Origin of the sequence: Zobellia roscoffensis (genome assembly GCF_015330165.1) — a bacterium.
GTDB classification, from domain to species: Bacteria; Bacteroidota; Bacteroidia; order Flavobacteriales; family Flavobacteriaceae; genus Zobellia; species Zobellia roscoffensis.
Genome location: NZ_JADDXT010000002.1, coordinates 288,358 through 1,211,103, shown reverse-complemented (window position 1 = coordinate 1,211,103; position 922,746 = coordinate 288,358). Strand labels below are relative to the sequence as shown.

The window sequence follows — 922,746 nt, the reverse complement described above, 5'->3', positions numbered from 1 at the left end:
AGCAACCTCGGAATAACGTGCTGAAATATCCGCGTAGAGGTTGGGATGTTGATTTAATAATTCAGCTAAAATATCTAGGTCATGACTGGTATTGGCTAAATGACAGGCAATGAATGTTGTTCCTTTATTGTTTTTAACCGCATTAGAAAGCGTTGAAAGTAGCTTTTCATGGGAAAGAACACCTTCTTTTGAGGTGTCTACTTTCCAGGTGTAGGCATTCATAAGTCCGTCGTTCTTCTCGTTCATAGGTAGGTACATCCAATACGGGTCTGCTACATGTACGCTAATGGGCATACCTAGTTCTCCGCACCTTTTTAATATAGGTTGTAAACGAGGGTCGTCCATATGAAGACCTGGTGCTTCTGATGGTTTTGAATAGAAAAGCCCAAGGCCTTTGTCACCTAACTCACCAACACCTCTTGCGCCTTTTGCGAAACACCTTTCTAACTCTTTTATGGCTCTTTTTGTCCACCCTTTTTCATTATATCCTGTATAGTCAAAACCACACCATACTTCAATTTGGTCTCCATATTTTGAGTACATATCATATATACTATCAAACCTCTTACCTGTTGAATATGTTAGGATAATGGATTTTTCAATATTGTGCTTTTTCATAGTTGCAACCCACTCATCCAATTCTTTCTCAGACTTGGCATAAGGATGGGAGTGAAAATCTATTACAGGGTATTTAGCCCTTTGTACCGTTGTTTTAGGGGTGTTGTAAATGCTTTCTGGCCTGTAATCTTTTAGTAGAAGATTTTCTTGGGCTTGTACGTAATTGGTAAGAGATAGGGTTACAAGAAGGAAGAACAGTTTTTTCATAATAGAAAGGTTTAATGTCCATAAATAGAATGTCATGTCATTTATAAAAGGCACTATAAGCCAAAATTTGGCATAAGAATATATGAGCCATTTAGTAAAAATGGGGGAATTTTATTATTTGAAGTAGGGATGGTTTTAAAGGTAGATTTGGAGGTAAGCGCTGCAGGAATCAATAAAATAAGGAACGAAAAAGGTTATTTATCTAACTCTTCTAAATTTTGAACTACCCAATCATACGCTTCATCCAACTCATGAAACACCGCAATTGGTTTTTTTATAAACATTCTTTCTAAGGTAGCAATCATACGACGATACTTGTTCTGGGAGACAATAGCCATCCCCATAAGATTAGGGAACATGTCTACTATATCTTTATACCCCATAGGATCCATTGAGTACGAATTTTTTCTGTGCGATATGTAAATAAACGGAGTGCTTTTCCCGTAATAACGCTTTAAAACCCTAATTGGACCCAGAGACTGTATTTTGCTAACATCGGCACCTTCGGCAAATTCACCAACCAAGAAGTTGGGATAAAACCAAAATTTGGCGAATCCGAAATCGTGTTCGGCCAATAATTCGTGCTTAATTGAAGTAGACGCTTTCATAGTGTATCTCAGATGTTAAGATACAATTTCTGTTAAGGAAAATGAACAAATTGTTAGAAAAGAAACAAAAAGTAACATTGTCATAGAATTTTTGAAAGCAGATTTTTAATTTATTTGTCTGGATCAAAAAGAGTTACATCATATTTAAATTTTTGCGGTTGAGAGTTAATAAGGACGTTTTCAATAGTTATTGCGTATGCGGTGTCTTCCGTAGCGGTGTTACTGCTTATTTCAGGAATCCAGACAATAGTGTTATCTCCGTAAATACCTGTAAGTTCCTCTATCTTTAGTGAAATTGAGTTTCCGTTTTCACCTTTCATTGAAATTTTGGTTTCAGAAAAGTCTGCATTAGCAATAGAGAAAGACCATCTAGAGTAGGCTAATCTATTTGGCAAGTAACCTTCAGGAGGCCAAGCTACAAATTCTGGTGCATCCATTGGTGCAGTACCTGGATTTCCCAATACCCAAAGCGCATTATACCTACTAGTATTTCCTATTCCTATTTCCTGTAATCTAGGCCATAGCAACCACCTTCTGTGGCCCACAGGGTAGTTTTCATTACCATGATCACGAATGTATGAATCTATTGATGCTGAGTTTTTTGTTGATGTTAATAGTGCATTTGCTGCTGCTTCTTTTCCTTCGCTAGTATAGCAACTCCATGTATCAGGCGGGAAATGGTTCAATGTATTGTTAGCATGCATCATGAGAGCCGCTTGTTGCGATTTTGTGCTTTTTGTTGTGTTCTCATCTATACTGTTATTTAAACCTGCGGCTTTTCGAAAATACTGTAGTCGCATTAGGATTTTGTCTTTTATTAGTTGAGGAACAGTACCAGGCTCACAGGCTTGTTCATCACCGGACCAAGCAACCTCGGTACTTGTATTGCTAGAAGCTACATAATAATCTTCGTATAGTTTTTTGGCATTAGCTCGTGCACTGAGGTCTATACTGGCAATCAATTCTTCTTCTTCCTGTGTAAAAGACGTACTTTCTTTACTGCAAGATAGGAACAGCGAAACGAAGCACACTGCGGGTGCTATATAATTTGTAAAACGCATTAGATCAAGATTTGGGTATCTTTTTACTAACGACTAAATCTATAGAAAGGTATTTTTTTTCGATGAAGTGATAATCACATAAAAGTGAATCCTATAGTATGGGTAGGAGAAAGTATTTGAGTTATACCTTGGTATTGGCGTGTTGATCGTAAGTTTCAAGAAGATTCATTGTTGCCACTAAAAGGTCTTTGGTTTCCAGTAATAAACTAAAGTACAAAGCGGTATTCTTTGGACTGGATTCATCCGTTCGTGTACGTTCCACTTGTTTGTGGATTTTCATGTCCACTTTTGCGAATAGCTCTTGCTTATGGATAATAAGCTCTGTTAACTTTAAGAAATCTTTGGTTTCAAAAATGGTCTCTATCTCAGTAAATAATTCATCTAGATAACCATCTGTCTCTTTTAAATCTTTGATTTGATTAAACCTTAATTTCTTATGGTTGTTATGTACGTGCTTGTGTCCCGCTTTGGCAATATATTCCAAAGATTGGGTCATATCTTGCAAGTAGCTAAGGATAGAAATATAGAAATTACTGGTGCTAACACTAGATTCGTCAAGGTTTTTAATAAAGTAGAAGATATTATCACGTAGATCCTCTACTTCTTTATCAAATTTATTAATACCCTTTTTACTTCTTTTAAGTGTGTCTATATCGTGTTTAGCTAAGCCATCTATACTTTGTGAATATATCTTATTAGCTCTTTTAATGGCAAGAGAAATGTTGGCAGCACTTTCATCAATAACCCCAATAATAGAATTGCTTTCTGCTCTTTCTAGCTTCTGTTCTAGCTTGGTCTCTTTCATTTTTTTGGTATGCGAAAGATAATTTTTTCCAATTAAGAAAAAAGCTATTATCAATAACACGCCAATGGCCCAAATACCTCCTAAGTGAATAATATAAGCAATAATGGCTGCCGCTGTAAAGGCACTTATAGCTGTAAAAAACCATCCACCAATAACATTAAGAACACCGGCTACACGGTAAACAGCACTCTCCGCTCCCCAAGCTCTATCTGCCAAAGAACTACCCATAGCAACCATGAAGGTTACATAAGTTGTTGATAATGGAAGTTTCATAGAAGTGGCTATAGAAATAAGAACACTGGCAACCATAAGGTTAACGGATGCGCGAACTAGATCAAAAGCAGGTAAATCTTGAACCCTACTTTTTGGTACATATACGTAAGGTTTTTCAAAACGAGTATCCATTTTTTTCAAAATGGAATCAGGAATAAGGCCTGCTATATTTTCTGAAGCGTTAATGGTAAACTTTACGATTTGCCTAGAAAGGAAATTAGGTTGGAAACGCTCATCGCCTTCGTCTTGTCTAGATAAGTCTACACTGGTTTTAACCACATTTTTGGCTTTTGATGAAAACCAAAGGGTTACGACCATAATCATACCAGAGAGTAATAATAAGTACTGAGGAGTTTGCACTGCAGAGGCAAGACCTTCCATGGTATATTTGTCTGCGGCAATACCTGAATTACTCCAAGTAGTATAGGATTCCATAGCGGCTAATGGCACACCAATAAAGTTTACAAGGTCATTACCGGCAAATGCCATAGCAAGGGCAAATGTACCCATTACAATTACTATGGTGTATATGTTGATTTTTGTTAGTGCGGAAATCATCCAAGAAACTAGGGTCCACACCACAAAATTGCTTAATATGAATAAGAATTGCTTGTTAGCAATCATTTCAAGAATCTCAGGGCTAAAAATAGAAGCGCTTTTAAGACCTTTTACAAGAATAAAGTAAATGATTGAAGTTAGGGCAAACCCCCCAAATAGTGCTCCTGCCCATTTTGGTTTTTCCTCAAACTTAAAAGAGATCAGTAAACGAGAAATAAATTGAACTAATGCACCAATACTAAAGGCAATAACCACAGAGAGGAGAATGCCAAGAATAATTTCAGTAGCCTTATCCGTGTTTATGTAGGTCCACAAATCAGAAACACCACCATCATGCCCCATGATTTTAACAAGGGAAATGGCAACAGCAGCACCCAAAAGCTCAAAAACAATAGATACAGTAGTGGAAGTGGGCATCCCTAATGTATTGAAAAAGTCCAATAATAGGATATCCGTAATCATAACCGCCATAAAAATAATCATGATTTCTGCAAAGACGAAGTGTTCTGGGTTAAAAATACCCTTTCTGGCTACCTCCATCATTCCGCTAGATGATATGGCACCAAATGCAATACCTACACTTGCAACGATCATTACTGTTCTAAATGAAACAGCTTTTGATCCAATTGCAGAGTTGAGAAAATTAACCGCATCATTACTTACCCCAACTACTAAGTCAGTAATGGCAAGTACAGCCAGCGCAATAATCATGAAAAGGTAAAGGTTCTCGCCCATCAAAAATAAAATGTGCACAAAAATGATACTATAATTTATGAATCACGTTAAAATAAGGTTATGAAGTAACTGTGTCCACAAGCTTGTTTCGTTTGATTAATCTTAAAGAACATGTTTAGGGATGTAATCCGTCAAATAATGCTTAGGGCCGTATTATTAGGTGTATTGGCGGAGTAATTTAAGGTATTCATTGCATATAAAGGAATATGGAATTGTCTTTTTTATGGATTAGGAGGGTCTTTTAAACAATATTTTATGATTTTCATCGTTTTCAATGTAAATTTAATGTTAAGGAATAGTTCATTTAACGTAAATTTTATATCTTTGAAATAACAAACAGGTACAAAATCACATTAAAATCAACACACATGAAAAATTCATTTATACTTTTCGCCCTTGCATTAACTATGACAGTAGGGTACGCACAAAAAGAAAAAGAAGTAAAGTTAAACAAAGACACTAATTTGTTGGAAGCTACGTATTTCCATGATAATGGAGAAGTTAGTCAGAAGGGAACTTTTGATTTAGCTGGGAAGTTACATGGTCAGTGGATTAGCTTTGACGAAATGGGGGAGAAAGTATCAAAAGGAAATTACGATAAAGGTGTAAGAACTGGAAAATGGTATTTTTATAATGATGGAACCGTGAAGGAGGTGGAGTTTGATAATAACGTTATTGCCAATGTTATTAATAAGGAGAAAAAATCTGCCGTTGTTTCCAAAGACTAACACATTTATTGTATAGAAAAAGGGAGTTTTCACTAAGTGAAAACTCCCTTTTTTATTTTAGTGTTTTTGGTAAAACTGTTATTTGTCTAAACTGGTAAATGCAGTCTCTTGGTTTTGTAAGGTATTTTCGTCTGCAAAAGACATATCAGATAAACTTAGGGTCTTGGCTTGTAAACCTTGTGTTATTTCTATAGTATTAGCTGCTGTAACTTCTACAGGAGTCTCATAAGACTCGTAACCCAAAAAAGTGACTTTAAGAATATAGTTTCCTGGTTCAATATTTTGAATTTCAAAATTTCCTCTAAAATTGGTCTGAGTTTTGAATTCGGTATCCTTTATTTGAACATCTGCGAACAATAAAGGTTCGTTATTCATCTCTATGTCAAAAATAGTGCCTCTAATAGTACCTTCTTCTTGAGCGAAAAGGTTTATTGTACATACAAAAGCAAGAAAAAAAAGTGTGATTTTCATTGGTTCTTATTTTCTTGGCAAAGAAAACAGTGTAGTGTTAAGTTATGGTTATCTGAAGTTTATCTGTTGATTTCCTTAAGGTTAAATAATGGGTTGTTCTTTGCGTTCAAAAAGCATGGGGAAATGGAAAAAATGTAACTTGCGGAACTTAAAAAGTTGTTATGAACTGGGAAAACTTACTGTCTCTTAAGCGTCAAGGAGATACGCATAAAAGACTGAGAAAAGAACAAGATGAAACGAGATTGGGTTTTGAGGTAGATTATGATCGAATCATATTTTCCAGCGCTTTTAGAAGCTTACAGGACAAGACTCAGGTTATTCCTCTTTCCAAAACAGACTTTGTACATACCCGGTTGACACATAGTTTGGAAGTTTCCGTGGTAGGAAGAAGCCTTGGGCGCATAGCAGGAAAGAAAATTCTTGAGAAGCATCCTTTTTTAAGTGAATCATACGGCTATAGATTCAATGATTTTGGGGCGATTGTAGCCGCAGCTGCCTTGGCGCATGACATTGGAAATCCACCTTTTGGACATAGTGGAGAAAAAGCAATAGGGGAGTATTTCATTACTGGAAACGGACAAAAATACCAATCAGTTCTTTCTCCAAAGGAGTATCAAGATATTGTTGAATTTGAGGGGAATGCCAATGGATTTAGACTTCTATCTCAATCCAGAGAAGGCGTTACAGGTGGTCTGCGATTGAGTTATGCTACACTTGGGGCTTTCATGAAGTATCCTAAAGAGTCTCTTCCAAAGAAGCCTACAAAACATATTTCGGATAAGAAATTTGGTTTTTTTCAGTCGGAGAAAGAAGCTTTCCAAGAAGTGGCAACGGATTTAGGTCTATTGCAAACTAGGGATGGTGATGATATTTCTTTTGCCAGACACCCTTTAACGTTTTTAGTTGAGGCGGCAGATGATATTTGTTATACTATAATAGATTTTGAAGATGGTATAAACCTTGGGCTTATTTCTGAGGATTATGCACTAGAGTATTTAATTAAGTTGGTTAAAAATACAATTAATACCAAAAAGTATAATTCATTAAAGTATAAAGAGGACAGATTGAGTTACCTAAGAGCCCTTGCTATAAATACTTTAATTAGTGATGCAATTTCTGTCTTTGTTGAAAATGAGGATAAAATACTGAATGGTATTTTTGATACTAGTCTGCTTGATCGGAGTGCTTTTAAGGCACAGATTGAGGATATTATCTCGCTGAGTGTCCAAAAAATTTATAAATCTCAAGAGGTTATAGAAAAGGAAATTGCAGGGTACAAGATTATTTCTGATATACTAGATGTGTATACAAATGCCCTTATTCGTAAGAAAGAGAACAGAGCTTCAAATTATGACTCTTTAATGCTTAAAACCCTCCCTGAATTTTATAGAAAAACAGATGAGTCCATGTACCATATTTTGTTGAATACATGTTGTTATGTTGCGAGTCTGTCCGATAGTGCTGCAGTACATATACACAATAAGATTATGGGTAAACAACTTTAAAATGCATACGATACGCCAACACCTAATAGTTGTTTAAACTGTATACGTGGGCTTCCCGAATCTACCACTGTGCCGCTGGCATCCTTTTGTTCATCAAAGAGAATATCATCATCATAGATGATATGGGTGCCGATTGTGGTTACCACATATTTGTTCACCTTTAAATCAAAGTTAAGCTCCCAATCTACATCTATGTTCCCAAATTTCTGAAGGTAATCTGTGTATAAACTTAAACGGTGCTTCAGGAGCATGTTTTTGAATACCTCTTTTTCGTATTGATTAGTAACCAGAAAGCCAAATTCCAGAAATATTTTTTCTCCTGGTTCCAAGACGTTTCCATCAGCATCTAAAACGGCTTTTTTAACACCAAAAGCTCCTTTGTTAGCTAATTCTTCGTCTAAAACAAAAGTGGCTTTCTGTGTTATTGGAGAGATGTATAGATTAAACTTTTGATCTTTGGTGATATAAGAGGTTCCTGCACCCAAAAACGAATAGCCAGGCGCCATAAAACGAGAAATAGGAGATGACCTGTCAGGGTATTTATAACCATTGGAAAACTGAGTGTTGAAGTTTGCTTTTGCCGAATAATACCAGTTACTAATCGTGTCCCGCTGAAGCCCGAAAGTGGAACTAAAACGAATGGCATCATCCGTTTTTCTTAGTTTCTGTTCATCTTGAATGTTGAGGCCATATCGCATCTCCATATAGTTGTCCCATTGAATATACCGAAACTTATAATTTCGTTCAAAACGGGCATTCCCAAGGGCCGATATGGAGTTGTTACCACCCGCGTTCCAGTTTACAAAAGCTACTTCACTAAAATTTGCGCCAAGCTTATTTACTTTGGTCCAAAAAGACGGAACCCTAAATCGGTTAGGTTTTTCATCTAGCGCATTGGTCCTGTTGAATGAAATAACAGGATTCATCAAGTCTACGCTACGCGGAATAAATTTTATTTTTTCCTGGGTTTTTCGGATAACCACCGTGTCTACCACGGTAGTATCTATTACCATTACCATGGTGTCAATTTCCATTTCTCTTCCTGGAGGTAGAGAGTCTTGGTTTTGTCCAAAAACAGACGAAAGGCATAAGCTGAAAAAAAGAATAAACAGGTATGGTACAGTTGGGGAATTATTCATTTAATAGCATGTTTATATGTTCTGTTATACTAACGGGGTCAATTTTGGCTTGTCGGTGTAATTGTTCTACAGTTCCATGTTCAATGAAAATGTCATTAATACCTAGAATATGTATTTTCTGAGTATATCCTAGTTCGTTGGCCAGTTCTAGGATTGCAGATCCAAAACCACCTATTTTACTACCATCTTCAATAGTAACGATGTGTTTATATTGCTTAAATATATTTATAAGTAGATTCTTATCCAACGGTTTAACAAATCGCATATCAAAATGTGCTATTTTTTCATTTTTCAAAATGCCTTCAATCAGATTGGAAACCGTATTTCCAATATGGCCTATGGATAATATGGCAAGCTCCGTTCCTGTTTTTAATTCCCTGGCTTTTCCAATCTCAATTTTTTCAAAGGGAGTCTGCCAGTTTTCTTGAACACCTCTTCCTCTAGGGTATCTGATGGCTATAGGGTGCTTTAAACCTAATTGTGCCGTGTACATGATGTTACGAAGTTCGCTTTCGTTCATGGGGGCAAAAATATACAGATTTGGGATACATCTTAAATAAGCAATATCATAAACCCCATGATGTGTAGCTCCGTCCTGCCCCACCATTCCAGCTCGATCTAAACAAAAAATAACAGGAAGGTTCTGAATGGCTACATCGTGTATGACTTGGTCATAAGCGCGTTGTAGAAAAGTGGAGTAAATGGTGCAGAATGGAATTAAACCTTCCGTAGCCATACCTGCTGATAACGTTACGGCATGCTGCTCTGCAATGCCAACATCAAAAGCCCTGTCTGGTATTTGCTGCATCATATATTTCAATGAGCTTCCCGTGGGCATTGCTGGGGTAATACCAACAATATTTTTATTTTTAAGCGCCAGCTCTACCAATGAATGTCCAAAAACATCTTGATATTTTTGAGGTTGATTAGCTACAATAGGTTTCTTTTGTAACTCACCGGTGAGTTTGTCAAATTTACCTGGTGCATGATAGGTAACCTGATTTTCTTCGGCTTTTTTTAGCCCTTTCCCTTTGGTGGTAATTACATGTAATAATTTTGGTCCCGCTACCAACTTTAAATGATTTAGTTCACTGATCAAAGATTCTAGGTCATGCCCATCTAAAGGACCGGTATAATGAAAGTTGAGACACTCAAATATATTCTCATCTTTTGCCGTTCCTTTTTTTACATTGGTCAGGTATTTTTTTAATGCTCCCACACTTGGGTCGATCCCAATAGCATTATCGTTTAGAATAACCAGGACATTGGAATTTGTAGAGCCAAGATGGTTCAATGCCTCAAAAGCCATGCCACTTGCAATGGAAGCATCTCCAATTACAGCAATGTGTTGTCGGTTGTTTTTACCGTTTAATTGTGCAGCCATTGCCATTCCTAAAATAGCGGAAATGGAAGTAGAACTGTGTCCTGTACCGAAGGCATCGTAGCTGCTTTCGTTTCGTTTTGGAAATCCGCTAATACCCCCTAATTGGCGATTGGTGTCAAAAATTTCTTTTCGTCCGGTTAATATTTTATGTCCGTATGCTTGATGTCCAACGTCCCAAATAAGTTTATCATCTGGAGTATTGAACACGTAGTGCAATGCAATTGTAAGTTCTACTACGCCAAGGCTAGCTCCTAAATGACCCTCCTTGGCAGCAACAATATCAATTATAAATTCCCGTAACTCCTGGGCAAGTTGAGGCAGCTGATTTAAGGCCAGCTTACGTAAATCTTCAGGATAAGTGATATGGCTTAAAAGTGATTCCAAATTAGATGTGTAAGTTGCAAAAATAGGTGTTTAGTGTTGTCAAGACAATTCTTTTTAATGCTTGAAAAAAAAGTCGATAAAAAAAGCTTATCTTGTTGTGAGCTAACCATTGCATACCACTTTATGTTTCCCCTTTACAAGGTGAGTAATACTCTGTACGATGATAAAAAGTCTTCTTCAGAGCCAATTACTGTCATTTTTCTTCATGGTAATTCTTTAAGCTCTTTAGTTTGGAGCAACCAGTTGTCTTCAGCATTGTTTGAGAAAATTCCGTTAGTTGCACTAGACCTTCCGGGTCATGGCAAGTCACCTGAACATCATTCATACGCTTTTTCTGATCTGCTTAAAATATTAAAGGAAAATATTGAAGTTTACGAGAAAGTTATAATTGTAGGCCATTCTTTAGGAGGACATTTGGCTATAGAATTGTTGCCAAATCTGAACAATTGTTTAGGTCTTTTTATTATTGGTGCACCACCCATAAAAAAACCTGTTAATACAGCGGAAACTTTTAAGCCAGACCCACGTATGGGTTTACTTTTTCAAAACGAACTTAGCCACAATAATGTAGATTCTTTGTTAGAAATGTTAGGTGCAGATAAAATAGAAGGGCCAATTGATTTTCGAACACTAATAAAAGCAACCAAGCCGGAATTTAGGCAAGCACTTGGAGCCTCATTAGCCCGAGGGGAACTAGCAGATGAAACTGATATTCTAAGAAAAACAACCAAACCTGTTGCGCTGGTTGTTGGAAGTGAAGATAAGTTAGTAAATGCAGACTATTTGAAGGGATTGTCAATACCTTTTCTTTGGAGGGGTTCGGTACAAACAATAGAAAACAGTGCTCATATACCACAGTTAGACGCCTCAATTAAGTTTAATGCACTTCTTATAGCTTTCATAAACTCAGTTGAGAATGGATGAGCACCGTAATCATATGAGGGCGTTTCGTAATGAGGTGAAAAGAGATGTCTCTAAGTATGAATATGAAACTATTCCGTATGCTTCATTAGATAACTTTCCGTTGAACCCCAAACAATGCTTATATATAGCACATTGGGCAAAAGACGGTATCGTTTATGAGCGAGGTTTAGAACAGTTAACGGGTTATAGTTTAAGCGAATTCAATACAGAAGACTTGGTTCACTACATTCACCCAGACGAGAGAGAGCTTGTAAACAAGCTTACCCAAGAAGCCGTAAAATATGTAGTAAAGACCGATTTAAGAAAAGGCCATGCCCATTTGTTTTTGTCTTTTCGTTTTAAAAAGAAAGATGGGACTTATATTAAAATATTACGGCAATCATCATCGTATGAATTAGATAGTAAAGGAAGAATGGTGAGTAATTTTTCACTTCTTACAGATGTTTCGTTTATAGATAGTAGTAACCGAGTAGAATGGTATTTTGATGCATATGGTCTTGACTTAGATGAATTTAAGAAACTGATTTATGCTGTTTATGATGATTTTTTTACGCGTAGGGAAAAGGAAATAATTCACTTAATTGAAAAAGGATATACCAGTGCAAGAATAGCCGAGGTATTATTTATAAGTACACACACTGTAGCAACTCACAGAAAAAAAATTTTTAGAAAGGTTGGTGTTAGTACTGTAGCAGATTTAATTTTCTTTTGTAAGAAAAATGGTATTTGTTAACAATTAAATAATCTTCAAACCTTTTAAATACCCTGTACAGGGTATTTTTTTTTGCTTTGAGCTCCACTAAGTTTGGAATGTATCCCCCCTCCCCTAATTTTACACAATTTTTTGTTGATGTTGCATAATTGCTAATTTAACAAATCTCCTGCAAGCCTATGTTTTGTCAATTTAATGAAACAAAATGGGGTTAAACTTAGAATCATACGCAAGAACATTTAGCACAGATGCTACAATTGACCATACTGCGGTTGAAAAACACATCAAAAAACTAGAAGAACTAGATCGGTATTTGCCTAAAATGCAATCCTATATTCTAGTTCAAAATACCGTAGATCAGAGGTACGAGTATATATGCGAGAATTATGAGAAGTTGTTGGGATACAAAAAAAAGGATGCACTAGAAAAAGGAATGTCGTTTCATTTTTCTAACATACATCCAGAAGATGTGCCTAATTGGTTGTTGATTTTAGATGATTTAATGACGTTTACAATGGGTAACGTACCCACTGCAGAGCGTATTCACTGTGTATATTCATGGAACTATAGATTGAAAAATAAGAAAGGAAAGTACGTAAACATTCAAGTACACCAAACTCCATTGTATTTTGACAGTAAAGGCAAGCCAATTTTGGGCTTTTCCCAGAACACGGTAATGGGCAATGTAAAGAAACAACCTATGGTTGGCGTATGTAAAAAGCTAAACCATCAGAATGAATATGAAACTCTGTTTTATAAAAACTATTCCGAAAGTTTATTAATTGACTGTTTAAGCAATCGCGAATTTGATATTGTGCGGCTACTTGCCAAAGGACATACCACAAAAGAAATCTCCGATAAATTGAATATTAGCACGCACACAACAGCTACGCACAGAAAGAATATTTTATCAAAACTCAAATTCAAATCTTCTATTGAAATCGTTAATTATTGCAATCAAAATCACTTATTCTGATAGATTATGGGGTCAAAATCAATAGAAATACCCAATAGTGGGTATTTTGTGCAACTGTTTAAAAGACTAATTTTGAGTGTCTAAAAAGCATTTTAATTATGTAATTAGATGGCTTAAATTTTCTAAAGCCAAGTTTAGAGAATTTAGGTTTAAAAAATAAATAACCAGACCAAACCAACTAAAATGAAAAAAATCACCTTCACAATTAGGTGCTAGCCTTATAGCACTATTCATAGATCTTAAGTATTTGTATGTGGCAATTTCAGTTGTACACAGATAGCTTATATACTAGACTTATTGCTAGCCAGATGATATGCCATATCTGGTTTAAGACAGGGTTTAGAAGCGATAAACCAATAACCAAACCAACCCTTATGAAAACTTTATCCAAGTCCGTTTTTTTGTTTACAATTGCGTTGCTGTTTTTAGCATCATGTAGCAGTGATGATTCAACCGTAGAGGAGAAACAAGAAGAGAGTATAGAGAAACCTGAAGAAACACCTAAAGAGGAAGAAAAGGAGGAGGAAAAAGAAGAAGAGGAGCCATCTGCAGAAGAATCTAATAGAATAACGGATGAAGTTATTGTTAATGGAGGAACTAAAATTGAAGGTGAGCTTCCGGTACCAAACGAAGCTATTAGTTTGGAGGCCTCTACAGATTTAGATATAGCTCTGTTAGATGAAGGTTTTGTTGTTCAACTTTTATCGGATAAAGAAATTACTGGAGCTTATCTTCAGTTCAAGGCTACCGCAGATGCTTTAGCTTCTGAAAGTTATTTTGATGTCAACCTTGCAGAAAATCGTGCAGCCGGTAAAGCAACCGCCAACAAAAGAAGCGTAAGGAGAGATACAAAAACTTCTAAATCAGAATTTAGCTGGTTAGATGTAGATTTTGGAACAGAAATAAAAGAAGGCGAACTGTGTTATTTGGTTTGTGTGTATGATGCAGAAGGAAACATTAGTAAGCCTCAAGAAATATGTGTTACAGTAGCTGGATGGGCCGCAAATTCAGATTTAATAGGTGAGTGGCATTATAGTAAAAGTGAGACTTATTATCCAAGTGGTAGTGTTGAAAGTCTAGCGGTTGGAGAGGAAACATGTAACACCTATACCTTTACATGCGAGAATACGAATTCTTTTGAATACGCAGAATGCTCTACATACGATTATGAAACTTTTGATTTTAGAGCCGATGCGACATACACACATACTTATAAAAGAACTAGTAGCAGATTGGATGTAGAAGAGTCAGAAGAAAATTGTGTTGCCATCTACGAGGACAATGGACTCCAATTTGAAATAAAAGGAAAATGGACATTTGATTCGGAAAGAAGAGAAATTATTTTGGTAGAGTATGAACAATATTTTGCCTACCCCAATGAGACTTACGAGCAGGTATACCCATCAGGTCAGGGTTTGGTATATCCCTATGGTCCTGCAACTTTGAGTAGCACAGATTTTAAAATAGGTACAGGTAATGAGAAACTTGGAGAAGATTTGAATGGTGACGGGAATGTAAATAATGATGATGCAGGATGGTATAAAATCTTCGAAAAACAATAACATAAACCATAGAATTATGAGTAAACAAGTTCCTAAAGTTTCGGCAATAGTATTGATGCTTTGTCTTTTCATAGTGTCATCATGTGGCAGTGATGATTCACCAGTAACAGAGAAACAGGAAGAGAGTATAGAAAAACCTGAAGAAACCCCTAAAGAGGAAGAAAAAGAAGAGGAAAAAGAAGAAGAGGAGACACCATCCGCCGAAGCATCAAATAAAATAACCGATAATGTTGTAGTAAAAGGAGCCACAAAGGTAGAAGGAGTACCACCGGCACCCAATAAAGCCATTTCTATGGACTTAACAGGGGCAGATAAAAATGCTTTCGTTGGAGAAGGTTTTGAGATACCTATTGTAAGCGATGCAGAGGTTGAAGGTTTGTACCTTCAGTTTAAGGCTGCAGACGGTGGTCTATCCGATAGTTATTTAGATATAGATTTTTTAAATACAGGCGGCAAAAGTGCCAAACGGATAAAGAGTTTGGTAGAGCGTGGTCAAAGAAAAATGGGGTTATCGGCCAAAGATACTGACCTTATAGCACAGATCTCTTTCACGAGTGAAATAGAACCTCAAGAATTCTGCTATATAGTCTGTGTATATGATGGTGCAGGGAATATAAGCGACCCGCAGGAAATTTGTGTTACTGTTAACAGTTGGGGCGGTCCGGAAGATTTGATTGGAGAATGGGAAATGAACAAACTGGTTTATGGTGAACCAAATGAAAGTGATAAGGTTACAGAAATTGTTGGTGAAGAACTTTGTGAAGACGATTCTGACTACTGTTACATTATTGATTATTTAGACTTGACCTTAAGCGCTGATGGCACCTACCTGATTGAAAGGTATGATAGAGAACGATCAAAAGATTCTACATACGAAAATGGGGAATGGTGGAAAACTACCCAAGAAGGTAATTGGTCTTACACAAACGAGAAAGAGCTGGTGTTATTAGAATATAGTTATACAGAAGAAGATAAGGACGGCGTTGAAGTAGATACTTATGAGGTAGGTGATGCTGATGCGTATGTGTATAATGATGTAACGTTTGATGCACAAAGCCTGGTCATAGAGGATAATGAGTATGACGATCAAGGAAATTTGGAGTACACAGACTCATTTTACTTTGAAAAGAAGTAAGTTTTTAACGATTTTTTTAATGGTCTCGTCCTTTTCGGGGGAACTGGGCGGGGCCTTTTTTTAAGTTTTAAAAAACAGTATATCGCAGGTTGTACTAAAAATGATACTTTTGATTATCATTTTTTAATTCAGACTCATGTTACAGCCCTTTGATGATACGTATTATATGAAAAAAGCGCTTCAAGAAGCTGAAGCCGCTTATGAAAAGGGTGAGGTGCCTATTGGAGCCATTATTGTTATTCAGGACCGGGTTATTGCTCGCGCCCATAATCTTACAGAGCAATTGAATGATGTTACTGCCCATGCAGAAATGCAGGCTATTACAGCAGCAGCTAATTTTCTAGGAGGTAAATATTTACAAAACTGTACACTTTATGTTACCCTAGAGCCTTGCCAAATGTGTGCGGGAGCCCTTTATTGGAGTCAGATATCCAAAATTGTCTATGCGGCAAAGGACCCTCAAAGAGGTTGTGGAGTTATGGGAACAAAATTGCATCCAAAGACGGAAATTGTAGGAGGCCTGCTAGAAACAGAGGCAAGTGATTTATTAAAGCGATTTTTTATTGAAAGAAGAAATCTTAACTAGTAGATTTTGGGTATAAAAAAACCCTAACCGAAGCCAGGGCCAATACTGTCGATAGCTTAATATATTAGCCTACAACCTGAACCTGTGCGGCTACAATGCCTTTGCGGCCTTCTTCTTCTGCATATTCTACTTTGTCTCCTTCATTAAGAATTGTACCGTTTAGCGCTGTTGCATGTACAAAAATGTCCTTTCCTGTGTCATCGTTTGTAATAAACCCAAATCCCTTGGATTCATTGAAAAATTTTACTGTGCCAGTCATGATTAATTGAAATTAGTTGATAAAAGTTTCCAACTAAATTATAAATTTTTTAATTAGGCAAAGTTAAAATGAAATAATATTTGCAATTAATGTTATTGATTATCAGGCTTTTCAGATTCTTTGCTTCTCATTTTTTTAATGTTTTCTTCGGTCAACATATAGTCTTTCATTTTTTTTCCTTTACTATGGATGAAAAGAAATAGAGGCATGGCCACAAGAAATAATACTAGTGTGCCAGAACCTATAAATTTATGGCTCAAGGGCAGATTTTCTTCTTGAATACTGAAGCCGTAGATGATGGCAGCAAAACAGCCTAAGGTAATTATAGAAACAAGGTATTTCATAGTAGCAGTAAAATTACAAAACCTTTTAGACCTTATCTGGTAAAATTAATGAGTTCTCTTCGGTAGGCAGTTAAGAGTTTGGATTTTGATACAAAACCAATGTATTTTCCTTCTTTGATGACCGGTAGGTTCCAAGCACCACTATTTTGAAACTTTTCCATCACTTTTTGCATGCTGTCCTTCCCATAAAAAATATGCTCTGGGGCGTTGTGCATAAAGGTCTCCACTTTTGTGGTTTCGTAGAGCGAAGTATCAAACATAAATTCTCTAATATCATCTAAAAGAACAATACCTACTAAAGACTGATTCTTATCAACTACGGGAAAAATATTTCTAGCGGACTTAGCAACGGACTTATGTAGCATGTCTCCTAAGGTCATATCCGGGTTTACGGTTTTAAAGTCCTTTTCAATAACATCATCTAATTTCATCAATGTTAATACAGATTGGTCTTTATTGTGGGTTAGTAAATCCCCGCTTTTGGCTAGCTCTCTTGTATATATAGTATAATCAATGGCATTCTTTGTTATGAGATAAGATATGGATGCCGTAATCATTAGGGGTACGAACAACTCATAACCTCCTGTTATTTCTGCAATTAGGAAAATGGCGGTTAAGGGAGCATGAAGCACGCCAGAGATAAGACCTGCCATGCCAATTAACGTAAAATTACTTTCTGAAACGGAAAACCCAAGTCCAGAATGGTTTACAATCTTGGCCATTACATTGCCTAGTGCACTACCCATTACCATGGTGGGAATAAAGATTCCTCCGGCACCACCGGCTGCTAATGTGGTGGTCATCGCTACTGCTTTAAATATGGTTATACCGATTAGTAATGCTATAACTACCCAAATATTCTGGGTGAATTTGTCGAACGGGGTTTTGCCCAATGCTTTAATGTGATCGCCATGCAACAGGTCATTTATAAAACTAAAGCCTTCCCCGTATAAAGGTGGAATGAAATAGAGCATAACACCTATGGCAACACCACCTACCAGTAGTTTATATTTTGGTGTTTTAAGTCGGGAAAATAGCTTTTGTATTCCAAAGTACATACGGGTGAAATAGATTGACGCAAAGGCGGTACCTATTCCCAGTATGATATAAAAGAAAGTGTCCTTTACTTCAAAATTCTGTGTTAGAGTAAAATTGAAAAGGACCTCATTACCTAAAAAGAAATAGGAAGTAAGTACACCAGATATAGAAGCCAGTAGGAGTGGAAGCATGGAAAGCATGGTAAAATCCAAACTAAAAACTTCAACTGCAAAAATAATAGCTGCAATAGGTGATTGAAATATAGATGAGATGGCTCCGGCAGAAGCACAGGCAATTAGCAGTGACCTTGTTTTGGCATTAATATGAAAGAAACGCCCCAGGTTGGAGCTTATGGCTGCTCCAGAAGCCACAGCAGGACCTAACAATCCTGTAGAACCACCAAAACCAATGGTTAATGGGGCGGTAATAAGTTGGGTGTAAATGTGCTTTGGTTTTATTACTCCTTTCTTCTTAGAGAGTGAAAAAAGAATAGAAGAGACTGCATGTTGTAGCTGCTCTTTGTGAATATATTTAACATAGAGATACACCAGAGTTAGGCCTATGATAGGTAAAATGAAGTAAAGACCGTTATTGGAAATAAGAATTCCCTTTTCCAAAGAAACTTCAATAAAGTACACAATGTTCTTTAAGGTTACGGATACCAGACCTGCCAAAAGACCAACCAACACACTCATAAGCTGGGTAAAGGTCTTGTTGGAGATATTTTTATATCGCCACTTTAAGAATTTAGTAGATAGTCTTTTTAGTTTAGTGGGCATTAGAAAGATTTGCTATGCTATCTAAAAGTATAAAAAAAATCCCGCTGTTAAGCGGGATTAGCTTTCTAAGCTTTAATATCCAGTTTTAGATTTAGTTCTCTAAGTTGTTCTTGGTCAATGGCTGCAGGTGCATCTATCATAACATCGCGTCCACTGTTGTTCTTTGGGAAGGCAATAAAGTCCCTAATCGTTTCTTGACCACCAAGAATAGATACCAATCGGTCTAAACCAAAAGCTATGCCGCCATGTGGTGGTGCTCCATATTGAAAAGCATCCATAAGAAAGCCAAATTGTTCTTGTGCTTCTTCGGGAGTAAATCCTAGGTGCTTGAACATTACGCTCTGTACCTCTTTATCGTGAATACGAATAGAACCGCCCCCTATTTCGTTACCGTTCAATACCAAATCATAGGCATTGGCACGTACAGCTCCCGGGTCGGTTTCCAGTAATTCTAATTGACCTGGTTTTGGAGAGGTAAATGGGTGGTGCATGGCATGATAGTTCCCGGTTTCTTCATCAAGTTCCAACAAAGGAAAATCAATTACCCATAACGGAGCGAATTCATCTGCTTTTCTTAAACCTAGTCTTTCGGCAAGTTCCATTCTAAGCGCACTCAATTGAGCTCTGGTCTTGTTGGCATCACCGGAAAGCACACAAATTAAATCTCCGGGTTTGGCCTCTGTAGCTTCTGCCCATTTGGCTAGGTCTTCTTGATCGTAAAATTTGTCCACGGTAGATTTAAAACTTCCGTCTTCATTGTATTTTGCATAGACCATTCCTTTAGCACCAACTTGAGGTCTTTTCACCCAATTTACTAAGGCATCTAATTCCTTACGCGTATAACTTGCTCCACCAGGAACCGCGATACCAACTACCAATTCTGCGGAGTTGAAGACACCAAATTCTTTATGCTGGGCTACTGCATTAAGTTCGCCAAATTCCATCCCGAAACGAATATCCGGTTTGTCGTTTCCGTAGATACGCATGGCATCATCATAAGTGATCCTAGGGAAAGCAGATATTTCAACACCTTTTATTTCTTTTAGTAAATGTTTGGTAAGACCTTCAAAAGCATCAAGAATATCTTCCTGTTCCACAAAAGCCATCTCACAGTCAATCTGGGTGAACTCTGGTTGTCTGTCCGCTCTTAGGTCTTCATCACGGAAGCATTTTACAATCTGAAAGTATTTATCCATACCACCAACCATAAGCAATTGCTTAAAAGTTTGTGGAGATTGTGGTAAAGCGTAGAACTGACCTTCATTCATACGGCTCGGTACAACAAAATCACGAGCTCCTTCGGGAGTAGATTTTATAAGATACGGAGTTTCAACTTCGATAAAATTTTGGTCACTAAGATACTTTCGTACTTCCATGGAAACCTTACTTCTAAAAATAAGATTGTTCTTTACTGGGTTTCTACGAATATCTAAATACCGATATTTCATTCTAAGGTCTTCACCACCGTCTGTTTCATTTTCAATGGTAAAAGGAGGTGTTTTGGATTCGTTTAAAATAACGACTTCGTCTACTAAAACTTCAATGTTTCCAGTAGCAAGATTTGGGTTTTTTGAAGACCTTTCAATGACTTCTCCCGTTACTTGCACAACAAATTCTCTACCTAAATGTCTTGCCTGTTCTAATAATTTTGAAGAGGTACGGTCTTCATCAAAAACTAATTGGGTAATACCATAGCGATCACGAAGGTCTACCCAGACCACAAAACCTTTATCACGGGTTTTTTGTACCCATCCGGATAGGGTTACTTTTGTTTCGATGTGCGATTCACGTAATTCTCCGCAAGTATGGCTTCTGTACATTATTAGATAGGTTTAAAGGGCAAATGTAAGAAGTTATGATGGTATCGGCTAAAAAATTCCGCCAATCGTTATTCTTAATTAATATGTAAGAAATGACCCGGCTAAATGCTAAAATTTAACACATATTTTAGATTTGTAACAATTCTTGGTTATCTTGCTTTTAAAATAACTAATTCAAAACTTTGAAAATGAAACAAACTTTACTGAGAAAGTTGTATTTCCTTGCGTTTTTGACTTTACCAATCACGGTATTTGCTCAAGGCACGATTACAGGAAACATAACAGACGCTACTGATTTGCCACTTCCAGGTGCGAGTATAGTAGTAAAAGGAACAACAAACGGAACAACATCTGATTTTGACGGTAACTATGAGATTTCTGTAGATGGTTTTCCGGTTACACTAGTATTTTCTTCATTGGGTTATGCCTCAAGAGAAGCTAAAGTAACAAGTGCTTCTTCATTAAATATGGTTCTTGAAGAATCGGCAATGGGGTTGGAAGAAGTTGTAGTCTCTGGTTTAGCAACCACGGTGAAAAGAAAAAACTTAGCTAATGCGGTGGCAACAGTTTCTGCTGCAGAGCTTGCTGGGGTAACACCGCCAAAAACTTTAGACGGTGCTTTAGCGGGTAAATTTACTGGTGCTGTAGTAAGTGCTAATTCTGGTGCGCCGGGTGGTGGTATGTCTATAAAGTTTAGAGGTATTACTTCCATTAATGGAAATTCACAGCCACTTTATATTGTGGATGGTGTTTATGTTGATAACAGTAGTGTAGCCTCTGGAGGTCTTAATGATGTTTCTGGTGCCGCTGCGGGAGGTAGTTCTTCTAATCAAGATAATGCTACTAATAGAATTGCAGATTTGAACCCGGATGATATTGCAAATATAGAAATACTTAAAGGTGCTTCTGCTGCTGCAATTTATGGTTCTAGAGGTGCTGCAGGGGTTGTTATAATTACGACCAAAAAGGGTAAATCTGGTAAAACAAAGGTGAGTTTGTCTCAAGGTTTTGGTTTCAATAAAGTTATTAGACTACAGGGCCAACGAGATTGGTCGGAAGCATTGGCAGAAGAACAATATGGTGAAGGCGCACTTTATGCTGCTGCTGCATCAGCTGGGAAGCTTAGAGATTATGAGAAAGAAATATTTGGTGAAGAAGGTCTTATTTCTAATACTAATGTTAGCGTCTCAGGTGGTGGAGACAAAACAACTTTTTATGCGGGTATTTCAAATAATGATGAGGATGGGATTGTTAAAAATACCGGCTATAAAAAGAGCTCGTTTAGATTAAACATGGAGCATAAGTTTAATGAAAATATTAAACTAGGGCTTAACACCAATTATATAAGTTCTTCTGCGGATAGAGGGTTTTTTAATAATGATAACACGGGTACAACCATTGGTGTAGCGCTGACAAATACACGTCCTTGGGATTTTCTTGAGCCTGATGAAAACGGGAACTATCCCGATCACCCAAACAACTCATCTAATCCATTGCAAACAAGAGATTTGTTTACGAATAATGAGCGCGTAAATAGATTTATCTTAGGAGGTAATCTGGATGTAAATATTTATAGAAAAGATAACTCAAGCCTTAAATTTATTGCAAGAGTAGGTGTAGATACTTATAATATGGAAGCTAAGGTAATTTTTCCAAAAGAGCTTCAGTTCCAGCGTCCAGACCAAGGAGGCGTAAATGGGGTGTCAGGTATTACAAATACGAATAATAAGAATGCTAACTATTCAGGATTTTTAGTACATAACTATTTCACGGATAACGACTTGTCCTTTAACACACAAGCGGGTGTTACCAACGAACAGTTTTCCAGAAATACGGTAAGCGTTGTTGCTACTGATTTAATTGCATCAGAAACTAATCTGGATCAAAGTGCTAATCAAAAGGTAAACCATACAAGATTAGAGCAAGAAGATTTTGGATTTTTTGTGCAAGAAACTATTAATTACCAAGATAAATTTATTGGAGCCATTGGTGTACGTGGAGATAAGTCTACGAACAATTCAGATATTAATGAATTGTTCTTTTATCCAAAGGCGTCTTTGGCGATTAACTTAAATAGTTTTGATTTTTGGAGTGAGGATGCGTTAGTAAATCGTTTGAAGCTTAGGGCGGCTTATGGTGAGGCTGGTACTTTTGCTAGATTTGGTTCGCTGTATACGGTTTATGAGAGTACTTTAATAGATGGTAATGTTGGTATAATTGTACCACCTACACAGGGTAATCCTGATATTTTACCTGAAAGACAGAAGGAATTGGAATTAGGTATTGATTTAGGAATGTTCAAAAACCGTTTAGGTTTAGAGTTAACCTATTATAAAAAGAATGTTGATGACTTGTTGCTTTTGGCCAATACAGAGCCTTCTTCTGGTTTTTCTACAAAATGGGAAAATGCAGGTGAATTAGAGAATAATGGTATTGAAGTTGCTTTAAATGCAGCAATTATTGATAAAGAAGATTTTACATGGGATGCAACCTTAAACTGGTGGACCAATGTATCCGAAATGGTCCGTATGGATGTTCCTGCTTATGATACTGGTGGGTTCGGTACAGGATTAGGTACATTTAGAATTGAAGAAGGCGAGAGTGTAACTCAAATTGTAGGTACTAATTTAGATGGAGACGTAGTACAATTAGGAGACGCCGCACCGGACTTTCAAACATCGCTTACCAATAGTTTAAAGTATAAAAACTTTGCTCTATCGTTTTTATGGCACTGGAAAAAAGGAGGGGATAATATCAACCTATCCAAATTGTTATCTGATTTTGGAGGAACTAGTGCTGATTATGATGAAATTTCAATTGATCCAAATGGAACAATCCCCAATGGGGTTTATCGTGTGGACAATGGTATTTTCGCAGGTAACGCTACTCCGTTTGTTGAGGATGCATCTTATCTTAGATTACGTGAACTAGGGTTCTATTATACCGTGCCGGAAAAGAATATTCAACAATGGTTTAAAGGGGTTGTTTCTGGAGTAAAAGTTGGCCTTTCGGGTAACAACCTAATCAATATTTTTGATTACAATAGTTATGACCCAGAGGTGTCAAACTTTGGAGGTACGGGTCTTTCTTCTGGTGTAGAGGTAACACCGTTTCCTTCATCTAAGAGGTACATGATGCATATATCCGTGCAATTTTAATTTAAAAAAAATTAGCAAAATGAAAATTATAAAACAACTAAAAATAGTAACCATTATTGCGGCTATTTTTCTAGTAACAGCATGTGAGCTAGATGGTGGTGAAAGTTTAAATGGGGCAAGCACATCATCAATATCTGATGATTTGTCTAGGGGAGAGTTGCCTCAGGCACTAACAGGAGTACTTTCGGATATGCGTGTGGGTATTTCTACAAATACGGATGTGCTGAGTATTGTAGGTCGCGAGTATTATTACTTTACCTCTTCTGACCCAAGATATGAAGGAGATGTTGTGGTTGGAAACTTAAATAACAATACATTTTACGTAACCACTCCTTGGGGTGCTAGATATGCGACTATAAAGAATGCTAATTTGGTTTTGGAAGGTTTGGATAATACTACATCCGACCTTTCTGATGCGGAGATATCTGCCACTAGAGGAGCCATTAATACACTTAAAGCTCATGAGTTATTAATGTTGAGCAACAACCAACATGACAATGGTATTCGTGTTGATGTTACCGATTCTGAGAGCCTTGGAGATTTTGTAGACAGAGCGGGAGCGTTGGCGGGCATTGCTGATTTATTGGCCTCTGCCGCAACGGATTTAAGTGCAGGGGGAGATGCTTTTCCTTTCGGGATTCCATCTGGGTTCAACGATTTAAGAAAGACCGATGCTGTAACTGGCGATGTTATGGCGGTAATGCCTTCGGATATGTTGGAATTTAACCGTGCTTTGTTGGCTAGGGTAGAGGCTTATCGCGGCAATTACCCAGCAGTTTTGGCTGCTCTTGAGGCTTCGTTTTTTGAACTTGATGGAGATTTGAGAAAAGGGGTTTATCACACTTTTTCCCTGAGTGGTGCTGACCTTCCAAACCCTCTTTTTATTGCGTTAGACCAAGAAGCGAATGTTAGAGTAGCGCACTCTAGTTTTTTAGCTGATGCAGAAGCTGGAGACGGTAGATTGAGTAAAGTTGTGGAAAGAAAAGAAAATCGGGATGCTTCAGGTCTTGTGGGTACACATGATGTAGCTATTTATTCAAGCCTTACGGATAATGTGCCTATTGTTAGAAACGAGGAACTTATTTTATTATACGCTGAAGCTAATATGGCTACGAATCCTATGGAAGCGGTTGCGGCCTTGGATATTCTAAGAGTTGCTGCTGGGTTACCGGCTTATTCAGGGGCTACAACAGCCGCAGCATTAGAAGATGAATTGCTATATAATAGAAGATATTCATTGTTTGCCGAAGGTCACAGATGGATTGATATGAGAAGATTCGGTAAGCTAGCTGAATTGCCTAACGATAGAGCAACGGACAATGTTCCTGCGGCTATACCGGTACCTGCTAATGAGAATCAATAATCTTTAAGTCCTATAATACAAATTAAAAACCCCGCCAATTGGCGGGGTTTTTCTATGCAATAAAACTCAGTTTTTAAATAGATGCTTCTAAACTTTTTTCAGCTGTTCCTGGTCGTTCCTTTTTTCTTCCCCATACCGCTATTTTTATTCTATAGGTAATGTTGAATAATACCGGTACAATAATTAGAGTTAAAAAAGTTGCGACAATCAATCCGAAAATAACCGTCCATGCTAATGGTCCCCAGAAAACAACGTTGTCACCTCCCATATAGATTTTTGGATCAAACTCAGAGAACAAAGAGAAGAAATCTATATTAAGACCAATAGCCAACGGAATTAGCCCTAGAACCGTGGTAATAGCCGTTAGAATTACTGGGCGTAACCTAGCTTTTCCTCCCGTAGTGATAATTTCAGTTACTTCCTCCAGAGAAATGAGGTCTTTATCATCTAGGCCCAATTCTACTTTCTTTCGATCAATAAGAATCTGTGTATAATCCAATAGCACCACCCCATTGTTCACTACAATACCAGCAAGCGAAATAATACCCATCATGGTCATCATAATAACAAAGGACCATCCTGTAGCAATCAATCCGCCAAATACTCCTATAAAACTTAAAAAGATAGCAATCATAATAATAAGTGGCTTGGAAATACCTCCGAATTGGAAAATCAAAATCAACATAATTAATCCCAGTCCAGAAAAGAATGCACCTACCAAGAACTGCATTTGCTTGTTTTGCTCTTCAATCTGACCGGTAAAGTCGATTTTCACATCCTCAGGAAGCGCTTTAAAGTTATCCATCTCCTTTTGGATTTCCGCTACAATTGCACCCGCATCACTAAAACCAGGTTTCAGTTGAGAATAAACGGTTACCACTCTTTTCTTATCCTTGTGTTTGATGGCGCTAAAACCTGAAGAATTTCGTTGTTTGGCTACCGCCGAAACAGGAATCTCCTTTATTTGGCCGTTTGCGGGATCTCTAAAAATGATGTTCTGATTGAACAGGGCATTTTTGTTATATCTAATATCTTCGTTAAAACGAACGTTGATGTCGTAATCATCTCCATCAAGCTTATATACACCTGCTTTTTCACCGAAAAGCGAACGTCTTAATTGTAGTCCCACTTGACCTACGGAAACACCAAGTTCACCAGCTTTCTCTCTGTCAACCACAACCTGCATTGAGGGTTTGCTCTTGTTTACATCAATTTTCAGTTCTTCAATACCGGCAATATTTTTGGAATTAATGAAGTTTCGTACGTCTTCGGCGGTGTTGATCAACTCAGTATAGTCTTTACCCTCTAGTTCTATATTAATAGGGTAACCAGCTGGTGGTCCGTTGACCTCTTTTTCTACCGAAATGGCTACACCAGGGTATATTCCGGTAAGCGCTTCTTGTATCTCTCCACGAAGAACTTCGGTATCGCGCCCATCTCTATATTTATACTCTCGCATAGATACGGTCACTTTTCCACGGTGTGGCATTTCTGCTGCAGAACCACCATCCGTTTGAGGGTTTCCTGCACCTTCTCCAACTTGTGAGACTGCAGACTCTACTAAATAATTAAAGTCGCCATCTGTGTACTTATCTTGATTGGCAACGGCAAATACCCTGGCTTCAATCTCTTTGGTAAGTTTATTGGTCTTATCTATTGCTGTTCCTTGTGGATATTCAATATAGGCATAGATTTCATTAGGTTTATTATCCGGGAAAAACTCAACTTTAGTACGGCCACTATCCAAAGATGCTTTAAAAGCCATAAAAACACCAATTAATAAAAGGAAGGTGATTCCAAAATACCAATACACGTTCTTACCTCTAAGTGAATGCGCAATTCGTCTTTCATACCAATTCTCAAAACGAACCATAGCACCATTTTGGAAGCTAATGGCCCATTTTTTTAGAGCATATTTATATATCCAGAACATGATAGCGGTTAAAATCATTACAGACCCTAAGCCATTCATTGCTCCTCCAAAAATTAAAATAAACAGCCCAAAACCACATAATATGGCACTGATACGAATTAACTGCTTTACGGTTAGTTCTTTTTCGCCAATTTCCATAAACTGAGAAACCAACATAGAATTCATGAAAATTGCAACAAAAAGCGATGAACCAAGAACTACAGATAAGGTAATGGGGAAGTAAATCATGAACTGCCCAAAAATGCCTGGCCATAACCCTAAGGGCACGAATGCCGCTACTGTAGTGAGCGTTGAAATGATAATTGGGAATGCAATTTCACCAATACCTTTTTTAGCTGCTTCGGTACGGGACATTCCTTCACTCATCAATCGGTATACATTCTCAACAACAACAATACCGTTATCTACCATCATACCCAGACCCATAATCATCCCAAACAGAATCATGGTATTAAGTGTGTAGCCCAGATTGTTCAATATCATAAATGACATGAACATGGACATGGGAATGGCAAAGCCCACAAAAAGGGCATTTCTAAATCCTAAAAAGAACATAAGAACCGTAACCACCAGGATAATACCAAAAATGATATTATTTACGAGATCATCCACCTGGTTCAGGGTTCTACCCGAAGAATCATTAGCAATAGTGATGTTTAAATCTGCTGGGAAATAGGCTTCCTGTTCCTTTTTTACGATTTCCCTAACTTTGGTAGTCGCTTCAATCATGTTTTTTCCCGAACGCTTTTTAATGTCCAGCATGACCACACTCGTACCAAATTCACGGGCAAAAGTGGTTTTTTCTTCTTCGGAGAAAGTAACCTTGGCAATGTCTTTTAAATAGACCGCTCCGTTTTCTGATTTAACAACAAAATCATTCAGTTCTTTAGGGTCTTTTACCTCACCTAATATGCGAATGGTACGCCGCTGACCTCCGGATAGAATGTTACCCGCAGACATGGTAGAATTACCATTGCCTACGGCATTAATAATATCTTGAAAGCTCACTTTGGAAGCCATCATCTTATAGACATCTACCGCAATCTCTACCTCTTTTTCTTGAGCACCACGAATACTTACCTCTTTAATTTCCGGAAGGTCTTCAATTTCATCTTGTAGGTATTCTGCAAACTCCTTTAATTTTTCAACAGGGTAATCTCCTGTGAAATTCACGTTCATAATAGGGAACGATTCTGAAAGGTTGAGGTCAAACACATCAGGTTCAACTTTGGCATTGTTGAAAGTGGGCCAATCTTCGCTGGCCTTTTCGCTGTCAACTTCGTCTTTTATTTTCTGTTTAGCCTGTTCAACGGTTAGTTCCTCATCAAACTCAACAGTAATAATTGAATAATCCTCTTGTGAAGTTGATGTTACTTCCACTACATTACTTACGTTTTTTAAACGATCTTCAAGTGGGTCCGTAAGTAGTCTTTCTACATCTTCCGCAGTATTACCTGGATAAATTGTACTGATGTAGATTTTAGTCTCTATAATCTCAGGAAAATCTTCACGAGGCATCGCGAAATACGATTTTAGCCCTAACCATAAAAATATGGCAATCATGACATAAATGACGGAAGGGTTGTCTATAGCCCAGGACGATAGGCTAAACTCTTTACTAGCGTTTTTCTGCTGTTTACTGCTCATCGGTCTCGTCATTTAAAATTTGAACCTTCTGGCCATCTTTAACGCTTCTGGCACCTTCTTCTATGATGTGGTCTCCATCACTTATTCCTGATAGTACTTCAATCTGGCTACCCTGCGTTTTACCGGTTTGAATGATACTTTTCTTCAGAATAGCTTCATTCTCACCACCGTCTAATTCAGCAATAAAAACATATTGGTCTCCTTCTGCATTTTCTGATATAATACTTTGTGGAATAACTATGGCATCCTCACTTGTATAATCGTTAATGTTCACCTTTGCCGTAAGGTTGGGCTTTATATTTCCTTTTTTATTGGGAACGGGAATTTCAATGGTAAAGGCTCTATTGCTAGGGTTAATGAAATTTCCGGTCTGTCTAACTTTGGTAGTTATAGTATCTCCTAGTACTGGAAAATATACTTTAGCTTCTTTTCCAACCTTAATACCATCTAAATAGGTTTCAGGAACATCTACCTCAATGTACATATCGGAGAGGTTTACAATACGAAAAACCTCCGAACCAGGACCAGGTGAAACAACGGTACCTTGATCTTTGATTACATCATCTATAATTCCTGAAAAAGGCGCTCTTATAGTAGATTTTCCTAATTGGCTCTCTGCTTGCTTTATGGCATCTTCGGCAGCTTCATAATTGGTTTTTGCGGATAAGTACTCTATTTCAGAGCCTATTTTTTGTTCCCACAGGCGTTCTCTACGTTCAAAAGTAGTTTTGCTTAATGCGGCTTGAGTTTTTAGTTGAGACAGCTGACTGCTCATACCGCCATCATCTATAGTTGCAAGAATCTGACCTGCACTTACTTTTTGGCCTTCTTTTACATAAACTCGTTGTAATGTACCTGACATTTCTGGGTAAACAAGAACATTCTGCTTTGTTTTGACATTTCCTTGAAGTTCCAAAAAGTGATCAAACTGTGCCGCCTTGGCCGTTACCGTTGTCACTAAAGGTAATTTTTCGTCCCGGCTCATAGTAGATATGACAGAATCCAACTTATGTAGTTCTGCTTCAATGGATTTTTGTTGTTCTGAAAGCTCACTTTTTTTAGCACGGATACTTTCTAAATCTCCTTGTGAAATGATGTCGCTAACAGATGCTTCCTTCTCGCCGCAAGCGGAAAAAAGTAGAGCCGTAGTTGCTAAGTATAGTATTTTTTTCATCGTAATAAGTTTATTTGTTATTTATCCTAACTACTTAAGATTGGAATTGGGTTCGTTTATAATGACTTCTAAATCGGTCTTTTTATTAATGACTTCCACCATTGATTGAAGATATCCTTGTTGGGCATCATAAAGTTGGGTCTGTGCCTGACGTAGATCAAAACTACTTGCAATACCTTCTTTATACTTAATCTGGTTTTTGTTTTCTATGCGCTCCGCCAAACCTAGATTCTGCTTAGCTGTCTCATACTCTTCAATGGAAAGAATATAATTGCTTTTAGCTGTTTCCAGTTGAAGACGTATTTGTTCTTCTGCTTCGGAAAGCTGTGTTTTGGCTTTTTCCATAGCGATTTTTGCCCTGGCCGTACTTGCGGAACGTTTCCCTGAGCTAAATAGTGGTATGGTAAGGTCAACTCCTAAAACAGAAGAGTCAAACCAGTCTTGTTCACCTTTGAAGAAGCTAAAATCATCCGAGAAAGCTGAAGAGCCATAATTGACGAAAGTGCTTAACGTTGGTAAAGCCCTACTTCGCGCTAATTTCCATTCAAAGAACCTTTGTTCGGTTTGATTTATGGCCAACTTGTAATCTACATTATTCTCCATATTGAAATCTGTCTCCATAAGAGTAAAATCAATTTGGGCTGTAGCAAGATTGTCTAAATCTTCCTCTAATTTGGTAGGTGCATTAATAGCAATACCCATAACAAGGTTCAGCATTTGACGAGTTATGTTCTCAAGTCGGATAGTGTTCTTTAACTGACTTTCTATAGAAGACAGTGTAATTTGTAATTGCTCAACACTTTCTTCGTCACCAAGTCCATTTTCAAATAGTTTGTTGGTTTCAAAAAGATTTTTCTCTAAGTTGGCTTTATTTTTTTCTAAAATAGCCACACTTTCTTGCGCTAACAATACGTTACCATAAGCTTCAACAACAGATTTTCTAATCTCTTGGTCCGTTTTTTCGTCATTATTGGCACTATAACTTAAGAATGCTTTTGTTGCTTGGACACCAACAATATATGAGCCATCAAAAATCTTTTGCGTTAGTGTAGCCGTTGCCGTAGCTGATTGAGCTTGACTAAAAACAACTTCTTCATAAGTGCCCGGAGCACCTCCAAAAATTTCAGCAGGAATTACTGTAACAGGCTGTTTTAATTGATTCTGATAACTAACAGACCCATTAATTTGTGGTAGACCATCTGCAATGGTTTCCCATTTTTGTTTTTGGGCATCTATTAAATCTCGTTCAGCATTAATGGCGCTGTAATTGTTTTCAAGAGCAAAAGCAATGGCTTCTTCTAATGTAAAACTATAGGTCTTTTCGGGCGGGTCTTGGGCAACTGCAAGCACAGTTGTCAGTAAGGCCATGGTTGTTATAAATAGGTTTTTCATTTATTCGTAATTTGAATTGATAATTTCATTTAACACTTTTCTTCCTTTTGGGGTCACAATACCCCGAATATGGTATTCTAGATAATCATCCATTAAGGGTTTTATTGGAAACTTTTCCAGAGGAAAAAGTTGAGGGTCTTTTATACTTGTAACCCCAGAATAGTATATGCGCGAGATAAAGCCAATATTTAAATTATCACGGTAGTAGCCCTGGTTTACTCCTCTATGTATGTTATCCGTCACACATTGTTGCATATGCTCAAATTGACGTTGAGTAATGGTTTTGTGAATTTTTGGGTAATATTTTTGTAATTGATACTGTGGAGATGATTTCTCGTCCTTTAAGTTTACCATGACAAATTTCTTTATCTCATAAATCTCTTCTATTGGGTTTTTGTTTAACGCACATATCTGGGTGATTCCTGTAATTATATTTTGCGAGAGGTGGTCCATACAATTTTCCACCAATTTCGTTTTGTTCTCAAAATGAGTATATATCGTTTTCTTGGATATACCCATTTCATTGGCCAAATCATCCATTGTAACGCTCTTAAACCCGTAGGTTAAGAACATATCTGTTGCCTTGTCTAAAATTTTTTCTTTCATAAGAGTGGGCAAAGATAAGTTAGGAAACTTTAAAAACATAAAAAGTTTCCAAAGTTTTACGATTATTTAACACATTGTTAGGACGATGATTCGTTCTTTTCGTTACGTTTTTCTTCTACATATTTATCATAAGCTTTTTCACCTTCGTCTTTCCAGAATGCATCATAGTGTTTCCATTTAGAGAAATCATCGCCACATATTCCTCTTCGTTTTGTATTGAACGGCCTTTTAGATTGGCCCTTCTTGTGCTTCTTTTTTCTACCACCACCTTCGCTAAAACTCCCAAAGATTATTTTAGAAAGGATGAGAAGGCCGGCGGCTTGCCAATAGGTAAGTGTAGTAAGTCCAAAAATTTCGGGCATAAGCCAGTTCCATAAATACATAAAAATATAGGCAAACAGTAGTAGAAAAGCTATACCTGCTATGATGTAGAAAATTACCTTTACAATTTTTTTTATGTATTTTTCCGCCTTGTTCTTTACTTTATGTTCTATATATTCTTCCATAATTACATGTTTTTAATTACTTATTTGTTTTTTTATTTCTAGTTCTTTTAGAAGTATAGCTAGGGCCCTATGTCTTCTGGACATTAATGTGCCTTGTGGTATGCCGCTTTCGTTAGATAACTCTTGATAGGTGTAGCCTTCAAAATCAATAGCTGCAATAATATTGCGGTAGTTCGGTTTTAGATTAGCAATGGCTTTTTTTAGTTCGCTCGTCATTTCATCGGAATATGAGTTGTCAGATTTACCATAAAGCAGCTCGGAAAATTCTATCAATTTGTTTTCAATTTCATCTTCTAGGCTTATTCCCGGTTTTTCCGTTCGCATTAAATCCACAATTTTATTTCGAATAGAGTGGTATACGAACCCTGCAATGTTTGTAATGGGTAATGCACTGTCTGACCTGGAAAATAACTTTAACGCTACGTCTTGAACAATATCATCTGCATCCCTATCGGTTGCATCATCTATTCTAGATTTTGCATAAGCCTTTAGCGAACGATACTCTTCGTCAAAGAAGGTTTTTAGGTTATTATAATTTTCGGTTTCCGAAGTCATTAAATGGCTTTTTGAAGCAATTCTTCGATAGTAAAGACGATGATTTTCAAATCTATTGCATTTTTTCCGAGTTATTTTTTTACAAAATGAGTTAAAGACAGTTTGTTTATTTAATTGGTCTTATTTTTGAAAAAATTTTCTTGAATGCATTCCATCGAATTTTATCGTTCTGAGTTTATCTCGTTTTTAGAGCAAAAGGCAATTAAAAAAGAGCCCGAAAACCTATATGCCCCTATTACTTATATACTGGGGTTGGGCGGTAAACGATTGCGTCCGGTTCTTACCCTATTATCTGCCGAGATATTTGAAACCGATTATAAGAAAGCTTTAGACGCAGCTTTGGCGGTAGAGACTTTTCATAATTTCTCTTTGGTTCATGATGATATTATGGATGACGCACCTTTGCGTAGGGGGCAATCAACAGTTCATGAAAAATGGGATATTAATACAGGTATCCTTTCTGGAGATGCTATGCTTATTACGGCATATCAGTTATTTGAAAACTATGACGGTGAAACTTTTAAAAATTTAGCTAAACTTTTTAGTAAAACGGCTCTGGAGGTTTGTGAAGGTCAGCAATATGATATTGATTTTGAGGAAAGAGATGATGTTACTTTGCCGGAATATCTAAAAATGATTGAATACAAAACAGCGGTTCTTGTTGCTGCCGCTCTGCAAATGGGCGCTATTATTGCCAATGCTTCTGAAAAAGAGCAAACGGAGATTTATAATTTTGGATTGAATTTAGGAATTGCTTTTCAACTTCAAGATGATTATTTAGATGCGTTTGGAGACCCTAAAACCTTTGGGAAGCAGGTGGGCGGTGATATCATTGAGAATAAAAAAACGTATTTGTATTTGAATGCCTTAGAACTGGGGTCTTCTGTGCAAAATAAAGAATTGTTGGATATGTATTCCATTCAGCCCAAAGACCCTTCTGCTAAAATTGAAATAATAAAAGAGATTTTTGTTGAAAGCGGTTCTGCAAAACATACGCAAAAGGCAATTGAGGATTATACACAACGTGCTTTTGAATTACTGAAAACACTAAATATTTCTGAGGATAAGAAGAAAATTCTACATGACTTTGGCGAAGGATTAATGCGCAGAAGAGTTTAAAAAAACCTGTTTAAAAGTGCTTTTGTAAAAGGCATAGTAGGGCAGGCAGAAATAAATTTTAGGTCCTCTAAAATGTTAGTTTCTTCATCTAGAAATTTAAAAATCAATTGAGGCTCACATTTGTTAAAAAGCGATTCAAAAATTTGATGCCCTTGGTGATTGTTTTTATCCAATACATCTAGAAAGAGCAGATCATAAAACCAAAATCTATTTTTAAAGCTTAATTTGTTTAAGGGTTTTACAGTTTTTAGATAATCAATTAATACAGGGACTTTCTTGGCCGTGCTCATAAAAGTGTACCCTGTACTGGGTTTTGCCCAGCCGCCAGCAGTGCCAATGTATCGTATATTTTCTGTATGATGTTCGCTAAAATCATAACTGGTCATAGGTATGCTGCCTTGTTCCGTTTCAGTAATTTCATAAGCACCACATTGTAAATCGTTCTTTACATACGTATCCAAAGCATTTTTATATGCTTTTTTCGGCAAAAGATCTGCGGAAAAGAGGGTGTATTCTACTAAGGCTTCTTTTTTAGAAAAAGGTAGAATGTACATGAAACGGGTGTTTCCCTTTTGTGGAATTGAAAAATCCATGTATGTAACTTGATCTAGATCGAATACAGGTTTTTCGGTCTTTACGGTCCATCCTAAAAAATGCTGTTGTAACACAGGATATTTTTTCTGGTGGGTCGCCATTTTGTAGTCGAAGATACTATTGAAGACTTTTGCTGCCGAATAGTTGTTGCTGGTGGTTTCTACGGTTACGGAAGAGTGATTATCAGTAACATTTACAACGGCTTCCTGAAGAAAAGTAAGATTCGGGTGGTCTTTTAATCGTCCCAAATAAGTTTTGTAAAAATCTACTCCTCGGACCATTTTGTATGAATATGGGGCAATAGCATACGTTTTGGTGAATTTTTGTCCGGCAAAATAAATGTGATCCCATTTTTTTGAAACGATGGAGTCAAATTTACCTTCCCCTTTTTCCCAAAAGCACCATGTGCGGTCGTTTAATAATTTTGAATCCTTGTCAAGTAACAAAATCGATTTACTCGAAAAAAAATCATCTTTAACCATGGCATCCGCAAGCATTAAGCCTGCAGCTCCCGCGCCGATAATTATGTAATCAAAATAAGTTGTGTTTTCCAAATGCAAGTATAGAATCGTTACCATTTCAAAAGTAGCGATTCTATACAAGTTCATTCAATTTTTAATTAATGCGATACCTCAAACCAAAAAATCCGCGAATACCTTGGTTAGGTCCGTATACATAGGATGGATCAAAAGTTAGTGCATTTGGGTTGTTGGGTGTGGCTACTGCATCGCCATTGGCATCAAAAGTTACATTCCTGTCAAATGGGTCGTTTGCCCTTGCAATAATAAAAGGATTACCGCGGTTTGGGGTCCAGTCCAACAGGTTTTTTACTCCTCCGTAGAACTCAAAATTTTCTAATCCCTTCCATGTAAATTGTATGTTCTGTATGCTCCATGCTGGCGAATAATCGCTTCTGGGGTCGGTCTCACCAAAGGTTGGTAAACGCATAGGGCCATATATATTTCCGGAGTAGTCCACGGATAAATTTATTTTTTTGAATTCATAGGAAGCATTCCAGGTTCCGGTATAACTTTCGGTAAGAATTTGTCGTTCCGTAACACCGTCTTCCGTTTGACTCACATCTTGAACTGTAGCTCCGATTAAAAATTTAAATCCGCTAGGAAATGAAAAATCAATATTGGCACTTGCGCCTTTAGATACTGATTTTCCGTTTAGATTGTCATAAATAATTTGGTTGGGGTTGGTATCATAATCCGGTAAAATAGCGTTGCTGAAATGCGTGTAAAAAACCGAAGCATCCAAACTTATAAATGCACCGCTATCCGCATATATCTTTTTAAGGTAATTAAGGTTTACGTTTACGGAGCGTTCGGGGTCTAGTTCTTCGGTAACAATTACATCTCTAGCACCGGTCAATGCAGCATGTTCTTCAGTAAATAAATTTACAACTCTAAAACCTGTACCTGCATTTAAACGTAAGATGTCATTATCAGTTATTTTGTATCTGTATGCCATTCTTGGCGTATAAATGTTACCATGTCTTTCATCATAATCGTAGCGCATGCCCAGTAGAAGGGAGTGCTGTGTTGCCAATGAAATTTCATCTTGAACAAATATGCTGGGTATGACCACTTCATCTGCAGTTACGGTTGCCGTAGTATTGTCATCATAATAATTGTAGCGTAGGGCAGTACCGACTAAAATATCATGATTTTCTAACTTCTTGTCCCAAGTAAACTGCCCAAAACCGATGCGCTGATCAGCTAAATAAGGTACATCACCGTACACTGAGTTTTGGTTGTGGTCATTATAGGAGAAAGAGAAAAGTACCTTTTCTTCGATAGGTAATTGATACTTGCCTAGAACTTCCCATCTGCGCGTATATATGCTTTCACCATAAATTTCATCACCACCTCTAAACTCTGGCGTCCATTGCATTTCTCCTCCCCAGCGGTCTTCGTAGAAAAAACGGCCGGCAAGAGAGAATATACGGTTCTCGTTACGTTGGAAGTTCCATTTTTGAAAAACTGAAATACGGTCTTGTAAAGTAAGATCAGTAAAATTATCGCCGTTGTTATCAATGGGGTTGTCGTAATTAAAGTAATTGACGCCTAGAAGCATATCTGTCTTCTCTCCAAAATTGATTTTAGCACCGACGTCAACATTAACCTCTCCCCAGCCCGTAACAAAAGCATCGGCAAAGAAATCCGGTGCATCTAGGGTGTTTTTGGTGATTATGTTTATCAGTCCGCCAACGGCTTCGCTTCCATAAAGGCTGGAAGCAGGGCCTTTTACAATTTCAATCTGTTCTATTAATGAATTTGGTATGCCAGACAGACCATAAACGGTTCCCAATCCACTAACTATGGGCATTCCGTCAATTAATACTAGAGTGTAAGGACCTTCTAGCCCATTAATATGAATATCACCTGTATTACACACGTTGCAGTTAATTTGAGGGCGCACGCCATTTACATTTTGTAATGCTTCAAAAATACTTGCAGTGGGGTTCTTTTTAAGAAAAGTAGGACTATAAACCTCTACAGGCACCGGACTTTCGGATCGGCTTACTGCTTTCAACGTTCCGCTCACTACCATTTCTTCTAATTGCTCAGAAGCTTGAATCAACTCAATATTAAACGTCTTATTTTCATTTCTTTCAAATGTGATTTTGGTCGAAAAATTTTGATAGCCTATAGCGGAAACCTTTAAAACGTAGGTGCCCGATGGAATTTTTTCTAAAGTAAATAGCCCATTTTCATTGGCTGAGGTTCCATATTTGGTTCCTTTTAAATAGAGGTTGGCAAACGGAACCGGACCTTCGTTATCTGTAATTTTTCCACTAACACTGCTGGTTTGGGCATTCGCAATACCAACAAACAGGATTGAGAATAGGAAATATAGTGTATGATGTAAATTAGTTTTCATTGGTTTAAATAAAAGTTTAGACAAAACTAAAAATTTGTTTTTAGATATAAAAATGTATTTTTGCATGATTGAAATTTTATGACACTTTCAGAAGAAGATTATATAAAAGCGATTTATCACTTGGGAAAGGGTGAGAACAACATTGTTTCTACCAATGAAGTGGCGGAACAAATGAATACGAAACCATCGTCAGTAACGGACATGGTCAAGAAGCTTTCAGATAAGGGCGTAGCCAATTATAGAAAATATAAAGGAGTTTGCCTTACGGAATATGGGCAGAAAGTAGCCTTGACCCTTGTTAGAAAACATCGGTTGTGGGAGGTGTTTTTGGTGGAAAAATTGAATTTTGCTTGGGATGAGGTACATGAGGTAGCAGAACAGTTAGAGCACATTAAAAGTGAGAAGTTAACGGATAGCTTGGATAAGCTTTTGGGGTATCCACAGGTAGATCCTCATGGAGACCCTATTCCATCAAAAAATGGGGAATTCAAGAAAGCGGTAAAGAAATTATTGAACGAGATACCTGTAGGCACCAGTGGTACTTGTGTTGGGGTTAAAGATTCATCGGCGCCGTTTCTCAAATTTTTGGATAAGAATAGGATTGCTTTGGGAGATACCATCATAGTGCTAGAAAAGGAAGAGTTTGATGGATCGCTGCATATTCAGGTCAAAGGGAAGGATATTCGCATCTCGGACCAGATTGCAGCAAATTTATATCTTAAAATAACGGAATGATATGCAAGAGATAATTGATTATTTTGAATCGATAGATCCAGTTTTGGCGGCGTTTTATGCCACACTATTTACTTGGGGATTAACAGCTGCAGGTGCTGCATTGGTTTTTTTCTTTAAAGGAATGAACCGAGCATTATTGGATGGGATGCTTGGTTTTACCGGCGGAGTTATGGTTGCGGCCAGTTTTTGGAGTCTCTTGGCTCCGGGCATAGAAATGAGTCCAGGTGAAGGCTTTGTAAAGGTAATACCCGCCGCCGTAGGTTTTCTTTTGGGTTCTCTGTTTATTTTTGGATTGGACAAGGTGCTTCCACATTTGCACATTAACTTTAAAGAAAGTGAAAAAGAAGGTATTAAAACTCCTTGGCACCGAACAACGCTGCTAACCTTAGCAATTACACTGCATAATATTCCGGAAGGTTTGGCAGTGGGTGTCCTTTTTGGAGGGGTTGCTGCAGGGTTTGATGGCGCAAGTATAGGTGGTGCCGTGGCCTTGGCTTTGGGTATTGGTTTACAGAATTTTCCTGAAGGGTTTGCGGTGGCTATGCCATTGAGAAGGCAAGGCCTTAGTAGGTATAAAAGTTTTATGTACGGACAGGCATCTGCATTGGTAGAGCCAATTGCGGCAGTTTTAGGGGCTTGGGCAGTTTTAACTTTTCAACCTATTTTACCATACGCGCTATCATTTGCAGCAGGAGCAATGATTTTTGTTGTTGTGGAAGAGGTTATACCGGAAACACAACAGGATAAATATACAGATATAGCAACCATGGGTTTTATAGGTGGCTTTATTATTATGATGACCTTGGATGTAGGTTTGGGGTAATATAATTAAAAGAGTTTAGAGAGATTTTTTACTCTATAATTGAGATTAAATGCTCTGAGACTTGACTCAAAATTAAGGTGTATTTGTTTTAGTGCCTTGTGGGCTTGCCCCGAGGTAGTTTACCTTTAGGAAGTGAGGGGTTAATACTTGCTGTCCCTTTACAATGTTAAAAGTAAGAATAGTTCTACAATATTTTTTATCTTTAGGTGTATAAGATAGTTTGGATAACTCCGTTTTATAAAAAGGACTGACGCTTTATTTGATACTATTGGTCCGTGAAAATCTAATCCTATGATAGCCCCCCAAAATCATGAAAATGAAGCAGAGCGGCTTGCACTTTTGCAATCGTATTCTATTCTTGACACAGAATTAGAGGAAGATTATGACAATTTGGTGCTGTTGGCTTCGGAAATATGTGGTACACCTATATCTGTTATTACACTTTTAGATAAGGACCGGCAATGGTTTAAAGCGCGGCGTGGATTAGACGTTAGTGAAACCGAGAGACAATATTCCTTTTGTGGCCATACCATTCATGAAGCTGATAATATTCTTGTTGTAGAAGATGCAAGAGAAGATGAACGTTTTTTTGATAATCCTATAGTCGTGGGTGATCCCAGGGTTATTTTTTATGCCGGTGTTACATTAAAAGGGGCTAGTGGTATGCCGCTAGGAACGCTTTGCGTTATTGATAATAAGCCAAAAAAAATTACAGAGAGTCAGCTAGCCGCATTAAAAATCCTTTCTGATCAGGTGATGAATCTATTGGATTTACGAAAAAGTAAAATGAATCTTGAAAAGGCGAATGAAGAACTTGAACTAGCCAATCATGAGTTAGATAATTTTGCCGCTGTGGCCGCTCATGATTTAAAATCACCTTTAAATAATATTATTACGTTATCTAATTGTCTGCACGATTTATATTCTCCTAAAATGGATGATGAGGGCAAGCAAATTGTAGAGTTTATACGAAGCTCTTCAGAAACACTTAAAAAACTCATTACGGGTTTACTTAACTACAGTAAATCCGGTCAATATAATATAGACGATAAAACCACGATTTTGTTGAGCGACTTACAAAGATCTATAAAAGAGCTTTTTGGTGGTCGCAAAGAATGTACTATAACAGTAAAGAGCGATTTAGATTCTATTTATGCGAATAAGGTAGCCGTTGAGCAGATTTTGATAAATCTGATTGCCAACGCCGTTAAGTATAACGATAAACCCAGTATTGAAATAGCACTTGAAATAAAAGAACAAGATGGTTTTTATGAATTTGCCGTTAAAGACAACGGACCAGGGATTCATGAAGATGACCAAGAAAAAATCTTTAAAATTTTTGAGGTTATTTCTGAGCAAGATAGATATGGCGATAAAGGAACAGGTATTGGTTTAGCTACAGTAAAAAAGGTCGTTGAAGGCCTTGGAGGAGTAATTAGTGTAGCTTCACAATTAGGTGAAGGCGCAACATTTACCTTCACCATTAAAAGCCCTATTGTAGTTGAATCCTCAATGGCGTAATTCACATTTGTTTTTAAATAGTATTACTACATTGGGAATTATCTGTTAATTTCTTCAATTAGATTTGCTACTAAAGCAGTCCACCCCGTTTGGTGAGATGCACCTACACCACGGCCATTGTTTCCATCAAAATATTCATAGAACAAAATTAAATCTTTAAAATGCTTATCGGTATATTTTTCCTTGTCCAACTCGTTTACGGGTCTATGTCCATCCGTGTCTTGTTGAAAAATACCAATTAGTCTTTTACTTATTTCAAATGCTATATCTTTTAGATTCAGATTATTATCGCTTCCTGTGGGGTAAGCATATTTTAAGCTGTCACCAAAATAATTATGATACTCTTTAAATGTACTGATAAAAAGGTAGTTCATAGGCATCCATATGGGGCCTCTCCAATTTGAATTTCCCCCGAACAAATCTGTAGATGATTCTGCACGTTCGTATTCAATACTATACGTGTCTCCGTTTATTTTTACTTCGTATTTATTTTCATGTTCTTTAGATAATGAGCGTATACCATGTTTGGCTAAAAACTCTGTCTCATCTAATATGCTATGTATTAAAATATCTAATCTTTTACGTGGTACTAAAGAAAGTAATACGTCATTTTCAAGGCCAAATTCTTCAATCACCTGATATTTTTGTCGCTCCATTCGATAGGTGCGGTACCATTGCATACTAGCCTTGAACCGTGGTAGTTTATCCAGGCATTCTTTTCTAATGTTCAATACCGCGGTTAATGAGAGTAAACCGGATATAGAGCGTACTTTAATGGGAATTTTTTGATTGTCGGGTAAAATTAATTTGTCGTAGAAAAATCCTTCTTTTTCATCCCAAGAGCTGGCAGAATCTTCAGTTATCTTATTTAGGGCTTCTGCAATGAAAACAAAATGACCAAAGTACTTTATAGCCATATCTTCAAAAGTATCATCATCTTGTGCAATTTCCAAGGCTATTTCTAGCATGTTCAGACAATACAGTGCCATCCACGAGGTGCCATCTACCTGTTCAAGAATACCGCCACCTGGTACACCATTACTACGGTCAAAAACCCCTATATTATCAAGACCTAAAAATCCACCTTGAAAAACATTATTACTAGAGCTATCTTCACGATTTACCCACCACGTGAAATTTAGCGCCAGTTTATTGAACATTCGTTTTAAAAAATTTAGGTCGCCCTTACCGGTTTTACGTTGTTCCATTTGATAAATCTGAATGGCCGCCCAAGCTTGCACAGGCGGGTTTACATCACTAAAATTCCATTCGTATGCCGGAATTTGACCATTCGCGGCCATATACCATTCTTTGGTAAAGAGCAATAGTTGTTTTTTTGCAAATTCATGATCAACCATTGAGAAGGTAACACAATGAAAAGCGGAATCCCATGCTGCGAACCATGGATATTCCCAAGCATCTGGCATGGAGAGAATATCATGATTTCTGAAGGCGGTCCAAGAACTATTTCTGCCGTGCCATCGCTGATCTGAAGGGTTCGTTCCGGGGTCGCCTTCAAGCCATTGTTCCACTTCATAATTATAATATTGTTTAGTCCATAGAAGCCCCGCGAATGCCTGTTTTTGAATTTCTCGTTCTTCTTCATTTGATTTTTCGGTAACTGACTCTAGAAAAGAGCGTGATTCTGCAATTCTTTCCTCAAAAACACCGTCAAAAGAAGCATCAATAGGCGTGTCTATATCCTGCGAGGAGAGCCTTAGGCGAATAGTTTTGGTTTCACCTGCGGCCAGTTGCAATTCATACATGGGAGCACATTTTGTGCCTTCGGTGTTTTTTTCAGCTAATGAAAAATCATTGTCTATGACTGCATCATGAAATAAATCTTTTTTAAACGGGTGTTCATTGGTACCGTTATAAATACGTTCCATATTGGTTTCATTCTCTGTAAATAGAACTCTGGAGGGCGTATCGAAATACAAATTGTATTTGCCAACATACTCATGGTCTACAGCCACGCATGGAGATTTTTTTGTTCCCGCCTTTTTAATGACAGGTTTTTTATCCATTCCCGTGAAACTCCAAAAATTTCGAATCCAAATAGTTGGTAAAACAACCGCTTTGGCTGTTTTTGGACCTCGGTTACTAACAGAGATTTTTACTAAAATATCTTCTCCATCCGCTTTGGCGTATTCAGTATGGACATCAAAGTATTCGTTGTTATCAAAGATACCTGTATCTAGGAGCTCATATTCATTCTCTTGTTTGCCTCTATTACGGTTTTCCTCCACTAATTTATTATATGGAAATTCATTCTGAGGGTATTTGTAGAGATGCTTCATGTAGGAATGCGAAGGTGTATTCTCCAGGTAATAATAAAGCTCTTTTACATCTTCACCGTGGTTGCCTTGTGGTCCGGTCAATCCAAAAAGGCGCTCTTTTAAAATGGGGTCTTTACCGTTCCATAGCGCTACGGAAAAACAGATGTTACAATAACGGTCAGAAATACCGGCAATACCGTCTTCTCCCCAGCGGTATGTTCTGCTTCTAGCATGATCATGTGGCAGATAGTTCCATGCATCACCGTTTGGACTATAGTCTTCCCGTACCGTGCCCCATTGCCGTTCACTTAGGTAGGGACCCCATTTTAGCCAATCTTTTTTCTTGCTATAATGGTCTTCTAATCTTTTGTTCTCTTTGGTATTTTGGGTCATACAGTTAAAATATGTAAAGTTAATGGTTTGCAAGTGTGTTTATACGAGTACCTAAATTAGGTATATAATAAGGTCTTCACAAGTGATAAATGATGCAGAAAATAAAATTTTAACCGCTGTCGGAAATTTTCGTCATTTTTGTACGTTCATAGAGTAATTGGTGATGGCTGGAAATCGCTCATCAATCTTCAAAATGTGAAATTAGCAGTGATATGAAGAAAAAAGGACACGTATTATGGAATGTTTTGATTGTAGTTACAGTAATCATTTGTCTTTTTGCCTTTGTTCTGCATTATAAAAATTGGACAAAAACGGATGCTTCTGGTCTAAAAGTATTATCCGGATTTTACTTACAAGAAGTACCTTTTTCAGCTTTGGATAGTGTAGATTTTGTTGAGAAAATCCCACCCATGGTTCGCCTGAATGGTTTTTCGGCCTTTGATAAGGAAAAAGGTGTTTTTCAGGATTTCAAAGATTCACTTACCGATAAAAAGGTATATGTCTACGTTGATAATTTTGAAAATCAAAAGATAAAAATTGTTCATCACGATTCATTAAAGCTCTTTATTAATCTTAAAGATTCTACGGATACCCAGCAGTTGTTTGATTTACTTTCAAGCAAATTAAGTGTTGAGCCTAACTAGGCAGCTATAGGTTATTCTTTATTGGGTTTACTCTATATTTCATATTAATTTCTTTTTAAATTATCTACAGTCCTTTGTTATTCAGGGTAATGTGTTGTATTTTGTTGAGATAATCAATAAACAAACAATCATGGAAACAGATGAAATTGCCTCTAAATTAGTGGCTTGGTGTAATGAAGGAGATTTTGAAAAGCCTTATCAGCAGTTGTATAGCGATAAAATAGTAAGTATCGAAAACGACGGTAAAGCGGAAGGAGCTTACGTTGAGGGTTTTGAGGGGATTAAGAAAAAGGGTGAGTGGTGGCAAGAAAACTTTGAAGTCCACAGTAGTAAGGCGTCAGATCCGGTAGTGGCAGACAATTGGTTTTCCGTAAAGTTTACCATGGATACGACACATAAACCATCTGGGCAGCGCTCTACATCATCCGAAATTGCTGTGTATGAGGTGCAAGATGGAAAAATTGTAAAAGAACAGTTCTTCTACAATGAGAATGGATAAACTTCTGTAGAAATTAGAATAATTAGAGCCACTCAACTGTTGAGTGGCTCTTTGCTTTTAGAAAAGCCAAAGCCTATCTTTGTTTAAAATTATTTCATGGTTCTATTGGCTCAGATTGTAGGTGCATTGTATGGTCTTTTGGCTGTAATTTTTGGCGCTTTTGGTGCTCACGCTTTAAAGAAGTTACTTTCTGAAGAGCAGCTCAAAAGTTTTGAAACTGGAGTAAAATACCAAATGTATCACGCTCTGGTGTTGTTGGTAGTTGGATTCAATTTTAATATGGATGTTGCCTTTCAGCAATATATGGTCTATTGTTTTGTTATAGGTACTTTTTTATTTTCGTTTAGTATATATGCTTTGGTCATTAGCTCGGCAAAAGGAAAGAAATTACGTTTCCTAGGGCCCATAACGCCACTTGGAGGCTTGTTATTGGTATGTGGTTGGGGACTATTGTTGTATAGCTTTATAAACAACCTTATCTAGTTATCAGGTTGGATTTCTGAAGTGAATTCTTTTATGGCCTGATTGGGTTCTATAATGTCATGACCTTTCCAAAAGTTGGGGTCGTAATCTGGCATATAGGTAGGTAGAACACCGGTCTTCTCCTTAAAGGCTTCAAACTGACCTGAATTAATGGGTTCCTCGTCAAAAACTATAAGTTCATACCGGTTGATATTGCCAAAAGCAGCATCTACTTTCAACGCCAACTCATTTTGCTTGCGTCTGCCCTTCACGTTTTTGTTCTTTTCAATAATGGTTAAAGGTCTTTTAATTCCAGCTCGGATACCTTTAATTACATTGTAGTAGCGCAGGTGATACTTTTGATCGGGGCCCTTATCAAAAAGAATGCTCCCTTTTGCTAAATATTCGTTCACGGAGACACCCAATAGTTTAAAGTCTCTAAGCGATTCAGTATTTTCAAAATCCATTCGGATTAGTGCAAAATCATCTGAATTTATATAAAGCGTACCACCATATTCGGGTGAGCCGTCTGGAACAAAACTGATGACATATACGGCCTGGTCTCCTAAATAGGTATAGTTTTCTAGGATGAGGTCATAGCGTCTGGGTTTGAACAGCACGTTATAGTCGGAATCGTCAAAAATCGGGAGGTTTTCAAAAAGGTTGCCCAGTGTTTTACGCTTGTATTCCAGAAAGAATTCCCTTCGCTCTTCTTTGCTCTTTTTTTCCTCTTCAAGGCGTTCGTTAAGGGCTGCCACATCTGTAGAATCTATTTCCTCTTTAAAGATTTCACCCATGTCATCAGCATCTACTTTAGTGCCGAACAATCCAGATTTTATTTTAAAATAAGAATCGGTCTTAATATTTTCCTTTACAATTTTATTGAACTTTTCCTCTAACAGCTCTACATCTAGCTCTTTGCTTTTATCATACAGTTCTGATGCTTTAATAAGATCTAGCTTTTGTTCATCCGCATCATCGGCACCATAGAGGTCGCCCAGCATTTCTGTGTAATAAATGTTGTTTTTAGGTATGGTTTGAATCACACTATCCAAGAAACTTTTGTTGAAAGCATCAATCGTAGATTTCTTGATCTGATACTCGGTTTTTATAATTTTGTTTTGGTAGGTTTCTCTAAGGAACAACCGTTTTTTAGAAAAATCCGTGATGTAGTTCTTCTCAATATTATCTTCTACAAGTTCAATAATTTCCTTTGGCGTATAGTTTTTGTTGGATACGATAACTTCCCTAAGCTCTATAGCCTTTGGTTTAAGATAAATTAGGCTATCCGTAAACTCGGAAATGGGCTTCCCTATGGACTCGTAGCCAATACAAGAAACAAAAAGAGAGTCGGAAGCTTCTACAGCATCGTTCAGCAAGAATTTGAACTTCCCCTCTTCATTGGTAATCATACCTCTATTGTTTAACTGCACGGTAGCGTAGGGCACAGGTTTTTTAGAAACGGAATCTACAATGGTAGAGCTTAAGCTTTGGGCATGTTGTGCCGAAGTAAAGAATAGAAAGAAGATGAGGGTGTGAACAAAGACTTTTGGCATATTGATAACTAATGGCTATTCAAAAAAAGCGATTGCAATTGAAGTAAACGCACCTTTTTTGATTTATTTAATACCAATTTATCCTTTTATTAACGAAAATACTTACATCGCAAATGAATTTAATTCTGAAGTTTTGCAAATCCATTGCTGCTTGAATACGCATGATTGCGGTTGTTAGTGGCAACCACAGCCATCTTGTCCGCAAGCTTTATTGTTTCCTTTTTTGCTAGCGAACAATGCTTTGGGCAGAAAGAATTTTTTCACCAAATACCCAACTGCAACAGCTAAAATAATGTAAACCAATATGGGTTGAATCATGCTCATTTTATTTTAATATTTGATAGGCGGCCAAAGCAACAATATAGGCAAAAGAACTCATAAATACCAATTGTGCGGCTGGCCATTTCCAAGTATTCGTTTCTCGTTTTACTACGGCTAAGGTGCTCATACATTGCATGGCGAAGGCATAAAATAACAATAACGAAATTCCCGATGCCAAGTTGAACAATGGTTTTTTAGTTTTAGGGTTTACCTCTGCGGCCATTCGGTTTTGAATGGTCTGCTCCTCATCACTGCCAACACTATAAATTGTGGCCAGTGTGCCCACAAAAACTTCACGTGCAGCGAATGAGGTTAGGACTGCGATACCTATTTTCCAATCATAGCCTAATGGATGTACGATAGGTTCTATAGCTTTACCCATATAGCCCATATATGAATTCTCAAGTTTATAGCTAGAAATTTCTTGATTCACCGCTTTCTCTTGAAGCGACCTTTTCTTTTGGATTAAGGAATCGGTAAGAGCGGTCTGGTTTATGGCGTACACGTTAGACTGAATACTGTCGTTTAAAGCAGCTTCATAATCGGAAAGCTCGTTTTGGATACTCTCTTGATTGAAATCCGAAAATCCTTCAGTTTCAATACGATTTGTTACAATCTCATCGGCATTTTTATAATCATCGGAAAAACCGTTAGAGCCTAAAAACCAAAGTACAACGGAAATTGCCAGTATTATTTTACCCGCTCCCAAAACAAAACTTTTGGTCTTTTCCCAAACGGTATAAGCTACGTTTTTGGGTAATGGTAATTTATAGTTGGGCATTTCTACCACAAAAAATGAGCGCCCTTTTATTTTTAATATTTTGTTCAATATTAAAGCTGATATAATAGCTGCTCCAAATCCCAGTAGGTAAAGAAGCATTAAGGTCAGGGCTTTATAGCCAAAACCTAGAAAGTCGCCTTCAGGAATCACCAAAGCAATGATAATAATGTAAATAGGTAGCCGTGCTGAACAAGTGGTAAAAGGCGTGACCAGTATGGTTATGAGTCTTTCCTTCCAGTTTTCAATAGTTCGGGTGGCCATTACTGCGGGTATGGCACAGGCCGTACCGGACATTAAGGGAACGACACTTTTTCCGCTTAATCCAAATGGACGCATGAGGCGGTCCATTAAGAATACTACGCGACTCATATACCCTGTTTCTTCCAGCAGGGAAATGAATAAGAATAAAAAGGCGATTTGGGGAACGAACATGGCAATACCGCCTATTCCTGCTAAAATACCTTCGGCAATGAGATTAGTAAACACTCCGGCGGGCAATGTATCTTTTACCCAAGAGCTTGCAGAGGCAAAGAACGTCTCTATCAAATCCTGTGGGTAACCGCTCCACTCATAAATACCTTGAAAAATGACTAAGAGAATAGCAAAGAAAATGACATAACCAAACACCTTGTGCGTCAGAATTTTGTCCAAGGAAGCTCTAAAGCCTTTGGCGGCGGCCATATCTACTTTGTAAGTTTCCTTTAAAATACCGTTTATAAACTGGTACCTTAGAATAGTTTCTTTCTGTTGTAAGCGCTTTAACTCAGATTTAGATTTGGTCGCAAAAGACGCGGCATCTTTAAACAGCGTTTTCTCAATGGGCATAAAGTTTACGTCTTGCGTAATTACAAGCCATAATTTATAGAGGTCCTCATTAGGAAAAGCGTCTTTTAATTTTTTAAAATAACCTGGGTCTATGACCTTAATATCAACATTCTGTTCTGTGGAGAGACTCTTGTAGTTGGCAATAAATTCTTTGAGCTTATCTATGCCAATGCCTTTTCTTGTACTTACCAAGGCAATTTTAGTATTCAATTTTTCCTCTAAAAGTGGAATATCTACCGAAATACCTTTGCGGGACATACGGTCTGCCATATTAATGACCAGTATTGCCGGTATCTTAAGGTCTTTTATCTGAGTAAATAAAAGTAGATTCCGTTTTAAATTTTCCACATCCGAGACAACAACGGCTACATCTGGGTGGTTCTTGTCATTTTTATTCAGTAAAAGTTCAACTGCCACGCTCTCATCTAAAGAAGTGGTGTTTAAACTATAGGTGCCCGGTAAATCTAATATGTGTGCTTTTACGCCTCTGGGAAGTTTACAAATACCCTCTTTTTTCTCAACGGTAATACCCGGATAATTACCCACCTTTTGGTTAAGGCCTGTAAGTTGGTTAAACACTGAAGTTTTACCAGTATTTGGGTTCCCAATAAGGGCAACGTTAATCTGTTTACTCATAGAGCAGAGGTGTCTTCTAAAATGTCTAGCTCAATGAGCATGGCGGTTTCCCGTCTAATGGCAATATGTGATCCGTTTACATTTACATAAATAGGGTCTTTGAACGGGGCTATTTGAACCAATTCTATTTCATTGCCAGGTAGACAGCCCAACTCCAATAATTTTATGGGTAGCGAGTCATCGGCAAATTCCTTGATGATTCCTTTTTGTCCTTTCTTGAGTTGTGCGACCGTAGTTATCAATGTTTATTTAGATTGATTATAAGTAAGGGCAAAAGTAGCATAAAATATATTAAAAAGCGGTTCGGAAATCCCAAAAATTCATAAAACTATAGAAGTTAGGAGGTTTATTCCTCTTTGTTGTTTTCTCTCAGGATTTTAAGATCACCCATCAATTTTTCAACTTCCTCCTTGTTGGTTCCATCATAGAATCCGCGAATTCGTTTTCGCTTATCCACTAAAATAAAATTTTCGGTATGAATCATATCAAAAGGACCTCCATCGCCATCTGTTTTCACGGCTAAATATGATTTTCGGGCCAATTCGTATATCTGCTTCTTATCGCCCGTTACCAGATTCCATTTAGAATCGTCCACGCCTTTTTCTAGTGCATACTTTTTTAATTGCGCCACCGAATCTATTTCTGGAGTTACGGAATGGGACAAGAGCATAACATCATCAAACCCTTTTATACGTTCTTGAATACTCGCCATATTTTTGGTCATAATGGGGCAAATGGTAGGGCAGGTGGTAAAGAAGAAATCGGCTATATAAATTTTATCTTCATAATTGGCCTCTGTTATAGTTTCTCCATTTTGATTCGTTAAAGAAAAATCTGCAATGGTGTGGTATTTTCTTTTGTATTGGAGGGTACTGTCCACCAGCTCTGGATTGACCATGGTAGGCTGATAAATAGTTAAAATTTTTGGAGGTTGAAGGGCGTTATAGAAAAGATACATGATTACCGCCGAAAGTCCCAATAGTACCAGACCGAAAAATTTGTATTTGGCAAAAAATGAGCGCATAATCTTTTTGCCAAAGATACGTTAGTCAATACAAGCATTCAACTCTTAAGGGCTTATAGTGCTGCTAAAAGTTTCTTAAAAATAAATAGGGGTGGTTAGTTATTTTTTTTAAGCGGCTGTAAAAGTGTACTTTTGTCGGCTGAATTCAAGATGAGTTCGTTAATTATAGAAAACATAGATGAGTCCGTTACTTATAAAGACCATACAATTTTTTTTAAGCCTTTCGTTGTTAATCGTACTACACGAATTAGGGCATTTTATTCCAGCTAAGTTATTTAAGACACGTGTAGAAAAGTTCTATTTGTTCTTTGATGTTAAGTTTTCCCTCTTTAAAAAGAAAATTGGGGAGACCGTTTATGGTATTGGTTGGCTTCCTTTGGGCGGTTATGTAAAAATAGCCGGTATGATCGATGAAAGCATGGATACGGAAGCCATGAAAGAAGAGCCCAAGGAATGGGAGTTTAGAAGCAAGCCGGCCTGGCAACGTTTGATTATTATGATCGGCGGTGTAACGGTAAACTTTGTTTTAGCGGTGATTATTTACATAGGAATGGCCTATGCGTATGGCGACCAATATATACCTGGGGATAGTTTAAAAGATGGTGTACACGTTACTGAAAAGACCATTGGAGACGAATTGGGTATTGAAACAGGAGATAAAATTATAGCGGTTGATGGAGATAAGATCAAGGACTTTAATAAGATCTTTATGGACATCATTAATGGAAGTAGTATTACCATAGAACGTAATGGTGAAACTATTGAAAAGGAGATTCCTGTCGATTTTATTGCAACGCTGATGGAAGATAAAGACCGAGCTCGGTTTTTAGGTCCTCGTTTCCCTTTTTACATAGCGGAAGTGTCGTCGGAATCTTTGAACAAGGATGCCGGACTAGAGCCAAAAGATGAAATAGTAGAGATAGCCGGAAAGGAAATCACTTATTTTGATGAGGTGAAACCTATTTTGGAGCAGTATAAAGGCGAAAAAATAAACCTGACCGTCGTTCGTGATAACAGTGTGCGTAAAGTTATACCCGTTGTTATTAATGATTCCGCACAAATAGGCGTAAGACCGGGTATGCCTTCTATGGAAGAAATGGAAAAAAGAGGTCTTCTGCGTTTGGAGACTGAAAAATATACTTTTGCCGAATCTATACCTGCGGGAATCAATAAAGGGGTTAACACCCTTTCGGGTTATTTAAAGCAATTAAAAAAGATTTTCAATCCAGATACAGGTGCCTATAAAGGTGTAGGTGGTTTTGCAGCCATAGGAAGCCTTTTTCCAGATGCTTGGAACTGGGAAGTATTTTGGGGAACAACGGCGTTCTTATCCATTATGCTTGCCGTTATGAACTTGCTGCCTATACCGGCATTAGATGGTGGTCATGTCATGTTCCTGTTGTACGAAATGATTTCGGGTCGTAAGCCGAGCGATAAATTTTTAGAATATGCACAGATGATCGGCTTCTTTTTATTGCTTGCTTTAATACTGTTTGCCAATGGAAATGACCTGTATCGGTATTTAACCGGAAAATAGTTTTCGAATTTTATTTGGGACAATAAAAAAAACAATTATATTTGCACCCGCTTAGATAAACAAAGCGAAAATATTTTCCTCCTTAGCTCAGTTGGTTAGAGCATCTGACTGTTAATCAGAGGGTCCTTGGTTCGAGCCCAAGAGGGGGAGCAGATAAAGCCCAGTAAGCACTATGTTTACTGGGTTTTTTGTTTTTTAACTTCTTTTTTATCCAACGCTTTATCCGTAAATTAAACCGTAGCATAAAGAATAGTATTTTTTACATCTGTATGCGTCTGCCTAAGACTATCGATAGTGAGATATTTAGCCCTCTAATATATCGGTGGCGTTACGGACTTTCTTTATTTCTTGCGATATTTAATTCGTAGTTATTTTGCACAATAATATTTGTTTAGAGACACCAATATTATTGATACTCCGTTAGCTTTTATTCGAGCTTTGGATTTAGTAATTTTAACATCATTGGTAAGTCATTTTGTAAAAATCTAAATTCTAAACTCACCGAATTAGCTTTATGTACAATACTCCTATGTTCAATAGAAAAGGGCAGCCCGTATGTGAGATATGTCAAGTAGGTTATGATAGGCTCCTGCTGCACGTCAATAAAAGGCACGGCCTTACAGCGGCTGAATACAAAGCAAAGTTTAATTTTCATCCAAAAAAAGGCATTCAAAGCCATTGGTTAGAGGCCAAGATGAGGAGAATTGCAAATAAAAACTATGATTCTGTAATTATGCCCAACCTTATCATTGGAGGCATAAAAACTAGGTTTAAGGACGGGAATACCGCCACCGACAAAGAACTGGTAAGCAAGATTGCAAGCAAGACCATGAAAGCCTATTGGGATGGTAAGAGAGAAAGCCAAGAGGATGTTATTGCTAGGTTGGTTAAAAAGCTTTCTGCCATAAAGAGGAATATTCACGCAACCAATTAATCTTTATCTGAGCGTTGTAGGTTTTTAAAAATGGTCTTTGCATTTATTGGCAATTCTCTATATACGTACGAATACCGGACCCCTAAAAGGAAAATGGATTTATTTGACCCCACGGGGACTTATTATTTTGGTTTTGTATCCCCTACCTTCTTAAGACATCGATAAATCCGTTCGGTGGACGGTTTCTTATTATTCTTCCAGTGAGGGAGTTAAATTTTCTCAAATCTTAAAAGACATAGGAGTGACTGGTACTATTAAATTAATTAAATTAGACGATTTACTAGTAAACAATAGACAACTTAAATTAGGGCTTTAACCAAATCTAGATACAGCGTAATTAATATGAGTTTCGAACAAACATTTAAAAATATAGACGACCTACTATACAAAGATTCTGGGTCTGATAGTGAATTAGATTACATAGGCCAAACCTCTTGGGTTATGTTCTTACGTTACTTAGACGAGCTAGAACAAGACAAAGCAGACGAAGCCGAATTAAAAGGCGAAGATTACAGTTTTATTTTAGCCGAAGAATTCCGTTGGCCTAATTGGGCAATGCCTAAAGATGCCGATGGAAACCTAGACCATCACGTAGCGCTAACAGGTACAGGTTTAGTAGAATTTGTAGATGGAAAGCTATTCCCATACTTAGCAAAGTTTAAGCAAGAAGCAGATTCTGCGAATACTATTGAGTATAAGATTGGAGAGATTTTCTCTGAATTGAAAAACAAAATCCAGTCTGGTTATAACCTACGTGAGATTTTAGAATATGCAGACAGCCTTCCATTTAGAGCATCAAAAGATAAGCATGAATTAAGTCACCTGTACGAGACTAAGATTAAAAATATGGGTAACGCAGGTCGTAATGGCGGCCAATACTACACACCAAGACCTCTCATACGTGCGATGATTAACGTGATAGATCCACAAATAGGTGAAAAAGTATACGATGGCGCTGCAGGTTCTTGTGGTTTCTTAGTAGAAGCCTATGAGTATCTGTACGAGCGCATGGATAAAACCACTGATAACCTTAAAACATTACAAGAAAACACTCTTTACGGTAAAGAGAAAAAAAACTTGGCTTATGTAATTGGTATTATGAACATGATTTTGCATGGTATAGAAGCACCCAACATTATTCATACCAACACGTTGGGTGAGAACATACGCGACATACAAGAAAAAGACCGTTATCACGTAATATTAGCAAACCCACCATTTGGCGGTAAAGAAAGACCCGAAGTACAACAAAATTTTGACATAAAAACAGGAGAATCCGCTTTCTTGTTTATGCAACATTTTATAAAGAGCTTAAAAACAGGTGGTCGTGCAGCTATCGTTATTAAAAACACGGTATTGAGCAATACAGACAATGCTTCTGTAGCGTTGCGTAAACTCTTATTAGAAGGCTCTAACCTACATACCATTTTAGATTTACCAGGTGGAACCTTTACAGGAGCAGGCGTTAAAACCGTAGTCTTGTTTTTTCAAAAAGGCGAGCCCTCCAAAAAGATTTGGTACTACCAGTTAGACCCAGGACGAAACATGGGAAAAACCAATCCGTTAAATGACAGAGATTTGGAAGAGTTCTTAACATTACAAAAAACGAAGCCAGAAAGCGAAAAATCATGGATTTTAAATGTGAATGATTTAGATGATGATTCTTTTGACCTTTCGCCAAAAAATCCGAATACACCTGAAGAGGCACCATTACGCAGTCCAGAGGAAATTTTGGAGGAAATGGAAACTTTGGATGCTGAAACCAATACTATTCTTAAATCAATTAAAGAATTGATATGAGAAAAGATTGGGAAATAGTACCATTTGGTGAGGTATGTGAAATTAGTGGTGGAAGTCAACCACCCAAAAGTAATTTTATTTATGAACCGAAAGAGGGGTATATTAGGTTAGTACAAGTTCGAGATTATAGAACAGATAAGTATATGACTTATGTGCCGATAAATAAGGCTAAAAAATTCTGTAAGAAGTCTGATATTATGATTGGTAGGTATGGTCCACCAATATTTGGAATTTTTAGTGGAATTGAAGGTGCGTATAATGTAGCTTTGATGAAAGCTATTCCTAATGAAGAAAAACTTGATAAAGAATACTTCAGATGGTTTTTGAAAACGGATGAGTTAGTTCGCTTTGTAGAAAAAACTTCAAAGAGAGCTGCGGGACAAGATGGAGTAAGGAAAGAAAGGTTATATTCTTATCCAATCCCAATCCCACCAATTGAAGAACAAAAACAAATCGTAGCCCTATTAGACAAAGCGTTTACAGCTATAGACCAAGCCAAAGCCAACATCTCAACAAACATAGCAAACGCAAAAGAGTTATTTCAATCTAAACTTAATGACATTTTTAGTCAAAAAGGAGCTGGGTGGGAGGAGAAGACTTTGAATGAAATTTGCGAAGTAAAAGATGGAACACATGATTCCCCTAAATACGTAGATGAAGAATTTGGAATACCTTTCGTAACTCAAAAAAATATACTTGATGATGGTATTTCATTTGAAAAAACGAAATTTATCAGTGAAGAAGACCATAATAACTTTTACAGAAGGTCAAATGTTGCTTACAATGATATTTTATTTGCAATGATTGGTGCTAATAGGGGTATGGCATGTTTAGTTGATGATAAAAGAGTTTTTAGTATTAAAAATGTTGGTTTAATTAAATCAAATGAAAGTTATAGAGCTAAATTCATTCTTTACTTTTTAAAGAGTCCAAAAGCTAAAAAATACGTTGCGGAAAACTCAAGTGGAAGCGCTCAAGGCTTCATCGGTCTAACAAAATTAAGAGCTTTTCCGATTCCCTTTACAAGTATTGAAAATCAAAAGGAAATAGTATTGTTAATAGAGTCATTGAACAACTCAATTAAAACTACTATTTATAATTATTCATTAAAACTAAATTCACTGGAAGAACTCAAAAAATCTATACTTCAAAAAGCCTTTGCAGGAGAATTAACTGAAAACGTAGTTGTAGTATGAGTAGTTTAAAGCATAACGATATTGTAATCCCAGAAGACGGAACAGATCCATTTGTAAATTGCAAATTGGATAGAAAAAAGTATGCTGATGTTTTAACCGATATTGTTAGTGGTTATGCAGATGGTTTTGTACTCGCTATAAATAACCCTTGGGGAGAAGGAAAAACTACATTTGTTAAAATGTGGCGTCAACAACTGGAAAATAATGACTTCAAAACTTTATATTTTAATGCTTGGGAGAATGACTTTCAAGAAGAAGTGATTATCGCTTTACTATCTGAGTTAGAAGAATTACGAGAGAAATCAAAAAAAAACTTTGAATCACTTCTTCAAAAATCGGCAACATTTTTAAAAAAGGTAGCTCCCGCTGCAGTAAAAGGTGCAGTTGGTAAAGCAATAGGGGATGAGGCCGTTGCAGAAATTGCTGCAGCTGCTCTAGAGTTTACCGCAGAAGAAGTTGAAGAACAAATACAATCCTTTAACGAGAAGAAAAAAGGAATTAAAGATTTTAGAACTGCACTAGAAAATTTTGTAAAAAAAGTAGACGGGGGTAAACCTGTAGTGTTTATTATTGATGAGTTAGATAGATGTAGACCAAGTTATGCAATTCAGGTTTTAGAACAAATCAAACATTTATTTTCAGTCTCAGGAATTGTTTTTGTTTTGTCTATTGATAAAAAGCAATTGGGCAATGCTGTAAGAGGTGCTTACGGCAGTGATAGAATTGATGCTGATGAATACTTAAGGCGATTTATTGATTTGGAATATATCATCCCTAAGCCAAATATTCAAATGTTTATAGAGTACTTATATGATTACTATGCTTTTGATGATTTTATTAGTTCAAAAAAAAGAAGTGCGTATTCAAATTTTAATAATGATAGCGATAGGCTCCATACTATACCACTATTACTCTTTGTAAATAGTGGATTTAGCTTAAGACAGCTTGAAAAAATATTTGCAAGGATTAGAGTAACACTTAAGAGTTTTTCAGAGAATCAACATGTATTTCCTGAAATCCTTGTTCTAATAAGCTATTTGGAAATGATAAATCCATTATTGTTAGATAAAATCAGAAATAGTGAGATAAGTATTCAGAAATTAATAAACGAATTAGATGATATAGTGATGCCAATTTCTGATTCTACTAATATTAGAAAGATAAGAATACTTGTGGCGGGATTTATGTGTAAATATGCTAATGTTTACATGACAAAATCTAGAAAAAATGAAGAAGGTTTAATTAATTCTGAATCGGTAAGTCTCGAAAATAAATTATTAGTAAAAACAAAGCTTGAAGATAATGAACATCATTTTACAAAAGCTATTCTCAATAATCAAAATCATGGGGAACGGGTTGATTTAGACCTAAATTTTATTTTGAAAAAATATGACTTAACCGAAAGAATTGTTAATTAATGAACGAAGCACAAACCAGACTAGACCTTATAGATCCAGCACTAAGAGAAGTAGGCTGGGGTGTTGTGCATGAAAGCCGCATAAAAGTAGAGGTGATTACTTCAGGTAGAATCATTGGGAAAAATCACAAAGGAGAAAACTTAAGAAAAAAACCATTGTCTTGCGACTATGTGTTAGAATATAAAGGAAGAAGGTTAGCTGTATTAGAGGCCAAAGCAAGAGATAAATATTATACAGATGGTTTAGCACAGGCTAAAGACTATGCCTATAAATTAAATACGCGTTTTGCTTATTGCACAAATGGGAAAGAAATTTATGGTGTAGACATAGATGAAGCTACGGAAGGAGATGTATCTAAATATCCTACTCCGCAAGAACTGTGGGAAATGTGTTTCCCAACACCTAAAGAAGATTACAAGGTAGAAATTGTCAATTGGAAAGAACGTTTTAGAGAAATTCCTTTTCCACTTTTTAAAGGACAGTACCTACCACGTTATTACCAGCGTACCGCAGTAGAAAAATGTCTAGATGCCATAGCCGAAAAAAAAGATAGGTTGTTGTTGACCATGGCTACTGGAACAGGTAAAACAGCTACTGCATTTCATTTATGCTGGAAGTTATTTCATGCTAAGTGGAATTTAAAACGAGATGCTACAAGGGCGCCAAGGATCTTGTTTCTTGCAGATAGGAATATACTGGCTAATCAGGCTTTTAATTCTTTCAATGATTTTGATACAATAGATGAGAACATAAAAAAGCGTATTACTCCTTCTGAAATTAGAAAAACTGGTAAAGTACCCAAAAACGGTAGTATTTTCTTTACCATATTTCAGTCCTTCATGACCGAAGTTAGGGAAGAGGAAGTTGACATAGAAGAATATGATGATTTAGCTGCAGAGCCACGTATTGAATACGATGAACCGAAATTCAATTTTGGGGAGTATGATCCTGATTTCTTTGATTTTATTATCATAGATGAGTGCCACCGTGGGGGTGCAAATGATGAGGGTAGTTGGAGAGAAATACTAGAATATTTTTCGCCAGCTGTACAGTTAGGTTTGACAGCAACACCTAAGCGTGATGTTAATGGTGATACGTACGATTATTTTGGCGAGCCCATTTATACTTATGCTTTGAAAGATGGTATCAACGATGGTTTTTTGACACCGTTTAGAGTAAAGCAAATCCAAACTAACTATGATGAATATACAGTAACTGCAGATGATACGGTTATAAGTGGCATTGCTGAAGTAGGTGATACATTTACCTATAAAGACTATGGTAGAAAAATCATCATAGACCAAGTTGAACGTTTTAGAGTTAAGAAGTTCTTAAGTGAAGTAAATCAAAATCATAAGACTCTAGTATTTTGTTCTACGCAAGTACATGCAGCTGCGATAAGAGACATAATTAATCAAGAAAGCGATAGCAAGAGTATAGATTATTGTAAGCGAGTAACTGCCGAAGATGGTAGCCGAGGAGAACAAGCCTTAGCCGATTTTCAAAACAATGAAAAACTGATTCCTACCGTTTTAACAACTTCTCAAAAGTTAAGTACAGGTGTAGATGCACCAGAGATAAGAAATATATTACTACTGCGCCCTGTAAACTCTATGGTAGAGTTTAAGCAAATAGTAGGTAGAGGAACCCGCCTTTTTGATGGCAAAGATTATTTTACGGTCTATGATTTTGTTGAAGCGCACAAGCATTTTAATGATCCAGAGTGGGATGGTGAGCCACTACCACCAGAACCGCCACAAGGAGGAGGAACAGCAAAACCATGTACGACTTGTGGAGAAACACCTTGCAAATGCGAAAAACCAGAAGATGAACTTTGTGCAACATGTGATAACATACCATGTATTTGCGATAAAGAGCCCACCGCATTAATTAAAATAAAGTTGTCTGATGGTAAAGAAAGGGAAATAGATGCCACCGTTAAAACAACATTTTGGAGTTCAGAAGGAAAACCTATTGGACACGAAGAATTTATGAATCAACTGTATGGAGACTTACCTAGTTTAGTTGCAGATGAAGATGCGCTCCGTAAAATCTGGAGTTTACCTAGTACCCGCAAAAATTTATTAGAAGAATTAAGCGAAAAAGGATATACAGATGCACAATTAGAAGATTTACGTAATTTAGTACATGGTGAAGACAGTGATCTTTTTGATGTCCTAAGCTATGTAGCATACCATAAAGACCTTGTGCCAAGATTAGCAAGGGCAGACAAAGCCAAAATAAAATTAGGCGACTACAACCAAAAGCAACAAGAGTTTTTAAATTTTGTGCTAGAGCAATATGTAAAAGAAGGTGTTAATGAGTTGGACGATTCTAAACTATCGCCTCTATTATTGCTAAAGTATAATGCCATTGCAGATGCAAAGCGGGAGCTTGGTGATATAAAATCCATAAGGGATACGTTTATTGGATTTCAGGAGCGATTGTATAGAGATAGAGTTGTTTAGTCTCTTAGAATACGCTGCTTTGAGTTGCTATTTACCTAATTAGACATTCATTATGTGATGTCTAAGAATATATAACTAAATCCTTCAAAAATAACTGATTCTAATCTTTTAAGACTTTTTTTTATAACTATTTACATATGTGCTCGAATCAGGCAATTTGTGCAAACTGATATTAGTTAATAATCGAGACTGGAACTGTCGGAATTTGAAATTTGGTCTCTGCATTTTCTCGCCTATCCCTATATACGTATGACTCCCCGCACCCCAAAAGGAAAATCGATTTATTTGAACCCACGGGGTCATCTCCTGACTTTATTAGACTATTATTTCAACTTTTTTTATTGTCCAACCTAGCTAAGTGCAACAAAAAATTGAAAGGTTTATTGTGTGCCCTCGAATAGTTTTCATTGTATTTAAATAAAGAAAATATTGATTACCTTAAAAGAACTGTACTAGGGCGTTTTATGAAAACCAATGTTGTGAACAGATATTATGTCAAATCGTTTTCATTAACAAAAATCTTTTCCTCTCTCATATCTCTTACAATGTGTATTAAATAATCAAAACCACCATGTTCAAAATCTGTGGCGATATAATTATTTGGAAAATCACATTTTCTATACACGACGGTGCCAGAATATTGTTTTCCAGCTAATGTAGTGTAGATTATTGCCTGTCCTTTTTGAAATTTCATCTTATGATTTTAATTAAAACACAAACCTTTACAATAAGCTACGGCCTTTATTTTCTTATTGTTGTAGGCATATAGTTCCATTCTATAAATATAGTATAATTATAGAATGCGGTTCAACCAATATGACAACGACCGACGTTTTTGGGTATTCAATACAACGATAGGAAAATGGTTGGTGCGAATAATCATTGCAATTGTCGCGCTGGGTGCATTATTGAAGTATTTGGGCTATATAAAGTGAATAGACGGGAAATCATTTTATATAGCTTAATTCTAGCGATTATATCAAACTTGTACTATTCTTTATTTTACTAATTTGCCATGTTATAAATCTTTATCAAATGCTGAAGTTGATTTTTACTTTGATCTTTTTTCTATACTCAATCAGTATGATGTCTCAATGGAAAACTGATTCTGGCGATAATAAATTTGATGGTCAATATAAGTCATGCTATGTAATTGGAAAGGGAGGGAGCTTTCCTTTTAACAAACCAACTTTAGTAATAAGTCGTTTTGGCGAAAGATCACCCAATATCTATCTTACTAATATTGGTTACACAGGTTGCAGCAGAAATACTGTAAGAGTTGTATTCAATGATGACGAGTCTGTTTTAATTTGCGATAACCCAGCTCCAGATTTAAACAAAGATTCTTTATTTATTAGGTATTTTGATAACACCAGTACGGTTGACTTTATTGAAATGTTGATGAATAAGAAAAGTGTTTATATTAGGGTTGTCAATAGTTGTGGTAAATCGGATTATGAATTCTCACTAAAAGGATCATCAAAGGCTATTAGTTTTGCCTTAGGGGACTATCTTTCAGATTAACTAAAGTATTTTTTGTGCTTTTTAATGGGGGTGATTTTCTTTTAAATTAAGTTTAAAATCATCAACTTTTTATTTCCGCTAGGGACCAGGTTTTAAGCTTTCAGTATTGTCTCAAATGTTTTTTTAATAATTGCTGCTATAGTAGATAAGTTCTTAACCGAATATCGTAAGTCATGAAAAAGGATGTTATCGGTTGTAATAAAATTAGTCTTTTCCCTTCTTTTCGTTAGTTGTCTTTTAGATTGGTCATCTATTTGAAACTTGTCCAATTTATTGGGATGGATGGTTTTGTAATATTGGCGTATGTTTGGCACGAGAAAATACGTTGGTTTGTAAATTGGATTTCTTAAGCAGTTCCGGTTAACCCGTTCTTTAAGATAGCCATCTGCTGTGAATGTAGTGGGTGTTATATGAGCGGGAATCTTAAATTCTTGGATATTTCCCAAATTAAAAAAACGGAGCAATAATAAAGAACCTTAATGAGTATTAGTCTGTAGCTTGCTGGGTAGGTTTGTATGGTATTGATTAGTTATAGCGGCTAGAGATTGGCGGTCTGATTTGTCAAATTGTAAGGTTACTGTAGTATATTTTTCTATAAATATTTATACCTATATAAATACCCTCTATAAATACCTTTTAAGTAATACCTATTAAAAACTCTTTTTAAAAATTTATATAGCTATAAAATTCATTTTTGCAAGGCAAGTCGACGATTTTAGCTAATAAAATTTTGTGTTCTATTTAAGTCTTGAGTTTAAATCCTTTCTGACCTTTTCACGAAGTTTTTTAGTGTTATATTGCTCTTGTTTTTTTTTATATGTTTGACGGTTTTTTTCGGCAATAGTTATCAGCTCCTCTTTTGTATGTTTTATGCTATACAGAACTCCACGCATATATTTCGATTCAGAAACTACATGCCATTTTTCATAAAGTGCAAGTCTAATTTTCTGCATATGATAGTTTGAACTGTATTTCCGTATCTCAGGGGACAAATCTTTTTTGGCACAGCATTTTGCTCGACCATCCATTCGTGATAATAAAAAGTTATTAGTGATTTTAGCATAAGGTTTTTTATACAAGATGCTCTTTATTGCTAAGAACGCTAGGAAATACAACATCTCCTCTTTGGTGTGTTCTTCTTCTTGAAATTCTTTTAAAAGCTGTACTTTGATTCCTGTTAGTGGAGGGCGAGATTTTAAGGCAAACTTGTCATGTAGGTTTTGACCAATTTGGTACATCTCATCTCTCATGGAGGGGCGAATATCGTAGCCTAGGTAAGTACAGACCCCAATAAATTTATTATGAGTGTTATTGGTTGGGCTGTTTTCATAAAAGAAGAGGGCGTAACACGATATTTCGTACAAAACTTTTTGCGGATCCAGCAAAAACCCTTTAAGAAGCTGAATGGGGAAATTTATATATTTATGGTTGTTTTCCATGAATTTAAGCGGTATAAACCTTTTGCCTCACTAATTAGCGGTGCTTTAGTTCTTGTATAGCTTTTTCGACCTCAGATCTTTTATAAAGAACTCTGTTCCCAATGCCATAAGATTGTAGCAGACCGTTCTTGGTATGTGTAGAGAGTGTGCTTAAATCTATCCTTAGCAAGTCTTTAGTTTCTTTTCTGGTTAGATATTCCGTAGGTGCTTTTGGTTGAAAGTCATTTTTTAACTCCTGTAATTCACTTCTAACTCCGCTCAGTATTTTTTCTACTAACTGATCAGGGGTTGTTTGTATAAATTGTATTTCTTTCATGGGTTAGGAAAGGTTTAATGGTTTATAAAGACTGTGAATACTATAGTATTTGCGGTTATATCGACCAAGTCTTTGTTTTATTAATTTGAAGTAAAAGTAATGGAGCGGTATAAGAAGGGAAGTAATTTCCTTACCCGAAGAAAATTATATCATTTAGGAACAACGTTTAGCGTTGCTGATAATTTGCTAGCGAAAAGAAAAAAATATATAGGTTACTTCTTAGAATATGATGTGAAGAAATATAAGTTTTTAAAGGTCGTAGAACGTTCTGCGTAAGGTCTGGTATGTGTACCCCGTACTATAGGTGGAGTGGATATGCTTTATAAAATCCTCTTTGCCGATGTCCAAGTGCATGAACTCCTCTTTTTTATGTTCAAGAAAAGATAAGATGTCGGTTTTTTTCCTTAGTAAAATACGGTTGTCCTTGGACAAATCGCTGTTCAGCTTCGGGGACTTTTTTAAACTTAAAATGAATTTTTCTAGACCTTGTTCCGGTTTGTGGTTTCGACTGTAAGCTCTCGCAAAAGATTCTAAAAATCTGATTAGAAGTTCCCCAGAGATTTTATTTTCACTGAGAAAAACCTGTGTCTTCTTTAAAAGGTACTGATAGGTTCTTGGGTTTTGAAATTCATCCTTAACCTTCTCTAAGATAACCCTTGTATGAAGTTTGCGCCAATAATAGTCTGGGTGTTGAACTTTTGAGAAGTCCTTAATGTAAGAAGAGAGGTTATTCTTTGCCATGTGATTACCGGTTAAAAGGGTCAGGAAACTCTTAGTGCTGTTTTTTTATTACAGTTATCCTCTTTCATTTTGGCGAAGTTTTTTGCTGCCTGTTGGCTTAAGGTAAAATCTTCTCTGTCAATATATTTTTTAAAATTTTTCTCGGTTTCATGGCCAGTAATCTCCATTATCATAGGTGTAGTCCAATCTTTGAGACCGTAGAAGTTTGTGGCAAAAGAACGTCGGCAAGTATGATTTTGAATTAGTTTATATTTAGGATAGTAGCCTATTACGCCATTGTAACGACCTTTTACAGTATCATTTATGCACGCTAATTCACATACTTCTTTCATTAGAGATGATAGGGTTGTACGATTGCTCTTTTCATTGTCATGAAAGTTTGGCGGGAAATCATTGCCATATTGCTTAAGTACATTTTCAACCCTATAATGAATCGGTATCATTACTTTTTTAGATGTCTTAAATTGCTTTAATACGATGTATTTCATTCCGTCGTGTTCTACAATCATCTCTTTGCGCATTCGAAATAGGTCCGATATCCTTTGTGCCGTATAACAACCAATGATCAGCCAATTTTTTGCATGCTTTAGGCGGTCAGTAGGCATTTTGGTAGCAACTATTTTATCAAGTTCTTCAAAGTTTAGATATGTAACGATAGTGACATCTTCAAAACCTTTTATCAGCTTGTATTTGGGATTGACAATTTTCCCGTTGACCTCCGAATCTGCGATTATGGTTTTTAACCTCTTTACAAACCTTCCCTTCGTGTTTATAGATAGGTCTTTTTGATCTGTCAGGTAAGCCAAAAATGAATTTGTAAAATCTTCATCCACATGATTTATGTCAATCGGTCTTTTTAAGTATTGCTCAAAACTTTCTAATTGCCTAACAAAATTCTTATACTTGTCAATAGTGTTTTGCGTATAGGGCAACCTTTGGCCGTTTCGTCTATAGGTGCTACTAGAAAGACTGTCTACAAATTTCCATGCGTAGGGTATTAATGCTTGGGAGTCTTTTGTCTTTGGTTCATTAAAATAATCTAAGATTATATTTTTAAGCCATTTGCTACTAATACTATCTATGCCTTCGCTTTGACTTTGCTCTACTAACAATATTTTATCTTCTATATGTTTTTTAAGACCTTTTAAGGTATAGTTGAGTATTTTGTTTTCGGTTTCTGTTGTTTTGGGGTAGTTTGTTTTACTACTCCAAGCTTTAGCATCCTTAATGGTTAGACCTGTTGAAAGCCTAAAATCTGAACCTCGCTTAACCGTGAGTCTAACGTAGACCTTACTTGTGCCTTTAGGAGCATAGGGATAGAATTTTATAGAAGCCATAGTTTTGATGTTTAGAATTCAAAATTAGTATTATCCGACGTTTTATCCAACCAATATTAGTTTTTATCCAACGGTATACGATAGTATATTATTGCGAATTACCGGCAACGTATATATAGTATGGGGTTTTTAGAGGTGTATAGTTTTATTAAAAAGAATGAATACACCCCAAGAGGGGGAGCAACAAAAAGCTAGTCGAAAGACTGGCTTTTCTTGTTTTAGGCTGTATTTATTGGGGTTAAGCCTAATATAGGTGTTCGAGATGTACGCTCTGGTCTTAAGGTTCCATACTTGTCATAGCCGGGAGCAACTGCCGCACTTAAAGGTCGGTCTGGTTTTTCTTAAGGGATAAAAAAAGGGAAATCTTCTTGTGCTTTTTCTTTGGTCTTAGTCTTTGTGGAATTGCAAGCGACAAAAAGTGCCGTTACTACCAAGGCAAAGAATTGATGTTTTATTTTCATAGCTGTATGGTTTAAAACTGAAAGGTTAGTTCTACTACAATGGGCTCATCGGTATTTCCGAAATATTTTTTGGAACTGCCTTGTGGACCGGATTGCTCTGCAGGCATAAATTTGGTGCCCATTGCAGGAATATTTTTCACAAAAGAAAGGTCTCCTTGGGGGAATTTAGTTACTGCAGCACCTTTTCCGGGGTCTGAAGGTTGTTCTGGGGTAAGCATACGTAGAAATGTAAGGTCTGAATGGCAGTACACCGTAAAGCCATTATTATTCTTTCCATTTAACTTCATCCAATACAGGTTAGAGAAAAACCCTTTAAATTCTGGATAGACAAACCCTGGTTGACCGGTAATTGTATTGTTATAATCGTTTTCCCAAACCTTAAACTGCGTGCCTTTCATGCGGTTGCTCCACACACGGTATGGACCATCTCCTAGCCATTTCATGCCCTTAACTTCTTCCTCGGTGAAAGAAAAAGATATGCCTATATATTCTTCAACGATTTTTTGGTTTCTTATTTCAACATGTAAATCAAGTATTCCGTTGGGGTGAATGGTCCATTTAAAGAAATCTTGCGTCATTTCATGGTTGCCATCCCAATCATGATATTTTTTTCTTTTTTTGAACCATGCAGTAATCTCAACTTTATCATCTGATGATTTTATTTTTACATCTTCTAATTCCGTTTTGTTACCTAATAAAATGGGGCCTTCCTTTATGGGAATCAATTTTCCCTTTTTTGTTACTTCTTTGAGTACTCCCGTTTTAGCTGAAAATTTAAATTGGTTTTCATCGGCATTGATTATTATGAAGTTGTTGGAAGTAGTAGTTGTGATACTTCCCTTTTTAGAGTATTTAATTTTATCGGTATTCACCTGCTTAGCCATTTTTACCGGATATGACCACGTGAAGATTTCTTTACCGTGAATATCCGTTGCCTTCAAGAATAGGGCATCCGCAGATTTCCAATTGGTGGGCTTATCAATAGAGAAAGTTCCCTTTTCTAATGGTGCTAACTTTGGGAGTTCAACATTGCTTTCCGACATCATACCGAAGTCCGTTCCACCTTCAGGCCCATTGAAATTAACCCATTTCGCAGTCATGGAGCACTCATCCAAATCTGTGAAATGATACCGGTTTTCAACTTTGAAAGTTCCGGAAAAATCTTCCCTAATATATCTGTCCGCTATATAAATTGGGGACCATATTTCTTTTATGGTAAAATAACTGGCCTCTTTTTCGCCGTAAGGCCCCACAATACCATCCGCTCCATGATTACCGTCAGTGTCGATTATGCCACCTTTATCCATGCGCACTACACCTTCATCTGCAAAATCCCATAAGAAACCGCCAGCCGCCAATGGCATATTCCACATTTGTTTCCAGTAGTCATCAAGGCCGGCACCATGCCCACCATCATATAAACCGTGTAAAAACTCTGTAGGAAAATAGATTTTATCCTTGCTAGGGGAGTCAAAAGCAAACTTATAGTAGTCCGGGTAGTGCATGGTATTTGTCTTTTTAAAGACGTTCCAAGGGTGTATTACCTCTCTTTTTTGAATGTCCCATTTGGCAAATTCATCATCTAACTCGGTATTCCAACCACTTTCATTACCGTTGTCCCACATTAAAATAGATGGATGATTTACATCTCTAGTAACCAGTTCTTTTATTAGTTTTTTCCCAACTTTAGTGTCCAAATAGGGTACATGCCATGTACACAGCTCATCCAAAACAAAGAGGCCCAAAGAATCGCAAGCTTCTAGAAAATGAGTGTCTGGTGGGTAATGAGACATGCGAACGGCGTTCATATTCATGTCTTTCATCATTTTTACATGCTCAATACTCAGTTCTTTGGAAGTTGTTCTGCCGGATTTAGGGTGGAAGGAATGACGATTTACACCTTTAAACTTTATTGGTTGACCGTTTACATAAATACCATCACTTTCTCGGATTTCAACCGTACGGAAGCCTATACGTTCCGAAACTGTATGTAGTTCCTTACCTTTCTTATCCAACAAACTAATTTGAAGCTGATATAAATTCGGCTTTTCCGGGTTCCACGTTTTAATGTTGGTGGCCTTTGCTTTAAAAGACAACTTCCCTTCGTGCTTCTCTACTTCCGCCTCTGGAAATTCCTGAACTAATTTTCCTTTCAAATCAAAAAGCTTTGCCACGATAGAAGTCGCTTTTTTAGAGTTTGTATAAACATCTGCGGTGACAGTTCCGTTGGCTTGTGCATCAATTGCCACGCGCTCCATGAACTGCTGCGGTAAGACTTCTAAATATACCGGACGATATATTCCTCCAAAAATCCAGAAATCGGCATTGCGCTCCGCTGAGTTTATAGATGCATTGGCAGACATTTTATTCACTTTAACTTCCAATAGGTTTTCTTCTCCGTACTTAAGTAATTTTGAAATATCATATTTGAATTCGTAGAAAGCTCCTTGGTGAATTTCTCCTGCCAACTTACCATTAATATTCACTTCACAATCGGTCATGACACCTTCAAAAACTATCTTTACTTTCTTTGTTTTCCACTGGGAAGGCACTTGAAATGTATGTTTATATAGACCATGCTCATCGTAATACTGTTTTCCATCTTTATAATCCCGTCCGTAGTTATAGTTGCCAAAACCTTGAAGTTCCCAACAAGAGGGCACAGGAATTTTTGACCATTTTCCGCTTTGCATTCCATCGGAACAAAAGAAATCCCATTCAACGGTATCATCTTTGCCTGTTCCGGACAGATATTGGATTTCGGTGGTTTTTTGGGCAAACAAAATTCCAGAGTTAAACACGGAGAGTAGAAGCAGTATCGCTAAGGAAAGTACATTTTTCATTGGAGTCGGTTTAAAATTTAAAGGTTAGGTCAAGGCTTATTAAATCGTCGTCGTTTCCAAAATAATGCTCGGGATTACCATGTGGACCAGTACTTTCCGCATACTGAAACTTGGTGCCAATAGCAGGAATGTTCATCACAAATGAAATATCTCCTGCAGGGAATTCTGGAATTACTTTATCCCTCTTATTATCGGCTGGCGCATCTGGTGTGAGCATACGTAAGTAGGTATGAGGTGTTTTACAGTATACGGTAAAACCGTTGTTGTTCTTACCCTTTAATTTGGACCAATACAACCCAGAGAAAAAGCCTTTGAATTCCGGATAAACAAAACCGGATTCACCGGTGATGGTATTATTGTAATCGTTTTCCCAAACTTGGAATTTTGTTCCTTTCATTCTATTTCTCCAAACGCGGTACGGGCCATCTCCGAGCCACTTCATACCTGCAACTTCTTCTTCTGGAAAAGAAAAGGTGATGCCCCTAAAACCTTTTAGATTTCGGTAACCTTTGAACTTAACCTTTAAGTCCAATAAACCATTGGCATGCACTGTCCATTTTATAATATCTGAAGCATATTCTTTTACGGTTGACCATCCCGGGGATTTATCCGTCTTTTCATAAACAATGGTTATTTCAACTTTATTTTCAAAAGGGGTTATGGTCAGATTTTCTATTTTTTGATCTTGATTTAGGATAATTGGCCCGTTACTTAAAGGTATAACGGTACTGTCTTTTTTTACCTCTTGTAACATGCCTGTTTCTCTGGAAAAACGATAAGTTATATGGTTTGCCTCAATCCTTATCTGTTTATCCTTGGTTTCTGTGATAATGACTTCGGACCCCTTATAGTCAATTTTAGAATCACTTACATCTTTTGGTGTAGAAACGGGATAACTCCATGTAAAAATCTCTTTCCCATATGGGTCTATTGCCGTTAAGTGCAAGGCATCGGTAGATTGCCAGTTTTGAGGCTTGTTAACCGTGATTTTCCCTTTAGACGACGGAGCTAAGTTGGGTAGTTTTACTTCACTCTGGCTAATAATGGCAGGGTTGTTTTTACCGTCTGGTCCATTGAAGTTTATCCATTTTGCGGTCATGGAACATTTCTCTAGGTTAGTATAATGATAGCGGTTCTCTAACCTGAAAATTCCGTTGAAATCATTAGTTATAAACCGATTCTCAATATAAATTGGAGACCATATTTCTTTAATGGTGAAATAACTGGCCTCTTTTTCCCCATAAGGTCCAACAATACCATCTGCGGCCTTGTTTCCTTGTAAATCGATTTCATTATTTCTATCCGTGCGCTCAATGCCCTCATCCGCAAAATCCCAAAGAAAACCACCCGCGCTAAGAGGTAAGTTCCACATGATATTCCAATAGTCTTCTAATCCCGCTCCATGGCCACCATCATACAAGCCATGTAAAAACTCCGTTGGGAACAGGATTTTTTCTTTGGAATAGGCATCGTTTATTAAGGAATGATAGTGACTGTAATGAATGGTATTCGTCTTTTTGTAAATACTCCAGGGGTGGATGACCTCTCGGTTTTGAATATCCCATTTGGCGTAATCATCATCTACTTCTGGATTCCAACCTTGCTCATTACCATTGGCCCAAAGTATGATGGAAGGATGATTAACGTCTCTAACCACGGTTTCCTTCACAATTTTACGAGCTACTTTGGTGTCTAACATTGGGTTGTGCCACGTGCAAATTTCATCTATGACGAATAAGCCTAGGGAATCGCAAACATCTAAAAAGTGGACATCCGGGGGATAGTGAGACATACGAACAGCATTCATATTCATGTCTTTCATTTGTTGCGCTTGTTCAACACTCCAAGCTTTTGATGTAGTCCGACCCGATTTGGGATGAAAAGAATGCCTATTTACGCCTTTAAACTTAATGCGTTCCCCGTTTACATAAATGCCATCACCTTCAAGGATTTCAACCGTTCTAAAACCAATTCGTTTATTTAAGCTATGCAGTACCTCATTCTTTTTGTTGAGGAGTTTTATTGTTAGGATGTATAGATTGGGAGTTTCAGGATTCCATGTTTTTATAGTATTTGCTTTGGTAGAAAAGTTCCATTTCTCGCTTGTGCTCTTGTTTTCTGTAACCGATAAATCTTGAATTTTATTTCCTTTATCATCTGATAAGTACATTTGTATGGATGAAGCCTTTTTTGAAGTGGTAAATACGTCTACATTTATTTTTCCATTGGCTTTTGCATCAATGGCTACACGCTCCATGTGTTCTTTGGGTAAAATCTCTAAATAGACAGGTCTATATATACCACCAAAAACCCAAAAATCAGCATCTCGTTCTGCATGGTTTATGGATTCGTTTGCGGAAACCTTATTCACTTTAACCTCCAATAGGTTCTCTTTTCCATAATTTAAAAGTTTACTTATTGCATATTTAAACTCGTAAAAAGAACCTTGGTGAATTTCTCCCGCCAGTTTGCCGTTTATTTTTACTTCGGCATCTGTCATAACACCTTCAAAAACAATTTTTACTTCGTTGTTACTCCAATCCGCAGGTGCATGGAAATTATATTTGTATACCCCATATTCTTTAGCGCGTGTTTTGACGTCATCGCTTCCGTAGTTGTACGCTCCAAAACCTTGTTGTTCCCAGCAAGAGGGTACTCCAATGGTTGTCCATTCTCCACTTTTTCTCCCTTCCGAGACGTAGAAATCCCACTCTACCATATCGTCCATTCCTGTGCCTGATAAATATTGGATTTTAGTTTGTTTTGAATTTGTGCCAGGCTGAAAAGCATTTGCGTTTAAAACAGATAGGAAAAGAGCTATGATAACGGTCATAGTTATTTTAGGATTTTTCATACGGGTTCAGTAAAGTGTGGTTCTCTGCATAAAGTTAGGTTTTAAGCGCCGCCCCTAGTGCGTTAACCCTACTTTAACGGTAGTTATAACGGTTAATGTTAAATGTAAACGATTTAAAATCAGTTAGTTGATTTAAAATCACTTAAATTGATTTGAAATTTTAATGCTTAGGTGTTTTGCACATTGCAATGTTTTTGTGTCCGATTTGATGGGGTTAATGAAATGAGTTTCTATATTGTTTTCTGTGACAAACCGTTGATAATGATTACTTAACATTTGTGATATGAGTACTTTCCTATAATTTGTTACTTTTCAAAAACCAACCATTTTGACACGTACTTATGTTAAGTTCCCTATTAACTTCTATTCAAGAAGCCGAATCCGTACAATCTTTCTTTATTGCTGTTGGCCCTTTATTACTGGTGTCAATGACTATTTCTTCCATGTTATTTTTCTTTTGGTATTTTGGTTTTACACTTTCTGAACAAAGAAGAAAAGCAAGGTGGTGGTTGGTGGATAATATTGGGCTCGTACAGCAGTATAAAGATTTGGATGAACTTCTTGATGCTCTGGGGCAGAAGACCTCAGTATGCAAAAAGTGCAATAATGATAAAATGCAACTCTGGAACTATCAGCAAGAAGGCTTATTGGTAGTTCGTTGTAGATCTTGTAAAATGAATTATACGTTTACCAAGGAGCACAATGAATTAGTGCAATTAATACTTTCCCAGATGGAAGATGCCACTAAACTGGTCAATATACTCGTACGGTATCGATATCAGGCACTGGGAAAACTATTGGCACGTAACCTTTCTATAGATGCGTCAGCCATGCGGTCAGAGATTAATCCCTTTGAAGTTTTGCATTTTACTGCAAGAAAGGAGCGATTAAGAACAGAACCTGTTAATGATATTCATGTGGAGTTTTATGTTGTTTGATGCTTCTGATTATGTTATAAAGGTAAAAGACGGACTAGGATTATACCTGTCCGTCTTTTTAAACCCTCCGCTTTTCTTTTTCAGCTGAAAAAAGCGAATTATATATCTGCTGTTATTGTTTTACCTATAGTGGTGTTGTAAACAGAAGATAAAATGTTGTCTACGAAGCGATATTCTGCAACCGCAGAACCACTTGTGAATTCCGCCATTACGTAGCCTCTTCGTGATGCGTCAAAATATTTTAGGTCGTCTATAAGTAGAGAAAATGCTTGTTCTATACCTGCAACCGTTTCTGGATCCGTACCAAAGAGGCCTTCAAAACCAGGTGAAGTTACTGATGAACAAGCGAATTCTTCGCCTACTTTATCACCATTTACATCGGTTAAATTACTGTTCCAAGCATTGTGTGTGTCTCCTGCTAGTACAATTGTTTTTTTACCGTTCAGAAGAGCAAAGAGTTTTTCTCTTTCAACAGGATAGCCGTCCCATGCATCAAGATTATAAGGTACAACCGTATTTATACGACTTAAATCACTGGGAGTCAAAGAACGGTCATTGTTTAGCACCCGTGCTTTAATTGCGGATAGTTCAGAAATGGTGTTAAGTAATTGTTGAAACACTTCTGGCGTGGCATTCCCTGATGACACAGCACCAATTCCAATTAATAATTCTGCAGGTACGAACATTTTGGCCATTAAGACTTATTGGCCTATAACTTGCCATTCAGCATTGCTTCCGGTTATTTGTGATCCTGCCCATGCCAACTGTTCAGAACCTAAGATGCTTCGGTTGGGGTCCATCATAGCTGAGGAGAAACCGCCAAAATCAAAATTACCATCAGCTGTAAAATAATCGCCAAAACTTAGTTGTTTGTCTCTTCCAATAACTCTTGTGTCCAACATAACAAGGTTGGCAAGGTTTCCAAATTGAAAACTTCGATATATAATATTTCTGTTGTTAGTTCTAATAGGTAGGTATTCGCCATGTACGCGAACAGCAAATTGCTTTCTTAGTTCAAAAGAGCCTTCATCTTCAGAATGGTTCTCGGCACCCGTAGTATATGTATCGTTTGTTATTTCATGGTCGTCCCAAACAACAATGAACGGTTTTTTTTGATGTGCCAATTGCAGACTTTCATCCGTACGGTACTGTCTGTATCTTAAACGGTAGTCCTCAAGACTTAATATCTCATTCTTAGGGTCGTGAACACGCTTTAAAGCCTCTGTGTTTTCATTGGTGCCATATTCTCCTTCACCATATTCGTAAATATAATCACCTAAATGAATGACTATGTCTGCATCGCTTTTAGCAATAGCGTCATACACGTTGAAAAGTCCGGCGGGATAGTTACTACAGGAACAAACAGCTAGCTTTAGACTTGTGAGGTGCTCTCCGGCTTTAGGCAAGGTAATGGTTTCCCCTACTACGGAAGTAGTTTTAAGGTTTTCCTCCAGAAAACGATAATAGTATGTATTGTTGGAGGATAACCCCGTTACGTCTTCAACTACCGTGAAGTCGTTTTCTATGGAACAGGCGCTACTTCCTTCGGTAACTATATTCGTAAATGAACGGTCTGTTGCCACTTGCCATTTTATGTCTATGATTTTATTCACCTCTTCCGTGGTAGGTGTAAATCTGGTCCAAATCATCACGGCTTCCGCGGTTGGGTCAAAACTTCCCACACCATGCAGAAATCTAGGAATTTCATCATTTGCATCGCCGTTACCGATTAAGTTATCAAGTTTTTCACAAGCGACTAGTTGAGAAGCTAGGATGACCCCTCCCGAGGCCCAGATAGATTTTGCCAAAAAGGCTCTTCTTGTAGTAGTATTTCTTTTCATATTGAAGTTGGTTTTCGTTCTTTCTGAACTGCCCAGGTGATTGTTCAGTTTGAGCGAAAATACCAATGCTATTTGGCCTTGTCGTTACTTCAACGTTATTAGAAAATTAAGATAGCATTTTGATTAAATGCTACAGAAATGTAGAATAGGTTAGTGGAAAAAGGTGGTTTATTAAGGGCATATACAGAGTTATAACATACAGTATTTTTTTAGGCTGAGCATATTTATATGTCCAGCCCATTTGAGTGGAGGGATTTAGAAGTGGGAAGAGGAAAAGGGAATTTCTAACTTGGAGGATAGCAAAGTAGCAATTTAGAGCTTTTGGTAGATTTAAAAGTAATGTTCTCTATTGCAGCTGATATAAAAATTTCATCACCTTGATTGTAAGTGTACGCTTTCCCATTGCAGTGTAAGGTGCCGGTACCAAAATACACGACTATCACATAGAAGCTTCCGTTGGAAGCTATGGAATGTTCACCATCTAAATACAGTTCGCTGAGTCCAAAACAATTGGTGTGCTTTGTATTAAAAATAGTGTTTAAAGTATGACCATCGGCAGAGTCTATGGTTTTGGGTTCTATCTTCCACTTATCGATGGCCTCTTCTAGGGTGTAGTCGCCATAATGAAAACAGTCTAGCATAGTTTGCTCTCCTACCCCTTGGTGTATTAATTCAGGAGAGATTTCTAATCCTGCCGGAGTAATTTTCTCAACGCGCATGGTGTAATCCGTAGGTTCTTGCACTTCCATTAGGAAACACCCACTTCCAATGGCATGTGGAACACCTCCGTAAATCATAAAAGCATCACCGGGTTTTACTTCAATTTTGTGAAGGCTGTTCAGCATACCTTCTATATCTTGATTTAAAAAAAGTTCTTCCCATTTTTCACGGGTGACCCCTTTTTTGAACCCCATGTACACCACACTTGTTTCACCCTCTATTTCTCTTGTGTTTAGAACGTACCACGACTCTGTTTTTCCAAATGAAGAATTAAGGATGTCTTTTGCATAAGTTTTATCCGGGTGTACTTGAATGGTTAAGCGTTCTTGCGAATCTAGCATTTTAATCAAAACTCCTGTAGAACCGTATTTTTCTGCAACCTTCTTCCCTATAAATAGCTCCTTGTTCGATTCTATTATATCTTTTAGAGCTATGAGCCCTTCTGTCGTTTCAACTTTGGATAGACCCTCATCTTCCGGTCTGTTTTTGCCTCTAGCGGTTACGGTAGACATTATCCATTCTTCTGGGAAACTATTATCTACCTCTGGGGTGTCCTCTTTCCAATTATCGATTAAAGCCCCTCCGGAATACGTACGCCATACTCGATTTGAAATTTGCTTTAAAGGAATCTGTGCGTATTTCTGTAAATCGATTTTCATGTTTCTAGTTTATAAGTTCAATTACCCCTTTAATACCCGTTACCGAGGTGAAAATTGCAAAGATTAGTATGAGGCTCAAAATTATATTCGATTTTATATTGGCTTTATAAGTACCCATCAAATCCTTTCTATTTACCAGGTAGAAGATGCCGAGAACCGTAAGCGGTAAAATAATTGCATTTAGCGCTTGACTAATAATCATTACAAAGACAGGTTGAGCGTCAAAAATGGGAACTACCAGGCCTAGGATTGAAATGAAAAAGACGATAAGCCTGTATTTTGACAAGCTCATATCGCGCTCAGTTTCATTATAATCACAGATTAACCAAGGTAGCATTAGGATATTGGGAAATTGAGAAGACACTCCGGCAGAAACAATTCCTACTGCAAATATAGAGGTGGCAAAACTTCCTGCCAGTGGTTGTAAAAGCTCGATCATCTGCGATGCTCTTGACAATTGTATGCCTTCTACATATAAAGTACCCGCTGCTGCTGCCATGATAGAACCACTTATCAAGAACATTAAGGTTACAAAATACCCGGTAAAAAAAGAGTTATGTATGCGGAGAACTTGGTACGTCAATTCTTCTTCTCATGTTCCATAACTCGCACTTATATCTGGTTAACCAATTTGGTTAACCAGATATAGATTATTTATAGCTTAATAAGGAATTCACCGTATCTTTTTTATAAAACCGAAATAAATTGCCTTTAGGGTAGTATTTTATTTCTGTCTGAATTCGAGGTAGAGAGTAGCATATAGTAGGATAAGGTAAGAGGAATTGTCGAATTTTTATGCTTCAAATTTAATTTTAGCCATATTTTGGTCTAATAATCTGATTAACAAGGGTTGTAAAGAAAATATTTGATCTATCTTGTTAAGCTTTCGTATTGGAGGCATCCAAGTTGATGATTAATTCGTAGATCGTCTATGTGATAAGCCCTAATATCCGCTAACGTTTTACTTAATAAAATGCCAATTATCTAATATTTGGGTCAATTGTCCTAGAAGAGGAGATAATCGTCAAATTTTAATTATTTCATTCCTATATTTGGCGTCGTTCGGTGAAGAGGTAAGTTGAATGATTTTATAAACCATTAAAACCGATTAATATCCCCCATGAATTCAAAAAATAGATTTATACTTATAAATTTACTTGCATTCGAGTTTGTTTTACTCAATGTAGTGTTGACCATATGCTTTATGTTCAAGCTACCGGATTTTTCATTTAGTGATACGGCTATTCTTTGGAATATGGTGAGGTTAATGGTTATCTACAATGTAACATGGCTAGTAATCATTATGTACATTCGTAATAGTGAGTTCTATTTTAATCCGGATTTTGGTTATTTTAAGAGTATAGTAACATCACTTTTTTTCTTCGTTGGTTTTGTTATTAGTGTGGTTATTTTGTTGAAAATCAGGTATTTTGCGCGATCAACTTTTATCATACCTATTTTTATTTTTTCCTATTTAAACTTGGTGAGCCATAAGTACTTGTTGCAATATTTAAAGAAAAGGGCTTCACATCTTTTTTCCGATACTCTACTTATTGGATCAGGTTATGATGAAAGTAATATTCAAAGCTTTACCAATGCAATGACTCAATATGGTTATAACATAATGGGGTATTTGGAAAATAAGGAAAATAAGCCAAATAACATCTTAGATTTTAGTGTTTTTGGTCATATTGATGATTTATCTGAAGCTTTGACAAACCATGGAATAGATGATATTTTCATAGCTATGGCTGGTATGAAGCATGAAAAAATAATGGAGGCCATTACTATTGCTGATAGTTTTGGGGTAAGGGTAAAACTTATTCCTAAAAACCCGCTTTTAAAATCTAAAAACTATAAGGCCGTTACTATGGGAGACCTCGCTGTTTTTAAACTCAGGGAGTCGCCATTAGATCATTTTAGTACTACTATTTTAAAACGTCTATTTGATTTTTGTTTCGCATCAGTAGTGCTATTGTTGTTATCGCCCATATTTTTAATTATAGCTCTTCTTATTAAACTAGATTCCAAGGGTCCTATATTTTACACTCCATTTAGGAAGGGTGAGGCTGGTAAGACCTTTAAGTGTTTTAAATTTAGAACTATGTCTGTGTCGCAAGACCCGGTCAATGGTACTCAGTCTACAGTGGTTAATGATCCTAGGATTACTCGAATTGGTAAATACTTAAGAAAGGGTGATTTAGATGAATTGCCTCAGTTTTACAATGTTCTCAGGGGAGAAATGAGTGTTATAGGTCCAAGGCCTCATAGGATTAATTTACAAAACGACTTTAGAAAAAGTGTTAACCATTATATGGTGCGTAGTTATATTAAACCGGGTATTACAGGTTGGGCACAAGTAAATGGTTGGAGAGGCCCTACGGTAACTGACGAGCAAAAAAATCAAAGGGTAAACCATGATTTATGGTACATTGAGAATTGGAGCCCTTGGTTAGATGTGAAAATAATTTTTTTAACACTATTTGGAAGCCATCACAAAAAGGCATTTTAATTTTTCTGTATTTGAGAAAATTATATCCTTATTCTTAACGTATGTTCCGTACTGTTAAAAACCGCGTCCAAAAATAATAGACTAAAACAAAAATCAAAACATGACAATTATATCAAGCATGAAAAAACCGATGCTTACATTTCTAAGAAGTGCACTTGCCACCCTCTCTGTACGACATGTTTTTATAGTATTGTTTACAATAACGTTGACTTCTTGTTATACAACAAAAGGTGTGAACTACCTTCAAAGCGCTGATCAGGAAATGACCATTCGTTTACGTCCGACTGAATATGGTGTTCAGCCGAACGATGTTTTGAGTGTTAAAGTGCAGAGTAGAGACCCAGATCAAGTGGCATATTTTAACAACACAACAGAGGCAGATATTAACTTACAGGCTAACCCAGCTTCTTTGTTCTTAACGGGTTATACAGTTAATAAAGAGGGTTCTATTGATTTGGCCATTGTGGGGAATTTGAAAGTGCAAGATTTGACAGTAGAGGAAATTAGAGATTTGGTCCAAACTGAAATAGATAAGTATTTGTTGAATGCAGTTGTTTCTGTTAAGATAACAAGTTTTAAGGTTTCTGTTTTGGGAGATGTAAAAAACCCAGGTACAAACTACATTTATAATACTCAGGCTACAATTTTTGAAGCGTTAAGTGCAGCTGGAGACCTTAATATATCTGGTAAGCGAAAGAACGTAAAATTGATTCGCCAAAAAGGGGATAAATCAATAGTTGTAGACTTAGATTTGACAAGCCCTGAAATTATACGGTCGCCATATTATTTTCTACACCCTAATGATGTGTTGTATGTAGAAACATCAAAAGAGAATCTTTTTCAAAAGAATTTGGGTGTTTTTAGTTTGGTGCTTTCTGCTATTTCTACGACTATATTAGTATTGAGTTTTAACAACAACTAAGTTTAAAGCCATAGTATTTCAATATTTCACGGGGTATAAGATGAAGATTTTGTGATAGTTTAAAAATCTTAAGGGATGTTTAAACTTGAAGAAAACAATAATGATAACGAAATGAAAGAGAAAAAGAATAATCAAGTTAACCCTGAGCAGGAGATTAACTTAAAATTATTTTTCCGTAAGATTTACAAGAACAAGATGTTCTTTATAGCTAGTATTGGTTTTTGTGTTCTTTTGGCATTAATGTATATAGCGACAGCTACATCTATTTATGAGGTTTCAACGTCTGTATTGATTGACTCCAAAGGTAGAAACCGTGTTTTGGGAGACAGTAAATATGTTGAAGGGGGTGTGAGTTTGATTGAAATGGAGAAAAACCTATATAACGAAATAGGAATTTTAAAGTCGTTTAGCCTTATAAGGCAAACTATAGAGGATCTTAATTTTGATGTAACCTATCATACAAAAAGTTTGTTCTCATCTGAAGAACGATATGGATATTTTCCTTTTGAAGTGTATTTGGACCGTTCCAAACCACAATTGTTTGGAGTACCTTTTGAAATAGAATTGTTGTCGAAAGATAGTTATAAGTTAACAATTGAAGGTGATGAGTTTAGTGTTTCCAATCCGTCAAACGGGTCCGTCAGAGATGTAGACAGAAGTTTTGATTTTTACAAAACGTATAAGTTCGGAGAAAAGGTGGAGCATGAATATTTTACATTTAAACTTAATAAACCAGAGTATGATGTTAATGCTGAGGATTTTGATGGAGACAATCTTAGCTTTGTTGTAGGGAACATTGAAAGTGTGGCTAAGAGTTACATGGGTAAGCTTGAAGCGGATAATATTGACATTCAGGCAAGTATATTTAAGATAGTTTCTGATGGACCTATAGTAGGTAAAGAGGTAAGCTTTCTTAAAAAACTTACTGAAAATTACGTGCACAATGAACTTTCTTCAAGGAATGAGATAGCGGCAGGTAAAGAAGCATTTATTAGAAATCAATTAAGAGTCATTTCTGACTCTTTAGCTAGGTTTGAATTAGAATTAGAAGCTTTTAAAATTGATAAAAAGGCGGTTAATTTAGGAGCTACGGCTTCTAATGCATTGGATCAGACTAATGCGTTACAAGTTGAAGCGGCTAAAATTAAAATGAGTATCAACTATTATAACTCCATTATAAGGAGTGTGAAAAATAATAGAAATAGAGATGACTTTGTAATGCCATCTGGTATTGGAATTGAAGACCCGTCCATTAATCAGAATATTTTAGAATTGAAGGATCTTTATACAGAACGTTCAAAAAAGAAGTTCTTTGTTACTAGTAATAATCAAGAAATGACCATTCTAAACGGTCAAATTCAAGAGTCTACAGAAATACTATTAAGTAACTTAAGAAGTGCTGTGCGTTCATCACAAGCAGCATTAGGTGGAATTACTTCACAACTATCAAGTATTGACGAAGAAATAAGTTCTCTGCCTACAAGGGAAATACAGTTGTTAAATATTCAAAGACAAAATACGCTGTATGAGAATCTCTATAAGTATTTAAGTCAAGAATTGGCTAAAACCGGTATTGCTAGAGCAGAAAGTACATCTGACACCCGGGTTTTAGACGAAGCTAGAATGGAAGGGAATGGGCCGGTTGCACCTCAAAAATCTTTATTGTTAGGGCTTGCTGTAGTATTAGGTGCGTTGATACCCTTGGGGTGGATGATTTTCTTTTTGCCAAATGATATTATTGAAAATGTACATCAAGTCATGGCGAATAGTGATATGCCTATAATAGCAAGTATAATACATTATGATGATCAAGTAAAGGAAACACCATTCAAGATTCCTTTTATAGGAAATGAACTAGAAAGGGCTTTTAAGAAGATTAAGGGTAGTGCCAAATTGTTTGACTTTGTAAATGATAATTTTAAAGTTTCGGACGCTGAATCAGAGGTGTCACTTTGGAAACTTAAAGAATCATTCCGGGATCTTAGTACAAATCTTAAACTTGTGAATTCCGCAGATAAAGGAGTTATTGGCATAACCTCTATATTACCAGAAGAAGGTAAGACTTATAGTGCAATTAACCTGGGTATAACACTTGCAGAGGCTGGAAAAAAGACCATAATAATTGATGCAGATTTAAGAAATCCTAGTTTGGTTAAGGGCATTCGGAAAATTAAGGGTAAAGGATTATCTAACTATTTAAGGGGAGATGTAAGCTCTTTAAGTGACGTTATCCATTCACATGAAAAGGTGAAAAACCTAAAATTTATCCCATCAGAAATAGTGGATGGTAACGTTCATGAGTTATTGTCTGGAGATAAAATGAAATCAGTGGTGGAGAAACTTAAACAAGAGTATGATTATGTGATTCTGGATACACCAGCTGTAGGTTTAGTTTCAGACTTTTTGTTGCTTTTGGATATAATGGATATTAATCTGTTCGTAGTTAGAAGAAATGTCTCTAAAATTGAATTTCTTGAGGATTTGGATAATTTAATTCCGCGAGATAAAAAGAAGAAAAGTTATATCATCTTTAATGATGCCCTTAAGGAAGATCATAAGTATGGTTATGAAGCAAAGTATGGGTTGAATAAGGAAAAGCAGCTCGTAGATAAGTCGTTTTCAATATAATTGGTTTGCATTGCAGACATTAAAAAAATATTATAGGTATTAAGGTTTAATTAATCATGAAAAACTTACCTAAGTTTTTATTTTTTCTAATTCTGCTCTTATATCCATTTTTTAGTTACGTGGTGCATAAAGTGACGGGTATGGAACCTAATTATATATTAGGTATGATATGTCTTGTTTACTTAGGTTATGTGTTGTATATCTTGTACAAAAATGACCAAACATTAAAAGTTCCAAATTATGTAATATTTTATGGTCTTTTTGCGCTGTATGCGTTGCTTTGCAATATGTTCGTTTCAGAAGAACTCCAAGAAAACGGAATTGTTAAGTACCTTTATTCAGACCCTTTTATTCAGACCTTCATTGCTTTTTTGGTTGTAGAAAACGTTTCATTTCCTTCTAAATGGATGGATTGGGCGTTAAAAATTTTTGGTTTAACTCTTGTAATTGCAGCTATTGTTTCTATTATTCAAACTTTCAAACCTCTTTTTTTGGTTAAAACAGATGACTTGGTTCAGGGTCTCTCCTATGGAAGGATGCAGGAGTATTACAGTAATAACCCACAAGAAGTAACAGGAGACGTCAATAGATTTATTGATGGATATAGACATTCCATATTTTCATTTATTAATGAGGTTTCCGTAGGTGTTGATGCTATGGCTTTGTTTAGTATTATGATTGCAGTCAAGTCAAAAAAGTGGATAAAAACAGTTCTAATTTTTGCTTCTGCTACAACTGTTGGATTTTTATCCAGTGCAAGATGGATTATGCTAAACTTTCTGGTAATCTCTAGCCAGAAAATATGGATTGGAAAAAATAAATTGGTTAAAGCCCTTAAGTTTGGTTTGTACGGATTGGTCCTCCTGACTTTTATAATGGTCGCTATAAGTTTTTCCGGAATTAACTTAGAAAAATTTATTGAAGAAAGACTGCTATCAGATAGTGCAGGAACTCGTTTATTGGCATTTGAGGTGTTCTTTAAGGTTTTTCCTCACAATCCTATTTTAGGAACTATGGGATTGGATACGGAAGAAGTTGTTAGGTTGTTAAGAGGGCGTAGTTCCCAGATACATGTGGGTTATTTGAAGCTCTTTTATTATTATGGTCTGGTAGGTGGGCTTATTTATTTAACTTTTTTAGGACTACTTTTAAAAAGGATGATAGGTATTGGACGTAGCTCAGGATACTGGGGTGGTTTTTTCGCTTTTCTTGCCTTTGCTGTAGCCAACCTTACTTTAGTTATTTTTGATTTATTCTATTATGGGCTAATGTTTGCCATTATTTTTTCTAATTATTACAACCAAAATAGAGGCCAAAACATTTCTTTGAAGGCGCAAAATAATTCAACTCGGTCAAGGATAGATTATGAATAGAATTATCATCTCTAATTACAATTAATGTATAAAGCTCTAATAAGCCTATTGAATAAAATAGGGCAGCGTCTAAATAAGGGTCAAAAACGATCTGTAAAAGCCAAAAAGAATATATTGGCATCCTTTTTAATAAAAGGGACCAGTATTCTAATAGGTTTTTATATGGTGCCTTTGACCATTGGCTATGTAGATAAAGAGCAATATGGTGTATGGCTTACGTTGTCCTCAGTAGTTGGTTGGTTTAGTTTTTTTGATATTGGCCTTGGGAGTGGTCTCCGAAACAAGTTGGCACTTGCTTTGGCAAATGAAGAGATGGAAAAAGCAAAATCCTACGTAAGCTCAACGTATGCAATTTTAGGAATGATAATTTCTGGAATTTTAGTAATATTTTTCTTGATACAACCATACCTGAATTGGCAATCTATCTTAAATACTACAGAGGTTAGCGGTCCCGAACTCCGTCTTGTGGCCATTGCTACATTTGCTTTTTTCTGTATCAACTTTATTCTAAAATTAATCTACTCTATCTTCTTGGCCTATCAGCGCCCTGCATTTCAGGGTTTCTATAATTTATTAAGTAATATTTTGTCTTTGTTAATTGTTTTTACGTTAACCAAGACCACAGAAGGGTCGCTTTTTTATCTTTCATTAGCTTTAGGAGTCTCTCCTATGATAATATTAATGTTGGTGAGCATATTTATGTTTTACGGTGGTTATAGGTCTGTTGCCCCATCTTTTTCGTATGTAAAAAAAGAACAGTTCAAGGAGCTTTGGGGTATAGGAGGTAAATTCTTTATTGTTCAGGTTTCATCTATAATTATATTCTCTACGGATAATGTTATTATTACTCAATTATTAGGTCCAGCAGAAGTACCTGCATACGCTATTGCGTATAAATATTTTGGGTTGATTACTGCGGTATTTGCTATTGTGTCCTCCCCTTTTTGGTCTGCATATACAGAAGCCTATGCTAAAAAGGATATAGAGTGGATATTGAATACAAATGGAAAACTAATAAAAGTATGGACGGCATTGTTGGCATTTAGTTTAATTATGTTGCTTGGGTCTAATTACTTTTATCACTTTTGGGTTCCCGAAATAGAAGTTCCGTTTTTACTTTCGGTGATTATGTGTGTTTATGTAAACGTTTTGGCGTGGGGCAATATTTTTGTGGTATTTATAAATGGAGTGGGTAAAATTCAGCTTCAGTTAATAGTTGGTATTATTAGTATGATAGTTAATATTCCATTATCCTATTTTTTTGCAAAAACTTTAGGGTTAGAATCGTCAGGAGTAATTTTAGCAAGTATTATTTCAGTGGCATATGGGCCAATATTGGCACCAATACAATTTAAGAAAATCTTGAACGGAACCGCAAAAGGTTTGTGGAATAGATAATGAAATTATTATAAATAAAAAGTTTATAAAAACTAAATTATGCGCGTACTCTGGTTTTCAAATAGACCTCCATTAGGAGCATCTGGTTCTAAGAATAGAGTCGGAGGAAGTTGGATAGAATCATTGGAACAAGAAATAATGACTAACTCAGACATTGAGTTGGGTATAGTTTTTAGTGAGCTTGAAAAAGAACCGAAAGAAATTGACTCTGATACTTCTCGAACCAAATATTTTATGGTTCCCAGATATCCATATAGCAAATTAGATAGGTGGTATAGTCGCTTTTTTGCAACACCGCCTTCCGAAGCAGGCTTAAAACATTATCTGGATGTGGTTAATGATTTTAACCCGGACGTAATTTTGTTTTTTGGTACAGAATCAGATTTTCCTCTAATAATTCCAGAATTAAAAGTTCCATCAATTATTTGGTTTCAGGGGAATCTTACCGTGTATGAAATCATGTATGAAAATGGACTTAAAGCTAAAATCACATTGGGTCTAGAGTCTTTTAAACGCATGTTATCCGGGGATACTATGTATCATAATTTCTTAAAATTCAAACATCTTGTAAAAAGAGAGAAACGTATTTTTTCTTTCGCTCAAAACTTTATAGGCCGTACTAATTGGGATAGTAGATTGGTGAAAACAATGGCGCCCCAGGCTAAGTATTTTCATTGTGATGAGGCAATGCGTCCTCCATTCTTGGAGAACCAATGGAAACAATGGAGTGATAGGGGTAAATTTGTTATTACCACTACTATAAGAGGAAATTTGTACAAAGGTCTAGAAACAGTATTTAGAACAAGTGCAATTCTAAGTGATAAACTTGGAAAGCGTTTGGAATGGCGTATAATTGGTATTGCTGAAGGTACTGTTTATACTAAGGCAGCCCGAAAGGAAGCTAATTTTCCATTATCTCGTTCAGAAGTTAAATTATTAGGTAATAAAACTGGGCCTGAAATGATAGAAGAACTATTGAATTCAGATATATACGTGCATCCATCGCATATAGAGAATAGTCCCAACGGGGTTCAAGAAGCTATGTTGCTGGGAATGCCGGTAATTGCAACTAACGTTGGGGGAACGCCAAGTATGTTAGTTGATGGTGTTGAGGGTCTATTGGTGCAAAGTAAAGACCCCTATGCTATGGCAGGTGCTATTTTAGAATTTAGTGAATCTCCATCTAAAGCAAAGGCCATGGGCGATAACGCTAGAAAGTTAGGATTGGTGAGAAATGATAGCAAGAAAATATGTGACGATCTCTTAAATATTTTTGATGAACTAACTCAATCAAATAATTAGGTTCGGATATTACTTTTATAGAAAAATGTAAAAATCACATCTAGAACTGTCTAGAAAAAAATGAAATTGGAAAAAGAAACACAAAATAACGCGCCACATATTGTATTCATGGGAGAAATTAGATTTCCTTATGGGTTGGCTGCGGTACAGCGGCTTACTCTTATGAGTAAAGCATTTTTGCATGAAGGGTGTAGGGTTACCGTAATTTGTAGAAAGGGATCTTGGAACCAAGACGAACATAAAGATTTTAAATATAAAGGCAATTTTGAAGGTATTGATTATATCTATACCTCAAAAGATACCCATAGGCCCAATAGTTTTTTGGGACGGAATGTTCAAAAGATAAAAGGTATTTTTGGTGAGCTCAGATATTTGAGAAAATTAAAGAAAAATGATAGAATAGATTTGGCTATCGTTCCCAATAGGGAGGTTAAACACGCCCTTCGTTATCTGTTGTTTTCATATTTTTATAAAATACCTACTGCAACTAATTTTGTGGAAATGGCCTCTTCAATGGAGCATAGAACAGGTTTTTTTCAACGTATTAATGATGGTTTGATAGATAACTGGATTTTAAAAAAATATAATGGAGCGCTACCTATTAGTGATCGATTAATGAATCATTATAATCAAAAGTCACCATTAAAACCTGCTTTGAAATTACCTATTTTATGTGATTTTGAAAAGTTCAATATATCTAAGTCTAATCAAGAAGAACCATATTTTCTTTACTGCGGAAGTATACGTTATAAAGAGGTTTTTAATTTTATCATAGAGACTTACAAAAGTTTGAATGTAGATGAGCATACTAAGTTATATATGATTGTAAGTGGAGGAAGTAAAAATGAAACTGCTCAGTTGGAAGATGAAATTAATAATTCTTTTACTACCAAACCTATAAAATTATTTACTAATATTCCTTATGAGCAATTAGTGAATTTATATACAAATGCAATAGCACTCTTAATTCCATTAAGACCCACAATTCAGGATACTTCTAGATTTCCTCATAAAATAGGGGAATACCTTGCTTCAGGAAATCCTGTTGTGACAACAGCAGTGGGTGAGATAATCAATTATTTTGAAGACGGTAAAACAGCTTTGGTTGCAGATAATTATAATGTTACCGCCTTCGCTGAAAAAATGAGATTCGTAATAGATTATCCAGAGAAATCCATTGAGATTGGATTAAAGGGAAAAGAACTTGGATTAAGAGAGTTTGATTATAGGTCACATGGAAAAAGGATGTTAGGTTTTCTAAAAACACTATAATATTTATATGGTCTTTTAAAGCTGCCTATGCGTATATTAGGAAGACTTAAATAACGGTTTTGAATACCGAAAAGTTTAAACGAAATCTATGAAATTATTCTTAGTTGGTGATTTTCCTGAAGATAATAAGGCCTATGGCGGAGTGCAGGGAGTTTTGGTAAACATGGCTAATGAACTTGTGAAACGCGCAGATATTGAGCTAGTTTTGGTTTCTACTTCTTCCAACAGCGGGTTCGCCAAATTCGAAAAAATATGTTCAGTTTATAGATTGGGTTTTAGATCATCTTTTCTACAAGCAAGAAAAGAGTTTCGTGATATTGTTATAAAGGAAAACCCAGATATTATACATCTTCAAGGTGTTGTGCCTGGAGTACTTTTGTATAGGTCTAGTTACAAAAAAATCTTTGTGGTTACACAACATGCAATTCTTAGTGAAGAGCGTTTGCTTCAGGTCACTAGCAAAAGAAAAATGCTTTTTAGGATTAAAGAGGTGGTAGAAGATTACTACCTAAATAAGGTGAAGAACATCATTTTTATTTCGGAATATAACAAAGGAATATACTTTAAAAAAAATGGTAAGATTACAGATGTTAATTCTGAGCTTATTGTTAATCCAGTAAATGAAATCTTTTTTAAAAAACCGCAAGCCTTAGAAAGCCAAGTCTCTAATGAAATGTATTTTGTAGGGGAAATAAAGAAGCGTAAAGGTCTTCATGTTCTCATACAGGCACTTCATTTGTTAGATAGGAAAGGAATAGATTGTAAACTTCATGTAATTGGGGGTTACAAAGAAATGGAATATAAGAGAGAAATCGATGATTTAATTGGCTCTCTTAATATTGCAGAAAAAGTGATATTCTGTGGGTGGAAAAATCAATCCGAAGTTTTAGCATACGCTGAGAATATTCCTGTTTTTGTGCTACCTTCTTTTCAAGAAACGTTGCCTTTAAGTATAGCCGAAGCAATGACTCAAGGAAAAATAGTTGTAGCTACGGATATATGTGGTATTCCTGAAATGATAAAAAACCATGAATCCGGCTATCTTTTCCCAAAAGGAAATCCGGAAAAATTAGCAGATGTTCTTGAGCTTGTTTTTCAAAATCAGGACAAACAAAAAGTAGTGTCGGATAATGCAAAAAGTGCAAGTAAGAGGTTTGAACCAAAAACGGTAATAGAGAGAACAATTAATTTTTACGAACGTATTTTATCTTAATGAAACATATTAGCATAAATATGGACCAAGGCAAGCCATTTGCTCAATAACAAAAAACAGCTTAGTTAAGTACGTATTTAACCAGCCACTTTAAAATATGAAAGTATTAATACTTATTGAAAGCCTTACTTCGGGAGGAAGGGAAAGAAGATTGATCGAATTGATTAAAGGTAGTAAAAGGTATGAAGATATAGAACTGGGTTTAGTAGTTTTTTCAGATAGAATTCATTACAAGGAAGTTTATGACTTAGGTGTACCAATTACTATATTAAAAAGGGAGCCTAAGAAGAATCCAATGGTTTTTTATAGGCTTTTTAAGCTTTGTAAAAGCTGGAAACCGGATTTGATTCATAGTTGGGGGTCTATGTCTACTATTTTAGGAATACCTTCTTCCATATTGCTAGGTATACCACTTATTAATGGTAGTATAGTTGATGCGCCGGAAAATCTTAATTTACTCAACAAGGATTATTTCAGAACAAAGTTAGCTACGCCCTTTTCGAAGGTTATTGTAGGGAATTCTTTGGCGGGACTAAAGGCATACAATATTTCAAATAAAAAAGGTTTGTGCATTTATAACGGTTTTGATCTAAGTAGAATAATAGAACTTAACAGTGATGCTAACATACGTCAGGAATTTAATATTGTAACTTCCAAAATTGTAGGTATGGTAGGGAGCTTTTCCGAAAGAAAAGACTTCAAAACGTATATAAAAGCTGCAATTTTGGTGTTAGAAAAAATGGAAGATGTAACCTTTCTGGCTATTGGAGGAGGGCCTGATTTGGAAGAATGTAAAAAAATGGTTCCTGAAAAACATGGTGAAAAGTTTATTTTTGCCGGTTTGCAGAACGACGTTGAATCTATAGTAGCTACGTTTACCTTGGGTGTTTTGTCTACTAATATGAAGGTTCACGGTGAGGGGATATCCAATGCAATTTTGGAATATATGGCATTAGGTAAAGCGACTGTAGCTACCATAGGAGGTGGAACTAACGAGGCTATTGAAGATGGAAAAACAGGCTTTTTGGTAGCTCCTGCATCACCCGAAGAAATGGCGGGCAAAATTTCACTGATATTAAGTGATGACCAGTTGTGTCAGGCTATGGGTATTGCAGCTAGAAATAGAATGGAAAAAATGTTCGGACTAAAAAAAATGACCGATTCATATGTAAAATTGTATAAGGAAAATGTATGATTAGGGCTTTGGTACTAGGGTTTTTAATTATAGAAAAAAGGTTTTTGATAAAAAAGAACTATTAAAATGAAGGACAAACCGAAAATTGCATTTTTTGGTATTAAGTATTTCCCTTCTCGGGGAGGTACAAGTAGAGTAGCTGAAAACTTAATCATTAATTTGGTAAATGATTTTGATATTACTGTTTATTGCTATAAAAACAAAGTAGCTGAAAATCATATACCAGGAGTGAAAGTTATAGAATTTCCGGAGATTAAATTCGGGAGCCTAGGGGTGTTTCTTTATTACGGCCTATGTTATTTGCATATCAATCTTTTTGGTAAATATGATATTGTACATGCTCATAAAATTGATAGTTTCTTTTTTCTAAATGGACTTTTAAAAAAAACTAAAGTAATAGCTACTGCTCATGAAGCTCCTTATAAGCGAGATAAATGGGGTCGTGTGGCCAAAAAATTCTTTAAGCTTTGTGAAAGACGCTTTTTGAATTTTAAAGGAACTAAGACAGCTATTTCAAAACCTCTTTGTGAATTTTATAAAGAAACGGAAACTGTTGACGTTCTATTTGTTCCTAATGGGATTAACTTGTCTGAAAACCGATCGGTGACTCTTGCTGAAAAGTTTTGGCCCTCACAATTACCGAAATCTACGCCTTTTGTTTTATTTGCAGCACGGAGGATTATGGGAACCAAAGGCTTGCACACAATGCTCAAAGCATATAAAAAGGTGAATTATAAGGGGCATATTTTTGTAGCGGGCGAGTTAGATAATTATCCGACGTATATCAAAGAGATTAAGGAGCTGAGCAAAGGACTCAATGTTCATTTTCTTGGTTTTGTAAATCCGCTACCCGCACTATTGGCATTAGTAGACACATGTGAGTATTTTGTATTTCCTTCAGAAACAGAAGGAATGTCTATTATGTTATTAGAAGTAGCAAGTACCGGAAAACCTATTTTAGCAAGTGATATTCCAGAAAATAAGCAAGTTTTTAATGAAGAGGATGTTCTCTTTTTTAAAGATAAAAATGTAGATGACCTTGCTGAAAAAATAGAATGGGTGGAGAATAATAGTATTGAATTCCAATTACTGGGGAAACACGCAGAGACTAAAGTAGCCAATAGGTATACTTGGGATCGAATAGCTTTAGAGTATAAGGAACTCTATGAGGGGCTTTTGTAAAGTGACAGTTTTAATTTTACGGTATGTTATTTGATTGTGAATTGGAGTAAAGATTCTAAAAAATATCAATGAAATTTTTATCATTATTTCTTGTGGTTGTTGCGGTATCCATGTCTAGCGATAAGAATAGTGCTGTCTTCTGGTTTCAGGATGCTACTGAGGATAGCAAGCTTGTTTTACTTCAGAATAGAAATTTAGGTCATGAGATTAATCAATATATGTCAACTGATAGCATTTGTAAAACTAAAGGAGGGAAAGCCTTTGATACAGGCTTAAAAGTTTGGTGTTGGGATGATATTAGCATTCCCTCTTATGTTGGTGAGAAATCTAAGAATTTCAGTGATAACCAGTTAAAAGTTGACTCTGAATGTTATGAAAAACAAGTGTCAATTGAAAAAGGAAGACTTAAGTTTCGTGTTAGCCCCTTAAATTTTAAAGCCAATGATTGGTGTGATAATGAATTTAATATACGGGCAGAAATTAGTACCGCTCCTTGGTTAGTAAATCATCCAAAAGGAACAGAAGAGTGGTTTGGGTGGAGTTATACATTAGGGGATGATTACATAGTAGATCAAGACAATCCTTGGCTTTTTTTTCAAGTACACGAGGGTACCAAAGGTAAAACACCGCTCATTGCGCTTTGGTGTATGAATAAAGGAGGGCAAGGTAGTGGCAAGGCTGGTGAAATCCATATTGTAAATTCCTCAAGTAATTATGGCAATAATTTTTATCCCACTAATATCGTACCTACAGCTGGTCAAACAATGGACATTGTTATGCATGTGGTTTGGGGTGATACTCACAATGGTCTGTTAGAGGTTTGGATTGATGGTGTGCAAGTACACAATCGGCAAGCTCGTACGGTTCGTTTTTCTAATCCTGTTGGGGGTAATGCAAAATGGGGGATTTACAAATGGACATGGCGAAATAAGGATGGAGTTACAAAGTCACAAAAGCAAGGCATTACCCACTTACAGACCTTTATGGGGCCACTTAAGATGGTTACACGAAGGCCTAAGGACATTAATTATTTAAGTAATTCATATATGTTAGTTGCTCCGTGAATTAATTGGGTACTTCTTTTTTCTTGACATATATAATTCTTCCAATGCATTTTATCGATAAAAATGGATTATAGTTTTTCGACGAGCAACACCTCTACAAAGTACTAAACGTATTCATACCTCCGTTAGGTTTAAACCCAAATTTGATTGTTGAGATAGGTTAAAAAATCTTCTCAGCACTTATTAAACCTACTTGTTATGAAAGTGATGAAAATAGCCTTGTCTATTCTTGCGTTAAATTGTTTTTTTTCTTGTGGAAAAGATGAATCTATAGTGCAGAAAGACGCATTGTATGAGAACAATGAAATTGAAAAAATTATTAAAGAAGAGGTTATGGAAGAAGAGGCTCTTTCACAAAAAGAAGCTCTAGCTATTCAGCAAGAAAAAGTTGAAGAGAACCAAAAAAACGAGGTTATTTGCGAAACGACTGGGGGCATGGGGTATGAGACTGGTCTAAAGGTCTGGTGTTGGGGTGATGTTGAAATACCAGATTATTCTTCAAAAGTAGGTATTCTTTTTAGTAACGGAGAATTAAAGATCAATTCAGAGTGTTTTGAAAAACAAGTTTCAAAAGAGGGAAGCCTTCTTAAGTTTAGTGTTAACCCAACTTATCCAGAGGTTGGTAATTGGTGCTCCAACGAATTTAATATGCGTGCAGAAATTAGCACTGAGCCTTGGAGAATTAATCACCCTATTGGAACTGAAGAATGGTTTGGGTGGAGTTATGGTTTTGGGGATAATTATATTATTGATAGGGAAAATCCCTGGGCTTTTTTTCAAGTGCATGAGGGTACAGCAGGTAAAACACCTCTTATTGCCTTGTGGTCGGTAAACGAAGGTGGAGCCGGTTCAGGGAATGCGGGAGAGGTTCTTGTGGTAAATAATTGCGATGATAGTAAAAGCACCTATTATTCTACAGGAATTATACCAAAGGCCTCCCAAACTTTAGATATAGTTATGCATGTAATTTGGGGAGATGAAAACAATGGCTTACTTCAGGTATGGATTGATGGAGCAAAAGTAGTTGATGAACGAAAACGTACGGTGCGGGCATCAAATCCAGTAGGAGGAAATGCCAAATGGGGTATTTATAAATGGCCATGGAGAAATGATGACAATGTTCAAAAGTCAAGGGGTTTAGGGATAACTAAATTAGAAACCTTTATGGGTCCCTTGCGGATTATTACTAGAATGCCTGAGGATTTGGAGTATAAGAGAGATTCATATGCTTTAGTTGTGCCAAGATAATATTACTGGATATATATGTAACACTCACCTAAGAGTTGTTATTTTATTGTTTCTTTAATAGCTCCTGCAATTGTGGTGTAATTAATCTTGTAACGGGTTAAAAGAAAGTGTCATGTTGTTGGTAAATGGGAAAATAACGTTAATTTTGGCCGCCTAAGTGGACTGTATTTAAGTTTATTTTAGATGTTATCTATTCGAATTACGAATAGATAAGAATAATAAAAGCCAAATATTAAGGAAGTGTTATTCAATTCCATAGAGTTTCTTATTTTTTTGCCAATAGTTTTTTTTCTTTATTGGTTCGTCTTTAATAAGAGTTTAAAGTCTCAAAATTTATTGGTGCTCATAAGTTCCTATATTTTTTATGGTTGGTGGGACTATCGCTTCTTGTTTTTGATTTTTCTCTCTACAATAGTAGATTATTTTATAGGGCAAAGTATTCCGCTCCAGACCAGAGAAGATAGGAAACGTTTTCTTTTGTGGGGGAGTATGTTGTTCAATCTTGGAGTCCTAGGATTTTTTAAATATTATAATTTTTTCATAGATTCTTGGGTAGAGCTAGTTAGTTCTTTTGGGTATGAGATGCAGAGTACTTGGACCCTGAATATTATATTGCCAGTTGGAATATCATTTTACACTTTTCAAACTATGTCATACACTATAGATGTGTATCGTAGTAACTTAAAGCCAACTAAAGATTTTGTTTCCTTTGCCTCTTTTGTATCTTTTTTTCCACAATTAGTGGCTGGACCTATTGAAAGAGCTACTAACTTATTACCTCAAATTCTAAGTCTAAGAGTGTTTAAATATGACGTTGCAGTTCAAGGGCTACGGCTAATACTTTGGGGTATGTTTAAAAAGGTTGTCATTGCTGACTCCTTGGCTCCTGTTGTAGATAATATTTTTTCTGGATTTGACACCTTCGGAGGAGGGACACTTATATTAGGGTCTATTTACTTCGCTTTTCAGATTTATTGTGATTTTAGCGGGTATTCAGATATAGCTATTGGTATATCAAAGTTATTTGGCTTTGAGCTTATGTCAAACTTTAAATTCCCTTATTTTTCAAGAAATATAGGAGAGTTTTGGCGTCGTTGGCATATATCATTATCAACTTGGTTTAGAGATTATTTATATATACCCTTGGGAGGGTCTAAAGGCGGGAGATGGATGTCACTCAGAAATATTTTTATAATATTTATTGTTAGCGGTTTTTGGCATGGTGCCAATTGGACCTTTGTCATATGGGGTTTAATTCATGCTATGCTTTATATTCCTTCTTTTGTTCTTAATACCAATAGAAAATACTTAACAGTAGTCGTTGCTGAGCATTCTATGTTTCCATCACTTAAAGAAGTTTTTCAGATGGGTGTTAATTTCTGTTTTGTAACTATGGGCTGGGTATTCTTTAGAAGTGAGAGTACTGAAAAGGCAATTACAATTATCGAAAAGTTTTTTACTGAGTTTTCATATCACACGCCATATAAAGATTATTTATATTATTACGTAGTGCCGTTTGTCATTTTAGAATGGCTATTTAGAAGGGATGAGCGCCTAACCAAAGTTAATAGATTTCTGTGGTTAGGGCTTACGTTTTTATTCTTAATATTTATAACGGCAAAATTCGGTAATCAACAGTCATTTATATACTTCCAGTTTTGAAAATTTTCTTGATACATTTTTTTAAGTATTATGGGGTTCCCATGCTTTTAGTAGTGTTTTTTTTTCGTACACCCGTTTCGTTGTATTTGAATAAGGCAAAGGGAGTGTATGATCTCGTGTCTAATGTGGTTAAAGGCGGGGTGTCTACAAATACCATACTATTAGGAGATTCTGTTTGTAAGCAATTTTATGAAAAAGTAAAAAATGAAGAATATTATTGCTTTTGTGAAAATCAGAGTTATGAATTACCTGGTAATTTTTTATTGTTGAAGTCATTGGTTGAGAATGATTCTCACTTTAACAAAATGGTTCTGGTTATGAATCCATTAACGTTGATTTCATCATTAAATCAAGATTATACATATAACTATTTTGTTAAACCATTTAGGGGTCAATTGAAAAACCTTGAATCTAAAGAGGTGAATTATATAAAAAACACTTTTCCTTCTGAGGAACTTCTGAAATTTAAGTTTTCCAACTTTAAAATGCCAAACCCCTCCAATTCTTCTGATATAAGTAAGTTGGATGCTGTGTATATTTCTGAAGTAAACATGAGGTATTTAAAGAAAATAGATTCCATTTGCAATGCACGTGGGATTGATTTTAAAATGGTAAGTCCTCCCTTACCTTTGAATAATAAGCAGGTAATAGAAAGTTTTTTTCTAGGGTCCGAGCCATATTTAAAAGAGTATTTTAAGTCGGTTACTTATTATGATTCAATAGATAGTAAAGATGGTATACATCATCAAAATGCAGAGAAATTTATTTTAAAAAATAGTGAACAACTAGATGCTTTGTTGCAGTTTAGAGAATAATTTCAGTTAATCAGAGTAAGGGATTATTTTTTTTATATCAATTTCTTTAATGATTTTAGCTGGGGACCCGCCTAATAGCACATTGTTTTCTACGCAGGACTTGCTTACGGATGAATTTGCGGCTATTGCTATATTGTTCCCTAAAGTTATGTTTCCATAGATTTTAGCTCCAGGTCCTATGTAAACATTGTTTCCAATTTGTGGAGCCTTGGTGCTACCTCCCGATGCTCCTATGTTTGTACAGGCCTGTATTCGGCAATTTTTGCCAACTTTGGCCGCATTGTGAACTACAATAGTACCATAGTGAAGAATAGCAAGACCAGGCCCAAAAACATTTGGAGCTATAGAGAATCCCAATTTTACTGATATCTTTTTAAACTGAAGGCGTAAGTAAGCGTAATATAACTTGCCAAATATGTCTCTTCTGCAATTCTTATAATATTCAAGTTTTCTAAGTTTTTTTTGAAACTTCCAGACATAATGAGGAGCTATTAATTCTTTAAGAGGTGTTTTCCAAGTGCTTTTTATGTCTAAAGCTTTTTGGTCTAATCTTAAATAGTATATGTAGTCTTTTTTTGATTGAATCATTAAAGAAGATGTTATGTGCTGGTTAAAGATTATTGCCTGTTTTAATCAATAAGTGGGCAAGTTAATATTTTTACGGACTATTTTGAATTAAATTAAGATGTCCAAAATAGATGTAAGTATAAAATTAACCATGGGAATTGAAGTCGTTTAAACTGCAGTTTTCTTTTGAGAACTAGATTGTTTTTGGCTGGTGTAATTGTGCTTGTTCAAAATAATTGTGTTCTTAAATAGATTAAAATATGTATTTCGTCGTTTTTTTTACATCTTTGGTCGACCAAAATGCGATTTAGTTACGTATATAGCCCGAGTTTATATAGTAAATTTTTAACCCTGCCCCAATAGGATTACTTATGAGTATCACCCCCAAAAGGACTTTGTCCTATTTTTTATGTTTTATCGGCATTACTTTTTTATTGAACCTTGCGTGTAGCAAAGATGTAGAATCATTAAGAGAAGTTGTAATTAGTAAACCTACGAGTCCTGTTGTTGGTCAAGGTGAATCGACTGATAATCAAAATAAAGGTTTAATGGAGGAAGTTCCTCAAGCTGGGGATTCTATTGTGGTGGAAACCGAAATTAGGACATCTGTTCTATATCCAATAAACGATGCGTATCTTCAGAATGGAAAAGGATATGATGAAGCCATCATTAGATTAGAAGAGGAGCAACGTACAAGTTATTTAATGTTTGATTTTAGTCCTATAGATTCCATTGGGGGTTCTATTACTACGGCAACCTTAATGTTCGTTATTAATACGGATGATGGTAGTGGAGAGGTTGAGGTTTATAAAGGCAAATCAAGTGATTGGTCAGAAGAAAATCTCAATGAGAAATCTGCTCCAGATGTGGGGGAATTAGTGGGGGCAACCAAACAGGAATATAGAATAAATGCGGAGATTTCTATCGATTTAAAAGTTGAAGAACTGGAATTGGAACCTTCAACATTTATATTAGATCATAAAAATGGAGATGATTTAGCCTTTGCGTCAAAAGAGCATGAAAGTGAAGTTGGAAGTAGCTTAGTTGTTGTTTATGAGGTTGTTGCTGGTTCAGAGGATATTGCTTCTTATCTAACACAACCAAAAGTGATTGATAGAGATAGTGTAAACAATGAGGAAGAAGACGTAGATGTTATAGAGGAAGAAGAGACCGATTCAGAAGAAGAAGCTCTTGTGAAGGAACAGGTGGAAGAAAAAAAAACAGATGAAGAAGGAGAGCCGGAAGAGGGCCCGGTAGAGGAGGAAGCAACTGATTCGGAAGAAAATACGACTAAAAGCGAAGAAGTGGAAGAAGAGAATGCTGACGGAGATGAAAAAAAACCTGAGGATGAACCTGATGAGGCGGCTGCAGATGAGCAGGAAACTGGTTCTGAAGAAGATGTTCCTGCAGAGGTTAAAGAAGAAAGTACAGATAGTACTGAAAATGAGCCTGAAGAGAAGAATAATACAGATTCAATTATTGATGTCTTACCGAATACTCCATTTCCAAAAAATGAATCACCTGTAGCTGTAGTCAGCGGTTCACCTATTAATGGAGAAGCTCCGTTAAAAGTTTCTTTTTCCGCTGCCGATTCGTCTGATGATAAAGCTATTGTGTCATATCTATGGGATTTTAAAGATGGTGAAACTGCTAGTACGGTGGATGTTCAACATACCTTTGTTAAGACAGGGAAATATGAAGTTGCTTTGGTGACTAAAGATGAAGAGGGAATATCCGCTTCAGACATAATTATTATAACAGTAGATGAACCTGGTAATAATGCTCCCACGGCAAAATTGAGTGTAGATAAAACTTCAGGAACACTTCCGCTATCAGTTAATTTTACAGGAAGTGAATCAACAGATGATACGAGCGTTTCCAAGTATTCGTGGGATTTCAAGGACGGCAATAGTTCTGATAAATCGAATCCTTCGCACACATTTGAATCTGCAGGTACTTATGAAGTGGAATTGACGGTAACAGATGCAGAGGGTCTCATTAATAAAGAAACGATTTCGATTACAGTAGAATCAAAGGAAAATGCAGCGCCTGTTGCAAAGTTGAGTGCAAATAAGACTTCAGGAACACTTCCGCTGGCAGTTAATTTTACAGGAAGTGAATCAACGGACGATACCAGTATTACTGGATATTCATGGGATTTTAAGGACGGCAATAGTTCTGATAAATCGAATCCTTCGCACACATTTGAATCTGCAGGCACTTATGATGTAGAGCTAACAGTCACGGATGCAGAGGGTCTCAGTAATAAAGAAACGATTTCGATTACAGTAGAATCAAAGGAAAATGCAGCGCCTGTTGCAAAGTTGAGTGTAGATAAAACTTCAGGAACACTTCCGCTGGCAGTTAATTTTACAGGAAGTGAATCAACGGACGATACCAGTATTACTGGATATTCATGGGATTTTAAGGATGGTAACAGTTCAGATAAATCGAATCCTTCGCACACATTTGAATCTGCAGGTACTTATGATGTAGAGCTAACAGTCACGGATGCAGAGGGTCTCAGTAATAAAGAAACGATTTCGATTACAGTAGAATCAAAGGAAAATGCAGCGCCTGTTGCAAAGTTGAGTGCAAATAAGACTTCAGGAACACTTCCGCTGGCAGTTAATTTTACAGGAAGTGAATCAACGGACGATACCAGTATTACTGGATATTCATGGGATTTTAAGGATGGTAACAGTTCAGATAAATCGAATCCGTCACATACATTTGAAACTGCAGGTACTTATGAAGTGGAATTGACGGTAAAAGATTCAGAGGGTCTCAGTAATAATGGAATGGTTTCTATTACTGTAGAAGCTCCAGCAAATCAACCTCCATCAGCAAAGGTTAGTGCCAATATGCAATCAGGAGATGCTCCCTTATCAATTAATTTTACGGGAAGTAGTTCAAATGATGATGTTGGAGTAACTGCCTATATGTGGGACTTTAAGGACGGCAGCAGTTCAACTAACTCAAATCCTTCTCATACATTTGAATCTGCGGGTACTTATGAAGTAGAGCTAACCGTCGCCGATGCCGGCGGACTCCAAAATAAAGAAACAATAACTATTAACGTTGAGACACCAGTAAATACCCCTCCAATTGCTGTAGTTCGTGCTAATAAGCTTTCAGGAGAAGCGCCTTTTACAGTAAATTTTATCGGTAGTGATTCTTCAGACGATAAGGGTATTACTCGTTATGATTGGAATATTTCGGGTAATTATTCAACTGAAGTAAGTCCATCACATGTGTTTACAGCACCTGGGGTATATGATGTGTCGTTAACTGTAACAGATGTAGAAGGTCTTACTCATATGACATCGTTAAGTGTAAATGTAACCGAAGCTACGACAGTGGGCCAACTCGATTGTAGTATTGGAGGTAAAACTGCTGGAGAGACAGGTCACAAAGTATGGTGTTGGGGAGATATTTCTTTTCCTAGTTGGTCTGGGAGTTCAGGAGTTTCGTTTAGTAATAAACAATTGTATGTAGATTCACAATGTGATGAACAGCAGGTTAGTAAGTCTGGCAATAGACTCAAATTTAAGGTAAATCCTAAAAGTCCAAATGCAGGTAATTGGTGTAGTGAAGATTATAATATTAGGGCAGAAGTACGAACAGAACCATGGAACGTACGTCATCCAAAAGGAACAGAAGAGTGGTTCGGGTGGAGTTATACATTTGGAAATAACTATGTAATTGATAAAAATAATGAATGGCTATTTTTTCAAGTACATCCGGGGGTATCTGGGAAATCTCCGCATACGGAGCTAATGGTAAATCGAGAAGGACAGTATGGTGGACAGGCTGGAGAAATATACATAATAAATCATGTGAATTATCCTGATTACATTGCTACAGGAATTGTTCCTAGGGCGGGGCAGACGTTAGATATCGTTGTTCATGCCGTTTGGGGTGATAATTCTAATGGGGAGCTACAGGTTTGGATAAATGGTCAAAAATTTTATGATAAACAAACTAAAACAATTTATGATTCCCACCCTTGGGGGGGGAATGCCAAGTGGGGAATATATAAATGGCCGTGGAGGGATGGTGATAAGGTACAAGAGTCCATCCAACAAGGAGCATCTGAAATAGAAACATATCTTGGAACTGTAAGAATGATTACCCGTAGACCGGGAGATTCAGATTACGGTACCGACTCTTACTCATTAGTTGCTCCTAATTAACCCCAAAAAAAAGTACTCCGACTATTGCGGAGTACTTTTTTTATACAATTTCTTCTTTTGGATTTACTACTGATATTTTTACTAATTTTTCAAGGTGATAAAAGATAAACAGAGTCATTGTAGGAACCATTACAATAAAGTTTCTGCCTCTCCCATCTAGGACTATTATGCCGCATGCATATACTATACAAAATAACATTAATGCTTTTATTGAAAAAGGCACATACTTTCTCTTGAGTATAAAAGGATAGAGACATAAAAGCCAAAAGATTACAATTATCATATTAGGAATCATATAGCCATAGGTAGTTAAACCTTGATTTCGATATGAAAATGGGTAATGTAATACAAGTCTTCCTGCATTTGCTATTGTGTTTTTTAAATATTTTAAAGGGTGGTCTTTCATGCTTTGGAGTGCCATAGCCTTTAAAGCACTATCTTTTTGGATTTGAGTTAATGATTGTAATCCAATAAAAGAGTCTCTATGATTTCGGGATAATTTTTTAAGATTATCATAGACATCATCAGGCTTGTAGTTTTCATCATTTCCGTATAGAACATCATCAAATGAAAACCAGTTCCCTAGTTCACCTTCATAAGGGCTGGCCCTATGGTACAGAATTTCACCTCCTGCTGTACCCAGGTAGAATAATTTTCCAGTTATCGAATATGCATATAATAAATATGGGGATACCAGTGTGAATGCACAAATTAAGATGATAAAGGACTTTTTTAAATTCAATCTATAATTTTTCTTAAGCATTAAAAACGTAACTGTTAGTAATAGACTCATTAAGACAACATGTAAAAAGATTATTTTTACAAGTATTAATAGTGCCAAAAATAATGCGGGTAGTAAGGTCTTTTTGATTGTAATTTTTTTGGTTTGAAAGAGCTTAACTGTGTAAAATAAAAATCCGCATATAGCAAAGAATGCTAACTGTTCAGAGTAAAGATAAGGCAACCATCGTATAATGGGTGGATACAATCCCACAAGGTAAACCAGATATATGTTATGTTTGTTCTTAGAGAAAAGTTCAATTGTTTTTTTAAAATAAACAATTGCAAAAAACAAAAGGATTGCATTCACCAGTTTAGGGAAAACTAAAGGAGTGTCTAAAGTAATGAAAGGTGTAATGAGGGCGGGATATGCAGGGCCATTTCCGAAGCTAGGATTTTCTGGTTCTTCAAAAAAACCATTAGAAATATTTATCGCATAATGATAATACCTACTTTCGTCCCCCATTAATTCATTGGAAGAGAATAATATTACGACTATGGAGTAAAGAAATAGTAAAGGTAAAAACGGTAAAAAATCTTTTTTAAATCTTTTTTTAATCATGGGGATTTTTAAGGTTTTTTGTTTTTCTTAGTATAGTGCTATTAAGATGAAACAACTCATCAAAATACCGTTTCTTTTGCAACGAAATAAACCCCAAACTTAATAATTGAATGGAGATAATCATAGCGGTACCGCCAACAATAAAGGAATAGGGGCGTTCGGCAAACACTTTAGATATGGCTAGTGCAAATCTATGTCCGAAACCATTGGCAGTCTCGATCGTCATGGGGTAATATTGAATCGCGTCAATCATAATCCACAAAATCATGTAAAAGGAGGGTAGAAAAATAAGTAGCCCAAAAATCCAAAAGAACATATACGGTCTGAACATAAAGCTATTGGCCAACCCATTAAATATGCCCATAACAATGCGTAAACTTGAGGTACGTGTCTTGCCAAGCTTTTGTTGTTCGGACCAATCTAGATGTGCTGGTATTTCTATAACTCGGGCTCTTAAAATATAGGCTTTCAATAAAATCTCGGTATTAATGTCAAAAGTACTGGATTTTGTATTTAGCGAACGTATAAAATCACCTTTATAGGCTCTTACCATTCCAGTGAAAGTGTAAATATTTAATCGGGATGCTTGCCGCATCATAAAGTTTACGGTTTTACTCAATAGTAATCTCAAACGAGGGACGGCAGTATTTTTTCCGCCTTTCATATAAGGGGAGGCAATGACCACATCTGCTTGCGTAGTCTCTATTTCGGACAAAAGTTTTTCAATATGATCAGGAGAATAACTTAGGTCAATATCCAATACAATTACGTAATCTCCTTTACTATGTTGAAAACCTGTTCTTAGGGCTGTACCTAAATTTCTATTTACGATATGATGATAAGCTCTTAGATTATCAATAGAATTCGCAAGTGAATCTGCAATGGCTTTTGTATCGTCTGTACTACCATCATTTATAACAAGTATTTCCCAAGTGTATAAGTCACTGTATTTGGCTAAATAATCATACAGAAGAGAAACATTCCTTTCAAGTATGGCTTCTTCATTAAAGGCTGGTAAAATAATAGATACTAGGGGCTTTGTTCTACCGTTCTTATTGGTTGTCTGTATCATTTTTAGGAGGTTTGGTAATGATAGGTATTTTGAATGAAGATAGGCAATTGATATAGCTGCCTAGCCCAATAGGATTTTGTATCAACTTAATTATACGGTTTTTACTGATATAAAAGTGCCGACTTTTTCAAAATTATAAAATTTAAAGACGGGATGAGCATTAATAGGGTCAAACCGAGTTTAAGTTTGGACGAAGTGTTATGGATTATAGGGTTTCTATAAATTTTAAAATATGGATTTATGTTTTGTGCGAACCTAGCATAGTAGGGTGGATTAACCTTTGGATACATCCATAACTTTGAGATTTCCTTTTTGTATAATGGATTCTACATGCCCATTCATATCCGTTAAGGTAAAGTGCTTACCTAGTTTTTTCATCACTTTTTTAAAGAGATAAACTTTTCTATCGCTTGAAACATTCATTCCAGGAAAAAATGCAAGACTGGTTATCTGGTCGCCACCAATTAAATCTAACGGGTGCAATAAAAAACTAGGTTGAGTCTTGGTTATTTTACATAAGAAAATGGCTATGTTCAAATAAAGCATCATCAAATGAATTGAGATATTACTTATATAAATAAGGTAGCTGAGGTGAAAAGGTATTCTGAATATTGGCATGGTCGTTACCGGTAACTCCAATAACTTTTTGTTCTTATTGGTCTTCCAGAAATACGGTTTCAGTTTCTTGAATCCATCGGAAAATTTACCAAAAATTTCTTTGCGGTCTTCTTTTTCTTCTTTTGAAAGATTAGAGGTGCTAAAATAATACAATCTGGCCAGAGGGCCTATAACTGTTGGTAAAGTTGAGGCATCATAAACATACCCTTTGTCCGCAAGAACTTCAAGTAAAGTAGCACTCCAGCTAAACCCAGGGCCTCTAAATCCATTTGGAGCCTTGCCAGTCACTTTTTCGATAATATCATGAGCTGTATCAATTTCCTTCTCCATTTCTTCTCGTGAATAGAGGTGCAGCCATGTTTCGTGCACAAAAGAATGGTTTCCAATATCATGACCTGCATCGGCAATATCTCTAAGGTATTTATGGTTCTTCTCGAAAGCAGCATCTTGGCCAACGATAAAAAAGGTAATTTTTAGATTCAGTTCATCCAAAACTTTTAGAACATGGGGAACAAAAATATCTAGATAAGAGGGGTAGGTTTCCCATCCCTCTTCTCCATGTATTTTCATGTACGACCATTGGTTGTCCATGTCTAGCGAAAGACTCAAAAAAGGCTTACTCATGCTAACCGACTACATTTTTGTCTAAAGAGGACTTAATTTCTTTTTCAAAACTCTTCATGAATTTGTCTACGTGAGTAACTACCGAGTTGTTATTTACGGACTCACTTACAAATTGAGAAGTGTTCAAAACGTAAAAATCAGGATGAGGTGTTTTTACTTTAGGTACAATTTCAGAATAATTAAGTACTTGCATAGGTTGAACTTTGAACGCTCTATGCACATGAGATGAAATTATATCGGCTTCATCAAAATCAGGGTAAAGGTATTTGACACCTTCTAAGAAAGTAGCTGTGATTTCTTCGTCTGTTTTTGACCAAAGCTCACCGTCATGACTAATGTATTTAGGAAAATACGTAATGTGTTGATTGGCCGTTTCTTCAAGGTCTACAAGAGAACTCATGCCAATTACGCCAGTAAAGGGAGTATCATTGTCACCTATATTCAGAACGTAAAATGGTGTTATTGGCTTTTTTGTAATTAGGATAAGACAGATTGCACCAAGATAGTCAATAGGCTTGCTACTTTTTGAAATATCATAGAGCTCAGGTGAGGTTACTTTTTCCATCACATTTAACGGAGAGGTAAAAACCACCTTATCAAAGTGTTCGGTAGTTCCGTTGTAGCTTACGTTGATTCCGCCCTCAGGATTTACAGAAATATTTTCTACTTGGCTATTCAATAACAAGTTTGAGCCAGCTTGCTTTAACTTCTCATCTAAACGGTCAAAAATAGTCTTGTATCCCCCGTTAACGTAGGCCATGTGTTCTTTTTTTGCAGCAGAGCTACGAGCCTTGAACAATCTTTTAATGTATGTCCAAATGAATACAGCAGAAACTTTTTTGTGATTTTCCCCTAATTTGGCGTGTAACATTGGAGCCCAAAACTTATCGTATGTTTTTTTACCACCAAGTTTGATTAGCCAATCTGTAACGTGAATTTTTTCAAGTGATTTCCAATCGTCAGTTCGAGAGCCCTTCAAAATGGTGTATGCCAACCTCATTTTATCAATAGGACCAAGAAGGGGGAAAAGCAAAAACTCAAAAGAACTACTCACAGAGTGAAACTTTTTGTTTTCGTAAAACCCCGTAAGTGAACGACGCCATTGTATTTGATCTCCGAGACCTATCTCACCTAGAAAGTCAATAAGGTCTGTATCGGTGGGTGTTATGGCATGGTAATATTTGTCCCATGTAAAATCACCGTAATTGTGATATGTAGAGAGCCCGCCAGGTAGAGCATCCTGTTCAATTACTTTAACTGTTGCTTTGGTTGAGGCGGTTATTCTTTGAGCTAAAACAAGACCCATTAAACCTCCTCCAACGATTGCTATTTTCATATAAACTATACTTTTTGCAAAGAAACACTTTTCTGCCAATTAAAAGTAATGCGTAGACCTTCTTCCAAGGAAGTCTGGGCTTTTATACCTAGTATTCGCTCAGCTTTTGTATTGTCCGGTACACGTCTCATTACATCTTGATATTTTCTGCCAGCTGATATTTCGTTATACGGAATCAACTTTACTTCGGAAGTGGTTGGTTCGTCAGATATTCTCTTTAGCATATTGGCAAGCTCAAGAATAGTAATTTCTTCGTTAGCACCAATGTTGAATATTTCACCGTTTGCTTCTGGCTTCATTGTAGCGGCATAAATACCGGCTACGGTGTCTTCAACGAACGTGAAGGTCCGTGTTTGAAGTCCATCTCCATGAATAGGTATCTCCTTGTTGTTCAAAATACAGTCTATGAAAACGGATTGTGGTCCTCCCCACCAAGATAGGTTTTGGTTGGGACCGTACGATCCAAAGAACCTTAGGATAACAACAGGGAAGTCAAAATCTTCCATGTAGGCCAATGCTAAATGCTCATCAAAAAGTTTTGAAACGGCATAGGCCCAACGTGGCACTTTTGAGTCTCCAATAAGGCAATTTCCATCTTCCTTAAAAGGAATATCAGGACTCATGCCATATACATCGGAAGTAGATGCTAAAACAAATTTACATTTGAGTTTTTTAGCAAGCTCCAACATGTTCTCGCTTCCTTTGGAGTTTATTTTTAATGTATCTACTGCGTTACCATATCTTGGTATCTTAAAAGCGGCCAAGTGCACAATAACATCAAAGTCGTCATCTAGACTGTTTATTAAACTTGTGTCTAGAACATCTCCTTTAATGAAAGTAAAGTTATTATTATCAAGGTGGTCGTGAATATTTTCAAGCATGCCCATGGATAAATTATCCAATCCTACTACTACATGTCCTTCGCTCAAACATTTGGTTAAATAGTTAGAGCCTAAAAAACCGGCAACACCGGTGATGAGAATTTTCTTTTTCTCTTTAATCATATGGTTAGGTTTGATTTGTAATCGAATTTGGTATTAGTTTTGGGGGCACAAGATACCGTAATTAAACAGGTTTTTAAAATTGGTTTTCCGTGTTTGATGGATAAAATCAGGGCTTATATCGAAAATTTCGAGATGGACAGTTTTTAGTAGGCTGTTTTGCTGAAAAATTGATAAAAAAGAACCCTTTTTGTCATTTTGCAAAGTTAACCGTCAAAATCAGTATCATATTGATTTTCAGTAATTAATATTTTTTTCATTTTTGTGTTATTTCGGCTACAAATGGAAATAAAGCAAACAACATTTTCATAAGAAATATTTGAAAATGTTGTTCATACACTTATTACCAGATTGTTTGTGTATTTTTGAGAAAACCGTTAACTATAGTTTAATTATAAGATGGATAGAACATATAAGGATATACAACAAATTACCCTTGCTGTAGATTGTATCATATTTGGGTTCAATGATAATAGGTTAGAAGTACTTTTGGTACATAGGGGCTTTGAGCCAGAAAAGGACAGGTGGTCACTTATGGGCGGGTTTGTTGGTAATCATGAAGATTTAGATGACGCTGCAAATAGAGTGCTAAAAGACCTTTCGGGTTTGGAAGATGTATATATGGAGCAGGTCAGAACTTTCGGCCAGGCTCATCGTGACCCCTATGAACGCGTAGTATCTACTACGTACAGTGCTTTGATTCTTAAGAAAAAGTACAATGAAGAGTTAATTGAGGAATTCCGCGCTAAGTGGTTTCCTATAGATGAGCTTCCTGATTTAATTTTTGATCATAAAGAAATGGTAGAGTCTGCCATTCGGCGTCTGCAGAGAAGAGTACGTACGTTTCCAATCGTATTTAACTTGCTTCCTGAAAAATTCACTTTACCGCAATTGCAAAAGCTCTATGAGGGTATTTTTCAAGAGGAAATGGATAAAAGAAATTTCAGAAAGAAACTGGCTACAATGGATTTTTTAATAAAGTTGAACGAAAAGGATATGTCCGAGTCCAAAAAGGGAGCGTTTTTATATCGATTTGACGAAAAAAAATACAACAAAACAAAAAACTTTACAATTTAGTCAATAAGTGTTTTTGAAACACTTGTAAAAAGTTCTATATTAGTTTCTTTTACAGGATGTTTTGGTAAAACGGACCTAAATTTTAAAGTTTATACACATGAAATCACAAAATGCCTATAGCTTAGGCTTGGATTTTGGTTCGGATTCCGTCCGGGCTCTTTTGGTCAATACACAAACGGGGGAAGAGCTGTCCACGGCGGTTCATTATTATGCACGTTGGAAAAAAGGAGAATTTTGTGATCCTTCCGAAAATCGGTTTAGACAACACCCGTTAGATTATATAGAGGGCATTGAATCTACAATCAAATCTGTAGTAAGTGAAGTTGGTGTTGAAGTGGCCAAGCAAATCGTTAGTATAGGTGTGGATACTACGGGAAGTACTCCGGTAGCTGTCAATGCACAAGGAACTCCTTTGGCATTGTTGGAAGAGTTTAAAGAGAACCCTAACGCTATGTTTGTTCTGTGGAAAGACCATACGGGTATTCAAGAGGCCAAAGAAATAAATGAGTTGTGTTCCCAATGGGATGTTGATTATTCGCAATACGAAGGCGGAATCTATTCCTCTGAGTGGTTTTGGAGTAAAATATTACACGTGTCAAGAACGGATGCGGCGGTTCACAAAGCGGCCTATTCTTGGGTAGAACATTGTGATTGGATTCCTTTTTTATTGACAGGCGGAACCGATGTGCATAATATGAAGCGAAGCCGATGTGCTGCCGGACATAAGGCGCTTTGGCATGAAAGCTTTGGTGGTTTGCCTTCCAATGATTTTTTGACCACTTTGGACCCGCTTTTAGACGGACTACGAAATCGACTTTTTACAAAAACATATACTTCCGATGTTTCGGTGGGGAATTTAAGTGCAGAATGGTCTGGGCGATTGGGGCTTCCTGAATCTACAGTAGTTTCCGTGGGTGCTTTTGATGCCCACATGGGTGCCGTTGGAGCAAAAACGGAATCGTATTTCCTAACCAAAATTATGGGTACCTCCACTTGTGATATTCTTGTCGCTCCAATGGACGGGGAAGAGAAACTGGTCAAAGGTATATGCGGACAAGTAGATGGTTCCGTTATTCCACAAATGCTGGGGCTGGAAGCAGGGCAGTCGGCTTTTGGCGATATCTATGCATGGTACAGTCGAGTTTTGGAGTGGCCTATAAAAGAACTGATTTCAAAATCGGACCTTATTGATGAGGATACGAAACAAAAGCTGATTGCCGAAGCGCTGAAAAACTTAATTCCGGAACTAAGTAATGCCGCAAGCAAGGAACCGATAGGTGCTTCGGGTGAGTTGGCGTTAGATTGGATGAACGGACGGCGGACTCCGGATGCCAATCAGAATTTAAAAGGCGTTATTTCCGGTATAAATCTGGGAAGTACATCGCCTAAAATATTCAGGGCGTTGGTAGAAGCTTCGTGTTTTGGCGCGAAGAAAATTGTGGACCGTTTTTTATCCGAAGGAATACCAATAAAAGGAGTTATTGCTTTGGGTGGAGTGGCTAAAAAATCGCCATTTATAATGCAAATGATGGCAGATGTGCTGAAAATGCCCATAAAAGTGGTGGCATCTGAACAGGCTTGCGCTTTGGGTGCAGCTGTTTTTGGAGCCGTAGCTGCCAAGGTGTATGACAATGTTCCTGAAGCTATGGACCAAATGGGAAGTTCTTTTGAAACTATTTATGAGCCAAACCAAGTGCACGCAGAGGCATATGCCATAGTTTATGACAATTATAGTCGGTTATGCGAAACGATGGAAAGACATATCATGAACCAAACCAAAAAAAATGGGTAAATACAAATCACTAAAGGAAGAGGCCTACGAGGCCAATATGCAGTTGCCGGAACTGGGTCTAGTGTTGTTCACTTTTGGCAACGCAAGTGCTGTGGATAGGGATAAAGGTGTTTTTGCCATAAAGCCAAGTGGAGTGCCGTATGCCAAGTTGAAGGTTGACGATATCGTCATCTGCGATTTTGATGCGAAGATTGTTGAGGGTAAAATGAGACCTTCATCCGATACTAAAACCCATGCCGTTCTTTACAAGGAATGGGATAAAATAGGCGGAGTAGTACACACGCATTCAACTTATGGTACGGCATGGGCACAAGCTATAAAGGATATTCCTATCTTCGGGACCACTCATGCGGATCATTTAATTGCTGATATTCCTTGTGCTCCACCTATGAAAGATGAATATATTGAGGGCGATTATGAGCATATGACAGGATATCAGATTATAGATTGCCTAAAAGAAAGAGGGCTGGACTATAACGAAATTGGTATGGTACTCGTGGGTAGCCATGCTCCATTTACTTGGGGAGCTACTGCAGCAAAGGCTGTGTACAACAGTGCGGTCTGCGAAGAAGTTGCGAAAATGGCTCATTTAACGCTTCAGATAAATTCCAATGCTGCTCGGTTAAAGGAAGCTTTGAAAAAGAAGCATTTTGAACGTAAGCATGGCAAAGATGCCTATTATGGGCAAGGGTGTTAGCTTACTTGAATAAACAACCAACGCAGTAAATAAATATGAAAGGATTAGATACACTGGACTGGGTCGTTATTGCCCTATATTTTATTGTATTACTTGGTGTGGCCTGGTGGGTTATCAAGCAAAAACAAAAAAATACCGAAGATTATTTTTTAGCGGGAAGAAACATAGGCTGGTTTATGGTGGGTGCTTCTATTTTTGCATCCAATATTGGTTCTGAGCATGTTGTAGGTCTTGCCGGTAATGGTGCCGGTGATAAAATGCCTTTGCTAATTTATGAGCTCCATGCATGGTTAGTATTGATGTTGGGCTGGGTATTCTTGCCCTTTTATGCTCGAAGTGGTGTATTTACCATGCCCGAATTTCTTGAAAAACGCTTTGATGCCCGTTCCAGATGGGTCCTTTCCATAGTATCCTTAATAGCATATATCCTAACTAAGGTCTCCGTAACCATTTATGCCGGAGGGGTTGTTGTATCTGCTCTATTGGGCATTCCGTTTTGGATTGGAGCTGTGGCTACAGTTGTACTCACAGGATTGTATACGGTTCTAGGCGGAATGCGGGCTGTGGTGTACACGGAAACAATCCAAGCCATAGTTTTGGTTTTCGGTGCAGGAATTTTAACTTATTTAGGGCTTGATGCTGTTGGCGGATGGGGAGAATTGAAAGCAACCGTTGGTCCGGATTATTTTAACATGTGGCGACCCAACTCGGACCCTGATTATCCGTGGTTACCTTTGTTCATCACTAGTACGGTAGTGGGTATTTGGTACTGGTGTACGGATCAGGTTATCGTACAACGCGTACTAACCGCAAAAAATATTAAGGAAGGTAGAAGAGGAAGTATTTTTGGAGCCCTCTTAAAATTGATGCCGGTATTCTTGTTTCTCATTCCGGGTGTTGTTGCTTTAGGGTTGAAAATGCAAGGAAAATTGCATTGGGATAGCCCAGATGAAGCCTTTCCTGTTTTGATGAGTAATTTAATGCCTTCGGGATTACGAGGTTTGGTGGCCGCCGGTTTGCTGGCCGCATTAATGAGTTCTTTGGCTTCGGTCTTTAATTCATGCTCTACACTGTTCACTTTGGATATTTATAAAAAATTGAAACCTCAAAAACCAGAAGAAGAGTTGGTTAAAACAGGTCGTATCGCAACCTTTTTTGTGGTTGGACTAGGACTTTTATGGATTCCTATTATAACCACATTGTCCGATGGGCTATACGAGTACCTGCAGAATGTACAGGCCTACATCTCACCACCTATAGCGGCTGTATTCTTATTGGGTATTTTTTATAAACGTATAAATGCCAATGGAGCAATAGCAACTTTGGTAGGTGGGTTTATCATTGGTTTTGCAAAACTTACGCTAGAAATAGTAAAGTCTAGCTTGGCACAGGATAGTTTAATGTTCAAGCTTGCAGATATTAATTGGTTGGTTTTTGGCGCTTACTTTTTTGCGCTTTGTATTGCCATTGCAGTTGTAGTAAGTATGTTCTATCCGGCGCCATCGCAGGCTCAATTGGCAGGGTTGACTTTTGGGAGTGTATCTGCGGAGCAAAAAGAAGAAGGTAAATCGAGCTACAACATATGGGATATAATCACTTCGGTTATTGTACTTCTGATAGTGGTGTATATCATGATTTCTTTCAGTGCATTGAGTTTATAATTTACAGAGCATTACTACAATGATAGATATTTCAAATGATGAAGTTTGGTTCGTAACAGGAAGCCAACATCTATACGGACCGGAAACACTGGCACAAGTTGCGGAGCATTCCCTTGAAATTGCTAATTACTATAATGCGAATAAACGTGTTCCCGTTAGGGTGATTTTCAAACCTGTAGTAAAAATGGCTACAGAAATCAGTGCACTATGTAAAGAAGCGAACCATGTTGATACTTGCGTAGGTTTGGTTCTGTGGATGCACACTTTCTCTCCTGCCAAAATGTGGATTACGGGCCTACAGGCTCTTCAGAAACCATTTTTGCATCTGCATACCCAATACAATCGGGACATTCCTTGGAATGCCATTGATATGGATTTTATGAACCTGAATCAATCTGCACATGGTGGTAGGGAATTTGGATTTTTGGCTTCCAGGATGCGGTTGAATCGAAAGGTGGTTGTGGGTCATTGGCAAAATGAAACTGTTATTCAGCAGGTAGCTGACTGGTGTCGTGTGGTCTCAGCCGTTGCTGATTCTAAAAAAATGAAAGTAGCCCGTTTTGGGGATAATATGCGTCAAGTAGCAGTTACCGAGGGAAACAAAGTTTCTGCTCAAATGAAGTTCGGTTATGAGGTTAATGGATATGGCGTAGGTGATTTGGTAAAATTTATCGATGAGGTTTCCGCTGTTGAAATAAATGCTTTGATGCAAGAATATGAGGATTCTTATACCATGGCAGCTAAAATTAAAGCCGATGGAAGTATGCGCAATTCTTTAATGGATGCTGCGCGGATAGAGTTGGGAATGCGGGCTTTTCTTGAGGAAGGTGGTTATACCGCTTTTACCGATACTTTTGAGGATTTACATGGTATGAAGCAATTACCGGGTATTGCTACTCAACGGCTAATGGCAAGTGGTTATGGCTTTGGTGGCGAAGGCGACTGGAAGACGGCAGCACTTGTGCGTACTATGAAAGTTATGGGGGCAGGTCTAGAAGGCGGTAATAGTTTTATGGAAGACTATACGTATCACTTTAACCCCGCTAACACGTCGGTACTTGGTTCTCATATGTTAGAAATTTGCCCGTCCATTGCTAAAGGAGATGTTTCGTGTGAAATTCATCCCCTTGGTATTGGCGGTAAAGAAGACCCGGTACGTTTGGTATTTAACGCTGGCGCAGGAAATGCTTTGAATGCATCGGTTGTGGATATGGGTAATAGATTTAGGATGCTGGTCAATAAAGTGGAAGCAATAGAAATAGAAGAAAATATGCCTAACCTTCCCGTGGCAAGAGTTTTATGGGAGGCAAAACCCGATCTTCAAACGGCTGCTGCAGCTTGGATTTATGGTGGTGGAGCACATCATACTTGTTACAGTCAGAATATTTCCGCAGAATCATTGGAGGATTTTGCAGAAATCATGGATTTGGAATTTCTGCTGATTGATGAAAAAACTGACCTGTACCGCTTTAAACAAGAACTGCGTTGGAACGATGCGGCTTATGGTTTAAAAGGTATTTAATCCAATTCCAACTCTTTTACATGAAGAATCTTTGAACTCAGTTCCATTCTGTCAATACCGTTTACTTCCATAAAGACCTCAAAATAAGCAGGTATTTTTCCTAAGTCGGCTTTCATTCGGTTTTCCAATTGCTGGACCAATATGGGGTTGGTAAAGTTCTTCAGGCTCTGTGATGCACCAGTATCCCACAAACCCGCAAAAACATAGATGGAATTATTGTTTGGTCCCGGCGCCTTTATAATTAAAGCGTAGTCCTTATGGTAGGTTTCGGCATCTCCACTGGGTTTAAAAAAGGTTGTGGTGTTCTTGAAATTAAAGTTATCCGTATCCGCATTGTAATTTATGCTGGTCTTGTTGATATAATCTTTGAAAATACCTAGGGTCTTCGCCATTCCAACAATCATAAAGTCGTTTTCAGGAAGTTCTTTAGGGCTAAAACGTAAAACCGTACGTACGTTAAAGTCTTTATCTTTTGAAGTCAAAACTTTACTTATGTCCTTTACCCATTCGGTACTATTTCTAATTAGAAAACTATACTCCATAGGTTCATACTCATTTTTCAACGAGGAAGGAAGGGAGTCGTAGAGTTGAGTTTCTGAATTAATAAAGGGATTACGAATAACCTTTTCTTTATGGGTAGTGGTATTAATTTCACGATAAATAAAGAGGTCCCCCAATACCAATATCATTGGTTTTTTTGAATTGAAAATTTCGGTCCATAGGACAGACTCTGAAAAGGGGTTTGGCTGCCTATTTTTTGTCCAGAGAAACCAATTTCCGATAATTGATAAAAGGAGAACTGATGAGACTAAAAATAGAAGCTGTTTTTTGGTTATGATTTTTTTTGATGGTTTGGGCTCTTTTTTTCTACTATCAAACTCTACTTTATAACCCCCCTTTGGAATGCGCAGAATAATCTGGTCTTCTATCCCTTCCTTTTGGTAGTATGTTCTCAGTTTTTTTCTAAGATTATAAATGTAAACCCTAATGAGTGTACTCTGAGAAGGGTCAAATTCCTTTTTTCCAAATATTTCTGTGGCAATTGTGGTTTCTTTTGGCACGTCTTCCTCTATAGTGCATTGAACGAGGTACCTGAGCAAATTGGCATAAGTGGTTGAATTGCCAAAAGATTTGCTGGAAATAATTTTGTTGATATACGTGTGGTAATCCTTGGTATTCATGGCCTCAAAGAAGGTATTTTTTAAAGATAATTAAAATTATTAACAGTTAACGAAACTGTTTTTTAACTCATTAACAGTTAAAACAGGGTTGTATATTGATGAAAATTCCAAAACCAATGCGATTCTTATCGAGATTTTTTTCTGTACTCTGCATCATGTTATTACACAGTTGTGGATGGAATGCACCTGAGGAAATTGAAGAGGCAATGGCTGGATTGCCAGAGAAAATAGATTTCAATTACCATGTTAAACCTATTTTGTCCGATAAGTGTTTTGCTTGTCACGGACCGGATATGGCAAATCAAAAAGCGGGCCTTCGTTTAGATATTGCAGAAAGTGCATATGAGGCTTTAGAAGGTTCGGGAAAGCATCCTATTGTTCCTAATAAACCGGAAAAGAGCGAAGTTGTTACGCGTATTTTATCTACTGATCCGGATATCACAATGCCGCCGCCAGAGTTTAATATTACACTTAGCAAAAATGAAATAGCCACCATCACAAAGTGGATTGAGCAAGGAGCGGAGTACAAGCCGCATTGGTCTTTTATAAAACCGCAAAAAGAAGGTGTTCCGAACATAGTGAATAAGGAATGGCCAAATAATACTATTGACCAATTTGTTTTGGCCAAATTGGAAGGTAAAGGCTTAAGTCCTTCACAAAAAGCTTCAAAGGAACATCTCATTCGCCGCCTCAGTTTCAACTTAGTAGGGTTGCCACCAACCTTGTTGCAAATTCAGGATTTTGTAAATGACACATCGCCGGATGCTTATGAAAAAGTGGTAGATCGCCTTTTGGCTTCACCTGCCTATGGAGAACGCATGGCTGCCGAGTGGATGGACGTTGCTCGTTATGCGGATAGTGATGGGTATTTGGATGATAAACATCGCGATTTTAGTCCGTATCGGGATTGGGTCATAAAGGCGTTTAATGAAAATATATCGTACGAGCAGTTCATAACCTGGCAATTAGCGGGAGACCTTATAGAAAACCCATCGCAGGAAAGTATTTTAGCAACGGCCTTTAATCGGTTACATAAAAAGAACTCTGAAGCGGGAATTGTTTTTGAGGAATACCGAGTAGAGTATGTGGCGGATCGCACCCTGGCTGTTGGAAAAGCATTTTTAGGGTTAAGTGTAGAATGTGCTAGATGCCATGATCATAAGTATGATCCGATCAGCCAAAAAGACCATTATGAGCTTTTTGCATTTTTCAATAGTACAAATGAAATTGGGACACCAGTGTATGGGCCGGGTCAAGTACCTGGACCTTCACTTTTATTGACCAATGACGAACAAAAAGAGGTGTTGGAGTTTATTGATAGGGATATCGATCTAACACAAAAACAATTGATATCTGTTGAAAAGGAAACACCGGAGGAGATGCGTACTTGGTCTAAAAAACCATTGGTTCTGGAGACAGTGTTGCAAAAAAGCTTGAAAAAAGGATTGCAGGCAAGTTTAAATTTTGATTCGTTTTCATCAGAGGATAAGAAATCGTTCAGTACTGAAAATAGTGGAGGTGATGGACAGTCGGTAACCATTAAAGAGCCTATAATTGAGAATGGGATAAACGGAAAAGCTGTGTTTCTTGGTGATTATACCACTATGAGGATGCCCGGAAAAGTAGGATGGTTTGATCAATCCGATCCTTTCACCGTTTCCATAGCCGTTAAGCCGGACAGAAACTATGAAGAGGCCGCAATTTTTACGCATTCCGAAGAAGTTAGGCAAGGGCTAAAAGGGTATTCCATGCATCTAGAGAATAACAGGCTTAAGTTTATAATTGCGCGTTCCTGGCCATCCAATGCCATTCAAGTAAAAACGGAGGAATCTATACCTGAGAAAGAATGGAGCTCCGTAACCGTGTCCTATGATGGGTTGGGCAAAGCGGATGGGGTCCATATTTACGTAAACGGGAAAGAGGTGCCGGTAGAAATTGAAATAGACAACCTGTATAAATCTATACTGTTCAAGAAAAATGCGCATAACTACGCATTTAACGGTTTCACTGTAGGGGTAAGTGGAAAGTTCAAATCTTTTAAAGACGGCGGTGTGGATAATCTCAGGATTTATAACCGGCAACTATCGGATTTGGAAGTGCTTTACAGCATAGCCCCAAAAGCGGCAATGGGTAGAGTAAAAAGTAGTGAAAAGGGATTACTTACCGATTTCTATTATCTGAGTATAGACAAGGAAACGGAAAGGACAAGAATTAAGTTGAAGGAACAAAGGGAAAAACAGCTTGATGAACTGGAACCTATAAAAGAGATTATGGTTTTGGGAGATTTGCCAAAGCCCAGACCTACTTATATTCTTGATCGTGGGATGTACGATGCTCCTACGGAAGAAGTGCAGCCAGACGTGCCCGAAGCGGTAATGCCTTTTAGTGAAGATTTGCCAAGAAATAGATTAGGGTTGACCAAATGGTTGTTCGATAAGAACAATCCGTTAACAGCCAGAGTTTTTGTGAACCGCTTATGGCAAATGCATTTTGGACAAGGGTTGGTGGCCACTTCTGATGATTTTGGCAACCAGGGTAGTTTGCCCTCGCATCCTGAGCTATTGGACTGGCTTGCCGTAGAGTTTATGGATTCGGGTTGGGATATCAAGAAAATACAAAAGTTAATCGTTGTGTCTGCTACCTACCGGCAAAGCTCTGAACTAACCCCGGAATTGTTGGAGATCGATACGGACAATATTCTATTGGCGCGAGGACCTAATATGCGTATGACCGCAGAAATGGTCAGGGACAATGCATTGGCTATCAGTGGGCTATTAGTTTCAAAAATTGGAGGAACAAGTGTTTACCCCTATCAGCCAGAAGGGCTTTGGGACGAAATCAGCAACAAACCTTGGCGTTACAAATACAAACAGCAGCCAGGGGAGGGTTTATACCGAAGAAGTCTATATACGATTTGGAAGCGAACCTCGGCACCACCGTCTATGCAGATTTTTGATGGCGGAGACCGTAGTGTTTGTACGGTTAAAAGAAGGGAGACCAGTACGCCATTACAAGCATTAGTGCTTTTGAACGATCCCCAATATATAGAAGCTTCATATGTCCTTGCCGAAAGTTTGATTGATGAGGTTGAAGAAAATAAAGAACTACAGTTAAAGAAGGCATTTCAGTTGAGTACAGGACGAAAGACCTCAAAAGAAGAATTATCGATTTTAAAGAAATTTCTTGACGAAGAGTTAGAGCGCTTTTCGAACAATAAAGAAGATGCGATCGCCTATTTGAATATGGGCGAAACCAAAATTAAAAACACCTCCGATCCTGTTAAAGTAGCGGCATTGGCAACGGTTATTAACGGAATTATGAATACTACCGAAGGATTCACCATAAGATAAGAAGAAGATTATGAGAGATATTCATGAACAAAAAAAGTTTGAAGATACCCGTAGGGGGTTTTTAAAGAAAGCGTCCTTGGGGTTTGGATCCATTGCACTGTCTAGTCTTTTAGGACCAACGGAATCTTTTGCTAATGATTTGTTGGTTTCTAAAAGGCCTTCGTTGGTAAATGCCAATGGAGGGGCATTGGGCGGAACCCATTTTCCCGCCAAGGCAAAGCGCATTATTTATTTATTTCAAAGTGGTGGTCCGTCTCAAATAGAAACGTTTGACTATAAACCTTCCTTGGCAAAATGGCATGGTCAGGAAATACCTGATTCGGTTAGGGGAACGCAGCGTAATTCTGGAATGGTAACTTCGCAAAGCACTTTTCCCTTGGTGCAGTCCATTTTCGATTTTAAACAACATGGTCAATCCGGAGCCTGGGTGAGTGAACTTTTCCCCCATACGGCAGGTGTTGTAGATGACCTTTGTATTATAAAATCAATGTATACCGAAGCCATTAACCATGAGCCGGCAGTTATGTTTATGCAAACGGGGTCCCAGTTAAGCGGCAGGCCTTCAATTGGGTCGTGGTTAAGTTATGGTTTGGGGAGTGATAATAAGGATTTACCCAATTTTGTGGTTATGCTTTCCAAAGGAGGAGGGGCCCAACCCTTAAGCTCAGCGGCATGGGGCAATGGATTTTTGCCTTCTCATCACCAAGGAGTTCAGTTTCGTTCTGGGAAAGATCCGGTGTTGTATTTGAACAATCCGCATGGGGTGCATGATCATGACCGTAGGCGTGCATTGGACTATATTTCCGAATTGAACAACCAACAGTATGATATCTGGAAAGATCCGGAAATTCAATCTAAAATAAATCAATATGAAATGGCGTACCGTATGCAGAATTCGGTGCCGGATGCTGTAGACACTTCCAATGAGCCGGACCACGTTTATGAATTATATGGTGAGGATGCTAAAATTCCGGGCACCTATGCTGCAAATTGTATTCAGGCAAGACGACTTGCTGAGAAGGATGTAAAATTCATTCAGTTGTACCACATGGGGTGGGATCAACATGGTGGTCTTCCCAATGGTATAAAAAGACAGGCATTGAGTACGGATCAAGCAACAGCTGGTTTAATTACGGATTTAAAGCAACGCGGACTTCTGGAGGATACGTTAGTAGTTTGGGGAGGGGAATTTGGCCGTACCAGTTTCTCGCAAGGTAGACTAACTGCGGAAAGTTATGGCAGGGACCATCACCCGGGTTGTTTTACCATGTGGATGGCGGGTGCAGGAGTGAAGGCGGGGATGGTCTACGGCGAAACCGATGATTTTAGTTATAATGTTTCTCGCAACGGGGTACATGTACATGATTTTCAGGCTACCCTAATGCATTTATTGGGTATAGATCATGAAAAGCTTACCTTTAAACACCAAGGGAGAAGATACCGTTTGACCGATGTTCATGGTCATGTAGTAAAAGATATTTTAGCCTAGTTAGCATGTCAACAAGAAGAGAATTCATGAAAAAAACAACCATGGGTACAGGAGGGCTTTTAACAATGTCCACTGTGCCGTTCTACATTAATAATTCAAAAGTTAATCTCAGTGAAGAAATCATTGGTCACGGTGATTTTAAATATAGAGTTGAAGTGGGTTGGGGAGATTTAGATCCTAAAAAATATCCGGTTAACAATTGCCATGAAATGGTGATGGATAAAAAAGGTAGGCTTATTATGCTTACCGATCATGCTAAGAACAATGTGTTAATCTATGACAAATCTGGTGGGCTTTTGCATAGCTGGACACTCAATTTGCCGGGCGCACATGGCCTTACCATTCATGAGGAAGGTGGAGCTGAATTTTTATATATCACAGACCCTTCTCTAGGAAGGGTTATAAAGACCAATTTAGATGGTAGGGTTCTTTTAGAAATTGCATCACCTACTAAAATTGGAGCTTATGATGTGCATGCGCCTTTTAAACCAACGGAAACCGCTATTGGTCCAAACGGAAATATTTATGTGGCAGATGGGTATGGTTCTCAATTTATCTTGCAATACGATTCTAAAGGAAATTTCATTCGTAAATTTGGGGGGGATAGCTTTCTTTCTCCAGAAAAATTCAAACAAGCACATGGGGTTGTAGTAGATTATAGAGATCCTTCTAATCCAACCTTGTTATGTACAGCACGAATTAAAAATTCTTTTAAACGCTTTTCTTTGGAAGGCGAGTATATTGAAGATTATTATATGCCCGGACTTTTTGTAAGTCGGCCTGTAATAGATGATGAAAACGTGTATTCCGGAGTGTGTTTTGGTATGGAAGAAGGTAATTTTAATATGCATGCGAATAAAGGCTTTGTTACCATTTTAGATAAGGACAATAAAGTAGTTTCAAACCCAGGAGGGACTGAGCCAGTTTACGAGAATGGAACATTGAAGTTAATGTTTCAAGAAAAACCCATTTTTAAACATTGTCATGATGTGTGTGTAGATGGCGATAAAAACCTATATGTGTGCCAATGGAATGCCGGAGGCGTCTACCCATATAAACTACATCGAGTTTAGAAACTAATTTCATATTTGAAACAAACTGTAGTTTTCTTGTATTTATTTTCTGTTTTTCAAGGTGTTAATGAAGGTGGGAAATGCTTATCTTGTGGCTGTAAATCAGAATTTAGGCCATATGAAAAACTTTTTTTTAGTTGTAGTGATTTCTGCTTTCACTTCATTTTCTGGACTTGCTCAAAATGAAGCTGAATATGACCCCGAGGCTAGACTTCAAGCGATGGGTGTTGAACTTTCGCAACCTTCTGCCCCCATGGCGAATTATGTAAATGCTGTTAGGACGGGCAATTTAATATTTTTGTCGGGCAAAGGACCTACCAAGGCAGATGGAGAAAACATTACGGGAAAGCTTGGTGTTGATCTTACTATAGAAGAGGGTTATGAAGCAGCCAGAATAACAGGCATCAATCAAATTTCTGTATTAAAAATGGAATTAGGTGACCTTAAAAAGGTAAAACGAATCGTAAAAGTACGTGGTATGGTAAATGCCGTTCCAGATTTTACCGATCAGCCAAAAGTCATCAATGGATATTCGGACTTAATGGTTGAGGTTTTTGGTGAGAAGGGTAAACATGCACGTGCTGCTGTAGGCATGGGTTCTTTACCAGGTAATATTGCCGTGGAAATTGAAATGATCGTGGAGGTAGAAGATTAAATTATGCGCAATCAATCAGTATCAAATTCTTTATTCCATAAAGCCGTTCTTTGCTTTTTAATCCTATTGAGTTTCAATAGCTGTAAGCCTAGTGAAGCTGAGCCCGAATTCCTTCTGCGCACCGCACTTTTGGTAAACGAAGAGCATACTTGGTATAAGGCTTTCGTGTATTTTGGTGAAATTCTTGAAGAACGTACTAAGGGGCGTATCAAAGTAGAGGTATATCCTTCTGAACAATTGGCTAAAGAAGTGGAGGCCATTAGACTTATTCAGGCCGATGTTATAGATATGACTACTACGGGTTCTACCCTTACCAACTGGTTTGAGGTGGCCACTTTCTGCGAACTTCCTTTTTTGATGCAAGATTCAACAGATATGAATCGGTATATCAATGGACCAATCGGTAAATTGATGGAAGAAGAAATGATCAATAAGTCTGGGTTGCGACCATTGGGGCATTTTGAGCGCGGCCCTAGACATTTAACATCAAATCGCCCCATCCGACACCCAGATGATTTAGACGGACTCATTGTGAGAATACCTAATGTTCCTTCGTTTGTAACCCTGTGGAAAGCCCTTGGGGCAAAGCCTACACCAATGGCCTTTTCCGAAGTTTTTACTTCTTTACAGCAAGGTACTATAGAGGCACAGGAAAACCCGTTCGCATTGGTCAACAATGCTGGTTTTGCTGAGGTACAAAAATACTTGAACCTAACGGGCCATGTTATGAGTTGGGTGTACCCGGTTATGGGTGAGAAGCAGTTTGAACGATTTCCTCCAGATTTAAAGAAAATTTTCTTGGAAGCCGCGAAAGATATGCAAGCCTATGAACATCATCTTTTTTTGGAGAACGAAAAGAATGTTCAGGAGGAGCTTAAAGCAAAAGGAATGGAATTTATAGAGGTTGATAAAGATGCTTTTCAACAAAAATGTGAAGAAGCTATTTACAATAGCCTTTCCCCTGATATGAAAAAAATCTACAATCAACTTAAAGAGGAAAAAGATGCTTCATAAATCTATTGGACGTATTTTAAAAATAGGTGTATTGCTTAGTACATGGGGGCTCATTGCTACGGTGTTGTTGCAGATTCTTTGCAGGTTTACTCCTATAGCTACACCGTCATGGACAGAAGAAGCGTCACGTCTCTTTTTTATCTATGCCATGTCTTTTGGCGCCGGTCTAGCAATGAAAAACGAGTATTATGTTCATTTAGATATGTTCTTTAGTCAGTTTCCGGTAAAAATGCAGCGGATGTTAGTTAAAATTATTCCGGTAGTCGTGTTGTTTTTGTTTGTTCTCATGGCTATCTATTCAATACAATTTGTGGTTTTAGGTATTCCTGAGAAATCCCCAAGTATGGGCTTTAATATGGGAGTTGCCTTTTTTAGTATGTTTATTATGGCAGCCTCTATTAGTTATTACCTCTGGAAAAGAATTCAAAGAAATTATAAAAACTCTAAAGCATGATTTGGGTTCTAGTCTTAGTATTTGTAGTATGTCTTGTTTTACGTTTTCCAATAGCTTTTGCACTTGGACTCTCTTGTTTGAGTTACATTTTGGTAAAAGGCATTCCGTTAATAATTGTGCCTATGAAAATGTATTCGGGCATAGATGTGTTCGTGCTATTGAGCGTTCCCGGCTTTATTATGGCGGGAAATCTTATGAATCAAGGTGGCCTCACGGAGAAAATAATAGCATTCTGTAACCATTTATTGGGGCATATTAGAGGAGGACTTTCTTTGGTAAATATTGGAGCATCTATGTTATTCGCTGGTATTTCGGGTACAGCCATTTCCGATACGGCAAGTATGGGTTCTATCATGATTCCAGCTATGAAGAAGGAAGGGTATGATACTGGGTTCTCTTGTGCGGTCACTGCAGCATCCTCTACTATTGGGCCTATAATTCCACCAAGTGTACCAATGATTATTGCTGCCACTTTGAGTGGACTGTCAGTAGGCAAGTTGTTTCTTGCTGGTGCACTACCAGGTTTACTTTTAGCATTAGGGTTATTGATTACGGCTTATGTGATTTCTGTAAAGAAGAATTACCCCAAACATCCTCGAAGTACCCTAAAGCAAGTAGGCCGTGGTTTTATTGATACATTTTGGTCGCTTTTAATGACTTTTATTATTTTATACGGAATTATTGGTGGAATTTTCACACCTACAGAAGCCTCTATAATTGCAGTAGTATATGCCTTGATCATTGGTAAGTTTGTTTACAGGCAATTGAATTTCAAAAAAATTCAAGTGGTATTTCTGGATAGTATGAAAACTTCCGCCTCATTGATGGTGCTAGTGGGTTTTGCCAATCTTTTTGGATATATATTGATTACGGAACAAATTCCGCAAAGTATTTCTAACGAGATTTTAGGATTTACGGATAATAAGTATGTGGTGTTGTTATTGATCAACCTGCTTCTAATTATAGTGGGTACGTTTATGGAAACCATTGCCGCACTTCTGATTCTGTTTCCTATTCTATTGAAAGTGGCTTTGGCGGTAGATGTAGATCCAATTCATTTTGCGGTGATAGCGGTCTTAAACTTAATTATAGGTTTAACCACCCCACCGGTTGGCGTCTGTCTATTTGTTGCATCCAGTATAGGTAAAATATCTATTGGTGAAGTAAGCAAGGCAGGACTGCCTTTTTTGTTGGTTAGTTTTTTGGTTTTGATTTTGGTGACCCTGTTCCCGTGGTTCTCATTGGCGCTTCCAAATCTGTTTATGGAATAGGCTGATTATTTGGAGTAATGGGCATACGAAATTAGTACCTCAGTTTTTTCTGCACATGTAAAAAAACTTTATTTTTGCCCTCTTGTTTTATGGGCCCCGTAGTTCAATGGATAGAATAGAAGTTTCCTAAACTTTAGATGCAAGTTCGATTCTTGCCGGGGTCACTACATTAAGGGTTTGTGCTAAATTTCATAGACATCGAATTTTTTCACCAATTCGTTTATCCTTTTTTTATTTTCCTCTAGTTTAGCTTTAAGTTTCTCGATTTGTTCTTTCTGTTCTTTCGTAAGGGGGTTCATACCATCATTATTATGATTGTTCGTTTATAACGGTGCAGGATGGCTTAGATTGTGTTCTTTTTTTGTCAATTATGATATTTTTATCATAATAATTGTTGATAACTTGTTTTTATACTGAATAATTTCAGTTTTTCCGCTTTGCCCAAATCTCATACATAGGTTCTCCTTTGCTGTTGTTTCCAGTATGGTGCCAGTCGTTTTCTTTCAGCTCGTAATCAAATTTTAGTTTAGCTCCAACCCTTAAATTATCTTTAGAGAAAAATTCAATATGCTCTGTGTATTTCCCATCTTTTGATGTAAAAGAACCACCGCCTGTGCCGGAAAATTTCATAGTTTCGGTTTGGTAGGCAATCCATTGAAAACGGCCGTCGGTTAAAATTTTTAGTGTCTTTCTGGGGTTTTCCTCTCCTCTTCGCTCCTGTCCTTTATCCGGCCCTCGGGTAGCAAACAACCATTGTCCGTCTAAATCTTGGGTTAGGGAAGGTATTGGCTTAAATACATTTTTTGATTTCATGTCTAGAACTAGGTTTTCCCCTTCTTGTTTAAAAGGAATACTAAGCAACCGAAGTTCATCATTTTCGTAATTGGAGTTGAATTCTAGCAAAACAACTAGTCGGTCTCTTTCAATCTGAGTGAAACCACCACGAGTCATTATAAAGTGAGCAGGATTCTTCTCATACATGGTATGTATAAAATAATCACCATCAATATGCAGTTCGTGAGTGATTGTTTTTTCATCAACTACCTCTTCAGAAAAGTAGGTTTTTGATGGTATTTGGGCCTGCACTAAGTTTATAGCCATTAAAATAACAGCTAAAGTGATGTTTTTTGAGTGTTTTTTAATGCTATTTTTCATTTTTCATGAGGTCTTTTAACACCTTAAAAATAAGGTAATTGTGATGGTTTTTGAAATATTTTTTCAGCTACGAAAACTTTTTTTGTCGTTTTGTCGTAATTTTTTCGAAAACGCTTGTTTTTACATTTTTTTTGTTTTCATTTGTCCTGTCTTTAGCGAGTTAAAACTGAAGGCATTTTGAGCTTTTAGCTGAACAACATGCAATGTGTTTCTATGTTCGGGCTATGGGAGATTAGGAAGTCAAATCTCATAGCAACCCATCAGATGGGCGGCCGAATTTTAAAGCTAACTTCCGATTTTTCTACAACAATTGTGCAAAGCCAGCACAACTACTTTTTTATTCCTACTACTCAGGAGCAAATTCTTATATGATACCATCGGTAACAATTTCATAACTTATATAGCACACATTAGTTAAAAAATATCCCGATTTTCATTCACAAGAATTCACAATGAACAATAAATATATCGATCTAATCGATCAGACTTACTTTTTCCCTCAAGAAGAGTTTACACTTGAGAACGAGCATTTAAAATTTCATAATATACCGCTTCAAGAGCTGGTAGAGAAATATGGTAGCCCGTTAAAATTCACCTATTTGCCTAAAATATCTGACAATATTAATAAGGCGAAGAATTGGTTTGCGAACTCTATAGAAAAGAATGCGTACAAGGGCAAATATCACTATTGCTACTGTACTAAAAGCTCTCACTTTCAGCATATTTTGCATGAAGCGCTTAAGAATGACATACATATTGAGACGTCTTCTGCTTTTGATATTAATATAGTTGAGCAGCTTAAAAAAGATGGTAAGTTAAAAGATAACGCTTATGTTATTTGTAACGGCTTTAAGCGTGAGCAGTATATTGAGAATATTGCTAGACTTATCAATAATGGTCACAAGAACTGCATACCAATAATCGATAATTATGAAGAAATCGATTTGTTGTCAGATGTAATTGATGATACTTTTAAAATTGGTATCCGCATAGCTTCGGAAGAAGAACCAAAATTTGAGTTTTATACCTCGCGTTTGGGTATCGGCTATAAAAACATCGTGCCTTTTTACGAAAACCAGATTAAAGATAATGACAAGGTCGAGTTGAAGATGCTACACTTTTTCATTAACACCGGTATTCGCGATAATGCGTATTACTGGAACGAGTTGGTGAAATGTTTAAAGGTGTACACTAGATTGAAAAAAATCTGCCCGTCTTTAGATAGTTTGAATATTGGCGGAGGTTTTCCAATTAAAAACTCTTTGGCTTTTGAGTACGATTACCAATATATGATCGATGAGATTCTGAATCAAATCAATATTACGTGCCAAGAGGCAGATGTACCCGTGCCTCATATTTTTACGGAATTCGGAAGCTTTACCGTAGGGGAGAGTGGCGGAGCTATTTACGAAATTCTATACCAAAAGCAACAGAATGACCGTGAAAAATGGAATATGATAGATTCATCTTTCATTACCACTTTGCCAGATACGTGGGCTATTAACAAACGTTTTATCATGTTACCAATCAACCGTTGGAACGATGAATATGAGCGTGTACTTTTAGGCGGGTTGACTTGTGATAGCGATGACTATTACAATAGCGAGCAAAACATGAATGCCATTTATCTGCCCAAATATAGACGTGATAAACCGTTGTACATCGGCTTTTTTAATACAGGAGCATACCAAGAGACCATTGGCGGTTACGGCGGTTTGCAACACTGTTTAATTCCTCAGCCTAAACATATACTAATAGATAAGGATGCCGAGGGCAACTTTACCTATGAGCTTTTTAGTCCGCAACAAAAAGCGGAAGACTTGCTTAGTATTTTGGGTTACGAAACAGAGAAATCTGTAAAAAAGAGCAGCAATATAAGTGTCAAAAATAAGATTACATCAAACGTATAAACTTCACAAATTAAGATGAGCACAACAAAGAATTACGCGGGTATCCCCGATAAATTCGCACAATTAGAAACGGCAAAGGTTATTTTAATACCTGTGCCTTATGATGGAACAAGTACCTGGGGAAAAGGAGCCGATAAAGGCCCTCAGGCATTTTTGGAAGCTTCTGAAAATATGGAGCTTTATGATATTGAAACCAATACAGAAGTCTATGAACAAGGCATTCATTTGGCTGAAGCTATCACAGAAAATAGTTCGCCGGAAGCAGTGGTAAATGCGGTTCATAAGAGAACTAAAAAGTACATAAAACGTAACAAATTTGTTACGTTGTTTGGAGGTGAACATTCTATTTCAATTGGTACCATTCGTGCCTTTAATGAGTGTTTTGATAATTTAACGGTTCTTCAGATAGATGCTCATGCAGACCTACGTGAGTCGTATGAGGGAACGAAGTACAATCATGCCTGTGCAGTTCATGAAGCTAGCCAAACTACGAATTTGATTCAGGTTGGTATTCGTTCAATGGATAGTATTGAAAAGTCGTTTATGGATGAAGAAAAAACATTCTTCGCTCATGATATGGCCCAAGATGAGTATTGGATGGATAAGGTTATCGAGGCTATGACGGACAACGTTTTAATTACGTTTGATCTTGATGCTTTTGATCCTTCCATCATGCCGTCTACAGGAACCCCGGAACCAGGTGGGTTGTTCTGGTACGAGACTTTAGAGTTTTTAAGAAAGGTGTTCGAAGAGAAAAACGTAGTTGGTTTTGATATTGTTGAGCTTTGTCCTAATCCGTCAGAAAAATCTTCAGATTTTCTTGCTGCAAAATTGTATTATAAAATGCTTAGCTATAAATTTATGGGAGAAGCGGCAGATGACGAGTATGACAATACCTACGATGTAGATAGTAAAGTAAACACTAACGGATTAAAATTTGAAGATGACGAAGACTAAGGGAGCGATTTCCGAATTTATTGAAAAATATTATTTGCATTTTAATGCTGCGGCTCTGGTAGATGCTGCAAAAGGTTACGAAGAGCAATTGAACAAAGGTTCTAAAATGCTTGTTTCGTTAGCAGGTGCTATGAGTACTGCTGAATTAGGTAAGATTTTTGCCGAAATGATCCGCCAAGATAAAGTGCAGATTATATCTTGTACAGGCGCCAATCTTGAGGAGGATATCATGAACTTGGTAGCACATTCACATTACAAGCGTGTACCTAACTACCGTGATTTGACCCCAAAAGATGAATGGGCTTTGCTTGAAAAAGGTTTGAACCGTGTTACGGATACGTGTATACCGGAAGAAGAAGCTTTCAGAAGGTTGCAAGAGCATATTTTCAAAATTTGGAAAGATGCCGAAGCTAAGGGTGAGCGTTACTTACCGCATGAGTACATGTATAAAATGTTACTTTCCGGTGTTCTTGAAGAGCATTATGAGATTGATTTAAAAGATTCTTGGATGTACGCTGCCGCGGAAAAAAACCTTCCTATTGTTTGCCCAGGTTGGGAAGACAGTACTATGGGTAACATTTTTGCATCCTATGTGTTGAAAGGAGAATTGAAAGCCAGTACCATGAAATCCGGTATTGAGTATATGACCTTTTTGGCAGATTGGTATACCGATAATTCTGAAAACGGAATCGGGTTTTTCCAAATTGGTGGTGGAATCGCGGGAGATTTTCCTATCTGTGTGGTGCCCATGCTGTACCAGGATATGGAAAGAACAGATACACCGTTTTGGAGTTACTTCTGCCAAATCAGTGATTCTACAACAAGTTATGGGTCGTACTCCGGTGCGGTGCCCAATGAAAAAATCACTTGGGGTAAATTAGATATTGATACGCCCAAGTATATAATAGAGAGCGATGCAACTATTGTTGCGCCATTAATATTTGCATATCTTCTAGACTTATGAGCAATAAAAAAGGAAACACAAATTTAAAGCGCGTCATCGTAGATTTTAAGAAGTTGACTCCGGAAGTCTTAAAACTATTAGTAGAGGCATACCCTGATGGGTATGATGACCGAAATATTATTTCATTCAAAAATGCTAATGGTGAGCGTATAGAAGCTGTTGAAGTGTTAACTGAGGATACCAAATATTTGGTAAAAATCAGCGCGAAGCTGGAGTATACCATGGAGAATTATGATGAGGATGATTACGAAGATTTTGAAGATAATGATCCAGAAGCAGTGGTTGAGCCAGCCCCAGAAGACATGGCTGACGACGACGATGAATAACTTCATAACTAGGTTTGCAGAAGACCTATCTACGCTTGTCGTTCAAGCGGAGAACCCCCTTGTTCTATTCCAAGGTTTTGTTGATAGAGATACTAATTATTTAATGTCCATTCAATGAAAATAGAAGAAATAGAAAATATAGAGTTAAAGTTTTTGGACCTTGATGATTATCAAGAGCTTAAAAGCGCTATGATATCCGCATATACCAATATGCCCGGATCATACTGGAAAGAGGAACATATTAAATCACTAATCGATAAATTTCCAGAAGGTCAAGTTGTTATAAAGATTAATGGACAGTTGGCCGGTGTGGCCCTGTCCATTATTGTAGACTATGATAGTTTTGATGATGAACATACCTATGAGCAGATCACAGGTAACTATTCTTTTTCCACGCATAATGATGAAGGAGATGTGCTTTATGGTGTCGAGGTTTTTATAAAGCCTCAGTTCCGTGGTCTTAGATTAGGAAGGCGTTTGTACGATTACCGAAAGGAATTGTGCGAAAAACTGAACCTTAAGAGCATTACTTTTGGAGGTAGAATGCCTAATTTCCATAGATATATGGATGAGCTTACTCCAAAAGAATATATCGCCAAGGTCCGTAGAAAAGAGATTGCCGATCCGGTGTTGAACTTTCAGATTAGTAATGATTTTCACCCTGCGAAGGTTATGAAAGGTTATTTGGAAGGTGATAAAGCTTCAAGTGATTTTGCTATTCTAATGGAGTGGGATAATATTTATTACCAAAAACCCTCTAAAAAAGCATCGGCAAAGAAAACCGTAATTCGTTTAGGGCTTATACAGTGGCAGATGAGGCCGTACAAAGACTTGGAGGAGCTGTTGCAGCAGGCCGAATATTTTATTGATGCCGTATCCGGTTATAGGTCAGATTTCGCTCTGTTTCCGGAGTTTTTCAATGCACCTTTAATGGCAAAGGACAATCACTTGTCCACGCCGGATGCTATTCGTGAGCTGGCAAAGCATACAGATGCTATCGTACAGAAGTTCTCTGAATTTTCCATATCCTATAACATTAATATTATTACAGGCAGTATGCCCGAAATGATTGATGGACGTTTGTACAACGTAGGGTACCTGTGCAGGCGTGACGGAAGTATGGAACGTTATGAAAAGCTACACGTAACTCCAGATGAAGCTAAAGTTTGGGGGATGCAGGGTGGAAACCAGTTAAAAGCATTTGACACAGATTGTGGTAAAATTGGAATTTTAATCTGTTACGATTCGGAATTTCCAGAATTAAGTCGCTTATTGGCAGAAGAAGGAATGGATATCCTATTCGTACCGTTTTTGACCGATACGCAAAACGGATACTCTAGAGTACGGCATTGTGCACAAGCAAGAGCCATTGAAAATGAGTGTTATGTTGCTATTGCAGGTAGTGTTGGTAACCTACCTAACGTTCAGAACATGGACATTCAGTTTGCACAATCTATGGTGTTTACACCTTGTGACTTTTCCTTCCCCACAAACGGAATAAAAGCAGAGGCAACACCCAATACAGAAATGATATTGATTGCAGATGTCGATATCGATTTGTTACGCGAACTCAATCAATTTGGGGCAGTACGTAATTTAAAGGATAGAAGAAAAGATATTTTTGAACTTAGAAAAAAAGTATAGTTTGACTGATTTAAAGATTATAGGTAGTGAAGAATGGTGTGTGTTTGATAACTTGGGTATTCCTGCTATAAAGGCAAGGGTAGATTCAGGAGCTAAAACATCATCCATACAAGCCACCAATATTAAAATTATTATGAAGGGCACCCAAGAATGGGTAAAGTTCGAGGTTAGCCCTTTGCAAGAAAACCGAAGTATTGCTATTCCCTGTCAAGCCAGATTGGTTGATCGTAGAATGGTAAAAAGTTCTTCCGGTATATCTGAAGAGCGTTTGGTAGTACGCACGCCTGTTACTATGGGTGAAGATACTTTTGACGTAGAGCTTACCTTGGCCAACCGTGATACCATGGAATTTCGTATGCTTTTGGGTAGAGAAGCGATTAATGATCGATACATTGTAAACTCGGCAGTAAACTATCAAATACAAGATTTTGACGATGCGGACATTAATAAGATGTATGCGCCTTATTTTAAAGAAAAATCAGGACTCAAAATTGCATTGCTAGCCAGTAACCCTAACTTATATAGTAATAAACGAATTGTTGAAGCGGCGGAAGCACGTGGACATGAGATTGTTTTTCTTAATGTAGAGCACGCCTACATGAAGTTAGATGCCCGTTCACCGGAAATACGATATAGAGGAGGTAACATCCTTAATGCTTTTGATGCGGTTATTCCAAGAATAAAACCATCGGTTACTTTTTACGGTTGTGCGCTGATCAGACAGTTTGATAATTTGGGTGTGTATTGCCAAAATAGTGCGGAAGCCATTACGCAATCTAGAGATAAGCTCTTTGCATCGCAATTGTTCTCAAAAAACGATATTCATATACCTATTACAGGTTTTGCAAAATCACCTATGGATACCAAAGACCTTATTAAAATGGTAAACGGTGCCCCATTGATTATAAAATTATTGGAGAGCACCCAAGGTAAAGGTGTTGTGCTTGCTGAGACCAATAAAGCGGCGGAGAGTGTAATCAATGCTTTCAAAAGTGTGAACACTAATATTTTGGTACAAGAGTTCATTAAGGAAGCTAACGGTCAGGATATACGCTGTTTCGTAGTAAACGGAAAAGTAGTAGCATCTATGCAACGACAGGCAGAAAAGGGTGAGTTTAGAGCTAACATACACCAAGGAGGTAAAGCATCTATCATTAAAATTACTTCTGAAGAGCGTAAACTGGCACAGAAAGCAGCTAAAGTTCTGAACCTTGCCGTAGCTGGTGTAGATATTATTCGCTCAAACAAAGGGCCGTTATTGTTAGAAGTAAACTCTTCACCAGGTCTTGAGGGAATTGAAAATGCTACAGGTAAAGATATTGCCAACGAAATGATTGTGGCTATAGAGAAAAAGTTAAGGTTTAGTATTTAGCCTAATATATAAGACTAACAATTTAACCGATGTTAAATGTATGCTGCGGTTGTCGCTACTTAGAAGTAGATGACAACCGCATTTTGCATTTAGAAATCCATCTACAAAATACTATAGAATTTTAAATAGTTAAGGGGAAGGCTGATTTCAGGAATTCCAGAAAATTTATTCTTACAACTAATATTACATCGTTTTTAAGCTAAAAGTGTTTTTCATCTTCATTTTTTAGTGCCTCACCGATATTGATAAAACGAGGCTATCGTTCAACTAATTTCTTTCTCCGTTTAAGTGTCAAATCATCGGCATAGTGTATTATATCTTCGATGTAAATCTAACTATTTTTGGCTGTAACTAATTGACTTACAATTTTTTACACTTTAACGAGTAAAACGTACCACTTAAGAGAATTTCCTCAGGCAGCCTACAATGTGCCGTTCATAAATGGAGGAAACGAATTACAAAAATAAACTCTTAAGCTATGTTACGATTCAACATTTTACTTCTTATCGCTCTTGCAACCTTAATGACATCATGTTCAACTTCTACTACTGAAGAAGATGAATTGTACAAGGCAGTTGCAACAACAACTGAAGAAGTAGAAATTTCTTCTATAGAGCAAGAAGTTATAGATGTTGTTAACGAATATAGAGTTTCTGTTGGTTTAAACGCAGTAGCGTTTAACGGTGTAGCTTACGGTTATGCAAATGCACATAACGAGTATATGATTTCTGAAGGAGTAATCAGCCATGATAATTTTGATAAAAGAGCTTCTGACTTATCCATAGATGCTAATGCCGATTTCGTTTCCGAAAACTTGGGTATGGATTTCACAAATGCCGATGATATTCTTGAAGCTTGGAAAAATAGCCCAACCCACAAAAAAGTGATGGAAGGTAATTTTAAGTATACAGCGGTTAGTGTTACTGCAGATGAGAACGGTGTTCTTTATTTTACTCAATTGTTCTTTCAATAGGATAAGAGAAGAGGGCAGAACTTAGCTTGAGTTAAAAACAAATAAAAAGACCCCTATTTCGAAAAGAAGTAAGGGTCTTTTTTTGTAGTATACCACCTACACTGTAAAAACTTAAGAATATATAAGTGTGTAAGATGCTGCTTGTCAGTATTTTTGTCTTGTTTTTGCATCGATGAGTTGCTTTTTTAAGGAACAACTCGTCGATAAGTGTGCTTTTAATCGAAAAAGTGAGCATTTCATCGATGGTATATACTAGCATAGGCAATAATTTTAAGTGCAATATTGTTTTTTATAAGACTTAACCTACAATATTTTGCCTATGATACGTAAAACTACCCTAAAGCAAAACCTTTTATGTTTGTTATTATTTCTTAGCGTTATCTCTTACGCGCAGGAAAGGGTTTACGCAGATGCTGTTTCAAGCCAAAGCGCGGTCGATCAGTCAAATAATGCTATTGATTCTGATTTATCAACCCATGCAATTGTCCGTTCAGGTTCTGGAGTTCTCTTGGGTATTGGTGCTTATACAGGTCATCTAGAACTTGTCTACCCAACTACGCTACCGGCAAATACAACCAGTTTTATAAAAATTGCTACTGAAGATGATATACTATCTAGTTTATTGGGAGGTAATCTGGGAGGTTTACTTTCTGATATTGTTGGAACGCTGCTTATTGGTAATCAAGAATTTTCTGCTGAAGCCCTTAATATTGACGATAGTGTTCTTCAAACCGGTTCAGGGCTTGTTAATGCATTTTCAACAGATGAAGCCCGTGTTGTAACAGATAAGAATGGAGATTATTTTCTTGCTTTAACCCCATCTAGCCCTTACGATAGAGTTCGTTTAACCAATAGTGTTGGTTCTTTAATAGGGTTGGGTCAAGAGCGTGACTTAGATGTTTATGGAGCTTATTACGGAGATGGAGATACTACATGTGGTGCACCCAATTATACTTCCTTTAGCGGAGATGGTCTATCACTAGATCTTTTAGGTTTAGGCGGAGCCGGAGTTACCAATCCCGAATTAGCCATAGATGGTGACGAAGATACTTTTTCTGAATTAAGCCTAGGGCTTGTTGATGTATTGGCTGGTATTGAGCAGACTTTTTATTTTGATAGCCCGGAAGATGCTAGCGATAATTACTATATAAAAATGGCTATGGATCCTTCCTTACTTCAGTTGGGTATTGCTAATTCAATTGAAGTAGTCGGTAAAAATAGAGCAGATGCTTCGGTATTTTCAGAGAATTTATCAAGCCTACTAGATTTAGATGTATTAGGGCTACTACAAAGTGGTCAATCGGCTATTGTGGCTTTAAACCCCTCAACTCCTATTGATCAAGTAACTGTTCGTTTATCATCTTTACTTGGTGTGGGTATTGACCAGGAACTTAAGATTTTTGATGTATTCAGAGCTCCTGCGAGTCCAGTAGTAACTTCTACAGCAGACGATTTGAATATTTGTGAGGGGTCAAGTACTAGCGTAGTTGCAGAAGTTGAAAACGATACTAATGTTGAGTTAAGATGGTACGATGCCGAAGAAGATGGAAACCTATTGGCAACCTTAGATTCAGGTGAAGCTTTTGTTACGCCTGTGTTGAATTCAGATACTACGTATTACGTGGCAGCTGCAGAAATTGGTTGTCTTAATGAATCTCCTAGAACAGAGGTTTTAATAAATGTAGAACCTATACCAACTGCAGACGATATAACTGTTTTAGGAAATGAGAACCCTATTTGTTCTTCAGATAATGTGGTGCTTGTTCCAACGAGTTCTGTAGATGGTACGTTTTCATGGTATTTTGATGCAAATAAAACCAATGAAATCACAGACGGAATGGTTTCTGGAGGTGCTACCTATGAAATAGACTCTAATGGAGTGATGACCGTAACAGGTCTTACTGAAGCTGGCGGCCCATATACTTATTTTGTATCGGTAGAAGATGATTTAGCCGGTTGCGAGAATGCTCCTGGCGATTTACAATCGGTTGAGGTTAATGTGGTTGATTTTGAAAAAACCGTATCTATTGATTCTAACCCAATGATTAGCTTAGATGGCCTCATTGATATTTTTAGTGGAAACGATATGATAAACGTAACCGGAACTGTTTCTGGTGATGCTATGGTTGGTGAGCCCATATCTTTAAATATAAACGGAAAAGTTTTTGACGGTGTCGTAGCGGCAGATTCATCTTTTAGTATTCCAGTAAACGCTATAGATTTAGTTTCAGATATAGATAATACGATCGAAGCTTTTGTACAAGGTACTTTGTGTTCTGTGTCTGACGAGATACTAGTAGATTTACCAGACTTAATTATAGATGATATTTTTCAAGTTTTTTGTGCCTCTGACTTTGCTACTGTTGCAGATTTAGAAGTGGGTCTAAATGATATTGCACTTTTTAATGACCTCACGGCAGGTTTACAATTAGATGCTAATACTCCTTTGGTTGATGGCGAGGTTTATTTTGCAGGAATTGTAGGTATACCGGCATCTGTATTGGCTAGAGTACAGATAACCGTACAGGTTAATGATATTCCAATGCCAACTACAAATTCTAGAAGTCAAGTTTTTTGTGAAAGTGATGGTCCTACAGTTGGGGATATTCAGGTTGATCAAACCAATGTTGTGTTTTACGATAGTCGTTTACGTGGAAATGTAATTGACCCTTCTACACCCGTAGAAGATGGTCGTTGGTACTATGTTGCCGCAGTCGAAAACGGTTGTGAAAGTAGTGAACGGTTAAGAATTATGACAAATATATTTGCTGATGGTATTTCTCCTATTACTATAATTGGTGAATCTGAAGAAGTATGCCGAGGGCGTTCATATACATATGAAACCAATGCTGATAAAGAAGATTATGTTTGGACAATAGTAGGTGGTACTATTACAGAAGGAGGAACTTCTACAGATAACATGGTAACCGTTCGTTGGACGGAGTTAATTGATACTCAAATTAGTGTTTCATATACAGATGATTCTATATGCAGCCCAAGTAAGATGCTCACTTTAGATGTAGAGGTAGGTACTTGCGGAATGGTTTTAGGAGAGGAATTCTGTCTAAAAGTATTCAATGAATTCTCGCCTAATAATGACGGTTTTAACGACTTCTTTACCGTACAGTGTATAGAAGATTATTCTAACACAGTAGAAATCTATAATCGTAATGGAAACCTTGTCTATAAAACAGCGGACTATCGTAATACTTGGAACGGTCTAGCAAATGTAAACGGAGTTTTAAGCAGTGGAGACCATTTGCCATCAGGAACTTACTACTACGCTATTAAGATACCTGAATTAGAAAGAAACCTAGTGGGCTGGTTACAATTGGCCAGATAACAAGTTGTTCTTTAAACTATTCACACCAAACCTTTACTTATCATGAAATCAGTTTATACTACTATAAAGATAGTTATGCTCTGCTATCTCACATTTAATATGAGCAGAGTATATGGTCAACAAGCGCCGCAATACACACAATATATGTATAATACAGCGGTATTAAACTCGGGCTATTCCTCTAGAGGAATTTTAGAGGCAACCCTTTTGCATCGTTCGCAATGGGTTGGTATAGATGGAGCTCCGGAGACACAATCACTTTCAGTACAAGGAAGATTGCGAGAAAGAGTTGGGGTAGGGTTAACGGTCATTAATGATAACATTGGTGCTGCAAACGACCTTGATATAAACGGTACTTTTTCGTATGAGATACCAACAGGGTATTTCACCAAATTATCATTGGGAATCAATGCTGGTGTTGATGTCCTTAAAGTAGATTGGTCCAAAGGAACGTACCAAGATAGTCAGGACCCTATTTTTGCTGAAAATGTAAATAAATTGCGCCCCGTTTTTGGAGCCGGTGCATACTTTCATAGCAGCAATTGGTACATAGGTGTTTCTACTCACAATTTTTTGAATTCTCAAATCTACAATGATAATGAACTAGAAGTAACAGATAGAAAAAGCCAATATTACCTAATGGCAGGTTACGTTATGGAACTTTCTGATAACTTAAAATTTAAACCGGCTATTTTAACAAAGCATGTGGCTGGCGCTCCTATAACGGTAGATGTATCGGGTAATTTCTTGATAAAGGAAACTTTAGCACTGGGCTTGGCATACCGTTATGATGATGCTATTAGTGCTTTGGCGGGCCTACATATTTCTAAGAGCTTCTTTTTGGGGTATTCGTACGATTACTCCGTAACGGGCCTTCAAAGTTATAATGATGGTTCACACGAAATCATTCTTAAATACAATTTATTCGATGCTGCCAAAAGAGCATTATCACCTAGATTCTTCTAAAAACAGACCATCATGAAAAAAATAGTACTATATATATTTATGGGTACGTGCCTTATGGTTACTGCGCAAAGTAAGGAAGAAAGAGCCAAAGCTTATTTCTCAGATTTTAAGTTCGATAGAGCAATTGAGTTATATAGTGATTTGGCAGCCGAGAAAAAGAGACCCTCTCTTGATGTTATTCAACATTTGGCAGATAGCTACTTTAATATGAACAGGTATCAAGAGGCCGTAAAGTGGTATGATAAATTGTATCTAATCAAAGGCAAAGACGTTGGTGAAGGTAACATTATTAAACTGGTACAAAGCCTTAAGGCTAGCATGCAGAATGAAAGAGCCGACCAATTACTTCATGATTTTTATACAGATGAGGACAGGTTGAATATGATGCTGGCTCAAAAGAAACATTTGGACAGTATGCTTGGTGAAAAAGAGAAATATGCAACAACTAACTTAGCATTCAATAGTAAGAAGTCAGATTTTGGGCCTATGCTTTTTAATGACGGATTAATTTTTGCTTCCGCCAGAGATACTATAAAATCCAACGGGGAACTTTATCCGTGGAATAAGCAACCTTATTTAGACCTGTATATCACTAGGCCCAATGACTCTAATTATATTCCAGAAAAATATTTAGAGAATTTAGAATCTTCGTATCATGATGCTACTTTGACATTCTCTTGGGACGGGCAGACTGTATATTTTACCCGTAATTATCTTAAGAAAAAAAATAAGCTGAGTGCTAATGAAGACGGCTTGTCTAATATGCAGATTTTACGCGGCACTATAAGTAACAATGAGCTGATAAACGTAACTTCATTGAGTTTCAATAGTAAAGAATATTCTTGTGGGCACCCTGCTTTGAGTCCAGATGGTAGACACTTGTATTTTACCTCTAACATGCCAGGTGGTTTTGGTGAGAGCGATATTTATGTAGTGGATTTAAATAATGATGGTGATGTGCTTTCAGACCCTATGAACCTAGGGCCTGCCATAAATACACGCGGAAGGGAAATGTTTCCTTTTGTTAATAATGAGGTGCTGTACTTCTCTTCGGACAGTCATTACGGGCTAGGTGGGTTGGATATATTTGGGTCTGTGATTTCTTCTAAGACAGAGTATTCTCTACCTCTTAATATGGGGAAACCTTTAAACAGTAATATGGATGATTTTTCATTCATTAGAGAAGCTAAAAAAGGAAATGGGTATTTTGCCTCTAACCGATCTGGTGGGAAAGGAGATGATGATATTTACCAATTTGAAAAGGTGAAAGCTGTAGATTGTCTTGAGTATTCTGGGTATGTATTGAACGAGCAAACAGGAGAACCGATAGCTGATGCTAATGTAGAACTCAAAAATGTGGTTGACGAATTGGTCTCCATTTATAGAACTGATGAGTTTGGTTATTTTAATGTAATTCTTCCTTGTAATAAGAAAAATATGCTTGTTTTTTCTAGAGCAGGATTTTCTAAAGAAACTGTGGTAATTGAAACAGGAGAAAACCCTGAAGAGCCTTCCAAGAATAATAAAGTGTATTTAACCCCTTTTGATAGCTTGGTGGAGAAAGAAGGTGATATTGAGAAAATTAAGGTAGACCCCATATATTTTGATTATGATAAGTATGATATTACGGAGAGAGCTGAAATAGAACTTGAAAAGGTGCTTTTTGCCATGCAAAAATTCCCCGAAATTAAAATTAAAATAGAGTCGCATACAGATGCTAGAGGTACTGATGCGTATAACCTAGAGCTATCAGATAATCGAGCAAAGTCAACAAGAAGGTATCTAATTTCAAAGGGCATTGATGTAGAAAGGATTGAAAGTGCTCATGGTTACGGAGAATACCGTTTAAAAAATGAATGTGCCAACGGTGTAAAATGTAGTAATCAAAAACACTTTGAAAATCGTCGGTCAGATTTCATCATTGTATCCAAACAGGTGAATGAAACATGGAATGCAAAAAAATAAGTTAAAGTCTTTAGGCAGGTTAAGTAATGCTTGAGGTTTGCGATAGGGTGTTGGGTCTTTTGACCTAGGGAGCCAAATTTCCCAACATTTCTTTCGTTGTTTTTTCCAAATCAAATTCTGCTTGCCAATTCCAATCTTGTCTTGCCTCTTGATCATCAATACTTGCAGGCCAAGAATCGGCTATAGCTTGTCTAAAATCGGGCTCATAGGAAATCTTAAAATCAGGAATGTGTTTTTGAATGCTTTTTGCCATTTGGGCAGGGGTGAAATTCATGGCGGACAGATTGTAGGAAGAACGCACCTTTACGTTTTCTGTATCGGTTTCCATAAGTTGCAACGTGGCTTTTATGGCATCATCCATAAACATCATGGGTAATTCTGTGTCTTCTTTTAAAAAGCAGGTATATGCTTTCTCTGATAGTGCCTTATGGTATATTTCTACTGCATAATCCGTTGTGCCTCCACCAGGCATGGTTTTCCAGCTAATTAGTCCAGGATACCGAATACTACGCACATCAACCCCGTATTTATTATGGTAGTAATCACACCAGCGTTCCCCAGATTGTTTGCTTATTCCATACACGGTACTAGGCTCCATAATGGTGCTTTGCGATGTGTTTTCTTTTGGAGTGTTGGGACCAAAAACGGCAATACTGGAAGGCCAGAATATTTTGTCTATTTTCTTCTCTTTGGCCAAATTCAGCACATTAAAGAGCGAATTCATATTCAGATTCCAAGCCCGCATAGGAAATTTTTCTGCTGTTGCGCTTAACATGGCTGCCATTAGGTAGACTTCGGTAATTTCGTAATAAGCCACCACTTCCTCTAAGGCATCATAGTCGGTAGCATCTAAAATCTCGAACGGACCGGAATCCATTAAGCTTTCGTTACCCTCACGAATATCACTCGCAATTACACTTTCATTTCCGTGCATAGTACGTAATGCAAATGTTAGCTCCGTACCAATTTGGCCACAAGCACCTATGATTAGAATAGATTTTTCCATTAATGTCGCGTTAAATGAATTCGGGAATAAAGGTAACGCTTCTTAAAATTTGTACATTCGCTTTATGAAAAGAATCTTCTTTTTTAGTCTGATGCTATTATTGTCAATAGCTTGTAAAGAACAGAAACAAGAACTGGTCGTAGAGGATGTAAATGCCCGCGAAATAAGCAGGGAAAAATGGGCCAAGAAACTTCCTATAAAACCCAAAGCGGGAGCTATGCTGAAAGATTGGATAGAGTTTTCATCTTTAGAAACTAGTTTTGATGCACTTCACACGGTTGCCAATAGAGAGGATTTAAGTTTGGTAATTGAAGATATGCTTACCAAACAAAAGCAGTTAGAAGAATCAACTTACCCTAAAGAATTTGATATTCCGCAGATAAAAAGTAGGCAAAAAGTATTTAAGACCTATATGCTTAAGGTAAAGGGCGATTTGTTTTATAGAACGGATCCTCAGGAATCGCTAGCACAAATGATAGAGGCTTATAACGATTTTCGGAACCAGTTTAATGTGGTTGTGAGCAACACGTTGGATACCGATTTAATTCTGGAATTCTAATAAAATAAAGCGACCTACACCAGAATAGGTAAGCCGCTTTTATATATGAACTTGGTAAGAATGGTTTATTTATAGTTGGCTTTAACCAAGTAAAGCGAACTAGCATCTATATCTGTACTACCTGGCAATATCTTTTGTTCTATTACACCATCTCCATCGTTATCGGATACGGTAAAGTCGTCATCGTTTATAAAACCTAGCGTGTGGTCATCAACAAGCCAAACACCTTCCAATTTATCATGGGGGTATCCTAGTTCGGCAACTAAATCAACTACTAATTCTTTTTGTACAGGAATAATATTGGCTGCGGCCAATTCTTCGGCTGTAGATTGCTCTATAGTTTTATCATTGATCATTAACCCAAATTCATCTTTGGGGTTAGTACCGGAAATATCCGTAGCACCCATTAAATTTATTTTGTAAATGTGTTTTTGCGCAGCACCTGCACCCGCAAATTTTCCATCGCGCTCTACTACTAAAAACTCGGTATTGGTAATAGCGGTAATTTCTGAGTTTGACAGATTGGCGGCCTCTTGAACATAAACGTATTGTCTTGTGTATCCCGTTTCTAAATCAAAAGTTACGATACGGGTAATGTTGGATTGAATTTTCTCAGGATTGTACAATGTAGATTGCATAATGCCTACCAAAGTCTTTTCGTCTGGGGTAATGGCTAAACCTTCCATACCTCTATTAGCTCTTCGGCTAGCAAAAACGGCGGGCAACTTACGATCGCCGGTGCCTTCGTTTACTCCAATAGGAGATATTCGCTCTAGTTGCGTACCGTTAGCATCGTAATGTACGATATGTGGACCATATTCATCGGATACCCAAAAAGTACCGTCTTTAAGCACAACTATTCCTTCGGAGTCTAATCCATAGTCATCAAAGCCGATAGCATTTCCAGCAGCATCATAAGGAATCTCACCTGTGGCTCCTTTTCCTTCTGGATTAGGTATGCCGGAAATCAGTTTTCCCATTGGGTCTTTTAAAAGAATTTCTTCTAAGAGTTCTATTTTCCCTTCGGCGGTTACGGCATAATGACCAATACGTGGTGTATACTTGGCAACTGGAAATTTTTTCCCATCTAAGTAGTTTGTATTAGGGCCGCGATCAGTGATAGCGTAGAATTCATTTTCTTTTGTAGGATGAGCCGTTGCTCCTGAGCCAAAGCCTCCGTTTCTAACCTCAACGTTCCCGTTTATAGTAGATAGGACATTGTAGGGCAAGGGGTATTGGGTGTTTATCTCAAGCACTTTGGCCGGAGATACGGCAACGGGTGTTGGACCGCCACCTATAAAATCATCAATGTGGTCGCAAGAATTTAGAAGGCAAACGCTTACAAATAGAAATACTAATTTTTTCATTGTGTTCAATTGGATTAAAGGTTATTTCTGGTAGCCTAAAGTTCCAATAATAATACAGGCCTATTGTTAAGTCTGGATAAACAGATAGTTATGAAAAAAAATATGCCGCACATTGCATTAAGGAATGTGCAGCAAAATTCTATGTAGAAAATGCAAAAATCTTATTGCTTTGGATCAGCTTCTTCTGCGGGTGGGTTTTTTCTAGACTGTAAAGCTTGCTTGCTTAGACTTGCCAAGTTAAAATTAGGGTCCAAGGCAAGAGCTTCATCTATTTGGGCAACAGCGGCATCAATATTTGCTTTGTCGTTGTTATATATAGTAAGCGCTTTTAAGTGAAAAAAAGCAGCTTTTAAAGGAACTTCATAAGGTTGCTGTCTTTCATAGAAAGCATACTTCATATCATCTTTGGCATTAGCAATACCGTAATCAATATTGGCAATGGCATCTTGGGTAGCTCCTGTCTGTATCTTTAAGTCTGCAATTTCATATGCTAGATAAGGGTTTGGAGTTCTTTTAAAAAGTTCTTCAAACTGCTCTAAAGCACGCTTAGGTTGGTTTAGTGCTTTTAACGAAATAGCCTTTACTTGTACCGCCATATCAGAATCTGAGGCTTCTTTTTCAATACCTATGGTGTTTAGTGCTTGCATATGCTGGTTGTTGTTTGCATATACAAAAGCTAAAGTGTCTTTTCGTTGTTTGGAAGGAGTGATTACGTTAAGGTGGGTCAATGCATTTATTACACCATTAACATCTCCTTGAGTTCTCATTTCTTGATAAAAAGCTTCATAGTGCTTTTGCAAATCGTTTTTGGATTGTGCAGTGGCCGAAAAACTTATACTTAAAAGCAGTACGACAATTATTTTTTTCATGTGTTGCTATTTTACGATTCTCTCGTTTTGGTTGCGGTTGGCAAAATTAGCAATATTATTGGTATGTAACTGTGAATAAAAGCATAATGAGAGTGCACAAAAGAAAAAAGGATGCCCTAGAGCATCCTTTTTTATGTCGGTTTGGTTCTTTTGTACTAGGCAACAAGAGAAATCTCGTTGTTTTGATACGATTTTAAAAGCATGGAATAAAATGCCAAGCTTTTAGGGTCTTGATCAATACATGATATTAAAAAATCATATAAATTCTTAAACCATAGGTTGGTGTGCAACGTAGGAATAGAGAGATTTACCTTTTTAGGGTCGTAATCTTTGTCATCCATAACAATGTCCATCTCAACCCTTCGTCTATGATAATCTATAGACACATTTGCTGCGTTATAATGATTTTTTAATATCGCTATATGCAACTTTTTTAATTTTAGGGGAACTTTTTGCTTGGTGCAGCTTGAAGCAATAAGAGTCTCGATATCCTCAAGAATCCTGCTTCTTAAACCTGAATTTTCCATGGCAAATAGTTTTAAATTATATACCAAAGTTACTTTTTAATCGATGAAATGCATGGTGTATTAACAACTATCCTTTTAGTTTGTTGTGAAAAGACAAATAGCTGTGGTGAAAACAAACTACAACGTTGTAGTAAATTTGAAGTTCTTAACGTTTGTAAGGGTGTAGGAATGTATTAGTTTTCCTTTTTTCTCTTTATCATTATTATATTTAGGTAATTGTAACTTGTTTTTAATAGCCTGTAATGTGTAATATTCTTTTTTGCTAGGGTGGTAGGGAAATACTGCATTTAGTAACCCTGGAGTCCAATTTTCATGAACTGATTTATAGATTACCCGTATACAGTCATTTAGATGAATGAGATTGATAGGTGCATTTCCGTTTTTGAGATTTTTTCGCTTAGATAGCATCGTAACTGGATTCCTATTTGGACCGATCAATCCGCCAAATCTTATAATGGTGGTTTGAAGACCTGGCTGGTTTTGAAACAATTGTTCGCATTCCAAAAGTTGTCTTCCGGATTCTGTTGAAGGTTGAGGTGTAGTTTCTTCGGTAACCTCTCCATCAATATCTCCGTAAACCGATGTACTACTGACGAAAATTACATTTTCAACCGTAGAAGATTCAAGTGCATGTAATACCAGTAGCATTTTCTTAACGTAATTTTCATTGTTGGTACCGCGCAGTTTTGGAGGTACGTTAATTATAAGAACATTGGCATTGTTTAAAAATGAATTGATGTCTCCCGTAATTTTTGTTTCCGAAAGTGAAATTATAAAAGGCTGAATGCCTTCAGTAGATAAGAGGTCTAGTTTTTCTTCTGAAGTGGTGCTTCCATTTACGGTGTATCCCTTTTCTATAAACTTTTTGGCCAATGGTAGTCCTAGCCAACCGCAGCCCATAATAGCTATGTTCTTATTCAAATCTGATAGTTTTAGTAGTGATAATAGCATCGTTTAGTACAAAGGGCATGGGGATGCTGGTTTCTGGTCTTTTAGGCACCTCAAAAAGAGGATGGGTCAAAAGGTCATTGGAAGCCTCAGAGAAAGTGAGTTCAAGAACGCTGTCTTTAGGGATGCTTATTTCAAGTTCGGTATAAGCATTGTCCGTAATATAATGGGTAAGCAACTTGCTCGTCTTCCTTTCTTTCAAATAGGAAGGAGAGAGTTCTAGGTCATTTACTTTAATATTTTTGAAACTGGTACTTTCTGTAAAAATATCCAAACGGTTTACGGTACGTTGCGGTGTTATACACAATTCAATAACCCTATTGTTGCCAATTAATGTATCTCTGGTGGTTTCAATTTTAGGTCCTTTTAAGGGTTTTAATGGAGCATCTGCAGAACGAGTAAAAAGTGAATTGTATTTGCTGCCAATGATATTCTTGTTTAATGGTTCGGATATTCCTTTTTCGTTTCCTAAAAAGGCTTGGTTCCATTCAATAATAGCTTGGTCATAACTTGCCCATTGCGCAGTGTTGGTGTCTGTATCAAGAAGGTATACCAAGCTGCTTGGTTTTCCGTTATCAGAATCAAAACCTGAATGAACGTGGGCATACACCATGGTAATTAAAAAAGCGAGTACTCCCAAATAGGCCCATTTCTTTTTATGTTTGTACATCCCAAAAATGGGGAGTAACAAAAAGAAAGTAAGGGTGACCAGAAGCGTACCACCCACCATCATTTTAAGGCCTAATCCTACAGGAAATCCTTTAACGAACGGGGCGTACAACCATATAGCTGGTAACCCTAAAAATACCATTAAAAGTACGCTAGGTGCTTTTTGATGAAGAGTTACATACCAAGATGCAAGAAGCGCAAATACCGGTATGGTAAAGAAACTGGCACCAGGCAAATATTTGGCAATTGCAGTACAGAGTATCAGCCATAAAAATAAAGGGGCTACCACTAAATCTGTAGTAGATAGGCTTTTAAATTTATGATATATCCCAAAACAAACAGCAATAGAAAGACATACAAAAGCAAAAATATAAGCATATCCGTTATAGGTGAAGCCATGTAAAATGTCATTATAAGCAGGGTACGCCCATTTTAAGGTAGACCAACTGAAGTATCCTATAAGTCCGTTTATGATCAATGAAAGTAGTAACGGAACAAAACCAATGAAAACGCCCTTAGCAGTCAATAATTTTTCCTTGAATGCGTAAAGCAGAACACAAAGAAATAGGAGCGATGCTAGACCTAGCATAGACCAAATCCAATCAAACGGATAGGACACAACTCCAAATACCGGCATATTAAAGTACACATAATCATTTGGGCTTTGGAGTTGATTCAGTTCTGTAGCGCTAAAATGTTTTAAGAGCGGCATTAGATAGCTACCTTGGTGCGCTAATGTCTTTTTGTCTAATCGCTCGTAAGAGTCCTGAGCGGTATGGTAATCAAAATGGTCATCAATAAAGGCAAAATTGAATCCTTGAATATCCCGATCCTCCCTGAAAATGGTTAAATCAGTGTCATTGGGGAGCATTTTATATATACTATAGTAAAGGGAATTTGCCATGGGGTACTTTGGGTTGGCCTTTATAAATTCACTTATTAAATGCTGATTTCCTGTATTGGTCTCAACGAAGGTATAGCTTGGGCCACCGCTTCCACGAGCTTCAAAATTGAGCACCAAGCCTACGTCTTTTGCCCATTCATGTTGGTTTGCAAAGAGGTCGGCACCGTTTAGTCCCAACTCTTCCCCATCCGTAAATAAAATAATAATGTCATTTTTAGGTTGCTTTTCTTCGGATAAAAAAGCTCTTACGCTCTCTAAAATAGTAGCTACACCGCTACCGGCATCACTAGCCCCCAAAGAAGAATGTGGGTGACTATCATAGTGAGAAAGTAAAAGGAGAGCTTTGCCAGTACCACTTCCTTTTATTTTTGTGACGATATTCTCAGGTTTGCTCATGTTTCCCCAATCGCCGATCGCGTATCCTGTTTGAATGGAAGTTTGTAAACCCATCTTTTCCAGCTCACTTACAATATAATTTTGAACTTTTTTATGCCCGGGAAAACCTATACCGTGTGGTTCTTTTGAAATTTCTTTTACATGTCTTAGAGCGCGATCTGTGGAAAATGAAATTTTGGGAGCAGAGGAATCTTTTTCATACACAGGCATAGATGTATGGAACCCCCAATAAATGGCAGCTAACAGGAGAAGAAAGGAAAGTGTGGAAGAAAATCTTTTCATTGGTTAAAGTTCTTGAATAAAAATATAAAATTCTAATGGAGATTGGGTTTTATTACGGGCGGGTGTGAAATTAAAATCGACATCTTTTTAATTAAAATAGTAAGAATATGAGAGGTAATTCGTCGAATAAGTAAATATTCCATTAAATTATTTACTATCTTTAGTAATTAACCTAACCTGCCGCTAGGCAATAAAAACGAAATTATATGGGAATAAAAAGTTTTCAAGGCCCAAGGGCAAAAGTAGATGTAAAGAAAGAATATGACGCGCCCATATTAGTGTCTGACTACATGACAAAGAAACTGGTGACTTTTAGTCCAGACCAGTCTATTCTGGAAGTTATGGAGCAGTTTGCTAAATATAGTATTTCAGGTGGTCCCGTCATGGACGACAATGGTTTCTTAGTGGGCATTATATCTGAGGCCGATTGTATGAAACAGATATCGGAAAGTAGATATTTTAACCAGCCTATTCTTGACAAGAGTGTAGAGAAGTTCATGACAAAAGAAGTTGAGACCATTCCCCATGATATCTCAATTTTTGATGCTGCAGGCATCTTTGACAAACACAACAGAAGGAGGCTTCCAGTTATGAAAGATGGCATTTTGGTTGGCCAGATAAGCCGAAAAGATATTGTTATTGCCGCTTTAAAGTTAACCGGCCATAGTTGGTAATGTCACGTTAACCCCAAACGCATTACTTAAAATGAACATGAAATGCTTTCCTTTTAGAGGGGAGCATTTTTTTGTGCTCTTATAATTGATTATTCACGTTTAACAATCATATAAAAATCATTGTCTAGAGGTAGGTAACCCAAGTCATATACAAAAAAGTACACTGTGCCTTTTTTGGTAGTGTAGAGGCTGGTTATAAAATCAAAATCAAAACCTTTGTCTTGTAGTTTAGCCTTGGTAGTCGTGGTTTTTCCTTCTTTTAGTTTGTAGCTATCTAAAATTCTGTAATTTTTTCTAAGGCGATTGTTCGTATTACGGATAAGGTTGTTACTGTCTTTGTTCGCGTTATTATGATATGCGTTACGACAGTAATCAGAGCAGAATTTTTTATCTGCCCTACCCATAATCTCAGTACCACAATCTAAACACTTTTTCTTCAATCTATTACTTTTTAAAGTTGAAAGTCACCTCTTCAGAAGAACCATCTTCGTTACCTATTTGAGCGTAAATATTAATTTCGTTTCCACTCACTTTTTCAAAAGTAAAACCTTCAAAATAGACACGGTTACCATCTACTTTAACCAATTTAAACTGTTGTACCTCATCTTTTTCTTCCCAGCCCTTTAAATCACCATGAAAATGTTTGAGTTCATATATCAAGGTATTATTAACTTCACGAATATGACCCAATTCATAAAAAGAAACCTTCCCTTCAGAAACTAACTTGAATGAAAACATCATAGAGCCACCTTGTGGAGGACCCCATGTTTCTTCGGTTATACCCCCAAAAGCTTCACCGGACCAGTTGCCTTCCATCCAAGAAATATCAGACAGAGTTGCGTTTGGTGAGCTTGAGCCTTCGGGCAGTGTAGTGGTATTTTGAGCGCTGATACTAAGCGAGAATAGAAAGAATACGAAAAGAAAGTATTTCATAAAATAATAGGTTAGTGGTCAGTAATATACTGATTTATCCGTTTGTAAACGTATTATCTCGTTTAGGGTTCTATAGTAAGGTCATATTTCTTTAGAAGACCAATAATACCATCTTTTGAAAACTTTGCTTTTTTAAGATTGTTTTCTTCCGGGTCAATGGTGAAATTAAAAGCAGTCTTTAAATCGGATTTTTCTAAGTTAGTGCGATTGAAAATAGCTCCTTGCAAATCACAATCGTCAAAAGTGGCGTTTTTTAGAACAGCTTCCGTAAAGTCGGTTTCAATCATTTTACATGAAACAAACTGTTGTTTGAGAAGGGTTAAACTATAGAAGGATGTATAATCTAGATTGCAATCGTGAAAACTAAAATCGATTAAAAATGTATTACAATCTTCAAATTTGAGGCCTATCATTTTGCAGTGAGAGAAGGTGATTTCTTTAAACGTAGTATGTCTAATATTTGCATTACTGAGGTTGCAATCTATAAACTCACACTCCATAAAATTCTGGTTATCTAAATAACCATCTGAAAAATCACATCCTTCAAAAATGCAGTTCTCATAATCTCCTTTGGTTAATTTACTACCGGTGAAATCTTGTGAGAGGTATTTTTGGTCTGTTATAAAAGGCTTGTCCATAAGCGAATAAACATAATTTTGCAGTTGGATGCAATTTCTAGGACGGATTTTTATATTCTAATAATAGCTGTCTATTCGCATTGCAAAATTACTCTGTGCGTTCTACTTCACTCTCCAGTTTTAATACTTCACTACCATCCTCTTGCTTAATATATAGCGCTTTGTTGTCTTTTGAACCTTTGCGTGTAATCTCATTCCCTTCAATTTTCCGGGTTATTACCTTGTTGTAGGTGTTCTCTACTGTTCCTGTAGCGCTGCCTGAGCCCCATTTCCATTTTACTTCTGTTCCTTTTCTAATCATCTTTCTAGTATAAAGTTTCAAAAAAGAAAAAATACAGCAGATTCATGAGTCTAGAAAGAAAAAATTATAATCCAATTAGTACTCCTGAAAGCTATCAGTTAAAGTTGTCGGTTAACTTAATTTATGGATGAGTGTGTTAGGAAAGACTGCAAAGGTTTCTGTAGCCTTATTTATGCGATTTGAGGATAGGTTCTTTGTTGCTGAAGGTTATCTAGTGTTTCGATAAAAACCATAATACTTTTAATAGTTGATTTAGCACCGGGCACTGAATGCAAAGAAAATGTTAAAATTTATTATAAAAACTTTATATTTATCCCAATAGCACCAGTGATAAAACTCATACATTAATAAAAATATTTAAAATGAAACAACTAGGTATTCAGCTTGCACTAGTAATCGGAGCATTATTTTTTTCAATAAACACATCGGCACAGGTTACAGAAGTTGCTGTGCAGGATAGTATGGCCGTTGTTAACAAACGCTTAAGATTTGGCTGTGGGTTTGGGTTAAGTTTTGTAGGTGGGACCAACATAGCTCTATCTCCAAATTTAATGTATAGCTTAAGTAATAAAGTTAGTCTTGGTGTGGGTCTTCAAGGAAGTTATACCTCCATCAAAGATTTACAGAAAACCACCACTTTTGGCGGTAATATAATAAGTCAATATCAACCAATTGATAGACTAATGCTATTGTTAGAGTTTGCTCAACTTAAGGTAAATACCAAAACAGAGGCGGTTACAGGGGATATTGAAACCGACTATTGGGACTCGGCGTTATTTATTGGTGCAGGCTTAAATATTACCAAAAACATTGCAATTGGGGCAAAGTATAATGTTCTGTACGATAAGGATGAAAGTGTTTATACAAGTCCTATACTGCCTTTTGTGAACATTGCGTTTTAAGCGAAGCAATTCTACGCTGTTATTTCATTCCTGTAACGGTTAGACCTTTGCTTTCATCAGTTTTTGAAGCCTTTCCATAAACTGTCCTACATGATAGCCATCTACTAGTGCATGGTGCACATGAACTGAAACCGGCATAAATAACCGATCACCTTCAGCGGTCATTTTTCCAAAGGCGATTTTTGGACAGCTATCTGGGCGAGCGTAATGCCTGGCATGTGAAATTGAAGTAAAATCAATCCACGGAATAGCGGAGCAGTGTATCACATTTTCACCGGATTCATCGGGCATGAGTCGGTTTGAATTCCGTACTTTTTCTATGGCAGGAAGGGCCAAAGCTAGGAAGTCTTCAAAGTTTTCACGGTACGTTAAATGAGAAAATCCAAAAGTTCCATTTTCCCTATTAATAGTAGGTGAGGCATTAACTGTCTCGTATTCATATAGTTTTCCATCAACAATTCGATATCTGAACTCTACGGTTTTGTTAACCGCTACCAAAGCTTTGTGCAAGTAGGATAAAAAGAAAGAATGACCTTTTTCTTTTGCCGTATGATAGGTTTCCGTACAGTCTAATTTAGCGGTAATACCGTAAAAAGGTTCGTCAAATTTTGAAAAGAATTCAAAGTGGTCTTTTCTGTACCACGTCTCAATATCTATTTCTTTACGCATAACTTTTTTGGAAAGGGATGTAGTATTCGGTTGTGAAAATATTTCTAGTTGTAAAGGGTGTTCTCATGCGAAATAACATGCCTTTTTACATCGCTTTGAAATTCTTGTGGTGTTTGCTGTGCATGAAGTTTAAAAAACCGACTGAAATAAGAGTGGTCCTTAAAACCAAGGTTGTAGGCTATTTCCTTAATGGTATTTTCGCTATGTATGATCTGCCGTTTCGCTTCCAGTATAAGACGGTCGTGAATAAGTTGTACACCGGTTTTGTCTAGCTTCTCCTTTAATATTTGATTAAGTCGCTTTGCGCTAATCCCCAGTTCACTGGCGTAAAAATCGGCGTTTCGCTCCTCTTTATAATTATTTTCGAGCAGAAGCATAAACTCATACACCCGCTTTTCATTAATATCGTGCATAGTAAAATGCTGCTCTTTTAGGTGAATTAGTTTTAAGAGGAATACTTTTAAAAGCGCTTTGATCATAATAAGGTTTATGCTCTCCTTGTTGTAATCCTCCTCTAAAAGTTGGAGCACGGAAGCCAACCCTTTTGATGTTTCCTCATTAACCTGTAAACAAGAAAACTCACCTTGAATATTGAACATTCTAAAGACATCCAATAAAAATTCTTTTAAGTCGCCTTCCAAAAGCTCTTGCTTAAAAGAAATTAATACCCCGTTCTTACCGGCCTTATTTAATTGATGTACCCTGTAAGGAGGAATAAGATATATCCAATCTCCTCTTAAAGTTTGAAAGTCGTGCTGTGGCTCGTGGAGCGCATCTTCATTATACAACCATACAATTTCAAAGAAATCCCTTCTTGCGGGATCGTTCAAATAGGCAGGAGGACAGTTGCCCAAATCTCTAATATATAAAACTTTATCACTGAGCATAGTTTCTGTTTTCATAGTTATATATGGTAACGAAATATAAGAATAGGTATGCGCTTGAAAACTTGTGGTTTCCAAAATGTACCACAAAAATAGCAATTAACACCACATCTTTAGTTAATATGGGCAAATTGTACCATACATCTATCAAATTGTGTAACTGTACAGCAAGCATGGCAGCATACCTTTGTACTCGGTTTTGATACCGTAAGAGATTTAAGCCCATTTAGTTATGAAAAATATACTTGAAAATAGGAACAGAAAATTGGTTGAAAGTGCTATGAATACCATTGTAAATGAGCATATAAAGCTTGTTGGTGCCATTCATTATGATGAATTGGCGGCTTTAGTTCCAACCATAGAAAATGCAGAGCATATTTTTATAATGGGAGCGGGGCGCACCGGACTAATGATGAAAGCGGCAGGAATGCGCTTAATGCACTTAGGGTTTCATGTTCATGTTGTAGGAGAAATCACTGCGCCGGCCATAAAAGAAGGCGATGTCCTTATAGTGGGATCCGGATCTGGAACTACAAGCGGAATTGTACGGGCAGCTGAAACTGCAAAAACGGTAGGAGCAGGTATCATATGCTTTACCACCAATAAGGAATCTAGATTGGCTTTATTGGCAGAGCATACAGTGGTTATACCTGCCGCACAAAAACAGGAGCGAGATGAGACTGTTTCCAAACAATACGCTGGGAGTCTTTTTGAGCAATCACTGTTGTTAACGTTTGATGCTTTAATACAAACGCTTTGGGAATTAGATGGTAGTACGGCTTCAGAGCTATGGAAGCGTCATGCTAACATGGAATAAATTAAGAATAGAAAATAGAGATGAATTAGTTAAGAACATTTTAAATATAAAATTATGGCAAAGTTACAAGTAGCGATCGATTTATTGAATATTGAGGATGCAATTGCATTAGCAACAAAAGTGGCTCCTTATATTGATATTATTGAATTAGGTACCCCACTTATTAAAAGTGAAGGGTTGGCAGGAATTAGAAAGATGAAAGATGCTTTTCCTGATAAATTGGTTTTGGCCGATTTTAAAACTGCAGATGCAGGTGAGTTGGAAGCAAATATGGCTTTTGGTGCAGGAGCGGATTATATTACCGTTTTAGGTGCAACTGGGGATTCTACCATAGCAGGAGCGGTAAAAGCTGCAAAAGAGCACGGTAAAGGTGTTGTTGTAGATACTATTGGTGTTAGGGATAGAGTTAAACGTGCTCAGGAAGCTATTGCATTAGGTGCGGAGTTTGTTGAACTACATGCAGGTCTGGATGAGCAAGCGGAAGAAGGATATTCCGTTCAAGTTTTGATAGATGAAGCAGCAAGAGCTGGTGTACCTGTATCTATTGCAGGTGGAGTAAACCAAGGTAGTATAGATGCGGTAAGAAACTCAGGAGCAATAATAGCAGTTGCGGGAGCAGCTATATACGGAGCAGAAGACCCTGCAGAAGCAGCTAAGGAATTAAGAGAATTGGCCATAGCGTAAGCAATTGGAAAGGTTTTGCTAGAGCCTCTTTTAATGATTTGTACAGGACAGATTCCCATAAAATATTTTATGGGAATCTGTTGTTTTATACTGTTTCTAGAGCTGTTGAGGTTGTAGATAAAGAAACAACAGATTCATTTTTTATCTATGGCTATTACCTAATGTCTGTTATACTATGGGTTTGTTGACCATAACGCAGCACTTTTTAGCATGGCTCTTCTTGGTAATTTTAGGCCTGCAACAATTAATTCCGCAAAATCCTCAGGTTGTAATACATTTTCCGAACCTTTGGTCAGCATGCCCAACTCTATGGTCATCTCAGACTCTATGGTGCTTGGTGTTAATGTGTTTACCCTAATATTGTTTTTACGAACTTCTTTCATCAAAGATTCGGACATGCCAATAACAGCAAATTTTGATGCCGAATAAGCAGATACATTCGCATTTCCGTTTAGCCCTGCGGTTGAGGAAATATTCACAATGTCCCCTTCGTTCTTAGCGATGAGATGAGGTAAGACCTCTTTGGTTACATGATACATACCCAAGACATTGGTCTGTATAATTTGAGTCCAAACACTAACTTCCATTTCATTAAATGAACCAATAGCTGCAATTCCGGCATTATTAACTAAAATATCAACAGTACCTAAAGCATTTATAATGTTTTTAATATTGGTTTTAACTTCCTCATAATTACCAACATCAAATACAGAATACATTGCTTGAACACCAAATGTTTCTAATTCGGCAACAGTTTCTTTTAAAGTACTTTCTGTTCTTCCGGTAATGGCAATATCAATTCCCTCTTTGGCAAATGCTATGGCGGTTGCTTTTCCCAACCCTTTGCCACCTCCGGTTATGATTGCCTTTTTGTTTTGTAAAATGTTCATACTTAATAATTTAAAAGGTTATGTCCAAATTCTTGGAAGTTTATCCTATATGAAAACTTGCATATAGTGTGTTTTCTCACCATATTTTTAAGCTAGGACTATATGGACCGCTATTTCTACACCAATCACTTCTACTGCTTTAAAAATTTGCTTCTAGCAGCACACCCGGAATAATTGCATTACCAATCAAACCATGGCCTCCGGGTCTAATATTATATTGCAGAGCGGGTTGCAGGCCAAAATAATCTTTAACCTGAAGGCGATAACCCATTTCCAAAACTATTTCCGTCGTTAGCTGATTCGCCCTTAGGTTTGCCCACTCATCACTAAAACTACCCACAGTGGCAAAAAATAATACTCTATCATTTGCCCTAGACTTTAGGAGCCCTTTCCAAATGAGGCCTAAGCTACTTTGAAAAGGCACTTTGGCAACCCCGCCGTATGGTGAATAGGAAATGGTAAGAAAAGATTTTAAGCCATCTATCAGTTCTACATCCATATGCCCATAGAAACGTATAAAATAATCGGATTCATCGTTGGAATCAAAATTGGCGAAGGACCCGAATGCTTGATTTGCTCCTAGATAAACCCTGGCATTTCGATTTGTGATTTGTCCGAACCAATCATATTGAAAGAAAACGGATAAATTATCAGAACTTCTAAAAGAAAAGTCAAGACCATGTTTTGTATCATCAAAGATGTCTTTACCCATTTGATAAGCGCCCAATTGAAATTGGTGTTCGGAACTAGGTTTATATTTGAGCCGTGCTCCCCATGTGGGGAAAGGAAAAGTACTCATTAAGCCATCTAACAAGAGAGCTCTAATCACGCCATTTACCGTGTTGTTGAGCGAGTAAAAATATAGCTTAGAACCCGAAAAATCATCAGCAGCGGTAGTGCGTCCCGCCTTAAATGAGAAATGATTTCCAAAATCTTTTTCAATACTTAAGTCATATAAAAAAGTATTTTGGCCACCCACTAAATTCAATGGTTCAAAAACAGAACCAACTTCGTTCATAAGCCCGCTTCCGTGACGGTTTGCAATTGATACTTTTGCGCGTGTGGCATGCCAACCCAGAATTTTTTCCAAATCGAAATTAACTCCCACATAGAGTTGTCCGGCATATCTGCTGCCCTTATCCAGTCCTCCGGAGACATTAGATGCAGCAATAGATATGTACGAAAGAAATGGATCAATATTGAAATTCGACCTAACTTTAGATGCCATACTATCTATATGCTGTACTTGTGCTCCAACAGTAAAAGAAGAAAGAAAAATAGAGAATAAAATTAATTTATTCATTTACCGATTGGCATTAAGTTTACACAAAAATTACATATTCTTTAGAACCCATGGCGTTTTAGTGCTATTCCCACTAACTCTACGCTTCTAAATAAATAGGATAGTAGCGATAGGATTTAAGATGCAAGCTTGCGATACATGAGCGGGGTAACATCTTTTTTACTCTTCCGTCCAATAGTCCATTACCAGGACATCGCCAATTATTGGGCCAATTTTGTTAACCAAGGCAATATGTGCTTCATGGAATAAATAGATTTCCCTGCCGTGGTCATCATTGAAGGTAAGTGTAAACGTATGGGTCAACCCTTTGCTTGCGCCTTCCTTACTGTCGTTAACACCCCATTCTAAATCTTTGATTTCTGGAATCTCATTTTTAATATTTTCAAAAGCTTTAACCGCTTCGTTAACTTGAGCCTCGGTTGCCTCGTCTTTATATTTTAGGTTTACGATATGTCTTAATACTTTTTTGCCTCTATCAATTTTTGGGGCAACCTTGTAAGTGGCCACTTTTTTTAGATCAAACCTGTTAGAACCTGCTATCAAGAAGCTGGTATCGTCTATTTGATGAGATCGTAAACCGTAATAAATAGAAAAACCGGTTTCTAGATAATTTAATGGGGTGAGCGTACCGTTTTCGTCTAATTTAATAAGTTGAATACTGGCATCGTCTCTTGTGCCAACTGCCAGTACAGCTTCATTGTTTTTTACCGAAACAATTTCAATTCTTGTCTGTCCCTGCAATTTCGTGCTTTCATCATCCTTTAAAACAAAATGTGGTACCAATGCTCCTTTTCGGTTTATTTTAAAAACACTTACACCATCACCGTGATAGGTAAAGTCGGTTCGTTTAATGAATCCATTTCTCTCGTAATATTTATGGTGCCTGTGACCGACCACCACATAATAATTATCTCCTAATTGTACTCCGGTTACGGGATACGCCCCAGTTAAATATCTATCCGTGGTATTATCACCTATGTTATTAATGTTTTTAAAGGTACCGTTGTCATACACCCTAAAACTACTTACACCATTGTCTTGAAACCCTCCGGTATATAAAAATGTTTTTCCTTTTATTTTATGAATGAACATGCCAATGATACCATCGGTATAAATTTCTTCATCATCTTTCACGGATTGTACATGGGAAAGTTTTCCATCATTCTCTATCTTAAAACTGCTTAGACCTGGAGTTTCTTCCAAGCCGCCCACAAACAGATAAGAGGCTTGTTTCATATGAACCACCTGAAGGGTTATGGCAATACCAAGGTGGGTTTCATCGGTATCCATGGTCAAGGAAACCTGTTCTAGCAATCCATCATCCAAAATCTTAAAAGTTTCAATGGCATTGCCGTGCTTGTTCGCTACGAATAGAAAATCCGTTCCGTTTATATTATCGGCCACCATTCCCCTAGCTGGCCCTTCTTTTTTATAAAGCGCTTGCGTACCTATTGGCGTTAACTTACCTGCTTTGTCTAAACTAAATATATCAATACCTCCAAATCCACCGGCATATGCATAATGGTTTCCATCTTTTTCATAACTGGTAACCGTTACGATATTATTGGCGGAAACACTCTTAAAGTCCTGCAGATACGGCATTAAGTCATCCGTATTCTGCGACCAACAGATGGGTGATAGAAGCAATGCGAAGAAAGCAATGGATGTTTTTATACTATTCATGATTTTTAACCTTTTTTAATTTTTATAACTATTCTATAATAGCAGTTGCTCCGGCAATGGCAATGGCGCGGTCTTGTTCTATAGTTCCCCCGCTTACACCAATGGCTCCTATAATTTTACCTTCTTTATTTTTGATGGGAATTCCCCCAGGGAAAGTTATTAAACCATCATTAGAATGTTCAATGTTATAAATTATACCGCCAGGTTGTGTTAATTCTCCCAGCTCTCCGGTATCGATATTAAAATACCTTGCCGTTTTGGCTTTCTTAATGGCTACATCAATACTTCCTAAAAAGGATTCGTCCATACGGATAAAAGCTTTTAGGTTGGCACCTGCATCAACGACAGCGATATTTACCAACACCTCTGAAGCTTCGGCATTTTTCTTAGCGGCCAGAAGGACTTTAAAAGCCTCGTCATGGGTTATGTCATTGGTAATTTGTGCATGTGCCATAGATAGCCCCATGAGGGTGAATACGGCAACCAAAGTTCTTATTTGCGTGAGTAAAGGCATCATTTTCGTTTTGATTTTATGATGCAAAAATTATAAACTACGCTGAGAAAAGAGTTGAACAAGTTCAACTTGCCACAAATTTTATTGCATTTAGAACTGCTTTTTGATCTTACTTAAAAACTCGTGCGTGATACCTAGGTAGCTAGAGGTTTGCCTATCCGTTAGTTTGGCGGCGATTTCCGGGTAATGGTCCATAAAGTGGGCATACCGCTCTTTTGCCGTTAAACTATGGTTTCTGACCAGCCTGCGTTGCCAAGCCACAATAGATTTTTGAAACATGATACGGAACAGTTTCTCTGCCAGCGGAACAGAACGGTAAAGCTTGGATTTATCCGTTTGGGAAATTAGAAGCACCTTACTGTCTTCCAATGCCTGCATGTTCAAGTCAGATGGGTTATGGTTCATAAAACTGTCTATGTCCATCAACCACCAATTTTTAGCGGCAAAGTACAATGTGTTTTCGTTTCCTTTTTTGTTTATTGTAAAGACCCTAAAACAGCCTTCCAATACAAATCCTTCAAATTTGCAGACCTTTCCTTGCTCTAATAGAAAAGCCTTTTTTTCTATGGATTTTTGGCGAAAGTAACCACAGAATTCCTCCTGCTCCGCGGCGGAAAGCAGACCTTTTTCATCTATGTTCGCTATTAGTAAGTGGTCTATCATTAAAAATTTTGTTCTTGAAAATGTAGTGTGTTTAGGTCATAAATAAAACAAACACAAATTAGTGTTTGTTTTTTTAACTTTTTGTTAGTGTTGTTCAGAAGGTGCTTCTCCTTAATTTTGATTCAAGTTTATGGTTAAAATATACTATATTTAAGACAATGGTCTTTTAGAAGTAGGCAAAAAGTGAAATATGTTGTGCCAGCTCTTAATCAATTTGAAAAAATGGGACAAATAAAAAACCATAAGAGTATTTAAACAAAGCAATTCCAAAAATAAACAATTACCGTTATGCCTGAATTCACAATAAACATAAATGGAAAAGACCATGTCGTGGATGTTTTAGAAGACACTCCACTTTTATGGGTAATTAGGGATGAGCTTCAAATGAAAGGCACAAAATTTGGCTGTGGAAAAGCCTTGTGTGGCGCATGCACGGTACATTTTAATGGAAATGCAACAAGGTCATGCAGTTTTCCGGTCAGTGCCAGTGTTGGAGGGAAAATCACTACTATAGAAGGTCTTTCCGATAATGGAGACCATCCGGTTCAAAAAGCTTGGATGGAACATAACGTACCCCAATGCGGTTATTGCCAACCCGGACAGATGATGTCTGCCGCTGCACTTTTGAACGCAAATCCAAGCCCTACCGATGCAGATATTGACGCCGGTATGGCAGGAAATTTATGTAGGTGTGGTACCTATACGCGTATTAAAGCTGCTATTCACACTGCCGCCAAGGAAAAGTAATTCTATTTATAACCTTTATTTAAACATACACCCATGATATCCTACCTTCATAAAACCCTTAAAAAAGAGGGACTAAGCCGTAGAAATTTTATTCAGATATCTTCCTTAAGTGCAACAGGAATATTGTTAGGACTAGGTGTTACCTCATGTGGGCCTGATGGTAAAGAAGTTGCTGGGTCATGGCAGCCAAGTGTGTACCTTAGAATTGATTCGGAAGGAAAAGTGATTATCACGGCACACCGGTCAGAAATGGGTCAAGGTATTCGTACAGGTTTGGCAATGATTGTAGCAGATGAGCTAGGGGCAGATTGGGAAAAAGTGGTTGTAGAACAAGCCGTAGGGGATGAAAAAAAATACGGGAATCAAAATACGGATGGATCTTTCTCCATTCGGATGTATTACCAACCTCTTCGTGAAGCAGGAGCAACAGCGAGACATTTATTGTTAGCTGCTGCGGCAGAAGAGTGGAATGTGCCTGCTTCTGAATGTGAAGCAAAAAATGGCGAGGTAACGCATGCAGGTAGCGGTAAAAGTATTGGTTATGGAGAATTAACCGCTGCAGCAGCAAAATTACCTGTCCCCAATATCACAGATTTAAAATTAAAAGACACAAAGGACTTTACTTTAATAGGTAAAGAAACCCCAATTGTAGACTTAAAGGATATTGTTACTGGAAAAGCAATTTATGGGATAGATGCAGAAGTGCCTAACGCTAAGGTAGCGGTCATTGCGCGTTGCCCAGTAATGGGAGGTTCTGTAAGTAAATTTGATGATACGGCCGCCAAGAAGATAAAAGGAGTGTTGGATATTATTGAACTAGATGCAGGAGGTATTCCTCCGCAACTGAATAAACCTATGGGCGGTATTGCGGTAATCGCCGAAAATACTTGGGCCGCCATAAAGGGAAGAGAGGCTTTAGAAATTACGTGGGACTACGGTCCTAACAAGGATTATGACTCTGAGATGCAAACCAAGGAAATGGTAAAAAGCTTTGAAAGCGAAGGGACCGTACGTAGAAAAGATGGGGATGTTGCAAAAGCGATGTCCGGAGCCTCAAAAATATTGGACCGTACCTATACAACTCCTTATTTTGCTCACGGCATGATAGAACCTCCTTGCGCCCTAGCTAATGTTAAAGATAATACTTGTGAGGTTTGGGCACCTATTCAGCATCCCCAGTTTGCCAAAGATTCAGTGGTTGGAGCGTTAGGTTTGGATGATAAGAATGTTACGGTAAATGTTACTTTGTTAGGAGGGGCGTTTGGTAGAAAATCCAAACCGGACTTTATTGTTGAGGCCGCCTTGTTATCTCAAAAATCTGGACACCCAATACGACTTTTATGGACTAGGGAAGATGATATTCACAATGATTTCCTTCAAGGGCAAAGTGCGCACCGTATTAAAGTTGGGTTAGATAAAAAAAATGGAGTAGTGGCTTGGGACCATCATGCTGCATTCCCCTCTATAGGAGCAACTTCTAATGCTTCGGTTATTCAACCATCTGGTTTTGAGATTGGCATGGGAGCTACAGATTTACCATTTAATATTCCCAATATACAGGTGGAAACACATGATGCAAAAGCCCATACACGGCTAGGCTGGCTTCGGTCAGTTTGCAATATTCATAATGGTTTTGCTATTGGCAGCATGGTAGATGAAATTGCGGTTACCCGTGGTATGGATGCCAAGGATAACCTTCTAGATTTAATAGGGCCAGATCGTAGTTTGACTTTTGATGGAATTGTTGGAAATCATTTTAATTATGGAGAATCTTTAGAGGACTTCCCTTGGGAAACAGCCCGCTTGAAAAATGTTATTGAAAGAGCGGCCAAGGAAGCAAATTGGGGGCAAACACTTCCCAAAGGACAAGGGCAGGGAATAGCTGCGTTTAAAAGCTTCCTTACCTATGTAGCTTGTGTAGTGAGGGTGGCAGTAGATGAGAAAGGGAACCTGACCATACCAGAGGTTCACTATGCTTTGGATTGTGGCGTTGCAGTGAATGTAGACCGCATTAAAGCCCAGTTTGAGGGAGGAGCTATTTTTGGTACCAGTTTGGGAATGATGAGTAAGATTTCCTATAAAGATGGTCGTGCAGAGCAGGACAATTTTGATGGATACCGCATTGCTAGGATGCCAGAGTCGCCCATAGAAGTAAAAGTACACATTGTTGAAAGTTCCGAGAAACCAACAGGTATAGGTGAGCCTCCAATACCTCCATTTGTTCCGGCATTATGCAATGCTATTTATGCGGCTACTGGAAAGCGAATTACTTCGTTACCTATAGATCTTGCCAACACAACGGCCTAGATATAATTTTAAGGCTATTCTAGCGTGGTTATTTGTTTAGTTCATTCTATATTTCTCTCTGTACACTGTAGGACTGACGCCTTCTTTCTTCTTGAATAGCCTTGAAAAATAGTGCGGATACTCAAAACCTAGCTCGTATGCTACTTCCGCTATGCTTTTGCTGGGTTGCAACAACATATTCTTGGCTTCATCAATTAGCAATAATTGTAAGTGTTCGGTTGTGGTTTTGCCGGTTTCCTTTTTGAGGGTGTCGCTGAGGTAACGTTGCGAAACGGACATTTTATCGGCTATCTGTTCTATGCTGGGAATGCCTTTTTCTTGAAGTTGACCCGATTCTAAATACTCGGATACTTGTTGGTTAAACTGCTCCAATAAGTTATTTGAAAGCTCTTTTCTGTTCAAAAATTGCCGTTCATAAAAACGATTGGCATATTTTAATAGGGTACTTAATTGAGAGATGATAATGTCCTTGCTAAACTCATCCTGGTTGTTTTGATATTCTATTTCAATATTCTCCACAATGGATTCTAGCTGCTTTTCCTCTTTTGGTGAAAGGTGCAGTGCCTCGTTCACCGAATACGAAAAGAAACCATATTTTTTGATCTGATGTGCCAGCTCAGTTCCTTTTAAAAAATCTTCATGAAAATTAATCGAAAATCCTTTTTGGTCATACACCACGCTACTGTTCCATTGTAATACTTGCCTTGGTGCAATACATATCAAAGCTCCATTAGTGAAATCATAGGTTGTTCGCCCATAGTTTAAATCGCCTTTTACAATTTTCTTGAGACTTATAGAATAACAATCGTTTGTAATTGGTGGCGAGCTTTCTTTAGGGCAAGGCAAGAATCCTTCTCCTTTTGCAGAAAATACACTCAACATAGGGTGCTCCGGACCTGGTAGTTCTAAATAATCTATGTACGCCGATAAGGTTTTAAAATGCTGCATATTACTTCTTCAATTCTTTTTCTGCTGCTAATAACTGCTTGTTGTACCCATCTATTCTTGCATGGGCAGTTCCATCCACCCATAAAATAACCACCAACATGGCTATAGCTGTAATCATGCTAGCTCTCCAACCGGGAGTAGGAACAAATACCAACACCAAAGCACAGACAACGATTATAAGGGGAATAGCCGTAAAAACAATGGTATTGTACTCTTTTAAAGTGGCTTCGGCACGCTCAAGCTCCGAGGCTACAAAGGCAGCGGCATCTGTATGGTACGCTTTTTCAAATTGGGTGATTCTAGATTTGTTGGTAAAAAATAGACCAAGGCCAATGATTAGAAGCAAGCAACCTGCTACCAATGTTGGTATAATGTAGGCTCTTGCCATTTCTGTCTTTCCTAGTTGCCAGAACCCAATACTCGCCACTAAAAATGCCATGCCGAATAGCATGAAGAACGGAGTGGAAAATAGTTCTGCCTTTGCCCAGTCTGTAGCTGCTTTTAAAATATCCATATCTATAATTTTGGTCGCTTACTAATTTACAAATTCCATGTTATACCGGTTTCTTTTTCCGAGAGCTCCCAAAGCCTTTCCATAACCGGTTTGTCCTTGGCATGTGGTTCAAGCTTGCACTCGCCAACGGGGCCTGTCCAATAATTTTTTCCTGTGGGCCCATAAAAACGTTCTTGATCCAAACCTGGTTCTGTAGCACACATTAATTCTGGATACGCCCCTTTTTCTGCGGATTGAACCATGGGTGTCAACTTCATTATTTGCCAAATAAAACGCGTTAACAGGCTGCCGCTGGTTTTAATGAGCGATGTTGAAGATGCGCCCGGATGGCAGGCATATGCCTTTACACCGGACTTGCCTGCTGCTTTAAGGCGGTCTTGTAATTCATAAACGGACATAATCTGCGCCAATTTACTTTGGCTGTATACGCCATTGGGACTGTAATTGTTATCCCAGTTCATATCATCAAACTGTATGGTCTTAATTCCCAGATTATAGCCCATGCTGCCTACCACTACAATGCGGCCTTTGGATTCCTCTATTCTTGGGAACAACAATGCTTGAAGTAAAAAATTACCGTAATGGTTTACGCCCAACTGACTTTCAAAACCATCTTCGGTAAAGGTTTGTTTGGGTACTTGTGCAATGGCGGCGTTACAGACTAAGGCATCTATTTGAGGAACCGTTTCAAGCACTTTTTCTGCGGCTCTACTTACGGAATCCAGAGACGCCAAGTCCATTTGTATATTGGTTACGTCTATTGTATTGCCAAGTTCCTGCTTTAATGTAGCTAGGGTATCCTCGGATTTTTTTGGGTTACGGTTCAACATCACCACTTTTGCCCCTTTGGACAAGAGTATTTTGGCGGCCTCAAACCCTGTGCCGCTGGTAGTACCTGTTATGACGTATGTTTTGCCGGTAAGACTATGTATTCTATTGGGTGTCCATCCTTCCTTACCAAATTGTGTTGTACTCATTATGCCTATTTTTTAAATGTCTAAAAGAATAGGACAAAGGTAAAATGGAAGCTCCGGTAGCGACTTACACGCATTTTCGAATCTTGTATACTTTTTGGGGGGTGTTAGTTTGTTAGTGGGATGGTGAAATGGTTGAATAGTGAAATTAGTTCAACTTTAGAAGGTTATTCATCACCATACCGTATTTGAAGATTTGGGTTTTCTTTTCTCCACTTTTCTAATTCTAGCTTATTGAATTTGTTTATAACTAAATTTTTACTAAGAATTGTTTTTATAATAATATACAGACTAGGTTAATCAGAAGCCTATCATGATAGGGAAGGCTACATTCAAATGTCTTCCAATAACTCCATGCTAATTCAATATCAGAGTTTCTTGCTGATGTATTGTTGTTAAGGATAAATCCCACTTTATCGCGTTTAGAAATAAGATTTCCACTCAAAACTTTATTCAGCAATTCACTCTTTTCCTTTTCAATCTTTTCATCAATATTCCTATCGGAAAATTCTAAACTTTCATCGTTTTTTTTCCTCTATGGGTGTTTGTTTTTTGTCGAGTATTTTCTCAAAAGGCAAGTGACAATTATGTATAATTTACAAGTGACTTTATACCTTTATATTAAATAATCATTACATTCTAAAAACGGCAGGGGGAGTAATGTTTTAGAACCGACTAGAAAGGTAGTATTTTTCTTAATTTTAAAATTACGGAAAACCGTAAAAGCCGGGAAATAGAATTTAGTTGTGAGAATTTAATCAGGGAAGGCAGTAGTTGGGGTTGAAGTCTTCTGAAAATTACTCTCCACAAGATAGAGGCTGTGCAGTTCATTGAACGATAAAAAGCAAAACCCAGAAAAAGCTTCTGGGTTTTACATGAATACCATAGGTTTATTTATTATTCAGTAGGTGGTTGTAGCGTGTAGCCCATAGACGTCATTACGTTTAATTGATCGTAATAATGCGCCATCATTGTAATTTTACCATCTTTAACAAAACACGTAACTTGTGCAGGAATCGCAATTTCTTTACCGGTTTTCTTATTTGAAATAGTGTCTGTAGTCCAAACCATAACCCACTCGCCCTCGTTTATGCCACCTGTTACCTTTATGGGCGCATAAGACGTGTTTGGGTCAATTGAATGTTTGGTAGTTGCAAAACTTTCTTTATAATATTCGGACAATTGGGAAGGGTTCATTACGTTGGTAGGAGCTCCGCTAAGACCATAAATTTTGGCGTCATCTGATAATTGCGCTACCATAGTATCCGCATCTCCGTTTTGCACCGCATTTACGTAATTCGATACAACAGCTACATTGGCTTCTGCATTCTCAAAATCCATAGTGGCCGAAACTTCTTGTGCGGTATTGATAAGAGGTGTTAAAAACACAGCAAGCATAAAAAACATAGTCATCTTAATAGTTCTCATAATATATAAGTATTGGTTAATATTCTACTCAATTGGTATTTTACCACATAGGGGGAATACTATTACCGGCAATACATATTAGGGGGAACTTACTTACTTCATTAAATATTTGACACTAAACATTTTTTAGATACAAATACACAATATCTTAATCCTGAGAAAGTTAGTGATTATTTTAATATGTATATCTCTTAAAATAAATTAATACGGTATTTTTATTCTAAAGGTCAAAACATATAAAAAATCATGCTTTCTACTGAGGTAAAGTCTTAAGCACTGAGCTCCATGCATGCGTTATTACGTTTTTCTGTTCGTAATTTTATTCTCTGTGAATAGCTTTACTAGCAAGTAGCTTTTTAATACCTTGGTCTTTCCAAAAATATCTTATCATGTGTAGGTCTTTATTTACCCTTTTTATATTTTTCACGCTTTCTTCTGGGATTGCCCAAAACAGTTTTCAAGACGTATTTTCTAATACTACAAGACCACTAAAAGAAAACATACGTATTACATTTCAAGATGCTAGAAATAACAAAACCTTTTTGCCTATTTCTGTACTAAAAGGAAAGAACGAAGGACCGGTTTTTACCATTGTAGCCGGTGTGCACGGGTTTGAATATCCGCCTATTGTTGGCGTACAAGAACTGTTAAGCGAAATTGATGTCGATAAATTGAACGGTACCGTGATTATTATACCTATTGCAAATACCAGTTCGTTTTTTTCGAGAACCTCTATTGTAAATCCGCATGACCAAGTAAATTTAAATGTAGCCTTCCCCGGAAAATCTACAGGTAGCGTTACCCAAAAAATAGCAGATTTTATTACTACGACCATAATACCTGCGAGCGATGTTTTTATAGATATACATGGTGGTGGCGTCAACGAAGATTTGATTCCGTTTGCGCTTTTCTACGATAACCCTAATTACCCAGAACAAACAAAAAAAGCCAGGGAATTGACCGAGAACAGCGGATTTGAATATATAGTTTCATATCCGTTCTCCTTAAGGGACGATGAACCTGCAAAATATGTCTTTAAACAAGCATCACAAGATGGTAAAATAGCCTTGAGCTTTGAAAGTGGCAAATTGGGCAATATACAGGAAAATGCGGTTAGCTTAGTAAAAAATGGGGTCTATAATATGCTTGACGATATGGATATGTATGATAACGGAACCGGACCACATGCCAACCTTATTCAGCTCAACAACCAAACCTATTTAAGCGCTACCGAAACAGGACTTTTTTACAGCGACCTTAACGCGGGCGATACTGTTAAAGCAGGGGATGTTGTAGGTTACATCACCAATGAATTTGGTGAGAAACTTAAGGAGTACCGAGCACATACATCGGGTATTATATTGTATAAAATCTCTACCCCGCCCGTTAATATTGATGATACTTTAATGTGTATTAGTAAGCGTTTGTAGGTGATCAAAGTGCATTCAAAAACTGGTTTAGATCAGTTTCTTTTTTAGGCAGTATTTAGATTTTAAAATACTATCTGGTAGCACGTTCAAAGTGGCTGAAATTTCTTTTGTGGTTAGGTTCATTCTAAGAAAAGCTGCTAACCGAATTTCTTTTTCTGAAACATCAGAAGATAAAGTCTTCAGTTTCTGGTCAAAGTCGTTATGAACTTCAGAAAAATAAGTTTTGAATACCTCCCAATCTTTGTCAGAAGCATTCTCTTTCTTTAATAGCATGACCATACGCCTAAATTCGGTCTTAAACTTATCAGGGGAGTTTTTAACGTTCTCCAGATTCTCCATCAACTCCTGTATAAAGCATTTTCTCAAATGTGTGGTAACGTTTAGTATAAGAATAGTAGCGGAATCAAAAGTCCTACATTTCAGTTTTTACTAAACTTTGAATTTTGCACTAAACCGCTATTATTTTTATACGTTGTGTGTGCCCAGTATGGGCATCTTTTAACTACAGAAAAGTAGTTAATTAATCTAGAGGGTGCAAGTCCCTTATGGGCTGGGGTAGCCTTGAACCATTAGTAAGGTGGAAGGTTTATGAGTCAGGTCAGGACTGAAGCGAGCAGGACTACAAAGCTCGGTACTGACCCTTCGGCTGTGCTCAGGATAAACCAAGCAGGAACCGTATACGGAGCATATTTACTTGGGTAAGCAAGCACATCATTGTAACGCCCTAAGAACATCAAAAGGGTAAGTATGTAGATACGGCAGGGATCGAGAGAAAGAAGATGTTCTTACCTGGGGAGGTCTCCAAAGTTACGTGTAGCTACATGGAGAAGTCAGCAGAGGTCATAGTACTTACGGGAAACGAGCTAAGGCAGTACCCTAGAGGTCTCATAAACAAGGAAGGACCGAACGTAATTCTCTTCAAAATTCGCATAGGAGCACATGTTGTAGCCTATGCCTAAATTAGAAGATAGTGCCAAGGGTGAAAAGAGCCTTGGTTTGATGATTTACGAACCGCCGTATACGAGACCCGTACGTACGGTGGTGTGAGGGGTGCACTCCGTCATTTGATGGCGGAGCCATCCACTCGATTAGCACCAGTATTTATTTCAGAACATTCAATTTTCTAAGACCGAGAAGAGTTAAATCCAACCTTTTTTCAATAAAAGAATTAATATCAAACTCTTTTTCAGGCTCCAGATTTGTGGCAAATAAGTATGTATTGTTTTTAAATTCAACAAACCCAACAAACCAACCATTGTATTCTCCGTTATTATTTGATAAACCAGATTTTCCACTAATTTTGTATTGGTCAGTTTCTTCAATGAGCATAATATTTCGCATTATACTCTCAGTTCTTTTGGAAATAGGAAGTTCAAAGTTGTAGAGCCTTTTCAGAAAGTCAATTTGTTCCATTTGACTTATTCTTGATTCTCCTTCTAACCAAAATTTATCGATGTTGGTAGAATCAATTTTTAGATTTCCATAGTTAAGTTTTGATACATAATCATTCATTTTTTTTGAACCGACTTTTCTTGCAACTTCTTGATAACAATGAACACAAGAAAATTGAAAAGCATCTCTAAGAATTAAATCTTGTTCCCAATTTTTTAACCATTTCTTTTCCCCGTCCCATTTAAAAATGATACTATCATTTTCAATCACGCCAGTTTCAAGTCCGATAATTGAATTTGCGATTTTGAATGTAGATGCTGGTAAATTCCCCTTGTTTGACCATTCAAAGTCATTTGAATAGTATATGTCCTTGTTTAAATCGTAAATTAATATTGAACCTTTAACATCAGAAGAATCAATAATTGACTGAAATTCAGGTTTTACTATTTTATTATTATCAGTTTTTTGTGTTTCAGTCTTTGCAATTTGACTTCTGTCTTTACAAGAGAAACATAGAAGTAACAGGAGTGTCAATGTGGTTATCTTCATTTTTTTATATTGGTGCTAACGGTTGGGCTAAGCGTAGTGCGGTGGTAAGGAAACTTTTCGTTTCCGTCTGCGCACGAAGCTAAAGCTTATTGTTTTGATTTATTTTTTTTATTCTAAAGCTAAATCCATAAGATTTAGCGACTTTATAATTATACACCAGACCTTTCGGTTTTGCCCTAAAGTCCGGATTACGTTTAGCATCTATGTAAAAGCAGCGTGTCCGTTATCTTTAAAGTTCACTAAAACAAAAAGATATGAAAACAGAGCACACTGCAAGACCTAAGTTATTCATTGGTATCGATATTCACAAACGAAGTTGGAAGATTCATTGTTCGACAGACATTTCAGGAGGTAAGACCTTTTCAATGCCTCCATCACCAGAAGGATTAAAGAATTATGTTGAGAAGTATTTTCAAGACCATCAAGTGATTACGGCATACGAGGCTGGTTGTTGCGGTTACCATGCGCATCGAAGCTTTGAGAGTTATGGATGGCGTTCATTGGTTGTGAATCCAGCCGATGTTCATCGAAAGGGAAAAGAGAAGCACACTAAGACCGATAGGATAGATGCGCAACTCATAGCAAGGGAGCTAAAAGATGGTCGTTTAGATAGTATTCATGTTCCTGATATGGAACGTGAGCAGTTACGAAGTTTGTTTCGTAGAAGAAATGATCTAGTGAAAGATTATAGAAGAATAAAAAGTCTTATAAAATCACAGCTGTTGTATTTCGGAGTTATTGTTCCTGAGCAATATGACAATAGTCATTGGAGTCATGGTTTTCGAGATTGGCTTGATGCTTTGCAATTTGAATATTGTCCGGCACGCGCAACCCTTGATAGTCGAATGCGTCAATTTCGTTTTGTGGACCAAGATCTTCGAGATGTCTCTACCCAGCTGCGAAGGTTCTGTAAGACGTATTATAAGAAAGATTATAATTTACTTGGAAGTATACCAGGAATCGGCGGTATTGTTGCCTGTGGAATACTTTGTGAATTAGGGGATTTACGTAGGTTTAGAAGTTTGAAACATTTGTCGGGTTATGTTGGTTTGGCACCTGGAATTTATCAAAGCGGTGATAATTTAAGAACAACCGGCATGACCAGAAGAGCGCATCGTTTGATACGAAGTTATTTTATAGAGGCCTCATGGCAAGCCATACGAACAGACCCTATAATGCAGTCGTATTACAGAAAACATTTAGGCAAGAATGTGAAGAGTATAATAGTAAAAGTGGCTCGAAAATTACTGAGTAGAACATTAGCGGTTATAAAAACAGAGACACCTTACGTAATTGGAGTAGTGGAATAAATAAAACAAAAGTAAATCATAACAAAGCTCAAAAAGAAGTATTAAAAACCTGTATCACAAAACAAAACCTGTGACCGTCTTAGGGCATGATCACATCGTATAGCAAGTGAACCGGTTTATTATAACTTATAATCATACAGATGCAGGTGAACCCTAGAAAAAGGTGTATCACATATAGGAGTGGGAGCAAGTTATATTAAAAGAAAAAAGGTGATTTAGGATAAAATGTACATATTAATTATCTTTAGAGTATTGGACTAGGGCTTTTTATAGGAGGTTTTGTTGTAACACGTTTTTCTTATTCATTCTATCAATGGAATAAGTGCCTGTACTACTGTCCAAATAATCAAGTAAAAAAATAGTTTTCTCAGAAAATGATTTGATATCAATTCCTGAATTTTTGTCCGTTTCTTTCGCCTTTCTGACTGATTCAAACAATAATTCAGTAATTTTTTCTAAATGAGTCTCATCAATATCTTTTAATTTATCTAAAATTTTCGGGTTTGATAAATCCATTAATTTAAACAAAGAAAATCCAAAATTATGCTGAAATTCATGGTCTGTTTGTTGCAAATCAACCTCGACATTGTCCAAATGAGAGCCACTTATTTTACTAATTAATTTAGTTAAGAATAATGTCAGTTTTTGAATTTCACGTTGCAAATAATCTTTTTCTTGTTGCATAAGCAGAATTTATTTTGATATATTGAAATTTGGCCGCATTGGCGCAATGAAATGTGTTACAACGGTCTAGTATAAGAATAGTAGCGGATTAAAAAGCACTAACTTTTCGGTTAAAAACAGACTTTTTTTTATATTTACTTACTTTCATTTTAGCGATTAAACCGCTATTATTTTTATACATTGTTGTATGCAGTTATTTTGCGTAAAATTTAATAAACGAATCTTGAAAGCATATTAAGGCTTCTGGATAGCGTTTTACAATTTGCTTTTTAGCTCTCTTATAATTAGGTGGTATTATTCTTTGGTAATCTGAATCCTCGGAATCTTTAATTTTGCGGTGTTCCAATTTATTTCTACAATCATAAAGGTTGTCCATTATTCTTCCTGCCTTTTCAGCATCATTTTTCTTTTGATTTATTTGAATGTATCTTGACCTTTCGATTCCTGCATCACCTTGTTTTTCTGGAACTTCATTAATTATTTCTTGAAGATAATGCAACGCTAAGTGGTCTGTAAATCGGATTGCATTTTGAAGCCAAGAATATAAAGAAGAATTCTCTTCAAGTTTTTTAATCGAAGAAAAGGTGCTAATACAGTTAGTTGCATCACTTTGTGCAACTTCATAAACAGGTGTTGTCAGTTTTTCTTCAAAATCAAAAGCGATTTCGCTATCAATTACATCTTCGTAGAAATAAGTAAATGAATCTTCATCATCAATAGCGTAAGATTCCTTTTCTTTTTCTATTAATCCAATTACAATAAGTTTGTTGGTTGCATTTAGTTCCTCGCCTTTACTAATAGAATTTTTTATGTTATCGAGAGTTTTTAAATAATCCATCATAAAAACCAAGTTTTTAAGTTGTCAATTGGAATATTCAAATGTTTTTGATGTATTAGATTAAGAACTGTTTCTTGAACGTAAATTTCTGGTTCTGATTTTATCAAATATGTTAGTGAATCTGCAATTTGAGAATTAACCTTTATTTTTTCTACTAGCATCTTATAATATCCTAGCCTTACAAGAGGGCTTTTTTCTTCATTAATTTTCTTTATAATAGAATTTAGTTTTGAACTCTTAAAATTCAGAGTTTTACCATAAACAGCTAGTATTTGATATTTTACCCATTCGTAATCTTTAAATTCATTTAGTAATTTATTGAACTCAGAATGGTAGTCACTTAAATCAATGTAATAAGTTAAATTCCAAATAAGGTTATTAGCTTTCCAATGAATTCTTGAAATTCCAAATAGCCATATGTCAACCATTTCATAGTCAGGAATTTTATCATCCATATCAATGAGATTTTTACTAACTAATCTCCATTTTTGAGCTAACGTTAAAAATCTTCTAACAAGTTTGACATCTGTTAAAAATGATGATTCTAAAATGTCTTCATCCTTGGTTTCGTAGTAGATATCTAATAATTCGTCCTCAATTTGACGAATAGCTTGATAATAAAAGTTTAAAGCTTCTCTTTTATTTAAAGCTGTTATATTCTTTTCTTCATCACCACTTATTTGAGTTGAATCGTGTTCTAAGATGTCTATATCAATTTCCTTTGATTTTTTATTTTTCTTAATCTTTATTCCAGACGAATCAAGTAGTCTACCTTTTTCATTTTCTGAATGTTCTACCTCTTTTATTGAGGTCTTTTTAATATTTATGGAAAGAGATTTGCTTTTAAGATGTCTATCAAAACTGATTAATGCTGAATTGAGATTATTTTTATTAGAATCATATATTCTTATATCATCCATAAATCTGAAATAGGTCAATCCATTTTTCATTGCCATCCTATCTAAGCTGTCTAAAATTAAGTTTGCAAAAAAGTATGACGCAGCTGGTCCTTGTGGTATACCAACACCAATAGTTTCTGAATCTCTTGTACCAGACCAAAAATTAAGACAATTACTGAAGAACTCTAATATTTCTCTATCTATTTGAAAATTGTTAAGTTCAATGATTAAAGTAGAGTGAGGTATTGTATCAAAAAAACTAGTTATATCAGTCTCTAATCTATATTGAATGGAATGTTTGTCAACGGTTTCATTTATACTTTCTACAAAGCGGTTATACAGACTAACGTAGTATTCGAAAAAATAAAAATCAATTCCGTCTTCTTCTAGAAGGCTAGTGCCTTTTTTTACATCGGGACTAAGAACACTACCAAATACAAAATGTCTTGTCTCGGTAAAATGGTCATATGTTAATTCTGCAACATAATTTGCAATAGCTTGATAGACAATTGCATCTTTAATTCCAAGTACAGTTTTTGTTCTTTGAGTTCCATTTATTTTAGGTTCAAAATACTTAAAAGGTCTTGTTGGGTTATATTCACCATTATTTAATTCGTCAGAAAGTTTTTTTAAATTTTGATTTAGATTAGCACTATAAATACTAATTCCAAAGTAATCTTTAGCATCAGTTCCAACACTAGATATGACTCGTTCCCAAGCAAGCAGTATTGAATCTATTGAAAAACATTTTTTAAAACTTTTACTGTTCATTAGATATCTTGGTTTTTCATAATTGCATACAACGTTCAGGCTATGGTTAGTACGGGAATTAAAAGTATTGAACTTTCGATTAAGCACTTAGCCAAAACTTTTTATTTTGTTTTATCTTTTTTGTTCTAAAGCCAAATCAAAAGATTTGGCGGACTTGGTTAAAAGCTCTAAACTTTGGGTTAAGTACCAAAACCCGTATTAACTATAGCCATTGTTGGCAGTAGTTATTTTTTCACATATTCTTCCGCATCATATGCATCAATTGGGAATTCTTCTTCGGTCATTTTTTTATAATAGAACTCCCCAATACTCAAACCTAAGTCTATATAAATTGAATCCAAATCTTCGATTTCTTCATTTTCCCATAATTGGTCGTGAAAAACATATCCCATATTCATAGTTTCAAAATTCAGAACTATTGGGTCGCCATTCATTCCAGAGCCAATGATTAGTAATTTCTTTTTATATAGTTCATTATTCTGTTCTTCCAGATTATCAGTTCGCATATCGTTTATTCGTGAAAAACTTATTCCGTCAAAATCAATATATTTTAAACACGAAAATTGTTTAAAAAAGTCAATTAATTCATCTGGCAAGTCTATCTCTTTAAAAAAATCAAGAGTTTTATCCGTTACTTTTATAACGTTTTTTGAAGAGTCAATTCCAATAATATCTAATGCTTTTTCAAAAAGAGATTTGTCTATTTTCATTTAATTATTATTGATATATTTCTGTATACAAGCGTGTTGTCTTTAATTACTGCCAACGTCTCGTATATGAAACGTAGCGTGTAAATAGAAGCTAAAGTTTCAGATTATATACAAGCCGAATTTTTTAATTTTCTTTTTATCTTAGTTTTCTCTAAAAAGCCAAATTAAAAAATTTGGCAGACTTTGTAAATATACGCAAACCTCTCGGAAAGCCCATAATAGCTATGTTTTATATACATTGTTAGGCAAAGGTTTTTTCCTTAATAAGTTTCTTATTAATTTTGAATAATATCTTTTATAAAAGAAATAACATATTACAAGTATAATTTTCAGTATTTTACATAGTTATATAACCAAAATCAAGTTATGGCTACAATCAGAGTACCTGAAATGGTATTTTCAGGATTTAAAATTATTGGTGAATTATCTGGTAGTGAATTAGATAAATTAATTATTTATCTCAATAATTTAGAATTAGGTAAGTTTTATGGCGATTTAGCTGAGGATTTATATGATCTGCTCAATATTGATGGTGATGATTTGCTCAAGGCGATACTCAGTTTTACAGGATTAGTTTCTGAAGAACAAGATAGTTATTCTGTTCTTGCCAAAAATTTAGCTGAATCATATAAAGAACTATCAAATACTAAATTAAACACAAAAGATACTAATAAATTAAAGTCAAATTTATTGGATATTCTATCAAATATGGATAGAATACAATTAGCTGAGAAAGCAAGAGAATTTAGTGTTGAAAATTCAAATAATCTTCGTGAATTTAAATTTATTACAGACATACGTTTATTGGAGAATGAATCGTCAACAAATAATGAAAATTATGGAATTGTCTTACATAAATTGTATTTAGAGTATCAAAACTCTGACCCTTTAAATGAATTACACTTATCTATAAGTCTTGAAGATTTAATTGAATTAAAAAATCAAATTGAGAAAGCTATTGAAAGAGATAAGAGATTAAGAGAAACTTATTCTGGAAACATAAAATTAATCTAATATTAATAAATGTTATCTGAAAAACAAATATACAAACCTTCTTCAAGTTATCTCTTGAGAGATAAAGCAAGTGAATTTAGCAGAAAAAAATCTTTCTCAAGAGATAATTCTCCTAAAATTATATTAGGCTCTCTATTTCAAGAATCCGATATTAATGAATGGGATCAAGTACTCAAAGCTGAATGGACGGAAGAAGTAATTAGACCTGAAATTTTTGTTAGAAAATCTAAAGTTTTAAAAATTAATAATATTATCCTTCATATTCCTGCTGGTTTTGAAAAACTTAATCAAGTTTTTTTACAAGCGAAGTATATTTTAGATTTAGAAGAAGATTGGGATGATGAAGGAGGTAATGTTTATGAAGAAGATGTATGGAAACAAAGCGCAGAATTTTTAATTAGTTATTTAAAGTGGATTAAGAATATTTATGACGGAGTTCTTTACATGCCAAAAATGTATCATGGACCAAATGGTTCTATAGATTTTGTTTGGGATGAAGAAGATTTTCGATTTTTTCTTAATATAAATTATATTGAAAACAAGGGTAGTTTTTTTACTGATTCTACGGAGAAGCAATATTCCGAAGGTGAATTTTTGTTAGACAATGTAAAGTTTAATCTATTGCCGTTACCAATAAAATATTAATTAATGGAAGAAGCACTTGCTATTCCAAATGAAGATTTGGTTTATATGAGAGTTCATAAAGTAAATCTTGATTTTTCAAAACCTAATCAATTACCTTCTATCAGACCTGTAGCATTTGACCCAAAGGGCAAAGGAGGTCTTTCTGTAGATTGGTCAGCTCATAGTACAGCTAAGGATACTTTAGAAAGAGCAAAAGATCCTAAAAAGAATGGAGTACTATCTATGTCCGTTTTAGGATTAAGAAAAACGCCATTACCACTTGAGGTCTTACATAAGCCTTCAAAATCAAATTTTTCTCATTCAGAAGTGTTTGGAATTCCTCCTCGAAAGCCCACAGATATGGGAATTAGAGTTAAATTAATGGATCTTAGTATTTGGGAGATAAATTGTTCTTAAGTCTAATTTTTAAACTTTTGCCTAACGTAGGAATATAGATCATATGATCTATATATATTATATACCCGTAATTTAGTTAAATACTTTAAATTATAGTGGTTTAGGTCGTTTTAGCGCCTTATTTTGGGGAATTATATACGTTTTCAAACGTTTACAAACGAAAACAATTATTTTGTAACCGAATACAATTTGGAGGCCGTTCTATGTTTGTACCGTTGAATCATGGTGGTTCAATAGTATAAACTGTTTAACATAAAAATTAATAATATGAACGCCTTAAAAAACAAAGTACAGTTGATCGGTAATTTGGGTCAAGACCCAGAAATTGTAAACATGGACAATGGTAACAAACTCGCCAAATTTTCCATAGCTACTACAGAGCGTTATAAGAACGCCCAAGGTGAGCCTGTAGAAGATACCCAATGGCATAATGTGGTGGCCTGGGGTAAGACCGCAGAAATCGTAGAGAATTATTTAACTAAAGGCAAGCAGGTTGCCGTAGAGGGAAAACTTACCCACCGCTCGTACGAAACCAAAGAAGGTGAAAAACGATACATTACAGAAGTACGTTGTAACGAACTTTTAATGTTGGGTAAATAGAATATGCCGTTCTTTGCAAACGAAGCCTTAATTGAGTGGCGCCATACGCTACTTTCGGTGCGCTTCGTTTGCTAAAACGGCTCTTTTGAGCAAGAATCTCTATACGTATTACATGACGCTTACAACAGAACAAGAACTACTCCCTCTTTTAAAAACAAATTTTGGTTACGATTCTTTTCGGGCCAACCAATGGAATGTCATTAACGATGTACTTGCTAAAAAAGATGTGCTGGCCATAATGCCTACGGGTGGTGGAAAATCGCTTTGCTTTCAACTTCCGGCCTTGGCTATGGAAGGTACGGCTATTGTAATTTCTCCGTTGATTGCGCTAATGAAAGATCAGGTAGATGCTTTGATCGGTAACGGTATTTCAGCAGCTTATTTTAATAGTTCGTTGGAAGCTTCAAAAAAAGAAGAGGTAGAGGCTAAATTGTTTAAGGGTGAGCTGAAGTTATTGTACGTGGCACCGGAGAGTTTGGCCCTATTGCAACATATTATTTCGGAAATAACCATTAGCCTTTTTGCCATAGATGAGGCACATTGTATCTCTTCTTGGGGTCACGATTTTCGTCCGGCTTATACCCAACTTGGGAGTTTAAAACAACGTTTCCCAGAGGTTCCGATAATTGCATTGACCGCTACGGCGGATAAAACAACGCAGGACGATATTTTAGACCAGTTACGAATTCCAAATGCGTTGCGTCATCTGGCATCTTTCAATCGGCCTAATATTTCTTTGGAAGTACGTCCGGCACAGGATAGGATTACCCAGATTTTGGAGTTTTTAGCAGAGCGACCGAACGAAAGCGGAATCATCTATTGTCTAAGCCGAAAAAGTACACAGACCATTGCAGCTAAGCTTGTGGCTTCCGGTTTTAATGCGAAAGCCTACAGCGCGGGTCTTCCTGCGGATGAACGTAGCAAGGTGCAAGAAGATTTTATTACAGACCGCGTGCCCATTATCGTAGCCACTATTGCTTTTGGAATGGGAATAGATAAGAGCAACGTTCGTTGGGTCATCCATTATAACTTGCCTAAAAATATAGAGGGCTATTATCAAGAAATAGGTCGTGGAGGTCGGGATAGCCTGCCTGCACAAGCTTTACTATTTTATAGTTTTGCCGATGTAGCACAATTGCGAAGGTTTATCAATACCAGCGAAAATGCAGATGTGGAGTATGCCAAGTTAGAGCGAATGCAGCAATTTGCCGAAGCTCTAAGTTGCCGCAGGATTGCTTTACTCAATTATTTTGGGGAACACATGACCGAGAATTGTGGCAATTGTGACATCTGTAACCGTCCGCCCAAATATTTTGATGCAACGGTACTCACACAAAAAATATGTTCCGGAGTCGCTCGCTTAAAGGAACGGGAGGCCATGGGAATGTTGGTAGATGTGCTTCGCGGGGCGCAAAATGCCCAAGTGATGGAAAAAGGGTATCAGCATATAAAAACGTACGGTGCCGTAAAAGAGGTGTCTTGGCAAGATTTACAGCAGTATATTATTCAGTTATTGAACCAAGGTGTGCTTTCCATTAATTTCAGGGAAGGCGGTCGGCTGTCGCTTACGCCATTGGCAAAACAGGTGCTTTATGAGAAGAAGCAGATACAACTTGCTATTCTAGAGAAGAAAGAGAAAAGCAAAGCGAAGAAAACTAGCCAGTCTAAAACAGCAGCCACCGGGTTGTTCGAAAAACTACGGGTATTGAGACAACAAATTGCAGCTGAGCAAAATGTACCCGCTTATGTGGTTTTCAGTGATGCCAGTTTGAAGGATATGGAAGAAAAACGCCCTAAAAACGAAACGGAATTCCTAGAAATATCAGGGGTAGGACAAGCGAAACTGGAAAAATACGCCGAAGCATTTCTTAAGGAGATAAACGCGCCAAAACCCAAAAGGAAACCAAAGAAAAATCCGAGTCACCAACTTTCGTTTCAATTGTTGCAAGAAGGGTATTCGGTTCAGGATATTGCCACACAACGAGGCATACAGGAAGGTAGTGTTTATATCCACCTCCAAAAAGCACATGCCGAAGGTGCCGATGTAGATTTGAATACATTTATATCGAAGGAAGAAGTCGCAAGCATAAAAAAAGCCTATTCCGAACTTGATAACCCCGAAGGACTAAAAGTATTCTTTGAACGTTTTGAAGAAAAAATGCCCTACTGGAAAATTCAAATGGGGCTGTATTTACTTGGGAAGTAAAATGCGGGGCTTCGACTGCGCTCAGCCGCGCATTTTACACATATGTGCAAAAAGCTAATTTAATGAGACCTTACTACGTCTACATTCTGGAATGTACCGACAAGAGTTTCTATGTAGGTTTTACTAATGACGTAAAACGAAGGTTAGCAGAGCATCAAACGGAATAATATTAAACATTATTTTTAAATTTTATTTTTTACTATCAATATGAACAAAGAGGAATTTAATGAACTAGCGGATAGAAGTTTACTTAAGAATTCAGAATTAGGCAAACTACTTGGTGTAGGAAGAGGAACGATACACAACTATAGGACAGGAAAAACTATTCCTGATACCAAGGTAAATTTTATACGTGAAGTATTGCTTAAATCTCCAAAAGAAATTAGAGAGCTTTTAGATAATGGAGATTTAGATATGAGTATAGAAAGGGTGCTGCCTTTCGTTATCGAGCATTTTGACGAGTTGATGGCACAACGAGAGTTTAGAAATTTGGTAAGTACTGAAGCTTATGACATTGCCAACGTCATAATAAAGAAAAAATTAAATGAGAGTTCTAATAAGGCTTAATCTGTCATTGTCAAGTTTGTAGTTTGTATACGAGTAGCACCTGGCTGAGCGCAGTCGAAGCCAGGTGTTACGCCCGCTTATCAATCACGCTAATAGGCTTCCTTCCCAATTTAGACATCCTTAGCTTCTGAATTTCTTCATTTGCGCAAAGTTCAATGTTGGGAGAAACCCGCAGTTTAGAACGAAAATGGTCTTTTATGGCCTGCATCAATTTATGGTCCGCCGAAGATGAGGCGATTTTAATCAGAATCTCATCCGTACCAATCTCGTTATGATAAATCTCGAATACATAACCTTCCACTTCCTCAAAATCATTCAAAAGGTTATCCATGGCGGGAGGGTATAGGGTGGTGCCTTTGTATTTGATCATTTGTTTTTTTCGCCCAACCACAGGCCCCAAACGCATGGTGTTTCTACCACATGCACAAGGCGAAGTATGGGCAACCACAATATCACCTGTTTTAAACCGCAATAGAGGCATGGCCTCCACGCCAAGAGTGGTAATTGTAAGTTCTCCTTCTTTGCCAGCCTCAACGGGCTGATTATCTTCATCCAAGATTTCGGCAATAATAAGCTCGGGATGGTGATGTCCTCCTTGTTGTTCCGAACACTCTGCAAAAGCAGTACTCATTTCAGTAGAAGCGTAAGTGGAATAGAGTTCAATATTCCATTTTTCTTTAATTTTTTGAGCAAGAACGTTCAGTGAAAAATCTTGGTTCCGCAATGATTCACCAATACAGATAGCGCCTTTTACTCCAGAAGCATTAATGTCTATACCATGGGTTTCAGCATATTGAATCAGTTTTAATAAAAAGGAGGGCACAACGATAAGGTAGGTTGGGTTGAACTTTAGAATAGTATCCCATTGCAATTCAGGTATACCTGCACCCACACGAATGATTCCCGCCCCCAGTTTTCTAACCCCAAGAAAATAGGCAAGACCGGCCATAAAACGGCGGTCCATAGTAGTGGTCATTTGTATAATATCATCTTCGCCCACACCGGAGCAAGCCAAAGAAATAGCCTCGTTATGGGCCAATCTGTCCAAGTCTTTATCCGTCTGGCCAAGAATTACAGGCTCTCCAAGGGTTCCTGAGGTAGTAACAAAATCAATAATTTGGGATTTTGGTACACAAAGAAAATCGTTGTTATGCTGCTGTAACTGTTCTTTGGTCGTTACTGGCAGTTTTGCAAGGTCTTCCAAAGTTTTAATGTCCGTTGGAAGAATTTTATATTGTCGTAAAACACGTCTATAGTAGGGTGATTTCTCGGCAACATACCCTATAAGCTCCTGAAGTTTTTCTTCTTGGAAGGCCTTGATTTTTTCTACGGATGCTTTTTCTATTTCTGGAATCATTATTTGAGCTTCCTTTTGGTTTTTTTAATGTATTTGTCTAGTGCCTCTGCGTCAGGTACGGTAGTTACTTCTTTGGTTTTTGCTGTTTTAAAAGCTTCAAGTGCTTCTTGATACAACTCGTTTTCGTAATAGTAGGTTCCCACAAGAAAGTGAACTTCCCATAAATCAGGATTTACCACTATAAATTCCGATAGCAAAGAAGTTTCAATTTTTTCTTCGGAAGCAATAGCAGTGGTAATCTGACTTTTTAAATCTCTGTAGCGCTCATAATGACGATAGGCCAAAGTTCGTAAAAAAGGGTCTGGACCAATATTTTCATTTGCTGAAGAAACAGGTCTTGCCTGAGCATTTTGGTCAGCATTTTCAAAAACTTCGTTTAGGTCATAAGCAACAAATTCGCCCAATTGATACGGATTGCTAGACACCCAAACTTTTAAATCTTCCGGTTGAAAAACAATACCATGATGCGCTAACATCTGGTTCAACGCTTTTTCATTGCCGTAACCAATACGTTTGTCATCAAGTCCGTTTTTATTTCTCAAAATAGCAACGGCACTTTCGGGAGTAACTTTAGGCTCTTCTTCCAAAAGTTCTTCCATGCGTTCATAGCGGTATTGGGAATGGCTCTCTAAAATATGTTTTTTATTCTTTTTATCATCGGCGTAGGCTGCACTTTGAAAGTGATTGGAACAAACTAATTGGTTTCCATTTTCTACTTCGTAAACACCAAAGTTATTTGGAGAAACCTCAATTAAGGCCGCTTTTTTATCCTTGGCACTTCCTACGAAAATAGATTCGGAAACGAATACTTCCCGTTTCTTGGCAATAGCGATGGCTTCTTCTATAGTTGATGCGTATTGTAAAATTTCCCGTGTAACCAATGAAATAGGAGTCTTGGCCACTAATGGAAATTTAGATTTTCCGGCATTAATGGTCACGGTTAAACCTTGGTCGTTCATACCAGAGACTACGCCAATCATACCTCCCCAAGTAACCGACATAAATTTGTGGCCTTGATCGGGTGATACAAAAGCTATTATTTTGTTTTTGGCGAAGTCATCTCCAACATAGAAGTCTAAATTTCTGGCGATAAGCAGTTTTCCATCTTCGGTATGGTTTCCCCAAGCCGCAAATGAAGAACAACCAACTAATGCCAAATCTTGCAGGGCATGCCCAATATCATGAGCTCCATGAAAATACATAACCCGCGGGTAGGGCGCCGCTATACGGTCGTAATCTTCTGAAGCGTATTGCGAAATACCGTAAATCTCGGCTTTGTACTGCTCGTCTACGTGTTTGTACATTTTACGGTTGAACCATGCCAAGAACTTACGAAGAAGTTTTTGCTTTTTTTCAGAGGGAACAAAGTCATCTATTTTTTCTACAAAAACGCGCTCTTGTTCTTGGAACAATTCACGTGTTAAACTTCCTGTTTTTAAACCCAGTTCATAAGGGTTTCCGGACACGTAGAGTTCGTATTGGCCTTGATGGTTTTTGGTTAAAAAATTAGAACCGAGTGCAAATGTAGAATCCGTAAGTTGGCGCCTTTTAGATATATTGGTTTCATACGGACTAATATCGGGCACGTCTTTCAATGATTTTGAAACACCACAGGATGCCAAAAGAAAGGTCAGACCTAGAAGAGCGTATATTTTCAATGAGATTTTTGTCGGCATGAGATCAATCGGCTATACAAGAAACTGTTGTTGGTAAAAGTACGATGCCTTAACTGTTTTTTCTGGCTTTTAGGTTTTTTTCCGTTCTTTTTATGGCCAATCTATCTTTGTAGTCCAACCATTTTTGACCACGATATTTACGGGTTATATTATCAATATGGCGCATAATCATCACATTGTAGAGCATGTTGGCAAAACGCTTGGGGTGCCTTGGTAGGGCACGTAGCGTCATAGAGAAACCACCGTTCAGATAACGGATACTATGCCAATACCCGCTGGGCATATAAAGTGCATCACCATGTTTCATTTCCGCACGTATTTCTTGCGCATATTGCAGTGCCGGATATTTTTCAAAATCCGGATTATCCATATCTATATCTTCAATATTATGAATGGCAAAAGGAACTCTATACAGGTACTGTGTTTGTTCTGGAGAAAAGAGGTTTACCACCTTATCCCCATCAAAATGAAAATGCATGCTGTCCGGTAAATCAATATCATAATGCATGAAAACCTTAGATTTCCCCCCTCCAAAGAAAAGTGCAGGTAGTTTTTTAAAGAATTTCAGGCCAATATCCGGGTACTCAAAGTCCTTGAGCAGCTCGGGCATTTCCTTTAAAATATTATAAAAGAAAATCCGTAAATCAGTAGGTTCGGTTTTTAAAATTTCAATGTACTCGCTCAACTTCATTTCCTTTTTTGGAGCATATACACTTTCCTTATCTTTTGCAGGTTCGTTGTTGTACAAAGGCACAATTTGGTCTCCGGCACGTTCCTGAACGTAATCGAGCTTCCATTTCTCAAAGGCGGGCCAATCTTTGGTCAATCCGGTAATTAAAACAGGTTTTTGTGGTTTGTAGTAGTTTTTTATAAAGTCCGCTTTTGAGATGTTTTCTACACGTTCTACTGGAGTTGATTTAAACTGTCCCATTATGCATCAATTTTATCGTTGGTCTTCGTATTCCCTTTGGTTATTTTTTCAAGCAAATATTCACTGCCTAAAATTTCGGAACATGTAACCACACTACTAATGGTTACTCCCAAAATACCGTGCATATTAATGCTTTGGCCGGTGAAAAATAGGTTTTTTATTTTAGTACGAGGAGAAATGAAGGTCTTCAACGGCATATTTACATCTTTGGCATACCCGTACATTGAGCCTTCGTTGCAGCCAATATAATCTCTATAGGATAAGGGAGTTGAGGTATGAACGGATTGGATGCTTTCTCGCAGGGTAGGGAACTTTTTTTCCAATTCGGTCAGAAACGCTTCTATTTTGGTTTGCTTGAATTCCTCATAGGTTTCCCCACGGCTGTTTTTTTGTGCTACGGTGTTGAATGTTCCTGACCAAGGTTCAAGTTCTTCATAACGCATATAGGTAATGGCGGTTAGCTGGTCTGCCCATTCCCCTTGGTTTTTTCGGGTTCCCATTGAAACCATATAACCCTCTGGCCATGATTCTTGAGTGTATTTATCTGTGTTCCAAACCGCATTGTAATCTTTAAAATGATAATAATTGTGGTTTAGGTATTTAAAGGTTTCCGGTTTTAGGACAATATGAATGCTAAAAGCAGATATGGTACTGTCAATACTTTTTATACGGTTGGCGTAAGATTTTCTAAAATGCTCCTGTCCCACCATGTCTATGGTAATCTTGGGTTCTATATTGGAAATGAACAGGTCGCCTTTAATGATATTACCTTTCTTGGTGAGGACCGAAACAATCTGTTTATCCTCTACATTGAATTTGGTGACCTCACTGTGCTTGTAGGTCTCTCCACCACTTTCTTTTAATCTTTTAATGAGCATTTTAGTAATCTGGCTGCCGCCATCTGCACATCTGTACGAACTTTGAATGTATGAGTTTATAGAGAGGGCATGTACGTAGAAAGGGGTTTTAGTGGGTTGACCAGCATATAAAAGGTTGGAGCCAGCAAGAACCGCACGTAATTTTTCATTGGTAGTAATGGAATCTATGTACGCTTTGGCGGGCAGGGTAAAAAGTTCCGTATCGTCATGATATGGTTTGCCCAGACGTAGGTTGTAAAGCGGAAATTTTCCGCAAGTCTCCTGCAATTTTTGACAATATTGATGAATGGCTTCTTTCTCCTCTGGAAATTCTTCAACTAATTTGCGTTCAAAGTTTTGATAGCCTTGTGCATGCGGATACTCTTTTTCATCGCCATCAAAAGTAATCAAGTCAAAACCATCTTCGTCCAATCTGGTAAGATTGAGACCTTCCAAAATACCCAGATAGTCAAAATATCTGTAGAGATTCTGACCTTCGTCCAATCCTCCTAAATAGTGAACACCCGTGTCAAAAATGGTGCGTTCACGAACAAAGGTCTGCAGGTTGCCGCCATACTGGTTGTTTTTTTCCAATACGCAGACACTCTTGCCTTCGCGTGCCATGATAATAGCGGATACAAGCCCCCCCATACCACTACCTACCACCACAACATCGTAATGTTCTTTCATTAACTGCGTATCTTTTTTAGTAGTCTAAAGTTATCATTTTGTGCGCTACTAATGAAACCTAATGCTGTTAGAGGGGCGAGTTCCATTTGTTGCGCATCTTTTAATAAAATTAGCAGGTCAACCTCGTTTCCAATAAGCGGGGTTAGTTGCGATGTTTCTAGGAGTGTGTCAATTATTAGAACATCTGGCGCAGTTGAAAGTGCCTGTTCTATAGTATCTGCTATTTCTATTTTACTATAGTGCCGCGTAAGAAAATTGTGCTTTAATACAACGGCATTATCTGGGTCAGTTAATGCCACAGTAATTTTTCTATCTATAGCATCTAGTGCAAGAAGTAAATCTAATTGCCCGAAATCTTGGGATAAATGAACGATTTTTCTCTTCTGACCAATCTTTTTCAGGAGTGAATTGTAGGCTTCCTTATGGGTTGCTAAATCTAATTTCACAGCTTTATAAAGGGCGTCGCCTTTGTATCTGTAATTTTCTAAGAGCGCTTTGTCCCAGTAATTTTCATCTTCTATTTCATCTCTAAGATCTCTGAATTTACTTCTGAAGTAGGCTCCTAGCTGTTTGGCGCGTTCACTGTAATTTTTGCCGTATTGGGTATCGTTCGCTTTAATTCTAGGTAAAAGTTCAATGGTGATACTCCCATCACGAATAATAAAACTTCCCTTTGGAAGTACTTCGGAATTTCCATGAATAAGTACGGGTAGAATATCCAATTCAAACTGTTGTGCCAAATAGAAAGCGCCTTTGTGAAAACGCTTTATTTTGTTGGTCGTTGAACGGGTGCCTTCCGGGAAAGCTATAATGCTGAACCCTTGAGCCACTTTTTCTTTTAAAAAAGCTTCTCCGTTTTCGATACCTCCGGATACAGGATATGCTCCGGCCAATTTTGCCGCACTACCAAAAACAGGGGAATTGTACACCCAATCGTTTACCATAAAAATAATCTTTGGATGCAACATACCAATAGCTAGAATATCCAAAAAGCTGGTGTGGTTGGCAATGATCATTACGGGCTTTTCAAATGTCTCGTTATGTGGATTTCTAATTTCTTTGGAGACAAAAGGATTGGTATATAAAACGGAACCCATCAATTTTGAAACCGATTTATGAAAGCCCAAATTTTCTTTTTTCCTACTTCCGGGAGAGAGTTTTAATTTAACTACGCCATATATAGAATGTAGAAACCCTCCTGAACCAAAATAACCGAATGACAGTACGGAATGTATAAAATACCGCACATGAATTGGGCGTTTGTCCGCGCTACCAATAAATAACCGAAACAGAAGTGGTTGCAACGTAAAAGCAACAAATGCAGCGGATAGAATACCAATTAATGACACCGTAGAAATCGTGTAAAGTACGGGGTGCTTTGCAAATATAAGGACCCCAACACCGGCAATAGTAGTGATTACAGAAAGTAATATAGAGGTCTTATGGGTATGGAGTACCTTTTCGCCACTACGGTATTCGGTAAGCAATCCGTTGGTAACGAAAATGCTATAATCAACACCCAATCCAAAAATGAAGCTGCAGATAATGATGTTGAAAATATTGAATTCAATATGAAAAAGGCCCATGATACCTACGGTCAAAAACCAGGTGAGGTAAATAGGAATACTCGTTACCACCGTTAGTGAAAGGCTGCGGTAGAACAGCAGAAGAATGAGCAGAACTACAATTAATGAATAACCGATGAGACCGTTAAAATCGTTTTTTAAGTTGCCCAAGAATGTTTCGTTCACCTGTTGCCGGTCAATAAGCAAGGTATTGAGCGAGTTTTCGAACCGTTCTCGTAAAGCGTCAATATGGTCGTCATCTACTTTTACCAAAGAAGTAATAGTAGTTCCGTTGTCATCTTTTACAATGTAATCGTCAAGAGAAAATGATTTTATAGGTTCAAAATCAGTCACTTCCATTGGACTAAAATCAGCATTTAATAAATTGTAAAATGCAGAGAAGGTAGTAGGTTTAAAACCGAATTCGTTACTGCTTTCAATAAGGTTCTCTTTGGTGGTCTTTATTTTGGAAGAATTCCAGAAGTTTTTCCACGCCTGAATTTTCTCTTCTTGAGTTTTTTTCGCTCGTATGAGTCCGCCAACAGAACTAAAACTTAGTATTTTATTATTTTGTTCAAGTGTTTTTAACTCGTTGTAAAGCGAATCATTTTGAGCCAGAACAGTCTCTGTATCGTTGCCGTAGGTAGAAAGGTAAATCGATTTTGAACTAATATCCGTTAGTATTTCCAATCGTTCTCGGGCCTTCTGTAATACTTCGGTCTCATAGTTTAATTTAGCAATATCCTTATTGAAAACCACGCGGTTATAGGTGAAAATACTAATGATAGAAAATGAGATGAGTATAATGATCGCCCATTTTGATTTATGAAAATCAAAGGAAGCAACTCGGTCTAGAATCGTACGTCTTGAACTCACCACTTTATTGGCCGAGTACACCTGTGGAATGAACAACAATGCAAAAACCGATGCACCAAGAACACTAACAGCTGCAAATATACCGAGGTCTTGCAGGGCTTGCGACTCTAAAAATAGCAGACATAAAAAGGCCGAAGCCGTAGTAAGACTGCTCATTAAGATAGACGGGGCTACCTCTTTATATAGACTTTCGGCACCGTTTCCATTTCGTATGTGTGTTAGAATATGCAAGGCATAATCTAAGGTTACACCCAATAGTACTGAACCGATTCCCAATGATATAGCCGAAATTTTATCGCGTAGAATACAGAGAAACGCAATGGATAAAAGTGCGCCAACTACGGTGGGAAGGAAAAGAATAAAAGGCAATGCCAACTTCCGGTAAAAGAGCATCAAAATTAGGATAAGTAACGTCATGGCAATGCTTACGGTAAACTGAATGTCACCTCTAATTTGCTTGGCATTGGCTACGGCCACCAGAGCGGCTCCGTAATACTCGCTGTGTACTTTGGTGGAATATTCTGTATTGAGTTTATCCTGTAAATCGTAAAGTGCATTGGAAAAAGGAAGGTTTTTATCCGTTTCATTGGATCCGTAAGTTGGTGTAAGAAAGAGGAGGATGTTCTTTTCCGCCTTGTCCAGTAAAAACCCATTTTTCAATTTAAAATCATCGCCCACACCCAATTCCTGTAATCGCTTGAGCGCAATGAAAGAGAGCCGTAAAGGATCTTTAACAATTGTTTTTTTGGCCACTATACCGGACGGGGATATGAGCGCACGGTAATTTTCTGCAGTTACTTTTGCAATACTGTCCGGGTTTATCTTTTGACTGATTTTTGGGTAGTCGTTTGCCTCTAAAAACAATGGGAGGTTATTGTACACCAAATCCAAGGTCTTGGGAACATCATCGGAATTGACCCTTCCTTGTACGCCTTTAATAAATTCCGATTGGCGCAGCTCTAGGCTATCCAATAAATCCTTTGCGTATTGGGTAAGTTCGTCTACCGTACCTTCTTCATCTTTTTGAATATTGATGATGATTTTATCGGTAAACGTAATCGACTTTAAGACTTTTTGGACACGTTGTGCCTCTTCATTGGCGGGAATAAGGGCTGTAATATCATCTTCAAACTGAATTTTTGATACAATTGACGCTAGCCCTAAGATTAGCAATAGCAATATGCCTAAGGACAACAGCCTTTTGCCAGCGATAAATTGATATGCTTTAAAGAAGAATCTACCCATTGTCAACCACCATTTTTTTCTTTCCCAAGAACAGAATCGTCAAATAACCGACGATTCCAAAAAATAGCGCGGACATGATTGCCAAGGCAAAACTGCCAATAAGATATGTTTTAAGATTTTGCAGCATTCCGAAGTTTTCGGTCATGTTTTCCATAGAAAAGGAAACCTCTTCCCCAGTTATCAATACGCCTATTTTAATACTAAAATAGATAATAAAGGGGATTAAAGGCGGAAGACTGATGTTAGAAAATGCAAAAGTAATTGCTTTGTTCAACCCAAAGAGCGTGGCCAAAGCAAAAACAAGTATGGTCTGAAAGCCCCAAAAAGGCGCAATGCCCAAAAAGACGCCCAATGCAATAGATAGCGCTTTAGTTTTTGGTGTATCATCACTCCGAAGTAAATCTTCTAGAAGGAACTTTTTAAACCCTTTTTTTTTTATTTTCCGAAAGAAATTTCGCGGTTTTATATAGAAAATAGTAACAATCACCAGCCATGTATTGAGAATACTGATCCTAGTAAAATCGGGTACGGTCCTAAAATGGGAAACCCTTTCGGTTTCATCATACAAAATACGGACAGGTACATTTTTTACTAGGGTACCTTCCCAGGCCAAACGAACTATAACCTCTATCTCAAACTCAAATTTAGGGGTGTAAAATTTTAAATTCTCTAGTTCTTTTAGGGGATATAATCGGTACCCGCATTGGGTATCTTGTAATTTAGTACCTGTTTCAAACCAAAACCAAAAGTTAGAAAACTTGTTGCCGAAACTACTTTTTCCCGGTACATCTGCCTGCCTCATATTTCTTGAACCAATATAAAGAACATTAGATGTTTCTTCTTTTTGGAGTTCATCTAGGAATACGGAAAGGTCTTCAGGATAATGTTGGCCATCAGAATCTATAGTTATCGCATAGTCATACCCTTGTGCGATGGCGGACTTAAAACCAACTTGAAGTGCATTGCCTTTTCCTTTGTTTTCTGGCAAATGGATTTGCTCTATATCTGAATATCCTTTTAATATCTTGGCGGTGCTATCAGTTGCCCCGTCATTAATAATGATAATAGTATGGGTGTACTCCAAAATACGGTCAAGCACTTTTTTTAAGGTGCCCGCATTATTGTACGTCGGTACCAGAACACAGCAGTTGAGCTGCTCCATGGTATGTTGGAGTGTTGGAGTAGGGGTTGGCACGAGCAATTTTTTTCAAAAGGTTCCAAGAACCTCTCCTGAATTTTCTACAAAGATACGTATTACGAACCTTGTAGCAATTGCCTTTCTGATTCGTTAAACGCTTCCGATTTGGAAATATATCCTTTAACGAACTCTCTACTGTCTTTATTGGAGATGGAATTGAAATTTTCTATAATAAACTGCTTGTCTTCGTCAATCTCTTTGGTGTAGCCTGTAATCTTAGGAACGTTTTCTTGTACGCTTAACCTTATACAGCGTATTTCTACATTTTCTGGATTATTCTCAATGGCGAATTCCAAAAGTTCGGCACCTTCCTTAAATAAATTTTTCTTGTCCTTGATACCCTTAGCATATTTCGCCATCATGGTTGTGACAGCCCCTTTAAAGGCAACCAGTGTCTTGTCATCCGATTTTGACACGGAAACCAAATCGTCATGCAACGCTTTGGTAGCGCTTTCACTATCGGAAGCCTCAATATAGGCGGTTCGTACTTTTGGCAAGTCTGCGGGACTAGCTACGTACAAAACGGAGAAAATGACAAGAAAAACAAGTTTTAAATTCATGATATCTAATTTAAAATAGCAAAAGTTGCGCTAAGCTTAAGTGCCAATGTATCATCAAAAGATGTGGTGTTTTTTACTTTAACAGTAGCATCTTCTTCAGAAATTGTCAATGTAAGTTGAATAACATCATTTTTTTCAGGATTGATTATCGCCATAAACTTAATATTTGACGCAACCGATAGAAACAAAGATTTCTCTGTGGCCTGCTCGGTCAATTCTTTGATAATCTGAATCATACATACCCCAGGCATAACAGGGTTCCCGGGAAAATGACCTTTAAAAACCTCGTGTCCTGCATTTAGTTTTACCGTTGCCTTTACGGTTTGCTCTTCTTTTACAAAGCTTTCAATGGTATATAATCCTTCGATTAACATGGTCTAGATTTTAAATTTATATGCGGCACCAATTTGAAAAACACCGTTGAGGTTGCTTCCGGCTTCTTCATACAGGTCGTCTTCACCAAAGAAGTCAACGCTAATGGTACCCTGTTTATATCGTGCTTCAAGAATTAATCCGAAATCGAATTCATATCCTATTCCTCCAAAAACGGAGACGTCTACAGGGGAGATTTCATCATCCCCATTAAAGTTGGTCAAATTAACAAAATTGTTCTCAAAGTTAATGTCTAAACCAAGGCCAAGAATAAAATGAAACCCGCTATCCGGACCCATGTAAAACTTATTAGGTAAACCAATAGAAATGTAATTGATGTTGACATCTCCAAACTGGTCGGAGTTGGATTTGCCGCCTTGATTTGAATATAAGAGTTCCGGTTGCAAGGTGTAGTATTCTGAAATTGGAATGTCTACAAAAGCTCCAACGTAAATACCTGATTTAGTATCTAGCGTAGTATTGCTAATATTGGCATTGTTCAAGCCAATTTTAAAACCAGGACGAACCTGCGACATAACTAGGCTTGTGCTGCAGATGAGGCAAAGTGCTAAAAGTAGTTTTAAGGTCTTCATTTAAATGCTTTTAGTGCAATGTGAAGTTTAAAGTTATGGTGGGCAATTTCTATTTCCTTGGCAAAATGAGCCTCTATCTGGGTGAAATTAAACTCCACTTTTTCATTATTCCGATCAACTCTTGCAATTTTATTCAGCTGACCATCAGTGTAATAAAAATAATGTTTTTTGGAAAGTAGGTCCGTCTGCAATATGTTTTGGGTTTGTAATGTAAAGCTTTTTTTAACTTTAGATTCCTCTTGGATTAAAGCTTTAAAATCTCTTTTTAGAATATTGACCAATATTTTTTTGTCCAAATCTTTTAGAATGCGGTTGACCTTAAAATCTTCTCCATCAAAAGTGAAATCGAAAATAGTGTTGCCAATTTCTGTTGTAAACGCAATACGATGGTGTTCAGGACCAAGTTTCTTAACGATAAAAATACCTCCGAACGACTTGTTGAAGGCATCTATTTTTGCCTTGTACACATAATCTTTTTCGGCGTTTGAAAAATAAGGGTTGGATGCTTTCCCTAGCGAATTACTTTTGGACTCAAACCCATTTTGAACAGGGTAGGAGGCGCATCCGATCAACAGGAAACAACATATGCTATTGAGTAAATACCGCATCTGACAAGGTTTTGTTCACGACACGTTCTGTAAATTTAATTTGGGTATAATCATCTGAAGGCTCGATCATTTTCACTTCGGTAACATCGCCATTTGCATTAAAAGAAAGGTGAAAAGCCTTGATGAAATTTGATAACCGTTCGTCCTTGGGAAGAAAGTAGACCAAACTAGAATCATTGATCTTGAAATATTTGATGTTGAATTCATCTTCATCGAACATATCACCACGAATACTAGCTGTTATCAATTGATTTAGTTGTTTGAAAATTTTGTTGGAGCCCACGTCCATATTGCTTTTGTTGCCGTCGTCATTAATATAGAGTGTCTCATTTTTAAAAAGTACGGAGTAGGCAAATGGCTTTGTGTATTCCCATTTTACGAGGCTTGGGGCCTTAAAAGCAAGTTGGCCCTGAGAAACGATATCGTCAGATAAGAAATCTAAATGTTTGTACTGTGTAAAATCACTCAATACCGTAGTAACGGCTTCAGCCCTAGTTTTAACCTTGGTGCGTAAGGCAGTGGCCTCCGTGCTTGTCATCTCCTTTTGGGCGATGGCCGAAACAGATATAAAAAAAACAAGAAAAAGTATCTTATGCATAAGCTTCGATTTCTAGTAAGCGGTCAATTGTGACCGAACTCAGATTTTTCTGTCGCAAAAATAACAATAACTGTTCCAAAACGACTATTGTTTTTTCGCTAGTATCATGAAGCAGAATAATATCGCCTTTAGAAACTTTATCGGTTATGCGTTTCAATACCTCCTTTTTTGACCTAAATGTGGTGTCTAAGGAGCGTACGTTCCAGCCAATGGAATGCAATTGCAACTGATGCGTTGCTTTTGCAATTTGTGGATTGGTCACCCCAAAAGCGGGACGATACAGTTTCATTCTTTTTCCGGTCAACGAATGCACTAGATTTTCGGTTTGTTTTAATTCATTCAATATTTTATCCAACGGAAAAAAACCGAAATTGTTGGAATGTGTGTAGGTATGATTTCCAATACTGTGGCCCTCGTCTATGATTTGTTTGAGAATTTTGGGGTTTTGTTCAATAGTTTTACCTACACAGAAAAACGTTGCCTTTGCATTGTATTTGGCCAGTAAATCAAGTACCCTTGGAGTAAATTTGCTGTTTGGTCCATCATCAAAAGTTATGGAAACCCAATGGTTTTCAATGTTTTTATTAGAATGTCTAGAGGTCAGGTGGTAGTTCCATCGGATAAAAAAAGAACCAAAAACGGTAATGGCAAACCAAATAAAGAGGACTGTAAAAATAGACCACAAAGGTGTGTATCCTAAGAAATAAAGTGCTATGGTTAGTAGCAAAAGAAGAATAGCAACGGTATTTACCCCTTTGCGCCTTAGCATTTGCGAATTAAAGTGAGACTGTGGTTTTCTCCTCTATACTGATTGTAAATCAGAATTGTTTTTAAGTAGGAAGGCTCAATGGCATTCAATTTCGTCACACTTGGAATATGTTGTGTTTTTAAAATCTTGTTCGCCATCCAAAAAGCGAAGCCAGTTGCGGTATCAAACTCACCCGATAGGTGTTTATAGTAGGCTTGAGCCGTGTCTTTGAACATGCCAGTGCTTAATTTTTCGTAATAGTCGTCAAAGTTAACATCTCCATTATTGCCCAAAATAACCAGGTCAATATCTTCTATCGCTATGTTCTGACCTTCTAAAAACAAATTGATTTTCTGTTCTAAACGTTCTTTAGAAAGGGTATTGTAGGTTCGTACAGCAAGTAGTTCAGCGTAACATGAAGGTGCTTTTTCAGTTGAAAGCACAAAAAAGTGAGAACCTTCACCCATAACCATGCCTTCGGTTTTTGAGTTGAGTACATCTTTTGATGCTACCGCTTCTTTTTTAACATGACCGATTAACCGATGCGTATCTACGTGATGGTCTACCAATTCATCTACTCCGCCTACTAAAATAGAATTCGCCTCGTCATTTTCAAGCATCATTTTGGCATCGATTAATGATGACTCAAAAGATATGGCTGAATGTACAAAAGTGAAATTATGACCCTTACAGCCTAAGTTCAGGGCAATTTGGCCAGCTACAGTATTGTGAGAAGATTGAATAAAGCGAGTTGGTGTGAGGTATTGCTCGTCGTTTTTGATGATATCACTAACGAAGCGTTCAGAATCTCCAATACAGCCTAATCCCGTACCAACGATAATGGCATCTACATTTTCCAATCCAGCTTCTGTAAGCGCATTTTTAGAACTCACGGTACTCATTTTGATACCACGTGCCATACGACGTGCCGCTGCAGGTGGAATATACTCTTTATAATTGGGGTCTATAACGTTTATTACCGTGCCGTTATAGTCCGTAATTTCATTTAGAAACTCAGTGTTATCAAAAGTTTTTTGGGCCGACACCGAACCTACACTATTTATATACACTGGTTTCATTAGGCTTCTTTTGAAAATATTAGAGTAGAACAGTTACCTCCGAAACCAAAAGAATTGGAAAGCACATTACGCAGTTCTTTTTGTTTGACCGTTGTTTGCGGAAGTAAATTAAACTCCTTCATAGGAGTCTTAAAGTTCAGGTTGGGATAAATAATATTGTTCTGTAACGCCAAAACGGAATATACCGCTTCAATACCACCGGCTACGGCCAATGTGTGACCTGTAAAAGCTTTGGTAGAACTGAATTCTGGCACATTTTTGCCAAACGTTCGCAACAGCGCACGGCCTTCAGAAAGGTCGTTATTTGGAGTTGCTGTACCGTGGGCATTCACATAGTCAATATCGGAAGGGTTCAACCCTGAAACCTGAAACGCTTTTTCCATTGCAAGAACAGCGCCATCCCCATTTTCCGATGATGCCGTTTGGTGAAAAGCGTCATTGGCATTGCCATACCCTTTTACGTATGCCAATACCTCTCGTTTGTTTCTTTCTACAATTTTATCCGATTCTAAAATAATATAAGCTGCCGCCTCACCAAGGTTTAACCCTTTTCGTTCATCATCAAAAGGCGTGTTATACGTATCAGACTGAATCATCAAGGTTTTGAAACCGTTGATGGTGAACTTGCTCAAACTGTCCGTGCCACCCACAATAACACGGTCTAATTGACCGGATTTTATCATGCGTGCACCTAGCATGATAGCGTTTGCCGCTGAAGAACAGGCTGTGCTAATTGTGGAAACAAAACTCTCGGCCAATCCTAAATGAGCGGCTAACTTTTGAGTAGAGTCTCCGGCGTGTAACCCATTAATATGACCCCAGTTTTTATCGCTATCAAAATATTCAAAATAATATTTCTCAGATTGGTCCATTCCACCTACGGTGGTGCCAGAAATAAGTCCGGTTTCACAATCATTAACATCTGTAATTCCGGCTTGTGATAAGGCTTCGTCTGCGGCAAGCATGGCTAGAAGTGCCGTTCGGGATATGGCCTCTTCAGTAGCAATGCCCAGCTGTTTCTTCAATTCGGCATTGGTCATCTCTATTTCACCCACCATGATATCGTCTTTATGAACGGTATCTATTTTTGAGATTTTAGAAATGCCTATTTTCCCAGAAATAAGCGCATCATAATTTTCTTGCACATTGTTTCCAATGGCAGAAATGGCACCCATGCCTGTAATTGCTACGCCCTTACACATATGAAATAGGAGGTATTAGAGATATAAGAATAAAAATACAAATCTTAGGCTTAAGTGCGAATTTTACATGGTGCTGGCAGTGAATACTTAAGCGTAAAAAACGATGTAGTTCTTAGTTAGAACGGTTGGCTTCAATATATGCGGCCATAGTATCTATTGATTCAAAAATCTTGCGACCTTCTTTTGGGTCTGCCAATCTAATACCGTAATCCTTATCAAGCATTACAATAAGCTCTAATGCATCAATAGAGTCAAGCCCAAGCCCTTCGCCAAAAAGCGGGTCGTTATTTGCGATTTCGTCAACGGAAACATCTTCCAAGTTTAATTGCTCGATGATTTTTTCCTTCAATTCTTGTTTAAGTTCGCTCATTTTGTTCTGTATAATTTGGTTAGCTCCTCTGTATTATGGGCTAACAAACCTTTTTTACCGATAACGTATAAAAACGCATCATATTTGTTTTTGTCATAGTCAACCCATCCGCAAAGCACTTCATTGGCTTTACCCGTTTCTAGCAAATCATTTGTATAATCTGACAATAAATGGGGGTTGAACTCAGCAAATATAAAGAAACTATTTTCAGAATACAGTTTGTGGCGAATGCTAATTTCACCCATACATATATTAGGGAGCGTGTAAACAAATACGGCTGGGCTTGCAAAACCGCCCTTTGGATTACTAATAGCTGCCTGATGTTTACGATCTGTATCTAAACTGGAAGCTCTGTTTGATAGGATAAGCGCTGTGTTTTCTTCATCATTGCCTCGTAAAAGTACCTCCGCACCCATAAAAGCGAGCTTGCTAAGATTGTCCATTTTGAAAAACTTAGAATAGTCGGTTTCAAAATATTTGTACGCTGCTTTAATGAAGGCGGGAAATTCTTCCGAAGCATCGGAAAAAAGCAATTCTCCATCTTTAGAAATCTTCCCATCTCTAATACGGCAATATGATTTTATATGGTAGTCAGACCTGTTCATGAATTGACTTTTTGAAAAATTGCAGCCGTATTGCAACCTCCAAAACCAGAGGCAGTTTTTAGAAATATACTACTTTCTTTGCTGGTGGTTTCTTTTATTATATTCAAAGGCTGTGAGACCCCTAATTCGTCAAAGCCAAGAGAGGCGTATAAGGTATTGGAGTATAGTGAATGCATACCGATTATAGTTTCCAAGAGGCCCGAGGCCCCAAGTGTATGACCAAAATAACCTTTTAAACTATTTAGAGGAACATCCTGTAAATTGGCACGGTTAAAAGCTATGGCCTCCATTTCATCATTGAACAGCGTAGCCGTACCGTGTGCTGAAATATAATCGATGGCATCTGCATCAATTTTTGCTTGATTCATTGCCGAAACAATACTTCTATATAAGCCTTCGCCTGTTCTGGAAGGACCGGAAATATGGTTGGCATCATTGCAAGAAGCTTCGCCTATTAAACGAACTGATTTATCAACTAAGTTATTATCATCTTTGGTTACAAGTATACTGCAGCCTACTTCCCCAATATTAATTCCTGAACGGGTTTTGCAATACGGTTTGCAGGGTGCTTCACTCAAAGCTTGAAAGGAGTTGAATCCGGATAAAATAAATTCGCTTACCAAATCCCCGGCAACGACAAACACATGGTCGTATCGTTTTTGACGAATAAATCTTTTGGCTACCGCTAAGGCTAAAACACCGGAAACACAGGCGTTGGATAGGACAAGAGCTTCGTTTTTAAAACCGAAGAAGTCTTCAATTTTTTGGCCTAATTCGGCTAAATAAGCTCTGCTTTCATCAAAAGGGTTTTCTGTTTCTAAGACGTCTATGTTGCCTTTTGTGGTAGATAGAATCAATCCCACTCTATCCGTAAGTTCTAAACCGGATTTCTTAATTGTATCCGATAAGGAAACCAACAGTATTTGTTCTAATCTTGTATAGGCTTCTTTTGGGTCCAATTTTTGGAATGCCTCGGATAGGCTGTCTTGCGCAATGAGCGAAGAGTAAAAGGGATTGGGTAGAATGTTGGAATCATTTACCAAAGAAAGCCCTGAAACTTCATTTTTTATGCTGTCAATCGCAGAAGCACTATCAAATCCGTACGCGGAAACTATGTTATTATGTGATAGGTAAACGTTATTCATCTAAAAGTCCTACTTTTTTCTTCCATTCTGCAAAAAACTTCGGTAGTACTAATGATAGTTCACCGCCTAACTCAACAAAGACTTGAACGGTCTCTCCCGTACAAACAACAGCTCCTGCAGGGTTATAGATTTCATATTTAAAAATCATTTTGGCTGCTTGTGAATCTACATAGGTGGTTTTTATAGTGGCCACATCTCCATAGCTTAACGGTAGTTTATGCTCGCATCCCGATTTTACAATTGGCGTAGAGAAATTATGCTCCTTTTGGTCTAGATATGAAATGCCATGGTGGCGCCCAAAAGCTTCGCGACCATCTTCAAAATACTGAATATAATTGCCGTGCCAGACAATGCCCAATGGGTCCGTTTCTGCAAATCGTACACGGACTTCACTGGTGAAACTGATTTCTTTTTGGATTTTAGACGGCATTTTTTCTTTCGTTATAGATAATGGCTATAAGTGTTGTAATCACGAAAAACAGCAATAAAAGTGATATTTCGGGAATAATCTCAACAAAGGTTGCGTTACGCAAAAATACATCATAAAAAGCACTTAGCCCCCAATTCATAGGAGATAGGTTAGAGAGCATTTGCATAAGCTTGGGCATGGCAAAAACGGGAACCCAAACACCGCCAATTGCCGCTAAAATAACCACAAATGTAGCGCCGAAAGGTGCTGATTGCTCTTGGGTTTTGGCAACGGTTCCTAATAACAACCCTAGACCCACAGCGGCCAGACCCGCAAAAAAGGCAACGATAAATAATAGGGGAAGTCTACCGGTAACATCTAGTTTAGGTAACCCTATTAAGGGGAAAAGAAAAATACCTACGGCCAGCATAAGTGTAAACTGTACTAAAGAAACACCTAGAAAAACAATTGTTTTCCCTCCTAACACGGTGGCATATGATACGGGGTTGGTTCTGAGTCTAACAAACGTACCTTGGTTTTTTTCTTTCACCATATTAATAGCCAGTGGAAGAATAATGAAAAAGATAGCAAAGAGCGTCCATGCCGGAATGTTATGTTGGGTTGAGTTTGGGATTAAGGCTTCCTTATTTCTACTTGGTATTATTTCAGTAAAAGTGATAAACTTCTCAGTTTCAAAAATAGCCTCCGAAGGGTCATCCGTCAATTGTTCTTGAAAAGCTTTATAGATGGTTTCTGTCTCTATTTTTGATATCATTTTATCAATATTACTCCTCACGGAACTTTTGAAAGACTGCTGTGTAGCTGGGTCAAAATAGAGTTTTACCTCTTTGGGCATCATCTGAGATTTTACCTCCGGAATACTTTCCTCGTTATCGCTGAATTTTGAAAGAATTCCATCTACATTTTCGTTGATTTTGATATCAAGATCAGATGATAAGTTTTTAGGTATAACTATAGCTAGCTGATAATCGCCTTTTAGTACTTGCTGTTTGGCTTCTTCATCAGTAGATGCCATATCTACTTGAAATACGTTTGAGTCTGCTAAGTTTTGAAAAATATCTTCGGATACTTTGCCTTTATCTAAGTCTACTAAAAGAATAGGTAATTTGGTTTTTTTTATGGATTTGAAAGAATTGTCTTGGATGGTGGTTATGACTACAACTAATAGAAGAGGCATAAGGAAAAGTACAGCCAGTCCACCAATATCACGAGTAACAAGTAAAAACTCTTTGTATGTTGAGGCCCAAAGTTTATGCATGATCGCGTAGTGCTTTACCGGTTTTGGCTAAAAAAACTTCTTCTAAATGTTGGGCATTTGGTTCTTGGTCTATAAGCTCTTTTGGTTTTCCTAAACAAATTAAAGTACCCTGGTCTATAATGCCAACACGTGTGCAAAAATGTTCAGCTTCGTTCAAATGGTGAGAGGTGTAAATTATAGTTGTACCTGATGCGTTTAACTCTTTCAAATGAGTCATGATCACATTTTTTGATTGTACATCAACACCCACGGTAGGCTCGTCTAAGAAAAGTACTTTGGGCTTGTGCAGAATGCTAGAGATTAGGTTGATGCGCCTTTTCATTCCTCCAGAGAATGCTTTTATTTTTTTATGGGCGAATTTTGATAGGCCCATCGTTTCGAGATGCGTATTAATATCATCTTTTAACGGTTGCCCTTTAAGACCGTACATGCTACCAAAATACATAAGATTTTCAAAAGCGGTCAAAGAAGGATAGAGGGCGTATTCCTGAGGAACAATACCAATGAGTTGCTTCAATTGATTTTTGTGGTCTTTGTAATTTAGCTCTCCAATGGTAAAACTGCCGGAAGTTGGTTTTAACAATGAGCTGAGCATTGAGATCAGCGTGGTCTTTCCTGCACCATTTGGACCTAGTAGCCCAAATATTTCGCCTTGCGCTATGGTTAAGTTCAAACTACGGACGGAATAATCGTCGGCACCTTTGTACTTTTTTGAAAGCTCATTGATTTGAATCATGATGTCAAAACTAATCGAAATTTCTAAGATAAAATATGATTTTTCCTATTTAGGCAATGGAGGTAGCTTTGCTGTTAAATTGCTTTTTTTAGCTTTTTGAAAAAGGCTGCTTCACTATTGGCAATATCATCTAGTTGGTCAGCAACTTTATTATAGGCATCATTTTCTGGACTACGATTTTTATAGATACGAGATGCGTTCACGGCAAAATCGCGCCAGTCGTCTCCAATTTTGGTCATTTCCTTAGAAAGTTCATTAAGCTTTTCATTTTCCAAAATTTGACTAGCCTCTTGCAAAAAAGCAGCATAGATATAACGAAAACCACCTCCGCCTGTACCAATTTCCTCTTGCATACGTACAATCTGACCTAAATAATGGTTGGCAACTTTAGCTCCTTTTTTCTTAGGCCATTTGCGAATGAGCTTTGCAATCGTCTTTATACCCTTATAACCAACAATAGGAACTGGAGCAGTCATTTGACGACACGTTTCTTTAATACCTTTTTTGATGGCACTCTTTAGTTCTAATTTCTCAGGAAATGATGTAGGATAATAGATATGACCTTTTGGAGCAAAGGCGCCTTTTGCAAAACGAACCTTTTCTAATTGCTTCTCCGTTAAATTAGTTACCTTTTCCATAACAGGGTCGCTAATTAGGTAGATGTCATTTACCTTGCCATAGACCACTAAGTTATGGGCATTGAAATGAAACCGATATTCATCTGGAAAATACAGTAAATTGTATACGCCTACTTGTAGCCCAACCGGATTGTTTTTGGCTAAGTTTTCATCTAGGCGTTCTTGCGCAGATGTGGGGTTACTGAATTTTTCTCGTTTTATTTTGATACCAACCCTCTTGGCGAACTTGTTGAAAATCAAACCAGGCATTGCTCTATACGTAACAACAGGAGCATGGTTTACTTTTAAAAATGGAATATAACAAAACAATAAACCTGACCCTATACCAAAGACCATAGGTTCACTTACTTCAAAACCGTTGTGGCGCATTAAATTACTAACTACACCATTTTCGCAGTGTGCCGATTGTTTATGGGTAAATTCTATTTGCATGAGGTTATTTAAGGAATATGTTTCAGGTCTTCAATGCTGATGTCGAAGATATCGGCATATTTTTGAAGAGTGGTTTGGTTTAGCTTTTGAAATACTTTTGGCTTAAAATGCCGTTTTACACGCCATTGCCAAAGTCCAACATAACTAGATAGGATAGGTAAATCCATTTTATGTAGCTCCATATAGTATTCAATAGGGCTGGTTTGGTTGTTTTTGACACGTTCTTTGGCTGCGGCTACACGCTCTTCTATGTCTTGTATAGCATTGTTTAAGGCTATAGTTTTTGGGTCCCAGCCAGAGCTTAGTTCTGTAGTGTACTCACCATTTTCATCAACAGCATAGGTAAGTTCTTTGGTTTGAGCAGAATTGAGTAGGCCCTTATCTTGTGGTACTTCTTCTTTTTTCACTGGTCATAATTTTGGGGGATTAGCAATATTTCCCTCTTAAACCTCATGGATCAAAAAGTTCAAAGTACAAGCTACGATTAATTCTCCGTTTCTGAAAGTTTCAGAAGCAATGGTGCAGCTGCTAAAAGCATCGTTGTCGTATCTTGAAATAAGGTTGCCTTTGGTGGCAATGGTTTCTCCTACTTTGGGCAATGTTGTAATCTGAACTTTCTTGACAGCACTTATATAGCCTATAACCTTATTCTTGCTACCATCTTTATCGTCATCATCAAAAAAACTTTGACCAACAATAGCGGCACAAGTTTGGGCAGCATTTTCTATAAGTCCAGTTTCAGATAGATATCCGTTTTTAACAAAAATGCAGGTATCTTCTATTTTAAATCTGGTTTCAACAGAAGTTTCATCAAGGTAAGGTGTAACGCTAGCCATAAGCATAGGCTCACGGTGAGGTAGAAAATTCTTGATGTCTATGTTGGTCCGTGCTTCCAAATTAGTTTGCCAATGCAGTTTTCATTTCACTTGAAGCCAATACAATTCCTTCGCAAGTTACTACAGCAGATACCATGGTAATGCCCATAATATCATGCAAGATTTCTACCGTAGTTTCCAATTCTTGACCCACGAACGGTAGAGCACTTACGGTTGCTTTCTTTATAGCGCCAATATATCCCGTTGGGGCTGGCTTTTGAGCTAAATGATATTTGTAACCGGTATGCAGGGCTACTGTTTGTGCCATATTTTCAATTAGGCCAGGAGCCATAAATCGGTTTTCAAAAACAAATAGATTGTCTTTAGGGACAACAAAGCCAGATACAATTTTAGTGTCTGAGTATTGAAGTAACTTACCCACCATTATAAAAGGTGGTTTCTGCGGAATGAGATTTTGTAGAAACTCTTGATCGGTTATGGTCTCCTTTAATGCGCTCATGCTAACATACAGTTAAATAGGCGTAAGTATAAGAAAAACGTGCACTTTCCGGTACGTGTAGTAAAATTCTATCTCCTTTTTTTAATTTGCCAGAAGCTACTAATTCTTCTAACATAAGGTAAATAGAGGCAGCGCCAACATTACCTACATGTTCAAGGTTTAAAAACCATTTCTCCCATGGCATTTCTACACCTTGTTCTTTCATTTCATCGTACAAGCCCTGTTTAAAGAAGTATGAAGAAATATGTGGTAAATAGTAATCTACATCATCGGGCCCAATGCCGTGTTTTTTATATACCGTTTTTAGGCAATCAACTCCTTTTTTAAGGATGTTTTCGCCTAAAAGTTTCACATCTTGCTTAATGGCGAAAACGGATTTTTTTGACCAGTCTTCCGGGGCAAATTCGCTCCACGGTTTTAATTCACCGTTCTCTAGCTTCTCACCACCGGCGTACATACAGGTTTCCATTTCAAATGCATATGAAAAGCCTTCCATCCACTCAATTTTAAGTGGTGTATCTCCTTTTGGTTCGTTTTCTACTAGCATGGCTCCTGATCCATCAGAAAGCATCCATCGTAAAAAATCTTTATCAAAGGCAATCATGGGGTTTTCCTCCAATTCCTTTAAATGTTCAATTTCTTCTTGGTAGAAATCTGCTTTGGTCCAAGTTGAAACTTTTTCTGAACCCGTACAAACTGCGTTCTTGACTTGACCTACCTGTATAGCCATAAAACCATATTTAAGGGCATTCATGCCGGAACAACAAACTCCTGAAGCGGAGTTGATTTCCATATTCCCGTTTTTCAAAACACCGTGAACCATAGCCGCGTGAGACGGTAATAATTGATCAGGTGTTGAGGTTCCACAAGAAAGAAGTTCTATGTTTTCTTTGTTGAAATCTGCATCGCAAAGGTCTTCTATCGCTGCCGCGGTAAGCTGGGCATTGTTATGGGTTACATTGCCATTTTCGTCAATGGCATAGTACCTTTTCTTAATTTTATTATTACGAAGAATAATGCTTTTTGCCCTGGATTTTTGTCCGTCTATAAAGCCTAATTTGTCTTCAATTTGGTCATTTTCGACAGGGGAATTGGGCAGAAACTTGGATATTTTGGTAATGTAAGCGTTTTTCATGTGTCAGTCTTACTCCTTATAGTCTACAGAGGCGTAATATTTATTTTCCCGCTGTATTTTATTGTACATAGGGATATAAGTGAGCAAAAATACAATAAAAACTAGAGGTGCGATTAACCAAATGGCAAATATCAGGTAATAGTTGAATAAACGTAGCCATTTTTTTCGGGCAGGGTCTCCTTGGTTTCCTTTTTTCTTAATGAGATTGGCCCATTTTGAAAATAGGAGATTGCCGCGTTTGTCCATCTGCACCAGCAGGTTGCTGATTTTTGATGCATCCAAATCGTTTAATTTTTCTTGTAAGGAAGAAAAGTCAGAAGTGATAAGGGCTTCTTTTATTGGGTTGCCAAATTTATTCGCAGATGCAATAGTATTGTCTGCAACTCCTGGTTTAGGGAAAATACCCCACATACGATCCTTTTTTCCTTTTAACATCCAATGAACAATGGTGATGACGCTAATATGATTGATGTTGTTGTCTACTAAGGCAATGTTCCCCACCAGCTTAGCGTTTAAGCCGATCAACATTTTTTTGACTTTTTCTTGAGACATGGCCCACATGTTACGAACACCTATTACCGTAACTACAGGTGTATTGTTCAATATTGTTTTGGCTGCTTCCGACTTTAAAAATGAATTTAGGGGGATGGAAGGAGTTAGATACCAAACTTGATGGCCTAATATCACCAAGTCATATTTTTTAGATAAAACAGATGCTTCTGGAGTGTTGATTTCTGTAGGAATTTGAAGAAAAGACTCTGGGAAAACATCAAAGAATCGTTCTTTTTTCCATGGGAACTCATACGGCTCGTCAGGAATAATTTGATGATAGGTAATGTTAACGGATTCTTGGTCTAATGGGGATAGCACAGAATCTATAATTGTACGTAATTGCCCTGTTTGGGAGTAATAAACAACAAGTACTTCTTTCATTTGTATTCGGTTATGGTACAGCCGTTGAAAATAATAATTTGCGGGCTGTTATGGAATAGACCAAATATCCTATTTATTTATCTTATCTCCCCAAAAATCAAAATAATTAAACCATTGTAATGGATATTTTTTAATAATCCATTCCAAATTTTCAGTGTATTTTTCTAGCAGACCTTGGGCGTCGCCACGCTTTACCTCTGCAGTTCTTGCATACAGGTGATAGTGCTTTTTAGACTCCTTCATTACATAAACGAACAAAACAGGAACTTTTAAGCGTGATGCTAATAGGTATGGGCCCATTGGGAATTTTGCGGTTTCTCCAAGAAATTGTTGTTCTAGGAATTTAGTGCCTTCAATATAACGATCACCAGTAAAACAAACCAATTCACCATTGGTTAGGGCTGTATGTATTTCAAAGATATGAGACATATCTTCTTTAATGAGAATAAGCTTAATGTTACTTTTAGAGGTAACGCTCTCCATGTAGGCTTTGATTTCTTCATGTTCACGGTCCCAAGTGACTAGGTTGATGGAAGAAAAAGCATTCACATCTTGTAGAAAATGTTGAGCTACTTCAAAATTACCAATATGTGCACTTAAAAGAATACCGCCTTTTTTTTGAGCAAGAAGGCTTTCTATTTTATCTATTCCATCAAAATCATAGGTAAACTTATTTCTAAGACCTGCGGATATGGCTGCTTTGTCAATTATAGTCTGGCCAAAAACATAATAGTTTTTGTACACGTTGAAAAGGCTTTTTAAGGTAGAATACCCTAGTCTTTTGTGGAAATAATAGAAAATGGATTTTGTGCTGGCAACCGAAAAAATACAATAATAAAGTACTACAAAATGAAGCAGTAGATATGAAGCACCTAACCCCAATTTTTTGATAAAGAAAATATAGATTCTATATCCTAAAACGGTGCCTTTGGATTTTCCTTCCCATTCTGTTGCCATTTTTGGGTTTTCTGAGGGGGATATCAGTGAAGCTTTCGTTCAATGAGGTCGTAAAAATTCTGTAGGGTGGTAACATTTGCAAAGTCTTCGCCTACTAGTTTTACGCCAAAATTACTTTCTACAGCCACTACAAGATCCACAAAGTCTAAACTGTCTAGACCGAGGGTGTCTTTAAGGTTAGCATCCGCAGCGATTTCTTCTTCCTCGACTTCAAACTCATCGATTAGAAAATCATCTATTTTTTGAATAATATCTTCTTTGGTCATCACCATCTTTTCGCTAGCATTTTTTTAATATCAAAGCGGAATTTGTACCACCAAATCCGAATGAATTGGACAAAAATACATCAATTTTTTTATTTAACGTTTCCTTAACTATGTTTAATTTTGCAGCATCTACATCAATATTTTCTAAGTTGATGTTAGGTGCTACAAAGGAATGTTCCATCATGAGCATACTATAAATCACTTCGCTCGCTCCTGCCATCCAACATTCATGCCCTGTCATCGACTTGGTTGAACTGACCGGAGGATTGTGTCCGCCAAAGACTTCATAAATGGCTTTCGCCTCATTTGCATCACCAACCGGAGTAGATGTGGCATGCGCATTCACGTAATCTATAGATGAAGCATCAATATTTGCGTCGTTAAGGGCGTTACGCATGGCACGTGTAGGACCATCAACATTAGGGGTGGAAATATGCCCGCCGTTAGATGAAAAACCATACCCAATAATTTCCCCTAAAATAGGAGCGCCTCTTTTCACTGCAGATTCGTAGCTTTCTAAAATCAAAGTGGCGCCACCACCGCTAGGTACTAATCCGTTTCTAGCTTGGTCAAAAGGTCTTGATGCTTTTGCGGGGTCACCGTCAACAGTTGCAAATACCCCAAGACCATCAAAACTACCCATGGCCAATTTATTTATTTCTTGTGCTCCACCTGTTATAATACAATCTTGTAGTCCGCTTTTAATAAGGTGATACCCCATTCCAATAGAATGAGATCCGCTTGCGCAAGCGGCACTAATAGTAAAGTTAACACCTCTAAGCCTAAAGATTGTTGAAAGATTCATGGTAATGGTAGAGTTCATTGCCTTAAAAATGGCGCCTGAGCCTACCAAAGTAGTGTCTTTCTTTTCTCTTAATATATCTGTAGATTCTACTACTGATCTAGCCGTACTGTCATTACCGTAAATAACGCCAACTTCGTTCTCGTCAAAGAAACTGTCTTTGATTTTAGCATTTTTTAGGGCTTCAATAGTAGCCATATAAGCATACTGTCCCTCTTCACCAAGGCTTAAGCGTTGTCTTCTAGATAAGAGTTTTTTTAGGTTGGGTTCCTCCACCATTCCGGTAAGCCCGGAGCGATATCCAAAGTCAAGACGTTCTTGGTCAATGACAATACCGGATTTACCTTCATACAGGGACGTCTTTACCTCGTCTAGGTTTTTGCCTATACAAGAATATATACCCATACCTGTGATTACTACTCTTCTCATTGCCCCTTCTGTAGTTTTTAAGAATAAATACCGCCATTGATATTGATGACTTCACCTGTAATATAGCTTGATTTTTTTGAAGCTAAAAATGATACCACGTGTGCCACTTCTTCTGCTTTACCAAACCTATTTGCAGGAATCATACGTTTTAATTCCTTTTCATCAAGGTCGTTGGTCATATCGGTTTTGATGAAACCGGGTGCAACGGCATTTACTGTAACGTTTCTTTTGGCAATTTCTTGTGCAAGTGCTTTTGTTGCCCCAATAACGGCTCCTTTGGCTGCGGAATAATTGGTTTGTCCCGGGGTGCCCTTAAGGCCTGAAACCGAAACCATGTTTATAATACGGCCATATTTGTTGACCAGAAGTTTTTGAATAAGTGTGTTGGTGACATTATAGAAACCATTAAGGCTTGTGTCTATAACTTTAGACCAATCTTCATATTTCATCCACATGAACATGCCGTCTTGAGTGATTCCGGCATTGTTTACGATTACTTCAATTACATCGTTTTCATGAGACTCGTGCCATTTCTCAAATGTAGATTTAACTGCTTCTGCATCTGTAACACTAAAAGGCATGAGTTCGCCTTTTCCTCCAGCTTCCTCTACAAGTTTTAGGGTTTCTTCGGCTGCCGCTTTATTGCTATTATAATTGATAAGAATTTGATAATCTAAGTCTTTCGCCAATTGAACACAGACTGCACGGCCTATTCCCCTGGAACCTCCTGTTACCAATGCGTATTTTTGTTTTTCCGCTTTCTTTTCTTCCATTTAAGAATTGTAAGTTTTTCCATACTCCTAAGTTAGGAGTGAATAGTTCTGGTTGCTAAGTTTTTAACTAAAGCTAGCAAAATTTTGTAGTTAATAAAAGCGTATGGTTCTATTTAACGGACACAAAAGGCTCCGCATTTTGAAACCACTTATCGCCCAATAACTCGCCTTTTTCATTAAAGAATCCCCAGCCTTTTTTAGATTTTACCCTAGCTAGCCCATTTACAAAGCCTTTTTCTTCAGCTCCTTTAAAGAAGGCAAAATTACCTGAAATGCCATATTCCATTGGGATAATAACTTTTCCTGAAGTATCAATAAATCCCCAGTTTTTATCTTTTACGGGAGCAAATCCGCTTGCGGAAAATACTTCTGCATCACGGAATTGTGGTTCTATGACCATTTCCCCTTTTTCGTTGATATAGCCCCATTTTTTGTCTACTGCCACAGGAGCTAACCCGTTAGAAAAAGCTCTGGCCTTATCATATGTAGGTTCTAGTACCCATTCTCCTTTGCTATTTACAAAACCTGCTTTTTTCTCACGAGAGGCATATGTAAGTTTTGAATCTCCGTGAAAGTTGTACACTTTCGTTGCGTTGTCAATTGGATTAAAACTTCCATCATGGATAATACCAAACGTACCGTCTTTCTTTCCGTAGACACCTGCTTCTTTGTAGGTATTGCCTATTTCTTCATATTCAACGGGTATAATAACTTTACCTGTATTATCAATCATACCCCATAATTCACCATTATTTACTTTGGCATGACCGTTTCTAAATTTTTTAATACCGTCATAAGTAGGTTCTAAAATAAGTTTTCCATTTGTTCCCAAAAGACCGATTTTTTCACCAGAACGATATAGAGCAACACCTTCTTCAAAGTCGTAATACTTTTCACTACTTGGAGTTTCTAGTTTTTTTCCGGAGGTGTCAATATACCTCCATTGGTCATCCTTTAAAGCTAAAGCAAAACCGGAGTTGAACATTTTTACCCTATCATATTCAGGTTTAATTGCCCATTCTCCCTTAATATTGATAAATCCCCAGAAATCATTCTCTAAGGCCGCCGCCAATCCATCTGAAAAACTATCTGCCTTGTCAAATTGAGGGTCTATAACATAAGCGCCTGTCTTATCAATAAATCCAAATTTACCGTCCTCTCTTACTAAAGCATATTCTTGTGCGAAAAGGGTTGATGTATTGACAATAAGTACTAATAAAAATGCTAGTGTTTTCATTTTACTTCTTTGTTTTGATGGTTAATAATATAGTCTTTTACCTCGTTAACATAAGGATACATAATAGTGTCTTCTTTAAACGGGGGAACTATTTTACGAACCGCGTCGTACATTTTTCTGGTCTTTGATGAAACCTTGTCTTTTAAATCTAAGTATTCTATAGCTTGGACCACGGTAATCATTTCTATGGCAACCACTTCAAAAGCATTCTCTATGACCTGTTTGGTGATATTGGCCGCATTGGTACCCATACTAACAATATCTTGATTGTCATTGTTATTAGGAATGCTGTGAACGTACATTGGGTTAGATAACATTTGGTTCTCAGCGGTGGTTGAGGTAGCAGTAAACTGTACCCCTTGCATTCCAAAATTAAGTCCTAAGGTGCCTAAATTTACGAAAGGTGGCAGAATATCGTTCAATTTTGAATTTAAGAGATAGTTAAGTTGTCTTTCCGCCAACATAGTCATTTTGGTTACTACAAGTTTAAGTTTGTCCATCTCCAAGGAAATATAATCTCCGTGGAAATTACCCCCATGATATACATGCTTCTTTTCTACATTAACAATAGGGTTGTCATTGGCAGAATTTACTTCTTCTATAAGCGTGCGTTCTACATTTTGTAAAGTGTCTAACACGGGTCCTAATATCTGTGGTACACAACGTATGGAGTAGTATTCTTGTACTTTTTCTTCAAAGACAGAAACACCATTATTATCTACATACAAGTGGTGTTCTCTCTTGCGAGTAAGGGTGCTGTCTTCTAAGTGGCTTCGCATTGCTCGCGCAATTTCGCGTTGGCCTTTATGTCTTTTTGTATGGTTAAGCTCTTCCGATAAATGATCGTCATAAGCATGCATAATTTCATTTATAGCCGAAGAACAACAAATAGTCCATTCTAGTAATCTACGGGTGTAAATAGCATTTACGATTCCTATACCGGTCATTACGGAGGTTCCGTTTATTAAACCAAGACCTTCACGCAATTCTACTTTTATAGGGGTGATATTTAATTCTTTGAAAACATCTTGGGTAGGTCTTCTTTCTCCTTTGTAAAAAACTTCACCTTCACCAATAAGAACAAGAGCCAAATGTGCCAATTGAACCAAATCACCACTAGCGCCTACGCCACCATGTTCGTAGATAAGTGGAGTAACATCTTTATTGATTAAGTCGGTCATCGTTTCAAGAACAGAAGGATGAACACCAGAATTACCCAAACTTAACGTATTCAACCGTGCTAACATAGCTGCCTTAACGTATTTTGGACGTATAGGATTCCCGGTGCCCGAAGCATGGCTACGAATCAAGTTGTATTGCAATTGAATAGTCTCGGAATCTTTTATTTTGTATTGGGCCATGGGGCCAAAGCCTGTATTGACTCCGTAAATAACTTTGTTCTTTGAAAATTCTTTTAGAAAATCAAAACTGTCCTGAACGGTCTTGAAGACTTTGTCATCAATTGATAATGGTTCGTCTTTAAAGATAATACTGTAGAACTCTTCAATTCCTAACGTTCCTTTTATTTTTGGCATCTATGGTTGATTCTATGAGGTATTTGTAATATTTTAGTGACGTCGGTAAATAAGACTTGGTAGCCTAAAATTAGGGATTTTGGATTGCAAATTTATAATAATTAGTGAATCAATGTCTTAATTTAGCCGACAAAGCACTTCTTTGAGTGAGGTGCCCTACATTTATTAGTGTCGCAACTTCTTGAATGTTAACATTAAAGTGAATTAAATGCAGCAAGAAAAGATTGATGTTTTGGTTATTGGGGCAGGGCCTTCTGGTTCTGTAGCTTCCGCGTATCTTCATAAACAAGGATTAAAAGTAAAGGTAGTCGAGAAGAGTAAATTTCCACGTTTTGTAATAGGAGAAAGCTTGATACCGCGTTGCATGGATCATTTTGATGCTGTGGGGTTGTTAGATTGTCTAAAGGCTATGAATTTTGAGGTTAAAGATGGTGCCCGTTTTATGAATAATCAGGGTGTGGTCTGTAATTTTGATTTTAGTAAAAAGCATGGGGAAGGTTGGGACTGGACGTGGCAAGTGCCAAGGGCCGATTTTGATAAAGCCCTCACGGATGAGCTTCAATCTTGGGGTGTAGATATTGCTTTTGAACAAGAGGTTACTGCGGTTGAGTTTGCTGATGATGGCTCGTCAACTACAACTATAAGGGATGTTAAGGGAAATGAATCTACCGTTAAAGCCAAATTTATAGTAGACTCTAGTGGTTTTGGTAGGGTTTTACCTCGTTTATTAGATTTAGACAAACCTTCAGAAATACCTAAACATTCTTCCATATTTACCCATGTAAAAGATATAAAAAGACCAGAAGGAAGAGAGGGAACGATTATTACGTTTGATGTAATTGATACGGATACTTGGTTGTGGGTCATCCCATTTTCTAACGGAGATACGAGTATAGGTTATGTGGGGAAAACAGGTTATATGGATTCTTTTAAAGGCACGAATACCGAGAAGCTTCAAGAAATGATGAGGTTGTCTAGCTATTATTTTGATAGGTTTGATGGCTTAGATTATAAGTACGAGCCCCGAATGATAAAGAACATTGCCAAATCTGTAAAACAGTTGTACGGAAAAGGTTTTGCCTTAACGGGAAACAGTGCGGAGTTCTTAGACCCCGTATTTTCTTCCGGAGTAACTTTTGCCGTAGAGTCCGCACATTTGGCGGCCCAACTCGTTACTAAAGAATTGAAAGGCGAAGAGGTAGATTGGCAAACACAGTATACAGATTATATGTTAGAAGGTGTTGACGTATTTTCTACGTATGTAAAGGAATGGTATACGGGTAATCTGCAGACTATATTCTTTCATAGTACAGAAAACAAGGTAATAAAAGAACAGATTTGTGCAGTCTTGGCAGGGTATGTTTGGGATAAAACCAACCCGTTCGTGAAGAATCATAACCGATTAGTGAAAACCGTGGCCCATATTGCCGATATGGAAATGGCGGCTCATGGTAAGTCCTAGGTGGTAGATTATGAGTATGGTTTAGTTGTTAAGAACAGCGTTTGCTTGGGCAATACTCAAATCTATTTCTTCGTCTAATTGAGCAACATTTTTTTCCTCCTCAAGTAACCATTCTTGTTTTTTAGGAGTTAGTGCTTTGCCTTTTAGCATTTCGTCCGCATCAAAACGCTTTCCGAAATTTTCCATCCAGGTCATCATGGATTGGTTGGCATTTTTAAGGTCTGCAATAGCATCTTCGTACTTTTTCTTCTTGTAGGAAGCGTTCGCTTTAGTCTGAAGCTTGTTCATTAGTTTGGAAATTGTGGGCATTTTATCCATCACAATGTCATGAGATTCCATGACTTTTTCCATTTTAGTAGATTCTGTAGCCGTATCCTGTGCAGTAGCGGTTCCTAAAACCATAACTAAGGCCAACATCAAAAACAAATTTTTCATAGCAATATGACTTTTAAACTAATGTGCGCTGTAAAAATACACCTTAGTCGCAGTAGATGCTTTTATTTATCTGCTAACGCTGTGTTTTTTCGGTATACTACGTGAAACTGCTTACTCCTTTAATAAATCTTCAGCGGTTTTGATGCTTTCGTTTATTTGCTCGCGTAATTTTTCGACTTTTTCTTCCTCTTCATTTAACCAAACCTGCTTTTCTTCTGAAAGTTCTGCGCCGTTAAGAATCTCATCTGAAGTAAACCGAGCACCAAAATTTTGCATCCAATCCATCATAGATTTATGAGCTGCCTGAAGGTCTTTGCGCGCTTCTTTATATTTTAAACCAACCTCTGTACTATCTTCCTTACTGCTAAGGTCACCTACCAATTTGCCCATTTTGCTCATTTCTGGCATTACTTCGTCATGAACGGCCATAACGGTTTTCATCTGGGTGTTGTCTACTTTGCTATTGCATGAGAAAGTTAGGGTAGCAATGGCAAGTGTGATTAGTACAAGTATGTTTTTCATGTTATGTTTTTTGCAAATATAATACTCCTATGACGGTTAGAATAATTCAATGAAATCTAATTATTAGGATAGCTTTAAAATTTGTTTTGAAATGTATGAATAAAGGAAGTGTGTTTTGAAGGGATAATCTAGGGCGTAAAAATGCCGTTTTTCTCAAAAAAGACGCATCTTTACTATTCGTTTTAAAAATCACGACTAATCAAGAAACGTATTGGACGATTATAAAAAAAAGTGGCTTTACCTTGTGTTGTTGTCGCTTGTTTGGGGCTCTTCATTTATTTTAATAAAAAAAGCGCTAATAGGTCTCAGTCCAATGCAGTTAGGAGGTTTGCGAATTGTATTTGCATCGTTGGTTCTTTTTTTATTCGGTTTTAAAAGCATTCGAGCTTTAAGTCTTAATGACTGGAAATGGATTACATTGGCAGGCTTACTAAGTTCCTTTTTTCCGCCATTTTTATTTGCATTGGCCCAAACCCAAATAGATAGTGGGGTAACTTCAATTTTTAATTCGGTAGTGCCCTTGTTGACCACTATTGTAGGTGTACTTCTATTTGGTGCTATCATTACCAAAAGACAGATTTTAGGGGTGTTTATTGGCTTGGCGGGAACCATTGCATTGATTGTAGCAGGAATGGACTTTAATCCCGATCAGAATTATTGGTATGCCATTTTTATATTGATTTCTGCTTTAGGGTATGCCTTGAACATTAATATTATAAAAAAACACTTGGCGCATTTAAGGCCGTTGGCGGTGACAACCGCTAGTTTTGCAGTGGCTTTTGTGCCTGCTTTGATTCTTGTTTGTTATTCTGGATTTTTTAAGGAAATTCAAAGTAATGTTGCCATGCAATCTTCGTTATGGTATTTATTGGCATTAGCCGTTATAGGTACCGCGATAGCTAATATCTTTTTTAATAAATTGATTCATTTGTCTAGCCCTGTGTTTGCCGCTTCGGTAACCTATCTTATTCCTTTAGTGGCTATTGTTTGGGCGGTTTTGGATGGGGAATCACTTAATGGGTACCAACTTATTGGTGGTTTGGTAATTCTATTTGGAGTGTGGTTGGTGAATAAAAGAAAAAAATAGTGTGCCGCTAATTTTCTCTATTTTAGAAAGTTGAATTTTTTTGTGAGGGTTGTAACCATGTAATATTTGGGCTTTATTTTAACTTAATCTAAATAAATGTTGCGAGATTGGTCGCTAAAAAATACATTTGCCAAATTAAGTTAATTAAGTCTAAATAAAATCCTAATGAAAAAGAATATCTTTAAATTATACTTACCAGGTCTTTTCGCTTTGGCATTAACGGCATGTTCAAGTGATGATAATGGTACAACTGGCACGAAAGAGGAAGAAGAAACGCTTGTTCGTACCGAGGTGATAAGCAATTATGCGGATGTTGTAGAGGCCAATTATGCCCAAGCACTTGCAGATGCTGAAGCTTTGCAAGACGCCATAGATACATTTGTAGCGGAGCCTACCCAAGCTAATTTTGATGCGGCAAAGACTGCATGGTTAGCATCTAGGGAATCGTATGGTCCTAGTGAGGCTTTTCGGTTTGCAAACGGTCCTATAGATTCAGGTGATACGGAGGAGTTGGAAGGTTTATTGAATTCATGGCCTATGGATGAGGCTTATGTAGATTATGTAGAAGGTGATGAAACCGCTGGCCTTATTAATGAGGAAGCTGCAACCTTTGAAATCACTAAAGAAAATTTAATAGTCAAGAACGGTGAAGGTGATACCGAAGAGAATGTATCTGTGGGCTACCATGCCATAGAATTTTTACTTTGGGGCCAGGATAACACCGATCCTTCTGAAAAACTAAGTGGGCAAAGACCTTATACAGATTTTGTAGATGGTGGTACGGCAGCTAATCAAGACAGAAGAAGACTGTATTTACAGCTTGTGGCCGAGTTATTGGTGGACAATCTTCAAGAAGTTGCCGATACTTGGTCTTCTAGTTACAGAACTACATTTTTGGCTTTGCCGGAAGATGAAGCATTAAACAATATTTTAAGTAGTATTGCCGAATTATCCAGTAGTGAACTTGCTATTGAGCGAATGGCCGTAGCTCTTGAAAATCAAAATCAAGAAGATGAGCATTCTTGTTTCAGTGATAATACACATCGTGATATTAGATTGAACCTTGAAGGAATCGCAAATGTTTATAATGGTACGTATGGTAGCGTTAGCGGACTTTCTTTGGCAGATTTAATTGAAGAAGCAGATGCTGATTTGGCTGCAGAACTTGATGCTTTGCTTACAGCAGCCGAAACTGCGGTAGGTGCAACGGCCATCCCTTTCGATTATGCCATATCGGACGGAATTACAAGTGAAGAAGGGGCTAAAGTGCAAGAAGCGGTAGTAGCTCTTACTGAATTTGGCAATAAACTTTTAGAGGCAAAAACTTCTTTGGGTATTGAGTAATAACTCATTTTAAGGTAATGCAAAACAGGGACTCCTTAAAGAGACCCTGTTTTCCTGTTTTTAATTGTTATGGAATATTTCCCCTGTTGCGTCAAATCATATTTAAACCGCCACTTTGGTGTGTTGATCATGTGTTTGGTCTTTATATCCTGTAGTGAATCGGATGATTATGTACCGCTCGTTGTGGAAGAAAACGAAGAACTATCCGGGGGCAATGCTACATCCTTTATTTTCTCGCCCGATGCATTTGGTTTTTCGGTAGATGGATTGTCTTTGGATGAGCAGATAACCTTTGGAGTAGGCAATTCGCTGTTCAACCAGAATTGGGTAACGGCACCGGCTTCTACTACGGCACGTGATGGTCTAGGTCCTTTTTTTAATGCACGCTCATGTTCTGGTTGTCACTTCAAGGATGGTAGAGGTAGGCCTCCAGCTTTTGAGGGAGAATTGGCACATGGACTCTTGTTGCGTTTATCCCTTTCCGGCACTGATCAACATGGAATTAATATTCCTGACCCTATCTACGGAAGTCAATTTCAGGATAACAGCATTTTAAGTGTTTCCAATGAAGGAACATTAAAGGTAACCTATGAAAACATAACGGTAACTTATGAAGACGGTAACTCCGTAGAATTACAAAAGCCAACTTATGAGATGGTTGATCTAAACTACGGAGCCATGGATCCCTCCATTCTGGTTTCTCCAAGAGTTGCCAGTCAGATGGTGGGTCTTGGTTTATTAGATGCTATTCCGGAAATGGTTGTATTGAGTTATGAGGATGAGAACGATGCGGACAACGATGGTATATCGGGTCGGGCAAATTATGTTTATGATGCGGAGTCAGATGGTTTTAAATTGGGTAGGTTTGGCTGGAAGGCCAATCAACCGAGTGTAAAACAACAGATTGCGGCCGCATTCTCGGGAGATTTGGGTATAACCTCATCCTTATTTCCGGATGAAAATTGTAATGGGACTCTAAATTGTGATGAAATTGCTAATGGTGGAAATCCTGAAATTACTGATGAGAATTTAGATAAAGTTACTTTTTATTCGGCAACATTGTCCGTGCCCGCAAGACGTGATGTAGATGATGAAGATGTGTTAAAAGGCAAAGAGCTTTTCAACACTATTCATTGTTCGGGTTGCCATATAGCCGTGCATGAAACAGGGGCTTATGAGATAGATGCTTTGGCAAACCAGACCATACGTCCTTACACTGATTTACTGTTACATGATATGGGAGAGGGCTTGGCGGATAACGCTCCTGAGTATAGGGCATCTGGAGTAGAATGGAGAACACCACCATTATGGGGAGTAGGGTTGATAGAGACCGTTAATGACCATACGAATCTGTTGCATGATGGTAGGGCTAGAACTATTGAAGAAGCTATTTTGTGGCATGGAGGTGAAGCAGAGGAAATCAAAAACCGTTTTATGGCACTAGATAAGGAAGAACGGGGTCAGATCATTAGATTTATTGAAACATTATAATGAATAAAATGAAGTATCAGAAAATAATTGCAGTTACAACCTCTTTTTTTGCCGCCTTGGCATTGAATATTTCTTGTGGTTCTGATGATAGTGGAGTGACGGAAGAAGAAAGCACCAGTGTAGAAGAAGGAAGAAGTCTGCAGATCGAAAATCTTTATGATAATCAAATTGCGCCACTTCAAGTAGGGCATATCAGTTTAACAGAACAATTGGTGGTCAGTGCAAATGAATTTAAGGCAGAACCTACGGAAACCACCTTGTCGGCTTTAAAAAATAGCTGGTCCGAAGCATTTATGTGGTGGATGCAAATGGAAATCTACAATATAGGGGTGGTAAGAAACTCTTTTATACATTCACAAATCCATGAATGGCCGGTTAATCAATCTTTTGTAGAAGAGAGTATTGCTACTGAAACCAACATAAACGAGGATTTTATCGTTAGTGTGGGATCTTCATCAAAAGGCTACGGTGTAATGGAGTATTTGCTTTATGGTAGTACTGATACCGAAGTGTTGGCTGCAATGACCACCGGAGAAAATGCGGAAAATAGGCTTAATTATCTGTTGGCTGTTGCCAACAACTTGCAGACCAATGCGGAAAATCTGCAAGAATTATGGAGCGCAACCGAATCTTCCTTTAAAGAGCGCCTAGAAAGTGGCGTGAACGGTAGTCAGAACTTGACGGTCAACGCTGTTATTGCTGGGCTGGAAACTATAAAAATCACAAAGTTGGAACAGGTAATTAACAACCCGGCTTCGCCTGAATTGCGTTTGGAGGCCTATTACAGTGAATATTCTAAAGAAGCTATTCTGGCAAACTTGGAAGCGTTGCGGGATACTTATACGGGTGATTTTACGGATGATGGTTTTGGCATGGAGGAATACCTTGTAGAGGTTTTGGATAGACCTGATCTTAATGCTGGTATTTTGATGGCTTTTGAAAATGCAATCACGCTATTTTCTGAAACAGAGGAAAGTTTAAGAAGTTTTGCGAAAAACGATGCGGACAAAATTGTAGTACTGAGAGACGCGGTAACGGAAATAATCGCATTGCTCAAGAACGATTATTCAAGTGCTGCTAGCATTGTGGTAACGTTTAATGATAATGATGGGGATTAATCAAGCTTTTGGGTAACATATAAAAACGGCCAGAACCTTATTTGATAGGTTTTGGCCGTAATTTTTTAGCTTTTTTTTATATACATCTATTCAAAATCACTGTCTGAGACCCCTTCGTTCACTTTGATCTCGGAAACTATAAATTCAAAGCGTTGCGGTCCTACGGTCTGTGCCAATATAAATGGGAATTGTATGCCGGAAACCTCTTTGTAATCCATATAGGTAATGGTGCTTGTCATTACCTGTCCCGCCATTTCCGCAGTAGTCACCTCTTGAAGTTTTAGTCCGCTTTCCATATCGTAGAAAATTGATTTTTCATCAGAAATTTTAAGTTTATAAGCTTTTTTTCCTTCAATGGTTTTTATACCCTCTAAAGAAACATTGGCATCTAGATAGTTCAATTCAGGGAAAGGGGCAGATTCGTCCTTAACCTTGGCTATTTCATCAGGACCCATGTCTTTTCTTTGTCCTTGCATAACCATATATCCTTTATCTTCATTAAGCACTTGTTTGCTCATAGAACTTCCGGCTACGGTTACGTCTTGCATGAATTGGTTTTTATTCGTTTTTTTGACTTCCAAGTTCAATTTCATGCCTTGCATTTCCGCTTCGGCCAAAAGAACGTAGGATGAAATGCCTGCCAGCTTTTCTTTTCCTCCAATGGCATCAATATAGGCGTTCAGGACTGTTTTTGCCGTAACATTGGTAGGTACGCTGGCATTATAGTCCGGCTTTTTGGTTGCGTTAATGTTTTTGTCAAAATATTGAACGGGTATTTTCCTGCCTTTATAGGTTACATTTTCAAGATTATCGATCACTTCACTGCCTTTGCCGGCTACTACTATGCGAATGTTCTTCGGCTTTATGTATTTCTGTGCAGCCTGTTGTACATCTTCTATTGTAATCGCATTTATTTTTTCAAGATAGGTCTTGTAGAAATCTTTTGGTAGATCTTCGGTTTCAATATCCAAAGCATAATCGGCAATAGTAGAAGGGTCTTCCAATGCCATAACAAACCGACCGGTGTATTTGGCTTTTGTGTTCTCAAGCTCTTCTTTTGTTACGGGTTCCGTGCGAATACGCTCAAGCTCTTTCAGGATTTCTACAACAGAACTATCGGTAACCGCATTTCTAACGCTTGCCGAAGCTCTAAAACGGGCCGGTACATACTTGTCATTGCCAAGACGGGAATACGAGCCGTAAGTATATGCTTTGTCTTCACGAAGGTTCAGGAATAAACGGCCTTCACCACCACCACCTAAAATTTCGTTTGCCATAAGTGCAGAGAGGTAATCTGGATCTTTTTTCTGCAAATCTACCAGATTCTCTACCGTAATTTCGGATTGAACTGCGTTGGGCACATCTATAAAGTTGATTTGCGCATAAAGTGCATCAGAAGGTTTGGTAAAACCAAAAGAAGGAGGTGTCGCTTTTGTCCATGGTGTGAATTGTTCTTCAACCAATGTCTGGACATCATCAAATTTTATATCGCCTACAATTACCAAATAGGCATTTGCGGGAACAAAATAATCTTCATAAAACTGAATCACATCGGTAAGGGAAACCTTGTTTAGGCTTTCTTCGGTCATAAATTCACCGTAAGGGTGTTTTTTGGTATATGCCAAAGCTAAACCCGCTCTGCTTGCAATCGCGGTAACACTTTTTTCTTCGGATTTGAGGCCGGTAATTATTTTCTGTTTCTCTTTATCAAATTCATCCTGTGTAAAGTTGGGATTAATAGCAGCATCTGCCATTAACTCAAGAAGTCTAGGAAAGTATTTTGATAGAGAAGAAGCATATGCACTGGTAGAACCAAAGTTGATGCGCGCGCCAAGAAAATCGACCTCCTCATTAAAATCGTCCTTTTTTATATTTTTTGAACCTTTGCCCAGTAAACTGCCCGTTAGTGCCGAAACACCAGCTTTGTTGCCTTCTAAAACAGGAGGGTTGTCAATACTCAATTGAATGGATACTCTTGGGAGTTTGTGGTTTTCCACGACAAGAACCTTAAGTCCGTTTCTAAGTTCAAAAGTTTGTGGGTCTTTTAGGTTGATTTCCGGAGCTGGGCCTGGTTCGGGCATCTGACTGCGGTCTATCTGCGCTTCTGCACTTAAGGCAAAAACAAGAAAGAATAAAGTTGTGAATATATTTTTCATGTATAGTGTATTTTGTTTAGAAGTAAAATGCTGTTGACTAGTTGGCTTGTGGCTCTTCGGGCAGATAATCTATAATCACCCGTTGGTCTGGTCTTAGGTATTTGTTCGCTACTTCCATTATTTCTTCGCGTGTAATAGATGTAAAGATGTCAATTTCTTTATTGATCAGTTCGGTATCGCCATAAAGTAAGTAGTTACGAGCCAAAGAATTTGCAATACCCTCAACACTAGAGTTGGAGTTTACGAATTGATTTTCGAACTTATTCAATAATTTTTGATGGTCCTTTTCTGAAATAAGGCTGTCTCTAACTTTGGCAATCTCTTCTTCCATTTCAGTTATTAGAACATCTAAGCTGGTTTCTCCCACGGGAAGGGCATACACCAAGTACATGCCGTAATCTTCTTGACCAATATTAAATGCCCCCACTTGCAGGGCCTGTTTTTGGTCATCTACCATTTTTTTGTAGAGTTTGGAACTGCGTCCATCGCTCAGATAGGTAGAGATCATATCCAAAACATAGGCATCTCTTTCTCTGAAACCTGGCGTTCTATATGAAATTACAGACGCGGGAATTTGAATGTTGGCATCATAAGTCTTGGTTCTGACTTCTTTCAAAATGGGGTCTTCTTTGGGGTAGTTGCGCGAAACTTCTTCTCCTTTGGGGATATCTCCAAAATAGTCTTCAACCATTTTTTTAGTATCCGTTAAATCAATATCACCTGCAACTACGAGCACAGCGTTATTGGGGGAGTAATATTTTTTATTATAAGCGATAACATCTTCTAGGGTAGCAGCATCTAAATCTGCCATGTAACCAATGTTAGGGTCTTTGTAGGGGTGTTTTTTGAACAGGTTTTCGCCCACAACCGTAATGAGCTGGCCGTAGGGCCTATTGTCATAACGAAGTCGCTTTTCTTCTTTAACTACTTCCTGCTGCGTATCTATACCTTTTTGGTCAATAACCGGATGAAGCATCCGTTCGGATTCAAGCCAAAGGCCTAATTCTAAGTTGTTGGAAGGGAATACTTCGTAATAGTAGGTGCGGTCTTGAGAGGTGTTCGCATTATTTTTGCCGCCGTTGGAAGAAACGATTTCAAACCATTTGCCACGTTCAATATTTTTTGTGCCCTCAAAAAGCAAATGTTCAAAAAAGTGGGCAAAACCGGTACGTCCTTCTGTGCGGTCCTTTCCGCCAACGTGGTACATAACCGAGGTTGTGACAATAGGTGCCGTATTGTCTTGGTGTAGAATAACGTGAAGACCGTTGTCTAGGTCATATTCTTCGTAGGTTACTTCTTGTGCTTGAAGGCAGAGCCCAGCTAGAAAGAAGAATCCTCCAGATAGTAGTTTGTTTTTCATTGTGTAGTGTTTAGATGCTTAGTTAGTAGCAGAGCATTTAAGATTGTTACACGAATATATCTTTTTTGTAAGAAAAGTTAACTCTATTGCTTCTAATTAACATGCTTTTGTAGCATCGTTTTAAAATAATTTGTAAATTAAAGAATTGAATTTCAAAAACTTATAACATGAAACAATTCGCACAGCCCATTAGATTTGGAATCGCTACTAGCGGTTGCTTGATCGCTTATTTTTTGATACTCTCCTTATTTAACCTTCATACCAATATTTTCTTTAGTCTCTTTAATGGCGTTATTACCGCATTTGGTATTTATGAGGCCATTAAGTATTTTAAGTTAAAGAACCCAGATAGTTTTGATTATGGAAAAGGGTTTGCCGCCGGTCTTGTAACCGGTTTTGTTGCGACATTAGTTTTCACTATTTTCTTTGCACTTTACAGTACAGAGCTTAATGGAGCATTTTTAGAGCAACTGTCTACCGCCTGGTTCAATGATTATAAAAGTTTTGAAGGTATTGTTTTCTTTACCGTTGCTATAATGGGTTTTGCCACATCATTGGTGTTGACTTTGTCCTTCATGCAACTGTTTAAAACAAGCCGAAATCTTAAGCGGAAATTGGTAAATAACCATTAAACAATAACAGAATTAGAAAGCGAATGGAGCTGCAAAGATAATTTGCGGCTTTATTTTTGTGCTTTGGCATCAAAAAATGAGGGTAAAATATATAAAAAACACTTGTGGGTTAACGATTTAGACGTATATTTGCATCCGCTTATTGAAAAAATAGGCGAAAACAATAAACTAATATATACACAATTATGTACGCAATCGTAGAGATGGCAGGGCAGCAATTCAAAGTTGCGAAAGACCAAAAAGTGTATGTTCACCGTTTACAGACAGAAGAAGGTAAAAAGGTAACTTTTGACAATGTACTTCTTTTAGCAGACGGATCGAATGTTACTGTTGGCGCCCCGGCTATAGACGGAGCCACTGTTGAGGCAAAAGTCATTAAACACCTAAGAGGTGACAAAGTAATCGTCTTCAAGAAAAAGAGACGTAAAGGGTACCGCGTTAAAAACGGTCACCGTCAAGCTTTGACCGAAATCGTAATCGAGAGTATCGTTGCGAAAGGTGGTAAAAAAGCTGCTGCTCCTAAGAAAGAGGAGAAGCCTGCTAAAAAAGAAGCAGCACCAAAGGCCGCTCCTAAAAAAGCAACAAAAGCAGATGATTTGAAAAAAGTTGAAGGTATCGGACCAAAAATTGCCGAGACTTTGATTGCTGCAGGTATTTCTACATTTGCTGAATTGGCAAAAGCAGATGCTGCTAAAATTTCTGAAATCATTGCAGATGTACGTGGTAACCACGTAACTGACACATGGCCTGCACAAGCTAAATTAGCTGCTGAAGGTAAGTGGGATGAGTTGAAGAAATGGCAAGACGAATTAGACGGTGGTAAAGCTTAATTGCTAACCCCTTAAAGTATAATCAAATATTGTGCAACCTATAGTTTACTAACGGAAGCACTTTTAAAAACCTAATATCATGGCACACAAAAAAGGTGTAGGTAGTTCTAAAAACGGTAGGGAATCGGAATCGAAACGTCTTGGCGTTAAGATTTTTGGTGGCCAAGCCGCTATTGCCGGAAATATCATCGTTAGACAACGAGGTACAAAACACAATCCAGGTGAGAATGTGTATGCCGGTAAAGATCATACATTGCATGCCCGTGTAGACGGACTAGTAAAGTTTGAAAAGAAAGCTGGTGGAAAATCTTATGTTTCCATTGAGCCTTTTGAGGCTTAAATAGTCTTTCTTTTATCGTATAAAAAACCCTTTCCAATCTAATTGGATAGGGTTTTTTTGTGCTTTATTTATACGTTAAGTTAATGTTTAGGTAATATAATTACAAGGTTAGCATAGTAACTTGCAAAATTCTTTTGCTTGTTATGAGTCACAAAATCAGAACTATACTCTTTCTTTTAGGTTTTCTAATTATTCCTTTTTTGTCCCTGTGTCAATATTCAGGTCAAGTCATTATTAATGTTACCTATGCCGACTTAAATCAAAAGCTTAAAGCGGAGAAAGAAACGGGGAACACCAAAAATATAGCACTCGCACGCGCAGAATTGGGTTATTTCTGTCAAAAAACGGGGGTCTATACAGAGGCTTTAGACCAATTTAATAAGGCTATCATCTTATTGGAAAAGAAGGGTCCCGATACCTTATATGTAAATCTTATCAATCGCCTGGGAGCCATTCATATGGAGTTAAAGAACTATGAATCTGCAATAATCCATTTTGACAAGTGTATCCGAGAAGCAAAGAAAATAGAGGCCCATACTGCAATTGCCTTAGCAAAAAGTAACTTGGGTGCCTGTTACGAAAAAGAAGGCGACTATGATAAAGCTCTAGATTATCAAAAAGAGAGTCTTAAGCTGTATTTGAAGTTAGACGATATAGATGGAGTTTCTCTAGTAAACGAAAACATTGGGAGTATTTATGAAGATTTGGAAGATTTTGGATTAGCACGCAGTTATTTTGAAACAGCTTTAAAGTACCATACTACACCGGATAAAGCACAAGCCAATATCTTGAATAACTTGGGCGATGTTTATAGGAAAACGGGGGAGTTTGAAAGGGGGCTGCATTTTACCCAACAGTCTTTGCATATAGCCCAGCAAATCAATGATGCCGAGGAGCTGGCGAGTGCTCATAAAGATTTGTCAAAAACATACCATTTTATAGGCAATGAAGACCGAGCTTACCAAGAATTATTGACCTTTTTAGAAATTGACGAGCTAAATAAAGCACGGTATAGGGCTAATCAGGCTAGTGCGTTACAGGTAATTTATGATACCAAAGAAAAGGAGACGAAAATAAAGGAACTCTTGCACGAAGGGGAAATAGATGATGCTCAAAAGTATGTGTTGGTATGTGCATTAGTTGCATTGGCTGTAATTGGTTTTGTCTGGTTTTTGTTTTTGCGAAGAAAACGTAAGGAAGGTCAAAAACTGGCCAGTTATGAAAAGCGTATTCTAGAGGTAGAGTTAGAAAATAAGAAGACCGGGGAAGCGAATTTACAGAAAGAAGTACATCTAAAAAACTCCGCATTATCCCGGTACAGCTTGCACTTGGCCCAAAAGAATAAAATGCTTTCGGACCTTTCTCAAACTTTGAGAAACAGTCTGGTGCGATCCAACGTAGATTTAAAAAGGAAATTGAATACGGTGATCAAGGAAATCGATTTTAATTTATCGCAAGAGCATGAATGGGATGAGTTTATGGCTTTTTTCAATGAGATTCATCCAGAGTATATTGAACTGCTCAATACTAAGGCGTTATGTTCGTTGTCACCTGCAGAATTGCGTTTAAGTGTTTTGCTACGATTGAATTTATCCTCTAAAGAAATTGCTGCAATTTTACGGCTTACACCAGATAGTGTTCGTGTGTCCAGATATCGTTTGCGTAAAAAACTGCCTATAGGCGCAAAAGAAGAATTGAGCACTTTTTTAACGGGTTTTTAGATAGGTGTTTCGGCTAGGTAAGCTCAATGTAAACTTAATATTAATGTTGCCTTCTTGTTTCCCTCGTTTCTTTTAATGTTGCCTATTTGTTTCCTTTTATGAAACGCTCTATGTGATTGATATACATATTTTTGGAGGTATAAAACCAATCAAAATGAATTATAGAAACGCATTCAAATTTTTAGCTTTATTGCTGTTTGTTGCCTGCTTTAGTACGGCCTTATCTGCTCAACAGGGTAATGTAGAGGGGACAATTTCCGATGAAAACGGAATTAACGTTCCAGGAGCCAATGTCATTATATCCACTCTTAATAAAGGGGCTATCTCGGACTTTGATGGTCGCTTTTCTTTAGTAGGTATTCCGGCCGGGAATTACACTTTGAGTATTTCATATTTAGGTTACGCAGATATTTCACAAGAGGTTTCCGTAAAGGAAAAGGAAACAACATCGGTTTCCATTTTTATAACACCAAAAACTTTAGAGTTAGACGGAGTGGAAGTAAGAGGGTACGGGCTAGGAAGTCAATCCAGAGCGCTGAACACCCAAAAGACCAATATGAATATAACCAACGTGGTTGCCACTGATCAAATCGGAAAGTTTCCGGATGCTAATATTGGTGATGCTGTAAAGCGTATTCCGGGAATAACCATGCAAGTGGATCAAGGGGAAGCTAGAAATATAATTGTACGCGGACTATCTCCTCAGTTAAATTCGGTTTCCTTAAATGGTAGTCGTGTGCCATCGGCCGAAGGCGATAACAGAAACGTGCAGATGGATTTGATTCCCGCAGATATGATTCAGAGTATAGAAGTGAGTAAAGCGGTTACTCCAGATATGGATGCGGATGCCCTTGGTGGTTCGGTAAATCTTGTGACTAGAACTTCCCCGCAAGGGTTTAGACTTTCGTCTACATTGGGTTCAGGTATTAATTTCATTACGGATAAAGCTATCATTAATGGCTCTTTTCTAATAGGAGACAGAAGCACTAATGGTAAATTCGGATGGATGGCGAGCGCGTCATACAATGACAATGACTTTGGGTCGGATAACGTAGAGGCCGAGTGGTCTGATGAATTTGAATACTACACGGGTGAAGATGACGGTGAAGGAGAGCCAATTTTAGAGGAAGTGGATGTTGACCCTTACACGAGTGTTTTTGAGCAACGGGAATATTTGGTACAACGTATTAGACGCAGTGTTTCGGCTAATTTTGACTACCGTTTTGATGCCAACAATTCCATTTTTCTTAAAACCATTTATAACTGGCGTGATGATCGTGAAAACCGATTTGCATTGCAGAGTGAAATATTGGATGGAGAAGATATTGAGTTGGGAGATTTTATGGTTAACAATGGTAGTTTGACCCGTTTTCCAGCGGAAATTACCAGAGAAACAAAAGGGGGTATTGATAGTAACCGAAATAAAAATAGACGTTTGGAAGACCAGCGAATGCAAAATTACAGTCTAGGTGGTAACCATTTGTGGGGTGCCCTAAAAATGGATTGGATGACTTCTTTTGCAAAGGCTTCCGAAGAACGTTTGAATGAGAGATATATCGTTTTTGCCAACGAATATGAAGTTATCAATGATAATACCAATTCTAGGTACCCACTCATGACTGCCGTTAATAGTAATGATGCTGCTTTATCAAACTTTGAATATGATGAGGTTACTGAAGAAAACCAATATACCAAAGAAGAGGATTTTAATGTGTTTGTGAATTTTGAAATACCTTCTGATTTTTTTGGGAATGGAGATGGTTCCATAAAGTTTGGAGGTAGGGCTAGAATTAAAACAAAGCTAAGAGACAATGATTTTTTTGAGTATGACTTGGAAGATGATTTTCCCACCTTGGCAGATGTGACCGTCCGAAACCTTTCTGATTCCGACTTCCTTGCTGGCAGCCAGTATTTGGCAGGACCTTTCGCTGATGAAGAATGGCTTGGGAGCTTGAACTTGGTAAACGGTGAATCCGTACCGGACGAGTTTTTACGGGCGAATTTCAATGTAGATGAAAATGTTTATGCCGCTTATGCGATGACCAACCAAAAAATCACCGAGAAATTGAATCTTCTCTTTGGTCTCCGTTTAGAGACTACAAAGGTAACGGCCGTAGGTAACAGTATTATTGATGAAGAAGATCTAATAGGTGAATTAAAAGAGGAAAGTTCATACACCAATTTTATGCCTGGTCTTCATCTAAAATATAATCTTAGCGATGAGACCATTCTACGTTTTGCATGGACAAATACTTTGGCTAGGCCAAATTATGAAGACTTGGTGCCCTCTCTAGATGTTGTTTCTGGCGATGAGGAAATCTATTTGGGAAATCCAGATTTGGAGGCGACTACATCTATGAATTTTGACCTAATGGCGGAGCATTATTTCCAAAGTGTAGGTATTCTGTCTGGCGGGCTTTTCTATAAGAATATAGATAATTTTATATACCTCTCCAGGGATGAGGCTACAGATGATTTTTATGGGGAAGATACTGAGGGGTTTGAGATTTTTCAGCCTCTGAACGGTGATGGTGCGCGTATTTTTGGGGCTGAGTTCGCTTTTCAACGGCAATTGGATTTTCTGCCTGGATTCGCTCGTAATTTTAGCCTTTATCTAAATTATACTTTTATATCCTCTACTGCGGATGGTATAAAGAATGAAGACGGTGAAGACCGCGAAGATGTAGATTTGCCAAATACGACTCCCAATACATTTAATGCGTCGTTAGGCTATAATGACCAGAAATTCTCCGCCCGTTTGTCATCTAATTTTTCCGATTCTTATATTGATGAGCTAGGGGGTAATGAATTTGAAGACCGATATTATGATACTCAACTTTTCTTAGATTTTAATGCAAGTTTTAAGATTACCAATAGCTTGAGTGTATATGCGGATTTAAATAATATAACCAATCAGCCACTTCGTTATTTTCAGAGTGTAAAAGATCGTACGCAGCAGGTTGAATTTTATGGTAGGCGATTGACATTTGGCCTCAAATATGACCTTTTTAAAAAGTAAGTATTTAATAAAAACATCACTTTAAGGCGTTGCTTAAAATGTCAATAACATACTATTCATGAAAAAATTACTATCCCTTTTTATCATTCTGTTGGTTATCCAGTCATGTAAGACCAGCAAGCTGCCGGCTATAGCTCCCAATATAATTACCGAGAAAACAATAAATGACACGGACGATCCCGCTATTTGGGTCAATCCCTCAGATGCATCAAAGAGTATAGTATTTGGTACGGATAAGGAAACGAACGGTGCTATTTATGCGTTTGACCTCGACGGTAAAATCATTGAGGAAAAAACGATTAGAAACATACAACGGCCCAATAATGTTGATGTGGCCTATGGTTTGGTTATAAACGACTCTACTACGGTTGATGTTTTAATGTTTGCCGAACGTGAGCGAAGTCAGATTCGCTTATTTTCAGTGCCGGATATGACACCTTTGGATAACGGCGGTTTTCCTGTTTTCATTGATGAGAAAGACCCTGAAATGAAACTCCCCATGGGTATTGGCTTGTATAAATCACCTAAGGATGAAAGTATGTATGCCATTGTAGGGCGTAAAGTAGGACCTGCCGAAGGGTATTTACATCAATATAAGCTGGTGGTTAAACAGAATGGGAGCGTAGAGATTGAATTGGTTCGAGAATTCGGAAAATTCAGTGGAAAAAAGGAAATAGAAGCCATAGCCGTTGATAGTGAACTTGGTTTTGTTTATTATTCAGATGAACAGCATTGCATACGAAAATACCATGCGGAGCCAGAAATGGGCAATGAAGAACTCAGCTGTTTTGGCGGCGATGATTTTAAAAGTGATATTGAAGGTATTGCCATAGCAAGCTACGCCAATGGAGAAGGGTATATAATTGTGTCTGACCAGCAAAAGGGGCAGTTCAATATTTATTCAAGAAAAACGAACGCGTTTATCAAAGCTGTTAATCTTTCAACGTTGGAAACCGATGGCTGCGAGGTTGTAACGGTACCGTTGAACGCGACTTTTAAGAACGGTCTCTTCGTTGCTATGAACGATGAAAAGAATTTCTACTTCTATGATTTGGGAAAGTTAGGAATAGAATAAACCTTATTAAAATTTGACTTATAAAAAAACCTCACAGTCTACTGTGAGGTTTTGAATTTTATACGAGGCTTGTGAACAGCCTGTAAAATCAGGACTAAGCGCAGTTCTATCATGAATTAGGACTGAGCGCAAGCGAAGGCCTAATACCTGTAATACTCCGGTTTAAACGGACCTTCTACGGTTACACCTATATATTCGGCTTGTTCTTGCTTAAGTTCTGTAAGCTCAGCTCCTAAACGGGATAGGTGCAAAGCAGCTACTTTTTCATCTAAATGCTTTGGTAGCATGTATACTTCGTTTTTGTAATTGTCGCTGTTTTTCCAAAGCTCTATCTGTGCCAAGGTTTGGTTTGTAAATGAATTACTCATAACAAAACTTGGGTGACCAGTAGCACAACCTAAGTTCACTAAACGACCTTCTGCTAAAACGATGATATCTTTACCGTCAATAGTATACTTGTCTACTTGTGGTTTAATTTCATCTTTAGAAGCTCCGTGAGTATTGTTCAACCAAGTCATATCGATTTCATTATCGAAATGGCCAATATTACAAACAATAACTTTGTCTTTCATCGCTTCAAAATGCTCCGGGCGAATGATGTCTTTGTTACCTGTTGTAGTGATAACAACATCCGCAGTACCTACAACGGTTTCCAGTTTTTTAACTTCAAAACCGTCCATACATGCTTGAAGCGCACATATTGGGTCGATTTCAGTAACGGTAACAATTGATCCAGCTCCTCTAAAAGAAGCAGCGGTACCTTTACCAACATCTCCGTAACCAGCAACTACAACTCGCTTACCGGCAAGCATAGTATCTGTAGCACGTCGAATAGCATCAACGGCACTTTCGCGACATCCGTATTTATTATCGAATTTCGATTTTGTAACCGAGTCGTTTACGTTAATAGCAGGCATAGGTAATGTGCCTTTTTTTACACGATCGTATAAACGGTGAACACCAGTAGTAGTCTCTTCAGAAAGTCCTTTAATGGCTGCGGCCAATTCAGGGTAGTCATCCAATACCATATTGGTAAGATCACCACCATCATCTAAAATCATATTTAAAGGCTCGCGCTCTTCGCCAAAGAACAAAGTCTGCTCAATACACCAGTTAAATTCTTCTTCCGTTAGACCTTTCCATGCGTAAACAGGTATGCCAGCAGCAGCGATTGCAGCAGCGGCATGATCTTGTGTAGAGAAAATGTTACAAGAACTCCAAGTAACATCCGCACCCAAGGCTACCAAGGTTTCAATAAGAACGGCTGTTTGAATGGTCATGTGAAGACATCCGGCAATTCGCGAACCTTTTAAAGGTTGCTCTTCTCCGTACTCTTCACGTAATGCCATAAGACCTGGCATTTCGGCTTCTGCAAGTTCAATTTCCTTTCTTCCCCAGTCCGCCAAAGAAATATCTTTTACCTTATAAGGCACATAAGAAACAGTTTTGGTATCCATATTCTTTTTTATTTTTTACTTTCGTTATATTAGCTAAACAGCTATTTGTGGTTGCAAAGTTAAGAAAAACGTATAGAACCATATGCCTCTTTATAAGATAGTAAAGGTAAATAAGGACACCAAGGTGTACATTTGGAAGGTAACTGAATCAGAACAGGAGCTTTCTAAAGGAATTGACCTGACCCCACACTGCCAAAACCGAATGGATGGCATGAAATCAGAACTTCATCGCAGGGGTTTCTTGAGCATCAGGCATTTAATGGCGGAGGCCGGTTATGTGGATGCTGATTTGTTTTATGACGAATTTGGAAAACCACATTTGAAGGATGGAAAAAAAATAAGCATTACGCATTCCAATCACTTTACGGGCATTATTGTAAGTGCCAAACATGAAGTGGGCATTGATATTGAAATGCAAAGGGAGAAAATACTGCGTATTGCCCATAAGTTTACCCCCATTGAAGAATACCGGACCATTGCCAATACAGATGCCTTAATACGAAAACTAACAATTGTTTGGGGTAGCAAAGAGGCACTTTATAAAATATATGCTCAACAGGGTATAAGTTTTATCCATCATATTAATGTTAAGGATTTCACTTTTGATAGTGCAGCTACTACTGCCGAAATTTTATACCATGGTGATTTGTCTATCTACCAAATACGGTTCATGGAATTTGAAGGATTTACCTGTGTCTACGCTTTAAAGAGCTAAAAGCTACTGTTTCAAACTAAAGCTTATCATTTCTTAAACCTTAAATAATTAAAAAAATGGACATATCGGTAGAACTTACCTTTTCCCCTCTACAGGATGACTTTGAGGAGCACATCATAAACTTTATTAAAAAACTGCGCGCTTCAGGTCTTATGGTTTTGGAAAATCCTTTGAGTACTCAGGTGTATGGAGATTATGATCAAGTGATGAGTGTCCTTAAGAGTGATATAAAAGAAGCTTTTGAATTAATGGATAAGGGGCTGTTATTTATGAAAATAGTAAAGTCTGACCGAAGCGAGTATGAGCCATTTTTTTGATTGGATATTTGCACAGTATGACGGGACAGCCACACATTTAGTGGTTTTAGAAATTATTGGAGTCATCTTTGGTTTTCTTAGCGTCTGGTTCTCCAAAAAAGAGAACATTCTTGTTTTTCCTACTGGGATAATTAGCACGGCTGTTTTTGTTTATATCCTATTGGTTTTTGGACTTTTAGGTGATATGCTTATAAATGCCTACTATTTTTCTATGAGTATTTACGGTTGGTATATATGGACGAGGAAAGTTGATGAAACCCATTTTATTCCTATCACACGCACCACCAATACAGAAAAGAAGTGGTCTGTACTGCTATTTGTAGCGACCGTTATTTTGGTATGCCTGATCTATTTGTTTTTTGATAAATTCAATAGTTGGACGGCATATGTAGATACAATAACCACCGCCATTTTCTTTGTAGGTATGTGGCTTATGGCTAAGAAAAAACTTGAGAATTGGGTGTATTGGATTATTGGCGATATTATTAGCGTTCCCCTTTATTGGTACAAAGGCCTTATATTTACCTCCCTGCAATACTTTCTGTTTACGATTATTGCGGTTTACGGTTATCTCGCATGGAAAAAAAGTTTGAACAAGAGCCCTCAGACGTTGTTAAAGTAGTGCTGTTTGGTCCGGAATCTACGGGTAAGACCACACTTTCCGATCAGTTGGCACGGTATTACAATACAGTTTGGGTGCCGGAGTATGCAAGAGAGTACTTACAAGATAAGTGGAATAACGAACGCAAGACCTGCGAGCCTAAAGATTTGTTGCCCATTGCCGAAGGGCAGATGAAGTTAGAAAATCAATTGGCAAAAAAAGCTTCTGACGTTCTAATTTGCGATACCGATTTACTAGAGACCAAAGTATACTCAGAAGCATATTACCTTGGGTATTGTGACCCTGCTTTGGAGAAACATGCATTAAATAATCATTATGATTTGTATTTGCTTACTTATATAGATGTGCCCTGGGTAGGCGATGATTTAAGGGATAAGCCAAATGAACGCGAACGAATGTTCTTACACTTTAAGGAAACACTGGAAAAATATGATCGTAATTTTATTATATTGAAGGGCGATAGAAAAGAACGCTTGGAAACTGCCGTAGAGCATATAGATAAATTATTGAAGAAAAGATTAGATGACACTAACAGAAAATGATTTGGCATTACTAGCCAAAAAAGGGATTTCAGAAAAAAAGGTACATGACCAAATAGAAACTTTTAAAGAGGGTATTCCGTTTGTACAATTGGAAAAGGCCGCTACCGTTGGTGAAGGTCTTTCAAAATTTACCGAAGCGGAAGAAAAAGCTTTGATACAAAAGTTTGACGCCTCACAAAGCAATTTGTCTTTGTTGAAGTTTGTGCCCGCTTCTGGTGCGGCATCACGTATGTTTAAGGCTTTGTTCAACTTTTTGGATGCGTACAATCCAGCTAATGAAACCTTAGAAGCTTATTTTGAGCGAACAGGAGATAAAGCCCTAAAAGATTTTTCGGAGGGTATGACCAACTTTGCTTTTTATGATTTGGTAAAACAACGTATTGCTGGTAAAACGTCTTCTAAAGATGAAGAGGTCTATCTTTTTGTAAAAGAAATGATGTCAGAAGACGCTTTAAACTATGGTTTCTTTCCAAAGGGATTGTTGCCTTTCCATAATTATGGAGACCATACGGCAACGCCTTTTGAAGAACATTTAAAAGAAGCTTCAGTTTATGCTAAAACAGGAGATACGGCAGAGTTGCATTTTACGATAAGCGAGCAACACGGAGATATGTTCAATACGGAGTTTGATACCGTAAAAGACCGTGTTTCTACAGCTACCAAAACTTCTTTTAACGTTAGTTATTCCAATCAAAAGCCTTCTACGGATACGATTGCCGTAGATATGCAGAATGAACCTTTTAGAAATAGTGATGGTTCCGTTTTGTTTAGGCCAGGTGGTCATGGTGCTCTAATAGAGAACTTGAATGAACAGGATGCGGACATCATTTTTATTAAGAATATTGATAATGTTACGGTGCCAAAATTTGCAACAGAGGTTGCGGATAGTAAAAAGATATTGGCAGGTGTTCTTATTACAGCTCAGGAAAAAGCATTTGCTTACGCCAAGAATTTAGATACGGATGAGCTTACTGCAGATCAGTTAGATGAAATCAAAAGCTTTTTAGAAAGTGACCTTAATGTTCGTTTTTCTGATAATTTTTCTGGTTTTAGCATAGGTGAACAAATAGAGATTTTAAAAGATAAAATCAATAGACCTATACGTATTTGTGGTATGGTAGTAAACGAAGGTGAGCCAGGTGGTGGTCCGTTTTGGATTAATGACAGGAACGGTAATATATCACTTCAAATTATTGAATCGGCCCAAATAGATATGGATAAGGAGCAACAGGCCAGTATTCTTAAGAATTCTACACACTTTAATCCTGTAGATTTGGTTTGTGCCGTTAAGAATTATAAAGGAGAGAAATACAATCTCATGAACTTTGTAGATGTAAAGCAAGGTTTCATTACCGGTAAAACAAAAGAAGGTAGAGAGTTGAAGGCCTTGGAGCTTCCGGGTTTATGGAACGGTGCCATGGCTTTTTGGAATACTATTTTTGTAGAGGTGCCTTCTTCTACTTTCAACCCTGTAAAGACAGTAAACGACTTGTTAAGACCTGCACATCAGGTATAATAGGTTGCTATATTAGTAACTCAAATAATTATTTACTTAGAAAGTGTGTATTTTTTACACACTTTTTTTAGTTTTTACACACCTGTATACATGTCTGTTATTCAGTAAACTATGTTTAACGTATTGGTTGTCAGTGTTTTAAAGTGTTGTTGAGCTAATTGGCATCATTTTCTCTCTATATTAAATGATTATCAAAACAAATAATAACATCAAAACACACACAAAATGAAAAATTTAATGTTTGCTGCAGTATTGTCTTTAGGTACAATGACTGCTTTTGCTCAAGAAGAAGAAACAGTAGTAGAAGAAGTAGCAACTGAAGTAACTGAGGTTGCTGAAGCTCAAGATACATATGCTGAAGTAGCTGTGGAAGAAGTTCCTGCTGCTATCTCTGAAGCTCTAGAAGCTGCTCACCCAGGTGCAACAATTTCTCAAGCTTACATGAACGAAGAGGCTGAGTACAAATTGGAAGTTGCTAAAGAAGATGGTGAAACAGCTGAATTGTACGCTGACGCTGAAGGTAACTGGATTGAAAAATAAGAGTATCCTTATTTAACTATTATAGTTAAAAAGTTAGTAGAAAAGTCCCGTCTTCATATGAAGACGGGACTTTTTGTTTTTTTTATTTCCGGCCGAAAAATGAGGTTAGGTGCATAACTGCTGTAGGGTTTTGAGATATTCAACTTGAAACAGTTCTTTTTTTTGAAATAAATGGTTTAGCCCTGTTATTCATATAGCAAATGGTATTTCGTGTATATTTTACACAATGTTTATCTATAAATACACACAATTACACACTTTAAACACGAGTGATTTTAATTAAAAATCTATAAATCAGATAGTTATATAAAAATATGTTTTTGGTATCATTATTTCTATACACTAATCAGAATATTAAAATAAAGAAAACGATTATGAAGAAAATATTTATCACAGCAGTTTTAGCTCTAGGTAGTCTTTCAGGTTTTGCTCAGGAAGAAGTAACAGTAATTGAAAACGTTGAAGCATCAGCAACAGAGGAAGTAGCAGCTACTCAAGATGATTTTTCTGAAGTTTCTGCTGACGAATTACCAGAAGCAGTAACTGCAGCGGTTTCTAAAAACTATCCTACAGCATCTATAGATAAGGCATATTCAAACGAAGCAAGTCAGTACAAATTAGAAGTATCTCTAGAAGATGGTACAGCTGGTACTTTATATGCTGACGAAAATGGTAACTGGATTGAAATGTAAATAACTTGAGTTATTTGTTTTGTATCAAGTTGGTTTGGTCAGAAAGGGGTTGCATTTGCAGCCCCTTTCTATATTTATATATGTCGTGTATCCCCTATACTGAAGATATAAGTCGAAAACGTATTATTAATAAACTCATGGTTTTTATAACTAATTGAGTCCACGTCGCTCAATTACTGCAAATGAATTGAAACGGTTTATTCTAGATAAAATCTCTTGAAATAAAAAGGAATACACAACCCACATTTTACTAGTATTAAAAGAGAACCTTCTGGCGAGTTTATTCGACCGGAATTTTTAGTTTTTATAGGAGCGGTTTATTGGTAAAAGGAGAAAAGTTTTAAAATAAAAATGAAGTGAATGCTTATAGCGTAAAAATTCGTTTCGATTAAAAATTGAATTGTGTAAAGTGATAACTGTGGAATTATTACCCAAATGAAATAGAATTTCACAATAATACACACTTTTTAAAATCGAAATAATTCATAACATATTGATTTACAGATATTTTGTGATTTTGTTGAATGTTGGTATCATATTTTCTATATACAAAGGGAAATCAATTAGTAATAAACTTAAAACCTTTATATCATGAAAAAATTATTTATCACATCAGTATTCGCACTAGGAAGTTTAACTGCATTTGCTCAAGAAGAGCAAGCAACAGAAGCTGTTGACGCAACAACTGAAACTGTAGCTCAAGAACAAGATGCTTTTGCTGAAGTAGCTTTAGAAGAAGTTCCGGAAGCAGTAACTGCAATGGTAGAAACTAACTACCCAGGAGCAACAATCAACAAAGCACACAAAAACGAAGCTAACCAGTACAAGTTGGAAGTTTCTTTAGAAGATGGTACTTCAGGAGCGCTTATTGTTGATGAAGAGGGTAACGCTGTTGAGCAATAAGAATTTGCTTTAGAGTCCCATTAAAATAAAAACACATTACCATTAATTATACACATATATAAAAATAGAACATTATGAAGAAATTATTTATTACATCTGTATTCGCACTAGGAAGTTTAACTGCATTCGCTCAAGAAGAGCAAGCAACTGAGGCTGTTGATACAGCAACTGAAGCCGTAGCTCAAGAAGAGTTTTCTGAGGTAGCTTTAGAAGAAGTTCCGGAAGCAGTTACTGCAATGGTTGAAACTAATTACCCAGGTGCTACTATTAACGCAGCAGCTAAAAATGAAGCTAACCAGTACAAATTGGAAGTTTCTTTAGAAGATGGTACTTCAGGAGCACTTATCCTTGACGAAGAAGGTAACGCTATTGAGCAATAAGAATTCGCTTAGGATTTCCCCAAATTACAAGAACATTATTAATCATTCACATATATAAAATATAATATCATGAAAAAATTATTCATAACATCTGTATTCGCACTAGGAAGTTTAACTGCATTTGCTCAAGAAGAGCAAGCAACAGAAGCTGCTGAAACAGCAACAGAAGCCGTAGCTCAAGATGCTTTTTCTGAAGTAGCTTTAGAAGAAGTTCCAGAGGCAGTGACTGCAATGGTTGAAACTAATTACCCAGGTGCTACTATTAATGCAGCAGCTAAGAATGAAGCTAACCAATACAAATTGGAAGTTTCTTTAGAAGATGGTACTTCAGGAGCACTTATCGTTGACGAAGAAGGTAATGCTGTTGAACAATAAGAAGTATTAAATTGTCGGAAGAAATTCCGAACCAATTTTGAGAAAGGAACCGTGCTATAACGGTTCCTTTTTTTGTGTTTTAACTTCTTTCTAAAAGTATCTTTTATGATAAATTTAGAGAAGAAAGAGCTTTCTTGTGTTATTTTTACGTAGATAGATACAGAACACTAGAATGCTTTTATGCCAAACCTTTTAATCATTGAAGATGATGCCGCATTTTGTCAGATGCTCCAAAAGTTTTTGACAAGACACGGTTACGAAGTAGAGACCAGCTTTACTGCGCCAGATGCCAAAGAAAAATTCGGGAAAACCAATTTTGATTTGATATTGACCGACTTACGTTTACCCGATTATGACGGTATACAATTATTGACCGATATAAAAGCGGTAAGCCCCAAGACTCAAGTAGTGGTAATGACGGGTTATGCCGAAGTGGGTACGGCCGTTAATGCAATGAAAAAAGGGGCCTTCGATTATATTTCAAAGCCCTTTACTCCAGATGAAATCGTAATGATTTTAGATAATGCTCTAAAAGTAGAGACAACCACAACCCAAGTAAGTCCGGATGTAGAGCAAGCGTTGGATGGAAATCCAGAGAAAATAAGTACAAAACCAGTTGCCTCAAAAACAGTTGTGAGTACTATAGTTAAAGGCGTTAGTGATGCTTCTAAAAAACTTGAAGATTATATAAAATTAGTAGCCCCTACAGATATGTCAGTTTTAATTACTGGCGAGAGCGGTACGGGTAAAGAAGTGACAGCTAGGGCTATTCATAACAATAGTAAAAGAAAAGACTTCAATTTTATAGCAGTAGACTGCGGTGCAATTCCCAAAGAGCTGGCAACTAGTGAATTCTTTGGGCACATAAAAGGAAGTTTTACAGGCGCTGTAGAAGATAAAATAGGAAATTTTGAAGCCGCTAATAAGGGAACTTTATTTTTGGATGAAGTAGGTAACCTCTCTTATGAGAACCAAATACAATTGCTTCGAGCGCTTCAAGAGCGAAAAATAAAACGTGTAGGTAGTACCAAAGAAATTGATGTGGATTTGCGCATTATTACTGCTACCAATGAAGATTTGACCGAAGCTGTGGAAAAAGGAACTTTTAGAGAAGACCTTTTTCATAGATTGAACGAATTTTCAATCCAAATACCTTCTTTAGAAGATAGATTTGAAGATTTAATGTTGTTTGCTGAGAATTTTTTGAACAAGGCAAATGCTAGTTTGGATAAAAGTGTAGACGGATTTTCAGCTGAGGTTTGGGAGGCTTTTCAGCAGTACCATTGGCCTGGTAACTTAAGAGAATTACAGAACGTGGTAAAACGTGCCGTCTTGCTGACTATGGGAGATGAGGTGCAAATGGATGCCTTGCCAAGAGAGGTACTTCAGCCACAAGAAAAGGAAACTACGATTGAGAACTTTTCCAAATCAGAATTTGAAAAAGACCGAATTATTAAAGCCTTGAAAAAGACGAATTTCAACAAATCAAAAGCGGCAAAACTACTTCAGGTGACAAGAAAAACGCTTTACAATAAAATCAACCATTATAATCTGGACTTGTAGCTAAGCGCTCTTCCAATTCCGCTACTAGTTCTTTAACATGGTGTTTCAAGACTTTTAGTGAATTGAGTAGCATATCCGGGTCAAAATTCTCCGGCGTGCCTAGCTCCATTTTTTCTAATATAGATACACAGTTTTCGACCTTAAGCTGTCTAAACATGGGTAACATACGGTGAGCAACTTGGTTTACTTGTGGGTAATCCTTAGCAGTAACCGTTTCTTCAAGAAGTTTCATATTAGTTTCTGTATCACTTAAAAATGTACGTAATACGTCTTGAATCGCGTCTTCATTTGTACCTAAAAAGGAATGAATAATATCAAGATTATACAATTTGGGTTCTTGCTCGGCTACCTCTGTTTTTTCTTCTTTTGGTTCTTCTTTTTGCGTGGCTATGCCTAATAATTTTAGGGTTGCAATCAGTTCACCTTTAGAAAAAGGCTTTTGCAATACCTGAGAAAATCCAACACCTATGTAAGCTTCCGGGCCTAAGTCTCTTCTTCCGGTCATAGCCACTATAGGTTGATCGTTATAGTGCTTGTAATCTCCTGATTGTAATTTTTTGAGAACCTCAAAACCGGTCACTTGCGGCATTTGAATATCTGTTAGTACAATGTCATATGCTAAATGAGAATCTTTTTCAATGGATAGGAAATTAGTAAAGGTATGTGCGGTAATACCCATACTTTCCGCCAGTTCGCGTAACATGTGTAAAAGAGCCGTATCATCATCTATAATGAGCATGCGCAGCTTTGGTGCCATGTAGGGCATCTCTTTACTTGGTTTTTCTACGGCGTCTGTAACCTCTAGTGGTAGCTGTAATGAGAATGTGCTTCCAGAGCCAAGTTTACTTTCAAGGGTTAATTTACCTTTAAGAAGTTCCGCCAGTTTTTTGGAGATGGTGAGCCCTAAACCGTGCCCTCCAAATTTTTTGTCGGTATCGTTATCCGCTTGTGTGAACTCTTTAAAAATTAGATGTTGTTTTTCTTTGGCGATACCAATGCCAGTATCCGATACCTGAATTTTAGCAGAAATGGCTTTGTCTTTGCCTTTTGCGGCAGTGGCGGTAATCCTAATTTCACCTTCCTCAGTAAACTTAAAGGCATTACCCATAAGGTTGGTTAGTATTTGCCTAATCCTGAAAGGATCTCCCAGTACAGTTTGTTGTAGTTGCGGAGCTATTTCCAGAACTAGCTTTAGTCCTTTGTTAGCATGTAATGCTTGGAGGTTCTCAGCGGTTTCTTGAATAAGGTGTGCTGGTATAAAAGGCACGTTTTCAATTTTGAGCTTTCCTGCTTCCAGTTTTGAGAAGTCCAATAAATCATTTACCAAATTGCCTACATACTCCGAAGCTGATTTTACATTTTTTACATATCCATTTTGTTTCCGAGAGAGTTCGGTGCTTTCTAGCAGTTCAGAATAACCACTAATGGTATTTAGAGGTGTACGGAGGTCATGGCTTACTGTTGAAATTAGTTGCTCTCTACTTTTTAATAGTGACTCTGAGAACTTTTTCTCTTTCTCCAATCGCACTCTGTAGGTCTGCACCTTCCAATAGTCCCTAGTAATTAGGAAAGAGAATATACCAACAATCACGAAACCTAAGAGAGCGGCTATACCGGCAATTCGGGTAGTTCTTTTTAGTGTTTCTCGTTTAATGATACTGGTATTATAACTACTAGAGATAATTTCTTTTTCAAAGGCAGCGATAATATTTTGCAGCTGGCGAGAAAGTTCAAGGTCATTACGGTTTACCTCTATTTCTTTCTGCGCTAAGGATCGTTGTGATCTAGTATCTGCCAATTTTGCCCTTCTTAGCATAGATTTTGAAACGTTCAAAATAGAATCTACATAGGCTGCATTTTGAGTGTTGTCGTCAGAATTTGGGGCGTTCTTGTTGATTAGAATGGCATAGTCCCTAAGAGAATTCTGAACTTTAGGGGATAATTGGTCAAAATCTGTAAAAAGATTTTCAGCGGAAAACTTGCCGAATGATTCTTCAATTTTTTCAAATTCTTTGAGGGCTTTGTCCAAAGAGTTTGCAGAATTGTTCTTGATTTTTAGTTCCCGTAATTCATTGTTATTGTTTACTTTTTCGCTCAATAAAACTTGAAGGCTATCCAATAAATTCTTTTGCTCCTCGCCCAACATCAATTGTTTTAGGGTGTCAATTTGAACCTGTATAGAATCAATCTTGAGCGCATAAGAATCAAAATTACTTTTTATGTTGCTTTGCAAAGCCAGTTTAGACAGGCTTTCCGCTTCGTATAGATTGGTCATTAATGAGCTTGTACGAAGCAATTTCTCATCGTTGACATCTGCAGTTTCCGTAGAAATATAAGTTTGTATCTCGGTATAAATAAAATAGCCAACACCTGCTGCCAACAATGCTAAAATTAGATAGCTGGTAACAATCTTTAAGGTGAACTTATTTTTAGATTTTCTAGAAGCGTTTACCATGTTCGTGTATTGCACAAAAGTGTTTCTAAAAATACGTATATAAAGGGCGTAGGGTTTACAAATAAGCGTTAATTATTGTCTCATATAAATCTTAGAACCTCAATAAGTACGTGTTTTTATCAAATAGTTATGATATGTAAGTAGACAGAGGTATATTTGCCGCATCTCAAAGGGGTGCTAATTCTTACCATAGTAGAGGCGTACAATGCTTTTTAACTATTTTAAGATAAGCTGAGATTATACCCAATGAACCTGGACGGATAATGCTGTCAAGGGAATAGTGAAGTTTTCACTTCTTGGAATATTTATGCAGGTCCGTAATCGGACAAATTCAATTTAAAAATAAGAATAACGCCCCTTTTATTCGTAGCTAATGTATACGAATGAAATATTTTTTTATGTTTTTCGTCTGTTCAGTAATGGCGACCCAAATTTTCGCACAAGAAGAAAAAATTGATTCTGTTGAAGGCAAGAAAATAAGCCTAGATGAGGTTTTTGTTTCTGCCATACGAGTCAATAAAGAAATTCCGGTAACTTTTTCCAATCTAAAGAAAGAAGAATACGCGTCACGTAACTTGGGTCAGGATATTCCTATTCTTATGAACTTCTTGCCAGGAGTGGTAACTACCTCAGATGCCGGTGCAGGTGTTGGTTATACGGGCATTCGTGTGCGGGGTAGTGATAATACACGGGTAAATGTTACTATAAACGGTATACCTTATAATGATTCTGAATCCCATGGTACGTTTTGGGTAAACATGCCAGATTTTGCATCCTCTACAGAAAGTTTGCAATTGCAACGTGGTGTGGGTACGTCTACAAATGGTTCTGGTGCTTTTGGTGCTAGTCTTAATTTATTGACGGATGCCGTTTCGGACGAAGCGTATGCTCAAATTTCATCTTCAGTTGGGAGTTTTAAAACCCTTAGAAATAATGTGAAGTTTAGTACAGGATTGCTCAATGACCATGTTGAAATTTCAGGCCGGCTGTCTAGAATAACTTCAGACGGGTATGTGGACAGAGCTTCCTCGGATTTAGACTCGTATTTTCTACAGGCGGCTTACACAGATGATAAAACGCAATTAAAAGCTTTGCTTTTTGGAGGACATGAAATTACTTATCAATCGTGGAACGGAATAGATGCACAAACTTTAAAAGAGAACAGGACGTATAATTCGGCAGGAGCTTATGAGGATGAGAATGGGGTAGAGCGGTATTATGATAATGAGGTAGATGATTATAAGCAGAACCACGCGCAACTTCTGTGGAATCAAAAAATTTCGGATAATTGGAGTACCAACATAGCATTTCACTTTACAAAAGGTAGCGGGTTTTTTGAGCAGTACAAACAAGAGGATAAATTTGCTACCTATGGTTTTGAGCCGATTATAGTAGATGGAGATTCCATAAATACAACTGATTTAATTCGTCGTCGTTGGCTAGATAATGAGTTCTATGGTGCGGTTTTTTCAGCTAATTATAGCAAAGACCGTTTAGATGTTATTTTAGGTGGAGGTTGGAATTCATACCAAGGTGATCACTTTGGGGAAATCATTTGGGCACGCTATGCAGGAGGTAGTCAGATTCGTGATAGGTATTATGAAGACGATTCCAATAAATCGGATTTCAATTTTTATACTAAAGCAAATTACGGACTAAACGATAAGTGGAGTCTCTTTGGAGACCTTCAATACAGGAGAGTAGGCTATCTGGCAAACGGAGAAGAAACAGGGCTTGTAGATGATACGTTTCACTTTTTTAACCCTAAAGCCGGAGTGGTGTTTGATTTAAACCGAAACAACAATTTCTATTTCAGCTATGCAGTTGCCAATCGTGAGCCTAATAGAAACGATTACGAAAGCGGTAACCCAAAATCAGAGAAACTAAATGACTTTGAGTTAGGGTGGCGTTATGTCTCCAATGCTTTTCAGTTGAATGCCAACGCCTATTACATGAGGTACAAAGATCAGTTGGTTTTAACAGGAGGACTTAATGATGTTGGGGCTCCTTTACGTGAAAATGTGGGAGATAGCTATAGAGCAGGTATAGAATTGGATGCTAATATTATTTTGGGCGAAAAGTGGCAAATACAACCTAACATTGCTATCAGTTCAAATAAAAACTTAGACTTTTATTTTGAGCGTGATGGAGAGCTTCAGGAGTTAGGGAATACCAATATTGCATATTCCCCAAATGTGGTTATTGGTAATAGCATTGCTTATTCGCCCGTTAAGAACCTTCGAATAGCTGCATTGTCTAAATATGTAGGCGAGCAATATATGGGTAATATAGATTCAGAAAATTCTGTTTTGGAGGCGTATTCACAGACTGATTTTAATGTGCAGTACGTTCTTGATTTTAAATCGGTTATAAAGAGTATTACTTTGTCCGCTTTGGTAAATAATATTTTTGATGAGGATATTGTTTCAAATGGTTATTTCTATACCTATGATGACGATAGTTCGGGCTCGGTACAGACTTTTGAAGGAGCAGGGTATTATCCGCAAGCGGGAATTAATTTCCTGTTCGGGGCAACGGTTCGGTTTTAATTCTTTATTGGTATTTGATTGGGTTAAAAACTTGTTGAAATAGTTTCATTGCTGATGACAAGCTGTCGTTAAATCCGTTATTTTTACTACGGATTCAAAGTCGGGCTATATGGAAGAAACAGCGCATAAAACAAAAATTCGGTGGGGCATACTGGGTTGCGGTAACGTAACCGAAGTGAAAAGCGGACCTGCCTATCAAAAGACGGAAGGTTTTGAAGTAACTGCCGTAATGCGTCGAGATGAAGCCAAGGCAGCCGACTATGCTAAAAGGCATGGTGTGGCCAAGTATTACTCAGATGCGGAGGCCCTTATAAATGACCCTGAAGTAGATGCTGTTTATATTGCTACCCCTCCGGATTCCCACAAATATTATGCGTTAAAAGTAGCTGAGGCGGGCAAGCCTTGTTGTATTGAGAAACCCATGGCGCCTAGCTATGAAGAAAGCCTTGAAATTGAAAATGCTTTTGAAGATAAGAGTTTGCCTTTGTTTGTTGCTTATTATCGCCGTTCGTTGCCTCGTTTTTTAAAGGTGAAAGAGTGGCTGGATGCAGATAAAATAGGTGAAGTACGTCACATTCGTTGGTTCTTGAGCAAGCCTGCCAATGCTGTAGATTTGAGCGGTGAGTACAATTGGCGAACCGATGCAAAAGTGGCTCCAGCAGGATATTTTGATGATTTGGCCAGTCATGGCTTAGATCTCTTTGCTTTTTTATTGGGTGATTTTGAAAGCGCTTCCGGTACGGCCGTTAATCAACAAGGACTCTATACGGCAAAAGATGCTATTACTGGGCATTGGTTTCATGAAAACGGAATAACAGGTTCTGGAACATGGAATTTTGGAACCCAACAAAGAGAAGACAGCGTTGAAATTTATGGTAGTGAAGGCAAAATTAGTTTTTCTGTTTTTGAGGATGCCGATGTTGTATTAGAGAATGAAATGGGTGAAAAACGACTGTTTATAGAACACCCAGAACATGTGCAACAGTTTCATGTTGAAAACCTAAAAGCAGATTTATTAAAAGGGCAACGGCATCCGTCTACAGGAAAAACTGCCTTACATACCAGTTGGGTAATGGATAGTATTCTAGATAATTTGTAATAGCATTAGTTTCAAGTTTACCCAAAGAACAAAATCACCATAATCAATTAAGAACATGAAAAAAGTACCTGCTTTTGGTAGCAAGCTACGCAAGAATATTGTGGCTGTTCCAGAGATAATTGACGAGTGTTCGGGTATTCGTGTTTTTGGACAATTGTTGAAGTCTTTTCTATTCAGTACGGATGTGGCTATTATTCGCAATACGAATGCCAATGCTATTATTGCAGTTTACCCGTTTACACCACAGCCTACCATTTCCAATGCGTTGATTTTAGCTGCGGACAAGCCTATTTTTTGTGGCGTGGGTGGAGGAATAACAACAGGTAACCGTTCTGTAGAATTGGCGGTCCATGCAGATTTTCAAGGAGCTTTGGGGGTAGTCTTGAACAAACCGGCACCCAATGACCTTATTAGACAATTGAAGGATAGAATAGATATTCCGGTAACCATAACCATAGTTTCCGAAAAAGATGATATTAAAGGAAGAATACAAGCGGGTATTGATGTTTTTAATGTCTCAGGAGCAGGAAGAACAACGGATATCATCAAACGCATACGTGATATTGATGATGAGGTAGCCATTATTGCCACAGGGGGAAAAACAGACGAAACTATTCTGTCTGCCATTGAAGCTGGTGCTAATGCCATATCTTACACGCCACCATCAACAGGAGAGCTATTTAAAACAATAATGGACCGTTATAGAAATGAATAAAGAAGGTTAGTTGCTAATAATTACAACATTCCCGCTTTGCGTAGCTCGGTATTCCAACATGTCGTAATAGCGGTTGCCATCATCTGGGCGGTTCAATAATTGACCCGTAAAAAGGCTGTATTCATAATCCTCACAGGAACAGGTAACGTTTTGCCCTTCTAAGGTCATTGTTGAACATTCATTGGGAATATGGTTTGGGCAAGAAGCTTCAAAGGCGCGGAGTTGGTCAAAGCCGGATTTAATAACGTACACACCTCTGTTACCTATACCTGCATTGTCTATATAAACAACACTACCAAGATTGGTAAGCCCACTGTATAATGGTAAGTTCAGGTTCATGTCAAACCGAAATCCTAATTCTTGCAAGTATGGATTGCGGATTGCGCCGTCATTACTACATGAAAACATGAATATGATAAGAACGGTGCCTAAAAAATACTTCATAGAAGAATTGCCATTTAAAATACGTGAAACAAAAGTGAACAAAAATTATGTATATTTGCGTTAAATCCTCTCTAAAATAACGGTCAATGTATCGGTTTATGTAGAGGATTTTCCTATTTTACAAGATTATTAAATGAGTACCATATGAGTAACATATCTTACTATACAAAAGAAGGTCTTCAAAAATTGAGAGAAGAGCTTAACCAATTAAAGGATATTGAGCGTCCAAAAGCTTCCCAGGCTATAGGAGAAGCACGTGATAAAGGAGATTTGTCTGAAAATGCCGAATATGATGCAGCCAAAGAGGCCCAAGGTCTATTAGAACTTAAAATTTCTAAGATGGAGGAGACCCTTTCAAACGCTCGTCTTATAGATGAATCACAATTAGATACCTCTAAAGCTTTGGTGTTGTCTACTGTAAAGTTGAAAAACCAAACCAACGGAATGGAAATGAAATATACATTGGTTGCTGAAAGTGAGGCTGATTTAAAAAACGGCAAAATATCTGTTAATTCACCTATTGGTAGAGGGTTACTTGGTAAGAAAGTAGGTGAAATTGCCGAAATAACTGTGCCAAATGGTACTTTGAAATTTGATATTTTAGAGATTACAAGATCTTAAAACTGTACACGAATGGCCTCTATTTTTACGAAAATTATTAATGGTGAAATTCCCTGTTATAAAATAGCGGAAGACGATAACTATTTTGCTTTTTTAGATATCAACCCCAATGCAAAGGGGCATACCCTATGCATACCAAAACAGGAGGTAGATAAGATTATGGATCTAGATGAAGATTCGTATATGGGGCTTATGGCATTTTCGCGTAAAATAGGCAAGGCTATAGAAGCATCTATAGATTGTAAAAGAGTTGGGATGACCGTTATTGGGTTAGAAGTGCCCCATGTTCATGTACACATGATACCGCTTACTACAATGCAAAATGCTACGTTTCAGAATAAGGTTTCATTAACCGAAGAAGAGTTTAAAGAAACAGCTGCTAAGATTAAAGCTGCATTACAATAGTCTCTTATTGTAATAAGAAAACAACACCGACTGCTACAACTGCAATTGCCACTAGGGTAAGTATCCAAAACAAAGAAGTAAATGTAATGGTACCGCGGTGTGGTACTACCATTTTTTGATAATACTTAAAGCTCCGTTCTATGTCTTCTGTCCAGCTTACAGGATAGATATCCGTTCCACATTTGTTACAGACAATTTTAGAAGAAACTTCATTGGTTATAGAGTTAAAGAGTTTCCCTTGCTTGTGTTTTTGGGAAAATGAAAGTTTTAAATCCTGATTAAAACATTCCGGACAATTATTTGTCAAGTCTGCCTCTTTGATAACCACTAACTTTTCATTTGCCATTTTACTCTGTATAAAAATATAAGATTGTACTTCTTTTCTAATTTGGGCCTTCTAACTTAGTGTCTTTAATGTAAGCTGCATAACTGTACCCTGTTTATTCGACGAAAGTACTTTTATTTTCCCCTTATGGTACTCTTCAACTATTCTTTTCACTAAAGACAAGCCTAATCCCCATCCTCTTTTTTTGCTGGTCACCCCGGGGTTAAAGATGGCTTGAAAGTCGCTTTTAGGAATTCCGTGACCCGTATCCGAAACCTGAATGTGTACCTGTTTTCCTTCACTAATGATTTCGATATGAATGCTCCCTTTGCCTTTCATGGCATCAATACCGTTTTTTACAAGATTCTCTATCGTCCAATTATACAAAGAATGGTTTAACAGTACAGGAAGTTCTTCGGCATCAGACGCAAAAGAAAACTCAATAAGTTTAGAACTTCGCAATTTAAGATATTCGTAGGCATCTTTTGTTTCTTTAACAATATCATGGGTATCCAATTTGGGTAACGACCCAATTTTAGAAAACCGCTCGGTAATGGTTTCGAGCCGGGAAATATCTTTGGCTATTTCTTTTGTGATTTCTGGGTTGATGTTTTCGGTTTTCAAAAGCTCGTTCCAGCCCAATAAAGAAGAGAGTGGCGTACCAATTTGGTGTGCTGTTTCTTTGGCCATACCGGCCCATAATTTATTTTGTTCAGATGCTTTGTTCGTCTTAAAGAAGAAGAAAATGACCGCAGCAAACAGAAATATAATTAGAAGAAGGGCGATGGGGTAGTATTTAAGTTTGTTCAGAACTTCAGAATTACCGTAGTACAGGGTGGCCAAATGTGTGCCTTGCTGGTCAATTGAAATGGGAGTATTCTCATTTTGAAATTTCAATATCTGATTTTGCACATAGACCGAATCTGAAACCTTCTCTTTATCCATGTTATTGGTCTTCACGGACCCGTCTTTATTTACTAAAATCATTGGGGTAGAGGTGTTGTTCTGAAAAACCTTAAGGTGAAGGTTTCCTAAATCCATATCTTCTGAAGACTGCTGAAATTCTGATTGAGCGGTTGCCCAAATTTCCATTTTTAGGCGCTCTTCTTCTTTAAATTGCTTGAAAAAACTATTTGTATTCCATAAAATAAGGCTCACAAAACCAAACGAAGCAATGAGTAAAGTAAGGTTGGTGGTCCTGTTTTTGGAATTAAAATTCATTGAGATAAATAGCTTTTAGAAACTGGGCTTGCTTAAGTTTAATTCTAAGCAGAACTCATCAAAGATAACGTAAATATGAGGAAAATGGTGTAGGGTTGATTTAGAGAGGTGTTGCCAACCCTTTATTATAGAGCTATCTTAAAGAGGTAGATGAATTCTTAAACCAAATGTGAGTTGTGAAAGGTTTTATTCTTAGTTTTAAAGGGAGTAAAGATTAGTATATACTTTAAAAGTAAGGGGTTAGCAATTTTATTACTGCTAATCTGGTACGGATGCTTAGGGCAATTAATCGCAAGTTTATCATATGAAGTTTTCTGAAATTGTATTGGCAATTATAGGTGTAGGACTGTCTGTTCTAATTGCCTGGATTATAGATTATGAAACTAGAAGGTGGAAAAAGGGTAGGGTAGATAGCTTTTTTAAAGAGGCAGATGATTTGGTAGATATAGATATTATAACATGTTGGAAGAATATAACCAACCCTAAAAATATGGCATACTATACGGTTGGGTATTATTCGGAGTTTGAAGATATGCCTGATGAGATAGAACCTGGAACGGTTTTTAAGAGAAAGGGGTTTACTTCGCAATATGAGACTAATACCTATGTAGTTTTATGGGAGCCACCTAAAATATTCGCATGGGGACAATCTAAAAATGACTGGCATGACCGTGTTGAGCTAAAAAAGACAGGAGACAGAACACGAATATTTCTTGAAAGAAAATTGTCGCCATTCATACCCCCTTGGAATGAGTTCTTGTTTGTTATTATAAGTCAACGGTTTTCTAAGAATAGTCAAAATGATGATGAACGAAGACAATGGATAACTGATGATAGATTAGAGAGGATAATAAGCGTTTGTGAAAACCCGCCAAACTAGATACATACATTACATAAATAAACGACTATGAAACGGAAATCAATTTTCACCCTGTTAGTGCTATTTTTCTCTATGGGTACACAAGTTTTTGCCCAAGATGCTATTTTTATTGAGGATTATCTTGAAAGAATGGAAACCTCTAAAGCGTATCTGCTTTTAATTTCGGAGTCTATGCCAGAAGATAAATACAATTTTAAGGCTGTGCCTGAAGCAATGAGTTTTGCCGAACATTTAATGCATATTGGTTGGGCAATGGACTGGCATAGTCAGTCGTTAATGGGAGGTCGCGAAGCCAGAGATTGGGATACCGATACCGAACTTAAAGTTGATGAAAAATCAAAAAAAGAAATGGTTGATGCTATTACGACGGTATTTGATAAAACCATTAAGTTCATTGAAAACTACGATGTAACCAAACTAGATGAAGAGCTAGATTATTTTGGAGCACAAAGAAGCAAAAGGCAGATTCTATTATTGCTATCAGACCATATAACCCACCATCGTGCTCAAATGTTAGTGTATATGCGGTTGAACGGGCTAAAGCCGCCAAGGTATGTTTTGTATCAATAGGGTTATTAGGTCTTGTTGACCATTGAGTAATTTAATTATTTATAAATCAGGTGTAATGCCCCTAGTTGCTTTACACGATTGTAAACTAAAAATCTATAAATGCTTTTAGAAATTGAAGCAAAAATAAACGGCAATCTTCTTTTAAGTAAAAAAATAGAGCTTAAAAAATATCCATATATTATAAAAGTGTTCGAAAAAGAAAAAGAATTCTTTATTTCATTCAGTCGTAAAATACTTGACATTGAAAATGCTATTCCAAAAATATTTCAAGATGAAAATAATAATACAAGAATAAAACTACCCAATAGTGAATCATATCAAGATATTTTAAATTCAATTCGACATATTGAATCTTTTGGAGCACTTGATAATAGGCTATTGAGTATAGACACACATAATATCAAGATAAAATTCATTCCTGAAAATGAAAATGACCACTTATCTCCACTAAAAGAAATAACAAGAGAATTGGAAAAAGCTAATTCTCCAGAAAGACTAACCAAAGATTGGCTTCAGAATATTATAATTAATGAAAATCAAATGGGAGATTTATATATACCTTTTTCATTTTATAGAGATGCCACAGAATTATATAATAAAACAAGGTACCAATCTGCTTTCTGTACTTATTTCATGATGCTCGAGTATTTTTATCATGAAAAACATTATGGTATTCAAAATGATGCTTATACGAGAATGAAATCTCTGAATAGTGCATTACTAAATACCTTGGAAGAAATAAAGAAACACCCAAACCATTACAATTGGTTAGTAGATAAAATAAATAAAAGACAAAAAAAATACAATCCTGCTGGATTATTATTTACAATTAATAGATTTAGAGATGAATTGTCACATGCAGTTGACAAAAATAAAAACAGAAATACATTTAACGATTTCTCATTTAATTCATAAGCCTTCATAGCTATGGTTATATGTCGCTACGTGTCAATCAAAAAAAGATTGTTGCCATTTGTTAAAGAAAATTATAAAGAAACATTTCTAGAAAAATAAAAGTCGATGGGTAACAAGACTTCTTACAAAAGCCTTAGTCCAATTCTTAAAAATACTTGAATAACTCAATGAAACCCACCATCCTCATCCTATCGCTATTATTTGCCCTAACTGCCTGCAACACCCAAAAACCAACGCATAAAGAAACAGTCGCTACATATTATCAGGCCTTTGATAAAGGCAACTTCAATAAAATAAAAGAAGTTGCAAACGATAGCCTAACCATAGTTTCAGGAGATTTCGTTGTGCCCTATAACCATGCTAGTTTGTACGAAATGTTTAAATGGGATTCTATATTTAAATCATCTTATGAGATAATAGAATTGGAGGAAAAGGGTAATGAGGTTATCGCTATTATAGGTCAAAAGAACCTTCGTAATGCCTACTTAGAAAATAATCCGTTAGAGTATCAGGTGAAAATTTCTTTTAGTTCTAATAAAATCTCAAAAATTGAAGAGTTAGAGTACGAGGGTACAGATTGGAGTATTTGGCAGACAAAAAGAGATACACTCGTAAGCTGGGTAAAGGTAAATCACCCTGAGTTAGATGGTTTTGTTAATGATATGACTATGAACGGGGCAATGAATTATTTAAAGGCCATTGAATTGTACGAGGCAGAACATAAAACTCCGTAACGCTGTATAAGAGCACCCTTCATACGGTTTGGAACATATCTGACTGAATTTGCATAGGTAAGTGACTAGAGCCGACTGCTAAATGTCAATAACAGCATACGATTCTCTCAATAAAATCCGTTAGTAGTCTAAATACTGCGTTTTATCTAAAAATTGGTTTTAACCAAAACCTTAAAAATCTTGTAGCGTAGGTAGAAACATGTATCACAACTCAGACCCCAAATCTGACTACAACCTACTACAAAATGCTTCAAAGATTATTCTGTTTATTACTGTTTTTGCCACTATCGGTTTTACTTCAAGGGCAGTGTATGATTGTTCCAGAACCTTTAGAAAATTTAATTACGGCCTCCCCATTGGTCGTTGAAGGCAAAGTTCGCTCTCAAGAGAGTTTTTGGGATTCCGATAACAAAAACATTTATACTGTAAATGAAATCGAGGTTTTTAAAGTATTTCAAGGTGTTTTTACAGCTAGCACTATTCATGTAGTCACTAAAGGTGGTGTAGTTGGTTTACAAATGGACAGGGTTTCCAGTGCTTTAGAGCTAGAAGTGGGTGACATGGGCCTGTTTATGCTTCAAGATAACTTAGTTAATTTGCCTGTCTCTACAGATTTATATCGTCCTACAGAAGGTGTTTTGGGCTATATTCATTATGATTTGCCCATCGGTACTGCTCAAGGGGTATATGATAGTTATTCTGATATATCGGGAGATTTATACGGTCAGATTACCAATAGTACCGGTTTAGCAATATTGGATGTCGGGTTGTGGGATCAGGAAGATTCGGAACTTTCTGGCGTGTCTTCGGTTGAAAAATCAATTGTTGCAACCCAGGAAGAAAACAGTCATGCTAATTTTGAGATTCATGCCGGCGTAGGAAACCTGCTTACTATAACAGGTGCCGATTTTGGAAATGAGCAAGGGTCTGTTTTGTTTCCAGATGCCAATAGTGGTGGAAATACGTACATCGCTGCTTTGCCTAGTCAGGTAAAACAGTGGTCTAACGATAAGATTGAATTGGAGGTGCCCTATAGAGCGGGTACAGGTGCAGTTCGGATTGACAAGGCCAATGGTGAATCGCTCATAAGCGAAGAAAGTCTGCTTATTGGGTATGACCACATTAATATTGAATACACAACAAATGTAACTACCAATGCCTATGAAACCCAGTTAACATCTGATAATGGTGTAGGAGGGTATAACTTTCAGTATATAACCGATTTTTCAAAAAATAGTGGTGCGACCCAAGCTTTCGATAAATTAATTGAAACTTGGTCTTGTGCTACGGGTGTAAATTTTAAAATAGGAGAGGTTACCACTGTAGATGAAGATGCAGCGGACGGTATAAACGTGGTACGTTTTGATAATGGAGACGAACTTAGTGGAAATACCTTAGCTTATGCGCGGTCACGTTATCAAGGTTGTTTCCAGGAAGGAACCATTAAATGGTTCGTCTCTGAAATAGAGGTCGTGGTCAACGATGATTACAATTGGTATTATGGCGACGGATTGCCAAGCAACCAGCAATTTGATTTTGAAACTGTCATGCTACATGAAATAGGTCATGCCCATCAGTTGGGTCATGTGATCAACTCGGGTGAGGTGATGCATTTTTCGGTAGGGCCAGGACAACAAAAACGTGAGTTGAGCGAAATAGATAGTTTTGGAGGGGAGTTCGTCACCAATAAAAGTACTACGGAGTTGGTCTGTGGAAGAGATTTAATGGATTATAATTGGGTGTGCTGCGAGACCTTGGTTGTAACGGGCCAGCCATCAGGTCAGGTAGTTTGTGTAGAAGGAGAAACAGCGAAATTCAGTTTTGATGTTGATTTTGCCCATAATTGGAAATGGCAGGAAAACATAGAAGGAATTTGGGTGGATTTAATGAATAATGATAGCTATTCCGGCGTAGCTACTAATCAATTGACTGTTGTTGCCAGTGACAAAGAACAATCTCAATTTCGTTGCATAGCAGGTAATTTTTGCGAAGAATTCGTAATATCCGATCCAGCAGAATTATACCAACACAATATGGATGTTTCCGTAGGTATTACAGCGGCTACTTGCAGCGCAGATGGTACAATTCAATTGAATAGAAATAATACTGTTGGTACGCTCAATGTAGTTATTGCGGGCATAGAACCCACAAACGAGCTTTGGCTACCCAATGAAGATAGTTTCACTGTTTCGGTTCCATATGGCGATTATTCGGTTGTAGTAGAAAGAATGGATGCCGCATGTGCTCAAGAATTGGGAACATTTAAAATTCAAGAGCCTATGCCTTTAACACTTACGCCTGAATTGCTTGTAACAACTGAGACCTGTACCGATGATAATAGAAGTATTAAAGTGTACCTGAATGATCATCCAAGATTTAGTACGGTGTTGTTGAGTATAGATGGAGGAAAAACTTTTGAATCCTTTAAAGATACTCTTGGGTCTGTGGTTTTTGAAAATCTTACAATTGGAACTTATGATGTTCTGGGTAAGTGGGAAGATGAATCCTGCGAAACCTCGGTAATTACGGTGCAGATAGAACCTATAAAGGTGCCTGAACTTGCTGTTGAGGTTGTTCATGCCAATTGTGAAGGTGCTGATGGTACTTTTCTTTTTGAGCTGGAGTCCGATTTTGATTTTAATCAGATTGAAGTAAGCGTAGATGGAGGCGTCAATTACGATTATCTATTTGATGCTGAGTCTGACGAAATCAAAATTTCTGAACTTTCTGTTGGTACCTATCAATTATGGGCACGTTGGGAAGGATTATCATGTGGTGGTTCTCTGGGCGTTTTCGACATTAAGAAACAAATGGAAAATGGTGAAGATTGCTCTAGTATAGAAACGGATACTATCGAAGATAGCGATGAAGTAAACCTGAGCTTTTATCCAAATCCTGCCAAAGAGCAGGTATATGTAAAAAGTAGGAATGTTGAAATCCTAAAATTTCAACTGTTCAGTGCTCTTGGGGTAATGGTATTGGATGGCATCCCGGAACGTAAAAATGAAGATACCTTCTATGTTGAAATCGGGCATCTTCAAGCTGGTATATATACGCTGCAGCTGAGTACTGTGAATGATATTAGCACTAAAAAGGTTATAATAGAGTAAGCCTAAACCTGAATATTCTTTAGATTATTAAATTGAAATTTCAAAGACAGAATACAATTTCTGTACCTTTGCCTTATGGCAAAAGAAATGATTTCGATACTTCCAGAAGCGGTTTCCACTGCGCAATTACACGGTTATCTTTTAGGGGCTGTAGGGCCAAGACCTATTGCATTTGCAAGTACGGTAGATGAAAAAGGGAATCCTAATTTATCTCCTTTTAGTTTCTTTAATGTGTTCAGTGCCAATCCGCCAGTTTTAATTTTCTCTCCGGCGCGTAGGGTGCGGGATAATACTACCAAGCATACCTTGCAAAATGTTTTGTTGACTATGGAAGTAGTCATAAACATTGTTAATTATGACATGGTACAGCAAATGTCGTTATCGAGTACGGAGTACGGAAAAGAGGTGAACGAGTTTGAGAAATCTGGCCTCACTATGTTGCCTTCGGATATTGTAAAACCATTTCGGGTTGCTGAATCGCCGGTGCAGTTTGAGTGTAAAGTAACTAAAGTTGAAGCTTTGGGGCGAGAAGGAGGTGCGGGTAATCTAATATTTGCCGAGGTTGTAAAAGTACATGTGGATCCAGATGTTTTGGATGAAAACGGAGTTATTGATCAACATAAAATAGATCAAGTTGCCCGTATGGGCGGTAATTGGTATAGTCGTGCAAATGCTGGGATGTTTGAAGTACCTAAACCACTTTCTTCTCTGGGAGTTGGGGTTGATGCTATACCGGAGCATATTAGGTTGAGCAAAATTTTAACCGGAAACGATTTAGGTATGTTGGGTAATATAGAGGAAATTCCGGATACTAATTCCGTTCAAGAATTTGTAGAAAACAACATGGAAATACGCTCGCTTCTTAGTGGAGGGGAAAGGAAATCTTTAGAACTTAAAGCTCAAGGGTTTTTACAACAGAAAGATGTGCTTTCTGCTTGGAAGGTATTATTGGCGCAGTAAACTATCTCAGGGCAAGCCCACGAGGCATTAAAAGGAATACACTTTGATTATGAGACAAACCTTGGAGCATTTATTCTCGATTATCGAGTAAAACTACTGGAAAACCAGTATTTAAGTAGGGTTTAGTTATATGGGGAGTGTTCTAGTGAAAATTAACATTCACTAAAACCGCCATAACCCTATGAGGGCTCTTTTACTTACAATTGTTGTTTTCGCTTTGTTCGTATCACATGCATTTTCTCAAAATACAGATAAAACTGATAGTGTTGATACGGATTCATATATTACGTTCAGTCCACTTTCGTTATTAGATATTCATTCACCACGATTACGTGTGGGCTATATCCAACATATAGGCGGGCATTGGAAAATGGGTCTCGATTTGGGCGCAGGCGGAGGAACAGGTTTGTTTTCAAACAGGGAAGCAGAGGGTGGTTCACTTTTCGAGGTACGTCCAGAATTATATTACAGAATAGGGAAAGGAGCAAGAACACCAAAGTACATGGCCATTGAATTCTTTTATATCAATGAGACCATAACCCTTTTGAACGACGGATACGAGCGAAGAGATGGAGTAGATTTTCTTTATGATAAGATAGATTTCACACGGCAGAAATATGGCATGCACTTAAAATTTGGACTGTTCTTGAATCTGGGTCGTCATTTTGGATTTAATTTTTACGGAGGTATCGGTTTTCGGTTTAAAGATATCTCTTTTGATAATTTAGTGAACGCACGTGAGGGGTCTGTAGAGCTACCAAGACATGGGTTTAGAACGGTCTATGAAAAGGAAGAAAATGATTTTGGACCAAACCCTACCTTGGGCTTTAAGCTATTTTACAAGCTTTAATTGTAGTAAAATCATTAGCCAACACAGTTAGTAAAAAGAGCGTGAAAGGTTTACGGGAAACCCTTCGCTAGGACAAAATTTATTTATGAGTTGTAACTGATAACCTTTAATAACTTCTGCTTGTTTTTTTAGGTGAATTTTACGATTAAAACTACTTTTATTCCCAATATAAATTAGTTCACATATAATTCATAATCATGGAAGTTCAAGGAAAAGTAAAAATGGTAGGAGAAACCCAAACGTTTGGTAACAACGGGTTCAGAAAGCGCGAAATAGTAGTAACTACAGAAGAGCAGTATCCACAACATATAATGGTTGAGTTCGTACAAGATAAAACGGATTTGCTAAACAACTTTAGCGTTGGGCAGGATGTAAAAATCAGCATCAACTTAAGAGGTAGAGAGTGGACAAACCCACAGGGTGAGGTAAAGTATTTTAACTCTATTCAAGGATGGAGAATTGAAGGTGCTCAAAAAGAACAGAGTGCGGCAGGTATGCCTCCGGTGCCACCAGCAGAGGCTTTTCAGCCAGCTGATAACCTTAACGAAGAAGATCACGACGATTTGCCTTTCTAATTATTAAATCGTAGTAAAACTTAAAAGCCCCATAGGTTGATGCCTAATGGGGCTTTTGTTATTTTTGGATTCATCTTAAAAATTAAAAGTGCAAGATCAAGGTCATAAAAACTCATTACTTTTTTTATCGGAAGAACTGGTTTTTCCTTCGGTGGAAAATGCCAATTACGATGGTCTTTTGGCAGCCGGTGGAGACTTGTCCGTTGGACGGTTATTGTTAGCCTATAAGAGCGGAATCTTTCCGTGGTTTAATGATGATGCCTTGGTGTTATGGTGGAGTCCTGATCCACGAATGGTATTGTATCCACATAACATAAAAGTATCTAAAAGTATGCGCAAAGTACTGCGCGATGGCCGTTTTCGTTTAACCAAAAACACTTGTTTTAAAGAAGTTATAGAGGCCTGCTCCAGTGTTCCCAGAGAAAATCAAGATGGCACATGGATAACCGATAAAATGAAAAATTCCTATTTGAGACTACATGAAAAAGGATACGCTACCTCGTATGAAGTTTGGGAGAATGATGTGCTGGTAGGCGGACTTTATGGCGTTGACCTTGGGACGATTTTTTGCGGTGAAAGTATGTTCAGTAAAGTAAGTAATGCTTCAAAATTTGCATTTATAAAACTCGCGCAAGAATTAGAAGCTAAAAACTACAAACTCATAGATTGCCAAATTCATACGGATCACCTTGAAAGCTTAGGTGCCGAAGAGATTCCTCGTAGCGATTTTATTAAAATATTACAGGCTGAAAATAAGTGAGGTAAGTAAAAAGTAAATATGATGCGTGGTTTGGGTGTATTCCTCTGCGCGGTACTCAGCGCCTATTTCTAGCCTTGTTTCTCGGTTAAGCAAATAGCCAAAATAAGAAGTGATGCGTTGATCATAGACAGGTTTGTCCTTTTTAGCAATACTAAGAAGAGGTTCTGCAGCGATAGAGAAATAGGGCTCCCCAATATCAAGTTTTTCACCTTTCAAAGGTGCGTTTAATGAAAGACGATACCGAAAGCGATGAATCGTTTTTGATGGTGAAATTCGCTGTTCTGCTCTAAAGCGGTTGCCCACGGTTAAATTTCCGTAAGTGTGGGAAAACTTATATTGCTCGGTTATTCTAAGTTCGTCTTCGCCAGGGGCGTCAAAAGTATTTCTAAACCGGTATTGAACACCGATCCCCAAACTTTGGTGAAAGCCAATCTTTACAATAGAGAAATGCGAAAGGTCTAGTTGCCTTATTCGGTATGAAAAATCGTCTTCGTAAATGAACGCACGTTGCGCAATCTTAAAGTTATGAGAGTAATTGGTATGTACTTTATAATTTAAAGAAATATCCGGCTGAAAGTATCCAGTAACATTTTCTTGACTAAAACCAATAATGCTGAAGAGCAAGCTAAAAATTAAAGCAAGCCTTTTAATATAGTACGTGATCATAATTTGGAGGTAGTGCTTTCTTGATCAGTTCAAATTTACCATCGGCATTAAAAAGAATTTCAAATTGCTCAAAACTTTTTTCTTTTTTTCCGTTTACAATGAGCTCATATTTAATAGAAGGTAACATCAAGTTTTGGAATGCCTCTTTTAGGGTTTGGTCTATATCTTCGCCATCAGAAAGATATTGTTGTTGAATTTTTTTTACCCGATATTTTTTAAAATTATTCTCTAAATATATAGTGATTTTGGTATAGGTTTCGTTTGGGATATCTATAGGTTTAATTTCAATTTCTATATCTTCAAGAATACCCTCAGTATTGAATTCTATACTATATTGCAAGCGGTCTTTTTTGAACTTGGCTTCATAGCTAACTTTATTACCGTCTATCTCCTTATAAAAACGGATGCGTTTGGCGTTAACCAACTTTTGATGTATGAACAGGCGGGCATTCTCAGGAAATTGAGATTTCTTTATGCGATGCTCTCGCTCATTTTTTATTTGGGCAAAAGCTGTGCTTGTGCTAAAAATAAAAAATAGGATTAAAAAAGAAAGGGACTTAAAACTCATAGGATTCAAATTTCTTAAACTTCATTAAATCTAAAACAAGACATTTCATGGTCGTTTACCATACCCACGGCCTGCATGAAGGCATAGACTACTGTGCTGCCAACAAATTTAAAGCCTCTCTTTTTCAAATCTTTGCTGAATGTGTCTGAAAGGGGTGTGGTTGCAGGAGCAGTTTTATAATTTTCTACGCTGTTTTTTATTTGTGTATGGTCAACAAAACTCCAAATGTAGTTACTGAAACTCCCATATTCATCTTGTATTTTTAAGAACGCAGAAGCATTGGAAACTGTTGCGCGAACTTTCAATTTATTTCTGATGATTCCTGCATCTTGTAGTAAATCTTGAATTTTATCCTCTTCATAGGCAACAATCTTTTTATAATCAAAATTGTCAAATGCCTTTCTGAAATTTTCCCGCTTTCTTAAAATGGTAATCCAACTTAATCCCGCTTGAAAGGTTTCCAAGACTAAAAATTCAAAAAGTACGGCGTCATCTTTTACGGGAGAACCCCATTCTTCATCGTGGTAGGCTTCATAGAGCGCATCACCTTTGCACCAACCGCATCTGTGTTTTTCCATTTTAAGAGATATAGACATTAAAGGTATGAACATAAGGGGAGATTTCGATAGTGTGCCTATTCAAATTATAGATAATACAAGATTAATCTAATCGTAATCTACAGTTAAACTTCTTCTGAAATCTATATGTCACCTTGCTGAACCTAAAAATACTTGAAAAATGAAAAACTTTACCTTAGAAATTGTGGGATTAATGATTCTCACAACAATCATATCCTGTGAGCACTTAGATGATTTTGTAGGTCATGGAGGAGCACAAAATAGCGAAATTACAAGTTTGGAGTTTGTGGATGAATATGTGTTGCCGGACGGTACAATGTATGCAGATACCCAAGTTGGCGGTCTTTCTGCTATAGATTATGCAGATGGAAAATGGTATATGATCAGTGATGACCCTAAAGCGCCTATTCGCTTTTATAATGCGGATATTCAGTTTGATGATAACGGATTTAATAATGTAGCCATAAACGGGGTGACTGAATTGTTGAGTGGAGGTAATTTGCCGTTTGCAGATGGCGAAGTAGACCCTGAAGCTATTCGGATAACACCGGGTGGTAGCGTGCTTTGGTCTAGCGAAGGAAACGTGAATGGAGGTGTTGATCCTTTTGTTCGTATAGCGGATATGGACGGTAGTTATAAATCAAGCATTTCTATATCTAATAAATTTAAAGTAGATGCCGATGAAAACCGTGGACCTAGGCACAATGGCGTAATTGAAGGTCTTAGTGTTGCTCACGATAAAAACGGCTATTGGGCTTCTATGGAGCTGCCACTTGCGCAGGACGGTCCAGAACCAATGGTTGAGGATACAGATTCTCCAGTACGGATTGTCCATATAGATGATTCCGGTGCTTTTGGAAAAGAGTTTGCTTATGAGTTGGACCCGATTGCTAGAAAATTTAATGAGACGTCTTTTACCGTAAACGGAATTGTTGAAATTTTGGAATATGACACAGATAAATTCTTAGTTCTGGAACGTTCTTTTTCAACAGGTTATGCAGATGGTGGTAACGATGTAAAAATCTATGATGTTGATGCTTCTCGCGCTACGGATGTAAGTGGTATGGATAGCCTCTTGGATGCCGATTACAAAAAAGCGACCAAGAAATTGTTGTTCGATTTTGAAAGTGTTCGTAATCAGTTAACGGATGGAGTAGTAGATAATATAGAGGGAATTACATTTGGTCCTGAATTAGAAAACGGAAACCGTTCGTTGGTTTTGGTAGCGGACAATAACTTTAGTGCTTTCGGTCCACAATTAAACCAATTCATATTATTGGAAGTAAAATAAACTACAAATATTAATTCTATTAAAAGTCCGTTATACCATGGTGTAACGGACTTTTTCCTTTAAACAAGTTGGTTGAACGAAGGGTTTGTAAGTTTTAGTAATGAACTACTACCAATGTTACCTAAGTTACCAAAACTGTAAAAGTGGCACGTTAACTTTGTAATGAATTAAAGATAAATACTATGGCTGTACCTACAACAGAAAATAACACGACGCAATTAATAGAAAAAGCACTTTCGCAAGCTGTTTCATATGAAGATTACCGAGCAATGGTAAATCAATTAGCACTAGAAGGAAAGGCAACAGGCCCTGTGCAAACCGAAGCCTTAGCAAATTACACCATGCTTAATGATCGCCGTATGAAGCGTTTTGACAAAACCGTAAAGGTGAGTGCCGAAGATGCCGAGGCTATTGCTAAGCTGGATAAAAAAGTACAACTGATTGTCTTGACGGAAAGTTGGTGTGGTGATGCGGCCCCAGCGTTACCGGTAATCAACAAAGTGGCACAGTTGAATGATAATATAGATTTTAAAGTGGTTTTAAGGGATGAGAATGTAGACCTTATGAATCAGTTTTTAACCAATGGCGGTATGTCTATTCCTAAATTGATTGTTTGGGATGAGGAAAACCAAGAGGTGTTAGCGGATTGGGGCCCAAGACCTGAACTTGCTGCAAAATTAGTAGCGGACCATAAAGAAAAGTATGGTGAGTTGTTATCTGAGATTAAAGAGGAAATACAGCAGTGGTATAATAAAGATAAGGGACAATCAACATTAAAAGAAGTATTAACGCGCCTTCCCTTGAAATAGGTAGGTAATGGTTCCTTTCTGAACCGATTTTTCACCAGAACTAAACTTAGCTTTAAGCGCGTAAGCAATGGCATTGTCTATTAAACAGCCGTTGGAAGTACCTGAGCTTTTTGAATTATAATCGGCATCTACTACGTTACCGGTTGCATCTACTTGAATATTTACAACAACTTTACCTCCTTCTATACATGTATAAATTGGAGGAGGTAATCTGTAATTACTTCGGTTTACCAATGAGTAAGAAACTGACGTACGGCGTTTTGCAAGATTATTGGTGAATTCTTTCTTTTGCGCTTCTTTTTCACCTAGCATTTGCTTGGCTTCTTTACGCTTCTTTTTTAATTCTTTAACGCGTTCAGCATATTCGGAATCAGAAAGCATCTCGTCATTTGGGTTGTCACTGCTTTCGGCCTCCATTTTCTCGTTCATCAACTCTTCTAGAGTCTTTAGAGGTTCTGGGTTGCCATAACTAGGTTTTGCAGTTTCGTTATAAGCCATGTGGCTTTTAATTGGGTCTGCTTTTTCAATCTCTTGCTGTAGTTCTTCTTTTTCTTCAAGAAGTTCGGCAATATCTTCTTCCATCATCATTTCAACCACATAGTCGTCCTGCTCTTTATCTTGGCCTAAGTGTATGTTGTAGAGTGCCAACACGATTATAGACATCGAAAAAAAGGTAATAAGGAACGCTAAGTGTTTACGGTTCAAGCTCATGGTGATATAACCACAATTTTAAAAAAATATTTTAATTATTCGTTGAACGGAAAAACTATCTTAATCTTTTTACGATTCCGTCGTTTTACCGAGTAAATTTTCTGCAAATTCATTAGGATCAATGGCAATATTTACGTTGTAGTCACCTATTTTGGTTCTTCTGAGTTCAGATAAATGCCCGCCGCTCTGTAGTGCTTGTCCCAAATCGTGTGCCAAAGATCTTATATATGTGCCTTTACTGCAAACTATTCTAAATTTAACATTTGGGAGGTTAATTTCGGTGATTTCAAAGGTAGAAACGTGTACGCTTCGCATCTTTATTTCTACATCCTTTCCTTCCCGCGCATATTCGTAAAGCCGTTTACCATCTTTTTTTAAGGCCGAAAAAACAGGTGGGCGTTGTTCAATATCGCCTATAAATTGAGGCAGGGTTTTATTGAGGAGTGCTTCGGTAATGTGTTCGGTAGGGTATGTTTGGTCAACTTCGGTTTCTAGATCATAAGAAGGGGTAGTGGCTCCAAGAGTAATGGTACCCGTATATTCTTTTACTTGCCCTTGAAGTTCTGGAATTCGTTTGGTGAATTTTCCACAACAAATTAGCAAAAGGCCTGTTGCCAAGGGGTCAAGCGTGCCTGCATGCCCAATTTTAAATTTCTTAAGCTTAAATTTTGAGCGGATAACCCATTTTAGTTTGTTTACCGCCTGAAAAGACGTCCAACCAATTGGCTTGTCTATAAGTAGTATTTGTCCGGTAAGAAAGTCTTCTTCGGTGCGAGAATCCATGTAAATAAAATTAAATCCTGTTCAGTGAGGCCGAAAATCGGTCTAAGCCATATAACCGTAGGCAATGGCAATTAACCCAACGATAAGGCAGTAAATAGCAAAGTAAGATAATTTGCTCTTTTTTACCAATTGAATCATCCAGGTACAGGCAGCAAGACCGGCTACAAAGGCAGCAATAAAACCTGCGCCCATGGCAAAGTTGTTTCCACCATCAAAATTAAGGTCGCCACTCATGAGGTCTTTGGCAATTTTTCCAAAAATCAAGGGTACCACCATTAAGAATGAAAACCGTGCCGCTTTGGTTTTGTCCACACCTAAAAGTACAGAGGTAGAAATAGTAGCACCACTTCTAGAAATACCGGGTAACATGGCTATGGCTTGCGAAATACCTACTATGAATGCATTCTTGAAACTCACTTTCTTATCGGTGTCTTTCGCTTTATCGGCAAAATATAATAGTACTGCGGTTATAATCAGCATAAAGCCTACAAACCGAACGTTACCGCCAAAAAAAGCTTCCAGTTGTTCTTCAAAAAAAAGACCTACAAAAACTGCGGGCAACATAGATATGATAATTTTTACTGAAAACTGCGCTTCTTCGTTCCATTTAAAAGTTAATAGGCCACTAATGATTTCCCAGATATCCTTTCTGAAAACAACAATGGTACTCAAAGCTGTAGCGGCATGGAGCACAACGGTAAACAAAAGACTTTCTTCAGGTACGGAATTATCGCCTAAAATAGCTTTGCCCAATTCTAAATGTCCACTTGATGATACGGGTAAAAATTCGGTCAATCCTTGAATGATACCGAGAATGATGGCGTCTAGCGTCTCCAATTTAGTTTTTCTTCTTGTGCGGGTTCAATAATATAGCATATATCTCAATGCCTAAACCTATTAGTACTAGGGTAGGGGCCAGACGTATTCTTCTAAAGCTATAGATGTCTTCATTGAACACATTGGGGTCGTCACTACCGCCGCCGCTCATAAGTATAAAGCCTATGGCAATGCATGCAAGACCTACAAAAAAGAAGAGATAGTTCTTATTTTGAAAGATAAACTCTTGTTTGGCCGGTTGATCGGACTGTTGTTTTTGTTTCTTACCCATGCTGCAAATTTAACGAAGTTCTACTTAAAAAAGTTTATGGTCGTAAAGGTTTCTTGTTTGGAGGTTTTTTCCTTTGTAAATAGGGCTCTTAGTAGTACAATTCATCGGTTCTGAGGTTTAAAAACCGTTGGGTAGCAAAAAATGTGCTCACCAAAGAGATAAAAATACCCAGAACAAAAATAGCTCCGTAAAGCATGCCTAGTTGTTCCACATCTTTAAAAAGCTCCAATTCAGGAAAGGTTTGGTTTAAATAATATAAAGCTCCCGTTAAGGCTAAAAGGGCAGTTAACGCACCTAATATGCCCAGTTTAATGTTCATCCAAATGAAAGGGCGACGTATAAAAGTCTTGGTAGCTCCTACCATTTGCATGGTTTTAATAATAAAGCGTTTGCTATAAATACTCAGTCTAATAGAGCTGTTGATAAGCAAGATGGCAATGAATGTAAGTACGCCACATGCAATTAAAACCCAGAAACTGATTCGTTTTACATTTTCGCTCAGTAAGTCTACCAAAGGCTTATCATAACTTACCTCTTCTACGTAGCTCTTTTTTGCAAGGTTGGTAGCCAATGAATCTATTTCTTGAGGGGTTACAAAATTGGCGCGTAGTTGTACGTCAATAGAATTTTTAAGCGGATTGTAACCCAAGAAATTCTGAAAATCTTCGCCTATTTCTTCACTATGCTGTTCGGCAGCATCTTCTTTTGAGACGAAAACGGCACTTTTGGTGTGTTCTTGTTGCAAAAGATTTTTCTGGAGTTGGTCTATTTCAGATTCTTTGGCTTCATCCTTTAGAAAAATAGAAATGGTAATCTGCTCTTTAAAGTGATCTGCCATTTTATTGGTGTTGATGACCAAAAGGCCCAATGTGCCTAGTAAAAATAAGACCAACGCAATACTCAATACCACCGAAAAGTACGATGATATCAATTTTTGTTTCTGATACTGTTCAAAAGACTTGCCCATATTCGTGTATGCGACCGTAAATTTAGGAAAGTAAATTGAATAAACTTATTTTTGCGCCACATTGAAAAGAAAGATATCAGCATGCAATACGATTTCAAGGAAATAGAAAAGAATTGGCAGAAGTTTTGGGCCGAAAACCAAACGTTTAAGGCAGAGATTAATTCTGATAAACCAAAATTTTATGTGTTGGACATGTTTCCTTACCCTTCGGGTGCTGGGTTGCACGTTGGGCACCCGCTTGGTTATATAGCAAGTGATATTTATGCACGTTATAAAAGGCACAAGGGTTTTAATGTTTTGCATCCGCAGGGTTATGATTCTTTTGGCCTTCCAGCGGAGCAATATGCCATCCAGACCGGGCAGCATCCAGCGGTTACTACGGAAAAGAATATTACTACTTACCGTAGACAGTTGGATCAACTTGGTTTTTCTTTTGATTGGAGTCGCGAGGTACGCACATCGGACCCTAAATATTACAAGTGGACGCAGTGGATATTCATTCAGCTTTTCAATTCTTGGTACAATAAAACAAGTGATAAGGCCGAATCTGTAGAGACATTGATTTCTGTTTTTGAAACGGAAGGAAATGCAAATGTGCAGGCAGTTTGCGACGAAGACGTGGTTCAGTTTTCAGCAGAGGATTGGAAATCTTTTTCGGATAAGAAAAAACAAGAAATTCTTTTGCAATACCGCTTAACGTATTTGGCGGAAAGCGAAGTGAACTGGTGCCCCGCTTTGGGAACCGTGCTGGCAAACGATGAAATCGTAAACGGCGTTTCCGAACGCGGCGGTCATCCTGTTATCCGTAAAAAAATGACGCAATGGAGCATGCGCATTTCTGCCTATGCACAGCGCTTATTAGATGGTTTGGATACGGTAGATTGGCCACAGCCGTTAAAAGATTCCCAGACCAATTGGATTGGTCGTTCACAAGGTGCATCGGCGATTTTCAATGTAAAGGGGCACGATGAAAAGATTGAGGTCTTTACCACGCGTCCCGATACTATTTTTGGAGTGAGCTTTATGACTTTGGCCCCGGAACATGAATTGGTGGCTAAAATCACTACTCCAGAACAAAAAGCTGAGGTTGAGGCTTATATTGAAGCTACGGCAAAACGTTCGGAACGGGACCGTATGGCAGATGTAAAGACCATTTCCGGTGCATTTACTGGCGCTTATGCCGAGCATCCGTTTACCAAGGAGCCTATTCCGGTTTGGATCGGGGATTATGTGTTGGCGGGTTACGGAACCGGAGCGGTTATGTCCGTTCCTTGTGGTGATCAGCGCGATTATGACTTCGCGAAGCATTTCAATATTCCCATCCCCAATATTTTTGAAGGTGTGGATATTTCCGAGGGAGCTTTTTCCGATAAAGAAACTACGGTTATTACCAATTCTGATTTCCTAAACGGATTGCCGTACAAAAAAGCCATGAAGCGTGCCATTTTTGAATTGGAGAAATTAGGCCAGGGCGAAGGGAAGATCAACTACCGTTTGCGTGATGCTGTTTTTAGCCGTCAGCGCTATTGGGGCGAGCCTTTTCCAGTGTATTATGTAGATGGCATGCCGCAAATGATCGCTGCTGAACATTTACCGATAAAACTTCCGGAAGTAGATAAATATCTTCCTACCGAAACCGGGGAGCCGCCTTTGGGCAATGCTACGGTTTGGGCTTGGGATGCGGAGAAGAATGAAGTTGTTTCTAACGATAAGATAGACCATAAGACCGTATGGCCGTTAGAGCTGAATACCATGCCAGGTTGGGCAGGGAGTTCACAGTACTTTAACCGGTATATGGACCCACATAATGCGAATGAAATTTTCTCAAAAGAAGCGATTGACTATTGGCAAGATGTGGACTTGTACATTGGCGGTAGCGAACATGCTACGGGCCATTTGTTGTACAGCCGTTTCTGGCAGAAGTTTATGTTTGATCTAGGTTTGGTACCCAAAGAGGAGTTTGCTAAAAAGCTAATTAATCAAGGGATGATAACTGGGACTAGTGCTTTTGTTCAAAGACTAGGATTTGAAATTGATTGGCGGTCATCAGATATATCAACAGAATTAATGGGGAAAGCAATTGATTTGTGGAATAAAAATCACCCCAATGTTTTAGTTTCCTTTGATGAGAATTTCAGTTTTAAATCACTAGCAAATTATGCTAAAACCTCTACTGTTTTTTCGAATATAAAAGATGATTTCTTTGGGCTATTAGGAAAGGATTTTGAAAAGTATCGAGATTTGAATTTCACTTTTACACTTCTTCAAGATGTGAGGCTGAATGTTGATTTACTTCATATTGGGACCGATAGACTTGACATTGAAAAGTTTAAAAGGGATAGTTTTTATAAACCATTATGGAATAGCTTTTTTGTCGATTCAAAAGCGGTAGAAACAATGAATTATGTTTGTAGACGCGAAGTCGAAAAAATGTCCAAATCCAAATACAATGTCGTCAACCCAGATGCCATTTGTGAGGAGTACGGGGCAGACTCATTGCGCTTGTATGAAATGTTTTTAGGGCCTTTGGAGCAATCCAAGCCTTGGAACACGGCAGGTATTACCGGTGTACACAGTTTCTTGAAAAAACTATGGCGTTTGTACCATTCGGGGCCAGAGGGCGCTTTTTCTGTTTCTGAAACAGAACCGTCAAAAGACAGTTACAAGACGCTACATAAGACCATAAAGAAAGTAGAAGAAGATATTGAGAACTTTAGTTTCAATACATCTGTTTCCACTTTTATGATCGCTGTAAACGAATTAAGTTCTCAAAAATGTACGAGTCGCGTGGTTTTGGAACCTTTGGCTATTTTAGTATCGCCTTACGCACCACATATTGCAGAAGAACTTTGGAAGCAATTAGGGCATGAAGGTTCTATTTCTACAGTGGCCTTTCCAAAATTCGAAGAAAAATACTTGGTAGAAAGTAGTAAAGAATATCCGGTATCTTTCAATGGAAAAATGCGTTTCAAACTGGAGCTTCCGTTAGATTTAAGCAAAGACGAAATTGAAGCCGCGGTAATGGCACACGAAAAGACCGAACAACAATTACAAGGCCGAACGCCTAAAAAAGTGATTGTAGTACCCGGTAAAATTGTAAATATCGTAGGGTAGAAAACATACGGCCATCAATTAAATAGATTATGGATTACATTGAAGTTCTTGGGTTGGCGGCTGCTATTCTCACTACGGCGGGTTACGTACCGCAAGTCTATAAAACGTGGCGCGATAAGTCAACCAAAGATATTTCCCTTACCACCTATTTGGTGCTTTTTATTGGCGTTGTACTATGGCTCACGTACGGTATACTTATAAGTAGTCTGCCCGTTACGTTGGCAAACGGCATAACGGCCTTTCTGCTTTTATTTATGCTAATATTAAAATTCAAATACAAATAACCAAAGACATTTTGGCAGCATACAACTTCAAAACCTCGCAAAATTGATTTGGCGAGGTTTTTGCTTTTCAATATATCCAGTAATTGATTGTTGTTGAAGCACCTCACTTCGACTGCGCTCAGTGAGGTGCAAGCATTAGGTTGAAAAAGAGAGTTTTTAGAAAATCTAGTTTTGCTTATTGAGTGTAATTGACATAGTAAAGGAGGAAAACAACCTTTGTTTCTAGTTTGTTGAACGCAGTAGAGGATGAAACAATATCGGAATCTACCTCACTGAGCGCAGTGAGATAGAAGAGGAGTAACAATATCAGAATCTACCTCACTGAGCGCAGTCGAAGTGAGGTAGATTTGATTATCTTTAAATACAAATCTTAAAAGAATAACATTATGATGGGATATTATATATTAATCGGAGCCATTGCTTTGGTAAGCTGGTTGGTAAGTAACAAGCTTAAAAGTAAGTTTAAGCACTATTCTAAAGTGCACTTGAGCAATGGCATGAGCGGAGCTGAAATTGCGGAAAAAATGTTGGCTGATCATGGCATTAGAGACGTAAAAGTGGTTTCAACCGCAGGTATGCTTACGGACCATTACAATCCGCAGAACAAAACGGTAAATTTAAGTGAAGGGGTTTATAACCAAAGGAACGCTTCCGCAGCTGCAGTTGCCGCTCACGAATGTGGTCATGCGGTACAACATGCACAAGCATATGAATGGTTGACCTTGCGCTCTAAATTGGTGCCTGTAGTTAGTGTTACTTCAGGACTATCTATGTGGGTCGTTTTTGGTGGATTGATGTTGGGTGCTGCCAGTGGTGCTGGTTTAGGAAGATGGGTTGCGGTTGCTGGTTTGGTTATGATGGGTATGGCTACTTTATTTAGCTTAATTACTTTACCCGTAGAGTATGATGCTAGTAACCGCGCCTTGGCGTGGTTAAAAGCAAAGAATGTGGTAACACCGCAAGAGTATAAAGGTTCGGAAGATGCGCTTAAATGGGCTGCACGTACGTATTTAGTAGCAGCAATTGGATCGTTGGCTACTTTGGCGTATTGGGCTATGCAAGTATTCGGTGGTAGTAGAGATTAATTTTATACGAGTTAGTTCATAAAAAAAAGCCTGTCTAAATATTTAGACAGGCTTTTTTTTGTTTGAGTTAGAATGCGTGTTGTTTACTCAGCTGATATACGTTCGTCTATCAACTTTAATGCAATACCATCACGACCCATTAGTTCAAAAAGGTCAAGAATATCACGCATTGTTTTTTCTTCTTCCAATTGCTCGGTAATGAACCATTGTAGAAAGTTTTCAACACCAAAGTCACTATTCTTTTTGGCGGAAGCAACTATTCTGTTAATAGATTTTGTTACGTCTATTTCCTGGCTTAATGCAGTCTCGTAAACTTCTTCCAAAGAAGAAAAATCGTGATTTATATTTTCTATTTCCGGAGATTGGGCGTTGCCACCACAATCGTTAACGAATTTAAAAATTTTCATCATGTGCTCTCTTTCCTCCGCTGCTTGTGCATACATAAAATCTGCACTACCATTGTAACCGCGCTGGTCACACCATGAAGCCATGGCCAAATATGATGCGGATGCTTTGCCTTCCATTTGTATTTGGGCATTAAGCATATCCATGCTTTCTACCTTTATACTCATCTGTTGTCTTGCTATATCTTTCATTGTCTTTTTCTTTACTCGATAATCGAGATTAAATGCTCCGAGGCTTGCCTCGAAATCAAATTGTATTCATTTTAATGCCTCAAGGGCTTACCTGAGGTAGTTTACTTAACGTAAAGTTATTACAAAAGAGTGCGCATAACTAGGGTGTTAACCAATTTATAACTGGTTTTAGACTGATTAAAAATAGTGGGTGTTTGGGTTTAAGCGGTGAGCGAAGGAGTCTGCGCAGCAATATCCAAAAGAAAAAGAGAGCCGGTAAGCAACTCTTTAAGGTCTAAAACTTCAAGGGTGTTTAAGACAAAAAGGTGTTCTTTATTGCAAAGTGATAAGATTTCTAGTCCGTGAGGGTTAAAATCATCATCAAAATGGTTCTCAATATTGATGCTCCAAACTTTTTGCCGAAGCGCCAATAATTGACAAAATGACAAACGCACCACCTTCTGACCCAGGTCTATATAAAAACACCTTTCCTTATCGGATTGGAAAAATGTATAGTATTGTGTTGAATAAATGCGTTCCATTGGGAACAAAAATAATCCTTATTTAGATTTAATACAAATATTATATCTGAATTTGTCGATCAATTTGTTGGGCAAGGGAAATAAAGGTTTCTGTACGGGACACACCCTCTATTTGTTGAATGTCTTTATTTAGCACATGCATAAGGTGTTCATTGTCTCGGCAAAGTACTTTAATGAGAATAGACCAATTTCCTGTAGTGTAATGGCATTCAAGTACTTCTGGTATTTTTTCTAGCTGTTTTACTGCGGCGGGATTGCTCATTGCCTTGTCCAAATAGATGCCAATATAGGCCATGGTATGATAACCAATTATCTTTGGGTTGATGATGAATTTTGAGCCAGCCAATAACCCTGAAGATTCCAATTTCCGCAACCGCTGGTGAATAGCGGCACCAGAGATGCCAATATTACGAGCAATTTCAAGAATAGGCTTCCTAGCATCTTCCATTAGGTACCTTAGAATCTTTTTGTCGATACCGTCAATTTTTACTTTATCGTTACCTATTTTCATGTCTTGAATTATAAATTGATGGTAAAAGTAGCTATTATTGTTTGAATTTTGTAGTTCTGAAAAAGCTATTCATTAGACGTTAAGGATGATTTCTAATCTCCGTTAGATACGGAGTCGGGGTTGTATCCTAGATACGGTACCTCATACTCTTTAAAGTTGATTCCGTAAGACTGAAGTTCTTTTAGTATAGGTTCATAAACTTCCTTTTTAATGGGAATCTGAACTCCAGGAGTTGTTATTTTTTTATTTAGGATGGCTAAAGTAGCGATGGCAACGGGTAAACCAACCGTTTTGGCCATAGCTGTATATGTTCTGTTTTCTCCTATAACCACCATGTTCGCATCAATTTGGTGTTTCTCTCCATTCAGCTCGTAGCCAAACTTGTGATACATTACGATCATGTCTTTGTCAGAATCTGCTAGCGTCCAACTGTCTTCCAGAATGTATTGTAGTATTTGGGCGGGAGTCGCATTCTTTAAAGGGATGGATTTCTGATCATCAAATAGATTTAACTCCAATACCTTTTCCCACATGCGGTCATCTTGGTCAATTTTTAGGTAATGTCTTAGTTTTAGTTCCACAGAATCGGTTGGAGAGTAGGGCAGAAAGAGATTCATGAACTCACGATAAGACATGTTTTCTGAATTCTCAATCGTATAGCTATCGTCTGTCATGCCGAGTTGCACGAACATATTCCAAGCTTTAGAAAAGCCGGTTCTACGCATAGTGCCTCTGTAGAGGGTAAGTATATTTTCTAGGCCGTATGCTTCTCTATAGTTTAAGGAGTCTCGGTTCGCATAGCCTTCAAAACGACCATACCCTTCAATATCAAAAAATTCTGTTCGCCTAAATAGCTTATGGTAGGGTACATATTTATAAGTACCTTCTTGAATGAATTTAGCGGCACCGCCTTGGCCCGCTAAAACCACATTTCTTGGGTTCCAGGTGAATTTATAGTTCCAAAGGTTATTGTCGCTTTCGGGCGCAACCAATCCACCACAAAAGGATTCAAACAAAAGTATTTTTCCACCTTTGTCTCTAATCCGGTCAATAATCTGCATGGCACTCATGTGGTCTATGCCGGGGTCTAATCCCACTTCATTCATAAAAATAAGCCCTTTTTCTTGAGCCTGTGGGTCAAGTTTTTTTAAGGCATCACTTACATAAGAAGCGGTCACAAGATGCTTGTTGAGAGCAATACAGTCGGCAGCAATTTTAATATGTAAAAATGCGGGAAGCATAGAGACTACAATGTCACTTTCTGCAATGGCTTGCTGTCTAACATCTTCATTCTGAATGTTGAGCTCAAATACGGTACAGTTTCTATGGTTGCTAATAGACTGTGAAATAGTATCGGGATTGAGGTCGCCAATCGTAAGGTGTAATTCCTCTTCTTCAGATTTGTCAAGGAAGTAATCTAATAAGTATGAGGTAGATTTCCCTGCTCCGATAACAAGTATATTTCGCGGCATTTAGTTTTGTACTTTTAATGGTTGTAACGAGATACTAAGGTAGCGATTGTTATATTTATAAAAAAATACATAATATAAGTTATGAACAAAACAATTTATCTCACTGGAATCCTATTAGGAGCCTTGGCTGTTATTTTAGGGGCTTTTGGAGCCCACGGTTTAGAAAAGCTCATTGATGCCGAAGCTATCCAAACTTTTGAGACGGGTGTAAAATACCAAATGTACCACGCATTACTTTTGCTTATTCTGGGGACAATGAAACAACTGCCCGAAGTTAAGAAAAAGCTGATTTTCTATTTTCTGCTAGTTGGCATTTGTTGTTTTTCGTTCTCCATTTATTTACTGGCAACAAATAGTTTAACCTCCTTTGATTTTAAAGTGATTGGTTTGGTCACTCCGCTTGGTGGGACTCTGCTTATTTTTGGGTGGAGTATATTCGGCTATCGAGTTTACAAACATTTCAACTAATAAATTCTCATTTTTTGGCATATAAAATTATTATTTTAATAATTTTACCACCTAAAACGAACTCTGAATTAACAATTCTTAAAAAATGAGAAAATCTATTTCTTTACAATCGTACGGTATTACGCACGAGAATCTGCATTATCAGTTATCGCCATCCGAATTAGAAACCATTACGCTAGCAAAAGGAATGGGTAAAAAAGCATCATCCGGTGCTCTAGCTGTTAACACGGGTGAATTTACAGGACGGTCTCCTAAAGATCGGTTTATTGTTAAAGATGCCGTTACCGAAGAAAAGGTTTGGTGGGGCGATATCAATATTCCGTTTGAGTCTTCTAAATTTGATGCGCTTTATGATAAGGTTATTGCTTATCTGAATGAAAAAGAATTGTTTGTACGCGATTGCTATGCTTGTGCCGACCATAATTACCGAATGGATATTAGGGTGATAAATGAGTATCCGTGGTCCAATCAGTTTGCGTATAATATGTTTATCCGCCCAACGGAAGAAGAACTTAAGAATTTTGAGCCTGAGTGGACGGTTATTAATGCACCTGGTTTTATGGCAGATGCCGAAGTAGACGGAACAAGGCAACACAATTTTGCAATTCTAAACTTTACCAGAAAAATAGCCTTGATTGGAGGGACAGGCTATACGGGAGAAATCAAAAAAGGAATTTTCTCGGCGTTAAACTTTATTCTTCCCGTGGAGAAAAATACCATGCCTATGCACTGTTCCGCAAATGTGGGTAAAGAAGGAGATACTGCTATCTTTTTTGGACTTTCAGGTACAGGTAAGACTACGTTGTCCACAGATTCATCCCGAAAATTAATTGGGGACGATGAGCATGGTTGGAACAATGAAAATGCCGTTTTTAATTTTGAAGGAGGATGTTATGCCAAAGTCATCAACCTATCTCAAGAGAACGAACCTGAAATCTTCGGAGCCATTAAAAAAGGTGCGATTTTAGAAAATGTGATCATGGATGCGGCCGGTAATGTGGATTTTGCCGATACATCTATTACGCAAAACACAAGGGTGAGTTACCCTATTTATCATATTGAGAATGTTCAAAGACCATCCATAGGAAAGAATCCAAAGAATATTTTCTTTTTAACTGCGGATGCTTTTGGGGTGCTTCCTCCGATATCCAAACTTACACCAAGCCAGGCAGCTTATCATTTTATATCTGGTTATACGGCTAAAGTTGCCGGTACGGAAGCTGGGGTTGTAGAACCCATACCTTCGTTTTCGGCCTGTTTTGGTGCTCCTTTTATGCCTTTACATCCAGCAAAATATGCTGAAATGTTGAGCAAGAAAATGATGGATGCCGGTGTAAATGTATGGTTAGTCAACACGGGGTGGACAGGTGGCCCCTACGGAGTAGGAACCCGAATGAAACTAAAGTATACCCGAGCCATGATCAATGCGGTTCTTAATGGCGATTTAGGATTGTATAATTATGATGATTACCATATTCATTCCGTTTTTGGTGTGGCTCAACCTAGGGAATGTCCTGGTGTGCCAACAAAAGTATTGAGCCCAAGAGCTACATGGAACGATGACCAGGCTTATTATACCACCGCTTTTAAATTAACGAATGCCTTTAGAGAGAATTTCAAAAAATTTGAAGCCTTTGCAAGTGAAGAAATTCGTCGTGGTGGTCCACAGCGCTATGCTTTTTAGATTTTTATAGAAAATAATACCACTAAAAAACCCTTTGTTCATGAATTTGAACAAAGGGTTTTTTGTATTGTGATAAGTAAGAATAAAATGTTCCTACTTTTTATTTGCTGTATTAATATACTTCTGCAGGGCCATGGTCATAGATGGTGTTTCCGGTGTGGGCGCTTTAATATCTATTCGTAAACCAGCATCAGTGGCAGCATTTACCGTAGAGTTTCCAAATACAGCAATTCTTGTATCGTTCTGCTCAAAATCCGGAAAGTTCTGCAATAATGATTCAATACCTGACGGGCTAAAGAAAACCAAAATGTCATAATACACATCTCTTAGGTCAGATAAATCACTAATAACCGTTTTATAGAAAATTGCTCTTTTCCATTCAATATCAAGTTCATCTAAAATTTCAGGTACAACAGGTTTCAATGCATCTGAAGAAGGTAATAAGAATTTCTCGCCTTTATATTTTTTGAATAAAGGAACCAATTCTGGAAAATTACGTTTACCTACGTAGATTTTACGTTTGCGATAAACTACATATTTCTGTAAGTAGTATGCTACGGCCTCTGACTGGCAAAAATACTTCATAGAGTCAGGAACCTTGAAGCGCATTTCTTCAGCAATTCTGAAAAAATGATCTACAGCGTTTCGGCTCGTTAAAATGATTGCCGTATAGTTGTTTAAGTCTATTTTTTGCTGGCGCACATCTTTAGCGTCTACCCCTTCTACATGAATAAAAGGCCTGAAGTCAACTTTGACTTTTTCCTTATCTATCAGTTTCGAATACGGTGAGTTTTCCATCTTCGGTTCTGGTTGGGAAACCAAAATCGTTTTTACTTTCATATAAACCTATTGTTTAAGATAACTGCCAATGATAACAAACGGGGAAATTTCGAGAGCGCAAAGGTACAAAATAAAATAGAAAAAGTAGGAAGTGATGAATTTTTGGTGATTCCTTAACACTGTTACCCACCCAATTACATTAATTAGAAGAATTAAAAGTATGGCAATATATACGACTACATGCGAGCCCTGCGCTACGTAGGCCAGTATTACGTTAGCTAAGAACATGATGATTCCGCTGTAATTTAAGTATGATAATTTCTTAAAAATAAGTTCGCCGATAGTCTTTCCTGAGCCAAAAATGAACCCATTGCCTAGTTGTAAGATTATTTTTACGATGATAAAGCCCAAAATACAAGCTAAAATAATAGGGTACATGAAGGGGTAAGCATCATTTGTATTACCTCTTAATATTTGTCTGGCCAAGAAAACAAAAAGTGAAAAATTGATAACCTGAAAAATGGTGAAAAATATGTGAAACCAGTTCATCAACTTTTCTTTTTTACTATACATAAAAATATACTTGTTGTTGAACGGTAGTATTATAAAGTTCAGAAAACGACTATAAAATAACCCCTTGGCGAGTACCAAGAATACAATGCTGCTAATGAGTATTATAGTAATCCAATCTGCAGTGCCGGCAGTTCTTAGTATAGGTTCCATTACTCTACTTTTGTATTTCTTCCGTTAATACCATAATTAATACGATTCTCCATTATACCTATTCTAACGTATTTTGGGTCGTTTAATTTTCTCGGCTTCGGAAATTTAAAGGAATAGGTAAGTGTGTCCTTTGCTTTGATTGTGGAAATGTTAGGATCTTTTAAAGTTGGTTTAATGGGTAATTTGTCCTTTACAATCTTAAAATCCGTCATATAGGCCACATTAAACTTTAATTTACTTAAGTCTATGTCAAACTCATACGGATTGTAGAGTTGAAACGTTTGTTCTTGTTCAAGATTGAAATTAATTGGTGCTTCTAAAATGGTCTTTAGTTTCCTAAACGATTCAAAGTTGTCTATGTATTTACCATATATTTTACGTCTATCGTTTTTGGTAAAACTAACATCGGCATCTGAAGACCGACTAGATAGATATAATATTTTTTGATGTTGTACGGTTGCTTCGGAGTTGTCAATGGAGTACTGGTTAAGTCTATAACTTTCATTGTTAAGAGAGAAAGTATTATTTCCCGTATAAAACCCGAACATAGATGCTCCTCTGTAAGAGTTTTCAAAAACCAAGGGCATATCTCCTACTTCAGCCTTTATATCTTCTGCAAGTTCTTTATTGCCATGGGTTTCATAATAAATAGGAGACATGGGTTCATAAACGAGTCCTATTCTTAGGTAAAGGATGATGATTATATTGACCAATCCCATTCTGTAAATCCATTTTTTTGCAGTTTCGTTTTCCATCATAAACCGGAAAACAATAACAATTAGTGGAATATTTATCACAATAATCCATTGCGTCTGTATTCTTCGGTTAAAACTGGATAAGAAGAAGAAAATTAGAATTCCATACACTAAAAAGAGCAAGGCCCTAGTAAATTTATCATTGGCCTTGGTTTTAAATAGGCCCCAATAAATCCATGGAAAAGTAAGTCCAAAAATCGCCACGAGGTTCACAAAAAAGCCCAAGGTATATTTTGTGAAATTGTAAGGGTCGTTGGGGCGATCAAAAAGGTGATAATTTATGGTGACAAAATCATTATCGTACAACCATATAAAATGTGGTACATAGCAGAGTAAAGCTATACAAACAGAAAGCCATGCATATTTATTCAATACCAGCTTTAAGTTAGATAGTAATATGAATATGATTACTAGGGCTGCGTGGTATTTACTGTACATAAGCCCGGCCATGGTTACGCCCATGATGATACCCCAAAGTACATCAGGGCTCTCAATAAATCTTTTGTAAACATATAATAGTAAGGCCGTAAAGAATAATAAAGGGGTGTCCGGTAACGTAAAAAAACCGTAGGCGTTCAAAAGCGTCATAGAGTACGCCAGTACAAAAAAATGTATCACGTATTCCTTTTTTCTAGGGAGGTCTACCGTACACCATAATATAAATAACGTGGCGGTAGAAAGTATACAGCTCATGAATCTAACCCCTAATTCCCCATCAAAAAAGAAACTGCTTATTTTAATAAGAACGGCTACCAAAGGTGGGTGGTCAAAATAGCCCCATGCCATGTCGCTTGCAAAGTGCCAATAGTACGCCTCATCAAAAATAAGTGGTGTGAAATAAGATTGAAGCAGGTTTATTAAAAAACCGATACCTAGTATGATCAGAAAAATTCGTGGTAGTTTAATCTTCATTCTTTAGTTGGTATCTCAAATTACTGCTTGTCCTATTCAAATTAACAACGTTCAAAATTACAAATTCTGATAGATAGCCAACGCTTAAAAATTTCACAATTCGATTGTTGGCGTTTTTTAGAGAATTATAAAATGTTATTTTTGTCCAAATTCAAGCAAATCCGTGTCAGACAGCCTAGTTATTATCCCCACTTACAACGAGATAGAGAATATAGAAGCTATAATAAAAGCTGTCTTTGGTCTTAACAAAAATTTTCATGTATTAATTGTTGATGACAATTCTCCTGATGGTACATCGGCAAAAGTAATAGAATTGCAGCAAGAGTATTCAGAGCGGCTTTTTTTAGAAGTGCGAAAAGAGAAATCTGGTTTGGGTACAGCTTACATACACGGCTTTAAATGGGCTATTGAGAAAAAGTATGATTATATTTTTGAGATGGATGCCGACTTTTCTCATAACCCGGAAGATTTGCAAAGGTTATATAGGGCCTGTGCCAATGGTGCCGATGTTGTTGTGGGTTCTCGGTATAAAAAGGGGGTAAACGTAGTGGATTGGCCGCTTTACCGCGTGTTACTGTCCTATGGGGCCTCTTTTTATGTAAAGATGATTACAGGAATGCGGGTCCATGATCCTACGGCCGGATTTGTAGTGTATAGGCGTAAAGTCTTGGAGAATATTGATTTAGATTCTGTTCGTTTTGTTGGGTATGCTTTTCAGATAGAAATGAAATTCAGGGCCTATTTAAAGAACTATAAGATTGAAGAAGTTTCAATTATTTTCCGGGATCGGGTAAGAGGTAAATCAAAAATGACATCATCTATTATACAAGAAGCCATTTTTGGAGTTTTTATGATGAAGATGCGAAGTATGTTCTATAAATCTAGATTTTAGTATGGGAAGAGTATTGATTAAAAACGCGAAAATCGTAAACGAAAATTCCATTTTTGAAAGCGATGTGTTGCTTCAAGATGATCTAATTATTAAAATTGCGGCTAATATTTCTGATGATACGGCTAAGATGATAGACATTCAGGGCAAATATCTTTTGCCAGGGGTTATAGATGATCAAGTGCACTTTAGGGAACCTGGTCTTACACATAAGGGAGATATTGCTTCAGAAAGCAGGGCAGCGGTTGCTGGTGGAATTACTACTTATATGGAGCAGCCCAATACAAACCCGCAAACGACGACTATTGAAAAACTTGAAGAAAAGTTTCAAATGGGAGCTCGTTCTAGTTTTGCCAATTATTCTTTCCCTTTTGGGGGGACTAACGATAATTTGGAAGAATTAAAGCGATTGGATAAAAATGCCTGTTCTGGTGTAAAGTTATTTTTAGGGTCTTCTACAGGTAATATGTTGGTGGATAATGAAGAGGTCATAGAAAACATTTTTAGCAATACTGAAATGGTAATTTCCGCCCATTGTGAAGATGAAGGGACAATAAAAAGAAACCTTGCTGAGTATAAAGAAAAGTACGGAGAGGATATTCCTGTAAAATACCATCATAAAATACGTAGTGAAGAGGCTTGTTATCTTTCGTCTTCAAAGGCTATAGCTCTAGCCAAAAAGACAGGGGCACGTCTTCATGTGTTTCACTTGTCTACAGGAAAAGAAACGGAACTGTTCAGGAACGACATTCCGTTAGAACAGAAAAAAATTACAGCAGAGGTATGTGTACACCATTTGTGGTTCACTAATACCGATTATGATACCAAGGGAACTTTAATAAAATGGAACCCGGCTGTAAAAACTGCAGCAGATAGAGCGCAATTGTGGGAAGCATTATTAGATGATCGTTTAGATGTAATTGCAACGGATCATGCCCCACATTTATTAAGTGAGAAAGAGAACGTATACACGAAAGCTCCTTCAGGTGGTCCGTTGGTGCAACATGCACTCCCGGCATTATTGGAAAAGGTTCAAGAGGGTGTGATTTCTTTGGAAAAAGTGGTGGAAAAGATGTGTCACAATCCGGCTATACTTTTTCAGGTTGAAAAACGAGGTTATATAAGAGAAGGTTATTATGCAGACTTGGTGGTGGTTGATATAAATGCGCCTTGGCAAGTTACCAAAGAGAATATTGCTTATAAATGCAAATGGTCTCCTTTTGAAGGGGCTACTTTTACGTCTTCTGTTACACATACTTTTGTGAACGGTCATTTGGCCTATGAAAACGGAAACTTTTCTGAAGAGCGAAATGCAAAACGATTAACATTCAATAGATAATATGAGGGTTTTAGCTTTACTTACGGTTATCTGCACACTTATCTCTTGCAATGAAACGCTTTTGAAAAAGCCGGAAAATCTTATTCCCAAGGATAAAATGGTTCAAATACTTCAAGATTTGGCCATTGTAAATGCCGCTAAAACAACAAATGTTCAGGTGCTGCGCGAAAATGATGTAGAACCCATGGACTATATTTTTAATAAATATGATATAGATAGCCTGCAGTTGGTAGAAAGTGATCGCTATTATGCTTCGCTGCCTGTGGAGTATGAGGAAATATATAAAGAAATAGAAGCAAACCTTGAGCGTGAAGGAAAAGCGTTAGAGGAACAGAAAAAAATTAATGATAGTCTTAGGGTTGCCAAAGAGAAGCTTAAACGCGAAAAAGCTAAGGCCGAGAAAGCTACTGATACTCTTCCGTAAATTTTTTGCTGCAAAACGAAATAGTTTGGTCTAGGGATTCAAATTCAAAATTGACATCATTTTTAATTTTCTGATTATCATACATCTCTCGGTGTTTTAGAGAACGAATTGAATTTTTGGTAATTCTTCTTCCATTTTTCAGGAAAAGATTTTTGAGCCAATCGAACCACCTGCCAATTTCAAGTTGCCAAAATTTTAGCTGAACGGATGGCGGTTTAATTCCTAGTTCCGTGGTGATTTTGGTTAGAATTTCTTTAAAGGTCAAATTTTCGGCCACCGCAATATAGCGTTCGTTTATAACCTCTGAATCCATTAGAGAAATCATCATTTTAACCACATCATGAACCGTAATAAAACCTGTTCCGCCCGGCGGATAAAACCGATAACCCTTTTTGGCCACGGTAAATAAATCGCCGCTGCCACTATGCCAAAATCCTGGGCCAATAATTACACCAGGGTTTACCATAACTACAGGTAGTCCTTCCTGAGAACCACGCCAAACTTCCATTTCCGCTGCTTGTTTGGTGAGTCCGTAAACATTGGCTTCACGTGGTGTCCAAGCATTTTCTTCATCGGCCATAGTATCCTCCAAACTTTTACCAATAGCGCCTATGGTACTGGTATAGCACAATTTTTTTATGCCATTTGAAATACAAAGGTTTACAATATTGGCGGTTCCTTCGGTATTTATTTTTTGGAGTGTATCAAAATTCTTGGGGTCAAAAGAAATCAATGCAGCGGTATGGTAAACATGGGTAATTTGGTCAAAAGCAATTTCCAATGCCGGTATGTCAATAATATCGGCCTCTACCCATTCTATTTTGTTAAAGAGACTTTTGGCATCGTCTGAATAATAGCCAAAAACCTTGGCCACGCGTTTCAGGTCGCTTCCCTTTCTATGAATTGCTCTAACGGAATGACCGTTCTCCATCAATTTAAATAAAAGATGTGAGCCCACTAACCCCGTTCCTCCTGTAACCAAGACCATGTGCCAAAGTTAGCAAATAGCGCGGAATAAATTCCTTTAATATTCAGGGGTTGGGCCATGATTTACTTTTATATTTGCAGCAAATTATCAGAATAAACGGACATGACTTCAAACTTTGTAGAAGAATTAAAATGGAGAGGCATGCTGCACGACGCAATGCCTGGAACCGAAGAGCACCTAATGAACGAAATGCAATCTGCATACGTAGGTATTGATCCTACGGCAGATTCACTACATATTGGCCACTTGGTGGGGGTAATGATGTTACGTCATTTTCAATTGGCAGGCCATAAGCCATATGCCCTTATTGGTGGTGCCACGGGTATGATCGGTGATCCTTCTGGTAAATCTGCGGAGCGTAATCTATTGGACGAGGCAACACTACGCCATAATCAAGAAGGAATAAAAAATCAACTGTCACGGTTTTTAGATTTTGATAGTGATGCCGATAATGCTGCTCTTTTGGTCAACAATTATGATTGGATGAAGGATTTCTCTTTCTTGGATTTCATACGGGATGTTGGCAAGCATATTACTGTTAACTATATGATGGCGAAGGATTCTGTAAGAAAGCGACTTTCTGCAGAATCCAAAGAAGGGATGTCTTTTACCGAGTTTACCTACCAGATGGTTCAAGGATATGATTTTCTATATTTATACCAGAACCATAACTGTACATTGCAGATGGGAGGTAGTGATCAATGGGGGAATATCACTACGGGTACGGAATTGATCAGAAGAATTGGCGGAGGAAAAGGGTATGCCTTAACATGCCCATTGATTACCAAGGCAGATGGTACTAAATTCGGTAAGACCGAGGGAGGTAATATCTGGTTGGATTCCGAGCGCACATCTCCTTACAAGTTTTACCAATATTGGTTGAACACATCAGATGCAGATGCTGAAAAGTATATTAAGATATTTACGTTCCTTTCTAAGGATGAGATAGATACATTGGTGAAAGAGCATCAGGAAGCGCCACATATGCGCATCTTACAAAAGCGACTTGCAGAAGAAATTACCGTTATGGTTCATTCGCAAGAAGATTTGGAGAATGCTCAAAAAGCGAGTAACATTCTTTTTGGGAAGTCAACATCTGAAGACTTAAAAGGTTTGAACGAAAAGACATTTTTAGATGTTTTTGATGGTGTTCCACAGGCTGAAGTTTCTAATTCTGAACTTACACCAGGATTGGACATGATCGGTGCTTTGGCAGATAAAACAGGATTTTTGGCTTCTAATAGTGAAGCAAGAAGAGAGCTGAAACAAAATTCTATTTCAGTAAATAAAGAAAAGGTAAAAGCAGATTACCTCATCACGGAAAATGATTTGATCAATGGTAAGTTTGTTTTGCTGCAACGGGGTAAAAAGAACTATTTTGTTCTGGTAGTTAACTAGTCAATCGTTTTATTTTCTAGAAATCATAGACTAAATGGGGTTTAAAAAGCGTTATGTAGCCATAATACTTTTAAACCCCATTCTAGTATGCGTAAGTTTTTACTTCTTATAACCGTTATTTCAGTGTTTGCTTCTTGTGATAAATTAGATGAACTCACTAAGTTTAATATAGATTATACAACCCAGGTGACCATTCCATCCTCAACCGGAATAGACCTTCCTTTTGATATGTTTACACCGGATGTAGAAACCAATTCGGAATCGGAATTTGAGGTGAATGATACACGTAAAGATTTGATCGAGGAAATTAAGCTCACGGAGTTGGAATTAAAGATAACAACACCGGATGATAGCGATTTTAGTTTTCTTGAATCTTTAAAAGTTTATATTTCTGCAGAAGGTCTTGAGGAAATTATGATAGCTTCCAAGGATGAGGTAGAAGAAACTGTGGGTGATGTTTTGGATGTAGATGTTATAGATGTTGATCTTAAGGACTACATTAAAAAAGATAAATTCAATCTTAGATTGGAAACCGTTACGGACGAGCTGATCAGTACTGATCATGAGATAGACGTAAACACAACCTTCTTTGTAGATGCAAAGATTTTGGGTCTTTAAAGAACCATTAGATTACAACCCCTAACATCTGAATGGTCAAAACGGCCCAGTACTTCAAATGTGCCATTTTCATAGGTCTTGCCTAAATCTTGGGTAGCTATAAATGCGCAGGAATCAATATTGGCCAAATCAATGACATTGATACCTCCGGTTTTTCCGTGGTTTTGGTAAGTTAGCGGGTCTTCGGTATCACGGATTAATATTTTCATCCATGGTGGGGTTTCAAAAATGCCGTTTCCTTTGGAATACCCTTGGGATAGTAGTTCTGTCATTCCATATTCCGAATGTATAACCGGCACACCAAATCCTGCTTTTAAAATTTCGTGTAGTTCTTCGCGAATTAATTCCTTTCTTCGTCCTTTCATGCCTCCAGTCTCCATAATGACCGTATTTTTCAATTGGAGCGAATGCTTTTCCACCATGTCTAGAAGAGCAAAGGAAACACCTATGAGTAGTATTTTTTGACCGTTTTTATCCAGCTGAATCAATTTATCCCTCAAACTATCAAGGTTGTTGAGGTAAAACCCACTATCTACATGTTTGCTTTCTTTTATCATATCATCTACCATGTAAATGAGTGATGATCCTTCCCGTTCAAGATAAGAAGGTAGTAAAGCTAGAACGCAATAATCTTCAACTTTACCGTAGAATTGTTCAAAAGCCTTGCGGAAACTTTGTTCGTAAAGGGAAATGCGGTTAACAAAGTGTTTACTGGTTTCGTTTCCGGTGGTTCCACTACTTGTAAAAATAGTTTTAGGATGTTTTTCGCCAGAAATAATTTCTTTCGACTTAAAAAAAGAGATAGGCAGGAAAGGTATTTCTGAAACTTGAGTTACATTTTCGTCGGATTTCTTTAAATAAGAACAAAATTCACGGTACACGGCATTGGTTCGGAACTGATGCTTAAAAACTTTTAGAGCCTGTGCATCAAATTCAATTTGAGAATCAATTTTAAAAATTTCGGTACCGTCCATAATTACTTTACTGAAGCAAAAATAGTCATATACTTTCTGTAAAAAATAAACAAGATGGGTAAAAGTGTATAATTTTGGTATAGTTACGGAAGTTGGTATTGAACTAGGTGGCAAGTGTTAAAACTATTAACGTTTAACGTGTAAAGTGTTAATGTTTTCTAAATACCCCGAGGCCTTGGGTTAAAGATTTTGTAACCGTTTTTATACCTGTACCTTTACCGAAATAGCTATAAAATAGCATTTTGCTGTTTTTTAAAATGATATTATGAGTCAAGTTAAACAAAACGATAAAGTAAAAGTACATTACACAGGAAAGTTGGCTTCAGGTGAAGTTTTTGATAGCTCTGTTGAAAGAGGAGAGCCTATTGAATTTACTATGGGTCAAGGTGAATTGATACCTGGTTTTGAAAAAGGTCTTATTGATATGAAGGTCAATGAGAAAAAAACCGTTAACATCCCAAAAGAGGAAGCTTACGGAATGCCTAAAGAGGAATTGATACAAGAAGTGCCTAAAAGTCAATTGCCACAGGATATAGAGCCAAAAGTAGGTATGGGGCTTGTTTCTCAGACTCAAAGTGGTCAGGAAATTAATCTTTTGGTCACAGATGTAAAGGAAGAAAGTATTGTTGTAGATGGTAATCACCCTTTAGCAGGTAAAGACCTTGTTTTTGACCTTGAAGTGGTAGAGATATTATAAAATTAGAGTTGCGGTAAAGTTGTTTTTGAATTATTGACGGAAACACCTTAACGTAAATAGAGTACTTGTTTTTAATTAGATTGAAATAGCTCCCGAGAGGGGGCTTTTTTTGTGCTTATTTTACGACCAATTTTCGGTTGCTCGTTTTTTTGTTTTCGGTTACTTGAAGTACATATACTCCGGGTACCAGTCTAGAAATATTTAGATTGCTTTTGGAGATTTGATCGGTTAGGACAATCTTACCAAAAACATCATAAACCTTAATTTGTTTTACTTGGTTGTCTCTGGTAATGACATTCACCACATCATTAAAAGCGGGGTTGGGATAAAGTTTAAAACCAGGAATTTCTTCTTTGCTCTGATTTTGGAAATCAAAGGAATTTTGGGCGGACATACTAATGGTGAACATTAGTAAAAGCATAAAGTAGGTAGCACGCATAAGTATTGATTTGGGGTCAACAGTTTAAAGGTAAGTAAAGGGTAGGGTAGGTGTTGTAAAATGTTGTGAAAGTGACTTAGATGTAGGTGTAGGAAATATCGCCTTCCATTCATCGCAGTTTTGTTACCATTCATCGACGGGTATTTGTCAATGGGCTATACCGTTTAATATTGTAAACAATTGAAAATAAGGCGGGTTTGGATGGTGTTCTAAGAACTATTTTATAATCAGCTTTCTGGTAGCTACTTTGTTGTTTTGGTAAACACGCAATACATAAACTCCCGCATCAATATTTGAAAGATACAGTTCCTCACCATTAATTTTGGTTTCTAAAACCTGTGTTCCCAAAACATCATAAATCAAGATTTGTTTAGGCGAAGTTTCAGAAGTGCTAATATAAACTTTACCGTTCGTAACCGGATTCGGGTAAAGTTTAAAACCTTTAATATCCCCATTGCCCTGGGATTCTTGCCCATAGCAAAAGGAAATACACAAGAAAGTAATTAAGAGGTAAAAGTGCTTCATATAATTATGTGAGCAAATAGTATACCACGAATATACGAAATCTTTGTTTTGATCGTTGGGCGAAATTATAAAACGTAGGAAAATGTGTATAAATGGTGCTGTGAAGGCATTAATTGAAAGATATTTTCTGGTTTACCTCATAGGGTAAAGCCTTATTCTGTCTTGTTAGGCATGGTTTGTATTTCGTTCGGAACCAATATTTTTATTGACTTTTAAACTCTTAAATATTTATGATGAGGTCTTTCTCCGTTACTTTATTATACACATCTCGGCTAAAAACATAGAGTTTAGAAGGTTTTTTTGCATTGCCCTTTCGGGTTTCGTTCAAAGGAACAATATAAATTTTCTTCAGTACTTTTTTTCGGAAATTTCGGTTGTCAATTTCAATGTTCAGGACAGACTCAAAAGCAATTTGAAGTTCATTTAACGTAAACTTATGCGATATCAAATCAAATATTATAGGCTCAACCATGATTTTTTGCTTCAAATCTTCCTGAGCGTCATCAATTATTTTTTTGTGGTCAAAACCCAATTCCGGCAAAGCTTTTACGGGAAACCACTTAAAGTCATCATCGGTTAATTGAATGTTCTTTTTAGGCTGTACAAAATAATACGCAATGGTCATGGATTGTGCCTTTAGTCCTTTGCTTTTGGTCCATAATAAATCTTTGTCGGTTTTAATTCTAGAGGTATTGCCGTAGGTGTGAAACTGAACCCTATTGAATTCGTTAAGGTTGGTTATACTTTTAAAGATACTGTTAGCAGATTCCTCTAAAGTTTTGTTTGTGAAAGCACGTTCTCCTGTTATAACCCAGTCATCAATTACCGGGTACTCTTTTCGGAACATATTTAGCGTACGTTTTTGCAAAAGAACATACAAACCTTCTGGGCCTAAGCCAAAAATGACACAATTGACAGATACGTTATCCAGTTTTCTAAAATCCATTTAAATACAGCTCTCTTATCTTTGGTTTAAACTTCGTTTGCCGGAGCATGAAGTTCTATTTCGTCAATATACAATGAACACTTTATAAATATAGATATAATTTTATTTTTTATGTAAATTGAAAGATTTTGGATACTGATTCTATATTGTAAAAAAAATATGCAAAACCCATTATACTTAAATATTGAGAATGTAGGCGCGCTACAGAATAGGGCGTTGATTCCTGCATTTGATCGAGATAAAATTAAAACAAGTATTGCACATATTGGGATAAGCAATTTTCATAGAGCGCATCAGGCATATTATATGCACGAGCTGATAGAAAATCATGATGAATTTAATTTTGGTATATGCGGAATAGACCTTTTGGATGCAGACCGAAAAATTTATAATGTTCTAAAGGATCAAGACGGGCTGTATTGCTTGATGGTGAAAGATGCCAATGGTTCCCATCAAATAAAAGTTATAGGCTCTATTGTAGAGTACTTTTTTGGTCCTGAAAATCCCATGGCGGTCATTGAAAGACTTGCTCATCCGGATATCGAGATTATTTCGTTGACCATTGCCGAAGACGGATATCACTTGAACGAGATAACAGGAGAGTTTGATCAGGAGAATCCGGTTGTTGCCGAAGATATGAGAAACCCCTTTTATCCAAAAACCGTTTTTGGATATTTGATGCAAGCCTTTAAGTTGAGGAAGTTCCGAGGTCTTGCAGGTTGTACCATTCTATCATGTGACAATATAAAAGGCAACGGAGATACGATGAAAGCTTCTTTTTTCAACTACGTTAATAAGATGGAGCCCGAACTGCTGCCGTGGCTAAAGGAGAACACTACGTTTCCAAATTCAATGGTAGATCGAATTACACCGCTAACCCGCCCGGAAGACATTGAAACTTTAAAAAACGACTTTTTAATTGAGGACCAATGGCCAGTGGTCTGCGAGCCTTTTGCGAACTGGGTGATCGAGGATAATTTTTTTCACGGAAGGCCACAGTGGGAAAAGGTAGGTGTACAGTTTGTGGAGCATATTGAGTTTTATGATAAAATGAAACTTCAGTTGCTTAATGCGGGACATACCCTATTGGGTATCTTGGGTACGCTTCACGGATATAAAACCGTAGGTGAGGCTGCAAACGATGAAGACTTTATGTATTTCCTGAAAACTTTTATGGATGCAGAGGTCATTCCTGTTCTCGATAAGGCCGAGGTTCATTTGGTAGAAAATTATAAGTCCACTTTGATTGCTAGATTTAAGAACCCTTATATATATGATAGCCTTTCCAGGATTTGCGATGAAAGTTCTGCAAAAGTCCCAATTTTTATTTTGCCGACGGTGCGGACACAGTTGTCAAAAGACAAGGTTATAGACAGGGCTGCTTTTGTTATTGCCGCATGGTGTACATATTATGATGGTTTGGATGATCAAGGTAAAACATATAAAATTTCAGACTCTATAAGTAATGTTCTGATTAGAAGGGCCACTCAGTCTCAGCAGAATCCGATTAGGTTTTTAGAAATCGAATCTGTTTTTGGCGATTTAAAAAGCAGTCCAATTTTTGTGGAAAAGTACGTGCGCTATCTAAATTATATTAGAACGCGCACGATTAAAGAGTGTATAAAAGATTTTAATTCTGGTCTGTTATAGCATATCTCTATGGTTGTACATACATCATTTTATCAATAGTAGCTTTCTCTATTTTTGGGTTTGCCCCTTGGTTACTGGCTACAATTGCACCCATGGCGCAAGAAAAATCAAGGGCATTTTGAGGGGAAGCACCCTTAAGGATTTTGTTGATCAGAGATGCCAAAAAAGAATCTCCTGCACCAACAGTGTCCACAACTGTTATTGGATAGCCGTTGTTGTAATAAAATAAATTATTACAATAGAGTATGGCGCCATTACCGCCCCTTGTAACACAAATAGATGTTGTATTTGTATACTTCGCTATAAATTTGATGTTTTCTTCTAGAGACTCGGATTCGAAATCTAGGGCTTTTGCTATTTCTAAAATTTCATCGTCATTAAACTTTATAAAGTCGGCAGCATCCATGAGTTCGTACAAAACATGTATGGTGTAATGCGGAGCTCTAAGATTAACATCAAAAATTTTATACTTGGCCAGTTTTAAAAGCTCATGCAGTGTATTCTTAGAGGTATGGTTTCTTGCGGCCAAACTTCCGTATATAAAGGCATCCGAAGTTTGAGTAATGTCTACAGCATCTGGTGTAAGTAAAATATGGTCCCAAGCTCTAGGAGACTCTATAATATATGAGGCGGAACCTTTGTCGTTCAAAGTAACTTTTACATCTCCAGTTTTTAGAGTAGAATCCACTTTTACGCTTTGGGTGTTGATACCCTGTTTGTTAAGGAATTCAATTATTTCACTGCCGGCCCCATCATTACCTACCTTGCTGATCAGGCTTACCCTATTTTCTAATGATTGTAAACGCGCGGCAACGTTTAAAGGCGCTCCTCCAATTTTTTTATGGGTAGGGAATACGTCCCAAAGAACTTCTCCGAAACAAACTATATTTTTCATTTAAATATTATTTAAAGCCTTATTGTTCATTTGGGTTATACATTCTTCTACACCGTATTTTAGAATGTTTTGATATGCCGCTGTGTAAATATCAACAAATCTTTTGGATTGATTCAGCTTCCCGAAAACGGATTCTATTTCCAAAAAAGATGTGGGACTGTTTTTGGCAACCAGAGCTTTTTCTTTTAATAGGGTTTCTAGGGCATCTTTAATATTTAAGGGGTTTCCTTGCTCATCAAGACCGGCACTGTAGATGGCCCAGGCTGCAATTACAAAAGCCGCATGATCAACAGGGCCGTCATTTTCTAATTGTGCGTTTACCGTGGGTAAAATAAAAATGGGAATTTTAGCGGAACTCTCAGAACATATTCTGTCTATTTGATCTTTGATGTAAATATTCCCAAATCTTTGAAGCAGTGACTGTTTATACTTTTTTAAGTCAACACCTTCTAAATCACCTAAAGTGGGGCTCACCTCTTCATCCATGTAGGAGTGTAAAAAGGTTTGTATAGCCTTGTTCTGAACAGATTCGTCAATAGTTTCATAGCCTATTAGAGCGCCAAGGATTCCCAAAACGGAATGTCCTGCATTTAAGAGGCTAAGCTTCATTTTTTCATAAGGAACTACATCTTCTACAAATTGAGCTCCTACATTTTCCCAAGCAGGTCTTCCTGAGATAAAATCATCTTCTATGACCCATTGTTTAAAAGGCTCACAAACTACGGGCCATGCATCTTCAATTCCGCTGGTTTCTTTTAATAGGGCAATATCCTTTTCTGATGTGGCGGGAGTGATTCTATCTACCATGGCATTAGGGAAGGATATATTTGATTTTATCCAGGGTACGAGATCCGGTTCGGCCATATGTACAAAACTCAATAACATCTTTTCCGTCATATGTCCATTTCCCTGAATGTTATCGCAAGACTGAATGGTGCACCCGGGCAATCCTCTTTCTTTTCGGAGTTTTAATGCTTGGGTCAAATAACCAAAAATTGTTTTGGGAGCTTGTGGGTGCTCTAAGTCCTGTTGAACTAGGGGGTTTGTGAAGTCAAAAGAACCCGTGGCTTCGTTGTAGTTATAGCCACCTTCCGTAATGGTCAGGGTTATGATCTTAACATCGTTACTCGCCATTTTCTCTATTACCTGTGTTGGATTCTCCGGAGCATAAAGGTATTCTACAATAGAGCCTATGATTTTTTTGGTCAAGGTTCCGTCCAATTCCTTCACAATAAGGGTGTACAATCCGTCTTGCTCTTTAAGGGTATTGTAAATTTTTGTGTCAAAATCCAATAGAGCAATGCCACAAATGCCCCAATCCGAATTGGCTGGGTCATGTAATAATTGATCGGTATAATAGGCTTCATGAGATCGGTGGAACCCCCCTATGCCCACATGGACGATACCTGTTTTTAAGGTAGATCTATCATACTGGGGAATAAGGGCCTCATCTGAAAACTTGCTGAGGTTTTTGTTGTTTAATTTATAGCTAGTCATAATATGTAACGTTATGTTTTTAAGTTATTTGCTCTCGAATTTTTGTAAGAGAACGGCAAAGATGATTATGGCACCTTTCACCACTTGTTGCGGGTAGGAGGGTACATTAAGTAGATTTAGGATGTTGCTTATCAAGCCTAAAATAAGAACGCCCATTAAGGTGTTTATAGCGGTTCCTTTTCCTCCATTTAAGCTTGCGCCACCAATTACTACTGCGGCAATAGCGTCAAGTTCCCAAGCCATGCCCATATTAGGTGATCCCAAATTTGTTCTGGAGGCAACAATGATAGCGGCAGTTGCGGCCAAAGCCCCAGAAATTGCATAGACCAAAAACTTGTATTTGTTTACTTTAATGCCCGATAGTCTAGAGGCCTCCTCGTTGCTTCCTATGGCTATAATCAATCTACCAAATACATTGTAGCGTAGCATTGCCATCGCACAGATAACAATGATAAAAAACACGATAGAAATGTTAGGTATGCCCAAGGTTGAGTTATTGGCAAAGTCGGACATGTACAATCCTCCGTAAGTGGTGAAGGTAATAGGGGAGCCTTTTGAATAGATAAAGCCCAAGCCTCTTGCGATAGTCATTAGGGCAAGTGTGGCAATAAAGGGTGCCATTTTTTGATAGGCTACAAGATAACCAGCTACGCTTCCCAGTGAAAACCCGATTATAATGGTCAGTAGAATGGCTAGGGGTAAGGCAAATGTATTCACTAAAATTGCGAAAGTAACGGCCAACAAGGCTACCATGGAACCAACAGAAAGGTCTATTCCACCGGTTAGGATTACTATTAACATTCCAATACTTATAATACCAATACCGGAAACCTGTTTTAGTAAATTGGACAGATTTACCGATGTAAAGAACACATCTGAAATCATTGCGGAAAACAGCACTAGTACGATGAAAATGAAGATGGTGTTGTGTTTGATCAGAAACTTAAGGAATCCTCCTGGACTACTAAGTTGTTGTTTTATTGTTAAGGCCATGATCTAATTTTTTTAATGGTTGGATGATGATGTTTTTAATGCTTTTCCAATGGAGTAGCGTAGTATGTTTTCTTCGGAAAATTGCGCTTTGGTCAACTCGCCGTAGAAGGTGCCCTTGTGCATAACTAGGATTCGGTCCGAAATACCCATTATTTCGGGCATATCGGAAGAAATGACCACAACGGCAACACCTTTCTGGGCAACTTCGTTTATGAGATTATAGATTTCGACTTTGGCACCAACGTCTACCCCGCGCGTAGGTTCGTCAATTATTATTACTTTGCTGTCTATGCTAAGCCATTTGGCCAAAGCCACTTTTTGCTGGTTGCCGCCACTTAAGTTGCCTACATCTACTTCTGAGCTAGGGGTCTTAATATTTAGCTTGTTAATTAAGGCAGATACGTTTTCTTGCTCTTTTTCTGTTTTTAAGAAACCCAGTTTACTGGAAATGGATCTAAAATTGGTAATGCTAATGTTCTTTCGAATGGAAAGAGGCAAAAAGACACCTTCTTCCTTGCGATCTTCAGATACAAAGCCTATTTGATGTTTTACGGCATCAACGGGCGACTTAGTTTTAATCTCTTTTCCGTTTAGGGTCAAGGTTCCGGATTTCTTTTTATCGGCACCAAAAATCAATTTTGCTGTTTCTGTCCTTCCGCTGCCACCTAACCCTGCTACGCCAATAACTTCACCAGGTTTTACGGAAAATGACACATCGTGAACCAAGTTGTTCTTAGCTGTTAGGTTCTTGACTTCAAAAACAGGTTTTGACCCTATTTTTGCATTACGTTCGGGGTATAGATCTTTTAGTTCCCTACCGATCATTAATCGAATAACACTATCCGTGTCGGTCTCGGAAACGGGTAAGCAACCTGTGTCTACACCATCTCTAAGGACGGTTATGGAATCTGCTATCTTAAATATTTCCTCTAAATGGTGAGAGATGTAAATAATGGAAATGCCTTTTTCCTTTAACCTGAACAAATTGTCAAATAACTTTTGTGTGTCCGTAGGATCAAAAACGGTAGTGGGCTCATCCAGTACGAGTACTTTTGTATCTTCCGATAAGGCCTTGGCAATTTCTACTACTTGTTTTTGGACAATACTCAAATCTCTGACTCGCGCCGATGCATCAATCTTAAAGCCCAAAGAATCTATAAGCTCTTGGGCGTCTTTGGTAATTTTTTTCCAGTTCATCCAGAACTTATTTGCGCCAAGTTTGTGCAAGTAGATATTTTCGGCAACGGATAGATCGTTTACCAGTGAGAGTTCTTGGTAGACGACACTAATACCTTTTACCTGACCTTCGTGTGTGTTTTTTAGGTTAAGTTCTTCGCTGTTCAACAAGATTTTTCCACCATCTTTTTGATGCACACCGCTAAGGATTTTTACCAGCGTAGATTTACCCGCGCCATTCTCGCCAAGTAGTGCATGAATTTCTCCGGGTTTTACTTTAAGATTTACACCTTCAAGTACAGAAACCACTCCAAAGCTTTTAGATATTCCGGTCATTTCAACTCGGTATGCGCTATTTTCAGTTTTCATGTCTAACAAGGTTTGATTAATAAGTGTTGCGGACTCCCTTTAAAATATAGCATTTTGCCTGTAGTATTTTGCCGCATTTTCCTTTGTGATCAGTAAAGGCGCAGTGTATGAGTTTTTTGGAAAATCTGTTTTTCCGTTCATGTATTCAATTGCATACTGAACGGCATTTTTTCCTATCTGTACCGGACTGTTCATGGCGGTACACCCATAGAAATCTGTTTCCATAATGTACTTTATGGCTTCTTTTTGTCCGTCCGCACCGGCAACGATCAAAATATCGTCTGTTTTACCCGCCTGGGCAATTGCCTTTATGGCTCCCAGTACACAAACATCCGATTCGGTAATGACTACGTTTACATCTGGGTGTGCTACCAAAACATCTTCCATGGCCTTTAGTCCGCCGGCATAGGACCAGTTGGTATACATTTGGGTTTTAATGTTCAAATCAATATAGCCCAACGTTCTTAATTGTTCTTCCGTAATACCTTGCAAAAGCCCTTGTTTCCGTGTTTTGCCTACGGGGTTTCCGGCATTACCACTTAATAGGGCAATATTCATTTTTTCTTTGCCGAATTTTTTGGCTAGCCATTCTCCGGCAAGTTCCCCGTTTGCTAAGTTGTTAGATTGAATGGTGGTAACAAAATCTGCCGATGGGTCAATAGAACTGTCTATAATGAATACCGGAACACCGGCGGCTTTAGCGACTTTGGTAACCCCAACCAGGGCATCAGGATCTAGCGGGTTAAGGAGCAGGGCATCAATACCTTTTGTGATTAGATCCTCAACCGCGGCTATTTGTTTGTTAATATCATTTTGGCCATCTGCAGATAAGAAGGTCATGCCATTATTTTCGGTAGTGGACTTAATGCTCTGGAACAGCGCTTGGTAGTAGGGTGCGTTCAATGACGGGGTGCAATAGCCTATTCTTTTGTCTGAAAGATCTATTTTGCTTACAAAACTCTCCTCTGTATCTTTGGTTAGACTGTTGGAGGCTTTGCTTGTTTCTAACTGTCTGGCACAACTGCACATAAATAGTAATGTGACCACCACGAATGGGCCAAGGATTTTCTTTAAAGCTGAATTTGCGTTTTTCATAATCAATACTATTAGCTGTTATTTATGTTCGGGTTTTGTTAAAATAAAGAAAAATCTAGTGATAACACCGTTGCTCGCTTCTCGGGGTTCCACATGGCTGTAACTTCAACAGGCAATTCGTAGTTGGCTACAGTAATATTCTTGTTCAGTGCCAATCCTACGTTAATAACATTTGCTTTGTCTTGGGTGTAGAATGTTTTGTCCGTTAAGAAGGACCATGCACCACCGGCAAATAGGGATAGTTCGTAATTGTCAATTTTCCACACCTTGCTTTCACTTCAAAATAATGGGTCCATGAATTTTTTAGAGAACCATCGGGTTGGATTTCGTAATCTCCAGAACCACCACCTATAATGGTGGCTAAATACAGAAGGGTGTTTGGGGTAACATTGTAGCCAAAGTTGATATCCACAAAATTGTATCCCTGTGTTTTGTCATAGCTCCAATAGTTTAGTTTGTCGCCTCTTTCTTCCACCCCGGTGTAATTGTTGTGCGATACGGCTTCGGCAAAAAATCTATCGGAAAGACGATAGAGGGCATATATGGAAACTTCTTTGTAGTTGGCCCTTACGTTTTGTCCGGAATCCTTATGGATTACATCGGTAGTGGTGAATCCGGCACCGCCCCAGACGCCAAGTGTAAATTTTTCATTTTTTGAATTATATTCTAAATGGGTGGCGAACATAGCTCCTGGATGTACAACAAAGCCATGCCATATATGCATGTTCTTTAAGTGGCCGCCAGTGTTAAAAGGTTTGTAGCGGTCTTTATCCTCGTTATCGTCCTGAGCTAACCCAAAATTGATTCCAAAGAAGAGAATTAATGGTAGGGCTAGCATAAAAGAAGCTCTGTTAAATTGCTCTAGTTTTTTATGATTTGAATTTTTCAAAGTAAAACCGATTCTAGTTTGTAAAATGGATAGCATTTGTTTTATAACAAGATGGTTATAGGTTGATAATTAATAAACGTCATATTAACGTTTATTAAACAAATGAAAACTTTATTTTCTTACTTACCAAATTAATTAACATAAAAAATGTGATATTTTACCCGTTATATATGTGAAATTACCTTTTATCGCCTTGTAATATTAGGGATTAGTGAATTTTTGTTAAAAATGTCAAAAGGACGTTTATTTTTAATTTAAAGAGCTTATTTGTTTAGTTTTGTATGTAAAATAGATTTATGAGGGCTAAGGAAATCTTGAATGTATCTGTGGATTGTGTAGTTTTTGGATACGACATTAAGGCAAAATCGCTTAATGTTCTATTGATAAAGCGGTATCTGGAGTCCGTGGCAAAATCTAATGTCCTTGTGGATGATTATGTACTAACCGGTTACCATGTGTATGAGCATGAAACTCTAGATGAAGCCTCTGCTAGGGTTTTAAAAGAGCTAACCGGTCTAACCAATTTGTATAAGAAGCAATTTAAGGTATTTGGAGCTCCTGACCGGCTAATGGGGAAGTCAGACCAAATTTGGGTTAAGAGCAAGAAATTTAGCTCAAGGACTTTTACCGTAGCCTATTATTTTTTGTTGAAAACCAATGATGTTGATTTAAAGGCTAATAAGCATAAGGCAAAATGGTTTCCTCTAGGGGAATTGCCAAAACTAGGGTTTGACCATAAGAAAATTATAGAGGAAGCTCATGAAGACCTAAAGGCTAAATGCTTGTCCGAGCCTATAACATTTGAATTATTGCCCTTAAAATTCACCATGAATGATGTACAGGATCTCTATCAATCTATATTAGGTGTTGAAATTGATAACCGTAATTTTAGAAGAAAGTTAATCAGTAGAAAATATATAATTGCTTTGGATGAAAAGCAAGTTGGTGTTTCAAAAAAGCCAGCTCAGTTATATATGTTCAGTAAGGACGTGTATGATAAAATTTCCAATAAGAATTATTTGATCAGTATGTAAAGAAGCTTTCCTAGAAGCCTCAAATGGGTGTTCAATAAGACAAGTGCCTAACTTTATATACAACGAAAAACCAGAGAGGTTAGCTTCTCTGGTTTAATATTAATGTTTAAAACTGTCAACTTATTTTCTGGTCAAACAGGTTTCTACAAGCTCATTATTAAATTTATCTACAATATGTTGCGCAATATAAGATGCGTCTTGACCAACATGTGAAAATCTGCCGGATCCCCAAGTATGCAACCAAGGTAAGCCAATGAAGTACAGTCCTTTTTCTTCTGTGACACCTCTATTATAGGAAGGAAAGCCACGGGAATCATATACTTTAGGAAAATCTACCCATGAGTAGTCAACTCTAAAACCTGTACACCAAACAATAGCTTTGATGTCTTCTTTTTTATAATTCAATGGTTCTTGATTTTTAAGAGATGGTTCCCATAAAGACGTGTACCTGCTTGGTGGAGGGGCATCAATATTATTGTTTTCAATATACTCATCAATATTACTTTGTATTCTATTGTAGGTTTTGTCCGCCTCATCTAAATTATAGGTCAGGTCGTCATTGAAGTAAATGTTTGTATCTTGAATGTTATTTATTTGTCCACGAAGAGTTACACCTTCTAACGCTAGTTTACGAAGGTCAATATCGCGACCACCATCTCTACCTGTCAGATAATGATTGGTTTTGTGGCGCGCTTCTTCAGGGTCTGGATGTGATTCAATTGGCTGATCATAATACCCCATATCTTCTAGCCATTCTACAGCATCTTTACCTCTATATGTTCTTGGAGCTCTTGGGGCCGTACCTACACTGAGGTACACTTTTTTACCGGCAATGTGCAAATCTTCCGCAATCTGTGCTCCGGACTGGCCCGAGCCTACCACTAGAACAGAACCATCTGGAAGTTGTTCTGAGTTTTTATAATCCGCGGAGTGTAGTTGTTTAATATCATCACCAATATGGCTTGAGATTGGTAATATATTGGGAATATGATATGCACCTGCAGCAATAATCACTTTGTCTGCGGTAAAATCTCCAATAGAAGTTGATACCTCAAAAATTTCGGATTTCTCTTTTTTGTATACTTTGCGAACTTCTACATTGCCTTTTATAGGTGGGTTAAATGAATTGGCATACCTTTTTACATAGTCTACTATTTCATCTTTAACCATAAATCCTTTAGGGTCATTACCGTCATAATCAAAACCGGGAAGTCTACACTGCCAGTTAGGAGTAACCAAGCAAAAAGAATCCCATCTGCGTTTGGACCAAGAATCTCCTATCTCACCGCGATCTAAAATTAAATGGTTTATGTTATCTTGTTTTAAGCAGTAGCTTGCCGATAGACCAGCTTGACCTCCTCCTATGATGATTACTTGGAAATGACTCATGTTTTTCTCTCTTTAATTAAACTATTTTCACTATTTTTTTTGCATCATAATTTTGACACTTTTCACTTATTCTTGATGATTCTGCTTGCGCCGATGTACATGAATACCCAAACTTTAACCGTACACGCTCGCTTGCCTCGTTTAGACCTGTAGTACAACGGGTCAAGAATTCTTCTAAACTTAGAGACTCACCAGGTTTCAGGTATTCATTTATGACGCTAGAAGGGGAGTATACTTGGTCCTTTTGATTGTCAGGCCACTCTATATTAATGTAAGTTATTGGCATAGCTTTAAAATTTTATTTTTTGGTCTTCGTACTCTATGATTAATTCTGTTTTCTTGGTTATCTGTCCAATACAATCACAGGTAACACCTTTATCTGAAAAGACTGATTGTATAGATGTTATGTTTTCGGAACTGCAGGTCAGGATATATCCATAACTAGGAAAGCTAGATAGCCATTTTTCCCATGCTATTTCAGCAGGTTTTGTGATGTTCTGTAAATTAATTTTGGCACCAACTTCTGAAGTGTTGAGTAGCATACAAATTGTGCCAATTATGCCGCCCATACTAACATCCTTTGCAGTTGAACTCCATTTTTCATTGGCTATTAAATGAGGAATTTTCGCTTTCTCTTGTAGCTCCTTGGACGACGCCGTTGTACTTGCATTCCAAAAGGCATAATCTTTATAATATGCCCCGTTCTGGTCTATGGCCAATAATATAGATTCTCCTGGTTTCGCATTAAAACTAGTCAATACATTCTCTGTTGCCTTTCCTAAAATAGAGACGCTCAATGCCCTGTTGTCCATATGGTAGCATGTGTGGCCTCCAACTATAGGTACTCCGTAAGCTTTGGAAGCCGCCAACATTCCTTGCCAAATCTCAAGACTGTCTTTTGCATCTTTTGTATATAAGGTATCCGTAACGGCTATTGGTAATCCGCCCATGGCGCAGATATCACTAATATTTACCATTACGGCAGAATAGCCGGCAAACCAAGGATCCTTATCCAAGAAATAAGGAACAATTCCTTCTGCTGCCAGTAACAAGTTACTACCGTCTTTTTGTGGTATTACTGCGGTGTCATCCCCTAATAGAATAGAAGAAAATTCTTCTGGGAAATAGGTGCTACTGTGTATAGAACTCCCAATATGCTCATAGGTCTGTGCAATTCGTCTCTTGTCCTTAATATCCGGATGCTGTCTAAGTTTTTCCAAGATGGGTGTTATGGATATGGTGTTGGAGGTCATAATTCGTTATGCTATTTTTAGTAGTTCTGAAAGACTCGCCGTGTTTTCTAGGGAAGCACCAAAAATTGGCGTTGCTGGATAGGCATCCAAATCGGCTTCCATCAAGAAATGTGTAACACCATGTATTTGAACTTCTTCAATACAATTCCAATATAACCGTTGAAACAATTTTACATTTTGTTTCTGTACATATGCCGAAAATTTATCACAACCAATATAGTTGGCCAAAGACACTGCTCTGTATATTAAACTTGCCGCTATTGACATTTGATAGAGTGGAGAAACTTCTTCCTTTTTGAAGAGATTTGGACAAATGAACTTTGAGAAGGATCTGTGTTCTTTCACTACCCCTAAGCGCCCTCCAAACCATTCCCGATGCTTATCTTCATAAATTCTGACCACACCTACAACCTCGTCTGGCGACCCTAAATAATGATTTACGGCAATAATAGGAATGGCTTTTTGGTCGTGAGTATCGTAATCCGAATCTTCAAAAATACCTTGCTCTTTACAAAAGATAGCGTTGCGTGTGTTGTAATAGGCATTTAATTGAACGAGATTATTGGGGATGTTAATATCTATAAAATCCAGTCCGCGATCTTTTTTATTTGTTTGGAAGTATATCATGCGCTATGTTTTTTTTCGAATGCGGAAAGTGTAGAGCACGCGCCACATTTGGCACAGCCTGATTCTAATGTCTCAGATGTCATTCCGGCGTTAACTAACGATAGCGCCAAAGGGTCTAAAATTTTGTGCATAAAGTCCTTACTGGGTGCGCTATGGTTTTCCAAGGGAGTGTTCCTAACGGGTACAAAAGGAACTACAAAGGGGTATACGCCTATGTCAACCAATTTATCGCACATGAGTAGGATTTCGTCTTCCGTATCCCCAAGACCGGCCAGTATGTAAGTACTTACATTACCTTTGCCAAAGATTTCGACGGCGGCCCTAAAGGCTTTAAAATAAAAGTCTAAGGAAACACTGGCTTTGCCCGGCATTATCTTATTTCTGACCCGATTAGTGACCGCTTCTAAATGCATTCCAATAGAGCTTGCACCTGCATTTTTTAATTTAAGAAACCAATCAAAAGTATCGGGCGGTTCACATTGTACCTGGATGGGGATATTTACGGCTTCGGCTACTGCCTTCACACTTTCGAACAAAATTTTCGCTCCTCTGTCAGAACTGGCAGGAGTGCCGGTAGTCATGATAAACTGGGAAATTCCATCTAGTTCTACTGCGCATTTAGCTACCTCTGCTAATTGTTGAGGTCTCTTGTAGGCAATTGTAGTTTCATGTTTTAAGGATTCTTCAATAGCACAGAACTGGCATGAAGTCTCTTTGTTTTTATATCTAATACAGGTTTGAAGCACTGTGGTTGCTAAAACATCTTTGCTGTGTAATCTTGCAATTTTCCAGAAAGGGGTGCCATCAGAACTTTTTTCCTTATAAAATTTAGGTTCCTTAATAAAACGTATGGTAGTAAGTATCTTACCATCTTTTTTTAAGGATGCTAATCCCATTTTTGTGGGTCTGGTTGCTGTAAATGGTGAGCTTTCCGCAGCATGGCTTAGAACCGGAATCATCACCGTTGTATTGAAAATGGTAATGGCTTTATGGTCAGTAGGACCAGCGCCTCCTTTACGAACCGTAAGGTCCGTAACATCTTCTAATCTAATTCCGCTTGCTTGTATCTCATTCAGTAAAATATGATTGCTCTCTTGTATTAGTGTATCGTTCATCTTGCTCTTTTTTTAATGACGCATTCGTTTCCTGCACTAAGTTTTTTTGACTTTTGTCTATGTTTAAAGACAATAATTCTGGTCTAGAGTAATGACCTACGGAATCCATCATTCGTTTTCTTTTGGTGATTAGACTCATGTCCATGTCGGCATAAACAATACCTTCGCCTTCACTTAGTACATCTGATAAAATCACTCCCTCAGGGGAAATAATCGCGGTAAAACACCCTTTGTCCAATACTTTTTGCATAGCTGTATCGCCGGTTATTTTTTCAACCTGTTTAGGATAGAGGTACCCAGTTGAATTTATCACGAAACAACCGGACTCTAGTGCGTGGTGCCTCATGGTTACCTCCATTTGATCAGCGAATATTTGCCCTACCATGGAGCCGGGAAACTGACTGCAGTGTATTTCTTCATGATCATTCATAAGGGCAAATCTTGCTAAGGGGTTATAATGCTCCCAACAGGCTAATGCTCCAATTCTGCCAATAGTTGTGTCCACTGCTTTTAAACCACTGCCATCACCTTGGCCCCAGATCATGCGTTCATGATAGGTGGGTGTTATCTTCCGACGCTTAAGAACTAGTTCTCCGGTTGTGTCAAAAACGAGTTGGGTGTTGTATAAGGTTCCTCCATCTCGTTCGTTCACCCCCAAAACAACTACTATGTTATTTTCTTTGGCCAATCCACCAATAAAATCAGTGTCTTCACTCGGAACTACAACACTTTCCTCATACAATTTTGTATGGTCTTTGCGGATACTAACCGCCGGTTTTATAAAAGAAAAATAGGGGTAGTTAGGAACTAAGGTTTCAGGAAAAACAACAATGTCTGCGTTGTTTTTCCCGGCCTCAACAATTGCATCTGCAACCTTGCCTAAAGTACCTGACTTACTTTCTAAAACTGGCGATATTTGTACCGCAGCTCCTCTTACAATGGGTTTTTTGAATATCGCCATTTGTATATTTTACATTGTCCAAGTATTCACCACGAATGCATTTTCATTGCGATGTATTAATTGAATGTCCAAAACATCTAACGGGCTAATGGGCTCTATACCTGGCAATAATGAGGGCTCTCCATGACCATAAAGTGCTTGCAGGGCAAAGCGGCAAGCGTAAATTTTACCACCCTCTTCCATGAATTTTTTAAGTCTTACGGCATAATTTAAATGTCCAGGAAAAGCTTCGCTTCCTAAAGTGGGGAAACCTCGTTGAATTCCCAAAGTAACTCCAGGTCCATATAATAATATTGATGTTTCAAAACCTTTACGTTGTAGCCTAGTTGCAGTTAATATATTTACTAGACCAATAGACCCTTCAAAAGCAACTGTGTGAAAAGTAACAAGGGCTTTTTCTCCTGTTTTTGCTTTTACGTCATCAAATACTTTGTTTTCATAATCCACAAAAAAGTCTCCGTCTTTGTGCATTTCCATTTCTACTTTAGGCATAATTATAGATGTTTTAATTAGTATGCTACAAACCTATAATACTTAGGCGCTTCGTCTGTAGGATTAAAATAACATAAAACAGGACAAATTGCACTTTATTCATTAAAATGGCTATTTTAACATATTTTAGTCATATAAATGTTATTATTGTGAAGTATAAAAAGGTAATATGCTTATATTGGTATATATATGATAATCGTAAAAATGATATGCCAATTTTAATAAATACGTATTTTTTGACTATCTAATTATATTATAATACAAATTGTAGGTATATATACGTATTTTGTATTCAGTGGTTTAGATTATATAATATATAAGAGCCCTGTAGTATAGTTATATTTAATCTAATTGAATCGAGCGTATGAATTCTAATAGTACACTTCCTGTTTTTAAGATTTCAAATTTTGATGATTATAATAATTGTATGAAGTTTGAAACGAACTTCTACATTCGTAATTTCAGTGAACATGTAAAAGAGAATTTATTTATTGAGAAACCACATGGTCATAATTTTTACCTTGTTTTATTAATTACAAAAGGAAGTGGTAGCCATACGATAGATTTTAAGGAATATGATGTATCTCCCGGAGCATTTTTTATTGTTTCTCCTGGCCAAATTCATCAATGGAAGTTATCAAAAGATGTAGATGGTTATATTTTATTCTTTACGAAAGAGTTTTTTTTACACGATTTTAATACAGAGAAACTAACTCGACTTCCTTTTTTTAATTCAACCTTTAGTTTACCGGTGTTTAATTTAGATGAAGAGGAGATAGAGGAAATACAATCAAAATACGAGCTTATTCATAAGGAATATAATAATAGGTCATTGAGTTATGAAGAAATGATTCGTACATATTTAAACGCAATGTTTATTATTCTGTCTAGAGTTTATTTGACCGAGAGTAAAAAGGGGCAAAAATTTAATTATGATTTGCAACAGTTAAATAGGTATGAGGCTTTAGTGGATAAATATTTTAAATTACATCGGCCTATTTCTTGCTACTCTAAGAAAATGAATATATCGGATAGACAACTAAGTTATCTTTGTAAAAAGACTATAGGGAAAACCCCTTCACAAATTCTAATCAATCGGATAATTTTGGAAGCAAAACGTCTTATTATTCATTCTAATCTCACAATTTCTTCTATATCGGAAGAACTTAATTATAATGACACTTCGTATTTTATAAGGTTATTTAAAAAAATCACAAATCAGACTCCGGAACAGTTTCGTAATGCTCAGTACAATAGGTATTGAATATGTCTCTATTATGTTAGGTTGTATGTATTTGCGTGTTATGTAAAAGCGTACTATTCTAGTTTATAAAGCTTTTTTAGACCGTTTTCTAAGGTTAAAAGGATTAGGTGCGGATAGGGTGTAAATTAATAATTAATTTCACTAATTTGAGCCATACTATCTGTGTGGTTCTATTATATTCATTCTATAATTATCATTCCTTTTGAAGAGTTTCTGTTTCTTAGTTTTTTGTTGTTTAATGGGTGCCTGTACTTCTGTAAACGACGGCGATAGAACAAAAGATGAACGGGTTGTAGATAGTGTGTTGTTATATTATAATATCTCAAAAGATAAGTCGCTCTCACTCAAAGAAAGGCAAAGTGCCATAAATAAATCGTTTCAGGAATTAGAAGGTTTAGCTACCGATTCGCTTTATGGGTATGTGCTTGATCAAAAAAGTATGCTTCATTTTAGCTCAAGGGAATATGATAGTCTTTTAGACTATAGCAACTTACTTCTAAGTCATGGGTTTAAAATTGATAAGGCATCACTTTTAGCGGAACATTATTATTTAAGAGGCTACTATTTCGCTGAAATAAAGCATGATTATTTCAAGGCTGTTGAGAATTATTCCAAGTCTAAAGAATATTATATTAGGGTGAAGGATAGTAGTCAAGCAGGGGAAAACCTTATGAATATTGGTATCATCCAAAAAAACAGTAATGACTTTTTTGGTAGTAAAGAGACGCTAACAGATGCCTTAAGGTTCTTGAAATCTCCTATAAAAAGAGCTAATTGCTACAATGCACTAGCAACAAACCATAGAAAGTTATTGAACTTTACTGATGCGATAGATTATTATCAAAAAGCAATTAGCATAACAGAATCCGTAAATAACAGAATCATTTATGAAAATAATTTGGCCGCCAGTTATATTGATAATAAGGAGTTTGACAAGGCTATTGTTCTGCTTCAAAAAATAGGGAAAGATTCTACGGCCACTATAAACCAAAAAGAGTATGCACGTATAAAAGATAACTTGGCCTATGCAAAATGGGTGTCAGGTTTGCCTGTTGATGACTATGAGCTTATGGAGCCGTTAAGATTAAGAATAGAAAAAAAGGATAGAAGGGGGCAGATTGCTAGTTATACTCATTTGGGAGAGTACTATAGTAAAGATAATCCTAGAAAGGCCAGGTCCTACTTTGATTCGGTTATGCAATTGTCAAAATTTTTGAAAATACCTCGTGCAGAAAAGGATGTTTTAAAGTTGCTAATGGAGTTAGAGCCGGCCAATGTTAAGGTAAGGGACCGTTATGCTTTTTTGCAGGATAGTCTATATGATCAAGAATTAAAAGTAAAGACCCAATTTGCCAAGTACAGATATGATGACAAACTTAAGCAGGAATCTATACTTCAATTAGAAAAGGAAAATGCGGAACGTCAACTAGAAGTTGCCGAACAGCGCAATCAGAAAATAATATCATACTCAGGTTTAGCATTTGTTCTGGTGATATCTGTTTGTGGCGTATTCTTTTTCATACAGAGGGCAAGGCGTTTGAAACAGCAGAACAGAACGGCAAAAATAGAAGCCACCTATGAAACCGAGGCGGAATTTTCAAGAAAACTACACGATGATTTTGCGGGAAAACTAAACCATGCCATGGTATTGCTTCAGAACGGTTCGGATACTACAGAGGTTTTAAATGTTGTTGACGGTTTATATAGTCAGAGTAGGGATTTTTCTAGGAAAATCAATGATGTTGATACTGGCTCAAGATTCAAAGAAGTACTTTTTGGTATGTTAAGCAGTTATGGTAAGAACACCCAACTATTAGTTACCGGAAGTAAGGAGGTAGATTGGGGCATCTTATCGGATTTAACTAAGAAAACCCTGTATAAGGTACTTCAAGAGTTTATGATAAATATGCAAAAGCATAGTGGGGCTTCAGTAGTTTCTATAGATTTTGAACAGACCAAGACCAAGTTGAAAATACAGTATGTGGATAATGGCAATGGAGCAGCAAAAGGTAGCCTAAATAATAAAAATGGACTATGGAATACAGAAAAGCGTATTCTAGCCATTAACGGAAGTCTTACTTTTGATTCTGAGAAGGGCGAAGGTTTTAAAGCCCAAGTTGAAATTCCGAATTAAATAGTGCAGACTATGTTCAAAAAAATACTGATTGCAGAAGACTTTCAAGATACCAATAAAGGCATTGTAAATGCGCTTGAAAACAGACTGGAAATAGAAGACATACAGGAGGAATTATATTGCGATAAGGCTTACAATAGGTTTAAGCTAGCTTACAATATTGAAGAACCTTATGAGCTGTTAATAACCGATTTGTCCTTTAAAGAAGGCCCTGTGGACCGTAAGCTTACGTCTGGGCATGCGCTTATTGCTGCTATACGAGCTGTGGATCCGAATATTAGGGTTATTGTCAATTCCATGATAGAAGACCCTGCAGAAATCAATTCCCTATTTACGGACCAAAAAATAAACGGTTACGTCTGTAAAGGCCGTAACGGGTTGAATGAGCTGGTTACCGCTATGCAAGAAGTATATCAAAATAGAACCTATGTATCCCCGCAGATAAATCTTAATAGTGCCAATACCCTTTTTGAGTTGGATAAGTATGATTTGATGATTTTACAGGATTTGGCGGAAGGTTTCACGAAAAAAGAGATTTCTGAAAAGCTGAAGAATCAGAATATTTCTCCCAATAGCGAAAGTACTATTGACAAAAAAGTAAGTCGTTTATTTGATGCTTTTGGCGCAAAAAACACACATCACCTTATTGCTAAGCTTATTAAACAAGGTAGAATCTAACACTCTACTTCCTCCCATTTATTACCCGACCAATACATGTCAATCCCTTACGGATATCTGTAAGGGGTTGTCTTTTTATTGTATTAGGTTTGACCAAACTATTTATGCAATGACCAAATATTACATAAACAATACCCCACAATCTAATGGTGACCATGATGTACATAAAGAAGATTGTTTTTCACTGGCATTTACCTTAAATAAAACCGATTTGGGCCATCACGCCACTTGTTATTTAGCAATGATTGAGGCTAAAAAAATCCATAAACATGCCAAGGCATGTCAGCGGTGTTTTAAAGAGTGTAGTTCAATGTGAATTCATTAAAGGTTAGACCGGCCTGCTTAAGGAGGTGGTTGGGGGATCATCAAATTTTGTGGGCTTGGTCTTTATGAATACTTTGGGTGGGAATAAAAAAATAAAAGGTAGTAGATTTTAAAAACTAAAAAAAGCCTCCAACTTGCGTTGAAGGCTTTTCGCGGTCTGGACGGGACTCGAACCCGCGACCCCCTGCGTGACAGGCAGGTATTCTAACCAACTGAACTACCAGACCGTGGCGTTTAGCGAGTGCAAATATACACCGCATTTTCAATTGCACAAACAATTTTTAATAAAAATTTAATCATTATTTAAATTTCTGCCTTTCTACCAGATAGGTGTTGAGTACTTTTGAGAAATCTCCCTGTACATCGGCCTCCACATATTTTATCTTATACTGGGCGCATTTTAATTTTAAATCTTCAAAATAAGAAGCAACACTTTGTTCGTAAGCTTCTTTTATATTGCTGGAATACAAGTCTATATGCTCTCCAGTCTCTACGTCTAGAAAGCGTTTGGGCGTATTGTCAAAATCAAAATGGTATTCTGTAGATTGGTCCAAAAGGTGGAATAGTACCACCTCATGCTTATTGTATTTTAAATGACGTAGGGCTTCAAATATTTTTTCGTCATCAGCTGATGTTTGAAACATATCCGTGAAAAGAAAAATAAGACTTCTCTTTTTTATGTTTTCGGCAATTTGGTGTAAATAGGTATATGTTTCGGTTTGTTGGGCTGGTTTCGTGTCCAAACTTATTCCACTTAGTTTAGCCAATAACATTTGGTGGTGGCGCTCACTTCCCTTTTCGGGAGAATAGAAATTATAAGAGTCAGAGTATACACTTAGTCCAACAGCATCGCGCTGTCTCTTAAGAACGTTCATTAAGGCAGCTATGGCTAAGACCCCAAAACCTATTTTATTTAAATTGTTGGTAGATAAATTCTTTACTGTTGGGTAATACATAGAGGCGGAACTATCTAAAATCATGTGGCACCTTAAATTGGTCTCTTCTTCGTATCTTTTGGTGTACAGCTTATCGGTCTTGGCAAAGAGCTTCCAATCTATATGTTTTGTGCTTTCTCCGGGGTTGTAAATCTTGTGCTCCGCAAACTCTGCTGAAAACCCATGAAACGGACTCTTGTGTATGCCGCTAATAAAACCTTCTACTACTTGGTGGGCCAAGAGTTCTAGATTAGAAAATAGAGAGGTTTCGTTTAATTCGGATTGCAGGTTCATAGTATAGAATATTTTACTAAAGTATAAAACCAATTTTAGCTTGTGTATAAATTTATTGTTGATATATCAATAATAAATTTATATTTGCATTATAATTTAATACAAAAAAATAATATGCCAGGAGGTAATATCGAAGATGTTATTCTTTTTCAAATAGATAAAACGAGTAAAATTTCTAAGAAATATTCTCAAAAAGAGTTCGATAGAATTAAGCTTGGTATTACTATAGATCAGTGGGTACTTTTGAAAATTATTGAAGAATCAGCGCCTATATCTCAGAAAGAACTAGCAGACAGATCGCTTAGAGACCCTGCTTCTATTACTAGAACATTAGATATTTTAGTAAAAAAAAGTCTTTTATTGAGAGAGCCTATTTTAAATAACAGAAGACAGTATAACATAAAACTTACTAAAGAAGGGACTAAATTTGTAAACGATAATATTGAAATGATCAAAGCTCATCGTAAAAAAAGCATGGAAGGTTTTTCTGAAAAAGAAGCTCAATTGCTAAAGGTACTTTTATTAAAAATACAGGATAATATGAGCTGACATTTTTTTTAAATTATAAATTGATATATCAATAATTGATATTAATAGATAAATTTTAAAACTGAAACTAGATGAATTGAACAAAAAAGAAAGTAAATCGAGAAATTAAAAACAAACAATAAAAAATAAAGAACATGAAAAAATTAAGAATTCTAACGCTATTATTAACTATGATAACATTTGGTTGCAAGGCGCAAACAACAGAAAAAATGGCCGTCACTGAAGCTGTTAATGCCTATTCCAATGCCGGTGACACTAACAACGCTGCTACATTAGATAATCTCTTAGATTCTAACTATAGGGTTGTAATGAATCGTCTTTTTGGCAGCAAAGGTGTTAGTATCGTCTCCAAAACTGATTACTTGAAAAAAATTAAATCGAAAGAATGGGGAGGAGACTCTCGTAAGCTAACCATTGAAAATATTGTTATGAATGGGCCTACCGCGAGTGCTAAGGTTACTTTTAAAGGCAAAAAAGCTACCATAGTATCTATTCTAATCTTAATAAAAGAAGAAACGGGAAAATGGAAACTGATTAATGATACCCCGGTATTTAAATAACTTCTAAAACAAAAAGGGTTTGACTTTGGTCAAACCCTTTAAAAAAATTATATTTTATTTCTAGATTGCTGCATCTATTGCATCGGTGTAAACTTTCTTAGGAGAAACTCCTACTTGTCTACTCACAATTTCACCATCTTTAAAAACTAATACCGTAGGTATGTTTCTAACACCATATTTAGCGGCAAATTCTTGATTCGCATCAACATCTACCTTACCAACAACGGCTTTGCCTTCGTATTCAGAACTAACTTCTTCAATGATTGGGCCTACCATTCTACATGGTCCACACCATGCTGCCCAAAAATCAACTACTACTGGTTTGTCACTTTTCAATACTACTTCATCAAAAGTAGCGTCTGTTATTTCTAATGCCATGATTTTCTATTTTAAATATATTATGCAAAGTTAGTCAAATATCTAACTGTTTCCTTACTAACGATACATTGGTTTTAGCTATTGCACTATCAATCTAATTTATAGGGTTCAAATTTAATATTTCATTCCTAAAAAGCTAGTTTAATTTATAGTGTACTTCGTTGTCTGTTAGGGTTGCTAATAGTTCGCTGCTTATTTGTACTTTTTGTTTTCGGCTAGATAAACTTACTTTTATTTCCTCGTCCATTTCATAGACTATAAAGTTAAGCGGATGATTTCCTGGATGGGATATAAGAGTATCTTTCAGTTGATGAATATCTTCTTCTTTTAGGTCGTCAATATTCAATTTGATAGTTAGTTTTTTGGCGTAAGACTCCATAACTTCTTGAAGTAGCATAAAACTGTTGAATTGGATACGAGGGTCCCCTTTCTTTCCAGTTTCCCGGTTGGTCCATCCGTCCTTTATAAAAATCTTAATATAGGCGAAGGAATTGATCATTAAGAAATGACGAAACCTGAGGTATTCTTCCCCAAAAATCCGGAAGTCATACGACTCAGTGTAATCTTCTACTAAAAAAGAAGCCCACCCTTTCCCGTTTTTAGACACGCGGTGCTGTACGTCTGTAATAACACCAGCAAAGGCCAGTTCTCTGTTTACGACAGTTTGAAGGTCGCTTAAATTAGAAAGTGAAGCATTACAAAATGCCTTTACTTCTGTTTTGAAATCATCTAATGGGTGTCCAGAAATATAAATACCTACCACTTCTTTTTCGCGTCGAAGTTTTTCCATGGTACCCCATTCCTCGCATGGCGGTACTACTGGTTCTGGTATTTGTACCTCGCTCGCATCACCGAAAAGGCTTACTTGACTAGAGTTCTCGCTTTCTTGAAATTTAGCTCCATATTTTATGGTCTTCTCTAAAAACGTTACTCCGTCCCCCTCATTATGAAAATACTGTGCTCTGTGTGTATCGCCAAAAGAATCAAATCCTCCTGCAACGGCTAAACTTTCAAATGCTTTTTTATTTGCTGCACGAAGATCTATTCGTTTCGCAAAATCGAATACTGATTTGTAGGGTCCTTCTTCTTTTCTGTTTTCTACGATGGTTTCTACCGCACCACGACCAACACCTTTTACGGCACCCATTCCAAAACGGACAGCACCGGCATCGTTTACGGCAAACTTGTAATAAGATTCATTTACATCTGGTCCCAAAACATCCAAGCCCATACGTTTACATTCTTCCATGAAGAATGTGACTTGTTTAATATCATTCATATTATTACTCAATACCGCTGCCATATATTCAGCAGGGTAGTGGGCTTTACAATATGCAGTTTGGTATGCGATCCATGCATAGCAAGTAGAGTGAGATTTGTTAAAGGCGTAGGCTGCGAATGCTTCCCAATCTTTCCAAATTTTCTCTAGTTTATCAACCGCATGTCCTTTGGCTGAAGCTTGATCAATGAACTTTGGCTTCATTTTATCAAGTACATGCTTCTGCTTTTTACCCATTGCCTTACGCAAGACATCGGCTTCACCTTTTGTAAAGTCTGCCAACTTCTGTGAAAGGAGCATCACTTGCTCTTGGTAAACCGTAATACCGTAGGTTTCCGCTAAGTATTCCTCACAGGCATCAAGGTCATATACAATTTCTTCGGTTCCGTGTTTACGGGCAATGAAACTTGGTATATATTCCATCGGACCAGGACGGTACAAGGCGTTCATGGCAATAAGATCTGCAAAAACGGTAGGTTTCAGCGATCTCATGTGTTTCTGCATCCCGGGAGATTCATATTGGAACACACCAACTGTTTCTCCTCTTTGGAAGAGCTCGTATGTTTTCACATCATCTAAAGGGAAATTCTCTGGGTCTAGCTCAACACCGTGTTTCGCCTTTACGATCTTAACGGTGTCCTTAATCAAGGTCAGCGTTTTCAATCCCAAGAAATCCATCTTCAACAATCCTGCATCCTCCACAACGGAGTTGTCAAACTGAGTACAGTACATTTCGGAATCCTTGGCAAGTGCCACGGGTACGAACTTGGTAATGTCATCTGGGGTAATAATAACCCCACAGGCATGAATACCGGTATTACGAACCGAACCTTCTAAAACGTACGCCTGATTTAAGGTTTCCGATTCAGGACCATCACCTTCGGAAATTGCTAAAAGCTCATTTATCTTTTCTAAATCTTCTGATCTAAATTTCGACCTCAAGACTTTTTCATCTACACCGATAATCTTTTTTAACTTAGACATATCGGGTATCAACTTTGCCATGCGGTCTGAATCTTGCAAAGGCAAATCTAACGCACGAGCTGTATCTCTAATGGCAGATTTAGCAGCCATGGTACCATAAGTGATGATTTGTGCCACTTGGTTAGAGCCGTACTTGTCGATTACATAGTCCATTACACGACCACGCCCTTCATCATCAAAATCAATATCAATATCGGGCATACTTACACGATCTGGATTTAGGAAACGCTCAAAAAGTAGGTCGTACTTAATAGGGTCTAAATTCGTAATCCATAAACAGTAAGCAACGGCGGATCCTGCGGCAGATCCACGACCAGGACCTACGGATACATCCATAGTTCTTGCTGCCCTAATAAAATCTTCTACAATCAAGAAGTAACCAGGGTAGCCCGTTTTTTCGATTACCTGAAGTTCGAAATCTAGTCGCTCATCAATAGCGGGAGTAATTTCACCATATCTTTTCTTTGCGCCTTCATAGGTAATGTGGCGTAGAAATTTATTTTCACCACGTTTGCCACCATCCAACTTGTCTTCCTCGAACTGAAACTCTTCTGGAATATCAAAAGCTGGTAACAGTACATCACGTGCCAATGTGAAGGTCTCTACTTTATCAACGATTTCTTGAATATTGATGATAGCTTCAGGGATATCCTTAAAAAGCTCTTTCATCTCATCAGATGACTTAAAGTAATATTCTGAATTGGGCAATCCGTAACGATAGCCACGACCACGACCTATTGGGGTAGCTTGTTTTTCACCATCTTTTACGCAAAGTAAAATATCATGCGCATGTGCATTTTCTTTTTCTGCGTAGTAGGTATTATTGGTGGCGACCAATTTTACATTGTGCTTTTTGGCAAACTGTATCAAAACTTGGTTTACACGATCTTCATCTTCTTGACCGTGGCGCATGATTTCAATGTATAAATCATCGCCAAAAGTCTCTTTCCACCAAATTAAAGCTTCTTCTGCTTGATTTTCACCAACGTTAAGTACTTTACTTGGAACCTCACCATACAAGTTACCTGTCAACACTATGACATCTTCCTTGTACTGCTCAACCACTTTTTTATCGATACGAGGCACATAGTATTTACCCGAAACGAAGGCAATAGATGACATCTTGGCTAAGTTCAAATAACCTTTTTTACTCTTGGCGAGCATTACTATTTGGTAGCCGTTGTCTTTTTGTGATTTGTTGGTATGATCTTCACAGACCTGAAATTCGCAACCTATAATAGGGGTGATTTCCTGTTCCGGTTCCGGTAGTTCAGTTAAAGGTTCTTGTCCTTCTTCTAAAGTGCCGTTTTGTGTGGCTTCGTATCTTTTTTGGTTTGCTTCATTTCTAGATACTACCCCTTTATTATGGTTCAACACTCCATTTACGAAGTGAAAGGCACCCATCATATTCGCATGATCCGTCATGGCAACCGCAGGCATTTTAGCTTTTGCAGCAGCTGCAACTAAAGCAGGTACGCTTATAGTCGATTGAAGGATGGAGAACTGAGTGTGATTATGTAAGTGTGCAAAACTTGCATTTTCTAATGTGGCAAGGTTCTCTTGTATTTCTTCTTGAGAAACCCCGCCAGTATCTTTTGCCCAAAGTGCATCGGCTATTTTTTTCGATGCTTTTTTAAGGTTGATGTGCTTAAGACCGATAAGTTCTATTTCCTGTGGATTTGCCTCGGAGAAATTCTTGAAATAATCGGGTTGAACATCTAATTGTTCTTTTGTATACTGTTGCTTACGGATAAGTTCAAGAAAACAACGTGTAGTTGCCTCAACATCGGCGGTAGCGTTATGCGCTTCACCAAAAGGTTCGCCAAATAAATATTGATGCAGCTCAGTAAGTGTTGGTAGCTTGAACTTTCCTCCACGGCCACCAGGAATTTGGCATAGTTGTGCTGTGTGCTCTGTACAGGTATCTAAAACAGGAAGTTCTTGCAACGGATTTTCAACACCCAAACGGTGAAATTCCGCACCCATAATATTTAAATCGAATCCTACATTCTGCCCAACAATGAATTTTGTTTTAGACATGGCAATGTTGAATTTCTCCAAAACCTCTGCAAGAGAAATACCTTTTTGCTCGGCAAGCTCAGTAGAAATACCGTGAATCTGCTCAGCGTCATAAGGAATGTTGAATCCCTCGGGGCGAACTAGATAATCTTCATGCTCAATGCATTTTCCCATATCATCATGCAGCTGCCATGCAATCTGTATACAACGTGGCCAGTTGTCTGTGTCTGTAATAGGTGCGTTCCAGTTTTTTGGAAGACCGGTAGTTTCGGTATCAAATATGAGGTACATAGCGAATTTTCTGTGTGTTCAAAAGCGGTCAGTTAAATGACCTAAAAAGTGCCTATAAAATTACAAAAAAGGAGGTGTTTGAAAAAGCGGAGTTGCTAAGAGTTATTAACGAGTGCTTTTTAAGAGTGACAAATATAGTATAGTTAGAATTTTGCTTGCTGATTAATAGCCGGAAGGCTAGTGTGTATGGTGGTTACTGTTAGATAGTTGTATTTTTGAATCCTGTGTTTTGCATTTTTGAAAAAGCCAATTGAAATAACTTGAGTTCATTGTTGCCAATTCAGCATTTTAAATTATATTTGCACCCGCTTTCAGATTAGCTTTGCTGGCTGATGGCGAACGAGTTAAAAAACTAGAATTAATAACAAGGGTCGGGCACCCTACAAATTAATGTGATATGCCAGTTAAAATTAGATTACAGAGACACGGTAAAAAAGGAAAACCATTTTATTGGATCGTTGCAGCAGATGTACGTTCAAAAAGAGATGGTAAATTCTTGGAAAAATTAGGAATCTACAATCCTAATACTAACCCTGCTACTATTGAATTAAATGTTGATAGTTCAGTGCAGTGGTTACAGAATGGTGCACAGCCAACAGATACTGCTAAAGCAATTCTTTCTTACAGAGGTGTTCTTTTAAAGCATCACTTATTAGGTGGTGTACGTAAAGGTGCTTTAACTGAAGAGCAAGCTGAAGAAAAATTCACTGCTTGGTTGGAAGAAAAAGAAGGTAAGATTGCTGCTAAGGTTGGTGGTTTAGATAAAGAGAAAGCTGATGCTAGAGCTGCTGCGTTAAAAGCAGAGAAGGAGGTAAACGAGAAGCGTGCTGCTGAAGCTGCGGCTGCTGCTTTGCCAGAAGCGGTAGAAGGTGAAGAGGCTAGTGCTGAAGTAGAAGCAACTGAAGAAGCTCCGTCTGTAGAGGCTGAAGCGTCTAAAGAAGAAGAATAAATAAATTAGGGACGAAATGCGTAAGGAAGATTGTTTCTACCTCGGTAAAATCGTTTCTAAATATAGTTTTAAGGGTGAGGTTCTAGTAAAGCTAGATGCCGATGAACCTGAGATTTATGAAAACATGGAATCAGTTTTTGTCTTGATGAAAGGCAATGTACTGGTTCCATTTTTTATTGATAGATGCCGCCTGCATAAATCATCACTTTTACGAATAGATTTTGAAGAGGTAAAAGATGAATTGGCTGCCGACCGGATAATGGGACATCAGCTTTATTTGCCCTTATCTGCGCTTCCTAAGTTGGAAGGCGATAAATTCTACTTTCATGAGGTTATCGGTTTTGATGTACTAGATGACACTCATGGTAATATTGGAAAAATTACCGGAGTAAATGATACTACTTCTCAGGCTATTTTCGAAATTGAAAAAGACGGGAAAGAAATTCTAGTTCCTATAATAGATCAAATCGTGAAGAAGGTTGACCGCAACAATAAGGTTGTTCACGTAAGTACTCCAGAAGGCTTGGTAGACCTATATTTAGGGTAAACCAAACTAACTTGGTCTAGTCTACCCATTATAGAATATTTCAAATTTATTTTAGCGCATTCTCACAGAAAGAGATACATTTTTGAACTTCTGCTACGGCGTTAGAACCCTTAGGTATATCATATTCAAGCTCAACCGTTCCCGGGAAATTATACTTCTTATCACGAATCAGTTGTAAAGCACCTGTAAGTGGCGTGTCGCCACTGCCCCAAACCAGATTGCCTTTGCCATGGGCGGGAGTCTGTCTGTCTTTTAAGTGCATGCTTTTAATATGCTCATGCTTACTCTTTATAATATCTAAGGGAGCTGCATTTCCTGCAGCTACAAAATGACCTAAATCTAGATTTAAAGCATTGTAGTTGGATTGCTCTAATGCGGTATCCCATAAGGTAGGAGTCTGCTGCTCATGACCATGGTAAGCCACATAAATTCCGTGTTTTTTGGCAAAATTGCCCAGTCTCAGTGTGGTGGCATCGTCTCCAGGGTGCTCAACGGTAACATGGCTAGCTCCTAACACCTTGGCAGTTTTCATACCCCAATCAATATCAGCGTCCGAATTTTTTTTGCCAAAGGTATTTCTAGGTTTAAAGGCATAAATGTCAACACCTGCATCATTATACATTTTGCGAAATTTCTCGAATTTTTTCATATCCGCATTTTTTCGCCATTCGGTAACTTGTTGGTTGTAAACTGCTTGTTCAGCCTTTATTTCTGCGAGTTCTTTTGCTTCGTCATTGGTAATGTTTCCTCCCCGTTTCTTTTTCATCAAACCAAAAAATACGGTTCGATCTAATTTGTTTTCAGGTCTGCCAGCAAAAGTCTCTGCAGGGTCGCCTATTAGTTCAATGGCATTTACACCACAGTCTAAAATATATTGTAATGTGGCTTCTGCGCTTTGGTCTTCCATGCTTCTAAATGAATAGGTGATAACGCCTATTTGCACTCCATTAAATTTAGAGTTCGGTTTTTTGTAATATTTTAAAATAGATGGAGCACCAAAAAGAGATGGTGTAATCAGGGTTGAGCCTGCTGCTACCGTAAGTGTATTTCTTAAGAATTTTCGCCTTCCGGATTTTGAGTTGTTTTGCATTACAAATTAATTTAATAGTTGAGCCGTATATATTGATGAGTAAATTGTTCCAAAGGAAATTAAGTAATTTCATGGCTAAGGACAAGTTTTTGTATTCAGTATAACAAAAACCTTAAGGGGTTAAATTTTATTCGGATATTCACTTGTTCAATAATGTTTACATATAGATTTTTTCGAATGAAACCGTTCAAATTCAAACAATTCCAGATAGATCAAGACCGTTGTGCTATGAAAGTAGGTACAGATGGGGTGTTATTAGGTGCTTGGGCATCCATAGATAACAATCCTGAATCTATTTTGGATATAGGTGCGGGCACGGGGTTAATTGCCTTAATGATGGCGCAACGTAGTATGGCAGATACTATAGATGCCTTGGAAATTGATGAAGATGCCTATGAACAATGTGTTTCCAACTTTGAAGCTTCGGACTGGGGAGATCGACTTTTTTGCTATCATGCCGGTCTTGATGAGTTTGTTGAAGAATGGGAAGACCCTTATGATTTAGTAATCTCCAACCCGCCATTTTATTCGGAAGATGTTTCCAGTGGAGATGCATCGCGAGATACGGCAAGACAAAACCAATCGCTGCCTTTTGATGAGTTACTGGAAGGCGTATCAAAACTAATGGCTCCAAAAGGTTCGTTCGCTACGATAATTCCTTATAAAGAAGAGGAATGGTTTATAGAAATGGCTGCAACTTTTAAATTGTACCCAAAGCATGTCACTAGAGTTAAAGGTAATTCTACTTCGGATATCAAGCGTAGTTTACTGCAGTTTGGTTTTGAGGAAGTTAGGTTGGTAACAGATGAGTTGACCATTGAAATAGCGAGACATGAATACACGGAGGCCTATGTGGCATTGACTAAAGATTTTTATTTAAAAATGTAACAATCAGTGTTTATAATGTTATATTTCATCTGTATATTTGATTAAAATTCACTTTATGAGACCTGATTTATTCGAAGCGCCAGACTACTATAATCTTGATGATCTTCTTTCTGAAGAGCACAAATTGGTACGTGATGCCGCTCGCCAGTGGGTAAAAAGAGATGTCTCTCCTATAATTGAGGAATATGCTCAAAAAGCAGAATTTCCTAAGCAAATTTTAGGGGGCTTGGCAGAAATTGGGGCTTTTGGGCCGTACATTCCCGAAGAATTTGGAGGTGCAGGATTAGATCAGATTAGCTACGGACTTATTATGCAAGAAATTGAACGTGGTGATAGTGGTGTGAGATCAACGGCTTCGGTGCAATCATCGTTGGTGATGTATCCAATTTATACCTACGGAACTGAGGAACAACGAAAAAAGTACCTACCTAAGCTGGCTTCAGGTGAAATGATGGGGTGTTTTGGACTTACGGAACCTAATCATGGTTCTAATCCAAGTGGAATGGAAACTAAGTTTAAAGATATGGGAGACCATTATCTTTTAAACGGTGCTAAACTGTGGATTTCTAATTCTCCTTTTGCTGATATTGCTGTGGTATGGGCTAAAAATGAAGAGGGTCGTATTCATGGCCTTATTGTAGAGCGAGGTATGGAAGGATTTACTACTCCGGAAACACATAATAAATGGTCTTTGCGTGCATCCGCTACAGGGGAATTGATATTTGATAACGTAAAAGTACCTAAAGAGAATCTTTTGCCAAATAAGTCTGGGCTCGGTGCTCCGCTTGGTTGTTTAGATTCCGCTAGATATGGTATTTCGTGGGGAGCTATTGGTGCTGCTATGGATTGTTATGATACTGCTCTTAGATACGCAAAGGAACGTGTGCAATTTGGTAAGCCTATTGCAGCAACCCAGTTACAGCAAAAGAAATTGGCTGAGATGATTACTGAAATTACAAAAGCACAACTATTGGCCTTGCGTTTAGGACAATTAAAGAACGAAGGAAAAGCTACTTCTGCGCAGATTTCTATGGCAAAAAGAAACAATGTAGATATGGCTATTAAGATTGCTCGTGAGGCTAGACAAGTGCTGGGAGGAATGGGTATTACGGGTGAGTATAGTATCATGAGGCATATGATGAACCTTGAAAGTGTAATTACTTATGAGGGTACTCACGATATCCATCTGTTGATTACCGGCGCCGATATTACCGGTTTTCCTGCTTTTCAATAACCAGTATGTATTATTTCTCGATAATCGAGATTAAACGCTCCGAGGCTTTCCTTAAAGTCAAGATGTATTCCTTTTGATTCCACGTGAGCTTACCCCGAGGTAGTTTACTTTAATTAAGCCGAAATGTTTTTTAGAACATTTTTGATGGATTTGTTATGTTCTAACTCTAATTTTTTGGTTACTCTTTAGGTTATTTTGTAGGTGTTTTCTTCTCTGATTATCTCAAAAAGCGTTTTCACAACAGAAATCGGCTAGTTCACATCATTTTTTTTCAAATGGAGTACTCCTGCCGTAAGTTTACAGTGTTAATCAAACAGAAATAAAATTTTTCATTTTCATATAGTGTTCTCGTAAAAGAGTCTTATCGAAACCGATAAGACTCTTTTTAGTTTATCCCCTTTCGTCTGTATTTTCCTTTTTCTTTTCAATGGCTATATTCTATTTAACATATACGATAGCGTAGGGGTAAATCATTATGATAAATGTATACTTTACGCTTTATTCTTAGTATTTTACCCTTGTTTAACCAGAACAGTACGGGTTAAGCTAAACTCAAACCACTTTTTATTTGAATTCTTCATGCAGCTGAACGAAAGGATTGAACAAGAAATCGTTTCTAAAATAAAGGATAGTGATACCTTTAAGAATGCACCCACTAGTAGGGGGCTACTGCAATATCTCTATGAAGCTACTAAAAATGGAGCGCATTTAAAGGAGACTGTAATTGAACTAGAGTTCTTTAAAAATAATCTATCCGAAGAGAAAAATAATCCTAGGGTCAGGGTCAATATTTATAATCTTAGAAAAAAGTTGACGGCCTATTACGAAACAGAAGGCGATACAGATGGATGGCAATTAAAAATTGATAAAGGACAGTACAAAGTTCGTTTTGTTAAGAAACGAGCTCCAGTTGGTAGATTAAATAAGATCAGTTGGTCACAATTGTTTCCCTATGGTCTTTTGCTTGTGGCACTTGTAGCTTTGTTGCTTACAAATATGACTCCGAAATCACCCCTGTTATGGCAGTCTTTTTTGGATTCGGGAAAATCTACCAACCTCATTCTGGGCGACCATTTTGGAGCCATAGGAGAAACCATCACAGGAGAGAAGGGTTGGAGCCGGGATTTTGAAATTAACTCGGTTGATGAATTTTACGATTTACTGGAACGAAAACCAGAGTTGAAAGGAGTGCTTCACCCTTCAAAATATAGTTACACTACCCGCATGGCTGCTATGGCCACACAACAACTACAACAGTTTTTTCAAGAATACGATAAAGAGTTTTCAATTCGGTTTTCTACACAAACTACATTGCCTGAAATTAAAGGAGGCAATGCTATCTATGCGGGGCCAGTGAAAAATGAAAATCAGTTTATCCGCTTTTTTAATGATGCAAATCCTCACTTTAATTTAACTGCAAGAACTTTAGAACTATCAAATCATCCAACCTTAAAAGATACCTTGCTTACTTTTGGAGGTTCTTTGGTAGATCAAGAATATGCCATTGTATCCAAGTATCCGAGTATTGGTAATTCGGATCATTTTGTTTTCTTTTCGCAGCACGATATTGGTGTGAGTGCAACGGTTGAATATTTCACGAACAATGATAGCCTTCAGAAGTTTGAAAAAAAATATCTAAAGGGTAAGAAGTATTTCACGGCACTATTCAAAGTAAAAGGTCAGCACAGGGTCAATACCGATTTACATCTTGAAATGGTCGTTGGGTTTTAAAAAATCGGTTCTTATTTCATTGCCCGTATGATTTTCTCCATTTCAACTTTAGAAGGTCGTGGTCTTTTTCTGAATGAATTTGATTTGCCTGTTTCACGGTCAAACTCATCTGGAGTTCTAAAATCCGGTAGGCTATCCTTAGAGGCTTTACGAATATTATTCATTTCTGCACGTAATGTCTTTAATGTATTTTGATGCGCTGGGTCTCGTGCAAGGTTTTTAAGCTCGTAGGGGTCGTTAACCACATCGTATAGTTCTTCTTCCTGTCTAGGCGTAATAAAGCAAGCCATTTGGGCTTCGTTAAGTTTGCCTTTGTCCTTTAATGCTTGCATAGATTTAAAGGTACCGCCAATAAACGCATCTGCCGAAGGTGTATTCGGTAAATCTGTGTAAAAGTTTCGTATGTATTTAAATTCTTCGGAACGTACGGCACGGGTGTAGTCTTCATAATCATGCCAGTGATCTTCGGCATATATAATATCTCTTGTTTTGGTTTTTATATCGTCTAACAAAGGCGAAAAGTCTTCACCTTCAAAGCTTGGTAAGGCATCCAAACCTGCCAGTTTTAAGAAAGTTGGAGCTATATCTATAGAGCTTACCAAGTTGGTGTTAACGGAATTGGATTCTACTTCATTTGGCCATTTCACAATCCATGGAGTTTTTATGCCACCGTCGTAAAGTGTAGTCTTGTCGCGAGGAAAAGGTCTGCCATTATCACTTATGAATAGAATCATTGTATTATCCGAAATTCCTTGTCTGTCCAACTCCGCAACTACTTCGCCAACATAATTATCTAGACGGGTAATCTCATTATAATAATGCGTAAAATCTTCACGTACCTCTTTGGTGTCAGGAAAATAGGGGGGCAGTACTACATCTTCCAAAGCATGGGGATTCTCTATAATATCTTCGGTATAGGGTCTGTGAGGGTCTACGGCAGCTAACCATAAGAAGAAAGGTTGATTTTTTGGTCTTTGTTTAAGAACAGGTATCCATTCTTCGCAACCACTACCATCTCCCATTTGTTTGGTTTTTTCTCCGGTTGGCGATAACTGAAAACCGTGTGTACCCACATCTTTTACCAAATCAAAACGTGTTTTTATCGAGTCTCCTAAATGCCATTTTCCTGCTTGAGCGGTCCAGTATCCAGATTTTTTCAACTCTTCTACAAACGTCACTTTACTTGTGGGTAAAGGCCAATGTAGCTGCTCTGCATCCGTATTATGAGGATATAGGCCAGTTATGATACTCGTCCTACTTGGACTGCATGAGCTTGCCGTTAAGAATGCATTGTCAAAACGCATACCGTCTGCAGCCAATTGGTCTATATTAGGAGTTTTGATGTTTGGATGCCCATAGGCACCGCTATCGTCCCAGGCCATATCATCGGCAATTATAAAAACGATATTAGGGCGTTCCTCAGTAACTTTTGTTTCTTCTTTTTTCTTCTCTGCACAAGAGCAAACAAATAGAAGAGCTATTAAAATCAGGTGTAAATTTTGGTTTTTTAACATGGTAGTTTATTTGGAATATGGTCTAAGGTTTACTCTTAAAAGATAATTATCTGCAGTAATGAATAGGTATCTGCCATCATCACTAAATTCACAATTACCTGTATTTTTATCGGTTCTGATAGTTCCTAAATGCTTGCCTTTGGGAGAAATAACCAAAACACCATCAGGCCCCGCTAAGAAAATATTACCCTTGTCATCAATCTTCATTCCGTCCGGAGATTGTTTGCTAATACTTGCTTCACGTAATTTAGTAGCATCAAAAAATATTCTTTTGTTGGATACCTTTCCATTCCCAACAATGTCGTATGCTAAGATTTTAGGTTGTTCCTTAAAAGAATCAGCAACATATAAAGTCTTATTGTCGTTGGATACGGCAATACCGTTAGGAGCTTTTATAGCGTCATCCAAAAGAACTAATTCTTTGTTTTTCCCATAAAAATAGACTCCGTTGAAACCAATGTCACTTTTGCCATCACCTAAACCAAAAGAAGGGTCGGTAAAATATAGATTTCCATCTTGGTCATAATCCATATCGTTAGGCGAGTTGAACTTGTTACCCTTAAAATTGGTAATGACGGGTTCAAATTTAGGGTGAAGAGAATCCGTCAAACTTGTGAGTTTACTAATTCTACGGTCGCCTACTTGGCACAGTATTAATCCCCCTTCTGGGTTAAGAATAAGTCCGTTGGAACCTTTGCCGTTACTACCTTTTTCGATACCCGTATCACCGGAAGGAGCCATATATAAACTTAATCCGTCTAAATTATCCCATTCATAGATTTTGTTTTCCGGAACATCGGAAAAGATAAGTTTCTGCTCTTTTGGTAGCCATACAGGACCTTCGGACCAATTAAAACCTTCTGCTACCAATTCAATGCGGGCATGTGTTGAAACCAATGAATCAAACTCAGGAGCCAGACGCTCGACCCATCCGTATGTTGGATATTTTCTTAAAGAATTTAATACCGTTTGAAATTTTTCTTTTAGTTCTTTCTCCTGAGAAGATAGTTTGTCTACCGCTAAGGGTTCCTTTTCTAAAACATCATTTTTGGTATTGTAAAACCTACCATCTCCATAAAGCTTGTAGTTTTCGTTTAGAACAAATTCTGCTGGCGCAAATTGCTTTTTGTCCCAACCCGGTTTAGGGTCATAGCTCATAAAAACCCAATCCCTGCGTTCAACAGGTTCTCCTTTTAAGACCGGTAAAAAACTTTCGCCGTCGGACTCAAAACCGGCAGGGGTCGGAGTGTTTGTGGCTTCAAGAATAGTGGGCATAAAATCTATGGCATCAATAAACTCATTTGATGCGCTGCCTTCTTTTATATGACCGGGCCAATTTGCAATAAACGGAACTTTAATACCAGCTTCTGTTGTTAAACCTTTACCACCTTGAACCATTCGATCTCCCATTTTGGAAAATATAGTTTGGTGTGTTCCATTATCGGAATAGAGCATTAAAAGTGTGTCTTCACGAAGCCCCTTTTTCTCAAGGTTATTTACAATCTCTCCAATAATCTTATCTAGATACTCCACCATATCTTTGAAATATACCGTCTCGTCATCAAGTCTTTTTTCGGCATATTTCCAATCATCGCTATTAGGGGTTGGGTTGAACGGACCGTGCGTTAACGCCATTGGATAATACACAAAAAATGGTTTGTCATTTTGACGGCCTACGAAGTCATTTAAATAATCAGAAAATATGTCTGGACCGTATTTACCGTCAGTACCTTCCAAGAATTTGCCGTTTTGGTAAATTGTGGGGTTGGCAAATCGGGAGCCTTTATCTTCTGTGTGGAAGGCGTGAAACATGCTGTATTCATCAAAACCAGCATCTTCTACTTTCATGCCAATTCCCCTTCTGTGCTCACCTCCGGGATAACCAGGCGGGTCATAACTTTGCAATTGCCATTTACCCACCATGCACGTGGCATAACCGGCATCTTGCATGATGTGGCCAAATGTTTTTTGTTTTGGATTCAAAATTCCAAAGGCTTCCCAATTCCTAAAATTGTACAGCCCAGTCATAAGTTTTACTCGAGTAGGCGTACATAGGGGTTGGGCGTATGCTTGGTTGAATTGCATGCCTGTTGCGGCAAGCTTGTCAATATTTGGTGTGTTGTACGAAGTTCCGCCGTAACTACCAATTCCTTCATAGCCAAGGTCATCCACCATAATTAGAATTACATTGGGCCTTTTGTCCTCACTATTCTGGTTGGTCTTTTGGGCGTAACCAGAAAGTGTCAGCAGAGAAAAGAAGAATACATACTGAAATCTGTTTTTCATTTTTTTAAGCTTTTGGTTCTTTTGGTTGATACGGTTTCTGAATAGCGTAGTTCTCCGGTTCTTCCATCGAAAAACTGAAAAATTACCTGCGGATGTTCATAGGCAACCCAACGTTTGTCGCCTAATTTTTGAGGGTTATTGAATACATTGTTAAGCTGTACCACGCAATAGTGAGGATAAAGACGTTCGGGTCTAGGAATGTCATCTAATACAAAGCTGGACCAACGAATGTCCATTTCTCTTTTGTCAAATTGATATAAACCCGATTTTGGACGGCCTCCTTCATCAGATAACCTGTGGTTAACCGAATTGTGTGGTCCTGAGCAGAACTCCCAAATTTGGTCCGTAATTTTTACAGCAAAACTATTGTGAAGATCGCCTGTAAGAACAAATACCGGTTGATCTAAAGTTTCCCAGAAATCTATAAGTTTCTCGCGTTCATCAAGAAAAACGGTCCATGATTCATCTTTGTTACTGGCCATGGCGTAACCACTTGCACCTACATGGGGAATCATAAAAGGTACTGATGAAAATAGGAATAAGAAATCTGCTTTACTGTTTTTCATTTCCTCTTTTAACCATGCCAATTGGTCTTTGCCTAGCAAACTAAGTCCAGGTTTATCTCTGTTCTGAGTATCGTGCCATTGGCGGTTGGTCTTGGTGTCTAGAAGAAAAAAGTCACTGTTTCCTACCGTAAATTTGGAGTATGATTTCCGGGCGATGGAATAATTACCCGTGCCATTGGCAACCGCAGGTGGGTCAATGCGGATTTTATTTTTGTTGATGACTTCTACAATGTCATATACTTTTGAATTCGGGTTCCCAAAATGAAGGGAGTCCAAAACAATATCATCTACACCAGCTGTTGGCGTTCCCCAATGTACATGAAGATTATCCATTTCTGAATAATCAAGTTCAGTAAAATTGGCTTTCGAATCCACTAAAATATCAGAGTTTTTTTTGAATTTTGCCTTTCCAAAATGTATGTCCTGTTTAAATATTACGGGATCGGCCCATCCCAAATAATCATACCAAGCGGCTGTGGCAATATCTCTAAAAACAGTTCTTCTATCCCTTCTGCCAGCGGTGCCTGCACCCCAGATATCATTGATGAGCTCATGGTCGTCAAAAGTGAAATATGAAGGGACATTTCTGTGCCATTCTGCTAGATTGTCCGCTTTATCTAAATACGATTTGTAATTCTCCCAAACCCCAACTACCGTAGGGGCATTGGTAACAAGGTCTGGCTGCTCTTTTTCTTGAATGTTTTGAGTCTTGCGCCACTCAGAAGCAGGGTAGTCTCTTTTTTCCTCGTACAGCCAATCGCCATTCATAACCGCAAAGTTGATATCGTTTTTGACCTCGTCCAACATGGTAGTGTAGGTGGGTAGACTTGGACCAATGCCATTAGCCGGATTCTGACTTGCACAAGAACCAAACTCGAATTTAAAATTAAAGAGACCTTCAGGATTATATTTTTCGTTGGCATAGTCAGCCGCAGCAGGTAACGTTCTAAAACTACCTTCTTTACTTTGTTTTCCGTTGATAGACAGATGATAGGTGTACTTCGTGTCAGGAGATAAATTGGTTAAGGTTACCCAACCTGTATTATCATCTGCTAAGAGGGTTTTGACCGGAATGTTTTTGAAGCTATCTGAACCTTCTTTTTTCTTGTATTTCACCTCAAATGTTCCTGGTGAAGCTGTTCTGCCCCAAACCCGAACCGAATTTTGGGTAACATGCCCAAGAATTGGTCCATGAGTAATATGGTTTATCTCCTGAGCAGTAAGGCAAAACGAGAAAAGTATAAAAAGTAAAGTGAATTTATAAGAGGTCATAGCTGGTTGGTTTAGTGGTGAGATTCAGAATTAATTAAATGGGAACAGTTCTGATGCCTCACTCTCGTTTTCCATGATTTGCTTCATTTCTTCAACTATTTCTGGGTGTTGGTTGGCTACGTTTTTAGTTTCCGATTCATCATCAGCTAAGTTGTAAAGCTCAAATATACCTTGTGGTTTTTTATTGAAGTTATAAATAACCCCTTTCCAATCTCCTTTACGTACGGCTTTTCGACCTTGCTGAATTGGAAATTCCCAATACAAGTGGTTATGTTCTTTTTGATTGTCTTTGTCCAAAAGAGTAGGTAAAAATGAGATACCATCACTACTGGCAGGAACATCTACCTTAGTGATTTCACCAAGCGTAGGCATAACATCCCAAAAAGCGGAAACGTGATCAGATGTTGTTCCGGCCTTAATTTTATTAGGCCATGTTACTATGAACGGAGAGCGTATGCCGCCTTCGTACAGGTCTCTTTTAATTCCTCTTAAACCACCGGAACTATTAAAAAATTCTGGATCGGCACCGCCTTCTGCATGTGGTCCATTATCGCTTGCGAACATAACAATGGTGTTATCTTCAATACCAAGTTCCACTAGTTTGTCCAAAATTTGGCCAACATATACATCCATACGATATACCATAGAAGCAAATGCGGCGTGTGGCTTAAGTTGTGGCGCGTATTCCATGTGAACAATATTAGGACCGTAATCTGATGTGAAATCGTTTTCTGCGGTAAAGGGAGTTTCATCAAATGAATCTTTAAACTTGTTGAAGATAGAATCATTGGGTGAAATTAACTCTGCATGAGGCAGTACAAAAGGTACGTAAGCAAAAAATGGCTTCTCTTTATTTTTTTCAATAAATTCTAATGTGGCTTCCTGAATTTTGTCTGGCGCATACGTTTCTGTTTTTGTCCAATCGTTGCCTTCCAATAGAATCTTATCTTCATTGTGCCATAAATGGGGTGGGTAATATCTGTGGGCCATACGCTGGCAATTGTACCCATAAAATTCATCAAAACCTTGTGCTACAGGGTCGCCTTCGGAACCAATAAAACCTAATCCCCATTTTCCAAAAGCTCCTGTGGTATAGCCTGCGGTTTTCATCAACTCGGCAATAGTTACTGAATTACCGGGTAAAGGTGTTTGCCCTTCGCCTTCAAGCTCTTTATTGCCTCTAATTGGGGTATGACCGGTATGCTGTCCCGTCATGAGAGATGATCTTGCTGGCGCACAAACTGGTGCACCGCTGTAGTGTTGGGTAAAGGTTATACCTCTTTTTGCTAATTCATCAATACGTGGCGTTTTAAACTTTTCCTGTCCATAGGAGCTTAGGTCGCCATAACCAAGGTCGTCGGCTAAAATATAGATAATATTGGGCTTCTGTTCTTTTTTTGCGTCGTTTTTGTTTACCGTTTTTGCTTCTTCTTTGCAAGAACCTAAAGATAAGAATAGGGCAATGGCAAATAGAAATGAAAAGATAGATGTAAAGCGTAATTTCATAGTGGTGTTCTTTAATTTTAAAATTGATATGATCAATTTTTGGGTTTTACAACTACTTAAAATAAGTTGTATTGTTAGTCCAATATCCTACAAAGTAAAGCACTAGGCAATGTAGTTATTTTACCTCGTATAGTTTATGCCCTTGACCATATGTTGCATAGTTAAAGCAAATTGATCATAAGTTAGGCAGAATTTGTACTCCACAATACATTTCTTGTACTCTTATGTACACCTGTTCATTTACTTCAAATTATCTTTAGACTTTGCTCGTGAGGGCTGTAATATATTTTGGGTTTATGATGCATTGTCTATGGAAGACTGTTTTTGTAAATGTGTTTTCCTTTTTTTTCTTTTCTTTAATACAGGCGCAATCTTCGGACGCTATTTCTGGCAAAGTAATTTCAGAGGGTTCAGAACCTTTGGAAGCTGTTGCAGTAGTATTGCTGAGTGTGAAGGATTCTACTTATGTGGATTATACCGTTACAGATGTACATGGAGATTTCAAAATTACAGATGCGCAGAAGGGAGATTACATATTGAATATTTCTTCATTGGGTTATATCTCATTATACAAGAACATTTCATACACCGGGGAAACTCTTGATTTTGGAAACTTAACTCTTGTAGAAGATACATATGAATTGGAAGGGGTTACCTTAACTGCAGTTGTGCCAGTGCAGATAAAACAGGATACTATAGCTTTCAGTACTAATTCTTTTAAAGTGGATCCAGATGATAACCTGGAAGAGTTACTAAATAAAATTCCGGGACTGGAAATAGATTCTGATGGCAAGGTAAATGCACAAGGCAACGAGGTTACCAAAATTATGATTGATGGTAAGGAATTCTTTGGTGGTGATCCATCTATAGTGCTTAAAAATTTATCTGCAGATGCCATTGCCAACGTGGAAATTATAGATAAGAAAAGCGATGAATCTGAACTAACAGGCGTTGCTGATGGAAACAAAGAAGTGGTTATAAATTTTACTTTAAAAGAATCCAAAAAAAATAATGGTTTCGGAAAGGTGTCTGCAGGAGCTGGACTTGATAATAGATATTTTGGGAATCTCAACTATAATAAATTCACTTCTAAAACACAATTTTCTATAATCGGTAAAACCAATAATATCAACATAACAGGGTCTAATATTCAAGATTTTTTAAAGAATGCAGATGGTGTTGATGGCGATGGTGATGATGAAGAAGAACAGAACACGGCCCAAAAAACAAAAAGCTTAAGCGGTTTCCTAAATACAGGAGTGGCAGGGGTAAATGTGGGGCATGAGTTTAAAGAGAAAAAGTCTTTGAACGGAGATTATTTCTATAACCATTCTAAGAATGATGGTACTTCGGTATCAAAACGAATTACTTTTTCCAACGCCAATAATTTTGATTACGTGGCCGAAAATGAATATATAAATACAAAAGATAATCACAATGTAAATCTAGATTACAAGAATAAATCCAACCCTAACAATAGTCTTATCGTTAAGGGACAATTGATTTCCGATGATATAAAAAGCTACTCTAATCGTATGGGGCGCTATTTTAAAGAGGAAGAACTCAGTACTAAAAATGATAATCTCTCTAATGTTGATCGGGATAGAAAACGCGCCAATTTGGGTATCAATTTTTATCAAAAACTAAGAAAGAAGGGCAGGAGCCTAGCTACGGGACTCAAAACTTCTTTTAATAGTTCTGCCATGAAAAACGACCAGAATACGTTAATAACCAGACGTGTAAATACGCCTAAGGAATCAATAAAAGAACTTAATACTATTCGTGATCAGAAACTGAATACTTCTATTGTAAATTTCAACTTCAAATATACCGAACCTCTTGGGGGCAATCATTACATGAAGATAGAGTCTTACATGAGCAATAAGGTAGATAGGGAAAATGTCTATCAGAATAAGACCACTATAAGTGGCAATAACAAAGAAGAGATTTTAGAATACGACTACGACCATAATGAAAATAATTACCAGACCCGTTTAGCACATAGTTATACTACAAGAAAAATCAATACCTACACCGCAATGGAATTACAAGATGTGATACGTTCATTTGGTGTGGTGAATGAGACGGCAGCAGTTACGGATCGGTTGTTCGTTAACCCCATGGCAACCGTGCAGTATATTCCTAAAAGAGGTCAGAAATATAGGTTTAATTATAAAAAGAACATCCGAAGACCACGCCCTATTGAGAGTTCTACGGTGGTTAACGATTTAAATCCTTTCTCTATACGAAAAGGGAATCCGGACCTTGTGGCTGAAAAGATGGATGCACTTACTCTCTCTGCCATAATTCATGATTTCAAATCCTCGTTTAGCTTTAATACGCGGTTACAGTATCAATATTCAAAGGATGCTATTATTAAAAGTGTTGATGTAGATGATGATTATATAAGAACGTTGAGTTATGAGAATAATGGAGTTAAGCGCAGGCTGAATGCAACTCTGGGTTTTAGTCAGAGAATAAAAAGTCTGGGCATACGCTACTCGTTTAGAAATCGCAACTTTTTTAATGCGAATAATGCTATTATCAACTTTCAGCTTAATGAGGTAACCTCCAAAGATTTTTTGTTTAGCGGAACGTTAGAGAACAATAATAAAAGCCTGGTAGATATAAAAGCTGGCGCTACTTATAGTGTGAATAATACCTCATTCTCTATAGAGCGTGATTTAGATAGAAAGTACACTAAACAACAGTATTTTTCTATGCTTGATTGTGATTTGGGGAAGAAAGTGAACTTCAATACCCAATTTGATTATTTTATTTACACGGATAATGCTTTTGCGTCTAATGAGAACATTCCGCTTTGGAACGCCACTGTATCATATGCCTTTTCAAAACAAAAAAGTCACGTTTTAAAGTTGTTGTTTATTGATTTGCTTGATAAAAATATAGATATCTACAGACGTAGTACAACCAACTATTTTGAAGAGACTACCTCCGAAAGTCTGGGGCGTTACTTTATTGTGAGTTACATGCACAAACTTAATAGTAGGCCCAGAAAAGGGTAATTCAATAGGAAAATAAAAAAAAGTCCCCAGCAACATATGTACTGAGGACTTCTAAACAAACTAGCGTGATAAACTCACTAACACAACTACATTAAACTTCTTATTTCAGGCTTTCTTTATACCCTTGAACGGCTTTTTTAAACCCTATTTCTTCACCATCTACCATCTTCTGGTATTCTTCCGGTCTTTTTTCTTTCACCCATTTTAGGGCATCCACAGAAATAGCATGTACAGGATGATATTCTGAGCCTACGGGTCTCATTTCTTCATCATATGCCAAAGTCTTATCGCGCATCTTTTGCAATACATCTACATACTTAGGGTTTTTTGCTAAGTTGTTTAATTCTTGCGGATCGTTCTTAAGGTCATATAATTCTTCTTTATCCTTGTTAGGGGCAAAGAATAACTTTTGACTTTCATTAAGTTTTCCTTCTGCTTTTAGCGTACGCATTCTATGAACTGCAGGGCGGTAGAACTCTAAATAGGCCTGACGCGCATCATACGGAACTTCTGGCATATCATTACGGATGTATTTCCAATCACCAGAGGTAATAGCGCGGGATTTTTCTTCTATCTCGTCCCAAAGATCACGGGCTCCGTACACATAATCGCGTTTAAAATCCTTATCGAAAATCGGTTTTCCGGTCATGTATTCGGGAACTTTTATATCGGCAAAATCTAATACTGTTGCCGTAATATCCGTGGCAGAAACTACATCTTTCCTAATTTGGCCTGCTTTTAAATCTTTTGGGTAATAAACGATAAGTGGAATGTGCAATCCTGGGTCTTGAAGATATCCTTTTCCACGAATATTGCACCGGCCGTTATCCCCAATAAAGATAACAACAGTATTGTCGGCCATTCCCTTATCTTCCAATTCTTGAAAAATCATTCCTACCTCATTGTCCAAAAATTCTATTTGGTCTAGATATTTCGCCCAGTCCAAACGAATTACTGGGTCATCGGCCATGAATTTTGGGAGTTCCACATCGGCAGGGTTAACAGGGTGTTTTGAATTTTCTCGAACCTCGTCCCACCAATCGCCTCTGTGACTAGCCACAAGTTGAATTTGCGCAAAAAATGGTTGGTCTTCTTTCTCAAACGTATCGTACTTGTCGAAAATCCCGAACTGTGTTTTTCCATCCCACGGACCTATAGGTTCATGTTTAAAATTAGCATCTATTTTACGACCTTGTCCCATGACACCATGATGTCCTAAAATAGTAGTATAACCTGCTTCTCGCAACCAATAAGTAAAAGGTTTAAACTGCGGGTCTAAAGGAACATCTCTATTGCTTCTATGATGATGTGCATTTATTTTTACCTGATGCGTTCCCGTAAGCATTGCAGAACGACTAGGGGAACAAATAGGGTTGGTTACAAAGCAGTTTTCGAATTTAACGCCTTCCTCTGCCATCTTATTCAGATTGGGAGTTTTTACACCTTTCATACCGTAACACTCAAGATCAATACTCATATCTTCGGCCATGAGCCAGATAATATTTGGCTTCTCTTGAGCGAAGGTCAAACAGGTAAAGATTATAAAAATACCAGTCGTTATTATTTTTTTCATTGCTTCCAATTTCATGTATTGTATCTCGTTTGTATTTGGTTTAAAACTCTGGAACGGCTTCTTTCTCCCACTTTTTAAGCTGTTTCTTCATTTTCTTGGCTTGGTCAACTTCTATATCAATGAGGTTTCTAGATTCGCTTCTATCGTTTTTGATATTGAACAAATCGTGACGACCACTGTGGTATTTAACCATTTTCCAATCGCCGTTCATAATGGCGGTATATTGGTCTTCATAACTGCGGAAGAAAAATAGATTACGTTCTTTGAATTTCTTGCCTTGTAGGAGAGGCATCAAACTTTTGCCTTGAATATCTTTTGACTTTGATTTTTTACCTGATGCAATTTCTACCAAAGTAGGGAAGACGTCAATTGATTGTACGGGAACGTCACATGAAATACCGGGCATTGTAACTCCAGGATACTTGATGATAAAAGGAACTCTTGCACCACCTTCGCCTAAAGTGTTACCACCTGTTTTTCCACCGGATAAGGGAGCATTACTGAAATAACCACCTTGGTCAGATAGTAAAATTACAACAGTATTTTCTGCAATTCCCTTTTCGTCAAGTGCCTTTCTGACTTTTCCTACGGATTCATCCATGGCGCTTACCATTGCTGCATATTGTGCGTCTTTACCGCTTAGACCCTCTTTTTCATAGCGTTCGACCCAATCGTTTCGGCCAATGTGCGGACCATGTACGTTATAGTACCAAAGAGATAGCATAAAGGGTTGTTCTTTATTATAATCGCCTATAAATTTTTCCGCGCCATCGGTAAGAACATCGGTAAGGTATGTGCCTTCTGGAAAGTTAGGTAAGGGGTTTCCCGTTTTAAAGAAAGGTGCATAGTAGTTTCCGGGGTGGCCATGGTCTCCTGTGCCGTATTGTGCATCAAAACCTTGATGTACCGGATGGTATTTTTCACTGCCAAGGTGCCATTTACCAATAAACATATTGTAGTAACCAAATTCTTTCAGTCGCTCCGCATAGGTGACTTCCTCCAATGGCAACCAATTTCTTGAAGGCATCTGTACAGGGTCTGTAGGCCATAAATTGTATTTTCCACCAGGGACGTTATTTTTCGCCGCCTTCTCTTTACTGTCAATAATATGGCGTACCATTTGAAAGCGTACTGGTTCTTTACCTGTTAATAGTGAAGCTCTACTAGGGCTACAGGTTGGGGTAGCAATGTAGGCACGTTCAAAATTAAAACCGTCTTTTTTGAGTTGGTCAATATTGGGCGTGTGGAACTTTGTATTTCTAAAACCCACATCGGCCCAACCGTAATCATCTACAAATAGTAATACAATATTAGGTTGTTCTTGTGCTATTCCTTTAAACATACTGATAAAGAGAACTGCTAAAAAGAAGATATTTTTCATTTTGTAATTTAATTGATAGCGTAAAATGCAGATTCAGGTATTTGACCTTTTTCAATTGATGGTCCGGTCCACTGTAAATCAAGATTGTTCTTTGTTCCTGCTTTCTTCTTGAAGTAAACTCTTATGGGATGGTATCCTGCTTTTAAGTTCATGGTACCTTCTTTAATAGAGCCGTCTTTGTAACCGTAACCGGCATCTATCACAGCTGCCTCGTGAATGCGTACAAAGGCTTTGTTGGATGAGGTTAGGGAAAAGGTGTACTTGCCATTGGTAGGAACTTTAATAAAGCCTTCAAAAAGAAAGACATCGCCTTTGTTTTCAATTTTTTCAACTGTAGGTAAGCTAACTGTGCCTTCAGCATCAGGAGTTAAATTATCAATTTTAGGCAACCAAGGTGTTTCATCTGCAAAAGCAGTCCATTTTAGGCCATTTTTTACATTGTGTACGGAAATTGAGGGGACTGCAGCATTATCATAAGGTCTTGAGGCCGTGGTATCCGGCATGCGAACCTGAAGCGCGCGTTCTTTCATTTGAACCTGAAGTGCCTCCATATTTGGTAAAGTAGCCAGATTTGTGGTTTGGTGGGTGTCTTCCACAACATTATAGAATTCAAAGTCATCATCTGCTCCCTGGATATTGTATCGTAACCCTACAATATCTCCTTCGCGCATCATTTGCATTTGTTTTCTATGTCTTCCACGATTATTGGTGGCAAATTCTTCGTATTCGGGAGTGTTACCGCTTTGATTGTATTCTACGTAAATAAGGCTTTCCTGTTGTTTGCCTTTTCCGGTTAGGCTAGGTAGAAGCGAAACACCATCACTATTAACAGGAGCAGGATAACCAGCTGCTTCAGTAAATGTAGGTAACCAATCATAAGCTATACTTGGCGACGCTATGACTTTACCAGAGGGTATTTTCGTTGGCCAACGTGCTATTAACGGTGTGCGTTCTCCACCTTCAAGAACATCTCTTTTAATACCATCAAAAGGACCGAAACTATTGAAAAAGTTGGCAGCATATTCTTCTTCCAAATAAGATTCCATAGAAGGTCCGTTGTCCGAATTGAAAACGACCAACGTATTTTCGTCAATATTAAGGTCTTTCAACAGTTGCAGTAAATCGCCCACTTCGTTATCGATCCGTCGTGTGCTACTTGCGTATCGCTTGTATACATCTGGCCAGGCGACTTCCGGAGTACTTGAGTCTTCATCATGGTCATAGGTAATATTGGCGTAATCTGGGTGAATGTATGAATCCACTTCACCTGAAGCTGTGTTAATCATATTTCCTGGTTTTCCAACCCATTGCAATCCGCCATTTAAACCTCCTCCTTCGGGGTAGGCTTGCGTTGCGAGTTCTAGAACAGCATGGGGAGTATCAAAAGCTAAGTACATAAAGAAAGGTTCTTGCTTTTCTTTTTCCTGCACCTGTTCTACAATCCATTTTTTAGCAACGGCTGTCCATAAATCGCCTGTATAACACTTATCTAAACCTTCACTTACCTCATTTTTATTTTCATAGACTTCTTTTTTACCACGATAAACACCTTCAACAGGATAATGCTCATGACCATCCCTATGACGTATATAGCCATAGTAGTAATCAAAACCTCTATTGTTGGGATGTGCGGGCCAAGAATCTCCATTTTTAGACCAGCGGCTAGACCCTTGTAAACCCCACTTGCCAATTGCGGCTGTCTTGTATCCTGCGCGCTGCATTACATTTCCAAGGGTGTTATTGTCGGCTAGAGCCTTGTCAAACTGACCATCTCGTACATTGGCATGTCCTTGGCTAACTCCTAAAAGAACTGATGAACGCGAAGGAGCACAAACTGGTGCAGCCGTGTAATGATGGGTAAGCATAGCGCCTTCCGAAGCCATTTTGTCCAAATGTGGAGTTAATGTATAAGGTTCGCTACGGTCATTGTTTTCTTTTCTTTGATTTTGAAAAAAAGCACCTATGTCTCCATAACCCAAATCATCGGTTAGGATATAGATGATATTCGGTTTTTCTTGGGCAAAAGAAGAAAATCCGGTTACAAATAGAATTGCTGTTAATAATCGTGATGCAGCTTTTAAATGTGACATGCTATTAATTTAGGTTTACTGGAATGTTGTATTATCTAAACTTTAGTTTGGGCATGGAGTCATCTTTCTCCAGAATGTTTTCAGCTTTTCCTTTGTATTCATTTTTTTTGAAAACAACATCTTTAGAAGCCTTCACTCGTATAGCAGGGTTTTCAGGATATAACATTGGGAAGGTGCCTGAGTTAGTAATCTTGTTTCCTTCAAACACTAATCCATCAACATTCGAAATTTCCAATATCATGTTGTCAAACTGATTGAATACATTATCAATTATTTGAATATTTTTAAAGGCGATGTTGTTGTTGTCATCATCCGTAACAAAACGAATTACCCCTCTGTTGTGCCCACTATGTTGATTGTCTTGAAACGTATTGTTTCTAATGGTTAAATTGGCAGCATTACCAGACTCAAACCAATGGCTGCTCTCAACCGGTACTAAGATAGCCTCCATTTCAGTACTGAAGAAATTATTCTCGATAAGGGTTTTCTTCGGATTTGAAATTAATAACCCACGAGCCCTATTCCGGCTAATATCACAGTTTTGAACCAACAGCTCAGGGTAAGCCTCTAAATTTTCTATTAAATCACCCACTTTTAAATTTTCGGGAAGCGGTTCCTTAAAAGTGATGATTTGATATCTACCATTTATTTCTTTTATATTTTTAAGTGTCAGATGGCTGTATGCAAAAAATGAGTCTGCCAAACGAACCAAGCCAATAGTGTCATTCACTTTTCCAATAGTAAAACCCTGTTGCTGCGCGTGGCCTATGCGTACCCCAATACTTTTTTCACCTAGAATGTCAATTATCTCTTGGTAAGTGCCATGTACGTTGGTGGCATCATCCAATTGATTGTTGAACGTACAGTTTTTTAATACCACTTTACCACGGCAACCTACAAAATGGGTAGCATCCGCAGAGGTAGATACCATTCTGCCATTTGAAGGTTTTACGTGAAAACCATCTAAGATAAGATCAGAGGAGTTCTCTGCAATCAGGCCCATACCACCCGCATGGTGTACTGTTACATTATTAATATTGAAACTATCCGTCCCCGTAACACGGAATGCAGGTGCCAGCCTATTTAGGCTTTGGTCTCCTTTACAAACCATAATCATGCCTACTGGAGGTAGTTTTTTCTTGTGATTGTATATGCGAAGGGTGCCGGGTTTTAGTTCCTCAACTCTTAAATTGTTTTCTTTACCTCTAACTTTTTCTACTTTGGAGCGTGGGTCTACTTTGTATTTGTATTCTATTTTATCAAAGTTGTGCTGTACTTTGGAATTCCTAATAGTGGTAATGGAAGTATAAGCTTCGGTATTAAAAGCAATTGCTTTTCGTTCAGGGTCGTAAAGAATGGATTGCCCAAGGTCGTGCTCATAGTATTCTTTTAGAAAGATGAGTTGTTCATTCCTGATCTCATATGGATACTCGTCCGAAAAATGGATGTCAAAAGTGTTGTTTTTTTCATCGTTGGCTACGATAGTGCCCTCGCTGTGAAAAGACATAGCCCAATCTACAGTAACATTCTGGATTGTAATGTTTTCAGAACCTTCTATTAAGAAAGGAATCATTCTGCCATGGTAAATAAAGGTAGAACCTTGGCCGTCTATAACCAGGTTTTTAAAGCCAATAAGGGGCAGTGCCATTTTTGCCATAACATCATCATGGTTAGAAATACGAGTGAAACGTTCGTATGCCTTATCCGGATAAAAGTGATAGGTGCCTTTCTCAAACTTTATTTCAGAAATAGGATTTTTATCGGCTGTCATTATTCTCGCTAGAACTGCAGGAGTAGCATCTTCTGAAATAGAAGTTGTAAAAAGCACTTGCTCGCCATTGTTTTGCTGGGCGTAACTAGTTGTTGAAATAATGGCTAAAATAAGAACGGACCAATTGGCTATAATTTTTCGCATAGTTTTCTAATAGTTTGACGAGGTCATTTTATAAGAGCCAATTTATAGGTTCATTGAAGTTTTTTTGTCGTCAAGGGTAAATATTATGTCTGCGGCTATTCAAACCACGCATTTGTGGGGCTTAAAGCCCAAAACAGTTAACTAATAGAGAATAAAGGATTTACTATTTTTTAATTTTGGCAAACCCTTTATTACGCTTGTATTTTACCTTTTCAGTAGATGTTCCTTCTAATTTAAGAACTTTATCTGCATTCCCTTTATAGGTGTTATTTGAAACCTCTACGTTGATACAATTTTTAAAATCGAATTGATATCCATCAGGATGTAATGAAGAAGCCGTGGTGGTCTGTTCAATTACGTTACCGGAAATGGTAAGTCCGTCAACGCGGTCTGACCAAACAATCCGGTTATCAAAGGTTTTAATGTTGTTATTGATGAACCTGATGTTGCGGTCATATATTTCGGTCTGGTTAAAAGTCTTTCCAAGGCGTGGAGTGATATTTAAAATAGCATGCTCCATTCCGCTGTAAGCACAATACTCAAAGTTGTTATTCTGTATCAATACATCTTCAACGGCGCCAGATTCATACCAAAAATAGGTTTCTCCCCTAAAGAAAATGGATGACATCATAGATGAAAAATTGTTGTTCTCTATAACGGTTTTTAAAGGTGTTTTTAAAACAATATTCCGTGCCCTGTGGTCTTTTATGGTACAGCCGCGCATGGTGAAAGTGGGGTTCCACGTTTTGTTTTCCAAAATATCTCCCACGACTAAATCAGCAGGAAGTTCATTTTTAAAAACGATGTCCGAGTATTTGTCGTTAACAACGGAAACATTGGCAACCACATTTTCAGAACCTCTTTTGGGGCTTGGTTGCTGAATGAACCATACTTCATCATCGGAAGCAGCAAACTCAAAGCCCATTTGTTCAAAATGTTGAAGGGAAACTCGTACAGTATGTTTATCCAAAATTTTATCTACAACCACATAGGTTCCGTGTACATTGGTGCCATCATCCAACATATGTTTAAAAGTCGAATTCTCTATTAGAATATCACCCTTGCAATTCGCAAAATGAGTAGCATCGGCAATCGTAGAAACTACACGGTCAGAACCCTCACGGACATAAATACCACAATTGTTGATGGTTATATTTTCGGTTCGTTCAAATAAAAAGCCCATTCCCAAAGCATGGTGAATAGTGATATCTTCTAAATGGATGTTTTTGGAAGAGGTAATTTGAAAAGCCGGAGCATAACGGTTGTGGTCATGGTCTCCTTTGGAGTTTAAAATAGAACCGACTGGCGGATACTGTTTTAAATGTTCATGAAAACGAAGCACTCCATCAGGTCTTTCTTCCACCCAACGCGGGCGGCTGCTCATATCCCAAGCACCATGGGCAACCCTTTTGTATTCAGCATTAAATGCTAATGTGCTTCCCAATTCTGGAAATGAAAATCCATCTACATTAGGGAAGAAAATACGGTCCTTTTTAAGCTCCCAAGAAAACCCATCAGTAAAGGGTTTGATGTCTCGCCACCCCTCTATTTTGTCTACGGCTAGCACTTCCCCTTGAAAAAGAAAAGGAATGTCCCAGTCCATTTTCAGGTTTTTGACGGCAAATTGATTGCAGTTCCGAATCTGAAAAGGAGCTACTTGACCGTGAAACATGAATTCAGCACCATTGCCTTCTATCGTTACCGAATCAAAATCTTCCAATAAAAAAATGATGTTTTTTAATCCGTTGCCATGGTTCGTGATATAAGAGTATTGCTGAGTAGCGTAATCAGGTAAAAAATTATAAGTGGCTTTTTCAAAAACTAAGGTTAGATTCTTATCAGTAGTATTTTCCAAAGCTTTGCGGACTATAGGTGTCATGTCCTCTGCTTCGGGTTTTATGTGAATAGTCTGCTGTGCCGTAAGATTAAATACCCCGAAAATTAGGATAGCAAACAAGTAAACTGTCTGTGTAAATTTGAAATTTTTCATCTTATATTTTTAGAGGTTTACACCGGTGCCTTGCAAAGAATTGTCATGGTCCCAAGTAATGAGCCAAGGGTCTTTGGTTTTTAATTGAAAAGCTTTCATTTTGTTTTTTAGAGCTTCTAAAACCTCTGCATAGTTTTTATCATTTGCTAAATTTTTACTCTCGTCTGGGTCATTAGATAGGTCGAATAATTCAAATTCAGGTCTAAAGAGATAGTCTTTAACCTTACGTTTGCCAAAGAATTCCTTATCACTTCGGTATACCTCTTGCCATGTAGATGCAGCCCAAAGGTCTGATGCAAATGGGTATTCTTGTCGCCAGGCAATATTTCTAATAAGCTTGTAATTTTTATCCCTTACAACCCGCATAGGATAGTACATGGTAATTTCATGAAAGGTATGAGAAGCATATATCTCATCCCAACCCTTGGGGTTTTCCTCAGCGAGTATTTTTTTGAACGATTTGCCATGAAAATCGTTGGAATCGTAGGTAACATCTGCCATATCCAAAATCGTTGGTGTAAGGTCTGTCCATGATATTAGGGCATTGTTTACCGAGCCACCTTTGAGGTTGGCCAAGGGGTCTTTTATAATACAGGGTAATTTAATGCCTGGTTCGTAAACGGTAGTTTTAGCACCTGGGAAAGCCATACCGTTGTCCGAAATATAGATAACGACAGTGTTTTTATCCTTGCCCGTTTCTTTGAGCATTTTCATGAGCTTGCCAAAACCTTGGTCTATTCTAGAAACACTTTGATAGTATTGAGCAATTTCTTCACGGCTTTCTTGACTATCTGGGAGGAAGCTAGGAACAACCACATCTTTTGGGTCATATGTAATGGTTTCAACCCCTTCGTATCCTTCTTTTTTATTACCGAAGCTGTTCGGTAGATTCCATGGGTCTGATTCAAAAGGAGCGCCACGGTGCGGATCATCCGTACAGAAATAGAGAAAGAACGGTTTATCGGAATTGAGAATTTCTTTACACTGCTCCGCCATTTCTACCGTATTTCTTGGGTCTGCCTCCAAAACTTTTTGAAAATGATAAACTGATTCTGGCGCAACGTGGTATTTGCCAATTCTGGCCGTTTCGTAACCTGAATTTTCAAGAAGGACGGGTAAAGATTTTATATTGTCGTAACTGCTAAAATGATGGTAGTCGTGAACATGCCCATAAGAACCCGTAGCATGACCATAAAGTCCAGTGAGTATAACGGACCTACTTGCGGCACAACTAGCACTGGTACAATAGGCATTATTAAAACGAACGCCTTCGGCAGCAAGTTGGTCTAGGTGAGGGGTTTTAATGACTTTATTCCCGTAGGCACCAATTGCATCGGTTCCATGGTCATCTGAAACAAAGAGAATGATGTTGGGCGAGTTGTTGGACTGCTCTTCCACCTGGGTTGGTTTTTCTTTTGTACCACAATTAGAAAATAGGAGTACAGATAAAACCAATATAATTACGGGCGAATTAAAAAGTTGTTTTTTCATTTATTTAAAATGATATAGGTTTCAATCATTCAAAGAAAGCTATTGGAGCCTAAACTTTTGTTTCTGTCAGTACAAGAAATGTCTCCGCAGATACATACTACTTAAAAGTAGGTTGCCTATAAAACTGAAGGCTATCATTATTGTTGCTGATAACCAGTAACTTCCCGTATTTTTTATTGGTAAGGGTTTTTATATGCCTTGTCTGTCTGTTTAGGAGTAATCCTGATTGGGAGATAGATTTTTCTTTAAACGTACCATTCCCATTATTTTTCAAAAAAGTGCCATACCCGGCATCGTAGCGTCCTAGTTCTGTATTGGCATCATAGAAATTTTCTCCAAGTAATAGGTCTAACTTTCCGTCTTGGTCATAATCCAGTTTATGAATGGCATTTACTGTAGAGAATTGCGCCGCCGTTGGGAGGGGCGTAAGTTTAAATTTCTTGTCCCCAAGATTTTCAATAAAACATGTTCTGAATTCATACGCTCTTAAAGTCTTGGCGCGCTGTAATTCTTCTGCTGTAAAAATGTCTTTGAAGTCAGCCTTGGCAAAGGCACTGTAGGTAGTAAACTTTTTACGGAGGTACACCATCTGTTTTTCTAGAAGGCTCTTGGAGGAAAATACATGTTCTTTTCCATTGATAAAGTGGGTCGTTACCCCTTCTGGCCATCCGTTTTTATCAAAATCGGCATAGTACATCTGCACGGGTTGATTTTCGGTTGCCCTTAATTTTGAGTTTAGTCCAAGGTTGCCGGCTACCAAATCAAGGTCCCCATCATTATCAAAATCACCATATTCCACTGTGTTCCACCAACCATTTGAAAATTGTAATGAGTTTGCTTCTGGATTCGCTTCGGTAAGGTTTCCGTTTTGGTTGTAGTATATTTTAATGGGCATCCATTCGCCTACTAGAACGAGGTCTTCCCAACCATTACCATCTAAATCTACCCATTTGGCAGAAGTGGCCATTCCGCATTTTTCAAAATACTTTTTCGACTCAACATCTACCGAAAAATTTCCTTTCCCATCATTTTTAAGCAAATAAGAGTTAGGTGATGAGCCATATTTTCCGGGAACAGAGCGTGATGAAATAAAAATATCATTATCGCCATCTTTATCAAAATCAGCAATGGCTAAATCAGAAACGGTGGTATAGATTTTTGGGAAATTGCCCTGTTTTGTAAAGTTGCCTCTTCCGTTGTTTATGTAAAGGCGAGTGAGGCTTTTAGGGTCTGGCTTAATTTCTTGGTTACTACCGCTACCAACAAGAAGGTCCAAATACCCATCACCGTTAAAGTCCACTAGTTCTGAAGCGGTATCTTCTGAAGGCGCATCAGTTTGAAGTGTGGTTGATTTGGTGAATTTACCATTGGATCGCTGCATATAAATTTCAGATGCTTGGTTTAGGGCTCCGCCAACAAAAAAATCATCTAAACCATCGTTGTTGAGGTCTCCCACCGCAATAGGTGGCCCCCAAGTAGAATTCATATGTGGAATTAAATGTTCTCTGTTGAATTCATAAAACCGATTTTCCTGATGTTTGTAATTAACACCCAGTGCGCTGCTTTGTATTGCGGTGAAAAGTGATTTAGGAGCTTCTTTGGTTTCAAGTTCAAAGTCCGGCGAATTCTCTTGTATTATAACTACTTCTTGATTTGAGTTGACATCCGTTAAAACCGTTACTTCTTTATTGGGCCACTGCACCAAAAGGGTATCAATTGTGGTATTCTTGGTAACGGCAAAATTTAGATATGGAGGAGGAGAGGATAGGTAACCCCTAACATTCAATAACTCTTGGTACTGCTGTTTGCCTTTATTTTTTATAGTGACTTTGCCCCCAATACCGAAGCTGTTACCGGATTTGCCTTTTAATTTTATTTTTAGGTAGCCTTTGTTTAGACTATCGTTCTCTACGGTGGTATTTTTTAAGATAGATGCTTTGGCGTTCAAGTTGTTGACGACCAAGTCTAAATCACCATCGTTATCTAAATCTGTATATGTGGCTCCATTGGAAAACCCTTTTTTTGTGCCGCCCCATTCCGTAGATGTGTTCTTAAAGCTGAGGCCATTATTATTATTCTTAAAGAAAAAATTCTGCAACGGATAGCTCGGCATTTTATCCGTTAAAGCTGCGCTGAAATCGTAATTGCCAGAGCGCAGTTGTTTTTGAACTTCATCACCAGACAAGAACTGCATATAGTCCATGTCATTGCTCCTTTTGAAAATGCCGTTGGTGATGAATAAGTCTTTGTTGCCATCTAAATCAAAATCATTGGCCAAAACGGACCAGCTCCAATCGGTAGCTTCAATACTAGCTAACCTTGCTATTTCACTAAAGTGCTTTCCGTCCCTATTTAGTTGAAAGGTATTATGGGCGTATTGGTGTTGGTACCCAAAAGACAGTTTGTAGTTAAAAATAGCATACGAGTCTTCCCCATGAGAGGCTTTCAAAATTTCAGGTTCATAGGCCTGCATATCCAAAGACAAGATATCCGGCAGAGCATCATTGTTCATGTCGGCAATATCATTGCCCATAGAAAACCGACTGGTATGTTTTATGTAAGATGCGAGGTCTTCGGTGAAGGTGCCATCTCCATTGTTGACGTATAGATAGTCATCTTCATAGAAATCATTTCCGATGTAAATATCTGCGTAGCCATCTTTGTTGATATCGGCTGTGCTTATGCCTAGTCCAAAACCTAACGGGCTACTATAAATGCCAGATTCTTTAGTGACATCGGTAAATTTATCTCCATCGTTTCGAAATAACTTATCGCCATAGGGACTAGAAATCAAACGCTTTTCCGCACGAGGAAGCACACCGTCGTTAAAATTTGAATGCGTCATAATGTAGGCGTCAAGATCACCATCTAAATCATAATCAAAAAATGCAGTCTGTGTAGTGGCACCTTTTACGGTTAGGCCTAACTCATTAGCACTTTCCTTAAATTTAGGAGAGCCATTCTCATCATTTCCTAAATTGATAAAAAGTAAGTTATGGCCGTTATTTCCTAAAATATCTCCAATTTGGCTCACATAAATATCTAATTTTCCATCTCCATTAACATCAACAAAAGTTATTCCGGTGTACCACGCATTTACGTCGCCACTAGTGCCGCTATTATTGGTAATATCTGTAAACTCAAAACCACCTTTGTTGAGATATAGCCTGTTCTGAACTTGATTTCCGGTAAAATAGATATCATCAAGACCATCACCGTTTAAATCTCCTGCTGCCACCCCGCCACCATTGTAAAAGTACATGTAAGAGAATAAGTTTAACTGTTTGGATGCCTCAACAGAATTGCTGAAATCTACGCCGGTATTTTCATTGGATAATTCTTGAAAAAGCGTATTTTCTATTGGTGGTACTGCTAATTCCTTCTTTTCGTTACACGCAATAAAAAGCACCAAAATAGAACCAAAAGCGAAAACTTTTAGAAAAGGAAAAGCAAAACTACGTCTAAAAGAAAGTACGGGCATGGATTTATTTTAAAAAGGAGGACTAATTTACCGTTTTACGGAATACCCCTGGTCTTTATAGGTTTTTAAAAGTGAAGCCATTTCTACTATTACTTCAGGATGTGCTTCAAAAATATTATTTCTTTGTTCAACGTCTTTGTTCATATCAAAAAGTAGGGCAGGCGTGTCAAAATCTTTGTATCCTCTTAGTTCTTTAAAAGAGTCGGGCATTTTTGAGTGTTCGCCAGAAGACTTGTTGATATATAGCCATTTCCCTTTTCGTAAGCCCCAAATACCATCGTACGTGTTGTGAACTGTTGCCTCCCGAAGTGGTGTTTTATATTTCTTACCTTTTATCAGTGGTAGTAGGTTGTAGCTATCCGGAGCTGTTTTGTTATGTAGAGTAGTGTTAGTTATATTGGCTAGGGTAGCCATAATATCTACTTGGGAAATAACTTCTTCCGAAACCGTACCCTCTTTAATATTGCCAGGCCATTTGATTATGAACGGTACATGATGACCGCCTTCCCAAACATCACGTTTTAAACCTCTAAAATCTCCCATGCTAAAATGGTCATATTTTTCTGCACGTTCAAAAGCATATTTTTCCGGGCCATTGTCTGAAGTAAAGATTACTATAGTATTCTCCTCAAATCCATTTGTTTTTAAAGCTTCTAATACCTGTCCGGCTACCCAATCTGTTTGTACCATAAAATCACCATAACCTCCAGCTTGTGAAGTTCCATCAAACTCATCATTAGGTATAATCGGTGCGTGCGGAGAAGGAAGTGCCAAATACAGAAAAAAAGGCTTCTCTTTATTTTGTTTGCCAATCCATGCTGTTGTTTTTTTAGTCAATGTTGGTAATACGGTATACGGATCCCAGCCTTCTACTTTAGGTCCTGGGCGAGAATCCCAGTCTTCTTCTTTTACCTCTCTTTCAAATTTATTAAATTCAAAGAAATCATTTGGGGCCGTAACAAATTTATCATTTTCAACCCAAGCATAGGGAGGGAAGTTAATAGTTCCATCACCAAAATAATAATCGAATCCTCTGTCTAGTGGTCCTCCTGTTAATGGTGCTTTCCAATCAATATCCTCAACTAAATAGACTTGATGTGTTTTATTCCAATATGTTCTTTCTCCGGATGGGTCATTATTTATAAAATTCCAGTTCCATCCTAAATGCCATTTCCCAATAGCTGCTGTTTCGTAACCGTTATTCTTCAGTATTTCGGGTAGTGTTACATCCGATTCATCAAAGAATGGAGGTCCAAATGAATTTACAATGCCGTGCTGTCTACGCCAGTGATAAGTACCAGTGAGAAGAGCATATCTACTAGGTGAGCAAATTCCAGAAGAACTATGGGCGTCCGTAAACCGCATGCCCTCAGAAGCTAATTTGTTGAGGTTGGGTGTTGGTATTTTTGAATTTGGATTTTGACATTGTAAATCTCCATACCCCATATCATCTGCATAAATAATGACAATATTGGGTTTTTGAGCATAGGTGTGGGTAATTGCCACTAAAGTAAAAAGTGTGGTGAACAAATTTAATCTTCTCTTAAAACATCTCATGAGCGGACTATCAAATAGAGGTTGAAAATACCATTAATTTATGGTAAAGGGATGAAAAAAGCCAGAAGACAATAAGGTCAACTGGCTTTTTTAAAAACTAACTCAACAATTTTAATAAAAACAGATAGGTTACTGTTCTCATGTTTTTAATACAATTAGTAATCTGGGTTTTGCTCTAGTGCGTCATTTTTGTCTATTGCACTTTGTGGCAATGGCCATTTGTAATGTTTAGGTAAGAATATCCTGTTAGCATCTACGTGAGAATCGTAAAAACCATTAAGTACTTCTTCTGCTATACCCCAACGTTTAAGATCAAAGTATCGCAAACCTTCAAATCCTAGTTCATATCTACGCTCATTACGAACTGCTTCGCGAAGTTCGCCTGGGTCTGTAGTGGTAATTGCCGGGTACGAACCAGTATCTCCTATCGCTACGCCATAGGCTCTTGCTCTTACTGCGTTAATAGCGTCTAGTACAGAAGTGTCAATGCTTCCTGATTCAATTTTTCCTTCGGCATACATCAAAAGAACATCTGCATAACGAATGTGAATGTAATCTGTTCCTTCAGTAAAATTCTGTACGAAAGAAGCTCTAGTTTGAGGAGAAATCCATTTTAACAATCCAAAACCAGACAATGTTTTTTGCTCAATTTCTGGATTCCATTCGCCTTCTAGTACGATTTTACTTAATCTAGGGTCACGATTTTCTAAAGGGTTGCTTGCATCATATAGTGGAGACTCATCTATAGGCAAACCATCGGTAGCTTCAAAAGAGTTTACAAAATCTTCAGTTGGTTTAAGGGTTCCCCAAAAGCCAATCATGATTTCACTACCTCTGTCTTGGAATTCTCCAGGAGCGCTTGAGTATTTGGTAGAAAATATAATTTCTGGATTATCAGCCTGTCCAGCGTCAATAAAAAGGTCTTCATAATTAGTGGAAAGGGAAAAACTGCCACCGTCCATTACTGCTTTTGCCGCTACAGCTGCTTCAGCATATTTACCTTGGTACAAGTATGTTCTTGCCAATAATGCACTAGCGGAACCTTTTACTACATAACCGTCATTGTATGGAGCTTCTGATAAATTTGCTGTTGCAAATATTAGGTCTGTTTCAATTTGAGCAAAAATTTCTGATTCAGAGTTTTTAGGTAAATCCTGATTCTCCAAAGTAGTTGGTTCTATTCTAAGAGGAACCTCTCCATAAGTAGTAACCAAATTGTAATAGAAAAAAGCACGTAAAGTACTTGCCTGAGCTTTCCAGTCGTTTAGTTTGTCTGCTTCAATGTTCTCAACTTGATCTATGTTGGCTAAAAAGAAATTACATGTTTGAATTCCTTTATAACATACATTGTAAAGTTGAGCAATTGCACCATTGTTTCCGCCAGAGGTAGCTGAAGCTGTACCATCAATAAGCTCTCTAAAGCCATAGTTGAATGTTTGGTAACAGTCATCTGTAAGAGCATCCCAGTTTGGTTTAATGGTTGGAGGCCATCCACCATCGGCACGAATAGCCAACATATTTTGTTGTAAGTTACTATATACTCCGGTCAATGCCAGTTGTGCATCCTGCTCAGTCTTCCAAAAAGTGTCGGAAGGCAATTGAGAAGAAGGCTGCTTGTCTAAAAAGTCGTCCTCGCACGAACTTATCGAAATCCCCAGAAAGGATAGTGCGAATAATATGATTGTCTTTTTCATTATATATTATTTTTTGATTGACTAAAATGTCATGTTTACACCTAGGGTTAATGTTTTTCTGAACGGGTAGGCATCTACACCATTAGCTTCCGGATCTACATCAATAGGGTAGTCTTTTTGAAAAGTAAGGTAGTTTTCTGCTGCAAAATAGAACCTTAACTTGTTGAACGGTGTTTTGTCCAATACATCTGTAGGCAGTGAATACCCCAAAGTAACATTTCTTAATCTAAGGTAAGATGTATCCCATAACCAGAAAGAGTTGTTGTATACTGTAGATCTGCGTGTTTCAGCAGTTTCATAATATACAGCAGGCAATCTAGAGTTTCTGTTTTCAGGTGTCCATGCTTCGGTTAACCATGCTTTGTCCGTACCACCATCTTGTCTAAACGGGTCACGGGCAATATAGTTTTTAGTTCCTTCTACACCTTCCCAGAACATTCTAAAGTCTAGATTTTTGTAGTTTACCGAAAGATTAAGTCCGTATACAAAAGCAGGGTATCTACCATCTATATGAATACGGTCATCTCCATCAATGACGCCATCATCGTTTTGATCTTTCAATTTAATGAAACCTACCTTGCCTGGTTGCGGTTGTACAGCTGAACTTGCTATTTCGGCTTCATCTTGGAAATACCCATCAGACTCCCACATATACCAATCTTGAAAAGCGTAGCCTTCCTCATTTGTGAATCTGTTCTGAATCTCTGGATCCCCAAAAGTTTTTAAACGGTTTTTGAACCAGGACACGTTTCCGTTTATGCTGTAACGTAAATCTTCGTTTATGCTGTTATCATGGCCAATAACAATGTCCCAACCTTTATTGGTCATGGCACCTTGGTTAACTACGGGAGCATCTAATCCGCTACTTTCATCAACTTGTAATTGTCTTAAGATATCTACAGTTTCTTTTACGTAGTAATCTGCAGAACCATATAGTTTTCTGTTGAAAAGATTAAAATCTACTCCAAAGTCAGTAACGGTTGTAGTTTCCCAGGTTATATCTGAGTCAACCAAACTTCTTAGACCAACTCCGGCAAGAACACTGCTTCCAAAAGGGTAGCCAAACTGATCGAAGGATAAAGTAGATTGGTAAGGATATATACCTGAGTTTAATTCATCATCCTGTACATCTATGCCAATGTTTTGGTTACCTAATTGACCCCAAGAACCTCTAAGTTTCAATTCGCTTACAGCATCAATATCTTGAAAGAAATTTTCTTTATCCAATCTCCACCCAGCAGATACCGAAGGGAAAACACCTAGTCTGTTACCTTTGGCAAAACGAGAGCTAATATCGCCTCTTACGTTAGCTTCAATAAGGTACTTCTCTTTATAGTTATAATTGGCTCTACCAAAGAAACTCTGAATAGCCCAGCTTTCAGAAAAACCTGTTGTAAATTGGTTTTCAGAATTTACACCTTCTAAATCAGTGATTTGTCTGTTCGGGATACCTGTTCTCTGTGACCTTGTGAAGTTACGGTCAAAACCTTCTTGACTATACCCACCTAAAACTTTAAAGTCATGATCGCCAATTAATTTTGAATACGTAAGTGTGGAGAACAACGTAGTTTGCTTGCTCCATGTATTGTCAATAGTTAATTGAGATTGGTCACGAGTAGTTCTAAGGTATTCGCCTGTTCTATAGTTATACTCATCGTATTGTATACGTTGATTTTTGTAGTAGTCATAATCAAACTTATAAGCTCCTTTGGTACTCCAAACCAAATCGTCTGAAAGCTTAACGTCAAAAAACAGGTTCCCGTTAAAGTTATATTGGTTTAAAACTTCACCGTCTTGTACTTCAAGCTCTGCGATAGGGTTGTTTCTTGTAAACCCTTCATCAAAACCTGGGAACTCTGGGTCCGTACCAGAGAAAGCTTTACCGGAATAGTGCCCTGTGCCATCTAACGTATAAACACCCCAAGTAGGTCTAACTCTAAATAAGTTGAATAAACCAGATTCTGTGCCAGCTTGTTGAGGACCACTTGTTTTAGAGGCAACACCGGATACGGTACCACCTACAGTAAGCTTTTCGCCTATATCTGATTTTACACTCATAAAGAAGTTGTTCTTCTTAAATCCTGAAGAACGAATAATACCTGGTTGATCCCAGTTACCCACAGAAATGTTATAGCTAGTACTTTCAATAGCACCACTAGCCGTTACAACATGACGTTGTACAATTGGTGTTCTAGACGCCTCATCAAACCAGTCTGTATTAGGAAATGCAGGATTACCTTGATTGTTTCTATAAGCATCTATCAAATTTTGCGGATATGGATTTGCAGAAGCACCAGGTGTATTTATCAACGCTTGGTTCATTAAGGTCATATAATCTGCAGAATTAGATATCATTTGAGGAACCTTAGTGAAGGTTTCTGTTGATACACTACCATTATACTGAATTTGAAAACTGTTATTGCCACCAGTTTTGGTAGTCACCAAAATAACACCATTTGCCGCACGAGAACCATAAATGGCGGCAGAGGAAGCATCTTTAAGAACGGATATAGAGCTAATTACAGATGGGTCTAAATCCTGCAAGTTACCTTCTACACCATCAATTAATACCAAAGGAGAGTTGTTACTGCCAAAAGAGTTAAGACCACGTATTTTGATGTTCAATCCTTCATTACCTGGAGCACCGCTGTTCTGTGAGATTTGAAGACCGGCTGCTTGACCTTGAAGTGCTTGAAACGCATTTTGAACGTTTCTGTCTTCCAGAGCCTCTTCGTCTACAGCAGTTACTGAGCCTGTAAGGTTTACTCTTTTTTGTTGGCCATAACCAACTACTACCACTTCGTCTAACTTACTTGCATCTTCCGCAAGGGAAATATTTATGGTAGATTCATTATTAACAGGTACTTCTTGAGAGGAAAACCCTATGTAGCTAAATACTAAAATAGCATCACTAGAGGCAGAAATTGTATAATTTCCATCAAAATCTGTTTGGGTACCGGTTGTGGTTCCTTTTACTAAAACGTTTGCACCGGGCAAAGGCATCCCGGTGTCATCCGAAACAGTACCATTAATAGTACCGTCTTGGGCATGTAGCTGTACCGTTGCTAGTAGGAGTCCTAAAAAGGAAAGCCCTAGCCGCAGCAAGAAAGGTTTTTTGGTCGATTGTTTTTTGTGTTTCATAAGTTAAATTGAGAATTTTGAGTTAATAAGCGAATATAGTTTTGGAGTTATACTCAGGGTATAAGAAATGTCTTTAATAGGGTAACAAATGATCTAAATGTTCATTTTTGAGATTGGTTGGTTAATTAAAGATCAGGGATGAATGTACATAATTTTTGCAAAAGAAGACTACAAAAAAAATCTTAATGCTAAGGTAAAATGTATGTTTTAGTAAATTAAATGTATCTCTCCGTACAGAAGTTCGGTCTATATAGTTCTTGTGAATAAAGAGTGCTTTTATCTCGCAATCCCCTTGTTTATTTGTTATTACAGCTGAAACAAAATCTTTTGGCGTTACAATTTTTTATAAAATTATTTTTATGCGGTCGCTATCAATAGTTTTTGACCTCTTAAAGACTTTGTTAAATTGTAGGTTTTAGGAAGGGAGTCCTTTCATTTAAAGAAAGATATATCTTTTAGTTTTCAACTATAAAAATTACTTGAGTTTTCAATCGTCAAAGATTTCTTCCGTTTAAATCATTTGTTCTTAAATTTTGGTAAAAGAAGTCAGTAGTTAGTCTGCTTGATAATTCCGTTTCTGTTAAACTTGTGAGCCTGCTTTTATAAGTAAGTCTCTAGTCAATTTAACTCCCTCTTCTTCTGAGCCAGTAGATGTACCAAATTCAATACCTATGAAGCCGGTATATCCTGAATCTTTAACCATTTTCATCATTTTGAAATAATCAATGGTTGTTTCGTTGCCCATTTTATCAAACTCAATAGATTTGGCACTTACTCCTTTTGCGAAGGGTAAAATCTCTGCAAACCCCTTGTACTTATCATACTCATTCACACATTCGCGTTCTTTATTTTTTTCAATACAAAAGTTTCCAAAATCTGGCAATGTGCCGCAGTTTTCTCGTTCTACATTCTTCATTACATTAGATAGCCATACGCCATCAGAAGAGAAACCGCCATGATTTTCAACTAGAATATTGATATTGGAATCTTTGGAGTAATCCGCAAGTTTATGTAATGAATCAATGGCAGCTTTTGTAGCCTCTCCTTTTTCAATTCCTCCTCCTAAATTCACTCTAATGGCATGACAACCTAGAAAATGAGCAGCATCAATCCACTTGTGATGGTTTTCTATGGCTAGCGAACGTTTTTTGGAATCTACATCTGCCAGTTGCCCTTCTCTATCAATCATTATCAACACATTCTTTACCCCTTCAGAATCGGCTCTGTTATTCATTTCTTTGAGGTAGGTCTTATCCTTTGCCTTATCCATGAAAAACTGATTTACATATTCCAAACCTTCGCATTCAAAACTTCTAGCTTTGGCGGCAAAATCAAGATTATCCATTTTTCCGGCACGGAGTGTATTATGAAATGACCATTCCGCTAAGGAGATTTTAAAAAAACTGCGTTTATCTAATTTCGTTGTGTCTGCAAAACCATGAAAAGGAACTCCGGCTACTGATGCTAAAGTTGCGGCTTGTATTGATCTGCTGATAAATTTTCTTCTTTGCATTTTTTGTAGTTTCTAAACTTAGGTCTTAATTTATTTAAAATTATCTACGTTTTTATACGCATTTATAACAGCTAGTTCACCTTCCCTATCAGGTCTTGAATTGCCGTGTTCCATGCCTAAAATACCGTTGTAACCTTTCTCCTTTATGAATTTTAGAACATTCCAATAGTTAATTTCTCCCGTGGTAGGTTCATTTCTTCCCGGGTTGTCTCCAATTTGGATATAGGCTATTTCATCCCAACAAGCTTTCATATTAGGGATGAGGTTGCCTTCCTGTATTTGTTGATGATATATATCGAAAAGAATTTTACATGAAGGGGAATCCACAGCTTTGCAGATTTCATATGCCTGTGGAGAATCCGTTAAAAAAGCACCGGGATGATTGAAAAAGTTCAAAGGTTCGAGCACCATAGTAAGATTGTGTGGTTCAAAAATTGCCGAAGCCTGTTTTAAGGTTTCAATTACATTTGCAGTTTGGTATCCTTCCTTAACTTTGGCAGCCACATTTCCCGGTACAACCGTCATCCACTTCGCATTTACACGTTTGGCAACTTCTACTGATTCTTTACAGTATTTTAAAAAGGCTTTTCGCTTTTCAGGGTCGCCGGAAGCTACATGTCCTTCCTTTAAAAAAACAGCGACAAAAACACCCATTTCAATGCCTCTTTTCTGCATGGTTTGTGCCATTTTCTCCTGTAGCGCTACATCTCGGGTACGCATTTTATTATCCTCAAAAGCCGTAAAGCCTTGGTCTGCCATAAAATTCAATTGGTCAATAGGGTCTTTGCCCGCGTGGTTTTCAAACATGCCCAAATGCGGAGCATATTTTAAATTGAATTTATGAGCATCTTTTGATGAAGCTAAATTAGAGGCATAGGATAACCCTGAACCCATTGAGATTGCTCCTGTAGATAATGCTGTTTTTTGTATGAAGTTGCGTCTTTTCATTTTCGTTCTCTTTGTTTGGTAGGTTCTTGTAGATTAAAGCTTGGTTTAAATAGACCAAGCTTTTCCTCCTGTTAATTCATCTAAATCACCGCATGGAATATATTGACCTGGAATAGAATCATAGGCCAATACCTCTTCGCCTACATACTCGGTACATTTATACCCCCATATAGTTAAATCACGAATATTTTTGGCAAAGGGTACACCTTTTGCTTTTTTATTGGTCAATGCTTTTCTCATTTCAGGGGCAAGATCCGTAGCAGTAAGATCGCTTATCCGCTCTTTTTTGGAGCTTTCTAGTGCATTGGCTGCTAGTTGGTTTAAGGTAGCCTTAAATTGGTCTTGCTGTTTTGGAGGCATCACTTCGTTGGCAAAGCTGTCCAAAAAAATATGAACGTTAACTTCCGATGCTGAAAGGGTATCCGTTTTTGGAAGAATACTGTCGATTAGGCCAATTAGTACAACGCCTTCATCCGGAGTTAAAAATTGGGGTGTCCAAGTGGTGGTTTTACTATCGTTACAACTTTGTAAAACACTCATGAATGTTGGTACGGCTACTACGTAGCCCATAGACATTCCTATCTGCATTAATGCTTTTCTCCTGTCCATTATATATTTCCTTTTTTAAGTTCTTGTGCGGCGTGATTGGCTGCTCTTGCAGAAAAAGCCATGTAAGTCAATGAAGGGTTGACACAGCTTGATGATGCCATAAAGGCACCATCAGTAACGTATACATTTGGTACTTCGTGCACTTGGTTATGACCATTAAGCACTGATGTTTTTGGGTCTCTACCCATACGTGCGGTTCCCATTTCGTGAATACCGTGGCCAATATTATAGGAGCTGTTATGGGTATTTATGTCTCTCGCTCCTGCTTTTTTGAGCATTTCTGCCGCTTGAACTACTATGTCTTCGCGCATTTTAAATTCGTTGTCGCGTATTTCAGCATCAAAGGTTACCGTTGGTAGGCCCCAACCATCTAAATTGTCATAGTCTAAGGTCATACGATTGTCTTGGTAAGGTAGAATTTCACCAAAACCACCTACGCCCATGGTCCAACCTCCAGGCTTTAAAATGGCTTCTTTAAGCTCTGCACCCATCGTAAGTTCTGCAACGGAATCTTTCCAGTTTTTACGGCTTGCACCTCCTTGGTATCCAAAACCACGTAGGTAATCCTTGCTCTTAGATTTAGCATCTATATTCTTAAAACGAGGAATATACACACCGCCAGGCCTTCTTCCCTTGTAATACTTATCATCAAAACCGTCAAATTTTCCATTAGCCCCAGCTCCTAAATGATGGTCCATGATGTTACGACCCAATTGGTCAGAATCATTACCCATCCCATTAGGAAAACGGTCAGATTTTGATTGCATAAGAATAGAAGCCGATGCAATGGCCGATGCACATAAGAAAATAACCTTTGCCTTAAATACAAATTCTTCCTTAGTTAAGCGGTCTATGACTTTTACCCCTGCAGCTTTTTTAGTGTCGGGGTCGTAAATTACTTCGGTTACGATAGAATCAGGCCTTAGGGTTAGATTTCCTGTTCGTTCCGCAGCTGGTAACGTAGATGAGTTACTACTGAAATATCCTCCAAACGGACACCCTCTTGAACAACGGTTCCTAAACTGACATTTGGTGCGCCCTTCAAATTCTTTGTCACCTGTTATGTGGGCTATACGACCTGAAGTAACTACTCGTCCATCTAAATTTTCGTAAACTTTATCCCTAAACTTTTGCTCTACACAATTCAATTCCATCATTGGGAGAAACTGCCCATCAGGCAATTGTCTAAGCCCCATTTTTTCACCAGAAACTCCAATATAGGTTTCTACTTTATCATACCACGGAGCAATATCTTTATAGCGAATAGGCCAATCAACACCATGACCATCATTCTTGTTTGCTTCAAAATCAATTTCACTCCAACGGTAACTGTGTCTACCCCAGGTTATGGAACGGCCACCAACATGATAACCGCGCATCCAATTAAAAGGTTTGGTCTCATTGTAAGGGTGGTCCAAGTCATTTACGAACCACTTGTATGAATCTGCACTTTTTCCTTTATTCGTCCTACTTTGTTTGGGTCTTTTTGCTTTTTCTTCAATAGAAAGCTCCATACCATGTTTAAAGTCCCAATCATCCATATGGGCAGTAGTATAGTCCTTAATGTGCTCTACCATTCTGCCTCTTTCCAGCATAAGGGTCTTTAACCCATTCTCACACAGTTCTTTGGCAGCCCAGCCTCCGCTGACTCCTGTGCCTACAACAATTGCGTCATAGGAACTTTGCTCTTCGTTAAAATAAAATTTGCTCATCTTCTATATTTTGAAAATAGGTTTGGATTGTTTTTAATTCAGTTTTATCCGAAAGACATAAGCGGCCTCGCAAGGTTTTATACCAGTAACGGTAATAGAAAGTCCTTTGCCAGTTTGTTTCCACTTCATACTGTTTTTACCGCTTATGAATTCTACAGATGCTATTTTTTTTGATGTGTTCGGATTATTTTTTGCAAGCGATTTAATATTGAATTTCCCGTCTTTAGGCCAACCCAGAGCCGTTGCATAGAGAATTCCGTCTTTGGTGGTAAACCTAAAGTCTTCAGGTCCGGATTCTTTATTGTTTTTTTCGGAATGATGTCCTGTTTCTACTTTGGTAGGGCCTTCTCCAAAGATGGTCCAAGGTCTGGTGTCATAAATGGCTTCTCCGTTCAGGCTTAGCCAATTACCCATTTCATTCAATATTTTCTTAGCTTCGGCAGGTATGGTTCCATTGGCTTTAGGGCCGATATTCAGTAACAAACAGCCGTTTTTACTTACTATATCTATCAATTCGTCTAGAAGGTAGTTAGAGGTTTTGTATTCTTCATTGGAGACATAACCCCACGAAATCTTACCGATAGATGTATCCGTTTGCCAAGGATATTTGTAAATACCATCCATGCGCCCACGCTCAATATCCAATACAATCAGGTCTTCCGGAAAAGATTTATTTCTCATGTTTTTATCTTGAAAAACAACACCCTTGTTCCATTCTTCACCTTTGTTGTAATAATAAGCGAGTATTTCTTTGTGCACGACTTCAAATCCAGGTTTGTCCAACCCAAAATCGAACCATAATAAATCGGGTTCATAGTTGTCAATGATATCCGTAGTACGGTTCCACCAAAGATTTAGGAATTTTTTGGTGGGTAAGGTGTCATTACCTATTGGTTCACCATAGAGGTCATAAAACCTAGGGTCGTTGGTATCCCAAGTAGGGTCATCCTTACGGTAATATACGCGGTGGCGCGCAAAATGGGAAGACACCCCAAATTTCATATCGTTTTTCTTTACAGCTTCGGACAACATGCGCATTACATCTTTCTTTGGTCCTGTATCTTTAACGTTCCAGCGGGTGTGGTTGGAGGCGTACATAGCATACCCGTCATGATGCTCTGCAACTGGCACTACATAACGAGCCCCTGCATTTTTAAATAATGTAGCCCACTCATCCGCATCAAATTTTTCTGCCTTAAAATCAGGGATGAAATCTTTGTACCCGAATTTTGAAGGTTCCCCATAATATTCACGATGATAGGTATATGGCTTTTTTCCTCCTTTTGACCATTTTTTATCATAAATACCTCTTGGGTATTTTTCGCTACTGTAGGCGGGTACGGCATAAGGTCCCCAGTGAAGGAAGATGCCAAATTTAGCATCGCGGAACCATTCGGGAATTTCATAGCCTTCTCGGATAGATTCCCACTCCGGCTGAAATTTTTTCGGTTTAAGTTGAGCGTGTAATGCGGTTATCCCCGTAAAAAATATAAAGGCGATAGCTACTTTTTGTACAAGTTTAATTTTTGTTGTCATTCTGAATTTTGGCTTTAATTCTATTTTTTCTTCTTTTTGATAATGCCAATTTCAGGACGAGGTATATTTTCAGAAGCTCCTCTCATAACGTAAGGTTCCCATTTGTTGCGGGCCTTTTGCCATTCTTGAAGCGTTTTTGTAGGATACCATGCAGGCCAGCCTATACGGTTGAAATCGTAATTTTTTTGGTTTTTGGCTACCCATTCGTCCACTGTTGAAAATGGATTTTTATCGGGAAAAACGCCAACGGCCCTAAATTCATCACTCACACCTTCATCTTCAATGACGTTGGTGCGCCAGTTTTGAAGTTCGGTCAGTAGCTCTTTTTTCACAGAGCTATATTCGGGGTTATCTGCTACATTGTCTACCTCATATGTATCATTTCGTAGATCATATAGCTCAATTTCAGGTTTTACGGGGGAAAAGAAGGCTGCTTGGGCGGGATTAAGTTCTCCTTTTAGGTACATAATGCTCATTTCTGCTAGTACGGGGTATGCGTTTTCTTTGTACTGGTTGTATTGCAAATAGGGCCTCTCGGGCATTAAATTCAGAATAAGCTTATAGTCTTTAGAACGAATGGAACGCATGGCATCATGGGTCTCGTCCATTTTATCTCGCGCGGCAAAAGTGTATTTTCGGTTTTTAATGTCATCCCCTAAAAGGTTTTTGCCGTGAAGTGGAACCGGAGGGGTAATGCCAGCGGCTTCAAGGATGGTTGCATCAATATCAATAGACATGACCATATCTTCACTTATTTGTTTGGGTTCAATTTTCCCTGGCCATCTCATAATCATAGGAATTCGGGTACCGCCTTCGTACAAAAATTGTTTACCTCGTATGTGGCATCGGCCGTGATCGCCAATAAAAAAGACAATGGTATTGTTAGCCAATCCCTCGTCTTCTAATCGTTTTAGCAAGGTGCCTACTTCACGGTCTACCAATTGCATTTGCTCTAGACCATTAGCCCAATCACGACGTACAAAAGGAGTGTCTGCATAATAAGGAGGAAGCTCTACATCTTTTATGTCAATAGGTCTTTGTGGGTCACGGTTCCAAGAACGGTGGGTGCCTCCAAAGGTAATTCTAGCAAAGAATGGTTGGCCAGGCTTGCGGTCCGTCCAATCATTGGTATTCATGAAAAGCTCTTCTTTGGTGTCAGGAAGAAAGTTCATATCTGTCTTCCAGCTCATTAACGTGGTGAAATAGCCAGCCTCTTCAAACAGTTTAGGAATGGGTTTTATACCATGAGGTAATGGCTGTTTATTGTGTTCGCGATGTTGGTTGGCACGAATATAGTTTTGGTGAAAACCGGTCATCATTGCTGAACGTGATGTAGAGCAGACCGGTGAGGTTGTAAATGCCTTGTTATAGCGAATACCTTCTGCGGCCAATTGGTCTACATTAGGTGTGTGGATACCCTTTGTGCCGTAACAGGATAAGTCCGGACTCCAGTCTTCAATGGTTATCCATAAAACGTTTGGACGGTTATCTACAGTTTCTACTTTTTCTTTTTTGGTACTCCCACCACAAGATGAGAGTGCAAAAAGGAAAATGAGTAAAAAAGAAAATCGAATTTTTTTAAACCAGTGAATCATAGAAACCGCTATTTAATCTACCATCAAATGAAGTTTAAAAAGCTTAAAAAGATGTATTTACCTGTGTATCTCTTGTCTCTCTCTGTAAATCACTAGCCTTTTACAGGGCTTACTAGTAAAAATCAGAAATGATATTTCTTGATCCTTTTTCATAATCCCATAAATAATCACCTGTTTCATCAACACATTTTTGACTGATGTGATGTGGTAGAACTGAAACCAAAGGATAGCCAATTTTAGATTTAAACATTTCTAGGTGTTGTAGGTATTTTTCTTCTGTAATGTCTTTTTCGGCATTTCCACCAATATGGTCAAGATTGATACCACGTCCCGGAGAAGATTTATATGAGATTTCATAATGTGTTTTTACACGGGCAGGCCAATCGTACTTATCATTGAGCCAAACATCATTGGTTCGGGTAACATCGGTAAACTTGGTGAAGAAAATATCCGGCACATGAAATTCCATTTCAATGGTTTCGTCAATCCCTTTTGCAGCTTTATAAAGTTCTTTGTGTATGTGTAACATGTCTGATTTTGTGTTGTATGACATGTCAATCTTAAACTTTCGGACCCCCATTTGATGAAAACGATAGATGGTTTCTGAGGCATATTCAAAAATATCGGATTTTGGGTTCAGCCAGCGTACACCTTTATCGTATTCGGTTTTGCCCTCGGCCCTGAAGGCACCCAATAAATTAGGATTGTTCTGTGCTGCCGTACTAGCAGCATGAATTTTAGGGAAGCCAATCCACAATCCTGGAGTAAATCCTTTCTCATTAATAAGGTCCATAGTCTTATGGAAATCGGGAAATTTCTTGGGGTCTGGACTCCAGGAACCATAACCGGAATTTAGAGAGCCATCAGGAAATTGTCCCCAACCATGGTCTAATGTCATTTTTCCCTTAGGATAGCCGTATTCAACTATTTTATCTAAGTACTTCGCTACAAAATCGTGGTTTAATATATTGAAATGTCCTTTGGGAACATTAGATTGTATTTTCTGTTCTACCCAAGTACAATATTCCACATCTGCCCAAAAATGAGGATAAACTTTATAAGGCTCAATATTTAGCCGTTCCATCATTTTGATGTTGTAGGTCTTCCAGGCTTTTTCACCATCTCCGCCTTCATCCACAAAAACTTCCTGACCATCGGGAACGTATATGGTTAGGGTTTCTTTTCCGTCAAAACTAAAAGTAGAATCTTCATAACCAAAGGTGGTCATAAAGCCAACGAATTTACCTGCAGCATCACGAATTACGGGCGAACCGCTCATGCCACTGGCCGGAATAGTAAATGGATTATGGGAAAAAGCATCACTTTGAAAGTAATAGGCATCACCACCTTTTTGTGCTCCATCGCCAATACTATGATACGGGCAAAATAGGGGTTTGGTAACTTTTATTTTTATTTGTTCACCTTCATTTTTGCCCTTTTTATTGGAAACCTCAAAATGAGAGGAAGCGGCATGTAATGCTAACGGACCTGAAACTCCTGCTAGGGCGGCGCCCATACCTGCCTTTTTTATAAAATTCCTTCTGTTGCTCATGTTGAGATTATTCTTGTAGGGTAATGGTTTTGGTAAAGTTTACGGGTTGGCTTCCTTTTAGAGAAATGCTACTTTTTATAGTATAGCTTTTCCCTTTTTGTAGTTTGATTTTACAAGGAAGTGACACTATAGTTTCTTGAAACGGTTTTAAAGGCCGAACCTTTCCCGATGCCAAATTCTTCTCTTTCCCATTCTCTAGTAGGGTAATATTGATTTCCGTCTCCGTAGAGGCAACTTGACCAAAGTTCTCTACTTTCACTTCAACGGTATAACCTTTTGATGTTTTTGTAAAGGTTGGAGCTCTGGCGGAGAGGATGGGTTGGACGTATTCAACTTCCGGCAAACGGGTGTATCCAAAAAGTAATTTTCCGTTTTTGTCTTTACCAATTAGTTTTCCGACAAAGTTGTCTTCCGTGAGCCCATTGCCTTTTCCATTGAAAATGAGAATGAGGTCTTTGCCCAGTTTTTCGGTTCGTGTTATTTTACTTCCATTTCCGAAGTTTACTTTTTCTGAAGCCCCAAAACGTAATGAGTTTAAGTCTATATCTGTTTGTGGATTAAAATCGCTTTCAGCTTCTATTTTTACTCGAATCTCTTTTGTTTTTGGAGAGATTTTATTCTCGTTCAAGAGGGTTAGTAACTTATCCTTTATCAATGGAACGACAATTAGTTTGGAACTGTGGTTGTCATTGGGAAGGTCTTCATATTTCAAAGTGTCAATAACGGCAAAGTTGGCGGCAATAGCTCGCCCTTTTTCATCTTGTAGCATTCGGATACGTTCATATTTGTGCCAGTCTTCTTTTTTGCCGTTTTCATGAATTGAGATTCCCGGTACATAAGCTTCACCCGGTTCTACCTTCCAATCTACACCATCTTTTGAACGCAAGTACCAAGCAATTCTGCCCAGCCAATCGTTTACGATCATGTGGTATTGTACGTTGTCTTTCCAAATAACAGGGTCTTCGTATTTGCCTTCTACTGGTGGATACCCGGATTTCTCCCCAACCATATTCCATGTGGTGAGACCATCTTTACTAAACCATGAATACCCATGCCTATTCACCATTAAAAATGTGCCGTCTTCACGTTGAGCGAAAGTGCAGTTGTGCATAAAATTATGGGCGCTAGAGGTTTCTCTATCTCGCTTGTCAAACTCAAATTGCCCTTCTTTCCATGGACCATTAATATGTTGCGCAACATAATACTTGTCAATGACATAAAGAACGTATCTGCCTTTCTTCGTTTTATACCAAGTAGGGTTGTGTCCATGACCAACTTCTCCGGCAATTCTGAAAGGTCCGAAAGGAGATTTTGAAACCCCATGAACAACCCGGCTGTCATGATAAGCCATATGGCCTTTTTCCGCATTTTCGAGCCATCGGCAGACAAAGAGATGATACTTGCCATCTTCTTGCTCCAATAGGGTATTTCCGCCCCAATAAGACCAAAGGGGACTCTCCATCCCATTGTTGATATCTCTAGGGATTACACCGGGTGCCCCCCAAGTATCTGAGGTCATACCACCTAAATTGGGCATGGGTAGAAAGCGGTCCATAAAACGGCCGCCTAAAACAAGATTCCTCCATTCAGCAGGTCGTTCTCTTTCTATGACCATTTCACTGGCTTTCTTTTTTTTCGTTTTAGGTTCTGGTGTTTTCTGCGCGCATATTGGCGAGAGGTATAGAAAGACAAGGGCTATAAGAAGATAATTGAGTTTCATTTGGTATTGGTTCTGTAAAAAGTTGAGCTTTAAATCGTTTACTGTTTCATTAACTTTTGAATATCGGCATCGAGCGCCTCGAACATTAAGAGATGTCCTTCTGCATTGGGATGCAGGTAATCAGGCATGAGTTCTTTTTTGATTTTCCCATTTTCATCAACGTATTTAGAGCCGATGTTGATGTAGTGAATTTTTGGATTCTTTTTTGGAAAGGAAGCAATCAGTTTATTTGTTGCTTTGTTAATGTTATCTCTGTGATTGGGATTATAGCCATACGGAAGAATACCCATAAGCAGAATCTCGGTATCAGGAAGTTTTTGGTTCAGTAGGGCACATATTTTGTAGATGCCATTGGCTAGTTCTTCAGGTGTACTTATGTTCAAATAATGGTTTCCATCTGTATTGTTGGTTCCTATTAAAACCACGGCTACTTTTGGATTTATACCTTCTAAGGTTCCATTTTCAATACGCCAGATAACATTCTCGGTTCGGTCACCGCTTATACCCATGTCTACAGTACGGTATCGGTCTAGGTATTTAGTCCAAACTTCTTTGCGATCTTCTTCTTCCAAGGTGTGAAAAATGGAGTTTCCAACTAATATCAATTCAGGATTAGAATCAAGTCTGTCTACGATGGTCTTGTGCCTGTTGTTCCACCAGTCCCCATCACGTTGTACAGGCGTAGCCGCAGGATTTTCTATTAAATCAGATTGAGCATTTGCAGAAAATGTAAAAGCAAACAGTATTAAAAGAAGCAAAATATAATTACATCTGAATGTTTTTTCGATCATAGCTCCAGTTTATTTAGATTCTTATTTGAATGGGGCCAAGTCCATTTTCCCAATTTCCATTGCATTCTTTATAGAGAATTGCTTTTAGTTTTTCCGTCTTTTCAGGATGTTCTTTAGCTAAATCATTTATTTCTTCGTAATCCTCAGGCAGATAGTAGAGTTGAAAAACGTTTTCTTTAAGATAGTACCTCAGCTTCCAACCTTCTTGGGTAACTAAAGCGGGACCCATTTTTGAAGAGTAAATGGTGTATTCACGCAGTTTTGGTTTGCCACCAAATAGAGCTTTGGCATAAGAAATACCATCTTTTTCTTTTACTTGTGGTGTGCCTACAATTTCCGCAAGTGTATTTAAAAAATCATAATTACTGACCATTTGGTCTGAAACTGCACCGGCTTTTATATGGTTTTTCCAATACCAGAATAGCGGAACACGTACGCCACCTTCCCAATTGTCACGTTTTTTTCCGGACATGCCGTCGTTGCCATCAAAAATATCACCTATGGCCTTACTATTGAAGCGAGTTGTAATATTATCAAACTCCTCTCCTTTTACATTCACGTTGTTTTTGGAGGTGCGACCTTCTTCAGGATAATAAATTTCGTGCCCATTGTCTGATGTAAAGACGATGATGGTATTCTCCAAAATTCCCATTTCTTCCAGTTTTGAATAAATTCGGCCTACATCATCATCTAACATTTTTACCATGGAAGCATATTCCTTTTCCCATTGTGTTAGACTGGTATTGTTAGCTAATTCAGGATGAACTTCAGGAACCATAGTAGGGCCGTGAGGCAATTGTGTAGGGAAATATAGAAAGAAAGGTTTGTTGGTTTTTTTAGGATGATTGAGCTCCATAAAGGCCAGCATTTTATCCATAATGATATGCTCGGAATAGACGGCCTTACCTTCCATGTTCCAGCGCTCTTCAAAATTTTCGGGAGAATCGTATTCGGTAGTTTTGGCACAATCTATATGTGTATTTCCTGGGATGTCCACTTTTTTTCCATCTTCAAAAAGAAAGGGAGGGTAAAAACCATGACAGCGCACGTGGTCGTAGTACCCAAAATGATGGTCCCAGCCATGGCGCTCCATACGTTCGGGTGTGGTAGCAAAGCCCCATTCTAGCTTCCCAAATTGCCCTGTGGTATAACCCGCTTTTTGAGCAACTTCACCTAAAAACATTTCATCTTTTTCAGCAGGTAATGCTACTTCGTGAATTTTATCTTTAATTTCATCAAAAGTGAGGCCATTGTCCAATTGTTTGTAAATACCCGCTTTTACAATAGTCATGGCATCACCACCGTGGCAATCGTGCATTCCGGTAAGTAAACTGGCTCTTGCGGGAGCGCAATACATGGCACCATAAGCTCTTTCAAACTGCATGCCTTCTGAAGCTAATCTATCAATATTGGGTGTGGTCAACATTTTTTGACCATAGGTACCAAGCATACCTCTTCCCAAATCATCAGCATAAATTAAAACTACGTTGGGTTTTTTAGTCGATTTCTCTTGCGCCCAACATGAGGGGGTTATTAAAAGAATTAGGACTAAAGTTGTGAGGAGTCTAGAGATGCGCATGGTGTAGCCGTTAAATTGATTCATATTACTTAGAGAGACTGGAATTTGGGGGTAGGGGAACTTTGTTTTTTGCGCGCCAAGTCACTAGTTTATTAAGGAGTTTTTGGGTTAGTTTTGGCTCTTCTTTTACTAAGTTATTGGCTTCTATGGGGTCCTTTCGTAAGTTGTAGAGTTCGAGTTTTCCATCGGCTAAAAATTGAATCAATTTATAGTCTCCTTTTCTGATTACGGAGCAGGTACCGTGTTTGTATTGGCTGGCCAAATGCCAGAAAAGGGGGCGTTCTTTAAAACTGTTTTCATCTTCTAAGAATAGTGGGCTAAGGGAGTTGCCGTCAAGCTGTCCTTTATAATTAATTTGTGCAACATCCATCATCGTTGGAAAATAATCCATGACGGATATGGGTATTTCCGTTCTTCGGGCCTTCACTTTACCGGGCCAATGGATTAAGGCGGGAACTTTGATGCCGCCTTCATAAATTTCGCCTTTGGAGCCTCTTAACTTTAAATTCTCAGAAGCCATACTATGATACCCGTTATCCGAGGTAATGATAATCAATGTATTTTCCTCTAAATTATTCTTTTTGAGGTATGTCACGATTCTACCAATGTTTTCGTCCATAGACTGTACCATGGTAGCGTAGCTTGCCATTCGCTCTTTGTTTTTGCCTATACCTTGTCCTAGTTCAGGGTCACCAGCTTTGTTCATGTATTTGTCAAAAAGCTGGTCATTTCTGTTTTTTATAGGGCGATGTACCGCATAGAAATGAAGATTAACTAGAAAAGGGCTGCTCTTATGCTCATCCATAAAGTCAATAGCATCATTGGCTAACCGGTCCGTTAACCATTCATCATCAGGTTTTGGTTCTACAAATGGATTGCTGAATGGTGCACGATACCCGCCTGTTTCACTTTTATAACCTCCTTCTTCTAAAGCAGGGTCGCCACGGAATGTGCCGCCCACATTTTTAATAAATCCTCTGCCTTCTGGGTAGTATTGTTTTACGGCAGGTGTTTTGTGATTTTCTATCCAAGTGAAATCTCCCGCCTGTGGCTGGTCTAACCTTTGTTGAATGGGCCAGCTCATGGCCAGTTCTTTTTCAGGAAACGGGCCAACAATATGCCATTTACCCAAATGAATGGACTTGTATCCATTCTCGGCAAGGGGTTTGGCATAAATTGAGTGTTCTTTGCCAACGGTCCATCTAGAAAAAATGTTCTCTTGGGCATCTCCTTTTTCTAAAACAGGAACCGTGTACACTCCAGTTCTAAACGATTGCTTTCCGGTGAAAAGTGCTGCCCTAGACGGAGAGCAAGTGGGATACATATAAGCATTATCAAATACTAGACTTTCTTTGGCCAAGGCATCTAATGCTGGGGTCTCAAAATAAGTGGAACCGTTAAAGCCAACATCGGCATAACCTAGGTCATCTACCAATATAAAAATGATATTGGGCTTTTGTTGGGCCAAAATAGAAGCCAATGGGTAAAAAAATAAAAGTAGAAAGTATAGAATGTTCTTTTTCATGCATTTTAACTATTCGGTTTGTTTCTCGTATTTGAGGGGTGATATCCGTTTGCCTGTTTTATAATCCAGTCGTTTGCCATAATAGATGTACTGGTCAAAAATATCTCCTTTGCCCAATGTTCTTGGGTCGCCCTGTGCTATGAGCTCAGTTTCCATTTGAGTACGGAGTTCTTTAATTACAGATTTGTACTCGGGCTTTTCTGCTAAATTGTTGATACAATGAGGGTCTTTTTGAATGTTGTAAAGTTCGTTTTCCGGTTTCTTATCAAAATTCATTTCAAAATAATGATACTCCTCGTCTTCAGGTTTTAGGTTGGTGAGGTAGCTTTTTGTTGGTGAACCATCCGTATTCATAAAACCGAATTCCGGATTACCAACGGGCCATCTTTCTGGTTTAATATTGTGAACGTATAGAAGAGAGTCGTTTCTAATAGCTCTAACAGGATAGGCCAAATCTGTGCCATCCTCATTGGAGCGCCCAACGTCATGACGTTCCTTACCTAAAAGTACATGGTCTCTACTGGTATCAATTCTACCCGATTCTGAAGAGAAGAGTTGTTTTACAATACTACCACCCGTCATTTGTTGATGAGGTATTTCTCCGGTTACTTCCATAAATGTCGGAGCCAAATCGGAAAAGCTTATAAAGTCGCTCACGGTACGTCCGGAAATGATTTTTCCTTTCCAGTAAGCAATTAAGGGAATATGAAAACCTTCTTCGTAAATCTGCCCTTTTACCCTTGGGAACGGCATTCCATGGTCAGAAGAGATGACCACCAACGTATTTTTTAATAGCTCCTTTTCTTCTAGAGATTTAATGGCTTTGCCAACATGCGTATCAAACCATTCTACCTCATTGGCGTAATCCAATAAGTCACCACGAACTACTTCGTTATCTGGGTAGAAGGGAGGCACGCTGGCTTCTTCTAGTTTTCGGCCGGATTTTTTCCATGAATCTAGTTCATAAAAACGATGGGGCTCCTTTGCGCCCAACCAAAAACAAAATGGAGTTTCTTTTGGGGTGTTGTTTAGGAAGGCCTCAAAATTTGCGGCATAGTCAATATCTGCGATGCCTTTATAGGGCGGTTTTAATTTTATGGCATTGTGTTCAGGTCCTGCAGGATTGTCTTTGGTGTCATAAACGCCGGGTCCCCAACCTTTGCCCGTATACCCAACGCGATACCCCTTTTTAGCTAATAACTGTGGGTAGGTTTTAAATTCAAGAGGAAACCGACCGTTATGGTCGGCCGCTTCTTTTAACTGCCAACTGTACTTGCCTGTTAAGATACAAGCTCGTGCAGGTGAGCATTTTGGATTTCCGTTATATGCATTCTGAAATACAACCCCTTCCTTTGCCAAATTATCTATTACGGGGGTATTAATAAATGTATCTCCGTAGGCACCAAAACTTTTCATGGAAGCATCATCGGCAATACAGAACAGAATGTTTGGACGTTCCGTTTTTGTAACTGGCTTTTGATTATTAGGGTTTGTGCAAAGTGATAGCACTCCTACCAAACTGAATTTCAGAATGGATTGAAAAATTTGAAAAGCATATGTTATCATAATCCTGGTTTTTACAGGTAAGGTACAAATTGTTTATAGCGATAGGATACGCACATGGGGGAATACAACTTTCTCTATTTGTTGAATCCCGAAATGGTCAAACTCCAAACTACTTTGGTGCCATCTGCAGCAGTAACTTCATAGCTCATATTGCTATTGCTAAAATCGCCTATTTCACCCAGAGCAGGAGCCCCATTTGATGGGGCTAAGGTAGCTGCGGTAGAAATATCGGCATAGCCAACAATCTCTGCTAGGCTTACTTGCGTACGTATTTCTTCTGGGAAATCTCCATTGGCATCTGGGACGGCTATAGTACAAGTAACCTTTTGATTATCTGTGTCTATCGTTGTTTCCGTATCCAATTGAACCACCTGCAAGCGATTGTTATCTTGACTGCTATCTATCCATCTGTATTCAAACCTAAAATTGGTGATTTCGGCATCGCTAAAGGCAGGGAGTTCTTCCAAATCCGACTTTAAGCAAGAGGTAATTGTCATGCCTACAAACAGGAACATCAAATATTTTATATGTTTTTTCATTGTATGTAATTTTGTGTTGTGCGTTAATTTACCAACCTGGATTTTGGTCTAATTTTTCATTAAGTATGCGCTCATTTTCAGGAACGGGAAACAGGTAGCGCCTTGTTGAAAAACGCTTTTTCTGATTGCCTGGTTTTAGTACTACGGGTACGCTTTCAAAACCTTTACCATCTTCGGCAATCTCAAAGAATGTATACTCTTTATCGTTCAATTCTGAGATGATACCACCGCCGGATTCTTTACCCCATCTTAGGAGAGACCAATATCTATCGTTTTCAAAAAACAATTCTACACGACGCTCAATTTTGTACCATTCCCAAACTTGGTCTAATGTCATTCCTGCCATCAATTCTGGTAATTGGCCGTGTTGAGTTCTTGTTTTGTTGATGTACTCAATGGCAGTTGCAGCATCATTTAGACGTAGCATTACTTCAGCATAGTTCAAATAAGCACGCCCCAATCTGGTAATTACTTGGTGGTAATCTGTGAAGTTTACCGCTTTATAACCTTCTATATCATAAATACCCTTTCTTATAAAATACCCGGAAATAGTAGATGCTCCTGTTCCTTTGGTACTTTGGGCATAGTGCATATTACCTCCAAGTCTGGTGGTAACGGTATTTGTGAAAAGCTGAGAAGAATCTTGTACAACGGAAGCGAAGAAACGGGCATCACGATGCTCGTTATAAATAGCATCCGAAAGGAAACCTCCATTTGTTTCAAAATCTTGGTAGTATGATGTTTCATTCCATCTCTTTGCTACTCCGTCTGTATCTTCTACCAAATAATCATCAACTAGATCCGTGGAAGGCATTGCAGTTGTCCAACCCAAGAAAGATTCGGTGAGTTTTGGTGTTCCCTCTGTTTTTGCAACCTCCATATTGGGCACAATACGTTGCATTGGCGTCAATACACAAAGGGTGGCGTCTATATTCGTGTATAGCCCTAGAATGATTTCCGATGAGTTTAAAGCGCTAGTGTAATTATTGAATATTTCACCGTAATTGGAATCCAAACCATATCCTAAAGCAAAAAGGTCCTCACTTGCTTTTTTGGAAATGTTATAGTAATCCTGTTTTCCACTTTCAATATAAGCAGCTCCGTGCAAGGCTATTTCTGCCAACATTGCGTAGGCGGCTCCTTTAGTAAGTTCACCTGTTTCAACATTGCTTGAAAGAGGCAAGTCTACCGCCGCTTCTTGCAAATCTTTAATAATAAAATCATAAGTTTCCTTAATGGTTTCCGTTCTAGGCAGTTTTAAATCGTCTTCTTGGCTAAGCACTCGGTCAACAATTACATATTTACCAAATAAACGTGCTTTTGAATAGTACATAAGAGCACGCAACATCTTGCCTTGTGCAATTAATTTAGGTTTGATATTTTCAGGAATACCCTCTGAAGCAGCTGTTTTTTCGATGATCAGGTTACAGTCACGAATCACTTCAAAAGAATTTTCTTTAATAGGATTTTTTAAGCCTAAAGGGGCATTCCCGTAGAAGTAATAGGAGTTGTTTTTGGCCCATCCGGCATCATAGAACTGGTCAATAAGGTCTAAGGCTACTTTGTTGGCATTTACCAGTACTGTATTATCTGTGTAGTCATCATTACCAGCGCCGCCACCTTTTGGATCTGGGTCTTCTGGGTTGACCAATAATTCTGGAAGTACGGAATTGTACGTGTTATAAATAAAGCCTTGAGCAAGATTGGCATCGCTCCACACATCTTGTTCGGTGTACTTGTCTAAGGGTTCGGTGTTTAAAAGGTCGTCGCTACATGAGAAACTCACGAAGGCGATCGAAACTGAAAACAGGGTTATATATATGTTTTTCATTGCTATTTTTTTAGAATTAAAATCCAAGATTTACACCAAAGGAATAGGTGCGTTGTACCGGGTACCCATAACTGTTTATACCATTGCTTCCAGCTTGTACCTGTTCAGGGTCAAAGAAATCTTTCACAGGTGAAATAGTAAAAAGGTTGGTGCCACTTGCAAATATCTTGCACGAAGAAATCCATTTGTTGTCAGCTAAGAATGTTTTCTTTAAGTCATAACCCAACTGAATGTTTTTCATTCTAAAATATTTGGCATTCTTCAAGAAGTAATCGGATGGGTTGCTAACAATATCATTGTTGCCGCCATTAACACCTACCGAAGTAACTGGTCTAGGGTATGAGGCATCTGTATTTTGGGGTGTCCAATAGTCTAATTGATAGGTGTAGGTTAAACGTTTTGCTTCTGCAGCAATAAAGCGGTCAAAACCTATGTATCGGTTTCCGGCACCTTGAAAGAGTCCGTTCATGAACCAACCTTTATAACTCATGTTAAAATCTATACCGTAGGTAAGATGTGGTTGTGAAGGAAGGCCAACAAGTCTCTTGTCTTGTTCATCTACTTTACCGTCTCCGTTAGAATCAACATATTTGATGTCTCCGCCCTGAGTTTCCGTAGAACTTAACAATCGTGGATTGTTAAGTATTTCTTGATCGTTCTGGTATAATCCATCGGTTACGAAGATTTTTCCACCTTGCCAATAATCGGTTCTATGGGTTTCTCTTGTATACGGGTTGTTCAGGGTAGCCTCATTTTCGGTATCCAATTGTTCCCATAACTGATCAAAATATGAGACGTTCCCGCCTAGCCCGAATTTAAATTCATTAATACTTCCTTTGTAACGAAGCGAAAGTTCGTACCCTGCTCTACGTTGTTTTGATCCTGAGCGAATTTGCGGTAACGGTTTGCCCAAAGGTTGTGAGTATACGTTTTGTGGGCTCACTAAAAATCCTGTCGTGAGGTAGTAGAAATATTCTAAAGTACCACTGAATTTATCTCCGAAAGTAGAAAAATCCAACCCGTAGTTGAACGATTCTCTATTATACCAAGTAAGTTCGTCCGGATTTACCAAATTACCTTCTGAATAGCCGTTTACCAATGAATTTCCAATGGTGTAAATACCCGATTCTAAATTGTAAACTGGTATGTATCCAAATCTATTTACACCTTCAGAAACTCCCGTTTTACCGTAAGAACTTCTCAGTTTTAAAGAGTTGATGATATTGTCTTCCTTTAACTTTTGCATGAAGTTCTCTTCAGCAATGTTCCATGCAAATGACATGGCAGGAAAGAATCCCCATCTTTTTTTAGCGGCAAAGTTGTCATTACCATCATAACGACCGCTTAATTCAATAATGTATTTATAATCAAAATCATACTTCAAACGAAAAACATAACCGGCATTGGCGGCTTCACGCTCGCTACCGTCGTTATCCTTACCTACGGCAGGACCTGCAAAAAGTTGGTCTACTGCACCTGATAAGTAGTTTCTTCTTGAAGCACCCAAGGTGGCATAGTTGCTAGTGGTCTGGTTGTAAACAAAAGTGGCGTCAAGACCATGCATGCCAAAGGTGCGTGAGTAAGAAGCGCTAGATTCAAAATAGAGTCTATTACTGTAGTATGAATTTAAGCTTAATGCGGGTGGTGTTTGAGCTGTAAGTGAACCGTCTTGCATGTAAAGCGGTACGTTGTACTCCCATAATTTACCCCAACCATCACCATCTCGGTAATTGGCCATGACTCCTAATTTAAAACCTTCAATATTTGGTACTTGCCATTTTATGTCCAATTGGGCATTAATGAACTTATCCCTTGTTTTATTATAACCCGCGTCTTTGTCCGTAAGTGCTAGCGGATTGTCTCCGTTACCACCTCCCGCTAAAGTTCCATCTAAATTATAGGCTCTGTAGAGTGGGTCTGTATTTTGGTTAACAGCACGCCAAACGCCATACATTCCTGCAGATGGTTCTTCGTAGTTTTCTATACTAGAGTTGAGGTTTACACCTACTTCAAGGCCAATTTTGTCAAATTTAGTAGTGACATTACTCCTAACATTAAATCTACTGTAATTAACCACATCTGCTTTTAGAAGGCTACCCTCATCAATATACCCCATGGAAACAAAGTAGTTGGTTTTTTTGTCCCCTCCGGAAAGCGAAAGGTTATGGCGTTGCTGAGGTGCAAATTCCTTTAAAGTAAGGTCGGGCCAGTTATTGTCTGGGTAAGTATCTAAATCTGCATGGGTTCTAATAGTCTCCAGTTGTTCAGGAGAGTAGGGGACCGGTATACCTTCATAAGCACTTGCAGCATTCTGTACTTCTACAAATTCATAGGAATTCATCATCTCGGGCAGAATGGTAGGTTGGCTCATTTGATAGTTGTATGAGTAGTTGACGTTTATTTTTCCGTCTTTTCCTCTCTTGGTAGTAACCAAAACAATACCGTTACCAGCTCTTGAACCGTAAACGGCTGTGGCTGCTGCATCCTTTAGAAAACTAATACTTTCAATGTCGTTGGAGTTGATGGTATTAAAATCTTGTTCTTCCGTTATAACTCCGTCAATTACGTAAAGTGGAGAGCCACCACCACGAATGGATATGGCGGGAGAACTTCCCGGTGCACCACCACTATTTTCAACAATAAGGCCAGAGACTTGACCTTGAAGGGCTTCGCCTACATTATTAAATGGAGTTTGTTCTAGTTTTTCTGGGGCCAAGGTGGTTACCGCTCCAACCATTTTTCGTTTGGTGGAAGTACCATAACCAATAACTACAACCTCGTCTAATTTAGCGGAGTCTGTATCTAAGGAAATGTCTATCGTGGTTTTACCATCAATAGTTACTTCTTGTGTGCTATAACCAATGTAACTGAATATCAAAATATCCGAATTAGCAGGAACATCAATGGAGTAGTTACCATCAAAGTCAGTAACGATTCCTATAGTAGTACCTTTTACCAAAACATTGGCTCCTGGCAGTGGCATACCATCTTCGGTACTGATTACTGTACCGGTAACAGTTGTTTGTGCAAAAGTGGCACTGCAGGTTAGCAATGTCAAAACGCAAAGCGAAAACAACCAACACTGTGGAATTTTAGGCCTGTTTTTTTTCATAGTTTGAGTTGAGTTATTAAAATTTAGTTGAGAGAAAATGTAAAAAGTAAAAATGTTAATTTTTTAACATTGACATGGGGCAAAGGTATTTTTCGCACTAAAAACGATGTATTCGTGCGTAAATATTATGTATTCAGAAATTAATAATGACGATTTTGAGGATATGGTTGAGAGACGGTAAATCCTTTATTTATCGGTTTCCTGGAGGAATTCTAAGTCGAATGGACTTTCGTAAGCGAGAAGTGATGTTGTAATAGTTATAACCTCACTTACTTTACGTAATGTGAATTGAAGGTTTCTTTTGATTTAATAAAACTGGATGTTTCTTAGTCTTTTTTCAGGGAAGCATATTTCCCAGGTGTAGTATGATACATTTCTTTAAAGAGCTTGCTAAAATGTGTTCGGCTTTTAAAACCCGTCATAGTGTAGACTTCGTTGACGGATAGGTCTGGTTGTTGTACCAATAGTTCCGCGGCCTTTTTTAAACGGTACATTTTTAGCATTTCAAACGGAGTTTTATCAGTTAGTGCTTTTACTTTTTGATAGAAATGCGTTCTGTTGAGGTAAAGTTGACGCGCAAATTGGTCCATATCTAGATTTTGATTGTCTAGATTTTTGGCCATGAGATGATATAGCTTTTCAAGAAACGCATTATCGTTTCTGATGTTGAGGTTGTTGTCCTTGGTAAGTGGAATTCCTATTTTAAAACGCTCACGCAACCGTTTTTTGTTTTCTAACAAAGCTTCGGTTCGGGCTACGAGTCTGCGGGCATCAAATGGTTTTTTAATGTAGGCGTCCGCTCCATCTTTAATACCTTGAATCTGATTTTCTATATCATCCAATGCGGTAAGGAGAATAACCGGAATATGGCTTGTTTTTATATCTGCTTTAATGCGCTTACACAGCTCTAGGCCATTCATAACCGGCATTTGAATGTCGCTTATGACTAAATCAGGCCATTGGTCTTCCATGGCATCTAAGCATTCTCTGCCATTTGTAAATGTTTTTACCTTAAAAAATTTAGAAAGTACTTTTGATACGTATAGACGCATATCTAGCACATCCTCTACGTAAAAAATAAGGTTTTCTGAGTGGTCACCGCTTGTTTTAATTTTGGAAATTTCAGTTTTTGCTATCGTCGTTTCTGCATCTGACACCTCATTTTCGGCTATTATAATGGCATTTTCTTTAGAAGCTTGGTCGTCCGCAGATTCTTTTTTGACCACCGGTAGACGCACCGTTATGGTTGTACCAACACCTATTTCGCTAAAAGCTTCTAAATAACCGTAATGCATTTCTACCAATTTTTTGGAAAAGGCAAGACCTATACCTGAACCGGTAGAATGTACGCTTTCTCTTTTCCGAGACTGATAGAACCTTTCAAAAATATGAGGTAGGTCATCATCATCAATACCTCTTCCTGAATCGGTTACAGAGACAAGAAGGTCTTTGTCATCACTTGTGTAGGTAATAGAAATGTTATCGTTTGCTCCAGTATATTTGAAGGCGTTACTCAACAGGTTATTGAATACTTTTTCTAATTTGTCTCGGTCTGCAGACACCACAATATTGGATTTTTTGGAAATGACTTCTAGCCTTTTATGGCTGTTGTAGGCTAAGAAATGAAAGTCAGGCACTAGGCTTTCTATAAACGCATCAAAATAAAATCTTGAATAGTTCATTTCCATTAAATTAGCATCTACACGTTCAAAATCATGAATCTGGTCTATGAGTTGCGCAATTTTTTTGGACTGTCTGGCAACGATATTCAGTTTTTCCTGAGAGTCTATATTGTTTTTGTACCGTTCTGATAAAAGTTTAACCGGACTTGAAATAAGATTAAGTGGTGTTTTAAGCTCGTGGGATATGTTGGCAAAAAACCGGAGTTTTGCAGCATTCACTTCTTTGACCTTGTCTTTTTCTATTTGCTCTAATTGAATGTTGTAGCGCAATGACTGTACCTTCATAATATAGAATAGGACAATACCTAAAATTATTAAGGTTAACAGGGTATAAAGCAGGTATGCCAGGGGTGTTTTCCAAAAAGGAGGAGCAATGGTAATGTTAAGGGTCTTGGGTTTGGTCCATTCGCCAATGGCATTGGATGCTGCCACTTCTAACATATATTCTCCAGGCTGTAAACCATTGTAATTTATCATACGCTGGTCAGAAGTGGTCTGTAGCCAGTTTTGGTCAATGGGCAATAATCTGTATTTTAGAAAGTGGTTTTTTGGAGAGGCAAAATGCAGTGAAAGCGCTTCTACGGTAAATACGTTTTCGTTGTATTTTAGATCCAGGCGTTGTCCATTGTGGAGCCGTTCAGATAGTAAAACCCTTTTATTGATTGTATCTTTAGGAAGTACCGTTTTGTTATAGACCTTAAAACCTCCAAAGTGTAGAATCGGTAAAACTTCTGCGTCTTTAATAGAGTAGGGTTTAAAGAAAGAGAAACCCTCAAGGCCTGCCAATATTAGGGTGCCGTTGTCTAGATAGCTAGATGCGTACCAGAAATCTTCAAAAGGCAAACCGTCTTCTTTTCCGAATTTTCTAAACTTTTTATCTTTAGGGTAAAATTTATTTAGGCCTACATTGGTAGCTATCCAAAGATTGCCAGCATGGTCTACATTTATACTTTTTACAACGTTATTGGATAAGCCGTCCTTTTCGGAAAAAGGGATGAAAATAGGTTCATTTTCACTATTTTCTACTTTACAGATTCCGGCACCTTCCGTTCCGATCCACAGGCAACCATCTGGTGACCTTGTAATAGCTGAAACAAAATTATTTGGTAGACCACCTTCCTTCTTGTCCATCCGGAGGTGCTTGATTTCTGCATGTTTTAATAAAGGGTCATCTTTAATATTAATTCTAAAAAGACCGTCTTCCGCTGTGCCCACCCATATAAAATCATGCTCAGGGTCTGCATATACATAACGGGCCAATATCATTTTAAAATTATCAAAATACGGATTGTCGTTCAGGGCTTCTATTCTGGTGACGTTACCTTTTTTATCTACCGAAATCTTGTAAATACCTCTTCTAGAACCAAGCCAGAGGTTCCCCTTTTTGTCTTCTGTTATTTTATAAGATTCTATCCCTGAAAATTCAGGGAGCGAGCTAACATTAATGGGTAGGGGGTTTTTCTCTCCCGGATTTAATCTAAAGTAACCCTTTTCTGGAACCCTAAACCAGGTTCTTTTTCTTTTATCAATATACACTGAAGAAATTCTTGAAGCATATTTTTCTGAAAAAACAGAGGGTAATGGTTCAAATTGAGACGTTTCTGAATTGAAAAGAGCCAAGCCCCCTTGGTTTTTGGTCAAGTAGGCCCTGTGATCGTCCAATGGGGCTATATGAATTAAATGTCGATCACTTACACCAAATTCATAAGGGCTTTGTCCGTCAAATTCTTTGAATGGATTTTTTTTAAGGTCAAAACGAAAAATACCTTTATCAAAAGAACCCACCCAAAACCGGTTATTGGAGGTAGTGCTAAAACAGCTTATACGAAGTTGCCTGTTCTGGAACTTAAATAATGAATAATCTATGTCTGTGTCCTTAGAAAAGGTATTAATATCATTAATGCGAACAGCACCGTTGTTCAAAGTGCCAAGCCAGAGATTGTTTTCGTGGTCAAAACCAGAGCTGTTGAAGTTTTGTGAGGGTAACAGGTTATTTTTAACGACTCGGTAGTCATAATTGGCACCGTTCTTTTGATAAGAAAGTATTGCGAAGCCGGATTTAAGTGTTGCCAAAAAAGTAGATGCGTTAATACGCAACAAAGACTCGCAATTACTTATTTCATCGGAAACTACTTTTGTGAATTGATGGTCGTTTAAGCTAAAAGAAAGCAGGCCTACAGATGTAGCATAGAGGTATGTACTTTTGTCTACAGATAGTGAACTGTAGAATTCAACGGCCCCATTTTCATAAAAGGCCGTGGGGGAATATTCGTCTTTTAAGGTATAATCATCGTTAAATATTAGAATACCATATTTTTCAGTAGCACAGAGAATAGTGCCTTGGTTTTTGTTTATAGTAATATCCCTAACGACCGGCCCTTTAATTCCTTTTTTGGCGAGTTGATTTGAATAAATGTCGCTGAACTCTTCTAGGTTATAGTTATATAGGGAAATACCCTCATCCGTGCCAATCCATATATTACCCTTTGTATCTTCTTTAAGTGATCTAATACGATTGCTTATAAAAAGGTCTTTACTCAGTGTGTTCTTGAAAGTCTTGAATTCATAGCCATCATAACGGTTTAGACCTTCAAAAGTGCCTACCCATATGTAACCTCTTGAATCTTCTAGAATTGAAGTCGTTCCATTATGAGCTAAACCATCGGTAATTGTATAATTTTGAGAGAACTCAAGGTCGCTTTCTTGAGCAAAAAGGCACAGAAAGAAGAGAAGACATACAAATGTTGAGTAAACTTTTTTGGACATAAAACCAGAAACCGATTTATTACCTGCTGGGTGTTCGGAATTAATTTTCAAGGTAGTAAAAATACACTAGTTGATGGTTAACCCGCTCTTTATTCTAGGTTTGTTTTGGACTAGAATTATAAAAACAACTGAATTGTAATTATAAAAAATGACCTTTTAATGTTGGTTTTTAGAAGTTTATCCTTCAAGAAGGAATAGGTGTTTGTTAAATTTAACCTAGTTTTTCTTTTAATACACCTTCCATATAATCTATATGGTTCAATGCTTTCTGAGTAAAACTATATAGACTTAAACTACGGTCTAGGTTTTGGTTTTCGTAAGCTACTTTATAATATATATTGTTGTTGAGGTAATCCGTCAAAGCTCGTATACCATGTAAAAAAGGCATGAGAACAGCACCCCATGGTAATATTTCAATTTCGGTTTTTGTTAAAAATGAACCATTGGTAGCTAAGCCGTTGATAAAGGCTTCAAACAATTTCTTGTCAAAGATTATTTTACTGTGGTCTTGTTCATCTTCCGGAGCAGTATTGGCTATAGTGCGTACGGCATCACCAAAATCATAAAGAAAATACCCTTTCATTAGAGTATCCAGGTCAATAAGGCAAAGGGCTTTATTGGTTTCTTTTGAAAATAGGATGTTATTTAGTTTGGTGTCATTATGGCAAACTCTTACTGGTAGACCAGCTAAATCCAGTGCCGTTAACTTTTCTAAAATAGTATTAGTGAAAACTATGGCTTTTTCTGCGATTTCTAGTTTTTCTGGAGCTGCCGTTTTAATAGTGGATTTAAATTGCTCCTGCCGTAAGCTTATATCATGAAAGCAAGGAATAGTATCAACATAATCTTCTAAATCTGCTTGCTGTAAAAGCGAATTGAATCTAGAAATAATTCTTCCAGCTTCAAAAGCAATGTTTGCATCTTCTGTGGTGTTATAAGCGGTGCTGCCGTTTATATACGTCATGACCCGCCAATGGTTGCCAGTAGGTGAGATATAGTGACTACCTGCTGTTTTAGGCGACACCAAAGTTATTCTGGTATAATCGTCTCCCTTTAAATATTTAAAAGCTTGTTGAATATTATTCATCAGCCCTTTAACATCGGTAAAGACAAGATGGTTTACCCGTTGTAAGATGTATAATGGGGTGGCAGCATCAAAAATCAAAAAGGTATCATTGATCAAACCGTCTGTTAACGGTTTGATCAAATACTCCTTTTGAGGCAATGAAAAGTGCCCTAATAATTCGTTAAGCTCTTCGCTAGAATACGTACTCATTATTTTTTTGGCCAAAGCGGAGAAGGGTACTTGCCCGCATCGGTCTTACCTTGAAGGTTGGCAACCGCTTTCTCACGATCACTGGCATAAGTTACGCCAAACCAATCACCACCGGACGGTACTACTTTTACTTTTATTTCGCCGGCCTGTAACATTTCCTGAACTGTCTTTGGAATGTAAAGCTCACTAGTTGTGGCTAGATTATCATCAGCTAGAAAAGTTCTGAATTCACTCTCGATTTTATCAAAAATTGAAGGTTGGCATACCCAGAAGTTCATACTCACCTGCTCTTCGCCTGTATATTCATTACCAGAATCAAGGTCAAGTACTTTACCATCTTTTGGCTCAAGTTTTAAACGTTCATCCACAGAAACTAAATCGTCTCCATTTACTTGGCAAACCCCTCTAGATACAGAACCATGTTCTGATAAGGTGTTTTTTAAAGTGTAACCCACAAGGGCAAAAGTATTGTCATTATTATGTTCACGTGCAAAATTAGCAGCGTTAGCGTAAGCGGATTGTCCGTAGAAATCATCTGCATTTAAAACTGCAAAAGGTCCGTTTATCACGTTTCTTGCGGTCCAAACTGCATGTGCTGTACCCCAAGGTTTTTTACGCTCGCCAGAGAAAGAACATCCCTCTGGTAAATCAGTAATTTCTTGAGCCAAGACATCTAGTTTAATGTTGGCAGGTAATTTAGGACGCAAATGGTCTTCGGCTAAAGAAACATTTTCCTTTTTAGTAATGAGAACAATATGGTCAAAACCGTTTTTAAGAGCGTCATAAATACCAAACTCCATTAAGAATTCCCCGTTAGGGCCTAAATCGTCAAATTGTTTCAGTTTTCCGTATCGGCTACCACTACCAGCGGCCATTAATAATAAGGTCATGTCTTTCTTTTTTTAGAGAGCCGCTAAAATAAGGTTTTCACATGAAAACTTGTAAGTGATTTCTATATACATAACAATTTTTTGACATCTTGTTGGTTGCCTAGAGATAGAGTTTTATATTTAAGCTGTTTGCCCTAGGGGTTCTTCTTAAGGTTTTGAGTTATTTTTATATTCATTCTCTAATAAAAATATGATGAAGATTAAAGGTTTAGTGTTGTTACTGTTTTTATTAGTAATAAAAGTTAATGCCCAGAAAGATGAGAGACCCAATATTTTGGTAATTATTTTTGATGATGCTGGGCTGGATATGAGTGCCTACGGTAGTACTTATGTAAATACTCCGGGTTTTGATGCAATTGCGAAAGAGGGTGTGCTTTTTAACAGAGCGTATACCCCGAACGCTAAATGTGCCCCATCTAGGGCATCTATCATAACAGGTAGAAACTCATGGCAACTGGATGCGGCTGCAAATCATGTCATCTATTTTCCTTCAAAATTTAAGACATATCAAGAAGTGTTATTGGAGCTAGGTTATACTACGGGGTATACTTCAAAGGGTTACGGCCCTGCTTTAACGCTTACCGCAGATGGCAAAGAGAGAGCCGTTATGGGCAAGGTTTACAATGAAGAAAAACTTAAACCGGCTACTACGGGTATTTCCGATAATGACTATAGTGGCAATTTCAATGATTTTCTTTCCAAGGCGCCAGAGAACAAACCGTGGAGTTTTTGGGTAGGAAGTGTTGAGCCTCACCGAGGTTATGAGTATGGCACAGGAAAAAAATTAGGTGGTAAGACCGAAGAAATGATTAAGGACTTCCCCCCATATTGGCCAGATAACGAGGTTACCCGTAATGACCTTTTGGACTATGCTTATGAAATTGAGGATACGGATAAGCATATTGTAAAGATTCTGGAAACGCTAAAGGAAAGCAACCAATTAGATAATACTCTGATTATAGTTACTTCTGATCACGGTATGCCTTTTCCTAGAGTAAAAGGCGACCAGTATGAAAATTCAAATCACATTCCTATGGCCATGTTATGGAAGAATAAAATGCAGGTCAAGAATAGAACGGTAGATGATTACGTAAGCTTTATTGATCTTGCACCCACGTTTTTAGATGTGGCAGGAGTAGATTGGCAATCTTCGGGTATGCATCCTGCAGCGGGCAAAAGTTTAAAGAATATAATTGTTTCCGAAAAATCCGGGCAGATAGAGTCGGATCGCGATTATGTTCTTGTGGGTAAAGAAAGGCATGATACGGGTAGGCCAGATGATGTAGGTTATCCGATTAGGGGGATTCATAAAAACAATATGTTGTACGTTAAGAATTATGAGATAGATAGATGGCCAAAGGGAAATCCAGAAACTGGTTATCTAAATACAGATGGTAGCCCAACAAAAACAGAAATTTTAAACCTTAGAAGAAATGGAAGCAAAGAATTCTGGAAAATGAATTTTGGAAAAAGGGTTGAAGAAGAGTTATATGATGTGGCGAATGACCCATTTTGTATTCATAATTTGGCGACCAATCCAAAATATCAAAAAACTAAGGAAGCCCTAAAAATAGAGATGGAGGCGAAATTATTGGCTCAAGGAGATTTACGAATGTCCGGTTATGGACATCTATATGAAAAAGCACCTTTTGTTAGGGGAAGAAATTTTTATTCTGATTTTATTGAGGGTAGAAAACCAAAGGCTGGTTGGGTAAATGATGCTGATTTTGAGCCTTACCTGTTAGATGGGGATGGTAATGAGCTTCAGGAAATAGGTAATGAAATAAAAAACTGAGTTTATTAGATTAAATTTCTGTACTGATAAATTATGGGCACAGTATATAAAATATAGATGCATATATTGTCTAGTTTCCTCACAACGTACAAGTTGTTTTACAGGCCATAAGGACAACTATTAAAAGTGTTGTGCCTAATGCCGAAGAAGCTATAAGTTATGGTATGCCGGCTCATAAATATCATGGGCCTTTAGTGTATTTTGCTGCGTACAAAAATTATATTGGGTTTTATGCTACACCTTCCGGACACAAGGCATTTGCTAAAGAGTTGATAAATTACAAACAAGGTAAAGGATCGGTTCAGTTTCCGCTGGGGGAACCCATGCCGTATAGGTTAATTGAGAGAATCGTAAAATTTAGGGCGGAAGAAAACTTGGCAAAAGCGAATGTCAAATGAGGTTGTTTCCTAGTGTACGGGGTTTTGTAAATTAGTCTAGGAGTCTGTTTTGTGCTTCTTTAAGAATCTCTATCACTCGCTTTTTTAAACTCTCTGGTTCTAGAATCTCTGCATAGTCCCCAAACATTAAATACCACCTAGGAAAACCATGAACTACATCTGAGGTCATAAAGGTCATTGTAACCTTATCCTTTCTAATTTTTTCGGAAATGAACCCATACTGTTTTCTTCCTGTAGAAATATAGCGAGCAATACTCTTGTCAACAGAAATAACAATTTTAGTTTTCTCTTTATCAGGTCTCTTGTTTAAATGCTCATCTAGCATTCCGTGCTCTAGAGTAAAAGGTTTGTCAGTTCCTGTAATGCGTAGCATTCTATCTGTCCTAAATTGTCTATAATCTTTCCGGAATAGGCAGTAGCCTAATACGTACCAAAAGTTATTTTCATGAAATAGACCTACGGGTTCAATAAACCGGTCAGACGGTTTTTCTGAATTCAAAGAATGATACTTTAGAAAAACCTGTTTCTTATCTGCTATACTTTCAAAGAGGATTTCTAGGGCGTTGGGTATGTTTTCGTCAAAAGGAGTTTGTGTTGGGTCAATTAGTACCTGAGCCTCTAAAGTGGAAATCCAATCTTTTTCTTTCCCTCTTAACACCGACTTTACCTTGTACATGGCAGATTTATGGTGAGAGCCTAAGGAGGTGTCCGTAAATTTTTGCATCAATTTTTCAGCAGCAACAAAACTACCTGCCTCTTCCCGTGTAAACATAACAGGGGGAAGACGATAGCCTTCCATTATGGAATACCCTACACCAGCTTCGCTAGAAATGGGTACGCCCGAAGCTTCTAAAGAGCGAATATCTCTATAAATGGTACGTAAGCTCACGTCAAAACGATCAGCCAATTCCTGGGCTTTTACTATCCGTTTTGATTGTAGTTGAATGAGTATGGCCACTATGCGGTCAAATCTGTTAATGGTATCCAATCCCATAAGAGTGCGATATATATTCCAAAGATAAAACTTCAGATGTTGGCCTGAAAAATATCGGAATTTCATTTTTTTTGATGTTAACTTACTTTGCGTACCCTTTTTCGAATACAAAGAAAAGGGTGTGGGGTGACAACGGCTTGTCAACAAGGTTTATCATAATTTGTGTGCTAAGCTCTTAATGAAGAGTCTCTAACCACTAAGGTTGTTTTTATTTCAACCGTTTTAGTAATGACATCGTTTGTTGGGTTTTCAATTTCATCAATAAGGTATTTTACAGAAGTACGGCCAATTTTATCACCGGGCTGGTCTACAGTGGTTAATTCGGGCTGAATAATTTTTGAGTTTGCCGAGTTGCTAAAACCTACGACGGCTATCTCTTCCGGAATTTTCACTTTGAATTTATTGAGGGCTTTAATGGCTCCAATAGCAGCATTATCCGTTATGGCAAAAATGGCATCGGGGCGCTTTTTCATGCTTAAGAGAATATTGGTCAGACGTCTGCCATGTATGAGAGAGATATCTTCCGTACTCAAAATTATTTTTTCCTTGATAGGTATTCCATGGTGTTCTAGTGCTCTCAAGTAGCCGGCGTAGCGTTTTTCGGAGTTGTATGAATTTTCAGTTTCTTTAATAATGGCTATACGTTCCTTACCCAATTCAATAAGGTGTTCCACGGCATTAAAAGCAGCCTCTTCTTCATCAATAACAATCTGTGTACATGGTATTTTTTGCGATACTTTATCGAACAGCACAATGGGTACGCGGTTCAAAGTTCTTAACAGGTCATCTACTTTGGTAGTTTTTCGGGTGAGTGACATCAAAATACCATCCACTCCAAACTGGGTCATGGTATTCAGCATTTCGGTTTGTTTGGATTCGCTGTTGTTCGATTCTGAAATAATTACCCGATACCCACGTATTTCGGCTTCCTCAAGAATTCCCTTTAGGATGGTCGAGGTAAAGTAATGAGAAATGTTAGGAACCACTACGCCAATTATATTGGTCTTTTGGGATCTAAAGCTTCTGGCGAACAAATTGGGGGAATAGTTCATGTGTCGAGCAAGGTTATGAACGTTTTTCTTGGTGGTTGCGTTAATATCTGGGTGGTCATTTAGCGCTCTGGAAACCGTTGATATTGAAAGCTTTAATTCTTTGGCTAAATCCTTTAAAGTGGTGTTGTGCTTCTTGCTCATAATCTAAAAAGGTGTTGATTTTCAGTATAATGCAGATTTATTTATGATAAAATTATGAATTGCAAACGTTTGCGGTAACGTTTGCATAACAAATTTGCAATTTTTTTGTCGAAATAATATGATATTCAAATAGTTTTGGTCTTGTATTAACAAATTAATAATAACTCAAGTTCACTCAACTTTTAAAAACAACAATTATGAAGAAAGTAATTTTTGCGGTATTCGGCCTTCTTTTAGGTACTGGTGCTTTTGCCCAGACCGGAGTTTCCGGTACCATTACGGACATTGCCGGAGAACCTATTCCGGGAGCAAATATTATAATAGCAGGAAGTACTTCTGGTACCACATCTGATTTTGATGGTAACTATACATTCTCAACAGACCTAGAAGGCAGTCAAGTATTGAGAACTTCATATTTAGGCTTTACCACTTTGGATAAGCCGGTTGATTTAGACGGAGCAGCATTAACGGTAGATTTTGTGCTTCAAGAAGGCGGTCAGCAGCTAGATGAGGTTGTTTTAACGGCGTCTAGTACATTCAGATCTCAAAAGCAGGCGCCTTTATCTATCAGCTCGGTAAAAATGAAAGAGATAACCAAACTATCAGCTAACAGTCAGGCAGATATTTTAAGAAGTGTGCCAGGTATTACCGCTGAAGGTGGTGGTGGTGAAACGGCTACCAACGTATTTGTTAGAGGGCTTCCTTCTGGTGGTCAATATGTGTTTAACCCGTTACAATACGATGGGATGCCATTAATGAGTACGTTTGGCCTTAACTCTTCTGCTCATGATGTTTACGCAAGACCGGATATTGGCTTTAAAGGAGTGGAATTTGTTCGTGGTGGTTCTGCCATCTTATACGGTGCAGGTTCTGTAGCGGGTATCATTAACTATACAAGTAAAACGGGGGACACCAATCCTGGTAATGTAATAAACCTTGAAGTTGCCAATATGGGACGTTTAAAAACCGATTTCTATACAGGCGGCCAATTGGGTGGAGAAGACTCAAATACCTACTATGCTTTTACAGGTTTTGTAAGACATGACCGTGGTCCTATAGATACAGGTTTGCCTACAAAAGGGGTGCAGTTCAGGGCTAATATCAAGAAGAAATTTGATAAAGGTACATTTACCGTACATGGTCAGTTTATAAATGATAAGGCCCAGTACTACCTCCCTATTCCTTTATCAGGAGGAAGTAGAGAGCGTTTGGCCGGAAATGATGGAGAACCGGTAGAGCAGTTGTTGACAGGGGAATTAGCAAATACTTCTTTCCTTACGCCGGGTGGTACGTACAATAGCCCAATTGCAGATGGTGTTTCTACTACTGGGGGATATTTAATGGCCGATTTTGACTATAGGTTTGAAGATGATTTAAGATTTAAATCAAAGGTAAGGTATGCCAATTACAAGCATAATTTTGCGTTATATGTTGGAGGAAGCGGTAACAATCCAAACCCAATTACTTTGGATAATTATGTAGAGAGCATTGCTCCTGGAAATCAGGGGTACTCTGCGCAATACCAAAGTGGCAACCCTAATTCTCAAATAAACGGTTCAGATTTGGTAATAGATAATCTTCATGTAGATCGTTTACGTCCAATGACGGATTACTCGGGAGAAGCTTCTTTGACTAAAAGTATTGAAACAATGAATGGCGGAAGTCATAACATAACGGTTGGTACTTTCATAGCACGTACAGAAGCTGAAGATGTAAATTACCAGTATAGCGTATTGTCTGAATTCAATAATGCACCGAGATTGGTAAACTTAAATTATACCGATGCAGGTGGAGAGAATGTAGTGTATTCAGAAGGAGGTTTATACGACCGTATCGGTCAAACTTCAAATAATTTCTTATCTCAAAACAGATTAGCTTTTTACCTTACCGATGAGATGATTTTTGACAGATGGCGTTTTGATGTTGGTTTTAGATATGAGCATACTGATGGAGAATACAGCAAAGGGGGATTAATGAGTGATACTGTTTATGACAACCCTGAATTGACCACTGAATTGAGTGATGTGCAGACTGCTGATGGTAGCTTCATAAGGGCATCGGTAGAGGCTTCCGGATGGGCGGCTTCCTTGGCAGCTCTTTATGAATTAACTGATGTAACCAATTTATACGCTAACTTTTCTAAAGGATATTTTTTTCCGCAAATACGAACTTTTGTTCCGGTTGCAGGTATCAGTGAAAGTCCTTATGATGCAGAAAATATTATACAGTTTGAGGCGGGTGCTAAATTTGGTTCTTCTAAGTTTTCTGGGTCTGTTGCCGCTTACTATGTTTCATTAAAGGACAGAGTAAAAATTAGACAGGCCATTATTGGTGGTCAGTTAATTGATGAGACTCGTTCAGAACAGGATACCAGAACTATTGGTGTAGAGGCTACGGGTGATTATAGGGTAGTTGATAATTTAAGCCTTCGAGGTACTGCTACGTACCAAGCTCACGAAATCACTAAAAATATAGATTTTGATTTAGTGAACGGTACATCTGCCGAAACAAATGTGGGCAACGAGTTGTCTAGACAACCTAATTTCTTGGGCTCTTTAGGAGCTTACTATGATAACAGTAAAGTGGATGCTAATTTTGGTTTCAACTACACGGGTAGCAAGTATTCTTCAGATCTCAATGACATAGAATTAGATGCTATTCCTATCGGTAGACTGGGGGCAGGTTACACTTTTGGGAAGCCAGAAGAAAACCAGTCGGTTCGTTTAGGGTTCTCCGTCTTCAATCTTTTTGATAGTGATGGTGTAACAGAGGGTAACCCAAGAGCAGGTGCTGCAGGTGAGACGGAGTCTGAGTTCTTTGTTGGTCGTCCTATTCTTCCAAGAAGATTTTTCTTGACGGCTACCTTCAATTTCTAAAAACCATTTGAGTTTAGTTTTTAATTCAGAGACACATTGGCGGTGGCTTGCTGCCAGTGTGTTTTTATATTACGTATGTTATGAGCAAAAATTTTATAAAAAGGGCACAAGACATTTTAGACGCTAATTTTCAAGATGGAGGTTTTACCATCCCTAGTAAAGGACTTTATCCTTTTCAATGGAAATGGGATAGCGGTTTTATTGCGGTAGGTCTTGCCCATTACAATGTAGATCACGCAAAAAAAGAAATAGAGACCTTGTTGAATTCACAATGGGGCAATGGTTTTATACCGCATATTGTGTTTCACACAGATGACGATTCTTATTTTCCAGGCCACGATTTCCACAGGTCGGATGTGCATCCGCTTTCATCTAAAAAATATAAATCTACAGGAATGACCCAACCTCCGGTTACGGGGTTTATTCTTCAAGATATGCTCAATATTGTTGATGATAAAGAAGATATGTTGGACTTTATTAAAAGTCAGATAGATAAGGTGTATGACAATCATGTGTATTTCTACGAGAATCGTGATCCGCAGAATGAAGGTCTTATGTACATTTATCACAACTGGGAGTCGGGTACGGATAATTCTCCGGTGTGGGATGATATCTGGGATACTATGAATCCGCCAGAATATACTTTTGAGCGAAAAGATACTACACATGTAGACGCCTCTCAGCGACCTTCTAAAAGGGAGTATGACCACTACCTGTACATCATTGATATAGCCAAGCAAAACAATTATGATGATGCCAAAATTGCTGAATTATCTCCTTTTTTGGTACAAGACCCTTTGTTTAATGCCATGCTCATCAAGTCCAATCAAGCATTAATGGAGCTATATGAATTGATTGGTGGCCATGAAGATAAAATAGCCTACCTCCGTAAAAATCAAGAAAAGAGCATCGCTTCGTTTAATGAGAAGTTGTTCGATACGGAATTGGGCGCTTACGTGCATTATGATTTAAGAAATGAAAAACCAATTCGCCATATTTCATCTTCATCTTTCTCTCCGTTGTTTGCTGCTATTCCTAGCAAAGAAAGAGCCGAAGTTTTGGTCAATACCATGATGGAGCGTTTTGGAGGTGATGATAAATATTTATGTGCATCTTTTGACCCCACTGATGACCGCTTTAATCCTAGAAAATACTGGAGAGGTCCCGTCTGGATCAATATGAATTGGATGCTGTACCGCGGATTGAAAGATTACGGGTATAAAGAGATTGCAGAGCGCGTTAAGCAAGATTCAATTGACCTTGTGGAGCGTGATGGCTTTTTTGAGTATTTCGATTGTAGAAAAGATACCGGAGAAGAAACCCGAAAAGGATACGGTGGGGACAATTTCTCATGGAGTGCAGCACTTCTAATAGACCTATTGAATGATTCATATGCAAAAAGCATTTAAGATTATGTTTTACATTTTTAGAAATACAAACTGTAATTTAAAAAAAATAGGTCTTTCCTTTTTTAGTGTTGTATTACTTTTTATTAATCAGGTTGCAGGTCAGGAATTTACTTTAAAGTCCCCAGCAGGAAACAATGAAGTTCAAATACGTATTGGCGATAATATATCTTATAGGGTGTTGCATAAAGGGGAAGAAGTGCTAAGCTTTTCTCCAATTTCAATTACGATAAATGGAATGCAATTAGGGGAAAATCCAAAAATTAAAAAACAAAATAGTGTTACGGTAGACCGTGTAATTGAACCGGTGGTAAGAGTGAAAAGGGCTGAGATAGTTGAAAATTACAATCAGTTGAACCTAACTTTTAAAGGGAACTTTGGGGTAAGGTTCAGAGCTTATAATGATGGCGTTGCATATAGAATAGAAACCACATTAAAGAAAGATGCTCAAGTAGATGAGGAAGAACTGGTTTATAATTTTCCTGAGAATTTTAAAGGAAATTTTCCAATATCGGACGGTTTTTTCTCCCATCAAGAAAGAACGTCTTTTCAATATTCATTAGATGGTTTACCGCAAAAAGAGATGTCTTGTTTACCTGTTTTGATGCATGTAAATAATGGGGTGAAATTAGCCATTACGGAAGCGGATTTGTATGACTATCCTGGTTTTTATTTGAAGAAAGGCGATGGAAATTCTTTAAAAGCTGTTTTTCCTTATTACCCTTTAAAAACAATAAGACCTAGGGATAGAGATGTGAAGGTTGTAGAAAGAGAACCGTTTATGGCTAAAACCCAAGGAAAAAGAACATATCCTTGGCGCCTCATGGTTATATCCGATGATGATACAGAACTTATAGAAAATGAATTGGTGTACCTACTGTCTAGAGAGCAAAATGAAATAGATATGGACTGGGTCAAGCCCGGAAAAGCCTCTTGGGACTGGTACAACGCCAATAATGTATATGGAGTAGATTTTAAATCGGGCTTTAATACGGAAACATATAAATATTACATTGATTTTGCCTCTCGATCCAATATAGAGTACATCATTATCGATGAGGGATGGTATGATATTGAAACCGGAGACTTGCTAAATCCTGTTGATGCTATACGAATGGAAGAATTAATTCAGTATGGAAAAGAAAAAGGGGTTGGAATCATACTTTGGGTAACATGGAAAGCACTGGAAGACCAGTTTGAAGATGCGATGGATAAATTCCAAAGTTGGGACATTAAAGGAATTAAGGTCGATTTCATGAAAAGGGATGACCAATGGATGGTCAACTATTATGAAAAAGTAGCGAGAGGAGCTGCAAAACGAAAATTGCTTGTTGACTTTCATGGGTCTTATAAACCATCAGGTCTACGCAGGGCATATCCAAATGTAATTACAAGTGAAGGTGTGTTGGGGTTAGAGCAAAACAAAGGGAGCACGTTGGCTAATCCAGAAAATAACTTAATTATTCCTTTCACAAGGATGTTGGCTGGTCCAATGGATTATACTCCTGGGGCGATGGCAAATGCACAAAAGGAAAATCATAGTCCAATTTTTGAAAGGCCAATGTCCTTAGGTACGCGTTGTCATCAGTTGGCAATGTTCGTAGTGTATGAAAGTCCGTTACAGATGTTGGCGGATACTCCTTCAAGATATTTGAAGGAAACAGAAGCTATGGAATTTTTATCAGTTGTACCTACGGTGTGGGACAAAACAATTGCTTTAGATGCCCAATTTTCGGATTACATAGTTGTGGCTCGAAAATCAGGTGATGATTGGTACGTGGGTGCAATGACAGATTGGACTGCCCGTGATTTAGAGATTGATTTTTCATTTTTAAACGAAGGCTCTTATACCATGACTTTATATCAAGATGGGGTAAATGCGAATCGATTTGCAGAGGATTATAAAAGATTAGAATTAGAAGTGACCCCATCGGACAAAAAGACCATTCATTTGGCTCCTGGAGGCGGATGGGTAGCTAGAATAGTTAGAAAATAGGAAATAAAATTGAGGATAGGGAAACCTAAGTGTTCGTATAACCATTCTCTTGGTGGTTAACGTTAATTAGTGCTAGTTGTTGAGCCTTCCTTGTTCTCATTAGACTCAAAATGGTGGTCAAATTGATATTATTGTTTCAATTTCCGCCATGGAGAGTCTATTTATCAATTATTTGTAAGATATTTCTACGGTATTTTGATTTTATCATTAATAAGTAGTTAAAACCATATTCTGTTCACTGAACATGAATAAAAATAGGACACCAAACCAAAAGTATATGTACTCATGAATTATTTAGACTATATCATAATCGTTGTTTACCTGGTAGGTTTTTTGGGACTGGGTTTTCTGTTCAAAGAAAATAATTCTGGAGGCGATTATTTCCTAGGCGGAAGAAAGACTTCTTGGTTGCCGCTGAGTCTTTCGGCTATGGCGACACAACTTTCGGCCATTAGTTTTATTTCGGCTCCTGCATTTGTAGGCCTCAAAGACGGTGGTGGTATGCAATGGCTTACTTATGAATTAGGTGTGCCTTTGGCCATGGCATTTTTATTAATTGCAGTACTGCCCACTCTATATAAATCTGGTATTGTAAGTGTTTATGAGTATCTAGAAAAACGTTTTGATGCATCATCACGATTACTGATCAGTTTTGTTTTTCAGATTAGTAGATCGGTGGCTACCGGCGTAATGGTGTATACCATGGCATTAATTCTACAAGCAACTATTCAAATGGACTTTTGGATATCTATCTTGATCATAGGCCTGATTACCATGGTATATTCCTACCAAGGGGGTATGAAAGCCGTAATTTGGGGAGACGTTATTCAAATGAGTATTCTTTTTATAGGTATTATTATTTGTCTTTTTTATGGGTTTAGTGAATTAGGTGGAATCGACAATTTTCTTACTCATGTAGATAGAGACCGGGTTACTGCTGTAGATTTTAGTAAGTGGGGCTTCAACAATGCAGATGGTAATGATGAATTTGGTTTCTGGCCTATGGTAATAGGGGGCTTTTTTCTTTACGCATCCTATTACGGAACAGATCAGACGCAGTCCCAACGTCTATTATCTTCTAGTAGCATGTCCAACCTTAAAAAACTAATGATGGCCAATGGCTTACTTAGGTTTCCATTTACATTGACTTATTGTATAATGGGCCTTGTGTTGGGTACACTATTGGTTCAGGATGCAAGTTTTCAGGAACAAATGGACTTCGTTTATCAAGCTAATATTTCTTCTTTAGAAGGAAAAAAAGCCGATTTAATGGTGCCGGTTTTCATTATTAAATACTTGCCAAATGGGATCATAGGTATACTTATTGTTGCAATTATGTCTGCAGCTATGTCTACGCTTAGTTCTACGGTTAATTCACTTTCTGCTGTTACTATGGAAGATTTTGTGAAACGTTTTCATCCAAATATGCCGGATAAGAAATACATGACCTACTCAAAATTATTATCTATTTTTTGGGGACTCGTATGTTTGTTCTTTGCTTTTTTTGCGGGCAATATAGAAGGTACGGTTATAGAGGTAATCAATAAAATCAGTTCTGTATTTTATGGGCCTATTTTGGCCGCTTTTATCCTTGCAATTTTAACTAAGAAGACACATGCTCTTGGTGCTAATATTGGGATTGTTGCTGGCGTTCTGTTCAATATCTACCTATGGTTATATGTACCTCAAATCTTTTGGTTTTGGTGGAACGCGTTAGGTTGTTTAGTTACTGTTTTAGTAGCTCTTGCTGTCAGTTATACCGTAAAAAGACAAGTAAACGAGGGTCTGGAAGTAGTGTACTATTCAGGAAAAAAAGAGGTAGCTATTTTACTGGCCTATTTTGTGGCTATAGTTGTATTTAGTATCTCTTTACCAAATATTTTGAATTAAAATCAGAGCTATGAAATTTATAATCGCGCCAGATAAATTCAAAGGTTCCCTTACGGGATTTGAATTCTGTGATGCCGTAGAAGAGGGTTTGCAGCATGTTTTCAATGATGCCGAAATCATAAAAATGCCTTTGGCAGATGGTGGCGATGGCACTATTGATGTGGTGAAGCACTATATACATGGCGAGAAGATAACCATAGCGGTAAATGACCCATTGTTTAGACCTATTAGTGCTTCCTATCTGTACGCTGTAAAAAATCACATTGCCTACATAGAGATGGCCGAAGCATCCGGACTTAAGTTATTGGATGATTTGGATAGAAATTGTATGAACACTACCACCTTTGGCACAGGAGAGCTTATTGCTGATGCCCTGGAAAGAGGTGCCAAAGAAATTATATTAGGTATAGGGGGAAGCGCTACTAATGATGGAGGTATGGGTATGGCTAATGCTTTAGGATACCGTTTTATAGGTGATTTTAGTAAAGAATTAGAACCTATTGGTAGTAGTTTAAACAAGGTTAAAAACATAGATGCTTCAAAAGTTCACCCGTTATTGGCCAATGCCAAATTTAAAATAGCTTGCGACGTTTCTAATCCGTTTTATGGCAAAAACGGTGCGGCAAAGATATATGGGGCACAAAAAGGAGCCTCCGCAGAAGAGATTGAAATTCTTGATAAAGGGCTGAAGAATTTTGCAAAAGTAGCTTTGGATACATATGATATAGGCCTTCAAAAAATAAAGGGCTCTGGTGCTGCTGGCGGAATAGGTGGCGGAGCCATCATTTTTCTAAGAGGAGAGCTGACTTCTGGTATAGATTTGATAAAAGAATTGGCTCATTTTAATGAGGTAATTGCAGATGCAGATTGGATTATTACTGGCGAAGGTCAGTTAGATGAACAGACTTTGTCAGGGAAGACTATTAATGGGGTGGTCATTTCGGCAAAGAAGCATAAAGTACCAGTTGCAGCCTTATGTGGTTCGGTTTCCATTTCCGTAGAACAACAAGAAAAGTTTGGACTCATGTATGTAAATTCAATCGTAAGGGGAATTTCTACTTTGCCCCAGGCTATGGCTTCCAGTTATACAAATTTGGTGAACGCCAGTTATAATTTCGCCCGATTAATAAAATGAAGTTTATCTGTTATCTCTAATTTTGCCTTAAATTGAACCAAATGGAAGATGAGGAGTTTAAGTATGAATATGTCAAAAAGGGTGTTGTGCAAGAATTGCAGTTTCTTCAATGGCTTCATAGTTTGTTTATACTTAATGTCGAGATAAATAAGGAATACAATCATAATTCAGCAGAATTATTTATAGTTAAATTGGTACAGTTTTTAAAGGAGGGAGATGAATATTGCCAAAATATTATTCCTAAGCTACCCACATCAGACATATTCAAGATTCAGTTATTTCAACGTATTTTAAAATTTATTGAAGATTTTAAAGAAAACATTCCATTGGCTGAATTTGATTTTTTGGAATACAAAAGGCATACTGTTTGTCACATTTTCCAGAATGGGTATGAACCAGTCCAACGCAATTTGAAGGTTAAAACACTGTTGAAAAATCGAGAGTTGTCGGAAATAGATAATAATTTGAAGGACATAATCAGTTCGGAAAAAACTGAATTGGATGTTCAAAAAAAACTTTTTAAAAAGTATTATGTCTTGATTGAAGATTTGAGAACTGATTTGATATATATTGAAAAACAACGTGACAATTAAAGAATGATGGATTTGGAAGACATAAAGCTATATCTGATGAGTTCATCTTACTAATATGTTTTAAAATGCAACTTATTTTATATCAATCTTTCTAAAAATATAGCATTTCAATTTTACTACTGACAAACTGCTGTCACTACCCACTTTTACATTTGTTCTTGTAATACAATACGAACCTTAAAAATGTAAATTATGAGCACAGCAACCACATCAAAAGAAAAAGTAGCCCAGGTTATTCTTCCATCGGAACTATTGGCCCACTGGCAAGGACATAGAACTTTGACCAGAAAAGTAATAGAAGCATTTCCTGAGAAAGATTTTTTTGAATACAGCATTGGCGGAATGCGTCCATTTTCAAAAATGGTAGATGAACTCTTGAGTATAGCAGGTCCTGGAATGCAAGAAATAGTTACGGGAAAAGCAGCTGCCTTCACAGAAGACGTAGCTCATGGAAATAGTAAAGCCAAAACCTTAGCGCTTTGGGACGAAGCCACAGAAGAGATTAATGCCAATTGGGCTAAGATAGGGGTAGATAAATTTCATGATACGATTAAACTTTTTGGTCAGTACGAAGGTACCATCCAATCTACTATTTTGTATTTTATAGATAATGAAATACATCATCGCGGTCAAGGTTATGTGTATTTAAGGTCTTTGGGTATTGAACCACCTATGTTTTGGGAAAGATCAGAAGCTTAATTTTAGAGTTATGACTGTTCTGGTTTTTAAAACAACTGTAGTTAAGAATAACCAAATAAGGCATTTAAGGCCGCTGTTGAACCGTTTGGTAGAGCCGGAAGGTAGATGGAATTTTGACCTTGAGGATTGTGATAATATTCTCAGGGTTGAAACCCGTCAGCAACCATCGCAGTTCGCTTCCGTTTTGCAAAAACATGGTTTTGACTGTGAAGAATTGCAATAGCGGACATGAGATATTTTCGCTACCTGACATATATCATATTTTGGTCCGTATAACGAAGCTAAGTTTGTATCAAAATCAAGATACGATCTATGTGCAGTTTAATTCAGAAATATAATGTTGCAGGCCCTAGATATACTAGTTATCCTACCGTTCCTTACTGGAATATGGACACTTTTTCTAATAAAAAATGGCAGTCCAGCTTAATCCAGAGTTTTGATGAGAGCAATGCAACAGAAGGCATAAGCCTTTATATACATCTGCCTTTTTGCGAGAGTATGTGCACGTTCTGTGGTTGTCATAAGCGTGTAACGCAAAGGCATGAAGTAGAAGAGCCGTACATACGGTCAGTATTAAAAGAATGGAAGTTGTATTGTGATTTATTCTCTGAAAGACCAATTATAAAAGAACTTCATTTGGGAGGTGGTACACCAACCTTTTTCACGCCTCAGCATTTAAAGAACCTGGTAAAAGGTATTTTTAGTATTGCCAAAAGGGCAGAGGATTATGAATTTAGTTTTGAGGGGCATCCCAACAATACAACCAAAGAACATTTACAAGCGTTATATGATGTAGGTTTTAGACGGGTTAGTTTTGGTGTACAGGATTACAATGTAAAAGTACAACAGGCCATACACCGCATTCAGCCTTTTGCGAACGTAAAAAATGTTACGGAATGGGCTAGACAAATTGGTTATACGTCAATAGGTCATGATATTATTTTTGGGTTGCCTTTTCAAAAAGAAGAACATGTTCGCGAAACCATTTTACGAACCAAAGAGTTACGTCCGGATCGGTTGGCATTTTACAGCTATGCACACGTGCCGTGGTTAAAAGGAAACGGACAAAGAGGGTATAAGGATGCCGATTTGCCCACTGCAGATGAAAAACGGCAACAATATGAAACGGGTAAAGCTTTGTTGGCAGATGTAGGTTATCATGAAATAGGCATGGACCATTTTGCCCTTGCATCCGACTCGCTTTATAAATCGATGGAATTAGGAGATTTGCACCGCAATTTTATGGGATACACTGCATCCAAAACGCAAGCAATGATTGGTTTGGGAGCCTCAAGTATTAGTGATAGTTGGTATGGTTTTGCCCAAAATGTAAAAGGTATTGAAGAATATCAGCATTTAGTAGAAAATGATGTTATTCCAGTTTATCGAGGTCATATTCTAACGGATGAAGACCGTGTAGTCAGAAAGCACATCTTAAATTTAATGTGTGATTTTAAAACTACATGGGGCTTGTTCAGTCAACACTTTAATGGAATAGATAAGGTTGTTGATAGGCTACGTGTAATGGAGGAGGATAATTTGGTCAACATTGGTACTTCTGGCATTGAGGTCACTGCAAAAGGTCGCCCGTTTATTAGGAATATTTGTATGGCGTTCGATGTGCTGTTACATCAAAAAGAGCCCAAAAGAAGATTGTTCTCTATGACTGTTTAATACTGCCCTAATCGTTAAAAATAGATATATCATGAAAAAAATAATTGTACCCTTAGATTTTTCTCAACAGTCTGAATATGCCTTAAAAGTGGCAGTCTCACTTGCTAAGAAACATGGTGCGGAAATATTGGCGCTCCACATGTTAGAATTAAATCAGGCTATGATTACCTCTACGGAAGGTTTCCATCCTGAGCAGACCGTTTTTCTAATCAAACTAGCAGAGAAACGTTTTAAAGAATTTCTAAACAAGCCATATTTGGAAGGTTTAAAAGTTACTCCGATTATTAAACACTATAAAGTGTTCAGTGAGGTAAACGAAATAGCTTTAGAGCATAACGCAGAACTTATTGTTATGGGTTCTCACGGAACTGACGGTCTTGAAGAAATTTTTATAGGCTCTAACGCCGAAAAAGTAGTGCGTAATGCTGAAATTCCGGTAATTGTAATTAAAAATGAAATAAACGATTTCAAAATTGAGCGTTTTGTATTTGCATCGGATTTTAGGGAAGAAAGTACTGAAGCATTTGAAAAAGCAAAGGCATTTTCAGAGATGTTACAAGCCAATCTTGATTTGGTCTATATCAACACACCTGGTGATGATTTTATGAGCTCAAGTGATATCTATACTCGGATAAACAATTTTATAGGAAAAGTAAATCAGGCATTACAAGTTGAAATATATAATGACTATAGTGTAGAACGTGGGGTTCTAAATTATAGTGAAGCCAATAATGCCGATGCCATTGGTATATCTACCCATGGCCGTAAAGGCTTAGCACATTTCTTTATGGGCAGTATTGGCGAAGATGTTGTTAACCACTCCAAAATACCAGTGGTTAGCTTTAAGATATAGATGCACTTAAACTACGCAACTATAAGGGCGGTACGTTATATGCGTGCCGCCCTTTCTTTATAAGTTATCCAATTTTCATTTCGGTGGGGTTCCAGTTTATGGGTTTATTCTTGTAATAACTTTCATTGGCTAATAGGGCAGCACCGGCAGCTCGCAAACCAAATGTTGGGTCTTGTATGACTTTTCCGTTTTCTCTTATGGCGGTAAAGAAATTATAGAAATGGTCGTGATGACCACCTTTGTAATCCTTTGGAGCTTGCCATTTTGTAGATCCTGTTTCTAGGGCAGATGTACGCGTTTCTATATTTTGCTGTGCGTACCCATTTTTAATCTTTTTTTGCATTGCTTCGGGAAAGGAAATCATAGAGTAGCCACCTGGTACTAAACCAAGTTTTGACCTTCTGAGCGAAACGGAATTTTGTCCTATCTCCATCTCACCTTCAGTACCTACTAATTTAAAACCACTTCCGCCACCGCTTCCGGCAATAAAGTTGATTCTAAATGCTGCATTAAATGCTGCATGAGTTTCTGTTTTTGGATAATCGTAAAGTGTAATACTCACATCGGGTACATCTCTGCCGTCTTTCCAGTATCGTAATCCTCCTGTAGCCATAGCCCGGTTGGGTCCGTGCGAATCAATTATATGGTTTAAGGTAGAGAAGGCATGAACGAACAAATCTCCGGCAACACCAGTGCCATAATCTTTATAATTTCTCCATCTAAAAAAGCGTTTATCTTCATAAGGTACTTTTGGTGCGCTGCCCAAAAAGGTGTCAAAATCAACCGTTTTTTTTCCGGCATCTGGAGGAATAGGGTATTGCCAAGCGCCTTCAGCTGAATAACGATCATTATAAAAATCTAGCATAACAATGTCTCCAATAGCACCTTCTTTATACAATTGTTTTGCTTTTTCATTACCTAAAGAAGACATTCCTTGACTACCTATTTGGCATATTTTTCCTGAAGCCTTTTGGGCTGAAATAATATCTTGGCCCTCTTGCCATTGCTGTACCATGGGCTTTTCACAATACACATGTTTGCCTGCTTTAAGCGAATCAATTACTATTTTTTTATGCCAATGGTCCGGGGTCGCGATGATAACGGCATCAATATCTTTTCTGTTTAAGATTTCTCTATAGTCGCGCGTGGTGAAAGTGTCTTCTCCCCAAAGTTCCTTGGCACGTTCCAATCTTCCCGTATAAAGGTCACATGCCGCAACAAGCTGTATGCCGTCTACGGTAAGAGCAGCCTGTGTGTCAAAAATACCTTGAATACCTGTACCTATGAGGGCAAGGTTTATTTGGTCATTAGGGGAGAATACGTTGGTTTCGTATGCACGTTGCATGAGAATATTTTCATTTTTAGAGGCCGATAAAATAAATGGGGCTGAGGTAATAGCTGCAGAACTTAGAGCAGCCTTTCTAATAAAATTTCTGCGGGAACTTTTTTGTTTCATAAACTATTGTCATTTTGTAATTAGATGGTTTGGTAAGGGGAATTTAGACAATTACGGATTGTGCTGCAAATAATAGCTATGGGCTAGTATTTTCTCAAAAGATCACGTGATATTTTTCGTTTTCCGAAAGGGTTAGGTCAAAAGGGTGATTTACAACCTGTAAACCTGATAATTGTCATAGTTTTTCACTTTCAGCTGAGGTAATTTTAGTCTTATTAATAATAAACAGTCTAAACTCGCTCGGGCGCTAATAAATTGGTTATGGAAAAGGAAGTAAAAGTCATGAAACAGGATGATTGCATACAGTTTTTGGGTAATTATTGCATAGGGCATCTGGCATATGTATCAGGGAAAAGCCCGCATATTGTTCCAGTTACCTATTTCTATGATAAGGAGAATAAATGCCTGATAAGTTATTCTGCTGAAGGTCATAAAATAGAATCTATGCGAAGGTATTCCCAAGTTGCCCTACAAGTAGAAGACATTCATGAATTTCATGATTGGCGCTCTGTTATGGTTAATGGAAAATTTGAAGAGTTAAAAGGGGCTACGGCAAAGAAATACCTTCACACTTTTGCCAATGGAGTACAAGATTTGCTAAACAGAACTGAGGAAAATAAGGTGGATTTTATAAAGGATTTTTCAAGTAAAATGGAATCTGAAACAGCACCTGTGGTGTATTGTATACATATTTCTGATATAGTAGGGAAGTATAGAACTAAAGCTAGTTAGATTCGGCTTTTTTCTTACCAAGTTATTTCAGCCTTAATAATCTAAATGGCATCATCTTTTAAAACACTAAAGGTAATGCCATTTAGATTTGAATTTACGGGAATTTGACAAGCTAAACGACTAGTTTGGTCTGTGTCAAGAATATTAGAAAGGGTATGCTCTTCGTCCATCTCCATTTTTCCTAGACTACAATCACTATTAATTTTTATATGACAGGTGCCGCACCAGGCCCTTCCTTTGCAATCTCCCCAATCTTGCATGTATTTATCTAGTAATAACTCCATGAGACTATGGTATTCATTAGTTACAAAATGGGCTTGGTTTATTTCGCCAAACTCGTCAATAAATGTTAGACTATGACTTTTTGTAGGCATACTAATAATCTACTATAGATTTGGTTTACAGGAGGTTTGTAATGATAATAGAACTACTAAAAAGTAAACTTACTAATAACATATTAAAAGTTGTTTTAGATTTTAGTTGTGCAAGCACAGCGGCATTGTAGCCCATACATAAAATGGTGACAAAAAATAGCAAAGTCATTTTTGAAAAGTCATGTATGTTACTCATCAACAATACCATGGCTGCGGCAGAACCAATACAACTTTGAGCAATAATAGCAATTGTTGCATATCCAGTTTGTCCACTTTTAAACTCAGTCAATATATTACAATATATTCTAGCAAGGGCGTTGCTAGTGTGTTGTTTTTCGGAATAGTTTAGAGGAATAGATGTTGAATTTTTCATGATTATTATTTTTAGATTTTCGTATTTTATGCTACAGGTGTTAATTGCTTTTCTAATTCATTTGCTTTTGTGAAAAGTATGTTGTTCTCTAGGTGAATATGTCGGTGCAAGTCGTCTTCAAATTCTTGTAATAACGAATATGTGACCTTATAGGTAGAACAGGCATCTGCAGGTGGTGTATAGTCATTACTTAGTTCTGCAATGGTTCTAAAGCGAACACCTTCATTATCATGCTCATCCATCATAGTGCGTATAGGGTTGGATACGGTACCAAAATGAGGAGCACTTAAATCCTTCCCAGATTGTTTGGCTTTAACCATTTTACGCACAAAGGGAAAGAGCACTAGTTCTTCCTTTTTCATATGCATGGCCAATTCACCGGCAGACTCCGTAAAGAGTTCTTTGATTTCAAAAAGTTCAGGATGATTTGTGCCATGAACGCGGCATAGTTTATCTAGGTACGTTTTCAATACGGTACTTTGTGCCTCAACATATCTGTGGTGTTTCTTCTCAATATAATCAACAAGAAGATCTAATGGCCAGGATTTGAAATCAATATTATCGCTGCTGTTTTGCGTTGTTACCGCTTTTAGTTCGGCAGAAAGTATATCAATATCTAAATTGTTTTTTGTTGCAACCTCTTCAAGTGAACGGTTGCCTCGGCAGCAAAAATCAATTTTATGGTTTTTAAAAACTTGTGCGGTTCGGTAATCTTTAGCTACAATTTCGCCTACTGTCTGTATCATAATTTTTCTTTTTTAAGTTTATATAAATTCGGATAATTTTATCCGAATTAGAATCAAATTTTTTTAGCGTCTCAAATAGGTGAGTCCTTCTTCTAATCCCATTGTCATATCGTAAAGGCTTGTGTTTTCAAGCATATTTTTTAAGTCTGCTCGTATTTGAACAAATTTATCATGAACAGGGCAGGGCTCGTTAGCGTTGCACTTTTTTAGACCCAAACCGCAACCTTCATATACCGTGTTGCCATCAATAGCATATACAATTCGATCAAGTTTTATTTTAGAAATATTGGATGTGGCAATTTCAAAACCACCAGAAGCACCTTTTACAGATTCTACAATATGGTTCTTAGATAGCTGTTGTAAAACTTTAGCAGTAAAGGCTACTGGAGAATCAATCTGTTCAGCAATCTCTTTTAAGCTCACACGAGTACCTTCTAGCGATTTTAATGCTATGTAGGTTGATGCTCTGATACCGTATTCGCATGCTTTTGAAAACATTCTAATGTGTGTTGTTTTACGTTACAAAGATATAAACTTTTTAATTAGGATAAAATTATCCGAATTAAAATATTCAATTTAGTTTAGGAAGTCTCATTTCTATGCTGGTACATCTTAATAAAAAGCATGGTACTCATTTTTTGAGCTCTATTCTTTGCTATCCAAGCTCTTTCGCCTTCAAAAAGTTCATCTAAAGTTGCGAACCAGTGGTTGAGCCAGAGCCCAAAATGTTCAGAAGTAATAGTGCCGTTAGTTTTATCGTCTACTTCCTGGTGCGCAGTGACAGGGTTACCATTGTATTTACGTTGAAGAAATAATTGAGTTTCCCAAAAATCGGTCAATAGCTTTAAGTGCGCTTCCCAATCGGTTATAATTTTATTGAAAATTGGACCTAGTGTATTATCCTTTCGAATTTTTCCATAGAAAGTCTCAACAAGTAATTTCACATCCTCTCGTGTTTTAATCTCTTTCTTCTCCATCGTATCAAAAGTACACTATTAGGCTTAGTTCTTGAAACGCTCATGGGTAGCCTGTTCAAGTTCTTGTCTGAAATTTGGATGCGCTATTTCAATTAGAGCTTTCGCTCTTTCTTTTAAGTTTTTTCCAAACAGATTTGCAACTCCATATTCGGTTACTACATAATGAACGTGTGCTCTCGTTGTTGTTACTCCTGCACCTTGTTTTAGAAAGGGAGTTATTTTAGAGATACCTTTTGCAGTAAGCGATGGCATGGCAAAAATAGGTTTTCCTCCTTTTGAAAGTGATGCGCCACGTATAAAATCCATCTGGCCACCAACACCGGAATACTGCCTGCTGCCAATGGTATCCGCACAAATCTGGCCAGTTAAATCTATTTCAATAGCACTATTAATAGCGGTAACTTTTGGGTTTCTTCTAATAATTGCGGTATCGTTGGTATATGCAGCTTCTTTAAAATGTACCAAAGGATTATCATCAACAAAGTCATACATTTTCTGTGATCCTACGGCAAAACAGGTTACTATTTTTCCTGTCTTTACTTGTTTGTCTTCACCAGTCACTACTCCCTTTTCGATTAAAGGTAGAATGCCGTCAGAGAACATTTCTGTATGAATACCAAGGCGTTTGTGGTTTCCTAGGTTACTCAATACGGCATTAGGAATACTGCCAATACCCATTTGTAGGGTTGCACCATCTTCAATTAAACCTGCAACATTTTTACCTATTTCTGCTTCTATTGGTGAAACAGCAATAATGTCATGAACGTGAATAGGGCAATCTACGCCAATGGCACAGTCTATATTTTTTATATGGATAATACCATCGCCATGAGTTCTAGGTACGGAAGGGTTAATTTGAGCAATCACCCTTTTTGCCATTTGAATAGCCGGAAGCGCTACGTCTACGGATACACCTAACGAACAATAACCGTGCTTATCGGGTGGAGAAACTTGAACTACGGCTACATCAATAGGTAGAATGCCTTGTCTGAAGAGCAGGTGTATTTCACTCAAGAAAATGGGAATATAATCGCCTTGTGTACTGTTCACCACGTTTCTTACATTACCGCCAACAAAGCAGCTGTTCATTCTAAAACTTTTATTGTAAGGTTCATGGGCGTATTTGGCATCACCTTCCGTATGTATTGATATGATTTCGACGTTTTCTAACTCTTCATGTCTGTCGCAAAGAGCATCTACTAGAACGTTTGGGGTCATTGCAGCACCTTGTATAAATACACGGTCACCAGATTTTATTGTAGATACGGCTTCTGCTTTTGAAACGATTTTCATAATGGTTGGTTTTGTCATGCAAATATCAACAGAGAAGCTTATCTAAAACATGAGCAATGTCATATTTGTGAAATTAGAAACATAAAAAAAGGGAACCTATTCGGCCCCCCTCTTTATATATAGTATAGCGTTTTGTTTTTCTAATTCCCTAAGTGCGTATTGTAAAACTTCCAAGCTTGAGAAGCAACATCTCTACCTAGTTGCAAGCCAGCAATATTGTCCGCTTGAATATGGTAACCACCCATAACTCTAGAAATACCGGCCATATTTGCGGCTTCCGTAAAGGTTGGAAAAGTAATAGTTACTGGTTTTCCATAGTGAGTGGAATCTAGTTCAGTTAATGTGCCAGGCACCAATACTACGGATTCACCAAAATGTTCATCACCTGTAAAAAGCCGAAGAACTTCTGCGCACCCACCACTAATGGTACTGTGACCAGAAGTATAGCTTGGGAAAGGAGGGCATAAAAAAATGTCTGGGGAGTAAGGTCTCCATTCCTGTCCTTTCATTTCAACAATGCCTTTACCTGGTCCCCCCCAAGCTTTTATTGTTTGGTCTTTATAGTATTCATGAACCAGTGCATACGGTCTGGCATAATCATAGAACATTTTAGAATCCCATGAGGCAATAAATGCATCCATAGCCGTAATTTCTGTTAAGAAATACATTTTTACATCTTCGTCTAACGAATGATTGTCGCGGCGTGACACATCTTGGGCAAATTTGAGCCAGTGACCTGCTTGTTGTACGGATTGCGGGCCGTCTCGCATAAATTCTACCAAGGCCTTATCTTCATCTGAAAGATTGGCTTGTAGGTCAACAACCTCTTTCACCTCTTGCTTTAATTGCTCAGAACCAACCATGGGTGGTGGACCTGGCCTAAATTGCTCTGCTGATGTCATCGTAATTGGAGTCACTTTCTGCCAATAAGGAGTGAGACATCCAGGGGCATATTGACCACCATTGCCATCTGAAAAATATTTGGGCTGCCATCTGTTGATATCCGTATTTTCATCTGCTGAATTCACTGGACTGTAGTTGGTATAATCAAAATAAGCCTCTCCATTAGAACCTTCAACTTCACCATATTGATTGCTACCATCATTTTTTCTAGCTTCTATGGTTGCTTTAGCTGCTAAATTACCGATACCTTCCGGTGTAGTTGGGTCCATTGAGGTATTATCAGGGTCAAGTCCTAAATCGACCATAAATTTCCGGAACATTTCAGTATCGGAATAGTAGTATTCCTTCATCGCACCAAAAGCAGCATAGCTAATGGCAATTTCTTTGTTCTTTAGATTTTGTTCACCGGAAGGTCTGCGGTCTACGCCCTTTAAATAAACGGGTATGGCTTTTTCATCATATATGGACCATGCGTCAAAAATGGAGATAAAAATCAGCCCAAGGTAACGAGAGGTAATTGTTGGTCTGGGCTTAAATTTTTCAGTATCCGAAGCTGTAGCATCTAAGGCCATCTTTCCCCATTTGTAAGCTACATTTTCTATTCCCCGTGGCTCTTCTTGTTTTTTCTGGGAGAAAGTTGTGCCAGAACATAGTAACCCTAAGCTAAGGGTTAACATTAAAATACGTTTCATTTGATTGGTTGTTAGGTTGTTGATAACTTTCAAATATAAGGAAGACATTAAAACTTCAAAAATTTATGGCGTAAGAACTCTCATCATAAACCCGTATAGTTTTTGCATTTGTGGCTTTCCTTTTCGTTTACCGCTTCGTCCAAAAAAGTAAAGTACAAACCATACCACTACTATCATAGCCATTAGTCCTAGTTGCAAGTGGTAAGGTTTATTTAAAGATGCACTTGAATACGCCCAGGTTCCTAAAATTAGAAATAGGGCGGCAACAACAAAATGAACGAACATAAAGAATGTCCAAAGGGTAGGGTTAGGTCCAAATATGCCATGTACACGGCAGCTGGAAGCATCTAGTTCATCTATCTGCAAGTGGAGTTGAGGTGACCAGAAATGGTTGTTTTTGGCGTTGAATTTGATAAATACATGCTCATCTAAACGGTTTACTAAAAACGGAGGCACTGCCGAGTTTTCAAAATTTTTCAGGACTTTTTCTTTGTGCTCGGGCACATCTAACTGAAACCTGGGGCGAAGTACAATTTCGTTCGGTAATGGTTTCATAAGTTATTGTATTAATGTCAGAGCCGTTTAATTATGGCATTCTATAGCACTAGATGCCATTTCTGTAATGGGAGCAGGAGATACATAAGGAATCCCTAGGCCAAGACCTCTCACAATAAAAAGCAAGCCTATGACAATTACAAAAACGGGTATGGCTTTTTGTACTTTATGGCGAATACCGCCTTTTAACAGGCCGCTAAAATATATGGCCGTAGTCATCAAAGGAAGAGTACCTAGGCCAAACAGAATCATATATAAACTTCCCTGTAAAGCATTCCCCATTGCAATAGCGCCAAAAAGAGCCATATAGACTAGCCCACAGGGTAAAAAACCGTTTAAAAACCCAATCGTCAAGAAAGTATCGGGAGTCTTTTTTTTAAGTTCTTTGCCCAGTTGGTTTTTAACCTTTGATATGATTTTGTAAATGGGTTTTGAGAGATTGTATTTGTTGAATGTTTTATATGGAATTAAAACCACCAAAATCATTAAAATACCAATGGCAATGGAGAGTTTCTGCTGTATACCGAAAAGGGAAAGCCCTTTTCCCAAAAGACCAAAGAGGAGTCCAATGATACCGTAGGCCATTAATCGCCCAAAATGATATATAAGTATCTGTCCGAATTTTTTAAAATTATTAGAGTGGTCTACTGGAAGCATAAAGGCAATAGGCCCACACATACCCACGCAGTGTAAGCTTCCCATTAGACCTAATATGACAGCAGATAGAATCATGTTTCTCTTAAAACGTTATGCTTTCTTTGTGTAAAAAATCTTTCCCTTGGTGTTTCCAGAATATTTTTATGTCCCAACGACCATCTAATAAGCGTTTGTCAGGTATGAGCAAATGTGAATTGGATAGACTAATGGGTAAGTCAAAATCCAAGTGCTTATTAGACGGTCTGTAAAGGGACACAATGCCAGACACATTTGTATTGTTATAGCCTTCAGGAAAGACGATTTGCAATCCGTCGGCTGCTTTTTTTAGTTGTATTTGTTTCGTTGCATTAAACGCATTTTGCTCTGCATCAATTTCTTTTTGATAACCTAATTCAGCTTTATAATACTCTTCAGTCACCAAATCATGATTCGCATTATGACTTGTGGTCATTCGAATCACGAAAAACAGAATAAAACTTATGAAACCTATAATGGCTATTACGATACCTGTACCCCAATTTATTTTCATGATTTTTATTTTAATTCTATTTGTAACTACGTGGTGCTAAAAAGCGGGCCGTGGTAGTTTCTATAAGTTTATCATTACTAAATACCCCAATTTTCAAGTTGTTTTTGTCACCGCTCAATACCGAAGCATTGATTTCTATAAACAAAGTGCCTTCCGCTAGCGCTTCGGGCTGCACATCAAAATTCTCATGGCGTACCAGTTTTATTTCCCCTTTAGGGGATATCAATTCAAAATGAACATTATCTACTGACTTGGTTGTTTTGTTTAGTAGTTTATAGGTGTATACATTACTGATAATGTTCCCTTCTTTATGTTCGTAAAGTTGGCCTGGTAACCGTAAAATATTTGCTTCGAGGTCATTTCTTAAAAACATCATTCCCACAAGTACTCCGGTTAAAATGACCAATACGGCCGTATACCCTTTTAAACGAGGAGTAAATTTGAATTTTTCTTTTTTGGTAATTTCATCTTCACTGGCATAGCGAATCAATCCTTTTGGGAGATTGACTTTTTCCATAATGGTATCACACTCATCAATACAAGCCGTACAGTTTACACATTCTAGTTGCGTTCCATTTCTAATGTCTATTCCTGTAGGGCAAACATTTACACATTGAAAACAGTCAATACAATCACCATGGCCCAATGCTTCTCGGTCTTCATTTTTACGCCACTTTTTTCTTCCGTTTTCAGCTTCACCCCGTTTGTGGTCATAAGCAACAACAATAGATTGGTTGTCTAGTAAAACCCCTTGCATACGCCCGTATGGGCAGGCAATTATACAAACCTGTTCTCTAAACCAAGCAAATACAAAATAGAATACCGCTGTAAATATTAAAAGCGATAACATGGTACTCAAATGCTGCGATGGTCCGTCTGTTATGTATTGTATTAGACGGTCACTACCAATCAAATAAGCCAGAAACACATTAGCTATGATAAATGATATGATGAAAAAAACGAACCATTTTAAAACCCGTTTACGAATCTTTTCGGCGTTCCAGGGTTGTCTGTCAAGTCGCATTTGGGCGCCACGGTCACCATCTATCCAATATTCTATCCTACGGAAAACCATTTCCATAAAAATGGTCTGAGGGCACATCCACCCACAAAAAATACGACCAAATGCCACCGTAAAAAGAGCAATGAAAACTACCCCAATAATCATAGAGATGACAAAGAGGTGAAAATCTTGCGGATAAAACGGAAACCCAAAGATGTTGAATCGCCTTTCTAACACATTGAACATCAAGAATTGGTTGCCATTTATTTTAATAAACGGAGAAGCAATCAAGAATGTAAGGAGTACATAGCTCACATATTTACGGTAGTCGTAAAATTTGCCACTAGGCTTTTTAGGAAATACCCATGCCCGTTTTCCATCTTCTTTGATAGTACCAATAGAATCTCTGAAGTTATCTTGGTCTTGTGCCATTTTGTTTCTCTTTGTCGGCTAGTAAAGGTTTTTGCCTTCGCTCAATTCAGTTCATAGAAACCGATGTAGAATCAATCTCTTGTTCAGTATTAGTTTCTGTAGCCGGAATAGTTTGTTCTGGTGCGTTCGGGTCTGCCCAGACATCACCTTCTGGTGCTTTAGGGTTAGCCGGTGTAGTACCTTGAAAGCTCAGTACATAACTAGCAACCTGTGCAATCTCGGCAGGTTTTAAGTTTTGTTTCCATGCAATCATACCTTTACCATCACGACCACCTTCTGAAATGGTATGGAATACATTCTTAATTCCTCCGCCTAAAATCCAATTTTTATCGGTTAGGTTAGGTCCGATACCACCGCCACCATCAGTCATATGACAGGCAACACAGTTGCTTTCAAAAATGCTTTTACCCGCACTAATATCAGATGCGTCGGTAAGCAATTCTACTGTATTTGCATCAACAAGACCTTTAGCAGTTTTTTTGTATGCTTCTATTTCTAATTGAGCAGCAGCTACTTCTTGCTCATACTCTTGGTCTTGGGTGTAGTCATTAAATACATGAAACCGCAAGAGGTAAACGACACCAAATACGATTGATGCATAGAAAAGATATACCCACCATGGTGGTAAGTTGTTATCTAGTTCTCGAATACCATCATAATTATGGTCAAGAATAATTTCACCCTCTTTTTCAATAGGCTTAGAACCCAACATTTTTTGGTAGGTTTTTTGTCCCCATTCCCATTGAAAAGATTTGTTTTTCGCGGCTATATAACGTTCTTGGCCTTCTTTTGAAAGGGTTTGGAACATTACGTTTTCAATAGCTCTAGTAATTATCGCAATGACGATGAGCAAGAACAAAATGAATACAAGAAATACCTGCACCATTGGGTATTTTATAAAGGCCGGCAACTCTCCTGAATCAACGAAAAACTCCGTCAAACCAAATATTAAAAAGAAAATCAGTGGTATTTTAATCCACCAGGTTGATGTATTTTTCATAGGTCTAGGTTTTGTTGGTTATCTTCTTCCAAAGGCAATTCACTCACTTCTTTTATGTATGATTTTGAGGCGGTCACAACCCACCAGAATAGCAATGTGAAAAACACAAAGAAGATGAGTAATGATATCATGGGGTAGGTTGCTACACCATCAATAGTTTCCATATATCCTTTTACAAATTTGAACATGATGCTTAGTTTTTGTTATCTGATATTATTTCGCCTGTCTCTTTTATTTTAATGTCAGTACCTAGTCGTTGTAGGTATGCGATTAAGGCTACGATTTCTCTATCTCGCATTTCTACGAATTCTTCACCGTTTTCAGCTGCATATGTTTTATCAGCTTCATAGGTTTTTGCAAAATCGGGGTCAGTGTACAAGTTTTTCTCGATTTTTTCAGCTTGTACATCCATAAGGGCATCTGCATTAGCAATTTCTTCATCGGTATAGGGAACACCCAAGGTGACCATGGCTTCCATCTTACCTTGAATATTACTTCGGTCATGTTTATCGCGGACTAACCAGGCATAGGCAGGCATGATAGAGCCAGATGAGGTGCTTTGTGGGTCATACATGTGGTTCAAATGCCAGTTATCAGAATACTTTCCTCCAACTCTAAGTAAATCAGGTCCGGTACGTTTACTACCCCAAAGGAATGGGTGATCGTAGACAAATTCACCAGCTTTGGCATATTCGCCATAACGTTCTACCTCACTTCTAAAAGGGCGAACCATTTGCGAGTGACAGTTTACACAACCCTCACGAATGTACAGGTCACGACCTTCCAATTCTAAAGGAGTATAGGGTTTTACACTGGTAATGGTCGGTATGTTTGATTTGACCAAAAGAGTAGGTACAATCTGTATAATACCTCCAATTAAAATAGCCACGGTAGCCAAAATTGTTAATTGTATAGGCTTACGTTCTAACCAGGTATGGAAAGTTTCACCAACAGTTCTGTGTTTTGATACCCGAGTAAGTGCAGCAGCTTCAGCCAATTCATCTTCAATTGTACTACCAGAACGTACAGTACGAACTACATTGTAAATCATAACGCAGGCCCCAACAATATAGAGACTACCACCAATAGCGCGCATCCAATACATAGGCATTATTTCTACCACAGTTTCTAAGAAGTTACCATAGACCAATGTGCCATCTGGGTTGAATTCTTTCCACATTAATGCTTGAGTAAATCCGGCTACGTACATGGGTAAGGCGTATAGAATAATACCTAAAGTACCTATCCAGAAATGGAAGTTTGCCAAGCCAGTAGAGAACAGTTTGTTTTTTGTCATTCTTGGAACTAACCAGTAGATCATACCAAAAGTCATAAAACCATTCCATGCTAGAGCACCTACGTGTACGTGCGCAATAATCCAATCACTAAAGTGTGCAATTGCATTTACGTTTTTAAGAGAAAGCATTGGGCCTTCAAAAGTTGCCATACCATAACCAGTAATTGCAACCACCATAAATTTTAAAACAGGGTCTGTACGCACTTTATCCCAAGCGCCACGTAAAGTCAATAGACCGTTAATCATGCCGCCCCAAGATGGTGCCAAAAGCATGATAGAGAACGCTACACCTAAATTTTGAGCCCAATCTGGTAAGGAAGAATACAATAAGTGGTGTGGACCTGCCCAGATGTATATAAAAATCAATGACCAGAAATGAACAATGGATAGTCGATACGAATACACGGGTCTGTTTGCTGCTTTTGGTACGAAATAGTACATAAGACCTAAAAACGGAGTAGTTAGGAAAAATGCTACGGCATTATGCCCGTACCACCATTGTACCAATGCATCTTGAACACCCGCGTAAACCGAGTAACTTTTTAAAGCACTAACAGGTAATTCTATATTGTTGAAAATGTGTAATACGGCTACCGTAACGAAAGTCGCCAAGTAAAACCAGATGGCTACATAAAGATGACGTTGTCGCCTTTTAATCATAGTGCCAATAAGGTTCACACCAAAAGCAACCCAAACTATCGCAATAGCAATATCTATAGGCCATTCAAGTTCAGCATATTCTTTAGAGCTTGTGTACCCCAATGGTAGGGTTATGGCTGCCGCAACAATAATCAATTGCCACCCCCAAAAATTGAACTTACTTAGGAAATCACTATACATACGCGCCTTCAGTAGCCGTTGTGTAGAATAGTAAACACCTGCGTAAATGGCATTTCCTACGAATGCAAAAATTACTGCGTTGGTATGCAACGGACGTAATCGACCAAAACTCAACCACGATATACCGTCGGTTAAGTTGGGGAACATGAACATAAAGGCTAATAATAAGCCTACAGACATACCCACAATACCCCAAAACATGGTTGCATAGAGGAAATTTTTCACGATTTTGTTATCGTAATAAAACTGCTGTACTTCCATAATTATACTTGTTTATTTAGTTGGATTTTTTTTTGTAAAAAGGAGAACAGAGAAAAGAAATTAGAGAATAGACTCTTGATGCCTTTGCGAATGTTCAACATGTTTTATCATTAATTTGTTTTAGTACTTTTTAAAGGCTTGTATGTTCAATTAGTTTGAAATATTTTACTAACTACTAACTACTAACTACTAACTACTCTTTTCATCCTTAGTAGACTTCACGAGCTCATCTTCAAAAAGCATGCGCACGGATGGCGTATACGAATCGTCGTACTGACCGCTTTTAACCGAAACAATAAATGCTATGAAAAAAAGGACTGCAACAAAAATGCTGATAGCCAATAACACATAAATTACACTCATACCTACCTGAATTATGGTGTAAAACTACGGTGTGGTTATGCCATTAAATATGACTTATGTCAGGTTTTGGAGAATAGGTTAAAATTCTGCAAAATAAGAGTGTAATGATTTGATAAATAGAAGTGTGTAGGATGAATTTGTAAAAGGGAAAGATTGGATAAAGAAAAAGTTTATACTTTTTTTGTATTCTGATAAATGGAAATTAATGCAGCAATTATAATCAAGTTTTTGATGACGTACTGACCCAGGAGAGTAGGGGCGAACGGACTGCTAGTAAAAGAAATTTCACTTAAAAGCAATAAGGAGGTAAAGGTGCAAACCATATGGCCAAGAGTTACAATTACCGTTTGTTTTCTGTATAAATCCAAAAGAAGGAAAATACCGATACCAACTTCTAAAATAGCTAAGAGAATAATAGAGGTTTCTCTAGGAATAAGTCCCAAAGATAAAACACTGATGGTGTCTTTGGCCATTTCTTCTGCTGGACTGGCATTACTGAAAAATTTTAAACTACCAAACCATAAATAGACAATGCCTATTGAAGCCTGAAGTAATGAAGTTTTCTTGAAATGAGTTAAAAGCGTAGCAGTTTTTAAAGAAGGCATGTGAAATGAAAATCTTGTTTAGTCGGTTTTGGAACGTACAAACCTAAGTTTTTCTAGCGTTCAGCACAGTTTTTTAACACTTGTAAGAATAGTCCTTATCTTAGTGTCTATTGTAATTTCCTGCCAATAGCATTAGTTGCTATGGTAGCAAAACCTACAACGCTTATTGAGCTCAAGGGCATTAAAATAGCAGCAATTACAGGTTCTAGTTGTCCGGTAATGGCAAAATAAAGACCAATGAGGTTGTAAGTCAAGGATAAAACAAAACACAGTTTTATGACTTTCATAGCCTTCTTTGAGGCTATTATGTACTGCACCAATTGTTGGAATTTTGAAGCATCCATAATACCATCGCTGGCTGGGGAAAATACATTTATATTCTCCGAAATGGCCAGACCAACTTCTGCTTGTGCCAATGCACCCGCATCATTAAGCCCGTCGCCCACCATGAGTACTTTTTTGCCTTGTTCTTGTAGCGTTTTTATAAAATCTAATTTATGATGAGGTTTCTGGTTGAAATATAAGGGAGTTAATGATGGTAGTAATTTTTCCAAACGTTGCTTTTCGCCTTCGTTGTCACCAGATAGAATAGCTACATTAAAGTTTTTTGACATCGCCTTAAAAACTTCGGAAACTCCTTTTCGGTATTCATTATGAAAAACATATTTGCCTTTGTAAGTTGCGTTGCTACTTATGTGTACAGATGTGTTTAATGTATCGGCAGTATTCGTATTTCCTACAAAAGATGCGGATCCAGCTTTTATATGTTCATTGTCTTTGGTTCCTTCAACACCTTTGCCAATATGTTCTTCATATTCATCTAAAGTGAAGATGTTTTGTTCGGCCAATAGGCTGTATAATGTTCTGCTCAATGGATGATTAGATCCGCGTAGGGTATTTTTTAAAAGGGATGCCTCATTGTCCGTAAGTGGCATGCCTTCATAAGTGGCCGTACTTTTTTTTGCAGTTGTAATAGTTCCTGTTTTGTCAAAAATGGCGGTATCTATTTGGGCCAGTTGTTCTATGGTTCGGGTGTCTTTTAAGTAAAATTTCTTTCGCCCAAAAATGCGGAGCATATTGCCTAGCGTAAAAGGTGATGCCAATGCAATAGCACAAGGACAGGCAATGATTAATACTGCTGTAAAAACGTTTAAGGCCTTGCTCGGGTCATAATACAACCAAAATGCTGCCGATAAAAAAGCAATGGAAAGTACCGCAATGGTAAACCTCCGACCAATACTATCGGTCAAAGTTTGAAACTTACTGGCTTTGTCTTCCTGAAAAACACTGTTTCCCCATAATTGGGTGAGGTAACTTTGTGAAACTGATTTTAAGGCTTCCATTTCTATAGCACCTTGCAGCTGTTTTCCTCCTGCAAATACTTTGTCTCCTGACTCTTTTTTGACGGGTTCAGATTCCCCCGTAACAAAGCTATAATCAATACGTGCTTGTCCAGTTATGAGAATACCATCAACTGGAATCAATTCTTCGTTACGAATTAGTAATCGGTCACCTTTCTTTATATCATGAACCTGGGTGGTTTCTTCTTTTCCTTCTTTTGAAATTCGAGTTATAGCAATAGGAAAATAGGATTTATAATCACGTTCGAATGATAGAAAAGAATAGGTTTTCTGCTGAAAGAACTTTCCTAAGAGCAGAAAGAATATTAATCCCGTTAGGGAGTCGAAAAAACCGCTTCCCCAACCAAAAGATATTTCTAAAGTACTACGCACAAAGAGAACCAAAATTCCCAAAGCAATAGGAACATCAATATTTAATAGTTTACTGCGGAGCCCTTTGTAAGCCGAAATAAAATAATCTCTGCCCGCATAAAGGAGAACGGGTAGCGAAAATAAAAACATGAGCCAGTGAAAAACCGGTTCGTATCTATTGAGCCAAAATTCGCCGCCGGATGTGTCGCTAGAAGAGAGGTCGAAATAATCTGGAAATGATAAAAACATAACATTACCAAAAGCAAAACCTGCAACACCTAGTTTATAAATAAGGCTGCGGTCAATACTTTTCTTCTTGTTATCAAAATCATCTAATGAAATATTGGGTTCATAACCTATTCTTGCTAAAAGAATGACTACTTCCTTTAAGGAAATGTTTGTGCTGTTATATGTAATTCTGACTGTTTTTTTTGGAAAATCAACCTGTCCGTTTTTTATAGACGGATTTAGTTTATTAAGGTTCTCAAGTATCCAAATACAAGAACTACAATGAATATGCGGTATGTAGAGATTTACAATTTGTAAGTCCCCGTCATTGAACTCAATAAGGCGTTCGACAATTGGTGTTGAATCCAAAAAATCGTATCTTCCTTCAACGATTTTTGGTGTGGCACCAGCAGCTGATTGTAGGTCATAATAATAGTCTAAATCATTACCCGAAAAAATTTCATAAACGGTTTTACAACCATTACAGCAGAAATTTTTATCGTCTAGAACTATGGCTTTTGTGCCGCAGTCGTCACCACAATGGAAACAATTGTTAGAGTTCATTTTTACATTTGCTAATACCTTGTACAAAGGTGCAAAGGGTATGAGTTTAAAAACATGACAATTGTCAGGTTTTGTGTAATTTATGAGCGGTATCTTTGTAGTGTCAGGTATAAATAATAGAGTTATGAACAGCAGATGTGAAAATTGTATAATACGGCAATTCAATTCGTTACGAGCTATGAGCAAGGAAGAATTGAAGAGAGTATCCGATTCTAAAATCTCCAAAACACTTAAAAAAGGCGAAGCGCTTTTTCAGGAAGGGGAAAAGTTAGACGGTGTTTTTTGTGTTCGAGACGGAGTTTCTAAATTATCTAAGCTAAGCGCAAATGGTAAAGACCAGATTGTAAAATTGGCTAGTAAAGGAGAGGTTATGGGACAACGTGCAGTTATTGCTGAAGAATCTACCAATTTAAGTGCTATAGCGGTTAGTGATATGGAAGTTTGCTTTATTCCCAAAGAGGTTATTTCTAATACACTTGAATGCAATCCTAATTTTGCTGTTGAAGTTTTAAGGCATATGGCACATGACTTGAAAGAGGCAGATGACGTTATTGTTAACATGTCTCAAAAAACGGTGAAGCAACGTATGGCTGAAGCCTTTTTATACCTTAAAAAGAATTATGGAGAGGATAGTGAGGGTTTTTTAACGCTGACCTTATCAAGGGAAGATTACTCTAATGTAGTGGGTACGGCAACGGAATCGTGTATTCGGATTATTTCTGAATTCAAGAAAAAAGGATTGATTAGAACTTCTGGAAAGAGAATAGGCGTTGCAGACGAACGAAAACTTTTAGATCTAATTGAAGGTTTTTAGACGCCCTGTTTTCAAAAACTGATATATGTCATAGTTTGCCCATAGGTTTGGTTCTACTTTTACCCTTGAAGATTTCAATAAAAAAGTAGATGAAGAATATATTACTGCCTACCGATTTTTCAGAAAATGCGTGGAACGCGGCACGCTATGCACTAGAACTTTTTAAGAATGAAAGCTGTACTTTTTTCGTATTAAACACGTACACTCCCCACATTGCTCATAGCAGGTTCATGGCAACAAATGTGGCCTCCGGAATGTTGGAAGATGCTGCACGGAGCCAGTCTGAAGAGGGTCTCGCCAATTTCATTTCACGAATTCATATCCAATATAAAAACCCCAAACATAAGTTTACTGCCATATCTTCTTTTTCTATGCTGGTAGATGAGGTTAGAGAAGTTGTAGATGACTATGAAATAGACTTGGTCATTGCTGGGACAAAAGGTGCATCGGGGCTAGAAGAGGTGTTTATGGGGAGCAATGCGGTTCGTATTATAAAAGCCGTAAAGAAATGCCCAGTGCTTGCCGTTCCTCAGAATTTTAAATTTCAGACACCAGATGAAATTGCTTTCGCTACAGATTTTAATCGGTTTTATACAGAATCAGAACTTAAGCCATTGCTAGATATGGCTCTTACTTTTAATGCGGTCATTAGAATAGTGCACGTGCAACACACCATTTCGGCATTAACAGAATTACAGAAATTTAATTTGAGCATGTTGAGGAAATATTTAAAAGAGGTTGAGCATTATATACATACGGTTTCCGAATTGAACTCAATTTCTAAAACGCTTGAAGTCTTTAGTGATGAATTGGATATTCATTTATTGGCCATGCTGCATTATCAACATAGTTATATGGAAAATATAACTAGAGAGCTTGTAGTTAAACGAGTGGCTTTTCATACACAGATTCCTTTATTGGTGATACCTGAATTAGGTATGTCCGGTTCTTCAAAAAACAAAAAGGAACACGGTGCTTTTATTTCTGAATAGACTGGTTTTAAACAATAATCAAGATTAAATGCTCCAAGACTAGCCTTGAAATCAAAGTGTATTTCTTTTAATACCGCTTAGGCTTGCCCTGAGGTAGTTTATTAGATATAATCCTAGTTTTTTTATTGAGGCATAATTATATGTTATATTTCTAAAGATAAAAAAGATACTCTGCTGGTTCTTCTTATTTTTGCAGAAAAAATAAGGGATGAACCTTCCAAATACAGGTCAAAAAAGATTAGTGATTATTGGTGGCGGTTTCGCCGGAGTATCATTGGCAAAAAAACTCAGTGAGATTGATTTACAAATTGTTTTACTGGATAGGCATAACTATCATACATTTCAGCCCTTACTATATCAAGTTTCTACAAGTGGTCTAGAACCAGATTCCATTGCGTATCCCATCCGTAAAGTGTTGAAACATTTAGAGAATTTCTATTTTAGACTGGCTAATGTTGAACGTATTGATCCGGAACAACAAGTAATTTTTACGGATACGGGTAATCTTGAATATGACTATTTGGTTTTGGCTACAGGCACAAAAACTAACTTCTTTGGCAATCAACAAATAGCCCAACATGCTATGCCTATGAAAAGCGTGCCGCAAGCCTTGGATATTAGAAGTTTAATGTTGCAGAATTTTGAGAAAGCAGATGATTGTCAAGACCCTGTTGAGCGTAAGGCATTGCTTAATTTTTGTATCATAGGAGCTGGGCCTACGGGTGTGGAACTTTCTGGAGCGTTCGCAGAACTTAAGAATAACGTTTTTCCCAAAGATTATAGACATCTGAATGTAGATGAAATGGAAATTAATTTATTTGAGGGCGGCCCCAGAGTATTACCGCCTATGAGTGAAAATGCTTCTAAAAAGGCCATGGGTTTTCTAGAAGACTTGGGAGTTCGCGTTCATCTTAATGCCATTGCTAGTAATTATGATGGAGAACAAGTTACTTTAAAGGATGGAAGTGTATTAAAGACCAAAAATTTTATTTGGACAGCAGGGGTTACCGGTGCGGCCATAGAGGGTTTTGCTTCGCATATATTAGTAGAGCGTTTAAACCGGTATAAAGTAAACCGTTTTAACCAAGTAGAAGGCTATAACACGGTTTTTGCTATTGGCGATATTGCATATATGGAGACTGAGGATTTTCCTAGAGGTCACCCGCAGGTAGCGCAACCTGCAATTCAACAAGGAGAACTTCTAGCCAATAATTTAGAGAAGTTATTAGAGGGTAAAGAAATGAAACCTTTTACTTACGTAGATAAAGGTACCATGGCTACTATTGGTAGAAATAAGGCCGTTGCCGATATTAAAAAGCTGAAATTTGGTGGTTTCTTTGCCTGGTTTATTTGGATGTTCGTTCACCTAATGGCACTTGTAGGTTTCAGAAACAAAGTAATTGTTTTCTTTAACTGGGCCTATAACTATATCAATTATGATAAAGCGGCACGCCTCATATTAAGAAGGTTCACTCCAAGAACATAGTTTAGCAATACAGATAGCAATTAATTAAAATGCTTTAGTATCTTTGCCTTGTTGTGTTGTGACCCAGAACCTACATAGGTTTGGGCCAATGAAAGGCTTTCCATGTTGGAAGGCTTTTTTTTATGCACACCATGTCTTTATAAGTTCAAATTACTTAGGTAGATAGGTGCTAGTAAGAAGTTATATAACGACTAATCTCTTCTTCTAATAATTATGGATTAGATTTTTTGAAGTTGACGCTCAAGTAAACTCTGTTGGTTGTGATTTGAGGTTACCTTCTTCTGGATTGACATCCAAGCTTTTTTAGCTTTTTCCGCTTTTACCTGATAGTTGTTCTTTGTCATGGTATAGGGTTTTAGTTAGGTTTTGTAGTTTTAGGCATCTCATTTTCATAAGATTAACTACATTCCAAACTTACAGTAAATTGATTTATTTTCATCGATGAAATACGTTATTAAAACGTTTTTTCCATTTTAAGAATTTTGTTCTGTTCAGATAATTTCATCCATTTTAAAAAAGGGTCAAATATGAGATATCGATAAAAAATCTGTAATTTTAAGGGAGACTTAGAAGAAAAATTCAATGCCACTATATCATAAACTAGGAAATTTCCCGCAAAAGCGACATACTATTTTCAAAAAGAAGGATGGGACTCTACATTACGAACAACTTTTTGGAACCATAGGGTTTGATGGTATGTCATCTTTACTTTATCATTTACATAGACCTACACAAGTAAAGGAAGTAGGTAAAGTGTTGGATATGGCTCCTAGGGCAGCGGTTGAGTATAATATAAAATCGAGACTACTTAAGGGTTTTCAGGTAACTCCTGAAGATGATTACTTGCAAAGTAGGAAAACGGTACTTTTTAATAGTGATGTGCATGTGGGACTTGCCGCTCCCAAAAAATCGCTTACTGAGTATTTTTACAAGAATACAGATGCAGATGAGCTTTTGTTTGTTCATAAAGGTTCAGGTACTTTAAAGACTTTTTTAGGGGAAATTCCTTTTGAATATGGCGATTATCTAGTGATTCCCCGAGGGATGATTTATCAGGTTGAATTTGATACTGAAGACAACCGATTGTTAATTACCGAAAGCTACCATCCAATATATACACCAAAGCGCTATCGCAACTGGTTTGGACAACACTTAGAACATTCTCCTTTTTGCGAGCGTGATTTTAAATTGCCACAAAATCTCCAAACGTATGATGAAAAGGGGGAGTTTTTAATGAAGGTGAAGAAGCAAGGACAGCTGCATCACTTGGTGTATGCTACGCATCCTTTTGATGTGGTGGGTTGGGATGGCTATAATTTTCCTTATGGTTTTTCGATTCACAATTTTGAACCGATTACGGGGCGTGTACATCAACCGCCACCGGTACACCAGACTTTTGAGACCAGTGCTTTTGTGGTGTGTTCGTTTTGCCCAAGGTTATATGATTATCATCCGCAGTCTATTCCGGCGCCTTACAATCATTCCAATATAGATTCTGATGAGGTTCTATATTATGTGGATGGTGATTTTATGAGTCGAAAAGGTATAGATGAAGGTTATATTTCTTTGCATCCGGCAGGTATTCCTCATGGTCCACATCCAGGTACGTACGAAGCAAGTATCGGTAAAAGTAAGACCGAAGAACTTGCAGTTATGATTGATACGTTTAAGCCATTAAAGTTAACACAACAAGCCATGGATATTGATGATGGCAAGTATTACAAAAGTTGGCTTGAGTAATATCTTATAGCTGTTATCTTTTTGCTAAAGCCCATGCTTCCCTTAGGGTTTATAGGTACTTTTGGGAAAAGAAAAGAGACAAATGATTTTTGATTTAATAAAAAATAGACGTTCGGTTTTTCCAGCACAGTATAACGATAAACCCATAGCAAAAGCGGATATAGAAAAAATATTGGAAGCTGCTAATTGGGCGCCTACACATAAGAAAACGGAACCTTGGAGATTTCGAGTATTACAGGGTGAATCTCAAGAGAAATTAGGGCTTTTTCTTTCTTTGAAATATTTAGAGAATGACCCGAACCCTAAGGAATTCAAAGCCAAAAAATTGATAGAAAACCCTAAACGTGCAGGGGCAATTATTGCTATTTGTATGCAAAGAGACCCTGCCCAAAGTGTTCCTGAATGGGAAGAAGTAGCTGCTACGGCAATGGCCGTTCAGAACATGTGGCTCTGCTGTACAGATATGGGCATAGGTTCTTATTGGAGCTCTCCCGGACTTATAAAGCACATGCACGATTTCTTTGAGATGAATAACGGCGAAGCCTGTTTGGGCTTTTTTTACATGGGCTATACAGATGAACCCATTCCTGAAGGGGAGCGAACACCCATTGCGGATAAAGTAGTTTGGATGGACTAGCCAATGCACTAGTTCTTATTCCATTTTATAGGTGAAAGTGCCTCCTCCTTGCTTTAGGTACATGGTTTTGTTTTCAGGTTCAAACTCAAGACGAACGCCTGCTAAGTAAAATTCGAAAGCGTGTTTCTCTACAGCTTCCAAGGGAAATGAAGATTGACCAGTGGCTTGTGCCATAAGGGTGCCGTCGTTTTGAGTAATCGTAACCTTAAGTTTTTTCTGCCTACTAGCATATGTGCCAAGGTATTGTTCCAGGTCTTTTGGTGTGACTGTGACCGTATTGAAATTAGGTAGACGGAAAGATTTGCCGTAGTACGCGGCCAAAATTGCAATAAGGATGTCATTGTTGCCATAACGGCTACCGTTTGATGTAATTGCAACTGATATTTCGTCCTTGGGAAAACATGCCAGTTGAGACGTAAAACCATCAATTCCTCCATTGTGGCCAAATCCTTTTTTATCAAAATAAGGCATCTGAAACGACCCCATACCATAGCCTTCGGTGAATGTGGTCATTTGCTTTAAGCTATTTTTAGAAATTAATTTACCTTTAAAAAGAGCGGTTGCAAAGGTGTTTAAATCTATAGGTGTACTTACAATAGCTCCTGCGCCCAAGGGAATGGACATATCCGTTTCAAAAGATTTGTTCCAATTGGTGTCGTAGTTATAGGAATACGCTTCGTTGTTTGTTGGGGCTATGCTTGAACCCACATACGTGTTGCTTAATTTTAAAGGAACCGTTATTCGGTCTTTAATTAAATTGGCATAGTTGTCTTTGAAAACATCTTCTAAAATAAAGGTCAACAGAACATAGTTAGAGTTACTATATTCAGCTTTACTATTTGGAGTAAAAACACTTCCTCCTTGTTCTAATAACTCTAAAAGCTGTAGTCTCGTTTTTGGCTGCGTATTCCATAGAAGATAACTAGGTAGGCTTGTTACATTTATAATACCGCTGCGGTGGTTGAGTAAATTTCCAATAGTAATGTCAGATGCATTTTTAACTGTCGGAAAGAAGTCTGCCAAAGGTTGGTCTAAAGAAATTTTATTTTCTTCAACAGCCATAAAAGTGAGAGTTGAAGTGAACATTTTACTAATGGAACCTACTCTAAATTTAGTGCTTGTGTTTATCTTTTGTTTCGTTTCTATATTGACATAACCAATGGTTTTGCTGTAAATAGTTTTTCCATTTTTAGATAGGGCAACACTGCCCATAAACCGGTCATGGGTTTCTAGGGTTGTAAAAAGGCCATCAATTTTAGCGGTATCAAATTCTTGAGAAAAAACCGAACCGGTAATTAGTAAAATTAAGAATGATACAAGTGCTGATTTTTTCATGAAGATCATAGTTTAGTGTAGAAAAGGAAATAACTCTAATCGGTGGTCCCACGCTTTCCCAATGAATAGCCCCAAAAAGATAATGGCAATCAAAAACTTCATAAAAGTACCTGTCAAGAAGCCTAAAAAGGAACCAAACGCTGCTTTGGTCGCTGTTTTGCCATCGGCTTTATTCAATAGCTCACCTACTAACGCTCCAACAAATGGCCATACAACAATACCAAACGGACCTAAAACAGGAAAGAAAAGTGCAACCAAGAGCCCTATAGTGGTTCCGATTACCCCATACTTTGTACCTCCAAATTTCTTGGTTCCCATAGCCGGTATTACATAATCGAACCCAAAAACAAGAAGCGCTAGCGCTGCAGTTATACCTAAGAATACCCAATCTTGCGGTATTGCTTTCGTAAGATGTAGCAATAATAGTCCTACCCAGCTAATTGGTGGGCCGGGGAGTATGGGTAAGAAGCTACCAAAAATACCAACGAGCATTAAAACAAAACCAAAAACGAGCAAAACTATATCCATTCCAATAATTTTCTATGGGACGAAGATAATTACATTTTGTTACAGGTTCTTCTCTAGAAATGAAATTACATTTCAAGCTATACTGACTATCAGTTGATTAATTTTTAAACTAAAAAAATAGTTTAAACTAAATTTTTAGTTATATTTGTTTCATAGTTAAACTAAACACTTAGTTAAATGAAGCAGTTAACAAAGGCAGAAGAAGAAGTAATGCAGCAATTATGGCAACTAGAAAAGTGTAATGTAGCCGCTATTATAGAGCAGCTACCAGAGCCAAAACCGGCATATAATACCGTGTCTACTATTGTTAGAATTTTAGAAGGCAAAGGTTTTGTTGATCATGAGAAAGAGGGTAAGGGGTATCTCTATTTCCCTATTGTAAAGAAATCCGATTATAGCAATCAGAGTATTAATAAATTGGTTGATGGTTATTTTCAAGGGTCATTTAAAAGTATGGTTTCTTTCTTTATGAAGAAGAACGATATGAGCCTGACCGAATTGGAGTCTATTTTAAAGGATATTAAAAAGGATGAATAATGATACAATACGTTTTAGAATGCATCGCTTTTCAATTGGTTTTTCTAGTTATCTATGATTTTTTCTTAAAACGAGAAACCTTCTTTCAATGGAACCGTTTTTATCTTTTAAGCACGTTTTTGCTATCGCTCTTGCTGCCTTTTGTACAGATTGAAGCTTTTAAAACTACTGTGGAACAACCTTACATTGAATATGGAGAGGCGCTTTGGGGAGTTGATAATGCGGTTACTCTTAACCCTCAAGAAACTTCCGGGTTTGATATTTCATGGCAAATGGTCTTGTATGGATTGGGCGCGCTAGTTTCTACACTACTGTTGGTTCATAAGTTGCGCCAACTATATCTATTAAGGGCAAAAGGCGACAAGATTAGCTTTAAGGAATTCACCCAAATATTGGTTCTTAATAGTAACATTGCCTTCTCGTTTTTTAAATCCATTTTCATTGGAGATAAGGTTTCAAAAACGGATTACACCAATATTATAGCCCATGAGCTGGTTCATATAAAGCAAGGTCATTCTTGGGACTTGCTCTTCTTTGAGCTAATGCGTATTGTAGGTTGGTTTAATCCGCTAGTCTATGTCTATCAAAATAGAATTTCGGAATTGCACGAGTTCATCGCCGATGCAAAAGTGGCAAAACGAGACAGAAATGAGCAGTACCAACTGCTGTTATCTCAGGTTTTCCAAACACAAAATATATCATTCATCAATCACTTTTTTAAATCATCATTAATCAAAAAACGAATCGTCATGTTACAAAAAACGCAATCGAAGAAAGTTTGGCAATTAAAGTATTTACTGTTAGTGCCAATAATCTTAGGGATGCTTTTTTATACATCTTGTGTTGGAGAAAATTCATCGTTAACAAATCAGGTGATGGTTGTTGATGATATAAATAATTTATCGTCAAATCAAGATAAGAAATTATTTGATAAACTGGAGGAGTTATCTCTTACGGGGGAGTATTGGGAGTTTGTGTTGAAAGATGAAAATTCATCAATAGAGTATAAAAAAGCTAATAATGGGTCATATTTAGATTTGGACAATGGTAAGACGATTAATGCTACTATGACCATTATCTCCAACGCTCTATCAGAGAGAATAAATGAATTAAAAGAAGAGGTAGAATCTAAGGATTCACTAACCCAACTAGATAAAGGGCAATTAGCTCAAATGATTTATGAGTTATACCCTGATGGTGTTGAAGGGATTACCGGTAAAAAAGGGGCAATTATGTTCAAAGCGAATGATAATGAATTATCCCAAATGGAGAAGTATAATAAATTGGTAGCTGAAAGAAGCCGTTTATTAAAAAGTGCCGATGAGAGCAATCCTATTATAGTGAGTCTTGATCAGCAAATAAATGCTTTAAAAAGAGGTTTAGAAGCTAAAAAGGTTGAAAATCGTGTAATCCATCAAGACTCTGTTTTGGTTCCGTTTGCAGTCGTTGAAGAAGTTCCTGTTTTTCCAGGTTGTGAAAATGAAACGGATAAAAGAGAATGCTTTCAGAAAATGATGCAAAAGCACATTGGTAAAAACTTCAGATATCCTGAAGAAGCACAAGAAAAAGGAGTTCAAGGTAGGGTAAGTATTATGTTCACGATTAGTGAAGATGGCTCTATACAAAATGTAAAATTACGAGGGCCTGATAAATTGTTAGAAGATGAAGCTGCGCGTATAATTAGTTTATTACCTGAAATGACTGCTGGTAAACAAAAAGGTAAAGCGGTAAATGTGCCGTATTCTATTCCGATTACATTTAAGCTAAGGGATAAAGATGAAGTCTTTGCGCTTGCTTCAACTAAAGCTGATAAGCCTAAACAAAACAATTTAAATTTTAATTCGAAATACGATGCTGACCCTGTTTATTATGTAGATGGAGTGAAAAAATCGAAACTAGAAATTGGAATGATTCCACCTAGTGATATAGAATCTACTCATGTTTATAAAAAGGAAATGGCTATTATATTATATGGGGAAGAAGCTACAAACGGTGTGATAGTAATTACTTTGAAAAAGAAAGAATGAGAAAAAGTGTTGCAATCATACTCATTTTGCTATTTGCTAAAGTGCATTCGCAATCACAGTCGAATATAATTATTGCAGACAGTCTTTATGCTACAGGCAATTATACGAAAGCCATAAACCAATATGCCGAAGATGGTTCTATTGCGTCTAATTTACAGATTGCAAGAGCGTATAACTCCATTGGGAATTATGAAAAAGCCATAACGCAGTATCAAAATGTATTGTCTAAAGATGCAGGGCTCCAAATTGCACAATTTGAACTGGGGAAGCTTTATTTAAAAACGGATGACTTCACCAGTGCAGAATATCTTTTTTTAGAGTTGACGCAAGTTGCTGAAGATAACCCAGAATACCATTACTATTTAGGAGAGACTTTTCGCAAGCAAAAAAAAACTGAACATAGTTTATCGTCATACAAGAATGCCGTTGTAACAGATAGTACTCACTTAAGAAGTTTGTTTCAGTTGGGTAAGTATTACGTTGGCCAACGAAAAAAGGATTCAGCCTTGATTTTTATTGATTATGGACTCCGATTTTACGAAAACGACGTGGCGATGATAAACTTGAAAGCTTTAGCCTATTATAAAAATGATGAATACGTCAAAGCACTTCCTCATTTTGAAAGGCTTGAAGAGTTGGGAGAAGAGAACGAATATCTTTATGAAAAGCTAGCCTATTGCTATTTCAAAGATTGGGAGTTAAATAAGGCAAAAACCAACTATAAAAAAGTTTTAGAATGGAATGATGAAAATGCCGATGCTTATTATATGCTAGGTCAGGTGTTCAGCAAAGATAAACAGATAGATAGTGCGGAGTATTATATAAAGGAGTCCATTGCGGTTCAACAGCCCTTTCTGGTAAGAGAATATGTTGCTCTCGCGGGAATTGCCAGAAGCAAAGAAGATTTAAAATCTGCTTTGGAATATTATAAATTAGCTCATGAGGAAGACCCCGATGATGCGCTGGTCTATTACAACATTTGCACGGTGGCAGATCAGTATTATAAAGACCCTAAGGTTAAATTAAAGTATTACGAGAAATTTCAAGAAAGATTTGGTAATAAGAATGATTATATGTCTAAGATGGTGACCAAACGAATTTCCGAATTGAAAGAGGAAATCCACTTTAATGTAAAATAATTGGACTTTAATTTTTGATTCGCCTTTTTATTCAAAAATTACCTTTTTACAGTATTTTCCTTTCGCGAATAGCGATTCGTTGCACAAACTTGCACAAAAAATCGTAATTTCCCCCTAGAATTCAGGGCAATGCGAAACCTCACAATTTTATGTTTTTTGTTCTTGCTGACCGCATGCAATTGGTCGGCTTCAAGGGAAGAGAAAACCCAAGAATTGGTCAATAAAGAGATGTTAAGTATCGATTGGGAAGATGTGGACCAGTATCCGCTGTTTGCCGATTGTGACGAAACGGCTGCTAAACAGGAGCAAAAGCAATGTTTTATGGCTACGCTGCTGAAACACTTCTCCAAAACACTAGAAGAATCGGACTTTGTAGTGCAAGAAGCGGTAAAAGACACTATTTTTGTAGACTTTTTAATGGAAGCTTCAGGGGTTATTTCCCTTCAAAATATTGATAAAGGAACCATACCGGAAGACGAGCTTGCAGGGTTTGACGAACAGATTGAAAAAAGCCTTAATAATTTGCCCAAGATTGAACCTGCTTTAAAAAGAGGCATACCGGTAAGGGCAAAATTTAGAATTCCCATAGTACTCCAATAAAACACAACATTTGGCTACAGAAAAAATTATACTCGGTATTGATCCAGGTACTACCATTATGGGCTTCGGTCTTATAAAAGTGGTAGGCAAGAAAATGGAGTTCATACAGATGAACGAATTGATGCTCAAAAAATATGATGACCATTACGTAAAGTTAAAACTCATTTTTGAGCGTACCATAGAGCTAATCGATACCTATCACCCAGACGAAATTGCCATTGAAGCACCTTTTTTTGGGAAGAACGTACAGTCCATGCTAAAACTGGGGCGTGCACAAGGTGTAGCCATGGCGGCGGGACTTTCACGTGAAATTCCTATAACGGAATACCTGCCTAAAAAAATAAAGATGGCCATAACTGGTAATGGTAATGCCAGTAAAGAACAAGTCGCCAAAATGCTACAAAGTGTTCTCGGCTTAAAAACACTACCAAAAAACCTAGACAGCACAGATGGACTAGCCGCTGCAGTATGTCATTTCTATAACCAAGGTAGAGTGGAAGTAGGTAAAAACTATTCAGGTTGGGACGCTTTTGTAAAACAGAATGCGAAAAGGGTGAAGAAGTAGGATGGGATTAGTATTTAGTACTGAGTACAGGGTATTGAGATTTCAACGATGAAATATATAAATATGTAGAAGTTAGAAGTAGAGATAAAGTATAATAAATGAATAAAATCTCAGGTAAAGCATTTTTATAATGGGCGTTTTTTAACTTCTACTAACTACTAACTACTAACTACTAACTACTAACTACTAACTACTAACTACTAACTACTAACTACTAACTACTAACTACTAACTACTAACTACTAACTACTAACTACTAACTACTCAATACTAAAAATAATATGAGCGGCATCTACATTCACATTCCTTTTTGTAAGCAGGCTTGTCATTATTGCGACTTTCATTTCTCGACATCCATGGGGAAGAAAGAGGCTATGGTTTCAGCTTTGCAGCAAGAACTAATGATGCGAAAAGATGAGTTTAAAGACGAAGTGGTTGAGACTATTTACTTCGGTGGTGGTACACCCAGTGTATTGGAAACGGAAGAAATTCAGGCAATTATTAATTCGGTATATGACAATTATAAAGTTTCTGAGAATCCGGAAATCACGTTAGAAGCCAATCCGGATGATTTATCCGCAGAGAAAATAGTCGCCCTTTCAGAGAGTCCTGTCAATCGCTTAAGCATAGGTATTCAATCATTTTTTGAGGAGGATTTAAAATTGATGAACCGCGCCCACAATGCCCAAGAGGCAGAGAACTGTATTCAGGAAGCTACCACTTATTTCGACAATATTTCTATTGATTTAATTTACGGTGTACCAGACATGACTAATGAACGGTGGAAGGAGAACATCCAGAAAGCCCTTTCTTTTGGTATCCCTCATATTTCAAGTTATGCGCTTACCGTAGAGCCGCAAACGGCACTTGCCAGTTTTATAAAAAAAGGATTGATAAAAAATGTTGATGATGAGGTAGCTCAGGCGCATTTTTATATTTTGTCAGAAACCTTGGCGGCGGCTGGTTTTGAAAGTTATGAGATATCTAATTTTGGAAAACCTGGTTATTTCTCACGCAACAATACCGCCTACTGGCAACAGAAAAAATATATAGGTATTGGTCCGTCTGCACATTCCTATGATGGCATTCGCCGAGGCTGGAACATCAATAATAATCCCAAATATTTGAAAGCGATAGAACAGGGGGAACTTCCCATGGAAACGGAAGTCTTATCCGTTACGGATACCTATAATGAGTATGTTATGACCGGGCTACGGACCATTTGGGGCGTGTCGCTTTCTAGAATAGAGTCCGATTTCGGTAACAAATACCGGGAGTATGCTCTAATGCAGGCCGAAAATCATTTAAAAGACGAGTTGCTCCACATTGAAGGCGACACCCTGTTGACCACCAAAAAAGGACGTTTTTTAGCAGACGGACTCGCATCCGACCTTTTTATGGTAAATTTGCAGTAAATAGAGTAGAGAAAACGGGTGTGGAAGTAGAACACCCATAAAGGCCATTTTATTTTCCCCAAAAAACGGTCTAAAACAACGTAAATTTATGATTGCCACTATAAAACATAGAACAAAGAATTATCCTATAGACCTTACAAAACCTTTAGATATATCCATCGTTATAAAAGGTGGTTCCGAAAATGTAAATGCGTGGTATGTGGATCCACCAAAAATAGAGCCGCATGAAGAAAAAGGTTTTGTAGGCAAGGTGTCAGAAGGGGCTTCCATTAATTTTAATGACATATGGTTCAATCCGCATGCACACGGCACGCATACAGAGTGTGTAGGGCATATAACGGAGGAGTTTCATTCTGTAAACAAGAATTTAACACAGTATTTCTTTTTGGCAGAAGTGATTACGATTGCTCCTGAAATGGTAGATAACGACTTTGTGGTTTCTAAAAAACAACTAAAGTATGCGTTGGGGAACAAAAAAAGGGAAGCAGTAATCATAAGAACATTACCCAATTTAAGTCATAAAAAATCACGTCAATATTCGCATACAAATCCTCCTTACCTTACTAAAGAGGCATCGGAGTTTTTAGTGGAAAAAGGAGTAGAACATTTGTTGGTAGACCTTCCTTCGGTAGATAAAGAGGAAGATAATGGTGCGCTAGTAGCTCACAAAGCTTTTTGGAATTACGGAGGTAAGCTCCGCAAGCACGCTACAATTACCGAGTTTATTTATGTGTCCAATACCATACAAGATGGCACGTACATGTTAAATCTTCAGGTGGCACCTTTTGCAAATGACGCCAGCCCTAGTCGTCCTGTACTCTATAGTGTAATTCAAAATAAAGCCAATCAGAAATGAAACAATTGTTAAAGACAGAAGAGTTGGTTATGTTCTTGTTTGGAATATACATTTTTAGTCTTTTGCCTTATGCTTGGTGGTGGTTTTTGGTGTTATTGTTAACTCCGGATATAGGCATGTTAGGGTATCTTTTGGGAGATAAAATAGGTGCTGTTTGCTATAATATTTTTCATCATAAGGGCATTGCTCTTGCCATCTATATAATTGGGGCGTATCTTTCGGAACCGATTGTGCAGTTGACTGGGATTATCTTATTTTCGCATGCTGCCATGGATCGTATTTTTGGTTATGGTCTCAAATATGATAAAGGATTTAAATTTACCCACTTAGGAGAAATAGGAAAATAACAATGGATAATATTTTCGATACTTTTTTAGGTCTGGTTCTAGGGGCTATTCTCATGTATTGGGTGTATTCTTTTATGAGAAAGAAGAAAAGTAAAGAAATCACCAAGCACCAATCTACTGTATTGGTAGAAAAAATAGAAAGTGTATGCAAACTGGTTTCCGTTGAGGGTGATTTTGCAGAAATCTACCGCTACGAAAATATTAAGGAGCGGTTTATGAGTTTGGTGAGCAGCAAGAAAAAAGCACTGCTTGTAATCAATGCCAAGGCCCATATAGGTTATGACCTAAAAAAGATAAAAATCAAAGCGGATAATGAGAATAAAAAGATTATCCTGACCCATTTTCCCGAGCCAGAAGTACTATCTATTGAACCTGATATTCAGTTTTACGATATTCAAAGTGGGATGTTCAACTTTTTTTCATCTGAAGATTTAACTTTGTTGAACAAAGAGGCGAAACAGCATATTCGAGAAAAAATTCCACAAAGTGGATTGATGGAAACTGCTAGAAAAGAGGCTATTCAAGCCGTTTTATTAATAGAGAAAATAGTGGAAACCATTGGTTGGAAATTAGATTATACCGCTTTAGAGGTAACCGAAAAACAAAAAGAAATGTTAGAAGATTAATTAGGATATTTAATTCAATACATCAATTATGAGAACACTTACGATTGCAATATTATTTTTAACCCTAGCCATTACCGCTAATGGCCAAACAGAGAATGACATGAGAGAATTTGACCCCCATTTTGCCCATACCGTATACTTTTGGTTTAAGGAACCAGATAGCAAAGAAGCCAGAGCTACTTTTGAAAAATCGTTACAGAAGTTTCTTGATAATTCAAAATATGCGAAAACAAGTTTTATAGGTATGCCTCCAAAGGCCAGTCGTGATGTTGTAGATGGCTCTTTTACTTATTCATTGATCGTAACTTTTGAATCTGCTGAGGCACAAAAAAACTACCAAGACGAAGCACCACACAAAGTGTTTATTGAAGAATCTAGTGCTTTATGGGAGAAAGTAATCGTTTACGATTCTAAGGGTATCCAATAAGGCGCATGGTAGCGTACAGAACGGCTACGTTAGGTGATGCCGTTTCCATAGCCGGTCTTCATGTAAAAAGTTGGCAAGAAAATTATAGAGGCGCATTTAGTGATGCGTATTTAGATGAACTTGCACTGGGTGAAAGAGAAAAAATCTGGCATGATAGATTGGAGAACCCGTTATCGCGGCAGACCGTAATCGTTGCAGAAAAAGGAGAAGATTTAGTAGGCTTTGTTTGTGCTTTTTTTGACGTGGACGATGATTTTGGTACGCTGTTAGATAATCTTCATGTATTAAAAGATGTTCAGGGCATGGGCATTGGTAAACGCCTAATGTCATTAATAGCCAAGGAAGTTCAGGATAGGGAACCCAATTCAGGACTGTATTTGTGGGTGCTTGAAAGTAACGAGGCCGCACTACGGTTTTACGACCGTCAAGGAGGCAAACGTCTTGAAACCGTTGAAGGTAATGATATAGGTGATAAGCCAATTATGAAGGTAAGGTACCATTGGTCGTCTATGGAGAAGTTGATTGACAAGAAGTGAAATCAAGAAGTGAAATAAGGAGTATATAAGATGAACATTGAACTATTTAGAGACTATTGTATCGCAAAGAAAGGAGTAACGGAAACGTTTCCTTTTGATGAGAAAACATTGGTTTTTAAGGTTATGGGCAAAATGTTCGCGCTTTGTGCTTTGGAACGTCTTCCTTTTCAGGTAAATTTAAAATGCAACCCAGATAGGGCGGTTACTTTACGGGAAGAGCATGATGGCCATATCATACCAGGTTACCATATGAGCAAAGTGCATTGGAACACACTTCTGTTAGACCAACTTCCACCAGATTTAATAACAGAACTTATTGATCATTCATATGATTTGGTCATTTCAAAATTTACTAAAAAGCTCAGAACGGAGTACGATGCACTTTCGTAAATCGTTTCTTCGGTTTAGTTAAAACCCGTGTGGGATATATGCAGGAATTACACTCTTTTTACAATGGTGAGATTGAAAAATACACCAAGGAACTTTCACAGGTTAAGAAGCTACTCTTTGCTTCCAGTATGTTACGTTTGGCCATATTTGTAGCGGCTGGTTTTGCTGTTTACCTAACCTTTGGTGACACCAAATGGGTTTTGGGCGTAGTGCTGGTGACTATTGTTCTTTTCTTGTTTTTAGTCACAAGACACTCAGGTTTACAATATAAACGGGATAGGTTGTTGGCATTGTTGAACATCAATCAAACAGAGCTAAAAGTGCTGGACCGTGATTTTCATGATTTGCCAGAGGGAGATGAGTTCAAAGACCCCTTGCATTATTTTAGTCAAGATATAGACCTTTTTGGTAGAGGTTCCTTTTTTCAGTATGCCAATCGTACTGCATTAAAACAAGGTGCGGAGACTTTTGCCGGACTATTTAAGGCGAATAACATCGATAATATTAAGGAGAAGCAAGAGGCTATAAAAGAACTTGGTAAAATGCCACAATGGCGGCAGAATTTCTCTGCAATAGCTTCATTGACCCAAGCAGAAGGTAAGACCGATGCTATTGTAAATTGGTTGGATAAATACGTGCCGTTCATACCAAAGGTAATGCGCTATTTGCCCTATGTTTTTTCGGGTGTTTCAGTATTGCTCTTTGTACTTTATTTTATGGATTTCGTTCCGGAATCAATGTTGGTTCTTTGGTTGGTCGTTGGTATGGGGATTACAGGAATCTATACCAAGAAGATTACTTCCCTTGGCGGAGATGCTTCAAAAGTGCAGAGTACGTTTCAGCAATACAACAAGTTACTTACTTTGATTGAAGATACTGAGTTCAAATCGGATTATCTAAAAGAACTGAGAAGTAATGTGCTACGGGATCAGGAGAAGACCTCATTGATAATTGCTCAGTTTTCAAAACAGTTAAATAGCCTAGATAAGAACAACAATATTATTTACCTTTTTCTGGGGAATGGTTTCTTTTTACGTACCCTAACACACTGCTATGAGATTGAAAAATGGATTGCCAAACATGGCGATTTTGTAGAAAAATGGTTTGATACCATCGCTTTTTTCGATGCATATAATAGCTTGGGTAATTTTGCTTTCAATCATCCCGAATATACTTTTCCAAATATCAATTCGGATGCTGTGATTCTCAAATCTACTGGAGCAGGACATCCTTTGCTGAATCCTGAGAAGAGTGTTTTGAACGATTTTGAAATTGACCGCGAACAGTTCTTTATCGTTACCGGAGCCAACATGGCAGGTAAGAGTACCTTTTTACGTACGGTTTCATTACAGATAGTAATGGCGAATGTTGGACTTCCGCTATGCGCGAAACAAGTAGATTATTCACCGATAAAGTTGATTACCAGTATGCGAACGACAGATTCGTTAACGGATGATGAGTCGTATTTCTTTTCGGAGCTCAAACGATTAAAATTCATTGTTGATGAAATTCAGAACGATCGTTATTTCATTGTTTTAGATGAAATTCTAAAAGGAACCAATAGTACTGACAAAGCGGAAGGAAGCCGTAAGTTTGTTGAGCGTTTAGTTGCTTCTAGATCTACGGGAATTATCGCTACCCACGATTTAAGCCTTTGTGAGGTGGCGGATACGTTACCACAGGTGGAGAACCATTATTTTGATGCTGAAATAATTAATAACGAGCTCCATTTTGATTATAAGTTCAAAGACGGAATTTGCCAAAATATGAATGCGTCCTTCTTGTTGAAAAAAATGGAAATCGTAGAATAATTTTTTTTTAACCAACAACCAACAATGGATTCTCTAACCCAAATCATTTTAGGTGCCGCAGTAGGCGAAGCCGTCTTAGGAAAGAAAGTTGGCAATAAAGCTGCGCTTTATGGAGCGATAGCCGGTACCATTCCTGATTTAGATGTTGTGGCGCGTTACTTTTTTGATACGGTTACCGCTACAGAGATTCACCGTGGGTTTAGTCATTCTATTTTCTTTTCTATACTATTTGCCCCTCTATTTGGTTGGCTTATCTCTAAAGTTGAGCGGAAGAGTGAGGCCACGTTCAAAGATTGGTCGCTATTGATGTTTTGGGGTATGTTCACACACCCCATTTTGGATGCTTTTACCACTTGGGGAACACAGCTTTTCTGGCCTTTTAAAACCCGGTTAGCGTTTCAAAGTATTTTTGTTATAGACCCTTTATACACCCTGCCTTTTCTAATATTCTTAATCATGGCCATGTGCCAAAAAAGAACATCGCCAAAACGAAAAAGGTACAATCGGCTAGGGTTAACGGTGAGTACGGCATATTTGGCTACAACCTTGATTTTAAAATGGTTTGCTTTTCAGGAATTTTCGGCTAGTTTGGAAAAACATGGCATAGCACATGAAAATATAGATACTAGACCCACACCGTTTAATTCAGTTTTATGGACGGCCAATGTAGATACAGAGAACGCCTATCTCATTGGGAATTATTCGTTTTACGACACCAAAGAAATTGAGTTTACTTCCTATCCTAAAAATCACCAGCTTTTAGGCGATTTAAAATCCGATAAAAAAATTCAACGTCTAATTGACATAACAGAAGGTTGGTATACCATTACCCAGAAAGAAGGTGAACTTTATTTTAATGATCTCCGTTTTGGACTGATAAGTATGGACCCAAAAGAAACTCAATTTGCTTTTAGTTATGAACTTAAGCCTACAGAAAATGGACTTGTAGTTCAAGAAATGCCAAAATATAGAACCGATGCAAAGCGACTACTAAATGCATTGTGGCTTAGAATATGGGGCAATTAGTTAATCTGTAATTTGTCTAGGTTGTAAGCGATGTAATTACTTGTTGAACGCTTTAATAGATTGTGGTTTAGTGCTTAAATCACATTTTTAAACTTTTTTTTTACGAACAAACATCTTTTTTTAGTGTGCTAACGTATTTTTTTGACTGTTTCACAACAAAGAAGAGGATGAGGGTAGTATAATTCTTACCTTTAGTTTGTTGTGATGATAGGATTAACTAAAAGGCTTGAATAGGGTGATTTGTATGGAGAGTTTTGAGGGCTATAAAGAAGAAAGACCAACTTTAAACTACGTGGAAAACCTCGTAGGGGCTCGTGATGTTGAATTTGAACTTAAGTTTGTTACCCTTTTGAAATCTGAATTTTCATGGGATCTTGGTAAATATTTGTATCATATAAAGTTAGAGGAACCACGTGCCGCAGCAGAAATCGTTCACAAATTAAAATACAAAATCAGTGTTTTGGGTATGGCTAAAACCTTCGTTTTTGCCGAAGAACACAAAGAACGGTTGCACGCAGGTGACCTTTCTTTTGATGAGGACTTCAAAAGGGTCTTAAAAAAAATAAATGTCTTTCTTGAACTTATTGATTAAAGCTGCTTTACCTGTAAGTCTCTAAATGCATCTGCTTGTAACTTTAATAATTCTTCCGCTTTTTTCTTTTTGTAGGCGTACACCTCTTCTTCTCGCTTAATTTCATTGTAGATTTTTTCGTTTAGGGCCGTATCTGCAATTAGTATTTGCTCACGCTGTTGTATTTTTTGCAACGCCCAAGTGTTGACCATACTTTCTTCTTCTTCCAATTTTATATCGTAAGTGCCTTTTGGGGAGATAAGCTTGGCAATAATTGGCGAAGTCTCAATAGCTAAGAAGAGTAGAAAGATGAAAAAAGAGGGCCACCAAGGCAGCTCGTTCAACGCATTGATACGTGCCATGAGTCCATCAAAGCCGTCTATTACAGGTTGGGAATCTTTGACCACATCCGTATATTCCGTATTCAAAGCCAAAATCTGACTTTCAATTTCGGAGATTTTCTGGGCATTGGTTTCCTTTAGTGTATTGAGCTCAGCCAGTGCAGCATCATGTTTTTGGCGTTTTTCTTCATAAACAGGTCCTTTTCCTAGTTTAAAAGTACCTGAAGTGCCTTCCGCTTCGGTAATATATGTGTTGTAGAGGGCATCTGTTTCGGCTTGTTTGGCGGTAATTTCATTTTTTAAGGTAGTGATATCCGTGTTTAGTTTTTCAATAGCCGGAGTGTATTGCAAGGCTAATTGGTTTTTGTTGGCCAACGTCATTTCATTTTTTTGCTCTAAAAGCACTTGGTTAATTTCCTTTTCAAAAATTTTCATCTCTAAAGGTTTTGAGATGACCACGGCAATGATAACTGCCAATACAAGACGAGGAAGCGCTTGCAAGAGTTCGTTGCCAAAGCTGTTTCGTTTTTTAATGGTAGAAACTATAAAACGATCTAAATTAAAAATGAGTAGTCCCCAAATGAGTCCGAAGAAAATAGCGGTGTACACATTGTCAAATACGGTATAGAGTGCATAACTACTGGCAATAAAAGCCATGAGTGCCGTAAAGAAAACGGTGGCGCCAATGCCGGCATATTTGTTCTGTTCGCCTTGTGAACAGGTTTTTAGGATGGCGGTGTCCGCCCCTGAGCAGAGGATAAAAAATTGCTGTACCATGATGTCCGATTTTTTTGATGATACCCATCTCTGGGCTGATTGATGATGAATAAGACGTAAGTTACGGTTTTTGTTACAGGATTTTGAAAGAGAAATTTGGGTTTAACACTATTCCTTAATGATGAAAATAGCTGTATGCGTTAGGGATAGTAGTGCAAAGCCCGGATTTGCTTTTTTGCAAACCGTACTTGTAACGGATAGCCCGGCCCGTTTTTTAGAGGGAACGCCCCTGTTAAGATTTAAAGGATAAAAGGGAGCTACTATAGACCATATTAGGGTTGAAAACTTTACATTTGACCCTTATTTAACCGTTATGAGTGTACTTGAAGAATTAACCAATAGAAGTGGTAGTGCTTGCGAATTATGTGGTGCCACTAGCGAACTGAGTGTGTATGAAGTGCCGCCTGTTTCTACGGGAGGTATTGATGGTAGTATTTTGGCGTGTGCTACGTGCATTGGTCAAGTAGAGAACCCAGAAACTACGGATGCCAATCACTGGCGTTGCTTAAACGATAGTATGTGGAGCGAATATGACGCTGTAAAGGTAGTGGCCTGGCGTATGCTTTCGCGTTTAAAATCTGAGGGTTGGCCTAAAGATTTGTTGGATATGATGTATTTAGAAGATGACGCATTGCAGTGGGCAAAGGCCACAGGTGAAGGCTTGTCTGAAGATGAAAAAATAATTCATCGTGATGTGAATGGCGTAATTCTTCAAAATGGAGATAGTGTGGTCTTGGTGAAGGACTTGAAAATTAAGGGTTCTAGCCAAGTTGCTAAACAAGGTACTGCGGTACGTAGAATTTCCTTGGACCGTGAAAATGCAGAATATATAGAAGGTAAAGTAGGACCTACACTTACCGTGATTATCACTAAATATGTGAAGAAGATATAAGAAAAGGGGAATCAGTTTTAGTTGATTCCCCTTTTTATTTTACTCGATAATCGAGATTAAATGATTCTTGGCTTGCCTCGAAATCAAAGAATATTCCTTTTACTGTCTAATGTGCTTTTTCTGAGGCAGTTTACTTGTTCATTTCGGTAAAGTGATGATAGAAATAAGGTATGGTCTCAATGCCTTTTAGGTAGTTCCAAACGCCAAAATGTTCGTTGGGCGAGTGAATGGCATCGCTATCTAGCCCAAAGCCCATTAAAATAGTCTTGCTGTTCAATTCTTTTTCGAAAAGCGATACAATGGGAATACTGCCTCCGCTACGTTGCGGAATGGGTTTTTTGCCAAACGTGGTTTCATAGGCTTTGGAAGCCGCTTGATACCCAATGGTGTCAATTGGAGTAACATACCCTTGTCCACCATGGTGTGGTTTTACTTTTACGGTAACCCCTTTTGGCGCAATACTTTCAAAATGGGTTTTGAACAATTGGGTAATTTCCTGCCAATCCTGGTTGGGAACCAATCGCATGGATATTTTAGCATAGGCTTTACTGGCAATTACCGTTTTGGCGCCTTCGCCTGTATAACCGCCCCATATTCCGTTTACATCTAAGGTAGGGCGTATGCTATTGCGTTCGTTGGTACTGTAACCTGCTTCACCATCTACGGATTTAATATCCAATGCTTTTTGATAGTTCTCTAAGCTGAAGGGAGCCTTTGCCATTTCCGCTCGCTCTTCTAGTGAAAGGTTCTCCACCTTGTCATAGAAACCGGAAATGGTAATATGATTGTTCTCATCATGGAGCGAAGCGATCATTTTTGTGAGTGCGTTTATGGGGTTGGCAACGGCACCACCATAGAGTCCGGAGTGTAAATCCCTGTTGGGTCCGGTAACTTCCACTTCTACATAGCTGAGTCCGCGTAGTCCCGTGGTAATGGAAGGCACATCGTTTGCTATCATGCCGGTATCTGAAATCAAGATAATGTCATTGGCAAGCTTTTCATGATTATTGGCTACAAAAACGGCCAGATTGTTACTGCCCACTTCTTCCTCACCTTCGATCATAAATTTTACGTTGCAGGGCAGTTGGTTGGTCTTGACCATAAATTCCAATGCTTTTACATGCATGTACATCTGCCCTTTGTCATCACAAGCTCCACGGGCATAAATTGCTCCTTCGGGGTGTGTTTCGGTTTTTTTGATAATGGGTTCGAACGGAGGGGAGTTCCATAAATCCATTGGATCCGGCGGTTGTACATCATAATGTCCGTAAACCAAGACGGTAGGTAAGTTGGGGTCAATTATTTTTTCGCCATAAACAATGGGATAGCCATCGGTCTCACAGATTTCGACCGCATCGCAACCTGCATTTTCCAGTGCTGTTTTTACAGCTTCGGAAGTATCTATTACATCTTGAGAGAAAGCAGAGTCCGCGCTTACCGACGGAATACGAAGCAGTTGTATAAGTTCATCTAAGAACCTTTGTTTGTTTTTTGAAATGTAATCTTGTACGTTTTGCATAGAGCAAATTTAGGGTGTAATTTAAAAATACAAAAAAGAACGTTTTTAAATGACTGAAAGTTTAGAGAATTGAAAATTTGCATTATATTTGCATCCCAATTTGATATTGGAAATGCAGGCGTGGTGGAATTGGTAGACACGCTAGACTTAGGATCTAGTGCCGCAAGGTGTGAGAGTTCGAGTCTCTCCGCCTGTACGAACAGAAAGCTTCTCTTAATCGAGGAGCTTTTTTTGTGGGGATAAATTTGCGATTTGATCTTAAGTAGGAGAGGGTTCTCACTTGTACAACGAAAGGCCTCTCGGTTAACTAAGAAGCTTTTTATGACACTGAAAAAAATAAGGACAAAACCTACCATAACGCGTCCTATCCAATCAACACTTATTTTCTGAGGTTCTATTAAGTCTCCTATATTGGTAAAATGCAATTGTACCAAGCACTTTTTGATCTGGTAAAAGGAAACTAACCATTTCTTATCGTTAGTTTTGCACTTTTAAATTTCAGAACATGATTTCAGTAGATAATTTAGCGGTAGAATTTAGTGGTACTACGTTGTTCAGTGATGTTTCATTTGTAATTAACCCTACAGACAAGATTGCCCTTATGGGTAAGAATGGAGCGGGGAAATCTACAATGATGAAAATTATTGCCGGAGAGCAAAAAGGTACCCGTGGTAATGTTCGTGTGCCTAAGGATGCGGTTATTGCTTATCTGCCACAGCACTTGTTGACTGAAGATGATTGCACGGTTTTTGAAGAGGCTGCTAAAGCGTTTAAGCACGTTTTTAGTATGCGTGATGAAATGGAGCGGCTCAATAAAGAATTGGAAACCAGGACCGATTATGAGAGCGATGCCTATATGTCCATCATAGAAAAGGTTTCTGATTTAGGAGAAAAATACTATGCGCTAGAGGATGTAAACTATGATTCTGAAGTAGAAAAGGCGTTAAAAGGATTGGGTTTTAGGCAGGAAGATTTCTCCAGACAAACCAATGAATTCAGTGGTGGTTGGCGAATGCGAATAGAACTGGCAAAAATTCTTTTACAAAAACCCGATTTAATTCTCTTAGATGAGCCTACCAATCATATTGATATTGAATCCGTTATTTGGTTAGAAGATTTCTTGCTAAACAAAGCTAATGCTGTAATGGTGATATCTCACGATAGAGCATTTATAGATAATATCACCAATCGTACTATAGAGGTAACTATGGGGCGTATTTATGATTACAAAGCCAATTATTCCCACTATTTACAATTGCGTGAAGACCGCAGGTCGCATCAAATAAAAGCATATCAGGAACAGCAAAAATTCATAGCGGATAATAGAGCTTTTATTGAGCGTTTTAAAGGGACCTATTCAAAAACCAATCAGGTTACATCGCGGGAACGCATGCTGGAAAAGCTGAATATTATTGAGATTGATGAAGTAGATACTTCTTCCTTAAAGCTTCGTTTTCCACCATCGCCACGTTCAGGCGATTATCCGGTTACCGTTGAGGCTGTTTCTAAATCCTATGATGACCACATCGTTTTTAAAGACGCTAACATGTCTATCTCTAGAGGAGAAAAAGTTTCTTTTGTGGGTAGAAACGGTGAAGGGAAATCAACCATGATCAAAGCTATCCTAGGTGAAATTCCGGTAGAGGGTACTTGTCAATTGGGGCATAACGTTAAAGTGGGCTATTTTGCTCAAAATCAAGCTTCGCTATTAGATCCGGACCTTACTATCTTTCAGACTGTAGATGAGGTTGCTTTTGGCGATATACGCAATCAAATCAAGAATATTCTGGGCAGATTTATGTTCAGTGGTGATGATATTGATAAGAAGGTAAGTATGCTTTCTGGTGGGGAAAAAACGAGATTGGCAATGGTAAAATTACTGTTGGAACCCGTAAACCTTTTAATATTGGATGAACCCACCAACCACTTGGACCTGAAGTCAAAAGATGTATTAAAAGAAGCATTATCAACCTATGATGGCACTTTAGTTTTGGTATCTCACGATCGTGATTTTCTACAAGGACTGTCCGAAAAAGTGTTTGAATTTAAGGAGCAAAGAGTCATTGAGCATTTTGAAACTATAGATGCTTTCCTAGAGCGAAATAGAATTAAGAGCATTGCTGAAATTAATTTGATGAAGTAATGTTTAGCGTGGTTCTCTTATTTCATCAACTTTAAAAAGGGGTACTACACTGCGACTTTCAAATGGATAATGCTACCCTAATTTGACAATAAAAGCATAAAAGCTTGTTAAACCTTGCCTTATAACTAACCGATTGTTTAGTTTTGACGTGTAATTAAGAATTGGAATGCCGCGAGTAAAGAAATATTGTGAAGAAGATGTTGTAGATAAAGCCATGTCCGTATTCTGGAGAAATGGTTATAACGGCACTTCTATGCAAATGCTTGAGAAAGAAATGGGAATTAATAAGTTTTCCATTTACTCAAGTTTTGGTAACAAACATGGTGTTTTTGTAGAATGTTTAAAAGCTTATAATAAAAAAACCAATGACATTTATTTAGACTTTAAAAACTCGGAGGGTGGCATAAACGATATTAAAAAGATGTTCTATAATTTTTTAGACATATGGTTTCAAGATGAGAAAAAAGGTTGTTTTATGACCAATACACATAATGAATTTGTAGGTAGTGATGATAAACTAGTAATGCATCAAGTAGAACAGCGAAAAGACATAAAAGATATTATCATTAAAAAACTGAAAATGGATTCTTCTAAAACAGAAGAAACAGTGTTAAAAGAGGCAAGCTTTATTTCCCTGTCTTTACATTCCCTACCCACAACATCTAGAGTGAGCTCTAAAGAAGATATTAAAAACTATATAGAAATGGTATTTAAGAACATATAACCTTTTTTTAATATAAAACTAACCGATTGTTTAGAAACGATTGAGCCGCAATAATACGGACGTAACACCTAGAATAATTATAAAAACAAAAACATGAAAATAAAAGAACAAAATTTACAAGCGCAACTAGACGAGATAAAAAACAACTTTGAGGCTAATGCAGATGCTTCAATTATAAAAACATATGACGAGGGTGTTGATGCAGTGGCGCATAGCGGAGTTATAGAAAACGCTAAAAATGTAGGTGATACTGCACCAAATTTCACTTTGAATAACGCCTTGGGAAGTGCTGTGGAATTAAAGGATTACTTGAAAAAGGGGAAAGTAATTTTGACTTGGTACAGAGGTGGATGGTGTCCTTTCTGTAATTTAACTTTGCGTCAACTTCAGCAAGAATTACCCAATTTTAAAGCAAACGGAGCAACGTTGATCGCTCTAACCCCAGAAGTGCCGGACAAGTCCTTGAGTACATCAGAAAAACACAATTTGGAATTTGAAGTACTGAGCGATCTAGGAAACAAAATTGCTAAAGCATATGGCATTGTTTACAAACTAACAGATGACGTAGCAACTAGTTACAATGCCGCTTTTGGTATGGAAGAATATAATGGAGATACTTCAAACGAACTTCCTTTGGCAGCTACTTATATCATTAATGAGGATGGAACAATTGCTTTTGCCTTTTTAGATGCTGACTACCGTAATAGGGCAGAACCAGCTGAAATAACAAAATTCCTTTCCTCTAATCCATCATAAGAATTAAAAAAATGAAAAATTCAAAGCTATTATCTCCATTCAAGTCCAACAGTCTTAGTTTAAATAATCATGCGGTTATGGCGCCTATGACACGTTCTCGTGCCATAGACAATATTCCAAATGATATTATGGCAACTTATTATGGTTTACGTGCCAGTGCCGGACTAATTATTACAGAAGCCACTTCGCCTTCTATAAACGGATTAGGTTACCCCAACATTCCTGGAGCCTATTCTGATGAACAAACTGCTGGCTGGAAAAAAACTACCGATGCAGTACATGCCAACGACGGAAAAATATTCCTCCAAATTATGCATACAGGGCGTATTGCACACCAATTAAATTTACCGGAAGGTGGCGAAGTTCTTGCGCCATCGGCAATACAGGCTGCTGGCGAAATTTTTACGAGCGAAGGCCCAAAAGCACACACCACGCCGCGTGCAATGACCCTTGCCGAAATTGAACAAGCAGAAGAAGAGTTTGTACAGGCGGCCAAAAATGCCATAGAAGCAGGTTTTGATGGAATTGAAATTCATGCCGCAAACGGGTATTTGGCAGAGCAGTTTATTAACACAGGTGCTAACCAAAGAACAGATAAGTATGGCGGCTCTGTGGAAAACAGAACGCGTTTTGTAATTGAGATAGCAACAAAAATTGCGAATGCTATTGGAAGCGATAAAACCGGAATTCGTATTTCTCCGTTTAGCGAGTTTAACGACATGCTTATTTTTGATGACATGCGCGAAACTTATGCCTATTTGGTTGAGCAATTAAACGGTTTAAATTTAGCATACTTGCATATGGCTGGCATGTCGCCCAAAATTCCTGAAGGGTATTTACAAGAATTAGGTGCAGCATTTAACGGAACTGTAATTTACAATGGCGGTTTGGGTTATGACCTAGAGCGTGCGGAAAAGATTGTTTCTGAAAACGAAGATAGTTTAGTGTCAATAGGTTTTCCTTTTATTTCAAACCCTGACCTAATTGAGCGTATTGCAGAGGGAGCGGACCTTAATGAAGTAGATCAAGAAACAATGTATACTTCTGGTGAAGAAGGCTATTTAACCTATCCTACACTAGAGAAAGCTAACTAATTAGCAATAAAAAAGTTTGAGAGTAAAAACGGTAATCCGTTTACATTTATAAAGTGCAAGCGTAAAATGCTTGCACTTTTTTATATAAATAAAAAAAGCTACTCGACATGTGGTCGAGTAGCTTTTGACACTTAGCTAAATCAAACAATAAGTGTTTTTTTAGAAAGTAAAGGCAAGTCTTGCATAGTAATAAGACCCTGCAAAGCCCATTTGTACGGCATCCCAATATCCGCCAGAATCTGAATCGGCATCTTGTTGGTCTGGATATACATTAAATAAGTTGTTACCGCCTACACTTAGTTTTAAACTTTCAGAAAGTTCAAATCCAAAGTTTAAATCGGTCACAGTTTTGGCGCTATATCTATCGGTTGCTAAACCATAATCTACCAATTCTATTTCGCTAAAACGGGTAAAGCTTAGCGCAGCATCAAACCAACTTTTATCATAAGTAAGATTCAAATTTAGTTTGCTGTCTGGAGCAGAGGCCAATAAAAAAGCTTTATCTCTTGGTCCAAAGAACGTGCTCTCATCTAAACTTCCATTATTTAAGTTATCGATTTTCATATCATTAAAATTGGCCAAGAAGGTAGCACTGAATGAGCTATCCTCAGAAAGCGTGTTTTTATATGATAAAATAACATCTAAACCAGAAGTCTGAGTGTCCACACCGTTTACAAAAAATTGAGCGGAGTTAACATTTGGAATTTGTGGTGCAGGAAAATCTCCTGTTAGTACAATACGGTCTTTGATATTAATATAATACCCGTCTACTGTTGCGGTAAAATTACCGGCTTTAGCCGTGAAACCTAATGCAGCATTAAATGCTTTTTCTTCTTTTAAAGGGCCAATTCCAAACGATGCGGTAACCGGACTGTTATTGGGAGATAATAAAGATTCCGAAGCTACACCACCAATAAAGTTGGTGAATTTAAGGTTGTAATAAATCTGAGCTAATGATGGAGCTCTAAAACCAGAACTTGCAGAACCTCTAATATTGAAGTTTTCAGTTGCTTTGTATCTTGCTGCTAACTTTCCATTGGTAGTACTACCAAAATCACTGAAATATTCAAAACGTGCGGCGCCACTTACTAAGAATTTTTCGGTAACGTCCAATTCTAAATCACCATAAAGAGAAACATTACTACGGCTTCTGTCTATTTCGTTATCGGGGCTGTATCCAGGAAAGCCTTGAGAGCCACCAGGTCTTTGGTTGCCTGTAATTGGATCCGTAGGTATCGTTTGGGTAGCTGGGTTAGTTATTAATGCACCATCTACATCAAAAGTTCCGTATGATGTGGCTTCACCTGCAAAAATCTCAAAATTTTCTGTTTTGTATTCCGCACCAAAAGCTAAGTTCATACCGGACATGATATCTTCATAAAATTTAGAAATATCAAGATTGGTAACGTTTTGGCTAAGGCTGTGTCCACCTGCATCAAAATCTGTTGGAGATGTTTCTTCAAGAGAGGCATTCAATGAGCCTTTAATGAAATAGTGGAATAGGTTTTTACCGTAAGTATTACTAATATCTACGTTCCAGCCATTATCCATTTCAGTTCGCACACCAACGGCAACGGAATTGTCAATAATATTAGAAGTAATTCTAGGTGTAAAAGCATTTGGATAAATACTTACTACGTTACGTTCTGTTGGGTTGTTACGGGTAAATGCAAAAGCATCTGTATCTCTGTAGTTTCTTCCTCCAAAAGCATAAATTTCAGTTTTATCTGAAACAGGAATGCTCATGTTTCCGAAGAAATTGAAACCGTCAATGGCAGCTTCTCCAAAGCCTCTTCTAAAGTCAAAACCAGGTCTAAGTATTTTGTTTTTGGCAATATATTCTGTAGTGAAGTTGGCATAGCCTTCTTCGCCAATCTTAACCCCGTAGTTAGCAGCAAATTTTATAGAGCCACCATCAAAACTCTGGTCATCACCAATGGCGTTCCCGTCTCTATCGGTATCTAAACGATTACCATCTGTGTTTGGAGTACCATCAGGGAAATCACCTTTGGCATTTGTATTGTAAGCCCCGTAGCTTATAGATCCAGAAAGTTCATCCGTTCTATCTTTTAATACAATATTGATTACACCTGCAATGGCATCAGAACCATATTGTGCGGAAGCACCATCCCTTAAAATTTCTATTCTTTTAATTGCGGAAGCAGGAATAGCATTAAGGTCTGTACCAGTATTACCTCTACCTCGCGTACCAAATACGTTAATAAGCGAAGATTGGTGTCTTCTTTTACCGTTAATCAAAACCAAAGTTTGGTCAGGTCCTAAGCCACGTAAAGAAGCAGGGTCAATATGATCAGCCCCATCAGAACCAGATTGTTTATTTGCGTTGAAAGATGGTGCCGCGTATTGTAACAACTGATTTACTTCAATTTTTCCCGTTTTGGAAACCACATCTTCCATAGGAATTACATCTACGGCAGTAGCGGTTTCCGTTGAGGTTCTGTTTGGATTTCTAGAACCCACAATAACTACATTATCTAGTTGCGCAGCAGCCTCTTTTAAGGTGATGTTGAAAGAACTTCTTCCGGCAACGGCGACTTCCAATGTTTCATAGCCAATATAAGATACTATTAGAATGGCGGAATTATCTGGTGCAGTTATGGTGAAGTTACCATCAAAATCTGTTTGAGCTCCGGTAGTGGTACCTTTTATAATGATACTTGCTCCTGAAAGTGGCTCGCCAGAAGCATCTTTTACAGTGCCTTGAATTTCTTGCTCTTGAGACAATGCGGTTGTTTCGGATTTCTTTGTTAGTACTATTTGCTTTCCACTTATCTTAAAGTCAAAGGATGCTTTAGCAGAAAGTTTGGTCAATACCTGTTCTATGATTTCACCATTAGCATGGAAAGATATTTTTTTAGAGTCGTCTATCTCGTTTGTGTTGTAGAAAAAACTGTAATCGGTTTGCGTTTTTATCTCGTTTAATATTTGTTTTAGAGGTGTGTTTTTATAGTCCAGCTCTATTTTGTTTTCAGAGGCAGTATTTGCGCTTACCTGAAAAACAAGAAAGAATACGGAAAGTAAATTCAACATGGTTTTTAGGTTTATTTGCTTTAGCCGCATAGTAGCTTGGGCACTGTGTTCTTGAGTTTTTTTCATGATCTTTGAGTATTAGGTTTTTAAAAATTAGTTGTTCTTATTCATATAAAATTGTAATTAGCTTTTGCTTTCTATTGTAATTGTGTTTTGGTTAATAGTATATTTAAATGGTGTGCTCAGAGAAATGGTATGCAATATGGCTTCTATGCTTTCATTGTCAAATTCTCCTTTAAAGACTTCATTGTTTAAATGTTGAGCTCTATTTAAAAATTTTACCTGATGAGCTCTTTCTAGCTTTACAAGAATTTCGGAAAATTTGAGGTTGTCAATTATTAATTTATTCTCCATCCAAGCAGTGTAGAGAGCTGTATCTACTTTTGCTTTGCTAAAATTGTTCTCAGATTTTTTATAATTTGCCTGGAAGTTCGGTGTTAATTCTATCTCGTTATCTGGCTTGTTAGACTCTGATATGGTCACTTTCCCTTCTACGAGTGTGGTTGAGACATTTTTATCAGTTTGATAAGAGGAAAGATTGAATTGAGTACCCAGAACTTTTACTTCAAGACCTTGGGTTACGACCAAAAATGGTTTCTTTTTATTTTTGGTGACATCAAAAAAGCCTTCGCCTTCAAGAAAAACGGTTCTTGTAGTTAAGGAATCATTATTAAAACTTGTAGGGAACTTTAGTTTAGAACCTGCATTGAGCCAAACGGAAGTTCCGTCTGATAGTCTAATTTTAAAAGTTTGCCCGTGTGGTATGTAAATTTCGTTGTATACTACGCTTGTAGATTTGGGACTATTCTTTGTATTAAAACTTAGTTCGTCAATACTTTTGTCTGCTATAATATTTCCTTGAGCATCAGTTAAAACCTCGTTGCCGGTACTGTTAAGTGTTTTAGTGCTTCCATCTGCCAAAGTAATAGTTATGTTTTTGTGTAATTTTTGAACAGTTGTGGCTTCAGAAGGGGCTTGCTCTAATTTATTTGGTGAAACTAGCAGTCCAGTCATCTGTAAGCCTAAAAATACCAATCCTACAACTATAGCTGCAAAGGGTAAAGCTAAAATAAGTCTTTTCCTTTTTCGTGTTTTAGATGAAATTTTCGCGTTGAAACTAGAGAGACCATTTTCAAAATCAAAAGATGCAGCCTTATCTTGTTCAGCTTCCCTAATTTGCTTCTTAAAGGCATTTAAATTGGCATCACTTTCAGATACCCAGGTGTTTAGGTGTTCCCGTTCTTCGGAAGTAATGCTTCCTTTTAACCATTTGGAAATTAGCTCATCGTAATTCATAAATACTTACACCTTTTAACTTAATGATGCATAATTGTCAAAAAACCCCTACGAATGAATGATTTTTATTTAAATTTGATGCAATACTATACAGAATGAACGAGCGAAAACTGGTAGAAAAAATGCAGAGCGGCAATGCCCAGGCGTACCAGTATTTGTTTTCTGAATACTATGATTGGTTATGTAATTACATTTTTAAAATGTGCGATAATCGGTATTTAGCAGAAGATATTGTTCAAGATGCTTTAGTGAACCTTTGGGAGAAAAGAGCTCATTTACACATAAAGGGCTCGGTCAAAAGTTATTTATTTAAATGCTGTTATCATCAATTTTTACAGCACGTTCGAACCAAAAAAATAAACTTTGATTCTCTGGATAAGATTAAATGGGAAGTTATTGCCGATACTGCTTTAGAACGAGAAGGGCTTGATGTGAAAATTGAAAAATTGAATGTGCTTATCTCTCAATTACCACCACGTTGTAAAGAGGTTTTTGTACAGAACAAGTTTGAAAATAAGAAATACAAACAGATTGCTTTGGATATGGGTATTTCTATAAAGACTGTAGAAAACCAAATGTCCAAAGCACTTCATTTTTTAAGACAACACGCTACAATTTTTCTAGGATTGGGCTTGGGTCTTCTTTGAGTTTCTTTGTAAAACATAGTTTGTAAAAGCGCCAATTCCAAATTCCCATTTTGGAATTTTATCACACGTATTTACCCAATTTATGAGAGTACCTAAATGAGGGGATGAAATGTTTACTTGGTCTCCTTTTTTATGCGTAAAGCCTAATCCTTTTTTGTTGCGATCCTCGGTAGGAGCAAACATAGTACCTAAGAAAAGTACCAATCCATCTGGGTATTGATGGTTTTTACCAATCACCTGATTTACCAGATTTTCTGGGGTTCGGCTTATTTCCTTCATTTTATTGCTTCCGGAGGTGGAGAAGTTATCTTTCCCCTGCATGGCAAAATCTACTTCGCAGTTTTTTACATCCTCTAAGGAAAAAGTCTCATCAAACAACCTAAACATGGGCCCTATTGCGCATGATCCATTCTGGTCTTTTGCTTCTCCCAGCAATAGGGCGCTCCTACCTTCGTAATCGCGAAGGTTTACATCGTTGCCCAATGTGGCACCAACAATTTTACCTGAAGAAGAAACGGCAAGAACAATTTCTGGCTCAGGGTTGTTCCATTTAGAACTTTTTAAAACGCCCACTTCAGCACCAAACCCAATAGCGGAAAGAGGCTGGGCTTTTGAGAAAACTTCGGCATCTTTGCCAATGCCTACTTCAAGATATTGGGACCACAACCCTTTTTCTTGGAGTTCTTTTTTTAGTTTTTCAGTCTCGGGAGACCCCGCTACTACTTTGCTTAAATCTTTACCAAGGGAATCATAGATAGTTTGGCGTATATCATTAGCAATATGAGCATCTCCTTTGGCTTTCTCTTCAATGACGCGTTCCAGTAAACTTTTAATAAAGGTTACTCCGCACGCTTTTATGGCTTGAATATCATTTGGAGCAATAAAATAGGGAAGCTTAGGGTTTCGATTGAAATAAAGGGAGTTTTTCAAGATTTCTGTTAGACTTCCAAGTTGGGGTAACTCGGTTAACGCTTTTAAACTGGCAACGGGATTTTTACTGTTTATTAACTCACTGGTGGAGGTATAATACTCAGAAAGGTCATAGACGTTTCCTTTTCTAGCCAATATTACATGTGGTCCGGCTATACCGTTGTATGCTTTTTTTGCAGGTACCGTGCACCTGCCTATCCATGTACCTGTTTCCGCTAGTTGGGGAATAAGGTGGTTCAAGTCAATGTATTTCATTTTGTGATATTGGTGGTCACTCAAAATACGTAAAATAAGCTACTTTGGATGTTTATATTTTTGCATAAAAACGAGTAGTTATGTTAAGGTATTACTTATTGCATTGCAGAAAATTTAAAAGTGTTATATATTTAGTGGCCTTTATATAGTTTTTTCGCAATCTTGGGGTGTTGAATAAGAATTATTCTTAAAGACGGGAAAAGCATAGTTAAAGTGAGTTCAGTGTTGTTCAAATAAACCGGACCTAGTTTTCAATATAAAAATATAAAGACTACTTAAACAGTAGAATAGATGCTGATTAGGCGGTGTTATCATATGAGACCAAAAACCAATTTAATCAAAGAGATAAACAAAACAAATTCATGAAAGCGAATAGAAGAAATTTTTTGAAGCGAACATCTGCCGGAGTTTTGGGAGTTGGAGCGCTAACTTTTCCTGGCTTGGTACATGCTGCTGCCACAGGGGAGAAGACAAATGTTTTAAAATCCGATATGAAGCTTGGAGTGGCCTCATATACACTGCGAGAGTTTACGAGAGAAAAGGCTTTAGATATGACGCTAAGGTGCGGTTTAAAACGGATTACTTTTAAAAGCATGCATTTACCGCTAGATTCGGGTGCGCACACGATAAAAAGTGCAGTGGCGGAATGTAAGGAGAAAGGTGTTGATTTCTATGGCGCTGGAGTTATTTATATGAAAAGTAAAGAAGAGGTGGATCAAGCCTTTGAGTATGCTAAAATGGCGGAACTAGATATGATTGTGGGTGTACCTACTCATGATCTTTTGGATTATGTAGAGGAAAAGGTGAAGGCATACGATATTAAATTAGCTATTCATAACCACGGCCCTGGCGATAAAATATTTCCTAGTGCAGAAAGCGCCTATGTTAAAATAAAAGATAGGGATAGGCGTATGGGCCTTTGCGTAGATATTGGACATACCCAGCGTATTAAGAGAGACCCTTCTCAAGATGTAACCGAGTTTTTTGATCGGGTTTTTGATATTCATCTAAAGGATGTAACAGCTGCAGAGCACGATGGGAAAACCTGTATAATTGGTCGTGGTGTCATTGATTTCCCTGCATTTCTAAAGACAGTTTCAAAATTAGATTATAAAGGAACTTTGGCTTTGGAATATGAGGCAGAAGGGGATGACCCGTTACCAGGTATGATGGAGTCAATAGGGTACGTAAAAGGAATATTAGCAACATTGTAAAATGTAGAAATGAGTTCAGATAGAAGAAATTTTATTAAAAAAGCATCAGTAGGTGCTGCAGGTTTGGCTTTTGGAGGAAGTATAAATGCTATGTCTGCCCAAAGTTATTCGCGAATTTTAGGGTCTAGTGATCGTATTAATTGTGCTGTAATTGGAGTTCGTAGTAGGGCTAAAGCACATTTTATGGCAATTCACAAGGACCCAAATGCCAAAGTATTGTTCAGTTGTGATGTAGATGATACTATTTTAGAAGAGCATAATATTTGGTGTAAAGAAAACATTGGCTATGTGCCTAAGGTGGAAAAAGATTTTAGGAAAGTTTTAAAAAATAAAAAAGTAGATGCTGTTTTTATTGCTACGCCAGAGCATTGGCATGCGCCAATGGCTATAATGGCATTGCAAGCGGGTAAGCACGTGTATGTAGAGAAGCCTTGTAGCCATAATCCGTATGAAAACCAGCTGTTGGTAGAGGCTCAAAAGAAGTATGGTAAAAAAGTGCAGATGGGTAACCAACAGCGATCGGCCCAAACTTCAAAGCTTGCAGTAAAGGAGATAGGTGAAGGTATTATTGGTGATGTATATAAAGGCGAAGCCTATTATTCCAATAACAGGGGGTCTATAGGAAAGGGTAGTATAATTGAAGTTCCAAAAACCTTGGACTGGGATTTATGGCAAGGACCAGCACCTCGTGAAGATTACAGAGATAATGTACATCCGTATAATTGGCATTGGTTTAAGACATGGGGTACAGGAGAAGTACATAACAATGGTACCCATGAAATAGATATATGTAGATGGGCACTTGGAGTAGATTTGCCGGAGAGTGTTACTTCTTTTGGAGGAAAATATGCGTATGATGATGATTGGCAATTTGTAGATAACCAACAAGTAACTTATAAATATCCGGGTGATAAGTTTATAACATGGACAGGTCATAGCCGTGGGAAAATTATACCTAAGCAACCAGGTAGGGGAGCTACCATTTATGGAAGTGAAGGAATCATTACTTTAAGTCGTGGTGGTTATAAATTATTTGATTTGAACGGAAATATCATTAAAGAAGAGAAGGAAGCTGGTCAGCAAAGTGCTACTGTTAACACACAAGGTGCTGGAGATTTGGATTGGAACCACATTGGAAACTTCTTTGAGGCTATTCGTAAGGATAAATCCTTGAATTCAGATATTAAAGATGCTAGTGTTACTACTATGCTCTGTCATTTAGGGAACATGGCGCAAGATGCCGGCGAGACCTTAAAAATTGACCAAAAGACAGGTAAGGTTCTTAATAATGATAAGATAATGAAAGATTGGTGGAAACGAGAATATGAAGAAGGCTGGGAGCCTAAGTTGTAGTTTCTGTTAAAAACTAAAAGGCCCTCTTAGAGGGCCTTTTTTATGTTTGGTCAATTAATTTTTTTAGGATGCTACAGGATTCCGATCAAATCTAAAACGAGGGCTACTGGTACTGCCAATAAAATAAATACCAGACAGGCAATCATAATTCGAAGAAATCCGTTGAGCATTTTTACTCCTGCATTTAGCTCTTGTTCCATAAGTATTAGATTTCTTTAAATTTAAGAAATTAATAAATACAAAGGCAGATTATTGCGAATTATTTGCTTTAACTTGTTTATGTTTAGTATGTTAATCAGTTGAAGTGTCAAAAAAAACGATGAATCACATTTTGTTTATCAGATTAATATGTGCTAAATCTTATAATTGCAATGTGCCATTCTTGAGTTAGGCAAATAGTAAGCGTTTGGAGTGTGTCTGCTTAAAATAGAATTAAGTTTTATTGAGGTGTTTAAATGAGTTCACGAATGTGGTTCATGATTTCTAAGCTGGCACCTTTATTTTTAGAAATGTAGCCGGCATTAATTTCGCCGGTTTTTTTTCTGAACTCGGGGCTATCCAGTAATTTTTTTAAAAGCTCTCCAAAGGTCCATTGGTCTTTTATGGGGTAGATGCCTTTTAGTTCTGCTAAATCTTCGGCCTCTTTAAAACCATCATAATTGGGGCCTATAATTACAGGTATTCCAAATACTGCGGGTTCTAGTGTATTGTGTAGCCCTGTAGAAAACCCACCGCCAACATAAGCAATATTGGCATAACTATAGATTTTGGTCAAAAGCCCAATATTGTCAATAATTAACACATCATAATCTCGTAAGTTGTTACTATCAATCTTTGAATAAAGTGTGGTTTTTTTTGTAAATGCGCCTGCAAGGCCTAAAATTTTATCCTTTTTAATGGTGTGTGGCGCCAATACATACTTCAGGTTTTTTGGAGCGTTGTTGATGTGGTCAATTAAGATAGCCTCATCTTCGGGCCAAGTACTTCCGGCTACAAAACAAAGCTTATCATTTTTAAAGACCTCCATGAAATCAAGGGAGTTGTCTCGGTCCAGAATTTCGGAAACACGGTCCAGGCGGGTGTCTCCGCTTATTTCTACATTCTTTATTCCTATGGACTCCAATAGTACTTTTGAGTTCTCGTCCTGAACAAAATAGTTTGAAAATTTACGTAGCGTTCTTCTCATAAATCCGCCGTAGGCTTTAAAATAAATCTGATTTTTCTTGAACAGGGCAGAGATTAAGACGGCAGGAATTTTGTGTTTTTCAAGTGCCTTCATGTAATTGGGCCAAATCTCATATTTTACAAAAATTGCAATATCAGGATGTACGGTTTTTATAAAATGTGCCGCATTTTTCTTTGTATCCATTGGTAAATAAACCACTACGTCTGCTGCAGATGTATTTTTCTTTATCTCGTACCCAGAAGGTGAAAAGAAGGTAAGTATAATTTTGTGGGTAGGATATTCTTTTTTCAGCCTCTCAATGATAGGAAGTCCTTGTTCGTATTCACCTAGAGATGCAGCATGTACCCAAAGTGTTCTGTCTTCTTTGGTAATAGCGTTGTCAAGCAAGTAAAAGGAGTGCTTGCGGCCATTTACGAACAACTTTAATTTAGAATTGAAAAGAGCCAGAATTTTCAGGAAGAACCAAGAAATCTGAACAATCACATTATAGATGCTATGCACTGATTCATATTTTACGCTAAATTACGCTTCTTTACATAAAATAGTACTGCATGGTTTCGTATTTTTGTTTCGATTTATATAATTCATGACGATGAAAAAAATTCAAATGGTCGACTTAGGCGGCCAGTACGAAGGAATAAAGGAACAAGTCAATTCAGCTATAGCTACTATTTTAGAAACTTCGGCTTTTATAAACGGACCAGAAGTACGGTCGTTTCAATCCGAGTTGGAAGAGTATTTGGGTGTAAAACATGTAATACCTTGTGCCAATGGTACAGATGCCCTACAAATAGCAATGATGGGCTTAGGTCTACAGCCTGGTGATGAGGTTATCACGGCAGATTTTACGTTTGCAGCTACGGTTGAGGTTATTGCGCTTTTACAATTAACCCCCGTCTTGGTAGATGTTGAGCCAGATTCTTTTAATATAGATATTGCCGCTGTAGAAAAAGCGATCACTCCTAAAACTAAAGCAATCGTTCCAGTTCATTTGTTTGGTCAATGCGCCAACATGGATGCTATTATGGAGCTTGCAGAAAAACATAATCTTTTTGTAATAGAAGATAATGCACAAGCTATTGGAGCAGATTATACTTTTGACGATGGTAGAAAGCAAAAAGCTGGCACCATTGGTCATGTAGGTGCTACGTCTTTTTTCCCGTCTAAGAATTTAGGGGCGTATGGAGATGGAGGTGCGATTTTTACTAATGATGATGAATTGGCGCACACGTTAAGAGGTGTCGTTAATCACGGCATGTATGAAAGATATCATCACGATGTGGTAGGTGTAAATTCTAGATTAGATTCTATACAGGCAGCGGTGCTTAGGGCAAAATTGCCAAAGTTAGATAGCTATTGTGGTAGCAGAAGAGCTGCGGCCAGAAGTTATACAGAAGCGCTTAAGGGGCAATCCCATATTATTACTCCAAAGACCGTTAAATGTGAAAATCAAATTTGCGATACTTGTAGTTGTCATGTGTTTCATCAATATACTTTACGGATTACAAACGGAAAACGAGATGCATTGGTAAAGCATTTAGCGGATAATGACATTCCGTGTGGGGTGTATTACCCAATTCCATTGCACAAGCAGAAAGCATATGTAGATAAGCGGTATAATGAAGCTGATTTTCCCGTAACCAACCAATTGATAAAAGAAGTTATTTCATTGCCAATGCATACGGAATTGGATGACGAGCAAATTGCTTTTATCACAAAAACGGTGTTGGATTTTGTGAACGGTTAATTTATCATTGCTTTTTGTAAAGTATAAGATTGAATTATAAATAATATTGAATTCACTTTTGATAGAGTGTTTTTTGAAAAAAATAGAATATGAAAATATTAGTGACCGGCGGACTAGGATTTATTGGTTCACATACAGTTGTAGAACTTCAAAACGAAGGTTTTGAGGTGGTAATAATTGATGACTGCTCCAATTCCTCTGAGAAAGTGCTGGAAGGTATTTCTTCAATAACGGGTAAAATGCCTCTTTTTGAAAAAATAGATTTAAAAGAAAAAGCTAAGGTTGAAGATTTTTTCAAAAGACATCATGACGTAGAGGGAGTTATTCATTTTGCGGCTTCAAAAGCGGTTGGCGAAAGTGTAGAGAAACCACTTTTATATTATGAAAACAACTTGGGCACACTGGTTTATCTCTTAAAAGAATTGTCTAAAAAGGATAACTCCAACTTTATTTTTAGTTCATCTTGTACGGTTTATGGGCAAGCAGATGAAATGCCTATTAGTGAAAAAGCACCTGTGAAGCCTGCGGAGTCTCCTTATGGGAATACCAAGCAAATGGGAGAGGAAATTATTCGTGATACTTGTATTGTAAATGATAAAATGAACGCCATTGCATTGCGTTATTTCAACCCTATGGGTGCGCACCCTAGTGGTAATATTGGTGAGTTGCCAATTGGTGTGCCGCAGAACCTTGTGCCTTTTATTACGCAGACTGGTGCTGGGTTACGAGAGCAATTATCAGTGTTTGGAGATGATTATCCTACTGAAGATGGTACATGTGTTCGGGATTATATTTACGTGGTAGATTTAGCGAAAGCTCACGTTCAGGCATTACAGCGTTTGTTGGGGGGTAAAAATAAAGAAAATTACGAGATCTTTAACCTAGGAACAGGAAAAGGAAGCTCGGTACTTGAAGTAATTCACAGTTTTGAAAAAGTTTCGGGTAAGAAACTTAATTATAAAATAGTGGATAGAAGGGCTGGTGATATTGTTTCGGCTTACGCAGATACTACAAAAGCAAATGAAGTATTAGGGTGGAAATCTCAATACACGTTAGATGAGGCAATGAAGTCTGCATGGGAATGGGAACAAAAAATTAGGGCATAGTCGTAATAGGTTGTTTTGTGTGGCCTAATAAGTTGCTGTTAAATTCTTTGTAAAGCAAAACCAACTTTGAATCAGAAACGTAGATAATTTATGGTTTTGAATTTTTCAGATAGTACGGACTTACTTGCCAATGCAGAGAAAAAAGAGCTTTATCAGAAGCTGGTCGCTCAGATTATAAAAGACTTTGGTCTTGCTAATATTTATATAGATTTGGAGGTAGATATTCTCCCCGAAGGACTCATAAGTGTCTTAAGGGAGAAAATCTACCGTCTAATTATGGAGCGCTTTTCTGAATACCTCAATTTGCTCTACATTGTAGATGTTCCGGAAAGGGCGTTCAAAGAAATTAAGGTAACAGATGTAGTAGAGGTAGCTGATCAGGTGACTTTTTTAGTCTTGAAAAGAGAGTTGCAAAAAGTCTGGTTGAAAGAAAAATACTCCTAAAAATATACCCGTACAAAGGGCATCCAGGCATTGGCGTAAATACTCTTGTCATCATCATAAAGCACATCATAACGTATTCCAACAGTAAAATTTCGGTCCGTATATCCTAAGCCTAGGAACAACGCAGGAGACCAGTAATTATCCTCAATTGTAGACAAATTGTTAAAAGAGAGTGTTTGGTTGATGCGTAATTGTTCTAGTTCTGCAGAAATCTGTAAGAAAGGAATAGGGTTGTAAAGCGAAAGAATACTTCCGCCGTAGGCGTAACGTTTATTATTGTCATATTTGGCATAGTTGAAAGTAAGGCTGACACCACTGGCAAATTGCTCGTTAAATTGATAGATGGCACTGGGAGCTACGGATGCATTGAAACCTCCATTTGTTAGTCCAAAACCTAATCCACCACCAAATCGTACGTTATTCCAGAAATCTGTTGTGTTAGAAGTGTTTTGTGCGTAACAACTTATGCTAATAAGTATAAGAAATAACCCTAAAAAAAGTTTTTTTGAGATCAAAGAAAGTTTTTTAATCATTATCTTTATTTTTTCAATATTGCATACTAAGATACGCCCCAGAAATGGGAAATGTTGTATTTTTGTACCCATTTATTTGCATGACAGAGAATCTTCTATGGACAAATATTCCTTTCTAAATACCGCTCATACCTCTTTTTTTGCGGAACTATACGACAAGTATATTACTAACCCCGATAGTGTTGAGCCTAGTTGGCGAGCATTTTTTCAAGGTTTTGATTTCGGAACAGAATCCGCTTTGGACGAGCTGGATTTAGAGACTTTGGTCTCAGTCAACGGAACTCAGAATAATGCTGGTGCAGAAATGCCGCAATCTCTTCAGAAAGAGTTTCAGGTCATTCGGTTGATTGATGGTTACCGTAGTAGAGGACATTTATTTACGGAAACCAACCCTGTTAGAGAGCGTAGACAATATGAGCCAACACTTGATATCGAAAATTTTGGCTTATCACAAAGTGATATGGGAACCGTGTTCAGTGCGGGCGATGTTATTGGTATTGGTGCGAGTACTTTAAAAGAAATTATTGATCACTTACGTCGCATTTACTGTGATGCCATTGGTGTTGAGTATATGTATATTCGTAAGCCAGAGCGTATTGAGTGGATTCAAAATTGGTTGAATGTTAATGACAATCACCCAAAATTCGATAACGAACATAAAAAACGTATTCTTAGAAAACTGAATCAAGCGGTTTCTTTTGAAGGCTTTTTGCATACCAAATATGTTGGGCAAAAACGATTTTCTTTAGAAGGTGGTGAATCATTGATTCCTGCCCTTGATGCTGTTGTTGAACGTGCTGCAGAACTTGGTGTGGAGCAGTTTGTAATGGGTATGGCTCATAGAGGTAGACTTAACGTGCTTACCAATATATTTGGCAAAGCCGCTAAAGATATTTTCAGTGAATTTGATGGTAAAGATTACGAGCAAGAGATTTTTGATGGTGATGTAAAATACCATTTAGGTTGGACGTCTGATCGCAAAACGGACAATGGTAAAAAAATAAAAATGAACATTGCTCCAAATCCTTCTCACTTAGAGACGGTCGGTGCAGTGGTAGAGGGTATTGCACGTGCAAAACAAGATGCCCATTTTCCAGATGAATTTTCAAAAGTGCTACCCATAGTAGTGCATGGTGATGCGGCAATTGCTGGTCAGGGGCTTATATATGAGTTGGTGCAAATGGCCAACTTAGACGGGTATAAGACAAACGGTACTATACATATAGTAGTTAATAATCAAATTGGTTTTACTACGAACTATTTAGATGCACGTACATCTACGTATTGCACAGATGTAGGTAAGGTTACTTTAAGTCCGGTTTTACATGTAAATGCGGATGATGTTGAAGCTGTCGTGCATGCGTCTTTATTTGCTTTGGAGTATCGTATGCGTTTTAATAGGGATGTATTTATTGATTTGTTAGGATATAGAAAATATGGTCATAACGAAGGTGATGAACCTCGTTTTACGCAACCAAAATTGTACAAGGCCATAGCCAAGCATCAAAATCCGCGTGACATTTATGCGCAAAAATTATTGGCAGAAGGTGTAATAGAAGATGACTTTGTTCAAAAGTTAGAGGAGGAATACAAGGCTTCTTTAGAGGAAGAGCTTGTAGATTCCAGAAAAGAGGATAAGACGGAAATCACTCCGTTTATGGCTGATGAATGGAAAGGTTTTGTTAACGTTCGTGAGTGGGAAATGATGGAGAAAGTAGATACTACTTTCGATAAAAAAGAACTTACCAAAATTGCGAAAGTTATAACCGAGCTTCCAAAGGATAAAAAATTCTTGCGAAAGGTCGATAAACTGATAAGAGATCGTAAGAAAATGTTCTTCGAATCTGATAGGTTAGATTGGGCCATGGGTGAATTATTAGCCTATGGTACATTGTTGCAGGAAGGTTATGCGGTTCGTATGTCGGGTCAAGATGTGGAACGTGGTACGTTTTCGCATAGGCATGCCGTAATGAAGGTAGAAGAAAGTGAAGAAGAGGTGATATTGCTTAATCATTTGAGTGAGGAGCAAGCAAAACTTCAAATTTATAATTCACTCCTATCAGAGTATGGTGTGGTTGGTTTTGACTATGGTTATGCTATGGCAAGCCCAAATACCTTAACTATCTGGGAAGCACAGTTTGGGGATTTCAGTAACGGAGCCCAAATTATGATTGACCAGTATATTTCGGCTGCCGAAGATAAATGGAAGCTTCAGAACGGTTTAGTGATGTTGCTTCCGCACGGTTATGAAGGACAGGGGGCAGAACATTCTTCTGCTCGTATGGAGAGATACTTGCAGCTTTGCGCTAGAGATAACATGTATATTGCAGATGTTTCTACGCCTGCGCAGATGTTTCATATCTTGAGGAGGCAAATGAAAGTAAATTTCAGAAAGCCGCTGATTATTTTCACCCCTAAAAGTTTGTTGAGACATCCAAAAGCGGTGTCTACGGTAGATGAATTGGTGTCAGGAAGTTTTCTAGAAGTTATAGATGATGATTCGGTTACGGTTAGTAAGGTGAAATCGGTAGTATTTTGTACCGGTAAATTTTACTATGATTTACTAGCGGTAAAAGAAGAGCAGAATAGAGAAGATGTTGCTTTAGTTCGTGTAGAGCAATTGTTTCCAGTGCCAGCTGAAAAGATGAAAGAGGTAATTGCAAAATATAAAAAGGCCGATGATTTGGTCTGGGCGCAAGAGGAACCAAGAAACATGGGTGCTTGGAGTCATATGATGATGCATTTTAGTGATTCGGACAAATTTAGAGTGGCGTCAAGAAGATTTTATGCTTCTCCGGCTGCGGGTAGTGCTGTTCGTTCTAAAATGAGACATCAGCAAGTAATCGATTATGTATTCGATAAGACTAAGAATAATATGTCAAAACCATTACCTAAACCTAGTGACGATTAGGGATTGGTTGTTCAAATAGTAAAGATAACACAGCAAATAAGTATAGCATGATATTAGAAATGAAAGTCCCATCTCCGGGCGAATCTATCACCGAAGTAGAAATTGCGGAATGGTTGGTGGAAGATGGCGATTACGTTGAAAAAGACCAGGCCATTGCCGAGGTTGATTCGGATAAAGCTACTTTGGAACTTCCTGCTGAAGAAAGCGGAGTTATTACATTAAAAGCCGAAGTAGGTGATGCTGTTGCCGTTGGTGCGGTAGTTTGTTTAATAGATACAGATGCTGCAAAACCTGCAGGTGATACTACTGAAAAAGAATCAGTAGCAGAAAAGAAAAGTGAGCCTAAAAAAGAAGAGACTAAGGCGCCTCAACCAGTTCAGGTAAAAGAAACTTACGCTTCTGGTGTAGCTTCTCCTGCCGCTAAGAAAATATTAAGTGAAAAAGGTATTGATTCTTCTTCGGTAAAAGGTAGTGGTAAAGATGGCCGCATCACTAAAGATGATGCTGTAAATGCAGTTCCTTCCATGGGTACACCTACCGGAGGGAATAGAGGAGAGACTCGTTCAAAACTTTCTATGTTGCGTAGAAAAGTTGCGGAACGTTTGGTGTCTGCTAAAAATGAAACGGCTATGCTTACAACTTTTAACGAAGTTGATATGTCGGCTATTTTTGAGCTTAGAAAACAATATAAAGATGCTTTTAGAGATAAGCACGGTGTGGGGCTAGGCTTTATGTCTTTCTTTACTAAAGCTGTCGTTCGTGCATTAGAAATGTACCCTGCGGTGAATTCTATGATAGACGGTAAAGAAATGATTTCTTATGATTTCTGCGATATTAGTATTGCAGTATCTGGGCCTAAAGGATTAATGGTGCCAGTTATCAGAAATGCAGAGAACCTTACTTTTAGAGGTGTTGAAGCAGAGGTAAAACGGTTAGCTATCCGTGCTCGTGAAGGGGAGATTACTGTAGACGAAATGACTGGAGGTACCTTTACCATTACTAATGGAGGTGTTTTTGGTTCTATGTTGTCTACGCCAATTATCAACCCACCACAAAGTGCAATTTTAGGTATGCATAATATAGTAGAAAGACCTATAGCTAGAGATGGGGCTATTGCTATTGCGCCTATTATGTATGTGGCGGTATCTTATGACCACCGTATTATTGATGGCAAGGAATCTGTTGGATTTTTGGTGGCAATAAAAGAAGCATTAGAAAATCCGGAAGAATTGCTGATGGATGGTAATGTTAAGAAAGCTTTAGAAATGTAGTTAAAGGCTGCATCTTAAATATACAAGGCCCTGAAGATTTTAATCTTTAGGGCTTTTTTATGATATACTATAATAAGATGCGTCTCTGTGTTACTTTCTTAGGTAGACGCAATATTTGTCATAATCTATTACAGCTTTTGCTTTTTTAAGTACATCGGCGCCAATAATGCCATCTACAGGAAAGGCGTTGTGGGCGGTAAGAGCTTGGTTTACATGAACAAGGTCAAAAAGAACGATTTTCAAGTTTTTTTTCTTCCAATTCCCTATTTCAATTTTGTTTTTTGCTGATATTAAGGTTTCCATATCCGTAGCTCCAGCGCCTGCCGCTTTTATTTCTGATACTTCAGATGCTAAACCAAATTGTGTTATTTTATCAATGCCAATGCAGGTATTAGAAGCGCCGGTATCTAAAATAAACCTTCCTTTTATACCATTAATTTTAGCGGATATTTCAAAGTGGTCGGTTTGGGTGAGCTTTAGAGGGATTTGGGTATATTTTTTTTTCCGAAGAAATCTTTTCAACGAGGACATGTATTCTTTTTGTCAAAGATAAGGCTATTTTTGCAGCATGATACTAACAGATACGCACACCCATTTATACAGCGAGGCATTTGATGAGGATAGGGAGGAGGCTATAGCAAGGGCAATAGCACTTGGTGTTGAGCGCTTTTTTATTCCTGCAATAGATTCAACGTATACAGAATCCATGATTGATTTGGAAAAATCTTATCCTAATCATATTTTTTTAATGATGGGCTTGCATCCCACCCATGTTAAAGAAAACTTCAAAGAGGAGTTAAAACACGTTGAGGAAATGCTTGAACAGCGAAAATTTTATGCTGTAGGTGAAATAGGAGTTGATTTGTTTTGGGATAAAACTTTTCTAAAAGAACAGCAAGAAGCGTTCAAAGCGCAAATACAATTAGCTAAAAAGTATAAATTACCCATAGTTATTCATTGTCGTGATGCCTTTGATGAAGTTTTTGAAGTATTGGAGAGCGAAAAAGGAACGGATTTATTTGGTATTTTTCATTGTTTTACGGGTACTCTAGAGCAAGCCAAAAAAGCTATTTCATATAATATGAAACTTGGTATTGGTGGTGTTGTTACGTTCAAAAATGGAAAAATAGATAAATTTCTGCATGAAATTCCATTAAATAGTATAGTCCTAGAGACAGATTCGCCTTATTTGGCACCCGTGCCGTATCGAGGTAAGCGCAATGAAAGTGCTTATATAATGAATGTGCTAGAGAAACTGGCAGATATATATAAGGTCTCAACAGAATCAGTTGCGGATATTACTACAGAAAACTCAAAACAGGTGTTTGGGGTGTAAATGCTCCTATTCTGATTGTAAAACTTAAAAACTCTAGGTTTGAAAAATAAAAGTAACATCCTTTTAATATATACTGGCGGTACTATTGGTATGGTAAAGGATTATGAGTCCGGCGCTCTTAAGGCGTTTAATTTTGATAAGCTGCTGAAAAATATACCAGAACTCAAGCAGTTAGATTGTGATATCAACTCCGTTTCGTTTGATATGCCAATTGATTCTTCTAATATGAACCCTGCACATTGGGTGGAGATTGTCACAATTATAGAAGAGAATTATGAGTCGCATGATGGTTTTGTTGTGCTTCATGGTAGTGATACAATGAGTTATACGGCTTCTGCTCTTAGTTTTATGCTTGAAAATTTAGCCAAACCTGTAATTTTTACCGGTTCTCAATTACCTATTGGAGATTTACGGACGGATGCTAAGGAGAATTTAATTACTTCCATTCAGATTGCAGCTTTGCAAAGAAATAATAGGCCAGTTGTTCAAGAAGTAGGGCTATATTTTGAGTATAAATTGTATCGCGCCAATCGTACCACAAAAATAAATGCAGAGCATTTTCAAGCATTTGCTTCACTAAATTATCCGGAGTTAATAGAGTCGGGAGTGCATCTAAAAGTCAGTGAAGAATATTTGTTGCCTTACGTGAAGCGCAAAAAGTTTAAGGTACATAGATACATGGATACTAATGTGGCTATATTGAAGTTGTTTCCGGGTATTGGACCTGCAGTTTTAGAGGGAGTTGTTAATATTCCTGGTTTAAAAGGTGTGATTTTGGAAACTTATGGGGCAGGAAACGCTCCAAATGAGCCTTGGGTAATTGATATTCTCAAGAAGGCAAAAAAAAATAATATTCATATTATTAATGTTACGCAATGTTCAGGAGGCAGTGTTTCTATGGGGCGCTATGAAACCAGTAAACAATTAGAAGAATTGCAAGTTATTAATGGTAAAGACATTACAAGTGAGGCGGCTATAGCTAAGCTTATGTATCTATTAGGTAATAATGTTTCATCTAAGTTGTTCAAAAGTATATTTGAGACTTCGCTGCGTGGTGAGATACAAGAAAATTAGCAGTTTTAATTTCATGAACTAATATTTTTTTTGTTATTTGGGCACCCCTTAAAAAGGGTGATCTTGTCTGGTCTGTTTTTTGTTAAAACGGACTTGTTTTTAAGATGAATTTAGAGAGGTGGCCGAGTGGTCGAAGGCGCACGCCTGGAAAGTGTGTATACACCAAAAGTGTATCGAGGGTTCGAATCCCTTCCTCTCTGCAGAACAAAAAGATTTTTCAGTATAAATTAGTTTAGACTGGAAATATTTGTAAGTTTAGTTTTTATATGCAAAATGGAAGTCTATGCTTGATAACGTCAGGTAAAGACATTGGCTTAAAGGCCTGTTTCTAAGTCTTGCCCAATATTTGGCAGTCACTTCCGTGATGCAACGAAGTTTTACTTTTTTTATTGTGATTTTTTTTTATCTTTAACCCTATTAAATAACTAATTTAAGTTTGAACAAATGAAAAAATTATCCTCTATCCTAGCCATGGGCGGGTTGTTTGTAATGAGTACAAATACTGTTAATGCAATGGCTACTGTAGCACTTATGCAAGATGCCCCTGCCGAAGCTGAAGTAGGTTTTACCCAGATGTTGAAAGAAATGTTTATACAAGGTGGTGCCGGTTTTATGGGTATTGTTCTTTTGTGTTTGATTCTTGGTCTGGCAGTAGCAATTGAAAGAATTATTTACTTGAACATGGCAACTACTAATACTGGTAAGCTAAGACAGCAAGTAGAGGATGCATTGGCATCTGGTGGCGTTGAAGCTGCAAAAGAAGTTTGTAGAAATACAAAAGGTCCAGTTGCTTCTATATACTATCAAGGTTTAGATAGAGCTGGTGAAAGTGTTGAATCTGCAGAAAAAGCTGTTGTAGCTTATGGTGGTGTTCAGATGGGTCAATTAGAAAAGAATGTTTCTTGGTTGTCTTTGTTTATCGCTATTGCACCAATGCTTGGTTTCATGGGTACGGTAATTGGTATGATTCAGGCCTTCCAGAAAATTAGTGCGGTTGGTAACCTTAGTGCATCTCTTATTGCAGGTGATATCCAGGTAGCATTATTAACAACGGTATTTGGTCTTATTACTGCTATTATCCTTCAAATCTTTTATAACTACATCATTGCAAAAATCGATAGCATAGTTAATGATATGGAAGATTCATCTATTGTTTTGATAGATATGTTGGTGGATCACAAAAAATAAGTCACACACATAATACCTTAAATTATGCACAAAATTGTAAAAATTATATTGGTTGTTGTGGGCTTAATAGGCGCTGCCTTATGGTTCATGCTTCCAGAGGCTGAGATGCCGGCTTCCGAGGCTGCTAATAACGGAGCTCTTAATGCAATGTTTGCCATTACATGGTTGCTGTTAGGAATAGCTGTGGTTTTTAGTCTTGTATTCGCTCTTAAAAACTTGTTTTCGAATCCTGCTAACCTAAAGAAAACTCTATTTGTAGTAGTTGGTTTTCTTATTGTTGTTGGAATTGGATTTGTATTGTCTAGCGGTACTGATGTCAGTATTGAAGAAATGGCTGCTAGAGGTATTCCTACCGATGAGTCTGAGATTAAGAGAATCGGTGCGGGTCTAAACGTATTTTTCATATTGACTCTTATAGCTGTAGGAGCTATGCTTTGGGGCGGTGTTAGAAAAATGATTAAATAAATAAAGAACTAAATTATGTCTAGAAGAGGAGGACCAGCAGAGGTAAACGCCGGATCAATGGCAGACATAGCATTCTTGCTACTTATATTTTTCTTGGTTACCACGACCATTGAAACTGATGCAGGTTTGGATCGTATGTTGCCGCCTATTGAGCCGCCTACGGAAGAACCACCAGTAATTAAGGAGAAGAATATCTTTACGGTTAACATTAACCGTAATGGTCAGTTGTTAGTAGAAGACGAGCTTACCGATATCAAAAAGTTACGAGAAAAAGCTATGGCTTTCTTGGATAACGGTGGAGCGCCGTCAGGTTCTCCTGAATATTGTAGCTACTGTAAAGGTAAGAGGTTGTCCGAGTCATCTGATAATCCTGCTAAAGCTATTATATCTTTAAAGAACGACCGTGAGACAAAGTATAGTACATATATAACAGTTCAGAATGAATTGGTAGGTGCATATAATGATCTTAGAAATCGTGAGGCACAACGTCTTTATAAGCGAGACTTTACTGATATGGAATCAGAATACCTTAATCCCGAGACGGACGCTAGTAGAAAAGAGGATCTCAAAGAAAAGGTTAAGCGGATTCAGGATTTGTTTCCACAGAAGTTGTCAGAAGCTGAGACGGGTTCAAGTAATTAATAAGAGCTAAAAAAATATAATATGTCAAAGTTTGCAAAGAAAAAGGATGCCGGTTTACCAGCTGTGAACACTGCATCGTTACCTGATATTGTATTTATGCTTTTATTCTTCTTCATGACCGTAACGGTTATGAAAGATAATAGCTTGAAAGTAGAGAATACTTTACCTAACGCTAGCGAAACCAAGAAATTGGAGAAGAAGGATAGGGTTATATATATTTATGTTGGAGAGCCAACATCACAATATGTAGCTCAATTTGGAAAGGAAGCAAGAATTCAATTGAACGATAAGTTTTCTGCTCCTTCTGATGTAGGTGACTATATTTTACAGGAAAGAGCTAAAAAGCCACAAGAACTTCAAAATGTTTTGACTACGGCTTTAAAAGTTGATAAGAATGCAAATATGGGATTGATATCTGATATTAAGCAGCAGTTAAGGGAGGTTAATGCATTAAAAGTCAATTATACGACTTATGATGGTGATGCCTTCAACAACTTGCAGTAGTATTTCTTAAACTTATAAGTACAAGCGCCTCGGAATTTTTACCGAGGCGTTTTTTATTTGCTTAATTTTGGGTTTATGAAGCGTTATTTATACGGATTACTTCTTTTTTTTAGTGGTAGTGCAGTTGCACAGATAACTGCAGATTCAACCACTGTTGATTCAAGGTATCTTGAAGATCAGTTTTATATTGGAATTACTTATAATTTTCTTTTGAATCAACCAGAGGGTGTAAGCCAGCGAAACTTGTCTTATGGGTTAGAGGCTGGTTTTATTCGAGATATTCCATTAAATGACAGTCGCACTACTGCTATAGGCTTAGGAATTGGATACGGAGTGTATTCGTATTACTCAAATCTTAAAGCGGAAGAGACTGTTTCTGGTGTTTCATATAGTGTACTTGAGAGTGATAACGATTTTAAACGGAACAAGATAGAAACTCATATGTTGGAGGTTCCTTTTGAGGTTCGTTGGAGAAATTCTAGTGCGTCAGAATATAAGTTTTGGAGATTGTATGCAGGTATGAAATTTGGTTATGTGTTTGGAGGAAGGTCCAAGTTAGTTCCTGCAGATACTGGGAAAGTCTCGTTTTATAATCATGATATTCGTGATTTTCAATATGGACTAACATTGAATTTTGGATATAATACGTTCAATCTTCATGCATATTACTCATTAACGAGCATTTTTAATGATGGCGTTATTGTGGGGAGTGAAAGCTTAAATTCTAAACCGCTGAGAATAGGTCTAATCTTTTATATTCTGTAATATAAAGGAAGCTTCACGTTATAGCCAAAACCTAATAATTATTAGTTGGGAAGTGAAACCTACTAAAAAGCCAAGAATCACTTCTGCACGACTATGTGCTTTTAGATATAATCTAGAGGTTGCAACCAATCCTGTAAGAAGAGTGAAAAAGCTTAATCCTAGTGTTATATTTACTTCAAAGTGAATACTTAGTGCCGTTAAGAACATAACTAGGCTACCCATACCCATTAGATGCATGCTTATTTTTAGTTTAAAGAATAAAGATAAGAGAGCTGTTAAGGCTGCTATGATCAGTCCAACAAAATAGAAGTGAAGTTCTGCAATATTCGTGTTCGGTATTACTTTATAAACTACAAATAGAAGTAGTATAATGTGTATGTACATTGGGTATCTCCTCTCTTTTGGAGATGACATAAAAACGCTCTCAACTAAACCTAGATTCTTTAGGATAAAGTATACTATTATCGGTATGATAACGGTAAGTATAAAAATGGGTAGCACATTAGCGCTCTGGATGGCTATGGTGCTGTATTTAGGTGTAATTAAGAAGTAGGCGAGTGTGCCTGCTACAGGAATAAACAAAGGGTGGAAAATGTAGGATATAGCCTTTAAGAAAACCTTCATTAAATCTGTTTGCGCAACCGTGCTACGGGAATATCTAGTTGTTCCCTGTATTTTGCAACTGTTCTTCTAGCAATAGGATATCCTTTTTCTTTTAGTATTGCCGCTAGTTTATCGTCTGTAAGGGGTTTTTTCTTTGATTCTTCGCCAATGACAGTCTCAAGAATTTTTTTAATTTCTTTGGTTGACACATCTTCCCCTTGGTCATTTTTCATTGATTCGGAGAAAAACTCTTTTATTAATTTGGTGCCGTAAGGTGTGTCAACATATTTGCTATTAGCTACCCGCGATACAGTCGAAACATCCATTTCAATTTCATCCGCAATATCTTTCAGTATCATGGGGCGAAGATTGCGTTCGTCTCCGGTAAGAAAGTATTCAGATTGATAGTGCATGATTGAATTCATTGTTATGAACAACGTCTGCTGCCGCTGTCTAATAGCGTCAATAAACCACTTTGCGGCATCTAACTTCTGCTTGATGAAAAGGACTGTGTCTTTTTGCGATTTTGATTTTTTCTTAGCATCCTTGTAGCCCTTCAGCATATTGTTGTACTCTCTTGATACGTGCAGTTCAGGGGCATTTCTGCCGTTTAGGGTAAGTTCTAATTCGCCGTCAACTATTCTTATGGAGAAATCAGGTACAACATGTTCTACCATGCGATTATTTCCTGAGTAGGAGCCACCTGGTTTAGGATTCAGTTTTTCAATTTCAGAAATAGCATCTCTAAGTTGTTCTTCAGTAATGTTATATTTCTGAATAAGTTTTTTATAGTGTTTTTTGGTAAACTGCTCAAATGATTTTTCAAGAACGGTAATGGCCAGTTCAACACTGGGCGTAACCTCTTTTCTTTTCAATTGAATAATGAGGCATTCTTCCAGAGAACGCGCCGCAACACCAGGTGGGTCCAACTTTTGAACTAGTTTTAGAACCTTTTCAATTGTTTCCTCTTCAGTATATATGTTTTGGGTAAATGCAAGGTCATCGGTGATGTCTGCAATAGGTCTTCTGATGTAACCGCTTTCATCTACACTGCCCACTAAGAATTCCGCTATACTCCATTCTTGGTCGTTTAAATAAACGGTGTTAAGTTGATTTAATAAATACTGGTTGAATGAAGTTCCGGCAGCATAGGGGACATTTTTTTCCTCGTCGTCCGCGCTGTAGTTATTTGCTTTTGTACGGTAATCGGGTATTTCGTCATCACTTAAATAATCATCTATATTGATGTCCTCTGCCGAAATAACTTCACTGTCCTGTTCATCATTTTCATAAGTGTCTGCAAAGTCATCGTCAATTGAGTCCGATTCTTCTTTGCCGCCTTCCAATGCAGGGTTCTCTTCTAGCTCTTGCTTAAGACGTTGTTCAAATGCCTGGGTAGGCAGTTGAATTAACTTCATGAGCTGTATCTGCTGTGGAGATAGCTTCTGCGATAATTTAAACTGTAAGTGTTGTTTTAGCATTTAAGACTAATATAGCTTGCCTTCTAAGATAACTAATTCTAACTAAAATTCTGCATTTTGTGGTGTTCGTGGAAATGGAATTACATCGCGAATATTACCCATGCCCGTAGCAAAAAGCACCAAACGCTCAAATCCAAGACCAAAACCACTATGAACAGCACTACCAAATTTTCTAAGGTCTAGGTACCACCATAATTCTTCTTCATCAATACCAAGTGCGGCCATTTTTTCTTTAAGCACATCTAAGCGCTCTTCACGCTGTGAACCACCAACTATTTCACCAATACCAGGGAAAAGAATGTCCATTGCGCGAACTGTCTTTCCGTCTTCGTTAAGGCGCATGTAAAATGCTTTTATTTTGGCGGGATAATCAAATAGGATAACTGGGCATTTAAAGTGTTTTTCAACTAAAAAGCGCTCGTGTTCACTTTGTAAATCTGCTCCCCATTCATTAATAGGGTATTGAAATTTCTTCTTTTTATTAGGCTTGCTATTTCTTAAAATGTCAATAGCCTCCGTATAGGTAACTCGTTTAAAGCTATTTTCAGAAACGAATTTCAGCTTTTCTATCAGCGGCATTTCGCTTCGTTCTGCCTGAGGCTTTGTTTTTTCTTCGTCTAAAAGGCGCTTTTCTAAAAACTGAAGGTCATCTTGACAGTTTTCAAGAACATATTTAATAACATTTTTAATGAAATCTTCGGCAAGGTCCATGTTGTCGTTAAGGTCAAAGAAAGCCATTTCGGGCTCTATCATCCAAAACTCAGCTAAATGCCTAGATGTATTACTGTTTTCTGCACGAAATGTAGGTCCAAAAGTATAGACTTTACCCAATGCCATGGCGTAGGTTTCGGCTTCTAATTGTCCTGAAACGGTTAAATTGGTTTCCTTTCCGAAGAAATCTTCTTTATAGTTGATATCGCCATCTTCTGTTAATGGCGGTTTTTTACTATCTAATGTACTTACTTTAAACATTTCTCCCGCACCTTCTGCATCAGAACCTGTGATGATAGGAGCGTGAAAATAATTAAAACCATTTTGTTGAAAATACTGGTGTATTCCAAAAGATAATGCTGAACGTACACGCATTATGGCGGCAAAAGTATTGGTACGAATACGTAAGTGTGCTTTTTCTCTTAAAAACTCTAAAGAGTGCTTTTTGGGTTGGATAGGGTAAGTTTCTGGGTCAGCCCCACCAAGAATAGCAAGCTCACTAACTTGAATTTCTACTTTTTGACCTTTGCCTTGGCTTTCTACCAAGGTACCTGTAATTTTTACGGCAGCACCAGTGTTTATCTGCTTGAGAATATTTTCATCAAACGACTCAAAATCTACAACACACTGTATATTATTGATAGTTGATCCATCGTTTAAAGCTATAAAACGATTGCTTCTGAATGCTTTTACCCATCCATTTATAGCTACTTCTTGTAGTAAGAGGTTTTCTGAAAGTAATTCTTTTACGCTGTAAGAGTTCATCTAAGTCACTTGAAAATTGAAGGGCAAAGATAAGTTTTTGATAAAAGAATCAATGCTTATGATCGTTTAAATCAACCTCAATTTTTACTATCCTCGTCTTCACCCTGTGGAAGAATGTCAATTTGTGGTTTTTTAAGGATTTTTTTACTCGCAATATTCCGTTCTAAGGATAATAACAATGATGGTAACAGAATTAGGTTGGCAAGCATAGCGAACATAAGTGTTGCTGAAACCAAAGCTCCTAAGGCAACCGTTCCTCCAAAGTTAGAAATAATAAATACGGAAAACCCAAAGAAAAGCACAATAGAGGTGTAGAACATACTTACCCCCGTTTCACGAAGCGCAGCATATACTGACTTTTTTATTTGCCATCTATTAGCCATTAATTCTTGCCGATATTTGGCTAAAAAGTGAATCGTGTCATCCACAGAAATGCCAAAAGCAATGCTAAATACTAGTATAGTTGAGGGCTTAATAGGAACACCTACAAACCCCATAATACCTGCCGTAACTACTAAAGGAAGCAAGTTTGGAATGAGTGAAATGATAATCATTCTAAATGATCTGAATAGATAGGCCATAAATAAAGCAATCAGGAAAATTGCAAATGCCAATGACAGGATTAAATTTTTTACAAGGTATTTAGTACCCTTTAAAAACAATAGGGCACTTCCCGTCATATAAACATTATAGCGGTCCGGCGGGAAAAATTTATTGATGTTTTCGTTAAGGCGTTCTTCAATTTGCTCCATACGATCTGTTTTCACGTCTTGCATGAAGGTGGTTATACGAGCAGTTTGTCCCGTACTGTCAACAAAATTTTTGAGCAAGTTGCCATTTCCATCAGAATTTTGGGCAACTTTCATGATAAAGTTATTTTCCTGAGAAGTAGGTAGCTGATAGTATTTTGGAATACCGTTGTAAAAGGCCTGTTTAGAATATTTAACCAGGTTTACGACTGAAATGGGCTTGGAAAGTTCGGGAATTTCGGTAATGACCTCGCTAAGCTGGTCTATACGTTTTAGGTTGGCCGGTTTTAATACGCCTTTTGGCTTCTTGGTATCTACTACTATTTCTACGGGCATGATTCCATCAAACTCTTTTTCAAAGAAGCGAATATCCTTGAAGAACTCAGCGCTTTTCGGCATGTCTTCTATGGGGCTTCCAGAAATTTCAATTTGGTAGATACCAATAATACTAGTAATCAATAAGATTAAGGAAACAATATAAACGGCAATTCTCCGCTCCCTAACTATGCGTTCCATCCAGTTAACAAAAGCATCGATCCAGCGTTTGTTTAAGTGTTTTAGGTGTCTTGTTTTTGGAAGTGATAAAAAGCTATAGATTATCGGAATAATCAAAAGCGAAAGGATAAAAATACCGATGATATTTATAGACGCTACAATACCGAATTCCTTGAGTAATTTACTATCCGTAATAATGAATGTGGCAAAGCCCGAAGCCGTAGTCATGTTTGTCATCAACGTGGCATTACCTATTTTGGATATTACCCGTTGTAATGAAAGCGCTTGGTTTCCGTGCTTCTTAACTTCTTGCTGATATTTATTGATCAGAAAGATACAGTTAGGGATACCGATAACGATAATTAACGGAGGAATCAATGCAGTGAGTACGGTGATTTCATACTGCAAAAGCCCTAAGATCCCAAAGGCCCACATTACCCCAATAATTACAACGCACATAGATATAAATGTGGCTCTAAAACTTCTGAAAAAGAAAAAGAAAATGAGGGAGGTGACACCAAGAGCAGCTAGTATGAACTTCCCAATTTCATCTATAATGTTTTGGGAATTCATAGTCCTGATGTAGGGCATACCAGATACCCGTACGTCTAGGCCTGTTTCTGTTTCAAAGTTTTCAATAAGGTGGTTAAGGTCTTCTAGTACAAAATCTTTACGGACGCTAGTGTTAACAATATCACCATCTAGATTGGCAATGGTTCTGACCGTTCCACTTTCTTTATTAAAAAGAAGGTTGTCATAAAAGGGCAATTCGTTAAATAGATGATTTTTTATACTATCTATTTCTTTTTTTGTCTTTAGTTCAGAACTAATAAGGGGTTTAAGAACGAATTTTTGATTGTCGTTGTCTTTTTTAAGTTCTTGAAGATTGTCTAAAGAGAGGACAAAATCTATTTCTGGAAAAGCAGCCAACTGTTTGCTGAATTTGTTCCACCTGTTGATATTGGTTGGGGTGAATAGGGTGGAATCGTGAATAGCGAAAACAATAGCATTTCCTTCCTCACCAAATTGGTCTAAAAATTCCTGATATTCAAGATTAACAGGGTGATCATCGGGTAAAAGGTTTGCTTGGGTATTGCTGAAACGCATATTTTTCCACTGCATACCCAAGAAAACTGTGAATGCAACTATTAAAATAAGTATCAGAATACGGTTCCGAAGAATTATACTTGCTGTTTTCTCCCAAAAACCTTGTTTAAGTTTGGCTGCCATCGTTCGATTTTTCCGAGCGCAAAGGTATAGAATGATTAGGTGTGTTCCTAAAATGTAATATTTAATTAACGTATTGGCTAGAAATAAAAAAAGCAGCCATATAGGCTGCTTCTAAATTTTAAATAAAAGGTCAAAATTAGACTTTCATTATTTCTGCTTCTTTGACCACTAAAAAGGCATCTACCTTTTTAATGTATTTGTCTGTAAGCGTTTGGACATCTACTTCTGTGTTCTTTTGTAAATCTTCAGAAGCATCCTCCAAATCACGGATTTCTTTGTTTGCATCTTGGCGTGCGCTACGAATACCAACTTTGGCATCTTCAGCTTCGGCTTTTGCTTGCTTGGTTAATTGAATTCTGCGTTCCTCGGTCAATGGCGGCACGTTAATGATAACAAAGTCGCCATTGTTCATTGGGTTAAAGCCCAAGTTGGAGTTCATAATCGCCTTCTCAATTTCCTGCAGCATATTTTTCTCCCAAGGCTGTACTGAAATTGTACGTCCATCTGGAGTATTTATATTCGCTACTTGCGTTAGCGGAGTCTGAGAGCCATAGTATTCTACCATTACGGAAGAAAGCATAGCGGGATTCGCTTTACCTGCACGTATTTTAACAAACTCTTTTTCTAAATGCCTCATTGCAGCATCCATACTTTCCTTTGCGGAATCAAGTATAAACTGTATATCTTCGTTCATAATTCAAATATAATATAAGCTACTAATAAAACTAAATTAAGGCTAAAGATTAACTACGGTGCCAATATTCTCGCCTTCTACTAATTTAATTAAGTTGCCCTGTGTATTCATATCAAAAACCACAATTGGTAGTTCGTTTTCTTGACTTAAAGTGAATGCGGTAGTATCCATTACTTTAAGGCCTTTTAAAAGAACGTCAGCAAAAGAAATGGTGTCAAACTTAGTTGCATTCTTATCTTTTTCAGGGTCTGAGGTATAAATACCATCAACACGTGTACCTTTAAGAATCACATCAGCTTCAATTTCTATAGCTCGTAATACGGCTGCTGAATCTGTAGTGAAGTACGGGTTTCCTGTTCCGCCCCCAAAAATTACAACCCTGCCTTTTTCTAAATGTCTCATGGCACGTCTTCTAATAAAAGGTTCGGCTACTTCATTTATTTGAATAGCAGATTGCAAACGTGTTTGTACACCTTGTAGTTCCAATGCGCTCTGAAGCGCAAGACCATTAATGACCGTAGCGAGCATACCCATATGGTCACCCTGAACACGGTCCATACCTGTAGCGGCACCTGCAAGGCCTCTAAAAATGTTTCCGCCGCCAATAACAATGGCTACTTCAACACCTTTTTCAACTACTTCTTTAATTTCTTCTGCGTATTCTGCAAGACGTTTAGAGTCTATTCCGTATTGCTTTTCGCCCATTAAGGCTTCACCGCTAAGTTTTAAGAGAATTCTTTTGTATTGCATGGCTAGTATTTCGTTGAGGCAAAAATAATCAAAAAAACTTAGGGTTGGTTTTTGAATCCGCATATAAAATGAACCTTAATTATTTCCTAATAATGACGGAGTATTCTGTTATATTTTATAATCTTGCAAACCTCTGTAAACGGGGTTATTACTTACATTAAAGTGCTAAACTATATACAATGAAGAAAATATGCTTACTCGCTTTTACTGTGCTATTGGCCAGTTGCGGAGCGACCAAAACAGTATTAACAGCGGATAAAACACCGGTCTTGGCTATGTTAGATTTAAAAAATGTGGTAGATGATAAAGTTGTTGTAACGGTAGATGCGGGTGCTTTTACAACGGACACGGTTTCTTTCTTTATACCTAAAACGGTGCCTGGTACGTATAGTACTGATAATTATGGGCAATATATTGAAAGTTTCAAAGCTTTTGATTACGATGGAAAAGAAATGGCATTTTCAAAAACCGATGATAATACTTGGAAGATCTCCGACGGAAAGAATCTGGATAAAGTCACGTATTACGTTAACGATACGTATGATACAGAGGGTGAAGTAGCGGATAAGGTTTTTTCGCCATCGGGTACAAATATTAATGCGAATAAGACTTTTATGTTGAATTTGCACGGTTTTGTGGGGTATTTTGGAGGGTTGAAAGAAGTGCCTTATCAACTAGCTATAACGCGACCCGAAGCTCTGAAGCCGACAACCTCATTAACACCTGCAACGGTAGAATCACCAATTGCCAATGTTGATGTTTTTAATGCGGATAGGTATTTTGAAGTTATAGATAATCCTATTTTATACGCTAAACCTAATACGGAAACATTTGAAATAAATGGTATTACCGTGACCTTAAGTGTGTATTCGCCAACGGGTATTTATTCGGCCTTAAGCTTAAAGAACCGTATGGAAAAAATGATGGCTGCTCAAAAAACCTTTCTAGGTGAAATTAATGGGACAAAGATTTATAATATTTTATTGTATTTGTCTACCATGGAAGCTGATGATGCATCAGGTTTTGGAGCTTTGGAACACCATACTTCTACAGTGGTTGTTTTGCCGGAAGCCATGCCAAAGGATCGTTTGGAACAGGCAATGGTAGATGTAGTTTCCCATGAGTTTTTTCATATCGTTACACCGTTGACAATCCATTCTAAAGAGGTTCAGTATTTTGATTTTAATGACCCAAAAATGTCTAAACATTTATGGATGTACGAGGGGACAACTGAATATTTTGCCAATCTCTTCCAAGTACAACAAGGTCTTATAGGTGAAGCGGAATTTTATCAGCGCATGATGGATAAGGTGAATAATGCTAAATCATATGATGATGAGATGTCATTTACAGAAATGAGTAAGAATATTCTAGTAGAGCCTTACAAGAAGAATTATGCCAACGTTTATGAAAAAGGTACGTTGATTAACATGGCGCTTGATATTCGGTTACGTGAATTAAGTAATGGTAAAAAAGGAGTGCTGTGGTTAATGAAGGAGCTATCGGCAAAATACGGTAACGATGTTCCGTTTGAGGATGATAATTTGTTTGATGAAATAGTAGCGATGACCTACCCTGAAATTCGCAGTTTCTTTGATACCTATGTGATTGGGACCACTCCAATTAATTACAATGAGTTTTTGCTTAAAGTGGGGCTTAAGGCTGGTGTAGTGGAGCAAGAGTCAGGATATTTCTTAGATGGTGATAATCCTTTTATAGATGTAGATCCGAGTGATGAAAGTATTGTTTTCATTAGAGAAGGAATTGAGCTTAATAGCTTTTTTGTAAATATGGGAGCACAAGGCGGTGATGTAATAAAAAGTATAAATGATACGCCCATTACTCTAGAGTCGATCCGGCCTATTATTGGTAAAAGTTTTGGGTGGACTGCTGATACCGATATAAAGATGACGGTTACAAGAGGGGAAGAAGATGTAGTGTTAGAAGGTAAGGTGGGTAATCCAACTTTAAATGTTGAAACGATAACTCCTGTTGATAACCCTGGTGCGGATGCAATTAAACTAAGAGGGTCTTGGTTAAAAGGAGGGGAGTAATAGCATTGATTTATGGATAGAATAGAAAAGCGCTACTGTAGAGGTAGCGCTTTTTATTTGGAGTAGCTAGAGTCATAAAATATAGTATAAAAAAAATCACCTTAACAATTAAGTTAAGATGATTTTATACTATTATTTGATGTGGAATTTATCCTACTGTTGCACGCTTAAAGCCTGTAACATGAACATCTCCATGAGATTCAACATATTTTGCTACATTGATTTTCTCATCTTTAATGAAATTTTGGTCCAATAAACACTGCTCTTGATCTAAAGTTGTGTTATCAGAAATAAATCTTTCCATTTTACCAGGAAGAATTTTGTCCCAAATTTGCTCTGGCTTGCCTTCAGCTTTCAATTGTGCTTTCGCATCTTCTTCGGCTTTAGCTATAACTTCAGGAGTTAATTGAGACATTGAAATGTACTGAGGAACGTTTTTAAGGGTTTTGCCCAAACGACCTAACTCTTCGTTGTCCTTTTCAATTACAGCAATTCTAGCTTCTGTTTCAGCAGCAACGAAGGAAGGGTCAAAATCTTTGTAAGACAAAGTTGTTGCCCCCATTGAAGCTACTTGCATAGAAACATCTTTTGCTAAAACTTCAGCAGAATCTACTTTAGCAGATAGACCAACTAATGCCGCAATCTTATTAATGTGTACATAAGTACCTACATAAGGAGCTTCTAGTTTTTCAAAAGCGGTGATTTCTAACTTTTCACCAATAACGCCTGTTTGCTCAACTAATTTTTCAGCAACAGTCATTCCTCCAAAATCAGCAGCTAAAAGTGCTTCTTTAGAATCGTAGTTTAAAGCTATTTCAGCAAGTTGATTTGCTAAAGCTAAGAAGTTTTCATTTTTTCCAACAAAATCGGTTTCACAACCTAGTACGATTGCAACACCAACTGTTTGGTCAGCATTCAATTTAGAAACTGCAGCACCTTCAGATGAATCTCTATCAGCTCTTTTAGCAGCTACTTTCTGTCCTTTCTTACGAAGAACTTCAATTGCTTTGTCAAAATCTCCTTCAGCTTCGACTAAAGCATTTTTGCAGTCCATCATTCCTGCGCCAGTAGCTTTTCTTAATTTGTTTACTTCTGCGGCTGTAATTTTTGCCATCTTATGTTATATTTTACAATTTGCTCTAAGATAGCGAGAATTACTAGCGCTATCTTAAAGCAAATGTTATGTTATTATTTTATTTATAAAAGGAAGAAAAGAACCTATTCTACACCACCTTTAACACTGTCTTGCCACTCTTTAAGCTCGTCCCATTTACCATCTGCAGCCATTTTAGCTTGCTTTGGCCATGAAGTTGGGTCAAGGTGTGCCATTCTAGAGCTAGCCTCAGTAAGGATCTCTTTGATTTTTTCTGGATCACCTTCCGCTAATTTAGCGTAAGAATCAAAACCAGCGTTAACTAAAGCTTCAGCGGCTTTTGGTCCAACACCTTCTATTTTAGTAAAGTCCACGGCTTCAGCAGTTGCAGCAGCTACAGGAGCTTCTGCTTTTGGAGCTTCTTTAACTTCTTCCTTAGGAGTTTTAGCTACTTCTTTTTTAGGCTGCTCTTTTTTGCTTGTATCGGCACCTTCTTTATCTGATTGTTTTTCTGACTTACGCTCAGCAAGACCTTCCGCGATAGCGTCAGTTACTTGAGTCATAATGATATCGATAGATTTTGAAGCATCATCATTAGATGGAATCAAATAATCAACATCTCTTGGGTCTGAATTGGTATCAACCATTGCAAAAATAGGAATGTTTAATTTTTGAGCTTCCTTAACGGCAATGTGCTCACGCATAGTGTCAACAATGAACAAAGCGCCAGGTAGACGAGTCATGTCAGAAATAGAACCTAAGTTCTTCTCTAATTTAGCACGAAGACGATCTACTTGTAGACGTTCTTTTTTAGACAAAGTCAGGAACGTACCGTCCTTTTTCATACGGTCAATGGATGCCATTTTCTTTACCGCTTTACGAATGGTAACGAAATTGGTCAACATACCACCTGGCCATCTTTCTGTAATGTAAGGCATGTTTACGTTGGCTACTTTTTCAGCAACGATATCTTTTGCTTGTTTTTTTGTAGCTACGAAAAGAATTTTTCTTCCAGATGCAGCAATTTTCTGAAGGGCTTCATTAGCCTCATCTAATTTTGCAACTGTTTTGTAAAGGTTGATTACGTGAATCCCGTTACGCTCCATGTAGATGTAGGGCGCCATGTTAGGGTTCCACTTTCGTGTAAGGTGTCCAAAATGTACACCAGCTTCCAATAATTGTTTTACTTCGACTTTCGCCATTTGAATTTAGTTTACGTTCTTATGAATTGGCAATGCTTAAGTGGTATGTCTAAAATAGACAAGCCTCAAGCATTTAGATGCTAAACTAACGGTGTCTTTGAACATGAGATGTTCTTAGGTCTCCCGAATAACTATTCCTTGCTAGAAGAAAATAGTTTTTAATTTATCCGCTTAAAGCGAACTTTCAATGAACTTTGATTAAAGAAAAAATATAAAAAAGGTATCCATCGTGAGATGGATACCATAATAATCTTGAATATTAACGTTTCGAGAACTGGAATTTCTTACGAGCTTTCTTCTGTCCGAATTTCTTACGTTCTACCATTCTTGGATCACGAGTTAATAAACCTTCTGGTTTAAGAACTAGTCTGTGCTCTTCATCAACTTCACACATAGCTCTAGAAAGAGCTAAACGTATAGCTTCTGCTTGACCAGTAATACCACCACCGTATACGTTTACACTTACGTCGTAAGTTTCTTCGTTTTCAGTAAGTGCAAAAGGTTGTTTAACCTTATACTGTAGAGTAGCCGTTGGGAAATAATCGTTAAGATCTCTCTGGTTTACAGTGATGTTTCCTTTTCCTTCTGAAACATAAACACGAGCAACCGCTGTCTTTCTTCTTCCGATTTTATGAATGGTCTCCATTACTTGAATTCTTTTAAATTGATAACCTGTGGTTTTTGAGCTTCATGGTTATGTGCTGTTCCAACAAAAACTTTAAGGTTTCTGAAAAGATCGGCACCCAATCTGTTCTTAGGAAGCATTCCTTTAACCGCTTTTTCTACAATTGCTTCAGGTTTTTTAGCCAAAAGCTCTTTTACGGATGTAGTACGCTGACCACCAGGATAACCTGTGTAACGAGAATAGGATTTGTCATCCCATTTGTTTCCGGTTAAAATGATTTTCTCAGCATTGATAACAATCACATTGTCACCACAATCAACATGAGGGGTGAAATTTGGCTTATGTTTTCCTCTAAGCATTTTGGCGACTTTGGAAGCCAATCGGCCTAAAGTCTCTCCTTCTGCATCAACTAATAACCACTGTTTGTCAACAGTTGTTTTATTGGCAGAAACGGTCTTATAACTTAATGTATCCACTACGGTTACTTTTTAATTAAACACTTCAATCCCGTCAAACGGGCTGCAAATGTACACTAATTCTATTGAAAAACAAGTGCTGTTTCGCTATTATTTTTAGTTAAAAACACTCTTTTTCAATTTCTTGTGCAAATTTAAATAAAAACAAAGATCTAAAACGAATGTTTCTGATGGATTAGACATCGGCAGGTCTGTTTATATGAAAAAGGGATTCTCGGTGTTCAAGATTCCTTTTTTCAGAAGGACCCTCATGTTGTGCTGAGTTTATTTTGTATGCTTGTAAGTTTATAGGTTTAATGTTATACCACCGTTGTAGTATGTGTTTTTTCCTATGTTTCTACCATCTATAATAGTTCCACCTCCAATACTTGCTCCAATGAAATTTGTGATAGGAATATAAAGGTTGCCGCCAAGTTTGGAGTAGTTAACAATTGTTTCAGGGAAGTTTCCGGCAAAACCTGGCCCCATTATATCTACACCGTTTAAAGAGGTTTGAGAATCGAGAAATGCATCTAGGTAAAAGTTTTTGCCAGTATACCCTATTTTCAAGACGGCATTTACAACATCGGGCGCATCAAATTTATCACCAGTTCCAATATTAAAATTGTTATCGGATTTACCTCTTAATCCATATCCGCCAATAATCATGGCAAAAAAACCAGTATTACTTTTATATTGTAAACCTAATTTTCCATCTAGGCCTGGCGCGCCTGACCCAAGAGATAAGATGCCACTTGGTTCATAGTTTAAGGGGATTGAACCTCCTAAAGCCACAATGTAGGTCATTGTACCGTTTGCCAGCTCTTTGATGTAGGGAGCCCATTTTAAAAAGGCGCTGATATCTTGAAAATCTGATTGTTCTGTTGTGCCATTAATAGGGTCTGCACTACCATTGCCTTCTTTCTTAATATATGGTAAACTCCCTATTACCGTAATGTTGTCAGTAATTGCGTATGTGGCGTATATACTATAAATGGTTTGGTCAATTTCGTTATGAGCAGGTACAGGACTTACTTCTTGTCCACCTACATAAAATTCATCATAGTTTCCTGATAAGTAGGATAAGGAAATACTAGCTTTACCTTTTGTGCTAAAAAAACCATCAATAGGTCCTTGGGCGCTCAATCCATTGGTGAAAATACTAGTAGCAATCATAATTGGGGCTAAAACTGCAATTCTTTTTTTCATTTTCATGATATTTTAAAATTATCAGTCTTTGTACGTAGCTAAACTTTTGCCTTACATATTAAATGTTAAAATGTATTTTATTCTATGGGTTTTATGGAGTATGTAAAAATAGTCGGATAATTTATTGGATAGTGGAAAAAGAATAGCGGTAAAAGTTCTGGAGGAAGTATCAGTTAATGAGTGGTCAGTACCGAGTTATAGGGGTTCTGTTTTGGTACAGTTTTACTGCTTGTAGAATTTAAGACGTACTTTTTGCTCATTGGAACGAATAGTAATGATATATGCACCTGAATCTAAGGAGGAAACAGGTACGCTTATGGCGTTTCTACGAATCTCCCATTGGTGTGAAAGTACCGTGTTACCATAAATATCCATTATAGAAATGGTTGCTTTGGAGGTATTTTGTAAGCCTAGTACATTAACAACGTTGGTAGCTGGATTGGGAAATACCTTCACTTTCTTTACTGAAGTCGCGGTAGTTTTATGACCCACGCTCGCTTCTGCAGTTTCCTGTGCTTGGATGTTGCAGACAAAGAATAAAATAGTAAAAAGTGTAACTAACGTTTTCATTTGATTATTAATAGAGCCCGTTCTATTTGGAATAGGACTGTAAAAGTAATTATGAAAAGCCCTTTCGGCGAATAAATGTTGTGAAAGGGCGGGTTTTGTATGTCAATGCGCCTCCAGCCAATCTTGGCCAATGCCAACTTCTACGTCTAGCGGTACTGATAATTTGTAAGCATTTTCCATTTCAGATTTAATTAGAATTTTTAACTCATCTAGTTCTGGTTTGAAAATGTCGAATACTAATTCATCATGTACTTGTAATAGCATTTTAGATTTGTAACTGCCTTCAGCTAGTTTCTTGTGGATATTGATCATTGCTATTTTGATGATATCCGCGGCGCTACCTTGTATAGGGGCGTTAACAGCATTACGTTCCGCAGCTCCACGTACTATGGCATTACTTCCGTTAATGTCCTTTAAATATCGTCTTCTGCCTAGCACAGTTTGTACATATCCATTATCACGAGCAAAATTTACCAGTTCGCTCATGTAATTACGCAGTTTTGGATACGTTTTATAATAGGTGTCGATTAGTTCTTTGGCTTCTGAACGGGACAAATCGGTTTGATTACTCAATCCAAAGGCCGAAACCCCATAAATGATTCCGAAGTTTACGGTCTTGGCATTACTTCTTTGTTCACGTGTGACTTCTTCAATAGGAACGTTGAATACTTTTGATGCAGTGGAAGCATGAATATCTTCTCCATTTTTAAAAGCTTCAATCATCGTGGTTTCTTCACTCAATGCGGCAATAATTCGCAATTCTATTTGGGAATAATCCGCTGCTAATAAAATGTAGTTTTCGTCGCGGGGTACAAATGCTTTTCGGACTTGACGACCTCTTTCCGTGCGTATAGGAATGTTTTGCAGATTTGGGTTATTGCTGCTTAGTCTACCTGTGGCGGCAACGGTTTGCATATAATCGGTATGTACTCTTCCTGTAGTTGGCTCTACTTGTTCTGGTAGTGCGTCTACGTATGTGCTTTTTAGCTTTGCCAACCCACGGTAGTCCAAAACGTTTTGAATAATTTCATGGTCTTTAGCTAAATAGGAGAGTACATCTTCAGCAGTAGAAAACTGACCTGTTTTGGTCTTTTTGGGCTTGTCTACCAGCATCATTTTACTGAAAAGAATTTCTCCTAGTTGTTTTGGTGAGCCTATATTGAATTCTTCTCCTGCGGCTTCGTAAATTTTTTCTTCAAGACTTTTGATGTCATTATTCAGGTCTTCGGAAAGTCCGTTCAGGAATTTTTCATCCAAATTAATGCCTTCTAACTCCATATCGGCTAGAACTTGTAATAATGGAATCTCTATATCTTTAAAAAGAACATCGGTCTTTGCGTCGGCAAGTTCTGGTCTAAAATGTTTAGCTAACTGAAAAGTAATATCAGCATCTTCTACTGCGTATTCCGTTTGTTTTTCCAAAGGAACATCTCGCATATTCAATTGGTTCTTCCCTTTTTTGCCAATAAGCTCAGTTATGGAAACAGGCGTGTAATTCAGGTAGGTTTCGGACAGTACATCCATATTATGTCGCATATCAGGGTTGATTAGGTAATGCGCTAACATGGTGTCAAAAAATCCTCCTTTAACCTTAATATGGTATTTATCTAAAACTTTGATATCATACTTAAGGTTTTGTCCTATTTTTTCAATGTTTTCTGCCTCAAAGAAAGGGCGTAAAATTTCTATAAGCTTCTGTGCTTCTTCTTTGTTTTCTGGAAAAGGAATATAATACCCTTTCGTAGCTTCCCATGAGAATGCGATACCTACGAGCTGAGCTTCAAGCGGATTTAACGATGTAGTTTCCGTATCAAAACAAACCGAAGTCTGTTTCATTAAATTCTGAACAAAGAGTTTCATAGCCATACCGGATGCTACACTTTGGTAAACATGAGGTACATCTTTGATGGTTTTTCGGCTAGAACTGTCAGTTATGGTTGCTGCAGATGTGCCATCGCCTCCAAAAAGGGAGAATTGTCCGCTGCCTGCAGATGCGGAAGTTGAAGCCTCTTTTTTTGCTGTATCCGTATTGCTTACTTGTGTTTCGTTTTCGGTTTCTCCTGAAAATATTTTGATGAATTGGTCTTTTAGTCTCCTGAATTCCAGCTCTTCAAAAATCCCTTGAACTTTCTCGCTATCTGGAACCGACATTTCATAATCCTCGGCATTGAAAGTAACATCGCAATCTATGCAGATAGTGGCAAGTTTTTTAGAGAGAAGCCCTAATTCCTTATTTGCTTCTACCTTTTCTTTCATTTTGCCTTTCAGCTTGTCGGTATTCGCCAAAAGGCCTTCCATTGAGCCAAATTGCTCAATGAATTTTTTAGCTGTTTTGTCGCCAACACCGGGTAGACCGGGAATATTATCACTAGCATCGCCCATCATACCCAAATAATCTATTACTTGTTCTGGGCGTTCTACGCCAAAACGCTTCTGTATTTCAGGAATACCCCATATTTCTATTCCATTGCCCATTCTAGCAGGGCGGTACATAAATATATTTTCGGATACCAATTGTCCAAAATCTTTATCCGGAGTAACCATAAAGACTTTGTAATCTTCTTTTTCTGCTTGTTTGGCCAAGGTGCCTATAATGTCATCTGCTTCCCAACCTTCAAGTACTACGGAGGGTATATGCATGGCTTCAAGTATCTGTTGTATATAGGGTACCGCGATTTTTATACCATCTGGAGTTTCATCCCTGTTCGCCTTATATTCCGGAAACAGTTCCGTACGTTCGGCACTTCCTCCTTTATCAAAGCAAACGGCCAAATGATCTGGTTTTTCACGTTTAATCACATCAAAAAGGGAATTCATGAAACCCATTATAGCGGACGTATCCATGCCTTTAGAGTTGATTCGTGGGTTTTTGATCAGTGCGTAGTAACCACGAAAAATAAGTGCGTAGGCGTCTAGTAAGAAGAGTCGTTTTTGTTCTGGCATTTTATAGTTTTTCAAAAGGTTTCAAAGCTAATCAAGTTTTTGAATACTTCTTAGTGATTTAAGATTTGATATAACTTTCCGAAGGATTATTCACATGCCCTTCTTCAGAATAGGACCGATACGTAAATCCGGGATGAATACAATAACCGCCGGTTTCGCCAGCTTTGTTAATGGCAATAAAACCGATTTGAAAATCATCTCTATCTTTATTTTTAGCCATGATTCGTTCTACACCTTCTTTACAAGCTTCTTGAGGAGATTTTCCTTGTCGCATCAGTTCCACAATAAGAAAGCTGCCCACGGTGCGCACCACTTCTTCGCCAACACCGGTTGCGGTTGCTCCTCCTACTTCATTATCAACAAAAAGTCCCGCTCCAATAATTGGGGAGTCACCTACGCGTCCCGCCATTTTGTATCCCATACCACTAGTGGTGCAAGCGCCGGAAATATCTCCGTTGGCATCAATGGCGAGCATGCCTATAGTATCATGGTTTTCAATATTTATGATAGGTTTGTATTGTGCCGTTTTTTGCCATTCAATCCATTCTTGTTTTGACTTTTCGGTAAGAAGATTGGTTTTTTTAAATCCCATTTCATGAGCAAATTGTTCAGCTCCTTTTCCGGCAAGCATAACATGTGGGGTTTCTTCCATGACCTTGCGAGCAACTAAAATAGGATTGGCAATATTTTGCATGGCTAGTACAGCGCCACAATTACCATCTTTATCCATAATACAAGAGTCCAAAGTAACGTTTCCGTCGCGGTCGGGTCTACCGCCAATGCCTACGGTTTGGTTGTTCACATCATTCTCTTCAACCATTACTCCTTCGGTTACGGCATCTAGTGAAGAGCCACCGTCTTTTAAAATTTCCCATGCTTTTGAAGATGCGTTGTGGAAATCCCAAGTACATATTACAATAGGTTTAACCGCCACCGTAGTATTTGTTATTTGGTTGTTGAGAGCATTGGTTTGGCCAGCCATTAATGGTGCCGAAATTAAACCGGCCGTGGCGGCAGTCGAATTTTTTAGGAACTTTCTTCTTTGCATGGTGTTAAGATTTCTATTTTAGGGGTAGTTTTAAAAATGCCACTTGGGCATTAAATATAAGTAAAATGCTAATAGAAGTCTGTGCCAACTCCCTGCAATCTGCATTAAATGCTCAAAAAGCTGGTGCTCATAGGATAGAGCTTTGTTCTGAACTTGCCGTAGGTGGGATTACCCCTTCCTATGGATTGTTGAAGGCTGTTCGGGATAAAATATCAATTCCGGTTCATGTGCTTATTCGTCCCCGTAGTGGCGATTTCACCTATTTTGCTGATGAGTTAAAAATTATGAAAGAGAATATTGCTCTTTGTGTTGAAATGGGATTTGAAGGTATTGTTTCGGGTGTTTTAAAAACCGATTTTTCTTTGGATGTAGACAAGACCAAAGAATTAATTGAGGCATCCGGTAATTTAAAGTTCACCTTTCACCGGGCATTCGATTGGGTAGAAGACCCATTTGAAACGCTATTTCAGTTAGAAAATCTAAATGTAGATTATATATTAACATCTGGTCAACAGAAATCCGCTACCGAAGGAATAGAGCTTTTAAAAAAGCTGCAAGCGAAAGCTTCCTTATGTACTATTATACCGGGAGGAGGAGTGCGACCAGAAAATATCATGGACTTTAAAAACTCTGGTTTTAAGGCAGCTCATTTGTCCGGCACTAAATTTTTAAGAACTTTACCCGGTAACAAGAGGGTCTCTATGAATTCACCTTCATTTTTACGAGATGGCGAGATTGCTCTAACTGACTCTGAAATAATAGCAAATGTTGTAAATAGGGTTAAATAAAATCTAAATGAGGTAATCCTCGCCTTAGATTCAAATACCTTTGCAGCCATGCTACGTTGGATCATATTTATTATCGTTTATATTGTAATGGGCCTCTATACTTTGCAGGCGCTAAAAACTGTAACAAGATACCCTTGGGTGTATTATCTCTTCATTACTGTAGCCGTATTGGTACTGGGTAATTTTATCTATCAATTTACGCTGGGGGAGGAAGAAGGTAGAGTGTTGAGTAGGGCTAAAAGCTATGCTTTTGGGCTATTGCTGACCGTGTTGGCGTTTCAAATGGTTACCATACTTTTTCTTTTGTCCGAAGATGTATTTCGGTTTTTATCAAGTGGCTATCAGAGATTTTTTGGTCAGTCTAAGGAGTTTACATTGCCGGAACGTAGAAGGTTTTTAAGTATTTTGGGGCTTGGTTTGGCTGCAATTCCTTTTGGCGCACTTCTTTATGGAATGTATAAGGGTAAATACAATTTTAAGGTGCTGAAGTATAATTTGGAGTTTGATGATTTGCCCGATGCTTTTGATGGGTACCAGATTACACAAATATCTGATGTACATAGCGGTAGCTTTGATGACAGAAAGAAAATTGAATATGCTATTAATCTTATCAATGAACAGAAGAGTGATGTGATTCTTTTTACAGGTGATATGGTGAACAATATGGCCACTGAAATGGAGCCATGGGCAGACCTTTTCTCTACTCTTGATGCCAAAGATGGAAAGTTTTCGATTTTAGGGAATCATGATTATGGGGATTATGTAGATTGGGATACCGAAGAAGCTAAACATCAAAATTTAGAAGACTTAAAAAAGCTACAGGGCAATATGGGTTTCGACCTTTTGCTGAATGAAAATCGGTTTTTAGAAAAAGGCGATGATAAGATTGCCTTGGTTGGAGTTGAAAATTGGGGTCGTGGTGGTTTTAAAAAAGCTGGAGATCTTAAAAAGGCAGTTGCTAATGTGGGTAAAGACGATTTTAAAATTCTTATGAGCCATGACCCTTCGCATTGGGAAGATGTGGTATTGCATGATGAATATCATTATCACCTAACATTAAGCGGTCATACACATGGTATGCAGTTTGGAATAGAAATACCGGGTTGGATTAAGTGGAGTCCTGTAAAATGGCGCTATAAATACTGGGCAGGAATCTATAAAGAACTGGGTCAGTATATAAACGTAAATCGTGGCTTTGGGTTTTTAGGATATCCTGGTAGAGTAGGGATATGGCCTGAGATAAGTGTGATTATCTTAAAAAAGAAAGCTTAACACGATTTTAACGTCGCCTAAAGTCTATAAAATTTGGGCTATAGGTGGCAATTTAACATTTTTTCTTACATTTGGCCCCTAACCCAATGAACTACGTATGTCAAAGTTTGGTGAACTCATAGATTTAAAAATTCCTGTTCTTTTGGATTTTTATGCGGATTGGAACGAGCAATCGAATTCAATGCATGCTGTTCTACGTGATGTAGCTGCTGCTTTGGGCGATAAGGGCAAGGTTATTAAGATTGATGTAGATAAGAACAAAGAACTTGCTCAGGCCCTTCGCGTTAAGGGATTGCCTACACTAATGATTTATAAAAAAGGTGAAATGGTTTGGCGCCAAAGTGGTGAACAGGATGCCAATACCCTTATAGGTATTTTGAACGAGTATCTATAACCGTTTTATTCAGAATTCTAATTTAACCGGTGTTTTCACTCGGAAAATTATAATATAAAAAAGGTCTTTTATCATTGATAAAAGACCTTTTTTAATTCTTGTACTGTGGACTATTAGTTCGCAGCGGGAACAAGCGTAGTATCCAATACCTTTTCACCTCCTGCAGTAGCAGCGTCAATAGCAGTAGTGTCAGAAACCGGTACAGTGTCTCCCATGTCCGGGTTCTGCCCAGGCTCTAAATCATTTTCCTGTAAAATATTGTCTTTGTAGAAATGTCTGAATTTGTCAATGTATTCATTGAATATTAGCGTTTCCTTTTCAGCCATTTCTCGGTCGTTATTGCCAATTAAGATATCAATGTTCCTTCTGTAGCCTTCCATATCGGCAATGATCTCATCTATTTTCTCATATTGCTCCTCCAGTGGAATCCCGGCATAGTACTCCAAACGGTCTTGATAGATGTATTTTAGCTTGCCAAAGAGTTCCCTTGCCTTGGTGGTTTCGCCAACTTTATAATATCCGTCTACAAAAGGCTCAACAAAAGTATAGTAGCCAAAATACTCAACGGGAAGGTTTGTTATAGAAAGGTCGATAATATCCTTCGCTTTTTCTATTTTACCTTCTTTGAGCAATTGCTCCAGTAACCTCGCCAAGTTACTACGGTAAGATAGACCTTGAATACGCGTTTGAGGATCGTGATAAATGTCTGAACTTCCAGAGTTGCCCCAGTCCCAATTGGTAACCACATCGTACATAAGGTCAGTGTCTATGCGTCCCATTTCAAAAGAGTTTCTACGCTCCGTTTTAATTGGCACTAGTTTGTATGCCATACCATCTAATTGCAAATAATCTTTCATCCAAATGAATTCGGCATCATCAAAACTTCCGCCTGAAAAGTAAATAGGGCGTGTCCAGTCATTATTGGCAATGATATCTAACATCATCATGCTCTTTTTGGTAATTGCACTTTTTGGCAAGTCAATATCAATATGGTCAACTATCAGAGCGGAATCTTTTGTTTTAACGAGCCCACTTTCTAGAACATTCTTTTTGTTTACGGGAATGCGAAGTTTGTTTGTAGGGTAGTAAACAATATTTTGACTGCTTTCAGAATAAGCATCCATGTCAATATTTTCTTGACGTTCTAAAATGTATTTCAGTTTTGTTTGTGGATTGTCACTATCTACCCATTTAATAAAGTCCTGAATAGACCAACGGCTTTCCGATATCTTTTTGTTGAAAAGAGGGTCAACGGTCTGATAATACAATACATCACGGGAACCCCAGCGGTATTTATCATGCTCAATCTGCGAAGGAATAGCTTCGCTTTCATAAGCCTTTCTCTTCATTTGGTCAATGTACCAATCAGTTTCAAAAAGGCTGGTACAGACAATACGAACATCAGTTCTGTAGCCTTCAATTTCTTGGGCGTACCAAAGTGGGAAGGTGTCATTGTCTCCAATGGTGAACAGTATAGCGCCAGCATCTTCTTGGCAAGAATCTAAATATGCTTTCGCGGACGAATTGGCGGTATACCGATTGGATCGGTCGTGATCGTCCCAGTTTTGTACTGCCATTACCGTAGGAACGGCTAAAAGGCAAACTAAGGTTACGGCCGGAGCGAGTATTTTTGGCGTTAGGTATTTCTTGAGCTCGTCAAAAAGTCCATAAACACCCAAACCTATCCATATGCCAAACACATAAAAAGATCCCACAAGGGAATAGTCTCTTTCGCGAGGTTGGAAAATATAGGGGTTGGTGTAAAATTGAATAGCCAGACCAGTGAATAAAAAGAATATTAAAAGAACCCAGAACTGCTTTGGGTTTTTACTGATTTGGAATAGTATGCCAACGATACCCAGAATTAATGGAAGTAAGAAATAAGTGTTTCTTGCCTTATTGTTTTTAACTTCATCTGGTAGGTTGTCTTGGCTTCCTAACCGCGGGCTGTCGATCAGGTCAATGCCACTTAGCCATTCGCCATTCCCATTGTATCTGCCTTGAACGTCGTTGTTTTTACCGGAAAAATTCCACATAAAATAACGCCAGTACATGTAGCCGAACTGAAACTGCACCATGTATTTAATATTCTGCCAAACGGATGGGGGCTCCACTTCAAGATAATCCCCAAATCGTCTTAAGAAACTAATATATTGTTCAGCGTCTATTTCTCCATTCGCAAAACCATCTTTTACCTGTGCAACCGCGGCTCTAAGTTCTTCGTTAGATTGTGTCATTTTAAAATCTAAAGGACCGAAGTATTTCATGTAGTTTTCAGCATTCTGACCACTCCACATACGTGGTAGGAGTCCAATATGCTTAGGGTCGTCTCCCGGTATAGCTCCTTTGTAATAGTTTACAATTACGTATTTTCCTAGTTTTTCGTTTTTCTCATATTTAGGGGCTTCATCTTTGTCTTCGCCGCCTATTCCAAAAGTATTGGAGTAGTAAGTGCCGTAAACGGGACTATCCACACCAGGGTATTGTTCTCTGTTATAGTAGGCAAGTAGTGCACGCGCATCTTCCGGGTTGTTCTCATTAATTACAACTCTTGCGTTGGCACGAATAGGAAGCATCATCCAAGATGAAAAGCCTAAAAAGAGAAACATTAAACAGAGAACGATGGTATTGGCAGTCTTATAATTGTTCTTTCTAGTGTAGTTTAATCCAAAATAGAAAGTAGCAATAAATATAAGTCCCATAATAATGGTCCCGGAGTTAAACGGTAGGCCAATACTATTAATGAAAAAGACTTCGCTCCATCCAAAAAGTTTTAAAACATAGGTAAGTGAGAATTTATATACCAACATGAGTACCGCAATCACAACAATATTGGCAAGTAAAAAGTTTTTTACGGTTGTCTTTTCGTATGTTTTGAAATAGTAAAGTAAACCGATTGAAGGTATGGCTAAAAAGCCCATAAATTGAACACCAAACGTTAGGCCAACTACATATGATATAAGAACGATCCATTTATTGCCTCTGGGGTTTTCTAGGTCGTCTACCCACTTTAACCCAAGCCAAAGTAATAACGCCATTAGTAAACTGGCAGTAGAATATACTTCTGTTTCAACAGCATTGAACCAGAAACTATCTGAAAAAGTAAAGGCAAGAGATCCAACAATACCACTACCAAAAATAGCAATGGCCTTACTGTTCGTTATAACGTCATCTTTTCGTTTTATCAGTTTTTGGGTAAGGTTGGTAATTGTCCAAAACATGAAAAGAATGGTAAACGCACTTGATACGCCCGAGACGTAGTTCACCATACGGGCCACTTGATCGGGCTCAATAGCAAACATGGCAAAAAAGGCACCTATCATCTGTAGTAATGGTGCTCCGGGAGGGTGGCCTACCTGAAGTTTTGCTGATGTGGCAATGTATTCACCAGCATCCCAAAAACTGTTGGTGGGTTCAACGGTGATTGCGTAAGTAATGAGGGCTATAAAAAAGACGGACCATCCGAGAAGATTGTCCCATTTTTCGAAGTTCTTTGAAAACATGTACTATGAGGTTTAACCAATGCGGCGAATTTACTAATTAATATAGATATGGATAGCTATTTTTGATAAACCTTTAACAAGTGCTTTGTAAGAAGAATGAAGATTTATATGTATCTGTGGCTTTGTTAGTGGGGCTTGCGAGATAGAAATAATTCTATTTGTTAATTTTATGCTGCTGAAAATCTGCCAGTTGTGCGGATTTTAAATTTTTGTTGTAAAAAATGTTTGTGTAAACGAAACTTTGTTTTAAATTTGCACGCTCAAACGCTGAACTTGTTTCGGCAGCAATTACGGTAATGGCCTATGGTGTAATTGGCAACACAGCTGTTTTTGGTACAGTCGTTCTAGGTTCGAGTCCTAGTAGGCCAACAGAAATTTAAAAACCCGATACTGAAAAGTATCGGGTTTTTTGTTTGAGTTTTATTTAGAAAGATTGTCTGGCTCGGTGTCTTCAGCCTCTCTAGAAACGTTTTCTTCGTTTTTTGTTATTTCATTCTCTATTTCGGTTTCCGAAGTTTCTGCCTCATGTTGGTGAAATTGGTCTTCTGCTTCGTTTCGTGCTAAGATTTCTTCATCAATTTCATCTAACATCGTACCCATTTTCTTTTTGTCTCTAATCATGGCCCAAGTCATAATTAAGCTTGTGGCAATAATTACGAACAACAAAATCCCGGATTCAAAGCCTGCAATTTCCGCTTCCACAGGAATAGCATAAAATAATAGAATGGTAATTAATCCTCTTGGGGCAATGAAAGCCTGTGGTAGGATGTCTTTTCCTATAAAAACTCGTAAAATTAGAAATCGGATGACATATATAGAAGCGATAATCAGAATGCTGACCATGGCAACATTCAAGCTCATTAAAGAAGCAAGTACAATAGTGACCCCAAAGATTACAAAGAAAAAAGTACGCACAACAAAAGCGGTTTCTAGGGTAATAATATGGAGTTCGTGAAAAATTTGGTGCATTTTTTCCTTTTCAAGAAAAATTGCGGTCTTGCCAGGAAAGAACAGTTTTACGTTTGCAATTACTAATCCAAATATTAAAATGATAATCAGAGAGGATAGGTGCATCTTTTTGCCAATAGCATATAGTAGTATGAGGACAGCAATTAATAAAAATTGTTTAGCCTGGCTTTTTATTTTTTGAAAAATAAGAACAAGTGCGTAACTGGCAATTATAGCTATAACAATGGTAAGTACAATATTTCCAGCAAAAGCAACGGGTCCAGAATCGGTCTCCGGGTCTAGCCCTCCGGTAAGGAAATAGAACATCATGATACCCATAATGTCTGAGAAAGTGCTTTCATAAATGTGGAATTCTTTCTTATCTTCTCTTAAACTGCTAACGCTGGGTATGATAATAGCACTAGACAGGATGGAAAGGGGAGTAGCGTAAAGCCAGGCAGATTGCATGGTCATGCCATCAATAAATTGATAAAGTACAAGTGCGGCAACCCAGGCGGAAGCAACAAGACCAAGTAAGGCAATTGCCATCGATTTTAAAATGGGGATAAGCTTTTCTCGCTTTAGCTCAAGTTCCAATGCGGCTTCTAGTACAATCATTATCAATCCAACCGTGCCTATTATTTCTAAAGTGCCACGCAGGTTTTTTTCAAAATCAATTTCAGAACCCATAATGTACTTGAGGCCAAATTGTAATGCTATGCCCAGGACAATGAGCATAAGTACAGATGGGATATTGGTTTTTTTAGAGATGCCATTAAACCAAAAAGAGATAATGACTATGGCAGAAGCGCCAATAATCATATTGTACGAAGAGAGTATTTCCATGGTTGATAATTTGGTTGTGTTATTTTAAAAGTACTATTAAATCGTTAATTTAATATGAATTGATATGATATAAAACTCTTTAAATGAATCGGATATTGCGGGAAACAAAAAAATCGTATATTTGCAAGACTGAAAGGATATAAAAGTATTCATGAGGGGACAATTTAGTCCTCTTTTTTATTTCTAAATGTTATGTTGAAGAGTAAGGTTGAAGCCCTTTTGAACGATGCCCTGGAAGAAGATGGGTCTTTGTTTTTAATCGATTTTTCGATGTCACTAGATAATGCCATTAAGGTGGTTTTAGATGGTGATGAAGGTGTTACTGTAGAGGATTGCATGAAAATTAGTCGTGCAATTGAGCATAATATAGACCGAGACGAGTATGATTTTTCGTTAGAGGTAGCTTCAGCAGGTGCTGCATCACCTTTAGTCATGCCTAGGCAGTACAATAAAAATATTGGACGAAAGCTCGCCGTGCGAACCGAAGCCAGTACATTTGAAGGAAATTTAACCGAAACGACCAATGATGGCATTGTGCTTGAGTGGAAAGCACGAGAGCCAAAACCCATTGGAAAAGGGAAAGTTACAGTTCAGAAAAAAGAACAAATCAATTTTTCTGATATAAAAGAAGCAAAAGTCATTTTAAAATTTTAAAGGTAATAGTAGCATAATGGAAAATATTGCACTGATCGAGTCTTTTTCGGAATTTAAAGACGACAAATTTATAGATAGAGTAACGTTAATGGCCATCTTGGAAGATGTATTCCGTAGTGCCCTTAAGAAGAAATTTGGTTCTGATGACAATTTTGACATCATTATCAACCCTGATAAAGGGGATTTGGAAATTTGGAGGAATCGTATCGTTGTTGAAGATGGAGAGGTAGAAGAACCTAATGAAGAGATTTCATTAGCTGAAGCGCGTAAAATTGAACCCGATTTTGAGGTTGGAGAAGATGTTTCTGAAGAGGTGAAGTTAATAGATTTGGGTAGAAGGGCTATTTTAGCACTTCGTCAAAACTTAATATCTAAAATTCACGAACACGATAATACAACCATCTACAAGCATTTTAAAGACCTTGAAGGTGAGATTTATACCGCAGAGGTTCATCATATTCGTCACAAAGCAATTATTCTGTTGGATGACGAGGGTAATGAGATTATTTTGCCAAAAGATAGGCAGATACCATCTGACTTCTTTAGAAAAGGTGATAATGTTCGAGGTGTAATTGAAAGTGTTGAACTTAAAGGTAGTAAGCCAACAATAATTATGTCTAGAAGCTCCCCTAAGTTCTTGGAGCAGTTGTTTTTTCAAGAGATTCCAGAGGTTTACGACGGTCTTATTACTATTAAGAAAGCAGTTCGTATACCAGGGGAGAAAGCAAAGGTTGCTGTTGATTCTTATGATGATCGTATTGACCCGGTAGGGGCCTGTGTAGGTATGAAAGGTTCTAGAATTCACGGTATAGTTCGTGAATTAGGTAATGAGAATATAGATGTTATCAATTGGACAGCTAATCCGCAGTTAATGGTGACAAGGGCTTTGAGTCCTGCAAGAGTGTCTTCCGTGAAGTTAAATGATGAGAAGATGACTGCGCAAGTTTACCTAAGACCGGAAGAAGTTTCTAAAGCTATTGGTCGTGGTGGGCACAACATACGTTTGGCTGGTCAATTAACTGGTTATGAGATTGATGTGTTTAGAGAAGGTGTTGAGGAAGATGTAGAATTGACTGAATTTACAGATGAAATTGATGCTTGGATTATTGAAGAATTCAAGAAAATAGGATTGGATACGGCTCGTAGTATATTAGAGCAAGATGTAGCCGATTTGGTGAAACGTACCGACTTGGAAGAGGAAACTATTTCTGAAGTTGTGCGTATTCTTAAAGAAGAATTGGAAGATTAGCTATGAACTCGTCACGGGTTTTAATACTTTAGCGGAAAATTCTGCTAATGTGTTAGGATGTTAAACCCTATTGGAGTTCTATATATTAGCAAGGATTAAAGAGAATTAGGAGAAAGTATTTATGGCAGACATTGCAAAAATTAGGCTTAACAAGGTCCTCAAAGAGTTTAATATTTCTTTGGATAGGGCTGTTGATTTCCTTGCCTCTAAAGGGCATGAGATTGATGCGCGACCTACTACAAAGATTTCTGATGAAGTTTATGAAGTGCTTCAAGGAGAATTTCAGACCGATAAGAGCAAAAAAGTCGCCTCTAAAGAAGTAGGTGAAGAAAAACGAAAGGAAAAAGAGGCCTTGCGATTGCAATTAGAGCAAGAGCAAGAAGAAAGACGTTTGGCAAGAGAAAAACGTGCAGCTGCAGCAGAAGAAAAAACTTTGCTCGGTAAAGTTGAGCTTCAGGGTCCTAAAACTGTGGGTAAAATTGACCTTGATTCAGATAGGAAGTCAAAAGATACGCCTGCTCCCGCTCCTGTTTCTAAAGAAGAGAAGGTAGAAAAAGAAGTTGTCGCTGAGGTTGAAAAGCCGAAAGAGGCTGAACCGGTTGAAAAAGTGGAGGAAGAACTTAAGGTTGAGAAGCCAAAAGTTGAAGAGAGGCCTATTAAAAAGCTTAAGGTTATAGGAAAGATCGATGTTGATAAACCTAAGGCACCTAAAGCTCCTAAGGCAACTGAAGCTAAGCCAGAGGAGAAAGCTCCAGAAAAAGTAGAGGAGGCAAAACCGGAAGTTGAAGCTGGGGCTGAATCTACAGAGGAGAAAAAAGACGATGGTGTCTTAACTACAAAATACAAGAAACTTAGCGGACCTAAAATTACGGCCAAGATTGATCTTTCTCAGTTCAATAAGCCTAAAAAGAAGAAAGAAGAGCCTAAAACAGGTTCTGACGCTAGTGGTGACCGTAAGAAACGTAGAAGACGTATAGTTAGTAGTCCAGGTACTGGAGGAGGAAATAAGAGCAATGCTCCAAGGCCTCGCGGTACTGGTCCGGCGGCTAGAAAAGGCGGCGGAGGTGGAAATCCTCGTTATGGAGCTCCAAAAGTAGAGCCTACTGAAGAAGACGTGCAAAAACAGATTAGAGAAACTTTGGAGAAATTGCAAGGTAAATCTAAGAAGGGTAAAGGCGCTAAGTATAGAAGAGATAAAAGGGATCAACACCGTCAACAAACTGAAAAAGATCTTGAACAGCAAGAATTAGAAAGTAAAGTGTTGAAGGTTACAGAATTTGTAACTGTAGGTGAGGTTGCTACTATGATGGGAGTGGGTACTACTGAGATTATTTCGGCATGTATGTCACTTGGTATTATGGTTACGATGAACCAGCGTCTTGATGCGGAAACATTATCTATTGTTGCAGATGAGTTTGGTTATGAGGTTGAATTCGTTACTGCTGATCTTGAAGAGTCTATTGAAGTTGAAGCAGATGCTCCTGAAGATTTAGAATCACGAGCGCCAATTGTTACGGTAATGGGGCATGTGGATCACGGTAAAACATCTTTACTGGATTATGTTAGGGAAGCTAATGTAATTGCAGGTGAAAGTGGTGGTATTACACAGCATATTGGAGCTTATGGAGTAACATTGGAAGGTGGTCAAAAAATCACTTTCTTGGATACTCCTGGTCACGAAGCGTTTACCGCTATGCGTGCAAGGGGTGCTCAAGTTACGGATATAGCAGTTATTGTAATTGCGGCAGATGATGCTATTATGCCTCAAACAAAAGAAGCAATAAGTCACGCGCAAGCTGCGGGTGTTCCTATTGTGTTTGCAATAAACAAGGTGGATAGGCCAACGGCTAATCCAGAGAAGATTAAAGACGGTCTGGCTCAAATGAACTTGTTAGTTGAAGATTGGGGTGGTAAGATACAATCTCATGATATTTCGGCAAAAACAGGTCAAGGTGTAAAGGAATTACTAGAAAAAGTATTGCTTGAAGCAGAGTTGTTGGAGTTAAAGTCTAATCCTAATAAAATGGCTAACGGAACCGTTGTTGAAGCCTTTTTGGATAAGGGACGTGGTTATGTTTCTACAATATTGGTGCAAGGTGGAACCCTTAAAATTGGGGATTATGTTTTGGCTGGTACAAATAGTGGTAAGGTTAAGGCAATGCAGGATGAGCGCGGAAATAGCGTTAAAGAAGCGGGGCCAGCTACACCAATATCTATTTTGGGTCTAGACGGTGCGCCACAAGCAGGTGATAAATTCCATGTATTGGAAGATGAGAGAGAGGCAAAGCAGATTGCTACTAAACGTTCGCAGTTACAACGTGAGCAGTCCGTTAGAACTCAACGCCATATTACTTTAGATGAAATTGGAAGACGTATTGCGTTAGGTGACTTTAAAGAGCTTAATATTATCTTGAAGGGTGATGTTGATGGATCTGTTGAAGCATTAACTGATTCGTTCCAGAAATTATCTACAGAAGAGATTCAGGTAAATATTATTCACAAAGGAGTTGGTGCTATTACTGAATCTGATGTGTTGTTGGCTTCTGCATCCGATGCTATTATTATTGGCTTTAATGTTAGGCCAATGGGTAATGCAAGAGATGTTGCTGAGAAAGAGGAAATTGATATCAGAATGTACTCTATTATTTACGATGCTATTAATGACCTTAAAGATGCAATGGAGGGAATGCTTTCTCCGGAGATTAAAGAGGAAATTACGGGTACAGCAGAGATTAGGGAGACTTTTAAAATATCTAAAGTAGGTACAATCGCTGGTTGTATGGTTACTAATGGTAAGATTTTCCGTAATGCGGGAATACGTCTTATACGAGATGGTGTTGTTGTCTATACAGGTGAATTAACTTCTCTGAAACGTTTCAAAGATGACGTTAAAGATGTAGCCAAAGGATATGATTGTGGTCTTCAGCTTAAGAATTACAATGATATAGTAGAAGGTGATATAGTAGAGGCCTTCAAAGAAGTGGAAGTCAAGAAGAAGTTGAAGTCCAAATAAGATATTCAAATAATATAGAGCAAAAAAAATCGACCTTAACGGGTCGATTTTTTTGGTTTTAATAACATCGCATCCGGATATTTTTTTCGGACTTCGTTGAACTTTCTCTCGGCATCCAATTTGTTTTTGAACCGGCCAACTCGTACTCGGTATGTGGGAGAGTCAAAATCTATTTTAGAGGGTAGGTCAGGGAAATCTTGTTCTACATTAGCTTGTATATTTTGAGCTTTACTGTAGGATCCAAAACCGACTTGAATGCGGTAATAATCCGAACTTTCGTTCGAAGTCTTATATATTTCGATTAAATCTGTAATCTTTTCGTCTTGTTCAACGTTGATTTGGCCTTGTTGGGCGTGTCCAAATGTTAAAGAAGCCATAGTGAGGCTGAGTGCAAAAAATGTCTTCATTGTAGTGAAATAATTGGGTTTTAATATTTTAGACAAAAGTAGTTTATTCCTAAGTAATGAACGGAATGCCTTATTATTTAGAATAGTTATAAATTAAGAATTATCAATCCGTTAACATTTTCAAAATAAAGACTATTACGTATTTTTGCCTTCGATTTTAGCACTGATAAGAATTAATATAAGTATTTCTATAAATGAAATTATCGTGCCAAGATGTCGATAGAAATAAGATTCATATGAAAAAGGTTCCGTACCGCCATTCGATTTCTAAGGTTTTAGGTTTAACTCTATTTGTTTTACTATTGTTTTCCGTTTCTATATCTGCTCAGGACGGTGGCTCTGCGGACGAAGCTGCCACAGAGGAGGCTGGTTCTGGTGATACAGCGGGAGATCCTGCAAAGGGTAAAGCGTTATTTAATCAGAATTGTGCGGCTTGTCACTCCCTAACTCGTAAGATGACGGGTCCTGCTTTGGCTAATGTTGAAGCAAGGTTGTCTGAAGATGAAGGTTTAGATCGTGATTGGTTGCATAGGTGGATTAAGAATAGTCCTGGTTTAATTGCTTCGGGAGATGCTTACGCAAAAAAGGTGTATGCTGAGTATAATCAAGCTGCAATGACACCTTTCCCTACATTATCTGATGCGGATATTGATAATATATTAGCTTATACGGCTGCAAAGCCAAAAACGGCTGCTCCGGCCGCTGTTGCTGGTGGGGAGGCTGCAGGTGCTTCTGCTTCTGCTTCGGGCGGAATATCTAATGAAATTGTTTTAGGTGCTTTGGCTCTTGTGTTTGGTCTGTTGGTTGTAATGTTGTTCTTGGTGAATAAAACGCTAAGAAGAATAGCAGAGGCTAATGGGGTTGTTTTGGAGGTTGAAGAATCGGAAAAAAGATTGCCGCTATGGAAGGCTTTTGCTAAAAATCAATTTTTGGTTTTGGTAACGGTTATTTTCTTGTTGTTGGGTAGTGCTTATTTCGCGTATGGTTGGATGATGCAAGTTGGGATTGATCAAGGGTATCAGCCAATTCAACCCATTCATTACTCTCACCGTATACATGCAGGAGATAATAAAATTGAGTGTAAGTATTGTCACTCTTCAGCACGGGTATCCAAAACTTCCGGTATTCCTGCACTTAACGTGTGTATGAACTGTCACAAGTCAATTTATCAAGTTGCAGATGAAACCTTAGAAGAGGGTAAGCGCGAGTATGGTGTAGACTATAATAAAGAGATTAAAAAGCTTTATGCGGCCGTAGGTTGGGATGAAGAGAATCAAAAATATACAGGTGAGAGCCAGCCGGTGAAATGGGTACGTATTCATAACTTGCCTGATTTCGCATATTTTAATCACTCTCAGCACGTAAGTGTTGCTGGAATAGAGTGTCAGCACTGTCATGGTCCTGTTGAAGAAATGGAGATTATGTATCAATATGCTCCTCTTACTATGGGGTGGTGTGTTAATTGTCATCGAGAGACAGAAATTAAAGTAGAGGGTAATGCTTACTACGAGAAAATCCATACCGAGCTTTCCAAGAAATATGGTGTAGAAAAGTTGACGGCTGCTCAAATGGGTGGACTGGAATGTGGAAAGTGTCATTATTAATCGAACTAGAAAGTAGTTAATTACATAGAAAGTATGGCATCAAACAAAAAATATTGGAAAAACGAAGCGGAATTAAATCCGAACGATTCCATTGTTGAGACGCTAAGACAGAACGAGTTTGTTGAGCAAATTCCAGTAGATGATTTTTTGGGTGATAAAGAAAGTCTATCCGCTACATCTACTAATAGGAGAGATTTCCTTAAATATGTTGGGTTTAGCACTGCGGCGGCTTCATTAGCTGCTTGTGAAGGGCCTGTGCATAAATCTATTCCTTACGTTGTTCAGCCGGAAAATATTGTTCCGGGTGTTGCTAATTATTATGCAACTACTATAGCAAACGGTTTTGACTTTGCAAGTATTCTTATAAAGACAAGAGAAGGCAGGCCTATTAAGGTTGAGAATAATAAAGAAGCTAAAGTAGCGGGTTCTGCTAATGCAAGGGTTCAGGCGTCCGTATTGTCTTTGTATGATAGTACGCGTTTGCAAGGACCGATGGCGAATGGCGAGCCTACTGAGTGGTCGGTTTTAGATGCAGCTGTAAAAGCAAAGTTAGGTAGTCTTAAGAATTCAGGTCAGCAGATTGCTTTGTTGACTCAAACTTATGCGAGTCCGTCTACGGATAGATTAATAGGTGATTTAAAAGCGGAATATAGTAATGTAAATCATGTGGTTTATGATGCTATTTCTGAAGATGCTGCAGCCAGTGCTTTCGAAGCGAAGTATGGTGAGCGTGCATTAGCTGATTACGATTTTGAAAAAGCAGAGTTGATAGTTTCTTTCGGGGCTGATATCTTAGGAGATTGGCAAGGAGGTAACTATGATGGTGGCTATGCTAAAGGGCGTATTCCTAAAAATGGAAAAATGTCGCGTCACGTGCAGTTTGAGGCGAATATGACCTTGAGTGGTGCTAATGCTGATAAGCGTGTGCCTTTGACTCCGATGCAGCAAAAAATAGCTTTGGCGCAGTTGTATGCTAAGTTGAATGGCACAAGTGTTGGTGGTGAACTTTCTGAGAATGTTCAGAAAACAATCGATGATGTAGCTGCTCGAATAAGAAAAAATAAAAGTGGAGCTGTAGTTGTTACAGGTCTTGATGATATAAATGCCCAGACAGTTGTTTTGGCTATCAATGAAATGTTGGGAAGTAAAGCATATGATGCAGCTTCTCCTCGTTATGTTAGGCAAGGTAATGTTAAGGCGGTACAGAAGTTGATTTCTGATATGAAAGCGGGCAAAGTTGGTGCGTTGTTAGTTGATGGTGTCAATCCTATGTATACGTTGCCAAATGCAGCAGATTTTAAAGAAGGTGTTGAGAAAGTAGATCTTTCAGTTGTGTTTTCTAATAATTGGAATGAAACTACAGAAGTTGCTCAGTATACAGCATCTGCTAATCATTTCTTAGAGTCATGGGGTGATACTCAGATAAAGAAAGGTCAATATAGTTTGGTTCAACCAACTATAAAAGAGCTTTTTGATACAAGACAGTTTCAGACTGCTTTATTGAAATGGATAGGTAGTGATAAATCATATTACGAATATGTAAAAGAAACATGGTCTCAGTCGATATTGGCTGGAAATGATTGGAATAAAGCGCTACATGATGGGGTTTATTCTGCTTCGGGTATGGCTATGTCTTCTGATGCTGATCCTGAAAATACTGCTTCGGTTGAAGTAGATAAAGAGGTTGTTGAGGCAAATGTGGCTGAGGAAGTTGCTGCGCAAGCGGGAATTCCTATTGCTACGGCAATTAATAGTCTTGTAAACGCTACAAGTGGTGGTGGAGTTGAGCTTACATTGTATCCTAAAACAGGTATGGGTGCAGGTCAGCAGGCAAACAACCCTTGGTTGCAAGAATTTCCTGACCCTATTACAAGGGTGTCTTGGGATAACTATGTTACTGTTTCTAAAGCGGATGCTGAGCGTTTAGGTTTTGTAAACGAGCATGTAGCTAATGGTGGTTTAGATGGTAGTTATGCAAATGTGACTGTTAATGGGGTTGCTCTTAGCAATGTTCCTGTAATTATTCAGCCAGGTCAAGCTATCGGTTCTATAGGTCTTTCTTTAGGTTATGGAAGAAAAGTAGGTATGAAAACCGAAATGCAGACAGGTGTTAATGCATATCCTTTATATCAAGATTTTAACAGCGTACAAGCTGCTACTATAGAAAAAGCTTCTGGAATGCATGAGTTTGCGTGTATTCAGTTGCATAAGACCTTAATGGGTAGGGGTGATATTATCAAGGAAACTACCTTAGAGATATTCAATACAAAAGATCATGCAGAATGGAATCCTCAACCTCAGGTTTCGTTAGATCACCAAGAGGTGCCTGCAACTTCTGTTGATTTGTGGGATAGTTTTGATCGTACTATCGGTCATCACTTTAACATGTCTATCGATTTAAATGCTTGTACGGGTTGTGGTGCTTGTGTTATTGCTTGTCATGCAGAGAACAATGTTCCTGTGGTAGGTAAAGAAGAAGTAAGAAAGAGTAGAGATATGCACTGGTTGCGTATCGATAGATATTATTCTTCAGAAGATACTTTTGAGGGTGATAATATTAAGAAGGAAGAATTTGATGGCTTATCTGGTGATAAAGGTTCGTTAGGTGGTTTTGGTGAATTGGAAGATCCGGCAGCTAATCCACAAGTAGCTTTTCAGCCTGTAATGTGTCAGCACTGTAATCATGCGCCGTGTGAAACAGTTTGTCCGGTTGCTGCTACATCACATAGCCGTCAAGGTCAAAACCATATGGCGTATAACCGTTGTGTAGGTACGAGATATTGTGCTAACAACTGCCCTTATAAAGTGCGTAGATTTAACTGGTTCTTGTATAACAACAATGATGAGTTTGATTATCATATGAACAATGATTTGGGCAAGATGGTATTGAATCCTGATGTTAATGTTCGTTCTAGAGGGGTTATAGAAAAATGTTCAATGTGTATACAGATGACTCAAAAATCTATCTTAGATGCTAAGAGAGATGGTCGTCTTGTAAAAGATGAGGAGTTTCAGACGGCTTGTTCTTCTGCATGTAGCACAGGGGCTATAATCTTTGGTGATGTTAATGATAAGGAAAGTGAAGTTTCTGAATTAGCAGAAAGCAATCGCATGTACCATTTATTGGAACATGTAGGAACTAAGCCAAATGTGTTCTACCATGTTAAGGTAAGAAACACAAACGAAGCATAAAATCGTATTTAAGTAAACAACTATAATAGAATTATATGGCGTCGCATTACGAAGCACCTATACGAAAGCCCTTAGTTATTGGGGATAAAGGCTACCACGATGTTAGTGTGGATATAGCCGCTCCAGTTGAGGGTAGGGCCAATAAGCATTGGTGGATTGTGTTTTCCATTGCCTTAATAGCATTTCTTTGGGGTATTGGTTGTATAGTGTATACAGTCTCCACAGGTATTGGAACATGGGGTTTGAACAAGACTGTTAACTGGGCTTGGGATATTACAAACTTTGTTTGGTGGGTAGGTATTGGTCACGCCGGTACTTTGATATCAGCGGTACTTTTGTTGTTCCGTCAAAAATGGAGAATGGCTATTAACCGTTCAGCGGAGGCAATGACTATTTTCTCTGTTGTTCAGGCGGGTCTTTTTCCAATTATACACATGGGGCGTCCTTGGTTGGCGTACTGGGTATTGCCTATTCCCAACCAATTTGGTTCACTTTGGGTAAACTTCAACTCTCCATTACTTTGGGATGTATTTGCAATTTCAACATATTTATCTGTATCGTTGGTTTTCTGGTGGACAGGTTTACTTCCTGATTTTGCCATGTTACGTGATAGGGCTATTCTTCCTTTTCAAAAGAAAATATATGGTTTATTAAGTTTTGGGTGGAGCGGTCGTGCAAAAGATTGGCAGCGTTTTGAAGAAGTTTCATTGGTATTAGCTGGTTTAGCTACCCCTCTTGTACTTTCTGTGCACACAATTGTATCGTTTGACTTTGCTACTTCGGTAATTCCGGGATGGCATACCACAATTTTCCCTCCATATTTTGTTGCTGGGGCAATCTTCTCTGGTTTTGCTATGGTGAATACGCTTTTGATTATCATGCGTAAAGTATGTCATTTGGAAGCTTATATTACTGTACAACATATTGAATTGATGAATATTGTTATCATGTTAACGGGTTCTATTGTAGGTTGTGCCTACATAACCGAGCTTTTCATGGCATGGTACTCAGGTGTAGAATACGAACAATATGCATTTTTGAATAGAGCTACCGGACCTTACTGGTGGGCGTACTGGTCAATGATGACATGTAATGTATTCTCTCCACAGTTTATGTGGTTCAAAAAATTGAGAACTAGTATTATGTTTTCATTTGCAATTTCAATAGTGGTGAACATAGGAATGTGGTTTGAGCGTTTTGTAATTATCGTTACGTCGCTTCACCGTGATTACCTTCCATCTTCTTGGACAATGTTCTCTCCAACATTTGTAGATATAGGAATCTTTGTTGGTACTATAGGATTTTTCTTTGTGTTGTTCCTTCTTTATGCTAGAACGTTCCCTGTAATTGCTCAGGCGGAAGTTAAATCTATCTTGAAATCTTCAGGAAGTAAGTATAAGAAATTAAGAGATGCAGGTAAGCCATTGTATACCATTACAAAATTGACTGCTACTGAAGCAAAAGAAGAGGTTATTACTGATGATGTGTTGATGGGTGAGGTTGTACCAAAACAAGATACGACTGAAAGTGTATCTGAACTTTTGGGTACTATAGGTAAATTTGATGCTACTAAAGAAACGGCTGATGACCTTAAAGAAATTAAAGGTGTAGGTCCACAAATGGAAGCAACTCTTAATGGAATTGGAATATTTACTTTCGCTCAAGTTGGTAGAATGACCAATAGAGAGTATGATTTGTTGGATTCAATAACGGAATCTTTTCCAGGTAGAGCGCAAAGAGACGATTGGGCCGGTCAGGCAAAATTATTAAACAATAAGAAACAATAGCTATGGCATCAAAAGCGATACATGCATATTATGATGATGATGACGTGCTAATGCTTGCCGTTAAAAAGGTAAAAGCAGCCAAGCATCACATCGAAGAGGTATATTGTCCATTTCCTGTACATGGTTTAGACAAAGCCATGGGTCTGGCGCCAACGCGTTTAGCAATTACGGCTTTTATTTATGGCTGTGTTGGTATTTCTGTAGCGACTTTGATGATGAATTACATCATGATTGAAGATTGGCCTCAAGATATTGGAGGTAAACCAAGTTTTAGTTACTTAGAGAACATGCCGGCTTTTGTGCCAATTATGTTTGAGCTTACAGTTTTCTTTGCGGCTCACTTAATGGTAATTACTTTTTATATGAGAAGTCGTTTATGGCCTTTCAAAGAAGCTGAAAACCCGGATGTTCGTACTACTGATGACCATTTTTTAATGGAAATCGATATTCACGATAACGAGAAAGAATTAAAAGATCTGTTGTTGGATACAGGGGCAGTGGAGATAAATATAGTTGAAAAAACCAGTCATTAAATATGAACAGTTTTAGCAAAATAGGAATCGTTTTCGGGTTGCTACTGTGTGTTACGGCCTGTGCCGATAAAAACAGTCCCAACTACCAATATATGCCTAATATGTATGAGCCGGTAGGTTACGAGGCATATGGTGAGGTAGACTTTCTTCCGAATGGTCAAGAGGCAATGACTCCACCAGAAAATACAATTTCTCGTGGGTGGATACCTTACGGTTATGAAAATACACCAGAAGGAAAAGAATTGGCAAGAGTTCAATCTAGCCCATTAGATTCTTTGAATATGGAAGAGGATTTAGCAGTTGGAGGTCAGTTGTATACCATTTACTGTGCTATATGCCACGGGGATAAGGGAGATGGGCAAGGTACACTTGTGAAAAGAGAAAAGATTTTGGGTGTTCCTAATTATTCAGATGCCGCTCGAAATATTACAATAGGTACTGCTTACCATACTATTCATTACGGACTGAACTCTATGGGTTCTTATGCTTCTCAGATGGATACAAAAGAGATGTGGCAAGTTTCAGAGTACGTGATGAAATTGAAACAAGACTTAACGAAATAATATTAGAAAAGGGATATGTATACGTTTTCAAACAAATTAAAGATCGGTTCCTTTATTTTAATGGCTCTTGGAGTACTTGGGATTGCTATCGGATTTATTTCGGCGCCTAGTACAGTAGAAGAGGCAAAAGCTATAGTAGCTAGTCATAGTGACGGACACGGCGATGCTCATGGAGCAGTAGAGGCGCAGGGTGCTGTAGCTGCTGACGGTCATGGTGAGGCTGTTGAGGCACATGGGGAAGCTCACGATTCTTCTCACGATGAACATCTTTTACATCAATTACAGAATAAGCCATGGGCAGCGTTGTATGTAGCCGCATTCTTTTTCTTTATGATTGCATTGGGTGTATTGGCATTTTATGCTATACAACGAGCTGCTCAGGCAGGATGGTCACCATTGTTATTTAGAGTGATGGAAGGTATTACGGCTTATTTGGTACCAGGTGGAATCATTGTGTTTGTTATATTGGTAATGTCAGTATTACATATGAACCATTTGTTTGTTTGGATGGATGCTGATGTTGTGGCTCATGATCATCTGTTACAGGGTAAAGCTGGTTACTTGAATCCAACATTCTTTTTAATAAGAGCTGCTGTTTTCTTAGGAGGATGGATTTTTTACAGAGAATATTCTAGAAAATTGTCATTGAGACAAGATGAATCTAATGATGATTCTAATTTTAAATTGAACTTTAGATGGTCAGCCGGTTTCTTGGTTTTCTATTTGGTTTCTGAATCTATCATGTCTTGGGATTGGATTATGAGTGTAGATCCTCACTGGTTCAGTACACTTTTTGGATGGTATGTTTTTGCTAGTATGTTTGTATCTGGTATTACTGTAATTGCTATGGTAACGGTATACCTAAAATCTAGAGGTTATTTACCAGATGTTAATGATAGTCATATACATGATTTAGCAAAATTCATGTTCGGTATAAGTATCTTTTGGACGTACCTTTGGTTCTCTCAATTCATGCTTATCTGGTACTCTAACATTCCGGAGGAGGTTACGTACTATGTAACAAGAATTGCGGATTATAGATTGCCGTTTTTTGGTATGATAGCTATGAACTTTTTATTCCCTGTATTACTTTTAATGAATAGCGATTATAAGCGTTTAAACTGGTTTGTAGTTTTGGCAGGTATCGTTATACTAGGAGGACATTACATGGATATTTTTAATATGATTATGCCGTCAACTGTGGGTGACCAATGGTTTATCGGTATCCCTGAAATTGGAGCTGTTCTTTTCTTTGCAGGCTTGTTTATATTCTGGGTGTTCCGTGCTTTGTCCACTGCACCTTTACAGCCTAAACGTAACCCGTTTATAGAGGAAAGCAGACATTTTCATTATTAGTATTTTTAACGTATAATAGTAGAACATACGATGACTACATTATTGACTTTAGTGGTTTTAGCCCTTGTGGCAATTGCGATTTGGCAGATGACGAAGATATTCGAACTGTCTCAGCTCAAGGCCGAAAATTCTCAAATAGCTAACGATTCGGATAACAATACGAATGGGTACCTTTTGTTCGCCTTTCTTATTTTTATCTACGGAATTACAATTTTTAGTTTCTGGAAATATTCTAAATTTTTACTTCCAGAGGCGGGTTCTGCACATGGTGCGGAATATGATTCCTTAATGTTGGTGTCTTTCATAATTATTTTTATTGTACAAACACTTACACAAGCTTTACTTCATTATTTTGGGTACAAGTACCGTGGCGTAGAAGGGAAAAGAGCTCTTTTCTTTGCAGATAGTGATCGTTTAGAGTTTATCTGGACTATTATTCCGGTAATTGTTTTGTCTGGTCTTATCCTTTGGGGATTGTATACATGGACAACCATTATGGATGTTAATGATGAAGATGATCCATTAATTGTAGAGCTGTATGCTCAACAGTTTAGTTGGACGGCTAGATACGGGGGCGAAGATAACGTTCTTGGTAAGGCTAACGTAAGAATGATTGATATAAATAAGGCGAATGTTCTTGGTTTAGATGAATCAGATACATATGCTGCAGATGATATTATTGTAAAAGAATTACACCTGCCAGTAGGTAGAAAGGTAAACTTTAAAATGCGATCACAAGACGTATTGCATTCAGCTTATATGCCTCATTTTAGAGCACAGATGAATTGTGTTCCAGGTATGATTACTGAGTTTTCTTTTACACCAATTCATACTACTGAAGAAATGCGTCAGAATCCAGATGTGGCTGATAAAGTTAAACGTACTAATGCAATTAGATCGGAGAGAGCCGCTAAAGGAGAGGAGAATTCAGATCCATGGGAATTTGATTACATTTTGCTTTGTAATAAAATTTGTGGAAAGTCTCACTACAATATGCAAATGAAGATTATCGTAGAAACTCAAGAAGAGTATGACGCTTGGGTAGCTGAACAAAAAACATTTGGACAAAATGTAATGGGTCAGGCATCTACCGATGAATTCAAGAAGATAGAAACCGCAACAGCAAGTCACTAATACCAAGAAGGTAGTATTGATGGATAGTTGAGGAGAGCTTAAAAGAAAATTTAAAATTAAAGAATAGCAAATATGTCTGTTACTGCAAATGCACAGGTTGATGATCATGGACATGACGATCACGAACATCACCACAAACAAACCTTTGTAACTAAGTATATATTTAGTCAAGATCATAAGATGATCTCTAAGCAGTATTTAATTACTGGTGTATTCGTTATGGGGGCTTTGGGTATTTTAATGTCCCTTATGTTTCGTATGCAATTGGCTTGGCCAGGAGAATCTTTTTCTGTTTTTGAGGCCTTGTTAGGTAAATGGGCTCCAGATGGTGTTATGGATGCTGATGTGTATTTGGCATTGGTAACTATTCATGGTACGCTAATGGTGTTCTTTGTATTGACACAGGGCTTGAGTGGTACTTTTAGTAACTTGTTGATACCGCTTCAAATTGGAGCACGTGATATGGCATCTGGTTTTATGAACATGTTATCGTTCTGGATGTTCTTTGTTTCATGTATTATAATGTTAGCGTCATTATTTTTAGAAGCAGGTCCTGCAGCAGCGGGATGGACAATTTATCCGCCTTTAAGTGCTTTGCCAATGGCGCAGCCAGGTTCTGGTATGGGTATGACGTTATGGTTGGTATCTATGGCTATATTCATTGCTTCCTCACTTATGGGGTCATTGAATTATGTTGTGACTGTAATCAACCTTCGTACAAAAGGGATGTCTATGACTAGATTGCCTTTAACAATTTGGGCATTTTTTGTAACGGCCATCATTGGTATTATATCATTTCCTGTATTGTTATCTGCAGCGTTATTATTGATAATGGATAGAAGTTTTGGTACGTCTTTCTTTTTATCGGATATATTCATACAAGGTGAAGTCTTACATTACCAAGGTGGATCACCAGTATTATATGAACACCTTTTTTGGTTCTTGGGCCACCCTGAGGTATATATTGTAATTTTGCCTGCAATGGGTATCGTTTCTGAGGTAATGGCAGTGAATGCTAGAAAACCTATTTTCGGTTATCGTGCTATGATTGCTTCAATTCTTGCAATAGCTTTCTTATCAACCATCGTTTGGGGTCACCATATGTTTATTTCTGGTATGAACCCGTTCTTAGGTTCCGTATTTACATTTACAACGCTATTAATTGCTATACCATCTGCTGTAAAAGCATTTAACTGGATTACGACTCTTTGGAAGGGTAATCTACAATTGAACCCGGCAATGCTGTATTCAATAGGTATGGTATCTACTTTTATTACTGGTGGTCTTACCGGTATTGTTTTGGGAGATAGTACATTAGACATTAACGTTCACGATACTTATTTTGTAATTGCTCACTTCCACTTGGTAATGGGTATCTCTGCGCTTTACGGAATGTTTGCAGGTATTTACCACTGGTTCCCAACAATGTTTGAAGGCAAGATGATGAATAAGAATTTGGGGTACATCCATTTCTGGATTACTGCGGTTGGTTCTTATGGTATTTTCTTCCCTATGCATTTTGTTGGTATGGCAGGTGTACCAAGAAGATATTATGAAAACACGGCATTTCCAATGTTTGATGAATTAACGGATATTCAGGTATTGATGACCGTTTTTGCAATCATCACAGCAAGTGCTCAACTTATATTTGTATACAACTTTGTAAGAAGTATTTTCTACGGAAAGGTTGGCCCTAAGAATCCTTGGAAGGCTACAACTTTGGAGTGGACAACCCCGCAGGAACACATTCATGGAAACTGGCCTGGTCCTATTCCTGAAGTTCACCGTTGGGCTTATGATTATAGTAAGGTAGACGAGAATGACGAGTATATTATTCCTGGTCAAGATTTTGTGCCTCAAACAGTCCCTCTACAGAAAGATGAAGAAGAACTTCAACATTAATTTACTAGACTAATAAAAAAAAATGCCTAACTATTATAGTTAGGCATTTTTTTTTAATACTTTTTTTAACATTTCTATTTGATAACAAGAATATAAGATACCTTTGTAAATTATAAAATAGGCACTAACCCCCTAGTATCAAAGACTCTATAGTATGAAGAATTTTGTTTTTCTATTTGTTTTATTATTCACTTTTCAGGCTTTTTCACAGAGAAAACCTAAAATAAAAGGGAATAAGGAAGTAATAGATGTATACCAAGAATTGCCCCCATTTCATGCAATTGAATTACGTGATGATCTTGAAATAAAACTGCATGATTCATCTGAAGAAGGAGTTTCTATCACGGCAGATGATAATCTTATTGATGTACTCAGGTTTAGGGTTCAAGATAGTGTTTTGCAGATTAGTTCTTATTACAACATTACTCGTAAAAAGAAATTAGAGATAGTTGTTAACTATATTTATTTGGAGGCTATAACCATGTATGATGGCGATATTACAATGGATGGTGTTATAAATGCTAAAGACCTGCATGTAGATTTACACGAATCTTCAAAGTTGGATTTGAATGCGGATGCTGAAGTTTTCAATATTAATATGGAAGGAAACAGTTCTGGGGAGTTTAATTTGAAGGGTCAAGAAATTAATTTGGTTTTAAAGGATAGAATAGATGTAAAGGTTTTTGGTAATAGTGATTTGAGTAACGTAAAACTGTACAAAAATGCAACCGCCATATTAGAAGGAACAGCGTATGAATTGTATGCCAATCTTTTTGAGAATTCAAAGTTAAAAAGCGAGAAACTAGAAGCGGAAGCTGTATATCTTACTATTGAAGAATCTGCTACGGCAGATGTTCATCCTACTAAAACTATACAGCTTACCTCGAGCGGTAGCGCTAGAACGCACCTGTACGGTGAAGCTAAAGTTGAAATCCTGGATTTCTTAGATACTTCGGAATTGCATAAAGAGAAATAGGCTATAATACAAAACAGATAGGTTAGTTATTTTATGTTTTGGTTTTTCTATTTACTGGATTAAGTTATATACATCTTTCTGAAAGTGGTATAATATATTGATAGGCTTGTATTAGTTTTCGACTTTATGCGGCTGCTATCTTCCAGTTTTAATTGTTTTAGTAAATTGGAAATTAAGAAATTTTCGCAATCCCAATTAGGAAATAATTTTAATATAGATTTTTTTTACTAATAGAATGTCTCTGGGATGGAGATGTGGGCATTTTTATTTAACAAGTATTTACTATGTTATTCGTCATCTTAAACGGGTTAATTTTTCAACTGGCTCCACTAAACCTTGTTTTTGTGTTATATTTCTAATTTTTTTGTTTTTTCTTTCATTGAAAGTTTTTAAATAAGTAAATAATTCTAATATTGCGACCCCTGAATTATTGAACTTTTTTTAACGTACTTATATTTAGAGAAATGCGAACTTCATTACTGATTGCTTGCTTTATAGCGTCATTTCAACTCTTAGCCCAGAAACAAATTTTACTGGAAAACCAGGATGCATTTCCCACTGCTGAAGGCTTTGGTAGGAATGCTACTGGAGGTCGAGGAGGAAAAATTGTCGAGGTCACAAATCTCAACGATTCCGGTCCTGGCAGTCTCCGACATGCTCTTGTTGAAATAAGGGAGCCTAGGATAATTGTTTTTAAAGTGGGCGGCACAATCAATGCTAAATCTAATTTACCAATTTACGGAGGTAGGGGAAATGTTACAATTGCTGGTCAAACTGCCCCAGGCGGAGGGATATTAATAAAGAATGGTTCTTTAAGCATACAGGCGGATAACGTCATCGTTAGGCATTTAAGGTTTAGGATGAATGCAAGTGCTGATCCACAAGATGGACATAATATGGACGGCATAAGGGTTAGGTCAAGTAACAAATATTCTAAAATAAAAAACATAATAATTGATCATTGTTCAGTTTCATGGGCGTTGGATGAAAATATCTCAGTCAAGTATGCCGAAAATGTAACTGTACAAAATTCTATTTTGGGCGAGTGCATCAAAGGGCTACTAATGCAACACGCAAAAAAAGTGTCTATATTAAATAATTTATTTGCCTTGAACAATAGTAGAAATATTATGGCAAATAGTAGTGATGATGCAGATTTTAGTTTTGAGCAGATAAATAATATTGTTTACGGTTTTAAATGGGCTACCTCGGCATCAGAGGGTATGGCCTTCAGTGTAATTGGAAATAGATATAGATTGTCAAACGATTTTGAGACTTCAACAAATTATCCAGTAACACTTACTCCTCCTGACTCAGGAAATGACGACTTCGGTAGTATTGAAAAGACTCATGCTTTTTTAGATGGAAATGTTTTAGACGAAGGGTTTTTGGGTTTATACAGGAAGGAACTAGGGCCTTATCAATTTCCATCACCCAAGAGCAAATCGACTTACACGCCTACAGATGCGCGAAATAACAAGCTTGATTCCAAACTTTTACCACATATCGGGGCTAGTCCTTGGAAAAGAGACGACGTGGACAAGAGGTTAATTCAGAGTTATCAAAACTACTCGGGAACGAATAGATTTAGTGGTTCTTTTCCTCAAATCACAAGTGGGGCCGGTTATAAAGATCAGGATAAGAATGGTATGGCAGACGATTGGGAACTAAGTCATGGTGTTAATTCTCGTCTGCAGGTAAAGAGAAATTGGGATTTTGGTAATTATACGGTCATAAATAACGCGGGGTACTCTGCCATAGAAATATACTTTGCCTGGTTGTCAGGTGATTTTGGACGTTTAAGTGGTTCAGATGCTCCTGTGTCTGAAACGCCAAATACTTGTTCCAATAGCGGTGGGTTTTCTGTAACGGCTAGCGATAGTCAGGAAGGCAATAGTCCATGTAACCTTGCTGATGATAATCTCAAAACACGATGGAGCGTTAATGGTGATGGCCAATGGGCAATGATTGATATGGGTTCTTCCAAGGAGGTTAGCCAAGTTCAACTTGCATTTTATGCCGGCGATTCTCGAACCTATAATTTTAATCTCCAAGTTTCAAATGACGGGTCTAATTGGACTGATGTCTATGGTCAACGCCAACGGAGCGGAGGGCGTACCCAACAGTTGGAGGATTTTAATTTTTCGTCACGGAACGTTCGTTATGTGAGATATGTTGGTTATGGAAATTCATCTAACACTTGGAATAATCTTTTAGAATTTAAAGTAGGAGCTAGAACAGGCGGTACTAGTGCAATTCCGGTTAAAGGTGTTATGGCAGATCGGGATGAATTGAATATGTCCGTTGCTCAAACCATAAAGATTAATTCTACGATATTACCTTCCAATGCAACTCAGAGAGGTGTGAAATGGTCTAGTAGCGATAGTAAAATTGTCACGGTTTCTCAGGATGGAACAATAATGGCACTGGCCAAAGGAAGTGGAGTCATTACTTTAAAAACGATTGAAGGAAATTTTACCGATACGGTCAGTGTAACAGTAACGACCAACGACGCTGGCACCTGTTCCAATGGGAGTGAGTATCAGGTGAGCGCCAGTGATTTTCAAGAAAGTAACGTTCCTTGTAATCTTGTTGACAGTAATCTTAAAACGCGTTGGAGCGTAAACGGTGATGGCCAATGGGCAATTATTGATATGGGGGCTTCTAAGGAGATTAGTCAGGTTCAGCTTGCGTTTTATCGGGGAGACGGACGAAAATACGATTTTGAGCTTCATGTGTCAAACGATGGGGAAAATTGGACAGACGTTTACGGTCAACGCCAACGGAGCGGAGGGCGTACCCAACAGTTGGAGGATTTCGTTTTCCCTACTCGTAACGTTCGTTATGTAAGGTATGTTGGTTACGGAAATTCATCTAACACTTGGAACAATATTTTGGAAATGAAAGTAGGTGTGGCCGTAGCTACCAGCGATGGCGGTAACTGTTCCAACGGAGGTCAGTATAAAGTGACTGCTAGTGCTAGCCAAGACGGCAACGTTCCTTGTAATCTTGTTGACGATAATTTTAAAACACGTTGGAGCGTAAACGGTGATGGTCAATGGGCAATGATTGATATGGGGGTTTCTAAGGAGATCAGTCAGGTTCAACTCGCGTTTTATCGAGGAGACGGACGAAAATACGATTTTGAGCTTCATTTGTCAAACGATGGGGAAAATTGGACAGACGTTTATGGTCAACGCCAACAGAGCGGAGGGCGTACCCAGCAGTTGGAGGATTTTAATTTTTCGTCACGGAACGTTCGTTATGTGAGATATGTTGGTTATGGAAATTCGTCAAATAGTTGGAATAATCTATTAGAAATGAAGGTTGGAGAAGGAGTAGTGAAGAAAAGCATAACGGCATTAAAGGCAAAATTACCAAGGAGAGAACAATTATTAAATGCTCCATTTGCAACGGTTTACCCTAACCCTACAACAAATGCGGTGTATATTGACGGCATCACAGGTAATAAGGAAATTACAGTAATTGACTTTTCAGGTAGGGTTCTAAATAAAAGAATCTCTGAATTATTAGTAACTTCATGCGATTTAAGTGATTATCCTGCAGGGGTATACCATATTAGAGTTGATACACCAGAATTAACTAAAGTTTTTACTGTACTTAAAGAGTAGTGATGCGAATTTGAGCAATGTTAAAATGTATAAAAATGCAACTGCCATATTAGAAGGGACCACTTATGAATTATATGCCAATCTTTTTGAAAATTCAAAGTTAAAAAGTGAGAAACTAGAAGCTGAAGCTGTATATCTTACTATTGAAGAATCTGCTACGGCAGATGTTCATCCTACTAAAACTATACAGCTTACCTCGAGCGGTAGCGCTAGAACCCACCTGTACGGTGAAGCTAAAGTTGAGATTCTAGATTTCTTAGATACTTCGGAATTGCATAAGGAGAAATAGTCAAGGCCTAATGGTCTATTGCTATTGGTGCAGTCATACAATGGTCGGGTATGCCAAAACCGTCTACAAGTACCCCAATATGAGGGCGTAGTTCCGTGCATAGGCGCTCTACACGTTGCCGTATGGCTTTCGATTTTGTTCCGCCCATATAACCTTGTTCTAGATACCACTCCGCATCCTGTCTTAGCGTGTATAAAGCATGTAGCGTGCCTAATTTTAGGAACAATGCTTTATTCTTATCATTGGCCATGGTATCTACAAAGTCACAGTAGGTGGTGTAGGCTAGCTCGTTGCTGTAAGCTTTTCCTAATGCTAAGAGGTGAGTTTGTACTTTTAGAAAGGCCTGGTATGACGGCACTCCTTTTTTAATGTAATCCCTGATGCGCATAGCTAAGGAATAAGTCAAGCGTCTAGTACGGTAGTCAAAAGCGTGTTTGTGAAACTTTGGGTTATATAAATGGTCTTTATCTACTTTGTTTGTGTAAACTGGGTTAATGGTAGTTAATTTGTCATTTATCTGTATGCCCAATATTTTCAAAACTGCGGTAAAACCAGCACTGTTGAATTCTGATTTAAAATCTGATAATACGCCTTTGGCAGATAAAAGAAGTAACACCGTATTGTCGCCTTCAAAAGTGGTAAAGATGTCTACATCTCCCTTTAAATCTGCAATACGGTTTTCTATGAGGTACCCTTTGCCTCCACAGGCTTCTCTACATTCTTGAATGGTATCGTTTGCGTACCAAGTAATAATCGATTTTAAGCCTGCAACTTGGGTTTCAATTTTTCGTTTGTCCGGTTGAGAAGGGTCGCAATACTGTTGCATCATCTTATCAAGAGCTACGTGATATACGTATGCACTAGCTACTAAAGGAGTAAGCCGTAATTGATGCGTTGGGTAGTCGATCAAAAGGTCTTCTTGAATTTTTACGCTATCATTGAACTGTCTCCGCTTCAAAGCGTGCTTTATAGCTACGGTTAAAGCGTATTTAGCACCGCCTAGGCCAGCTCGGGCTACGCAAATTCTTCCACCTACCAAAGTGCCAAGCATGGTAAAGAAGCGCTTATTTGGATTTTTAATTTCCGAATAGTAAGTACCGTCTTCTTTGATATCTCCATACTTATTGAGTAGATTTTCTCTAGGAACAGTAACTTGGTTGAACCATATTTTGCCATTGTCAACGCCATTAAGGCCCAATTTATAACCATTGTCCTCTACGAGTATACCGGGAAGAAGTTCATGGTTATTATTGCGTAGAGGAACGAGAATAGCATGTACCCCTTCATTTTTACCGTTAACTATAAGCTGTGCGAATACAGAGGCCATTTTAGAGTGAAGCGCATTGCCAATATATTCCTTGTTGTCGTTTTTGCCCGGCGTGTGAATAATAATTTGGTCCGTCTTACTGTCGTAAGTTGCTGTTGTTTTAATGCCACGCACGTTAGAACCATGACCGGTTTCTGTCATTGCAAAACATCCTAAAAGTTTGGCTTTGCCGGTTTCCATTAAATATTGGTCGTGGTGTTTTTTAGTGCCTAACTTTTGGATACTTCCGCCAAAAAGTCCAAATTGAACCCCAAACTTTATAGATAGGCTGCCATCGGCAAACATCATATTTTCGAACATGTATGCATAGCCTTCCATATCGTTTATACCGCCATATGCTTCTGGGTAGGCCATGGCACCATAACCTTTATTGGCAAGAAACTTTACTTGGTTTAGAACCACCTGTCTAAATTCCTCTTTATTTCGGTGAACATCCCATTTGAAAATAGGGTCTGATAATGTTTTTCTGAAATCATCAACCACTTTAGCATGCTTTCCTTTTAAAATAGTATCAATATCATGGGCATTATAAAAGCTGGATGTTGCTTCGTGTGAAACGGCTACATCAAAAAGGTGGTTGTAGTGGTTGGGTTGAATGCCCAGCTGTATTTCAATTTGTTTCAGTTGTTCGTTTAGAGGGTAATTGCCTTTGTAATGAGATACTACTTTCTGGCTGAATGCCGATAAAGGATAGGTTTCACTTTCAACTAATTTTACTGAAGAATTGGAAATGGTTTGTTTCCATTTTTTTAATTCGGTGTCGGCTGGTGGGTTGTAAGTGTCTAACCATGCAAATAACTGAGCCTTACTTTTATCGGAGAGCGTTTTATCTGTATCTATCGCGTTTTGTACAACGTTGATCTCGGATGTCGTTAGTAAATCATCAGACCAAATAACATAATAAAAAGGAATGTACTGAAGTATTTCTGAGGAGTAATTGGATTCTTGCATAGAATGAATTTACGAAAATTATCGTCAAATTTGTGTGGCTTCTTGCCATATAGAAAACGGCAGATTAGGGTAATGAAGTATAGTGGGCTTGATTCTTTTTCTGTTATCTTTGTTTTGATATGAATGAGTACTTAGACGCCGAAGGAGAAAACTTCACACCCGAAGAATTTGATATAGAAAGAGCTTTACGTCCCATAAGTTTTGACGACTTTACCGGACAAGAGCAGGTATTGGAAAACCTCAAAGTTTTTGTGGAAGCTGCCAATCAAAGAGGGGAGGCGCTGGATCACACGTTGTTTCACGGACCTCCAGGATTGGGGAAGACCACTTTGGCACATATTCTGGCAAGTGAATTAGGAGTAGGTATTAAAATTACTTCAGGTCCGGTTCTGGACAAACCCGGAGATTTGGCAGGTTTGCTTACAAATTTAGATGAGCGGGATGTACTTTTTATTGATGAAATTCACCGGTTGAGCCCTATTGTAGAGGAATATCTCTATTCCGCAATGGAGGATTATAAGATTGATATTATGATCGAGTCGGGTCCAAATGCCCGTTCGGTACAGATTAATTTAAATCCGTTTACACTCATTGGCGCTACCACTCGTTCAGGATTACTTACTGCTCCAATGCGGGCACGTTTTGGAATTCAAAGCCGTTTACAATATTATTCCACTGAATTGCTTTCAACCATTGTAGAGCGCAGTGCCGAAATTTTGAAAGTTCCAATTAGCCAAGATGCAGCCATTGAGATTGCCGGTAGAAGTAGGGGAACGCCAAGAATTTGTAACTCGCTTTTGAGAAGAGTTCGGGATTTTGCTCAAATTAAGGGGAATGGAAGTATAGATATTGAAATTTCAAAATTTAGTCTAAAGGCGCTAAACGTTGATGCGCACGGACTGGATGAAATGGATAATAAGATTCTAACTACCATTATAGATAAATTTAAAGGAGGGCCTGTAGGTATTACCACTTTGGCGACAGCAGTTTCGGAAAGCTCAGAAACTATTGAAGAGGTTTATGAACCTTTTTTGATACAACAGGGTTTTATTATGCGAACACCACGAGGGCGGGAAGTCACGGATTTGGCGTACAAACACCTAGGAAAGCTCAAAGGAGGCGTACAACCTGGGTTGTTTTAATATGAATTCCAAAGAGAAATATTCAGAACTTATAAAAACCGAAGCCAAACGCCTCGGTTTTTTGTCTTGTGGTATTTCCAAAGCAGATTTTTTAGAAGAAGAAGCCCCCAGACTTGAAAAATGGCTGAACAATAACATGCATGGTGAAATGTCATACATGGCCAATCATTTTGATAAACGCTTAGACCCACGTTTGTTGGTAGACGGAGCTAAGTCTGTTATCTCTTTGTTACTGAATTATTATCCTGAAGAAACTCAGCAAGATGACACCTATAAAATTTCTAAGTATGCCTACGGGCAAGATTATCACCACGTCATCAAATCTAAGTTGCGTCAGCTACAAGATTTTATCTCCGAAAATATTGGTGAAGTAGGAGGGAGGGCTTTTGTAGATTCTGCCCCTGTGCTGGACAAGGCGTGGGCAGCTAAAAGCGGATTAGGTTGGATTGGAAAGCACAGCAATTTGTTAACCCAAAAGGTTGGGTCTTTCTATTTTATAGCAGAACTCATTGTAGATCTGGAGTTGGAATATGACAATAGGGTTACGGATCATTGCGGAACCTGTACCGCTTGTATAGATGCATGTCCTACGGAGGCTATTGTTGAGCCTTACGTGGTAGACGGGAGTAAATGCATTTCCTACTTTACGATTGAGCTTAAAAATGAAATCCCTACGGAGTTTGAAGGCAAGTTTGATGATTGGGCATTTGGTTGCGATGTTTGTCAAGATGTGTGTCCGTGGAACCGTTTTTCAAAATCGCACCAAGAACCTTTGTTCAATCCACATCCTGAACTTCTTTCGATGTCCAAAAAGGATTGGGAGGAAATTACGGAAGATGTGTTTAAAAAAGTGTTTCAAAAATCAGCTGTAAAAAGAACTAAATTTTCAGGTTTACAGCGGAATATCAAATTTTTGAAATAATTGACCTTCTGTCGAAAACGTTAGAGTTCGGCATCTTTCATATTTTATCGTAAAGTTTTTCTTGTCGAAGATTTATTACCCTATCTTGTTAGGTAGTTTTTATACCAAAATCGACTTCTAATGAACTTGATAAAAAAACCTAGCTTAACTTTTTGGCAGATTTTTAATATGAATGTGGGCTTTTTGGGCATTCAATTCAGTTTTGGCTTACAGCAAACAGCCATCAACCCTGTTTTTCTTTTTTTGGGTGCTGCGGAAGATATGCTTCCCATTTTAAATATTGCGGGCCCAGTTACCGGTTTGATTGTACAGCCCATAATCGGGGCAATTTCCGATAAAACATGGTCACCTCGTTTCGGTAGGCGTAAACCTTTCTTTTTAATAGGTGCCATTATAGGTAGTCTTTGTTTGTTCGCTTTTCCTTTAAGTCCGGCATTATGGTTTGCAGTTGGTCTGCTTTGGATTTTAGATGTAGGAAATAATATGGCTATGGAGCCGTATCGTGCTTTTGTTGGGGATAAGTTGCCGGAAAAGCAATTGAGCCTTGGTTATCAAATGCAGAGTTTATTTGTTGGTGCGGGTATAGTACTGGCTAACGCTTCTATCTTTTTGTTTCAAGATTGGTTTAGAGTAGAGGATGTGGTTGATGCAGCAGGTTCTATTCCAAAATGGTTGTATTATTCCTTTTTTATCGGTGCATTTTTATCGGTGTCTACTATTTTGTGGTCAGTGTTAAAGACCCCTGAAATTCCGCCTTCGGAGGAAGAGTTCAAAGAAATTAAGGCTCATAAAGCGTTGTCATCTGCTCAGCGTTTTAATATGCCTTTTGTTGAAATATCAAAAGCGGTCAAAGACATGCCTTCTTTTATGTGGAAGCTTTCGGCTGTCTATCTTTTTCAATGGTATGCCCTTTTTGTGTATTGGCAGTTCATTACTCCTTTGTTTATGAATACTATGGGGTTTGACCTTTCGGGAGCAGCAGCTCAATCTGCAAAAATGAGTACCACTTATAATATTACAACGATGGTTGTAGCGCTGGCTTTAGTGCCATTAGCACTTAAGTTTGGAAGTAAAAAAGTGTATGCAGCAAGCTTATTTGGTACGGGGTTAGCGCTTTTCGCAATCCCTTATATTTCGGACCCTATCTATGTATTGTTTCCAATGATTCTTTTTGGTGTAGGTTGGGCGGCCATGATGGGAATACCTTATACCATGGTTTCTAAGATAGTGCCGCAAGATAGAAGAGGAGTTTATATGGGTATTTTGAATATGATGATCGTTATTCCTATGGGAATCGAGACACTTACTTTTGGGCCTATTTTTAAAAATCTTCTTGGGGGTAATGCCGTTAACGCTATTTTGTTTGCTGGGGTGTTTTTTGTTCTTGCTGCTGTTCTTTCTTTGCGGTTGAATGTAAAGGAGGGTAAAAAGGAGAATATAGAGTAGTTAGGTTTTACATATAGATCTCTTGTAGATTCTTGGAAATATATACGCTAAACGCGCTACAAATATCCGAAGAATACCCTTAAATTTGTTTTCTTAAAATCTAATAATCCTATGGGCAATCAAAAACTGAGAAGGGAAGCGTTGATATATCATGCCAAACCACAGCCTGGTAAAATAAAAATAGTTCCTACAAAACCATATGCTACACAACGTGATTTGGCCCTAGCCTATTCGCCAGGTGTTGCAGAACCTTGCCTTGAAATTGCAAAAGATAAAGACAACGCTTATAAATATACTTCAAAAGGTAATTTAGTTGCTGTTATTTCAAACGGTACTGCTGTTTTAGGTTTGGGTAATATTGGTCCTGAAGCTTCTAAACCTGTTATGGAAGGTAAAGGTTTGCTTTTTAAGATTTTTGCAGATATAGATGGAATTGATATAGAGGTTAATACGGAAGACGTTGATGAGTTTGTACAGACCGTAAAGATGATTGCTCCTACCTTTGGAGGTATTAACTTAGAAGATATTAAGGCTCCCGAAGCTTTTGAAATTGAAAGAAGGCTAAAGGAGGAGCTTGATATTCCCGTAATGCATGATGACCAGCATGGTACGGCTATTATTTCTGCTGCTGCATTGTTGAATGCACTTGAGTTGTCCGAAAAGAAAATAGAAGAGGTACGCATTGTAATAAGTGGTGCTGGTGCTGCAGCTGTTTCATGTACTAAATTGTACAAAGCTTTTGGTGCAAAAGCTGAAAATATTGTCATGTTAGACAGTAAGGGAGTAATTCGAAAAGATGCTGAAAATTTATCAGCCTCTAAAGCGGAATTTGCTACGGATAGAAAAATAGATACACTTTCTGAAGCTATGGTAGATGCCGATGTTTTTATCGGACTTTCTATTGCTGGGATTGTTTCAGCTGAGATGTTATTGTCAATGGCCGAAAACCCCATTGTTTTTGCAATGGCGAATCCTGACCCAGAAGTAGCATACGATTTAGCGGTAAAGACCCGTAAAGATATTATAATGGCTACTGGCCGTTCTGATCATCCTAATCAGGTGAATAATGTACTTGGTTTTCCTTTTATTTTTAGAGGAGCTCTTGATGTTCGAGCGACAGCCATAAATGAAGAAATGAAAATGGCTGCTGTTAAGGCATTAGCCGAGCTTACTAAGCAACCCGTACCCGAGCAGGTGAATATAGCCTATGGTGAAACAAGGTTGACTTTTGGTAAAGAATATATCATACCAAAACCTTTTGATCAACGATTAATTGCCGAAATACCACCTGCGGTAGCAAAAGCGGCAATGGATAGTGGGGTGGCGAAAAGTCCTATTGACGATTGGGACCGGTATAAAGAAGAACTTTTACAACGATCGGGTAATGACAACAAGGTAGTGCGCTTACTGCACAACCGAGCCAAAATGAACAAAAAACGTATTGTTTTTGCTGAGGCTGATCATCTTGATGTGCTTAAAGCGGCACAAATTGTTCATGAGGAAGGCATTGCAGAACCCATTCTTTTAGGTCATAAAGAGATAATTTTAGAGCTTAAAAAAGAGCTGGATTTTGATGCGGATATCGAAATTGTTGATCCTACATCAAAAGAGTTTGATGAGAAGCATATTCGTTATGCAACCAAGTTTTGGGAAAGCAGAAAACGTAGTGGAACCACACTTTATAGTGCAAAAATAAGAATGCGAGAGCGTAACTATTTTGGAGCTATGATGGTATTGGAAGGTGATGCCGATGGAATGATTTCAGGATACTCAAGAGCATACCCAACGGTAGTGAAGCCTATTCTTGAAGTTATCGGTAGAGCTTCAAATGTAAAGAAAGTTTCTACGGTAAATATTATGATAACAGATAGAGGCCCATTATTCTTGGCGGATACTTCTATTAATATCGACCCAAATGCAGAAGAGATTGCAGAAATTGCACAAAATGCAGCTAATGTAGCGTCTACTTTTGGTTATGAACCGGTGATGGCTTTATTGTCCTATGCGAATTTTGGTTCATCTAGTCATCCTCATGCAAAAAAGGTAAGAGAAGCAGTTCATATTTTGCATGAGAGTAACCCTAGTCTTATTGTAGATGGTGAAATTCAAACGGATTTTGCACTGAATAAAGAGCTGCTGCAAAGTCAGTTTCCGTTTTCTAAATTAGCGGGTAAAAAAGTGAATACCTTGATTTTTCCGAACTTAGAATCAGCAAACATCACTTACAAGCTACTAAAAGAATTGAACCAAGCGGATAGTATTGGTCCAATAATGGTGGGGCTTAGAAGGTCTGTTCATATTCTTCAATTAGGTGCTAGTGTTGACGAAATGGTAAATATGACTGCCGTTGCAGTTATTGATGCCCAGGAAAGAGAAAAAAGAAGAAAGGCCAAAACAGAGATTAAGTAAAAGTTATTGTCCGGCTGTAACGGTCGGACAAAATAATCCCCAAAACCACCCCAAACATGATTACTCACCTTAGAGGAAAACTTGTAGAGAAAAATCCAACTTACGTTGTAATTGAATGCGCTGGAGTGGGGTATTTTGTCAATATTTCTTTAAACACCTTTTCTAAGGTTGGTGATTCAGAGAGTATTAGTTTATTCACTCATCTTCAGGTAAAAGAAGATTCACATACTTTGTTTGGTTTTGCAGAACGGTCAGAACGTGAGATTTTTCGTCTTTTGCTATCTGTTTCAGGTATTGGGTCAAGTACGGCAAGAACAATGCTTTCTTCATTGGAACCGGCTCAAATTAGAGATGCGATTGCTAATGGAGATGTGCCCACAATTCAATCTATTAAAGGTATAGGAGCTAAAACGGCCCAACGTGTAATTCTAGACCTTAGAGATAAGATTTTAAAAGTTTACGATATAGGTGAAGTTTCCGCTCCTGCGAACAATACAAATAAAGAAGAAGCGTTATCTGCTTTAGAGGTTCTTGGCTTTGTAAGAAGATCCGCCGAAAAGGTAGTAGACAAAGTACTTATCCAAGATCCCTCGCTCAGCGTAGAGAACATTATTAAACTTGCGCTTAAAAATTTATAACAAGTTTGAAAACAGGGGCCAAACTATTACTTAAATCACCATTTAAGCTTACACTCCTATTTTTATTTTTGCTCGTTTCCTCCGGTATATCCTATGCTCAAGAAACAGAAAATGAAGATAGGGAAGAGCAAGAAGTGGATTCCGTAAAGACTGGTTTTTCTTTGGGTAAGCTCAAAATGGAAAATCCGGAAAGTATTGTTTCTAAATACGATTACGACCCAAATCTTAACATGTACATCTATTCTGAAAAGGTAGGTGATTTTGATATTGGATACCCCGTTATTTTAACACCAGAGCAATATTATGAACTGGTACGCCAAGAGGGAATAAAAGACTATTTCAAGGAAAAATCAGATGCTTATGCTGGTAAAAAAGAAGGTAGTGAAGAGGCGCGTAAAAATTTACTTCCCAATTTTTACGTAAACAACAGTTTCTTTCAATCTATTTTTGGAGGAAATACCATAGAAGTGATACCACAGGGTTCCGTTGCTATGGATTTAGGCGTGATTTGGCAGAAGAATGACAATCCTTCCTTGTCTCCAAGAAACAGAACGAACCTTTCTTTTGATTTTGATCAGCGTATTAGTTTAAGTATGCTAGGTAAGATTGGAGAGCGATTGCAAGTAACCGCCAACTACGATACAGAAGCAACTTTCGATTTTCAAAATATTGTAAAGTTAGATTATACACCTACGGAGGATGATATTATTCAGTCTATAGAAGTAGGTAATGTAAATATGCCACTTAATAGTTCTTTAATAACTGGGGCTCAAAGTCTTTTTGGTGTTAAAACACAACTTCAATTTGGTAAGACTACGGTTACTGCAGTGTTTTCGGAGCAACGTTCGCAGAATAATACAGTTGTAGCGCAAGGTGGTGGTACGGTAAATGAATTTTCGGTTTCTGCTTTACAATATGATGAGGATAAGCATTTCTTCTTGGCTCAGTACTTTAGAGATAATTATGATGATGCCTTGGTGAACTACCCGTATATAAGGAGTCAGGTTCAAATTACTCGTTTAGAAGTTTGGGTTACCAACCGTAGCCAACAAACGCTTAACGTTCGTAACATAGTAGGTATTCAGGATTTGGGTGAATACGATCCTCTTATGGCCGGAGAGAACAAAACCAGGATCGGGCAGAATGCGCCAGGAACTTTTTTTAATACCAATACTGGACAGCCTAATGAATTGCCTCGTAACAACGCCAATGATTATGATCCTGCTGAAATAGGTCAGGGAGGTGCGCTTACACAGAGTATTAGAGATGTAGCAACTATAGAACAGGGTTTTAACGTTGCTGGTTACCAGCCTAACCAAGGGTTTGATTATGCGTATTTAGAAAATGCTAGAAAATTAGAGTTAAGTAGGGATTTTCAATTTAACTCGCAGTTAGGTTATATTTCACTGAATCAACGTTTGAGTAATGATGAAGTTTTGGCCGTTGCATTTCAGTATACCTATAATGGAAAAGTATATCAGGTAGGTGAATTTGCCAATGGCGGCTTAGATGCTACTACAGTTTCAGGGTCTATTGATAATCCTATTATCGATAATAACACACTGGTTTTAAAACTTCTTAAAAGTAATATTACAAATGTATCAGACCCTATTTGGGATTTGATGATGAAGAATATTTATGCTACAGGAGCTTTTAGGTTGAGTGAAGAGGATTTTAAGATGAATATTCTTTATTCCAACCCAACACCAAGAAATTATATTACTCCTGTAGAAGATTTTCCAACCCAAACAGATGGCGGGAAACCTTTGGAAGAACGCATATTACTTGATGTATTTAATTTTGATAGATTAAATGCTTATAATGATGTGCAACCTGGTGGAGATGGGTTTTTTGATTTTGTGCCCGGACTTACCGTAGATACGCAGAACGGACAAATTATATTCACTAAGGTGGAACCTTTTGGGGAGTATCTTTTTGAACGTTTGGGAGGTGGAGATTATAATACGGAAACCGGATATAACGCCAACCAGCAAAAGTACGTGTTTAGAGATATGTATGAGCTGACCAAATCAGCTGCATTACAGAATCCTGAAAAAGATAAATTCTTATTAAAAGGTAGATATAAGTCAGAAGGAAGCAATGGTATTCCTATTGGAGCTTTTAATGTGCCACGAGGTTCAGTACGTGTTACCGCTGGAGGAAGGCAGTTACAGGAAGGAATTGATTATACGGTAAACTATCAGGCGGGAACGGTTCAAATTCTTGACCCAAGTTTAGAAGCTTCTAATACACCTATTAATATTTCGGTAGAAAATAATGCAGTTTTCGGCCAACAAACCCGTCGTTTTACGGGTGTAAATGTTGAACATCAGTTTAATAAGAATTTTGTTTTAGGTGCCACTTTGTTAAACCTAAATGAAAGGCCACTAACACAAAAGTCCAACTTTGGCGTAGAGCCTGTCAATAACACCGTATTCGGAATCAATGGAAATTTCTCAACAGAAGTCCCGTTTTTGACCCGTTTAGTCAATAAGCTACCCAATATTGATACTGATGTACCTTCTAATATTTCGGTACGTGGTGAAGTGGCTTGGTTAAAACCAAACTCTCCTAAAAATGCCGATTTTCAAGGAGAAACAACTACCTATTTAGATGATTTTGAAGGAGCTCAGGCATTAATAGATATTCGCTCTTCCTTAGGTTGGGCACTTGCTAGTACGCCGTTGGAATTTTTAGATGCACCTACGCAAAAAGGATTGGAGACAGGATTTGGTAGGGCTAAAACGGCTTGGTATACAATTGATCCAGTATTTTATACCAACCAAAGACCGGCTAGCATCAGTGATAATGATATTTCAACGAACGCTACAAGAAGAATATTTATAGATGAAGTATTCCCAAAAGTAGAAGTAGCTCAGGGGCAGACACGCCAACAGACTACATTAGATGTGGCGTACTATCCGGAAATGAAAGGTCCGTATAATGCCAATGGTAATTTTGAGACCGCATCACCAAATGACAAATGGGGTGGTATTATGCGCTCTTTGAGCAGTACCAATTTTGAGCAGGCTAATGTTGAGTTTGTGCAATTTTGGGTGATGGATCCGTATTTAGAAGGAACCGCTACAAGCCAAGGTGAACTAGTTTTTAACCTGGGTAATATTTCTGAAGATATTTTGGCCGATGGTCTTAAACAATATGAAAATGGACTGCCTATTGATGGTCAGGGAAGTGTGAAGCCTGAAAATCCTACTTGGGGCCCAGTGCCCGCTACACAAGCTTTGGTATATGCTTTTGATGTTAATGAGGGTAGCCGTACACAACAAGATCTTGGTTTTGATGGTTTAAATGATGCGGGAGAGGCTGCAATTTATGGCAACGATAATCCTGAAGATCCTGCGTTGGATAACTATGAATATTTCTTGCAACGCGATGGGGGCATACTTAATAGATACCTAAATTTCAATAACCCGCAGGGGAACTCACCAGTTGAGGTTACCAATGATAATAGGGGGTCTACTACGTTGCCCGATGTTGAGGATATTGACCGCGACCTTACGATGAATACGGTAAATAGTTATTATGAATACCGAATTCCTATTAAGCCAAATACAACGATTAATGATAAATATGTAACTGATGTTCGTGATTCATTGGTGCTTTCTGGAACTAGGATTCCAAACGAAAGTACGGTGCGTACGCGTTGGATACAGTATAAAATTCCATTGAGCGATTTTACTGAAGCTGTTGGTGGAATCAATGATTTTAGGTCTATCAGTTCTCTAAGAATGTATCTAACAGGTTTCTCTAGTGATGTGCTCTTGCGTTTTGCTACCTTGGATTTGGTACGTGGAGATTGGAGAACCTATACTAAATCTCTTGATGTAGATGACCCTAATACGGCAGATGATGCTACTACTTTAGATGTAAATGCGGTAAACGTTCAGGAAAATGAGAATAGAACCCCTATTCCGTATGTATTGCCGCCAGGAGTAGTTAGGGAACAATTGAATAACAATAACACCATCATTCAACAGAATGAGCAGTCTCTGTCTTTGGTTGTTGAAAATCTGGAATCTCAAGATTCGCGAGGTGTTTTTAAAAGTTTGGATATAGATGTGCGTCAGTATGAGAAATTGAAAATGTTCATACATGCCGAGAAAATTCTAGAGACAGATAGTTATAGCTTAGATGAACCTTTGGTTGGTTTCCTTAGAATAGGAACTGATTTCTCGGAGAACTTTTATCAATTGGAGATTCCCTTGGAGTTCACACCTTTTGGCTCAAGTTCTGAGGAAGCCGTTTGGCCGGACAATAACCAGATGGAGATTGTGCTGGCGGACCTTAATAAGGTTAAGTCGGTTTGGATAGCTGGTAGTGATCTAAGTGAAATAAGATATTTTGAAGTAATAGATGGGGAAGTAGTTCCTGTAGATGCACTTTCTGCGCGAACCCCGGGTAGGTTACGTATTGGAATCCAAGGTAATCCTTCTCTAGGAAGCATTCGCAGTATGATGGTGGGTGTGAAAAACGTAGGTCGGGTTCCGGCAAGGGGTGAGGTTTGGTTTAATGAATTGCGTTTGGCCGGTTTGGATAATGAAGGTGGTTGGGCCGCATTGGCTGCAGTGGATGCTAATTTTGCGGATTTTGCCAACGTTTCCGCTACAGGTAGTACAAGTACTTCCGGTTTTGGCGCTATTGATCAGATGCCCAATGAACGAGCTAGGGAAGACGCTCTTTCTTATGATGTGGTTACCAATGTAAACCTAGGTCAGTTGTTGCCTAATAAATGGGGAATTCAACTTCCGTTTAACTATGGGATATCGGAACAAATGATAACTCCTGAGTTTGACCCTGTTTATGACGATTTAAAATTGCAGGATAGGATTGATGCCGCAGACACTCCGGAAGAAGCAAAAGCTATTGAGCAGCAAGCGGAAGATTATACAAAACGAACAAGCATAAATTTCATTGGCGTTCGTAAGGATAGAGGAGAAGAGGCTGATGCCAATTTCTATGATATAGAAAACTTTACTTTTAATTATTCATATAACGAGACCAACCATAGAGATTTTGAAATAGCTTCTCTAGAAGATAAGAACGTTGCTGCAGGTTTTGTCTATAATCATAATTTTAAACCTGTTGAGGTGGCTCCGTTTATGAAAAATGATTCTTTGTTTACCGGTCAATATTGGAGGTGGCTAAAGGAGTTGAACCTAAGTTTGCTACCAACAAGTGTTTCCGTAAATTCTAATATAGATAGACAGTTTAACCAACAACGTTTTAGAGATGTTGTGGAAGAGGGTGTTGATAAATTAGAACTACCCACCCTACAACAAAGAAATTACCAGTTCAATTGGCAATATGCGGTAAATTATAGTCTTACCAAGTCGTTGCGGTTAAATATGACTGCCAGTAATAACCATATAGTAAGGAATTATTACGAAGACTATCTAACAGGCACAGGAGAAGAAGATCAACGTATAGACGAAACTTTAGGTTTGTGGGACGGTTTTTGGGATTTAGGAGAACCTAATAGACATGCACAACAATTAGAGCTGAACTATGATCTTCCGTTCAGTAAGATTCCTGCGCTAGACTTTATTAATGCACAATACAGTTATACCAGTAATTTTGATTGGCAACGTGGTGGTGATGCTTTAAGCGAAGTAGCTCTAGAGGATATTAATACAGTTCAGAATGCCAGCACTCATAATATTACGGCTAACTTAACCATGCAAAAATTCTATGATCTGATAGGACTTAAGAAGCGTAGTGGTAAATCTGCTGCCAATAGAGCACCAGTGCGAAGAGATAAGGCTGGAAATCCTGCATCTGACGGAGAAAAGACAGAGAAGAAAAGTAGTGGACTATTTAATACGGCAGTAGACGTTCTTACCATGGTGAAGCGTATAAACGTAAACTATAATGAAAGCAGGGGTAAGGTTTTGCCAGGGTATACGCAGTCGGTTGGTTTTGTAGGTTCGTTAAAGCCTTCCGTTGGTTTTGTATTCGGTAGTCAGGCAGATGTGCGTTTTGATGCGGCTAGAAAAGGATGGCTTACCGGTTTTGAGGAGTTCAATGAGCAGTACATTCAAAATATAAATAGACAACTTAATATTACGGCTACGGCACAACCTATTAAAGATTTGACCATAGATTTATCTGCGGACAGACAGTTTTCGGACAGCTATCAAGAGAATTTTAGTGTAATCCGTAACAATGCAGACGGCTCGTTGGAATATAATAACCTTTTGGGTAATAACTACGGGAATTTTAGTATCTCAACTGTTATGATCGGTACCGTTTTTAATAAGAGTGATGAGTTTGATTCCAAAACTTTTGAGCAATTCAAACAGAACAGGATTACTATTGCTAACCGTTTGGTTTCGGATAGGGGGCAGATACCAGTTATTGATGAGGATACCGGTTTTCCGGTAGGATATGGTAAAACACAACAAGATGTGTTACTTCCAGCTTTCTTTGCGGCATATACAGGTCAAGATGCGGAGCGTGTAAACTTGGATGCTTTCCGTCAAATACCAATTCCTAACTGGAATTTGAAGTTTACGGGCCTTATGCGTAATAAATGGTTTAAGAAAAGGTTTCAGCGTTTTTCTTTGAGTCATGGGTATCGTGCAGCATATAGCATCAACTCTTTTCAAACTAATCTTGAAAAAGTGCAGTTAGAGAATGATGGTATTGCAGCTGTTGATTCTGAGACCGGAGATTTAATGTCAGACCTTATTTTAAATAATGTGGTATTGAACGATGAGTTTAATCCCTTGGTACGTCTAGATTTTGAAATGAAAAACTCGGTAAGCATCTTGGCAGAGATGAGAACCAGCAGAACCTTGGCACTTAGTTTTGATAACAACCTTATGACCGAAATGAACGGTAAAGAATATACTGTTGGTTTAGGGTATCGTTTTAAAGATGTGAAGTTTGTAACTAATATTGGTGGAAATAAAACCCGCTTAAAAGGAGATTTAAACCTTAAGGCAGATGTTACCTTAAGGGATAACATTACTATAATTAGAAACCTAGATATAGATAACAATCAGATTACTTCAGGTCAGAACTTATTATCTATTAAGTTCACTGCAGATTATGCGCTAAGCAAAAACTTGAACGCTCTGTTCTTCTATGACCATTCGTTCTCTCAGTTTGCTGTATCTACTGCCTTTCCGCAGACTACGATCAACACTGGCTTTACGATACGGTACAATTTTGGAAACTAATTTAGAACTCTAAACGGTAGGCGAATCTCATCTGGGATAGCTCTATCTAAGAGAAGGAATATTAAGTTAGCGTAATTTTTTTCATTTCCTCGTCAACTTGGTCTTGTTTTTTTGAATACTCTTTCAGAAAACAATACATTTGTTTTAATAAAAATAAGACCATGAATATACCTGCAGAATTAAAGTATACCAAGGATCACGAATGGATTAAGTTGGAAGGAGATGTTGCTACAGTTGGCATTACCGACTTTGCCCAAAGTGAATTGGGTGATATTGTTTATGTTGAAGTAGAGACCGTAGATGAAACTTTAGATAGAGAAGAAGTTTTTGGTACGGTTGAAGCAGTAAAAACCGTATCTGATTTATTTCAGCCTTTGAGTGGAGAGATTATTGAGTTCAATGAAGCATTAGAAGATGCTCCTGAAAATGTAAATTCAGACCCATATGGTACGGGCTGGATGGTTAAAATTAAGATCAGTGATTCTTCTCAAGTAGACGACCTTTTGTCTGCAGATGATTATAAATCGCTCATTGGTGCTTAAGAACCACAAGTATACAATTGCATTTGTAGGCTGGATGATGTTCGTTACATTTTTAAGTCTAGCTTCTTTTTCCGATACGGATACTGCGGATATAGATATTCCAAACCTTGATAAGGTGGTACACTTTTCTTTTTATTTTGGGGCTGCTTTTTTAGCCGTATTATTTATAAAGGAAATAACCAATGGAACTATAGAGCTGCGTAAAGCTGTTTTTCTAGCTGTAATTGGAGCTATTATTTATGGTATAATTATTGAGGTATTACAATATAGTTTTACGGCAGATCGCCATGGCGATATTTTAGATGCATTGGCAAATAGCGTAGGTGCAATCTTTGGCTCATTAGCCGTTAAATCCCTTTTTTCAAGCGAAAGGTGGTTAAAATGGAAAAATTAGTTGCTTGTTAAAGGATTATTTAATTAAATTAGCAAACATTAAAATACAAAATTATGGAACCGAAAAAGAACCCGAAAGCAGATATAGGCCGTAATAGCGGACTCTATTTTGTTGTTGGACTGGCACTTACAATGGCATTGGTGTACACTGCGTTAGAGTGGAAAACGTATGATAAGACCAATGATTACGATATCTCAATGAATGTTGATGATGAATTGGACGAAGAAGTTCCTATGACGGAGCAAATAAAGACGCCTCCACCTCCACCGCCACCAGCGGCTCCAGAAATTATTGAAGTTGTTGAAGATGAAGAGGAAGTTGAAGAAACTGTAATCGAATCTACAGAGACTAGTCAAGAAGAAGAAATCATCGAAGTAGAAGATGTAATTGTAGAAGAAGAGGTAGAAGATGTAGATGTACCTTTTGCAGTTATTGAAGATGTGCCAATTTTTCCAGGTTGTGAAAGTGAGTCTGATAAAAGAGCTTGTTTTCAGAAGATGATGCAAAAGCACATTGGTAAAAACTTCAGATACCCAGAAATTGCTCAAGAAATGGGTGTTCAAGGTAGGGTTAGTGTAATGTTTACCATTCAAAAAGATGGTAGCATTGGTAACGTTAGAATGCGTGGACCGGACAAGAATCTAGAAAAAGAAGCTGCTCGTATTATCAGTAAGCTTCCTAAGATGACTCCAGGTAAGCAACGTGGTAGGGCTGTAAGGGTTCCATTTAGTATTCCTATTACTTTCAAGTTGCAATAAGCTGCTCATAAGTTATAAATTAAAACCTGTCTACAAGTAGACAGGTTTTTTTTGTGCCGTATTGTTTGGCGATACTACTGTGTTTGTTAGGTCTGTTGGGTGGATAATATAAAGATGCCCAATTGGTTGCAGAAATAGAGGTTGAAAGCTATCTTTGCGGTTCGAAAAAAGATGAATGAAGACAGCGGTGGATACGGCAACAGCTCCTACTTTGGCGTTGGCAATGGCCGATTTTAAAGAAATTACAAAAGCTAGACTAGCTATTAGTGTGGTTTTTTCTTCTTTGGCCGGGTATTTACTGGGAGCCTATCAGATAGATGTCGTTTCCCTTTTGTTATTGGCTTTTGGAGGGTATTGTATGGTTGGTGCTTCCAATGCTTTTAATCAGATTATAGAAAAAGACTTGGATGCGTTAATGAAACGTACTCAAAATCGTCCTATTCCTTCCGGTAGGATGTCTGTAAATAAGGCACTTTTTATAGCAGTATTGTTAACCGTTTTAGGTGTTGTTTCCCTTTATATTTTGAACCCTAAGACAGCCATGTTCGGGGCAATTTCTATATTTCTCTATACAAGCTGCTATACACCTTTGAAGACGAAGACGCCTTTGGCCGTTTTTGTTGGTGCTTTTCCAGGTGCAATTCCTTTTATGTTGGGTTGGGTAGCGGCGACTAATGAATTTGGTATTGAACCAGGCACTTTGTTTATGATACAGTTCTTTTGGCAATTCCCACATTTTTGGGCTTTAGGCTGGATGTTAGACGATGATTATAAAAGAGGAGGATTTAAAATGTTGCCTACGGGTAAAAAAGATAAGGGTACGGCGTTACAAATCATTATGTATACAATCTGGATGTTGGTTATATCAATAGTACCGGTTTTTGGATTTACGGGCAGGTTGGAGCTTTCCGTTCCGGCTGCTGTTATTATATTTTTAATGGGAATGGTTATGTTGGTTTTTGCTTTTCTATTATATGAGAAAAGAGACAATGTTACCGCTCGGAAATTAATGTTGGCCAGTGTTAGTTATATTACGCTAATGCAAGTGGTTTATGTAATAGATAAGTTTATTTAAACAAGATGGATTTAACAAGAGGTACGGGGAAAGAGAAAAATGCTAGGGCTAAAAAAATGATGCTCTGGTTTGGAATCGTAAGCCTTCTTATGGGGTTTGCAGGTTGGACCAGTGCGTATATTGTAAGTAGTTCAAGAGAAGATTGGATCAGTGATTTACATTTGCCAAGCTCTTTCTTGATTAGTGCCGCTATTATTATTGTAAGTAGCCTCGCCTATATAATGGCTAAGAACGCCATTAAAAAGGGAGATTCTAAAATGGGAACTAGCTGGTTATTGGTTACTTTGGGACTAGGAGTAGCTTTTGTTATATTTCAGTTTAATGGCTTTTCTCAAATGATAGCCACAGGCTACTACTTTACAGGGCCAACCAGTAACATTAAATTATCTTACGTTTTCTTGATAGCAATGGTGCATATTGTGCATGTTGCTGTTGGTATAATTACATTGTTAGTAGTCATATACAATCAAATAAAGGGTAAATACACGCCTCAGGATTATTTAGGAGTAGAACTTGGGTCAACTTTTTGGCATTTTTTAGACCTGTTATGGGTTTATTTACTGGCATTTATGTACTTCGTGGGGTAATAAAATTAAATAAAGTTGGTTTTTCATGTGAATAGTGCTTTCACGATACATAAGAAAACTATAAATTTGTGCAAAATCTAACCATACTACAAAATATATGGATTCAACGGTAACAACTGGTACGGCAGAAGAAAACGTGTGGGGAGGCGGAAACAGCCCCTTAGGTGCATCATATGGTAAAATGATGATGTGGTTTTTTATCGTTTCTGATGCTTTAACCTTTTCAGGTTTTTTGGCTGCTTACGGCTTTTCAAGGTTTAAATTTATAGAAATATGGCCAATTGCGGATGAGGTCTTTACTCACGTCCCTTTCTTTCATGGTAATTATCCCATGATTTATGTGGCGTTTATGACCTTCATTCTTATTATGTCTTCTGTAACTATGGTTTTAGCCGTAGACGCAGGGCATAAAATGAAGAAAAATGCCGTTATCTGGTATATGTTTCTAACCATTATTGGTGGTGCCATATTCGTTGGTTCTCAGGCCTGGGAATGGGGTACTTTTATAAAAGGTGATTTTGGTGCGGTCGAAACAAAAGGTGGAAGAATTTTGCAATTCGTAAATGCCGAGACTGGTGAACGCGCCGCTATTCGTGATTTTGCCAAGACAATACCTACGGAACGAGTTGAGCATGAAAATAAAAATGGTGTTTGGTTCTTTGATGAAGGTTATAAGCCTAGCTACTCTTTCAATGAAGTTGTAGAGGGTTTTAAAGCTAATCCAAGTATTCTTATCCGTACTGAAGCTATAGTTCAGGAGGGTGAACATGAAGGACATAAAACATTATTGAATAGAGAAGAGTCTTTGAAGAAAATCAAAGATGGTAAATTGGTAGTGGAAGGCGCTAACTTAATTCGTAATGAATACGGTAGCCGTTTGTTTGCGGATTTCTTCTTTTTTATAACAGGTTTTCACGGTTTTCACGTTTTCTCTGGTGTTGTTATCAACGTAATCATATTTTTTAATGTGATTTTAGGTACATACGAGCGAAGAGGCCATTATGAAATGGTTGAAAAAGTAGGTCTGTATTGGCACTTTGTAGATTTAGTATGGGTATTTGTATTCACCTTCTTCTACTTGGTATAACTTTTATTTTTCGTGAAAATCGATATATAACGCATTTGAGATTATAATAATATGGCACACGGACACAAACTAGAGATTTTTAGAGGACTGTTAAAATTTAAGTCCAATACCCAAAAAATCTGGGGAGTACTTATATTTCTTTCTATCATTACTGCAATTGAAGTGGTTTTGGGTATCGTAAAACCTAGAGCATTAACACATTCTTATTTTATAGGAATGAAGTTGTTGAACTGGATATTCATCATACTCACTTTGGTGAAGGCTTATTATATAGCTTGGGACTTTATGCACTTACGTGATGAAAAGAGTTCTTTGAGAAGAGCGATTGTATGGACGCCTATTTTCCTTGTAGCATATCTGTTGTTCATCCTTCTTTTTGAAGCAGATTATGTTTACAACGTTTATAAAGATGGGTTCATACAGTGGAACTTCTAAATCATATTATCTTAATAAATTAACAGCATACTAAGACGGTTTAACAACCGTCTTTTTTATTTTTGTAGTTGATTAAATTTTTATGTTTAGCACCCCGTTCTTATGCAGGTAAAAAAGTATTTGGTCTTAGTTATATTGTTTATTTTGCCAATTGTAGCCTATTTGTTTTTTGCTTCAGGGGTTAATAATTTTGGGAAACTTTCAATGTTGACAAAGGGGGTTGATGATGTTGCTACCATGGATAGTGACGTAACCTTTAAAGATAAGATTACCATAGTAGGGTTTTTAGGGTCAAATCCTGAAAATAAAAATGGTAATGCCTTCAATCTTAATCAAAAAATCTACAAGCGTTTTTATAAGTTTAAAGACTTTCAGTTTGTAATGGTGATGCCAAAAGGAACTGAAGAACAAGCCGCAGAATTAAAGAAGGAGCTGGGCCACTTGATAGATATGAAAAAGTGGAATTTTGTTTTTGGTGATGAAAACCAAGTGAAGGATTTTTTTGCTTCGTTAAAAACGGATTTGCAGTTAGAGGATGATTTAAGTACATCATACGCCTTCATTATAGATAAGGACCTAAATCTTAGAGGGAGATCGGAAGGTGAAGATGAGGCTACGCTATATGGGTTTGACGCAACATCCGTTTCTGAGTTGAACAATAAGATGGTGGATGATGTGAAAATCATACTGGCGGAATATCGCTTGGCCCTAAAAAAGAATAGTGCCGACAGGCAGAAATAATAACAGTTTTTGACTTATCAGCTAAAATGAAGAAGTATACATACGTTTGGGTGTCTTTGGTAATACTGATTTTCGGAATTATTTTTGTTCCTAGAATCGTAGAACGTATTTCTAATGGGACTATAGTTGAGAATGACCGCATGAATGTTGAGAAGGCAAAAAGTACCTTGTCCTACATCACTTTAAACGGCGAAAAGAAACGTGTCCCTTCTTTTGATTTAATTAATCAAGACAGTTTGGCAATATCCAATTCGGATTACAATGGAAAGGTATTCGTGGTTGAGTTTTTCTTTACGAGTTGCCCTTCTATTTGCCCAATAATGACAGAGAACTTAGTATCTATCCAGAATGAGTTTAAGAATGATGATGATTTTGGAATAGCTTCATTTTCAATAACCCCAGATTTTGATACGCCAACAATTTTAAAGGCATATGCCGAGAAGTATGGTATAACCGATTTGGATTGGCATTTAATGACCGGAGATAAAGAGCAGGTTTTTGATTTGGCTAATAATGGTTTCAATATTTTTGCTTCGGAAATGCCGGATGCGCCGGGTGGTTTTGAGCATTCGGGATTGTTTGCCTTGGTAGATAAAGAAGGATATTTGCGTTCGCGAACCGATGAGTTTGGAAACCCTATTATCTATTATAGAGGGGCTATTACCGAGAAGCAAGGTGAAAATGACCACGGAGAAAAGGAACAAATTTCAATTCTTAAAGAAGATATTAAACGTTTATTGGCAGAATAGATGGAGGATACAGTAGCAAAAGAAAAACGATTTAATAAGCTTATAACCATAGTTTCTATTATCGTACCAGTAGTAGTAGCGATATTATTTGGTGTAAAAATACCCAATGTAGAAAGACTTGGCTTTCTGCCTCCAATTTATGCTTCTATAAACGGACTTACAGCGGTCTTGTTACTTGTTGCCGTATGGGCCATAAAAAATGGTAATAAGAAATTGCATCAAAATATTATGACAAGCTGTATTGGGTTGTCTCTTTTATTTTTAGTTATGTATATAGCGTATCACATGACGTCTGAATCCACTACATATGGTGGTGAAGGTACAATGCGAACGGTATATTTTTTTATTCTGATAACTCATATAGTTCTATCTATAGCAATTATTCCGTTGGTGCTTAAGACGTATGCATTTGCATATCTTGAAAAGTTTGAAAGTCATAGAAAATGGGCAAAGATTACCTTTCCTATTTGGTTATATGTAGCTACTACCGGGGTTGTGGTGTATCTTATGATTTCACCATATTATGTAAGCTAGAAAAATTAAAGAACGTTCAGTCTCTTAAGAAAGTGGAATGAAAAAAAATATATTTATAGTATTGATATTCATTGGCCTCATGTTACCGGAAACAATGGAGGCACAATGTGCAATGTGTCGCGCTGCTTTAGAGAGCAGCGGAGATGTAAAGGCCGCAGAAGGGATTAATAATGGTATTGTATACCTTATGGCGTTACCGTATATTCTGGTTGGTGGACTTTTCTATTTTGTCTATAAGAAGATGAAAAATAGGTCTCCAGAGGAAGTTTAACATTTCTTTTTGTTTTTTACTGTAACAAATCCTTTTGTTGCTAGTCTTGTAGTTGTACGATATCCCCAATCGTATTCATCAATCAATCAATCAATCAAAATCAACTACATGTTCGACATCGAAAGGTGGCAGGAAATCTTTGATACTATCCGCAAGAATAAATTGCGCACATTTCTTACAGGGTTATCTGTAGCTTCAGGCATATTCATCCTCGTTATATTATTAGGTTTTGGTGAAGGCTTTCGCAACGGTATTGCTCATGAGTTTGAGCAAGATGCCGCTACCAGTGTTTGGGTGTGGCCCGGTACGACCACTAAAAAATACAAAGGCCTTAATCCTGGAAGAAATATTCAATTAACAAACGCCAACTATGAGTTCTCGGCTAAACTCCTAGAGGATGACATTCAATTTAAATCTCCAAGAATTTTTGTTCGTAATGTTTCGGTAACCTACGGTAATGAAGCACTTGTTTACCAAGTTCAGGGAGTTTCTCCACAGTTTCAGTTAATAGAGAATGAAAGAATGTCTGCTGGGAGATTCTTAAATCACCAAGACGAAGTTGCTACCGCCAAAGTAGCGGTAATAGGAAAGAAAGTAGCGGAAGATGTTTTTGCGGAGGTGGAGAATCCGGTAGGAGAATTTATTAAAATATCAGGTCTTCCTTTTAAGATAATCGGGGTTTTTAATGAAACAGAAGACCGTGAGGAAGAGCGAATCTTTATACCGGTTACCACAGCTCAAAGTGCTTTTAATGGTGGTACTCGGGTAAATAACCTGGCCTATACATTACCACCTTCCGACAATTTTGAAGAGGTAGTGGCAAAATCGATCCAATTCAAAAATAGTTTACAATCCTATTTGCAGAAATCCCATACCGTAGCTCCAGATGATACCAATGCTATTTTTGTATGGAGCGCTATGGAGGAAGCTAAGCGGTATTATAGTCTTACGGATAACATTGCACTGTTCTTTTGGTTTGTCGGAATCTGTACGATTATAGCCGGGGTAGTGGGGGTAAGTAATATTATGCTAATCGTAGTGCGGGAGCGTACCAAAGAAATAGGGATACGGAAAGCACTTGGGGCCAAGCCATGGTCTATTGTAGGGATGATTTTACACGAGTCTATTTTTATTACATCCATTTCTGGCTTCGCGGGACTCATTTTTAGCATGGGGCTACTTGAGTTTGTAGGGCCTCACATAGAAGTAGATTATATCATGAACCCATCTGTAAACTTTACGGTTGCCATTTCAACAGTTTTTGTATTGGTACTGGCAGGTGCGGTCGCCGGATTTTTTCCAGCATGGCGGGCAGCAAATATTCATACCATTGATGCATTGCGAGACGAATAAAAATTAAACCGAATTAATCTGATCATATAACTATGTTCAATAGAGACCGTTGGAAAGAAATTTTGGAAGTGTTAACCAGCAATTGGTTCAGGACCGTATTGACCGCATTTGGTGTGTTCTGGGGAATCTTCATTTTAATTCTATTGCTTTCTGCAGGAAAGGGATTGGAAAATGGCATTATGCAAGATTTTGGAGATATCTCTACCAACACAATGTTCATGTGGTCTAGAAGTACCACTAAGTCTTATAAAGGACTCCCTAAAGGCAGAAGTTTTCTTTTTAAGGTAGAAGATGTACGGGCAATAAAAGATAATGTGCCCGAATTAAAATTTATTTCCCCTAGAAATAGGCTTGGAGGTTTTAACGGTGCGAATAATGTAGTGCGCGGCATTAAAACGGGAGCATATGATGTATATGGCGATTATCCTGAAATTAGTAAGCAAGATCCAATGACTATGACCTCAGGGAGGTTCTTAAATTACAATGACATCAAGGAAAAACGCAAAATAGCTATTATTGGAGATGGCGTTAGGGCCGGTCTTTATGATAAGGGCGAAGAAGTGCTAGGCTCGTTTATAAAAATACAGGGTGTCAATTTTATGGTCGTCGGCACCTATAAAAAGAAAAGTAATGATGGCGATGGCGAGGAAGGGCAGAAGCAGATTTTTGTGCCATTTACCACTTTCTCACAAGCCTTTAACCGTGGTAATGATGTGGGGTGGATGGCAATTACCGCCAATGACGGTACGTCCATTACAAGTCTAAAGGATAAAATTATGGGAGTGGTTAAGGAAAACCATAAGGTACATCCGGACGACCAACGTGCCGTAGGGCATTTTGATTTGTACGAGCAATTTCAACGCGTGCAAAGCCTATTCGGGGCATTGCGTTTTATAGCATATTTTGTTGGAATATTGGTGTTGCTCTCTGGGATAATCGGCGTAAGCAATATAATGCTTATTGTAGTGAAAGAGCGTACCAAAGAAATAGGGATACGCAGGGCTTTGGGCGAGGACCCATGGTCTATAAAACTTCAAATTTTAATGGAGTCCATTTTCTTGACCATAATCTCAGGAATGGCCGGTATTACTTTAGGGGCAATTTTTATCTATGGTGTAAATGCACTTTTGGATATGAACGGTCCGGTAGATATGTTCGTAAATCCTAGTGTTAGTTTAGGAGTGGTAGTAGGGGCATTGGTAATTCTTATTTTTTCAGGTCTTTTGGCGGGTTTTATTCCCGCTCAAAGTGCTATAAAAGTAAGGCCTATAGATGCACTCAGAACCGAATAATAGTAAGTTGAATTTTAGATTTTAATAGAGGTAAATAGAATAACATCAATCAATCATAAAAATGAAAAAGTCAGTAACCAGAATCGTTCTTTTGCTCATAGTTGTAGCCTTTGGCGGATCCATGTATTACCTATATCAGAAGAATGCCGAAGACCCGGTCGTTTACGAGACGGAGCAAGCATCTAAAAAGACTATTGTAAAGAAAACCGTGGCAACAGGAAGTATATTGCCGTTGGAAGAAGTGCTTATTAAGCCCAATATTTCGGGTGTTATAGAAGAGGTGTTTGTTGAGGGTGGCGATTATGTAAAGTCGGGTGATTTGCTTTGCAGAATAAAAGTGGTACCTAATTTAAATGCGCTAAATGATGCCAGAAACAATATTGATGAATCTAAAATAGGTTTAGATGACCAACTTCGTAATCTGGAACGTCAAAAAGGACTGTTCGCCAAAGGGGTCATTTCTAAGGTGGATTTGGAGCGTGCCGAGGTGACTTATGATCAGGCCAAGCAATCTTATGCCGCAGCCAATAAACGATATGATATTGTAAAGACCGGTACCACCAAGGGCTATGGGAATGCTGCAAACACCCAGATTAGAGCTACTGTTAGTGGTATGGTCCTGGAGGTTCCCGTGGAAGTAGGAAACCAGGTTATTGAGAGCAATAATTTTAACGAAGGAACTACTATTGCGGCTATTGCAGATGTGGATAAAATGATTTTTGAGGGAAAAGTAGATGAGAGTGAAGTTGGAAAAATAAAGGAGGACCTGCCATTGGAAATTACCGTCGGTGCTTTGGAAGGAAAGACTTTTGATGCGGTCTTGGATTACATAGCTCCAAAAGGAAAAGAAGAAAATGGAGCCATTCAATTTGAAATAAAAGGCACCATGAAAAAGCAAGATTCGGTATTTATTCGCGCAGGTTTAAGTGCAAATGCATCGGTAATTTTAGGTAGGGCAGATAGCGTTTTGGCTATAAAGGAAGCTTTGGTCCAATTTGATGATGAAACGAAATCTCCTTTTGTGGAAATAGCAAACGGAGATCAAAAGTTTGAGCGCAAGGATATTGAGCTAGGTATTAGCGATGGGATTTTTGTGGAAGTAAAATCGGGTCTTACGGAAGAGGATAAGATTAAGGTCTGGAATGCCATAGAAAAAGAGGAAGAAAAAGGATAATTTATTATTTAACAGAAAATTTGGAGTCCATCTTGTAACAATTCAGCAACTTACAAGTCCTATTGCCATATTGTTTTGAAAATTCCGAATACAATTAACAATACTACACCACCATGATCGAAATTAAAGACCTTCACAAATCCTATAAAATGGGTAGCAACTCATTACATGTTTTAAAAGGATTGAATTTCAGTATTGCAGAAGGAGAACTAGTAGCCATTATGGGTTCATCCGGATCGGGAAAATCTACGCTTTTAAATATTCTGGGAATGTTAGATGAAGCAGATTCCGGTACGTATGATTTAGACGGTGTTCCCATAAAAAACCTGAACGAAACAAAAGCGGCCAAGTACCGCAATAGATTTTTAGGTTTTATATTTCAGTCTTTTAACCTTATCAATTACAAGAGTGCCATGGAGAATGTGGCCTTGCCCCTGTATTATCAAAAAGTAGCAAGAAAGGAAAGAGAAGAAAAAGCATTAAAATACTTGGAACAAGTAGGGCTAAAGGAATGGGCTACACACTTACCCAATGAACTTTCAGGAGGGCAAAAACAAAGAGTTGCAATTGCACGAGCCCTGGCCGCCGAGCCAAAAGTTTTAATGGCGGATGAGCCAACAGGAGCTTTGGATAGCAAAACATCGTATGAGGTTATGGACCTAATTCAAAAAATTAATGACGAGGGAAATACAATTCTTGTAGTAACTCATGAAGAAGATATTGCGCATATGTGCAAACGTATAGTGCATTTAAAGGATGGCGTAATTGTAGAGGATAAAAAAGTAGAACAGGTTAGGGCCGCTCAGTATGTTAAATAGAGACAACTGGAAAGAGATTTTTGAGACTATTCAGAAGAATAAGCTCCGCACCTTTTTGTCAGGGTTTACGGTTGCTTTGGGTATCCTCATTTTTGTAGTCCTCTTTGGTTTTGGGAACGGTCTGATCAATACATTTGACGATTTTTTTGGAGATGATGCAACCAATGTTCTTTTTGTGTTCCCGGGTAGGACAACTATGCCATATAAAGGCTATAAATCCAATAGGGTAATTGAGTTTGATAATAGTGATTTGGCAGATATTGAGAAGAACTTTCCATTGTTCTTAGAGTATATTACGCCAAGAATTACCCGTCAAGACACGGTCAGTTATATGAACGAGTCTAACAGTTATACAACTCAAGCCGTTGGACCGGCGCATCAGTTCAATGAAATGACCATTATGATGAAAGGTCGTTATTTGAATGAGCAGGACATTAAGAATAAGACCAAATATGCGGTCATAGGGCGTTTGGTAGAAGAAGATCTCTTTGGAGCTAAGAATGCAATAGGAAAGTATATTGATGTAGGCGGAAGCTCTTTTAAAGTGATAGGTGTATTTCAAGATGATGGAGGGGACAATGAGGAACGTATTATTTTTATACCCTACACTACACGTCAATTAATCGAAAAAAATACGGATAAAATCAATCAAATTGTGGTTGGTTTTAAACCAGAGATCGGGTACGCTGGCGCTATGGCTTTTGATAAGAGTCTTGACAAGTTTATTCGATCTAAAAAATACATCAACCCAAAAGATCAGAACGGCATTTTTATAAGAAATATAGCTGATCAGTTAAAGCAAAACCAACAGTTTGCACGGGTATTGCAAATTATAGTAGGGTTTGTGGCTTTCGGAACTATTATAGCCGGTATTATAGGTATCAGTAATATTATGGTGTTTGTGGTAAAAGAAAGAACTAAAGAGCTGGGTATACGAAAAGCATTGGGTGCCACGCCAAAAGCTGTTATAGGAACCATTTTATTGGAATCGGTTTTTATTACTACGGTTTCTGGTTTTGTGGGTATGCTTATAGGTATTGTTATTTTAAGTTCTTTGGGAGACAAGCTGAAAGACTTTTTTATAACCAATCCATACATAGATATCAGTATAGCAATTTCAGCAACTATTGTTCTTGTAATTTTCGGAGCAATTGCAGGCTATGTTCCGGCAAGACGCGCTGCCCGTATAAAACCCATTGTAGCCTTAAGAGACGAATAATATGAATTTTATATTCGATAGAAATACATGGCAAGAGATTTTCGGTTCGATCAGTAAGAACAAGATTCGGACTGTAATTACCGTAGTAGGTGTACTATGGGGTATTTTCATTTATATAGCCCTTTCCGGTGCGGCCAAGGGTATGGACAATGGTTTTGAAAGTATGTTTGAGAGTATTGCTCGGAATAGTATGTTCGTATGGGGGCAAAGTACGAGTATGCCCAATGAAGGATATAAGACCGGTAGGCAGATGCAGTTAAAGCTAGATGATGCGGTAATGATTCAGAATCGCATTCCGGAAGTAGAGTATATAGCTCCTAGAAACGTACGTGGTTTTTTTGGCTCTCCACCGGCAAATATTGGCCGCAATAATAAAACAGGTAGTTATTCGCTATTCGGGGATTTTCCTGCGTTTACTAAAATTGCACCTAAGAAAATATATGAGGGTGGCAGGTTTATTAACGATGAAGATATCAATCAGGCAAGAAAGGTAGCTGTAATAGGCGAGCGGACACAGAAGGAGCTTTTTGATAAAAATGAAAATCCAATTGGAGGTTATTTTAAGATTGATGATGTTTATTTTCAGGTGGTTGGTGTTCATAAGTACGATCCCAGTGGTGGTTTTGGTGGAGATGGAGATATTTTTATTCCGTTTTCGACTTTTAAAAAACTGTATAATACGGGTGATAATGTGGGCTGGTTTTCAATTGCGGCCTATGATAATGTAGATGTACTTAAAGTAGAAGAGAATATTAAAAACCTTTTAAAGAACCTGCATCATGTGCATCCAGATGATGATCGTGCTTTTGGGTCTTTCAACCTAGGGGAGCAGTTTAATAAAATTGTGGGCTTTGCAGATGGTATAACCTTTCTTTCGTTGATTGTTGGTATTGCCACTATATTGGCGGGCGTCATAGGTATTGGTAACATCTTGCTTATTTCCGTGAAAGAACGGACCAAAGAACTTGGGGTGCGAAGAGCTTTAGGGGCTACGCCGGCAGAGGTGCGAAATCAAATTATATTAGAATCGGTCTTCTTGACTGTTATTGCAGGTATCATGGGAATTATTCTAGGAGCTTTGGCATTGGCAGGAATTAGTAGTGCTACTCAAGATATAGATTTTCCGTATACCAATCCTACTGTACCTATACCCTATGTAATTGGAGCATTGGTGATAATGGTAGTACTTGGAACTTTAATAGGGCTTATACCTGCCCAAAGAGCGGTGAGTATAAAACCAATTGATGCCCTTAGGGAAGAATAATAGAGAATTTTGTAACAAAACAGAAAACAACAAAACCAATAGACAACAAATACACCTGAAAAATGAACAAGATCGTAAAATATATCTTAATTGGTATTTTGGTGCTAGGCGCTTTATGGGCCGCAGCTTTTTTTGTAAAGTCGAATAGCAAAGATGCCGTTACCTACGAAACCGAAACGCCTTTCATATCTAATATTGAAAAGAAAACGGTGGCTACGGGTAAGGTAGTTCCTGAAGATGAGGTTGAAATTAAGCCACAGATTTCGGGTATCATCCAAAAGATTTATATGGAGGAAGGCCAAAAGGTGAGGTCGGGAGAATTAATAGCAACAATTAAAGTGGTTCCTAATGAGCAGTCGCTTAATCAGTCTAGAGGTAGGGTAAGGAATGCCGAGTTGGCGCTAAACAATACTCAGATAGAATACAACAGAAACAAATCGCTTTTTGATAAAGGTGTCATATCTAGTCAGGATTTTAACACTTTACAATTGCAGTATGACCAGGCGAAACAGGAACTTGATAATGCTAAGGCAGATTATCAAATTATCCGTCAAGGTTCGGCAGGTGGTTCTACAAGTGCCAATACCAATATTAGAGCAACGGTAGACGGCACCATTCTAGAAATCCCAGTAGAAGAAGGAGATCAGGTTATTGAGAGTAACAATTTTAATGACGGTACCACAATAGCTACAATTGCCGATTTAAGTAAAATGATTTTTGAGGGTAAAGTAGATGAAGGTGAAGTTGCCAAACTGGAAGTGGGTACACCATTAAAAATTAGCTTGGGTGCTGTAGAAGGAGCTGAGCTAGATGCCAAATTACGATTCATTGCTCCAAAAGGAATTGAAGAAACAGGTGCGGTACAGTTTAAGATCGAAGGAGATGTAGAAGTTAAGGACGATGTGTTTATTAGAGCTGGATACAGTGCGAACGCTTCATTGGTCTTGGAGAAAAAAGATGATGTTTTGGTAATACCGGAAGCATTGTTGCAGTTCGATAAAAAGACGGATGAACCCTTTGTAGAAGTTGAAACGGGTAATCAGGAGTTTGAGAGAAAGGATATTGAAATCGGGATTTCGGACGGTGTAAACGTTGAAATCGTTTCAGGATTAACAGAGTCTGATAAAGTGAAAGTTTGGAGTAAAACAGAGCCTATTAAAAAAGGAGAAGACGAAGAGGAAGAGGCAGATAAAGAAGAGTAACAATCATCAATCATAATCAAAAAATCACAAAATGAATTTTAAACTAACAGCATTACTGCTTCTCTTTTCTATTGGGGCGGTTAGCGCACAGCAGAAAAATTGGACGCTGCAGGAATGCGTAGAGTATGCGGTAGAACACAACCTTTCTGTTGAACAATACGAACTTGATCTCCAGAATGTACAAATAGATAAGTCGGACGCAGTTGGTGCAATGCTTCCGGCCTTAAACTCTTCGGCAAGTGTAACAGGTAGTACAGGGCTTTCGTTTGACCCAACTACCAATCAACCGGTGACGACTACAATATTGTCTGCGAATGGTGGGTTAACATCCTCTTTAACACTTTTTGATGGATTAAGAAACCTTCATCGTCTTAATCGTGCAAAGCTAAATGCAATATCTAATCAATATCGCTTAGATGACCTTAAAGATGATATTAGGTTAAGCGTAGCGAATGCCTATTTGCAAATTCTTTCAAATAAAGAAACTTTAAAAGTGTTCGAGGCTCAGTCTGCAGTAACCGAACAGGATTTAAAGAAATCAAAAGAATTGGTAGATGCGGGAGTGATTCCTAATGGAGATTTACTGGAAATAGAAGCAACGGCCGCAAACCTTGAACAACAGATAGTGAATACGCAGAATCAGGTTTTGATTTCTCGTATTAACTTGGCGCAATTGCTTCAGATTACAGATTATGAGAATTTTGATGTGTTGGATGCTGATTTTGAAGTGCCACCGTCCGAAGTACAGTCTAAATCTCCAAAAGAAATTTTTGCAGAAGCCTTGTCTTTCAGGAACGATATAAAATTTTCACAGTCTAATATAGATTTGGCCAAGAAAGATTTGGATATTGCCAAAGGTGCAATATACCCTACCTTGGGAGCCTTCTTTAATTACAATACCAGATATTCGGATCAAGGCGGATTTGATAGTTCCTCAGGGACGGTTGTTCCCGCGGAAAGCTTTGTGAACCAATTGTGGATTAATGATGGTATTTCATATGGCGCAAGGTTAGATATTCCCATTTTCAATGGTTTTTCCGTTAAAAATAATATTAAGCGTTCTAAAATAAATGTAGAGAAGGCACAGTTGCAGATGGAGCAAGACAAGTTGGATCTGGAGACAAGTATCAATCAAGCTTATGTAGATGTAAAGAGCTTCTCAAAAGCATATGATGCAGCTCAAAAAACTTTGGATGCACGGCGTTTGGCATATGATTATTCCAAAGAACGTTATGATGTAGGGCTTATGAATGCTTTTGATTTCAGTCAGGCGCAATCTCGGGTAGATAATGCGGAAGCAGAATTGATAAGAACCAAGTACGATTATATTTTCAGGTTAAAAGTTCTTGAGTTCTATTTTGGGCTTCCTTTGGAATTGAAATAGAAGTAAATTATAAAATGTAATTTGAAACCTGTTCGGTGTAAAACCGAGCAGGTTTTTTTATGTGTAAGTTTTAATCTTCTCATGTATCTTTGCAGCCTTATGAGCATAATCTTAAATTTAGAAACGGCAACAACCAACTGTTCGGTAAGTATTGCTAAAGAAGGGCGTATTTTGACAATTAAAGAGCATGATACGCCTAATTATTCGCATGCGGAGCAATTACATATTTTCATTCAAGAAGTGCTGAAGGAAGTGAATATAGATATTTCTGAATTGGATGCAATTGCCGTGAGTAAAGGCCCAGGCTCCTACACGGGTTTGCGCATAGGGGTTTCTGCAGCTAAAGGACTATGTTTTGCTTTGGATATTCCTTTAATCTCTATTGCTACGCTTGGTAGCATGGCAGAACAAGTTACATCTAGTGAAATAGATTATATCATTCCCGTTTTAGATGCGCGCCGTATGGAGGTGTATTCTGCCGTATTTAACTCGGATAAAGATGAGGTGAGAGCTACAGAGGCAGAAATTATAGATGAAAATTCTTTCGGTGAGTTTTTAGAAAAAGGAAAAGTAATTTTAATAGGGAATGGAGCAGAAAAATGCAAGACCATAGTATCACATCCTAATCTGAGTTTTGATGTCTCAGTTGTGCCCTCCGCCAATGAAATGGCCCAGCTATCATATAAAAAGTTCAAAGCGGACCACTTTGAAGACGTGGCCTACTTTGAACCTTATTATTTAAAAGATTTTATTCTTCAGCAGAAGAAAAAAATGTAATCTGTTTAATTATCGATTTTTGCTTTTAAAGCTTCTCCTTTTACATGTACATCGCGCTGTGGGAAAGGAATTTCAATCTCAGCTTCGTCAAACCTTCTTTTTATTTCTTCAATGATAAAGAAGTGAGCTGCCCAAAAAACGGAGTTCTCTGCCCAGAACCGTAAACTAAGGTTAACGGAACTATCGCCTAAAGCATCAACATAAACTTCTGGCGCAGGGTCCTTAAGTACGTTCTCGTTCTTTTGACAGATATCTAGCATAATATCTTTTGCTGCCTTAATATTGGAACTATAACCAATGCCTACTTTTATATTATCTCTACGTGTGGGCATGGCGCTGTAGTTTACAACATTGTTATTAGATAGTTGCCCATTGGGAATAATAGCAAGTTGGTTTCCGAAGGTGTTTACCTTAGTGTAGAAAATTGTTATTTCCTTCACGGAACCATCTACTCCTTGAGCTGATATCCAATCGCCAATTTTAAAAGGTTTAAAAAGAAGAATAAGGACACCGCCTGCAAAATTTGAAAGTGAACCCTGTAAGGCAAGACCAATGGCCAAACCGGCAGCACCAATGATAGCAATAAGTGAAGATGATTTAACTCCCAACTGGGTAATCACCAAAACAAAAAGTAATACTTTGAGCGCTATATTTATAAAACTCTGTAAAAAACTTTCTAGGGCAAGGTCGTAATCTTTCTTTTCAAAGAATTTACGGACCATTTTGTTTAGAAAACGGACTATCCATAGCCCTACGAATAGTATAATTAATGCCATAATAAGGTCTGGTAAAATCTCCCATGTCCATTCTATGGCTTTGTCTATATGTTCTTGGTAATCTGTAAATTTTTCCATGGCTTTATTTTTGTAAGGGCGCAACTTACTAAATACGGCAGGGGCAATCAAATTGAAATCATTAAACTAATGTTAATCCAAGGTGTATAGCCTAAATGGGTCAACACTTTGTTCGTATGTGATCAAAATGGTGGTGTGCCTACAGTTTTGGTTTTTAAAAGTGATAACATTCTTGATTATTGTGAAACATAAAAAAAGCGCTGCAACAAGGTTGCAACGCTCTATTTTTTGCGTGTTTACGTTTAGTTTACTTCAAAAGTAATCTTTACGTTTACGCGGTAATTATCCATTTTTCCGTCGGTAACTGTGGCACTTTGCTCGTTAATATAAACGGATTTAATATTCTTAACTGATTTAGAAGCTTGGGCAACCGCTTGTTTGGTTGCATCTTCCCAACTTTTATCAGAATTTGCCAATACTTCTATAACTTTTAAAACTGCCATAATATTTTGTTTTTATGATTCGTTTCAAATTACGAAAATATCGGTCAGGTTTATTGATTCTAAACCTGTAAAAATTAGTTCATTAACCGTTTACGGCAACTACCTCGTTCACTTTGTCTCCCATCATATTTTTAAGCATCGTTTCAATACCATTCTTTAAAGTGAAGGTAGACGAAGGACAACCGCTACAGGCACCTTGTAAAATAACGTTTACCGTTTTGCTGTTCTCTTCGTAAGATTGAAAAAGAATGTTACCACCATCACTGGCAACAGCAGGCTTTACGTATTCTTCAAGAATATCTACAATCTGCTGAGAGGTGTCGTCCAAATCTGCAGCTGGTTGGCTTGGCGTAGTACCATCACCTAAGGGCGTTTCTTTTGCTTTGGCAATTGCGCTTTCGGATACAGCTTCGTTGCCATCGGCAAGGTATTCTCGTATGTGTTCGCGTAATTGCATCGTAACATCTTCCCATTCCGCAACGTCATATTTACTAACAGAAACGTAATTCATATCAAAGAAAACCTCTTTTACGAACGGAAAGTTAAATAGTTGTTTCGCTAACTCCGAATTTTTGGCTTCGTCTATATTCTTAAATTCAAAAGCAGCGGGTACAATAGGTTTGTTGGCAACAAATTTCATTACAGATGGGTTAGGGGTTACCTCTGCATAAACTGTAATTGCCACTTTTTTAGAAGTTTCTTCTACTTCATTTACAATAGGTTCATCTGCATTTAGATAATCTACAAGTTGCTGGGCGACTTCATCTTTTACATCGTCCCAGGCAACTATATCATAGCGCTCAAGACCAATAAAGTTTCCAGAGATGTATACCGTCTTAATAAATGGTAGGTAAAAAAGCTGTTGTGCCAAAGGTGAATTTTTGGCCTCATCTATGTTTTTGAACTCGTAGTTCTTGTTTTTGGTTAAAAAATGATTCGTCTCGAATTTCAGAATCGCAGGGTTGTTGGTTTTAACAACCGTAATTGTATACTCCTTCATGGTGTCAAAATTTTTGTAAAAATACAACCTATTTTCGAACAGTCCGTATTGATTTGACTATATAATAATGTTACGTTTCATCCGTTATATCTTATATTTAACCGATCAATCAATTATCCTCTATATCAAACAGATGAAATATCGTTTACTGCTCTTGCTTGCATCCCTTGGCTTTGCATTTCAATCTACGGCACAAGAGGGTATTCCCGTGTATTTTGATTATTTAGCCGATAACTATTACCTCGTTTATCCGTCAATGGCCGGTATTAGTGAGGGTGGAAAAATAAGGGCCACAGCAAGAATGCAATGGTTTAATGTAGATGATGCACCCAATTTACAGACTATAAACGCCAATTTTAGAATAGGTGAAAGTAATAGTGGGGTGGGAGCTATCATTTTTAACGATGCAAATGGCTATCACGCACAAACTGGTGTAAAACTAACTTATGCACACCACCTTAAGCTTGGTGGAGATGGGCGGACATTAAATCAGTTTTCTTTTGGATTGAGCCCAACATATTTGCAAAGTAGTTTGGATGAAACCGAATTTCGTTCTGCAACAGTAGATAATGCTTTAATAGGAAGTAAGATTAGCGAGGGTTATTTTAATATGGACCTAGGTTTTTCTTATAATATCATGGAGTTTTATGCCCATTTTGCAGTAAACAACCTTTTGAGCAGCAAACGAAATTTATATCGTTTTGGAAGACAAGACCCTGACAATGTTCCTGTGATAGATAATTTACGACGGTATTTGTTTTCGGTAGGTTATATTTTTGGAAAGCAAGAATGGCAATTGGAGCCTTCTGTATTATTTCAGATGAGCGAGTTTACGGAAGAAAAGTCTATTGACCTTAATGCAAAAGTTTATAAAGATGTAGATTTTGGTCGTATTTGGGGTGGGTTATCCTATAGAAGAAGTTTTGAAGGTGCACAGTTTGCTACTTCAGATAGTTTTGGCGAACAACGTTTGCAATTGTTTACTCCAATCGTAGGCGCTAATATTGGAAACTTTATGGTTTCATATAATTATTCATACCAGTCAGGAGATATTCGTTTTGATAGCGGTGGATTTCACCAAATAACATTAGGATACGATTTTGGTCAAAAAGAACGTAAGTATGATTGTTATTGCCCAGCAGCTCAATAATGTCGTAAAACATGGCCAGATAAAACAAAAAGCATCCCGATGAATCAGGATGCTTTTTGTTTGAGAATATGTAAAGATTACTCTTCCCACTTATAATCTTTTTTAGTCGCTTGCTTTTTGATAGCCTCTAGCATGGCATTTTCCAATTCTCCTTTTTCTCCATCTTTTTGTTTTTCGGCAATGAACTGCTCCCGTTTTGCGTTCAATGCTTGAATCTCGTTTTGAATTTTGCTTCGGTCTGATTTCTTTTCTTGAATATAAGACTCCATTTCGGCCTTTGTCTTTCCCTTTAATTCTTTAGGAAGCTCATCTTTTTCTATCATGGCAATATCAAAAGTGGCATCATCAGATGCATCTACTAAGTCCCATTTCTTGTTGTTATAAAGTCTAGAACTTTTACTCACCGCTCTTTTTACCGCAACCACTTCTTCTAATTCATAAGCGTTGGAATCTTGAGTACGTTGTTGTTCCATCTTGGCACTACCCAAAGCACCGTAAGAAACATAAGTCTGGTTCAATTTTGAGTTTAGTTGAATAATTACATCATCATAAGGCGTGTCAATATGAACCACCTTTCTATTATGGTCAATAGCTATATATTCACCTCCTGTTAAGGTAGCACCATTTTTCCAATCAGAATTAATGCCTTGTTCGTAGTTTCCACAGAAAATGGTATTCACAACAATGTCTTTCTCTTTTGCATTAGTTACTGCGTCTTTATAGTTTAATTTTCCTTGTGTAAAAGGTTCGTTACCAGCAATGAAAATCATTTTAAGGTTATCTGGGTTGTCTCCCCAATTCAATTGCTTTAATGAGGTGTGAATTACTTCGCCACAAAATTCCTCTCCACCATTAGTTGTTAATGAAAAGAGTTTCTCTGAGATATCATCCAAATCTCCACTAAAATTCAATACTTGCTGAATGTAACCTTCTCTGGAAGATAAATTGTCGTTGCCATATTGATACAGTGCAATTTGCAGTTCCGGTCTTTCTTCATTTCCACACTTGGCATAGGTGAACTTGTTTACAATATCCCAAAGTTGAGATTTTGCCTGGTTGATGAGTCCATCCATACTGTTACTGGTGTCTAGGAGCAAAGCAATTTTTACGGTGTTGTTTTTTGGTTTTTCGTCATTTATGGGCGAAAATACTTGGGCAAGTACGGGTTCAGCTGTTGTTTTTTTAGGTTTCAGCTCGCAACCGTACATACTGGTGATGGCAAATGACATACATAGTAATCCTAAAATCTGTCGTGTGTTTTTCATAATTTTTTTGTTTAAAGCTCTATTGAGAGGTTATGAATTCGTTTCTATCATTTTGTTGATGAGGTAAAAGTAGAAGCAACTTAGTTCTTGTAAAACCTGTTTTGAGGGAACTGGCGTTTTGAAAGAGGGAACGTTCCTTTTGAGTGTGTGAAGCCGTTAAAACAATTCTTTTTTTGAAGGTTTAGTGAGAAATGAGGTTTTTTAGTGCCGCATAATTCAACTAAGTTTACGTTGTGCAAATAATCAAATGATATCAATTCGCTACATATTGTTTTTCCTATTTCTAGGATGCTCCACAATGAGTTTGTGGGCGCAAAGAGAGGTGCGCAGCAGTAAAATGTCCAAGCCAAAAAACAACCTGCATCAGGTTTATTTAGATTCGGCAAATACGTACAAGCAGAGTAATATTGAAAGAAGCATTGATTATATTACCAATTCCATTGCGGTACTTGGGAAGCAAGCAGATAAGAAGTCGCTTTCGGAATCTTTAGTGGCGTTGGGCGAAGTATATCGATATCATAGTCAATATGATTTGGCGATTACCAATTATAAAGATGCGCTGGAAGCTCATAAATCAACCCGTACTACACTTCTTTTGGCCGAAGTGTATATACTGAACAAACAGTTCTCGGAAGCCGAGAAAGAGTTGAGTCCATTGCTGAAGATAGAAGGTTTGGAACCTTATCAAAAAGTACGATTAAACGAAAGTTTGGGTGATTCCTATAGGGGCTTGGGACTTATTGGAAAAGCAGTGGCTTTTTATGAAGAAGGAATCTTGGTCGCCAGAAAAAACCAAATTACACCCAAGTTGGCCGATTTAAACTCTAAGATAGCCGACACCTATGCCCAGGATGATAAATTGGTAGAAGCAAGTGCATATTACAAGAGTTCATTAAAGCTTACGGAAGGGCTTGAGCCAAAACGTGCTGTTCAGGAAAAAGAAAAAGTAGCTGATTTTTATAACCAGAAAAGTCAGTACGGTGCCGAGATTGAATTACGTAAAAAAAGTCTTAATGAATTAAAGACGCTTCCTCAGGGTAGAACTAGTAAAGGAGAGGCAAGAGGCGACTTTGATTCCATTACTTCACAACGAATCAATTACAAAATAGCAAATGCCTATATAGCACAAGATAAGTATGATGAGGCAATCCCTTATCTAAAAGAAAGTATAGAAGAAGCCGGTTCTGAAGATGATTTGGTGGTTCAGAAAGATGCAACCCGAAAACTTTCTGAGGTGTTTGAATATAAGGGCGATTACCCTAAAGCTTTTGAAACCTATAGAGATTACGTGTCTTTGGTAGATACGCTATATGTTCGCAAAGAACAGGAGATATCACGAGCGGCACGATTTAACCGTGAGATATCTTCAAAACAAAATCGCATTTCAGGTTTAGAACAAGAACGGGAGTTGTCACAAAGTAAGTATGATCTGGCATTGACGGAACAGCAATTAATTCAAGAAAACAACAAGCGTCAAAAATGGATTATCTATTCGCTTATTTTTGGAATGATATTACTCGGTTTGGCTGCATTTTTCTTTTACCGTAGTAATCAGCAACAAAAATTGGCCAATAACCTTTTGGCTTTAAAATCGTTGCGATCACAGATGAATCCGCATTTTATATTTAATGCACTAAACTCTGTAAATAATTATATAGCTAAGAGCGATGAACGCAGTGCTAACAGGTTTTTAAGTGAGTTTTCAACTCTTATGCGTTCAGTATTAGAAAACTCAGAGGAAGATTTTATTCCGCTTACCAAAGAATTAGAACAACTCGAACTGTACGTAAAGTTGGAACATTCTCGTTTTCCGGATAAGTTTGATTATGAATTGAATGTCGATAGGAATATTGATATTTCATCCTTTGAAATTCCGCCGATGTTACTTCAGCCTTATATTGAAAATGCGATTTGGCACGGACTTCGATACAAAGAAGAAAAAGGACTTTTGAAAATTAATGTACAACCAAAGGGAAGAACATCCATAGAAATAACGATTACAGATAATGGTATTGGAAGAAAGAAATCATCTCAACTAAAGACCCAAAACCAAAAGAAGCAAAAATCCAAAGGAATGGGTAACATTCAAAAACGGATTGCTATTCTAAACGATATGTATAAAAATAAGGTAGATGTAGCTATTTCTGACTTATCTGCAGATGGTTCAGGTACGAAAGTGCTGTTCGTTTTGAGAAAAGACTAATGAGGTTCGGTTCCAACTAAAAAATCCTACTATGAAATTAAATGCCATACTTGTTGAAGACGAAGCCAATAGCCGCGAAATACTCCGTAATTATCTGTCAAAATATTGTGCTGATGTAAAGTTGGTAGGTGAAGCTGCATCCATTCAAGAAGGATTGGAGCTTATTAAAAAGCATGATTTGGACCTTGTGTTTTTAGATGTAGAGATGCCCTTTGGCAATGCTTTTGATTTACTGGACCAATTACCGGACCGTACTTTTGAAACTGTTTTTGTAACGGCGTATAATCAATATGCTATGGACGCTTTAAATAATCATGCGGCCTACTATCTCATGAAACCTATAAATATTGATGAGCTTATAAAAGCGGTAAGTTATGTTCAAGAGATTAAACAAAAAGAAAATGAACTAGAACATAAGGTTTTGCAGCCCAAATTAAAATCTATTCAAGGAAAGATAACCTTACCACAACAAGACGGTTTTCAGGTGTTGAATGTAGCGGATATTCTCTATTGCAAAGCAGATGATAATTATACTGAAATCTATCTGGAAAATAAGAAGATACTAGTAAGCAAGACGCTGAAATATTTTGAAGAAGCATTGGCTAGCTTTTCGTTTGCCCGTATTCACAAATCCTATTTGGTAAATGTAAACGAGATAGTGAAGTATAGAAAAGGAAAAGGAGGTAGTGTAGTAGTTTCAAATGGAAAGGAACTATTGGTCTCCGCATCCAAAAAGAAAGACTTGTTGGCCTATTTTTAGAATCTATTAATGATAAAGAACTATGATAAAAACAATTAAAGGCAAGACGCCGCAATTTGGTGATGATTGTTTCATTGCAGAAAACGCAACAATTGTTGGAGATGTAAGCATGGGAGACCAATGTAGTATTTGGTATAATGCCGTGCTTAGAGGAGATGTGCATTTTATTAAAATGGGAAATAAAGTTAACGTGCAAGATGGTGCTATTGTACATTGTACCTATCAGAAATCGCCCACTACTATTGGTAATAATGTTTCTATTGGTCATAATGCCATAGTTCACGGCTGTACGTTGAAAGATAATGTATTAGTAGGTATGGGAAGTATTATTATGGATGATTGTATAGTAGAGAGTAACAGCATCATTGCCGCTGGAGCTGTAGTTACAAAAGGAACTTATGTGCCTTCAGGAAGTGTTTTTGCCGGTACACCTGCTAAAAAGATAAAAGACATTAGCCCTGAACTGAGTTCTGGCGAGATAGATCGTATTGCTGATAATTATGTGATGTATTCTGGTTGGTTTAAAGAGTAAAAGCCGTACTTGGGACTTGAACTAAATTTGTTATTTTTGCACGCATTAAAAATTGAAAAGAATGAACGCATATATATTTCCCGGACAAGGAGCACAGTTTGTAGGTATGGGCTTGGACCTATACGAAAAGTACCCATTGGCTAAAGAGCTATTTGAAAAAGCCAATGAAATTCTTGGATTTTCTATTACCGATATTATGTTTCAGGGTACACCTGAAGATTTAAAACAAACTAAAGTTACGCAACCGGCTATTTTCTTGCATTCGGTTATTTTGAGTAAGGTAATGGGAGATAGCTTTAAGCCAGATATGGTAGCAGGTCATTCATTAGGTGAATTTTCGGCATTGGTAGCCAATGGAACCTTGGGTTTTGAAGATGGATTAAAATTGGTTTCTCAACGTGCCTTGGCCATGCAGAAAGCCTGTGAACTTCAACCGAGTACAATGGCTGCAGTTTTAGGATTGGAAGATGCTATCGTAGAAAAAATATGTGCAAAAACACCTGGGGTGGTTGTCGCAGCAAATTATAATTGCCCAGGACAGTTGGTGATTTCTGGTGAAGTAGAAGCTATAGAAGCAGCCTGTGTAAACATGAAAGAAGCCGGAGCAAGAAGAGCGTTGGTGCTTCCGGTGGGAGGTGCATTTCACTCCCCTTTAATGGAGCCTGCTCGCGAAGAATTGGCAGCGGCAATAGAGAACACTACTTTCTCAACACCCAATTGTCCCGTATATCAAAATGTAACTACGGTTGCAGTGACAGATGCGGCAGAAATCCAAAAGAATCTTATTTCTCAATTGACCGCTCCCGTAAAATGGACACAAAGTGTGGAAAACATGGTAAAAGACGGCGCTTCCTTGTTTATAGAGGTTGGCCCAGGAAAAGTGTTGCAAGGCTTAGTTAGAAAGATAGCACCTGAAGCAAAAAGTCAATCGGCAGATATCCCAAGTTGATGTTTATTCCGTATATCATGTAGTTCGTCCATAAAACCTTGATTTAACCCCAAATTTACGGTTGCGGACGATTTTTTTAGTAATATTGACGCCCATTTAACCACGACCTACTTTATTTGCTGTGAATTGAATTTTTGTTCAAAGGACAGTTATGAAATTGAAAAAGAAAAAAGCTCGCTTTGCCCATAGTATGAGAGCACATGGCAAAATCGTTCTATTGTTGCTTTTAGTTTTGGGTGTTGGCTTTGTTGCTAATGCTCAGGTTGTTTCTCTATCCACTTCGGCAACCAATGTCACGGAAGGAGGAGCAAATCCGACCTTTACTATTTCTAGGAATTCAAATCCTGCAACGACTAATACAGTTACGTACAGCGTAACAGGGACTACAACCTCTGGACAGGATTTTACAGCACTCGGAGGAACAGTTGCTTTGAACTTTTTTATTCCATCTGTTACTACTACAATAAATATTACGGATGATAATTTGGTTGAAAACCTCGAGACTATAATTATCACTTTGCAGACTGCAACTGGTGGAGCTACCATAAACAACGGGGCTAGAATAGCGACCTTTAATATTACAGATAATGATACAGGTACGTTTACTTTAAGTAGAACACCCGCAACTCTTGCTGAAGATGCTGCGGGTACAGCAACCTTTACACTTTCTCTTGATAAGGTAAATGCTACTGGAGCGAATGTTACCGTTCCCTATAATTTTAATGCGGCAGGAGCAAATCAGGGTACAGCAACCTACGGTACAGATTATACGGCACCTGGCGCAGTAAGTGGTAATTTAACTTTTGCGAACGGAACCAATACAGCTCAAGTATTGGTGGTAGACCCAACCCCGGATACAACACCAGAGTCGGATGAAACGATTATTTTAACCTTAGGTAACCCAAGTAACAACACTAAGTTCAACTATACCCAAATGCCAGTCGCTCAGCGAACGGTAACGATTATAGATAATGATTGTGCTGCAGGAGATGCTGCACCAACTATAAACGGAAGGGCAAATACAGTTTGTAATCCTCCAACGGCCTCCGTTAATCTAAATACTTACGTAGTAGGTGGTGCTGGTGGTGCGCCCGCAGGAAGCTCACTACGCTGGAGTGACACGGCCAATCCAACTACAGAAGGAGCTTTAAGGGCTGCTACAATAACGGCTTCTGGTACATATCACGCTGTATATTGGGCAGATGATAACTCTTGTTTTACGGGTAGTAATCCTGTTACTATAACGTTTAGTACACCGCCATCTGCAGGCACCGTAACTACGCCATCAGATGCATGTAACAATGCTAATGATGACTTTGGACCTACACGTATTCCTTTGAATTCATTAATTACCGGTAACGATCCTGGTACTTGGGCCTATACTTCCGGTCCGGCAACGGTTAATCCTACAGGAGCGAATAATCAAGTGAATTTTAGGGGGCAGCCAGAAGGTGCCTATGTATACACATTTACGACTACTGGAGCAGTTGCTCCTTGTGTAAACGAATCAAAATCAGTAACTATTAAAGTTGTAGACTGCAATAATTGCGCCGCTAAAGTAGCGCCAAGTTTAGATACATCTGTTCAAAGAACCTTTTGTGACGACATTACCACTTCTTTAAATGATTATATATCAGGAAATCCCCCTACTGGTACCGTATTACGTTGGGCATTGGACCCCGATGATCCGATAGGAAACCCTGTTCCTGCAAATCGAATAAATGACCCGTTGCCAGGCTCTTACTATGCATATTATTATGATGGAGCAGATAATTGTGCGGGGCCTACATTGACAATATCATTAGAACAGAATGAGACGCCCGAAATTCTTGGTACTCCATCAGGAGATAGCAGGTGCGGACCAGGAAGGGTGGTACTGAGAGCTACAGCTACTCAAAATGCTACCATTAATTGGTTTAACCGCGCAACGGGAGGTTCTCCCATAGGAACTGGAGCTAGTTTTACGATTAATAATTTAGCAAGTACTACTACGTATTATGTAGAGGCAGAAGCCAATGGTTGTACTTCATCTCCAAGAGTACAGGTTGAGGCAGTTGTTTTTCCTCCTGTCACCGCAGGAAACCCGGAAAATGCATCTTCCTGTAATGATGCCACATTTGGCACTACCACTTTAGATTTGGATACGACTTTTGCCGATACTGCTAGTGCAGGTAATTGGGCTTGGTCCTCAGGTCCTGCCAATGCAACCATTAATGGTGAGAATGTGGTGGATTTTCAAGGTTTGCCAAATGGTACGTATGTGTTTGCATATACCACAACAGGTGCTCAAGAGCCCTGTGTTAATGAAACAGCTGAGGTTACTATCGCTGTAAGTAGTTGTGATACGGATGATGATGGAGATGGATTGTTAGGTGGTCTAGAAGCTATATTGGGTACGGATCCCAATAACCCTGATTCAGACGAAGATGGTATTAATGACGGAATTGAAGTTGGTGATGATACTGCCAATCCACTAGACGGAGATGGAGATGGTATAATAGATGCTTTAGATTCCAATGTTTTGGATACAGATAGTGACGGTGTAGTAGATCAATTAGATCCAGGTAACGAAAACGCTTGTATTCCAGATAATTCCAACGGACTTTGTGATACCGATGGTGATGGTATTACGGACGGACAAGAGGAAGCGGATGGCACCAATCCTCTAGATGCTTGTGATCCTGATATCAATAATGGGAACTGCGACCCAACCCCTATAGATCTTGAGGTGCTAAAAACAGTAGATAAGGCGGAAGCCATTGCTGGTGATGAGGTTATTTTTACTATTAGTGTGAACAACCTTTCTAACCGAGTGGGTCGTAATGTTATTATAGGCGAAATGTTGGAAACAGGTTTTCAATACAAAGCCCATAATGCTACGGATGGTAGCTATGATTTAGCCACGGGAGAATGGACAATAGCTGAGATCCCTGCGGGTGGTACGGTTACTCTAACCATTACGGTTGATGTGCTGGAAGGCGGTCCCTATACCAATATAGCCGAATTGTTACAATCGTTCCCGGTAGACGAAAACCCTGCTAATGACAGCTCGGAGGTTACTTTAAATATTGATTTGCCTGAAGGGATAGATTTAGTGTTGGAGAAATTGGCTAGAATCGTAAAAGAGGAAGATACTTTGGGAATTCAACATCCTTTTGCTGATTTAAAAAGTGTAAACCCATTGGTTGGGCAGGAAGTTATTTTCACTATAAAAGTTACGAATAAATCGAATGAAGATGCGGTTTCTAATATTCAGGTTCTTGATTCTATATCTTCGATAGAAGATAGTGATTTTGTGTTCATAAGTGGAATAGCTGATAAAGGAGATTACACACCTGAAACAGGAATTTGGCTGATACCAGAACTGATTAAAAATGAAGTTGCTACACTTGAAATTAGGGTGCAATTTCCAGTCGTGGATGATTTTCAAAACACAGCAGAAATTATTCGTTCCTCTCCTGTTGATAGCGAAGGTAAGTATGATAATAATAAAGCTACGGTAGATGTAAAGATTTGGGAAAGGACGGATGCGGAATTAGGAATCATTTTCAATCAATTCTCGCCAAACAATGACGGTACAAATGATGTGCTTAAAATAAATAAGGAACATGAGTCTGGTACGATAGACCTTGTCTACGATATCAAAATTTTCAATAGATACGGAAAGGTGGTTTTTGAAGGTGATCAAATGACCGATGAGGTTATTTGGGATGGAACATGGGAAGGTAAACAAGCACCGGACGGTACTTATTTCTATGTTTTGAACGTCAATTTACAAGAAGGAGAAACAGTAGAAGGTTTTGAAACCAATACCACTAAAAAAGGCTGGATTCAGCTTATAAGATAATACGGATAATGCAGTATAGAACACTAAAATCCTTTTACGGTTACATCTGTTTGCTTATAGGTGTATTGTTCATTTCGGCAAATGGTTTTGCTCAAAAAGAACCGCAGTATACACAGTATATGTACAATATTGGTAGTTTTAACCCCGGTTACGTAGGTTCGGTTCAGAATCCTGAAATAGCTGCTGCATATCGTGCACAATGGCTAGATGTAGATGGTTCGCCACGCACCATTCGTTTGGGTACGAACATACCTTTTTCAAATGAGATGACGGGTATGGGCTTTAACATAATTAGCGACCAATTGGGGCCGTCAACTCAGACGTATGTAGAATTGGCCTATTCATATCAGTTTAATGTTTCGGACAATACAAAACTTTCATTTGGTATGGATGCTGGTGGTTCATTTTTAAATGTAGATTTTTCAAAAGGTACGTTTGAAAATCCTGGAGAGCCTATCTTAGGACGTGAGACTATTTCAAAATTCTACCCTACTATTGGAGCGGGTTTGTTTTTGTATGAAGACGATATCTGGTATTTAGGGGCGTCTATTCCTAACTTTTTAACGGATGGAATTTATAATGATGATGTAGCCACGATTATAGAAGATAAAATGCAGTTCAATTTTATAGGGGGCTATGTTTTTGATGTCTCAGAAACCTTGAAATTTAAACCAGCATTTTTAATTAATTACATTAATGGTTCACCGGTAAATACTAACCTTAGTGCTAACTTTATGTTTAACGATAAGTTTACCATGGGGGCATCGTATCGGTTAGGAAGTGCGGTTAGCGGTTTGGTAGGTTTTCACATAACCAATGGCAGTTTTGTTGGATACTCGTATGATTACAACACGAATCCGTTAGGAGAATTCAGTAGTGGTTCGCATGAAGTAATTCTTAAGTTTTATTTAGGTAGAGGAGATGGTTCAAGCGGAAGTAATAAGAGCTTGAAAGGGAAGCCAAAACAAATAGATACGCCAAGATTTTTCTAATATTAGACTATGAAATTCAGAATCTTCATATTACTTTTTATATGGGTTGTAGCACCGTCTTTCGGTCAAGAAATGACATCCAAAGGTGATAAGTTATTTTATAGCTACGCTTATGATGATGCTATTGTTGAGTATAATAAGCAAATGCAACAGGGTAAGTTTATTACCAATCACCAACTCCTGAATTTAGCGGATTCTTACTTTAAGACCGGTGAATACAATAAGGCCTCTAAGTTATATCTTGATATCAATAAGAACGATACCATTATGTCTGCCCATCGTTTTAACAAGATGTTGCAGAGTTTGGCTAAAATTTCAGAGCAAGAAAGAGTTAAGGCCTTTCTGAAATCTAAGAGTAATATACTGGAAAGTGAATTGGTAGAGAACGCTGGATTTAATTATCTATTATTGGATAAAACAGAAACCGAATCCGCTGGGTTCTTTATTTTTACACTTAACGGAAATAGTGAGTTTTCGGATTTTTCACCTGCTTTTCATGATGATAAGTTGTTATTCAGTAGTGGAAGAAAGAATAAATCAAAACGTATTTATGGGCCTTCTGGGGAGTCGTATTTAGATATTTACGAAGCTGATATTGAAAAGGGAGGAAACATAAACAATGTTAATGTTTATAAAGGAGTTCCTGATTCGCCTTACCATAAATCTACTCCGTATTACTCTAGCACTAACGGAGGTACCTACTATGTGCTTTCCAATGCTAATGGTAAAAACCTAGCTTTTGATGAAAAAGGGAAGAATGCACTGTCCATTGGTATGGCATATGAAGGAGGTCTTTTTAGATTCTTACTAAAAGATTTAAGTACTTCGTTTTATTATCCTTTTTATGACGAAGCGAGCGAGCGGTTATATTTTGCGGCTAATTTTGATGACAGCTATGGAGGTACAGATTTATATTATGTAGTGACCAATAATGGGCAGGTGATGTCAGAACCCATCAATATGGGACCTAGAATCAATACGCCAGGAAACGAGATAGCGCCGTTTGTATATGATAATAGTCTTTTCTTTTCTTCCGATGTTTTTTACGGCCTAGGCGGTATGGATGTTTATCGTAGTAACATGCAACCGGACAATACCTTGAGTATTCCTGTGAATTTAGGAGAAGGAATCAATTCAAAATATGATGAATTCGGGTTTATTATTCGCCCCGGTGAAGGCCATGAATTAATGGGGTATTTTTCTTCAAATAGACCAGGAGGTAAGGGTAATGATGATATTTATGGTTTCAAAATAGCGAGCAAACCAGGTCCGCGTACACTAATATTTAAGGGAACTGTTGTGAAACCTCCATACGATACTCCTATTTCAGATGTTGAGGTAAAGGTATTTGATATTGATGGTAACGTCTTGAGTGAAATGATGACGAAAGCAGATGGTACCTATCAAGTAGAAATACCCTATACAGATGTAGTTTCCATGGAAATCGTAAAAGAGGGGTATTCTACTTTTAAACAAAGTTACAATCCCAAAGAATTGGAAGAATTGCTAAAAGCACCGGCACTGGTTGAATTAGTGTCTTTTGGTGATATTGTTGAAGAAAAAGAGGGTAAGAAAGTACTTGATTTAAATACATTCTTTTTTGAAACGGGAAGAAGCAACGTAACGATTGCAATGACTTCTGAACTGGATAAAGTAGTAGATGCTATCAAGAAATTTCCTAAACTTAAAATATCCATAGAAACCCATACGGATAGTAAGGGGGGAAGCAGCTCTAACAAACGAATTTCAGAGAAACGGTCAATGGCTATTAAGGATTATTTATTGACAAATGGAGTTCCTGATGCCAATATAAATAAAGTAGTAGGGTACGGAGAAGAAAAGATTGTAAATAACTGTACTAACGGAGTGTATTGTCTTGATTTTCTACACAAACAAAACTTAAGAACTCTATTTGTAATTGATAATTATGATGAGATTAATAAGTAAATAACATTTATTTAAATACTACCATCCAAAAATAATATACCGAAAAAAGGGCTAGAAATAGGATGCCCAAATAGGTCAAAGCTTGCAGCGGTCTCTTTGGTTTGTCTGCATCTGGAATTTCATCGCTCATTACATTTTTAAGGTTCATATAGCCTACGATGGGGGCCACTACAAAAGATACAAATGTAGCTAGGGCAACCAATTGGCCCATGTTAGATTTGAAGACACTAACAACTGTGAAATTCACACCGGCCAAAACTAACACGCCAATTGCGAAAATACTTTTATTGCCCGAAAGTTTTAAATCGGAAAATAAAAGGTCAATAATATCCAGGCTCACTCGTGCTAGGGCATCATGAGCTGTCATACACGTGCTGAACATAGTGGCAAATGCTGCAACGGCGATAAGAATATATGCCCAAGGACCTATATGTGTAGTGAATAACTGTACAATTTGGTCTGCGAATGTTATGGCATTTCCGCTTAATGTGGTATTTGTGCCATAGAGTGTCATACAGCCAATGGTAAGAAAGAAAATCGCTAGAAGAGAAGTTGTAAAGTACCCAACCTTAAATTCTTGTAGAGATTCGCGTAATGAAGGTTTAGGTTGTGTTTTCCATTTTTCAACACTCCATAAACTCACCCAACTAGAAGCTTCCACGGTTGTGGGCATCCACCCCATTAAACTAATAAGAAATAAGATGCCCATACTATCAAAAATAGTAGGGGAAGTAAAGTCTGCTACTTTTTCTACGGGCCCTTTAAAAATAACAACTACCGTAGTAACTAGTAAGGCCAAGAATAATATAGAAACCACAAATTTCAAAGAAACTTCCATGAAGCGGTATTTACCAATAATCAGCAGGAGACTTATAAAAGCAAAAAGAGCTAGTGAGATGTAATTGATATAAATTTCGGGTACCTGAAAAAGGTTGATGAACAGGCCTGCAGTTACCGTATACAAGGCCGCTAGAATAGTAAAAGTGGTGATTAGGGTGATAATTGCATAAAACCATAGATAACCTCTACCTCGGTTAAGATAGCCCTCTGTAAGGGTTTTTCCGGTAACGTTGGTATAGCGTACGCCAAACTCAAAAAACGGATACTTAAATATATTAGCCAAAAGGATAGGGATGGCCATGAGCCAACCATATTGAGCACCGGCTTTGGTTGAGAGGACCAAGTGAGATGTGCCTATAGCCATGCTGGCGAAAAGTAGGCCTGGGCCAAGATTTTTTAGAAGCACTTTTAATTTTGACACCTTAAAATGAATTTAGGCAACCAAAATAGGTTTTTTAAATGAAAAGGAAGTTTATTTTATTTCAACACGTTCGCCAAAAAACTTGGGTTGAGTGTTGAAAAGTAAATCAAGAAAAACCTTAACTCGCGCTAGATATTCCCGTAGTTGAACTTTTAGACCTTCTTTGCCACTAATGCCCGTTGCGTTGTAGCCAATAGCCTTTAAACCCTTTTTTTCGGCTAAGTAAATAGCTCTTTGGTTGTGAAACTCTTGTGAAATGACCGTAACGCTCTGAAGCCCAAAAACTTCTTTGGCTCTAACCATAGAATCTAGAGTCCTGAATCCGGCAAAATCCAGAAAAATTTTATCGGCAGGTATGCCGCCAGCTATAAGGTCTTTTTTAAACGTATTTGGTTCGTTGTAATAACGTGTGCCGTTGTCACCACTCACCAAGACAAAATCTATTTTTTTAGCTTTGAACAAATCTAGTGTCGCTTTTATACGATACGTGTAGTAAGGGTTGGGTAGGCCTCCAATCAGTTTTTTTGAAGTTCCAAGTACTAACCCCACTCTGTTTTTAGCAATTTCGCTGGTTGTAGAAAAAGTCTTGCCATCTGCAGATGAACTAATTATATAATCACATACTAGTATAAAGAGAATAAGGGCAACCAAAAATATTCCGCTAATTTTATAGTACCTTTTTCTCATATAATTAGTAACTGGCTATAAATATAAGTAAAAGGAAGTATGCAACTGCCTTCTATTAAATAAGCTCATTTAACTCTTTTTCCAACTTTTGGATTTCTGAATTCATAGAAAGGTAGCCACGTTGTGGTACCAATTCTAGTTTTGTTGCCATTTGGTTCGCTTCAAATAGGATATTACTCAATCGTATATTAAAGTTACGTGCTTTTTCATATTTCCTCCCGTCTGAATTGCCGTAGTACGAAGATTGAAACCGTTGTTTTAATTGATTAAGTTTTTCTACTAGTTTTTGCGAAGGATGAGTCAATTTGGGATTTTGATTATTGACTAATGTTTGCGTAAAATTCGAGGCCATATGATTGTGATTTTATGCAAAACAGAAACCGAATAGTGTTTTGCTAGGTTAGTGATATGATTTCGAGGTGTATAAAGTAACGTGAATAATATATAGTTACACAAGATTTTTCGATAATCGGCATGTTTTTTTTAGGTTGTATATCAAAAAATACGAGTTTTTTTCTATTCTACATACAGAGAATGGTAAGGTTTAGTGGTTGCTTTGTGGAGTTGAATAATTGATTGTTAATTAACAATATAAGTGATGATATTTATATTTATTATGTTTTAATTGTCATTTTTGTGTTTTTAATTACTAATTAAGTGTATTTCATCGATAAATTGGGTAAATCAGCCATTTTAAATTCCAGAGGTGGTTGAATTGGAATTAATCTCTTAGGTTTAATAAGAATTAACCCCACACATTCTTACTCTTTCTTTACTATTTAAGCTTGGATTTTAGTAGCTAGTTTGACCAAACCAACCTATTAAAAATGAAACAAGCCAAACCAAGTGTATGGAATGACGTCTTTGTCATTTCCAAACAGTACAGTTTACTCTTATTTCTTCCCCCGAACATCTCCCCCGTTATTTTTGTGGGCAGAATACTTCTGCCCAATTCTCTCCCCCATTTACTAGATTCTTTCCTGTTTTTTAATCGAATTATTAATGCCAGACAACCCTAGCACATTAGCTTATGAAAAAAATTACCTTCCTAACCACATTAGTTCTCTTTACCAATTTTACTTTCGGACAAACACCATGTGTGCCCATTAGTACGTTGAACTGTAACGAAATTGTATCTGCACTTCCTGTCAACCTTAGTTTTAATGGAACGGATGAAGGCATGCTCTCAACGGGCTTTACTATGGTTGCCCCCCCTTCTTTAAGGTTAAGTTCCGATGATCTAGGGGCAAATTCAGATGTTCCTGGTCTTTTAGCGGCTAATCTATCAGTTTCTGGAGGTTCTCTAAATATTACCGCTACCAACGGTATAAACTATAGTCAAACAACAGGTTCTCCTCAGAGTACCTTGACCAACTCTCAAATGAATGCCCTTGGTACCGGATTCCCCATAGGAAGTAATGTAATAGAGGTCTCCGCTACCATAGATCAACCCGATTTTACCGCTACGGCAGGTAATAAATCACAACAAGCGGGTATATGGTTGGGGCTAAATGAAGACAATTTTGTAAAATTGGTAGTCGTAAAAAGCTCTGCTACCGAGCAAAAAATACAGATGCTCCTAGAGCAGACCGACCCTGTAAATTCAGTTAATTTGATCCTGTCAGAATTCAATACTTCGGCCTTTGCGGCCAGTACGGTATCTTCTATAGGGTTCAAACTCGTTGTCGACCCTTCCGATAACTCGGTAAGGGGCTATTACAGTTTAGACGGGGGTGAAATGCTTCAAGTAACGGGGGTGGACGATTTTATGACGGCACCGACTTCATTTTTTGCAGGGGTCGACCATGATAACGATGGTGCAAGCGCGGCTTTGACCTATGCGGGAATCATGACCTCCACGAGAAGGGCGACCTCTGGAAACATGGTGGTTTCGTATAACGATTTTTCTGTTAATGAAATCATCTTTGCCAATACGGAAACGGACATTTCAACTTTTGTACTCTTAGACGAAACAGGGGCTTCGCTTATAGATACCGAAGCACATACTATAAACATAGAAGTGGATAATACTTCTGACCTAACGGCCTTGGCTCCGCAGATTACAGTTTCTTCAGGGGCCAATAGTACTCCGGCATCCGGAGTGCTCGTTGATTTCAGTAATGGTCCGGTTACCTATACCGTTACGGCGGAAGATGGCGTTACGACCCAAGATTGGTCGGTGATAGTGCTTAAGGAAGAACTTCCCTTTGAGGCTCATATCAATTTTCAGGATAACCCTAGCGTGACAATTCCTCCAACCGGGTATTCGGCCGACTATGGAAAAGCCTTTGGTAATGCTGCCGTGGCCCTGAATGGGAATAGCTATAACTATGGTTGGAAATTGGCCGTTTCAGGTAATCCTTTTGATGCTTCGGAGGAAGTTGCGGGCAACTCTACAGGGGTCGGTCGTATGCGCCTAGGTAATATATCGAATTATAATGCGGCTCCACTTCAGGAAAAATTGGAAGGGACCCTGGTCCATTTTCAAGGGGATAATATTTCAGGTTGGGGCAACGCCCAGGCTCGAAAGAACGAACTGTTCTGGGAAATGGAAATTCCCAATGGGGTCTATGAGGTAACCATAGGACTTGGGGATAAGTCCGAGGGGAATACCGATAGCCGGCACAGTGCTACTGTTGAAGGTTACTCCATTATTTCCGCTTTTGTTCCCGCTGAGCAGGAAGTACGTACTTCCACTATGGTGTTACAGGTATCCGATGGACTGTTGACAATTGACGGAACAGGTGGGTTTAACTCCAAAATCACGCATATCGATGTGGTGGAAACTACCGCAAGCCCCGTAAACGGAATATTGGCCTTTACTCCGGCTACAGCCGACCAAACCATAGAGGCGGGGGAAAGCATAAGCTTTGTCGCCGAGTTGGCCGGTGCAGGTGCCGTTGATATTGGTTTGGCAATTAATGATAATGTTGACGAAACCACTAGTAATGGTTGGCTTACCCTTCCCGAAAAAAGTGATATCGGATCATATGAATTTACTATGGACGGAACTTTCCTCGTAGTAGGGGATGCCCGAAATGTACAGGTTATTGCTACGGCAAAGGGTTTTGTTCCGGCCGTATTGGATATAGACTTGACGGTTACGTCGGTTGCGCCTTCATCATTTTCCTTTTTAGATGATTTTGATGCCTATGCTTTGGGTAACTTACATGAGGTGGCACCCACGCAATGGCTCAAGGAGAAGCCCGGTGATGTGGCTATTCCGGTTTTGGACGAGGCCATCAGCCCTAATCTCAACAATTCCCTTGATTTTTCCAATGGTCCACATACCCACGATTTGATTTCTTTAACTGATGCTCCAGTAACATTGGAGGCCGATCAGCCATTTTATTTTAGCACCTATTTTAAAGTGGGTAGCGTAAGCAATAGGGTCCGTACGGCTATTCGCATCGCAGATGATGTGGTCGGAGATCAATGGGTAAGAGAACAAGTAGCTAGCAATGGCAGCGGTGGTCTTATAGCAAGAATAGGATTGGGCGGTCCTGCTTCCGATAACGGAAATATACTCGTAGATTCTGATAAGACATTCCAGTTTGTGGTAAAAGGCGAATGGGATGGAATCGGAGCCATTAGTTATTCATGGACTATAGATCCAAAACTAGATTTAACTCAGACAGTATGGACTTCTGCAGGATCTCATACTGTTGTAGGAACTCCAAAAATTGATCGTTTATTTATTAGTTCTGTTGGTACTAATGATGCCAAAATTGGAGGTGTACGCCTTGCTTCAGATTACGACGTGGTCGTAACCGAAGTGTTGAACGCAGCTCCTGTTGTGGAGGATCAGATATTCGGTATAGCGGAGGACGTTTCAGTGGGAACTTCTATAGGTTATGTACAGGCATCGGATGTTGATTCAGACCCATTAACGTACGCTATTACTTCAGGGAACGATGACGGGACCTTTGCTATAGATCCTAATAGTGGGGAACTAACTACTTTAATTCCTTTAGATGCCGAAACTGTGCCTCAGTACATACTTATGGTACAGGTAGGGGATGGTGTGAATGCGGTTTCTGCCCAAATCACTATCAATGTTGACGATCTGGTTGAAGTTCAACCTTGTAGCCCATTAAGTGCATTGCCCTGTGATCAATTAGAAACTTCACTACCCTTATCTCTAGATTTCACGACAACGAATGGAAAGCTATCGGATTCAGGTTTTACCACGGTTTTAGAGCCTAGTGCCAGGTTGGCTTCAGATGATGCCATCGCAGATGAAAATATACCGGGATACGCTCCCAGTCTTGTAGTACGAGATGCTTCGGGACTTTCAATAACAAGCACCAAGGGTATTTTTTACAGTCAGTTGCCTTCTCAGGGTACACCCAGTAGTACGGAGACCAATTCACAAATGAATGCCTTGGGAGTTGGGTTACCAGTGCCTTCAACCGTATTTAGTGTATCTACAACTCTTGAGAATCCGGATTTTTCGGTTAGTGCCGGAACTAATTCGCAACAGGCGGGTATTTGGTATGGGCTTGATGAGGATCATATCGTAAAATTAGCGGTCGCAAAAACGGGGAATACAACTAGGAAAGTTCAGCTACATTTAGAGAACATGGATGGGACTTCCTCCCAAACGGCTTATTTTGAATTGAATACAGGTAATTTGGCCTCAAATACGGGTGATATTAATCTGCGTATGGAATTTGATCCCGTAAATAATACGGTTTCGGGGTATTATTCGCTTGATGGGGGAACCGAAGTCTTGGTCTCCCAAGGCGGAACGAGTAGTTTATCCGTACCGGCCAGTTATTTTTCAGGAAGTACCTACGATACCGAAAATCCGGCACAGCTATTGAACTTTACCGGTATATTCACCACGCACAGAAGAGCGGATGTAGACCAAAGCATTACGGCCCTGTTCAAGGATTTTGCCGTAGAAGGGGAGCCAGAGCCCTTAGTCCTTTCCTTCGATATCAATGAGTTGAATTTTAGCGGGGAACAGGGCTCCGATATCGCTACGCAGAGTGTTACCGTTTCCGCCAGCTCAGGTAATCCTACTTTTGTACTTTCTGATGACCCTGATTCGGAATCATGGTTGATTTTGCCTACTGAACCGGTACTGGGCGAAATAGAATTTGGAGTTCGTTCGGATATTCCGGTAGGTTCTTATGGTACTACAATCTTTGCTAGCGACCTACCTGACATAGGCTATGTCAATGCAGAAATGACTATCAACTTAGAAATTACCGAAGCGGTAAATAATTTTTCGGTAAATATTAATTTTTCGGATCAAGCTACAGCAGCTCCGGCTGGTTATGAAAAAGACGGTGGTGATGCTTATGCGGATAGGGACAACGGTTTTGTATATGGGTGGTTGGATGCAAATACATCGCAGCCCGCTGATTTATCCAAAAATGGAAGAAATAGGGCCGTTTCAGGAGTAAGTGAATTAAATAATACCCTGGTCCACATGCAGTATGGGGATGTTTCTTCCAATGCTTCCAATGGTTACCTGGCCGATGCCAAATGGGAAATTGAAGTGCCGAACGGTGATTATTTGGTAACGGTTTTCGTAGGTGACCCCGATGTTGATACTCCCGCAGCCAATACTCCTGCCCATAGGATAAATGCGGAAGGGGTGACCTTGGTGAACGACTATGTGCCTACGGGTACGGCCGGTGCAAGTTCCCGATTTACATCGGAAAGCGCCATAGTTAATGTAAGTGATAATAGATTGACTCTTGATCCTTTAGGGGAATCTGGTAAGAACACAAAAATTAATAGTGTACAAATCGTAGCTGCTTCCGTAGGTATACAGACTCCAAAGGTAGTCGCAATATCTCCACCTGATGGAGCTACAGGGGTGTCGGTTAACAGCAGTGTTTCCGCCAATAATCTTTTCTTGCCAAACTCTGATACCAATGGTAATGCAGGGGTTGATAATACGACCATCACCAATACTACTGTACGTTTGTTTAAGCAGGGAAGTACTGCACAAATTGGGGCCAGTGTAAATGGAACCGGTGGTGGAGATGCCGTTAATTTGGTTCCAAATCTTCCTTTAGAGGCCAATACAGTTTATGTATTTGAAATTGATGGGGTGTTGGACTTGGTAGGGGAGCCGTTTGAATTTTTTACTTCTTCATTTACTACAGGTGATGGAAATACAGGGCCGGTTACGGATTTGGATAACGTTTCATTTACCAATGCGGGAATTGTGGGTTCAAACGGAAAATATTCCACCCTTACCATTGGTCCAGATGATAAGCTGTACGGATTAAAAATCTCTGGAGATATTCACCGATGGAATATTGATTCGGACGGGACTCTGTCCGGTGAAGAAGTACTTACCACTTGGAAAAATGCTTATGGAGGAAGTAGGACTTCCGTGGGGCTTGTCTTTGATCCTTCGGCTACTTCGTCTAATCTGATTGCATATGTTTCCCATAATTCAGGAGGTTTAAACAGTGCTCCGGACTGGGATGGGAAAATTTCAAAACTCACTGGCGCCAATCTTGAAAACGAAGAATTATTGGTGACCGAATTACCTAGGTCTACTAAAGATCATTTGACGAATAGTCTAACCTTTAGGCCAGGTGAACCCAATGTAATCTATTTTAATCAAGGAAGTAACAGTGCGGCTGGCAAACCGGATGGTTCATGGGGCAATAGGGAGGAGAGCTTATTGACGGCCGCTACCCTAAGATTGGATCTCTCTCTTTTACCAAGTACCTTACCACTTAATGTGCGTACTACAAGAAATGCTATGGCAATTAATGCAGCAGATGTGAATTCTCCAACTTTGGACGGATTGTACAATCCATATTATATCAATGCCCCTTTAACGTTGTTCGCTACAGGTATTCGTAATGCCTATGATTTGGTTTGGCATTCCAACGGACAATTATACGTGCCAACTAATGGAACGGCTGGTGGCAGTAATGCCCCGGCATCTATTAACGGGACAAGAAGACCGGATGGTACAATATATGACCATAGCAATCCTTTGTACCCTGTTGTTCCTTTTTCGGACGGAAACAATGTACAGCGGGATTGGTTGTTCAGGATTGACCCCGATACTGATATGGGGTATTACGGGCATCCTAATCCCTATCGAGGAGAGTTTGTGTTAAATCGTGGAGATGCCGATGTAAGTAAATCAGCTTATGACGGGGTGCAACCAGACGAAAACTATAGGGGAGCGGCTTTTGATTTTGAATTGAATAAATCTCCCAACGGGGTTATTGAATATCGGAGTAATGCCGAAAACGGAAACTTAAAAGGAGCCTTATTGGTCGTTCAGTATAGTGGGGGAAGTGATATCATCGCCTTGGTGCCCGACGGATCAGGAGGGGATATAATGACCTTTAAGGAGGGAATACCGGGGTTTACAGGTTTTCAAGATCCACTAGATTTAGTAGAGGATACCACCAACGGAAATATTTATGTGTCGGACTATGGAAGAAGCCAAATCGTATTGCTCAAACCTAGCAATCAGGCTTCGCCTACACCACTTATTGTTTTGGATACGGAAAAGGTAACAGGTGATGCTATTTCCAATTCGGGATCATTCACGAGCGAGATTTTGCTTTCCAATTTGGGAAATGCCAGTTTGGTGGATGTCCAGGCTCAAATTTCAGGGGCGGACCAAGATCAGTTTTCTATTGTCGGTATACCAACTTCGATAAATGCCCAGAATTCGGCTTCTTTTCAAATCGTATTTACACCTACCTCCAACGGACCTAAATCGGCAGAATTGACCTTGACGGGCACCAATGCCGAACCCGTAGTCGTGTCATTGAACGGTCTGGGTAAAACGGGACTGGGAGGAAATAATGAGCCTTCATTGCAGTGGATATTGGATACCCATTTGGGCGATGGCGCCATAAATGTGGGAGATACCGATCCGATGACCAACCTTATCAATTTACCAAATGGCAGCGGTTATAATAATATATTAGGTGATGAAGTGGCCGTTCAAAAATTTGAAAGGGCTGTTGATGCACCGGTTACGGTTGAATTGTTAAGTGTATACGGTCCTACAAATACCACTCCGGTAGTGGCATTTGGATGGTATGTTAGTGGCGATGCGAATACTACGTCAGAATTGTTTACAGTTTCCAATAGCCCCGCTAGTAACGGACAGACACTTAACGCTCCTATTGTAGGGGCAACTGAGTTTGATCCGGGAGCCGTAAGTTTTGGTTTCTATAGTAGATGGCCATTTTTTGGTGACCGACATTTATTTAGTGAAGATGCTCTCAATACATTTGCAAATGCTATTCCGCATCACGTGCGGGTATACGAACTTCCTGGGGAAGAGAACGCCTATATTATCGCTACGGAGGAACATATTTCCGGGTTTGACTATCAAGATATTGTGGTCATTGTCCGAAATATCCAACCCTTTGATGATGCACCTAGCCTAGTTTGTTCCCCTATAAGTGTTTTGGAGTGTGAAGAGCTTGAAGTGAGCTTGCCTTTCTCTTTGGATTTTGACGGAACCGAAGGAGGGTTGGCCAATACAGGTTTTACTATGGTTGATAATCCTTCAGCAAGACTGGCGGTAGATGGCCCAGTTTTCAATACAAATGTTCCGGGGTATGAACCCGGTAGGATAAGCTTGTCCAATGGCAATCTGGTTCTAAATGCGGCTAATGGTATCGCCTATCTGCGAAATGGTCCGGGTGCAGGAACAAGCACGGATGTAAACTCGCAAATTAATACCTTGGGAGTTGCTGTAGACGTAGATAGCTACGAGAGCTTTAGCATAGAGACTTCTCTGGTAAATCCGTATAGCGATGGTTCCAATAATTCCGAGCAAGCAGGATTGTGGTTCGGTCTTAATGAAGATAACTATGTTAAGTTGGTGGCTTCCAATGGAAATAGGGTAGAGTTACTGTCCGAATTGGATGGTCTTTCCCCAATTTCACAATCCTTAAAAGCCAATGGTATTACAGATTTACATACAAGTAACGTAGGTCTAAGGTTATTCGTGGATATTGATAACAACCTACTTGTTGGATATTACACCTTGAACGGTGGAAGCGAGGTTGAAGTTGGTTCCTTGCCGCTGCCCTTGGCTTTTGTTACCGGGAATTCTTCTTATGATGACTTGTCTTTCGCCGGTATCTTCAATACAAAGCGAAGGGAGGCCACGGCCAATGTAAATCATACTTTCGAACATTTTAGGATAGTTTCCGATGATGTGGTGGCCTTTAATCCGGTTAAGATCAATTTTTCGCTTCCCGAAGACGTACCGCCCTTAGGATATCTGGTAGATTCCGGTTTGGCCTATGCCGATCGTGGTAATGGATATAGCTACGGTTGGTTGGCTACTGACGGTACAACGGGCTTGGACCTCTCCGAAAGAGTTCGTAATAGAGAGGTCGGTGGCGTTGATATTTTACGGAATACCCTAGTGCATATGCAGTATCAAAATGTAAAACCTGAGGGGCAAGAGGGAATTTGGGAAATAGAAATACCCAACGGGAATTACACGGTTGCCGTAGGGGTAGGTGATCCTACTGTTGATGGTCAAGCGGGTACGGAACCTTTTCATACCATAAACGTTGAAGGTATAAATGCGGTAAACCAGTATTCGCCAACGGGTGCTGAAGGGGCGTCTACACGGTTCTCCTCGGGAGTGGCAAGCGTCACAGTTACTGATGGTAGGCTCACAATAGATGCTTCCGGTGGCTTCAATACAAAGATCAATTCTTTGGAAGTTACTCAAGGCAGTGGTATTGTTCAGCCGTATTTCGCTAACGTTAATCCCGCTGATAACACCAACGATGTGAGAATTGAAGATTTTCAGATCAACGTTGAGGTTATAGTTCCTGACGATTATGAGATAGATAATAACACCCTGGCGGGCAATATCAACTTATTTGAGGTTACTGCGGGCGGAGATGTCTTTGTGCCTTCCAACTCCAATGATACAGGAGGGGGAGATGCCATTACGTTGACTCCGATACAAGATTTAAAGGAATTTACGACCTATCGCTTTGTGCTTACTAGTGACATAGAGGCAAACCGAAGGGGCGATTTAAATGATAGAATACCTTTCCGTGCTTTTGAATCTACATTTGAAACGGGAGAACTTGATGATGGAAGCACGCCTATACGGGATTTAACAGGGGTTGAATTCACCAAGGTGTCAGGTGTAACCAATTTAGGTCCTGGTGTTGATAATCAACGTTTTTCAAGTTTGGTAATCGGACCTGATGGTAAGCTTTACGCAAGTACTATTGGTAACTTTAATTCAGATGGCCAAATTTATAGATGGGAAATGGCTTTGGACGGAACTTTGAGTAATTTGGAAATATTAAACCCACCGTTACAAGGTTCCCTTCATCCAGAAACCAATGCAGGGGGTAACGATGATAGATTGATTATTGGTCTGGCATTTGACCCCGCATCTACTGCCGATAATTTAATTGCCTATGTAACCCATAGTAAGGCCTCTATTTCGGGCGGTCCGGAATGGGATGGTAAGCTATCGCGTTTGACAGGTCCGGATTTGTCTACAGTAGAAGACCTTGTTATCCATTTACCTAGATCTGTAAACGATCATTTAACTAACAGTATAGCTTTTGATGATCAAGGAGATCTTTATATTACGCAAGGGAGTAACTCGGCAGGGGGTAGTCCAGATGGTAATTGGGGCAATAGGCCCGAAAGACTTTTGGCTGCTGCTATTTTAAAGTTGGAGTTAGATAAATTACCAAATAGTCTTCCCTTAAGTGTTTATACTACGGATGATATTTCGGTAATAAATACAGCGCCAAATGGTAATTTGCAAATGAGTGATGCTACCTACAATCCCTATGCTACCAATTCACCATTAACAATATTTGCATCAGGTATTCGTAATGCCTATGATCTGGTATGGCATTCCAATGGTTGGTTATATGTGCCTACCAACGGAACTGCGGGCAACAATAATAGTTCGCCCAATTCGCCTTCAACTTCGGATTATACATTGGCAAGACGTATTGATGGGTTGACCTCAATTCCTAATGTTCCAAAATTACTGGGAGGGGAAACACAAAAAGACTGGTTGTTCAAGACCAAAGGCGGGTCGTATCACGGTCATCCCAATCCTTACAGGGGAGAGTTCGTATTGAACCACGGTGGTATTTCATACAGTGGGTTGCCGGGTCAGGTAGAAGCTTCTTATACAGATGTGGGCAAATACCCTGATGATTTGGCACCAGATCCAAATTATCGCGAACCTGCATTTGATTTTGGAAAGAACAAATCGCCCAATGGGGCCATAGAATATAAGAGTGATGCTTTTGAAGGGAAATTACAAGGTCTTCTTATGGTAGTCCGTTTTAGCGGACAGGACGACTTGTTGGTATTAGACCCTAAATCAAGCGGGGATATTGCCGAAGCCTACAGTAGTATTCCTGGGCTTAGTGGTTTTGATGATCCATTGGATGTGGTGGAAGACCCTCTTACGGGTAATATTTATATTTCTGAATATGATCGTGATAATAATGGTACTTCTAGATTAACCTTGTTAAGAGCAGGAACGCCAGCAACAACTGGCCCATCAATAGTAGCAACACCAGATGATATTATATTTGAAATCACAACGAACGGAGAAGGTGAAACAACTGATACAAATACTGTTGAGGTTAGCAATAATGGCAACGAAGCATTACAAATTACCTCTGCAACTATAACCGGTGCCTTTGCAAACCAATTTGAACCTGTAGATCCATCTGGTATGATATCCATAGGTCCAGGGGCAACTCATACTTTTACTGTTACCTATGCACCAGTTTTAGATGGTTCCAATATAGGATATCAAGATGCTGAGCTTATTATAGAAAGTAACGATAGTGACAACCCTACTTTTTCTATTAGTTTAAATGCTTTGAAAAAAGCTGGTTTTGAAGGAGGTCAGGAACCTGCCTTGCAAGATGTTGTCGATGTTTTGGGAATCGGTATTTCGGTAGGGTGGACATCCTTGTCCAGTTCAACGGATCCTTCTCCTGTAGGTGATGAAGTCGAAGTGGAAAGATGGGTAAAGGCATCCGAGCAACCCGTTAAGGTTACTCCTGTTGGACGTTATTCTCCAAGGGAAGAATTGCCTTTCGGCTGGTATACCAACGATGGAACTTTGGTCACCCATGAGGTAGGGGTGCTAGCAGATGATATAGCAAATGCACAGACCCTATTTCCCCCCATTGCCTCAGGTACCGACACCTTTGATCCCCAAGGTGCGGTATTCGGCTTTTATGTGGAATCGCAATCCTTCGGTAGGTTCAATTATACCGAAGATGCAATTAACACAGGAGGAGTGGCCCATAGGGTTAGGATATATCCTGTAAATGATAGAGAAGGAAATGCTGTTGAAAATAGCTACCTCATAGCTTTTGAGGATGCCTCCAATGGCGATTATCAAGATTATATGTTTATCATTGATAATGTAATTCCGTTCGAAAGTGGCGTACTAGCCTTAGATTTTGATAAGGAGGATATGAGTTTCTTTGCGTCAATCAATCAAGAGAATATACCAGAGCAATCATTAATTTTAAGTGGCAATGGCGGTATAACCGCAACAGAAATAAACTTGGAAAGTACCGAAGAATGGGTTGTTCTTCCTGAAAACTTTGAAATGGGTACACCATTTGAGGTAGGTGTGGATATTTCAGGTTTGTCCATTGGCTCGTATGAGGCCACGATTAGTGCTTCGGCAGTAAACTATGAAGGAGCTACGGTGCAAATAGCCTTGGAAGTTACTAATGAGTTGGTTTATACCTATCAGTTCAATTTTCAGGACCCAGATGAATTAGAGGTGTCCCCTGAGGGGTATATTAATGATGTTGGTTTGCCTTACGGAACACAAAATACAGTTCTTGGAAATCTAAACTATGGATGGGTAGAGCCGGGTACGCTTACTCCGGCCGATGCCGCCGCCAATGCAAGGAATAGAAATACGGGTACTGATGATGATGCCTTGGTAAAAACCTTTTCCATTGTAGGCCATAGGTCGGCCAATACCTATCCGCTTCGCGATTGGATAGTAGAGGTACCTAATGGTATATATTCTGTAAACATTAGTGTTGCGGGTGATCCTGATTATGCGGATAGCAACCATGTCTTAGATGTAAATGGAGTTGTTGTAGTGGATTATGATCAAGCAAGTATCGTTCCCGAAAATTTTGATAGTTTGCAAAATACCAAGCAGGTAGAGGTAACCGATGGTTTGCTGCGATTGTCTTTGGCTCCCACCGGAGATAACGCCAAGGTGAGCTCTATTCGATTGGCCCCTGTTGACAGCTCCTTGTTGCCACCAACTATTTTGGCGACATTCAATGGAAATGAAAGAGCTCCCGATGTGTTTAGGGGAGCGGTAAATATTGCTCTAGAGGCTACCGATGAAAGCGGAAGTGGAGGAATAGCCTTTATAGAATATGTTCTGGATGGAGGTACGGTAGAAAATTATATTGATGCATTCGATTTAACCGACGAAGGAGCCCATACTCTTGTAGTGACAGCTGAGGATAACAATGGCAACAGTTCTGTTAAAACGTTTAATTTTACCATAGAAACCCCAACAGGAGCTTTGTTGGCCATAGAGAATATGACCAAGGTACCTGGTACGGAGAGAGGGTTTCCAGCCGATGATTATTATACGTTCTACCGGTTGGGTACATCTGGCTCCGCTCAATTTCATGATACAAATGTCATGCGCTTGAATAATACTGGTACGGGTGATTTAATCGTAACCGAAGTAAATATCTCCGACGCCAACGACTATACTTTTGAGTTACTTGATTCCAATGGGAGTCCAGTGCAATTACCTATTATAATTCCAACGGGAGGTTATGCAGATGTAGATATCACATTTATAGCTACTACCGGAAATGGTAATAATGGTATTTTTGTAGAAGATATTGAAATTGTTTCCAATGCGGACAATGCGTTGAATAACAAAGCTGTGCTTCACGGTGGGTATGCGCCCCAGCCAGAGGGAGGGGATGAAATCCATGCACAAGAGGTGTTTGATGCTTTTGGTTTTCAATCTAGTATGCTGAGTATAGTAAATGATTCGGGAACTATTACTCCGCCCAATAATCTTACCTATAGACCAAGTTCTAATTTTCCTTTAGAGGCAAATATAGAAGCGGGTTATGAAGGAGATCTTATTTTAAGTGATGCTTTTGTTCAAGCAGATCCAAATCAACCGGTCATCGGTATTCAATTATCGGCCTTACACGGTACGGGCTCAAACGGAGCTAGATTTGTAGAGGTAGACGGTACGGAAACTGTTGGAGGAATTAGTTTTTCCCATACGGGAAGCAATTACCAGACCTTGCTACCAAAGAATAATTCAGGGGTTATCAATTTTGATACAAGTAATGTGGTTTCCGAGCCCTTTAGAATTGCCGTAGCCAATTATTTGACAACCGGTGGAAACAACATTTCAGGGCGTAGACCTGACTTGTTAGGTGCTAGGGTTTATAAGGTAATTGATCATAATGGGAACATTGTTCCAAACGAATATATTGTTTTACAGGATTTTGTGCAGAACGGTTGTGGTGCGGGATCGGCAAATTGTGATTGGAACGATAATACTTTTTATTTCATAAACATCCGGCCTCAAGCCGTACCAACGGCACAGCCCGATCAAGAGTACTTGGCCAATGTAGGGGAGGAATTCAATATAGATATCGCTTCGTATTTTGACAAAGGATATGCGGGTAATGAGTTGACCGTAACAGCTACGGTAAACGGAGGAAGCCTTCCAGCTTGGATGACTTATGACAACCACTCCGCTACAGTGTCGGGTACAGCTCCTATAGATGCTACGGGTAGTGTGCCGGTAGTGTTTAACGCGGTCGATATCAATGGTCTTACAGCAACTACGACTTTGACAGTCTCAATTAACGAAGCTCCGGTTGCAGTAGATGATGAGGTAGAAACCACTCAAGATATGGCCATGCTTATAGAAGACTTGCTGGCAAACGATACGGAACCTAATGGTCAGCTCATTACGATTGTTACCGTAGATACACCTCAAAAAGGTGAAGCCGTGCTTCAAGAAGATGGGCTCTCTGTTTTGTATACACCTGATGTAGGCTATGTTGGTTCTGATAGTTTTGAGTACACAATTGAAGATGAAACGGGACTTTCGGCTACGGCCACGGTTTCCATAACGGTTACCCCTGAGAATCAAGCTCCGGTAGCGCTTCTTCAAGAAAGTGTACAAGTAGGAGAAGTAGCCTTGTATGTTGAGTTTGTTGGTAGCGGGTCAACTGATGAAAACCCGGCTACGTTACGATATGAGTGGAATTTTGGTGATGGTTCGCCAATAAATACCGATGCGGATACAAGTCATACGTTTACGTCTACAGGTAGTTATACCGTGGTTCTTACCGTTATAGATGATGAGAATTTAATAGGAACGGCATCAACGACAATTACAGTTTCGGCACCACCTAATACGGCGCCAAACGCTATAGCTACGGTTACACCGTTGAACGGGGCCAACTCCTTATCGTTTAATTTTGACGGTAGTGCGTCTAGTGATTCTGAAGGATTGCTAAGCTATCTCTGGAATTTTGGTGATGGAAATACGGCTACCACTGCTGTTGCTAATCATTCTTATGCCTTGGCGGGTGTTTATGACGCTTCCTTAACGGTTACCGATGAGGGTAATTTGGAAGATGTAATTACGGTTCAGGTAGAAGCTGAGGCGCCTGTAATGTCAGACTTTGCCTTGAGAATCAATGTGGGTGGTCCAGAACTTGTTTATCAAGGGGAAACTTTTGAACAGGATCAGAGCTTCGTTGGTGGTAAAGTATACGAAAATACAAATGCATTGGTCCCTGAGTTATATCAAACTGAGCGTAGTGCTACACCACCTATTTTTGACTATAATATTCCTTTGGATAATGGTACTTATAAAGTTACGTTGCACTTTGCCGAAATTTATTGGGGAGCCACAGGTGGTGGAGCAGGGGGTACTGGCAAACGTGTTTTTGATGTTTCCTTAGAAGAAAATGAAGTACTAACTAATTTTGATATAACCCTAGTGTCAGGTTCTGAAACTCCTGTTGTGAGGACCTTTGATGTTATAGTGCAAGACGGCATTTTAAATATGCATTTTGATGCAGGTGGTGCCAATGGTGTTGATCAGCCTAAACTATCAGGTATTGAGATAGTAAGTAAAGACGATATCGTTGTTCCTTGTGGATTACCTGAAGGATGGGTCAATAATGATATAGGTTCTGTTCAAATAGAAGGAGAAACCTGTTTTGAAAACGGTAGGTATGATGTGAGTGCTTCAGGAGCGGATATATGGAACAATGCAGATGAATTTCATTATGTATACAGAGAGTTGACCGGTGACGGTGAAATCGTTGCACAAGTAATGAGTTTGGAGGCTACCAGTGTCTGGGCCAAGGCAGGGGTCATGATGAGGAATGATTTGGATGCCAATTCAGTTCTTGCTCAAATGATTATTTCGCCAAATCCCAACAACTTGGGAGGTGTAGGACATAGTTTCCAAGATCGTCCTGTAAAGGGCGCTGCAATGGGTAGTGCTAACTTTACAACGCCACAATCGGTTCCGGGAGGCTTCCCGCACTATGTACGATTGGTGCGTTCGGGTAATACCTTTACCGGATATGTTTCTGAAACGAACGGAAATTGGACCCTCGTCGGATCGAAGGTGTTGCCTATGGATGAAACTATCTTCGTAGGCCTGGCCACCACTTCCCATAACGATGATGAACTCACGACGGCAGTATTTGAGAATGTAAGTGTTCAAGAAGAAACACAACAGAATGAGGTTCCGGAAGCAGCCATAGTAACCAATATCTCTACAGGCACGGCTCCGTTGGTTGTGAGTTTTGATGGTAATGGTTCTAGTGATGATAAAAATATTGTAAGCTATACTTGGAACTTTGGGGATGGAACGGCAAATGGAGCAGGAGCCCGTGTTGAACATACATTTACCAATGCAGGGAGTTTTGATGTTACCCTTACCGTTGCTGATGAGGAAGGTGAAGTTGGTGTGGATGTGGTGACTATTGTCGTTGAAGCAGCGAACGAGGCACCCGAGGCCGTGGCTACAGCTACTCCCTTAAACGGGGAAGCTCCTTTGGAGGTGAGTTTTACAGGAAGCAATTCAACTGATGACGATGGTGCGGAAAACCTAAATTTCGCATGGTCGTTCGGAAACGGTGATACTTCGTCGCTGGCCGATCCGGTTTATGTTTATAATACTGAAGGAACGTATACTGTAAGCTTAACGGTGACGGATTCAGAAGGACTTACCGATCAGGAAACCCTGACCGTGGTGGTCGAAGAGCCGGTGGTAGTAGGTGATTTTGCCTTACGAATTAATGCGGGAGGGCCGCAATTGACCCATAACGGTCAGGTGTACTTGGCGGACCGTGATTTTGTGGGAGGTAAATCTTATACGAATAGCAGTGCCGAGGTACCTGAGTTGTATAAAACAGAACGCAGCGCATTACCTCCTAATTTTGAATATGAAATCCCGTTGGCCAATGGTGAATATCAAATTACGTTACATTTTGCCGAAATTTTTTGGAATGCCAATGGAGGAAGACCAGGAGCTTCAGGTAAAAGGGTTTTTGATGTCGTGATGGAAGGAGGTACAATTCTAGATGATTTTGATATCATTGCCGATTCTGGAACAGAAACTGTAATTGTTAAAACGTTCGATCTAAATATTACTGATGGTATGCTAAATCTAGGCTTTGATGCCAATGCTCCTGATGGAACAAATGAACCGAAACTATCCGCAATCGAGATTCTTAGTGTTGGAGCGGTTAATGAAGCACCGGTTGCTTTTGCTAATGCTACTCCGCTTAATGGTGTAGCTCCATTAGAAGTAAGATTTAATGGAGGTAATTCAATTGATGATGAAGAAATCGTTTCTTATTCATGGAACTTTAATGATGGCGGTAACTCAAATCAAATGAATCCGGTTCATACTTTTGTTACACCAGGTGAATACAACGTTAGCTTAACGGTAACGGATGCCCAAGGCGAAACAGATACAGATAATGTCATTATTCATGTAAATGAACCTATAGTAAACGACTTTGTGTTGAGGATTAATGCTGGAGGGCCAGAAATTATACATGATAGTCAATTATTTGTTGCAGATGAATATTTTGTAGGGGGTAAGTCATATACAAATGTAAGTGCTAATGTTCCTCAATTATATCGAACGGAGCGAAGTGCTAATCCACCAGTTTTTGCCTATGAAATTCCAGTTCCAGATGGTGAATATCAAATTGTACTACATTTTGCTGAAATTTTCTGGAATGCCCAAGGGGGAACTCCAGGAACAGCAGGGAGACGTGTTTTTGATGTGCAAATAGAAGGTGTTACGGTGCTTGATGATTTTGATATTATCGCAGAAGTAGGTTCAGAAACCGTAGTACTGAAAAACCTTAATGCCGCTGTAAATGACGGTATATTGAATTTGGAATTCGATGCCCAAGGTAGTGATGGTAAAAATGAGCCCAAATTGTCTGCAATAGAAATTATAGGCAACGGTTCAGTTATTCTAAAAGACCCAGTGGCAGATGCGGGGCTAGATGTTGAGATTAATCTAGATGCAAATGAAATCAATATAATTGGAAACGGTTATGATCCGGACGGTGGAAACGTAAGTTACAGATGGACTCAAGTTTCAGGACCGGATACAGCAATTATGAACAATAATGATACCCCTGAATTAAATGCAGTATTCTTGGTTGATGGTATATATGTGCTGAGACTTACGGTTACCGACAATGAAGGTCAAACAGCTTTTGATGATGTTATGGTCACGGTTAATAATGATACTCAAGAAGAGGTGTGGTTAGAAGCAGAATGTGGTGTGGTAGGTGCTGGTTGGACTGTTGTAGAGGATTCCTCTAGATCGGGAGGAAAATATGTTGTACCTCCTACAGGGTTTAATTCTTCATCAGGAAATATAGGGGAAGCGGTATTGACCTATAATGTATCTGTGAGTGAAGGTACTTATGCAATTTTTGGACTTGTACGGACTCCTTCAGGAATTAATGATAGTTTTTGGATAAGAGTAAACAATGGTGCTTGGGTACGTTGGAACAGTATTCCTGCCAACGATGAATTTGTATGGCATAGGGTACATCTCAACGAACAATTGAGCAAACCCAGAAGTTTTGAACTTGTAGAGGGAGTCAATAAGATTGAAATTGGGCATAGGGAAGATGGTTTAGGTCTAGATAAATTGTTCTTGACCAAAACTGGAGATGTACCTTCTGACCTTGGAGGTTCTGCATCAAACTGTGGAGGCAGTGGGAAATCCTTTAACGAAAAAGTTCTTGCTGATAATATGCAGCCAGAGGCAGTTGCTGATATCATCTTCTATAGCGAAAAGGTTCCTAATGGAGTTGATTTGTATCCTAACCCAGCTACGGTGGAAACAAAAATAAGATTGCAGAATCCCGAAGTTCAAATAAGTAGGGTTCACGTGCACGATGTTTCCGGTCGCCTTATTGGAATGTATGAAGGGCAAGAATTGAAAACAGGTGAAGGAGAGTACTCACTTAATATTTTGAACCTTCCAAACGGCGTTTATTTGTTGCGTATAGGTATTAGTGATGGAGACATTTTTGATAGAAAATTAATAGTAGACCATAGATAAGCCTCAGCAAAATCTAGTATGAATAAAAAGTGGAGCGATTTTGATTGCTCCACTTTTTTATTAAGCCTCGTTTAAATTACAATACCAAACGTTCATACTCTCTAGGTTGCCCCTAATAACGGTATTATTCATTAAAGTACCTCCAAGTAAAAAACCATGTTTGCTAAAAGTAATATTCAAACCATATGAAGTGGCTCGTACTAAAGCGTAAATTGTTTTGTATTTACTATTGACAACACGCTTTTTTATTTCCTGTACCAAATAGTAATTTAGATTTTGACCATTGTAGTTGGGGTGTGTGGCAAAATCTACAATCTCAATACTTGATTCACTTTCTTGAACTTTTAAAATTGCGGACACTAGAAGTTCACCTTTCTCAAAAAGCCCATAGAATTCATGATTATTCTTTAATAACTGCTTTAGATATTCAGGTTCATGAATAGGGAATGGGTAGGAGAGAAATGCCTTCTTATGTAATTGGATAATGGCCGGAAGATCACTTTTCCGCAGTTTGCGTACTTCTAGATACTCAGGTAAAGCAAAGTGTGCATCTTCTGAGGTGCTATTTGCAGCAAGTGCAATAGTCTTTACAGAAGTAATGGTTTTCTTCACTTTAATATTGCTTTTGGCACGCTCCGTATTGAGGTAGTCCGCCAAGAAATAACCCGCTTTTTCTCCATTATAAAGTTTGGGGATCTTAGCTTCTACCACGTGACCTTTAGACTTAAAAACCTCTTTTGCCTCTTCGGGAACTCGACTTAAAATTTTATCATAGTCCATTTTGTGTGCGATGGTTTTCATGTTGTCTATGAGTGAATTCCAATCGTACTGCTCCGTTTCCATAAGGTACACACGGTTATGTGCGCGCCCATGGTGTAAGGTGGCACCATCAATTTTCTCCAGGGTGTCGAACATTTTTCTATCCAATTTGTATTTAACTAATGTATTTCTCTATTCTCTAACCTGTCCTTCGCCAAAAACATAATACTTGTTCGTAACTAGCTCATTTAGCCCTAGCGGCCCACGGTGATGTAATTTATCGGTACTGATAGCCAATTCTGCACCTACACCCATTTGTCCACCATCGGTAAAGCGTGTAGAGGCATTTTGGTATACAGCGGCACAGTCTACCTGTTCCATAAATCGTTGGGCTGTATCTTTGTTTTTGGTCATGATGGTAGCGGAATGACCACCAGAGTGCTCATTTATAGCTTCAATGGCATCATCTGTTTTGTTCACGGTACCTATGCAGCATTTCATGGCCAAAAATTCTTCTTTCCAAACGGATGGATCTTGAATTAACGGCTCCTCTGTTAACACCTTTTTAGCTTCCTCATCTACCAAGAGGCTCACTCCATTAGATTTGAGGATATTAGCTAAGTCTACCATTTTTTGTTGGTAACCGTCTAAGTCCGAGTTGATCAGGATTTTATCCAAAGCATTACATGCCGATATTTTGGCTGTCTTTGCATTTAGAATCACCTTCATGCTCATTTCCCAATCTGCCTGTTCATCAACATATAAAAAGTTATTTCCTCTACCGCTAACGAGAACAGCACATTTAGCATGTTCTTTTACAAATGCAATCAATCGCTCCCCACCTCTAGGTACAATTAAATCTAACTTCTGTCCTGGATTTTTCAAAAAAGCTTGGGTCTCTTCACGGTTCATATTCAGCAATTGAATATAATCCGTAGAAAGCTCGTTTTCCTTTAAGGCACGGTGCCAAAAATCTACAAGTACCGTATTACTGTGCAATGCTTCTTTACCTCCTTTTAAAAGGATGGTGTTGTTTGCCTTAAAAGCAAGTACGGCCGCTTCAATGGTAACATCTGGTCGGGACTCGTAAATAATCATGATAGTACCAAAAGGAGCCGTTCTGTTCGTTACGTTTAATCCGTTGGGTAGATCTTGATGTGAAATTTCTTTACCGACCGGGTCTTCCTGCGAACGTACTTTTTTTACGGCCGCAATCATTTCGTCAATTTTCTTATCGTCAACGATCAACCGCTCATAGAGCGCCTGATCGTCTTTGTTGAAAAGGTCTAAGTCCTTTTTATTGGCTTCTAAAAGTTCAGCACGATTTTCATCTAAAATGCGAACCATAGTATCCAATACGTTATTCTTTATTTCTGTTCTAATTAGTTTCATTTATGCTTCTTGTTTTTCAATGGCTACTCGCGTACCCACATCTTTTCCATCAATAATATCTATAATCGTACGGTCTTTTTTACCGTTGGCAATAAAAGTGGGTATGCTCTTGGCTGCCGCTTGTTGGGCGTAATCTAATTTAGAACCCATGCCGCCACGTCCTTCACCAGCTGCTTTATTACTATCTTTTATGTATTTTTCAAAATCATCTTCCGGGCCTACATGCGGAATCAAATCGCTGTCATCTGCGTTAGGGTGCCCTGTGTAGAGTCCGTCAATATCCGTTAGGATAATAAGTTTATCGGCGTTCATTAATTGTGCAATTAAACTTGCCAACTCGTCATTATCCGAAAACATTGACATGGTAACCGATACGGCATCGTCCTCATTGGCAATAGGAATCACCCCTTCCGATAAAAGTCCTTCACAGCAATTGATCATGTTCTGGCGATGCACTCCTGGACTAAAATCACGCTTGGTGGGCAGTACCTGTGCACATTTCATTCCAAAGTCATGAAATATATTATAGTACAATCGCATCATTCTAGGTTGGCCTATAGCCGAATAAACCTGGCGTCTTTGCGTATCATTCTCAATAGTAGAGTTGCCCAATACTTCTTTTCCGGCAATGACCGATCCAGATGAAACCAGAATAGTGAGTATGTCCCTTTCATAAAGTTCGGCAATCTGTTCCACTAACCTACGCAACACCGGTCTTACGATGCGGTTGTCTTTGTTGGTCATGACATTGGTGCCTACTTTTATAACAATTAGTTCTTTATGCATAATGTTCTTCTTTTCCAAGTTCTACAGCACGGTCAAAGGCCGCGAATGCTGCTTCTTTTATAAGTTCATTTACATTATTATCGTCCATAGAATCTAGTGCGGCTTGTGTGGTACCACCTTTACTGGCAACACGGTCCATCCAAGAATTAGGACTAAGGTTGTTTTGATTAAAAAGTTCAACCGCACCTGTAAAGGTTTCGCTAACTAAAACGCTTGAAACTTTTTTGGAGAATCCCATTTGTAGAGCGGCTTCCATCATACTTTGCATAAAATAGAAAACATATGCAGGACCACTACCCGAAATACCTGTAGAGGCGTCTATAAAGTTCTCATCGCTTACACGAATGGATTTTCCTGTTGTGTCCAAAAGACTTTCAACCGTTAAGAGTTCAATTCTTGAAACTTCTGTTGAAGAAGTGTAGGATGTGAGTCCTTTGCCAATTTTAGCGGGAAGGTTGGGCATCGCCCTAACAATCTTGCTCAAACCACTCTGTTCTTTCATGGCTTCAATAGTGATACCTGCCATAATAGAAATTAAAATCTGCTCAGAATTTACCATTGGCTTAATGGTTTCGAACAATTTAGAGGCGTGGTACGGTTTTACGGCAATAAAAATAATATCCGCTTGTGGTACACATTCCTCTAGTGTTTTATACGCATCAAAATGCGCAATTTCATCCAGTTCTTTCAGTTTCTCTTCGGAGCTGTCTAGCACCATAATGTTCTTTTTTTTGAGCAATTTGGATTTGGACATGCCTTCTGCATAGGTTAATCCCATATTTCCGGCTCCGATTACTAATACTTTCATGATTTTGTTTTAAAGAGTTTAGTATTGAATTTCTAAAGTAAAGTCTTCTGGTTTGGTTTAGATAAAGAGTTGACAATCATCATAGTTCTTTATTTTTCCGTAATAGGTTTTACGGTATTTCTGCAATGTGCTAACAGGTAGCCCAAGGAAGTAGCGCTTAATGGAAGTGACCTTGGTGGTCAATTGCCCCATTTTCGCGCTATAGTGTCTTTCTGTTTTTGTCTTTCTTCTTATATATAATAACCTCATAAAATTTGTTTAGCTTGTAACATATCATAAAAGAAGGCTATTACAAGTATATTGTGTTAAGGTTTTGTTATTGTAGTCCTTTAGGGTTAGTATCTTACTTAAAAAGTAGTATTTTTCAATATACACGTAGTTATTTTACAGGAAGAGTCTATAATTGGTACTTATTTGAAAATAAGGAAATACGGAGGGTTCACGAAAAATATAAAATTTTAGGTTGCTTTTGTTTTGTAGGAAACAATCTTACAATTATGATGGTGCGGAAATTATAATTTTGCAATCCTCTCTAATGGCTAAAAATCTAAAATCCTGTAAAATCTAAATGGAGAGGGAAGTGAAAATAAGAGCAATATAGCTTGCTGGTCGTAGACCTGTTTTCAAAAACCAAAAAACCCTCGAAAATCAGAAGATTAACAAGGGTTTAAAGTACTCGAGACGGGACTTGAACCCGTACGGACTAATGTCCATTGGATTTTAAGTCCAACGTGTCTACCAATTCCACCACTCGAGCCGCTATTGGTAAAGTCTTTAACAAAAAAACGCCACAAAGCAGCGTTTAAGTTGTTGAGCAAGATTTTGCTCTTTGAGCGAAAAACGGGATTCGAACCCGCGACCTCCACCTTGGCAAGGTGGCGCTCTACCAGCTGAGCTATTTTCGCATATTAAATTAAGGTAAAGAACGTGGCATCTTTCACAGATGCGGATGCAAATTTAATACAATTCTCTAAAATGCAAAGGAAATTTATATGAAATCTTAAAAATAAAAAATCAGCGTTTTTTTGGTCCGGAAATTTATGAAGTTGCCTTCTTGTTTTTGGTCAGTAATCGCTTAATTTCGTTCAATTTCATCAACGCTTCAACAGGTGTTAAGGTGTTGATATCTAGATAGGTGATTTCTTCCTTTATTTGTTCTAGCAAAGGGTCGTCTAAATTAAAGAAGCTCAGTTGCATCTCATCTTGGGCACTTTGTAATTTATCGGTAAGCTCTTCGCTGGAGTGGGATTTCTCTAATTTTTTGAGAATTTTATTCGCTTTGTGAATGACTTGAGAGGGCATACCCGCCATTTTTGCCACGTGAATACCAAAACTATGTTCACTTCCGCCCTCGGTCAATTTCCGAAGAAAAAGTACATTGTCTTTCAATTCCTTTACTGAAACGTTATAATTCTTGATGCGCTCAAAAGTGGCTGCCATTTCGTTCAGCTCATGGTAGTGCGTTGCAAAAAGGGTTTTTGCACGTGCAGGATGTTCATGTAGATATTCGCTAATGGCCCAAGCAATGGAAATACCATCATACGTACTTGTTCCGCGGCCAATCTCATCTAAAAGCACTAAACTACGCTCAGAAAGGTTGTTCAAGATAGAGGCGGTTTCGTTCATCTCTACCATAAAAGTAGATTCGCCCATTGAAATATTATCACTTGCACCTACACGGGTAAATATTTTGTCTACATAACCTATTTCAGCAGCTTCTGCGGGTACAAAAGACCCCATTTGAGCCAGAAGTACGATTAATGCCGTTTGTCTTAAAATGGCTGATTTACCACTCATGTTGGGACCGGTAATCATGATGATCTGTTGTTCGTCTCGGTTAAGGATAACATCATTGGCAATGTAGGCCTCGCCCAATGGCAATTGCTTTTCAATTACTGGATGTCTACCATTTTTAATGTTGATTTCGGTAGAATCGTTGATTTCTGGTTTGGAATAGTTGTTCTCCTTGGCGAGTTGCGCAAAGCCGCAAAGACAATCTAATTGCGCTATTTGCTGTGCATTGTTCTGAACAGGAGTGATATATTCCTGTGCCCAGACTACCAGTTGAGAAAATAATTGCTGTTCTAGGTTGAGAATACGTTCTTCGGCACCCAAAATTTTGGCTTCGTATTCTTTTAGTTCTTCGGTAATATAACGTTCCGCATTTACCAAGGTCTGTTTCCGGATCCACTCTTCGGGAACCTTGTCCTTATGAGTGTTTCGAACTTCAATGTAATAGCCAAAAACGTTGTTTGAGGCTATTTTAAGGGAAATGATGCCCGTACGTTCGCTCTCACGTGCCAGCATTTTATCTAAATAGTCTTTTCCTGAAAATGCCAATCCGCGAAGCTCATCCAACTCGTCTGAATATCCATCGGCAATGGTCTTGCCTTTTGGAATGTGAACCGGAGCTTCTTCATTGATCATTTCCTTTATTTTGCTGCGCAGCATATCGCAGGCATGCAACTGGTCGGAAATTAGCTGTAACGATTCGTCATCACTTTGAGCGGTAAGTTGCTTTATAGGAATAATGGCTTCCAAGGAATTCTTGAGCTGAACTATTTCTTTTGGGTTGACCTTTCCGGTAGCTACTTTGGAAATAAGACGTTCCAAATCACCCATTTGTTTGATGCGTTGCTGTATTTTTAGCAAGGTATCATCATGGCCGTGCAAATAGGAAACTACCTGATGTCTGCGACTAATTTTTTCGGTATTCTTTAACGGGAGCGCCAACCAGCGTTTAAGCATTCGGCCGCCCATGGGTGATAACGTTTTATCAATAATACTCAAAAGCGTAACTGCATTCTGATTGGTAGAATGGTAGAGCTCCAAATTTTTGATGGTAAAACGGTCCATCCAAATATGTTCCTCTTCGGCAATGCGTTTTAAGCTATTGATGTGCTGTAATTGCCTATGTTGGGTTTCCGATAGGTAATGTAAAACCACTCCGGAAGCAATAATACCATGGCTCAAATGGTCAACACCAAAACCTTTTAAGGTACTAGTGTTAAAATGGTTGGTAAGCGTTTCTTGGGCGTAGTCGTTCTGATAGACCCAATCCTCCATGTAAAAGGTGTGAAATTGCTTCCCAAAAACATCTAAGAATTCGTTTTTATGCTTTTTGGAAACTAAAACCTCGTTGGGGGCAAAGTTCTGTAAGAGCTTATCAATTTGTTCTTCGGTACCTTCCGAGGTTAGGAATTCGCCTGTAGAAATATCTACAAAAGAAACACCGAGTAATTTTCTTCCAAAGTGAACCGCACAAAGAAAATTGTTAGTCTTGGCATTAAGAATATCATCGTTCATCGCCACACCTGGGGTAACCAGTTCTGTTACGCCACGCTTTACGATGGTTTTGGTCATTTTTGGGTCTTCCAGCTGATCGCAAATAGCAACTCGTTCTCCAGCTTTTACCAATTTTGGTAAGTAGGTATTCAGGGAATGGTGAGGGAAACCGGCCAGTTCGGTACGGTCGCCACCATTATTACGATGCGTGAGGATGATTCCTAAAATTTTGGAAGCCCTTACGGCATCTTCTCCAAAAGTTTCATAGAAATCGCCAACGCGAAACAATAATAACGCATCAGGATACTTGGTCTTGATGGTATTATACTGCTTCATTAAAGGCGTAACCTTTTTTGTTTTTTGTGATTTTCCCAAAGCGATAAGAATAGTTTAATTTTACGGCGAAAGTATATAAAACGAAAGTACTGTTTTTTCAAGGGAAGATAAACCATTGTTGATATTTCAGGATAAGTTTATCCTCAACGTTTTACCTGGTCAATAACAATAAAAATCACCCTATAAAGGGAAGTCCTAGCATGCGTAAACTTAAGAACGAAGAATTAAATAGATTAGATGTTGAAGCTTTTAAAGAAGCTGAAAAGTCGCCGATAGTTATTGTATTGGACAATATTAGAAGTTTGAATAATATTGGTTCGGTCTTTAGAACTTCAGATGCATTCCTAATTGAAAAAATATACCTATGTGGCATAACGGCACAACCTCCTCATAAAGATATTAGGAAAACGGCCTTGGGAGCTACCGAAAGTGTAGCATGGGAATACAAAGAAAACACAGTTGATTTGGTCAAAAAAATAGCGGAAGACGGTTACACAGTATTGTCCATTGAACAAGCTGAAAATGCAATTATGCTGAACGAGTTAAAGGTAGATGTTACTAAAAAATATGCTTTGGTATTCGGTAACGAGGTCAAAGGCGTTTCGCAAGATGTGGTTGATGCGAGTCATAATGTAATAGAGATACCACAATACGGAACCAAACACTCGTTAAATATTTCAGTGAGTGCGGGTGTAGTGGTTTGGGATTTGTGGTCTAAAATAAACGCATTGAAAGCTTAGTTAGGCATGCGAACTGCAAATTTGGTAATCTTATCTAGTATAGTCTCGTAATCGTCTTCGTTATCCACAAAATCAAGGTCTCCCAACTCAATAATAAGATTATTCTGTTCAGGGTACCCTTTTATGAATTCAAAATACCCTTTGTTAATCTTTTGTAGATAATCAGGCGCAATTTTCTGTTCGTAATCGCGGCCTCTCATTTTAATATTCTCCAACAAGCGCTCCGTAGTTTGGTAGAGGTAGACATAGATTTTCGGTTTTTTCACCTCTTTGTACATCAAATCGAACAATTTTCGGTACAGGTCAAATTCCTCTTGTTGCAGCGTAATACGTGCAAATATGAGGGATTTGTAAATATCATAATCGCTCACCATGAACTTCTTAAATAAATCATACTGTGAAGTATCATCAGTGAACTGCTGGTATCTATCTGCTAAAAAAGACATCTCCAGCGGAAAAGCATAACGACTTTGGTCTTCATAGAATTTGGGTAGAAAGGCATTATCTGCAAAACGTTCTAGTACCAGTTTTCCATTAAAATCTTCCGATATTTTATTGGCCAGCGTAGTTTTACCAGCACCAATGTTACCTTCAATAGCAATAAAGTTGATGTGCGAAAAAAGGTCTGATCGGTTTCTATGTAATTTAAAAGCAGTGCGTTCCAGCTTCCCTTTATCACGACACTCTTGAATAAGGTTTCGGGTGTCTTTGTTTAATATAGGGTGATAGAATTGCGGTGCAATATCTGACAAGGGCTTGAGCACAAACTTACGGTAAGTAAGTTCCGGGTGTGGAATTACCAGGTTTTCTGAAATAAAGGTTTCCCTTTCGTAGTACAGAATGTCAATATCAATCGGTCTAGGTTGGTAACCGTCTTCAATAGAACGTCTTCGTCCCAATTTGGTCTCAATACCCAAAAGTGTTCGTAAAAGTTCTTGCGGAGCCATTGTCGTTTTTAACGATAGGCAGATGTTCATGAAGTCGCTAGACTCAAAACCCCAAGCACTTGTTTGATATACATGTGATATCCTTTCCACTTCGCCGGCAGCTTTGTTTATAGCGAACACGGCGTCTTGTAGGTTGTTCAAAGTATCACCAAGATTACTTCCAAGTGATAGGTATACTGTTTTGGGGTTGCTCATAATATCTTACAAAGTAACAAAAAGTAGGTGTGAGTTCGTTATCTTTGGGGAAAAATACTAACCCATTTTTCATGAAATTTTTAAGAAATCTTTTGGCGGCCATAATTGGTTGCTTAATTGCTTTTGGTGTAATTTTTATCATGTTCATCATTTTTATAGGTATTGCGAGTAGTTCTGAGGAAACGGTTTCCATCAAGAAAAACTCCATTTTAGAGTTGCAGTTAAAACTTCCTATTAGTGATTATGTAGGTAATAATGATATGGATCCGTTCACCGGAGCTTTTATGGAGCAGTCTCAAGGTCTTGATGAGATTTTGCACGCTATTACGGTAGCAAAAGATGATGATGATATAAAAGGCATCAGTATCAATAACAACTTTATGATGGCCGGTCTTGCTCAAACACAGGCGGTCCGCAAAGCATTGGAAGAATTTAAAAGTTCCGATAAGTTCATCTATACGTACGGAGATTTCTATATGCAGAAAGATTATTATTTGGCGAGTGTTGCAGATTCAATCTTTATAAATCCAGTGGGTGGATTGGATTTTCGAGGGCTTTCTTCTGAAGTGTTGTTTTTTAAAGATTTACAGGAAAAAACAGGCGTAAAGATGGAAGTTATTCGCCACGGGAAATATAAGAGTGCGGTCGAACCCTTTATTTCTAATGAAATGAGTGAGGCAAACCGTACCCAAATTGAAGAATTGATAGGTTCATTATGGAGCTCAATGGTAGAGGATATTTCTAAGGGAAGAAACATTTCTACAGCCAACTTGAATGTCATTGCAGATACTTTAGGAGGAAGAACACCGGAATATGCTAAAGAAACAGGTCTTTTAGATGACGTGATTTTCTTTGATCAGTACGAGCGTAAACTGAGAAATGCAATTGATCTTAAAGATGAAGATGATTTAAATCTTATAGCTCTGGAGGATTATGTAATTCGGTCTAACAAGAAAGTGTTGAAAAACGGGAAGGACAAAGTAGCTGTTGTTTTTGCACAAGGCGAAATTTTATATGGAGAAGGTGGCCCTGACGTTATTGGTCAAGGGATAATTAATGAAGCTATTATTAAAGCGAAGGAAGATGAAGATGTAAAGGCCATTGTTCTTCGTGTAAATTCCCCAGGAGGAAGTGCTTTAACTTCTGATATCATTTGGCGAGAGATAGCATTAGCCAAAGAGGTAAAACCCGTTGTAGTCTCTATGGGTAATGTTGCTGCTTCAGGAGGGTATTATATAGCGGTTGGTGCGGATAAAATTTTTGCGGAACCAACTACGGTTACGGGCTCAATAGGTGTTTTTGGAACTATACCAAATATGACGGAACTAGCAGCTGATATCGGTATTAATGCAGAGCAGGTAGGTACCAATAAAAATTCTGTAGAGTATTCGGTTTTTGAACCGATGACCGAGGAGTTTAGAGGGTATGTTCAAGAAAGTATTGAAAGTACCTATGACACATTTTTGCAAAGGGTTGCTCAAGGACGTAATATAAGTATGACCGTAGCGGATAGCTTAGCGCAAGGTCGTGTATGGAGTGGGGTAGATGCCAAACGAATTGGACTGATCGATGAGTTGGGCAACTTGGAAGATGCCATTGCCGAAGCGGCAAATATGGCCGAACTAAATGATTACGGAATCAAGAAATTTCCTAAGTATAAATCGGGTTTTGAGCGTTTAATGGAAGATTTAGGAGGCGCTAGTGCCAGGGTTAAACAAGAATTTATTGAAGAAGAAATTGGTACAGAAGCCTATTCCATTTTAAAACAAGTAAAATCCGTTATGGAACAAGAAGGTGTGCAGGCTCGTATGCCGTTTGTATTGGATATAAAATAGGATTGATATAACTTTATAGAAATGAAAAGAGCCAGCTAATAGCTGGCTCTTTTGGTATATAGATTGATTTTATTTTCTATTTCACAAGATTGATTTCAACCCTTCTGTTTTGAGCACGACCTGCTTTGTTTATATTAGTAGCAATTGGTTTGCTTTCGCCATAACCTATAGCAGTTAAACGAGAACTGTCTATACCTTTTTCCACTAAAAATTCCTTTACGGACGTAGCTCTAGATTCGGATAATTTTTGGTTGGTAGTTTCGCTTCCTACGCTGTCCGTATGACCTTCAACATTAAATTTAGCATCTGGGTATTCTTTTAAAATACCTATAATGTCTACCATAACACTTGTAGATTCTGCTTTAATACTTGCTTTTCCAGAGTTAAAAAGAATGGTTTTAGCGTAATCGTTCAATTGTTTTTGAACTTCTTCGGTAACTTCAGGTGCTTCAGGACATCCATTGTTGGTAACGGTCCCTACCTCATTTGGACATTCATCGTCTTTATCTAAAACACTATCACCATCAGAGTCTGGCCATGGGCAACCATTATTTTCAGCTGGACCAAATTCATTTGGACATTTATCATCTTCATCCATTACATCATCACCGTCTGAATCTACTATTGGGCAACCATCGTTTAAAACTTCACCAGCCTCTTCAGGACACTTGTCATCTTTGTCCAATACTTCATCTCCGTCTGTATCGGGCCATGGGCATCCGTTGTTTTCGGCTGGGCCAAATTCGTCGGGGCAATCATCTTTCTTATTTATGATTCCATCACCATCTCTGTCTTTAGGTTTTCCTTGGTAAACAGGTATCTTTAATCCAGCATACACATCGGCAGCTTTTGAGTTATCACTTAATAATAAAGTCATAACAGATCCAGAGCCTATATATAATGGCCCTGCTCTAAATCCTGCACCCCATTGTGCTCCGGAACCTTGAGTTAGACTTATGGGCATGTAAAAACTAAACCATTTGCTTTCAAAGCGAGGTGTAAGCGATACCATAGTAGGTATTCTGTTGGTGTTTACTTTTGAATTTGAACGTAAAGAAAAATCAGTATTTAAATTCAAGTAGAAGCTTTTGTTTAGGCTATAATCTACATTTAAATGCATTGCGGTAGGTAGAGCAAATTTTTCTGAATTACCCGTGCCTGTTTGGGTGTATAAGTTGTCTAGGATATCTTCTAGGTTATCTTCATTTTCAAAATCATCTTCGTTTACCGTTCCGGTAATGTCATAGGTGTTTTGAGTCCCGTTTTTATAATTGATAGAACCGATATCACTTATGGCAAGGGCAAATTTTAATTTGTATTTATTCTGATGTTTGAAAGAGTTTGACCCATCTTTAGAGGCATAATTAGCATAATCTGGTCTCCATTCGTAAACAGCACCTAGATCAACACCAAAGCCAGTTGCGCCATCTACGATTTCAACTTCAAAATCTTCAAAGTTGTCATCAATATTATCGCTATGGCCATAATTTACTTCACCTACGGACTCAATGCTTCCAGTGGTTTGGCCTCCTGGTAAGGGGGTTCCATCTGCATCATAGTCTATGGTAATGTTTTTTCCGCTTGCATAGGCATTGCCCATTCCTTGCAAGTATTTTAATGAAAGACCACCTTTTAAGAAATGCTGGTCTTTGTTCATCAAAACACGTGCGTAGGTAACACCTACCTCGGCCCAAGCATTGGCAGTTAGATAGACATCATCTTCATCTATCATAAGGTCATCGTTCTCATCAAAATCGTTAGAGAGGCTTTCAAAGGTATTACCGTTTATTTTGTTTACGTTATACCCAACCCTCCCTCTGGTAAAAATTGCCAATGAACTTGTAGGAGTAAGGTTGAACATGAATGAAGGTCCTAAAACATCTGCATTACCAAAGAAATTATTACTGTCTTTCGGATATTTTTTACCATCAGTATCAAAGTCAAAATCTGAGGTGACTACGTCGCCTAATTTTAATCCGTAGTAGTCATTACTAAAGAATGTACTTGCACCTACAATGTTAATGTCCGTTTTAAATCTAGAATCGGTAATATTTGCAGGGTTGGCAATAAGGCTATGAACACCACTGTAATTATCGGTTAGAAAACCGACATAGGATTGAGCTTTGGCACTTAGACCGCCCAAAACAAGTAATGATGTGAGAATGGTTTTTTTCATGCTTGGTATTTTTTAAGTTATTTTTGGTTTTTTAGGTAGTGTTGCAATAACGAACAAGCATCGACGAAATTGTACAGTTTGTCGATTACTTTAATAAGAAAATACTCATGACTGTAAAAGATAGCCGTCTGGCGTATAAAATTTATCTTTATTTAGGAGCGCTTTTTATCACCTCTTTAGTGGTTTCCAATCTTATTTTTCAGAAATTTTTCTATTGGAATCCTTTTGGTGAGGTTACTATTTTTGGGGTGTCTCTTTTTGAAGTGTCAGTTGGAATTTTGCCCTATCCAATTACCTTTTTGATTACCGATTTAATTTCTGAGATTTACGGAAGAAAAAAAGCCAATCAAATTGTTACCGCAGGAATTTTTGCCAGTTTATTCTCCATGGCTATTATTTTAGTTGCCGAAGTTGCTCCGGCCATTGCTTCATCGCCAGTAGACGATGCTACATTTACAAATGTTTTTGCGCTTTCACCTGTTGCTGTTCTAGCTTCAATGATAGCTTATCTTTTTGCCCAATATATAGATATTGCCATTTATCATTTTTGGAAAAAAGTTACCAAAGGCAAATATCTCTGGGTGCGTAATAACTTTTCAACTTTTCTTTCTCAGTTTGTTGACACCTTCACTGTAGTGGGGTTGTTATGTGTTTTTGGCATCTTACCATGGGAGCTATTCTTCGGTTTAGTGGTAAGCGGGTTTGTTTTTAAGATATTTATAGCATTTCTAGACACTCCTTTTTTGTATTTGCTCGTATATATCATGAGAAAACGGTTCAAATTAGATGTTGGCGAAGAAATAACCCTAGAAGTATAATATTCACTCCTTTTTTGAGTTGTATCCGATAGCGTTAAGAGTCTTGATTTAAGAGTTAAAAACTACACCTATTTTTTAGTAGGTTGTGATTTTTTGGAAAGTAGTTTTCAGGTTTGGAGCCAACATTAAGATTGTATTCCGTTTTAGTTTTGTAAATCAGTATTTGAAATAGAAATATGAAAAAGAAAATATTTAGAATTTTAGGAGTGTTAGTATTGCTTATTGTTGCCATACTGGTAGCTGCACCCTTTTTTCTTGAGTCAAAAATTGGTGATATCATAAAGAATAATGCAAACAACAATATTAATGCGACGCTTGATTTCTCAAAAGCAGATTTAAGTCTGTTTAGCAATTTCCCAAATGCAGAGGTCAGTCTTGAAGATGTAGTTCTGCTCAACAAAGCCCCTTTTGAAGGTGATACCCTTTTTGCATCCAAGAAAGCGGCTCTTTCTATGGGTATTGGCGAGTTGTTTAAAGGTCAAGATGAGCCTATTGGCATTAAAAGTCTAACTGTAGATGGTGCGTTAGTGAATGTTACCATAGACAAGGAAGAAAATGCCAGCTTTGATATTGCCATACCTTCAGATGAGCCAACTGGTGCTGAAGAAACGAGTACTACTGATGGTTTTAATCTTGATTTGCAATCATATGCCATAACAAATACTAAGATTGTTTACGACGATCAGTCAACAGGTATGCGTTTGGAAATTTCAGAGATGCAACATAATGGAAAGGGAGACCTTTCCCTAGAAAAGTCAGAGTTGGATACATTTACAGAGGCTTTGGTTTCTTTTGAAATGGATAGTACCAACTACTTGAATAAAAATAAGATTCAACTTGATGCGTTAATTGGGGTTGATTTAAAGGAGAGTAAGTATACTTTTTTGAAGAACGAAGCGCTTATTAATCAGTTAGCATTGGTTTTTGATGGATTTATCAAAGTGAATGAAAACAATCAAGAAATTGATATATCGTTTAAAACTCCTTCTTCTGATTTCAAAAACTTTTTAGCGGTCATTCCAGAAGCGTACTCAAAAAGTATTGAAGATGTAAAGACTACCGGAAACTTTATGCTTGAGGGTAAATTCAGTGGTGTTGTAGATGAAGAGCATATTCCAAAATTCAATATTAATATCAACTCAGAAAATGCTTCGTTTAAGTATCCTGACTTACCAAAATCGGTTCGTAACGTATTTATCGACACTAAAATAAATAATACCACAGGTATTGCCGAAGATACGTATGTAGATATTGATAAGTTGTCTTTTATGATTGATGAGGACAAGTTCAACATGACAGCGAACATCAAAGAGCTTATGGGTAATACTAAAGTGAAGGCTCACATTGATGGTAAGATGAATTTGGCAAACCTTAAGCAAGCATATCCTGTGCCGGCAGATTTGGATTTAAAAGGACTTCTGGTTGCAGATGTGAGTACTGCTTTTGATATGGCTTCCATAGAAAAAGAACAGTATGAGAAGACAACTACAAACGGTAAATTAAGTTTGAGTGATTTTGAATATAAATCAGATGAAATTCCCAATCCTGTTAAGCTTCAGAAAACAGGTTTAACTTTTAACCCATCAACAGTTACTCTAAATGAGTTGAGTGGTTCTACAGGTAAAACTGATTTTAATGCGAAAGGAACCATTAAAAACCTTTTAGGTTTTATGTTCAACGATGAAAAGGTAGAGGGCGATTTTGACCTTTCTTCAAACGTGTTTGCGTTGAGTGATTTTATGGTGGAAGAAACAGAAACAGTAGCAACAGAAAAAAAGACGGAAGGTGATAAACCTGCGGAAACTGTCACCGAAGAAAAAATTAAAATTCCATCTTTCTTGGATGCGAATATTAACGCATCGGCCAATACGGTGCTTTATGATAATCTTACATTAAAAGATGTAAAGGGTAATCTTAGAATAAAAGATGAGAAGGCAACGCTTTCTAATATGACGTCTTCTATTTTTAATGGGAGAATGGCGTTTAACGGTGAGGTTTCAACTAAAGAAGAAACCCCAAGTTTTGCTATGAATTTAGATATGAAGCAGCTGGGTATAAGCGAAACCTTTAAGTCTCTGGAGTTATTTAAAGCTGTGGCGCCAATTGCACAAATCTTAAAAGGAACCTTAGATTCTGATATTAAACTATCAGGAAAATTGACTGATGATTTACTGCCTGATTTATTGACGTTGACGGGTGATATTTTTGCCGATATAATGACCAAGGAAATAGATTCTGAGAGTGCGCCCATGCTTACTGCTTTAGATAGTAAGTTAAATTTCATTGACTTGAAACAACTAAATCTTGATGACTTAAAAACTAAACTTACTTTTGAAAATGGTTTAGTAAGCGTAAAACCTTTCACTGTAAATTATAAAGATATAGCCATTAATGTTGGAGGTAGTCACACTTTTGATAAAAAAATGGATTATAAGGCCACTTTGGAGGTTCCGGCTAAATATTTAGGTAGTGATGTAGGTAAGCTGATTGCTCAAATAGGAGATGACGATCTAAAAGACCTAAAAATACCTGTTGTAGCAAATATTGGAGGTAATTATGATAACCCTAGTGTAAGTACAGATTTAACTTCTGGGGTAAAGACATTGACTAGTCAATTGGTGGAAATTCAGAAACAAAAACTTATAAGTAAAGGGAAGGATAAAGCAAAGGATTTAATAGGGGATGTTCTAGGCGGAAATAAATCTAAAACTGATTCTACAAAGAGTTCGACTAAAGATGATGTAAAAGAAGTGCTTGGAGGATTGTTAGGTGGTAGTAAAAAAGACACTACTACTGTAAAAACGGATACGGCTACTCCTAAAAAAGAAGAAGATGCAGTAAAAGAAAAAGCAAAAAATATTCTTGGTGGTCTTTTAGGCAAGAAAAAAAGTGAATAGCAGGTAGTTTCAGCTTTTTTGTAAATGCTTTTTATCGTACCAGACATAGAATAAGAACAGGGCTAGACTCACTAAAGAGCCCCAAAGTAAACCTGATTTCATACTATTGGTGCTTCTGCCAAGAATAGCAATAAAAATAGTAAGTGGGGTAATACCGATAAGGGTTGCCCCAATAAATTTCCAGTAGCCCATTCTCAGAATTCCACCAACGAAACTAATGGCGTCATTTGATAAAAACGGATTCAGGCGCGTAATGATAACGGCCCAAAAGCCATAGTCTTCAAGGAAATTAGCTACTTTGTTTTCTGTTTTTCTTCCAATGATACGTTCTACTCGGTCTTGTCCTAATATTTTTCCAATGAGGTAGCCTACGGATGAGGCAGAGAAAACGGCTCCCAAAATGAGTATGCTGCCCCAAATGGGACCATATGCCAAAATAGAAGCAACCATGAGCATGATGGAAGGAACTACTATCATAAACATTTGGGCTATCATGGCCAATATGAGTATTACTGGCCCCCAAGCTCCAAATTGAGAAACCCAGTTCTCAACTTCCTTACGATTTCCACTGGTAAGCACTTGCCAAGCTTCATTGAAAAAGGATTCCATTTCAGGTATAGTAAAATAACCAATGACCAATAAGACTATCGTAATAAGGGATAGGTAAATTGGCCATTTGCTTTTTTCTTGATCTGAATCTTCTTTACGCATGCCTTTCACTTTTTTATAAAGTGAAAGGTAGCTATGTGTATTATATAAGAATTGCCCAAATCATTTAATTTTTGGTTCTAAAATTAATTGTCCATTTTGGTTGGTAGTATAGTGGGGTATTTATCTGATTTGAAGTGATACATAATACCCCTCGTTGCCTCTAACATTAAAAACAGTATTGTCTTCAAAAATAAAATATTGCCCTTTTATACCCTTAAGCACGCCTTTGTAGTTTGGTGTCTTTGAAAGATTCAGGCTTTTTACCTTTTCAGGGTATTTCAAAACCGGAAATTCAAGATTAGTTTCAGAATTATCTTCAATAAAATATGCTTGTGCTTCGGTGGGAATATATTGCTTCAGTTTGTTTCGCCATTCAACAAGATTTTCATCTTCTACAGTGTTGGTCAGCATTTTCCGCCAGTTGGTTTTATCCCCAATATGGTCTTTTAACGCTACTTCTGTTATCCCAGCTAAATATCTGTTGGGCACTTCTACTATTTCAATAGCTTCATGCGCACCTTGGTCTATCCATCGTGTGGGTACTTGTGCCTTTCTGGTAACACCAACTTTTATATTACTTGAGTTGGCTAAATAGACAATATGGGGCTGTAGTTGTGCTTTTTTCTCATATTCTAAGTCGCGGTCTTCTTTGTCTAGATGTGCTGTGCTCAATTCTGGACGCATAATCCAATCTCCTGCAGATGGAATTTCAAAGAAACAAGTCTTGCAAAAACCTTGACGGTAAATAGGGCGGTCACGACCACAATTTAAACATTGGTATTTTATAAATTTGATTTCTAGCTCTTTGTCCAAAACTTGGTTGACGTTCAAAAAATCGTTTTCGAATACCATGTAGTATTGAATAGGGTTTCCAATTTCGGTCTGCATTTTTCTTAGAACGCCTTCGTACTGCATAAAAAAGTTTGATTTAAAATGTATTTGAAAATGATAAGTATTAAAGCTAAATTTAGCGAATTCAAAGATACCCAAAAATGCCAATTACCTTATTCAATTCCATTGCTTCTTGGTTGCTAAAAAAGAGATATCACCAGATAGAACTTTTTTTAAAATACCCGGAAGAAGTCCAAGAGGAAGTGCTTCATCAACTTATTGAAATTGCCGAAGACACTGAAATTGGTAGAAAGTATGATTTTGAATCTATAAATAAGTACGAAACTTTTAGGGAACGTGTTCCTATTTCCTCATATGAGGAGCTTGAGCCTATTATTGAGCGCACACGTCGCGGTGAGCAAAATATATTTTGGCCAACTTCAATAAAGTTATTTGCTAAAAGCAGTGGTACAACCAATGCTAAAAGTAAGTTTATTCCCGTAAGCGAAGAGGCTCTTGAAGATTGCCATTATAAATCTGGTAAAGATTTGCTTTGCCTCTATTTGAACAATAATGAAAACTCACAGTTATTTACGGGTAAAAGCCTGCGTTTAGGAGGTAGTAAAGAATTGTACGAGGACAATGGCTCTTATTTTGGGGACTTGTCCGCCATTCTTATTGATAACATGCCGTTATGGGCAGAATTCAGCAGTACGCCAAGCAGCAAAGTGTCTTTAATGAGCGAGTGGGAGAGTAAACTAAAAGCAATTATAAAAGAAAGTACACAAGAGAATGTGACCAGTTTGGCAGGAGTGCCTTCTTGGATGTTGGTACTTCTGAATAATGTAATACAGGATACGGGAAAAGACAATCTTTTTCAAGTATGGGAAAACCTTGAGGTTTATTTTCATGGGGGAGTGAGTTTTAACCCGTATGAAGAACAGTATAAAAAACTACTGCCGCGTAAAAGCTTTAAGTATTACGAGATTTATAATGCTTCGGAAGGTTTTTTTGCGATTCAGGACCGTAACAATGCAGATGATTTATTGCTGATGCTGGACTATGGAATATTCTATGAATTCATTCCTATGACCGAATATGGCGCAGAGAGTCAAACAGCTATTCCCCTTTGGGAAGTGAAAAAGAACACCAATTATGCTATTATAATTACAACTAATTCTGGTCTATGGCGGTATAAAATTGGCGACACGATTAAATTTACTTCTACGAGTCCGTACCGAATAAAAGTAACGGGAAGAACCAAGCACCACATTAATGTTTTTGGAGAAGAACTTATTATTGAAAATGCAGAAGAAGCGCTTAAAACCATTTGTTTAAAAACAGGTGCTGAAATTAAAGATTATACTGCCGGTCCTATTTTTATGGTCGATAAGGAAAAAGGGGCGCATGAGTGGATAATCGAGTTCAGGAACCCACCCGAAGATATAGATGTATTTACAGAATACTTAGACAACGCTTTAAAATCTTTGAATTCCGATTATGAGGCAAAGCGTTATAATAATATCACTTTAAATATGCCTAAGGTTCATGTAGCAAGAGAAAATCTTTTTTACGATTGGTTAAAGCTAAAAGGGAAGTTAGGAGGGCAGCATAAGATTCCTAGATTATCCAATAAAAGGGGCTATGTCGAAGAATTACTTCAAATGAACAAATAAAAGAGAGATTTAGTCGTTTAATATTGAAATTGATTCCCAAATACTAACCTAAAGGCAAATTAAATTTAATATTATGGCAGAAAGACTTGTAATCTTGTCCGACATGTGGGGGGCTAAAAAAGGGCTCTGGATAACATCATACCTCGGATATCTTCAACAGCATTTTAATATTACTTTTTATGATTGCCAACAATTGGGAAATGTAGAGGTAAAAGTAAATTCAGAAGAAAATGTTCATCAGGCATTTGTTAATGGAGGTATAGAAACTGCAATAGCACATCTTCTTAAAAAAGAGAAGGAACCAGCACATTATTTATGTTTTAGTGTTGGTGGGGCTATAGCTTGGAAAGCTGCACTTTCCGGTCTACCTATGAAATCTTTGTATGCCGTTTCTTCTACTAGAGTACGTTCAGAAGTACAAAAGCCTGAGGGTTCAATTAGACTTTTATTTGGAGACGGAGATGTTTATAGACCCAAAGCATCTTGGTACAAAGAAGTTGGTGTAGAAGGAGAGCTGGTAAACGGCTTTAGCCACGATATGTATACCGATGAGAAAATAATTAAGAAAGTATGCCTTGACTTGTTGAATACGGTTACTCAGAATACGGGTAAAACAAATAAGCAAAAAGCTATGTAAATAACCACGGGGTTTTAAACTAACGCTCAAGGAAATAAAAAAGCGGAATCACACCATGTGATTCCGCTTTCTTGTTTATTTATATCAGGGAGACTTTATGAAACTGCTTTCAGTTTTTTAACGGTCTCGTGAGATAATTTTTCTTCGGCATAAGGTTTAGTGACCTTAAATTCCGATTGGTCATTACTAGGCATTTCGAACATAGCATCGGTAAAAATTGCCTCACATAGGGAACGAAGTCCTCTGGCACCCAATTTGTATTCAATTGCTTTTTTAACGATATAATCTAAAGCTTGATCCGTAATGGTGAAAGTAATATCATCCATTGCGAACAGTTTTTCATACTGCTTTATGATCGCGTTTTTAGGTTCGGTAAGAATCGCTCTTAGCGTTTTCTCGTCTAACGGGTTCATGTGCGTTAATACCGGAAGTCTTCCTATAATTTCAGGAATTAAACCAAACTCCTTTAAATCCTTTGGAATTATATACTGAAGAATGTTCTCCTGATCTAAATTATCATCGGTTTTAGCGGCGCTATATCCAATAGCTTGCATGTTCAACCTTTTGGTAATAGCACGTTCAATTCCATCAAAAGCACCTCCTGCAATAAATAAGATGTTCTCTGTGTTGACTTCAATGAACTTTTGGTCAGGATGTTTTCTTCCTCCTTTTGGCGGAACATTTACAACCGTTCCTTCAAGTAACTTAAGTAGTCCTTGTTGAACACCTTCACCAGATACATCTCTTGTAATAGAAGGATTGTCGCTTTTACGTGCAATCTTATCAATTTCATCAATAAAAACAATACCGCGTTCTGCTTTTTCAAGATTGTAATCTGCCGCTTGTAGCAAACGTGTAAGAATACTTTCTACATCTTCACCTACATAGCCAGCTTCGGTCAAAACTGTAGCATCTACAATAGCCAAAGGCACATTAAGCATTTTGGCAATAGTTTTAGCTACAAGGGTTTTACCTGTACCTGTTTGACCTACCATGATGATATTACTTTTTTGAATCTCTACATCGTCTTCTTTTGACTTAGGTTGTAAAAGCCTTTTGTAGTGATTGTAAACTGCAACAGACATTACTTTTTTTGTGCGGTCTTGCCCAATAACGTAAGTGTCTAAAAATGTTTTAATATCAATAGGCTTCTTCAGGGTAAGTTCTGAAGAAAGGTCATTTGTTTTAGTCTGTTTAGATTCTTCGGTAACAATACCATGGGCTTGCTCTATACATCTGTCACATATGTGTGCATCAAGACCAGCAATCAAAAGATTGGTCTCAGGCTTTTTTCTGCCACAAAATGAACACTCTAAATTTTCTTTAGCCATATTAAAGTATACTTTCTTTGAAAAAATAAACGCAAATAAATGCGTTTTGGTTCATCGTTTTAATCGAAAAACCAATTAATAGTACGCATTTGGTCGAAATTACTCTTTACCCCTTACTAAAATCTCATCAATCATACCATAAGCTTTAGCTTCTTCAGCTTTCATCCAATAGTCACGGTCACTGTCTTCGTTTACTTTGTCTATGGTTTGGTCTGAATGCTTGGCTATAATTTCATACAATTCTGATTTTAGCTTCAAGATTTCGCGTGCCGTAATTTCAATATCACTTGCTTGACCTTGGGCTCCACCCATTGGTTGGTGGATCATTACTCTGGAGTGTGTTAATCCGCTACGTTTACCTTTTTCACCTGCACAAAGAAGTACAGCGCCCATTGAGGCGGCCATTCCAGTACAAATAGTGGCAACGTCCGGAGCAATGAATTGCATGGTGTCATAGATACCTAAACCAGCGTAAACACTTCCTCCTGGGGAGTTAATATATATCTGAATGTCTTTTTTAGCATCTGTACTGGCCAAAAATAACAATTGTGCTTGTACAATATTTGCTACTTGATCATTAATGCCTGTTCCTAAGAAGATGATACGGTCCATCATTAATCTTGAAAATACGTCCATCGCAACAGCGTTCATCTGGCGTTCTTCAATAATGTTGGGTGTAAGACCAACGGGGTACATGCTTGTTAAGATCGAATCGTAATAAGTACTGCTAATGCCTTGGTGATTTATAGCGTAATTCTTGAATTCTTTTCCGTAATCCATAATTTTCTTTCGATGTTTAAGTAACCCTGGGGTATAAGATAAAAAAAGGTGCCGAAAATATTATTTTCGGCACCGTAAAGATACTTATAATTTTTTGGAAATATTACCCGTATACTTCCTTCACAAAGTTTTCGTAAGTAACCTCTTTTGTCTTTAGGTTTACTTTCTCTTTGTACAGGTTAAGTAGTTTTTGGCTCATTAACTGCTCAGATAGGCGTTTTACTTCGTCTTGGTTACCCAATACACGAGCGGCTATATTATCCAATTCTTCTTCTTGAGGGTTCAATTGACCAAATTGTGCCATTTGTGTTTTTATGAAACCTTTAGCAAATTCTTTCAATTCGTCAAACTGAAGTTCAATACCATTTTCTTTAATGACTTTACCTTCTATAAGTTGGTAACGAAGCCCTTTTTCAGATTTTTCGTACTCTTCATTGGCTTCTTCTTCGGTCAACGGGTTTTCACCGGTCATTTGAATCCACTTGGTCAAGAATTCTGTAGGAAGTTCAAATTTTGTGTTTTCAATGAAATATTCGGTAATGTCATTCAATAACTTCTGATCTGACTGTTGCTCGAATTGTTTCTCTGAATCATCCTTGATACGTTCTTTCAAGTCTTTTTCAGATTTCACTTCATCTTTACCAAAAAGCTTATCAAAAAGCTCTTGGTCTAAATCTGCAGCTTCTCTTTCGTTAATTTCTTCAATAGTAAAAGTAGCTTCAACATTAAGATCGGCAGCTTTTTCCTGAGAAACACCAAATACGCTTGAAAGTAAGTAATCTTCCTTAAAAAGACCTTTAGATTTCAATGTAACAACATCACCAACTTTTTTGCCTTTTAGGGCATCCAAAGCTTTTTTGCTCTTCACCTTGTCAAGTTCTAGAGTAGCTTTATTGTCTATTTCTTCTTCTTCGTTCTTGAAAGTTCCTGTTACCTCATTGTTCTTCTCAACAGCATCTTTGCTAATAAGTTTCCCGTATTGTTTTTGGATGCGTTCAACTTGCTCTTCAACCATTTTGTCGTCAGCAACGATTTTGTAATGGGTGATTGGTTTTTTTGTTTTCAATGGAACTTCAAAATCAGGAGCTAGACCTAATTCAAACTCAAAAGCAAGTTCTTCTTTGTCCCAATCAAAATTATCTTGTTGTTTAGGAAGTGGATTGCCTAGAACATCTAATTTTTCTTCGGTAAGGTATTTGTTCAAGTTGTCTTGAAGAAGTTTGTTTACTTCGTCTACCAAAACGGCTTTCCCGTACTGCTTCTTTATCAAGCCCATTGGCACGTGGCCTTTTCTGAAACCAGGTACATTGGCCTGTTTTCTATAGTCACTAAGAATACTGTCTACCTTATCTTGGTAGTCTTCTTTGGTGATGGCCACTTTAACGACGGCATTTAGATCGTCGATCTGCTCTTTTGTAATATTCATCTAAATCTTCTTTTTTGTTTCCATAAAATGGGATGCAAAAGTACTACAATTAATGCATCCTAGCAAGTTTTTAAATCGTTGAGATTCAAACAATCGTTACGATTTTTTGTCCTCTTTCAAAAGGGAAAACAATATAGATTGAAGAATAGATAGTAAAAGGCTGAAAATTATAGCCCATAAAACACCGTTTACACTAAAACCGTCAATAAGATTGTCTGCCAAGAAAATGATTATTGCATTGATAATCAGTAAAAAAAGACCAAAGGTTAAAATGGTTACTGGTAAGGTAAATATGACCAGAATTGGCTTTACTATAAAGTTTAAAAGACTAAGTACTATGGCCACAATAATAGCAGTCATATAGCTGTCTACTGAAACGTTGGGTAGTACTTTGGATAGTATAACCACGGCAAGGGCACTTAGTAGAACGCGTAGAATAAGTTTCATAAGTAAAGGTTTTTATATATTGCTAATAATTTCATTATCCTTTAAAGATAAAGATTTGTTGGGTTGATTAATAACTCTCTATCCAGTAATCTGTTATGGTTTCAAAAACAACATTGATTTTTCAAAAAATTGTTTCGGGTTTTCGGCATGTAGCCAATGCCCTGCGTTATCTATTGTTTCCAATTCAGATTGAGGAAAGTGTTTCTTGATTTCAGAAATATCACTGGGCATGATATATTCTGAACGGTCTCCGCGGAGAAATAGGGTGGAGCCGTTGAAAATATCGGAAGCACTTATGTTTTCTCCTATTTCATTCATTTTATCGCTTAAAACTTTGAGGTTGAAGCGAAAGCCTAGTTGGCCTTTCTCTACCCAATATAAATTTTTCAGCAAAAACTGTCGAGTACCAAAATCCGTAATATGTTTCCCGAGTTCTGCGTCAGCCTCATTTCTGGATTTGATTTCATTTAAATTTATAGCATTCAGACCATCTATAATAGGTTGATGATGCGGCGGGTAAAATTTAGGGCCGATATCTGCGATAATCATTTTTTTTACGAGAGTAGGATAGTTGCAGGCAAATTGCATAGCAGTCTTGCCGCCCATGGAATGTCCTATAATCATGGCACTTTTCAATTGATGGGTCTCAATGTAATTTTTTAGGTCTTCCGACAGTAAATCATAATTAAAATCTTCTGACCAAAAACTTTTACCATGGTTCCGTTGGTCTATAAGGTGAACTTCAAAGCCTTTTTCGGCGTATTGGTTGCCTAGGGTTTTCCAGTTGTCGGACATGCCTAGAAATCCGTGTAAAATTAATAGGGGAGTGCCTTCGCCTAGTATTTGTGAGTGTAAGGTTTCTGTCATTTTAATTTATTCAGGTACATGTTAACAACATTTTCAAGTCCAAGATAGAGTGATTCGCAAATGAGGGCGTGACCAATAGAAACCTCTAATAAATGCGGGACGTTCTCCTTAAAATATTTGATGTTGTCTAAGCTTAGGTCATGACCAGCATTAACGCCAAGACCGCATTGATGTGCAATTTTGGCAGCTTCTGAAAAAGGTTTGACAGCTTGGTTGTGATTGCCTCTAGAAAACTCCTCGGCATAACTCTCTGTATAAAGCTCTATGCGGTCCGTTCCAGTTTTGGCAGCACCTTCTATCATGTTGGTTTCAGCGTCAACAAAAATGGAGGTGCGAATACCCGCGCTTTTAAAAGTTTGGATAACCTCTTTAAGAAAGTCTTTATGTTTTATAGTATCCCAGCCAGCATTAGAGGTGATTGCATCTACTGCATCTGGTACCAAAGTAACCTGTGTTGGTTTCACTTCAAGGACGAGGTCTATGAATTTTTTTACAGGATTACCCTCTATATTGTATTCTGTGGTAACCAGGTTTTTTAAATCGCGAGCATCTTGATAGCGTATATGTCTTTCGTCTGGTCTTGGATGTATGGTAATGCCTTGTCCTCCAAAAGACTCTATATCTGCTGCTGTTTTTAATAAGTCTGGCATATTGCCGCCTCTTGCGTTTCTTAAGGTTGCAATCTTGTTTATGTTTACGCTTAATTTTGTCATTTACCGATAGAATTTACCATTCGGCACAAAAATACAAATTAGGCATGCCTTTTGATATTTTTAATTAGTATTTTGCGTTTAACATATATAGATATGCATATTCAAGACCAGATAGTAACAAATATTCCATCTTTTAAAATTAGTGATTCATTGGCTGATGTGATTACTTTTTTTGAAGGTACTACGCATTCACATGTAGCTGTTACAGAAAACGATGCGTATTTAGGTGTGCTAAGTGAAAATGACCTTGAGAATTTCGATATTAATGAAAAGATAGAGCAGTACCGTTATGATTTAGATTCTTTTTTTGTTAGAAAAGAAACTAGCTGGTTGGATGTTCTTGAGACTTTTGCAAGAAATGAAGCTAATCTCGTTCCTATTCTTGATGAAAAAGGGAGGATAGATGGTTATTATGATCTTACGGATATTGTAAGCGTTTTTATAGATACTCCATTTTTTACAGAACCAGGTGGTATTATCGTTGTAGCAAAGGGGATAAAGGACTATTCATTTAGTGAAATTGCCCAAATAGTTGAAAGCAACAATACAAAACTGATAGGTGGTTTTATTACGGATTCTAAGAATGATGTGGTTCAAATAACTATTAAAATAGCATCTTCTAATCTAAACGATATTCTTCAGACCTTCCGTCGTTATAATTATAATGTGTTGTTTGGTAATACAGATGATCAGTTCTTGGAGGACTTAAAAGAGCGGTCAGATTATCTAGATAAATATCTCAACGTATAGAATTTCTCAAGATTATCTTTGAAAAGGTCAATCGGTAAAAGGTACAATCCTTATTTTTGTGTTATAAAGCTAAGAGGTTTTTGTAATCAATATAAGGATAAGGGATGAAAGTTGCGATTTACAGTCAAATGTATCAGGAAGACACCTTGCAATATGTAATGGAGTTACTAGATGAGCTTGAAAAAGAACATGCTGTAATTGCTATTGAAAAGGAATTTCATGAGTATGTATCCACAAAACACGACACTTCAAATTATGGCAAATTTACGGATGCAGAAGGGCTAGATGGTTCTTTTGATATGTTCGTAAGTTTTGGTGGTGATGGTACCATTTTAAGGGCGACCGCATTTATTCAAGATACGGGTATTCCTATTGTTGGTGTAAATACAGGGCGTTTAGGGTTTCTTTCCACATTTAGTAAAGAAGAAGTTCGTAAAGTAGTTCAAGAATTTAAACAGGGTGCTTTCACTATTGTTGAACGCAGTTTGGTAGAGGTTAATCAAGATGATGATATTCCGGAACTGAACGGCTTGCATTTTGCCTTGAACGAAATTACCGTGAGTAGAAAGGATACAACTTCTATGATTACAGTTGAAACCTATTTAAATGATGAGTATTTAACATCATACTGGGCAGATGGTCTAATAGTTTCTACTCCAACAGGTTCTACGGGTTATTCTCTTAGTTGTGGTGGCCCGGTAATTGCACCAACGGCAAAGTCTTTGGTCTTGACACCTATTGCTCCTCATAATTTAAATGCTAGACCATTGGTTATTTCTGATGACACGCAGATACGGTTAAAAGTTTCTGGTAGAGAAGATAACCACCTTATTTCATTAGATTCTAGAATAGCATCTGTGGAGAATGGAAAGGAAATTCGTATTAAAAAAGCAAGCTTCACAATTAAAATGATAGAATATACCTCAGAGAGTTTCTTGAAAACCCTTAGGAATAAGCTTTTGTGGGGAGAAGATCGCCGTAATTGAATCTAGAGCGGACAATAAAAATCCGCAAATCCTGTTTATCATGTGAGAACATTAATATAATAGTTGGGTGCAATTGTTATATTCGCAAACTAATACTATTTATGAAGCAATTCATTGTCATGGTCCTGCTATGTGCTTTTAGTAGCGCAGGAGCACAAACCTATGAAGCCGGTATATTTGCCGGTGGCGCTAATGCCATTGGAGATGTAGGGCGTACTACTTATGTTTTACCGTCGGACATTGCTCTTGGTGGTATTTTTAAATGGAATATAGCTAAGCGATATGCTTGGCGTGCCAGTGTAATATATGGAAAGTTTACTGCAGATGATGCAAAGTCAAATGATCCTTCCCGTGAGCAGAGAGGTTACAAAATGGATAATTCATTGTTAGAAGCTTCTGCAGGGCTTGAATTTAACTTCGTTGAGTATAATTTACATAAGTTAGGGCCTGCATTTACACCTTATTTATATACAGGTATAACCTATTTTAGGTACGATTACAATTATTTTGATGCCGGTCAGTTTATAGATGTATCTCAGAGAGATGGTTCTTTTGCTATACCAATGACTGTAGGTGCCAAACTTCGTTTAAATCAATTTTTGATTTTAGGGGCTGAGATAGGTGCTCGGTATACTTTTACGGATAACCTAGATGCGAGTAACCCTGAAAAGCTGAATGTTAACCAGCAGTTGGGTGATCTTCGGTTTGGTAATGTTTTTAATGATGATTGGTATGTGTTTTCTGGGTTTACCTTAACCTATACCTTTGGTAGAAAACCTTGTATGGAGTGTTTTGAGTAACGCGCATTCCCTTTTAATCCCTATTTTCTTTTCTTGATTTCGTCTCAACTAGGCATAATTCAAATTTATAGGCTATTTTTGCCGTGCGCTCAAAAAAAATGAGTTTCGGGGTTGGGGAATTAAAAACAATCCAATTAGAAGAGTGCATATTAGAGTAGAATGATCAGTTCCTTATGGTTGACCTAGAAGAATTAGATAAAAATAAAATGCCAAAACACCTGGCCATCATTATGGATGGAAATGGTAGGTGGGCAAAAAAGCAGGGCAAACTTCGTGTCTTTGGTCATGAGAACGGTGTTAAAACCGTTCGGGAGACAGTTGAAAACTGCGTTAGATTAGAGCTTCAATACCTTACCTTATATACATTCTCTACGGAAAACTGGAATAGACCTAAGATAGAGATTGACACCTTAATGAGGATTTTAGTGTCTTCTTTAAAGAAAGAATTAAAGACTTTTTCTAAAAATAACATCAGGCTTAATGCTATTGGTGATATTGAATCATTACCAAAAAGAGCTAATAAAGAGCTTAAGGAGGTAATGGAGAAAACAAGGGAAAATACAGGAATGACCCTTACTTTGGCCTTAAGTTATGGTGCTCGCGAGGAGCTGAAAAACGCAGTAAAACAAATAAGTACCAAAGTTAAAAATAATATAATTTCAATTGAAAACATTGACGAAACCATTATTAATAACCATCTTTACACGCATGATTTGCCAGATGTAGATTTGCTTGTCCGCACTAGTGGTGAGCATCGTATCAGCAATTTTTTGCTGTGGCAAATAGCCTACGCGGAATTATATTTCGTCGATGTATTTTGGCCCGATTTTAGTAGTCAACATTTGGCAGAAGCCATAAAAAGTTATCAGAACAGAGAACGAAGATTTGGAAAAACCAGCGAACAACTCAATTAGCGATATGAATAGGTTCATATCCTTCGAACCTTTTATTACACTCCTATTAATTTTTGCAACTACTTTTTGCTCCGCACAAGAACTTTCTTTTGAGGATGGAAAAAAGTACATTTTAGGGGGGATAGAAGTCACCGGTCTGCAAAGTTATAATGAACAGACCGTAAAAACGTATACGGGCTTGCGTGTAGGGCAGCCTATTACGCTTCCGGGAGATGAAATTAGTGGAATAATCAATAAACTTTGGGGGCTAGAGCTTTTTAAGAATATTGACTTTTATATTACCAATATAGAAGGTGATAAGGTTTTTCTTGAATTGAATATTATTGAGAGACCAACTTTGTCCGATGTGACTATAAATGGTGTTAAACCTAGAAAGGTTGATGATATCCTTAAAGATACCGATCTTAAAAAAGGAAAAAAAATTACCGAGAGTTTAATTGCTAACACCAAAAATTATCTGGATAATAAATATAAGAAGCAAGGTTTTCTTAATACCAAAACGGCTATAATTGTTGCGAAAGATACCTCTGAGACTAATGCTCAGAAGATGGTCATCAATATAAATAAAGGTGATAAGGTAAAAATTAAGAAAATGATTTTTGAGGGTAACGAACAGTTGTCTGATAAAAAGTTAAAAGGAGCTTTCAAGAAAACGAAAGAGAAGCGTTTCTGGCGTTTTTGGAAGAAATCTAAATTCATTGAAGAAGACTATGAGAATGATTTAGAGCTCTTGTCCGATAAATATGCGGAGAACGGTTACCGTGATGCACGTATTATTTCTGATTCTTTAATTAAGGTAGATGAGAACAACATCATCTTAAAATATCAAATAGAAGAAGGAAACAAATATTACTTTGGAGATATTGATTTTGTCGGTAACTCGGTATACACAGACCGTCAATTAGGAGCGGTTTTAGGTATCAAAAAAGGAGATACGTATAACGGTGTTTTGCTAAGAGAGCGTATTGCAGATGATTCCAAACCAGAGCCTAATGATGTTACCAGCCTTTATCAGAATAATGGGTATTTGTTTTCAAGCATCAACCCGGTAGAGGTTTCTGCAGAAAATGACACGATTAATTTTGAAATTCGTGTTATAGAAGGTAAGGAGACTTTTCTTAATCATATAGATGTAGTTGGTAATGATCGTACCAATGACCATGTTATCTATCGAGAACTACGTACACGTCCTGGTCAAAAATACAACAAGAGTGATATTATTAGAACCATTCGTGAACTTCAGCAGTTGGGTTATTTTGATGCTGAGCAGATTAAACCGGACATTCTTAACCCTAATCCTAATGAGGGTACGGTAGATATTAAGTACAACTTGGTAGAATCAGGTTCAAGTCAGATAGAATTGCAAGGTGGCTACGGTGGTGGTGGTTTCATAGGTACTCTGGGGCTTTCTTTCAATAACTTCTCTATTAAAAATATTTTAAAAGGTGAAGCGTACAAGCCGGTACCAATGGGTGATGGACAAACGTTTGCCATGAGAGTACAAGCTAGTAGAACGTTTAGGGTATACAGTCTTAATTTTGCAGAACCTTGGTTGGGTGGTAGAAAACCAGTTCAGTTTAGTTTAAACCTTTCTAGAACGCAACAGTTTGGAGTAGATTATAACAATTCTAGTAGCAGTAGAATTGAGGTAGATAAAGATCGAGGATTTTCCATAACAGGAATATCAGCTGGTTTGGCAAAGCGTGTACAATGGCCAGATGATTACTTTACAATTTCACACTCCTTAAGCTATCAATTATATGAGTTTAATAATTATGATATTGGTCTGTTTAACTTTGGGAATGGTAAATCTAATTCTTTTGCATACACATTAGGAATTTCTAGAAATGCCACGGCTGGTGGACGAATTTTCCCAAGAGGAGGTTCTAACTTTGAAGTTACCGCCAAATTTACGCCTCCTTATTCTCTTTTTAGTAATAAGGATTATGTGAGTTTGCGTGACCGTAGCGAAGAGTTAACACTTTTAAAAGCGCAGCAAGGTGGGCTTGGTACTGCAGATGCAGCAGAGTTAGAGGATATAGATCAACAACGTTTTAGATGGTTAGAGTACTATAAGGTAAAGTTTAAAGGAGATTGGTATACAACCTTGGTGGGCGATTTGGTAATGCGTACCAATGCAGAATTCGGTTTCTTGGGTAATTATAATAATGATGTAGGAGATGTTCCTTTTGAGCGTTTCTTTGTAGGTGGTGACGGTCTGGGCAACTTTACCTTAGATGGTCGTGACGTAGTACAGTTAAGAGGATATGAAAACCAGTCTTTAACACCAATTGATCCAGTAACAGGGCAGCAAGAAGGTGGTTTGGTGTATAATAAATTTTCTCTAGAATTGCGTTATCCTTTAACTTTAAAACCTTCAGCTTCCATTTATATGCTTGCATTTATGGAAGGAGGTAATGCCTTCAACAATTTTCAGGAATTTAATCCGTTTCAAATAAAACGATCGGCCGGAGTGGGGCTGCGCATTTTCATGCCGGCATTCGGGTTGTTGGGTATTGATTTTGGTTACGGGTTTGATGAAGACCTTAGACCAGCGTCTATCGGAAACGGACCTAGCGGACTTCAAACACACTTCATTATCGGCCAACAGTTTTAATTTAAGGAATCGTCCTTTATGCTAAATCGCTCATTTTAAAGTTTTTAGTATTTTTGGCACGATATTTTCTATTGGATAAAACGATAAAGAAATGAAAACAAAATCAAACGTTCTTTTTGTACTGGTGTTGACCTTATGTTCTGCCTATACCTTTGCTCAGCGTGGTGTTCGTATTGCTTACGTAGATATGGAGTATATCTTAGAGAACGTGGAGGAATATAGGGATGCTAACAAACAACTTGCAGATAAAGTCCAGAAATGGAAAATAGATATTGAGCAAAAGGCAAGTCAGTTAGAGGCCGTCAAAAAAGATTTGATGTCTGAACGTGTGCTCTTGACAGATGAGTTAATTGCGGAGCGCGAAGAAGATATTCAAATTTTGGAAAAAGAGATGGTCGAGTATCAACAAGACCGTTTTGGTCCTCAGGGCGATTTAGTTTTACAGAAGCGACGTCTGATTCAGCCTATACAAGATCAGGTTTTTAACGAGGTACAAAAAATAGGTGCGAACAAGAAGTACGATTTTATTTTTGATAAATCTGCGGATGTTGTTATGTTGTATTCCGAAAATCGGCACGATATTAGTGACTTGGTGCTCAGAGGTATTTCAAGGACACGTAAGATTAGCAAGCCCAAGAAGGATAGTCGTAGCAAGTTTGATGATGTAGAGGAAGAAGAAGAAATGAGCGATGCGCTTAAGGAGCGTATAGAGAATGCTGAAAAAGCACAGGAAGCGAGAGAGAAGTCGGTAGAGGAGAAACGTGCAGAGCAATTAAAACTTAGGGAAGAGCGTAAAAAAGCATATGAAGCCCGAAGAAAAAAGTTGTTGGAGGAGCGCGAGGCTAAGAGAAAAGAAAAGCTAGAAGAACGTCAAAATGACGGGCAAGATGAGGGAGAAACTGAAGAGTAAGACTGTTTAGTGAACAAAGTCTCGCAATCATCTGCTAAATAGACATAATTTTAATACATTGCGGCGATTTGCTTAGCAAATGTGAAACGAGAAATTTACATTAACCAGAAATTAACACTCAATTATTTTAACTAGAATTATCATGAAACACTTAAAGAAAATAGCAGTAGCCTTAGTATTGTTTGTAGCCGCTACAAGTTTTGTTAACGCACAGAGCAAAGTAGCACATATTGATGTTACCCAATTATTAAGTGCAATGCCGGAGATGAAAACTGCAGAAGCTGAACTTAAAAAATTATCTGAGACATATAACGCTGATATTGAAAGTTCAATGACTGAGTTTCAAAACAAAGCTACTTTGTACCAAAACGAAGCGCCTTCAAAGTCAAAAGAAGAGAACGAAAAGAGAGCTATAGAGCTTCAAGGAGTTCAAAAGAATATTGGAGAAGCACAGCAAGCTGCACAGAGAGAGCTTCAGAAGAAGCAAGGAGAGCTTTTTGCTCCTATCTCTGATAAGGCTAAAGCTGCAATTGAAAAAGTAGCTGCTGCTCAAGGTTACGAGTATGTAATAGATGCTCAAGCTGGTGGTGGACTTATTGTAGCAAAAGGAAAAGATCTTTTAGCAGATGTTAAGAAGGAATTAGGTATATAATTTACTTAACACGAAATATCAAAAAAAATCCCGCTATTATAGCGGGATTTTTTTGTTTTATAATATTTTGTTGAGCCTATAGAAGTTTTCTTTTAATGTTCCGCCAACGCAAACTTCTAATAAAATTGCCCTCTGCCTTAGTAACCAAAAATTGTTTTTTCTCTTTTTTGGCTTCAAGATAACCATACATGTTGTCTACAAAAGCTTGAGGTTTTCTTTGTTTTAGGGCCATTTTAAGAGATGCTATTACAGTTATAGGAAAACCATAACGCATGGTGAACATAGCCTTCCCTTGTAGAAGTTTTGCTTTTTGATTATAAGCGTTACCAGTAGGTCTCAGGTGTTTTACTTTCAAGGCATCGTCTGTGTAAATCTCGTGGCCGTGATATTGGGCAAGCAATTCGTCTACGGTATCCCATCCCATTGCATTCCGTAGGCCATCAATGGCTTTAAAACACTTTTTTGTATAGGCTTTAAACGCACCACGCACGTGGTTCTTGTCCATAGGGTGGTTTAATTTCCATTGTCCGTCTTCGGTCTGCTCATATACAAAACCACCGGCTATGCCTACTTTAGGTTGTCCTTTAAAAATATAAACGATTTTTTCAAAGTAATTGTCCGGCAAAATAACATCGGCATCTAGTTTTACAATAAAGTCGTAATCTTCATCTAGTAACTCAAGACCTTTGTTAAATGCATTCACCACTTTGCTGCCAGGCATGTGCTCTGTAGAAGATGTTGTGTTCAGCTTTTGAAAGATGGGGCTGAGAGTCACAAATTGATCTATGATAGCTTCTGTGTTGTCGGTGGAATTATCGTTCACTACAACTACTCTTTTAGGCTGTAGCGACTGCCTTAAGATAGAATTTAAGGTGTCGGACAAGAAGCCTTCTTCATTATGAGCGGGAACGATTACGTAATAGTGCATGGCCATGAAGCATTTAAGGGTCAAAAGCTATGAAATTGAAATGATATAATACGATTATTACCCTTGTTTTCTTACCGCATAAACAATATAGTACCGTGGAGTGAAACTACGTAATAGGGGACGTATACCCAGTTTTTTGACAGGATTGGTCCATTTGGCACTATCCTTAATTTCCCACCCAGCTTTTTCTAAAAGCCAGTCAAATTGCCAATCCTCAAATTCATGGTAATGACGGTCCCACGGATCCGTTTTGCTACGGTAGGCAGGTGAAAACCATAATTTTAAGGGAATACTCGCCACTAGTTTATCCGCTTTTATTTCTCTTAGAGGATTAAAAGGCGCTAGTAGGTGTTCAAAAATTTCAAATGCAGTAACCACTTGTGCATCCGAATCGGTAAGAGAAGAAAAGTCCGTATCCAAATCTTCGCCTTTAGTGTTTTCTACGGAATACCCCTGTTCTTTCATGATTTTTGAAAACGGATTCTCCACGCCAAGGTCCAGAATAGTTTCCTCGGTAGATATATGTTTCTTTAGAAACTCTAGGGTGTGCTGAAAACGTTTACTCGGATAGGTCTTCTCGTACATGTGAACGGGTTGCAAAGTTTGATGTTTTGCGCTGCTACCGGTTCAATCAGATCCTGTATACTATGGCATTAATATTCATGCCTGCGCCAACACTGGCAAATATAACAACATCTCCCTTTTGAACCTCTTGATTTTCTATTTTTCCATTACTGACCAAGTCAAAGAGAGTAGGCACCGTAGCAACTGAACTGTTACCTAGCTTTCCTATGCTCATGGGCATGATATTATCAGGCGTTTCTCGGTTGTACAAGCCATAAAAACGTTTTATGATGGCTTCATCCATCTTCTCGTTCGCTTGGTGAATAAATATTTTTTTAAGATCATCTATAGTAACTCCACTCTCATCCAAGCAATCTTTCATGGCTTGAGGTACGTAGGTCACGGCAAACTCGTAGATTTTACGACCAAACATTTTTATGTATTTGGTATCATCTTTAAGCTTGTTATAAGATTCTCCAAAGAATAGAAAATAGGCTTCTTCTTGAGTATAAGTAGCACTGGCATGTGAAAGTATTTCACCCGAATTATCTTTTTTCTCGATGATAGCGGCACCTGCGCCATCGGAATAAATCATAGAATCTCTATCATGTGGATCTACTATGCGAGACAAGGTTTCTCCTCCAATGACTAGGCATCTTTTGGCAATACCACTTTTAATGAATGCATTTGCTTGAATAACACCTTGTATCCAGCCAGGGCAACCAAAAATAAGGTCATAGGCAACGCAAGCGGGATTCTTAATGCGCAAATGTTGTTTTACCCTTGTTGCTAAACTGGGTAGCATGTCACTCTGGATATTGTTTGGGGAAACATCGCCAAAGTTATGGGCAAAAATAATATAGTCTAATGTCTCTTTGTCTATACCAGAATCGGTAATTGCCTTTTCGGCGGCAAGAAAACCTATGTCCGATGTGTTTAAGTTGTTCTCGGCGTAGCGTCGTTCTTTAATTCCAGTGATGCCTTTGAATTTCTGAATAATAACAGCATTATCATGGGCAAACGGAGAGCCATCGGCATTTAAAAAATCATGACCTTCAAAGTTGTCGTTGGGAACAACCAATGAGGGGATGTAACTTCCTGTTCCTGTAATTGCAATTGACATAGAGTAGTTTATTTTATCACCCAACAAGGTAGGGTAGAATAGATTGACTGCTATGCGTGCATAATATGTATTACGACGTTCAAGACGTTTTGAGAAAATATCTTAAACGAAAACAAGCCTTTCTAATATTGTAGAAAGGCTTGTTTTTATTGGGTTTAACGTGGATTACTCTGCCTCTGCATAAGCCTCAATAGGTGCGCAGGTACATATTAAATTACGATCTCCATAGGCATCGTCTACTCGTCTAATCGAAGGCCAAAATTTATTTTCTTGGATATACGAAAGTGGGAATGCCGCTTTTTGTCTGCTATATGGGAAATTCCATTCATCGGCGGTCAGCATTTCAAGCGTGTGTGGCGAATTTTTGAGTACGTTGTTATTGTCTTCAGATGAAGCTTCGTCTATTTCTTTTCTAATAGAAAGCATGGCATCGGAGAAACGATCTAGCTCGGCCAAACTTTCACTTTCTGTAGGTTCTATCATTAAAGTTCCTGCAACAGGAAAGGAAACGGTTGGCGCATGAAAACCGTAATCCATTAATCGTTTAGCAATATCCGTAACTTCAATACCATTCTTTTTAAAAGGTCTACAGTCGATGATCATTTCGTGAGCTGCACGTCCTTTTTCTCCCGTGTAGAGAACATCATATGCTCCGCTTAATTTGTGTTTAATATAATTGGCGTTCAGTATGGCAATTTCAGTGGAGTGTCTAAGACCTTTTTCTCCAAGCATTTTTACATAGCCGTAAGATATCAGGCAAACCAATGAACTTCCCCAAGGAGCGGCAGAAATAGCAGAAATAGCATCATTGCCTCCTGTTTCAATTACCGGATTGCCCGGAAGAAAAGGGACTAATTGTTCAGCAACGCATATAGGCCCAACTCCTGGTCCACCACCACCGTGGGGTATGGCAAACGTTTTGTGTAAGTTTAGGTGGCAAACGTCTGCGCCAATAATAGCGGGGTTGGTAAGACCAACTTGCGCATTCATGTTGGCACCGTCCATATATACCTGACCGCCATTGTCATGAATCAATTTTGTAATTTGTTTTATTGAAGATTCAAAAACACCGTGCGTAGAGGGGTAAGTGACCATTAAAGCAGCAAGGTTTTCTGAATATTTCAAGACTTTCTCTTCCAAGTCTGTTACATCGATATTTCCTTTTTCATCAGTCTTGGTAACCACAACTTTCATGCCTGCCATTACTGCGGAAGCAGGATTGGTACCATGCGCAGAGGCCGGTATTAGACAAACGTCTCTGTGTCCTTCATTTCTAGATTCATGGTATGCCCTAATAACCATTAAGCCGGCATATTCACCTTGAGCCCCTGAATTAGGTTGAAGTGATGTAGCTGCAAAACCTGTTATGGTAGATAAATCTTTAGCCAACTCTTTTAAAATGAACTGATAGCCTTTTGCTTGGTCAATTGGTACAAATGGGTGAATATTGCCCCAGCGTGGCATACTTAAAGGAAGCATTTCAGAAGCTGCATTCAGTTTCATTGTACATGAACCCAATGAAATCATAGAGTGGTTCAGAGAAAGGTCTTTGCGCTCCAGTTTTTTAATGTAGCGCATCAGTTCCGTTTCGGAATGATATTTGTTGAATACTTCGTTTTGTAAAAAAGAAGAATGGCGTTGTACAGTTGAAGCAATTGCAGATTTTGATGAAAGACTTTTGGTCTCGGAGACTTCCTTTTCAAGCGCATCACCAAAAATAGAAACAATTTGATTTAAATCTTGTAATGAGGTAGCTTCGTTTACTGCAATAGAAATTGTTTCATCATCAACGTAAAGGAAATTTACTCCATTTTTTTCTGCTACTTTGCGAACACTGTTGGCATCTGCTTTAACGGTAATAGTGTCGAAATAAGAAGTGTTAGTTTGGTATAAGCCTATTTTTTCCAGGGCATCTGCTAGGGTTACAGCTGTGCTATGCACTTTGTTTGCTATGTATTTTAATCCTTCAGGACCATGATAAACAGCATACATTCCCGCCATTACGGCTAATAAAACTTGGGCAGTACATATATTAGAAGTAGCCTTATCTCGTTTAATGTGTTGCTCTCTGGTTTGGAGTGCCATTCTAAGGGCAGTTTTGCCATCAGTATCTTTGGTGACGCCTATGATTCTGCCAGGTATATTTCTTTTGTAAGCTTCTTTTGTTGCAAAAAACGCAGCATGTGGACCTCCATAACCTAGTGGAATACCAAACCTTTGAGTAGTTCCTACAACAACATCAACACCAAATTCTCCTGGAGGAGTAAGAAGTGCTAAGCTCAAAATATCTGCAGCAACAGCAACTTTAATGTCGTTCTCTTTGGCTTTGGATACAAAGTGGCTATAGTCATTTACTTGGCCATATTTTCCTGGATACTGTAATAAGGCACCGTAAAAATCTTGGTCAAAAGTAAATTCTTCATGGTTTCCTATCACCAGTTCAATGCCAAGTGGTGTGGAACGTGTTTTTAAAAGAGATAGCGTTTGTGGTAATATTTCTTCTGAAACAAAGAATTTTAGAATTCCGTTTTTCTTTTGTTCTCGGCTACGAACATCAAACAACATAGTCATTGCCTCAGCAGCGGCTGTGCTCTCATCTAAGAGGGATGCGTTTGCCAATTCCATTCCTGTTAAGTCAGATACTACGGTCTGGAAATTTAAAAGGGCTTCAAGTCTACCTTGGGCAATTTCGGCTTGATATGGAGTGTAAGCCGTATACCATCCCGGATTTTCAAGAATATTTCTTTTAATAACAGACGGGGTCAAACTTTCATGGTAACCAAGGCCAATATATGTACGAAAAACTTCATTTTGCTCTGAAAGTTCTTGAATATGGGCCAAGAATTTATGTTCGCTCATGGCAGCATGAAGCGCCAATGGCTTTTTTAAACGAATATCATCGGGAATTGTCTCGTAAATGAGCTGATCCAAGGTTTCCGTACCTACGGTTTTGAGCATGTGCTCTTGATCTTCTTCCTTAATGCCTATATGGCGTAAAGCAAATACATCTGTCTTCATAGCTTGTGATAAAAGTGGCGTAAAATTAGGCATTTAATCCCTTAAAAAAATCACATAATTGCTCATCTAGGTGAAAGTTTTTAACTAATCGGGGAGTTTATGAACAGTTTGGTTAATTTAGTAAGGTGAAGCTCCTAAACCGTATTTTTGACTTTTATATTGACGCAAGTATACATGTAGCGTTAGGAATCTATGCACTAGTTTTGGTAACGGAGCTTACCCTTGGTTACGGAATAGATTATCATCTTGCGTGGTTTCTCTTCATGGGGTCTATTGCGTGTTACAATTTTGTGAAGTACGGGGTAGAGGCAAAGAAGTATATTCTTGTAGCAAATAGATATCATAAAAACATTCAGTTCTTTAGTTTTATTGCACTTGCAATAGCGTGTTACCACGGATGGTTTTTAAAACTAGAGGTGTGGATGGGTGTTGGTATCCTGGTGGCATTAACCGGGCTTTATGCGGTGCCGTTATTACCTCATGCAAAAAATCTGAGAAGTTGGGGTGGACTTAAAATCTTTATTGTTGCTTTAGTATGGGCTGGAACAACTGTTGTTCTTCCCGTGCTCTCGGAAGGTGATTCTTTGGAAAAAGATGTGTGGATAGAAGTTGTACAACGATTTTTATTCGTGCTAATTTTATTAGTACCCTTTGAAATTCGTGATTTGGCCTATGATAGCCCTAAATTGAAAACTTTGCCTCAACGTTACGGAGTTGCTAATACCAAAATATTTGGCTCTCTGGCAATTTTGCCGTTTTTCTTTTTAATTCTTCTAAAAGATAATGCTTCAATATCTGAAATGATTGCCGGCGGAATCATATTTTTGATATTGGGCCTAGTAATGTTCATAACCAAAAGACAACAGAATAGATATTTTTCTTCGTTTTGGGTAGAGGGTATTTCTATACTCTGGTGGATATTATTACTGGTATTGAAACAGTTGTTTTAATCTTTCTTTTCAAGGAATTGCTTCATCTCTAGCTTGTCTTTTTCTGATAGACTCCGTAAATCTGCCTTATGGCACAATGCAGTTAGCTGTGTATTCTCTTTGGTCGCTTTTGAGCATGTTTTGCACATGAATAGGTGAAAACGCAATTTTATTTTTTCCATAAAAGTTGCTTCCCTGTATTGGGCTTTGTTGCAAATTATGGCGGCTTTGTCGCAAGAAATCATAGTTTAAAACCAATTTTGATTAAGGCAACCCATTAAAGCTGTTCTAGCTCTATGTATCATTACCCAGAGATTAGACGGATTAATACCTAGCTCATTACAAATATCTTCGGTACTAATTCCTTGAATGGTTTTCATTGTGAAAACCATAGCTTGTTTTTTTGGTAATTTAGAAATGCAAGATTGTATGGCAAGTCCTAATTCTTCATTTTCTATATCGCTGTTTTCAAAGGAACTAAAGGGGTCCGCAACTTGTTCTTCAAGCCAGTCGCCTTCAGCATCAGTTTGCGAACTATAGTTCATTCGCACTTCTGCTTTTCCCTTTTTTGAATTAATTTTTCTGTAATGATCTATTACTTTTCGCTTTAAAATAGCAATTAGCCATGTACGTTCGGCAGCATCTCCTTTGTAATTTTTAGCAGATTTTAAACCGGCCATGAAAGTTTCTTGTACAAGATCTTTTGCTACTTCAGCGTCGCTAATACGGCCAATTGCGTAGTTAAAAAGGTAATCTGCATATAAGTCTACCCAAGTATCGGGTTTTAGTTGGTGTTCTGCCATACATTTTGTGTCGTTATCAAAAGTAATGGAATTAGATTTAATGAGCCTCAATTTTTTTTCATTCTCTCCAATATAATTTAATGCCGCCATAATTACTATTTTTGATTAAACTTAAAAGCTATGAAATTCTACTACTTACTTCTGGTGTTGTGTGTTATGAACTTGGGCTGTGCTCAAAGTAAAGGAAAACCTATCACAGAATTTTCACAGAATGATATAGATTCCGGGATTTTAGTTGATGTACGTACTCCTGAAGAGTATGCTGGCGGTCATTTGGATAATGCCGTTAATATGAATCTTTTTGATGTAGATTTTGTTAAAAATATGGACGCGATAGCTAAAAATAGGGCTGTTTATGTCTATTGTAAGAAAGGAGGGCGTAGTGCCAAAGCTGCTCACATTCTAGACTCTCTAGGTTTTAAAAAAGTAATTGACCTAGAAGGTGGTTACGATGCCTTTATTGCGAATAAAAGAAATTAAAGTAGTTTTTCTCCAACTTCCAACCAATTATTTACCCGTTCAAAACCAGTGGTGTTTACGTTGTGAGGGGAAGTAAATAAAAGAGATCTACCTTCAAAAGTTTCTAAATTGTAGCTGCGATCGTCAATAAGTACATCGCCACGTAATATGTGTTTATGTCCGCAAAGTATGCGATTTTCCCATGGAATAAAGGAAAAGTGCTCATCTAGCCACTCGGATTTTTCTTCTAGGGAGTTTGGAAATTGCATAGCCGCAGATGCAATATAGACCTCGTGCTTCTCACTTAATTTTTTAAGTACGGCTTGGCCATGTTCTATAGGTTTCAGATTTCGAAAAAAACCTCTGTTCCTAGCATGGTCGCGAACACTTTGTTGTCTGTCTACCGGAACTTTGTTCCAAGCCTCACTGCCATGAAAGAAGTCTAAAGTAAGGTTTTCACTAAACTGTTTATTATAAACTTCTATATGCGCTCCGTAGGTGTCTGCTATCACCTCGTCCATATCAACAAATATAACCATGTGTTTTTTTTGCGAAGGTCTAAAAACCAAATGAGATGTCTAATGCAAATAGGAGAAATAGTAATTATTTAACCTATCATTAGTATTTGGATTTAAAGCATAAAAAAAGAGGGCGTCCCCACACCCTCTTTTAAACCGTTAAAAAAATTACTTTTGATATAACCTTTTCAACCTACTTATGTTTAGTAAATATATAAGAAAAAACTTACAAAACATAATCTTGGTTAATTTTTTTTAAATTTTCTACAAATTAATGGGGATATATATTAGTTAAGCAGACCTGCTCTTTCCAGTAAGGCTTCTACTTTGGGTTCAGCTCCTCTAAAGCGTTTGTAGAGAACCATAGGGTTTTCGGTGCCACCTTGAGAAAGAATATTATCTTTAAACTTAGTAGCTATTTCCTTACTAAAGATACCATTTTCTTTAAAATAAGCAAAAGCATCTGCATCTAAAACTTCAGCCCATTTGTAACTGTAATATCCTGAAGAATAGCCTCCTTGGAAAATATGAGAAAAAGCCGTACTCATACAGGTTTCTGCTGTTTCAGGGTATAGATTTGTGCCTTCAAAAGCTTTACTTTCGTGTTGTTTTACGTTAGTGATGCCAGTTGGGTCAACCCCGTGCCATGACATATCCAGTAGTCCAAAGCTAAGTTGACGCAAGGTTTGCATACCTTCTTGGAAAGTTGCAGATTCTTTAATTTTTTGAACCAATTCCATAGGGATAACCTCTCCTGTTTCGTAATGTGTAGCAAAAAGCTCTAGTGCTTCTTTCTCGTAACACCAGTTTTCCATCACCTGACTAGGTAATTCTACAAAATCCCAAAAAACCGAGGTTCCCGAAAGGCTAGGGTAGGTGGTATTTGCTAGCATACCGTGTAATCCATGACCAAATTCATGAAATAGTGTGGTAACCTCATTAAAGGTCAAAAGAGAGGGTTTGCTAGGAGTAGAACGCGTGAAATTACACACATTGGATATGTGCGGTCGTACATTTTCTCCCTTACGTTGGTATTGCGGTTTGTAGGAAGTCATCCAAGCACCACCACGTTTTCCTTTTCTAGGGTGAAAATCTGCATAGAAAACGGAAATGAAGTTATTAGAGGTGTCATAAACTTTGTAGGTTTTTACCTCTTCATGGTATTTGTCAATATCGGAAACTTCTTCAAACCTTAGGTCGAATAATTTTTCGGCTACTTTAAAAACTCCTGAAATGACATTTTCTAATTTAAAATAAGGCTTCAATTTCTCATCATCTAAGTTAAAGAGCTTTTGTTTTAACTTCTCAGAGTAATAACTGCCATCCCATTTTTCCAATCGGTCTATATGGTCCAGTTCTTTTGCAAAATCTTCAAGTTGGGAGAACTCCTTCTCTGCAGCAGGTTTGGCTTTTACCAAGAGTTCGTTTAGAAACTCATGCACTTTCTCAGGTTTTTCTGCCATACGTTCTTCTAGAACAAAGTCTGCATGCGTTTTGTAACCCAATAAATTGGCGCGTTCAAACCTTAGCTTAGCAATTTTGAGCACGTTTTCCTGATTGTCAAGCTCATCGTTGTGAAAAGCCTTACTGCCAAAAGCCAATGCCAGCTCTTTGCGGAGCTCACGATTTTTGGCATATTTCATAAACGGAATATAGCTTGGGTAGTCTAATGTTATCAACCAGCCGTCTTTATCCTTAGATTTTGCCATTTGTGCAGCAGCCTCTTTCTCACCTTCAGGTAAACCGTCTAAGTCGTTCTCATTAGTGAGGTGCTTTTCGTATTTGTTAGTTTCGGCAAGTACATTTTCCCCAAATTTTAGTTTCAATTTAGAAAGCTCGGCATCAATTTCACGAAGACGTTTTTTTTTGTCATCATTTAGATTGGCTCCGTTTCTACTGAAACTTTTATATTTTTTATCCAGTAAGGTTTGTTGTTCTATTGTTAAGTCTAACGCAGCTTTTTGGCCATAAACGCTTTTTATACGTTTAAATAAAGCTTCGTTCAGGGTAATGTCATTACTAAATTCAGAGAGTAGGGGGGAAATTTCCTGAGCTATCTTTTGAATTTCTTCATTTGTCTCGGCAGAATTCAAATTAAAGAAAACGCTAGAAATACGGTCTAATTGCTGACCTGCGAATTCCAAAGCTTCTATAGTATTTTCAAAAGAAGGTTCAGCTGGATTAGCCGTTATTTGGTCTATTTCCGCCCTTGCATCTTTCATTGCCTGTAAAAAGGCAGGCTGAAAATGAGAATTTTCAATTTTAGAGAATGGGGCTGTATCAAAAGGAGTCAATAAGGGATTCATATGACGTAAGATTTTTTGGGTTTTAAGATTTTATGGGATTGTTCTTCAATTGTATTCTAGTATTTACAAGGTCTAATATAAGGGCAAGGCCCGCTAGAAGAGCGGATAATGCGGCTCCGGTTACAAAAGCAAAATTACGGTCCGCCCCGGTCAATACTTTATCTCTTACAAACCTATATTGGTCCGTGTATTCCGTGAGCCCTATGCTTCCATCTCTGTTAAGGTCAAAATGGACTAATTGCATTTCGTAGTATTTCCAACGGAAAAAAACTAAAATGAGAATTAAAACATACATCGAGAAGAAGAATAAAGAGCTTCTCCAAAGACTTCTTAGATAAACGTTTAGGATTTTTTTCTCAACAATAGCCAAGATAATGATAGCTGTTACACCAAGTATAAATCCAATAAGTGAAGGGTAATTCATAAAGGGTAATTTTTAATGACCTGTACTTTTAATCGATAATCGAGATTAAATGCTCCGAGGCTTGCCTCGAAATCAAAGTGTATTTCTTTTAATGCCTTGTGGGCTTGCCCCGAGGTAGTTTACTTCTTAGTGTTAACAGATTTAGCACCTTCTATCACTTTTTGTTTAAGGCCTTCTTTGTACAGAATAATTTTATCAAGAACGCATTTGTCCGAGCTGCCTATAATTTGTGCTGCTAAGATTCCTGCATTTTTGGCTCCGTTAAGAGCTACTGTAGCTACGGGAACACCTCCTGGCATTTGAAGAATAGATAAGATAGAGTCCCACCCATCTATAGAATTACTACTTTTTACGGGAACACCTATTACGGGTAAAGGAGACATGGATGCTACCATACCTGGAAGGTGAGCTGCACCACCAGCACCGGCAATTATTACGGTGTAGCCGTTGGTGTGTGCATTTTTACTGAAATCAAAAAGTTTTTCGGGGGTTCTGTGGGCAGATACAATGTCTACATCTACCTCAATGTCAAATCCCTTTAAAATATCTATGGCGTCTTGCATTACGGGCAAGTCGCTAGTGCTGCCCATTACTACTGCTACTTTACTCATATAATTATTTGCTTATCACTTTAATAGTTTCCTTTACTTGCTGCGCAATTCTACGCGCTTCGGAAATTGATTCGTTTACTATAGTAACATGACCCATTTTTCTAAAAGGCCGGGTTTGTTTTTTGCCGTAAATATGAGGCGTAACTCCTTCCATTCCTAAAATTTCGGACATATTTTCATAGACAACCTCACCTGTATGACCTTCGGCACCTACTAAATTTACCATGATACCCGCTACTTTACTTTTTGTATCGCCCAAAGGCAAGTCTAAAATTGCGCGAATATGTTGTTCAAACTGATTGGTGTAACTGGATTCTATACTGTAATGACCACTATTATGGGGTCTTGGAGCCACTTCGTTTACTATGATCTTATCATCTTTTGTTTGGAAGAGCTCAACAGCCAAAAGACCTACGTGTTGTATTTTTTCGGAAACTTTTAAAGCTATTTCCTGTGCTTTCTTAGCAATTTCATCGCTAATTCTTGCCGGACAAATTACATATTCTACTTGGTTGGCCTCAGGGTGAAATTCCATTTCTACCACAGGGTAGGTTTTTATCTCGCCACTAGCACTTCTGGTTACAATAACAGCAAGTTCATTTTTAAAGTCTATCATTTCTTCGGCAATGCACTCACCGGTAGGTAGTCCTTCTAAATCTTCTATTTTACGAACAACTTTTACGCCTTGGCCATCATAGCCAAATTGGGCCGCTTTCCAGATAAAAGGAAATGAAAGTGCTTCGTTTGAAATACTATCTTTTATTTCACTTTTATAGGCAAAGCGTTGAAAATCTGCTGTTGGAATGTTGTTATCCACATAAAAAAGCTTCTGCTTTGCTTTATTCTGAATAATTCTAAGTGCTTTGGTCGGAGGAAAAACCTTCAAGCCTTCTTCTTCAAGTTTTTCAAGGGCAGAAACATTTACGTTTTCAATTTCAATGGTAAGCACATCTACCTGTTTCCCTAAATTGTACACGGCATCAAAATCCATCAGGTCTCCCAAAATAAATTCATTACACGCTATTTTTGAAGGAGCTTCGGTTGAAGAGTCCATAACCACGGTATGAATATCAAATTTACGGGTTTCGTAAAGTAACATTTTTCCAAGTTGGCCTCCACCCAGGATTCCCAGTTTAAATGGTGAAGAAAAGTAGTCTGATGAATTTTCTGTTGACATGCAATTGATTTATAACTAGTGCAAAAATACATCGAATTCTTAAAACGCAAGGTGTGTACTTAAAAAAGCAAAATCAAAGTGTTATATTAGCCGTTCTTTAAAAATTTGATGTGATAAAGCTACACGATAAACATTTTAAACCCTTCTTAAGCGAAGCACAGATAAAAGCTGCAGTAAAAAGCGTTGCCGATCAAGTTGCTGCCGACTATAAAGACGAAACCCCCATTTTTGTGGGAGTGCTTAATGGGGCATTTATGTTCATCTCGGATTTTTTGAAGGAATATCAACACCCTTGCGAGGTGTCGTTCGTAAAATTGAGTTCGTACCAAGGGTTGACCTCTACAGGTATTGTAGAGACACTTTTAGATGTTTCTGAGGATATTGAGGGACGTAGTGTTATTATTTTAGAGGATATAATAGATACCGGCCGTACGCTTAAAAAGCTAGTACACCTTTTCTCAAAAGCAAACGTAAAAGAGTTTAGAATTGCCAGTCTTTTTTATAAGTCTGAAGTATATAATGGTGAGTACACCATTGATTATGTGGGTATAGATATACCTGATAAATTTATTGTGGGGTACGGTTTAGATTATAATGAGTTAGGCCGAAACCTTAAGGAAGTTTACCAATTAAACCAAAAACATATGATTAATCTCGTGCTGTTCGGGAAACCGGGTGCTGGAAAAGGGACCCAAGCGGAATTTTTAAAAGATAAGTACAACCTGAAACACATTTCTACGGGAGACCTTTTCCGTTATAACATGAAAAATGATACCGAATTGGGTAAATTGGCTAAATCATATATTGATCGTGGCGATTTAGTTCCTGATGAGGTAACTATAAAAATGTTGCAAGATGCAGTTGAAAAAAACCCGGAGGCAAGCGGATTTATTTTTGATGGTTTTCCAAGAACAACGGCTCAAGCAGAGGCTCTAGATACTTTTTTGACTACAAAAGAGATGAAGATTGATGCTACGATTGCTTTAGAGGCTAATGATGAGGTTCTTATTCAACGCTTGTTAGAGAGAGGTAAAGTAAGCGGCCGTAGTGATGATCAGGATGAATCTAAAATCCGTAATCGTTTTGATGAGTACAACGAGAAGACTGCACCGTTAAAAGATTTTTATGAAGCTCAAAATAAGTTTCATAGTGTAAACGGTATTGGTGCTATAGATGAGATAACCCACCGTTTGGGTAAAGTTATTGAAGAACTATAGTTTTTCAATTTCTAAAATTATTTAAGAGAGTTGAAACGAGGGTTAAACCAGTTTCAACTCTCTTTCTGTCTTTATAAGACTAACTTCTAATGGCATAGCATGTTATAGCTTCATGTGAAATGCGTATTTTTGCGCAAAAGTTGACTGTCGTCAATATATAATTCAGAATATTTTTATGACCGAGGGTAATTTTGTAGACTACGTTAAGATTTATGCGGAATCTGGTAAAGGAGGAAAAGGCTCTGTGCATTTGCATAGGGAAAAGTACATTACCAAAGGTGGTCCTGATGGGGGAGATGGAGGCCGTGGAGGTCATGTGATTTTACGCGGAAATCAAAATTTATGGACGTTAGTTACATTTAAGTTCAAAAAACATTTTAAATCCGGTCACGGTGCGCACGGTAGTAAATCACGTAGTACAGGATCAGATGGGGAAGATGTATACTTAGATGTTCCATTGGGTACGGTAGTAAAAGACCCAGAAACCTTGGAAGTACTTTTTGAGATTACCGAACACGATGAAGAGAGAATTTTAGCCGAAGGCGGAATGGGAGGAAGAGGTAACTGGCATTTTAAGACCAGTACCAATCAGACACCAAGATATGCGCAACCTGGAGTTCCGGGGCAAGAAGTAGAAGTTATACTTGAGCTGAAGGTATTGGCGGATGTAGGTCTCGTGGGCTTCCCTAATGCCGGTAAATCTACATTGTTATCAGTGATAACATCAGCTAAACCAAAAATTGCAGCATACGAGTTTACAACCCTTAAACCCAATTTAGGAATTGTCGAATATCGCGATTTTCAGAGTTTCGTTATGGCAGATATCCCAGGGATTATTGAAGGTGCAGCCGAAGGAAAAGGGCTGGGGCATTATTTCCTGCGTCATATAGAACGTAATGCTACTTTATTATTTTTAATACCTGCGGATAGTAAGGATATAGGGAAAGAATACCAGATTCTTCTTGATGAATTACGAAGATACAATCCGGAATTATTGGATAAAGAGCGTTTAGTAGCCATTTCTAAAAGTGATATGCTCGATCAAGAACTGATAGAAGAGATGAGCGTAGAATTGGATAAAGATTTGGAGAAGGTACCATACATGTTTATTTCATCTGTTGCACAACAGGGTATTACAGAATTGAAAGATAAGCTTTGGGGAATGTTAAATAGTTAGTGTTCGCTAACTTTTTGTCCAATTAAAATTCCTTACATTTAATAAAACTGGACTATGAAAAATGTCTTTACATTATTGTTTATTTTACTCTTGGTCTCGTGTAATGCGATTAAGGTAAATTATGATTATGATAAAGCAACCGATTTCACTAACTACAGTACGTATAATTATTACCCTGATATGGATACGGGTCTAAGTGAACTTGATACCAAACGTTTATTGGACGCAGTAAATTCGGAAATGCAGCTAAAAGGTATACGTTTTTCTGAAGATCCTGATTTTTTTATCAACATAGAAAGTGAATCGTTTCAGGCTCCTAGAAATAACACGGTAGGTGTAGGGATAGGAGGAACGGGTAGAAGTGTTGGAGGTGGAGTTTCCGTAGGTATACCTGTCGGTCAATCTAAATTAGAAAGGGAAATTCGGTTTGATTTTGTTGATGTTAAAAAGGATGAACTCTTTTGGCAAGGGCAAGGTCAAAGTAGTTTTAAAGAAAATGTAACTCCAGAAATAAGAGAAGAGAAAATACACGCGTTAGCTACCAAAGTTTTTTCTAAATATCCGCCTGGCAAATAGAAATATGCACAGTTCCTGTATTTATATAAAGATGTTTTGAACTTTGTACAGTCTGTAGTGTTAAAAACTTTATACTGTAGGTAATTTATTATTGTATATTTTCGATTATCCTTTCATTAAAATTTATTCAATACGGTTTCTCTTTTATGCGAAACTGCTTATAAGGTATTTTTAAAAGGTAGTTTCTATCCCCATACGAACTTTAACTTAAATGTCCCCAATGCTAAAGCGTGCGCTTTATTATGTAGATAACCATAAGATAGAAGTGGTTCACACCCTATTTGGAAAGGAAAAAGTCCTTTTGAACGGAAAAACTGTTTCTAAAAAGATCTCGGACGCAGGAGTGGAGCATACTTTTACTATTGGTGAAAACAGATATTGGGTTGCCCAAAGGGATGCTTCCTACGGGGATAAGTTAAATCGGTTTGAAGTCCGCAAAAATGGCTCTCCAATCTCATTGGTAAATATTTTATCTCAAAAATCCTCTAACCAGATGTTTGCCGTGGTTATCCTTTGCGGTCTGGGCTCTGGCTTTATTCTAGGCGTTATTATTTATAAGTTGCTCTGGCCTACAGTGAGTTCATAAGCTCTTACTATTAAAATTAGTTGTCAACCTCCACCCGTACTCCTTCCGAATGACTAGAAAACTCAGGTGCATACATACTTTGTATGGTAGTTATGCCATTACTGAAATCTCCGGCATTGTTTACTCTTAAGTCGTATTCAAATACGAAAATTTACTTTTGAGGTGGTTAAAAGGCTACTGTAACATCTATTTTTCTATTCAAAATACAGGTTAATTACCATTCAAGTTGTAGTATTTACCGCTCGTCATAATAGGTGGATTATTGCTTCCGTTCGCATTGTCAAAATTACCGTTGGTCATAAATTCGTTTCTAATCCTAAGAGGGTGAGCTACTTTTACATCAGAAATAAAAAACAAATCAATAACAATTTAAATTTAATATCATGAGAAAATCAGTAATCGCCTTCGGAATTCTAGTTAGTTTAATGTCTACTACTGCAAATGCAAACAATAAACCTTCTGACAAAGCAATACGACCAATAAAAGCAACAACAACCAACGTAGCACCTTTAAGTTTGGCTGTTGCTCAAAATGATTATGAAACGGTTAAAAAGTTTTTGGAACTAGGCTCTGACGTTGAGGTAAAGGATAAAACTATGGGGATGACTCCAATAATGTATGCCGCTAGATATAACAATGTAGAATTAGTTCAATTATTGATTAAAAAGGGAGCGGACTTAACGGAAAAATCCAAATTAGGTATGACAGCATTAGACTATGCAAAATTGAGTAACGCAGAGGATGCGGTAGCATTACTACAATCTATATAAGCTTTTTGTGAAACACATAGGAGTCTTTTAGAGACTCCTCTATATCCGTTCAACTAGAAATAATCAATAAATCAAACATATTATGAAACATGCTAATTATCGTATAGAAAATAAAAATGTGGAAGTGTATAATTCTTTTTTTGGAGTGGAGTCTATTCTTGTGAATTGTAAAAAAGTCTCTGAGGGGTTTTCATGGTTTGGAAAAGACCATCATTTCAAAATAGGAGATAATAATTACAGACTAAAGCCATATCTAAGTTTTTTATACATCGGAGGTGTAGGTGTATCAATATATAAAAATGGGCTTTTACAAAAAGAAGAGAACATTGTCAGCGTTTCGGATAAGCGAAAAATATTTCTTCGTACTGCTTTGAGTATTGCTCTTTGCCTTGCCATAGGTGGCTTTTTAGGGCTAGAGTTGGGCAGGGTTGTCTATCGTGTTTTTGAGATGGCAGTTAATTAAAAAAATAAATTCCGGTGATTGTTAGAAACCATCATTTTTATCTCTGCAGTATAGTACTGTAATTCTAAACCATTCCATGTGTTATTTCTCACCGTTTCTATAAATCTTTTTGAAAGTTCTAGAAATGCTAAAGGCACTAATTTAAAATAACAGAGAATGCTAATCGTACTAAAATTTTTAATTGAATTGCTAGCTGAGATAGTTCTTAGATGATAAAACGTTCATCGTTTAAGGGGAGCGTTCAAAACACCTATATTTGAACTTCATGCTCTATATGTATGCAAAGGCAATCGTAATTTATGGTAAAATGACAAACGATAAAATAAAAACCCAACAAGCCAAAAATTATAAAAATTTTGGCTTGGCGGTCCTAATAATAGTGGGTATAATAATATTCTTTCTTGTAATTGGAGCAATTGCCCATTATGGTTTTTTACACGGTGTAGCGGATAGTGCCGGTGTTAATTCTCCTGCTTATAAGGCAGGAGTTGCTTTTGGGTATTCATTTGGAATGATGGTGATTTTTTATTTTCAAAGTGGGTTGTTTTTTGGTAATCTTCTTGCATTGGTGGCCTCTTTGGAGAAAAGAAATGTTTTTTATCTTGTCCTTCTTCACGGTCTTCTTGGTTGGTATTATGTTGTTTATTATGCCCTGACCAGAAAATCTTTATCAATTAATTATTAAATGAGAATATTTACTTTTTTAGGTAAACATCTTTTCTGGGTACTTCAAATCCTGGGGTGGGGAATTATATTTTTTTTTATTGGTTATGCTGCTTTTATCGATGGCAATTCTCTTTTTGACACGACCTTAATAAGTAGCTCTATTTTTATCGCGGGTGTAATTACTACTAGTATATATAGGTGGTTGTTAAAGAAGTATTCAACTCTGGAATTTAATCTCATAAATATTTCAAGGGTTATTGGTCTGGCATTTGTATGTTGTATGCTTTGGGTACTGATATTATATTTATTTAAACACTTTATAGTACTTGACCATGCGGGCAGTGGCTCTGAAACTCATAAGGAACATGAAGGTATAGCAATTACATTGGGGCCAATGATTCTTGGATTGGCTTTGTTAAGTGTATGGACGTTATTGTATTACATTGTAAAGTCTCTTCGTAATCATAATCAAAATAGAATAGAAAGATTGCAATTGCGTGAAAGTATAAAGAATGCTCAATTAAATATTTTACAAGGTCATGTAAATGGTAAATTTTTAATAAAGGTGTTACATAGTATTAGAAAACAAATGCCTTTGGATACAAAAAACGCTAGAAAAATGCTTACAGATCTTTCAGAGCTTTTAAGGTATTCTCTTTCAAATCAAAATGTGAAGAGCATATCTATTAGTCATGAAATGGATATGGTACAGAAATACTTAGAACTATATCAAATTGATGCTCCCAATACTATCAAACTAAGTAACGAAATGAACTCCGAATTTTTGGATAACACAGTTCCTCCAATGTTGTTAATAAGTATGTTTGAATTAATGTTGGATGATGCTGTTGTAAATGGAGCTAACAAAAGAGAATTAAGGCTGTATTGTGAAAATTTAGATGATAATATGGTACTAGGTTTACATACAAGTGGAGTTTTAAATACGGGTCTGAAAGAAGATACTGGATTTAAAAAAGTCAATCAACGCTTGAGGCTTTTGTATGGTAAGAGAGGTACTTTAAGTATTATTAAAGAACAAAAACTAATTAAGCTCTATATTCCTAGATATCAAAACAGAACAGAAGAAAAGTAAAATGAAAATAACTAGACTTCGAAAAGAGTTACTTTTCTATATTTTGCAAATATTGGGATGGTATGCAGTTTACTCTACTGTATTTCTTTTCAAAGAGTTTAGCTTTACCTACAGGGTATATGATTTTTTAACTTCAGGTTTATCGGCAATTATTTCTACGTCTATTTATAGAATCTATTTGAAAAACAATGTAGATTTTGAAATTTTTAGTAAAAAAAACGTGATTAGATTACTTGTTGCATTTGTATCCTGTTCGGCCTTGATATACTCGCTTGTAAGTTTATTTGAATTGGCATATGAAAAAATATGGGGTAAAACTGACGGTGAATTGGAATGGCTTAAGGAGAATGTAAATTTCATAATTAGAATATTCGATACAACTGTAATAGTACTGTTATGGACCATTGTATATTTTATATTCAAATTTATCTTGGAAGCGAATAAAAATCACCTATTACAATTAGAATTAAATACCACCTTGAGAGAGGCACAATTGAATACTTTAAAAGGGCAAATAAATCCACATTTTTTATTCAATAGTATAAATAATGTCAGGGGATTGATGCTTGAAGATGTGGGTAAATCGCAAGAAATGATTTCCAAACTATCGGAAATGTTGGAATATGCATTTGCCAAAAATACTGTAGATGCTATTCCATTATGTGAAGAGTTGGAAATGGTAGAAAACTATATTGCGCTTTCAAAAATACAAATGGAAGATCGGTTGCAATATGTTGAAGAAATAGATGAAGAAGCATTACAGATTCCTATACCTCCTATGATAATTCAGTTGTTGATAGAGAATGCCGCTAAGCACGGGATTGCCAATCTCAAAGATGGAGGAGCTATAACATTGAACGTTACAAAAGACAACGAAAACTTATTTATAACCGTAGCAAATACGGGAAAATTAAAAATAGCGAAGGACTCTACGCAGCTGGGGTTAAAAAATATCCGGCAACGATTGCGCCTCTTGCATGGTCAAAAGGCTTCTTTTTCATTAAAAGAGATAGAAGGTGAGGTTGTTGCTAGCATAAAAATTCCATTAGAATGAAACAGATTAGAGCGGTAATAGTTGAAGATTCAAGACTGGCAAGAAACGAATTGAAAGAATTGTTAAAAGACTATTCTGAAATTGAGTTGATAGGCGAAGCAGAAAATGTTGACAATGGGGTAGAGTTGATAAAAAAAACAAAACCCGAGCTTCTATTATTAGATATAAATATGCCAGAAAAGGATGGTTTTGAGCTATTGGAAATGCTCGATGAGGTTCCAATAACGGTTTTCACTACAGCCTATGACGAATTTGCTATTAAATCTTTTGAGTATAATGCGTTGGACTATCTTTTAAAACCAATAAGCGAAAGCCGTTTTGCATTGGCGATAGAAAAGGTTAAAAGTAAAATTGAGAAAACTAAGGCCCCAGAAGAACTAAAGAGTGAGCGGTTGACGGAAAACAGCCAGATATTCATTAAAGATGGAGAGAAATGCTGGTTGGTCAAAATTGGGGATATTTCGCATTTTGATATTGTGGGTAATTATACCCGAGTTTTTTTTGAAGACCAAAATCCAATGCTCTACAAATCCCTAAATCAAGTAGAGGAAAAACTGCCTACTCAGAACTTTTTTAGAGCGAATAGACAACAAATCATCAATACCAATTATATTGGAGATGTGGTGCCATGGTTTAACGGAAAACTAAAACTTACCATGAAAAACGGAGTGGAAGTTGAAGTTTCTAGGCGACAATCTTACCTTTTTAAAGACCGCATGAGTTTGTAAATTTATCCGCAAGTTTATATTGAACTACAAACTACTATTCACCAACCACCACCCGCACACCCTCAGAATGACTTGAAAACTCAGGAGCATACATGCTTTGAATGGTAGTTACGCCATTGCTGAATTCTCCGGCATTGTTTACTCTTACGTCATATTCAAAGACATGAACTCCCTTTGGTAAATAATCGAAAAAGAAATTGGTACTGGCATCTTTCGTGCTTTCATAATAGCCAAGCCCATCTTGCCATTTATAACTTGAAATTACATTTACAGGCTCAAAACCAGCTGCTCGCATGTCTTTTATATGAACGAATTCCATATCTCGGTCAGCACGAAGTTCAATTCTCACCTTTACTAAATCACCCACTTTTAAGGATGTAGCTTTGGTGATTTCTGTTATTTTTTCACCTGTATCTGTATCCTTCTTAAGAAATAATTTTTTCTTAAGCTGCAAAGGGGTTTTTGCTGATGTAATCTTATCAAGGTCCTCAAAATATTGCCAGTAAAGGGCACCCCAGGCAATGCCATTCCCTTTTTTGGTTAGCTGTACTTCGGCCATCTGTGGCTCTACTTCAATCGTGTTCCAAGAGGTTTTAAAGTATCCTGTTCCTGCTTCCACTTTAGTGTTTTCTAGTTTTTCACCATCAATTGCTTTACCTCCAACCGTAACATCAACTGCATCGGTAACGGAAAGCCAATCGCTGCCCTGTAGAAGAAGTGCGTAAACGGCTTCCGATGTAGCTTTGGTTGTAGACCATTGGTTGGTCTGTTTATGTTTTAGGAGCCAAATTTTTAAGTTGTCAATAGTTTCAGTGTCGTTTTCTATTTCACCAAAAGCTTCTATCAAAAGCGCTTGCGTTTCAATGGGTGCCTGGTACCAAGACCAAGAGGCGGTGTTTTCTTTCCAGTACATTCCTAATTCTTCTGAAATAATACTGTTTTCCTTAAGTCCTTTAAGAATTTTATTAGCCGTGGCGGTGTCTCCCATCCTTTTTAAGGTCAATGCCAACATGCCTTTGGAATAAAGCCCTTTTTTGGTCCAATATTTTTTAGCTTGTCCAAGATAATACGCCCTAATTTTATCGACTTCCTTTGAGGTTTTAATATCGGTAAAGAAGCTGCGCATGTACAAATAGTGAATTTGTATCTGGCTTAAATGATCATGATTTATGTTGGAAGCGTATTTCTTCATTTGCTCGTACTCTTCTACAAATTCGGCATCCAAATAAGCAATGGCCTTTCGGGTCATTTCTTCCGCTTTAGACTGGTTTTCGGGTGTGGCAGAGGTTACGTTCAGTTTGTTTAAATGGCCAATTCCCGTAATAATATGTTGGGTGATGAACCGGTTGTCAGAACCACCGCTAAACCACGGCCATGCCCCGGATGATTTTTGGTTGTTCTTCAATTTATCAAGTGCACGGCTCTGTGCATCTTTCATTTTGTTGAGGTCGAATAAAAGCGCAATTCGTTTTTTCTGTTCGGTCTCAGATTGCGCATCGCGTAACCATGGGGTTTCTTGAATTAAAAGGGATTTCAGTTCTTCATTCTTTTCCAAGTTGCTCAGTAACGCATCGGAACTGGCCCATTGGTCAAATACCGCTTTTATTCTTTTGTTTGAATTCGCAATATGGCTTGCCAAAGTGTTGGCATAGTATCGGGCAAAAGTTTGCTCGTTACAGTCATAAGGATACTCCATTAAATATGGCAGTGCCTGAACGGCATACCAAGCTGGGTTGGAAGTGATTTCCAAAGTAAGTTTATGATGTTGTATTGTAGTTGAGGTATTATCCCTCAATTTATCTAAAACAAAGGTTTTGGTCTGATTGCTACGTACCCACATCGGTAAGGTTTCCGTAACTAACATACGGTTGGTCAAAACGGGAAGCACACTTTGTTCGCCATCACTAAAATCGCCCGCTTTTGCTATCACGGTATACTGAACGGCCTGAAGGTTTTCTGGAATTTTAAGTTGCCATGAAACCTGAGTGTTCCCTAACGAGTCTACCGCGAATTCATTTTGAGCTTTCGTACTTAATAATTGTTCGGTGACGTCTTTTCCTGAAAGTACATCAACAAGTATAAGTTTCGCTTGTCCAGATAGCTTTTTATCCGTGAGGTTCGCAATTTTAGTACTTATGCTGATTTCATCACCTTCACGCAGAAAACGCGGTACGTTTGGCATCACCATTAGTTCTTTTTGCGTAACGGTCTTTAACCTCTTAACAGAACTGTGCAGATCTTTTGTATGGGCCAATAATTGTAGTTTCCATTTGGTAAGCGCTTCTGGCGTGGTGAAGTTGAACGAAACATTTCCTTCTTTATCCGTTCGTAATTCAGGAAAGAAAAATGCCGTTTCCTGAAGGTTTGTACGGATTTGTACTTTTTCTAAATCCGTTTTCTTTTCAACTTTGTTAGTTGAGGTATTGTGATTGGTTAACCCAATTTCATTTTCTTCTGGAGCCATTGAAGAGGTAATGACAACTTCTTCCAATAGCGCACTATCCTCCATTAGGTCTACAGGGGCACCGCTCATTGCCATTTTTCTGGTTAATAAACCTCTGCTATAGTTCCCATTACCAAAATGTAACCCAAACCAGTTAAAGGAGTCGTACTGTTGCGGTGAGTAGCTATATCTGTCTGTATCCAGATAGGTTCGGAATGAATTCGTGCCAAAGCTGGAATGGGCATTAGCGTAAATGGAGGAATAATAGGAGCCTCGTGCAAGTGGATTAAAATTCCATCCGTGTGGTCTAAAAGTATCTAAAGAGGCATCGTACATGCTTGCCAAAAGTTCGGCAGATACTTTTTCGCCTTGAGGTCCTTTTAATTTAAACGACCAAGTCTCTTCCATACCCGGCTGTAATTTATTTCTAAAAGTAGTGGTCTCGATTTCAAGTCGGTTTTCTGGATAAGGCACAGAAATAGATAACGTACCCGACTGAAAGGAATTATAGGCAGAAAACGTATAATTGATGGCAAATCCTCCTAAATCATTTTCAGTAACCGGGACTGTAAACGATTTTGAGTTTTGGTTCAATTGAATCTTACGTATATCAATAATTTCTTCTTCCTTCTCAATAGTAACGGTTACGGTCAGGTCCTCTGAGTTTGAGTATAATGTAATCTCAGCCTTGTCACCAATCTCATAATTAGGTTTATCTATTTTAATGTCGAATAGGTGGTTGTCCGCCAATTGTTTATCGGTATCACTGAAAAGTGTGGTTATGGCTTTTTCCTTTACAACTTGGCCAAATTTATCCTTGGTCTCCAATTCAATAACATATTTGCCCGACTCCCATTTTTTTAGGTTTTTTATGTCGAACGTACTAGATTTCTCAGTGTCAAAATCAGTTTGCCACACCAATTTACCTTTCGCCCAATGTATTGCTTGATCCTCTTTGTCATAGGCCTCATGTGGAAAAAGATTCTGATATTCTTCTTTGCTCCAATTTTTATAATCAGGGGCCGGCCAGGACCTAGAACGCAGCACCTGCTTTGGAGCTTGTAGTTTGTACATTTTCAAGGTTCCTTTTGCAGATATAGGTTGCCCATTAAGATTGGAGGTAGAGATGGTTACATTATCTTCATTTTTGTCCTTGTTCCATTGCTCGGGAACAGATATATTGGCGGTAAGCGCATGATAACCTACGGAGACAAAAGTAGTGGTGCTATGCGTTTCTCCGTTAATGTCCGTAACATCTGCACTAATTTCATAAGTAAAAGTGGGTAGGTGCTCTTTGGAGACACTATTATCGGGTATGGCTTTAAATTTTAAATCAAAACTACCTGAAGCATCTGTAGTAGTTTCTCCATGAGCTATTTCTTGGGGAGCATTGTTGTAATGGGGCATACGCCAGTAAAACCAGCGTGGAAAGTACACGGCGCGTTTTACACGGTAGCTTACCTTAGCATCGGTAATTTTACTTCCGGCATAAGCAGTAGCACTACCTGTAACTTTTATACTGTCATTTACTTTATAAGTCGCTGTAACAGGTTCAAAAGAGGTTTCAAATTTTGGGCGTTTGTATTCTTCTACGGAGAAATAATGCGTGTTATAGGCATCCAAGGAAATACCATCGGTTTCGATATGAAAATCTCCCGTTAGGCCTGAGCTTGGAAGTATAAACTCACCATTAAAAGAACCGAATTCATTCGTCTTAAATTCGAGTTCCGTTATTTCTTGGTCATTAACATCATACAAGGTTGCCGACACCTTTTCATTAGCTACCACTTTCGATTTTTCTTCAAAAGTTTCTATCAGAATACCTTTAAAGTAAACAGGTTGTCCTGGGCGGTAAATACTTCGGTCCGTAAAGAGAAAAATTTTGTTTGTAGCCTCGTTAGCTCTGCTTTTTTCCGGTTTTTTGTTTACATAATAATTGCCAAAGTAAGCCTTCTCATCATTATGATTGATTTCTACCGAAACGTCGTTCCAATTATCATTCGTTAAGGGAAGTGTTGCAAATCCCATTTTATCTGTTTTCTCAGTTTTGGAAGCATAAGGCTTGTTATAATTCTGCAGATAAGTAAACTTCATTTTAGCCCCTGAAATTGGCTTGCCAGAATTTCTATTGATTACTTGATATTTTTTTTCCGATTGGGCATTGGTTTCAATCAAAGCCATATTGGTCACCTGAATTTGACTAAAAGCAAAACTGTCTTTGCTTTTCTGTTCGGGTGTAGCCAAAATAATGTATTGTCCGTTTTCCAAAGGCGGTAGCAGCACTTCAATACCATGTTGTTGATAGTCTTTTTCATTTTGAAGTTGAGCGGACCAACTCTTTTTTTGTTTCAGTTTTTTTATAAAGGACAGTTGCTTTTTTTGCGGATATAGGCTGTTTAATTCCTTAATCTGTTTGTTGTCTACTTCGTAAGCGGACAATTGTAAGGAGGTCAGGTTTTTATAATTAACCAATAATTTTGAAGGCTGGTTAACCGGAATATATTTTTCCGTAACCATGGATAACGTTGGAGCCAGGATTTGAGATTTAAGTGATTTACACTGCTCGGCGCCCATACTATCGGGGAACTTGGCAATTACTTCATCGCACAGCACAATAGCCTCTTTCTTTTTCCAACGCGGTTCTTCGTTTGTTTTAGGTTGATAAGCTTGCCCTTGGGTATGGTATAACTTCGCTAGTTCATAACGGTACAATGCAGAGGTTTCATGGCGCTTTAGTTGCTCCGCAGAGTTTTTTAAGGTCTCCTCGTAAAGTGTTTCCTTATTTTTAAAAATGCCATTCTGGTAGACAAAGTTTAGGCGTTCAATATCGGCCATAACCAAAGGTTTTAAGTCAGGTTCGCCAAAATGAAAGAGAATGAGTTCTTGGTATACTTTCAATACTCTTGCCTGTAACGAAGTTTTGTCTTTGGTGCTCAAATTATGATGTGCAAACTGGTAGGCCTCGCATATAGTTTCCGTATCATTGATTTCATATTTATCCGCTGGTCGAGTAATATTGCTTTCATCACTTTTGAAGAACTGCAGTGCTGTGTGGGCTAAAATATCGTAAAGGGTAGGGCGGAAGCTGCCAGAACCCTTTTGTTGGTTCAATAGCTCTTCAAACCCTTGTAAATCTGTATTTTGAAGTTCTTTTGGGTTTTCCAGGGATGCCGTAAAATGAAGTTTGATTTCATGAAAAAGTGTAGTGAGGTCCCAAGTGCGGAAGTCAACATGGTCTACTTTTGTTTCCGTTGAAGTACGGTTGTAAAACTGATACCGGTTTTGTTGGAAATATTGCCAGTATAGATTGGCCAAATAACTTTCTAGAATGTTTTTGGTTGGGGTTTCCGCTTTTTTAATTTCCGCTTTAAAACGGTTGATGATGGTTAGTTGTGAATCTTCCTCTAAAGTCATGATATACTTTGAGGTAAAGAGCAATGCTTTGACGGTCTGTTCTGAATTTTTCTCTTTTTCAGCTTTCGCCGAAATAGTTTCAACCATCTCCAAGGCGGACTTGGTAAGGTCTTCGCTCTCTAGTTTCTGCACTTTTTTCCAAAGTGATGTATACGGATCTCCACTGTCTTGGGCTGATAGCATTTGCGAAAAAAGTATTACGGTTAATACGAGGGACAATCTTTTCATAGTATAAAATTACAGAACAAAACTGAGCAAAATCAATGCCAATAAAAATGATGAATGAGGGAACGGTAGGGTTGGGTTAGGTAATTAACCTTTCTTAAAATAAGAGAAAACTTATAAATATGCTTTTGGATTTCATATGCGTCAAAACTTAAGTTTTTAAAAACCATTACGCCATTTTCACAAGCCTACTTTTGGTATGAATTAAAACCTATATGATGGATAATAATTTTCTTGATACCTGGGCTTCTTCCCTGAAATCCGCTTTTATACTCCTTTTTCTTTTTATCTCCCTGCTCATTATAGCTTCGTAGCGAAGCCGGTTTATAAACTTTTTAAAAGGCCCCCGTCAATCGGAATTTGTGTACCTGTTATGTAGGCCGCGTTATCCGAAGCTAGAAAAGCAACAAGATATCCGTATTCTTTGGGGTCACCTATGCGTTTCACCGGTACTTTGGACTCCATATCCGCTAAAACTTCATCTTCAGAAATACCTAATTGTTCGGCTTTTTTCGAGTTCAATTGTGCAATACGCTCCGTATCAAAATAGCCCGTAAGAATGCTGTTTGCGGTTATGTTGAACGGCCCCACGTCTGTCGCCAACGTTTTGGCCCAAGTGACCACCGCAGCCCTAATGGTATTAGAGAGGGCTAAATACGATAAAGGCTCTTTTACCGATACCGAAGCTACGTTTATTATTCTACCCCATTTATTCTCTTTCATGTGCTTTAAAGCAAGTTCTGTGGTGTAGACGACAGTCTTAAAAAGCAGGTTGAAGGCCTCTTGATAATCCGGAGTTTGTTTCTCTAAAGAACTTCCGGCATCTGGTCCTTGGGTGTTGTTCACCAAGATATCTATGGAATTGCTCTCAAAAAACTTGAATATCGTTTCTCGATAGCCGTGAAAATCTGAAAAATCTACAACAAGGTAACCGTGTTTTTGAGTCTCGTTCGTTGGTAGTTCAGCAACTATTTTTTTTAGTTTTTCTTCGCTGTGTGACATGAGTGTTACACTGGCGCCACTCTCAGCGAGCTGTTGCGCTATAGCTTTTCCTATTCCTCCTGAGCTGCCACCTACTAATGCTCTTTTTTTTTCTAATGATATATTCATGGTAATAGATTTATGGGGATATGTAATTTCTATTTGTATTCTTCTCTCACAGGGCTAAAAACATCTATCAGTTTACATGGTGTAAGAGCCTTGCCACTATGTGAACTATGGGGTGGTATAATTACCACATCGTCCGCTTCATAGATTTTTGTTTCTCCATCAAGGGTGAATTCAAAACGGCCTTCTTGCACATGCATAATCTGTTCGTTCATATGCGAGTGTTCAGGAACTACTGCTCCTTCTTCCACGGTCCAAAAAGCAATGGACATATTTTTGGAATGTACAAGTTTACCGTGATAACCCGGCATGATTTCTTTGGATGAAATTTCCGATAAGTTCATTATATAGTATTTACTCTAACGAATATAAAAAGAATAGCAACAGCAATGAAAAAAGCCCCAAACCAAATTAATGATTTGAGGCCAAGTTTAGGATGGGTAATTATCGTCTGTGGAAATGTAATTTCCTGTTTTTTCTAACTTTTTAAAAGGAAGCTTATTCCCATTTTACAACTACTAGTTCGCACCGCCTATTCCACTCATGGTCTTCTTCGGTGCAGCTTTCTTCGGTTTCGCATTTTACAATGGGTTGTGATTCACCGTAGCCTTTTGCAATTATTCTATTTTGGGCAATTCCGTTTTTAACCATAAATTCTTTTGCGGAGTCGGCTCGTTTTTGAGAAAGGTCACGATTGTATTCAGAGTTACCTCTTATATCCGTATGCGTGCCGATTTCAATGACCATACCAGGGTTGTTTTTCATAATGGCAACTACCTTTGCCAACCTTTCCCTAGCTTCTCGTCTCACATACCAAAGGCTGTAGTCAAAATGAATTTCTTCAGTTTGAATAACGATTCGCTCATTTTCTCTGACAATGGCATCTTCTTTGGCAATTATGGTCTCTATTTTTTTAAGACGTTCGCGCTCTTCTTTTTCTTGGGTTGCTTTTTGTTTAATGGCTGTTTGCTTCTCTTTTTCTATTTGTGCCAGTTCCGCTGCCTTTTCCTGCTTCTTTTTTCGTTCTATTTCTGCTAAGGCCAGTTTTTCCTCAGCTTCTTTTTTGGCGAGGAGTTCCTCAGCTTTTTTAGCTTCACGTTCTTTAATGGAGTAAAGTGTAAGTGAACCATCTTTTACCGCATTTCTTTCGGTGTCGGAAATAAGGATTTTTGAGTTGTCTTCATATCCTTCTTTATTCGCCATAATACGATATTGACTGCTACATTCAATCTGGAATTTAAAGGAAGCATCTGCCGAGGTGATAATTTTCTCTATGGAATTTCCATCGGCATTTAAAAGTTCAATAGTGGCATTGACCAAAGGCTGTTTTGTGGTCTTATCGGTCAAAATACCAGCAATAAACTGTTTACAATCTTCTATGAGCAACGGTTTGGTTTCCGTAAAGGAATAGATATCATCACTTCCCTTTCCACTAGGGCGATTAGAAGAAAAATAACCGGTATTGTTGTCATGATCCAATGAAAGAGAAAAGTCGTCATAACCGCTGTTCACCGGTAAACCTAAATTATCAGGTTTTTGAAAAGTTCCATTCTCCTGTTTGGAAATAAATACATCTAACAAACCGAAGCCTGGGTGGCCATTGGAAGCAAAATATAGATTGCCCTTTTCATCAATAAATGGAAATTGTTCCTTTTTATCCGTATTGATATCCTCTCCTAGGTTGATAGGATTTCCAAAGAATCCATCCTTTTGAATGGTAACAAAGTATAGGTCAAACGAACCAAAACCACCTTCGCGATCAGAAGAGAAATAAAGTTTTGTTCCGTCCGGACTTAATGCTGGGTGTTCCGTTGAGAAATCATTACTGTTAAAGGGTAAGGGAGTGATATTACTCCAAGAATCCTCTACATATTCTGCACGATAAATTTTTAGGTTACTTATTTTATCATCTTCCGTTTTCTTTTTACTGTTTCTGGTAAAATAAATGGTTTTTCTATCTTTTGAAATGGCAAAAGTGCCTTCGTGCATTTTGGAGTTGATTACGCTGCTAATGGATGAGCTTAAACTATCTCCTTGTTCTATTTTTTCAATGGGATGGGAATAGATATCTAAATAGTTTTCATTGTTCCAACGATAGAGTTTAGGCAGGACACTTGAGTTTTTTCTGGAAGCGCTGTATACCAAATTGGAATCTATACGCGCGGCACCAAATTCGGATGTGGATGTATTCAGGTTGAGGTTTTTAATTTCAAATCGATTACCAATAGCCCCTACATTTTCTACATAGGTGAAGTTGTTTTCAATTTGGCTGACCTTATCGTCTTGTCCTTCCTCTGTATAAAAATCAACGAGCACTTTTTTTGCCTTTTCATATTCGCCTATCGCTTTTAAAGATTGGTTTAGCTTAAAATGATAGCTTTCGTCAACGTTTTCGCCATAATTGGAAATTAAATATCCATACCAACGGACGGCTGCCTTCATATTAAAAGTATGGTAGTAACTATCCGCAAGATTTTTAATCAGTTTTGAATTTTTGTTCCGTGGGAGCAACTGCTCATAAAGCGGAATAGCATCACTGTAGTACGCGCGTTCAAAATATGTGTCGGCACGTTTCAGTTCTTGTTGGGCGTAGGTTTGTACGGTTAAACCCAGAACAAACCATATGAAGAGTAGTTTTTTCATGTTTAGTAGAATCTAGGTGATTTGTCGTATCCTTTGCCGAGGCCCAGTAAATCGAGATTAAAAAGAACAAATATTTCATGAGAACCAGAACTGTAGGTGCTGAGGTTCGATAAGGTATAATCATAAGCATAACCAATACGCAAAGCAGGTGTGGCGGCAATGTTGAACATGGCACTCACGGAGTCTTCCAAGCGGTATGACAATCCCCCTTCAAATCGATTTAGAAAAAGGGCGTTCAGCGAAACATCCACAGTTAAAGGAGATCCCTCTACAATTTTTGCCAATGCCGAAGGTTTAAGTTTTAAATCGGGATTTAATTCATACACGTAACCCGAAGTAAGGAAAAAGTGAATATTTTCTGAGCCGATACGATTAATTCCATCCTTGTTTTCAATATGCTTTGTGGTTAACAGGTTGGGAGCAGAAATGCCGGCATAAAAATTCTGTCTGTGGTAAAAAGCACCAATACCCACATTTGGAAATGTACTGTTTATATTTTCGTTAAAAGCAGGGTCGTCTTGAAACTCAGGAAGCATAAAGCCGTCAAAATTGGTCTCAAAAGTGGTGAAGCCACCTTTTAGCCCTAATGAAAGGTTACTCTTGTCATCTAATTTTAAAATGTATGCAAAATCTGCATAGATATTATTTTCCTTTAAAGCACCATCTCCAATTTCATCCGTAATAAAAGATAGACCTACTTCCACTTTATCACTCATGGGAACATGTGTAAAAAAGGTAAGTGTTTTGGGACTTCCTACGGCATTTTTCCATTGAGAGCGGTACAATCCGCCAAAGTTGAGCATACCCACCTCATTGGTGGTATATGCAGGGTTCACAACGCTCATGTTGTACATGTACTGTGTGTATTGGGGGTCTTGTTGCCCATGGGCCGCAGCACACACGAACATCAGAAAAATAAAATATAGTTTTATTTCTTTCATGGTTTAGCGGTTAAGGTACAATCTGCCCTGTACCGGGTTATGACCTTCTTTATTATAATCTAGAATGTAGAAGTACACGCCATTAGGGGCTGTGCCGCTTCCGTTTTTTCCGTTCCAGGCCGGGCTGCTTCTGTCTCCTTTAAAGAGGGAAGTACCGTATCGGTTTAAAATTTCTAAAGTGAATTCAGGAAATATAATCTCAATATTGGGAATGAAGAACATATCGTTTTTACCATCTCCGTTAGGCGAAAATCCATCGGGAATAAAGAATCCGTATTCTTCAGGTTCACAATTGGTAAGGTCAATGGTAATGGCTATTCGCTCAGGATTCATACAACCTGTATCCGGATTGAAACTTTCCGCATAATACGTGGTTCCCGAAATTAAAAGAACATCTTCTTCAAGTGGAATGCCGTTCGCGGGAGTGTCATACCACAGCACATCGTATGAAGAATCGGTTTTGGCATCGCTTAAATTTTCTATTGTAGGTTCGTCCAATCCGCAAAGTGCCAATGTGGTAAATGCTAAACTAGCCGGTTCTAATTGATAAACTGTCGGGATCACTTCGGTCCGTAAGGAACTTTGGCATTTTCCATCAACTTCTGTTGCGGCATAATAGCTTTTTCCGTCAATCAAACCGGTATTCGTATCTAAGGCCGTTCCTCCTGTTTCAGTTTCATACCACACTATGGCATTGCTACTAGCTACGCTGGCATTCAAATTATCTACTACGGGGTTTTCTGAAGCACAAAATGTAGGATTTCCAACAAATAGCATGGGCATTTCAGGGTCTGAGAGGATAATGGAAACCTGAATTCTATCTGAACCTTCGCAATTGTTATTGGGGTCTATATTAGATATAAAATAATCTTCCCCATCCACAAGCTCTGTGTCAATAGGAAGAATATCCATATCTGTTGCCGTGTCATAAAACATCACCTGACCATTGGCACTCACTTCAATATCTTGTAAAGTAGGTAATGAAGAAGTAAATTCTGCAAGGCAAATAGTCTGCACCGGTTCTGCTTCTGGAAGTGCAGGAACACCCTCAATGGCAAAATTTTCATTCACCTCGAAATCGAAAATTGTTCTACAAGGCGTGGTGTCATTTTGTGTACTTTTTACGGTAACCGTATAATTGCCTTGTTCTAGCGTAGCCACGTCAATTTGAAAATCTGCAGTGCCACCGGTGTTACTTATAGTATTATCAATTAATACAGTATTGGTTTCTTGAGAAACAACTTCATAAGTCACAATATAAGTGCCATCGGAAAGGATGGGAGCTGTTACCAAAACATCTATACCAGTAGCGTTGCATGAATTATCTACCAAGACATCTAATTGAATAGCTTCTGGTATAGCAGTAATTATCGCAGTATCTGAAATAGAACATTCCATTGGGAATCCATTATCCACTTCAAAATCAAAATCGTATTCTCCGGTTTCCGTAATTTGGGAAGTAGGGATAGTGAAATTTGCACTGCCGGAAGTGAATGTAATGGCACTGGCAATGTGAGCAGTTTCCGTTCCGCTAGGTGCGGTAATGGTATAATTAACATCGTAGGTGCCGTTTGCACGGGTAAAAGAGGGGTCAAAAATGTCGATTAGGCTTACTGAAATATCTTCGCCCTCACAGGTGTCCGTTACGTTGGCTAGAGGGTCTGTAACAATAAACTGAATTGGAGATACCTGAATATCGGCACAAACCTCTTCTCCTAATGAAGTTATGGATAATGTTGTGGTTACGTTTTTTTGAACCAAGTTGGCGTCAATTTCAAATGAACCAGTACGGTCTGGGTTAAGAATTAGTGAGGTAGTTTCTCCTGAATTTCCGCTCGAAGAATCCAATTGGTATGATACGGAATAAGCGCCGGGTGGAATCAATGTATCTTCATAATCGCTTATTTCAATTAGGTATTTATCCGGGTCTATACAAAAATTAGGAGCGGTCATTGTACCCCGCAAAGTGGGTAGAATACTAATTTCAACAGTAGTTCTATGAATGTCACAGACCGCATGTGATGGATAGACGGTATAAGTAAAAGAGAAGGAGCCATAGGTATGGCGGTCTCTAATTGCCTCAATATCTATGTTATGGTCAGTAAGGTCGGAGAGTTGGTCGGTATCAGCACCTTCTGACCAAGTACCGTTTATATCTTCATCTTCTAATAAATCGTTTAAGTCATAATCAGTATAACTAGATAAATCATCAGTAGTACAGACTGTTAAACTAGAAGCAATACCTGAATTGGCAGGCCTTTGAACTTCAAGTAACAAGGTTACTTGTCTACTAGGGCAAGAACCTACAACAGGTACAGTATGGGTAAATTCATATGTTCCTGGTCCGGCAGATTCAGCATCAAAAAAGTTTAAAGCCAAATACGGTGCTGCTTCAGGTGTAATAGCATCCCAGGTACCATTGAAATCTTGAAATTTCCCTTCTGTTTCATCTCCAATAAAACCATGTAGATTTACTGAGGGGTCATCCCCACAGGCATCTGCAGAACCATCTATATTGTCTTCTCCAGGGTATCCGCCCAATGTAATGGTTACAACGGCAGATTCCTCGGAGCCACAGGTGTTTGTGTAGGTAAACTCGTGTAAACCTGAGTTTTTAACTTCCCACAGGTTTACAATACCGGTATCTCGGTCAAGTGCATAAAAGTTAGCGGGGTCATTAGTGGACCATGTGCCTCCGGGTAGAGGTGTTCCGCCTAATTCTGCAAATAGGTCAAAAGTTTTGTTTGCCTCATCGGAATCTTTCTCACATATGGTTACCGAATTATCGGAACCAGCACACTGTGCGAACGAGTCTACAGAAAAGAGAATCAAACAAAAAGGCAAAACCAATTGTAAGATGGTTCTTATGTAAGTCTGGTCAGTCATTTTTCATTGTTAGGGGAAGCAATGTGCATATTGTTCAGAGCAAATGTAAGTTGGTCATTAAGCGCAAGTGAATAAATGTTGTCAAAGGCAGTATTTGAAAGGTGAATCTTACTAAATACGTAGCAAGGCTTATTGAAAAGTGTGCATTTTGTCGATGTTTTTAAATCTTTGGTGGATTTTTTTATTGGATGAATTGTAGTCGATTTTGATGTTTTTTATCGAGAAATCAATGCCTATATTTGTGCCAAATACAGCGTTTATGCAGATTCATTTTATTGCAATTGGTGGTAGTGCCATGCACAATTTAGCTTTGGCCTTAGCTCATAAAGGTGATGTCGTAACAGGAAGTGACGATGTTATTTTTGAACCTTCTAAAACTAGGTTGAAAGACAAAGGACTTCTACCTGAAAGTTTCGGTTGGTTTCCGGAAAAGATACATGAAAGTTTAGATGCTGTTATTCTTGGCATGCACGCGAAAGAGGATAACCCAGAGTTATTAAAAGCTCAAGAACTCGGTTTGAAAATATATTCATACCCCGAATTTCTCTATGAGCAAGCAAAAGATAAAACCCGAGTGGTTATTGGCGGTAGCCATGGTAAAACCACAATAACATCTATGATTCTTCATGTGTTGAACTATCATGATAGAGAGGTAGATTTTATGGTGGGTGCCCAATTAGAAGGTTTTGAACGTATGGTGCATTTGACAGATCATAATGATTTTATGATTTTGGAAGGGGATGAATACTTGTCGTCTCCTATAGACCGTAGACCTAAGTTTCATTTATATAAACCTAATATAGGGCTGTTAAGTGGAATTGCTTGGGACCATATTAATGTGTTTCCGACTTTTGAAAATTATGTAGAGCAGTTTCAGATTTTTGTTGATAGTATTGTTAAGGGGGGAAGCATAACCTATAACCAAGAAGACCCTGAAGTTAAAAAGGTGGTAGAGGTATCTGAAAATACGATTCGTAAATTGCCGTATACAACGCCTGAGTATACTATTGAAGACGGAACCACGCTTTTAGAAACCCCTGAAGGACCAATGCCTATTGAGGTTTTTGGAAAACATAATTTGAGCAATTTAGCTGGTGCCAAATGGATTTGCCAAAATATGGGTGTAGATGAGGATGACTTCTATGAAGCTATAGCAACATTTTCAGGAGCTTCTAAACGATTGGAGAAAATTGCAGAAGGGAAATCTTCAGTTGCTTATAAAGACTTTGCGCATTCTCCAAGTAAAGTGGCTGCAACAACAAAAGCGGTAAAAGAGCAATATGAAAACCGTAAACTAATAGCCTGTTTAGAACTACACACGTATAGTAGTTTTAATCCTGAATTTTTAAAAGAATACAAGGGTGCTTTAGATGCAGCGGACGAAGCGGTAATTTTCTATTTACCTGAATCTGTGGCCATTAAAAAATTGAAAGAAGTTACACCTGAGCAAATTTTAGAAGCTTTTGAACGTAACGACCTTAAGATTTACACCAACGCAGCTAGTTTTAGGGACTTTGTTTTTAGTCAGGATTATGATAATGCCGTTTTACTTCTAATGAGTTCCGGTAATTACGGTGGTTTGGATCTGATTCAATTAAAAGAGAAATTTTCTTTGTAATAGAATATTAGGGTAGAGGTAAGGATACATTCAAATGGCTCTTGGCGAGTGGTTTGCTTATTTCATCGGTCATAGAACTTGTTCATAATAGAGTTTACTATATTTATGACATGCATGAAAAATCAACCTCGTTTTCAATTAAAAATTGGTCGGACGATGATAAACCGCGAGAAAAATTAGTTCATAAAGGGAGGTCGGTACTATCTGATGCTGAACTCATAGCAATTCTTATTGGTTCGGGTAGTAGAAATGAGAGTGCTGTTGAACTCGCAAAACGTATTTTAGCTTCGGTCAATAACAACCTAAATGAATTAGGTAAGCTTTCCATTAAACAACTGATGGCTTTTAAAGGTATCGGGGAAGCTAAATCAGTAACCATTGCCGCTGCCTTAGAGATGGGCAGAAGAAGACGTGGTGAAGAAGCCCAAAAAAAAAGCAAAATAAATAGTAGTAGAGATGCTTTTGATTTGTTACAACCCCGTATTGGAGAGTTGGATCATGAAGAGTTTTGGATTCTTTATTTAAGCAATGCCAATAAAGTGCTGCACAGTGCACAACTGAGTAAAGGTGGGTTGACAGGAACTTTAGTAGATGTTCGCATCGTAATGCGGCAGGCACTTGAGCAAGGAGCAGTTGGGTTAATCCTGTCGCATAATCACCCTTCTGGAACGTTAAGACCAAGCGAGGAAGACCGTAAGGTGACGCAGAAATTGAAAAGGGCCGCAGCTGCATTAGATATAAAAGTTTTAGATCATTTGATAATTACCCAAAAGGATTATTATAGTTTTGCTGATGAAGGTATTCTTTAACTTTGTTGTCTGAGGTATTTTAGACATTTTAAAAAGATATCTCTGGACAGAAGTTAAAAATTGAATTCTTAGCAGATTATGTTACTTATTTACACCCATAAAATTACACCGCGTTTCAGGTATACCATGAAGCAGGTCTTTACACGTATATTGGGTATTGAAGTTTCTTTTACTACTAAAGTCGAAGATTTTATTAAGCATTCAGGTGCTAAGATTACGTATACAAAACAACCTTTGCAGAACGAATTCTTTGTTCGTAGCAACGACCTTCTTTTTGAACAAGGTATAAATGATTTACAGATAACGGTTCATGATTGGAATGGTGTTCCTTGTTTTTTTAGAACGGGCGAGCGAAGCACTCTACCTTTTGATATATTTTCTGCCAGTTTTTATTTGTTAAGTAGATACGAGGAGTACTTACCTCATGTAAAGGATATACATGATCGTTTTCCCGTTAAGGATAGCATCGCCTATAGAAACAAATTTCTTAAGTTACCGGTTGTAGATATTTGGGGGTATAGGTTACTGGATGAGCTTAAAATCAAGTTTCCTGATCTAGAATATAAACCCAAGAAATACCGTTATGTTTCAGCTATAGATGTAACCACATCACATTGCTTTGCTTATAGGGGTGTCGTCAGGAATGTGGCCGGTTTTTTTTATGATCTGGGTACGTTAAAATTTAAAAGAGTAGGGCAACGTTTTAAGGTGTGGTTTAATCCGGATGAAGACCCGTACAATAATTTCACTTTTTTAATCGATCTACATAGAAAGTTTAAAACCAAAAGTGTATTCTTTTTTCAGTTTGCAGATTACTCAACTTATGATAAAAATGTTTCCCCAAATAATAATAAGTTTCGTTATCTCATAAAATCAATTGCAGATTATTCTAAAGTTGCACTAGCGGCATCGTATAGTTCGTTCAATGATAACGAACTATTGAAAAAAGAAAAGAAAAAGCTGACCGGGGTTATCAATAGACCTATAAATTCCTCTAGATTACGTTACAACAGGGTAGATTTACCACATACCTACAGAAATTTGGTAGATGCCGAGTTCGTAGACGATTATACTATGGGTTACACACATGAAGTTGGTTTTCGCGCCAGTACGTGCACCCCGTTTTATTTTTATGATATCAATTTAGAAGTGCAGCAGCCTATAAGGATACACTCGTTCGCCTTTCATGATTATACCTTTGTAAGTGCCGTAAATGAGGATGTGGTAATGGGTCAGGTTTTGGCTATTGCTGAGGCTATAAAAGCTGTAAATGGCGAGTTCGTTTCTGTTTTTTCAAATGAATTATTAGGTGGTGACGAAAAGATAGATTGGATGAAATTGTATGAAACCGTTTTAAAGCAATGCCATGTTTAAGGATATAGTTACCGATGTTTTTTTTGATTTAGACCATACCCTTTGGGATTTTGAACGGAATTCTGCACTTACTTTTGGGAAGATTTTTCAGAAGAACCGGATAGAGGTGGAGCTTCCTGACTTTTTACAGGTGTACACGCCCGCAAATTTTGCTTTTTGGAAGTTGTATAGGGAAGGTAAGATTACCAAAGAAGCCTTAAGGTATCAACGCTTGAAAACGGTCTTTGATGATTTAAAATATATGGTTTCGGATGAGGTCATCAACACCTTATCGGACGATTATATTGCGCATCTTTCTTCGTTCAATCACTTATTCCCCAATACGATTGCAATTCTTGATTATCTCAAACCAAAATATAAACTCCATATCATTACCAACGGATTTCAAGAGGTTCAAGGTAAAAAGCTAAAAAATTCTAAAATACACGATTATTTCGATCAGGTTATAGATTCTGAAATGGCAGGTGTGAAAAAACCTGACCCTTATATTTTTAATTTGGCTTTAAACAAAGCAAATACCAGGGCGGAAACCTCATTAATGATAGGTGATAATCTAGAGGCCGATATACTAGGTGCCCAAGCTGTGGGCTATAACGTATTACATTTTAATACACATAAAGAGCCTAAGCACGATTTTTGTGAAATCATTGAGGATTTGCACGAAATAAAAACCTTTTTATAGAGTTATATAGGTAACACCACAATTGCGTTTACTAACGCGAATATTTGGTTTTGCCATGATAAGATTTTTTAAATACACTTTACTCTGCGTTTTGTCTTCCCTCACACTTTTGTCATGTATTGAGGAACAGGATTTTAATCAGTATGATGAGATTGGGCTTACCCCAACTTATGAGGCCAGTATTCTTTATGTAGAAACGCCGGAGTCGTTGGTCAATGCTACAACTGGGGTTAATGTTTTTTCTGAAAATTTTAATTTCGATGCTTTTAGTTCAGACGTTTTTGCTAATCGGGTTCTGGATGGTACTATAACCTACATCGTTGAAAACACAAGTAGTAAAGAACTGGAAGTTAGTATAGAATTACTTGATGCAGGTGGCAATGTATTGGATACAGAGGTTATTCTTGTAGAACCTACTCCTATGGCTATGCTCCAGAGAGATATAGCTTACGGGAGTTCCGGTAGAAGTATAGACATTATCAAGAATACTTCAAGCATACGTGTAACGGCTAACAATTTGGGTGATACTACAAGTACTTCTAGTGAGCCCGATTCAAAAATTGTTTTAAAATCCAGCGGAAAATTCAGAGTCGAAATAGAATGAGATTCTCCAACCTACTTTCTTTAGTCCTTTTTTGGACGTGCCTAGCCATGTTCGGGCAAAATAAGCAGCTGCTATATGATTTTGTTGAGATTCCTCAATCTGCCATGGTTAACCCAGGTGTAGATACAGATTTTCAATGGTATGCAGGGGTGCCCTTATTGTCTGGATTGTCACTTCAAGCAGGTTCTAGCGGACTCTCCGTGAACGATATTTTTGCTAGTGACGGACTAGATATCAATGATAAAATAAGAGAGCGCGCCATTTTTGGAATGAATGCGCGCGATGAGATGAGCGGTACTTTTCAAATAGAATTTCTAAACTTTGGTTTCCGTGGAAAAAACCCGGATAATTTCTACACTGCAGGAATGTATATTGAAGGTGATGCTATTGGCTATTGGTTTCAAGATTATGCCATTTTAGCCTTTGAAGGAAATGCGGACAAACTTAACCAACCTTTTGATTTGAGCCATCTGAAGACCAGAGGTGAGTTAATGAACGTATTTCACATCGGTTTAAATAAAAAAATTGATAATGAGCTTACCATAGGGATAAGGGGAAAATTGTATTCCAGTATTTTCGATTTCAATTCAACAAAAAATAAAGGAACTTTTATTACCAAAGAAGGCGTAAACAATATTTATTCCAGTACGGTGGAGGCCGACATGCAATTGCGTACGTCAGGACTTAACGGATTAAAAGATGCCGTTGATGACGGCACGGTGGGTAGTACCATTACAAAAAGAGCTTTTTTTGGCGGGAATCTTGGAGTAGGAGTTGATCTAGGGTTTACCTATCAGTTGAGCGATCAAATGGTCCTTACTGGTAGTCTTTTGGATTTAGGCTTTATATACCATTCAAAAGACATTAAAAATTACACGCTAAACGGAAAAGCTACAATAGAAGGAATTGAAATTATTTTACCCGACGCAGCTGCTGATCCCAATGCGGATTTTTGGCAAAATCTGGTTGATGATGTAGAAGGTTTTGTTCCGTTTGATGACAATACGGATAGTTATATAGCCTTTAGACCTACTAAATTATATGGTTCCTTACGTTACAATTTTGGCGAGCATGTAGATAACAGGGCAAACTGTGCTTGTGGCGTTAATGCCTCCAGCAACCGTGCGCGGGCTAAATACGTAAACAGTGTTGGTGGGCAATTGTATGTTATAAATAGGCCTAGAGGTCCCCAAATGGCCTTAACCGGGTTTTATCAAAGACGATTTGGTAACTTTATGACTATTAAAACAACCTATACCATCGATAAGTTCTCTTATTCAAATGTGGGTCTGGGCCTTTCTCTACAAGCAGGACCAGTAAATATTTATGCTATGGCCGATAATTTGTTATCGTACGGCAATTTGGCAGATAGTAATTATGCTTCTTTTCAGTTAGGATTAAATATCATATCTTGGGGCAAGAAATGATATAGTATTGCCAATTAATGAGCAACTTCAAGGTTTGGTACGCTTTTTTCATCTTCCTATTTGCAAATATTAAATCTAAAGATTGTGAAGCATATATTCCTAACCTGTTTTTTCATGGTAAGCCTAGTTGGTATGGCTCAAGAACAGCTAAATGATTACAAGTACATTATCGTCCCTAAAAAGTTTGATGGGTTCAAAAAAGTAAATCAATATCAGACAAGCACTTTGGTAAAGTATCTTTTTACTGAAGAAGGGTTCCAAACGGTTTATGAAGACGAACTGCCCAATGAATTGAACAATAATAGGTGTTTAGGTTTAACGGCAAACCTTGTTGATGATTCATCAATGTTTTCTACTAAAACGGGTATTGTTTTAGAGAATTGTAACGGACAAGAAGTCTTTGCAACTCCTATAGGTAAGAGCAAGGAAAAGGATTATAAGTTAGCCTACGGGGAATCATTGAGAAATGCCTTTAAGTCATTTAATACTATCAGTTACAGCTATAATGGTAAGGCTGATAAAACTGAGCCAGTGACCGTAAGTATGAAAAATGATGTAAAGCAGATTGAAGAAAAGCCCCAGTCGTATGAGCCAAAAAACAAGCAGCCCATGGTTCAGCAAGAAGCTACAAGAGAAAATCAAAGTTACAAAGATAACAGACCTAAGCCTTCTAGTTTAAAGAGTTCTGTTCAGGCACCAGCTGTATCTAGTGTTGTAATCAATGCGGAAAAATCTGCTTTGGGTACGTTATATGCCCAAGAAATTCCTAACGGATTTCAATTGGTAGATAGTACGCCAAAAATTCAACTCAAAATATTCAAAACCTCATTACCAAATTACTTTTTAGCCGAAGGCGAAGCTAAAAATGGAGTCGTTTTTAAGCAAGGCGAAAAATGGTTTTTTGAGCAATACGTGGACGGAGAACTTAAGACGGAAGAATTGACGGTAAAGTTTTAATGGTCATACTTGCCTTTCCATCTATTTTTTAAAAATTCCTTGATGGCATTTTCACGCGAATTGTTGCCGGGCTCATAAAATGGAGTCCCAGATAATTCTTCAGGAAGGAATTCTGCATTCACAAAGTTATTCTCGTAGTCATGGGCATATTGGTATTCTGCCCCATATCCAAGGTCTTTCATTAATTTGGTAGGAGCGTTCCGCAAGGGCAGGGGTACGGAGAGATCTCCGGTTTCCCTAACTTTTTGTTGCGCCTTTTTAATGGCCATATAACTGGCATTACTTTTTGGAGATGTAGCTAAGTAAACAGCACACTGACTGAGAATTATACTGGCCTCGGGATATCCTATTGTGGTAACAGCTTGGAAAGCATTATTTGCTATAACCAATGCGGTAGGGTTGGCAAGGCCAATATCTTCGGAAGCTGAAATAAGAAGCCTACGGGCAATGAATTTTATATCTTCTCCACCTTCGATCATTCTTGCTAGCCAGTAAACGGCACCATTTGGGTCGCTTCCGCGGATAGACTTTATAAAGGCAGAGACAATATCGTAATGCTGCTCCCCTGTTTTATCATAAAGGACTGTGTTTTTTTGAACCTTGCTCATAACAAGCTTATCCGTAATTTCTATAGTATCTCCAGGTTCGGAGTTTACAACCAGCTCAAAAATATTCAGTAATTTTCTCCCATCGCCACCGGAGAGTCGCATAAGCGCTTCGGTCTCTTTTAAATCTATTTTTTTTGATTTCAGGTATTTATCCTCTTTAATGGCTCTTTTAAGAAGGTTCTCTAAATCATCCTTTCCAAAAGCATTCAGAATATAAACTTGACAACGTGATAGGAGTGCAGGAATTACCTCAAAACTTGGGTTTTCTGTAGTGGCGCCGATTAAGGTAACCCAACCCTTCTCAACAGCTGCTAAAAGCGAATCTTGTTGTGATTTGCTAAAACGATGTATTTCATCAATAAATAAAATCGGATTTTTTGCGGTGAATAGCCCTCCACTTTTCTTTGCCTTTTCTATGACCTCACGAATATCTTTAACTCCGCTGTTAATAGCACTCAATACATAGAACGGACGCTCACTCTCGGTTGCGATTATATTCGCCAAAGTGGTTTTACCCGTTCCAGGAGGCCCCCACAGAATAAGGGAGGGAATAATGCCCCTTTTAATCTGGTTGGTTAAAGAGCCTTCTTTACCTACCAAATGGTTCTGGCTAATATAGTCTTCTAAAGTTTTAGGGCGAATTCGTTCCGCTAAAGGTTCGTTCATGACACAAAAGTATAATAAAGTTGGCAGAAGATGGTTTCTATAGAAAGGCAAACTAGCTTTTTCGAAAGTTCAGTGAATGTCATCAATAAATGACTATTTAGCAGTTGAGATACAGTTGGCCAACTTATTGCTAATTTTAAAGCATATGTCCGAAAACATCTATTTTAAATTTACGAATAGTGTTGTAATTGCCCCATTGTTGGCAGTGATTACTATATGGGCCGTTTTTTGGGTTGAATTACGTTTTAAAATCAACCTAAATGATTACGGTGTATACCCCCAACGAGTTTCGGGCTTAAAAGGTATTGTATTCAGTCCGTTTATTCATGGTTCGCTGGAACACCTGTATAATAATACCATTCCTTTGGCAGTTTTGACTGCCTCATTGTTTTATTTCTATAGGAGTATTGCTTTTCGGGTACTCCTGACAGGAATTTTAATCTCCGGTTTTTTTACTTGGGCAATTGGTAGGCCTTCTTATCATATTGGTGCAAGTGGTGTTATTTACCTTTTGGCCAGTTTTATATTTTTTAAGGGGATTTTTACAAAACACTATAGGTTAGTAGCTTTATCCTTGGTTGTAGTGTTTATTTATGGAAGTATGCTTTGGTATATTTTTCCTGTAGAAGATGGTATTTCTTGGGAAGGACATTTAGGCGGCTTTCTTGGAGGGCTTTTGTTGGCATTTGTGCTAAAGACAGAAGTACCACCCGTAAAAAAATACGATTGGGAAAAAGAAGATTATGACGAAGAAGCAGATGCGTTTTTGCGGCAATTTGATGAAAACGGTAATTTCATTGAAAAAGCACCTGAAGAAGAAATTCCCCTGGATACAGCTCGGATTACATACCACTTCAAAGAAAATAAAGATAGTGACTCACTAGAATAGAAGTCAGAGACATACTTTAAAAGGACTGAAATTAAGATTTGTTTGTAGTTCTTTGTCTTACTGCCTCGTACAAAAACACGGCACAGGCCACAGAAACATTGAGAGACTCAATCTCACCTAACAAAGGTAATTTTGCGAGATGGTCTGCAGCTTTTAAAGTAGAGGGGGAGATGCCTCTATCTTCAGACCCCATTATTATGGCCGACGGGCCAGAAAAATTAACATCATAAACCGAGGTTTCCGTTTTCTCTGTGGCACCAATTACGCTAATTCCACTTGCCTGTAAATAATAAACCGCATCTTTGATATGGTCTACTTTAGCGATAGGAACTTTAAAAGCGGCACCAGCAGAAGTTTTAATGGTATCCGCAGTTACGGGAGCGGCTCCTTTTTTCTGAATAATAATACCATCAACTCCAGTACATTCTGCAGTTCTGATGATGGCTCCAAAATTACGGACATCAGATAGTTGATCTAGTAATAAAAATAAAGGAGCTTTCTTATCTTCAATGACGGCTTCAACTAGTTCTTCAAGCTCATAAAAAGTAATAGGAGAAATATTGGCAACAACGCCTTGGTGGTTGTTTTGTGTCAACCGGTTTAATTTCTCAATAGGTACATAAGAGCAGTTAATTCCGTTTTTCCGAATCAATCCTTCAAGTTCACGCGATAAATCACCCTTAAGGCCTTTTTGGACAAATACTTTGTCTATGGGTTCATTAGCATTTATAGCTTCTATGACCGCGCGTATACCGTAAATCTGTGTTGTTTTGTCCATGGGCGCAAAGGTAAATAAAAAAACCACCCTTGCTAAGGGTGGTTTTGTAAGAATTGTTAATAATTAACGCGTTAAGGTAAATCGTTAATTTTAGCTGTGCTTTTATATCCGGAATACTCCCAGATTTCACCTGGAATATCAGAAAATTCTGCTTTAAAAGAAATACTGTCTACCACATCACCACTGGGTGTGGTAGCACCTCCTTTAACAATTTTACCTTCGGAGATAGTTACTGTTACATCAAAGTAGAGTTCATCTAAATCTGAACCGCCAAAGGTTAATGCTTCAAAATTTAACGGAGTTTTAGCTTTTAGACCCCAACTATGTTCTAAATCATCTATCCACATCATGTCTGTGTCGTTAGCTCCGGTGTTATAAATACTAATAGTATTTGTACCCTGTGGATCCCCGTTATATATCATATCTACGACCCATTTGCCAGTAACCTCACTAATAAGTATATCACTATCATCAGGCTCTGATTCAACTTGGTCACAAGATATAAAAGAACTTATTAAAGCAAAACTTAGAAATAAGTAGCTTAATTTTTTTGATATTTTATAATCCATTTTTTTAAATTTTTAGTTATAGTAGATTTCAGTTTGAGTAAAGACTGTTTCAAATGAAAAACCAGCGTCCCAATCAACTGTAAGTGTAAGTGTTTTTGCAACTGGGTCCACTATTAATCCAGTAAACGTATTTGAGCCTCCAAACGTATTAGTTGTAACAGGACCTTCACTAGTAAAGTCATTTGCACTAATATCATTTGCTTTAAGAACCATACCTGGTGTGGCATAAGCTACACCTATAGCTCTTCCATACTCATACCATCCACCTTGGGCATCAGATATGGCGTATCTATCATCACCTAAATCCTTAATTATAAAAGGGCCATTATCTTGGTAACCATCAGGGGAACTTCCATCTCTTGAAACAGAAGCCGTATACATTCCGGCTATGCTAGTTACAAGGTCTCCATTGCATTCAGGATATAGCACTGATCTAAACCCTGTTGCAGGGATACCATCTTCATTAAAAGCGCTATATGATACGGAATAGCTATCCGGACCATCATTTACTGAAGTTCCACCAAAGTATTTTCCACTTACTTTTGTTTCTAATTCGATTGGTGATCCTCCAGCCGATGCTACAGCTCCCGGGTCTGAGTAAGAAGTGGCATCACAATCGAGAACAATATCGCCTCCTTCTAAACTAATCAAAGGTAAAAGCGTTATTGCTGAGGTGTCATCGGCACCGGGTGAATCTACGCTAGGGTCACAACTAATTAACGTCAATCCTATGATTGAAAACGTACATAATATTAATCTATATTTTTTCATCTTATTTTTTTTTAGTTATCCCAAAATATAGCATCTGTAATGCTTCTTTGTGCAGGTGCATTTGGATTTAAACTTCTCTCAGACTCTGGATATAACCATGAAGAAGGGAAGGTTCCGCTATTTAAAACAGATAATGGGGGAGTTTGAAAAATTCCATCAGTAAATAATCTACTAGCAGGTCTATCAAATCTTCGAGTTTCAATCCATCCTTCGTCCTCTTGAGTACCATTAAGAGATATCCATTTTTGTACAGCTATCAAATCAATTTGGTCATCTAAAGTTGCTGCTCCAGCAAAATCTAAAGAACTGATGTAAGTAGCAGCGTCAGCAACTTCCATATAGCTAAAGTTTAATTCAATGGCCGTAGAAAATGCTGTTGCGGCATCATCACTTGTGGTATATCTTGCATCAGCTTCAGCCCTTAAAAACCATACTTCCCAAGGACTCATTAAGATAACTGGCTTTGAATCTCCATACGCATATTCAGAAGCTAAACTATAATCAGACGCTGGAGATGTAAAATCTTCGTTGTCTATTGTACCTTGGTCTATTCCGTGTAATGCCCCTTCAAATGTTCCGCTAGTTGCTTTAGTATATAATACTTCAGCTCTAGGGTCATTTAATGATTCAAGTAAATTTAATGTTGCATTACTAGCGAAATAAAACATACCTACTCCAAATTCCGCTCTTGCGTACATTGGATTTTGATCTCCGGTAGCTCCAGAATATGGTATAAATGGCATATCATCAGTAGTCTCTATAAAGGTTCCACTATTGATTAGGCTCTGGATTGCAGCACCCTGAGGACTAGTTTCCGAAGTTCTCATTAAGATTCTTAATTTCAAGGAATTCGCAAATTTCGTCCATTTTGTAATATCACCATTATAGATAAAATCGTCTTCTCCAACTATACCATCTTCAGCTAATTCAAAATCAGTTAATGCCGCATCCAACATGCTAATTAAACCTGGGTAAATAGTTGATTCAGCAGATTCAGAATTGGGAGTTAAGATAGAACCATCTTCAATAGCACCTGAAATAGCTTCAGTAAATGGAACATCACCAAAATGGTCAACTAAACCTTGAAACAAATGAGCTTTAAGTACATTGGCTATACCTCTATATGCAGGAGATTCACTATTGTTAGTTATATAGTTTAAATCAACAAGTGAGTTTGCATATGCTCGTTGCCAATAGCCATTAAAATCCCCAGCTACGGATACATAACGTTCATCATTTCCAATTGAAACACCAATACCCCAAGTGTAATATTGGCTCCACAAGAATGATGAGCTATAGTTTAAGTCGTTTTCAACTACGTATCCCATAAAACCAATAGCGGAGCTTAAAACCTGCGGATCTCCAGCAGATGGGAAAGTGTTTGGGTCTACATTAATCTCTTCTAAGCTTTCACTACATGAAGCGCCAAGAGTTAATAAGAGAATAAGAAATATGTTTATTTTGTTCCTCATCGTATTTTTTTTTAATTAAAATGACAATTGTAAGTTTAATCCTAAGCTACTAGAAGAAGGTGTCTGTGTTGTCTCAATACCTTGAGCGTTACCTGTTGTGCTAACACTACCACTTGTGCTGGTACTAATACCATTAACTTCAGGATCAGCATATTTATTTTCATCAGCTAACCAGTAAAAAAGGTTTTTTCCAAACAACGATATTCTTGCATTAGTAAGGAAGGTATCTTCTAATAATTTGTTAGAAAAGGTGTAACTCAGTTCCACTTCTCTCAATTTTACGTAACTCGCATCAATTAATAGCGTAGAAACTGGAGGGTCATAATTAGTGAAATAATCTTGCTCGGTAATTGCTACAGTATTTTCGGAGAATGTGCCATCTCCATTGTCTACTATAGAATTAGGAAAGATAAAAGACTCTCTGTTATAAACTGTGGTATTAACATTAGTACCATTAAAGTTGGTATTGTATTTGGTTTGAGATGCAAATAAACCTCCTTTTCTCTTGTCAAACAAAACTCTTAGTCCAAATCCTTTATAATTGAAGTTTGCTCCAAAATTAAGTAAATAATCAGGTTGGTTATTTCCTAAGTATACATCTTCATCAGTATATACAGGGAAACCGGTATTGCCGTCAACAATAACTTGACCTTGATCATTTCTCTTGAAGTCATTTCCTTTAAAAGTACCATAGGGCAAACCTTCTTTAGCTACTTGAGAAACTGTTGTACCAGCTGCGAATCCAAAAGTACCAATGTTTAATTCGTCTATGTCGTCTGTAATGGTAATAACCTCATTTTCATTTTTAGAATAAGCTCCAAATACCTCAAAATCAAAATTCTTAACTAACCCTTGTATAGGTTTTAAGGTTAAAGTAAGTTCATGTCCTTTGTTCTCCATTTTACCAATATTACTTACGGTTTGAGTGTACCCCGTAGAACGTGGAAGGCTTATGGTAACAAGCTGATCATCATGGATAGAATGGTAATAAGTATATGCTAAGTTAATTCTGTTCTTAAAGAATCCTAGGTCAGCACCAACTTCGTAAGTAGTGGTTAATTCTGGTTTTAAACCAGGATTGCCAATAGTGTTTCCAATTGTAAACCCGGGTACGCCATCCTTTGGGAAAAAGAGTTCAAAATCACCTAAATCTACAATTGATGGATTACCCACAAAGTAAGAGTTTAATAAGTAGAGATCAGCATCTTTACCAGAAGTACCATAGCTAGCTCTAAGTTTAGCAAAGCTTAACACATCATTTTCTATATTAAATAAATCTGTTACCACTATAGAGGTACCAATCGCTCCATATAGGAATGAGTTGTTATCTTTTGGTAGGGTTGATGACCAGTCATTTCTGGCCGATAATTCCAAAAATGCAGCATCTTTGTAGCCAAGCGTGGCATTACCTAAAACACCATATATTTGATATTTAGTTCTTCTCATGTCCGATCTAGACTGTTGACTACTATTGGCTAAATTGTATACGCCATCAACTACTAAACCTCCTACAGTTGACCCTGTTAATCGTTTACTAGTTCTTTGAAAGAAGTTGTAACCTGCGGATGCTGTAAGCTTAAAATCTTCACCAAATTCTTTATTATAGTTGGCCATTACTGTAGCATCAAGGTTTTCTACTTTAGTATTGGAGTTAATGTATTCACCTAAAGAACTATGCTTGGAATTACGAGTTGCAATTTCTAAACCGTCGGTCCAAACTAATTGTTCGGCTGGAGTGTACGTTGGCGTCCATATATCAGTTTGAGTGTTGACAATATTACCTCCAAAACGACCTAACAATGAAAAATTTTCTGAAAAATCATAGGTCAAGGAAGCGTTAGCTAATACGTTATCGATGTCTGCTTCGTTTCCGTATTCGTTTAAAATATAATATGGGTTAACTGATGAATAAGATCCCCAATACCCGTCAATATCATGGTAAGGGCTTGTGTAGTCTCTTAACTCACTAAGCGGAATGTTAACAGGAGATTGCACTGCCATCGCATATGCATTGTTTCCTTCAAAAGCACGTGACCCTTCTTGAGCTGTATTTTGCTTAACATTAGCGTAACTAACTTTAAAATCCGACTTAAGTTTATCACTTAATTGTGCAGTAGCTTTTAAGGTGATGTTATTTCTTTTATAAGAGGTATTGTCAAGTACACCAGATTGATCAGTATTACCATATGATGCATAATAAGAAAAGCCATCATTAGATCCAGATATATTGATATTATGAGTTGAGGTGTACCCTGTATTAAAGAAATCTTGCAATTGATTTCTTACGGCACTGTATGGTCTTGTTAGGGCTTCTAACGAGCCGTCTCCGTCAGCATCAATTGGGCTTGTCCATGGTCTTACAACACCATCAAAAGCTGGGCCCCAAGACCAGTTTTCACCAGAATCAACACTAGCATTATCAAAACCTTGTCCAAATTTATTTTGGCGTTGTAAACTAACAATCGCGGTTTCCATTGAAGTAGCCCCGTTGTAATTAATCTGCATCTTTTTACCTTGTCCGCTTTTGGTGGTAATAAGAACTACCCCAGAAGCACCACGAGACCCATATAGCGAAGTTGCAGAAGGGCCTTTTAAAATGGTAACAGATGCGATATCATCAGGATTGACGTCATTGAATCTGTTCCCGAAATCCGAATAACCCGTTGTGGAAGACCCTGCACCTCCAGAAGAGGAAGTGTTGTCAATTGCAACACCATCAATAACAATTAATGCATTGTTATTACCGGTTAGTGAGCCAGAACCTCTTAACACAATTTTTGTAGAAGAGCCAACTGAACCTGAAGCAGTACTTAGGTTTACCCCTGCAGATTTTCCTCGTAAAGCTTCTAAAGCATTTTTGTTAGGTACAGAAAGTAAATCTTCTGACTTTATTGTTTGGTTGGCATAAACTGTTGCTTTTGCATTTCGGTCTCCGGAACCAAAAGCAGTTACTACAACCTCTTCAAGAGCCTGAGCATCCTCTGACATTTGAAGATTAATAGCGTTGGACGTTCCAACGGCTCGGGTTTGGTTTTTGTACCCGATGTAAGAGAATACTAATACTTGACCTTCGCTAGCTGAAATAGCATAGTTACCGTCAAAATCTGTTTGGGTACCGGTTGTGGTACCTTGAACAACAATGTTAACCCCCGGCAGTGGTAGACCATCTTGGTCTGATACCGTACCGGTAATCGATTTAGTTTGCGCAAATGAAATCTGCAAGATTAACGCCAAAAACAGCGTTAACAATCCTTTTTGTTTTGCTCTCATTTTATAATTATTTGAATTAGCTAGCTTCAAAAGTCTTAAATTCACGTTAATAATCCAATTATTTTTAACGTTAAATTATGCATGCATAGGTTTTTTGGTGTTATAATTAGTCTTTTTTAAGACTTTTTTTGATAAAATAACACATATGCGTTGAATATAGTTGCGAAAAAATGGATTATTAGATAATTTAAAAATGAATAAGAATCTGTTTTTGTTAAAAAAATCAATATTAATTATAAATTGATCTATTTGGTGTCTAAACGTTAAATTATGGTTGATTGTGAGGAATATTCGGTAGTGATTTGTGGTTTTCTTTACAAGAAAAGTAAATTTCAGGAGAGTTTTGATTTTTTACGGTTATTAAAAAGGTGATCTATTACTGCTGGAAACTTAGTTGTTGAGCTTGATTAAATTTAGCATCTCAAGTATACTTAAAACTTGAAACTGGATTGAAAAAGTAACTACAGTTAGATGATTGGTATTTATTCGTAAATAGCCCTTTTAATAGCTATGATATTCAATAAGGTTTGAACTTTTGTTAGTAAAGCATGATAGAGTTTAGTGCAAGCTTTACTCGTTAAAGCAGATTTAAAAGATCAATAGAATAGAGTTTTAACAATTCAGTGGCTGGAAGGGGTGGAGCAGAAGGCTTCTTAGGATAATGTTTTGACATTTTTACCTTGTAAAATTAAAGTTCAAAACCGGTAGATATTTTCGATAAAAAAAGAGACTACCTTTTCAGATAGTCTCTTTAGAAATTTTGATTAAATAAGGTGGTTCGTGCTATTTAATTTCAGCCTCGCCATATTCAATTGATATATCGGTTTGTGTAGTTCCACCATTTGTGGTAATTACATCTCCAATTTTTATCATACCGTACTTAGTGACTTCTTCCTCGTCCTCAGTAGCTCTTGTTATTTTGTAAATATACAAGTCTCCTTTTTTAACCTCACTAAATCCTGTTTCTGCAGTACCTGCTTCATACAGTCGTTGTGCAACTAATAAATCTTTTTCTGAAAACAGTTTGTCTACAGTATTGTAATGCTCATTCTCACCAGATAGGTCACCAACTTTAACAAAATCTATATCTGTATCACCTTCTTTTTCAAAACCTGCAGGATTTTGGAATTTTATTTCTCCATCCTCGGTATTAGTGTCACCGTAGAAAGTTGCAGTATCAAGACTTAACTTGTTTATCGAAAGGTCAGAACTTAAAGAAACACTATTGGCAGCTTCAAAGGTCTGACTAATAATTGGTATAAAAGTCTCAAGAGTGTCAGTTAAAGAACCGCTTGTAGCAATAAACCTGTAATAAAGTGTGTCCTTAACGGCTAAATTATAACCGTAACTTTCATCTGTGAAGTTAGCGAATATAATTTCGTTGCCATCAACATCTAAGGCCTCTCCTAATGGGGTTGTAGGTGCATAAGTACCTTCTTTTCCATTTTTCCATTCCAAAGAAATATTATCAATTATCGCAGATTTTGTAGAGGCAGCAAAAGTTAAAGTGTCTTCTACAGAAGAATTATAGGTAATAGCTTCCAAACCTTTTTCAAGAGAAAGTGCTTTTGTAATTGCAACATTAAAATCTTTTGAATAAGGTAATCCGTTCGACAGTGTCGTAACCGCAGTAATGTCAATTCCATCTTCTTCCTGACCGTTTAATGTGCCTAGAAGAGATGAGTTAAACGTTGCGATATCACCAGAAATAGTAGCGTCTGTGGTGTTTTCTCCCGTTGATACTGCTACTCCTGATACGGATACATCATCTGCTGTTAATATAGAGAATTCCATAGTATGATCTTCGTCAAGGTTGCTCAAGCTACTAGTGTTTAAAACCACATTGGCACCTAAATCATAATTGGTGATTGCCCCATCGTCTTCACTACAAGAGAAAAGAGCACATATGGGTAAAATAAAAAGTATTTTAAGTTTTTTCATAATAATATTTTATGACTGTTTTTAATTAATTTTTATCCCAGAATAACTTTGTTTCTAATTCATCTCCGCCAATGTTGGAAATAGCAGCTTTTAAGTTAACTTCATTTAAAGTAAGTTCAACATCTGGATATGTTATGCGAAAGGGAGGAAGATTGTTAGTTGTTTTGGCATCCTCGGGAGCAACTAATACTGGGTAGTCTAACCTTCTCCATTCGGTCCAGGATTCATAACCTCTATTGTATAAGGCCAACCATTTCTGTGTTCCTATTTTTTCCTTAAAATCTCCTTCGGCTGTTGCATAGGCTACAGAGGCTTGCCCTAAATAACTGTCTGCCTCTACATTTGTTCCTCCCCAATAGATTATGGAAGCAGTAATTGCATTGTTGTAGTGCTCAGCTGCATCACCAGCTGTAAACCCTCTTTCTACAGCTTCAGCTAATAAAAATTCAACATCATAATAGGTCATTAACGGCGCCTCTAGAGTTGGGTCTTTACCAATCTTGTCGGAAACGTGAGAATACCTTGCAAATGAGTTTAATTCACCAGGTAAGCCTCCAACATATTCACCATTAAGTAAGGTAAAATAGTCATCTCTTCTTGGGTCGTTTAAACTACCCATCATATCTACAATAGTATTTGTAGGAACATAATCATCACGACCTGATAGTACTAATGCTGCATATACAGGATTTGTATAAGGAGCTGCGCTTTCAAAAGCAATTTTCATATTGTCGCTAGCTGAAGTGAAAACTCCGCCTTCTATAGCAGAATTTACAACAGTTTGTGCTTTAGCAGGATCAGAATCCGCTAAGAGCATTCCCATTTGTAATTTTAAGGAATTGGCGAATTTTATCCATTGCTCAATATCTCCATTGTAAACAATGTCTTCTGAAGCTGAGAAACCAACTTCACCAGTTACGAATTTTGAAATTACATTGTTATCCAATCGATCAAGTAGGTCATTAAATACTTCTTCTTGAGTATTGAAAGTAGGATTTAATACATCTATATCTAAAGCTTCGGTATAAGGAATATCACCAAAGGAAGTTACAAGAACGTAGTAGGTATAGATTTCGTAAAGCTCAATGGTTGCAGTTTTATTAGTTTGCACATCTGGTAAGCCAGAAACCAAACTTTTTGCTTCTTTAAAATTCTTTAATACATCTCTATATAAAGTTTCCCAATGAAATTCATCTATATTTCTTGTTTTGAAATCATAGTTTGCCTCATCTGTATAGGTGGTCTCGGTCCAGTGTTGAACAACTAACCGAAAAATGTTCTCATTTACACTAGTCTCTGTCATTTGGTTAAACAACTTGTACTGTGCGCTTGTAAAAAGAGATGCGTCTGTAGTGATCGCAAAATCTTTTTTGTTGACGTTCAGCTCTTCCAAATCATTAGTACACGAAAGTGCGACTAAAGAGATAAGAGCTATTATTATATTTTTTTTCATTTTATATATATTAAAATTGAAGTTTAAGATTTAGTGCGAAATTTCTAGTGGTAGGTAATGACCCAGAAGAAATACCTTGAATATTACCAGATCCAAAACCAGTTTCAGGATCTGCATCAGGTATATTTTTATGGATAATCCATAAGTTAGAACCAACTAGACTTAAAGACAGGTTGTCCATTCTTAACTTTGAAACAAAATCTTTAGGGAAGTTATAAGCTAAACTAACCTCACGTAACTTAACGAATGAGGCGTCGTAAACAAATTCGCTAAGTGGTAATGCTCGGTAACCCGTATTTCCGAAAGCACTAGCGTCTAATCTTTTAGTGTTAGGTGTTCCGTCTGCCAGAACTCCCTCGTAAATAAAACCGCCGCCATTTGCTATTGAGTTTCTTACTGGGTTACCTAAATCGTTTATATAGTCACTACTAGCCAAAACTCCTGTAGCCTGACCATATCTTTGATCCAGTGAGTACATTTCTCCGCCACTTCTAATATCTACGAACACACTTAAGGCTAGGTTTTTGTAAGAAAATGTATTTCTAACACCTGCTAGCCAATCTGGATTACCATTACCAATAATTTGATCGGCATCACTCCAAACTGGTTGACCATCAGCGCCAATTATCTTTTGGCCTTCTTCATTATAAGTGTAGTCGGTACCTTTTAATGCTCCATAGGCTTCACCTGGTTTAGCAACTACTTGAACCCCAAAAGATCCAATTAATAGTTCGTCCAATCCATCGGCTAAAGAAATTACTTCACTTTCATTTTTAGACCAGTTTACATTTAATTTCCATTTGAAATTTTCTGTAATGTCAAATTCAGAGAAGGCAGCTATTTCTAGACCTTGGTTCTCTAGCTCACCAGCATTAATAATTTTGCTAAGAAATCCTGTGGTTTCACTAACGGAAACCGGAACAATCTGATCTGTTGTATTTGTTTTGTAATAAGCAATATCAAAACCTACGTTTGCCTTTTCTAAAAACCTCATTTCAAGACCTACTTCGTAAGACCTTGAGATTTCAGGTTTTAAGTCTGGGTTTTTCTTTGAGTTGCTTACTGCTGCAGCGGCATTTCCTTGGAAAGAAGTTAGGGCAGTGTATGTGTCGTTAATTCTATCAAAATTGGTATCGTTGCCAATTTGTGCCCAGTTAGCTCTTAATTTACCAAACTTAATAAATGGTATATTTAAGTTGTTCGAGAATAGGTAAGACCCTGAAACAGCTGGGTAATAATATGAGTTATTATCTGCGGGTAATGTAGAAGATTGATCTCTACGTAGAGTTCCTTCTAAGAAAAGGAAATCTTTGTATCCAAAAGTTGCACCTGCGAAGAAACTTTGAACTTCTATAGTTTCATCCCGTTCTTTAGGGTTAGGTAGGGCATCAGTTGTATTCTGAAGAGAATATACTCCAGGAACTTTAAGACCACCATTAGTTGCAGCGGTAACCATATTTAAGGTTTCGTGCCTAACGTTACCACCCAAGAAAGAACTAAAACTGAAATCATCGGAAAAGTTTTTAGAATAGTTCAATATCACATCTAAGTTCGTTTCTCTCGCGTTGATGTTTCTTCTTAGATATCCTGAAGTTTGATCACTTCTGTTGTAACTTCCATCGGCACCTTCATTAATACCAAAACCAGTTGCAACAGACCCTACGGCTCTTCTTTCTTCCTGTATTTCGCTATATTGGTCTACGGCTGCTTTACCGGTAACGGAAAGATTTTCAGCAATTTGGTATTTCAATTGAGCATAACCTGTAAGTCTGTCTCTTCCGTCACTTTGATAGTTTTCGTAACGTGTCCAATATGGGTTGTCCCAGTATATTGGCTGTAAGTCTGTTGGAGATTTTGGGTTCCATGTTATGTTTTCCCCCGTTTGTTCGTAAGCAGCTTTTTGCCTTGCAAAATCTACATTGTTTTGTCCCCACTGACGCATAAAACCTACAATATTGTCATTGTATCCTGTAGAGTTTCTACCAACTGTTTTAGTGTTTACATAGGTAACATATCCAGTTGCTTCAAGCTTATCCGTTAATTGTGCGGTAGCGGATAAAGAAAAGGTGTTTCTCTTCTGAGAACTATTAGGTAGTATGCCTGTAGCATCGTAATTAGAGTATGATAATCTAAACGAACCATCTCCGTCAGCAAACCTCTTGGCTACGGCAACAGAGTTTGTGAACGATGTTGGGGTTGTGAAAAAGCTCATAGGGCCGTTTTTTGCAGCCACCCATGGTCTTGCGACACCGTAAGTTTCAGGTAGTTGAGGATAAAGCGCATCCCATTGTAGTAAATTTAGATTAGGGTCAAATGCAGGTCCAAAAGATGCATCATCATTTACATTTGCATAATTGTCAATCGTTCCGTCACCATTGAAGTCTGAGGGGCTGAAGTTATAATCATTTCCACCGTAACCAGCTCCATATCCTTTTTGAAACTCAGGAAAAGTACTACTGTCAATACTACCGATGCTAGCGTTTGAGGATAAAGTTATAGTATAGTCCTTAGTATTTGCTTGACTACCTTTTTTGGTGTTTATCACAATTACACCATTAGAAGCTCTTGACCCGTACAATGCAGTTGCAGCAGCCCCTTTTAATACGTTCATAGACTCAATGTCATCTGGGTTGATGTCAGAAACGGGATTTCCGTAATCATATCCAGTAGAACCTTGTGATTGAGTTCCCGTATTTGTATTTCTGTTAGAAATTGGCACACCATCAACAACAAATAATGCTTGGTTATTTCCGGTTAGAGAAGTTTGTCCACGGATTACAACGTTGGTAGAACCACCAAGGTTGTTAGTTCTTTGTACCGCAAGACCAGCAACCTTACCTGAAAGTTGGTTAAGTACGTTGGATTCTTTTACAGTTGAAAGTTCCTCGGCATCAACTTTTTGCGTTGCGTATCCTAGAGATTTTTTACTTCTCTTAATACCAAGTGCCGTCACAACAACCTCGTCTAAAGCTTCTGCATCTTCCTCCATTTGAATGTTTATGTTGTCGGAAGCTCCAACAACGGCAGAAGTACTCTTTTGTCCTATATAGGAGAATAAAAGCGTTTGACCTTCGGAAGCATTTATGCTATAATTCCCGTCAAAATCTGTTTGTGTTCCGGATGTGGAACCTTGTACTATAATGTTAACTCCTGGCAGAGGTAGACCTTCCTGGTCAGTTACGGTACCTGAAATTGTTTTCTCCTGTGCAAATGAAATCTGCACGACTAACACCAAAAACAGTGTTAGCAATCCTTTTAATTTTGCTCTCATTTTATAATTATTTGAATTAGCTGGCGCCAAAAGTGATAAATACGTGTTAATAATCCAATTTTTTTTAACCTTATATTATGCTTGCATAGGTTTTTAAGTGTGATAAAATGAAGTTGTTGGAGTGAATTTTACTAAAATCACACATTAATCTAAACTGAAGTTATATAAAAGACGATTTTCGGGTTTGTTTTGTAAAAATGAAGATCCGTTTCTGTTAAAAAAATCGGAATAATTTAATAGTGATGGTTTTGAGTCTTTTTGATAAATTAAGTAGGGTTATTACATTTAAAAAGACAGTTTAATCTTATTAAATTAACAATTACTTGTTCGTTGGTTGAATTTTGGGCTGGTTTTGGGTTTTTCTGCTCTTTTGATAAGGTGGTGTTTGAAATGGTTGGTTTAAATAGGGTTGAATGCTATGTGGGTTACAATAGGGTGTAGATTGTTCGTTATAGGTTAAATGTTACTGGATTTTAAAAATCGTAATTTTTGCTGCTCCAACCAGATTAGAATAGCGTTTTGTTGGGGTGCTGTCTTTTTGCTAATTCGGATTGAGAACTAGTTTAAATTAAATTTCTTAAAAATTAATCCCAAACTGTTTGAATTTCTGCGAAATAGTCTTACATTTGCCGACCCTTAAACAAGGGGTTATTTATACATATATAAGTTAGTATGCCAACAATTTCACAATTAGTACGAAAAGGAAGGTCCACGATTACTAAGAAGAGTAAATCGGCGGCTTTGGATTCGTGTCCTCAAAGAAGAGGTGTTTGTACTCGTGTTTATACGACTACACCGAAGAAACCAAATTCAGCTATGAGAAAAGTAGCAAGGGTAAGGTTGACAAACGGTAAGGAAGTGAACGCTTACATTCCCGGAGAAGGACATAACCTCCAAGAGCACTCGATAGTATTAGTAAGGGGCGGAAGGGTAAAAGATTTGCCAGGTGTTAGATATCATATCGTTAGAGGTGCTTTGGATACTGCAGGTGTTGCAGGAAGAACTCAACGTAGATCTAAGTATGGTGCAAAACGCCCTAAGAAGTAAATGAACAAAGAGTTGAGGATGAGGGTTGAGATGCAAGTTTCGATTTTAGTTAAAGCTCTAAACTATTAAGTAATGAGAAAAAGACAGGCAAAGAAAAGACCACTTTTACCAGATCCAAGATTTAACGATCAGTTGGTGACACGTTTCGTCAATATGATGATGTGGGATGGTAAGAAGTCAATCGCTTTTAATGTTTTCTATGATGCAATGGATATCGTAGAGGAGAAAAAGACTGATGACGAAAAAACTGCTTTAGAACTTTGGAAAGATGCTCTTTCTAATGTTATGCCTCATGTTGAGGTTAGGAGTAGAAGAGTTGGTGGGGCAACATTCCAGATTCCAATGCAGATTAGGCCGGATCGTAAGATTTCCACTGCAATGAAATGGCTTATTAGTTTCGCTAGAAAGCGTAACGAAAAGGGGATGGCCCAAAAATTAGCAGCTGAAGTTCTTGCCGCTTCGAAAGAAGAAGGTGCAGCTGTTAAAAAGAGAGTAGATACACATAAAATGGCAGAGGCTAATAAAGCTTTTTCACACTTTAGATTCTAATCGGAAATGGCAAGAGATTTAAAATTTACAAGAAATATAGGTATTGCGGCTCATATTGATGCTGGTAAAACAACAACAACAGAGCGTATACTTTTTTATACTGGTGTTAGTCATAAAATAGGTGAGGTGCATGATGGTGCGGCTACTATGGACTGGATGGAGCAGGAGCAAGAGCGTGGTATTACCATTACTTCTGCTGCTACAACTTGTACGTGGAAGTTTCCAATGGAAAATGCGAAAGCATTGCCTGATACTAAGGATTATCACTTTAATATTATAGATACTCCGGGACACGTTGATTTTACTGTAGAGGTGAATCGTTCATTACGTGTTTTAGATGGTTTGGTTTTTCTTTTTAGTGCAGTAGATGGTGTTGAGCCGCAGTCTGAAACTAACTGGAGATTAGCTGATAACTATAAAGTTCCACGTATTGGTTTCGTGAACAAAATGGATCGTCAAGGTTCTAACTTCTTAAACGTGTGTAAGCAGGTTAAAGAGATGTTGGGTTCTAATGCGGTGCCTATTGTTTTGCCTATTGGTGATGAAGCTGATTTTAGAGGAATCGTGGATTTAGCTAAAAACAGAGCGATTGTTTGGCATGAAGAAGGTTTCGGGTCAACTTTTGATGTTGTTGATATCCCAGAGGAGATGAAAGCTGAAGTTAAGGAGTATAGAGCTGCCTTGATAGAAGCTGTTGCTGAATATGATGAAGAGTTGATGGAAAAATTCTTCGAAGATGAGGATTCTATCACAGAAGAAGAGGTCCATGCTGCATTAAGAGCTGCGGTTATGGATAGAGCAATCATTCCTATGATTTGTGGTTCTTCGTTTAAGAATAAAGGTGTTCAGTTTTTATTAGATGCTGTTTGTAGATATTTGCCTTCCCCTGTAGATAAAGATGCTATTGTGGGTGTGAACCCTGATACAGGTGAGGAAGAATCTAGGAAACCGAATGTAAAAGAGCCTTTTTCGGCCTTGGCGTTTAAGATTGCTACGGATCCTTTTGTAGGTAGATTGGCTTTCTTTAGAACGTATTCTGGTCGTTTAGATGCAGGTTCTTACATATTGAATAACCGTTCGGGTAAAAAAGAACGTATTTCACGTATTTATCAGATGCACTCTAATAAGCAGAATGCAATCGATTATATTGAAGCTGGGGATATCGGAGCTGCTGTTGGGTTTAAGGATATTAAAACTGGAGATACAATGTCTGCCGAGAAGCATCCTATTGTATTGGAAAGTATGGATTTTCCTGATCCTGTAATCGGTATTGCTGTTGAGCCTAAGACTAAGGTAGATGTTGATAAGTTGGGTATGGCTTTAGCTAAATTGGCTGAAGAAGATCCTACATTTCAGGTAAAAACAGATGAGGCTTCTGGTCAGACCATTATTTCTGGTATGGGTGAGCTTCACTTGGATATTATTGTTGATCGTTTAAGACGTGAATTCAAAGTTGAGGTAAACCAAGGTGAACCTCAAGTGGAATACAAAGAAGCACTTACGAAGTTGGCTGCTCACAGAGAAACTTATAAAAAGCAATCTGGAGGTCGTGGTAAGTTTGGTGATATTGTATTCGAAATGAGTCCTGCTGATGAGGATTTTGAAGGAGAAGGGTTGCAATTTGTTGATGAAATCAAAGGTGGTCGTATTCCAAAAGAATTTATTCCATCTGTAGAGAAAGGTTTTACTGCAGCAATGCAAAATGGTCCTTTGGCTGGTTTCGAAATGGATTCTATGAAAGTAGTGTTAAAAGATGGTTCGTTCCACCCTGTGGATTCAGATGCACTATCTTTTGAATTAGCGGCTAAAATGGGTTACAAAGCTGCAGGTAAGGCTGCAGGTGCTGTTATTATGGAGCCAATCATGAAGATTGAGGTGTTGACACCTGAAGAAAACATGGGTGATATAGTAGGGGATTTAAACCGTAGAAGAGGAACAATTTCTAGTATGGGTGATAGAGCTGGTGCTAAGGTGATTAAAGGTGAAGTGCCATTGTCTGAGATGTTTGGTTATGTTACTTCATTAAGAACATTGTCATCAGGTAGAGCAACTTCTACAATGGAATTCGCGCATTATGCAGAAACTCCGTCTAATATTGCAGAACAGGTTATTAAGGCAGCAAAAGGTGTTACAACCGCTTAATTTTTTAGAAAGATGAGTCAAAAAATAAGGATAAAACTTAAATCTTACGATCATAACTTGGTAGACAAGTCTGCTGAGAAAATCGTAAAAACGGTAAAAACTACCGGAGCTGTGGTAACGGGTCCAATTCCATTACCAACTCATAAGAAGATATTTACGGTTTTGCGTTCGCCGCACGTAAATAAGAAGTCAAGAGAGCAGTTTCAACTTAGTTCTTATAAAAGACTATTGGATATTTATAGTTCTTCGTCAAAAACTATTGATGCCCTTATGAAGTTAGAGCTTCCAAGTGGTGTTGAGGTTGAGATAAAAGTATAGTTATAACCCATCTGTTAAGGGTGGGGGACATGTCCTGAGCTGCGTGCGAGGGAAAAACGGAAAAAACAATCAGGGTTGAATTGTTTTGACCCTGTTTTTTTGTCCTATAGTGAACGAGTATTTAATTAGTAATATATAAACGGAAGACGGGTTAGTGTTAATCTGAATTCCATAATTTAAAATCAGTATGTCTGGGTTAATTGGAAAAAAGGTAGGCATGACCAGCATCTTTGACGAGAACGGGAAGAATATTCCTTGTACTGTTATTGAGGCGGGACCATGTGTAGTTACCCAAGTCAGAACCGAAGAAGTTGATGGGTATAATGCTCTTCAGCTTGGTTTCGATGACAAGGCAGATAAGCGTGCTAATAAGGCCGAAGCAGGTCATTTTAAAAAGGCAGGTACATCTCCTAAGAAAAAAGTCGTTGAGTTTCAAGGTTTTGATGAGGATTACAAATTAGGAGACACCGTTAGTGTTGATGTATTTGTAGAAGGAGAATTTGTAGATGTTATTGGTACGTCTAAAGGTAAAGGTTTTCAAGGTGTTGTAAAACGCCACGGATTTGGTGGTGTAGGTCAGGCGACTCACGGTCAGCATAACCGTTTGAGGGCTCCTGGTTCCATTGGTGCCGCATCTTATCCTGCTAGAGTTTTTAAAGGAATGAAAATGGCCGGTAGAATGGGTGGCGATAGAGTTACCGTTCAAAACCTTAGGGTGTTAAAGGTTGTTCCGGAGAAGAATCTTTTAGTTGTAAAAGGTGCTGTTCCAGGTCATAAGAACGCTTACGTAACTATCGAGAAGTAATGAAGGTAGCAGTTTTAGATATCAAAGGAAAAGAAACAGGTAGAAAGGCAGACCTTTCTGATGCTGTTTTTGCAATAGAACCGAATGATCATGCGGTGTATTTGGATGTTAAACAATATTTAGCACACCAAAGACAAGGAACGCACAAAGCAAAAGAGCGTGCGGAAATTGCGGGAAGTACTCGTAAGATCAAGAAGCAAAAAGGAACTGGTACAGCGCGTGCTGGTAGTATTAAATCTCCTATTTTTAGAGGTGGTGGTAGAATTTTTGGGCCAAGACCTAAGGATTACAGCCAGAAGTTGAACAAAAACGTTAAGCGTTTGGCTCGTAAATCTGCGCTTAGTATCAAATCTAAAGAAGAAGCAATTTTGGTTGTAGAAGACTTTAATTTTGATACGCCAAAGACAAAAGATTTTAAAGGAGTTTTGAAGTCCTTAGGGCTTGAGAACAAAAAATCGTTGTTTGTCTTGGGTGATTCAAATAATAGCGTATATTTGTCTTCGCGAAATTTGAAAGGTTCCGAAGTCGTAACTTCCTCAGAAATAAGTACTTACAAAATTCTTAATGCAACGAGTATTGTGTTGTTGGAAAGTGCTTTAGAAGGATTGGAGTCAAATTTAACAAAATAGAAAGCCATGAGTGTGTTGATAAAACCAATAATAACGGAAAAAATGACTGCTGAAAGCGAGTTGTACAACCGTTATGGTTTCGTTGTTGATCCAAGGGCCAACAAGATTCAGATTAAAGATGCTGTAGAGGCAACTTACGGTGTTTCAGTAAAGAAGGTGCGTACCATGAATTATGGTCCATCTCGTAAAACACGTTTCACCAAGACTGGCGTACAGCATGGTAAGACTAATGCAATTAAAAAGGCAATAGTTGATGTGGTTGAAGGTGATATCATTGATTTTTACAGTAATCTATAAAGACAAGAAATGTCAGTTAGAAAATTAAAACCCATAACCCCCGGGCAGCGTTTTAGAGTAGTAAATGGTTTTGACGCCATTACTACTGATAAGCCGGAGAAGAGTTTGCTCGCTCCGTTAAAAAAATCGGGAGGTAGAAACAGTCAAGGAAAAATGACCATACGCCAAAGAGGTGGTGGGCATAAGAGAAGGTATCGTGTTATTGATTTTAAAAGAGATAAGCAGGGAGTTTCTGCTGTTGTAGAATCAATTCAATATGATCCAAACAGAACGGCTTTTATTGCTTTGTTGAAGTATGCTGATGGTGAGAAAAGATACATCATTGCGCAAAACGGATTACAAGTAGGTCAAGAAGTTGCTTCTGGAAGTAATGTGGCTCCTGAAATTGGAAATGCATTACCTATAAGTGAGATACCATTAGGTACTATTATTTCTTGTATAGAATTACGACCTGGTCAAGGAGCTGTTATGGCTAGAAGTGCAGGTACTTTTGCTCAGTTAATGGCAAAGGACGGTAAGTTTGTTACGGTGAAGATGCCTTCAGGTGAAACTAGGTTAATATTGTCTACGTGTATGGCTACGGTTGGAGCTATATCAAATTCTGATCATCAATTATTGGTATCTGGTAAAGCGGGTAGAAGTAGATGGTTGGGTAGAAGACCTAGAACGAGACCAGTAGCAATGAACCCTGTTGATCACCCAATGGGTGGTGGTGAAGGTAGGGCTTCTGGTGGTCATCCAAGATCAAGAAACGGAATTCCGGCTAAAGGTTATAGAACACGTACTAGAACCAAGAAGACGAATAAGTATATTCTAGAACGTAGAAAGAAATAAAAAGTAAGAAACAATGGCACGATCGTTAAAAAAGGGACCTTACGTTCATTATAGCTTGGAGAAAAAAATCCAGCAAAGCGCTTCTTCTGGAAAGAAGAGTGTTATAAAGACGTGGTCAAGAGCATCGATGATAACACCTGATTTTGTAGGTCAGACTATAGCTGTGCACAACGGAAGACAGTTTGTTCCTGTTTTCGTTACAGAGAACATGGTAGGTCATAAATTAGGCGAATTTTCTCCAACAAGATCTTTTAGAGGTCATGCAGGAGCCAAGAACAAAGGAAAAAAGTAAGCTATGGGAGTTCGAAAAAAACAGATGGCCGAAAGAATCAAGGCTGAGAAAAAGCAGATAGCGTTCGCTAAGTTGAACAACTGTCCTACATCGCCTAGAAAAATGCGTTTAGTAGCTGACCTTGTAAGAGGGGTAAAAGTGGAAAAGGCTTTGGCTATATTGCGTTTTAATCCAAAAGAGGCTTCTCGTAAGTTAGAGAAGTTATTGCTTTCTGCCTTGGCAAATTGGCAATCAAAGAATGAGGATGCTAGTGTAGAGGATGCGGATCTTTTTGTAAAAGAAATTCGTGTTGATGGAGGTAGTATGTTAAAGAGATTGCGTCCAGCTCCACAGGGTAGAGCGCATAGAATTAGAAAACGTTCCAACCATGTTACATTGGTTTTGGGGTCTAATAATAATATAGAAAGCTAGAATGGGACAGAAAACAAATCCGATAGGAAATCGTCTAGGAATTATCAGAGGATGGGAATCTAACTGGTATGGTGGAAACGATTATGGAGATAAGCTAGCTGAGGACGATAAGATACGTAAGTATATTCATGCGCGTTTGGCGAAAGCTAGTGTGTCTAGGGTAATTATAGAGCGTACCTTGAAGTTGATTACAATTACAGTGACTACTGCAAGACCTGGTATTATTATCGGTAAAGGTGGTCAAGAGGTGGATAAGCTTAAGGAAGAGCTTAAGAAAATCACGAATAAAGAGGTTCAGATCAATATTTATGAGATCAAGAGACCTGAACTTGATGCTAATTTGGTTGCTGCAAGTGTTGCGCGTCAAATAGAGAGCAGAATTTCTTTTAGAAGAGCTATTAAAATGGCTATTGCTGCGGCAATGAGAATGAATGCAGAGGGAATTAAGATTCAGATTTCAGGTCGTTTGAATGGTGCTGAAATGGCGCGTTCGGAGTCTTATAAAGATGGTCGTATTCCATTGTCTACTTTCCGTGCAGATATCGATTATGCTTTGCATGAGGCACAAACGACATACGGTAAGTTAGGTATTAAGGTTTGGATCATGAAAGGTGAAGTGTACGGCAAGCGTGAGTTGTCTCCATTAGTAGGTATGACTAAAGGTCAATCTTCAAAAGGTGGTGATAAGCGTGAAGGCGGAAGAAAGCAACGTCGTAGAAAGTAATTTTTTAAAGAAGTAAACAATGTTACAACCTAAAAGAACCAAGTTTCGTAAGATGCAAAAAGGCCGCATGAAAGGCAATGCGGGTAGAGGTTTCCAGTTATCAAATGGAATGTTCGGCATCAAAACTTTGGATTCAAAATTTATAACGTCACGCCAGATCGAGGCAGCTCGTATCGCGGCTACTAGATATATGAAAAGGCAAGGCCAGTTATGGATCAAAATTTTTCCAGACAAGCCTATTACCAAAAAACCTCTTGAGGTTCGTATGGGTAAAGGTAAAGGTGCTCCTGAGTATTTTGTGGCGGTCGTTAAGCCTGGAAGAGTTTTATTTGAAGTTGCTGGTGTACCTATAGATGTTGCTAAGGAAGCATTAAGGTTGGCAGCGCAAAAGTTACCTGTTAAAACAAAGTTTATTGTTGCACGTGACTACGTTGATCAAGATTTAATCTAAGTTGTACCATGAAAAACAAAGAAATTAAAGAATTGTCCATAGAAGAGCTTAAGCAAAAACTTGCTGAGTTTAAAAAGGAGTCTGCGAATCTTAAAATAGCTCACTTTGTGACGCCATTAGAGAATCCACTTCAAATCAGAAAGACAAGAAGAACGGTAGCTAGATTAGCAACGGAATTAACTAATAGGGAAAACCAATAACTGGTTCGGCTTTATGGAAGAAAAAAGAAACTTAAGGAAAGAAAGGATAGGGGTTGTAACCAGTAACAAAATGGAGAAATCTATTGTTGTGGCCGAGGTAAAGCGAGTAAAGCACCCTATGTACGGTAAGTTCGTTTTAAAGACGAAAAAATATGTTGCACACGACGAAGCAAATGATTGCAACGAAGGTGATACCGTTAAGATAATGGAGACACGCCCGTTAAGTAAGACTAAAACTTGGCGTTTAGTAGAAATCTTAGAAAGAGCTAAATAATATGTTACAGCAAGAATCAAGGTTAAAGGTAGCGGATAACACTGGGGCAAAAGAAGTTTTGACCATACGTGTACTTGGTGGTACCAAGAGAAGATACGCTTCCATCGGAGATAAGATCGTTGTTACGGTTAAAGAAGCTACGCCTAACGGAGGTATCAAAAAAGGTGCGGTTTCTACGGCGGTAGTTGTAAGAACAAAGAAAGAAGTAAGAAGACCAGATGGTTCATATATTCGTTTCGATGACAATGCTTGTGTATTGTTGAATCCAACGGGCGAAATGAGAGGAACCCGTGTTTTCGGTCCGGTTGCCCGCGAATTACGCGATAAGCAATTCATGAAAATTGTTTCATTGGCCCCAGAGGTACTATAATATTAGAGCAAGCATGAAAAAGTTGAAAATTAAAACGGGAGATACAGTACGTATCATTGCTGGAGACCATAAAGGTACTGAGGGCAAGGTGATAACTGTAGACCGTGAGAAGAACAAAGCCATCGTGGAAGGTGCAAATATGGTTTCTAAGCATCAGAAACCAAGTGCACAGAACCCACAAGGTGGTATCGTTAAAAAAGAAGCTCCTATCCATATTTCTAATCTTGCGCTTATTGATGCTAAATCAAGCGAGACTACAAGAGTAGGGTACGAGGTTAGAGACGGAAAGAAAGTCCGGTTTTCTAAGAAATCCAATGAAGTAATATAAGTTATGGCTTACGTTTCAAGGTTAAAGAAAGAATATGGTGAGCGTATAGTAGATGCGCTTAAAGAAGAATTTGGTTACAAGAATGTAATGCAAGTGCCAAAACTTCAGAAGATAGTTGTTAGTAGAGGTGTTGGTGCCGCTGTTGCAGATAAGAAACTTATCGATCACGCAGTTGACGAATTGACTAATATTACAGGTCAGAGAGCTGTAGCTACATTGTCTAAGAAGGATGTTGCCGCATTTAAGTTGCGTAAAGGCATGCCTATTGGTGCTAAAGTTACTTTACGTGGTGAGCGTATGTACGAATTCTTGGATCGTTTGATCACAAGTGCATTGCCACGTGTTCGTGATTTTCAGGGGATTAAGGCTACTGGCTTTGATGGTCGTGGAAATTATAGCCTTGGTGTAACGGAGCAAATTATTTTTCCTGAAATCAATATTGATAAAATCAATAGAATTGACGGAATGGATATTACCTTTGTTACTTCGGCTGATACGGATAAAGAAGCAAAATCATTGTTAACAGAATTAGGATTACCTTTTAAAAAGAACTAGTATGGCTAAAGAATCTATGAAGGCCCGTGAGCGCAAAAGAGCGAAAACTGTTGCTAAATATGCCGAGAAAAGAAAAGCTTTGAAAGAAGCTGGAGATTACGAAGCATTGCAAAAGTTGCCAAAAAATGCATCACCTGTTCGTATGCACAATCGTTGCAAGTTAACAGGTAGGCCAAAAGGTTACATGAGAACTTTTGGTATCTCTAGGGTTATGTTTAGAGAGATGGCCAATAAAGGTCTTATACCAGGTGTTAAGAAAGCAAGCTGGTAAATTAAATTGATTAACTGGTTTCAGGTTCGTTAAAAAGAGCGAAAACCGTTACCGAATTATATACAGATGGTTACAGATACTATAGCAGATTATCTAACGCGAGTTAGAAATGCCAGCAGAGCTGGTCACAGAGTGGTAGAGATACCCTCTTCAAAAGTGAAGAGAGAGATGACTAAAATATTGTTCGATCAGGGCTATATTTTAAGTTACAAATTCGAGGAGGATAAAGTTCAGGGTTCTATTAAGATTGCCTTGAAATATGACAAGGCAACTAAAGAGCCTGTTATTAAAAAAATTCAGAGAATCAGTAAGCCGGGTCTACGTAAGTATGCAGGCGCTGAAAATCTGCCTAGAGTCTTAAATGGCTTAGGGATAGCTATAGTTTCAACTTCTCACGGAGTAATGACGAGCAAGCAGGCAAAAAATGAAAATGTAGGTGGCGAGGTGCTTTGCTACGTATATTAATAGGATAAATAGTAAGAAATGTCAAGAATTGGTAATAATCCGGTAGCTATTCCTGAAGGAGTTACTGTTGAGGTAAAGGAGAACGAGGTTGTCGTAAAAGGCAAGTTGGGTGAGCTTACTCAAGAGTTTTCTGCCGTCGATATAAAGATAGAAGAGAATCAAGTTTGGGTAACTAGACCTTCAGATTCTAAGGAACATAAAGCAAAGCATGGTCTATACCGTTCTTTGGTGAAGAATATGATCGAAGGTGTTTCTAAAGGATGGACAAAAGAATTGGAACTTGTAGGTGTGGGTTACCGTGCTGCTAATCAAGGTCAGAAATTGGATATCGCTTTAGGATTTTCTCATAATATAGTTATAGATATAGCTCCTGAAGTTAAGGTTGAAACTGTATCTGAGAAAGGAAAGAATCCAATTATAAAATTGACATCTTTCGATAAACAATTGGTCGGTCAAATTGCCGCAAAAATACGAGCTTTCCGTAAGCCTGAGCCTTATAAAGGAAAAGGTGTTAAGTTTGTTGGCGAGCAGTTAAGAAGAAAAGCAGGTAAATCAGCTTAATAGTATATCATGGGATTATCAACAAGCGAAAGAAAACAGAGAATACGGAGAAGAATTAGAAAGGTTTCCAATGGAACAGCGGAAAGACCTAGATTATCCGTTTTTAGAAGCAATAAAGAAATTTATGCTCAGGTTATAGACGATACAAAAGGTGCTACATTGGCATTTGTATCATCTAGAGATAAAGATTTAGCAAAAGAAAAGGGTACTAAGATAGAGATTGCAAGCCTTGTAGGTAAAGCGATCGCTGCAAAGTGCAAAGAAGCAGGTATTGAAAAAGTTGCTTTTGATAGAGGTGGTAACCTTTACCACGGAAGAGTGAAATCTTTGGCTGATGGCGCAAGGGAAGCAGGACTTAATTTTTAAATAAGAGTATGTACCAGAAATATAAAAACGCAGAGACCGTTAAACCCGGTGGATTGGATCTTAAAGATAGATTGGTAGGCATACAGCGTGTTACCAAAGTTACTAAAGGTGGTAGGGCCTTCGGTTTCTCAGCTATAGTTGTTGTAGGTGATGAAAGTGGAGTTGTTGGACACGGTTTAGGAAAATCTAAGGAGGTAGCAACTGCTATTGCTAAGGCTATTGAAGACGCTAAAAAGAACTTAATTCGTATTCCTTTGAACAAGGCTACATTGCCTCATGAACAAAAAGGTAAATATGGTGGGGCTCGTGTATATATCCAACCGGCATCTCATGGTACCGGAGTTATTGCAGGTGGTGCAGTAAGAGCGGTATTGGAAGCTGTTGGTGTACAAGATGTATTATCTAAATCACAAGGTTCTTCAAACCCTCATAATGTTGTTAAGGCCACTTTTGATGCGCTTTTGCAATTGAGAGATGCAAGAACTGTAGCTGATCAAAGAGGGGTTTCTCTTGAAAAAGTGTTTAAAGGATAAGTAGAAATATTATGGCAAAGAAAATTCTGGTAAAACAGTTAAAGAGCAGCATCAAAAAGCCACAAAACCAAAAGCGTACGTTGTTTGCTTTAGGTCTTAAGAAGATTGGTCAAGTAGTAGAGCATGATGCCACGCCGAATATACTCGGTATGATAGCTAAAGTTGAACATTTGGTTTCCACTGAGGAAGCTTAAATAGCACATTATAATGAATTTAAGTAATCTAAAGCCTGCAGATGGTTCTACCAATAGAGCAGGCAAAAGAATAGGTAGAGGTCAAGGATCTGGTAAAGGTGGTACTGCTGCAAGAGGGCATAAAGGTGCTAAATCTAGGTCTGGTTACTCTAAGAAAATAGGTTTTGAAGGTGGACAGATGCCTTTGCAAAGACGTGTGCCTAAATTTGGTTTTACAAACATAAACCGAGTAGAATATCAAGGTATTAACGTTGAAAGGTTACAAGAGTTGGTTGATAACAAAAAAGTTAAAGACACTATTACTTTTGAAACTTTGGTAGAAAATGGTTTGGCCAAAAGTAAAGACCTGGTAAAAATATTAGGTGGTGGAGAATTGAAAGCTTCACTTAAGGTTTCAGCGCATAAATTTACAGCAAGTGCTAAAGCGGCAATTGAAGCTGCTGGTGGAGAAGCAATAAATTTATAAGCATAACTGACCATGAAGAAATTTTTCGAGACCATATCCAATATTTGGAAGATAGACGAACTAAGGAATAGGATTTTACTAACCCTTGGTTTGTTGCTGGTATACCGTTTTGGTTGTCAAATTGTTCTTCCAGGTATTGATTCTACACAATTAGCAGAATTAGCCTCGGGTACCGATTCAGGTATCTTTGGGCTTTTGAATGCTTTTACCGGTGGTGCTTTTGCTAATGCATCAATATTTGCTTTGGGTATTATGCCCTATATATCGGCATCTATTGTTGTTCAGCTTATGAGTATTGCCATACCTTATTTACAGAAATTGGATAAAGAAGGGGAGAGTGGTAGAAAAACGAAGAATCAGATTACACGTTGGTTAACTATTGGTATTTGTGTGGTTCAGGCGCCAGCTTATTTGTACGGTTTAGAGGCTTTTGGAGTTCAGGATAGTGCCTTTGTTTTAGGTAAAGGTCTTGACTTTATGGTTCCTGCGGTTATCATTTTGGTTACTGGTTGTGTTTTTGCCATGTGGTTAGGAGAGAAAATTACTGATAAGGGTATTGGTAATGGTATTTCACTACTAATTATGATTGGTATTATAGCTACAATGCCGCAATCGTTCGTTCAAGAATTCATTTCTAGAACAGTTGATAACAATGGTGGTTTGATGTTTATCTTAATAGAAGTCATTCTTTGGTTCTTAGTTATCTTGGCTAGTATACTTCTAGTGATGGCTACGCGTCAAATACCTGTACAGTATGCAAGAAGAACTGCCTCTGGTGGTTATGAAAAGAATATAATGGGGTCTAGGCAGTATATTCCTTTGAAGTTAAATGCTTCTGGTGTTATGCCGATTATCTTTGCTCAGGCAATTATGTTTGCTCCTAGTTTAATTGGTAAGACTTTTAACAATACCGCTGCTGGTCAGTGGATGGAGGTTCAGTTTCAGGATATATTTGGTCTTGCTTACAACGTATTGTTCGGTTTGTTGATAATTATTTTCACGTATTTCTATACGGCTATTACTGTTCCGACCAATAAAATGGCAGATGATTTAAAAAGAAGTGGAGGTTTTATACCAGGTATTAGACCGGGTAAAGAGACTGGAGACTTTTTAGATAAAATTATGTCTTTGATTACATTGCCAGGTTCCGTATTTTTGGCGCTTTTAGCAGTTTTGCCTGCTATAGTAGTTAAATTAATGGATATTCAAGCCGGTTGGGCATTGTTCTATGGAGGGACATCACTTTTAATTATGGTAGGTGTTGCAATAGATACGGTTCAACAAGTAAATGCATATTTATTGAATAGACATTACGACGGATTGATGAAAACTGGGAAAAATAGAAAAGTCGCATAAGTATGGCTAAACAAGCAGCAATAGAACAAGACGGGTCTATAATTGAAGCATTGTCAAATGCAATGTTCAGAGTTGAGTTAGAAAATGGGCATGTAGTTACGGCTCACATTTCAGGAAAGATGCGTATGCATTATATTAAGTTGCTTCCTGGAGATAAAGTGAAATTGGAAATGAGTCCTTATGACTTGTCCAAAGCCAGAATTACATATAGATATTAGTAATACGATAGAAGAATAGAACGATGAAAGTAAGAGCATCAGTTAAAAAAAGAAGTGCCGACTGCAAGATTGTACGCAGAAAGGGCAGGTTGTACGTAATCAACAAAAAGAATCCTAGATTTAAACAAAGACAAGGATAGTTATGGCAAGAATTGCAGGTGTAGACATACCAAAACAGAAAAGGGGCGTAATTGCATTGACCTATATTTTTGGTGTCGGTAGAAGTAGGGCTAAAGAAATCTTAGAGATTGCCCAAGTTAGTGAAGATACTAAAGTGTCTGATTGGAACGATGATGAGATAGGTCGTATCAGGGATGCCGTTTCTTCTTTTACTATAGAAGGTGAGTTGCGTTCTGAGACACAGCTTAATATTAAGCGTTTGATGGATATAGGTTGTTACCGTGGTATTCGTCACAGATCAGGTCTTCCCCTTAGAGGACAACGTACGAAGAACAATTCTAGGACGAGAAAAGGAAAAAGAAAAACGGTAGCCAACAAGAAGAAGGCAACTAAATAATAAGTAGGTTATTATGGCAAAGGCAACTACAAAATCAGGTGCAAAAGCGGCAAAGAAGCGTAAGGTAATCGTTGACTCGGTTGGAGAAGCTCACGTAACTGCATCTTTTAATAATATTATAATTTCTCTTACCAATAAAAAAGGAGATGTCATTTCTTGGTCATCTGCTGGAAAAATGGGTTTTAGAGGTTCTAAGAAAAATACTCCTTATGCAGCGCAGGTAGCTGCGGAAGAGTGTTCTAAAACTGCTCATGAAGCAGGTTTAAGAAAAGTAAAGGTTTACGTTAAGGGACCTGGAAATGGAAGAGAATCTGCGATTCGTGCCGTACATAATTCTGGTATAGAAGTTACCGAAATTATTGATGTTACACCGATGCCGCACAACGGTTGTCGTCCTCCAAAAAGAAGAAGAGTTTAATTAATTAGTAATATTTCACAGAAGTGTTGTTAACGATTATCGAAGGATAAGCCTTAATTCATAATCACACTTCTAAATTTAAGAAAATGGCAAGATATACAGGACCAAAGAGTAAAATCGCCCGTAAGTTTGGCGAAGCAATTTTCGGAGATGATAAATCATTCGAAAAAAAGAATTACCCTCCAGGACAACACGGAAACGCAAGACGTAGAGGTAAGAAATCTGAGTACGCTGTTCAGTTGATGGAGAAGCAGAAAGCTAAATATACCTACGGTATTTTAGAAAAGCAATTTAGAAATATTTTTGCTACTGCTAAGAGAAAAGAAGGTGTTACCGGTGAGGTATTACTTCAATTATGTGAGTCACGTTTAGACAACGTAGTATTTCGTATGGGAATTTCTCCTTCAAGAAGAGGTGCTAGACAATTAGTATCTCACAGACATATCACAGTAAATGGAGAGTTGGTAAATATACCTTCTTATTCATTAAAACCAGGAGATGTAGTAGGTGTGCGTGAAAAGTCTAAATCTTTACAGGCTATACAAGATTCACTTACAGCAAACAGTAAAGTTTACGAGTGGATAACTTGGAATACAGCTAAGAGTGAAGGTGCGTTTGTTACCGTTCCGGAAAGACTTCAAATTCCAGAGAATATCAAAGAACAGTTAATAGTTGAGCTTTACTCTAAATAATAAAGAACACTAAGTCATATGGCATTATTTAATTTTCAGAAACCCGATAAAGTAATAATGATCGATTCTTCGGATTTCGAAGGGAAGTTCGAATTTCGTCCTTTGGAGCCCGGTTATGGATTGACTGTTGGGAACGCACTAAGAAGAGTGTTGCTTGCGTCATTGGAAGGCCATGCGATTACGTCCTTGAGAATGGATGGTGTAGAACATGAGTTTTCAGTGGTTTCTGGCATTGTAGAAGATGTTACAGAAATCATATTGAATCTTAAACAAGTACGTTTTAAGAAGCAAATTGAAGATTCTGAAGCAGAAGTAGTTTCAATTTCGGTAAGCGGAAAAGAGCAGTTGACTGCTGGTGATTTTCAGAAATTTATTTCTGGTTACCAAGTGTTGAATCCAGATTTAGTTATCTGTAATATGGATTCTAAAGTGAACATCAATATGGAAATAGTTATTGACAAAGGTCGTGGCTATGTTCCTGCAGATGAGAACAAAAAATCAAATGCAGCTTTAGGTACCATTGCTATAGATTCTATATTTACGCCTATTAAGAACGTAAAATATAGTATTGAAAACTTTCGTGTAGAGCAAAAAACGGATTACGAAAAATTGGTTTTCGAAATTGTTACTGATGGTTCAATTCATCCAAAAGATGCATTGACAGAAGGAGCAAAGGTTTTGATACATCACTTTATGTTGTTTTCTGATGAGCGTATTACATTAGAAGCAGACGAGATTGCACAGACCGAAACTTACGATGAAGAGTCACTTCACATGCGTCAGTTGTTAAAAACGAAATTGGTAGATATGGATCTTTCCGTACGTGCCTTGAACTGTTTGAAAGCTGCTGAAGTAGATACATTGGGAGATTTAGTTTCTTTCAATAAAAATGACTTGATGAAATTTAGAAACTTCGGTAAAAAGTCCTTAACGGAATTAGAAGAATTGGTTATCAACAAGGGGCTTAGCTTCGGGATGGACCTTTCAAAATATAAATTAGATAAAGATTAATCGATATTTCTTACACGAAGGGAGATACCCTGGGATTGGAGAAGTACAATAGAATAGAAAAATGAGACACGGTAAAAAAGTCAATCATTTAGGACGTAAGACAGCGCATAGAAAAGCGATGTTGGCCAATATGGCATGTTCCTTGATCGAGCACAAAAGAATAAATACGACTGTGGCGAAAGCTAAGGCGTTAAAACAATTTGTTGAGCCTTTGATTACAAAATCAAAAGCTGAGAACAATGTATCTGCTGAAAAGGGAACGCACAACAGACGTATCGTTTTCAAAAACCTTAGAGATAAGGTAGCTGTTACTGAATTGTTCAGTACGGTTGCTGAGAAGGTGGCTGACAGACCAGGAGGTTATACAAGAATTATTAAGCTTGGTAATCGTTTGGGAGATAACGCTGATATGGCAATGATTGAGTTGGTTGATTTTAACGAACTATACAACGCTGGTAAAGCCAAAAAGAAAACTACTAGAAGAAGTAGAAGAAGTGGAGGCAAATCGGAAGAAACAGCTAAGGTTGATGCTAAAGAAACTCAGACACCACCTGTGGTAGCTGAAGATACTGAGGCAAAGGCTCAGACTGACACCGCAGCTAAAACAGACGATTCAGAAGAATAAGATGTTGATATTTAATAATTTTTTGAAAAGGATAAGCTTTACAGTTTATCCTTTTTTTATGTTTATTTGTGAAATTAAAAAAATAGCAAACGTATGAAGTACCAATCCCGAAAGAAAGCATTGTTATTATTGGCCGATGGCACCATATTTTATGGTAAGTCAGTAGGAGATAAAGATGGAACTGCATTTGGAGAAGTTTGTTTTAATACAGGTATGACAGGATATCAGGAGATATTTACCGACCCATCATACTTTGGTCAGATAATGGTGACCACAAATGCCCATATTGGTAACTATGGAACCGTAGCAGAAGAGGTAGAGTCGGACTCGGTTAAAATATCAGGTTTAGTTTGTAGAAACTTTAGCTATAATTACTCACGTTCAAGAGCGGACAAGAGTCTTGAGAGTTTCTTGAATGAAAATGAACTTTTTGCCATATCAGATGTTGATACTCGTGCCTTGGTAAGTTACATTCGTGATAACGGAGCCATGAACGCTGTGATATCTACGGATGTTAATAATATAGAGGAGTTAAAAGCAAAATTGGCGGAGGTGCCAAGTATGGAAGGATTGGAGTTGGCTTCAAGCGTATCGACTTCTGAGCCTTATTTCTACGGTGAGGAAAATGCACCTATGAAAATTGCCGCCTTAGATATAGGTATTAAGAAGAATATTTTGCGGAACCTTGCTAAGCGAGGAGGATATATAAAGGTTTTTCCTTATAACACTTCTTTTGAAGAAATGGAAGCATGGGGAGCTGATGGGTATTTTATTTCTAACGGTCCAGGAGATCCAGAACCGTTGTCTGATGCTATACAAACGGCAAAAGGAATGATTAGTAGCGGAAAACCCGTTTTTGGTATTTGTTTGGGTCATCAAGTTATTGCTTTGGCAAACGGGGTGTCTACCTATAAAATGCATAATGGGCACAGGGGTATAAATCATCCTATTTTAAATTTGATAACAGGTAAAGGTGAAATTACTTCTCAAAATCATGGTTTTGCTATAAATAGGGAAGAGACCGAAAAGAATGAGAATTTAGAAATAACACATGTTCATCTAAATGATCAAACTGTAGCCGGTATCCGTATTAAGGATAAAGATGTTTTTTCGGTGCAATATCACCCTGAAGCAAGTGCGGGGCCACATGATGCTGAATATTTATTCGATCAATTCTTTGATTTGATCGAGAAAAATTCAAACGTTATGGCATAAGGTTAAGTAATCGTTATAATTACGGTAATATAGTTGCGCAGTACAATGCATTACTTGCACGGTTTTGTATATTTGCAGCTGTTGAAATTTAAGAGAATTCCAAACAAAAAATAATATTTATGAGTATCATATTAAGCGTACACGCACGTCAGATTTTAGATTCAAGAGGAAACCCTACCGTAGAGGTTGATGTAATTACTGAAAATGGAGTAATGGGTCGTGCGGCAGTTCCTTCTGGAGCGTCAACAGGAGAGCATGAAGCAGTAGAGCTTCGCGATGGTGGCAATACCTTTATGGGGAAAGGAGTTCTTAAAGCGGTAGAAAATGTAAATACGGTTATTGCTGAGGAGATTTTGGGAATGTCTGTTTTTGAGCAGAACCTTCTTGATCAAGTGATGATCGACTTGGATGGTACTCCAAATAAATCAAAGTTGGGTGCTAACGCTATTTTGGGTGTGTCTTTGGCAGCAGCTAAAGCAGCAGCTAATGAATTAGGGTTGTCTTTGTTCCGTTACGTAGGTGGTGTTAGTGCAAATACTTTGCCTGTGCCAATGATGAATATCATTAATGGTGGTTCGCATTCAGATGCACCAATCGCTTTTCAGGAATTTATGGTAATGCCGGTAAAGGCAAAAAGTTTTTCACATGCCATGCAAATGGGAACTGAAATCTTCCATAATCTTAAAAAAGTTTTACATGATAGAGGATTAAGTACAGCTGTTGGTGATGAAGGTGGTTTTGCGCCTAACTTAGCAGGGGGTACTGAAGATGCTCTAGATACTATTGCAAAGGCAGTTGAGAATGCAGGTTATAAATTGGGCGATGAAATTATGATTGCCTTGGATTGTGCTTCAGCTGAGTTTTTTGTTGATGGTAAATATGACTATACTAAATTTGAAGGAGATAAAGGAGTGGTTAGAACTTCTGAAGAACAAGCTCAGTACTTGGCAGATTTAAGTGCCAAATACCCTATCATCTCAATTGAAGATGGTATGGATGAGAATGATTGGGATGGTTGGAAATCTTTGACTGAAAAAGTAGGAGATAAAGTTCAGTTGGTTGGAGATGACCTTTTTGTTACAAATGTAGAGCGTTTGTCAAAAGGTATTGAAAACGGTATTGCAAACTCTATCTTGATTAAAGTAAATCAGATTGGAACACTTACCGAAACAATTGCAGCTGTAAACATGGCCAAGAATGCAGGATATACTTCTGTAATGAGCCATAGATCAGGTGAAACAGAAGATAATACCATTGCAGATTTAGCAGTAGCATTGAATACAGGTCAAATAAAAACAGGTTCTGCTTCAAGATCAGACCGTATGGCCAAGTATAACCAATTGCTTCGTATTGAGGAAGAATTGGGTGAAATGGCCTATTATCCTCAGGATAAAGCATTTAAGATTAAGTAGTGATATAGACTAGTACAAAGCTATTAAAACAAGAGCCCTTCTTTTCGATAAATTTCGAATTAGAAGGGCTTTTTTTTTGGGTAATCGCAAAGTTTGCCTATCTTTTTAACAAACTTCTAACCAACGCTTCGCATGAATAATTTTCTCTTTGTTGCTGCTGAAAATGATGCTATTCCTAACTGTAAAGCTGGGGGCATGGGTGATGTTGTGCGCGATGTTCCTAGGCATATCTCCAAAAGAGGAGATAAAGTTCAAGTAGTGGTGCCTTCGTATTCAAGACTTCATCTAAATGGTACTTTTAGAACAAATCTCAATTTTCAGTTAAGGGGAACTACCTATATGGCCGAACTTTATGAGGTAGTCGGGAAAAAGGAATGCCCAAACATTGTGCATTATGTTATTCATCATCCGGAAATTCAAGAAGGTGGAATTGCACATATTTATCATGACGACCCAACTGAACCTTTTTTTACGGACTTTATAAAGTATGTAATCTTTTGTACAGCCGTTGCAGAAGCTATAAAGATGGGTGCTTTTGGAGATTTAGATGTGGTTCATATGCATGATTGGCATGCGAGCGCGTTGCTGTTCTTAAAAACATATCACCCTAGATATAAGGAATTGAAGAAAATGCGCTACGTATATAGTATTCATAATTTGGCAATTCAAGGTATACGTCCATTTTATGATAACTATGCTTCAGTGCATAATTGGTTTCCAGAATTGCAGTTGGATCATGATGCCTTAAAGGATCCTCGGTATGAGGATTGTATTAACCTTATGGCAGTTGGTATTAGGCTTGCGGACTCTGTTCATACGGTATCTCCATCATATAAAGAAGATGTAATGTTGCCCAGTGCAAGGCCAGAATTTGTTGGGGGAGAGAGTTTAGAGAAAGATTTGCAGCAGGCAAATAATGAAGGGCGCTTAATAGGAATTCTAAATGCTTCTAATTATAACAATATTAGAACTGCAGATAAAGGGCGGCTATACCGTAATACGGTAAAAGCTCTTTTTGGATGGTTGCAAGATGAATCAAAAAAATACAAGGCAGATTTCTTGGCTCACACTGGTGAGAAGATTATGAAACATGTTGACGAAAAACCGAAATTTGTAGTTTCTAGTGTAGCTAGATTAACTGAGCAAAAGTTTTATTTTTTCAAGCGGTCACCAGATGCTTTTGAGCAAATGCTAGAAAGGTTACGAAAAATAGATGGTATTTTTATGCTGTTGGGAACGGGAGATCCTGATTATGAAGAATTTTTCCGAAGCATGAGCTACAAGCATCATAATTTCATTTTTACAAATGGTCAATCAGAAGACTTAATAGATTCCATATACTTAGAATCAGACTTGTATTGTATGCCAAGTCTTTTTGAACCCTGCGGTATTAGTCAAATGTTGGCTATGCGTAACGGTAATCCATGTTTTGTTCATCATACGGGAGGACTGAAAGATACGGTTGAGCACCATGTTACAGGTTTTGCCTTTGATGGAAAGACCTATGATGAAAAAATTAAGAATATGGTCAAGAATTTTAGTGAGGCCATTGACCTTTGGGAGAACGATAAACCTAAATGGAAAAAAATAAAAAGTAATGCCGAGAAGGTTCGCTTTACTTGGGAAAAATCGTTGGATGAATACTATTCAAAATTGTACGTTCTCTAGTATAGTTTGGTTTTTCTACAACAACTAATGAAATCATTGTTAATTATTAATTAAACGAAAAAACAACATTGTTAAGATGTTACATTTTCCGTAAATTTACATCCACTTCAATTTTAAGTAAAATTCAAAAATGTCAGATAAAGCTACTTTAGAGTATAACGGTAACAAATATGATTTTCCGGTAATAAAGGGCACAGAAGATGAACTCGCCATAGATATAAAGAGTTTACGGTCGTCCACAAGCGGAATGATAACAATAGATCCAGGATATAAGAACACGGGTTCGTGTGAAAGCGCCATAACTTTTCTAGATGGTGAAAAAGGTATTTTGAGATATAGAGGTTATTCCATTGAGGAACTTGCCGAAAAAGCCGATTTTTTAGAGGTTGCCTATCTTTTGATTTTTGGCGAATTACCGAACAAGACCGAATTAGAAAAATTTCATGCCGATATTAAGGACGAGTCTCATGTAGACGAAGAAATGAAAAAGATTTTGGACGGGTTTCCAAAATCCGCACATCCAATGGGTGTATTGTCTTCTTTAACGAGTGCGTTAATTGCCTTTAACCCTTCTACGGTAGATGTTTCGTCCGATAAGGATATGTATCACGCTATTGTTAGAATCTTAGCTAAATTCCCGGTTCTTGTTGCTTGGACGCTTAGAAAGAAAAAAGGATTGCCTCTAGATTATGGAGATGACACTTTAGGCTATGTAGAGAACATTCATAAAATGATGTTCAAGAGACCTAATCAGAACTATCAAAAAGACGATTTGGTAATAGCAGCTTTGGATAAGTTGTTAATTTTACATGCTGATCACGAACAAAACTGTTCTACTTCTACGGTAAGAATTGTCGGTTCTTCCCATGCGGGTCTTTTTGCTTCCCTTTCGGCAGGTATTTCAGCTTTATGGGGGCCATTGCACGGAGGAGCAAATCAAGCGGTATTAGAAATGCTTGAGGCTATTGAAAAAGATGGTGGAGATACAAAAAAATATATGGCGAAAGCCAAAGATAAATCAGACCCTTTTAGATTAATGGGCTTTGGTCATAGAGTTTATAAGAACTTTGATCCAAGAGCAAAAATAATCAAGAAAGCGGCAGATGATGTTTTAGCTAATTTAGGTATAGATGATCCTATTTTGGCCATTGCCAAAGGTTTAGAAAAAGAAGCTTTAGAAGATCCATATTTTGTAGATAGAAAACTATATCCTAATGTAGATTTCTATTCGGGTATAATCTATCGTGCATTGGGTATTCCTACTGAAATGTTTACAGTTATGTTTGCATTGGGCCGTCTACCTGGTTGGATTGCGCAATGGAGAGAAATGCGTTTGCGTGGTGAGCCAATAGGAAGACCAAGACAAGTTTATATTGGTGAAACGCTTCGTCCTTTTGTAGATGTAGATTTAAGATAAACACCAGTATATAATTATAAAAAAAGTCCTTTCTTGAGATTCTTAAGAAAGGACTTCTTTTTTCTTAAATAGTTGTGGTCCACGATTTGGTTCTCTTATCTTTGCCGGCAAAAAGGTTATGCTTAAGCTTCACGTTAACGATGAAATTTCAAGGTTAAAGGTATTGGTTTTGGGTACAGCAAAAAGTAGCGGCCCAACACCTAAACCAGAGGAGGCCTACGACCCTAAATCATTGGAACACATTTTGGCGGGGACATACCCACAGGAAGCGGATATGATTCGGGAAATGGATGCTTTTGCAGAAGTGTTTCGTAAATATGATGTTCAGGTATATAGACCCGAAGTCTTAACTGATTGTAATCAGATTTTTTCCAGGGATATCGCCTTTGTCATAGAAGACAAACTTATTATAGCCAATATTTTACCCGATAGAGAAAAAGAGGTTGAAGCCATTCTTCACGTATTGGATAAAATTGAAGAACAACAAATCTTACATCCGCCCGAAGAAGTACATGTAGAAGGTGGTGATGTTATGCCTTGGGGCGATTATATTTTTATCGGCACCTATACGGCAGAAGATTATGCTAGTTATATTACGGCAAGAACAAATCAAGCGGCCGTTGATTATATTACAGAACAATTTCCTCATAAAAAAGTAAAATCATTCCAACTGAGGAAATCAAATACCGATGCAAAACAGAATGCGTTGCACTTAGACTGTTGCTTTCAGCCCTTAGGAAAAGGAAAAGCTATTTTGCACAAAAACGGATTCTTGGTAGAAGAAGAATACCAATGGTTGGTTGATTTTTTCGGAAAAGAAAATGTCTTTGAGATTTCGCCAGATGAAATGTATCAAATGTTTAGTAATGTATTTTCTATTTCTCCGGAAGTAATAGTATCAGAAAAGAACTTTACACGCCTTAATAATTGGCTGAGGGAGCAAGGTTTTATGGTAGAAGAGATTCCCTATGGCGAGATTGCTAAACAAGAAGGTCTTCTGCGGTGTAGCACCTTGCCACTAGTTCGTGAGTAGTACTTTTTAGTATACTAAAATTCAATTTTTAGAAGGTCTGAAATTACTTTATAGGTCTAGTTTCCCTTTTTCTTATTTTCCAATTTATACTAGGTCATACCGTTTTAAAAGTCCTAATTTTGCCTAAATTTAAATGAGTTTCCTATGCAGATTACGAACACCATACTAATGATTCGCCCGGTCAATTTCCGAATGAACGAACAGACTGCGGTAAACAATTATTTTCAAGAAGATATAGATGTTCAGAATACTACGATCAATGAGAAAGCGCAGCAGGAGTTTGATGCTTTTGTAGAGATTTTACGTTCAAAAGGAGTGAACGTAGTTGTAGTTGAAGATACCAAGGACCCAGATACTCCAGATTCTATATTTCCTAATAATTGGATTTCATTTCATGCAAACGGTACGGTAGGGTTGTATCCTATGTTCGCTGAGAACAGGCGTAATGAAAGACGTGAGGATATTTTGGATATTCTTGAGGAAAATGGTTTGATCATAGAAAACGTAGTGGATTACACATCGGCGGAAGAAGAAAATGTGTTTCTAGAAGCTACAGGTAGTATGGCATTGGATAGGGTGAATAACAAAGCCTATTGTGCTCTTTCTGATAGGGCGGATGAAGGCTTGTTCATTGAGTTTTGCGAGGATTTTGAGTACTCGCCGGTTATTTTTACGGCCAACCAATCGGTAGGAGGTAAGCGAATGCCAATTTATCATACCAATGTAATGATGTGTTTGGCAGAAGACTTTTCTGTTATTTGTCTTGATACGATTGATGATAAAAAAGAGCGGAAAAACGTAGTGGATCACCTGAAACAGGATGGGAAAGAAGTAATTGCTATTACTGAACAGCAAATGCATCATTTTGCGGGTAACATGCTCCAGGTTTTGGGAGGGAATGAAAAGCGTTATTTAGTAATGAGCTCATCTGCATATCATAGTCTAACTCCGTCACAAATTGAAGCTATTGAAAAGCATTGCGAAATTATTCATAGTTCTTTAGAAACTATTGAAACTTGTGGTGGAGGTAGTGCACGTTGCATGATGGCCGAGGTTTTTCTGCCACGTTCAAAATAGAAGATATTCTAATTAATTTTTCGCTTTTGGAACCAAAGGTCTTCTAAGCTAAAATTCAATGTTAATAGGTGAAAGTTTTCTTTTATCAATATATTTTGAATCTGACCTTTGGAGCCATAGCTATAAGATAGGTTCATCATAGATTTTTGACCTTGCCCTATGGGTATGCCAATGCCTGCTGTAAGGTTATATCCGTCTACTTTTTGCCCATTAATGGCAAGGTATCCATTGTCATAATTAAAACCTGTTCTGTAGCGTATACGATCGGCGTATTTATAGCTGGTAGGATTTTTTACATACTCCAGGCCAATGGCGTAAATGTCTTGGTCTGCATAACTTCCTAGACTTTCTGTTTGTCCTGTGGCGTCCCAATAGTTCTTTTTGTAGTCTGCACTCACGGTAAAGGAATCAAAGATGTTTGTACTTATACCTAAGCCTACTTCTAGAGGCATGCTGAAATTTTCGAAAGTATCACTTGCCCCATCTTCTACGGTAATTTCCGTGCCATCTAAGCTTTTGGTGATGGAACGTTTTATGTTACCCTTTAAGCTTGTAGGAAATTGAACGGTGCTACCAATAGTAAAATTATCGGTCACATCAAACTGCATGCCTAGTCCAAAGCGAATACCGGAATAGTTTGTGGTTTCCTCAGAGCTAAATGTACTTTGATTTAGAACAAAAGCTTCACTTTCTTCAATGTTGCCAAAGAGTAAGGAGGCATTGGCGCCAAATCTGAAATTTGGCATAACGCTGTATCCTAAATTAAACTTAAGCTCACTTAAACCTCCAATTCCGTTTACATTACTTTCAAAGGTTTCTTCCGTTCCTTCAATATTAGATGTAATTCCAATAAGTGAGTACCCCATTTCGCTGTAGGGTACAAGAGAGATTCCTGCGCCCAATCCTTCAGCTACCCTAAAGGCCATGGCTAAATTGGAGAAGTTAAACGTTGTTTTTGTTTCGCTATCCGCTTTGTTGCTATATTGATTGTATTCGGCTTTTATTCCAACATCATAAAAAAATGAGCCCTTAGGGATCAAAGCAAAGTTTGCGGGGTTTAGATTGTTTATTTGGTTTGAAGTTTTAAGGCCAATTCCAGTATACCCCATACCGTTGGTACGCCCAATGCTAGATTGGTTTATAGCTCCAAGGCCATATAAGGAATATGGAGAACTGGTTAAACCTTCGGATTGTGCTTGTGCCGACACGTGGATTAAAAGTATAAACACGGAAAACAGTAAAGCATTATTCATCTTCGTCATAGATCGCATAAGTAAGTTCAAGTGTGGTACTTTGAGAGTTTATATCTGTATTGAGAACAAAACGGTCCACAGTCGAATTGTAATCGCTTGGTAATAGAATCAGGGCGTCGGATGATTCTTGGTCAGTAGAAATTAATCCCTCTAAATAACCACTTAAGGGCAACTCATAATAGATGTCATTAAACTCTTGATTGCTACGGTTCAAAATTGCCTGAGCTACACTCCCATCTGTTGAAAGTAATTGACTGGTAAGCTCGTTGTTTTGGTCGACCACGAATACAGATAGCGTATCTCTTAAGGTCAATAAGTCGTCATAACTATTAACCGCAGGCGAAATTTTAAGGGAGGCATCAAGAAGGGTGCCTTCTCCTTGAATGTCAAATACAGATTTTATATTAGGAAATTCTAATCTAGTTGCAATGCCTATGCTAGATTGTATAAAGCTTAGATTATCGGTTTCCGTGCTGTGGAGGTTCGTTTCTTGGTCAGTTAAAGACTTTAAATATTCATTTGGTTCCTCAGCAGAAACCTGATTGAAAAATGGAACGGGTGAACTTGTAGTATTAATAGTGAAGTCTGTATAATACTGGGTGCGCTCCTCTTCACCTGCAATGCTATAATAAAGCCTCATGGTGGAGAGTAATGAAAAACCTATTATAGGACCATCATCGGTATCATCCGGTTGAATGGTTATACCGTAATAGGAATTTCTATACTCGTCATAAGTAGTTATTTTTTTCTGCTGAAAATTATCAAATAGACTAAAACCAAAGGTGTCCAAGAGTTTTACTTCAAGGGAGTCTGTTGAGAGTGGTCTTGGGATATAGGTGAGCTCACCTAAATCCTCTTCATAAAAATCTATTGTACTGGTATTGTAAAAATTAACTCCATCTTCCGGTTTTAAGGCTTCACTCAACTCCTTAATATGAAGGGTGCTAGACTGTAGTGTATCGTTATAATAGTAGTTGTCCGGCCTAAGGATAAAAGTTATACTATCAAATTCGGCATCTGTATCAATAAAATATGAACTTGGTATAAATTCCATAAAGCTTGCTCCTTTGACTGTTCCGTAAACCGGGTCTTTGTATTTGCCAAGGAGCATACGAACGGACTGTGACGTATCTACACTATCAAACTTCATAGTAGAAAAATCTATGGTCATGGTATCTAGTTGAACCACGCGTATATCACTATCGGTAAAAATGTCTCCTGCTTCAAAATCTGAATCGTTAACCGCATCGGTACTGCATGAAACTAGGAGTGATAGGCAAACAAGGATGGCCAATGTAATTTTCATATCCGTATAATTTGAGCGTAAATGTATTGTGCAGGTAAGGGCATAAAAACCAGAATAGACCAAACCCAATAGTTATGAGACGAATACCTGAATTTTAGCTATTAAATAGAAAATGGTTTTGGTAGATTAAAAAGCCATGTTCATGTGTTAAATAAGTGGCTTCATCTATTTCGGTTTCATGGGTGGGAACCGTGTTCTAGTTTTGATGAAAATTAACTGGCGAACAAAATAGAAGAAGCGCATGAAAGGATTCAAGTACTATATAGGGACGGTAACAATTTTTAGCACAATGATTTTTTCATTGGTAAGTTGTTCTAGTGATGACGATGATGAGTATCTGGGTAACTGGGTAGATAGGTCTGTTTTTGATGGTAGCCCCCGTAGTGGCACATCAACTTTTACTATTGGTAACATAGGGTATTCTGGTGTGGGGTATGATGGGGATGACTACCTTACTTCTTTATGGGCCTATGATATGGATGGTGATTTCTGGTCTCAGAAAGCAGATTTTATAGGAAGCGCTAGAAATGCCGCCGTAGGTTTTCAGATTGATGGTACAGGTTATATTGGTTCCGGATATGATGGATTGGATGAATTGGGGGATTTTTTCTCTTATAATCCTAATTCTAATTCTTGGCAGGCCATAGCTTCTTTGCCTTCTACGGCAAGAAGAAGTGCAATTGCTTTCGGAATGAACGGTTTTGGCTACTTCGGTACGGGATATGACGGGGAAAATGATCGTAAGGATTTCTGGAAATATGACCCAAATTCGGATTCTTGGTCGGAACTAGTTGGTTTTGGTGGAGATAAAAGAAGAGCGGCTACAACTTTTACTATTGGTGATCAAGTGTATTTAGGCACCGGCGTATCTAACGGAATTTACCTTAATGATTTTTGGGCCTTTGATGCCGCAACTGAAAGTTGGACTAAAAAATTAGACCTGGACGAGGAAGATGATTATAGTATAGCCCGAAGCAATGCAGTAGGCTTTACGTTAAACGGCTACGGTTATATTGCTTGTGGTCTGTCTGGAGGAACCTTAGGTTCTGTTTGGCAATATGACCCTAGTACGGATGATTGGGAGTTGAAAACTAGTTTTGAAGGCACTACAAGACAAGATGGCGTAGCATTTTCCAATGGATCTAGAGCCGTGGTTGGCCTAGGTAGAACAGGTAGTCTTTATTTAGATGATTTATACGAGTTTCTTCCTTTTGATGAATACGATGATGAGGATTAATAAATATTTTTTGAGTTAGCTATGGGGCAGTACTATTAAGTTTGCCCCATTTTTTAATTGGATATATCATGAAAAAAATTCACTTTTTATTGGCAGTATTGGTCGCAGTCGTTGCTTATATTGCATTTAACTTTAGCGCTGGAGAAGCAAAGCAAAAAGGACTTCATTCAGAGGTGATAGAAGTAGGTGAAGGATTTGGATATCAAATTTTACATGCCGATAAGATTCTGGTAAAACAAGAGTTTATGCCTGCAATACAAGGAGAATTGCCATTTAATACAGAGAAAGAGGCTCAATTGATTGGTGATGAGGTTCTCAAAAAAATAAAAAAAGGCGAAGCTCCGTTTATAACCGTTTCTGAACTCAAAAATCTGAATATTACTATTCAAAATCAGTAAAAAATGAACGCCTCCAAAAGAAAATATTTGCCACAATGGTTGGTACATACCTTCTTATGGTGTGCGGTTTTTGGATTAATAGTATACCCGTTTTTCCTAGAGTCAAGGTCTATACCGTTTAATATCGTTGTTAAATGGGTAATGGCTGTGGCAATATTCTATTTCAATTATTATTACTTGGTCCCTAACTTTTTACTTAGGGATAAAATGAAAACCTATATAGGTATTTCTATTGTGTTGTTGTTTGCCGTTAGTTATGGGCTTCATAATATATTTCCTCCGGAAATGCCAAAAAGTTTTGCCCCTTTGGTAGAACGCATGAAGGAGCGTAGGGAAGCTAGGGCCCCGTTTAGATTTTCTTTAATGCCAGTGGTAAGTTTTGCTGTCCCCTACATTTTTGCCATTATGCTCCGTGTGTATACGGAACTGCAAAGAAACGAGAATCTTCGTAAAACGGTCGAAAAGGAAAAAGTGCAATCGGAACTTCAGTTCTTAAAAACCCAGTTGAACCCACATTTTCTGTTTAATTCTCTCAATACTATTTACTCGTTATCGGTAAAAAAATCTCCGCATACTTCCGAAGCAATTATCAATTTATCAGAACTGATGCGATATATGATTTATGAGGCGGATAAAGATTTGGTACCGTTGGATAAGGAGATAGAGTACATAAAGAGTTATGTAGCATTACAAAGGTTAAGATTGGCCGATAGTGAAAATGTGTTCCTAAAAATTTCGGGAGACGATTCCAATAAAATTATTCCGTCGCTATTATTTATTTCGTTCATTGAAAATGCCTTTAAATATGGAACGGACTACCAAGGTAAAACTATGGTAAAAATAAACCTGCTAGTACAGGAGAAGTCCATACAATTGTACGTGATAAACAAAATAGGAAAGCAAAGAGTAAAAAGTGAAAATAGTGGTGTAGGGCTTCAAAATGTTAAGAACAGATTGAATTTTTTATACCCCAATTCGCATTTTCTAGAAATAGAAGATGATGGAGAAAACTATGAAGTTAATTTAATTTTAAACCTATAGATTATGAATTGTATACTAATTGACGATGAACCGTTGGCCATAGAAATATTGGTAGATTATTGTAAAAAAGTAGGTTTTGTTGAGGTGGTAGGTACGTTTACAAATCCCCTTGAGGCTATTCCGGCAATTAACGAGCAAAAGGTAGATGTAATCTTCTGTGATATAGAAATGCCACAAATAAACGGGCTGGATTTTATTAGCGCGTTGGACAACCGGCCACTTTTTATCTTTACTACAGCTTACTCTCAATATGCCGTAGAAGGTTTTGAGCTGAATGCGGTAGATTACCTTGTAAAGCCCATTCCTTATCAGCGTTTTATAAAAGCGGTATTAAGGGCAAAAGAGTTATTGAGTCGTAAAGATACCCCGGTATCAACGGCTGCCAATGTATTCCCTTCCCGCGGAGATGGCAATGAAAGCCAGAAATTTATTTTTGTAAAATCTGAACATGAAAGTGTAAAGATAGATTTGGACGATATTCAATATGTTCAGGGTCTTAAGGATTATTTAAAAATTCATGTGGTAGGGTCAAATAAGGCCATTTTAACCTTACTTAGTTTTAAGGACATATTGGAAAAATTACCGCGGAATCAATTTATAAGGGTGCACAAGTCCTTTGTAGTGAATGTAAATTTCATCAAAACCATACAACGTAATAGAATTGTAATAGATGATATTCGTATTCCTATTGGAGAAAGTCACAAGACTCAATTTTTCTCTATGTTGGGGCTGTAAGAATTATTTATCTTGAAGATTTCAGAAGGAAAAGTAGAGGGTTTTAAAGCTCATAGCCCAGTTCCTCTTTCAGTTTTATGGACATCACCTGGGTCCTGTTTCTTAATTTCTTAGCACTGGTAAGTAGATTTTCGGTTTGTAAAAGGCGGTCTACCAAACTATTCTGGTAATCTTTACTATGCAATAAGTCATAGTAGTTGGATTCTTCTCCAAAAGTCTTTATCCGAGTGTATTTAGGATTGTCTTTAGCTAACATATCCTTAAGTGCCAAGTGCTTCTCTAAAGTGGGCTGCAAACGGTCTAAAACTATTTCCTTTATTTTAGAATCAATAGATTTTAAACGTTGTATTTCAGAAGGGTAATTGGTAATCAAACTTTTTAATGAGTCACTTTCTATAAGTTCTAATTTGGTAGTGCTGATAACGGAATTGAGTGCACCACTTAGTAGATTGATCTCGGAGTAGTTAATATGAACAATAGTATCTCTCGCACCTTGGGTAATTTCATTAGACGTCAGACCTATGTAGTTCATAGTATGTTCCAAACTTTTTGAATTGCTAGAGTACCGATCTATAGTAGAGTTTAGAATTTTTAAATTAGTGTTCAACTCATCATATAGGCTTTCATATATTTTGAGTTCAACTATTCTATTCTTACGAATTTCGTTCAGGTCGTTAATTTTCCATGCAATTAAAATACCTATCGCAATAAGTAAAATTTCTCCAAAAGCGTAAACGAGGTAACTTTTGAGTTTACCGGAGCCCAAAAGTTTCTTTCTGATCTTTCTAAAGACGGTCATAGGTCAATACTCTTTTTTTAGAGCTTTTACATCTACTATGAGTTGGGCTACGGAAGCACGGTTTAAACCATTGTAAATACCTCTTATATGCTTGTTTTTGTCAACTAGCAAGAAGTTTTCTGTATGTAGAAAGTCGTTTATGTCCTTGGGAATACCCAAGTCATTTTCAACAAAATAATGGTTTCTTCCCAAATCATAGATTTCTTGTTTATCACCTGTAACCAAATGCCATTTTGCATCAATTATGCCATTCTTTTTAGCATAGGTGTTCAGGACAGAAACGGAATCTATGGAAGGCGTAACGGAATGGGATAAAATGGCTACCTCTGGATCATTTAAAAAAGCATCTTGTATTTTTTGCATGTTTCCAGTCATTTTTAAACAGATACCTGGACAAGTGGTAAAGAAAAAGTCGGTAATATAAATCTGGTCTTCAAAGGTTTCAGATGTAATGGTGTCTCCAAGTTGATCTACCAATTTATAATTGGGAATCTTATGAAAGTCTTTTTCCTCTTGTGAACCTGGTTCTAACCAATGCGGTGTAAAAGATGCATCCCCATAATAGGGCAGATGTTCAACCCTGCTTGACGTATCCTTGTTATGGTTGCTTTTTTTGACCGTCTGATTGCATGCGGTCAAAACAATGAATAATAGAATAATGCTATATTTTTTTACTTCTAACAACAATTTCATCATCTAGTTTATAGCATGAGTTAGCTCTTTTCATTCCAAAAATTCGGCCATTCTTGGCTTCGTAATTAATATACAGCTTGCCGTTTTTAAGCCAGGATTTTTGTAACCCTTCTTCCCTGCCGTTTACAAGTTGTCTTTTTTTGGCAAGTGAACCATCTGGGTAATACATCTTTTGAACACCGTGCAGGGCACCGTTCTCATAGATAGATTCTTCCGCCAACTCGCCATTTTTCCACCAGACTTTATATGTGCCGGTCAATCGGTTTTGTTTGTAGAAAGATTCTATACGGAGAAGGCCATTATTTTCCCAGCGTTTAGCTATACCCTCTCTTTTTCCATTTAAATACCCCAATCTTTCACTTGTAACTCCATTTTGGTAACATTTTATAGAGTACCCGTTAAACGGTTTGTTCAGGTAGTACCATTTCCCTTCGTTTTGATTTAGTACTAAATCATGCTTGTAAACCTCATGATTCTTTATACTCGGTTTTTTTTCCGTTTTTGGAATTGTTTCAATGTCCTTATTATGACCAAAAAAAGAGAGCGCGAACAATAGTATTATTAAGTACAGTGATTTTGTCATAACAATTAATAACCTTGATAAGGACCTGCAAATGCAAGGTAAGAGCCTGTTGTAGAATAGACTTCATTGATAATATGATAGTGATATTCTTCCTCTCCATCTGTATACTGGGTAGTAGAAACGTGACCTCCGGAAGCATCTAAATCTGTAGGATAGGTGCCTGTGGAGTTGCATTTTCTTCCGTATAGGAATACGCCATCGAGTAGTATGCCAATTAGATTTTCATCATCATCGGAAAAGGCTACAGGTTCAAGATGGTAGTGATATACACCTGGGCCAATATGTGCACCTGTCCAATCTAAGCTTCCGGCGGCTTGATCCAGTGCGCCGCCGCCTTCTTGATCATTAAAGATCGATGAGCCGCTAACTGCTATACCAATGGTATTCAACTGGGTTTCGACCGTGTTTCCCGTTAAATTGGGAGTGGCATCTACACGTATAGTGGTAGCGTTGTTGTTGCTGGACATAATACTAGGCGTTTTGTCCACATCGGGCTCGTCCTTGTATAGGCTGTTGCCTTCGCCCCAATATATGGTTTCGTGATTGGGAAGCCCGGTAGTCTCTATAACAACTTCCGAACCGTCTAAGTAAATAGTGGTTGCTTCCGAATTGAAAGCCGCATAGGCCGCATGCAATTCAGTTACGGTTTCTTCTTCGGTTTCACTTTCTTCGTCTTCAAAGGAATCATCAGAACTGTCAGAACTGCAAGCAATAATACCAAATCCCGTAATGGCAACAACAAGGCTTAACGGGATAATCTTTTTTAGAACTTCTTTTTTCATTTTAATTCTTTTTAAATATGATTAATGGGAATGATTTAGAAATTTAATTGTGTGATACCGTTAGACCGGCCTTAGTACAATTTCTTCTTTCCTGAAAATTTTTGAAATAATGACTACGGACATAATTACCAACAGGGTTAGGGCAATAAATGGGATCAATAGATTTTCTTCTTGTCCCTTAATCTGAAACGCTCCATTAGCTTTCTCTATGGACACAGCAAATTGGTTGTCTTTTTTGATGACAAAATTTTTGGAGGTTACCGTAGGGTCAATAATTTTGAATACAGTATTGTGTTTTGAAGCCTCACTAAAGCCTTTTAGCTTCACCTGTAAAGTACTAAGTTTATTGGGCAGACCCGTTACCCTAAATTTTAAGTCTGTTTGATGTCCCATTTTTATGGCACCTTCCCTAAGTTCTCCAATAAAACCCGAATTACCGTTCAAAACTATATTGTCCTTAACGTAGGCAATGACCAATTTTTGAAAATCATCGGCAGATAAATCATCAACTTTTATATCTGGAAAATTTTTAATTAATTGATTCCTAAAACCGTCAAATGATGAGCTAATATGTAAGCTCCAATTGTTTTGTTGGTCTTGAGCCAGTGTCATGGTTGCTATTTGCGAACTATGGGCACTAGCGGACAAAGTATAAAAGCTGATTAAAATACCGATGATTAATTTTTTCATGATCTTTGATTTTAGTTTACTTCAAAGGTGCCTTGTGCTCCCGCAAAACAGCCAATAAAGCTGTTGGTTCCGGCTGGGGCTACATGATAGTGATAACCGCGAATGTCATCTGTATGACCGCGACATTCATCTAAATCGGTAGGTTCGGTACCATCTTCGTCCAATAGTTCAAACAAGGGAAAACCATCTATGGCGTAGCCTATCATTGCAGAATGGCCGTCTTCTTGTGAAATTTGTGCGGTCATACCGGTCGCAGCGTGGTAATGGTAACCCGTATTTGGGTTCACATGTCCGCCGTTGTCATCCATAGGAGCCAAGGTATAGGCGCCAAGAATATTTGCAGTTGGAGCAGGTGGGTCAAAATTTACACCGTTAAATGCTAGACCTATAACAGTATTGTCTCCACCGCCTTCTTCCGGTGGTGGACCACCTTCTGGAGGAGTCCCGCCATTACCTCCAGGTGCGCCATTGGATATATAAATGGGCGTATCCAATTTTACGGGCGTCACCGGAATGTAATAGGTAAGGGTTATGTCCGTTACATAGGAAGGCTGACATTCAACACAGAAATTTTTATACTCTTCGCCCACGTTTGGGTTAGCTGCATTTTGACAGTCTTCCAAAGAGTTGGTTACATAAATGTCTCCGTTTTCATCGTACATTTTCCAAGTAGCATCGGCATAGAAATCGGCCATATTTTCAATAAAAGCACCATCTACATCGTAGAGTTCTCCATTTTCGAACCATTTTCCACCTTTGTCGGCACCATCTGAAATGTTGGTGGGGCACCACGGACCCATTTGGTGTTCCGAAGGGGTGGAAGTAGTGGTGATTTTGTAACACATGGCGATCGTACCGTCAGAAAGTGTTTTCTCTACCATGGTTATGGGCTCGGCAAGTCCATCTTCTAAAAATAGACTAGCGTCAACCGTGCCACTCACTACTTCTGTATTAGTTTCATTTTCCTCGGTGGTAACGCTTTCATCAGAATTACAACTGTTTCCAGAGATAAGAATGAACAAACTGCTTATAGCCAATGTCAATACTTGTTTCATTTCTTTAAGTTTTATTATTTTTTTCGACGCTTTGGTTTTGGTGCATTTTCCAATTCTTCCAAAGAAAGAAAGCCATCTTCGTCTTTGTCTATAGTGTCGAAGTCATTTTTAATAGGGCCCTTTAATTCATCTTTAGAAAGTTTTCCGTCTTCATTGGCATCCATTTTTTCCATTAGTTCGGTTGCAGAGGGAGGTTCTTTACGGTCTTCTTGGGCATACCCTGTTTGGATGGTTACTAAGCCAAGAACGGCAGTTGCTATTACGGTGTAAAAAGAACTTTTTTTCATGATATTTAATTTTAAATTGTTCGTATTTCTGATGACAAAGGTGGGCAACAGTTCCATGCAGAATGAACGCAATAAGCCTGTGGCGAGAAGTTTTCAGTGAATGCGTTGTTTTAATAAGTAAGTCCCCTTGTTTAAAGGATTTGGAATAGTCCTTTTTTGGTTTTGCCGAGAAATAATTACTTTAATTTGTACCATGAAACAAACACATCGCTTTCTTTTTCATGTTTTTCTTTGGTTGGCCGTTTGGCTTATGGCATGGCTGTTACTTAATGAAAATGTTAGGTTTTTAGACAAGAACGTGCCTTCATTTTTAATGCAGATTGTGGTAATTGCTACGTTAATTTACGTGACGGCACCAACTCTACTGTTCAAGAAAAAGTATCTGCTTTTTGGTGTAGCCTCATTTGCATTGATTGTTTTTTGTTCTTTTCTTATTACGGAAAATTTTATGTTGAATAATTTACCGGAAGGGAATATGCCACCCCCTCCTGGAGGAGGACGTAGAGGAGGACCACCAATGGCTCCGCCAGAAATACTGATTCAATTTTTAATTCTCTCCATTGCTTATGTGCTGGCCACTTTTGTAGAAACATTTTTGTTCGCACAGAAAAAGGAAGAGGAGACTATTAGGAATAAAAATGAAAATCTTCAGATGGAGTTGAAGTTTTTAAAATCGCAGATAAATCCACACTTTTTATTCAATTCGCTAAATAATATTTATGCACTTTCCGTAATTGACTCCAATAAGACTCAGCAAAGTATTGGTACGCTTTCAGAAATGCTGAGGTATGTTCTTTATGAATGCGAACAACCTACTGTACCTATTAAAAAGGAGATTGCGTACATTAGTAATTATTTGGATTTATTTCGATTAAAAAGTAGTAAACCCTTTCCTATAAATACCAAATTTGAAGTGTTGAATTCCAATGCCAAGATAGCCCCCATGATATTGATTCCGTTTGTAGAAAATGCTTTGAAGCATGGGAATATAGATCATGTGGCAGAAGGCTATTTGGATATAAAAGTATATTCTGATGAACATAAAATAGATTTTCATGTTGCCAATAGTGTCTCTAAAATGCCTGCTCAAAAGGATAAAGTAGGTGGTATTGGATTAGAAAATGTAAAGAAACGCTTAGAAATTCTATACCCGAGAAACCACGAGTTAACTATTGAGCAGACCCCAGAAAATTATATCGTAAACCTTAGCATTAATTTAAATGGAACCCATTAAATGTATTGTTGTAGATGATGAAGAATTGGCACGTGGCCTATTGAAAAGCTATATAGAGCGATTAGATTTTTTAACGCTAGTAGCGGAAGTAGCCAATCCTTTGGAAGCATTACAAATCATAAAAAAAGAAAAAGTAGATTTGCTTTTTCTAGATATCCAAATGCCCGAAATAAAGGGTACTGATTTTGCCAAGTTGGTTCCTGATCACATCCAAATTATTTTTACCACAGCTTATTCTGAGTACGCTCTTGAAGGCTTTGAGCTTAATGCGCTTGATTACCTTTTGAAGCCCATCACTTTTGAGCGGTTTTTGGCAGCCGTGAATAAAGCAAAACCTAACGAAAATGAAGATAATTTTGAGAAGGCATCATCAGGTAATGATAGCATTACCGTAAAGTCTGGCTATGACTTACATAAATTAAAGTATGAAGACATTCTTTACATTGAGAGTGATAGTGAATATGTTAATTTTTATTTAGGAGATAAAAAGCTAATGAGCTTACAGTCATTAAAGAAGTTATTGGAACTATTGCCTGAGAATCAGTTTATGCGGGTTCATCGTTCTTATATTGTAAACAGAAGAAAAGTGACGGCCCTAAAAGGGCGGGATATTTATATAGGGGATAAAGAAATACCAGTAAGCGCCCAGTATTTTGATGCTGTTAAACAAGAATTGTTCTAGAATTTTCAAAACAGGATAAAAAAAAAGGACCTAGATGTTTCTAGGTCCTTTTCGCATTTTAAGTAGGCATGTTCTAGGTGAAAACATTCAGGCTTTTGGGAAGCCTAAATAGCTTTCATAGTATTTTTAGTTCAACCTCTCGTGGGTTGATGCTTGTTCTAATGTAATGTCTGCCACCGCATGCTCTGTTTCTTGATTGTTATTAGAGTTATCATAAATAACTACTGCTGCAACAAAGCTGGCTAAATAAAGTAAACTTTTTAATTTATTGTTCATAACGGTGGGGGGTTTGATTTCTGAAGCTAATTTACGGTGACTATTAGCACTAAAAACCGAATTGTTGCCAAATGAAGTTTTTCTGATGCCAAAGTATAATAAGTTGTTGAATAGCGTTTTGGGTTATCGGAGATTTGAGTCACTTCATCGGGGAGGGCTGTTTTTAGCTCAATTTAAAGAACACATCAAACAGATTTTTAACTTGTTAAAGAGTGCCGTAAAGGTGTTTTGGAAACAAATCACTTTTTTTTATTGGAAATTTCCCAGACAAAAGCTCCGGCCATGTATACCATAAACAGGGCAAATGGTAGTGAAGTGATAATCAATAGTTTTTGGATTGCGGTAAGGACATCTATATCTGGTTTGGCATTCCCTAAAAGAATTAAGGCCATAGTCGCCATTAAAATAAAAACGGCCCAAATAAGTCTGTGCTGCTTGTTGGGGTTCTTTTTACCATGGTCCGTAAACATACTCAATACAAATACCGCAGAGTCTATTGAGGTGACCAAAAAGCTAATGAGCAAAAATATAGTGGTGAAGTTAAGAAGAGTGGCCAAGGGATAGTTCTTGAAAAAAACGAAGATTGAAGAGAAGACATTACCAAACTCATTGTTGTAAGTCCCCCATACTTCAATAAGTTCAAATGCTGAAGTGCCAAAAACAGAAAACCAGAAGAAAGTGCCTATTGATGGAATTATTAATACGCCCAACAATAACTGGCGCAACGTACGTCCTTTGGATATTCTAGCAATAAATATACCGGTAAACGGAGCCCAAGCTAACCAAAATGCCCAGTAATAGAAGGTCCAATCCGTTAAGAACGTCATGCCCGGGTCATAATTCCCATAAGCCAAACTCATGGGTATAAAATCAATAAGATAGTTTAGGGTAGCTGTGCCAAAAGCAACCAAAATTCCAGAAATATCACTCATTAGAAATACAAACACTAATAGGAGGGTGGTGATTAGTATATTGACTTTTGAAATGATTTTAATACCCTTATTAACGCCTTGCCAAGCAGAATAGAAGGCAATAGCCGAAATTAGAACTGCCAAAAGTAGTGTTGTGGTGATGCCTAAATGGCTGTCAAAAACATGGTTTAAACCTCCGTTAATCTGGGTGGTTCCTAAGCTAATTGCAGCTATAAGTCCAAAAATGGTGGTAATGATGGTCATGATGTCTATACCTTTCCTGGCAACAGAATTAGAAATAGTATTTTCTATAGTGGCACTGACCCTAACTTTCTTTTTCTTTACGAAGAGGGCATAACCTACAACCATAGCAAAGAGACCGTAAAAGGCCCATGCGGTAAATCCCCATTGGTAAAAAGTGAACTCCAGCGCTAATATTTCCGGTGCCAAGTCTGATTTATATGGTGGATGTTGTTGCATAAAAACCGGCTCTTGTACGGCACGTAGCAGTATGCCAGAGCCCATTCCCGCACTGTAGAGCATGGACGTCCAAGCCCAAAGTGAATGTTCGGGTGTTGAGTTTTTCTTCCCTAATTTAATTTTTCCGAAGGGAGAGAATGCAATGGCCAATAAAAATAGAACGCAGCCTAAACCTAAATAAAGATAGAAGAACCCAAAGTAATTTCGTACCCATATGGATGCAGATTCAATAGACTCATAGGTGGCTTCCGTAGCAAAAAATACTACTAGGGTAAAAGCTAGTATAATGCCAATGGAGATCGAAAGTAATGGGTTTTTTAAATGTTTCATTGGCCGGTATTCGGTTTCGGGTGTTAGTCGTGTTTCGTATATTACCTATCCATTACTTCTCATAGATGAGCGTAAAATAAGAACTTTGCCCTAAATCGGACTCCAATACCGCCATAAATTCTTCTGTTTTCGTTTTGATTAATATAGCGGAAGTGTTCGGAGCTACATCACCCAAGTTCTCGGCATGTAGGGTTATGATATTTTCACCCGGTTGTAGATTAAGTTTAAAGAACTGTTTTTTTCGCTTTAAGGCAACCTGCTCAACGGCAATTTTACCATTTAGGTAAACTGTTACAATATCATTATCTATTCTGCGGTGGTCGTATAGTCCTAATTGAACGTTACTCTCTGAAACGGAATAGCGTTCAAAGCTGTCTATTAATGTGCGTTCAGCAATCTTAACTGGGGTGTCGGGTATTATAGTTCCTGCATCTTTGGGAGGGACAACTTTTTCCATTGCCCGGGTGGGAAGTGGTTTTGCAAAAACACCTATTACCTTAATGTCTTTTTTAAAGTTGATGGGTGATGCCTTTGTATCTGTGTTTTTTAGGGCGATAGTTAAATGATCATATGGCTTATCAGGTCTAACTATAAAAGTAAAATGGCCACGGGTAGCATAGTTTGGTGGTGGGTTTACTTCTAATTTAGGTGAGGGTTGAACAGACTCAACAATATCCGAAATACCATCATTTGATATATCACCACTCTTGGAAGGGAATACAGTAATTGGATAGGAGTAACTCTCGTCTTGCAATTGCTTGCCAAAAATCCAAAATCCAACTTCATAAGCTGCCCCAGGCATTAAAGCATCGTTAAGTTCTGCGGTTAAAATGGATTCGTAACCTAGTGGAGGAGTTTTAGGAATTTCCAGGCTCTTCAGTTTGTCATTCTGTGCGTATCCCCATGATAATGTTAGGAAGGACAGGGAAAGGCAAAAAAGCTTTGTATGGCAGAACGATGGATTTTTGTTCATTTCGCTTTGGCAATATTACGTATCATACCACCAAAGATAAAGTAATGAAAAGGCACAATACTGTACCAATACAAGCGCCCTTTTAAGCCCCTAGGTCTAAAAGTTGCAGTCTGGTGTAAAACATTGTGTTCATCAATTTTGAATTCTAGCCAAGCTTCGCCGGGCAACTTCATTTCGGCAAAAAGTAGAAGGCGCTTTGCTTTTTTATCCGCTAAAAGAACACGCCAAAAATCTAGAGAATCACCGGTAAAGATTTTGTCAGAATGCGTACGTCCTCGTCGCAGGCCTACACCACCCGAAAATTTATCTATGATTCCACGAATTTTCCAAAGCCAATTCCCATAATACCAGCCCGTTTCCCCACCAATTTTCCAGATGTTTTTTAAAACCTGGTCAGGGTTGTCCACTTTTACTTTTTTCTCATCTTTTAAAACCCCATATTTTGGAACCTGAATGTATTTCTCCAAATTCTTTTTAAAGCGGCCGCTCACCATGCTGTCTTTCCAGCTGCTTACCACGAGATTTTGCTCTATTTTTTTAAAGGCTAAATCAATGGCCTCTTTGTAGCTATGTGGTTTGATGTTCAGAATTTCCTGTAACCGATTGTTGCTGGCAATGACCTCTATTTTCATACTATCTACAAGGTTCAATGCCAATTTATATGAGGTAGAGGTTACAAAATAAAGCCAGTAACTAGATAGTTTGGGGGTCATTACGGGAACCGTCATAATATAGTTTTTAAACCCTCGCACTTCGGCATATTGCTCCAACATCTGTTTGTAGGTGAGGACATCGGGTCCGGCAATATCAAAAGAACCATTATAGGTTTTTTCATTGCCCAGAACACCGGTCAAAAAAGTTAGGATATCTCTAATGGCAATGGGCTGTGTTTTGGTCAATACCCATTTAGGTGTAATCATAACCGGCAATTTTTCGCAGAGGTCACGTATAATTTCAAATGATGAACTTCCTGAGCCCACTATAATACCGGCCCGTAAAACGGTTAGTTCAAAAGAGCCTTCATAAAGTATGCGCTCTACATTCTTTCTAGACCAAAGGTGTTTGGATAGGTTCTCTTCGTTTACGATTCCACTGAGATAAATAACTTGTTTAACTTGGGTTTCGCTGAGGTAAGCATTGAAGTTTTCCGCAGTTTTGGCTTCCATGGCATCAAAATCTTGCGTAGATGAACTCATGGAGTGTATTAGAAAATAGGCGGCATCAATATCCTTCGGAATTTTAAAAGGTTCAACCTCCTTTAGGAAATCGACTTCTAGAACCTCAATCTGCGCACGCATTTCTTTCTCAATAGAAAACCGAGCTTCATCACGAACGGTGCACACCACTTCATGGCCCATGTCCAGTAATTGCGGTAACAATCGCATACCAATATAGCCATTGGCACCTGTTAAGAGTATTTTCATGGGCTGCTATGTATTATAGGTCTTCGATTGAAGTTGGTGAATTGTCGGCTTTGTAATTTTGAATTTTAATAAAGAATTTCTGAATGGCTTTAGTATCAGCTTTAACTTTAATAAAATAGTGGTCGCGATAAATGGAATAGATTCCAATATCACCTTTGTATAACATGAGTTTGTAAAATGGAATGACCAAAGCAAAAGTTTCCAATAACGACCTGAAGCGAACTATGATTCCTTTTGGGCGCAACTCTATATTACACTGGTCCCGATTGTTATCTAGAATCAACAAATTTCTGATTTCAACGCTGGTTTCGGTTATAAATAGTCTGGGCGAACCAATGCCGCCCATATCCCAACGTTCCTTGAGCTTAAAGGGCTTACCTACCGCTTCGTCTATTTTTCTGGTAACCTGTTTGTCTGTATACGATACGTTTAAAAGCATGCGGGGTCTCTTTAGAAATTAACTGGCAACATAAGGTGTCATTTTTATAAAGTTAAAGAAAACGGAAGCCAATACACCCAGTCTTAGGGTAAAAGCGTAAAAAATGATTAGTTTTGCAGCCTGAAACGATAGATTATATGAGTATTCAAGCAATTTTAGAAACCAAGGTTAAAGAGGCGGTAGCGGCTATTTTTGAAATAGATCTTCCATCGGTGGAATTTCAACCTACCCGAAAAGATTTTGAAGGTGATGTAACTATTGTGGTATTTCCTATGCTTCGTTTCGTAAAAGGAAACCCTGTTCAAATAGGTGAGAAAATAGGTGCGTATCTGGAAAAAGAAGTAGCTGAGGTTACTGGTTTTAATGTAATTAAGGGGTTTTTGAATTTAGTGGTGGGTGATGCTTTTTATCTTGATTTCTTTAATGGGATAAAAGATAATGAAAGCTATGGTTATGTTTCTCAAAAGGAAACAGATGCTATTATGGTAGAGTATTCTTCACCTAACACCAATAAGCCATTGCATTTAGGGCATATTAGAAATAACCTCTTAGGATATTCGGTTGCCGAGATTTTAAAAGCTTCGGGCAAGAAGGTGTATAAGACTCAAATTATAAACGATCGAGGTATTCATATTTGTAAAAGTATGTTGGCTTGGCAACGTTTTGGAAATGGGGAGACACCGGGGAGCACCGGGTTAAAAGGTGATAAATTGGTAGGTAACTACTATGTTGCTTTTGATAAAGCCTACAAGGCCGAAATAGCCGAAAAGGTTGCAGCGGGAACCGATAAAAAGGTAGCAGAAAAAGAAGCGCCTATTCTGTTGGAAGCTCAAGAAATGCTTCAAAAATGGGAAGCGGGTGATGAAGAGGTTGTTTCACTTTGGAAAGAAATGAACGGCTGGGTATACAAGGGTTTTGATGTTACCTATAAAAACCTGGGTGTAGATTTTGATACCTTATACTATGAAAGTGATACTTACTTATTAGGTAAAGATGTAGTGGCCGGTGGACTTGAAAAAGGCATATTTTATAAAAAAGAAGATGGTAGTGTTTGGATAGACCTTACCGATGATGGTCTTGATGAAAAAATAGTACTCAGGTCAGATGGTACAGCTGTTTATATGACCCAAGATATTGGTACGGCCATACAAAGGGTAAAAGATTACCCCGATGTTGGTGGTATGGTATATACTGTGGGTAACGAGCAAGATTACCATTTTAAAGTATTGTTCTTAATATTGAAAAAACTAGGCTTCTCTTGGTCTGAAAACCTACATCATTTGAGTTACGGTATGGTAGATTTGCCAAGCGGTAAAATGAAGAGTAGGGAAGGTACGGTTGTAGATGCTGATGATTTAATGAACGATATGACGAGTACTGCTGCTCAAATATCTGAAGAATTGGGCAAGCTTGAAGGGTATTCTGCCGATGAGAAAAATGTACTTTATAAGTTGATTGGCCTCGGAGCTCTCAAATATTACATTCTAAAAGTAGATCCTAAAAAACGTATTCTCTTTGACCCAGAAGAATCTGTCGATTTTCAAGGAAACACAGGTCCGTTTATTCAATACACTTACGCACGTATTCAATCTATCTTAAGAAAGGCTGATTTTGATACGACTTCTAAGGTAGATGTCAGTGCTATTAATGGCTTGCATATCAAAGAAAAGGAGCTTATCAAACAACTGCAATTGTACCCGGAAGTGATTCAGCTGGCCGCAGAAAATTATAGTCCAGCTTTGATTGCCAATTATACCTATGATTTGGTAAAGGAGTTTAATTCGTTCTATCAGCAAGTTTCTATTTTGGGTGAAACCGATACGAACAAAAAGGTGTTACGTGTGCAACTTTCTCAGAAAGTTAGTGAAGTGGTTGCGTCAGCATTCCGGCTTTTGGGTATTGATGTGCCAGAACGTATGTAATCAGGCGTTCGCCTGTGCAATTTAAATTCATATTTAGAGTTGTAAACCATATGTTTACAGAGTATAATTTAAAAATTTTGGCTGTAGCCCTTCTGTGTATTCAGACGCTGTACATGGTATATTATATCATTGGCCATTATGCTCTAAATCCCTTTGTGAGAACAAAGCCTCTTTCTGCTAAAGATAAGCAGCTACTAGTAGATAATTTTGCGATTTATTCTGAGCTACCCATTTCATTACGAGAGAAGTGTGATAAGCGTATTATGTGGTTCAGAAGTAGAAAAAAGTTTATTTTCTACGGGCAGGTAGATAAAAAAGAGGAGCTGAAATTACTTTTAAGTGCTTCTGCAATATTGATGACATTAGGTTTGAAAGATTATAAAATGCGGCAGTCGCTGTTACGAATAATCGTTTACCCGTCAAAGTATTATTCACGAATCAACCGAAGACATCATTTGGGGGAATACAACCCTGGTTTTAAAACTGCTATTTTTTCCGCGGATACTATTTGGGAAGGGTTCCGAATTTCTGATGATAATTTAAACTTAGCGCTACATGAATTTGCCCATGCTCTTAGTTTTCAGATGATTCGCAAGAGTTCTTGGGAATCGCGTAAGTTTAGAGTAGGACTCAAAAAAATAAAGGAACTTTTTCTTAGAGAGGGTTATGCTCAAAAATTGGCAGATTCTAATTATTTTAGAGAATACGGAATGACCAATCTTCAAGAATTTTTTTCTGTTGCTGTAGAAAATTATGCAGAAACTCCTCAAAAGTTCTTAGCTGATTTTCCAGAACTATATGGAATTATTCAAAAAATGCTAGGCTTTGATTTTCAAATTATTCCTAAACAATTTTCCGGAGAGTTAGCTGTTGAATCATGATTTTTTGAGATTATGGTTTAATACTTGGTCTGGAATCTAAGTGATTCGTATTCCAAATTTTATTTTGATTGGTATGATCGATGTTCCCTCCAGATAATAGTACTATAACTCGTTTTTTGGTAGTACTATGTTTTAACCATTGTACAACACCTTCCATAGCCATTGCACTGGTGGGTTCAACATGTAATTTTAATAAATGCGTGAGCCACTGTGTCCAATAAATTAATTTTGATTCCTCAACCTCGTACATGGCATCTAGTCTTTTCAAATATTCAAAAGTTATATCGCCAACAGCCATAGTCATAGCGCCATCTGCTAGCGTATCTGGAGTTGAGGTTAACCTTTGAATTTTGTTTGTTCGCAATGATTCTGCCGCGTCGTTGGCATTCAAAGGTTCAACACCGATAACTTGAGTTTTGGGTGATATTGCATTGGTAGCGATAACCGTACCCGATAACAATCCACCACCACCACAAGGGGCAAATACAGCGTCTATGTCAGATACTTGCTCTAATGCTTCACAGATTGCAGTACCTTGTCCGGCAATAACTTGATGATGATTGAATGGTGGTACCCAATAAACTCCTTCTTCTTTAGACGCTGCAAGAACCCGTGCATCAGCAATATTTCGGTCTTCACAAAGCTCTACTTTAGCACCATAAGATTGGGTAGCTTGAATTTTTATTTTAGACGAATAAGCAGGCATGTAAATAGTAGCCGGAATATTGAATTGCTTGGCAGCCCACGCCACGGCTTGTGAGTGGTTTCCTGAGCTATTGGCAATTACATGATTAGGGCGGTCATTATTTTCTATGAGCCAGGCCAATGTATTGCATGCGCCTCTTGCTTTAAAAGCACCTATTTTTTGAAGACATTCCGCTTTGAAATAAATCTCGTGACCTAACCAATCGTTTAGAAGTGATGAGGTCAGAATAGGAGTCTTATGTACATAACCGCCAATACGTTTTCTAGCTTTTTGAATGTCTTCTAGTGTGGGCATGTTAAAGGGAGCTTAAAAGATGAAAAAGGAATAAAGTGTCCGTTAAAATTAATTATAATTTTTGGGGATGCCTTCTAGTATTTACTTTAAAATCTAACCCTAAAATTCATATTGGGAGTGAGACCTAGAGAAAAAGTCTCTACTTTTTCGATTTGACCTTCGTCATTAAACTGATAATAAGAGTTTAGTATATTTTTTCGACTTGTAAAGTTTAAAACGGAAACACCTGCGGAAGCCTTAAGTTTTTTGGTGATATTAAAATTGTAAATAGCGGAAACATCAGTACGTAAATATTCGGGTAGTCTGCTGCTATTGGGTTCTTGGTAATTAATTCTGTTTGGGAAGAAAGTAGAGTTAATAGGTTCTTCTACATCAGGTTCCGTATAGGGTTTACCGGTACGATAATTTAAGCCGATACCAAATTTAAAATTTTCTAAGGTGTAAGTGCCGGCAAATGTTGCCGCATGTCTAATGTCTAAATTATTCGGAAAATCTGGGGGAACGACTTCAGAAAAATTATAAGTATTGAAATTGTAGGTGTAGCTGGCCCATACACTGTAGTTATCTGTTTTTTTATTGATTAGGAATTCAACGCCCTTTACATCATACTTTCCTATTTCTCCGTTAAACTGATTTTGGTTCTGAAAACCTTGGGTAGAAGTACTAATACCGTCTACTTCTTTGTAAAAGGCTTCGACGCCAACATAAAAATTTTGATGGTCGTAATTGATACCTATGGACCCCTGTTTACTTTTGGTAATGGGCAATTTGTCGCCATCGGAAACAATCCACCTTCTCTTTTCTATACCTAAAAAATTTTGCTCTAAATCGATAATTTGATTGGTGGCCTGACTTTTAAATTCCCCTAACGCCTGAACTTTTAGGTGTCTGGTAAAAGCATAATTAAAACTTAGCCTAGGTTCTAAAATGTATTCTTTAAATGTACCCGGGTTCTCCAAATAATTCAGTCGTAACCCACCTCTGGCAAATACTTTTTTATCCGTAGAAGTAAAGGTAAGTTCTGAAAAAAGAGCGTGACTTTTAATTACATTCCGTGCGTTGCTCTCAAAAGGAGGCTGTGTTACCGATGTTTCATTGGCAATACCCGTATCCGTAAATTGATAGCCATTAAGCCAGGTTAAATTTTCATTAGGTACATAATTGGTGTTTAGTTTTAGGGCTGTTTCTTGAACCTCGTTATTCTGAAAAAGAATCTGCTCTGCATTACCGGAAATATTACGAGCATCAAGTTTGTAGCGTGTGTGGTAAAGATTTAAAAAAGTGTTGAATTTTTTAGTCCAATCACTCTTTAAACTTGTTCCAAAAGAAAGGTTTTTTTGGTTTAAAGCACTCTGAATTTCAGTGTCATCACCTATATTTCGCTCTGTATAATCCAGCAAATTATTAATGTTGATAAAGCTAAAACGAAGTTTTTGTTTTTCGTTGATGTCATATAGTAGCTTCCCTGTAAAATCGTAGAAATAGAAATTACCTTCTTGTGCCACTTGGCTATCGTCAAAAACACGAGTAAAGAACTTATCGTAGGTTGGCGTATCTATTAAGTCCGTAAGAGAGCGCCTGGCGGAAAACTGTACCGCTAGCTTTTCATTTACCGGAAGGTGTCCGTAAACATCGCCACCAATAAGGTTGAATCCTGCTCCGGCAAAAAAGGTATCTGCTATGTCATCTTTAGTGTGCATATCTATGATGCCGCTAACCCCATCGCCATATTCGCTTGCAGTTCCATTTTTTATGAGCGTAACCTTGTCTGTTAAGTAGGGGTTAAAAGCAGAAATCAATCCAAAAAAGTGTCCGGATTGGTACATTTTTATACCATCCCACAAGATCAGATTTTGGTCATTGCTGCCCCCGCGAATATTAATGTTGGATACAGTTTCGTCCGTACTTTCAATTCCGGGTAATGCCTGAACGGTTTGAAGAATGTCCGGTTCTATCAGTCCCGGTAGAATGCCAAATTCTTCACTGTTCATTTGTAGGCTCCCATCTAGTTGTTTAACGAGTCCTTTTGTTAAGAATTCATAAACGATCACTTCGTCTAATTGCTGGTAAAATTGAGCCAATAAGAGTGTACTGCAGGGCTCTTTTACTATTAAATCGTCAGCACTTACAAATAAGGTCTTATAACCAAGGTGTTTAATTTGGAGTGAGGAATTTCTAGGGATGTTGTACAGTGTAAATGTACCGCTATCATCTAGAATTGTAGAAATATTGGTTCCAAGAACCTTTACGCTGGCACCGTAAAGTGTATTCATTTTAAAGTTGTCCAGAACTGTAGCGCAGATGGATACGAAGTTGCTTTTGGTAAGCGTATAATAACGTTCGTTGAGTTTTTCTATCTCAACTTGCGTTTGATACTTAATATCATTAAGAATATCTACTAATAAGTCTTTCTTGGGAATATGGATTTCAAGGTCATAAATTTCATTATCCGCATAAGAAAATTTTATATTGAATTCCTGTTCTAACTGCTGTAAGAAAATTGACAAATCAATCTTGTCACCACTTTGAGCTATGGTGTCGTGTGAGATTAGGAAACACGTAATACCTACAATAAAAAGAAGAAGTTTACGGATTCTTATCGACATAGAAGAGCACTTTGCTGCCCTCAAATTTAAACTTTATTTGCGAGGGTGCGCTTATGCTCTTTAACGCAATTTTCCTATCCGTATTACTAAAAGTTCCAGTAAACAATTGTTCCAAGTCAACACCCTGTGTTTCTACGGTAATGTTATGCTGTCTTTGGAACTCATCAAGAACATATTTTAAAGGCACGCTCTTAAACGTGCTTTCATTGTTCATCCATGAGGGTTGCAATAATTTGGATTCTGGAGATTCTATAATAGTATCGTCTATAATAACAAACGAAGAGCCTGCTGGTAGTTTGGTCTCTTTTCCATTAAACAAAACACTTACCAAACCTTCAAAACAGGTAACTTCAAAAAATCCTTTTCTATTTTCTACATTAAACTGAGTTCCTAAAACGGCAACTGTGCCAGCCTCTGTAGCAACCGTAAAACGCTTTCCTTTGGCTACTTTAAAAAATGCCTCGCCCTTAAGTTCAACATTACGCTCTTTGCTCCATTTTCTCTCGCTGAAAGAAATTTCAGAATCAGCATTTAACTGTACTTTTGAGTTGTCCGGAAGAATAACTTCTTTAGTCTCGGCATATTCGGTAACAATATTTTCATCCAAAGTATTCAGATAAAAATAAGAACCGAACATAATAACCGCAGCTGCCGCTGCAATGCGCAAGAATTTCTTGAAAGGGTGCAATTGTACAACCTTCGTATCCTGTAAGGTACGCTGGTTCTTTATAGCCATAAGGGCTTCATCCGCATTAAAGTCAGGTGCTTGCAACTGACTGGAAGCGGCAACAATACGCTCATAGGAAGCATACTCGGCAGATTTTTTAAACTCTGCGAGCTCTGCCTCTGTGAGGTCATTGTTCAACCATTTTGCTAAGTGATTTTCTTGCATCAATTCTAGCTTTATGCCTTAGTAACAATTCGTTACATAAATACCCTACTTTTTATTGTCAATACTTGTTCGGTATAACAAAAGAATTATTTTATCAACCATCAACCATCAACCATCAACCATCGATTGCTCAATATTTTTTAACTTCTACTAACTACTAACTACTAACTACTAACTACTAAAGTTATATCCCCTCAATCTTTTCCCTAAGCGACTTTAATGCCAAATGCATTCTCTTTTCAATAGCCTTAACGCTTACGCCTTCCATTTCGGCTATCTGGGCATATTTCTTTCCATCTATACGGTTCAGTAGAAAAGTAGTACGTTGGTTTTCTGGTAAACTGTCCAGAGCACGGTTCAATTTTTGCTTGAATTCCTCTTCTTCCAATAAGAACTCTGGTGACTCATGGGTAACCTTAAGTGTCTTTTCCGCATACTTTAAACGTACCTTTTCCGCTTTTATCACATTTAGGTACAGATTATTAGCTACGGTGTAAACAAACGACTTGGCTTTCTCGGGAGAAACCTTGATGCAATTTTCCCAAAGTTTTACAAAAGCTTCTTGGACAGCGTCATGTGCCTTTTCCTCATTGCCAAATTTATAATATATATAGTTGAAAACCGTTTTAGAATTAGCTTTGAAAATTGTATCAAAGACTTGCTCTTCGCAAACATTGCCTGTATTTTTGGTTTCCAATTAGGGTAATTTTTTTCAAAGGTATTTGAAAAAATCGAATCTGTGCAAGTAGGGTATTTTAATTATGGGTTGTTTCAGAATTAAAGTTCCCCTAAATTCCCAATCAATATGAAGAAGTGTTTTAAATTTTCATTAGTGGCTTTCCTACTAGCCTTGCTAATGGCGTTGACCTCTTGTCAAGATGAGGAGCCTTTGGAAGAAACAATAGATAAGGAACAAACTTTATCTTTTGATTCTGTACCATTAGAGCTAATGAAAGAAATGGTATCTAATGACGGTTCCTATGATAATATAGTAGATGGCGCAAGTTGTTTTGATATTCAGTTTCCATATACAGTGGTAGTTAATGATGTAACCTTAACTATAGAAGCTATGGAAGGCCTCCAGGTTTTAGAAGAAACTTTAGATGGTCTTGAAGGTTTAAATAGTACTATGGATATTGTTTTTCCTATTACAATAACCATGGCAGATTATACAGAAGTGACTATAAATGGTAAAGAAGATTTGCAAAAAACAGCTTCCCAATGTGTAGAAGGAGGTTTGGATGCCGATATAGAATGTATTGATTTGGTATATCCTGCAACAGTTTTTACGTATAACCCCAATTTTCAGCAAACTGCATCCGTAACTGTAGCGTACGATGTAGAATTAAGAAGGTTCTTTGCCGGTCTGGAAGATGCTGATCTTATTAGTTTTGATTTTCCCATCACTTTAAAATATACAGATAGTACAGAGGTGGTAGCCAATACCAATGCTGAACTCGCTACAATCCTAAATCAGGCAAAGGAAGCATGTGATGAGGATGATGATAATGACCATAATGATGACGATTTTACAAAAGAACAATTAGATAACGTTTTAGTGCAGTGCCCATGGAATTTTGTACAAGTACAGCAAAAGAGTATAGACCAATCCGAGCAGTATAGCAATTACACTTTTTCTTTTGAAGAAGAAGGAAAAGTTATTGCCTATGGTTCTAATGGATATAATATAGAGGGCGATTGGAGTACTTCGGTGGTTGATTATAGAATTGTATTAAAACTGGATTTTGAAGAAAATATGGTCTTTAATAATACTTGGAAGGTCTATGAAATAAAAGAAGGTAAGATTAAAATGTTCGTTGATGATGATTCTATGGTGCTAGAAAAAGATTGCGAGTACCAACCAGAAGTGTGTAATGCAGAAATTATTCAAAATAGATTAAGCGTTTGCACTTGGAAAATAACAGATGAGAAAGGAGAATTCTTTGAAGATTTGAACATCGATTTTGCAGAGCAGCGTATGCTTGTTTATGACGCCAATGGAAAAGTGGTTGATGAAGGAACTTGGGTGGTAGAAGAAAATATATTGACATTCAGTGGATTAGGTCAGGCGTTAGATAATTATTCTGGTGATTGGCAGGTGCTTGAGTGTGGGGATGAATACATGAAAATAAAGAGAAAAGAACAAGTGGTTGTTTTAAGTAAAATTTGCAACTAGCTTTTGATATTTAATAGTTTAGCGTAACCAGAGACCTATTTTGCCCCACAGATTTTTAAAGAGCATCCATCTAAAGATGGGTGCTTTTTTTATGAGGTCATATTTTTTTCTTTCCACCCCCTTCTTTCCCTCAGTTATTATTAAATTTGCCTTTCTTCAAAAGCAAGTAAGACGATGTTTGACAATTTAAGTGATAAGCTAGATAAAGCCCTACATACCCTACGGGGCCATGGGCAGATAACGGAAATTAATGTTGCCGAAACGACTAAAGAAGTCCGTAGGGCTTTGTTGGATGCCGATGTTAACTTTAAAATAGCCAAAGAGTTTACCAATAGGGTCAAAGAAAAAGCTTTGGGTCAAGATGTATTGACCACATTACAGCCTGGCCAGTTAATGGTAAAGATTGTCAAAGATGAACTTACTGAGCTAATGGGTGGTGAAACCGAAGGTATTAACCTTTCGGCTACACCCTCTATAATCCTAATGTCAGGTTTGCAAGGTTCGGGTAAAACCACTTTTTCAGGTAAACTGGCAAACTTTCTGAAGACGAAGAAAACAAAAAAACCTTTATTGGTAGCTTGTGACGTGTATCGTCCGGCAGCGATTGACCAGTTGCACGTTGTTGGTGAGCAGATAGGAGTTGAGGTATACTCAGATCGTGATGAGAAAAACCCGGTAAAGATAGCTGAGGCTGGTATAGCCAAAGCAAAATCAGAAGGGTATAATGTCGTGATTATAGATACCGCAGGTCGCTTGGCGGTAGATGAAGAGATGATGAATGAAATCTCTGAAATTCATAAGACCATTCAGCCTCAAGAAACACTTTTTGTAGTGGATTCTATGACCGGTCAAGATGCTGTGAATACAGCAAAGGCTTTCAACGATATTTTAAATTTTGACGGTGTAGTACTTACCAAATTAGATGGTGATACTCGTGGTGGAGCTGCCATTTCAATTAAATCGGTAGTCGATAAGCCTATAAAGTTTATCGGTACGGGCGAAAAGATGGAAGCTATAGACGTTTTTCATCCTTCACGTATGGCCGAACGTATTTTGGGTATGGGTGATGTTATTTCTTTAGTAGAACGTGCTCAAGAGCAGTTCGATGAAGAAGAAGCTCGTAAGATCCAAAAGAAAATAGCCAAGAATAAATTCGGTTTTGACGATTTCCTTTCCCAGATTCAGCAAATCAAAAAGATGGGTAACATTAAAGATTTGATGGGAATGATACCAGGTGCCGGAAAAGCGCTTAAAGGCTTGGATATTGATGATGATGCCTTCAAACATATAGAAGCTATTATTCACAGTATGACCCCAGATGAACGTGCTAATCCCTCTAAATTAAACGTGAGCCGTAAAAAGAGAATAGCCAAAGGAAGCGGTAGAGAAGTTCAGGAAGTAAATCAGCTTTTAAAGCAGTTTGACCAAATGAGCAAAATGATGAAGATGATGCAAGGTGGCGGCGGTAAAAAAATGATGCAGATGATGGGCAACATGAAAGGAATGCAGTAAAGCCGTAAATAAAAAACAAGACGAGTTTAGACCATAACCGAATACGATGAAATTACTAGACGGAAAAAAAGTTTCCAACGAAATAAAGGACGAGATTACTATTGAGGTAGCGAACATGAAAGAGCGAGGTGAGAAAGTACCTCATTTGGCGGCCGTTCTTGTGGGTAATGATGGTGCTAGTTTAACCTACGTAGGTAGTAAAGTACGTTCTTGCAAGAAAATTGGTTTTGAGTCTACATTAATTCACTTACCTAGCGAAACCACTGAAGAAGAATTGCTAAAGCAAGTGGCAGACCTCAATGCCAATTCGGATATTGACGGTTATATTGTTCAGCTTCCGTTGCCAAAACATATAGATGAGGAAAAAATCTTGATGGCGGTTGACCCTGATAAAGACGTAGATGGATTTCACCCGGCTAACTTTGGAAAAATGGCGTTAGATATGGAGACATTTATCTCTGCGACCCCATTTGGTATTATGGAGCTTTTAAAGCGGTACAAAGTTGATACTCAGGGCAAGCATGCAGTAGTTATAGGGCGTAGCCATATTGTAGGTAGGCCAATTAGTATTTTAATGAGTCAAAAAGGCGAGGCAGCAAACTGTACGGTAACTCTTGCTCATAGTAGAACAAAGAATATTCAAGAACTTACTTTGCAGGCAGATATAATTGTATCCGCATTAGGCGTGCCTCATTTTTTGAAAGCAGAAATGGTTAAAGAGGGAGCTGTTATTATTGATGTAGGTATTACCAGAGTTACTGATGAAACTAAAGAAAAAGGATATTACATTACGGGAGATGTTGATTTTGAACCAGTAAGTAAAAAAGCTTCGTTTATTACTCCTGTTCCTGGTGGTGTTGGTCCAATGACCATTGCTATGTTGTTAAAAAATACTCTTTTGGCAAGGGAGCGGCATAGAAATACTAACTAATTATCTAATTAATGATTTAACCGAATAGAAAGCTCTTCATTGATGGGTATTCGTGTAATTTTTTGATTATTAGATATTTCTGTTATTAGGCTAACAACATTTTAACGTAATTCAACGTTTTGGTTTTATAAAACCAACCAAAAAATGCCAGAAGCCGTAGCTCCCGTAAATATACAACTGGATCCCTTTTTTGACCTGTCAATGGACTCTTTATGTGTGGCGGGTTTTGATGGGTATTTTCGAAAAGTAAACCCGGCCTTTGTGAAACTTCTCGGCTATTCAGAAGAGGAGCTATTTTCTACCTTAATTTCTGATTTTATTTATGAGGAGGATCGAGAGATCACTGCTTCGCATCGTGAAAGCTTACTTAAAAGCAAACCCCTTGTTAATTTTGAAAACAGATACATATGCAAATCAGGAGAATTAATATGGCTACATTGGACCTCTATTCCTATACCAGATGAACAATTGGTATACGCTATTGCTAAAAATGTAACTCATAAAAAGAATCTAGAGTCTGAACGTGTTTCACATGTAGCGCATCTTTCCCAGATAAACCAAAAACTTAAGCAGTTAAATTATACCACTTCACATGATTTAAGATCGCCTGTGAATAATCTATTATACTTAGTGGATATACTGGGCCTTGAAGAAAATAACAAAGAAGAAACCGCTAAGATTCTCGATTATATAAAACTGTCTGCAGAAGGTCTTAAAACTACTCTAGATTCTTATGTAGATGCTTTAAAGGAAAACGAAGAGGTAAGTATCCGTATTGAAGAAGTTTGTTTTGATCAGGTTTTTCAGAAGGTAAAAAGTTCAATTAGTTCTTTAATTGAAGATTCTAAAGCAAAATTCTTTTTAGACTTTTCGGCTCTGGAGAGCGTTAGATTTAATACTTCTTATATGGAAAGTATTTTTCTTAATCTCATTACAAACTCAATTAAGTATGCAAAACCCCATGTTTTCCCAGAAATTAGAATAACCACAAATCAAGTTAATGGTGAAAGCTCATTTGTGTTTACTGATAACGGACTTGGATTTGATATGGACAAGGTGGGACACCTTGTATTTAATTTAAACCAAAGATTTCACGGTACAAAAGACAGTAAAGGGGTAGGGCTCTATCTAGTACACAGTCATATTACAAGTCTTGGTGGTACTATAAATGTAGATAGTGAGGTTAATAAAGGGAGTACGTTTACAATTAAGTTTAAATCTTAATTTAGTTGTGTATCTCTTTTCTAATATGCGCTACATTAGCATAAACTGGGGAATAGATAGGTAAAAATCATTTGTTTATAGGTGTCAGTTGTTCTATTGAGTAAAAGAATGGTTGAGGGTAAAAAAGGAGGTAAATCCTCATAGCGTAATTGTTTAGTTTTTTTGTAAAAATCATAAACAAACGTCGTTATAGTTAAAAAATTGCCCTTTAAATAAAAATAATGGAAAGTTGGACAACAATTGTCTTGTAACGAGCGTTTTAGGCTAACTAGACTATACCAACTCCATGAAGCAGCTAATCGAAACTCTAGATTTTGAACTAGAACCATTCTTTAATTTGTCAATAGATAATCTGTGTATCGCAGATTTTGAAGGGTACTTCAAAAAAGTAAATCCTGCATTTGCAAAGCTTTTGGGATACACAGAAGAAGAGCTGTATTCAAAGCCTGTATTTGATTTTATTTATGAGGAAGATATAGATGCGACCATAAAGCATGGTGAGAATTTAGTTCATGGTATACCCTTACTTAATTTTGAGAATCGATACGTCTGTAAAAACGGAAAGTTGGTTTGGATGCATTGGACGGCCACTAGATCAGAAGACGAGAAATTTGTATATGCCATAGGTAAAGATGTAACCTTTAAGAAGGATTTGGAGAACGAACGCATTTCTCATGTAACTGATTTGTCCAGAATAAATGATAGGTTAATGCAACTGAATCATATAACATCTCACGATTTAAAATCACCTGTAAATAATTTGGTATTTCTTGTTGATATGCTAGATACTAGCAAGATTAAGGATGAAACCGTTTTGACTGTATTGGAACATATAAAGCGTTCTGCCAATGGTTTAAAGACTTCGTTGAATGCTTATATTGATGCTGTTGCGGAGGATGAGGTTTTAGAACAGGAATTAGAACTTGTATGTTTTGATGAAGTTTTTCAACATGTAAAAGAATCAATTGATACTTTGGCGAGTCATGCTAAAGTTCAATTCGAGGTAGACTTTACTGAGGCGCAGTGGGTGCTTTTTGAAAGGAGTTATATGAAAAGTATTTTTCTGAATTTAATATCTAATTCTATTAAATACGCTAAGCCAGGGGTTGTTCCTGTCATTTCTATTACAACTCAAATTAAGAATGGGCACAAAAAACTAATCTATAAAGACAACGGATTAGGTTTTGATATGAAAAAGGTGGGGGCTCAAATTTTTGATTTGAATAATAACCGTAGTGATTCCCGTGATAATAAAGGTTTAGGTCTTTATTTGGTGAAAAAAAATGTAACCAGTTTAGGAGGGAGTATTTCGGTAGATAGTATCGAAAATCAAGGTAGTACCTTCACAATTATGTTTGGAGATTTGATTTAAGAATCTAAATAGTTTCCCAAACGCTTAGGCACTTAGTTCAGAAATTTCTTGTGCGTCACCTTTCCGGTAAGTACAGTGTCGCCGGGCTTTATAACCTCAATGTCATTACTATCATCAATACTACAGCTGCTCAAAATAATGATTACTGTTAGGACAAACAGTACGGCCGCAAATTTTTTCATGGGTAATTGCTAATAAGTTTAGTCTATTCATAACGTTCAAAAGCTCATTTCCGTATAGATTTTTCATAATCTTTACCTCTAAAAATTTATGAGCTCTATTGAAACTACTACTTTTGGCACTTTCCTTCTATAGATGTCCAATAAAAACCAATTTTCTTTCATAGACCCAGCTAAAAGTCCAGTGTTTTATGGGTACGTAATTCTGGTAATTGGTACTATTGGCATTTACTGCAGTATTCCAGGGCAAACCATTGGGGTTTCCGTATTTACAGACCCAGTAAAAGATGCGTTGGGATTAACCCGAAACCAATTTAGCAACGCCTATATGATAGGAACCATATGCAGTTCATTGGTTATTGGTCGTGCAGGTATCTGGTTTGATAAATATGGTGCGCGTTATGTAGCATTTTTTGCTGCGATCACCTTAGCGGTAGCTCTTATGCTATGTTCATGGTCTGTGCAGATGAGTGAGTTTGTAAAAACAATGTTAGATGTAGATACATGGCTTATTCCCTTTGTGATAATGGCGTGTTTGTTTTTTATGCTTAGGTTTTCTGGTCAAGGAGTACTTACCATGGCATCGCGTAATGTTATTATGATTTGGTTTGATAAAAATAGAGGAAAGGTCAATGCACTGAGTAGTGTAGCCATCTCATTTGGTTTTTCGTCTTCACCACTTTGGGTCAATGCTTTAATAGAAGGCTACAGTTGGCAGGTTGCTTGGCAAATATTAGCAGCGGCATTATTGATTTTTTCATTTTTCATTTTACAATTTTATAAGAATAGGCCTGAAGAGCATGGCTTACTTCCTGATGGTGAAATTTTAGAGGATAAAGAAACGTCCACTGGAATGCCAGTAGCCAAGCAATATACCGCCAAAGAAGCACAACAGACCAGGGCGTTTTGGATGTATGGTCTTATACTGTCATTTAATAGCTTTTTTATAACGGGCCTCACTTTTCACGTCGTTTCTGTTTTTGCTAGTGAGGGGTTTTCTAAAGATGATGCTATCTCAATCTTTTTACCGGCATCTGTTGTTGCAGTCACGTTTTCGTTAGTTTTTAATTTTCTTAGTGATTATCTACATCTAAAACTCTATTTGTATTTGATGATTTTAGGGGGTATTATGGCCTCGGTTGGTTTTTTGTTTTTATCCTCTTCTTTTGGTATTCCATTGCTTATTGGCGGCTTTGGTATTCTAGGGGGCTTCTTTGCTGTTCTGAATGCTATAGTTTGGCCTCGCTTTTATGGGCGTACACATTTAGGGGCTATCACAGGAAAAGTCATGTCTTTTTTAATTTTGGCAAGTGCGCTTGCTCCGCCTATTTTTAGTCTTTGTTTTAGCACTTTTGGGTCCTACAGATTGCTAGGGTATCTGGGGCTTACATTTATCTTGTTCCTGTCTATTGCTTCCATTAGGGCGAACAACCCTCAATAATTTACTTGGTGGGTTCGGTTAAATTGGCTACCTTTTCGTTTCGTTTATAACGAGTCTGTATTTATTTTTTATTCTGAAATATTAATGACAATAGTCATGCCTCACGTTGCCCTAAAAACTGTGCGCTTTGATTCTTGTTCCAATGTTATTAGATTTAGACACTGTTGCTAATAGTTTTATTAAAACAAAGACTTAAATAACCATTGTTAATGAAAAACCTCGCCCTGATGCTATCTATATCGGTAGCTCTAATTTCCTGTAAAAATCAAGAAAAACAAAAAGAAGAATCCAAAGCAACAATAGAAACAGTTACCACAAACGAAACTGCTGATGAATGGATTTACCTATTTGATGGAACTACTACAGATGGTTGGCGAGCTTATAATGGGGACGATTTGCCACCACAATGGGTAGTTAAGGATGGAGCCTTAACTTTTGATACGGAAAAACGAACTGAAGCAAATAGAAAAGGCGGTAAGGATATTATCTATGCGGCCCAAGAGTTCGATAATTTTGAGCTGTACTGGGAATGGAAAATCCCTGAAGGTGGTAATAGCGGACTATTATACCATATTCAAGAAGGCGATTGGAGCATACCCGAAGTTTCTCCAGAATACCAGATGTTAGATGATTTAAAGTGGGAAGAAATCAATAATGCCAAATTAGAGGAATGGCAAAAAACAGGTGCTGATTATGCCATGCATTTGCCAGATATAAGTCAAAAAATAGTGAAACCTGCAGGAGAGTGGAATACGTCCCGTATCATTTTTACGCCAGAAAATGTAGAACATTGGCTCAACGGAAAAAAACTACTGTCTTTCGTGCCATGGTCAGAAGACTGGGAAGAGCGTAAAGCTCAAGGAAAATGGAAAGATGCACCAAAATATGGCTCTTTTAAAAAGGGATATATCGGTTTTCAAGATCATGATAGTCCGCTTTGGTTGAAGAATGTAAAAATTAAAGAATTATAAAAAAATAGAGAACAACCTCAATAATCAAACTACTTGAAAATGAATAAAAGAGAATTCTTAAAAAGCGCAGCGGCCGTATCTTCTTTCGCCTTACTGCCCAATGCGGCATGGGCTTTTCAAAATGGCAAACGACTTAGAACGGCCCACATTGGTGTGGGTAATATGGGAGCCGATGATTTGAATGCAATTGCTTCCCACAGTTCCGTGGATGTTGTTGCGTTATGCGATGTTGATTCTGTTAACTTGGCAAAAGCACATAAACTGCACCCAGGGGCACGTGTGTTTTTTGATTATAGGGCAATGCTAGACGAAATGGGTGATGAGATTGACGCTGTAGTCGTTTCTACACCGGACCATACCCATGCGCCTGCTTCTTTAATGGCAATGGAAATGAACAAGCCTGTGTATTGTCAGAAGCCGTTGACCCATTATGTAGATGAATCCCGAAAAATGATGCAATTGGCCAAAGAAAAGAATTTGGTTACCCAAATGGGTATTCAGGTACATTCTTTTTATGATTACCGCTTGGCTACTCTTTTAATTCAAAGCGGTATAATCGGCAAGGTTCATACCGTACATGCTTGGTCTCCAAAATCATGGGGTTATAACGGAGAAGAGCCTCAAGGGGAAGATCCGGTTCCAGATCAATTGGATTGGAACCTTTGGTTGGGTACTTCCAAAGAGCGCCCTTATAAAGAAGGCTATTACCACCCTGGTAAATGGAGAAGGTTGTTGGATTATGGTTGTGGTACGCTAGGGGATATGGGTGTGCACATTTTTGATACGCCCTACAATGCTTTAAACTTAGATGTACCCTTAACTATTAAGAATGAATGTCGTGAGCCTAACGGTTACGGTTTTCCTGAGAACAATACGGTAACTTATGAATTTCCCGGAACGGAATACACTACTAAAAACCTTAAATGGATTTGGTATGACGGCCCTGGAATGCCGCCAGAGCATGAAGATTTAAAACTGCCGGACAGCAAAGGTGCCGGCAATCAACAAAAAAATGGCGCTGAACAAAAAAATGACATATCGTTAGATGCAGGTGTTGCCGGAGCAGGGCAATTACCTGATCAAGGAGCTATGTTTATTGGTAAAAAAGGACGTTTGTTATTACCTCATTTTATGCAATTGCCAAAGAAAATCGTAAAGGGCAAGTATGTGGATATCTCCAAAGAAATTGCCGAGGTTTCCAAAGCCAATAATTTAGGAGAGCCTATTCGTAATTATGATACGGAAGGTCCAAAGCACTATCATCAGTTTGTAGACGCTTGTTTAGGTAAAGGCCAGACTACAGCTCCTTTTTCTTATGCAGGACGATTAACGGAAACCATTTTGCTGGGTGTAATTGCAGGTCGTTTTCCAAATCAGACCTTACATTGGGATGCGCAGAGTGCTAAATTTTCCGAGGATGAAGCCAATCAATTCTTAGGTGGTGATTACCGAGAGTTTTAATAGGAAGTAAAAATGAATAAATTAATTTCTACAGTTTTCATTGGTCTTTTTCTAAGTGTTTCTGTTTTCGGTCAAACAGGAAAGGTGTTCGATGAATTGACATTAAAGAGTGAAATCTTAAAAGGGGAGCGGAAGTACGCGGTATACTTGCCTCCGGATTATGAAACTTCACAACGCTCCTATCCGGTTCTTTATTTGCTGCACGGGGCAGGTGATGACCAAACAGGCTGGGTACAGTTTGGAGAGGTCCTGCGCATTACGGATAATGCAATAAAAGAAGGAACGGCCACACCAATGATAATTGTGATGCCGGATGCCAACACAGGTAAACGTGGTTATTTTAATCAAGGAAAGGATTGGCGTTATGAGGATTTCTTTTTTGAGGAATTTATGCCCCATATAGAAAAGAAGTACCGCATTAAGGCCGAAAAACGTTACAGGGCTATTTCTGGACTTTCCATGGGGGGAGGAGGAACCTTTATGTATGCAATGCACCGGCCTGAACTCTTTTCTTCGGCTTGTCCATTAAGTGCTTATGTTGGACCGTTAACTATTGCCGACTTTAAAGAGCGGTTAAAGCAAAGCGATGTAAAGTATAGTGAAGCTGAAATAAAGGAATATTTCAAAAAGCATAATGCGTTGGAGTTGTTAAAGACCGTACCGGAAGAGGATGTTAAATCCGTTAGGTGGTATATAGATTGTGGTGATGATGATTTCTTGTTCGAGGGCAATAGTTTAGTGCATATTGCCATGACAAAAAAGAAAATTCCACATGAATACCGAGTGCGCGATGGCGGCCATACTTGGACGTACTGGCGGGAATCTTTACCGGTCGTTCTTGGTTTTGTTTCCGATGCTTTTCATCAACATTAGAGATAAATATCCTTTTTAGAGGAATAAAATAATATTAAAAATATAGAATGATTTATAGAAGATTCGGGAGAACCGGTTGGCAAGTAAGTGAAGTAGGATACGGAATGTGGGGAATGGCCGGCTGGACACAGTCTGATGATGAACAATCTGCAAAATCTCTAGACCTTGCGGTTGAAAACGGAGTCAATTTTTTTGATACAGCTTGGGGTTACGGTGAAGGTCATAGTGAAGAGTTGCTTGGTGAACTCGTTCGAAGGCATCTCAAAACTAAACTGTATACGGCAAGTAAGATTCCGCCTAAAAATTTCAACTGGCCGGCAAGACCGGAATATGCATTTGAGGATTCATATCCAACAAACCATATCATAGAGTATACTGAAAAAACTTTGACGAATCTAGGTATGGAGCGTATTGACTTGATGCAGTTTCATACATGGGATGATGGATGGTCTCATCGTGATGAGTGGCAACGTGCTATTGAGGATTTGAAGAAAGCTGGGAAAATAGGAGCTATGGGAATTAGCGTGAACCGTTGGGAGCCAGAGAACGGTATTAAGGCCATAAAAACGGGGTTAATAGACGCTATTCAGGTAATATATAATATTTTTGACCAAAATCCGGAAGACGTACTTTTTCCGCTGTGCGAGGAGATGGATATTGCGGTAATTGCCCGTGTTCCTTTTGATGAAGGTACATTGACCGGAAACCTGACCAAGGAAACCATTTTTCCTGAAGGCGACTGGCGTGGGACTTATTTTGTGCCTGAAAACCTGAATTCTAGTGTGGACCATGCAGATGCATTACGACCATTAATTCCGGAAGGAATGACTATGGCTGAGATGGCACTTCGGTTTATATTAGAGAATAAAACTATAGGGACAACTATTCCGGGAATGCGAAAAGAACGCAATGTTCTGGCTAATACCGCTACCAGTGATGGTAAAGGATTGCCAAAAGAGTTAGTTGACGAATTACAAAAACACCGTTGGGTAAGAAAGCCCACAGAATGGTCTCAATAGAAATAAAGAACTACCACTCTGAGCGCAGCCGAAAAGTGGTAGTTCTTTTACTTCGCAAACAATTGCCCCATATCTTTAAAGGCTTTGAATTCCAATGCATTTCCTGCAGGGTCTAAAAAGAACATGGTAGCTTGCTCCCCGGTTTCTCCTTTAAAACGTACATAAGGTTCTATTACAAATTGAACATTTTTGTTTTTTAGCTCTTCTGAGAAAGATTCAAAAACTTTCCAAGGTAAAACAACACCGTAATGGGGTACAGGAACATTTTTGCCATCTACAGGGTTGCTGTGGAGGTCTTCCGAGTTGGCTTTTGGTTTGTAATGAATGACCAATTGATGTCCAAATAGATTGAAATCTACCCAATGGTCGCTACTACGGCCTTCTTCACAGTTTAATATTTCTCTATAGAATGTGCGGCATTCGTCCAAATTATGAACGGGTATGGCGATATGAAAAGGAGTTACATCTTGCATGGTTTTCAGAATTAATTATTTAAAAAATCTATAATTTGGTCATTTATATGTTCTTGGTGCATGGAATGGCCAAGGCCCTTTGTGCGAATAAAAGTACTGTTTTTCCAATGTGCATGAACAGCTTCCGAGGCATGGAAAGGGGCTAGCTTGTCCAATTCGTCATGAAACAATAAACCTTTTTTACTATTTGTTTCAGCGAAGCGTGATGATGAAAATTCCTTTACAGTAAATCCAAAACGGTCAAAAACAAAAGCTTCTAAGGCCTTACGGACTTTAATGTTAAAACCGAGTAATCGTTGGTAATGATCCATTATTTCGTAAAATTCAGAAGGAGAGCCAATGGTAACCATTTTTTCAACGCTTTCATTTTTATGGTAAAACTCGTTGTACATTAATGTCATACCTCCTACGGAATGTCCAATCAGATATTTTGGGGCATACTTGTCAATCATGGCTTGTACACCATCTGAATATAAGGGGACGTTTAAGTATTTACCAGAAGAATACCCATGAGCAGGAGCATCAAAAGCTATTATGTTATAATCGGCTTCCTGAAGTTTGGTAATGAGGTTACGCCATCTAAAAGTATTGCTCTCCCATCCGTGAACTAAGAGGACGGTTTCCTTGCTGCCTGGCCAATAATAGGTTTGTAAAGTATAGTCTTTTACTGTTAGGGTGTCACTTTTGGCTTTATCTAAATACTCCTTTTGATTAGGTAAAACCTTTCCCTTTCTGACCGTACAGAAAACATAAAAAGCTTTTTCTGCAGCTCTTTTTTTAGATGCTCGGGCAAGTAAATTAAAATACCGACCGTAAACCTTCGGAAGCATTTTATTCAAAGTTTTTTTCATAAGCCTTTGAGTTATTTTAGAGGTTTCTTTTTAATCATTCCCCCTTTAATATCTTTTACAACGCCCATAACAATAAAGGCATTTTTATCTATTTTGTCAATTTCAGTGCTTAGTCTTGCTAGTTCTAGTCGGGTCATTACGGTATAAATAATTTCTGTAGAAATACGTGCAGTACCATCTTTGGCAAAACCTCCTTTTCCATTATATACGGTGCAAGCTCTTCCCATTTTTTCGGTAAGCATAACTCGGATATCCTCATTATGAGGTGAAATTACGGTAACACCAATATATTCTTCAACTCCATCTACCACGTAGTTTACGGTCTTGGCAGCCACTAAATAGGTGAGAATGGCATATAGAGCTGTTTCAATACTCAATAGATAGGCACCTGCAGAAAAAATAAGAATATTAATAAGTAGAAGTACATCTCCAATGGTTAAGTGCCACTTTCTACTGAGGTAAATAGCGAGCACTTCCGTGCCATCTATAACGCTGCCACCTCGCATGGCCATACCAATGCCGAGGCCCAGAAAAAAACCTCCAAAAACAGCTATCAATAGTTTGTCACTGGTTATAATAGGGTAAGGGACAAAATGAACAACAATGGCAAGAGCTAGAATTGCAAAAATGCTTCGTATTGCAAATTTCTTGCTGATTGTTTTAGCACCAAGAAGGATAAATGGAATATTCACCAATACTAATAAAATACCGAGTGAGATATTAGATTTCACCTGGATTAAAAGTGAGACACCCGTGGCGCCACCATCAATAAAGTGATTGGGCAATAAAAAACCTTTTAAGCCGAAGCCCGCAGCACCTACGCCAATGGCTATAAAAAGGATTTCTTTAATGGCATGTATAAACTCTACTTGCCCATACCTTACTTCTTTGACTAATTGCCTCTTGGCAATTGTCTTTTTGCCTTTCAGCTTGGACTTGGCCCGTTGTACCAAGATATATTGTAATAATGGATTCATGGTACGGGTTTAAATTTGGAAAAAAGTTGTTGGGGAAACTAATCCCAGGCGACCATCATATACTTAATTTTGGCCTCATCAGGAATTTGTACGGCTTCAATATTTACACTTGAAGCATAACGCAAACTAGAAGGTAATTGCTCTTTACTGATCGTAAAATAGACATCGCTATCCTTTAAAAGAATAACCACATTATTCATTGAGGTGATGACCTTTTTAATGGTATAATTGTCTTTGATATCTTTAAAAGTACTATTCAGGCCAACTCCTTTATCTGTAGTAAAACGAGCATCCTCAATTCTAATGTTTTCAATGGTAGGTATGCTATCCGAATTGGGAGTAAGTGTTAATAACGATTTCCCTCCTTTTTCAAAAATCTTTACTTTTCTACTGTTATTGGCACTGTTGGTACTGGTACTATCTTTTACAATTGAATCGTTTTCATAAATAATTTTTAAGTCCCGGACCAAACTGATACGGTCCAATTTGCCAACACGATCTTTAATTATTGAAAAAGAGGTATCCTTTTCTTTATTACAACTTGCTAGGCAAACGATTAGGCAAATGCTAACTAATATACTTTTCATGTACGTATGTAAATTGTTTGTTTAAATCTGAAAGTTATGTTTTACTTTATCGCATAACTTTTTTCAGTACACCCAGAACACCACGAATAAAAGTGGCACTGGTCAATACTTTTATAACCGGATTCTGTCTTGTACTGGTACTTCTTCTTCTCGAGCTTGTTTTTGGTTTTGCTTTCTCTTTTTCGGCTTCTTTTTCAGCCTTTTCTATCTTTTCGTTTAGAATTTCATAAGCGCTTTCACGGTCTATGGTTTCACCATATTTTTTGACTAGTTTGGAGCTCTTTATTACAGATTTTAGCTCGCTATCCGTCAATACGTCCATGCGACTCATAGGAGCTCGGAGCAAAGTAGCGGCTAGTGGCGTAGGCCTCCCTTTTTCATCCAGTGCAGAAATCAAAGCTTCTCCAATACCCAAAGATGTTAGAACTTCTTTAGTATCGTAATACTCGGAAATAGGATAATTCTCTGCCGTAAGCTTTATTGCCTTTCTATCTCTGGCCGTAAATGCACGGAGCGCATGTTGTACTTTAAGCCCTAATTGCGACAGTACTTCGTTAGGAACATCTGCAGGGTTTTGGGTAACAAAATAAAGTCCAATACCTTTTGAGCGAATGAGCTTTACAATACTCTCAATTTGGTCTAATAATGCTTTGGAGGCTTCGTTGAAAATAAGGTGGGCCTCGTCTATAAACAGAATTAATTCCGGTCTGTCACTATCGCCTTGCTCAGGGAAAGTACTGTATATCTCAGCCAATAGACTCAACATAAACGTAGAAAACAATTTTGGGCGGTCTTGGATATCGGTTAATCTCAAAATATTAATGAATCCCCTTCCTTCTTCATCCACCCGTGTTAAATCGTCTACATCAAATGATTTTTCACCAAAAAATAAATCGGCTCCTTGCTGTTCTAACTCTATTATTTTTCTGAGAATAGCACCTGTGGAACTAGATGAAATTCTACCGTAATCTTTAGCAAATTCGGCTTTGCCGGAACCAGTAGCATATTGCAGTACTTTTTTAAAATCTTTTAAGTCTAAAAGTGGAAGTTTATTGTCATCACAATATTTAAAAACTACGGCAACAATTCCTTCTTGGGTTTCCGTAAGGTCTAGAATACGGGATAAAAGTACGGGGCCAAATTCAGAAACGGTAGCTCTAAGCTTAACACCGTCTTGTTCCGAGAGCGAAAGGATTTCCACAGGAAAAGATTTGGCCTCGAACGGCAGGCCTATCTTAGCGTGGCGTTCATCAATTTTTGCGTGCCCTGGGCTGGGTTGTGCAATACCACTTAAATCTCCCTTTAAATCCATCAGTAAAACCGGAATACCTTTGTCAGATAGATTTTCGGCTAGAACTTGGAGTGTCTTTGTTTTGCCCGTTCCGGTAGCTCCGGCAATGAGTCCATGACGGTTCAATGTTTTTAAAGGAACCTTTACGTGTGCGTTGGTAATGGCTTCTTCATTAAGCATTGCCGCTCCCATTACAATATAATCACCTTTGGTAGCGTAACCGCTTTCAATGTGTTTAAAGAATTCGTCTGTAGTAGCCATTGGTTGTATTTTGAGTAAAAATAAGAGAATTTTTAATGTTTAGCGGTGACTTTTAGAGAAGTTTGGGTTTGGTTAAACGCAAGTTTGGTGCGTAGGTTGGGTGTAAACGGTTAAAAGCACAGGTTTAAGGGATTATAGGCCAATACTTTAATTTAAGAATCAGAATTTGGGTTTTGGAAGTTACGTGACGTATCTTTGCACGATGGTTAAAGATGAAGTTTTACAGGAAGTGGATAAGGGAAACATGTTGCCCCTAATGGAGGAATTCTACACCATACAGGGCGAAGGTTTCCATAAAGGTACGGCGGCGTACTTTATTCGTGTGGGTGGTTGTGATGTAGGATGCCACTGGTGCGATGTTAAAGAAAGTTGGAACGCAGAGACGCATCCGCCAACGGTAATAGAAAAGATTACAGAGAATGCAGCCAAATATTCCGATACTATTGTTATTACAGGAGGTGAACCTTTAACATGGAACATGAAGCCTCTAACCGATGCTTTAAAGGCAAAGAACCTAAAAATACATATTGAAACTTCTGGGGCATACCCGTTAACGGGTACTTGGGATTGGATTTGTCTGTCACCTAAGAAAAATAAACTTCCTTTTGGAGAGGTTTATGACAAGGCAAATGAGCTTAAGGTGATTGTGTATAACAAGCATGATTTGATTTTTGCCGAACAAGAAGCCGCAAAAACAAACAAAGATTGTATTCTTTATTTACAGCCAGAATGGAGTGTTCGTGATAAGGTAGTACCTATGATTGTTGACTATGTAATGGAAAATCCTAAATGGAAAGTCTCACTTCAAACACATAAGTATTTAAATATTCCTTAAAAAGTTAACGACCACCAACGGAATGTAAATCTAAAAGGCATTCAGCATCTAAACTTGGTGGTTCGGGTAGAAGACCTTTTGAAGTTTTTGCTTCTAACATTTTTAGTACGTCTTTTCCGCTTAAACGGCAGGCAGCAGTTATACCTGCTTCGTCAGAGTTTATTTTCGCTGCTTTATTACTGAAACCACCAAATTGTAATTCGGCTCGCATAAGACAACCTTCAATAGAGCAATGATTATTACCATTAGTATTACCGTCTTTATCTAATACAGGCTTGCCATCTGCATCGCGTTCAATGTCTTCGTGGTCGTTTACCGGTGCTGTTCCTAAATTCACAAGACCGAACAGGTGGCCAAACTCATGGTTCAAAGTGGAGTTTTCAACATCGGCATCGGTGATGAAAAAACTTTGGTCTGCCAACTTACGAGCTGTTACCTCATGAATGATCATTGAGGTATTACGGTAAACGGCTCCTAAAGTAACCAGCCCTTCTTCCTCCTCGTCGCCTTCTGCAGGTGCATCTGCAAAGTAGATATACAGTCCCAGTGTAGAACCATCATTGTAAACGGTACGGTTGTCAGATTCTAGTTCGGCAATTTCTTCGAGCGTTAGGCTTTCTTCATCGGGAGATGCTAGTTTTGTATATTTTAGTTCAATCTCTTCTTTAAAGGTCCTTTCTTTTAAGTATGATGTAAAACCCTCTATTGCTTCGTCCGTAGGTTTAAAACCGTCCACGTATGCAATTTCGATTAAAAGTTTTGAAAAAGTATCGTTCGATAAAAGGTCTTTGGCAGAAGCCCCGGCACTTTTAAGGCTGGCTTCTTTGGCTTGTGCGGTTTCTCTTTCCTGACTTACGATTGAATCATCTGAAGAACATCCGAATAAAAAAACAAGACTTAAAGCGAGTGGAAGTAATCGAAATTTTTTCATGCTTGAATTTTAGGGACCGACAGAGATAACAAAAATGGCGAAAAATACTGTTATTCGAGCCATAATTTAGCCAAATAGTCGTAATGTTCGCCATTTCTTACAAGTTTGCAGCCAAATCCGTTCGCTTCTGCGGCCATTTCTAAAGTATTGAAATCTAAGTATAACCAATAAAATGAATCGCTTTTTTGGTCTTTGTATTGCATTTGGAATTCAATCTCTCCATAATATGAACCCGTATTAGGTACCCAAACACCGCCATCCTCATCCTCTTCAAACATATAAATAATATCACTGGAATCTAATAAAACCTGCGCACCCGGATTCATAAGTGTTTTAATGTGTTCAAAGAATTTTGTGGTATTGGCCAGTTGACCCACAATACCAATACCGTTCATTAACAACAGTAAAGTATCGAATTTTAGTCCCTTAAAATTATAGATGTCAGTATAAACTACGCTTTGAACACCCCTTAATTTACAGGTTTCCGTAGCTCCTTTTGAGTAGTCTAACGCGGTAACCTCATACCCTTTTTCTTGTAGGTATAAACTATGACTTCCGGCTCCGCAACCCACGTCTAAAACAGTTCCCTTGCAAAGCTTTAACGCCTCTTGCTCCAGTTTTGGCATTTCTTTAAAACCTCTGAAAAGGTAGGGCACGGGAATTACATCTTCTTCGTCTAAAGAAGAATAGGTTATGATATCTTCACTGTAGTTTCCTTTTTGAAAATCTAATATGGCTTTACCAAAAACGTCTATCATCTATGAAATGGTTTGTTTGGCAAAATTGGACTTTTTAAGTATTTCTTGTTTAGTTTTGGACAGATTTTTAGAAGAATGAAGCAAATTTTAAAAGAACTTCCGAAAAAAGCGAAGGAAAAACATAACGAGAACCGCAAGTTTTTTACAAAGCTAAAGAAGAGACCTCCCAAAAATTTGGATTATGTAATGCAAGAATTACATGATGAAGAATTTGAGCGAACAGATTGTTTGGAGTGTGCCAACTGCTGTAAAACAACAGGGCCATTGTTTACTAAGGCCGATGTTGGGCGTATTGCCAAGCATTTTAGGCAGAAGCCACAAAAATTTATAGAACAATATTTACGCATAGATGAAGAGAACGATTATGTTCTTCAACAAGTACCCTGTACGTTTTTGGGAGCGGATAATTATTGCTCTATCTATGATGTACGGCCAAAGGCATGCCGCGAGTTTCCGCATACGGACCGTAAAAAGTTTCAACAGATTTCTAGCTTGACCTTAAAGAATGTCGCTATCTGCCCTGCTGCATTTAATATTGTGGAGAAAATGAAGAAGGCCATTGGGAATTAAATTTTTTTGATGTATCAAATTAATTGCAAATGAAGGAACCAAGAATAGAAACACTTGCAGCGAAAAAATTAGTTGGCCATTCTTTAGAAATGAGCTTGAGCAATAATCGGACGGTAGAATTATGGAGTGGTTTTATGCCCTTGAAAAGGCATATTACAAACGTAATAGGTTCAGATTTGTATTCTGTTCAGGTCTATGAAGCTATGCCGGATGCAAATTTTGGACCCCATACGGAGTTTGAGAAATGGGCCACTGTTGAGGTTGATGCATACGAAACGTATGCCGAAAATTTCCAAACACTAGACTTACCGGAGGGACTTTATGCCGTGTTTATTCATAAAGGGCCTTCCAGTGAATTTAAAAGTACCATGAATTTTATTTATGGAGAATGGTTGCCCAATTCTGATTACCATTTGGACCACAGACCTAGTTTTGAGGTGTTAGGTGCGAAATACAAAAACAACCATCCCGACTCTGAAGAAGAGGTGTGGATTCCGGTAAAATTAAAGTAGTTGCTGAAAATCGATTTAATATTTTGGAATAGTATAATTTTTCTATATTTAAAATATGGAATCCGTAATAAACTATTTTGAAACTATACCCTCTTCTCACCGTTCGCTTATTTTGGTATGTGGCATTACTTTTTTTTGGTTGTTGGAGGGAGTCGTACCATTAGTAGCCTTTAACTATAAAAAGTGGAGGCATGCATTGCCTAATCTGTTTTTTACGTTCACTACTATAATTGTAAATTTTGCGTTGGCTTTTCTTTTGTTGAAAACAGCGGATTTTACTGCTGTAGAACAGTTTGGAATTATTAATTGGTTGCCGGAAATGCCCTTGTGGCTTTATGCTCTCATAGGGTTATTACTCCTGGATTTGATAGGGGCGTACACCGCACATTTAGTAGAGCACAAAGTAAAACTGTTGTGGAGGGTACATTTGGTACACCACACCGATCATAATGTAGATACTACTACCGCCAACCGTCATCATCCATTAGAAAGCATGATTCGTTTTGTGTTTACTTTGGTGGGGGTATTGCTAGTTGGTACTCCAATAGGTATAGTTATGCTATATCAATCACTTTCGTTGGTTGCCACACAGTTTAACCATGCCAACATAAAAATGCCGCGAAAATTAGATGAGGTACTCAGTTGGGTAATTGTTTCACCGGATATGCATAAAGTACACCATCATTATAAACTACCTTATACAGATAGTAACTATGGAAACATATTTTCACTTTGGGATCGTCTTTTTGGAACTTTTATGAAGTTTGATAGGGATAGTATTGTCTATGGTGTAGACACTTTTCCTGATGAGGTTGAAAATGCAAGTATAAAAGGGTTGCTAAAACAGCCTTTTCATAAATACAGAAAAGCGACTGCACCGGAAACTCTGGAGCTGGATTAGTGTTCTTTTTTGATTTATGGGTATAGCAGGTATTTCTTCCTAACTTCTTTGAATTTGGTTAAGTCTGCTTGCCAGCTTTCTTTAATGGTTTCTTCTGGCAGGCCACTTTCTATTTGCTCTTGTAATTTTTCGGTTCCAGCATGTTTAGTGAATCCGCTTTTGTTGAAAACTTTGCTTTTGTCTTCAGAGTTCACATAAGCATCAATAACCCATTGAAGTGATACTTCATTCATTCTCGGTATTTCAGATAAATCTTTGCCAAAACAGATTTTCCCGTTCTCTTTTGGGGTTTTTGAACCAAAGTTAGGTTTTGGGGTATACTTAAAACTATACTGTGTGCTGTCCAAGAAAGAAGCGCCATAACATTGAAACTGTATTTCTGTACCACGTCCGGCATTCACATTGGTACCTTCAAAAAGACCTAGGCTAGGATATAAGTTGATAGAAATATCGCTTGGTAGATTAGGCGAAGGGCGAACCGGTAAACTATACTCGGATTCATGCGTCCAGTTTTCTAGAGGAATCACTGTTAAGTCAGCTTTCTTGCTGCTTTCAATCCATTTTTCTTCGTTTATCATTTGGGCATATTCGCCAATAGTCATTCCGTAGACCAACGGTATTTGGGTCATCCCCAGAAAGCTGGTATGGGCTTTTTCCATGGTAGGGCCATCAATATAATGTGCATTGGGGTTGGGGCGGTCCAATACAATTAAAGGTATGTTTTGTTCGGCGCAAGCTTCCATAACCAATTGCAATGTGGCTATGTAGGTATAGAACCGAACGCCCACATCTTGAATGTCAAAAAGAACAACATCAATGTCTTTTAACTGTTCAGCAGTGGGTTTTCTGTTTTTTCCATATAAAGAAATCAGTGGGAGTCCCGTTTTACTATCAACACCATCTTTTACTTTCTCACCGGCATCTACAACACCCCTAAATCCATGTTCGGGAGCGAATACCTTTTTGATATCAATATGCAAGGCAAGTAAAGAATCCACTAAATGAATATAAGGAATTGATGCTTTTGAGTCTTCACTAGGTGACTTGAAAATAATGGTTGTCTGATTTCCAATAACACCCACTTTTTTGTCTCTTAACAAAGGTAAATAGGCATTAATTCTGTTGGCAGCAACAATAATAGGCTTTTCAATAATCGTATCACTAACAGCCATAATGGGTTCTGCTGTAGATTTCTTTGTTTTAGACGGGTTTCCACATGCTACAAGGAGCAAAAACCAAATGAAAAATGTACTTTTGAGACAGTTTAAAAACGCCATAGATTGAATTTTGAATATTTTTTGGCCAAGCGGCTCATCAAAGGCGAGGCGCATAAAATTAGTATTTCCGCTCCAATAATAAAAATAGCAATTGCAGCTATTGCATTGGGAGTCGTGATGATGCTCGTTGCTATATCTACAGGTGTGGGCCTTAAGTATAAGATACGTGAGAAAGTAGCGGCATTTAATGGCCACATTCAAGTGTCTAGTTATGACAACAATGCATCGGATGTATCGGTCATGCCGGTTTCCCTAAATCAAGAGTTTTATCCAGAATTTAAAGGTGTAGATGGTATTGACCATGTGCAGGCCGTAGCCAGTAAGGCGGGGATTATCAGAACTGAAACTACCTTTGAAGGTATTATTGCCAAAGGGGTTGGCAGTGACTATAAGTGGGCTGCTTTTGAAGAGTATTTGGTAGAAGGTGAGCTTCCTAATTATTTGGGCGATTTAAATGAAGAGGTGCTCATGTCCGAGTTAATGGCCAATAGGTTACACCTTAAAACCGGAGATACGTTTTATGCTTTTTTTCTGAAGGATGGTGATGTTTCAAAACTGCCCAACCAACGGAAATTTAAAATAACAGGACTCTACGATAGCGGTTTTGAAGAATTTGACGGACTCTATCTTTTTACGGATATCCGGCACATTCAACGCATGAACAAGTGGGAAAGTGACCAAGTCGGTAATTTTGAAATTTTCCTGAACAATTTTGATGATATAGATGAAAAGAGCCGTGAAATATATGGTAAAACGTTATCAACATTAGACACACAGACCATTGTAAATAAATATTACAAAATCTTTGAATGGATCAGTCTTTTCGACTTTAATATCATTCTTATCATTGGCATAGTAATTATAGTGAGTGGTTTTAATATGATTACCGCCTTACTTGTACTTATTTTAGAACGTACACAAATGATTGGTATACTCAAGGCTTTGGGTTCTGCCAATTGGAGCATTCGTAAAGTCTTCTTGTATAACGCCAGTTATCTTATAGGTATTGGTCTTCTTTGGGGCAATGCCATTGGGCTTGGCGCTATCTTCATTCAGGACAAATTTCAGGTATTGAAGTTCCCAAATCCTAAAGAATATTACATAGAATATGTGCCGGTACATATAGATTTTATCACCGTATTAGCTTTGAATATAGGTGTACTTATTCTCTGTGTTCTTATGCTGTTGGTGCCCTCTTATATCATCACTAAAATTACTCCGGTAAAGGCAATTAAGTTTGAATAGATAGGCAGGGGACACCTTCTTTTTATATGTGAAAGGTTCTTCGTATTTTTCCTTAAGAAAGAACTGCTCATTTATGAAATATGCTAAAAATATTCTAGAAACTATTGGTAATACGCCATTAGTTAAGGTGAATAAACTCACTTCTACCTTGCCATGTGTTGTTTTAGCTAAGTATGAAACCTTTAACCCGGGTAATTCGGTAAAGGATCGCATGGCGCTGCAAATGATAGAAGACGCGGAAGTTTCAGGTATATTAAAATCCGGAGGAACTATTGTAGAGGCTACTTCTGGTAATACAGGAATGGGCCTGGCATTGGCAGCCATTGTAAAAGGGTATAAGTTGGTTTGTATAATCAGTGATAAACAGTCCAAAGAAAAAATAGATATTCTTAAAGCTATGGGGAGCGAGGTTCATGTTTGCCCTACAGATGTTGCCCCTAGCGATCCCAGAAGTTATTATTCTACAGCAAAACGGTTAGCCAAGGAAATTCCCAACGCTTGGTATGTAAATCAATATGATAACCCCAGTAATGCAAAGGCACATTATTTAAGTACCGGACCAGAAATTTGGGAACAGACCGGTGGGCAAATCACTCATTTTGTTGTTGGGGTTGGTACTGGCGGAACCATTTCCGGAGTAGGTAAATTTTTAAAGGAGAAGAATCCTGATATTAAAATTTGGGGCGTAGATACCTACGGCTCTGTTTTTAAGAAATACTATGAAACGGGTGTTTTTGATGAAAATGAAATTTACCCCTATATCACGGAAGGTATTGGTGAGGATATTCTACCAAAGAATGTAGATTTTAAAATTATTGATGGTTTTACCAAAGTGACGGATAAAGATGCGGCAATCTATACGCAACGTTTGGCAAAAGAAGAGGCTATGTTTGTAGGCAATTCTGCAGGAGCTGCCATAAAAGGGGTGTTGCAATTAAAAGAACACTTTAAGAAAGATGACGTAGTAGTGGTATTATTTCATGACCACGGTAGTAGGTATGTAGGCAAAATGTATAATGACGATTGGATGCGGGAAAAAGGGTTTTTAGATTAGTTTTGTAAGACGGTATAGGAAAAACGACTTCTTTTAAATAGCTATAAAATATAGTGAGATGATAGAACTTAATTTTGAGAATCAAAAAGTAAATATTGATAAGGGTGAATTGGTAAGTTATACCGTAGATGGCTACGAGTATATTCATCAAAAAGGTAGTCCGGGTTGGCGCAGTTCAGATACGGAAATGTTCCCGATTATAGGGCCTACGGCCGATGCTAAGTTTCAAGTGCAAACGCCAAGGGATATTGCCATACAGGACCAGCACGGTCTTTTGCGGGAAATGGAGTATGATGTAGTTTCTAAAGCTGATGGCGAAGTTGTATTACAGAAGAAATATACGGCCCGTACACGGATAAAAAATTCAAAATTCCCGAATAAATCAAACAAAGAATGGTTGTTCTGGACGTATGATTTTGGATTTAAAAAGACCTTTAGTTTGTCGGAAATCGGACTGGAAGTGAAATTTACGATTTCCGGCGAACGGGATATGCCTTTTATGTTAGGATACCACCCTGCTTTCAAGCTATATGCAGAGAATCCAGTAGTTGTGGCTGGAGAAAAAGAAATCACACTTCAAGAAATTATGGACGTGGGAAGCAGGGCTTTACAAGTTCCGGATTGTACAGAAATCCACCTAAAAGACCAGAAAGAACTTCGCATTCGTACGGAAGGCTTTGGTAATTTTATGTTGTGGTCGGAAGTGCCTAATATGGTTTGCATAGAACCCATTACTTTTTATCCGTATGCTGTGGCGCAAACCAAACTTCATGAAGGTTTTGAATACTTGAAAGATACTGATAGGGAATTTAAGGTTTTCATTAGTACCATGTAAGCTGCAGAGATATGAAAGAAGGACTTTTACAAAACTATGGCTATCTCTTTGAGGATGCGCTCTTAGAAGAAATGCAAGCTGTGGGATTATTGAAAAAATTCCAGCAGGGAACCGTAATTATGGATATTGGCGAGACCATATTGCATATGCCGTTATTACTGAGTGGTGCCATTAAGATTCTACGCGAAGATGAGAACGGAGATGAACTGTTGCTATATTTTTTAGAAAGGGGAGATACTTGTGCGATGACCTTCTCATGTTGCGTGGGTACCCATAAAAGTGAAATACGGGCCGTTGCCGAAAGTGATACCGAACTTATTATGATTCCCGTGGAGAAGATGGAGGTTTGGATGGCAAAATATGCTACATGGCGGCAATTTATTTTAGATAGTTACCATACCCGAATGACGGAGCTGTTGGAAACGGTAGATACCTTGGCATTTCTGCGGATGGATGAAAGACTACTAAAACACCTTCAGGATAAGGCTATGGTAAACCATGATGAATTTGTACAGACTACGCATCAGGATATTGCATACGATCTGAATACTTCTAGAGTCGTGATTTCAAGGTTATTGAAAAAACTGGAAAAGGAAGGAAAAATAGAGATGCAGCGCAACCGGATCAAAGTGGTAGATCTATAAATATTCCTCGACAACCAACGGAAGAGCAAAAACCTCTTAATTTAAAATTTAGTTAAATATTTGGAATGAATATTCCAAAAATAGTACATTTGCCCTGTGAATAAGAAAGAGAGCATCTTACGGTCCGCTTTGGAACTTTTGGTAGAAAATGGTGTACATAATACGCCCATGTCCGCCATAGCAAAAAATGCCGGAACCGGTATGGGAACGATTTATAATTATTTCCCCACTAAAGATGAATTGATCAATGAACTATATGTAACCATTAAAGAGCAGGAAAATACCGCTTTCCCTGATTTTGATGCAACGCAGCCTATTAAATCTCAATTTGAAGGGTATTTTAAGGATATAATTATCTTTTTTATTGAGAATGCGCCGTATTTTAAGTTTATGGAGCAGATTAGGGCTTCTCCTATTATTACCGAGGAAAGTAAGAATAAGGGTTTGGCAACGGTACTTCCGGTCTACGACTTGCTTAATAAAGGAAAAGAATTACTCATCATAAAGGATATAGAAACGGACGAGCTAATTCAATTCATGGGCGGGGCAGTGGTGTCCTATTTAAGATGGTATCACTCACAGGTGAGCGTACCGTCAAATTCTATTCAAAATCAGGTGAATATGGTTTGGGACGGAATAAAAGGTTAAAAAAAATTTAATCATGAACTGGAGTGAATGTTCATTCCAATTTAAATGTCAATATAATTTTAAAAAAATGAAAAGAAACGTTTTAATTACAGGAACATCAACAGGAGTAGGGTATCAAAGTGCACTGCTTTTTGGTGAAAATGGATTCAAGGTGTATGCAACTATGAGAAACCTCAAAAAGGCGGATGCCCTTAAAGAACAAATCACCCAAAATAATTTGGACATAGAGATTCTAGAACTAGATGTAACTAAAACCGCATCCATTAAATCTGCTGTGGAAACTATTATAGACAAGGACGGCAGAATAGATGTTTTGGTAAACAATGCTGGTGCCGGTTTTGCAAAAACTACTGAACAGTCATCAGAAGATGAAATTAGATGGGTGACCGAGGTTAATTATTTAGGTACCGTATTTTGTACACAGGCCGTGTTACCGTATATGCGTAAGCAGCGAGCAGGTCAAATTATAAATATTACTTCGGTTGGCGGTTTGGTAGGGCAGCCTTTTAACGAGCTGTATTGTGGTGCTAAATTTGCCATTGAAGGTTTCGCCGAAGGCTTGGCAAGTTATGTTACCGATGCTTTTAATATCAATATTAGCAATGTAGAACCAGGTGGTATATCAACTGAGTTTATGAATTCTGCGGTAGACAAAACCAAAACGAATGGACAATTGGCTTCGGGAGAATATTTGCCAATTTTTCAAGCTTATTTAGAAGGCAATCAGAAAAGAGCAGAAGAGTCTGAAGTACAGGTTTATCAAACAGGCCGCGAAGTAGCGGAAGTTGTTCTCAAAGTTGCTCAAAATGATAACCCACCTATGAGAATCCGTACCTCTCAATGGGCGGAAGAATTATGTGAATTAAAAACTTCTGCTGACCCGGATGGAACTAAATTGGTTGCTCAGGTAAAAAGTAGTTTTCTATAGTTTTGATAAGAATATGGCCTTTTTAACATGGTAAACTGACGATTATCATATAAATACTCTCTTATATTGTTTATTTTTACTGTTCTCGTTGTGCGAACAGTTTATGTGTAGAATAGTCAAAATAGGAATTCAATTGGTAATAGCCGTGCTATTCGTTAATTGCACCAATACAGAGAAAAAGAAAGATAGTACAGCAGACATAACTAGGGTCGTAACTACGTATACAGCCTTGCCTAAGACGGTGAAATCTCCCAAGGATAACCCGTCTACACCTGAAAAGGAGGCATTGGGCAAGTTGCTTTTTTACGACCCTATTCTTTCCGGAAATAAAGATGTGGCCTGTGCAACCTGTCATCACCCGGATAATGGGTATGCAGAGTTTTTGGATATTAGCATGGGACCTAATGCCAATGGTTTGGGCAGTAAGCGTAAATTTAATGCGCCCAATGACATTCCCTTTGTAAAAAGAAATGCGCCAACTATTATCAATTCGGCATACAACGGTATGGATGCTTTTGGTAATTATAAGCCTTCTGAGGCCACCATGTTTTGGGACGACCGTGTAAAAAGTCTTGAAAAACAGGCGTTGGAGCCTATAAAGGCTTTTGAGGAAATGCGCGGGCATGGTATTGCCGAAGACAGTATCCTCCAGACCGTTGTAGATCGTGTGAAAGATATTCCCGAATATCAAAAGTTATTTGCTGAGGCTTTTGACGAACCCAATGCAGTAACAGTAGAAAACTTAGCAAAGGCTATTGCTGCTTTTGAACGTTCCCTGGTGACCAACAATTCTCGGTTCGACCAATTTATGAGAGGTGACCAAGATGCTATCTTAATTTCGGAGAAAGAAGGTTTTGAACTTTTTAAATCCGTTGGGTGTGTAAATTGTCATAACGGTCCCATGTTTTCAGATTATAAAATGCATGTTCTGGGCACGCCCGAGAACGATAAATTAGAACAGCCGGATGCAGGTGTTAAGGATACCTTCGCTTTTCGAACACCCACACTTCGGAATTTACGTTTTACACCTCCTTATATGCACAACGGCAGTTTAACTACCCTTAAAAAGGTATTGGAGTTTTATGAGGATATTGCCAATGGAAAAGAACGAAATGAGCACGTTCCCGTTCAGCGGTACGACCCCTTTGTACGTGAACTGGATCTATCCGTAAAGGAAATGTCTCAGATTATTTCGTTTTTAAATACACTTAACGATACTGATTTTGATAAGAGCTTACCGGAAAGTGTGCCCAGTGGTCTGCCTGTAGGTGGTAATATCCAATAACATTTTATTTTGGTTTCTTTACATTGGTGTAACACAGGTAACACAGCCATTTTAGATTTAATGGTACATTTGTCCCATGCGAAGAATTCTTCCTTTTTTGGATTGGATTACGGACTATAATAAGAGTTGGTTTTCCAAAGACCTTATAGCCGGACTAACCGTTGGCATTATTCTTATACCCCAAGGAATGGCCTACGCCATGATCGCCGGTCTGCCCCCCGTTTTTGGACTTTACGCTTCCTTGGTTCCAATGATTGTGTACACATTTTTTGGTACCTCTAGGCAGTTGGCCGTTGGGCCCGTGGCAATGGATTCCCTTTTGGTAGCGGCAGGTTTGGGTACGTTAGCTATTACTTCTACGGACAATTATATTACTATGGCACTGCTTTTGGCATTTTCCGTAGGTGCCGTACAACTCATTTTAGGGGTTCTAAGGATGGGTTTTTTGGTAAATTTCTTATCGAAACCGGTCATAAGTGGTTTTACTTCCGCGGCAGCGTTAATTATTATGTTCAGTCAGCTGAAGCATCTTTTGGGTGTGGACATAGCCCGTAGCAATCGGTTTGATATACTGCTGATGAACGCCTTTGAAAAGTTGGGGCAGACCAACCTATATGATTTTGCTATTGGCTTTATAGGCATTCTGATCATCGTAGGGTTAAAGAAATGGAATAAACGCATACCGGGCGTGCTCTTTGTGGTTATTATAGGTATTCTATTGGTCTATTTTTTACAATTATCCACTTTAGGGGTGCATATAGTAGGGGAGATTCCTACGGGTTTGCCTTCTTTTAAGCTTCCTGCATTACAACTGGATAGTATCATAGAATTGGTACCCATTGCGGTAACCATGGCATTGATAGGTTATTTAGAGGCTATTTCCATTGGGAAATCCATGGAAGAACAGACCGGGGAGGAAACCATAGATGCCAATAAGGAACTTATTGCATTGGGAAGCTCTAATATGTTAGGGTCTTTATTTCAGTCGTACGTAGTAACAGGTAGTTTTTCGCGCTCGGCAATCAACAGTCAGGCCGGAGCAAAAACACCTATGGCTTTGTTATTTAGTGCTATTGTGGTTACTGTTACGTTACTATTTTTAACCCCCTTGTTTTACTACTTGCCCAATGCAGTTTTGGCAAGTATTATTATGGTTTCTGTATATGGGTTAATTGATGTTGCCTATCCTAAAAGCCTCTGGCAGTATCGTAAAGACGAACTTTTTGTGTTGATCATTACATTTTTAGTAACTCTTTTTGCGGGAATTTCTGAGGGTATTTTAGTTGGGGTTTTATTGTCCTTGTTGTTGATGGTATATAAAAGTTCAAAGCCTCATTTTGCCGTTTTGGGTAGAATAGATGGTTCTGATTATTATAAAAATATAGATAGGTTTGGGCAAAACGTTTTGGTTCGTGATGATTTGCTTATAGTTCGCTTTGATTCGCAATTGTATTTTGGGAATAAGAACTTTTTCAAAAAAGAACTCTTTAAAAATGTAGATACCAAAGGCGATAAACTGAAAGGCGTTATTCTAAATGCTGAGGCTATAAGTTATGTAGATTCCAGCGCAGCCCAAATGCTTATTCGGGTTATTGATGAGCTGCATGAAAGAGGACTTCAGTTTTATATTTCAGGAGCTACAGGACCCACACGCGATACCATTTTTAGTAGCGGAATTATAGAAGCGCTACATAAACAGTACTTGTTCGTACAGACCAAAGAAGCCGTAGATTATTTTGATAATATGACGCCTCTGTCCGTATTAAGCGAAAAAGTGGCTTACCAAAGTCGCCTGAACCGTAACTAATGTTACGCTGTAATTTATAGGATAGCATTAATTTTGAATGAAGATAATACCAGGCTTTCTGTTTTAGGGAGGCAAATGAAAAGCGTATAATTCTCCCTATCGGGAATAAAAAAATGAGATTATGAAGATAGAACAAATATATACCGGATGCCTGGCACAGGGCGCATATTATATTGAAAGTAAAGGTGAGGTAGCTATAATTGATCCGCTTCGTGAAGTACATCCCTACCTTGAAAGAGCGGAAAAAGCAGGGGCGAAGATCAAGTATATTTTTGAAACGCATTTTCATGCGGATTTTGTGAGTGGTCACGTAACACTTGCTAAGGAAACAGGAGCTGAGATTGTGTACGGGCCAAATGCAAATCCTTCTTTTGATGCTTTGATCGCTACGGACGGGCAAGAGTTTAAGCTGGGTGATATCACCATTACGGCCTTGCATACGCCGGGGCACACCATGGAAAGTACTACCTACTTGTTGAAAGACGAAAACGGAAAAGACCACGCTATTTTCTCTGGTGACACTTTGTTTTTGGGAGACGTAGGCAGACCGGATTTGGCTCAAAAAGCGGCAAGTATGACCCAAGAAGATTTGGCAGGTATTTTGTTCGATAGTCTGCGGAATAAAATCATGCCATTGGCCGATGATATAATTGTATATCCGGCACACGGAGCAGGTTCTGCATGTGGTAAGAACATGATGAAGGAAACCGTAGATACCTTGGGCAACCAAAAGAAAATGAACTACGCATTGCGTGCGGATATGACCAAAGAAGAGTTTGTTGAAGAAGTTACGGACGGTCTGCTTCCACCACCAAAATATTTCCCTCTGAACGTTAAAATGAACAAAGAAGGATATGAAGATATAGCCGATGTCCTTGATCGAGGAACAACAGAATTAGACCCGAAGGCTTTTGAAGCGATGGCCAACGAAACTGGTGCTGTAGTTCTAGACGTTAGAACCCAGAAAGAATTTATTACAGGTCATATTCCACGATCTATATTTATTGGTCTTAATGGCGATTTTGCTCCGTGGGTAGGTGCCCTTATTGCAGATACCAAACAACCTCTTTTGTTGGTAACACCCGAAGGCATGGAAGAAGAAGCGGTAACGCGCTTATCCCGTGTGGGATTTGATGCTACCGTCGGAATTTTAAAAGGCGGATTTGATGCTTGGAAAAAATCGGGAAAAGATTTTGATACCATTACCTCAATAACTGCGGAAGAAGCAAAATCCAAAATAGAGAATAAAGAAGCTGAGGTGTTTGATGTGCGTAAAGAGAGCGAATTTCTTTCTGAACACGTGATTGATGCTTTGAACACACCGTTAGATGGTATAAATGACTATCTAAATGAATTCCCAAAAGATAAAACCTTCTTGGTTCATTGTGCCGGAGGATATCGTTCAGTGATAGCAGAATCTATTTTAAAGAGTAGAGGTATACATAACTTTATAGATATAGGAGGTGGTTTTGGAGCCCTTAAAACGGCTGAGGTTCCTTCAACGGACTATGTTTGTCCTACTACTTTATAAGTAGGCTTAGAAGCTTAAAAAACCCATTACTTTAGTGAAGTAATGGGTTTTTTTGTTTTAGAGCAATTTAGTTCTTAGGATATACGGTTTCAAACCACTCGCAAACAATAAGCATGTCTTCGGTTGGTTCTTCTCCGCTTTCTTTCATTGCCATGGAAAAGAAATCCCAATGGGCTTTTTTCCATTTCTTTAGTGGTTCATCTGTTGTTCCCATATCTAATGCGGCATAAGCTTCGGAAATTTGGTTAAAGGGGATGGTATCTACTTTTGTTACTTCAATTATGGCTTGTGCTTTTCCGTAAAAATTGGTGATGATGTGCTGGGTGCCTACGGAAGGCAAATCTGCGTTGGCTTCTTCGTACCAAGTGTAGAGACCTGAACCCGCTTGCTTTTTTCCTTCTAAGACCAATTTGGCCAAACGGTTTGCGTCTGCTTCATTATTATGAAAAAACCAGGATTCCGGTTGTTCCTCACCCTTGAACTCTGGATGGGATGTTATAAAACGCTCCCACATTTCCTGAACCGATGGGTCTAGAGCAACCTCTTGCTCCGTTTTGGTTTCACCTTTGCAGCTGGCCAGAATCAGAAAGGCGATTAAGATGAGGTGTTTCATGTTGTTGTTGAGTTGCTTTAAGTTTTGGAAATATATAGTTATTGTAGTGAAGATAGACAAGCTATTAAATTTAGAATTTTATATCCTGTTTGTCGCAGGTATGTTGCCAGTAGTGTTTTTATTTGGCTAATATTTCAGATATATCATAATATAACTCATTTTTACACTCGCATTTCTCTATCAAATTTGGCTCATAAAAGTTTACAAATTTTTCGACCGAAAGAATAGTTTGTGTATAGTCGAATGATATTAGTCGTCGATAAGTAATTTTATATTTGGTATTAGTTACCTGCCTGATAGGTTCCAAGTGAATAATTTCATTTCGTAATTCGATAAGTTTTCTAATCCTATAGTTATCCTGCTTAAATTTACTTTTGAATCTGATTCCTTTTATTTCAGGTAAAGCCTTATCTATTTTATGAAATAAAGAAGGTTCAAATTTCTTGCCACTTTTATCAATAAATTTGTGGTCTTCACGAATTTGACGATTGGCAAAACTCTCTACTGTTGCCTGTAAATTAATTATACAATTCGATGCTAGCTGGAAAAAATGACCAAATAGATTTGGATTTAGAGGTTTTTGTTGATGTTTTAAAGATGGTGATTTCTCTTTTAATTCCTTCCTGAAAAAAACCAAATTTCGATGAGACATTACGGCGTTTGAATAAAAAATTGTAGTTGGGTTAATTTCTGGTATGAATAGCTTGTCGTTTTCGAAAGCATAATCAAATCCATAGATTAATGAATTATCATAAGTCATTAATAAGTCATAGTTATAAAAATCTGAATGTTCTTTTGATTTTCTATATTTCTTGAATAGAACATCTACATCTTTATGGGCTTCGAAGCCTTTTCCGATATCTTTAGTGTCAAAATTTGTCTCAATTTTGGTTGTTGGTTTTAGTTTTATTTGTGTAAAATGCATTTTATTCTGGAGGTTAAGTGGTTGTTAACAAATTGTTTATGAAGATGATTTATAAGTCTAGTTTTTTTTTCTAAACGAAAAATACTAGAATTTTCTGACAGTTTCGCTACGGCAACAAATTTATCTAGGAACGAACAAAAGCCAACTAAGCTATTTGTGTAGTTAAACTATGTTTTAAGTTCCGTTTTCTTTACTGCGTTGGGACTACTTCAATGTTTTAGAGCTATAGCAACCTGTATTTTTGCGGTTTTTATTTATGATTTTGAATGGAATAAATAATTACATTTACTCAATTTTTTAACGTAAAATCTTACATGAAGAAACTAGTTCTCTTAGTTATTGTTTGTGTCTTTTATTCTTGTGGTAGTGCCAAATACGATTATTTTTTTGATACCGGAAAGGAGTTGGATTTCAGTACAGGAAAATGGATTATGAATAGAACCGTATCCAACTCAAAAAAGTTTGATAACAAATTGTATTACAACTCCGTTGAGGATTTCAAAAAAATACTGGGCGATTCATTAATTGAGATACATACGTTAAGAGCGTCAAAATTAATAGCTCCTGAAATTAAGTTCAACTTATCGGACGTAGATCTAGAGGAATTAAAGAATGCTACGGATTGTGATTACATTATTAACGTAGGGGGGAATGTAATTAGTGATGGGGCTGGCTCAATTGGCTTTGAAGGGGAGACCTCCAGTAACAGAGCTTCGGTTTCCATATCAATTTATGATTTGAATTCGGGAGAACTTATTTCTTCTTCTCAAGTGTACGGAAAAACACTCCCCAACCAAGAGCCCATTTTCCCGGATGATAAAAGCATACCTTCAATAAACCCAAGTTCACATATGATTATGCTGAACGGCGCAAGGAAACTTATACATAAATATCAAAAAAATAGGCTTGATTAGAGACCCTAGAATACGGCAGTAAGTTTAACTACTAAACGGATGATTTATAACAACATCAAACGTAATGTAATGTACTGCTATACTATTTTGATTTCTTCTTCAAATCTACTATCCTGATAATTATCATAGTTTGCAGTAATGAGGTGCTTTATTTTTGATTCAAATAAATTAGAATCTTATGATCTCACAGAACCTTCCTCTTGTTAACTATGGCAACGGCATTATTATGATCGGTGTATTTGCAGCGGTATGCGTTGCTTTAGTGGTGACCATTGTACTTTTTATGAATAGCGGTAAAAAAGAATAATCCTATCTGCCTGATTTTGTGCATTTAAGTTAATATTTTTTGCGAATAAGACATGGTTTGGGCATTTTTCTTGCAATTTTTGCAAATGTTAAGAGAATCATAATGCTTTGCGGTTGTTTTTCTAGCTTATTGGTTATCTTAGTAAGAAATGGATTACAAATCCTTAAGTTTTATAAATTAGTAATCCATAAAAACCACCAAATCTTGTTTAACCAGAAACCAAACTTATGGATGCTATATGGATATATACCACTATTGTAATCGTCATATTTAGCGTATGGTTGCTGTTCGTTATTTTAATGTACAGAAAGCTAAATAAATAAAGAATTACTGTTCTTTGGCCTCGCTCTCCAAGAGCAACACCTTCCCGGGATTTTTGCTGATATAGGACTTGATGATACTTTCGGTCTCCAAAGTATTGTTTTGGGGAATGAGAAAAGTTTCCAGTTCATGGTTTGAGCTTATGGTCTCTTCATCATTTACAAAACCATAACCCATGTAAGAGCTATTTTTAACCAAAATAAAGGCTTCTTCCTCTGTATTTCGTCCTTTTTCCTTGATTACAAAATCTTCTTTTTGCGCTCGGATATGATCAAGTGCCAATTGAACCTTTTCATTGTACGAATCCGGGTCTTCCTCCTCCCTACAGATACCATCGCACGTTTCTATTCGGTAATGGGAACAGGTTTTTACATTTTCCTGCAAATGGCAATATTTTGGGCATAGCCTAAAATGCTTGCAAATTTCTTCAATAAAAAGTCGGCAATCGGTTGGGTTATATAATGTGAGAACGGCATTGGGTGCCATTTTCAATTTGTTAAAAGCCAGATGCTTAATGCCATTTCTGTCTTCATAACTGAATATACCATATGGCTGTATTTTTCTTTTCTGCGCACGGTTAAATTCCGGGTAATGGTGTTTTATGGCTTGCGATTCCATTAAAAGTGCTACCAGTTCGCTTCCGGAGAGTTCAAAATCTAAATCTGCGGTTGCCGTACAAAGCTGAATTTCTTTGGTCTTTTTGTCGTAAAAATGACTTAGTACTCGTTTCTTAATATTAATGGCCTTGCCTACATAAATAACTTTTCCTTTACTATCCTTAAAATAGTAAATGCCAGGGGCTGTGGGTAACTTTTCAAAAGCTTCTTTTGGTAACGCAGCTGGTAAAGTTGATTCTTGCGAACGGGCGTTTAAGAAAGATTTAAAAACTTCGTCAGCGCCCTCTGCACGCAGCAGTTTTTTGAACAAAAGAGTAGTGGCATGTGCATCGCCACGGGCGCGGTGCCTATCCCTTAAGGGTATGTCTAAAGATGAGCATAACTTGCCCAAACTATAGGAATGGTAACCGGGTAACAGTTTACGTGATAACCGAACGGTACATAGTTTTTTGCGAATAAAATCACGCCCTAAAAGCTTCAGTTCGTTTTTGATTACGTTATAGTCAAAATTGACGCTGTGGGCAACAAAAATGGTGCCTTCCGTAATCTTTAGAATATCATCTACAATTTCATCTAGGGTAGGGGCATCACGAACCATATCATTATCAATACCCGTTAATCGTGTAATGAAATAAGGAATTTCGGCTTGCGGGTTTACCAAAGAAGTAAACTCGTCTACAATCTCATAACCGTCATATATGAATATAGAAATTTCGGTAATCTTGTTACCCTTAATGCCGTTTCCGGTGGTTTCTATGTCTACTATACTGTACAAATATGGAGGTGGAATTGGAGTGTAAAATTACGTAAACTTCCGTAGGCATTAAAAAGTTTAACGTTATGGGAGAAATAGAGCGTATTTCAAAGGAATATCGACTTAAAAAATTAATCCTTTTTGGGTTAACCTATCGTTTTATAAAGAACAAGTGCAACCCGTTTTACAGTTATTTTTACCAAAACTACGCACATGCCGATTATAGGACATATTATTAAAGGATTTATTGAGGTTAGGGATAAACTATCAGGTGAAAAAAATCCGATAGAAGAACAAGAATCAGTACTGCAAGAATTGCTGGAAAAGGCAAAGGATACCGCTTTTGGAAAGCATTATAAATTTGAGACTATTCTAGAATCTGATAGTCTTGCCGATGCTTTTACAAAGTTCGTTCCTTATTTTGATTATAATCGTATTGATAAAGAGTGGTGGCAAAAACTACATGAGGGCGAAGAAGATGTTACATGGCCGGGCACACCGGATTATTTTGCGTTAAGCTCTGGTACTACGGGAAAGACGAGCAAAAGAATTCCTGTAACAGATGATATGGTCGCAGCCATTAGAAAAACGGGCGTAGAGCAGGTTTTTGCTTTAAGTAATTTTGATTTGCCTCCGGATTTCTTTGAGCTTGGTATTTTAATGTTAGGTAGTTCTACGGATTTAAACAAAGTGGAAGGTCACGAAGAAGGGGAGATAAGCGGTATTAGCGCCAGTAACATTCCTACGTGGTTCCGTGGCTATTATAAGCCTGGAGAGGAAATTTCAGAAATTGATGATTGGGACGAACGTGTGCAAAAAATAGCAGAGGAAGCTCCCAATTGGGATATTGGTGCGTTAAGCGGAATCCCTTCTTGGATGGAATTGATGTTGCAGAAAGTAATTGATTACCACGGATTAAATAATATACACGAGATTTGGCCCAACCTACAAGTATATACTTCGGGGGGTGTCGCTTTTGGACCCTATGAGAAGAGTTTTAATGCTCTTTTAGGGAAGCCTATTACAGTTATAGATACCTACTTGGCTTCTGAGGGGTTTATGGCATTTCAAGCTAGACCCGAAACAGATGCTATGCAGCTTTCTACGGATGCCGGTATTTATTTTGAATTCGTGCCTTTTGAACCACAATACATACAACCAGACGGTTCATTAAGTGATGATGCGCCGGCCTTAAAATTGTCCGAAGTAAAAGAAGGTCAAGATTATGTGCTCATTATAAGTACCGTTTCAGGTGCTTGGCGTTACCTTATTGGTGATACCATAGAATTTACGGATGTAAAGCGTGCGGAAATTAAAATAACCGGTAGAACCAAGTTCTTTTTAAACACGGTAGGTTCTCAACTTTCGGTAAATAAATTGGATGATGGCGTACAAGAATTAGAAGAAAAATTCGGAATACGCATTCCTGAATATACACTGTGTGCACATCGCATTGATGGTGAATTCTACCATTGCTGGTACTTGGGTACGGAAGACAAAACAGATGATGAAGCGCTGGCCAACGCTTTGGACGAATCACTAAAAAAGGCGAATAAGAATTATAAAGTAGCACGTTCAAAAGCCCTTAAAGGGGTAAAAGTTGTTTCAGTACAACCATCGGTTTTTCATGATTGGAACGGAAGGAACAAAAAGAAAGGCGGACAGGTAAAAATGGAGCGTGTAATGGGTGAGGAAAAGTTTGAAGAGTGGGAAGCTTTTGTAAAAGAGTTGTAGGTAAGGCTAATTGATCTAGCCGCTTACTCGCTTTTTTCGGCGGTTTCAAGTTCTTCTACGATGCTCATAATTTCCTCAGGAGATAGGTAATATCTACGTATACGTTCTTTATACTTTTCATCTATTTCTGCATGGTCTAGTATAAAACGCTTGGTCTGTAAGATATAATCGTGCATGCCATGTGCTACGGCATAGGTATCGGCAGCCCGTTCCGCTTCTTTAATATATGAGCCAGAAAATGTGTATTTGATTCCAAACCAAATTAGATTTAAGTTGCTACGATCGCGGTAGTCCATGACATGACCTAGTTCATGACCTAACCAACCTACCATAATATCTTTGGGCACATCTTTGGTTAAAAATTCCTTTCCCGAAATTTTTATTTTCTCACTTATCAAAATAACATACGAGCGTTTCTTTTTACTTTTTAAAAGACTATTGAATTTAGGTTGTGCCCGCATGGTAGACTGGCTGATGTTCTTTATAATTTTGAAAGTAATTGGTGTGTCTTTTAGTTCCGGATAGAACGCTAATGCCGCTTCCACTTCATTACGAATAGATTCAGGAGCAATATGTTGGGCATTTAATTGAACAAAGGCCATAAAAAATAGAATGAGTTTAAAATAAGTTGAACTAACGGGCATTCCTTTTGTTTTAGGGGTTACACGTATGTATTTGTAATAGCTCTGGTAATATATAAAACGGTTGGTAACTTAAAAATTGATAATGCTAACCGGTTAATTATATATCTAAAAACACACTCATTTTAAGGTTTAAAGAGGCAATTTTAAGTTCCTAAGTATATCTGAACATTATTTTAAGCAAATATAAAAATGCAAGTACCCCGAACAGCAAAAATCATATTCCGGATTCTTTCCGTTTTCTTGGTCCTTATGGCACTCATAGTTCTAGGGGCTCAGTTAATGGCAAAAAAGTCTATTGCTAATTATTTGGATACAAAATTACCGCCCCATATTCAACTAGACTATAAAGATGTTGATGTAAACGTACTTAATGGTACAGCTATATTAGAGGCTATTGATTTGAAAATTGGTGTTCAAGATAGTATTCATCAAAGTGCTGTGGCAAAAATTGGGGCTATAGAGATTATTGGGTTGGGGTATTGGCATTTTCTTTTTAATAATAAAATAAGTGTAAAAAATCTAAATGTAGAACGGCCGGTTCTGATTCATTATTCAAAGGAAAACAATAGTGATAGTTCTAACACAAAAAACAACCATATAGCACTTTTAAAAATGATTCATATTGATAGGATTAATGTGATAGATGGAAAAGTAACATTGCTTAAAAATAAAAAAGATAGCCTGGTAATGCAGTTGGATTCTGTAAATGTTGAGATTGATGATGTTACGACCAATGCTGAAATTATCAATTCAAAAATTCCAGTGAAATATGGATCTTTTGAGTTTGGTAGTACTTCTTTTTATGCAAATTTAGGACCTTATGAAGAGATAAATGTAGCCAAGATTAGGGTAGAAGAAGGAAATCTCTCAATTACGGATTTACAGTTGAAATCAAAATATAACAAAACAAAACTCTCATGGCATTTACCTAAAGAGCATGATTATATAGATTTGAAAATACCGGAACTGAGTTTTAAGAGTATAGCTTTTGGATATGATAAGGACCAATTTTGGGTAGGCACAGGAAGTGGAGAATTAAACGAACCCAATTTAGAAATATACAGGGATAAATTGCTCCCAGATGATACGGACAGAAAGAAACTATATAGCGAGGCCATCCGCAAACTTCCCATACAATTAGACATTCCTGAAATAAAAATAAACAAAGGTTTTATTGCCTATAGCGAGCGGGTAAATAGAGAAACTACACCTGGGGAAATCATTTTTGGAGAGGTGAACGCCAAAATTTTCCATATTCAAAATGTACCTGAAAAGAAAGAAAAAACACGTGTAGAAGCAAAAGCGCTCCTCATGAATGATGCTCCAATAACTTTAAACTGGTCTTTTGATGCCAAAGATAAATCAGATGCTTTTGTGGCATCAGGAACGGTAAAGGGTTTTGACTCCAAACATATTAATCCTTTTTTAGAGTCCAATTTACGAGTGCGGGCAAAGGGCGAAATTCAAGAGCTTTATTTTACAATAAGTGGTGATGCTTTCTCCTCATCTGGGGATATGAAAATGAAGTATGAAGATTTTAAATTTTCGATCTTAAAAAAAGACCGGTTACGCATAAACAAACTACTAACCGTAATAGGAAGCATATTTGTAAATGACGGTTCTAAAACAGATGAAAACGGATACCGCTATGGAGGTATTAAAGCAGAAAGAAACCCAACAAAATCATTCTTTAATTACCTCTGGATAAACGTAAGTGATGGCTTAACATCTACTATTATAGGTAATGGTAAAAATGAAAAGAGAAAAAAATAATTTTTTAGAGGTAATCGAAATTACAGGGAACCAGTAGTTTAAGGGTAGTATTATATGAACTAAAACATATTAAAATGGGAGTTATATCAAAAGACAAGAAAAAAATAACCTTATACTACAATTCTGAAAATACAATTGGTAAGCAAACGTATGCATACGTTGAATCTGCAGATGAGGATATATTAACAATAGACATATCAAAAACAAAGGTAACGGGTACGCAATGGGCAGAAATAGCACATAGTATGAACCAACCCGTAGGAAATCTTGTAAATCAAGACCACCCAGATTTCAAGGAAATTTATGGTGATAAGAAAATAGACTTGGACGAGCATGATTGGTTACGGGTCTTAGAAAAGTCACCGTCAACACTAGCGTACCCAGTAGTCATTAAAGGAGACCAATTCATTCCTATTCAAAATCCGTCTGATTTTGTGAAGTTTATGGATGATGATAGTGCGAAAATTGAGAAACCATATAAATAATTTTTGCGGTCAATAACAGAATGTTTTGCATTAAAACTGAACGATATTAAGAACTAAATTTAAGTAAAATTTAAAGGAAGTTAAACCTAAAAATATAGAAAATGAATCAAGAACAATTAGAAGGTAAGTGGAACCAAGTAAAAGGTAAACTTAAACAGAAATATGGAAATTTAACCGACGACGATGTTACGTATTCAGAGGGTAAATTTGACGAAATGTTGGGTAGGGTACAAGAAAAAGTTGGTAAAGGAAAAGAAGAATTGAAAGAGGAAATTGCAAATTGGTAATATTAGTTTAATACCAATCTAAACAGAAAGGCCAGAGTATGAATACTCGGGCCTTTTATTTTTTACTCAATAATCAAGATTTTAATGCTTCGTGGCTTGTCTTGAAACGTTAAAATTATTTCCTTTTGAATGCCTCATGGACTTGCTCCGAGGTAGGTTACTTACCGATGATAATTTTTATCTGGTACATCTTTAAAGAAGGTGGCTGTTTCAGTATCAGCAGAGGGCCCGTAGGCCATAAGAAAGGTTCCTTTTGCCCCGTCGTTGGTTTCTAAAATGTATAAAATTGAAAGATCGTCTGGATTACTCATTCCTTCATACCTGATTTCTTTTAGTATGGTAAGGTCTTTAGGTTTATACTTTTTACTTGTTTCCAGATTAATTAAAACACCGCTCTCATATCTAAATCGATCGGTGTATCCTTCTTTTTCAAATTTATCTATGGCATCTTTTTCGTGCCTGGTGTATGCGTTTTCCATAATCGTATGTATTTAGTATGAAACAAAAAAAGGACGGACAAAATGCCATCCTTTATTGACTATAAATTTATATGATGACTTTAGATTTTCTTACGTCCCATAATCAAACTGATTATAAAAAGAACGATGAAAATAAAGAATAAGATTTTTGCGATACTAGCTGCTCCAGCTGCAATACCTCCAAATCCGAAGACTCCTGCAATAATTGCTAATATGATAAATATAACTGTCCAACGTAACATAGTTTTTGGTTTTTAGGATTAATATTTTAGTGTAATTCACAAGATGCATAACTCCTATCTTATTATCCAAATATCCTGAAATCAAGGAGATTACATTGACTGCATTGAGTTTAAAAATGCCGTGAAAGAAGATCCGTTGTGGTTACATGGGAATAGAGCTAAAGAGAAGAAATGTAGTTTGGAAAGTGGACCAATTATTTAAAAGAAGCCTAGATGCCAACTGCATACCTTAAAATTAGAAAACCCTAACACTATAGTTCCGAAGAAAAGGAGTGTTAGGGTAAATTTGTTTTGTCCAATACTATCTAAAGGACATTATTGTTAACTTGAGGCTATACCTTTCCGGCTAAAATTTTGTTGAAATCATATTGTTCCGGATCAGGAAAATAGGCTTTGGCCGCTTCATAATCTGCTTCTTCAATGTAATGCATATTCTGAAAACAAAGCTGAGCGAATTCTGAATTTATGTTAACTAGACGAGGAGCTATTTTGCCATCTTCGCCCTGTAAATCTTCCAAAAATAATGGGGTTACTTCGCCACGAGAATTGGCCGTAACAATACAGCCGCTAATACCTTGGTCATATAATTTTTTAACGCCAAGACCCAATAGTGTGCAGAGCGTTAAGTCAAAACCTATAGGCCTGCAGCATCTAAGTTCATAACCCAATTCTACAGGTCTACTTTTAATATGAAGGCCCAATTCTTTTAATTTAGCTTGAACAAGCATATTGAAAATGTGAGATTTACTCACATTACCTAATTCTGGGTGGCCATGTGCATCATAGGTAAAATTAATACCACATTGGTTTAGCTCGCTATCTGGCATAATATGAAAAACACCTTCACTAACTAGTGCCACACCATAATTAATATTTTTTATTTTTCTTTTTACGATGGATGAAATAATTAACCGTACAACTTTATCAAAAGTAATAGCTGTATTGTTGAACATTTCAGGAATGACCATCATAGGAAAATGACAACTGGTGGCAATACCAAATGCCAAATGACCGGCAGAACGGCCCATAGTAGACATTACAAACCAGTTTTGACTGGTACGTGCGTCTTCATAGGTAGTGTTGCCAATACGAACACCCTCATCCTTTGCAGAATGAAATCCAAAAGTGGGATTTCGGTCGGGGAGGGGTAAATCGTTATCTATAGTTTTTGGAACATGAATATTTGAAATAGAGATGTTCTCTTTAGACAAATATCCTGTAATTCTATTGGCCGTAGAGGCGGTGTCATCACCGCCAATACTAACCAATAGTTTTACATTATTATCAGAAAAAAGCTTCGTGTTTATTTTTTCATCGCTAGGCTTAAATCTACTCATAATAAGCGTAGATCCACCGCGACTAAAAATACGATCAGCATGGGGGAAGTTGAATTCCTTAATTTGTGGCTTATCGGAAAAAATACCTTTAAAACCTTCATGAAGGCCAAGTACCCGATACCCGTCTTTAAGAAAAATCTTGGCTACTGTACTAATAACAGCATTTATGCCTGGTGCCGGACCACCACCACAAATAATCAATATTGATTTTTTCGAAGCCATTTTATTTAGTTTTGGAAATTAACGAGCTACTCTTCCTGAAGCGTCACCACCCATTAGTTTTTCTACTTCGCTAACTGTTGCTAAGTTGGCATCACCTTTAATAGTGTGCTTTAAACAAGATGCAGCTACAGCAAAATCTAATGCGTTTTGGTCATCTTCTGGGTATTTTAATAATCCGTAGATTAATCCGCCCATAAAAGAATCACCACCACCAACGCGATCCACGATATCGGTAATTTGATATTGACGCGTTTCGTACATTTTGGAGCCATCCCATAATACACCGGCCCAAGTGTTGTGCGATGCAGAAATAGAACCTCTTAGGGTTGTAATTACTTTTTTAGCTTTAGGGAATTTCTTCATCATCTGCTTACATACAGATAAGAAAGCTTCCGCTTTAACATCAGCACCATCTTTATGAACATCCAAACCTTCTGGGTGAATACCAAAATGCTTTTCTGCGTCTTCTTCGTTACCAAGAATAATATCACAGTATGAAGTCAATTCTGTCATGATAGCTTCTCTATCTCCACCATAATTCCAAAGCTTAGCTCTGTAATTTAAATCGGTAGAAATGGTAATACCTTTATCACTTGCAGCTTTAACAGCTTCTAAACAAACGTCTGCAGCACCTTGTGAGATAGCTGGTGTAATACCTGTCCAGTGAAACCATTCAACACCTTCAAAAACAGCATCCCAGTCAATCATCCCAGATTCTATTTCCGAAATAGCAGAATGAGCACGGTCATAAACAACCTTAGATCCACGAGAAACAGCACCTGTTTCAAGAAAATAGATACCTAGACGGTCACCGCCATAAACTATCTTGTCTGTTCCTACGCCTCTTTTGCGCATTTCCATAAGGGCACACTCGCCAATATCATTCTTTGGTAATCGGGTTACAAAATCTACAGGAACTCCATAATTTGCCAAGGATACAGCTACGTTGGACTCACCTCCACCGTAAACAACATCAAAGCTATTAGCTTGTGAAAATCTTAAAAATCCTGCTGGTGCTAAACGCAACATTATCTCTCCAAAGGTTACTACTTTTTTCATTTTGAAATGGTGTTATTTTAAATTGAACTTTTAATTTGCTTAATCGATTAACCTAGTTTTTAAAAATAAATCAAAACGGGTGAGTTTTGATTGAAGGTTTTAAATATCTATATTTGCTTAATCGATTAAACAAATATAAAATAATTTGGCGAATAAAAAAAAAACTACCCTAAAAGATATAGCAAATATCTTGAAAATTTCTACCGCGGCGGTTTCTAAAGCCTTACAGGATGATTCTAGAATTAGTGCAAAAACAAAGGATGCCGTTAAGAAAGTAGCCAAAGAATTAAATTATCAGCCCAATCATCTGGCAAGTGCATTACGCAAGGGGAAAAGCAATTTAGTGGGGGTGATCGTACCTAGAACAAATAGCAATTTTTTTTCTTCCGTAGTTCAGAGCATGGAAGAGGTTTTGAATAAAGACGGCTATAATATTATAATTACACAATCTAATGAGTCATACAAAAAGGAATGTGATAGTATAGATAGTTTATTGTTTACGCAAGTAGATGGTATTATTGCTTCTATGGCCAATGAAACGGTTGACTTGAATTATTACGAAAAGATTAAATCACGAGGAATACCCTTAATATTATTTGACCGGGGAGAGAATGATTTAAATGTAGATTATATTGGTATTGACGATTATGCCAGTAGCCATATGATTGTTGAACACTTGGTTGAACAAGGCTGTGAAAGAATAGCACATATAGGAGGGTATCAACGTACCAGAATATTCAATAATAGAATAAGAGGGTATAAGGATGCCATTAAAAAACATGGTTTGCCGTTGGATGCTGAACTTTTATTGGAAGGTAGCCTTACGCAGGAAGATGGTCGTTTAAAGATGGAACAGCTACTTACGTTGGAAAATAGGCCTGATGCCGTTTATATTGCTGGTGATTATGCTGCCCTTGGTGCATTACAAGTTTTGAAAGAACACAAGATAGATGTTCCAAAGGAAATAGCTTTGGTAGGTTTTGGCAATGAGCCTTTTACTGCAATGGTCTCTCCACCAATTTCTAGTGTTGAACAACATAGCACACAAATAGGTAAACTTGCGGCGCAAACATTTTTAGAGCATATGAAAGCATCCGAAGTAAAACAGACTTTGAATAAAAAAATTCTAGGTGCAGAATTGATTGTAAGGGATTCTTCAAATAAAAAGAGCCTTTCTTAATTAAAAGAAAGGCTCTTTTTGAATACAAATAGTTGTTTAGATACCTAAAGCTTGACCTCCACCAATTTGGATAGTTTCGGCTGTAATGAATTTTGCATCTCCGCTAGCCAAGAAAGATACAACACCAGCTACATCTTCTGGTTGCCCTAATCTACCTAACATAATACTGTTTGCCCATGAAGCAAAAACTTCTGGTTTAGTCGCTTTTATCTGTGCGTGAAAAGGCGTGTCTATTGTTCCTGGAGACACAGCATTTACTCTAATACCATATTCTGCTAAATCTTTAGCTAAAGCTTTAGTAATGGTATGAACACCAGCTTTAGAAGTTCCGTAGATTCCTGCTCCTGGTCCACCAGCGGTCCATGCTGCGTTAGAGGTATAGTTTATTATAGAGGCGTCCTGTCCTTTTTTTAGGAAAGGGATTGCCGCTCTTGAAGCAAAAAATGTTGAGTCAAGATTTAATGCCATTACAGATCTGTAAAATTCTGTAGTCATTTCTTCAAATCTAGATCTTCCGCCAAGACCACCTGCATTATTCACAAGGGTGTCTATTTTTCCGTATTTCTCCCCAATTGCTGTAATGTTTTTAGTTACCGCTTCTTCATTGGTTACGTCAAAACCAAAATATTCAGCATCAATGCCTTCTGCAGAAAGTTCTTTAACTCTTTCAGCACCGGCATTATCATCTATACCGTTTAAAACAACTGTATATCCGTCCTGTCCTAATCTCTTTGCAACGGCAAATCCAATTCCACCTGTTGCTCCTGTTATTACTGCTACTTTTCCTTTCATCTTTCTGTTAGTTACTGTTTATTATTATTTTGTTTTAATTTTTACTTTTAAGCGGTTCAATTTTTGGACATAATATCCAAACACTCGCCATGGTAATTATGGCTAATGCGGCGCCAATTACAAATGCTGGCGTATAGTTGCCTCCAGATGTAAGCCAAGGTACCAATGCCGTTAACCCAAAAGCTCCTAACTTAGCTGCCATTCCTGCAAAACCGGAAAGTGTGCCAACTGTTTTCCCTCCAAATAAATCACTAGGTAAGGTCTGAACATTTCCGATAGCAGTTTGAAAACCAAATAAGATAACCGCCATGTATATTACGGCTGTTTCTGGTCCTCCTGGATCTGCCATCAACAGTAAGAATGGTAACATAATTACACATCCTAGTGTGATTATAAATTTTCGTGTTCTGTTAACTGTCCACCCTGCTTTAATACGGTTTTGAGCTAATAGCCCTCCAAACCAAGCTCCTATCATGGCACCTACATAAGGAACCCAAGCATAGAACCCAATTGATTTTACGTCCATGCCGTATACTTCGTTCAGGTAAATAGGTATCCAAAAAATGAATAGCCACCAAATAGGGTCAAGGGCAGCAGATGCCAGAATGACTCCCCAACTTTCTTTATGCTTTAACATCTTTCCAGTTTCCGGGTTGTAGCCATCATCTGGTTCTCCATCCTGATCTTCGTCTTGGTTCTTTTGTCCCGTTAAGATGTACTCACGTTCCTCATCTGTTATCCAGGGGTGTTTTTTTGGAGGTGACTTTACTAAAATCCACCATGGTATGAGCCATAACAATCCTGTTACACCTACTAATATGAAAATCCAGTTCCAGCTGAAATAAACGGATAATAGTCCAATTGTGGGAAAGGCAACAATACCTCCAATTGCTGCACCAGAATTAAACAAACCTTGGGCAAAAGCTCTTTCCTTAGTAGGAAACCATTCCGCATTTGCTTTGGCGGCTCCTGGCCAGTTACCGGCTTCCGAGACTCCCAATAGAGAACGGAAAATACTTAAAGTAACTATTCCTCTGGCAAAAGCATGTAATGCCGTTGCAATAGACCAAAAACCTATGGACAGCGTAAACCCTATTCTTGTTCCAAGCTTATCGAATATTTTACCAAAAATTGCTTGACCAAATGCATAGGAAAATATGAATAGCGTAGAAATAAACGCATAAATTGCTTTTCGTTCATCAGCTGTCTTATCCGGATATAAATCCTCAGCGATGTCCGGCCATAGAACAGGCAGCGCTTGTCTATCAATATAATTGATAACGGTGGCCAAAGCAATTAAAGCTATAACCCACCATCTTAAACCTTTGAGTTTCATATTTGTTCGTTTAAATGGTTCGTTGTATTTGGGCATGGAAATGACTGGCCCTATTTTTTATAAATAGGAGATAGGCCGTTCTAAATGCCTGTATTTAAATTATTTAAATACTTTTTTGTAAAATAGGGTATGCTATGCCTGGCTCTAGCCGTGGGCTTTCATTGGATAAGTTTTTTTAGTATTAGTTTTTTTCCCTTCAGTATGTATTAGTAGGACAAATCGTGCACTTTTATCCTTTCTTTACTTTAATATTTCGGTCTTCGCCGTAGATGTAATCGTACAATTTGCTAAAGTGTAATTTCATTTTTTCTTTGGCTAATTGTGGATCTTGGTTTAAAATGGCCAAATAAATATCTTCATGCTTTTTTACTTCAGATAAGGCTACATCTCCATCACAAACGGGATCTTCATCATAGGCAACTATAATCTCCGGTGTTATGAGTAACATGAGTGTGTTCATGGTACTGTTTTTACTCGCAGCTGCAATTGCTAAATGAAAAAGCAAATCTTCTTCTAGACAATCTTCACCAGAAATCATCTTAATTCTATAGGCATCAAAAGCAGATTTTATACGTTCCAAATCTTTATCGGTCCTTCTAAGTGCCGCTAACTTTACCGTTTTTAATTCTAATAAAATTCGCGTTTCTACCAGTGATTTAAAATCTTGATCTTCTAAACTTAGAATATCGTCTATCATACCTTTCATGGCAATTTGGCCAATGTTGGCAATGAAAGTTCCACTTTGAGGTTTGGAATTTAATATCCCGTAAAACTCAAGTTTTTGGATGGCTTCACGTACACTACTTCTACTAACCTCAAATTTCTCGGATAGTACCCGCTCTGCAGGTAATTTGTCTCCTGGTTCAAGATTTTTATAATCAATAAGATCACGGATCTTTGAAATGATTTCATTTTGAATTTCTCTATTATCGTGTTTTGTCAGTATTTCTAACTTCATAGGGGATAGTATGTTGAAAATTGGTTAACCAGATTGGTTTGTTAAAATTAAACAAAAAAAATGTACTAAAAAAGTATTTTTCAACTTTAAAAAAACTCCATTTTAACAGGGGTCTAGCGATTTTTAAAATTTTACCGACTCGTGGTGAGCGAGTCGGTAAAACTACTCTCAATCTAACTCAAAACAACATTCTTAATATCATTAATTCTTTAATTAAAGAGACTATTTATTAGTAACCTGGATTCTATATTAATCTGGGTTTTCTTTTTAGCTCATCTTCTGGTAAAGGCAATAAATAGTCACCCTTGGTAAAGAATGGTATTTCACTTTACTACTAAGGCATGTTACTCATTAGTATCCCTTATTTTTTTTGTATTTTTGTAATGAGCGTGTATGGTAAAATGTACATGTTCTTAGTATTACTTCCCTTCAGAAAGAAGTAATTTTAGTTGAAAGGATGGGCGTGCACCCATCCTTTTTTTATTTGAGTGTTTTTATATTTTCATATAGAACATTGCTTTATGATTATAAATCCGAAATCCTTAAATAATTGGTTTTCCATACTGGTTAACCAAATTGGTTTACCAAATATATGTGATTCCTTTGTCAAATAAAAATTAATAATGAAAAATTTAATGGAGTCTATCATACAACTACCATTCTAAAGAGGTTTGAGGTGTTAAATTGCTGGATGGCAATGGAGAATTCTGGGTTTGAGGGGCAAATGGTTATTTATGATGTTATGGTGGTCTATTGGAGTTAAAGAATGTGATTAAATACTGTACATACTACTATAAATAGGAGCTTATGCTTTAGTAAAATGAAGGAGTCACTTGTTTTTTTAATTAGAGATAAGTGGCTGTCCTTTTGTTAATACAAGTTTTAGACGTACGATAAATAGATAGTTTTAAATGATGTTGATGCACATGAATAGGAGCAACCTTCGGCTGCAATGCTATACCCTAACATCTTAACAGAAAGCAAGACTATTTTATTCCAATTGCGAGGTTCCTATTTTTTTACTGGGATAATTTCAAGGAAAATGACGCCTTTGCTACAAAGGTTTCCTCTTTTCTTTTGAGATAGACAAAGTTCGGTTTAAAGTGTTTCATTTTAGAAATAATCAATGAGAGCAATAACTCCGTTGTATGAGATAACACAAGAGAAGAACAATGCCGCAAACAAACCAATATTTAGAGGAAGTTTTGCTTTATGTGTTTTCATGAGTTTAGCATTATTGATGAGCAGGATAATACCGAGTATTACTAGTGGAAGAACAAAAACATTAAAAACCTGCGATACAATTTGCATCTCTATTGGGTTAGCACCAAAAACAGGAACAATCAAGGCAAACAAACAAGCTATAGCTGTTATGACCTTAAACTGCTTAGAACTTGTATCCAGTTCCCCGGACTGATAATCTGCCAAGAGTATAGGCGCAATGAGTAAACATGGAAATATAGAAGATAATCCTGCACTTAAAGTTCCAAAGAAGAAAAGTGTAAGTGCAAATTTTCCAGCAACAGGTTCTAGCGTATTAACCATATCCAAAACTTTTGTTACGGGCTGGCCTTCGTGAAACAAAGCTCCACAGGCTACCGCCATGACCGAAGCACTAATTACAAAAACAAGGGAGGCGGCTATGATAGCATCTTTCTTCTGTTGTTTTAAGTTTTTTATAGTCCATCCTTTTCCTTTTACAAAAAGTGGACGTGAAAGAAAAGTTGCGGAAGCCATGGTCGTGCCCACAAAAGCTGCTACCATCATATTCCCACCTTCAACCTTTGGAACAGAGGGGATGAGACCTTTTGCTATTTCTATAGGTAGAGGGAAAACCATAAAGAGAGAAATAAAGAAAGAAAGTCCCATTATGGTTACGAAAATCACTAATATTTTTTCAAAGAAAACATATTTTCCTATTAACAAAAAACGGTACATAATAGCAATGACTGCAATTGCAATGATCAGAACTAATTCATATTGGTGATCCGCTAATGACGGAAAGTAAATCAAAAATATTTCAAAAATGATATTGGCAGAGATGCCTAGGATGCCCATAAGTGAGTTCCATTGGCCAAAAGAAACCCCTAGTATTATTAAAATGGCAATGGGTTTGCCCCATTTTATATGTTTTTTAAACGCATATAGTGCTGTCTCGCCAGTTACTAAACCATAGTTGCCATAGGCGTACATTAGCATGCCTGAAAAAATACAACTTAAAACCAAGACCCATAGTAATTGCATGCCATAGGTGCTACCTGCAACAATCATAGAAGTTACACTGCCGGTACCAATAGTGTAACCAATAGCAAAAATACCAGGGCCAAAAGCAAGTACAATAGCTAGAATTTTTTTTATGAACGATGATTTAGTTGCTGGGTTTTCCATTGTTTACTTTTTTTGATAATGTAATTGACTTATGATTTGGCAATTTCACCTGGTGACATTTTTGTTTGCTAGCAATGTATTAGTATAGTATCTTAAGTTTTTGCTGTTCTTCAACTTTAATTTTTCCGGAATTTATTAGGGTGTTGTTTTGGTGATTATTGTTCTTTTCTCCCCACAATAAAGCAACAAGTTCTACAGGATTATTTTCAAAGGAGTTGTCTTGGATAGTCACATTGATAATTCCGCTAGTTTTAATCAAAATATTGCTGTTTTCGCCCTGCCCACTATTGGTGAAGGAGCTATTTGTGACGGATAAAGACCCTCCTATAGTTGATTCGTCATAACCACCTCTATAAAAATTAACGACATTATTTTGTATATTTTCAAAAAAGCAATGGTCAAAAGAGACCATTTCGGCATTATAATCACCTTTGTCCTCAGCCGCTAATTCAATACCGTTTTTACAGTTTTTAATTGTTGTTTTTTTGAAGTTGATGGTGTCTGCAAAAGACCCTTTGTAAGCCTTTAGGACATAGTCAAAATTCTCAACCACACAATTTTCAATATACAAGTTATAAGCCGAAGCCATATTTTTCTTTAAAGGGGCAAAGGCGTATTTGTTTTTTTTACCTTGTAATATGAGGTTTTGTAATTTGATTATTCCTTTAGGGTGCATTTTAAATGCTACGGAATCTTTTTTACTTGTAAATATAAGAGTGGTTTTGCTGGAACGATTTGCCGGCCGAAGTGTAATTTCCTTATCTATTTTAAGTGAATTTGGGAGAGCATATAAGGTATCTTTTAACTCAATGATATCTCCTGAAACGGCTTCACTAATTTTTTTGGTAAGTTCGCCAGCCGTAGCTGTGGCAGTATGAATTTTTGACTCAACATCATTTTTTTTAGTAGAAAACCACTTTGGGCCGTATTTCTTCTTGTCAATGGTAAATTTTTCAACTGTTGCGGTTTGGTTAATTGCGCCAATGCTATTCTTTTCCGTTCTTGATGCACCAAATATATCGTGGTTAATTTTAGCAAAATCGTAGCCAGTATAAACAGTATCCAAAATTTGGTTTTTAGAAATAGCTGGTGCATATAACCAATCGTTAATCTTTTTCATTTTTATAGTACCATTCTGCAAAACATCATAATCAGAATAATCTTCACTAGCATTATTTATGATGTTATTCTTAAATAGAATTCCTTCCATGGTGCTATGGTTTATTACGGGAGTTTTATCTACCTGGGTATTATATATGATGTTATTGGCTACAATAGTTCGTATAGGTGGCGCCGAACGAATTTCACTAGCCGGAAGTACATCTGCACTTTCAAGGTTTTGGCCAACACCTATTTGCCATGGAGATTTGCAATCTACCCAAGTGTTATAGGCTACAACAACATCACTTACCTGAAGGTAACGGTTCAAAGGGGTCATAGGAATTCCGTTCATGATGGCAAGTGGACTCCGGAATTGTGATCCTTTTATTTTATAAAAATAATTATTGGTAATCCAGTGTCCTGTGTTCACAACTCTGATGCCTCCATAAAAATCTGAATCATCACCGCCAATAAAAATGTTACGATCAACGGTGGCATAGCTTCCATGTCTAAGGACTAGTGAGCCTTCACATTTGTAAAATATATTGTTTTTGAAGGTGTTAAAGTTGGTTTTATCGGATATAATTTCAACCTCGCCATTGCAAGCTTCAAAGTAATTATTGGAAATGTTGGCAAAACTAGGAGAGACTCGTGTTTTGCTGTCTCCAACTCGTATCGTTTCAGCTCTTGGACCACCTTTTCTAGGGCGCGGACCAAAATAATTATGTACAATCTGATGGTAGTTGTTAATATGTTCATTACCAGTAAAAAAGATTCTTAAAGTTTCTCCATCATTTGATTTTCCTGAAATATAACAGTGGTCCAGTTGATTGTGTTTACCGTAAAATTCAATCCAACGGTCATTGACCAATCTATTTGGTTTGGTAAAATCTTCAATAACGGTATTTGTGACCCTGCAGTTGTAGGCAATACTATCCTCGCTAATCATATACCGAATAATGGAACTTTTAGGAGAATAGCCATTTCTAAAGTATAGGCCGTCAACTATTAGGTGTTCGCCTCCAAGATGAAGATAAGATTGTCCCTCTATAAAGACCTTGCCCGGCGTTTCTGCACGTAAGTTAATGGGGTTTTCTTTAGTACCTGTTCCAAAAAAGATGATTTGGGTATCTTTCCAAGTCCCATTTGCCATTACAATTTCATCTCCAGGTACTGCTTCTTCAATTGCTTTGTTTAATTCTGGAATATCGTTTACATGTAGTGTTTTTCCATTTGAATTCTCACCACAGGAAAGCAGAAGAAAAATGGCGACAATGAGTAATAGATTAGCTTTCATTATGTGGTTTTTCAATTGGGATATAACTGACCAACAAAATAGTTTCGACCTTTAAATTCTAAATTTATTTTCCAATACTCAATGTTCTCTACCCTCTTATTCTTTGGGAATCTTAATTTTTCTGTCTTCTCCGTAGATGTAATCGTATAATTTACTAAAGTGTAATTTCATCTTTTCTTTGGCTAATTTTGGGTTTTGGTCCCGTATGGCCATATAGATATCTTCATGCTTTTTAACTTCTGATAAGGCCACATCACCCTCGCAAACACGGTCTATATCATACGCTACTATAATCTCTGGGGTTATTAGTAACATGAGTGTATTCATAGTACTGTTCTTACTTGCAGAAGCTACGGCCAAATGAAAAAGTAAGTCTTCTTCTAGACAATCTTTACCGGAAATCATCTTGTTTTTGTATGCATCCAAAGCATGTTTAATGCGTTCTAAATCTTCATCAGTTCTTCTTATAGCCGCTAATTTCACCATTTTCAGTTCCAGTAAAATGCGAGTTTCAACTAATGAGATAAAATCTTGTTTTTTTAAACTGGTAATGTCGTCAATCATACCGTTCATAGCAATTTGACCAATTTCTGCAATGAAAGTTCCACTCTGTGGTTTTGAATTTAGTATACCATAAAACTCAAGTTTTTGAATGGCTTCGCGTACACTGGTTCTACTGACATCAAATTTCTCGGATAATACTCTTTCGGCAGGTAACTTGTCACCAGGTTCAAGGTTTTTATAGTTGATGAGGTCACGAATCTGTAAAATAATCCCGTTTTGGATTTCTCTATTTTCGTCTTTTGTCAGTATTTCTAATTTCATAACGGGTGTGCAGTTCAAAAAAATGGTTAATCAGATTGGTTTACTATAACAGTAAAAAAACTATCAAAAATCCTTTTTCATGATAGAGTAGGAGTATGGTGATTTTTGAGATTTTACCGACCCGTGGTGAGCGGGCCGGAAAAATTACTCTCAATCTAACTCAAAACAACTCAATATTAATATCCAATAACCTGCATCGTATCATCTTAGCTTTATAATCTAATTTGTAGATTCTAGATTTTAAAACTGTGTTTTTGAAAAGAGCCTATTAGTTTATACTGATAGTATCAGAGGCTGTGTATTCAAAATTATTATTTGTGGTTAGGGATTATTTTTTAAACTAAGTACTTCATATAATATATGAGATTTTAGGTACATGAATTAATCTCTTGATGTTACTACTAAAGTACTTGTAAGAATCTTCTACCTGAACCGCCAAGTCATTTTTGTCTTGGCGGTTTACGGTAGATATAAAGCTAAATTCAAATAATTGATTCTATAAGGCGAGACTTATTTAAAATGTTTTCGCCTACTTGGGCTTTAATCCAGATTTTAGTAACCTTCATTTTGGGTAATTTCTCCATCGCTTGCAAGGATTTCTGAGCTTGGAATTGGAAACACATAATAATTACTACTTATTGTTTGTTCCATTTCGGCATCTACGGTACCTGTTCGCACTAAATCAAACCATCTATGTCCCTCAAAGGCCAACTCCACTCTTCTTTCATCTAGGATAGCTTGTTTAACATCAGCTTGTGAGCTTACTGTGCCTGTTAAGCTAGTTAAACCTGCTCTTGTTCTAATAGGATCCAATAAAGGTAGTACTGTAGCAGCAGGAGAACTTGTTTCATTCAATGCTTCCGCATACATTAGGATAACATCAGTTAATCTTAGTTCAATAAAGTCCTGGTCATATTGATCAGCTGTGTATTTGACACCTCTCTTAAGTTCTGAATCAATAGTTAATTCTTTTCTCAAATCTTCACTTCCACCAGCAGCACTACTGGCATCAAAAGCAGCAATTAAGCTCAATGTTACATTGTCTTGGTCAGCCTTTGTGTCTTTGCCTTGAAACCATCCTGCAAACGCTGTACCTGTACTTGAGTTTGGAATAGAACTTGACATTTTAGTGGCAAAAAGAATTTCTGAACTCTCATCGATTATCACGTTAGCAAAATCGGCTTCTAGAGTAACTTCTGCAGCTTCGGCTTCGTTGATAACAGTTCCAAGCTCTATTGCCGCTTGAGCGAAATCACCTCTGAACATATATGCTTTTCCGAGTAAACCTTGGGCTGCGATTTTGGATGCGCGCCCAGTTCCTAATCCAGAATTATCTAAACCTGCAATTGCTGCTTGAAAATCTGGAATGATAACATTGTTATACACTTCGGTAGCTGGTTGTCTTGTAAGATTAACATCAGGAATAACTGATACATCTGGCTGCGGAGTTAAAATTACAGGAACATCACCAAAAACCATCACTAATTTGGAGTAAGACAAAGCCCTTAAAAATTTAGCTTCAGCTACTTCAGTAGCACTTTCTGACTTATCAATGACTGTATTCGCACTTAAGATAGACTTGTATAAATCTCTATAAAACGGGCGAAAATATATTTCTGAAATAGCTAAACCTCCTAAATCTGAATTATACGTGTGAAAATCAGGATATGGTGGCTCATCATCAAATTCAAACGTTAAATTATCAGCTCTAAATTCGCCCATTACCGCTTGTGGTGTTACAGCACCGGTATGGTAATAGTACGCGGCATTTAAAACACCGGCAAAGCTCTCCAAATTATTTGATTCAAGGTCAACAAGTGGCACTTGATCCAACTCATTATCACATGATGTCATTAACACCATGGAAATTGCTGCTATATATATGGTTTTCATTTTTATCATTATTTCTTAATTAAAAATTAACATTAAGGCCAAGTGTGAAACTCCTTACAATTGGGCTAGCACCTTCTTGGTATCCGTAGGTTGTTGGACCTGCATAACCAGTATTTTCAATTTCAACACCTTCAGGGTTAAATGAAGTGTAGTTATCTGCCATGAAGTATAATAAATTAGTAGCTGCAACATACATTCTTATGGAGCTAAGACCTATTCTGTCCGTCAAATCTGAATTTAACGTATAACCTAAAGTTAGGTTTCTCAATGCTACATATGAAGCATCTTGAATCATTGAACCATGCGCATCTCTGGTTTGTTCATAATGTAGACCATTATTGTCAGCAAGACCATCATTATTTGCATCGAAACTAGGACCTGTAGCGTTACGAAATTGAGATTGCCAATAGATAGGGTCAAGATTGTAAACTTCTGCTCCTTGAGATCCCTGGAATTGGAATGAAAAATCAAAATCTTTATAGTTCATATTACTTGAAAGCCCCCAAAAGAAATCTGGTGTAGCCGATCCTAACTTCACATAATCACCTTCATAGGTAATTTCGCCATCTCCATCTTGGTCAACTACGTAATACAAACCACTTTGATAACCTACATTTCTTGATGGATCTTCCATGTATATGGATTCAACCTGGCCTGCAGTTTCAAACCCCCACATTTCACCAATTTCTCCACCAACATAATTTCTAAATTCAGCTCCTCTACCACTTGGTCCGCCATAAACTTGTCTTGGTAGTTCATCTAGGTTACCTAGGCTTGTAATTTCTGATTCAACCGTTGATAAGTTGGCACTAACACTCCATGAAAAATTTTCATTAGATATTGCTTTTACATCTAATTCCAGCTCTAAACCTGAACTAGTTACATCACCACGGTTAACTGCAATAGAAGGTATACCTAAAACTTCAGAAACACTTTGGTTAATTAACATGTCTTGAACATCAGACGTATAATAATCTGCACTAAACCTGATGCGGTTATTTATAAAACCTAAATCAATACCATAGTTAGTTTCTGTATTGGTTTGCCAAGTTAAATCAGCGTTTGCAACATCTTCAGGAACTAGAAACCCATTTCCGAAAGCAGTTGGCGTATTACCCAAAATACTCAATGATTGGTAAGAGTCTAAGAAACCGGCAGTACCTAATGACCCAGTACTAAATCTTAGTTTTAAAAGACTTAATTTTTCGTTGCCTGCTAAAAAAGATTCGTTACTTACATTCCATCCTAAAGAAAGTGCAGGGAATACGGCGTATTTTTCATTAGCTCCAAAACGTGAATCGCCATCTCTTCTAACTGATGCCGAAAGTAGATAACGATTATCATAGGCATATGCAACTCTTCCAAAAATACCTCTTCTTGACTGATTAGCATCTACGAAGTTTGTAATTACATCTTCCGGTGCAAAAAACGAATAATTAAGAGGTGAGCCAGATGGCACGTTCGTAGCGCTTGATGACATTCCTCTGAAGTAAGTATTTACAAATTCCATACCAACCAATGCATTTAAATCATGCTTGTCAGCAATCACTTTTGCATAGTTTAAAGTAGTTGTACTTAATACAGTAGATTTTTTAATATTAGATATATCCAATGCCGTTTGGTTGGAACGTTGTTGACCATCTGTTAGTATACCATTATAGGTGTAAGTTTCAGTGTCTTGAATATCCGCTCCAAAAACAGTTTTTAAATTTAACCCGTCTATGATTTTATAGTCTAAATAAGAACTCGCATTTGCAAAATACGTTTTTACGTATCGTCTTGATTCATTAAATTTTGATCCTACGCCTGCATCACCGGTACCTCCAATACCATTTTGATTTCTACCATAATGCCAATCGTTAACTGCATCGCCAGGTTGTAAATCATAAATACTTTGAGCGTCAAGGTTCAGACTTTTATCACCTCTGTAGTTACTATCAAATGAACCACTAAGTTGATTTATTGGCTCTCCACGAAGTACACTTGCATCGTAAACTGATTGTCTAGTTTGATCCAACTGCTGAACAAAATCAATAGATTCTTGTGTATGATAAACAGGACTAATACTATAAGCTCTTAAAAGATCTCTCATCTCCCATGGCACTATATCTTGAGTACCCATAAATCCGTTCATGCTTAAACCGGCCTTTAACTTTTTACCCAAGTTAGCATCTATGTTCATACGTCCGTTATATCTTTCATAACCTTGGCCTCTAACAATACCGTCAGTTTTAAGATAACCTAATGAAGCAAAGGCTCTTAAATTTTCAGACCCTCCGCTTACGCTTACGTCATGGCTTGTAGAACTACCATTTTTGAAAAGCCAATCTTCCATGCTAACTACATCAGGCGCATTTGCGTATGCATCTAGTCTATATTGTAATAAAGCTGGATCTGTTTGAGAAAGATCATAATCACCCGATTGTAAATCATTAGCCCATTCTCCAGCTGTCTTAAGCATGTCAATATCTTTAACATATTTACTAGAGGTACTTGTATAGGTATTGTAACTAACATTAACTTTACCTGACTTACCCTTTTTAGTAGTTACCAAAATAACTCCATTTGCACCTAAAGAACCATAAATAGCAGCTGAAGCCGCATCTTTTAATACCTCTAAACTTTCAATGTCATTTGGGTTAACGGTAGCTAAATTTCCTGAAATAGGATATCCATCTACAACTATAAGTGGGTCTGAGTCACCGGAAACAGATGAAGCTGCACGAATTTGGATTTTTGGGGCCGCACCGGGTTCACCACTTTGATTTTGTATTCTTACACCGGGTAACTTACCTGCAAGTGCATCATCCACACGAGCAACTTGTACGGCAGCAACTTCGGCACCGCCTACCTTTGATACTGATCCGGTAAGATGTGATTTTTTGACAGTACCGTATCCAACTACTACTACTTCATCAAGTAATGCAGCATCTTCGGTCATTACAACATTAATAGTTTCTTGGTCTCCTACAGTTATGTTTTGAGTTACATAACCGATATACGAAAATTGAAGAACGTCTCCACTATTGGCATTTATAGTGTACAGTCCGTCAAAATCTGTTGCAGTACCTGTTGTTGTACCTGAAATAACTACATTCACTCCAGGAATTGGTACGTTAGCGTCATCTACGATCGTCCCCGATATAGTAGACGCGTCTTGAGCAAATATCGCGGCATTTATAAACACCGCAAGTATTAGTGCTAGTTTGTTTTTTAAATTCATTTGTGTTAATGTTAAGTTAGTAATATTTCGGTTTATGGCCCGACGCCTAAATGAGAGGGTTTGTGAATCTCATTTGATCATCAATTTACTGAGGCACGTAACTCATTAACATCCTCGAATTTTGTGTTATCTAATGAGCGTTTAAAGTAAATTGTATGTGTTCTTAGTATTACTTCCCTTCAGAATGAAGTAATTTGAGTTAAAAGTATAGGTGTGCGCCCGTCCTTTTTTTGTTTGTGTATTTTATACTTTCATGAGGCATTTCTTTAATTAGTATTTGCTAGCTGTTTTATGTATTAATTGGTTTTCCATACTGGTTTACCAATTTGGTTTACCAAATATAGCTTAATACTTTGTTAAAAAAAAATAATATTGAGAAAATTGGACAGGTATTTTAGGTATCTAGTATTTTGTGTGATGTTAATTTGCCTAATTGGTAATAAAGTAGATCTATTGCATACAAAAAGTAGTACCGTAATTTTCAGGTGAACATTTCTCAATTATACCGATAAAAGCAATTTCATATAGCTTACTTTTTAGTCCTTATAAATGTGAACTTACCACTTTTTAATTTTGGTGATGAGGCCTTAAAATAAAGGGGTTTTGACACTTTTTGATTCTAAAATATTTTTCTGAATACCCTTAAAAAAAACAATCTAGGTACCGGCTTTTTAGAGCGTGGTTCCGTATAGAAAAAAGTAGCGAATAGTAATGTAATGGCTATCGTTAAAGATAGTGGGTTCATCATAAATTGGTAGTCTAATTTTGCTTGCTAAATGGGGTTTTTGCAACCAAAATACGTGTTAAAAGATTGTTTTATAATGTTAAATTTTGCTTTTGTGAGCACAATTTAGTTTCTGGATCAAATTTTTCAGGTAATAAGTCTTCAGTTTGGACTTTTTAGACCGCTACTTTTGGTTAAAAATGGAATAAAAATTAGAAAGTTTTACTAGGAACGCAGAAGGTGGTTTTAAGATGATGTAGAGGTAAAAAAATCGTGTTAAGTTGCGGAATTATAGATATCTTTTTTCTTTTCCGTGCTAATTAGACAAAAATATATAAAGTATTGACTTTCAGAATTTAAATGCAATAAAATAGATGTATTTAATCACTATAATTCCTGGGTTTTACTTCCTAAATTACCCGAAATAAATTATCTTGCTTAGGTAATAAGTATCATAAAAAATCATACAAAAAAATGAAACGATTTAGTGAAAAGTACATCATCACAAAAGAAATGGAATGGGAAGAGCTTGGAGGGGGAGTATCAAGAAAATTCTTGGGCTACGATAACCAAATCATGATGGTAAGAGTAAAATTTGATACGGGAGCATTGGGTGCGCCACATCAACATTTTCATACGCAAGCTACTTACTGTGTTTCTGGTAAATTTGAATTTGAAATTAACGGAGAAAAGAAAATTGTAGAAGCGGGAGATGGAGTGTACATTGAACCCAATTTATTACATAGTGCAGTTTGCCTAGAAGAAGGGGAACTTATTGACACCTTTAGCCCGGTAAGAGAAGATTTCTTAAGTGGCGATGGGGTATCTTATTTTGGAGACAAAAAGTAATAAGAAAAATATTTCTTGGCAAAACAAGAGATTAAAAATTAAGAAAATTCTATAATTTGGTTTTCATACTCTTAATTAAAAAGAGAGGTAAAAAATTAAATTATAGAATTACTTAAAAGGTTTAAATTGGAATCAGCAAAAGTGTAGAATTCCAATAAAAAAAGCAGTTAATGCAGGATTACTCTCCAATCCAAAAAATTATCGTTCTTAGCCATAGTTATACCTTATGGTTTCTATAGAAAATCTTTACTTTCTTAAGAACGTCCGGTAAGTTTTTTTACTTGACTTTGATAAACTTGTAGGGACCGGTCCAACGGTATTCTTTACCATTAATGGTTATAGTGTGTTCCTTATCTTTTTGTTTGTTAATATTGGCTACCACAAGAACAAGCTGTTCACCATTAGATTTTGTTTCTATTAGTACTGATGTGTACTCATTGGTATCTGACATAAGTTCTATTTTGGAAATTGCACTATTGGAATTAACAGAAAATTCCGAGACAGGGCTATAGTTTCCATGAGATTCTATTACGGAAACAAATGTGGTATTTTGTGTGTTTTTTCTACGGATGACAAGACCGGCATCTCTTCTTAAATTGAATTCCGGATCATTGGCACCAATACGAACAAAACGAAGATCATCATCTTTAGAACTTGTAGTGGTTAGTGTATAAAAATGTCCGTTTTCTAACCAGCTAAGTTTGGTGTTATCCTCTTTTGGCGAGCCAATTCCTTCTGTCCAAAGGTGTTGGTAGCCATTAGCAGAACCCCATGCTTCTAAGGTTTTAGGTGTAGTAAAGTCAAAATTGGTTTGCATCACCTGGCCTTTAAAGTAGAAGGGTAGATCGTACTGATTCTCCGTTTTTGATACTACTTTTAAAATATCAAGCAGAAATGGTTTTTCAAAACCATCTGTTTTTATAAGGGCCATGGTCCTTTGCATTTCTGTACCAGGGTAAGCATTTGTTTCTTTGGCACTTACTATTTGTACTTCAGGATTGGAGTCGTCAAAAAAGTAAAGTTCTGAGTGGTGCTTACTGCCCACTTCATATTTTCCCCCAAAATGCGAAGTTTCATTTTGAACCAAAGTATTATGTGCAATAGTTTGTTTGGCCCAAGTGGTATTTTCTTTAAGGTAGTTACCGCCCCCTTTTTGCTCAATATTTACAAAACGGGCAAGTCCGTAGTCCTGTAGTATTTCTGTACCTTTTTCATAAAGAGAAAAAGAAAGTTTATCATAATGACCATGGCTTAAGCCTTGTGCAGCATATTTGTAAACTAGAGTCATATCTTCATTGCCATATCTTAATATGCCAACACCACCTTCATTGCCCTTAGCGCCATCGGTTAGGTTGATTGATTTTTTTTGAAACTTTTTGGCTTTGCCATCGCGTATACCCAACGCTACAGCTAGACCTGAATCATCTAACAAAACCTGACCTTGTTCTTCCGCGATACTTAATAATTCTGGGTTGTGACCTCCATAATGATAGGCAATATCAAGTGCTGTAACTACTTCTCTAGATTTATAGGACATTCCTTTTTGAGCATCGTTAAGCGGAAAAAATTCGCCATCGGCATCAGAAAGTTTTATAAGTACTTCAACAGATTTTAACAAGACACTATCCTTATATTCAAAAATCTTTACGTCTGGTTTTACATTGTGCAACGCTTCGGCAAATATTAAGAAGGGATACATGGCATACCTTTGGTAATAGGGGCCTTCCGTGTAGTATCCTTCGGGAGAAAATGGTTCGTTTACATTGGCAAGAAACCCTACTTCCTGTCCTTCTACTTTAATGAAACCACCGTCATTGTCTTTAGCGCCAATAGGTAATCCATCGTCTTCTATTCCGTATAGTGCGCGGTGGATCAGTTCTTCATCATTCATAACCAGCCCGATCATGCCTACGGCTGCATTGCCCCATGTACTATGGTTGTGAACGCGATTATAAAACTGAGGGTTTTCTATTGAAATGTAATCGGCAAAGGGTCTAAAAAGGTTTTTTTCCAGTTGCTTACGTTCTTTTTTAGTTAGGTAATTATAAACGCAATCATAAGCCTGACTAACATAAACCAACCAATTGGAATCATTAAGACACTGCCAAAATAACTTACCTCTAGCATAGGAGCGTGTTTGAGGGTGTACTGGTAAATCTTTGTACATACCTTCATATTGAAACAACATATCTTTTATGTAGAGAGCATATTTTTCGTCGTTCAAAATCTGATATAAAACACCTGCTTTTTGAAGTATTAAAAAATTACGTTTGTGACGCTCATGAGTATAACCACCAGAATAATCTTTTGGGATCGGAGTTTCTATTCCCAATGCTATTTCCGCATCTACCTCGGCTTTTACCTTTGCCAATGTCGCATCAAAAAGGGGAGCGTTGCCTAATTCTGCTCTTATTTTTTGTACGCCATCTTTAGTCAAAATTAAATTGGGATGTTCTTGTGAATATCCATTAAGGGAAATCAACAAAATGCAGATAAGTACTTGTAATACGGCTGTATGTTTGGTCATTCTCATGTTTAATTTTATGTAAGGCCTAACTGCTATTTGTGTGTAATTTTTTTGAGCTTCATAATTTTGGTCGCTGGTCACCTGTATACTTTTAGATGGCTTTTCCAGCGACCATATACACGTTAATGGCTCTGCTATTGTAAAGGCTTTTTATTTACTCGATAATCGAGATTTAATGCTCCGAGGCTTGCCCCGAGGTAGTTTACTTTATGAACAATTAAAATTGGTTAACCAATTTGGTTTACCAAAAATAGAGATATTTTTCTATTGAGCAAATTATAGAGTGGTTATATCTAGAATTTAACATTTTGGTATAGTAAAATAGGCTTCAACCGTATTTTCTTGCTAAATACTTTAATAGGGTGTCTACAATTTCTGTTTCGGTAAAGGAAATATCTACGGTAAGTGCTCTTTTAGGAATTTCAAGTGATTCAAAGTCAGACTCAAGGGAGGTTTCCGTTTGATGTTGTGCCGAACTTTTTTCTAGACGTTGATTGACCTCGTCATACGAGCCACGCATAAAAACCCAGTCAATAGTAGGTTCCAGATTTTTAGCTAGCAACAGACGTTGTTCTTTCTTTAAAATAGAACAAGAAACTACACAGCCTGCTTTAGCATACTCTTTTGCAATTAAACCGGTAATTGCAGGCAACCATTCGTTTGATGCCGTATTTGCTTTGTCTGTGGCCAATTGTTCACTGAATAGCACGTCCGCATCAAAAAACGGAATTTCTAATTTCCGGGCTACTTTCTCGCCAACAACACTCTTACCTGTACCGCAAACACCCACTAAAACGATTATAAAATTCTCTTTTCTTCCCATGTGTTAAAAAATTGGTTTACCAAATTGGTTTACCAAATATAGTTATATTTGGGTATTATCAAAATGTTAAGTGTTAAATCCATTTTTAAAACCAACCCATTATGGCCCGTAATACAGCTTGTGTTAGCAGAAGAAACTTTATTAAGAAATCTAGTTCAGTGGCTTTAGCTGTTCCTTTGATGCCCCTAGTAAATCCGTTTAACGCTGAGGGCGGTTCAACTAATGAGGGGCTTCAGGTGCATCTTTTTTCAAAACACCTACAGTTTTTGGACTATGATGAAATGGCAAAGGCTGCTGCCAAAATTGGTTTTGATGGCCTGGATTTAACCGTAAGGCCAAAAGGGCATGTATTACCAGAAAATGTAAAACGCGATTTACCCAAAGCGGTAGAAGCCATGAAAAAATATGGTTTACAAACTAAAATGATGACCACCAATGTGCTGGATGCAAAAATAGGTGCAGAGCGGCAGGTGTTGGAAACAGCTAGTAATTTAGGGTTGACACATTACAGAACCGGATGGCTTACATATCCGGAGGGCCAAACTATTCAGGAGAGTCAGGAAATCTATAAAGCACTTTTTAAGAACTTAGAAACTGCCAATAAAGAACTAAATTTAATAGGGTGTTATCAAAATCATGCGGGCAACCATGTAGGGGCACCTATTTGGGATTTACCTCCGATCCTGCCATCAAAAGAAAGTAAAAATCTAGGGGCTCAGTATGATATTCGTCATGCCGTGGTAGAAGGGGGTATGAGTTGGGAGTTAGATTTACGTCTCATTGCTCCCTATATAAGGTCTATTGTCATTAAAGATTTTAAATGGGGAATGAAAGAAGGCAAGTGGCAACCTATTAACACACCGTTAGGGGAGGGCATGGTAGATTTTGACCGGTACTTTTCATTACTCAAAAAATATAAAATAAATGTACCTGTCTCCCTCCATTTGGAATATGATCTTGGTGGTGCCGAGCATGGCGCTACTGAAATTACCATAGATAAAGAGGAAGTCTATGCTAAAATGAAAAAAGATTTAAACTTCTTAAAAGAGGCTTGGAACAAAGCGGAATAAAATCAACTAACAAAACCAGAATATGACAACACAAGAAAAAAATACAACGGAAAAATTAAGAAAGGTCAGTACGGCAACCATAGCCACCTGTTTGTTTAAAAAAGGCCTAAAGAACCAATTCATACAGGATGTTAAGCCGCTAAAGACCGGCAAGCCAACTATGGTAGGTAAAGCCTATACGTTGCGTTATATTCCTGCTAGGGAAGATTTAAACCCAATTACAGTTTTTCAAGATCCAAAGCATTTGCAGCGTGTTGCGGTAGAGGAATGTCCAAAAGGGTATGTTATGGTTATTGACAGCAGAAAAGATGCCCGTGCAGCGTCTGCGGGCTCTATATTGGCTACGCGTTTAATGGTCCGTGGGGTAGAGGGTATTGTAACCGATGGTGGTTTCCGTGATTCGGCTGAAATTGCAGACCTCAATTTTGCATCCTACCACAACAGGCCTACCGCACCTACCAATCTAACTTTGCACCAAGCTATAGCCATTAATGAACCCATTGGCTGTGGAGATGTGGCTGTTTTTCCGGGGGATTTTATTGTGGGAGATGATGATGGAATTATGGTCATACCCATTCATCTTGCCGATGAAGTGGCGGACGAATGCCTTAAAATGACGCGCTTTGAAGAATATGTTATGGGCGAAGTACAAAAGGGAACCTCCATAGTGGGCCTTTATCCATTAACGGATGAAGCATACGCTGCCCGTTTCAAACAATGGGAGTTTCTAAAACGTAAAGAATAGCTTATGTGGTGACATATAATTTTTAAAGTGTTCCATATCTACTTTGCGGGCTACGCAACAATAAAATCGGTGTGAGGGGGTGTTTTTAGACCAATGAAGCTAGGAATAGCGCTCAACCTAAGATGCACTCCGTTTATCGATTTTTTCATGGGTTCACAGGCCATTAGAAAGAACTTTGTAGCAAATTAATGTGGTATGAAAGCACTGTATAGTAGACTTATACGTCAGGTAGATAATGTAGATGTTTTAGCGGGTATTGTTTGTTTGGTCATCTCATTGACCATTTTCTTTGTAACCCGTGTTTTAAATCGGGAAATACCACTTTAGCTAGAGGCGAACCAATCAACATAAATAGAAAATAGGAAAATAAGTGCCGTTTTCTTTTTAGGGGTGGTAAATTTAATTATTGTGCAATGATTGCCTGGTATTTATTCTATACTGCTCTAAATTAGAGTTTATTTCCCTGTTTTTTGCCGAATGGTTTTTCTAGAAGGTTACTTAATTATTTTTTCAAACCTTCTTTTAGACCTTTGAAAAGATACTTTTTCCCAAGTAGAATCAAAACTGTTCCAATATACTCTTATCAGGTAGCTTGCCCCGGTTGTCCAAATCATTACTTTTAAATCGTCATACTCAAAAACGATGTTGTTATTATCATTATTATTTTTTAGGAATCCTTCATTTCTTTTAATTTCTAGCTCTATTTTATCTAAAAACTCGTAAGCCTTTTCTTTAGGAAGATTTTTAAAAGCATATCCTTGGTAACTAGCTCCAGATGTGGTGTCCCAATAATTACCATAAAACCCCAATATTAAGCCTTCTTTATTTTGAGAGTCACATTTGTAAAGTAAGGTGGTCAGTTCTCCAGAACTTGCAGCTGCTAAAGGAATAGCTTCAAATTGAGCAGAGTTCCCTGAGGTCTCTAAAACTTGATGCGTCAAGAAAGTTTTAGCTTTAAATAATGAAACATCTTTACTGAATTCTTTTGCTTCATAGTAACCTGATTTTTGAGCATTCACGTAAAGCATGGAGAACAATAAGCAGATAAGTAATGGGTATTTCATAAGTTTTAATGTTTAGTGGAATGGTATTTTGATTTTGTTTAATGACAATTAATTAAACTAATTTGATTGGGGACATTGCTTTAATAAAATACTGTTTTGGTATACAGGAAAACACTGTTTTTTTATTTCAATAATTATTTTCATCCGTACTTCATCAATCTACGGTACCTTTCATTTACAGAAGAAAGTTTTTCGATTATTTCGGAAGTTTCCTTCTCGAGAATGTTCACATTATTAAGTTGAATAGCAGTGCCTGCCATGCATACCATTAGCATTCCTTTGCTTCCTCCAATTTCTGAATAATCTATATCGGTTGCGATTACAGCATTACCACCTAAGTCTAATGCTTGTAGTCTTAATTGGCTAAAACACATATTTTCACCAGCTTTCAACTTTTGATTGTACCTACCAGATTGAGCACCAAAAAAATCAGTGAAGGATGAGGTAAATTCAGAAACAACACCGGTGCCAGTTGTAGATTGACCTGTAACCATTCCTAAAATTTTATAATCCCAATTAAGTGGTGAATGAGTTGAAATAACAGGAACTGCCGCAATATTGTCTTTAAGATACTTGGTCAATTTATTTCTTTCTGCTGTCATTGTTTTCACATGCTGGTCGTAAAGTCCATTCCCACACTTTGTACAATATCCACCAGCTTTTGTGTCATTATATTCGTTTATAATTCTTATTTGTATATCATTCAATAATTTAGTGTTTGAAAAAAGACCATTATTTAATTCCGCTTTACAGTTTGGGCAATTGGTGATTTTTGACATCGGCTAGTGAATCATTTTTACTTGTTACCTGCTGGTTTTTTTTTCATTAAACACTATGCTGTAATTCAATTTCAGGCATTTCGTCATATGTTCTTCCGTTCAATATTCTGCCATTTTTCTTTTTGTTTTTTCCACCCCATTGTTTGAAAAAGAAGGCAACGTCCGCCTTTTCACATTGCTCTTGTATATTAAGCACCCAATCTGCATCCATTGGTCTAGGGTTGTGTCCACTTTCTCCACCAACAATAACCCAATCAATATTGTCAAGATTCATATTTGGAAGTGGTCCGATTAGAGGCTCTAATGATAGAAATTTAACCCTTGCGTTTGTTTCTCTCAAAAAGTCAATTCGATTTTCTACTTCTTGTTCCTCAACTGAAACACCCATCCAAATATTATGAGTCCATTTTAATTTTTGATGAAGTTCTTTTAGTCTTTCAGCTCTTTTAGTTAATACTTGAAAAACGTGTTGCGGGTTTTCATTCATTACCTTAAAAACCTTTTGTATAAATTCTAGGGGAATCTTTTCATGAAATAAATCACTCATTGAATTTACGAAAACAACTTTTGATTTCTTCCAAGTATATGGCGTCTTCAATGCGTCTTCGTGAGTCCTAACCTCAAAATTATCTTTGTACTTTTCAACACCCATTGCTTGCAGTCTTTTAGACATTATTTCTGCATAGCAAAATTTACAGCCCTGAGATACTTTGGTGCAACCAGTTGTTGGATTCCAAGTCATTTCTGTCCATTCGATACTTGATTGTGCCATTATTTAAGTTTTATAGTTAGGTTATTAAAGTGCTCTTTATATTCTTTGTAATTTACGTAAAAAGCACCTTTTCTAATTTTTGAATTGTCTTCTTTAGTTATCTCTAGTCTATTATCAGATTGAAGTTTTTTTAATATTTGAGTGGAATGTTTTGGTAGAAATCCTTCTCTCAAAGTAAATTCATAAATTTCTCCATTAGTTCTTGACTGTTTTAAGTAATCTAGCAATAATTCTTCAAGTCTATTTGTTTCTAAAACTGAAAAAAGTGTTGATTGACCACTGTCATATTTCCAGCCACGACCTTGTTCATTATCAATTTCCCATTTAGTCTCTAACATTTTTTCGTAACCTCGAATATGTGAACTAAAGAAAAACAGACAGAAAACAGTATTTTCTTCTTTTTTTAAGGTGAAGTTGTCAACGAAATAGTCATTACCTATAAACTTTTGAAAACCATCTTTTAGGGAACGAATATATTCCCATTCATTATTTAATTGTTCCTTGTCAATTACAAGTTGTGTGTTAAAATTCTCTAATACTTCTGGTGTTCCAGATTTTGAAAATCGATACATAAATTGAATAGGTAGCCACAACAGAACTTCTGAATTATTATTACAGTCCAGTAAATTCAGGATATGTTCAGCTTTTATCTCTTTATAGCCAAATGGGTCAATAAATACAAAGGCTTTGGTGTCCTTAAATTTTTTAAATTTATTCGGAAGTTCTTCTACGATTTCAAGGTAATCTTTAGTGGTTAAATTTAAAGTTCCAAAGTTGGGATAATGTAATTTCTTCTCCTTTATATGTTTATCAAGCGTATTGATTCTCTCTTTGTCAATATCGTTAAAATGACAATGAATTTGAGGTGATTTAACTTCTCTTTTGTCTATAAATTGATAAAATGTTTGTTTTACTTTTTTCAATGCAATTACTGGACTTCCTTCTCCGCCATTTTCATAAACTCCAGGTCCACAGAATAAGTCAACTATATGGATTGCTTTGGTGTATCCATCATTGCAAATGATATTCAAATATTTCTGAATGTAGTCTCCAAATAGCTTGACCTTCGCTTCTGAATGGTTTAATAAACTTGTCTGTGATTTCTTATCGCTCATTGGTTTCTTCAGCTTGGACGTAATTAAGGCATATGCCGTATAACCATCATGTTTAGGGTTAGATAAGTCACTTTTTTAGTGTTCATTGGTGTTATTGGTCCTATTTGCCCATTCCTGATTTTATGAAAACAGGGATGGTTAGATGGTGTGCTACAAATATCCTCGTTTTGAATTTTACAGCCTTACGTAAAAGCGTAATCCACTATAAAAAAAGTGGTCAAAATTTAAACAAAAACTAGTGTTGTAATCAATAGCGTCATTTTTATTTTTCACTCAAACCCCAACATCCTTTTCCTACAGCTTCTAAATATCGCAAAATTGCGATTTAAAAAGCAAGTGTCCCTTTTACAATTGCTTCTTTCTGTGAGTCTTTTCGTTAAAGCGTAAGAATTTATCGATGTAGGGCGCTGGTGGCAAATCCATAAAAAAACAACCCCATTTTTATTATCCTGTCAAATAATAGTGCTTTAAAAATAGATAATAGTAATAATATCAAAAATAAAAGTTAAACTATTAAGTAATGATAGTAATACTATTATATTGGCAGCTGTAACTATTATTTAAGCGCATATGGATCGTCTAATGCAATCAATTAAAATAGGAATAAACGAGAAGTTATATCTAAAGGACCCGGAGTCTACCACTCTGGGCAAACGCATTGTAGAAGAGGGCATCTTGTTGATCAATGAAATTGGTTTTGAGAACTTCACCTTTAAAAAACTAGGGCTTAAAATAAAAAGCAATGAAAGTTCTATCTATCGTTATTTTGAGAACAAGCACAAATTACTATTGTATTTAACGTCTTGGTACTGGGGTTGGGTAGAGTACAGGTTGGTGTTCGCCACCCATAACATACAAGACCCGCAGGAAAAGCTCAAAAAAGCGCTGACGCTCGTAACCAGCCCTGTAAAAGAAGATTCTAATTTCACCCACATAAACGAGGTGCTTTTAAGCAAGATCGTTATAAACGAGTATTCTAAATCGTACCTCACTAAAGAGGTAGATACGGAGAACAAGGAGGGCTATTTTGTAATCTATAAAAGGCTGGTAGGCCGTTTGAGCGCTATGGTCACCGCTGTAGATGAAACCTATAGTTACCCCAGCAGTTTGGCCAGTACGGTGTTGGAAGGCTCTTTGCACCAACATTTTCTAAAGGACCATTTTGCCTCCTTAACGGACTGCCACCAAAAAGACGCCACAACCAACTACTTTACAGAACTGGTATTTAATTCTTTAAACAAAAAACCACATGGCTAAAAACGTACTTACTGCTTGGCAACGTTTAATGGGGCTGCTAAAACTAGATAGAAGAGATGTTTTACAGACTTTTTATTACGCCATTTTTGCAGGTTTGGTAAACCTATCGCTTCCGCTGGGTATACAATCTATCATTAACTTAATACAGGGGGCGGAGATTTCTTCTTCATGGATTCTTTTGGTTATTTTGGTGACGGGCGGAGTTGCTTTTGCGGGAATTCTACAGATCATGCAGATCCGTATTGTAGAGAATATGCAACAGAAAATCTTTACGCGGGCCTCTTTTGAGTTTACGTACCGTTTTCCAAAAATAAAGATGAGCGAGCTGCGCAATTATTATCCGCCGGAACTGGCCAATCGTTTTTTTGATACCATTACCTTACAAAAGGGACTTTCCAAACTCTTGCTAGATGTGCCTGCGGCACTTTTACAGATTGTTTTTGGGCTGTTGCTGCTGTCTTTTTACCATCCGTTTTTTATCATTTACGGCATCCTTTTGTTGTTATTGGCGTATTTGGTTTTCCGTTTTACGGTACAAAAGGGACTGGATACCAGTTTGGACGAATCTAAAAGCAAGTACAAAGTGGCACATTGGATCCAAGAAGTGGCACGTTCGCTGGTAAGTTTTAAACTCTCCGGCGCCACCAGCCTTGCCGTAGATAAAAATGATATTCTAGTAACGGATTACCTAAAGGCACGCGAAAGCCATTTTAGGGTGTTGCTAATGCAATTTGTGCAATTAATTGGTTTTAAAGTATTGGTTACCGCCGGACTTTTAATTATTGGAGGGCTGTTGGTACTCAACCAAGAAATGAACATTGGGCAGTTTGTTGCCGCAGAGATTATTATTCTTTTGGTGATTACTTCCGTGGAAAAATTGATCCGTGGTTTTGAAACCTTTTATGATGTGTTGACCTCGCTTGAAAAAATAGGTCAGGTAGTAGATCGCGAATTGGAAAGCCAAGGAGGTGAAACACCGTTGAAAGATGATGACGAATTAGCGGTAGAACTAGATAAAGTTTCTTTTAGTACAGCGGGCAAGAAAAACATTTTACACGATATTTCTTTTAAGATAAAACCTGGAAGCCGGCAGCTGATCGTTGGGGAGAACGGTTCCGGTAAATCTACTTTACTTCGTCTAATTGCAGGCATAATAGGGCCTACAGAGGGTACTATTTATGCCAATGATTTTTCGCTAAAGGGCATTAGTCCTAGCCATTACAGGTCGTTCATAGGGCAGTGTATTTCAGAAGAGAGTCCGTTTGAAGGTACTATTTTGGAGAATATCACTTTTGGCGATAAAAGAATTCCGCACGTAGACCTGCATTGGGTACTGGAAAATATTGGTTTGCTACAGTTCATAAAAGAGCAGCCTAATGGGCTCAACTCTATGATTTATCCAGAAGGGCAACATATACCGTATACCATAGCACGCAAAATAGTTTTGGCGCGCAGTATTGTACACATGCCAAAATTACTCTTGTTGGACGATCCCTTGGACCAGTTTGATGAGGCAGAAGGAGAGCGTATCATGAAGTTTTTGACCAATAAGTCAAACCCGTGGGCACTGGTAGTGGTAAGCCACGACCTAAGGTGGGTAAAAGTATGCCAGAAAATAATTACGTTAAACCAGGGGCAACTTGTTTCCATAACCTAAGAAGCTATGCTGAATATATCTAACAATCCCTTAAATAAAACAGTGCATCTTACAGGTTATAAATCTACCGAAAAGGTGTTTCACCAAAGGCACTACAAGCACTTTAACCGGTTTTTGTTGGGCTCTGCGCTTTTTGGTTTTATCCTGCTTTTTTTACCGTGGACGCAGAGTGTACGTGGAAAAGGTAACTTAACTACCTTGAGTCCGCAGCACAGACCGCAGACCATACAATCGCCCATTCCCGGACGTATTGAAAAGTGGTATGTGCAAGAGGGCGATTATGTAAAAAAAGGCGATACCATTCTACATATTTCCGAAGTAAAGAACGAGTATTTTGACCCGCAGTTAATGGAAAGAACGGGTCAGCAAATACAGGCTAAAAACAGGTCTGTTGAATCCTATCAAGGCAAAGTAGGCGCGTTGAACAACCAAATTTCCGCATTGGGCAACGAGCGTAACCTAAAATTGGAGCAAGCAAAGAATAAATTTTTACAATCTAAACTAAAGGTAAAGAGCGATAGTATAGACCTTGAGGCGGCAAAAACAAATCTGAGCATTGCCGAAAGGCAGTACAACCGTATTGAGCAATTACAGACCGAAGGCTTAAAATCCATGACCGATGTGGAGGGAAAAAGACTAAAACTTCAGGAAACCCAAGCGAAGCTCATTTCCCAGGAAAATAAATTGCTGGCCGCTAAAAATGATGTGCTCAATGCCGAGATGGAAATTAACCGCGTGCGCGTGGCATACACCGATAAAATCTCTAAGGCGCAAAGCGATATGTACACGGCGCAGTCCAATCAGTTTGATTCCGAAGCACAGGTAAGCAAATTAGAGAATCAGTTTGCCAATTATGAGATCCGTACCGGAATGTACTATATAAAAGCACCCCAAAGCGGATACATCAATAAGGCCATACAAGGGGGTATTGGAGAGAATTTTAAAGAAGGAGACCGTTTAGTGGGCATTATGCCTTCTGAGTATGATATGGCGGTGGAAACCTATGTAGCCCCAATGGATTTGCCTTTGGTACACGTAGGCGAGAAAGTCCGCATACAGTTTGATGGTTGGCCCGCTATCGTTTTCAGTGGTTGGCCCAATGCTTCGTACGGAACGTTTGCTGGCAAAATTGTAGCCGTAGAAACCTTTATTGATGTCAACGGAAAATACCGTGTGTTGATCGCCCCGGACAATGACCCGGAAGCGGAGCCATGGCCAAAGGATATTCGCGTAGGTTCCGGTGCCAATACCCTTGCACTTTTGGAAGATGTGCCCATTTGGTATGAGCTGTGGCGCCAGATAAACGGATTCCCACCTAACTATTATCAGCCAAAAACAACGGCCTCAAAAACGGATAAGAAATGAAGAAAGTGTGGTTTTCTCTCTTTGTCATCTTCTGTTTTGGAGGACATGCCCAGCAGAACGGAGACGTAGTTTTAAGTTTTAACGAGTATCTGGGGTATGTAAAAAAGTACCACCCTATAGCCAAACAGGCAGAATTGAACATTGGTATGGGGCAGGCCGAACTTATGGGCTCCCGTGGTGGTTTTGACCCCAAAATAGAAGTAGATTATGACCGGAAGGAATTTAAGGGCACGGAATATTATGACCGTCTGAACGCCACTTTTAAAATTCCTACTTGGTACGGGGTGGAGCTAAAAGGAAATTTTGAACAAAACGAAGGCGAATATTTAAACCCGGATCAAACTGTACCCACAGACGGATTGTATAGTGCGGGCGTATCCGTTTCGGTAGGGCAGGGGCTGTGGATCAATGAGCGTATGGCCACTTTAAAGCAAGCCAAAATTTTTAAACAACGTTCTGCCGTAGAACGGGATTTACAAGTAAACGAGGTGCTTTTTGAAGCTTCCTTGGCCTATTTTAATTGGTTGCATGCCTACCAAGATGCACAGGTGTATTCAGATTTTTTGGTGAATGCCAAGGTGCGTTTTGAAGGTGTGAAAAAGAGTGCACAAGCAGGAGAAGTGGCTGCTATTGATACGGTAGAAGCTAAAATTGCCATGCAAGACCGCGACCTGAATCTGGAGCAGGCTAACGTCCGTTTTATGAAAAGTGCGTTGGAACTTTCCAATTTTCTGTGGATGGGTGATAATATGCCCGTAGAATTACAGGAAAATGTTATTCCGGAGCTGAACCTGGCCGGTGAAATAGATACCACTCTGGAAATCATGGGAAAACCCTTGGATAGTTTTTCTATGGAAAATCACCCGAAACTAAAATCTTTGGGGTATAAGATTGATGAGCTTACCGTAGAAAAACGATTGAAAGCCAATAAGCTGTTGCCTAAAATAGAAGTACAGTATAATTTCTTGACCGAAAAACCGGAGTACATTTCCAGTTTCACCACTGAAGCCTACAAAGGTGGAGTAGCGTTTAGCATTCCCCTTTTTCTGCGAAAAGAACGCGGCGATCTAAAACTGGCAAAACTAAAATTACAGAATGCCGAGTATGAATTGGACAATGCCGAAATACGAATCAAAAATAAAATTATAGGCCTGTACCGCGAACTGGAATCTTTTGAAAAGCAGAATGTTTTAATAGATGAAGTGGTGTTCAATTACAATACCATGGTGGCGGCAGAAGAGCGTAAGTTTGGTTTTGGAGAAAGCTCCTTGTTCTTGGTGAATTCCCGCGAGAGCAAACTTATAGATGCCGAGCTCAAAAGGAACGCCGTGCAGAATAAATTCTTCTCCGCAAAAGCAAAGCTGTTCAATTCTATTGGGGTGAACCCTGAGCTATAACGCTACGGTTGTAGTTGCTAATATTCTGTATAAGTTCAGGTCGGTTTTTACTCGATAATCGAGATTAAATGCCCCGAGGCTTGCCTCGAAATCAAGGTGTATTCTTTTTAACACCTCGAGGGCTTGTCCCGAGGTTTACTTTTTAGTTTGAAAAATTATAAATTACAAGAGTTGACAACGCTAATAAATTGGTGTTGGCCTTATTCCCACTACTTCTTTACTACCGCTGTAAAACGCTGAGTAGGGTTTTTCATCACAACATTTTTAGCAAAGACTACAGTATTTGTTTGCTTTCGGTAGCCTTACAAAAAAGGTAACGATCTACTAACATTGGCCTAAAATGTTAGGGGCTCGTTAATGTATTGCTAAAGCTGTCTTAACAATGGCGGTCATCAAATGAAATAGTTTTGCGCCGTGCAAAAGGCCTATACATATAGGTTCTTAAATGCCGAGAAATTCTATAACCCAACACTTTTATTTTATGTATTCAAAAATCCGATTTTCAAAAATCGTCTGTGCTTCGGTATGGTTCGTAACCTGGGCAGGTTTTAGTGCTAGTCCGTCTCATGCTTTAGTTACAAAAAGCAATGATGTTACAGTCGTTGGAACAAACAATGACCTAAAGCCTGTACAACAAACAATTTCCGGTACTATTACCGATGAAACTGGAGCGCCCTTACCGGGTGCCACTGTACTAGAAAAAGGAACCACCAACGGCACCACCACAGATTTTGATGGTAATTATAAAATCAGTGCACCAGAGAACGCCGTTCTTGTAGTTTCTTATTTGGGGTATTCAACAAAAGAAGTTTCTGTAAACGGGCAAACCAATTTGACTGTTCAATTAGATCCAGACGCTACACAATTGGAAGATGTGGTTGTAGTAGGTTACGGTACACAAAAAAGATCTGATATTACCGGGGCCATTGCGTCTGTAAAAAGTGAAGATTTTAATCAAGGTGTAGTTGCCAACCCAGGAGAACTTTTACAAGGTAAAATGGCCGGTGTTAATATAGCCACTACCAGTGGTGAGCCAGGTGCTGCCCAAAACGTAATTATTAGAGGTATTGGTAGTCTGCGTTCAGGAACGCAGCCGTTGTATGTGGTAGATGGTTTCTTGTTAGATAATTCTTCTACAGGTTTTGATACCAACCCGTTAAACTTTTTGAACCCTAATGATATTGAGAGTATAGATGTACTAAAGGATGCCAGTGCCACTGCGGTATACGGTTCTAGAGCTTCTAACGGGGTGGTGGTAATTACAACCAAAAGAGGAAAATCCGGAAAAACGGAAATGAACTTTTCAGTATCTACGGCTATGTCTTCTATGGCAAACACGATAGATGTTTTTGGTGCTGATGATTTTCGTAGAGAAGTAGCAGCAGCAGGGGGAACTCTAGAAGATTTTGGTGCAAACACAGATTGGCAAGATGAACTGACACAAACGGGTCTAACCCAAAACGTGAATTTCTCCATGAGCGGAGCAACGAGTGAAAAATTTTCATATTTCGCATCTGTAGGATATCTAGACCAAGAAGGTATTTTAAAAAATAGTGAGCTTAAAAGGTACTCTGGAAAACTGAACATGAACCAGAAAGCGTTTGGTGGTAAGTTGAGCATTGACTATAATATTACGGCTTCCCATACAGAAAACTTAAGACCGGACATTAACTCTACCATAAGTGATATGTTGAGTCTAAACCCAACTATTGCCCCATACACGAACGGTGAACCAACTTTGTTGAACACTAACGCACTGAATCCGGTTTTAAGAAATGATCTATATAGTGACACGGCTATGAACAACCGTATCTTGGCGAGCATTTCCCCTTCCGTAACTATCGTAGACGGCCTAGTGTATAAGATGAACCTTGGGGTGGATTATTCGGCCACTAATAGAGATAAGCAGTATAAGCCGTTTCCATCGGTTGTAAATGAATCTAATGTTTCGGACGGTTCGTTAGAAACAGATATCAGGACCAATACGAACCAGTTGGTAGAAAATACACTTACCTATAACTGGAGTCACAGCAAACATAATGTGATTCTTTTGGCGGGGCATTCATACCAAAAATTTCAAGACGAATCCAGACAATTTCAATACCGTGGTTTTGCCAATAACAATATAGAACCTAAATACCAAGACCAGACCAGTACGGATGAATATCCTACCTCGGTAAGTGCTTCTGCCGTTAAGAATGAACTACAGTCTTTCTTTGGAAGGTTAAACTATACCTATGACGATAGGTATTTAGCTACGGCTACGTTTAGAGCGGATGGTTCGTCAAAATTTGGTGAGAATAACAAATACGGCTATTTTCCTTCTTTTGCGTTGGGATGGAACATTAGCAATGAAGATTTTATGGCCAACTCGGTTTTTAATAACCTAAAGTTGCGTGCTAGTTGGGGTAAAACAGGAAACCAAGAGATTCCTTCTAAAATTACAAAGGCAAGTTTTGCCGAAGATAGATTGATTACAGGTAGCCAGAGTTTAAACACTTACCCTATTGATACGGATTCTAATTCCATAGATGGTTATCCTTACGGTATTGTTTTTACCCGTTTGGCGAATCCAGATTTGCAATGGGAAGTTTCTACACAGATTGATTTAGGTATTGATTTTGCTCTTTTTGATTATCGTTTGAGCGGTACTTTGGATTACTTCAATAAAAAGTCTACTAATATTCTGTTGGAAGTGGTTCCTGCAGATCCTGTTGAACCTACGTCTACTTACTGGAGCAATATTGAGAATATGGAAATTCACAACTCAGGTTTTGAATTGGGCTTGGATTACAGTAGTGATGCTTCAAACGATTTCTCATATAATATTGGAGGAAACATTACCTACATCCAAAATGAGGTAAAAGATTCGCCGTATTCAGTTTTAACCACAGGGGCGGCACAAGGTTCCGGTCAGACAGATGCAACTATTAACGGGTACATCAACAACGAGTCTATTGGTGCGTTCTACATGCTAACTTTTGATGGTATTGGAGAAGATGGTTTAAATAAGTTCAAGGACATTAACGGAGACGGAGAAGTATTGGATGATGACCGTAGCGTAGTGGGTAGTGCTATTCCAGATTTGATTTATGCGTTTTACCTGAACTTTAAATATAAGGCATTTGATCTTGGTTTGAACTTTAACGGAGTTTCTGGTAATGAAATTTACAACCACACCACTATGACGCTTTTCAGCAAAGCACAATTGTCCAGATCCAATAACTCAACAGATTTTGCAACGGAATTCCCAAGTGAATCTGCTAACAATTCCAATACCGTTTCTACACGGTATTTAGAAGATGGTTCTTTCTTACGGTTGAACAATGCAACGTTATCATACAATCTTAGTCCGGATAAAATTGGCTTTGGAGAAGCGTTTCAGAACATTCGTTTCTCGGTAACTGGTCAAAACCTTTTTGTACTTACAGATTATTCAGGGTTTGATCCAGAAGTAAACACAGGATCTACAGAAGGCGGAATTCAGACTTTTGGTATTGACCGTTTTACGTATCCAAAAGCAAGAACGTTTATGGTAGGTCTTAACGTAACGTTCTAAAAGGAAAACAAACGATAGCTTTTATATCACTTAGAAAAACAAAATAAAATGAAAAATAGAATAGTTTATAGAATATGGCCGGTAGCTATAATAGTGCTCGCATTTCTTGGCTGTACGGATTTGGAAGAAGAGATTCTTGATGAGTCGTTAACGGGAACCGGCCAAGCGGAAGTGGTTAGTGGATCTATAGCTCCGGTATATGGTATGCTTAGAAATGTATGGTTGCACACCGTTAATTTTGGACTGCAAGAAGTAGCTTCGGATGAAGGTATTCTTCCCTACCGTGGTGGAACGGATTGGTTTGACGGCGGTAAATTTATTGCGGTTCACCAACACCTTATGACGCCCGGGAACGGTTTGGTAGGTGATGCTTGGACAAATATTACCTTAACTATTTCAAGAGCTGTATTGGCTGAAGAAAGATTACGACCGGAAGCCGAAGCAGGTGATGCCGAAGCACAAGCGGCATTGTACGAAATGATAGCCATGAAGGCGTACTTAAATATGCTAACACTTGATAACTGGGGCGTTGTTTTTAAGAAGACCAGTTCAGATGAAATCTCTGAAATCCTAAGAGGACAAGAGGCAATAGATTATATAGAAAGCGAATTTCTATCTGTTGTAGATGTCATCAGTACAGAAAAAGGTCCAGGTAGGTTGAATAAAGATGCAGTAAGCGCTTTATTGGCACGTTTGTATTTGAATGCTGCCGTTTATCGCGACCCTTACGGAACGCCAGATTTTAGAACCGAAGATATGGATAAGGTGATTGAGTACACGAGCGATATTATTTCCGGACCGTACGCATTATCTCCGGAATATTTTGAATTGTTCAATGACGATAACAACACCAATCCTGAGCTTATTTTTGCACTGGATCAAAGAGGGGTTTTACAAACGGAGCATAGCCGTTGGGCGTATTGGTCAATGTCCGGGGACCAGATTCCAAGACCTGAGTTCCCAAGTACGCGTGGAACGGATGCGGTAGCGGCTACTTCTGATTTTTACCAGACGTGGGTAGATGCGTATGGAGCTGTAGATCCTGCAGATGCAGATGCACGTTTTTCTCAAACAAATACCATCATTTCAGAAGAACTTCAAGATTTAACAGGAGTGAACCCGAATAATGATTCGGAACACTTTTACTGTGTAGATGCTCAAGATTTTGAAGTAGATAGAGGTTTAATTCGCGGTATTATTTGGGGACCTAGAAAAGATGAAGGAGGTAATATTTTGACTTGTGATGATGGTTCGGTTAGGATTTACCCGGTTATCAATAAAAGAAGTAGTGGTGCGGACATCCGTTATGTAGATCATAATCTAGAGGTTGATTTTTCTGATGAAGGTAGTTTACACAACACAGGTTACCGTTTCTCAAAATATCAGTTCAGTCACACCGCACCAAACTGTTGTACGAACAGTAGCGTAGATTTGGTTTTGATTCGTTTGGGTGAGATTTATTTGATGCGTGCCGAAGCAAAATTGAGAAATGGCGATAATGCAGGTGCATTGGCGGATATCAATACTTTAAGAACGTCAAGAACTGCGCGCCCAGAGCAGATACCACAGCCGTTGGATGCCATTGATTTGGATATCTTGTTCCGTGAAACCGGTTTTGAATTGTATTGGGAAGGTTTCAGAAGAAACTACCAAATACGTTTCGGTAAATACGAAGGTAGTTGGACGGGTAAGACCGATACCGATGTAAACAAAAGGTTGTTCCCTATTCCTCAAAAAGCAATGGATGGCGCTTCAAGTGAGCAGGGCTTTTTGGTGCAGAATCCAGGCTATTAATTCCTTTTATAAGAAAAAAGAAGATGCGGCAAGAAATAAACTTTCTTGCCGCTTTTTTTCACACTAAATTCAAGGTCTAAAAAATAATTTAAAGAGAACACATCTTAATCCAATCTATATGAAAACTATTTACCTTCTAATCTCATTGGTATTGACGGCATTTTTCGTCAATACAACATTGCCGGAACAAAAAGAGAACCTTAAGATGACGGATATTCAGGTCATTGGTAGCCACAACAGCTATAAGGTGGCGATTGAAAAACCGTTGTTTGAGTATTTGTTCCAAAAGAACCCTGCTTTAAGCGGATTGGAGTATGACCATATTCCTTTATCCGGACAATTAGATTTGGGACTCCGTAGCTTGGAACTAGACGTTTTTCATGACCCAATGGGAGGTCATTATTCCAACCCAAAAGGATTGGAAATCGTAAAAGCTGCGGGTACGGAACCGAAACCGTTTGATGTTGAAGAGAAATTGAAAATACCTGGATTAAAGGTATTCCATATACAAGAAATAGATTTTAGAAGCCATCAATTGGTGTTTAAGGAGGCTTTAGAGGAACTAAAATCATGGTCCGATGCCAACGAAGGGCATAACCCAATTATCATCACTATTAATACAAAAGACAGTGAAATACCGGATACGAGAAAACCATTGCCGTTTGATGCGGAAGCTCTAAAAAATCTGAATGCGGAAATCTTAGCCGTTTTTTCTAAGGAAAGGATAGTAACACCTGATTTGGTACGGGGCGATTTTGGAACCTTGGAAGAAGCGGTTTTGGAACAAGGTTGGCCAGTATTGAACAAAGTACAGAATCGGTTTTTATTTGTTTTGGATGAAGGTGGAGAAAAAATGGAAACCTACTTAAAGAGCTTTCCAAATTTAGAAGGTGCCGCCTTATTCGTTAATCAAGAAGAAGGAAACCCAACTGCGGCTTTTAGGATTCTCAATAATCCAGTGGAAAATTTTGAACAAATTAAAAAATTGGTGAGTTTGGGGTATATGGTTCGCACCCGTGCTGATGCCGATACCAAAGAAGCCCGTGAAAATGATTATAGCAGATTTGAAAAAGCAAAAGCTTCCGGCGCTCAGATAATCACTACGGATTATTACTTGCCCAGCACGCTTTTTAAGTCCGATTTTAAAGTTAGTTTTGAAAACAACAGTTACGAAAGAATCCGAGAATAAAAAGGATGTTTAGAAAAGTAATGCCATATCTGCTGGTTTTCGCTTTATGCGGATGCAAAACAGAGCCGTCTCAAAAGGAAAATCCACAGAAAGAAATTAAGGTCGCTTTTATGGCGGATATCCATTTTGCAGATGTCTACCCAAATTTAGATGAAAGCGACTTTAAAGGCATTTTCGATAGTGTGCAAAACCGAAGTTCGTTACTAAGAACTATGAATGCGCAACTGCATTCTACGCGACTTTTCAACGAGAACTATTTTGCCTTTTTTGCAGCTTTGGATGATGCGGTAGCCAAAGGAATAAAAACCATTGCCTTGCCTGGGGATTTTAGTGACGATGGTCAGCCATTGCATATTAAAGGGCTAAGAAAAATATTGGACCGCTACGCTGCCGAACATGATATAGAATTCTTTCTCATTAACGGGAATCACGACCCAACCACTCCTTTTGGTGAAGAAGGCGGAAAGTCCGATTTTTTAGGTGCCAATGGAAAAGCCCAGCCTCTCATGAGTGAGGTAGGAAAATATAGGGCGAACGAGGAATATCAAAACCCCACCCAAGTGGTGGCCGATTTAAAAGAATGGGGGTATGAAGATATGGTTCAGGAGTTACATAATCATGGGTTTTTTCCAAAAGAAAGCTATCGGTATTGGTCTACTCCGTTTTCTGAATATTCGGTTGAAGAGTATACTTTTCAAAAAGCGAAAACGGCTTCCGATTTAGCTCGTAGAAATTACCGTTTAGAGACGTCCGAGGTCCTTTTGCCAGATGTGAGTTATGTGGTGGAGCCAGTAGACGGACTTTGGTTATTGGCGTTGGACGCCAATGTATACCTGCCCAAAGAAGATGGAGATTTTAGCGGTGCTGGTATTGGTTACAACGAAGTTCTGACGCACAAAAAACATCTTATCCGCTGGACGGAAAACGTGGTCAAAGAAGCAAACCGACTGGGAAAAACCCTTATTGCCTATAGTCATTACCCCATGGTGGATTTTAACGATGGTGCTTCCAAAGACATTGCGGCCTTGTTTGGTGAAAAGGCTTTTCAAGCACACCGCATTCCGTCAGATTTAGTAGGGGAAACCTTTGCCAATATTGGCCTGAAAGTACATGTAGGCGGTCATATGCATTTGAACGATACAGGGGTGTTCACCACTAAAAAAGGAAATACGTTGGTGAATATTCAGAGTCCGTCTTTGGCGGCCTACGTGCCCGCGTATAAAATTATAACCATCAAGAACCCGACTCAAATGGAGGTGGAAACCGTGGTTCTGGATGAGGTAAAAGGGTACGATACTTTCTTTGGTGCGTATGAAAGGGAACATGATTTTCTAGCCTCTCATTTTGAAGATGAGGTATGGGAGAAAAATATCCTTTCCACGGCATCGTATTTAGACTATACCAAAACGCACTTACAAGAATTGGTACGCTTACGATTCTTACCTAGCGATTGGCCGGAAGAACTCGTTCAGCAGTTACTCAACCATAATGGTTGGGAGCTTTTGACCGCTTTGGATTCCGAAGAAAAAATTAAGGCCGAGCTTCAAAAAGAAGAATTGACCATAGAAGATTTTTCATCTTGGCAAGGAATGGACCTTATCGTTGACTTTTACAAGTTTAAAAACGGAGATGAACTCGCCAAACGAGATATGGATTCCCAACGCTTAAAAGGGTACCGGTTTGTATTGAAAAAGTGGTCTGAGCAAACTGAAAACACTGCCCTAAAACAATTCGCCGTCATATTCAAAAAACAGATGGAAGGGGAGCCTGCCGTTAATTTTAGTATCGATTTAAAAACAGGGGAGTTACAACGGGATTAGGTGTTAACTCTGCTGAAGCATAGGCATTTTTTCTTTCTTTTTGTAGGTACGACCGTACCATAAAAGTACGCCGGTTACGGGAAGTGTCGCCGTTAAAAGACTTACTAGAAAGGCAATAATTTTTCCTGGAAGACCACCAATAGCACCAATATGAATGTCATAGTTCATCCTCAAAATCTTATCGGCTATTTTGCCATTTTTGTATTTGCCGTAAATGCTGGGTGTTTCTATTTCTTCTAGCGTGTTTTGGTCAAAAAACCGATAATCGGCATCGTAGAACAAGCTTTCACTATTTGAGACTTCAACGTAGATACTTTCGTTTTCAGAACTAGGGTAGTGCAGTTCGTAGGCCGTTGCTTCTGGAGATTCTTCCATCAACTTAACGATCAACCTATCCATCGGTTTTGCTGTACTGTCCGTTACCGGTTCACTGGTATTTTCAGGAATAATAAAAGCGGCTTCTTTATCTCCACCTATGGATTTATATACGCCGTACATCAGCCAATTGTAGGACATCATAGAACCGGTGAAGGCCAATATCAAGGCCAGGGAACAAATATAAAACCCTACTACAGTATGCAAATCAAAGTTTTTGCGTTTCCAGCGTGTGGACTTTTTCCAATCGAATTTTAGGCGCTGTTTTAGGTTTTTGCGCTTCTTAGGAATCCAGATAATAAATCCGGAAATGATAATAAAAATGAAAATCAGAATAGAGGCACCTACCACTTGCTCACCAATTTCTTTGGGCAACCACAGTCGCATATGTCCCTTTAAAATAAAGGCAAAAAATCCGGTCAGATGGTCGTCAATCTGTATCACTTCTCCCGAGTACGGGTTCAGGAATACACTGCTATAGAACTCCGGTTCCGGGTCGTAAAAAATAACCTCTACAGCATCATCTGCTTTTTTAAAGAGCGTGCCGTGAACATGATGATCTGGGAGAACATTTTGGGCAATTTCCTTGGCTTGGGTGGGCGTTAGAATCGCTTGGTTCTGCGGTTCCACTTTTTTATACTGATCATACGTACTTTCAATTTCTTCTCTAAAGGACCAACAGCAACCGGTTATGGCCACAATAAAGACCACAATACCTGTGGTTAGACCTAAGATTTTATGTAATTGAAATGCGAATTTTTTAAAAGTCATACCTGTAATTTTAAAGACAACCCGCTGGGGTTGCCTTTATGAATCGTACTTTAAAATTTAAAACTGAGCGTACCTAATACGGTTCTTCTTTGTTGTGGCGTTACCGTACTCCAACCGGAATAATAAGAGGTGTCCGCTAAGTTATTACCTTTAATGCTAAACCTGTAACGATCGGTTTCATAATATACCGATGCATTGACAATGGTATACGAAGGGATGTAAAAACTACCCGTAACCGATTTGTAATCTGTCATGGTATCATACTCCGAAGCACCATTAAATCCGGCGCCTACACCAAAGTTCTTAAGAAACTTATAGTCCGTCCAAAAATTATAGGTGATTTCCGGTCCGGATTCGCCATATCTATTGCCTTCTAATCCTGGCGCGGAAGGTGAATCTGTTATTTCGGAATCGTTGTAACTAAAACCGGTGTGGATGTTTAGACCTTCAATTGGGTTGGCGTTTACTTCAAGTTCAATACCCTGACTGTTGATTTCTAGGTCTTGTGTTTGCGTTGCCCAATAGTATTTATTGTCTACGTTTATGTTGTAATAGCTGGCCGTGGCTTCTAGTTTATTGTGGAATAAACTAGATTTTACCCCAATTTCAAACTGGTTCGCTTCTTCCACGTCATACGATTGTAAGCTAACATCGCCCGTGGCAAAGTCGGTAATGTATTGCGGATTTACATAAGAAAAGCCGTTTTGGTAATTGGCAAAAATGGACAGTTCATTAAGAATAGGTTGAAAAACAATCCCGAATTTAGGAGAGAAAGTAGACTCCGTATATTCGGTGTCATCGTCCGTATCGGTCTGCTGGTCGCCTTCGTAATCAAATCGGTCATAACGTACACTGGCCATAACGGATAAGGAAGGTATAATATGGATCACATCGGAGATGTACGCCCCAAATATATTCTGTCGCACATCACTATCCACATTTCCAGAACCGGACAAAGCGGTACGTAAATTTTCGGCACTGATTTCCGGCTCACCATAGATAAGGTCGCCCTGCAGGTTTATGGAATGCAGATAGCCCCAGTTAGAGCTGTTATCAATAATTTTAGAGTCCAAATAATCAAAACCTACCAGCAATTTGTTCTCTAGATCGCCTAGGTGAAAGGTGCCGTTAAAGTTCTGTTGTAGATTTAAGGTCTTTGTTCTGGAGTCCGTGTCCTGTACGTTCAAGCTAAAATTCTCCGTTCCTACAGGAGCGGCGGGGTCCGTGTAATCGGCAAAATTCCATAAATAGGTATAATACCCCAGTGATTTTGCTAGACCGCCGGCAATTAGGGTTTGGGAAGACCAGTTATCCGTTATTTTCCAAGCGATTTCTCCCCTGTAATTCTGTGTAATATTGTCTATGGTCACATCATTATTGGTGAAGGATAAATGGGTATCGTAATTGAGGTCATCAATAGAATTAAAGGCCAAAGGACCATATCGGTTTAAGAACAGGAAAGTTTCATTGGTCTGTTCGTTGCCCGAGGCTTCATAGGAAAAGTTCAGCGAGAGCTTGTTATTCACCTTATAGGAAAGTGAAGGCGCTATAAAAACCGATTTTTTAAACCCTGCATCCTGAAAACTATTGTCTTTTTGGAATCCACCGTTTAAACGAAAGGATAGCTTTTCACCATCGGAAATATTAACGTCTACATTCAGTTTGGCAAAATCATTGGAACCTCCGGAAACCGTTATTTCCCCTCCGGTACTATTGTACGGTTTTTTGGTAACGATATTTATGAGACCGCCATATGAGGTAACCGTACTACCGAATAAAGTTCCGGACGGCCCTTTGATCACTTCAACACGTTCTACGTTAGACGGGTTGATAAAACCATTGGTAATACCGGCCACACCGTTTACCAATTGCGGTTGCACTGCAAAACCACGGCTAGAATAATATCCTGCACCATCGCCACTACGGCCCGTAGATGACCATAATTGCGAGATACCGGCAGCATTTGCCAAAGCATCTGAAAAGGTGTTTACGGATTGGGAAATCAGTATTTGATTGGTGATGGTGTTGTATACCTGCGGATTCTCAATATTCTTTAGCGGCATTTTAGAGACATAGGCCGTTTCTTTTCGCGAGAACTTGTTGCGGCGTTCCGCTTCTACAATAACTTCGCTCAAGATTTCATTTCCTTCGTATAGCACAATGGTAGAGAGGTCTACACTTTGATTGTCCGTAACGGAGAATTTAATTTCTTGGGTCTTAAAACCCATATATGAAAGGGAAAGGATGTAATCACCATTGGAAAGGCTATTGATTTCAAAAGCACCCTGATCATTGGTTTGGGTGCCTTTTAGGGTGTTTTTGATAAGCACATTTACGCCCATTAAGGGAGCATTGTTATTGTCGGTTACGGTTCCACGCACTGTGGCACTTTGTGAAAAACTGAATTGTGACAGCAACAGTAGGGTTAAGCAGGATATAAAATATTTCATGAAGTTTATTTAGACTTAATATAGATAGTTCCATTTTCGACAAATGTATCTACCAACATTCAATTTGCCAAATTATTTATATTAAATCTAAATAGTGAAATATAACTGCTTGGTTTTGTGTTGCTAAATCGATTTCATTTCTTGAGATACATCTTGAAAAACTGAAGTTGAAGTTCCTTTTACTGCAAAAATTGGGTGTGGTCAACTACCTCGGAGCATGTAATCTCGATTATCGAGTAAAAGATTAAACGCACCCCTTGGGATGCGTTTAGTACAATGTAATCATCAAAATTTAATGGGAAGGAAGGTTTAGACCTTCTCTTTGATCACTTCCGTGTTCACTACGTTGCCCTCCACATCATAATGAATGAATTCTATGACGGCCTCTGTTTTTTCTCGGTATACTTTCACGGCTAAAAATCCGCCATCTACACGTAGAAATTTGTGCTCGGGACGTTTGTCTTTTGGGTCCCAACCTTGCGCATGGTAGGAGCTTACGGGACCTTGGCTAAATTCCCGTAGTCCAGTTTTTGGGTCTACGGAAACGTACTGCCAATGCCTATCGCCATTGATTACAAATACATTTTGCTTCGCCAGGTAAGCGCGCAACCATTTTCCTTCTGTGGCGAAGGATTCATTGGAGTGATTATCAAATTTACCTTTGGAGCGGTCCGGACCTACTACGGGAGTAGGGGAGACCAGAATTTTAAAAGTCGCATCCGAAGCTTCTAAAGTTTGTTTGAACCACGCAATTTGCTCCTCGCCCCAAATGGTTTTTTCTTTTCCATCGGGAGATTTGTTATCGCTTCTGAATTCCCGTACTTCAACATTCCAGATCTGTAGGTCTTTGCCCCATCTAAAAGTTCGGTAGGGCTGGTCAATAATCGGTACTTGCTCGCGCCAGATGGCCAGTCCGTCTTCATAACTTAAATCCCCAAAAGAGGTGGAATACGGGTTGGCATCATCTTTCAATAGGTCATGATCGTCCTTTTGAAGGTAAGCGGGCGTGTTCCTATAAAAATCGGCTAACGAGGGCCATGAGTTCATGGCATGCCACTTATGCCTTGCCAGTTCCACGGTGGTTGCCATAGGCCCGGGTTTGTCATAATACACGTAATCTCCGGTTTGGCAATGAAACAACGGATTCAGCCTCAGCATACTATCGTAAATCTTAAAACCACGCTTTGGGTCATCATGCGACCAATAATACTGACAAGTAGAAGCTGTAAATAATAGCGGTACGGCCTCATTTGCCAAAGGAGCCGTTGTGAACTTTCCCTGAATAGTAGCCACGGGAGCCTCTTTATGCTTTCGTCCTTTAATTTGTACCGTGTATTGGGTATGGGGATCCAGCCCATTAAAACTTCGCTTAAAAGTGAAATCCTTATAGGCGGATACATCTTCCCAATCCGTAGTGATCGTGGTGTCCTTTGAAATTAAACGGATTTGCACCTGACCCGCAGAACCTGCTACTGCCCCTTCCATTTTGGATATGGGCATGCTATCATCAAAATCTTTGGGCGGATGGAATACCTTATCTTGTTGCTCATGGTATACCGCTACCGGCTCTGGCGATTTACAAAGCCGAGTAAGTAGAACCGCCGAAGAATCGGTGACTTCCCCAATTTTGAAACCGGTAGTAAAATAAACCTCGGAATTCTGCTGAGCGTAACCACCGGTAATGCCAAATAAGAGCAGGGTCAATAATAGTCTCATGGGTAAGGGGTACAATTTTAAATTATGGTTTCTCTGATCGGTAATTTTTCTAATTCAGAACTACTCCGTCTCAGGAGGCGTACCCGCACCTACCGTTGCATTTTTAAACCATACTTCTGCATAGCAACCGTTGGCGTATTGCTTTTCTATATCACCGCCGTAGGTTTCAGAACCCGTATACCAAACGATATTATCCTCCGGGTTTTTACCGTTCGTCTGGTTGTACGCCCCTTGTTTAAAATAATTGATTTCTCCCGCGTAGGCATTTTCGCGCTCCGTACCATCACGGCCTATAGCTGCGTACAAGGTTCGTATTTGTTGCGGAATATCAGATGATTTTACAAAGTCGGATTTTAATAGGTTCTTCGTGAATTTTACCGTCTCATGGCCATCACTTTCAAAAGTAAGGTACATGATGCCTTTGTAGACATTTATTTCATAACTGAACTCTTCGCCCAGCGCAATGCCGTCTTTGGGTTCTTCAGGGTATTCGGTGGCACTTGGTCCAACAACGGACATATCATGGCCCCAGATCGCAGAAGAATAATCCCATCGTTTAGAGTTGTCGCCTGCCGTATTAATTTCATAGTTCCAGAAAACGGAACCTTTGGTGTGGCCGGGAAATTTTTTATAAAAGATTTTTATCGGTTCGTTTTCGTGGCCTTCATCACTGTGAATTTGCCCTACAACTACCGAATATGATGCCGCAACCCGTGCATCACCGGAAGTGGAGACATGCTGCACTTTTAGCGTGCCCGTTAGTTTGCCGCCCGTTTCCGGAATCCAATGTTCCTTTTGGCCCAGTTCCGTTCGGGTATTGCTAGAGGTTCTTGAGGTTACCCCGGAATTTGGTGTTTTATACACCACCCAATTGGTAGTGCCATCATTTTCTACATAGAAAAAATCTTTCTTTTCATAGTCTACCAGCTCATCGGATTTGGTGCCATCGCCTAAAAGGATTTTCCATTCGTCCATAAAAGGGATGACATCACTTGGGTAAGTGGTGGCTTCTGCGGTTTCTTCTTCTGAGGTGGTGGTCTGTTCCGTCTTTTTGGCGTTGTCCAAGCAACTGGTGAGTGCTAGGGTCAAGGCTACCGTTACAATAGGTTTTAAGACGTGTTTTAGTGTTTTTTTGTGCATTTTTTAGTGTTTTTGTTGAGTTTGGACCCCTAAAAGCACATTTTATATGTTTTTAAAGGTCACAGCTGTAAATAGACACTAAAAATTTGAATTAGCAAAAATTAGGGTTTTATCTTTTGGTTTTTGGAGGGGTGTTTTATGAAGTTAGCGATGTCCTAAGAAGGGTAAGTCTACAATTTAAGTTCGTTCAGCAGGTTTGGCACGAGCGGGACGCTCGCGCTAGCAGAGTTTGATTATCTTAAACTGAATTAATAAATAGGACTGACAAATCTTTTTTCTTTTTCATTATTCCATTGTACTTGATATGTTTTACCATTTATTTGGTCAAGTAATATATAGTTGTAAATATTTTCAGTAGGGTAAAGTGTAAATCTGCCGTTTATTTCTTCATCTGTCCATACAAGAGAACTTGAATTTAAGATTAGTTCGCCTTTGTAGCCTTCTTTGGATATACTAAAGTGTACTTGCCACATTTTTCCATTTCGTGTGTCCAATTTAATAAAAGTCCAATAGTTGTCAGTTGGAAATAATTTGTAAATAGGAACTTTTAATTGTTGAATTTTAGTTTGTTTTTCAACTAGTTTTTCTGTCTTTTGTATTGTGCTTAAACTGTCTCGCTCCGTTTGTCCATAAGTATGAATAAAAGTTAAAGACAGAAAAGAGATTAGTATAAAATTTCTCATTTTCATTTTCTTGCTTTAAGTTAAGTCATCGTTGACGCGCAACGTGTTTGTGTATGGTTTCGTTGCGTGTTTAAGCATTAAAGTTAGCAAACAAATCACAGATAGAAAGTCCGCGAGGACTTTCGTAAGTAAGCTATAACTAGCAATGAATTATCCACGTTGTTGGTAGTAGTTATTTTTTAAAACTAATTTCATTTTTTGCAAAAAGTCATTATAATCAGATGCAAATTGTTCTAATTCAACCTCGAATGCTTGAATTTTTTGTTTTTTGATTTTGTTAAAATGATTGTAAAATCCAATTATCTTCGAATTCGGTTCATAGGTTCTATACCAAAGAGATTCCGTATTTATGAATGAATGTTTTATTGCATTTCCAATTCCGTTCAAATGTTCAAGTAATACTTGATAATCCTTAAATTCCTCAAAACCATTTGTGAAATTATTACTCAAAACTGCACCTATAGAATCTAATTTAATTTCATCTGGCCATTCTCCATAAATTTTTCTTTCATAAAGCAGAGAGTTCAGAGCAATAAGGTCATCAGTTGCAATTTTAAGTTCAGTACAAAATCGCATTTTGATTATTACAGGCCTATTAGATTGTTCTGAAGAAACAAATTCTCTTTGCTTCTTTAAATTCCTAATTTTCGAATCTAGTGTCAAAATCTCATCAATAGTTTCGTTCAGAATATTCAATTTGGTTAGTATAAATCCATACTTCAAATGAAGATGTCCGAATGGACAATCAGATTCCCAATCAGGAAGTTCATCTGCATAAAGCTGGTCTCCAAATTCAAATGCTTTGATATGTTCCATCTAATTACTGTCTAATGAAGTTGTTTTTTATCAAATTTCTTTTTCTACTTCTTGAAGTAATTCGAGGTATTCTGATAAATATTCGTGCGCATTTTTTGTTATAATTTTACCAGAAGAATTCATAACATTAACAATACTTGTTACTTCCGTTTCAACTTTTTTTGCAGGTTCAGATTTTGAAGGAGGTTTTATGCTTATTTGATGAGTAATAAGTGTGTGTGCAAACCCGTTCCGTATAGAAGCTAATTTCCTGATTTTATTAATCGTTGAGTTATCAACTCCGATGTTTGCGAGTATTTTGATTTTGGCTCCGATTGTTAATACAGAACTGTTTAGAACGACTGAAGTAAATAATTCTTTATTATCAGGCTTGAAAAAATCAAGTATAATATTATTTATTCGTTCCTCTATTCTAATGAAACGTTCTATTACCCAACCTTGAACTTCAGCTTTATTGAAGTCTCTTAATCGTTTTTTAGCCAGTTCCGAGAAATTTATTTTTTTTTCACTCATCTTCGTTTAATTACTGCCAACGTTTATGTATAAGAATAGTTGCGGGTTTGTATGCGAGGATTTTCCGAAGGAAAATCAGATGTAACAAACACGCAACGACCTTTGATTAAGCACTAAACCGCATTTATTTTGATACGGTGTTAGGCACAGTATTTATTCAATTCCACTTTGTTTTATCAGGAAAATTATATTCGTTCCAGTCAAATTCAATCCGTATCTAGTCATTTCATCATCCACTATTTGTGGCGTTTGACCTTGTCCGTGTCCTCCTAATTTATTTCTAATAGTTGGAATTCCACTTTCAAGTAAGTTTTGCAATGAAGTGAATTGATTCTGTGTAAAAGTCGGAACAAGTTCGTTTTGAAAACAAACCTGAATTAATTTTCTAGCTGTATCTCTGTCATTAAATTCCCATCCTTTCTCTTTACAAATAGTTTTCATAACACTTTCCAATGCTTTTAAACATTCTGTTAAGGATTCCTTGTTTCTGCCGTGTCGATAATGTTCGTGAGCTTTTAAATATTCTTCATTGGCACCTTGAAACTTTCTATTCCAAAGTAGCGAAATTGTCGGTTTAGTTATTTCTGAATGTGTATAAGTTGAATCAACTCGAATAATTTCTCCACCATCAAAAGAATATCCAATTCCCTCTTCTTTAAATCTATAGTTTAATTCACTTATTGCATCATCTGGATTTAATTTTGGTTTGGCATAGTAATTATATTCTCTATCTGTCCTGATTATTTTGTCAGCATATTTAAAAGTTAATTCTATAACATCGAGAACTTTATCATTTTCTTCTGTTTTTAGAAAGAAGTTTAAGACTTGGTGTTCATCTCTTTCATTATAACCACGTTCTCCTAATTCAAATAGTCCATATTCCCTACAAAGTGTTTTTTACATAAACTCGTAAGAACTTTGAATTTTATCGTTATCTCCGTAGATGTCTTCACCAAACATATCTATGATTATGTGGACGATTTTTACTCTTAATCCATTTGGAATTTGGTCATAAGTAAATGTTTCAGGTATTTCTCCTCTTAATCTTTTTTGTCGTTTAGAAAATAAGTCAAATATGGGCATTGTTCTTTGGTGTTGTTTATATTGTGCCTAACGTCTAGGCTATGACAAATAGTGCAGGCAAGGAAACTCTTCGTTTCCGTCTGGTCTACGAGCCAAAGCTTTTTGTTTTGTAATTATCTTTATTTTTTTTATTGCCAAATCCAAAAGATTTGGCGGACTTAGTAAATATGCCCAAGCCTTTAAATTCAGTACTTAACGCCCTATTTGTTATAGCCATTGTTATGTAAAGTTTTTTACAGTTCAACTTGCTCTAGTCCCATACTTAATCCAATAGGATAACTAATGTCCGCCCATTTATAATTGACGTACATTTCATTTGGACGTTCATTTATTTTTAATCTCATAATTATAACTTCTTCAATTTCACTTTCTAAATCAGTTAAGAATCTTTCATAAGCAATATCATTTGCAACTAATATCAAGTTGTTTGACTTTTTAAATCGGTTGATATCATCCATTATTTGAAAGCAAACTAAATCATTCGAATAGCTTACGAATATTTTAACCGAAATCTTTTCATTAATATAGAAGTTATTTTGTTTGTTGTCAATCTCCAAAACATTAATGAGGTCGTTGTAATTACTAACATATAAATAACAGGCAATTTCATTTTGATTTTGCTCAAATCGATTGTATTGCACTATAATATTTCTAACAATATCGTGGAGTTTAGGCTTTTCTAATTCACGATTCCAATATTTAGAGTAAAATTTATTAGTCTCTATTATTGATTCTTTTAGGAAAAGTCCATCTATTATAATAGATGTAAAATTTTTCTTTTTAAATTTTTTAAACAGAAGTTTTAATTTAATCGCTTTAGTTTCATCAAAAGTGTATGCAGTTAACTTTTTGCTTAATGTTGAATGTGAAATATATAGCGTAAAATCATTATTATTTTCTCTGAAGATCTTAAAATCCTCTTCGAAAATGCAAAATAGGTATTCCTCCTTTTGCTGATCAACTATATAAATGAAAAGTACGAAGTTTTCGTTTACATATGATTTGGGGATTTTTACATTGGTTGACTTGTTAAGTTTTCTTGACTTTGATTGAATTTTGATATAATTTAAAGTCGTAGAGTCAACTTTTTGAGTGATAATTAAATCAGTTCCATCTTTATCATACGAAAGTTCAGAATGAGTATCAAAATCGTATTTTAATAATCTTGACTTAATGTAACTTTCTCCAAGTTTCTCGGTTGGTTTATTATCCACAATTTTGGATTAAATTTTACATAACGTTTATGTATAAGATTAGTGGCGTGTTTAAGCACCTAATTTAGCAAATCAAACAACAGATAGAAAATCCGCGAGGATTTTCGTAAGTAGGCGAAAACTAGCCATTAATTTTATACTTTATTGGGTGTAGTTATTTTAAAGGATTAAAATTTTCTAAATATTTCTGAATAAACAATCTTATTTCGTGTACCTGTTCTTCAACTTGAGAAATTCCACAATTGTTCTCATATAATTTATCATTTATTCTGTTATGTACTAATGCAGAAACGTGTTCATATTTACCTTCATATTTTCCATTGGCTAAATCTTGTAAATGCTTGTTAATTTCATCAATGTGAATTCCGAAAATTTTTTCCGCTCTATTTTCAAGATGCTTTATTACTTCATTGCGTATTTCTTTTGGTAAAAAAGGGTCAGATTTTATTCCTTGAACGATTGCTTGAAGTCTATCAAAAACTTTTGGTATTCTTATTCCAGAATGAAACTCCTTTTTCTTTAATATTTGCTCTTTATTTTTTTCAAATACTTCGTGAGTTTCTTTTAGAAAACCCTTTAAAGTATCTCCATTAGCCCAATAGTTTTCAGATTTTGGGTCAAACTCGGATAAAAGTTCTTGAGATAGATTTTCAATTTTGTCAAATGCTCGTTTGTGGTATTCCGTATTTACAGTATTCAATAGTCCCTTTTTCGCACTTAAATAAGTGAGAATTCCTAAAGTTCCTGCGACAACATAAAATGTTATCTGTACTAATTTTAAAATTTCGTCTATTGTCATTTTTTTCTAATTACACCCAACTAATGGATACAAGGCATATGCCGTATAACCATCATATATAGGGTTAAATAAGTTGCTTTTTTAGTGTTCATAGGTCTTTTAGATAATATTTTCCTGTTCCTGGTTTCGTGAAAATAGGGATGGTTAAATGGTATACTACAAATATCTCCGTTTTGAATTGTACAGCCTTACGTAAAAGCGTAATCTCAAAAAAAACAGGGTCAAAATCTAAACGAAAACTGGTGTTGCAATCAATAGCATCATTTTTATTTTTCACTCAAACCCCAACATCCTTTTCCTACAGTTTCTAAATATCGCAAAATTGCGATATAAAAAGCAAGTGTCCCTTTTACAATTGCTGGTATTCTGACAGTTATTCGACAAAACGTACGAATTTACAGATGTAGGACATCTATTTTTAAGATTATCGCAAACGTATTCTTACAAAATTAGGGTCTTGCTATTTTGGGGTACAACTTCTGAATTACCCCTGTTATGCTTCAGAAGAAGTAAAAGCGTGTAAGATAATTTTGTCAGTTATACGTAAATCTATACCAGCTATACAATTTTAACTCCATATACATCAGTTGGTTAGTAGATTTAATACATAAGAACTTCCCCCGTCAGAAAAGACAATTTTTCGCATTGCAGTTGTATAAAGTGTGAGCCCTAGTGCTGAATTTGTAATTCGGCTATTTGGCATTCTACCCCTGTCCGTACTACAATGTTTTGCGAGGCTCGTGAGTACGAGCGCACCACGGTACACCTATTAAAAATAGTTATAGTTATGGCAGAAGTAGTAACACCCCAATTAGAAGAAGAACTCATTTTTCATCAACTGAATGATGAAAAACAACCCATAGATGAGAAAGAAATCACCCTACAATCATGGATCGAGCGAGACGAAGATTTATCTAACGAATCCGTTTGCGGAATTGACCAGCGCCAAAAAGTATTGGCAACCTTGCAAATGCCCTATATGGCTATTTGCAAACTGTACATGAAAGCCAAAAACGGACTGAATTATGTGGGTTCTGGGTGGTTGGTAGCGGGAGACCGTTTGTATACCGCTGGGCATTGCGTGTACAATAAAAGTTCTGGCGGATGGAAAACATCAATTATTGTCATACCCGGTAAATGTGGGTTTTCCGAACCTTACGGTAGGTATGAGGCAACAGAGCTTATGGCCACCAGAGGGTGGATAGATGATTCCTCCACACGGTATGATATGGGCGCCATTAAGTTAGACAGGCCGGTATGCCATAACCATTTCATTACCCCAGCTATGGAAGACCCCAATATTGCCGAGATCTGCGGATATCCTGCGGATCGTGACAATGGTATTTTTCAATATAAAATGTCGGACAACTTGGTAAAAGAGCACGGCCGGTTTTTATATCAAGCAGATACGTTCGGTGGGCAAAGTGGGAGTCCGCTTTTAAGGAACAGATGTGTTGGTGTGGGAATTCACAACTATGGAGGTTGTCCTAACAAGTCCTCAGATTTGTATCAAGAATTTATTGACGGGGTTGCCAATTGGTAAACCCGTAGGCATGGCACATTCCTAATCTCAAAAACAAGGCGTATGAAAACATTGCGTAAAGGCAGTTTTGATTCTTCCGTTTCATTCTTAAAAAAACTATTGGGGCGGTCAGGGTATCCACTGGAAATTTCTTCGGATTTTGATGCGCTTACACATGATAAAGTGGTACAGTTTCAACGCGCCAATTTTCTGGGTGTAGATGGCATTGTAGGTAAAAACACCTGGCAGAAATTAATGCTTACCGGCTATGATTTTGGCTGGGGTACCACAGATTATATCCTTGAAGATGATGAGTGGATGCACGATTACACGGAGAAGGATACCATCTATTTACATCATACCGCAGGCCTGCACAGACCGGATTATACCATTGGTTGGTGGGAAAACGATAATAAACCGGGTACTTTAAATAGAGTAGGCACCTCTTTTGTTATCGGTAGAAAGTCCTTGGAAGGCGATGATTTATTTGATGGGGTCACGTACCGAGCGTTCAGTGAGTTGTACTGGGCGCACCATTTGGGTACCAAATTAAAGAACAACAAACAACTCAACCAGAAATCAATAGGTATTGAGATTTGTTCTTTAGGTCCGCTTCAAAAAAGCGTTTCTGGAGAATTTTATTTTCAAGGAAATTCAAAGAAAATAGCCGTGCCAGAATCTGAGGTTTGTCAGTTGAACACGCCTTGGAGAGGACACCAGTATTTTCAGAAATATACCGCAAAGCAAATTGCGGAATGTGAGCGGTTGATACTCACGCTTGCCAGAATTTTTGATGTACCCATTAGAGATTTTAAATATACCAGTTCTTGGTTCGCTATGAGTGAAGAAGCACAAACGGGCGCACCTGGTGTGTGGACGCATTGCCATGTAAGAGCCGATAAAACAGACTGTTTTCCGCAACCGGAGTTCATAGAGATGTTAAACGGACTTTTTACCAAATACCAAGATTTTGAATTGGATTACGCAGAACTGGAAGCAATAACAATGGGAGCACCCAATGAATTGAACAAGGCAGAGTTGGACCATTATGCTGTGGATTTAGAGTTGATTGAGAATTAAAAAATAACCATTTGTAACGCTGTACATCATGGATGATAAATTAAGGGAGTTGGCCGAAGAGTCCTATGCTAATTATTCAAGTGTCTTAAATGACATTGATAGAATAAAAACGGATATAACCCATGTTCGCCAAGGAAAGGTAGAACTATCTGAAATACAAACCGATACCGAGCGACTATCCAATCGTATTTCCCGTGAGGGAACAGCGGAACTTCAGGCGTTGGAGCGTATTAATGGGGAGGCCAATTTTCAGGATATCCGTATTATTCAGCGTATCGTAGAATTGTCTCGGGCCGTGGGTAGAATTACTACCAATTCCAGATTGGGCAACACAGGGCACGGCACCGGTTTTTTGATAGCCCCAAACCTTATCCTTACCAATAATCATGTGTTGGGCACGGCGGAAACGGCAAGCAATTCTACCATTCAATTTAACTACGAATTAGACCAGCAAGGAAACCCCAATAAATCGGAAAGTTTCAATTTGCTACCAGAGGAATTCTTTATGACTTCGCACTATAAAAAAGATGCCGGTGACCCGTATAGCGGTCTGGACTTTACTATTGTTGCTGTGGAGAAAGTGTCCAATGAAGGAACACCGATCAGTAATTTTCCTGTTGCCCGATTGGATAAAAAACTGGGTAAAATTATAGATGGGGAGAACTGTGCAATCGTGCAGCATCCAAAAGGGGATTACAAGAAAATAGTCATGAAAGACATCCGCATGTTGGTGCTTAAAGATGACTTTCTAATTTATGAATCGGATACGCTTCCCGGTTCGTCCGGTAGTATGGTCCTTGGTTTAGGAACCGGAGAAGTAGTCGCCCTGCACCACAGTGCCGTACCCAGAAAAAATAGACACGGACAATGGCTGAGAAAAGACGGATCCGTAGTACAACCCGGAGACCCGGATAATATGATAGATTGGATGGGGAACGAAGGCATTCGCATTAGCAGTATTCTGAATATGATTGCGAAAATTCCCGTCAGCAAAACAATGCAAAAATACAAGTCGTCTTTGGTCAGTGTTTTAGATACAAATGTGAGTTCAACTCCTGTTCATACCGAAAATAGAACTACACCATCAAAACCGTATGCTATGAATCGTTCAGAAAGTACAACCAATCAGACCCTTTATTTTGAGATACAATTATCCGGAGTCAAAGAAATGCAAAACGACTGGAAGCAAAACGCAGCCAGTTTGGTTCCCGGTCTGGTGCTTAGCGAGCCTTTATACCCGATGTCTACAGAACAGGCCCACAGACTTTTTTATTACATACATGTGCAGTCTGATAAAACCCCATGGGAAGTGGCCGCAGAATTGGAAGGGTTGCCACAAATAGATACCTGCACGCCCGATTTGGAAATGTCTACGGATATCAAACCCGGACATTATGGGCGCTGGTCCGGTAATGAAAGTTTAGAATCACTAGATGACGGCACAGCAGATTGGGATAAGAGTGAAGGTGATTTTAAAATCCGCTGGGCAAATGCCAGTTTGGTAAAGGAGTTTATTCCAAAAGGGCAGAGTGGCGAATATAGAAAATGGAATCTAAATGCGACCAACGCGAACAATCTGAAGGATGTTAAAGCATATGACAGTTTAAAAGCAAATGCCGATAAAATAAGACTGATACAATTAGATACGGGCTATACGGACCATTCCAAGGTTTTGGGTGGGTACAATTTACTGCACGACGAAGATTTTATAGATGGGGAAGATGCTAGGGATGAAATGAGCATGGGCATTTTAAAACAGCCCGGTCACGGCACCCGTACCGCAAGTATAATTATGGGGAACAGGGCTAACGGCAGAATTGAAAATGACGGAAACCAAGGGGTTGCCGTTGCAGAAGAAGAATCATTGGTAAAGGTAATTCCGTATCGGATTTCAAAATCCGTGATTTTAATCGGTAGAGGGCGCAATTTGTTCAATGCCGTTTCTCAGGCCATTAATGCCAATGCAGATGTTGTTTTTATGTGCATGGGCAGTTATCCGCGTCCTATGATTTATAGTATTGCCAAAACGGCCTATGAACGAGGGGTTATTTGGGTATGTGCGGCAGGTAATATGGTAGAATCCGTAATTGCTCCGGCAGTGTATCCAGGTACTATTGCCGTAGCTGCATCCAATCCAAATAACGAACCTTGGCGGTATACATCGTACGGCCCAGCGGTAGATATAACGGCACCCGGCGAAGATGTGTATGTACCTTTTAAAAACAAAAAGCAAGAAGATATAATGGTATTTGGTTCGGGTACGAGCTATGCTACGCCACATGTGGCTTCTGCAGCATCTTTATGGAAAGCTAAAAACCTTAAAAACCTGAACAAATTCATAGAAAAACCGTGGCAAATTGTTGAGTTGTTTCGGAAGCATTTAAAAGAATCTGCCCAGGATGTGGTGGATAATAGAGAATGGGACCAAAAGCGATTTGGAGCAGGTATTTTAGACCTGACGGCTTTGTTGGATAAAGAAGTAACCCCCGAAGAAATTAAAGGGCTGAAGAATGCTTATGCCGGCAAGGAGAGCCGAAAAGAATGGGATTTAGGGGTGCGCGAGACTGTACATTTTTTATGGAATACTGCCAGAAGAAAATTGACACCTGGGTTTGAGAGTTCAACCCTACAAGATGCCTTGACCGAAAGAGCACGGATCAGTGTAGCTGCCATGTCTGGAAGACCAGTAAACAAGGTGTTTGAAAGCTATGCCCAATTTGATGAAGATCAAACGGAAAAATTGTTAAAAGTATATTTTGAAAGTTTCAATTAAAAGCAAAAATTATGGATAATTATTTTGACCTTCATTTTCATCCCATGGCAAAAAACCACTTGGCACCAAAGCCAAAAGAGTCGCATTCAAAAAAAGCGAATGCAGCCACCATGCCCATAACTATGACCAAAGCTTTTAAAGATTATACAGATGAGAATGTACTTCGTAGGCTTGAAAGTCAATGTTGTATTGATTACCTGAATGAAGCTCCTGTACGGTACGGTATAGCCGCTATTACAGCTATGGAATTTGGGATGGCTTCCAGCAAAGGGTTTCTGGCCGATGTATTAAAAAGCTACCTTAAAAAACCGTTGGATGATGCCTATTTTGATGCGATTAAAGAAGGGGAGGTTTCTTATCTAAATTTGTTTCTGAAAGAGGTGGCATTATATCTAAAAAATAGAAATTTAGAAAATAGGGAACCACACACAAAAGGAAGTTTAAATCTTATTGCCAGGCCTTCTAAAAATACAAGAGAAGCCGTGTCAAAAGCTTTGCCAAATTTGGTGTTCGCTATTGAAGGTGGACATAACCTTTGTATGAAAAAAATAGGGAATGCCCTTGATTATGATAGTTTTGAGGGATTGGAAAAAGATGCATTTTTTGACCCAACTATCGCCATTTCCGAAGACAATAGAAAACCACAGGAGGTACTTAAAAAGTTGTACAAAGCTTTCCGGGATTATGGGCTAGATGTACTGTACCTAACGCTTACCCATTTAACGCATATACCGGAGCAACATTTGGCCACACATGCTTATGGAACCAAAAACCTCAGGCATCCGTCTTTTTATCCTTTTGGGAATGGATTAAGTGAATTGGGGGAAGAAGTAGTTAGAACAGCCTATAAATTAGAAGCGCCTACCAAGAAAAAGGATGATGCAGGCGTATTGATAGACATCAAGCATTTAAGCCTGAAGTCCAGGGAAGATTTATACGCCTTACGAGAGAAAGAAGGTTTTGGTAAAATTCCATTGATTGCTTCTCACGTTGGTGTTACAGGGTATTCCATAAGTGATTGGAAGCATAATCTTGAAATTGAAAAATGTGCGAATCACGTAGATCAAGGAATAAAGACCGTGAAGCTATACACACAACCCAAAGTAGCAGGATATTGGGGTGCTGATGCCAACACGGAATTCAGTTTTCATCCGGGAACCATTAATTTAATGGATGAAGATATTATTGAAATTGCCAATAGCAACGGACTTATTGGAGTGGGGCTAGATGTGGATATATTGGGATACAGCACAAAATCAAAACTTCAAGAAGATGTGTGCGAGTTTATAACCACGCCAGATTTTATCCATTACTTCCCATACACGAGTATTAAATCAATAGACTATGCCAGTGTAGAGGAAATACAAGCGGAAGAGTCATGGTTAGAACCGTCAAAGAAAGAAGTGCATCCGCTAAGCTTTTGTTTTAATATCATTCACATTATGGCGGTAATCGGTTTAAAGACCAAGTTTCAAGATGCACCGGAAAAGTTTATTTGTATAGGTAGTGACTTTGATGCTTTTATTGAGCCGTCCAATATATGTAGTGATAGCAGACAATTTAAAAACTTAAAAGCCTGTCTGATGAAATGGTTGCCCGTTGCCGCCAAAAAATATCAAAAGGTGAATGGCGGAGCAAAAGATTTGTTCGATTTTACCAAGAAAAAGAAAGAGTTAAATGAAGTTGTAGTAGGCATACTCTATGAAAACGGGCGTGAATTTTTAGATAGACGTGGTTTTTTAGAGGGCTTATCTGAGCCCAAAAAAGGGGAGACAAGCACTGAAGCCGAATTAGTTTAAAATAGAACTCACCATGCCAGATAAAACTAAAGTAACTACAGGTAGCTTTCCTGAACCAGCTACCAACCCTAAAGGTTGGTTCACTTTTGAAAATATGATTGCACTTGCCGTTCTTATAGCCTACGGCATTTTTATCTATTTTTTAATAGGAAAGGTAGATAGTGGCGACCCTAGTTGGAGCCGCTTAATTTATTTGTTCTCGGGTGTAGAGGCCATTGTTTTTGCTGCGGTAGGGTTTCTATTCGGAAAAGAAGTAAACAGGAAACGCGCTGAAAAAGCAGAAATCGAAAAGAAAGAAGTAGAGGAACAAAAGGAAAAAATCAAAGACGAGAAAGTAGCGGAGCACAATAAGGGACTCGTACTTGGTGCAATGATCATGCAAGCGGAAGGCGGTCAAAATAAGTCAATGGAAAATCGGGGTCTGGAAATGGAAATGTCTTCAGGCGAATTACAGGGTATTGCTGCAAAAGCAAAACAGCTGTATCCGGAGTTGGATACGTAACTTTTATTTTTTTCGCTCTCGGGTAAGATTATAGGTGAGTCCAACATAGATGCCCCATTTGGATTTTTTATAGGTTGGTGCTGAGGTGATTTCTGCGGGAACGTACACATTTCCATTTTCACTTTTAATACTATTAGAGAGTACATCTAGGCGCGCTAACGAAGCTCCGGCATTTATACCTATCAGCTGCTCTCTGCCGATTAATACTCCAGCCCCAAATAGATATCGGGTAATCCCGTCTAGAGGTGATACCGCTGCTCCGGCATTTATTCCACCTCGTAGTCCAGCTTTAAACTGATAACTAAAATGTGCCAGAGCCCCAATGGCAACATCAAAATTGCTTCCGTTTTCTTCTAGTATTCGGTTTCTTCCATCATCTTGATCTTCCAAATAGTACGATTTTTCGTTGAGGTTGTTATAAAAGAATCCCGTTGAGAAATCGAACTTAAAACCACCTTTCTTTGTGAAAAAGTCGATTTTTTTAGTAAAAATAGTATCGTTCGTAAACGTATTGATCAGCGTTATTTTTGCTTCCATAACGTCTTTAGATGCCTTTAGTAATTCTGGAAATTGCTCGTAGTTCTTCATCTCCGTAGAACCCACAAGAAAATCAAAATACCTTAAACTGGTTTCCAAATCTATAGTTTCGCTCAGAACCTCCAAATAGGAAGAGTATAGAATTAATTCATTGGCCACACTAGAATCTATACTCAGGTCAGAGTTCTCAATAAGCGTTTTATAATAGTGTTTTGCACTTTGAATGTAATGGTAGGATTGGGCCACATTGTTTCTTAAGACATCATAATCTATATTTTTGGGCTTTAGGATATCTGCAGTTCTATTAAAAACTTGGCTGAGTTCCCGTAAATGAAGTTGAGCTTTCTTTTGGATGCCTTTCACCATATCCAATGTTCTAAATTCCGTATTGTCATTGGAGACTTCATAAAGGGTATTGGCACGTTCCGTAAGTGAATCGAGTTTTTTAACATGTTCTAACGCTTGCTTGTAAACAAGGTTATATTTGGGGCCAGAACTTTCTTGAGATATAAAACCTAAAATACCGGAATCAGGAATTTTAAGTAAAAGCGATTTTAGTAAATCCGGTGTGCTGGAGGTTAAACTGTAATCCGTAGTTTCAACCACAATCTCAACAAAGGCAGTGTTAATACCTAAGATTTTTAAATCATAAAACTCATTCGCATTAAGGTCGTCCGTACTTACATGTTCTAATTCTTTTTTTGCCAAATCGGCTTTGAACGTAATGGTTTCCTGTGCCTCAATTGAAGAACAAAAGAGGCACATAAACCATACTATTGGTATTATTTTTTTCATGAGGGGTTCTTTTAGTATATAGTTTTGTCTGTTATACCACAACAGCCGTGTTGATGGTATGAAAAGGCATGACCAAATGAATGGGTGTACCATTAATATCCACTATACATTTGTTCCAGGCCATTTCATAGAGCTTTTTTAAATCCCTAATATCTTCTTCGGTCATCATACTTTCTGCACCGTAATTCATGATAGAAAAAGGTTTGTGTTCGCCAAATATTTCCGATGGCCATGCCTGCTCACTTATCTTGGCGAAAAAATGGCGAAGCCCAAAAATATGCCCCAATTCGTGCATCATGGTCTCTAGTTGTTCTTGTTTACTCTGTTCGAACATTTTTGGATATATCACCAATTGATGTCTTCCGCTATCGGGAAAAAAGGCGCTTGCCAAAACACACCCATGGGCATTACAATTATCGGACGGCGACACATGTATCTGAAAATCTGAATTGTCTGCATTTTCATTAAAGCGAACGGGTACCGCATCGCCCCAACCCAATAACGCCTCACCCAACAGTTCCCGAACATAGGTTTTTATACCTTCAGGGTTCTGATAATAATATAAGGCAGTTTCGTCAAAAGTCCAACGTAAAACCTGATGTTGCGCCCAAAGGGGAATGAACCCTTCACTGGCATCCACCAAAATTTCAAGCGGAGATCGGTCCCCCGGTGTGGAATGGCCTGAGCGGTCCGTGGCACAAATAAAGTTATCCCCGTATTTGTGTACGCCAGATTGCCCGTTTTCCATTAATTCTTCTTTGCTTTTTTGAGCGAATAGCTCTTGTGAATTTGTTTTCTTTCCCATGATATGTGTATTTAGTTATTATAATTTTTGACCTCCAGAGGCCAATAGTTTACTTATTAGAGGGATTAAAACGCCTAGTCCGCCCAGTGTGCCAACCAGCGTTTCAAAATCTTTTAGTAGCTCTGGTTTCCCTAAACCAATGAACACGATGACAGTTATAATCAACAGATAAAATAGAATGCGTGTGTTGGCCCAAGTACCTTTTCCGCGGTTCTTGTTTTCTAGTCGTAAGGCTTCATTTAATGACACTGAAGTCATTATAAAATTCTTGAAACTGTAATTGAAAATCTTGGGCCTATAATGCCATACCACCAACCCTTTCTTCATTAATGAAAAAAGTGAGTTTCTATTTTTTATATTCATAAACCCATCTTTAGCTAAATCATATAATAAATAGCGTTCACGTGTAGGTAAGGTGTTCCAGATGTCATTATAGTAGCCATGCGCTAAGTTTTGGGTATGCATTACCATGCGTTGCCGGTCTAAGCGATGCGGTTGATTTACCGCATATGGCGTATCATAAAGTGATTTGACCAATATTACAGGAGCCAAAGTGGGCAGGAATTTGCTATACCCCAATTCATCAGTTAGAATATCAATATCATCTGAAGATGGTTTTTGAGCACTTTGGAGACCAAAATTGAGTTGTTTGGATACTTTTTTAGTGTTTTTTGTAATGCCAATTAAAATTTGGGGAAACGCACTTAGAATATTTCGCCATGAATTGAAGTCGTCTTGAAGACTTCCCAAAGAACGTTCAGCTTCTTCTTGAGCGGACTCATACATAGAAAAAATTTGGCTGGGGTATACTTCGGATACCAGAATAATACGTTTTCGCTGTGAAATAAGAAATAGGATAATCCGGAGTTTGGTATGGTTGGCATCAAACGATTTTATGTTATGCTCTAAATGTTCTATTACAAAAGCTTCGTAATCGTCATGGTCAAAACCATTTGAACTTTTATGGTGTGTACTAGAAAGCACACCTAAGGTTTCCGAAATATCAGAACCCATGGCAATATTTTCTAGCTGTAGCATGGAGAGGGTTGCTATTTTTAGATAACCGGCATCTACCAAAATTTCCTTGGCAAAGGTTTGCTTTCCACAAAAAGGAGGTCCAATAAGGAGCAAACCGGAATTTGATTTTTCGTCGTGAAGAATTTGACCAAATTTTTCGATGTAGCCTTCTTCCTTATTGGTGTCAAAATCGTTAGGTTTTAAATGCCTGAACCGAAAAGCGAAGAAACGGTCAGAGAAAAATAAAATCAGAGAAAATAGAATAGCCAAAATAATAATAAGACCTATGACCACTAAAAGAATGAATTTAGGCGGTAGAGAGCCCGTTGAGTTTTTTAGACTGGAGTCCGCTATACAAATCGCTTTATTGCTGTCTAAATAATTTAGGTAAAAGGTGTTGGGGTTTTCTTCACTAGCCCACGAGAAATCATGCGCATATTCATAAACCATTCCTTGAAATTCAGCTATGCGAACGTCATAGGTTGGGCGTATATGCCATAGAAAATCTTCTAGGTCTGTGTTTATTGAAGCGTTTTTAGAGGTTTTGGTATTTGTTGTTTCCTTTAGGGTAAACGTCTCGTGATACTGACCTTCATTTAAGTGTTTTTCGTGAAGCTTTGCATATTCATCTTCTTGACCGGTAAAGGCAGGGAAACTGGTTTCTAGTTCTTTTTCTTTATCCATGAACCGTCTTGCCATATCAATCTTATCTGTCTTCGACCATATTTTATCATTTAAAAATTTGGCATTCTTGAAAATCAAATAAGCCGGAAAAACGGTAGACAGAAGCAACCAACAAAATAGAAATAGGGCATACCAATAGCTGTAGCCAATGCGTATGTTCCTGTTTTTACGTCGGCTAAAGTCACTCACATTTTTAATTATGGAATGTACTTTACTGTGAACCTTGGTAATGAATTTTGTTTTTTTTGATGACTTATTAAAGTAAATCACAGCTAAACAAATGAACTGAAGAATTAGGGAAGGAAGCACATAACTAATCTCATTTTCATTGACTTTACAAGTGAGAATGTTGAGGAAAATTATGGCTAACAATAGTAAAATATCGCGAACCTTAAACTTAAAATCGTTGTTACCTCTATGAGGGTGCAACGTGTAGAATATGATTAAATAGGAATAGATACCAAGAAGGAGACATAGAATATAGGCTGTAGTTGGTGGTATAAGAAAACTAATGCCAAATGCAATGGTAATAAGCCCGGTTAGTAGAATGGAGAGAATAATATAAGAGTCTCTCAACTCTTTTTTTGGAGTTAAAAACTCAAATAAGAATCGGTCGTATTTATAGAGTCCCAACTTTGGGTTCTTGATAATAAGGGATAGGATAGTAATAATTAGAATTAAGGTTAACGCTAATACAATACCAATACATGAAAGGGTCAAAACTTCGGAAATTTTGGTACGAAGAAGTCCTATATCGTACAGCGCAATTACACTAAGATTAGTGTTTGCTACGGGCCTGATACTGTACAATTGGCCTTCATCTCTATAGTTGACCATGCCTTTCGTTTTTATTCGCGCCAGCATAGCAGCCTCTATTTTTTCTTTGTTTCTACTTACATATAGAAAATTTTCTAGGGTAGCTCTTCCTTTTTTGGAGTGAAACCAAACTTCGCCAGTTTCATCTACCAAGGCAAATTGAAAACCAAAGGGTAAAATAGCCTCGTGTAGTGATTTAAGTTGAGCAGCACCTACCCTGTAACCAGAGACGAGGTCCTCTTCATTTTTTAATAGATATATAGCCTCTTCACTTTGGTCCTCAATGGAGACCACAGGACGCATAACATATTTGATTTTGTTCGCGGATGTATTTTGAAACCAAAGGTTTTTAGAATTTACGTAGTCCGTATAGTAAGGTCGGCTTCCGAGGTTTATGGTGTTTTTAATATTGTTTTTATCAATTAATCGTACATGGTACTTTACAGCGCCGGTAGCTGCATCTATTTTAGAAATAAACTTGTGGTTTTCTCTGTAGATTCCATTTGCCTCGGAAATAGGAATAGATATACTTTCGCCGTTTTTTGCGCTAGCTAGAGTGTCTTTAGCTTTTAATTCTTCATTTGATAGCGACATCTCATAAAGTGAGGTGACATTACTGGTGTTTTCGGCTTCAAAACTGGTTTTGATTTTTTTACTCAAGTCATCCAGTTGGTCTGGAATTTTATAGTAGTAGTCATAATAATGGTTGGTGAGAGAGAAGAAGACAATTATTAAAATAGGTGCACCAATAATTACCGATATGCCAGACAGTATAACGTCATTACTTGACAGGCGCTCATCTTCAGCAATAAATAACATTTTAAAATAGGGCATTCCAAAAAGGCCAAGGAGTAGGAACGTGGTTAACAGAGCAATTATCCATGGATCTAATTTTCTGACGGCTTCATTGTAACGCTCTGTCTCTACAAGTCCAAAAATTTTAATATCATAATGTACGCGGGTATCTAGGTCCGTTTCATAGGTGTATTCACGTCCAAAAAGCTGATATACTTCATCATCCTTTGGTATGCCAATGGACATGCCAATGTTAAACGGATTGAGTTTATTAAGGCTGTCAGGTAAGATAATCCGCCCCTTTAGCGAGCTTAATTCTATAATTGAATCCGCCTGATTTTTTTCATTTGATTCTGCAGATCTTTTAAAAACGACAATGTATTCATCAAACTCCTGATCAAAGAGTGTACTCTCACTTATTTTGTGTTTTAGTGTATTCCATACTTTGGGTCTTATCTTGTTCTTGGTGATAGAATCTCTTTGTTTTATTAGAAGATGGTCCTCTTTTTTTTCTTGATTTTTTGACTCAGATTTTTTTGAGGTTCTATTCACCAGAGACATTTTCTTAATCGCTTCCAATGAGTCATTCCACTGTAGGTCTGTTAACTCCTTATGCTTTGATCTAAGTTCTGTAGTTACCTCTTTGCTCGTAGAGATAGTATTGTACTCCGTAGAATAATACTTCTGGAAATCATTGTTAAGCTGCTTGGTAATAATGTCAAAATTGGCATCTAGACTGTGAAGTTTAGACTCGCGATAATGGTGCTCGTTATTTTTAATGTGGGAGTAGTAAATAGCAAAGAACAGCCCAATAATTATAAAAGCCACGGTAAGTAACGTAAAGAGCCGCTTATTGGCTGTAAAGGGTTTACGTAGAGAATTTCCTAAAGAAGACGTGGCGGGCATAGGTTCTGCAATAAGAATTAGAAAATGAGGTGTTCACAATGGAGACCATCGTGTGTTTTTAACTATGTGCCAATTGAAACATAGTTTCAATGGTCGTGTATAGTCAGTTTCTATTTTTTAGGGAACCTTTTACTGTAAATATGTGCTTACCGTTCAGTAAGTAAAATCTTAAATTAATCATTTTGAAGCCTAGCTAGTTCGGCGTTGTGTGGATTGTAGTTGATTTTGTGTAAATGGCGTTTTTGAGGTTTTAATTGTTTGGTTATCAGAGATTTTTTAATGCATTCAGCTTTTGTGAAAACCAAAAACCCGTACAGTTTTCACTATACGGGTCAAGAATTCTAAATTGGAAATTAGTCCAGTTCGGGACCACTTCCGCCATCGTCCATCTCTTCATCGGTAGCGGCAGTTGCATCATCTTCTTCTGAAGTTGACTCGGACATAGCTTGAAGAAGCCATTCTGGTGGACCACCAATATCTACATGCCCATCTTCCATTGAAGCAGTAGCGTCCATATCATCTGAATTCTGGTCGTCTGCGGATGTAACTGCTACATCAGAGGGCGGAAGCCCTGCATCGGCTACGGCACTTGTAGTTTCCGTAGTGTCTTCAGTAGTATTGCGGCTAGCATCAGACGTATCGTTAATATTAATATTTATGTTCATAATTCATATATTTTTAGTGTTACCAAATAAATTTATCGGTTCATTATAGCGTATCGCGCCTCAAATTGTAGGGTGGAACCCGTAAGGTTTTTGGCCTCAATGTAGTACTTGATTTTAGTACTACTCTGTCTGCAGACTTGAATCTTCCATTCTAATTGCGCGCCTCCATTTCTGATCGGACTTTTTGCAACACAATTCCATACCACATGCCAAGCTTCCGGCCAGCTATGGGTAAACCATCTACGCGTACTATTTGCAGGTAAACTGCCAGTAAATTGAACACCTACTCTCATAATTTTTAAATTTTAGGGAAAGGTTAAATTTTGACCTTTCCGGATTATTAATTTTCTTTTTTTAAGATGCAACTACACAGTAGCGTGCTTGTACGTTCACCGTATAATTCTTAAGATTTTTGATTTCTATGTAATACTTGATCAGACCAAAAGCCTGTCTCGTAGTTTTTACTTTAAATTCTATCTGAGCAGAACCGTCAATTGCCGGTGCTGTTGGAACTACGGTCCAGATGACATGGTAATGATCCGGCCAGCTATGGGTAAACCATCTGCGGGTAGCATTACGTGGTACACTGCCATTGAACTGAACTCCACACCAAGGTCTACGGGAAGCGGTAGCTCTAACCAACGCCCTAAGGTCTGGACGTCTACCAATGCGTTGAGATACCGGATTAGCTCCTGGTTGTTGCGGAGAGCCTGTTGCTCTTAACAATTGGCGAGCTCTACGAGGTGTAAGCATAGCTCTTCCCGCTGCTTTTTGAATACCTTGCAAACAGGCTACAGCACCCGTAACGATAGGCGAAGCACTACTAGTGCCGTTAAAGAAGTTGGTGTACCATTCATTTTTGTTATTGGGGTTTGTTCCGGTTATTCTACCGTATCCGCAAGTAGTAACGCCTTGGCCCCAACCTTGGGTGTCCACACAAGAGCCGTAATTACTAAAGCCTAAGCGGCTACGGTCAGCGCCCCAATTTCCACCATTAGTGCCAGGAGGTGGCGCACCTGCACCTACTATAACACAACCACTATCGTGCCCTGCCGTTCTACGGAACGGATTTCGCCAACTGGATGGAAACCCACTTGGTCTCGTATTATAGATGGCTGCATCAAGGTTTTGAGATCCGTTTCCAGCTGCTTCTATGACTATGATGCCTTTGTTGGTAGCATATTGTAGTGCTGCTAAATCATCTGGCCACCATTCAATGGCTATGAAACCCATTTGTGTTTCGCCTCCCGGATAATTAGGACCAGGCCTATGTAATTCAATGAGCATAAGATCTCCTGCTCTAAGATTATCAGCGGCTTTTCTAATAGCGTTTCCGCTACCTCCATTAAAAATAGAGTAGGCTCGGACATTGGCGCTAGGGCAGATTCCAGTTACGCCAAAGCTATTACGGTCTCCGGTCATTTCTCCAAATACTGCCGTACCGTGATTGTACCAACGTAGGTCGTTTGTTTTATTGATTCCACCCACGAGGCCACCCACATTCACACGTAGGTCTTCATGGCTAAAGTTCCATCCGCCTTCAATATCAATAATACGAACACCGTTACCACGGCCACCGGGTAGCGTCCAGGCATAACGTGCATCTACACCTTGTGGTGCGGCATTCAAATAGCCTTGGTTGTTTGTGAGGTTTTGGGCGATGGGTGGTGCAGCATCATCACTAGGAGCTTCTTCCATACCATCATCACCAAAATAAACGGGAGGTAGACAACCGGGTTTAACGTACGCACCATCTACTTCGTCTAGTTCGTTCAATGAAGCTGCAATACTTTCCAGGTCTTCTCCTTCCGGTGCTGCTAGTTTATAAAATTGCCGCATTTTTGAAAGGTCTTCGGCACCTTCTTTTTGACTTGCCTTTGAAACCAGTTCTGCCACTTCTGCATCTGTGTCCGCGAATAACGGAACAAGCTGCAGCTTTTTACCCACCACAAAACCTGCTAAGGTATTTGCCGATGGTTTGGACTTCGATTTTGCTGCACTTTCGGCTTCCTCGGCATGAGGTGCCTCAATGCTTTTTGAGACGACAATGAGTTCTGGTGGTGAACCCGATGGCGAATCAATGACTACTTTACTTTTTTTTGTTGCCATAAAATTGAATTTATAGGTCGACTTTTTTATTGGTATCGACCAAGGTTAATACTGAGTTTCCAATAAGAGCGGGGGTATTTTTGAACTTTTGAACAGCTTTCTTTTACAAATAGAAACTGTTACATTGGGGGGAAGTCTAGTGGTTTTTGATAGGCAGCTTCAATGCCTTTTATTTCCATGAGTTGACCTATAAGTTCCTGTACAGGGGCATGGTCATTTAGTGCTAGGTAATGGAAGCATTTGTCATCCGTACAAAGTACATCTGCGGAAATAACAGGATGGTACGGCTGGAGTAAAGTTTTTACCTCTGGGATTTTCCATAGGTCGTTGTTTTCTCTCCCGGTTTGAATAACCAATTCCATTTCAACTACGTTTTTTAAGTATTGATCAAAGTTTTCAATGGTTATATTGAAACTGCAATCAAGTCTAGTTTTTGGAGGAACCTATGTATTTTAATTACATGACAAACGTACCGTACAAGGAGGCTTAAAAAAACCGATTATGTATAGTTTGATGGAAATTCTTTATAAACTGCAGTATTTTTTATGGTAATCTCAAATTATTGACTTTCAATATGTTAAATTAATATTAAGTGGATTTTTATTTGATATAGCACAAGATTTTAAACCTAATTTTTATCAACTGAATATCACTGTATTTACTAAGGTTCAAATACTGAAAAGGAAAGAAAAAAAGAAGCCTCATCAAAAGGATAGGAACCAAATGATGAGGCTTGATCGGTGTGAACTAAAAGTATGGTTTACGAATTTTAGCTACGTAATTAAATGTGCGGGCTGTCCGCTTTTATCCAAAGATTCAATAAAATCATTGGGCACACTTCTATACGCATCCAATCCTAAAGTGGAAATAAATTCGTTGGAAAATACATTCGCCATTTTCTCGGAAAGCAGCCAACTTCTACATTTCATCCATTGGTCTACGTTGTTGCCGTACATGTGGTGGGCTAGATCGGGAAATGCATAGTCCATGCTTTTGCCCCAATGCACGGTAAACGGAATATTTTCAGCTTGCATCGCCTCTATCATAAACCGACCATATTCTTCCAGACTGGGAATTTTATCGGATTTATTCCATTGGATGCCGTCAATCTCAATAACGCAGGTTTTATGGAATTTAGTAAAGCCCAAAGTGGCTTCGGTTTTGTTGACGTAGCGCATGGCAAAAATTCCGGGAATAGGATGGTCTTTGGTCATTTTTACCAGCGCGTTCAATGCCCTTTCGGAATCTTCAATGGTAACGCCCATAGAACAGGCAAAAGCAGGGCCTTTGTAACCGGCATCCCAAAAGGTTTCATAGAGCGTAGCCCTAATTTTTTCTTCGTCTTTGGTAATTTCTGGCAAAATACTTTTTTGCAGGCTCTTTATAAACCACGGAATACTTTTGGGGAATTTCTCACTGAATTTGATCAGCAAATAAATAAGGTCTTTATAAAGCGATTTTTCAATTTTAGTGAACGGGTCCGGGTAGGCCAGAGTGTACTTTTTCTTGTACATGGCCTCCACCACATATTGGTTTTCATCCACATAGGGGTTAATGAAAATTTTATAATGGTACGGTCTGCTAGGTTTTCCGTTTTCATCTACTTCATTGTCAATTTTAAACTCGGAATTCTTAAAATCTAAAGTTTTGGATAAGGACAGGGCCAGGTCTTTATCAATTCGTCGCACATATCTATCCAACAAAAAAAGGTCGTCCGCTTCTAGGGCTACGCCGTGAATAAACCCAAAACTCCCCAAACCCACCAACGCGGCATTGAAAAGGTCGTCGTTCCTAATGACCCTAGCTTTTATACTTTGTGCAAAAGCATCGTTTAAACTGGGTTGGGTATGCCGTTCCAGATACACATTATCTTCAGCATTTGGTCCCGTAAGGATGTTCAGGCCTACGATATAATCCTGTACCGCACCCGTATCAAAAGCGGACCCATGTACGCCGGTGGAAATGCAACCCGCAATAGTCTGCCCATTACTGGCACCTGTGGTTTTTAAAGATTTACCGTATTCATTTAGTTTTTGTGAAATCTGTTTAATGGTACTTCCGCATTCAAAAAAGAAGATATTTTCATGGGCGTATTCAGAATCGGGGTGCATATTGCCTTCCTCTATTTCAAGGTCTAGATACATCAAATTGTTTTGATGCATATTATCTTTCTGATGCGCAATTTTGGACATGGACCAACGCGAACCGAACGCGCGGAAACCCTCATTCTCCGTTTTACATTTTTTAATCAGTCGCTGCATTTCTTCCGCTGCATCGTTATAGCGCAACACTCTGCTGGGCATAGTAGCTTTATGCTCGTGACGGGTAATATATTGACGCTTCAGGTCAAAAGCCCCGTTCTCGTGCAGCGTATCCCATTTTCCAACTAATAATTCACTTGTCTTGGCCATAATATTAAAGATCAGGTAGCATACATACATATTTTATCTTCACTTTTCTACGGCTTCCAAAAGTTACTAAGTACAAAAGGTTGCCTCCAAAAGTGTCCGTGAATTCAACCGAAAACAGTTTTCCGGATTCACATTTGTCTTTGGGAACTTTGATCATCATACCATCTGTAAGCACGGACGTTTTTACTACGGCCGTATATTCTCCGTACATTTTATCGCGGTACCAATCTTGGCCTTCCATAGTTTCAGGAGGCATGGGCACGCCGTGTGTGCTTACCAAACGGGTGGTGTAACAAGACTGTAATAAGAGCGCGGCAATTAGTGCAATTGCGCTGGAGATATAGACTCTACGTAGTTGAACATTCATTTTTTGGAGTAGTTAGATTGCGACTAAAGTTCGCAATGCGTTACACGATGATATTCGGTAGAGGGAATAGTGGTGGCAATATAAAAAGAAGAAGGGAACGCGCTAGGCGGTTTTGTATAGGTAGACCGTTATTTTGTGTGGATGGTGGGTTTTTGTTTTTTGAAGCGCTTTATTAAATCTGTTCCGTGGAGGATCAACGGCTTGTTTAACGGTTATCACCTTAAGTTTGATTCTCTCTAAATTTATAGTGGCAATTAGAAAGAAAAAGGAAGAACCTCATTCGCTTGGGTATTGACCAAAACTATGCCTATCCGTGGAGCCGTACACAAAAAGGAGGCTGGGCAGTAGCCCAAAGTCCTATTCTACTTACAACCATAACTGCAAAACGGTTATAGCGGAAAGGTTATGTTAGTTTAACGGAATACTACAAACTATAAATTTCATTATCGAACCGCCGTATACGAGACCCTTATTTACGGTGGTGTGAGAGGCGTAGTCCGTTCCTAACTAGGGGCAGACCCATCTACTCGATTGGCATTTAGTTATTTATAAATATTCTTTTAATTCATAAACAAATTCTTTTTCTATTTCGGATAAATCAACTTTTTCAGGATTTAAGTTTTTTATAGCGATTAGTGATTTGTCAATGTTTTTGTCAAGTTCTATTTGTTTTCCTATTTTTAAGGATATTTGTACTGGTAAACCATATTCATCAAGAGGCACTACATAAGGTTCTGTGAAATAACATTCAACCATATTAGCGTAACTAGAAAAATCTCCTTGGCTTTTAGACTGTTTTGCTAATACATGATTGGCTATATTGTTTAAAGCAAGTAAATATCTAGGGAATTGAAAATTAATCCAATGCCTTTGAATATCAAAAGCTAGTTCAATCGCTTCGTTTATTTTTGATAAATCATTGTTATTTCCAATAAACTGCTGGATATAATTTTTTAAATTTCCTGCTTCTCTGAATTGATTAATTCTAAAATGTAATTGTTTTCCTGAACTAACACCATAAATTCTCCTTTTAGATTTAATAAAATAATTCCATATTAATATACATGCAACTTTTAGTTGGTCATTTGACGGAACACTTTTCCAATTTAAATAACTCTCAACTTTATTTATATTTTCTTCTAAAAATTTAGCTAACTCAATTTGATAATCTAATTCAATGAATGAATTTTCACTTAATACTTGTATTGAGAGGTGTTTTTGTGAATAATACTTTTCTAAGGTTTTTTTTGAATTCTCTTTTAAATCTTCTTTGTCAAGATTAATTAATAATTCAGCAGGAACATCTTCGTTTTGTGAAAAAATAGGAAAATCGACTAAAGGCAATTCTGGTGAAGGTGGTTCGTGAAATAAATATATGTTTCCTATGAAATGAGAAAACATTCGACCAGACCTACCACAAATATTATTAAAAGTGAAAAAATCAAATTTCGAACGAGCTATTTTATTATCATAAATAATAACATTCTTAGCTTTTGTATTGACACCTTCTATTATTGTTGATGTGCAGATAAGAAAGTTTATTTTTCCTTCATTAAATAACTTGATAGATTTTTGAGCAATTGCTCTTGGTATTTTTCCATGATGGATTCCTATTCCTTTCTCTAAACAATTTGCTAAAATCCATTTTTCATGATAATTAGATTTAATCCAAGAAACTAAACTATCATTCTCTTTCAGATTATTGAATTTTCCGTTTAAAAGTAATTCATTAGCCACTCTATTGGCACTTGCAGGTGATTGACAAAATATAAGTGTTGGCTCTTTGAGTTTAGAAGTTAATTCTAATAATTTATTAATAGGTTTTTCTCCTTTGGGAATATTTATTTTATGTTTTTCTGCAATTACAGTTTTAAAATCGGTTTTGATAAACCTGAATTTAATATTTACTAAAAGTTCTGTTGTAATTTCCTCAATATTTGGACCTAATAAATAGAATTGCGCATTCTGTTTTACTAATTGATAAAAAACATGATTTAAAATATGAGCTCTTTGAGAATCTGATTTTGTAGGACTCAATTTGTAAAATTCATCAATTACAAAAAAGTCAATCGGGATTTCATTAATTATTGTTATGGCTCTTTCTTGTGTTAGAATTAAAATGTTTTTATCTTCTATTTCTTGAGTTGGATGCGTAATTATTTTATAGTCCTTTTTATATTTTGATAAACGTTTTCTTGTTTCGTCAATTAAAGCAATTGTAGGTACAACTACAGCTATGTTCTTATGTTTATTTGACGCAATTACGGCATCAATAATTAAACTTTTTCCAAAACTGGTTGGTGCACTTAAAATAATATTTTCCCCTTTCATTAGAGAATAATATACTTCTGCTTGCGCATGATGGAAAACAATATTATCAGCTAAACCTATTGGTTTATGAAATTCAAAAGCAATGGAATCATTTAATGATAAGGATTCTTGTTGTAGATAAGGATAAAGCCCAACTCGTCTAATTAATGAATCTATTATGATTTCGTAACCGATAAAATCATCTCTTCTAGACAGTAAACGTAATACTAATTCTTGACCAATTTGATTGTTTTGAGCTAATAAAGAAATGGCTTTTATTATTTCAAATTTATCTAAGTCTTTTGAGAATTCTTTTCTTAAAATATTTCTTACCAATGACGGTGTTAAATTTGTTGCCATATTTTAAGTTTTTCCTCTAATTTATTTATCAATTCTTTTTTTGTGCTTAATGGTAGTAAAAATAAATGCACAGTTAATGGAAAGTCACCTAGTTTATCACAGAAACTTTTATGAAATTTTAATAATTCAATCTCAATTTCTTTAACATAATCTTCTGTGCTTTTTTCATGTTTTGAAATTATTGATGAGTCATATGTCAATAATACTGGTATACAGGTTTTTTCAAATACATCATCTAGTGAAGTAATAGGGTCAAGAAGTGATTTTAATTTTTCAGAATGTTCCCAATTAGTATCAATTTTATTAGATATTGTGATAAATTCATTTCTAACATATCTGATTTTAGAATGTTCAATAAGTTCAGCAACAACATCAGTAATTGCGCTATAAATACTTTGATAAAATTTTACTTCACCTAACCAAAGTTCTAAATCATTTCCATTTGGTATAACATGAACAGCATCAAAACCTTTAACAGTATCATTTGGACTGTCTTTATAATATATTTTACTTATTGCAGGAATTGAATTATAAGTCTCCCTTAGTATTGCGTGTAATAGAAGCTCGCCAAATTCTCCTCTACTTTTAAATTTTTGTGATTGATATACATTTCCAGCAGCTTGACGAATCTTAGGGATGATACTTAAACTATCAAAATCCATTAATTCAGAGTGATTTAAAGCAAATTCAGGTAAATAATTGAAAATATATTCAACTAATTGGTCTTTTCTCCAAAGTTTGTTTTCAAATCCAGCACAAACTCCATGTAAATTAGGAATTTCATCATTTTTATGTATGATAATTTTAAAAAATTTGTTCATTTACATAGTTTTCTTTTAATTGAATGCCAACTACAGGATATAAGGCAAATGCCTCATAATCCTCATGTTTAGGGTTAAACGGTATGCTACAAATATCTCTGTTTTCAATTGTATAGCCTTACGTAAAAGCGTAATCCACAATAAAAAATGGGGTCAAAATCTAAACGAAAACTAGTGTTGTAACTAATAGCATCATTTTTATTTTTCACTCAAACCCAAAGGCTATTTTCCTACACACCTTAAATATCGTAAAATAGCAATACCAAAAACAAGTGTTCTTTTTACAATTGCGGGCATCTACTGTTTTACTCGTTAAAGTGTAAGAAATTACGAACATTGGTAACTTGTAGAATTACTTTCAGTAAAAGCGCTTATACTACGGTATTGGGTTTTTTGGGAGCTTTTTTTGGTTGTATTTTCTTTTGGTTTTTATCAGATTGTATCTAAGGTCATCATAAAACAAACTGGCTATCAGCACTAATGCGCTTAAAATTAAGGTGTTGAGTTTTAGGTTCAACTCAGAATAGAAAAATCCGCCCACCATGCCCCCGGCAAAAAAGAACGAAATAATATAGATACGTAGTTTAATATTAGATTTTAGTTTGGTCCTGTTCCTGTGCATCTTGGGAAAAAAAAGTTGGGAAAGGTCTATTCCCAAATCTGTAAAAAGCCCTGTAAGGTGGGTTGTGCGTACCACAGCATTAGAAATTTTAGTAACAAAAGAATTCTGTAGTCCCATGGCAAATAATAACAAACAGACAATTGCCGCTGCAGATTCTATTTTAGAAATGTTGCTGTAACCCGCAATGGAGAGAAGAATACAACTCTCTATAAGCGTGGGAAGTATAAATACGTTCAGTTTTTTGTTTTCCTTAAACTTTTCAATTAGAAAACTAGAGGTAAAAGAACCAAAAAGGAAGGAGAACAGATACAAAAAATAGACGGTGCCTTTCCAAAAATTAAAACTGGCAACATCATATATGAAGAGTGCAAAGTGACCGGTTACATTGGTGGTCAAACTCTGAAAGGCTAAAAATCCGGTAACATTTACGGTGCCGGCAACAAATGATAGTATAGAAGCAATGCGCAAGTTGTGTAGTAAGGTCCTGCTTTTGCCTTGATGCCTAAACATGTGGTATTAGTATTTCTTATTTTTTAGGTGTCTCCGTTCAACTTACAAAAGACTGAGCAAGGTCAGCCCTTTTGAGATGTATGTGGGGTTTACAAAAGTATTTAATTTTCTGTTTTATATTGGTATTACGCCTTCATAATCACCTTTTTAGAGACAAGAATGGTCATCTATTTTATAAAAGTGAGATAAAATAAGGTTTTCAGTTATCCGTATTGGAGCGGAAGTGGTTGATTATCTGATAAATCCGTAAAAATGGGCGTACAGGTTTCCGTATATGTTAAAAAGGCTTCCGGCAAACGTCCATATAGGGCTAGGCTCCGTATTTTACTACCAAGACGAACCAATTATATACCAAAATTGCCGAATGATCTATTTTAAAAAACGGCTTGTTCTTTTAATTTCCCTGGTGTTTCTGTACCATTCGTACGGTCAAGAGAAGCAACAATACAATGGCCCGCTAGAAGTTGGCGCCTACAAGGGGAAAGCTGCCTACACCTATGTGGTAACGGAACAAGACACCCTCTACGATGGTACTTTTCAATTGCAAAGTAGCAACCTCAATGCCTTATTAGAAGAAGCGGATACTTCTTTTTTAATGGAAGGCAGTTTTGATAAAGGCACCCCAACGGGACCTTGGCTTTTTCAGTTTGGCGAGTTTCAAACGGAGAGCGAAAGTAAGCTCGTAGGTTATGAATACCGCGTATTGGTCAGTGGCCAACAAGAGGAGGGAAGAGGTGCCATTTCAAAAGGCAAACCTGATGGAAAATGGTCGTATGAAGTAAACCGTATTAAATCATCAGAAATAGAAAGCACACTTTTTAGCAGTGTCATCAATTTTAAAAATGGCGTGCCCCAACAAAGTTTTCAGATGGAAAACGATAGTACGGTGCTCGTAGGTCGCTTTCTAAGAAACGGACTAGCACATGACGAATGGACGTCTTACGCATCTAATGACCTAGAAGATACTGAAAACTGGATTTTTGACGAGGGGCTGCTACAGGAGATTAATTGGACTACGGATGGTATATCCAAAGAAATAAATGTTTTTACTTCGCACAACGCTTACAAAACGATTGCTCTAAATCAAGGATATATAGACCTTTTAAAAGCAACCATAACTTCTGAAAATTCTATTGATTTTAAAAGTGATGTTGCCCAGCTATTAGCCGAGAATGATGGGTACTATGCAAAATTGAATGGCATTTTAAACGAAATGGGACCAACGGACTTGACTCCTAATTTTCAGGTGAAAGTCCCTTTTTATGCATTGGATGCCCAGCAGAAAGCAGATATTGACCAAATTGCCCAAGACTTTAAAGCGGCAAAATCCATCAGCGATACCCTTTTAAATAACAGTCACTTGAATATTGTACGCCGCTCCGATGCCGATGCACAGTATAGATACGAAGTGGTCAAAAAAATAGATGCCGATTTTCTACAACCGCTTCACACTTTTGTAAAGTATAAGGAGGAAGATATTCTGGAATATATGGAGCTTCCCAAATTGATGCAGCAATTGTGGCCGTCCGGAAAGCCCAATACAAATATTGAAGTAGTAACGGATACGGCTCAAAACACAAGAACTTTTGTACTGGCCAATACGGGTGAATTCAATTTTAATGGCAACTCCACTAAAACGGTCGCCGCAATAGCGGAATACGCCAAGCTCAGTTTACAAGAGCTCATGGAATCCTTATCCGACCGATTGACAAACGAGGCACGACTACAGGCCCTAAACGGACTGGAAAAAGACTTGATTGCGGAGAACGATAGTTTGGTAACCCAAATAGATTCTTTGCTGCCTGCACTGCCGTTGCTATACAATGCTCCGCTAAACAACTTAAAAAAGCTCGCGGACAAGTCCTTAGGGGAATATGCTTCCTTGAACAAGCCCGAAGAGAAATTGGCTTTTGGTAACAAGCTGAAAGTGTGCTTGGGTGAATTACAAGAATTAACGGGTGTTCTTGGCAACCTTCCCGCTACATCCGAAGAAATAAAAGTACTGTACGAAGATGCCATTTGGAACCCCTTTATGGCAACGGTAATGCAAGAAGGGGTGAAAAAGAGAGTTACTTCCGCCTACAGCGAAATACTCCTTCCTGATTTTCTGATTCAAGCAACCGAAGTAGATTGTGAGAATGCGAAAAAGCTCACCGAGCAGATTACGCATACCAACAATCGCATGGTGAAACTTAGGGAAGAGGACACCAAAAAACTAGAACGCAAATTGCGTAGGGAGAAGAACCCCAATGAGATTATGAAACTGCTTCATGAGCAATCAACCGCCAAAGAGAAATAGACATGGAAAGCAGAAAAAATAATTTTATTTGGCTCGTAATGTCGCTCTTGGTCGTAACCGGAAGCGTCATGGCGCAAGAAGAGGAAAAAGTATATTTACCAGCATCTTCAGAATACAAAGACCCAACTACCAAAGTTTGGGTTAATACTTACGGGAAGATTAGAATAGGTAAACGTTTGTTTTGGGATGCACAGACCCATTTTCGTTTTCAAGAAACTGAAGAAACCCCGTTTGTTGGTCAAATCGCTCAAATTTATAATAGACATGCCATTGGGTACATTTATTCTAAAAAAGTGAATTTTAGTTTGGGTGGAGTAGTGCGTATTAATTTTAATACAGACGAAGATTCTGAAGACAGAAACGTAGTGCCCGAATGGCGTATTTGGCACCAGTATCAATTTGCACAGCCACTATATACCGCAATGATTTACCATCGTATCCGTATAGAACATAGGTGGACGCAGAGTTTTGTAGAGAACAGTGATTACATCTACAGAAATAGATGGCGTTATATGTTCCGGGCAAAAGTGCCGTTAAACAGCCACAAACTAAAGCCTAAGACCTTTTACGTTTCCCCGGAAGCGGAACTGATTATGCAAAGCGGAAAAGAGGTTGTGGGCAGTGCCATGGAAGATTTACGATTGACGACCACTTTTGGTTATATCGCTACCCCAAGACTGACTTTTGCTGCCGGATTAATGTACTCCCAAGGACAGGATTTGGTCAATGCGGGATATTTTAAACAAACCTGGACGATGCGCTTTCATATGTACTATTCCCCGGATTTCAGAAGGGTGAAAAAGAAATTACCATCGATCCATTTAGACGATTAAGCCGTATAAAACATAAAACCAAGAAACCATGAAAAAGAATATTGCAATTTATGTGATTTTGGCCGCTAGTATCGGTTGTTCTTTGTTCTATTTTATAAAATCGAATTCGCTTACAAAACAGTTGGAGGAAGCCCAAGTGCAGCAAGGGCAGATTTCCGAAGAACTGGGCGAATATGAGAAATTAGCTATCATAGATTCTATGTTGTTGGAAGGTAAATATGATTCGGCCATAGAATCATATACAGCGTCTTTAAAAGTCAGGGAAGAAAATAAAATGGGCATTCCGTTGCGTATTGCTTTGGCGCAGAAATTGGCGCAGGTGAAATCGGGTGTCAATGCAAAAGAAGATTCTGTAAAAGCGGAATTGGATAGTTTGCCTAAACCCGAAATTGCTTCTGCAAGGGAAGTTCGTAAATACGATTCTTTAAACTTTACCTTAGAGAAAACCAAAGTACAGTTGGCCCGTTTGAAGAAACAGATGAAAGATAAATCTTCTGGGCAATACCTAAAATTTAAAAGTGCGAAAGGCAACTTAATGCACTATGTTGGCAAGGTGAAAAACGGAAAAGCCAACGGTTACGGCATTGCACTTTTGGATAGCGGCAGTCGTTACGAAGGGCAATGGGCGGACAACCAGCGTGATGGTGAAGGAACGTTCTACTGGCCTGATGGCGAATATTACATTGGCACCTACAAAAACGATAAACGCAGCGGATTTGGTACGTACTACTGGCCAAACGGCGAAAAGTACGCCGGTCAATGGAAAGAGGATAAACGCAGCGGTACGGGTAAATTCTTTGATTCTGATGGCGATTTGGTAGCCGGTGGCGAATGGAGCGATGACAAACTTGTGGAAATTAACGATAGGTAAAGTACGTTCTTATCCATAGCAAATATAAAGCCCCGCAAACATTTTGTTTACGGGGCTTTTTTGTTGATGATTTTTATAGTATTGATTTTAGTAGGTGTTTCTGATATGTGTTTTATATGCTTTGACATATAAAATGGGGCTAATGTTACTAATTATATGTTTTGGCATATAATGAAGTTCTGAAATTTGATTGAATTTGTATTTTAGACTAAACAAATCATCATATAATTATCCTTCTTTTCGTAACACCTCCAAAGGCGAACTTCGCAATACCGTTTGAATATTACTTAGACCGATAATCAAGACGAGCAGCGTAATTCCCGGTAAGAACACCACAAACGGAATAAATGACGGCACAAAGGGTTCCTTGAAAACAAATAGGGCCAAGCATAGACTACTTATTAATGCTAGTATAATTCCGACCAAACTTCCTAACAAGCCTAAAAACACATATTCCAAAGCAGATATTTTTAAAATCTGATTGTTTTTGGCGCCCAAAGTACGGAGCAATACGCTTTCTTTAATCCGTTGGTATTTGCTTGTTCGTACCGAGCCAATAAGTACGATAATACCCGTAAAAATGCTAAAAAACGCCATAAAATTGATGACCCAAGATACTTGGTCCAGTATGTCCTCTAGCAAAGTAGAAACTTGTCGCAAATCTATAATGGTCAGATTCGGAAATTGAGCGACCAAATCCCGCTGCAAAAGTGCCGAACCTTTTTCGTCCGGAATAGTACTGGTAAAAACGTTGAACTGTGGTGCTTGTTCCAAAACCCCTTTAGGAAACAATATGGAAAAATTAAGCTGCATCTGTGCCCAGTCTACTTCACGGATGCTCCCCACCGTGGTTTCCATTAAAACACCTTGCACATTAAATACAACTGGGTCGCCAATGCCCAGTTTTGCATCTCTGGCCAGATTATCAGAAATGGATATAGAGATAGGTTCGCCTGTTTTTATTTCTGGCGTCCATTCGCCTTCCAACAAATTTTCAGAAGAGGTAAGCGAATCACGGTAGGTGGTCCTAAATTCGTGGTTAAGAATCCAACGGCGTATTTGTTTTGTAGTGTCTTTTCGCAGTTCATTTACGGATGTGCCGTTAATGTTGTGCATTCGCATGGTCACCAAAGGAATATTCTTAAGTACGGGAAAACCTTTGCCGTTTATAGTTTGTGCAACCGAATCGCGTTGTTCCGGTTGAATATCCAAAATTATCATATTGGCCGCTTCTGAAGTATCTCCAACTTCGGCTTTTGCCAACAGAATATCTTTTGTAAAATATAAGGTGCTGATCAAGAACGTTCCCAAACCAATAGCGACCACCAAAACAACCGTTTGGTTATTGGGCCTGAAAAGATTGAGCAAACTTTGCCGTGCGGTAAAACTCCAATGCTTGGGAAAAAAGCGTTTTACCAACTTTGTAAAAAGCGAAGCTACAAGCCCCAGAACTGTAAACGTAACAAGAGTACCACCAACAAATGCCAAGGCATACATGGCATCTCTGATCAGCCAAAAGGAAAATAAAAATAAGAATACCAGAATGGCCCCAAATACCATTAATCGTATGGATTGTGGTTCTTGAGACGAATTTTCATCAACCCGTAAAACATCCAAAGGCGATACGTACCAGGTTCTTAATAGGGGAAGAAGCGCAAATAAAACGGACATAAACAGCCCGAGCAACACCCCAATAATCAAGGGTTGTACGGAAATGGTAATTTCAAGGTCAAAGGGTAAAAACTCTTTGAGCAAATACGGAAATAACTCCTGTATGCCAATCCCGATCAACGACCCGATGAGACCACCAATTGCTCCTATTCCGGCAATCTGAATCAGGAAAATCAGAAAACTCTGAAGTCGGGAAGCACCCATACATTTTAAAATAGCGATAGCTTTTAATTTCTCTTTGATGTAGATATGTACCGAACTGGCAATACCGATACATCCTAAGAGTAAAGCGATAAAGGCAGCTAAGTTCAGAAACTTGCCCACATTGTCATAACGCCTACCCAAACGGTTCGTAGTGCTGGTATGGGTGTCCAAATCAGCATTTTCCAATTCCAGTTCGGGCTCCAGTTTGTCCTGCAGTCGTTTTAGATTGACGGTATCTTGTACCTTGTAGTAATATTGATATTCTTTTCGACTGCCGAATTGTAGCAGTTTTGTAGCCTCAATATAGCGATAGGGAATGATAACAGGAGGCGCCACGGAAGTTGAAATGGCGGTACTGCCCGGAATCGCTTTTACCTCACCCGCAATAGGAATGGTCAGTTCGCCTATTTTTATTGAGTCCCCTGGATGAATATCAAATTGAAGCATCAGCGTAGCATCTACCAGTGCTCCGCCCGACTCTTGGTAAGTGCCGGCAACGGAAGTCGGTTGCGTATCTATTTCCCCATAAAACGGAAAATCACCTTCCAGACCTTGGACCTTTACGAGTTTGGTGCCGCCGTTCTTAGGAAAAACGGCCATGGAGACAAAGTTGACTTCATACGCATCTGGCTGTAACGAATCTATAATAGCCTGTGCCCGTTCCGTAGGTATTTGCTTTGAGTCGATTTTAAAATCGGCACCCATTAGCGCTTTGGACTGGCGCTGTATGTTGTCCTTTAAATTGGTGCTGAACAGCTGAATGGAAACGACCGCTGCAATGCCCAAAATAATTGAGGCCATAAATAGTAGTAACCGCACTTTACTGGCTTTGGCATCGCGCCATGCCATTTTAAAGAGCCAAGGTGTCCGTAAACTTTCGTGGGATGTAGAATTCTTCAAAATGCCGTAGTAGGTTGATTGGTTACTATTTTCCCACCTTTAAGCTGCAATATTTGCTGCGTACGGTTGGCTAATTCCAAATCATGGGTTATAATGACCAAGGTGGTGCCGTTTTCTTTGTTCAGGTCCAGCAATAACTGAATCACCTTTTCACCGGTTTCGGTATCTAGATTTCCTGTTGGTTCATCTGCAAATAAGATGGAAGGCGCATTTGCAAAAGCTCTTGCCAATGCCACGCGCTGCTGTTCCCCGCCGGACAATTGCGAGGGATAATGATGTAAACGGTCTTTCAGTCCTACTTTTTCCAATAAATCCGTGCTTTTTTGAGTTGCATCCTTGGCACCCTGCAATTCCAAAGGAACGCTCACATTTTCCAGAGCGGTAAGTGTGGGCAGCAACTGAAAATTCTGGAATATAAAACCGACTTCCTTATTACGTAGTTGGGCGCGTTCGTCTTCGTTAAGCGTGTTCAAATCTTGTCCGCATAATTCTACGGAACCCGCATTAGGAGCATCCAAACCGGCGCATAAGCCCAGTAAAGTGGTCTTACCACTTCCCGACGGACCAACAATTGAAAAGGTTTGGCCTTTCTCAACATGGAAAGAGATGCCTTGGAGAACTGTTAATTGCTTGTTACCGCTGGTGTATGTCTTTTCCAAACCGGTAATCTTTAATATATTTGACATTATCTAAATTTAAATAACTGTTCATGTTCAAGGCGCATAATAAAGATTTTCACTTTAATTTACCAACGTCGATTGAGCTGAAACTCATAAAGTTTAGTTATTTTTTTCTGGCGTTATTGTTCCTTTCTTGTGGCGAAGCGAAAAAAGAAAAAACGGATGAGGTTCAGCAAACTTCTGAACAGACGGAAAGTACCGCAACGACAGCTACTGAAACGAAGAGTATTCTGTTTTTTGGGGACAGTATTACGGCGGGCTATGGTCTTGATGATACCAATGAGGCTTACCCGGCAGTTGTACAGGAAAAAATTGACTCCTTAGGATTGGATTATACAGTAATTAATTCCGGGGTAAGTGGTGAAACTACCGCTGGAGGCAGAAGCCGAATTGATTGGGTAGTCAAACAAGACCTTGATGTTTTCGTATTGGAACTCGGTGCCAATGACGGCTTACGTGGTGTGGATTTATCGGAAACACGCTCCAACCTACAAGCAATAATTGATGTGGTGCGAGGTAAAAGTCCGGATATCAAAATCGTACTTGCCGGTATGCAATTGCCCCCTAACATGGGCCAGGAATATACCACAGAGTTCAAACAACTTTTTGAAGAAATCGCCGAAAAGAATAACATTGCTTTTATCCCTTTTATTCTGAAAGATGTTGGAGGTATTGCCTCTCTAAATCAACAGGATGGTATTCATCCCACAATTGAAGGCCACAAGATTGTAGCAAATACGGTATGGGAGACGTTGAGGCCGTTGTTGTAGTAATTAGATTAGGCATTACGTAAAACAAAAAACCACCCAAATGGGTGGTTTTTTATCTGTGGAGCCGGAGGGAGTCGAACCCTCGTCCAAACAAGCAATAATAGAGCTTTCTACATGTTTAGTTCCCGATTAATTTTCGATGCATACCTGACCGGAAACGGCCTAATATACACTTAGCTTCTTAAAGTTTTGGTGCTACTATCAAAGCGCTAGTAGCCTTATATCGACATTTATGGTGCTCCGAATTGAATCGCCGTCGACAGAGGCTATTCAGGAACATCTCGCTTCTCTACCTTGTAGAGACGAGGCTAAATCTTACTGTAATTCAGATTAAGCGGCAAGAGCGTAATTGTTTTCGCCAATTAAAAGTGTGAAGTATGATATTAATGAGCTGTACCCCAGCGCTCAACATGCTTACAATACCATTGGTCTCGCTGTCAAAACCAGTCGGCCCCGTAAAAAATCCGTAATAGCATAAACTACTACGGTCGGCAAAGATACCCCAAAAAGTATTCCAAAAAAAGTTTTGATAGGCTGCAATCATTAAGTTACATTTGAAACCATTGACTACTCATAAGTTATAAAAGTCCAGTATCATGAAGTTCGGAATCATTAGGGAGCGTAAAAACCCACCAGACCGCAGGGTTGTATTATCACCAGAAGCCTGTCAAAAGGTCGTAACCAATCAGCCAAAAGCGGAAATTATTGTAGAACCGTCGCCTATTCGAGTTTTCTCAGATGATGAGTATACGGCAAAAGGAATAGAGGTTGCTTCCAAAATGGAAGAATGTGACGTACTTCTTGGTGTAAAGGAGGTGCCGATTGAAAGCTTGATTCCGAATAAAAAATATTTTTTCTTTTCCCATACTATAAAAGAGCAACCTTATAATAAGAAGTTGTTGAGAGCGGTACTTGAAAAAAACATTGAATTATATGATCATGAAGTCATTACCAATAAAAAAGAACAACGTTTAGTAGCTTTTGGTAGGTATGCGGGAATCGTAGGAGCCTATAATGGATTACGAACCTATGGTTTGAAATATGGGTTATATGAACTTCCGAAAGCAGAAAATTTAGCGAACCAACAAGAGTTGATTGCCGAACTCAATAAAATTACCCTTCCTAATATAAAAATAATCCTAACAGGCAGGGGAAGAGTTGGTAACGGAGCGCGAGAGATGTTAGATGCCATGCATATTAAAAAAGTTAATGTCACCCAATATTTGGAAGACTCTTTTGATGAGCCTGTATACTGTCAAATTGATGCTTCGGATTACAACAAAAGAAAAGACGGTGTAAGAGGCAACAAAGTAGATTTTTTTACCAATCCTGAAGAATACAAGAGTAATTTCTATCGCTTTACACAAGTATCGGACTTCTTTATTGCAGGTCATTTTTATGGACAAGGAGCTCCCTATTTATTCACTCGTGAAGATGCAAAAAAAGAAGACTTTAAAATAAAAGTGGTAGCTGATGTAAGTTGTGATATAGACGGCCCAGTTGCGACCACGATAAAACCGTCAACCATTGCCGACCCTATTTATGGGTACGACCCCATAACAGAATCTGAAACGGACTATAAAAATGAATCTGCTATAGCCGTCATGGCTGTGGATAATTTGCCCTGCGAAATTCCCCAGGATGCAAGTGAAGGCTTTGGACAGGCATTTGTAAAAAACGTTATTCCTGCTTTTTTTAACGGAGATAAAGATGGAGTTTTAGAGCGAGCACGAATGACTAAGAATGGAAAACTTACTCCGCGATATAGCTATTTAACTGATTTTGTGGCGTTATGACGAGAGATTAAAAAAAGGTTTCGTTTTTGTTAAGTTATTGTTAATATTTTATATATTGTAAAGCTTTATAAAACGAGAATTTATGAAATTCAATTGGATCACGAACCGAGAAATAGATGAGCAACTTCATCAGCTTTGTGTTGAACTTGAGTATGAGTTTCGACCTAAGATAATCCGGTTTCTGATTGATAATTTTGATGTAGACAGTTTTGTGGATTTTTCGTGTTTCCATTTTGATGTCAACCTCGTTTCTAAGAGAGTTACCCTTTCCGATGATACCCCATTAAAGTATTTACAAAAGATTAAGCCTGCTTTTGAAAGGGAAATGGAATTAACATTTGCATAATTTTAATCTCGATTATCAAGTAAAATTAAATTTTTCTACTATCCAAAGATGTCGTGCCATGACCACGTAAGAAGGGTTTTAAAGCCCAAAACGATACCCAGATAAAACTACCGAAACCAAAAATCCATAACCAAGCATCAACCAGAAATAAGGAGTTGAAAAGACTCTCTGCCAGAACCAAAGGCTTGGTAAGAATATCCCAAGAATTGAAACGTAAGAATCTACCCAGAAAAACACCGTAACCACTCAATAAACTAACAAATAGCAATATACCATTGGCTAAAATAGGGTGGTTTCTTTTTCTTAGGTAGCTGAAGACATCCATCATAGAGAGGACGCCTAAGATTAATCCGTTTAGGGAAAACACGAAAAAAAGCAATAGGTCTAACCAAAATGTAGGACGGTTACCATCTAGGTGTACAAAATCTGTTATAATATATGGGCTATTGGGTAGAAAAAGAACCCATAGTGTTAGAATTACAATTCGCAGTGCGCGCGATTTTCCGACCTGAACATTGAATAAAAATTGTTTGGATAGAAAAAGCGGAATGAGCGCTAAAAAAAGGTTCCACAATAAAAAAGTGAAGTCTATGGATTGAGTTAAATACACTCTTAAAGCCAGCAGTACGGTTCCCAATGCGGTAAGCAGTAGTAATCTTTTGTGAAATAGATTGTTTTTTAAAGTGCTGATTATCATAGTAAAAAATGCAAATTTAATCTATAAAGTAAAACGACAGGTACTTATATTTGTTGTTATTAAATTCGATTTTTATCGATGAACCCCGCAGAAAATTACATACTAGATAAGCCTGAGCCATTTAGGGGTATTTTATTACATCTACAATCCGTTATTGAGCGAACGATACCCGATGTTGATTTAAAGTTTAAATATAGAATTCCCTTTTATTACATTAATGGAACCCCTTTTTGTTATCTGAATCAAAGTAAAAATTACATAGACCTAGGTTTTTGGAAAGGAGCCCACCTAACATTGCATCAAGAGCATGTGATTACGGCAGGCCGTACAGTAATAAGATCGTTGCGATATACTTCGTTAGAGGCAATAAATAACAGTGTCCTAATTGATTTGCTTAAAGAAGCTTATTCGGTTAAAGATGAGAAATTTTATAAGTGACAAGCTTATTGAAGTCCGTTTACCGTTTTTCTAATTGCGGTTAAATTGGTTAACAAACGCTCTAAATGGTCCAAGTGAAGCATATTTGCACCGTCACTTTTGGCATTAGCGGGGTCAAAATGAGTTTCCATAAAAATACCATCCACACCTGCAGCAATTCCTGCTCTTGCCATAGTATTAATGAGTTCTGGGCGACCCCCCGTAACACCTGAAGCTTGGTTGGGTTGCTGCAACGAATGCGTTACATCTAGAACCACTGGTGCATATTCTTTCATAGTAGGAATACCTCTAAAATCAACAACCATATCTTGATAGCCAAACATGGTGCCACGATCGGTAATCCATACACTTTCGTTACCAGAATCCCTTACTTTGGTAACGGCGTGCTTCATGCTTTCCGGACTCATAAACTGTCCTTTTTTCAAGTTGACTACTTTTCCTGTTTTTGCTGCAGCCACAACCAAATCTGTCTGGCGAACTAAAAATGCAGGAATTTGAAGTACATCTACATATTCGGCAGCCATTTCGGCATCTGAAACCTCATGAATATCAGTAACGGTTGGAACATGAAAAGTTTCCGATACTTTACGAAGAATTTTCAGTGCTTTCTCATCACCAATTCCGGTAAATGAATCCACACGACTACGGTTGGCCTTTTTAAAACTTCCTTTAAAAACATACGGAATCTTTAGAGCATCGGTAACCGAAACAATCTTTTCGGCAATGCGCAGCGCCATTTCTTCGCCTTCAATGGCACACGGGCCTGAAAGTAGAAAAAAGTTGTTACTGTCCGTATGTTTTATTTGGGGTATCAAGGATAAGTCCATTCGTCGAATATTTTTAAGCAAAGATACTATTTTATGGAGCTAACTGTTGTGTTTGGGTAAGATTGTCTTAAAACCAAATCTAAATGTATAGTAAACAATACCTACCCCTGTTTATGCTGTTACTGTTTGTATATCAAACCAATGCTCAGTTCGGCAAAAATTGTGAATTAAGACAGCTTAAAGTTAATCTCTTAAACCCAGGTTTTGAATATGAAATGGCACTGGGTACGAACACCACATTTGATTTTAAAGCTGGAATGCAGTTGGGTTTAGACCCTTTGCGGTCTAACGTTTATGAGGAATTGGGTTTTTTTCCTGCCGTCGCAGGTCAGTATCGGTACTACTATAACTTTGAAAAAAGGCAACAAAATAGAAGACAAATTTATGGCAACTCGGCAAATTACATAGCACCTGCCGTTGCGGTATTTTTTCCTGGGACTAGAACAATTGTAGGCAAAGAGGTTAAAGGTGCTTTTGGTTATGCGGGATTAGTAACTGGTTTGCAACGAAGTTATGATTCGGGGTTTAATTTTTCTGTTGACGTTGGAGCAGCTTATTACACAGGCCAGTTTGAAAGCGGTATTTATCCTGTCGCGAATTTAAGTATTGGTTGGATTATTAGTGAAAAAAGATGGTGTGTTGGGCGTTAATAGTTGTCTTCTTGATAAGATTAAATAGAGTTTCTTTTTCTTACATTGGTGTTAGGAAAAAAATATTTTTGGCTCAGTATTTGATAGCTTTCAAAGCTTAATGAATACCAGAACTATTTTATGAAAAACGTTTCTATTTTTCTTGCTTTTTTCGTCTTCACTGTTTTTGTAAATGCGCAGACCAAAAAAAATGTTGAAGACCATCAAGTGCAATTAGGCTTGCCTGTACCAGCCATTTTATATGAAAAAGGATTGGGAAAAAACACAACGGCCACTATAGAGTTTGTTGCGGGTTTTGGTTTAAGAGGATGTAGTGGATGCGAAACGGATTTTGGTATTTTCCCTACCTTCAGGGGGCAGTTTCGCTATTATTACAATATGGATAGAAGATTGGATAAAGGGAAAAATATCTCAGGGAATTCTGGAAATTATATAGCCATGCTAATGGTGTATCAGGATGAAAATCCAATTTTTGGAGATCTAGAGTTGGCAGAAAGTGTTTTTGGTGTTGGGCCGGTATACGGTTTGCAACGAACTTATAGACGAGGGTTTTTCTATCGATTGGAAGGTGGTGTGGGATACTTTGAAACCGAATCTGAAGATGGTCTAGGTTTATTCTTAGGAGCACGAGTAGGTTGGGTATTGGGTAAACGACGTTGACCTTCATAATTACATTTTTTACTTACTGTTTATGAGTGAAAAATGACATACCTAAAAGTAGATGATAGCAATTGTATCGAACCCCTTAAAAATCAACAACATAAAAATAACATAAGATTGTGTTACTGAGCGAAAAATAGCAGTATCTTTGCACGCTTAAAATAGCGGCGGATTGCTATTAAATAATTACATATGTCAACAACAACTAAGAACATCGCGATTATCGCGCACGTAGACCACGGTAAAACAACCTTGGTAGATAAAATTATGTACCACTGTCAATTGTTTCGTGAGAATCAGAACACAGGGGACTTGATTTTAGATAATAATGATTTAGAACGTGAGCGTGGTATTACCATTACCTCTAAGAACGTATCTGTCGTTTATAAAGATACCAAGATCAATATTATTGATACCCCTGGTCACGCCGATTTTGGTGGTGAAGTAGAGCGTGTATTGAACATGGCCGATGGTGTTTTATTGTTGGTTGATGCTTTTGAAGGCCCAATGCCACAAACGCGTTTTGTACTTCAAAAAGCGATTGACTTAGGTTTGAAGCCTTGTGTAGTTATTAATAAAGTAGATAAAGAAAACTGTACTCCTGAAGAAGTTCATGAGAAAGTTTTTGATTTAATGTTCGAGTTAGGTGCTGAAGAATGGCAGCTAGATTTTCCAACAGTCTACGGTTCTGCAAAGAACAACTGGATGAGTGAAGATTGGAAAGACGAAACAGAAAATATAGAGCCATTATTAGATATGGTGATTGAGCATATACCCACTTTTGAACCAAAAGAAGGTAATACGCAAATGCTGATTACATCTTTAGATTTCTCTTCTTTTACAGGTCGTATTGCGATTGGTAGATTACAAAGAGGTAGTTTGAAAGAAGGGCAACAGATTTCTTTGGTAAAAAGAGATGGGTCTATCGTAAAATCTAAAGTAAAAGAACTTTTTGTTTTTGAAGGACTTGGAAGACTTAAAGTACAAGAGGTAGCTACTGGAGATATTTGTGCTATTACAGGTATTGAAGGTTTTGAAATTGGTGATACTGTTGCTGATATTGAAACCCCTGAAGGCTTAAAAACTATTGCGATAGATGAACCAACAATGAGTATGTTGTTCACTATTAATGATAGTCCGTTCTTTGGTAAAGATGGTAAGTTCGTTACTTCCAGACATATTAATGAAAGACTTCAAAAAGAGCTTGAAAAGAACTTGGCGTTACGTGTAAGTGAAACTGATAGTGCGGATAAGTTTTTGGTTTTTGGTCGTGGTGTACTTCACCTTTCCGTATTGATTGAAACGATGCGTCGTGAAGGTTATGAGCTTCAAATTGGACAGCCACAGGTTATCATAAAAGAGATTGACGGTGTTAAATGTGAGCCAATAGAATCTTTAACTATTGATTTACCGGAATCAGTTTCTGGGAAAGCTGTAGAAATGGTTTCTATAAGAAAAGGTGAGATGACCAGTATGGAGGCTAAAGGTGAGCGTATGGTTTGTGAGTTCTTGATTCCTTCAAGAGGTATCATCGGTCTTCGTAACCAATTGTTGACAGCTACTGCAGGCGAGGCTATTATGGCACACCGCTTCTTAGAGTACCAACCAATGAAAGGGGATATTCCGCAAAGACAAAATGGTTCTTTGGTTTCTATGGAAACAGGAAAAGCTATTCCTTATTCAATTGATAAATTACAGGATAGAGGTAAGTTTTTTGTTGATCCAGGTGAAGATATTTACGAAGGTCAGGTAATTGGTGAAAACTCTCGTGGAGATGACATGACGGTTAACATTACTAAAACTAAGAAACTTTCTAACGTTCGTTCTTCAGGTGCTGATGATAAAGCGAAGATTGTTCCGGCAATTAAATTCTCGTTAGAGGAGGCGTTGGAATATATTCAGAAAGATGAGTACGTTGAGGTTACTCCAAATCATCTACGGCTTAGGAAAATCTACTTAACGGAAGTAGACAGAAAGAGAAATAAAATTGCATAAATAGAGAAGCCTGAACAATGTTCAGGCTTTTTTTTTGATATATAATGAAAGGTTAAAGTCCGTGGTTCGACTACCTTATTTTTTAAAATTAAAATAAAATCTATGAAAGTATATTTAGCAGGTTTATTAATGTCTTCTGTTATTTTGATGTCATCTTGTAACGAACAGCCTAAGGCTAAGAAAGAAGCGACGGATACTGCGGCGCAGGAAGTATCCGATAGTTATGTGATTCCGGAATCTTGGGTCAATAACCGTGTAGAGAAGGCTAAAAGCAGACTTGAAGTAACTGATGCCGGTAAAATTGTTTGGGCCGCGATGGAAGCTCATGGAGGACTTAAAAATTGGTATGGTAACGGGGCATTGTCTTTTCGTTTTAATTATCAACCATTGGACGGTAGCACGCAACGCGATAGTTATCAGGTAGTAGACGTATGGCGCAATAAAGCAGTGCATACTAGCACTACGGATAGTACTGCAACATTTGGCTGGGATGGAGAGACTGCTTGGGTGAAAGCTAAGGATTCTACCGCTTTTGCATATGATACTAAGTTTTGGGCGCTTACTCCGCTTTATTTAATGGGGCATCCGTTTATACTGGATGGTGAAGGTGTAAATCTAGAGTTGTTGCCGGAAACAACGTATAAGAATAAAGCGAATGACGTGGTAAAAGTAACTTTTGCCGCTGGTACTGGAGATGCACCGGATGATTACTATATTCTTCAGTTTGATAAAGAATCACATTTGTTGACCGCTACAAGATATATAGTTTCTTACCCTGAGTACTTTAAAGATGGAGGTCACAATCCTGAAAAGTTTATGGAGGTTGGCGAATTGGTAAATGTAAGCGGTGTGCTTTTGCCTAATGAACTAAAAACACATTGGACAACCGAACAAGGGAAGCAGGGTGAGTACATTACACAAATTGATATCTCTGATATTCATTTTGTGAAGGATATTAATGATGATTTCTTCTCTCCTCCAGAAAATGCAACTATAAAATAATACCAATAAAAAAGAGCCTTGATCAAGGCTCTTTTTTATTATATATCTTGTTGTTTCTTTAGTGGTAAGATATATTGTGGAAGGCTGCAGCAGCGGCTCCTACAATTCCAGCATGGTTTTTTAAGCCTGCTGGTATAACCGGTGTTTCAATAGTAATACAATCTTTAAATTCATCAAAATCTTTTGATGCTCCACCTCCTAGTAGAATAGTATCTGGAGAAACAATCAATTCTACCAATTTTAGGAATTTATTGAAGCGCTTGCCCCATTTTTTATAGGATAGGCCTTCGCGGTCTTTAGCGGAACCTGCTGCCCAAAGTTCTATTTTTTTGTATTTTTTATATGGAATTTGACCTAACTCAAAATTAGGAATCAATTTTCCATCAAGAAAAGCTCCGCTTCCAAGCCCAGTACCAATAGTGATCATAACAACGAGGCCTTCCATGTCTTTTCCTGTGCCGTAGTTCATAGAGGCATAGCCAGCAATATCAGCATCGTTAACTACAGTAACATCAAGTCCCGTCTTTTTCTTGAAAAGCTCTTCAACATTAGTGTTCATCCAGCTTTTATGAAGATTACCAGGAGATTTGCAGACCCCTCTTTTTATAACAGTAGGAAATCCAACGCCCACTTTTCCTTTGTAATCAAAATGTGTTACGATTTGTGCAATTACGTCGGCCATGTCTTCTGGCTTACGTGATTCAGGAGTAGGTATACGGTAGCGCTCGGTAACCAGTTTTCCGGTTTCAATATTTACAATGGCACCTTTTATACCAGAACCACCTACATCTATGCCTAAAACTTCCATTATTTGATTTTAAAATTTATGACGACAAAGTAACAAAAACTTTTCAGAGTAATACAAGGATACCGTCTTGCACACATTTTATTCGCTAACTGTGAAAAGCCCGGTATCTCCTTTTTCTAAAAGTGGCATTAGCTCTTTTATTATCTCAGGATTCTCTTTAGCAATATTTTTATCTTCTTTGGCATTGCCCTTGTGGTGGTCATATAATTCAATATCCGGTTGGTCTTTTCTAAAGTATTTTGTTAACCTGTAGGTTTTGGTTCGCATGGAAATACCATTTTTGAAATAACTGTAAGCAACCTCTTCTGTATCTGGAATGTTATATTTTATATGTTTTTCAAAGCTTTCACCGTCAGTAGACTTTGTTTGCTCAATTCCGCACATATCTAATAGGGTAGGGTAGATATCTACGCTTTCCACAATGGCCCTTACCTTCTTTGCTTTATGTTGGGAATATGGGGAGTTAATAATCAATGTGCTTTTCAATGCATTTTCAAAAAGTGTATGTTTTCCCCAAACGCGTTGGTCGCCTAAATGCCAACCGTGATCTCCCCAAATAACGATTATGGTGTTTTTATCGAGTTCCAATTCTTTTAATTGTTGGTAAAGCCTCCCTATCTGTGCATCTATGTAACTGATGGAGGCGAGATAGGCATGTTTCAGTTTACGAGCATACGCATCGGATACCTGTTTGTCCAGACCTGCTTTTTCTTCACCAAGGGCATACTGATTGAACTCACTGCTTGCATGAAGACTTTTTTGGTTGATATTTTCAGGAATATTAGGGTTAGTGGAAACTGGCAAGTTTTCTTCATTGTAAAGATCCCAGTATTTTTTGGGAGCGTTAAAAGGAAGGTGTGGTTTAAAAAAACCGACGCCCATAAAAAAAGGTTCTCCATTTTTCTTAAGTTCTTTTAATTTGGAGATGGCAAGATTGGTCGTTAAACCATCAGGATAGCCCTGGTCATCGGTTTCTCCAGCTTCATAGGGCTTCACTTGTTTTTTTAAGCTCTGTCTGTTCTCGCCGCTTTCATAGGCAAAGAAAGCGTTCCAACCAGTTTTCCATTTTCCGGAATCGAATGCTAGGTCACTCCAGCTATGGGGAAGTTCTTTTTTAGTGGTTGGTTCTTCTTCATAACCGTAGACGTATCCATCCGCCGAATGGCTTATTTTTCCTATGCCTACCGTATGATACCCTGCTTGTTTAAAACGATGGATAAATGTTTCTGGAACTGATGATTCAGTTTTTATAGAAAGTTCTTCAACAATGGCATTGTTTGAAAGATGAACAGGTTTTGACGGACGCATTCCAGTAAGAATGGCATGTCTTGAAGCACCACAAGTAGGAACTTGAACGTAGTGATTCGTAAAAAGAGCTCCGCTTTTAGCAAGAGCGTCCATATTAGGAGATTTTACATAGTGTTTACCATAAGCACCAAGTTCGGTACGGAGGTCATCAACACAGATAAAAAGTACATTGGGTTTTTCGGTTTGAGCGGATAGGGAGGTTAAGCCTATCATGAGAAATAGGCCGGTGAAATATTTGAACATTTTAAGGTGGTTTGGTAATTGAAACTAAATATACAGCTTTTATGAAAGCAATCCGTTCTGATGGAGAATGTCAAAAATTAACTGGTCCACTTCGCTAAGCTTATCTTTTTGGTCATAGGTTAGCCAAGCAATTTCATATAATTCCGAATCGGGCAAAAACTCACCTGAATGCATAGCGGTGTAACAAGTCATCCGAGATAAAATTCCGGGTTTCTTACCTAAAGCCTGTGCCTCAAAGATACCAATGAATTCCATGGAAAGACTGTCAATATCAATGTTGAGCATGTCTTTAGTGGTCGTTAAAAGTGTTTGGGCATCCGTTTCCCCTTCAAGTCGTATCCCTTTAGGAATAAAATAAAAATCAGCATCAGTACCCAGCTTTTTTAAACAAAGAATTTGTTTGTCTTTAAAGTGTATCCATGCCAAATGGTCTATTATATCTTCGGACGGTTCTACATAATAATCAATGGAATTAAGGGAATGATCAGGGTCTATAATATCTAAGATTTTATCCATCAATCTTCCCGCGGCGGTCAAGGTCCCTAACTTTTTATTTCTTCCTAGGGCGCTTGAAATGGTTTCATCTCTGTTGCCGAATTTATATCCGTTTTTATTCGTCCAAAGTACGTTCATCAGATGTTGCATAATAACGTTGCCCAGTTGGTCTACGGAAATGGCGATTTTTAGCAAATACTCGCCAATTCCTTTTATACCACGAGTAAATAGGCTGTGAAAAATACCGTAGACGAAACCAAGTGGCCCGGTAATGGCTAAAAGGATAATGGCGATAAGAAATAAAAGAGCCCCAATAAAAGGGTTTACCGGCTTATCCGGTCTGTAGGTTTGTTTTTTTAAGATCATGATATCGGCTTGAGGCTGCCAAAGCGGCAAATCTTTAATTCTGATTTAAAGATACCGGTTTCAGATTATTGACCTTATTTTTTGTGCCGTTTATCAGTAATTTAATTTCACTTTTAACGGTAAATGATCAGAATAACCATTGGCTACAAAATCAGGTTTTGAAGATTTGTATCTGAATGATCTAGGGCGCCCGCTAGAGGTAGCAAGGATGTTATCATCAATGATATCAAAAGTATCAATGTCTGCAGTGATACCGTTGCCGGACAAGAATCCGCGGGTAACCACCAACTGATCCAGCATTTGATAGCGGTTGGTAAAAACGGTACCATCAAATAATCCGCTTAAAAAATATGTGCCCGTATTCCCGGAAGCGGATTTATTCATTATTGAGGTGCTTAAATTGTATAGGAAAGTCTCCCTGGCTCGGTATTTATAGGTGTGAACGAATTTATCAAAGTCATTGGTGCCTCCTGTAACCTTGTCAAGGTCTCTGGATGCCTTTAAATGTTGAATGATACTACGGTCAAAAGGCTCATCGTTAAAATCACCCACCACTAAAACTTTACCTTCCCATTTTGCCTGAATAGCAGCCAAATCATCATTGGCCTGAAGGGTTTCGTAGGTGGTAGAGTCTACTTTGGTATGCGCTTCCACAAGAAAGGCTATGTGTTCTGCAACAGCAATCCGCAAAGGTTCCGAATGGTATTGTCCTCTGCTTCTAGATGGCCAGTGTGATGCAATGATCACGAATTCTTCGCCTGTGGCATTTATTCTAAAAACGACTTCAAAAATATCTCGGGTCCTATATCTTAAATGAACCAAGTGCGATGTTCTTGAAACTACGGAAAGCTTGTCTGGATTATATGCCATGGCTACATCGATACCACGTAAATCACTTGTGCCGGAAGCATCAAAAACCACACTTAGGTGGTTCATTCCTGCTTCGTCCAATAAATCTTGTAAAAGCGTGTCTTTTTCAATTTCGCAGACAGTCAACAAATCAATTTGTTCGTTGGGCCAAATGAGGTTTAGACCTTGCGCTAGATTAGCCTTTTTTATATTGAAGACTTCATCCGTCCAACCTGCTTCTGGTGTAAAGCTGAAGTCATTGGAGATAGGGTCATCGTCGGTATCAAAAAAGTTTTGAAGATTCCACCAGGCAAAATTGATATGGGGCATAACGTCTCGGATTTAAGAATTTATGAAGTCACCACAATCTTTGCTGCGGTTTGCCCTAAAGTTATGAAAAAGAACCTGCTTAAATATTATCCTTTTGTAGGGATAAGGTTGTTTTATGTGTATTTGGTACAAATGGCTACACAGCTCGTTGTACGACTTCAAAGATTTTGTTACCGTCGCATTTGAGTGTTTTTGAAGGGTATTTTAAAATCAAAGCATAATCATGTGTTGCCATTAAAATAGAACGACCTGATTTATGTATTTCCTGTAGCACTTTCATAACCTCTACGCTGGTCTGTGGGTCTAGGTTCCCGGTAGGCTCATCAGCTAATATGAGCTCAGGGTCGTTTAATAGTGCTCTCGCTATCGCTACACGCTGTTGCTCCCCGCCAGAAAGCTGATGTGGAAATTTAAAGCCTTTGGTTTTCATGCCCACTTTATTGAGGACATCCTCTATTTTTTGGTTCATTTTGTGGTTGTCTTTCCAACCTGTTGCTTTAAGAACAAAATGAAGGTTTTTATTAATGGTCCGGTCCGGTAACAACTTAAAATCTTGAAAAACAATACCGATTTTTCTGCGCAAAAACGGAATGTCTTTTTCACGCAACTTGGTAAGATCAAAGTCTACGATGCTTCCGGTACCTTGTTTTAGAGGAAGGTCTCCGTACAACGTTTTCATGAAGCTACTTTTACCGCTTCCTGTTTTTCCTATCAAATAAACAAATTCACCTTTTCGTACATCAAGTGTTACCTCGTTTAAAACAAGACTATCTTTTTGGAAGATGGCCGCATCCTTTAGCTCTAAAATCGTTTCTGACATCTTTGACGGTACCGGGTTATACGTTTAATTTGTTAATCAATCGTTAAAGGTAGGGTGTAGTTCTGCATACTGTTCACCAAATCTCGAACTTTGAATCGTAATTTGAATATAAAAGTAATAAGTTAAAAACTAACGTACGGCAGGCATTGGCAAAATCTTTTCGCTTTTTTTAGGATTGTCTATGGTATAGAATTATTACGATGAAAACATCCCTTACCATATACTTAGATGCAATATTCAACGTTATTAAAATTAATTAACGGTAATACATATTTCTAGTTAGAACACTATGCTAAAAAAAATCACCGCGCTTATCCCTATTTTTCTAGGGATGGTTTCAATGGGAATTGCTCAAGAAACCAAAATATATACCCATGATCAAAAACAATATCAAGATGCCCTGGCGCTCTATAACAATGAGCAGTACCAAGCGGCACAGTCCATTTTCGCAAAGGTCAAGGATAATACAGACAATCTAGAAACTAAAGCTAATAGTGCATACTATGAAGCTAATGCGGCGGTACGGTTGAATCAACTTGGCGCTGATAGATTGATGGAAGATTTTGTAGCCAAGTATCCAACGTCTACCAAAAGGAACTCTGCTTATGTAGATGTGGCCGAATACTATTTTGAAACCGGAAAATATCCGTATGCCTTAAAATGGTACAATAAAGTTGAACAAAGTGCACTTTCTCGGAAAGAGATGGATAAGTTCAATTTTAATTATGGATACTCTTTGTATTCTTCAGGGAATCAAAAAGAAGCAGAAACCTATCTTCAAAAAGTAGAAAATTCTGATGTTTACGGTTCTCAGGCTAAATATTACATGGGGTATATAGCCTACCAACAAGATGATTATGATACGGCCAACCAGCGATTTGACCAGATAAAGGATCCAGAAATTCTTCAGGAGAAAATGGATTATTACCAAGCAGACATGAATTTTAAGCTCGGTAAGTTTGATCAGGCCATTGCTTTGGCTAAAAAGCAGATGGCAAAAGGTGATCGTAAAGAAAAGTCGGAACTCAGTAAAATTATTGGAGAGAGTTATTTCAACTTAGAAGAGTATGCCAACGCCATTCCTTACTTAGAAGATTATCAAGGTAAAAAAGGAAAGTGGAGCAATACGGATTATTACCTTTTAGGATATTCATACTACAAGCAAGGTGACTATGCCAATGCGGTACAGCAGTTCAATAAAATTATAGGTGGAACGAACAGTGTTTCTCAAAATGCCTATTACCATTTGGCGGAATGTTATTTAAAGTTGGATAAAAAGCAGGAAGCCTTGAATGCTTTCAGGAATGCTTCCCAAATGGACTTCTCCCAAGAAATTCAAAAGGATGCTTATTTGAACTATGCGCGTTTAAGTTATGAAGTGGGTAATGCCTATGAACCGGTACCACAAGTAATCACTGACTATTTGACCAAATATCCGGATAGCGCCAATAAAGAGGAAATGCAGGAATTATTGGTTGATTCATACATTACCTCTAAGAACTTTGCAGGCGCGATGGAACTTTTGGAGAAAAACAAAAACTACGCGAGCAAAGCTACGTATCAAAAAGTAGCTTATTATCGTGGTATTGAATTATTGATGAATGGTGAATATGCCGCTGCTGCGGAAAATTTAGGGAAATCTCTAGGAAGTGCTGAAGACAGTCTATTTAAGGCGAAGGCCAACTATTGGAAGGCCGAGGCTGAATATGCGCTTAATAATTTTGGAGATGCCTTGGTTGATTATATTCAGTTTCAGCAAAATCCATCAGCAAAATCTACTGAAGAATACAAAGAGCTGGATTATAATTTGGCCTACACGTATTTTAAGTTGAAGGATTATAGCAATGCTATTTCGTATTTCAACAATTTTACAACTGCAGGGTCTAACGATACGCAGAAACTGTATGACGGTTACCTTCGCTTGGGGGATAGTTATTTTGTAACCAGTAAATACTGGCCGGCTATAGAAACGTACAATAAAGCACTTTCTCTTACTGGAACAGAGAAAGATTATGCGGCATACCAGAAAGCAATTAGTTATGGTTTTGTAGATAGACGAGATACAAAAATCGAAGAGTTAAGAACCTTTGTTTCCGCTTATCCTAAGTCTACTTTAAAGGACGATGCTCTTTTTGAATTGGCAAATACCTTAATTGCTGCGGGACAAGAGCAGCAAGGTCTACAGACGTACCAACGCATGATTACAGAATATGGAGCAAGTTCATTGGTGCCGCAGGCAATGATGCGCCAAGGTTTGGTGCATTATAATGCAAATAGAAACGAGCAAGCGTTGACGGAGTTTAAATCTGTAGTTCATAATTTCCCGAATACACAAGAGGCTATTCAGGCAGTATCTACGGCAAAATTGATTTATGTTGATTTAGGTAGAGTTGATGAGTATGCAGAGTGGGTTCAGAAACTAGATTTTGTTGAGGTTACCGATAGTGAGCTGGACAACGCCACTTTTGAGTCTGCGGATAAACAAAACTTGGAAGGCAATAAAGAAGCTGCCATCAGAGGGTATGAGAATTACATAAAACAATTCCCAAGCGGATTAAGTGCCGTGAAAGCGAATTTTAATTTGGCACAACTTTATTTTGCTAAAGGAGAAAAAGAAAAAGCATTACCGAATTACAAATTCGTTGCCGATAAAATGGGAAGCGAATATGCGGAACAGGCTTTGACCCGTGTTTGTGAAATCTATATTGGTAAGCAAGATTATGCATCGGCGTTGCCTTATTTACAGCGTTTGGAAAATCAAGCGGATATTCAGCAAAACAGAACTTTTGCACAGTCTAATTTAATGAAAGGGTATTATGAGCAAAAAGATTATGGTAAGACCTTGGCCTATGCCGAAAAAGTATTGGCTACACCAATAATCGATAATCGTATTAAAAGTGATGCACAGATAATGATTGCACGTTCGGCAATTGCAACGGGTGATGAGTCAAAAGCTCAAAGCGCCTATGCAGATGTATTGAAAATCGCATCAGGGGCAACAGCTGCCGAAGCCTTGTATTATGACGCCTACTTCAAAAGTAAGGCTCAGGATTATGAAAATTCTAATATAGCCGTACAGAAGCTGGCAAAAGATTATTCTGGTTATAAGGAATGGGGAGGAAAAGGCCTGGTTATAATGGCCAAGAATTTCTATGCTTTGGGAGATGCCTACCAGGCCACCTATATTTTGGATAGTGTGATCAGTAATTTTAGTCAGTACGAGGATATTGTTTCCGATGCGAAAAGCGAGCTGTCTATTATCAAGGCCAAAGAAGCACAGAGCAACTCATCCGTGAGGACCGATTAAAATTAGAAAACAGTTTAACAATATTGAAAATTGAATTTAAACGAGGTCATAGAACCGACTTCGTTTTAAAGGTGTAAATTCAAAAAAGAACACAGAATGCACAAACATATAAAGCTCACACTTATTTTTCTTACTGGTGTTTTTCAGTTTGCCATAGCGCAAGAAGAAGAAAAAGATGATATTGGTACAGAAACAGTTACCGTTACCAAGGCGTATACACCAACGATTAACGATGCTTTTAAAATCAAAACAATGCCGAATCTTAATGATTCTATTGTTTTGCAGAAGAAAAAGATAAACTATAGTATTTTTTCGGTTCCCGTAGCATCAACCTTTACTCCTGCAAAGGGTAAGGCATCGGCCGTGAAGAAAACGCCTCCTCCTGTGCTATATAATTCATATGCTTCCGCAGGAGTAGGTAATCCTGCTAATTTAATGGGCAAGTTTTACACCAGTAGAACTATTGATCGTGAATCTGGTTATACAATTGGACTTGAGCATAATTCTTCTCGTGGAGATATTGATGGGGTCGCCTTGGATAATATTTACTCTAATTCTAGATTAGATGCTGGTTACACCAAACGAGATAGTGATTTTGATTGGGGTGTAGATGTAGGGGCACAACATCAATTGTACAATTGGTACGGTATTCCGGACGCTACTTTTACCGAGGAAGAGGTGGATGGTATTGATGAACGCCAAAATTATTACACGGCCGAAGCATCTGGTCATATTAATGTTGAGGATTCGTATTTTGAAAATGCAAAGTTGGAATACAGACGTTTTTGGGATGCTGTAAAATCCGGTGAGAATAGAGCTGTTTTTAAAACGGGTTTTTCATTTCCTGTAGCAGATGAAAATTTAAATATAAAGGCAAAAGTTGATTACGTGAGCGGTAGATTTGAAAACTCCAGTTTGAACAATCCTACAAATGTGCCTGGTATAGATTATAGTAATTTACAAGTGGGAATCAACCCGAGTTTGGCATTAGTAAAAGATGATCTTTCTTTAAATTTGGGAGTCAATCTTGTGTATGGTCTTGATAGTGAAAATAGTGATAGTAATTTCTATATCTATCCTGCGGTTACGGCATCGTATAGATTGTTAGACGATATGGCTATTGTTTACGGTGGGGTAGAAGGAGATTTAATGCAAAACTCCTATTATGGTTTTGTTGAGGATAATCCGTACGTGTCGCCAACATTGACCATTGTACCTACAGATAAAAAATACGATGCTTATTTAGGGTTGAAAGGTCAGATTTTACCTAATTTGAGTTACAATGTTAAGGTTAGCTATACTACTGAAGATAGAAAAGCACTTTACAAGCTAAATCCTCAGAATGAAGGAAGAACAGATGAGAAGGGATATTATTATAGCAATTCCTTTGATGTGTTTTATGATGATGTAAAGACGTTGGGTGCTTTTGGAGAATTGAATGTAGATGTTAACCGTAATTTCAGTTTAGGGGTGAACGTCGAGTATTTTAATTACAATACGGAAACCGATAACCCAGCGTGGAATTTACCCAACTTAACTAGTTCTCTATTTATGGATTATCAAATAGGTGAAAAATGGTATGCGGGAGCTAACTTGTTCTACGTGGGGGAGCGTGATGATGTGTCTACTATTGCTTCTGCTAGTGGAAACCCAGCTGACTTTTTTGCAACTCCGGTAACTTTAGATGGGTATTTTGATGCAAATGCACATATTGGTTATCGCTGGAATGATCAACTCTCTTTCTTTGTGAAGGTTGCCAATATTACAAATAACAACTACCAACGTTGGTCTAACTATCCTGTTCAGGGCTTGCAAGTTATGGGTGGTTTGACGTATAAATTTGATTTGTAGTTTTTTAGAGAAAATAAGTAAAGTGTATTCATCCGATTTTTGTTGGCTCTTGTCTATAGTTGATTAAGCCTTTAAGGTAGAATACCTATTTTTGTTGCTATTGCTATAAAGAAATTTCACCATGGTTCGTAATACCTTCAATAACTTGTTCAAGCAGAATACTAATTTTAGTTTTATTCGGAGCGTAAATGTAGGTCGCGCAGCTTTTATGGTTTCGATGATTTTACTTTCAGCTTGCGGTTCTGATGACTCCGGTACACCGGATACCGATGGCGACGGTATTTTTGACCAGCAAGAAGTAATGGACGGTACGAGCAAAAACAATCCTTGCGACCCAAAACAGGCTGCAGGTTATACTGGATATGATTCAGATAATACCATTTGGTTAGGAGCTGATTGCGATACGGACGGAGTTACCAATAGTGAAGAACTAGCTAATGGGACAGACCCATACGTAAATGAAACTAAAGACACGGACGGCGATGGTGTTCCAGATTTTCAAGAGGAAGCAAATGGTACGGATAAGGAAAACGCTTGTGACCCGGCTCAAGATGAGAATTATACAGGTTACAACGCGGCAAATACTATTTGGAAAAATGTAGATTGTGATGCTGACGGCGTTAATAATGGAGATGAAGTAGCAGCAGGTAGTAATCCATACTTGGATGATACCGTCTATGCTGTAGCTGAGTTTCTTCCCAATTTAGCAGACCTTAAAATATTTAGAGGTAGTCCTGCAGATTTAATTCCGAATACAACTTCACATGAATATAGTCTAAGTACACCTCTGTATACTGATTATGCACATAAATTCAGAACAATCTCCCTTCCTGAAGGAGGGCAAATGACATACAATGGAGAAGGCCTTATAGAGTTTCCTAACAATACGGTTATCAGTAAGACCTTCTTTTATTACAATGATGAGAGAGATAAGTCTCTTGGGAGGAGGCTAATTGAAACGCGTATACTTATAAAAACTAATGGCGCATGGAGCATGGGTAATTACCTTTGGAATGAAGCACAAACAGAAGCTGCTTTCAGTAATGAAGCACCTACGGTATTAATAAATTGGATTGATGAGTCAGGAAGCAATCAATCGGTTGGATATAAGGTACCCTTTACCGTAAACTGTACGCAGTGCCATAACGTGAACAATACAACTATTCCCATTGGGCCAAAAGCCAGAAACCTGAATTTTGTTTACAATGGTAAAAATCAACTTCAGAGTTTTATTGATAAGGGATTGCTTTTAGGTGCTCCTGCCATAGTAGAAATAGAACGCTTACCAGATTGGGCAGATAGTTCTTTTACTTTAGAAGAAAGGGCCAGGGCTTATATGGATGTGAATTGTGCAAGTTGTCATCAATCCGGTGGTTATCATAATTCAAATGAAGGTGTAAGACCGGATTTTAGATATGAGACTTCATATGTAGATAGTAATATTGAAGAATTTAAAGCTGATATTCATAATAGGGTTGATACAGACCCGGGATATGGTCCATCAATGCCACTTGTTGGAATTACAGAATTACATACAGAAGGTGTAGCCCTTATTCAAGCGTATATTGATTCTCTAGATTAGATTAATCTAACTTCTATTATTGAAGTTAGAAATGCTGCTAAAGCTAGAGCAAATTCTAGTATAGTTTTAAATTTTCTATTTTAGAGCGGTTTTAAACGCTCAGAAATGACCAAGTTTTCAATCGGGAGGATTCTTTTTCTTTTAATGGGAATGTTTTGTTCACTCTCTTTGAAATCGCAAAATCGTGTTGAAAATCCAAGTTTTGAATCTTATCTAAATTGCCCTGAGCGCTTGGGTAACTTCAGTACGGACGTAAAAGGTTGGTCAACACCAACAGAAGGTTCAACAGATTACTTTCATGGCTGTAGTGCCCAAATGGGTACACCGGAAAACTTTAATGGCTCACAACCGGCAGACTTCGGTCAGGGTTATGCCGGTCTTTATCTCTACGCGCCAGATGATTATAGGGAATATTTTCAGACCAAATTGCTTCGGCCTTTGCAAAAAGGAGTAAAGTATAGCGTTTCATTTTATGTAAGTTTAGCGGAACGTTCAGACTTTGCCATTAAAGAATTTGGAGTATTGTTTGCCAAGGATAAATTAAGCTTTCCTATTAAAAAGGAACTTTCTAAAAAACACCTCTATCAACAGAAATCCAATTCCTATAATTATTTGGAAATAGGCTATTCAAATTTCTATTCGGATACAAAAGATTGGATACCTGTGCATACCCAATTTGTAGCGAAGGGTACCGAACAATATTTAATTATCGGGAACTTTAAAAGTAATGCCAGAACCCGTCTTTTTAAAACAAAAAGGAATGCCAAGCAGGGAGCCTATTATTATGTGGATATGGTTGAGGTGTCAGAGGCAGAAAGTGACATTCCCAAACACAAAATTGTTGGTTCGGGTACGGAATCAAAAACGTTTCAGTTAGATAAAATTCATGTGTTTCAAGATGTTCTTTTTTCCTTTGATGAAGCCAAATTGTTGGAGACTTCAAAGAATGAACTTGCGGAGATCTATACGTACCTGTCGCAAAATAGAGCGTTGCATATTTCTATTTCTGGATATACGGATTCGGTGGGAAGTAAAAAATACAATCGGATGTTGTCTAAAAAAAGGGCAAAAGCAGTGGCTGAATACTTAATTGGGTTAGGTATAGATAAAGCACGTGTAGTTTGGAAGGGTCACGGAGGAGAAAACCCTATTGCGGATAATACTACGGCCGAAGGAAGAAAGCGAAATAGAAGGGTTGAATTTATGATAAGCAATTCAACCCTTTAGTTTTTAATAATCTGAATACGCGGTAGGGTAGAGTAACAGAATATCGGCCTTACTTACATTGTTTTGGTAATTGGGGTCAACTTTTAGTTTCAGCCATTTTGGAGCAGTTCTAAAGGCATCCCAGTGGGCATCTCTAGATTCCATGTTTTCAAAAGTAGTCATGTACATTAAATTGGGCATTCGGTCTCCGGATATTACTTCCGCATAAAAAACGGCATTAAAGCCTAGGGATTCAAAAAGTTCAACCTCTCCACCTATATTGAACATATCCACTTTATTCTGATAAATTGCTTCAGTAGCAGACTCGTAACTGCGTAGCTCGTAAACTCTATCTTTTCTTTTACTGGTAATTTTTGAGGCTTCCATTGTAGGCATTTCAGAAAATGCTTTCATTAAGGTAGAGCTGATACGCTCATACGGAGCATTGTCATGTTTTGCATTGATGTAGCTTGCTCCTGCTGAAATATAAGTTTTGTCTTGCGCTAGCATATGGTCCAGCTTCAAAAATTGGTCAAGAGAATTAAAAGGAATCAATACATATATTTTAAGTGCATCAATGTCATCTTTAGGAATGAGCTTAAACACCCCAACATTTTCCAGTCCAATTCTTTTTAAAGCAGGTAGGTAGGCGTCCTTTAAATACGTATCTACAACTTTTTCTTGATTTACGTCCTTTAGGGTATAGGTTTTTAATTGATAGAACTCTCGTTCTTTATCTTGTGCGTTCACGGAAAACACTAGACCGAAAATTAAAATAAGGGTAACGAAAGAACTTTGGATGGAATTTTTCATGAAGTTATATTGTTAGGAAAATCAAACTTAGCAAAGAACCTCTATAAAACCTAATAAAAACAAGGCTTAAGACGAATGTATGTATTGCTATACATTGTAGTTGTGCTCTTCTGTTTTTTTGGAAGAATCAACGTAACTTGCAACAAAGAAAATAGATTGAAGATGGATTTAAATCTTGCAGTACTTATAGATGGTGATAATATTCCATCTGCCTATGTTAAAGAAATGATGGAGGAAATTGCAAAATATGGTAATCCCACCATTAAGCGTATTTATGGAGATTGGACAAACCCTCGTCTTGGTAAGTGGAAAAATGTGCTTCTGGAAAATGCTATAACCCCCATTCAACAATACGGGTATACCCAGGGCAAAAACGCTACGGATTCTGCAATGATTATAGACGCTATGGATATTCTTTATTCAGGTAAGGTAAATGGTTTCTGTCTTGTAAGTAGTGATAGCGATTTTACACGTTTGGCCACACGTCTTCGTGAAGCCGGTATGCAAGTTTTTGGTATTGGAGAGAAAAAGACGCCCAATCCTTTTATTGTAGCCTGTGATAAGTTTATTTACATAGAAATTCTAAAAAAAGAAGACGAGGAGGAAGAAGATAGTCCGGTTAGCAATAAGAACGCAAAAGTTGCCAAAAATAATGTAGATCGGATTACAGCTAAAGATATTAGATTTATCGCCTCTACAATAGATGATGTTGCTGATGATGATGGATGGGCATTTTTGGGTGACGTAGGTAGTCTTTTGCAGAAAAAGCAACCTAATTTTGATTCTAGAAACTACGGTTTTCAGAAATTGACTCCACTTATAAGTTCAATAAAATCAATAGAGGTGGATCGCCGCGAGGATTCAAAAGGACGTAAAAAACTCGTTTACGTTAAAATGGCGGATATGCCAAAATCGCGCTCAACAAAATAATAAGCGTCTTCTGTTCGTTTTATATAAACGGCTTAATTTTTTTGATATAAAATAGGTCCAAAATTAATACGAATTAATCTGTTGACGCATGAAAATTTTCAAGAAGAATTCCATCGCCTTATCTACCGCTTTATTCCTTAGTATGACTGTGGGTTATACTGCTGCTGCTAATGTTTTGAATCTTGATGATTTAAATTGTTTGACAGTATCGACTGAGAGTGAATTATTGGGAAGTTGGGAATATTCGGCAGAAAATGCACCAAATCAGTATAAGTTAGGAGCATTGTCTATTTTTAAGGAAAACGGTGAAGACAATGTATTTGTTCAACTTGATGAAAAAGAAGTTTTAGGACAAAATGTTCGTTTACAAGGTAATACCATTAGTTTTGAAGTAACTCTAGAAGGTGTTCAGTTTTTAGTGAAATTATCTGCAAAAGGAGAAGCTTTAACGGGTACCTATACCTATGCAGACGGAACTTTTAGCATAAAAGGAGCGCGTGTGAAAATCATGTAATTTCTTGGATTTTAGAAAGTCTCTTTTTCTAAAAAGCTAGTAGTAAGACAATGGTACATTATTTATGTACTTTTGGAAATCTCCAATATTCCTTACTATGAAAAATATACTTCCTTTATTATTTTTGATTCTCACGGGTTGTGAACACCTGAAAGAAAAAGTAGACTTGGTAATTGTAAATGCCAATGTGTATACGGTTGACGAAGAATTTTCTAAAGCAGAAGCGTTTGCCGTTCAGGACGGGAAATTTATAGCCGTAGGCACTACTGAGGAAATCAGGGATAAATATACTTCAGACCATTTGGTAGATGCAGATGGGCGTACCATAACCCCAGGTCTTATAGATGCCCACTGTCACTTTTTTGGTTTAGGTCTTAAGCAGCAAGTGGTTGATCTTGTCGGAACCAAAAGCTTTGAAGAAGTTCTGGAGCGTGTTCAAGCTTTTCAAAATGAAAACCCCAAAGATTTTGTACTTGGAGAGGGTTGGGATCAAAATGATTGGGAAGTTAAAGAATATCCAACCCGTAAAGAACTAGATAAAATTTTTCCTGATACTCCCGTGGCTTTAAGTCGCGTAGATGGTCATGCTTTGCTAGTAAATAAGGCTGCATTGGATTTGGCAGGTATTGATTGGCGAACAAAAGTAGAGGGAGGAGAAATTGTAAAAGGTGCAATGGGTATTACCGGAGTACTGGTGGATAACCCAATGGATTTGGTGTATTCCAAAATTCCAATGCCAGATTTAGATGCTCAAGTGAAAGCACTAAAAGATGCCGAAAGAATTTGTTTGAATAATGGATTAACTACCGTTGATGACGCAGGATTAAATCGCGCTACTATAGAGCTTATAGATAGTTTGCAACAAACAGGAGAGCTTTCGATTAAGGTATATGCTATGGTTAGTAATATACCAGAAGACGTAGACTATTTTATCTACAAAGGACCCATAAAAACAGATAGGCTAAATGTTCGTTCTATAAAAGTATACGGAGATGGGGCACTCGGTTCCCGTGGAGCGGCATTAAAAAAACCATATGCTGATAAATGGGGTCATTATGGGGCCATGGTAACACCTGTAGATGAAATTGAAGATTTAGCACGCCGTTTGGCCATTTCCGAATATCAGATGAATACCCATGCTATTGGCGATTCTGCCAATGCAGTAGTACTGAGAACCTATCAAGAGGTATTAAAGGATAACCCAAACCGTAGGTGGAGAATAGAACATGCTCAGATAATTGATTCGTTAGATTTTGATTACTTTGGAAACGGAGTCATACCTTCCGTACAACCTACTCATGCTACTAGTGATATGTATTGGGCCGAAGACCGTTTGGGAAAAGATCGTATGAGTGGGGCGTATGCCTATAAAAAGCTTTTAGAAAAAGCTGGTACGCTTGCTTTGGGTACGGATTTTCCGGTGGAACAGGTAAGTCCGTTTTTAACATTTTATGCGGCCGTAACTAGAAAAGATGTTGAAGGGTATCCTGAAGGTGGTTTTCAAAAGCAAGATGCACTATCCAGGGAAGAAGCATTACGCGGTATGACTATTTGGGCTGCCTATTCTAACTTTGAGGAAGAGGAAAAGGGAAGTATAGAACAAGGGAAGTTCGCAGATTTTGTTATTTATGATAAGGATATGATGACGGTTCCCGCTGCAGAAATTCCTAGTATTATGGCAGAGCAAACCTTTATAAATGGAAAAACAAGGTAGTTGATAAAAGTTACTGTATAAAAAAACCGAAGCTTTAAAGCTTCGGTTTTTTTGTATTATAGTTTCAGGATATGTTACATTTTTGAAGCTGTGATTGGTACCGCAACTCTTGTTTTATCCCATCCCATTACCATTTCAAAACTGTCTCCAGCTTCTTTAAAGGCAATAGAAAATTCTTCTAGAGAAGTAGAATCTTCTGCGCTTGGTACGGTAACACGGGCAACATCTGCGGTTTCATCATAAGAATAAGCGCCCCATTGGTTCAGGTTTTTATTAAGAACAACGGTCCACTCGCCACTACTTGGTATAGTGAAAATAGAGTAAGTTCCGGCTTTAATTTGTTTTCCTCCAAAATCCACATCAGAGTAAAAAGTAATCTCGGCTGCTTCGTTAGCACCAGTACGCCATACTTTTCCTGCAGGGGCAAGTTCAGAAAGCGAACGTCCTTTCAACTGTGGACGGCTATAAATAATACGGGCAGTTTTTGAGGATACCTTGTAATCGTTTGGATAAGCGGCCATATCCATAGGGCTTTTATCCAACCCGCTAAATTTTTGTGCTAATGCATCGGTTGAAAAGGTCATGGCAACGGCCATCAAAGCAATAAAAAGTACTTTTTTCATAATTGTGTTTGTTTTGTGATAAAACTAGTTAGTATTGAAACTCAAATCTACTAAAAAGTCGTTAAATTTTATGCTACTTACAGAACGGCTGAATTTTAATCTAAAAAAATACAAATAGTGATGTATTGATGTTGAATCATATTTTAATGTTTCAAATTGAAATCATTATTGATGTTTATATTTGATAATTGAAAGTTTAGTCGCATTTTTGATTTCAAATTAGAAATAAACAAAGAGTTATGTGTGGAATTGTATGTGCATTTGATTTAAAAGAAAGTTCAGATGTTTTAAGACCTCAGTTATTAGAGATGTCTAAGAAAATACGTCACCGTGGTCCGGATTGGAGTGGGATATATGCAGATGAAAAAGCTATTTTGGCGCATGAGCGTCTGGCTATTGTTGACCCAGCTTCCGGTACACAGCCGTTATTTAGTGAAGATAAGAAATTGGTTTTGGCCGCTAATGGCGAAATCTATAACCATAGAGAGTTGCGTAAGCAATTTGACGGAAAATATAATTTTCAGACGGAATCTGATTGTGAAGTTATTTTAGCCCTTTACAAAGAAAAAGGAGCAGATTTCTTAGATGAGATGAACGGTATTTTTGGTTTTGCTATATATGATACCGAGAACGATTCTTATTTTGTGGCACGTGATCATATGGGTATCATTCCATTATATATTGGGTGGGATCAAAACGGAACATTCTATGTGGCTTCAGAATTGAAAGCTTTGGAAGGAACCTGTACTAAAATTCAACTTTTTCCTCCAGGACACTATTTAAGCAGTGAAGACGGGGAGTTCAAAAAATGGTATTCCAGAGATTGGATGGAGTATGATGCCGTTAAGGAAAACGAAACGAGCATTCAAGAAATCAAAGAAGCTTTAGAAGCGGCTGTACACCGTCAGTTAATGTCAGATGTACCTTATGGTGTTTTGCTTTCAGGAGGTTTGGATTCTTCTGTTACATCTGCGATAGCAAAGAAATATGCTCAAAAACGTATAGAATCAGGTGATACTACAGATGCATGGTGGCCTCAGTTGCACTCTTTCTCAGTAGGTCTTGAAGGTTCTCCGGATTTGGCTGCCGCTCAGAAAGTAGCGGATCATATCGGTACGGTGCACCATGAAATTAAATTTACGATTCAAGAAGGTCTAGATGCCATTAAAGATGTGGTGTACAATTTGGAGACGTATGATATTACTACCATTAGAGCTTCCACTCCTATGTATCTTATGGCAAGAGTTATCAAGTCGATGGGTATAAAAATGGTCCTTTCAGGAGAAGGAGCAGATGAGCTTTTTGGCGGCTACCTTTACTTTCACAAAGCACCAAATGCTCAGGAGTTTCATGAAGAGACCGTACGTAAATTAAGCAAACTACATATGTACGATTGCTTACGTGCAAACAAATCCTTAGCATCTTGGGGAATTGAAGGTCGTGTACCGTTCTTGGATAAAGAATTTATGGATGTTGCTATGCGCATCAACCCACAAGATAAAATGATCAATGGGGAGCGTATGGAGAAATGGGTAGTTCGTAAAGCTTTTGAAGATATGTTACCGGAAAGTGTGGCGTGGAGGCAGAAAGAACAGTTTTCTGACGGTGTAGGATACAGCTGGATCGATACTTTAAAAGAAGTTGTAAATACAGAAGTGTCTGATGAGCAATTGGCAAATGCCAAGTTTAGGTTCCCATTACAAACACCAACTTCAAAAGAAGAATTTTATTACCGTTCTATATTTGAATCTCATTTCCCATCAGATGCGGCAGCTTTATGTGTACCGCAAGAGGCATCTGTAGCGTGTAGTACACAGATAGCATTGGAGTGGGATGAAGCGTTCAAAAACATGAACGACCCTTCTGGTAGAGCTGTGGCAAACGTACACGATGATGCTTATTAGAATCGGTATTGATCTTATTTGTAATTAGCTAGAATTGACCTGTGGGGTATTAAAACCTGGCAGGTCTTTTTGTTTGCGTCCAGAATATTAATCATGTATGGATTTATCTGAGATTATAAATAAACGGTGCAATCTTAGAGGATGTAGGTTCATAAAAATTTTTAAATTGTATAGTTTGAATTTGAGTAGTTTAGGTTTTAAATGTCAGTAATTCAAGATGGTATTTTGTGTTTGAAATTTTCCACAATTTTTGTTGATAACTTAGAGGCATGACTATTCTCAAACCCCTATATTCCATGGGGTTTTGCGTATATTTGTGAGATTGCCAAAAATTAAGTCTAACAACTAGTTAATTTTATGAGCGAAGAAGCAAATAAAGAAGAAAACAAGAAACAATATTCAGCGGACAGTATCCAGGCCCTTGAAGGTATGGAACACGTGCGTATGCGCCCATCAATGTATATTGGTGATGTGGGCGTTAGAGGTCTTCACCACTTGGTATACGAGGTGGTAGATAACTCTATTGATGAAGCTATGGGTGGGCACTGTGATAATATCAGTGTCGTCATAAATGAAGATAACTCTATTACCACTCGTGATAATGGTAGGGGTATTCCTGTAGATTTACACAAAAAAGAAGGTATTTCTGCTCTTGAGGTAGTAATGACCAAAATTGGAGCCGGTGGTAAGTTTGATAAGGATTCCTATAAGGTATCCGGTGGACTTCACGGTGTTGGTGTTTCTGTAGTGAACGCACTTTCCGATAACCTAAAAGCAACCGTTTATAGAGACGGTAAGATTTGGGAGCAGGAATATGAGCGTGGAAAAGCAATGTATCCTGTTAAGAGTATTGGTGAGACCGATGAGAGAGGTACAATGGTTACTTTTCATCCAGATGACCAGATTTTTCAGCAAACTATAGAATATAGTTACGAAACTTTGGCGAACAGAATGCGTGAGCTTTCGTTCTTGAATAAAGGAGTGACTATTAGTATTACGGATAGAAGACAGAAAGATGATGACGGGGAGTTTGTTTCCGAAACTTTTTTCTCCAATGAAGGTCTTAAAGAATTTGTTAAGTTTCTTGATGGGAACCGTGAGCAGTTGATCAAGAGTGTAATCTCTATGGAAGGCGAGAAAAACGATATTCCGGTTGAGGTTGCCATGATTTATAATACGAGTTATACAGAAAATCTGCATTCGTATGTAAACAATATTAATACGCACGAAGGTGGTACACACCTTTCTGGTTTTAGAAGAGGTCTTACAAGTACTTTAAAAAAATACGCCGATGCCTCTGGAATGCTCGAAAAATTGAAGTTCGAGGTTCAAGGAGATGACTTTAGAGAAGGTCTTACGGCTATTGTTTCGGTAAAAGTGGCCGAACCGCAATTTGAGGGTCAAACTAAAACTAAATTGGGTAACAGGGAAGTTTCATCTGCGGTTTCGCAGGCGGTTTCAGAAATGTTAACTAACTATTTAGAGGAACATCCGGATGATGCCAAGATAATTGTACAGAAAGTAATTCTTGCCGCTCAAGCACGTCATGCAGCTACTAAAGCTCGTGAAATGGTACAGCGTAAGACGGTCATGAGTATTGGTGGTCTTCCTGGTAAATTGTCGGATTGTTCCGAACAAGATCCAGCGCAATGTGAGGTATTCCTTGTTGAGGGTGATTCTGCGGGTGGTACGGCCAAGATGGGTCGTGACCGTAAGTTTCAGGCAATTCTACCTTTACGTGGTAAGATTTTAAACGTTGAAAAAGCCATGCAACATAAGGTTTTTGAAAACGAGGAAATCAAGAATATTTATACTGCTTTGGGAGTTACTATTGGTACCGAGGAAGACAGTAAGGCATTGAATTTAGAAAAGTTACGTTATCACAAAGTAGTTATCATGTGTGATGCCGATGTTGATGGTAGTCACATTGAAACACTTATTCTTACTTTCTTTTTTAGATACATGCGCGAACTGATTGAAAGTGGTCACGTTTATATAGCTACACCACCTTTATATTTGGTTAAAAAAGGGCAGAAAAAGAGATATGCTTGGAGTGATAAAGAGCGCGATGAAATTGCAGATAGTTATAGTGGTGGTGTAAGTATTCAACGATATAAAGGTCTTGGTGAAATGAACGCTGAGCAATTGTGGGATACCACTATGAACCCTGAGTTTAGAACATTGCGTCAAATACAAATAGATAATGCAACCGAAACTGATCGGGTATTCTCTATGTTAATGGGTGATGAAGTTCCTCCAAGAAGAGAATTTATAGAGAAAAATGCTGTTTATGCGAACATTGATGCATAAGAAATAGTGTTTTCACAACAATTATTCGTCCGCCACTTGGCGGACGAACTATTTTAGGGGCAGTACAATAACCCAAAACCCCTATTATGAAAGTACAATTAGTATCAATGGTATTATTTATGTCCAGCGTTGTTTGTTTTGGACAAGAGGATTTAAAAGAACGTGAAAAACAAGCGGCATTTGACCCTGCTTATTCATCTTATTCTCGAAAAAAACCAGCTTATGTTACCCTTAAAGATGGCACTAAATTAGAAGCGGACATTAAAGATGTGGACCGTAAAAAAGGCCAAATTAATGAAATTAAGTTCATTAAGACAGATGGCAAGAAGGTTCGTGTTAAGGCAGATGAAATAGTAGATTTGTACATGGCTCCTTCTGGATTGGAAAAATTAAATAACCAAGGTAATTTCATGAACGATGCTACTAAATGGGGTAAAACTGATGCCTCTAAGTACATGAACAAGGGGTATACCATGTATACGAACCAAATGGTTTCTTTGAAAAACAAAAAGAAGGAAGCTGAGTATTTAATGCAGGTCGTTAATCCTAAGTATAGTCAGTTTATTGAAGTATATTCAGATCCATGGGCTAAACAAACTGCTAGTTTTGGAGTAGGTGGAATGAAATTAGCAGGAGGTATTGCTAAATCATACTACATTAAGAAAGGTGATGAAAAAGTTTTATGGTTGACTAAAAAAGATTTTGATGAGCATTTTGAATCCTTGTTTATGGACAATGATAAGTTTAAAGCCAAGTACGGTGGGGAAAAGTTCAAATGGAGTTTGTTAGGTGTGTATATATTAGATTACACGGAATTTCTTTTAGAAGATACGGTATCCAACTCTAAGTAATTAGAACAGTAATAATAGTACAAGGACCGCAGTCATTTATGATTGCGGTCTTTTCTTTTGTTAAGTTGTCAAAAATTTAAATATTTATTAATCTACAATTCATATCATCCTTGTTTCTTTTGTTCTTTATTTACACCCTAATTTTAAAATCAACTTGTATTGGATTTTTCGGTCATAGTAATGTACTTGGGCTTTATATTGGCTGCGTACTCGGTTATCGGTAATGATACCATACAAACCTTAGGTACTTTTTTAAGTTCAAACGAAAGAAAAAAATGGTGGGTGTTGTGGCTTTTTGCTGGTGGTATACTGGCAGCGACGCTAATTTTTGGATATATCTCGCATAACGGAGATGTTTCTTATGGTAGATTGGTAAAATATCCTATGCCGGAACCATTTGCTTGGTACTATTTACTGCCGCCTATTATTCTTATGTTGTTGACTCGTACGGGTATTCCTGTGAGTACATCTTTTTTGATTCTCACGTTTTTCAATGAAAAGAATCTTTCCGATATGGTAGTTAAATCGCTTTCTGGATATGCAGTGGCATTTACAGCGGCTATTTTGCTTTATTTGGGCATCTCAAAATTGGTTGAGAAAAAGTTTATTGAAAACCCTATTACAAGCCAGCAGGAACGTCTTTGGACAATCTTGCAGTGGTGTTCTACCGGTTTTCTTTGGTCACAATGGTTGATTCAGGATTTTGCTAATATCTATGTCTATTTGCCACGGCAACTAGATATTTATTCAATGGTATTCTCCTTGGTAGTTATCTTGGGTTTGCTTGCATATATTATCGCTTCTAAGGGTGGCGCCATTCAAAGTATAATTAAATCAAAAACTAATACTGTAGATATTCGGTCCGCTACTATAATTGATTTTGTTTATGGTGTGGTGCTCTTTTATTTTAAAGAGATGAACAACGTTCCTATGAGTACAACTTGGGTGTTTATAGGTGTGCTTGCAGGTAGAGAAATAGCATTAAACTATATGCTTAGAAAAAATGAACCAAGAACAAAAATGTTCAAGTCTTTAGGTATGGATTTGGTTAAAGTTGTGGTGGGGCTAGTTGTAAGTATAGCGCTGGTGTTCGCTGTTAAGTTTTTGGCAACTTCTATTTAGTGAATGGCTTTGTCATAAAATAGAGTTGTTCTAACTTTAGGTGCGATGTTGCTGTTGGCCCCTTGTGTTAAAACAATACCATTTAGTTAAACTATAGTTGAATTAATTATTCAAAAAACGATTACTATGGATAGTGTACTTTTTCCCACAGATTTTTCTGAAGTTTCCATGAATGCCTTTTTATATGCTGTAGAGTATGCAAAGAAGACAGAAAAGAAAATTATAGTTTTTCATGCTTATGATTTAGAAACGGAGACTTCAGAGGTAGAGCAAAAATTATACGAAAAGCTAGATATACAGAATTTTAGAAATAAAAAGGAGACTTTTCCTCCTTTCGAAAAAATTCTTAAAGAAAATAAGATTGATAGTTTAAAGGTAAAATATGTGGTGCGTGAGGGCGACTTTATAGATACTTTCACTCAGTATATTGGAAAAAGAGAAGATAAGGTTGCTGTAGTGGTAATGGGTACCCAAATTAGCAAAAGTGGTTTGTTTCAGTTATTTACAGAAACTAGCACATTAAAGATTTTAGATGAAATAAATAAGCCGGTCGTTGTAGTTCCGGCAAATGCAAAATTTGATGGAGATTTAGATAATATTTTGTTTTTGGTAGATTATCAAGAAGATGAAAAGGAGCCATTGGAAGATTTGATAAGTGAGTCAAAAAGTTTCAAGGCAAAATTGCATGTTGTTCATTTTGATTTGGCTCATGGGGATTCCATCGTGCCAATGATGGATAGGTTTAAGGCTTCTTTACGAAATCATGACGTTAGCAACGTTACTTTTAAAACTATAGACTCTATAGATATAAAAAAATCTTTGTTGGATTATTGTATAGAGAATACAATAGATATTGTTTGCCTTATAAACCATAAGCGTAATTTCTATCAACGATTATTCACTTATAGTCTTACAGAAGATTTAATAAGAAATATCAATACACCTGTTATGGCTATATATCGTGATTAGTTTGTTAAATATAAAATAAGTGTTTCAATAACTGCGAATAGCGGTAGTTTGTCTAAATTTAAAAAGCCATATTCAATTAAGAATATGGCTTTTAGCGTATTTGAAACCTAGTAAAATTTTTACTCCCTAAGAGCCATAATGTTTCCTTGCGAGTCAGATAATGAGCTTCCTTCTGCAGACGCTTTCATAGAGACTATTTCGTCTTCCATGTCGGTTCCGGGGTATGAGATTGTGTATGTGTCGTTATCGTAACTCCATTTAAAGTCAGTTTTAAAAGTAATGCTACCATTACTCTTGCGGTGGTATCTTCCCAAATAGGCATCGTTAAATATCCATTCTTCACGAATTGTGGTTGCGGACTTGGAAGTCTTGCTAGCCGGAGCGACTTCTATGTCTGACCAGATTCCGATTACAGGATTGTCATTTTCCGGAATTTCTGTGCAGTTGCTTACAAGTACAATGGCTATTATGGCTAATAATGAAAAGACTTTTTTCATTGTCGTAGGTTTTAATTATTTGGGGGTTTTACTGTTAGTAGAACGGCATATTGTAAAGTACTATTGCTATAATTCGATGTACGGCAACAAATCCGTTTTATCTTCGTTAAAGCGCATTCTTTTTTAACAGGAGTGTATTTCACCGAGTAGTTTATCGATGACATTTCTACCATTTAACCCAATTTAGGCGGTAGTTTTCCTTTTAGATTGTTTAAATTTGGGAACCCTTTTCAAAAATGTTGAAAACAAGGGTATCTGAAGGGAAAAACTTTAATAACAAATAAATAATAACAAATGAAAGTTACCGTAGTAGGGGCAGGAGCAGTAGGGGCAAGCTGTGCCGAGTATATTGCCATAAAGAATTTTGCATCGGAAGTAGTTTTATTGGATATCAAGGAAGGCTATGCCGAAGGTAAGGCTATGGATTTGATGCAAACTGCATCTTTAAACGGTTTCGATACCAAAATTACAGGTGTAACTAATGACTACTCTAAAACGGCCAATAGTGATATTGCTGTAATTACCTCGGGTATTCCAAGAAAACCGGGAATGACGCGTGAGGAATTAATAGGTATCAATGCCGGAATTGTAAAAACAGTATCTGCAAACCTAGTTGAACATTCTCCAAACGTTACTTTAATAATAGTAAGTAACCCAATGGATACCATGACGTATTTGGTACATAAAACAACCAGTTTGCCTAAGCATAAGATTATAGGTATGGGTGGAGCATTGGATAGTGCTCGTTTTAAATACCGTTTGGCAGAGGCTCTAGAAGCTCCAATTTCAGATGTAGACGGTATGGTTATAGGTGGTCATAGTGATACGGGAATGGTTCCTTTAACTTCTCATGCTACAAGAAATAGTATTCGTGTTTCAGAATTTCTATCTGATGACCGTTTAGAGCAAGTTGCTGCGGATACTAAGGTAGGTGGTGCTACATTGACTAAATTGTTGGGTACAAGTGCGTGGTATGCTCCAGGTGCGGCCGTATCTGGTTTGGTTCAGGCTATTGCTTGTGATCAAAAGAAAATTTTCCCATGTTCAACTTTATTGGAAGGGGAGTATGATCTTAATGATATTTGTATTGGTGTACCTGTTGTTTTAGGTAAAAATGGAATTGAAAAAATAGTTGATATTCCATTAAGCGATGCAGAAAAAGCAAAAATGCAAGAAAGTGCTGCCGGAGTAAAAAAGACCAACGGTCTACTTGAATTATAGTCTTTACGATAAGAATAGATATGAGCATCTGTTTCTGAAATAATTCAGGGGCAGATGTTTCTGTTTTACAATAACTCCAAATATATTGCCAATTCCTATGGGAAAATCATATATTTGCACGCTGTTATAAAAAGCACGCAATTAATTTACATAACCAATGCAGAATAAAGGACTTATTAAGCTTTTTGCCCTACTCTTTGGGCTAGTAAGTATCTACCAATTATCCTATACTTTTATAGGAGGTAAGGTAGAAAACGAAGCAAAAGCGTATGCGGAAAGCCGCATTTCGGACGCTGAAGAAAATTATGTTTCTAAACGTGATGAGCTAGAGACTAGGTATTTAGATTCAATTGGAGACAATTCAATCCTTGGTTTCACCAACTACAACGAAGCCAAAAAGAAAGAGCTGAACAAGGGGCTTGACCTTAAAGGAGGTATCAACGTTACCCTTCAGATTTCCGTAAAGGATATCTTAAAAGGTTTGGCAAATAATACCAAAAATCCTGTTTTCAATAAAGCCTTGGCAGATGCCGATGCCGCTTCTAAAGATAGTGATGACACGTATATTGAGCTTTTCTTCAATGCTTTTGACAAAATTAAAGGAGATACGAAATTAGCTTCTCCAGATATTTTTGCGAATAAAGGCCTGAGTGGTGAGGTTAATTTTCAGATGTCAGATGATGAGGTTAAACCTATCATCCGCACAAAAATTGATGAATCCATTGTTTCTGCTTTTGAAGTACTTCGTGAGCGTATAGATGGTTTTGGTGTAACACAACCAAACATTCAAAGAGAAGGTAATTCGGGTCGTATTTTGGTAGAATTGCCTGGTGCTAGAGATATTGCTCGTGCGCAAGGGTTGTTGTCAAGTACGGCACAGTTAGAGTTCTGGGAAACATACCAGCCTAACAATACTGAATTACAAGGTTTCTTCTTTCAAGCGAACGAAAAACTGAAAACACTAATCGATGCAGATGATATTGATGAGCCTGTTAAGCAAGAATCGGAATTAGATTCACTTCTTTCAGATGTTTCTCAGGATTCATTGGATATCTCAGGACAACGTAACCCTTTATTTGATAAGTTTCAAATAGGAGCACCTAGCTATGCTGTTGGGGTTGCTGCTATTCAGGATACGGCCGAGATTGGTTCGTACCTTAGAATGAAAGAAATTAGAAGATTACTTCCTGCAAGCATGCAATTTGTAAAGTTCTTATGGGAAAGACCATCTGAGGGTTCTGAAATTGCAGAATTGTACGCACTTAAATCTAACCGGGATAATACACCAAGAATTAGTGGTGATGTGGTTAGTGATGCTCGTGATGAGTTTGTGAACGGTAAGCCGGCGGTTACCATGAGCATGAACACCAAAGGAGCTAAGGAATGGGAAAAACTAACGGGAGATGCATATACCAATAGAACCGGTATTGCTATTGTTTTGGATAATAAAGTATATACTGCTCCAGGTGTTTCTTCTGGGCCTATTTCAGGAGGTCGTTCAGAGATTACGGGTACATTTACCGTCAACGAAACAAAAGATATTTCAAATGTATTGCGTGCAGGTAAACTGCCGGCATCAGCAGAAATTATACAATCAGAAGTTGTAGGGCCATCTTTAGGTCAAGAAGCTATTGATAGTGGTTTTATGTCCTTTATGATTGCAATGGCAATCGTATTGGTATGGATGGTTTTCTATTATGGTAAAGCAGGTGCTTTCGCGGATATCGCTTTACTATTGAACATTCTTTTGATATTTGGGGTTCTTACTAGCTTAAGTGCGGTATTGACCTTACCTGGTATTGCAGGTATCGTTCTTACTATTGGTATGTCCGTAGATGCGAACGTACTTATCTTTGAACGTATTAAAGAAGAGCTGGCTAAAGGAAAAGGGAAATCATTGGCTGTTGCAGATGGTTTTGGAAATGCGCTTTCTTCTATTCTTGATGCGAACATAACCACAGGTTTAACTGCAATCATTTTATTTATATTCGGTTCAGGTCCAATTAAAGGTTTCGCAACTACTTTACTTATCGGTATTGTAACTTCATTGTTCACGGCTATCTTTATTACACGTCTATTAGTAGATTGGTATATTGATGGCAAAGGGCGTTCATTGGATTTTTCTACCGCTATTACAAAAGGATTATTCAAGAATATTAATATCGACTTTCTTTCAAAACGAAAGATTGCTTATATATTCTCTGCTATCTTAGTGGGTATTGGTGTTTTCTCTTTGGCTACAAAAGGTTTACAACAAGGAGTTGATTTTATAGGAGGACGTTCGTATCAAGTTCGTTTTGAACAGTCTGTTAACCCATCTGAAATAGCCTCTGAGTTAAATGAAGTGTTTGGTAGTGGAACCAACGTGAAGACGTTTGGTGAATCTAATCAGATTAAGATTACTACGCCTTACAAAGTGGATGTGGAAGGTATTGAAGTGGATAATGAAATTCAGAATAAATTATATACTTCTTTACAGAAATATTTGCCAGATGGTATTAGTGAACAGAGCTTTGTAAGTGGTTCGGGAGATAAGTCAATTGGTATTTTGCAATCTGTAAAAGTAGGACCAACAATAGCAGATGATATTAAGAACAATGCCTTCTTGGCAATCTTAGGGTCGTTGGCAGTGGTGTTCTTGTATATCTTGTTGCGTTTCCAGAAATGGCAATTCTCATTAGGTGCAGTAACGGCTGTTTTCCATGATGTGATGATAGTGTTGGGTATATTCTCATTGTTTGGTACCATAATGCCTTTCAATATGGAAATTGACCAAGCCTTTATCGCGGCTATATTAACGGTAATTGGGTATTCGCTGAATGATACCGTGGTTGTGTTTGACCGTATTCGTGAGATTATCGGTGAGAAAGGATGGCGCGGTGGCGACAATATTAATTTGGCATTGAACAGTACATTGAGCCGTACATTAAATACCTCTTTAACTACTTTGGTAGTATTATTGGCGATATTTATTTTCGGTGGAGAATCATTAAGAGGATTTATGTTCGCTATGATAATTGGTGTTATTGTAGGTACATATTCATCATTGTTCATTGCAACCCCTGTAATGTTTGATACGTTGAACAAGTCTTCAAAAGCAGGCGGACTAGAAAAAAGTACAGTTGAGCCGGAAACTAAGGAAGTAAAATAAATTTCTCTATATTTGAGGAGTTAAGAACTAACTAACTCAATTAATATAAAAGGCCGATTGCATATGCAATCGGCTTTTGTATTTGACGAATGTCTTGTTTTTTATTGATGATAGAGGTTACGTAGTCAATACTCTCCCCGTTGAGCCTATATCTGACTTCTCTAATTGATAAATGTATTCCGCTTCAAGACCAGGTTCTTTCCTGTGTGATACAAAGATGACCGTAGTGTCGCTTTGGGTGGCAAACTTGTTTACCAGAGCAACAAACAAAGCAGCGCTGTCATCGTCCAGTCCCGCAGTGGGTTCGTCAAGAATTAGCAATGGAGGATGTTTTATCATTGCTCTAGCACACATAATCAATCTTTTTTGACCCATGGACAAATCATGGAATAGCTCTTCTTTCATTTCCCATAATCCAATTAACTTAAGCCATTCTTTGGAAAGTCTAAGTTGCGCCTCGGTAGGTTGAATGTAAAGTCCAATAGAGTCGTTAAGCCCTGAAATAATCATATGGCTTACGGAATGATAGCCTGTAAATTTATCGGTCATTGAAGGGGTGAAATAGCCTATTCGTTTTTTTATTTCCCAAACACTTTCGCCGGTTCCTTTTTTGCGTCCAAAAATATAGAGTTCTTGTCCGTAGCCTTTTGGGTTTTCTCCGGTTATCATAGAGAGTATGGTTGTTTTTCCACTACCATTTCTACCTCTTAATTCCCAAAACTCACCTTTTTTAATCGTCCAATTAATGTCATGTAAAATTGGCCTTTGACTGTAAGAGACCCCCACGTTCTTTAACGCGATTAATGTTTCTTCGTCAATTTTATAAGAGTTGATAGGTTTAGGTATATCTCCTTGAAAATGGTCTTTTAACGTATTATCGGAAAGTGAACTGACACTCTCGTGAAAAAATAAATCCTTACCCTCCAGTTTTGCGAAAGTATTGGCAAAAGGCAAGAGATCCGTTTTACGACTCAATAATTGCACTATGGGAGTATGTTCAGAAACTTTCTGAAGTGTTATTTTAAGGTCCTCTTGTGAAGTTGTATCCAAGTTGTCAAAAGGATTGTCTAGTACTATAAAATCAGGATTTGAACTCAAAATATGTTTTAACAGCGCTTTTTTCTGTTCACCGCTAGACATAGATTTTAAACTTTGATCGGAATTCGAAGTAATTATTTTAGCCTCATGGCGGTCTTCTATATCAATAAAGCGCTCAACGGCCAATTTTGATAAGAGAGCACCTTCTTTATCTTTTAACTCGTCAAATCCCTCAGGTAGGTAACCTTCTAGTAGATTGTTTATAAAATCCTTTGTATGAGATGTATTGGCAGTAAATATAGCCCAGTGTTTCTGTTTCATAATTACACTCTAAAAATATATACGGGGTTGTTATGGTATGTTGTAGTCTTCTTTTGTGCATGCCATTGTTGATAGCTACCTTTGCTAACATAGCCTTGGCTACAATATTCGTGTGGTATAGAGTAGTAGATTTCGACTTCCTTGCTATAATTAAATTTTTTCTGTACTTATAATGCACAAATTTATTAAGGTCCTATAGGAAAACCTTGTAAATATTATCTTAACTATAGTATATGAGAGTCTTTTTTAACTAAAAAGAATAATGAAATGTATGTTTTAGTTAAATAAAAATACTGAATTTTTTTTAAACCGTTTGATTTTAAATTAGTCAAATAGTATCTGATTTTTACTCTGCTAGAATTCGTGAAATTTATAATCACAATTCACAAGATAAAGTTCTAGGTTTTTTTATAATTGTTGAGCGGTTACTCCTCCGCTGTAATTACCTGAACCGTTTAAAGTTAAGGAGTAATTGTATGTGCCGGGAGGAAAACTTTCTGTTAATGTTCTATTTTGACTTTCACCTCCTTGAACAGATACGGTGTAGCTGCTACCACTGATTGTGAGTGTTATTGTTCCACTTTCGGACCCAAATGAAGTCATCCCAAAGTTAAAAGTCATTGGTCCATTTGAAATTGTAACTGTTCCGCTAACCGACGGCTGTCCTATGCTTACATTTCGTGAGCCACTAAAAGTTGCTGTTGGTGGTTGACTAATTGGCTCTTTTACAATTATTGTTATCCTATCCGTATTGTTAAGTGCGGGGCTTCCATTATCGACCACGGTAAGCTCAAATGTATAAGTTCCTTGAATTAAGTTGCTTACACGTGTGCTTTCACTGTTCGCGGATACGATGTTCGCCGTGCCGGGACCATTGACCTGCGTCCAAGCATAGGTGTCAATCGTACCGGGTGCAGTATCGCTGCTACCTGAACCGTCCAGGACAACCTCGTTGGCGGGCAGGGTGATGGTCTGATTCGGACCTGCATTAGCTGTTGGCTGCTCATTAGAAGGTTCGCTAACGGTTATCGTTACCCTATCGGAATCCGTTGCACCAAGGTTATCGGTTACGACCAAAATTACAGTAAATTCACCGGGGCTGACATACTCATAAGTGGGGTTAGCAATTGTACTTGTTTGGCCGTTCTCCCCAAAATCCCATTCATATGAAACAATGGAACCATCATTATCATACGAGTTTTCACCTATAAAATTAATACTAAGAGGTGTTGTTCCAGTTGTGGTACTAGTAGAAATAACTGCCGTTGGAAGTCCATTTGTAGGTTCACTAACGGTTATTCTTATTGTATCGGAGTCTGTTGCACCATCGTTATCGGTTACCATTAGGGTTACTATGTATTCACCGGGACTTACATATTCATAAGTTGGGTTTGCCAATGTACTTGTTTGGGCATTTTCTCCGAAATCCCAAAAATAAGAGGTTATAGACCCATCGCTATCATCAGATTGGTCCCCTTTAAAATTCACGCTAAGTGGTGTTGTCCCGCTCATAACATCACTTGAAATAAATGCCGTAGGATTGTTATTCGGGTCATCAACACCAGTCACAGATACAGTCACCGTCGCAATATTCGAGTTGGAATTACCATCGGTTATTCTATATTGAACGGTTGTCGTTTGGCTATCACCATCGTTCAGACTATCAAATTCGCCATTCGTGTCGAATGTAAGGTTTCCGCCAGCGGTTATTGTAAACAGCCCACCATCTGAACCGCCAATAGTTTGGCCAATATTAGCAGGGCTACCCCCAACCCAATTTACAGTTAAGTCATCACCTTCATTGTCCGTGTCATTCGTTAAAATAAGAACGTTTAAATTACCGGCTTCGTCAATTGTATATGTATCATCAACAGCTACAGGCGCTATGTTCGCAGGGGCATTCACCGTTACGCTTACCGTAGCGGTTGCCGTTCCGCCATTACCGTCGTTTACCGAATATCCTATAGCATCCGCACCGTTATGACCGGGATTTGGGGTATATACGATTGCAGTGCCCGATACCGTCGCCGTTCCATTCGGGGGAGCGGTCGTTACGGTAACCGTTAGGGCATCCCCGTCCCCATCGTTGATATGAGGAGAAAGGTCGATATTATTGTTATTGCTGTCCTGCTCAAAGCTAACCGCAAAATTAGCTGCCGTCGGTACGGTGTTCGCAGGGGCGTTCACCGTTAAGCTTGCCGTAGCGGTTGCCGTTCCGCCATTACCGTCGTTTACCATATAACCGATAGCATCCGCACCATTATAATCGGGATTTGGGGTGTATACGATCGTAGTGCCCGATACCGTCGCCGTTCCATTCGGGGGAGCGGTCGTTACGGTAACCGTTAGGGCATCCCCGTCCCCATCGTTGATATGAGGAGAAAGGTCGATATTATTGTTATTGCTGTCCTGCTCAAAGCTAACCGCAAAATTAGCTGCCGTCGGTACGGTGTTCGCAGGGGCGTTCACCGTTAAGCTTGCCGTAGCGGTTGCCGTTCCGCCATTACCGTCGTTTACCATATAACCGATAGCATCCGCACCATTATAATCGGGATTTGGGGTGTATACGATCGTAGTGCCCGATACCGTCGCCGTTCCATTCGGGGGAGCGGTCGTTACGGTAACCGTTAGGGCATCCCCGTCCCCATCGTTGATATGAGGAGAAAGGTCGATATTATTGTTATTGCTGTCCTGCTCAAAGCTAACCGCAAAATCACCTGCTGTCGGTACGGTGTTCGCCGGGGCGTTCACCGTTACGCTTACCGTAGCGGTTGCCGTTCCGCCATTACTGTCGTTTACCGAATATCCTATAGCATCCGCACCGTTATGACCGGGATTTGGGGTGTATACGATTGTAGTGCCCGATACCGTGGCCGTTCCGTTCGGGGGCGCGGTCGTCACGGTAACCGTTAGGGCATCCCCGTCCCCATCGTTGATATGGGGAGAAAGGTCGATATTATTGTTATTGCTGCCCTGCTCGAAGCTAACCGCAAAATCACCTGCCGTCGGCGCAGTGTTCGTATCCGCTTGGACCGTAACAATTACGGTATAGTCCAAGGTACTGGTATCCTCCGCGGTAACGGTGTAGACCACATCGTTGGTGAAGTCCGTGGGTGTTCCCGGCGAGGGAACCACGGATTGTCCGAAGAATTCGATTATAGGGGACAGCGCCGTTACATTGGTGCCCGAGGGCAGGGTCAGAGATATTTCCGTGCCGTTGATTGTTCCGGATATCCCGTTGATTACAAAACTGTCAATTGACTTTTCACTGCTGTTCGTAACGGTAACGCTCACGGTCCAAAGCCTAGGGTCCCCGTTTTCGGCGGTCACCGTATACACAACGGGTTGGCTAAAATCCTGTATATCTCCTATCGCGGGAGTCACCGTGGCATTGGGGGAAATATTCAATACCGAAGGAGCCGTATTCAGGTTAGTGCCATCGGGAACCGTAACCGTTATCGTACTAGTCGTATCGTCAATATCCACATCGGTCTGGTCCGTAAGCTCAAAGCCCGTTATCTCGTTCAGGTCGCTTCCCGTAGGGGCGGAAACGGTCACGTTCACGGTCCACAGTTGTTTCGTTCCGTTTTCCGCGGTGACGGTATAGGTTACCTGTGAACCAAAATCCTGTACGTCATCGATTGCAGGTGAAAAGGTAGCCCCAAGGGAAACCTCTAAAAGTTGTGGTGCAACGTTAAGGTCCGTTCCGTCCGGTACATTGACCGTTATCGTATTGTTCGCCGTATCGATATCGGCACTGTTCTGGATAGGGANATAGGTGATATTGTACTCGTAGTCCTCCAGTACCTCTTCCGGTACGATCGTAAATGTACTGGGAAGCCCTTGGTTCACGAAGCCTTCCGCAGTGTGCTGCTCGGTAAGCTCGAACTCCACCTCGGTGATAAGGCCCACCTCCTTGGTGCACGCCAACGCTATTAAAAAAAGACTGAAACAGCAGACTGAAACCTTAAGGTACTTCTTCATTTTTCCGAGGGACTATCGATTCTTTTTTTTAAACACCGCAAACGGTAGAACTCTCTTTTTGACAAGAAAGTCCTACAAGATATGGAATCGGTTTAAATTAGATGCGGTACACCCTTTTTTTTGTCAAAAGTCTAGATGAAACGCAATGTTTTTTGGATAAGATGGAAATGGGAAACGTGGAGTTTTTTTAACAGTGGAATTTGAGATGTATTGGCAGTAAATATAGCCCAATGTTTTTGTGTCATAATAGCACTCTAAAAATATATACGGGATTGTTATGGTATGTTGTGGTTTTCTCTAAATGCATGCCATTATTCATAGCTACTCTTTGAGAAGGGATGTTGTCTATGTGGATTATGGAAATCAAGGAAGGGGCAAGACGATTGTTTCGTGCGTGCATTTTACATTTTTTAGCAGCTTCGGAGGCATAACCTTGTTTCCAATATTTTGGTAGGATGGAATAGCCTATTTCTAGTTCTTCTATGTTATCTACATTTTGCTTAAGAAGTCCGCATAAGCCAATTAAGTCTCCAGTTGATTTTAAAATTAGGGCATTCATAGTACCCAAGTCGTTTTCATACCGTTCAAATATGCGATTAAACTGTTGCCGGCAAGCAATTTTTGGGTCGCTCGGTAATCCTTTCCAGAATTCTGACGACCGTTTATCTTCATGAAAAGGTAGCCATGTATCAAAATCAGAGGGGAGTACTTTTCGGAATAGCAATCGTTCGGTTTTTTCTCCCTCCAAAAGCAAATCCATCTAAAATCACATTTTTTTGTAAGCTATACTGTCTCCTGTTTGGATGCCTAATTCTTGAACAAGACCTGCATTCAATTCTAGCACATATTGAACAGCACCTTGAGAAGGTAGACTGGATTCGTCCATAGGCTGGGCATTTTCTTGATAATTGGCAATGGTCATATCTTCCTTAATGAAAATGAGGTCTAATGGAAACTCGGTATTTTTCATATAAAACGAATGCCCTGCAACTTCAGGAAAAACAAATAACATACCTCGGTCCACCTTCATGCTCTTCCTGTACATCAGACCAGTTTGGGTTTCATATTCGCTATCTGCAATTTCTATATCGAAAGAACCAATAACGCTATCGGTTTCTTTTTTAAAGATGGACAGTTCTCCTTCTTTTTTAAAGACCACAGGTTCTGCTTTAATTACTTTTTTTGATTCTTCTTTACATCCATTGAACAGAAACAAGGCAATGGTCAAATACAAATAATTTTTTAAGTATTTCATTTTAGTATCGCTTACGTTTAAAAAGTCGATGATAAATGAAGCGTTTTGCTCATTGTCAAAACACCGACTTTAGTTTTCGGTCGTAAAAGAATATCAATATTAATTATGCTCTTGCAGCTTTTGGCCTAAACATAAAATAAAGCCCAACAAAAATGAACGGGATGCTTAACCACTGACCGGTGGATAGTAGTCCTAGACTTTCTTCAAAACCACCTTGACTTTTCTTTACAAATTCTACGAAGAAACGTATGGTCCAAAGCAATACAAGGAACAGGCCAAAGAGGTAGCCTGAGTTGTTTCGTTTATCCGTATTCCAATAGAGGTAGTAAAGGAGAACAAATACAAAGATGTAAGCGACCCCTTCATACAATTGTGCTGGATGGCGAAAAGGAATCTGAGCCAATTGATCGGCAAACTGAGGATTGTTTTCTAAAGCATCATACGCCGCACTTAAAGTCTTTTCTTGAGTAATGGCTAATGCTTGTGACGGATGCATATCGTCTGAATCACGAATGAATTTTGTGGCGAAAATAAAAGATTCGTCAGTTACTTTTCCGTTAATTTCAGAATTGAAAAAGTTGCCCAATCGCACACAAAATGCTCCAATTGCAAACGGAATTACCATACGGTCCAGTAGCCAAAGGGTTTTCATATCTGGATACTTCTTTTGGTATAGATACGTGCCGATCAGTACCCCAATAATGGCGCCATGACTGGCAAGACCGGTAAAGCCGGTAAATTCGTAGCCGTTAATAAAACCAAAGAGTTGCCCTGACGCACTCTCTCGAATAGGCAGCAATATCTCTAGCAGGTGATTTTTGTAATAAGGCCAGTCATAAAAGAAAACATGCCCCAAGCGAGCACCTAACATTGTAGCTAGCACTGTATGGATAAAAAGCGAATCTAATTGCTCTACAGTTTTATTTTCATTGGTGAAAATACGTTTCATTATATACCAACCTAGGGCAAAAGACGTAATCCAAAGTAAGTTATAATATTTGATCTGTAACGGACCGAGAGAAAAAAGGGTTTCATTCGGATTCCAGATAATACCTAAAAAGTACATGTTAAGGAGTTTTAAGGGCACTAAGATAATAAAATAGATAGCCGTTAGGCTTTCCTATATCTTAAATCGTAGTTATAAGTTTAAACGATCAGTAGAGAGTATACCAATCAATATAAGTTAAACTTGTTTTAATGGTTTAAGGTATGGGGTCGTAACCTTTCCCTCCCCATGGATTACAGCTAAATATACGTTTAATAGCTAACCAACCTCCTTTAAATAGGCCATGTTTTTTCAAGGCCTCAAGGGTGTATTGCGAGCAAGTAGGAGAGTAGCGACAAGTTGCAGGTGTGTATGGGGAGATGGCGAGTTGATAAAACCTTACTAGAAATACGAAAGGAGCTACCATTATTTTTTTTAATGTAAGTGCCAATATAGTGAGTTTTGAAATGTAAAAATACGATAATTTAGGGAATAGCTTTATCTGAAAATCGGGAGTAATCCAATGAAAAAATCCGCATTATATAATGCGGATTTCAAACTATGCAAACAGCTTATTATGCATGATGAACGGGCTCCAGTTCAAGGGCCTCTTGTTCAGAAAATAACCTGGACTTCACCACAAACCGTACTCCCAATGGGATTTCCAAGGAAAAACTAGCACCTCTTCCCTTGGTCACATCAATGGTTAGTTGGGTGTGTTTCCAATACTCAAACTGATCTTGAGACATGTAAAAATCACAATCGGCAATTTTGCCTAGCCAAATATCGGTTTCGTTCAGGATAAGTTCACCTTTGCTAAAACACATGGGCGAAGAGCCATCACAGCAACCACTACTTTGGTGAAACATAAGTTCACCATGCGTTTTCTTAAGGCTTTCAATAACCTTTTTTGCTTCCTCCGTAACTAGAACTCTTTGTGTTTTCATATTAAAAGAAGCCCATGGCCTTTTTATCGTATGAAATCAGCATATTTTTAGTTTGTCTGTAGTGTGCTAACATCATCTTATGGTTTTCTCTGCCAATACCTGATTTTTTGTATCCTCCAAAAGGAGCGTGAGCAGGATACAAGTGGTAACAGTTTACCCAGACCCTACCCGCTTGGACCGCTCTGGAAATTTGGTAGGCCTGGTGTGTATCCCTGGTCCAAACCCCGGCACCTAGTCCGTAAAGGGTGTCATTGGCGATTTCTATGGCTTCGGCTTCGTCTTTAAAGGTGGTAACGCAAACTACGGGACCAAATATTTCTTCTTGAAATACCCTCATTTTGTTGTTACCTTTAAGAATCGTAGGCTGTACATAATAACCACCTTCAAGACTTTCGTTGTAGGCCGCCTCTCCACCAGTCAGTACTTCGCACCCTTCCTCTTTGCCGATATTAATGTAATTGAGAATTTTTTCATATTGGTCGTTTGAAGCCTGTGCACCCATCATTGTTGTTGGGTCTAACGGGTGACCTAATTTTATGGCCTTGGTACGTTCTATAACTCTTTCCATAAAGCGGTCATAGATGCTTTCCTGAACTAACATTCTTGATGGGCAAGTGCAAACTTCTCCTTGGTTGAGCGCGAACATTACGGCTCCTTCCAGGCATTTGTCAAAGAAATCATCATCGGCATCAATAATGCTTTCAAAAAAGATATTTGGTGATTTTCCACCTAGCTCCAATGTGACGGGAGTAATATTTTTAGACGCATATTGCATAATTAACTGTCCGGTAGTGGTTTCACCGGTAAAAGCTACTTTATTTATTCTTGGGCTTGAGGCTAAAGGTTTGCCTGCTTCCGCGCCAAAACCGTTTACAACGTTTAATACGCCTGCTGGTAAAATACCTTCAATCAGTTCCATAAGAACCAGGATGCCTACTGGGGTTTGCTCTGCGGGTTTTAGAACAACACAGTTTCCCGCGGCCAATGCGGGTGCCAATTTCCAAGTGGCCATAAGAATTGGGAAATTCCAAGGAATGATTTGTGCTACTACCCCAAGTGGTTCGGTAACGTTTAACGCAACGGTGTTTGAATCTAATTCGCTGACGGAGCCTTCTTCTGCTCTTATTACACCTGCAAAATATCTAAAATGGTCTATAGCCAGAGGTATATCTGCAGCTGTAGTTTCTCTAATGGCTTTGCCATTATCCCAAGTTTCGGCTCTTGCTAAGGTCTCCAGATTACGTTCCATGACATCAGCAATTTTTAATAGCATATTGCTTCTAGTGGTTGCTGACGATCTGTTCCATTCGGAAGCGGCAATCCATGCGGCATCAATGGCAAGTTCTATATCCTCTGATGTGGAACGGGCTATTTTAGTGAATACGTTTCCGTCTACAGGAGAAAGGTTGTCAAAATACTCACCTTTCATAGGGGCTGTCCATTTTCCGCCAATGTAATTTTCATACTGGCTTTTGAACTTTGGTTTTTGTAATACGTCTTGTTCAACTGTTTGTGTGCTCATAGTTAAGTATATTAAGTTAATAGATACGTTTCTTAGTATGTGTCTCTTTTTCAGATGAGTACAATTGGTTTTCTAAATGTAGTGGAGTTGAACTGAAATTATCTGACCTATTCTACTATAGGTATGAACAATTCTATCATTCTTTGTTAAATTGATATTTTACTGATGCTTATTTTGTATATTTCTTAGGGATTAATAGGTTGAATTGATACTTGTGCTGTTATGGTTGAATTATCGGATAAATTTCTATCAAATAGGAAGTTGGAAACGTTGGTAGAAAACCAAACCTCGTATACTTTGAATAATGCTGCATTGCATGTTTTTGAAACACATCAACAGGCGGAACGGGTGCTATTAAAATTTGACCAACCTGTTTTGGCAAGTATGATAGAAGGAAAGAAAATAATGCATTTAAGAAACTATGAGTCTTTTAGTTTTCTGCCCGGAGAATCTTTGGTGCTTCCTTCTAATGAAACTATGTGTATTGATTTTCCGGAAGCAATGCGCAAAAATCCTACTCGTTGTTTGGCGCTCGCTATTTCTGAAGATAAAATAGACAAGGTGCTACAGCTTATGAATGAGACCATGCCAAAACATAATGGTAAGGAATGGAACTTGATGGATTATAATTTTCATTTTGTGAACGACGCGGGTATCTATCAAATTTTAAAGCGCCTGCTATTTCTGTTTACGGAAAATCACCCCTCTAAAGATTTTTTTGTCGATAATATGTTGCGCGAACTGATTATTAGAATCCTGCAGACGAATGAGCGCAAAATATATTCTAGTTCTACGCTTCAGTTAAATGCCAATAGCAGATTGGCTACTGTAATTCGATACATTAGGGAGCATCTTCATGAGCCTTTAAATATAGATGACTTAAGTGATAAGGCATGTCTAAGTCCTTCTCACTTTCATAGGGTGTTTAAAAATGAATTGGGTATTTCTCCTATTGAGTTTATAAACAACGAAAGAATAAAGCTAGCAGTGGGTCTTCTTCAAAATCCCAAACGAAGTATAAAGGACGTGTATATGCAGTGCGGATTTGAGAGCCGGTCTTATTTTAACAGAGTGTTTAAAGCCCATCAACATATTTCGCCCGGCGATTACCAGGCGAAAACAACGAATACCATTATTTAAAATGTTTTTTAGATGCTAAAGGTGGTGCCTTCTTTGCCATCTTTCAACTGAATGCCAAGTTCTGCTAACTGGTCACGTATCTTATCTGATGTGGCAAAATCCTTGTTCTCACGCGCTTCTTTTCGCAATTGAATCAATAGTTCTACAACACCTGAAAGTTTACCTGCATCTTCAGTAGAACCTCCTTTTTGTTCCAACCCTAAAATATCAAAGATAAACCCGTTCAAAGTCTGTATAAGTAGTTCTTTATCCGTAGCGGTAATACTCTCTTTTCCTTCTTTAATTAGATTGATATGTTTGACGGCTTCAAAAAGATTGGCGATTAAAATAGGTGTATTAAAATCGTCGTTCATGGCGTCATAGCACTGTTGTTTCCATGCTTCAACTTTAAAATTGCTGGTAGAACCGGTATCTAATCCTTTTAAAACCAAAAGAGAGTCCATTAAACGACCGAATCCTTTTTCGGACGCCAACAACGCATCATTGCTTAAATCTAGAATACTGGTATAGTGTGCCTGCATCATGAAAAAGCGAACTACGGACGGAGAAAAGGCCTTACTAAGAATATCGTTCTCACCGGTAAAAATCTCCCCAGGAAGTATATTGTTCCCAGTAGATTTAGCCATTTTTTTGCCGTTCATGGTCAACATATTGGCATGCATCCAATAGTTAACTGGTGAATGGCCGTAGCATGCTTCAGCTTGAGCTATTTCACATTCATGATGTGGAAACTTAAGGTCCATTCCACCACCGTGAATGTCAAAAGTTTCGCCCAAATATTTGGTGCTCATGGCAGTACACTCAAGGTGCCATCCAGGAAAACCATCTCCCCAAGGTGAGGGCCAGCGCATAATATGCTGTGGCTCGGCTTTTTTCCAAAGGGCAAAATCCTGTGGACTTTTTTTATCGTCTTGAGCGGCAAGTTCACGAGTGTTGGCAATCATATCTTCTAACTTTCTTCCACTTAATTGACCGTACTCATGACGGTTGTTAAATTTGGAAACATCAAAATAAACAGAACCGTTTATCTCATAAGCAAACCCTTTATCAAGAATGCTTTTTACAATCTCTATTTGCTCAATAATATGCCCTGTAGCAGTAGGTTCTATACTTGGAGGTAAAAAATTGAACTGTTCTAAAATAGTATGGAAATCTACAGTGTAGCGTTGTACCACTTCCATAGGTTCCAATTGCTCCAGTCTTGCTTTTTTCGCAATTTTGTCCTCGCCGTCTTCCGCATCATCTACCAAATGGCCCGCATCGGTAATGTTACGCACGTAGCGTACTTTGTATCCCAAATGTTTGAGATACCTAAAAATCATATCAAAAGACATAAACGTACGGCAGTTGCCCAAATGTACATTGCTGTACACCGTAGGACCGCAAACATACATGCCAATGTGGCCTTTGTTTAAAGGTTTAAATGTTTCTTTTTTACCGGAAAGGGAATTGTAAATCTTTAACTTCTGGTTCTGATACAATTGCATGCTATACTATTGGCTATTGGAAGTTGGTCTCTAATTTAATGTAATCTAAAAACTCACGGCGTACGGCTTCTTCTTTGAACTTACCCCCGTATTCTGCTGTTACGGTACTACTTTCTATGTCGCGTATGCCCCTTGAATTTACGCAAAGGTGCTTAGCGTCTATAACACAGGCAACATCATCCGTGCCTAAAACTTCTTGAAGCTCCCTAACAATCTGAATGTTCAAGCGTTCTTGTACCTGTGGTCGTTTTGCGTAATAATCTACTACACGGTTCATTTTAGAAAGGCCAACAACCGTTCCGTTAGAGATGTAGGCAATGTGTGCACGACCAACAATTGGTAAAAGGTGGTGTTCGCAGGTAGAGTAGAGCGTAATGTTCTTTTCTACAAGCATTTCTCCGTATTTATATTTATTGCTGAACGTAGAGGATTTAGGTTTTCTATCTGGGTGTAGACCTCCAAAAATCTCTTTTACGAACATTTTGGCAACTCTATTAGGGGTGCCTTTAAGACTGTCGTCATCTAGGTCTAAACCTAAAGTGAGCAATATCTCTCTTACGTTATCTTTTATTCTTTCAATCTTATCATCATCGCTTAATACGAATGCGTCTTCACGTAAGGGTGTATCTTCCGATGCAGAAACGTGGTCGTCTCCTAAATCATCAAATTGCTTTTCCAAAGTACTATCAATTTTCATCTGCTTATATCTATTGACATTTCTAATGTCCAATTCGTCTTAAAAAGTTTCAATTCATTACACGTTGTCTTGAGTAAAACGAACTGCAAAGATATACATAATATGGCACTTTATGTTCTATATGTCTTGATACACAACATAAATTGCTGTTAAGAAAAGGAAGAAGGTACTTTTATATAATATAAGGTATAATGTTTAAAATGAGTCGTTTTGCAATCTTATGGTTTATGTTGTTTTTTCTGTGGATAAATGCTGTTATGGCACAAGTTTCCTCGGATTGTAGCAATGCTATTCCAATTTGTAACAATACTCCGGTAAACGGAGGTACTACAGGCTTTGGTGTGGATGACTTTAGTGGGGCGGCAACTACTGGCTGTTTGGAACGAACATTGAGCGGGGCAATTGAGTCCAATTCCGCTTGGTACCGATTTAGAACCGGTGCTTCCGGACAATTAGGTTTTAATATAGGAATAGATACTTTGGAAGATTGGGATTTTGCTCTGTACCAATCAAATGACTGTAGTAACTTAGGGGAGCCGATACGATGTAATTTTTTTGATAATCAGGATGAGAATGCATTTGTTGGGGTGGGGGAAGATCCATCGGGCAATACTGACAATGTTCAATATGAGGCTTGGTTGGATGTAACTCCTGGAGAGGATTATTATTTGCTTCTCAATAATTTTAGTAATAATAATTCTGGATTTTCTATTCAGTTTTCTGGGCATATATTCGTGACCAATCCTTTTGATGCCCTGGATTGTTCTATTATAAATAATCTTCTTGGACCGCCCATAGCCGCTTGTGAGAATGAAACTATTATTTTGGATGGAACAACTTCTGGTGCTTTGTCTTACCGGTGGTTTCTGGACTCGGGAAGTGGATTTACGGAAATAATGGGAGAAAACAGTCCCACATATGAAGTTACTACATCTGCTAATTACAGAGTGGAAGTAGTCAGGCCATCGGAAACTATTATTAGTGATGTTCAGGTTTCTTTTTCTGCTATGCCAGTTGCAAATCCTGTTTCTGATGATGCTTCATGCAGTGGTTTGGAGGTTTATGATCTTTCTCAAAAAGACATGGAAGTTTTAGGAAGTCAAAATTCAAATGAATTTTTGGTCAGCTATCACACCACAATGGCCGATGCAGTTGGTGGGGCTAATGCTCTTCCAAAAGAATATCAAACTCAGTCTGGCTCTCAAACTATTTTTGTTCGCCTTACCTCAATTCGTAATTCTAGATGTTTTGATGCTTCTCAGCAATTTCAGTTAATCAATATAGAAACTCCTATTTTGGATTTTCCTCAAGATGTCTTTTTATGTGAGGCGGATGCTGGTGTCACAATTGGTATGGAAAGTACAAACCCTAACTATTCTTATTTGTGGAGTTCGGGTGAAATTACTTCAAATATATTGGTGTCTGAAGAAGGAGAGTATGAGCTAACGGTTACAAATTCTCAATCAGGCTTAAGTTGTAGCGATTCTAAAAGGGTAACCGTATTAACCTCCAGACCACCGCAAATTATTGATATTGAAATTGAAGACTTGCAAAATAATAATACAGTTACAGTATTAACCGATGTTTCGGAAGAATATGAATACAGATTAGATGATGGGGCATACCAAACAGGTAATAAGTTCTATCAGGTAGAACCAGGTATGCATACCGTTACTGTAAATAATCCACAAGGTTGTGGAGATGTCACTGAACAAATTGTGGTGATAGGTTTTCCAAAGTTTTTTACACCAAACGGAGATGGTTCCAATGAATATTGGACCATTACAGGAGCTGAATTTTTAGATTCTCCCGTGCTCACTATTTACGATCGTTTTGGAAAATTATTAGCTCAATTGGACCCTTCCAATGAGCAATGGGATGGGGTATTTAAAGGAAAGCTTTTACCCGAATCAGATTACTGGTTTAAGTTAACGTATACTTCTGCGAATGGCGAAACTGTAACGGCCAAGTATGTCAATAATCACTTTTCTTTAAAGCGATAGTCTTCAGAATCTGTTTTTTGAATAGGTATTTTATCGATAAACTACTCAATTTTAAGCTTAAACATACTAAAATTACTGTCTGTGAGTTATTTAATAGTATCGTTTTAGCCCCATACTTATGCGTTTTTTACTATCTGTTATCTGTGTTGTTTTTTTCTTCTGTACAGAAATTCAAGCACAAAATTCAGCTGATTGCCGGACGGCCATTCCTGTATGTGCCGATGCACCTATAATGGGCTATGCTGATGGTAGTGGCGCCATAGATGATTTTGACCCCGAAGTTATTACTGAAACTGGTTGTCTTGAGAAAGGAAGTGTTAGCAATGCTAATATTGAAAACAATACATCTTGGTTTGTGTTCAGGGCTGGTACGGAAGGTCAAGTAGGGTTTGACTTAGAAGCTTTACCAGTTACTGGTTCGGGAACTCCAACAGCGGAATGGGATTTTGCCGTTTATGGTCCTGATGTTGATTGCGTTGGTATTAGTACTGGAGCTGTTCAACCTATACGTTGTAATTACGAAGTGAATAATACCAGATTTACTGGGCTAGGGGTTAACCCTGAAAATGGCCAAGCTGGAGTACCTTCAGTAACTCAGAATTTAAACACTTATGATGAGTATTTAGATGTGCTTCCGGGTGAGGTGTACTATATTTTAATTAATAATTTCAACACTAATTTTGATGATGAACGAGAGCCTTTTATGCTAACGTTTACCGGAAGCTCCGTAAGGGCTGACCAGAATACCGCTCTTGATTGTACGTTACGAGATGAGTTTTTAGGTTTGGATATAACCGCTTGTGAAGGTGATCCGGATATTACTTTGAGTGCATTGAATTCCCCAGCAGGGCCAGATATTTCTAATATTGCTTGGTCTGTTGATTATGATGACGATGGTACAATAGATGCACCATTAGGTTCGGGGCCTTCTGCCACGCAAATTACGGTATCAAGTCCTGTGTCAGGAAGGTATCATGTTGATATTACTACAGATGCGGGAGGTCATATTTTAGATGATATTCTCATAACCTATTATGGAACACCTGTTCTTGACCGTGTGGAAACGTTAAACTCTAATTTGTCCTTAAATCCAGATATGAACAATATAGAAATATTCGTTGACGGTGATGGAGATTACGAATATGCAATAAATGAAGGAGAGTTTCAAGATGATGCGGTTTTTAATGATGTTCCTCCGGGTATAAATACTTTGGTAATTAATGATAAGAATGGTTGCGGAACCACAGAACCTATAGAGTTTCTAGTAGTTGGTTATCCCAAGTTTTTTACTCCAAACAATGATGGCGCTAATGATACTTGGAATATTAAAGGAATAGAAGAGCTAACGGATCCAATCGTGTTTGTTTTTGACCGCTATGGAAAGCTTTTAGCGCAATTGGGAGTTAACTCAGTCTGGGATGGAACGCTGAATGGCAATCCCTTGCCTTCCTCTACATATTGGTTTAAAATCGAGTATGGAGAGCAGGAAAACAATATAGAAGTGGCTAAAACCACAAAAACGCACTTTGCCTTAAAAAGATAAAAGCCTAGCATAAGCCAGACTTTTACATTATATATAATTGTATTCTTCTAGAAATTTAATGTGTACCCAATGGTCACATTGGTGTTTATATTGTTAAGCAATGCTGGAGTGTTTATTCCCGTATCAAAGAAGTACTGAAGTACGTCTTGTTCGGTTCGGTTTACTGCTAGATCTAATCTGCTTCTTCCAAAGTTGTAGCCAACACCACCTGAAATACCATTAAGGTCTCCAACAATGTTTCCACTTTCGTATGGGCTTTGCTCGTATCGGTAACCAGCTCTTAGACTAACTCTTTGAATACGGTATTCGCCACCAACTCTAATAGATGAAACAGTACCTAAACTTTCGGAAATAAAAGTATTTTCATCAGCAAAACCTGAGTCGCTTGTTGGTCTTAACTCCGCATTAGACATATCTTGGTATCCGTAATCAACACTTAAAAGCCCTGATTTGCCAAAAACGGCTGAAACACTTCCTGTTATTTTTCCAGGTGTTTTAATCTGGTAATCAAAGATGTTAACGTAATTCAAATCAAAAAAGTTAAAACTATCTTCTTTCAGTGGGTAGTTAGAATCTATTCCTTGTGAGAAATTATCTGTTAGTCTATACCAGGTAGGAGATTGGTAACTGGCGCCTAGACGAATCACATCATTAAGCTTGGCAATTGCGCCAAGACTCAGTGAAAACCCTGTACCTTCTGTAACCAGAAGATTGTCAAAAGCCACGGTTCTTAGTTCCTGTGAATCGGTATCTGTAAGAGATTCATCATATCTATTTAATCTGTCGTATTGAATAGTGTGGAAGTTCAACGATGCCCCAAAATAGAAATTGTCTCCATATTGTGTAGCGGCATTCACCGTAAATTTACTGTTGTAACCTGATATGTTTTGACGAAAATCTTGGTCAACTCCTTGATAGTTGACGTTAGAGAAATAACTAGTATTGTCATCTTCGTCTACCGTAGGCTCAATAATTCCCGTTTGAAATCCTAAAAAAGCCTGTTGGCCAGCAAAACCAAGACCATTTGTTGCGCCAATGTCTAAATAAGCATCTCCAATTCTTTCATTGTCTCTCAGTTTTAGTGGTTGCAACTCAATTCCATCTGCAAAATCGAGGAAGTAATTGTCGATACCTTCATTGCTTCTTCCTGACGTTACAACGCGATCATCAAAATTTTGAACTACATCATAATTTACGGCTAACGACAATTTTTTCCATTTGCTATCTGGATCGGTAGATTTAAAAATAAAAACACCACCAACTTGATTGATGTCAAAATTATTATCTGTAGAGTTGCGTAGTGTGCCATTATAATCGGAATCTGTGTCCCTGTGATAATTTGTTCCGGAAATAGAAAACAATCCGTTATTAAAGACAGCGCTTCCTGCAGGGTTAATGTTCAAAGCGGACAAATCGCCACCAAGGGACCCAAAAGCACCGCCCATGGCTTGAAAACGTGCGGAACCTTGAAGGTTTTCCGTACTGTAACGTAGAACATCATTAATATTTTGGGCACTTGCCATAACACACGCAAATAGCCCTATGAATGTTAAATATCTTTTCATTCCTAGCAATTTTAAAGTAAGTTACTTTTTTGGATTTTGGACTTAATTTCTTCGGCTTGATGATGACCTGGAGCTTGATCCAGATGATCTGGAACCGGATGAAGACCTGCTTGAACTTCCGGAACTTCTATAAGAACCAGAACTGTTTGAAGATCTGCCTGAGCTTCTATAGGTACTTCCGCTAGAACTACTTCTACTTGTACCGGATGATCTGTAAGTACTTGATCTAGGTGTTGAGCTTCTATAGGTGCCGCTGCTACTTGTTCTTGTTCCCGAACTTCTGTAGGTAGAACTTCTTGGGGTAGACGAGCTGCTTCTAGATGTGCTGGTTCGTGAAGAGCTGTTGTATTTTGGTGTAGCCCTTGTGCTTCTACTTGTTCTGTATGCACTGTTTCTGTCAACACCCACAGTTCTTCTAGATGCAGATGTTCCTGAACGGTTACTGCTATAGCTTCTAGAGCTGCCCGATGCAGAACTTCTGTTGGTAGTGGATCTTGATCTTGAATTGTTAGCAGAGTATCTTGGTGTAGACCTGCTGCTTCTACTTACGTTAGAGCTCCGTGAAACATATCTTGAATTCCCGCCGGCAATAGCATTGGTATTTGTGTAATACCCTCTTCTGCTTCGGTTGTAGGCATATCTTTGGTTTCTATAAGAGTAATTATTGTATCCGTTGTAATAACCGTATGGAGGGCACCAAGTTCCGTATCCGCCCCAGCCATAGCCACGGAATCCACCGTAAAAACCACCATAGCCATATCCGTAACCGCCCCATCCCCATGGGCTATAACGGTATCTCCAAGGGTTGTAGTAGCCTCCATATCCGTAACCGCCCCAACCATATCCACTATATAACCAAGGCGAACTCCAGCCAAAACCACCGTAACCGCCCCAGCCGTTATCATAAATATTTATACTTACACCGGTTGAATTATCGCCCCATCCTGCGTAACCGGCATAGTCATTGTCGTTGTTGTAATAATCTGTAAGTTGCCCGTCAGAAATACTATCCTGAGCCGTTCCGCTTGAGTACGAATCTACATCAGTAAAAATTTCTCCATCTAGCATTTGGTCATATTGACCAGCCTGTTGGCCAAAATAATCAGAATAAGGTTCGTCATTAGCCTGGGCCTGTTGTCTTGTTTGCTGAGGTCTTTCTTGTCGTTCTACACTAACTTGGTTGCTGGAATAAATTCCATCATTGTCATAGTACGATGCGGACTGGTATGAGCCACAAGATACTGCAACAATGCCGGTTAAGGTGCAAAGTGCGATAAAGCGTATTTTAGTGCGGGATAATAAATATATCATGGGTGCAATTTTTTATTGTTGAACATAGTAAAAATAAGTAGTTTTACCCAATTATTTTGCTAACATAAGCACAAGTTTTGTGCCAAACTAAATATAATGGGTAAGAATTTGACAAAGCGCAGCGAGGATTATTCCAAATGGTATAACGAACTCGTGGTGAAGGCCAATTTAGCTGAAAACTCGGCGGTAAGAGGTTGTATGGTAATTAAACCATACGGTTTTGCTATATGGGAGAAAATGCAAGCCGCTCTAGATAAGATGTTCAAAGAAACAGGTCATGAGAATGCTTATTTTCCATTATTTGTGCCAAAAAGCTTATTTGAAGCCGAAGAGAAGAATGCAGAGGGCTTTGCAAAAGAGTGTGCGGTAGTTACGCACTACAGACTTCAGAACGATCCAGATAAACCTGGCAAATTAAGAGTAGATCCTAATGCGAAGTTAGAAGAGGAATTGGTTGTACGTCCAACCAGTGAAGCGATTATCTGGAATACCTATAAGGGGTGGATACAATCCTATAGGGATTTGCCTTTGTTGATCAATCAATGGGCAAATGTGGTTCGTTGGGAAATGCGTACGCGTTTGTTTCTTAGAACTGCCGAATTTTTGTGGCAAGAAGGGCACACGGCTCATGCTACTGAAGCAGAGGCAATAGAAGAGACGGAGAGAATGAATGGTGTCTATGCCGAGTTTGCTGAAGAACATATGGCTATGCCAGTTATACAAGGGGTAAAGACCGAAAGTGAGCGTTTTGCCGGAGCGGTAGAAACCTATTGCATAGAGGCTTTAATGCAAGATGGAAAAGCTTTACAAGCAGGTACATCTCACTTTTTAGGGCAGAACTTCGCCAAAGCTTTTGACGTAAAATTTGCAACTAAAGAAGGAAAGCAAGAACATGTTTGGGCTACTTCTTGGGGAGTTTCAACTCGCCTTATGGGTGCATTAATAATGACACATAGTGATGATAATGGCTTGGTTTTACCTCCAAAATTAGCGCCAATACAAGTTGTAATCGTGCCTATTTATAAGGGTTTGGAGCAGTTGGATGTAATTTCAGAGAAGGTTGAACCGTTGGTAAAAGAGTTAAGAGCTAAAGGAATTTCGGTAAAGTTTGATAATAGGGATACGCACAAACCAGGGTTTAAGTTCAATGAGTATGAGTTGAAAGGTGTTCCGGTACGTTTGGCTATTGGGCAACGTGATTTGGAGAACGGTACATATGAAGTTGCGCGTAGAGATACTTTAGAAAAAGAAACTGTGCCAATGGATGATGTAGTTGCTAAAATCGAATTTCTCCTAGAGGATATTCAAACAAACATGTATCAAAAGGCACATTCTTTTAGGGAAGAGAATATCACCGAGGTTGAGACATATGAGGAATTTAAGAAAGTTTTAGAAGAAAAAGGAGGGTTTATTTCTGCTCATTGGGATGGAACTAACGAAACCGAAGAAAAAATAAAAAATGATACCAAGGCAACTATACGATGTATTCCCTTAGATGCTGAAAACAAAGAGGGTAAGTGTATGGTGACCGGAAAATTATCATCAAAAAGAGTGCTTTTTGCAAAAGCTTATTAAAAAATTTCTACTAACTATTGTGTTAGTAAAAAATAATTGTATTTTTGCATCCGCAATTGCGCAAAGTATGGTCCGTTCGTCTAGGGGTTAGGACGCCAGGTTTTCATCCTGGTAACAGGGGTTCGATTCCCCTACGGACTACAAGAGTAACCGGATTTTTATCCAAGAATTGATTTAATGGTCCGTTCGTCTAGGGGTTAGGACGCCAGGTTTTCATCCTGGTAACAGGGGTTCGATTCCCCTACGGACTACAAAAGGTTCGAAAGGAATTTTTTAAAATATTATAACAAGTTAGAAGAAGATGGCAAATCACAAGTCAGCATTAAAAAGAATCAGAAGAAACGAAGCAGTACGTCTTCGTAACAGATATCAGCACAAAACTACACGTAACGCTATTAAGAAATTGCGTAGTGAAGAAAGCAAGAAAGATGCAGAAGCTTTATTGCCTAGCATTGTTAGTATGATTGATAGATTGGCTAAGCGTAATATTATTCATAATAATAAAGCAGCCAACTTAAAGAGTAAATTAGCAAAGCACGTAGCTGCATTGTAAGATTTATAAAATCTATAAAAAGCCCTGATGTAATTTTACATCAGGGCTTTTTTAGTTTTAACTGGTGCCTTTTATTTCCTTAGTCCTCGTTTCATTCTTAAGAAACCAATAATGAATAATAGGTAGCTAATTATTAATAGTGTTAAATGAACTCTTTTGACTATTATAGAAGGTGTTGTTCCTTGGATAACGTGAATATATCTAATTACTTTAATTGGCAGGTAACCTGCGTAAAAAATTAGTAATCCATTGCTGAGCCAAAACAAGAGGTTTTCTTTTGTGCTAAATATTTTATTGATAGAAAAGAACTGTTTTAAATATAGAATAGTGCAATAGATGAGTATAAGCCCCCCGATAACATAGGAATACACTTGTGCGACTTTACTGAAGTCATCAATGAAAGAGTTTATTAAGCAGACCGTTAAGAAGAAATAGGCTCCATATTTTATGTTCTGTTTGTGTTTTGAATCTTCAATATAAAATCTAAATATAAAATAGAAGTACAGATAGAAAACTAACATGTAAATGTTATATATGAGCCAGTTATAATTATGATATGTGTCTGTTGAGATTAAACTAAATTCTTCGTAGTTGTTTATTAAAGAGCCTAAGAATTCATTAAGTAGTGTGTAAAAGAAAATAATAGGTAAATACTTGAGTTTTGAATCAAAGTATTTGGGGTATTTAAATAATGCTAATCCCAATGTAGCAACATACATTGGGATTAGTGAGCTCTTTAAAAAATAATCTAAATCAATCAAAGGCTTTTATTTTTTTTAGATTAAATCTAAGGATTTGAGTGCCCTTCGTTCTTAGTTGTACTTTTGGCCGCGTAAAATGGTGCACTTGAAAAAGATAGGAATCCAGGTAAAAGTGAAGCTTCATTTTTTGTGTTTGGGGTCATTTGGTTTACTCCCTCACCTTTTCTTGGGTTAAAGTTGTTATCTAAAAGAACTACTCTTTCCTTGCCTTCTTTTGCGTCATCAATATAAAATATATGGTTATCACCATCTCTATTAACAGTAGGTGACATCATAACAGTATTTTGTCTTGGGTGTTTTACGGCTTTGCCGTCTTCAAATTTGTTTTCATTCGCGTAATTGCCAAAGTAAAATCTTAAGGTAGTGAGTTTCTCGTCTGACAGTTCGGCTTCTTTTTCAATATATGCTAGATATTTCTTGAGGTCTTCGTACTCATAGGATACGTAACGTGCAACTTTGAATTTTTTTCGACCTTCAGTATTCTCACTACTGCTTTCGGAATTCTTAAATTTTTGTTGCGCTTGTTTTTTTGGGTCTTTTCCTTTTTGATCTATGGCATCTTCATATTCTTGAATCAGGTCTACACGTCTGTCTTTGTAGTTAACGTATAGTTTGTGAGCTTTTTCGGGTGTGATAATGCCATTGCTATAGGCGGTGTCCGCAACAGTTTCAGATGGGCACTCTGGGCAAGGTGTGTTGTTTTTTTCAACACAACCCGTAATAAATAAAAAAAAGGTAAACGTAGCGCATGTAAGCGCAGATTTCAGCGAATTTTTCATGACATAAAGTTTTTAAGTTCTACTTGTTATACATGCAAAATTCGGGGGAAGTAATTAGTTTTTGCGCCATAAAGATATCCGAAAAATTGGATAATTAGAAAGTGATGTACAGAATTCCGTAATCTTTATCGGGTTATAGGTGTGATAGAGTACTGTTTTTCTATATCTTTTTTAGAAGGAAATATAGATGAGCTGTAAACATAAAAAATCCCGAACACCATTTTATAATTAGGAATTCGGGATTCTAAAGTTTGATACTCTTAGTATATCAATTCAATCTTATTGATTCATAGTAAGCAAGAACTCTTCGTTGTTCTTAGTTTGTTTAAAACGTTGCTCAATGAATTCCATGGCTTCTACCGGATTCATGTCAGCAAGATACTTACGCATAATCCACATGCGTTGTATGGTTTCTTTGTCCAATAATAAATCGTCTCTACGGGTACTGGAAGAAGTAAGGTCAATAGCAGGGAATATTCTTCTGTTAGATATTTTACGATCTAGTTGAAGTTCCATATTACCTGTTCCTTTAAATTCTTCAAAGATAACCTCGTCCATTTTAGAACCGGTTTCTGTCAGTGCAGTTGCTATAATTGAAAGTGATCCTCCGCCTTCTATATTACGAGCGGCTCCAAAGAAACGTTTTGGTTTGTTTAATGCGTTGGCATCTACACCACCACTCAATACTTTACCAGAAGCAGGTTGTACCGTATTGTATGCTCTTGCTAAACGAGTAATGGAGTCTAATAGAATTACAACATCATGACCACACTCTACTAGTCGTTTTGCTTTTTCTAATACAATATTAGCTACACGAACATGTTCAGAAGGCTCTTTGTCAAAAGTAGAAGCAATAACTTCGCCTTGAACATTACGTTGCATATCTGTTACTTCTTCAGGACGTTCATCTATTAAAAGTATAATTTGATAAACTTCTGGGTGGTTAGCGGCAATACCATTGGCAATATCCTTCAACAGCATGGTTTTACCTGTTTTGGGTTGCGAAACGATCATACCCCTTTGTCCTTTACCTATAGGAGAAAATAAATCTATAATTCGGGTAGATATATTGCTTTGTCTCTCTGCTAATTTGAACCTTTCTTGTGGAAAAAGTGGAGTCAAATGTTCAAAAGAAACACGGTCTCTCACTACTTGAGGGTCTATTCCGTTTATTTTGTTCACTTTGATTAGAGGAAAATATTTTTCACCTTCTTTAGGAGGTCTTACATTTCCTAAAACGGTGTCACCGGTCTTTAGTCCAAACAATCTGATTTGAGATTGTGATACATAAATATCATCAGGAGAAGAAAGGTAATTATAGTCAGAAGAGCGTAAGAATCCGTAACCATCCTGCATAATGTCAAGGACACCTTCACTTTCTATAATACTGTCAAACTCAAATTCCGGTTCTTTATATCGGTTTTTTAAGTCCTTATCAAAGTTACTCTTATCGTAATTAGATGATTTGTGGTGACGTTGATTTTTGTTGTTACCGTTGGAGGTATTCTGGTTTTTGTGCTGTGGGTTGTTTTTAGGCTCTCTCTTAACAGGTCTTGGGCGTGGTTTCTTTACTTCTGTTGGAGCTGGTGCAGTCTGAGGCTGTTCTGGTGTTGGTGATTTTTCTGGAGAAGCAGTTTTAACTTCTGGTTTTTTTACTGCAGGTGCCGGTTCCGTTCTTGGTTTACGAGCTCTTGGTTTAGGTTTGGGCTTTGGTTTTTCCTCTGTTTTTGGTGCAGTTACTTCTGCTACAACTTTGGGGTTGGCCGCCTGTACATCTAAGATTTGATAAACAAGGTCCAGTTTTTTTAGGGT

The 922,746-nt window shown here is 37.9% G+C and carries 778 protein-coding genes, 10 tRNA genes, 1 other RNA gene and 3 pseudogenes (2 of these 792 cut by a window edge); 410 read left to right on the top strand and 382 right to left on the bottom strand.

The window, feature by feature from the left end; genetic code table 11:
* The 4 genes from IWC72_RS05195 to IWC72_RS05180 all read right to left on the bottom strand — a co-directional run.
* Positions 1–825, bottom strand: the 5' portion of a protein-coding gene (locus tag IWC72_RS05195; RefSeq protein WP_194529058.1) for an amidohydrolase family protein. 243 nt of this gene lie to the left of the window's left edge; 825 of the gene's 1,068 nt are visible here — the first part of the coding sequence; it begins with the start codon at positions 823–825; the stop codon falls past the left edge of the window.
* A 194-nt stretch (positions 826–1,019) separates the two neighbouring features.
* Positions 1,020–1,433, bottom strand: a complete 414-nt coding sequence (locus IWC72_RS05190; RefSeq protein ID WP_194529057.1) for a hypothetical protein — start codon at positions 1,431–1,433, stop codon at positions 1,020–1,022.
* A gap of 110 nt (positions 1,434–1,543) precedes the next feature.
* On the bottom strand, positions 1,544–2,494 hold the full coding sequence (locus IWC72_RS05185; RefSeq protein WP_194529056.1) for a CAP domain-containing protein: 951 nt from the start codon (positions 2,492–2,494) through the stop codon (positions 1,544–1,546).
* Positions 2,495–2,615: 121 nt separating this feature from the next.
* Positions 2,616–4,865 carry an inorganic phosphate transporter gene (locus IWC72_RS05180; protein WP_194529055.1) on the bottom strand — a complete coding sequence of 750 codons (2,250 nt, stop codon included), beginning with the start codon at positions 4,863–4,865 and terminating at the stop codon, positions 2,616–2,618.
* A 368-nt stretch (positions 4,866–5,233) separates the two neighbouring features.
* Between IWC72_RS05180 and IWC72_RS05175 the strand changes: the two genes are divergently transcribed.
* Entirely contained in the window at positions 5,234–5,593 is a 360-nt protein-coding gene (locus IWC72_RS05175; RefSeq protein ID WP_194525155.1) for a toxin-antitoxin system YwqK family antitoxin, read from the top strand.
* 78 nt (positions 5,594–5,671) lie between these two features.
* On the opposite strand, the gene IWC72_RS05170 is transcribed toward IWC72_RS05175, so the two are convergent.
* Positions 5,672–6,064, bottom strand: a complete 393-nt coding sequence (locus tag IWC72_RS05170; RefSeq protein ID WP_194529054.1) for a carboxypeptidase-like regulatory domain-containing protein — start codon at positions 6,062–6,064, stop codon at positions 5,672–5,674.
* Positions 6,065–6,225: 161 nt separating this feature from the next.
* Between IWC72_RS05170 and IWC72_RS05165 the strand changes: the two genes are divergently transcribed.
* Complete coding sequence (locus tag IWC72_RS05165; protein WP_194529053.1) at positions 6,226–7,569, top strand: deoxyguanosinetriphosphate triphosphohydrolase; 1,344 nt, start codon at positions 6,226–6,228, stop codon at positions 7,567–7,569.
* Here IWC72_RS05165 and IWC72_RS05160 read toward each other — a convergent pair.
* Positions 7,566–8,708, bottom strand: a complete 1,143-nt coding sequence (locus tag IWC72_RS05160) for a DUF3078 domain-containing protein (protein ID WP_194525152.1) — start codon at positions 8,706–8,708, stop codon at positions 7,566–7,568. The genes IWC72_RS05165 and IWC72_RS05160 overlap by 4 nt on opposite strands.
* The gene (locus tag IWC72_RS05155; protein ID WP_194529052.1) at positions 8,701–10,476 is read right to left on the bottom strand and encodes a 1-deoxy-D-xylulose-5-phosphate synthase; all 1,776 of its coding nucleotides are present in this window, start codon (positions 10,474–10,476) and stop codon (positions 8,701–8,703) included. The genes IWC72_RS05160 and IWC72_RS05155 overlap by 8 nt, the downstream gene beginning before the upstream one ends.
* 57 nt (positions 10,477–10,533) lie before the next feature.
* Between IWC72_RS05155 and IWC72_RS05150 the strand changes: the two genes are divergently transcribed.
* The 6 genes from IWC72_RS05150 to IWC72_RS05125 all read left to right on the top strand — a co-directional run bounded on the left by IWC72_RS05150 (position 10,534) and on the right by IWC72_RS05125 (position 16,371).
* On the top strand, positions 10,534–11,400 hold the full coding sequence (locus tag IWC72_RS05150; RefSeq protein ID WP_226979495.1) for an alpha/beta fold hydrolase: 867 nt from the start codon (positions 10,534–10,536) through the stop codon (positions 11,398–11,400).
* Positions 11,393–12,133: a LuxR C-terminal-related transcriptional regulator gene (locus IWC72_RS05145; RefSeq protein WP_194529050.1), complete on the top strand. Its 741-nt coding sequence runs from the start codon at positions 11,393–11,395 to the stop codon at positions 12,131–12,133. The genes IWC72_RS05150 and IWC72_RS05145 overlap by 8 nt, the downstream gene beginning before the upstream one ends.
* Positions 12,134–12,317: 184 nt before the next feature.
* Complete coding sequence (locus IWC72_RS05140) at positions 12,318–13,088, top strand: LuxR C-terminal-related transcriptional regulator (RefSeq protein ID WP_194525148.1); 771 nt, start codon at positions 12,318–12,320, stop codon at positions 13,086–13,088.
* A gap of 374 nt (positions 13,089–13,462) precedes the next feature.
* Positions 13,463–14,650 carry a hypothetical protein gene (locus IWC72_RS05135; protein WP_194529049.1) on the top strand — a complete coding sequence of 396 codons (1,188 nt, stop codon included), beginning with the start codon at positions 13,463–13,465 and terminating at the stop codon, positions 14,648–14,650.
* Between the two features lie 16 nt (positions 14,651–14,666).
* Entirely contained in the window at positions 14,667–15,785 is a 1,119-nt protein-coding gene (locus IWC72_RS05130; RefSeq protein WP_194525146.1) for a hypothetical protein, read from the top strand.
* Between the two features lie 136 nt (positions 15,786–15,921).
* Positions 15,922–16,371, top strand: coding sequence for a nucleoside deaminase (locus IWC72_RS05125; protein WP_194525145.1), 450 nt, complete (start codon positions 15,922–15,924; stop codon positions 16,369–16,371).
* A 64-nt stretch (positions 16,372–16,435) separates the two neighbouring features.
* On the opposite strand, the gene IWC72_RS05120 is transcribed toward IWC72_RS05125, so the two are convergent.
* From IWC72_RS05120 to aspS, 4 genes are all read right to left on the bottom strand, one after another.
* Positions 16,436–16,630 (bottom strand): cold-shock protein, encoded by a 195-nt coding sequence (locus IWC72_RS05120; RefSeq protein ID WP_194525144.1) that lies wholly within the window; start codon positions 16,628–16,630, stop codon positions 16,436–16,438.
* A 92-nt stretch (positions 16,631–16,722) separates the two neighbouring features.
* Complete coding sequence (locus tag IWC72_RS05115; protein WP_194529048.1) at positions 16,723–16,974, bottom strand: hypothetical protein; 252 nt, start codon at positions 16,972–16,974, stop codon at positions 16,723–16,725.
* A gap of 32 nt (positions 16,975–17,006) precedes the next feature.
* On the bottom strand, positions 17,007–18,791 hold the full coding sequence (locus tag IWC72_RS05110) for a chloride channel protein (RefSeq protein WP_194529047.1): 1,785 nt from the start codon (positions 18,789–18,791) through the stop codon (positions 17,007–17,009).
* Between the two features lie 65 nt (positions 18,792–18,856).
* Complete coding sequence (gene aspS / locus IWC72_RS05105) at positions 18,857–20,611, bottom strand: aspartate--tRNA ligase (protein WP_194525141.1); 1,755 nt, start codon at positions 20,609–20,611, stop codon at positions 18,857–18,859.
* A 188-nt stretch (positions 20,612–20,799) separates the two neighbouring features.
* Between aspS and IWC72_RS05100 the strand changes: the two genes are divergently transcribed.
* Together IWC72_RS05100 and IWC72_RS05095 are read left to right on the top strand one after the other, a co-directional pair.
* Complete coding sequence (locus tag IWC72_RS05100; protein ID WP_194529046.1) at positions 20,800–23,769, top strand: SusC/RagA family TonB-linked outer membrane protein; 2,970 nt, start codon at positions 20,800–20,802, stop codon at positions 23,767–23,769.
* A 19-nt stretch (positions 23,770–23,788) separates the two neighbouring features.
* The gene (locus IWC72_RS05095; protein WP_194529045.1) at positions 23,789–25,132 is read left to right on the top strand and encodes a RagB/SusD family nutrient uptake outer membrane protein; all 1,344 of its coding nucleotides are present in this window, start codon (positions 23,789–23,791) and stop codon (positions 25,130–25,132) included.
* A gap of 73 nt (positions 25,133–25,205) precedes the next feature.
* Here the strand turns inward: IWC72_RS05095 and IWC72_RS05090 are convergent, their stop codons facing one another.
* The 6 genes from IWC72_RS05090 to IWC72_RS05065 form a co-directional block, all read right to left on the bottom strand.
* Positions 25,206–28,712, bottom strand: coding sequence for an efflux RND transporter permease subunit (locus IWC72_RS05090; protein ID WP_194529044.1), 3,507 nt, complete (start codon positions 28,710–28,712; stop codon positions 25,206–25,208).
* Positions 28,702–29,886 (bottom strand): efflux RND transporter periplasmic adaptor subunit, encoded by a 1,185-nt coding sequence (locus IWC72_RS05085; protein WP_194529043.1) that lies wholly within the window; start codon positions 29,884–29,886, stop codon positions 28,702–28,704. Before IWC72_RS05085 ends, IWC72_RS05090 begins: the two co-directional genes overlap by 11 nt.
* A 30-nt stretch (positions 29,887–29,916) precedes the next feature.
* Positions 29,917–31,278, bottom strand: coding sequence for a TolC family protein (locus tag IWC72_RS05080; RefSeq protein WP_194529042.1), 1,362 nt, complete (start codon positions 31,276–31,278; stop codon positions 29,917–29,919).
* Positions 31,279–31,884 carry a TetR/AcrR family transcriptional regulator gene (locus IWC72_RS05075; RefSeq protein WP_194525135.1) on the bottom strand — a complete coding sequence of 202 codons (606 nt, stop codon included), beginning with the start codon at positions 31,882–31,884 and terminating at the stop codon, positions 31,279–31,281.
* Positions 31,885–31,961: 77 nt separating this feature from the next.
* Positions 31,962–32,390, bottom strand: coding sequence for a hypothetical protein (locus IWC72_RS05070; protein ID WP_194529041.1), 429 nt, complete (start codon positions 32,388–32,390; stop codon positions 31,962–31,964).
* Positions 32,391–32,402: 12 nt separating this feature from the next.
* The gene (locus IWC72_RS05065; RefSeq protein WP_194529040.1) at positions 32,403–32,945 is read right to left on the bottom strand and encodes an RNA polymerase sigma factor; all 543 of its coding nucleotides are present in this window, start codon (positions 32,943–32,945) and stop codon (positions 32,403–32,405) included.
* A gap of 144 nt (positions 32,946–33,089) precedes the next feature.
* Between IWC72_RS05065 and IWC72_RS05060 the strand changes: the two genes are divergently transcribed.
* On the top strand, positions 33,090–34,064 hold the full coding sequence (locus tag IWC72_RS05060; RefSeq protein ID WP_194525132.1) for a polyprenyl synthetase family protein: 975 nt from the start codon (positions 33,090–33,092) through the stop codon (positions 34,062–34,064).
* On the opposite strand, the gene IWC72_RS05055 is transcribed toward IWC72_RS05060, so the two are convergent.
* Together IWC72_RS05055 and IWC72_RS05050 are read right to left on the bottom strand one after the other, a co-directional pair.
* The gene (locus IWC72_RS05055; RefSeq protein ID WP_226979494.1) at positions 34,061–35,266 is read right to left on the bottom strand and encodes a lycopene cyclase family protein; all 1,206 of its coding nucleotides are present in this window, start codon (positions 35,264–35,266) and stop codon (positions 34,061–34,063) included. The genes IWC72_RS05060 and IWC72_RS05055 overlap by 4 nt on opposite strands.
* Positions 35,267–35,273: 7 nt before the next feature.
* Positions 35,274–37,547, bottom strand: a complete 2,274-nt coding sequence (locus IWC72_RS05050; protein WP_194529039.1) for a TonB-dependent receptor — start codon at positions 37,545–37,547, stop codon at positions 35,274–35,276.
* 78 nt (positions 37,548–37,625) lie between these two features.
* Here IWC72_RS05050 and IWC72_RS05045 point away from each other — a divergent pair, with 78 nt between their 5' ends.
* The 3 genes from IWC72_RS05045 (at position 37,626) to IWC72_RS05035 (ending at position 40,626) form a co-directional block, all read left to right on the top strand.
* The gene (locus IWC72_RS05045; protein WP_194525129.1) at positions 37,626–38,282 is read left to right on the top strand and encodes a metal-dependent transcriptional regulator; all 657 of its coding nucleotides are present in this window, start codon (positions 37,626–37,628) and stop codon (positions 38,280–38,282) included.
* A 1-nt stretch (position 38,283) separates the two neighbouring features.
* Complete coding sequence (locus IWC72_RS05040; RefSeq protein ID WP_194525128.1) at positions 38,284–39,105, top strand: ZIP family metal transporter; 822 nt, start codon at positions 38,284–38,286, stop codon at positions 39,103–39,105.
* Between the two features lie 291 nt (positions 39,106–39,396).
* A complete protein-coding gene (locus IWC72_RS05035; RefSeq protein ID WP_194525127.1) occupies positions 39,397–40,626 on the top strand; it encodes a sensor histidine kinase in 1,230 nt (409 codons plus the stop codon).
* A 38-nt stretch (positions 40,627–40,664) separates the two neighbouring features.
* Here the strand turns inward: IWC72_RS05035 and IWC72_RS05030 are convergent, their stop codons facing one another.
* Positions 40,665–43,298 (bottom strand): MGH1-like glycoside hydrolase domain-containing protein, encoded by a 2,634-nt coding sequence (locus IWC72_RS05030; protein WP_194529038.1) that lies wholly within the window; start codon positions 43,296–43,298, stop codon positions 40,665–40,667.
* 212 nt (positions 43,299–43,510) lie between these two features.
* On the opposite strand from IWC72_RS05030, the gene IWC72_RS05025 reads away from it, so the two are divergent.
* From IWC72_RS05025 to IWC72_RS05015, 3 genes are all read left to right on the top strand, one after another.
* On the top strand, positions 43,511–43,942 hold the full coding sequence (locus IWC72_RS05025) for a hypothetical protein (protein ID WP_194529037.1): 432 nt from the start codon (positions 43,511–43,513) through the stop codon (positions 43,940–43,942).
* 130 nt (positions 43,943–44,072) lie between these two features.
* Positions 44,073–44,441, top strand: a complete 369-nt coding sequence (locus tag IWC72_RS05020) for a nuclear transport factor 2 family protein (RefSeq protein WP_194525124.1) — start codon at positions 44,073–44,075, stop codon at positions 44,439–44,441.
* 96 nt (positions 44,442–44,537) lie between these two features.
* Entirely contained in the window at positions 44,538–44,924 is a 387-nt protein-coding gene (locus IWC72_RS05015; protein WP_194529036.1) for a DUF423 domain-containing protein, read from the top strand.
* On the opposite strand, the gene IWC72_RS05010 is transcribed toward IWC72_RS05015, so the two are convergent.
* From IWC72_RS05010 to IWC72_RS04990, 5 genes are all read right to left on the bottom strand, one after another.
* The gene (locus IWC72_RS05010; RefSeq protein WP_194529035.1) at positions 44,921–46,459 is read right to left on the bottom strand and encodes a carboxypeptidase-like regulatory domain-containing protein; all 1,539 of its coding nucleotides are present in this window, start codon (positions 46,457–46,459) and stop codon (positions 44,921–44,923) included. The two genes, IWC72_RS05015 and IWC72_RS05010, sit on opposite strands and share 4 nt — an antisense overlap.
* 174 nt (positions 46,460–46,633) lie before the next feature.
* Entirely contained in the window at positions 46,634–46,777 is a 144-nt protein-coding gene (locus tag IWC72_RS05005) for a hypothetical protein (protein WP_194529034.1), read from the bottom strand.
* 7 nt (positions 46,778–46,784) lie between these two features.
* A complete protein-coding gene (feoB, locus tag IWC72_RS05000) occupies positions 46,785–49,022 on the bottom strand; it encodes a ferrous iron transport protein B (protein WP_194529033.1) in 2,238 nt (745 codons plus the stop codon).
* Entirely contained in the window at positions 49,019–49,264 is a 246-nt protein-coding gene (locus IWC72_RS04995; RefSeq protein ID WP_194525119.1) for a FeoA family protein, read from the bottom strand. Before IWC72_RS04995 ends, feoB begins: the two co-directional genes overlap by 4 nt.
* A gap of 104 nt (positions 49,265–49,368) precedes the next feature.
* Positions 49,369–50,046, bottom strand: a complete 678-nt coding sequence (locus IWC72_RS04990) for an SCO family protein (RefSeq protein ID WP_194529032.1) — start codon at positions 50,044–50,046, stop codon at positions 49,369–49,371.
* 178 nt (positions 50,047–50,224) lie between these two features.
* Here IWC72_RS04990 and rseP point away from each other — a divergent pair, with 178 nt between their 5' ends.
* From rseP to hsdR, 7 genes are all read left to right on the top strand, one after another.
* Positions 50,225–51,583: an RIP metalloprotease RseP gene (gene rseP, locus IWC72_RS04985; RefSeq protein WP_194525117.1), complete on the top strand. Its 1,359-nt coding sequence runs from the start codon at positions 50,225–50,227 to the stop codon at positions 51,581–51,583.
* A gap of 76 nt (positions 51,584–51,659) precedes the next feature.
* Positions 51,660–51,733: transfer RNA gene (locus IWC72_RS04980), tRNA-Asn, on the top strand.
* A 364-nt stretch (positions 51,734–52,097) separates the two neighbouring features.
* Complete coding sequence (locus IWC72_RS04975; protein ID WP_194529031.1) at positions 52,098–52,517, top strand: hypothetical protein; 420 nt, start codon at positions 52,098–52,100, stop codon at positions 52,515–52,517.
* Positions 52,518–52,859: 342 nt separating this feature from the next.
* Complete coding sequence (locus IWC72_RS04970) at positions 52,860–54,317, top strand: class I SAM-dependent DNA methyltransferase (protein WP_194529030.1); 1,458 nt, start codon at positions 52,860–52,862, stop codon at positions 54,315–54,317.
* Complete coding sequence (locus IWC72_RS04965) at positions 54,314–55,513, top strand: restriction endonuclease subunit S (protein ID WP_194529029.1); 1,200 nt, start codon at positions 54,314–54,316, stop codon at positions 55,511–55,513. The genes IWC72_RS04970 and IWC72_RS04965 overlap by 4 nt, the downstream gene beginning before the upstream one ends.
* Positions 55,510–56,931: a KAP family P-loop NTPase fold protein gene (locus IWC72_RS04960; RefSeq protein ID WP_194529028.1), complete on the top strand. Its 1,422-nt coding sequence runs from the start codon at positions 55,510–55,512 to the stop codon at positions 56,929–56,931. The genes IWC72_RS04965 and IWC72_RS04960 overlap by 4 nt, the downstream gene beginning before the upstream one ends.
* Positions 56,931–59,399: an EcoAI/FtnUII family type I restriction enzme subunit R gene (gene hsdR / locus IWC72_RS04955; RefSeq protein WP_194529027.1), complete on the top strand. Its 2,469-nt coding sequence runs from the start codon at positions 56,931–56,933 to the stop codon at positions 59,397–59,399. Before IWC72_RS04960 ends, hsdR begins: the two co-directional genes overlap by 1 nt.
* 490 nt (positions 59,400–59,889) lie before the next feature.
* Here hsdR and IWC72_RS04950 read toward each other — a convergent pair whose 3' ends face one another.
* Positions 59,890–60,093 (bottom strand): hypothetical protein, encoded by a 204-nt coding sequence (locus IWC72_RS04950; RefSeq protein ID WP_194529026.1) that lies wholly within the window; start codon positions 60,091–60,093, stop codon positions 59,890–59,892.
* A gap of 389 nt (positions 60,094–60,482) precedes the next feature.
* Between IWC72_RS04950 and IWC72_RS04945 the strand changes: the two genes are divergently transcribed.
* Positions 60,483–60,923: a hypothetical protein gene (locus tag IWC72_RS04945; protein ID WP_194529025.1), complete on the top strand. Its 441-nt coding sequence runs from the start codon at positions 60,483–60,485 to the stop codon at positions 60,921–60,923.
* A 737-nt stretch (positions 60,924–61,660) separates the two neighbouring features.
* Here IWC72_RS04945 and IWC72_RS04940 read toward each other — a convergent pair.
* From IWC72_RS04940 to IWC72_RS04915, 6 genes are all read right to left on the bottom strand, one after another.
* On the bottom strand, positions 61,661–62,362 hold the full coding sequence (locus IWC72_RS04940) for a hypothetical protein (protein WP_194529024.1): 702 nt from the start codon (positions 62,360–62,362) through the stop codon (positions 61,661–61,663).
* A gap of 34 nt (positions 62,363–62,396) precedes the next feature.
* Positions 62,397–62,678 carry a helix-turn-helix domain-containing protein gene (locus tag IWC72_RS04935; RefSeq protein ID WP_194529023.1) on the bottom strand — a complete coding sequence of 94 codons (282 nt, stop codon included), beginning with the start codon at positions 62,676–62,678 and terminating at the stop codon, positions 62,397–62,399.
* Positions 62,679–62,927: 249 nt separating this feature from the next.
* A complete protein-coding gene (locus IWC72_RS04930; protein ID WP_194529022.1) occupies positions 62,928–63,419 on the bottom strand; it encodes a hypothetical protein in 492 nt (163 codons plus the stop codon).
* Positions 63,420–63,439: 20 nt separating this feature from the next.
* Entirely contained in the window at positions 63,440–64,756 is a 1,317-nt protein-coding gene (locus tag IWC72_RS04925) for a phage integrase SAM-like domain-containing protein (protein ID WP_194529021.1), read from the bottom strand.
* A 472-nt stretch (positions 64,757–65,228) separates the two neighbouring features.
* The gene (locus IWC72_RS04920; protein ID WP_194529020.1) at positions 65,229–68,060 is read right to left on the bottom strand and encodes a glycoside hydrolase family 2 protein; all 2,832 of its coding nucleotides are present in this window, start codon (positions 68,058–68,060) and stop codon (positions 65,229–65,231) included.
* A gap of 10 nt (positions 68,061–68,070) precedes the next feature.
* Positions 68,071–70,914: a glycoside hydrolase family 2 TIM barrel-domain containing protein gene (locus tag IWC72_RS04915; protein WP_226979493.1), complete on the bottom strand. Its 2,844-nt coding sequence runs from the start codon at positions 70,912–70,914 to the stop codon at positions 68,071–68,073.
* A 341-nt stretch (positions 70,915–71,255) separates the two neighbouring features.
* On the opposite strand from IWC72_RS04915, the gene IWC72_RS04910 reads away from it, so the two are divergent.
* The gene (locus IWC72_RS04910; RefSeq protein ID WP_194529019.1) at positions 71,256–71,852 is read left to right on the top strand and encodes a hypothetical protein; all 597 of its coding nucleotides are present in this window, start codon (positions 71,256–71,258) and stop codon (positions 71,850–71,852) included.
* A gap of 98 nt (positions 71,853–71,950) precedes the next feature.
* On the opposite strand, the pseudogene IWC72_RS04905 reads toward IWC72_RS04910, so the two are convergent.
* The 3 genes and pseudogenes from IWC72_RS04905 to IWC72_RS04895 form a co-directional block, all read right to left on the bottom strand.
* A pseudogene (locus IWC72_RS04905) lies at positions 71,951–73,693 on the bottom strand (alkaline phosphatase D family protein).
* A gap of 284 nt (positions 73,694–73,977) precedes the next feature.
* Positions 73,978–75,072: a type I phosphomannose isomerase catalytic subunit gene (locus IWC72_RS04900; protein ID WP_194525113.1), complete on the bottom strand. Its 1,095-nt coding sequence runs from the start codon at positions 75,070–75,072 to the stop codon at positions 73,978–73,980.
* A gap of 4 nt (positions 75,073–75,076) precedes the next feature.
* Complete coding sequence (locus IWC72_RS04895) at positions 75,077–75,655, bottom strand: divalent metal cation transporter (protein ID WP_226979492.1); 579 nt, start codon at positions 75,653–75,655, stop codon at positions 75,077–75,079.
* A 537-nt stretch (positions 75,656–76,192) separates the two neighbouring features.
* Here IWC72_RS04895 and IWC72_RS04890 point away from each other — a divergent pair.
* The 14 genes from IWC72_RS04890 (at position 76,193) to IWC72_RS04825 (ending at position 94,858) form a co-directional block, all read left to right on the top strand.
* On the top strand, positions 76,193–77,584 hold the full coding sequence (locus IWC72_RS04890) for an exopolysaccharide biosynthesis polyprenyl glycosylphosphotransferase (protein ID WP_226979491.1): 1,392 nt from the start codon (positions 76,193–76,195) through the stop codon (positions 77,582–77,584).
* A gap of 100 nt (positions 77,585–77,684) precedes the next feature.
* The gene (locus IWC72_RS04885) at positions 77,685–78,506 is read left to right on the top strand and encodes a polysaccharide biosynthesis/export family protein (protein WP_194529016.1); all 822 of its coding nucleotides are present in this window, start codon (positions 77,685–77,687) and stop codon (positions 78,504–78,506) included.
* Between the two features lie 75 nt (positions 78,507–78,581).
* The gene (locus IWC72_RS04880) at positions 78,582–81,134 is read left to right on the top strand and encodes a polysaccharide biosynthesis tyrosine autokinase (RefSeq protein WP_194529015.1); all 2,553 of its coding nucleotides are present in this window, start codon (positions 78,582–78,584) and stop codon (positions 81,132–81,134) included.
* A gap of 140 nt (positions 81,135–81,274) precedes the next feature.
* Positions 81,275–82,507 carry an O-antigen ligase family protein gene (locus IWC72_RS04875; protein ID WP_226979490.1) on the top strand — a complete coding sequence of 411 codons (1,233 nt, stop codon included), beginning with the start codon at positions 81,275–81,277 and terminating at the stop codon, positions 82,505–82,507.
* Between the two features lie 24 nt (positions 82,508–82,531).
* Positions 82,532–83,905 carry a lipopolysaccharide biosynthesis protein gene (locus IWC72_RS04870; RefSeq protein ID WP_194529013.1) on the top strand — a complete coding sequence of 458 codons (1,374 nt, stop codon included), beginning with the start codon at positions 82,532–82,534 and terminating at the stop codon, positions 83,903–83,905.
* A 39-nt stretch (positions 83,906–83,944) separates the two neighbouring features.
* A complete protein-coding gene (locus IWC72_RS04865; protein WP_194529012.1) occupies positions 83,945–85,207 on the top strand; it encodes a glycosyltransferase family 4 protein in 1,263 nt (420 codons plus the stop codon).
* 60 nt (positions 85,208–85,267) lie between these two features.
* Positions 85,268–86,479, top strand: a complete 1,212-nt coding sequence (locus IWC72_RS04860; RefSeq protein ID WP_194529011.1) for a glycosyltransferase — start codon at positions 85,268–85,270, stop codon at positions 86,477–86,479.
* Positions 86,480–86,567: 88 nt separating this feature from the next.
* Complete coding sequence (locus IWC72_RS04855) at positions 86,568–87,692, top strand: glycosyltransferase family 4 protein (protein ID WP_194529010.1); 1,125 nt, start codon at positions 86,568–86,570, stop codon at positions 87,690–87,692.
* 97 nt (positions 87,693–87,789) lie between these two features.
* A complete protein-coding gene (locus tag IWC72_RS04850) occupies positions 87,790–88,887 on the top strand; it encodes a glycosyltransferase (protein WP_194529009.1) in 1,098 nt (365 codons plus the stop codon).
* A gap of 66 nt (positions 88,888–88,953) precedes the next feature.
* Positions 88,954–90,069: a glycosyltransferase family 4 protein gene (locus IWC72_RS04845; RefSeq protein WP_194529008.1), complete on the top strand. Its 1,116-nt coding sequence runs from the start codon at positions 88,954–88,956 to the stop codon at positions 90,067–90,069.
* A 68-nt stretch (positions 90,070–90,137) separates the two neighbouring features.
* Entirely contained in the window at positions 90,138–91,133 is a 996-nt protein-coding gene (locus tag IWC72_RS04840; RefSeq protein ID WP_194529007.1) for a heparin lyase I family protein, read from the top strand.
* Between the two features lie 198 nt (positions 91,134–91,331).
* Positions 91,332–92,381, top strand: coding sequence for a heparin lyase I family protein (locus tag IWC72_RS04835; RefSeq protein WP_194529006.1), 1,050 nt, complete (start codon positions 91,332–91,334; stop codon positions 92,379–92,381).
* Between the two features lie 648 nt (positions 92,382–93,029).
* On the top strand, positions 93,030–94,043 hold the full coding sequence (locus IWC72_RS04830; RefSeq protein ID WP_317171388.1) for an MBOAT family O-acyltransferase: 1,014 nt from the start codon (positions 93,030–93,032) through the stop codon (positions 94,041–94,043).
* A gap of 86 nt (positions 94,044–94,129) precedes the next feature.
* Positions 94,130–94,858: a hypothetical protein gene (locus IWC72_RS04825; protein ID WP_226979488.1), complete on the top strand. Its 729-nt coding sequence runs from the start codon at positions 94,130–94,132 to the stop codon at positions 94,856–94,858.
* 6 nt (positions 94,859–94,864) lie between these two features.
* Here IWC72_RS04825 and IWC72_RS04820 read toward each other — a convergent pair whose 3' ends face one another.
* Complete coding sequence (locus IWC72_RS04820) at positions 94,865–95,446, bottom strand: serine O-acetyltransferase (protein WP_194529003.1); 582 nt, start codon at positions 95,444–95,446, stop codon at positions 94,865–94,867.
* Positions 95,447–95,796: 350 nt separating this feature from the next.
* Here IWC72_RS04820 and IWC72_RS04815 point away from each other — a divergent pair, with 350 nt between their 5' ends.
* The gene (locus tag IWC72_RS04815) at positions 95,797–99,621 is read left to right on the top strand and encodes a PKD domain-containing protein (RefSeq protein ID WP_194529002.1); all 3,825 of its coding nucleotides are present in this window, start codon (positions 95,797–95,799) and stop codon (positions 99,619–99,621) included.
* 40 nt (positions 99,622–99,661) lie between these two features.
* On the opposite strand, the gene IWC72_RS04810 is transcribed toward IWC72_RS04815, so the two are convergent.
* The 5 genes from IWC72_RS04810 to IWC72_RS04790 all read right to left on the bottom strand — a co-directional run bounded on the left by IWC72_RS04810 (position 99,662) and on the right by IWC72_RS04790 (position 105,617).
* Entirely contained in the window at positions 99,662–100,963 is a 1,302-nt protein-coding gene (locus IWC72_RS04810; RefSeq protein WP_194529001.1) for a hypothetical protein, read from the bottom strand.
* On the bottom strand, positions 100,956–102,035 hold the full coding sequence (locus IWC72_RS04805) for a glycosyltransferase family 2 protein (protein ID WP_194529000.1): 1,080 nt from the start codon (positions 102,033–102,035) through the stop codon (positions 100,956–100,958). Before IWC72_RS04805 ends, IWC72_RS04810 begins: the two co-directional genes overlap by 8 nt.
* 273 nt (positions 102,036–102,308) lie before the next feature.
* A complete protein-coding gene (locus IWC72_RS04800) occupies positions 102,309–103,277 on the bottom strand; it encodes a polysaccharide deacetylase family protein (protein WP_194528999.1) in 969 nt (322 codons plus the stop codon).
* Position 103,278: 1 nt separating this feature from the next.
* Positions 103,279–104,613: an NAD(P)/FAD-dependent oxidoreductase gene (locus tag IWC72_RS04795; protein WP_194528998.1), complete on the bottom strand. Its 1,335-nt coding sequence runs from the start codon at positions 104,611–104,613 to the stop codon at positions 103,279–103,281.
* A gap of 5 nt (positions 104,614–104,618) precedes the next feature.
* Positions 104,619–105,617, bottom strand: a complete 999-nt coding sequence (locus tag IWC72_RS04790; protein WP_194528997.1) for an NAD-dependent epimerase/dehydratase family protein — start codon at positions 105,615–105,617, stop codon at positions 104,619–104,621.
* A 396-nt stretch (positions 105,618–106,013) separates the two neighbouring features.
* Between IWC72_RS04790 and IWC72_RS04785 the strand changes: the two genes are divergently transcribed.
* The 5 genes from IWC72_RS04785 (at position 106,014) to araA (ending at position 112,363) form a co-directional block, all read left to right on the top strand.
* Positions 106,014–106,691, top strand: a complete 678-nt coding sequence (locus IWC72_RS04785; protein WP_194525092.1) for an NUDIX hydrolase — start codon at positions 106,014–106,016, stop codon at positions 106,689–106,691.
* A 97-nt stretch (positions 106,692–106,788) separates the two neighbouring features.
* Entirely contained in the window at positions 106,789–108,483 is a 1,695-nt protein-coding gene (locus tag IWC72_RS04780) for a ribulokinase (protein ID WP_194528996.1), read from the top strand.
* Positions 108,476–109,180 (top strand): L-ribulose-5-phosphate 4-epimerase, encoded by a 705-nt coding sequence (locus IWC72_RS04775; RefSeq protein WP_194528995.1) that lies wholly within the window; start codon positions 108,476–108,478, stop codon positions 109,178–109,180. The genes IWC72_RS04780 and IWC72_RS04775 overlap by 8 nt, the downstream gene beginning before the upstream one ends.
* 35 nt (positions 109,181–109,215) lie before the next feature.
* Entirely contained in the window at positions 109,216–110,841 is a 1,626-nt protein-coding gene (locus IWC72_RS04770) for a sodium:solute symporter (protein WP_194525089.1), read from the top strand.
* A gap of 19 nt (positions 110,842–110,860) precedes the next feature.
* The gene (gene araA / locus IWC72_RS04765) at positions 110,861–112,363 is read left to right on the top strand and encodes an L-arabinose isomerase (RefSeq protein WP_194528994.1); all 1,503 of its coding nucleotides are present in this window, start codon (positions 110,861–110,863) and stop codon (positions 112,361–112,363) included.
* Here the strand turns inward: araA and IWC72_RS04760 are convergent.
* Positions 112,360–113,544 (bottom strand): helix-turn-helix domain-containing protein, encoded by a 1,185-nt coding sequence (locus IWC72_RS04760; protein ID WP_194528993.1) that lies wholly within the window; start codon positions 113,542–113,544, stop codon positions 112,360–112,362. The two genes, araA and IWC72_RS04760, sit on opposite strands and share 4 nt — an antisense overlap.
* A 155-nt stretch (positions 113,545–113,699) precedes the next feature.
* On the opposite strand from IWC72_RS04760, the gene IWC72_RS04755 reads away from it, so the two are divergent.
* The 8 genes from IWC72_RS04755 (at position 113,700) to IWC72_RS04720 (ending at position 123,014) form a co-directional block, all read left to right on the top strand.
* Positions 113,700–116,894, top strand: a complete 3,195-nt coding sequence (locus IWC72_RS04755; RefSeq protein WP_226979487.1) for a DUF1553 domain-containing protein — start codon at positions 113,700–113,702, stop codon at positions 116,892–116,894.
* 10 nt (positions 116,895–116,904) lie between these two features.
* Positions 116,905–118,383, top strand: a complete 1,479-nt coding sequence (locus IWC72_RS04750) for a DUF1501 domain-containing protein (protein WP_194528991.1) — start codon at positions 116,905–116,907, stop codon at positions 118,381–118,383.
* A 26-nt stretch (positions 118,384–118,409) separates the two neighbouring features.
* Positions 118,410–119,456, top strand: coding sequence for an NHL repeat-containing protein (locus tag IWC72_RS04745; RefSeq protein ID WP_226979486.1), 1,047 nt, complete (start codon positions 118,410–118,412; stop codon positions 119,454–119,456).
* 118 nt (positions 119,457–119,574) lie between these two features.
* Positions 119,575–120,111 (top strand): RidA family protein, encoded by a 537-nt coding sequence (locus tag IWC72_RS04740; protein WP_194525083.1) that lies wholly within the window; start codon positions 119,575–119,577, stop codon positions 120,109–120,111.
* Between the two features lie 3 nt (positions 120,112–120,114).
* Positions 120,115–121,125 (top strand): TRAP transporter substrate-binding protein, encoded by a 1,011-nt coding sequence (locus IWC72_RS04735; RefSeq protein WP_194528989.1) that lies wholly within the window; start codon positions 120,115–120,117, stop codon positions 121,123–121,125.
* On the top strand, positions 121,115–121,579 hold the full coding sequence (locus IWC72_RS04730; RefSeq protein ID WP_194525081.1) for a TRAP transporter small permease: 465 nt from the start codon (positions 121,115–121,117) through the stop codon (positions 121,577–121,579). Before IWC72_RS04735 ends, IWC72_RS04730 begins: the two co-directional genes overlap by 11 nt.
* Complete coding sequence (locus IWC72_RS04725; RefSeq protein WP_194525080.1) at positions 121,576–122,850, top strand: TRAP transporter large permease; 1,275 nt, start codon at positions 121,576–121,578, stop codon at positions 122,848–122,850. Before IWC72_RS04730 ends, IWC72_RS04725 begins: the two co-directional genes overlap by 4 nt.
* Before the next feature lie 92 nt (positions 122,851–122,942).
* Positions 122,943–123,014 (top strand) — tRNA-Arg (locus tag IWC72_RS04720).
* Between the two features lie 259 nt (positions 123,015–123,273).
* Here IWC72_RS04720 and IWC72_RS04715 read toward each other — a convergent pair.
* Entirely contained in the window at positions 123,274–124,005 is a 732-nt protein-coding gene (locus IWC72_RS04715; RefSeq protein WP_194528988.1) for a hypothetical protein, read from the bottom strand.
* Between the two features lie 452 nt (positions 124,006–124,457).
* Here IWC72_RS04715 and IWC72_RS04710 point away from each other — a divergent pair, with 452 nt between their 5' ends.
* The 10 genes from IWC72_RS04710 to IWC72_RS04665 all read left to right on the top strand — a co-directional run bounded on the left by IWC72_RS04710 (position 124,458) and on the right by IWC72_RS04665 (position 138,425).
* The gene (locus IWC72_RS04710) at positions 124,458–125,915 is read left to right on the top strand and encodes an arginine decarboxylase (RefSeq protein ID WP_194525078.1); all 1,458 of its coding nucleotides are present in this window, start codon (positions 124,458–124,460) and stop codon (positions 125,913–125,915) included.
* A 15-nt stretch (positions 125,916–125,930) separates the two neighbouring features.
* Complete coding sequence (gene speB / locus IWC72_RS04705; RefSeq protein WP_194528987.1) at positions 125,931–126,872, top strand: agmatinase; 942 nt, start codon at positions 125,931–125,933, stop codon at positions 126,870–126,872.
* A complete protein-coding gene (locus tag IWC72_RS04700; protein ID WP_194525076.1) occupies positions 126,859–127,836 on the top strand; it encodes a deoxyhypusine synthase family protein in 978 nt (325 codons plus the stop codon). Before speB ends, IWC72_RS04700 begins: the two co-directional genes overlap by 14 nt.
* Positions 127,833–128,162: a hypothetical protein gene (locus tag IWC72_RS04695; protein WP_194528986.1), complete on the top strand. Its 330-nt coding sequence runs from the start codon at positions 127,833–127,835 to the stop codon at positions 128,160–128,162. Before IWC72_RS04700 ends, IWC72_RS04695 begins: the two co-directional genes overlap by 4 nt.
* 114 nt (positions 128,163–128,276) lie before the next feature.
* Positions 128,277–129,806: a bifunctional GNAT family N-acetyltransferase/carbon-nitrogen hydrolase family protein gene (locus IWC72_RS04690; RefSeq protein WP_194528985.1), complete on the top strand. Its 1,530-nt coding sequence runs from the start codon at positions 128,277–128,279 to the stop codon at positions 129,804–129,806.
* Between the two features lies 1 nt (position 129,807).
* Entirely contained in the window at positions 129,808–131,178 is a 1,371-nt protein-coding gene (rimK, locus tag IWC72_RS04685) for a 30S ribosomal protein S6--L-glutamate ligase (RefSeq protein WP_194525073.1), read from the top strand.
* A 478-nt stretch (positions 131,179–131,656) separates the two neighbouring features.
* A complete protein-coding gene (locus IWC72_RS04680; RefSeq protein WP_194528984.1) occupies positions 131,657–132,151 on the top strand; it encodes a CAP domain-containing protein in 495 nt (164 codons plus the stop codon).
* 319 nt (positions 132,152–132,470) lie between these two features.
* Positions 132,471–135,494, top strand: coding sequence for an Ig-like domain-containing protein (locus IWC72_RS04675; RefSeq protein ID WP_194528983.1), 3,024 nt, complete (start codon positions 132,471–132,473; stop codon positions 135,492–135,494).
* A 42-nt stretch (positions 135,495–135,536) separates the two neighbouring features.
* Positions 135,537–136,460 (top strand): PorP/SprF family type IX secretion system membrane protein, encoded by a 924-nt coding sequence (locus IWC72_RS04670; RefSeq protein ID WP_194528982.1) that lies wholly within the window; start codon positions 135,537–135,539, stop codon positions 136,458–136,460.
* Between the two features lie 12 nt (positions 136,461–136,472).
* Positions 136,473–138,425: an OmpA family protein gene (locus IWC72_RS04665; protein WP_194525068.1), complete on the top strand. Its 1,953-nt coding sequence runs from the start codon at positions 136,473–136,475 to the stop codon at positions 138,423–138,425.
* Between the two features lie 64 nt (positions 138,426–138,489).
* On the opposite strand, the gene IWC72_RS04660 is transcribed toward IWC72_RS04665, so the two are convergent.
* Entirely contained in the window at positions 138,490–139,431 is a 942-nt protein-coding gene (locus tag IWC72_RS04660; RefSeq protein ID WP_194528981.1) for an NAD-dependent epimerase/dehydratase family protein, read from the bottom strand.
* A gap of 64 nt (positions 139,432–139,495) precedes the next feature.
* On the opposite strand from IWC72_RS04660, the gene IWC72_RS04655 reads away from it, so the two are divergent.
* Positions 139,496–139,990, top strand: a complete 495-nt coding sequence (locus IWC72_RS04655; protein ID WP_194525066.1) for a hypothetical protein — start codon at positions 139,496–139,498, stop codon at positions 139,988–139,990.
* Between the two features lie 65 nt (positions 139,991–140,055).
* Here IWC72_RS04655 and IWC72_RS04650 read toward each other — a convergent pair whose 3' ends face one another.
* From IWC72_RS04650 to IWC72_RS04630, 5 genes are all read right to left on the bottom strand, one after another.
* A complete protein-coding gene (locus IWC72_RS04650; RefSeq protein WP_194528980.1) occupies positions 140,056–141,357 on the bottom strand; it encodes an esterase-like activity of phytase family protein in 1,302 nt (433 codons plus the stop codon).
* A 161-nt stretch (positions 141,358–141,518) separates the two neighbouring features.
* Complete coding sequence (locus IWC72_RS04645) at positions 141,519–142,226, bottom strand: hypothetical protein (RefSeq protein ID WP_194528979.1); 708 nt, start codon at positions 142,224–142,226, stop codon at positions 141,519–141,521.
* A gap of 155 nt (positions 142,227–142,381) precedes the next feature.
* Positions 142,382–142,753, bottom strand: a complete 372-nt coding sequence (locus IWC72_RS04640) for a hypothetical protein (RefSeq protein WP_194525063.1) — start codon at positions 142,751–142,753, stop codon at positions 142,382–142,384.
* Between the two features lie 117 nt (positions 142,754–142,870).
* Positions 142,871–143,674, bottom strand: a complete 804-nt coding sequence (locus IWC72_RS04635; RefSeq protein ID WP_194528978.1) for an SDR family oxidoreductase — start codon at positions 143,672–143,674, stop codon at positions 142,871–142,873.
* Positions 143,667–145,952 carry a M28 family peptidase gene (locus IWC72_RS04630; protein WP_194528977.1) on the bottom strand — a complete coding sequence of 762 codons (2,286 nt, stop codon included), beginning with the start codon at positions 145,950–145,952 and terminating at the stop codon, positions 143,667–143,669. The genes IWC72_RS04635 and IWC72_RS04630 overlap by 8 nt, the downstream gene beginning before the upstream one ends.
* Positions 145,953–146,158: 206 nt before the next feature.
* On the opposite strand from IWC72_RS04630, the gene IWC72_RS04625 reads away from it, so the two are divergent.
* Positions 146,159–146,626, top strand: coding sequence for a CBS domain-containing protein (locus tag IWC72_RS04625; protein ID WP_194525060.1), 468 nt, complete (start codon positions 146,159–146,161; stop codon positions 146,624–146,626).
* An 89-nt stretch (positions 146,627–146,715) separates the two neighbouring features.
* Here the strand turns inward: IWC72_RS04625 and IWC72_RS04620 are convergent, their stop codons facing one another.
* From IWC72_RS04620 to IWC72_RS04605, 4 genes are all read right to left on the bottom strand, one after another.
* The gene (locus IWC72_RS04620; protein WP_194525059.1) at positions 146,716–147,066 is read right to left on the bottom strand and encodes a hypothetical protein; all 351 of its coding nucleotides are present in this window, start codon (positions 147,064–147,066) and stop codon (positions 146,716–146,718) included.
* Positions 147,067–147,070: 4 nt separating this feature from the next.
* A complete protein-coding gene (locus IWC72_RS04615; protein ID WP_194525058.1) occupies positions 147,071–147,559 on the bottom strand; it encodes a DUF6265 family protein in 489 nt (162 codons plus the stop codon).
* 62 nt (positions 147,560–147,621) lie between these two features.
* Entirely contained in the window at positions 147,622–148,197 is a 576-nt protein-coding gene (locus IWC72_RS04610; protein ID WP_194525057.1) for a pentapeptide repeat-containing protein, read from the bottom strand.
* Between the two features lie 88 nt (positions 148,198–148,285).
* Positions 148,286–148,498, bottom strand: a complete 213-nt coding sequence (locus tag IWC72_RS04605; RefSeq protein WP_194528976.1) for a hypervirulence associated TUDOR domain-containing protein — start codon at positions 148,496–148,498, stop codon at positions 148,286–148,288.
* A 362-nt stretch (positions 148,499–148,860) separates the two neighbouring features.
* On the opposite strand from IWC72_RS04605, the gene IWC72_RS04600 reads away from it, so the two are divergent.
* Positions 148,861–149,400 carry a hypothetical protein gene (locus IWC72_RS04600; protein ID WP_194528975.1) on the top strand — a complete coding sequence of 180 codons (540 nt, stop codon included), beginning with the start codon at positions 148,861–148,863 and terminating at the stop codon, positions 149,398–149,400.
* Between the two features lie 39 nt (positions 149,401–149,439).
* Here IWC72_RS04600 and IWC72_RS04595 read toward each other — a convergent pair whose 3' ends face one another.
* Positions 149,440–150,069, bottom strand: coding sequence for a chloramphenicol acetyltransferase (locus IWC72_RS04595; RefSeq protein WP_194528974.1), 630 nt, complete (start codon positions 150,067–150,069; stop codon positions 149,440–149,442).
* Between the two features lie 44 nt (positions 150,070–150,113).
* On the bottom strand, positions 150,114–150,971 hold the full coding sequence (locus IWC72_RS04590) for a helix-turn-helix domain-containing protein (RefSeq protein WP_226967948.1): 858 nt from the start codon (positions 150,969–150,971) through the stop codon (positions 150,114–150,116).
* Positions 150,972–151,185: 214 nt separating this feature from the next.
* On the opposite strand from IWC72_RS04590, the gene hxlB reads away from it, so the two are divergent.
* The gene (gene hxlB, locus IWC72_RS04585) at positions 151,186–151,770 is read left to right on the top strand and encodes a 6-phospho-3-hexuloisomerase (protein ID WP_194525053.1); all 585 of its coding nucleotides are present in this window, start codon (positions 151,186–151,188) and stop codon (positions 151,768–151,770) included.
* 54 nt (positions 151,771–151,824) lie between these two features.
* A complete protein-coding gene (gene hxlA / locus IWC72_RS04580; protein WP_194528973.1) occupies positions 151,825–152,454 on the top strand; it encodes a 3-hexulose-6-phosphate synthase in 630 nt (209 codons plus the stop codon).
* A gap of 173 nt (positions 152,455–152,627) precedes the next feature.
* Here the strand turns inward: hxlA and IWC72_RS04575 are convergent, their stop codons facing one another.
* The 5 genes from IWC72_RS04575 to IWC72_RS04555 all read right to left on the bottom strand — a co-directional run bounded on the left by IWC72_RS04575 (position 152,628) and on the right by IWC72_RS04555 (position 157,507).
* The gene (locus IWC72_RS04575) at positions 152,628–153,344 is read right to left on the bottom strand and encodes a 3-ketoacyl-ACP reductase (RefSeq protein WP_194528972.1); all 717 of its coding nucleotides are present in this window, start codon (positions 153,342–153,344) and stop codon (positions 152,628–152,630) included.
* 139 nt (positions 153,345–153,483) lie between these two features.
* Positions 153,484–154,647 (bottom strand): carbohydrate porin, encoded by a 1,164-nt coding sequence (locus IWC72_RS04570; protein WP_194528971.1) that lies wholly within the window; start codon positions 154,645–154,647, stop codon positions 153,484–153,486.
* 159 nt (positions 154,648–154,806) lie between these two features.
* The gene (locus IWC72_RS04565) at positions 154,807–156,330 is read right to left on the bottom strand and encodes a Dabb family protein (protein ID WP_226979485.1); all 1,524 of its coding nucleotides are present in this window, start codon (positions 156,328–156,330) and stop codon (positions 154,807–154,809) included.
* Between the two features lie 28 nt (positions 156,331–156,358).
* On the bottom strand, positions 156,359–156,844 hold the full coding sequence (locus IWC72_RS04560; protein ID WP_194528057.1) for a GlcG/HbpS family heme-binding protein: 486 nt from the start codon (positions 156,842–156,844) through the stop codon (positions 156,359–156,361).
* Between the two features lie 90 nt (positions 156,845–156,934).
* Positions 156,935–157,507, bottom strand: coding sequence for a Crp/Fnr family transcriptional regulator (locus tag IWC72_RS04555; RefSeq protein ID WP_194525049.1), 573 nt, complete (start codon positions 157,505–157,507; stop codon positions 156,935–156,937).
* A 288-nt stretch (positions 157,508–157,795) separates the two neighbouring features.
* On the opposite strand from IWC72_RS04555, the gene IWC72_RS04550 reads away from it, so the two are divergent.
* Both IWC72_RS04550 and IWC72_RS04545 read left to right on the top strand, forming a co-directional pair.
* Positions 157,796–158,254 (top strand): (2Fe-2S)-binding protein, encoded by a 459-nt coding sequence (locus tag IWC72_RS04550; RefSeq protein ID WP_194525048.1) that lies wholly within the window; start codon positions 157,796–157,798, stop codon positions 158,252–158,254.
* A 33-nt stretch (positions 158,255–158,287) separates the two neighbouring features.
* Positions 158,288–160,561, top strand: coding sequence for a xanthine dehydrogenase family protein molybdopterin-binding subunit (locus IWC72_RS04545; RefSeq protein ID WP_194528970.1), 2,274 nt, complete (start codon positions 158,288–158,290; stop codon positions 160,559–160,561).
* A 36-nt stretch (positions 160,562–160,597) separates the two neighbouring features.
* Here the strand turns inward: IWC72_RS04545 and IWC72_RS04540 are convergent, their stop codons facing one another.
* The 4 genes from IWC72_RS04540 to IWC72_RS04525 all read right to left on the bottom strand — a co-directional run bounded on the left by IWC72_RS04540 (position 160,598) and on the right by IWC72_RS04525 (position 164,425).
* Complete coding sequence (locus IWC72_RS04540) at positions 160,598–161,509, bottom strand: helix-turn-helix domain-containing protein (protein WP_194528969.1); 912 nt, start codon at positions 161,507–161,509, stop codon at positions 160,598–160,600.
* A 1-nt stretch (position 161,510) separates the two neighbouring features.
* A complete protein-coding gene (locus IWC72_RS04535; protein WP_194528968.1) occupies positions 161,511–162,023 on the bottom strand; it encodes a hypothetical protein in 513 nt (170 codons plus the stop codon).
* Positions 162,024–162,049: 26 nt separating this feature from the next.
* Positions 162,050–163,000, bottom strand: coding sequence for an SDR family oxidoreductase (locus IWC72_RS04530; protein ID WP_194528967.1), 951 nt, complete (start codon positions 162,998–163,000; stop codon positions 162,050–162,052).
* 894 nt (positions 163,001–163,894) lie between these two features.
* Positions 163,895–164,425: a nuclear transport factor 2 family protein gene (locus IWC72_RS04525; protein WP_194528966.1), complete on the bottom strand. Its 531-nt coding sequence runs from the start codon at positions 164,423–164,425 to the stop codon at positions 163,895–163,897.
* Positions 164,426–164,814: 389 nt separating this feature from the next.
* On the opposite strand from IWC72_RS04525, the gene IWC72_RS04520 reads away from it, so the two are divergent.
* Entirely contained in the window at positions 164,815–165,855 is a 1,041-nt protein-coding gene (locus tag IWC72_RS04520) for a succinylglutamate desuccinylase/aspartoacylase family protein (protein WP_194528965.1), read from the top strand.
* A gap of 27 nt (positions 165,856–165,882) precedes the next feature.
* Here IWC72_RS04520 and IWC72_RS04515 read toward each other — a convergent pair whose 3' ends face one another.
* Positions 165,883–166,221 carry a helix-turn-helix transcriptional regulator gene (locus IWC72_RS04515; RefSeq protein WP_194528964.1) on the bottom strand — a complete coding sequence of 113 codons (339 nt, stop codon included), beginning with the start codon at positions 166,219–166,221 and terminating at the stop codon, positions 165,883–165,885.
* A gap of 455 nt (positions 166,222–166,676) precedes the next feature.
* Here IWC72_RS04515 and IWC72_RS04510 point away from each other — a divergent pair, with 455 nt between their 5' ends.
* Positions 166,677–166,814 (top strand): hypothetical protein, encoded by a 138-nt coding sequence (locus tag IWC72_RS04510; protein WP_194525040.1) that lies wholly within the window; start codon positions 166,677–166,679, stop codon positions 166,812–166,814.
* Positions 166,815–166,956: 142 nt separating this feature from the next.
* On the opposite strand, the gene blaOXA is transcribed toward IWC72_RS04510, so the two are convergent.
* Positions 166,957–167,796 carry a class D beta-lactamase gene (blaOXA, locus tag IWC72_RS04505; protein ID WP_194528963.1) on the bottom strand — a complete coding sequence of 280 codons (840 nt, stop codon included), beginning with the start codon at positions 167,794–167,796 and terminating at the stop codon, positions 166,957–166,959.
* 254 nt (positions 167,797–168,050) lie between these two features.
* Here blaOXA and IWC72_RS04500 point away from each other — a divergent pair, with 254 nt between their 5' ends.
* Positions 168,051–169,106: an IS110 family RNA-guided transposase gene (locus IWC72_RS04500; RefSeq protein ID WP_194528962.1), complete on the top strand. Its 1,056-nt coding sequence runs from the start codon at positions 168,051–168,053 to the stop codon at positions 169,104–169,106.
* A 267-nt stretch (positions 169,107–169,373) separates the two neighbouring features.
* On the opposite strand, the gene IWC72_RS04495 is transcribed toward IWC72_RS04500, so the two are convergent.
* From IWC72_RS04495 to IWC72_RS04480, 4 genes are all read right to left on the bottom strand, one after another.
* Positions 169,374–169,790, bottom strand: coding sequence for a hypothetical protein (locus IWC72_RS04495; RefSeq protein ID WP_194528961.1), 417 nt, complete (start codon positions 169,788–169,790; stop codon positions 169,374–169,376).
* 193 nt (positions 169,791–169,983) lie between these two features.
* The gene (locus tag IWC72_RS04490) at positions 169,984–170,631 is read right to left on the bottom strand and encodes a hypothetical protein (protein ID WP_194528960.1); all 648 of its coding nucleotides are present in this window, start codon (positions 170,629–170,631) and stop codon (positions 169,984–169,986) included.
* Positions 170,628–172,298 carry an RNA-directed DNA polymerase gene (locus IWC72_RS04485; RefSeq protein ID WP_194528959.1) on the bottom strand — a complete coding sequence of 557 codons (1,671 nt, stop codon included), beginning with the start codon at positions 172,296–172,298 and terminating at the stop codon, positions 170,628–170,630. Before IWC72_RS04485 ends, IWC72_RS04490 begins: the two co-directional genes overlap by 4 nt.
* Before the next feature lie 224 nt (positions 172,299–172,522).
* Positions 172,523–173,008 carry a hypothetical protein gene (locus IWC72_RS04480; protein WP_194528958.1) on the bottom strand — a complete coding sequence of 162 codons (486 nt, stop codon included), beginning with the start codon at positions 173,006–173,008 and terminating at the stop codon, positions 172,523–172,525.
* 366 nt (positions 173,009–173,374) lie between these two features.
* On the opposite strand from IWC72_RS04480, the gene IWC72_RS04475 reads away from it, so the two are divergent.
* The 7 genes from IWC72_RS04475 (at position 173,375) to IWC72_RS04445 (ending at position 178,436) form a co-directional block, all read left to right on the top strand.
* Positions 173,375–174,022 carry a hypothetical protein gene (locus tag IWC72_RS04475; protein WP_194528957.1) on the top strand — a complete coding sequence of 216 codons (648 nt, stop codon included), beginning with the start codon at positions 173,375–173,377 and terminating at the stop codon, positions 174,020–174,022.
* 9 nt (positions 174,023–174,031) lie between these two features.
* Positions 174,032–174,667, top strand: a complete 636-nt coding sequence (locus IWC72_RS04470) for a hypothetical protein (RefSeq protein ID WP_194528956.1) — start codon at positions 174,032–174,034, stop codon at positions 174,665–174,667.
* 3 nt (positions 174,668–174,670) lie between these two features.
* A complete protein-coding gene (locus tag IWC72_RS04465) occupies positions 174,671–175,063 on the top strand; it encodes a hypothetical protein (RefSeq protein ID WP_194528955.1) in 393 nt (130 codons plus the stop codon).
* 267 nt (positions 175,064–175,330) lie between these two features.
* Complete coding sequence (locus tag IWC72_RS04460; protein WP_194525032.1) at positions 175,331–175,663, top strand: single-stranded DNA-binding protein; 333 nt, start codon at positions 175,331–175,333, stop codon at positions 175,661–175,663.
* A gap of 85 nt (positions 175,664–175,748) precedes the next feature.
* Positions 175,749–177,869 (top strand): DNA helicase RecQ, encoded by a 2,121-nt coding sequence (gene recQ / locus IWC72_RS04455; protein ID WP_317171385.1) that lies wholly within the window; start codon positions 175,749–175,751, stop codon positions 177,867–177,869.
* A gap of 62 nt (positions 177,870–177,931) precedes the next feature.
* Complete coding sequence (locus IWC72_RS04450) at positions 177,932–178,036, top strand: GIY-YIG nuclease family protein (RefSeq protein ID WP_194528954.1); 105 nt, start codon at positions 177,932–177,934, stop codon at positions 178,034–178,036.
* A 40-nt stretch (positions 178,037–178,076) separates the two neighbouring features.
* On the top strand, positions 178,077–178,436 hold the full coding sequence (locus tag IWC72_RS04445; RefSeq protein WP_194528953.1) for a hypothetical protein: 360 nt from the start codon (positions 178,077–178,079) through the stop codon (positions 178,434–178,436).
* A gap of 67 nt (positions 178,437–178,503) precedes the next feature.
* On the opposite strand, the gene IWC72_RS04440 is transcribed toward IWC72_RS04445, so the two are convergent.
* The 32 genes from IWC72_RS04440 to IWC72_RS04285 all read right to left on the bottom strand — a co-directional run bounded on the left by IWC72_RS04440 (position 178,504) and on the right by IWC72_RS04285 (position 209,607).
* A complete protein-coding gene (locus tag IWC72_RS04440) occupies positions 178,504–179,793 on the bottom strand; it encodes a phenylacetate--CoA ligase family protein (protein ID WP_194528952.1) in 1,290 nt (429 codons plus the stop codon).
* Positions 179,793–181,469 carry a C45 family peptidase gene (locus IWC72_RS04435; protein WP_194528951.1) on the bottom strand — a complete coding sequence of 559 codons (1,677 nt, stop codon included), beginning with the start codon at positions 181,467–181,469 and terminating at the stop codon, positions 179,793–179,795. Before IWC72_RS04435 ends, IWC72_RS04440 begins: the two co-directional genes overlap by 1 nt.
* 49 nt (positions 181,470–181,518) lie before the next feature.
* A complete protein-coding gene (locus tag IWC72_RS04430) occupies positions 181,519–182,400 on the bottom strand; it encodes a cupin-like domain-containing protein (RefSeq protein WP_194525028.1) in 882 nt (293 codons plus the stop codon).
* Positions 182,400–183,947, bottom strand: a complete 1,548-nt coding sequence (locus tag IWC72_RS04425) for a phytoene desaturase family protein (protein WP_194528950.1) — start codon at positions 183,945–183,947, stop codon at positions 182,400–182,402. Before IWC72_RS04425 ends, IWC72_RS04430 begins: the two co-directional genes overlap by 1 nt.
* Positions 183,947–187,633, bottom strand: a complete 3,687-nt coding sequence (locus tag IWC72_RS04420; protein ID WP_194528949.1) for an MMPL family transporter — start codon at positions 187,631–187,633, stop codon at positions 183,947–183,949. Before IWC72_RS04420 ends, IWC72_RS04425 begins: the two co-directional genes overlap by 1 nt.
* Positions 187,626–188,795 carry a DUF2062 domain-containing protein gene (locus IWC72_RS04415; protein ID WP_194531079.1) on the bottom strand — a complete coding sequence of 390 codons (1,170 nt, stop codon included), beginning with the start codon at positions 188,793–188,795 and terminating at the stop codon, positions 187,626–187,628. Before IWC72_RS04415 ends, IWC72_RS04420 begins: the two co-directional genes overlap by 8 nt.
* Before the next feature lie 92 nt (positions 188,796–188,887).
* Positions 188,888–189,391 carry a hypothetical protein gene (locus tag IWC72_RS04410; RefSeq protein WP_194528948.1) on the bottom strand — a complete coding sequence of 168 codons (504 nt, stop codon included), beginning with the start codon at positions 189,389–189,391 and terminating at the stop codon, positions 188,888–188,890.
* A 5-nt stretch (positions 189,392–189,396) separates the two neighbouring features.
* Positions 189,397–189,765: a 3-hydroxyacyl-ACP dehydratase gene (locus IWC72_RS04405; RefSeq protein ID WP_194528947.1), complete on the bottom strand. Its 369-nt coding sequence runs from the start codon at positions 189,763–189,765 to the stop codon at positions 189,397–189,399.
* 3 nt (positions 189,766–189,768) lie between these two features.
* Entirely contained in the window at positions 189,769–190,356 is a 588-nt protein-coding gene (locus IWC72_RS04400; RefSeq protein ID WP_194528946.1) for a porin family protein, read from the bottom strand.
* Positions 190,353–190,964, bottom strand: coding sequence for a hypothetical protein (locus IWC72_RS04395; protein ID WP_194525022.1), 612 nt, complete (start codon positions 190,962–190,964; stop codon positions 190,353–190,355). Before IWC72_RS04395 ends, IWC72_RS04400 begins: the two co-directional genes overlap by 4 nt.
* Positions 190,945–191,562 carry a LolA family protein gene (locus IWC72_RS04390; protein WP_194525021.1) on the bottom strand — a complete coding sequence of 206 codons (618 nt, stop codon included), beginning with the start codon at positions 191,560–191,562 and terminating at the stop codon, positions 190,945–190,947. Before IWC72_RS04390 ends, IWC72_RS04395 begins: the two co-directional genes overlap by 20 nt.
* On the bottom strand, positions 191,555–192,331 hold the full coding sequence (locus tag IWC72_RS04385) for a polysaccharide deacetylase family protein (RefSeq protein WP_194528945.1): 777 nt from the start codon (positions 192,329–192,331) through the stop codon (positions 191,555–191,557). The genes IWC72_RS04390 and IWC72_RS04385 overlap by 8 nt, the downstream gene beginning before the upstream one ends.
* Positions 192,325–193,389 carry a beta-ketoacyl synthase N-terminal-like domain-containing protein gene (locus IWC72_RS04380; protein ID WP_194528944.1) on the bottom strand — a complete coding sequence of 355 codons (1,065 nt, stop codon included), beginning with the start codon at positions 193,387–193,389 and terminating at the stop codon, positions 192,325–192,327. The genes IWC72_RS04385 and IWC72_RS04380 overlap by 7 nt, the downstream gene beginning before the upstream one ends.
* The gene (locus IWC72_RS04375) at positions 193,389–194,591 is read right to left on the bottom strand and encodes a beta-ketoacyl-[acyl-carrier-protein] synthase family protein (protein WP_194528943.1); all 1,203 of its coding nucleotides are present in this window, start codon (positions 194,589–194,591) and stop codon (positions 193,389–193,391) included. Before IWC72_RS04375 ends, IWC72_RS04380 begins: the two co-directional genes overlap by 1 nt.
* Positions 194,592–194,703: 112 nt before the next feature.
* A complete protein-coding gene (locus IWC72_RS04370; RefSeq protein WP_194525017.1) occupies positions 194,704–194,961 on the bottom strand; it encodes a phosphopantetheine-binding protein in 258 nt (85 codons plus the stop codon).
* Positions 194,958–195,566 (bottom strand): 3-oxoacyl-ACP synthase, encoded by a 609-nt coding sequence (locus tag IWC72_RS04365; protein WP_194528942.1) that lies wholly within the window; start codon positions 195,564–195,566, stop codon positions 194,958–194,960. Before IWC72_RS04365 ends, IWC72_RS04370 begins: the two co-directional genes overlap by 4 nt.
* A complete protein-coding gene (locus IWC72_RS04360) occupies positions 195,563–196,711 on the bottom strand; it encodes a beta-ketoacyl-[acyl-carrier-protein] synthase family protein (RefSeq protein ID WP_194528941.1) in 1,149 nt (382 codons plus the stop codon). The genes IWC72_RS04365 and IWC72_RS04360 overlap by 4 nt, the downstream gene beginning before the upstream one ends.
* Entirely contained in the window at positions 196,704–197,141 is a 438-nt protein-coding gene (locus IWC72_RS04355; RefSeq protein ID WP_194525014.1) for an acyl-CoA thioesterase, read from the bottom strand. The genes IWC72_RS04360 and IWC72_RS04355 overlap by 8 nt, the downstream gene beginning before the upstream one ends.
* On the bottom strand, positions 197,131–198,399 hold the full coding sequence (locus IWC72_RS04350; protein ID WP_194528940.1) for an ABC transporter permease: 1,269 nt from the start codon (positions 198,397–198,399) through the stop codon (positions 197,131–197,133). The genes IWC72_RS04355 and IWC72_RS04350 overlap by 11 nt, the downstream gene beginning before the upstream one ends.
* Positions 198,392–199,135 carry an ABC transporter ATP-binding protein gene (locus IWC72_RS04345; protein WP_194528939.1) on the bottom strand — a complete coding sequence of 248 codons (744 nt, stop codon included), beginning with the start codon at positions 199,133–199,135 and terminating at the stop codon, positions 198,392–198,394. The genes IWC72_RS04350 and IWC72_RS04345 overlap by 8 nt, the downstream gene beginning before the upstream one ends.
* A 74-nt stretch (positions 199,136–199,209) precedes the next feature.
* Entirely contained in the window at positions 199,210–200,205 is a 996-nt protein-coding gene (locus IWC72_RS04340; RefSeq protein WP_194525011.1) for a BtrH N-terminal domain-containing protein, read from the bottom strand.
* 8 nt (positions 200,206–200,213) lie between these two features.
* Positions 200,214–200,612 (bottom strand): hypothetical protein, encoded by a 399-nt coding sequence (locus IWC72_RS04335; protein WP_194525010.1) that lies wholly within the window; start codon positions 200,610–200,612, stop codon positions 200,214–200,216.
* 36 nt (positions 200,613–200,648) lie between these two features.
* Positions 200,649–201,101: an ABC transporter permease gene (locus IWC72_RS04330; protein WP_226979484.1), complete on the bottom strand. Its 453-nt coding sequence runs from the start codon at positions 201,099–201,101 to the stop codon at positions 200,649–200,651.
* 1 nt (position 201,102) lies between these two features.
* Positions 201,103–201,540 (bottom strand): hypothetical protein, encoded by a 438-nt coding sequence (locus IWC72_RS04325; RefSeq protein WP_194525009.1) that lies wholly within the window; start codon positions 201,538–201,540, stop codon positions 201,103–201,105.
* Between the two features lies 1 nt (position 201,541).
* Positions 201,542–202,675: a beta-ketoacyl-ACP synthase III gene (locus IWC72_RS04320; RefSeq protein ID WP_194525008.1), complete on the bottom strand. Its 1,134-nt coding sequence runs from the start codon at positions 202,673–202,675 to the stop codon at positions 201,542–201,544.
* Positions 202,676–202,684: 9 nt separating this feature from the next.
* On the bottom strand, positions 202,685–203,608 hold the full coding sequence (locus IWC72_RS04315; protein WP_194525007.1) for a dialkylrecorsinol condensing enzyme DarA: 924 nt from the start codon (positions 203,606–203,608) through the stop codon (positions 202,685–202,687).
* A 69-nt stretch (positions 203,609–203,677) separates the two neighbouring features.
* A complete protein-coding gene (locus IWC72_RS04310; protein WP_194525006.1) occupies positions 203,678–204,565 on the bottom strand; it encodes an LpxL/LpxP family acyltransferase in 888 nt (295 codons plus the stop codon).
* A gap of 23 nt (positions 204,566–204,588) precedes the next feature.
* Entirely contained in the window at positions 204,589–204,831 is a 243-nt protein-coding gene (locus tag IWC72_RS04305) for an acyl carrier protein (protein WP_194528938.1), read from the bottom strand.
* 13 nt (positions 204,832–204,844) lie between these two features.
* Positions 204,845–206,062: a beta-ketoacyl-[acyl-carrier-protein] synthase family protein gene (locus IWC72_RS04300; protein WP_194528937.1), complete on the bottom strand. Its 1,218-nt coding sequence runs from the start codon at positions 206,060–206,062 to the stop codon at positions 204,845–204,847.
* Positions 206,063–206,079: 17 nt separating this feature from the next.
* A complete protein-coding gene (fabG, locus tag IWC72_RS04295) occupies positions 206,080–206,835 on the bottom strand; it encodes a 3-oxoacyl-ACP reductase FabG (protein WP_194525003.1) in 756 nt (251 codons plus the stop codon).
* 109 nt (positions 206,836–206,944) lie between these two features.
* Positions 206,945–208,072 (bottom strand): WG repeat-containing protein, encoded by a 1,128-nt coding sequence (locus IWC72_RS04290; protein ID WP_194528936.1) that lies wholly within the window; start codon positions 208,070–208,072, stop codon positions 206,945–206,947.
* Positions 208,069–209,607: an HAL/PAL/TAL family ammonia-lyase gene (locus tag IWC72_RS04285; protein ID WP_194528935.1), complete on the bottom strand. Its 1,539-nt coding sequence runs from the start codon at positions 209,605–209,607 to the stop codon at positions 208,069–208,071. Before IWC72_RS04285 ends, IWC72_RS04290 begins: the two co-directional genes overlap by 4 nt.
* A 208-nt stretch (positions 209,608–209,815) precedes the next feature.
* On the opposite strand from IWC72_RS04285, the gene IWC72_RS04280 reads away from it, so the two are divergent.
* A complete protein-coding gene (locus IWC72_RS04280) occupies positions 209,816–211,069 on the top strand; it encodes an NAD(P)/FAD-dependent oxidoreductase (protein WP_194528934.1) in 1,254 nt (417 codons plus the stop codon).
* Between the two features lie 21 nt (positions 211,070–211,090).
* Here IWC72_RS04280 and IWC72_RS04275 read toward each other — a convergent pair whose 3' ends face one another.
* Both IWC72_RS04275 and IWC72_RS04270 read right to left on the bottom strand, forming a co-directional pair.
* The gene (locus IWC72_RS04275) at positions 211,091–211,504 is read right to left on the bottom strand and encodes a hypothetical protein (RefSeq protein WP_194528933.1); all 414 of its coding nucleotides are present in this window, start codon (positions 211,502–211,504) and stop codon (positions 211,091–211,093) included.
* A gap of 111 nt (positions 211,505–211,615) precedes the next feature.
* Positions 211,616–212,026 (bottom strand): hypothetical protein, encoded by a 411-nt coding sequence (locus IWC72_RS04270; RefSeq protein WP_194528932.1) that lies wholly within the window; start codon positions 212,024–212,026, stop codon positions 211,616–211,618.
* A gap of 211 nt (positions 212,027–212,237) precedes the next feature.
* On the opposite strand from IWC72_RS04270, the gene IWC72_RS04265 reads away from it, so the two are divergent.
* From IWC72_RS04265 to IWC72_RS04250, 4 genes are all read left to right on the top strand, one after another.
* A complete protein-coding gene (locus tag IWC72_RS04265) occupies positions 212,238–213,113 on the top strand; it encodes a DMT family transporter (protein WP_194528931.1) in 876 nt (291 codons plus the stop codon).
* 165 nt (positions 213,114–213,278) lie between these two features.
* A complete protein-coding gene (locus tag IWC72_RS04260) occupies positions 213,279–214,457 on the top strand; it encodes an imelysin family protein (protein ID WP_194528930.1) in 1,179 nt (392 codons plus the stop codon).
* 129 nt (positions 214,458–214,586) lie between these two features.
* A complete protein-coding gene (locus tag IWC72_RS04255; protein WP_194528929.1) occupies positions 214,587–215,948 on the top strand; it encodes a di-heme oxidoreductase family protein in 1,362 nt (453 codons plus the stop codon).
* Positions 215,949–215,956: 8 nt separating this feature from the next.
* Positions 215,957–217,066, top strand: a complete 1,110-nt coding sequence (locus IWC72_RS04250; protein WP_194528928.1) for an imelysin family protein — start codon at positions 215,957–215,959, stop codon at positions 217,064–217,066.
* Positions 217,067–217,152: 86 nt separating this feature from the next.
* Here the strand turns inward: IWC72_RS04250 and IWC72_RS04245 are convergent, their stop codons facing one another.
* Both IWC72_RS04245 and IWC72_RS04240 read right to left on the bottom strand, forming a co-directional pair.
* On the bottom strand, positions 217,153–219,222 hold the full coding sequence (locus IWC72_RS04245; RefSeq protein ID WP_194528927.1) for a M16 family metallopeptidase: 2,070 nt from the start codon (positions 219,220–219,222) through the stop codon (positions 217,153–217,155).
* A gap of 37 nt (positions 219,223–219,259) precedes the next feature.
* Positions 219,260–220,582, bottom strand: a complete 1,323-nt coding sequence (locus IWC72_RS04240; RefSeq protein WP_194528926.1) for a M16 family metallopeptidase — start codon at positions 220,580–220,582, stop codon at positions 219,260–219,262.
* Between the two features lie 167 nt (positions 220,583–220,749).
* On the opposite strand from IWC72_RS04240, the gene IWC72_RS04235 reads away from it, so the two are divergent.
* From IWC72_RS04235 to IWC72_RS04210, 6 genes are all read left to right on the top strand, one after another.
* The gene (locus IWC72_RS04235; RefSeq protein ID WP_194524992.1) at positions 220,750–221,214 is read left to right on the top strand and encodes a DUF4199 domain-containing protein; all 465 of its coding nucleotides are present in this window, start codon (positions 220,750–220,752) and stop codon (positions 221,212–221,214) included.
* A 185-nt stretch (positions 221,215–221,399) separates the two neighbouring features.
* Entirely contained in the window at positions 221,400–222,044 is a 645-nt protein-coding gene (rplU, locus tag IWC72_RS04230) for a 50S ribosomal protein L21 (RefSeq protein WP_194528925.1), read from the top strand.
* A 79-nt stretch (positions 222,045–222,123) separates the two neighbouring features.
* Entirely contained in the window at positions 222,124–222,384 is a 261-nt protein-coding gene (gene rpmA, locus IWC72_RS04225; protein WP_099544685.1) for a 50S ribosomal protein L27, read from the top strand.
* A 143-nt stretch (positions 222,385–222,527) separates the two neighbouring features.
* Positions 222,528–224,105 (top strand): tetratricopeptide repeat protein, encoded by a 1,578-nt coding sequence (locus tag IWC72_RS04220; RefSeq protein ID WP_194528924.1) that lies wholly within the window; start codon positions 222,528–222,530, stop codon positions 224,103–224,105.
* A gap of 154 nt (positions 224,106–224,259) precedes the next feature.
* A complete protein-coding gene (locus IWC72_RS04215) occupies positions 224,260–227,124 on the top strand; it encodes a TonB-dependent receptor (RefSeq protein WP_194528923.1) in 2,865 nt (954 codons plus the stop codon).
* Positions 227,125–227,182: 58 nt separating this feature from the next.
* Complete coding sequence (locus IWC72_RS04210) at positions 227,183–228,199, top strand: phytase (protein ID WP_194528922.1); 1,017 nt, start codon at positions 227,183–227,185, stop codon at positions 228,197–228,199.
* Positions 228,200–228,339: 140 nt separating this feature from the next.
* Here IWC72_RS04210 and ahcY read toward each other — a convergent pair whose 3' ends face one another.
* Positions 228,340–229,656 (bottom strand): adenosylhomocysteinase, encoded by a 1,317-nt coding sequence (ahcY, locus tag IWC72_RS04205; protein WP_194528921.1) that lies wholly within the window; start codon positions 229,654–229,656, stop codon positions 228,340–228,342.
* Between the two features lie 82 nt (positions 229,657–229,738).
* Here ahcY and IWC72_RS04200 point away from each other — a divergent pair, with 82 nt between their 5' ends.
* The 11 genes from IWC72_RS04200 to IWC72_RS04150 all read left to right on the top strand — a co-directional run bounded on the left by IWC72_RS04200 (position 229,739) and on the right by IWC72_RS04150 (position 237,821).
* Positions 229,739–230,371: a 4'-phosphopantetheinyl transferase family protein gene (locus IWC72_RS04200; protein WP_194528920.1), complete on the top strand. Its 633-nt coding sequence runs from the start codon at positions 229,739–229,741 to the stop codon at positions 230,369–230,371.
* A 56-nt stretch (positions 230,372–230,427) separates the two neighbouring features.
* Positions 230,428–230,688 (top strand): thiamine-binding protein, encoded by a 261-nt coding sequence (locus tag IWC72_RS04195; protein ID WP_194524988.1) that lies wholly within the window; start codon positions 230,428–230,430, stop codon positions 230,686–230,688.
* Positions 230,672–231,310 (top strand): nicotinamide riboside transporter PnuC, encoded by a 639-nt coding sequence (gene pnuC, locus IWC72_RS04190; RefSeq protein WP_194528919.1) that lies wholly within the window; start codon positions 230,672–230,674, stop codon positions 231,308–231,310. The genes IWC72_RS04195 and pnuC overlap by 17 nt, the downstream gene beginning before the upstream one ends.
* Positions 231,265–231,852: an AAA family ATPase gene (locus tag IWC72_RS04185; protein WP_194524986.1), complete on the top strand. Its 588-nt coding sequence runs from the start codon at positions 231,265–231,267 to the stop codon at positions 231,850–231,852. Before pnuC ends, IWC72_RS04185 begins: the two co-directional genes overlap by 46 nt.
* Positions 231,833–233,368, top strand: a complete 1,536-nt coding sequence (locus IWC72_RS04180) for a DUF4301 family protein (protein ID WP_194528918.1) — start codon at positions 231,833–231,835, stop codon at positions 233,366–233,368. The genes IWC72_RS04185 and IWC72_RS04180 overlap by 20 nt, the downstream gene beginning before the upstream one ends.
* A gap of 237 nt (positions 233,369–233,605) precedes the next feature.
* On the top strand, positions 233,606–233,908 hold the full coding sequence (locus IWC72_RS04175; protein WP_226979483.1) for a hypothetical protein: 303 nt from the start codon (positions 233,606–233,608) through the stop codon (positions 233,906–233,908).
* A 374-nt stretch (positions 233,909–234,282) separates the two neighbouring features.
* Positions 234,283–234,600: a hypothetical protein gene (locus tag IWC72_RS04170; RefSeq protein WP_194524983.1), complete on the top strand. Its 318-nt coding sequence runs from the start codon at positions 234,283–234,285 to the stop codon at positions 234,598–234,600.
* A gap of 591 nt (positions 234,601–235,191) precedes the next feature.
* On the top strand, positions 235,192–235,503 hold the full coding sequence (locus IWC72_RS04165; RefSeq protein ID WP_194524982.1) for a hypothetical protein: 312 nt from the start codon (positions 235,192–235,194) through the stop codon (positions 235,501–235,503).
* Between the two features lie 74 nt (positions 235,504–235,577).
* Positions 235,578–235,883, top strand: coding sequence for a hypothetical protein (locus IWC72_RS04160; protein ID WP_194524981.1), 306 nt, complete (start codon positions 235,578–235,580; stop codon positions 235,881–235,883).
* A 69-nt stretch (positions 235,884–235,952) separates the two neighbouring features.
* Positions 235,953–236,258: a hypothetical protein gene (locus tag IWC72_RS04155; RefSeq protein WP_194528916.1), complete on the top strand. Its 306-nt coding sequence runs from the start codon at positions 235,953–235,955 to the stop codon at positions 236,256–236,258.
* 180 nt (positions 236,259–236,438) lie between these two features.
* Positions 236,439–237,821, top strand: coding sequence for a sigma-54-dependent transcriptional regulator (locus IWC72_RS04150; protein WP_194528915.1), 1,383 nt, complete (start codon positions 236,439–236,441; stop codon positions 237,819–237,821).
* Here IWC72_RS04150 and IWC72_RS04145 read toward each other — a convergent pair.
* On the bottom strand, positions 237,796–240,291 hold the full coding sequence (locus IWC72_RS04145; protein ID WP_194528914.1) for a hybrid sensor histidine kinase/response regulator: 2,496 nt from the start codon (positions 240,289–240,291) through the stop codon (positions 237,796–237,798). The genes IWC72_RS04150 and IWC72_RS04145 overlap by 26 nt on opposite strands.
* Positions 240,292–240,659: 368 nt before the next feature.
* Here IWC72_RS04145 and IWC72_RS04140 point away from each other — a divergent pair, with 368 nt between their 5' ends.
* The 3 genes from IWC72_RS04140 (at position 240,660) to IWC72_RS04130 (ending at position 244,639) form a co-directional block, all read left to right on the top strand.
* Positions 240,660–242,825 (top strand): TonB-dependent receptor, encoded by a 2,166-nt coding sequence (locus IWC72_RS04140; protein WP_194528913.1) that lies wholly within the window; start codon positions 240,660–240,662, stop codon positions 242,823–242,825.
* 109 nt (positions 242,826–242,934) lie between these two features.
* Positions 242,935–243,924, top strand: a complete 990-nt coding sequence (locus IWC72_RS04135) for a Gfo/Idh/MocA family protein (protein WP_194528912.1) — start codon at positions 242,935–242,937, stop codon at positions 243,922–243,924.
* 55 nt (positions 243,925–243,979) lie between these two features.
* Positions 243,980–244,639, top strand: a complete 660-nt coding sequence (locus IWC72_RS04130; RefSeq protein WP_194524975.1) for a YqgE/AlgH family protein — start codon at positions 243,980–243,982, stop codon at positions 244,637–244,639.
* A 6-nt stretch (positions 244,640–244,645) separates the two neighbouring features.
* Here IWC72_RS04130 and IWC72_RS04125 read toward each other — a convergent pair whose 3' ends face one another.
* A complete protein-coding gene (locus IWC72_RS04125; protein ID WP_194528911.1) occupies positions 244,646–245,083 on the bottom strand; it encodes a Rieske (2Fe-2S) protein in 438 nt (145 codons plus the stop codon).
* Positions 245,084–245,227: 144 nt separating this feature from the next.
* Between IWC72_RS04125 and greA the strand changes: the two genes are divergently transcribed.
* Complete coding sequence (gene greA / locus IWC72_RS04120; RefSeq protein WP_194524973.1) at positions 245,228–245,704, top strand: transcription elongation factor GreA; 477 nt, start codon at positions 245,228–245,230, stop codon at positions 245,702–245,704.
* A 12-nt stretch (positions 245,705–245,716) separates the two neighbouring features.
* Positions 245,717–246,109 carry an HIT family protein gene (locus IWC72_RS04115; protein WP_194524972.1) on the top strand — a complete coding sequence of 131 codons (393 nt, stop codon included), beginning with the start codon at positions 245,717–245,719 and terminating at the stop codon, positions 246,107–246,109.
* Positions 246,110–246,113: 4 nt separating this feature from the next.
* Here IWC72_RS04115 and IWC72_RS04110 read toward each other — a convergent pair whose 3' ends face one another.
* Positions 246,114–246,455 (bottom strand): hypothetical protein, encoded by a 342-nt coding sequence (locus IWC72_RS04110; protein WP_194528910.1) that lies wholly within the window; start codon positions 246,453–246,455, stop codon positions 246,114–246,116.
* 51 nt (positions 246,456–246,506) lie between these two features.
* On the bottom strand, positions 246,507–247,655 hold the full coding sequence (locus IWC72_RS04105; RefSeq protein WP_194528909.1) for a sensor histidine kinase: 1,149 nt from the start codon (positions 247,653–247,655) through the stop codon (positions 246,507–246,509).
* Positions 247,656–247,959: 304 nt separating this feature from the next.
* On the opposite strand from IWC72_RS04105, the gene IWC72_RS04100 reads away from it, so the two are divergent.
* From IWC72_RS04100 to aat, 9 genes are all read left to right on the top strand, one after another.
* On the top strand, positions 247,960–248,535 hold the full coding sequence (locus tag IWC72_RS04100; RefSeq protein WP_194528908.1) for a hypothetical protein: 576 nt from the start codon (positions 247,960–247,962) through the stop codon (positions 248,533–248,535).
* A gap of 27 nt (positions 248,536–248,562) precedes the next feature.
* The gene (locus IWC72_RS04095; protein ID WP_194528907.1) at positions 248,563–249,105 is read left to right on the top strand and encodes a DinB family protein; all 543 of its coding nucleotides are present in this window, start codon (positions 248,563–248,565) and stop codon (positions 249,103–249,105) included.
* Between the two features lie 99 nt (positions 249,106–249,204).
* Positions 249,205–250,020, top strand: a complete 816-nt coding sequence (locus tag IWC72_RS04090) for a hypothetical protein (RefSeq protein ID WP_194528906.1) — start codon at positions 249,205–249,207, stop codon at positions 250,018–250,020.
* Between the two features lie 167 nt (positions 250,021–250,187).
* Positions 250,188–250,754 carry a hypothetical protein gene (locus IWC72_RS04085; RefSeq protein ID WP_194528905.1) on the top strand — a complete coding sequence of 189 codons (567 nt, stop codon included), beginning with the start codon at positions 250,188–250,190 and terminating at the stop codon, positions 250,752–250,754.
* Positions 250,755–250,999: 245 nt separating this feature from the next.
* The gene (locus IWC72_RS04080; RefSeq protein WP_194528904.1) at positions 251,000–253,864 is read left to right on the top strand and encodes a T9SS type A sorting domain-containing protein; all 2,865 of its coding nucleotides are present in this window, start codon (positions 251,000–251,002) and stop codon (positions 253,862–253,864) included.
* Positions 253,865–253,951: 87 nt separating this feature from the next.
* Positions 253,952–254,824 carry a flavin reductase family protein gene (locus IWC72_RS04075; protein WP_194528052.1) on the top strand — a complete coding sequence of 291 codons (873 nt, stop codon included), beginning with the start codon at positions 253,952–253,954 and terminating at the stop codon, positions 254,822–254,824.
* Between the two features lie 181 nt (positions 254,825–255,005).
* Positions 255,006–255,674 carry a hypothetical protein gene (locus tag IWC72_RS04070; protein WP_194524964.1) on the top strand — a complete coding sequence of 223 codons (669 nt, stop codon included), beginning with the start codon at positions 255,006–255,008 and terminating at the stop codon, positions 255,672–255,674.
* 197 nt (positions 255,675–255,871) lie between these two features.
* Positions 255,872–256,249 (top strand): DUF3127 domain-containing protein, encoded by a 378-nt coding sequence (locus IWC72_RS04065; protein WP_194524963.1) that lies wholly within the window; start codon positions 255,872–255,874, stop codon positions 256,247–256,249.
* An 88-nt stretch (positions 256,250–256,337) separates the two neighbouring features.
* Positions 256,338–257,009, top strand: a complete 672-nt coding sequence (aat, locus tag IWC72_RS04060; RefSeq protein ID WP_194528903.1) for a leucyl/phenylalanyl-tRNA--protein transferase — start codon at positions 256,338–256,340, stop codon at positions 257,007–257,009.
* On the opposite strand, the gene IWC72_RS04055 is transcribed toward aat, so the two are convergent.
* Genes IWC72_RS04055 through IWC72_RS04045 form a run of 3 tightly spaced genes read right to left on the bottom strand, consistent with a single transcriptional unit; the run spans position 256,989 to position 258,821 of the window.
* Positions 256,989–257,675: a DUF2490 domain-containing protein gene (locus IWC72_RS04055; protein WP_194528902.1), complete on the bottom strand. Its 687-nt coding sequence runs from the start codon at positions 257,673–257,675 to the stop codon at positions 256,989–256,991. The genes aat and IWC72_RS04055 overlap by 21 nt on opposite strands.
* Positions 257,656–258,243 (bottom strand): hypothetical protein, encoded by a 588-nt coding sequence (locus tag IWC72_RS04050; RefSeq protein ID WP_194524960.1) that lies wholly within the window; start codon positions 258,241–258,243, stop codon positions 257,656–257,658. Before IWC72_RS04050 ends, IWC72_RS04055 begins: the two co-directional genes overlap by 20 nt.
* Positions 258,244–258,257: 14 nt before the next feature.
* Positions 258,258–258,821, bottom strand: a complete 564-nt coding sequence (locus IWC72_RS04045) for a DNA-3-methyladenine glycosylase I (RefSeq protein WP_194524959.1) — start codon at positions 258,819–258,821, stop codon at positions 258,258–258,260.
* Positions 258,822–258,981: 160 nt separating this feature from the next.
* Here IWC72_RS04045 and IWC72_RS04040 point away from each other — a divergent pair, with 160 nt between their 5' ends.
* The gene (locus IWC72_RS04040) at positions 258,982–260,112 is read left to right on the top strand and encodes an esterase-like activity of phytase family protein (protein WP_194528901.1); all 1,131 of its coding nucleotides are present in this window, start codon (positions 258,982–258,984) and stop codon (positions 260,110–260,112) included.
* Positions 260,113–260,294: 182 nt separating this feature from the next.
* Positions 260,295–260,921, top strand: coding sequence for a thioredoxin family protein (locus tag IWC72_RS04035; RefSeq protein ID WP_194528900.1), 627 nt, complete (start codon positions 260,295–260,297; stop codon positions 260,919–260,921).
* Here IWC72_RS04035 and IWC72_RS04030 read toward each other — a convergent pair.
* The 5 genes from IWC72_RS04030 to IWC72_RS04010 form a co-directional block, all read right to left on the bottom strand.
* Complete coding sequence (locus IWC72_RS04030) at positions 260,898–261,584, bottom strand: energy transducer TonB family protein (protein WP_317171384.1); 687 nt, start codon at positions 261,582–261,584, stop codon at positions 260,898–260,900. The genes IWC72_RS04035 and IWC72_RS04030 overlap by 24 nt on opposite strands.
* A 117-nt stretch (positions 261,585–261,701) precedes the next feature.
* On the bottom strand, positions 261,702–262,415 hold the full coding sequence (truB, locus tag IWC72_RS04025) for a tRNA pseudouridine(55) synthase TruB (protein WP_194524955.1): 714 nt from the start codon (positions 262,413–262,415) through the stop codon (positions 261,702–261,704).
* A 42-nt stretch (positions 262,416–262,457) separates the two neighbouring features.
* On the bottom strand, positions 262,458–263,252 hold the full coding sequence (locus IWC72_RS04020) for an undecaprenyl-diphosphate phosphatase (RefSeq protein WP_194524954.1): 795 nt from the start codon (positions 263,250–263,252) through the stop codon (positions 262,458–262,460).
* Position 263,253: 1 nt separating this feature from the next.
* Positions 263,254–263,523 carry a DUF3098 domain-containing protein gene (locus IWC72_RS04015; RefSeq protein ID WP_194524953.1) on the bottom strand — a complete coding sequence of 90 codons (270 nt, stop codon included), beginning with the start codon at positions 263,521–263,523 and terminating at the stop codon, positions 263,254–263,256.
* Between the two features lie 88 nt (positions 263,524–263,611).
* The gene (locus IWC72_RS04010) at positions 263,612–264,490 is read right to left on the bottom strand and encodes a cell division protein FtsX (protein ID WP_194524952.1); all 879 of its coding nucleotides are present in this window, start codon (positions 264,488–264,490) and stop codon (positions 263,612–263,614) included.
* An 81-nt stretch (positions 264,491–264,571) separates the two neighbouring features.
* Here IWC72_RS04010 and IWC72_RS04005 point away from each other — a divergent pair, with 81 nt between their 5' ends.
* The 3 genes from IWC72_RS04005 to IWC72_RS03995 all read left to right on the top strand — a co-directional run bounded on the left by IWC72_RS04005 (position 264,572) and on the right by IWC72_RS03995 (position 268,973).
* Positions 264,572–267,604, top strand: coding sequence for a leucine--tRNA ligase (locus tag IWC72_RS04005; protein WP_194528898.1), 3,033 nt, complete (start codon positions 264,572–264,574; stop codon positions 267,602–267,604).
* A 29-nt stretch (positions 267,605–267,633) separates the two neighbouring features.
* The gene (locus IWC72_RS04000; protein WP_194528897.1) at positions 267,634–267,888 is read left to right on the top strand and encodes a SemiSWEET family sugar transporter; all 255 of its coding nucleotides are present in this window, start codon (positions 267,634–267,636) and stop codon (positions 267,886–267,888) included.
* Between the two features lie 386 nt (positions 267,889–268,274).
* A complete protein-coding gene (locus IWC72_RS03995; protein WP_194524949.1) occupies positions 268,275–268,973 on the top strand; it encodes a zinc metallopeptidase in 699 nt (232 codons plus the stop codon).
* A gap of 83 nt (positions 268,974–269,056) precedes the next feature.
* Here IWC72_RS03995 and IWC72_RS03990 read toward each other — a convergent pair whose 3' ends face one another.
* The 4 genes from IWC72_RS03990 to IWC72_RS03975 all read right to left on the bottom strand — a co-directional run bounded on the left by IWC72_RS03990 (position 269,057) and on the right by IWC72_RS03975 (position 272,073).
* Positions 269,057–269,569 (bottom strand): ferritin, encoded by a 513-nt coding sequence (locus IWC72_RS03990; protein WP_194524948.1) that lies wholly within the window; start codon positions 269,567–269,569, stop codon positions 269,057–269,059.
* Positions 269,570–269,769: 200 nt separating this feature from the next.
* Entirely contained in the window at positions 269,770–270,090 is a 321-nt protein-coding gene (locus tag IWC72_RS03985; protein ID WP_194528896.1) for a hypothetical protein, read from the bottom strand.
* 40 nt (positions 270,091–270,130) lie between these two features.
* The gene (locus IWC72_RS03980; RefSeq protein WP_194528895.1) at positions 270,131–270,601 is read right to left on the bottom strand and encodes an Lrp/AsnC ligand binding domain-containing protein; all 471 of its coding nucleotides are present in this window, start codon (positions 270,599–270,601) and stop codon (positions 270,131–270,133) included.
* 92 nt (positions 270,602–270,693) lie between these two features.
* Complete coding sequence (locus IWC72_RS03975; protein WP_194528894.1) at positions 270,694–272,073, bottom strand: saccharopine dehydrogenase family protein; 1,380 nt, start codon at positions 272,071–272,073, stop codon at positions 270,694–270,696.
* Between the two features lie 81 nt (positions 272,074–272,154).
* Between IWC72_RS03975 and IWC72_RS03970 the strand changes: the two genes are divergently transcribed.
* Together IWC72_RS03970 and pckA are read left to right on the top strand one after the other, a co-directional pair.
* Complete coding sequence (locus tag IWC72_RS03970; RefSeq protein WP_194528893.1) at positions 272,155–272,541, top strand: DUF423 domain-containing protein; 387 nt, start codon at positions 272,155–272,157, stop codon at positions 272,539–272,541.
* Between the two features lie 85 nt (positions 272,542–272,626).
* Positions 272,627–274,225, top strand: a complete 1,599-nt coding sequence (gene pckA / locus IWC72_RS03965; protein ID WP_194528892.1) for a phosphoenolpyruvate carboxykinase (ATP) — start codon at positions 272,627–272,629, stop codon at positions 274,223–274,225.
* 93 nt (positions 274,226–274,318) lie between these two features.
* On the opposite strand, the gene IWC72_RS03960 is transcribed toward pckA, so the two are convergent.
* From IWC72_RS03960 to IWC72_RS03950, 3 genes are read right to left on the bottom strand one after another with little or no spacing between them, the layout of a single operon-like run.
* Entirely contained in the window at positions 274,319–275,065 is a 747-nt protein-coding gene (locus IWC72_RS03960) for a uroporphyrinogen-III synthase (protein ID WP_194524942.1), read from the bottom strand.
* 6 nt (positions 275,066–275,071) lie between these two features.
* Entirely contained in the window at positions 275,072–275,728 is a 657-nt protein-coding gene (locus IWC72_RS03955; RefSeq protein WP_194524941.1) for a DUF4271 domain-containing protein, read from the bottom strand.
* On the bottom strand, positions 275,728–277,395 hold the full coding sequence (locus IWC72_RS03950) for an ArnT family glycosyltransferase (RefSeq protein ID WP_194528891.1): 1,668 nt from the start codon (positions 277,393–277,395) through the stop codon (positions 275,728–275,730). Before IWC72_RS03950 ends, IWC72_RS03955 begins: the two co-directional genes overlap by 1 nt.
* 163 nt (positions 277,396–277,558) lie before the next feature.
* On the opposite strand from IWC72_RS03950, the gene IWC72_RS03945 reads away from it, so the two are divergent.
* Genes IWC72_RS03945 through IWC72_RS03935 form a run of 3 tightly spaced genes read left to right on the top strand, consistent with a single transcriptional unit; the run spans position 277,559 to position 280,047 of the window.
* On the top strand, positions 277,559–278,287 hold the full coding sequence (locus IWC72_RS03945) for a polyprenol monophosphomannose synthase (protein WP_194524939.1): 729 nt from the start codon (positions 277,559–277,561) through the stop codon (positions 278,285–278,287).
* A 1-nt stretch (position 278,288) separates the two neighbouring features.
* Positions 278,289–279,623: a dihydroorotase gene (locus IWC72_RS03940; RefSeq protein ID WP_194528890.1), complete on the top strand. Its 1,335-nt coding sequence runs from the start codon at positions 278,289–278,291 to the stop codon at positions 279,621–279,623.
* Between the two features lies 1 nt (position 279,624).
* Positions 279,625–280,047: a DUF4296 domain-containing protein gene (locus IWC72_RS03935; protein ID WP_194528889.1), complete on the top strand. Its 423-nt coding sequence runs from the start codon at positions 279,625–279,627 to the stop codon at positions 280,045–280,047.
* Here IWC72_RS03935 and IWC72_RS03930 read toward each other — a convergent pair.
* Positions 280,028–281,035, bottom strand: coding sequence for an NAD-dependent epimerase/dehydratase family protein (locus IWC72_RS03930; protein ID WP_194528888.1), 1,008 nt, complete (start codon positions 281,033–281,035; stop codon positions 280,028–280,030). The two genes, IWC72_RS03935 and IWC72_RS03930, sit on opposite strands and share 20 nt — an antisense overlap.
* Positions 281,036–281,137: 102 nt before the next feature.
* Between IWC72_RS03930 and tyrS the strand changes: the two genes are divergently transcribed.
* Both tyrS and IWC72_RS03920 read left to right on the top strand, forming a co-directional pair.
* Complete coding sequence (tyrS, locus tag IWC72_RS03925; RefSeq protein ID WP_194524935.1) at positions 281,138–282,433, top strand: tyrosine--tRNA ligase; 1,296 nt, start codon at positions 281,138–281,140, stop codon at positions 282,431–282,433.
* Positions 282,434–282,520: 87 nt separating this feature from the next.
* A complete protein-coding gene (locus tag IWC72_RS03920; RefSeq protein ID WP_194528887.1) occupies positions 282,521–283,051 on the top strand; it encodes a hypothetical protein in 531 nt (176 codons plus the stop codon).
* Here IWC72_RS03920 and IWC72_RS03915 read toward each other — a convergent pair.
* Positions 283,048–284,025 (bottom strand): LuxE/PaaK family acyltransferase, encoded by a 978-nt coding sequence (locus IWC72_RS03915; RefSeq protein WP_194528886.1) that lies wholly within the window; start codon positions 284,023–284,025, stop codon positions 283,048–283,050. The genes IWC72_RS03920 and IWC72_RS03915 overlap by 4 nt on opposite strands.
* A 265-nt stretch (positions 284,026–284,290) precedes the next feature.
* Between IWC72_RS03915 and IWC72_RS03910 the strand changes: the two genes are divergently transcribed.
* Positions 284,291–284,722 (top strand): FKBP-type peptidyl-prolyl cis-trans isomerase, encoded by a 432-nt coding sequence (locus tag IWC72_RS03910; protein WP_194524932.1) that lies wholly within the window; start codon positions 284,291–284,293, stop codon positions 284,720–284,722.
* A 115-nt stretch (positions 284,723–284,837) separates the two neighbouring features.
* Here the strand turns inward: IWC72_RS03910 and IWC72_RS03905 are convergent, their stop codons facing one another.
* The 3 genes from IWC72_RS03905 to IWC72_RS03895 form a co-directional block, all read right to left on the bottom strand.
* A complete protein-coding gene (locus IWC72_RS03905) occupies positions 284,838–285,161 on the bottom strand; it encodes a T9SS type A sorting domain-containing protein (RefSeq protein ID WP_194528885.1) in 324 nt (107 codons plus the stop codon).
* A 216-nt stretch (positions 285,162–285,377) separates the two neighbouring features.
* A complete protein-coding gene (locus IWC72_RS03900; RefSeq protein ID WP_194528884.1) occupies positions 285,378–285,686 on the bottom strand; it encodes a T9SS type A sorting domain-containing protein in 309 nt (102 codons plus the stop codon).
* Positions 285,687–285,906: 220 nt separating this feature from the next.
* Complete coding sequence (locus IWC72_RS03895; RefSeq protein WP_194528883.1) at positions 285,907–286,632, bottom strand: NUDIX hydrolase; 726 nt, start codon at positions 286,630–286,632, stop codon at positions 285,907–285,909.
* A gap of 159 nt (positions 286,633–286,791) precedes the next feature.
* Here IWC72_RS03895 and IWC72_RS03890 point away from each other — a divergent pair, with 159 nt between their 5' ends.
* Positions 286,792–288,282, top strand: coding sequence for a mannitol dehydrogenase family protein (locus IWC72_RS03890; RefSeq protein ID WP_194528882.1), 1,491 nt, complete (start codon positions 286,792–286,794; stop codon positions 288,280–288,282).
* Positions 288,283–288,289: 7 nt separating this feature from the next.
* Here the strand turns inward: IWC72_RS03890 and IWC72_RS03885 are convergent, their stop codons facing one another.
* Genes IWC72_RS03885 through IWC72_RS03860 form a run of 7 tightly spaced genes read right to left on the bottom strand, consistent with a single transcriptional unit; the run spans position 288,290 to position 295,196 of the window.
* A complete protein-coding gene (locus IWC72_RS03885; protein WP_194528881.1) occupies positions 288,290–289,177 on the bottom strand; it encodes a carbohydrate kinase family protein in 888 nt (295 codons plus the stop codon).
* A complete protein-coding gene (locus IWC72_RS03880; protein ID WP_194528880.1) occupies positions 289,178–290,674 on the bottom strand; it encodes a mannitol dehydrogenase family protein in 1,497 nt (498 codons plus the stop codon).
* Between the two features lie 24 nt (positions 290,675–290,698).
* Positions 290,699–291,667, bottom strand: coding sequence for an ABC transporter permease (locus IWC72_RS03875; protein ID WP_194524925.1), 969 nt, complete (start codon positions 291,665–291,667; stop codon positions 290,699–290,701).
* Positions 291,668–291,679: 12 nt separating this feature from the next.
* Complete coding sequence (locus IWC72_RS03870) at positions 291,680–293,212, bottom strand: sugar ABC transporter ATP-binding protein (protein ID WP_194528879.1); 1,533 nt, start codon at positions 293,210–293,212, stop codon at positions 291,680–291,682.
* 39 nt (positions 293,213–293,251) lie between these two features.
* Positions 293,252–294,307 carry a substrate-binding domain-containing protein gene (locus IWC72_RS03865; RefSeq protein WP_194528878.1) on the bottom strand — a complete coding sequence of 352 codons (1,056 nt, stop codon included), beginning with the start codon at positions 294,305–294,307 and terminating at the stop codon, positions 293,252–293,254.
* A 38-nt stretch (positions 294,308–294,345) separates the two neighbouring features.
* Positions 294,346–294,573, bottom strand: a complete 228-nt coding sequence (locus IWC72_RS20240) for a hypothetical protein (RefSeq protein ID WP_226967944.1) — start codon at positions 294,571–294,573, stop codon at positions 294,346–294,348.
* Positions 294,513–295,196, bottom strand: a complete 684-nt coding sequence (locus IWC72_RS03860; protein ID WP_226979482.1) for a hypothetical protein — start codon at positions 295,194–295,196, stop codon at positions 294,513–294,515. Before IWC72_RS03860 ends, IWC72_RS20240 begins: the two co-directional genes overlap by 61 nt.
* 296 nt (positions 295,197–295,492) lie before the next feature.
* On the opposite strand from IWC72_RS03860, the gene IWC72_RS03855 reads away from it, so the two are divergent.
* Positions 295,493–296,230 (top strand): NUDIX hydrolase, encoded by a 738-nt coding sequence (locus IWC72_RS03855; protein ID WP_194528877.1) that lies wholly within the window; start codon positions 295,493–295,495, stop codon positions 296,228–296,230.
* 120 nt (positions 296,231–296,350) lie between these two features.
* Here IWC72_RS03855 and IWC72_RS03850 read toward each other — a convergent pair whose 3' ends face one another.
* Genes IWC72_RS03850 through IWC72_RS03820 form a run of 7 tightly spaced genes read right to left on the bottom strand, consistent with a single transcriptional unit; the run spans position 296,351 to position 302,067 of the window.
* A complete protein-coding gene (locus tag IWC72_RS03850; RefSeq protein ID WP_194528876.1) occupies positions 296,351–297,619 on the bottom strand; it encodes an MSMEG_0569 family flavin-dependent oxidoreductase in 1,269 nt (422 codons plus the stop codon).
* A 16-nt stretch (positions 297,620–297,635) separates the two neighbouring features.
* Entirely contained in the window at positions 297,636–297,905 is a 270-nt protein-coding gene (locus tag IWC72_RS03845) for an MSMEG_0570 family nitrogen starvation response protein (RefSeq protein WP_194528875.1), read from the bottom strand.
* Between the two features lie 4 nt (positions 297,906–297,909).
* The gene (locus IWC72_RS03840) at positions 297,910–298,872 is read right to left on the bottom strand and encodes a sll0787 family AIR synthase-like protein (protein ID WP_194528874.1); all 963 of its coding nucleotides are present in this window, start codon (positions 298,870–298,872) and stop codon (positions 297,910–297,912) included.
* Between the two features lie 6 nt (positions 298,873–298,878).
* Positions 298,879–299,499 (bottom strand): MSMEG_0567/Sll0786 family nitrogen starvation N-acetyltransferase, encoded by a 621-nt coding sequence (locus IWC72_RS03835; protein ID WP_194524918.1) that lies wholly within the window; start codon positions 299,497–299,499, stop codon positions 298,879–298,881.
* Positions 299,496–300,614: an MSMEG_0568 family radical SAM protein gene (locus IWC72_RS03830; protein WP_194528873.1), complete on the bottom strand. Its 1,119-nt coding sequence runs from the start codon at positions 300,612–300,614 to the stop codon at positions 299,496–299,498. The genes IWC72_RS03835 and IWC72_RS03830 overlap by 4 nt, the downstream gene beginning before the upstream one ends.
* Entirely contained in the window at positions 300,568–301,575 is a 1,008-nt protein-coding gene (locus IWC72_RS03825) for a Nit6803 family nitrilase (protein WP_194524916.1), read from the bottom strand. The genes IWC72_RS03830 and IWC72_RS03825 overlap by 47 nt, the downstream gene beginning before the upstream one ends.
* 9 nt (positions 301,576–301,584) lie before the next feature.
* Positions 301,585–302,067, bottom strand: coding sequence for an MSMEG_0572/Sll0783 family nitrogen starvation response protein (locus tag IWC72_RS03820; protein ID WP_194524915.1), 483 nt, complete (start codon positions 302,065–302,067; stop codon positions 301,585–301,587).
* Between the two features lie 364 nt (positions 302,068–302,431).
* Here IWC72_RS03820 and IWC72_RS03815 point away from each other — a divergent pair, with 364 nt between their 5' ends.
* The 3 genes from IWC72_RS03815 to IWC72_RS03805 all read left to right on the top strand — a co-directional run bounded on the left by IWC72_RS03815 (position 302,432) and on the right by IWC72_RS03805 (position 306,143).
* Complete coding sequence (locus tag IWC72_RS03815) at positions 302,432–303,331, top strand: AraC family transcriptional regulator (protein ID WP_226967942.1); 900 nt, start codon at positions 302,432–302,434, stop codon at positions 303,329–303,331.
* 238 nt (positions 303,332–303,569) lie between these two features.
* Positions 303,570–305,465: a tetratricopeptide repeat-containing sensor histidine kinase gene (locus tag IWC72_RS03810; RefSeq protein ID WP_194524914.1), complete on the top strand. Its 1,896-nt coding sequence runs from the start codon at positions 303,570–303,572 to the stop codon at positions 305,463–305,465.
* 12 nt (positions 305,466–305,477) lie between these two features.
* Complete coding sequence (locus tag IWC72_RS03805; protein WP_194524913.1) at positions 305,478–306,143, top strand: response regulator transcription factor; 666 nt, start codon at positions 305,478–305,480, stop codon at positions 306,141–306,143.
* A gap of 477 nt (positions 306,144–306,620) precedes the next feature.
* Here the strand turns inward: IWC72_RS03805 and IWC72_RS03800 are convergent.
* Together IWC72_RS03800 and IWC72_RS03795 are read right to left on the bottom strand one after the other, a co-directional pair.
* Positions 306,621–306,694 (bottom strand) — tRNA-Asp (locus tag IWC72_RS03800).
* A gap of 72 nt (positions 306,695–306,766) precedes the next feature.
* Complete coding sequence (locus IWC72_RS03795) at positions 306,767–307,696, bottom strand: DUF58 domain-containing protein (RefSeq protein ID WP_194528872.1); 930 nt, start codon at positions 307,694–307,696, stop codon at positions 306,767–306,769.
* A gap of 114 nt (positions 307,697–307,810) precedes the next feature.
* Between IWC72_RS03795 and IWC72_RS03790 the strand changes: the two genes are divergently transcribed.
* Positions 307,811–308,245 (top strand): MarR family winged helix-turn-helix transcriptional regulator, encoded by a 435-nt coding sequence (locus IWC72_RS03790; protein ID WP_194528871.1) that lies wholly within the window; start codon positions 307,811–307,813, stop codon positions 308,243–308,245.
* A gap of 134 nt (positions 308,246–308,379) precedes the next feature.
* Entirely contained in the window at positions 308,380–308,805 is a 426-nt protein-coding gene (locus IWC72_RS03785; protein ID WP_194528870.1) for a nuclear transport factor 2 family protein, read from the top strand.
* 60 nt (positions 308,806–308,865) lie between these two features.
* Here the strand turns inward: IWC72_RS03785 and trxA are convergent, their stop codons facing one another.
* Both trxA and dnaE read right to left on the bottom strand, forming a co-directional pair.
* A complete protein-coding gene (trxA, locus tag IWC72_RS03780) occupies positions 308,866–309,183 on the bottom strand; it encodes a thioredoxin (protein WP_194524909.1) in 318 nt (105 codons plus the stop codon).
* Between the two features lie 136 nt (positions 309,184–309,319).
* Positions 309,320–313,756, bottom strand: a complete 4,437-nt coding sequence (dnaE, locus tag IWC72_RS03775; RefSeq protein WP_194528869.1) for a DNA polymerase III subunit alpha — start codon at positions 313,754–313,756, stop codon at positions 309,320–309,322.
* A gap of 397 nt (positions 313,757–314,153) precedes the next feature.
* Here dnaE and IWC72_RS03770 point away from each other — a divergent pair, with 397 nt between their 5' ends.
* Together IWC72_RS03770 and rimM are read left to right on the top strand one after the other, a co-directional pair.
* Positions 314,154–314,705, top strand: a complete 552-nt coding sequence (locus IWC72_RS03770) for a 30S ribosomal protein S16 (RefSeq protein ID WP_194524907.1) — start codon at positions 314,154–314,156, stop codon at positions 314,703–314,705.
* A gap of 16 nt (positions 314,706–314,721) precedes the next feature.
* Positions 314,722–315,252: a ribosome maturation factor RimM gene (gene rimM, locus IWC72_RS03765; RefSeq protein ID WP_194524906.1), complete on the top strand. Its 531-nt coding sequence runs from the start codon at positions 314,722–314,724 to the stop codon at positions 315,250–315,252.
* 46 nt (positions 315,253–315,298) lie between these two features.
* Here rimM and IWC72_RS03760 read toward each other — a convergent pair whose 3' ends face one another.
* Positions 315,299–316,342 (bottom strand): sugar phosphate isomerase/epimerase family protein, encoded by a 1,044-nt coding sequence (locus IWC72_RS03760; protein WP_194528868.1) that lies wholly within the window; start codon positions 316,340–316,342, stop codon positions 315,299–315,301.
* Positions 316,343–316,519: 177 nt separating this feature from the next.
* Between IWC72_RS03760 and IWC72_RS03755 the strand changes: the two genes are divergently transcribed.
* The 3 genes from IWC72_RS03755 to IWC72_RS03745 all read left to right on the top strand — a co-directional run bounded on the left by IWC72_RS03755 (position 316,520) and on the right by IWC72_RS03745 (position 320,195).
* On the top strand, positions 316,520–317,230 hold the full coding sequence (locus IWC72_RS03755) for a tRNA1(Val) (adenine(37)-N6)-methyltransferase (protein ID WP_194528867.1): 711 nt from the start codon (positions 316,520–316,522) through the stop codon (positions 317,228–317,230).
* Positions 317,231–317,285: 55 nt separating this feature from the next.
* On the top strand, positions 317,286–318,464 hold the full coding sequence (locus IWC72_RS03750) for an acyl-CoA dehydrogenase family protein (RefSeq protein WP_194528866.1): 1,179 nt from the start codon (positions 317,286–317,288) through the stop codon (positions 318,462–318,464).
* A 579-nt stretch (positions 318,465–319,043) separates the two neighbouring features.
* Complete coding sequence (locus tag IWC72_RS03745) at positions 319,044–320,195, top strand: helix-turn-helix domain-containing protein (RefSeq protein ID WP_194528865.1); 1,152 nt, start codon at positions 319,044–319,046, stop codon at positions 320,193–320,195.
* An 11-nt stretch (positions 320,196–320,206) separates the two neighbouring features.
* Here IWC72_RS03745 and IWC72_RS03740 read toward each other — a convergent pair whose 3' ends face one another.
* The 4 genes from IWC72_RS03740 to IWC72_RS03725 are packed head-to-tail and all read right to left on the bottom strand — an operon-like array spanning position 320,207 to position 327,339.
* Positions 320,207–321,709 (bottom strand): sulfatase family protein, encoded by a 1,503-nt coding sequence (locus IWC72_RS03740; RefSeq protein ID WP_194528864.1) that lies wholly within the window; start codon positions 321,707–321,709, stop codon positions 320,207–320,209.
* 6 nt (positions 321,710–321,715) lie between these two features.
* On the bottom strand, positions 321,716–323,995 hold the full coding sequence (locus IWC72_RS03735) for a sulfatase-like hydrolase/transferase (RefSeq protein ID WP_194528863.1): 2,280 nt from the start codon (positions 323,993–323,995) through the stop codon (positions 321,716–321,718).
* Positions 323,992–325,833, bottom strand: coding sequence for an alkaline phosphatase D family protein (locus tag IWC72_RS03730; protein ID WP_194528862.1), 1,842 nt, complete (start codon positions 325,831–325,833; stop codon positions 323,992–323,994). Before IWC72_RS03730 ends, IWC72_RS03735 begins: the two co-directional genes overlap by 4 nt.
* A 30-nt stretch (positions 325,834–325,863) precedes the next feature.
* Entirely contained in the window at positions 325,864–327,339 is a 1,476-nt protein-coding gene (locus tag IWC72_RS03725) for an arylsulfatase (protein ID WP_194528861.1), read from the bottom strand.
* 296 nt (positions 327,340–327,635) lie between these two features.
* On the opposite strand from IWC72_RS03725, the gene IWC72_RS03720 reads away from it, so the two are divergent.
* A complete protein-coding gene (locus IWC72_RS03720; protein WP_194528860.1) occupies positions 327,636–330,365 on the top strand; it encodes an outer membrane beta-barrel protein in 2,730 nt (909 codons plus the stop codon).
* A gap of 100 nt (positions 330,366–330,465) precedes the next feature.
* Here the strand turns inward: IWC72_RS03720 and IWC72_RS03715 are convergent, their stop codons facing one another.
* From IWC72_RS03715 to IWC72_RS03580, 28 genes are all read right to left on the bottom strand, one after another.
* Positions 330,466–331,938, bottom strand: coding sequence for a sulfatase-like hydrolase/transferase (locus tag IWC72_RS03715; RefSeq protein WP_194528859.1), 1,473 nt, complete (start codon positions 331,936–331,938; stop codon positions 330,466–330,468).
* 40 nt (positions 331,939–331,978) lie between these two features.
* Positions 331,979–333,319: a sulfatase gene (locus tag IWC72_RS03710; protein WP_194528858.1), complete on the bottom strand. Its 1,341-nt coding sequence runs from the start codon at positions 333,317–333,319 to the stop codon at positions 331,979–331,981.
* Between the two features lie 8 nt (positions 333,320–333,327).
* Complete coding sequence (locus tag IWC72_RS03705; protein ID WP_194528857.1) at positions 333,328–335,409, bottom strand: sulfatase-like hydrolase/transferase; 2,082 nt, start codon at positions 335,407–335,409, stop codon at positions 333,328–333,330.
* A 31-nt stretch (positions 335,410–335,440) separates the two neighbouring features.
* Positions 335,441–337,324: a right-handed parallel beta-helix repeat-containing protein gene (locus IWC72_RS03700; RefSeq protein ID WP_226979481.1), complete on the bottom strand. Its 1,884-nt coding sequence runs from the start codon at positions 337,322–337,324 to the stop codon at positions 335,441–335,443.
* 163 nt (positions 337,325–337,487) lie between these two features.
* Complete coding sequence (locus IWC72_RS03695; RefSeq protein ID WP_194528856.1) at positions 337,488–339,314, bottom strand: alpha-1,3-galactosidase-related protein; 1,827 nt, start codon at positions 339,312–339,314, stop codon at positions 337,488–337,490.
* Between the two features lie 9 nt (positions 339,315–339,323).
* Positions 339,324–340,805, bottom strand: coding sequence for a sulfatase family protein (locus IWC72_RS03690; RefSeq protein ID WP_194528855.1), 1,482 nt, complete (start codon positions 340,803–340,805; stop codon positions 339,324–339,326).
* Positions 340,806–340,902: 97 nt separating this feature from the next.
* Positions 340,903–344,286: a VCBS repeat-containing protein gene (locus IWC72_RS03685; RefSeq protein WP_194528854.1), complete on the bottom strand. Its 3,384-nt coding sequence runs from the start codon at positions 344,284–344,286 to the stop codon at positions 340,903–340,905.
* 27 nt (positions 344,287–344,313) lie between these two features.
* The gene (locus IWC72_RS03680) at positions 344,314–345,816 is read right to left on the bottom strand and encodes a sulfatase family protein (protein WP_226979480.1); all 1,503 of its coding nucleotides are present in this window, start codon (positions 345,814–345,816) and stop codon (positions 344,314–344,316) included.
* Positions 345,817–345,998: 182 nt separating this feature from the next.
* Entirely contained in the window at positions 345,999–347,537 is a 1,539-nt protein-coding gene (locus IWC72_RS03675) for a RagB/SusD family nutrient uptake outer membrane protein (RefSeq protein ID WP_194528852.1), read from the bottom strand.
* Positions 347,538–347,558: 21 nt separating this feature from the next.
* Positions 347,559–350,678, bottom strand: coding sequence for a SusC/RagA family TonB-linked outer membrane protein (locus IWC72_RS03670; RefSeq protein WP_194528851.1), 3,120 nt, complete (start codon positions 350,676–350,678; stop codon positions 347,559–347,561).
* Positions 350,679–351,258: 580 nt separating this feature from the next.
* Positions 351,259–352,191 carry a sugar phosphate isomerase/epimerase family protein gene (locus IWC72_RS03665; protein WP_194528850.1) on the bottom strand — a complete coding sequence of 311 codons (933 nt, stop codon included), beginning with the start codon at positions 352,189–352,191 and terminating at the stop codon, positions 351,259–351,261.
* Positions 352,192–352,221: 30 nt separating this feature from the next.
* Entirely contained in the window at positions 352,222–353,139 is a 918-nt protein-coding gene (locus IWC72_RS03660; protein ID WP_194528849.1) for a hydroxypyruvate isomerase family protein, read from the bottom strand.
* Between the two features lie 45 nt (positions 353,140–353,184).
* Positions 353,185–353,748 (bottom strand): gluconate 2-dehydrogenase subunit 3 family protein, encoded by a 564-nt coding sequence (locus tag IWC72_RS03655; RefSeq protein WP_194524882.1) that lies wholly within the window; start codon positions 353,746–353,748, stop codon positions 353,185–353,187.
* Complete coding sequence (locus tag IWC72_RS03650; protein WP_194528848.1) at positions 353,748–355,460, bottom strand: GMC oxidoreductase; 1,713 nt, start codon at positions 355,458–355,460, stop codon at positions 353,748–353,750. The genes IWC72_RS03655 and IWC72_RS03650 overlap by 1 nt, the downstream gene beginning before the upstream one ends.
* A gap of 33 nt (positions 355,461–355,493) precedes the next feature.
* The gene (locus tag IWC72_RS03645; protein WP_226979479.1) at positions 355,494–356,996 is read right to left on the bottom strand and encodes an alpha-L-fucosidase; all 1,503 of its coding nucleotides are present in this window, start codon (positions 356,994–356,996) and stop codon (positions 355,494–355,496) included.
* Between the two features lie 20 nt (positions 356,997–357,016).
* On the bottom strand, positions 357,017–358,591 hold the full coding sequence (locus IWC72_RS03640) for a sulfatase family protein (protein WP_194528847.1): 1,575 nt from the start codon (positions 358,589–358,591) through the stop codon (positions 357,017–357,019).
* Positions 358,592–358,703: 112 nt separating this feature from the next.
* Entirely contained in the window at positions 358,704–360,143 is a 1,440-nt protein-coding gene (locus IWC72_RS03635; protein ID WP_194528846.1) for a twin-arginine translocation signal domain-containing protein, read from the bottom strand.
* Between the two features lie 7 nt (positions 360,144–360,150).
* Entirely contained in the window at positions 360,151–361,863 is a 1,713-nt protein-coding gene (locus IWC72_RS03630; protein WP_226979478.1) for a glycoside hydrolase family protein, read from the bottom strand.
* 38 nt (positions 361,864–361,901) lie between these two features.
* On the bottom strand, positions 361,902–362,654 hold the full coding sequence (locus IWC72_RS03625; protein ID WP_194524878.1) for a GDSL-type esterase/lipase family protein: 753 nt from the start codon (positions 362,652–362,654) through the stop codon (positions 361,902–361,904).
* 13 nt (positions 362,655–362,667) lie between these two features.
* Complete coding sequence (locus IWC72_RS03620; protein ID WP_226979477.1) at positions 362,668–364,257, bottom strand: sulfatase-like hydrolase/transferase; 1,590 nt, start codon at positions 364,255–364,257, stop codon at positions 362,668–362,670.
* A gap of 1 nt (position 364,258) precedes the next feature.
* On the bottom strand, positions 364,259–365,758 hold the full coding sequence (locus IWC72_RS03615; RefSeq protein WP_194528845.1) for a sulfatase: 1,500 nt from the start codon (positions 365,756–365,758) through the stop codon (positions 364,259–364,261).
* A 9-nt stretch (positions 365,759–365,767) separates the two neighbouring features.
* Entirely contained in the window at positions 365,768–367,324 is a 1,557-nt protein-coding gene (locus IWC72_RS03610) for a sulfatase family protein (RefSeq protein ID WP_194528844.1), read from the bottom strand.
* 74 nt (positions 367,325–367,398) lie between these two features.
* On the bottom strand, positions 367,399–367,863 hold the full coding sequence (locus IWC72_RS03605) for a DUF5018-related domain-containing protein (protein WP_226979476.1): 465 nt from the start codon (positions 367,861–367,863) through the stop codon (positions 367,399–367,401).
* 28 nt (positions 367,864–367,891) lie between these two features.
* Entirely contained in the window at positions 367,892–369,694 is a 1,803-nt protein-coding gene (locus IWC72_RS03600) for a RagB/SusD family nutrient uptake outer membrane protein (RefSeq protein ID WP_194528843.1), read from the bottom strand.
* A 16-nt stretch (positions 369,695–369,710) separates the two neighbouring features.
* A complete protein-coding gene (locus tag IWC72_RS03595; protein WP_194528842.1) occupies positions 369,711–372,806 on the bottom strand; it encodes a SusC/RagA family TonB-linked outer membrane protein in 3,096 nt (1,031 codons plus the stop codon).
* Positions 372,807–373,132: 326 nt separating this feature from the next.
* Positions 373,133–377,305, bottom strand: a complete 4,173-nt coding sequence (locus IWC72_RS03590; protein ID WP_194528841.1) for a hybrid sensor histidine kinase/response regulator transcription factor — start codon at positions 377,303–377,305, stop codon at positions 373,133–373,135.
* Positions 377,306–377,465: 160 nt separating this feature from the next.
* Entirely contained in the window at positions 377,466–378,530 is a 1,065-nt protein-coding gene (locus IWC72_RS03585) for a phosphotransferase enzyme family protein (protein ID WP_194528840.1), read from the bottom strand.
* On the bottom strand, positions 378,530–379,420 hold the full coding sequence (locus IWC72_RS03580; protein WP_194528839.1) for a nucleotidyltransferase family protein: 891 nt from the start codon (positions 379,418–379,420) through the stop codon (positions 378,530–378,532). The genes IWC72_RS03585 and IWC72_RS03580 overlap by 1 nt, the downstream gene beginning before the upstream one ends.
* A gap of 190 nt (positions 379,421–379,610) precedes the next feature.
* Here IWC72_RS03580 and IWC72_RS03575 point away from each other — a divergent pair, with 190 nt between their 5' ends.
* Positions 379,611–381,215: a sulfatase family protein gene (locus IWC72_RS03575; protein WP_226979475.1), complete on the top strand. Its 1,605-nt coding sequence runs from the start codon at positions 379,611–379,613 to the stop codon at positions 381,213–381,215.
* A gap of 107 nt (positions 381,216–381,322) precedes the next feature.
* Entirely contained in the window at positions 381,323–381,613 is a 291-nt protein-coding gene (locus IWC72_RS03570; RefSeq protein WP_194531072.1) for an iron chaperone, read from the top strand.
* 31 nt (positions 381,614–381,644) lie between these two features.
* Here IWC72_RS03570 and IWC72_RS03565 read toward each other — a convergent pair whose 3' ends face one another.
* Both IWC72_RS03565 and IWC72_RS03560 read right to left on the bottom strand, forming a co-directional pair.
* Positions 381,645–382,607: a helix-turn-helix transcriptional regulator gene (locus IWC72_RS03565; RefSeq protein ID WP_194528838.1), complete on the bottom strand. Its 963-nt coding sequence runs from the start codon at positions 382,605–382,607 to the stop codon at positions 381,645–381,647.
* A 167-nt stretch (positions 382,608–382,774) separates the two neighbouring features.
* Positions 382,775–383,800, bottom strand: coding sequence for a LacI family DNA-binding transcriptional regulator (locus IWC72_RS03560; RefSeq protein ID WP_194528837.1), 1,026 nt, complete (start codon positions 383,798–383,800; stop codon positions 382,775–382,777).
* Positions 383,801–383,997: 197 nt separating this feature from the next.
* On the opposite strand from IWC72_RS03560, the gene IWC72_RS03555 reads away from it, so the two are divergent.
* The 10 genes from IWC72_RS03555 to IWC72_RS03510 all read left to right on the top strand — a co-directional run bounded on the left by IWC72_RS03555 (position 383,998) and on the right by IWC72_RS03510 (position 396,922).
* Positions 383,998–386,676 (top strand): TonB-dependent receptor, encoded by a 2,679-nt coding sequence (locus IWC72_RS03555; protein ID WP_194528836.1) that lies wholly within the window; start codon positions 383,998–384,000, stop codon positions 386,674–386,676.
* Positions 386,677–386,756: 80 nt separating this feature from the next.
* Positions 386,757–388,085, top strand: a complete 1,329-nt coding sequence (locus IWC72_RS03550; RefSeq protein ID WP_194528835.1) for an amylo-alpha-1,6-glucosidase — start codon at positions 386,757–386,759, stop codon at positions 388,083–388,085.
* Positions 388,069–390,078, top strand: coding sequence for a glycoside hydrolase family 97 protein (locus IWC72_RS03545; RefSeq protein ID WP_226979474.1), 2,010 nt, complete (start codon positions 388,069–388,071; stop codon positions 390,076–390,078). The genes IWC72_RS03550 and IWC72_RS03545 overlap by 17 nt, the downstream gene beginning before the upstream one ends.
* Positions 390,079–390,363: 285 nt before the next feature.
* Entirely contained in the window at positions 390,364–391,968 is a 1,605-nt protein-coding gene (locus tag IWC72_RS03540; RefSeq protein ID WP_194524866.1) for a sodium:solute symporter, read from the top strand.
* Positions 391,969–391,978: 10 nt separating this feature from the next.
* The gene (locus tag IWC72_RS03535) at positions 391,979–393,103 is read left to right on the top strand and encodes a glycerate kinase (RefSeq protein ID WP_194528834.1); all 1,125 of its coding nucleotides are present in this window, start codon (positions 391,979–391,981) and stop codon (positions 393,101–393,103) included.
* Between the two features lie 41 nt (positions 393,104–393,144).
* Complete coding sequence (locus IWC72_RS03530; RefSeq protein ID WP_194528833.1) at positions 393,145–393,696, top strand: hypothetical protein; 552 nt, start codon at positions 393,145–393,147, stop codon at positions 393,694–393,696.
* 192 nt (positions 393,697–393,888) lie between these two features.
* The gene (locus tag IWC72_RS03525; protein ID WP_194528832.1) at positions 393,889–394,395 is read left to right on the top strand and encodes a DinB family protein; all 507 of its coding nucleotides are present in this window, start codon (positions 393,889–393,891) and stop codon (positions 394,393–394,395) included.
* A gap of 10 nt (positions 394,396–394,405) precedes the next feature.
* Positions 394,406–394,618, top strand: coding sequence for a hypothetical protein (locus tag IWC72_RS03520; protein ID WP_194524862.1), 213 nt, complete (start codon positions 394,406–394,408; stop codon positions 394,616–394,618).
* Positions 394,619–394,707: 89 nt separating this feature from the next.
* Positions 394,708–396,069: an oxygen-independent coproporphyrinogen III oxidase gene (gene hemN, locus IWC72_RS03515; RefSeq protein ID WP_194528831.1), complete on the top strand. Its 1,362-nt coding sequence runs from the start codon at positions 394,708–394,710 to the stop codon at positions 396,067–396,069.
* 31 nt (positions 396,070–396,100) lie between these two features.
* The gene (locus IWC72_RS03510) at positions 396,101–396,922 is read left to right on the top strand and encodes a universal stress protein (protein WP_194524860.1); all 822 of its coding nucleotides are present in this window, start codon (positions 396,101–396,103) and stop codon (positions 396,920–396,922) included.
* A gap of 64 nt (positions 396,923–396,986) precedes the next feature.
* Here IWC72_RS03510 and IWC72_RS03505 read toward each other — a convergent pair whose 3' ends face one another.
* On the bottom strand, positions 396,987–398,378 hold the full coding sequence (locus tag IWC72_RS03505) for a Gfo/Idh/MocA family protein (RefSeq protein WP_194528830.1): 1,392 nt from the start codon (positions 398,376–398,378) through the stop codon (positions 396,987–396,989).
* Between the two features lie 261 nt (positions 398,379–398,639).
* Between IWC72_RS03505 and IWC72_RS03500 the strand changes: the two genes are divergently transcribed.
* Entirely contained in the window at positions 398,640–399,110 is a 471-nt protein-coding gene (locus IWC72_RS03500) for a pyridoxamine 5'-phosphate oxidase family protein (RefSeq protein WP_194524858.1), read from the top strand.
* 41 nt (positions 399,111–399,151) lie between these two features.
* On the opposite strand, the gene IWC72_RS03495 is transcribed toward IWC72_RS03500, so the two are convergent.
* From IWC72_RS03495 to IWC72_RS03415, 17 genes are all read right to left on the bottom strand, one after another.
* Positions 399,152–399,394 carry a 2Fe-2S iron-sulfur cluster-binding protein gene (locus IWC72_RS03495; RefSeq protein WP_226979473.1) on the bottom strand — a complete coding sequence of 81 codons (243 nt, stop codon included), beginning with the start codon at positions 399,392–399,394 and terminating at the stop codon, positions 399,152–399,154.
* A gap of 115 nt (positions 399,395–399,509) precedes the next feature.
* A complete protein-coding gene (locus tag IWC72_RS03490; RefSeq protein ID WP_194528829.1) occupies positions 399,510–399,857 on the bottom strand; it encodes a hypothetical protein in 348 nt (115 codons plus the stop codon).
* Between the two features lie 26 nt (positions 399,858–399,883).
* Positions 399,884–400,603: an iron-sulfur cluster repair di-iron protein gene (ric, locus tag IWC72_RS03485; RefSeq protein WP_194528828.1), complete on the bottom strand. Its 720-nt coding sequence runs from the start codon at positions 400,601–400,603 to the stop codon at positions 399,884–399,886.
* Between the two features lie 63 nt (positions 400,604–400,666).
* Positions 400,667–401,101 carry an RrF2 family transcriptional regulator gene (locus tag IWC72_RS03480; RefSeq protein WP_194528827.1) on the bottom strand — a complete coding sequence of 145 codons (435 nt, stop codon included), beginning with the start codon at positions 401,099–401,101 and terminating at the stop codon, positions 400,667–400,669.
* 83 nt (positions 401,102–401,184) lie between these two features.
* Complete coding sequence (locus IWC72_RS03475) at positions 401,185–401,580, bottom strand: group III truncated hemoglobin (RefSeq protein ID WP_194528826.1); 396 nt, start codon at positions 401,578–401,580, stop codon at positions 401,185–401,187.
* A 24-nt stretch (positions 401,581–401,604) separates the two neighbouring features.
* The gene (locus tag IWC72_RS03470) at positions 401,605–402,873 is read right to left on the bottom strand and encodes an acetyl-CoA hydrolase/transferase family protein (RefSeq protein ID WP_194528825.1); all 1,269 of its coding nucleotides are present in this window, start codon (positions 402,871–402,873) and stop codon (positions 401,605–401,607) included.
* A gap of 140 nt (positions 402,874–403,013) precedes the next feature.
* A complete protein-coding gene (locus IWC72_RS03465) occupies positions 403,014–404,468 on the bottom strand; it encodes a vanadium-dependent haloperoxidase (RefSeq protein WP_194528824.1) in 1,455 nt (484 codons plus the stop codon).
* A 63-nt stretch (positions 404,469–404,531) separates the two neighbouring features.
* A complete protein-coding gene (locus IWC72_RS03460; RefSeq protein WP_194528823.1) occupies positions 404,532–405,023 on the bottom strand; it encodes a GTP-binding protein in 492 nt (163 codons plus the stop codon).
* 27 nt (positions 405,024–405,050) lie between these two features.
* On the bottom strand, positions 405,051–405,755 hold the full coding sequence (locus IWC72_RS03455) for a sulfite exporter TauE/SafE family protein (RefSeq protein ID WP_194524850.1): 705 nt from the start codon (positions 405,753–405,755) through the stop codon (positions 405,051–405,053).
* A 7-nt stretch (positions 405,756–405,762) separates the two neighbouring features.
* Entirely contained in the window at positions 405,763–406,209 is a 447-nt protein-coding gene (locus IWC72_RS03450; RefSeq protein ID WP_194524849.1) for a FixH family protein, read from the bottom strand.
* 16 nt (positions 406,210–406,225) lie between these two features.
* Positions 406,226–407,644 carry a cytochrome c oxidase accessory protein CcoG gene (gene ccoG / locus IWC72_RS03445; RefSeq protein WP_194524848.1) on the bottom strand — a complete coding sequence of 473 codons (1,419 nt, stop codon included), beginning with the start codon at positions 407,642–407,644 and terminating at the stop codon, positions 406,226–406,228.
* A gap of 46 nt (positions 407,645–407,690) precedes the next feature.
* Complete coding sequence (locus IWC72_RS03440; protein WP_194528822.1) at positions 407,691–408,644, bottom strand: cbb3-type cytochrome c oxidase N-terminal domain-containing protein; 954 nt, start codon at positions 408,642–408,644, stop codon at positions 407,691–407,693.
* Positions 408,641–408,832 (bottom strand): CcoQ/FixQ family Cbb3-type cytochrome c oxidase assembly chaperone, encoded by a 192-nt coding sequence (locus IWC72_RS03435; RefSeq protein WP_194524846.1) that lies wholly within the window; start codon positions 408,830–408,832, stop codon positions 408,641–408,643. Before IWC72_RS03435 ends, IWC72_RS03440 begins: the two co-directional genes overlap by 4 nt.
* A gap of 5 nt (positions 408,833–408,837) precedes the next feature.
* Positions 408,838–411,042, bottom strand: coding sequence for a cytochrome-c oxidase, cbb3-type subunit I (ccoN, locus tag IWC72_RS03430; protein WP_194528821.1), 2,205 nt, complete (start codon positions 411,040–411,042; stop codon positions 408,838–408,840).
* A gap of 189 nt (positions 411,043–411,231) precedes the next feature.
* The gene (gene ccoS / locus IWC72_RS03425; RefSeq protein WP_194528820.1) at positions 411,232–411,405 is read right to left on the bottom strand and encodes a cbb3-type cytochrome oxidase assembly protein CcoS; all 174 of its coding nucleotides are present in this window, start codon (positions 411,403–411,405) and stop codon (positions 411,232–411,234) included.
* 170 nt (positions 411,406–411,575) lie between these two features.
* Positions 411,576–412,010: a DoxX family membrane protein gene (locus IWC72_RS03420; RefSeq protein ID WP_194524843.1), complete on the bottom strand. Its 435-nt coding sequence runs from the start codon at positions 412,008–412,010 to the stop codon at positions 411,576–411,578.
* A 107-nt stretch (positions 412,011–412,117) separates the two neighbouring features.
* Complete coding sequence (locus IWC72_RS03415; protein WP_194528819.1) at positions 412,118–414,514, bottom strand: heavy metal translocating P-type ATPase; 2,397 nt, start codon at positions 414,512–414,514, stop codon at positions 412,118–412,120.
* 178 nt (positions 414,515–414,692) lie between these two features.
* On the opposite strand from IWC72_RS03415, the gene IWC72_RS03410 reads away from it, so the two are divergent.
* The 3 genes from IWC72_RS03410 to IWC72_RS03400 all read left to right on the top strand — a co-directional run bounded on the left by IWC72_RS03410 (position 414,693) and on the right by IWC72_RS03400 (position 417,806).
* The gene (locus IWC72_RS03410; protein WP_194524841.1) at positions 414,693–415,328 is read left to right on the top strand and encodes a Crp/Fnr family transcriptional regulator; all 636 of its coding nucleotides are present in this window, start codon (positions 414,693–414,695) and stop codon (positions 415,326–415,328) included.
* 89 nt (positions 415,329–415,417) lie between these two features.
* Positions 415,418–416,320, top strand: a complete 903-nt coding sequence (locus tag IWC72_RS03405) for a universal stress protein (protein WP_194524840.1) — start codon at positions 415,418–415,420, stop codon at positions 416,318–416,320.
* A gap of 208 nt (positions 416,321–416,528) precedes the next feature.
* Positions 416,529–417,806: an NAD(P)/FAD-dependent oxidoreductase gene (locus tag IWC72_RS03400; protein ID WP_194524839.1), complete on the top strand. Its 1,278-nt coding sequence runs from the start codon at positions 416,529–416,531 to the stop codon at positions 417,804–417,806.
* A 218-nt stretch (positions 417,807–418,024) separates the two neighbouring features.
* Here the strand turns inward: IWC72_RS03400 and IWC72_RS20360 are convergent, their stop codons facing one another.
* Positions 418,025–418,150 carry a hypothetical protein gene (locus tag IWC72_RS20360; RefSeq protein WP_262893475.1) on the bottom strand — a complete coding sequence of 42 codons (126 nt, stop codon included), beginning with the start codon at positions 418,148–418,150 and terminating at the stop codon, positions 418,025–418,027.
* Between the two features lie 238 nt (positions 418,151–418,388).
* Between IWC72_RS20360 and IWC72_RS03395 the strand changes: the two genes are divergently transcribed.
* Together IWC72_RS03395 and IWC72_RS03390 are read left to right on the top strand one after the other, a co-directional pair.
* Positions 418,389–419,546: a homogentisate 1,2-dioxygenase gene (locus tag IWC72_RS03395; protein ID WP_194528818.1), complete on the top strand. Its 1,158-nt coding sequence runs from the start codon at positions 418,389–418,391 to the stop codon at positions 419,544–419,546.
* A gap of 82 nt (positions 419,547–419,628) precedes the next feature.
* Positions 419,629–420,183 (top strand): nitroreductase family protein, encoded by a 555-nt coding sequence (locus IWC72_RS03390; protein ID WP_194528817.1) that lies wholly within the window; start codon positions 419,629–419,631, stop codon positions 420,181–420,183.
* A 15-nt stretch (positions 420,184–420,198) separates the two neighbouring features.
* On the opposite strand, the gene IWC72_RS03385 is transcribed toward IWC72_RS03390, so the two are convergent.
* Positions 420,199–421,518, bottom strand: a complete 1,320-nt coding sequence (locus IWC72_RS03385; RefSeq protein WP_194528816.1) for a serine hydrolase domain-containing protein — start codon at positions 421,516–421,518, stop codon at positions 420,199–420,201.
* 12 nt (positions 421,519–421,530) lie between these two features.
* Positions 421,531–422,046, bottom strand: coding sequence for a DUF456 domain-containing protein (locus IWC72_RS03380; protein ID WP_194528815.1), 516 nt, complete (start codon positions 422,044–422,046; stop codon positions 421,531–421,533).
* A gap of 177 nt (positions 422,047–422,223) precedes the next feature.
* Here IWC72_RS03380 and IWC72_RS03375 point away from each other — a divergent pair, with 177 nt between their 5' ends.
* The 15 genes from IWC72_RS03375 (at position 422,224) to IWC72_RS03300 (ending at position 434,940) form a co-directional block, all read left to right on the top strand.
* Complete coding sequence (locus tag IWC72_RS03375) at positions 422,224–422,583, top strand: BlaI/MecI/CopY family transcriptional regulator (RefSeq protein ID WP_194524834.1); 360 nt, start codon at positions 422,224–422,226, stop codon at positions 422,581–422,583.
* Positions 422,583–424,610: a M56 family metallopeptidase gene (locus tag IWC72_RS20235; RefSeq protein WP_226979472.1), complete on the top strand. Its 2,028-nt coding sequence runs from the start codon at positions 422,583–422,585 to the stop codon at positions 424,608–424,610. The genes IWC72_RS03375 and IWC72_RS20235 overlap by 1 nt, the downstream gene beginning before the upstream one ends.
* A complete protein-coding gene (locus tag IWC72_RS03360) occupies positions 424,607–425,749 on the top strand; it encodes a tetratricopeptide repeat protein (RefSeq protein ID WP_194528814.1) in 1,143 nt (380 codons plus the stop codon). Before IWC72_RS20235 ends, IWC72_RS03360 begins: the two co-directional genes overlap by 4 nt.
* A 129-nt stretch (positions 425,750–425,878) precedes the next feature.
* Entirely contained in the window at positions 425,879–426,349 is a 471-nt protein-coding gene (locus IWC72_RS03355) for a hypothetical protein (protein WP_194528813.1), read from the top strand.
* Between the two features lie 10 nt (positions 426,350–426,359).
* Positions 426,360–426,914 (top strand): crossover junction endodeoxyribonuclease RuvC, encoded by a 555-nt coding sequence (gene ruvC / locus IWC72_RS03350; protein ID WP_194528812.1) that lies wholly within the window; start codon positions 426,360–426,362, stop codon positions 426,912–426,914.
* A gap of 281 nt (positions 426,915–427,195) precedes the next feature.
* Positions 427,196–428,329 (top strand): radical SAM family heme chaperone HemW, encoded by a 1,134-nt coding sequence (gene hemW / locus IWC72_RS03345; RefSeq protein WP_194528811.1) that lies wholly within the window; start codon positions 427,196–427,198, stop codon positions 428,327–428,329.
* An 88-nt stretch (positions 428,330–428,417) separates the two neighbouring features.
* Complete coding sequence (locus IWC72_RS03340; RefSeq protein ID WP_194524829.1) at positions 428,418–429,185, top strand: cyclase family protein; 768 nt, start codon at positions 428,418–428,420, stop codon at positions 429,183–429,185.
* Positions 429,182–429,532, top strand: a complete 351-nt coding sequence (locus tag IWC72_RS03335; protein WP_194528810.1) for a DUF4260 domain-containing protein — start codon at positions 429,182–429,184, stop codon at positions 429,530–429,532. The genes IWC72_RS03340 and IWC72_RS03335 overlap by 4 nt, the downstream gene beginning before the upstream one ends.
* A 2-nt stretch (positions 429,533–429,534) precedes the next feature.
* A complete protein-coding gene (locus IWC72_RS03330; RefSeq protein WP_194524827.1) occupies positions 429,535–430,158 on the top strand; it encodes a DUF4230 domain-containing protein in 624 nt (207 codons plus the stop codon).
* 28 nt (positions 430,159–430,186) lie between these two features.
* Positions 430,187–430,585, top strand: coding sequence for a Dabb family protein (locus tag IWC72_RS03325; protein WP_194528809.1), 399 nt, complete (start codon positions 430,187–430,189; stop codon positions 430,583–430,585).
* 5 nt (positions 430,586–430,590) lie between these two features.
* Positions 430,591–431,121, top strand: coding sequence for a GNAT family N-acetyltransferase (locus IWC72_RS03320; protein ID WP_194528808.1), 531 nt, complete (start codon positions 430,591–430,593; stop codon positions 431,119–431,121).
* Positions 431,122–431,151: 30 nt separating this feature from the next.
* A complete protein-coding gene (locus IWC72_RS03315; protein ID WP_194528807.1) occupies positions 431,152–431,511 on the top strand; it encodes an MmcQ/YjbR family DNA-binding protein in 360 nt (119 codons plus the stop codon).
* 38 nt (positions 431,512–431,549) lie between these two features.
* Positions 431,550–433,322: a MutS-related protein gene (locus tag IWC72_RS03310; RefSeq protein ID WP_194528806.1), complete on the top strand. Its 1,773-nt coding sequence runs from the start codon at positions 431,550–431,552 to the stop codon at positions 433,320–433,322.
* Positions 433,323–433,346: 24 nt separating this feature from the next.
* Complete coding sequence (locus IWC72_RS03305; protein ID WP_194528805.1) at positions 433,347–434,348, top strand: metal-dependent hydrolase; 1,002 nt, start codon at positions 433,347–433,349, stop codon at positions 434,346–434,348.
* 244 nt (positions 434,349–434,592) lie between these two features.
* The gene (locus IWC72_RS03300; RefSeq protein WP_194524822.1) at positions 434,593–434,940 is read left to right on the top strand and encodes an Hpt domain-containing protein; all 348 of its coding nucleotides are present in this window, start codon (positions 434,593–434,595) and stop codon (positions 434,938–434,940) included.
* Here IWC72_RS03300 and IWC72_RS03295 read toward each other — a convergent pair.
* Positions 434,937–436,037, bottom strand: coding sequence for a DUF4407 domain-containing protein (locus IWC72_RS03295; protein WP_194528804.1), 1,101 nt, complete (start codon positions 436,035–436,037; stop codon positions 434,937–434,939). The two genes, IWC72_RS03300 and IWC72_RS03295, sit on opposite strands and share 4 nt — an antisense overlap.
* Before the next feature lie 313 nt (positions 436,038–436,350).
* Here IWC72_RS03295 and IWC72_RS03290 point away from each other — a divergent pair, with 313 nt between their 5' ends.
* The gene (locus IWC72_RS03290; protein WP_194528803.1) at positions 436,351–436,929 is read left to right on the top strand and encodes a PhnA domain-containing protein; all 579 of its coding nucleotides are present in this window, start codon (positions 436,351–436,353) and stop codon (positions 436,927–436,929) included.
* Positions 436,930–437,059: 130 nt separating this feature from the next.
* Here the strand turns inward: IWC72_RS03290 and IWC72_RS03285 are convergent, their stop codons facing one another.
* Positions 437,060–438,448, bottom strand: coding sequence for a dipeptidase (locus IWC72_RS03285; RefSeq protein ID WP_194528802.1), 1,389 nt, complete (start codon positions 438,446–438,448; stop codon positions 437,060–437,062).
* A 114-nt stretch (positions 438,449–438,562) separates the two neighbouring features.
* Between IWC72_RS03285 and IWC72_RS03280 the strand changes: the two genes are divergently transcribed.
* The 5 genes from IWC72_RS03280 (at position 438,563) to IWC72_RS03260 (ending at position 443,165) form a co-directional block, all read left to right on the top strand.
* Positions 438,563–438,644 (top strand) — tRNA-Leu (locus tag IWC72_RS03280).
* A gap of 309 nt (positions 438,645–438,953) precedes the next feature.
* The gene (locus IWC72_RS03275; RefSeq protein WP_194528801.1) at positions 438,954–440,591 is read left to right on the top strand and encodes an ABC-F family ATP-binding cassette domain-containing protein; all 1,638 of its coding nucleotides are present in this window, start codon (positions 438,954–438,956) and stop codon (positions 440,589–440,591) included.
* A 166-nt stretch (positions 440,592–440,757) separates the two neighbouring features.
* On the top strand, positions 440,758–441,315 hold the full coding sequence (locus IWC72_RS03270) for a TetR/AcrR family transcriptional regulator (RefSeq protein ID WP_194524815.1): 558 nt from the start codon (positions 440,758–440,760) through the stop codon (positions 441,313–441,315).
* Positions 441,316–441,408: 93 nt separating this feature from the next.
* Positions 441,409–442,071 carry a peroxiredoxin-like family protein gene (locus IWC72_RS03265; protein ID WP_194528800.1) on the top strand — a complete coding sequence of 221 codons (663 nt, stop codon included), beginning with the start codon at positions 441,409–441,411 and terminating at the stop codon, positions 442,069–442,071.
* Between the two features lie 11 nt (positions 442,072–442,082).
* Complete coding sequence (locus IWC72_RS03260) at positions 442,083–443,165, top strand: alkene reductase (protein ID WP_194528799.1); 1,083 nt, start codon at positions 442,083–442,085, stop codon at positions 443,163–443,165.
* Positions 443,166–443,324: 159 nt separating this feature from the next.
* Here the strand turns inward: IWC72_RS03260 and IWC72_RS03255 are convergent, their stop codons facing one another.
* On the bottom strand, positions 443,325–446,282 hold the full coding sequence (locus IWC72_RS03255) for a TonB-dependent receptor domain-containing protein (protein ID WP_226979471.1): 2,958 nt from the start codon (positions 446,280–446,282) through the stop codon (positions 443,325–443,327).
* Positions 446,283–446,339: 57 nt separating this feature from the next.
* A complete protein-coding gene (locus IWC72_RS03250) occupies positions 446,340–447,512 on the bottom strand; it encodes a FecR family protein (protein WP_194528798.1) in 1,173 nt (390 codons plus the stop codon).
* A gap of 95 nt (positions 447,513–447,607) precedes the next feature.
* Here IWC72_RS03250 and IWC72_RS03245 point away from each other — a divergent pair, with 95 nt between their 5' ends.
* Positions 447,608–448,159 (top strand): RNA polymerase sigma factor, encoded by a 552-nt coding sequence (locus IWC72_RS03245; protein WP_194524811.1) that lies wholly within the window; start codon positions 447,608–447,610, stop codon positions 448,157–448,159.
* On the opposite strand, the gene IWC72_RS03240 is transcribed toward IWC72_RS03245, so the two are convergent.
* Positions 448,133–449,344, bottom strand: a complete 1,212-nt coding sequence (locus IWC72_RS03240; RefSeq protein ID WP_194528797.1) for a fumarylacetoacetate hydrolase family protein — start codon at positions 449,342–449,344, stop codon at positions 448,133–448,135. The genes IWC72_RS03245 and IWC72_RS03240 overlap by 27 nt on opposite strands.
* A gap of 362 nt (positions 449,345–449,706) precedes the next feature.
* Between IWC72_RS03240 and IWC72_RS03235 the strand changes: the two genes are divergently transcribed.
* Complete coding sequence (locus IWC72_RS03235; RefSeq protein WP_194528796.1) at positions 449,707–450,558, top strand: sugar phosphate isomerase/epimerase family protein; 852 nt, start codon at positions 449,707–449,709, stop codon at positions 450,556–450,558.
* Positions 450,559–450,567: 9 nt separating this feature from the next.
* The gene (locus IWC72_RS03230) at positions 450,568–451,911 is read left to right on the top strand and encodes a Gfo/Idh/MocA family protein (RefSeq protein WP_194524808.1); all 1,344 of its coding nucleotides are present in this window, start codon (positions 450,568–450,570) and stop codon (positions 451,909–451,911) included.
* 451 nt (positions 451,912–452,362) lie between these two features.
* Here IWC72_RS03230 and IWC72_RS03225 read toward each other — a convergent pair whose 3' ends face one another.
* Positions 452,363–453,598 carry a 3-deoxy-D-manno-octulosonic acid transferase gene (locus IWC72_RS03225; protein WP_194528795.1) on the bottom strand — a complete coding sequence of 412 codons (1,236 nt, stop codon included), beginning with the start codon at positions 453,596–453,598 and terminating at the stop codon, positions 452,363–452,365.
* Positions 453,599–453,689: 91 nt separating this feature from the next.
* Here IWC72_RS03225 and IWC72_RS03220 point away from each other — a divergent pair, with 91 nt between their 5' ends.
* The 3 genes from IWC72_RS03220 (at position 453,690) to IWC72_RS03210 (ending at position 456,394) form a co-directional block, all read left to right on the top strand.
* A complete protein-coding gene (locus IWC72_RS03220) occupies positions 453,690–454,844 on the top strand; it encodes a DegT/DnrJ/EryC1/StrS family aminotransferase (RefSeq protein WP_194528794.1) in 1,155 nt (384 codons plus the stop codon).
* A gap of 89 nt (positions 454,845–454,933) precedes the next feature.
* Positions 454,934–455,950 carry a UDP-glucose 4-epimerase GalE gene (galE, locus tag IWC72_RS03215; RefSeq protein ID WP_194528793.1) on the top strand — a complete coding sequence of 339 codons (1,017 nt, stop codon included), beginning with the start codon at positions 454,934–454,936 and terminating at the stop codon, positions 455,948–455,950.
* Positions 455,951–456,040: 90 nt separating this feature from the next.
* A complete protein-coding gene (locus IWC72_RS03210; RefSeq protein ID WP_194524804.1) occupies positions 456,041–456,394 on the top strand; it encodes a hypothetical protein in 354 nt (117 codons plus the stop codon).
* Here IWC72_RS03210 and IWC72_RS03205 read toward each other — a convergent pair.
* Complete coding sequence (locus tag IWC72_RS03205; RefSeq protein ID WP_194528792.1) at positions 456,391–456,927, bottom strand: alpha-ketoglutarate decarboxylase; 537 nt, start codon at positions 456,925–456,927, stop codon at positions 456,391–456,393. The two genes, IWC72_RS03210 and IWC72_RS03205, sit on opposite strands and share 4 nt — an antisense overlap.
* 97 nt (positions 456,928–457,024) lie before the next feature.
* Between IWC72_RS03205 and IWC72_RS03200 the strand changes: the two genes are divergently transcribed.
* Both IWC72_RS03200 and odhB read left to right on the top strand, forming a co-directional pair.
* On the top strand, positions 457,025–459,838 hold the full coding sequence (locus IWC72_RS03200; RefSeq protein ID WP_194528791.1) for a 2-oxoglutarate dehydrogenase E1 component: 2,814 nt from the start codon (positions 457,025–457,027) through the stop codon (positions 459,836–459,838).
* 47 nt (positions 459,839–459,885) lie between these two features.
* Positions 459,886–461,109: a 2-oxoglutarate dehydrogenase complex dihydrolipoyllysine-residue succinyltransferase gene (gene odhB / locus IWC72_RS03195; protein ID WP_194528790.1), complete on the top strand. Its 1,224-nt coding sequence runs from the start codon at positions 459,886–459,888 to the stop codon at positions 461,107–461,109.
* 90 nt (positions 461,110–461,199) lie between these two features.
* Here the strand turns inward: odhB and IWC72_RS03190 are convergent, their stop codons facing one another.
* Positions 461,200–461,640, bottom strand: a complete 441-nt coding sequence (locus IWC72_RS03190) for a retropepsin-like aspartic protease family protein (RefSeq protein ID WP_194524800.1) — start codon at positions 461,638–461,640, stop codon at positions 461,200–461,202.
* A gap of 37 nt (positions 461,641–461,677) precedes the next feature.
* On the opposite strand from IWC72_RS03190, the gene IWC72_RS03185 reads away from it, so the two are divergent.
* The 8 genes from IWC72_RS03185 to IWC72_RS03150 all read left to right on the top strand — a co-directional run bounded on the left by IWC72_RS03185 (position 461,678) and on the right by IWC72_RS03150 (position 467,083).
* Positions 461,678–462,445 (top strand): TatD family hydrolase, encoded by a 768-nt coding sequence (locus IWC72_RS03185; protein WP_194524799.1) that lies wholly within the window; start codon positions 461,678–461,680, stop codon positions 462,443–462,445.
* 39 nt (positions 462,446–462,484) lie between these two features.
* Complete coding sequence (locus IWC72_RS03180; RefSeq protein WP_194528789.1) at positions 462,485–463,519, top strand: asparaginase; 1,035 nt, start codon at positions 462,485–462,487, stop codon at positions 463,517–463,519.
* Between the two features lie 112 nt (positions 463,520–463,631).
* Positions 463,632–463,719: transfer RNA gene (locus IWC72_RS03175), tRNA-Ser, on the top strand.
* Between the two features lie 244 nt (positions 463,720–463,963).
* Positions 463,964–464,707 (top strand): MotA/TolQ/ExbB proton channel family protein, encoded by a 744-nt coding sequence (locus IWC72_RS03170; protein WP_194524797.1) that lies wholly within the window; start codon positions 463,964–463,966, stop codon positions 464,705–464,707.
* Positions 464,708–464,731: 24 nt separating this feature from the next.
* Positions 464,732–465,172: a hypothetical protein gene (locus tag IWC72_RS03165; protein ID WP_194524796.1), complete on the top strand. Its 441-nt coding sequence runs from the start codon at positions 464,732–464,734 to the stop codon at positions 465,170–465,172.
* Between the two features lie 15 nt (positions 465,173–465,187).
* Positions 465,188–465,814, top strand: coding sequence for an ExbD/TolR family protein (locus IWC72_RS03160; RefSeq protein WP_194524795.1), 627 nt, complete (start codon positions 465,188–465,190; stop codon positions 465,812–465,814).
* Between the two features lie 21 nt (positions 465,815–465,835).
* Complete coding sequence (locus tag IWC72_RS03155) at positions 465,836–466,318, top strand: ExbD/TolR family protein (protein ID WP_194524794.1); 483 nt, start codon at positions 465,836–465,838, stop codon at positions 466,316–466,318.
* A gap of 75 nt (positions 466,319–466,393) precedes the next feature.
* Positions 466,394–467,083: a porin family protein gene (locus tag IWC72_RS03150; RefSeq protein ID WP_194528788.1), complete on the top strand. Its 690-nt coding sequence runs from the start codon at positions 466,394–466,396 to the stop codon at positions 467,081–467,083.
* A gap of 18 nt (positions 467,084–467,101) precedes the next feature.
* On the opposite strand, the gene IWC72_RS03145 is transcribed toward IWC72_RS03150, so the two are convergent.
* From IWC72_RS03145 to pyrH, 6 genes are all read right to left on the bottom strand, one after another.
* Complete coding sequence (locus IWC72_RS03145) at positions 467,102–467,707, bottom strand: hypothetical protein (RefSeq protein WP_194528787.1); 606 nt, start codon at positions 467,705–467,707, stop codon at positions 467,102–467,104.
* Complete coding sequence (rpoN, locus tag IWC72_RS03140; protein WP_194528786.1) at positions 467,707–469,167, bottom strand: RNA polymerase factor sigma-54; 1,461 nt, start codon at positions 469,165–469,167, stop codon at positions 467,707–467,709. Before rpoN ends, IWC72_RS03145 begins: the two co-directional genes overlap by 1 nt.
* Positions 469,168–469,209: 42 nt before the next feature.
* A complete protein-coding gene (gene asnS, locus IWC72_RS03135) occupies positions 469,210–470,643 on the bottom strand; it encodes an asparagine--tRNA ligase (protein WP_194528785.1) in 1,434 nt (477 codons plus the stop codon).
* 77 nt (positions 470,644–470,720) lie between these two features.
* A complete protein-coding gene (locus IWC72_RS03130; RefSeq protein WP_194524789.1) occupies positions 470,721–473,117 on the bottom strand; it encodes an efflux RND transporter permease subunit in 2,397 nt (798 codons plus the stop codon).
* 136 nt (positions 473,118–473,253) lie between these two features.
* Complete coding sequence (gene frr / locus IWC72_RS03125) at positions 473,254–473,811, bottom strand: ribosome recycling factor (protein WP_194528784.1); 558 nt, start codon at positions 473,809–473,811, stop codon at positions 473,254–473,256.
* A 42-nt stretch (positions 473,812–473,853) separates the two neighbouring features.
* The gene (gene pyrH, locus IWC72_RS03120; RefSeq protein ID WP_226967933.1) at positions 473,854–474,561 is read right to left on the bottom strand and encodes a UMP kinase; all 708 of its coding nucleotides are present in this window, start codon (positions 474,559–474,561) and stop codon (positions 473,854–473,856) included.
* 179 nt (positions 474,562–474,740) lie between these two features.
* Here pyrH and IWC72_RS03115 point away from each other — a divergent pair, with 179 nt between their 5' ends.
* The gene (locus IWC72_RS03115) at positions 474,741–476,615 is read left to right on the top strand and encodes a M61 family metallopeptidase (protein WP_194528783.1); all 1,875 of its coding nucleotides are present in this window, start codon (positions 474,741–474,743) and stop codon (positions 476,613–476,615) included.
* Positions 476,616–476,763: 148 nt separating this feature from the next.
* On the opposite strand, the gene tsf is transcribed toward IWC72_RS03115, so the two are convergent.
* The 8 genes from tsf to IWC72_RS03075 all read right to left on the bottom strand — a co-directional run bounded on the left by tsf (position 476,764) and on the right by IWC72_RS03075 (position 485,760).
* The gene (gene tsf / locus IWC72_RS03110; protein ID WP_194528782.1) at positions 476,764–477,729 is read right to left on the bottom strand and encodes a translation elongation factor Ts; all 966 of its coding nucleotides are present in this window, start codon (positions 477,727–477,729) and stop codon (positions 476,764–476,766) included.
* Positions 477,730–477,833: 104 nt separating this feature from the next.
* Positions 477,834–478,910 (bottom strand): 30S ribosomal protein S2, encoded by a 1,077-nt coding sequence (rpsB, locus tag IWC72_RS03105; protein ID WP_194528781.1) that lies wholly within the window; start codon positions 478,908–478,910, stop codon positions 477,834–477,836.
* A gap of 259 nt (positions 478,911–479,169) precedes the next feature.
* Positions 479,170–479,556: a 30S ribosomal protein S9 gene (gene rpsI / locus IWC72_RS03100; RefSeq protein ID WP_194524784.1), complete on the bottom strand. Its 387-nt coding sequence runs from the start codon at positions 479,554–479,556 to the stop codon at positions 479,170–479,172.
* Positions 479,556–480,011 (bottom strand): 50S ribosomal protein L13, encoded by a 456-nt coding sequence (rplM, locus tag IWC72_RS03095; RefSeq protein WP_194524783.1) that lies wholly within the window; start codon positions 480,009–480,011, stop codon positions 479,556–479,558. Before rplM ends, rpsI begins: the two co-directional genes overlap by 1 nt.
* Positions 480,012–480,296: 285 nt before the next feature.
* Positions 480,297–481,199, bottom strand: a complete 903-nt coding sequence (locus IWC72_RS03090) for a hypothetical protein (protein ID WP_194528780.1) — start codon at positions 481,197–481,199, stop codon at positions 480,297–480,299.
* Positions 481,200–481,421: 222 nt separating this feature from the next.
* Positions 481,422–481,769 (bottom strand): T9SS type A sorting domain-containing protein, encoded by a 348-nt coding sequence (locus IWC72_RS03085; protein WP_194528779.1) that lies wholly within the window; start codon positions 481,767–481,769, stop codon positions 481,422–481,424.
* 102 nt (positions 481,770–481,871) lie between these two features.
* Positions 481,872–484,712, bottom strand: coding sequence for a DNA polymerase I (gene polA / locus IWC72_RS03080; protein WP_194528778.1), 2,841 nt, complete (start codon positions 484,710–484,712; stop codon positions 481,872–481,874).
* Between the two features lie 58 nt (positions 484,713–484,770).
* Entirely contained in the window at positions 484,771–485,760 is a 990-nt protein-coding gene (locus IWC72_RS03075; RefSeq protein WP_194528777.1) for an isoaspartyl peptidase/L-asparaginase family protein, read from the bottom strand.
* A gap of 65 nt (positions 485,761–485,825) precedes the next feature.
* Here IWC72_RS03075 and IWC72_RS03070 point away from each other — a divergent pair, with 65 nt between their 5' ends.
* From IWC72_RS03070 to IWC72_RS03060, 3 genes are all read left to right on the top strand, one after another.
* Positions 485,826–486,548, top strand: coding sequence for a copper homeostasis protein CutC (locus tag IWC72_RS03070; RefSeq protein ID WP_194528776.1), 723 nt, complete (start codon positions 485,826–485,828; stop codon positions 486,546–486,548).
* Positions 486,549–486,596: 48 nt separating this feature from the next.
* Positions 486,597–487,820: a metallophosphoesterase gene (locus IWC72_RS03065; RefSeq protein WP_194528775.1), complete on the top strand. Its 1,224-nt coding sequence runs from the start codon at positions 486,597–486,599 to the stop codon at positions 487,818–487,820.
* A gap of 97 nt (positions 487,821–487,917) precedes the next feature.
* Positions 487,918–488,214, top strand: coding sequence for a thioredoxin family protein (locus IWC72_RS03060; protein ID WP_038237892.1), 297 nt, complete (start codon positions 487,918–487,920; stop codon positions 488,212–488,214).
* Positions 488,215–488,327: 113 nt separating this feature from the next.
* Here IWC72_RS03060 and IWC72_RS03055 read toward each other — a convergent pair whose 3' ends face one another.
* The gene (locus tag IWC72_RS03055) at positions 488,328–491,717 is read right to left on the bottom strand and encodes a glycosyltransferase family 117 protein (RefSeq protein WP_194528774.1); all 3,390 of its coding nucleotides are present in this window, start codon (positions 491,715–491,717) and stop codon (positions 488,328–488,330) included.
* A 297-nt stretch (positions 491,718–492,014) separates the two neighbouring features.
* On the opposite strand from IWC72_RS03055, the gene IWC72_RS03050 reads away from it, so the two are divergent.
* Positions 492,015–492,086: transfer RNA gene (locus tag IWC72_RS03050), tRNA-Gln, on the top strand.
* Between the two features lie 51 nt (positions 492,087–492,137).
* Here IWC72_RS03050 and IWC72_RS03045 read toward each other — a convergent pair.
* The gene (locus IWC72_RS03045) at positions 492,138–493,511 is read right to left on the bottom strand and encodes a cation:proton antiporter domain-containing protein (RefSeq protein WP_194528773.1); all 1,374 of its coding nucleotides are present in this window, start codon (positions 493,509–493,511) and stop codon (positions 492,138–492,140) included.
* A gap of 192 nt (positions 493,512–493,703) precedes the next feature.
* Here IWC72_RS03045 and rimP point away from each other — a divergent pair, with 192 nt between their 5' ends.
* The 3 genes from rimP (at position 493,704) to infB (ending at position 498,427) form a co-directional block, all read left to right on the top strand.
* Positions 493,704–494,165, top strand: a complete 462-nt coding sequence (gene rimP / locus IWC72_RS03040) for a ribosome assembly cofactor RimP (protein ID WP_194524774.1) — start codon at positions 493,704–493,706, stop codon at positions 494,163–494,165.
* A 16-nt stretch (positions 494,166–494,181) separates the two neighbouring features.
* A complete protein-coding gene (gene nusA / locus IWC72_RS03035; protein WP_194524773.1) occupies positions 494,182–495,414 on the top strand; it encodes a transcription termination factor NusA in 1,233 nt (410 codons plus the stop codon).
* Between the two features lie 121 nt (positions 495,415–495,535).
* A complete protein-coding gene (gene infB / locus IWC72_RS03030) occupies positions 495,536–498,427 on the top strand; it encodes a translation initiation factor IF-2 (protein WP_194524772.1) in 2,892 nt (963 codons plus the stop codon).
* A 35-nt stretch (positions 498,428–498,462) separates the two neighbouring features.
* Here infB and IWC72_RS03025 read toward each other — a convergent pair whose 3' ends face one another.
* A complete protein-coding gene (locus tag IWC72_RS03025; protein ID WP_194524771.1) occupies positions 498,463–498,834 on the bottom strand; it encodes an SPOR domain-containing protein in 372 nt (123 codons plus the stop codon).
* Between the two features lie 236 nt (positions 498,835–499,070).
* Here IWC72_RS03025 and IWC72_RS03020 point away from each other — a divergent pair, with 236 nt between their 5' ends.
* The 11 genes from IWC72_RS03020 (at position 499,071) to IWC72_RS02970 (ending at position 515,802) form a co-directional block, all read left to right on the top strand.
* A complete protein-coding gene (locus tag IWC72_RS03020) occupies positions 499,071–500,438 on the top strand; it encodes a c-type cytochrome (RefSeq protein WP_194531068.1) in 1,368 nt (455 codons plus the stop codon).
* A 33-nt stretch (positions 500,439–500,471) separates the two neighbouring features.
* Complete coding sequence (locus IWC72_RS03015; RefSeq protein WP_194528772.1) at positions 500,472–503,630, top strand: TAT-variant-translocated molybdopterin oxidoreductase; 3,159 nt, start codon at positions 500,472–500,474, stop codon at positions 503,628–503,630.
* 35 nt (positions 503,631–503,665) lie between these two features.
* On the top strand, positions 503,666–505,417 hold the full coding sequence (gene nrfD / locus IWC72_RS03010) for an NrfD/PsrC family molybdoenzyme membrane anchor subunit (protein ID WP_194524769.1): 1,752 nt from the start codon (positions 503,666–503,668) through the stop codon (positions 505,415–505,417).
* A gap of 2 nt (positions 505,418–505,419) precedes the next feature.
* Positions 505,420–505,950 (top strand): DUF3341 domain-containing protein, encoded by a 531-nt coding sequence (locus IWC72_RS03005; RefSeq protein WP_194524768.1) that lies wholly within the window; start codon positions 505,420–505,422, stop codon positions 505,948–505,950.
* 2 nt (positions 505,951–505,952) lie between these two features.
* Entirely contained in the window at positions 505,953–506,513 is a 561-nt protein-coding gene (locus tag IWC72_RS03000; protein ID WP_194524767.1) for a c-type cytochrome, read from the top strand.
* Between the two features lie 15 nt (positions 506,514–506,528).
* On the top strand, positions 506,529–507,869 hold the full coding sequence (locus tag IWC72_RS02995; RefSeq protein WP_194528771.1) for a quinol:cytochrome C oxidoreductase: 1,341 nt from the start codon (positions 506,529–506,531) through the stop codon (positions 507,867–507,869).
* Between the two features lie 30 nt (positions 507,870–507,899).
* The gene (locus tag IWC72_RS02990; RefSeq protein ID WP_194528770.1) at positions 507,900–509,003 is read left to right on the top strand and encodes a cytochrome c oxidase subunit II; all 1,104 of its coding nucleotides are present in this window, start codon (positions 507,900–507,902) and stop codon (positions 509,001–509,003) included.
* A gap of 72 nt (positions 509,004–509,075) precedes the next feature.
* Positions 509,076–510,905, top strand: a complete 1,830-nt coding sequence (locus IWC72_RS02985) for a cytochrome c oxidase subunit I (RefSeq protein ID WP_194524764.1) — start codon at positions 509,076–509,078, stop codon at positions 510,903–510,905.
* 154 nt (positions 510,906–511,059) lie between these two features.
* Complete coding sequence (locus IWC72_RS02980; protein WP_194528769.1) at positions 511,060–511,881, top strand: GIN domain-containing protein; 822 nt, start codon at positions 511,060–511,062, stop codon at positions 511,879–511,881.
* A 464-nt stretch (positions 511,882–512,345) separates the two neighbouring features.
* The gene (locus IWC72_RS02975) at positions 512,346–515,513 is read left to right on the top strand and encodes a discoidin domain-containing protein (protein ID WP_194528768.1); all 3,168 of its coding nucleotides are present in this window, start codon (positions 512,346–512,348) and stop codon (positions 515,511–515,513) included.
* Positions 515,514–515,523: 10 nt separating this feature from the next.
* Positions 515,524–515,802 (top strand): GIN domain-containing protein, encoded by a 279-nt coding sequence (locus tag IWC72_RS02970; protein WP_226979470.1) that lies wholly within the window; start codon positions 515,524–515,526, stop codon positions 515,800–515,802.
* Between the two features lie 7 nt (positions 515,803–515,809).
* Here IWC72_RS02970 and IWC72_RS02965 read toward each other — a convergent pair whose 3' ends face one another.
* Positions 515,810–518,080 (bottom strand): acyl-CoA dehydrogenase family protein, encoded by a 2,271-nt coding sequence (locus IWC72_RS02965; RefSeq protein ID WP_194528766.1) that lies wholly within the window; start codon positions 518,078–518,080, stop codon positions 515,810–515,812.
* A 119-nt stretch (positions 518,081–518,199) separates the two neighbouring features.
* On the opposite strand from IWC72_RS02965, the gene ruvB reads away from it, so the two are divergent.
* From ruvB to tsaB, 26 genes are all read left to right on the top strand, one after another.
* The gene (gene ruvB, locus IWC72_RS02960) at positions 518,200–519,222 is read left to right on the top strand and encodes a Holliday junction branch migration DNA helicase RuvB (RefSeq protein WP_194528765.1); all 1,023 of its coding nucleotides are present in this window, start codon (positions 518,200–518,202) and stop codon (positions 519,220–519,222) included.
* A 1-nt stretch (position 519,223) separates the two neighbouring features.
* A complete protein-coding gene (gene queG, locus IWC72_RS02955; protein WP_194528764.1) occupies positions 519,224–520,144 on the top strand; it encodes a tRNA epoxyqueuosine(34) reductase QueG in 921 nt (306 codons plus the stop codon).
* A gap of 120 nt (positions 520,145–520,264) precedes the next feature.
* Positions 520,265–521,590: an MFS transporter gene (locus IWC72_RS02950; protein WP_194528763.1), complete on the top strand. Its 1,326-nt coding sequence runs from the start codon at positions 520,265–520,267 to the stop codon at positions 521,588–521,590.
* 111 nt (positions 521,591–521,701) lie between these two features.
* Positions 521,702–523,999 (top strand): NADP-dependent malic enzyme, encoded by a 2,298-nt coding sequence (locus IWC72_RS02945; RefSeq protein WP_194524756.1) that lies wholly within the window; start codon positions 521,702–521,704, stop codon positions 523,997–523,999.
* Between the two features lie 56 nt (positions 524,000–524,055).
* Positions 524,056–524,637, top strand: coding sequence for a Holliday junction branch migration protein RuvA (gene ruvA / locus IWC72_RS02940; protein ID WP_194524755.1), 582 nt, complete (start codon positions 524,056–524,058; stop codon positions 524,635–524,637).
* A 5-nt stretch (positions 524,638–524,642) separates the two neighbouring features.
* Positions 524,643–531,839, top strand: a complete 7,197-nt coding sequence (gene sov / locus IWC72_RS02935; RefSeq protein WP_194528762.1) for a T9SS outer membrane translocon Sov/SprA — start codon at positions 524,643–524,645, stop codon at positions 531,837–531,839.
* Between the two features lie 161 nt (positions 531,840–532,000).
* The gene (gcvH, locus tag IWC72_RS02930; protein WP_194524753.1) at positions 532,001–532,381 is read left to right on the top strand and encodes a glycine cleavage system protein GcvH; all 381 of its coding nucleotides are present in this window, start codon (positions 532,001–532,003) and stop codon (positions 532,379–532,381) included.
* Positions 532,353–532,775 (top strand): VanZ family protein, encoded by a 423-nt coding sequence (locus IWC72_RS02925; RefSeq protein WP_226979469.1) that lies wholly within the window; start codon positions 532,353–532,355, stop codon positions 532,773–532,775. Before gcvH ends, IWC72_RS02925 begins: the two co-directional genes overlap by 29 nt.
* A gap of 53 nt (positions 532,776–532,828) precedes the next feature.
* A complete protein-coding gene (locus IWC72_RS02920) occupies positions 532,829–533,533 on the top strand; it encodes an energy transducer TonB (RefSeq protein WP_194524751.1) in 705 nt (234 codons plus the stop codon).
* Between the two features lie 175 nt (positions 533,534–533,708).
* Positions 533,709–534,608: a heme o synthase gene (gene cyoE, locus IWC72_RS02915; protein ID WP_194528760.1), complete on the top strand. Its 900-nt coding sequence runs from the start codon at positions 533,709–533,711 to the stop codon at positions 534,606–534,608.
* 5 nt (positions 534,609–534,613) lie between these two features.
* Positions 534,614–535,195, top strand: a complete 582-nt coding sequence (locus tag IWC72_RS02910) for a cytochrome c oxidase subunit 3 (protein WP_194528759.1) — start codon at positions 534,614–534,616, stop codon at positions 535,193–535,195.
* A 97-nt stretch (positions 535,196–535,292) separates the two neighbouring features.
* Complete coding sequence (locus IWC72_RS02905; protein ID WP_194524748.1) at positions 535,293–536,282, top strand: cytochrome c oxidase subunit 3; 990 nt, start codon at positions 535,293–535,295, stop codon at positions 536,280–536,282.
* A 51-nt stretch (positions 536,283–536,333) separates the two neighbouring features.
* Positions 536,334–536,717: a cytochrome C oxidase subunit IV family protein gene (locus tag IWC72_RS02900; RefSeq protein WP_194524747.1), complete on the top strand. Its 384-nt coding sequence runs from the start codon at positions 536,334–536,336 to the stop codon at positions 536,715–536,717.
* 102 nt (positions 536,718–536,819) lie between these two features.
* Positions 536,820–537,458 carry a hypothetical protein gene (locus IWC72_RS02895; protein ID WP_194528758.1) on the top strand — a complete coding sequence of 213 codons (639 nt, stop codon included), beginning with the start codon at positions 536,820–536,822 and terminating at the stop codon, positions 537,456–537,458.
* Positions 537,459–537,484: 26 nt separating this feature from the next.
* The gene (locus tag IWC72_RS02890) at positions 537,485–538,207 is read left to right on the top strand and encodes an SCO family protein (protein WP_194524745.1); all 723 of its coding nucleotides are present in this window, start codon (positions 537,485–537,487) and stop codon (positions 538,205–538,207) included.
* Positions 538,208–538,741, top strand: coding sequence for a DUF420 domain-containing protein (locus IWC72_RS02885; protein WP_194528757.1), 534 nt, complete (start codon positions 538,208–538,210; stop codon positions 538,739–538,741).
* Between the two features lie 37 nt (positions 538,742–538,778).
* Complete coding sequence (locus IWC72_RS02880; protein WP_194528756.1) at positions 538,779–539,012, top strand: hypothetical protein; 234 nt, start codon at positions 538,779–538,781, stop codon at positions 539,010–539,012.
* Positions 539,013–539,120: 108 nt separating this feature from the next.
* A complete protein-coding gene (locus IWC72_RS02875; RefSeq protein WP_194528755.1) occupies positions 539,121–540,365 on the top strand; it encodes an ABC transporter permease in 1,245 nt (414 codons plus the stop codon).
* 32 nt (positions 540,366–540,397) lie between these two features.
* Entirely contained in the window at positions 540,398–541,657 is a 1,260-nt protein-coding gene (locus IWC72_RS02870) for an ABC transporter permease (RefSeq protein WP_194528754.1), read from the top strand.
* 61 nt (positions 541,658–541,718) lie between these two features.
* Complete coding sequence (locus IWC72_RS02865; protein ID WP_194528753.1) at positions 541,719–542,831, top strand: efflux RND transporter periplasmic adaptor subunit; 1,113 nt, start codon at positions 541,719–541,721, stop codon at positions 542,829–542,831.
* 113 nt (positions 542,832–542,944) lie between these two features.
* Positions 542,945–543,649: an ABC transporter ATP-binding protein gene (locus tag IWC72_RS02860; RefSeq protein ID WP_194524739.1), complete on the top strand. Its 705-nt coding sequence runs from the start codon at positions 542,945–542,947 to the stop codon at positions 543,647–543,649.
* A complete protein-coding gene (locus IWC72_RS02855) occupies positions 543,639–544,868 on the top strand; it encodes an ABC transporter permease (protein WP_194528752.1) in 1,230 nt (409 codons plus the stop codon). The genes IWC72_RS02860 and IWC72_RS02855 overlap by 11 nt, the downstream gene beginning before the upstream one ends.
* Position 544,869: 1 nt before the next feature.
* Positions 544,870–546,132 carry an ABC transporter permease gene (locus IWC72_RS02850; protein ID WP_194524737.1) on the top strand — a complete coding sequence of 421 codons (1,263 nt, stop codon included), beginning with the start codon at positions 544,870–544,872 and terminating at the stop codon, positions 546,130–546,132.
* Between the two features lie 62 nt (positions 546,133–546,194).
* On the top strand, positions 546,195–547,334 hold the full coding sequence (locus IWC72_RS02845; protein WP_194528751.1) for an efflux RND transporter periplasmic adaptor subunit: 1,140 nt from the start codon (positions 546,195–546,197) through the stop codon (positions 547,332–547,334).
* Between the two features lie 31 nt (positions 547,335–547,365).
* Positions 547,366–548,718 carry a TolC family protein gene (locus IWC72_RS02840; protein WP_194528750.1) on the top strand — a complete coding sequence of 451 codons (1,353 nt, stop codon included), beginning with the start codon at positions 547,366–547,368 and terminating at the stop codon, positions 548,716–548,718.
* Positions 548,719–548,817: 99 nt separating this feature from the next.
* Positions 548,818–549,495, top strand: a complete 678-nt coding sequence (gene tsaB / locus IWC72_RS02835) for a tRNA (adenosine(37)-N6)-threonylcarbamoyltransferase complex dimerization subunit type 1 TsaB (protein WP_194528749.1) — start codon at positions 548,818–548,820, stop codon at positions 549,493–549,495.
* A gap of 5 nt (positions 549,496–549,500) precedes the next feature.
* Here the strand turns inward: tsaB and IWC72_RS02830 are convergent, their stop codons facing one another.
* The 3 genes from IWC72_RS02830 to IWC72_RS02820 form a co-directional block, all read right to left on the bottom strand.
* Positions 549,501–550,349 carry a mechanosensitive ion channel family protein gene (locus IWC72_RS02830; RefSeq protein ID WP_194528748.1) on the bottom strand — a complete coding sequence of 283 codons (849 nt, stop codon included), beginning with the start codon at positions 550,347–550,349 and terminating at the stop codon, positions 549,501–549,503.
* A gap of 242 nt (positions 550,350–550,591) precedes the next feature.
* Entirely contained in the window at positions 550,592–550,792 is a 201-nt protein-coding gene (locus IWC72_RS02825) for a dodecin family protein (RefSeq protein ID WP_038237972.1), read from the bottom strand.
* A gap of 82 nt (positions 550,793–550,874) precedes the next feature.
* On the bottom strand, positions 550,875–551,792 hold the full coding sequence (locus tag IWC72_RS02820) for a NifU family protein (RefSeq protein WP_194524732.1): 918 nt from the start codon (positions 551,790–551,792) through the stop codon (positions 550,875–550,877).
* Positions 551,793–551,925: 133 nt separating this feature from the next.
* Between IWC72_RS02820 and IWC72_RS02815 the strand changes: the two genes are divergently transcribed.
* Positions 551,926–552,942, top strand: a complete 1,017-nt coding sequence (locus tag IWC72_RS02815) for a PorP/SprF family type IX secretion system membrane protein (RefSeq protein ID WP_194524731.1) — start codon at positions 551,926–551,928, stop codon at positions 552,940–552,942.
* A 77-nt stretch (positions 552,943–553,019) separates the two neighbouring features.
* Here the strand turns inward: IWC72_RS02815 and IWC72_RS02810 are convergent, their stop codons facing one another.
* Positions 553,020–554,207, bottom strand: a complete 1,188-nt coding sequence (locus IWC72_RS02810; protein ID WP_194528747.1) for a vWA domain-containing protein — start codon at positions 554,205–554,207, stop codon at positions 553,020–553,022.
* A gap of 298 nt (positions 554,208–554,505) precedes the next feature.
* Here IWC72_RS02810 and IWC72_RS02805 point away from each other — a divergent pair, with 298 nt between their 5' ends.
* The 7 genes from IWC72_RS02805 to IWC72_RS02775 all read left to right on the top strand — a co-directional run bounded on the left by IWC72_RS02805 (position 554,506) and on the right by IWC72_RS02775 (position 565,437).
* The gene (locus tag IWC72_RS02805; protein ID WP_226979468.1) at positions 554,506–556,410 is read left to right on the top strand and encodes a tetratricopeptide repeat-containing sensor histidine kinase; all 1,905 of its coding nucleotides are present in this window, start codon (positions 554,506–554,508) and stop codon (positions 556,408–556,410) included.
* Positions 556,411–556,441: 31 nt separating this feature from the next.
* Positions 556,442–557,170: a LytR/AlgR family response regulator transcription factor gene (locus IWC72_RS02800; RefSeq protein WP_194528745.1), complete on the top strand. Its 729-nt coding sequence runs from the start codon at positions 556,442–556,444 to the stop codon at positions 557,168–557,170.
* A gap of 22 nt (positions 557,171–557,192) precedes the next feature.
* Positions 557,193–557,702, top strand: a complete 510-nt coding sequence (locus IWC72_RS02795) for a gamma carbonic anhydrase family protein (RefSeq protein WP_194524727.1) — start codon at positions 557,193–557,195, stop codon at positions 557,700–557,702.
* A 61-nt stretch (positions 557,703–557,763) separates the two neighbouring features.
* Positions 557,764–558,651, top strand: a complete 888-nt coding sequence (gene fabD / locus IWC72_RS02790; protein ID WP_194524726.1) for an ACP S-malonyltransferase — start codon at positions 557,764–557,766, stop codon at positions 558,649–558,651.
* Between the two features lie 151 nt (positions 558,652–558,802).
* The gene (locus tag IWC72_RS02785) at positions 558,803–562,498 is read left to right on the top strand and encodes a T9SS type B sorting domain-containing protein (protein ID WP_194528744.1); all 3,696 of its coding nucleotides are present in this window, start codon (positions 558,803–558,805) and stop codon (positions 562,496–562,498) included.
* A gap of 8 nt (positions 562,499–562,506) precedes the next feature.
* Positions 562,507–563,490, top strand: coding sequence for a PorP/SprF family type IX secretion system membrane protein (locus IWC72_RS02780; protein WP_194524724.1), 984 nt, complete (start codon positions 562,507–562,509; stop codon positions 563,488–563,490).
* 9 nt (positions 563,491–563,499) lie between these two features.
* On the top strand, positions 563,500–565,437 hold the full coding sequence (locus IWC72_RS02775; protein ID WP_194528743.1) for an OmpA family protein: 1,938 nt from the start codon (positions 563,500–563,502) through the stop codon (positions 565,435–565,437).
* Positions 565,438–565,444: 7 nt separating this feature from the next.
* On the opposite strand, the gene IWC72_RS02770 is transcribed toward IWC72_RS02775, so the two are convergent.
* The 3 genes from IWC72_RS02770 to IWC72_RS02760 are packed head-to-tail and all read right to left on the bottom strand — an operon-like array spanning position 565,445 to position 567,737.
* Complete coding sequence (locus IWC72_RS02770; RefSeq protein WP_194528742.1) at positions 565,445–566,698, bottom strand: NRAMP family divalent metal transporter; 1,254 nt, start codon at positions 566,696–566,698, stop codon at positions 565,445–565,447.
* A 51-nt stretch (positions 566,699–566,749) separates the two neighbouring features.
* Entirely contained in the window at positions 566,750–567,385 is a 636-nt protein-coding gene (locus tag IWC72_RS02765; protein ID WP_194528741.1) for a SanA/YdcF family protein, read from the bottom strand.
* Between the two features lie 55 nt (positions 567,386–567,440).
* On the bottom strand, positions 567,441–567,737 hold the full coding sequence (locus tag IWC72_RS02760) for a hypothetical protein (RefSeq protein ID WP_194524720.1): 297 nt from the start codon (positions 567,735–567,737) through the stop codon (positions 567,441–567,443).
* A 678-nt stretch (positions 567,738–568,415) separates the two neighbouring features.
* Here IWC72_RS02760 and IWC72_RS02755 point away from each other — a divergent pair.
* On the top strand, positions 568,416–587,027 hold the full coding sequence (locus tag IWC72_RS02755; RefSeq protein WP_194528740.1) for a malectin domain-containing carbohydrate-binding protein: 18,612 nt from the start codon (positions 568,416–568,418) through the stop codon (positions 587,025–587,027).
* Positions 587,028–587,087: 60 nt separating this feature from the next.
* On the opposite strand, the gene ablB is transcribed toward IWC72_RS02755, so the two are convergent.
* The 8 genes from ablB to mutS all read right to left on the bottom strand — a co-directional run bounded on the left by ablB (position 587,088) and on the right by mutS (position 594,393).
* Positions 587,088–587,942: a putative beta-lysine N-acetyltransferase gene (ablB, locus tag IWC72_RS02750; protein ID WP_194528739.1), complete on the bottom strand. Its 855-nt coding sequence runs from the start codon at positions 587,940–587,942 to the stop codon at positions 587,088–587,090.
* Between the two features lie 36 nt (positions 587,943–587,978).
* Entirely contained in the window at positions 587,979–589,178 is a 1,200-nt protein-coding gene (locus IWC72_RS02745) for a glutamate-5-semialdehyde dehydrogenase (protein ID WP_194528738.1), read from the bottom strand.
* Positions 589,179–589,964 (bottom strand): glutamate 5-kinase, encoded by a 786-nt coding sequence (proB, locus tag IWC72_RS02740; protein WP_194524716.1) that lies wholly within the window; start codon positions 589,962–589,964, stop codon positions 589,179–589,181.
* The gene (gene proC / locus IWC72_RS02735; protein ID WP_194524715.1) at positions 589,957–590,772 is read right to left on the bottom strand and encodes a pyrroline-5-carboxylate reductase; all 816 of its coding nucleotides are present in this window, start codon (positions 590,770–590,772) and stop codon (positions 589,957–589,959) included. The genes proB and proC overlap by 8 nt, the downstream gene beginning before the upstream one ends.
* A 57-nt stretch (positions 590,773–590,829) precedes the next feature.
* Complete coding sequence (locus IWC72_RS02730; RefSeq protein ID WP_194524714.1) at positions 590,830–591,021, bottom strand: hypothetical protein; 192 nt, start codon at positions 591,019–591,021, stop codon at positions 590,830–590,832.
* Between the two features lie 424 nt (positions 591,022–591,445).
* A tRNA-Leu gene (locus IWC72_RS02725) sits at positions 591,446–591,529 on the bottom strand.
* Between the two features lie 75 nt (positions 591,530–591,604).
* A tRNA-Gly gene (locus IWC72_RS02720) sits at positions 591,605–591,677 on the bottom strand.
* A 133-nt stretch (positions 591,678–591,810) separates the two neighbouring features.
* Positions 591,811–594,393 carry a DNA mismatch repair protein MutS gene (gene mutS, locus IWC72_RS02715; RefSeq protein ID WP_194528737.1) on the bottom strand — a complete coding sequence of 861 codons (2,583 nt, stop codon included), beginning with the start codon at positions 594,391–594,393 and terminating at the stop codon, positions 591,811–591,813.
* Between the two features lie 200 nt (positions 594,394–594,593).
* Between mutS and IWC72_RS02710 the strand changes: the two genes are divergently transcribed.
* Complete coding sequence (locus tag IWC72_RS02710) at positions 594,594–595,133, top strand: RNA methyltransferase (RefSeq protein ID WP_194528736.1); 540 nt, start codon at positions 594,594–594,596, stop codon at positions 595,131–595,133.
* On the opposite strand, the gene folK is transcribed toward IWC72_RS02710, so the two are convergent.
* Positions 595,130–596,275, bottom strand: a complete 1,146-nt coding sequence (folK, locus tag IWC72_RS02705) for a 2-amino-4-hydroxy-6-hydroxymethyldihydropteridine diphosphokinase (RefSeq protein WP_194524711.1) — start codon at positions 596,273–596,275, stop codon at positions 595,130–595,132. The genes IWC72_RS02710 and folK overlap by 4 nt on opposite strands.
* Positions 596,276–596,346: 71 nt before the next feature.
* Here folK and sppA point away from each other — a divergent pair, with 71 nt between their 5' ends.
* Positions 596,347–598,110, top strand: coding sequence for a signal peptide peptidase SppA (sppA, locus tag IWC72_RS02700; RefSeq protein ID WP_194528735.1), 1,764 nt, complete (start codon positions 596,347–596,349; stop codon positions 598,108–598,110).
* A 76-nt stretch (positions 598,111–598,186) separates the two neighbouring features.
* Here the strand turns inward: sppA and IWC72_RS02695 are convergent, their stop codons facing one another.
* On the bottom strand, positions 598,187–600,286 hold the full coding sequence (locus IWC72_RS02695; protein ID WP_194528734.1) for an OmpA family protein: 2,100 nt from the start codon (positions 600,284–600,286) through the stop codon (positions 598,187–598,189).
* A gap of 107 nt (positions 600,287–600,393) precedes the next feature.
* Here IWC72_RS02695 and IWC72_RS02690 point away from each other — a divergent pair, with 107 nt between their 5' ends.
* Both IWC72_RS02690 and IWC72_RS02685 read left to right on the top strand, forming a co-directional pair.
* Positions 600,394–601,104, top strand: coding sequence for a queuosine precursor transporter (locus tag IWC72_RS02690; RefSeq protein WP_194524708.1), 711 nt, complete (start codon positions 600,394–600,396; stop codon positions 601,102–601,104).
* Positions 601,105–601,280: 176 nt separating this feature from the next.
* Positions 601,281–604,001: an AsmA family protein gene (locus IWC72_RS02685; protein WP_194528733.1), complete on the top strand. Its 2,721-nt coding sequence runs from the start codon at positions 601,281–601,283 to the stop codon at positions 603,999–604,001.
* A gap of 9 nt (positions 604,002–604,010) precedes the next feature.
* Here IWC72_RS02685 and IWC72_RS02680 read toward each other — a convergent pair whose 3' ends face one another.
* Positions 604,011–604,712 (bottom strand): TVP38/TMEM64 family protein, encoded by a 702-nt coding sequence (locus IWC72_RS02680; RefSeq protein WP_194524706.1) that lies wholly within the window; start codon positions 604,710–604,712, stop codon positions 604,011–604,013.
* Between the two features lie 120 nt (positions 604,713–604,832).
* The gene (locus IWC72_RS02675) at positions 604,833–605,627 is read right to left on the bottom strand and encodes a DUF2797 domain-containing protein (protein WP_194524705.1); all 795 of its coding nucleotides are present in this window, start codon (positions 605,625–605,627) and stop codon (positions 604,833–604,835) included.
* A 77-nt stretch (positions 605,628–605,704) separates the two neighbouring features.
* On the opposite strand from IWC72_RS02675, the gene IWC72_RS02670 reads away from it, so the two are divergent.
* Both IWC72_RS02670 and IWC72_RS02665 read left to right on the top strand, forming a co-directional pair.
* Positions 605,705–607,219: a GH3 auxin-responsive promoter family protein gene (locus IWC72_RS02670; protein WP_194524704.1), complete on the top strand. Its 1,515-nt coding sequence runs from the start codon at positions 605,705–605,707 to the stop codon at positions 607,217–607,219.
* 73 nt (positions 607,220–607,292) lie between these two features.
* Entirely contained in the window at positions 607,293–607,856 is a 564-nt protein-coding gene (locus IWC72_RS02665) for a hypothetical protein (RefSeq protein WP_194528732.1), read from the top strand.
* A 95-nt stretch (positions 607,857–607,951) separates the two neighbouring features.
* Here IWC72_RS02665 and clpX read toward each other — a convergent pair whose 3' ends face one another.
* From clpX to IWC72_RS02635, 6 genes are all read right to left on the bottom strand, one after another.
* Complete coding sequence (gene clpX / locus IWC72_RS02660) at positions 607,952–609,187, bottom strand: ATP-dependent Clp protease ATP-binding subunit ClpX (protein WP_194524702.1); 1,236 nt, start codon at positions 609,185–609,187, stop codon at positions 607,952–607,954.
* Between the two features lie 99 nt (positions 609,188–609,286).
* Positions 609,287–609,967, bottom strand: coding sequence for an ATP-dependent Clp endopeptidase proteolytic subunit ClpP (clpP, locus tag IWC72_RS02655; RefSeq protein WP_194524701.1), 681 nt, complete (start codon positions 609,965–609,967; stop codon positions 609,287–609,289).
* A gap of 103 nt (positions 609,968–610,070) precedes the next feature.
* Positions 610,071–611,393, bottom strand: coding sequence for a trigger factor (gene tig, locus IWC72_RS02650; RefSeq protein WP_194524700.1), 1,323 nt, complete (start codon positions 611,391–611,393; stop codon positions 610,071–610,073).
* Between the two features lie 96 nt (positions 611,394–611,489).
* Positions 611,490–611,840 carry a phage holin family protein gene (locus tag IWC72_RS02645; protein ID WP_194524699.1) on the bottom strand — a complete coding sequence of 117 codons (351 nt, stop codon included), beginning with the start codon at positions 611,838–611,840 and terminating at the stop codon, positions 611,490–611,492.
* A gap of 93 nt (positions 611,841–611,933) precedes the next feature.
* On the bottom strand, positions 611,934–612,707 hold the full coding sequence (locus IWC72_RS02640) for an alpha/beta fold hydrolase (RefSeq protein ID WP_194528731.1): 774 nt from the start codon (positions 612,705–612,707) through the stop codon (positions 611,934–611,936).
* Entirely contained in the window at positions 612,704–613,420 is a 717-nt protein-coding gene (locus tag IWC72_RS02635; RefSeq protein ID WP_194528730.1) for a pyridoxine 5'-phosphate synthase, read from the bottom strand. Before IWC72_RS02635 ends, IWC72_RS02640 begins: the two co-directional genes overlap by 4 nt.
* 93 nt (positions 613,421–613,513) lie before the next feature.
* Here IWC72_RS02635 and IWC72_RS02630 point away from each other — a divergent pair, with 93 nt between their 5' ends.
* The 7 genes from IWC72_RS02630 to IWC72_RS02600 all read left to right on the top strand — a co-directional run bounded on the left by IWC72_RS02630 (position 613,514) and on the right by IWC72_RS02600 (position 621,049).
* A complete protein-coding gene (locus IWC72_RS02630; RefSeq protein WP_194524696.1) occupies positions 613,514–614,170 on the top strand; it encodes a CBS domain-containing protein in 657 nt (218 codons plus the stop codon).
* Between the two features lie 104 nt (positions 614,171–614,274).
* Positions 614,275–615,156, top strand: coding sequence for an NAD kinase (locus tag IWC72_RS02625; RefSeq protein WP_194528729.1), 882 nt, complete (start codon positions 614,275–614,277; stop codon positions 615,154–615,156).
* Positions 615,157–615,257: 101 nt separating this feature from the next.
* Positions 615,258–615,956 (top strand): type IX secretion system protein PorG, encoded by a 699-nt coding sequence (porG, locus tag IWC72_RS02620; RefSeq protein WP_194524694.1) that lies wholly within the window; start codon positions 615,258–615,260, stop codon positions 615,954–615,956.
* A gap of 206 nt (positions 615,957–616,162) precedes the next feature.
* A complete protein-coding gene (locus IWC72_RS02615; protein ID WP_394370057.1) occupies positions 616,163–616,870 on the top strand; it encodes an isoprenyl transferase in 708 nt (235 codons plus the stop codon).
* Between the two features lie 4 nt (positions 616,871–616,874).
* The gene (bamA, locus tag IWC72_RS02610; RefSeq protein ID WP_194524692.1) at positions 616,875–619,487 is read left to right on the top strand and encodes an outer membrane protein assembly factor BamA; all 2,613 of its coding nucleotides are present in this window, start codon (positions 616,875–616,877) and stop codon (positions 619,485–619,487) included.
* A 91-nt stretch (positions 619,488–619,578) separates the two neighbouring features.
* The gene (locus IWC72_RS02605; protein ID WP_194528728.1) at positions 619,579–620,397 is read left to right on the top strand and encodes an OmpH family outer membrane protein; all 819 of its coding nucleotides are present in this window, start codon (positions 619,579–619,581) and stop codon (positions 620,395–620,397) included.
* Positions 620,398–620,539: 142 nt separating this feature from the next.
* Complete coding sequence (locus IWC72_RS02600) at positions 620,540–621,049, top strand: OmpH family outer membrane protein (RefSeq protein WP_194524690.1); 510 nt, start codon at positions 620,540–620,542, stop codon at positions 621,047–621,049.
* A gap of 76 nt (positions 621,050–621,125) precedes the next feature.
* Here the strand turns inward: IWC72_RS02600 and IWC72_RS02595 are convergent, their stop codons facing one another.
* The 4 genes from IWC72_RS02595 to gcvP form a co-directional block, all read right to left on the bottom strand.
* Positions 621,126–621,977: a glycosyltransferase gene (locus IWC72_RS02595; protein ID WP_194528727.1), complete on the bottom strand. Its 852-nt coding sequence runs from the start codon at positions 621,975–621,977 to the stop codon at positions 621,126–621,128.
* A gap of 57 nt (positions 621,978–622,034) precedes the next feature.
* A complete protein-coding gene (locus tag IWC72_RS02590; protein ID WP_194531067.1) occupies positions 622,035–622,562 on the bottom strand; it encodes a methyltransferase in 528 nt (175 codons plus the stop codon).
* 46 nt (positions 622,563–622,608) lie between these two features.
* Complete coding sequence (locus tag IWC72_RS02585) at positions 622,609–623,664, bottom strand: 3-oxoacyl-ACP synthase III family protein (RefSeq protein WP_194524688.1); 1,056 nt, start codon at positions 623,662–623,664, stop codon at positions 622,609–622,611.
* 165 nt (positions 623,665–623,829) lie between these two features.
* Positions 623,830–626,682, bottom strand: a complete 2,853-nt coding sequence (gene gcvP, locus IWC72_RS02580) for an aminomethyl-transferring glycine dehydrogenase (RefSeq protein ID WP_194528726.1) — start codon at positions 626,680–626,682, stop codon at positions 623,830–623,832.
* Between the two features lie 125 nt (positions 626,683–626,807).
* Here gcvP and IWC72_RS02575 point away from each other — a divergent pair, with 125 nt between their 5' ends.
* A complete protein-coding gene (locus IWC72_RS02575; RefSeq protein WP_194524686.1) occupies positions 626,808–627,632 on the top strand; it encodes a UbiA prenyltransferase family protein in 825 nt (274 codons plus the stop codon).
* A 227-nt stretch (positions 627,633–627,859) separates the two neighbouring features.
* On the opposite strand, the gene IWC72_RS02570 is transcribed toward IWC72_RS02575, so the two are convergent.
* A complete protein-coding gene (locus tag IWC72_RS02570) occupies positions 627,860–628,414 on the bottom strand; it encodes a sigma-70 family RNA polymerase sigma factor (RefSeq protein ID WP_194528039.1) in 555 nt (184 codons plus the stop codon).
* A 120-nt stretch (positions 628,415–628,534) separates the two neighbouring features.
* Here IWC72_RS02570 and IWC72_RS02565 point away from each other — a divergent pair, with 120 nt between their 5' ends.
* A complete protein-coding gene (locus tag IWC72_RS02565) occupies positions 628,535–628,894 on the top strand; it encodes a rhodanese-like domain-containing protein (RefSeq protein WP_194528725.1) in 360 nt (119 codons plus the stop codon).
* On the opposite strand, the gene IWC72_RS02560 is transcribed toward IWC72_RS02565, so the two are convergent.
* From IWC72_RS02560 to IWC72_RS02540, 5 genes are all read right to left on the bottom strand, one after another.
* Positions 628,891–629,412 carry a 5' nucleotidase, NT5C type gene (locus IWC72_RS02560; protein WP_194524684.1) on the bottom strand — a complete coding sequence of 174 codons (522 nt, stop codon included), beginning with the start codon at positions 629,410–629,412 and terminating at the stop codon, positions 628,891–628,893. The genes IWC72_RS02565 and IWC72_RS02560 overlap by 4 nt on opposite strands.
* Positions 629,413–629,678: 266 nt before the next feature.
* The gene (locus tag IWC72_RS02555) at positions 629,679–631,697 is read right to left on the bottom strand and encodes a M3 family metallopeptidase (RefSeq protein ID WP_194528724.1); all 2,019 of its coding nucleotides are present in this window, start codon (positions 631,695–631,697) and stop codon (positions 629,679–629,681) included.
* Positions 631,698–631,719: 22 nt separating this feature from the next.
* Positions 631,720–632,121 carry a hypothetical protein gene (locus tag IWC72_RS02550; protein ID WP_194528723.1) on the bottom strand — a complete coding sequence of 134 codons (402 nt, stop codon included), beginning with the start codon at positions 632,119–632,121 and terminating at the stop codon, positions 631,720–631,722.
* Positions 632,122–632,240: 119 nt separating this feature from the next.
* On the bottom strand, positions 632,241–632,732 hold the full coding sequence (gene purE / locus IWC72_RS02545; RefSeq protein ID WP_194528722.1) for a 5-(carboxyamino)imidazole ribonucleotide mutase: 492 nt from the start codon (positions 632,730–632,732) through the stop codon (positions 632,241–632,243).
* Positions 632,733–632,736: 4 nt separating this feature from the next.
* Positions 632,737–633,909 carry a 5-(carboxyamino)imidazole ribonucleotide synthase gene (locus IWC72_RS02540; protein ID WP_194528721.1) on the bottom strand — a complete coding sequence of 391 codons (1,173 nt, stop codon included), beginning with the start codon at positions 633,907–633,909 and terminating at the stop codon, positions 632,737–632,739.
* Positions 633,910–634,019: 110 nt separating this feature from the next.
* On the opposite strand from IWC72_RS02540, the gene IWC72_RS02535 reads away from it, so the two are divergent.
* From IWC72_RS02535 to IWC72_RS02520, 4 genes are all read left to right on the top strand, one after another.
* Positions 634,020–635,126, top strand: a complete 1,107-nt coding sequence (locus tag IWC72_RS02535; RefSeq protein WP_194524679.1) for an adenylate kinase — start codon at positions 634,020–634,022, stop codon at positions 635,124–635,126.
* A gap of 175 nt (positions 635,127–635,301) precedes the next feature.
* Positions 635,302–636,303: a GTPase ObgE gene (gene obgE / locus IWC72_RS02530; RefSeq protein ID WP_194524678.1), complete on the top strand. Its 1,002-nt coding sequence runs from the start codon at positions 635,302–635,304 to the stop codon at positions 636,301–636,303.
* A 54-nt stretch (positions 636,304–636,357) separates the two neighbouring features.
* Entirely contained in the window at positions 636,358–636,879 is a 522-nt protein-coding gene (locus IWC72_RS02525) for a DUF4136 domain-containing protein (RefSeq protein ID WP_194524677.1), read from the top strand.
* A 220-nt stretch (positions 636,880–637,099) separates the two neighbouring features.
* Positions 637,100–637,465 (top strand): hypothetical protein, encoded by a 366-nt coding sequence (locus tag IWC72_RS02520; RefSeq protein ID WP_194528720.1) that lies wholly within the window; start codon positions 637,100–637,102, stop codon positions 637,463–637,465.
* 16 nt (positions 637,466–637,481) lie between these two features.
* On the opposite strand, the pseudogene IWC72_RS20445 reads toward IWC72_RS02520, so the two are convergent.
* Together IWC72_RS20445 and IWC72_RS02510 are read right to left on the bottom strand one after the other, a co-directional pair.
* Positions 637,482–637,616 (bottom strand): annotated as a pseudogene (locus IWC72_RS20445) (alpha-2-macroglobulin family protein); the annotation flags it as partial.
* 59 nt (positions 637,617–637,675) lie between these two features.
* Positions 637,676–637,822, bottom strand: coding sequence for a hypothetical protein (locus IWC72_RS02510; RefSeq protein ID WP_194528719.1), 147 nt, complete (start codon positions 637,820–637,822; stop codon positions 637,676–637,678).
* A 26-nt stretch (positions 637,823–637,848) separates the two neighbouring features.
* Here IWC72_RS02510 and IWC72_RS02505 point away from each other — a divergent pair, with 26 nt between their 5' ends.
* From IWC72_RS02505 to IWC72_RS02480, 6 genes are all read left to right on the top strand, one after another.
* Positions 637,849–638,235 (top strand): ankyrin repeat domain-containing protein, encoded by a 387-nt coding sequence (locus IWC72_RS02505; protein ID WP_194528718.1) that lies wholly within the window; start codon positions 637,849–637,851, stop codon positions 638,233–638,235.
* Between the two features lie 82 nt (positions 638,236–638,317).
* Positions 638,318–638,698, top strand: coding sequence for a hypothetical protein (locus IWC72_RS02500; RefSeq protein WP_194528717.1), 381 nt, complete (start codon positions 638,318–638,320; stop codon positions 638,696–638,698).
* Between the two features lie 256 nt (positions 638,699–638,954).
* Complete coding sequence (locus IWC72_RS02495; protein WP_194531205.1) at positions 638,955–639,383, top strand: hypothetical protein; 429 nt, start codon at positions 638,955–638,957, stop codon at positions 639,381–639,383.
* On the top strand, positions 639,384–640,457 hold the full coding sequence (locus IWC72_RS02490; protein ID WP_194528716.1) for a sensor histidine kinase: 1,074 nt from the start codon (positions 639,384–639,386) through the stop codon (positions 640,455–640,457).
* Between the two features lies 1 nt (position 640,458).
* Positions 640,459–641,511: a sensor histidine kinase gene (locus IWC72_RS02485; protein ID WP_194528715.1), complete on the top strand. Its 1,053-nt coding sequence runs from the start codon at positions 640,459–640,461 to the stop codon at positions 641,509–641,511.
* Positions 641,508–642,239 carry a LytR/AlgR family response regulator transcription factor gene (locus IWC72_RS02480; protein ID WP_194528714.1) on the top strand — a complete coding sequence of 244 codons (732 nt, stop codon included), beginning with the start codon at positions 641,508–641,510 and terminating at the stop codon, positions 642,237–642,239. Before IWC72_RS02485 ends, IWC72_RS02480 begins: the two co-directional genes overlap by 4 nt.
* Positions 642,240–642,273: 34 nt before the next feature.
* Here the strand turns inward: IWC72_RS02480 and IWC72_RS02475 are convergent, their stop codons facing one another.
* The 6 genes from IWC72_RS02475 to IWC72_RS02450 form a co-directional block, all read right to left on the bottom strand.
* Positions 642,274–648,324: an alpha-2-macroglobulin family protein gene (locus IWC72_RS02475; RefSeq protein ID WP_194528713.1), complete on the bottom strand. Its 6,051-nt coding sequence runs from the start codon at positions 648,322–648,324 to the stop codon at positions 642,274–642,276.
* 321 nt (positions 648,325–648,645) lie between these two features.
* The gene (locus tag IWC72_RS02470; protein WP_194524674.1) at positions 648,646–649,431 is read right to left on the bottom strand and encodes an SDR family oxidoreductase; all 786 of its coding nucleotides are present in this window, start codon (positions 649,429–649,431) and stop codon (positions 648,646–648,648) included.
* A 29-nt stretch (positions 649,432–649,460) separates the two neighbouring features.
* On the bottom strand, positions 649,461–649,772 hold the full coding sequence (locus IWC72_RS02465) for a cupin domain-containing protein (protein WP_194524673.1): 312 nt from the start codon (positions 649,770–649,772) through the stop codon (positions 649,461–649,463).
* Between the two features lie 154 nt (positions 649,773–649,926).
* Positions 649,927–652,071, bottom strand: coding sequence for an OmpA family protein (locus IWC72_RS02460; RefSeq protein WP_194528712.1), 2,145 nt, complete (start codon positions 652,069–652,071; stop codon positions 649,927–649,929).
* A 2-nt stretch (positions 652,072–652,073) separates the two neighbouring features.
* Entirely contained in the window at positions 652,074–653,012 is a 939-nt protein-coding gene (locus IWC72_RS02455; RefSeq protein WP_194528711.1) for a PorP/SprF family type IX secretion system membrane protein, read from the bottom strand.
* 3 nt (positions 653,013–653,015) lie between these two features.
* Complete coding sequence (locus IWC72_RS02450) at positions 653,016–655,898, bottom strand: gliding motility-associated C-terminal domain-containing protein (RefSeq protein ID WP_194528710.1); 2,883 nt, start codon at positions 655,896–655,898, stop codon at positions 653,016–653,018.
* A gap of 259 nt (positions 655,899–656,157) precedes the next feature.
* Here IWC72_RS02450 and IWC72_RS02445 point away from each other — a divergent pair, with 259 nt between their 5' ends.
* The 7 genes from IWC72_RS02445 (at position 656,158) to IWC72_RS02415 (ending at position 663,369) form a co-directional block, all read left to right on the top strand.
* Positions 656,158–657,516, top strand: coding sequence for a UDP-N-acetylmuramate--L-alanine ligase (locus IWC72_RS02445; protein WP_194528709.1), 1,359 nt, complete (start codon positions 656,158–656,160; stop codon positions 657,514–657,516).
* A 110-nt stretch (positions 657,517–657,626) separates the two neighbouring features.
* Positions 657,627–658,325, top strand: a complete 699-nt coding sequence (gene radC, locus IWC72_RS02440) for a RadC family protein (protein ID WP_194528708.1) — start codon at positions 657,627–657,629, stop codon at positions 658,323–658,325.
* 78 nt (positions 658,326–658,403) lie between these two features.
* Positions 658,404–659,699 (top strand): polysaccharide deacetylase family protein, encoded by a 1,296-nt coding sequence (locus IWC72_RS02435; RefSeq protein WP_194528707.1) that lies wholly within the window; start codon positions 658,404–658,406, stop codon positions 659,697–659,699.
* Positions 659,692–660,381, top strand: coding sequence for a YjjG family noncanonical pyrimidine nucleotidase (locus IWC72_RS02430; protein ID WP_194528706.1), 690 nt, complete (start codon positions 659,692–659,694; stop codon positions 660,379–660,381). Before IWC72_RS02435 ends, IWC72_RS02430 begins: the two co-directional genes overlap by 8 nt.
* Before the next feature lie 91 nt (positions 660,382–660,472).
* Positions 660,473–660,985 (top strand): hypothetical protein, encoded by a 513-nt coding sequence (locus IWC72_RS02425; RefSeq protein WP_226979467.1) that lies wholly within the window; start codon positions 660,473–660,475, stop codon positions 660,983–660,985.
* A complete protein-coding gene (locus IWC72_RS02420) occupies positions 660,982–662,412 on the top strand; it encodes a DUF5723 family protein (protein WP_194524664.1) in 1,431 nt (476 codons plus the stop codon). The genes IWC72_RS02425 and IWC72_RS02420 overlap by 4 nt, the downstream gene beginning before the upstream one ends.
* A 114-nt stretch (positions 662,413–662,526) precedes the next feature.
* Positions 662,527–663,369 (top strand): hypothetical protein, encoded by an 843-nt coding sequence (locus tag IWC72_RS02415; RefSeq protein WP_194524663.1) that lies wholly within the window; start codon positions 662,527–662,529, stop codon positions 663,367–663,369.
* Here the strand turns inward: IWC72_RS02415 and IWC72_RS02410 are convergent.
* Positions 663,366–664,643, bottom strand: coding sequence for a replication-associated recombination protein A (locus IWC72_RS02410; RefSeq protein WP_194524662.1), 1,278 nt, complete (start codon positions 664,641–664,643; stop codon positions 663,366–663,368). The two genes, IWC72_RS02415 and IWC72_RS02410, sit on opposite strands and share 4 nt — an antisense overlap.
* Before the next feature lie 145 nt (positions 664,644–664,788).
* Here IWC72_RS02410 and IWC72_RS02405 point away from each other — a divergent pair, with 145 nt between their 5' ends.
* Positions 664,789–665,532: a rhomboid family intramembrane serine protease gene (locus IWC72_RS02405; RefSeq protein WP_194528038.1), complete on the top strand. Its 744-nt coding sequence runs from the start codon at positions 664,789–664,791 to the stop codon at positions 665,530–665,532.
* Positions 665,533–665,563: 31 nt separating this feature from the next.
* Here IWC72_RS02405 and rlmB read toward each other — a convergent pair whose 3' ends face one another.
* The 8 genes from rlmB to IWC72_RS02365 all read right to left on the bottom strand — a co-directional run bounded on the left by rlmB (position 665,564) and on the right by IWC72_RS02365 (position 679,057).
* A complete protein-coding gene (gene rlmB / locus IWC72_RS02400; protein ID WP_194528704.1) occupies positions 665,564–666,310 on the bottom strand; it encodes a 23S rRNA (guanosine(2251)-2'-O)-methyltransferase RlmB in 747 nt (248 codons plus the stop codon).
* A 71-nt stretch (positions 666,311–666,381) separates the two neighbouring features.
* Positions 666,382–666,879 carry a lipid-binding protein gene (locus IWC72_RS02395; RefSeq protein WP_194528703.1) on the bottom strand — a complete coding sequence of 166 codons (498 nt, stop codon included), beginning with the start codon at positions 666,877–666,879 and terminating at the stop codon, positions 666,382–666,384.
* A 12-nt stretch (positions 666,880–666,891) separates the two neighbouring features.
* Positions 666,892–667,650 (bottom strand): hypothetical protein, encoded by a 759-nt coding sequence (locus tag IWC72_RS02390; protein ID WP_194528702.1) that lies wholly within the window; start codon positions 667,648–667,650, stop codon positions 666,892–666,894.
* An 11-nt stretch (positions 667,651–667,661) separates the two neighbouring features.
* The gene (locus tag IWC72_RS02385) at positions 667,662–669,122 is read right to left on the bottom strand and encodes a SusD/RagB family nutrient-binding outer membrane lipoprotein (RefSeq protein WP_194528701.1); all 1,461 of its coding nucleotides are present in this window, start codon (positions 669,120–669,122) and stop codon (positions 667,662–667,664) included.
* A gap of 15 nt (positions 669,123–669,137) precedes the next feature.
* A complete protein-coding gene (locus tag IWC72_RS02380) occupies positions 669,138–672,392 on the bottom strand; it encodes a SusC/RagA family TonB-linked outer membrane protein (RefSeq protein WP_194528700.1) in 3,255 nt (1,084 codons plus the stop codon).
* A gap of 783 nt (positions 672,393–673,175) precedes the next feature.
* The gene (locus IWC72_RS02375; RefSeq protein ID WP_194528699.1) at positions 673,176–674,333 is read right to left on the bottom strand and encodes a hypothetical protein; all 1,158 of its coding nucleotides are present in this window, start codon (positions 674,331–674,333) and stop codon (positions 673,176–673,178) included.
* A gap of 25 nt (positions 674,334–674,358) precedes the next feature.
* On the bottom strand, positions 674,359–675,786 hold the full coding sequence (locus IWC72_RS02370; RefSeq protein ID WP_194528698.1) for a SusD/RagB family nutrient-binding outer membrane lipoprotein: 1,428 nt from the start codon (positions 675,784–675,786) through the stop codon (positions 674,359–674,361).
* A gap of 10 nt (positions 675,787–675,796) precedes the next feature.
* Positions 675,797–679,057, bottom strand: a complete 3,261-nt coding sequence (locus tag IWC72_RS02365; protein ID WP_194524655.1) for a SusC/RagA family TonB-linked outer membrane protein — start codon at positions 679,055–679,057, stop codon at positions 675,797–675,799.
* 672 nt (positions 679,058–679,729) lie between these two features.
* On the opposite strand from IWC72_RS02365, the gene rpsL reads away from it, so the two are divergent.
* From rpsL to ctlX, 38 genes are all read left to right on the top strand, one after another.
* Positions 679,730–680,104 (top strand): 30S ribosomal protein S12, encoded by a 375-nt coding sequence (rpsL, locus tag IWC72_RS02360; RefSeq protein WP_010519393.1) that lies wholly within the window; start codon positions 679,730–679,732, stop codon positions 680,102–680,104.
* A 72-nt stretch (positions 680,105–680,176) separates the two neighbouring features.
* Positions 680,177–680,653 carry a 30S ribosomal protein S7 gene (rpsG, locus tag IWC72_RS02355; RefSeq protein ID WP_194524654.1) on the top strand — a complete coding sequence of 159 codons (477 nt, stop codon included), beginning with the start codon at positions 680,177–680,179 and terminating at the stop codon, positions 680,651–680,653.
* Positions 680,654–680,659: 6 nt separating this feature from the next.
* Complete coding sequence (gene fusA, locus IWC72_RS02350; protein ID WP_194524653.1) at positions 680,660–682,795, top strand: elongation factor G; 2,136 nt, start codon at positions 680,660–680,662, stop codon at positions 682,793–682,795.
* A gap of 12 nt (positions 682,796–682,807) precedes the next feature.
* Positions 682,808–683,113 (top strand): 30S ribosomal protein S10, encoded by a 306-nt coding sequence (gene rpsJ / locus IWC72_RS02345; protein WP_007094989.1) that lies wholly within the window; start codon positions 682,808–682,810, stop codon positions 683,111–683,113.
* 187 nt (positions 683,114–683,300) lie between these two features.
* Positions 683,301–683,918: a 50S ribosomal protein L3 gene (rplC, locus tag IWC72_RS02340; protein ID WP_194528697.1), complete on the top strand. Its 618-nt coding sequence runs from the start codon at positions 683,301–683,303 to the stop codon at positions 683,916–683,918.
* Positions 683,918–684,547 (top strand): 50S ribosomal protein L4, encoded by a 630-nt coding sequence (rplD, locus tag IWC72_RS02335; protein WP_194524651.1) that lies wholly within the window; start codon positions 683,918–683,920, stop codon positions 684,545–684,547. Before rplC ends, rplD begins: the two co-directional genes overlap by 1 nt.
* Positions 684,548–684,553: 6 nt before the next feature.
* On the top strand, positions 684,554–684,844 hold the full coding sequence (gene rplW, locus IWC72_RS02330; protein WP_194524650.1) for a 50S ribosomal protein L23: 291 nt from the start codon (positions 684,554–684,556) through the stop codon (positions 684,842–684,844).
* Between the two features lie 9 nt (positions 684,845–684,853).
* Entirely contained in the window at positions 684,854–685,678 is an 825-nt protein-coding gene (gene rplB, locus IWC72_RS02325) for a 50S ribosomal protein L2 (RefSeq protein ID WP_194528696.1), read from the top strand.
* A gap of 13 nt (positions 685,679–685,691) precedes the next feature.
* Complete coding sequence (gene rpsS / locus IWC72_RS02320; protein ID WP_013993861.1) at positions 685,692–685,970, top strand: 30S ribosomal protein S19; 279 nt, start codon at positions 685,692–685,694, stop codon at positions 685,968–685,970.
* A gap of 3 nt (positions 685,971–685,973) precedes the next feature.
* Positions 685,974–686,381: a 50S ribosomal protein L22 gene (gene rplV / locus IWC72_RS02315; RefSeq protein ID WP_194524648.1), complete on the top strand. Its 408-nt coding sequence runs from the start codon at positions 685,974–685,976 to the stop codon at positions 686,379–686,381.
* Position 686,382: 1 nt separating this feature from the next.
* Positions 686,383–687,105 carry a 30S ribosomal protein S3 gene (gene rpsC, locus IWC72_RS02310; RefSeq protein ID WP_038238165.1) on the top strand — a complete coding sequence of 241 codons (723 nt, stop codon included), beginning with the start codon at positions 686,383–686,385 and terminating at the stop codon, positions 687,103–687,105.
* Positions 687,106–687,124: 19 nt separating this feature from the next.
* Positions 687,125–687,556: a 50S ribosomal protein L16 gene (rplP, locus tag IWC72_RS02305; protein WP_194524647.1), complete on the top strand. Its 432-nt coding sequence runs from the start codon at positions 687,125–687,127 to the stop codon at positions 687,554–687,556.
* Positions 687,557–687,564: 8 nt separating this feature from the next.
* On the top strand, positions 687,565–687,756 hold the full coding sequence (gene rpmC, locus IWC72_RS02300) for a 50S ribosomal protein L29 (protein WP_194524646.1): 192 nt from the start codon (positions 687,565–687,567) through the stop codon (positions 687,754–687,756).
* A 13-nt stretch (positions 687,757–687,769) separates the two neighbouring features.
* Positions 687,770–688,030 carry a 30S ribosomal protein S17 gene (gene rpsQ / locus IWC72_RS02295; protein WP_194524645.1) on the top strand — a complete coding sequence of 87 codons (261 nt, stop codon included), beginning with the start codon at positions 687,770–687,772 and terminating at the stop codon, positions 688,028–688,030.
* A 1-nt stretch (position 688,031) separates the two neighbouring features.
* Complete coding sequence (rplN, locus tag IWC72_RS02290; protein WP_013993867.1) at positions 688,032–688,400, top strand: 50S ribosomal protein L14; 369 nt, start codon at positions 688,032–688,034, stop codon at positions 688,398–688,400.
* A gap of 13 nt (positions 688,401–688,413) precedes the next feature.
* Positions 688,414–688,728 carry a 50S ribosomal protein L24 gene (gene rplX, locus IWC72_RS02285; protein WP_226979466.1) on the top strand — a complete coding sequence of 105 codons (315 nt, stop codon included), beginning with the start codon at positions 688,414–688,416 and terminating at the stop codon, positions 688,726–688,728.
* Between the two features lie 3 nt (positions 688,729–688,731).
* Entirely contained in the window at positions 688,732–689,283 is a 552-nt protein-coding gene (gene rplE, locus IWC72_RS02280) for a 50S ribosomal protein L5 (RefSeq protein WP_194524644.1), read from the top strand.
* Position 689,284: 1 nt separating this feature from the next.
* Positions 689,285–689,554 (top strand): 30S ribosomal protein S14, encoded by a 270-nt coding sequence (rpsN, locus tag IWC72_RS02275; protein ID WP_179242380.1) that lies wholly within the window; start codon positions 689,285–689,287, stop codon positions 689,552–689,554.
* Between the two features lie 66 nt (positions 689,555–689,620).
* Positions 689,621–690,019, top strand: a complete 399-nt coding sequence (gene rpsH / locus IWC72_RS02270) for a 30S ribosomal protein S8 (RefSeq protein ID WP_194524643.1) — start codon at positions 689,621–689,623, stop codon at positions 690,017–690,019.
* A gap of 18 nt (positions 690,020–690,037) precedes the next feature.
* The gene (gene rplF, locus IWC72_RS02265) at positions 690,038–690,580 is read left to right on the top strand and encodes a 50S ribosomal protein L6 (protein ID WP_194524642.1); all 543 of its coding nucleotides are present in this window, start codon (positions 690,038–690,040) and stop codon (positions 690,578–690,580) included.
* 9 nt (positions 690,581–690,589) lie between these two features.
* On the top strand, positions 690,590–690,946 hold the full coding sequence (rplR, locus tag IWC72_RS02260; protein ID WP_194524641.1) for a 50S ribosomal protein L18: 357 nt from the start codon (positions 690,590–690,592) through the stop codon (positions 690,944–690,946).
* An 8-nt stretch (positions 690,947–690,954) separates the two neighbouring features.
* Entirely contained in the window at positions 690,955–691,479 is a 525-nt protein-coding gene (rpsE, locus tag IWC72_RS02255) for a 30S ribosomal protein S5 (protein ID WP_194524640.1), read from the top strand.
* An 11-nt stretch (positions 691,480–691,490) separates the two neighbouring features.
* A complete protein-coding gene (gene rpmD / locus IWC72_RS02250; protein ID WP_194524639.1) occupies positions 691,491–691,673 on the top strand; it encodes a 50S ribosomal protein L30 in 183 nt (60 codons plus the stop codon).
* A 13-nt stretch (positions 691,674–691,686) separates the two neighbouring features.
* Positions 691,687–692,139 (top strand): 50S ribosomal protein L15, encoded by a 453-nt coding sequence (gene rplO, locus IWC72_RS02245; protein ID WP_194528695.1) that lies wholly within the window; start codon positions 691,687–691,689, stop codon positions 692,137–692,139.
* A gap of 12 nt (positions 692,140–692,151) precedes the next feature.
* Complete coding sequence (gene secY, locus IWC72_RS02240; protein WP_194524637.1) at positions 692,152–693,495, top strand: preprotein translocase subunit SecY; 1,344 nt, start codon at positions 692,152–692,154, stop codon at positions 693,493–693,495.
* A gap of 2 nt (positions 693,496–693,497) precedes the next feature.
* Complete coding sequence (gene infA, locus IWC72_RS02235; protein WP_013751343.1) at positions 693,498–693,713, top strand: translation initiation factor IF-1; 216 nt, start codon at positions 693,498–693,500, stop codon at positions 693,711–693,713.
* Positions 693,714–693,736: 23 nt separating this feature from the next.
* Positions 693,737–693,853 carry a type B 50S ribosomal protein L36 gene (ykgO, locus tag IWC72_RS02230; protein WP_013305171.1) on the top strand — a complete coding sequence of 39 codons (117 nt, stop codon included), beginning with the start codon at positions 693,737–693,739 and terminating at the stop codon, positions 693,851–693,853.
* A 2-nt stretch (positions 693,854–693,855) separates the two neighbouring features.
* Entirely contained in the window at positions 693,856–694,230 is a 375-nt protein-coding gene (rpsM, locus tag IWC72_RS02225) for a 30S ribosomal protein S13 (protein WP_194524636.1), read from the top strand.
* Positions 694,231–694,243: 13 nt separating this feature from the next.
* On the top strand, positions 694,244–694,648 hold the full coding sequence (gene rpsK / locus IWC72_RS02220) for a 30S ribosomal protein S11 (RefSeq protein WP_038238201.1): 405 nt from the start codon (positions 694,244–694,246) through the stop codon (positions 694,646–694,648).
* A gap of 86 nt (positions 694,649–694,734) precedes the next feature.
* The gene (gene rpsD / locus IWC72_RS02215; protein ID WP_194524635.1) at positions 694,735–695,340 is read left to right on the top strand and encodes a 30S ribosomal protein S4; all 606 of its coding nucleotides are present in this window, start codon (positions 694,735–694,737) and stop codon (positions 695,338–695,340) included.
* An 18-nt stretch (positions 695,341–695,358) separates the two neighbouring features.
* On the top strand, positions 695,359–696,351 hold the full coding sequence (locus IWC72_RS02210) for a DNA-directed RNA polymerase subunit alpha (RefSeq protein WP_194524634.1): 993 nt from the start codon (positions 695,359–695,361) through the stop codon (positions 696,349–696,351).
* A gap of 61 nt (positions 696,352–696,412) precedes the next feature.
* On the top strand, positions 696,413–696,976 hold the full coding sequence (gene rplQ / locus IWC72_RS02205; RefSeq protein WP_194524633.1) for a 50S ribosomal protein L17: 564 nt from the start codon (positions 696,413–696,415) through the stop codon (positions 696,974–696,976).
* A 93-nt stretch (positions 696,977–697,069) separates the two neighbouring features.
* Positions 697,070–698,191 carry a glutamine-hydrolyzing carbamoyl-phosphate synthase small subunit gene (gene carA / locus IWC72_RS02200; RefSeq protein WP_194524632.1) on the top strand — a complete coding sequence of 374 codons (1,122 nt, stop codon included), beginning with the start codon at positions 697,070–697,072 and terminating at the stop codon, positions 698,189–698,191.
* Positions 698,192–698,310: 119 nt separating this feature from the next.
* Entirely contained in the window at positions 698,311–699,603 is a 1,293-nt protein-coding gene (gene eno / locus IWC72_RS02195) for a phosphopyruvate hydratase (protein ID WP_194524631.1), read from the top strand.
* A 132-nt stretch (positions 699,604–699,735) separates the two neighbouring features.
* Complete coding sequence (locus IWC72_RS02190; protein WP_194524630.1) at positions 699,736–701,271, top strand: glycogen synthase; 1,536 nt, start codon at positions 699,736–699,738, stop codon at positions 701,269–701,271.
* 130 nt (positions 701,272–701,401) lie between these two features.
* Positions 701,402–702,688, top strand: coding sequence for a citrate synthase (locus tag IWC72_RS02185; RefSeq protein ID WP_194524629.1), 1,287 nt, complete (start codon positions 701,402–701,404; stop codon positions 702,686–702,688).
* A gap of 118 nt (positions 702,689–702,806) precedes the next feature.
* Positions 702,807–703,721, top strand: coding sequence for a dimethylarginine dimethylaminohydrolase family protein (locus tag IWC72_RS02180; protein WP_194528694.1), 915 nt, complete (start codon positions 702,807–702,809; stop codon positions 703,719–703,721).
* 144 nt (positions 703,722–703,865) lie between these two features.
* A complete protein-coding gene (gene ctlX / locus IWC72_RS02175; RefSeq protein WP_194528693.1) occupies positions 703,866–704,798 on the top strand; it encodes a citrulline utilization hydrolase CtlX in 933 nt (310 codons plus the stop codon).
* Positions 704,799–704,806: 8 nt separating this feature from the next.
* On the opposite strand, the gene IWC72_RS02170 is transcribed toward ctlX, so the two are convergent.
* The gene (locus IWC72_RS02170) at positions 704,807–706,060 is read right to left on the bottom strand and encodes an OmpP1/FadL family transporter (RefSeq protein WP_194528692.1); all 1,254 of its coding nucleotides are present in this window, start codon (positions 706,058–706,060) and stop codon (positions 704,807–704,809) included.
* Positions 706,044–707,357: a DUF4270 family protein gene (locus tag IWC72_RS02165; RefSeq protein ID WP_194528691.1), complete on the bottom strand. Its 1,314-nt coding sequence runs from the start codon at positions 707,355–707,357 to the stop codon at positions 706,044–706,046. The genes IWC72_RS02170 and IWC72_RS02165 overlap by 17 nt, the downstream gene beginning before the upstream one ends.
* A 241-nt stretch (positions 707,358–707,598) precedes the next feature.
* On the opposite strand from IWC72_RS02165, the gene IWC72_RS02160 reads away from it, so the two are divergent.
* The 4 genes from IWC72_RS02160 to IWC72_RS02145 all read left to right on the top strand — a co-directional run bounded on the left by IWC72_RS02160 (position 707,599) and on the right by IWC72_RS02145 (position 710,768).
* Positions 707,599–708,594 carry a Kelch repeat-containing protein gene (locus IWC72_RS02160; RefSeq protein ID WP_194528690.1) on the top strand — a complete coding sequence of 332 codons (996 nt, stop codon included), beginning with the start codon at positions 707,599–707,601 and terminating at the stop codon, positions 708,592–708,594.
* Positions 708,595–708,662: 68 nt separating this feature from the next.
* A complete protein-coding gene (locus IWC72_RS02155; RefSeq protein ID WP_194528689.1) occupies positions 708,663–708,992 on the top strand; it encodes a DUF4907 domain-containing protein in 330 nt (109 codons plus the stop codon).
* 3 nt (positions 708,993–708,995) lie between these two features.
* The gene (locus IWC72_RS02150; RefSeq protein ID WP_194528688.1) at positions 708,996–710,033 is read left to right on the top strand and encodes a sensor histidine kinase; all 1,038 of its coding nucleotides are present in this window, start codon (positions 708,996–708,998) and stop codon (positions 710,031–710,033) included.
* Between the two features lie 3 nt (positions 710,034–710,036).
* Positions 710,037–710,768: a LytR/AlgR family response regulator transcription factor gene (locus IWC72_RS02145; RefSeq protein ID WP_194524621.1), complete on the top strand. Its 732-nt coding sequence runs from the start codon at positions 710,037–710,039 to the stop codon at positions 710,766–710,768.
* A 43-nt stretch (positions 710,769–710,811) separates the two neighbouring features.
* Here the strand turns inward: IWC72_RS02145 and IWC72_RS02140 are convergent, their stop codons facing one another.
* Genes IWC72_RS02140 through IWC72_RS02110 form a run of 7 tightly spaced genes read right to left on the bottom strand, consistent with a single transcriptional unit; the run spans position 710,812 to position 715,657 of the window.
* Positions 710,812–711,567 carry a hypothetical protein gene (locus IWC72_RS02140; protein WP_194528687.1) on the bottom strand — a complete coding sequence of 252 codons (756 nt, stop codon included), beginning with the start codon at positions 711,565–711,567 and terminating at the stop codon, positions 710,812–710,814.
* Between the two features lie 3 nt (positions 711,568–711,570).
* Complete coding sequence (locus IWC72_RS02135) at positions 711,571–712,263, bottom strand: SCO family protein (RefSeq protein ID WP_226979465.1); 693 nt, start codon at positions 712,261–712,263, stop codon at positions 711,571–711,573.
* Positions 712,229–712,843, bottom strand: coding sequence for a toxin-antitoxin system YwqK family antitoxin (locus IWC72_RS02130; protein WP_194528686.1), 615 nt, complete (start codon positions 712,841–712,843; stop codon positions 712,229–712,231). Before IWC72_RS02130 ends, IWC72_RS02135 begins: the two co-directional genes overlap by 35 nt.
* Before the next feature lie 5 nt (positions 712,844–712,848).
* Complete coding sequence (locus tag IWC72_RS02125) at positions 712,849–713,625, bottom strand: YHYH protein (protein ID WP_194528685.1); 777 nt, start codon at positions 713,623–713,625, stop codon at positions 712,849–712,851.
* A 60-nt stretch (positions 713,626–713,685) separates the two neighbouring features.
* Positions 713,686–714,315, bottom strand: coding sequence for a hypothetical protein (locus IWC72_RS02120; protein WP_194524616.1), 630 nt, complete (start codon positions 714,313–714,315; stop codon positions 713,686–713,688).
* Positions 714,316–714,326: 11 nt separating this feature from the next.
* Positions 714,327–715,370, bottom strand: coding sequence for a YHYH protein (locus IWC72_RS02115; RefSeq protein ID WP_194528684.1), 1,044 nt, complete (start codon positions 715,368–715,370; stop codon positions 714,327–714,329).
* A 14-nt stretch (positions 715,371–715,384) separates the two neighbouring features.
* Complete coding sequence (locus tag IWC72_RS02110; RefSeq protein WP_194524614.1) at positions 715,385–715,657, bottom strand: EF-hand domain-containing protein; 273 nt, start codon at positions 715,655–715,657, stop codon at positions 715,385–715,387.
* Between the two features lie 193 nt (positions 715,658–715,850).
* On the opposite strand from IWC72_RS02110, the gene IWC72_RS02105 reads away from it, so the two are divergent.
* Positions 715,851–716,891, top strand: coding sequence for a sensor histidine kinase (locus tag IWC72_RS02105; RefSeq protein WP_194528683.1), 1,041 nt, complete (start codon positions 715,851–715,853; stop codon positions 716,889–716,891).
* Positions 716,878–717,573: a LytR/AlgR family response regulator transcription factor gene (locus IWC72_RS02100; RefSeq protein ID WP_194528682.1), complete on the top strand. Its 696-nt coding sequence runs from the start codon at positions 716,878–716,880 to the stop codon at positions 717,571–717,573. Before IWC72_RS02105 ends, IWC72_RS02100 begins: the two co-directional genes overlap by 14 nt.
* A 126-nt stretch (positions 717,574–717,699) precedes the next feature.
* Here IWC72_RS02100 and IWC72_RS02095 read toward each other — a convergent pair whose 3' ends face one another.
* The 5 genes from IWC72_RS02095 to IWC72_RS02075 form a co-directional block, all read right to left on the bottom strand.
* Complete coding sequence (locus IWC72_RS02095; RefSeq protein ID WP_194528681.1) at positions 717,700–717,849, bottom strand: hypothetical protein; 150 nt, start codon at positions 717,847–717,849, stop codon at positions 717,700–717,702.
* Between the two features lie 239 nt (positions 717,850–718,088).
* Positions 718,089–719,570 carry a BCCT family transporter gene (locus IWC72_RS02090; RefSeq protein ID WP_194528680.1) on the bottom strand — a complete coding sequence of 494 codons (1,482 nt, stop codon included), beginning with the start codon at positions 719,568–719,570 and terminating at the stop codon, positions 718,089–718,091.
* A 52-nt stretch (positions 719,571–719,622) separates the two neighbouring features.
* Positions 719,623–720,543 (bottom strand): hypothetical protein, encoded by a 921-nt coding sequence (locus IWC72_RS02085; protein WP_194528679.1) that lies wholly within the window; start codon positions 720,541–720,543, stop codon positions 719,623–719,625.
* Complete coding sequence (locus IWC72_RS02080; protein WP_194528678.1) at positions 720,540–721,967, bottom strand: SDR family oxidoreductase; 1,428 nt, start codon at positions 721,965–721,967, stop codon at positions 720,540–720,542. Before IWC72_RS02080 ends, IWC72_RS02085 begins: the two co-directional genes overlap by 4 nt.
* 13 nt (positions 721,968–721,980) lie before the next feature.
* Entirely contained in the window at positions 721,981–722,406 is a 426-nt protein-coding gene (locus IWC72_RS02075; RefSeq protein WP_194528677.1) for a hypothetical protein, read from the bottom strand.
* A gap of 137 nt (positions 722,407–722,543) precedes the next feature.
* Here IWC72_RS02075 and argS point away from each other — a divergent pair, with 137 nt between their 5' ends.
* Entirely contained in the window at positions 722,544–724,328 is a 1,785-nt protein-coding gene (argS, locus tag IWC72_RS02070; protein ID WP_194528676.1) for an arginine--tRNA ligase, read from the top strand.
* Between the two features lie 50 nt (positions 724,329–724,378).
* The gene (locus tag IWC72_RS02065) at positions 724,379–725,209 is read left to right on the top strand and encodes a zinc-dependent peptidase (protein ID WP_226979464.1); all 831 of its coding nucleotides are present in this window, start codon (positions 724,379–724,381) and stop codon (positions 725,207–725,209) included.
* A 10-nt stretch (positions 725,210–725,219) separates the two neighbouring features.
* On the opposite strand, the gene IWC72_RS02060 is transcribed toward IWC72_RS02065, so the two are convergent.
* The 4 genes from IWC72_RS02060 to IWC72_RS02045 form a co-directional block, all read right to left on the bottom strand.
* Positions 725,220–726,209, bottom strand: a complete 990-nt coding sequence (locus tag IWC72_RS02060) for a serine/threonine dehydratase (protein ID WP_194528674.1) — start codon at positions 726,207–726,209, stop codon at positions 725,220–725,222.
* A gap of 86 nt (positions 726,210–726,295) precedes the next feature.
* The gene (locus IWC72_RS02055) at positions 726,296–728,815 is read right to left on the bottom strand and encodes a TonB-dependent receptor (RefSeq protein ID WP_194528673.1); all 2,520 of its coding nucleotides are present in this window, start codon (positions 728,813–728,815) and stop codon (positions 726,296–726,298) included.
* On the bottom strand, positions 728,796–729,707 hold the full coding sequence (locus tag IWC72_RS02050) for a FecR family protein (protein WP_194528672.1): 912 nt from the start codon (positions 729,705–729,707) through the stop codon (positions 728,796–728,798). Before IWC72_RS02050 ends, IWC72_RS02055 begins: the two co-directional genes overlap by 20 nt.
* Before the next feature lie 184 nt (positions 729,708–729,891).
* A complete protein-coding gene (locus IWC72_RS02045; RefSeq protein ID WP_194524601.1) occupies positions 729,892–730,404 on the bottom strand; it encodes an RNA polymerase sigma factor in 513 nt (170 codons plus the stop codon).
* Between the two features lie 135 nt (positions 730,405–730,539).
* Between IWC72_RS02045 and IWC72_RS02040 the strand changes: the two genes are divergently transcribed.
* The 5 genes from IWC72_RS02040 to IWC72_RS02020 all read left to right on the top strand — a co-directional run bounded on the left by IWC72_RS02040 (position 730,540) and on the right by IWC72_RS02020 (position 736,922).
* Positions 730,540–731,883 (top strand): hypothetical protein, encoded by a 1,344-nt coding sequence (locus IWC72_RS02040; RefSeq protein WP_194528671.1) that lies wholly within the window; start codon positions 730,540–730,542, stop codon positions 731,881–731,883.
* Positions 731,884–732,057: 174 nt separating this feature from the next.
* Positions 732,058–733,395, top strand: a complete 1,338-nt coding sequence (ffh, locus tag IWC72_RS02035) for a signal recognition particle protein (protein ID WP_194524599.1) — start codon at positions 732,058–732,060, stop codon at positions 733,393–733,395.
* Positions 733,396–733,441: 46 nt separating this feature from the next.
* On the top strand, positions 733,442–734,326 hold the full coding sequence (gene folD, locus IWC72_RS02030) for a bifunctional methylenetetrahydrofolate dehydrogenase/methenyltetrahydrofolate cyclohydrolase FolD (RefSeq protein ID WP_194524598.1): 885 nt from the start codon (positions 733,442–733,444) through the stop codon (positions 734,324–734,326).
* Positions 734,327–734,470: 144 nt separating this feature from the next.
* Positions 734,471–735,550, top strand: coding sequence for a sensor histidine kinase (locus IWC72_RS02025; RefSeq protein ID WP_194524597.1), 1,080 nt, complete (start codon positions 734,471–734,473; stop codon positions 735,548–735,550).
* A gap of 286 nt (positions 735,551–735,836) precedes the next feature.
* The gene (locus tag IWC72_RS02020) at positions 735,837–736,922 is read left to right on the top strand and encodes a PAS domain-containing sensor histidine kinase (protein ID WP_194528670.1); all 1,086 of its coding nucleotides are present in this window, start codon (positions 735,837–735,839) and stop codon (positions 736,920–736,922) included.
* 32 nt (positions 736,923–736,954) lie between these two features.
* Here the strand turns inward: IWC72_RS02020 and IWC72_RS02015 are convergent, their stop codons facing one another.
* Positions 736,955–737,104 (bottom strand): hypothetical protein, encoded by a 150-nt coding sequence (locus tag IWC72_RS02015; protein ID WP_194524595.1) that lies wholly within the window; start codon positions 737,102–737,104, stop codon positions 736,955–736,957.
* A 133-nt stretch (positions 737,105–737,237) separates the two neighbouring features.
* Here IWC72_RS02015 and IWC72_RS02010 point away from each other — a divergent pair, with 133 nt between their 5' ends.
* The 5 genes from IWC72_RS02010 (at position 737,238) to IWC72_RS01990 (ending at position 742,866) form a co-directional block, all read left to right on the top strand.
* On the top strand, positions 737,238–738,542 hold the full coding sequence (locus IWC72_RS02010; protein ID WP_194528669.1) for an MFS transporter: 1,305 nt from the start codon (positions 737,238–737,240) through the stop codon (positions 738,540–738,542).
* Between the two features lie 209 nt (positions 738,543–738,751).
* Positions 738,752–739,513: a 3-keto-disaccharide hydrolase gene (locus IWC72_RS02005; protein ID WP_194528668.1), complete on the top strand. Its 762-nt coding sequence runs from the start codon at positions 738,752–738,754 to the stop codon at positions 739,511–739,513.
* A gap of 39 nt (positions 739,514–739,552) precedes the next feature.
* On the top strand, positions 739,553–740,974 hold the full coding sequence (locus IWC72_RS02000) for a Gfo/Idh/MocA family protein (protein WP_194528667.1): 1,422 nt from the start codon (positions 739,553–739,555) through the stop codon (positions 740,972–740,974).
* A 12-nt stretch (positions 740,975–740,986) separates the two neighbouring features.
* A complete protein-coding gene (locus IWC72_RS01995; protein ID WP_194524591.1) occupies positions 740,987–741,847 on the top strand; it encodes an alpha/beta hydrolase in 861 nt (286 codons plus the stop codon).
* A 47-nt stretch (positions 741,848–741,894) separates the two neighbouring features.
* Positions 741,895–742,866, top strand: a complete 972-nt coding sequence (locus IWC72_RS01990; RefSeq protein WP_194528666.1) for an aldo/keto reductase — start codon at positions 741,895–741,897, stop codon at positions 742,864–742,866.
* Positions 742,867–742,913: 47 nt separating this feature from the next.
* Here IWC72_RS01990 and IWC72_RS01985 read toward each other — a convergent pair whose 3' ends face one another.
* The 5 genes from IWC72_RS01985 to IWC72_RS01965 are packed head-to-tail and all read right to left on the bottom strand — an operon-like array spanning position 742,914 to position 747,306.
* Positions 742,914–743,339, bottom strand: a complete 426-nt coding sequence (locus tag IWC72_RS01985; protein WP_194524589.1) for a VOC family protein — start codon at positions 743,337–743,339, stop codon at positions 742,914–742,916.
* An 11-nt stretch (positions 743,340–743,350) separates the two neighbouring features.
* On the bottom strand, positions 743,351–744,190 hold the full coding sequence (locus IWC72_RS01980) for an alpha/beta fold hydrolase (RefSeq protein WP_194528665.1): 840 nt from the start codon (positions 744,188–744,190) through the stop codon (positions 743,351–743,353).
* Between the two features lie 11 nt (positions 744,191–744,201).
* Positions 744,202–745,167 (bottom strand): YitT family protein, encoded by a 966-nt coding sequence (locus tag IWC72_RS01975; RefSeq protein WP_194528664.1) that lies wholly within the window; start codon positions 745,165–745,167, stop codon positions 744,202–744,204.
* Positions 745,168–745,205: 38 nt separating this feature from the next.
* Positions 745,206–745,754, bottom strand: a complete 549-nt coding sequence (locus IWC72_RS01970) for a hypothetical protein (RefSeq protein ID WP_194524586.1) — start codon at positions 745,752–745,754, stop codon at positions 745,206–745,208.
* Between the two features lie 46 nt (positions 745,755–745,800).
* Positions 745,801–747,306 carry a helicase HerA-like domain-containing protein gene (locus IWC72_RS01965; protein WP_194524585.1) on the bottom strand — a complete coding sequence of 502 codons (1,506 nt, stop codon included), beginning with the start codon at positions 747,304–747,306 and terminating at the stop codon, positions 745,801–745,803.
* 202 nt (positions 747,307–747,508) lie between these two features.
* Here IWC72_RS01965 and IWC72_RS01960 point away from each other — a divergent pair, with 202 nt between their 5' ends.
* Positions 747,509–748,141, top strand: coding sequence for a 7-carboxy-7-deazaguanine synthase QueE (locus tag IWC72_RS01960; protein WP_194528663.1), 633 nt, complete (start codon positions 747,509–747,511; stop codon positions 748,139–748,141).
* 4 nt (positions 748,142–748,145) lie between these two features.
* Here IWC72_RS01960 and IWC72_RS01955 read toward each other — a convergent pair whose 3' ends face one another.
* On the bottom strand, positions 748,146–749,072 hold the full coding sequence (locus IWC72_RS01955) for a hypothetical protein (protein ID WP_194528662.1): 927 nt from the start codon (positions 749,070–749,072) through the stop codon (positions 748,146–748,148).
* 50 nt (positions 749,073–749,122) lie between these two features.
* Positions 749,123–749,830 (bottom strand): class I SAM-dependent methyltransferase, encoded by a 708-nt coding sequence (locus tag IWC72_RS01950; RefSeq protein WP_194528661.1) that lies wholly within the window; start codon positions 749,828–749,830, stop codon positions 749,123–749,125.
* Positions 749,831–749,905: 75 nt separating this feature from the next.
* Between IWC72_RS01950 and IWC72_RS01945 the strand changes: the two genes are divergently transcribed.
* From IWC72_RS01945 to IWC72_RS01935, 3 genes are read left to right on the top strand one after another with little or no spacing between them, the layout of a single operon-like run.
* Positions 749,906–750,400 carry a YkgJ family cysteine cluster protein gene (locus IWC72_RS01945; protein WP_194528660.1) on the top strand — a complete coding sequence of 165 codons (495 nt, stop codon included), beginning with the start codon at positions 749,906–749,908 and terminating at the stop codon, positions 750,398–750,400.
* A 29-nt stretch (positions 750,401–750,429) separates the two neighbouring features.
* Complete coding sequence (locus IWC72_RS01940) at positions 750,430–750,912, top strand: GyrI-like domain-containing protein (RefSeq protein ID WP_194528659.1); 483 nt, start codon at positions 750,430–750,432, stop codon at positions 750,910–750,912.
* Positions 750,913–750,967: 55 nt separating this feature from the next.
* Positions 750,968–751,813, top strand: coding sequence for a sterol desaturase family protein (locus IWC72_RS01935; RefSeq protein ID WP_194528658.1), 846 nt, complete (start codon positions 750,968–750,970; stop codon positions 751,811–751,813).
* Positions 751,814–751,827: 14 nt separating this feature from the next.
* Here the strand turns inward: IWC72_RS01935 and IWC72_RS01930 are convergent, their stop codons facing one another.
* Entirely contained in the window at positions 751,828–753,090 is a 1,263-nt protein-coding gene (locus IWC72_RS01930) for an exo-beta-N-acetylmuramidase NamZ family protein (protein ID WP_194528657.1), read from the bottom strand.
* Positions 753,091–753,093: 3 nt separating this feature from the next.
* On the opposite strand from IWC72_RS01930, the gene IWC72_RS01925 reads away from it, so the two are divergent.
* From IWC72_RS01925 to IWC72_RS01885, 9 genes are all read left to right on the top strand, one after another.
* Positions 753,094–754,335, top strand: coding sequence for an ABC transporter permease (locus IWC72_RS01925; protein ID WP_194528656.1), 1,242 nt, complete (start codon positions 753,094–753,096; stop codon positions 754,333–754,335).
* Positions 754,336–754,408: 73 nt separating this feature from the next.
* Positions 754,409–755,389, top strand: coding sequence for a PLP-dependent cysteine synthase family protein (locus tag IWC72_RS01920; protein ID WP_194528655.1), 981 nt, complete (start codon positions 754,409–754,411; stop codon positions 755,387–755,389).
* A 58-nt stretch (positions 755,390–755,447) separates the two neighbouring features.
* Complete coding sequence (locus tag IWC72_RS01915; RefSeq protein WP_194524575.1) at positions 755,448–756,224, top strand: aldose 1-epimerase; 777 nt, start codon at positions 755,448–755,450, stop codon at positions 756,222–756,224.
* Between the two features lie 11 nt (positions 756,225–756,235).
* Positions 756,236–756,868 carry a Crp/Fnr family transcriptional regulator gene (locus IWC72_RS01910; RefSeq protein WP_194528654.1) on the top strand — a complete coding sequence of 211 codons (633 nt, stop codon included), beginning with the start codon at positions 756,236–756,238 and terminating at the stop codon, positions 756,866–756,868.
* Between the two features lie 96 nt (positions 756,869–756,964).
* On the top strand, positions 756,965–757,516 hold the full coding sequence (locus IWC72_RS01905; protein WP_194528653.1) for a TetR/AcrR family transcriptional regulator: 552 nt from the start codon (positions 756,965–756,967) through the stop codon (positions 757,514–757,516).
* 67 nt (positions 757,517–757,583) lie between these two features.
* Positions 757,584–758,444, top strand: coding sequence for an SDR family oxidoreductase (locus IWC72_RS01900; RefSeq protein WP_194524572.1), 861 nt, complete (start codon positions 757,584–757,586; stop codon positions 758,442–758,444).
* Between the two features lie 103 nt (positions 758,445–758,547).
* A complete protein-coding gene (locus IWC72_RS01895) occupies positions 758,548–759,729 on the top strand; it encodes a cytochrome-c peroxidase (RefSeq protein ID WP_194528652.1) in 1,182 nt (393 codons plus the stop codon).
* Between the two features lie 76 nt (positions 759,730–759,805).
* Positions 759,806–761,536: a SulP family inorganic anion transporter gene (locus IWC72_RS01890; protein WP_194528651.1), complete on the top strand. Its 1,731-nt coding sequence runs from the start codon at positions 759,806–759,808 to the stop codon at positions 761,534–761,536.
* A 121-nt stretch (positions 761,537–761,657) separates the two neighbouring features.
* The gene (locus tag IWC72_RS01885; protein ID WP_194528650.1) at positions 761,658–763,067 is read left to right on the top strand and encodes an MBL fold metallo-hydrolase; all 1,410 of its coding nucleotides are present in this window, start codon (positions 761,658–761,660) and stop codon (positions 763,065–763,067) included.
* Positions 763,068–763,134: 67 nt separating this feature from the next.
* Here the strand turns inward: IWC72_RS01885 and IWC72_RS01880 are convergent, their stop codons facing one another.
* Entirely contained in the window at positions 763,135–763,680 is a 546-nt protein-coding gene (locus IWC72_RS01880; protein WP_194528649.1) for an ASCH domain-containing protein, read from the bottom strand.
* Positions 763,681–763,798: 118 nt separating this feature from the next.
* Positions 763,799–764,605, bottom strand: a complete 807-nt coding sequence (locus IWC72_RS01875) for a hypothetical protein (RefSeq protein WP_194528648.1) — start codon at positions 764,603–764,605, stop codon at positions 763,799–763,801.
* A 314-nt stretch (positions 764,606–764,919) separates the two neighbouring features.
* Between IWC72_RS01875 and IWC72_RS01870 the strand changes: the two genes are divergently transcribed.
* Positions 764,920–765,519: a hypothetical protein gene (locus tag IWC72_RS01870; RefSeq protein WP_194528647.1), complete on the top strand. Its 600-nt coding sequence runs from the start codon at positions 764,920–764,922 to the stop codon at positions 765,517–765,519.
* 178 nt (positions 765,520–765,697) lie between these two features.
* Positions 765,698–765,826, top strand: a complete 129-nt coding sequence (locus IWC72_RS20355; RefSeq protein ID WP_262893474.1) for a hypothetical protein — start codon at positions 765,698–765,700, stop codon at positions 765,824–765,826.
* A 327-nt stretch (positions 765,827–766,153) separates the two neighbouring features.
* On the opposite strand, the gene IWC72_RS01865 is transcribed toward IWC72_RS20355, so the two are convergent.
* Positions 766,154–767,539 carry an exonuclease domain-containing protein gene (locus IWC72_RS01865; RefSeq protein ID WP_194528646.1) on the bottom strand — a complete coding sequence of 462 codons (1,386 nt, stop codon included), beginning with the start codon at positions 767,537–767,539 and terminating at the stop codon, positions 766,154–766,156.
* 192 nt (positions 767,540–767,731) lie between these two features.
* On the opposite strand from IWC72_RS01865, the gene IWC72_RS01860 reads away from it, so the two are divergent.
* Complete coding sequence (locus IWC72_RS01860; RefSeq protein ID WP_194528645.1) at positions 767,732–769,252, top strand: GH3 family domain-containing protein; 1,521 nt, start codon at positions 767,732–767,734, stop codon at positions 769,250–769,252.
* A gap of 23 nt (positions 769,253–769,275) precedes the next feature.
* Here IWC72_RS01860 and IWC72_RS01855 read toward each other — a convergent pair whose 3' ends face one another.
* On the bottom strand, positions 769,276–769,896 hold the full coding sequence (locus tag IWC72_RS01855; RefSeq protein ID WP_226979463.1) for a M48 family metalloprotease: 621 nt from the start codon (positions 769,894–769,896) through the stop codon (positions 769,276–769,278).
* 189 nt (positions 769,897–770,085) lie between these two features.
* On the opposite strand from IWC72_RS01855, the gene IWC72_RS01850 reads away from it, so the two are divergent.
* From IWC72_RS01850 to IWC72_RS01840, 3 genes are all read left to right on the top strand, one after another.
* A complete protein-coding gene (locus IWC72_RS01850) occupies positions 770,086–771,669 on the top strand; it encodes a hypothetical protein (protein WP_194528644.1) in 1,584 nt (527 codons plus the stop codon).
* 74 nt (positions 771,670–771,743) lie between these two features.
* Positions 771,744–772,154 carry an arsenate reductase family protein gene (locus IWC72_RS01845; protein WP_194528643.1) on the top strand — a complete coding sequence of 137 codons (411 nt, stop codon included), beginning with the start codon at positions 771,744–771,746 and terminating at the stop codon, positions 772,152–772,154.
* A 101-nt stretch (positions 772,155–772,255) separates the two neighbouring features.
* A complete protein-coding gene (locus tag IWC72_RS01840; protein WP_194524559.1) occupies positions 772,256–772,441 on the top strand; it encodes a CsbD family protein in 186 nt (61 codons plus the stop codon).
* Positions 772,442–772,602: 161 nt separating this feature from the next.
* On the opposite strand, the gene IWC72_RS01835 is transcribed toward IWC72_RS01840, so the two are convergent.
* The 4 genes from IWC72_RS01835 to IWC72_RS01820 form a co-directional block, all read right to left on the bottom strand.
* Positions 772,603–772,920, bottom strand: a complete 318-nt coding sequence (locus IWC72_RS01835; protein WP_194528642.1) for a hypothetical protein — start codon at positions 772,918–772,920, stop codon at positions 772,603–772,605.
* Positions 772,921–773,000: 80 nt separating this feature from the next.
* Positions 773,001–773,162 carry a DUF1328 family protein gene (locus IWC72_RS01830; RefSeq protein ID WP_194524557.1) on the bottom strand — a complete coding sequence of 54 codons (162 nt, stop codon included), beginning with the start codon at positions 773,160–773,162 and terminating at the stop codon, positions 773,001–773,003.
* 332 nt (positions 773,163–773,494) lie between these two features.
* Positions 773,495–774,721, bottom strand: coding sequence for a 6-phosphofructokinase (locus IWC72_RS01825; RefSeq protein ID WP_194528641.1), 1,227 nt, complete (start codon positions 774,719–774,721; stop codon positions 773,495–773,497).
* A gap of 18 nt (positions 774,722–774,739) precedes the next feature.
* The gene (locus IWC72_RS01820; RefSeq protein WP_194524555.1) at positions 774,740–775,780 is read right to left on the bottom strand and encodes a sugar kinase; all 1,041 of its coding nucleotides are present in this window, start codon (positions 775,778–775,780) and stop codon (positions 774,740–774,742) included.
* A gap of 145 nt (positions 775,781–775,925) precedes the next feature.
* Here IWC72_RS01820 and IWC72_RS01815 point away from each other — a divergent pair, with 145 nt between their 5' ends.
* Positions 775,926–776,960, top strand: coding sequence for a LacI family DNA-binding transcriptional regulator (locus tag IWC72_RS01815; RefSeq protein WP_194528640.1), 1,035 nt, complete (start codon positions 775,926–775,928; stop codon positions 776,958–776,960).
* A 36-nt stretch (positions 776,961–776,996) separates the two neighbouring features.
* Here the strand turns inward: IWC72_RS01815 and IWC72_RS01810 are convergent, their stop codons facing one another.
* The 8 genes from IWC72_RS01810 to IWC72_RS01775 all read right to left on the bottom strand — a co-directional run bounded on the left by IWC72_RS01810 (position 776,997) and on the right by IWC72_RS01775 (position 790,773).
* Positions 776,997–777,752 carry an SDR family NAD(P)-dependent oxidoreductase gene (locus tag IWC72_RS01810; RefSeq protein ID WP_194528639.1) on the bottom strand — a complete coding sequence of 252 codons (756 nt, stop codon included), beginning with the start codon at positions 777,750–777,752 and terminating at the stop codon, positions 776,997–776,999.
* 34 nt (positions 777,753–777,786) lie between these two features.
* A complete protein-coding gene (locus tag IWC72_RS01805) occupies positions 777,787–779,088 on the bottom strand; it encodes an MFS transporter (RefSeq protein WP_194524552.1) in 1,302 nt (433 codons plus the stop codon).
* Between the two features lie 229 nt (positions 779,089–779,317).
* Positions 779,318–780,046, bottom strand: coding sequence for a FadR/GntR family transcriptional regulator (locus tag IWC72_RS01800; protein WP_194524551.1), 729 nt, complete (start codon positions 780,044–780,046; stop codon positions 779,318–779,320).
* A 1,113-nt stretch (positions 780,047–781,159) separates the two neighbouring features.
* Positions 781,160–782,434 carry an Nramp family divalent metal transporter gene (locus IWC72_RS01795; protein ID WP_194524550.1) on the bottom strand — a complete coding sequence of 425 codons (1,275 nt, stop codon included), beginning with the start codon at positions 782,432–782,434 and terminating at the stop codon, positions 781,160–781,162.
* 79 nt (positions 782,435–782,513) lie between these two features.
* The gene (locus tag IWC72_RS01790) at positions 782,514–784,832 is read right to left on the bottom strand and encodes a chondroitinase-B domain-containing protein (RefSeq protein WP_194528638.1); all 2,319 of its coding nucleotides are present in this window, start codon (positions 784,830–784,832) and stop codon (positions 782,514–782,516) included.
* Between the two features lie 96 nt (positions 784,833–784,928).
* On the bottom strand, positions 784,929–785,657 hold the full coding sequence (locus tag IWC72_RS01785) for a FadR/GntR family transcriptional regulator (protein ID WP_194524548.1): 729 nt from the start codon (positions 785,655–785,657) through the stop codon (positions 784,929–784,931).
* A 552-nt stretch (positions 785,658–786,209) separates the two neighbouring features.
* Entirely contained in the window at positions 786,210–787,550 is a 1,341-nt protein-coding gene (locus IWC72_RS01780) for a RagB/SusD family nutrient uptake outer membrane protein (protein WP_194524547.1), read from the bottom strand.
* A gap of 19 nt (positions 787,551–787,569) precedes the next feature.
* Positions 787,570–790,773: a SusC/RagA family TonB-linked outer membrane protein gene (locus IWC72_RS01775; RefSeq protein ID WP_194528637.1), complete on the bottom strand. Its 3,204-nt coding sequence runs from the start codon at positions 790,771–790,773 to the stop codon at positions 787,570–787,572.
* Between the two features lie 1,198 nt (positions 790,774–791,971).
* Here IWC72_RS01775 and IWC72_RS01770 point away from each other — a divergent pair.
* Positions 791,972–792,346 (top strand): cupin domain-containing protein, encoded by a 375-nt coding sequence (locus IWC72_RS01770; RefSeq protein WP_194528636.1) that lies wholly within the window; start codon positions 791,972–791,974, stop codon positions 792,344–792,346.
* Positions 792,347–792,623: 277 nt separating this feature from the next.
* Here the strand turns inward: IWC72_RS01770 and IWC72_RS01765 are convergent, their stop codons facing one another.
* Both IWC72_RS01765 and IWC72_RS01760 read right to left on the bottom strand, forming a co-directional pair.
* Positions 792,624–794,873: an alginate lyase family protein gene (locus tag IWC72_RS01765; protein WP_317171376.1), complete on the bottom strand. Its 2,250-nt coding sequence runs from the start codon at positions 794,871–794,873 to the stop codon at positions 792,624–792,626.
* A gap of 328 nt (positions 794,874–795,201) precedes the next feature.
* Complete coding sequence (locus IWC72_RS01760; RefSeq protein ID WP_194524543.1) at positions 795,202–795,696, bottom strand: shikimate kinase; 495 nt, start codon at positions 795,694–795,696, stop codon at positions 795,202–795,204.
* 101 nt (positions 795,697–795,797) lie between these two features.
* On the opposite strand from IWC72_RS01760, the gene IWC72_RS01755 reads away from it, so the two are divergent.
* The 3 genes from IWC72_RS01755 (at position 795,798) to IWC72_RS20350 (ending at position 797,838) form a co-directional block, all read left to right on the top strand.
* Positions 795,798–796,766 (top strand): sugar phosphate isomerase/epimerase family protein, encoded by a 969-nt coding sequence (locus IWC72_RS01755; RefSeq protein ID WP_194528634.1) that lies wholly within the window; start codon positions 795,798–795,800, stop codon positions 796,764–796,766.
* A gap of 22 nt (positions 796,767–796,788) precedes the next feature.
* Positions 796,789–797,511, top strand: a complete 723-nt coding sequence (locus tag IWC72_RS01750; RefSeq protein WP_194524541.1) for a ribonuclease activity regulator RraA — start codon at positions 796,789–796,791, stop codon at positions 797,509–797,511.
* Between the two features lie 195 nt (positions 797,512–797,706).
* Positions 797,707–797,838, top strand: coding sequence for a hypothetical protein (locus IWC72_RS20350; RefSeq protein ID WP_262893473.1), 132 nt, complete (start codon positions 797,707–797,709; stop codon positions 797,836–797,838).
* Positions 797,839–798,005: 167 nt separating this feature from the next.
* Here the strand turns inward: IWC72_RS20350 and IWC72_RS01745 are convergent, their stop codons facing one another.
* The 4 genes from IWC72_RS01745 to tcmP all read right to left on the bottom strand — a co-directional run bounded on the left by IWC72_RS01745 (position 798,006) and on the right by tcmP (position 801,241).
* The gene (locus IWC72_RS01745; RefSeq protein WP_194528633.1) at positions 798,006–798,575 is read right to left on the bottom strand and encodes a hypothetical protein; all 570 of its coding nucleotides are present in this window, start codon (positions 798,573–798,575) and stop codon (positions 798,006–798,008) included.
* 140 nt (positions 798,576–798,715) lie between these two features.
* Positions 798,716–799,282, bottom strand: a complete 567-nt coding sequence (locus IWC72_RS01740) for a heavy metal-binding domain-containing protein (protein ID WP_194528632.1) — start codon at positions 799,280–799,282, stop codon at positions 798,716–798,718.
* 118 nt (positions 799,283–799,400) lie between these two features.
* A complete protein-coding gene (locus tag IWC72_RS01735; RefSeq protein ID WP_194528631.1) occupies positions 799,401–800,126 on the bottom strand; it encodes a DUF5131 family protein in 726 nt (241 codons plus the stop codon).
* Positions 800,126–801,241 carry a three-Cys-motif partner protein TcmP gene (tcmP, locus tag IWC72_RS01730; protein WP_194528630.1) on the bottom strand — a complete coding sequence of 372 codons (1,116 nt, stop codon included), beginning with the start codon at positions 801,239–801,241 and terminating at the stop codon, positions 800,126–800,128. Before tcmP ends, IWC72_RS01735 begins: the two co-directional genes overlap by 1 nt.
* A 570-nt stretch (positions 801,242–801,811) precedes the next feature.
* Here tcmP and IWC72_RS01725 point away from each other — a divergent pair.
* From IWC72_RS01725 to IWC72_RS01690, 8 genes are all read left to right on the top strand, one after another.
* Positions 801,812–802,498 carry a TetR/AcrR family transcriptional regulator gene (locus IWC72_RS01725; protein ID WP_194528629.1) on the top strand — a complete coding sequence of 229 codons (687 nt, stop codon included), beginning with the start codon at positions 801,812–801,814 and terminating at the stop codon, positions 802,496–802,498.
* Positions 802,491–804,155, top strand: coding sequence for a peptidase domain-containing ABC transporter (locus IWC72_RS01720; protein WP_194524537.1), 1,665 nt, complete (start codon positions 802,491–802,493; stop codon positions 804,153–804,155). The genes IWC72_RS01725 and IWC72_RS01720 overlap by 8 nt, the downstream gene beginning before the upstream one ends.
* A 6-nt stretch (positions 804,156–804,161) precedes the next feature.
* Entirely contained in the window at positions 804,162–805,520 is a 1,359-nt protein-coding gene (locus IWC72_RS01715; protein ID WP_194528628.1) for an HlyD family secretion protein, read from the top strand.
* The gene (locus IWC72_RS01710; protein WP_194528627.1) at positions 805,517–806,917 is read left to right on the top strand and encodes a TolC family protein; all 1,401 of its coding nucleotides are present in this window, start codon (positions 805,517–805,519) and stop codon (positions 806,915–806,917) included. Before IWC72_RS01715 ends, IWC72_RS01710 begins: the two co-directional genes overlap by 4 nt.
* Before the next feature lie 481 nt (positions 806,918–807,398).
* On the top strand, positions 807,399–810,476 hold the full coding sequence (locus IWC72_RS01705) for a SusC/RagA family TonB-linked outer membrane protein (protein ID WP_194528626.1): 3,078 nt from the start codon (positions 807,399–807,401) through the stop codon (positions 810,474–810,476).
* A 48-nt stretch (positions 810,477–810,524) separates the two neighbouring features.
* Positions 810,525–812,270, top strand: a complete 1,746-nt coding sequence (locus IWC72_RS01700) for a RagB/SusD family nutrient uptake outer membrane protein (RefSeq protein ID WP_194528625.1) — start codon at positions 810,525–810,527, stop codon at positions 812,268–812,270.
* Positions 812,271–812,388: 118 nt separating this feature from the next.
* Positions 812,389–813,459, top strand: coding sequence for a phosphatidylinositol-specific phospholipase C1-like protein (locus IWC72_RS01695; RefSeq protein WP_194528624.1), 1,071 nt, complete (start codon positions 812,389–812,391; stop codon positions 813,457–813,459).
* A 5-nt stretch (positions 813,460–813,464) separates the two neighbouring features.
* Entirely contained in the window at positions 813,465–815,279 is a 1,815-nt protein-coding gene (locus tag IWC72_RS01690; protein WP_194528623.1) for a metallophosphoesterase family protein, read from the top strand.
* A 3-nt stretch (positions 815,280–815,282) separates the two neighbouring features.
* Here IWC72_RS01690 and IWC72_RS01685 read toward each other — a convergent pair whose 3' ends face one another.
* The 11 genes and pseudogenes from IWC72_RS01685 to IWC72_RS01640 all read right to left on the bottom strand — a co-directional run bounded on the left by IWC72_RS01685 (position 815,283) and on the right by IWC72_RS01640 (position 826,839).
* Positions 815,283–816,425: a PepSY-associated TM helix domain-containing protein gene (locus IWC72_RS01685; protein ID WP_194528622.1), complete on the bottom strand. Its 1,143-nt coding sequence runs from the start codon at positions 816,423–816,425 to the stop codon at positions 815,283–815,285.
* 50 nt (positions 816,426–816,475) lie between these two features.
* Positions 816,476–818,875: a TonB-dependent receptor gene (locus IWC72_RS01680; protein WP_194528621.1), complete on the bottom strand. Its 2,400-nt coding sequence runs from the start codon at positions 818,873–818,875 to the stop codon at positions 816,476–816,478.
* A gap of 309 nt (positions 818,876–819,184) precedes the next feature.
* A complete protein-coding gene (locus tag IWC72_RS01675) occupies positions 819,185–820,591 on the bottom strand; it encodes an alkaline phosphatase D family protein (RefSeq protein WP_194528620.1) in 1,407 nt (468 codons plus the stop codon).
* Positions 820,592–820,651: 60 nt separating this feature from the next.
* Positions 820,652–821,731 carry a polysaccharide lyase family 7 protein gene (locus IWC72_RS01670; RefSeq protein ID WP_194528619.1) on the bottom strand — a complete coding sequence of 360 codons (1,080 nt, stop codon included), beginning with the start codon at positions 821,729–821,731 and terminating at the stop codon, positions 820,652–820,654.
* A gap of 248 nt (positions 821,732–821,979) precedes the next feature.
* Positions 821,980–822,420 (bottom strand): hypothetical protein, encoded by a 441-nt coding sequence (locus IWC72_RS01665; protein WP_194528618.1) that lies wholly within the window; start codon positions 822,418–822,420, stop codon positions 821,980–821,982.
* 144 nt (positions 822,421–822,564) lie between these two features.
* Complete coding sequence (locus IWC72_RS01660; protein WP_194528617.1) at positions 822,565–823,230, bottom strand: hypothetical protein; 666 nt, start codon at positions 823,228–823,230, stop codon at positions 822,565–822,567.
* 30 nt (positions 823,231–823,260) lie between these two features.
* Positions 823,261–823,743, bottom strand: coding sequence for a hypothetical protein (locus tag IWC72_RS01655; RefSeq protein ID WP_194528616.1), 483 nt, complete (start codon positions 823,741–823,743; stop codon positions 823,261–823,263).
* A gap of 153 nt (positions 823,744–823,896) precedes the next feature.
* Positions 823,897–824,628, bottom strand: a pseudogene (locus IWC72_RS20440) (STM4504/CBY_0614 family protein); the annotation flags it as partial.
* Positions 824,629–824,640: 12 nt separating this feature from the next.
* Positions 824,641–824,826 (bottom strand): hypothetical protein, encoded by a 186-nt coding sequence (locus IWC72_RS20220; RefSeq protein WP_226979461.1) that lies wholly within the window; start codon positions 824,824–824,826, stop codon positions 824,641–824,643.
* Positions 824,827–825,059: 233 nt separating this feature from the next.
* On the bottom strand, positions 825,060–826,040 hold the full coding sequence (locus IWC72_RS01645) for a hypothetical protein (RefSeq protein WP_194528615.1): 981 nt from the start codon (positions 826,038–826,040) through the stop codon (positions 825,060–825,062).
* A gap of 154 nt (positions 826,041–826,194) precedes the next feature.
* Entirely contained in the window at positions 826,195–826,839 is a 645-nt protein-coding gene (locus IWC72_RS01640; protein ID WP_194528614.1) for a hypothetical protein, read from the bottom strand.
* Between the two features lie 787 nt (positions 826,840–827,626).
* Here IWC72_RS01640 and IWC72_RS01635 point away from each other — a divergent pair.
* The 5 genes from IWC72_RS01635 to IWC72_RS01615 are packed head-to-tail and all read left to right on the top strand — an operon-like array spanning position 827,627 to position 834,515.
* Positions 827,627–828,382: a trypsin-like serine peptidase gene (locus IWC72_RS01635; RefSeq protein WP_194528613.1), complete on the top strand. Its 756-nt coding sequence runs from the start codon at positions 827,627–827,629 to the stop codon at positions 828,380–828,382.
* Between the two features lie 42 nt (positions 828,383–828,424).
* Positions 828,425–829,441, top strand: coding sequence for a peptidoglycan recognition protein family protein (locus IWC72_RS01630; RefSeq protein ID WP_194524519.1), 1,017 nt, complete (start codon positions 828,425–828,427; stop codon positions 829,439–829,441).
* A gap of 28 nt (positions 829,442–829,469) precedes the next feature.
* Positions 829,470–832,214, top strand: coding sequence for a S8 family serine peptidase (locus IWC72_RS01625; protein ID WP_194528612.1), 2,745 nt, complete (start codon positions 829,470–829,472; stop codon positions 832,212–832,214).
* 11 nt (positions 832,215–832,225) lie between these two features.
* A complete protein-coding gene (locus IWC72_RS01620; RefSeq protein WP_194528611.1) occupies positions 832,226–834,013 on the top strand; it encodes an amidohydrolase family protein in 1,788 nt (595 codons plus the stop codon).
* Positions 834,014–834,026: 13 nt separating this feature from the next.
* Complete coding sequence (locus IWC72_RS01615; RefSeq protein ID WP_194528610.1) at positions 834,027–834,515, top strand: hypothetical protein; 489 nt, start codon at positions 834,027–834,029, stop codon at positions 834,513–834,515.
* A gap of 3 nt (positions 834,516–834,518) precedes the next feature.
* Here IWC72_RS01615 and IWC72_RS01610 read toward each other — a convergent pair whose 3' ends face one another.
* The 12 genes from IWC72_RS01610 to IWC72_RS01555 all read right to left on the bottom strand — a co-directional run bounded on the left by IWC72_RS01610 (position 834,519) and on the right by IWC72_RS01555 (position 851,045).
* Positions 834,519–835,847, bottom strand: coding sequence for a hypothetical protein (locus IWC72_RS01610; RefSeq protein WP_194528609.1), 1,329 nt, complete (start codon positions 835,845–835,847; stop codon positions 834,519–834,521).
* Positions 835,848–835,878: 31 nt separating this feature from the next.
* The gene (locus tag IWC72_RS01605; protein WP_194528608.1) at positions 835,879–836,652 is read right to left on the bottom strand and encodes a matrixin family metalloprotease; all 774 of its coding nucleotides are present in this window, start codon (positions 836,650–836,652) and stop codon (positions 835,879–835,881) included.
* Between the two features lie 18 nt (positions 836,653–836,670).
* The gene (locus IWC72_RS01600) at positions 836,671–840,870 is read right to left on the bottom strand and encodes a cache domain-containing protein (RefSeq protein WP_194528607.1); all 4,200 of its coding nucleotides are present in this window, start codon (positions 840,868–840,870) and stop codon (positions 836,671–836,673) included.
* Positions 840,871–841,223: 353 nt separating this feature from the next.
* A complete protein-coding gene (locus IWC72_RS01595; protein ID WP_194528606.1) occupies positions 841,224–841,535 on the bottom strand; it encodes a hypothetical protein in 312 nt (103 codons plus the stop codon).
* 32 nt (positions 841,536–841,567) lie between these two features.
* Complete coding sequence (locus IWC72_RS01590; protein ID WP_194524511.1) at positions 841,568–841,828, bottom strand: hypothetical protein; 261 nt, start codon at positions 841,826–841,828, stop codon at positions 841,568–841,570.
* 61 nt (positions 841,829–841,889) lie between these two features.
* Positions 841,890–843,644, bottom strand: coding sequence for a S8 family peptidase (locus IWC72_RS01585; RefSeq protein ID WP_226967927.1), 1,755 nt, complete (start codon positions 843,642–843,644; stop codon positions 841,890–841,892).
* A gap of 119 nt (positions 843,645–843,763) precedes the next feature.
* Positions 843,764–844,006, bottom strand: a complete 243-nt coding sequence (locus IWC72_RS01580) for a hypothetical protein (protein WP_194524510.1) — start codon at positions 844,004–844,006, stop codon at positions 843,764–843,766.
* 411 nt (positions 844,007–844,417) lie between these two features.
* The gene (locus tag IWC72_RS01575; protein WP_194524509.1) at positions 844,418–846,055 is read right to left on the bottom strand and encodes an FAD-binding protein; all 1,638 of its coding nucleotides are present in this window, start codon (positions 846,053–846,055) and stop codon (positions 844,418–844,420) included.
* A gap of 4 nt (positions 846,056–846,059) precedes the next feature.
* On the bottom strand, positions 846,060–846,422 hold the full coding sequence (locus IWC72_RS01570; RefSeq protein ID WP_194524508.1) for a hypothetical protein: 363 nt from the start codon (positions 846,420–846,422) through the stop codon (positions 846,060–846,062).
* 546 nt (positions 846,423–846,968) lie between these two features.
* On the bottom strand, positions 846,969–849,092 hold the full coding sequence (locus IWC72_RS01565; protein WP_194528605.1) for a DEAD/DEAH box helicase: 2,124 nt from the start codon (positions 849,090–849,092) through the stop codon (positions 846,969–846,971).
* Positions 849,077–849,913 carry a HamA C-terminal domain-containing protein gene (locus IWC72_RS01560; RefSeq protein WP_194528604.1) on the bottom strand — a complete coding sequence of 279 codons (837 nt, stop codon included), beginning with the start codon at positions 849,911–849,913 and terminating at the stop codon, positions 849,077–849,079. Before IWC72_RS01560 ends, IWC72_RS01565 begins: the two co-directional genes overlap by 16 nt.
* A gap of 376 nt (positions 849,914–850,289) precedes the next feature.
* Positions 850,290–851,045 carry a YoaK family protein gene (locus tag IWC72_RS01555; RefSeq protein ID WP_194528603.1) on the bottom strand — a complete coding sequence of 252 codons (756 nt, stop codon included), beginning with the start codon at positions 851,043–851,045 and terminating at the stop codon, positions 850,290–850,292.
* A gap of 364 nt (positions 851,046–851,409) precedes the next feature.
* On the opposite strand from IWC72_RS01555, the gene IWC72_RS01550 reads away from it, so the two are divergent.
* From IWC72_RS01550 to IWC72_RS01540, 3 genes are read left to right on the top strand one after another with little or no spacing between them, the layout of a single operon-like run.
* Positions 851,410–853,344, top strand: a complete 1,935-nt coding sequence (locus IWC72_RS01550) for a hypothetical protein (RefSeq protein WP_194528602.1) — start codon at positions 851,410–851,412, stop codon at positions 853,342–853,344.
* A 2-nt stretch (positions 853,345–853,346) separates the two neighbouring features.
* Positions 853,347–854,177, top strand: a complete 831-nt coding sequence (locus tag IWC72_RS01545) for a DUF2490 domain-containing protein (RefSeq protein ID WP_194528601.1) — start codon at positions 853,347–853,349, stop codon at positions 854,175–854,177.
* A 28-nt stretch (positions 854,178–854,205) separates the two neighbouring features.
* Positions 854,206–855,048 carry an MORN repeat-containing protein gene (locus IWC72_RS01540; protein WP_194528600.1) on the top strand — a complete coding sequence of 281 codons (843 nt, stop codon included), beginning with the start codon at positions 854,206–854,208 and terminating at the stop codon, positions 855,046–855,048.
* A gap of 228 nt (positions 855,049–855,276) precedes the next feature.
* Here the strand turns inward: IWC72_RS01540 and IWC72_RS01535 are convergent, their stop codons facing one another.
* Both IWC72_RS01535 and IWC72_RS01530 read right to left on the bottom strand, forming a co-directional pair.
* Positions 855,277–857,772 (bottom strand): ABC transporter permease, encoded by a 2,496-nt coding sequence (locus IWC72_RS01535; protein ID WP_194531062.1) that lies wholly within the window; start codon positions 857,770–857,772, stop codon positions 855,277–855,279.
* A 47-nt stretch (positions 857,773–857,819) separates the two neighbouring features.
* Entirely contained in the window at positions 857,820–858,509 is a 690-nt protein-coding gene (locus IWC72_RS01530; protein ID WP_194528599.1) for an ABC transporter ATP-binding protein, read from the bottom strand.
* A 23-nt stretch (positions 858,510–858,532) separates the two neighbouring features.
* Between IWC72_RS01530 and IWC72_RS01525 the strand changes: the two genes are divergently transcribed.
* Positions 858,533–859,273 (top strand): arylesterase, encoded by a 741-nt coding sequence (locus tag IWC72_RS01525; protein ID WP_194528598.1) that lies wholly within the window; start codon positions 858,533–858,535, stop codon positions 859,271–859,273.
* 56 nt (positions 859,274–859,329) lie between these two features.
* On the opposite strand, the gene ssrA is transcribed toward IWC72_RS01525, so the two are convergent.
* Positions 859,330–859,728: a transfer-messenger RNA gene (gene ssrA / locus IWC72_RS01520) on the bottom strand.
* A gap of 141 nt (positions 859,729–859,869) precedes the next feature.
* On the opposite strand from ssrA, the gene IWC72_RS01515 reads away from it, so the two are divergent.
* A complete protein-coding gene (locus tag IWC72_RS01515) occupies positions 859,870–861,069 on the top strand; it encodes an NAD(P)-dependent oxidoreductase (RefSeq protein WP_194528597.1) in 1,200 nt (399 codons plus the stop codon).
* An 82-nt stretch (positions 861,070–861,151) separates the two neighbouring features.
* Positions 861,152–861,415, top strand: coding sequence for a hypothetical protein (locus IWC72_RS01510; RefSeq protein WP_194524499.1), 264 nt, complete (start codon positions 861,152–861,154; stop codon positions 861,413–861,415).
* A gap of 25 nt (positions 861,416–861,440) precedes the next feature.
* Here the strand turns inward: IWC72_RS01510 and IWC72_RS01505 are convergent, their stop codons facing one another.
* Positions 861,441–862,112, bottom strand: coding sequence for a DUF1361 domain-containing protein (locus IWC72_RS01505; protein ID WP_194524498.1), 672 nt, complete (start codon positions 862,110–862,112; stop codon positions 861,441–861,443).
* Positions 862,113–862,190: 78 nt separating this feature from the next.
* Between IWC72_RS01505 and IWC72_RS01500 the strand changes: the two genes are divergently transcribed.
* A complete protein-coding gene (locus tag IWC72_RS01500; protein ID WP_194528596.1) occupies positions 862,191–862,550 on the top strand; it encodes a DUF1801 domain-containing protein in 360 nt (119 codons plus the stop codon).
* A gap of 5 nt (positions 862,551–862,555) precedes the next feature.
* On the opposite strand, the gene kdsA is transcribed toward IWC72_RS01500, so the two are convergent.
* Positions 862,556–863,377, bottom strand: a complete 822-nt coding sequence (gene kdsA, locus IWC72_RS01495; RefSeq protein WP_194524496.1) for a 3-deoxy-8-phosphooctulonate synthase — start codon at positions 863,375–863,377, stop codon at positions 862,556–862,558.
* 83 nt (positions 863,378–863,460) lie between these two features.
* Between kdsA and IWC72_RS01490 the strand changes: the two genes are divergently transcribed.
* The 4 genes from IWC72_RS01490 (at position 863,461) to IWC72_RS01475 (ending at position 867,684) form a co-directional block, all read left to right on the top strand.
* On the top strand, positions 863,461–864,027 hold the full coding sequence (locus IWC72_RS01490) for a hypothetical protein (RefSeq protein WP_194528595.1): 567 nt from the start codon (positions 863,461–863,463) through the stop codon (positions 864,025–864,027).
* A 120-nt stretch (positions 864,028–864,147) separates the two neighbouring features.
* On the top strand, positions 864,148–864,687 hold the full coding sequence (locus IWC72_RS01485) for a hypothetical protein (RefSeq protein WP_194524494.1): 540 nt from the start codon (positions 864,148–864,150) through the stop codon (positions 864,685–864,687).
* Positions 864,688–864,879: 192 nt separating this feature from the next.
* A complete protein-coding gene (gene typA, locus IWC72_RS01480; RefSeq protein ID WP_194524493.1) occupies positions 864,880–866,682 on the top strand; it encodes a translational GTPase TypA in 1,803 nt (600 codons plus the stop codon).
* A gap of 102 nt (positions 866,683–866,784) precedes the next feature.
* Positions 866,785–867,684 carry a LolA-like protein gene (locus tag IWC72_RS01475; RefSeq protein WP_194528594.1) on the top strand — a complete coding sequence of 300 codons (900 nt, stop codon included), beginning with the start codon at positions 866,785–866,787 and terminating at the stop codon, positions 867,682–867,684.
* Between the two features lie 58 nt (positions 867,685–867,742).
* Here IWC72_RS01475 and ppgK read toward each other — a convergent pair whose 3' ends face one another.
* The 5 genes from ppgK to IWC72_RS01450 all read right to left on the bottom strand — a co-directional run bounded on the left by ppgK (position 867,743) and on the right by IWC72_RS01450 (position 872,903).
* Complete coding sequence (gene ppgK / locus IWC72_RS01470; RefSeq protein ID WP_194528593.1) at positions 867,743–868,492, bottom strand: polyphosphate--glucose phosphotransferase; 750 nt, start codon at positions 868,490–868,492, stop codon at positions 867,743–867,745.
* 78 nt (positions 868,493–868,570) lie between these two features.
* Positions 868,571–870,043, bottom strand: coding sequence for a sulfatase (locus IWC72_RS01465; protein WP_194528592.1), 1,473 nt, complete (start codon positions 870,041–870,043; stop codon positions 868,571–868,573).
* 39 nt (positions 870,044–870,082) lie between these two features.
* Positions 870,083–870,904, bottom strand: a complete 822-nt coding sequence (locus IWC72_RS01460; RefSeq protein WP_194528591.1) for an NUDIX hydrolase — start codon at positions 870,902–870,904, stop codon at positions 870,083–870,085.
* A 93-nt stretch (positions 870,905–870,997) separates the two neighbouring features.
* Positions 870,998–872,083, bottom strand: a complete 1,086-nt coding sequence (locus tag IWC72_RS01455) for an endonuclease/exonuclease/phosphatase family protein (RefSeq protein WP_194528590.1) — start codon at positions 872,081–872,083, stop codon at positions 870,998–871,000.
* 136 nt (positions 872,084–872,219) lie between these two features.
* Positions 872,220–872,903, bottom strand: coding sequence for a cell division ATP-binding protein FtsE (locus IWC72_RS01450; RefSeq protein ID WP_194524487.1), 684 nt, complete (start codon positions 872,901–872,903; stop codon positions 872,220–872,222).
* A 289-nt stretch (positions 872,904–873,192) separates the two neighbouring features.
* On the opposite strand from IWC72_RS01450, the gene IWC72_RS01445 reads away from it, so the two are divergent.
* The 4 genes from IWC72_RS01445 to IWC72_RS01430 all read left to right on the top strand — a co-directional run bounded on the left by IWC72_RS01445 (position 873,193) and on the right by IWC72_RS01430 (position 880,870).
* On the top strand, positions 873,193–876,210 hold the full coding sequence (locus IWC72_RS01445) for a tetratricopeptide repeat protein (RefSeq protein ID WP_194528589.1): 3,018 nt from the start codon (positions 873,193–873,195) through the stop codon (positions 876,208–876,210).
* Positions 876,211–876,306: 96 nt separating this feature from the next.
* Positions 876,307–878,061: a TonB-dependent receptor gene (locus tag IWC72_RS01440; protein ID WP_194528588.1), complete on the top strand. Its 1,755-nt coding sequence runs from the start codon at positions 876,307–876,309 to the stop codon at positions 878,059–878,061.
* 121 nt (positions 878,062–878,182) lie between these two features.
* On the top strand, positions 878,183–879,643 hold the full coding sequence (locus IWC72_RS01435; RefSeq protein ID WP_194528587.1) for a hypothetical protein: 1,461 nt from the start codon (positions 878,183–878,185) through the stop codon (positions 879,641–879,643).
* 105 nt (positions 879,644–879,748) lie between these two features.
* Positions 879,749–880,870 (top strand): OmpA family protein, encoded by a 1,122-nt coding sequence (locus IWC72_RS01430; protein ID WP_226979460.1) that lies wholly within the window; start codon positions 879,749–879,751, stop codon positions 880,868–880,870.
* Between the two features lie 3 nt (positions 880,871–880,873).
* On the opposite strand, the gene IWC72_RS01425 is transcribed toward IWC72_RS01430, so the two are convergent.
* Entirely contained in the window at positions 880,874–881,662 is a 789-nt protein-coding gene (locus IWC72_RS01425; protein ID WP_194528586.1) for an NIPSNAP family protein, read from the bottom strand.
* Between the two features lie 162 nt (positions 881,663–881,824).
* On the opposite strand from IWC72_RS01425, the gene IWC72_RS01420 reads away from it, so the two are divergent.
* The 3 genes from IWC72_RS01420 (at position 881,825) to IWC72_RS01410 (ending at position 884,820) form a co-directional block, all read left to right on the top strand.
* Positions 881,825–882,592 carry an NYN domain-containing protein gene (locus IWC72_RS01420; RefSeq protein WP_194528584.1) on the top strand — a complete coding sequence of 256 codons (768 nt, stop codon included), beginning with the start codon at positions 881,825–881,827 and terminating at the stop codon, positions 882,590–882,592.
* An 88-nt stretch (positions 882,593–882,680) separates the two neighbouring features.
* On the top strand, positions 882,681–883,106 hold the full coding sequence (locus IWC72_RS01415; RefSeq protein ID WP_194524481.1) for a hypothetical protein: 426 nt from the start codon (positions 882,681–882,683) through the stop codon (positions 883,104–883,106).
* Positions 883,107–883,203: 97 nt separating this feature from the next.
* Positions 883,204–884,820, top strand: a complete 1,617-nt coding sequence (locus IWC72_RS01410) for an amidohydrolase (protein WP_194528582.1) — start codon at positions 883,204–883,206, stop codon at positions 884,818–884,820.
* Positions 884,821–884,894: 74 nt separating this feature from the next.
* On the opposite strand, the gene IWC72_RS01405 is transcribed toward IWC72_RS01410, so the two are convergent.
* The gene (locus tag IWC72_RS01405; protein ID WP_194524479.1) at positions 884,895–885,443 is read right to left on the bottom strand and encodes a DUF2911 domain-containing protein; all 549 of its coding nucleotides are present in this window, start codon (positions 885,441–885,443) and stop codon (positions 884,895–884,897) included.
* A gap of 239 nt (positions 885,444–885,682) precedes the next feature.
* Here IWC72_RS01405 and asnB point away from each other — a divergent pair, with 239 nt between their 5' ends.
* The 5 genes from asnB to IWC72_RS01380 all read left to right on the top strand — a co-directional run bounded on the left by asnB (position 885,683) and on the right by IWC72_RS01380 (position 892,599).
* A complete protein-coding gene (asnB, locus tag IWC72_RS01400) occupies positions 885,683–887,347 on the top strand; it encodes an asparagine synthase B (RefSeq protein WP_194528580.1) in 1,665 nt (554 codons plus the stop codon).
* A 357-nt stretch (positions 887,348–887,704) separates the two neighbouring features.
* Complete coding sequence (gyrB, locus tag IWC72_RS01395) at positions 887,705–889,657, top strand: DNA topoisomerase (ATP-hydrolyzing) subunit B (protein ID WP_194524477.1); 1,953 nt, start codon at positions 887,705–887,707, stop codon at positions 889,655–889,657.
* A gap of 86 nt (positions 889,658–889,743) precedes the next feature.
* On the top strand, positions 889,744–890,508 hold the full coding sequence (locus IWC72_RS01390; RefSeq protein ID WP_194524476.1) for a F0F1 ATP synthase subunit delta: 765 nt from the start codon (positions 889,744–889,746) through the stop codon (positions 890,506–890,508).
* Between the two features lie 159 nt (positions 890,509–890,667).
* A complete protein-coding gene (locus tag IWC72_RS01385; RefSeq protein ID WP_226967925.1) occupies positions 890,668–891,630 on the top strand; it encodes a hypothetical protein in 963 nt (320 codons plus the stop codon).
* A gap of 126 nt (positions 891,631–891,756) precedes the next feature.
* Positions 891,757–892,599: a universal stress protein gene (locus IWC72_RS01380; RefSeq protein WP_194524475.1), complete on the top strand. Its 843-nt coding sequence runs from the start codon at positions 891,757–891,759 to the stop codon at positions 892,597–892,599.
* Between the two features lie 119 nt (positions 892,600–892,718).
* Here IWC72_RS01380 and IWC72_RS01375 read toward each other — a convergent pair whose 3' ends face one another.
* Positions 892,719–893,096, bottom strand: a complete 378-nt coding sequence (locus IWC72_RS01375) for a hypothetical protein (protein ID WP_194524474.1) — start codon at positions 893,094–893,096, stop codon at positions 892,719–892,721.
* A 294-nt stretch (positions 893,097–893,390) separates the two neighbouring features.
* Here IWC72_RS01375 and IWC72_RS01370 point away from each other — a divergent pair, with 294 nt between their 5' ends.
* Both IWC72_RS01370 and secDF read left to right on the top strand, forming a co-directional pair.
* Entirely contained in the window at positions 893,391–894,317 is a 927-nt protein-coding gene (locus tag IWC72_RS01370; RefSeq protein ID WP_194528579.1) for a malate dehydrogenase, read from the top strand.
* 157 nt (positions 894,318–894,474) lie between these two features.
* Positions 894,475–897,468 (top strand): protein translocase subunit SecDF, encoded by a 2,994-nt coding sequence (gene secDF, locus IWC72_RS01365; RefSeq protein WP_194528578.1) that lies wholly within the window; start codon positions 894,475–894,477, stop codon positions 897,466–897,468.
* 117 nt (positions 897,469–897,585) lie between these two features.
* On the opposite strand, the gene IWC72_RS01360 is transcribed toward secDF, so the two are convergent.
* The 8 genes from IWC72_RS01360 to IWC72_RS01325 form a co-directional block, all read right to left on the bottom strand.
* Entirely contained in the window at positions 897,586–898,827 is a 1,242-nt protein-coding gene (locus IWC72_RS01360; RefSeq protein WP_226979459.1) for an ATP-binding cassette domain-containing protein, read from the bottom strand.
* Positions 898,828–899,235: 408 nt separating this feature from the next.
* Positions 899,236–902,811: a beta strand repeat-containing protein gene (locus IWC72_RS01355; protein ID WP_194528577.1), complete on the bottom strand. Its 3,576-nt coding sequence runs from the start codon at positions 902,809–902,811 to the stop codon at positions 899,236–899,238.
* 241 nt (positions 902,812–903,052) lie between these two features.
* Entirely contained in the window at positions 903,053–903,571 is a 519-nt protein-coding gene (locus IWC72_RS01350) for a GNAT family N-acetyltransferase (RefSeq protein ID WP_194528576.1), read from the bottom strand.
* Between the two features lie 6 nt (positions 903,572–903,577).
* On the bottom strand, positions 903,578–904,066 hold the full coding sequence (locus tag IWC72_RS01345) for a DUF192 domain-containing protein (RefSeq protein WP_194528575.1): 489 nt from the start codon (positions 904,064–904,066) through the stop codon (positions 903,578–903,580).
* A 103-nt stretch (positions 904,067–904,169) separates the two neighbouring features.
* Positions 904,170–905,132 (bottom strand): prolipoprotein diacylglyceryl transferase, encoded by a 963-nt coding sequence (lgt, locus tag IWC72_RS01340; protein WP_194528574.1) that lies wholly within the window; start codon positions 905,130–905,132, stop codon positions 904,170–904,172.
* A 136-nt stretch (positions 905,133–905,268) separates the two neighbouring features.
* Positions 905,269–905,478: a membrane protein insertion efficiency factor YidD gene (yidD, locus tag IWC72_RS01335; protein WP_194531059.1), complete on the bottom strand. Its 210-nt coding sequence runs from the start codon at positions 905,476–905,478 to the stop codon at positions 905,269–905,271.
* A 148-nt stretch (positions 905,479–905,626) separates the two neighbouring features.
* The gene (locus tag IWC72_RS01330) at positions 905,627–905,998 is read right to left on the bottom strand and encodes a DUF779 domain-containing protein (RefSeq protein WP_194528573.1); all 372 of its coding nucleotides are present in this window, start codon (positions 905,996–905,998) and stop codon (positions 905,627–905,629) included.
* Between the two features lies 1 nt (position 905,999).
* The gene (locus tag IWC72_RS01325) at positions 906,000–907,520 is read right to left on the bottom strand and encodes an aldehyde dehydrogenase family protein (RefSeq protein WP_194528572.1); all 1,521 of its coding nucleotides are present in this window, start codon (positions 907,518–907,520) and stop codon (positions 906,000–906,002) included.
* A 222-nt stretch (positions 907,521–907,742) separates the two neighbouring features.
* Here IWC72_RS01325 and IWC72_RS01320 point away from each other — a divergent pair, with 222 nt between their 5' ends.
* A complete protein-coding gene (locus tag IWC72_RS01320) occupies positions 907,743–908,660 on the top strand; it encodes an AraC family transcriptional regulator (protein WP_194528571.1) in 918 nt (305 codons plus the stop codon).
* A gap of 8 nt (positions 908,661–908,668) precedes the next feature.
* On the opposite strand, the gene cysS is transcribed toward IWC72_RS01320, so the two are convergent.
* Together cysS and folE are read right to left on the bottom strand one after the other, a co-directional pair.
* A complete protein-coding gene (cysS, locus tag IWC72_RS01315; protein WP_194528570.1) occupies positions 908,669–910,147 on the bottom strand; it encodes a cysteine--tRNA ligase in 1,479 nt (492 codons plus the stop codon).
* A gap of 13 nt (positions 910,148–910,160) precedes the next feature.
* Positions 910,161–910,844 carry a GTP cyclohydrolase I FolE gene (gene folE / locus IWC72_RS01310; RefSeq protein ID WP_194524463.1) on the bottom strand — a complete coding sequence of 228 codons (684 nt, stop codon included), beginning with the start codon at positions 910,842–910,844 and terminating at the stop codon, positions 910,161–910,163.
* 200 nt (positions 910,845–911,044) lie between these two features.
* On the opposite strand from folE, the gene IWC72_RS01305 reads away from it, so the two are divergent.
* Both IWC72_RS01305 and IWC72_RS01300 read left to right on the top strand, forming a co-directional pair.
* Positions 911,045–912,847 (top strand): T9SS type B sorting domain-containing protein, encoded by a 1,803-nt coding sequence (locus IWC72_RS01305; protein WP_194528568.1) that lies wholly within the window; start codon positions 911,045–911,047, stop codon positions 912,845–912,847.
* Between the two features lie 118 nt (positions 912,848–912,965).
* Positions 912,966–914,390: a T9SS type B sorting domain-containing protein gene (locus tag IWC72_RS01300; RefSeq protein WP_194528567.1), complete on the top strand. Its 1,425-nt coding sequence runs from the start codon at positions 912,966–912,968 to the stop codon at positions 914,388–914,390.
* Between the two features lie 47 nt (positions 914,391–914,437).
* On the opposite strand, the gene IWC72_RS01295 is transcribed toward IWC72_RS01300, so the two are convergent.
* Positions 914,438–915,955: an OmpP1/FadL family transporter gene (locus IWC72_RS01295; protein WP_194528566.1), complete on the bottom strand. Its 1,518-nt coding sequence runs from the start codon at positions 915,953–915,955 to the stop codon at positions 914,438–914,440.
* 42 nt (positions 915,956–915,997) lie between these two features.
* A complete protein-coding gene (locus IWC72_RS01290; protein ID WP_194528565.1) occupies positions 915,998–917,266 on the bottom strand; it encodes a hypothetical protein in 1,269 nt (422 codons plus the stop codon).
* A 96-nt stretch (positions 917,267–917,362) separates the two neighbouring features.
* Between IWC72_RS01290 and proS the strand changes: the two genes are divergently transcribed.
* From proS to rpsT, 4 genes are all read left to right on the top strand, one after another.
* Positions 917,363–918,841: a proline--tRNA ligase gene (gene proS, locus IWC72_RS01285; RefSeq protein WP_194524458.1), complete on the top strand. Its 1,479-nt coding sequence runs from the start codon at positions 917,363–917,365 to the stop codon at positions 918,839–918,841.
* Between the two features lie 69 nt (positions 918,842–918,910).
* Positions 918,911–918,982: transfer RNA gene (locus IWC72_RS01280), tRNA-Glu, on the top strand.
* Positions 918,983–919,020: 38 nt separating this feature from the next.
* Positions 919,021–919,092, top strand: a tRNA-Glu gene (locus IWC72_RS01275).
* Positions 919,093–919,142: 50 nt separating this feature from the next.
* Positions 919,143–919,394: a 30S ribosomal protein S20 gene (rpsT, locus tag IWC72_RS01270; RefSeq protein ID WP_155594491.1), complete on the top strand. Its 252-nt coding sequence runs from the start codon at positions 919,143–919,145 to the stop codon at positions 919,392–919,394.
* Positions 919,395–920,181: 787 nt separating this feature from the next.
* Here rpsT and IWC72_RS01265 read toward each other — a convergent pair.
* A complete protein-coding gene (locus IWC72_RS01265; RefSeq protein WP_194528564.1) occupies positions 920,182–920,934 on the bottom strand; it encodes a hypothetical protein in 753 nt (250 codons plus the stop codon).
* A 279-nt stretch (positions 920,935–921,213) separates the two neighbouring features.
* A protein-coding gene (rho, locus tag IWC72_RS01260; RefSeq protein ID WP_194524456.1) for a transcription termination factor Rho crosses the window boundary here: on the bottom strand, positions 921,214–922,746 show its 3' portion. Its footprint extends 84 nt past the window's final position; 1,533 of the gene's 1,617 nt are visible here — the last part of the coding sequence; its start codon lies off the right edge, out of view; the stop codon is at positions 921,214–921,216.

Bases quoted from the DNA above. Each gene is read 5' to 3' on its own strand.
- IWC72_RS02615 (WP_394370057.1), top strand. From the start codon at position 616,163: ATGCCAAAACACCTGGCCATCATTATGGATGGAAATGGTAGGTGGGCA.
- IWC72_RS03390 (WP_194528817.1), top strand. From the start codon at position 419,629: ATGATTTTTGATTTAATAAAAAATAGACGTTCGGTTTTTCCAGCACAG.
- IWC72_RS05010 (WP_194529035.1), bottom strand. From the start codon at position 46,459: ATGCCAAAAGTCTTTGTTCACACCCTCATCTTCTTTCTATTCTTTACT.
- IWC72_RS01780 (WP_194524547.1), bottom strand. From the start codon at position 787,550: ATGAAAACCATATATATAGCAGCAATTTCCATGGTGTTAATGACATCA.
- IWC72_RS02155 (WP_194528689.1), top strand. From the start codon at position 708,663: ATGAAAAAAATTCACTTTTTATTGGCAGTATTGGTCGCAGTCGTTGCT.
- IWC72_RS02555 (WP_194528724.1), bottom strand. From the start codon at position 631,697: ATGAATCCCTTATTGACTCCTTTTGATACAGCCCCATTCTCTAAAATT.
- IWC72_RS03150 (WP_194528788.1), top strand. From the start codon at position 466,394: ATGAAGCGTTATTTATACGGATTACTTCTTTTTTTTAGTGGTAGTGCA.
- IWC72_RS20350 (WP_262893473.1), top strand. From the start codon at position 797,707: ATGAAAGCACTGTATAGTAGACTTATACGTCAGGTAGATAATGTAGAT.
- IWC72_RS02950 (WP_194528763.1), top strand. From the start codon at position 520,265: ATGAACTTGATAAAAAAACCTAGCTTAACTTTTTGGCAGATTTTTAAT.
- IWC72_RS01880 (WP_194528649.1), bottom strand. From the start codon at position 763,680: ATGAAACACCTCATCTTAATCGCCTTTCTGATTCTGGCCAGCTGCAAA.
- IWC72_RS03660 (WP_194528849.1), bottom strand. From the start codon at position 353,139: ATGAAAAGACGCAACTTCATACAAAAAACAGCATTATCTACAGGAGCA.
- greA (WP_194524973.1), top strand. From the start codon at position 245,228: ATGAGTAACATATCTTACTATACAAAAGAAGGTCTTCAAAAATTGAGA.
- IWC72_RS01600 (WP_194528607.1), bottom strand. From the start codon at position 840,870: ATGCCCGCCACGTCTTCTTTAGGAAATTCTCTACGTAAACCCTTTACA.
- IWC72_RS02130 (WP_194528686.1), bottom strand. From the start codon at position 712,843: ATGACAAAATCACTGTACTTAATAATACTATTGTTCGCGCTCTCTTTT.
- IWC72_RS03285 (WP_194528802.1), bottom strand. From the start codon at position 438,448: ATGCAAAACGTACAAGATTACATTTCAAAAAACAAACAAAGGTTCTTA.
- IWC72_RS03900 (WP_194528884.1), bottom strand. From the start codon at position 285,686: ATGAAGCACTTTTACCTCTTAATTACTTTCTTGTGTATTTCCTTTTGC.
- IWC72_RS01445 (WP_194528589.1), top strand. From the start codon at position 873,193: ATGCTAAAAAAAATCACCGCGCTTATCCCTATTTTTCTAGGGATGGTT.
- IWC72_RS04480 (WP_194528958.1), bottom strand. From the start codon at position 173,008: ATGAAAATAGACAAATCTCTTTTTGAAAAAGCATTAGATATTATTGGA.
- IWC72_RS03750 (WP_194528866.1), top strand. From the start codon at position 317,286: ATGAGACCTGATTTATTCGAAGCGCCAGACTACTATAATCTTGATGAT.
- IWC72_RS03580 (WP_194528839.1), bottom strand. From the start codon at position 379,420: ATGACCTTATTATTAATGGCCGCTGGTAGTGGTAGCCGATACGGAAAA.
- IWC72_RS02645 (WP_194524699.1), bottom strand. From the start codon at position 611,840: ATGAAACTTATTCTACGCGTTCTACTAAGTGCCCTTGCCGTGGTTATA.
- IWC72_RS03870 (WP_194528879.1), bottom strand. From the start codon at position 293,212: ATGAAAACTGAAAATAGCGCATACCGAGTTGAAATGACCGGAATATCT.
- secY (WP_194524637.1), top strand. From the start codon at position 692,152: ATGAAGAAATTTTTCGAGACCATATCCAATATTTGGAAGATAGACGAA.
- IWC72_RS04710 (WP_194525078.1), top strand. From the start codon at position 124,458: ATGAACAATAAATATATCGATCTAATCGATCAGACTTACTTTTTCCCT.
- IWC72_RS01625 (WP_194528612.1), top strand. From the start codon at position 829,470: ATGGATGATAAATTAAGGGAGTTGGCCGAAGAGTCCTATGCTAATTAT.
- IWC72_RS03815 (WP_226967942.1), top strand. From the start codon at position 302,432: ATGAATTCTAATAGTACACTTCCTGTTTTTAAGATTTCAAATTTTGAT.
- IWC72_RS04075 (WP_194528052.1), top strand. From the start codon at position 253,952: ATGATTTCGATACTTCCAGAAGCGGTTTCCACTGCGCAATTACACGGT.
- IWC72_RS03220 (WP_194528794.1), top strand. From the start codon at position 453,690: ATGAAAAAAATTCAAATGGTCGACTTAGGCGGCCAGTACGAAGGAATA.
- truB (WP_194524955.1), bottom strand. From the start codon at position 262,415: ATGGATTCTCGCACCGAAGAAGACTTTCTTACCGGACAAATACTACTT.
- IWC72_RS02395 (WP_194528703.1), bottom strand. From the start codon at position 666,879: ATGGATTATAAAATATCAAAAAAATTAAGCTACTTATTTCTAAGTTTT.
- IWC72_RS01760 (WP_194524543.1), bottom strand. From the start codon at position 795,696: ATGGGAAGAAAAGAGAATTTTATAATCGTTTTAGTGGGTGTTTGCGGT.
- rplU (WP_194528925.1), top strand. From the start codon at position 221,400: ATGTACGCAATCGTAGAGATGGCAGGGCAGCAATTCAAAGTTGCGAAA.
- IWC72_RS01510 (WP_194524499.1), top strand. From the start codon at position 861,152: ATGAAATTCAATTGGATCACGAACCGAGAAATAGATGAGCAACTTCAT.
- IWC72_RS02985 (WP_194524764.1), top strand. From the start codon at position 509,076: ATGTCTGTTACTGCAAATGCACAGGTTGATGATCATGGACATGACGAT.
- IWC72_RS03960 (WP_194524942.1), bottom strand. From the start codon at position 275,065: ATGAAAGTAAAAACGATTTTGGTTTCCCAACCAGAACCGAAGATGGAA.
- IWC72_RS03155 (WP_194524794.1), top strand. From the start codon at position 465,836: ATGTCAAAGTTTGCAAAGAAAAAGGATGCCGGTTTACCAGCTGTGAAC.
- IWC72_RS03650 (WP_194528848.1), bottom strand. From the start codon at position 355,460: ATGAGCAAATTTTATTTTAACGAAGAGCAAAGTTCCTATGACGCAATT.
- IWC72_RS04780 (WP_194528996.1), top strand. From the start codon at position 106,789: ATGAAATCACAAAATGCCTATAGCTTAGGCTTGGATTTTGGTTCGGAT.
- IWC72_RS03955 (WP_194524941.1), bottom strand. From the start codon at position 275,728: ATGGAACCTATACTAAGAACTGCCGGCACTGCAGATTGGATTACTATA.
- IWC72_RS03235 (WP_194528796.1), top strand. From the start codon at position 449,707: ATGAAAGCGAATAGAAGAAATTTTTTGAAGCGAACATCTGCCGGAGTT.
- IWC72_RS02980 (WP_194528769.1), top strand. From the start codon at position 511,060: ATGAAGAATTTTGTTTTTCTATTTGTTTTATTATTCACTTTTCAGGCT.
- IWC72_RS02115 (WP_194528684.1), bottom strand. From the start codon at position 715,370: ATGAAACAAGTATTGACATTGGCTATAAGCAGTTTGTTCATTCTTATC.
- IWC72_RS03060 (WP_038237892.1), top strand. From the start codon at position 487,918: ATGTCAAAGTTTGGTGAACTCATAGATTTAAAAATTCCTGTTCTTTTG.
- IWC72_RS04745 (WP_226979486.1), top strand. From the start codon at position 118,410: ATGAAAAAAACAACCATGGGTACAGGAGGGCTTTTAACAATGTCCACT.
- IWC72_RS02080 (WP_194528678.1), bottom strand. From the start codon at position 721,967: ATGAAAATACTCTTAACAGGTGCCAATGGCTATATTGGTATGCGATTG.
- IWC72_RS01775 (WP_194528637.1), bottom strand. From the start codon at position 790,773: ATGAATTTAAAAAACAAACTAGCACTAATACTTGCGGTGTTTATAAAT.
- IWC72_RS02540 (WP_194528721.1), bottom strand. From the start codon at position 633,909: ATGTCAACAGAAAATTCATCAGACTACTTTTCTTCACCATTTAAACTG.
- IWC72_RS01410 (WP_194528582.1), top strand. From the start codon at position 883,204: ATGAAAAATATACTTCCTTTATTATTTTTGATTCTCACGGGTTGTGAA.
- IWC72_RS04945 (WP_194529025.1), top strand. From the start codon at position 60,483: ATGATGTCTCAATGGAAAACTGATTCTGGCGATAATAAATTTGATGGT.
- tcmP (WP_194528630.1), bottom strand. From the start codon at position 801,241: ATGAGCGATAAGAAATCACAGACAAGTTTATTAAACCATTCAGAAGCG.
- IWC72_RS03360 (WP_194528814.1), top strand. From the start codon at position 424,607: ATGAGAAAAAGTGTTGCAATCATACTCATTTTGCTATTTGCTAAAGTG.
- IWC72_RS03935 (WP_194528889.1), top strand. From the start codon at position 279,625: ATGAGGGTTTTAGCTTTACTTACGGTTATCTGCACACTTATCTCTTGC.
- IWC72_RS03575 (WP_226979475.1), top strand. From the start codon at position 379,611: ATGATGAAGATTAAAGGTTTAGTGTTGTTACTGTTTTTATTAGTAATA.
- IWC72_RS01965 (WP_194524585.1), bottom strand. From the start codon at position 747,306: ATGGCTACTACAGACGAATTCTTTAAACACATTGAAAGCGGTTACGCT.
- IWC72_RS04650 (WP_194528980.1), bottom strand. From the start codon at position 141,357: ATGAAAAAATTAGTATTTCTATTTGTAAGCGTTTGCCTTCTAAATTCT.
- nusA (WP_194524773.1), top strand. From the start codon at position 494,182: ATGGAAAATATTGCACTGATCGAGTCTTTTTCGGAATTTAAAGACGAC.
- IWC72_RS04925 (WP_194529021.1), bottom strand. From the start codon at position 64,756: ATGGCTTCTATAAAATTCTATCCCTATGCTCCTAAAGGCACAAGTAAG.
- rplD (WP_194524651.1), top strand. From the start codon at position 683,918: ATGAAGGTAGCAGTTTTAGATATCAAAGGAAAAGAAACAGGTAGAAAG.
- IWC72_RS04885 (WP_194529016.1), top strand. From the start codon at position 77,685: ATGACAATTATATCAAGCATGAAAAAACCGATGCTTACATTTCTAAGA.
- ccoS (WP_194528820.1), bottom strand. From the start codon at position 411,405: ATGAGTGTAATTTATGTGTTATTGGCTATCAGCATTTTTGTTGCAGTC.
- IWC72_RS03520 (WP_194524862.1), top strand. From the start codon at position 394,406: ATGACTGTTCTGGTTTTTAAAACAACTGTAGTTAAGAATAACCAAATA.
- IWC72_RS03265 (WP_194528800.1), top strand. From the start codon at position 441,409: ATGAAAATAAAAGAACAAAATTTACAAGCGCAACTAGACGAGATAAAA.
- IWC72_RS01435 (WP_194528587.1), top strand. From the start codon at position 878,183: ATGGTTCGTAATACCTTCAATAACTTGTTCAAGCAGAATACTAATTTT.
- IWC72_RS04160 (WP_194524981.1), top strand. From the start codon at position 235,578: ATGAAGAAATTATTTATTACATCTGTATTCGCACTAGGAAGTTTAACT.
- IWC72_RS01550 (WP_194528602.1), top strand. From the start codon at position 851,410: ATGATCTATTTTAAAAAACGGCTTGTTCTTTTAATTTCCCTGGTGTTT.
- IWC72_RS02020 (WP_194528670.1), top strand. From the start codon at position 735,837: ATGAAGCAGCTAATCGAAACTCTAGATTTTGAACTAGAACCATTCTTT.
- IWC72_RS02925 (WP_226979469.1), top strand. From the start codon at position 532,353: ATGATTATAAATCGCTCATTGGTGCTTAAGAACCACAAGTATACAATT.
- IWC72_RS02145 (WP_194524621.1), top strand. From the start codon at position 710,037: ATGAATTGTATACTAATTGACGATGAACCGTTGGCCATAGAAATATTG.
- proS (WP_194524458.1), top strand. From the start codon at position 917,363: ATGGGTAAGAATTTGACAAAGCGCAGCGAGGATTATTCCAAATGGTAT.
- rpsB (WP_194528781.1), bottom strand. From the start codon at position 478,910: ATGGCGAAAGTCGAAGTAAAACAATTATTGGAAGCTGGTGTACATTTT.
- IWC72_RS04735 (WP_194528989.1), top strand. From the start codon at position 120,115: ATGCGCAATCAATCAGTATCAAATTCTTTATTCCATAAAGCCGTTCTT.
- IWC72_RS01900 (WP_194524572.1), top strand. From the start codon at position 757,584: ATGAAAAGAAACGTTTTAATTACAGGAACATCAACAGGAGTAGGGTAT.
- IWC72_RS04810 (WP_194529001.1), bottom strand. From the start codon at position 100,963: ATGATTAAAAAAAGATTTAAAAAAGATTTTTTACCGTTTTTACCTTTA.
- IWC72_RS03500 (WP_194524858.1), top strand. From the start codon at position 398,640: ATGGAAAAGGAAGTAAAAGTCATGAAACAGGATGATTGCATACAGTTT.
- IWC72_RS02875 (WP_194528755.1), top strand. From the start codon at position 539,121: ATGTTCGACATCGAAAGGTGGCAGGAAATCTTTGATACTATCCGCAAG.
- IWC72_RS02625 (WP_194528729.1), top strand. From the start codon at position 614,275: ATGAAAGTTGCGATTTACAGTCAAATGTATCAGGAAGACACCTTGCAA.
- IWC72_RS02015 (WP_194524595.1), bottom strand. From the start codon at position 737,104: ATGAAAAAATTTGCGGCCGTACTGTTTGTCCTAACAGTAATCATTATT.
- IWC72_RS03735 (WP_194528863.1), bottom strand. From the start codon at position 323,995: ATGAAAAACAGATTTCAGTATGTATTCTTCTTTTCTCTGCTGACACTT.
- IWC72_RS03645 (WP_226979479.1), bottom strand. From the start codon at position 356,996: ATGACAACAAAAATTAAACTTGTACAAAAAGTAGCTATCGCCTTTATA.
- IWC72_RS01835 (WP_194528642.1), bottom strand. From the start codon at position 772,920: ATGGAAAACGCATACACCAGGCACGAAAAAGATGCCATAGATAAATTT.
- IWC72_RS20355 (WP_262893474.1), top strand. From the start codon at position 765,698: ATGATCTCACAGAACCTTCCTCTTGTTAACTATGGCAACGGCATTATT.
- IWC72_RS02895 (WP_194528758.1), top strand. From the start codon at position 536,820: ATGCAGGTAAAAAAGTATTTGGTCTTAGTTATATTGTTTATTTTGCCA.
- rplR (WP_194524641.1), top strand. From the start codon at position 690,590: ATGGGATTATCAACAAGCGAAAGAAAACAGAGAATACGGAGAAGAATT.
- IWC72_RS01320 (WP_194528571.1), top strand. From the start codon at position 907,743: ATGGTTGAATTATCGGATAAATTTCTATCAAATAGGAAGTTGGAAACG.
- IWC72_RS02380 (WP_194528700.1), bottom strand. From the start codon at position 672,392: ATGAGAGCAAAACAAAAAGGATTGTTAACGCTGTTTTTGGCGTTAATC.
- IWC72_RS02820 (WP_194524732.1), bottom strand. From the start codon at position 551,792: ATGAAGGAGTATACAATTACGGTTGTTAAAACCAACAACCCTGCGATT.
- IWC72_RS02840 (WP_194528750.1), top strand. From the start codon at position 547,366: ATGAATTTTAAACTAACAGCATTACTGCTTCTCTTTTCTATTGGGGCG.
- IWC72_RS02475 (WP_194528713.1), bottom strand. From the start codon at position 648,324: ATGAAAAGATTGTCCCTCGTATTAACCGTAATACTTTTTTCGCAAATG.
- IWC72_RS01790 (WP_194528638.1), bottom strand. From the start codon at position 784,832: ATGAAAGCTAATCTATTACTCATTGTCGCCATTTTTCTTCTGCTTTCC.
- IWC72_RS04065 (WP_194524963.1), top strand. From the start codon at position 255,872: ATGGAAGTTCAAGGAAAAGTAAAAATGGTAGGAGAAACCCAAACGTTT.
- IWC72_RS03250 (WP_194528798.1), bottom strand. From the start codon at position 447,512: ATGAATTACGATGAGCTAATTTCCAAATGGTTAAAAGGAAGCATTACT.
- IWC72_RS05110 (WP_194529047.1), bottom strand. From the start codon at position 18,791: ATGCCCACTAAACTAAAAAGACTATCTACTAAATTCTTAAAGTGGCGA.
- rimP (WP_194524774.1), top strand. From the start codon at position 493,704: ATGTTGAAGAGTAAGGTTGAAGCCCTTTTGAACGATGCCCTGGAAGAA.
- IWC72_RS01715 (WP_194528628.1), top strand. From the start codon at position 804,162: ATGCTGAATATATCTAACAATCCCTTAAATAAAACAGTGCATCTTACA.
- IWC72_RS03330 (WP_194524827.1), top strand. From the start codon at position 429,535: ATGGATAATATTTTCGATACTTTTTTAGGTCTGGTTCTAGGGGCTATT.
- IWC72_RS01465 (WP_194528592.1), bottom strand. From the start codon at position 870,043: ATGTTCAAATATTTCACCGGCCTATTTCTCATGATAGGCTTAACCTCC.
- IWC72_RS02605 (WP_194528728.1), top strand. From the start codon at position 619,579: ATGAAAACAAAATCAAACGTTCTTTTTGTACTGGTGTTGACCTTATGT.
- IWC72_RS04385 (WP_194528945.1), bottom strand. From the start codon at position 192,331: ATGCTAAGGCGCAAAGGGGTAAATACCGTTGCTATTCTTCTTTTGCTA.
- IWC72_RS03145 (WP_194528787.1), bottom strand. From the start codon at position 467,707: ATGAAGGTTTTCTTAAAGGCTATATCCTACATTTTCCACCCTTTGTTT.
- IWC72_RS04220 (WP_194528924.1), top strand. From the start codon at position 222,528: ATGAGTCACAAAATCAGAACTATACTCTTTCTTTTAGGTTTTCTAATT.
- infA (WP_013751343.1), top strand. From the start codon at position 693,498: ATGGCTAAACAAGCAGCAATAGAACAAGACGGGTCTATAATTGAAGCA.
- IWC72_RS04900 (WP_194525113.1), bottom strand. From the start codon at position 75,072: ATGAAAATCGATTTACAGAAATACGCACAGATTCCTTTAAAGCAAATT.
- IWC72_RS01460 (WP_194528591.1), bottom strand. From the start codon at position 870,904: ATGATCTTAAAAAAACAAACCTACAGACCGGATAAGCCGGTAAACCCT.
- IWC72_RS01430 (WP_226979460.1), top strand. From the start codon at position 879,749: ATGACCAAGTTTTCAATCGGGAGGATTCTTTTTCTTTTAATGGGAATG.
- IWC72_RS01855 (WP_226979463.1), bottom strand. From the start codon at position 769,896: ATGCCCGTTAGTTCAACTTATTTTAAACTCATTCTATTTTTTATGGCC.
- IWC72_RS04360 (WP_194528941.1), bottom strand. From the start codon at position 196,711: ATGAATAACGTTTACCTATCACATAATAACATAGTTTCCGCGTACGGA.
- IWC72_RS03710 (WP_194528858.1), bottom strand. From the start codon at position 333,319: ATGAAAAATATCTTCTTTTTAGCAGTTCTCTTTATCAGTATGTTTAAA.
- IWC72_RS02885 (WP_194528757.1), top strand. From the start codon at position 538,208: ATGGAGGATACAGTAGCAAAAGAAAAACGATTTAATAAGCTTATAACC.
- IWC72_RS01555 (WP_194528603.1), bottom strand. From the start codon at position 851,045: ATGTTTAGGCATCAAGGCAAAAGCAGGACCTTACTACACAACTTGCGC.
- IWC72_RS04415 (WP_194531079.1), bottom strand. From the start codon at position 188,795: ATGGAGCAGCTCAACTGCTGTGTTCTGGTACCGACGTACAATAATGCG.
- IWC72_RS03880 (WP_194528880.1), bottom strand. From the start codon at position 290,674: ATGACTAGCTATAAATTAAACAACAAAAACCTCAGCAAGTTTTCAGAT.
- ppgK (WP_194528593.1), bottom strand. From the start codon at position 868,492: ATGGAAGTTTTAGGCATAGATGTAGGTGGTTCTGGTATAAAAGGTGCC.
- IWC72_RS03700 (WP_226979481.1), bottom strand. From the start codon at position 337,324: ATGCGAAAAATTATAGCCAATTGGTCCGTTCTTATTTTAGCCATTATT.
- IWC72_RS01675 (WP_194528620.1), bottom strand. From the start codon at position 820,591: ATGAGACTATTATTGACCCTGCTCTTATTTGGCATTACCGGTGGTTAC.
- IWC72_RS03920 (WP_194528887.1), top strand. From the start codon at position 282,521: ATGCGTAAGTTTTTACTTCTTATAACCGTTATTTCAGTGTTTGCTTCT.
- IWC72_RS02500 (WP_194528717.1), top strand. From the start codon at position 638,318: ATGAAACATGCTAATTATCGTATAGAAAATAAAAATGTGGAAGTGTAT.
- IWC72_RS05185 (WP_194529056.1), bottom strand. From the start codon at position 2,494: ATGCGTTTTACAAATTATATAGCACCCGCAGTGTGCTTCGTTTCGCTG.
- IWC72_RS03090 (WP_194528780.1), bottom strand. From the start codon at position 481,199: ATGAAAAAAAGAATTGCAGTTTTAGCCCCAATTATGATTGCTACTAGT.
- IWC72_RS04445 (WP_194528953.1), top strand. From the start codon at position 178,077: ATGAACAAAGAGGAATTTAATGAACTAGCGGATAGAAGTTTACTTAAG.
- IWC72_RS04535 (WP_194528968.1), bottom strand. From the start codon at position 162,023: ATGGATATTTTAAAAGCAGCTACAGACTGGGCAAAGGCAGAACTATTT.
- trxA (WP_194524909.1), bottom strand. From the start codon at position 309,183: ATGGCATTAGAAATAACAGACGCTACTTTTGATGAAGTAGTATTGAAA.
- IWC72_RS02845 (WP_194528751.1), top strand. From the start codon at position 546,195: ATGAACAAGATCGTAAAATATATCTTAATTGGTATTTTGGTGCTAGGC.
- IWC72_RS02780 (WP_194524724.1), top strand. From the start codon at position 562,507: ATGCAGTATAGAACACTAAAATCCTTTTACGGTTACATCTGTTTGCTT.
- IWC72_RS04760 (WP_194528993.1), bottom strand. From the start codon at position 113,544: ATGAATACCAAGGATTACCACACGTATATCAACAAAATTATTTCCAGC.
- secDF (WP_194528578.1), top strand. From the start codon at position 894,475: ATGCAGAATAAAGGACTTATTAAGCTTTTTGCCCTACTCTTTGGGCTA.
- IWC72_RS03555 (WP_194528836.1), top strand. From the start codon at position 383,998: ATGAAGAAAGTAATTTTTGCGGTATTCGGCCTTCTTTTAGGTACTGGT.
- rpsG (WP_194524654.1), top strand. From the start codon at position 680,177: ATGAGAAAAAGACAGGCAAAGAAAAGACCACTTTTACCAGATCCAAGA.
- IWC72_RS04340 (WP_194525011.1), bottom strand. From the start codon at position 200,205: ATGCAAATAGAATTTACCCATAAACAATCGGCACACTGCGAAAATGGT.
- lgt (WP_194528574.1), bottom strand. From the start codon at position 905,132: ATGTACTTTTTAGGTATTATCTGGAATCCGAATGAAACCCTTTTTTCT.
- IWC72_RS03655 (WP_194524882.1), bottom strand. From the start codon at position 353,748: ATGGACAGGAGAAAAGCATTAATGCAGATAGGAATGTCTATGGGCTAC.
- tyrS (WP_194524935.1), top strand. From the start codon at position 281,138: ATGACTTCAAACTTTGTAGAAGAATTAAAATGGAGAGGCATGCTGCAC.
- IWC72_RS01490 (WP_194528595.1), top strand. From the start codon at position 863,461: ATGTATAGTAAACAATACCTACCCCTGTTTATGCTGTTACTGTTTGTA.
- IWC72_RS02385 (WP_194528701.1), bottom strand. From the start codon at position 669,122: ATGAGGAACAAAATAAACATATTTCTTATTCTCTTATTAACTCTTGGC.
- IWC72_RS02760 (WP_194524720.1), bottom strand. From the start codon at position 567,737: ATGGCCTCGAATTTTACGCAAACATTAGTCAATAATCAAAATCCCAAA.
- IWC72_RS02420 (WP_194524664.1), top strand. From the start codon at position 660,982: ATGAGATTCTCCAACCTACTTTCTTTAGTCCTTTTTTGGACGTGCCTA.
- IWC72_RS01995 (WP_194524591.1), top strand. From the start codon at position 740,987: ATGAATAAATTAATTTCTACAGTTTTCATTGGTCTTTTTCTAAGTGTT.
- IWC72_RS03940 (WP_194528890.1), top strand. From the start codon at position 278,289: ATGGGAAGAGTATTGATTAAAAACGCGAAAATCGTAAACGAAAATTCC.
- rplW (WP_194524650.1), top strand. From the start codon at position 684,554: ATGAGTGTGTTGATAAAACCAATAATAACGGAAAAAATGACTGCTGAA.
- rplF (WP_194524642.1), top strand. From the start codon at position 690,038: ATGTCAAGAATTGGTAATAATCCGGTAGCTATTCCTGAAGGAGTTACT.
- proB (WP_194524716.1), bottom strand. From the start codon at position 589,964: ATGCATAAAGAACTAATTGTTATAAAAGTAGGCACCAATGTCATGACC.
- gyrB (WP_194524477.1), top strand. From the start codon at position 887,705: ATGAGCGAAGAAGCAAATAAAGAAGAAAACAAGAAACAATATTCAGCG.
- IWC72_RS04405 (WP_194528947.1), bottom strand. From the start codon at position 189,765: ATGTTAATCGAAGGATTATATACCATTGAAAGCTTTGTAAAAGAAGAG.
- IWC72_RS03020 (WP_194531068.1), top strand. From the start codon at position 499,071: ATGAAAAAGGTTCCGTACCGCCATTCGATTTCTAAGGTTTTAGGTTTA.
- rpsN (WP_179242380.1), top strand. From the start codon at position 689,285: ATGGCTAAAGAATCTATGAAGGCCCGTGAGCGCAAAAGAGCGAAAACT.
- rplX (WP_226979466.1), top strand. From the start codon at position 688,414: ATGAAAAAGTTGAAAATTAAAACGGGAGATACAGTACGTATCATTGCT.
- IWC72_RS02675 (WP_194524705.1), bottom strand. From the start codon at position 605,627: ATGCAGTACGAAGGCGTTCTAAGAAAAATGCAGACCGAAATTGGAAAC.
- IWC72_RS03690 (WP_194528855.1), bottom strand. From the start codon at position 340,805: ATGAAAAAACAACTTTTTAATTCGCCCGTAATTATATTGGTTTTATCT.
- rpmC (WP_194524646.1), top strand. From the start codon at position 687,565: ATGAAAAACAAAGAAATTAAAGAATTGTCCATAGAAGAGCTTAAGCAA.
- IWC72_RS03015 (WP_194528772.1), top strand. From the start codon at position 500,472: ATGGCATCAAACAAAAAATATTGGAAAAACGAAGCGGAATTAAATCCG.
- obgE (WP_194524678.1), top strand. From the start codon at position 635,302: ATGACCGAGGGTAATTTTGTAGACTACGTTAAGATTTATGCGGAATCT.
- clpP (WP_194524701.1), bottom strand. From the start codon at position 609,967: ATGGATTACGGAAAAGAATTCAAGAATTACGCTATAAATCACCAAGGC.
- IWC72_RS02965 (WP_194528766.1), bottom strand. From the start codon at position 518,080: ATGCAAGAATCCAATTACTCCTCAGAAATACTTCAGTACATTCCTTTT.
- IWC72_RS02410 (WP_194524662.1), bottom strand. From the start codon at position 664,643: ATGAACGAACCTTTAGCGGAACGAATTCGCCCTAAAACTTTAGAAGAC.
- IWC72_RS05140 (WP_194525148.1), top strand. From the start codon at position 12,318: ATGGGGTTAAACTTAGAATCATACGCAAGAACATTTAGCACAGATGCT.
- IWC72_RS03740 (WP_194528864.1), bottom strand. From the start codon at position 321,709: ATGTTAAAAAACCAAAATTTACACCTGATTTTAATAGCTCTTCTATTT.
- IWC72_RS02160 (WP_194528690.1), top strand. From the start codon at position 707,599: ATGAAAGGATTCAAGTACTATATAGGGACGGTAACAATTTTTAGCACA.
- IWC72_RS04470 (WP_194528956.1), top strand. From the start codon at position 174,032: ATGTTATCTGAAAAACAAATATACAAACCTTCTTCAAGTTATCTCTTG.
- rpsT (WP_155594491.1), top strand. From the start codon at position 919,143: ATGGCAAATCACAAGTCAGCATTAAAAAGAATCAGAAGAAACGAAGCA.
- IWC72_RS02075 (WP_194528677.1), bottom strand. From the start codon at position 722,406: ATGCTTTTAAACGTATCGTATACAGACAAACAGGTTACCAGAAAAATA.
- radC (WP_194528708.1), top strand. From the start codon at position 657,627: ATGCATGAAAAATCAACCTCGTTTTCAATTAAAAATTGGTCGGACGAT.
- IWC72_RS04975 (WP_194529031.1), top strand. From the start codon at position 52,098: ATGTACAATACTCCTATGTTCAATAGAAAAGGGCAGCCCGTATGTGAG.
- IWC72_RS20235 (WP_226979472.1), top strand. From the start codon at position 422,583: ATGATACAATACGTTTTAGAATGCATCGCTTTTCAATTGGTTTTTCTA.
- IWC72_RS04605 (WP_194528976.1), bottom strand. From the start codon at position 148,498: ATGATTAGAAAAGGAACAGAAGTAAAATGGAAATGGGGCTCAGGCAGC.
- IWC72_RS02525 (WP_194524677.1), top strand. From the start codon at position 636,358: ATGAAAAATGTCTTTACATTATTGTTTATTTTACTCTTGGTCTCGTGT.
- IWC72_RS04680 (WP_194528984.1), top strand. From the start codon at position 131,657: ATGTTACGATTCAACATTTTACTTCTTATCGCTCTTGCAACCTTAATG.
- IWC72_RS01725 (WP_194528629.1), top strand. From the start codon at position 801,812: ATGGATCGTCTAATGCAATCAATTAAAATAGGAATAAACGAGAAGTTA.
- IWC72_RS02710 (WP_194528736.1), top strand. From the start codon at position 594,594: ATGCGTAAACTTAAGAACGAAGAATTAAATAGATTAGATGTTGAAGCT.
- IWC72_RS04575 (WP_194528972.1), bottom strand. From the start codon at position 153,344: ATGAACATTTTACAAAACAAAAAGGCAATCATAACCGGAGGTGGCAAA.
- IWC72_RS03245 (WP_194524811.1), top strand. From the start codon at position 447,608: ATGAACGAGCGAAAACTGGTAGAAAAAATGCAGAGCGGCAATGCCCAG.
- IWC72_RS01800 (WP_194524551.1), bottom strand. From the start codon at position 780,046: ATGAAGTTAGAAATACTGACAAAACACGATAATAGAGAAATTCAAAAT.
- rpsH (WP_194524643.1), top strand. From the start codon at position 689,621: ATGGTTACAGATACTATAGCAGATTATCTAACGCGAGTTAGAAATGCC.
- IWC72_RS04930 (WP_194529022.1), bottom strand. From the start codon at position 63,419: ATGGCAAAGAATAACCTCTCTTCTTACATTAAGGACTTCTCAAAAGTT.
- proC (WP_194524715.1), bottom strand. From the start codon at position 590,772: ATGAAAGTATTAGTAATCGGAGCCGGAAATATGGGATTAACCTATGCA.
- rplV (WP_194524648.1), top strand. From the start codon at position 685,974: ATGGGAGTTCGAAAAAAACAGATGGCCGAAAGAATCAAGGCTGAGAAA.
- IWC72_RS02390 (WP_194528702.1), bottom strand. From the start codon at position 667,650: ATGAAAAAATATAGATTAATATTATGTACGTTTTCAATCATAGGATTG.
- IWC72_RS03730 (WP_194528862.1), bottom strand. From the start codon at position 325,833: ATGACCTCTTATAAATTCACTTTACTTTTTATACTTTTCTCGTTTTGC.
- IWC72_RS20360 (WP_262893475.1), bottom strand. From the start codon at position 418,150: ATGACAAAGAACAACTATCAGGTAAAAGCGGAAAAAGCTAAAAAAGCT.
- IWC72_RS05125 (WP_194525145.1), top strand. From the start codon at position 15,922: ATGTTACAGCCCTTTGATGATACGTATTATATGAAAAAAGCGCTTCAA.
- IWC72_RS05035 (WP_194525127.1), top strand. From the start codon at position 39,397: ATGATAGCCCCCCAAAATCATGAAAATGAAGCAGAGCGGCTTGCACTT.
- IWC72_RS02465 (WP_194524673.1), bottom strand. From the start codon at position 649,772: ATGAACTTATCGGAAATTTCATCCAAAGAAATCATGCCGGGTTATCAC.
- asnB (WP_194528580.1), top strand. From the start codon at position 885,683: ATGTGTGGAATTGTATGTGCATTTGATTTAAAAGAAAGTTCAGATGTT.
- IWC72_RS03620 (WP_226979477.1), bottom strand. From the start codon at position 364,257: ATGAATCAATTTAACGGCTACACCATGCGCATCTCTAGACTCCTCACA.
- IWC72_RS04090 (WP_194528906.1), top strand. From the start codon at position 249,205: ATGCTTTTAGAAATTGAAGCAAAAATAAACGGCAATCTTCTTTTAAGT.
- IWC72_RS03410 (WP_194524841.1), top strand. From the start codon at position 414,693: ATGAGCAAGGAAGAATTGAAGAGAGTATCCGATTCTAAAATCTCCAAA.
- IWC72_RS04210 (WP_194528922.1), top strand. From the start codon at position 227,183: ATGAAAAAATTACTATCCCTTTTTATCATTCTGTTGGTTATCCAGTCA.
- IWC72_RS04590 (WP_226967948.1), bottom strand. From the start codon at position 150,971: ATGAAAACAGAAACTATGCTCAGTGATAAAGTTTTATATATTAGAGAT.
- IWC72_RS03545 (WP_226979474.1), top strand. From the start codon at position 388,069: ATGCAAAAAGCATTTAAGATTATGTTTTACATTTTTAGAAATACAAAC.
- IWC72_RS04420 (WP_194528949.1), bottom strand. From the start codon at position 187,633: ATGGGTAGATTCTTCTTTAAAGCATATCAATTTATCGCTGGCAAAAGG.
- IWC72_RS04235 (WP_194524992.1), top strand. From the start codon at position 220,750: ATGAAACAATTCGCACAGCCCATTAGATTTGGAATCGCTACTAGCGGT.
- IWC72_RS02765 (WP_194528741.1), bottom strand. From the start codon at position 567,385: ATGAGAAAAAGGTACTATAAAATTAGCGGAATATTTTTGGTTGCCCTT.
- IWC72_RS01690 (WP_194528623.1), top strand. From the start codon at position 813,465: ATGTTTAGAAAAGTAATGCCATATCTGCTGGTTTTCGCTTTATGCGGA.
- IWC72_RS05065 (WP_194529040.1), bottom strand. From the start codon at position 32,945: ATGACTTCGGAAACCGAAAATTATAATAACCTAAAAACCTTCTTTGAC.
- IWC72_RS01295 (WP_194528566.1), bottom strand. From the start codon at position 915,955: ATGAAAAGATATTTAACATTCATAGGGCTATTTGCGTGTGTTATGGCA.
- IWC72_RS01940 (WP_194528659.1), top strand. From the start codon at position 750,430: ATGAAGGAACCAAGAATAGAAACACTTGCAGCGAAAAAATTAGTTGGC.
- IWC72_RS04005 (WP_194528898.1), top strand. From the start codon at position 264,572: ATGCAATACGATTTCAAGGAAATAGAAAAGAATTGGCAGAAGTTTTGG.
- IWC72_RS04660 (WP_194528981.1), bottom strand. From the start codon at position 139,431: ATGGAAAAATCTATTCTAATCATAGGTGCTTGTGGCCAAATTGGTACG.
- IWC72_RS03255 (WP_226979471.1), bottom strand. From the start codon at position 446,282: ATGAAAAAAACTCAAGAACACAGTGCCCAAGCTACTATGCGGCTAAAG.
- IWC72_RS03405 (WP_194524840.1), top strand. From the start codon at position 415,418: ATGAAGAATATATTACTGCCTACCGATTTTTCAGAAAATGCGTGGAAC.
- IWC72_RS04135 (WP_194528912.1), top strand. From the start codon at position 242,935: ATGGAAGAAACAGCGCATAAAACAAAAATTCGGTGGGGCATACTGGGT.
- IWC72_RS03300 (WP_194524822.1), top strand. From the start codon at position 434,593: ATGGAGAGTTTTGAGGGCTATAAAGAAGAAAGACCAACTTTAAACTAC.
- IWC72_RS01420 (WP_194528584.1), top strand. From the start codon at position 881,825: ATGGATTTAAATCTTGCAGTACTTATAGATGGTGATAATATTCCATCT.
- IWC72_RS01575 (WP_194524509.1), bottom strand. From the start codon at position 846,055: ATGGCCAAGACAAGTGAATTATTAGTTGGAAAATGGGATACGCTGCAC.
- rpsD (WP_194524635.1), top strand. From the start codon at position 694,735: ATGGCAAGATATACAGGACCAAAGAGTAAAATCGCCCGTAAGTTTGGC.
- IWC72_RS04640 (WP_194525063.1), bottom strand. From the start codon at position 142,753: ATGGAAAATTCAGGTTTAAGAAGCAGGATTCTTGAGGATATCGAGACT.
- IWC72_RS03045 (WP_194528773.1), bottom strand. From the start codon at position 493,511: ATGGAAATACTCTCTTCGTACAATATGATTATTGGCGCTTCTGCCATA.
- IWC72_RS02170 (WP_194528692.1), bottom strand. From the start codon at position 706,060: ATGACGAAGATGAATAATGCTTTACTGTTTTCCGTGTTTATACTTTTA.
- IWC72_RS03530 (WP_194528833.1), top strand. From the start codon at position 393,145: ATGGAAGATGAGGAGTTTAAGTATGAATATGTCAAAAAGGGTGTTGTG.
- IWC72_RS05150 (WP_226979495.1), top strand. From the start codon at position 10,534: ATGCTTGAAAAAAAAGTCGATAAAAAAAGCTTATCTTGTTGTGAGCTA.
- ruvA (WP_194524755.1), top strand. From the start codon at position 524,056: ATGATTACTCACCTTAGAGGAAAACTTGTAGAGAAAAATCCAACTTAC.
- IWC72_RS03295 (WP_194528804.1), bottom strand. From the start codon at position 436,037: ATGGTACAGCAATTTTTTATCCTCTGCTCAGGGGCGGACACCGCCATC.
- IWC72_RS03720 (WP_194528860.1), top strand. From the start codon at position 327,636: ATGATGCATTGTCTATGGAAGACTGTTTTTGTAAATGTGTTTTCCTTT.
- IWC72_RS05120 (WP_194525144.1), bottom strand. From the start codon at position 16,630: ATGACTGGCACAGTAAAATTTTTCAATGAATCCAAGGGATTTGGGTTT.
- IWC72_RS03770 (WP_194524907.1), top strand. From the start codon at position 314,154: ATGCCAGTTAAAATTAGATTACAGAGACACGGTAAAAAAGGAAAACCA.
- IWC72_RS01560 (WP_194528604.1), bottom strand. From the start codon at position 849,913: ATGAACAAATTTTTTAAAATTATCATACATAAAAATGATGAAATTCCT.
- IWC72_RS02630 (WP_194524696.1), top strand. From the start codon at position 613,514: ATGCATATTCAAGACCAGATAGTAACAAATATTCCATCTTTTAAAATT.
- IWC72_RS04755 (WP_226979487.1), top strand. From the start codon at position 113,700: ATGTTATTACACAGTTGTGGATGGAATGCACCTGAGGAAATTGAAGAG.
- IWC72_RS04965 (WP_194529029.1), top strand. From the start codon at position 54,314: ATGAGAAAAGATTGGGAAATAGTACCATTTGGTGAGGTATGTGAAATT.
- IWC72_RS03675 (WP_194528852.1), bottom strand. From the start codon at position 347,537: ATGAAAAAGACAATCATATTATTCGCACTATCCTTTCTGGGGATTTCG.
- IWC72_RS04325 (WP_194525009.1), bottom strand. From the start codon at position 201,540: ATGAGCGCATTAAAGGAGACCATAACCGATCAAGAGTTTCTACAAAAT.
- argS (WP_194528676.1), top strand. From the start codon at position 722,544: ATGAGTATTCAAGCAATTTTAGAAACCAAGGTTAAAGAGGCGGTAGCG.
- IWC72_RS03560 (WP_194528837.1), bottom strand. From the start codon at position 383,800: ATGAGCAAGAAGCACAACACCACTTTAAAGGATTTAGCCAAAGAATTA.
- IWC72_RS02755 (WP_194528740.1), top strand. From the start codon at position 568,416: ATGAAAAAAATTACCTTCCTAACCACATTAGTTCTCTTTACCAATTTT.
- IWC72_RS03975 (WP_194528894.1), bottom strand. From the start codon at position 272,073: ATGCCGCGAAATATACTTGTTATCGGAGCAGGGAAATCTACCTCATAC.
- IWC72_RS04670 (WP_194528982.1), top strand. From the start codon at position 135,537: ATGAAATCAGTTTATACTACTATAAAGATAGTTATGCTCTGCTATCTC.
- IWC72_RS02025 (WP_194524597.1), top strand. From the start codon at position 734,471: ATGCCAGAAGCCGTAGCTCCCGTAAATATACAACTGGATCCCTTTTTT.
- IWC72_RS01935 (WP_194528658.1), top strand. From the start codon at position 750,968: ATGGAATCCGTAATAAACTATTTTGAAACTATACCCTCTTCTCACCGT.
- IWC72_RS01590 (WP_194524511.1), bottom strand. From the start codon at position 841,828: ATGAGAGTAGGTGTTCAATTTACTGGCAGTTTACCTGCAAATAGTACG.
- IWC72_RS02785 (WP_194528744.1), top strand. From the start codon at position 558,803: ATGAAATTGAAAAAGAAAAAAGCTCGCTTTGCCCATAGTATGAGAGCA.
- folK (WP_194524711.1), bottom strand. From the start codon at position 596,275: ATGAGCAACCCCAAAACAGTATACCTATCACTTGGAAGTAATCTTGGT.
- IWC72_RS02565 (WP_194528725.1), top strand. From the start codon at position 628,535: ATGAAATTCTACTACTTACTTCTGGTGTTGTGTGTTATGAACTTGGGC.
- IWC72_RS03270 (WP_194524815.1), top strand. From the start codon at position 440,758: ATGCCGCGAGTAAAGAAATATTGTGAAGAAGATGTTGTAGATAAAGCC.
- IWC72_RS04830 (WP_317171388.1), top strand. From the start codon at position 93,030: ATGTCATACACTATAGATGTGTATCGTAGTAACTTAAAGCCAACTAAA.
- ahcY (WP_194528921.1), bottom strand. From the start codon at position 229,656: ATGGATACCAAAACTGTTTCTTATGTGCCTTATAAGGTAAAAGATATT.
- IWC72_RS04920 (WP_194529020.1), bottom strand. From the start codon at position 68,060: ATGAAAAATGTACTTTCCTTAGCGATACTGCTTCTACTCTCCGTGTTT.
- IWC72_RS02090 (WP_194528680.1), bottom strand. From the start codon at position 719,570: ATGAAACATTTAAAAAACCCATTACTTTCGATCTCCATTGGCATTATA.
- purE (WP_194528722.1), bottom strand. From the start codon at position 632,732: ATGAGTAAAGTAGCAGTAGTAATGGGCAGCACTAGCGACTTGCCCGTA.
- IWC72_RS05170 (WP_194529054.1), bottom strand. From the start codon at position 6,064: ATGAAAATCACACTTTTTTTTCTTGCTTTTGTATGTACAATAAACCTT.
- IWC72_RS03980 (WP_194528895.1), bottom strand. From the start codon at position 270,601: ATGAAAATAGGTAACGATAAAGTAAAAATTGACGGTATCGACAAAAAG.
- IWC72_RS01970 (WP_194524586.1), bottom strand. From the start codon at position 745,754: ATGAAAAGTATATTAGTTAGCATTTGCCTAATCGTTTGCCTAGCAAGT.
- IWC72_RS02890 (WP_194524745.1), top strand. From the start codon at position 537,485: ATGAAGAAGTATACATACGTTTGGGTGTCTTTGGTAATACTGATTTTC.
- IWC72_RS04300 (WP_194528937.1), bottom strand. From the start codon at position 206,062: ATGAGAAGAGTAGTAATCACAGGTATGGGTATATATTCTTGTATAGGC.
- IWC72_RS02480 (WP_194528714.1), top strand. From the start codon at position 641,508: ATGAAACAGATTAGAGCGGTAATAGTTGAAGATTCAAGACTGGCAAGA.
- rpsE (WP_194524640.1), top strand. From the start codon at position 690,955: ATGTACCAGAAATATAAAAACGCAGAGACCGTTAAACCCGGTGGATTG.
- IWC72_RS02370 (WP_194528698.1), bottom strand. From the start codon at position 675,786: ATGAAAAAAAATATAATAATAGCTCTTATCTCTTTAGTCGCACTTTCG.
- IWC72_RS04435 (WP_194528951.1), bottom strand. From the start codon at position 181,469: ATGCCGACAAAAATCTCATTGAAAATATACGCTCTTCTAGGTCTGACC.
- sppA (WP_194528735.1), top strand. From the start codon at position 596,347: ATGAAATTTTTAAGAAATCTTTTGGCGGCCATAATTGGTTGCTTAATT.
- IWC72_RS04655 (WP_194525066.1), top strand. From the start codon at position 139,496: ATGAAAAGAATCTTCTTTTTTAGTCTGATGCTATTATTGTCAATAGCT.
- IWC72_RS01700 (WP_194528625.1), top strand. From the start codon at position 810,525: ATGAAAAATAGAATAGTTTATAGAATATGGCCGGTAGCTATAATAGTG.
- IWC72_RS01875 (WP_194528648.1), bottom strand. From the start codon at position 764,605: ATGCATTTTACACAAATAAAACTAAAACCAACAACCAAAATTGAGACA.
- IWC72_RS01300 (WP_194528567.1), top strand. From the start codon at position 912,966: ATGCGTTTTTTACTATCTGTTATCTGTGTTGTTTTTTTCTTCTGTACA.
- IWC72_RS01485 (WP_194524494.1), top strand. From the start codon at position 864,148: ATGAAAAACGTTTCTATTTTTCTTGCTTTTTTCGTCTTCACTGTTTTT.
- IWC72_RS03585 (WP_194528840.1), bottom strand. From the start codon at position 378,530: ATGAGTACGTATTCTAGCGAAGAGCTTAACGAATTATTAGGGCACTTT.
- IWC72_RS01370 (WP_194528579.1), top strand. From the start codon at position 893,391: ATGAAAGTTACCGTAGTAGGGGCAGGAGCAGTAGGGGCAAGCTGTGCC.
- IWC72_RS03705 (WP_194528857.1), bottom strand. From the start codon at position 335,409: ATGTCACATTTAAAAGCTGCATCACGATTATTAACAGCAATTCTATTT.
- IWC72_RS04550 (WP_194525048.1), top strand. From the start codon at position 157,796: ATGCCTGAATTCACAATAAACATAAATGGAAAAGACCATGTCGTGGAT.
- IWC72_RS01975 (WP_194528664.1), bottom strand. From the start codon at position 745,167: ATGAATCCATTATTACAATATATCTTGGTACAACGGGCCAAGTCCAAG.
- IWC72_RS03275 (WP_194528801.1), top strand. From the start codon at position 438,954: ATGATTTCAGTAGATAATTTAGCGGTAGAATTTAGTGGTACTACGTTG.
- IWC72_RS03210 (WP_194524804.1), top strand. From the start codon at position 456,041: ATGGTTTTGAATTTTTCAGATAGTACGGACTTACTTGCCAATGCAGAG.
- IWC72_RS01745 (WP_194528633.1), bottom strand. From the start codon at position 798,575: ATGAAATACCCATTACTTATCTGCTTATTGTTCTCCATGCTTTACGTG.
- IWC72_RS04665 (WP_194525068.1), top strand. From the start codon at position 136,473: ATGAAAAAAATAGTACTATATATATTTATGGGTACGTGCCTTATGGTT.
- tsf (WP_194528782.1), bottom strand. From the start codon at position 477,729: ATGGCAAAAATTACAGCCGCAGAAGTAAACAAATTAAGAAAAGCTACT.
- IWC72_RS03085 (WP_194528779.1), bottom strand. From the start codon at position 481,769: ATGAAAACGTTAGTTACACTTTTTACTATTTTATTCTTTGTCTGCAAC.
- IWC72_RS04475 (WP_194528957.1), top strand. From the start codon at position 173,375: ATGGCTACAATCAGAGTACCTGAAATGGTATTTTCAGGATTTAAAATT.
- IWC72_RS03385 (WP_194528816.1), bottom strand. From the start codon at position 421,518: ATGAAAAAATCAGCACTTGTATCATTCTTAATTTTACTAATTACCGGT.
- araA (WP_194528994.1), top strand. From the start codon at position 110,861: ATGATAGATATTTCAAATGATGAAGTTTGGTTCGTAACAGGAAGCCAA.
- IWC72_RS04750 (WP_194528991.1), top strand. From the start codon at position 116,905: ATGAGAGATATTCATGAACAAAAAAAGTTTGAAGATACCCGTAGGGGG.
- IWC72_RS03340 (WP_194524829.1), top strand. From the start codon at position 428,418: ATGATTGCCACTATAAAACATAGAACAAAGAATTATCCTATAGACCTT.
- IWC72_RS03640 (WP_194528847.1), bottom strand. From the start codon at position 358,591: ATGATTCACTGGTTTAAAAAAATTCGATTTTCTTTTTTACTCATTTTC.
- IWC72_RS02490 (WP_194528716.1), top strand. From the start codon at position 639,384: ATGAGAATATTTACTTTTTTAGGTAAACATCTTTTCTGGGTACTTCAA.
- IWC72_RS03130 (WP_194524789.1), bottom strand. From the start codon at position 473,117: ATGGCAGCCAAACTTAAACAAGGTTTTTGGGAGAAAACAGCAAGTATA.
- IWC72_RS02435 (WP_194528707.1), top strand. From the start codon at position 658,404: ATGTTACTTATTTACACCCATAAAATTACACCGCGTTTCAGGTATACC.
- pyrH (WP_226967933.1), bottom strand. From the start codon at position 474,561: ATGCAATACAAAAGAATTCTCTTAAAACTTAGCGGTGAAGCCTTAATG.
- IWC72_RS01535 (WP_194531062.1), bottom strand. From the start codon at position 857,772: ATGGCATGGCGCGATGCCAAAGCCAGTAAAGTGCGGTTACTACTATTT.
- IWC72_RS05050 (WP_194529039.1), bottom strand. From the start codon at position 37,547: ATGAAAACTAATTTACATCATACACTATATTTCCTATTCTCAATCCTG.
- IWC72_RS04795 (WP_194528998.1), bottom strand. From the start codon at position 104,613: ATGAAAATAGCAATCGTTGGAGGAGGTTTAATGGGTCTTGTTTTAGCT.
- IWC72_RS04740 (WP_194525083.1), top strand. From the start codon at position 119,575: ATGAAAAACTTTTTTTTAGTTGTAGTGATTTCTGCTTTCACTTCATTT.
- IWC72_RS02135 (WP_226979465.1), bottom strand. From the start codon at position 712,263: ATGATGAAATTGTTGTTAGAAGTAAAAAAATATAGCATTATTCTATTA.
- IWC72_RS03565 (WP_194528838.1), bottom strand. From the start codon at position 382,607: ATGGGATTGGATACCATTAACAGATTTGACCGCATAGTGGCCATACTC.
- rpsS (WP_013993861.1), top strand. From the start codon at position 685,692: ATGGCACGATCGTTAAAAAAGGGACCTTACGTTCATTATAGCTTGGAG.
- IWC72_RS05180 (WP_194529055.1), bottom strand. From the start codon at position 4,865: ATGGGCGAGAACCTTTACCTTTTCATGATTATTGCGCTGGCTGTACTT.
- IWC72_RS02520 (WP_194528720.1), top strand. From the start codon at position 637,100: ATGCTAAAGCGTGCGCTTTATTATGTAGATAACCATAAGATAGAAGTG.
- IWC72_RS02905 (WP_194524748.1), top strand. From the start codon at position 535,293: ATGGATTCAACGGTAACAACTGGTACGGCAGAAGAAAACGTGTGGGGA.
- rpsC (WP_038238165.1), top strand. From the start codon at position 686,383: ATGGGACAGAAAACAAATCCGATAGGAAATCGTCTAGGAATTATCAGA.
- IWC72_RS02680 (WP_194524706.1), bottom strand. From the start codon at position 604,712: ATGCGTAAAGAAGATTCAGATCAAGAAAAAAGCAAATGGCCAATTTAC.
- IWC72_RS04870 (WP_194529013.1), top strand. From the start codon at position 82,532: ATGTATAAAGCTCTAATAAGCCTATTGAATAAAATAGGGCAGCGTCTA.
- IWC72_RS01515 (WP_194528597.1), top strand. From the start codon at position 859,870: ATGAAGTTCGGAATCATTAGGGAGCGTAAAAACCCACCAGACCGCAGG.
- IWC72_RS04610 (WP_194525057.1), bottom strand. From the start codon at position 148,197: ATGGACAAGCCTTTTATAACAGACCAAAAATACCTCTCACAAGATTTC.
- IWC72_RS04000 (WP_194528897.1), top strand. From the start codon at position 267,634: ATGGATTACATTGAAGTTCTTGGGTTGGCGGCTGCTATTCTCACTACG.
- bamA (WP_194524692.1), top strand. From the start codon at position 616,875: ATGAATAGGTTCATATCCTTCGAACCTTTTATTACACTCCTATTAATT.
- IWC72_RS04855 (WP_194529010.1), top strand. From the start codon at position 86,568: ATGAAATTATTCTTAGTTGGTGATTTTCCTGAAGATAATAAGGCCTAT.
- IWC72_RS04865 (WP_194529012.1), top strand. From the start codon at position 83,945: ATGCGCGTACTCTGGTTTTCAAATAGACCTCCATTAGGAGCATCTGGT.
- IWC72_RS04595 (WP_194528974.1), bottom strand. From the start codon at position 150,069: ATGCGTAAAGAAATAGATATTGAGACGTGGTACAGAAAAGACCACTTT.
- hemW (WP_194528811.1), top strand. From the start codon at position 427,196: ATGAGCGGCATCTACATTCACATTCCTTTTTGTAAGCAGGCTTGTCAT.
- asnS (WP_194528785.1), bottom strand. From the start codon at position 470,643: ATGAACTCTTACAGCGTAAAAGAATTACTTTCAGAAAACCTCTTACTA.
- IWC72_RS04950 (WP_194529026.1), bottom strand. From the start codon at position 60,093: ATGAAATTTCAAAAAGGACAGGCAATAATCTACACTACATTAGCTGGA.
- IWC72_RS01505 (WP_194524498.1), bottom strand. From the start codon at position 862,112: ATGATAATCAGCACTTTAAAAAACAATCTATTTCACAAAAGATTACTA.
- IWC72_RS02110 (WP_194524614.1), bottom strand. From the start codon at position 715,657: ATGAAAAAAAGTTCTTTTTACACCGTAATAGCAACTGCCGTTCTTGGC.
- IWC72_RS01960 (WP_194528663.1), top strand. From the start codon at position 747,509: ATGGTTAAAGATGAAGTTTTACAGGAAGTGGATAAGGGAAACATGTTG.
- IWC72_RS01345 (WP_194528575.1), bottom strand. From the start codon at position 904,066: ATGAAATACTTAAAAAATTATTTGTATTTGACCATTGCCTTGTTTCTG.
- IWC72_RS04460 (WP_194525032.1), top strand. From the start codon at position 175,331: ATGAACGCCTTAAAAAACAAAGTACAGTTGATCGGTAATTTGGGTCAA.
- IWC72_RS04355 (WP_194525014.1), bottom strand. From the start codon at position 197,141: ATGCCGTCTAAAATCCAAAAAGAAATCAGTTTCACCAGTGAAGTCCGT.
- IWC72_RS03540 (WP_194524866.1), top strand. From the start codon at position 390,364: ATGAATTATTTAGACTATATCATAATCGTTGTTTACCTGGTAGGTTTT.
- IWC72_RS01850 (WP_194528644.1), top strand. From the start codon at position 770,086: ATGCAAGTACCCCGAACAGCAAAAATCATATTCCGGATTCTTTCCGTT.
- IWC72_RS02010 (WP_194528669.1), top strand. From the start codon at position 737,238: ATGTCCAATAAAAACCAATTTTCTTTCATAGACCCAGCTAAAAGTCCA.
- IWC72_RS03375 (WP_194524834.1), top strand. From the start codon at position 422,224: ATGAAGCAGTTAACAAAGGCAGAAGAAGAAGTAATGCAGCAATTATGG.
- IWC72_RS02585 (WP_194524688.1), bottom strand. From the start codon at position 623,664: ATGTCAATTGCAATTACAGGAACAGGAAGTTACATCCCCTCATTGGTT.
- IWC72_RS04170 (WP_194524983.1), top strand. From the start codon at position 234,283: ATGAAGAAAATATTTATCACAGCAGTTTTAGCTCTAGGTAGTCTTTCA.
- IWC72_RS04805 (WP_194529000.1), bottom strand. From the start codon at position 102,035: ATGATACAGACAACCAATAAGAACGGTAGAACAAAGCCCCTAGTATCT.
- IWC72_RS04400 (WP_194528946.1), bottom strand. From the start codon at position 190,356: ATGAAGACCTTAAAACTACTTTTAGCACTTTGCCTCATCTGCAGCACA.
- IWC72_RS01580 (WP_194524510.1), bottom strand. From the start codon at position 844,006: ATGGAATTGGTTATTCAAACCGGGAGAGAAAACAACGACCTATGGAAA.
- IWC72_RS01415 (WP_194524481.1), top strand. From the start codon at position 882,681: ATGAAAATTTTCAAGAAGAATTCCATCGCCTTATCTACCGCTTTATTC.
- IWC72_RS04715 (WP_194528988.1), bottom strand. From the start codon at position 124,005: ATGAAAAATAGCATTAAAAAACACTCAAAAAACATCACTTTAGCTGTT.
- IWC72_RS04645 (WP_194528979.1), bottom strand. From the start codon at position 142,226: ATGAAAAAAATAATTGTCGTACTGCTTTTAAGTATAAGTTTTTCGGCC.
- IWC72_RS03315 (WP_194528807.1), top strand. From the start codon at position 431,152: ATGAACATTGAACTATTTAGAGACTATTGTATCGCAAAGAAAGGAGTA.
- IWC72_RS03240 (WP_194528797.1), bottom strand. From the start codon at position 449,344: ATGAAATACATTGACTTGAACCACCTTATTCCCCAACTAGCGGAAACA.
- IWC72_RS03685 (WP_194528854.1), bottom strand. From the start codon at position 344,286: ATGCCCGTACTTTCTTTTAGACGTAGTTTTGCTTTTCCTTTTCTAAAA.
- rpoN (WP_194528786.1), bottom strand. From the start codon at position 469,167: ATGCTAAAACAACACTTACAGTTTAAATTATCGCAGAAGCTATCTCCA.
- IWC72_RS02210 (WP_194524634.1), top strand. From the start codon at position 695,359: ATGGCATTATTTAATTTTCAGAAACCCGATAAAGTAATAATGATCGAT.
- IWC72_RS03380 (WP_194528815.1), bottom strand. From the start codon at position 422,046: ATGGATATAGTTTTGCTCGTTTTTGGTTTTGTTTTAATGCTCGTTGGT.
- IWC72_RS03635 (WP_194528846.1), bottom strand. From the start codon at position 360,143: ATGAGCAACAGAAGGAATTTTATAAAAAAGGCAGGTATGGGCGCCGCC.
- IWC72_RS01565 (WP_194528605.1), bottom strand. From the start codon at position 849,092: ATGGCAACAAATTTAACACCGTCATTGGTAAGAAATATTTTAAGAAAA.
- IWC72_RS01640 (WP_194528614.1), bottom strand. From the start codon at position 826,839: ATGACAATAGACGAAATTTTAAAATTAGTACAGATAACATTTTATGTT.
- IWC72_RS03665 (WP_194528850.1), bottom strand. From the start codon at position 352,191: ATGCAAAGAAGAAAATTTATCAGCAGATCAATACAAGCCGCAACTTTA.
- hsdR (WP_194529027.1), top strand. From the start codon at position 56,931: ATGAACGAAGCACAAACCAGACTAGACCTTATAGATCCAGCACTAAGA.
- IWC72_RS04380 (WP_194528944.1), bottom strand. From the start codon at position 193,389: ATGAAACCAGTGTATATAAATAGTGTAGGTTCGGTGTCGGCCCAAAAA.
- IWC72_RS01525 (WP_194528598.1), top strand. From the start codon at position 858,533: ATGTTCAAGGCGCATAATAAAGATTTTCACTTTAATTTACCAACGTCG.
- IWC72_RS03420 (WP_194524843.1), bottom strand. From the start codon at position 412,010: ATGCCTTCTTTAAAAACTGCTACGCTTTTAACTCATTTCAAGAAAACT.
- IWC72_RS03055 (WP_194528774.1), bottom strand. From the start codon at position 491,717: ATGTTTTCAAAGAACTTCGAAAAATGGGACAATCTTCTCGGATGGTCC.
- IWC72_RS04045 (WP_194524959.1), bottom strand. From the start codon at position 258,821: ATGGAAAAACACAGATGCGGTTGGTGCAAAGGTGATGCGCTCTATGAA.
- IWC72_RS02455 (WP_194528711.1), bottom strand. From the start codon at position 653,012: ATGAAAGAAATAAAACTATATTTTATTTTTCTGATGTTCGTGTGTGCT.
- IWC72_RS02695 (WP_194528734.1), bottom strand. From the start codon at position 600,286: ATGAAAAAAACCATTCTCACATCATTACTTGTTTTGGGCGGTCTAAGT.
- IWC72_RS03995 (WP_194524949.1), top strand. From the start codon at position 268,275: ATGATGGGATATTATATATTAATCGGAGCCATTGCTTTGGTAAGCTGG.
- rplC (WP_194528697.1), top strand. From the start codon at position 683,301: ATGTCTGGGTTAATTGGAAAAAAGGTAGGCATGACCAGCATCTTTGAC.
- IWC72_RS02125 (WP_194528685.1), bottom strand. From the start codon at position 713,625: ATGAAAAAAGAAGTTCTAAAAAAGATTATCCCGTTAAGCCTTGTTGTT.
- IWC72_RS04770 (WP_194525089.1), top strand. From the start codon at position 109,216: ATGAAAGGATTAGATACACTGGACTGGGTCGTTATTGCCCTATATTTT.
- IWC72_RS03745 (WP_194528865.1), top strand. From the start codon at position 319,044: ATGCAGCTGAACGAAAGGATTGAACAAGAAATCGTTTCTAAAATAAAG.
- IWC72_RS01630 (WP_194524519.1), top strand. From the start codon at position 828,425: ATGAAAACATTGCGTAAAGGCAGTTTTGATTCTTCCGTTTCATTCTTA.
- IWC72_RS05095 (WP_194529045.1), top strand. From the start codon at position 23,789: ATGAAAATTATAAAACAACTAAAAATAGTAACCATTATTGCGGCTATT.
- IWC72_RS01830 (WP_194524557.1), bottom strand. From the start codon at position 773,162: ATGTTACGTTGGACAGTTATATTTATCATATTAGCAATTATTGCAGGA.
- IWC72_RS04040 (WP_194528901.1), top strand. From the start codon at position 258,982: ATGAAAAACTTTACCTTAGAAATTGTGGGATTAATGATTCTCACAACA.
- IWC72_RS04055 (WP_194528902.1), bottom strand. From the start codon at position 257,675: ATGATCACGTACTATATTAAAAGGCTTGCTTTAATTTTTAGCTTGCTC.
- IWC72_RS03990 (WP_194524948.1), bottom strand. From the start codon at position 269,569: ATGAAAGATATAGCAAGACAACAGATGAGTATAAAGGTAGAAAGCATG.
- IWC72_RS04320 (WP_194525008.1), bottom strand. From the start codon at position 202,675: ATGAAAAACGCTTACATTACCAAAATATCCAAGTTTCTGCCCAATTCC.
- IWC72_RS04105 (WP_194528909.1), bottom strand. From the start codon at position 247,655: ATGAATTTTAATTCCAAAAACAGGACCACCAACCTTACTTTACTCATT.
- IWC72_RS03325 (WP_194528809.1), top strand. From the start codon at position 430,187: ATGAGAACACTTACGATTGCAATATTATTTTTAACCCTAGCCATTACC.
- cysS (WP_194528570.1), bottom strand. From the start codon at position 910,147: ATGCAATTGTATCAGAACCAGAAGTTAAAGATTTACAATTCCCTTTCC.
- IWC72_RS01325 (WP_194528572.1), bottom strand. From the start codon at position 907,520: ATGAGCACACAAACAGTTGAACAAGACGTATTACAAAAACCAAAGTTC.
- IWC72_RS05070 (WP_194529041.1), bottom strand. From the start codon at position 32,390: ATGGAAGAATATATAGAACATAAAGTAAAGAACAAGGCGGAAAAATAC.
- IWC72_RS01635 (WP_194528613.1), top strand. From the start codon at position 827,627: ATGGCAGAAGTAGTAACACCCCAATTAGAAGAAGAACTCATTTTTCAT.
- IWC72_RS04850 (WP_194529009.1), top strand. From the start codon at position 87,790: ATGAAAGTATTAATACTTATTGAAAGCCTTACTTCGGGAGGAAGGGAA.
- IWC72_RS02485 (WP_194528715.1), top strand. From the start codon at position 640,459: ATGAAAATAACTAGACTTCGAAAAGAGTTACTTTTCTATATTTTGCAA.
- IWC72_RS04820 (WP_194529003.1), bottom strand. From the start codon at position 95,446: ATGATTCAATCAAAAAAAGACTACATATACTATTTAAGATTAGACCAA.
- IWC72_RS02665 (WP_194528732.1), top strand. From the start codon at position 607,293: ATGGCAGAAAGACTTGTAATCTTGTCCGACATGTGGGGGGCTAAAAAA.
- IWC72_RS04350 (WP_194528940.1), bottom strand. From the start codon at position 198,399: ATGCATAAACTTTGGGCCTCAACATACAAAGAGTTTTTACTTGTTACT.
- IWC72_RS01450 (WP_194524487.1), bottom strand. From the start codon at position 872,903: ATGTCAGAAACGATTTTAGAGCTAAAGGATGCGGCCATCTTCCAAAAA.
- IWC72_RS02185 (WP_194524629.1), top strand. From the start codon at position 701,402: ATGTCAGATAAAGCTACTTTAGAGTATAACGGTAACAAATATGATTTT.
- IWC72_RS01595 (WP_194528606.1), bottom strand. From the start codon at position 841,535: ATGAACATAAATATTAATATTAACGATACGTCTGATGCTAGCCGCAAT.
- ffh (WP_194524599.1), top strand. From the start codon at position 732,058: ATGTTTGACAATTTAAGTGATAAGCTAGATAAAGCCCTACATACCCTA.
- IWC72_RS03495 (WP_226979473.1), bottom strand. From the start codon at position 399,394: ATGGAGTTATTACTAGATAAATACATGCAAGATTGGGGAGATTGCAAA.
- IWC72_RS04565 (WP_226979485.1), bottom strand. From the start codon at position 156,330: ATGAATAGTATAAAAACATCCATTGCTTTCTTCGCATTGCTTCTATCA.
- IWC72_RS03185 (WP_194524799.1), top strand. From the start codon at position 461,678: ATGATACTAACAGATACGCACACCCATTTATACAGCGAGGCATTTGAT.
- IWC72_RS01390 (WP_194524476.1), top strand. From the start codon at position 889,744: ATGAAAGTACAATTAGTATCAATGGTATTATTTATGTCCAGCGTTGTT.
- IWC72_RS02850 (WP_194524737.1), top strand. From the start codon at position 544,870: ATGAATTTTATATTCGATAGAAATACATGGCAAGAGATTTTCGGTTCG.
- IWC72_RS04030 (WP_317171384.1), bottom strand. From the start codon at position 261,584: ATGTCTATAATCGTGTTGGCACTCTACAACATACACTTAGGCCAAGAT.
- IWC72_RS03875 (WP_194524925.1), bottom strand. From the start codon at position 291,667: ATGGCCTTAACAATAAAACAACAACTTAGTAGTCCAGGAGGATTCCTT.
- IWC72_RS01945 (WP_194528660.1), top strand. From the start codon at position 749,906: ATGAAGCAAATTTTAAAAGAACTTCCGAAAAAAGCGAAGGAAAAACAT.
- IWC72_RS03480 (WP_194528827.1), bottom strand. From the start codon at position 401,101: ATGTTTTCAAAAGCATGCGAATACGGTATCAGAGCATCAACCTACATA.
- IWC72_RS03915 (WP_194528886.1), bottom strand. From the start codon at position 284,025: ATGGACGGTACCGAAATTTTTAAAATTGATTCTCAAATTGAATTTGAT.
- IWC72_RS04860 (WP_194529011.1), top strand. From the start codon at position 85,268: ATGAAATTGGAAAAAGAAACACAAAATAACGCGCCACATATTGTATTC.
- IWC72_RS01330 (WP_194528573.1), bottom strand. From the start codon at position 905,998: ATGAAAACACAAAGAGTTCTAGTTACGGAGGAAGCAAAAAAGGTTATT.
- IWC72_RS02050 (WP_194528672.1), bottom strand. From the start codon at position 729,707: ATGCAAGAAAATCACTTAGCAAAATGGTTGAACAATGACCTCACAGAG.
- IWC72_RS04305 (WP_194528938.1), bottom strand. From the start codon at position 204,831: ATGACCAAAGAAGATATTATTCAAAAAATAGATGATTTTCTAATCGAT.
- pnuC (WP_194528919.1), top strand. From the start codon at position 230,672: ATGAGCCATTTTTTTGATTGGATATTTGCACAGTATGACGGGACAGCC.
- IWC72_RS01405 (WP_194524479.1), bottom strand. From the start codon at position 885,443: ATGAAAAAAGTACTTTTTATTGCTTTGATGGCCGTTGCCATGACCTTT.
- rpmD (WP_194524639.1), top strand. From the start codon at position 691,491: ATGGCAAAGAAAATTCTGGTAAAACAGTTAAAGAGCAGCATCAAAAAG.
- IWC72_RS03435 (WP_194524846.1), bottom strand. From the start codon at position 408,832: ATGTTCAAATTTGTAAAAGGATATATGGAAACTATTGATGGTGTAGCA.
- IWC72_RS04395 (WP_194525022.1), bottom strand. From the start codon at position 190,964: ATGCGGTATTTACTCAATAGCATATGTTGTTTCCTGTTGATCGGATGC.
- IWC72_RS04485 (WP_194528959.1), bottom strand. From the start codon at position 172,298: ATGAACAGTAAAAGTTTTAAAAAATGTTTTTCAATAGATTCAATACTG.
- IWC72_RS02745 (WP_194528738.1), bottom strand. From the start codon at position 589,178: ATGAAACTAATTAGAACAGAAATAAAGAATAACGTATTGGATACTATG.
- IWC72_RS04215 (WP_194528923.1), top strand. From the start codon at position 224,260: ATGAATTATAGAAACGCATTCAAATTTTTAGCTTTATTGCTGTTTGTT.
- IWC72_RS04150 (WP_194528915.1), top strand. From the start codon at position 236,439: ATGCCAAACCTTTTAATCATTGAAGATGATGCCGCATTTTGTCAGATG.
- IWC72_RS04080 (WP_194528904.1), top strand. From the start codon at position 251,000: ATGCTTCAAAGATTATTCTGTTTATTACTGTTTTTGCCACTATCGGTT.
- IWC72_RS04875 (WP_226979490.1), top strand. From the start codon at position 81,275: ATGGAACCTAATTATATATTAGGTATGATATGTCTTGTTTACTTAGGT.
- IWC72_RS02550 (WP_194528723.1), bottom strand. From the start codon at position 632,121: ATGAATTACCCTTCACTTATTGGATTTATACTTGGTGTAACAGCTATC.
- rlmB (WP_194528704.1), bottom strand. From the start codon at position 666,310: ATGGACAAAACAACACAGATTTACGGTATACGCGCGGTCATAGAAGCT.
- ric (WP_194528828.1), bottom strand. From the start codon at position 400,603: ATGATACAGACAGTAGGCGAAATTGTAGCTAAAGATTACCGAACCGCA.
- IWC72_RS02415 (WP_194524663.1), top strand. From the start codon at position 662,527: ATGGTAAGCCTAGTTGGTATGGCTCAAGAACAGCTAAATGATTACAAG.
- ccoG (WP_194524848.1), bottom strand. From the start codon at position 407,644: ATGGCACAAGACCAAGATAACTTCAGAGATTCTATTGGTACTATCAAA.
- IWC72_RS03820 (WP_194524915.1), bottom strand. From the start codon at position 302,067: ATGCCTAAAGTAGAAATGGAAATGCACAAAGACGGAGACTTTTTTGTG.
- IWC72_RS01710 (WP_194528627.1), top strand. From the start codon at position 805,517: ATGAAGAAAGTGTGGTTTTCTCTCTTTGTCATCTTCTGTTTTGGAGGA.
- IWC72_RS05075 (WP_194525135.1), bottom strand. From the start codon at position 31,884: ATGAAAGAAAAAATTTTAGACAAGGCAACAGATATGTTCTTAACCTAC.
- IWC72_RS03755 (WP_194528867.1), top strand. From the start codon at position 316,520: ATGAAACCGTTCAAATTCAAACAATTCCAGATAGATCAAGACCGTTGT.
- IWC72_RS02375 (WP_194528699.1), bottom strand. From the start codon at position 674,333: ATGAAAAAACTTAAAATACTTTTTATTTTACCCATATGTGCTCTTTTC.
- IWC72_RS04880 (WP_194529015.1), top strand. From the start codon at position 78,582: ATGTTTAAACTTGAAGAAAACAATAATGATAACGAAATGAAAGAGAAA.
- yidD (WP_194531059.1), bottom strand. From the start codon at position 905,478: ATGGTAGCTCCTTTCGTATTTCTAGTAAGGTTTTATCAACTCGCCATC.
- IWC72_RS03605 (WP_226979476.1), bottom strand. From the start codon at position 367,863: ATGAAAAAACATATAAAATATTTGATGTTCCTGTTTGTAGGCATGACA.
- IWC72_RS04270 (WP_194528932.1), bottom strand. From the start codon at position 212,026: ATGAAAAACATACTTGTACTAATCACACTTGCCATTGCTACCCTAACT.
- hxlA (WP_194528973.1), top strand. From the start codon at position 151,825: ATGGCAAAGTTACAAGTAGCGATCGATTTATTGAATATTGAGGATGCA.
- IWC72_RS04110 (WP_194528910.1), bottom strand. From the start codon at position 246,455: ATGGCAAATGAAAAGTTAGTGGTTATCAAAGAGGCAGACTTGACAAAT.
- IWC72_RS01825 (WP_194528641.1), bottom strand. From the start codon at position 774,721: ATGGCTTCGAAAAAATCAATATTGATTATTTGTGGTGGTGGTCCGGCA.
- pckA (WP_194528892.1), top strand. From the start codon at position 272,627: ATGAGAAAATCTATTTCTTTACAATCGTACGGTATTACGCACGAGAAT.
- IWC72_RS04465 (WP_194528955.1), top strand. From the start codon at position 174,671: ATGGAAGAAGCACTTGCTATTCCAAATGAAGATTTGGTTTATATGAGA.
- IWC72_RS02560 (WP_194524684.1), bottom strand. From the start codon at position 629,412: ATGGTTATATTTGTTGATATGGACGAGGTGATAGCAGACACCTACGGA.
- hxlB (WP_194525053.1), top strand. From the start codon at position 151,186: ATGAAAAATATACTTGAAAATAGGAACAGAAAATTGGTTGAAAGTGCT.
- IWC72_RS04510 (WP_194525040.1), top strand. From the start codon at position 166,677: ATGGAGAAGTCAGCAGAGGTCATAGTACTTACGGGAAACGAGCTAAGG.
- IWC72_RS04555 (WP_194525049.1), bottom strand. From the start codon at position 157,507: ATGATAGACCACTTACTAATAGCGAACATAGATGAAAAAGGTCTGCTT.
- IWC72_RS04410 (WP_194528948.1), bottom strand. From the start codon at position 189,391: ATGAATTTAAAACTTGTTTTTCTTGTCATTTTCTCCGTTTTGTACGTA.
- IWC72_RS04910 (WP_194529019.1), top strand. From the start codon at position 71,256: ATGTTAAGTTCCCTATTAACTTCTATTCAAGAAGCCGAATCCGTACAA.
- IWC72_RS01375 (WP_194524474.1), bottom strand. From the start codon at position 893,096: ATGAAAAAAGTCTTTTCATTATTAGCCATAATAGCCATTGTACTTGTA.
- IWC72_RS03855 (WP_194528877.1), top strand. From the start codon at position 295,493: ATGAGGGCTAAGGAAATCTTGAATGTATCTGTGGATTGTGTAGTTTTT.
- IWC72_RS03355 (WP_194528813.1), top strand. From the start codon at position 425,879: ATGCGAAACCTCACAATTTTATGTTTTTTGTTCTTGCTGACCGCATGC.
- IWC72_RS01615 (WP_194528610.1), top strand. From the start codon at position 834,027: ATGCCAGATAAAACTAAAGTAACTACAGGTAGCTTTCCTGAACCAGCT.
- IWC72_RS05030 (WP_194529038.1), bottom strand. From the start codon at position 43,298: ATGACCCAAAATACCAAAGAGAACAAAAGATTAGAAGACCATTATAGC.
- IWC72_RS20220 (WP_226979461.1), bottom strand. From the start codon at position 824,826: ATGCCCATATTTGACTTATTTTCTAAACGACAAAAAAGATTAAGAGGA.
- ccoN (WP_194528821.1), bottom strand. From the start codon at position 411,042: ATGGAAGTACAGCAGTTTTATTACGATAACAAAATCGTGAAAAATTTC.
- IWC72_RS03895 (WP_194528883.1), bottom strand. From the start codon at position 286,632: ATGGATTTTAGAAAACTGGATAACGTATCTGTCAATTGTGTCATTTTT.
- IWC72_RS05025 (WP_194529037.1), top strand. From the start codon at position 43,511: ATGAAGAAAAAAGGACACGTATTATGGAATGTTTTGATTGTAGTTACA.
- IWC72_RS01820 (WP_194524555.1), bottom strand. From the start codon at position 775,780: ATGAAAAAAGTAGTAACCTTTGGAGAGATAATGTTGCGTTTAGCACCA.
- IWC72_RS04345 (WP_194528939.1), bottom strand. From the start codon at position 199,135: ATGATTCAAATCAATGAGCTTTCAAAAAAGTACAAAGGTGCCGACGAT.
- IWC72_RS03930 (WP_194528888.1), bottom strand. From the start codon at position 281,035: ATGGTCTTGGTTACAGGAGGAACGGGGTTAGTGGGCTCACATCTTTTA.
- IWC72_RS03850 (WP_194528876.1), bottom strand. From the start codon at position 297,619: ATGAGTCATTTCCAAGTAATCATCATAGGAGGAGGTCAAGCTGGTCTA.
- IWC72_RS01950 (WP_194528661.1), bottom strand. From the start codon at position 749,830: ATGATAGACGTTTTTGGTAAAGCCATATTAGATTTTCAAAAAGGAAAC.
- IWC72_RS03985 (WP_194528896.1), bottom strand. From the start codon at position 270,090: ATGGAACGCATTTATTCAACACAATACTATACATTTTTCCAATCCGAT.
- IWC72_RS01750 (WP_194524541.1), top strand. From the start codon at position 796,789: ATGACAACACAAGAAAAAAATACAACGGAAAAATTAAGAAAGGTCAGT.
- IWC72_RS04450 (WP_194528954.1), top strand. From the start codon at position 177,932: ATGAGACCTTACTACGTCTACATTCTGGAATGTACCGACAAGAGTTTC.
- IWC72_RS05040 (WP_194525128.1), top strand. From the start codon at position 38,284: ATGCAAGAGATAATTGATTATTTTGAATCGATAGATCCAGTTTTGGCG.
- aspS (WP_194525141.1), bottom strand. From the start codon at position 20,611: ATGTACAGAAGCCATACTTGCGGAGAATTACGTGAATCGCACATCGAA.
- nrfD (WP_194524769.1), top strand. From the start codon at position 503,666: ATGGCGTCGCATTACGAAGCACCTATACGAAAGCCCTTAGTTATTGGG.
- IWC72_RS04095 (WP_194528907.1), top strand. From the start codon at position 248,563: ATGAAACGGAAATCAATTTTCACCCTGTTAGTGCTATTTTTCTCTATG.
- IWC72_RS03890 (WP_194528882.1), top strand. From the start codon at position 286,792: ATGCAAAACCCATTATACTTAAATATTGAGAATGTAGGCGCGCTACAG.
- IWC72_RS04495 (WP_194528961.1), bottom strand. From the start codon at position 169,790: ATGCAACAAGAAAAAGATTATTTGCAACGTGAAATTCAAAAACTGACA.
- infB (WP_194524772.1), top strand. From the start codon at position 495,536: ATGGCAGACATTGCAAAAATTAGGCTTAACAAGGTCCTCAAAGAGTTT.
- IWC72_RS04035 (WP_194528900.1), top strand. From the start codon at position 260,295: ATGGCTGTACCTACAACAGAAAATAACACGACGCAATTAATAGAAAAA.
- IWC72_RS03695 (WP_194528856.1), bottom strand. From the start codon at position 339,314: ATGAAAAATTTCAAATTTACACAGACAGTTTACTTGTTTGCTATCCTA.
- IWC72_RS02120 (WP_194524616.1), bottom strand. From the start codon at position 714,315: ATGAAAAAATTAATCATCGGTATTTTAATCAGCTTTTATACTTTGTCC.
- IWC72_RS03160 (WP_194524795.1), top strand. From the start codon at position 465,188: ATGTCTAGAAGAGGAGGACCAGCAGAGGTAAACGCCGGATCAATGGCA.
- IWC72_RS01605 (WP_194528608.1), bottom strand. From the start codon at position 836,652: ATGGGAAAGAAAACAAATTCACAAGAGCTATTCGCTCAAAAAAGCAAA.
- IWC72_RS04625 (WP_194525060.1), top strand. From the start codon at position 146,159: ATGGGAATAAAAAGTTTTCAAGGCCCAAGGGCAAAAGTAGATGTAAAG.
- gcvP (WP_194528726.1), bottom strand. From the start codon at position 626,682: ATGAAGACAGATGTATTTGCTTTACGCCATATAGGCATTAAGGAAGAA.
- IWC72_RS01705 (WP_194528626.1), top strand. From the start codon at position 807,399: ATGTATTCAAAAATCCGATTTTCAAAAATCGTCTGTGCTTCGGTATGG.
- IWC72_RS05165 (WP_194529053.1), top strand. From the start codon at position 6,226: ATGAACTGGGAAAACTTACTGTCTCTTAAGCGTCAAGGAGATACGCAT.
- IWC72_RS04790 (WP_194528997.1), bottom strand. From the start codon at position 105,617: ATGATTAAAGAGAAAAAGAAAATTCTCATCACCGGTGTTGCCGGTTTT.
- IWC72_RS01425 (WP_194528586.1), bottom strand. From the start codon at position 881,662: ATGAAAAATTCCATCCAAAGTTCTTTCGTTACCCTTATTTTAATTTTC.
- IWC72_RS03230 (WP_194524808.1), top strand. From the start codon at position 450,568: ATGAGTTCAGATAGAAGAAATTTTATTAAAAAAGCATCAGTAGGTGCT.
- IWC72_RS05145 (WP_194529050.1), top strand. From the start codon at position 11,393: ATGGATGAGCACCGTAATCATATGAGGGCGTTTCGTAATGAGGTGAAA.
- IWC72_RS03320 (WP_194528808.1), top strand. From the start codon at position 430,591: ATGGTAGCGTACAGAACGGCTACGTTAGGTGATGCCGTTTCCATAGCC.
- ctlX (WP_194528693.1), top strand. From the start codon at position 703,866: ATGCAGATTACGAACACCATACTAATGATTCGCCCGGTCAATTTCCGA.
- rpsI (WP_194524784.1), bottom strand. From the start codon at position 479,556: ATGGAGACCATTCATAAAATCGGAAGAAGAAAGACAGCGGTTGCTCGT.
- IWC72_RS03535 (WP_194528834.1), top strand. From the start codon at position 391,979: ATGAAATTTATAATCGCGCCAGATAAATTCAAAGGTTCCCTTACGGGA.
- IWC72_RS04560 (WP_194528057.1), bottom strand. From the start codon at position 156,844: ATGCCTTTACTCACGCAAATAAGAACTTTGGTTGCCGTATTCACCCTC.
- fabD (WP_194524726.1), top strand. From the start codon at position 557,764: ATGAACGCATATATATTTCCCGGACAAGGAGCACAGTTTGTAGGTATG.
- IWC72_RS02165 (WP_194528691.1), bottom strand. From the start codon at position 707,357: ATGAAAATTACATTGGCCATCCTTGTTTGCCTATCACTCCTAGTTTCA.
- IWC72_RS04700 (WP_194525076.1), top strand. From the start codon at position 126,859: ATGACGAAGACTAAGGGAGCGATTTCCGAATTTATTGAAAAATATTAT.
- hemN (WP_194528831.1), top strand. From the start codon at position 394,708: ATGTGCAGTTTAATTCAGAAATATAATGTTGCAGGCCCTAGATATACT.
- IWC72_RS04500 (WP_194528962.1), top strand. From the start codon at position 168,051: ATGAAAACAGAGCACACTGCAAGACCTAAGTTATTCATTGGTATCGAT.
- rplN (WP_013993867.1), top strand. From the start codon at position 688,032: ATGTTACAGCAAGAATCAAGGTTAAAGGTAGCGGATAACACTGGGGCA.
- IWC72_RS05005 (WP_194529034.1), bottom strand. From the start codon at position 46,777: ATGATTCAACCCATATTGGTTTACATTATTTTAGCTGTTGCAGTTGGG.
- IWC72_RS02870 (WP_194528754.1), top strand. From the start codon at position 540,398: ATGTTCAATAGAGACCGTTGGAAAGAAATTTTGGAAGTGTTAACCAGC.
- IWC72_RS02685 (WP_194528733.1), top strand. From the start codon at position 601,281: ATGAAAAAGAAAATATTTAGAATTTTAGGAGTGTTAGTATTGCTTATT.
- IWC72_RS03450 (WP_194524849.1), bottom strand. From the start codon at position 406,209: ATGAAAATAAATTGGGGTACAGGTATCGTAATAGCCATTATAGGTTTC.
- IWC72_RS05015 (WP_194529036.1), top strand. From the start codon at position 44,538: ATGGTTCTATTGGCTCAGATTGTAGGTGCATTGTATGGTCTTTTGGCT.
- folE (WP_194524463.1), bottom strand. From the start codon at position 910,844: ATGAAAATTGATAGTACTTTGGAAAAGCAATTTGATGATTTAGGAGAC.
- IWC72_RS01785 (WP_194524548.1), bottom strand. From the start codon at position 785,657: ATGAAATTAGAAATACTGACAAAAGACGAAAATAGAGAAATCCAAAAC.
- IWC72_RS04915 (WP_226979493.1), bottom strand. From the start codon at position 70,914: ATGAAAAATCCTAAAATAACTATGACCGTTATCATAGCTCTTTTCCTA.
- IWC72_RS04285 (WP_194528935.1), bottom strand. From the start codon at position 209,607: ATGCCAAAAATAAAAGGAACGTTAGGAATTGAAGAGTTCTACAGTATT.
- IWC72_RS02775 (WP_194528743.1), top strand. From the start codon at position 563,500: ATGAAATTCAGAATCTTCATATTACTTTTTATATGGGTTGTAGCACCG.
- IWC72_RS04940 (WP_194529024.1), bottom strand. From the start codon at position 62,362: ATGGAAAACAACCATAAATATATAAATTTCCCCATTCAGCTTCTTAAA.
- IWC72_RS03615 (WP_194528845.1), bottom strand. From the start codon at position 365,758: ATGAAAAAGAACATTCTATACTTTCTACTTTTATTTTTTTACCCATTG.
- IWC72_RS03505 (WP_194528830.1), bottom strand. From the start codon at position 398,378: ATGAAACAAAAAAGTTCCCGCAGAAATTTTATTAGAAAGGCTGCTCTA.
- IWC72_RS04630 (WP_194528977.1), bottom strand. From the start codon at position 145,952: ATGAAAAGATTTTCTTCCACACTTTCCTTTCTTCTCCTGTTAGCTGCC.
- eno (WP_194524631.1), top strand. From the start codon at position 698,311: ATGAGTATCATATTAAGCGTACACGCACGTCAGATTTTAGATTCAAGA.
- IWC72_RS01795 (WP_194524550.1), bottom strand. From the start codon at position 782,434: ATGGAAAACCCAGCAACTAAATCATCGTTCATAAAAAAAATTCTAGCT.
- IWC72_RS04175 (WP_226979483.1), top strand. From the start codon at position 233,606: ATGTTTGCTGCAGTATTGTCTTTAGGTACAATGACTGCTTTTGCTCAA.
- IWC72_RS03310 (WP_194528806.1), top strand. From the start codon at position 431,550: ATGCAGGAATTACACTCTTTTTACAATGGTGAGATTGAAAAATACACC.
- IWC72_RS04845 (WP_194529008.1), top strand. From the start codon at position 88,954: ATGAAGGACAAACCGAAAATTGCATTTTTTGGTATTAAGTATTTCCCT.
- IWC72_RS04315 (WP_194525007.1), bottom strand. From the start codon at position 203,608: ATGAAAGAAGTACTTGTTGTTTATTACTCCCAAACAGGGCAATTACGT.
- IWC72_RS04775 (WP_194528995.1), top strand. From the start codon at position 108,476: ATGGGTAAATACAAATCACTAAAGGAAGAGGCCTACGAGGCCAATATG.
- IWC72_RS03510 (WP_194524860.1), top strand. From the start codon at position 396,101: ATGAAAAAAATAATTGTACCCTTAGATTTTTCTCAACAGTCTGAATAT.
- IWC72_RS04180 (WP_194528918.1), top strand. From the start codon at position 231,833: ATGACACTAACAGAAAATGATTTGGCATTACTAGCCAAAAAAGGGATT.
- IWC72_RS03865 (WP_194528878.1), bottom strand. From the start codon at position 294,307: ATGAAAAACGCAAATTCAGCTTTAAAGAAAATCCTTGGCCCATTCGTG.
- IWC72_RS01680 (WP_194528621.1), bottom strand. From the start codon at position 818,875: ATGAAATATTTTATATCCTGCTTAACCCTACTGTTGCTGTCACAATTC.
- IWC72_RS02830 (WP_194528748.1), bottom strand. From the start codon at position 550,349: ATGGAAAAATTTACAGATTACCAAGAACATATAGACAAAGCCATAGAA.
- IWC72_RS02105 (WP_194528683.1), top strand. From the start codon at position 715,851: ATGAAACAAACACATCGCTTTCTTTTTCATGTTTTTCTTTGGTTGGCC.
- IWC72_RS01720 (WP_194524537.1), top strand. From the start codon at position 802,491: ATGGCTAAAAACGTACTTACTGCTTGGCAACGTTTAATGGGGCTGCTA.
- IWC72_RS04245 (WP_194528927.1), bottom strand. From the start codon at position 219,222: ATGAAAAATATATTCACAACTTTATTCTTTCTTGTTTTTGCCTTAAGT.
- IWC72_RS05190 (WP_194529057.1), bottom strand. From the start codon at position 1,433: ATGAAAGCGTCTACTTCAATTAAGCACGAATTATTGGCCGAACACGAT.
- IWC72_RS02470 (WP_194524674.1), bottom strand. From the start codon at position 649,431: ATGAATATATCATTAGAAAAAAAAAGAGCATTAGTAGGTGGCAGCTCA.
- IWC72_RS02880 (WP_194528756.1), top strand. From the start codon at position 538,779: ATGAAAAAAAATATATTTATAGTATTGATATTCATTGGCCTCATGTTA.
- IWC72_RS02000 (WP_194528667.1), top strand. From the start codon at position 739,553: ATGAATAAAAGAGAATTCTTAAAAAGCGCAGCGGCCGTATCTTCTTTC.
- IWC72_RS01655 (WP_194528616.1), bottom strand. From the start codon at position 823,743: ATGAGTGAAAAAAAAATAAATTTCTCGGAACTGGCTAAAAAACGATTA.
- IWC72_RS04290 (WP_194528936.1), bottom strand. From the start codon at position 208,072: ATGAAAACACTAGCATTTTTATTAGTACTTATTGTCAATACATCAACC.
- IWC72_RS04275 (WP_194528933.1), bottom strand. From the start codon at position 211,504: ATGAAAAATTTGTTTTTGATGTTGGCCTTAGTTATGGTTTTAGGAACC.
- IWC72_RS02945 (WP_194524756.1), top strand. From the start codon at position 521,702: ATGGGCAATCAAAAACTGAGAAGGGAAGCGTTGATATATCATGCCAAA.
- IWC72_RS03065 (WP_194528775.1), top strand. From the start codon at position 486,597: ATGCTACGTTGGATCATATTTATTATCGTTTATATTGTAATGGGCCTC.
- IWC72_RS03165 (WP_194524796.1), top strand. From the start codon at position 464,732: ATGCACAAAATTGTAAAAATTATATTGGTTGTTGTGGGCTTAATAGGC.
- IWC72_RS03115 (WP_194528783.1), top strand. From the start codon at position 474,741: ATGAAGAAAATATGCTTACTCGCTTTTACTGTGCTATTGGCCAGTTGC.
- rpsQ (WP_194524645.1), top strand. From the start codon at position 687,770: ATGGAAGAAAAAAGAAACTTAAGGAAAGAAAGGATAGGGGTTGTAACC.
- IWC72_RS02460 (WP_194528712.1), bottom strand. From the start codon at position 652,071: ATGAAAAAACTACTCTTCATATGGTTTGTTCTGGGTTTAACCGTACAA.
- IWC72_RS04615 (WP_194525058.1), bottom strand. From the start codon at position 147,559: ATGAAATACTTTCTTTTCGTATTCTTTCTATTCTCGCTTAGTATCAGC.
- IWC72_RS03810 (WP_194524914.1), top strand. From the start codon at position 303,570: ATGGGTGCCTGTACTTCTGTAAACGACGGCGATAGAACAAAAGATGAA.
- IWC72_RS02975 (WP_194528768.1), top strand. From the start codon at position 512,346: ATGCGAACTTCATTACTGATTGCTTGCTTTATAGCGTCATTTCAACTC.
- IWC72_RS02445 (WP_194528709.1), top strand. From the start codon at position 656,158: ATGCAGATTCATTTTATTGCAATTGGTGGTAGTGCCATGCACAATTTA.
- clpX (WP_194524702.1), bottom strand. From the start codon at position 609,187: ATGGCTAAAGAAAATTTAGAGTGTTCATTTTGTGGCAGAAAAAAGCCT.
- IWC72_RS02810 (WP_194528747.1), bottom strand. From the start codon at position 554,207: ATGAAAAACACACGACAGATTTTAGGATTACTATGTATGTCATTTGCC.
- IWC72_RS05085 (WP_194529043.1), bottom strand. From the start codon at position 29,886: ATGAAAAAAATACTATACTTAGCAACTACGGCTCTACTTTTTTCCGCT.
- IWC72_RS01500 (WP_194528596.1), top strand. From the start codon at position 862,191: ATGAACCCCGCAGAAAATTACATACTAGATAAGCCTGAGCCATTTAGG.
- rpsM (WP_194524636.1), top strand. From the start codon at position 693,856: ATGGCAAGAATTGCAGGTGTAGACATACCAAAACAGAAAAGGGGCGTA.
- IWC72_RS04835 (WP_194529006.1), top strand. From the start codon at position 91,332: ATGAAAGTGATGAAAATAGCCTTGTCTATTCTTGCGTTAAATTGTTTT.
- ablB (WP_194528739.1), bottom strand. From the start codon at position 587,942: ATGTTCGACACCCTGGAGAAAATTGATGGTGCCACCTTACACCATGGG.
- IWC72_RS04250 (WP_194528928.1), top strand. From the start codon at position 215,957: ATGAAGTATCAGAAAATAATTGCAGTTACAACCTCTTTTTTTGCCGCC.
- IWC72_RS03840 (WP_194528874.1), bottom strand. From the start codon at position 298,872: ATGACCTCCAACACCATATCCATAACACCCATCTTGGAAAAACTTAGA.
- IWC72_RS04050 (WP_194524960.1), bottom strand. From the start codon at position 258,243: ATGAGTTTTAAGTCCCTTTCTTTTTTAATCCTATTTTTTATTTTTAGC.
- IWC72_RS02640 (WP_194528731.1), bottom strand. From the start codon at position 612,707: ATGACAGAAACCTTACACTCACAAATACTAGGCGAAGGCACTCCCCTA.
- rplQ (WP_194524633.1), top strand. From the start codon at position 696,413: ATGAGACACGGTAAAAAAGTCAATCATTTAGGACGTAAGACAGCGCAT.
- IWC72_RS04840 (WP_194529007.1), top strand. From the start codon at position 90,138: ATGAAATTTTTATCATTATTTCTTGTGGTTGTTGCGGTATCCATGTCT.
- IWC72_RS04695 (WP_194528986.1), top strand. From the start codon at position 127,833: ATGAGCAATAAAAAAGGAAACACAAATTTAAAGCGCGTCATCGTAGAT.
- IWC72_RS03630 (WP_226979478.1), bottom strand. From the start codon at position 361,863: ATGAAACTCAATTATCTTCTTATAGCCCTTGTCTTTCTATACCTCTCG.
- IWC72_RS04425 (WP_194528950.1), bottom strand. From the start codon at position 183,947: ATGAAAGAACATTACGATGTTGTGGTGGTAGGTAGTGGTATGGGGGGG.
- IWC72_RS04525 (WP_194528966.1), bottom strand. From the start codon at position 164,425: ATGAGAACTATTAAGATGACTATGTTTTTTATGCTTGCTGTGTTTTTA.
- IWC72_RS03395 (WP_194528818.1), top strand. From the start codon at position 418,389: ATGCCACTATATCATAAACTAGGAAATTTCCCGCAAAAGCGACATACT.
- IWC72_RS01755 (WP_194528634.1), top strand. From the start codon at position 795,798: ATGGCCCGTAATACAGCTTGTGTTAGCAGAAGAAACTTTATTAAGAAA.
- IWC72_RS01610 (WP_194528609.1), bottom strand. From the start codon at position 835,847: ATGAAAAAAATAATACCAATAGTATGGTTTATGTGCCTCTTTTGTTCT.
- IWC72_RS01845 (WP_194528643.1), top strand. From the start codon at position 771,744: ATGGGAGTTATATCAAAAGACAAGAAAAAAATAACCTTATACTACAAT.
- IWC72_RS04100 (WP_194528908.1), top strand. From the start codon at position 247,960: ATGAAGTTTTCTGAAATTGTATTGGCAATTATAGGTGTAGGACTGTCT.
- IWC72_RS02690 (WP_194524708.1), top strand. From the start codon at position 600,394: ATGACTGTAAAAGATAGCCGTCTGGCGTATAAAATTTATCTTTATTTA.
- IWC72_RS01920 (WP_194528655.1), top strand. From the start codon at position 754,409: ATGAAATATGCTAAAAATATTCTAGAAACTATTGGTAATACGCCATTA.
- IWC72_RS01985 (WP_194524589.1), bottom strand. From the start codon at position 743,339: ATGCAAGATGTAACTCCTTTTCATATCGCCATACCCGTTCATAATTTG.
- IWC72_RS04185 (WP_194524986.1), top strand. From the start codon at position 231,265: ATGGAAAAAAAGTTTGAACAAGAGCCCTCAGACGTTGTTAAAGTAGTG.
- tig (WP_194524700.1), bottom strand. From the start codon at position 611,393: ATGAATATTACAAAAGAGCAGATCGACGATCTAAATGCCGTCGTTAAA.
- IWC72_RS02140 (WP_194528687.1), bottom strand. From the start codon at position 711,567: ATGACCGTCTTTAGAAAGATCAGAAAGAAACTTTTGGGCTCCGGTAAA.
- IWC72_RS03715 (WP_194528859.1), bottom strand. From the start codon at position 331,938: ATGAAAAAAATAATAACGACTGGTATTTTTATAATCTTTACCTGTTTG.
- IWC72_RS04815 (WP_194529002.1), top strand. From the start codon at position 95,797: ATGAGTATCACCCCCAAAAGGACTTTGTCCTATTTTTTATGTTTTATC.
- IWC72_RS03440 (WP_194528822.1), bottom strand. From the start codon at position 408,644: ATGAAAAATACATCAACCTGGTGGATTAAAATACCACTGATTTTCTTT.
- rpsK (WP_038238201.1), top strand. From the start codon at position 694,244: ATGGCAAAGGCAACTACAAAATCAGGTGCAAAAGCGGCAAAGAAGCGT.
- IWC72_RS02095 (WP_194528681.1), bottom strand. From the start codon at position 717,849: ATGAACAATAAATTAAAAAGTTTACTTTATTTAGCCAGCTTTGTTGCA.
- IWC72_RS03725 (WP_194528861.1), bottom strand. From the start codon at position 327,339: ATGAAATTACGCTTTACATCTATCTTTTCATTTCTATTTGCCATTGCC.
- IWC72_RS04390 (WP_194525021.1), bottom strand. From the start codon at position 191,562: ATGCATAAGATACTTTTTCTTGTTTTTTTTATATCTGTTTCGGCCATC.
- IWC72_RS03290 (WP_194528803.1), top strand. From the start codon at position 436,351: ATGAGTGTACTTGAAGAATTAACCAATAGAAGTGGTAGTGCTTGCGAA.
- rplP (WP_194524647.1), top strand. From the start codon at position 687,125: ATGTTACAACCTAAAAGAACCAAGTTTCGTAAGATGCAAAAAGGCCGC.
- blaOXA (WP_194528963.1), bottom strand. From the start codon at position 167,796: ATGAAGATAACCACATTGACACTCCTGTTACTTCTATGTTTCTCTTGT.
- IWC72_RS04785 (WP_194525092.1), top strand. From the start codon at position 106,014: ATGGATAGAACATATAAGGATATACAACAAATTACCCTTGCTGTAGAT.
- gcvH (WP_194524753.1), top strand. From the start codon at position 532,001: ATGAATATACCTGCAGAATTAAAGTATACCAAGGATCACGAATGGATT.
- IWC72_RS04545 (WP_194528970.1), top strand. From the start codon at position 158,288: ATGATATCCTACCTTCATAAAACCCTTAAAAAAGAGGGACTAAGCCGT.
- IWC72_RS01585 (WP_226967927.1), bottom strand. From the start codon at position 843,644: ATGGCAACAAAAAAAAGTAAAGTAGTCATTGATTCGCCATCGGGTTCA.
- IWC72_RS01870 (WP_194528647.1), top strand. From the start codon at position 764,920: ATGAAGAAACTAGTTCTCTTAGTTATTGTTTGTGTCTTTTATTCTTGT.
- IWC72_RS04800 (WP_194528999.1), bottom strand. From the start codon at position 103,277: ATGAGTAAGCCTTTTTTGAGTCTTTCGCTAGACATGGACAACCAATGG.
- IWC72_RS02085 (WP_194528679.1), bottom strand. From the start codon at position 720,543: ATGAACAAAAATCCATCGTTCTGCCATACAAAGCTTTTTTGCCTTTCC.
- typA (WP_194524493.1), top strand. From the start codon at position 864,880: ATGTCAACAACAACTAAGAACATCGCGATTATCGCGCACGTAGACCAC.
- IWC72_RS04365 (WP_194528942.1), bottom strand. From the start codon at position 195,566: ATGAACAGGTCTGACTACCATATAAAATCATATTGCCGTATTAGAGAT.
- IWC72_RS04130 (WP_194524975.1), top strand. From the start codon at position 243,980: ATGAAAAAAGTACCTGCTTTTGGTAGCAAGCTACGCAAGAATATTGTG.
- IWC72_RS05135 (WP_194529049.1), top strand. From the start codon at position 13,463: ATGAAAACTTTATCCAAGTCCGTTTTTTTGTTTACAATTGCGTTGCTG.
- IWC72_RS04375 (WP_194528943.1), bottom strand. From the start codon at position 194,591: ATGTGTAAGGGCGTAGCAATTACAGGCATGGGTGCCATTTCTGCCATT.
- IWC72_RS02150 (WP_194528688.1), top strand. From the start codon at position 708,996: ATGAACGCCTCCAAAAGAAAATATTTGCCACAATGGTTGGTACATACC.
- galE (WP_194528793.1), top strand. From the start codon at position 454,934: ATGAAAATATTAGTGACCGGCGGACTAGGATTTATTGGTTCACATACA.
- IWC72_RS05160 (WP_194525152.1), bottom strand. From the start codon at position 8,708: ATGAATAATTCCCCAACTGTACCATACCTGTTTATTCTTTTTTTCAGC.
- IWC72_RS02600 (WP_194524690.1), top strand. From the start codon at position 620,540: ATGAAACACTTAAAGAAAATAGCAGTAGCCTTAGTATTGTTTGTAGCC.
- rpmA (WP_099544685.1), top strand. From the start codon at position 222,124: ATGGCACACAAAAAAGGTGTAGGTAGTTCTAAAAACGGTAGGGAATCG.
- IWC72_RS04010 (WP_194524952.1), bottom strand. From the start codon at position 264,490: ATGGGCAAGTCTTTTGAACAGTATCAGAAACAAAAATTGATATCATCG.
- IWC72_RS04570 (WP_194528971.1), bottom strand. From the start codon at position 154,647: ATGAATAAATTAATTTTATTCTCTATTTTTCTTTCTTCTTTTACTGTT.
- IWC72_RS04085 (WP_194528905.1), top strand. From the start codon at position 250,188: ATGAAACCCACCATCCTCATCCTATCGCTATTATTTGCCCTAACTGCC.
- IWC72_RS03885 (WP_194528881.1), bottom strand. From the start codon at position 289,177: ATGAAAAATATAGTTTGTTTCGGAGAAGTTCTTTGGGACGTATTCCCT.
- IWC72_RS02805 (WP_226979468.1), top strand. From the start codon at position 554,506: ATGAGTTTGTGGGCGCAAAGAGAGGTGCGCAGCAGTAAAATGTCCAAG.
- IWC72_RS04165 (WP_194524982.1), top strand. From the start codon at position 235,192: ATGAAAAAATTATTTATCACATCAGTATTCGCACTAGGAAGTTTAACT.
- IWC72_RS03845 (WP_194528875.1), bottom strand. From the start codon at position 297,905: ATGCCAATAACTTACATTAATATAGAGTGGCCTGACAATCAAAAGGAC.
- mutS (WP_194528737.1), bottom strand. From the start codon at position 594,393: ATGAAGCAGTATAATACCATCAAGACCAAGTATCCTGATGCGTTATTA.
- IWC72_RS01350 (WP_194528576.1), bottom strand. From the start codon at position 903,571: ATGGATTTGCTTTTGGAGGGAGAAAAAACCGAACGATTGCTATTCCGA.
- IWC72_RS04890 (WP_226979491.1), top strand. From the start codon at position 76,193: ATGAATTCAAAAAATAGATTTATACTTATAAATTTACTTGCATTCGAG.
- IWC72_RS01540 (WP_194528600.1), top strand. From the start codon at position 854,206: ATGAAAAAGAATATTGCAATTTATGTGATTTTGGCCGCTAGTATCGGT.
- IWC72_RS04600 (WP_194528975.1), top strand. From the start codon at position 148,861: ATGAAACAACTAGGTATTCAGCTTGCACTAGTAATCGGAGCATTATTT.
- IWC72_RS02180 (WP_194528694.1), top strand. From the start codon at position 702,807: ATGCTTAAGCTTCACGTTAACGATGAAATTTCAAGGTTAAAGGTATTG.
- IWC72_RS02005 (WP_194528668.1), top strand. From the start codon at position 738,752: ATGAAAAACCTCGCCCTGATGCTATCTATATCGGTAGCTCTAATTTCC.
- IWC72_RS01840 (WP_194524559.1), top strand. From the start codon at position 772,256: ATGAATCAAGAACAATTAGAAGGTAAGTGGAACCAAGTAAAAGGTAAA.
- IWC72_RS03415 (WP_194528819.1), bottom strand. From the start codon at position 414,514: ATGAACTCTAACAATTGTTTCCATTGTGGTGACGACTGCGGCACAAAA.
- IWC72_RS04675 (WP_194528983.1), top strand. From the start codon at position 132,471: ATGATACGTAAAACTACCCTAAAGCAAAACCTTTTATGTTTGTTATTA.
- IWC72_RS03490 (WP_194528829.1), bottom strand. From the start codon at position 399,857: ATGAAAAATTCAACATCTATTCCTCTAAACTATTCCGAAAAACAACAC.
- dnaE (WP_194528869.1), bottom strand. From the start codon at position 313,756: ATGTACCTCATATTTGATACCGAAACTACCGGTCTTCCAAAAAACTGG.
- IWC72_RS03790 (WP_194528871.1), top strand. From the start codon at position 307,811: ATGCCAGGAGGTAATATCGAAGATGTTATTCTTTTTCAAATAGATAAA.
- IWC72_RS03950 (WP_194528891.1), bottom strand. From the start codon at position 277,395: ATGAAGATTAAACTACCACGAATTTTTCTGATCATACTAGGTATCGGT.
- rplO (WP_194528695.1), top strand. From the start codon at position 691,687: ATGAATTTAAGTAATCTAAAGCCTGCAGATGGTTCTACCAATAGAGCA.
- IWC72_RS03595 (WP_194528842.1), bottom strand. From the start codon at position 372,806: ATGAAAAAAAACAGGCCTAAAATTCCACAGTGTTGGTTGTTTTCGCTT.
- IWC72_RS04310 (WP_194525006.1), bottom strand. From the start codon at position 204,565: ATGGCAACAGAATGGGAAGGAAAATCCAAAGGCACCGTTTTAGGATAT.
- IWC72_RS05060 (WP_194525132.1), top strand. From the start codon at position 33,090: ATGCATTCCATCGAATTTTATCGTTCTGAGTTTATCTCGTTTTTAGAG.
- IWC72_RS03760 (WP_194528868.1), bottom strand. From the start codon at position 316,342: ATGCAAAACAACTCAAAATCCGGAAGGCGAAAATTCTTAAGAAATACA.
- IWC72_RS04370 (WP_194525017.1), bottom strand. From the start codon at position 194,961: ATGAGCGAACTTAAACAAGAATTGAAGGAAAAAATCATCGAGCAATTA.
- odhB (WP_194528790.1), top strand. From the start codon at position 459,886: ATGATATTAGAAATGAAAGTCCCATCTCCGGGCGAATCTATCACCGAA.
- IWC72_RS03260 (WP_194528799.1), top strand. From the start codon at position 442,083: ATGAAAAATTCAAAGCTATTATCTCCATTCAAGTCCAACAGTCTTAGT.
- IWC72_RS04990 (WP_194529032.1), bottom strand. From the start codon at position 50,046: ATGCGCTCATTTTTTGCCAAATACAAATTTTTCGGTCTGGTACTATTG.
- IWC72_RS02405 (WP_194528038.1), top strand. From the start codon at position 664,789: ATGTCCGAAAACATCTATTTTAAATTTACGAATAGTGTTGTAATTGCC.
- IWC72_RS02595 (WP_194528727.1), bottom strand. From the start codon at position 621,977: ATGCACTATTACGTAATCGTTCCCGCTCATAATGAAGAAGGCTTCTTG.
- IWC72_RS02995 (WP_194528771.1), top strand. From the start codon at position 506,529: ATGTATACGTTTTCAAACAAATTAAAGATCGGTTCCTTTATTTTAATG.
- IWC72_RS02430 (WP_194528706.1), top strand. From the start codon at position 659,692: ATGTTTAAGGATATAGTTACCGATGTTTTTTTTGATTTAGACCATACC.
- IWC72_RS01290 (WP_194528565.1), bottom strand. From the start codon at position 917,266: ATGATATATTTATTATCCCGCACTAAAATACGCTTTATCGCACTTTGC.
- kdsA (WP_194524496.1), bottom strand. From the start codon at position 863,377: ATGGACTTATCCTTGATACCCCAAATAAAACATACGGACAGTAACAAC.
- IWC72_RS03835 (WP_194524918.1), bottom strand. From the start codon at position 299,499: ATGATATACTTCCAAACAAATAAAAAAGATCGCGGACTGGATTTTATA.
- IWC72_RS03005 (WP_194524768.1), top strand. From the start codon at position 505,420: ATGGCATCAAAAGCGATACATGCATATTATGATGATGATGACGTGCTA.
- IWC72_RS03600 (WP_194528843.1), bottom strand. From the start codon at position 369,694: ATGAAAAACATATATATAACCCTGTTTTCAGTTTCGATCGCCTTCGTG.
- IWC72_RS03805 (WP_194524913.1), top strand. From the start codon at position 305,478: ATGTTCAAAAAAATACTGATTGCAGAAGACTTTCAAGATACCAATAAA.
- IWC72_RS01895 (WP_194528652.1), top strand. From the start codon at position 758,548: ATGTGTAGAATAGTCAAAATAGGAATTCAATTGGTAATAGCCGTGCTA.
- IWC72_RS01545 (WP_194528601.1), top strand. From the start codon at position 853,347: ATGGAAAGCAGAAAAAATAATTTTATTTGGCTCGTAATGTCGCTCTTG.
- IWC72_RS01765 (WP_317171376.1), bottom strand. From the start codon at position 794,873: ATGACCAAACATACAGCCGTATTACAAGTACTTATCTGCATTTTGTTG.
- IWC72_RS05055 (WP_226979494.1), bottom strand. From the start codon at position 35,266: ATGAACTTGTATAGAATCGCTACTTTTGAAATGGTAACGATTCTATAC.
- IWC72_RS04690 (WP_194528985.1), top strand. From the start codon at position 128,277: ATGAAAATAGAAGAAATAGAAAATATAGAGTTAAAGTTTTTGGACCTT.
- IWC72_RS05100 (WP_194529046.1), top strand. From the start codon at position 20,800: ATGAAACAAACTTTACTGAGAAAGTTGTATTTCCTTGCGTTTTTGACT.
- IWC72_RS01990 (WP_194528666.1), top strand. From the start codon at position 741,895: ATGATTTATAGAAGATTCGGGAGAACCGGTTGGCAAGTAAGTGAAGTA.
- IWC72_RS03075 (WP_194528777.1), bottom strand. From the start codon at position 485,760: ATGCAAAGAAGAAAGTTCCTAAAAAATTCGACTGCCGCCACGGCCGGT.
- folD (WP_194524598.1), top strand. From the start codon at position 733,442: ATGAAATTACTAGACGGAAAAAAAGTTTCCAACGAAATAAAGGACGAG.
- fusA (WP_194524653.1), top strand. From the start codon at position 680,660: ATGGCAAGAGATTTAAAATTTACAAGAAATATAGGTATTGCGGCTCAT.
- IWC72_RS04440 (WP_194528952.1), bottom strand. From the start codon at position 179,793: ATGATTCCAGAAATAGAAAAAGCATCCGTAGAAAAAATCAAGGCCTTC.
- IWC72_RS02865 (WP_194528753.1), top strand. From the start codon at position 541,719: ATGAAAAAGTCAGTAACCAGAATCGTTCTTTTGCTCATAGTTGTAGCC.
- IWC72_RS02365 (WP_194524655.1), bottom strand. From the start codon at position 679,057: ATGAGAGCAAAATTAAAAGGATTGCTAACACTGTTTTTGGTGTTAGTC.
- IWC72_RS02190 (WP_194524630.1), top strand. From the start codon at position 699,736: ATGAATAATTTTCTCTTTGTTGCTGCTGAAAATGATGCTATTCCTAAC.
- IWC72_RS04725 (WP_194525080.1), top strand. From the start codon at position 121,576: ATGATTTGGGTTCTAGTCTTAGTATTTGTAGTATGTCTTGTTTTACGT.
- IWC72_RS02055 (WP_194528673.1), bottom strand. From the start codon at position 728,815: ATGTCGATAAGAATCCGTAAACTTCTTCTTTTTATTGTAGGTATTACG.
- IWC72_RS01955 (WP_194528662.1), bottom strand. From the start codon at position 749,072: ATGAAAAAATTTCGATTACTTCCACTCGCTTTAAGTCTTGTTTTTTTA.
- IWC72_RS01910 (WP_194528654.1), top strand. From the start codon at position 756,236: ATGAAAGAAGGACTTTTACAAAACTATGGCTATCTCTTTGAGGATGCG.
- IWC72_RS05045 (WP_194525129.1), top strand. From the start codon at position 37,626: ATGACACTTTCAGAAGAAGATTATATAAAAGCGATTTATCACTTGGGA.
- IWC72_RS03455 (WP_194524850.1), bottom strand. From the start codon at position 405,755: ATGATTCTATCTGCTGTCATATTAGGTCTAATGGGAAGCTTACACTGC.
- IWC72_RS01265 (WP_194528564.1), bottom strand. From the start codon at position 920,934: ATGAAAAATTCGCTGAAATCTGCGCTTACATGCGCTACGTTTACCTTT.
- IWC72_RS03610 (WP_194528844.1), bottom strand. From the start codon at position 367,324: ATGATAACATATGCTTTTCAAATTTTTCAATCCATTCTGAAATTCAGT.
- rplB (WP_194528696.1), top strand. From the start codon at position 684,854: ATGTCAGTTAGAAAATTAAAACCCATAACCCCCGGGCAGCGTTTTAGA.
- IWC72_RS03000 (WP_194524767.1), top strand. From the start codon at position 505,953: ATGAACAGTTTTAGCAAAATAGGAATCGTTTTCGGGTTGCTACTGTGT.
- frr (WP_194528784.1), bottom strand. From the start codon at position 473,811: ATGAACGAAGATATACAGTTTATACTTGATTCCGCAAAGGAAAGTATG.
- IWC72_RS02990 (WP_194528770.1), top strand. From the start codon at position 507,900: ATGACTACATTATTGACTTTAGTGGTTTTAGCCCTTGTGGCAATTGCG.
- IWC72_RS03670 (WP_194528851.1), bottom strand. From the start codon at position 350,678: ATGAAACACAAAAAACAATCGACCAAAAAACCTTTCTTGCTGCGGCTA.
- queG (WP_194528764.1), top strand. From the start codon at position 519,224: ATGAATTCCAAAGAGAAATATTCAGAACTTATAAAAACCGAAGCCAAA.
- IWC72_RS02100 (WP_194528682.1), top strand. From the start codon at position 716,878: ATGGAACCCATTAAATGTATTGTTGTAGATGATGAAGAATTGGCACGT.
- IWC72_RS01890 (WP_194528651.1), top strand. From the start codon at position 759,806: ATGCGAAGAATTCTTCCTTTTTTGGATTGGATTACGGACTATAATAAG.
- rpsJ (WP_007094989.1), top strand. From the start codon at position 682,808: ATGAGTCAAAAAATAAGGATAAAACTTAAATCTTACGATCATAACTTG.
- IWC72_RS03200 (WP_194528791.1), top strand. From the start codon at position 457,025: ATGGACAAATATTCCTTTCTAAATACCGCTCATACCTCTTTTTTTGCG.
- IWC72_RS02795 (WP_194524727.1), top strand. From the start codon at position 557,193: ATGATAAAAACAATTAAAGGCAAGACGCCGCAATTTGGTGATGATTGT.
- IWC72_RS04140 (WP_194528913.1), top strand. From the start codon at position 240,660: ATGAAATATTTTTTTATGTTTTTCGTCTGTTCAGTAATGGCGACCCAA.
- IWC72_RS02900 (WP_194524747.1), top strand. From the start codon at position 536,334: ATGGCACACGGACACAAACTAGAGATTTTTAGAGGACTGTTAAAATTT.
- IWC72_RS02815 (WP_194524731.1), top strand. From the start codon at position 551,926: ATGAAATATCGTTTACTGCTCTTGCTTGCATCCCTTGGCTTTGCATTT.
- IWC72_RS04200 (WP_194528920.1), top strand. From the start codon at position 229,739: ATGCCTCTTTATAAGATAGTAAAGGTAAATAAGGACACCAAGGTGTAC.
- carA (WP_194524632.1), top strand. From the start codon at position 697,070: ATGAAGTACCAATCCCGAAAGAAAGCATTGTTATTATTGGCCGATGGC.
- IWC72_RS01660 (WP_194528617.1), bottom strand. From the start codon at position 823,230: ATGGAACATATCAAAGCATTTGAATTTGGAGACCAGCTTTATGCAGAT.
- IWC72_RS01885 (WP_194528650.1), top strand. From the start codon at position 761,658: ATGAAGATAGAACAAATATATACCGGATGCCTGGCACAGGGCGCATAT.
- IWC72_RS03525 (WP_194528832.1), top strand. From the start codon at position 393,889: ATGAGCACAGCAACCACATCAAAAGAAAAAGTAGCCCAGGTTATTCTT.
- ykgO (WP_013305171.1), top strand. From the start codon at position 693,737: ATGAAAGTAAGAGCATCAGTTAAAAAAAGAAGTGCCGACTGCAAGATT.
- IWC72_RS03170 (WP_194524797.1), top strand. From the start codon at position 463,964: ATGAAAAAATTATCCTCTATCCTAGCCATGGGCGGGTTGTTTGTAATG.
- IWC72_RS01380 (WP_194524475.1), top strand. From the start codon at position 891,757: ATGGATAGTGTACTTTTTCCCACAGATTTTTCTGAAGTTTCCATGAAT.
- rpsL (WP_010519393.1), top strand. From the start codon at position 679,730: ATGCCAACAATTTCACAATTAGTACGAAAAGGAAGGTCCACGATTACT.
- ruvB (WP_194528765.1), top strand. From the start codon at position 518,200: ATGAATGAGTACTTAGACGCCGAAGGAGAAAACTTCACACCCGAAGAA.
- rseP (WP_194525117.1), top strand. From the start codon at position 50,225: ATGAGTCCGTTACTTATAAAGACCATACAATTTTTTTTAAGCCTTTCG.
- IWC72_RS04935 (WP_194529023.1), bottom strand. From the start codon at position 62,678: ATGAAAGAAATACAATTTATACAAACAACCCCTGATCAGTTAGTAGAA.
- IWC72_RS03190 (WP_194524800.1), bottom strand. From the start codon at position 461,640: ATGTCCTCGTTGAAAAGATTTCTTCGGAAAAAAAAATATACCCAAATC.
- IWC72_RS03070 (WP_194528776.1), top strand. From the start codon at position 485,826: ATGCTAATAGAAGTCTGTGCCAACTCCCTGCAATCTGCATTAAATGCT.
- IWC72_RS04970 (WP_194529030.1), top strand. From the start codon at position 52,860: ATGAGTTTCGAACAAACATTTAAAAATATAGACGACCTACTATACAAA.
- IWC72_RS02590 (WP_194531067.1), bottom strand. From the start codon at position 622,562: ATGTACGAGAAGACCTATCCGAGTAAACGTTTTCAGCACACCCTAGAG.
- IWC72_RS03400 (WP_194524839.1), top strand. From the start codon at position 416,529: ATGAACCTTCCAAATACAGGTCAAAAAAGATTAGTGATTATTGGTGGC.
- IWC72_RS04520 (WP_194528965.1), top strand. From the start codon at position 164,815: ATGTGTAGGTCTTTATTTACCCTTTTTATATTTTTCACGCTTTCTTCT.
- IWC72_RS02825 (WP_038237972.1), bottom strand. From the start codon at position 550,792: ATGGCAGTTTTAAAAGTTATAGAAGTATTGGCAAATTCTGATAAAAGT.
- IWC72_RS01475 (WP_194528594.1), top strand. From the start codon at position 866,785: ATGAAAGTATATTTAGCAGGTTTATTAATGTCTTCTGTTATTTTGATG.
- tsaB (WP_194528749.1), top strand. From the start codon at position 548,818: ATGAGCATAATCTTAAATTTAGAAACGGCAACAACCAACTGTTCGGTA.
- fabG (WP_194525003.1), bottom strand. From the start codon at position 206,835: ATGGAAGAAAAGAAAGCGGAAAAACAAAAATACGCATTGGTAACAGGA.
- IWC72_RS01805 (WP_194524552.1), bottom strand. From the start codon at position 779,088: ATGAAACTCAAAGGTTTAAGATGGTGGGTTATAGCTTTAATTGCTTTG.
- IWC72_RS04155 (WP_194528916.1), top strand. From the start codon at position 235,953: ATGAAAAAATTATTCATAACATCTGTATTCGCACTAGGAAGTTTAACT.
- IWC72_RS03025 (WP_194524771.1), bottom strand. From the start codon at position 498,834: ATGAAGACATTTTTTGCACTCAGCCTCACTATGGCTTCTTTAACATTT.
- IWC72_RS01860 (WP_194528645.1), top strand. From the start codon at position 767,732: ATGCCGATTATAGGACATATTATTAAAGGATTTATTGAGGTTAGGGAT.
- feoB (WP_194529033.1), bottom strand. From the start codon at position 49,022: ATGAGTAAACAGATTAACGTTGCCCTTATTGGGAACCCAAATACTGGT.
- IWC72_RS05115 (WP_194529048.1), bottom strand. From the start codon at position 16,974: ATGAAATACCTTGTTTCTATAATTACCTTAGGCTGTTTTGCTGCCATC.
- IWC72_RS02800 (WP_194528745.1), top strand. From the start codon at position 556,442: ATGAAATTAAATGCCATACTTGTTGAAGACGAAGCCAATAGCCGCGAA.
- porG (WP_194524694.1), top strand. From the start codon at position 615,258: ATGAAGCAATTCATTGTCATGGTCCTGCTATGTGCTTTTAGTAGCGCA.
- cyoE (WP_194528760.1), top strand. From the start codon at position 533,709: ATGAAGACAGCGGTGGATACGGCAACAGCTCCTACTTTGGCGTTGGCA.
- IWC72_RS01980 (WP_194528665.1), bottom strand. From the start codon at position 744,190: ATGAAAAAAACTTTGAATAAAATGCTTCCGAAGGTTTACGGTCGGTAT.
- IWC72_RS03205 (WP_194528792.1), bottom strand. From the start codon at position 456,927: ATGATTAAAAAACTTTCTTTGATCTCAAAAAAACTTTTTTTAGGGTTA.
- IWC72_RS03335 (WP_194528810.1), top strand. From the start codon at position 429,182: ATGAAACAATTGTTAAAGACAGAAGAGTTGGTTATGTTCTTGTTTGGA.
- IWC72_RS04530 (WP_194528967.1), bottom strand. From the start codon at position 163,000: ATGAGTACAACACAATTTGGTAAGGAAGGATGGACACCCAATAGAATA.
- IWC72_RS02910 (WP_194528759.1), top strand. From the start codon at position 534,614: ATGGATTTAACAAGAGGTACGGGGAAAGAGAAAAATGCTAGGGCTAAA.
- IWC72_RS02635 (WP_194528730.1), bottom strand. From the start codon at position 613,420: ATGACAAAATTAAGCGTAAACATAAACAAGATTGCAACCTTAAGAAAC.
- IWC72_RS04240 (WP_194528926.1), bottom strand. From the start codon at position 220,582: ATGAAAAACAAACTACTATCTGGAGGATTCTTCTTTCTAGCTGGGCTC.
- IWC72_RS03830 (WP_194528873.1), bottom strand. From the start codon at position 300,614: ATGAACGATACACTAATACAAGAGAGCAATCATATTTTACTGAATGAG.
- IWC72_RS04125 (WP_194528911.1), bottom strand. From the start codon at position 245,083: ATGAAGTATTTTTTAGGCACCGTTCTTATCATATTCATGTTTTCATGT.
- IWC72_RS04730 (WP_194525081.1), top strand. From the start codon at position 121,115: ATGCTTCATAAATCTATTGGACGTATTTTAAAAATAGGTGTATTGCTT.
- IWC72_RS01930 (WP_194528657.1), bottom strand. From the start codon at position 753,090: ATGGCGTTTTTAAACTGTCTCAAAAGTACATTTTTCATTTGGTTTTTG.
- IWC72_RS02570 (WP_194528039.1), bottom strand. From the start codon at position 628,414: ATGGCAGAACACCAACTAAAACCCGATACTTGGGTAGACTTATATGCA.
- IWC72_RS02060 (WP_194528674.1), bottom strand. From the start codon at position 726,209: ATGCCCACACTAGAAGACATTCAAAAAGCTAGAAAACGTATTGGCGGT.
- IWC72_RS01665 (WP_194528618.1), bottom strand. From the start codon at position 822,420: ATGAAAATGAGAAATTTTATACTAATCTCTTTTCTGTCTTTAACTTTT.
- IWC72_RS03970 (WP_194528893.1), top strand. From the start codon at position 272,155: ATGAACAAAACAATTTATCTCACTGGAATCCTATTAGGAGCCTTGGCT.
- IWC72_RS01685 (WP_194528622.1), bottom strand. From the start codon at position 816,425: ATGACTTTTAAAAAATTCGCATTTCAATTACATAAAATCTTAGGTCTA.
- IWC72_RS03785 (WP_194528870.1), top strand. From the start codon at position 308,380: ATGAAAAAATTAAGAATTCTAACGCTATTATTAACTATGATAACATTT.
- IWC72_RS04280 (WP_194528934.1), top strand. From the start codon at position 209,816: ATGCAGCAAGAAAAGATTGATGTTTTGGTTATTGGGGCAGGGCCTTCT.
- IWC72_RS03625 (WP_194524878.1), bottom strand. From the start codon at position 362,654: ATGATCGAAAAAACATTCAGATGTAATTATATTTTGCTTCTTTTAATA.
- rplE (WP_194524644.1), top strand. From the start codon at position 688,732: ATGGCTTACGTTTCAAGGTTAAAGAAAGAATATGGTGAGCGTATAGTA.
- IWC72_RS04115 (WP_194524972.1), top strand. From the start codon at position 245,717: ATGGCCTCTATTTTTACGAAAATTATTAATGGTGAAATTCCCTGTTAT.
- IWC72_RS01620 (WP_194528611.1), top strand. From the start codon at position 832,226: ATGGATAATTATTTTGACCTTCATTTTCATCCCATGGCAAAAAACCAC.
- IWC72_RS01530 (WP_194528599.1), bottom strand. From the start codon at position 858,509: ATGTCAAATATATTAAAGATTACCGGTTTGGAAAAGACATACACCAGC.
- IWC72_RS01440 (WP_194528588.1), top strand. From the start codon at position 876,307: ATGCACAAACATATAAAGCTCACACTTATTTTTCTTACTGGTGTTTTT.
- IWC72_RS03460 (WP_194528823.1), bottom strand. From the start codon at position 405,023: ATGAAACCATTACCGAACGAAATTGTACTTCGCCCCAGGTTTCAGTTA.
- IWC72_RS03475 (WP_194528826.1), bottom strand. From the start codon at position 401,580: ATGGAGAAGAAAGAGATTAAAACACGAGAGGATGTGAAATTACTTGTT.
- IWC72_RS04540 (WP_194528969.1), bottom strand. From the start codon at position 161,509: ATGCAGCATTTTAAAACCTTATCGGCGTACATAGATTATTTAGAACTA.
- IWC72_RS01915 (WP_194524575.1), top strand. From the start codon at position 755,448: ATGATAGAACTTAATTTTGAGAATCAAAAAGTAAATATTGATAAGGGT.
- IWC72_RS05080 (WP_194529042.1), bottom strand. From the start codon at position 31,278: ATGAAAAACCTATTTATAACAACCATGGCCTTACTGACAACTGTGCTT.
- rimM (WP_194524906.1), top strand. From the start codon at position 314,722: ATGCGTAAGGAAGATTGTTTCTACCTCGGTAAAATCGTTTCTAAATAT.
- IWC72_RS03465 (WP_194528824.1), bottom strand. From the start codon at position 404,468: ATGAAACGTATTTTAATGTTAACCCTTAGCTTAGGGTTACTATGTTCT.
- IWC72_RS02855 (WP_194528752.1), top strand. From the start codon at position 543,639: ATGTTAAATAGAGACAACTGGAAAGAGATTTTTGAGACTATTCAGAAG.
- IWC72_RS04260 (WP_194528930.1), top strand. From the start codon at position 213,279: ATGAAAAAGAATATCTTTAAATTATACTTACCAGGTCTTTTCGCTTTG.
- IWC72_RS04015 (WP_194524953.1), bottom strand. From the start codon at position 263,523: ATGGGTAAGAAACAAAAACAACAGTCCGATCAACCGGCCAAACAAGAG.
- IWC72_RS03825 (WP_194524916.1), bottom strand. From the start codon at position 301,575: ATGGCGATATTCAAAAAACCCATTGTAAGAGGAGCTGCGGTACAAATA.
- IWC72_RS01735 (WP_194528631.1), bottom strand. From the start codon at position 800,126: ATGGCACAATCAAGTATCGAATGGACAGAAATGACTTGGAATCCAACA.
- IWC72_RS05175 (WP_194525155.1), top strand. From the start codon at position 5,234: ATGAAAAATTCATTTATACTTTTCGCCCTTGCATTAACTATGACAGTA.
- IWC72_RS02670 (WP_194524704.1), top strand. From the start codon at position 605,705: ATGCCAATTACCTTATTCAATTCCATTGCTTCTTGGTTGCTAAAAAAG.
- IWC72_RS01305 (WP_194528568.1), top strand. From the start codon at position 911,045: ATGAGTCGTTTTGCAATCTTATGGTTTATGTTGTTTTTTCTGTGGATA.
- IWC72_RS01770 (WP_194528636.1), top strand. From the start codon at position 791,972: ATGAAACGATTTAGTGAAAAGTACATCATCACAAAAGAAATGGAATGG.
- IWC72_RS02860 (WP_194524739.1), top strand. From the start codon at position 542,945: ATGATCGAAATTAAAGACCTTCACAAATCCTATAAAATGGGTAGCAAC.
- IWC72_RS03305 (WP_194528805.1), top strand. From the start codon at position 433,347: ATGGATTCTCTAACCCAAATCATTTTAGGTGCCGCAGTAGGCGAAGCC.
- IWC72_RS03470 (WP_194528825.1), bottom strand. From the start codon at position 402,873: ATGAAAATCGTTTCAAAAGCAGAAGCCGTATCTACAATAAAATCTGGT.
- IWC72_RS05020 (WP_194525124.1), top strand. From the start codon at position 44,073: ATGGAAACAGATGAAATTGCCTCTAAATTAGTGGCTTGGTGTAATGAA.
- IWC72_RS04195 (WP_194524988.1), top strand. From the start codon at position 230,428: ATGGACATATCGGTAGAACTTACCTTTTCCCCTCTACAGGATGACTTT.
- IWC72_RS04255 (WP_194528929.1), top strand. From the start codon at position 214,587: ATGTGTTTGGTCTTTATATCCTGTAGTGAATCGGATGATTATGTACCG.
- IWC72_RS04070 (WP_194524964.1), top strand. From the start codon at position 255,006: ATGAGGGCTCTTTTACTTACAATTGTTGTTTTCGCTTTGTTCGTATCA.
- IWC72_RS01360 (WP_226979459.1), bottom strand. From the start codon at position 898,827: ATGAAACAGAAACACTGGGCTATATTTACTGCCAATACATCTCATACA.
- IWC72_RS04960 (WP_194529028.1), top strand. From the start codon at position 55,510: ATGAGTAGTTTAAAGCATAACGATATTGTAATCCCAGAAGACGGAACA.
- IWC72_RS05090 (WP_194529044.1), bottom strand. From the start codon at position 28,712: ATGAGCAGTAAACAGCAGAAAAACGCTAGTAAAGAGTTTAGCCTATCG.
- IWC72_RS04490 (WP_194528960.1), bottom strand. From the start codon at position 170,631: ATGATGGATTATTTAAAAACTCTCGATAACATAAAAAATTCTATTAGT.
- IWC72_RS01570 (WP_194524508.1), bottom strand. From the start codon at position 846,422: ATGAATGTTCAACTACGTAGAGTCTATATCTCCAGCGCAATTGCACTA.
- polA (WP_194528778.1), bottom strand. From the start codon at position 484,712: ATGCCAGAACAAAAACGACTCTTCTTACTAGACGCCTACGCACTTATT.
- IWC72_RS02450 (WP_194528710.1), bottom strand. From the start codon at position 655,898: ATGACTGACCAGACTTACATAAGAACCATCTTACAATTGGTTTTGCCT.
- IWC72_RS01670 (WP_194528619.1), bottom strand. From the start codon at position 821,731: ATGCACAAAAAAACACTAAAACACGTCTTAAAACCTATTGTAACGGTA.
- IWC72_RS03795 (WP_194528872.1), bottom strand. From the start codon at position 307,696: ATGAACCTGCAATCCGAATTAAACGAAACCTCTCTATTTTCTAATCTA.
- speB (WP_194528987.1), top strand. From the start codon at position 125,931: ATGAGCACAACAAAGAATTACGCGGGTATCCCCGATAAATTCGCACAA.
- IWC72_RS04430 (WP_194525028.1), bottom strand. From the start codon at position 182,400: ATGGGACAGTTTAAATCAACTCCAGTAGAACGTGTAGAAAACATCTCA.
- IWC72_RS01695 (WP_194528624.1), top strand. From the start codon at position 812,389: ATGAAAACTATTTACCTTCTAATCTCATTGGTATTGACGGCATTTTTC.
- IWC72_RS03910 (WP_194524932.1), top strand. From the start codon at position 284,291: ATGAGTCAAGTTAAACAAAACGATAAAGTAAAAGTACATTACACAGGA.
- IWC72_RS02505 (WP_194528718.1), top strand. From the start codon at position 637,849: ATGAGAAAATCAGTAATCGCCTTCGGAATTCTAGTTAGTTTAATGTCT.
- IWC72_RS03550 (WP_194528835.1), top strand. From the start codon at position 386,757: ATGAGCAAAAATTTTATAAAAAGGGCACAAGACATTTTAGACGCTAAT.
- IWC72_RS02065 (WP_226979464.1), top strand. From the start codon at position 724,379: ATGTTTACAGAGTATAATTTAAAAATTTTGGCTGTAGCCCTTCTGTGT.
- IWC72_RS05130 (WP_194525146.1), top strand. From the start codon at position 14,667: ATGAGTAAACAAGTTCCTAAAGTTTCGGCAATAGTATTGATGCTTTGT.
- IWC72_RS02730 (WP_194524714.1), bottom strand. From the start codon at position 591,021: ATGAGGTTATTATATATAAGAAGAAAGACAAAAACAGAAAGACACTAT.
- IWC72_RS01455 (WP_194528590.1), bottom strand. From the start codon at position 872,083: ATGCCCCATATCAATTTTGCCTGGTGGAATCTTCAAAACTTTTTTGAT.
- IWC72_RS02920 (WP_194524751.1), top strand. From the start codon at position 532,829: ATGGAACCGAAAAAGAACCCGAAAGCAGATATAGGCCGTAATAGCGGA.
- IWC72_RS01810 (WP_194528639.1), bottom strand. From the start codon at position 777,752: ATGAAAGGAAAAGTAGCAGTAATAACAGGAGCAACAGGTGGAATTGGA.
- IWC72_RS03905 (WP_194528885.1), bottom strand. From the start codon at position 285,161: ATGCGTGCTACCTACTTTATGCTTTTACTAATGTTCACCATTAGTATG.